The 906,270-nt window shown below is 60.6% G+C and carries 847 protein-coding genes, 3 tRNA genes and 39 pseudogenes (2 of these 889 cut by a window edge); 456 read left to right on the top strand and 433 right to left on the bottom strand.

The features are described 5' to 3' along the window. Together AB4N33_RS06375 and AB4N33_RS06370 are read right to left on the bottom strand one after the other, a co-directional pair. Positions 1-319, bottom strand: partial view of a hypothetical protein gene (locus AB4N33_RS06375; protein WP_460141656.1) — the 5' portion only. It extends 128 nt beyond the left edge of the window; 319 of the gene's 447 nt are visible here — the first part of the coding sequence; the start codon lies at positions 317-319; its stop codon lies off the left edge, out of view. 251 nt (positions 320-570) lie between these two features. Then, positions 571-2,184: pseudogene (locus AB4N33_RS06370) on the bottom strand (DUF637 domain-containing protein); the annotation flags it as partial. 70 nt (positions 2,185-2,254) lie between these two features. Between AB4N33_RS06370 and AB4N33_RS06365 the strand changes: the two are divergent. Beyond that, positions 2,255-3,390 (top strand): IS3 family transposase gene (locus AB4N33_RS06365; RefSeq protein ID WP_460140388.1). Its coding sequence is split into 2 segments (ribosomal slippage): positions 2,255-2,504 and positions 2,504-3,390, totalling 1,137 coding nucleotides; the frame shifts between segments, so codons are not numbered across the junction. 7 nt (positions 3,391-3,397) lie between these two features. On the opposite strand, the gene AB4N33_RS06360 is transcribed toward AB4N33_RS06365, so the two are convergent. From AB4N33_RS06360 to AB4N33_RS06315, 10 genes are all read right to left on the bottom strand, one after another. Continuing rightward, positions 3,398-7,600, bottom strand: coding sequence for a hemagglutinin repeat-containing protein (locus AB4N33_RS06360; protein ID WP_476456759.1), 4,203 nt, complete (start codon positions 7,598-7,600; stop codon positions 3,398-3,400). Further along, positions 7,576-9,744, bottom strand: coding sequence for a two-partner secretion domain-containing protein (locus AB4N33_RS06355; RefSeq protein ID WP_476456758.1), 2,169 nt, complete (start codon positions 9,742-9,744; stop codon positions 7,576-7,578). Before AB4N33_RS06355 ends, AB4N33_RS06360 begins: the two co-directional genes overlap by 25 nt. 24 nt (positions 9,745-9,768) lie before the next feature. Then, positions 9,769-11,472, bottom strand: a complete 1,704-nt coding sequence (locus tag AB4N33_RS06350) for a ShlB/FhaC/HecB family hemolysin secretion/activation protein (RefSeq protein WP_476456757.1) — start codon at positions 11,470-11,472, stop codon at positions 9,769-9,771. A 386-nt stretch (positions 11,473-11,858) separates the two neighbouring features. Next, positions 11,859-12,767, bottom strand: a complete 909-nt coding sequence (gene glsB / locus AB4N33_RS06345; protein WP_476456756.1) for a glutaminase B — start codon at positions 12,765-12,767, stop codon at positions 11,859-11,861. Between the two features lie 147 nt (positions 12,768-12,914). Further along, positions 12,915-13,676: an SDR family oxidoreductase gene (locus tag AB4N33_RS06340; protein ID WP_476456755.1), complete on the bottom strand. Its 762-nt coding sequence runs from the start codon at positions 13,674-13,676 to the stop codon at positions 12,915-12,917. Positions 13,677-13,705: 29 nt separating this feature from the next. Continuing rightward, positions 13,706-14,533, bottom strand: coding sequence for an EamA family transporter (locus AB4N33_RS06335; RefSeq protein ID WP_476456754.1), 828 nt, complete (start codon positions 14,531-14,533; stop codon positions 13,706-13,708). 74 nt (positions 14,534-14,607) lie between these two features. Then, a complete protein-coding gene (gcvA, locus tag AB4N33_RS06330; protein WP_476456753.1) occupies positions 14,608-15,513 on the bottom strand; it encodes a transcriptional regulator GcvA in 906 nt (301 codons plus the stop codon). A gap of 261 nt (positions 15,514-15,774) precedes the next feature. Beyond that, the gene (locus AB4N33_RS06325) at positions 15,775-16,773 is read right to left on the bottom strand and encodes a quinone oxidoreductase family protein (RefSeq protein ID WP_476456752.1); all 999 of its coding nucleotides are present in this window, start codon (positions 16,771-16,773) and stop codon (positions 15,775-15,777) included. A gap of 106 nt (positions 16,774-16,879) precedes the next feature. Then, positions 16,880-17,851, bottom strand: a complete 972-nt coding sequence (locus tag AB4N33_RS06320) for an alpha/beta fold hydrolase (RefSeq protein ID WP_476456751.1) — start codon at positions 17,849-17,851, stop codon at positions 16,880-16,882. Positions 17,852-17,919: 68 nt separating this feature from the next. Then, a complete protein-coding gene (locus AB4N33_RS06315) occupies positions 17,920-18,564 on the bottom strand; it encodes a glutathione S-transferase (protein WP_476456750.1) in 645 nt (214 codons plus the stop codon). A gap of 124 nt (positions 18,565-18,688) precedes the next feature. Here AB4N33_RS06315 and AB4N33_RS06310 point away from each other — a divergent pair, with 124 nt between their 5' ends. Further along, positions 18,689-19,225: a TetR/AcrR family transcriptional regulator gene (locus AB4N33_RS06310; RefSeq protein WP_476456749.1), complete on the top strand. Its 537-nt coding sequence runs from the start codon at positions 18,689-18,691 to the stop codon at positions 19,223-19,225. A 65-nt stretch (positions 19,226-19,290) separates the two neighbouring features. Here the strand turns inward: AB4N33_RS06310 and AB4N33_RS06305 are convergent, their stop codons facing one another. Genes AB4N33_RS06305 through AB4N33_RS06295 form a run of 3 tightly spaced genes read right to left on the bottom strand, consistent with a single transcriptional unit; the run spans position 19,291 to position 23,636 of the window. Further along, positions 19,291-20,958 carry a N,N-dimethylformamidase beta subunit family domain-containing protein gene (locus AB4N33_RS06305; protein WP_476456748.1) on the bottom strand — a complete coding sequence of 556 codons (1,668 nt, stop codon included), beginning with the start codon at positions 20,956-20,958 and terminating at the stop codon, positions 19,291-19,293. Next, positions 20,958-22,337, bottom strand: coding sequence for an MFS transporter (locus AB4N33_RS06300; RefSeq protein ID WP_476456747.1), 1,380 nt, complete (start codon positions 22,335-22,337; stop codon positions 20,958-20,960). Before AB4N33_RS06300 ends, AB4N33_RS06305 begins: the two co-directional genes overlap by 1 nt. A gap of 48 nt (positions 22,338-22,385) precedes the next feature. Further along, a complete protein-coding gene (locus tag AB4N33_RS06295) occupies positions 22,386-23,636 on the bottom strand; it encodes an MFS transporter (RefSeq protein ID WP_476456746.1) in 1,251 nt (416 codons plus the stop codon). 105 nt (positions 23,637-23,741) lie between these two features. Between AB4N33_RS06295 and AB4N33_RS06290 the strand changes: the two genes are divergently transcribed. Together AB4N33_RS06290 and AB4N33_RS06285 are read left to right on the top strand one after the other, a co-directional pair. Beyond that, positions 23,742-24,710, top strand: a complete 969-nt coding sequence (locus tag AB4N33_RS06290; protein ID WP_476456745.1) for a cupin domain-containing protein — start codon at positions 23,742-23,744, stop codon at positions 24,708-24,710. A 415-nt stretch (positions 24,711-25,125) separates the two neighbouring features. After that, complete coding sequence (locus AB4N33_RS06285; protein WP_476456744.1) at positions 25,126-25,518, top strand: RidA family protein; 393 nt, start codon at positions 25,126-25,128, stop codon at positions 25,516-25,518. Positions 25,519-25,590: 72 nt separating this feature from the next. On the opposite strand, the gene AB4N33_RS06280 is transcribed toward AB4N33_RS06285, so the two are convergent. Then, entirely contained in the window at positions 25,591-25,743 is a 153-nt protein-coding gene (locus AB4N33_RS06280) for a hypothetical protein (RefSeq protein ID WP_476456743.1), read from the bottom strand. Between the two features lie 317 nt (positions 25,744-26,060). Here AB4N33_RS06280 and AB4N33_RS06275 point away from each other — a divergent pair, with 317 nt between their 5' ends. Continuing rightward, on the top strand, positions 26,061-26,627 hold the full coding sequence (locus tag AB4N33_RS06275; protein WP_460124494.1) for a GNAT family N-acetyltransferase: 567 nt from the start codon (positions 26,061-26,063) through the stop codon (positions 26,625-26,627). A gap of 113 nt (positions 26,628-26,740) precedes the next feature. On the opposite strand, the gene AB4N33_RS06270 is transcribed toward AB4N33_RS06275, so the two are convergent. Together AB4N33_RS06270 and AB4N33_RS06265 are read right to left on the bottom strand one after the other, a co-directional pair. Next, the gene (locus tag AB4N33_RS06270; protein ID WP_460124492.1) at positions 26,741-27,196 is read right to left on the bottom strand and encodes a GFA family protein; all 456 of its coding nucleotides are present in this window, start codon (positions 27,194-27,196) and stop codon (positions 26,741-26,743) included. Positions 27,197-27,213: 17 nt separating this feature from the next. Then, complete coding sequence (locus AB4N33_RS06265) at positions 27,214-27,654, bottom strand: GFA family protein (RefSeq protein ID WP_476456742.1); 441 nt, start codon at positions 27,652-27,654, stop codon at positions 27,214-27,216. Positions 27,655-27,774: 120 nt separating this feature from the next. Between AB4N33_RS06265 and AB4N33_RS06260 the strand changes: the two genes are divergently transcribed. After that, on the top strand, positions 27,775-28,671 hold the full coding sequence (locus tag AB4N33_RS06260; protein WP_476456741.1) for a LysR family transcriptional regulator: 897 nt from the start codon (positions 27,775-27,777) through the stop codon (positions 28,669-28,671). 366 nt (positions 28,672-29,037) lie between these two features. Here the strand turns inward: AB4N33_RS06260 and AB4N33_RS06255 are convergent, their stop codons facing one another. From AB4N33_RS06255 to AB4N33_RS06245, 3 genes are read right to left on the bottom strand one after another with little or no spacing between them, the layout of a single operon-like run. After that, entirely contained in the window at positions 29,038-29,475 is a 438-nt protein-coding gene (locus AB4N33_RS06255; protein WP_476456740.1) for a hypothetical protein, read from the bottom strand. Between the two features lie 59 nt (positions 29,476-29,534). Beyond that, positions 29,535-30,869 carry a sensor histidine kinase gene (locus AB4N33_RS06250; protein WP_476456739.1) on the bottom strand — a complete coding sequence of 445 codons (1,335 nt, stop codon included), beginning with the start codon at positions 30,867-30,869 and terminating at the stop codon, positions 29,535-29,537. A 50-nt stretch (positions 30,870-30,919) separates the two neighbouring features. After that, complete coding sequence (locus AB4N33_RS06245) at positions 30,920-31,786, bottom strand: response regulator (protein WP_476456738.1); 867 nt, start codon at positions 31,784-31,786, stop codon at positions 30,920-30,922. 421 nt (positions 31,787-32,207) lie between these two features. Here AB4N33_RS06245 and AB4N33_RS06240 point away from each other — a divergent pair, with 421 nt between their 5' ends. Further along, positions 32,208-32,990 carry a hypothetical protein gene (locus AB4N33_RS06240; protein WP_476456737.1) on the top strand — a complete coding sequence of 261 codons (783 nt, stop codon included), beginning with the start codon at positions 32,208-32,210 and terminating at the stop codon, positions 32,988-32,990. A gap of 97 nt (positions 32,991-33,087) precedes the next feature. Beyond that, positions 33,088-34,140: an alpha/beta hydrolase family protein gene (locus AB4N33_RS06235; protein ID WP_476456736.1), complete on the top strand. Its 1,053-nt coding sequence runs from the start codon at positions 33,088-33,090 to the stop codon at positions 34,138-34,140. Positions 34,141-34,326: 186 nt separating this feature from the next. On the opposite strand, the gene AB4N33_RS06230 is transcribed toward AB4N33_RS06235, so the two are convergent. After that, complete coding sequence (locus tag AB4N33_RS06230; RefSeq protein WP_476456735.1) at positions 34,327-34,779, bottom strand: hypothetical protein; 453 nt, start codon at positions 34,777-34,779, stop codon at positions 34,327-34,329. Positions 34,780-34,971: 192 nt separating this feature from the next. Then, positions 34,972-35,505, bottom strand: a complete 534-nt coding sequence (locus AB4N33_RS06225) for a dihydrofolate reductase family protein (protein ID WP_476456734.1) — start codon at positions 35,503-35,505, stop codon at positions 34,972-34,974. A 263-nt stretch (positions 35,506-35,768) separates the two neighbouring features. Between AB4N33_RS06225 and AB4N33_RS06220 the strand changes: the two genes are divergently transcribed. Next, complete coding sequence (locus tag AB4N33_RS06220) at positions 35,769-36,251, top strand: DUF6130 family protein (RefSeq protein WP_476456733.1); 483 nt, start codon at positions 35,769-35,771, stop codon at positions 36,249-36,251. Between the two features lie 85 nt (positions 36,252-36,336). Here AB4N33_RS06220 and AB4N33_RS06215 read toward each other — a convergent pair whose 3' ends face one another. Then, on the bottom strand, positions 36,337-37,251 hold the full coding sequence (locus AB4N33_RS06215; RefSeq protein WP_476456732.1) for an aromatic alcohol reductase: 915 nt from the start codon (positions 37,249-37,251) through the stop codon (positions 36,337-36,339). 100 nt (positions 37,252-37,351) lie between these two features. Here AB4N33_RS06215 and AB4N33_RS06210 point away from each other — a divergent pair, with 100 nt between their 5' ends. Continuing rightward, on the top strand, positions 37,352-37,768 hold the full coding sequence (locus AB4N33_RS06210; protein ID WP_476456731.1) for a winged helix-turn-helix transcriptional regulator: 417 nt from the start codon (positions 37,352-37,354) through the stop codon (positions 37,766-37,768). 107 nt (positions 37,769-37,875) lie between these two features. Here the strand turns inward: AB4N33_RS06210 and AB4N33_RS06205 are convergent, their stop codons facing one another. The 3 genes from AB4N33_RS06205 to AB4N33_RS06195 form a co-directional block, all read right to left on the bottom strand. Beyond that, positions 37,876-38,130: a DUF2790 domain-containing protein gene (locus AB4N33_RS06205; RefSeq protein ID WP_460124454.1), complete on the bottom strand. Its 255-nt coding sequence runs from the start codon at positions 38,128-38,130 to the stop codon at positions 37,876-37,878. Positions 38,131-38,250: 120 nt separating this feature from the next. After that, on the bottom strand, positions 38,251-38,721 hold the full coding sequence (gene cynS, locus AB4N33_RS06200) for a cyanase (RefSeq protein WP_476456730.1): 471 nt from the start codon (positions 38,719-38,721) through the stop codon (positions 38,251-38,253). Between the two features lie 28 nt (positions 38,722-38,749). Next, positions 38,750-39,409, bottom strand: a complete 660-nt coding sequence (locus AB4N33_RS06195) for a carbonic anhydrase (protein WP_460124451.1) — start codon at positions 39,407-39,409, stop codon at positions 38,750-38,752. A gap of 111 nt (positions 39,410-39,520) precedes the next feature. Between AB4N33_RS06195 and cynR the strand changes: the two genes are divergently transcribed. After that, positions 39,521-40,408: a transcriptional regulator CynR gene (cynR, locus tag AB4N33_RS06190; RefSeq protein WP_476456729.1), complete on the top strand. Its 888-nt coding sequence runs from the start codon at positions 39,521-39,523 to the stop codon at positions 40,406-40,408. Between the two features lie 246 nt (positions 40,409-40,654). Then, complete coding sequence (locus tag AB4N33_RS06185; protein ID WP_476456728.1) at positions 40,655-40,879, top strand: hypothetical protein; 225 nt, start codon at positions 40,655-40,657, stop codon at positions 40,877-40,879. 294 nt (positions 40,880-41,173) lie between these two features. Here the strand turns inward: AB4N33_RS06185 and AB4N33_RS06180 are convergent, their stop codons facing one another. After that, a complete protein-coding gene (locus AB4N33_RS06180; RefSeq protein WP_460141642.1) occupies positions 41,174-41,962 on the bottom strand; it encodes a nucleotidyltransferase domain-containing protein in 789 nt (262 codons plus the stop codon). Positions 41,963-42,664: 702 nt separating this feature from the next. Between AB4N33_RS06180 and AB4N33_RS06175 the strand changes: the two genes are divergently transcribed. From AB4N33_RS06175 to AB4N33_RS06155, 5 genes are all read left to right on the top strand, one after another. Next, positions 42,665-43,021: a VOC family protein gene (locus AB4N33_RS06175; RefSeq protein WP_476456727.1), complete on the top strand. Its 357-nt coding sequence runs from the start codon at positions 42,665-42,667 to the stop codon at positions 43,019-43,021. A gap of 60 nt (positions 43,022-43,081) precedes the next feature. Continuing rightward, positions 43,082-43,546: a hypothetical protein gene (locus AB4N33_RS06170; RefSeq protein ID WP_460124436.1), complete on the top strand. Its 465-nt coding sequence runs from the start codon at positions 43,082-43,084 to the stop codon at positions 43,544-43,546. Between the two features lie 214 nt (positions 43,547-43,760). Next, positions 43,761-44,285 (top strand): sigma-70 family RNA polymerase sigma factor, encoded by a 525-nt coding sequence (locus tag AB4N33_RS06165; protein ID WP_476456726.1) that lies wholly within the window; start codon positions 43,761-43,763, stop codon positions 44,283-44,285. Then, a complete protein-coding gene (locus AB4N33_RS06160; protein WP_460141640.1) occupies positions 44,282-45,226 on the top strand; it encodes a FecR domain-containing protein in 945 nt (314 codons plus the stop codon). Before AB4N33_RS06165 ends, AB4N33_RS06160 begins: the two co-directional genes overlap by 4 nt. A 92-nt stretch (positions 45,227-45,318) precedes the next feature. Continuing rightward, positions 45,319-47,742 (top strand): TonB-dependent siderophore receptor, encoded by a 2,424-nt coding sequence (locus tag AB4N33_RS06155; RefSeq protein WP_476456725.1) that lies wholly within the window; start codon positions 45,319-45,321, stop codon positions 47,740-47,742. Between the two features lie 95 nt (positions 47,743-47,837). Here AB4N33_RS06155 and AB4N33_RS06150 read toward each other — a convergent pair whose 3' ends face one another. Together AB4N33_RS06150 and AB4N33_RS06145 are read right to left on the bottom strand one after the other, a co-directional pair. Further along, entirely contained in the window at positions 47,838-48,386 is a 549-nt protein-coding gene (locus AB4N33_RS06150) for a GNAT family N-acetyltransferase (RefSeq protein WP_476458786.1), read from the bottom strand. Positions 48,387-48,413: 27 nt separating this feature from the next. Beyond that, positions 48,414-48,521 (bottom strand): annotated as a pseudogene (locus AB4N33_RS06145) (hypothetical protein); the annotation flags it as partial. A 214-nt stretch (positions 48,522-48,735) separates the two neighbouring features. Here AB4N33_RS06145 and AB4N33_RS06140 point away from each other — a divergent pair. From AB4N33_RS06140 to AB4N33_RS06130, 3 genes are all read left to right on the top strand, one after another. Further along, complete coding sequence (locus AB4N33_RS06140; protein WP_476456724.1) at positions 48,736-49,647, top strand: LysR family transcriptional regulator; 912 nt, start codon at positions 48,736-48,738, stop codon at positions 49,645-49,647. Positions 49,648-49,765: 118 nt separating this feature from the next. Next, positions 49,766-50,596, top strand: coding sequence for an SDR family oxidoreductase (locus tag AB4N33_RS06135; protein ID WP_476456723.1), 831 nt, complete (start codon positions 49,766-49,768; stop codon positions 50,594-50,596). Positions 50,597-50,654: 58 nt separating this feature from the next. Then, positions 50,655-51,419 carry an SDR family NAD(P)-dependent oxidoreductase gene (locus AB4N33_RS06130; protein WP_476456722.1) on the top strand — a complete coding sequence of 255 codons (765 nt, stop codon included), beginning with the start codon at positions 50,655-50,657 and terminating at the stop codon, positions 51,417-51,419. Positions 51,420-52,129: 710 nt separating this feature from the next. Here the strand turns inward: AB4N33_RS06130 and AB4N33_RS06125 are convergent. From AB4N33_RS06125 to AB4N33_RS06115, 3 genes are all read right to left on the bottom strand, one after another. Further along, positions 52,130-52,777: a molybdopterin-dependent oxidoreductase gene (locus AB4N33_RS06125; protein ID WP_476458785.1), complete on the bottom strand. Its 648-nt coding sequence runs from the start codon at positions 52,775-52,777 to the stop codon at positions 52,130-52,132. Positions 52,778-52,891: 114 nt separating this feature from the next. Next, the gene (locus tag AB4N33_RS06120) at positions 52,892-53,515 is read right to left on the bottom strand and encodes a cytochrome b/b6 domain-containing protein (RefSeq protein ID WP_476456721.1); all 624 of its coding nucleotides are present in this window, start codon (positions 53,513-53,515) and stop codon (positions 52,892-52,894) included. A gap of 71 nt (positions 53,516-53,586) precedes the next feature. Then, positions 53,587-54,195, bottom strand: a complete 609-nt coding sequence (locus AB4N33_RS06115; RefSeq protein ID WP_476456720.1) for a hypothetical protein — start codon at positions 54,193-54,195, stop codon at positions 53,587-53,589. 215 nt (positions 54,196-54,410) lie between these two features. Between AB4N33_RS06115 and AB4N33_RS06110 the strand changes: the two genes are divergently transcribed. Beyond that, entirely contained in the window at positions 54,411-55,106 is a 696-nt protein-coding gene (locus tag AB4N33_RS06110) for a heavy metal response regulator transcription factor (RefSeq protein ID WP_460124314.1), read from the top strand. After that, positions 55,079-56,474, top strand: a pseudogene (locus AB4N33_RS06105) (heavy metal sensor histidine kinase). The gene AB4N33_RS06110 and the pseudogene AB4N33_RS06105 overlap by 28 nt, the downstream one beginning before the upstream one ends. Positions 56,475-56,573: 99 nt before the next feature. On the opposite strand, the gene AB4N33_RS06100 reads toward AB4N33_RS06105, so the two are convergent. Then, positions 56,574-57,332, bottom strand: a complete 759-nt coding sequence (locus AB4N33_RS06100) for an SDR family NAD(P)-dependent oxidoreductase (RefSeq protein ID WP_476456719.1) — start codon at positions 57,330-57,332, stop codon at positions 56,574-56,576. A 178-nt stretch (positions 57,333-57,510) separates the two neighbouring features. Here AB4N33_RS06100 and AB4N33_RS06095 point away from each other — a divergent pair, with 178 nt between their 5' ends. After that, positions 57,511-58,965, top strand: a complete 1,455-nt coding sequence (locus tag AB4N33_RS06095; RefSeq protein WP_476456718.1) for an MFS transporter — start codon at positions 57,511-57,513, stop codon at positions 58,963-58,965. A 9-nt stretch (positions 58,966-58,974) separates the two neighbouring features. Here AB4N33_RS06095 and AB4N33_RS06090 read toward each other — a convergent pair whose 3' ends face one another. After that, the gene (locus tag AB4N33_RS06090; RefSeq protein ID WP_476456717.1) at positions 58,975-59,826 is read right to left on the bottom strand and encodes a LysR family transcriptional regulator; all 852 of its coding nucleotides are present in this window, start codon (positions 59,824-59,826) and stop codon (positions 58,975-58,977) included. A gap of 117 nt (positions 59,827-59,943) precedes the next feature. Between AB4N33_RS06090 and AB4N33_RS06085 the strand changes: the two genes are divergently transcribed. From AB4N33_RS06085 to AB4N33_RS06060, 6 genes and pseudogenes are all read left to right on the top strand, one after another. Beyond that, positions 59,944-60,807: an NAD(P)-dependent oxidoreductase gene (locus AB4N33_RS06085; protein ID WP_476456716.1), complete on the top strand. Its 864-nt coding sequence runs from the start codon at positions 59,944-59,946 to the stop codon at positions 60,805-60,807. Positions 60,808-60,835: 28 nt separating this feature from the next. Then, a pseudogene (locus AB4N33_RS06080) lies at positions 60,836-61,143 on the top strand (chorismate mutase). A gap of 44 nt (positions 61,144-61,187) precedes the next feature. Next, complete coding sequence (locus AB4N33_RS06075) at positions 61,188-61,850, top strand: hypothetical protein (RefSeq protein WP_476456715.1); 663 nt, start codon at positions 61,188-61,190, stop codon at positions 61,848-61,850. 86 nt (positions 61,851-61,936) lie between these two features. Beyond that, positions 61,937-62,680: a metallophosphoesterase gene (locus tag AB4N33_RS06070; protein WP_476456714.1), complete on the top strand. Its 744-nt coding sequence runs from the start codon at positions 61,937-61,939 to the stop codon at positions 62,678-62,680. A 131-nt stretch (positions 62,681-62,811) separates the two neighbouring features. Then, positions 62,812-63,021: a hypothetical protein gene (locus AB4N33_RS06065; protein ID WP_460124294.1), complete on the top strand. Its 210-nt coding sequence runs from the start codon at positions 62,812-62,814 to the stop codon at positions 63,019-63,021. Positions 63,022-63,331: 310 nt separating this feature from the next. After that, a complete protein-coding gene (locus AB4N33_RS06060; protein ID WP_476456713.1) occupies positions 63,332-64,006 on the top strand; it encodes a polysaccharide lyase family 7 protein in 675 nt (224 codons plus the stop codon). A gap of 183 nt (positions 64,007-64,189) precedes the next feature. Here the strand turns inward: AB4N33_RS06060 and AB4N33_RS06055 are convergent, their stop codons facing one another. Together AB4N33_RS06055 and AB4N33_RS06050 are read right to left on the bottom strand one after the other, a co-directional pair. Beyond that, a complete protein-coding gene (locus AB4N33_RS06055) occupies positions 64,190-65,107 on the bottom strand; it encodes a LysR family transcriptional regulator (RefSeq protein ID WP_476456712.1) in 918 nt (305 codons plus the stop codon). An 82-nt stretch (positions 65,108-65,189) separates the two neighbouring features. Beyond that, on the bottom strand, positions 65,190-66,389 hold the full coding sequence (locus tag AB4N33_RS06050) for an MFS transporter (RefSeq protein WP_476456711.1): 1,200 nt from the start codon (positions 66,387-66,389) through the stop codon (positions 65,190-65,192). 283 nt (positions 66,390-66,672) lie between these two features. Here AB4N33_RS06050 and AB4N33_RS06045 point away from each other — a divergent pair, with 283 nt between their 5' ends. The 4 genes from AB4N33_RS06045 (at position 66,673) to AB4N33_RS06030 (ending at position 70,904) form a co-directional block, all read left to right on the top strand. Then, positions 66,673-67,953, top strand: a complete 1,281-nt coding sequence (locus AB4N33_RS06045; RefSeq protein ID WP_476456710.1) for a c-type cytochrome — start codon at positions 66,673-66,675, stop codon at positions 67,951-67,953. Next, positions 67,950-68,423, top strand: a complete 474-nt coding sequence (locus AB4N33_RS06040) for a (2Fe-2S)-binding protein (protein WP_476456709.1) — start codon at positions 67,950-67,952, stop codon at positions 68,421-68,423. The genes AB4N33_RS06045 and AB4N33_RS06040 overlap by 4 nt, the downstream gene beginning before the upstream one ends. Continuing rightward, positions 68,420-70,657, top strand: a complete 2,238-nt coding sequence (locus tag AB4N33_RS06035; protein ID WP_476456708.1) for a xanthine dehydrogenase family protein molybdopterin-binding subunit — start codon at positions 68,420-68,422, stop codon at positions 70,655-70,657. Before AB4N33_RS06040 ends, AB4N33_RS06035 begins: the two co-directional genes overlap by 4 nt. Before the next feature lie 112 nt (positions 70,658-70,769). Next, positions 70,770-70,904: a hypothetical protein gene (locus AB4N33_RS06030; RefSeq protein WP_460141627.1), complete on the top strand. Its 135-nt coding sequence runs from the start codon at positions 70,770-70,772 to the stop codon at positions 70,902-70,904. A gap of 16 nt (positions 70,905-70,920) precedes the next feature. Here AB4N33_RS06030 and AB4N33_RS06025 read toward each other — a convergent pair whose 3' ends face one another. Beyond that, positions 70,921-71,586, bottom strand: coding sequence for a M24 family metallopeptidase (locus tag AB4N33_RS06025; protein WP_476456707.1), 666 nt, complete (start codon positions 71,584-71,586; stop codon positions 70,921-70,923). 74 nt (positions 71,587-71,660) lie between these two features. Continuing rightward, positions 71,661-72,596, bottom strand: a complete 936-nt coding sequence (locus AB4N33_RS06020) for a LysR family transcriptional regulator (protein WP_476456706.1) — start codon at positions 72,594-72,596, stop codon at positions 71,661-71,663. Between the two features lie 100 nt (positions 72,597-72,696). Between AB4N33_RS06020 and AB4N33_RS06015 the strand changes: the two genes are divergently transcribed. After that, the gene (locus AB4N33_RS06015; RefSeq protein WP_476456705.1) at positions 72,697-73,446 is read left to right on the top strand and encodes an SDR family oxidoreductase; all 750 of its coding nucleotides are present in this window, start codon (positions 72,697-72,699) and stop codon (positions 73,444-73,446) included. A 14-nt stretch (positions 73,447-73,460) separates the two neighbouring features. On the opposite strand, the gene AB4N33_RS06010 is transcribed toward AB4N33_RS06015, so the two are convergent. Then, entirely contained in the window at positions 73,461-73,661 is a 201-nt protein-coding gene (locus tag AB4N33_RS06010; RefSeq protein ID WP_476456704.1) for a hypothetical protein, read from the bottom strand. 166 nt (positions 73,662-73,827) lie between these two features. On the opposite strand from AB4N33_RS06010, the gene AB4N33_RS06005 reads away from it, so the two are divergent. From AB4N33_RS06005 to AB4N33_RS05990, 4 genes and pseudogenes are all read left to right on the top strand, one after another. After that, positions 73,828-74,703: a LysR substrate-binding domain-containing protein gene (locus AB4N33_RS06005; protein ID WP_476456703.1), complete on the top strand. Its 876-nt coding sequence runs from the start codon at positions 73,828-73,830 to the stop codon at positions 74,701-74,703. Positions 74,704-74,870: 167 nt separating this feature from the next. Then, the gene (locus AB4N33_RS06000) at positions 74,871-75,797 is read left to right on the top strand and encodes an AEC family transporter (RefSeq protein WP_476456702.1); all 927 of its coding nucleotides are present in this window, start codon (positions 74,871-74,873) and stop codon (positions 75,795-75,797) included. 130 nt (positions 75,798-75,927) lie between these two features. Then, complete coding sequence (locus AB4N33_RS05995; RefSeq protein ID WP_460124243.1) at positions 75,928-76,200, top strand: CopG family ribbon-helix-helix protein; 273 nt, start codon at positions 75,928-75,930, stop codon at positions 76,198-76,200. Beyond that, a pseudogene (locus tag AB4N33_RS05990) lies at positions 76,200-76,480 on the top strand (type II toxin-antitoxin system RelE/ParE family toxin). Before AB4N33_RS05995 ends, AB4N33_RS05990 begins: the two are co-directional and overlap by 1 nt. Before the next feature lie 70 nt (positions 76,481-76,550). On the opposite strand, the gene AB4N33_RS05985 reads toward AB4N33_RS05990, so the two are convergent. After that, positions 76,551-78,452 carry a sigma-54 interaction domain-containing protein gene (locus tag AB4N33_RS05985; protein ID WP_476456701.1) on the bottom strand — a complete coding sequence of 634 codons (1,902 nt, stop codon included), beginning with the start codon at positions 78,450-78,452 and terminating at the stop codon, positions 76,551-76,553. A gap of 228 nt (positions 78,453-78,680) precedes the next feature. Between AB4N33_RS05985 and cynS (AB4N33_RS05980) the strand changes: the two are divergent. Continuing rightward, positions 78,681-79,122: pseudogene (gene cynS, locus AB4N33_RS05980) on the top strand (cyanase). Positions 79,123-79,162: 40 nt separating this feature from the next. Further along, a complete protein-coding gene (locus AB4N33_RS05975; RefSeq protein ID WP_476456700.1) occupies positions 79,163-79,975 on the top strand; it encodes a formate/nitrite transporter family protein in 813 nt (270 codons plus the stop codon). Positions 79,976-80,107: 132 nt separating this feature from the next. Here the strand turns inward: AB4N33_RS05975 and AB4N33_RS05970 are convergent, their stop codons facing one another. The 3 genes from AB4N33_RS05970 to AB4N33_RS05960 form a co-directional block, all read right to left on the bottom strand. Beyond that, entirely contained in the window at positions 80,108-80,467 is a 360-nt protein-coding gene (locus AB4N33_RS05970; RefSeq protein WP_460126676.1) for a response regulator, read from the bottom strand. Between the two features lie 83 nt (positions 80,468-80,550). Beyond that, entirely contained in the window at positions 80,551-81,939 is a 1,389-nt protein-coding gene (locus tag AB4N33_RS05965) for an ATPase domain-containing protein (RefSeq protein WP_476456699.1), read from the bottom strand. Positions 81,940-82,221: 282 nt separating this feature from the next. Beyond that, on the bottom strand, positions 82,222-82,452 hold the full coding sequence (locus AB4N33_RS05960; protein ID WP_476456698.1) for a DUF3079 domain-containing protein: 231 nt from the start codon (positions 82,450-82,452) through the stop codon (positions 82,222-82,224). A gap of 154 nt (positions 82,453-82,606) precedes the next feature. On the opposite strand from AB4N33_RS05960, the gene AB4N33_RS05955 reads away from it, so the two are divergent. From AB4N33_RS05955 to AB4N33_RS05935, 5 genes are all read left to right on the top strand, one after another. Next, positions 82,607-82,945, top strand: coding sequence for a hypothetical protein (locus tag AB4N33_RS05955; RefSeq protein WP_476456697.1), 339 nt, complete (start codon positions 82,607-82,609; stop codon positions 82,943-82,945). Positions 82,946-83,033: 88 nt separating this feature from the next. Next, on the top strand, positions 83,034-83,564 hold the full coding sequence (locus AB4N33_RS05950; RefSeq protein WP_460124220.1) for an iron transporter: 531 nt from the start codon (positions 83,034-83,036) through the stop codon (positions 83,562-83,564). Position 83,565: 1 nt separating this feature from the next. Next, complete coding sequence (locus AB4N33_RS05945) at positions 83,566-83,895, top strand: cupredoxin domain-containing protein (protein ID WP_460141615.1); 330 nt, start codon at positions 83,566-83,568, stop codon at positions 83,893-83,895. Positions 83,896-83,911: 16 nt separating this feature from the next. Then, positions 83,912-84,766 carry an FTR1 family iron permease gene (locus AB4N33_RS05940; RefSeq protein ID WP_476456696.1) on the top strand — a complete coding sequence of 285 codons (855 nt, stop codon included), beginning with the start codon at positions 83,912-83,914 and terminating at the stop codon, positions 84,764-84,766. Further along, positions 84,754-86,133 carry a 4Fe-4S binding protein gene (locus tag AB4N33_RS05935; protein ID WP_476456695.1) on the top strand — a complete coding sequence of 460 codons (1,380 nt, stop codon included), beginning with the start codon at positions 84,754-84,756 and terminating at the stop codon, positions 86,131-86,133. Before AB4N33_RS05940 ends, AB4N33_RS05935 begins: the two co-directional genes overlap by 13 nt. A gap of 148 nt (positions 86,134-86,281) precedes the next feature. Here the strand turns inward: AB4N33_RS05935 and AB4N33_RS05930 are convergent. From AB4N33_RS05930 to AB4N33_RS05875, 12 genes and pseudogenes are all read right to left on the bottom strand, one after another. Next, positions 86,282-87,900: pseudogene (locus tag AB4N33_RS05930) on the bottom strand (methyl-accepting chemotaxis protein). Positions 87,901-87,974: 74 nt separating this feature from the next. Then, on the bottom strand, positions 87,975-88,670 hold the full coding sequence (locus tag AB4N33_RS05925; protein ID WP_476456694.1) for an anaerobic ribonucleoside-triphosphate reductase activating protein: 696 nt from the start codon (positions 88,668-88,670) through the stop codon (positions 87,975-87,977). Then, positions 88,667-88,834 (bottom strand): anaerobic ribonucleoside-triphosphate reductase, encoded by a 168-nt coding sequence (gene nrdD, locus AB4N33_RS05920; RefSeq protein WP_460124205.1) that lies wholly within the window; start codon positions 88,832-88,834, stop codon positions 88,667-88,669. Before nrdD ends, AB4N33_RS05925 begins: the two co-directional genes overlap by 4 nt. A gap of 44 nt (positions 88,835-88,878) precedes the next feature. Further along, positions 88,879-90,894, bottom strand: a complete 2,016-nt coding sequence (locus tag AB4N33_RS05915) for a ribonucleoside triphosphate reductase (protein ID WP_476456693.1) — start codon at positions 90,892-90,894, stop codon at positions 88,879-88,881. Positions 90,895-91,192: 298 nt separating this feature from the next. Beyond that, positions 91,193-92,179 carry a GTP 3',8-cyclase MoaA gene (gene moaA, locus AB4N33_RS05910; protein WP_476456692.1) on the bottom strand — a complete coding sequence of 329 codons (987 nt, stop codon included), beginning with the start codon at positions 92,177-92,179 and terminating at the stop codon, positions 91,193-91,195. A gap of 25 nt (positions 92,180-92,204) precedes the next feature. Then, positions 92,205-93,158 carry a peptidylprolyl isomerase gene (locus AB4N33_RS05905; RefSeq protein WP_476458784.1) on the bottom strand — a complete coding sequence of 318 codons (954 nt, stop codon included), beginning with the start codon at positions 93,156-93,158 and terminating at the stop codon, positions 92,205-92,207. Between the two features lie 7 nt (positions 93,159-93,165). Then, the gene (narI, locus tag AB4N33_RS05900) at positions 93,166-93,846 is read right to left on the bottom strand and encodes a respiratory nitrate reductase subunit gamma (protein ID WP_460124197.1); all 681 of its coding nucleotides are present in this window, start codon (positions 93,844-93,846) and stop codon (positions 93,166-93,168) included. Continuing rightward, positions 93,839-94,594 carry a nitrate reductase molybdenum cofactor assembly chaperone gene (gene narJ, locus AB4N33_RS05895; protein WP_460124195.1) on the bottom strand — a complete coding sequence of 252 codons (756 nt, stop codon included), beginning with the start codon at positions 94,592-94,594 and terminating at the stop codon, positions 93,839-93,841. Before narJ ends, narI begins: the two co-directional genes overlap by 8 nt. 2 nt (positions 94,595-94,596) lie before the next feature. Beyond that, positions 94,597-96,135 carry a nitrate reductase subunit beta gene (gene narH / locus AB4N33_RS05890; protein WP_460124193.1) on the bottom strand — a complete coding sequence of 513 codons (1,539 nt, stop codon included), beginning with the start codon at positions 96,133-96,135 and terminating at the stop codon, positions 94,597-94,599. A gap of 1 nt (position 96,136) precedes the next feature. Further along, complete coding sequence (locus AB4N33_RS05885; RefSeq protein WP_476456691.1) at positions 96,137-99,910, bottom strand: nitrate reductase subunit alpha; 3,774 nt, start codon at positions 99,908-99,910, stop codon at positions 96,137-96,139. A 69-nt stretch (positions 99,911-99,979) separates the two neighbouring features. Further along, on the bottom strand, positions 99,980-101,392 hold the full coding sequence (locus AB4N33_RS05880) for a NarK family nitrate/nitrite MFS transporter (RefSeq protein ID WP_460124187.1): 1,413 nt from the start codon (positions 101,390-101,392) through the stop codon (positions 99,980-99,982). 25 nt (positions 101,393-101,417) lie between these two features. Then, positions 101,418-102,671, bottom strand: a complete 1,254-nt coding sequence (locus tag AB4N33_RS05875) for an MFS transporter (RefSeq protein ID WP_460141609.1) — start codon at positions 102,669-102,671, stop codon at positions 101,418-101,420. 303 nt (positions 102,672-102,974) lie between these two features. Here AB4N33_RS05875 and AB4N33_RS05870 point away from each other — a divergent pair, with 303 nt between their 5' ends. From AB4N33_RS05870 to AB4N33_RS05855, 4 genes are all read left to right on the top strand, one after another. Next, the gene (locus tag AB4N33_RS05870) at positions 102,975-104,777 is read left to right on the top strand and encodes a HAMP domain-containing protein (RefSeq protein WP_476456690.1); all 1,803 of its coding nucleotides are present in this window, start codon (positions 102,975-102,977) and stop codon (positions 104,775-104,777) included. Beyond that, the gene (narL, locus tag AB4N33_RS05865; RefSeq protein WP_460124179.1) at positions 104,774-105,415 is read left to right on the top strand and encodes a two-component system response regulator NarL; all 642 of its coding nucleotides are present in this window, start codon (positions 104,774-104,776) and stop codon (positions 105,413-105,415) included. The genes AB4N33_RS05870 and narL overlap by 4 nt, the downstream gene beginning before the upstream one ends. A gap of 86 nt (positions 105,416-105,501) precedes the next feature. Then, entirely contained in the window at positions 105,502-106,179 is a 678-nt protein-coding gene (locus AB4N33_RS05860; RefSeq protein ID WP_476456689.1) for a Crp/Fnr family transcriptional regulator, read from the top strand. Between the two features lie 74 nt (positions 106,180-106,253). Then, positions 106,254-106,634, top strand: coding sequence for a putative zinc-binding protein (locus tag AB4N33_RS05855; protein ID WP_476456688.1), 381 nt, complete (start codon positions 106,254-106,256; stop codon positions 106,632-106,634). Between the two features lie 105 nt (positions 106,635-106,739). Here AB4N33_RS05855 and AB4N33_RS05850 read toward each other — a convergent pair whose 3' ends face one another. The 8 genes and pseudogenes from AB4N33_RS05850 to norR all read right to left on the bottom strand — a co-directional run bounded on the left by AB4N33_RS05850 (position 106,740) and on the right by norR (position 115,161). Beyond that, complete coding sequence (locus AB4N33_RS05850) at positions 106,740-108,296, bottom strand: methyl-accepting chemotaxis protein (protein ID WP_476456687.1); 1,557 nt, start codon at positions 108,294-108,296, stop codon at positions 106,740-106,742. A 224-nt stretch (positions 108,297-108,520) separates the two neighbouring features. Then, complete coding sequence (ubiT, locus tag AB4N33_RS05845; RefSeq protein WP_460124168.1) at positions 108,521-108,991, bottom strand: ubiquinone anaerobic biosynthesis accessory factor UbiT; 471 nt, start codon at positions 108,989-108,991, stop codon at positions 108,521-108,523. Continuing rightward, positions 108,985-109,873, bottom strand: a pseudogene (locus AB4N33_RS05840) (U32 family peptidase). The gene ubiT and the pseudogene AB4N33_RS05840 overlap by 7 nt, the downstream one beginning before the upstream one ends. Before the next feature lie 10 nt (positions 109,874-109,883). Continuing rightward, a complete protein-coding gene (gene ubiU / locus AB4N33_RS05835; protein ID WP_460124162.1) occupies positions 109,884-110,879 on the bottom strand; it encodes a ubiquinone anaerobic biosynthesis protein UbiU in 996 nt (331 codons plus the stop codon). Positions 110,880-111,008: 129 nt separating this feature from the next. Continuing rightward, positions 111,009-112,256: pseudogene (locus AB4N33_RS05830) on the bottom strand (molybdopterin molybdotransferase MoeA). After that, positions 112,253-112,807 carry a molybdenum cofactor biosynthesis protein B gene (gene moaB, locus AB4N33_RS05825; protein ID WP_476456686.1) on the bottom strand — a complete coding sequence of 185 codons (555 nt, stop codon included), beginning with the start codon at positions 112,805-112,807 and terminating at the stop codon, positions 112,253-112,255. Before moaB ends, AB4N33_RS05830 begins: the two are co-directional and overlap by 4 nt. Before the next feature lie 96 nt (positions 112,808-112,903). Beyond that, positions 112,904-113,551 (bottom strand): pyridoxamine 5'-phosphate oxidase, encoded by a 648-nt coding sequence (gene pdxH, locus AB4N33_RS05820; RefSeq protein ID WP_476456685.1) that lies wholly within the window; start codon positions 113,549-113,551, stop codon positions 112,904-112,906. 80 nt (positions 113,552-113,631) lie between these two features. Next, the gene (norR, locus tag AB4N33_RS05815; protein ID WP_460124150.1) at positions 113,632-115,161 is read right to left on the bottom strand and encodes a nitric oxide reductase transcriptional regulator NorR; all 1,530 of its coding nucleotides are present in this window, start codon (positions 115,159-115,161) and stop codon (positions 113,632-113,634) included. Between the two features lie 156 nt (positions 115,162-115,317). Here norR and ytfE point away from each other — a divergent pair, with 156 nt between their 5' ends. Beyond that, the gene (gene ytfE, locus AB4N33_RS05810) at positions 115,318-115,989 is read left to right on the top strand and encodes an iron-sulfur cluster repair protein YtfE (RefSeq protein WP_460124147.1); all 672 of its coding nucleotides are present in this window, start codon (positions 115,318-115,320) and stop codon (positions 115,987-115,989) included. A 63-nt stretch (positions 115,990-116,052) separates the two neighbouring features. Here ytfE and AB4N33_RS05805 read toward each other — a convergent pair. Further along, a pseudogene (locus AB4N33_RS05805) lies at positions 116,053-116,494 on the bottom strand (hypothetical protein). 20 nt (positions 116,495-116,514) lie between these two features. After that, positions 116,515-117,705, bottom strand: coding sequence for an NnrS family protein (locus AB4N33_RS05800; protein ID WP_476456684.1), 1,191 nt, complete (start codon positions 117,703-117,705; stop codon positions 116,515-116,517). A 462-nt stretch (positions 117,706-118,167) separates the two neighbouring features. On the opposite strand from AB4N33_RS05800, the gene AB4N33_RS05795 reads away from it, so the two are divergent. Further along, on the top strand, positions 118,168-118,851 hold the full coding sequence (locus tag AB4N33_RS05795; RefSeq protein ID WP_460124138.1) for a Crp/Fnr family transcriptional regulator: 684 nt from the start codon (positions 118,168-118,170) through the stop codon (positions 118,849-118,851). Beyond that, positions 118,848-119,048, top strand: a complete 201-nt coding sequence (locus AB4N33_RS05790; RefSeq protein WP_476456683.1) for a protein DnrP — start codon at positions 118,848-118,850, stop codon at positions 119,046-119,048. Before AB4N33_RS05795 ends, AB4N33_RS05790 begins: the two co-directional genes overlap by 4 nt. 22 nt (positions 119,049-119,070) lie before the next feature. Here AB4N33_RS05790 and AB4N33_RS05785 read toward each other — a convergent pair whose 3' ends face one another. Both AB4N33_RS05785 and AB4N33_RS05780 read right to left on the bottom strand, forming a co-directional pair. After that, the gene (locus AB4N33_RS05785) at positions 119,071-119,466 is read right to left on the bottom strand and encodes a RidA family protein (RefSeq protein WP_476456682.1); all 396 of its coding nucleotides are present in this window, start codon (positions 119,464-119,466) and stop codon (positions 119,071-119,073) included. A gap of 43 nt (positions 119,467-119,509) precedes the next feature. Next, the gene (locus tag AB4N33_RS05780; protein WP_476456681.1) at positions 119,510-120,640 is read right to left on the bottom strand and encodes an alanine racemase; all 1,131 of its coding nucleotides are present in this window, start codon (positions 120,638-120,640) and stop codon (positions 119,510-119,512) included. Between the two features lie 87 nt (positions 120,641-120,727). Here AB4N33_RS05780 and AB4N33_RS05775 point away from each other — a divergent pair, with 87 nt between their 5' ends. Next, on the top strand, positions 120,728-121,633 hold the full coding sequence (locus AB4N33_RS05775; RefSeq protein ID WP_476456680.1) for a LysR family transcriptional regulator: 906 nt from the start codon (positions 120,728-120,730) through the stop codon (positions 121,631-121,633). A gap of 188 nt (positions 121,634-121,821) precedes the next feature. Here AB4N33_RS05775 and AB4N33_RS05770 read toward each other — a convergent pair whose 3' ends face one another. From AB4N33_RS05770 to AB4N33_RS05755, 4 genes are all read right to left on the bottom strand, one after another. Further along, positions 121,822-122,202, bottom strand: coding sequence for a nuclear transport factor 2 family protein (locus AB4N33_RS05770; RefSeq protein ID WP_460141596.1), 381 nt, complete (start codon positions 122,200-122,202; stop codon positions 121,822-121,824). A 117-nt stretch (positions 122,203-122,319) separates the two neighbouring features. After that, on the bottom strand, positions 122,320-123,420 hold the full coding sequence (locus tag AB4N33_RS05765; protein ID WP_476456679.1) for an alkene reductase: 1,101 nt from the start codon (positions 123,418-123,420) through the stop codon (positions 122,320-122,322). A 103-nt stretch (positions 123,421-123,523) separates the two neighbouring features. Then, a complete protein-coding gene (locus tag AB4N33_RS05760) occupies positions 123,524-124,780 on the bottom strand; it encodes a cation:dicarboxylate symporter family transporter (RefSeq protein ID WP_476456678.1) in 1,257 nt (418 codons plus the stop codon). A gap of 111 nt (positions 124,781-124,891) precedes the next feature. Further along, on the bottom strand, positions 124,892-125,317 hold the full coding sequence (locus tag AB4N33_RS05755) for a VOC family protein (protein ID WP_460141593.1): 426 nt from the start codon (positions 125,315-125,317) through the stop codon (positions 124,892-124,894). Between the two features lie 156 nt (positions 125,318-125,473). On the opposite strand from AB4N33_RS05755, the gene AB4N33_RS05750 reads away from it, so the two are divergent. Beyond that, positions 125,474-126,367, top strand: a complete 894-nt coding sequence (locus tag AB4N33_RS05750; RefSeq protein ID WP_476456677.1) for a LysR family transcriptional regulator — start codon at positions 125,474-125,476, stop codon at positions 126,365-126,367. A gap of 227 nt (positions 126,368-126,594) precedes the next feature. Here AB4N33_RS05750 and AB4N33_RS05745 read toward each other — a convergent pair whose 3' ends face one another. The 6 genes and pseudogenes from AB4N33_RS05745 to AB4N33_RS05720 form a co-directional block, all read right to left on the bottom strand. Continuing rightward, entirely contained in the window at positions 126,595-127,185 is a 591-nt protein-coding gene (locus tag AB4N33_RS05745; RefSeq protein WP_476456676.1) for a DUF1349 domain-containing protein, read from the bottom strand. 22 nt (positions 127,186-127,207) lie between these two features. Then, positions 127,208-127,963 (bottom strand): methyl-accepting chemotaxis protein, encoded by a 756-nt coding sequence (locus tag AB4N33_RS05740; RefSeq protein WP_476458783.1) that lies wholly within the window; start codon positions 127,961-127,963, stop codon positions 127,208-127,210. Positions 127,964-128,065: 102 nt separating this feature from the next. After that, positions 128,066-128,461, bottom strand: a pseudogene (locus AB4N33_RS05735) (HAMP domain-containing protein); the annotation flags it as partial. Positions 128,462-129,419: 958 nt separating this feature from the next. Then, a complete protein-coding gene (locus AB4N33_RS05730) occupies positions 129,420-131,006 on the bottom strand; it encodes a GMC family oxidoreductase (RefSeq protein ID WP_476456675.1) in 1,587 nt (528 codons plus the stop codon). An 18-nt stretch (positions 131,007-131,024) separates the two neighbouring features. Then, positions 131,025-131,903, bottom strand: coding sequence for a sugar phosphate isomerase/epimerase family protein (locus tag AB4N33_RS05725; protein ID WP_476456674.1), 879 nt, complete (start codon positions 131,901-131,903; stop codon positions 131,025-131,027). Positions 131,904-131,949: 46 nt separating this feature from the next. Beyond that, positions 131,950-133,113, bottom strand: coding sequence for a Gfo/Idh/MocA family protein (locus tag AB4N33_RS05720; RefSeq protein ID WP_476456673.1), 1,164 nt, complete (start codon positions 133,111-133,113; stop codon positions 131,950-131,952). 503 nt (positions 133,114-133,616) lie between these two features. Here AB4N33_RS05720 and AB4N33_RS05715 point away from each other — a divergent pair. The 6 genes from AB4N33_RS05715 to hisD all read left to right on the top strand — a co-directional run bounded on the left by AB4N33_RS05715 (position 133,617) and on the right by hisD (position 141,862). Next, positions 133,617-135,842, top strand: a complete 2,226-nt coding sequence (locus tag AB4N33_RS05715; protein WP_476456672.1) for an extracellular solute-binding protein — start codon at positions 133,617-133,619, stop codon at positions 135,840-135,842. A 32-nt stretch (positions 135,843-135,874) separates the two neighbouring features. Further along, complete coding sequence (locus AB4N33_RS05710; RefSeq protein ID WP_460141586.1) at positions 135,875-136,660, top strand: ABC transporter permease; 786 nt, start codon at positions 135,875-135,877, stop codon at positions 136,658-136,660. 3 nt (positions 136,661-136,663) lie between these two features. After that, entirely contained in the window at positions 136,664-137,743 is a 1,080-nt protein-coding gene (locus AB4N33_RS05705; RefSeq protein WP_460124088.1) for an ABC transporter ATP-binding protein, read from the top strand. Positions 137,744-137,806: 63 nt separating this feature from the next. Continuing rightward, positions 137,807-139,396 (top strand): GMC family oxidoreductase, encoded by a 1,590-nt coding sequence (locus tag AB4N33_RS05700; protein ID WP_476456671.1) that lies wholly within the window; start codon positions 137,807-137,809, stop codon positions 139,394-139,396. A gap of 81 nt (positions 139,397-139,477) precedes the next feature. Beyond that, a complete protein-coding gene (locus AB4N33_RS05695) occupies positions 139,478-140,290 on the top strand; it encodes a helix-turn-helix domain-containing protein (protein WP_460141584.1) in 813 nt (270 codons plus the stop codon). A 264-nt stretch (positions 140,291-140,554) separates the two neighbouring features. Beyond that, positions 140,555-141,862 (top strand): histidinol dehydrogenase, encoded by a 1,308-nt coding sequence (gene hisD / locus AB4N33_RS05690; RefSeq protein ID WP_460124079.1) that lies wholly within the window; start codon positions 140,555-140,557, stop codon positions 141,860-141,862. Positions 141,863-141,934: 72 nt separating this feature from the next. Here hisD and AB4N33_RS05685 read toward each other — a convergent pair whose 3' ends face one another. The 3 genes from AB4N33_RS05685 to AB4N33_RS05675 all read right to left on the bottom strand — a co-directional run bounded on the left by AB4N33_RS05685 (position 141,935) and on the right by AB4N33_RS05675 (position 145,812). After that, positions 141,935-143,089: an MFS transporter gene (locus AB4N33_RS05685; RefSeq protein ID WP_476456670.1), complete on the bottom strand. Its 1,155-nt coding sequence runs from the start codon at positions 143,087-143,089 to the stop codon at positions 141,935-141,937. A gap of 75 nt (positions 143,090-143,164) precedes the next feature. Beyond that, entirely contained in the window at positions 143,165-144,550 is a 1,386-nt protein-coding gene (locus AB4N33_RS05680; protein WP_476456669.1) for an amino acid permease, read from the bottom strand. A gap of 188 nt (positions 144,551-144,738) precedes the next feature. Further along, positions 144,739-145,812 (bottom strand): LacI family DNA-binding transcriptional regulator, encoded by a 1,074-nt coding sequence (locus AB4N33_RS05675; protein WP_460124070.1) that lies wholly within the window; start codon positions 145,810-145,812, stop codon positions 144,739-144,741. A 709-nt stretch (positions 145,813-146,521) separates the two neighbouring features. Between AB4N33_RS05675 and AB4N33_RS05670 the strand changes: the two genes are divergently transcribed. From AB4N33_RS05670 to AB4N33_RS05650, 5 genes are all read left to right on the top strand, one after another. Next, positions 146,522-147,181: a ThuA domain-containing protein gene (locus tag AB4N33_RS05670; RefSeq protein WP_476456668.1), complete on the top strand. Its 660-nt coding sequence runs from the start codon at positions 146,522-146,524 to the stop codon at positions 147,179-147,181. Positions 147,182-147,260: 79 nt separating this feature from the next. Then, on the top strand, positions 147,261-149,048 hold the full coding sequence (locus AB4N33_RS05665) for a thiamine pyrophosphate-binding protein (RefSeq protein WP_476456667.1): 1,788 nt from the start codon (positions 147,261-147,263) through the stop codon (positions 149,046-149,048). Between the two features lie 14 nt (positions 149,049-149,062). Further along, positions 149,063-150,664, top strand: a complete 1,602-nt coding sequence (locus tag AB4N33_RS05660) for a GMC oxidoreductase (protein WP_476456666.1) — start codon at positions 149,063-149,065, stop codon at positions 150,662-150,664. Between the two features lie 46 nt (positions 150,665-150,710). Further along, positions 150,711-151,973: an MFS transporter gene (locus AB4N33_RS05655; protein ID WP_476456665.1), complete on the top strand. Its 1,263-nt coding sequence runs from the start codon at positions 150,711-150,713 to the stop codon at positions 151,971-151,973. A 49-nt stretch (positions 151,974-152,022) separates the two neighbouring features. After that, positions 152,023-152,529, top strand: a complete 507-nt coding sequence (locus tag AB4N33_RS05650) for a heme-degrading domain-containing protein (RefSeq protein WP_476456664.1) — start codon at positions 152,023-152,025, stop codon at positions 152,527-152,529. A gap of 54 nt (positions 152,530-152,583) precedes the next feature. Here AB4N33_RS05650 and AB4N33_RS05645 read toward each other — a convergent pair whose 3' ends face one another. Both AB4N33_RS05645 and AB4N33_RS05640 read right to left on the bottom strand, forming a co-directional pair. Further along, positions 152,584-153,936 (bottom strand): MFS transporter, encoded by a 1,353-nt coding sequence (locus AB4N33_RS05645; protein WP_476456663.1) that lies wholly within the window; start codon positions 153,934-153,936, stop codon positions 152,584-152,586. A 183-nt stretch (positions 153,937-154,119) separates the two neighbouring features. Beyond that, positions 154,120-155,157, bottom strand: a complete 1,038-nt coding sequence (locus AB4N33_RS05640) for a LacI family DNA-binding transcriptional regulator (protein WP_460124049.1) — start codon at positions 155,155-155,157, stop codon at positions 154,120-154,122. A 282-nt stretch (positions 155,158-155,439) separates the two neighbouring features. Between AB4N33_RS05640 and AB4N33_RS05635 the strand changes: the two genes are divergently transcribed. The 3 genes from AB4N33_RS05635 to AB4N33_RS05625 are packed head-to-tail and all read left to right on the top strand — an operon-like array spanning position 155,440 to position 160,076. Next, positions 155,440-157,224 (top strand): IlvD/Edd family dehydratase, encoded by a 1,785-nt coding sequence (locus AB4N33_RS05635; protein WP_460124047.1) that lies wholly within the window; start codon positions 155,440-155,442, stop codon positions 157,222-157,224. 27 nt (positions 157,225-157,251) lie between these two features. Continuing rightward, entirely contained in the window at positions 157,252-158,469 is a 1,218-nt protein-coding gene (locus tag AB4N33_RS05630) for a fumarylacetoacetate hydrolase family protein (protein ID WP_460124044.1), read from the top strand. A gap of 17 nt (positions 158,470-158,486) precedes the next feature. Further along, a complete protein-coding gene (locus AB4N33_RS05625; protein ID WP_476456662.1) occupies positions 158,487-160,076 on the top strand; it encodes an aldehyde dehydrogenase (NADP(+)) in 1,590 nt (529 codons plus the stop codon). A gap of 64 nt (positions 160,077-160,140) precedes the next feature. Here AB4N33_RS05625 and AB4N33_RS05620 read toward each other — a convergent pair whose 3' ends face one another. Next, positions 160,141-160,920 carry an SDR family NAD(P)-dependent oxidoreductase gene (locus AB4N33_RS05620; protein WP_476456661.1) on the bottom strand — a complete coding sequence of 260 codons (780 nt, stop codon included), beginning with the start codon at positions 160,918-160,920 and terminating at the stop codon, positions 160,141-160,143. A 63-nt stretch (positions 160,921-160,983) separates the two neighbouring features. Next, positions 160,984-161,910 (bottom strand): LysR family transcriptional regulator, encoded by a 927-nt coding sequence (locus tag AB4N33_RS05615; RefSeq protein ID WP_476456660.1) that lies wholly within the window; start codon positions 161,908-161,910, stop codon positions 160,984-160,986. A 195-nt stretch (positions 161,911-162,105) separates the two neighbouring features. Here AB4N33_RS05615 and AB4N33_RS05610 point away from each other — a divergent pair, with 195 nt between their 5' ends. The 3 genes from AB4N33_RS05610 to AB4N33_RS05600 are packed head-to-tail and all read left to right on the top strand — an operon-like array spanning position 162,106 to position 164,890. Then, a complete protein-coding gene (locus AB4N33_RS05610) occupies positions 162,106-163,542 on the top strand; it encodes an NAD-dependent succinate-semialdehyde dehydrogenase (RefSeq protein WP_476456659.1) in 1,437 nt (478 codons plus the stop codon). A 12-nt stretch (positions 163,543-163,554) separates the two neighbouring features. Next, positions 163,555-163,887 carry a carboxymuconolactone decarboxylase family protein gene (locus AB4N33_RS05605; protein WP_476456658.1) on the top strand — a complete coding sequence of 111 codons (333 nt, stop codon included), beginning with the start codon at positions 163,555-163,557 and terminating at the stop codon, positions 163,885-163,887. Between the two features lies 1 nt (position 163,888). After that, positions 163,889-164,890 carry an NAD(P)H-quinone oxidoreductase gene (locus AB4N33_RS05600; protein ID WP_476456657.1) on the top strand — a complete coding sequence of 334 codons (1,002 nt, stop codon included), beginning with the start codon at positions 163,889-163,891 and terminating at the stop codon, positions 164,888-164,890. A 136-nt stretch (positions 164,891-165,026) separates the two neighbouring features. Here the strand turns inward: AB4N33_RS05600 and AB4N33_RS05595 are convergent, their stop codons facing one another. The 6 genes from AB4N33_RS05595 to AB4N33_RS05570 form a co-directional block, all read right to left on the bottom strand. After that, positions 165,027-166,868, bottom strand: coding sequence for a nitric oxide reductase activation protein NorD (locus tag AB4N33_RS05595; protein WP_476456656.1), 1,842 nt, complete (start codon positions 166,866-166,868; stop codon positions 165,027-165,029). A 76-nt stretch (positions 166,869-166,944) separates the two neighbouring features. Beyond that, entirely contained in the window at positions 166,945-168,372 is a 1,428-nt protein-coding gene (locus tag AB4N33_RS05590) for a cbb3-type cytochrome c oxidase subunit I (RefSeq protein WP_460124036.1), read from the bottom strand. A 3-nt stretch (positions 168,373-168,375) separates the two neighbouring features. Further along, the gene (locus AB4N33_RS05585) at positions 168,376-168,816 is read right to left on the bottom strand and encodes a c-type cytochrome (protein WP_460124034.1); all 441 of its coding nucleotides are present in this window, start codon (positions 168,814-168,816) and stop codon (positions 168,376-168,378) included. Between the two features lie 124 nt (positions 168,817-168,940). Then, the gene (locus AB4N33_RS05580) at positions 168,941-169,192 is read right to left on the bottom strand and encodes a cytochrome C oxidase subunit IV family protein (protein WP_476456655.1); all 252 of its coding nucleotides are present in this window, start codon (positions 169,190-169,192) and stop codon (positions 168,941-168,943) included. 11 nt (positions 169,193-169,203) lie between these two features. After that, positions 169,204-169,791: a cytochrome c oxidase subunit 3 family protein gene (locus tag AB4N33_RS05575; RefSeq protein WP_476456654.1), complete on the bottom strand. Its 588-nt coding sequence runs from the start codon at positions 169,789-169,791 to the stop codon at positions 169,204-169,206. Next, entirely contained in the window at positions 169,775-170,578 is an 804-nt protein-coding gene (locus tag AB4N33_RS05570; protein WP_476456653.1) for an AAA family ATPase, read from the bottom strand. The genes AB4N33_RS05575 and AB4N33_RS05570 overlap by 17 nt, the downstream gene beginning before the upstream one ends. Before the next feature lie 199 nt (positions 170,579-170,777). Here AB4N33_RS05570 and nirS point away from each other — a divergent pair, with 199 nt between their 5' ends. From nirS to AB4N33_RS05515, 11 genes and pseudogenes are all read left to right on the top strand, one after another. Next, complete coding sequence (gene nirS / locus AB4N33_RS05565; protein WP_460124023.1) at positions 170,778-172,463, top strand: nitrite reductase; 1,686 nt, start codon at positions 170,778-170,780, stop codon at positions 172,461-172,463. 24 nt (positions 172,464-172,487) lie between these two features. Then, the gene (locus AB4N33_RS05560; protein ID WP_476456652.1) at positions 172,488-172,802 is read left to right on the top strand and encodes a c-type cytochrome; all 315 of its coding nucleotides are present in this window, start codon (positions 172,488-172,490) and stop codon (positions 172,800-172,802) included. Positions 172,803-172,819: 17 nt separating this feature from the next. Beyond that, positions 172,820-173,146 (top strand): c-type cytochrome, encoded by a 327-nt coding sequence (locus AB4N33_RS05555; protein ID WP_460124020.1) that lies wholly within the window; start codon positions 172,820-172,822, stop codon positions 173,144-173,146. Beyond that, positions 173,143-174,306: pseudogene (locus tag AB4N33_RS05550) on the top strand (cytochrome D1 domain-containing protein); the annotation flags it as partial. The gene AB4N33_RS05555 and the pseudogene AB4N33_RS05550, both read left to right, overlap by 4 nt. 15 nt (positions 174,307-174,321) lie before the next feature. Continuing rightward, positions 174,322-174,792, top strand: coding sequence for an Lrp/AsnC family transcriptional regulator (locus AB4N33_RS05545; protein WP_010466075.1), 471 nt, complete (start codon positions 174,322-174,324; stop codon positions 174,790-174,792). Beyond that, positions 174,777-175,292 (top strand): siroheme decarboxylase subunit beta, encoded by a 516-nt coding sequence (ahbB, locus tag AB4N33_RS05540; RefSeq protein ID WP_010466077.1) that lies wholly within the window; start codon positions 174,777-174,779, stop codon positions 175,290-175,292. The genes AB4N33_RS05545 and ahbB (AB4N33_RS05540) overlap by 16 nt, the downstream gene beginning before the upstream one ends. Continuing rightward, entirely contained in the window at positions 175,285-175,728 is a 444-nt protein-coding gene (locus tag AB4N33_RS05535; protein ID WP_010466079.1) for an Lrp/AsnC family transcriptional regulator, read from the top strand. Before ahbB (AB4N33_RS05540) ends, AB4N33_RS05535 begins: the two co-directional genes overlap by 8 nt. Continuing rightward, entirely contained in the window at positions 175,703-176,200 is a 498-nt protein-coding gene (ahbB, locus tag AB4N33_RS05530; protein ID WP_010466081.1) for a siroheme decarboxylase subunit beta, read from the top strand. The genes AB4N33_RS05535 and ahbB (AB4N33_RS05530) overlap by 26 nt, the downstream gene beginning before the upstream one ends. A 26-nt stretch (positions 176,201-176,226) precedes the next feature. Continuing rightward, positions 176,227-177,405 (top strand): heme d1 biosynthesis radical SAM protein NirJ, encoded by a 1,179-nt coding sequence (nirJ, locus tag AB4N33_RS05525; RefSeq protein ID WP_476456651.1) that lies wholly within the window; start codon positions 176,227-176,229, stop codon positions 177,403-177,405. Between the two features lie 68 nt (positions 177,406-177,473). Further along, positions 177,474-178,310, top strand: a complete 837-nt coding sequence (cobA, locus tag AB4N33_RS05520; protein WP_460124010.1) for a uroporphyrinogen-III C-methyltransferase — start codon at positions 177,474-177,476, stop codon at positions 178,308-178,310. Then, a complete protein-coding gene (locus AB4N33_RS05515) occupies positions 178,307-179,806 on the top strand; it encodes a cytochrome D1 domain-containing protein (RefSeq protein ID WP_476456650.1) in 1,500 nt (499 codons plus the stop codon). Before cobA ends, AB4N33_RS05515 begins: the two co-directional genes overlap by 4 nt. 145 nt (positions 179,807-179,951) lie before the next feature. Here the strand turns inward: AB4N33_RS05515 and AB4N33_RS05510 are convergent, their stop codons facing one another. The 10 genes from AB4N33_RS05510 to AB4N33_RS05465 form a co-directional block, all read right to left on the bottom strand. Beyond that, positions 179,952-180,695: an SDR family oxidoreductase gene (locus AB4N33_RS05510; RefSeq protein ID WP_010466089.1), complete on the bottom strand. Its 744-nt coding sequence runs from the start codon at positions 180,693-180,695 to the stop codon at positions 179,952-179,954. Positions 180,696-180,870: 175 nt separating this feature from the next. Continuing rightward, positions 180,871-181,398, bottom strand: coding sequence for a nitrous oxide reductase accessory protein NosL (locus AB4N33_RS05505; RefSeq protein WP_010466091.1), 528 nt, complete (start codon positions 181,396-181,398; stop codon positions 180,871-180,873). Between the two features lie 30 nt (positions 181,399-181,428). After that, positions 181,429-182,259, bottom strand: coding sequence for an ABC transporter permease (locus AB4N33_RS05500; RefSeq protein ID WP_010466093.1), 831 nt, complete (start codon positions 182,257-182,259; stop codon positions 181,429-181,431). Then, positions 182,256-183,179: an ABC transporter ATP-binding protein gene (locus tag AB4N33_RS05495; protein ID WP_460124002.1), complete on the bottom strand. Its 924-nt coding sequence runs from the start codon at positions 183,177-183,179 to the stop codon at positions 182,256-182,258. The genes AB4N33_RS05500 and AB4N33_RS05495 overlap by 4 nt, the downstream gene beginning before the upstream one ends. Then, positions 183,176-184,465, bottom strand: coding sequence for a nitrous oxide reductase family maturation protein NosD (locus AB4N33_RS05490; protein ID WP_476456649.1), 1,290 nt, complete (start codon positions 184,463-184,465; stop codon positions 183,176-183,178). The genes AB4N33_RS05495 and AB4N33_RS05490 overlap by 4 nt, the downstream gene beginning before the upstream one ends. A gap of 27 nt (positions 184,466-184,492) precedes the next feature. Continuing rightward, positions 184,493-186,412, bottom strand: a complete 1,920-nt coding sequence (nosZ, locus tag AB4N33_RS05485; protein ID WP_476456648.1) for a TAT-dependent nitrous-oxide reductase — start codon at positions 186,410-186,412, stop codon at positions 184,493-184,495. A 53-nt stretch (positions 186,413-186,465) separates the two neighbouring features. Continuing rightward, the gene (gene nosR / locus AB4N33_RS05480) at positions 186,466-188,646 is read right to left on the bottom strand and encodes a transcriptional regulator NosR (RefSeq protein WP_476456647.1); all 2,181 of its coding nucleotides are present in this window, start codon (positions 188,644-188,646) and stop codon (positions 186,466-186,468) included. 109 nt (positions 188,647-188,755) lie between these two features. After that, a complete protein-coding gene (gene hemN, locus AB4N33_RS05475) occupies positions 188,756-190,138 on the bottom strand; it encodes an oxygen-independent coproporphyrinogen III oxidase (protein ID WP_460123993.1) in 1,383 nt (460 codons plus the stop codon). 20 nt (positions 190,139-190,158) lie between these two features. After that, complete coding sequence (locus tag AB4N33_RS05470; protein ID WP_460123990.1) at positions 190,159-191,505, bottom strand: oxygen-independent coproporphyrinogen III oxidase; 1,347 nt, start codon at positions 191,503-191,505, stop codon at positions 190,159-190,161. A 109-nt stretch (positions 191,506-191,614) separates the two neighbouring features. Beyond that, positions 191,615-192,058 (bottom strand): CopD family copper resistance protein, encoded by a 444-nt coding sequence (locus tag AB4N33_RS05465; RefSeq protein WP_460123987.1) that lies wholly within the window; start codon positions 192,056-192,058, stop codon positions 191,615-191,617. Positions 192,059-192,222: 164 nt separating this feature from the next. On the opposite strand from AB4N33_RS05465, the gene AB4N33_RS05460 reads away from it, so the two are divergent. Beyond that, on the top strand, positions 192,223-192,435 hold the full coding sequence (locus tag AB4N33_RS05460; protein WP_010466110.1) for a DUF6555 family protein: 213 nt from the start codon (positions 192,223-192,225) through the stop codon (positions 192,433-192,435). Between the two features lie 184 nt (positions 192,436-192,619). On the opposite strand, the gene AB4N33_RS05455 is transcribed toward AB4N33_RS05460, so the two are convergent. After that, the gene (locus AB4N33_RS05455; protein ID WP_476456646.1) at positions 192,620-192,817 is read right to left on the bottom strand and encodes a YbdD/YjiX family protein; all 198 of its coding nucleotides are present in this window, start codon (positions 192,815-192,817) and stop codon (positions 192,620-192,622) included. Positions 192,818-192,831: 14 nt separating this feature from the next. Next, complete coding sequence (locus AB4N33_RS05450) at positions 192,832-194,889, bottom strand: carbon starvation CstA family protein (RefSeq protein ID WP_476456645.1); 2,058 nt, start codon at positions 194,887-194,889, stop codon at positions 192,832-192,834. A gap of 459 nt (positions 194,890-195,348) precedes the next feature. Between AB4N33_RS05450 and AB4N33_RS05445 the strand changes: the two genes are divergently transcribed. Then, positions 195,349-196,710, top strand: coding sequence for a cache domain-containing protein (locus AB4N33_RS05445; RefSeq protein ID WP_476456644.1), 1,362 nt, complete (start codon positions 195,349-195,351; stop codon positions 196,708-196,710). A 27-nt stretch (positions 196,711-196,737) separates the two neighbouring features. Beyond that, positions 196,738-197,370 carry a response regulator gene (locus AB4N33_RS05440; RefSeq protein ID WP_010466120.1) on the top strand — a complete coding sequence of 211 codons (633 nt, stop codon included), beginning with the start codon at positions 196,738-196,740 and terminating at the stop codon, positions 197,368-197,370. A gap of 21 nt (positions 197,371-197,391) precedes the next feature. On the opposite strand, the gene nirD is transcribed toward AB4N33_RS05440, so the two are convergent. The 5 genes from nirD to ydiJ form a co-directional block, all read right to left on the bottom strand. Then, positions 197,392-197,760: a nitrite reductase small subunit NirD gene (gene nirD / locus AB4N33_RS05435; protein ID WP_010466122.1), complete on the bottom strand. Its 369-nt coding sequence runs from the start codon at positions 197,758-197,760 to the stop codon at positions 197,392-197,394. Beyond that, positions 197,760-200,321, bottom strand: coding sequence for a nitrite reductase large subunit NirB (gene nirB / locus AB4N33_RS05430; protein ID WP_476456643.1), 2,562 nt, complete (start codon positions 200,319-200,321; stop codon positions 197,760-197,762). The genes nirD and nirB overlap by 1 nt, the downstream gene beginning before the upstream one ends. A gap of 346 nt (positions 200,322-200,667) precedes the next feature. Next, a complete protein-coding gene (locus AB4N33_RS05425; protein WP_476456642.1) occupies positions 200,668-201,822 on the bottom strand; it encodes an acetyltransferase domain-containing protein in 1,155 nt (384 codons plus the stop codon). A 198-nt stretch (positions 201,823-202,020) separates the two neighbouring features. Then, positions 202,021-202,932, bottom strand: coding sequence for a hypothetical protein (locus AB4N33_RS05420; protein ID WP_460141568.1), 912 nt, complete (start codon positions 202,930-202,932; stop codon positions 202,021-202,023). Positions 202,933-203,171: 239 nt separating this feature from the next. Beyond that, positions 203,172-206,195: a D-2-hydroxyglutarate dehydrogenase YdiJ gene (gene ydiJ, locus AB4N33_RS05415; RefSeq protein ID WP_476456641.1), complete on the bottom strand. Its 3,024-nt coding sequence runs from the start codon at positions 206,193-206,195 to the stop codon at positions 203,172-203,174. Positions 206,196-206,340: 145 nt separating this feature from the next. Between ydiJ and AB4N33_RS05410 the strand changes: the two genes are divergently transcribed. Continuing rightward, complete coding sequence (locus AB4N33_RS05410) at positions 206,341-207,225, top strand: LysR substrate-binding domain-containing protein (protein ID WP_476456640.1); 885 nt, start codon at positions 206,341-206,343, stop codon at positions 207,223-207,225. Between the two features lie 33 nt (positions 207,226-207,258). Here the strand turns inward: AB4N33_RS05410 and AB4N33_RS05405 are convergent, their stop codons facing one another. Further along, complete coding sequence (locus AB4N33_RS05405) at positions 207,259-209,481, bottom strand: TonB-dependent receptor (protein WP_476456639.1); 2,223 nt, start codon at positions 209,479-209,481, stop codon at positions 207,259-207,261. Positions 209,482-209,702: 221 nt separating this feature from the next. Between AB4N33_RS05405 and AB4N33_RS05400 the strand changes: the two genes are divergently transcribed. The 7 genes from AB4N33_RS05400 (at position 209,703) to AB4N33_RS05370 (ending at position 217,949) form a co-directional block, all read left to right on the top strand. After that, positions 209,703-210,917: an MFS transporter gene (locus tag AB4N33_RS05400; RefSeq protein WP_476456638.1), complete on the top strand. Its 1,215-nt coding sequence runs from the start codon at positions 209,703-209,705 to the stop codon at positions 210,915-210,917. Positions 210,918-210,989: 72 nt separating this feature from the next. Further along, entirely contained in the window at positions 210,990-211,505 is a 516-nt protein-coding gene (locus AB4N33_RS05395) for a sigma-70 family RNA polymerase sigma factor (protein ID WP_460123960.1), read from the top strand. Further along, complete coding sequence (locus AB4N33_RS05390; RefSeq protein WP_460123957.1) at positions 211,506-212,483, top strand: FecR domain-containing protein; 978 nt, start codon at positions 211,506-211,508, stop codon at positions 212,481-212,483. A gap of 96 nt (positions 212,484-212,579) precedes the next feature. Beyond that, positions 212,580-214,955 (top strand): TonB-dependent siderophore receptor, encoded by a 2,376-nt coding sequence (locus AB4N33_RS05385; RefSeq protein WP_476456637.1) that lies wholly within the window; start codon positions 212,580-212,582, stop codon positions 214,953-214,955. Positions 214,956-214,975: 20 nt separating this feature from the next. Then, positions 214,976-216,145 (top strand): ABC transporter substrate-binding protein, encoded by a 1,170-nt coding sequence (locus AB4N33_RS05380; RefSeq protein ID WP_476456636.1) that lies wholly within the window; start codon positions 214,976-214,978, stop codon positions 216,143-216,145. Continuing rightward, positions 216,142-217,200, top strand: a complete 1,059-nt coding sequence (locus AB4N33_RS05375; protein ID WP_476456635.1) for a FecCD family ABC transporter permease — start codon at positions 216,142-216,144, stop codon at positions 217,198-217,200. The genes AB4N33_RS05380 and AB4N33_RS05375 overlap by 4 nt, the downstream gene beginning before the upstream one ends. Next, on the top strand, positions 217,194-217,949 hold the full coding sequence (locus AB4N33_RS05370) for an ABC transporter ATP-binding protein (protein WP_476456634.1): 756 nt from the start codon (positions 217,194-217,196) through the stop codon (positions 217,947-217,949). The genes AB4N33_RS05375 and AB4N33_RS05370 overlap by 7 nt, the downstream gene beginning before the upstream one ends. 4 nt (positions 217,950-217,953) lie before the next feature. Here the strand turns inward: AB4N33_RS05370 and AB4N33_RS05365 are convergent, their stop codons facing one another. Genes AB4N33_RS05365 through AB4N33_RS05355 form a run of 3 tightly spaced genes read right to left on the bottom strand, consistent with a single transcriptional unit; the run spans position 217,954 to position 221,425 of the window. After that, positions 217,954-219,276 (bottom strand): aspartate aminotransferase family protein, encoded by a 1,323-nt coding sequence (locus tag AB4N33_RS05365; protein WP_476456633.1) that lies wholly within the window; start codon positions 219,274-219,276, stop codon positions 217,954-217,956. Continuing rightward, positions 219,273-220,340, bottom strand: a complete 1,068-nt coding sequence (locus AB4N33_RS05360) for a phosphotransferase (RefSeq protein WP_476456632.1) — start codon at positions 220,338-220,340, stop codon at positions 219,273-219,275. Before AB4N33_RS05360 ends, AB4N33_RS05365 begins: the two co-directional genes overlap by 4 nt. 53 nt (positions 220,341-220,393) lie before the next feature. After that, positions 220,394-221,425 (bottom strand): ABC transporter substrate-binding protein, encoded by a 1,032-nt coding sequence (locus AB4N33_RS05355; protein ID WP_010466153.1) that lies wholly within the window; start codon positions 221,423-221,425, stop codon positions 220,394-220,396. Between the two features lie 230 nt (positions 221,426-221,655). Between AB4N33_RS05355 and AB4N33_RS05350 the strand changes: the two genes are divergently transcribed. Next, positions 221,656-222,390 (top strand): SDR family NAD(P)-dependent oxidoreductase, encoded by a 735-nt coding sequence (locus tag AB4N33_RS05350; protein WP_010466155.1) that lies wholly within the window; start codon positions 221,656-221,658, stop codon positions 222,388-222,390. Between the two features lie 69 nt (positions 222,391-222,459). Continuing rightward, positions 222,460-223,155, top strand: a complete 696-nt coding sequence (locus tag AB4N33_RS05345) for a GntR family transcriptional regulator (RefSeq protein ID WP_460141559.1) — start codon at positions 222,460-222,462, stop codon at positions 223,153-223,155. Here the strand turns inward: AB4N33_RS05345 and AB4N33_RS05340 are convergent. Beyond that, positions 223,126-224,049, bottom strand: coding sequence for a helix-turn-helix domain-containing protein (locus AB4N33_RS05340; protein WP_460141558.1), 924 nt, complete (start codon positions 224,047-224,049; stop codon positions 223,126-223,128). The genes AB4N33_RS05345 and AB4N33_RS05340 overlap by 30 nt on opposite strands. 386 nt (positions 224,050-224,435) lie before the next feature. Between AB4N33_RS05340 and AB4N33_RS05335 the strand changes: the two genes are divergently transcribed. Both AB4N33_RS05335 and AB4N33_RS05330 read left to right on the top strand, forming a co-directional pair. Next, positions 224,436-225,266, top strand: coding sequence for an alpha/beta fold hydrolase (locus tag AB4N33_RS05335; RefSeq protein ID WP_460142129.1), 831 nt, complete (start codon positions 224,436-224,438; stop codon positions 225,264-225,266). 165 nt (positions 225,267-225,431) lie between these two features. Beyond that, entirely contained in the window at positions 225,432-226,871 is a 1,440-nt protein-coding gene (locus AB4N33_RS05330) for a catalase (RefSeq protein ID WP_460141557.1), read from the top strand. A gap of 72 nt (positions 226,872-226,943) precedes the next feature. Here AB4N33_RS05330 and AB4N33_RS05325 read toward each other — a convergent pair whose 3' ends face one another. The 3 genes from AB4N33_RS05325 to AB4N33_RS05315 all read right to left on the bottom strand — a co-directional run bounded on the left by AB4N33_RS05325 (position 226,944) and on the right by AB4N33_RS05315 (position 229,540). Beyond that, a complete protein-coding gene (locus tag AB4N33_RS05325) occupies positions 226,944-227,177 on the bottom strand; it encodes a hypothetical protein (protein ID WP_476456631.1) in 234 nt (77 codons plus the stop codon). Further along, positions 227,174-228,451: an ATP-binding protein gene (locus AB4N33_RS05320; RefSeq protein ID WP_476456630.1), complete on the bottom strand. Its 1,278-nt coding sequence runs from the start codon at positions 228,449-228,451 to the stop codon at positions 227,174-227,176. The genes AB4N33_RS05325 and AB4N33_RS05320 overlap by 4 nt, the downstream gene beginning before the upstream one ends. Before the next feature lie 279 nt (positions 228,452-228,730). Then, positions 228,731-229,540, bottom strand: coding sequence for a Crp/Fnr family transcriptional regulator (locus AB4N33_RS05315; protein WP_460141555.1), 810 nt, complete (start codon positions 229,538-229,540; stop codon positions 228,731-228,733). Positions 229,541-229,620: 80 nt separating this feature from the next. Here AB4N33_RS05315 and AB4N33_RS05310 point away from each other — a divergent pair, with 80 nt between their 5' ends. Then, a complete protein-coding gene (locus tag AB4N33_RS05310; RefSeq protein WP_460141554.1) occupies positions 229,621-230,028 on the top strand; it encodes a hypothetical protein in 408 nt (135 codons plus the stop codon). Positions 230,029-230,169: 141 nt separating this feature from the next. Here AB4N33_RS05310 and AB4N33_RS05305 read toward each other — a convergent pair whose 3' ends face one another. Then, positions 230,170-230,685 (bottom strand): hypothetical protein, encoded by a 516-nt coding sequence (locus AB4N33_RS05305; protein WP_460141553.1) that lies wholly within the window; start codon positions 230,683-230,685, stop codon positions 230,170-230,172. Between the two features lie 514 nt (positions 230,686-231,199). Here AB4N33_RS05305 and AB4N33_RS05300 point away from each other — a divergent pair. The 9 genes from AB4N33_RS05300 to AB4N33_RS05260 all read left to right on the top strand — a co-directional run bounded on the left by AB4N33_RS05300 (position 231,200) and on the right by AB4N33_RS05260 (position 238,705). After that, the gene (locus tag AB4N33_RS05300) at positions 231,200-232,174 is read left to right on the top strand and encodes an ABC transporter substrate-binding protein (protein ID WP_476456629.1); all 975 of its coding nucleotides are present in this window, start codon (positions 231,200-231,202) and stop codon (positions 232,172-232,174) included. Further along, positions 232,171-232,929 carry an ABC transporter permease gene (locus AB4N33_RS05295; protein WP_460141551.1) on the top strand — a complete coding sequence of 253 codons (759 nt, stop codon included), beginning with the start codon at positions 232,171-232,173 and terminating at the stop codon, positions 232,927-232,929. Before AB4N33_RS05300 ends, AB4N33_RS05295 begins: the two co-directional genes overlap by 4 nt. Continuing rightward, a complete protein-coding gene (locus AB4N33_RS05290; RefSeq protein ID WP_476456628.1) occupies positions 232,922-233,569 on the top strand; it encodes an ABC transporter ATP-binding protein in 648 nt (215 codons plus the stop codon). Before AB4N33_RS05295 ends, AB4N33_RS05290 begins: the two co-directional genes overlap by 8 nt. A gap of 51 nt (positions 233,570-233,620) precedes the next feature. Continuing rightward, positions 233,621-235,711, top strand: coding sequence for a TonB-dependent receptor family protein (locus AB4N33_RS05285; protein WP_476456627.1), 2,091 nt, complete (start codon positions 233,621-233,623; stop codon positions 235,709-235,711). Between the two features lie 13 nt (positions 235,712-235,724). Next, positions 235,725-236,225, top strand: a complete 501-nt coding sequence (locus AB4N33_RS05280) for a cupin domain-containing protein (RefSeq protein WP_460141548.1) — start codon at positions 235,725-235,727, stop codon at positions 236,223-236,225. Positions 236,226-236,228: 3 nt separating this feature from the next. Continuing rightward, the gene (locus AB4N33_RS05275; RefSeq protein WP_476456626.1) at positions 236,229-236,945 is read left to right on the top strand and encodes a glutathione S-transferase family protein; all 717 of its coding nucleotides are present in this window, start codon (positions 236,229-236,231) and stop codon (positions 236,943-236,945) included. 100 nt (positions 236,946-237,045) lie between these two features. Further along, entirely contained in the window at positions 237,046-237,636 is a 591-nt protein-coding gene (locus AB4N33_RS05270; RefSeq protein ID WP_476456625.1) for a TetR/AcrR family transcriptional regulator, read from the top strand. Positions 237,637-237,726: 90 nt separating this feature from the next. Then, entirely contained in the window at positions 237,727-238,428 is a 702-nt protein-coding gene (locus AB4N33_RS05265; RefSeq protein WP_460141545.1) for a cysteine hydrolase family protein, read from the top strand. A gap of 55 nt (positions 238,429-238,483) precedes the next feature. Next, complete coding sequence (locus AB4N33_RS05260) at positions 238,484-238,705, top strand: DUF2798 domain-containing protein (RefSeq protein ID WP_460141544.1); 222 nt, start codon at positions 238,484-238,486, stop codon at positions 238,703-238,705. A 6-nt stretch (positions 238,706-238,711) separates the two neighbouring features. On the opposite strand, the gene AB4N33_RS05255 is transcribed toward AB4N33_RS05260, so the two are convergent. Further along, entirely contained in the window at positions 238,712-238,861 is a 150-nt protein-coding gene (locus AB4N33_RS05255) for a hypothetical protein (protein ID WP_460123934.1), read from the bottom strand. Between the two features lie 130 nt (positions 238,862-238,991). Continuing rightward, on the bottom strand, positions 238,992-239,321 hold the full coding sequence (locus tag AB4N33_RS05250) for a helix-turn-helix domain-containing protein (protein ID WP_476456624.1): 330 nt from the start codon (positions 239,319-239,321) through the stop codon (positions 238,992-238,994). Positions 239,322-239,491: 170 nt separating this feature from the next. Here AB4N33_RS05250 and AB4N33_RS05245 point away from each other — a divergent pair, with 170 nt between their 5' ends. From AB4N33_RS05245 to AB4N33_RS05235, 3 genes are all read left to right on the top strand, one after another. Then, positions 239,492-240,166, top strand: coding sequence for a class II aldolase/adducin family protein (locus AB4N33_RS05245; RefSeq protein WP_460123931.1), 675 nt, complete (start codon positions 239,492-239,494; stop codon positions 240,164-240,166). 268 nt (positions 240,167-240,434) lie between these two features. Next, positions 240,435-242,657 carry a TonB-dependent receptor gene (locus tag AB4N33_RS05240; protein ID WP_460123928.1) on the top strand — a complete coding sequence of 741 codons (2,223 nt, stop codon included), beginning with the start codon at positions 240,435-240,437 and terminating at the stop codon, positions 242,655-242,657. Between the two features lie 50 nt (positions 242,658-242,707). After that, positions 242,708-243,763: an ABC transporter substrate-binding protein gene (locus AB4N33_RS05235; RefSeq protein ID WP_476456623.1), complete on the top strand. Its 1,056-nt coding sequence runs from the start codon at positions 242,708-242,710 to the stop codon at positions 243,761-243,763. 84 nt (positions 243,764-243,847) lie between these two features. Here the strand turns inward: AB4N33_RS05235 and AB4N33_RS05230 are convergent, their stop codons facing one another. Beyond that, positions 243,848-244,582 carry a class II aldolase/adducin family protein gene (locus AB4N33_RS05230; RefSeq protein ID WP_476456622.1) on the bottom strand — a complete coding sequence of 245 codons (735 nt, stop codon included), beginning with the start codon at positions 244,580-244,582 and terminating at the stop codon, positions 243,848-243,850. Positions 244,583-244,932: 350 nt separating this feature from the next. Here AB4N33_RS05230 and AB4N33_RS05225 point away from each other — a divergent pair, with 350 nt between their 5' ends. The 16 genes and pseudogenes from AB4N33_RS05225 to AB4N33_RS05150 all read left to right on the top strand — a co-directional run bounded on the left by AB4N33_RS05225 (position 244,933) and on the right by AB4N33_RS05150 (position 265,416). Next, positions 244,933-246,102, top strand: a complete 1,170-nt coding sequence (locus tag AB4N33_RS05225) for an LLM class flavin-dependent oxidoreductase (protein WP_476456621.1) — start codon at positions 244,933-244,935, stop codon at positions 246,100-246,102. 86 nt (positions 246,103-246,188) lie between these two features. Further along, positions 246,189-247,970 (top strand): ABC transporter ATP-binding protein, encoded by a 1,782-nt coding sequence (locus AB4N33_RS05220; RefSeq protein WP_476456620.1) that lies wholly within the window; start codon positions 246,189-246,191, stop codon positions 247,968-247,970. After that, a complete protein-coding gene (locus AB4N33_RS05215; protein WP_476456619.1) occupies positions 247,963-249,816 on the top strand; it encodes an ABC transporter ATP-binding protein in 1,854 nt (617 codons plus the stop codon). The genes AB4N33_RS05220 and AB4N33_RS05215 overlap by 8 nt, the downstream gene beginning before the upstream one ends. Positions 249,817-250,025: 209 nt before the next feature. Then, positions 250,026-251,081 carry an ABC transporter substrate-binding protein gene (locus AB4N33_RS05210; RefSeq protein WP_460123911.1) on the top strand — a complete coding sequence of 352 codons (1,056 nt, stop codon included), beginning with the start codon at positions 250,026-250,028 and terminating at the stop codon, positions 251,079-251,081. A gap of 73 nt (positions 251,082-251,154) precedes the next feature. Next, on the top strand, positions 251,155-252,201 hold the full coding sequence (locus tag AB4N33_RS05205) for an ABC transporter substrate-binding protein (RefSeq protein WP_460123908.1): 1,047 nt from the start codon (positions 251,155-251,157) through the stop codon (positions 252,199-252,201). Next, on the top strand, positions 252,201-252,995 hold the full coding sequence (locus AB4N33_RS05200; protein WP_460141538.1) for an ABC transporter permease: 795 nt from the start codon (positions 252,201-252,203) through the stop codon (positions 252,993-252,995). Before AB4N33_RS05205 ends, AB4N33_RS05200 begins: the two co-directional genes overlap by 1 nt. 9 nt (positions 252,996-253,004) lie before the next feature. Beyond that, positions 253,005-253,775, top strand: a complete 771-nt coding sequence (locus tag AB4N33_RS05195; RefSeq protein ID WP_476456618.1) for an ABC transporter permease — start codon at positions 253,005-253,007, stop codon at positions 253,773-253,775. A 13-nt stretch (positions 253,776-253,788) separates the two neighbouring features. Continuing rightward, entirely contained in the window at positions 253,789-254,607 is an 819-nt protein-coding gene (locus AB4N33_RS05190) for an ABC transporter ATP-binding protein (RefSeq protein WP_476456617.1), read from the top strand. Positions 254,608-254,810: 203 nt separating this feature from the next. Continuing rightward, positions 254,811-255,902, top strand: coding sequence for a sigma-54 interaction domain-containing protein (locus tag AB4N33_RS05185; protein ID WP_460123897.1), 1,092 nt, complete (start codon positions 254,811-254,813; stop codon positions 255,900-255,902). Positions 255,903-256,091: 189 nt separating this feature from the next. After that, positions 256,092-256,897 (top strand): annotated as a pseudogene (locus AB4N33_RS05180) (energy transducer TonB). A gap of 47 nt (positions 256,898-256,944) precedes the next feature. Then, complete coding sequence (locus AB4N33_RS05175; RefSeq protein ID WP_460123891.1) at positions 256,945-257,670, top strand: MotA/TolQ/ExbB proton channel family protein; 726 nt, start codon at positions 256,945-256,947, stop codon at positions 257,668-257,670. 1 nt (position 257,671) lies between these two features. Continuing rightward, complete coding sequence (locus AB4N33_RS05170) at positions 257,672-258,073, top strand: ExbD/TolR family protein (RefSeq protein WP_460141534.1); 402 nt, start codon at positions 257,672-257,674, stop codon at positions 258,071-258,073. 753 nt (positions 258,074-258,826) lie between these two features. Continuing rightward, positions 258,827-261,094, top strand: coding sequence for a TonB-dependent receptor family protein (locus AB4N33_RS05165; RefSeq protein WP_476456616.1), 2,268 nt, complete (start codon positions 258,827-258,829; stop codon positions 261,092-261,094). 54 nt (positions 261,095-261,148) lie between these two features. Next, positions 261,149-262,741, top strand: a complete 1,593-nt coding sequence (locus AB4N33_RS05160) for a GMC family oxidoreductase (RefSeq protein ID WP_476456615.1) — start codon at positions 261,149-261,151, stop codon at positions 262,739-262,741. A 10-nt stretch (positions 262,742-262,751) separates the two neighbouring features. Next, positions 262,752-264,161 (top strand): aldehyde dehydrogenase family protein, encoded by a 1,410-nt coding sequence (locus AB4N33_RS05155; RefSeq protein WP_476456614.1) that lies wholly within the window; start codon positions 262,752-262,754, stop codon positions 264,159-264,161. Positions 264,162-264,201: 40 nt separating this feature from the next. Beyond that, positions 264,202-265,416 (top strand): MFS transporter, encoded by a 1,215-nt coding sequence (locus AB4N33_RS05150; RefSeq protein ID WP_460141530.1) that lies wholly within the window; start codon positions 264,202-264,204, stop codon positions 265,414-265,416. Positions 265,417-265,522: 106 nt separating this feature from the next. Here AB4N33_RS05150 and AB4N33_RS05145 read toward each other — a convergent pair whose 3' ends face one another. The 5 genes from AB4N33_RS05145 to AB4N33_RS05125 are packed head-to-tail and all read right to left on the bottom strand — an operon-like array spanning position 265,523 to position 269,926. After that, the gene (locus AB4N33_RS05145) at positions 265,523-266,278 is read right to left on the bottom strand and encodes an ABC transporter permease (RefSeq protein WP_476456613.1); all 756 of its coding nucleotides are present in this window, start codon (positions 266,276-266,278) and stop codon (positions 265,523-265,525) included. Continuing rightward, positions 266,278-267,477 carry an ABC transporter substrate-binding protein gene (locus AB4N33_RS05140; RefSeq protein ID WP_476456612.1) on the bottom strand — a complete coding sequence of 400 codons (1,200 nt, stop codon included), beginning with the start codon at positions 267,475-267,477 and terminating at the stop codon, positions 266,278-266,280. The genes AB4N33_RS05145 and AB4N33_RS05140 overlap by 1 nt, the downstream gene beginning before the upstream one ends. Further along, positions 267,443-268,282 (bottom strand): ABC transporter ATP-binding protein, encoded by an 840-nt coding sequence (locus tag AB4N33_RS05135; protein WP_460141528.1) that lies wholly within the window; start codon positions 268,280-268,282, stop codon positions 267,443-267,445. The genes AB4N33_RS05140 and AB4N33_RS05135 overlap by 35 nt, the downstream gene beginning before the upstream one ends. Next, complete coding sequence (locus AB4N33_RS05130; RefSeq protein WP_476456611.1) at positions 268,279-269,349, bottom strand: acyl-CoA dehydrogenase family protein; 1,071 nt, start codon at positions 269,347-269,349, stop codon at positions 268,279-268,281. Before AB4N33_RS05130 ends, AB4N33_RS05135 begins: the two co-directional genes overlap by 4 nt. Before the next feature lie 19 nt (positions 269,350-269,368). Next, positions 269,369-269,926: a carboxymuconolactone decarboxylase family protein gene (locus tag AB4N33_RS05125; protein WP_460123872.1), complete on the bottom strand. Its 558-nt coding sequence runs from the start codon at positions 269,924-269,926 to the stop codon at positions 269,369-269,371. 103 nt (positions 269,927-270,029) lie between these two features. On the opposite strand from AB4N33_RS05125, the gene AB4N33_RS05120 reads away from it, so the two are divergent. The 3 genes from AB4N33_RS05120 (at position 270,030) to AB4N33_RS05110 (ending at position 271,846) form a co-directional block, all read left to right on the top strand. Then, on the top strand, positions 270,030-270,941 hold the full coding sequence (locus tag AB4N33_RS05120) for a cupin domain-containing protein (RefSeq protein WP_476456610.1): 912 nt from the start codon (positions 270,030-270,032) through the stop codon (positions 270,939-270,941). A 102-nt stretch (positions 270,942-271,043) separates the two neighbouring features. After that, positions 271,044-271,202, top strand: a complete 159-nt coding sequence (locus AB4N33_RS05115) for a hypothetical protein (protein ID WP_460123868.1) — start codon at positions 271,044-271,046, stop codon at positions 271,200-271,202. Then, a complete protein-coding gene (locus tag AB4N33_RS05110) occupies positions 271,199-271,846 on the top strand; it encodes a helix-turn-helix domain-containing protein (protein ID WP_460141526.1) in 648 nt (215 codons plus the stop codon). The genes AB4N33_RS05115 and AB4N33_RS05110 overlap by 4 nt, the downstream gene beginning before the upstream one ends. A 75-nt stretch (positions 271,847-271,921) precedes the next feature. Here AB4N33_RS05110 and AB4N33_RS05105 read toward each other — a convergent pair whose 3' ends face one another. Beyond that, entirely contained in the window at positions 271,922-272,431 is a 510-nt protein-coding gene (locus tag AB4N33_RS05105) for a hypothetical protein (protein WP_460123863.1), read from the bottom strand. A 467-nt stretch (positions 272,432-272,898) separates the two neighbouring features. Here AB4N33_RS05105 and AB4N33_RS05100 point away from each other — a divergent pair, with 467 nt between their 5' ends. The 8 genes from AB4N33_RS05100 (at position 272,899) to AB4N33_RS05065 (ending at position 281,778) form a co-directional block, all read left to right on the top strand. Then, positions 272,899-273,951 (top strand): ABC transporter substrate-binding protein, encoded by a 1,053-nt coding sequence (locus tag AB4N33_RS05100; protein WP_476456609.1) that lies wholly within the window; start codon positions 272,899-272,901, stop codon positions 273,949-273,951. Between the two features lie 313 nt (positions 273,952-274,264). Further along, the gene (locus AB4N33_RS05095) at positions 274,265-275,191 is read left to right on the top strand and encodes an ABC transporter permease (RefSeq protein ID WP_460123857.1); all 927 of its coding nucleotides are present in this window, start codon (positions 274,265-274,267) and stop codon (positions 275,189-275,191) included. Further along, the gene (locus AB4N33_RS05090; protein WP_476456608.1) at positions 275,192-275,986 is read left to right on the top strand and encodes an ABC transporter permease; all 795 of its coding nucleotides are present in this window, start codon (positions 275,192-275,194) and stop codon (positions 275,984-275,986) included. It abuts the gene before it with no gap. Between the two features lie 214 nt (positions 275,987-276,200). Further along, positions 276,201-277,661: an NAD-dependent succinate-semialdehyde dehydrogenase gene (locus tag AB4N33_RS05085; protein WP_476456607.1), complete on the top strand. Its 1,461-nt coding sequence runs from the start codon at positions 276,201-276,203 to the stop codon at positions 277,659-277,661. 160 nt (positions 277,662-277,821) lie between these two features. After that, positions 277,822-278,910, top strand: a complete 1,089-nt coding sequence (locus AB4N33_RS05080) for an ABC transporter ATP-binding protein (protein ID WP_460123849.1) — start codon at positions 277,822-277,824, stop codon at positions 278,908-278,910. A 264-nt stretch (positions 278,911-279,174) separates the two neighbouring features. Continuing rightward, complete coding sequence (gene gabT, locus AB4N33_RS05075; RefSeq protein ID WP_460123846.1) at positions 279,175-280,464, top strand: 4-aminobutyrate--2-oxoglutarate transaminase; 1,290 nt, start codon at positions 279,175-279,177, stop codon at positions 280,462-280,464. A 97-nt stretch (positions 280,465-280,561) separates the two neighbouring features. Beyond that, positions 280,562-281,248, top strand: coding sequence for an HAD family hydrolase (locus AB4N33_RS05070; protein ID WP_460123844.1), 687 nt, complete (start codon positions 280,562-280,564; stop codon positions 281,246-281,248). 38 nt (positions 281,249-281,286) lie between these two features. After that, entirely contained in the window at positions 281,287-281,778 is a 492-nt protein-coding gene (locus AB4N33_RS05065; RefSeq protein ID WP_081567735.1) for an Lrp/AsnC family transcriptional regulator, read from the top strand. Positions 281,779-281,829: 51 nt separating this feature from the next. On the opposite strand, the gene AB4N33_RS05060 is transcribed toward AB4N33_RS05065, so the two are convergent. The 4 genes from AB4N33_RS05060 to AB4N33_RS05045 all read right to left on the bottom strand — a co-directional run bounded on the left by AB4N33_RS05060 (position 281,830) and on the right by AB4N33_RS05045 (position 285,694). Then, positions 281,830-282,540, bottom strand: a complete 711-nt coding sequence (locus tag AB4N33_RS05060) for a cupin domain-containing protein (RefSeq protein ID WP_476456606.1) — start codon at positions 282,538-282,540, stop codon at positions 281,830-281,832. A 15-nt stretch (positions 282,541-282,555) separates the two neighbouring features. After that, complete coding sequence (locus tag AB4N33_RS05055) at positions 282,556-283,839, bottom strand: NAD(P)/FAD-dependent oxidoreductase (protein WP_476456605.1); 1,284 nt, start codon at positions 283,837-283,839, stop codon at positions 282,556-282,558. Positions 283,840-283,899: 60 nt separating this feature from the next. After that, on the bottom strand, positions 283,900-284,604 hold the full coding sequence (locus AB4N33_RS05050) for an HAD-IA family hydrolase (protein WP_476456604.1): 705 nt from the start codon (positions 284,602-284,604) through the stop codon (positions 283,900-283,902). A gap of 142 nt (positions 284,605-284,746) precedes the next feature. Next, on the bottom strand, positions 284,747-285,694 hold the full coding sequence (locus tag AB4N33_RS05045; protein ID WP_476456603.1) for a LysR family transcriptional regulator: 948 nt from the start codon (positions 285,692-285,694) through the stop codon (positions 284,747-284,749). 136 nt (positions 285,695-285,830) lie between these two features. Between AB4N33_RS05045 and AB4N33_RS05040 the strand changes: the two genes are divergently transcribed. Next, the gene (locus AB4N33_RS05040) at positions 285,831-287,258 is read left to right on the top strand and encodes an aldehyde dehydrogenase family protein (protein WP_476456602.1); all 1,428 of its coding nucleotides are present in this window, start codon (positions 285,831-285,833) and stop codon (positions 287,256-287,258) included. Positions 287,259-287,267: 9 nt separating this feature from the next. Here the strand turns inward: AB4N33_RS05040 and AB4N33_RS05035 are convergent, their stop codons facing one another. From AB4N33_RS05035 to AB4N33_RS05025, 3 genes are all read right to left on the bottom strand, one after another. Next, positions 287,268-289,001 (bottom strand): GMC family oxidoreductase, encoded by a 1,734-nt coding sequence (locus AB4N33_RS05035; protein WP_476456601.1) that lies wholly within the window; start codon positions 288,999-289,001, stop codon positions 287,268-287,270. A gap of 7 nt (positions 289,002-289,008) precedes the next feature. Beyond that, the gene (locus AB4N33_RS05030) at positions 289,009-290,058 is read right to left on the bottom strand and encodes an ABC transporter substrate-binding protein (RefSeq protein ID WP_460123822.1); all 1,050 of its coding nucleotides are present in this window, start codon (positions 290,056-290,058) and stop codon (positions 289,009-289,011) included. A gap of 210 nt (positions 290,059-290,268) precedes the next feature. After that, entirely contained in the window at positions 290,269-291,180 is a 912-nt protein-coding gene (locus AB4N33_RS05025) for a LysR substrate-binding domain-containing protein (RefSeq protein ID WP_460123819.1), read from the bottom strand. A gap of 109 nt (positions 291,181-291,289) precedes the next feature. Here AB4N33_RS05025 and AB4N33_RS05020 point away from each other — a divergent pair, with 109 nt between their 5' ends. The 5 genes and pseudogenes from AB4N33_RS05020 to AB4N33_RS05000 all read left to right on the top strand — a co-directional run. Beyond that, a complete protein-coding gene (locus AB4N33_RS05020; protein WP_476456600.1) occupies positions 291,290-292,369 on the top strand; it encodes a tartrate dehydrogenase in 1,080 nt (359 codons plus the stop codon). Positions 292,370-292,477: 108 nt separating this feature from the next. Beyond that, positions 292,478-293,404 carry a 2-hydroxyacid dehydrogenase gene (locus AB4N33_RS05015; RefSeq protein ID WP_476456599.1) on the top strand — a complete coding sequence of 309 codons (927 nt, stop codon included), beginning with the start codon at positions 292,478-292,480 and terminating at the stop codon, positions 293,402-293,404. A gap of 109 nt (positions 293,405-293,513) precedes the next feature. Next, complete coding sequence (locus AB4N33_RS05010; protein WP_460123810.1) at positions 293,514-293,762, top strand: hypothetical protein; 249 nt, start codon at positions 293,514-293,516, stop codon at positions 293,760-293,762. A gap of 183 nt (positions 293,763-293,945) precedes the next feature. After that, a complete protein-coding gene (locus tag AB4N33_RS05005) occupies positions 293,946-294,755 on the top strand; it encodes a DUF1206 domain-containing protein (protein WP_476456598.1) in 810 nt (269 codons plus the stop codon). A gap of 37 nt (positions 294,756-294,792) precedes the next feature. After that, positions 294,793-295,128: pseudogene (locus AB4N33_RS05000) on the top strand (NAD-dependent dehydratase); the annotation flags it as partial. 91 nt (positions 295,129-295,219) lie between these two features. On the opposite strand, the gene AB4N33_RS04995 reads toward AB4N33_RS05000, so the two are convergent. After that, complete coding sequence (locus AB4N33_RS04995) at positions 295,220-296,008, bottom strand: IclR family transcriptional regulator (RefSeq protein ID WP_476456597.1); 789 nt, start codon at positions 296,006-296,008, stop codon at positions 295,220-295,222. 316 nt (positions 296,009-296,324) lie between these two features. Between AB4N33_RS04995 and AB4N33_RS04990 the strand changes: the two genes are divergently transcribed. The 8 genes from AB4N33_RS04990 to AB4N33_RS04955 all read left to right on the top strand — a co-directional run bounded on the left by AB4N33_RS04990 (position 296,325) and on the right by AB4N33_RS04955 (position 306,054). Next, complete coding sequence (locus tag AB4N33_RS04990; RefSeq protein ID WP_476456596.1) at positions 296,325-297,695, top strand: aminotransferase; 1,371 nt, start codon at positions 296,325-296,327, stop codon at positions 297,693-297,695. Beyond that, positions 297,692-298,846 carry an ABC transporter ATP-binding protein gene (locus tag AB4N33_RS04985; RefSeq protein WP_476456595.1) on the top strand — a complete coding sequence of 385 codons (1,155 nt, stop codon included), beginning with the start codon at positions 297,692-297,694 and terminating at the stop codon, positions 298,844-298,846. Before AB4N33_RS04990 ends, AB4N33_RS04985 begins: the two co-directional genes overlap by 4 nt. 93 nt (positions 298,847-298,939) lie before the next feature. Next, positions 298,940-299,983 carry an ABC transporter substrate-binding protein gene (locus tag AB4N33_RS04980; RefSeq protein ID WP_460123798.1) on the top strand — a complete coding sequence of 348 codons (1,044 nt, stop codon included), beginning with the start codon at positions 298,940-298,942 and terminating at the stop codon, positions 299,981-299,983. Between the two features lie 14 nt (positions 299,984-299,997). Next, positions 299,998-301,215, top strand: coding sequence for an ABC transporter permease (locus tag AB4N33_RS04975; RefSeq protein ID WP_476456594.1), 1,218 nt, complete (start codon positions 299,998-300,000; stop codon positions 301,213-301,215). Then, positions 301,215-302,012 (top strand): ABC transporter permease, encoded by a 798-nt coding sequence (locus tag AB4N33_RS04970; protein ID WP_460142127.1) that lies wholly within the window; start codon positions 301,215-301,217, stop codon positions 302,010-302,012. The genes AB4N33_RS04975 and AB4N33_RS04970 overlap by 1 nt, the downstream gene beginning before the upstream one ends. A 208-nt stretch (positions 302,013-302,220) precedes the next feature. Continuing rightward, positions 302,221-303,552, top strand: a complete 1,332-nt coding sequence (locus AB4N33_RS04965) for an MFS transporter (protein WP_460123792.1) — start codon at positions 302,221-302,223, stop codon at positions 303,550-303,552. Positions 303,553-303,577: 25 nt separating this feature from the next. Further along, complete coding sequence (locus AB4N33_RS04960) at positions 303,578-304,672, top strand: class II histone deacetylase (protein ID WP_476456593.1); 1,095 nt, start codon at positions 303,578-303,580, stop codon at positions 304,670-304,672. Between the two features lie 155 nt (positions 304,673-304,827). Then, positions 304,828-306,054, top strand: a complete 1,227-nt coding sequence (locus AB4N33_RS04955) for an OprD family porin (protein ID WP_460123786.1) — start codon at positions 304,828-304,830, stop codon at positions 306,052-306,054. 49 nt (positions 306,055-306,103) lie between these two features. Here the strand turns inward: AB4N33_RS04955 and AB4N33_RS04950 are convergent, their stop codons facing one another. The 4 genes and pseudogenes from AB4N33_RS04950 to AB4N33_RS04935 all read right to left on the bottom strand — a co-directional run bounded on the left by AB4N33_RS04950 (position 306,104) and on the right by AB4N33_RS04935 (position 311,415). Beyond that, complete coding sequence (locus AB4N33_RS04950; protein WP_460123783.1) at positions 306,104-306,904, bottom strand: IclR family transcriptional regulator; 801 nt, start codon at positions 306,902-306,904, stop codon at positions 306,104-306,106. Between the two features lie 75 nt (positions 306,905-306,979). Next, positions 306,980-308,320, bottom strand: coding sequence for an MFS transporter (locus AB4N33_RS04945; RefSeq protein WP_460123780.1), 1,341 nt, complete (start codon positions 308,318-308,320; stop codon positions 306,980-306,982). Positions 308,321-308,367: 47 nt separating this feature from the next. Then, on the bottom strand, positions 308,368-309,957 hold the full coding sequence (locus tag AB4N33_RS04940; RefSeq protein ID WP_476456592.1) for a GMC family oxidoreductase: 1,590 nt from the start codon (positions 309,955-309,957) through the stop codon (positions 308,368-308,370). 28 nt (positions 309,958-309,985) lie between these two features. After that, positions 309,986-311,415: pseudogene (locus tag AB4N33_RS04935) on the bottom strand (NAD-dependent succinate-semialdehyde dehydrogenase). 181 nt (positions 311,416-311,596) lie between these two features. On the opposite strand from AB4N33_RS04935, the gene AB4N33_RS04930 reads away from it, so the two are divergent. The 8 genes and pseudogenes from AB4N33_RS04930 (at position 311,597) to AB4N33_RS04895 (ending at position 320,510) form a co-directional block, all read left to right on the top strand. Continuing rightward, a complete protein-coding gene (locus AB4N33_RS04930) occupies positions 311,597-311,992 on the top strand; it encodes a cupin domain-containing protein (RefSeq protein ID WP_460123771.1) in 396 nt (131 codons plus the stop codon). After that, entirely contained in the window at positions 311,989-312,747 is a 759-nt protein-coding gene (locus tag AB4N33_RS04925) for an HpcH/HpaI aldolase family protein (RefSeq protein WP_476456591.1), read from the top strand. Before AB4N33_RS04930 ends, AB4N33_RS04925 begins: the two co-directional genes overlap by 4 nt. Before the next feature lie 27 nt (positions 312,748-312,774). Beyond that, the gene (locus AB4N33_RS04920) at positions 312,775-313,707 is read left to right on the top strand and encodes a DUF6282 family protein (RefSeq protein ID WP_476456590.1); all 933 of its coding nucleotides are present in this window, start codon (positions 312,775-312,777) and stop codon (positions 313,705-313,707) included. 10 nt (positions 313,708-313,717) lie between these two features. Beyond that, the gene (locus AB4N33_RS04915; RefSeq protein WP_460123762.1) at positions 313,718-314,779 is read left to right on the top strand and encodes a beta/alpha barrel domain-containing protein; all 1,062 of its coding nucleotides are present in this window, start codon (positions 313,718-313,720) and stop codon (positions 314,777-314,779) included. A gap of 413 nt (positions 314,780-315,192) precedes the next feature. Further along, a complete protein-coding gene (locus tag AB4N33_RS04910) occupies positions 315,193-316,602 on the top strand; it encodes a PAAR domain-containing protein (RefSeq protein WP_476456589.1) in 1,410 nt (469 codons plus the stop codon). A gap of 523 nt (positions 316,603-317,125) precedes the next feature. Then, the gene (locus AB4N33_RS04905; RefSeq protein ID WP_476456588.1) at positions 317,126-317,458 is read left to right on the top strand and encodes a hypothetical protein; all 333 of its coding nucleotides are present in this window, start codon (positions 317,126-317,128) and stop codon (positions 317,456-317,458) included. A gap of 277 nt (positions 317,459-317,735) precedes the next feature. Beyond that, positions 317,736-319,154, top strand: a complete 1,419-nt coding sequence (locus AB4N33_RS04900) for a sodium:solute symporter family protein (RefSeq protein ID WP_476456587.1) — start codon at positions 317,736-317,738, stop codon at positions 319,152-319,154. Next, a pseudogene (locus AB4N33_RS04895) lies at positions 319,151-320,510 on the top strand (amidohydrolase). Before AB4N33_RS04900 ends, AB4N33_RS04895 begins: the two are co-directional and overlap by 4 nt. 168 nt (positions 320,511-320,678) lie before the next feature. Here AB4N33_RS04895 and AB4N33_RS04890 read toward each other — a convergent pair. Continuing rightward, complete coding sequence (locus tag AB4N33_RS04890) at positions 320,679-321,230, bottom strand: cytochrome b (RefSeq protein ID WP_460123745.1); 552 nt, start codon at positions 321,228-321,230, stop codon at positions 320,679-320,681. Between the two features lie 199 nt (positions 321,231-321,429). On the opposite strand from AB4N33_RS04890, the pseudogene AB4N33_RS04885 reads away from it, so the two are divergent. The 8 genes and pseudogenes from AB4N33_RS04885 to AB4N33_RS04850 all read left to right on the top strand — a co-directional run bounded on the left by AB4N33_RS04885 (position 321,430) and on the right by AB4N33_RS04850 (position 329,956). Next, a pseudogene (locus AB4N33_RS04885) lies at positions 321,430-322,108 on the top strand (thermostable hemolysin). Beyond that, positions 322,098-323,578: pseudogene (locus AB4N33_RS04880) on the top strand (AMP-binding protein). Before AB4N33_RS04885 ends, AB4N33_RS04880 begins: the two co-directional pseudogenes overlap by 11 nt. Then, positions 323,575-324,249 carry a TenA family transcriptional regulator gene (locus AB4N33_RS04875; protein ID WP_476456586.1) on the top strand — a complete coding sequence of 225 codons (675 nt, stop codon included), beginning with the start codon at positions 323,575-323,577 and terminating at the stop codon, positions 324,247-324,249. Before AB4N33_RS04880 ends, AB4N33_RS04875 begins: the two are co-directional and overlap by 4 nt. Further along, positions 324,236-325,045 (top strand): SDR family oxidoreductase, encoded by an 810-nt coding sequence (locus AB4N33_RS04870; protein WP_476456585.1) that lies wholly within the window; start codon positions 324,236-324,238, stop codon positions 325,043-325,045. The genes AB4N33_RS04875 and AB4N33_RS04870 overlap by 14 nt, the downstream gene beginning before the upstream one ends. Then, positions 325,042-325,686 (top strand): tetratricopeptide repeat protein, encoded by a 645-nt coding sequence (locus AB4N33_RS04865; RefSeq protein WP_476456584.1) that lies wholly within the window; start codon positions 325,042-325,044, stop codon positions 325,684-325,686. Before AB4N33_RS04870 ends, AB4N33_RS04865 begins: the two co-directional genes overlap by 4 nt. Before the next feature lie 11 nt (positions 325,687-325,697). Further along, positions 325,698-326,360, top strand: coding sequence for a response regulator (locus tag AB4N33_RS04860; protein WP_476456583.1), 663 nt, complete (start codon positions 325,698-325,700; stop codon positions 326,358-326,360). Beyond that, a complete protein-coding gene (locus AB4N33_RS04855) occupies positions 326,357-327,724 on the top strand; it encodes an ATP-binding protein (protein WP_460123724.1) in 1,368 nt (455 codons plus the stop codon). Before AB4N33_RS04860 ends, AB4N33_RS04855 begins: the two co-directional genes overlap by 4 nt. 265 nt (positions 327,725-327,989) lie before the next feature. Next, positions 327,990-329,956, top strand: a pseudogene (locus AB4N33_RS04850) (LTA synthase family protein). 125 nt (positions 329,957-330,081) lie between these two features. Here AB4N33_RS04850 and AB4N33_RS04845 read toward each other — a convergent pair. The 9 genes from AB4N33_RS04845 to AB4N33_RS04805 all read right to left on the bottom strand — a co-directional run bounded on the left by AB4N33_RS04845 (position 330,082) and on the right by AB4N33_RS04805 (position 337,566). Next, positions 330,082-331,437 carry an ATP-binding protein gene (locus tag AB4N33_RS04845; protein WP_476456582.1) on the bottom strand — a complete coding sequence of 452 codons (1,356 nt, stop codon included), beginning with the start codon at positions 331,435-331,437 and terminating at the stop codon, positions 330,082-330,084. Next, positions 331,413-332,078 carry a response regulator gene (locus tag AB4N33_RS04840; protein ID WP_460123716.1) on the bottom strand — a complete coding sequence of 222 codons (666 nt, stop codon included), beginning with the start codon at positions 332,076-332,078 and terminating at the stop codon, positions 331,413-331,415. The genes AB4N33_RS04845 and AB4N33_RS04840 overlap by 25 nt, the downstream gene beginning before the upstream one ends. Positions 332,079-332,174: 96 nt before the next feature. Continuing rightward, complete coding sequence (locus tag AB4N33_RS04835) at positions 332,175-332,615, bottom strand: hypothetical protein (protein ID WP_476456581.1); 441 nt, start codon at positions 332,613-332,615, stop codon at positions 332,175-332,177. Between the two features lie 27 nt (positions 332,616-332,642). Next, complete coding sequence (locus AB4N33_RS04830; RefSeq protein ID WP_476456580.1) at positions 332,643-333,407, bottom strand: COG4705 family protein; 765 nt, start codon at positions 333,405-333,407, stop codon at positions 332,643-332,645. A 369-nt stretch (positions 333,408-333,776) separates the two neighbouring features. Continuing rightward, positions 333,777-333,852, bottom strand: a tRNA-Gly gene (locus AB4N33_RS04825). A 63-nt stretch (positions 333,853-333,915) separates the two neighbouring features. Further along, positions 333,916-334,476 carry a CDP-diacylglycerol--glycerol-3-phosphate 3-phosphatidyltransferase gene (pgsA, locus tag AB4N33_RS04820; RefSeq protein WP_460123708.1) on the bottom strand — a complete coding sequence of 187 codons (561 nt, stop codon included), beginning with the start codon at positions 334,474-334,476 and terminating at the stop codon, positions 333,916-333,918. A gap of 32 nt (positions 334,477-334,508) precedes the next feature. After that, a complete protein-coding gene (uvrC, locus tag AB4N33_RS04815) occupies positions 334,509-336,332 on the bottom strand; it encodes an excinuclease ABC subunit UvrC (RefSeq protein WP_460123705.1) in 1,824 nt (607 codons plus the stop codon). A 2-nt stretch (positions 336,333-336,334) separates the two neighbouring features. After that, on the bottom strand, positions 336,335-336,976 hold the full coding sequence (gacA, locus tag AB4N33_RS04810) for a response regulator transcription factor GacA (protein WP_008015884.1): 642 nt from the start codon (positions 336,974-336,976) through the stop codon (positions 336,335-336,337). Between the two features lie 125 nt (positions 336,977-337,101). Further along, entirely contained in the window at positions 337,102-337,566 is a 465-nt protein-coding gene (locus AB4N33_RS04805) for a GNAT family N-acetyltransferase (protein ID WP_476456579.1), read from the bottom strand. 614 nt (positions 337,567-338,180) lie between these two features. Between AB4N33_RS04805 and AB4N33_RS04800 the strand changes: the two genes are divergently transcribed. The 14 genes from AB4N33_RS04800 (at position 338,181) to AB4N33_RS04735 (ending at position 356,953) form a co-directional block, all read left to right on the top strand. Beyond that, positions 338,181-339,254, top strand: coding sequence for a 3-deoxy-7-phosphoheptulonate synthase (locus AB4N33_RS04800; RefSeq protein WP_476456578.1), 1,074 nt, complete (start codon positions 338,181-338,183; stop codon positions 339,252-339,254). Between the two features lie 226 nt (positions 339,255-339,480). Beyond that, a complete protein-coding gene (locus tag AB4N33_RS04795; protein WP_476456577.1) occupies positions 339,481-340,362 on the top strand; it encodes an esterase/lipase family protein in 882 nt (293 codons plus the stop codon). An 82-nt stretch (positions 340,363-340,444) separates the two neighbouring features. Further along, entirely contained in the window at positions 340,445-340,726 is a 282-nt protein-coding gene (locus tag AB4N33_RS04790) for a peptidylprolyl isomerase (protein ID WP_019410039.1), read from the top strand. Between the two features lie 135 nt (positions 340,727-340,861). Then, positions 340,862-342,730 (top strand): extracellular solute-binding protein, encoded by a 1,869-nt coding sequence (locus AB4N33_RS04785; protein WP_460123691.1) that lies wholly within the window; start codon positions 340,862-340,864, stop codon positions 342,728-342,730. Further along, positions 342,730-343,791: a microcin C ABC transporter permease YejB gene (locus AB4N33_RS04780; RefSeq protein ID WP_460141497.1), complete on the top strand. Its 1,062-nt coding sequence runs from the start codon at positions 342,730-342,732 to the stop codon at positions 343,789-343,791. Before AB4N33_RS04785 ends, AB4N33_RS04780 begins: the two co-directional genes overlap by 1 nt. Further along, positions 343,791-344,813 carry an ABC transporter permease gene (locus AB4N33_RS04775; protein WP_476456576.1) on the top strand — a complete coding sequence of 341 codons (1,023 nt, stop codon included), beginning with the start codon at positions 343,791-343,793 and terminating at the stop codon, positions 344,811-344,813. Before AB4N33_RS04780 ends, AB4N33_RS04775 begins: the two co-directional genes overlap by 1 nt. Positions 344,814-344,846: 33 nt before the next feature. After that, positions 344,847-346,418 (top strand): ABC transporter ATP-binding protein, encoded by a 1,572-nt coding sequence (locus tag AB4N33_RS04770; RefSeq protein ID WP_476456575.1) that lies wholly within the window; start codon positions 344,847-344,849, stop codon positions 346,416-346,418. A 124-nt stretch (positions 346,419-346,542) separates the two neighbouring features. Then, a complete protein-coding gene (locus tag AB4N33_RS04765) occupies positions 346,543-347,958 on the top strand; it encodes a sigma-54 interaction domain-containing protein (RefSeq protein WP_476456574.1) in 1,416 nt (471 codons plus the stop codon). 274 nt (positions 347,959-348,232) lie between these two features. Then, positions 348,233-349,624 carry a GntP family permease gene (locus AB4N33_RS04760; protein ID WP_460123676.1) on the top strand — a complete coding sequence of 464 codons (1,392 nt, stop codon included), beginning with the start codon at positions 348,233-348,235 and terminating at the stop codon, positions 349,622-349,624. 7 nt (positions 349,625-349,631) lie between these two features. Further along, entirely contained in the window at positions 349,632-350,405 is a 774-nt protein-coding gene (gene hbdH / locus AB4N33_RS04755) for a 3-hydroxybutyrate dehydrogenase (protein WP_476456573.1), read from the top strand. Between the two features lie 158 nt (positions 350,406-350,563). Beyond that, on the top strand, positions 350,564-352,519 hold the full coding sequence (locus AB4N33_RS04750) for an acetoacetate--CoA ligase (RefSeq protein WP_476456572.1): 1,956 nt from the start codon (positions 350,564-350,566) through the stop codon (positions 352,517-352,519). A gap of 97 nt (positions 352,520-352,616) precedes the next feature. Further along, the gene (locus AB4N33_RS04745; protein WP_460123669.1) at positions 352,617-353,672 is read left to right on the top strand and encodes a tetratricopeptide repeat protein; all 1,056 of its coding nucleotides are present in this window, start codon (positions 352,617-352,619) and stop codon (positions 353,670-353,672) included. A gap of 111 nt (positions 353,673-353,783) precedes the next feature. Further along, the gene (locus AB4N33_RS04740; protein ID WP_476456571.1) at positions 353,784-355,286 is read left to right on the top strand and encodes an ATPase domain-containing protein; all 1,503 of its coding nucleotides are present in this window, start codon (positions 353,784-353,786) and stop codon (positions 355,284-355,286) included. Beyond that, positions 355,286-356,953, top strand: a complete 1,668-nt coding sequence (locus tag AB4N33_RS04735; RefSeq protein WP_460141490.1) for an ATP-binding protein — start codon at positions 355,286-355,288, stop codon at positions 356,951-356,953. The genes AB4N33_RS04740 and AB4N33_RS04735 overlap by 1 nt, the downstream gene beginning before the upstream one ends. A gap of 386 nt (positions 356,954-357,339) precedes the next feature. Here AB4N33_RS04735 and AB4N33_RS04730 read toward each other — a convergent pair whose 3' ends face one another. The 5 genes from AB4N33_RS04730 to AB4N33_RS04710 all read right to left on the bottom strand — a co-directional run bounded on the left by AB4N33_RS04730 (position 357,340) and on the right by AB4N33_RS04710 (position 363,884). Further along, positions 357,340-357,717 (bottom strand): response regulator, encoded by a 378-nt coding sequence (locus AB4N33_RS04730; protein ID WP_460141489.1) that lies wholly within the window; start codon positions 357,715-357,717, stop codon positions 357,340-357,342. Between the two features lie 77 nt (positions 357,718-357,794). Next, positions 357,795-358,976 (bottom strand): hybrid sensor histidine kinase/response regulator, encoded by a 1,182-nt coding sequence (locus tag AB4N33_RS04725; RefSeq protein ID WP_476456570.1) that lies wholly within the window; start codon positions 358,974-358,976, stop codon positions 357,795-357,797. Then, positions 358,970-359,563 carry a chemotaxis protein CheB gene (locus AB4N33_RS04720; RefSeq protein ID WP_476456569.1) on the bottom strand — a complete coding sequence of 198 codons (594 nt, stop codon included), beginning with the start codon at positions 359,561-359,563 and terminating at the stop codon, positions 358,970-358,972. The genes AB4N33_RS04725 and AB4N33_RS04720 overlap by 7 nt, the downstream gene beginning before the upstream one ends. After that, positions 359,560-360,375, bottom strand: a complete 816-nt coding sequence (locus tag AB4N33_RS04715) for a CheR family methyltransferase (protein ID WP_460126657.1) — start codon at positions 360,373-360,375, stop codon at positions 359,560-359,562. Before AB4N33_RS04715 ends, AB4N33_RS04720 begins: the two co-directional genes overlap by 4 nt. A 17-nt stretch (positions 360,376-360,392) precedes the next feature. Beyond that, the gene (locus tag AB4N33_RS04710) at positions 360,393-363,884 is read right to left on the bottom strand and encodes a response regulator (RefSeq protein WP_476456568.1); all 3,492 of its coding nucleotides are present in this window, start codon (positions 363,882-363,884) and stop codon (positions 360,393-360,395) included. Between the two features lie 269 nt (positions 363,885-364,153). Between AB4N33_RS04710 and AB4N33_RS04705 the strand changes: the two genes are divergently transcribed. The 11 genes from AB4N33_RS04705 to AB4N33_RS04655 all read left to right on the top strand — a co-directional run bounded on the left by AB4N33_RS04705 (position 364,154) and on the right by AB4N33_RS04655 (position 376,535). Beyond that, positions 364,154-364,519 carry a response regulator gene (locus AB4N33_RS04705; RefSeq protein WP_460123650.1) on the top strand — a complete coding sequence of 122 codons (366 nt, stop codon included), beginning with the start codon at positions 364,154-364,156 and terminating at the stop codon, positions 364,517-364,519. A gap of 90 nt (positions 364,520-364,609) precedes the next feature. After that, a complete protein-coding gene (locus AB4N33_RS04700; protein WP_476456567.1) occupies positions 364,610-365,905 on the top strand; it encodes a glycosyltransferase in 1,296 nt (431 codons plus the stop codon). An 86-nt stretch (positions 365,906-365,991) separates the two neighbouring features. Then, positions 365,992-366,834: a phosphatidylinositol-specific phospholipase C domain-containing protein gene (locus AB4N33_RS04695; RefSeq protein WP_460123644.1), complete on the top strand. Its 843-nt coding sequence runs from the start codon at positions 365,992-365,994 to the stop codon at positions 366,832-366,834. Between the two features lie 68 nt (positions 366,835-366,902). Then, positions 366,903-367,808: a helix-turn-helix domain-containing protein gene (locus tag AB4N33_RS04690; RefSeq protein ID WP_460123641.1), complete on the top strand. Its 906-nt coding sequence runs from the start codon at positions 366,903-366,905 to the stop codon at positions 367,806-367,808. A gap of 203 nt (positions 367,809-368,011) precedes the next feature. Further along, positions 368,012-369,322, top strand: a complete 1,311-nt coding sequence (locus tag AB4N33_RS04685; protein ID WP_476456566.1) for an ABC transporter substrate-binding protein — start codon at positions 368,012-368,014, stop codon at positions 369,320-369,322. Positions 369,323-369,472: 150 nt separating this feature from the next. Further along, positions 369,473-370,399 carry a carbohydrate ABC transporter permease gene (locus tag AB4N33_RS04680; RefSeq protein ID WP_460123635.1) on the top strand — a complete coding sequence of 309 codons (927 nt, stop codon included), beginning with the start codon at positions 369,473-369,475 and terminating at the stop codon, positions 370,397-370,399. A 10-nt stretch (positions 370,400-370,409) separates the two neighbouring features. Further along, positions 370,410-371,240, top strand: coding sequence for a carbohydrate ABC transporter permease (locus tag AB4N33_RS04675; protein WP_460123632.1), 831 nt, complete (start codon positions 370,410-370,412; stop codon positions 371,238-371,240). A gap of 148 nt (positions 371,241-371,388) precedes the next feature. Further along, the gene (locus AB4N33_RS04670; protein WP_476456565.1) at positions 371,389-372,492 is read left to right on the top strand and encodes an ABC transporter ATP-binding protein; all 1,104 of its coding nucleotides are present in this window, start codon (positions 371,389-371,391) and stop codon (positions 372,490-372,492) included. A 16-nt stretch (positions 372,493-372,508) separates the two neighbouring features. Next, positions 372,509-373,981: a mannitol dehydrogenase family protein gene (locus tag AB4N33_RS04665; protein ID WP_460123626.1), complete on the top strand. Its 1,473-nt coding sequence runs from the start codon at positions 372,509-372,511 to the stop codon at positions 373,979-373,981. 102 nt (positions 373,982-374,083) lie between these two features. Continuing rightward, positions 374,084-375,580: a xylulokinase gene (xylB, locus tag AB4N33_RS04660; RefSeq protein WP_476456564.1), complete on the top strand. Its 1,497-nt coding sequence runs from the start codon at positions 374,084-374,086 to the stop codon at positions 375,578-375,580. A 13-nt stretch (positions 375,581-375,593) separates the two neighbouring features. Then, complete coding sequence (locus tag AB4N33_RS04655) at positions 375,594-376,535, top strand: carbohydrate kinase family protein (RefSeq protein WP_476456563.1); 942 nt, start codon at positions 375,594-375,596, stop codon at positions 376,533-376,535. Between the two features lie 373 nt (positions 376,536-376,908). Here the strand turns inward: AB4N33_RS04655 and AB4N33_RS04650 are convergent, their stop codons facing one another. Both AB4N33_RS04650 and AB4N33_RS04645 read right to left on the bottom strand, forming a co-directional pair. Then, positions 376,909-378,210, bottom strand: a complete 1,302-nt coding sequence (locus tag AB4N33_RS04650; RefSeq protein WP_476456562.1) for an OprD family porin — start codon at positions 378,208-378,210, stop codon at positions 376,909-376,911. Positions 378,211-378,404: 194 nt separating this feature from the next. Further along, entirely contained in the window at positions 378,405-378,701 is a 297-nt protein-coding gene (locus tag AB4N33_RS04645) for a hypothetical protein (RefSeq protein WP_476456561.1), read from the bottom strand. A 498-nt stretch (positions 378,702-379,199) separates the two neighbouring features. Here AB4N33_RS04645 and AB4N33_RS04640 point away from each other — a divergent pair, with 498 nt between their 5' ends. Further along, complete coding sequence (locus tag AB4N33_RS04640; RefSeq protein WP_460123609.1) at positions 379,200-379,469, top strand: DUF2790 domain-containing protein; 270 nt, start codon at positions 379,200-379,202, stop codon at positions 379,467-379,469. A 62-nt stretch (positions 379,470-379,531) separates the two neighbouring features. Here AB4N33_RS04640 and AB4N33_RS04635 read toward each other — a convergent pair whose 3' ends face one another. From AB4N33_RS04635 to AB4N33_RS04620, 4 genes and pseudogenes are all read right to left on the bottom strand, one after another. Next, complete coding sequence (locus tag AB4N33_RS04635) at positions 379,532-379,801, bottom strand: DUF1652 domain-containing protein (protein WP_460123606.1); 270 nt, start codon at positions 379,799-379,801, stop codon at positions 379,532-379,534. 281 nt (positions 379,802-380,082) lie between these two features. Next, positions 380,083-381,078: pseudogene (ilvA, locus tag AB4N33_RS04630) on the bottom strand (threonine ammonia-lyase, biosynthetic); the annotation flags it as partial. 272 nt (positions 381,079-381,350) lie between these two features. Beyond that, the gene (locus AB4N33_RS04625; RefSeq protein ID WP_476456560.1) at positions 381,351-382,502 is read right to left on the bottom strand and encodes a PQQ-dependent sugar dehydrogenase; all 1,152 of its coding nucleotides are present in this window, start codon (positions 382,500-382,502) and stop codon (positions 381,351-381,353) included. 18 nt (positions 382,503-382,520) lie between these two features. Beyond that, positions 382,521-382,835 carry a hypothetical protein gene (locus AB4N33_RS04620; protein ID WP_460123600.1) on the bottom strand — a complete coding sequence of 105 codons (315 nt, stop codon included), beginning with the start codon at positions 382,833-382,835 and terminating at the stop codon, positions 382,521-382,523. A gap of 185 nt (positions 382,836-383,020) precedes the next feature. Here AB4N33_RS04620 and ku point away from each other — a divergent pair, with 185 nt between their 5' ends. Continuing rightward, a complete protein-coding gene (ku, locus tag AB4N33_RS04615; RefSeq protein ID WP_460123597.1) occupies positions 383,021-383,866 on the top strand; it encodes a non-homologous end joining protein Ku in 846 nt (281 codons plus the stop codon). Positions 383,867-383,944: 78 nt separating this feature from the next. Here the strand turns inward: ku and lpxO are convergent, their stop codons facing one another. After that, positions 383,945-384,844 (bottom strand): lipid A hydroxylase LpxO, encoded by a 900-nt coding sequence (lpxO, locus tag AB4N33_RS04610; protein ID WP_476456559.1) that lies wholly within the window; start codon positions 384,842-384,844, stop codon positions 383,945-383,947. A 308-nt stretch (positions 384,845-385,152) separates the two neighbouring features. Between lpxO and AB4N33_RS04605 the strand changes: the two genes are divergently transcribed. Both AB4N33_RS04605 and AB4N33_RS04600 read left to right on the top strand, forming a co-directional pair. Beyond that, entirely contained in the window at positions 385,153-386,739 is a 1,587-nt protein-coding gene (locus tag AB4N33_RS04605; protein WP_460123591.1) for an ABC-F family ATPase, read from the top strand. A 290-nt stretch (positions 386,740-387,029) separates the two neighbouring features. Then, positions 387,030-388,214, top strand: a complete 1,185-nt coding sequence (locus AB4N33_RS04600) for an MFS transporter (protein ID WP_460123589.1) — start codon at positions 387,030-387,032, stop codon at positions 388,212-388,214. Positions 388,215-388,217: 3 nt separating this feature from the next. On the opposite strand, the pseudogene AB4N33_RS04595 reads toward AB4N33_RS04600, so the two are convergent. Together AB4N33_RS04595 and AB4N33_RS04590 are read right to left on the bottom strand one after the other, a co-directional pair. Then, positions 388,218-389,254 (bottom strand): annotated as a pseudogene (locus AB4N33_RS04595) (alpha/beta hydrolase family protein). 167 nt (positions 389,255-389,421) lie between these two features. Beyond that, positions 389,422-390,033, bottom strand: a complete 612-nt coding sequence (locus tag AB4N33_RS04590; protein WP_460123583.1) for an FMN-dependent NADH-azoreductase — start codon at positions 390,031-390,033, stop codon at positions 389,422-389,424. A 129-nt stretch (positions 390,034-390,162) separates the two neighbouring features. On the opposite strand from AB4N33_RS04590, the gene AB4N33_RS04585 reads away from it, so the two are divergent. After that, positions 390,163-391,071, top strand: a complete 909-nt coding sequence (locus AB4N33_RS04585; RefSeq protein ID WP_460123580.1) for a LysR substrate-binding domain-containing protein — start codon at positions 390,163-390,165, stop codon at positions 391,069-391,071. After that, on the top strand, positions 391,068-391,427 hold the full coding sequence (locus tag AB4N33_RS04580; protein ID WP_460123577.1) for an MmcQ/YjbR family DNA-binding protein: 360 nt from the start codon (positions 391,068-391,070) through the stop codon (positions 391,425-391,427). The genes AB4N33_RS04585 and AB4N33_RS04580 overlap by 4 nt, the downstream gene beginning before the upstream one ends. On the opposite strand, the gene AB4N33_RS04575 is transcribed toward AB4N33_RS04580, so the two are convergent. The 3 genes from AB4N33_RS04575 to AB4N33_RS04565 all read right to left on the bottom strand — a co-directional run bounded on the left by AB4N33_RS04575 (position 391,424) and on the right by AB4N33_RS04565 (position 393,717). Beyond that, positions 391,424-392,308, bottom strand: coding sequence for a hypothetical protein (locus AB4N33_RS04575; protein WP_476456558.1), 885 nt, complete (start codon positions 392,306-392,308; stop codon positions 391,424-391,426). The genes AB4N33_RS04580 and AB4N33_RS04575 overlap by 4 nt on opposite strands. 147 nt (positions 392,309-392,455) lie before the next feature. Next, positions 392,456-392,890, bottom strand: coding sequence for a DUF1294 domain-containing protein (locus tag AB4N33_RS04570; RefSeq protein ID WP_460141471.1), 435 nt, complete (start codon positions 392,888-392,890; stop codon positions 392,456-392,458). Beyond that, the gene (locus AB4N33_RS04565) at positions 392,890-393,717 is read right to left on the bottom strand and encodes an undecaprenyl-diphosphate phosphatase (RefSeq protein WP_460123568.1); all 828 of its coding nucleotides are present in this window, start codon (positions 393,715-393,717) and stop codon (positions 392,890-392,892) included. The genes AB4N33_RS04570 and AB4N33_RS04565 overlap by 1 nt, the downstream gene beginning before the upstream one ends. Positions 393,718-394,006: 289 nt before the next feature. Between AB4N33_RS04565 and AB4N33_RS04560 the strand changes: the two genes are divergently transcribed. The 9 genes from AB4N33_RS04560 to AB4N33_RS04520 all read left to right on the top strand — a co-directional run bounded on the left by AB4N33_RS04560 (position 394,007) and on the right by AB4N33_RS04520 (position 402,376). Further along, entirely contained in the window at positions 394,007-395,641 is a 1,635-nt protein-coding gene (locus AB4N33_RS04560) for a methyl-accepting chemotaxis protein (RefSeq protein ID WP_460141470.1), read from the top strand. A 120-nt stretch (positions 395,642-395,761) separates the two neighbouring features. Then, positions 395,762-396,325: a nicotinamide riboside transporter PnuC gene (pnuC, locus tag AB4N33_RS04555; RefSeq protein ID WP_460141469.1), complete on the top strand. Its 564-nt coding sequence runs from the start codon at positions 395,762-395,764 to the stop codon at positions 396,323-396,325. Then, positions 396,322-396,846, top strand: coding sequence for an AAA family ATPase (locus AB4N33_RS04550; RefSeq protein WP_460141468.1), 525 nt, complete (start codon positions 396,322-396,324; stop codon positions 396,844-396,846). The genes pnuC and AB4N33_RS04550 overlap by 4 nt, the downstream gene beginning before the upstream one ends. Before the next feature lie 330 nt (positions 396,847-397,176). Further along, positions 397,177-397,617, top strand: a complete 441-nt coding sequence (locus AB4N33_RS04545) for a hypothetical protein (protein ID WP_460123556.1) — start codon at positions 397,177-397,179, stop codon at positions 397,615-397,617. Position 397,618: 1 nt separating this feature from the next. Continuing rightward, a complete protein-coding gene (locus tag AB4N33_RS04540) occupies positions 397,619-398,191 on the top strand; it encodes an adhesin (RefSeq protein WP_460123553.1) in 573 nt (190 codons plus the stop codon). 50 nt (positions 398,192-398,241) lie between these two features. Next, positions 398,242-399,534: a heme utilization protein gene (locus tag AB4N33_RS04535; protein ID WP_460141467.1), complete on the top strand. Its 1,293-nt coding sequence runs from the start codon at positions 398,242-398,244 to the stop codon at positions 399,532-399,534. 62 nt (positions 399,535-399,596) lie between these two features. Next, a complete protein-coding gene (locus AB4N33_RS04530) occupies positions 399,597-400,277 on the top strand; it encodes a C39 family peptidase (RefSeq protein ID WP_460123547.1) in 681 nt (226 codons plus the stop codon). Between the two features lie 33 nt (positions 400,278-400,310). Next, positions 400,311-401,051 (top strand): hypothetical protein, encoded by a 741-nt coding sequence (locus AB4N33_RS04525; protein ID WP_460123544.1) that lies wholly within the window; start codon positions 400,311-400,313, stop codon positions 401,049-401,051. A 47-nt stretch (positions 401,052-401,098) separates the two neighbouring features. After that, positions 401,099-402,376, top strand: a complete 1,278-nt coding sequence (locus tag AB4N33_RS04520; RefSeq protein ID WP_460123541.1) for a coiled-coil domain-containing protein — start codon at positions 401,099-401,101, stop codon at positions 402,374-402,376. A 109-nt stretch (positions 402,377-402,485) separates the two neighbouring features. Here the strand turns inward: AB4N33_RS04520 and AB4N33_RS04515 are convergent, their stop codons facing one another. Continuing rightward, positions 402,486-403,811 (bottom strand): sigma-54 dependent transcriptional regulator, encoded by a 1,326-nt coding sequence (locus tag AB4N33_RS04515; RefSeq protein WP_460123538.1) that lies wholly within the window; start codon positions 403,809-403,811, stop codon positions 402,486-402,488. Between the two features lie 341 nt (positions 403,812-404,152). On the opposite strand from AB4N33_RS04515, the gene AB4N33_RS04510 reads away from it, so the two are divergent. From AB4N33_RS04510 to nhaB, 3 genes are all read left to right on the top strand, one after another. Next, positions 404,153-404,419 (top strand): hypothetical protein, encoded by a 267-nt coding sequence (locus AB4N33_RS04510; RefSeq protein ID WP_460123535.1) that lies wholly within the window; start codon positions 404,153-404,155, stop codon positions 404,417-404,419. Positions 404,420-404,698: 279 nt separating this feature from the next. Continuing rightward, entirely contained in the window at positions 404,699-405,988 is a 1,290-nt protein-coding gene (locus AB4N33_RS04505) for a hypothetical protein (protein WP_460123532.1), read from the top strand. Positions 405,989-406,066: 78 nt separating this feature from the next. Beyond that, positions 406,067-407,569: a sodium/proton antiporter NhaB gene (gene nhaB, locus AB4N33_RS04500; protein ID WP_476456557.1), complete on the top strand. Its 1,503-nt coding sequence runs from the start codon at positions 406,067-406,069 to the stop codon at positions 407,567-407,569. Between the two features lie 49 nt (positions 407,570-407,618). Here nhaB and AB4N33_RS04495 read toward each other — a convergent pair. The 3 genes and pseudogenes from AB4N33_RS04495 to gnd form a co-directional block, all read right to left on the bottom strand. Continuing rightward, positions 407,619-408,439 (bottom strand): annotated as a pseudogene (locus AB4N33_RS04495) (HAD family hydrolase). After that, on the bottom strand, positions 408,436-409,959 hold the full coding sequence (zwf, locus tag AB4N33_RS04490) for a glucose-6-phosphate dehydrogenase (protein WP_476456556.1): 1,524 nt from the start codon (positions 409,957-409,959) through the stop codon (positions 408,436-408,438). The pseudogene AB4N33_RS04495 and the gene zwf overlap by 4 nt, the downstream one beginning before the upstream one ends. Next, on the bottom strand, positions 409,956-410,936 hold the full coding sequence (gene gnd, locus AB4N33_RS04485) for a phosphogluconate dehydrogenase (NAD(+)-dependent, decarboxylating) (protein WP_460123520.1): 981 nt from the start codon (positions 410,934-410,936) through the stop codon (positions 409,956-409,958). Before gnd ends, zwf begins: the two co-directional genes overlap by 4 nt. A 272-nt stretch (positions 410,937-411,208) precedes the next feature. Between gnd and AB4N33_RS04480 the strand changes: the two genes are divergently transcribed. Continuing rightward, positions 411,209-411,391, top strand: a complete 183-nt coding sequence (locus AB4N33_RS04480; protein ID WP_460123517.1) for a DUF6026 family protein — start codon at positions 411,209-411,211, stop codon at positions 411,389-411,391. Between the two features lie 182 nt (positions 411,392-411,573). Next, complete coding sequence (locus AB4N33_RS04475; protein WP_476456555.1) at positions 411,574-413,316, top strand: phosphoethanolamine transferase CptA; 1,743 nt, start codon at positions 411,574-411,576, stop codon at positions 413,314-413,316. Between the two features lie 190 nt (positions 413,317-413,506). Here the strand turns inward: AB4N33_RS04475 and AB4N33_RS04470 are convergent, their stop codons facing one another. The 3 genes from AB4N33_RS04470 to zapE all read right to left on the bottom strand — a co-directional run bounded on the left by AB4N33_RS04470 (position 413,507) and on the right by zapE (position 415,932). Next, positions 413,507-414,001 (bottom strand): GNAT family N-acetyltransferase, encoded by a 495-nt coding sequence (locus AB4N33_RS04470; RefSeq protein ID WP_460123511.1) that lies wholly within the window; start codon positions 413,999-414,001, stop codon positions 413,507-413,509. 211 nt (positions 414,002-414,212) lie between these two features. Next, the gene (locus AB4N33_RS04465; protein ID WP_460123508.1) at positions 414,213-414,794 is read right to left on the bottom strand and encodes a DinB family protein; all 582 of its coding nucleotides are present in this window, start codon (positions 414,792-414,794) and stop codon (positions 414,213-414,215) included. Positions 414,795-414,810: 16 nt separating this feature from the next. Then, positions 414,811-415,932 carry a cell division protein ZapE gene (gene zapE, locus AB4N33_RS04460; RefSeq protein WP_476456554.1) on the bottom strand — a complete coding sequence of 374 codons (1,122 nt, stop codon included), beginning with the start codon at positions 415,930-415,932 and terminating at the stop codon, positions 414,811-414,813. A 209-nt stretch (positions 415,933-416,141) separates the two neighbouring features. Between zapE and AB4N33_RS04455 the strand changes: the two genes are divergently transcribed. After that, positions 416,142-417,194: an aldo/keto reductase gene (locus AB4N33_RS04455; protein ID WP_476456553.1), complete on the top strand. Its 1,053-nt coding sequence runs from the start codon at positions 416,142-416,144 to the stop codon at positions 417,192-417,194. A gap of 55 nt (positions 417,195-417,249) precedes the next feature. On the opposite strand, the gene speB is transcribed toward AB4N33_RS04455, so the two are convergent. Continuing rightward, complete coding sequence (speB, locus tag AB4N33_RS04450) at positions 417,250-418,209, bottom strand: agmatinase (RefSeq protein ID WP_476456552.1); 960 nt, start codon at positions 418,207-418,209, stop codon at positions 417,250-417,252. Between the two features lie 19 nt (positions 418,210-418,228). After that, complete coding sequence (locus AB4N33_RS04445) at positions 418,229-419,332, bottom strand: polyamine ABC transporter substrate-binding protein (RefSeq protein ID WP_476456551.1); 1,104 nt, start codon at positions 419,330-419,332, stop codon at positions 418,229-418,231. 101 nt (positions 419,333-419,433) lie between these two features. Here AB4N33_RS04445 and AB4N33_RS04440 point away from each other — a divergent pair, with 101 nt between their 5' ends. The 3 genes from AB4N33_RS04440 to AB4N33_RS04430 all read left to right on the top strand — a co-directional run bounded on the left by AB4N33_RS04440 (position 419,434) and on the right by AB4N33_RS04430 (position 422,411). Next, positions 419,434-420,327: a LysR family transcriptional regulator gene (locus tag AB4N33_RS04440; RefSeq protein WP_476456550.1), complete on the top strand. Its 894-nt coding sequence runs from the start codon at positions 419,434-419,436 to the stop codon at positions 420,325-420,327. Positions 420,328-420,416: 89 nt separating this feature from the next. Continuing rightward, positions 420,417-421,883, top strand: a complete 1,467-nt coding sequence (locus AB4N33_RS04435) for a nucleobase:cation symporter-2 family protein (RefSeq protein WP_476458782.1) — start codon at positions 420,417-420,419, stop codon at positions 421,881-421,883. Positions 421,884-421,937: 54 nt separating this feature from the next. Then, positions 421,938-422,411 carry an LEA/WHy family protein gene (locus AB4N33_RS04430; RefSeq protein WP_476456549.1) on the top strand — a complete coding sequence of 158 codons (474 nt, stop codon included), beginning with the start codon at positions 421,938-421,940 and terminating at the stop codon, positions 422,409-422,411. Positions 422,412-422,456: 45 nt separating this feature from the next. Here AB4N33_RS04430 and AB4N33_RS04425 read toward each other — a convergent pair whose 3' ends face one another. Beyond that, positions 422,457-423,380 (bottom strand): carbon-nitrogen hydrolase family protein, encoded by a 924-nt coding sequence (locus tag AB4N33_RS04425; RefSeq protein ID WP_476456548.1) that lies wholly within the window; start codon positions 423,378-423,380, stop codon positions 422,457-422,459. Between the two features lie 83 nt (positions 423,381-423,463). On the opposite strand from AB4N33_RS04425, the gene AB4N33_RS04420 reads away from it, so the two are divergent. Further along, entirely contained in the window at positions 423,464-424,372 is a 909-nt protein-coding gene (locus AB4N33_RS04420) for a LysR family transcriptional regulator (protein ID WP_476456547.1), read from the top strand. Positions 424,373-424,381: 9 nt separating this feature from the next. Here the strand turns inward: AB4N33_RS04420 and AB4N33_RS04415 are convergent, their stop codons facing one another. Next, the gene (locus AB4N33_RS04415) at positions 424,382-424,636 is read right to left on the bottom strand and encodes a hypothetical protein (protein WP_368557814.1); all 255 of its coding nucleotides are present in this window, start codon (positions 424,634-424,636) and stop codon (positions 424,382-424,384) included. 162 nt (positions 424,637-424,798) lie between these two features. Here AB4N33_RS04415 and AB4N33_RS04410 point away from each other — a divergent pair, with 162 nt between their 5' ends. Next, entirely contained in the window at positions 424,799-425,116 is a 318-nt protein-coding gene (locus AB4N33_RS04410; RefSeq protein ID WP_460123486.1) for an ElaB/YgaM/YqjD family protein, read from the top strand. Between the two features lie 133 nt (positions 425,117-425,249). Here AB4N33_RS04410 and AB4N33_RS04405 read toward each other — a convergent pair whose 3' ends face one another. After that, the gene (locus AB4N33_RS04405) at positions 425,250-426,290 is read right to left on the bottom strand and encodes an Ldh family oxidoreductase (RefSeq protein WP_476456546.1); all 1,041 of its coding nucleotides are present in this window, start codon (positions 426,288-426,290) and stop codon (positions 425,250-425,252) included. Between the two features lie 220 nt (positions 426,291-426,510). Between AB4N33_RS04405 and AB4N33_RS04400 the strand changes: the two genes are divergently transcribed. Both AB4N33_RS04400 and AB4N33_RS04395 read left to right on the top strand, forming a co-directional pair. Beyond that, positions 426,511-431,298, top strand: a complete 4,788-nt coding sequence (locus AB4N33_RS04400) for a dermonecrotic toxin domain-containing protein (RefSeq protein WP_476456545.1) — start codon at positions 426,511-426,513, stop codon at positions 431,296-431,298. Between the two features lie 210 nt (positions 431,299-431,508). Next, positions 431,509-432,531, top strand: a pseudogene (locus AB4N33_RS04395) (FecR family protein). 50 nt (positions 432,532-432,581) lie between these two features. On the opposite strand, the gene pvdQ reads toward AB4N33_RS04395, so the two are convergent. After that, positions 432,582-434,918 carry a bifunctional acylase PvdQ gene (pvdQ, locus tag AB4N33_RS04390; RefSeq protein WP_476456544.1) on the bottom strand — a complete coding sequence of 779 codons (2,337 nt, stop codon included), beginning with the start codon at positions 434,916-434,918 and terminating at the stop codon, positions 432,582-432,584. Between the two features lie 251 nt (positions 434,919-435,169). Between pvdQ and AB4N33_RS04385 the strand changes: the two genes are divergently transcribed. Further along, entirely contained in the window at positions 435,170-435,541 is a 372-nt protein-coding gene (locus tag AB4N33_RS04385) for a fe2+ zn2+ uptake regulation protein (protein WP_460123471.1), read from the top strand. Between the two features lie 18 nt (positions 435,542-435,559). Here the strand turns inward: AB4N33_RS04385 and AB4N33_RS04380 are convergent, their stop codons facing one another. Together AB4N33_RS04380 and AB4N33_RS04375 are read right to left on the bottom strand one after the other, a co-directional pair. After that, entirely contained in the window at positions 435,560-435,748 is a 189-nt protein-coding gene (locus AB4N33_RS04380) for a hypothetical protein (RefSeq protein WP_460123468.1), read from the bottom strand. A 137-nt stretch (positions 435,749-435,885) separates the two neighbouring features. After that, positions 435,886-436,416, bottom strand: a complete 531-nt coding sequence (locus AB4N33_RS04375) for a hypothetical protein (protein WP_460123465.1) — start codon at positions 436,414-436,416, stop codon at positions 435,886-435,888. A gap of 336 nt (positions 436,417-436,752) precedes the next feature. Here AB4N33_RS04375 and AB4N33_RS04370 point away from each other — a divergent pair, with 336 nt between their 5' ends. The 7 genes from AB4N33_RS04370 (at position 436,753) to AB4N33_RS04340 (ending at position 441,863) form a co-directional block, all read left to right on the top strand. Beyond that, entirely contained in the window at positions 436,753-437,199 is a 447-nt protein-coding gene (locus AB4N33_RS04370) for a DUF411 domain-containing protein (RefSeq protein ID WP_476456543.1), read from the top strand. Next, a complete protein-coding gene (locus tag AB4N33_RS04365; RefSeq protein ID WP_476456542.1) occupies positions 437,199-437,633 on the top strand; it encodes a YqaA family protein in 435 nt (144 codons plus the stop codon). Before AB4N33_RS04370 ends, AB4N33_RS04365 begins: the two co-directional genes overlap by 1 nt. A gap of 85 nt (positions 437,634-437,718) precedes the next feature. Next, the gene (locus AB4N33_RS04360; RefSeq protein WP_476456541.1) at positions 437,719-438,741 is read left to right on the top strand and encodes an alpha/beta fold hydrolase; all 1,023 of its coding nucleotides are present in this window, start codon (positions 437,719-437,721) and stop codon (positions 438,739-438,741) included. Between the two features lie 13 nt (positions 438,742-438,754). Beyond that, positions 438,755-439,708 (top strand): D-2-hydroxyacid dehydrogenase family protein, encoded by a 954-nt coding sequence (locus AB4N33_RS04355; RefSeq protein WP_476456540.1) that lies wholly within the window; start codon positions 438,755-438,757, stop codon positions 439,706-439,708. Positions 439,709-440,024: 316 nt separating this feature from the next. Continuing rightward, positions 440,025-440,555, top strand: a complete 531-nt coding sequence (locus AB4N33_RS04350; RefSeq protein ID WP_460123453.1) for a tetratricopeptide repeat protein — start codon at positions 440,025-440,027, stop codon at positions 440,553-440,555. 46 nt (positions 440,556-440,601) lie between these two features. After that, entirely contained in the window at positions 440,602-441,099 is a 498-nt protein-coding gene (locus AB4N33_RS04345; protein ID WP_460123450.1) for an RNA polymerase sigma factor, read from the top strand. Beyond that, the gene (locus AB4N33_RS04340) at positions 441,096-441,863 is read left to right on the top strand and encodes an anti-sigma factor family protein (protein ID WP_460123447.1); all 768 of its coding nucleotides are present in this window, start codon (positions 441,096-441,098) and stop codon (positions 441,861-441,863) included. The genes AB4N33_RS04345 and AB4N33_RS04340 overlap by 4 nt, the downstream gene beginning before the upstream one ends. 36 nt (positions 441,864-441,899) lie before the next feature. Here AB4N33_RS04340 and AB4N33_RS04335 read toward each other — a convergent pair whose 3' ends face one another. The 3 genes from AB4N33_RS04335 to AB4N33_RS04325 form a co-directional block, all read right to left on the bottom strand. Continuing rightward, on the bottom strand, positions 441,900-442,178 hold the full coding sequence (locus tag AB4N33_RS04335; RefSeq protein ID WP_460123444.1) for a hypothetical protein: 279 nt from the start codon (positions 442,176-442,178) through the stop codon (positions 441,900-441,902). 106 nt (positions 442,179-442,284) lie between these two features. Further along, positions 442,285-443,586: an ATP-binding protein gene (locus AB4N33_RS04330; RefSeq protein WP_460123440.1), complete on the bottom strand. Its 1,302-nt coding sequence runs from the start codon at positions 443,584-443,586 to the stop codon at positions 442,285-442,287. A gap of 4 nt (positions 443,587-443,590) precedes the next feature. Continuing rightward, positions 443,591-444,292 carry a response regulator gene (locus tag AB4N33_RS04325; protein WP_460123438.1) on the bottom strand — a complete coding sequence of 234 codons (702 nt, stop codon included), beginning with the start codon at positions 444,290-444,292 and terminating at the stop codon, positions 443,591-443,593. A gap of 293 nt (positions 444,293-444,585) precedes the next feature. Here AB4N33_RS04325 and AB4N33_RS04320 point away from each other — a divergent pair, with 293 nt between their 5' ends. The 10 genes from AB4N33_RS04320 (at position 444,586) to AB4N33_RS04275 (ending at position 456,641) form a co-directional block, all read left to right on the top strand. Next, entirely contained in the window at positions 444,586-445,743 is a 1,158-nt protein-coding gene (locus AB4N33_RS04320; protein WP_476456539.1) for an efflux RND transporter periplasmic adaptor subunit, read from the top strand. A 15-nt stretch (positions 445,744-445,758) separates the two neighbouring features. Beyond that, positions 445,759-448,854: a multidrug efflux RND transporter permease subunit gene (locus AB4N33_RS04315; RefSeq protein ID WP_476456538.1), complete on the top strand. Its 3,096-nt coding sequence runs from the start codon at positions 445,759-445,761 to the stop codon at positions 448,852-448,854. 174 nt (positions 448,855-449,028) lie between these two features. Further along, complete coding sequence (locus AB4N33_RS04310; RefSeq protein ID WP_460123433.1) at positions 449,029-449,670, top strand: DUF1345 domain-containing protein; 642 nt, start codon at positions 449,029-449,031, stop codon at positions 449,668-449,670. A 77-nt stretch (positions 449,671-449,747) separates the two neighbouring features. Then, positions 449,748-450,587 carry an AraC family ligand binding domain-containing protein gene (locus AB4N33_RS04305; protein WP_476456537.1) on the top strand — a complete coding sequence of 280 codons (840 nt, stop codon included), beginning with the start codon at positions 449,748-449,750 and terminating at the stop codon, positions 450,585-450,587. A gap of 51 nt (positions 450,588-450,638) precedes the next feature. After that, positions 450,639-451,247: a LysE family translocator gene (locus AB4N33_RS04300; protein ID WP_476456536.1), complete on the top strand. Its 609-nt coding sequence runs from the start codon at positions 450,639-450,641 to the stop codon at positions 451,245-451,247. Between the two features lie 140 nt (positions 451,248-451,387). After that, complete coding sequence (locus tag AB4N33_RS04295; RefSeq protein ID WP_476456535.1) at positions 451,388-452,413, top strand: LacI family DNA-binding transcriptional regulator; 1,026 nt, start codon at positions 451,388-451,390, stop codon at positions 452,411-452,413. Positions 452,414-452,494: 81 nt separating this feature from the next. Beyond that, a complete protein-coding gene (locus AB4N33_RS04290; protein ID WP_476456534.1) occupies positions 452,495-453,277 on the top strand; it encodes a sugar phosphate isomerase/epimerase family protein in 783 nt (260 codons plus the stop codon). Beyond that, the gene (locus AB4N33_RS04285) at positions 453,270-454,277 is read left to right on the top strand and encodes a sugar kinase (protein ID WP_476456533.1); all 1,008 of its coding nucleotides are present in this window, start codon (positions 453,270-453,272) and stop codon (positions 454,275-454,277) included. Before AB4N33_RS04290 ends, AB4N33_RS04285 begins: the two co-directional genes overlap by 8 nt. Positions 454,278-454,351: 74 nt before the next feature. Then, positions 454,352-455,644, top strand: coding sequence for an MFS transporter (locus AB4N33_RS04280; RefSeq protein ID WP_476456532.1), 1,293 nt, complete (start codon positions 454,352-454,354; stop codon positions 455,642-455,644). Between the two features lie 19 nt (positions 455,645-455,663). Further along, positions 455,664-456,641, top strand: coding sequence for a 2-hydroxyacid dehydrogenase (locus AB4N33_RS04275; RefSeq protein ID WP_476456531.1), 978 nt, complete (start codon positions 455,664-455,666; stop codon positions 456,639-456,641). Positions 456,642-456,765: 124 nt separating this feature from the next. Here AB4N33_RS04275 and AB4N33_RS04270 read toward each other — a convergent pair whose 3' ends face one another. Next, positions 456,766-457,953, bottom strand: a complete 1,188-nt coding sequence (locus AB4N33_RS04270) for a pyridoxal phosphate-dependent aminotransferase (RefSeq protein WP_476456530.1) — start codon at positions 457,951-457,953, stop codon at positions 456,766-456,768. A gap of 400 nt (positions 457,954-458,353) precedes the next feature. Between AB4N33_RS04270 and AB4N33_RS04265 the strand changes: the two genes are divergently transcribed. Next, positions 458,354-458,566: a LuxR family transcriptional regulator gene (locus AB4N33_RS04265; protein ID WP_476456529.1), complete on the top strand. Its 213-nt coding sequence runs from the start codon at positions 458,354-458,356 to the stop codon at positions 458,564-458,566. A gap of 127 nt (positions 458,567-458,693) precedes the next feature. Here the strand turns inward: AB4N33_RS04265 and AB4N33_RS04260 are convergent, their stop codons facing one another. From AB4N33_RS04260 to AB4N33_RS04230, 7 genes are all read right to left on the bottom strand, one after another. Then, a complete protein-coding gene (locus AB4N33_RS04260; protein ID WP_476456528.1) occupies positions 458,694-459,563 on the bottom strand; it encodes an RHS repeat-associated core domain-containing protein in 870 nt (289 codons plus the stop codon). Beyond that, positions 459,563-463,405, bottom strand: coding sequence for an RHS repeat domain-containing protein (locus tag AB4N33_RS04255; RefSeq protein WP_476456527.1), 3,843 nt, complete (start codon positions 463,403-463,405; stop codon positions 459,563-459,565). The genes AB4N33_RS04260 and AB4N33_RS04255 overlap by 1 nt, the downstream gene beginning before the upstream one ends. Positions 463,406-463,497: 92 nt before the next feature. Continuing rightward, positions 463,498-463,977, bottom strand: coding sequence for a hypothetical protein (locus AB4N33_RS04250; protein WP_476456526.1), 480 nt, complete (start codon positions 463,975-463,977; stop codon positions 463,498-463,500). Positions 463,978-464,048: 71 nt separating this feature from the next. Next, a complete protein-coding gene (locus AB4N33_RS04245) occupies positions 464,049-466,937 on the bottom strand; it encodes a hypothetical protein (protein WP_476456525.1) in 2,889 nt (962 codons plus the stop codon). 55 nt (positions 466,938-466,992) lie between these two features. After that, positions 466,993-469,299, bottom strand: coding sequence for a hypothetical protein (locus tag AB4N33_RS04240; RefSeq protein ID WP_476456524.1), 2,307 nt, complete (start codon positions 469,297-469,299; stop codon positions 466,993-466,995). 51 nt (positions 469,300-469,350) lie between these two features. After that, the gene (locus tag AB4N33_RS04235; RefSeq protein WP_476456523.1) at positions 469,351-471,681 is read right to left on the bottom strand and encodes a hypothetical protein; all 2,331 of its coding nucleotides are present in this window, start codon (positions 471,679-471,681) and stop codon (positions 469,351-469,353) included. A gap of 65 nt (positions 471,682-471,746) precedes the next feature. Further along, positions 471,747-473,516, bottom strand: coding sequence for a cupredoxin domain-containing protein (locus AB4N33_RS04230; RefSeq protein WP_476456522.1), 1,770 nt, complete (start codon positions 473,514-473,516; stop codon positions 471,747-471,749). Between the two features lie 313 nt (positions 473,517-473,829). Between AB4N33_RS04230 and AB4N33_RS04225 the strand changes: the two genes are divergently transcribed. The 5 genes from AB4N33_RS04225 (at position 473,830) to AB4N33_RS04205 (ending at position 484,386) form a co-directional block, all read left to right on the top strand. Continuing rightward, entirely contained in the window at positions 473,830-478,941 is a 5,112-nt protein-coding gene (locus AB4N33_RS04225) for an RHS repeat domain-containing protein (protein WP_476456521.1), read from the top strand. A gap of 346 nt (positions 478,942-479,287) precedes the next feature. Further along, complete coding sequence (locus tag AB4N33_RS04220) at positions 479,288-479,836, top strand: fimbrial protein (protein WP_460123378.1); 549 nt, start codon at positions 479,288-479,290, stop codon at positions 479,834-479,836. A gap of 100 nt (positions 479,837-479,936) precedes the next feature. Beyond that, entirely contained in the window at positions 479,937-480,689 is a 753-nt protein-coding gene (locus AB4N33_RS04215; RefSeq protein WP_460123375.1) for a fimbrial biogenesis chaperone, read from the top strand. Positions 480,690-480,725: 36 nt separating this feature from the next. Then, positions 480,726-483,254 (top strand): fimbria/pilus outer membrane usher protein, encoded by a 2,529-nt coding sequence (locus AB4N33_RS04210; protein ID WP_476456520.1) that lies wholly within the window; start codon positions 480,726-480,728, stop codon positions 483,252-483,254. Positions 483,255-483,357: 103 nt separating this feature from the next. Continuing rightward, on the top strand, positions 483,358-484,386 hold the full coding sequence (locus AB4N33_RS04205; protein ID WP_476458781.1) for a fimbrial protein: 1,029 nt from the start codon (positions 483,358-483,360) through the stop codon (positions 484,384-484,386). A 469-nt stretch (positions 484,387-484,855) separates the two neighbouring features. On the opposite strand, the gene AB4N33_RS04200 is transcribed toward AB4N33_RS04205, so the two are convergent. The 7 genes and pseudogenes from AB4N33_RS04200 to AB4N33_RS04170 all read right to left on the bottom strand — a co-directional run bounded on the left by AB4N33_RS04200 (position 484,856) and on the right by AB4N33_RS04170 (position 494,289). Then, on the bottom strand, positions 484,856-486,298 hold the full coding sequence (locus AB4N33_RS04200; RefSeq protein ID WP_476456519.1) for a hypothetical protein: 1,443 nt from the start codon (positions 486,296-486,298) through the stop codon (positions 484,856-484,858). 99 nt (positions 486,299-486,397) lie between these two features. After that, positions 486,398-488,599: an autotransporter outer membrane beta-barrel domain-containing protein gene (locus tag AB4N33_RS04195; protein WP_476456518.1), complete on the bottom strand. Its 2,202-nt coding sequence runs from the start codon at positions 488,597-488,599 to the stop codon at positions 486,398-486,400. 235 nt (positions 488,600-488,834) lie between these two features. After that, positions 488,835-490,442 (bottom strand): hypothetical protein, encoded by a 1,608-nt coding sequence (locus tag AB4N33_RS04190; protein WP_476456517.1) that lies wholly within the window; start codon positions 490,440-490,442, stop codon positions 488,835-488,837. Next, positions 490,439-490,882 carry a hypothetical protein gene (locus AB4N33_RS04185; protein ID WP_476456516.1) on the bottom strand — a complete coding sequence of 148 codons (444 nt, stop codon included), beginning with the start codon at positions 490,880-490,882 and terminating at the stop codon, positions 490,439-490,441. Before AB4N33_RS04185 ends, AB4N33_RS04190 begins: the two co-directional genes overlap by 4 nt. Positions 490,883-491,240: 358 nt before the next feature. Then, entirely contained in the window at positions 491,241-491,996 is a 756-nt protein-coding gene (locus AB4N33_RS04180; protein ID WP_476458780.1) for a methyl-accepting chemotaxis protein, read from the bottom strand. 102 nt (positions 491,997-492,098) lie between these two features. Continuing rightward, positions 492,099-492,866: pseudogene (locus tag AB4N33_RS04175) on the bottom strand (MCP four helix bundle domain-containing protein); the annotation flags it as partial. 283 nt (positions 492,867-493,149) lie between these two features. After that, positions 493,150-494,289, bottom strand: coding sequence for a glycerate kinase (locus AB4N33_RS04170; RefSeq protein WP_476456515.1), 1,140 nt, complete (start codon positions 494,287-494,289; stop codon positions 493,150-493,152). 146 nt (positions 494,290-494,435) lie between these two features. Here AB4N33_RS04170 and AB4N33_RS04165 point away from each other — a divergent pair, with 146 nt between their 5' ends. Together AB4N33_RS04165 and rarD are read left to right on the top strand one after the other, a co-directional pair. Next, positions 494,436-495,443: an aldo/keto reductase gene (locus AB4N33_RS04165; RefSeq protein ID WP_476456514.1), complete on the top strand. Its 1,008-nt coding sequence runs from the start codon at positions 494,436-494,438 to the stop codon at positions 495,441-495,443. Positions 495,444-495,622: 179 nt separating this feature from the next. Further along, positions 495,623-496,504: an EamA family transporter RarD gene (gene rarD / locus AB4N33_RS04160; RefSeq protein WP_476456513.1), complete on the top strand. Its 882-nt coding sequence runs from the start codon at positions 495,623-495,625 to the stop codon at positions 496,502-496,504. A 112-nt stretch (positions 496,505-496,616) separates the two neighbouring features. On the opposite strand, the gene hppD is transcribed toward rarD, so the two are convergent. Further along, positions 496,617-497,693, bottom strand: coding sequence for a 4-hydroxyphenylpyruvate dioxygenase (hppD, locus tag AB4N33_RS04155; RefSeq protein ID WP_460123357.1), 1,077 nt, complete (start codon positions 497,691-497,693; stop codon positions 496,617-496,619). A 419-nt stretch (positions 497,694-498,112) separates the two neighbouring features. Here hppD and AB4N33_RS04150 point away from each other — a divergent pair, with 419 nt between their 5' ends. Next, positions 498,113-499,648 carry an EAL domain-containing protein gene (locus AB4N33_RS04150; protein WP_476456512.1) on the top strand — a complete coding sequence of 512 codons (1,536 nt, stop codon included), beginning with the start codon at positions 498,113-498,115 and terminating at the stop codon, positions 499,646-499,648. Between the two features lie 234 nt (positions 499,649-499,882). Continuing rightward, entirely contained in the window at positions 499,883-500,245 is a 363-nt protein-coding gene (locus AB4N33_RS04145; RefSeq protein WP_476456511.1) for a histone-like nucleoid-structuring protein, MvaT/MvaU family, read from the top strand. Between the two features lie 162 nt (positions 500,246-500,407). On the opposite strand, the gene AB4N33_RS04140 is transcribed toward AB4N33_RS04145, so the two are convergent. Continuing rightward, entirely contained in the window at positions 500,408-500,932 is a 525-nt protein-coding gene (locus AB4N33_RS04140) for a DUF4946 domain-containing protein (protein WP_460123349.1), read from the bottom strand. Between the two features lie 145 nt (positions 500,933-501,077). On the opposite strand from AB4N33_RS04140, the gene gloA reads away from it, so the two are divergent. Beyond that, positions 501,078-501,599 carry a lactoylglutathione lyase gene (gene gloA, locus AB4N33_RS04135; RefSeq protein ID WP_476456510.1) on the top strand — a complete coding sequence of 174 codons (522 nt, stop codon included), beginning with the start codon at positions 501,078-501,080 and terminating at the stop codon, positions 501,597-501,599. Positions 501,600-501,733: 134 nt separating this feature from the next. Here gloA and ahpF read toward each other — a convergent pair whose 3' ends face one another. From ahpF to galU, 4 genes are all read right to left on the bottom strand, one after another. Next, positions 501,734-503,299 (bottom strand): alkyl hydroperoxide reductase subunit F, encoded by a 1,566-nt coding sequence (gene ahpF / locus AB4N33_RS04130; protein ID WP_460123343.1) that lies wholly within the window; start codon positions 503,297-503,299, stop codon positions 501,734-501,736. A gap of 130 nt (positions 503,300-503,429) precedes the next feature. Next, positions 503,430-503,993 (bottom strand): alkyl hydroperoxide reductase subunit C, encoded by a 564-nt coding sequence (gene ahpC, locus AB4N33_RS04125; protein WP_017338614.1) that lies wholly within the window; start codon positions 503,991-503,993, stop codon positions 503,430-503,432. Positions 503,994-504,188: 195 nt separating this feature from the next. After that, entirely contained in the window at positions 504,189-505,541 is a 1,353-nt protein-coding gene (gorA, locus tag AB4N33_RS04120; RefSeq protein ID WP_476456509.1) for a glutathione-disulfide reductase, read from the bottom strand. 111 nt (positions 505,542-505,652) lie between these two features. Beyond that, on the bottom strand, positions 505,653-506,492 hold the full coding sequence (gene galU, locus AB4N33_RS04115) for a UTP--glucose-1-phosphate uridylyltransferase GalU (protein ID WP_003182953.1): 840 nt from the start codon (positions 506,490-506,492) through the stop codon (positions 505,653-505,655). A 248-nt stretch (positions 506,493-506,740) separates the two neighbouring features. On the opposite strand from galU, the gene AB4N33_RS04110 reads away from it, so the two are divergent. Together AB4N33_RS04110 and AB4N33_RS04105 are read left to right on the top strand one after the other, a co-directional pair. Continuing rightward, entirely contained in the window at positions 506,741-506,926 is a 186-nt protein-coding gene (locus AB4N33_RS04110; protein ID WP_476456508.1) for a hypothetical protein, read from the top strand. A 243-nt stretch (positions 506,927-507,169) separates the two neighbouring features. Further along, a complete protein-coding gene (locus AB4N33_RS04105) occupies positions 507,170-507,451 on the top strand; it encodes a hypothetical protein (RefSeq protein ID WP_476456507.1) in 282 nt (93 codons plus the stop codon). 11 nt (positions 507,452-507,462) lie between these two features. Here AB4N33_RS04105 and AB4N33_RS04100 read toward each other — a convergent pair whose 3' ends face one another. Then, a complete protein-coding gene (locus AB4N33_RS04100; protein ID WP_460123331.1) occupies positions 507,463-507,693 on the bottom strand; it encodes a hypothetical protein in 231 nt (76 codons plus the stop codon). 71 nt (positions 507,694-507,764) lie between these two features. Continuing rightward, entirely contained in the window at positions 507,765-508,124 is a 360-nt protein-coding gene (locus AB4N33_RS04095) for a hypothetical protein (RefSeq protein WP_476456506.1), read from the bottom strand. Between the two features lie 214 nt (positions 508,125-508,338). Here AB4N33_RS04095 and AB4N33_RS04090 point away from each other — a divergent pair, with 214 nt between their 5' ends. The 4 genes from AB4N33_RS04090 (at position 508,339) to ada (ending at position 510,649) form a co-directional block, all read left to right on the top strand. Further along, a complete protein-coding gene (locus AB4N33_RS04090; protein ID WP_460123325.1) occupies positions 508,339-508,641 on the top strand; it encodes a DUF1883 domain-containing protein in 303 nt (100 codons plus the stop codon). Between the two features lie 27 nt (positions 508,642-508,668). After that, positions 508,669-508,839 (top strand): hypothetical protein, encoded by a 171-nt coding sequence (locus AB4N33_RS04085; RefSeq protein WP_476456505.1) that lies wholly within the window; start codon positions 508,669-508,671, stop codon positions 508,837-508,839. Between the two features lie 11 nt (positions 508,840-508,850). Further along, positions 508,851-509,516 (top strand): DNA oxidative demethylase AlkB, encoded by a 666-nt coding sequence (gene alkB, locus AB4N33_RS04080; protein WP_476456504.1) that lies wholly within the window; start codon positions 508,851-508,853, stop codon positions 509,514-509,516. 86 nt (positions 509,517-509,602) lie between these two features. Then, positions 509,603-510,649 carry a bifunctional DNA-binding transcriptional regulator/O6-methylguanine-DNA methyltransferase Ada gene (gene ada, locus AB4N33_RS04075; protein WP_460123317.1) on the top strand — a complete coding sequence of 349 codons (1,047 nt, stop codon included), beginning with the start codon at positions 509,603-509,605 and terminating at the stop codon, positions 510,647-510,649. A gap of 1 nt (position 510,650) precedes the next feature. Here the strand turns inward: ada and acuI are convergent, their stop codons facing one another. Then, positions 510,651-511,634 (bottom strand): acrylyl-CoA reductase (NADPH), encoded by a 984-nt coding sequence (acuI, locus tag AB4N33_RS04070; RefSeq protein WP_476456503.1) that lies wholly within the window; start codon positions 511,632-511,634, stop codon positions 510,651-510,653. Between the two features lie 237 nt (positions 511,635-511,871). On the opposite strand from acuI, the gene AB4N33_RS04065 reads away from it, so the two are divergent. From AB4N33_RS04065 to AB4N33_RS04020, 10 genes are all read left to right on the top strand, one after another. After that, positions 511,872-512,936 carry an NAD(P)H-dependent flavin oxidoreductase gene (locus tag AB4N33_RS04065; RefSeq protein ID WP_476456502.1) on the top strand — a complete coding sequence of 355 codons (1,065 nt, stop codon included), beginning with the start codon at positions 511,872-511,874 and terminating at the stop codon, positions 512,934-512,936. Positions 512,937-513,078: 142 nt separating this feature from the next. Further along, entirely contained in the window at positions 513,079-513,825 is a 747-nt protein-coding gene (gene modA, locus AB4N33_RS04060; protein WP_476456501.1) for a molybdate ABC transporter substrate-binding protein, read from the top strand. Further along, entirely contained in the window at positions 513,826-514,506 is a 681-nt protein-coding gene (gene modB / locus AB4N33_RS04055) for a molybdate ABC transporter permease subunit (RefSeq protein ID WP_476456500.1), read from the top strand. A 3-nt stretch (positions 514,507-514,509) separates the two neighbouring features. Next, complete coding sequence (gene modC, locus AB4N33_RS04050) at positions 514,510-515,589, top strand: molybdenum ABC transporter ATP-binding protein (RefSeq protein ID WP_460123302.1); 1,080 nt, start codon at positions 514,510-514,512, stop codon at positions 515,587-515,589. 77 nt (positions 515,590-515,666) lie between these two features. Further along, positions 515,667-516,707, top strand: coding sequence for a DNA topoisomerase IB (locus tag AB4N33_RS04045; RefSeq protein ID WP_476456499.1), 1,041 nt, complete (start codon positions 515,667-515,669; stop codon positions 516,705-516,707). Between the two features lie 71 nt (positions 516,708-516,778). Beyond that, positions 516,779-517,000 carry a hypothetical protein gene (locus tag AB4N33_RS04040; RefSeq protein WP_460141423.1) on the top strand — a complete coding sequence of 74 codons (222 nt, stop codon included), beginning with the start codon at positions 516,779-516,781 and terminating at the stop codon, positions 516,998-517,000. Positions 517,001-517,107: 107 nt separating this feature from the next. Next, on the top strand, positions 517,108-517,338 hold the full coding sequence (locus AB4N33_RS04035; protein WP_460123294.1) for a hypothetical protein: 231 nt from the start codon (positions 517,108-517,110) through the stop codon (positions 517,336-517,338). Positions 517,339-517,738: 400 nt separating this feature from the next. Then, complete coding sequence (locus AB4N33_RS04030; RefSeq protein ID WP_460123292.1) at positions 517,739-517,936, top strand: hypothetical protein; 198 nt, start codon at positions 517,739-517,741, stop codon at positions 517,934-517,936. A 131-nt stretch (positions 517,937-518,067) separates the two neighbouring features. Then, on the top strand, positions 518,068-519,039 hold the full coding sequence (locus tag AB4N33_RS04025; protein WP_460142125.1) for an alpha/beta fold hydrolase: 972 nt from the start codon (positions 518,068-518,070) through the stop codon (positions 519,037-519,039). A 397-nt stretch (positions 519,040-519,436) separates the two neighbouring features. Next, positions 519,437-519,655: a hypothetical protein gene (locus AB4N33_RS04020; RefSeq protein ID WP_192308468.1), complete on the top strand. Its 219-nt coding sequence runs from the start codon at positions 519,437-519,439 to the stop codon at positions 519,653-519,655. On the opposite strand, the gene AB4N33_RS04015 is transcribed toward AB4N33_RS04020, so the two are convergent. Further along, positions 519,652-519,882 carry a hypothetical protein gene (locus AB4N33_RS04015; protein ID WP_192308467.1) on the bottom strand — a complete coding sequence of 77 codons (231 nt, stop codon included), beginning with the start codon at positions 519,880-519,882 and terminating at the stop codon, positions 519,652-519,654. The two genes, AB4N33_RS04020 and AB4N33_RS04015, sit on opposite strands and share 4 nt — an antisense overlap. A 261-nt stretch (positions 519,883-520,143) precedes the next feature. Between AB4N33_RS04015 and AB4N33_RS04010 the strand changes: the two genes are divergently transcribed. Both AB4N33_RS04010 and AB4N33_RS04005 read left to right on the top strand, forming a co-directional pair. After that, complete coding sequence (locus AB4N33_RS04010; protein ID WP_192308466.1) at positions 520,144-520,533, top strand: hypothetical protein; 390 nt, start codon at positions 520,144-520,146, stop codon at positions 520,531-520,533. Between the two features lie 251 nt (positions 520,534-520,784). Further along, positions 520,785-521,234 carry a carboxymuconolactone decarboxylase family protein gene (locus AB4N33_RS04005; protein ID WP_192308465.1) on the top strand — a complete coding sequence of 150 codons (450 nt, stop codon included), beginning with the start codon at positions 520,785-520,787 and terminating at the stop codon, positions 521,232-521,234. An 86-nt stretch (positions 521,235-521,320) separates the two neighbouring features. Here AB4N33_RS04005 and AB4N33_RS04000 read toward each other — a convergent pair whose 3' ends face one another. From AB4N33_RS04000 to AB4N33_RS03970, 7 genes are all read right to left on the bottom strand, one after another. Further along, positions 521,321-521,833, bottom strand: a complete 513-nt coding sequence (locus tag AB4N33_RS04000; RefSeq protein ID WP_192308464.1) for a lysis system i-spanin subunit Rz — start codon at positions 521,831-521,833, stop codon at positions 521,321-521,323. Continuing rightward, positions 521,830-522,255 carry a cell wall hydrolase gene (locus AB4N33_RS03995; protein ID WP_476456498.1) on the bottom strand — a complete coding sequence of 142 codons (426 nt, stop codon included), beginning with the start codon at positions 522,253-522,255 and terminating at the stop codon, positions 521,830-521,832. Before AB4N33_RS03995 ends, AB4N33_RS04000 begins: the two co-directional genes overlap by 4 nt. A 59-nt stretch (positions 522,256-522,314) precedes the next feature. Next, the gene (locus AB4N33_RS03990; protein WP_476456497.1) at positions 522,315-523,004 is read right to left on the bottom strand and encodes a hypothetical protein; all 690 of its coding nucleotides are present in this window, start codon (positions 523,002-523,004) and stop codon (positions 522,315-522,317) included. A gap of 291 nt (positions 523,005-523,295) precedes the next feature. After that, the gene (locus AB4N33_RS03985) at positions 523,296-526,385 is read right to left on the bottom strand and encodes a TipJ family phage tail tip protein (RefSeq protein WP_476456496.1); all 3,090 of its coding nucleotides are present in this window, start codon (positions 526,383-526,385) and stop codon (positions 523,296-523,298) included. A 58-nt stretch (positions 526,386-526,443) separates the two neighbouring features. Next, positions 526,444-527,016, bottom strand: coding sequence for a tail assembly protein (locus tag AB4N33_RS03980; protein WP_476456495.1), 573 nt, complete (start codon positions 527,014-527,016; stop codon positions 526,444-526,446). 54 nt (positions 527,017-527,070) lie between these two features. Continuing rightward, positions 527,071-527,493 (bottom strand): hypothetical protein, encoded by a 423-nt coding sequence (locus AB4N33_RS03975; protein ID WP_476456494.1) that lies wholly within the window; start codon positions 527,491-527,493, stop codon positions 527,071-527,073. 110 nt (positions 527,494-527,603) lie between these two features. Then, positions 527,604-528,164, bottom strand: a complete 561-nt coding sequence (locus tag AB4N33_RS03970; protein WP_476456493.1) for a hypothetical protein — start codon at positions 528,162-528,164, stop codon at positions 527,604-527,606. Between the two features lie 153 nt (positions 528,165-528,317). Between AB4N33_RS03970 and AB4N33_RS03965 the strand changes: the two genes are divergently transcribed. Next, positions 528,318-528,860: a hypothetical protein gene (locus tag AB4N33_RS03965; RefSeq protein ID WP_460116598.1), complete on the top strand. Its 543-nt coding sequence runs from the start codon at positions 528,318-528,320 to the stop codon at positions 528,858-528,860. Between the two features lie 42 nt (positions 528,861-528,902). On the opposite strand, the gene AB4N33_RS03960 is transcribed toward AB4N33_RS03965, so the two are convergent. From AB4N33_RS03960 to AB4N33_RS03845, 24 genes are all read right to left on the bottom strand, one after another. Further along, positions 528,903-529,679, bottom strand: coding sequence for a C40 family peptidase (locus AB4N33_RS03960; RefSeq protein ID WP_476456492.1), 777 nt, complete (start codon positions 529,677-529,679; stop codon positions 528,903-528,905). Positions 529,680-529,682: 3 nt separating this feature from the next. Next, positions 529,683-530,366, bottom strand: a complete 684-nt coding sequence (locus AB4N33_RS03955) for a phage minor tail protein L (protein WP_476456491.1) — start codon at positions 530,364-530,366, stop codon at positions 529,683-529,685. Positions 530,367-530,411: 45 nt separating this feature from the next. Next, on the bottom strand, positions 530,412-530,768 hold the full coding sequence (locus AB4N33_RS03950; protein WP_476456490.1) for a hypothetical protein: 357 nt from the start codon (positions 530,766-530,768) through the stop codon (positions 530,412-530,414). Beyond that, a complete protein-coding gene (locus AB4N33_RS03945; RefSeq protein WP_476456489.1) occupies positions 530,768-532,720 on the bottom strand; it encodes a hypothetical protein in 1,953 nt (650 codons plus the stop codon). The genes AB4N33_RS03950 and AB4N33_RS03945 overlap by 1 nt, the downstream gene beginning before the upstream one ends. Then, positions 532,717-533,055, bottom strand: a complete 339-nt coding sequence (locus AB4N33_RS03940; RefSeq protein WP_476456488.1) for a phage tail protein — start codon at positions 533,053-533,055, stop codon at positions 532,717-532,719. The genes AB4N33_RS03945 and AB4N33_RS03940 overlap by 4 nt, the downstream gene beginning before the upstream one ends. Positions 533,056-533,102: 47 nt before the next feature. Beyond that, a complete protein-coding gene (locus AB4N33_RS03935) occupies positions 533,103-536,126 on the bottom strand; it encodes a phage tail tape measure protein (RefSeq protein WP_476456487.1) in 3,024 nt (1,007 codons plus the stop codon). Positions 536,127-536,153: 27 nt separating this feature from the next. Continuing rightward, positions 536,154-536,426, bottom strand: a complete 273-nt coding sequence (locus tag AB4N33_RS03930; RefSeq protein WP_476456486.1) for a DUF1799 domain-containing protein — start codon at positions 536,424-536,426, stop codon at positions 536,154-536,156. A 47-nt stretch (positions 536,427-536,473) separates the two neighbouring features. After that, positions 536,474-536,857, bottom strand: coding sequence for a phage tail assembly chaperone (locus AB4N33_RS03925; protein ID WP_476456485.1), 384 nt, complete (start codon positions 536,855-536,857; stop codon positions 536,474-536,476). 9 nt (positions 536,858-536,866) lie between these two features. Next, on the bottom strand, positions 536,867-537,514 hold the full coding sequence (locus tag AB4N33_RS03920) for a phage tail protein (protein ID WP_192308446.1): 648 nt from the start codon (positions 537,512-537,514) through the stop codon (positions 536,867-536,869). Positions 537,515-537,585: 71 nt separating this feature from the next. Further along, the gene (locus AB4N33_RS03915) at positions 537,586-538,002 is read right to left on the bottom strand and encodes a phage tail terminator-like protein (protein WP_476456484.1); all 417 of its coding nucleotides are present in this window, start codon (positions 538,000-538,002) and stop codon (positions 537,586-537,588) included. Further along, positions 537,999-538,595: a hypothetical protein gene (locus AB4N33_RS03910; RefSeq protein WP_476456483.1), complete on the bottom strand. Its 597-nt coding sequence runs from the start codon at positions 538,593-538,595 to the stop codon at positions 537,999-538,001. Before AB4N33_RS03910 ends, AB4N33_RS03915 begins: the two co-directional genes overlap by 4 nt. Next, the gene (locus AB4N33_RS03905) at positions 538,592-538,960 is read right to left on the bottom strand and encodes a hypothetical protein (RefSeq protein WP_476456482.1); all 369 of its coding nucleotides are present in this window, start codon (positions 538,958-538,960) and stop codon (positions 538,592-538,594) included. The genes AB4N33_RS03910 and AB4N33_RS03905 overlap by 4 nt, the downstream gene beginning before the upstream one ends. 46 nt (positions 538,961-539,006) lie before the next feature. Next, positions 539,007-539,207, bottom strand: a complete 201-nt coding sequence (locus AB4N33_RS03900; RefSeq protein WP_414864886.1) for a hypothetical protein — start codon at positions 539,205-539,207, stop codon at positions 539,007-539,009. 37 nt (positions 539,208-539,244) lie between these two features. Continuing rightward, positions 539,245-539,748: a DnaT-like ssDNA-binding protein gene (locus tag AB4N33_RS03895; RefSeq protein WP_476456481.1), complete on the bottom strand. Its 504-nt coding sequence runs from the start codon at positions 539,746-539,748 to the stop codon at positions 539,245-539,247. A 58-nt stretch (positions 539,749-539,806) separates the two neighbouring features. Continuing rightward, positions 539,807-540,382: a hypothetical protein gene (locus AB4N33_RS03890; protein ID WP_476456480.1), complete on the bottom strand. Its 576-nt coding sequence runs from the start codon at positions 540,380-540,382 to the stop codon at positions 539,807-539,809. A gap of 49 nt (positions 540,383-540,431) precedes the next feature. After that, the gene (locus AB4N33_RS03885) at positions 540,432-541,400 is read right to left on the bottom strand and encodes a major capsid protein (protein ID WP_476456479.1); all 969 of its coding nucleotides are present in this window, start codon (positions 541,398-541,400) and stop codon (positions 540,432-540,434) included. Between the two features lie 11 nt (positions 541,401-541,411). Then, positions 541,412-542,122: a hypothetical protein gene (locus AB4N33_RS03880; RefSeq protein ID WP_414864890.1), complete on the bottom strand. Its 711-nt coding sequence runs from the start codon at positions 542,120-542,122 to the stop codon at positions 541,412-541,414. 89 nt (positions 542,123-542,211) lie between these two features. Further along, positions 542,212-543,300, bottom strand: coding sequence for a minor capsid protein (locus AB4N33_RS03875; RefSeq protein ID WP_476456478.1), 1,089 nt, complete (start codon positions 543,298-543,300; stop codon positions 542,212-542,214). Beyond that, positions 543,275-544,735 carry a DUF4055 domain-containing protein gene (locus AB4N33_RS03870; RefSeq protein WP_476456477.1) on the bottom strand — a complete coding sequence of 487 codons (1,461 nt, stop codon included), beginning with the start codon at positions 544,733-544,735 and terminating at the stop codon, positions 543,275-543,277. The genes AB4N33_RS03875 and AB4N33_RS03870 overlap by 26 nt, the downstream gene beginning before the upstream one ends. After that, the gene (locus AB4N33_RS03865) at positions 544,732-546,033 is read right to left on the bottom strand and encodes a terminase large subunit domain-containing protein (protein WP_476456476.1); all 1,302 of its coding nucleotides are present in this window, start codon (positions 546,031-546,033) and stop codon (positions 544,732-544,734) included. Before AB4N33_RS03865 ends, AB4N33_RS03870 begins: the two co-directional genes overlap by 4 nt. Next, positions 546,020-546,481: a DUF2280 domain-containing protein gene (locus AB4N33_RS03860; RefSeq protein ID WP_476456475.1), complete on the bottom strand. Its 462-nt coding sequence runs from the start codon at positions 546,479-546,481 to the stop codon at positions 546,020-546,022. The genes AB4N33_RS03865 and AB4N33_RS03860 overlap by 14 nt, the downstream gene beginning before the upstream one ends. A gap of 32 nt (positions 546,482-546,513) precedes the next feature. After that, on the bottom strand, positions 546,514-547,137 hold the full coding sequence (locus tag AB4N33_RS03855; RefSeq protein ID WP_476456474.1) for a putative metallopeptidase: 624 nt from the start codon (positions 547,135-547,137) through the stop codon (positions 546,514-546,516). 147 nt (positions 547,138-547,284) lie between these two features. Beyond that, positions 547,285-547,629: a hypothetical protein gene (locus tag AB4N33_RS03850; RefSeq protein WP_476456473.1), complete on the bottom strand. Its 345-nt coding sequence runs from the start codon at positions 547,627-547,629 to the stop codon at positions 547,285-547,287. Then, entirely contained in the window at positions 547,626-547,961 is a 336-nt protein-coding gene (locus tag AB4N33_RS03845; RefSeq protein WP_476456472.1) for an MFS transporter, read from the bottom strand. Before AB4N33_RS03845 ends, AB4N33_RS03850 begins: the two co-directional genes overlap by 4 nt. A 207-nt stretch (positions 547,962-548,168) precedes the next feature. On the opposite strand from AB4N33_RS03845, the gene AB4N33_RS03840 reads away from it, so the two are divergent. Both AB4N33_RS03840 and AB4N33_RS03835 read left to right on the top strand, forming a co-directional pair. Next, positions 548,169-548,447, top strand: a complete 279-nt coding sequence (locus AB4N33_RS03840; RefSeq protein WP_476456471.1) for a DUF6555 family protein — start codon at positions 548,169-548,171, stop codon at positions 548,445-548,447. Continuing rightward, positions 548,422-548,661 (top strand): hypothetical protein, encoded by a 240-nt coding sequence (locus AB4N33_RS03835; protein WP_476456470.1) that lies wholly within the window; start codon positions 548,422-548,424, stop codon positions 548,659-548,661. Before AB4N33_RS03840 ends, AB4N33_RS03835 begins: the two co-directional genes overlap by 26 nt. An 86-nt stretch (positions 548,662-548,747) precedes the next feature. Here AB4N33_RS03835 and AB4N33_RS03830 read toward each other — a convergent pair whose 3' ends face one another. The 13 genes and pseudogenes from AB4N33_RS03830 to AB4N33_RS03770 form a co-directional block, all read right to left on the bottom strand. Continuing rightward, positions 548,748-549,050 (bottom strand): hypothetical protein, encoded by a 303-nt coding sequence (locus AB4N33_RS03830; protein ID WP_476456469.1) that lies wholly within the window; start codon positions 549,048-549,050, stop codon positions 548,748-548,750. Positions 549,051-549,494: 444 nt separating this feature from the next. After that, positions 549,495-550,190 (bottom strand): hypothetical protein, encoded by a 696-nt coding sequence (locus AB4N33_RS03825; RefSeq protein ID WP_476456468.1) that lies wholly within the window; start codon positions 550,188-550,190, stop codon positions 549,495-549,497. Continuing rightward, positions 550,187-550,798 carry a recombination protein NinG gene (locus tag AB4N33_RS03820; RefSeq protein WP_476456467.1) on the bottom strand — a complete coding sequence of 204 codons (612 nt, stop codon included), beginning with the start codon at positions 550,796-550,798 and terminating at the stop codon, positions 550,187-550,189. Before AB4N33_RS03820 ends, AB4N33_RS03825 begins: the two co-directional genes overlap by 4 nt. Beyond that, entirely contained in the window at positions 550,789-551,067 is a 279-nt protein-coding gene (locus AB4N33_RS03815) for a hypothetical protein (protein WP_476456466.1), read from the bottom strand. Before AB4N33_RS03815 ends, AB4N33_RS03820 begins: the two co-directional genes overlap by 10 nt. Next, on the bottom strand, positions 551,064-551,534 hold the full coding sequence (locus AB4N33_RS03810) for a NinB/YbcN family protein (protein ID WP_476456465.1): 471 nt from the start codon (positions 551,532-551,534) through the stop codon (positions 551,064-551,066). Before AB4N33_RS03810 ends, AB4N33_RS03815 begins: the two co-directional genes overlap by 4 nt. Before the next feature lie 70 nt (positions 551,535-551,604). Beyond that, positions 551,605-551,892: a hypothetical protein gene (locus AB4N33_RS03805; RefSeq protein ID WP_192308424.1), complete on the bottom strand. Its 288-nt coding sequence runs from the start codon at positions 551,890-551,892 to the stop codon at positions 551,605-551,607. Further along, a complete protein-coding gene (locus AB4N33_RS03800; protein ID WP_476456464.1) occupies positions 551,889-552,389 on the bottom strand; it encodes a hypothetical protein in 501 nt (166 codons plus the stop codon). The genes AB4N33_RS03805 and AB4N33_RS03800 overlap by 4 nt, the downstream gene beginning before the upstream one ends. Then, positions 552,389-553,177 carry a hypothetical protein gene (locus AB4N33_RS03795; RefSeq protein ID WP_192308422.1) on the bottom strand — a complete coding sequence of 263 codons (789 nt, stop codon included), beginning with the start codon at positions 553,175-553,177 and terminating at the stop codon, positions 552,389-552,391. The genes AB4N33_RS03800 and AB4N33_RS03795 overlap by 1 nt, the downstream gene beginning before the upstream one ends. Then, a complete protein-coding gene (locus tag AB4N33_RS03790) occupies positions 553,164-554,090 on the bottom strand; it encodes a helix-turn-helix domain-containing protein (protein WP_476456463.1) in 927 nt (308 codons plus the stop codon). Before AB4N33_RS03790 ends, AB4N33_RS03795 begins: the two co-directional genes overlap by 14 nt. Continuing rightward, the gene (locus AB4N33_RS03785; protein WP_476458779.1) at positions 554,087-554,233 is read right to left on the bottom strand and encodes an HNH endonuclease; all 147 of its coding nucleotides are present in this window, start codon (positions 554,231-554,233) and stop codon (positions 554,087-554,089) included. Before AB4N33_RS03785 ends, AB4N33_RS03790 begins: the two co-directional genes overlap by 4 nt. A gap of 80 nt (positions 554,234-554,313) precedes the next feature. After that, positions 554,314-554,673 (bottom strand): annotated as a pseudogene (locus AB4N33_RS03780) (phage replication protein); the annotation flags it as partial. Position 554,674: 1 nt separating this feature from the next. Beyond that, positions 554,675-555,397, bottom strand: a complete 723-nt coding sequence (locus AB4N33_RS03775) for a Rha family transcriptional regulator (protein ID WP_476458778.1) — start codon at positions 555,395-555,397, stop codon at positions 554,675-554,677. A gap of 149 nt (positions 555,398-555,546) precedes the next feature. Further along, positions 555,547-555,972 (bottom strand): phage regulatory CII family protein, encoded by a 426-nt coding sequence (locus tag AB4N33_RS03770; RefSeq protein WP_476456462.1) that lies wholly within the window; start codon positions 555,970-555,972, stop codon positions 555,547-555,549. An 83-nt stretch (positions 555,973-556,055) separates the two neighbouring features. Between AB4N33_RS03770 and AB4N33_RS03765 the strand changes: the two genes are divergently transcribed. Then, entirely contained in the window at positions 556,056-556,262 is a 207-nt protein-coding gene (locus tag AB4N33_RS03765; protein ID WP_123578704.1) for a hypothetical protein, read from the top strand. On the opposite strand, the gene AB4N33_RS03760 is transcribed toward AB4N33_RS03765, so the two are convergent. After that, a complete protein-coding gene (locus tag AB4N33_RS03760; protein WP_476456461.1) occupies positions 556,259-556,498 on the bottom strand; it encodes a helix-turn-helix domain-containing protein in 240 nt (79 codons plus the stop codon). The genes AB4N33_RS03765 and AB4N33_RS03760 overlap by 4 nt on opposite strands. 83 nt (positions 556,499-556,581) lie before the next feature. On the opposite strand from AB4N33_RS03760, the pseudogene AB4N33_RS03755 reads away from it, so the two are divergent. From AB4N33_RS03755 to AB4N33_RS03740, 4 genes and pseudogenes are all read left to right on the top strand, one after another. Beyond that, positions 556,582-557,434, top strand: a pseudogene (locus tag AB4N33_RS03755) (LexA family transcriptional regulator). A 3-nt stretch (positions 557,435-557,437) separates the two neighbouring features. Further along, positions 557,438-557,740 carry a hypothetical protein gene (locus tag AB4N33_RS03750; RefSeq protein WP_476456460.1) on the top strand — a complete coding sequence of 101 codons (303 nt, stop codon included), beginning with the start codon at positions 557,438-557,440 and terminating at the stop codon, positions 557,738-557,740. 32 nt (positions 557,741-557,772) lie between these two features. Beyond that, entirely contained in the window at positions 557,773-558,765 is a 993-nt protein-coding gene (locus tag AB4N33_RS03745; RefSeq protein WP_476456459.1) for a hypothetical protein, read from the top strand. Between the two features lie 5 nt (positions 558,766-558,770). Then, a complete protein-coding gene (locus AB4N33_RS03740) occupies positions 558,771-559,382 on the top strand; it encodes a hypothetical protein (protein WP_476456458.1) in 612 nt (203 codons plus the stop codon). Here AB4N33_RS03740 and AB4N33_RS03735 read toward each other — a convergent pair whose 3' ends face one another. Continuing rightward, on the bottom strand, positions 559,383-559,982 hold the full coding sequence (locus tag AB4N33_RS03735; protein WP_476456457.1) for a hypothetical protein: 600 nt from the start codon (positions 559,980-559,982) through the stop codon (positions 559,383-559,385). Between the two features lie 103 nt (positions 559,983-560,085). Between AB4N33_RS03735 and AB4N33_RS03730 the strand changes: the two genes are divergently transcribed. Then, positions 560,086-560,568 carry a hypothetical protein gene (locus tag AB4N33_RS03730; RefSeq protein ID WP_476456456.1) on the top strand — a complete coding sequence of 161 codons (483 nt, stop codon included), beginning with the start codon at positions 560,086-560,088 and terminating at the stop codon, positions 560,566-560,568. Positions 560,569-560,617: 49 nt separating this feature from the next. Here the strand turns inward: AB4N33_RS03730 and AB4N33_RS03725 are convergent, their stop codons facing one another. Next, positions 560,618-560,932 carry a DUF1654 domain-containing protein gene (locus AB4N33_RS03725; RefSeq protein WP_476456455.1) on the bottom strand — a complete coding sequence of 105 codons (315 nt, stop codon included), beginning with the start codon at positions 560,930-560,932 and terminating at the stop codon, positions 560,618-560,620. Between the two features lie 537 nt (positions 560,933-561,469). On the opposite strand from AB4N33_RS03725, the gene AB4N33_RS03720 reads away from it, so the two are divergent. The 12 genes from AB4N33_RS03720 to AB4N33_RS03665 all read left to right on the top strand — a co-directional run bounded on the left by AB4N33_RS03720 (position 561,470) and on the right by AB4N33_RS03665 (position 567,247). After that, positions 561,470-562,321 carry a hypothetical protein gene (locus AB4N33_RS03720; protein ID WP_476456454.1) on the top strand — a complete coding sequence of 284 codons (852 nt, stop codon included), beginning with the start codon at positions 561,470-561,472 and terminating at the stop codon, positions 562,319-562,321. A gap of 21 nt (positions 562,322-562,342) precedes the next feature. After that, on the top strand, positions 562,343-562,549 hold the full coding sequence (locus AB4N33_RS03715; protein ID WP_476456453.1) for a DUF551 domain-containing protein: 207 nt from the start codon (positions 562,343-562,345) through the stop codon (positions 562,547-562,549). Between the two features lie 24 nt (positions 562,550-562,573). Next, entirely contained in the window at positions 562,574-562,891 is a 318-nt protein-coding gene (locus AB4N33_RS03710) for a hypothetical protein (protein WP_476456452.1), read from the top strand. Then, positions 562,888-563,103, top strand: coding sequence for a hypothetical protein (locus AB4N33_RS03705; protein ID WP_476456451.1), 216 nt, complete (start codon positions 562,888-562,890; stop codon positions 563,101-563,103). Before AB4N33_RS03710 ends, AB4N33_RS03705 begins: the two co-directional genes overlap by 4 nt. After that, positions 563,100-563,300, top strand: coding sequence for a hypothetical protein (locus tag AB4N33_RS03700; protein ID WP_476456450.1), 201 nt, complete (start codon positions 563,100-563,102; stop codon positions 563,298-563,300). Before AB4N33_RS03705 ends, AB4N33_RS03700 begins: the two co-directional genes overlap by 4 nt. 122 nt (positions 563,301-563,422) lie before the next feature. Next, positions 563,423-563,698: a hypothetical protein gene (locus AB4N33_RS03695; RefSeq protein WP_476456449.1), complete on the top strand. Its 276-nt coding sequence runs from the start codon at positions 563,423-563,425 to the stop codon at positions 563,696-563,698. Between the two features lie 42 nt (positions 563,699-563,740). After that, on the top strand, positions 563,741-564,160 hold the full coding sequence (locus tag AB4N33_RS03690) for a recombinase RecT (RefSeq protein WP_476456448.1): 420 nt from the start codon (positions 563,741-563,743) through the stop codon (positions 564,158-564,160). Continuing rightward, on the top strand, positions 564,099-564,662 hold the full coding sequence (locus AB4N33_RS03685) for a recombinase RecT (RefSeq protein WP_476456447.1): 564 nt from the start codon (positions 564,099-564,101) through the stop codon (positions 564,660-564,662). The genes AB4N33_RS03690 and AB4N33_RS03685 overlap by 62 nt, the downstream gene beginning before the upstream one ends. Beyond that, complete coding sequence (locus AB4N33_RS03680) at positions 564,659-565,426, top strand: lambda exonuclease family protein (RefSeq protein ID WP_476456446.1); 768 nt, start codon at positions 564,659-564,661, stop codon at positions 565,424-565,426. The genes AB4N33_RS03685 and AB4N33_RS03680 overlap by 4 nt, the downstream gene beginning before the upstream one ends. Continuing rightward, complete coding sequence (locus AB4N33_RS03675; RefSeq protein ID WP_476456445.1) at positions 565,423-565,947, top strand: hypothetical protein; 525 nt, start codon at positions 565,423-565,425, stop codon at positions 565,945-565,947. Before AB4N33_RS03680 ends, AB4N33_RS03675 begins: the two co-directional genes overlap by 4 nt. A gap of 91 nt (positions 565,948-566,038) precedes the next feature. Next, on the top strand, positions 566,039-566,386 hold the full coding sequence (locus tag AB4N33_RS03670) for a hypothetical protein (RefSeq protein ID WP_476456444.1): 348 nt from the start codon (positions 566,039-566,041) through the stop codon (positions 566,384-566,386). Between the two features lie 45 nt (positions 566,387-566,431). Then, a complete protein-coding gene (locus AB4N33_RS03665) occupies positions 566,432-567,247 on the top strand; it encodes a DUF2303 family protein (protein ID WP_476456443.1) in 816 nt (271 codons plus the stop codon). Positions 567,248-567,294: 47 nt separating this feature from the next. On the opposite strand, the gene AB4N33_RS03660 is transcribed toward AB4N33_RS03665, so the two are convergent. Beyond that, on the bottom strand, positions 567,295-567,921 hold the full coding sequence (locus AB4N33_RS03660) for a hypothetical protein (RefSeq protein WP_476456442.1): 627 nt from the start codon (positions 567,919-567,921) through the stop codon (positions 567,295-567,297). A 173-nt stretch (positions 567,922-568,094) separates the two neighbouring features. After that, positions 568,095-568,859 (bottom strand): DUF4145 domain-containing protein, encoded by a 765-nt coding sequence (locus AB4N33_RS03655; RefSeq protein ID WP_476456441.1) that lies wholly within the window; start codon positions 568,857-568,859, stop codon positions 568,095-568,097. A 53-nt stretch (positions 568,860-568,912) separates the two neighbouring features. On the opposite strand from AB4N33_RS03655, the gene AB4N33_RS03650 reads away from it, so the two are divergent. Beyond that, positions 568,913-569,587 (top strand): phiTE_072 family protein, encoded by a 675-nt coding sequence (locus AB4N33_RS03650; RefSeq protein WP_476456440.1) that lies wholly within the window; start codon positions 568,913-568,915, stop codon positions 569,585-569,587. A gap of 329 nt (positions 569,588-569,916) precedes the next feature. Here the strand turns inward: AB4N33_RS03650 and AB4N33_RS03645 are convergent, their stop codons facing one another. Continuing rightward, positions 569,917-570,174, bottom strand: a complete 258-nt coding sequence (locus AB4N33_RS03645; protein ID WP_476456439.1) for a hypothetical protein — start codon at positions 570,172-570,174, stop codon at positions 569,917-569,919. A gap of 92 nt (positions 570,175-570,266) precedes the next feature. Continuing rightward, entirely contained in the window at positions 570,267-570,566 is a 300-nt protein-coding gene (locus AB4N33_RS03640) for a hypothetical protein (RefSeq protein WP_476456438.1), read from the bottom strand. Between the two features lie 165 nt (positions 570,567-570,731). On the opposite strand from AB4N33_RS03640, the gene AB4N33_RS03635 reads away from it, so the two are divergent. The 5 genes from AB4N33_RS03635 to AB4N33_RS03615 are packed head-to-tail and all read left to right on the top strand — an operon-like array spanning position 570,732 to position 573,685. After that, the gene (locus AB4N33_RS03635) at positions 570,732-571,472 is read left to right on the top strand and encodes a hypothetical protein (protein WP_476456437.1); all 741 of its coding nucleotides are present in this window, start codon (positions 570,732-570,734) and stop codon (positions 571,470-571,472) included. 49 nt (positions 571,473-571,521) lie between these two features. Then, the gene (locus tag AB4N33_RS03630) at positions 571,522-571,854 is read left to right on the top strand and encodes a hypothetical protein (protein ID WP_476456436.1); all 333 of its coding nucleotides are present in this window, start codon (positions 571,522-571,524) and stop codon (positions 571,852-571,854) included. 50 nt (positions 571,855-571,904) lie between these two features. Beyond that, a complete protein-coding gene (locus AB4N33_RS03625; RefSeq protein ID WP_476456435.1) occupies positions 571,905-572,402 on the top strand; it encodes a hypothetical protein in 498 nt (165 codons plus the stop codon). A 43-nt stretch (positions 572,403-572,445) separates the two neighbouring features. Beyond that, complete coding sequence (locus AB4N33_RS03620; protein WP_056785291.1) at positions 572,446-572,652, top strand: DUF4224 domain-containing protein; 207 nt, start codon at positions 572,446-572,448, stop codon at positions 572,650-572,652. Position 572,653: 1 nt separating this feature from the next. After that, the gene (locus tag AB4N33_RS03615; RefSeq protein ID WP_476456434.1) at positions 572,654-573,685 is read left to right on the top strand and encodes a site-specific integrase; all 1,032 of its coding nucleotides are present in this window, start codon (positions 572,654-572,656) and stop codon (positions 573,683-573,685) included. Positions 573,686-573,767: 82 nt separating this feature from the next. Here AB4N33_RS03615 and AB4N33_RS03610 read toward each other — a convergent pair. The 6 genes from AB4N33_RS03610 to AB4N33_RS03585 form a co-directional block, all read right to left on the bottom strand. Further along, positions 573,768-573,854: transfer RNA gene (locus AB4N33_RS03610), tRNA-Leu, on the bottom strand. 196 nt (positions 573,855-574,050) lie between these two features. Continuing rightward, positions 574,051-574,124: transfer RNA gene (locus AB4N33_RS03605), tRNA-Cys, on the bottom strand. Between the two features lie 418 nt (positions 574,125-574,542). Continuing rightward, positions 574,543-575,889: a glutamine synthetase family protein gene (locus AB4N33_RS03600; protein ID WP_476456433.1), complete on the bottom strand. Its 1,347-nt coding sequence runs from the start codon at positions 575,887-575,889 to the stop codon at positions 574,543-574,545. A gap of 21 nt (positions 575,890-575,910) precedes the next feature. Next, on the bottom strand, positions 575,911-576,465 hold the full coding sequence (locus tag AB4N33_RS03595; protein ID WP_460123286.1) for a helix-turn-helix domain-containing protein: 555 nt from the start codon (positions 576,463-576,465) through the stop codon (positions 575,911-575,913). 26 nt (positions 576,466-576,491) lie between these two features. Further along, entirely contained in the window at positions 576,492-577,781 is a 1,290-nt protein-coding gene (locus AB4N33_RS03590) for an NAD(P)/FAD-dependent oxidoreductase (protein ID WP_476456432.1), read from the bottom strand. A gap of 208 nt (positions 577,782-577,989) precedes the next feature. Then, positions 577,990-579,192, bottom strand: coding sequence for an NAD(P)/FAD-dependent oxidoreductase (locus AB4N33_RS03585; protein WP_460123280.1), 1,203 nt, complete (start codon positions 579,190-579,192; stop codon positions 577,990-577,992). Between the two features lie 254 nt (positions 579,193-579,446). On the opposite strand from AB4N33_RS03585, the gene AB4N33_RS03580 reads away from it, so the two are divergent. After that, on the top strand, positions 579,447-579,998 hold the full coding sequence (locus tag AB4N33_RS03580) for an RrF2 family transcriptional regulator (protein WP_476456431.1): 552 nt from the start codon (positions 579,447-579,449) through the stop codon (positions 579,996-579,998). A gap of 4 nt (positions 579,999-580,002) precedes the next feature. Here AB4N33_RS03580 and AB4N33_RS03575 read toward each other — a convergent pair whose 3' ends face one another. After that, a complete protein-coding gene (locus AB4N33_RS03575) occupies positions 580,003-580,338 on the bottom strand; it encodes a hypothetical protein (RefSeq protein ID WP_460123274.1) in 336 nt (111 codons plus the stop codon). A gap of 90 nt (positions 580,339-580,428) precedes the next feature. Between AB4N33_RS03575 and AB4N33_RS03570 the strand changes: the two genes are divergently transcribed. After that, on the top strand, positions 580,429-580,668 hold the full coding sequence (locus tag AB4N33_RS03570; RefSeq protein WP_460123271.1) for a hypothetical protein: 240 nt from the start codon (positions 580,429-580,431) through the stop codon (positions 580,666-580,668). A gap of 102 nt (positions 580,669-580,770) precedes the next feature. Here the strand turns inward: AB4N33_RS03570 and AB4N33_RS03565 are convergent, their stop codons facing one another. After that, entirely contained in the window at positions 580,771-580,959 is a 189-nt protein-coding gene (locus AB4N33_RS03565) for an SPOR domain-containing protein (RefSeq protein ID WP_476456430.1), read from the bottom strand. A 219-nt stretch (positions 580,960-581,178) separates the two neighbouring features. On the opposite strand from AB4N33_RS03565, the gene AB4N33_RS03560 reads away from it, so the two are divergent. Next, positions 581,179-581,541 (top strand): NUDIX hydrolase, encoded by a 363-nt coding sequence (locus AB4N33_RS03560; protein WP_460123265.1) that lies wholly within the window; start codon positions 581,179-581,181, stop codon positions 581,539-581,541. A 1-nt stretch (position 581,542) separates the two neighbouring features. Here the strand turns inward: AB4N33_RS03560 and AB4N33_RS03555 are convergent, their stop codons facing one another. The 8 genes and pseudogenes from AB4N33_RS03555 to AB4N33_RS03520 form a co-directional block, all read right to left on the bottom strand. Next, positions 581,543-582,316, bottom strand: a complete 774-nt coding sequence (locus tag AB4N33_RS03555; RefSeq protein WP_476458777.1) for a 1,6-dihydroxycyclohexa-2,4-diene-1-carboxylate dehydrogenase — start codon at positions 582,314-582,316, stop codon at positions 581,543-581,545. Positions 582,317-582,460: 144 nt separating this feature from the next. Next, positions 582,461-583,471: pseudogene (gene benC, locus AB4N33_RS03550) on the bottom strand (benzoate 1,2-dioxygenase electron transfer component BenC); the annotation flags it as partial. A 10-nt stretch (positions 583,472-583,481) separates the two neighbouring features. Beyond that, on the bottom strand, positions 583,482-583,970 hold the full coding sequence (gene benB / locus AB4N33_RS03545; protein WP_476456429.1) for a benzoate 1,2-dioxygenase small subunit: 489 nt from the start codon (positions 583,968-583,970) through the stop codon (positions 583,482-583,484). Beyond that, complete coding sequence (benA, locus tag AB4N33_RS03540) at positions 583,967-585,331, bottom strand: benzoate 1,2-dioxygenase large subunit (protein ID WP_476456428.1); 1,365 nt, start codon at positions 585,329-585,331, stop codon at positions 583,967-583,969. The genes benB and benA overlap by 4 nt, the downstream gene beginning before the upstream one ends. Positions 585,332-585,440: 109 nt before the next feature. Further along, complete coding sequence (locus tag AB4N33_RS03535) at positions 585,441-586,397, bottom strand: AraC family transcriptional regulator (protein ID WP_476456427.1); 957 nt, start codon at positions 586,395-586,397, stop codon at positions 585,441-585,443. A gap of 149 nt (positions 586,398-586,546) precedes the next feature. Further along, positions 586,547-587,476, bottom strand: a complete 930-nt coding sequence (gene catA / locus AB4N33_RS03530) for a catechol 1,2-dioxygenase (RefSeq protein ID WP_476456426.1) — start codon at positions 587,474-587,476, stop codon at positions 586,547-586,549. A 54-nt stretch (positions 587,477-587,530) separates the two neighbouring features. After that, positions 587,531-587,821, bottom strand: coding sequence for a muconolactone Delta-isomerase (gene catC, locus AB4N33_RS03525; protein WP_460123246.1), 291 nt, complete (start codon positions 587,819-587,821; stop codon positions 587,531-587,533). Between the two features lie 10 nt (positions 587,822-587,831). Next, positions 587,832-588,980 (bottom strand): muconate cycloisomerase family protein, encoded by a 1,149-nt coding sequence (locus AB4N33_RS03520; RefSeq protein WP_476456425.1) that lies wholly within the window; start codon positions 588,978-588,980, stop codon positions 587,832-587,834. Positions 588,981-589,107: 127 nt separating this feature from the next. Here AB4N33_RS03520 and AB4N33_RS03515 point away from each other — a divergent pair, with 127 nt between their 5' ends. After that, positions 589,108-590,001 (top strand): LysR family transcriptional regulator, encoded by an 894-nt coding sequence (locus AB4N33_RS03515; RefSeq protein ID WP_460123242.1) that lies wholly within the window; start codon positions 589,108-589,110, stop codon positions 589,999-590,001. On the opposite strand, the gene AB4N33_RS03510 is transcribed toward AB4N33_RS03515, so the two are convergent. Both AB4N33_RS03510 and AB4N33_RS03505 read right to left on the bottom strand, forming a co-directional pair. Continuing rightward, positions 589,995-590,894 (bottom strand): polysaccharide deacetylase family protein, encoded by a 900-nt coding sequence (locus AB4N33_RS03510; protein ID WP_476456424.1) that lies wholly within the window; start codon positions 590,892-590,894, stop codon positions 589,995-589,997. The two genes, AB4N33_RS03515 and AB4N33_RS03510, sit on opposite strands and share 7 nt — an antisense overlap. Before the next feature lie 92 nt (positions 590,895-590,986). Then, a complete protein-coding gene (locus AB4N33_RS03505) occupies positions 590,987-591,934 on the bottom strand; it encodes an ABC transporter substrate-binding protein (protein WP_476456423.1) in 948 nt (315 codons plus the stop codon). 298 nt (positions 591,935-592,232) lie between these two features. Between AB4N33_RS03505 and AB4N33_RS03500 the strand changes: the two are divergent. From AB4N33_RS03500 to AB4N33_RS03485, 4 genes and pseudogenes are all read left to right on the top strand, one after another. Continuing rightward, a pseudogene (locus tag AB4N33_RS03500) lies at positions 592,233-593,220 on the top strand (aliphatic sulfonate ABC transporter substrate-binding protein). Positions 593,221-593,284: 64 nt separating this feature from the next. Further along, a complete protein-coding gene (locus AB4N33_RS03495; RefSeq protein WP_476456422.1) occupies positions 593,285-594,127 on the top strand; it encodes an ABC transporter permease in 843 nt (280 codons plus the stop codon). A 3-nt stretch (positions 594,128-594,130) separates the two neighbouring features. Then, entirely contained in the window at positions 594,131-594,844 is a 714-nt protein-coding gene (locus AB4N33_RS03490) for an ABC transporter ATP-binding protein (protein WP_476456421.1), read from the top strand. Positions 594,845-595,112: 268 nt separating this feature from the next. Continuing rightward, positions 595,113-595,385, top strand: coding sequence for a hypothetical protein (locus AB4N33_RS03485; protein ID WP_476456420.1), 273 nt, complete (start codon positions 595,113-595,115; stop codon positions 595,383-595,385). A 60-nt stretch (positions 595,386-595,445) separates the two neighbouring features. Here AB4N33_RS03485 and AB4N33_RS03480 read toward each other — a convergent pair whose 3' ends face one another. The 3 genes from AB4N33_RS03480 to AB4N33_RS03470 all read right to left on the bottom strand — a co-directional run bounded on the left by AB4N33_RS03480 (position 595,446) and on the right by AB4N33_RS03470 (position 596,673). Then, positions 595,446-595,598 (bottom strand): hypothetical protein, encoded by a 153-nt coding sequence (locus tag AB4N33_RS03480; RefSeq protein WP_460123225.1) that lies wholly within the window; start codon positions 595,596-595,598, stop codon positions 595,446-595,448. A gap of 65 nt (positions 595,599-595,663) precedes the next feature. After that, complete coding sequence (locus AB4N33_RS03475) at positions 595,664-595,975, bottom strand: AzlD domain-containing protein (protein WP_476458776.1); 312 nt, start codon at positions 595,973-595,975, stop codon at positions 595,664-595,666. Further along, positions 595,975-596,673, bottom strand: coding sequence for an AzlC family ABC transporter permease (locus AB4N33_RS03470; protein ID WP_476456419.1), 699 nt, complete (start codon positions 596,671-596,673; stop codon positions 595,975-595,977). Before AB4N33_RS03470 ends, AB4N33_RS03475 begins: the two co-directional genes overlap by 1 nt. 151 nt (positions 596,674-596,824) lie before the next feature. On the opposite strand from AB4N33_RS03470, the gene AB4N33_RS03465 reads away from it, so the two are divergent. Further along, positions 596,825-597,769: a diguanylate cyclase gene (locus AB4N33_RS03465; protein WP_460123219.1), complete on the top strand. Its 945-nt coding sequence runs from the start codon at positions 596,825-596,827 to the stop codon at positions 597,767-597,769. A gap of 8 nt (positions 597,770-597,777) precedes the next feature. Here the strand turns inward: AB4N33_RS03465 and AB4N33_RS03460 are convergent, their stop codons facing one another. Both AB4N33_RS03460 and AB4N33_RS03455 read right to left on the bottom strand, forming a co-directional pair. Continuing rightward, positions 597,778-599,355 carry a sensor domain-containing diguanylate cyclase gene (locus AB4N33_RS03460; protein ID WP_476456418.1) on the bottom strand — a complete coding sequence of 526 codons (1,578 nt, stop codon included), beginning with the start codon at positions 599,353-599,355 and terminating at the stop codon, positions 597,778-597,780. A 55-nt stretch (positions 599,356-599,410) separates the two neighbouring features. Then, entirely contained in the window at positions 599,411-599,938 is a 528-nt protein-coding gene (locus AB4N33_RS03455) for a DUF3087 domain-containing protein (protein ID WP_460123213.1), read from the bottom strand. Between the two features lie 213 nt (positions 599,939-600,151). Here AB4N33_RS03455 and ppnN point away from each other — a divergent pair, with 213 nt between their 5' ends. The 3 genes from ppnN to AB4N33_RS03440 all read left to right on the top strand — a co-directional run bounded on the left by ppnN (position 600,152) and on the right by AB4N33_RS03440 (position 602,891). Next, positions 600,152-601,525: a nucleotide 5'-monophosphate nucleosidase PpnN gene (ppnN, locus tag AB4N33_RS03450; protein ID WP_460123210.1), complete on the top strand. Its 1,374-nt coding sequence runs from the start codon at positions 600,152-600,154 to the stop codon at positions 601,523-601,525. A gap of 158 nt (positions 601,526-601,683) precedes the next feature. Next, positions 601,684-602,418: a response regulator gene (locus AB4N33_RS03445; RefSeq protein WP_460123207.1), complete on the top strand. Its 735-nt coding sequence runs from the start codon at positions 601,684-601,686 to the stop codon at positions 602,416-602,418. 251 nt (positions 602,419-602,669) lie between these two features. Then, positions 602,670-602,891, top strand: coding sequence for a hypothetical protein (locus AB4N33_RS03440; protein WP_460123205.1), 222 nt, complete (start codon positions 602,670-602,672; stop codon positions 602,889-602,891). 55 nt (positions 602,892-602,946) lie between these two features. Here the strand turns inward: AB4N33_RS03440 and AB4N33_RS03435 are convergent, their stop codons facing one another. From AB4N33_RS03435 to AB4N33_RS03295, 29 genes and pseudogenes are all read right to left on the bottom strand, one after another. Beyond that, positions 602,947-604,077, bottom strand: coding sequence for an OmpA family protein (locus AB4N33_RS03435; protein ID WP_476456417.1), 1,131 nt, complete (start codon positions 604,075-604,077; stop codon positions 602,947-602,949). 28 nt (positions 604,078-604,105) lie between these two features. Continuing rightward, positions 604,106-604,540, bottom strand: a complete 435-nt coding sequence (gene tssE / locus AB4N33_RS03430; RefSeq protein WP_476456416.1) for a type VI secretion system baseplate subunit TssE — start codon at positions 604,538-604,540, stop codon at positions 604,106-604,108. Positions 604,541-604,543: 3 nt separating this feature from the next. Further along, positions 604,544-605,080, bottom strand: coding sequence for a type VI secretion system lipoprotein TssJ (gene tssJ, locus AB4N33_RS03425; RefSeq protein WP_476456415.1), 537 nt, complete (start codon positions 605,078-605,080; stop codon positions 604,544-604,546). A gap of 68 nt (positions 605,081-605,148) precedes the next feature. Next, positions 605,149-605,712 carry a hypothetical protein gene (locus AB4N33_RS03420; protein WP_476456414.1) on the bottom strand — a complete coding sequence of 188 codons (564 nt, stop codon included), beginning with the start codon at positions 605,710-605,712 and terminating at the stop codon, positions 605,149-605,151. A gap of 2 nt (positions 605,713-605,714) precedes the next feature. Next, positions 605,715-605,978, bottom strand: coding sequence for a PAAR domain-containing protein (locus AB4N33_RS03415; protein ID WP_460125119.1), 264 nt, complete (start codon positions 605,976-605,978; stop codon positions 605,715-605,717). A 33-nt stretch (positions 605,979-606,011) separates the two neighbouring features. After that, positions 606,012-606,632: a hypothetical protein gene (locus tag AB4N33_RS03410; RefSeq protein WP_476456413.1), complete on the bottom strand. Its 621-nt coding sequence runs from the start codon at positions 606,630-606,632 to the stop codon at positions 606,012-606,014. Positions 606,633-606,876: 244 nt separating this feature from the next. Further along, the gene (locus AB4N33_RS03405; RefSeq protein ID WP_476456412.1) at positions 606,877-607,551 is read right to left on the bottom strand and encodes a hypothetical protein; all 675 of its coding nucleotides are present in this window, start codon (positions 607,549-607,551) and stop codon (positions 606,877-606,879) included. A gap of 64 nt (positions 607,552-607,615) precedes the next feature. Beyond that, positions 607,616-607,861, bottom strand: a complete 246-nt coding sequence (locus AB4N33_RS03400; protein WP_476458775.1) for a DUF2931 family protein — start codon at positions 607,859-607,861, stop codon at positions 607,616-607,618. Continuing rightward, positions 607,819-608,122: pseudogene (locus AB4N33_RS03395) on the bottom strand (DUF2931 family protein). Before AB4N33_RS03395 ends, AB4N33_RS03400 begins: the two are co-directional and overlap by 43 nt. A gap of 125 nt (positions 608,123-608,247) precedes the next feature. Next, a complete protein-coding gene (locus AB4N33_RS03390; protein WP_476456411.1) occupies positions 608,248-608,574 on the bottom strand; it encodes a hypothetical protein in 327 nt (108 codons plus the stop codon). Between the two features lie 10 nt (positions 608,575-608,584). Further along, entirely contained in the window at positions 608,585-609,223 is a 639-nt protein-coding gene (locus AB4N33_RS03385; protein ID WP_476456410.1) for a DUF2931 family protein, read from the bottom strand. 587 nt (positions 609,224-609,810) lie between these two features. After that, positions 609,811-610,044: pseudogene (locus AB4N33_RS03380) on the bottom strand (Clp protease N-terminal domain-containing protein); the annotation flags it as partial. Positions 610,045-610,133: 89 nt separating this feature from the next. Next, positions 610,134-610,625 (bottom strand): Hcp family type VI secretion system effector, encoded by a 492-nt coding sequence (locus tag AB4N33_RS03375; RefSeq protein ID WP_460123162.1) that lies wholly within the window; start codon positions 610,623-610,625, stop codon positions 610,134-610,136. Between the two features lie 19 nt (positions 610,626-610,644). Next, entirely contained in the window at positions 610,645-612,339 is a 1,695-nt protein-coding gene (locus tag AB4N33_RS03370) for an OmpA family protein (RefSeq protein ID WP_476456409.1), read from the bottom strand. A gap of 6 nt (positions 612,340-612,345) precedes the next feature. Beyond that, on the bottom strand, positions 612,346-613,029 hold the full coding sequence (gene tssL / locus AB4N33_RS03365; RefSeq protein WP_476458774.1) for a type VI secretion system protein TssL, short form: 684 nt from the start codon (positions 613,027-613,029) through the stop codon (positions 612,346-612,348). Positions 613,030-613,037: 8 nt separating this feature from the next. Then, the gene (gene tssK / locus AB4N33_RS03360) at positions 613,038-614,393 is read right to left on the bottom strand and encodes a type VI secretion system baseplate subunit TssK (RefSeq protein WP_476456408.1); all 1,356 of its coding nucleotides are present in this window, start codon (positions 614,391-614,393) and stop codon (positions 613,038-613,040) included. A gap of 52 nt (positions 614,394-614,445) precedes the next feature. Next, positions 614,446-615,984: pseudogene (gene tssC / locus AB4N33_RS03355) on the bottom strand (type VI secretion system contractile sheath large subunit). Between the two features lie 33 nt (positions 615,985-616,017). After that, positions 616,018-616,521 (bottom strand): type VI secretion system contractile sheath small subunit, encoded by a 504-nt coding sequence (tssB, locus tag AB4N33_RS03350; RefSeq protein ID WP_460123150.1) that lies wholly within the window; start codon positions 616,519-616,521, stop codon positions 616,018-616,020. Between the two features lie 418 nt (positions 616,522-616,939). After that, a complete protein-coding gene (locus AB4N33_RS03345; protein WP_476456407.1) occupies positions 616,940-618,373 on the bottom strand; it encodes an FAD/NAD(P)-binding protein in 1,434 nt (477 codons plus the stop codon). Between the two features lie 14 nt (positions 618,374-618,387). Beyond that, on the bottom strand, positions 618,388-619,155 hold the full coding sequence (locus AB4N33_RS03340) for an ABC transporter ATP-binding protein (RefSeq protein WP_476456406.1): 768 nt from the start codon (positions 619,153-619,155) through the stop codon (positions 618,388-618,390). A 3-nt stretch (positions 619,156-619,158) separates the two neighbouring features. Continuing rightward, positions 619,159-620,499: an ABC transporter substrate-binding protein gene (locus AB4N33_RS03335; protein ID WP_476456405.1), complete on the bottom strand. Its 1,341-nt coding sequence runs from the start codon at positions 620,497-620,499 to the stop codon at positions 619,159-619,161. A 28-nt stretch (positions 620,500-620,527) separates the two neighbouring features. After that, positions 620,528-621,577 (bottom strand): branched-chain amino acid ABC transporter permease, encoded by a 1,050-nt coding sequence (locus AB4N33_RS03330; RefSeq protein ID WP_476456404.1) that lies wholly within the window; start codon positions 621,575-621,577, stop codon positions 620,528-620,530. A 4-nt stretch (positions 621,578-621,581) separates the two neighbouring features. Next, positions 621,582-622,463: a branched-chain amino acid ABC transporter permease gene (locus AB4N33_RS03325; RefSeq protein ID WP_460123136.1), complete on the bottom strand. Its 882-nt coding sequence runs from the start codon at positions 622,461-622,463 to the stop codon at positions 621,582-621,584. Beyond that, positions 622,463-623,239: an ABC transporter ATP-binding protein gene (locus AB4N33_RS03320; RefSeq protein WP_476456403.1), complete on the bottom strand. Its 777-nt coding sequence runs from the start codon at positions 623,237-623,239 to the stop codon at positions 622,463-622,465. The genes AB4N33_RS03325 and AB4N33_RS03320 overlap by 1 nt, the downstream gene beginning before the upstream one ends. Beyond that, positions 623,236-624,135, bottom strand: a complete 900-nt coding sequence (locus tag AB4N33_RS03315) for an AMP-binding protein (RefSeq protein ID WP_476456402.1) — start codon at positions 624,133-624,135, stop codon at positions 623,236-623,238. The genes AB4N33_RS03320 and AB4N33_RS03315 overlap by 4 nt, the downstream gene beginning before the upstream one ends. Positions 624,136-624,296: 161 nt before the next feature. Continuing rightward, positions 624,297-625,716: pseudogene (locus tag AB4N33_RS03310) on the bottom strand (LLM class flavin-dependent oxidoreductase). Next, complete coding sequence (locus tag AB4N33_RS03305) at positions 625,716-626,150, bottom strand: acyl-CoA dehydrogenase (RefSeq protein ID WP_460123124.1); 435 nt, start codon at positions 626,148-626,150, stop codon at positions 625,716-625,718. Before AB4N33_RS03305 ends, AB4N33_RS03310 begins: the two are co-directional and overlap by 1 nt. A gap of 10 nt (positions 626,151-626,160) precedes the next feature. Continuing rightward, positions 626,161-627,363, bottom strand: a complete 1,203-nt coding sequence (locus AB4N33_RS03300; protein ID WP_476456401.1) for an SfnB family sulfur acquisition oxidoreductase — start codon at positions 627,361-627,363, stop codon at positions 626,161-626,163. A gap of 157 nt (positions 627,364-627,520) precedes the next feature. Further along, positions 627,521-628,084 carry a helix-turn-helix domain-containing protein gene (locus AB4N33_RS03295; protein ID WP_460123118.1) on the bottom strand — a complete coding sequence of 188 codons (564 nt, stop codon included), beginning with the start codon at positions 628,082-628,084 and terminating at the stop codon, positions 627,521-627,523. Here AB4N33_RS03295 and AB4N33_RS03290 point away from each other — a divergent pair. From AB4N33_RS03290 to AB4N33_RS03260, 7 genes and pseudogenes are all read left to right on the top strand, one after another. Next, positions 628,079-629,111: pseudogene (locus AB4N33_RS03290) on the top strand (DMT family transporter). The gene AB4N33_RS03295 and the pseudogene AB4N33_RS03290 overlap by 6 nt on opposite strands. A 237-nt stretch (positions 629,112-629,348) precedes the next feature. Then, positions 629,349-632,267: a monovalent cation/H+ antiporter subunit A gene (locus AB4N33_RS03285; protein ID WP_460141390.1), complete on the top strand. Its 2,919-nt coding sequence runs from the start codon at positions 629,349-629,351 to the stop codon at positions 632,265-632,267. After that, a complete protein-coding gene (locus tag AB4N33_RS03280; protein WP_003192163.1) occupies positions 632,267-632,611 on the top strand; it encodes a Na+/H+ antiporter subunit C in 345 nt (114 codons plus the stop codon). The genes AB4N33_RS03285 and AB4N33_RS03280 overlap by 1 nt, the downstream gene beginning before the upstream one ends. Then, positions 632,608-634,293, top strand: coding sequence for a monovalent cation/H+ antiporter subunit D (locus AB4N33_RS03275; protein WP_460123112.1), 1,686 nt, complete (start codon positions 632,608-632,610; stop codon positions 634,291-634,293). The genes AB4N33_RS03280 and AB4N33_RS03275 overlap by 4 nt, the downstream gene beginning before the upstream one ends. After that, positions 634,290-634,778, top strand: a complete 489-nt coding sequence (locus tag AB4N33_RS03270) for a Na+/H+ antiporter subunit E (RefSeq protein WP_460123109.1) — start codon at positions 634,290-634,292, stop codon at positions 634,776-634,778. Before AB4N33_RS03275 ends, AB4N33_RS03270 begins: the two co-directional genes overlap by 4 nt. After that, a complete protein-coding gene (locus AB4N33_RS03265) occupies positions 634,775-635,053 on the top strand; it encodes a K+/H+ antiporter subunit F (protein WP_460123106.1) in 279 nt (92 codons plus the stop codon). The genes AB4N33_RS03270 and AB4N33_RS03265 overlap by 4 nt, the downstream gene beginning before the upstream one ends. Then, on the top strand, positions 635,050-635,412 hold the full coding sequence (locus AB4N33_RS03260; protein WP_460123103.1) for a Na+/H+ antiporter subunit G: 363 nt from the start codon (positions 635,050-635,052) through the stop codon (positions 635,410-635,412). The genes AB4N33_RS03265 and AB4N33_RS03260 overlap by 4 nt, the downstream gene beginning before the upstream one ends. A gap of 117 nt (positions 635,413-635,529) precedes the next feature. Here AB4N33_RS03260 and AB4N33_RS03255 read toward each other — a convergent pair whose 3' ends face one another. The 4 genes from AB4N33_RS03255 to AB4N33_RS03240 all read right to left on the bottom strand — a co-directional run bounded on the left by AB4N33_RS03255 (position 635,530) and on the right by AB4N33_RS03240 (position 637,960). Next, positions 635,530-635,967 (bottom strand): DUF3995 domain-containing protein, encoded by a 438-nt coding sequence (locus AB4N33_RS03255; protein ID WP_460123100.1) that lies wholly within the window; start codon positions 635,965-635,967, stop codon positions 635,530-635,532. Positions 635,968-636,176: 209 nt separating this feature from the next. Then, positions 636,177-637,190 carry an ABC transporter substrate-binding protein gene (locus AB4N33_RS03250; protein ID WP_476456400.1) on the bottom strand — a complete coding sequence of 338 codons (1,014 nt, stop codon included), beginning with the start codon at positions 637,188-637,190 and terminating at the stop codon, positions 636,177-636,179. Positions 637,191-637,307: 117 nt separating this feature from the next. Beyond that, positions 637,308-637,511: a hypothetical protein gene (locus AB4N33_RS03245; RefSeq protein WP_460123095.1), complete on the bottom strand. Its 204-nt coding sequence runs from the start codon at positions 637,509-637,511 to the stop codon at positions 637,308-637,310. Further along, on the bottom strand, positions 637,511-637,960 hold the full coding sequence (locus AB4N33_RS03240; protein WP_460123092.1) for a hypothetical protein: 450 nt from the start codon (positions 637,958-637,960) through the stop codon (positions 637,511-637,513). The genes AB4N33_RS03245 and AB4N33_RS03240 overlap by 1 nt, the downstream gene beginning before the upstream one ends. Between AB4N33_RS03240 and AB4N33_RS03235 the strand changes: the two genes are divergently transcribed. The 3 genes from AB4N33_RS03235 (at position 637,955) to AB4N33_RS03225 (ending at position 638,958) form a co-directional block, all read left to right on the top strand. Beyond that, positions 637,955-638,158, top strand: a complete 204-nt coding sequence (locus tag AB4N33_RS03235; protein ID WP_460123089.1) for a hypothetical protein — start codon at positions 637,955-637,957, stop codon at positions 638,156-638,158. The genes AB4N33_RS03240 and AB4N33_RS03235 overlap by 6 nt on opposite strands. Positions 638,159-638,373: 215 nt before the next feature. Beyond that, a complete protein-coding gene (locus AB4N33_RS03230; protein ID WP_460123086.1) occupies positions 638,374-638,610 on the top strand; it encodes a hypothetical protein in 237 nt (78 codons plus the stop codon). A 108-nt stretch (positions 638,611-638,718) separates the two neighbouring features. Further along, on the top strand, positions 638,719-638,958 hold the full coding sequence (locus tag AB4N33_RS03225) for a DUF2789 domain-containing protein (protein ID WP_460123083.1): 240 nt from the start codon (positions 638,719-638,721) through the stop codon (positions 638,956-638,958). 135 nt (positions 638,959-639,093) lie between these two features. Here the strand turns inward: AB4N33_RS03225 and AB4N33_RS03220 are convergent, their stop codons facing one another. The 3 genes from AB4N33_RS03220 to AB4N33_RS03210 all read right to left on the bottom strand — a co-directional run bounded on the left by AB4N33_RS03220 (position 639,094) and on the right by AB4N33_RS03210 (position 642,705). Further along, on the bottom strand, positions 639,094-640,317 hold the full coding sequence (locus tag AB4N33_RS03220; protein ID WP_460126634.1) for a methyl-accepting chemotaxis protein: 1,224 nt from the start codon (positions 640,315-640,317) through the stop codon (positions 639,094-639,096). A 579-nt stretch (positions 640,318-640,896) separates the two neighbouring features. After that, entirely contained in the window at positions 640,897-641,301 is a 405-nt protein-coding gene (locus AB4N33_RS03215) for a TraR/DksA family transcriptional regulator (RefSeq protein ID WP_224536388.1), read from the bottom strand. Between the two features lie 474 nt (positions 641,302-641,775). Then, positions 641,776-642,705, bottom strand: a complete 930-nt coding sequence (locus AB4N33_RS03210; protein ID WP_476456399.1) for a hypothetical protein — start codon at positions 642,703-642,705, stop codon at positions 641,776-641,778. 282 nt (positions 642,706-642,987) lie between these two features. Between AB4N33_RS03210 and AB4N33_RS03205 the strand changes: the two genes are divergently transcribed. Then, positions 642,988-643,671: a response regulator transcription factor gene (locus tag AB4N33_RS03205; protein ID WP_476456398.1), complete on the top strand. Its 684-nt coding sequence runs from the start codon at positions 642,988-642,990 to the stop codon at positions 643,669-643,671. Further along, a complete protein-coding gene (locus AB4N33_RS03200; protein ID WP_476456397.1) occupies positions 643,649-645,043 on the top strand; it encodes a sensor histidine kinase in 1,395 nt (464 codons plus the stop codon). Before AB4N33_RS03205 ends, AB4N33_RS03200 begins: the two co-directional genes overlap by 23 nt. Before the next feature lie 169 nt (positions 645,044-645,212). On the opposite strand, the gene AB4N33_RS03195 is transcribed toward AB4N33_RS03200, so the two are convergent. From AB4N33_RS03195 to AB4N33_RS03180, 4 genes are all read right to left on the bottom strand, one after another. Continuing rightward, a complete protein-coding gene (locus AB4N33_RS03195; RefSeq protein ID WP_476456396.1) occupies positions 645,213-646,010 on the bottom strand; it encodes an SDR family NAD(P)-dependent oxidoreductase in 798 nt (265 codons plus the stop codon). A 210-nt stretch (positions 646,011-646,220) separates the two neighbouring features. Further along, positions 646,221-646,814, bottom strand: a complete 594-nt coding sequence (locus AB4N33_RS03190) for a DinB family protein (protein ID WP_476456395.1) — start codon at positions 646,812-646,814, stop codon at positions 646,221-646,223. A 118-nt stretch (positions 646,815-646,932) separates the two neighbouring features. Beyond that, on the bottom strand, positions 646,933-649,617 hold the full coding sequence (locus AB4N33_RS03185) for an RHS repeat-associated core domain-containing protein (protein ID WP_476456394.1): 2,685 nt from the start codon (positions 649,615-649,617) through the stop codon (positions 646,933-646,935). Between the two features lie 172 nt (positions 649,618-649,789). Next, a complete protein-coding gene (locus tag AB4N33_RS03180; RefSeq protein ID WP_476456393.1) occupies positions 649,790-652,519 on the bottom strand; it encodes an RHS repeat-associated core domain-containing protein in 2,730 nt (909 codons plus the stop codon). A 201-nt stretch (positions 652,520-652,720) separates the two neighbouring features. Here AB4N33_RS03180 and AB4N33_RS03175 point away from each other — a divergent pair, with 201 nt between their 5' ends. Then, positions 652,721-653,038, top strand: coding sequence for a DUF2388 domain-containing protein (locus AB4N33_RS03175; protein ID WP_368559276.1), 318 nt, complete (start codon positions 652,721-652,723; stop codon positions 653,036-653,038). A gap of 79 nt (positions 653,039-653,117) precedes the next feature. Here the strand turns inward: AB4N33_RS03175 and AB4N33_RS03170 are convergent, their stop codons facing one another. Both AB4N33_RS03170 and AB4N33_RS03165 read right to left on the bottom strand, forming a co-directional pair. Continuing rightward, entirely contained in the window at positions 653,118-654,026 is a 909-nt protein-coding gene (locus AB4N33_RS03170; protein WP_476456392.1) for a pyridoxal-phosphate dependent enzyme, read from the bottom strand. A 69-nt stretch (positions 654,027-654,095) separates the two neighbouring features. Next, positions 654,096-654,887 (bottom strand): SDR family NAD(P)-dependent oxidoreductase, encoded by a 792-nt coding sequence (locus AB4N33_RS03165; protein ID WP_476456391.1) that lies wholly within the window; start codon positions 654,885-654,887, stop codon positions 654,096-654,098. A gap of 121 nt (positions 654,888-655,008) precedes the next feature. Between AB4N33_RS03165 and AB4N33_RS03160 the strand changes: the two genes are divergently transcribed. Further along, positions 655,009-655,950, top strand: coding sequence for a GlxA family transcriptional regulator (locus AB4N33_RS03160; RefSeq protein ID WP_476458773.1), 942 nt, complete (start codon positions 655,009-655,011; stop codon positions 655,948-655,950). 98 nt (positions 655,951-656,048) lie between these two features. On the opposite strand, the gene AB4N33_RS03155 is transcribed toward AB4N33_RS03160, so the two are convergent. From AB4N33_RS03155 to AB4N33_RS03135, 5 genes are all read right to left on the bottom strand, one after another. Continuing rightward, positions 656,049-656,711, bottom strand: coding sequence for an HAD-IA family hydrolase (locus AB4N33_RS03155; protein WP_476456390.1), 663 nt, complete (start codon positions 656,709-656,711; stop codon positions 656,049-656,051). 69 nt (positions 656,712-656,780) lie between these two features. Next, positions 656,781-657,191, bottom strand: a complete 411-nt coding sequence (locus tag AB4N33_RS03150) for a response regulator (RefSeq protein WP_476456389.1) — start codon at positions 657,189-657,191, stop codon at positions 656,781-656,783. Positions 657,192-657,329: 138 nt separating this feature from the next. After that, positions 657,330-657,626 (bottom strand): pentapeptide MXKDX repeat protein, encoded by a 297-nt coding sequence (locus tag AB4N33_RS03145; protein WP_476456388.1) that lies wholly within the window; start codon positions 657,624-657,626, stop codon positions 657,330-657,332. A gap of 71 nt (positions 657,627-657,697) precedes the next feature. Next, positions 657,698-658,477: a molybdopterin-dependent oxidoreductase gene (locus AB4N33_RS03140; RefSeq protein ID WP_476456387.1), complete on the bottom strand. Its 780-nt coding sequence runs from the start codon at positions 658,475-658,477 to the stop codon at positions 657,698-657,700. Continuing rightward, positions 658,474-659,091: a cytochrome b/b6 domain-containing protein gene (locus tag AB4N33_RS03135; RefSeq protein WP_476456386.1), complete on the bottom strand. Its 618-nt coding sequence runs from the start codon at positions 659,089-659,091 to the stop codon at positions 658,474-658,476. The genes AB4N33_RS03140 and AB4N33_RS03135 overlap by 4 nt, the downstream gene beginning before the upstream one ends. Before the next feature lie 172 nt (positions 659,092-659,263). On the opposite strand from AB4N33_RS03135, the gene AB4N33_RS03130 reads away from it, so the two are divergent. Beyond that, on the top strand, positions 659,264-660,199 hold the full coding sequence (locus AB4N33_RS03130) for a class I SAM-dependent methyltransferase (protein WP_476456385.1): 936 nt from the start codon (positions 659,264-659,266) through the stop codon (positions 660,197-660,199). Here the strand turns inward: AB4N33_RS03130 and AB4N33_RS03125 are convergent, their stop codons facing one another. From AB4N33_RS03125 to AB4N33_RS03090, 8 genes are all read right to left on the bottom strand, one after another. Then, on the bottom strand, positions 660,200-660,880 hold the full coding sequence (locus AB4N33_RS03125; RefSeq protein ID WP_476456384.1) for a GNAT family N-acetyltransferase: 681 nt from the start codon (positions 660,878-660,880) through the stop codon (positions 660,200-660,202). A gap of 101 nt (positions 660,881-660,981) precedes the next feature. Then, positions 660,982-663,477, bottom strand: a complete 2,496-nt coding sequence (locus tag AB4N33_RS03120; RefSeq protein ID WP_476456383.1) for a TonB-dependent siderophore receptor — start codon at positions 663,475-663,477, stop codon at positions 660,982-660,984. Between the two features lie 219 nt (positions 663,478-663,696). Then, positions 663,697-664,626, bottom strand: a complete 930-nt coding sequence (locus tag AB4N33_RS03115) for a FecR family protein (protein ID WP_476458772.1) — start codon at positions 664,624-664,626, stop codon at positions 663,697-663,699. Positions 664,627-664,652: 26 nt separating this feature from the next. Beyond that, entirely contained in the window at positions 664,653-665,195 is a 543-nt protein-coding gene (locus tag AB4N33_RS03110) for a sigma-70 family RNA polymerase sigma factor (RefSeq protein WP_460141372.1), read from the bottom strand. Positions 665,196-665,290: 95 nt separating this feature from the next. Further along, positions 665,291-665,860 carry a YceI family protein gene (locus tag AB4N33_RS03105; protein WP_476456382.1) on the bottom strand — a complete coding sequence of 190 codons (570 nt, stop codon included), beginning with the start codon at positions 665,858-665,860 and terminating at the stop codon, positions 665,291-665,293. 42 nt (positions 665,861-665,902) lie between these two features. Then, positions 665,903-666,364, bottom strand: a complete 462-nt coding sequence (locus AB4N33_RS03100; protein ID WP_476456381.1) for a MarR family winged helix-turn-helix transcriptional regulator — start codon at positions 666,362-666,364, stop codon at positions 665,903-665,905. A gap of 171 nt (positions 666,365-666,535) precedes the next feature. Further along, entirely contained in the window at positions 666,536-666,988 is a 453-nt protein-coding gene (locus AB4N33_RS03095) for an Ohr family peroxiredoxin (protein ID WP_460141369.1), read from the bottom strand. A 213-nt stretch (positions 666,989-667,201) separates the two neighbouring features. Then, a complete protein-coding gene (locus tag AB4N33_RS03090; protein ID WP_476456380.1) occupies positions 667,202-668,560 on the bottom strand; it encodes an MATE family efflux transporter in 1,359 nt (452 codons plus the stop codon). Between the two features lie 248 nt (positions 668,561-668,808). On the opposite strand from AB4N33_RS03090, the gene AB4N33_RS03085 reads away from it, so the two are divergent. Next, complete coding sequence (locus AB4N33_RS03085; protein ID WP_460123025.1) at positions 668,809-669,144, top strand: hypothetical protein; 336 nt, start codon at positions 668,809-668,811, stop codon at positions 669,142-669,144. Between the two features lie 12 nt (positions 669,145-669,156). Here the strand turns inward: AB4N33_RS03085 and AB4N33_RS03080 are convergent, their stop codons facing one another. The 3 genes from AB4N33_RS03080 to AB4N33_RS03070 form a co-directional block, all read right to left on the bottom strand. After that, positions 669,157-669,648 (bottom strand): DUF2269 family protein, encoded by a 492-nt coding sequence (locus AB4N33_RS03080; RefSeq protein ID WP_476456379.1) that lies wholly within the window; start codon positions 669,646-669,648, stop codon positions 669,157-669,159. A gap of 2 nt (positions 669,649-669,650) precedes the next feature. After that, positions 669,651-670,778, bottom strand: a complete 1,128-nt coding sequence (locus AB4N33_RS03075; protein ID WP_476456378.1) for a saccharopine dehydrogenase NADP-binding domain-containing protein — start codon at positions 670,776-670,778, stop codon at positions 669,651-669,653. Between the two features lie 87 nt (positions 670,779-670,865). Then, positions 670,866-671,822, bottom strand: a complete 957-nt coding sequence (locus tag AB4N33_RS03070; protein WP_460141365.1) for a threonine dehydratase — start codon at positions 671,820-671,822, stop codon at positions 670,866-670,868. A gap of 98 nt (positions 671,823-671,920) precedes the next feature. Between AB4N33_RS03070 and AB4N33_RS03065 the strand changes: the two genes are divergently transcribed. Beyond that, the gene (locus tag AB4N33_RS03065) at positions 671,921-672,733 is read left to right on the top strand and encodes a helix-turn-helix transcriptional regulator (RefSeq protein ID WP_460142122.1); all 813 of its coding nucleotides are present in this window, start codon (positions 671,921-671,923) and stop codon (positions 672,731-672,733) included. Here AB4N33_RS03065 and map read toward each other — a convergent pair. After that, positions 672,726-673,514 (bottom strand): type I methionyl aminopeptidase, encoded by a 789-nt coding sequence (gene map, locus AB4N33_RS03060; protein ID WP_460123010.1) that lies wholly within the window; start codon positions 673,512-673,514, stop codon positions 672,726-672,728. The two genes, AB4N33_RS03065 and map, sit on opposite strands and share 8 nt — an antisense overlap. Then, complete coding sequence (locus AB4N33_RS03055) at positions 673,511-673,771, bottom strand: ParD-like family protein (RefSeq protein WP_476456377.1); 261 nt, start codon at positions 673,769-673,771, stop codon at positions 673,511-673,513. Before AB4N33_RS03055 ends, map begins: the two co-directional genes overlap by 4 nt. A gap of 303 nt (positions 673,772-674,074) precedes the next feature. Here AB4N33_RS03055 and AB4N33_RS03050 point away from each other — a divergent pair, with 303 nt between their 5' ends. Continuing rightward, the gene (locus tag AB4N33_RS03050; RefSeq protein WP_460123004.1) at positions 674,075-674,929 is read left to right on the top strand and encodes a hypothetical protein; all 855 of its coding nucleotides are present in this window, start codon (positions 674,075-674,077) and stop codon (positions 674,927-674,929) included. Between the two features lie 120 nt (positions 674,930-675,049). Beyond that, positions 675,050-675,889: a glutathione-dependent disulfide-bond oxidoreductase gene (gene yghU, locus AB4N33_RS03045; RefSeq protein WP_476456376.1), complete on the top strand. Its 840-nt coding sequence runs from the start codon at positions 675,050-675,052 to the stop codon at positions 675,887-675,889. A gap of 151 nt (positions 675,890-676,040) precedes the next feature. Here yghU and AB4N33_RS03040 read toward each other — a convergent pair whose 3' ends face one another. Next, the gene (locus AB4N33_RS03040) at positions 676,041-678,947 is read right to left on the bottom strand and encodes a sensor domain-containing phosphodiesterase (protein WP_476456375.1); all 2,907 of its coding nucleotides are present in this window, start codon (positions 678,945-678,947) and stop codon (positions 676,041-676,043) included. A 191-nt stretch (positions 678,948-679,138) separates the two neighbouring features. Next, a complete protein-coding gene (locus AB4N33_RS03035; protein ID WP_460122997.1) occupies positions 679,139-679,618 on the bottom strand; it encodes a VOC family protein in 480 nt (159 codons plus the stop codon). Positions 679,619-679,781: 163 nt separating this feature from the next. On the opposite strand from AB4N33_RS03035, the gene AB4N33_RS03030 reads away from it, so the two are divergent. After that, on the top strand, positions 679,782-680,957 hold the full coding sequence (locus tag AB4N33_RS03030) for a GGDEF domain-containing protein (RefSeq protein WP_476456374.1): 1,176 nt from the start codon (positions 679,782-679,784) through the stop codon (positions 680,955-680,957). A 4-nt stretch (positions 680,958-680,961) separates the two neighbouring features. On the opposite strand, the gene AB4N33_RS03025 is transcribed toward AB4N33_RS03030, so the two are convergent. Further along, positions 680,962-681,351, bottom strand: a complete 390-nt coding sequence (locus AB4N33_RS03025; RefSeq protein ID WP_460122993.1) for a GFA family protein — start codon at positions 681,349-681,351, stop codon at positions 680,962-680,964. Between the two features lie 123 nt (positions 681,352-681,474). On the opposite strand from AB4N33_RS03025, the gene AB4N33_RS03020 reads away from it, so the two are divergent. Then, positions 681,475-681,879, top strand: coding sequence for an antitoxin Xre-like helix-turn-helix domain-containing protein (locus AB4N33_RS03020; protein ID WP_460141359.1), 405 nt, complete (start codon positions 681,475-681,477; stop codon positions 681,877-681,879). Beyond that, the gene (locus tag AB4N33_RS03015) at positions 681,873-682,565 is read left to right on the top strand and encodes an RES family NAD+ phosphorylase (RefSeq protein WP_460141358.1); all 693 of its coding nucleotides are present in this window, start codon (positions 681,873-681,875) and stop codon (positions 682,563-682,565) included. The genes AB4N33_RS03020 and AB4N33_RS03015 overlap by 7 nt, the downstream gene beginning before the upstream one ends. A gap of 148 nt (positions 682,566-682,713) precedes the next feature. On the opposite strand, the gene AB4N33_RS03010 is transcribed toward AB4N33_RS03015, so the two are convergent. Further along, positions 682,714-684,381 carry an MFS transporter gene (locus tag AB4N33_RS03010; RefSeq protein ID WP_460122985.1) on the bottom strand — a complete coding sequence of 556 codons (1,668 nt, stop codon included), beginning with the start codon at positions 684,379-684,381 and terminating at the stop codon, positions 682,714-682,716. Positions 684,382-684,602: 221 nt separating this feature from the next. Here AB4N33_RS03010 and AB4N33_RS03005 point away from each other — a divergent pair, with 221 nt between their 5' ends. After that, positions 684,603-685,172, top strand: coding sequence for a chorismate mutase (locus AB4N33_RS03005; protein ID WP_476456373.1), 570 nt, complete (start codon positions 684,603-684,605; stop codon positions 685,170-685,172). 3 nt (positions 685,173-685,175) lie between these two features. On the opposite strand, the gene AB4N33_RS03000 is transcribed toward AB4N33_RS03005, so the two are convergent. Then, on the bottom strand, positions 685,176-685,553 hold the full coding sequence (locus tag AB4N33_RS03000; RefSeq protein WP_460122979.1) for a c-type cytochrome: 378 nt from the start codon (positions 685,551-685,553) through the stop codon (positions 685,176-685,178). 29 nt (positions 685,554-685,582) lie between these two features. After that, positions 685,583-686,542: a GlxA family transcriptional regulator gene (locus tag AB4N33_RS02995; RefSeq protein WP_476456372.1), complete on the bottom strand. Its 960-nt coding sequence runs from the start codon at positions 686,540-686,542 to the stop codon at positions 685,583-685,585. Between the two features lie 105 nt (positions 686,543-686,647). Between AB4N33_RS02995 and AB4N33_RS02990 the strand changes: the two genes are divergently transcribed. The 5 genes from AB4N33_RS02990 (at position 686,648) to AB4N33_RS02970 (ending at position 693,012) form a co-directional block, all read left to right on the top strand. Then, positions 686,648-687,217, top strand: coding sequence for an acyl-CoA thioesterase (locus AB4N33_RS02990; protein ID WP_476456371.1), 570 nt, complete (start codon positions 686,648-686,650; stop codon positions 687,215-687,217). Between the two features lie 191 nt (positions 687,218-687,408). Beyond that, positions 687,409-688,782: a glutamine synthetase family protein gene (locus tag AB4N33_RS02985; RefSeq protein ID WP_476456370.1), complete on the top strand. Its 1,374-nt coding sequence runs from the start codon at positions 687,409-687,411 to the stop codon at positions 688,780-688,782. 7 nt (positions 688,783-688,789) lie between these two features. After that, the gene (locus tag AB4N33_RS02980) at positions 688,790-690,181 is read left to right on the top strand and encodes an aldehyde dehydrogenase family protein (RefSeq protein ID WP_476456369.1); all 1,392 of its coding nucleotides are present in this window, start codon (positions 688,790-688,792) and stop codon (positions 690,179-690,181) included. A 3-nt stretch (positions 690,182-690,184) separates the two neighbouring features. Further along, positions 690,185-691,345 (top strand): iron-containing alcohol dehydrogenase, encoded by a 1,161-nt coding sequence (locus AB4N33_RS02975; protein ID WP_476456368.1) that lies wholly within the window; start codon positions 690,185-690,187, stop codon positions 691,343-691,345. A 104-nt stretch (positions 691,346-691,449) separates the two neighbouring features. Beyond that, on the top strand, positions 691,450-693,012 hold the full coding sequence (locus AB4N33_RS02970; protein ID WP_476456367.1) for an amino acid permease: 1,563 nt from the start codon (positions 691,450-691,452) through the stop codon (positions 693,010-693,012). Between the two features lie 210 nt (positions 693,013-693,222). Here AB4N33_RS02970 and AB4N33_RS02965 read toward each other — a convergent pair whose 3' ends face one another. Further along, positions 693,223-693,558 carry a hypothetical protein gene (locus AB4N33_RS02965; RefSeq protein WP_460122958.1) on the bottom strand — a complete coding sequence of 112 codons (336 nt, stop codon included), beginning with the start codon at positions 693,556-693,558 and terminating at the stop codon, positions 693,223-693,225. Positions 693,559-693,733: 175 nt separating this feature from the next. On the opposite strand from AB4N33_RS02965, the gene AB4N33_RS02960 reads away from it, so the two are divergent. The 4 genes from AB4N33_RS02960 to AB4N33_RS02945 all read left to right on the top strand — a co-directional run bounded on the left by AB4N33_RS02960 (position 693,734) and on the right by AB4N33_RS02945 (position 697,717). Beyond that, the gene (locus tag AB4N33_RS02960; protein WP_476456366.1) at positions 693,734-695,434 is read left to right on the top strand and encodes an amidase; all 1,701 of its coding nucleotides are present in this window, start codon (positions 693,734-693,736) and stop codon (positions 695,432-695,434) included. 70 nt (positions 695,435-695,504) lie between these two features. After that, the gene (locus tag AB4N33_RS02955; RefSeq protein WP_476456365.1) at positions 695,505-695,732 is read left to right on the top strand and encodes a hypothetical protein; all 228 of its coding nucleotides are present in this window, start codon (positions 695,505-695,507) and stop codon (positions 695,730-695,732) included. A gap of 198 nt (positions 695,733-695,930) precedes the next feature. Further along, entirely contained in the window at positions 695,931-696,257 is a 327-nt protein-coding gene (locus AB4N33_RS02950) for an NIPSNAP family protein (RefSeq protein ID WP_460126630.1), read from the top strand. Between the two features lie 29 nt (positions 696,258-696,286). Further along, a complete protein-coding gene (locus AB4N33_RS02945; RefSeq protein WP_476456364.1) occupies positions 696,287-697,717 on the top strand; it encodes a M15 family metallopeptidase in 1,431 nt (476 codons plus the stop codon). Here the strand turns inward: AB4N33_RS02945 and AB4N33_RS02940 are convergent, their stop codons facing one another. The 3 genes from AB4N33_RS02940 to ggt all read right to left on the bottom strand — a co-directional run bounded on the left by AB4N33_RS02940 (position 697,718) and on the right by ggt (position 700,606). Further along, on the bottom strand, positions 697,718-698,176 hold the full coding sequence (locus AB4N33_RS02940) for a GNAT family N-acetyltransferase (RefSeq protein ID WP_476456363.1): 459 nt from the start codon (positions 698,174-698,176) through the stop codon (positions 697,718-697,720). It lies immediately after the preceding gene. A 98-nt stretch (positions 698,177-698,274) separates the two neighbouring features. Continuing rightward, the gene (locus AB4N33_RS02935; RefSeq protein ID WP_460122943.1) at positions 698,275-698,808 is read right to left on the bottom strand and encodes a cysteine hydrolase family protein; all 534 of its coding nucleotides are present in this window, start codon (positions 698,806-698,808) and stop codon (positions 698,275-698,277) included. 70 nt (positions 698,809-698,878) lie between these two features. Next, positions 698,879-700,606, bottom strand: coding sequence for a gamma-glutamyltransferase (gene ggt / locus AB4N33_RS02930; protein ID WP_460122940.1), 1,728 nt, complete (start codon positions 700,604-700,606; stop codon positions 698,879-698,881). A gap of 149 nt (positions 700,607-700,755) precedes the next feature. Here ggt and AB4N33_RS02925 point away from each other — a divergent pair, with 149 nt between their 5' ends. Further along, positions 700,756-701,244, top strand: a complete 489-nt coding sequence (locus AB4N33_RS02925; RefSeq protein WP_476456362.1) for a methylated-DNA--[protein]-cysteine S-methyltransferase — start codon at positions 700,756-700,758, stop codon at positions 701,242-701,244. Positions 701,245-701,294: 50 nt separating this feature from the next. On the opposite strand, the gene AB4N33_RS02920 is transcribed toward AB4N33_RS02925, so the two are convergent. Both AB4N33_RS02920 and AB4N33_RS02915 read right to left on the bottom strand, forming a co-directional pair. Continuing rightward, positions 701,295-701,882, bottom strand: a complete 588-nt coding sequence (locus tag AB4N33_RS02920; protein WP_460122935.1) for an NUDIX domain-containing protein — start codon at positions 701,880-701,882, stop codon at positions 701,295-701,297. A gap of 55 nt (positions 701,883-701,937) precedes the next feature. Beyond that, positions 701,938-702,374 (bottom strand): annotated as a pseudogene (locus AB4N33_RS02915) (hemerythrin domain-containing protein). Between the two features lie 135 nt (positions 702,375-702,509). On the opposite strand from AB4N33_RS02915, the gene AB4N33_RS02910 reads away from it, so the two are divergent. Further along, positions 702,510-702,938, top strand: coding sequence for a GNAT family N-acetyltransferase (locus AB4N33_RS02910; protein WP_460122930.1), 429 nt, complete (start codon positions 702,510-702,512; stop codon positions 702,936-702,938). A gap of 134 nt (positions 702,939-703,072) precedes the next feature. Here the strand turns inward: AB4N33_RS02910 and AB4N33_RS02905 are convergent, their stop codons facing one another. Further along, the gene (locus tag AB4N33_RS02905) at positions 703,073-703,423 is read right to left on the bottom strand and encodes a hypothetical protein (protein WP_476456361.1); all 351 of its coding nucleotides are present in this window, start codon (positions 703,421-703,423) and stop codon (positions 703,073-703,075) included. A gap of 93 nt (positions 703,424-703,516) precedes the next feature. Between AB4N33_RS02905 and AB4N33_RS02900 the strand changes: the two genes are divergently transcribed. The 8 genes and pseudogenes from AB4N33_RS02900 (at position 703,517) to AB4N33_RS02865 (ending at position 708,182) form a co-directional block, all read left to right on the top strand. Continuing rightward, complete coding sequence (locus AB4N33_RS02900; protein ID WP_460122925.1) at positions 703,517-703,846, top strand: DUF6388 family protein; 330 nt, start codon at positions 703,517-703,519, stop codon at positions 703,844-703,846. A gap of 28 nt (positions 703,847-703,874) precedes the next feature. After that, on the top strand, positions 703,875-704,579 hold the full coding sequence (locus tag AB4N33_RS02895) for a YoaK family protein (RefSeq protein WP_460122922.1): 705 nt from the start codon (positions 703,875-703,877) through the stop codon (positions 704,577-704,579). Positions 704,580-704,710: 131 nt separating this feature from the next. Further along, positions 704,711-705,102: pseudogene (tusD, locus tag AB4N33_RS02890) on the top strand (sulfurtransferase complex subunit TusD). Between the two features lies 1 nt (position 705,103). Next, positions 705,104-705,466: a sulfurtransferase complex subunit TusC gene (tusC, locus tag AB4N33_RS02885; protein WP_460122920.1), complete on the top strand. Its 363-nt coding sequence runs from the start codon at positions 705,104-705,106 to the stop codon at positions 705,464-705,466. Next, positions 705,466-705,759, top strand: a complete 294-nt coding sequence (tusB, locus tag AB4N33_RS02880) for a sulfurtransferase complex subunit TusB (RefSeq protein WP_460122917.1) — start codon at positions 705,466-705,468, stop codon at positions 705,757-705,759. The genes tusC and tusB overlap by 1 nt, the downstream gene beginning before the upstream one ends. Next, entirely contained in the window at positions 705,756-706,091 is a 336-nt protein-coding gene (locus tag AB4N33_RS02875) for a TusE/DsrC/DsvC family sulfur relay protein (RefSeq protein WP_460122914.1), read from the top strand. The genes tusB and AB4N33_RS02875 overlap by 4 nt, the downstream gene beginning before the upstream one ends. A 14-nt stretch (positions 706,092-706,105) precedes the next feature. Further along, positions 706,106-707,089, top strand: a complete 984-nt coding sequence (locus AB4N33_RS02870) for a glycosyl transferase family protein (protein ID WP_460126625.1) — start codon at positions 706,106-706,108, stop codon at positions 707,087-707,089. A 91-nt stretch (positions 707,090-707,180) separates the two neighbouring features. After that, positions 707,181-708,182 carry a glutathione S-transferase family protein gene (locus AB4N33_RS02865; protein ID WP_476456360.1) on the top strand — a complete coding sequence of 334 codons (1,002 nt, stop codon included), beginning with the start codon at positions 707,181-707,183 and terminating at the stop codon, positions 708,180-708,182. 103 nt (positions 708,183-708,285) lie between these two features. On the opposite strand, the gene cysG is transcribed toward AB4N33_RS02865, so the two are convergent. The 6 genes from cysG to AB4N33_RS02835 form a co-directional block, all read right to left on the bottom strand. Continuing rightward, entirely contained in the window at positions 708,286-709,680 is a 1,395-nt protein-coding gene (gene cysG, locus AB4N33_RS02860; protein ID WP_476456359.1) for a siroheme synthase CysG, read from the bottom strand. After that, complete coding sequence (gene serS, locus AB4N33_RS02855; RefSeq protein ID WP_460122905.1) at positions 709,681-710,961, bottom strand: serine--tRNA ligase; 1,281 nt, start codon at positions 710,959-710,961, stop codon at positions 709,681-709,683. It lies immediately after the preceding gene. Positions 710,962-710,976: 15 nt separating this feature from the next. Continuing rightward, on the bottom strand, positions 710,977-711,351 hold the full coding sequence (gene crcB / locus AB4N33_RS02850) for a fluoride efflux transporter CrcB (RefSeq protein WP_460122902.1): 375 nt from the start codon (positions 711,349-711,351) through the stop codon (positions 710,977-710,979). After that, on the bottom strand, positions 711,351-712,673 hold the full coding sequence (locus AB4N33_RS02845) for a replication-associated recombination protein A (RefSeq protein WP_476456358.1): 1,323 nt from the start codon (positions 712,671-712,673) through the stop codon (positions 711,351-711,353). Before AB4N33_RS02845 ends, crcB begins: the two co-directional genes overlap by 1 nt. A gap of 153 nt (positions 712,674-712,826) precedes the next feature. Then, positions 712,827-713,450, bottom strand: coding sequence for an outer membrane lipoprotein periplasmic chaperone LolA (gene lolA / locus AB4N33_RS02840; RefSeq protein ID WP_460122897.1), 624 nt, complete (start codon positions 713,448-713,450; stop codon positions 712,827-712,829). 66 nt (positions 713,451-713,516) lie between these two features. Further along, a complete protein-coding gene (locus AB4N33_RS02835) occupies positions 713,517-715,928 on the bottom strand; it encodes a DNA translocase FtsK (protein ID WP_460122894.1) in 2,412 nt (803 codons plus the stop codon). A gap of 528 nt (positions 715,929-716,456) precedes the next feature. Here AB4N33_RS02835 and aat point away from each other — a divergent pair. The 3 genes from aat to infA all read left to right on the top strand — a co-directional run bounded on the left by aat (position 716,457) and on the right by infA (position 718,220). Further along, positions 716,457-717,137 (top strand): leucyl/phenylalanyl-tRNA--protein transferase, encoded by a 681-nt coding sequence (gene aat / locus AB4N33_RS02830; RefSeq protein ID WP_460122891.1) that lies wholly within the window; start codon positions 716,457-716,459, stop codon positions 717,135-717,137. A gap of 56 nt (positions 717,138-717,193) precedes the next feature. Further along, positions 717,194-717,901 carry an arginyltransferase gene (locus AB4N33_RS02825; protein WP_476456357.1) on the top strand — a complete coding sequence of 236 codons (708 nt, stop codon included), beginning with the start codon at positions 717,194-717,196 and terminating at the stop codon, positions 717,899-717,901. Between the two features lie 100 nt (positions 717,902-718,001). Then, positions 718,002-718,220 (top strand): translation initiation factor IF-1, encoded by a 219-nt coding sequence (gene infA, locus AB4N33_RS02820; protein ID WP_002553999.1) that lies wholly within the window; start codon positions 718,002-718,004, stop codon positions 718,218-718,220. Between the two features lie 228 nt (positions 718,221-718,448). Here the strand turns inward: infA and clpA are convergent. Together clpA and clpS are read right to left on the bottom strand one after the other, a co-directional pair. Beyond that, positions 718,449-720,720, bottom strand: a pseudogene (gene clpA, locus AB4N33_RS02815) (ATP-dependent Clp protease ATP-binding subunit ClpA). Positions 720,721-720,750: 30 nt separating this feature from the next. Then, entirely contained in the window at positions 720,751-721,134 is a 384-nt protein-coding gene (clpS, locus tag AB4N33_RS02810; RefSeq protein ID WP_192304177.1) for an ATP-dependent Clp protease adapter ClpS, read from the bottom strand. Positions 721,135-721,357: 223 nt separating this feature from the next. Here clpS and cspD point away from each other — a divergent pair, with 223 nt between their 5' ends. After that, positions 721,358-721,627: a cold shock domain-containing protein CspD gene (gene cspD, locus AB4N33_RS02805; protein ID WP_460122882.1), complete on the top strand. Its 270-nt coding sequence runs from the start codon at positions 721,358-721,360 to the stop codon at positions 721,625-721,627. 80 nt (positions 721,628-721,707) lie between these two features. On the opposite strand, the gene icd is transcribed toward cspD, so the two are convergent. After that, on the bottom strand, positions 721,708-722,964 hold the full coding sequence (gene icd, locus AB4N33_RS02800; RefSeq protein ID WP_460122879.1) for an NADP-dependent isocitrate dehydrogenase: 1,257 nt from the start codon (positions 722,962-722,964) through the stop codon (positions 721,708-721,710). A gap of 507 nt (positions 722,965-723,471) precedes the next feature. Between icd and AB4N33_RS02795 the strand changes: the two genes are divergently transcribed. The 28 genes and pseudogenes from AB4N33_RS02795 to AB4N33_RS02660 all read left to right on the top strand — a co-directional run bounded on the left by AB4N33_RS02795 (position 723,472) and on the right by AB4N33_RS02660 (position 754,194). Then, a complete protein-coding gene (locus AB4N33_RS02795; protein WP_476456356.1) occupies positions 723,472-725,697 on the top strand; it encodes an NADP-dependent isocitrate dehydrogenase in 2,226 nt (741 codons plus the stop codon). 193 nt (positions 725,698-725,890) lie between these two features. Beyond that, positions 725,891-726,337, top strand: coding sequence for an NUDIX hydrolase (locus AB4N33_RS02790; RefSeq protein WP_476456355.1), 447 nt, complete (start codon positions 725,891-725,893; stop codon positions 726,335-726,337). 59 nt (positions 726,338-726,396) lie between these two features. After that, entirely contained in the window at positions 726,397-727,530 is a 1,134-nt protein-coding gene (gene mnmA, locus AB4N33_RS02785) for a tRNA 2-thiouridine(34) synthase MnmA (protein ID WP_460122870.1), read from the top strand. Continuing rightward, positions 727,527-728,150, top strand: coding sequence for a high frequency lysogenization protein HflD (gene hflD, locus AB4N33_RS02780; RefSeq protein WP_476456354.1), 624 nt, complete (start codon positions 727,527-727,529; stop codon positions 728,148-728,150). Before mnmA ends, hflD begins: the two co-directional genes overlap by 4 nt. A 127-nt stretch (positions 728,151-728,277) precedes the next feature. Beyond that, positions 728,278-729,648, top strand: coding sequence for an adenylosuccinate lyase (gene purB / locus AB4N33_RS02775; RefSeq protein WP_460122862.1), 1,371 nt, complete (start codon positions 728,278-728,280; stop codon positions 729,646-729,648). An 86-nt stretch (positions 729,649-729,734) separates the two neighbouring features. Further along, complete coding sequence (locus AB4N33_RS02770; RefSeq protein WP_460122859.1) at positions 729,735-730,904, top strand: ribosomal protein uL16 3-hydroxylase; 1,170 nt, start codon at positions 729,735-729,737, stop codon at positions 730,902-730,904. Next, entirely contained in the window at positions 730,897-731,322 is a 426-nt protein-coding gene (locus tag AB4N33_RS02765) for a GNAT family N-acetyltransferase (protein ID WP_460141339.1), read from the top strand. Before AB4N33_RS02770 ends, AB4N33_RS02765 begins: the two co-directional genes overlap by 8 nt. Positions 731,323-731,579: 257 nt before the next feature. After that, the gene (locus tag AB4N33_RS02760; RefSeq protein ID WP_460122853.1) at positions 731,580-732,341 is read left to right on the top strand and encodes a secretin N-terminal domain-containing protein; all 762 of its coding nucleotides are present in this window, start codon (positions 731,580-731,582) and stop codon (positions 732,339-732,341) included. A 468-nt stretch (positions 732,342-732,809) separates the two neighbouring features. Further along, complete coding sequence (aceA, locus tag AB4N33_RS02755; RefSeq protein WP_020799541.1) at positions 732,810-734,135, top strand: isocitrate lyase; 1,326 nt, start codon at positions 732,810-732,812, stop codon at positions 734,133-734,135. Between the two features lie 571 nt (positions 734,136-734,706). Further along, positions 734,707-735,120 carry an NADH-quinone oxidoreductase subunit A gene (locus tag AB4N33_RS02750; RefSeq protein ID WP_077045930.1) on the top strand — a complete coding sequence of 138 codons (414 nt, stop codon included), beginning with the start codon at positions 734,707-734,709 and terminating at the stop codon, positions 735,118-735,120. Positions 735,121-735,130: 10 nt separating this feature from the next. Continuing rightward, on the top strand, positions 735,131-735,805 hold the full coding sequence (locus AB4N33_RS02745) for a NuoB/complex I 20 kDa subunit family protein (RefSeq protein WP_460122849.1): 675 nt from the start codon (positions 735,131-735,133) through the stop codon (positions 735,803-735,805). A gap of 72 nt (positions 735,806-735,877) precedes the next feature. After that, on the top strand, positions 735,878-737,662 hold the full coding sequence (gene nuoC, locus AB4N33_RS02740; protein WP_460122846.1) for an NADH-quinone oxidoreductase subunit C/D: 1,785 nt from the start codon (positions 735,878-735,880) through the stop codon (positions 737,660-737,662). A 2-nt stretch (positions 737,663-737,664) separates the two neighbouring features. Then, a complete protein-coding gene (nuoE, locus tag AB4N33_RS02735) occupies positions 737,665-738,162 on the top strand; it encodes an NADH-quinone oxidoreductase subunit NuoE (RefSeq protein WP_460122843.1) in 498 nt (165 codons plus the stop codon). Further along, positions 738,159-739,514, top strand: coding sequence for an NADH-quinone oxidoreductase subunit NuoF (nuoF, locus tag AB4N33_RS02730; protein ID WP_460122840.1), 1,356 nt, complete (start codon positions 738,159-738,161; stop codon positions 739,512-739,514). Before nuoE ends, nuoF begins: the two co-directional genes overlap by 4 nt. A gap of 135 nt (positions 739,515-739,649) precedes the next feature. After that, entirely contained in the window at positions 739,650-742,364 is a 2,715-nt protein-coding gene (nuoG, locus tag AB4N33_RS02725) for an NADH-quinone oxidoreductase subunit NuoG (protein WP_476456353.1), read from the top strand. After that, complete coding sequence (gene nuoH / locus AB4N33_RS02720) at positions 742,361-743,368, top strand: NADH-quinone oxidoreductase subunit NuoH (protein WP_368559151.1); 1,008 nt, start codon at positions 742,361-742,363, stop codon at positions 743,366-743,368. Before nuoG ends, nuoH begins: the two co-directional genes overlap by 4 nt. A 12-nt stretch (positions 743,369-743,380) precedes the next feature. Then, the gene (nuoI, locus tag AB4N33_RS02715; protein WP_201190678.1) at positions 743,381-743,926 is read left to right on the top strand and encodes an NADH-quinone oxidoreductase subunit NuoI; all 546 of its coding nucleotides are present in this window, start codon (positions 743,381-743,383) and stop codon (positions 743,924-743,926) included. Between the two features lie 9 nt (positions 743,927-743,935). Next, on the top strand, positions 743,936-744,439 hold the full coding sequence (gene nuoJ / locus AB4N33_RS02710) for an NADH-quinone oxidoreductase subunit J (RefSeq protein WP_460122834.1): 504 nt from the start codon (positions 743,936-743,938) through the stop codon (positions 744,437-744,439). 2 nt (positions 744,440-744,441) lie between these two features. After that, the gene (gene nuoK, locus AB4N33_RS02705; protein WP_460122831.1) at positions 744,442-744,750 is read left to right on the top strand and encodes an NADH-quinone oxidoreductase subunit NuoK; all 309 of its coding nucleotides are present in this window, start codon (positions 744,442-744,444) and stop codon (positions 744,748-744,750) included. Further along, positions 744,747-746,600, top strand: a complete 1,854-nt coding sequence (nuoL, locus tag AB4N33_RS02700) for an NADH-quinone oxidoreductase subunit L (protein WP_460122828.1) — start codon at positions 744,747-744,749, stop codon at positions 746,598-746,600. Before nuoK ends, nuoL begins: the two co-directional genes overlap by 4 nt. A 40-nt stretch (positions 746,601-746,640) precedes the next feature. After that, positions 746,641-748,174: pseudogene (gene nuoM / locus AB4N33_RS02695) on the top strand (NADH-quinone oxidoreductase subunit M). Between the two features lie 7 nt (positions 748,175-748,181). After that, a complete protein-coding gene (gene nuoN, locus AB4N33_RS02690; protein WP_460122825.1) occupies positions 748,182-749,645 on the top strand; it encodes an NADH-quinone oxidoreductase subunit NuoN in 1,464 nt (487 codons plus the stop codon). 198 nt (positions 749,646-749,843) lie between these two features. After that, on the top strand, positions 749,844-750,104 hold the full coding sequence (locus AB4N33_RS02685; RefSeq protein WP_476456352.1) for a hypothetical protein: 261 nt from the start codon (positions 749,844-749,846) through the stop codon (positions 750,102-750,104). Further along, positions 750,101-750,478 carry a type II toxin-antitoxin system VapC family toxin gene (locus AB4N33_RS02680; RefSeq protein ID WP_460122819.1) on the top strand — a complete coding sequence of 126 codons (378 nt, stop codon included), beginning with the start codon at positions 750,101-750,103 and terminating at the stop codon, positions 750,476-750,478. Before AB4N33_RS02685 ends, AB4N33_RS02680 begins: the two co-directional genes overlap by 4 nt. 451 nt (positions 750,479-750,929) lie before the next feature. Beyond that, positions 750,930-751,058 carry a hypothetical protein gene (locus AB4N33_RS02675; RefSeq protein WP_476456351.1) on the top strand — a complete coding sequence of 43 codons (129 nt, stop codon included), beginning with the start codon at positions 750,930-750,932 and terminating at the stop codon, positions 751,056-751,058. Positions 751,059-751,151: 93 nt separating this feature from the next. Then, positions 751,152-752,387 carry a YcaO-like family protein gene (locus AB4N33_RS02670; RefSeq protein WP_476456350.1) on the top strand — a complete coding sequence of 412 codons (1,236 nt, stop codon included), beginning with the start codon at positions 751,152-751,154 and terminating at the stop codon, positions 752,385-752,387. Next, positions 752,384-753,334 carry a class I SAM-dependent methyltransferase gene (locus AB4N33_RS02665; RefSeq protein ID WP_476456349.1) on the top strand — a complete coding sequence of 317 codons (951 nt, stop codon included), beginning with the start codon at positions 752,384-752,386 and terminating at the stop codon, positions 753,332-753,334. The genes AB4N33_RS02670 and AB4N33_RS02665 overlap by 4 nt, the downstream gene beginning before the upstream one ends. Next, positions 753,328-754,194 (top strand): alpha/beta fold hydrolase, encoded by an 867-nt coding sequence (locus AB4N33_RS02660; RefSeq protein ID WP_476456348.1) that lies wholly within the window; start codon positions 753,328-753,330, stop codon positions 754,192-754,194. Before AB4N33_RS02665 ends, AB4N33_RS02660 begins: the two co-directional genes overlap by 7 nt. A gap of 45 nt (positions 754,195-754,239) precedes the next feature. Here AB4N33_RS02660 and AB4N33_RS02655 read toward each other — a convergent pair whose 3' ends face one another. From AB4N33_RS02655 to AB4N33_RS02630, 6 genes are read right to left on the bottom strand one after another with little or no spacing between them, the layout of a single operon-like run. Continuing rightward, positions 754,240-755,982 carry an ABC transporter substrate-binding protein gene (locus AB4N33_RS02655; protein WP_460122809.1) on the bottom strand — a complete coding sequence of 581 codons (1,743 nt, stop codon included), beginning with the start codon at positions 755,980-755,982 and terminating at the stop codon, positions 754,240-754,242. A gap of 41 nt (positions 755,983-756,023) precedes the next feature. Next, positions 756,024-756,296, bottom strand: coding sequence for a DUF2160 domain-containing protein (locus AB4N33_RS02650; protein WP_460122806.1), 273 nt, complete (start codon positions 756,294-756,296; stop codon positions 756,024-756,026). Between the two features lie 10 nt (positions 756,297-756,306). After that, positions 756,307-757,107, bottom strand: a complete 801-nt coding sequence (locus tag AB4N33_RS02645) for a carbohydrate ABC transporter permease (RefSeq protein ID WP_460122803.1) — start codon at positions 757,105-757,107, stop codon at positions 756,307-756,309. A 10-nt stretch (positions 757,108-757,117) separates the two neighbouring features. After that, positions 757,118-757,984: a carbohydrate ABC transporter permease gene (locus tag AB4N33_RS02640; RefSeq protein WP_460122800.1), complete on the bottom strand. Its 867-nt coding sequence runs from the start codon at positions 757,982-757,984 to the stop codon at positions 757,118-757,120. After that, a complete protein-coding gene (locus tag AB4N33_RS02635) occupies positions 757,981-759,096 on the bottom strand; it encodes an ABC transporter ATP-binding protein (protein ID WP_460141335.1) in 1,116 nt (371 codons plus the stop codon). The genes AB4N33_RS02640 and AB4N33_RS02635 overlap by 4 nt, the downstream gene beginning before the upstream one ends. Further along, on the bottom strand, positions 759,096-760,190 hold the full coding sequence (locus tag AB4N33_RS02630) for an ABC transporter ATP-binding protein (protein ID WP_476456347.1): 1,095 nt from the start codon (positions 760,188-760,190) through the stop codon (positions 759,096-759,098). The genes AB4N33_RS02635 and AB4N33_RS02630 overlap by 1 nt, the downstream gene beginning before the upstream one ends. A 413-nt stretch (positions 760,191-760,603) precedes the next feature. On the opposite strand from AB4N33_RS02630, the gene AB4N33_RS02625 reads away from it, so the two are divergent. Next, positions 760,604-762,442: a sigma-54-dependent Fis family transcriptional regulator gene (locus tag AB4N33_RS02625; protein ID WP_460122791.1), complete on the top strand. Its 1,839-nt coding sequence runs from the start codon at positions 760,604-760,606 to the stop codon at positions 762,440-762,442. Positions 762,443-762,657: 215 nt separating this feature from the next. Here the strand turns inward: AB4N33_RS02625 and cysS are convergent, their stop codons facing one another. Further along, positions 762,658-764,040, bottom strand: coding sequence for a cysteine--tRNA ligase (gene cysS, locus AB4N33_RS02620; RefSeq protein WP_460141333.1), 1,383 nt, complete (start codon positions 764,038-764,040; stop codon positions 762,658-762,660). Between the two features lie 17 nt (positions 764,041-764,057). Beyond that, the gene (locus tag AB4N33_RS02615; protein ID WP_460122785.1) at positions 764,058-765,758 is read right to left on the bottom strand and encodes a glutamine--tRNA ligase/YqeY domain fusion protein; all 1,701 of its coding nucleotides are present in this window, start codon (positions 765,756-765,758) and stop codon (positions 764,058-764,060) included. Between the two features lie 251 nt (positions 765,759-766,009). Between AB4N33_RS02615 and AB4N33_RS02610 the strand changes: the two genes are divergently transcribed. Next, positions 766,010-766,513: a peptidylprolyl isomerase gene (locus AB4N33_RS02610; RefSeq protein ID WP_460122782.1), complete on the top strand. Its 504-nt coding sequence runs from the start codon at positions 766,010-766,012 to the stop codon at positions 766,511-766,513. Continuing rightward, positions 766,510-767,262: a UDP-2,3-diacylglucosamine diphosphatase gene (lpxH, locus tag AB4N33_RS02605; RefSeq protein ID WP_460122779.1), complete on the top strand. Its 753-nt coding sequence runs from the start codon at positions 766,510-766,512 to the stop codon at positions 767,260-767,262. The genes AB4N33_RS02610 and lpxH overlap by 4 nt, the downstream gene beginning before the upstream one ends. Before the next feature lie 115 nt (positions 767,263-767,377). Here the strand turns inward: lpxH and AB4N33_RS02600 are convergent, their stop codons facing one another. From AB4N33_RS02600 to AB4N33_RS02570, 7 genes are all read right to left on the bottom strand, one after another. Further along, the gene (locus AB4N33_RS02600) at positions 767,378-768,907 is read right to left on the bottom strand and encodes a DHA2 family efflux MFS transporter permease subunit (RefSeq protein ID WP_476456346.1); all 1,530 of its coding nucleotides are present in this window, start codon (positions 768,905-768,907) and stop codon (positions 767,378-767,380) included. 52 nt (positions 768,908-768,959) lie between these two features. Continuing rightward, the gene (locus tag AB4N33_RS02595) at positions 768,960-770,156 is read right to left on the bottom strand and encodes an HlyD family secretion protein (protein ID WP_460122772.1); all 1,197 of its coding nucleotides are present in this window, start codon (positions 770,154-770,156) and stop codon (positions 768,960-768,962) included. Positions 770,157-770,171: 15 nt separating this feature from the next. Then, complete coding sequence (locus tag AB4N33_RS02590; RefSeq protein WP_476456345.1) at positions 770,172-771,659, bottom strand: efflux transporter outer membrane subunit; 1,488 nt, start codon at positions 771,657-771,659, stop codon at positions 770,172-770,174. Beyond that, positions 771,656-772,129 (bottom strand): MarR family winged helix-turn-helix transcriptional regulator, encoded by a 474-nt coding sequence (locus AB4N33_RS02585; protein WP_460122766.1) that lies wholly within the window; start codon positions 772,127-772,129, stop codon positions 771,656-771,658. Before AB4N33_RS02585 ends, AB4N33_RS02590 begins: the two co-directional genes overlap by 4 nt. 235 nt (positions 772,130-772,364) lie before the next feature. Further along, positions 772,365-776,033 carry a translocation/assembly module TamB domain-containing protein gene (locus tag AB4N33_RS02580; protein ID WP_476456344.1) on the bottom strand — a complete coding sequence of 1,223 codons (3,669 nt, stop codon included), beginning with the start codon at positions 776,031-776,033 and terminating at the stop codon, positions 772,365-772,367. Beyond that, on the bottom strand, positions 776,030-777,757 hold the full coding sequence (locus AB4N33_RS02575) for an autotransporter assembly complex protein TamA (protein WP_476456343.1): 1,728 nt from the start codon (positions 777,755-777,757) through the stop codon (positions 776,030-776,032). Before AB4N33_RS02575 ends, AB4N33_RS02580 begins: the two co-directional genes overlap by 4 nt. A 66-nt stretch (positions 777,758-777,823) precedes the next feature. Then, positions 777,824-778,468, bottom strand: coding sequence for a GNAT family N-acetyltransferase (locus AB4N33_RS02570; RefSeq protein WP_476456342.1), 645 nt, complete (start codon positions 778,466-778,468; stop codon positions 777,824-777,826). Positions 778,469-778,769: 301 nt separating this feature from the next. Between AB4N33_RS02570 and xthA the strand changes: the two genes are divergently transcribed. Both xthA and AB4N33_RS02560 read left to right on the top strand, forming a co-directional pair. Then, on the top strand, positions 778,770-779,582 hold the full coding sequence (gene xthA, locus AB4N33_RS02565; protein ID WP_460122756.1) for an exodeoxyribonuclease III: 813 nt from the start codon (positions 778,770-778,772) through the stop codon (positions 779,580-779,582). Positions 779,583-779,788: 206 nt separating this feature from the next. Beyond that, positions 779,789-781,119: pseudogene (locus AB4N33_RS02560) on the top strand (substrate-binding domain-containing protein). An 81-nt stretch (positions 781,120-781,200) separates the two neighbouring features. Here AB4N33_RS02560 and AB4N33_RS02555 read toward each other — a convergent pair. Together AB4N33_RS02555 and AB4N33_RS02550 are read right to left on the bottom strand one after the other, a co-directional pair. After that, the gene (locus tag AB4N33_RS02555; protein WP_460122750.1) at positions 781,201-781,719 is read right to left on the bottom strand and encodes an ankyrin repeat domain-containing protein; all 519 of its coding nucleotides are present in this window, start codon (positions 781,717-781,719) and stop codon (positions 781,201-781,203) included. A 96-nt stretch (positions 781,720-781,815) separates the two neighbouring features. Further along, positions 781,816-783,654, bottom strand: a complete 1,839-nt coding sequence (locus AB4N33_RS02550) for a long-chain-acyl-CoA synthetase (RefSeq protein WP_476456341.1) — start codon at positions 783,652-783,654, stop codon at positions 781,816-781,818. On the opposite strand from AB4N33_RS02550, the gene AB4N33_RS02545 reads away from it, so the two are divergent. Both AB4N33_RS02545 and AB4N33_RS02540 read left to right on the top strand, forming a co-directional pair. Continuing rightward, a complete protein-coding gene (locus AB4N33_RS02545) occupies positions 783,617-783,889 on the top strand; it encodes a hypothetical protein (RefSeq protein WP_476456340.1) in 273 nt (90 codons plus the stop codon). The two genes, AB4N33_RS02550 and AB4N33_RS02545, sit on opposite strands and share 38 nt — an antisense overlap. Before the next feature lie 107 nt (positions 783,890-783,996). After that, positions 783,997-784,275, top strand: coding sequence for a DUF3509 domain-containing protein (locus AB4N33_RS02540; protein ID WP_192304269.1), 279 nt, complete (start codon positions 783,997-783,999; stop codon positions 784,273-784,275). Between the two features lie 138 nt (positions 784,276-784,413). Here AB4N33_RS02540 and mtnC read toward each other — a convergent pair whose 3' ends face one another. The 5 genes from mtnC to aroC are packed head-to-tail and all read right to left on the bottom strand — an operon-like array spanning position 784,414 to position 788,558. After that, on the bottom strand, positions 784,414-785,097 hold the full coding sequence (mtnC, locus tag AB4N33_RS02535) for an acireductone synthase (protein WP_476456339.1): 684 nt from the start codon (positions 785,095-785,097) through the stop codon (positions 784,414-784,416). A 4-nt stretch (positions 785,098-785,101) separates the two neighbouring features. Next, positions 785,102-785,647, bottom strand: a complete 546-nt coding sequence (locus AB4N33_RS02530) for a 1,2-dihydroxy-3-keto-5-methylthiopentene dioxygenase (RefSeq protein WP_460122744.1) — start codon at positions 785,645-785,647, stop codon at positions 785,102-785,104. Between the two features lie 19 nt (positions 785,648-785,666). Beyond that, positions 785,667-786,293, bottom strand: coding sequence for a methylthioribulose 1-phosphate dehydratase (locus AB4N33_RS02525; protein WP_460122742.1), 627 nt, complete (start codon positions 786,291-786,293; stop codon positions 785,667-785,669). Then, positions 786,290-787,438, bottom strand: a complete 1,149-nt coding sequence (locus AB4N33_RS02520; protein WP_460122740.1) for an MFS transporter — start codon at positions 787,436-787,438, stop codon at positions 786,290-786,292. Before AB4N33_RS02520 ends, AB4N33_RS02525 begins: the two co-directional genes overlap by 4 nt. Positions 787,439-787,466: 28 nt before the next feature. Beyond that, positions 787,467-788,558 carry a chorismate synthase gene (gene aroC / locus AB4N33_RS02515; protein WP_460122738.1) on the bottom strand — a complete coding sequence of 364 codons (1,092 nt, stop codon included), beginning with the start codon at positions 788,556-788,558 and terminating at the stop codon, positions 787,467-787,469. 129 nt (positions 788,559-788,687) lie between these two features. Here aroC and AB4N33_RS02510 point away from each other — a divergent pair, with 129 nt between their 5' ends. Further along, the gene (locus tag AB4N33_RS02510) at positions 788,688-789,641 is read left to right on the top strand and encodes an alpha/beta hydrolase (protein WP_460122736.1); all 954 of its coding nucleotides are present in this window, start codon (positions 788,688-788,690) and stop codon (positions 789,639-789,641) included. Between the two features lie 99 nt (positions 789,642-789,740). Next, positions 789,741-790,529 (top strand): hypothetical protein, encoded by a 789-nt coding sequence (locus tag AB4N33_RS02505; protein WP_460122734.1) that lies wholly within the window; start codon positions 789,741-789,743, stop codon positions 790,527-790,529. A 348-nt stretch (positions 790,530-790,877) separates the two neighbouring features. Here AB4N33_RS02505 and prmB read toward each other — a convergent pair whose 3' ends face one another. Next, complete coding sequence (gene prmB, locus AB4N33_RS02500) at positions 790,878-791,786, bottom strand: 50S ribosomal protein L3 N(5)-glutamine methyltransferase (RefSeq protein WP_460122732.1); 909 nt, start codon at positions 791,784-791,786, stop codon at positions 790,878-790,880. A gap of 239 nt (positions 791,787-792,025) precedes the next feature. On the opposite strand from prmB, the gene AB4N33_RS02495 reads away from it, so the two are divergent. The 5 genes from AB4N33_RS02495 to AB4N33_RS02475 all read left to right on the top strand — a co-directional run bounded on the left by AB4N33_RS02495 (position 792,026) and on the right by AB4N33_RS02475 (position 794,810). Continuing rightward, entirely contained in the window at positions 792,026-792,616 is a 591-nt protein-coding gene (locus AB4N33_RS02495) for a cysteine hydrolase family protein (RefSeq protein WP_460122730.1), read from the top strand. Positions 792,617-792,747: 131 nt separating this feature from the next. After that, entirely contained in the window at positions 792,748-793,068 is a 321-nt protein-coding gene (locus tag AB4N33_RS02490; RefSeq protein ID WP_476456338.1) for a hypothetical protein, read from the top strand. Positions 793,069-793,156: 88 nt separating this feature from the next. Further along, positions 793,157-793,714 (top strand): Smr/MutS family protein, encoded by a 558-nt coding sequence (locus AB4N33_RS02485; protein WP_476456337.1) that lies wholly within the window; start codon positions 793,157-793,159, stop codon positions 793,712-793,714. Positions 793,715-793,791: 77 nt separating this feature from the next. After that, positions 793,792-794,337: a GTP cyclohydrolase I FolE gene (folE, locus tag AB4N33_RS02480; RefSeq protein WP_192304294.1), complete on the top strand. Its 546-nt coding sequence runs from the start codon at positions 793,792-793,794 to the stop codon at positions 794,335-794,337. Positions 794,338-794,438: 101 nt separating this feature from the next. Beyond that, positions 794,439-794,810: a glutathione S-transferase N-terminal domain-containing protein gene (locus AB4N33_RS02475; RefSeq protein WP_192304296.1), complete on the top strand. Its 372-nt coding sequence runs from the start codon at positions 794,439-794,441 to the stop codon at positions 794,808-794,810. Between the two features lie 149 nt (positions 794,811-794,959). Here the strand turns inward: AB4N33_RS02475 and AB4N33_RS02470 are convergent, their stop codons facing one another. Continuing rightward, positions 794,960-796,126 carry an aminotransferase-like domain-containing protein gene (locus AB4N33_RS02470; protein ID WP_460122724.1) on the bottom strand — a complete coding sequence of 389 codons (1,167 nt, stop codon included), beginning with the start codon at positions 796,124-796,126 and terminating at the stop codon, positions 794,960-794,962. A gap of 82 nt (positions 796,127-796,208) precedes the next feature. Between AB4N33_RS02470 and AB4N33_RS02465 the strand changes: the two genes are divergently transcribed. From AB4N33_RS02465 to AB4N33_RS02435, 7 genes are all read left to right on the top strand, one after another. Continuing rightward, positions 796,209-796,655: a MarR family winged helix-turn-helix transcriptional regulator gene (locus AB4N33_RS02465; protein WP_460122722.1), complete on the top strand. Its 447-nt coding sequence runs from the start codon at positions 796,209-796,211 to the stop codon at positions 796,653-796,655. A gap of 322 nt (positions 796,656-796,977) precedes the next feature. Further along, complete coding sequence (locus AB4N33_RS02460) at positions 796,978-798,327, top strand: NCS2 family permease (protein ID WP_460122720.1); 1,350 nt, start codon at positions 796,978-796,980, stop codon at positions 798,325-798,327. 67 nt (positions 798,328-798,394) lie between these two features. Continuing rightward, entirely contained in the window at positions 798,395-799,024 is a 630-nt protein-coding gene (locus AB4N33_RS02455) for a LysE family translocator (RefSeq protein ID WP_460122718.1), read from the top strand. Between the two features lie 158 nt (positions 799,025-799,182). Then, a complete protein-coding gene (locus AB4N33_RS02450; protein ID WP_476456336.1) occupies positions 799,183-801,414 on the top strand; it encodes a hypothetical protein in 2,232 nt (743 codons plus the stop codon). Positions 801,415-801,504: 90 nt separating this feature from the next. Further along, on the top strand, positions 801,505-802,437 hold the full coding sequence (locus AB4N33_RS02445; RefSeq protein WP_476456335.1) for a hypothetical protein: 933 nt from the start codon (positions 801,505-801,507) through the stop codon (positions 802,435-802,437). Between the two features lie 149 nt (positions 802,438-802,586). Beyond that, positions 802,587-804,122: a hypothetical protein gene (locus tag AB4N33_RS02440; protein ID WP_476456334.1), complete on the top strand. Its 1,536-nt coding sequence runs from the start codon at positions 802,587-802,589 to the stop codon at positions 804,120-804,122. A 114-nt stretch (positions 804,123-804,236) separates the two neighbouring features. Further along, a complete protein-coding gene (locus AB4N33_RS02435) occupies positions 804,237-805,697 on the top strand; it encodes a hypothetical protein (RefSeq protein ID WP_476456333.1) in 1,461 nt (486 codons plus the stop codon). Between the two features lie 120 nt (positions 805,698-805,817). Here AB4N33_RS02435 and uraH read toward each other — a convergent pair whose 3' ends face one another. Beyond that, positions 805,818-806,171 carry a hydroxyisourate hydrolase gene (uraH, locus tag AB4N33_RS02430; RefSeq protein WP_476456332.1) on the bottom strand — a complete coding sequence of 118 codons (354 nt, stop codon included), beginning with the start codon at positions 806,169-806,171 and terminating at the stop codon, positions 805,818-805,820. 424 nt (positions 806,172-806,595) lie between these two features. Between uraH and puuE the strand changes: the two are divergent. The 7 genes and pseudogenes from puuE (at position 806,596) to AB4N33_RS02395 (ending at position 813,651) form a co-directional block, all read left to right on the top strand. After that, positions 806,596-807,521: pseudogene (gene puuE, locus AB4N33_RS02425) on the top strand (allantoinase PuuE). After that, the gene (gene uraD / locus AB4N33_RS02420; protein ID WP_460122706.1) at positions 807,518-808,033 is read left to right on the top strand and encodes a 2-oxo-4-hydroxy-4-carboxy-5-ureidoimidazoline decarboxylase; all 516 of its coding nucleotides are present in this window, start codon (positions 807,518-807,520) and stop codon (positions 808,031-808,033) included. The pseudogene puuE and the gene uraD overlap by 4 nt, the downstream one beginning before the upstream one ends. Before the next feature lie 86 nt (positions 808,034-808,119). Beyond that, entirely contained in the window at positions 808,120-809,115 is a 996-nt protein-coding gene (alc, locus tag AB4N33_RS02415; RefSeq protein WP_476456331.1) for an allantoicase, read from the top strand. A gap of 123 nt (positions 809,116-809,238) precedes the next feature. After that, on the top strand, positions 809,239-809,742 hold the full coding sequence (locus tag AB4N33_RS02410; RefSeq protein ID WP_460122703.1) for an ureidoglycolate lyase: 504 nt from the start codon (positions 809,239-809,241) through the stop codon (positions 809,740-809,742). Positions 809,743-809,793: 51 nt separating this feature from the next. Beyond that, positions 809,794-811,098 carry a urate hydroxylase PuuD gene (locus AB4N33_RS02405; protein ID WP_460122701.1) on the top strand — a complete coding sequence of 435 codons (1,305 nt, stop codon included), beginning with the start codon at positions 809,794-809,796 and terminating at the stop codon, positions 811,096-811,098. Positions 811,099-811,291: 193 nt separating this feature from the next. Further along, the gene (locus AB4N33_RS02400; protein ID WP_476456330.1) at positions 811,292-812,647 is read left to right on the top strand and encodes a nucleobase:cation symporter-2 family protein; all 1,356 of its coding nucleotides are present in this window, start codon (positions 811,292-811,294) and stop codon (positions 812,645-812,647) included. A 218-nt stretch (positions 812,648-812,865) separates the two neighbouring features. Next, positions 812,866-813,651 (top strand): outer membrane protein OmpK, encoded by a 786-nt coding sequence (locus AB4N33_RS02395; protein ID WP_460122697.1) that lies wholly within the window; start codon positions 812,866-812,868, stop codon positions 813,649-813,651. Between the two features lie 204 nt (positions 813,652-813,855). On the opposite strand, the gene AB4N33_RS02390 is transcribed toward AB4N33_RS02395, so the two are convergent. Continuing rightward, on the bottom strand, positions 813,856-815,028 hold the full coding sequence (locus tag AB4N33_RS02390; RefSeq protein ID WP_476456329.1) for a patatin-like phospholipase family protein: 1,173 nt from the start codon (positions 815,026-815,028) through the stop codon (positions 813,856-813,858). Positions 815,029-815,136: 108 nt separating this feature from the next. Beyond that, positions 815,137-816,069 (bottom strand): lipid A biosynthesis lauroyl acyltransferase, encoded by a 933-nt coding sequence (locus AB4N33_RS02385; protein ID WP_476456328.1) that lies wholly within the window; start codon positions 816,067-816,069, stop codon positions 815,137-815,139. Positions 816,070-816,187: 118 nt separating this feature from the next. Here AB4N33_RS02385 and minC point away from each other — a divergent pair, with 118 nt between their 5' ends. The 8 genes from minC to AB4N33_RS02345 all read left to right on the top strand — a co-directional run bounded on the left by minC (position 816,188) and on the right by AB4N33_RS02345 (position 824,130). Continuing rightward, entirely contained in the window at positions 816,188-816,925 is a 738-nt protein-coding gene (minC, locus tag AB4N33_RS02380; RefSeq protein WP_460122692.1) for a septum site-determining protein MinC, read from the top strand. Between the two features lie 202 nt (positions 816,926-817,127). Beyond that, positions 817,128-817,940, top strand: a complete 813-nt coding sequence (gene minD / locus AB4N33_RS02375; protein WP_007974946.1) for a septum site-determining protein MinD — start codon at positions 817,128-817,130, stop codon at positions 817,938-817,940. Positions 817,941-817,943: 3 nt separating this feature from the next. After that, positions 817,944-818,198, top strand: coding sequence for a cell division topological specificity factor MinE (gene minE / locus AB4N33_RS02370; RefSeq protein WP_027620024.1), 255 nt, complete (start codon positions 817,944-817,946; stop codon positions 818,196-818,198). Between the two features lie 181 nt (positions 818,199-818,379). Continuing rightward, positions 818,380-819,015: an RluA family pseudouridine synthase gene (locus tag AB4N33_RS02365; RefSeq protein ID WP_460122688.1), complete on the top strand. Its 636-nt coding sequence runs from the start codon at positions 818,380-818,382 to the stop codon at positions 819,013-819,015. A gap of 49 nt (positions 819,016-819,064) precedes the next feature. Beyond that, positions 819,065-820,165: a hypothetical protein gene (locus tag AB4N33_RS02360; RefSeq protein ID WP_476456327.1), complete on the top strand. Its 1,101-nt coding sequence runs from the start codon at positions 819,065-819,067 to the stop codon at positions 820,163-820,165. A 75-nt stretch (positions 820,166-820,240) separates the two neighbouring features. Beyond that, on the top strand, positions 820,241-821,530 hold the full coding sequence (locus tag AB4N33_RS02355) for a M18 family aminopeptidase (protein WP_460141315.1): 1,290 nt from the start codon (positions 820,241-820,243) through the stop codon (positions 821,528-821,530). 188 nt (positions 821,531-821,718) lie between these two features. After that, positions 821,719-821,895 carry a hypothetical protein gene (locus AB4N33_RS02350; protein ID WP_460122683.1) on the top strand — a complete coding sequence of 59 codons (177 nt, stop codon included), beginning with the start codon at positions 821,719-821,721 and terminating at the stop codon, positions 821,893-821,895. Between the two features lie 78 nt (positions 821,896-821,973). Continuing rightward, a complete protein-coding gene (locus AB4N33_RS02345) occupies positions 821,974-824,130 on the top strand; it encodes a mechanosensitive ion channel family protein (RefSeq protein WP_476456326.1) in 2,157 nt (718 codons plus the stop codon). 230 nt (positions 824,131-824,360) lie between these two features. On the opposite strand, the gene AB4N33_RS02340 is transcribed toward AB4N33_RS02345, so the two are convergent. After that, entirely contained in the window at positions 824,361-826,034 is a 1,674-nt protein-coding gene (locus AB4N33_RS02340) for a DEAD/DEAH box helicase (protein ID WP_460122679.1), read from the bottom strand. A gap of 414 nt (positions 826,035-826,448) precedes the next feature. Here AB4N33_RS02340 and AB4N33_RS02335 point away from each other — a divergent pair, with 414 nt between their 5' ends. Further along, positions 826,449-827,240 carry a crotonase/enoyl-CoA hydratase family protein gene (locus AB4N33_RS02335; protein ID WP_476456325.1) on the top strand — a complete coding sequence of 264 codons (792 nt, stop codon included), beginning with the start codon at positions 826,449-826,451 and terminating at the stop codon, positions 827,238-827,240. A gap of 144 nt (positions 827,241-827,384) precedes the next feature. Here AB4N33_RS02335 and AB4N33_RS02330 read toward each other — a convergent pair whose 3' ends face one another. Continuing rightward, the gene (locus AB4N33_RS02330; RefSeq protein WP_460122674.1) at positions 827,385-828,140 is read right to left on the bottom strand and encodes a spermidine synthase; all 756 of its coding nucleotides are present in this window, start codon (positions 828,138-828,140) and stop codon (positions 827,385-827,387) included. A gap of 138 nt (positions 828,141-828,278) precedes the next feature. On the opposite strand from AB4N33_RS02330, the gene AB4N33_RS02325 reads away from it, so the two are divergent. Next, the gene (locus AB4N33_RS02325; protein ID WP_476456324.1) at positions 828,279-829,625 is read left to right on the top strand and encodes a class II 3-deoxy-7-phosphoheptulonate synthase; all 1,347 of its coding nucleotides are present in this window, start codon (positions 828,279-828,281) and stop codon (positions 829,623-829,625) included. A 109-nt stretch (positions 829,626-829,734) separates the two neighbouring features. On the opposite strand, the gene AB4N33_RS02320 is transcribed toward AB4N33_RS02325, so the two are convergent. Both AB4N33_RS02320 and AB4N33_RS02315 read right to left on the bottom strand, forming a co-directional pair. Beyond that, positions 829,735-830,964: a winged helix-turn-helix domain-containing protein gene (locus tag AB4N33_RS02320; protein WP_476456323.1), complete on the bottom strand. Its 1,230-nt coding sequence runs from the start codon at positions 830,962-830,964 to the stop codon at positions 829,735-829,737. A 64-nt stretch (positions 830,965-831,028) separates the two neighbouring features. Beyond that, positions 831,029-831,244 (bottom strand): DUF1127 domain-containing protein, encoded by a 216-nt coding sequence (locus AB4N33_RS02315; RefSeq protein WP_368559069.1) that lies wholly within the window; start codon positions 831,242-831,244, stop codon positions 831,029-831,031. 96 nt (positions 831,245-831,340) lie between these two features. On the opposite strand from AB4N33_RS02315, the gene AB4N33_RS02310 reads away from it, so the two are divergent. After that, the gene (locus AB4N33_RS02310; protein ID WP_460122669.1) at positions 831,341-832,189 is read left to right on the top strand and encodes a LysR substrate-binding domain-containing protein; all 849 of its coding nucleotides are present in this window, start codon (positions 831,341-831,343) and stop codon (positions 832,187-832,189) included. Here the strand turns inward: AB4N33_RS02310 and AB4N33_RS02305 are convergent. Continuing rightward, positions 832,179-832,928: a sulfite exporter TauE/SafE family protein gene (locus tag AB4N33_RS02305; RefSeq protein ID WP_460122668.1), complete on the bottom strand. Its 750-nt coding sequence runs from the start codon at positions 832,926-832,928 to the stop codon at positions 832,179-832,181. The genes AB4N33_RS02310 and AB4N33_RS02305 overlap by 11 nt on opposite strands. 111 nt (positions 832,929-833,039) lie before the next feature. Here AB4N33_RS02305 and AB4N33_RS02300 point away from each other — a divergent pair, with 111 nt between their 5' ends. The 4 genes from AB4N33_RS02300 (at position 833,040) to AB4N33_RS02285 (ending at position 836,324) form a co-directional block, all read left to right on the top strand. Then, on the top strand, positions 833,040-833,996 hold the full coding sequence (locus tag AB4N33_RS02300; RefSeq protein WP_460122667.1) for a LysR family transcriptional regulator: 957 nt from the start codon (positions 833,040-833,042) through the stop codon (positions 833,994-833,996). 68 nt (positions 833,997-834,064) lie between these two features. Next, positions 834,065-834,526, top strand: coding sequence for a MarR family winged helix-turn-helix transcriptional regulator (locus AB4N33_RS02295; RefSeq protein WP_476456322.1), 462 nt, complete (start codon positions 834,065-834,067; stop codon positions 834,524-834,526). 333 nt (positions 834,527-834,859) lie between these two features. Further along, positions 834,860-835,279 (top strand): organic hydroperoxide resistance protein, encoded by a 420-nt coding sequence (locus tag AB4N33_RS02290; RefSeq protein ID WP_460141312.1) that lies wholly within the window; start codon positions 834,860-834,862, stop codon positions 835,277-835,279. Positions 835,280-835,313: 34 nt separating this feature from the next. Then, a complete protein-coding gene (locus AB4N33_RS02285) occupies positions 835,314-836,324 on the top strand; it encodes an alpha/beta hydrolase (RefSeq protein WP_460122661.1) in 1,011 nt (336 codons plus the stop codon). Positions 836,325-836,506: 182 nt separating this feature from the next. On the opposite strand, the gene AB4N33_RS02280 is transcribed toward AB4N33_RS02285, so the two are convergent. Then, positions 836,507-837,076 carry an elongation factor P gene (locus tag AB4N33_RS02280; protein ID WP_003226785.1) on the bottom strand — a complete coding sequence of 190 codons (570 nt, stop codon included), beginning with the start codon at positions 837,074-837,076 and terminating at the stop codon, positions 836,507-836,509. 48 nt (positions 837,077-837,124) lie between these two features. After that, positions 837,125-838,276, bottom strand: a complete 1,152-nt coding sequence (gene earP / locus AB4N33_RS02275) for an elongation factor P maturation arginine rhamnosyltransferase EarP (protein ID WP_476456321.1) — start codon at positions 838,274-838,276, stop codon at positions 837,125-837,127. Between the two features lie 124 nt (positions 838,277-838,400). Here earP and AB4N33_RS02270 point away from each other — a divergent pair, with 124 nt between their 5' ends. Both AB4N33_RS02270 and AB4N33_RS02265 read left to right on the top strand, forming a co-directional pair. Then, on the top strand, positions 838,401-838,808 hold the full coding sequence (locus AB4N33_RS02270) for a hypothetical protein (protein ID WP_476456320.1): 408 nt from the start codon (positions 838,401-838,403) through the stop codon (positions 838,806-838,808). Positions 838,809-838,810: 2 nt separating this feature from the next. After that, a complete protein-coding gene (locus tag AB4N33_RS02265; RefSeq protein ID WP_460141308.1) occupies positions 838,811-839,293 on the top strand; it encodes a GreA/GreB family elongation factor in 483 nt (160 codons plus the stop codon). Between the two features lie 6 nt (positions 839,294-839,299). Here AB4N33_RS02265 and cysB read toward each other — a convergent pair whose 3' ends face one another. From cysB to AB4N33_RS02240, 5 genes are all read right to left on the bottom strand, one after another. Next, positions 839,300-840,274, bottom strand: a complete 975-nt coding sequence (cysB, locus tag AB4N33_RS02260) for an HTH-type transcriptional regulator CysB (RefSeq protein WP_460122654.1) — start codon at positions 840,272-840,274, stop codon at positions 839,300-839,302. 113 nt (positions 840,275-840,387) lie between these two features. Then, positions 840,388-840,891 (bottom strand): universal stress protein, encoded by a 504-nt coding sequence (locus tag AB4N33_RS02255; RefSeq protein ID WP_460122652.1) that lies wholly within the window; start codon positions 840,889-840,891, stop codon positions 840,388-840,390. Positions 840,892-840,986: 95 nt separating this feature from the next. Continuing rightward, positions 840,987-841,892 carry a 5'-nucleotidase gene (locus AB4N33_RS02250; protein WP_460122650.1) on the bottom strand — a complete coding sequence of 302 codons (906 nt, stop codon included), beginning with the start codon at positions 841,890-841,892 and terminating at the stop codon, positions 840,987-840,989. A 24-nt stretch (positions 841,893-841,916) separates the two neighbouring features. Next, entirely contained in the window at positions 841,917-842,873 is a 957-nt protein-coding gene (locus AB4N33_RS02245; protein ID WP_476456319.1) for a putative 2-dehydropantoate 2-reductase, read from the bottom strand. Beyond that, positions 842,870-843,256, bottom strand: coding sequence for a YbbN family protein (locus AB4N33_RS02240; protein WP_460122646.1), 387 nt, complete (start codon positions 843,254-843,256; stop codon positions 842,870-842,872). The genes AB4N33_RS02245 and AB4N33_RS02240 overlap by 4 nt, the downstream gene beginning before the upstream one ends. Here AB4N33_RS02240 and AB4N33_RS02235 point away from each other — a divergent pair. After that, positions 843,255-843,698 (top strand): PilZ domain-containing protein, encoded by a 444-nt coding sequence (locus AB4N33_RS02235; protein WP_460122645.1) that lies wholly within the window; start codon positions 843,255-843,257, stop codon positions 843,696-843,698. The genes AB4N33_RS02240 and AB4N33_RS02235 overlap by 2 nt on opposite strands. Positions 843,699-843,858: 160 nt before the next feature. Continuing rightward, positions 843,859-844,935 carry a 3-deoxy-7-phosphoheptulonate synthase gene (locus tag AB4N33_RS02230; protein ID WP_460122643.1) on the top strand — a complete coding sequence of 359 codons (1,077 nt, stop codon included), beginning with the start codon at positions 843,859-843,861 and terminating at the stop codon, positions 844,933-844,935. Positions 844,936-844,996: 61 nt separating this feature from the next. On the opposite strand, the gene AB4N33_RS02225 is transcribed toward AB4N33_RS02230, so the two are convergent. Continuing rightward, positions 844,997-845,284: a GNAT family N-acetyltransferase gene (locus tag AB4N33_RS02225; RefSeq protein WP_368559053.1), complete on the bottom strand. Its 288-nt coding sequence runs from the start codon at positions 845,282-845,284 to the stop codon at positions 844,997-844,999. A gap of 617 nt (positions 845,285-845,901) precedes the next feature. Here AB4N33_RS02225 and oprI point away from each other — a divergent pair. After that, positions 845,902-846,153, top strand: coding sequence for an outer membrane lipoprotei OprI (gene oprI, locus AB4N33_RS02220; protein WP_003448337.1), 252 nt, complete (start codon positions 845,902-845,904; stop codon positions 846,151-846,153). Between the two features lie 123 nt (positions 846,154-846,276). On the opposite strand, the gene AB4N33_RS02215 is transcribed toward oprI, so the two are convergent. The 3 genes from AB4N33_RS02215 to AB4N33_RS02205 all read right to left on the bottom strand — a co-directional run bounded on the left by AB4N33_RS02215 (position 846,277) and on the right by AB4N33_RS02205 (position 848,305). Continuing rightward, on the bottom strand, positions 846,277-847,248 hold the full coding sequence (locus AB4N33_RS02215) for a L,D-transpeptidase family protein (RefSeq protein ID WP_460122640.1): 972 nt from the start codon (positions 847,246-847,248) through the stop codon (positions 846,277-846,279). 101 nt (positions 847,249-847,349) lie between these two features. Then, a complete protein-coding gene (locus AB4N33_RS02210) occupies positions 847,350-847,643 on the bottom strand; it encodes a hypothetical protein (RefSeq protein ID WP_096509755.1) in 294 nt (97 codons plus the stop codon). Between the two features lie 56 nt (positions 847,644-847,699). After that, entirely contained in the window at positions 847,700-848,305 is a 606-nt protein-coding gene (locus AB4N33_RS02205; protein WP_476456318.1) for an arylesterase, read from the bottom strand. Positions 848,306-848,315: 10 nt separating this feature from the next. On the opposite strand from AB4N33_RS02205, the gene AB4N33_RS02200 reads away from it, so the two are divergent. From AB4N33_RS02200 to greB, 3 genes are read left to right on the top strand one after another with little or no spacing between them, the layout of a single operon-like run. Next, positions 848,316-848,999 (top strand): ABC transporter ATP-binding protein, encoded by a 684-nt coding sequence (locus AB4N33_RS02200; protein WP_368559049.1) that lies wholly within the window; start codon positions 848,316-848,318, stop codon positions 848,997-848,999. Then, positions 848,999-851,503, top strand: coding sequence for an ABC transporter permease (locus AB4N33_RS02195; protein WP_476456317.1), 2,505 nt, complete (start codon positions 848,999-849,001; stop codon positions 851,501-851,503). Before AB4N33_RS02200 ends, AB4N33_RS02195 begins: the two co-directional genes overlap by 1 nt. Before the next feature lie 34 nt (positions 851,504-851,537). Continuing rightward, entirely contained in the window at positions 851,538-852,035 is a 498-nt protein-coding gene (greB, locus tag AB4N33_RS02190; RefSeq protein ID WP_115947228.1) for a transcription elongation factor GreB, read from the top strand. Between the two features lie 3 nt (positions 852,036-852,038). Here the strand turns inward: greB and AB4N33_RS02185 are convergent, their stop codons facing one another. The 4 genes from AB4N33_RS02185 to AB4N33_RS02170 form a co-directional block, all read right to left on the bottom strand. Further along, positions 852,039-852,347, bottom strand: coding sequence for a class I SAM-dependent methyltransferase (locus AB4N33_RS02185; RefSeq protein WP_460122632.1), 309 nt, complete (start codon positions 852,345-852,347; stop codon positions 852,039-852,041). A 162-nt stretch (positions 852,348-852,509) separates the two neighbouring features. Continuing rightward, complete coding sequence (locus tag AB4N33_RS02180; protein WP_476456316.1) at positions 852,510-852,665, bottom strand: hypothetical protein; 156 nt, start codon at positions 852,663-852,665, stop codon at positions 852,510-852,512. 83 nt (positions 852,666-852,748) lie between these two features. Further along, positions 852,749-853,183: a DoxX family protein gene (locus AB4N33_RS02175; RefSeq protein ID WP_460122629.1), complete on the bottom strand. Its 435-nt coding sequence runs from the start codon at positions 853,181-853,183 to the stop codon at positions 852,749-852,751. A gap of 107 nt (positions 853,184-853,290) precedes the next feature. Further along, complete coding sequence (locus tag AB4N33_RS02170) at positions 853,291-854,712, bottom strand: MltF family protein (protein WP_476456315.1); 1,422 nt, start codon at positions 854,710-854,712, stop codon at positions 853,291-853,293. A 234-nt stretch (positions 854,713-854,946) separates the two neighbouring features. Here AB4N33_RS02170 and AB4N33_RS02165 point away from each other — a divergent pair, with 234 nt between their 5' ends. Continuing rightward, positions 854,947-855,762 carry a TatD family hydrolase gene (locus AB4N33_RS02165; protein WP_460122625.1) on the top strand — a complete coding sequence of 272 codons (816 nt, stop codon included), beginning with the start codon at positions 854,947-854,949 and terminating at the stop codon, positions 855,760-855,762. A 134-nt stretch (positions 855,763-855,896) separates the two neighbouring features. On the opposite strand, the gene AB4N33_RS02160 is transcribed toward AB4N33_RS02165, so the two are convergent. Next, positions 855,897-857,126, bottom strand: a complete 1,230-nt coding sequence (locus AB4N33_RS02160; RefSeq protein ID WP_476456314.1) for an acyl-CoA dehydrogenase — start codon at positions 857,124-857,126, stop codon at positions 855,897-855,899. Positions 857,127-857,303: 177 nt separating this feature from the next. Between AB4N33_RS02160 and AB4N33_RS02155 the strand changes: the two genes are divergently transcribed. The 3 genes from AB4N33_RS02155 to AB4N33_RS02145 all read left to right on the top strand — a co-directional run bounded on the left by AB4N33_RS02155 (position 857,304) and on the right by AB4N33_RS02145 (position 859,855). Further along, positions 857,304-858,236 (top strand): LysR family transcriptional regulator, encoded by a 933-nt coding sequence (locus tag AB4N33_RS02155; RefSeq protein WP_460141296.1) that lies wholly within the window; start codon positions 857,304-857,306, stop codon positions 858,234-858,236. Positions 858,237-858,420: 184 nt separating this feature from the next. Beyond that, entirely contained in the window at positions 858,421-858,822 is a 402-nt protein-coding gene (locus AB4N33_RS02150) for a MerR family transcriptional regulator (protein ID WP_476456313.1), read from the top strand. Between the two features lie 133 nt (positions 858,823-858,955). Continuing rightward, positions 858,956-859,855, top strand: coding sequence for a hydroxymethylglutaryl-CoA lyase (locus AB4N33_RS02145; protein WP_476456312.1), 900 nt, complete (start codon positions 858,956-858,958; stop codon positions 859,853-859,855). Between the two features lie 608 nt (positions 859,856-860,463). Here AB4N33_RS02145 and AB4N33_RS02140 read toward each other — a convergent pair. Beyond that, a complete protein-coding gene (locus AB4N33_RS02140) occupies positions 860,464-862,161 on the bottom strand; it encodes an AMP-binding protein (RefSeq protein ID WP_460122617.1) in 1,698 nt (565 codons plus the stop codon). A gap of 180 nt (positions 862,162-862,341) precedes the next feature. Between AB4N33_RS02140 and AB4N33_RS02135 the strand changes: the two genes are divergently transcribed. From AB4N33_RS02135 to AB4N33_RS02120, 4 genes are all read left to right on the top strand, one after another. Then, positions 862,342-863,505 carry an isovaleryl-CoA dehydrogenase gene (locus tag AB4N33_RS02135; protein WP_476456311.1) on the top strand — a complete coding sequence of 388 codons (1,164 nt, stop codon included), beginning with the start codon at positions 862,342-862,344 and terminating at the stop codon, positions 863,503-863,505. A 97-nt stretch (positions 863,506-863,602) separates the two neighbouring features. Then, on the top strand, positions 863,603-865,207 hold the full coding sequence (locus AB4N33_RS02130) for a carboxyl transferase domain-containing protein (protein WP_476456310.1): 1,605 nt from the start codon (positions 863,603-863,605) through the stop codon (positions 865,205-865,207). A gap of 128 nt (positions 865,208-865,335) precedes the next feature. Beyond that, positions 865,336-866,148, top strand: a complete 813-nt coding sequence (locus AB4N33_RS02125; RefSeq protein ID WP_476456309.1) for a gamma-carboxygeranoyl-CoA hydratase — start codon at positions 865,336-865,338, stop codon at positions 866,146-866,148. Next, positions 866,148-868,097, top strand: a complete 1,950-nt coding sequence (locus tag AB4N33_RS02120) for an acetyl/propionyl/methylcrotonyl-CoA carboxylase subunit alpha (protein WP_476456308.1) — start codon at positions 866,148-866,150, stop codon at positions 868,095-868,097. Before AB4N33_RS02125 ends, AB4N33_RS02120 begins: the two co-directional genes overlap by 1 nt. 40 nt (positions 868,098-868,137) lie before the next feature. On the opposite strand, the gene AB4N33_RS02115 is transcribed toward AB4N33_RS02120, so the two are convergent. After that, entirely contained in the window at positions 868,138-868,785 is a 648-nt protein-coding gene (locus AB4N33_RS02115; RefSeq protein WP_460122611.1) for a LexA family protein, read from the bottom strand. 129 nt (positions 868,786-868,914) lie between these two features. Here AB4N33_RS02115 and AB4N33_RS02110 point away from each other — a divergent pair, with 129 nt between their 5' ends. After that, positions 868,915-869,259, top strand: coding sequence for a DUF6124 family protein (locus AB4N33_RS02110; protein WP_460122609.1), 345 nt, complete (start codon positions 868,915-868,917; stop codon positions 869,257-869,259). Between the two features lie 441 nt (positions 869,260-869,700). Here the strand turns inward: AB4N33_RS02110 and AB4N33_RS02105 are convergent, their stop codons facing one another. From AB4N33_RS02105 to AB4N33_RS02085, 5 genes are all read right to left on the bottom strand, one after another. Next, positions 869,701-870,765 (bottom strand): 2,3-butanediol dehydrogenase, encoded by a 1,065-nt coding sequence (locus AB4N33_RS02105; RefSeq protein WP_460126623.1) that lies wholly within the window; start codon positions 870,763-870,765, stop codon positions 869,701-869,703. A 90-nt stretch (positions 870,766-870,855) separates the two neighbouring features. Further along, positions 870,856-871,968, bottom strand: a complete 1,113-nt coding sequence (locus tag AB4N33_RS02100) for an acetoin dehydrogenase dihydrolipoyllysine-residue acetyltransferase subunit (protein WP_476456307.1) — start codon at positions 871,966-871,968, stop codon at positions 870,856-870,858. Next, entirely contained in the window at positions 871,965-872,984 is a 1,020-nt protein-coding gene (locus AB4N33_RS02095; RefSeq protein WP_460122605.1) for an alpha-ketoacid dehydrogenase subunit beta, read from the bottom strand. Before AB4N33_RS02095 ends, AB4N33_RS02100 begins: the two co-directional genes overlap by 4 nt. A 33-nt stretch (positions 872,985-873,017) precedes the next feature. Further along, positions 873,018-873,995: a thiamine pyrophosphate-dependent dehydrogenase E1 component subunit alpha gene (locus tag AB4N33_RS02090; protein ID WP_476456306.1), complete on the bottom strand. Its 978-nt coding sequence runs from the start codon at positions 873,993-873,995 to the stop codon at positions 873,018-873,020. After that, entirely contained in the window at positions 873,973-875,112 is a 1,140-nt protein-coding gene (locus AB4N33_RS02085; RefSeq protein WP_476456305.1) for an ATP-NAD kinase family protein, read from the bottom strand. The genes AB4N33_RS02090 and AB4N33_RS02085 overlap by 23 nt, the downstream gene beginning before the upstream one ends. Positions 875,113-875,396: 284 nt before the next feature. Here AB4N33_RS02085 and AB4N33_RS02080 point away from each other — a divergent pair, with 284 nt between their 5' ends. Beyond that, positions 875,397-877,322 (top strand): sigma-54-dependent Fis family transcriptional regulator, encoded by a 1,926-nt coding sequence (locus tag AB4N33_RS02080; RefSeq protein WP_476456304.1) that lies wholly within the window; start codon positions 875,397-875,399, stop codon positions 877,320-877,322. Between the two features lie 35 nt (positions 877,323-877,357). Continuing rightward, on the top strand, positions 877,358-878,509 hold the full coding sequence (locus AB4N33_RS02075; protein ID WP_476456303.1) for a M14 family metallopeptidase: 1,152 nt from the start codon (positions 877,358-877,360) through the stop codon (positions 878,507-878,509). 93 nt (positions 878,510-878,602) lie between these two features. Here AB4N33_RS02075 and AB4N33_RS02070 read toward each other — a convergent pair whose 3' ends face one another. From AB4N33_RS02070 to AB4N33_RS02060, 3 genes are all read right to left on the bottom strand, one after another. After that, the gene (locus AB4N33_RS02070) at positions 878,603-879,967 is read right to left on the bottom strand and encodes a zinc-dependent metalloprotease family protein (RefSeq protein ID WP_476456302.1); all 1,365 of its coding nucleotides are present in this window, start codon (positions 879,965-879,967) and stop codon (positions 878,603-878,605) included. Between the two features lie 142 nt (positions 879,968-880,109). Continuing rightward, entirely contained in the window at positions 880,110-880,655 is a 546-nt protein-coding gene (locus tag AB4N33_RS02065) for a cytochrome b (protein WP_476456301.1), read from the bottom strand. Beyond that, a complete protein-coding gene (locus AB4N33_RS02060) occupies positions 880,652-881,725 on the bottom strand; it encodes a catalase family peroxidase (protein ID WP_476456300.1) in 1,074 nt (357 codons plus the stop codon). The genes AB4N33_RS02065 and AB4N33_RS02060 overlap by 4 nt, the downstream gene beginning before the upstream one ends. 159 nt (positions 881,726-881,884) lie before the next feature. Between AB4N33_RS02060 and AB4N33_RS02055 the strand changes: the two genes are divergently transcribed. Both AB4N33_RS02055 and AB4N33_RS02050 read left to right on the top strand, forming a co-directional pair. Further along, complete coding sequence (locus AB4N33_RS02055) at positions 881,885-882,391, top strand: sigma-70 family RNA polymerase sigma factor (RefSeq protein WP_460122591.1); 507 nt, start codon at positions 881,885-881,887, stop codon at positions 882,389-882,391. Continuing rightward, positions 882,388-883,140 carry an anti-sigma factor family protein gene (locus AB4N33_RS02050; RefSeq protein ID WP_476456299.1) on the top strand — a complete coding sequence of 251 codons (753 nt, stop codon included), beginning with the start codon at positions 882,388-882,390 and terminating at the stop codon, positions 883,138-883,140. The genes AB4N33_RS02055 and AB4N33_RS02050 overlap by 4 nt, the downstream gene beginning before the upstream one ends. A 49-nt stretch (positions 883,141-883,189) precedes the next feature. On the opposite strand, the gene AB4N33_RS02045 is transcribed toward AB4N33_RS02050, so the two are convergent. After that, complete coding sequence (locus tag AB4N33_RS02045; RefSeq protein WP_460122587.1) at positions 883,190-884,026, bottom strand: IclR family transcriptional regulator; 837 nt, start codon at positions 884,024-884,026, stop codon at positions 883,190-883,192. A 244-nt stretch (positions 884,027-884,270) separates the two neighbouring features. On the opposite strand from AB4N33_RS02045, the gene AB4N33_RS02040 reads away from it, so the two are divergent. The 7 genes from AB4N33_RS02040 (at position 884,271) to AB4N33_RS02010 (ending at position 890,951) form a co-directional block, all read left to right on the top strand. Next, complete coding sequence (locus tag AB4N33_RS02040) at positions 884,271-885,290, top strand: ABC transporter ATP-binding protein (RefSeq protein WP_476456298.1); 1,020 nt, start codon at positions 884,271-884,273, stop codon at positions 885,288-885,290. Then, positions 885,287-886,156 carry an ABC transporter permease gene (locus AB4N33_RS02035; RefSeq protein ID WP_476456297.1) on the top strand — a complete coding sequence of 290 codons (870 nt, stop codon included), beginning with the start codon at positions 885,287-885,289 and terminating at the stop codon, positions 886,154-886,156. The genes AB4N33_RS02040 and AB4N33_RS02035 overlap by 4 nt, the downstream gene beginning before the upstream one ends. Before the next feature lie 6 nt (positions 886,157-886,162). Further along, positions 886,163-886,957, top strand: a complete 795-nt coding sequence (locus AB4N33_RS02030) for an ABC transporter permease (protein ID WP_368559022.1) — start codon at positions 886,163-886,165, stop codon at positions 886,955-886,957. Positions 886,958-886,964: 7 nt separating this feature from the next. Then, positions 886,965-887,255, top strand: coding sequence for a (2Fe-2S)-binding protein (locus AB4N33_RS02025; RefSeq protein ID WP_476456296.1), 291 nt, complete (start codon positions 886,965-886,967; stop codon positions 887,253-887,255). 163 nt (positions 887,256-887,418) lie between these two features. Continuing rightward, positions 887,419-888,774, top strand: a complete 1,356-nt coding sequence (locus AB4N33_RS02020) for an FAD/NAD(P)-dependent oxidoreductase (protein WP_476456295.1) — start codon at positions 887,419-887,421, stop codon at positions 888,772-888,774. Beyond that, positions 888,771-889,886, top strand: a complete 1,116-nt coding sequence (locus AB4N33_RS02015; protein ID WP_476456294.1) for an NAD(P)/FAD-dependent oxidoreductase — start codon at positions 888,771-888,773, stop codon at positions 889,884-889,886. Before AB4N33_RS02020 ends, AB4N33_RS02015 begins: the two co-directional genes overlap by 4 nt. 18 nt (positions 889,887-889,904) lie before the next feature. Continuing rightward, positions 889,905-890,951 carry an ABC transporter substrate-binding protein gene (locus AB4N33_RS02010; RefSeq protein WP_460141277.1) on the top strand — a complete coding sequence of 349 codons (1,047 nt, stop codon included), beginning with the start codon at positions 889,905-889,907 and terminating at the stop codon, positions 890,949-890,951. A 131-nt stretch (positions 890,952-891,082) separates the two neighbouring features. Here AB4N33_RS02010 and AB4N33_RS02005 read toward each other — a convergent pair whose 3' ends face one another. From AB4N33_RS02005 to AB4N33_RS01975, 7 genes are all read right to left on the bottom strand, one after another. After that, positions 891,083-892,045: a Csu type fimbrial protein gene (locus AB4N33_RS02005; RefSeq protein WP_460141276.1), complete on the bottom strand. Its 963-nt coding sequence runs from the start codon at positions 892,043-892,045 to the stop codon at positions 891,083-891,085. Further along, on the bottom strand, positions 892,042-894,402 hold the full coding sequence (locus AB4N33_RS02000; protein ID WP_476456293.1) for a fimbria/pilus outer membrane usher protein: 2,361 nt from the start codon (positions 894,400-894,402) through the stop codon (positions 892,042-892,044). The genes AB4N33_RS02005 and AB4N33_RS02000 overlap by 4 nt, the downstream gene beginning before the upstream one ends. 63 nt (positions 894,403-894,465) lie before the next feature. Beyond that, positions 894,466-895,254 carry a fimbrial biogenesis chaperone gene (locus AB4N33_RS01995; protein ID WP_476456292.1) on the bottom strand — a complete coding sequence of 263 codons (789 nt, stop codon included), beginning with the start codon at positions 895,252-895,254 and terminating at the stop codon, positions 894,466-894,468. 38 nt (positions 895,255-895,292) lie between these two features. Continuing rightward, a complete protein-coding gene (locus tag AB4N33_RS01990; protein ID WP_460122567.1) occupies positions 895,293-895,793 on the bottom strand; it encodes a Csu type fimbrial protein in 501 nt (166 codons plus the stop codon). A gap of 4 nt (positions 895,794-895,797) precedes the next feature. Beyond that, entirely contained in the window at positions 895,798-896,334 is a 537-nt protein-coding gene (locus tag AB4N33_RS01985; RefSeq protein WP_460122565.1) for a Csu type fimbrial protein, read from the bottom strand. A 20-nt stretch (positions 896,335-896,354) separates the two neighbouring features. Further along, on the bottom strand, positions 896,355-896,834 hold the full coding sequence (locus AB4N33_RS01980) for a Csu type fimbrial protein (RefSeq protein ID WP_460126620.1): 480 nt from the start codon (positions 896,832-896,834) through the stop codon (positions 896,355-896,357). Between the two features lie 143 nt (positions 896,835-896,977). Next, positions 896,978-897,466 (bottom strand): Csu type fimbrial protein, encoded by a 489-nt coding sequence (locus AB4N33_RS01975; protein WP_460126618.1) that lies wholly within the window; start codon positions 897,464-897,466, stop codon positions 896,978-896,980. Between the two features lie 488 nt (positions 897,467-897,954). Between AB4N33_RS01975 and AB4N33_RS01970 the strand changes: the two genes are divergently transcribed. Beyond that, positions 897,955-899,256, top strand: coding sequence for a protein kinase (locus AB4N33_RS01970; RefSeq protein ID WP_476456291.1), 1,302 nt, complete (start codon positions 897,955-897,957; stop codon positions 899,254-899,256). A 93-nt stretch (positions 899,257-899,349) separates the two neighbouring features. On the opposite strand, the gene AB4N33_RS01965 is transcribed toward AB4N33_RS01970, so the two are convergent. Continuing rightward, positions 899,350-900,054, bottom strand: coding sequence for a YebC/PmpR family DNA-binding transcriptional regulator (locus tag AB4N33_RS01965; RefSeq protein ID WP_476456290.1), 705 nt, complete (start codon positions 900,052-900,054; stop codon positions 899,350-899,352). 219 nt (positions 900,055-900,273) lie between these two features. On the opposite strand from AB4N33_RS01965, the gene AB4N33_RS01960 reads away from it, so the two are divergent. Then, positions 900,274-901,605 (top strand): type VI secretion system Vgr family protein, encoded by a 1,332-nt coding sequence (locus tag AB4N33_RS01960; protein WP_476456289.1) that lies wholly within the window; start codon positions 900,274-900,276, stop codon positions 901,603-901,605. A gap of 41 nt (positions 901,606-901,646) precedes the next feature. Here the strand turns inward: AB4N33_RS01960 and AB4N33_RS01955 are convergent, their stop codons facing one another. Then, the gene (locus tag AB4N33_RS01955) at positions 901,647-902,507 is read right to left on the bottom strand and encodes a LysR substrate-binding domain-containing protein (RefSeq protein WP_476456288.1); all 861 of its coding nucleotides are present in this window, start codon (positions 902,505-902,507) and stop codon (positions 901,647-901,649) included. 109 nt (positions 902,508-902,616) lie between these two features. On the opposite strand from AB4N33_RS01955, the gene AB4N33_RS01950 reads away from it, so the two are divergent. From AB4N33_RS01950 to AB4N33_RS01940, 3 genes are all read left to right on the top strand, one after another. Continuing rightward, positions 902,617-903,726, top strand: a complete 1,110-nt coding sequence (locus AB4N33_RS01950) for a 2-aminoethylphosphonate--pyruvate transaminase (RefSeq protein WP_476456287.1) — start codon at positions 902,617-902,619, stop codon at positions 903,724-903,726. A gap of 140 nt (positions 903,727-903,866) precedes the next feature. Further along, entirely contained in the window at positions 903,867-904,694 is an 828-nt protein-coding gene (gene phnX / locus AB4N33_RS01945; protein ID WP_460122553.1) for a phosphonoacetaldehyde hydrolase, read from the top strand. Between the two features lie 119 nt (positions 904,695-904,813). Further along, a complete protein-coding gene (locus AB4N33_RS01940) occupies positions 904,814-905,362 on the top strand; it encodes a cytochrome b (RefSeq protein WP_460122552.1) in 549 nt (182 codons plus the stop codon). 7 nt (positions 905,363-905,369) lie between these two features. On the opposite strand, the gene AB4N33_RS01935 is transcribed toward AB4N33_RS01940, so the two are convergent. Further along, positions 905,370-906,270, bottom strand: the 3' portion of a protein-coding gene (locus AB4N33_RS01935; protein WP_476456286.1) for a 1-aminocyclopropane-1-carboxylate deaminase/D-cysteine desulfhydrase. 26 nt of this gene lie beyond the right edge of the window; only the last 901 of its 927 coding nucleotides appear in the window; its start codon lies off the right edge, out of view; the stop codon is at positions 905,370-905,372.

The raw sequence follows: 906,270 nt of genomic DNA, 5'->3' as shown, positions 1-906,270 counted from the left end.
TATTTTTATTGCCCACCTTCTCCGCACTAACAAGCTTATAGTACGGACTATCACCGTGGGTTCCACCGCCCGGATGGAACTCTATCTCTTTTATTGTCGGGTGTCCTTCAACCTTAAAGGCCTGTGCTTTACCTGAAGTGCCAGCCAATGGCGCTTTCGGCGTAACGCTCGCACCATCAAGCGCTAGCGACTGCTTGATATCATCAATCGATCTACCCCACATGCTCGACGGCGATTCAGCAATATTTCGAGGAATCCCTGCTTGGGCGGCCAGATCGTCTCTCCACCCAATACGCGTAATTGCAGAAGTAGCCGGCACTTCAGCTGCACCAGTTACTTTTGTACCAACTTATTCGTGAGAAGCCAAATTCTTAGTCGCCTGATGCAAAGCAGTCATAAGGTCCTCAAATTTGAGATTCCATTTGCCCCCCTCAACAGGGGGATAAATTTCTATTTCAATTGGTCTTCCTGGCTCATGTGATACCTCAGCCAACTGATTCGCGCCCGCCCAAATCTCGAATACACAATTCTCTCGATCTGGGGGGCTTGTTATCACAGTAGATAAAAGACTCATGGCTTCGGCGGCTCCAATAAACCAATAAATTTTCCATTCGAATCGTAGCGAAGCCCACGCCCATCGGGGGCAACCACATCCATGACCTTCCCAAATCTACCGGTGTCCTTATAGGTTACGGTGGTCGCCGGATTGCTCAAGATCTCGTCAGCTATTTTTTGACCTTGGGCGTTGATTTCAGAAGGGCTTCCTTTAACGCTAGGAAACGCACTGCCTTCACGACTGCCGTGTTTTTGGAGTGCTCGACCAGCTAACGAAAGTTGTCCTGATTTATCGGCAGGATCAAGCAGTTTTCCTGCATTCGACAAATCATCAATGTTTTTCCCAGCGAACGTACTACCTTTTACACCGACACCCAAGCTTCCCCCAACCAGCGCCTCCCCTGCAACCCCTCTTCCAAAAACAGAGCCCAAAGCCTTACCAATCCACCCCAAAGGCACAGGCACGAGCGAGCCGACTGCCAGGGCATCTTTTGCTCGCTTCGCGTTGTCGGCACTGATCCAGCGCTGCGTTTCAGGATCTTTCAAGTCCAGGCTGGCGCCATTTGCAATACACGTAGCGTCACCACATGGCATGAAACGTGGGGTGAATGCCTCTCCATCTACAACGACAGGAGTACGGAAACCACCTTGAGCATCCAGCACACGCCCTGAAAGACGATCACGCCTCTCATCACTCACACTCGGTGTTTTGCTCCAATCGTAATCAGGTGCAACGGGGAACGCCGCCCATGTGTAGTTACTGTTCGAAGATTGGATATAAGCGACAAGCTCAAGGTCGATTTTTGCCAGTTGCTGGACGTACTGGCCATTACCCAAATCCAGCCATTTTCCCGAGGTGTCGTAGATCCCATCCTTGGTAGCGACCATTTGACCCGCATGAATGTCTGTTCCCTTCACTGCAGAGAGACGGAGCTGTTCCTCGATTTGCTCAGCGGTGTACTTCCCACCACTGCGCGCAGCCAGCTGTGCGGCTACTTCTTTGTCTTCTTTATGCAACTGCCTGTTGTACTGCGAAGCATTTTTTGCAACCCAGGCCGCCTTGTCCAATTGGCTTGCATCGACATCTTTTTGCGCCGTAGCGGCCAACACGCCAACAATCTGGGAACTCATGGTCAAAAGGTTTTCATCGCCTTTTACCAGGTTGTCCAGATGGCCAATTAGCGCTTCATTCGCTCCTGCCGCCATGGCGCCCGTCTTGAAGTCTCCGCCAGTCACCTGTGCCAGCAAGCCGCCAACCATTGCGTGAATAGCGGTCTTTTGCACAGAGCCGTCGTCGAATACGCCTTTTGTGTGTTGGCCTACTGCATTGAAACTGGCCGCAGCCAAGGTATTGAACAAGGCCGTCTTCAGGGCGTCACTTGCACTTGCGCCTTGTCCGAGAGCTTTTCCCAATAATGCAGACGTTTGGCCCTGCAATATTTGATTAGCCGCAAACCGTCCAATCCCTTCTGGATTGCTCAGGTCGGCGATGACTTTTCCTGTAGAAGTCGTCGTTGTTTTTACAAGGCCATCGAAAACACCCGCCGTTAAACCAGCTGTCGCCCCCGAGATCACATAACCCTTGATCGCATTCGAGGACGTCACGTCTTTGAATACCGCTCCGAGGTTGAACTGGCCTAATGATTTTGGACACTTCAATCGGGCGCTATGATAGCGCCCAAATCTGAGGTGTTTGGATATGCGTAAATCCTATTCGAGTGAGTTCAAGCTCAAGGCTGCCAGCATGGTGTTGGATGAAGGTCAGCCGGTTACCGAAGTCTGTGCCAGCCTGGATATCGGCCCCACAGCCCTGCGCCGTTGGGTTGATCAAGTGCAAAAAGAGCGCTTGGGCTCGACTCCGGTGGGGGCCAAGGCGATTACCGCTGATCAACGAGAAATCCAGAGACTCAAAGCTCTGCTCAGAGAGAAAGACCTGGATATCGAAATCCTAAAAAAGGCCAGTGCTCTCCTGCTTTTGGACGCCAAAGATCATTCACGCTGATCGATGAGCTGGGCGAGCAGTACGGCGTTAAAAAGTGTTGCCGGGCGTTTGGGGGCAACCGCAGTAGCTTTTACGCCTGGCGCCAGCGCCAAGGCAGAGCAAATCCTGAACGGGACAAGCTCAAAGCCGCGCTGGTCAGGCACCACAAGGCGTCCAGAGAGTCGGCCGGCGCACGTACTTTGTCCAAGGAGCTACAAGCCAAAGGGCATCGTATCGGGCGTTATATGGCTCGCAGTTTGATGCGCGAAGCTGGCATCGCTAGTCGTCAGCGCCGGCGCCATAAGTACAAGTCGCCGGGTGTGGAGGCCTTGGTGGCGCCGCACGTGCTCAAGCGAAAATTTGATGTGACGGCGGTTAATCAGGTGTGGTGTGGCGACGTGACATACATCAAGGTCGGCAAGCGGTGGATGTACTTCGCCGCCGTTTTGGATCTGTACGCTCGCAGGATCGTAGGGTGGTCGTTTTCGATGATTTCTGATGCCAACCTGACCTGCGAAGCGCTACGCATGGCGGTTGAGCTGCGCGGCCATCCCCAGGATGTGTTGTTTCATTCTGATCAAGGTTGCCAGTACACCAGCCATAAATTCCGAAATGCGCTTGTGAAACATCGGTTTAGGCAAAGTATGAGCCGTAAAGGCGAGTGCTGGGACAATGCCCCGATGGAGCGTTTCTTTGGTAGTTTGAAGTCCGAGTGGGTGCCTGAAACGGGCTACAAACTGGAGCATGAGGCCCGGGCAGATGTGCAGCGCTATGTCTCGCGCTACAACATCAGCAGGCCTCACAGCTATAACGACTACAGGTCGCCGGTCGTGAAGGAAAGATTGGCGGCGTGAACCGTAATCAGTGTCCAAGATTACTTGACCAGTTCAGGTTGCCTCCATTGTTGATAAAGCTGGTTGTCGCATTCGTCGCAGCACCCGTAGCTACAGCGGCAAGTCCTGCGGCCCCGATTGTGCCCATACTGGCGGTCATGGCACTCAATGCCGCAGGCCCGACAACAGCCGCCATGACAATCGCGATGATCAACTGCGAAGCCGGCCCTAATCCCGAGTTGCTGTACTTGAACGACTCATGGATTTCCTTGACCTGCCTCCAGTCCACATCCCCCCTTGCCTCGGCCTGCTTGAGCCAAGCCAATTGCGGGTCCGCCTTGACCATCGCATCGATGGATTGGCTAACCGTTTCCTGAGTGACCTGCTTGATATCAATCTTCAGGCCTTCAACCGCCTTGATGGTGATATTGCCAGCAGCGACCATCTGAGTCTGGCGAAACGTCTCGTCGGTATTTCCCTTGCCTTTGGATGAGGTCCAGAAAGCGTCGTCATCACTCTTTGTATGGCTTTCATCATGAAGGTCTTTCACCCCCTCAAAAACAATCGAGCCACCACTATCGATAACGATGTCCTTGCCGCTGTCGAGCTTGGCCACCTGATAGTGCTGATCGCCGCCACTGGCTAAAGTCAGGTTGCCACCAGTCGTGATTTCACTACCGATATAGATGTTTTTCGTCACTTCATCGTGTTGGGTTTCCTTCGCCCCAAAACCGCCCTTCTTCTTTTTATCGAGCAGCGAGTAGTCCGTGTCCTGTGCGGCTAGGATGTCGAGCCGGTCACCTGCTACCAGATAAGCTTCATCGCCAGCATTAATCCGACTGGCAATCACGGCCATGTTCTGGCCGGCACTCAGCTTCACATCCCCCCCCGCCGTGACGTTGCTCATCACCTGGCTGACGTGATCTTCCTGAATCTTCAATTCTTTGCTTTTGAACAGTGAGTGTTGCTCGTCTGCGGCGGAGCTGATGGTGAGGTTTTCGTCGGCGTCGAGGCTCAGATCGCGCTTCGCATCGACATCACTGGCGATGACCGTTATGTCGCGCCCCGCTTCGGCCGTCAGATCACGCCCGGCGCCAAGACTTGAGCCGAGCTGTGTGGTGTCATTGCTGGTGTAGTTGCCACCCTGCGCCACGCTGTTGCTGACCTGGACGGAGGAAACATTGATATCTCGCTCCGCGCTCAAGCTCATGTCCTGACCGCTTTGCAGCGCACCACCGATGATGTTGATGTCCTGCCCCGCCTTCACGGTCAGGTCGTTACCCGCCTCGATCCGCGCAGCGCCGTCCGCAAAGTCCCGGCGCTCCTGCCGGGTATATCCACCGCCGCTACTCTGATGGGTCGTAACGGTCCGTTCGTTGATCACGTCTCCAGTGATCGCGGTCAGACCGACATCTCGCCCGGCAATGATGCCCCCAGCACGGTTCACCAGAGTGTTGCTCGCCAACATGTCCAGTCGCTTGTCCGCTTCCACCAGGCCGCTGTTGACGATGTCCTCCGCTGCTACCGACGACAGGTTGTTGCTGGCCCGCAAGGTGCCGATGTTGTTCAGGGTTTTCCCGGCGATCAGGCTGACGTCGTTGCCCGCAATCAGCGCCCCGGTTGGGGCCAGACGATTGTCGGTATGAGCCATGTACAACACTGGCACCAACACTTCTTCGCCGTTCACTTCGTGGCTTTCCAGCCAGACGATGTCGTGGGTCAACGCGGCGACCTGTTCCGCCGTGAGACTCACGCCCACCGCGAGGTTGAGTTGTTGTTTGCTCTGGACGGCGTTGTCCATGAGGTACTTGAACAGTTGCTCGTCGCTGTCCTGTCCGTCGATGAAGCGTTGTCCCGTGCGGGCAGTGACCGCCTGCTGGATCATCCGCTGCTCATAGAACCCGTCACCCAGGCGCTTGGCGCTGGTGTCAGGGTCATAGCCAAGATTGCTCAGCAGGTAATCCGAACTCATGAACTGCTTGAGGTCAGTCAGCGCGGGGTTGGTTTCGATCAGGTATCTGTGCGGTTTGGATTGCGCCGATTTGTCAGGCAACCCCGCAATCGCCAGAGGGCTGGGTGCGGTGGTCGCACTGGAGCCCTGGTTGTTCAAACGGAACAATCCGTTCTGATTGGTTGGCAAGGTGAAGCCCGGCAGGGCCACCGGGTTGACCTGCTGTTGAGCCACTTCCGGGGGAAGTTGGGCGTTGATGAAGACAGGTGTCGAGTAGCCGCTGCCGGCGCTGGTGTCGGCCTGGGTTTGACCCGCCCCAACGTAGGCATAAAACGATCGCACCACACCGTTGTCGAGCGTCTGACCGGCCTTAAGATTGACGCTGCCACCAGCCTGAATGATCGCGGCGAAGGACTGATCGCCATTGGTGACGGTGCTGTTTTGCGCAAGCAGCACGCCCATCCAGCCCAGGAAGGCGCTCAGGTCAGAGGCAAACGAGGCCGATGGATTGGGGTTGTTTCGAGCGTTGAAAACATCCGCCAGGGCGGCGGCATTGCCGGTCTCGTTGACGAAGCTCCAGTACCGGCGAACGGTGTGGATTTGCTGGTTTTGCAGCCCCTGGTTTTTGATGGTGGCGGCATTGACCTGAAGGTTACCGGCAGCCGCCACGGTGCTGCTGGTGTTGGTCAATGTCTGGGTGTTGATCAACAGGTCCGCGCCGCTGCTCAGGCTGGACGAAGCACTGCTTTTGGTGACCTTCAGGCGATCGGTTTCATAGATTTCCCAGAGGCCATTGATACGACCACCGCTGCGAGCATCGCAGCCAGCGCCTGGAATCTGCTCACACGGTAGACGGATGATACGGGTCGCCGTTTTTTCATTCGGGGTGTATTCCAGCACGTCCATCACGTTGTTGAGGGTGCTGGCTGCGATCGTCATTGGCCCCAGGCTTTCGATGCCACCCGAGCGGTTATCCAACAGATCGGCCTGGGCCTGGGCCGCGTCCTTGGCAATCAGTATCGAGCCCAGGCTGTACACCTGGGCATAGCGGTTGGTGAAACGTGTGGCCAGCAGCTGCGCGTTACCACCGCTGGAGATAAGCCCGTGGTCGTTTAACAGCGTCGCGGTGTTGATGAGCAGGTCTTTACCGCTGCCCAAGGTACCGCTGTTATTGATGTCGCCGGCCTTCAGGGTCAGGTTGTTACTGGAGGTGATTCGCCCGGCATTGGCCAGCAAATCATCGACATCGATTATGGTTTCGCTACCACCTGCGATGCTGCCAGTGGCCTGCAAATCGATACTGCTGGCATGCAAGTCGAGGTTGCCGAGACTGCTAAGTCGCCCCTTTCCTGCATAGCTTCCCGTCAGGTCAAGATTGAGCGTCCCGTCACTGCCAATCAGCCCATCATTGCGCCAATCGGTGCCTGCGCCTTCAAGGTGAGTGACGGCCAGCAACTGCCCCGTGCTGGTCTGGGTCAAGTGCTTGACGTTGACTGTCAGGCGCTCGGCCTGGATCGAGGTGCTGTTGGTCCAGGTGTCGGTGTCCAGGGTCAGATCGCCCTGCGTCACCAGGCGACCGCCAACATCATTGAGGTTGGCCATGGAAAGACCAAACACCCCGCTCCCTGCATGCAACAAGCTACCGCCTTGGTTCTTGAAGCCTGTGGCCTCGATACTCAGGTCGGTGTTGGCGGTTTCCAGGCGACCGGCGCTGTTGTCGAACGTGCCACCGATACTGAAACGGGTTTTGTCGGTAACACCCATCGCGCGCAACTGGCCGTTCTGGTTATCGAGGCTGGCGGCGGTGGTCGCCAGAGTGCTCAGGCTTTCGATCAGGCCATTGCGATTGTTCAAGGCGCCTTGCAGGTTCAAGCCAATCTGGCTGGCGCTGATCTGGCCGTCACTGTTGTCCAGATCCCCGGCGTCAACCTCAAGCAGGGTTTTCGCATACGCCGAGCCATTTCGGTTGTCGAACGTGCCGTTGACGGCGGTCTCGACACGAACCCCATCGTTCAACGCGGCGACGCGGCCACGCTGGTTATCAAGGTTGGCGGCCTTGACGGATAGCTTGCCTTCCTTGGCCACGATCTGGCCGTCCTGGTTGCCGACGTCTGCCGCAACCTCCACGTGCAGCGCTTGCTTGGCTTGCACCTGCCCCTTGGCATTGGCGATGCTGCCGGCACCCAACTCCAGTTCGCCATTACGGCTGGCGATGAGCCCTGCGTTTGTATTGTCGACGTGACCGCTGGCGGTGATCAGCAGCTTGTCGCTGGCCGCCAACGTACCCTTGGCGCTGTTATCCAGCTCGCCAGTGAACAGGCTAAGCCAGCGCTGACTGGACAGCTCCCCCCCTGATTATCAACCCGTTTGCTTCGCTCGATCAGCAGAGGCCCAGCACTGGACAGCCGTCCCTGGGTGTTGATGAGAGCGCCCAAAAGGTCGAGGGTTATCGCCTGCTGGCCGGTGAACGTACCTTGGCTGTTGTTGAGTTCGGTGCCATTGAACGCCAGGTCGCCGGACGCGTTGACCGTGCCGTCGACGTTGTTCAACGCCATGGCATTCAAGGTCATGGCCGCACCGCTGCTCAGCAACCCTTCCGCGGAGTTGTCGAACAGACCGCTGACGGTGATGGTCTGGTCAGTGGTGCTGGAAATGTTGCCCTTGGCGCTGTTGTCGACACTGCTCGCGGTGATGGTCAGGGCTTTCTGACTGACCACGGCACCTGCGGCTTTGTTGACCAGGGCGTCGCTCAGGTGGATACCGACATCACCACTTCGGCTGGACAGCGTGCCGCCGTTGCTGTTGTCCAGATACGTGCCTGTGATGGTCAGCTCTTGCCAGCCGGAAACGAGCCCGCCCTGGTTGTTGATCGCGGCGCTCGCGCTGAGGTCGAGCCCCATTTGCGCCATCAGTGTGCCGCTGCTGTTGTCCAGAGAGCCCAGGATCAACGTGGCGTTACCCTGACTGGACACTTCGCCCGCGGTGTTGCTCAGGTGCCCCAGTGTGGCTTCGACCTGGCCCTGTCCTTTGATCAGGCCCCCTTGATTGTTGAGGACCTTATCTGCGGTAAGACTGAGGCGGTCTGCGCTCAGTACCCGCCCCCGATTCTGGTTGTCCAGGGTGGCGGCATTGACGGTGACCAGGCGCTGCCCGCTTAACGTGCCGCCCTGGTTGCTCAGCGCCTGCTGGGCAGTGACTGTGAGGTCGCGACTGGCGACCACACTTTTGCCGGTGTTGTTAATCAACTGCGCAGTGAGGCTGACATCCCCCTTTGCATTACGGCTGTTGTCAGCATTGACCCCGGCTTCGATGACACCGTTGTTGGTTAACGTTCTACCGGCATTCAGGGTCACGCTGTCCCGTGCAGCAATGGAATGAGCGATGTTGAGGTCAGTCTCGGTTTGCATGTCGACACGGGTGCCGGCATACACCGCACTCTGCGCGTCAAGGCTCACTGCCTTGACGTTGACTGCACCCGCTGCCGACGTCTGCGCCAGGCTCAGATGGCCGTTGGCATCAATCTGGATATCACCGCCACTGGCAGCCAGGCTGCCAGCGACTTTCACCCCAACCCCGGCCTCGGTGCCCACCAGCCTGATCGCCCCGGCGTACATGCCGCCCAACGCGGACGAGTCGATGGCCAGTTGTGGTTTGAGGCTGCCATCGTCGGCACGGACAGTGGCGTTCAGGGTCTGGGCGTTGACGTCGTTACGGCCGGCGACGATGGTCAGGTTGTTGGCTTGAATCTCGGCGTTGATTTTCGCGCTGCGAGTGATGATCTCGAAGCGGTCGACGTTGCCAGCGTTGAGCCCTGCCCCCTCAATCGCGACGCTGCCCCGGTCGACCTGAAAACGCTCCAGGTGACCACTGCCGTCAATCACCGGTTTACCCGTGGTCAGCGTCGCACGTGGGGTGTTGATGAAGCCGCAACCGTTGCAGGTGATGCCATAAGGGTTGGCGACGATGACCCGCGCCGACTGCCCCGCCACCTCGGTGTAGCCGCGCAACTGACTCGGGCTGCCGCCGACCACTTCGTTGAGGATGGTCTGCGCCGAACCGCTGTTTTTCAGGTGCGGGTTGCCGATGATGATGCCGCCCAGTTGTGTGGCCGAGGTCTGGGTGGAACCGTTGTTGAGGATCACGCCTTGGGCGCCGACGTTGTAGTCGACAAACTGGTTGTGCGACAGACCACTGCCATTGGGTGTAGCGATGTTGACGATCGGTACGCCATTGCCGGCATGGTCCAGCGTGGTCCCTGGCGTGGCGACCACAATGCCATCTGCCTGCGCCCACATCGGTTGCCAGAACATGACGTTGGCCAAGAGGAACGCCAAGCCACGCTTGGGCATACCCCAGAAACGTTCGCGGCTATTCACCTGCGAGGAAGGTTGACAAGCGAGGAAGGTAAACGGGCGAACGTCCATGTTGGTAATCTCGTGCAGCAATAGTTAGAGGAGGAAATCCAAGCGAAAGTAGATCGGCGCTTCACGCTCGGTCAGGACCGCCGGGCGTTCCAGGGAATGGGCAAAGGTGACGCTGGCGGCGAGATGCTCACCACGGGCAAACACTTCCAGCGAGTTGCTCGACATGCGTCCGTGCTGGTCGGCGTTGTAGCGATCGCCACGGATCACGCCCTGGTCGTAACCCAGGCTGGTGCCGTATTCGGTGAAGACCGGACGCAACCAGGAAAGCGTCACCTGGCGACTCCAGCGCAGGTCGTTGCGCCAGTAGCCGCCGCTGTCGCCGGACAAGGTTTGGTCCTTGTAACCACGAATGGACGATTGGCCGCCCAGGCTTGTGCGTTGCGGGCTGAACAGCACGTCTTCGCTGCGTTGACCGGTCATCAGGCTGGTGAAACTGAACGACTCGCCCCACAGCTCGAAGGGCTGCAAATAACTCGCGGTGGCGGTGTACTTGCGGTAACGGGCGTCCGGTGCACCCGGGAAGGACTCCCCTTTTCCCTGCGCATCAAAGGCGCCGATGCCTTGTTGCATGCCAAGATCAAGGTTGACGAATGCGCCGCCAATACGCCGTCCGTGGTTGATACCGAACTGGGCTTCGCTGATGCGGTTGCTGCTGAGTTTGAGTTTGCTGGCTTCGATGAAGTTGTTGCTGCGCAGGTAGGAAAGCCCGGTATTGAGCGAAGTCTTGCTCATGGCATCGCGATGAATGACCCGCTCGATACGCAACTGATGGTTTTCACTGTCGCCGGTCTGCTTGAAGTTAAAACCGTTGGCGGCGATCTGCGAGCGGTACTCGCTCTGGCTGTAGGCGTAACTGAAATTCCACCAGCCCCACGGCAAGTTGTAATAGAGCATCGCGTTGTTGGACGTGTGCTGGTGATCGGTCATCGCATCGTGACCACCGCGCAGCAATAACTGATCCGCCAGGCCCAGCGGGCTGTCCCAATCCAGGGTGGTGTTCCACTGCTGCTCGCCAGTGCTGCGCTGCCCGCCGTTGTTGCGTGACAGGCTGGCACGCCAAGGTTTCTGCGGGCTGTTCTTGACCAGTATCTCGCTACCGCCCACGTTCTGGCCGGGGGCCAGTTCCATCTGTGCCTGATTGGAGGGCAAGCGATTGAGCTGATCGACCATCTGCTCGATTTCACGCAGGTTGACCAGCGCTCCCGACCTGCCAGGGAAAGCCATGGCCAGCTCACGGTCGGACAACCGGCTGCCGTCCGCCCCTTTGAGCCCCTCGAGTTTGCCCTCGACCACCAGCACCAGCAGATGCCCGCCCGACATATCCTGCTGCGGCAAATAGGCGCGGCTGGTAACCAGGCCTTTTTCGATGTAGTGGTCAGTGATGACCTTGAGCAATTCATTGAGCTGGCTGACGCCTAGGCATTGGCCGATGTTGGGCTCAAGCAGACGGTTTTTTTCGCGCAGGGAAAGACTGTCAGCGCCCTTGAGCTCAATGTACTTGATGGGGAAACAACGCGTGTCACTTGGCGTCGTCGGGCCTTCGGGTTTGACGGATTTGCCCGGTAACTCCTTGAGTTCTTCAAGGCGTCGACGTTGTTCTTCAAGCAGCCGATCCTGGCGTTCGCGTATAAGATCGGTGTCACCGGGCGTGGGAGCGGCATTGACTTGAAGTAGGGGAAAACAGAGCACAGCCAGGCACACCCCCACCGTAAGGACGGGTGATTGCATAATCGATCCCTCGAAAACTCAGACTGATATCAAAATAGTGGCGCGATGCTAATGAGCCATCATTTTGGCGTCAACGTACCCTCGCGCTTGCGGTGAGCGCTCACGGTGGGGAGCTGGCAGGTTCGAGCGCCGTCAGGAGGGACTGATCTGCAGAACGCAGAAAATAAGGTGAATCACAGGCCCCGATCAGAGGCGTGAACAGACATGTAACGAGCTTGACGCTTGGCAATCCTTGCATGGGCTGAGCTCCAAAAAATGAACTCGCAGCTTAGAGATGAAACCTCGCGCGGACCAGAACGCGTCAGCCTCAAAATGTGACGAGTACGCCCTGACCAGAGCGGACCGCTCTGGACCACAAGCGTCACTTTGATGAGGCGATCCGCCCCTTAAAAAACTGACCACCCTATACGAGCACTCAGCAATTCCAGTGCCGCCATCCCGGCCAACGAGTTGCCTGCTGCATTCAACTCAGGCGACCACACGCATACGGTGAATTGACCCGGGACGATCGCCACAATCCCTCCACCCACACCACTCTTGCCTGGCAACCCAACGCGGTAGGCGAAATTTCCTGCCTCGTCATACAGCCCACTTGTCGCCATGATCGAGTTGACTTGCTGGGTCTGGCGTCGGGTCAGTATCTGCTCGCCGCTGTGAATGCAGAATCCATCGTTGGCCAGAAAGCAAAAGGCTCGCGCCAGATCGAGGCAGTTCATTTGCAATGCGCAGTAATTGAAATAACTGCGCAGCACCATCTCGACTTCGTTATGAAAGTTGCCAAATGACTTCATGAGATAAGCCATGGCGGCATTGCGTGAGCGGTGCTGATACTCCGAGTCGGCCACGCGGGCATCGATCAATACCTGAGGATTGCCTGATAGCCTTCGTACGAAATCGCGCATCGACAAGGTGGGCGCTGCGAACCGCGACTGGTTGATATCACAGATCACCAACGCCCCCGCATTGATGAATGGATTGCGGGGCCGTCCGCGCTCGAACTCCAGCTGAACCAGCGAGTTGAACGGCTGGCCTGAGGGTTCATGACCCAGGCGTTCCCAAATGGCTTCGCCGGAGTGTCCAATCGCCTGAACCAGGCTGAAGACCTTGGAGATGCTTTGCACCGAAAATGGCACCAGCGCATCGCCAGCGCAGTGATAGCTGCCGTCGTTGCCATAGACAGCGATGCCCAGTTGCTGCGCCGGAACGTCGGCCAGTGCAGGAATGTAGTCCGCCACTTTGCCCCTGCCGATCAAGGGGCGCACTTCGTCAAGAATCTCGTCCAACAGCGTTTGCATGAAAGGCCCTGTCATGAGTCCCCCGTCCACACTGCGGGGGTAGCATCCTTGACGAAGGATTGGCAGGAAGGATCACACATCGGCGTCAGCAAACGGCTGCCATTGGCCATTTGCATCATTGATGGCTTTGAGGTGGATCCCTGCGACTCATTTACCGCCCGTTACATCCAGGAATGTGCCGGTGACGAAGGATGCCTCCGCACTCGCCAACCATAGAATCGCGCGCGCCACTTCCTCAGGCTGTCCGCCCCGCCCCATGGGGATTGAATCCTTGACGCGATCGACCCGTCCCGGCTCACCGCCACTGGCATGCATTTCGGTATAGATATGCCCGGGGCGAATACAGTTAACGCGTATGCCTTCCCGTGCGACCTCCTTGGCAAAGCCAATGGTGAACGTCTCCAGGGCTCCCTTGGACGCCGCATAGTCGACGTACTCATTGGGACTTCCCAGGCGCGCCGACGCCGATGAAACATTGATCACCACGCCGCCCGGGCCGTTGTGACGGTGAGACATGCGCTTTACCGCCTGTTGAGCACAGAGTATTGGCCCAATGGAATTGACCGCAAAGACGCGCTGCATCCGCTCGAATCCGAGGTCTTCCAGACGTGACTGAAGCGCCAGTACCCCGGCGTTATTGACCAGGACGTCGATGCGTCCGAACGTGCGGTCGATGGCCGCGAACAACTCGGCCACCTGCTGGGGGTCCGCGCTGTCGGCCCGCACCGCCAACGCCTTGCGCCCAAAGGCCTCGACATCCGCGACCACGGCCAGCGCTGCGGCCTCGTTGGCAACGTAGCTGATAGCAACGTCATAACCCCTTTCGGCAGCCAGTCGGGCAGTTGCAGCCCCTACTCCCCGACTTCCACCCGTGATGAGAATCAGCGGTGCCTGCGAGACATTGACCATTAAACATTGCTCCTGAGCCGTTGGTTGTATCAGCCGATGATGAGAGTGCCGCTGGCGATCACGACGCACGCCAATATCCGTCCTGGGGTGAGCTTCTCACCGAGGAACACATAACCGATCAACGCCGCAAACAGCACGCTGGTTTCGCGTAGTGCGGACACCGCCCCCAAGGGCGCTTCGTTCATGGCGTAGATGACCATTGCATAAGCAAGCAGTGAGACCAGCCCACCGACCACAGCGGTCACTGTTCCGGGCCGGGCGGAGAATAAGCTGCGGGCGTCACGCAGACCGATGTAGACCACGGGCATCAACACGCCCCACAGGGCGCACATCCACGCGGTGTAGGCAAGCGGCGCACCGGAGAGCCTGGCGCCGATGCCGTCGACCACGCTGTAGGCCGCGATAAAGCCGCCCGTTCCCAATGCATAGGGCAGGCTGGGAACCGATAGGCTGCGGCCTCTGAAGGCCAACGAAATAATCCCGCCTGACACCAGCGCAATGCCCAGCAACTGGCCAGGCGTGATGATTTCTCCGGCAAAAACGGCTGCACCCAAGGTGATCAGCACCGGCGACGAACCCCGTGCAATCGGGTAGATCTGCCCCAGGTCACCGACTCGGTAACTGCGCACTAGAAACAGGTTGTAGCCCACATGCAGCAACCCGGAAAGTACTGCGTAACCCCAGCTTTCAATCGCGGGGGCCACCATGAACGCCGCGGCGACGACACTGGTGATGGCGATGGCAAGGCACATCACCGTCATGGACCAAAGCCGATCGGCGCCGCTGCGCAGCAGCGCGTTCCAACTGGCGTGCAGGAGCGCGGCGAAAAGGACGAGGACGATGAGATGAATAGGCATACGCCACTTTAGGCAATTCGGCGCGGGGGCTAAAGCGAAGTCTCCTCATCGCAGCATGAGCGGATACTCATGGCTCAATGTTCTACGGGTTGGACTTTCAGTGCCTCATTGACCAGCCATTGGCGAAAGCTGACGATGTGCGGCTGCGATTCAATGCCCTTGGGGCACACGAAGTAGTAAGCAAGCGGTGAAGGAAGCAGCACATCAAACAGCCGAACCAGACGGCCATCGCTGATTTCCTTCTCGACATGGCCGCTGCGCACCAACGCAACCCCTTGGCCGAGCAAGGCCGCCTCGACCGTCATGTTGGTATCGCCAAATCTGACGCCTTCCTGGAGCGGCAGATAGGCCAGCCCGACTGCTTGAAACCACTCCTCCCACTTGGGCACCAACTCGGCACCGTCCCGAGTCAGCAGCGGGAAGTGCAACAATTGCGCGGGGCTCTGCGGTGTCCCAACACGCCGCAGCAGTTCGGGACTGGCCACAGGAAATACCTGCTCGCCAAAAAGGAACTCCGAGTGCAGGCCCGGGTAATTGCCCTTGCCGAGCCTGATCGCGACATCAGCCTGCCCCTGAGCGAAGTGGATGATTTTGTCGGTGGTGTCCAGCGAGACCAGCAGCTCGGGATGCTGACGAGAGAGACCGGGCAAGCGTGGCAGCAACCATTTGAGCGCGAACGAATAGGTGGTGCTGACGCTGAGTCGGACCCTGCCTTTTTGCTCGCGCAGATCGCCCAGCGTCGCTTCAAGGCTGATGAAAAACTCCCGCACGATAGGCGCCAGCGTAGCCCCCGCTGCCGTGAGGCGTAACGCCTTCCCACGCTCGAACAATTGCACGCCCCAAAGCGCCTCGAGATGCTTGAGCTGGTGACTGACCGCGCTTTGAGTAACATGCAGCTCCTGTGCGGCCGCAGTAAATGTCGGGTGGCGGGTCGCAACTTCAAAAGCGCGCAGGGTCGCGGTGGGCGGCAAGTCTCTCATGGGGGCGTTGTCCGGCGAGTGATCGGAAAAAGAGCGTGCATGAACGTTAGCTCATGCAGCAACCAAACTCACTGTAAACATCGCATCCCTAACGGGCGCCCTGGCTCAATTGAGGAGCTCAAGGAAAAAACTGCTTCGTAGAACTCGGCAGCATGACCATCGCCTCACTCGTGATTGACCGGCTGTGAATTCTGCCGTCGCCACATAGCGTGCCATCGGTATTTGCCAACGCCCTAACCAACAATACGGGTCGACACGCAATCAACGATTGGGATCAAGCACAATGACACCTTGCACTTCCCTGCGCGCCAGTAATGCGTGCGCCTCAGAGGCCTCGCTCAACGGCAGTGTTGCGCCGATGACAGGTCGGATTGAGCCACTTGAAACGCCATGGGCGAGGAACTCCAAAGCTTGGCGGATCAGTGCTGGGCGTTGGAAGAATGTCGGCAGGTAAACGCCGGCCAAGGTTTGAGCTTTGGCCATCAACTGCCGGGGTGCCAATGGCTGGCCGGGACCACGTGTGGATCCTGCCACTACACAACGCCCCAACATGGCGAGGCACTCAAAGTTCTGGTCGAACACCTCTGCGCCAATTGTCTCGAGGATCACATCCACCCCCCGTCCCCCCGTCAGGTCCAAAACACTTTGGGGCCACTGGGGCGTGTCGTAAGAAATTGCATAATCTGCTCCAAGGCTGCGCACGAATGCACGCCGCCCCTCAGTGCTGGCCGTACCAAAAACCGACCGCGCTCCCAAGGCTTTGGCGATCTGGACAGCCAGGCTTCCGACACCGCCGGCGGCTCCATGGATCAATACGTCTTCGCCAACTTGCAGATGTGCACATACGTGAAGCGCGAGGTACGCGGTTACACCCTGACAAGGCAAGCTAGCCATTGCGACATCACTTGCCGATTCATCCAGCATGACCAACATATCCGCGCGCGCGATAGCCTGCTGCGCGTAGGCACCTTTGGACATCAACGCCATGACTTTTCGATCGAGGAACCCAGGGTCAACGCCCTCTCCTGCTTGGGATATACGCCCGACGACCTGGAGCCCAGTGATGTGCGGAAGCGTCACACCACCGACGCGTGTTTCTGGCCGGTTATACGTGCCTAAACGCTCACGAACATCTGGACAATTCACTCCGATGGCGGATGTGTCTATCAGTACCTCTAAGGGCCCCGGCACGGGCGTTGGCAGATCGACGTACTCGAGCACTTCGGGACCACCGAAGCTACGGAACTGAATCGCTTTCATATCTGTGATCCTGATGTTTAGTCGTCATACCTGGAGTACAGGCTGATCTGGCGAGCAATGGAGGGTGAGCGATGCGCTGACGAGCACGTCGCCAGCGCAGTTCGATTCACTTCACCCCATTGAGAAACAACGTGGCGTGTTTCAAAAAAAGATCGGGATATTGATAGATCGCGCCATGGTTCGAATCCGGGTAAATCACCAACTGAGAATCGGGTAGCGCTTGCTGCAAGGTGACGTCATTGACTGTGTAGAACACGATGTCATGACTGCCGGCGACCACCAGCGTGGGTTGCTTGATGTCTTTGAGGTAATCGGTCGAGTTGTCCGTCGGCGCTCCCCAACCTGCGATAGCCGCTGCCTGCGCAGGTGCGGTCTTGCTATCGACCTCCCGATCACGATTGATCTTGCGTGCACGCAGACGGGTAAGAAACTCGCGCCCAGCAGCCTGGCTCTCAGCGGTCTGGGTAAAAAACACATCCAACAGCAGTTCATCTGGTACATCGCGTTTTTTCGCCAGATAGCCTTGGAATTCGGGCGTGAGCGAAGCCATACCTACACCACCACGGGGTGATGAGCCCACGAGAATCAGGCGACGTACCAGCTCTGGATGATCAAGCGTCACCTGCTGGGCAATGAGGCTACCCATGGAAAAACCCAGCAAATCAGCCTTCGCTACGCCCAACCGATGGAGTAATCCAGCGGCATATTTGGCCATGCCTTCAATGGTTTCAGGGACCTCGCCGCTTGAGCTGGCGACACCGGCGTTGTCAAACAGGATGACTTCACGATCACGGGCAAAACCGTCGATGACTTTGGGGTCCCAACTGTCGAGGTTGCCAACAAAATGCTGGAGAAACACCAGCGGGACTCCACCGGCCTTGCCGAAGCGACGGTACGCCAGGCGGGCGCCGTCCACTTCGACAAATAGAGTGGGCGCGGTTTGGTGCGTATAGCCTGAAGCTACTTTGGGCTCTGAGGAGCTGGTGCTTGCTTGAACCGATGTGATCGAGCAGACAATCGCCAGTACGATGAGGCTAAAAGTTGCGCGCAACGACCACCGGGAGTTGAAAACAGTCATAGGGATGTACCTGATAAACGGGAAAGAGGGGCCCGCCCCAAAGCGATCGTCGATGGGGCGAAGCTGGATCAAGCGGGATTCTGTACGCTGGGACGTTGCTGAATTTGGGTCCGCCAAGCACAGAGCGCGGTGCACTCATCGGGAATGGCGATGGACGCGAAACCGGCAAACAGGAGCCCCGCAAAAACGGTGATATCGGCCATGGAAAACGCGTCCCCGGCGATATACGGCTGGTTGCGCAGCACTTGATCGAAATATTTCATGCCGTTGATTGCCTTCTCGCGTTGACGATTACCCCAATCGACACGCCCTTCCCAGTCGGGGCTTTTGTATGGCTGCAGTGCCGCGCCCAATCCTGGCGTAGCGTGGTGGAAGTAGATTCCAACCGGATCTGCCAGCTCGGATTCGGCGCGTTTCTGCATCATGTGGATGACGGCCTTTTCCTTTGGCGTTGAACCCGTGAGAATTGGATTGCCGTCCAGGTTATCCAGATACTCGGTGATGACCGTGCACTCGGAAATATTGGTGCCGTCCTCCAATTGAAGAACGGGAACGGTACCCAGCGGATTGAGCATGAGGAACGCAGGCTGTTTATGTTCTGCTGCCGGCAAGTCCACCTTGATGAACTCCACTTGGGTGCTCATCCGTTTTTCAGCCAGGGCGATTCGCACTCGCAGAGGGTTTGGAAAACCAGGGATGTCAAAAATCTTCATGTCTCTCGCTGCCTATCTATCTACCTATCGATAGGTATAAACTACGCCGAGGCGATTTTGACTGTCAACGTCTATCTATCGATAGGGAGGTAAATTTGTGACTACGGATACTCGGGAAACGATCATGCAGGTCGCCCGCACGATGGTTCAGACCCGCGGCTATAACGGTTTGAGCTTTCGCGAACTGGCGAAAGAGGTAGGCATCAAGAGTGCGAGCATTCACTACCATTTCCCAACCAAAGGCGACTTGGGGGCCGCGCTTGCCAAGCGTTACACAGAGGACGGTTTGGCTTATCTGGAGGGCCTGCGCGCGGGTTCCGATGACCTTCGTATGTGGATGCAGGGGTATACCGACATCTTTCGCCAGGCGCTGGTGAACGACAACCGCATGTGCCTGTGCGGAATCATGTCTGCTGAATTTGATGATTTGCCACCGGAGGTCAGAGCAGAAGTCGAAGCCTTTAATGCCCTCAACGTCCGGTGGTTAACGCAGGTACTAACTGTCTGCCGTCCGCAATTGAGCGATGAGGAACGGCAACAGCAGGCACTGGCGATTTATGCCGCTGTAGAAGGTGCTCAGTTGATCGCACGTGGCCGTGACGATATTCAGGTATTCGATCAAACGATCCAGACCTATCGCTCAGTCGGCCTGTTGCCATAGCTGGAAGCTCACACACGTCGGCTGACAATTTTCGTCAAATCCAGAGCCTCAGCGAGTGATTGATCCTATCGGTCAGGTCCAGCCGTACCAGTCAGGAATGTATCGAGCACGTTTTTAGTGATCGCTACGGTGTAGTGATCCTCGAGCATCAATCCGTGTACCCATTCGCAGGTGGCAGCGGTAAACACCTCGCCGCGGCCTCTGCGGAAGTGCACCACCATGCCCGCCCCACGGCAATGTTGATCAATGGCCGCGTCGCCAAGATCGGGCGCCAGGATGGAGGCTCTGTACCGTGCGTCGCCATCACCGAGCATGAACGAATAGGCATCCTCGGCCCTGCCCTGCTCGGCATTGGTCGCCCAGCCCATCGCCAGAATTTCCAATCCTGGTGGTGCTCCGTCTGTGCCGAGAGGTTCAGGAAGGCCATCGACGAAGGTGTAGTCGAGCCCGTCGACCTCATAGCCAAAGATGCTTGCCTCGTCGCCGAACATATCGGCGTAGCCGAGCCCCGTGCCCTCGAATGCCCAATGTTGCGCACGGAAAACCGTATACCCGCGCGGGCTACGGGGTGCCATGGCGCCGAAACTCCCGTAGATGCCTCGCAATGCATTGACTCCGAAGGTACTCGCCCCAGGATGATTCACTCGAGGATCCTCCCAGGCGCTGGTCAGCGTGCTGTCGCAGTGAGCTGCCACCGGGTCATGGGAGGCGGCATCGTATTTATAGGCGACTTGCCGCTGATCACCGTCCTCCAGACGAATCTGCCACATGAAGTTGCCGGCAAAGCGAGCTACCTTACCGCCCTCCTCTACAAAGGCATCGACGTGGTCACGCATCTCACGCGTCCAATATTCATCGTGCCCGACAAAGACCGCGCAAGCGTAACCTCGGAGGGCATCCGGGTCGCGATGCAAATCATCCTGGGTGAGAATGTCGATGACGTAATTTTGTTGTTCAGCCCAAACCACAAACGGTCGTTCATAGGAGGCCCATCCCGCCAGCGCATAGTATTTGCTGAAACCGTGGAGAGAGGCCCACTCAATGAATTCGTAGCGCGCCGGACCTGGCCTGCCAGGCCGTTTCGCGTTGACTGATCGCGGCGCGCCCTCAGGTAGCCAGACTTGTCCTCGCGCCCAAGGTCGTTGTGCCGACAACAACGGCGACCGGCCGCGCGGCGTCTGCGGATGGACACCGAAATAGTGGTTGGCCCCGCCCCAGTCGTTGTAGGCGGCCCACGTCGATGTTGCGGCGACAAGCGCCAAGGCATGAGCGCGCTTACGTGCGGCCTTCACGATGAACAGATGATGCCCGATCACGCGCTCGCCACCATCCAGTATCTCCACCCCATATGCCCCAGGGTCGACATCCTCCGGAATCTGCCACTCCAGGAAGACTGGCCATTGGCAGCCTTGCTCGTAGGAACGTTCGGGCAACGGATGGAAGCAAGCCTCCAGATCGCCAGTTTCATGCACGGTGCGGGCGAGTGCTCCATCACGAAAGATCCTGAGCCTCACTCGCGGACTGTTGGACGAGAGGTGCAGTCTCACAGGTGCACCGGGGCTGTAGGAGCGACGATCCGAATAACACCACGCTGCCGCCGGACCCTTTTCTGACGGGACTTCGACCCAGATCTCTCGGGCCGCCTGGCGGGGCCCCGACGTCTGGCTGACGATCACGCCAGCCCCAGGGCGCTCACCCCGTGCTACACCTTTTTTCAGTTCGATTGAGCTCATCAATGTGCCCTCCTCTTGTTTCGGTGATCGGTGCGAATCGAGACGTCAGGGACGGATTTGCGAGACGCCTTCGAGGGGTGTGGAACGACACTTTCTCGAACGTCAGAGGCACCGATATGCGCAAGATCGACACCCGCCGTTTCCGCGATGAGGAAGCCCGCTATCACGGTCACGAGACCCAGGCCCATCACGTAGCAGATGTACAGGTAATCAAGGTCGGCACCGGTGAGATAACTATGCAAATAAGGCGCAGTGCCACCGAAGATCGCCACCGAGACCGACGAGACAAACCCGACGCCCTGTGCCCTCGCCCGGGTGGGCACTTGCTCCGATAAAATGGCGGGGAAGATCGCCGCGATCAACGACCAGGCGCCCAGCCCCATGACCTGGGCCAGGAACAGCGTATAGGGTTCGGTCGTAACCATGACCGAGATGGGATAGGTCAGCACCACCACGCCCACACCCCAGGCGATGACCATCGGCTTACGCCCCAGCCGGTCGGACAACATTCCGCAAACCGGCAACCAGCATACGCAAAGGATCTGCGCGAACAGACTGGCGACATAAGCCCCGGTAGCGTCCATCCCTTGGGCGATCGCCGTCGCAGCGCCGAACGTGACCCAGGCGTAGTAAGTGACATTAGCGGCCGCAGCGAGCATGACGATGTTGCGTGTGATGCGCAGCACCTCGCCCCTGGACAACTTGGGCGCACGCCGGGACATCTGCTGTTGCTCTACGAAGACGTGGGATTCCTCAGCTCCGCGTCGCAGGAACAGCGCATAGATGCCCAGTACCCCACCGATCGCGAAGCCTATCCGCCAGCCATAATCGCTCATGGCCTGGGACCCGAGGAACCAGGTCAGCGCCGCGGCGACGGCCGTTGCCGCCATGACCCCAAGCGTCACGCCGATGTAGACTGAACTGGACCACAATCCTCGGTGCTTGCTCGGTGCGATCTCGGCGACATAGGTGTAGGAAACCCCCGTTTCGCCGCCGTGAGCGAGGCCCTGGGTGAGACGAAAAAACAGCAGTGCCGCCGAGGCGTACACGCCAATGGTTTGATAGGCGGGGATAAACGCAATGCCCAGGCTGCTGACTGCCAGCAGCATCATGGTGATGATCAAGATGGTTCGGCGCCCCAAGCGATCGCTTAGACGGCCGAACAGCAATCCACCAACGGGCCGGGCGACGAACCCGACCGCGAATACGCCGAGCGTGGCGAGCATCGCCGACCTGGCATCCGTCTTGTCGAACAGATTACTCGCCAGGTACACCGAGAACGTTGCGTAAAGCGTCCAGTCGAACCATTCCAGCGCATTGCCTATAGCGACCGCGCGCAAGGATTTAAGGCGTCCTTGAGGGAACGTCGAATTATTCATTAACCATCTCCAGATCACGGATGTTGTCAGAACGGCCAGAAAGGCAATTCAAAGGTGCAGCGAAGGTCTTGATTCGCCGCGCTGACGGGGCGCCTCCACTCGAACACGAAGCGCAATCAGCAACGCAGCGACCAGCATCAGCCCTCCCGCCGCGAGAAATACACCCGCGATGCCACTGAAGCTGAACATCGCCCCGCCCGCGGCGGCCCCTATCGCGATCGCCGATTGCACCGACGCCACGACCATCCCTCCGGCACTCTCCGCCTGATCCGGTACAGCACTGGCAACCCAGTTCGACCACGCCACCGGCACGCCGCCAAATGCCAGGCCCCAGATCGCCAGCAGTGCCGCTTGCCCCGTCACTGTAGCGGGCACCAGTACCAGCGTCAGAGCAACCAGCCCCACCAGCACCGGCATCAAAACGAGGGTGGCCCGCGGGCTGTGCTCAAGCAGCCGCCCAGCCAGCAACGTGCCGACGAAGCTCGCCAGACCAAAGCCCAGCAGCATCAACGCCAGCCCCTGCGGGCCGATCCCGGAGGTGCTTTCAAGGAATGGTCGGACATAGGTAAACAACGCGAAGTGGCCACTGTGAACCAGTACACAACCCAACATGCCCATCGCAATGCCAGGACGGCGCAGCACGTCGAATATGGTCCGCAGCCGCGCCGGTCGACGCGGCGCCAACGGTGGCAAGGTGAACGACTGGAATGCCATCGTCAGCACCCCCACCGCCGCCGCAGCGAGGAACGCACTCCGCCAGCCAAATAGCTCACCCAGGTAGCTTCCCAGCGGAACCGCGACCACCGTACCCACAGCAATGCCGCTGAAAATGATCGAGAGCGCGCGGGGCAACAGAGCCGCCGGCACCAGACGCATCGCGACAGCCGCCGCCATGCTCCAGAAACCGCCCAGGGCGATCCCCAGAAGGATGCGCATCACCAACAGCACCGTCAGGCTGGAGGAAACGGCTACCAACAGGTTGGACGCGATCATCAGCGCGGAAAAGCCCAGTAGCACCAGGCGTCGGTCGATGCTTCGGGTTAGCCCCGGAACCAGCAGGCCAGCAAACAGTGCCACGACTGCCGTCACTGTCACCGCCTGGCCGGCCAACGCCTCGGACACGCCCAGGTCAACCGCCATCGGTGTCAGCAGGCTGGCTGGAAGATACTCTGCGGTCAGCAATCCAAACACGCCCATTGCCAGCGAGAACACAGCCGTCCAGGCGGGAGTGGTGGGTTCTTCCTGGGTGTTTCCACCACAGTGGCGGTCGGGTACGGTGTCACAAACACAATCAGTCATTGCACGGATCTCCAGATTTTCATCGCGACCCGAAGTCTAGGCAGGTGAAATTGGATGATCTATGATTAGGAATCTTGATTTTTTGATCAAAGCTCCGGAGCAACGATGTCAACCGACCCGCTCGCCCTCTCCTCGGGCTTCATCAACGAGCTGTTGCGCGGTATGCGCCTGAGGGGAGTTGAATACCGCCGGATCCAGACAGGTCCGAGCTTCGGCCTGGGATTCAAGGCAAGGTCCGGGCATGCCTGGTTCCACTTCCTGGCGGTCGGCAACGCGGTGCTACGGATGGAAGACGGGACCACCTATGACCTGTCTGCGGGAAACGCCGTGTTCATTTCCCACGGTGCAGCCCACCAACTGCTCTCAGAGACGGAGCATTGCGTCGACGACATCGACAGCTTCGACGTTTCCTCGCTCGGTGATACCGTCAGCGCGATCGAAGCGGGAACCGACTCCACTCGCCTGCCGACCACGATCATTTTCAGTGGTTGTATGGAGTTCGAGCTGGGCAGCATCCACGGCCTCGGCAAACTGATGCCCGGCCTGATGTTGATCGATGCCGGGGGTCAACGTTACCCGGGGCTGGTTCCTATACTGGCAACCATGGAACGCGAAGTCAGTGCCGCCCGGGTTGGCTTCGCAGGTATTCTCGCGCGTTTGGCCGACGTGGTGGCCGCGATGGTCGTTCGCGGCTGGGTGGAATGCGCCTGTGGTAATGCCTCTGGCCTGGTGGCGGCATTGCGCGACCCGCGCTTGGGTCGTGCGTTGCTTGCTCTTCATCAACATCCGGGACGCGACTGGACCGTCGCGCAGCTCGCGCAGCAATGCAATACCTCGCGCTCGGTGTTCGCTGACCGGTTCAAGGACACCATTGGCATGACGCCACTCAATTACGTGACGGAGCTGCGGATGAGACTGGCCAGCCAGTGGCTGACCCTCGAGAGGCTTCCGATCGAGGAAGTGGCCGAGCGATTGGGTTATACCTCCCAGGCGGCTTTCAGCCGTGCCTTCAAGCGAGTGACGGGCAAGCCGCCTGGTTTGAGTCGTCGATCACATCAGCTCAACCTTTCCTGAGCGCCGAAGTGGCTAAAGACCCTACGTTGGACAGCGTGGAGCGGAATGTAAAAGAATTTCAAGAGCTCGCTGAGCTCTACCCGCTACCTACAGCAAGAGACAGTCACCATGAAGTTCGCACGTTTCTGCCAGTCACTTTCCAACTGGGCTGGCAGCTCCAAAACCTTTCTAATCGCTATCGTACTCATCGGTGCGTGGGCATTGACCGGCCCCGGTACAGGCAGCCAAGGTCGCGCTCGGTGAGCGCGGCCCTCTGTGGTGGGATGATGGGAGTCCTGACTACAACCGGCATCTGGTCTCCAATACACCCTACGAAGACTGGTATCGATCCCTGGAAAAGTAAGCCCGACCCAAGTGGACGCCGCGAGGTTCGTGGGTTAGTTTTCGTATCCGTTCATATTTGGGGTCCACAACCATGACTGACCGCCAGCTCATTGTTCCGGATGGCATGAAATTGCTCAGCGAGCGTGCCGGTTATGCACCCGCTGTAAAGGTAGGAAAAACGCTTTACTGCGCGGGACAGGTCGGTCGCACGCCTGATTTATCAGTCATCGAAGACCCTGAGCAGCAGTTTCTGGCAGCATGGGACAACCTCCGGCTCGTCTTGAAAGCCGGTGGCTGCGACTTTGAAGATGTCGTCGAAATGACGACTTATCACGTCGATATGCAACGTCACATGCCCGTTTTCAGACGCGTGAAGGATGAGGTCTTTCCCAGGGGAACCTGTGCGTGGACATGCATAGGTGTCAGTGAACTGGCTCGGCCCGGCCTTCTCGTGGAGATCAAATGCGTCGCCGTAGAGCGCTAACTCTCAGGCGGACTTCAAGCACAGCCCTCGCTGAAGCCAACAGGCGGGCCTTGAGATCCACTACGTTGGGTGTCAGTCGTCCTGATCGATCTGATCAAAAAAATCAACCTCATCCTCATCCATGATGCCCTGCGCGTCCTCTTCGACCCATGACTCGTCATCGTGGAATTCATGATCGAGCAAGTGGTCGTGCTCAGGCTCTGGGATATCGCGTTCTTCGCTCATGGCCTACCGAATCAGAAAATAAAAAACGGACTGTATAGGCACATCTGTCCAGTACGTCAACGGTCATGAACTACTACACCGCCATCGGTTCGCGGGGTGGGTACGGCACTCCGCGTACCGCCACCGCCACCGCCACCGCCACCGCCACTCTGGTCTACGCGTTCTGACGCGAATAGCAATTGAAGGAGACCAATCGCTGCCGGCCGATCGATGCCTCGCAGGACAGGCAGCAATCGGCCTGACACAGACGAAGGACGTGTGTCTTGGTATCCTCGGGAAAGCGCTCGACATGCCCTATCGCTGCAAGGATCTCTACTATGGAAAGTAGCCCCACGTTCAAGACCCGCCGTCTTATCCTCTCCCCCCTGCAATTGGCCGATGCACCGGCCATTCAGCAACTGTTTCCCCACTGGGAAGTGGTGCGTTTTCTCGATAGTCGCGTGCCCTGGCCATACCCGGAGGACGGCGCGCTGACTTACGTTCGCGACGTCGCCCTCCCCGCCATGGCCGCCGGTCGTGAATGGCATTGGATCATTCGCATCGCCGCTGAACCGGCCCACACCATCGGAAGCATTAGCCTGTATGACCAACCTGGCAACAACAGGGGCTTCTGGCTGGCCCCCCAATGGCAAGGAAAGGGTTACATACGTGAAGCCTGCGAAGTTATTAATACCTACTGGTTCGAAACGCTGGACCACTGCGTCATGCAAGTACCCAAGGCCGTGGGCAACCATGCTTCGCGCAAAATTTCGGAACGCGAGGGCATGCGATTGATTGACACGCAACCTGGCAGCTTTGTCAGCGGGCCGTTATTCAAGGAGATCTGGGAGTTGACGAGAGAGCAATGGCTTGAGAGAAAGTCTACTGTCGAAGCCTCAAGGTGAATGAAATCGCATAGGGCGGTCACGGATCGGTATTGCTGTGTGGAGGGCCACTATCGGCCAGAAGCAGTCATTCAATACTCTACAAAATCAGGGGCGGTTCAGTTCGCAGGCGGTCAATCGCTCAGCTGAGCAAATTCAGCCATCAGAGCCGGATACTCGTGCAGTTCCGGAAAACCTTCAAAGCTGACGGCGGCCCCAGTTTGTACCCATGGCAGCTTTTCCCGGGTCCAGGTTTCCATAAAGGGTTTGGAGCACTCGGGTTGATCCAAGAGACTACTGCGTACCCCGACATGCGTGTGCGTGTCTGCAGGACGCGTGTACAACCAGCTCAGGCAATGCGGGCAGAAATAATGTTGAGTAGTGCCGTGCAGCCCGCCGATGACCGGTGAACCCTGGGTGACAACAAAGCCGCCAGCCGGAAACAGCGCGGTGAGTGAAAAAGCGCTCGACGCCATTTTCTGACAGCCCCGGCAATGACAGGCACTGGTGATAACCGGCTTGCAGTGGCTCTCGAACGTGACCTGCCCGCATCGACAAGCGCCTCGGGCATAGGCTGTTTTGTCAGTCATAGCGCTCTCCTCGCCAGTCATTCGACACCATTTAATGCTGCCGCGAACGCCTCGGGCGTGGGCGATTCTGGCCAGGTCGGAACACCTGCCGGCAGACTAAGCCATGGCTGTTTGTGCTTGACCCAAATATGCGCAATGGGCGTCAGGGTGGCGCGCGTGTCGAGCGTGCCGGCCCTGATTACCCATATCCCCGGCGCCGCTGACGTGGTGTTGTAGAGACGGGTATGACAGACCTCGCATAGGTAGTGCTGGGCGCAAAGCCCGCCTTCTTCATAAGCGTATCGAACTGTCGGACCATTCAAGATCAACGCATCGCCGGGCACCAATGCATGCAAGGCAAAACTGCTGCTACTCCAGGCCTGGCAATGCAGGCAGTGGCAGGCGTAAACATCCACTCTCAGGTCAATCGTTGAGCTATAGGCCACAGCGCCGCAGCGGCATCCACCAGTTAGTTTCATCAGTTGTTCTCGCTTAAGCGCCACTGCGCACGTGATAGGGAGGCGGGTTGCGCTAAAGCATGTGCGAAGCTCAATCTAATTAAAATAGATCAAACCTGCCTAGCAACTGATAGGAAATGTATGAACCTGCCGCACCTGCAATGGGAAACTCAAAGGGTTTTTCTCGCCGTTCTTCGTACCGGTAGCCTGTCTGCTGCCGCTCGCGCACTGGGTATCGCACAGGCCACAGCACGCCGCCGGATCGATGCGCTGGAGAGCAGCGTAGGAATGAGCCTGTTTGTGCGCTCGCCAGCAGGTTTGCTGCCCACCGATACCGCCAGGCAGTTGATCGAACATGCCGAATCCATGGCACTGGCCGCAGAAGCATTTTCACGGTCCGCCTCCGCGCAAGCCAACGACTTGAGCGGAACGGTACGGATCACCAGTAGCGAATTGCTGGGCGTCGAAGTGCTCCCTTCGATGCTGCGAGAGATACGGGACGCAGAGCCTCAGCTGGCACTGGAACTCAGCGTGTCAAACCGCCTGGAAGACCTGACCCTGCAGGAAGCCGACGTGGCCGTGCGCATACGCCGCCCTACCGAGGCGGCAGTGGTTGCCAGGCACGTGGGGGACCTGCGTATTGGCCTGTATGCCACGCCGGAGCTGCTGGCACGGTACGGTCATCCGCGCACAGCAGACGCGTTGGAACAATGCCCCGTCATCGGCCCGGACCGCAATGTGATTGAAACAGCATTTCTCGAACAAAAAGGTTTTTTCACGACGCAAGAACGCCCCGCCATTCGCACCGACCACCACCTGGCCCAGTTCGCAGCGCTGCGGGCGGGGTTGGGAATTGGTGTTTGTTCCAGTCAGCTGGCACGCCGCTATGGGCTGGTGAGGGTGCTGCACGAACAAGTCGACTTCCGCGTGGATATCTGGATGGCCATGCACCACGACCTGCGGCGGGTTAAGCGCATCGCGCTGGTGTTTGATTCGCTGGCTGAGTCACTTGCGCGTTTTTTGGAGGATGCGGAGTGAACGAACCTGCTGGGCGGAGTTGGCAGCAGACAATTGCGAAGCAACAATCGGAACGTGTGACCAATCACCGAATCGCCTCATGAGCGCACCCCGTCAAGGAGCCACGACTCATACATGCCCCCACGTTACGGTCGAACCTCGCCGGCCGGTTACACCAGTCGCACGGCGAAGTGTTTTTCGCCGGCCCAAAAAAGCCCGCCGAAGCGGGCTTTCCTCTCTGGGAGTCGTTACTGTTTCTGCAGATACCGATTGCACGCGCTCTAGCCCTTCTTCAGAAGAAAGATATGAGCTTCTTCAAACGCCCGCGAGTCTTCCTCCGCGAAGTCGATGATTTCACCAATAGGCTTGGAGTACTCACGACATGAACTAGATTTCATTAGCGCAATTTCTATCGCCGTCAGCCCAGCGTTTGATATCACTTATCTTCGGCGATCTGGTACCCACACTCAAGATGTTCTTTGTTGTATATAACCTGACCTGTGCTTGGTTCGCATCATGTCTTTCTATTTCAATGAGGGCGTTATTAATCAACAGCCCTTCCGAAAGGAGCTTTTGATTGATTTCACCTTCACTGCGCTCATCGCTAAACTCGCTTAATACGATGACCGGCTTTCCAATATATGTCTCATATTCCAGGCATTGCCTTGCCATTAGCCTTAAGTCTCGATAAGTATCGGAGGGCGTCTTCTTGCTAGTGAAGCTGCCGTCATAAGATGAATGACTATTTTTTAATTCGCTGACGGTTATAGCGCACCCACTGAATGAGATAGAAAAGAATAGTATAGGCAAGGCTAAGTATTTCAATTTCAACTCCATTGTCCTGGTATAGGCCTCCGCGGGGCTGGTATCAAATCATGCTTTTTTCAGGCGGAGTGTTTTGGAAAATCAACAATCGCCAGGAGTCCACCTTGTGCAGATGTACTTAGCCATACGTTGCTGTTGTGCTGCAGTGCAACCGCTTTCACTATTGCGAGCCCCAGTCCGCTCCCGCTTTGCATTTGATTGGGCTCGCGAAAAAACCTATCGAAGACTCGCTCTCTTAATTCAAATGGAATGCCAGGCCCTGCATCTGAGACACGTAGCTGAGTAGATTTATCAAGTGATCGTACATCTACCTCAACCCGTCCGCCCTCAGGGCTGTACTTCACGGCATTTTCAATTAAGTTATCGATCAGCGACATAAGGCGTTCCCTGATGCCGTTGATCCAGCTTTCACCCTCAGAGTAGAATTCAAGTTCAATCCTACGCTCAGCCGCCAGGGGTGCCAGCGCAGCCATTTGCTCTTGTATGAGCGTCGTCAGCGGTACAGCCTCCATAACAGTATCGATGCGCACTTCGCTATGCATCAGCAGCAATAACTGATTGACGAGACGCGCAGCACGGCTATTACTGCGAATAATCCCTGCGAGCAGTTCCTGTTGATTAGTGCTGCTTACATAGGACTGCAAAGCCTCGACATTGATTCGCATTGCAGCCAGGGGAGTACGCAGCTCATGAGCGGCATCTGCAATGAAAACCCGTTCCCTCTCAGAACTTTCTCGCACTCTGGCAAGAAATAGATTCGTCGCGTCCACCATTTGGCGAAGCTCTATCTGCTTTGGCCCTTCTTTTAAGGGGGAGAGATCTTCTGAAGTTCGCAAAGAAATACTATTTACCACCTTGCGCCAAGGGCGCATTGCAATACGGACTGATAGCCATGCGGGAAAAAAAAGAAAAGGAATGCACACCAGAAGCGGCAATATGTAGTATCCACGAGAGTTCAGGTATATGAAGAAGTTCCAGCCTCCGGCAGGGGTAACAAGTGTTACCTCCGCGTCGGAGCTCCCTGACTTGAGAGTACGACTATTCCAACTGCGGCCCTCACTCTGAATGCTCTGAACTTCTCCATACCTGCTATTTGTTACTCCTGTCGGAGCACCATCAGATGAATAAATTATCTTTCTATTCTTACGAACAATCAGGCTGATTGACAGTTTGGGATCCTCACCTCCGCCATAACCTTCCTGCAATGCTGCGCTGAATTTTTCCAGCACAGCGGTGAGATCCTGCGGGCGATCATCCATGCGATTAACTAATGCAAGAATGGTTTCGTAAGTATCACTCCCCGTGAGCATAGAGGGGCTACGCAAGTTCTCCCACAAAATGCAGGTCAGAAAAAGACACCAAAGCAGTGTAAGTAGTAGCATCTGGGCGAGCATAATTCGTCTTACAAGCGTTGGAGTTCTCCAGTTGAGCCAAAAATTTCGCATCAACCAATCCCTTTCTGAATGGTAACGGTATCAATGACATACCCCACACCTCGCACCGTTCGCACATAGCCTTCGCCGATTTTGCGACGCAAATTTCCCATATGCACATCCAGCGAATTACTCATATTTTCTTTCGCGCCGAATAGCCTTTCCTCCAGAAAACGTCGTGTAAGCACGCGGTCAGCGCGCATCATTAAAATTTCAAGAAGGGCGTATTCACTTGCCGTTAACTCAACATTACGTCCACTCACTGTCACGCGACGAGTCGACATATGAAGAAATAACCCTCGAATTTCTATCACCTCATTTTGAAAACCGTAACTGCGTCGGGCCAGTGCCCTCACCCTGGCCAACAACTCGGCGAGAACAAATGGTTTTACCAGATAGTCGTCTGCACCCGCATCGAGCCCACACAAGCGATCTTGCAGAGTGCCTCTTGCAGTCAGGATAATGACGGGGATGCCCCTGAACTGCTGACGTAAGCATGCGACCAGGCTCATGCCATCACCGTCGGGCAGTCCGAGGTCTAGTAGCACAAGTTCTGGCACGCAGACATCGAGTTGATGCAACGCATCTACTTTTCGGCGAACCCATATGACATCTAACCCTTGATCTGCAAGTGCGATACGAACGCCATTGCCGAGATCCAGGTCGTCTTCGATTAGGAGAATTTTCACAATAGTTACGTTATCAAAAATGAATGAAGAACGTCTGAAGAAAAAATATATGAGGAAATCTATTAGGATTGCGTCGCCGATGCTCAGTCCTAGACTGGCGAGTAGGTCTGGCAGCAAGTCAATGATGACTTCGTCACTTCCGTCCGCAGGATCTTGGCATTTCACTGCCCGGCGTTGGGCTTCGTTCATGACGTTTCTCACGCTTTGGTCTTAGCGGGCATGACTTATTATGCTCGTAACGTCTTCGCCGGTTGAAGCGTGATGCTGACTGCTGGTGAATTCTTCTGGTCATCTGCAGCTAATCGTAGCGGGCAGCTGTCGGCCAAAAGCGGACATTGAAAAGTGTCTAAGAAACCAGGGGCGATTCACTTCCCTATGCCATCCCATAGGCCAAGAAACTGTTACGCGTAAAATTAGTGACTGGCCCGACCGTTCGTAGACGGGCGACAACGGGGTCTGTACGCTCCAGAAAAATCTCCCCCCGACCTGAGTAAAAACTTCTGGAAAGGAAATCCCAGCGTAATTTGCGACAGGAGCCGCACATGTTTTCAAAAAACAGACTGATCGGTTTGGCCGTGATGGTTTTCATAATCTCGGTGTGGGCAATGGCTTGGCCTGTATCGAAAGCGCTTCCAGGGGGGCTTTCAGCGAACCTGTAGGCTCTGTCTACAACGGACTGAACGTTCTTTTTACAGCGCTGGCTTTTGGCGGAGTGATCATCACTTTGCTCTTCCAGGCCGAAGAGGCCAAACATGCAAGACGTGAAGAAATCGAACGTTCCATATTCGATTTGTTTCAAACGTTCACCTCTCAGGAGTTCCAAGAGGTCAAGAACGGCGCATTTCGTGCGCTGCTGGCCGGCGTACAGAACGAGAAGTACGCGCATTTTCTAGCCAGTCGACTATACGCCGTGGACCAATTACCTTTTCCGCAAACAGTCATTCCCATCCTGCGCGAACTCGATGAGTCGAAAGCGAACCTCAACGACGCTCAGATCGAGCAAGCGGACCGGGCTGATCGATTGATGCTGGACAACGTGCTCAACTTCTTTGCATTGCTGGCACAGCGCAAGTCTTCGTCAATGGTCATCAAACACTGTGACTTCGCGTACGATTGGTGGCGGCCAACGTTATGGCTGGTGGCACTGCTGCAGCAGGAGCATTTTAAAAATTCCGAAACGATTCCTGTGTATTGCAGAACTCGCAAAATCGCCGAAACGCTGGTCGTGCTGGACGAGATCTATGGGCACACCCCGCTGGCTACACCGCTGGAAATACGTCGTTATATTGATACGCATCCAAAGATCCTGATGTTTCGTAGCAAGCCGGAACTGCAGGGGTTGAGCAGGCATCCGCTACCAGTCAATGACTTGGAGTCCACCCCACTCCCCTGATTCGTGCGGTGTTCTTTCTATAAGCTGCGAGATGTGATGCACGCTATCGGTGGGTTCCAGGTTCTGAACCCTATCTAAATCAAGGAAGACAAACCCCATGAAAACAGCTCTCGGCGCGCTGCTTTTAACCTGTCTGACTACCAGCGCTCTCGCTGACGTCAACGCTGTCGGCTTCCAATCCTCCACCCTGCCGGACCCACACAATGAGCGTCCGCTGGAGATGGTCGTCTGGTATCCCAGCACAACGACCGTCACCCCACAGTTGATCGGCGACGATGTGGTGTTTGTCGGTGTTTCTGCGGTTCGCAACGCGCCACCCTCCGCTGGAGAGCACCCATTGGTGGTGCTCTCCCATGGATTCAGAGGCAATTGGAACAATCAGAACTGGTTGGCGGGTGCATTGGCTCATAAGGGTTACATTGTCGCAGCGGTCAACCACCCCGGCACCACGACCCATGATCGCAGCCCGCAAGCCGCGGCGCAGTTATGGCAGCGGCCCATTGACCTGCATCGGGCCATTGAGGCGGTCACGACTCAACCCGAGAAATTTGGCGTGGTCGCAAAGCGCCAAATTGCTGTAGTGGGCCATTCACTCGGCGGCTGGACTGCAATGGAAATCGCCGGTGCTCGTTTCGACCCGGCCCTATTTGCCCGTGACTGCAAACTCCATCCGCAGTTATCCAGTTGCACCACTTATCAAAAAATCAACCCTGAGAGTACTCCGGCATTAAAGGCTGGTCTGGCCGGTGATTTGCGCGATCAACACGTCACCGCTGTGGTTTCCTTGGACCTGGGACTCTCGCGCGGGATGACCGATCAGAGCCTTGCGGCACTGCCGGTGCCGGTGCTGGTTATCGCGGCCGGCGCACCATCGGTGGAACTGCCTGCTCAGTTGGAGTCCGCCAACCTGGCCACACGCCTGCCCCAAGCGTCCAGCCGCTATGTCGAGATCAGTGACGCCAGCCATTTCAGCTTCTTGGCGATTTGCAAACCAGGCGCAGTGGAATTGCTCGAAGAGGACGTGCCGGGCGATGGCATCATTTGCGAGGATGGCAACAATGCTCGCCCGCGCGAGGTCATCCAACAGCAGATTACGTCACTGATCACCGAGTTTTTGACCCAGTCCGCGAACTACAAAGTGAAGCTCTAGGATGGCTGGCACTCGGCAACTCAGCTGACCTGAAATGTGCGCAGGAACGCAATTTTTGCGTCGAATCCAGCCACCTATCAGGATCAGGACGTTTTTAACACCCTTGGCCAAAAGCTGCTCTTCCCCCGATGTCAGGCTGATTCACGCTAGCGCTCCCACCCATAGCGTGAGAGCGCCCAACCTCAATCAAAACTGCTTCGATGCGTTGGCGATGCGCTGGTACTTACGCAACTGCCGGTTAATGCCGCGGATATCCAGAAAGAATATCTCTGCGCTGCGCCAGAGCAGCATCCACGCGGTGACGGTAATGACTCCCACCGGGATGGTGCCTTCAATGCCCAGAGCCGTGCCTGCAAACACCAAGGCCAGTGAAAGGCCCAGGAGTATCAGCGCTCCCAGCCGCTGGGCGCGAATGTCCCCTCTGAGTAACTCGCTTTTTTCCGCAAAGGTATTGCTGATGGCTTGCTGCAGACGCTCGCGTTCATCTTCCGGGCAGCGGATCTGCAGGCTCAGCTCGGAGTGGTAGCCGGCGCTATCTGACAGGTACTCCACCAACTCTGGACTTAGCTTGGGGTTGTCCGGCGACGCAAACGGGTTGAGGTAATCGTGGCTGATCGTCAGATCGATGCTTTTTGTCATAACGAACCTCTAGCGGCTTGAGTGGTGGACGAAAGCTGTAGTGTTCGAGTAAAGCTAGCTGCAAAGACCGCTTCTGGCCGAGTTCTGTCTTTCGCGACACGCAGAAATCGGTCAGAAGCCGTCATTAATGATATCGACGTGGACGAGACGCCATCTCGCGTTTGCCTTCGATCCGATCTGCCCTGAGGCAGATCAAGCCAACTGATAGGTCGACTGCACCAGGCCGGAAGGAAACCATCGGCTGGTTACCAGCTTCAATTCAATGTCTTGAGAAAGGGAGCCGAACAAGGGTCTTCCCGATCCGATCAGCACCGGAACAGTGGTGATCACCATATCGGCGACTAACCCGTCACGCAGGAATGATTGCACCAACTGCCCGCCATCGACATAGACCCGATGCACGCCTTGACTCGCCAGCTCCTCCATCACGCCCTTGGGGGTGAGGCTGGAAAAACGCACTTTGCCCTCCAGTGCCGCGGGCACCGGAGAATCGGCCAGCTGTTGAGACATCACCACCACGGGTCGATCGTAGAACCAGGCGTCGAAGGTCAGCGCCTTCTCATAGCTCCCCCGCCCCATCACGATGACATCCTTATCGGCGATGAAATCTGGATAACCATGATCCTCGGTCGGATCATCGCGTTGCAGAAGCCAGTCTATGTCGCCATCGGACCGGGCGATGAAACCATCCAGACTGGTGGCGATGAATACATGTGCACTGGGCATCGGAATCTCCTTTTCAGACGGTGTGTGGCGGACCTAATGGGTACAGCAAAACTAACACAAGGATGTTTTTCCAAGTTGCGCGTAAAACTGCATGCGGGGGAGACGCGAACTGAATCGTCTCTACTTTCGCTGAAATTGAAAGACCGTATGTGGTCAATCCCGATACGTCACGTACGACCGGCCAAAGCACACGTCCATCGCCTGCCCAAGTGCTGCCCAATCAGTGATCTAGACTGTGTAAAAACATCGCGGGAGAAAATCTCATGTCCCTCGCTCTCCGAAGTCTGATCGTCTTTTCGTTGTGCGGATTTTTGGGCCCTGCGGCGTTCTCCCAAGAGGACACAGACACCCCTGCTCCCCCGGCAATACTCCCTGTGGAGTCCGAGCCCCTGCCAAGGCTCATCACCTATCCACCACTGGCCGAACCGTTGGCACGTGGAGTGGTCATCATCCAGTTCCGAGCAGAGCACGTCCGGATCATGCCTGTGTTTGGAAAAACGGCCGGTGAGGTATCACCACGACTTGGCCATCTTCACGTGACCGTCGATGACTGGAAAGGAACGTGGGCGCATACCAATGAAGACCCGATAATCCTGGTTGGACTGACACCAGGCACTCACAAGGTCTTGTTGGAAGTCGCCGACCCGACTCACAAGATCCTCGCCAGTGCGACGGAGAGTTTCAAGGTTCCCGAAAAGACGGCAGCCGGTTCAGACATGAGTGATGCTCATGCGGTAAAACAATGACCGTTGATCAGCCGTAAACCAAGGCACCCGCCAAGTCGCACAAACGCAGCGCGGATCCGCCATGATATCTGCGGAAGCGGCCCAATCAGCGCAAATGCCGCCCGATCCATTGGGCAACGGTGGTCGTTTCAATGTGCCGCACAACGTTGTAGGTGGTGGCCTTGTCCCAGGCGACACCCCTGCCCTCGGCGAACACCGCACGATATTTGCGGATTGGATCGCCGGGCGCAGCGGCCAGATCGGCCTTGAGCGCAGGCACCGTCCATTCGATGCGTTCAACCGCTCTGTCGAGGACGCGGTCTACCGTATCGGCCAGCTCCCCATAAGTGAGCGTGTCACCTGCGACGTAAACCACCTGGTTGACCAATGCCGGCTCGAACAGGATTGCGGCCGTCAGTCGGCCGATATCTTCCGGGGTCGTGACCGTTACAGCATTCTCCCAACTGCCGAGCGCGCGTACGGTGTTCTCGCTCAGGTCGACGACGCCGAACCCCGATTCGAACAGGAAACTGGTGAACATCCCCGTGGATATGATCAGCCACTGAACCCGGGTTTGATGACGCAACAAGTCGCGCACGTCCAGCTGCTCATCGAACAGATCCTGCGGGCTGCCCCGGCCGATCACGTCATAGTCCACACCGAACTGCCAGGGCACAAAGCGCTTGATGTCGGACTGCAATGCCGCGCGAGCCAGTTTGAGTTGCGTCCCGGCGCCGGCGACGAAGCCCAGGCAACTGACCACGGTATCGAAACCGCTGAATATCGCGGCAAGCTGCTGCTCCGAGTCATTGACCACATCGCCGGCAAGCGCCTCGACACCCAAGGTTTTCAGCACCTCCAGGGTTTGGGTCGAGGACGTCGCGTCGAGTGCCGATTGGCGCAACATCACGGTGACGTGAGCGGCCGGTCGCTCGGCCAGTTCACGCAACACTGCCAGGCCGAGCTCACCGGCGCCGAGGATTAGAATGCGGTCGTTTTTTGCGGGGGCATGCGCGTGCATCTGTAACTCCCAAAGAGTGATCTGCAATGATTGTTTTTTTATCCTGCCATCATTGGCTACCGCTCAAGAAGAAGGCACACCCGTGATACCGCATGACGAAATGAGTGAAGAAGAGGTGATCCGCCAGTCCCAGGCCGTGTGCGACGCACTCAGCGCCGAAGACGATGGACTCAAGCGCGAAGTGCTGACTCACGCGGGCAATCGCTGGTCGCTGGGCATCGTCCATACGCTGGGTGTATCGGGGAAACTGCGCCACGCGGAAATTGGCCGACGCTTGCCCGGTGTCACCCAACGCATGCTGACCCGTAGCCTGCGGCAACTGGAGCGTGACGGGCTGATCAGCCGATTCGATCACAACGAGGTCCCGCCAAGGGTGGATTATGAGCTGACGGCACTGGGGAGAAGTTTTCTGGCGCGCATGGTGCCGCTGTGGACCTGGCTCCTTGAGAACGCGGAGGACTTTCGCAGCGCAAGAGTTCGCTACGATGCTGACAACGTGCCAGCGAACATTGATTGAACCCTCGGCCAGGGCTCTCGGTAGCGCGGGTCCAGTAGCAAGCCAGCGGCAACGCCGCCGTTGGCTGTTGGGGAACCCCAGCCGCCAGATAAGCCGGAGGGGTGCAATCAATTGGTACAGCCAGTCCCCATAACGCGGTACTCCATGGTGTGCCGAATGCCCTTGGAGTCGTCATAAGTCATCTGGACAGGCACTACGCCGCAGACGTTTGGTGTTTCGGTACTCGAGATCACGCGAGCAATATCCAGGCTCTGGGAGTATTGATAGAGCTCAACGGTCGCCTGCGTGGTGGGTGCCGTGGGCTCATCGGCTGATGCGACGGAGCAAAGGCCGGCAAGGAATAAAACGTATAAAGCTTTCATAGCAGCTCACCTGAATTGAGGGCGTAAAAAGGCCTGGCTTCACGCTGGGATGGTGCAGCCATGGATAAGAGGTTGGGTGTTGCCCGGCGCTATCAGGCGCCGGGCGGACTTAAACCAAGGTCAGAAAGGCTTGGTCGGCAGGTACTTGCCGTCCAAGGTGATCACGGCGCGGGAGCCGCCGTCCGGATCCTCGACTTTCTTGATGTCCAGCTTGAAGTTGATAGCGCTGATGATGCCGTCGCCAAACTTCTCGTGGACCAGGGCTTTGAGGGTGGTGCCGTAGACCAGCATCATTTCGTAAAAGCGGTAGATGGTCGGGTCGGTCGGTACGGCGTTCTCGAAGCAGCCACGAATCGGGACCGTTTGCAGCAGGGCGATGCCGTCAGCATCAAGGTCCAGCTTTTCGCCCACGACCTGCGCGGCATTCGCTGGCAGCGGGTGCTGGCCAAGCAGCGCTGCGGTGACAAAGGCTTCGGACAGGCCGGTACCCTCGGTGAGTTGCGCGTAGGACAGGTCCTTACGAGCCTTGGCCATCACGATGATTTCGGTCAGGGCTTGGCGAACGCTTTTGGTGACTTGAGTCTGGATCATGGGGTTATCTCCTCGATAGATACCGGGTTCAGGCAACTTGCCTGGCTTTTTGGGAAACGGCGTGGACTTCAGGGTTGTCGGCGAGGGACACAAAGGTCCCGGTGCTGCCATCGAAGGCGTCGATACGCCCACTCTCGATGTCGTAGATCCAGCCGTGCAGGGTTACGCGACCCTCCTCAAGGGCCAGGCGCACCGACGGGTGAGTCTGGATGTTGGCCAATTGCGCGATCACGTTTTCGCGCACCATTGCAGCGACTTTGGTGGGCTGATCCTTGTGCTGGCGGGCTTCATTCACCACCCGGGCGGAGTCGGCGTAGCGCAACCAGCCAGCCACGGCGGGCATGTGATCCAGGCATTTGCAGGTCGCAATGGCAGTCATCGCACCGCAGTCGGAGTGACCGCAGATCACGATGTCGGCGACCTGCAGCGCAGCGACGGCATATTCGACCGAGGCCGACACACCGCCCGGCTCCGGGCCGTAGGAAGGCACGATGTTGCCTGCGTTGCGGATCACGAACAGATCGCCAGGCTCGCGCTGGGTGACCAGTTCAGGTACCAGGCGACTGTCAGAACATGAGATGAACAACGCCCTCGGGCTCTGCTGTGTGGCCAAATCCTTGAACAGCTTGATCCGCTCGGGAAAGGCGCTTTTTTGGAATTTCAGAAAACCGTCAATGATGTCTTTCATGGCTTTTATCTCGATGTCTCGGGGTGTTGAAGCCAAGATTACGGCGCACCTTTCATAAGGTAAAAGTCTCATTTATTATGCTATTCATCTGTTAATCTTATGGAGTCGACCATGCTCGCCCGACACATCCAGTACTTCCTCGCCGTCGCGGAACATCACAGCTTTACGCGGGCCGCTGCCGCCCTGCATGTTTCCCAGCCTGCACTGTCCCAGCAGGTCAAGCTCCTGGAAGAAAATCTCGGCGCCCAGTTGTTCGATCGCTCTGGACGCACGACCTGCTTGACCGATGCTGGCAAGGCCTATCTGGAGTATGCGCGCCGGGCCTCGCAGGAGCTGCGCGAAGCAAAACGAGCGATCCATGATGTAAGCGACCTCAGTCGCGGTTCGTTACGGGTGGCTGTGACACCGACCTTCACAACCTATCTGGTGGGGCCCTTGGTCGAGGCGTTTTACTCGCGTTACCCTCAGATCACCCTGAACGTGCAGGAGATCTCCCAGGAACGCATGGAAGACCTGATTCTCGCTGGTGAATTGGACGTAGGAATTGCGTTCGATGAAATACACAGCCCGGACATCGACGCCCTACCGTTGCTGATCGAAACCCTCGCCCTGGTGGTGAGCCGCGCACACCCCTTGGCGCAGGAGAAGTCCATTGGCCTTCAAGCCCTGAGCGGCGAGTCGCTGGTTCTTCTGAGTACAGAGTTCGCCACCCGCGAACAGATCGACCGCTACTGCCGCAAGCATGGCATTCACCCCAAGGTGCGCATGGAAGCCAACGCACTGGGTGCAGTGATTGAAATCGTTCGCAGGACCACCCTGTCCACGCTGCTGCCCGCGAACACAGCCTTCGCCCACGACGACCTTCTGGCCATCACCCTCGAGCCCGAACGCTTGCAGCGCACCGCCGTTCTTATGCAGCGCAAGAACGCCTATCAAAGCGCCGCGACTCGGGCTTTTATCGAGCTGGCGAAAGAGGTGTCTACTCGACTGGATGAATGAGAGTGTCGGAATCGACGACGTGCGTGGGTTACGCCAAAAGCCGAACGCGAAGCCCTGGCGAAAAGACTCCAGCAGTTGACGGTGGAACCTGTTCACCCGGCTGGATGAGTCCAGCTCTCGACCAACCGGACCTCATCCCTTCGGGAAGCTGGCATTGCGGTATTCGACTCAACCGCGAACCAGCTTGCATCAGGTGCTCCGTCACAATGAGTGCATGGTGTTGTTCACCGATTTCAAGGAAAGATCATGTCCTTCAATTCGCACAAACGAAAATTACTGGATGAAAGCGAACCACTCGCGCACCGTGGGTCCCACGGGCGCTCCTGCGCCCTGCTGGTCGCCCAAAAATTGGGATTGACGCGTGATGCGGTCATTGAGCGAGTGGCACAAAACAGCAGCGTCGATCTGCACAACCCTCAGTCATCTGCTGACCTGCTGATCGCGCTGGCGGAGTTGGAGAACATGCGTTGAGGTTGATCGTGACTTGTCTCTGGTAGCTCCGTGAGCTCGATACTTCTGTACAAAGCCCACGTCTCGATGGCGTCCTCAACCGAAGTCGTTAACCCTAGCCTTGCGTTTACTTGGCTCGGCCTTTACCAAAGAATCCGAGCCAACGATTCGGTGCGCTCATTAGCGACCGGGAGCTATCGGCTGTGGACTCAACCGGTCGAAACAGCCGACCAAGCAAAACCACATTTGACGAACGTATATACGTTCTTCTCTATTCGCCATTGGTCACGCGAGAGCATTGCGTCGCTGAACATCTTACCCCCAAGTTTCGTTTAATACAGCTCGAAACAGTTCCGAGAGCAATGGCTCAACGTCTTTACGCTCGCTACGAGTCGGCTGGATCGACTCGAGTCGATCCAGCTCCCTTGCAATAAACTGTTGGATGGGCCTGATTTGAGGTGAAAGCCCCATCTCTGGAGACTCGCGCTTGATCGCAAGCAAATCATCAATGGATTGCTGGAGCCCCGGCTCGCGCCCTATGAGACAACACAGCTTGTCGAACTCTATGGGGGCCGGCGTACCAAACTGCTCCAGCCACCTTACCGATAACAGCGGACGCAGAACGTAGAAGTATTTTTTTAGCGGCACCTGAGTGGCTTGCAGGTATCCTCTATAGTTAGTTTTAGCCATGCTGCGATAATGGTAGATACCACTTTCCACCGAATACACCTGCGGCAATAACTCCTTTGCCCTCTCGTGGAAGCTACCAGCATGCTCATAGATGATGGTCGACTGTATCCACTCAACAAACCCTGGATTGGACTTCCAAAACAACCTGAGCGCTTTTCGTAGATCCCAACCATTGATATCCATTTCGTCAACGATCGGATACTCGATGACGTCACGTTGCTCCTCAAGGCCAATTGAGAGATACCATTCCGGCTTATTTACGTAGATGAAGCGCGCATCATAGTCGCTGTTGGGAGAGGCAAATCCCCAGGCGCGGCTACCTGATTCAACAGCTAAAAGCACTTTCACATCATGCTCATCTTCAGCACGGCGTAGGCGCTCTCGGACCTCTCCTTGAACAGCTATAGAAACCATTAACCAACTCCCTATTTATGATACTTCGATTGCACGCTACTCATCGCGAGGTGAACTGTCCAGCGACCGCTTCTGGCCGAATAGCGGCAACAGTAGCGCACGACTGCTCACGCTCGTGACAAGTGGACGCAACTATATGATGACCGGAGATTGGGGTGCTGTGTCGGTGACGTGCGACGCGCTCATAGTGAAATATCATCACGATAGTCGTGTGTTTTCCCGCACCGGCCTCCAATAGCCAAGAAATGGATCCTGAGGCGAAACCAACCTCCACGTTTCATTACACGCTATACACCTCAACCATTTTTCTTCAAATCCTGTTCCCGCATAACTGTCCTGAACAGGGATCAGCTCTACCCTTCCAGCGCTCACCTGCTCAGTGATCCAAGCAACAAACCGCTTATACTCAAGTGGCGATGAAAACCCCTCTATCACTTCCCAACTACACTCATTCATCGTCGAACCATCGCTCTGTTCATTGTGAAATCTATCGGAAACAGCATCTGACTGTCTCCTCCAACCAACCACGCCCTAAAGCAAGCCGAGGGATCCAGGTTGTAGCGACAGCCAATCAGTTCCCCTTCCAAATATCTGCCCCGAACGCGTGAATCGCACACGCACCTTCACCCGCCACTACCTCATTCATGAGACAGCGCGATTACGTTACACTCGTGCCCCTAAACATCAGCCAGGGAGGCGAGCATGAGCGTTCGCGGCAAAGACCGACAAATCGATAATATCGAGCTGAATGTCAACGACATCGTCCGCAGCAAAGCCTTTTACGGCAGCGCATTCGGTTGGACATTCGTCGACTACGGCCCCACCTACACTGAATTCACCGACGGCCGCCTCACTGGCGGTTTCACGACAGGCGAGCCCGTTCGACCGGGTGGGCCTTTAATCATTTTGTACGCCGACAACCTCGCTGACACACAACGGCGGCTCGAAGCTCTGGGTGCGGTTATCACCCGCGAGATATTTTCGTTCCCTGGTGGCAGCAGGTTCCACTTCACGGATCCAGATGGCTATGAACTGGCCGTATGGACCGAGCAGCAGTAAGTATGCGTTAGCCCCTCGCAGACAAATCACTTATCTTTTTTAATGAATGCGGATGTTGTAATGAACAAGATTGCCCTGCCGTTTTTGGTCCTGTTGCTGTGCCTGCATGGTTGCGCCGAAATGCCTGCTTACTCGAATGTCGAGTCCGATGAAGTAAGCGATGAGTCCCGTTACACTGTCGTCGAAACCGAGACTTATGCGGGAAGAAGCAAACGCAGCCTCCTGGATTTGCAGCCAAACCTGAACATCATCCGGGTCAACGACAAAAAGGTCGGCGACATCCCCTTCTCCACTTACTACTACAGGAATGACTCGCCCCAGCGCGCCGTCCTCATTCCGGGCAAGTACACCCTGCAGCTGGAGTACCGGCTGCCTCAACACTTCATGTTTGCTGATCTGGAATTCGAGGGCAAACCCGGGCAAAAAATTATCGCGCGGTCACAGTACGTCGGGCTCAACCGCTTGCAGATCTGGCTGGAGGATGCAGCCACGGGTGAACCGGTCGGTCAGGCCGTGCGCTATTAGGGAGCCGATTGTCTAGCGGGTATCGGCCGCCCGCTGGCACACATGACTTCACTGATCCGTCATCGGAATCGTATAAACGAGCTTCGTCTCTCAGCTATACCGCTATCGCGCACGGGAGCAACGGAGCTCGCAGGCATGCAACTCGACAGCCACATGCCTTGAAAAAATCGCACCACTGGCGATAATGATAAGAATTATCATTCAATACATTCCAATGACCCACATTGCGCTCGCTTCCTTCAGTGCTCGGCAGACCGTTCTCCACAGTCTTTTCGGCGACCATCATGGTTGGTTGCTCCGTCGCCTGCGGGCGCGGCTGGGTTGTACTCATGATGCCGCTGACATGGCTGCCGAGGTGTTTGCTCAGGTTGTGGCTTTGTCTGAGCCGCAGTCGATACGCGAACCTCGGGCGTTGCTGACCACCATTGCCAAGCGATTGATGTACGACGGTTGGCGGCGGCGCGATCTGGAGCGTGCTTATCTGGAAGCGTTGGCGTTGCAACCACAAGCGTTTGAGCCCTCCCCTGAAGTCCGTGCGTTGGCGATTGAAGCACTGCTTGAAATCGATGCCTTGCTCGCCGGTCTTTCTGCGCGGGCTCGTACTGCATTTTTGTGCAGTCAGGTGGATGGAATGAAGTACGCCGACATTGCCGAGTTGATAGGCGTCTCGACCATTCGAGTACGTCAATACGTGGCCAAGGGGTTGAAATTGTGCTGCCAGAATCTGGTGCGCGAATGAAGCACGCGCGCTCTGCGGTCGATGAGGCTATCGAATGGACGGCCTGTATGCGATCAGGCGAAGTCATGGCCGACGAACAAAAGGCGTTCGACGCCTGGTTTACCAACCCTGCCAATGCGCAAGCCTGGGAGAAAGTGCAGGCCCATCTGGGCGCTACTTTCCCCCCGCTCCTGCGTGGCTCCGACTCCCACATGCGTCAAGTTTTACAGGCCCCTGATTTGCGGCGACGTCGCTTGCTTCGTGGGGCGCTGGTGTTCGGCGGTGTTGGCATTGGTGCAACGCTGATTGGCCGTCAGAGTGCACTGTTCCCTACGATCGGAGCCGATTTGCGGACCGCTACGGCGCAGCGGGGTGATTTCAATCTATCGGATGGCAGCACGTTGCGGCTGGATGCACGCAGTGCGGTAGATATCAATTTTACGGATAGCGAACGCAACCTGGTGCTGCGCTCCGGGAAGTTGATCATTGAGGTCAGTGACGACCCTCGGCCATTCATCGTGCAAACGTCCCACGGATTTGCACGCGGTGCTGGCGCTCGGTTCATGGTTGCGCTGCAGGGTAATTCAACCCATGTGTGGGGCCTGAGATCTAGCGTCTGCATTGGTCGCGGCAATGATCGTTGTTCGGCGCTCCAAAACGGCGAAGGTGCTCGGCTCGGCTTGAAGGGCATCACACCACTGGCGGCTCATCGTAAAGGTGAGAGCAGTTGGGAGAGTGGCAAACTCAGTGTCGATGACTGGTCGCTTGGGGAGGTGATCGAGGCCTTGCAACCCTACCGACGCGGGGTGATCCGCATCAGTCCGGCAGCGGCCCGGCTTCGTGTATCCGGTTTATTTTCTCTGGATAACAGTGAGCGCGCACTGACCTCATTGGCGCAGATTCTGCCGGTACGCATAGAGCAATACCTGGGGTTCTGGACCCAGATCGAGCTGCTCGGCTAAGTTTTTTTCATCTGCCCTATATCGCTTTTTCAGTCTCGTTGGACATAGGCATTAACCGCTAATAAAAGCGCAGCCGCCAACACGGAGTACCTATGTCCAATCGTTTCAATGCTACGCGCAGGCTGACGTCTGTGTGCTTATCTGTATTGCTGGCTCACGCGTCGACCAGCTCGGCAGATTCGGCGTCGACGCAAAGCCAATCGCTGCAACACTTCGACTTGCCGGCCGACTCCCTGGTGACAACCCTCGACCGCATCGCTCGCCAAAGCGGTCACGAAATCGTGTATGTGCCCACTCTGGCTGCCGGGCTGCGTGCTCCGGCCATCAAGGGAACCATGAATGCCGAGCAAGCGGCCCAAATGGCGATTGAAGGCAGCGGATTGTCGGTACGCACGACCTCGGATGGCACCTTGACGCTGGATGCCCTTGGCAGCATGGAGCTACCGGCACAGTCGATCATCGGCATGCAGACCCAGGCGCCCACCGTATCGGTGGGTACCAAAGTCCCGTTGCGTCTTCGAGAGGTACCGCAGACGATCAACGTGATCGGCCAGGAGCGTATTCAGAAGCAAAATCTCTACACCCTCGAAGATGCCCTGGGCAAGGTCGGTGGCGTCACGGTGCAGCGCATCGACGCCAGCCGACTGAGCTTCTTCTCGCGGGGTTTCGAAATGACCTCGTTGCAACTGGACGGGACGCCGACCACCATGGACAACAGGGTGTTCCTGTCACCCGACCTGACCATGTATGACCGCGTCGAGGTCCTCAAGGGCCCGTCTGGCAGCCTGACCGGTGCAGGCGGCCCCGGCGGCAGTATCAACCTGGTCCGCAAGCGCCCGTTGGCCGAGGCAGCCGTTTCAGCAGAAATCAGTGCCGGCTCCTGGGACGACTATCGAGGGATGGTTGACGTCACCGGCCCCTTGACCGAGAGCGGTAATGTGCGCGGGCGCCTGGTGCTCAGTGAGCACGACAAAGGTTATTACTACGACAGTGGCGGAAAGCGGGAGTCGAACCAGGTCTACGGCATTGTCGATATCGACCTGACGCCAGACACCGTCTGGACAATTGGTGCAAGCAATCAGAACACCGACATCCGTGGCGCCCAACGCTCTCTCCCGGCCTATCGCTACACCAATGCAGCCGGTGAAGCCGCGATGTCGCTGCCGGACCCATCGCGCAAGAACTTTTACGGTGAAGACTGGAACCGCGATTACTTCTGGAGTACCGCCGTCTTCACCGAGCTCGAGCATCAGTTGGGTGATGGCTGGAAGACCAAGTTGTCGCTGCGGCATGCCGATAACAATTACGATTTGACCCAGGCTTACGCACGTAATGGCGGCGGCATCGACCCGGCGGACAACCTGGTGTCGATGAACTCGATCATGTTCGATTACCGCGAGAAACAGGACGAGGCGGACGTCTATGTCGACGGCCCGTTCAACTTCCTGGGGCGTGAACATAAAGTGCTGGTGGGCGCCAACTATTCGCGCTCCGAGTTTGCTTCCAACGGCGGCTACTTTTCGAATTTTCTGGGGGACGTGGATCTCGACAACCCACAGCCCGACTTCGCCTACCCGGCTTTTCCTGATTCGGACAAGTTGCCCACCAGTGTTGCCAACACCCGTGCAAAAGCGCTCTACAGCAACCTGCGCTTGAGCCTTGCCGACCCTCTGACCCTGGTACTCGGCGGGCGCGTGACCTGGCTTGAGATGCACCGCAGCCAGCACCAACCCGAGGCCGGCTCACCGTCGGAAAAAAGCGCAGACAGCGTGTCGCAGAAGTTCACGCCGTTCTACGGGCTGATCTACGACCTCAACGAGAACTACTCGGTGTATGCCAACTATTCCGGCGTGTTCCAGCCACAGGCTGTCAGCAATCTGGACATCAACAACAACATCATCAAGCCGCTGGAAGGCAAGCAGCATGAACTGGGTATCAAGGGCGAATTCCTCGATGGCGCGTTGAACGCCTCGTTGGCAGCGTTCCAGATCGAAGAAGAGAATCGCGCGATTCCGGACATGAATGATCCGGATTCACGGGCCGTCGTTGCCAGCGGCAAGGCGCGCACACGCGGGTTCGAGGCTGAGTTGAGTGGACAGATGACACCCGACTGGTTCCTCACCGCCAACTTCACCCATACCTACAAACGCTATGACAGCCCCAACGAACAGTTGCAGACCTACCTGCCGAAAAACATGTTGCGGGTATGGAGCCTGTACAAACTGCCCGGCGAGCTCGAGAAGTGGAGTGTCCAGGGTGGCGTCAGCGTTGTCAGCGAGACCTACAACAAGCTGGATGTTCCGGGCATCGGCATGGACGGCACCAAGCTCCGCCAGGGTGGATACGCCTTGTACGATGCGGGCATTGGCTACCAGATCACGCAAAACTTCTCCGCTGATCTGCTCGCTACCAACCTGACTGACAAGAAGTACTTCCAGCGGATCAACACGTTCCAGGACGGGAATATCTTCGGTGACCCCCGTGCCGTGTCCATGACACTGCGCGCCAAGTTCTAATCACCATTGCCTGACACGCACACGGCATACCTCGGTATGCCGTTTTTTATCAGCACCACGCTGTGCGATACCTCTCCAAACCGCTCATTCGCACCCTACCCGTCGCTTGCGTCCGATCTACCCTCCAGCCTCGGGTGGCAGGCCCGAAAAACAAGGCTAGGGGCCTGACCGGGGACATCGGCAAGAATGCCCACCTGCTGCATTCCGATTTTTTCAAGCACGGATATGGACGCGGAATGGGCAGGCCGGACGACCGCATGAATCTGCGGAAGCATCAGCTCCGTGAACCCAAAATCAAGCGCACTCCTGCCCAGTTCGGTGGCGTAGCCCTTCCCCCAGGCCGCAACCGCAAACCGATAACCCAGATTCAGCCGCTCCACTTCAAGATAGTTGCGCGCATCGATGCCGCCAAAGCCTATGACGGTACCTGGCGCTTCAAGAGTGGCGATGGCCCATTGTCCATAACCGTTTTCTCGCCAGTGCTTGAGCCAATCCTCCAGCAACGATTCGGCTTGATCAATCGCGGTCAACGGGCCCGCCGGGTTGAAACGATGGGTAGCGGGGTCCCCGTAGATAGCGAACAGGCTGCCCAAGTCTTGCGCGCCGGGCCGACGTAGCAGGAGTCTCGATGTCTTTCGCTGCATGGATGCGTCAACTCCTTTGAACACGTTCATGACCGTGTTGCCGCGCATGAAAATCTCACCCACACTCGTTCCGACCAAGGGGACCGGCTCAAGGGTCTGCGGATCGGCAACCATGAGCCTTTCCAGTGTCGGATAGCACTGCTGCAATCGGCGATCGACTGGCGTAATGGTGCCGCATCATGTACAGGCAAACACAACACTTCGATGAAATCACCGAGCACGCCGCGGCACTGCCCCATTGCTCGCAGCAGTACGACAAACTAACGCCGGGTGCGTTGTAAACGCAAACGCGACTGCTGGCTGGTCCTGCGTTGCATCCGGCGACATTTGAAATAGAGACCCGATACCCATGATCAATGTTGCCGACCTGTCCCCGAGCGAACTCACCCACCTGCGGGCCTTTCAAGTGGTGGCGCAGCGCTTGAACTTCTCACAAGCCGCACAGGCGCTGGGGGTCAAGCCGTCTGCGCTGAGCCACACCATCCGTACATTGGAAGAGCGGCTGGGTGTTCAGTTATTCAACCGCACGACTCGCAGTGTCTCCCTCACGCCTGCGGGCCAGGCACTGGCAGATCGGATTGGCCCTGCCATGCAAGCCATTGGCTGCGCGCTGTTGGATGCGCGTCGTATCGCCTCCCGGCCGAGCGGCACCATCCGGCTCGTCGCGACGCGCACTGCCGCGAGGTTGCAGGTCGCCCCAGCGTTGGCGCGGCTCGCCGCCGTAGCACCGGATGTCGTGCTGGACATGACGGTCTCCGATGCGATCGGCGACTTCGTCGCAGAGGGTTTCGACGCCGCGCTCCGTCCCCACGAGGTGATCGACCAGGACATGGTCTCGGTCAGGATCGGTTCCGATCTACGGCAAATAGCCGTTGCGTCGCCGGCCTATCTGGCCGAGTTCGGCAGGCCTTCCACGCCTGAGGATCTGAGCCGGCATCGCTGTATCCAATGGCGCTGGGAGGGACGTGAGACGCCCTATGCCTGGGAGTTCGTGCGCGACGGTAGTTGGTTCGAGGTGGCGGTCGCCGGCCCGTTGATCGTCAATGATCGTGACGTCGCCATCCATGCAGCACTCGCGCATCTCGGGATCGCGTTCGCCACGGAGCTTGAGGTCGAAGAACATCTGGCGTCAGGCAGGCTGGAAGGCTTGCTGATCGAGTGGAGCGACGTCTTTCCCGGTCATCACCTGTGCTATCCCAAGCAACGTCAGATGCTTCCCGCATTGCGGGCACTGATCGACGTTCTGCGCGGCGAGCGCTGATTATCCGATTTCATTCACAACCGTAAGCGAAACGCGGGGCATTAATCACAGCCCTCTCAACACCTATATTGCTTCTCGACATCAGGCCCACACCGGGCCGATGCGAAGGAGCAACATCATGTCTAAAGTCTGGTTGATTACGGGTATCTCACGCGGTCTGGGTCATGCGCTCGCCAAAGCGGTGCTGGCTGCCGGAGACGCGGTCATTGGAACAACGCGAAACGGCGATACACCAAAGGGTCTGTCCGGTGATCTGGTGGTCATGCCTTTCGAAGCGACCGACCCGGACAGTGCACACCGGTTGGTAGCCGACGCGTTCGGCGCTCATGGGCGTGTCGACGTTCTGGTCAACAACGCTGGCTACGGTCTATTGGGGGCCATTGAAGAAACCGACGATCAAGCAGTGCGCGAGCTGTTTGAAGTCAACGTGTTTTCGCCCTTCAGGGTCATCCGGGCGGCACTTCCCCACCTGCGCGAGCAGGGACACGGCCACATCATCAATCTTTCGTCCATTGCAGGCGTCGCTCCGAGCGTGGGTGCAGGGATCTATGGCGCCACCAAGGCCGCGTTAGCCGCAATGTCCTACAGTCTGGCGGCCGAGGTTGCTCCCTTCGGTACATGGGTGTCCGTTGTTTCTCCTGGAGCATTCCGGACCGAGTTTCTCAGCAAGGAATCCATTCATAGAACCACGGGACAAGCGGCCTACCCCAAGGTCAACGACGCCGTCGCGAAATGGGCGTTGAACGACGGCATGCAACAGGGCGATCCCGCACTGGCCGCCGCTGCGATCGTGCAACTGGTCGCCGCCGATAAACCTCCGCTCGACCTCCTGCTGGGACAGGACGCACTGGATCGTGCAGAGGTGCGTGCCCACCGAATGGCGACCGACGTGCGCGATTGGCGATCCATTTCGGCCGGCACCTCGTATGTTGCGCCCGACAAGGCCTGAAGACGCAACCTCGCCACCGTGAAGCAGCAAGACCGTCCATACAGCAGAGGTAAAAATCGTGAACACAACGACCGTACCCAACCAGGATTTCAAAGGTAAAGTTGCCATCGTGACCGGCGCCGCGAGCGGGATAGGACTGGCAACAGTCAAACTGCTCCATGCGCGCGGGGCATCCATCATCGCGCAGGATATCGACCCGGCCGTTGAAGCGCTCGCGCAACCCGGCATCTTCCCAATCATCGCGGACGTGACGGAAGAAAGCGCCGCTCAAAGGGCCGTGGCAGAGGCTGTGGGGCAGTTCGGCCAACTGGACATCCTCGTCAATAACGCGGGCATCATTATCAACAAGCAGGTGGTGGATATGACGCTCGAAGACTGGGACCGTATCTTCGCCGTCAACATCCGCGGTGTGTTCCTGCACTCGCGGGAGGCGATGCGCGCGATGATCCCCAATGGCCAGGGCGCCATCGTCAATGTGGGCTCGTACGCCTGCTTTCAGACCTTTCCCAAAATCAGCGCCTACGCCGCGTCGAAGGGTGCCCTCGCCCAGTTCACCCGGTCCCTGGCGGTTGAAGCGATCGATCATGGCATCCGAGTCAACGCGGTCGGCTCCGGGGACACGATCACCAACATCCTCAATCAGCTCCACGAAAACGGTGCCGATGCGCTCGCCGAGTATGGGAGTCGTGCTCCGATCGGACGGGCCGCACGACCGGAAGAGATTGCCAAGGTGATCGCGTTCCTCGCCTCTGAGGACGCCAGTTTCATGGTCGGGTCTATCGCCATGGCCGATGGTGGCAAAAGCCTCGTGCTACCCAGCTGACAGACTTCGGGCCACGATACCTAGCCCTTGTCACCGACATCCGTAGGTTTAAGCCCCTCGACCCCAGAATCTGACTGGACGAAAACATGCCTTGCGGACGAGCCGGGTTTTCGACGGCGCCAAATCCGAACGTCGGGGGTTCGCAATGGCGCTCGAGCCATCTCGATCGGAACCCAGGTGAGCGTGATTGCGGACAATGCCACTGCAACTGCGAACGCATTCAGCCCGCCTTCGCAGGAACATTCAGAGCAAGGGGCGTGCTCAGCGTCATCAGGCGTGCACGCGATCGGGTCATCGACAGGCTGCAGGGACAGCGGCCTGCCCTCCTCGTTTACCCAGCTAACTTTGATCACGTCACTGTTCACCAAAGCGTCTCGATCGGGGAAGCTGAAATCGGCAATCTCCAGGCCACTGGCTCGAGTACCTGGCACTGATCGACCAGGTCTGCTCGGGGCGCTGGCCGCGTACTTGCGCCACTCCAAGGATTGAAGCAATGCCTCCATTTCCGGCCGATGTGACGCGTTCGTGGTGGATTCCGCTAGCACCTGTGCATTTATCGTATCGGGCTGCTGCACACGAAGCCTGGACTGAGCCTGAAACTGGGCGTGAAATTGCGCCCCCTCGGTTGTCACCCGCTGCTTGTTGTCGGCAGTCGGCAACACGGATAGGACCGACGATACGGTAGAAATGCTCGTCATAAGGGCGTCTCCTCAGATCCCGCTGAACCAGTTGTAACCCTGGTCTTCCCAATACCCGCCCGGGTTTTGGTTACTCACGACAATCTCGACCACGTGCTTGGGGTTCTTGAAGCCCAACTTGGTGGGGACTCGAATCCGCAGGGGATAACCGTACTCAGGCGGCAACGCCACTTCGCCGTAATCCAGCGCCAGCAGTGTCTGCGGGTGCAGAGCGGTCGGCATGTCCAGGCTGGAGTAATAACGATCAGCGCATTTGAACCCGACAAATTTTGCCGTGGTGTCAGCGCCGACGTGCTCCAGGAACGTTTTGAGCGGTACACCTCCCCACTGCCCGATGGCGCTCCAGCCTTCGACACAGATCAGGCGGGTGATATCGCTGCGTTGCGGCAGTTTGCGCAGGCTCTCGAGTGTCCAGGGCGCCTTGTCCCTGACCAGGCCGGAAACCGCCAGCGAGTAATTCGCCAGGTCCACTTCGGGGATGTCGTCCTGGCCATAGAATGCGTTGAACGGGAAAGGCGTGGTGATCTGTGCCCGGGTGAAGGTCGGCGCCAGTTTCTGACCGCTGAACAGCCACGCCTGAACCCGGTCGTTCCAGCGCGACATGGCCCACAGGACTTTGTCGACCTGATCACCGTCCTGCAGGTTGCAACCGGTCAGCATCGACATCGCGCCAACGGTCAAGCCTGCGCGCAGGAAATGACGGCGCTGGATACTCTCCAGCTCACGCTGTTGCGCGGGCTCCAGGCGGATGCGTTGAACAGCTCTTTGTTGGCTTCAGTCATGGGTGTTGTGTCCGCTTTCAAGGGGCCGCACGCCCCCGGTGATCATTGGCAGCAAGGTCCTGGGCACCAGCAGCACCAACGCAAGGTGGACCACGACGAATGCAGCAATCATCGCCATCGCGGCAAAATGGACGTAGCGAGCGACGTCATAGCCGCCCAGCAGCGCGACCAGCTCTTGAAGCTGAATGGGTTTCCAGATCGCCACGCCCGAGATCACGACGAGTGCGCCTGCCGCCAGCACCATCCAGTACATCAGTCGCTGCACGGCGTTATAAACGCCCTTCTCGTGCACCAGCCGAAACCGAAGAGCATCCGTCAGATCATGTTTCAGCGCAGGGAGGCCGATGGGCAGCAGCGCTCGCTTGAAATGCCGACTGAACAACCCGTACGCCACATAAATCAAAGCGTTGATGAACAACAGCCACATGAACGCGAAATGCCAGGCCAGCGCCCCGCCCAACCAGCCGCCCACGGTCACCGCCACCGGAAACCTGAACGCGAACAGTGGCGAAGCGTTATAAATGGCCCAACCGCTCATGAACATGCAGACCATACAGACGGCGTTGACCCAGTGGGTGAGCCGAACCGGCCAGGGATGAATGGTTTTGTGTCTCACGTGTTTCCCCTCAGGAATCATCCGTGAACCGCAGCGACGCCACGCGGCACCGCTGCGGCCTTTTCAGGTGATTACATCGGTGGCTGGAAGCCATCCTTGCCCACCGCAATACCGCGTGCAGTGCCATCGGCCGCCGGGAACACGACGATCCTGGTGCCTTTGACCAACTCGTCGACTTTGCCTGGCTCGACGTAGGCGATCGGGACATCATCCGGTACGACGATTTGCTTCTCGCCGCCCTTGTAGTTGACGGTCAACGTGCGACCGTCGGCCTTGGACAGTTTGCCTACCGTGCCGTTGGTCATCGTGCCGGTGCTGCCATCCGCGTTCTGCCAGCCGTAATGACCTTCGCCGCTGCCCTTGAGGCTGGCGTCAAATACAGTAACCTCCAGCGCTTTCAACGAACCGTTGGCCTGGGGGATGGCTGCCGAGCCAATGAAGCTGTCGGACTTGATCGAATCGACAGTGGCTTTCGATACCCGGTTGATACCGGTCTTGTCGGTCAGGCCGATGGTCTGCTGCGCACCGGAGCGTGTGGTGAACGTCAGTGTATTGTTGCTGACGCTTTCGACCGTGCCGCGCAGCGGCTTGATCAGCGGCATGTCCGCCGCGGTGGCGATGACGGCGGCACTGAGCATCAGCAGACCGAACGTAGTGGACAGGGCGTTTTTGAGTTGCATGGGGACGATTCCTCACGGATTGATGTGCCGCCATCCTCGACCGCAGACCAGGACCTCACGATGACCGCCGAATGACATTTTTGTCATTCGTCCGCCCTGCCCCTGAATGACAGAAATGTAACCGACTCCGCCGGCTCATCTCGGTACACTGCACAGCCGAGATAGCCCTGTCGCGGGCTGAATCCCGTCAAGAAGACACCCGAGCGCCCCTCACGATGCATATCCTGCTGATCGAAGATGACACCAAAACCGGTGAGTACCTGAAAAAGGGGCTTGGCGAGTCAGGTTACAACGTCGACTGGGCCCAGCACGGTGCCGATGGGCTGCACCTGGCCTTGCAAACAACGTACGACCTGATCGTGCTGGATGTGATGCTCCCCGGTATTGATGGGTTCCAGATCATAGAGCTGTTGCGCGCCAAACAGGACGTGCCCGTACTGTTTCTCACCGCACGAGACCAGTTGCATGACCGCATTCGCGGCCTGGAGCTGGGCGCGGATGATTACCTGGTCAAACCGTTTTCCTTTACCGAACTGCTGTTGCGCATTCGCACCATTCTGCGTCGCGGCGTGGTGCGCGAAGCCGACCATTTCCACCTCGCCGACCTGGAGCTGGACCTGGTGCGTCGCCGCGTCACCCGCCAACAGCAAGTGATCGTGCTGACCAACAAGGAGTTCGCCCTGCTGCATCTGTTTCTGCGTCGGGCCGGCGATGTGTTGTCGCGGGCACAGATCGCTTCGGAAGTCTGGGACATGAACTTCGACAGCGATACCAACGTGGTGGACGTCGCAGTCAAGCGCCTGCGCACCAAGGTCGACCATCCCTACCCGATCAAGCTGATCCACACCCTGCGCGGTATCGGCTATGTCTGCGAGGTGAGGTCATGCGGACCCGACGCCAACCATCCCTGACCCTTAGGTCGACCCTGGCATTTTCGCTGGTTGCCATGCTGGCCGTGGCCGGTGCCGGCCTCTATTTGTACCAGTCGATGAAAGCCTCGGTATTGGTCTACAGCGATCATGCGGTCATGGGTCGTCTGGAGCATTTTCGCAAGCTGTTGCATTACGAACTCGCCATCGAGAAGCTGCGCGACAGCCCGCAGATTTTCAAGAACATGCTCGACAGCGAAGACGACATTTTCGTCATAGAAGAGCCCGGGCAGGCGCCGGTGATCCGCGTCAATCCACTGAACGTCACGTTGCCGGAGCTACCGGTGATCGGCCAGGAAACGAAGCTGAGCGTCAGTGACCTGCGCAGCGGCATGACCGACACCGGAACACCCCTGCGTGCCGCGACCGTGGTCACGACGTCGGGAGGACGCGAAGTCCGCCTGACGGCCGCACACCTCATGGGCAAGGAAATGGCCATGCTCGCGGCGTTTCGTGAACGTATTTACCTGGCGGTGGCCCTGGCCTTTCTTGCGACGGCGCTGCTGGGTTACCTGGTGCTGCGTCGAGGACTGCGCCCGTTGCGAAAAATGGCCGCGCATGCGGCGGCCATAACGCCCGAGCGCCTCGACAGCCGTATGGACAGCGCCGATACGCCGGTTGAACTGCAACAACTGAGCGACGCCTACAATGCGATGCTCGATCGCCTCGCCAAGGGAGTACCAACGATTGACGCAGTTCTCCGCCGACCTTGCCCACGAGATTCGCACGCCGGTGGGCTCGCTGATGGGACATTGTCAGGTCGCCCTTCGCCAGCGCCGCAGCGAGGAGGACTATCAGGCATTGATCGCGTCGAACCTTGAAGAACTCGAACGCATCTCCCGCATCGTGGAAAGCATTCTGTTCCTTGCACGCGCCGACGAAGCGCAATCGGTGGTCGAGCCCCAACGACTGTCGCTCAATGACGAATCACAGCGCATCGCCGAGTATTTCGAAGGCTTGGCTGAAGAGCGGCAAATGACCTTTCGGATCATGGGCGATGGCAACGTGCTCGCTGACCCATTGCTGCTGCGCCGGGCATTGAGCAACCTGGTGGCGAACGCGATTCGCTACGCCGACGAAGGCACCGAAATCTCGATGCGGGTCATCGCAACAGGCGGTGCTTGCCGAATCGAAGTGGAGAATCAGGGGCCGGTGTTGAGTGACGAAACCCTGCGCAAACTCTTCGACCGCTTTTACCGCGGCGATGCCTCTCGTCACCAGCACTCCGACTCGTACGGCCTTGGTCTTGCCATCGTCGTGGCAATCATGCAACTGCATGGCGGGCGCGTGGATGTCGAGCAGCCCAGACCCGGGATTATTCGTTTTTCGCTGTCATTCCCTGATGCTTGAAACTTCGAGGGACAATCGGTCAAGTCAAAAGCCCCTTGGAGAGCTCGCAGTTAATCACAAAGCAGCCCACTGGGGGCTGCTCCATGGTCACGCAGGTGTTCAGATTTGCGACAGGCCGCCGTCGACCATCAGTTCCACGCCGTTGACGTACTTGGCGTCAGCCGAGGCCAGGAACAGCGCCGAGGAGGCGATTTCTTCAGGCTGGGCCATGTAGCCCAAGGGTGTGATCTGCTCGACGTGTTGGCGCAGGGCGGCGATGTCGCCTTCGCTCATTTTCAAGCCGTTGTCCATCAATGGCGTGCGGGTAAAGCCTGGGCTCAACACGTTCGCGCGGATCTTGCGACCCTTGAGTTCATTGGCCCAGGTGCGCGCAAAGGACCGCACCGCGGCCTTGGAGGCGTTGTAAAGGCTCAGGCCTTCCATGCCATTGCTGGAACAAATGGAGGCCGTCAGGACGATGGACGAGCCATCTTTCATCAACGGCATCAACGTCTGGACGGTAAAGAAGACGCCCTTCACATTGATGTCGAACATGTTGAAGTAAGCGGCCTCGCTGGTCTCGCCCACAGGGTTCTTTTCACAGATACCGGCGTTGGCAAACACCGCATCCAACTGATCGCCGCGGTCCTCGATCGTCGCCCTGAGCTCATCAAGATCAGCCTGGCGCGCGACATCGGAAATGACCGCAACCGCTCTATCGCCGAGCTTTTCGAGCGCTGCCTCCAGCGTGCTCGCAGAGCGGCCGGTGATGTAGACCCGTTTGGCGCCCTCGGCGATCAAACCTTGCGCAATCGCAAAACCGATCCCGGTGGATGCGCCTGTGACAACGGCCACCTGTTGAGTGAATTTACCTGACATGCATGACTCCTCGATCTTGGACATGTGGATCGTGTGAAACCACAGAAGGGTCATTGTCAGAGGTCCGGCGGTGCTGCGGGACTGCCATAAATGAACGATGAGCGTTCATTTATGTGAGGCGTCAACGGGGCTTGAATTGATTAGATTGAATCAACTCATCTGCCAACAGGACGCTCGTATGGTTTCCCAAATAGTCGTGCCCCCGGAAAGGCGGCGCTGGTTGATTTTCGTGATTCTGCTGGTGGGCGCGTTTCTGCCGCCACTGGATTTTTTCATCGTCAACGTTGCGCTCCCCTCGATCCAGACGTCGCTCGGCACGGCCTCTTCCGCCGAGCAGCTGATCATTTCTTCCTACGCAACGCTGTACGCCGTGACGCTGATCACCGGCGGCCGGCTGGGTGATCTCTATGGTCGCATGGCGATGTTTCTCCTGGGGCTTACCGGGTTTGCGTGCGCATCGCTGATGTGTGGCCTGGCGACGTCACCCTGGTTGCTGATTGCGGGACGGGCCCTGCAAGGCGTGACAGCGGCGGTCATGGCACCTCAGGCGCTCGCTTCGATCCAGGCTATTTTTCCGGAATCCGAAAAGCCATTGGCGCTCAGCCTCTACGGCGCCGTCTTTGGCCTGGCGGCGGTCGTCGGCCAGGCCTTGGGGGGAATTCTGATTTCACTCAACCTGATGGGCCTGGGATGGCGGGCGATTTTCCTGGTGAATTTGCCGATTGCGTTACTGGTCATCGTGTTCGCCATCCCGGTAGTCCGGGAGACCCGTGCCCGACACACCAGCAAGCTGGATCTGGGTGGCACGGCGCTGTCGATCCTGACGCTGGGGGCGTTGATCGTGCCACTGATCGAAGGGCGCGAAGCGGGCTGGCCGCTGTGGGCGTGGCTTTCGCTGGCGGCGGTGCCGGGGCTGGCGTGGCTGTTCTGGCGCTACGAGGCCCGCTTGCACCTGGCCGGCGGCGCACCTTTGCTCAACCCTGATGCACTGCGGGCTCCCGGCCTGGGGCGGGCGTTGCTGGTAGCCCTGACTTTTTACGCGATCGGCGTGTTTTTCCTGCTGCTGTCGATTTATCTGCAGCAGGCCCTGCAGACCAGTGCGCTGGATGCCGGTCTCGTGTTCCTGCCTTTTGGCGCGGGGTTCCTGCTCGGACCTTTGTCGGTTCAGCCGTTCAAGCGCGTATTCGGGGATTTCGTGAACCCCGTTGGCATGGGGTTCGAGATCATCGGATTCGTGCTTCTGGCCTGGCTGGTAAGTGGGACGCCGACGGCCAGCCACCCGCCTGCGCTGCCCTTGGCCGCGATCCTGTTCCTGATCGGTTTCGGGCAGGGACTTGCGTTGCCGACGTTGATGCGCATGATCACAGGCCGGGTTGCGCCCGCCTATTCCGGCATGATCGCGGGCATCACCAGCTCCACCCTGCAAATCAGCACGTCGCTGAGCGTCGCGATCATCGGCGGAATTTTCTACACCCTCGTCGGAACACACACGGACGCAGGCACCATCACCCGCGCCTTTGTCGCCTCCATCCTCTGCATCGCCGCCTGCCTGGCGGTGGGCGCAGGGCTGAGTCTCACCCTGTCGCGCCAACCCAGGACAACACGGCAGGTGTCAGCCGCGCGCCCGACCTGAGCAGGGTTATCACTCGGCGCCGATCATGCTGGACGCGAGATCCGCCATGGCGCGAAGACTGTCCATCTGCCGCATGTCCTGGTGATACCCCATCCAGATATCGCGACCTGGCGGCGGGTCCTGCGGATCGAGCAGCCGCAGCCCCGGGACCTGGTCGCCAAGGACACGCGGCAGCACCGCGACGCCCTGGCCCATCGCACACATCCGCGCCTGCACCGTGCGACTGCTACTGGTGAGCACGGTGCGGGCCAGCAGGTAACGCTGTTGCAACCACTGCACATCAGGATAATGCGCCTGGGCAATGCTCATGGTGATCAAGCCAAGTCCTTCGCCCTGCGGGGCGGGGTCTGGCAATCCAACGCCGGCATACAACCCATAGCTCAGTGTGGTCAGCTTGCGGTGAACGATGTCGGGTTCGGTGAACGGGACGATCCGAAAAGCGATGTCGGCGTCGCGGCGAGCGAGGTCAAACAGGCGATGCCCGGCGATGACCTCAGGCGCGATCAGCGGGTAACGTCGCGCCAGTTCGCCCAGCACGGGCGCCAGCACGTAACAGGCGAACCAATCAGCGGAAGAAATGCGCAACACCCCTTCGGGTTGGGCGCTCTCCCCCGCAAGCCGTCGTTCGATCGCCAGCGCACTCTGCTCCATCTCTTGCGCCAGGCTGAGTATCTTCTCGCCGCTCTCGGTCAATACCAGCCCTTGGGTGGTCCGCAGGAATATGGGCTGGCCACTGGACTGTTCAAGCACCTGCAAGCGCCGCCCCACGGTCGGATGGCTGACACCCAACAGCTTGGCGGCAGCGCCGAGCGAGCCGCTGCGGGCAACCGCCAGAAAAACCCGCATATCACTCCAGTCCATGCCTCACCCCGTACAAAAATGAACGACGAGAGTGCAACAATGGCACTGCCGTAGCAATCCCGTGCCTCACATACTTGGCCCCATGACGTACAGCCAAAACGCGACGGGGTGCTCAAGATGAATATCGGTTTTATCGGCGTGGGAAGCATGGGCAGAGCGATCATTCCCTTGCTCATCCGCGCAGGCCATCAAGTGTCGGCGTGGAATCGCAGCAGCGCTGTGCTGGCGGATCTGGAAGGCGTGCGCACGCTCCCATCCCCCGCTGCGGCGTTTGGGCAAGAGGTGGTCATCAGCATGCTCGCCGACGATACCGCCGTCAGGGAAGTGCTGCTGGCGGGTGCAGTGCTGGAACGTGCCGATGCCTCATGCGTTCACGTCGTCATGGCGACGCTGTCGCCCGTACTCATGGAGGAGCTGCAAGCGGTGCATCAGGCGCTCGGCATTGCCCTGGTGGCTGCGCCGGTTTTCGGTGTCCCGGCCGTGGCCGCGCAAGGCGCCTTGACTATCCTGGCTGCGGGGTCCGAGGTCGCCCTCGCGAAGGTCCAGCCGCTGTTCGACATCCTCGGGAAAATGACCTGGCTCCTGGGCGATGAACCTGTCCAGGCGTGCATCGCGAAAATCGCCGGCAACATGATGATTACCCAAGCCATCCAGTCCCTGGGCGAAGCGAACGCCCTCGTCCAGCGTTATGGACTGAGTCCCGTGGCATTCATCGAACTCATGACCCAAACCCTGTTCGCCTGCCCCAGCTATCAACGCTATGGACAGAACATCATCACCAACCGTTTTGAACCCGGTTTCAAGCTGTCCCTGGGGCTCAAGGACATCAACCTGGCCATCGATGCGGCCCATGACAAGGGCCTGGAACTGCCCGCCGCCGATGTCGTACGAGCAAAGATGAGGGCGGCAGTCGCCCAAGGGGCCGGGAACAGGGACTGGTCGATCTTTGCCGCTGAAGATCAACGGCGTCCCACGTTCTAACGCGCCATGCCCCCAACGGAGGACACCCATGGAAACGCCCGACCTTGCCCAGCAACTCACAGCCTTGCGCCACAGCATCGACAATATCGACGCCGCCCTGATTCACATGCTTGCCGAGCGCTTTCGCTGTACGGATCAGGTCGGCTTGCTCAAGGCCCGCTATCAATTACCCCCGTCGACAAGGACAGGGAACAGCATCAATACGCGCGACTGACAGCACTTGCCAACGAAGCGAGTCTCGACCCGGCCTTCGTCGAGAAGCTGATGCACTTCGTCATCAGTGAAGTCGTCCAGCGCCACCAGACAACCGCCGCCCGACAGGATTTCTGGGCATGAGCACGCGGTTGAAGCAGCCTACCAACACTAAAAAGGGAGCCCCCATGAAATGGCCCACGATTGATCAAGTCCGAGACTTTGTCGCTTTGCCCACGGGCTATGCCTGGGACTACATCAAGCGCGAGGAGATCGATGTCGCGATCGAATTTTTCCGCACCTGGTTTCCCTCTATCTCGGTCGGTTTGGGAAGCGCGTTCATGAGCCGACGATTCTATGAGGAACACGTGGTACTGCAGGACGACGCCAATCGCAGCATTCTTGCGGCAGTCGTTCGCCATCACCATGAAATTGTCGCCATCGCCACGTGGGAGAAGGTTGACGGCGCCGATGTGATCTCTGGCCGCGTCGGCGCAGTAGCCAAACCCCATCGACAGTCGAACCTGGCGGTAGCCGCTCAAGAACTTGGCGAGAAAATGGGGAGATGGATGGGCGCAGGCCTGATCTACGGCATGGCGACGACCCGCACGCCCTATATGCAACGCGCCCTGGAACAGGCGGGGTACAGAGCCGTAGGGATCATGCCCGGCCTTGATCGCGAGGAAACGGAGCCCGGTGTGGTGCGCAGGGTTTACGAAGTCATCTACGCCAAACAACTCGCCCCGGACGCGGATTTTCTGATCCCCGCGCAGCAGCATTTCACCCCTGCGGTTGCACGGCTGTACGCGGAAATTTTTAGAAGCGATGCCCGGATGTCGATGGCGGATTGAGAACGACGCCCAGGCAGCTCCAGCCTTCGGCAATCCAGAGGAAATGGTATCCTTGGCGATTACCCAACCACCTCCCGAAACCCGCCATGCTCAAGCCTCTCCATTCCCCTGCGGTAAAGTCATACGAGCTCAATCTCGACGGCAGCGATTTTGTAGTGGGCGATATCCACGGCTATTTCAATCTGCTGACGTCACTGCTGGAACAAGCAGAATTTGACCAGACAAAAGATCGGCTGTTTTCGGTAGGCGATCTGATTGACCGCGGGCCTTACTCGGACGAAGTCATCGTGTGGCTGAAACAACCGTGGTTCCACGCGGTTCGGGGGAATCATGAGCAGATGATCGTCGAATGCTCCATAGGGGTTGGGGACGTCCCAAGGCACATCCGCAACGGAGGGGCCTGGTTCCATGAGGCACCCTCCGCTTCTCGGCAAGGCATATTCGACGTCTTGAATGACCTTCCCATCATGCTGGAAATCGAACGGCCGGATCGCGGCAAAGTTGGGATCGTGCATGCTGAAGTGCCAACGCTTCTGCCTTCAGACGGCTGGCCACAAGCCAAAGCCTATCTAGCCGGGCACGTCGGCGAGGAACTGCAACAGCAGGCGCTCAAGTGTGCGCTGTACTCAAGGAACAAGATCGAAAACCGCGATCACTCCATCGTGGAAGGAATTGACACTGTTTATGTCGGCCACTCGACGGTCACCGATGTCACGAACCTGGGCAACGTCGTGTTCACCGACACAGGCTGTTCATTCGGCGATGGGGCGCTGAGCCTCATCAACATCAATACCGGGGCTGTGTTCCTAACGGCCATGACTGCGCAATGAGGCAGATTGACGGGTTAGTGCATTGCCATCCTTAGGCAAGGCAGATGGGCTCTCTCGAACCTCACCGACCATTCGCACCCATCATTGATCCAAGCCGGTGCTAGGCTTTCCTCGACAACCGAGGATCCTCAATGCCAAATTCCGACCTACTGCCATCCCTGCTTTTCAAGATCAACGAGAACCAGCTCGCTCTGGAAAGCGCCATCATGGAGCTTGCAAACTGGGCCGAACAAACCGGGGCCACCGAGATCGCCGACACCGTGCATGTGGCCCTGGACGTGATCGACAAGAATGAAGAGTTCATCAAGCTGACGCTCGCGGTGCTGATGGCGCCGGAATGATTTGGCCTTGCCAGCGAAAAGCAATCCCCCTATCGCCGCAGTGAGGGCGAGAACAGGCGCTGGTATCCTCGCCCGCACGTTCGCCAGCCATTAAGGGATGGAGGCGAAAATAGAAACCCCGAAGCCGCGAACCTTCGGGGTTTTGCTTTACGCGATACCTGCCGCGCTACAGCCAATGGCCTACTAAACGCCATCATCCGTTCGTCATTTCTTCCGATCACGGTCCTCTCTCCCCCAGTCACAACCTACGCAACACGGTTGGAAGGCAATCGTGCCAGGCCAATGATTTTTACCAGCTCGGAGAAGGAACATGGGCGTAAACATCAGTAATCTAACGATCGCGACACCGGTAGCCGTATCCGCAACCAACCCGGTTGCACTTGAGCTCAATGGTGCTCAGGCCATTGCTCAGTTTCCCAGTGTGGTGACGGTCCTGCCGGACGGGTCACTGCAACTTTCGGCGCCCACCCGGGGCGCGTCCAGCAAGAGCACACGCCGCACGCGGTGTGAATGGAAGGAATCGGTGTACTGGTCGCTGTCCAGCGCACCCACCCATATCAACTATCAGGAGATGACGGTCACCAAGGTCAACTCCGCTCAGAAGGTCGTCATATCGCAGATGCATGTGAAGGGTGATGACAGCCCGGCGATCAAGGTGTTCTGGCAGAAGGGGAATATCACGATGGGATTTCGTCAGAGTTTCGACCAGACGACGCCGGTCAATTCGACGGTGCTGAAGGGTGTGCCTCTCGGGGGTAAATTTCAGGTCATCATCAAGGTGGCTTCTGCCGGAATCGCGCGGGTCACGGTCGACTACAACAATAACGTCGGGACGTCTGGCGACCTGCAGCTCGACCCTTCCTGGAACTCACGGGTGTTCAGTTTCCACGGTGGGGTCTACAACCAGGTTGATTACACTGACGCTACGCCGCCAGAGGATGGCTCGATCTGCATCATCAGTGACTTGCTGATCACCCACGCCTGACAGGCTGACAGCCGGGAAAGACCGGCACCCGATCTTCCCTTCCAAGAAATAAGCCCGCCCTGACCAGTTGCGGCCACTCAGCATTTCTCTGAAACAGCTGGCGGGGCGGACGTAGGGATCTTATGCGAGCGAGGAAATTTCGTACATCAGCAATTCCCTGATACCCAACTGCAAACCAAAACCTTACAACGGTCCCGCCGCCTTCGGCTCGAGAATCTCTTCGAGAAAGTCAATGAACACATTGATCCGGCTAGACCCTCGGTGATTGGGCAAATACAACGCGTTGATGCAACTGCTCGCGCTGCCGGGGTTGACCTCGTACTGCTCCAACAACCGCACCAGGCGACCGGCGACCACGTCCTCGCGTACCAGCCAATCCGCCAGCAACGTGACCCCGCCACCGGCGATGGCCGCTTCGCGAAGAATGTCGGCATTGTTGCTTTGCAGGCGACCCTGCACATTGAGCTGGATGGCTTCCTCATCACCCTGGAACGTCCAGTGCTGGTGTGAGCCGCCGTAGTCGAAGCGCAGGCATTGATGTTCGAGCAGGTCTCGCGGATGGCAGGGTGTGGTGTGTCCTTTCAGGTAATCCGGGCTGGCCACCACCCATCGCTGGAACGCCCCAACGCGCTTGCTGACAATGTCTTCACTGACCACCGTGGAGCCAAGGCGCACCGAGACATCAATCTGTTCGCTCAGCAGGTCGCCCACCTGATCGCTCAGCGACACGCTGATCTCCAACCCCGGGTGACGGTCGAGCAAGCGCCCGAGGTGCGGTGCGATGATGCGCCGGCCGAACTCGACCGGGACGCTGATACGCAACCTTCCCTGCGCATCGCTGCCCCGGTCGGCGACCACGGCGTCGGCTTCGTCAATGGCATCGAGGATGGCCACCGCCTTCTCGAAATAGGCCTGCCCGGCTACGGTCACGCTGGTGTTGCGCGTGGTGCGGTTGAGCAGGCTGGCGCCGAGTTCGTGCTCCAGCCCCGCCACCTGGCGTGTGACCGAAGAGGTCGAGATACCGAGCTTGCGCGCCGCCGAGGAATAACCACCGCAACGTACGGTTTCAACAAACATCTTCAGTGCCAGCAACTTGTCCATCAGCAGGGTCCGGTCGAAAGGGAGCGACGCTGATTGTGCATCACCGTTCGCCCGCCGTCTTGTACGACCGTGCTTGAGTGCCTCAGGCATTCGCCTTGCGCCCCAGGAACATCACCAGCGCCAACAGCGGCAGCGATGCCACGGCCAGCGCAGACAGCTGCCAGCCGAAATGTTCATAAAGCGGGCTGGCCACCAGCGAACCCAGGGCACCGCCGACGAAGATGCTGGTCATGTAGACCGCGTTCAAACGGGCCCGGCTGTGGGGGTCGATGGCGTACACCTCGCGCTGACCGAGCACCATGCTCAGTTGCACGGCGAAGTCCAGCAGCACCGCACACACCACCAGCCACAGGTAGCCGCTACCGGGCAACGCACCCATCATCAACGCGGCCGGCGCCAGCAACAAGGCAACCAGCGTGCCGCGACGACCATGGCCTGCATCGGCCAAGCGGCCGGCAATCGGCGCCGCAATCGCACCCACCGCGCCTACCAACGCAAAGATCGCCACTTGCGACTGGCTGAAGCCGTGGTGACGGATCAATTCGATGGGCGCCAGGGTCCAGAACAGGCTGAAGCTGGCGAACAACAGGCCCTGATACAGCGAGCGTTGACGCAGGATCGAATGACGACGCACCAGCGCAAACACCGAGCCGATCAAGGCGGGGTAAGTCGCCTGATGGGTCGGCATACGGCGCGGCAGTACCAGCGCAGTGATCAGCGCAATAACCGTCATCAAGCCCGCAGCGCTGAAAAACACCCCACGCCAGCCGAACGCTTCCACCAGCAGGCTCGACAGCGGACGCGACAACAGAATGCCCAGCAACAGGCCGCTCATGATGTTGCCCACCACCCGGCCACGGGTGGCTTCCGGCGCCAGGTGCGCGGCCAGCGGCACGAGGATCTGCACCGCCACGGAGGTGAGGCCGATCAGCAGGGAAAACACCAGGAACATCGACGGCGAATGGGTCAGCCCGGCGCACAGCAGCGTCACGCTCGCCGCGAGCGTAAAACCCACCACCAGGCGGCGGTTTTCCATCAGGTCGGCCAGCGGTACCAGCAGCAACAGGCCCAGTGCGTAGCCAAATTGCGTGAGGGAAACGATCAGGCTGGCGTTGGCGCTGGACAAGCCGATTTGGGGCGCAATCAACTCGACAATGGGTTGTGCGTAGTAAAGGTTGGCCACGACCGCGCCACAGCAAAACGCCAGGAACGCGACCATCAGGCCGGAGAGCGAAGCAGGCTGTTCGACCTTGACCGCTGCTGCAGGGTTGCCCGTAAGCATGATGAAACCTCAATGAGTGGGGAAAGTGGTTGCAAGGCTACGGGGCCTGCCCGACACCGAGAATCCGTCTCCCGGGCAACGCAGTGATGCGCCATCCGCAACGACTCTGGCGTTGCGGATGGCGCAACGGGCTATTGCGCAAGCTGCCAATTCTCCGGCATCGCTGCGTCCTCTACCTTGGGGGCACCTGGCGCAGGCCTTCGACCGGCGCCCTTCCCTGGCGGCTCTAGGAACTGATCATGATGGCTTCATCCACCGTTGTTCCCACGCGTTGCAAATGCCCATGAATGCCCGATTCCTCGCATCCAGGCGCTTGTGGGTCGGCATCGCGGCCCTTGCCTGCATCGGAGCGTCTGTCGCTGCCATGTTGATGTGGCGCCCCGCTATAGCCCCCATCGAACGCCCTCAAACGTTCGACTCCCTGCAAGTTCAGCGCGGCGCCCAGGTAGTCGAGGCCGGCGATTGCGCGGTGTGCCATACCCGTCCGGGTGGCCAGTATCTGGCAGGCGGATTGCCGCTGGTGACACCCTTCGGCACGCTCTACAGCACCAACATCACCCCCGATCCGCAGACCGGCATTGGTGCCTGGTCATTGCCGGCATTCGAACGGGCGATGCGTGAAGGTATCGCTCGCGATGGCCATTTCCTGTACCCCGCGTTCCCTTATGTTCACTACCGGCGCATGAGCGAGGGCGACATCGCCGACGCCTATGCCTACCTGATGAGCGGCCCGGCCGTGGATTCGCCCGCGTTGGCGAACCACATGAACTTCCCGATGAACATTCGCCCGCTGGTGTCGTTCTGGAACCTGCTGTTTCTTCATGGCCAGCCCTTGAAGGCGGCGACCGAGCAATCCGCGTCGTGGAATCGCGGACGCTATCTGGTCGACGGCCCCGGCCACTGCGCTGGCTGCCATTCACCGCTGAACCTGATCGGGGCGGAGAAATCCGGTGAATACCTCGCGGGCGGCAGCGTTGATGGCTGGGAAGCGCCTTCGCTGCTGGGCATGGCCCGTCGCGCCAACCCATGGCGCCAGGATCAGTTGGTGCGCTACCTGCGCGCGGAAGTGGTCGAGGGACACGGCACTGCCGCGGGGCCGATGCGTCCCGTCAGCCTGAGCATTGCGCGCTTGCCGATCAGTGATGCCCAGGCGATTGCCGACTACCTGTTGAGCCTGCCAGGCGAGTCCTCGGTCAGCGAAGTTCATCCAGATCGGGCTAGTACGGGAACCAGCGACTTGCACAGTGGCGCCTTGCTGTTCGCCAGCGCCTGCGCGGGCTGCCATGCCTCGGCGGCGCCCATGCGGATGATTGACGGGCGGCCGGCGCTGGCGCACACCAGCGCATTGCAAAGTTCGAGCGCCCGCAACTTCATGAAAACCGTGCTCGAAGGCATCCCTGCGAACCCAGGCGAACCCGGCCCCGTGATGCCGCCCTTCGCGGCCAGCCTGAACAATGACCAGCTCATCGCCCTGGCGGCGTACCTGCGCCAGCAAGCCCAGCCCGATAAGCCATGGACCGACCTTACTTCCACCCTTGAAGCGATACGTCAGGAGGCGAAATGACTCAAGTCACGCTCAACGTCAACGGTTCCGCCCAGGCATTGGAGCTGGAGCCGGACATGCCGCTGCTCTATGCGCTGCGCAATCACATGGGGCTCAACGGCGCCAAATACGGCTGCGGCCTGGGCCAGTGTGGCGCCTGCACCGTCATCGTCGATGACCAGCCGGTGTTTTCCTGCGTGACACCTTGCGCCGGCCTTGAAGGCAAAGAGGTGCGCACCGTTGAAAGCCTGGGTTCTGCCGAGCAACCGGGCCCGCTGCAACAGGCCTTTATCGACAAGCAGGCGGCGCAATGCGGTTACTGCATCGCCGGCATGCTGATGCGCGCACAGGCATTGCTGGAACACAACCCACAACCGGACGAGCAGACCATTCGCGAGCACATGTCGGTGAACCTGTGCCGTTGCGGCACCCACCTGCGCATCATCGAGGCGATCGGCCTGGTCGCCGCGCAAAACAGGAGCGCAGCATGACCCAGGCCAACGCACACAACCCCAGTCGCCGAGCCTTCCTGCGCGGCGGCGCCTTGCTGATGGCATTTACCCTGATGCCCGCCGCGCGCCGTGCCTGGGCAGATACCGAAGTCGATACCCTGGGCACGGTGGTGTTGGCGCCGGACTTGCCCGGCAGCCTGCGCACCAACCCCTACCTCGATGCGTGGATTCGCATCGGTCATGACGGCATCACCGTCTACACCGGCAAGGTCGAATTGGGCACGGGCGTTAAAACCGCGTTGCTGCAAATTGCCGCTGAACGCCTGGAAGTGGCGCCGACCGCCATCACCCTGCTGACCGCCGACACCGCGCTGACCCCCAACGAGGGCTACACCGCCGGCAGCCACAGCATTTTCGACAGTGGCACCGCGTTGTTCAACGCGGCGGCGCAAGTCCGTGAGTTGCTGATGGATTCGGCCGGTCGCAGCTGGGGCGTCGCCGCAGCGTTGCTGACCACGGCCGATGGGGTCATACACGGCCCCAGCGGGCTGCGGATGACGTACGCCGACGCCGTCAGGAACGTCGATCTGCACCTTTACGCCAAATCCGAATCGCCCAGCATGCCGCCCGCAACCTTCAAGTTGATCGGTCATTCGCTGCAACGCCTGGACATTCCGGCCAAGGTCAGCGGTGGCCCTGCCTTCGTTCAGGACATCCGTCTGCCCGGCATGCTGCACGCCCGGGTCATTCGCCCGCCGCGCCCAGGCTCCACACTGCTGGCCTTCGATGCCGGCTCGATCAAGGCCTTGCCCGGTGTTGTCGAGGTGATGCGCGACGGCAATTACCTGGCCGTGGTGGCCCGTGACGAATGGCAAGCGATCAAGGCGATGCGCAGCGGTTATGAATCGGCACGCTGGAGCGGCGGGCAGGTAATCCCCGAGGCCCGCGACATTCACACCTTGCTCGAACACCTGCCGTCGCGCCGTTACCCAATCAGCCATGAGGGCACGCCCCAGGCTGTCACGGACGGCGCATACCAAGCCCGAGTGACCAAGCAGTACCTGATGCACGGCTCCATCGGCCCTTCCTGCGCCGTGGCCTGGTTCAAGGACGGCACGTTGACGGTCTGGACCCACACCCAAGGCGTCTATCCCCTGCGCGCGGGCATTGCGGAAATGGTCCGGCTCCCACCTGAGCGCGTGCGCTGCATCCACGCCGAAGGCTCCGGTTGCTACGGCCACAATGGCGCCGACGATGCTGCGGCCGACGCCGCGCTGATTGCCATGCGAATGCCGGGCACGCCGGTGCGGGTGCAATGGATGCGCGAGCAGGAAAATCTCTGGGAGCCCTACAGCTCGGCGATGATCGGCGAAGTGCGGGCTAATCTCGATGCGCAGGGTCGCTTGCAGGACTGGAACTACGAACTGTGGACCACGCCGCACAACGAACGCATCGTCAATGCGGGCCGCTTGTTGCCGGCGCGATTGCTGGCGCGCCCCTTCACCTCGGCCCCGTCGATCCCCATCGCCCAGCCCGAAGGTGACGGCGATCGCAACGCCGTGCCGCTGTACACATTGGCCTCCACCCGCATCGATATGAACTTCGTCACCGAGATGCCCTTTCGCACCTCGGCGATGCGCTCGCTGGGTGCACATATCAACATTTTCGCCATCGAGGCCTGCATGGATGAATTGGCCAACAAGGCTGGAATCGATCCGGTCGCTTTGCGCCTGAATCATCTGGCGGACCCGCGGGCACGGGCGGTAGTGGAACGGGTGCGCGACGCCATCGGCTGGCCGCACAAGCGCAATGAACCGGGTGCCGGTATCGGTTTCGCGTTCGCCCGCTACAAAAACATCATGGGCTATTGCGCGCTTGCGGTGCGCTTGCACGTGCATCCGCAGACCGGCGACATCCAGATCGATCAGGTGGTGACGGCGGTCGACGTCGGCCAAATCGTCAACCCCGACGGCCTGCGCAACCAGGTAGAAGGCGGGATACTCCAATCCGCCAGTTGGACGCTGTACGAAAAAGTGGCCTATGACGCCGGGGGTATCCGCAGTTACGACTGGAGCGGTTACCCGATCCTGCGATTTTCCCAGGTGCCGAAAAAAGTCGACGTGCACCTGCTCGATCAGCCCGGCCAACCTTTTCTGGGCGCCGCCGAAATCGTGCAGGGGCCGATGGCTGCCGCGATCGGCAATGCCGTGGCGAATGCGACCGGACGGCGCTGGCTGAACTTGCCACTGACCCGCTCCGGCCAACCCGCCTGACCTGCCCCGGCAGACTCGGCCTGCTTCAATCGCACTGTTAGAAAAATTGAATTAGCGGGTTGTCCGTCCGGTCAAGAATTATGCACGCAGGAAATCTGACGAGGTAATAGCCATGACTATCGAAGCAGAGACACTCGTACAACTGACCGAAGCCTTGCAGGAACGCGGCATGACACTGGTCGCCGATGTCGTGTTCATTCGGGCACCGTATCGGCATGATCATCGTTGGATTTGCAGGGTGGCGTGACCCCTAGGCAGGGCCTTCAGATCAACAGGTCCTCGTGGAACGCACCGTAAGGCAGATCCGGGTGGGCAAGCTGGATCTCCAGAATCCACAGGCCTGTATTGGGGCATTCGGCGAAATCCCCCAGGTCACCACCGCGATAGATCGCATGGGGGAAATCGCTGACGCGGTGGCCCTTGATGTCTAGGTTGAGCTTCCAGCCCATGCTCTGCGCCTGGGCCCGAGCGAAGTCGTAAAGCGCCACGCCGCACACCCGCTCGCTGCGCCAGAAGCTCTCGACCTGATCAAACAGCGTTTTCGCAGCGCCAGCACAGGCGCGCATCTGCGGGTCGGCCCCGGTGGTGAACGTCGTCCCGGCGTCACCTTCGTGGCCTTGCCAGACCACGCCCATGTCGATGAAGAAAATATCGTCGTCACCCAGCACCGGATCGCCGTCGGAGCGCTGTTTGAAAGTCTTGAGCGTATTGGCACCGAAGCGGATCAACAGCGGGTGCCAGATGCGGTCCATGCCCAGTTCCGCCAGCACACGCTTGCCCTGTGCCACGGCTTCGGACTCGATCATGCCGGGCGTGATGACCCGGGCGATTTCATTGATGGCCTGCCAGGTCCTTTGTTGCGCATAGCGCATCGATTCCAGCGAGTAGTGCTCTCCCACCGCTTCTCTGGAGTGAGCCGCTGTTGTCATGAGTGATTCCTTTCGCAAGAAGCGCCGGCTAGCGCTATATAGTTTTATATATTGCGATATTCATTGGCATAGGTTCAACCTCCCCCTGCCTCCCTGCCGGCGGGTGGGGAGGATGACTGCGCTGCCAGCCGCCTGACCTCGCCCTGCACAAAATCCGTGAACAGCTTGACCCTGATCGGCGTGTTGGTACCAAACGCGTGCACCGCATGCAGCTCCAGCGACGGCAGCGCCTGCTCCGGCAGCAGTTGCACCAGCCGCCCTTCCTCGAGATCCTGCTGGACGATGCAGCGCATCAAGTACGCCACGCCCATTCCATCGAGCGCTGCCGTGCGCAAGCCAAAGCCCGAATCCAGGCCGATTCGCCCCTTGGGCAGCAGCGTTTCGCCGCTGGCGAAGACGATGGGCAGTGTCCGTCCGTTCAATTGATAACGCACGAAAGGCAGGTTGCGCAGATCATCGATCGCGCGGGGATTACCTCGCTCGCGCAGGAAGTCGGGAGACGCGACCAACGCCATGTTCAAGTGCGCCAGCGTGCGCGCCCGCAGATTGCTGTCGCCAAGCGATCCCACCCGGAAAATCACGTCGTAGCCTTCACTGATCAGGTCGACGTGGTGGTCCAGCAGGTTGAGGTCGACATCCACCTGCGGATGATCCACCAGAAACGCCTCGCCAATCCTGGGCAGCAACAAGCGCCCCAACTCGCTGGGCATGCTCACGCGCAGATGGCCGCGCACGTTTCCGGTGGGCCGAATCGCATCCTCGGAGTCCTCCAGCGCACGCAGCAATGGCGCCACGCGCTCGAAAAACAGATGGCCGTCGGGGGTCAGGCTGAGGGTTCGGGTCGAGCGCCGGAACAGGGTGACGTTGAGCTTTTTCTCCAGCCGCGCGATGCCTTTGGAGATCGCCGAAGGCGTGGTGCCAGCGATGCGCGCCGCGGCACTGAAAGACCCCGCCTCCACCACCTGGACAAAGGCGATGAGGCTGCTCGACTGGCTCAACAGGCTGGACATCTTGTGACTCCGAAGCACAACTGATGTGCCTTGTTCAGGACTGGTTGCAGAAAACCCGCGCCGGATAATACGCCGAAACAACCATGATCGGAGTCAGCGTATGAAGCGCCTCGAAGGCAAAGTAGCAGTCATCACCGGGGGCAACAGCGGGATCGGCCTGGCATCCGCCTGCCTCTTCGCACAGGAAGGCGCCCAGGTGATCATCACCGGTCGGCGCAAGGCGGTTCTGGAGCAGGCCATTGAAACCATCGGCCACGGCGCCATTGCCATCGAGGGCGATGTGGCCAGCCTGGAACATCATGACAGCGTAGCCGCCGAGGTCAGGCAACGCTTTGGTGGGCTGGACATCTACATGGCCAACGCCGGAGTCATCACCTTGCAGGCGTCCGATCAGGTTTCGCCGGACGTCTATGACGCCCAGTTCAACATCAATACGCGCGGCGTGTTCTTTGGCGTCCAGTCGATCACACCGGTGCTGCATGACGGGGCCAGCATTATCCTGACCAGTTCACTGGCTGCCACCAAAGTGTTGGAGAATCATGCGGTGTACGCCGGCAGCAAAGCCGCCATCGCTGCCTTCGCCCGCAGCTGGGCGCTGGAACTGCGCGCACGGCGCATCCGCGTCAACGTGCTCAGCCCAGGCCCGGTCGATACGGCGATCATTGGCAAATTGGGTGTGTCAGACGAGCAGCGCCCGGACTTCCTGAAAATGCTCGGTGACATGATCCCGGCCGGGCGCCTGGGTGAAGCTGAAGAACTGGCGCGCGCGGCGCTTTACCTCGCATCGCCAGAAAGCGCGTACGTTAACGGCATCGAACTGTTGGTTGATGGCGGGATGTCGCTGACGTGAGCTGAAGACACCCGTCAGCGGGGCTCTGGATGCTCGCTGGACACCGAATTGGTGGCGTCGACGTCCGACATGTCTTCTTCGAGCGGCGCTTCGTCATCCGGTGGCAGCGGCACCTCGGACTCGTCTTTGCTGGGATTGTGCCCGGTTTCGTTATCCGTGGTGCGGGTCACATCCTGCTGCGACCGGTTGCCGGGTGCATTCTCGTCAATGTCCATGTTCGCTCTCCGTTCAGGTGCGCGGGACCTCCGCGCTTAAACGTGAGAGACGGCCCTCCATGGCAAGTGCCCGGCAATGGACGAACGGTTAGTGCACTTTGCCTGTCGTCTGTCGCGCCCGGCTCTGACAGAATCGACGACACACTCCGCCGACAAGTCTTGCCCCATGTCCTTACGCGCGCTTCGTACCCTGCTGGCCATCGCTCAACACGGCTCGTTCGTCCAGGCGGCGCAGAGCGTGCACCTCACACAGTCGGCCGTGAGCCTGCACATCAAGTCACTGGAAGAAACGTTCAACACCTCGCTCTTCGACCGCTCGCGCCGCCTGCCGGTCCTGACCGACGCCGGCCATGTGGCGGTGGAGCGCGCCCGGGAAATCATCGCGCTCTACGACAGCATCGCGACGGAAATCGGCGGCGATAATGAATTGCGTGGCCGGTTGAAATTGGGCGTCATCCCCACGGCATTGACCAGCATCCTGCCCCAGGCGCTGGCCGCCCTGGGTGCCGAGCATCCTCATCTGCGCATTACCGTGGCCTCCGGCATGTCCGCGGAACTCGCGACCCGGCTTGAGGCTGGCGATATCGACGTGGCCATCACCACCGAACCGGTGAAACCTCACCCCTACGGTCTGGTGAGTACCACCCTGTATGAAGAAGGGTTCTGGATCATTGCCCCTTCTACATTGTCGGGACTTCACACCCGGCAGTTGCTGGAGCAGCAGCCGTTCATTCGTTTTGATCGTCGTGCCTGGGCGGGGCGCACCATTGAACGAGAACTGCGGCGCATGCGTCTGCGCGTGCAGACCACGATGGAGCTGGACAGCCAGGAAGCGATTATCCAGATGGTGACCCAGGGGCTGGGCGTAGCCGTGGTGCCCCTTTCAAGTCGCAACCTCGAACAACTCAGACACCTTGAAATCCAGGCCTTTGGTTCACCTCAGCGTACGCGTCGCGTGGTGCTGCTCGAACGTGAGGACCGACCCCGCGCCCGGCTGGCTGTGGCACTGGCAAAAGTGATTCAGCAGCAGACCGTGAGCTGACCACCCATGAGAAATACTTGTTGATCGATGGATTTTTAATCGATTTTATTTCTGGCTCTGGCTTCTTATCGTGTACCTGTCCAAATGCCAACGGCAGGTCCCATGTACGCTCGCAACCGCTCTCCTCGCCTGATCGAACCCTCGCCACTGACTGAACAGGCGCGCTCATGATCAGCGAATTGTTGTGGGCGCTGGTGCCCATCGCTGTTCTGATCGGCTTCGGCGCCTGGCTCAAGCACAGCCAGTTCCTGGCAGATACCTTCTGGGCTCAGGCCGAACGCCTCGGTTATTACGTGCTGCTGCCCGCACTGTTTGTGCACGGCCTTGCGACCGCGAAACTGAACGACGTGCCGGTCCAGGGCATGATCACGGCGCTGGTGTTTTCGACGCTGACCGTGGCCGCGCTGCTGGTTGGCGCACGGCGTTTTCTTGGAGCCAACGATCCGGCGTTTACGTCCGTTTTCCAGGGCGGTGTGCGCTTCAACAACTACGTGGGTGTTTCGGCGGTCGCCGGCTTGTTCGGCGCCCAGGGCATTGCACTGGCAGCGGTAGCCAATGCGGCCATCGTGCCAACGGTGAATATTCTGTGCGTATTGGTGTTCGCCCGATACGGTGCAGGCGGTCGAATGTCCGCAGCCAAGGTGTTGAGGCAAGTGGCGCTCAACCCGCTGGTGCTGGCCTGCATCGGCGGAATATCGCTTCAGGCACTTGGACTGGGCCTGCCCGCCGGGATAGAACCGGCCATGAAGGCATTGGGCATGGCCTCATTGCCGCTGGGTTTGCTCTGCGTTGGCGCGGCCCTGGAACCGGGTTCCGTGCGCAGTTGGGTGCGACCGGTGGCCTACTCGTCCGCGTTCAAGTTCCTGCTGATGCCGGTGGTCACCTTGTTTGCCTGCCGCATCGCCGGGCTGAACGGCAACGCCGCCATCGCCGCCCTGGTGTTCCAGGCGCTGCCCACAGCCTCATCGTCCTACATCATGGCGCGACAACTGGGTGGCGACGCACCGCTGATGGCCGGGATCATCGCCAGTCAAACCTTGCTGGCCAGTGTGGCGCTGCCGGTGGCGGTCGTTGTGCTGACCCCTTGGATCTAATGAGAGCAACTGTCTGCCCTCTGCCATTCATCATTGAATGACGCGATATTATTCACTGCGATTGAAAATGAATAAGCGATGAGGAAAGATGGATAGCCTGATTCATGAGTGTCTGTCCAAGGAGTCAAAAATGACCGTCACCGCGAAAACCCGATCCGTCACGGCTCATGTCCCTGTAGAGCTGGCAGAACGCGTTGATCAAATAGCCGAACGTCTGGAGCGGTCAAAAAACTGGATCGTCAAGCAAGCCCTCTCCGATTGGCTTGATCAGGAGGAAGAGCGCAGTCGCCTGACCCGCGAAGCGTTGGCCGACGTGGATGCCGGCCGCGTGATCGACCATCAGGCTGTCCAGGCCTGGGCCGAAAGCCTCAGCACGGATAAGCCGCTGCCGGTGCCACATTGATGGAGCTGAGTTGGACGAGCAAAGCACTGTCCGATCTTGCCCGCCTTTATGATTTTTTGGCAGCGGTGAACCAACCCGCACCAGCTCGCACGCTTCAGCAGCTCACGGCCGCGCCGACCGCCCTATTGAGCAACCCACGCATTGGTGAACATTTGGAAGAGTTCCCCCCGCGTGATGTGCGCAGAATCCTGGTCGGGCACTATGAGATTCGCTATGCAATTGCGGACGCCACCCTTTACCTTTGCGCCTTTGGCATACGCGTGAAGATCGTCAACAGTAAACTGGGACGTCGTGGGATATCAGGCTCCCGGTTTTATCGTTGACGACTGTCGCGAGTGAGCTCACTCAGGTTAATCCGTCTGGCGCGTCCGTCCCGGCTTGTAATCCCTGGGATCAATCCCCCACTTGCGCAGCCTCGACGCCAGGGTAGTGGGTTTGACGCCCAGCAACTGCGCCGCGCCGCCCTCACCAGACACCTTGCCACCCGTGCGTTTGAGCATCGCCAGTGTATTGGCTCGCAGTTGCAGTTGGAGCAGCTCATCGGCAACCGGCTCACCCGCCGCGGCCTGCTCTGCGCGTACAGGCGCCGGAACCCGCGCCCCGGAAGCCATCAGGTCGTCAAAATGCAAACGACCATCCTGGGAAACGATCATCTGTCGCTCGATCACATTTTCCAGCTCACGGATGTTGCCAGGCCACGGGTAACGCTTGAGTAATTCAACCTGGGCCAATGGCAGACGTACACCTGGTTTGTTGAACGCCAATGATGCCCGCCGCAAAAAGTGGCTGGCCAACAGGGGAATGTCGTCGATTCGTTCGCGCAGTGGCACCGAGCGAACAGGAAACACGTTCAGGCGAAAATACAGGTCCTCGCGAAAACCACCCGCCGCGATCATCGCACGCAGATCGCGGTTGGTCGCGGCGATGACCCGCACATCCACCGCGCGCGTGACGTTGTCGCCGACACGCTCGAACTGTTGATCCTGGAGCACGCGCAACAACTTGCCCTGCAACTCCAGGGGGATTTCTCCCACCTCATCGAGAAACAGCGTACCGCCGTCGGCCAGCTCGAAACGCCCCATGCGTGCATTCACCGCCCCGGTAAAGGCACCTTTTACATGGCCAAAAAATTCGCTCTCGAACAGGTCCCTGGGGATTGCCGCGCAGTTGACACGAATCAGCGGGCGGTCAGCACGCCGGCTACTCGCGTGAATCGCCCGGGCAATCAGCTCCTTGCCGGTGCCAGACTCGCCATTGATCAGAACGTTGGCATCGGTCGGCGCCACCAGTTCAATCTGGCGGATCAAGTGCAGGACCGCCGGGCTCTCGCCGACGATTTCATGGTGGTTGCGCTCAGCCTTGATCTCTTCCTGCAGGTACTGATTTTCCACCTCCAGGCGTTGCTTGAGCTGTTCGACTTCGTTGAGCGCCTCCCGCAAGCGTTGTTCTGCGCGCTGACGCTCGCGAATGTCCCGAAACAGCACCACCGCTCCCACCAGGCGACCCATTTCGAAAATCGGCGTGCTGGTATATTCGACGGCAATCGCCTCGCCGTTCTTGTGCCAGAACACCTCGTGATCGACCCGGTGCACCTGGCCGTCGCTGAACGACGCGTGGATCGGACATTCCTGTACCGCAAAGCAGCTGCCATCGCTATGGCTGTGATGGAACAATTGGTGCGCATCGTGGCCCACCATGTCGGCGGCGCTCCACCCCAGAATGCGTTCGGCCGCGGGGTTGATGAAGGTGGTCTGGCCCTTGGCATCGAGCCCGTAGATGCCCTCGCCTACTGCACCGAGGATCAATCGGTTCTGCTGCTCGATGCGCTCGAAAACCTGGGAAATCCGCTCCCAGCCGACATGGCCCAGACGGTGCTGACGGCGTGCTTCAGAGCGATTGCGCCGCGTTTCGAGCACATCGCGACGCTGGATCGTGAACAGGATGCGGTGGCCACCGGCCAACGCACTCGCGCTCACTTCCACCGGATGCTGGCGGCGACTCAAGTCAATCAGCACCAGATCATCGGACCACGCCTGGCCCTGGGTCAGCACCTCATCGCTGAAGCTCACCCACAACGAAAGACCCTCGCCGAGGAAATGGCTGAAGCGCAGCGGGGAGTGTTCATCGGGCATGCACCCCAGCAGTTCGAGGGCGACAGTGTTCGCCTGCAGCATCGAATCAGTTCGCGGATCGACCACCAGCATCGCCTGCGAGGCGCGATCGATTGCATCATCCTGAAAGCCAGCGATCATGGTCTACCCACCGTAAAAACGGAGCAATAATTACGAAATATCGTATTTATTTAACCATATTTCGTTATTAACGAAAAATCGTTACAACCAAAAGCGCCAATCTCCGATTTATTTAACTTAAATATCAATGAGTTAAGAGCAGAAAATAAACTGGCACGACTCTCGCTATAGACCCTGCAGTGGAGGCGGAGCACCCGCCTCTTTCACTTCACTGAAAGAGAGTTGCCCATGAACAAAATCGAAATGCACCACACCATCATGGCCGCCAAGGCCCGTCTGAATCTGAACTGGGACAGCCTCGCCGACGCAGCGCAAAAAAGCCCCGGTCTGGGTCGCTTCGGTGTGTTACGGGATGAACAGCGCACCGGCAGATGTGGCAGCGAGACTCTGTCAGGCGCTGGAATTGGGTGACGACGTTGCGACCGCGATGACAGTTTTCCCGACCAAGGGCTGGGATCAGGCGATCCCCCAAGACCCTCTGATCTATCGCCTGTACGAACTGGTAGGCGTTTACGGGCCGACCCTGAAAGATGTGATCCAGGAAAAATTCGGCGACGGCATCATGAGCGCCATCGACTTCTCCATGCACGTCGACAAGATCGAAGACCCCAAGGGTGACCGCGTGTTGGTGACCCTCAATGGCAAGTTCCTGCCTTACCGATCCTGGTAACGACTTCACCTTCTCGCAACGTTCGCCAAGGGGTCATCCAATGTCTTATCTATTGCCGTTCGAATTCGTCACCAAAATGGTCGATGCCGGCGAATCCAAGATCCACATGTCCACCCGCGATACATTGATCCGCGCCTACATGGCGGGTGCCATCCTCGCGCTGGCCGCGGTGTTCGCAGTCACCATCGCCGTGCAGACCGGTTCAGCACTGCTGGGCGCTGTGCTCTTCCCCGTGGGCTTCTCCATGCTCTATCTGATGGGCTTCGACTTGCTCACCGGCGTGTTCGTCCTGACCCCGCTGGCGCTGCTGGATAAACGACCGGGCGTCACCGCCAGCCGCGTCCTGCAGAATTGGGGGTTGGTGTTCCTCGGCAATTTCGCCGGCGCGTTGACCGTGGCGTTCATGATGGCGTTCATCTTCACCTACGGCTTCAACGCACCACCGGGCGCCGTGGGCGACAAGATCGCCAACATCGGCGAAGCCCGCACCCTGGGTTACGCACATTACGGCGTCGCCGGCTGGTTCTCGATTTTCCTGCGAGGCATGCTGTGCAACTGGATGGTGTCGATGGGCGTGGTGGGCGCGATGATCTCTACTTCGGTCAGCGGCAAGGTCATCGCCATGTGGATGCCGATCATGCTGTTCTTCTTCATGGGCTTCGAGCACTCGGTGGTGAACATGTTCCTGTTCCCGTCCGCGATGATCATGGGCGGCAATTTCTCGATCATGGATTATATGATCTGGAACGAGATCCCCACGGTACTGGGCAACTTGGTCGGTGGCCTGGCCTTTACGGGCCTGACGCTGTACAGCACGCATATCAGGACGGCGGCGAAGCGCGCGATTTACTGATCCATCGACCAGGCCGCCGTGGGTATCAGGCGGCCAGCATGATCGTTGACGACCATCGCGACGGTTCGACGTGCTCGCGCCTACAAGTGCATCGGGGCTTCGAACCTTGTGGGGGGCTCGCTCCCCACGACATCAAGGCTTGACCATCGCCTTGACACTGGCGATCACCGCGTCGATCGTAAACGGCTTGGCGAACACATCGGCGAACAGGTCAGCCCGCTCGTTGGCCAGATGGGCCTGCGCGCCGCTCATGAGCATGATGGGTATCTTGCTGAACTGGTCTTTCGCCTTGATGGATTCGGCGAACTCCAGCCCCGTCATGCCCGGCATCATGAAGTCGGTGATGATGAGGTCCGGCCGCTCCCGGTCGAGAATGTCGAGTGCTTTGAGTGCGCTTCCGGCCGTTACGGTCAGGAACCCCTCGTCCTCAAGCGCGAAGCTCAAAATGTCAGCGATCAGGTACTCGTCGTCGATGATGAGAATGGTAGTCATATTTCGCGTACATCCCACATCAGCCCCGAGGAACTCGAGCGAAATACACAATCTGGCCGTCCACAAATTGCCATTCGCATGTCTCAGGCCTTTTTCAGTTCGATTCCAGCATGGCCTATCACGACTTCGAGAAGCGAAGGGTCATAGGCGTTGTCTCTGATCTTGAGAATGGAGAGTTGGCGTTGAAGTTCAGAACCTTTGTAGCCGAACTGGATGAGCAACAGGTTATCCATGACACCGGAGAGTTCGGGCGCCGAGATGATCGGATGATCGCTGAAAAGATGCTGGATTTCCCAGGTGGCCAAAACCGTCACATCCCTTGAACGCAACTCGCCCAATACCGCCGTAAAAACCTCCAACACCCGGGTCTGATCGACCGAGACCCTGGCCATGGCCAGCAAGCTGTCGATAAAGACGCGCTTGATCCCCTTTTCCTTGACGGTGTAGAGCAGATCGTAGGCCAGGCGATCGATGAGCCCGGCCGACGCCGAGTTCCAGGACAGGTGCAGCGCACCTGATTGTTCCAGGGCAGTAAAGTCGTGACCGAGCGCCTGGGCCTTCATGCGCAGGCGTGAGGGCGATTCGTGAAAACCGAAATACAGGCCTGGCGCCTGCGGCGTGGAGCCTGCAAGAAATTGGGCGCCCAGCGACGTTTTACCTGCACCCGACGGCCCCATGACCAGCGTCACCGAAGAAGACATCAACCCGCCGCCAATCCGCGTATCAAGGGTGGGGATTCCACTGCTGAGCAAATCGAATTCGCCCGTATCAATCAGCGCCGGACCGGTCAGGATACTTTCGATGCGCGGATAAACGGTGATGCCGTTTTCAGTGATTTCGAACTCGTGCGGACCTGCAATGGCGCCACTGCCACGGGTTTTGCGCAACCTGATCCGGCGGACCGCCTTCGAGGCCACCGACTCCTCGCCCATCTCGATGACGCCGTCCACCATCGTATGCTCCGGGCTGCCGTCATCAAGCTGCGAGCTGGTCAGGAACAGCACGGTGCAACCGGCAAAGGCTGCGTGCCCCTGCAACTCGGAGATGAACTGCTTGGTGTCCAGCGGCGACTCGGCCTTGGAGCGTGCATTGAGCAACCCGTCCAGAATCAACAGGCTGGATTTCTGCCGACTGATCTCTCGGCGCAGCAGCTTGACCACCGCATCCAGACCGTCGTTTTCCAGCGTGTCGAACGCGCTGACGAACTGAATCCTTTGATTGACTTCGGCCTTATCGTAGAAGCTCAGGGTAGAGAGGAATTGGAAGAGCCGGTCATGGGGTTCCGCGAGCAGGGTCGCAAAAAGAACGTGACCATCACGCTTGATGTGGTTGAAACCGATCTGGTTCGCCAGGATGGTCTTGCCCGATCCTGGCCGTCCTTGAATGATGTAGGACGCGCCGGCGATCAGGCCTCCCTTCAACAGGGTATCGAGGCCTTCGATCCCACTTTCAAGACGTTTAAGCTGATTCAACGCTGATCCCTCCACTGATCTTCACCGGGTGCCAAAATAACCTGTTGCGCTGGTGGAACGCGTTTGCGACGAGTGTTTTACCGAGTGTAACCCACACGCCTGAAAAACCTGTACAAAAGCATCGCCCGCGTAAAGCAGACAACCGTTTTCGTCGTTCGTGCCGGGAGAATGGGACTTGACGAGACTGGGACCACCGCAGGTCAAAAAGGGCAGTCGTCAGACGCAAAAATGCCGCTCAATGAGCGGCATTCTGTTTGATCTGCAGGAAGGGGCCGAACAGGTTCAGGCGGTCGAATCGTCCTTTACTCGCTCCCCCGCCGACCGGTCCGTCGCAATCACCGCGTCAATCCCCCAGTCATTGGGCTCGGCCCAATCCTCGCCGAACATTTCCACCGGGTGCATGGTGCGATCGGCGCCGTTACCGCAGGCCAGGGATTTCGCCGGACAATACCGATCACACCCCCAGCAGATGCGTTCCGGGTGGCTGGGATTGACGGGGAAATTCTTGGCCATGCCGTGCTCCGATCTTCAAGGGGCGTATTCCCACCCTACAACCTTGAACTGCCGCCAGCCTTGACTCACGTCAAGAATGGACACCCAACACCCTTACACGCTTCACATTCCTCGGGCTAAGCTTGTCTCGCCTGATACAGACCGGAGAGTCGCGATGCTTAACAAGAATCCTGCCACCCAGAATCCGCCGCCACTGTCCACATGGGACGATCAAGACGTCACCGAGCACGAAGCGTTCACGGCCCCACCCGCCTTGACCAACGCGGAGCTGGTGCACCTGCGGGTCAGGGTGATTGCCCTGGAAAACCTGGTCATCGCCCTGCTGGCCGAAGGCTCGGAGCGCCAACGGGCGATAGCCCGGGAAATGGCCGATTTCATTTCCCCACGATCCGGTTTCACGCAACACCCGCTGACTATTCACGCGGCGGACCACATGACCCACAGCGTTGAGCGCGCCGAACGTTTCCGTCGACGGGAGGAAATTGAGGTTTAAATGCTCAAAACTTGATAACAATCATTATTGTTCGCAGTGAAGCTTCCTAGACTCGGGTTCCTATTTCCACAGTCCCCAGGAAGTCACCATGCGTACCCCGTTCTCGCTGTCACTCGCCCTGCTCCTGCTCGCACCATTGGCCCATGCGAAGGAATACCCGATCGGATCGCCGCAGATGTGCGCCGGGCTGGAGGTCGGAGCGGTGTACTTGCAGCCGATTGAAATGGAACCCGCCGGCATGATGCGCGCCACCGCGGATTCCGACGTGCACCTGGAAGCCGACATCCGTGCCACTGCGGACAACCGTAACGGCTTCCAGGAAGGCAGTTTCGTGCCGTACCTCAACGTCTCGTTCAAGCTGAAAAAGGTCGGCGGCGAGCAGGAGCTCAAGGGCGATTTCCACGCCATGGTGGCCAACGACGGCCCCCACTACGGCGATAACGTCAAATTGCTCGGCCCTGGCAAATACCAACTGACCTTCACCGTCCTGCCACCGAGCGGCCATGCTGCACTGGGTCGTCACACCGACAAGGAAACCGGCGTCGCCCCATGGTTCGACAAGTGCGAGCTGAACTACGAGTTCGTCTACGCCGGCATCGGTAAAAAAGGCGGTTACTGAGATGAAGCGCCTGCCGCTGGCCCTGCTGCTGGCCGCAACCCTGGCACCGCTGGCCGCCCAGGCCGAGCTGCCGACCTATGAACTGAGCCTCAACGATGGTCATTTCACCCCCGCCGTGCTCGAGGTGCAGGCGGGACAGCGCTTCAAGATCATCTTGAAAAACATCGGCCAGGGGCCTGCCGAGTTTGAAAGCACACCGCTGCGAGTGGAAAAGGTGCTCTCGCCCGGGGTGACCACATTCGTGGTCATCCACCCGCTTAAACCTGGCCAATACCCGTTCTTCGACGAGTTCAATACGCAATTGCCCGAAGGCAGCATTCTCGCGAAATAACCCGTACGGAGTTCTCATGAATCAATCAATGTTCATCGTCTGGCGGGAAAGTGTCGAGGCGCTGCTGGTCATCGGCATTCTCCAGGCCTGGATCAGCCAACAGAGCCAGGGCAGCCGACTGGTCAAGTTCCTTTGGGCCGGGGTGGTGCTGGGGCTGTTGTTCTCCGGCCTGCTGGCCGGGCTGATCCTGTTGGCGGGCAGCGCCATGAGCGGACCAGCCAGTGAATGGTTCCAGGCTGCGCTCGCCTTGATCGCCAGCCTGTTGATCGTGCAAATGGTCAGCTGGATGCACCGCCATGGACGCACGCTCAAGCAGGACCTGTTGCGCGATGCCGACAGCAAGATGTCCCGGCAAGGTGGCTGGGGCCTGTTGCTGTTGGCGCTGCTCGCGGTGAGCCGCGAAGGCAGTGAAACCGTGGTGTTCCTGTATGGCGCCGGGGCGCAATTGCGTGGCCCGCAGTTGGGTCTGTTCGCCATCGGTGGCGCGCTCGGCCTGGTGCTGTCAGCGCTGACCATCGTCGTGCTGCATGGCAGTCGCCGGTTTATCTCGTGGCAACGATTCTTTGCCATCAGCGAGACGATCCTGCTACTGCTCGGCGCGGCGTTGCTGGTCAGCGGCATCGAGCGGGTGGGCGGCCAACTGCTCGCCATGGACGTGCCGGAGTGGGTCTACAGCCTTGCCGGTGATGCGCTGTGGGACAGCAACGCCTTGCTCAGCGACAGCCATGGCATGGGTGGTTTTCTTGCCGGTTTCACCGGTTACCGGGCCACGCCCAGCGCCCTTGCCGTGCTCGCATGGCTGGGTTATTGGTTGCTGGTCGGTGGCTGGCTACGGCTGCGAACCGCGGACAAAGTCCCATGCCTGAACTGACCTGGCGCGACCGCTGGTTGCAGCGCCTGGGAGACGGGATGCGTCATCACGCCCCCGTCATTCGGGCGGTGCAGTGGTTTGTCGTGCTGTTCTATGCCTTGCTGCTGGTGATCCCGGCGCTGCTGCCACTGCCGGACAGCCAGGCGCGGATGCTGGATAACCTGACCCTGTTCGCGCAGTTTCTGTTCTGGGGTCTCTGGTGGCCGTTCGTGCTGCTGTCGATCGTGCTGTTCGGCCGAGTGTGGTGTGGCGTGTTGTGTCCGGAAGGTTCGCTCAGCGAATGGGCCAGCCAGTACGGCAAAGGTATGGGCGTGCCACGCTGGGTCCGGTGGGGCGGTTGGCCGACCCTGGCGTTCTGCCTGACCACCCTCTATGGCCAACTGATCAGCGTCTATGACTACGCGCAAGCGGCGCTGTTGATCCTGGGCGGCTCGACCGTGGCGGCAGTGGTCGTCGGCTTGCTGTTCGCCCGGGGCAAGCGCATCTGGTGCCGTTACCTGTGCCCGGTCAGCGGCGTGTTCGCCCTGCTCGCCCGCCTTGCACCGGTGCACTTTCAGGTCGATGAACAACGCTGGGTGGAAAACGCCGCCCCCCGCCAGCCACCGCCCAACTGTGCGCCGCTGCTGGACATTCGCCGCCTGCGCGGCGCCAGCGACTGCCATGCCTGCGGGCGTTGCAGCGGCCAGCGGGGCGCAGTGCAGTTGATCGCCCGCTCGAGCAATCAGGAAATCCTCGAATCAACGACGCAAAGCGTTTCCGCCTGGGACGTGCGCCTGTTGCTGTTCGGCGTGATCGGCTTGGCGATGGGCGCCTTCCAGTGGACGGTCAGCCCGTGGTTCATCGCCCTCAAGCAAAGCCTTGCGCAATGGCTGGTGGAGCATGATCAACTGTGGGCCCTGGACGACAATGCGCCCTGGTGGCTGCTCACCCATTACCCGCAGCTCAATGACAGTTTCAGCTGGCTCGACGGGTTCAGCATCATGGCTTACCTGGGGGTGAGTTCGCTGGTACTCGGCGCGGCATTGCTGATTATCATGCGCCTGGCCGCCCGGCTGGCCGGTGATCGCGCACTGTATTGGCCCCTGGCACTGACCCTCACGCCCCTGGGTGGTGCGGGACTGTTTCTCGGGCTATCGGCGACCACCGTGAAATTACTGCGTTATGAAGGCTTGTTGCTGGAGTGGGTGCAACCGGCCAGGGCCTGCTTGCTGATCGCGGCGGTGGGTTGGAGTGTGCTGCTGGGGTACAAGCGCCTGAACCGGCAACGACTGCCCGTGCCAAGACGACTGGCTGCCGGCACCTGCCTGATGATGGCCAGTGGATTGATCGGGTATGGCTGGTGGTTGCAGTTTTGGGGTTGGGCCTGATGACTTCCCCCATTCCCTGTAGGAGCGAGCATGCTCGCGATGGAGGCAGGGACAACACGGGCATCCAGGCAGCCCGCGTTATCGTTGACCTCCATCGCGAGCATGCTCGCTCCTACAGGGGGATTGGGGTGTCAGAGAAAAACGCGATCTAAACCTTGAACCGCGCCACCGTCTGATGCAGGTCGCCGGCCATTTGTGCCAGCTCCTGGCCAGCGCTGTCAGTGTGTTGGGCACCGAGCAGGACCTGCTCGGATAAGCTGCGGATGCTCACCAGGTTGCGGTCCACTTCCCGGGCCACCAGCGCCTGCTGTTCGGTGGCACTGGCAATCATCATGTTGCGTTCGTTGATCTGTGAGATGGACCGGGTGATCTGATCCAGCGCCTCACCGGAACGCCGCGCGACTTCCAGGGTGGACTGGACCAAATCGTTGCTGCCCTGCATGGCGGTCACCGCAAGGCCGCTGTCCTGGCGAACATTGTCGATCATCTGTTCGATTTCCTGGGTCGATTCCTGGGTGCGCTGCGCCAGCGCCCGCACTTCATCGGCCACCACCGCAAAGCCGCGCCCGGCTTCCCCGGCCCGCGCCGCCTCGATCGCCGCATTGAGAGCCAGCAGATTGGTCTGGCCTGCAATGCCGCGGATCACGTCCAGCACCTTGCTGATGTCCTGGACCCGGCCAGCCAGTTGTTCAATCCGTTGGGAGGTCTCGATGACGCCATCCGCCAGCACGCCAATCGACGCAACCGTTTCCTGGACCTGTTCACGTCCCCGATGCGCGGTTTGCTCGGATTGCCGCGAGGCCTCGGAGGTGTTGACCGCATTGCGCGCCACTTCATCCACGGCGGCGGTCATCTGGTTGACGGCAGCCGCAGCCTGCTCGATCTCCTGCCCCTGCAATTGCAGGTTGCTGGCGGTCTGGCTACTGACGGCGCTGAGTTCCTCGGAAGAACTCGCGACCCGATCCACCGAGCCTGCGATGTGCTTGACCATGGTGTTGAGGTTCTGCTGCATCTGGCGCATGTTCATCATCACGCTGCCGGCGCCGCTGGAATTCACCGGCACCTCAGTCGTCAGGTCACCCTCGGCGATCTGGCTCAGGACCCGCGCGGCATCATTCGGTTCGCCGCCCAGGGGCCGCGTCACGCTGCGGGTGACAATGATCGCAGCACCGATGACCAGAGCGACACAAAACACAAACAGGCCGAGCATGTTGCGCCGCGCCTCGCTGTACAACTGCTGCGCCGACTGCTCACGGTCGGAGAATATTCTTCCCTGTAGCGCCATCAACTCATCCAGGCTGCGGTACACCTCAAGCTCAGCCGGGATGACCTTTTGCTTGAGTTGAGCCATGGCGTCATCGGTCGCGCCTTGCCCGATCAATACCTGCACCTGGGTGAACGCGGCGACGTACGCTTCGCGGTTTTTTTCAATGCCGTATAGGCTGCCTTTCCCTCGGGCAGGTCGAACAACGGCGCAAGGATTTCGAAGGCCTGGGTGATGCGTTTTTTCGTGGTATCGATCGACTGTTGAGCTTGCAGGTTATCTTTGCTGATCAACAGATCCCGCGTGTTTCTGGCGTTGTCGCGAACGCCGGTGGCGATCACCATCATCGGCTCGATTTTCGGCCAGTCCTGCTTGACGATGACCTCCGACTGCTGCTTGAGCGTCGCCAGGTCATTCAACGCGTAAAACGCAATCCCCATCAGTGCCAGCGGTGCAATTGCAAAGCCGATCACGATACGTTGTGCCGTGGATAATTTAGCCATATCAAATGCTCCCCGTTTGATACCTGCCCGAAGGCAGCGCATTTGAACATCATGGTTGGGCTGTGCCGTCCCGGTCACCCCCGCAAAACGAAGACCGGAAACAGCTCGCGCATCGCGTCCCAAAGATCGGGTAGCAAGGCCTGTGCCGAAACGCTCGACAACAAGGGGTCGAACATCCGTTCGGTGCGCACCAGTTGGACAGCGAACCGTTTGACGCCCAGGGCACTCAGGCGCTGGGCAAGCACCAGCAGGCGTTCGGGTTCGAACAGATGCCAGTGCACGGTGGTGCGACATTCATAGTCAACGTCACTGGCCAGCAGGTATTGGAGGCTGCGCCAGTTGGCGGTGCCGCTGCCCTCGACCCGGGTGATCGCCTGGGTGTCCTCGGGCAGCGCCTTGACGTCGAACCCCACCCAATCCGCCCCTTCCAGTGCCTTGGCAAAGGCCGCCGGCTTGATCCCGGCACTGTGCAGGCCGATGCGAAAGCCCATGGCCCGCACTTCATCCATGGCCCCGAGCAGACAGTCCTGCAACGTCGGCTCGCCCCCACTGAACACCACGGCATCGAGCAGATCCTGACGGCGTTGCAGAAACGCGATGACCCGCCGCCAATCCACTTCCTCGGTGCCCCGAGGCGGGATCAGTTGCGGGTTATGGCAGTACCGACAACGCCAGGCGCACCCCTGGCAGAACAGCACGCAGGCAAGTTGCCCCGGATAGTCGATGGTGGTCAGGGGCACCATGCCCCCGACCCGGATCACTCGACTCATTGACGCCCGGCCGCAGCCGAGCACTCGGTGAAATGGACGCGCTCGCGGTGCTCGGACTGTTTGCCGGGGTTGAACGCCGACACCGGACGGTGGTAACCCATCACGCGGGTCCAGACTTCGCAGCGTTGACGTTGAGCCTGTGGCAGGGTTTGCGATGCAGTCATGGTGAAGCTCCTTGCGGTTGAGTGGATCAAATCATTGAGCGGTGTCATGGAGCGGTGGCGGCTTTCTGCTCCTTGAGCAGCAAGGCCTCGTCGCATTTCGGGCAGAACTCGTGCTCGCCATCGAGGTAGCCGTGCACCGGGCAGATCGAGAAGGTCGGCGTCACGGTCAGGTACGGCAGGCGGAAGCGCCCCAGGGCCTTGCGCACCAGTTGCTTGCAGGCCTGGGTCGAGGAAATCCGCTCGGCCATGTACAAGTGCAACACGGTGCCACCGGTGTATTTGCATTGCAGTTCGTCTTGCAGCTCCAGGGCTTCGAACGGATCTTCGGTGTAACCCACCGGCAACTGCGAAGAGTTGGTGTAATACGGTGCCTGGGCGCTGCCAGCCTGGAAAATGTCCGGGAAACGCTTGAGGTCTTCCTTGGCGAAGCGATAAGTGGTGCCTTCCGCGGGCGTTGCTTCGAGGTTGTAGAGGTGGCCGGTTTCCTCCTGGAAACGCAGAAGCGTGGCGCGCACATGGTCGAGCACGTTGAGCGCAAATTGCCGGCCCTTCTCGGTATGCATGCCCTCCTCGTCGCCGGTGAAATTGCGCAGCATTTCGTGCAGCCCATTCACACCGATGGTCGAAAAGTGATTACGCAAGGTGCCCAGATAACGCTTGGTGTAGGGGTACAAACCGGCATCCATATGCCGCTGGATCACTTTGCGCTTGACCTCCAGGCTTTCCATCGCCAGTTCCATCAGCGTGTCCAGACGCTGCAACAAGCCACTGGTATTGCCCTTGAACACATAACCCAGGCGCGCGCAGTTGAGGGTGACCACCCCCAGCGAACCGGTCTGTTCCGCCGAACCGAACAGGCCGCCACCGCGCTTGAGCAGCTCGCGCACATCCAGTTGCAGGCGGCAGCACATCGAGCGCACCTGGTTGGGCTGCATGTCGGAGTTGAGGAAGTTCTGGAAGTACGGCAAGCCGTAGCGCGCGGTCATTTCAAACAGGCGGTCGGCGTTTTCGCTGTCCCAGGGAAAGTCATGGGTGATGTTGTAGGTCGGGATCGGGAAGGTGAACACTCGCCCTTTCGAGTCGCCTGCCTGCATCACTTCGATGTAGGCGCGGTTGAGCAGGTCCATTTCCACTTGCAGGTCGCCGTAGGCAAACGGCATTTCCTGGCCGCCGATCACTGGGATCTGCTCTTTGAGGTCCTGCGGGCACACCCAGTCGAACGTCAGGTTGGTGAACGGGGTCTGGGTGCCCCAGCGCGACGGCACGTTGAGGTTGTAGATGAACTCCTGGATCGCCTGGCGAACCTCATCGAAGCTCAGTTGGTCCTTGCGCACGTACGGCGCCAGGTAAGTGTCGAAAGAGCTGAACGCCTGGGCGCCGGCCCATTCGTTTTGCAGGGTGCCGAGGAAGTTGACCATCTGGCCCAGGGCGCTGCTCAAGTGCTGCGGCGGGCCGGCTTCCACCCTCCCCGGTACGCCGTTTAGGCCTTCGTGCAACAGGGTTCGCAACGACCAGCCGGCGCAGTAGCCGGCGAGCATGTCGAGGTCGTGCACATGCAGGTCAGCCTCCCGGTGCGCCTGACCGATGGCTTCGCTGTACACCTCATCCAGCCAGTAATTGGCGGTGACCTTGCCCGACACGTTCAGTACCAGCCCGCCCAGGGAGTAACCCTGGTTGGCGTTGGCCTGTACGCGCCAGTCTTCCCGGTCGAGGTATTCGTTCATCGAGGTCGCGACTTCGACCATGGTTCGGCGGTCGCGTCGCAGACGGCCGTGCTGTTCGCGGTAGACGATGTAGGCCCGCATCGCGAAGAAGTAACCGGCGTCCATCAGGACCCGCTCGACCCGATCCTGGACCTGCTCGACATGCAACCTCGGCATGCCGTCCAGGCGGGCAAGCACTGCCTCGAGCAAGCCTTCGACTTCGACGTCCGTGTACTCCCCGGTCGCCTTGCCGGCGGCGATCAATGCCTGACGAATCTTGTTGGCATCGAAGGCAACCAGGTCGCCATTGCGCTTGTGCAAGCGGTTACTTCCCACTGAGATCAGCGTGCTCTGCATTCGGCCTCCAAACACTACATATTGATTTTTAGAAATTCAAAAACACAAGATGATGTGAAGACTACGGACTAAATTGGGCTGTGCAATTGATCGATATCAAGTTTGGGCGGGGAAAAAAAGCCGCTCGAAAGCGGCGAGGAAAGGGAAGTTTTGGAAGGGTGACCGCCGACCACCGCACTCACTGTAGGAGCGAGCTTGCTCGCGATGGCGGTGCATCAGCCTAAAGTGATGTCGCCTGACGCTCCGCCATCGCGAGCAAGCTCGCTCCTACAGGGGTGTTGGTGTGCAATGGGTTATGTCACCCCCCACTCATATTCATGAACCGCACAATCTGCACATCGCCTTGCGGGGTGAAGTCATGTCGTAGCGGTTTGCCGCGCAAGGCCTTTTGCACCGCGTTGATCACCGGCTGGTCATCCAGCGGATAACGACGCAGTAACCCGCGCAGATCCAGGGCGTCGTCCTGCCCGAGGCACAGCAAGAGCTTGCCTTCAACGGTCATGCGCACCCGGTTGCAGGTGCCGCAGAAGTTGTGGCTGTTGGGGGAGATGAAACCGATGCGCGTCTCGGGATGTTGCTCCAGGCGCACATAGCGTGCCGGCCCGCCGCTGTTTTCCGTGCTGTCGAGCAACCGATGGTGTCGGCCAATTTCTGTCCGCACCTCTTCGCTCGAACAGAACGACTCGCCACGGGACCGCCCGACATCGCCCAAGGGCATTTCCTCGATGAAACTGATGTCGATACGCTGGTCGATGGCGTACTGCACCAACGCCGGCACTTCATCGAAGTTGCGCCCCTTCATCACCACGCAATTGAGCTTGATCCGCTCGAACCCGGCATCCCGCGCCGCCTCGATACCGTTGAGCACCTGATCGAGGTCGCCGATGCGGGTGATGGCGCGAAATTTGTGCGGGTCCAGGCTGTCGAGGCTGATGTTCATGCGTTTCACACCGGCCTCCACCAATGGTCGCGCCAGTCGGCCCAGTTGCGAGCCATTGCTGGTCATCACCAGTTCGCGCAAACCGGGCAGCGCGGCGATGTTGCGGCACAGGTCGACGATGCCTGGGCGGATCAACGGCTCGCCGCCGGTGAGGCGGATCTTGCGCACACCCATGCCCACGAACAACGTGGCCAGGCGCTGCAATTCCTCCAGCGTGAGCACCTGCTGACGCGGCAGGAAGGTCATGGTTTTCGCCATGCAATACACACAGCGAAAATCACACCGGTCCGTCACCGACATCCGCAGATAATCGATCTGCCGTCCAAAGCCGTCTTGCAAGTTCATCACGTCTCCCGGTTTGCCTCGATGCCTACTGCACCAGTGGTGAATCGGCGCCCTGCAAATGAATGCCGCGAACATCCGCCGCACCGATCAGGGTTTGCAGGTACTGCACCAGGGCTTTTTGCCAGACACCTTGTTGCAACTGCGTGCGGATCGCCGTCGCCACCGCTTCATAAGGCAATGGCTGGCCTTCGATGCGCTGATCAACGCTGATCACATGCCAGCCGTAGCGGCTTTCCAGCGGTTTGCTGGCCAGCCCGGCTTGCAGCGTGAACAATTGACGCTCCAGCTCCGGCACCGTCTGGCCCTTGCTGATCTGCCCCAGCGAACCGCCCTGCTCCTTCGAAGGGCAGGCCGAGTACTTCTGGGCCAGCTCGGCGAAACTGCCGGGCAAGTCGTTGAGCCGTTGCAGCAGCACTTCGGCCTGGTCGAAGGCAATGCCCCGGGCCTCGGCGTCGTCCGGTGCGCATTCGAGCAGGATGTGCCGCACTGCCAGCAACGGCGCGCTGTGAAACCGCGCACGGTTGCTTGCGTAGTAGCGAAGGCTGGTTTCTTCATCCAGCTCAGGCACTTTCACCTCACGCTCGAGCAACAACCGTGTGGCCGCCTCCTCTTCGTTCTCGCCGGCACCGACTTCGAGCGACAACCCGAGTTCGGCAATGCGCTGCTGCAACAACTCACGGATCACCAGCGCCTTGGCGGCGAGGTACACCGCCTCCTCGCGACTTTCCGCCGGGTGATATTGCAGCTCCTGCGCCATCGCCTCCGGGGTGATCACCACCTCGTTGACGCTGATGATCGGCCATTCCTGTTCACTGCTGGCGATCAACTGGGCAGGCGTTTCTTCGACTGCCGCCGGTTCCACTGCCAGCTCTTCGAACAGTGCCGCCGGCGCCGCATCGAGCACCTCCTCAACGGGTCTTGAAGAACCGCAGCCACCGCCGCCCGCACCACCGCCGCCACATCCACAACCTGACATGATGACCTCCTCAGAATTTCTGCCGAACGATTTGATAACGACGTCCCAGGTACCAGACCGGCGCGCTGACGATGTGCACCAGACGGGTGAACGGGAACAGCACGAACAGGGTCAGGCCCAGGAACACGTGCAGTTTGTAGGTCAGGCCAACCGGAGCGATGGACGCTGCCGCCTCGATCGGGCGCAGCATCACGGTGTTCTGCGCCCAGTCGGCGAGCATCACCATCACCGAACCGTCCATATGCGCAGTAGAGGCAACGATGGTCAGCAGGCCCAACAGCAATTGCGCCAGGAGCACGAACAGGATCAGGATGTCCGACGTGCTGGAAGTGGCGCGCACCCGTGGGTCGGTCAGGCGACGTTTGATCAGCATCAGCAAGCCGATCAGGCACAACAGGCCAAAGAAGCCGCCGGACACCATCGCCAGCAATTGCTTGTGCTCGGTGCTGATCACATGGTGATAGATCGACGCCGGGGTCAGCAGGCCGACGAAGTGGCCCGCCAGCACGAACAGCACGCCAACGTGGAAGAAGTTGCTCGCCACGCGCATGCCGCGTCCGTTGAGCATCTGGCTGGAGCCCGCCTTCCAGGTGTATTGCGACAGGTCGAAACGTGCCCAACTGCCAATCAGGCAAATCGCCAACGCCACGTAGGGATAGATCCCGAACACCAACAGATTCCATTTAGACATTGCGTGCCTCCTTGGCAGGCACGGCGGCCTGCCCTTCATGCTGAAAATCCACCCAGTGCAACGGCACTGCGCTTTCTTCCCGGGCCTTGCCCGGTGCGCTTGGCATCGAGCCGCAGCGCTCCTGCTGCTCGGCCTTGAGGAAGTCCACGGCCTCCTCTTCCCAGACTTTGTCCAGGGCTTCGAGGGAGTCGTCGCGTTTCTCGGCGGCGACCTGCTCACGCAGGTCGGCCACGGCCTGGTGCGGCTCGGTGCCGGCAATCTGCAGCAGCGCACGGAAGCAACTGGCGTAGGCGCTTTCACGCTCCTCCAGGCGCGCCGCGAGCAAGGCCAGCAAGTGCGCGACATCCGCCAGGCCCTCGCGGGCCTCGCCATCTTCGCGGGTGGACAGATACTCCAGGTACAGCGGGATGTAGTCCGGCAGCTCCTTGACGCCGATGGCAAACCCGGCTTCTTCGTACTGCGCCATCATGTCGACCATGGCCTGGCCACGGTCGCGGGACTCGCCGTGCACGTGTTCGAACAGCAGCAGCGACAGCGAGCGGCCCCGGCCGAACAGGGCACCGTAGTGCTCCTGTCCGTCCATCAGGTCATTGCCGCAGATCAGCTCCAACAACTCGAACAAGGCACCACGCTGTTTCGGGCTGATTTCCCGGGACTGGTGAATCGCCTGCTCGAGCTCATCACGGCCGCTGACCAGGGTTTCGGTCGGGTAATCGAGCAACAACGAAATCACTTTGAGGATTTGCATGCTCAGTCCTCCCACAACTGGACGGTTTTGAGGATGTCGCGACGGTTGGCTTTCTTCGCCCCGAACATGTTGGTGTCGGAACTGCCGCTGCAACCGCTGCCGAAGCTGAAGCCGCAACCGGAACGCTCGGCGAACGCGTCGCTCATGGCGTCTTCACGGTGGGCGCTCGGCACCACGAAACGATCTTCGTAGTTGGCGATGGCCAGGTAGCGATACATCTCCTCGACCTGGTTCACGCTCAGGCCGACATCCGCCAGCACTTGCATGTCCTTGACGCCATCGACCTGCTCGCTACGTTTGTAGGCGCGCATGGCCAGCAGGCGCTTGAGCGCACGCTTGACCGGTTTTTCGTCGCCGGCGGTCAGCAGGTTAGCCAGGTAGCGCAGCGGAATACGCAGGCTGTCGACGTCCGGGATCACCCCGTTCATGCCAACGGTGCCAGCCTCGGCAGCGTTTTGAATCGGCGAGAGCGGTGGTACGTACCAAACCATTGGCAAGGTGCGGTATTCCGGGTGCAGCGGCAGTGCGAGTTTCCAGTCCACGGCCATTTTGTAGACCGGCGAGCGCTGGGCGGAGTCGATCACCGATTGCGGAACGCCGTCGGCCAGGGCCTGGCGAATGACCGCCGGGTCGTTTGGATCGAGGAAAATCTCCAGTTGTTTCTCGTACAGGTCCTGCTCGTTGGCGGTGCTCGCCACTTCGCTGATACGGTCGGCGTCATACAGCAACACGCCCAGGTAACGGATACGCCCTACGCAAGTTTCGGCGCAGACGGTCGGCATGCCAGCTTCGATCCGTGGGTAGCAGAAGATGCACTTCTCGGATTTACCGCTTTTCCAGTTGAAGTAAATCTTCTTGTACGGGCAACCGCTGATGCACATCCGCCAGCCACGGCACTTTTCCTGGTCGATCAGGACGATGCCGTCTTCTTCACGCTTGTAGATCGCACCGCTCGGGCACGATGCCGCGCACGCCGGGTTCAGGCAGTGCTCGCACAGGCGCGGCAGGTACATCATGAAGGTGTTTTCGTACTCGCCATAGATGTCCGCCTGGATCTTGTCGAAGTTCTTGTCCTTGCGACGCTTGGCGAACTCAGTGCCGAGGATCTCTTCCCAGTTCGGGCCCCACTCGATTTTCTCCATGCGCTTGCCGGAGACCAGCGAGCGTGGACGTGCTACCGGCTGGTGCTCGCCCAAGGGCGCGGTGTGCAGGTGCTGATAGTCGAAGTCGAACGGCTCGTAGTAGTCGTCCAGGCTCGGCAGGTCCGGGTTGGCGAAGATGTTCGCCAGCACGCGGAACTTGCCGCCGATGCGCGGGTTGATCGAGCCATTGGCGTTGCGGATCCAGCCGCCCTTCCACTTGTCCTGGTTTTCCCATTCTTTGGGGTAGCCGATGCCGGGTTTGGTTTCAACGTTGTTGAACCAGGCGTACTCCATGCCTTCGCGGCTGGTCCAGACGTTTTTGCAAGTGATCGAGCAGGTGTGGCAGCCGATGCATTTGTCCAGGTTCAGGACCATGCCGATTTGTGAGCGAATCTTCATCTCAGTTCTCCTCGATGTCGGTCGGCAGTGGACGCGGCAAGGCATCGCCGTCGGTGCCATCGAGCCAGTCAATTTTGGACATTTTGCGCACCACCACGAATTCGTCGCGGTTGCATCCGACGGTGCCGTAGTAGTTGAAACCGTAGGCCTGCTGCGCGTAGCCGCCGATCATGTGGGTCGGCTTGAGCACCACGCGGGTCACCGAGTTGTGGTGGCCGCCACGGGTCTTGGTGGTCTGCGCACCCGGCACGTTCACGATCCGTTCCTGGGCGTGGTACATGATCACCATGCCGTCTTTCACGCGCTGGCTGACCACCGCTCGGGCGGTCAGTGCACCGTTGGCGTTGAAGCACTCGACCCAGTCGTTGTCCTCGATGTTGGCGCGCTTGGCGTCGTTCTCCGAGAGCCAGACAATCGGGCCGCCACGGCTCAGGGTGAGCATCAGCAGGTTGTCGGTGTAGGTACTGTGGATGCCCCACTTCTGGTGCGGAGTGATCCAGTTCAGGACGATTTCGGTCTCGCCGTTGCCACGCTTGCCTTTGACGCCGGCAATGGTGCGGGTGTTGACCGGTGGGCGATAGTTCATGAACTGCTCGCCGAACGCCTGCATCCACGGGTGATCCTGGTAGAACTGCTGGCGACCGGTGATGGTGCGCCACGGGATGTCTTCGTGCACGTTGGTGTAGCCGGCGTTGTAGCTGACGTGTTCATCCTCGAGCCCCGACCAGGTCGGGCTGGAGATGATCTTGCGCGGCTGCGCCTGGATGTCGCGGAAACGAATCGCTTCGTGGGCCTTGGACACCGCCAGGTGGCTGTGGTCGATGCCGGTGAATTCCGACAGCGCCGCCCAGGCCTTGACCGCTACGTGGCCGTTGGTTTCCGGAGCCAGGGACAGGATCACTTCGGCAGCGTCGATGGCCGTGTCGATTTTTGGCCGACCCTGGCTGATACCGTCAGCGGTTTCGTGGTGGTTCAGCTCGCCGAGGAATTCCACTTCCTCTTCGGTGTTCCAGTTGATGCCCTTGCCGCCGTTGCCGTGTTTCTCAAGCAAAGGGCCCAGCGAGGTGAACTGCTTGTAGATGTTGGTGTAGTCACGCTCGACCACTTGCAGGTTCGGTGCGTTCTTGCCCGGTTGCGGGGCCACACCGGCGGTTTTCCAGTCGGTGCCGCCGAACGGCTGGGCCAGTTCGCCCACGCTATCGTGCATCAGGGGAACGGTCACCAGGTCTTTCTCGACACCCAGGTGCCCTTCGGACATGGCGGAAAACGCCTTGGCGATGCCTTTGTAGATTTCCCAGTCGGAACGCGATTCCCAGGCCGGGTCGATGGCGGCCGACAGCGGGTGAATGAACGGGTGCATGTCCGAGGTGTTCATGTCGTCTTTTTCGTACCAGGTTGCGGTCGGCAACACGATGTCGGAATAGACGCAGGTCGAGGACATGCGGAAGTCCAGGGTGGTCACCAGGTCAAGCTTGCCGATGGAGCCCTGATCGACCCATTCGGCTTCTTCAGGTTTGCAGTCGCCCACCTGGCCGATGTCTTCGTTCATCACCCCGTTCTTGGTACCCAGCAGGTACTTGAGCATGTACTCGTGGCCCTTGCCCGAGGAGCCCAGCAGGTTGGAACGCCAGATGAACATGTTGCGCGGGAAGTTGACCGGGCTGTCCGGCTGTTCGCAGGCAAAGCGCAGCGAACCGTCCTGCCACGACTTGACCACGTAGTCTTTGGGGTCCATGCCAGCGGCTGCGGCATCGCGGCAGATGTTCAGCGGGTTGGTGTTGAGTTGCGGCGCGCTCGGCAACCAGCCGGCGCGTTCGGCGCGGATGTTGTAGTCCAGGGCATGTTCGGGGAACTGCGACTTGTCGGCCAATGGCGACAATATGTCGTGCATGCTCATCTTCTCGTGGCGCCATTGCGAGCTGTGCGCGTAGAAGAAGCTGGTGCCGTTCATCTGGCGTGGCGGACGGTTCCAGTCCAGGCCGAAGGCCAGTGGCAGCCAGCCGCACTGCGGACGCAGTTTTTCCTGGCCCACGTAGTGTGCCCAACCGCCACCGGTCTGGCCGACACAACCGCAGAGCATGAGCATATTGATCAGCCCGCGGTAGTTCATGTCCATGTGGTACCAGTGGTTCATCGCCGCGCCGACGATGATCATGGAACGACCTTTGGTTTTGTCGGCGTTGTCGGCGAACTCACGGGCGATCTGAATGGCTTTTTCACGGCTGACGCCGGTGATCTGCTCCTGCCAGGCCGGGGTGCCAGGCACCGAGGCGTCGTTGTAGTCCTTGGCGACGTTGGCGCCACCCAGGCCACGGTCGATCGCCAGGTTGGCGGCCGAGAGGTCAAACACGGTGGCGACTTTCGCCACGCTGCCGTCGGCCAGGGTCACGCTGTGTACCGGCACACGGCGGTACTGGATGGCCTCGCCAGCGACGTGTTCGAAGTGCTCTTGCGACTCACCGGCAAAGTACGGGAACGCCACTTCGGCCACGTCTTCGCCGATCAGGCTGAGCTTCAGGTCGATCTCGCGACCTTCGCCGCCTTCACGCGGCAGAATGTTCCACTTGCCCTTCTCGCCCCAGCGATAACCGATGGAGCCTTGCGGCGACACCAATTCGCCATTCGCGTCCAGGGCGATGGTTTTCCATTCCGGGTTGTTGTCCTGGCCGAGGTTGTCGGTCAGGTCACTGGCGCGCAGGAAGCGGTCCGGTTGGTAACCGGCTGCCTGGGTCGCATCCGCCGTTGGCTTGAGCAGGACCAGCACCGGCAAGTCGGTGAAGCGCTTGGCATACTCGGTGAAGTAGGCGCTCGGCTTGTCCAGGTGGAATTCTTTGAAGATGACATGGTTGAACGCTTGCGCCAGCGCCGCGTCGGTCCCCTGTTTCGGGTTCAGCCACAGGTCGGTGAGCTTGGCGACTTCCGAGTAGTCCGGGGTGATCGCCACAGTCTTGGTGCCCTTGTAGCGAACTTCAGTAAAGAAGTGCGCGTCGGGGGTACGGGTCTGCGGAACGTTGGAGCCCCAGGCGATGATGTAGTTGGAGTTGTACCAGTCGGCCGATTCCGGCACGTCGGTCTGCTCGCCCCATACCATTGGCGAGGCTGGCGGCAAGTCGCAGTACCAGTCGTAGAAGCTCAGGCAGGCGCCGCCGATCAGCGACAGGTAACGGGCACCCGCGGCGTAGCTGACCATCGACATCGCCGGGATAGGCGAGAAGCCGACCACCCGGTCGGGGCCGTAGGTCTTGATGGTATAGACGTTGGATGCGGCGATGATTTCGTTGACTTCATCCCAGCTCGAACGAATGAAACCACCCATGCCGCGCTTGCTCTTGTACGAGTCGGCCTTGGCCTTGTTCTCGACGATGCTCGCCCAGGCTTCCACGGGCGCCATGGTCAGGCGCGCTTCACGCCACAGCTTGAGCAGCGGCTTGCGGATTTTCGGGTACTTGAGGCGGTTGGCGCTGTAGATGTACCAGCTGTAGCTCGCACCACGCGGGCAACCACGGGGTTCATGGTTGGGCAAGTCGTTGCGGGTCCGCGGGTAGTCGGTCTGCTGGGTTTCCCAGGTGATCAGGCCGTTCTTCACGTAGATTTTCCACGAGCAGGACCCGGTGCAGTTCACCCCGTGGGTGGAACGCACGATCTTGTCGTACTGCCAGCGGGAACGGTAGACGTTCTCCCAGTCGCGAGACTCCTTGCGGGTCTCGCCATGACCGTCGGAAAACTCGCTTTGCTTGCGATTGAAAAACCGCAGTTGATCCAGTAAATGACTCAAGGTTATGTCCTCTCAGGCTTGCTGCGGGGTTCTGCGCCCCGCCCACGCAATGGTTGGATGGGGGTCGTATCAGCAGGGGTTCGCGGCGCCTTTGCGCGCGTAGCACCACCAGGTCACGACGATGCAGCTCAGGTAAAAACCGACAAACATGTAGAAAGCCATCTCCGGGCCGCCGGTCTGGGCCATCGACGTGCCGAACGATTTAGGGATGAAGAACGCACCGAAGGCGCCCATGGCGGAGCTGAAGCCGAGCACGGCGGCGGATTCCTTGCCGGCATCCTTGAGCGCTTGATCACGCACGGCTTGCGGTTTGCCGGCCGAGGCTTTCTCGTGCTGAGTGCGGAAGATCACCGGGATCATGCGGAAGGTGGAGCCGTTGCCGATGCCGGTGGTGATGAACAGCAGCATGAACATGCCCAGGAAGCCGTAGAAGCTGCCGCCCTGGGCGGCGCCGCCGTTGTGGCTGACTGGCAGGAAGTGCAAGACACCAAAGACCATCACGATCATCAGCACGAAGTTCCACAGGGTCACCCGCGCACCGCCGAGCTTGTCTGCCAGCCAGCCACCCAATGGACGCACCAGGGCGCCAACCAGCGGGCCGAGGAAGGCGAATTTCAGGGCAATGACGTCCGGGAACGACGTCTTGATCAGCAGCGGGAAGGCTGCGGAAAAGCCAATGAACGAACCGAAAGTGGCCAGGTACAGCCAGCACATCAACCAGTTGTGCTTGCGTTTGAAGATCACCGCCTGCTCGCTGAACGAAGCGCGGGCGCTGGACAGGTCATTCATGCCGAACCAGGCAAACAGGGTGACCAGGACAATGAACGGCACCCAGATGAAACCGGCGTTCTGCAACCACAACTCACCACCGTCCGGCAGGGTTTGCGATTTGCCACCGAGGAAGCCAAACACGCCGAAGGTGATCACCAGCGGCACGCAGAACTGCATCACTGACACGCCCAGGTTACCCAGGCCGGCATTCAGGCCAAGCGCGGTGCCTTGTTGCGATTTCGGGTAGAAGAAGCTGATGTTGGACATGCTGGAGGCGAAGTTGCCGCCGCCAAAACCGCAGAGCAAGGCGATCCACACGAACACGCTGTAAGGAGTGCTCGGGTCCTGTACGGCAAAGCCCATCCACAGCGAAGGGATCAGCAGTGACGCGGTGCTCAGGGCGGTCCAGCGACGGCCACCGAAGATCGGCACCATGAACGAATAGAAGACGCGGAACGTAGCACCGGACAACCCTGGCAATGCCGCCAGCCAGAACAACTGGTCGGTACTGAAGTTGAAGCCGATGGCGTTCAGACGCACGATCACCGTGCTCCACACCATCCACACCGCAAAGGCCAACAGCAGCGCGGGGATGGAGATCCACAGGTTGCGCGTGGCGGTTTTCTTACCGCTGCGGCCCCAGAAAGTCGGGTCTTCGGGGCGCCAGTCGTGGATGACCGGGCCTTTATCAGGCTTTTGTAGAACGGACATGGTGTTCTCCTTGCAAGGCTGGAATTCAGGAGCGAGGCAGCGACGGTTCTTTACCGAGCACCTGGCTTTTGCGTACTTCGCTGATGTACATCCAGGTCAGGGACACCCAGACCACCCCGTACAGCAGCATGAAACAGGAGGAGCGCACGCCGGTGAGGTCCACCAGGGCGCCAAACATGATCGGCAGGACGAAACCACCCAGGCCGCCGGCCAGGCCGACGATGCCGGACACCGCCCCCATGTTTTTCGGATAGTCGTTAGCGATGTACTTGAAGACCGAGGCCTTGCCGAATGCGAAGGCGATGCCCATGACGAACAGCAGCACGGTGAACAGCGCAGGGCTCAGGCCGATGTGGAAGTCCACCGGACCATTGATGGTCTGCACCTGCAGTTGGGTTTGCGGGTACGACAGCAGGAACAGGCAGATCCAGCTCACCCACAGCACCCACCAGGTCACGCTCTGCGCGCCCCACCGATCCGACATCCAGCCACCGACGGCACGCAACACGCCGCCAGGCAGGGAGAAGCAGGCGGCCAGCAGCGCCGCGCTTTGCAGGCTGAAACCGTATTCCTGCACGTAGTATTTGGTCATCCACAACGCCAGGGCGACGTAGCCACCGAAGACGATCGAGTAGTACTGGCAGTAGCGCCACACCGCCGGGTCTTTCAGCGATGCCAGTTGTTCGCGGAGGCTGGCGCCCGACGCACTGCGGTGTGCCTTGTTGTCAGCACTCAGGAACCAGAACAGCAACGCCGTAATAAACAGGATGGCGCTGAACACTTTTGGCACCAGCTGCCAACTGCCAGCGGCAATCAAGGCCGGGGCGAGGAACTTGGTCACCGCGGAACCGGCGTTACCGGCACCGAACACGCCCATGGCGAAACCCTGGCTGTCCTTGTCGAACCACTTGGCGACGTAGGCAATGCCCACCGAGAAGGAACCACCGGCCAGGCCGACGAAGAGCCCCAGCACCAGGAACTGCCAGTAGGCGGTGGCGTGACTGATCAGGTAGAGCGGGCCGACGCAGGACAGCATCAGCAGAAAGAACACGATGCGCCCGCCGAACCGGTCGGTCAGCAGGCCCAGTGGCAGACGTACGAGGGAACCGGTCAGCACCGGCGTGGCGGCCAACAGGCCAAACTGAGTTTCGTTGAGCTGGAGCAGATCCTTGATCGGCACTCCAAGCACGGCAAACATCATCCAGACCATGAAACAGACGGTGAAGGCCAGGGTACTCATACCCAACACCAAGCCTTGTTGTACACGGGGTTGGCTCACGATGTTCTCCCAGTCAGTTAGCCATGGCCGCAGACTAAAGAGCCCTACCCCGCAAAAACTTGATCTGTATCAACGTCGCCCCCTCGGCCTCAGGCCTATGCTGGCGCCATCTACCTCTTTGGAGGTAGCCAGGAAAAAGCCTAAAACCCTTTGTTTATCAGCGTTTTAACTTTTTCTACCCAGTGTTCTGTCGACAAGGATCCGTCGACAACTCTTTAGAGGTAGCGCGTCCGGGATCGGGTGCCCACCTACCCGGGAATGCTCCATGCCTTGTTTTTTAGTGCTCTGCCAAGGTCAGCGACCATGATTCGCTGGTTACGCAGCTCCCTGCCCGCTCGCGCCGGTCTCGCGGTGATTCTGATCGCCGTTCTCGCCCTCGCCAGCTCCCTGAGCGCCGGCCTGATCGCCTGGTTCAGCCAGGGCGATGCCGCTGCCATCAATACCGCCGGCTCAGTGCGCATGGAGACTTACCACCTGAGTTGGAAACTCGCCGCCGGTGCCCCCGCCAGCGAAATCGCCGACATCACCACCAGCCTGCAACGGCGCCTCAACAGTCAGTCGCTCAAGGCCGTGCTGGAAGACGGCCCGACCACCGCGCTGCAAATCAGTTTCGGACAGATCCAGCAGCAATGGAGCGAGGTGTTGCACCCTGCGCTGGCGCGTGGCGATGCCGTGGCGTTCCAGGCCGAGGCGCAACCCTTCGTCGAACGGCTGAACCAATTCGTCAGCCTTCTGCAACGCCAGAGCGAACAGAAACAAAGTTGGCAACAGTTCATCCAGGGCATGGCGCTGTTCAGCACCATGTTCATCCTGCTGATTGGCCTGTATGAATTGCAGTACGGCGTGGTCTCTCCGCTCAGGGAGTTGGTGGATGCCACCCAGCGTTTTCGTCGCGGCGATTTCCAGGTGCGCGTCAACCACCAGTCCGATGACGAACTGGGCCAACTGGCTACCAGTTTCAACGCCATGGCCGAGACCATCGAAGAATCCCATCGCACCCTTGAGAGCCAGGTTCAGCAAAAAACCCTGAACCTGCAACAGGCCAACGCGGCGCTGGAGCTGCTGTACCAGAGCAGCCGTAACCTGGCCACGCGCCTGGCCAACGCCGAAGGCCTGGATGACCTGATCCGGCGCTTCCAGCAACGTCTGCCCGGCCTGCGCCTGTCCCTGTGCCTGCAGGGCCAGCCGCAGGCCCCTGCCCAACAGTTGATCGCACTGCACGGTGCCAACAGCCGCGAGGTCTGCGCCAGCAGCGATTGCGCGACGTGCCACCGGCATCACAACACCAGCCAGCAGACCTTCAGCATCAGTAACCAGGGCAGCCAATTAGGCGAACTCAAGGCACACTTCATCGACGGTCACCCGACCCAGGCCTGGGAAACTCAATTGATCCAGGCCCTGGCCAACCTGATCGGCACCTCGCTGTCTCTCAAGCGCCAACGGGAGCAGGACCATCGCCTGCTGCTGCTCGAAGAGCGCACGATCATCGCTCGCGAGCTGCACGACTCCCTCGCCCAGGCGCTGTCGTACATGAAGCTGCAAGTCAGCCGCATGCAGACCCTGATGCGCCGGGGCGAACCGGTGCACACCCTGGAAAGCGTCACCTCGGAATTGCGCGAAGGCTTGAACAACGCCTATCGCCAACTGCGCGAGCTGCTCACCACATTCCGCTTGCAGATCCACGATGCCGGCCTGGTCCAGGAGCTCAAGGACGCCGCCGAGGAGTTCACCCGTCGCGGCGAGTTCAAGGTGCACCTGCACGTTGACACCCTGGCCTTCGAGCTGTCGGCCAGCGAACAGATCCACATCCTGCAAATCACCCGCGAAGCGCTCTCCAACTGCCTGCGCCACGCCCATGCACAGAACGCCTGGCTGGAGCTGCGCCAGGACGGCGAAACCGTGCGGCTCTCGGTGGAAGACGACGGACGCGGTTTCAGCGGCGACGTCGACCAGCGCGAACACCACGGCCTGAACATCATGGATGAACGCGCTCGCAGCCTGCGCGGGCAATTGCACATTTTTTCCAGGGAGCCCCAGGGCACCCTCGTCCAACTGGAGTTCCGCCCGGAATTTCTCGGACAGCACACTGAAGGTAGCGTCGCATGAACACCCAACACCGAATCCTGCTGGTCGACGATCATCCGATGATGCGTCGCGGCATCCGCCAGATGCTCGAGCTCGAAGACGACTTCATGATCGTCGGCGAAGCCAACCATGGCGAAGAAGCGCTGACCCTGATCGAGCCCTTGCAACCGGACCTGGTGCTGCTCGACAACAACATGCCGCAAATGAACGGCATCCAGACCCTGCGGCATCTGCGGGCCATGAACTACACCGGCAAGGTGCTGATGTTCACCGTCTCGGATGCCGAAGACGACATCCGCGACGCCTTGCGCCTGGATGCCGACGGCTATCTGCTCAAGGACATGGAGCCCGAACTGCTGATCCAGTACATCCGCGATGCCATGAACGGCACGCTGGTGGTCAGCCCCGGGCTGACCCGGGTCATGGCCCAGGCCCTGCGCTCGCCGCCACGCCAGGCCGTGGTGGAACTGACCGAGCGCGAGCGCCAGGTGCTCAAGACCATCGCCGCGGGCCTGAGCAACAAGGTGATCGGGCACAAACTGGGGATCACCGAAGGCACGGTCAAGGTGCATGTGAAAAACCTGTTGCACAAGCTCGGTTTGCGCTCAAGGGTCGAAGCGGCCGTGTGGGCCATGGAGCACCTGCACAGTGCAGGTTGAAACGCATGCCTCCTTGGAGGTAGGCCGGCAGAGGCATAGGTCAAGCGGCCTGCGCTCTCTACTATGAGCGACAGCGGAGGTACGCCATGCTGACCCACCCATCCATTGTTTTAACGTTGCGCCGTCATCACCTGTTCAGCCAGTTGCCGGAGAAAGTCTTCGAGGAAGTCTGTGGGCTGGCCATGCTCAAGCGTTTGAGCTGCCACAACACGCTCATGCATCAGGGCGACCCGGCCAAGCGTTTTTTCCTGCTGATCAGCGGGCAAATCAAGTTGTATCGACTGACCGGTGAAGGCCAGGAAAACCTGGTGGAAATCATCCAGCCCGGCCAGACATTCGCCGAAGCCCTGCTCTTCAGCCAGGCGCGCCAATACCCGGTCAGCGCCACGGCGCTCAAGGACAGCGTACTGGTGACCATCGACGGCCAGCACTATCGCAACGCCCTGGAAGATGCGCCAAAGGTTTGCCTGGCAATCCTGGCGAGCATGAGCATCCACCTGCACCTGCGTCTGCGCGACATCGACACCCTGACCATGGCCAGTGCCAGCCGGCGGGTGATCAACTTCCTGCTGCAGGAACGTCACCCCACCACCGGCCAGATCACCTTGCAGGTATCCAAGCGACTGGTGGCGTCCAAGCTTGGGATTCAACCGGAGACGTTCTCGCGAATCCTGCACCGACTGGTGGAGTGCGAGTTGATTACGATGGAGCGGCGCAACATTCGTTTGCTGGCCGATGAAGAGGCATTGGCGGCGTTCCAGTAGGCGAATTGATTGCAATCAATTGTGTAACGCCTCGCACCTTGCACACTGGGACGGTCCACCACAGGAGAATGCCCATGCCCCCTTCAACGCTGCCCTTGGTTTACGCCTGCTCGGGCTGTTCCAACGTCGCGCAACTGGCCAACAACCTGGCTGTGCGCCTGGACCGCAGCGGTGTGGCAGAAATGTCCTGCATTGCGGGCATTGGCGGGCACGTGGGGTCGCTGCTCAACAAGGCACGCTCCGGACGCAGGATCTATGCCCTGGATGGTTGCCCTTTGCAATGCGTGGAGAATTGCCTGAAACAGCATGACTTGCACGCTGATGTCCATCTGATCCTGAGCCATTACGGGCTGCGCAAGCGATATGGCGAGGATTGCACCCAGGAGCAGAATGATCAGTTGTTCGAAGGGATCAGGCAGTTGATTGTCAGTGACCTGGCGCCCTGTAACCTGTAGGAGCGAGCATGCTCGCGATGGAGTCACGGCCGCCGCGGGGTGTCAGGTACCCAGCGGTATCGTTCACGACTATCGCGAGCATGCTCGCTCCTACAGGGCGGCAGGTCAGACAGTGAATTTCCCGACCAGCACTTCCAGCTCATGCCCAAGGCGCGCCAGCTCGATGCTGGAAGCGGCGGTTTCCTCGCTGGCACCGGCCGTTTGATCGGAAATATCGCGCACGTTGATCACGCTGCGGTTGATCTCCTCGGCCACTGCGCTCTGCTGTTCCGCCGCCGTGGCGATCTGCTGGTTCATCGCCTGGATGGTCGACACCGTGCGCGTGATGCCTTCGAGCGACTCACCGGCGCGCCGAGTGAATTGCACGCTGCTTTGGCTCATGTCCAGGCTGGTGTCCATGCTCGCGGAAACGGCTTCGGTGCTGGTTTGAATGCCGACAATCAGGCTTTCGATTTCTTCGGTGGAGCGCTGGGTACGTTGGGCCAGGTTGCGCACTTCATCGGCCACTACCGCAAAGCCGCGCCCCGCCTCGCCGGCCCGTGCCGCTTCAATGGCCGCGTTCAGCGCCAGCAGGTTGGTCTGTTGTGCCACGGCCTTGATCACGTCCAGCACACCACCGATCTTGTCGCTCTGCCCTTTCAGATGAGCCACGGCCTTCGCTGAGCTGCCCACCTCTTGTGCCAGGCGCTCAATGCGCTCGATGGCATCGCCCACCACCTGCTCACCTTCATTGGCCTGCTGATCGGCAACGGTCGCAGCCCGATTCGCTTCTTCGGCGTTGCGAGCAACGTCTTGCACGGTCGCGGTCATTTCGTTCATGGCGGTGGCGACGTGGTCGGTTTCCATTTTCTGGCTGTTGACCCCGGCGCTGGTCTCTTCGGTCACCGCGGACAACTGCTCGGCGGCGCTGGCAACCTGTACCACACTGTGGCGGATGCCGCCGATCAAGTCTCGTAGCGCGAGGGTCATTTGCTGCAGGCTCGATTGCAGTTGGCCCAGTTCGTCGCGTCGGTCGACTTTCACGTCGTGGCTAAGATCGCCCTTGGACACGCGCGACATGGCTTCCAGCGTGTGACGCAGGGGGCCGACGATTTGTCGGGTGATGACCCAGGCGGTCAGGCTGCCGATCAATAACGCGAGTATGCCGAGCCCGACCAACAGCGACTTGGCGGCGGTAGCATCGGCATCGCGCTTGTTGTTCTGCGCCTCGATCAATTCCTGGGAAGTGGTCAGCAGACGATCGCCCAATTGCACCAGACGGCTGTACAACGCTTTGACGTCGGTCGCGGGTTGACTCAGTTGAGGCAAAAGTTTTGCGTACTCTTTGACCGCGTCAATTTGCTGGGCAAGTAACGCCTGATCAGCGGCCGTGCTGTAATGCCCTTTGATACTTTCCAGGTGAGTGGCCAACCGATCAAGAATCTTGTAGACGGGCTGCAAAGCTTCAACCTGAGTATTGCTGCCCGCCCGTAACCGCTCGATACGTAACTCTCGGGTGTATTCGCCGACTTTGACAATGTTCTCGATCTTTACGCCCCGCTCGGTCAGCGAGGTCAACGCATGCCAACCGGCAACGATCAACAGTAATGCCAGACCCAGTACGAGGCCAAAACCAAGTGCCAATTTGGCACCCACACGGATATTCCTGATCCATACAAACATACCCACTCCTATTAGCCATGCTTACTGATTGGAGTCGGTATCGGTTGTGCGATAGTTATCTTGAGTAGACTTTAGTCGCTGAATATTTCCGGCTGGTGTAACGCACAGTAGGAGCGAGCTTGCTCGCGATAGCGGCTCAAACACCGCAGGGCATCAGACAGCCCGCGTTATCGTTGACGACCATCGCGAGCAAGCTCGCTCCTACAGTTGGGTGCGTAGTGCGATTACTGGGTAGCCAACCCCTTCCCCGCCCGCTCAAGGTTGCGCCACAGCCACACCGGCAAGACATCCGGGTCGAGGCTGTCGATCAGGTTCTTCAACGCCAATCCCAGCTCGGTATCGCCCTCGATCACCAGGCGTCGGCGGAAGAACAGCGTGTCCGGATCTTCCTGGCGGCTGGCCAGCAACAGGAACTCGCGCCAGTTGCCGCTGATGGTCACGTGGGCTTGGGCCTGTTCCGCGATGCGCAGGCCCTCGCGATTGAGCGTCATGAACCAGGACAAGCCCAGGTCCGGAATACGCAGGCACAGCCAGCGCCCGCGAAGCATTTCGAACTGTCCGTCGCGCAACGGCTCGGCCAGGCAGCGGTTCAGCGCCTGTTGCAATGCCAGCCGCTGCACCACGAACGGCACGCGACGCACCAATGGCAGCAGCCGGTCAGCGCCCTTGAGCAACCACTTCTTGCGGTTCAACACAGGCCCACCTCCTCAACGCGCAACATGCCGGCCTGGCCGTGCCAGTAACCGTTGCAACCCTCCACGAACAACGGCGGCTCCTCACCCCCGAGCACCTTGTGATAAGCCGCGATGACCTCTGTCATGCCCTGGGCACGCGGGCTCAGGCGCAGCAGATCGGCGCCGCAGGCCACCAGCCCCGAGTAATCGGCCAGCAGGTTGGTGACCTCCGCGGACATGGTCTGGATGCCGTTGAGGGTAAACAACGGCTGCCCTTCCTGGCTGGTCAACGCCATGCCGTCGGGATAGTTGAGGCAGCAGAACTGGCAGTCGTCCTTTGGCCGGTTTTCCGCCCGTGCAGTGAAGCAGCGTGCCGAATAGGCCAATGGCAGGTGCCCGTAGGCGAAGATTTCCACTTCCGGCACCGCATGCCCGAGTTCACGCACCTGCTCGATCACGTCGCGGATCAGCACGGCGGAACACTCCACCGGCGGCACCCAGCGGGTCATGCCGCTGTCGAGCATTTGCCCCAGCGAATGCCCGTTGTACAAGTTGAGCGCCGGGCCACCCACGAAGGGCAATTTGCGTTCAGAGAGAAACTGCACCGCGCTCATGTCATTGGCTTCTACCAGCAACTGGCCGTTGTCGCACAGACGACGCACGCTGGACAGTTCCGATGCCGCTTCGATCAGCGTCAGGCTGGACATCACCAATTGCGCCTGGCTGCATTCCTGCAACTCGCGGCCCAGGCCCAACCACTGATCGAGGGAAAATGCCCGACGCTTCGAGCACGGTTTCCCCCAGGTAAATCACGTCCAGCGGCTGGCTAGACATCTCGGCGTAGAAGTTGCCGAGTTGCGCTTTGTCCCAATAAAACAGGACCGGTCCAAGGCTGAGTTTCATGTTCTCTCCCTCATTGCCATGATCGATGGTAAGCACCCAGGGTGGTCTGGCTGCCTTCGGACAGGCCGGCCAGCACCTTGCGCCATTCTTCCTTGACCCGGAAACTGCTCGGTGCGGTGCGGTGAGCATCCAGCGCCGCCCGCCAGACCCGGGTGACCTGCTCGACATAGGCCGGGCTGCGCTGCCGTCCCTCGATCTTCACCGCTTCGACGCCGATGGCGTTGAGCTCCGGGAGCAAGTCCAGGGTGTCGAGGCTGGTGGGTTCTTCAAGGGCATGGAAGCGCTTGCCGTCGACCAGAAAACGGCCCTTGCACAGGGTCGGATAGCCGGCAGGTTCGTCGGGGGTATAGCGGTCGATCAACACTTCACTCAGGCGGGCACTCAAGCCATCGGTGTCTTCGCTCCAGCGCACGGCCTTGGCCGGCGAGCAGACGCCGCAGAGGTTCGGCGACTCGCCGGTGATGTAGGACGACAAATGACAGCGCCCCTCAGCCATGATGCACAGGCTGCCGAAACCGAAGACTTCGATCGGCACCGTACTGCTCGCGGCCACCTGGCGCACCTGGGCCAGCGACAATACCCGTGGCAGCACGGCGCGGCGGATGTCATAGCGCTGCGCATAAAACGCCAGGGCGGTGGCATTGGTTGCCGAGCCCTGCACCGACAAGTGCAGGTTCAGGTTCGGGTGACGCTTGCTGGCGTAGCTGAGCACGCCCGGGTCGGCGGCGATCAACGCGTCCACACCGAAATCGGCGGCACGGTCCACCGCGCGCTGCCAACGTTCCCAGCCCTTGGGCTGCGGGTAGGTGTTGACCGCGACGTAGATTTTGCGCTGGTGCTGGTGGATGTGGGCGACAGCGGCGTCGAACTGTTTGTCGTCCATGTTCAGCCCCGCAAAATGCCGGGCGTTGGTGTCATCGCGAAAGCCGACGTACACGGCATCGGCGCCTTGGCGCACCGCCGCTTTCAGCGCAGGCAGGTTCCCTGCCGGGCAGACCAGTTGCATGGGTAATCCTCGTGAAGAAACGCCTGCGGACCGTCGACATAGCTTGTGGCACGAGGTCCGCACCTGCGTAAAAGGCGCTGCCAGTCTAGCCAGACCGGCAGGAACGACCTTGACGGCAATCAATTGCCCCTACTGCGTCAGGCTGGCGAACGGCAGGAACATCACCTCGTCGTGCTGGTGCACTTGGGCCTCGCGTTCGATCACCGCCAGCCCTTCGGCCCAGCACGCGGCGGTCCCAAAAAAACATGGCCGAGCTTTGCTGCGGATGCAGCTCCACGCTCAAGCGGCCTTGGGCGTCCGGGGTCAGGCGCGCTCGCAGGTACTGGCGACGTTTGTTGCGCTTGGGCCAATCGAAGCCGGCCGGCACTGCCAATGGCACCGGCAGCACCTCGCTGACGCCCTGCGCCCGCAGCAGAAATGGACGCACCACGACCATGGCAGTAATCAACGCCGCCGACGGATTTCCCGGCATACCGATCCACGGTTTGCCCAACACCTCGCCATACGCCAGCGGCTTGCCGGGCTGAATGGCCAGACGCCAGAAATTGACCTTGCCCAGTTCCTGGATCGCCTTTTTCAGGTGGTCCTCTTCACCGACGGAAACGCCGCCGGAACTCAACAACAGGTCGCAGCGCGCCGCGACCATGCTCAGGGTTTGTCGACTGGTCTGCAGGTCGTCAGCCATGACCCCGTAGTCGTGCACTTCCACGCCCCAGCCGCGCAACAACGCCGCGAGCAGGTAGCGATTGCTGTTGTAGATCTGCCCAGGGGCCAGCAACTCACCAGGCTCACGCAACTCGTTGCCGCTGCTGAGCAAGCCCACCTGCAGCGGCCGGTACACTTCGACCCGCGCCACGCCGGCACCGGCCAGCAAACCCAGCTCCTGAGCGCGCAGCCCCCGCGTTTGCCCGTCTTGAGCAACAACGCTCCACGGCGGATTTCTTCGCCCTGCTTGCGCACGTGATCACCCAGGCTCACCGGCGGGAACCACACACCATCGCCCTCGACACGACACAGTTCCTGAGGCACCACGGTGTCGGCGCCTTCGGGCAAGGGCGCGCCGGTGAAAATCTGCACCGCATGCTGGGCGCGCAACGTCGGCCCCGGCGGATCACCCGCTGCGATGCGTCCGCCCACCAGCAGGTAGCCACCCTCCTCTGGCAAGTCCGAAGCCCGTAGCGCATAACCGTCCATGGCACTGTTGTCCCAGGCCGGCAGGTTGACTGGCGAAACAATGTCTGCCGCCAGCACGCGGCCCATGGCGTGTTCCAGCGGGATCATTTGCGCCAGTGGCGGTGGCGGCACCTGCTCGAGCAAATGCGCGATGGCGTCGTCCACCGGCATCAAGTGGCCAAGGTCGCACCCGCAGCCGTTCACGAGCGCGACTCGCAGGCGTCGATGACCCTCTGCGATTGCGCTTTCAAATGCGGTGCGAAATTGCACGGGCCAGTGCGGCTGTCCAGTTGCTCCACCAGGATCTTGTTCCACGCTGTCCGGCAGGCGCCCGGAGAACCCGGTACGCAGCACACCAGTACGCCGTTGCTCATGCCGGCGAGGGCACGCGATTGCAGGCTGGACATGCCGATCTCTTCCAGCGACACCTGGCGGAACAGTTCTCCGAAACCTTCCACGCGTTTGTCCAGCAACGGCAAGACCGCTTGCGGGGTGTTGTCGCGGGCGGTAAAGCCAGTGCCGCCGGTCATCAGGATGACTTGCACCTTGGGGTCGGCGATCCAGCGCGAAACGATGGCGCGGATCTGATAGATGTCGTCCTTGACCAGGCCACGGTCGATCAACAGGTGCCCGGCGCCTTGCAGCAGATCGGCCAGGGTCTGGCCAGAGGTGTCAGTGTCGAAGGTGCGCGTATCGCTGATGGTCAGCACCGCGATGTTCAAAGGTTCGAAAGTGCGTTGCGCCAGATGGGCCATGTTCAAGCCTCCCATGGAAAATGATAGTGGCAAGCCTGAACCGCAATGGCGGTCCGGCCTATTCCTCCAAAGAGATACCTCGACTGGAAAACAGCCTCAGGGTGCCAGGCGATTGCGCCGCCAATGGCCGTTGTGCAGGCGATAATCGATGCGGTCATGCAGACGATCGGCGCGGCCCTGCCAGAACTCCAGGCGCTCGGGACGCAGGCAGTAACCGCCCCAATGCTCGGGGCGCACAACGGGCTCGTCGACGAAGCGTTTGGTGATGTCCGCCAGCAGCGAATCCAGCGCGGCGCGACTGGCCAGCGGACGGCTTTGCGGTGAGGCCCACGCGCCCAGGCGACTGGAGACGGAGCGGCTGTTGAAGTAGGCGTCCGAGAGCGCCGGGTCGAGTTTCGACACCTGGCCTTCGACGCGCACCTGACGTTCCAGCCCCGGCCAGAAAAACGTCATGGCTGCAAAGGGGTTGGCTGCCAGTTGCTGGCCCTTGTCGCTTTGGTAGTTGCCGAAAAAGGTAAAGCCTTCCTCGCTCAGCCCCTTGAGCAACAACACCCGGCAATGCGGCCGCCCGTCACTGTCGACGGTGGCCAGCATCATGCTGTTGGCTTCGACCGGCGCCAGCTCGGTGTCCCGAGCCTGTTGCAACCATTGGCTGAACATCGCCAGCGGGTCGTCGAGTGCCTGCTCGTCCTGCAGGCCAAACAAGGTGTAGTTGCGGCGCATCTGCGCCAGGGAAAGCGTCATGGCAGTGATCTCCGGTGGTGTTCACCCCAGTGTGCGAGCCACCGGGGCAGACCACCTTGATCGCCATCAACACCCGTCGTTTATTTCAGCCCCAGACGCTTGGCCAGCTTGTGCAGGTTGCTGGCATCGACTTCCAGCATCCGTGCAGCACGGGCCCAGTTGTCATCGGCCAGGCGCAGGGAATGCAGGATTTTTTGTCGCTGGCAGTCATCCACCGCATCGCTCAAGGCCTGGAACGGTGCATCGTTTGCCAACTCCTGGGCTGGCTCGCTGGTCGCTCCCGGCATAACCATCTCGCTGTCGAGATCCAGCACGTGCGGCTCCAGGGTGATGATCAACGAACGACTGGTTCCACGACTCAGCTCTTTCAATGCCGCACGACTGATCACGTGCTCGAGCTCACGCACGTTGCCCGGCCAGGTGTACGCCAACAAGGCGCGTTCGGCCGCCGGCGACAGGCGCAGGCCACGCAGGCCCAGGCGCGCGCGGTTGAGTTCAAGGAAATGCCCTGCCAGCATCAGCACGTCATTGCCGCGTTCGCGTAGGGCCGGGATCGGCACCGGGTACACCGAGAGACGGTGGTACAGGTCAGCGCGAAACAGGCCATCGCGAATGCTGTCGGGCAGGTGGCGGTTGGTCGCCGCGATGATGCGCACGTCGACGTGCAACGGCTTGTCCGCACCCAGGCGCTGGATCTCGCCGTTCTGCAACGTGCGCAACAACTTGGCCTGCACGCTCAAGGGCAATTCGCCGACCTCATCCAGGAACAGCGTGCCGCCATTGGCCGCATCGAAGCGACCTGCGCGGTCACTGGTGGCGCCGGAAAACGCGCCTTTGACGTGACCGAACAATTCACTTTCGGCCAGGGATTCCGGGAGCGCCGCGCAGTTAACCTGGATCAGGGGCTTGTGGCTGCGCCTCGACAAACGATGCAGGCGACGGGCGAACAGCTCCTTGCCGACACCGGTCTCACCCAACAGCAACACAGGCAGATCGGAGTCGGCCAGCACATCCAGTTCGTTGAGCAAATGATCAATCACCTCGCTTTGTCCGAGGATCTCGCCGTCATCGACCGGCCTGTGCAAGTCCTGCGGATCGCTGCGGGACAGGCGCAAGCTGCGGTTTTCCTGCTCCAGGCGGGTGACCCGCACCGCGGCTTCTATCTGCAGGGTGCAGCGCTTGAGTTCGTCCCGCGCGCGGCTGTCGAAGGTGCCAGGCTGTAACGCATCGAGGGTGATCGCGCCCCACACCTTGCCATCCACGTACAGGCTCACACCCATGCAGTCATGCACCGACAACGACTCACCGACCTGATGGTCGACCAGCCCGTCGTAAGGGTCCGGCAGACGACTGTCGGGCTCGAACCAAGTGGGCTCGCGTGAGGCCATGATCGCCGCCAGACGTGGATGCTGGGCGATGACAAAGCGCCGACCCAACGCTTCATGGACAAGGCCCACCGTGGCCACCGGACGCAGGCTGTCTTCGTCCAGGCGCAGCAAACCGACGGCACCGCTGTGGAAATATTCACGCAGGGTCTGCACCAGACGTTGTAACCGTACGGCATTGGGCAACTCGACGATCAGGTCGGCCGCCAGGCTCTCACGCAGCATGGTAGTAATCACCCTCTACGGTGGGATTGACCCTGTGTTTTCAGGGTGCGCATCACCACATCAAAAAATAAACCCATAGTTTTCAACTAATTAACTATGGCACGTCGAATGCAATATCCCCGGGGAACCGTTTGAACCAGAAACAAGGAACCCCTGATGAGCCTTAACCTGCTGGAACAAAGCCTTGGCCAACTGGCCTGCGACATTCCCGGTGCCACCCGGATTTTTCATACCTTCAACCTGGACTTCTGCTGCGGCGGCCACAAAAGCCTGCGCGAAGCAGCCCTGAGCAAAGAGCTCGACCCGGTAGTGATCGCCGAGGCGCTGCACATCCTGCAAGACGCTGGCGAAACCCAGGACGACTGGCGCCACGAACCGCCCGAGGAACTGATCGCCCACCTGCTGACTCGCTACCACGCCCGCCACCGCGAGCAACTGCCGGAACTGATCCGTCTGGCGCGACGCGTCGAACACGTCCACGGTGCACGCCCCTCCTGCCCCAACGGCCTGGCCGACCTGCTGAACGACCTGCAGCAGGAACTGGAAAGCCACATGCTCAAGGAAGAACAAGTGCTCTTCCCGATGCTGCAACAGGGTTACGGCCCGCAGGCTGCACCGCCGATCCAGGTGATGCGTTTCGAACACGATCAACATGGCGAGTCGCTGGAAAAACTGCTGGCCCTGACCAACAACATCACCCCGCCGGCCGATGCCTGTAACACCTGGCGTGCCCTGTACCGCGGGCTGCTGGAGTTCCGCGATGACCTGATGCAGCACATCCACCTGGAAAACAACGTGTTGTTCATCAACGCCCTCAACCCACGCTGATCCCCACCTGTATCGAGCCCGCATCAGCCATCGGTTGATGCGGGTTTCTTTTGCCGGGAGGCCTCAACCGTGCCAATAGAACATCGCCTTGGCGAGAATCACGATCAGCACCATGTGCCCGAGGATGCTGCGACGAATCCAGGTGGCACGGGTGTCGCTCAAGCGTCCCTTGGTCAGCCAGAACGCCAGCAGCAGGTAATGGCCGATGATGCTCAGTGCGAGCAGGATCTTCAGGCTCAGTAAGGCACCAAAGCTGCTGGCCAGCGGATGAATCAACGCACTGCGGTATCGCCACGCCATACCGATGCCGGCGCCGTACAACAACAGCACCACGCCATGCAGCACCTTGCGCGAGCGCAAGGCAATGGCCTCGGTCCGCGCTCGCCATGCTCGCTGGCCCCACCACCTGCCGACGCGCCTGGTGCCAGATCAGCACCTCGAAGAACAGCGTGCCGATAAAGGCGATGGCAGCCAGCAGGTGTGTCACCAATAGAAAGGGGTACATCAAGGTGTTCCTCCGTGGGTTTAACCCGGATGCCCATCGACCCGGGCGCGCAGCAGCATCGGCGCGTAGCGCCAGGTGTACAGCGCGAAGGCCAGTGCCCAGCACGCGCCCGCGATCCACAGCGCCGCCAAGGGGAACAAGAGCACCAGGCCGACACGGCTCAGGCAACCGAGGTTGAGCAGAATGAACGCCAGGGTCATGCCCTGTGGTGGCTCCAGCGGGCGACCGGTGTGGCCGAGACTGACCCGCGCGATCATTGCCAGTACCAGGCCGCCCATGGCGCCGATGGTCAGGCAATGCACCGCCAGGCTTGGATTGATGGGCGCGCCGAAGTGCCACGCCGCCATGCCCAGACAGGCGAGTGCCAACCAGCCGTAGGCCAGGTGCAGCGACCACAGCAGCGGAACCTGCCACAAGCCACGATCATGCCAGCGCACCAGGCGAATCAGGTGGCCGACGCCGAGGACGGCGAACAGCAAGCCCACCCAGACATTGGCGTACAACGCAGGTCCGGCGGCGTACAACACCGCCACCAGCGGCGAGCCGATCAGCAGCAACCAATCCAGCCACGCCCATGGCACCACGGCGTCCTTGCGCCCCAGGCCGCGCTGGGTGAAGAACGGAATGACCCGCCCACCAATCAGGCCCATCATCGCGGCCACCAGCCAGATGCCGCCCAGCACGCCTTGGCGCTGCCAGCCTTCATGACCGGCGAGCAGTCCATACAAGGACACGGCGTCAGCGGCGGCCAGCAACAACAGGACCGCGACAATCGGGTAGTTGCGCTTCTGCCGCACCTTCCACAGGGTGAAGCCCATCAGCGCTGCCACGGCGAGCGGGAACGCCAGTTCGAGGGTTGCCAGCAACGCCCAGGGCGCATTGACCAGCCAGGCCACGCGGGCCAACAACCATACGACTGCGAGAGCCGCCAGCGGCTGACCGCTCAGGCCGGGGCGACTGGTCCAGGTCTGCACCGCCGTCAGCAGGAAACCGGCGATGATCGCCAACCCGAAGCCGAACAACAATTCGTGCCGATGCCAGCCCAACCAGCCACCGGCCGGTTGCCAGTTGACGATCGAACCGCTGAAGGCCGCCAGCCACAACGGAATCGCCAACAATGCCAACAGGCAGCCACCGAGGAAAAAGGGTCGAAACGCCAACCGCAATAACGGTGGAATCGCCAGCGCCTTACTGCGCTCAAGAACTTGCATGAAGCCACTCCTCTGCTTTATCCGGCGCTCACACGCAACGCCTGGGACAATCCGGGTCCAATCATCAGGGATTAATAATCAAACGCCTTTGTCGCAAATCAAGAGTGCAAGGGCTGTGCCCACTGCCATCGCCCGCCAACACGGGCACTCGCGCCACGATAGAGTCATTACGACACGGTTAAAATGACCAGTTGTGGTTATTTTAACCGGCTCAACAGCGGTGTTTTTGACCCCAATCAATAATAAGTCCAGCAAAAACAGGGACATTGCGCATGGCCCGGGTCTTGCTGAATACGGGCAACCTTTACCTTTGATTGCCTGCGGAGTCGTCATGAAAAAGATCATTCAACCACTGGGTTGGTTTGTGGTGCTGACCTCGGTGCTGGCGGTGGCCAGCAGCCTTTCGTTGGGCCTCGTCTGAGCGAATCACCCACTCACTTTCCCTTTTCAGGATGAACCTCCATGGTCCTTCACCGCGTCCACCACCAGATTCTGCGCAGCCATCACTTGTTCGAACCGTTGAACGACGATCAGATGAACGAACTGATGAGCACCAGCCAATTGCTGAGTATCGACAAGGGCGAACCGCTGTTCCGACAGGGCGAGCCGGCGGACTCGTTCTACTTCGTGATTGCCGGCGCGGTGAAGATCTACCGACTGACACCCGATGGGCAGGAGAAGGTGTTCGAAGTGCTGGGCGATCGGCAGACCTTTGCCGAAGCAATGATGCTGATGGACACCCCCAACTACGTGGCCTCGGCGGAAGCCGTCTGCCCGACCCAGCTGTATCGACTCTCCAACAGCACCTACATGCGCCTGCTGCAAAGCAACAGCCGCCTGACCTTTGCCCTGCTGGGCAAGCTCTGCGTGCGGTTGCACCAGCGGGTCAACGAGATCGAAACCCTGTCACTCAAAAACGCCACCCACCGCGTGGTGCGTTACCTGTTGACGCAGTTGGTGCGCAAACAGACCGTGGATGACCGCTTTGAATTGCCGATGGCCAAGCAACTCATTGCCGGGCACCTGTCGATCCAGCCGGAGACCTTTTCGCGCATCATCCGCCGCTTGATCGATGAAAACATCATCACCCAGGACGGCCGCCAGATCGCGATACTCGACCGCATCCGCCTGGAACAATTCGAATGAGCGACCAGCCTGTGTGCCTGTATTGCCAACAGGCCAACGAACACCATGAGGTCGAATGCGGCCATTGCGGCATGCCACTGCCCGTCCACGCCGCCGGGGCTGGGGAGCGGCGCCAGCGACGATTCATGTGGTTTTGTGTGGGGTTGACGGTGTTTTGTTTTGTGATGTTTTTTTGGTTGCCTCGGAGCATTGTCTGAAGCTGGTCTAATTTACAGCAGATCAGGTGTGTAATGAGGAGCCAACTGTCAGTTCAGCGACTGCTGAGATTTCCACCAAAGCCCCGTAGTGGAGCGGACTACAAGGGATCATCACCCTCGCGGGACGGTGCGCGCCCATCAACGTTGAATAAACCAGGTTGACGGTCGGCCAATGAGCCACATCCACGATGTAAATTTGCACGCTGACCAAATGATTCAATGACGCACCAGCGGCCTGAAGCACGGCTTCCATATTGGCCATTGCCTGGCGAGTTTGGGCTTCTATCCCTTCAGGGAACTCCTGAGCATCCGGTGGAAACGGCAACTGGCCGGAAATGAAAAGAAGGTTTCCTGCCATTGCACCGTGTGAGTAATGCCCGCCCGGCACAGGCAGTTTCTCCGCTGTGATCAACTTCATATGTCCACCTTGACCGATCTGTTTTTGAATTCAGATGAATGATTTACCAGCCCGTGATACGGGGCCAATAACCGAGACTGCCTTCCTCATCGAGCACGTGATAACCACCGTGCTGCGCCGACGTGGCGCAGGCATGATTGGGCAAGATCCGCAGAAGCGTACCCAACGGCAGCAAGCTCGCCGGTTCAAGCTTTCCGGCCCGCGATGAAATGATTCCGTGTTCCTGATTCGTGGAGATGACGATCAGGTCACCAATAGGTTGGCCGGCGGCGTCACACACGACGCCATATCCCTGATCAATCGCTTGCCGGGCGGTACCACGATCGCGGGAAAGTGCCATCCATCCCGCATCCGTAATGATCCAGCCTTTCTCAGCCTGATGACCAATGACGGTTGTCAGAACCGATACCGCAATATCCTGCACATGGCAGACACCCAAGCCCGCCATGACCAGATCGAAGAAGGTGAACACCCCCGCACGAACTTCAGTTATTCCGGTTAAATCCTTGGTAAAAAGTGCCGTGGGTGTCGAACCGATGCTGATGATCGCCATGTTGAAGCCCGCAGCGGCGAGCATTTGGCTGGCCTCGATAATCGCCGCGCGTTCCTGCCGGGCGCACGCCTCGATTTCAGCGATCGACTGGCTGTCGTAGGACTTGCCAGCGTGTGTCATCAAGCCGCTGAGCTTGACGCCTTTGGAGCTCAACAATTGCGCGATTTCCACCAACAGCGCCGATTGTGGGCCGAGACCGGAGCGGTGGCCGTCGCAATCGATTTCCAGCAGGACCTCAAAAACATGACCCGACGTTTGGGCAAAGTCGGCCAACAATCTGGCAGTGTCCAAATTATCGAGTACCAGTTTGAGCTGCGCGCCTTTGCTGATCAAAGTGGCGGCGTGAGCGAATTTGTTTGGCGCAATGCCAACGCCATACAAGATGTCGGTAAACCCGGCCTCGAAAAAGAAATCGGCCTCACGCAGGGTCGAAACAGTGATGGGCCCACGCTCACCTGCAAACAGGCGCTCGGTGACTTCCAGCGATTTTTGGGTCTTTACGTGAGGACGCAATACCACATTGAATGCTGCCAGCTTATTGCGCATCCGTTGGATATTGGCGTCGAGTCGATCACGATCGAGCATTAAAGCGGGAGTTTCGATATGAGTGAGTGCGGACATGTCTGGTCTCCTGGAATAGGGCTAGTCTAAACGTCCGATTCCAGATTAAAATTTAATAATATTAATTCTAATATTCAGTGACTCTTAATGAATGAGGCATTTGATATCCGCTTTCTCCTGGTCGTCCGGGAAAGTGACAGTTTGTTGGCCGCATCACGCAAGCTGGGTCTGACGCCCTCGGCCGTGACCCAGCGACTTCAGCAAATGGAGAAAAAACTGTCGATTCGATTGCTGGATCGGTCAGCCCGGCAACTGCGCTTTACGGATGAGGGCGAGTTCTTGTGTCTGCAGGGTGCAGGGCTGGTCGAGCAGTTCGATACGCTGCTGGCGGAACTGCGTGAGCGACGCAGTGGCTTCGTTGGCAAACTGAAAGTCAACGCACCGTTCGGGTTTGGGCGCGTGCACGTGGCACCCGCGGTGGCGACTTTCCAGCGTCTGCATCCGGATGTTGAAATAGCATTGAGTTTGTCCGAACAGCCGATGGTTGAGGCGACTGATCGATTTGACGTCGTTATCCATATTGGCGAACTGCGCGCCTCCAACCTGGTCGGCCATTCCATTGCCCCCAACCGTCGCTACGTATGCGCCTCACCCGCGTTTGTTGAACGCCATGGCCTGCCGGAACATCCCGACCAGTTGGCTACCTTGCCCTGCCTTGCATTGCGGGAAAACAACGAAGACGTCACCCTCTGGCATTTCACACGCGCGCACAAAACACTCAGTGTGCGCATCCGCCCAGCGATGAGCTGCAACGATGGAAGTGTCATTCGACAATGGGCGTGCGAAGGGCACGGCATCATCATGCGTTCCGAATGGGACGTTGCCGATGCTCTGGCGCAGGGGACGTTGATACGACTACTGCCTGGTTGGAAACTGCCGGATGTCAATGTTGTTGCGCTGACGCATCAACGCGAGGGGTTGCCCGCGCGAACGGTCAATTTTCTGCGTCATCTACAGGATCAGTTCCGGCCGCAACCACCTTGGCGACAATAGATTTTGTTGAAATAAAATGAGGTACTTACTGGATCAGCGTGGGTACAAGTCAGCAGTCAGAGCGTAGAGCGGATTGACATGGGGCCTGTCCTCGGGCAGGTATCGGCCGGAAGCCCTCATTTGAATAATTATGCCTTTGCTGCGATGAAAGCGAGTTGGAGCGCGTCTGATCAGGCGCGCTCGCGGGATCACGCACTTGGATGGGTGTGGTAAATCTTGCTGACGATCGTCCACTTCCCCTCAACCTTCAGCAGGTTGAAGAAGTCGGTGAAGCGAAATCCGGATACGTTGTCGGTGTCGACCCGGGCACTGGCTGCGGTGCCGACGATATCAATACGCACGATTGCCGCGCTGGCCTCGGGGGATGGGCGGAAGGCGTTGTCGATGACGTCGTACAGATTCTGAATCGCGCCGCCAACGAGCTTGTCACCGTCAACGCCAAACATCGTCGCCTGCGCGTTGAAAGCGGGCTTCATCAGAGCACTGTCGGCCTTTGCGCCACCTTCGTTGTACTGGTTCAATACGTCGACGATTGCCTTGTATTCCTGAACGTAAGTTGGATCGGACATGATGTATTCCTCAGTGAATAGATTAGCGAAGCTGTTTACGGGGTGTTATGACTGACAGTCACGACTCCTGAAAGGAACGGGCTATCCTGCGCCACACTTGACGCAGGAATTTGCCATTCAAAGGTCTGCGGTTGGCCAATCGATGTAACCTTTGGCGCCGCCGTAGTAACTGTCGCGGGGCGCGATGGTTAGCTCGATACCGCGACGCAGACGCTCCACGAGGTCGGGGTTGGAGATAAACAAACGACCAAACGCCACCGCATCAATCCGGCGCTGAGCGCGGCGCTCTAGTGCCATCTCCAGGTCGTAGTTGTTGTTGCCAATGAATACGCCTTCGAACTGCGCGCTCAGCGCGTCCAGGTCCACGCCATCGGGAACACTGCGGGATGTCGCCGTGGCACCTTCAACGAAATGCAGGTAGGCCAGATCGAATTTGTTGAGTTGCTGAATCAGGTAACCGTAAGTCGCCATGACATTGCTGTCGGGCGGCGTGTTACCGGCATCAGGTGTCACGGGGGAAAGCCGGATCCCAACACGCTCGCCACCCCAGATCGCAATCACGGCTCGGGTGACTTCCAATGTCAGTCGAGCCCGGTTCTCAATGGAACCGCCGTATTGGTCAGTACGCTGATTGGTGGAGTCGCGCAGGAACTGATCGAGCAGATAGCTGTTGGCGGAATGGACTTCCACGCCATCAAAACCTGCCTGCTTGGCATTCTCTGCGGCGATCTTGTACTGCTCGATGATGCCTGGAATTTCCGAGGTCTGCAGCGCGCGAGGCATCGACACCTCGACAAAGCCTTTTCCAGTGTACGTGCAGCCTTCAGCCTTGATTGCCGAGGGTGCCACTGGCGCGTCGCCGTTGGGCTGTAACTCCACACTGGAAAAGCGCCCTACATGCCACAACTGGCTAACGATTTTGCCGCCCGCCGCATGCACCGCATCGGTGACTTTTTTCCATCCAGCAACCTGCTCTTGCGACCAGATGCCCGGAGTCATTGCATAACCTCGTCCCTGTGCAGAGATGTTCGTTGCTTCGGCAATGATCAAACCTGCACTGGCGCGCTGGGCGTAATAAGTCGCGTGCATTTCATTCGGTACACCGTCTTCGGCCATCCGGCTACGTGTCACGGGAGCCATGACAATTCGGTTGGCCAATTGAAGCGCCCCCATGCGCATGGGCGAAAAAAGATCGGTATCAAAAGCGCTATCAGACATAAAATCTCCAAATCAATAGACCGGTCGTCTGGTCACTGTCTTCAGGACCTGACCGACGACCAGCCCCTCCAGGTTTGATGGCGCTTGCCGCCCTGGCGAACGACTAGGCCCTTGCCGCTGAATGTGCCCGTGAGGGTTCCGGTTTGACCTTCTCCCACTTGGCGATAACCAGCGGTGCGATGGCGTTACCCAATACGTTCAGCGTGGTGGTGCCGCTGTCAATAATTCTGAAAATGCCGGCGATCAACGCCACGCCCTCTAATGGAAGACCGGCAGACGCCAAGGTGGCTGACAAGATGATGATGGCAAAACCCGGCACCCCTGCTGCCCCTTTCGAGGTCAGCACCATCGTCACTACCAACAGGATTTGCTGAGACAACGACAAGTCGATTCCATAAAGTTGCGCCACAAAGATCGTCGCGACGCCGAGAAAAATCGACGCGCCATCGAGATTGAAGGCATAACCCACCGGCACCACGAAACTGACTATCCGACGGGGTACACCGTAGCTCTCCAGCTTGGTCATCAATTGCGGCATGACGGCTGCCGACGCGGCACTCGAAAACGCCAAAATCAACTCATTGCGGAAGTACCGGATCAATCTGAAAATGTTTTCGCCAATCAAGTAGCAAATACCACCTAGCACCACGAGAGCGAAAACAATCAACGCCAGGTACACCACGCCAATCAACTTGAGCAAGGGAAGCAGCGAGGTAAAACCAAAGGTTGCCACCGTGGCACCGATCATGCCGAACACACCGATCGGCGCATAAGCCATGACAATGGAGACAACCCTGAACATCGCGTCCGAAAGACTCTGGACCAATGCGATTGCGGGGGCGCTTTTCTCGTGCGGCAAAGCGTTCAGTGCCAGGCCGAACAGCACGGCGAAAAACAGAACCGACAGCAACTTCGCCTCCGACATTGCGACGATGAGATTGTCTGGAACAATGTTCTGCAAAATGACCAAGGCTCCTTTCGAAGGCTCGATGGTGATAGAGGCAGAACTATGCGAAACGCCTGAAATATCGGTACCCGTGCCTGGCTCGAAGAGATTCGCGAAACACAACCCCATCACGATGGCCAACGCAGTAATCGCAAAGAAATAACCGAGCGACTTCATACCCATTCGACCAAACGATTTGCTGTCACCACCGCCTGCTATGCCCAAAATCATGCAACAGAACACGATCGGCACAACCACCATCTTCATCATCTTGATGAAGATATCGCCGAGCGGCTTGAGGATCTCCGCGCTCACCCATGTTTGATATTGCGGATGTGTATTGAAGTACCAACCGACAAGCACGCCAAGCAACAGCCCGGCAACGATTTGCCACACCAAGGGAATACGTTTCATGTCTAGCCTTCTTGTTGGAATGAAAGGTCTGCTCTGTTGGCAGTTGCTAGAGTCATGAGCTTCCAGCTCACTTGAGATCAAATGACACAACGGTGTTGTGCCATGAGTGTTTTACTTCGCGAAGAGCTGGCTCATATCCTTGAAAGCCTTGAATTCAAGGGCGTTGCCACATGGATCAAACAGGAACATCGTGGCTTGCTCGCCAACCTGACCTTTGAAACGAATGTACGGTTCGATCACAAACTCGGTGCCAAACGACTTTAAACGCTCAGCCAGTGCCTCCCATTGCTCCCACGCCAGGATGATGCCGAAGTGTGGAACAGGAACATCGTGACCATCGACCGGATTGCTGTGGACGCTCTCTTGAGAAGCAGTTTTGGGGTGCTCGTGAATCACGAGTTGGTGGCCATAAAAATCGAAATCGACCCACTGAGTGCTGGAACGCCCTTCTTCAAGACCGAAGACTTCTGCGTAGAACGTCCGCGCTGAGGCCAGGTTGTAAACAGGGATTGCGAGGTGGAATGGCGAGAGGCTCATCAGAACTCCAGTAATATTTTTTGTTGGTTGGTGACCGTCCCCACCGTCATTGGCTCTTTGGATTCAGCCGTTGCAGGGGATGGGGAACATCGTAGGACGGAAAACCAAACAGAAAAATCAATATATATTTCTTAGAAACACAACTAATATTTGTGAATGATCAAAGAACTCAAGACACTCATCGCTGTAGCCCGCGAAGGCACATTTGCCGCTGCCGGCAACAAGATCGGCCTCACGCAGGCTGCCGTGAGCGCGCAGATTCAGCGTCTGGAGGCTGAGCTAGGCTTCGAGGTTTTCGACAGAAAAGGACGCACGGCACATCTCAATAAAATGGGCCACCAGATACTCCTGCAAGCACAGGAGTTGCTCAGGCTCTATGACAATCTGGGCTCTACGACGGTGGGGCAACCTGCAAGCGTGCTGGTGAACATCGGCGCTATCGCCTCCGTGCAGCGCTCCTATTTGCCAGACGCACTGGCCAGGTTCCACCAACGATGCCCCCAATGCCGCACGCGTGTCGTCCCGGGCTTATCAATGGAGTTAGTGAACCTGGTAGATGCAGGCGAGATCGACATGGCCGCCATCATTCGCCCACCCTTCTCACTCCAGAGTGATCTTCGCTGGACGAATCTGGCGCTTGAACCCTACCGTCTGATCGTGCCGCGCGAAATGCCGGGAAACGACTGGTCGGAACTGCTTTGCAGCCAGCCGTTCATTCGATATGACCGATCATCATTTGGCGGCAGGCAAGTCGACCGGTTTCTGCGTCAGATGCACCTCACCCTGCATGAGGTCTGCGAACTGGATGAGCTTGAGGCAATCATCAAACTGGTCGAAAACAACGTGGGCGTTGCGCTGGTACCACAAACTACGCCCCATCCGGAATGGCCAGCAGGTGTCCGCGCACTCGACCTGGGGATGCACACTTTTCACCGTGATATCGGGTTGATACATCGCTCTCGCCGAAGCCTCACCGAACCTGTGCGAACACTGGCGGACTTGATCAGTGAACAGGTCAAAAGCGGCTTTATCCAATGGCAGCCAGCCTAAAACACTGATTGCAATGCGTTTTTTCGGGACCTTACGAAAGGCATAATCAGTAACCCGGCCACTGCTGGATCGCAAAGAAGCGGGCCAGGTCGGTAGCGGTCCAACTCGCCAATAAAGTCATCCAGATGGTGGCCAGAAAGGCACGCGGTGTCTGGTAGCGATGCGGCTGATACAAGTGGAGCGATGCCCCTCCTGAAGAGGCAACGCCGCCCCGACCTGGCGCTGTGCTAGCTCCCATCTCGAAAATCCACGATCGGTTGCAAGCTCCAACCGATGTCCGTAAACCGCGCCACACACCCTTCGCCGGTCGGCGCCTGGGCGCCGAAGCCGATTCGCAAGGGCCTGAGCGCGATCCCGGGGAGCGTAAACCAGCGCAGGAACCGCCAATAGACGCCGTCCACGGAAAAGTGGAAGGCCAGCGTCTGACCGTCGCAGTGCACCCGCAGCCACACCGTGTCGCTGTCGATCGACGGCCCATCTGCGTCATCCGAAACCCCTCGGGTAATCACGCTGACCACGGTCGGCAGACCGGCTCCGGATTGCTCGAACGCCAGCTTTGCCCAGTTGTCTTCATCGACCTGGACAAACAGGGCACCGGCATCGAACGCGGATGAAAAGCCCACGCGGACCTTGGCAGACAGGGTGAAAACGGCATCTTCAATCGTCATGGATGCGGCAATGACATTGTCTCGCCGCGACGCCCCCGCCGGATGAAAAAACCAATCGGTCTGCGGCCCGGCGTTAAGCACGACGGCGTGTGCCTCCAACTGTGCCGAACCGTTACCCTCACCTTTAACTGTCAGTTGCTCTATGCGCATAGCCACCACCTTGTATGGGTCATCACACTTTGAATTGGGTTACCAACGCCAGTTGCTCCTGCGTCAGTTCGTTGAGTTGCGCCGCTGCACGCGCCGAGTCATCTGCCTGATCGGTCAAGGCCTCGGTGACGGTGCGGATTGCCACGACATTGCGATTGAGCTCCTCTGCAACGGCGCTCTGCTCTTCAGCCGCGCTGGCAATGTGCAGGTTCATTTCCGTGATCGTGGAAATCGATTGCCCGATGCTGTCCAGCACCTGCACCGCCGATTCGAAGGCATCGACGCTTTCCTGAGCCCTGCTCCGGCTGCTGTGCATGCCGGCAACAACGGCCTGGGTCCCGCCCTGAAGCTGCTCGATCACTTGACGGATTTCTTCCACCGATCGTTGTGTCCGTTGAGCCAGACCCCGGACTTCATCGGCGACCACCGCAAACCCTCGACCGCTTTCCCCCGCACGGGCCGCTTCAATGGCCGCGTTCAACGCGAGCAGATTGGTCTGCTCGGCAATGGAGCGGATCACCTCCAGCACGCTGCCAATCTGATCGCTGCCCTGGGCGAGTCGGTCCACCTGCTGTTCGGCTCGTTCGAGCTCCTGCGAAAGCGCCGAAATCGAGTCCGTGCTTCTCTGGATGATCAGCCTGCCGGCCTGCGCCGAGCGGTCTGCCTCTTGCGCGGCCCCCGCAGCGCCGGTGGCGTTTCGGGACACTTCATGGGCGGTCAGGCTCATCTCGTTGGAGGCCGTGGCGACCAGGTCGATCTCGCGAAACTGGACTTGCATGCCGTTGCTGGTCTGACGGGCGATGTCGGCGGTTTGCGAGGCATTGCTGCGCGCAGTGACCACGCTCTCCTTGAGAGAGGCCACCGTCGGCTGAAGCTTGTCCAGGAACCGATTGAACCAGGCAGTCAGGTTGCCCAGTTCGTCACGTCGGGCGTAACCCAATCGGCTACGCAAGTCGCCGTCCCCCGTGGCGATTTCGCGCAGCCGTGCCGCGACCTCATCGATTGGTCGAGTGACGCTGCCTGCACTGAACCCAATGAGCAGCAACCCCAGCAGCGCCGCGACCACGGCAACGCCGATACTGACCAACACGGCGTCTCGCTGGCTGGACTGCAGTTGACGGCCAAGCGCCACGGCGTCGGCCAGCAGCACCTCGCGCGGCAAATCGACGATGACGCCCCAATTCGCCACGCCCTGGACAGGCTGCACGGGGTAAATGGCGTGGACCTCGCCGGAAAACTCGATGACGGCCGGTTGGCCGGAACGAATCGCCTGCATCACTTTTTCGCTGTCGTCCCCCAGGAACGCCCTGATGGGCTTGCCCAACGCCTCGGGGAATCTGCCGCTGGCGGCGTACGTGCCGCTGGGGGAAATGATGGAGGTTCGCCCGGCGCCGCCAAACAGACCGGCCTGGGCCTTCTCGATTTCATCCTGCAACGTGGCCAGCGGGATGTCCATGCCGGCCACTCCGAGCAGCTTTTCACCGTCCATGACGGGCACCGAGAGGGCCGTCAACAGCGGTTGATTCCTGGCATTGAGGTCCGTGTAGGGATCTTTCAGGCAGGGTTTGGCGCTGTCCCGGGTGCACAGATACCAACTGTTGAGGGGCTCGCCGGTCGGGCCGGGGGCATCCTGGGTGAAGTCCGAGTCGGCGATGGGATAGGCCAGCTCTGATTGACCTTGCAGGTTCCAGTTGACGCCATAGCGCCCCTTCTCGTTACTGCCGTGCCTGGCATCATTGATGAACCGTTGATCCTGGCCGTCCAGAAGGTTCGGCTCGAACGCAATCCACAGCTGTTGTGCATCGGGGTGCTGGGTATAGGCCGCCTGGACGAAACGCCCGATATCGTCTCGCAGGTCTTGCGCCTGGCCTGCGCGACGTATGGAAATCGCGCGCAGGGTTGAGACCTGCTCAGCCAGGGAGACCACCGTGGCCATTTTGGCGCTGAACTGCAGCGCAAAGGAGCGCCCCTGCTCGCCCGCTCTGGCGAGCAGCAAGGCCGCCACCGAGTCACCCAGCATGCGCTGGCTGGCTTCGGAAACCAGGGCGTTGTTCTGATACGCCTGACGAATGTTAAAGAATTCGACAGACACGATGACCGCCAGCAAACAGACACCGGGAAGCAGGACGATCCTGGCTCGGATGGACAATGCCACGGCAGCTACCTCGATATTATTGATGTTTGGAGTCAGCAGGGTGATGAGGGCGATGCACTCGCCCCCTGCGCGTGACTGGCTACGGATTGCGCCGGATCATGTCCGCGAGTTTTTCGCCGATCATGATGCACACCGAATTCGGGTTGCCCGAGACCAGGGTCGGCATGATGGACGCGTCGGCAACGCGCAGGCGCTCGATGCCGTGCACGCGCAGCTCTGGCGAAACCACCGCGTGCGCATCGGTGCCCATTCGGCACGTGCCCGAAGGATGAAGCGCGGCGTGGGCTATCTCTTCACAGAACCGCGCGATTTCCTCACGGTTTTTCACCTGTGGCGCCGGTACGTGACGGCGCGCGATGTAAGGTTTGAATACCGACTGCTCCATGATCTGGTCGGCGATCCGGAAGCCCTCCACCAGCGCATCCAGGTCGTACGGATCGGCGAAGTAGTTGGGGACGATTCTCGGCGGCTGGTCCATGGAGCGACCGTTGAGCTCGACAAATCCTCGGGACCTGGGCCGGATCTGACCGAAGTTGATCGTACAGCCATTGCCGCCGGGCACTGAATCAACGCCTTCTTCGATCCCCGCACCCACCACCATGAAGTACTGGATATCCGGTGTCGCTTCTTCCTTCTGCCCCCACCAGAATGCGCCCGCCTCGATCAGGTTGGACGCCGCCGGGCCGTTGCGAAACAGACCGTACTGCAAGCCCGCCGCGGCCTTCCACAACGGTTTTTTGTACTTGTCGTAGCTGTGCGGACCGGTCAGCTCGTAGACCATCGATATCTCGATGTGGTCCTGCAGGTTCTGGCCCACGCCAGGCAGGTCCTTGACGACACTGACGCCCTGCTGCTCGAGGTGCCTGGCGGGTCCGATGCCCGATACCATCAGCAGTTGCGGCGTGGCAATGGCGCCCGCCGAAAGGATGATTTCCTTGTTGGCGTACAGTTCCTTGCGCACGCCCTTTTCGGTGTAGACGACGCCCTTGGCCACATGGCCTTCGAACAGGATCTTCTCGACCTTGCATCCGGTCCTGACCGACAGATTCTTGCGACCACGGGCGGGACGGATATAAGCGGCTGCCGCGCTGCTGCGAACGCCGTTGCGCGACGTGATCTGGTAGAAGCCGCACCCTTCGGGTTTGCCACTGTTGAAGTCCGGATTGTAAGGCAGGCCGTATTCCTGGCAGGCCTGCAGCCAGACCCTCGACAACGGGTGGATATAGGGCGGGTAAGACACCCCCAGCGGGCCGCCTGTACCATGCACCTCATTATTGAAGGTGTCGTTGTTCTCTGCCTTCTTGAAGAACGGCAGCACCTCCTGATAAGACCAGCCAACCGCGCCCTGCTCCGCCCAGCCGTCGTAATCCTCGGGTACCCCGCGAATGTAGATCATGGCATTGACCGAGCTGCCACCACCGAGCACCCTGGCCTGGACCATGGTTGGCGGCTCACTGCGCGATTGCGAACCGGTGGGCTCCCATTGATAACGCTTGAGCAGGTCGCCCTGCGCGGTTTTGTAGTAGGCGCCGGGGATATGGATATAAGGGTTGAGATCACGTGGCCCCTCTTCGAACAACACCACCTGCGTCGCGCTGTCTTCGCTCAACCGACCGGCGAGCGTACAGCCTGTGGAACCGCCACCCACGACTATGTAATCAACCATGTTCAATTCCAGTACCGATTAACCGTTGACGAGCTCATTGAGCAACTTGAAGTGGCTGCGGGCGACCTCGAAGCTGTCCGCCTGATGCTGTTTCTGACAGAACAGCTCGCAGCTCCACCACCCCTGGTAACCCGTGGCCTTGACTGCCTGAACCCACGCCTTGAGGTCCAGAACCCCTTCACCGGTGGGCACGTCGCGAAGAATGTCTTCATTGGGAATGCCGCCGTTGAATGCCAGCGAGTCGCACACATGCACGCCATAGAGGTAGTGCTTGTCCATCCGTGCAACGGTGTCGGGCGTGTCACCCGAGGTGTAGCAATGCCAGAAGTCGATCACCATCTTGACGTTGGGCCGGTCGGCTCGGTCGATCAACTCGATCTGGTGGGTGATCCCGGTGAGAGGCGTCCAGGCCAGGGCCTCCAGGTAAAGGGTGAGGTTGAACTGGGCAGCAAGATCGGCCAACGCTCGCAGATTGCTGGCGGTAATGCGCTTCTGTTCTTCAAGCTCCAGCCCCAGCAAACCGGCATACGCGCTGGACCGGCGGCGATCGCGATGATCGATGACGGCCTGGACATCGATCGGTCCGGTCAGCACCTGAACCCCTTTTGCACCTGCGGCAACGGCCATGGAAAACAACTGCTGGGCGTCTTCCATCAATTGCGCGTGCAGTGCGCCGGTCCGCTCGATATCGCGCAGATAACCCAGACCCGGCACCGACAGGCCGGCCAGCAACCCCTTGAGATCATCGTGCGAATAACCGGCGTCGAAGTACTTGTGCAGCTTGGTTGCTGACAGTTCCAGCGCCGTAAACCCGACGGATTTCGCCAGGTTCACATCCAGCGCCACCGTACCGTGGCGCGCCACGGTGCAGTGCAGGGCAAATTCATTCACGGCCATTTACAACTCTCCCGAGTAACTCGCGTTTGTTTTTATTGAGCTCGACTCAGCGAGCAAACCTGACCCACTTTCTGTGGGTGCTCGATTCGAAGCACAGGTGAGCCAGTTCGACCCCTCGGCAGCCCTGCTCCAGGTCCGGAACCGGCACCCGCAACGCGCCCGGCCCGCGATCGCCTGCGGCGATGGCCACGGCAAAATCCTGGTAGAGGATCGCCAGGGCCTCCAGATACCCTTCGCTGCAGCCGGCTGGCAGGCTCGAAAAGGCCTGGGCTTCAAGGTTGTCCGCTTGCCCGCGACGCAGGATCAGCTCCGCGCTGTCCACGGGCTTGAGGTGCAGCAGTTCGGGCGACTCCTGGGACCACTCAAGGCTGGCTCGACTGCCAATCACCTTGAACGTCAGGCCATTGCGATGCCCGGGGGCCGCGAAGCTCACCCACATCAGGCCTTCGATGTCCTGACTGAATTCGAACTGGGCCACGCAGTTGTCGTCCATCGGCCAGCCCGGCACCTTGTTGCTCAAGGTCGCACTCAGCGCCGTTGCGCGTTGGCCGGTGAGGAATTCCATCAGGTTGAACGCATGGGTGCCGATGTCGCCGACCACGCTGCTGATGCCTGCCTTGTCGCGCTCACCACGCCAGGCCAGGCTGGCGTTGAGCGATTCCACGCCCGGCGCCAGCCACTCCAGCAAGTACTGGACCTGGATGAACCTGACCTCGCCAATGGCACCGTCCTGGATTCTGCGACGGGCTTCGCGCACCATCGGATAACCCTGATAGGTGTAGGTCAGCGCAAAGAACGTATTGCGCTCGGCGGCCAGGCGTTTGAGTTCATTCGCCTGGTAGATTTCGTTCACCAGCGGCTTGTCGCAGATGACCGCTATCCCGGCGCGCAGGAACGCCTGGCAGGCTTCAAAATGCAGGTGGTTGGGGGTGACGATAATGACGGCATCGATGGAGTCGGCCCGACCGGCTTCAGCACTGGCCATCTGCTGAGCGCTGGCGTAGATCCGCGAGTGGCTGACGCCCAGCGCATGGCCGGCCACGAGGGACTTTTCAGGGTGTGAAGAGAACACCCCCGCGACGAGTTCATAACGATTGGACAGGCGCATCGCCGCCCGATGCAGCGACGCAAAATAAGCGCCCTCGCCGCCGCCGATCATGCCGACCTTGAGCTTGGCGGGGCTCGGAATATCGCTCGTTATATTGGGCATCTCACGGTCTCGGACTGACACTCTTGTACCCCGAGTATCAGCCCGCCCTGCCCAGCGCTCAATTTCGCAAGCCGTCGGCACATGACGCGAACTGACGCAATTCATGACTGATGGCTCGTACGACCCGCGATCGTTAACAGCTGATTGTGCGTCAGACTGCGTCAGATATCCCTTTCATGCGAAATTGATCGCGTCTGTTTGCAGTTCGATACTCGGCTCATGAAAACAATAAGCCGAGCCTGTCAAGCGCTGGGCGCACAGTGTGTTTTTCCTGCGGATCCCGCGGCGCGAAACCCTGTGCAACCCGGCCACCCTGCGACGCCAAGCCACGTGCATGGGTGGGAGGACTATTCAGTCCGTCTTTCCCAGCGCCCGGCTCGCAACATCGCCCCGCTGCGCCTTTCTCCTTCTGCCCAATTCGTACCTGTAACTGCGGCCTTCGCCCCCCGTGGCGGTGGCGTGTTTCCGATCGATTTCATCCCCAACACGAGTAGGACATCTGTATGAAGCACGAATCAGATAAGGCCGGACCTTCCAAAACGACGACAACACTTTTTGGTGATGTCACCCTTAATCGCCGCTCGTTCATGCTTGGCTCGGCGGCGGCCGCTGCCGGGCTGTACATCAGTTCGTGGGCACCGAACAGCTTCGCCGCGACGGGCCATCTGGAGATCCTCGGCTGGGAGGGCGAGACCGGCGACGCCGAACTCGCAGCCTGGCGCAAGCAGCGCGACATCACCGTGCGCTCCAGCTACGCCGCCACCCAGGATGACATCACCGCACGTCTGGCCGGCAGCAATCCGGTACAGCTCGACCTGACCATGTACGCCCTGGGCTATGAGGCCATCTACCGGGACATGGGCATCCTCTCCCCCATCGACGCCTCGCGGATTTCCAACTACAACGCCAATGACACCCTGCCGCTGTTCTACAAGGGCGCTCAATGGTTCTGGGACGGCAAACAGTGGGGTATTCCGCTGCTCTGGGGTATGAACACCATTGTCTACAACGTCGCCAAAATCGACAAACCCACCCGATACAGCGACCTGCTCAACCCTAAACTCAAGGGCAAGCTGACCTTTGTCGACGACTCGCTTTCCACCTGGAGCCTGATCGCGATCATCGCCGGTTACGGCGACAAATACCCGAACCTGACCCGCGCCGAATTCACCGATGCGTTCGAAAAACTGCAGCCCTACCGAGACCAGTGCCGAGTGTTTGCCGCCTCGGTGGGCGACGCCGTTTCGCTGCTGGCTTCCGGTGAAGTCGACGCGGTGTTTTCCCTCTCGGCGCAGGGTGTCCTGGAAACGCAGAAGCGCGGGGTGAAAACCGCCCTGTCGGTGCCCGAGGAAGGCGCCGCCATCTGGTGCGATGCGCTGTTCGTGCCACAAACAGCCAAGGATGTGCCGCTGGCGCTGGAATACGTCAACAAGATGCTGGAACCGCAGATACAGGCAGAAATGGCCTGGTCGATGTTTTCAGGCGTCACCAACCAGAAGGCCATCCCGCTGCTCAGGCCCGAGCTCAAAGAGCTGTTCGACTACGACCATCTCGACGCGGTCTTCAAGAAGTCGAAGCTCTATGGCGTACCGCCGTTGAACTCTGAGCAATACGTGACTTACGCAGAGTGGGTGGATCAATGGGCCGCCTTCAAAGGCTCCTTTGAGCCACACCCTTGGCCAGGGCGCACACGCCCTGGCGCAACCCCGACACGGGACGCCGGGAAAAACGATCAATCGAGTAAGCGAAGTCCGCATGCCTGGCAAGCATCCCACTACCTGCTGCAATGGGTCTGTATCATGAACGTCATCAATCAAAGCAAGTTGGCAAGCACGGACGCTTGTGACTCGACACCCTCAGGGAACGCCGACAGAAAACGCTTCACCCCCTTTTACCTGGCCGGGGCGCCGTTCGCCTTCCTGCTGGTCTTTTTCATCATCCCTGCGGTCCTGCTGTTCGTTTCGAGTTTCTGGCTGTCGCGGTCATTCACCATGATCCCCGCTGCCACGCTGGCCAACTACGCTCGTGTGCTGGGGGCCAGCGGCTTCTACGACTCGCTGTGGATCTCCATGCAGAACGGCTTCTGGACCGCCACGCTGTCCACCCTGCTCAGCGCGCCCGTGGCCTGGTACATCGTGTACCGAACACGCTCCAACGCGATCCTCTACCTGGCATTGGTTTCCTGGTTCTCCAGCTACCTGGTGCGGGTCTACGCCTGGCGCACCATCCTTGGCTCGACCGGTGTGATCAACAGTTCGCTCATGCAGTGGGGCGTGATCGACACGCCCATCGACTGGATCGTGTTCAACAAATTCGCGGTGGTCATCACCCTGGTCCACATCATGTTGCCCTTCACCCTGTTGCTGTTGGTGTCGGGCTTGCGTGATGTGAAAAAGGACTATCTGGAAGCCTGCGCCGACCTGGGCGGCAGCGGCTCGGTGGCCATCCGCAAGGTCATCATTCCCATGGCGCACAAAAGCATCGTCAGCTCCTTCATGTTCACTTTCGTGCTCGCCGCCGCGGATTACGTCACGCCACAGTTGCTCGGCGGCCGCGATGCCATGACCACCGGGCTGTTGATCGCCAACCAGTTCCGCACCGTGGGCAACTGGCCGCTGGGTGCGGCCATGGCTTACCTCCTGCTGATGGTCTTCATGCTGGTCTACGCCGCCCTGCTGGTGTTCATGCGTTCGATGAACCTGGCGCCCGGCAAGCGTTATCACGACTGACAAACAGGGCGCTGCCCCCCCGGAGAATGAAAATGGCCCGGTTATTTACCTGGTTCTACATGCTGTTCCTGTATGCCCCCATCGGCCTGATCGTGCTGTTCAGCTTTCACTCGACACCGTCGTTGTCACTGCCTTTCGAAGGCGTTTCGCTGCGCTGGTACGAAACCATCTTCAACAGCTATGACTTCAGGACCGCGCTGGGCAACAGCCTGATTGTGGCGGGCGCCTCGGCGCTCTTCACCACCTTGCTCGGGACGTTGTCCGCGCTGGCCCTGATGCGCATGAAAGGCAAGGCGAAATCCACGTTCGCCTTCCTCAATTTCGCGCCCATCGCCATGCCGGGGCTGTTCCTGGGTATCGCGCTGGTCATCCTGTTTTCGCTGATCGGGCTGCCGCGTTCTCTGCTCACCATCATCATCGGTCACACCTTGTTTACCCTGCCCTTCTTCGTCGAATCAGTGCGCTCGCGCCTGGAGTATTTCGACCTGTCCTTCGAAGAAGCCGCACGGGATCTCGGCGCTACGCCACTGAAGGCTTTCTGGCTGGTCACCTTGCCCATCATCGGCCCGACCATCGCCGGCGCCGCCATCCTGACCGTGGCGTTGTCGCTGGACGAGTTTCTGATCACAGTCTTCGTCACCGGGACCGATACCACCCTGCCGCTACTCATCCTCTCGATGATCCGCCGCGCCGTTGACCCAAGCATCAACGCCGCGTCCGTGATCATGCTGGTGATGACCATTGCAATCATCGGGGTCGCTGGATTGGTAATGACGATGCGCCGTCGGCGCATCGAACTCGAACGCACAGGGGAATGAACCATGTCCATCAACAGCATTGAACTGACCGGAATTTCCAAGGCCTACGGCAATCTCACCGCGCTTGGAAAGCTCGACCTCAACGTGCGCAAAAACGAAATCCTGACCTTGCTCGGCCCAAGCGGCTGCGGCAAGACCACGCTGATGCGCATCATCGCCGGCTTTGAAACGCCGACCACCGGCAAGGTGCTGATCGACGGCAAGGACGCCACCCGGCTGCCCCCGGAACAACGGCCGGTGAACATGGTGTTCCAGAAATACGCGCTGTTCCCGCACCTGGACGTGTTCGACAACGTCGCCTTCGGCCTGCGCCTCAAGCGCACGCCCAAAGATGAGATCAAGCGTGAAGTGTCCCGGGTACTGGAGCTGGTGCAATTGAGCACCTTCAAGAACCGTTGGATCTCCGAACTCAGCGGCGGCCAGGCGCAGCGGGTCGCGCTGGCGCGGGCGCTGGTCAATCGTCCTGCCGTATTGCTGCTGGACGAACCGCTGGCCGCGCTCGACCTGAAGATCCGTCACCACATGCTCAACGAGATCAAGCGCATCCACGAAGAGTCCTCCACCACTTTTGTCTACGTCACCCACGACCAGGACGAGGCCATGATCCTTTCCGATCGTGTGGTGCTGCTGAACAAGGGTGGCATCGAGCAGATCGGCGATCCGGAGGAAATGTACTGGGCACCCAAGACGCTGTTCGCCGCACGGTTTTTCGGCGATACCAATATCGTCGACGGTGTTTACGAACACGAAGGCTCAGGCCCCGGCAAGGTGAAACTGCCGTTCGGCCAATACGCCCACCTGCCCAAGGTCGCGTTGAACAGTGGCCCGGTGAATGTCTCGATCCGGCCGGAAACCATCGTCCTGTCGCCTTCGTCGGGCGCAACGCTGGACGGCGCTTTCGCCGGCACGGTCAAGGACACGTCCTTCATCGGCAATCGGGTGATCTACCGCGTCGCCGTGGGCGGCAGCGACCTGGAACTCAAATGCCAGCAACTGCCGACACCCGGCAGCCACACCATGGCCCCGGGTACACCGGTGACGCTGACGTGCCGGCCTGACAGTTTTGTGGTGGTGGCCGCCTGAAGGTTCTTCGAGGCGCATCCTGCGCCTCAAAGACCGCCTGTGTGCCGTGAGGAGGATCATGCGTTGGTGAACTACATAGTGGTGGGTGGCGGCTCGGCGGGTTGCGTGGTTGCGGCCCGGCTGAGCGAGAACCCTGATGCTTCGGTGGTGTTGCTGGAGGAAGGACCCAGTGACTGGAATCCCTACATCCATTTGCCGGTGGGGTTTTACAAGACGAGCCAGGGCGCGCTGGTGGAACACTATCCCTGGCAACCGCCGCCGGACTACATCGGCCCCGCCAATCCGGGCATGGTTCAGGCGCGGGTGCTGGGCGGCGGCGCGACGGTGAACGCGATGGTGTACCTGCGCGGGCAGCCTGCCGATTATGATCAGTGGAGCCGGTCGGGCGCTGCCGGCTGGTCGTACCAGGACGTGTTGCCGTTCTTTCTGAAACATGAGGCCAACGATCGCTTCAACAACGCCTGTCACAACGTGGCAGGGCCAGTGGGGGTGAGTGATCAACGCTACACCCATCCACTGGCGCGCTTCTGGGTGCAAGCCTGTCAGGAGGCGGGCATGGCCTTCAATCCGGACTTCAATGGCGGCACTCAGGACGGGTGCGGCTTCTATCAGATCAACGCCCGTAACGGTCGTCGCTCCAGCACCTCCGTTGCCTATCTCAAGCCCGCCAGGGTGCGGGCGAACCTTGAGGTGATTACCCAGGCCCGGGTGTTGCAGATCATCATCAGCCAAGGTCGCGCGGTGGGTGTGAAATACCAGCGTCGCGGCCAGGTGCAGCACCTGATGGCCGACAGCGAAGTGATCGTATGCGCGGGTGCCATCAACTCCCCCAGGTTGTTGATGCTGTCCGGTATTGGCGCAGCGGATGCGCTCGCCGGGCACGGCCTCAAGGTGCACTGCGACCTCCCAGGTGTGGGCCAGAACCTGCAGGATCACGTTGAGGTGTCGCTGATCAGCGAACTGAATACCGCCCTGAGCTACGACAAATACAAAAAGCTGCACCACAAGCTCTACGCAGGCTTGCAATACCTGCTGTTCAGGAACGGGCCGGCCAGCTCCAACATCGTCGAAGGCGGTGCGTTCTGGCGCACGTCCCTTGCCGAAGGACGGGCGGATGCGCAGTACTGCTTCATGGCCGGAGCAGGCGTCGAAGCGGGGGTCGATTCGGTACCGGGTGGAAACGGCTGCACCCTGAACGTCTGCCAGACCAGACCGCGTTCCATCGGCAGCGTAGCACTGCGCAGCGCAGATCCCGGTGCAAAACCGCTCATCCGCCCCAACTACCTGCAAGACCCGTACGACGTGGACTGCTTGGCCGAGGCCGTGGAATATGGCCGCCACATCATGGCGCAGAGCGCAATCGCCCGGCATATACGCCGCGAGTTCGTCCCTGCGAAGGCGCTGCGCTCGCGAGACGACTACCGCACCTTCGTCCGCCAAACCGCCCACGGCGCGCTTCACCCGGTGGGCACGTGCCGGATGGGCGAGGATGACAATGCCGTGGTCGACAAGCACCTGCGCGTGCGGGGTATCGACGGCTTGCGAGTGATCGATAACTCGATTGCCCCCAACCTCTGCTCCAGCAATACCAACGCGATGGCTATCATGATCGGTGAAAAAGGCGCCTTTCATGTCCTTCATGCCAGCGCTTGATGCCCGCAGGACCGCGCCTTGCCGGGTTGGGGTGAATGCCCCTAGACTGCCCCACTGCTCGCAAACGACTGAATAGATGCCATGCAAAACCAAGAGAATTTCCAAGAGAACCTGAAAATGTTATGCGAGCAGGTTGGCACGGTTTCGGAGATGTGCCGCCGTGTCGGCATCAATCGCCAACAGTTCAACAAGTACCTGGCCGGCACTCACCAGCCCTCGAAATCGAACCTGCGGGCCATTGCAGGCTTCTTCGGGCTGAGCATCGATATTCTCTACACCCACCCCAACGACTTCCGCTCGATGATCGAGGGTGGCCACTTCCACCTGTTCCGCAACCTGGTCCAGTCACCCAAGATGTTGCTGTTCATCAACGAATTGTTGATGGAGAACGACGCCGATATCAGCGACCTGACGGGCGTCTATGAGCGTTATCACTACTCCTCCATCTACAAGGGCAAGATCGTCAGGTCAGTGTTCTGCATCTACGAGAAGAACGGAATACTGATGCACTATTACCTGGAGCGCTTTCCCAACCAGGACGGCAGCGGCAAGATCGACTACCACTTCAAGTACCACGGTTTGAGCTTCCTGATCTCCAATCGCATTTTTTGCGTCGACTTCGAAACGATCCAGCGCAATGAGATCACCTTCACCAACCTGGCGGCGGTCAGCCGTAACGCCAAGAAATACGTGTTTGGCGTGTCCAGCGGGATCGCCGCGACCATGGTTCGCCAGCCAGTGGCGGCAAAAGTCGCGATGAACTTCGTGGGCAAGGGGTTCATCAAGAAAGCGCATATCAAGCGGGCCACCGTGTTGTCTCCGGACGATCCGACCATCCCCAAGGAAGTGGTGGACTACCTGGGTTCCGGGACGGCCTCGATCGACCCGGTCTGATCAACTTAGATGTCCAACACGTCAGTAGCGGCCCGCAAGGCCGCTTTTTTGCGTCAGCGATAAATTCACTCTGCGTCACTTTGCGTCAACTGTCGCTCGGGTGAGAAATTGTTCACCCACCCTCCCCGCTGTATTTTTTTCGAAGCAGCGGAAATCGTAGCGCTCACAACTTATTGCTCACCACGCACATTTGCATGATTGCGTGCGCCGGCTCGTGCTGCCCAAAAACCGAATAAATTGTTTGCGCCCGATCGAGGTGATGTCATGGCTCAATGGATAAAAAAAGCGAAACCTGCCGCACAGCAGGTAGAACGCAACGAACAGGTCAAAAGCGATGTTTCCCGCATCCTGCTGGATATCGAAAAGCGCGGCGACGCCGCAGTACGTGAACTCTCCGTAAAGTTCGACGGCTGGGATCGGGCGGACTATCGCCTCAGCGACGCGGAAATCAAAGAGTGCGTGGCCAGGCTGACCGAGCGTGAATACAACGACATTCTCTTCGCCCAGGCGCAGGTGCGTCGCTTTGCAGACGCCCAACGCCAATCCCTGCTGGATGTTGAAATCGAAAGCATCCCGGGCGTGATTCTCGGTCACCGGCACATTCCGGTGAATGCCGCCGGATGCTATGTACCAGGCGGCAAATACCCGCTGCTGGCCTCCGCGCACATGTCGATCGTCACCGCCAAATCGGCCGGTGTGAAGAACATCACCACCGCCGCTCCGCCTTTCCAGGGCAAACCTGCGCCCTACATAGTCGCGGCCCAGGCCCTGGGTGGTGCGGATGCGATCTACAGCCTGGGCGGTATCCAGGCAGTGGCCGCGATGGCAATCGGTACCGAGTCGATCAACCCCGTGGACATCATCGTGGGGCCGGGCAACGCTTATGTGGCCGAAGCCAAACGTCAGCTGTTTGGCCGCGTGGGCATCGACCTCTTCGCCGGCCCGACCGAGACCCTGCTGATCACCGACGACTCGGTGGATGGCGAGCTGTGTGCCACTGACCTCTTGGGCCAGGCCGAACATGGCGTGGACTCTCCGGCCGTCATGCTGACCACGTCGCGCGAACTGGCACTGGAAACCCTCAAGGAAATCGAGCGGCTCCTGGTCAAGCTGCCCACCCAGAAAATCGCCCGCGAAGCCTGGGAAAACTTCGGTGAGATCATCCTCTGTGAAGACTACGAAGAGATGGTCAGGTATTCGGACGAGTACGCCTCCGAGCACGTGCAGATCATGACCCATGACGACGATTACTTCATGAAGCGCCTGACCAATTTTGGCGCCCTGTTCGTGGGAGCGCGCACCAACGTTTCCTATGGCGACAAGGTCATCGGCACCAACCACACCCTGCCGACCAACAAGGCGGCGCGTTATACCGGCGGCCTGTGGGTCGGCAAGTACATCAAGACCTGCACCTACCAGCGCATCCTCACCGATGAAGCGTCCTCCCAGATCGGCGAATACTGTTCGCGACTGTGCCTGATGGAAGGGTTCGTGGGGCACGCGGAACAAGCCAACATCCGTGTTCGCCGCTATGGCAAAAAGGAAGTCGGTTTTGGTGAGCCCGCGCTCTGACGGCGCATCAGCACAAAAAAACCAGCACCGTAAAAGTGCTGGTTTTTTTATGGCTGGCAAAAGCCCGACCTGCTAACCCCGGCGCACGACGGTCGCCGAGGTGAGCGCCACGAAAACCAGCAGGCCAGCGGTTATCAGCAACGCGAAGCTCAAGGACGAAAGATGAGCGATGAACCCGATGGCCGCCGGCCCCATGAGGATGCCCAGGTAGCCGATCGCGTTGACCGTCGACAGGGCCTGTGACACCGGCATCACCTGCTGCCGTCCGACCGCCGAGCAGTAGACGGGCACCATATTGGCGATGCCCGATCCCACCAGCACGAAGCCGGCCAGGGTCAACCACTGGCTGTCGACCAGCACCGAAATGAGCATGCCGAACATCGCCACGGCACTGCCACCGACCAGCACCGTGCGCTCACCTAGTCGTGGTACCAGCCAGTCACCGCCGAGCCTGCCGACGGCCATGGTCACGGAGAATAGCGCATAGCCAATGCCAGCCTGGCTGATGTCCATGCCTCGCACGGTGGTCAGGAAGACCGCGCTCCAGTCGAGCATCGAGCCTTCGACCAGGAACGCGATCAGGCACAGGATGCCCGCCAGGCAGACGTACCGGGTTGGCCGCGTGAACATCGGTGCCCCGGCACCCTCGCCATAAGCAAGCATGTGCCGACCGAATGCGACCAGCAGCGCCGCGACCACGCTTCCCAGCACGGCAACCGCCGACAACGGCGATAGACCAATGCCGAGCAATACCGAAACCAGCAACGCACTGAAGATGTTACCGACGCTGAACAGTCCATGAAACCCGGACATCATCGTACGCCCCAGACCACGCTCCACCATCGATCCCTGCAGGTTCATGGTGACGTCGGCCGTGCCCATGCAGGCGCCGAAGCACAGCAGGAACACCACCAGCCAATGGAACTGCGAGGCAACCGACAGCGTCAGCAGGCACAGGATCGCCGCACCCACCGCCGTCGTCATGGTTGCCCGGCATCCGACCTTGCTCACCAGCCTGGCCACGAACGGCATCATGCACATCGAGCCACTGCCCAGGCAGAGCAGCAACAGCCCCAGCTCGCCATCGCCGATCCCGGCGCGCTCGCGGGCAAAAGGCACCAGCGGCGCCCATGCCCCCATGGCGACGCCTGACAGGAAGAAGGCAATCCGACAGGCCAGCAGATTGTTGCGCGAGATCACGAAAAGGGAGTGGGTCAAATCGTTCATTGCTGATCAGCCATAAAAAAGCCCATCCGGGGATGGGCAAGGGTTGGTGAGCCGGGCTCGACGGGACAGTGAGACTCAGGCCTTGTCGCGCCTTTGCAGCACCACACCGATGACAATGAGCGTCAGGGTGAGCACCGAGGACACGAGCAACTCGGTCTGGTGGCCGGGTACCACCGCCATCAACACCAGGAAGGCCACGATCGCCGCGATGGTCAGATACGACAGCGCCGGGAACAGCGGGAACGTCACCAGCAGCGAGCGTCCCTGTGCGATGGCGCGTTTGCGCAGAATGACCTGGCTGATCGCAATCACCAGGTACATCACCAGGGCGATGGTGCCGATAGTGGCGATCAGCGGAACGAGCACCGTCTGCGGCAAGGTGTAGTTGGCCACCAGCAGCACCAGAGCCCCGGCGCTGGCATAAAAGATCGACACTTTAGGCACACCGTTGGACGTGGTCTGGGCCCACGCACGCGGCGCGTCACGCCGAACGGCGAGTGAATAGCCCATGCGCGAGGCGGTGAAGATCGCCGAATTCAAGGTGCTGGCGACGCCGACCAGGATGACCGCCTGGATGATGGTCGCGGCCCCGGGTATGCCCATGGTTTCCAGTGCCGACTGGAACGAACCGGCCTGCAGCGCCGGAGCGTTCCACGCCACCAGGCTGACGATCACCAGGATCGAGCCGAAATAGAAAATCAGCATGCGCCAGACGACCGAGCGGATGGCGCGACGGATATTGGCGCGTGGGTCCTCGGATTCGGCGGCAGCAATGGTGACGATTTCCATGCCGGTAAAACTGAACAGCGCGAGCACCAACGCCGAGGCAATGCCCGCGAGGCCGGTGGGTGCGAAGCCCCCGTCCTGCCAGAGATGGCCGAACCCTGTGGCCGAACTGCTCGGCAACAGGCCTGCAATCGCGCAGGCACCGAGCGCAATGAAGGCCAGGATGGTCACGACCTTGATCAGCGAAAACCAGTATTCCAGCGTGCCAAAGTTCTTCACGCTCATGATGTTGGTGAGGGTCAGCCCAACGATCAGGATCACCCCGATCGCCATGGAAGGCACCCCGACCCAGGCGCCGAGGATATCGGCGGCGACGATGGCCTCCAGTGGAATCACCAACACGTAGAACCACCAGTACAACCAGCCGATGGCAAATCCCGCCCAACGGCCCATTGCCTGTTGCGCGTAGGTCGAAAACGAGCCGGTGTCCGGGTTGGCCGTGGCCAGTTCGGCCAACATGCCCATGACGAGCACCACGAGTATCGCGGCGATGCCGAAGGACACCAGCACGGCAGGACCGGCTGCGCTGATCGCACTCGCCGAGCCCACGAAGAAGCCCGCGCCGATCACGCCACCAATCGAAATCATGGTGATCTGGCGACTGCTCAGTCCTTTGGAAAGCGAGCCATGGGAAGCCACCGTCCGCTCGGACGGCAAATCCAGTTGATAGTCCACAGTGATGCCCCAATCAGGCACTGACCGCCGCATGGCGTGGCACGGACGGCAGTGAATTGCACGAGAATTGTTGTTTTGACCGCTGTGTAGCCAGGGTCAGATTAGGGCGTGCAATGGACGGGGCTCAATTTCTCACCGCCTTAATAAGTGACGCAGCTTGACGCATCCGCCGCTCTGACGTTGCGCGATCAAGACGCAGGAGGCGCCGTCGACCCCCGCACCACCAGGCTGGTGTCGAAGATTTTCACCCGGGGCGCGAGCGGCTCACCGGCTTCAAGCTCTTCGAGCAGGATGCGCGCCGCCCACTCCCCCTTGCCGATCAGCGACTGGCGAATGGTGGTGAGATCGCGAAGACCGGCTTCAGGGATGTCGTCAAAGCCGATCACCGACAATTGCTCGGGCACCTGGACGCCCTGGGCAGCGGCGCGCGTCAGGGTGGCCAGCGCCATCACGTCCGAGCTGGCCACGATGGCCGTGATGCCGGTATCGCGTAGCAGAGTCGCCGCCGCTTCCTGACCAAGCGTGTTGGTGAACCCGCCCGCCTCGACGATCACCAGGTCGTCGTAGCCAATGCCATGGCGCTGCGCAGCATCCACATACGCGGCGAGCCGTTCCCTCACGATCATTTCCGTGGAAGCCTTGAAGCGTGCCTTGCTGACCAGGCCTTTCTTGCCATCGGGAAGCAGACGCTCGACGAGCACGCCAATCCTGCGATGCCCCAGCCCGATGATGTGCTCCATCTGGTCGATGGAAGCCTGGCGGTCGTCGATCCCCACGTAGTGCACCCCTTCCAGTCGCGGGGAGTCGATCACCACCGCCGGAATGGCGCGCCTGGCGATGTACTGCACGATGGGGTGATCGTCCGGCAGGGTCGAAATGATCAGGCCATCCACCAGGCCGCGCACGGCCAGGTTGTCGTCCCCTGCGCCCTCGCCTTCGAGTTTCTTGCTGCGCAAGGGAAACAGGGTCAGCGCCACGTTGGAGAGCTCATTGACCTGGGCAATGCCCTTGAGCAGGGAAAGGGCCCAGGGGTCATCGAACGCGTAGGACAACTGATCCATGACCGCCAGGCCGATGGCACCGACGCGCCCGGAGCGCAGGCTGCGGCCGCGAACGTTCGGGCCCGGATAACCCAACGATGCCGCCACCGCCAGAATGTGTTCGCGCTGGGTGGCAGACACCTTGCTGGAGCCACTGTAGGCATAGGAAACCGCCGGCTGGGAAACGCCGGCGGCCTTGGCCACGTCCTTCATCGAAACCATTTGAACCTTGTCCTTTTCTCTGTCACGGCAATGCGCGAGCGAGGTCGGCAAACCGAAAGTGGCGCCCAGCATACCGGCTCGATCCGGGCAAAGATAACCCTTGTCAGGGCTCTTTGGACGGCTGTCGGGGTGAGCGGGCAAAGGCCCCTTCCTCGCGGCCCATCACAGCCTTCTCGAGCGGGTTGCAACCTCGGGAAATTTCGACCGATGGCAATGCCCTTTGTCGCAACAGGGTATTGACAAGCCAAAATCGCGTGTTAATTTGTGCTCAAGGTTATACGTATAACCGAGCAAAATCACCTAACAAAAAAATGAGGCCCGCTTATGTCAGGCGCCCAAATACCGAATCCGGTCCAACGGCCGATTCATCCACTGCAACGCCGCGAATCCGTGATTGAACGGCACGCGTTTTTGCACACCTTTGCTTTCACTGTCCTACACAAATTCACATTGCAAACGTATTGAGCGTTCTTCGTTAAGAGCACTCTGCTGCGTGCAATGAGATGAATAACAGGCGCGGTTCCGACACTTCGGAACAGCTTGTATCGATAACGTTTTATCAATAACGCATTTCATGCGGCGGCCTCTTGCAGCCGCGAAAAAGTTCTCGCGGGAACTGTGTGATGCCGTTGAAAGATGGACAAGCCAAACGTCGAAGTTGCTTCGACCGATGCTTGTCGCCTGAAAAAAACAGAGTGGAGAGATAACCGTGACCCGTGTTCTTTATTTGTACGGCGGCTGGCCAGGCCACTACCCCTACGAAATCGCCGGTTGGGCGCGCGAACTGTTCAAGGAGCTGGATTTCGACGTCGAAGAGTCGACCGATATCTTTACCCTGGACCGCGACCTGAAGTCCTACGACTTGATCGTCATCGGCTGGAACAACGCCGTTACGACCGAAACGCTGACGGCGACCCAGGAAAAACACTTGTCCGAAGCCATCGAAAGCGGCGTCGGACTGGTCGGCTGGCATGGCGCCGGGGCGGCCTTCCGCGCCAGCCTCAAATACCACTTCATTCTCGGCGGCTCGTTCCTGGAGCACCCGGCGGGCGAAGGCTATCCACATCCATATACCGTCAACTTCCTCGACCGCCAACATGAAGTGACTCAGGGTGTGGAAGATTTCGAAGTGCGCTCCGAGCAGTACTACATGCAGGTCGACCCGAACATTCATGTGCTCGCGCAAACCACATTCGACGGCAATCCGATGCCGTGGCTCAAGGGCCATCGCAGCCCGGTGGCCTGGGTGCGCAACTGGGGCGAAGGACGGGTGTTCTATCACTCCATCGGCCACGACACCAGCAACCTCGCCGACCCCAACATCCGTCGCCTGACCAAGCAAGGCCTGCGTTGGGCTGCGCGCAAGTGAATACCTGACCGGTAGCTCCAGGCGCCCCGGCCCCTGAAGTCATTCCAGAAAAAACCCCTCCAAGCAGGAGCGAAACAAAATGGCAAAACTTACAGGCAGCCAGGTGGTTGCCCAAACCCTGAAAAACTACGGCGTGGAGTACGTCGCCGGGATTCCCGGCCACGGCATCTGGACCTTGATGGACGCCTTCATGGAAGAGGAGTCCAAGCTCAAGTTCATTCAGGTCTTCCATGAACAGAGCGCCGTGCACCTGGCTGACGGTTATTACCGTGTCGCCGGCAAACCCATGGTTGCCGTGACGTCCATTGGCGCTGGCGCCAGCAACACGGTGATCGGCATGGCCACCGCCTACACCGACTCCACCAGTTGCATGCTGATCACCGGCGGCCCGCCCACCCACATGCGTGGCCATGGCCTGCTGCAGGAGCTGGAGCGCTATACCGACAACGACTTCCCGAAGATCGCCGAAGCCGTGTCCAAGCGTCACTGGGTCGCCACTCGTACCGAGGAAATGCCGTTCATTATGCACCGCGCCTTCAGCTCGATGCTGACCGGTCGCCCGGGCCCCGTGCACATTGAAATCCCGATGGACGTCCAGGCCGAAGCGGGTGAAGTCACGCTGCACGACCTTCAAGAGCGCATTCCGGTGGGCAAGGTCTACCCAGACCCCGAGGCCATCAAGCGCGCCGCCCAAGTGTTGCGCGAAGCCAGGCGTCCGATAATTGTCATCGGCGGTGGGGTGATCACAGCCGAGGCTTCGGCAGAAGTCGTCGCCCTGGCCGAGCATTGGAAAATCCCGGTGGTCACCACCTGGAACGGCAAGAGCGGCTTCCCGGAAGATCACGCCCTGTTCGCCGGCAGCGTCGGCCAGACCGGCACCCTGTGCGGTAACCAGATGGCCTCCAGTGCCGACGTTATCCTGGCTGTCGGTTGCCGGTTCACTGACTGGTCGTCATCGAGCTATGCCCAAGGCGTGACCTTTTCCATTCCACCGGGACGACTGATCCATATCGATATCGATCCGCACGAGATCGGCAAGAACTACCCGGTGGCCGTGGGCATCGTGTCGGATGCGAAATACGCCCTCGCCCATCTCGTCGAGGCTTTGAAGAGCGACTCCGTCGATCGCAGCGATTATCTGGCGGACTTGAAGCGCAATCAGGACCTGTGGGAAGCCAAATTGGCCACCCGTCGTGATTCCGACCGTTTTCCATTCACCTCACAACGGCCGCTGGGTGCGCTGCGCAAGATCTTCCCGCGCGACACCATTGTGGTGGTCGGCTCGGGCAACGCCCAGGGTGCGGTCAAGCAGACGTTCCCGGTGTACACCCCACGCACGCACCTGACTTCCGGCGGCTTCTCGTCCATGGGCTGGTCCGTGCCTGCAGCCATCGGCGCCAAGCTGGCGGCTCCGAACCAGCCGGTGGTGTGCATCCTGGGCGATGGCGACTTCCTCATGAACCCACAGGAAATCGCGGTCTGCGTGACCAACAATATCCCAGTGGTCTTCCTGATCCAGAACAACGCCGGCTATATGTCGATCCGTGGCGGCCAGCGCAAGCAGACCAGTCGTCATCTGGGCAGCGAGTTCAACCTGCCGAACGGCGAACCCTATTCGCCGGACTACGCGGCACTCGGCAAGTCGTTCGGCATGCTGTCGTTCTGCGTGAAGAGCAACGAGGAGCTGGAGCCGATCCTGCAACAGGCTCTGGACGCCAATGCGCCTGTGCTGATCGAAGTGCCGACCGACCGCGACGCGGCCGGCCCGTGGGTGCCGGGCTGGTGGGACTTCCCGGTGCCGGAGTACATCACTGACGAACGTCAGGACGAGTACTGGGAACTGCGCAAAAAAGAACAGCATCTGTAAACCACGATGAAGGCATGCAAGAAGTGAGTACTTCAAACATCACTCTTTCAGCGCAAGCCACGTCCGAGGGAGCGCCGGTTCGCCGGCGCTCCACCGAGACCGCCACGCCTGATGAAAACGGGAACCTGACCTGCGACGTGCTGATCATCGGATCAGGCATGGGCGGTTCAACCTTCGCCCACGCCCTCGTCGACAAGGGACTGGATGTACTGATCGTCGAGCGCGGTGATTTCCTGCCGCGCGAGACCGAGAACTGGAGCGCCGAGGCCGTTTTTGGCCAGGGGCGCTATCGCAATGCCGAACAATGGCTGGACCGCCACAACAAGCCGTTCTCCCCCGGCGTGTTTTATTACGTCGGTGGCAACACCAAATTCTACGGCGCCATGTTGCCCCGGTTCCGGGAGGTCGACTTTGCTGCGGTTCATCATGCCGAGGGCATCGCGCCAGCCTGGCCGATCACCTATGCCGACCTGGAGCCGTTCTATTGCCAGGCCGAGGCGTTGTACAAGGTGCATGGCAACGCGGGGCAAGATCCCACCGACCCATGGCGCTCCAAGCCGTATCCGTGGCCGGGGTTGAAACATGACCCCGCCCTGTTGCCCCTCGAAGCCGCGATGCGACACGCCGGGCTGTCACCTTTCGTAATGCCTGCGGCGGTGGATTACGGCACTGATCGGGCCTGTGTGCTGTGCTCCACGTGCGACGGCTACCCCTGCCTGCTCGAAGCCAAAGCCGACGCAGAAATATCGGCGCTGCGCCCGGCCCTGCAAAAAGGCGCGCGGTTGTTGGTTGGCACGAAGATTGATGCGTTATCAACCTCTGACGACGGAAAACGCGTCACCGAGGCCTGCGGCACAAAGGACGGCAAACCGGTGCGGATTGTCGCCAGGCGCGTTGCGCTGGCCTGCGGCGCCGTCAACAGTGCCGCCCTGCTCCTGCGCTCACGCAACGCGCAGCACCCCAACGGGCTGGGCAACCGCTCCGATCAATTGGGAAGAAACTATATGGTGCATAACAGTACCTTCATGATTGCCGTCGACCCTCGACGCAGCAACGACGTGAAGTTTCAGAAAACCCTGGCGATCAACGACTGGTACACCGCCGGTCGCAGCAATACCTTCCCGCTGGGAAATGTGCAGATGCTGGGCAAGATCCGCGAACCCATGATCAGCCCGATGCGCCCATGGATTCCAGAAATGCTTTCGCGCTATATCACCGCGCACAGCGTCGACCTGTACCTGACGTCCGAAGACATTCCCACCCCTGACAATCGCATCGAATACGACGCCGAACGCGATGCCATCAAGGTTCACTGGACCCCCAACAACCTCAGCGCCCACGCACAACTGGTCGAGCGTACGAGCGAGATGATGAAGAAAGCCGGGTACCCGTTTGTCCTCACCGAGCGCATGGGCATTGGCACCAACTCGCACCAATGCGGCACCGCCGTGATGGGCAATGACCCGGCCAACAGCGTGGTGGATGCGAACTGCAAGATGCATGACCTGGACAATGTCTGGATCGTCGACAGCGCTTCGTTTCCCTCCTCGGCGGCCGTCAACCCGGCGCTGACCATTGCCGCGAATGCGCTGCGCGTCGCCGCCAACTTCCACTGATACGGCATCCCTGCGGGGATGCTTTGCTGACAGGATTTGTTAAAACATGAACAAAATCGACAACAGCCTCGTCACACCACGAATTCGCAGGGCCAGGATCGCAACCTTCGCCGGCTTCATGATGATCGGCGCCATGTTGTATATCTGGTCCACGGGTGTTTCCGCTTTTCGTCATCACATGGGTCTGAATGGCGACCTGGGCGATGCCAGCTTCGGCATGATCGCCTTCGGCATTGGTGTGGGCAGCGCTGCCGGGTCTTTCCTGGTGGGCCTGTTCCTCGACCGATTCGGCGCCAAGCGAGTGATCCTGGCGACCGCCATTGCCTATCCCCTTTCGATCATTCCACTGGGCTTCACCACCGACTTCAATTTCGCGCTGTTCTTCGGCGTGCTTCTGGGGTTGTTGCGCGGGGCCACCGATACCGCGTTCAACACTCACGGGGTGCAGGTAGAGCGCTTCTATCAGCGCTCGATCATGACGTCGTTCCACGCGGCCTACGCACTGGGCGGCTTCCTGCTGGGCATGGTCGGCAGCCTGTTTGCGGCCCGATTCACCGAGAGCGCTGCCGTACCCTTTGCGATCCTGGGCGGACTCACGATTCTCGGGGGTGCCGCTGTGGGTTATTTCATGCTGGACAAACATGAAGTGGTCCCACACGTCGAGACCCTGGCGGCCGCAAGCGCCGGCGTGACCAAGCGCTCATCGAACGCCATTATTTTGCTGATGATCGGGTTTGGCGTGCTGTTGCTGGGCAGCATGGTCGGCGAAGGGACGGTGGCTGATTGGGGCCAGGAATATGGGCGGCGCGTGCTGGGCGCGACAGCGTCGAGTGCCGGTATCGCGGTCTCGGTGTTCACCGGCGCTGAGTTTCTCGCGCGCCTGTTCGGTGATCGGTTCGCGGCCTGGGTCGGCCCTGCTCGAATGGTATTGATCAGCTCGGTGGTGGCGATTTGCGGACTGCTGGTAACCGTCGTGTTCCATACCCATCTGGCGGGTCTGGTCGGTTTCGCCCTGTTCGGTCTTGGTCTTGCCTGCATCGCGCCGCTCATGCTGTCGAGCGCCGGTCGCAAGGACCCGGCCAACGCCGGCCGAAATATCGGTATCGTCAACTGCATTGGCTACTCCGGCATGCTCCTGGGCCCGGCGGCCATCGCCTATGTCGTGAGTACATTCGGTATCGACAAGCTGCTTTATTTCCCGTTGCTGCTGATGATCCCACTGGCCCTGTTCGGCCCTGCACTGATGCGCCAGACACGCACGCCACAATCGGCTGCGGTCACGTCAACCCGCTTGCAGAAATGCCTGTAGGCCGGGCGCTGAACTTGTCGTTTCCCTGACCACACAAAAAGAGCTCGACATGGATCTTCAAGAAGACCTGGCAATATTGATTCGACAGGAGGAGGAACTTCAGTTCGAAGCCTTCGACGAAAGCACGGCCTGGCAACTCGGCTCGTTGCTGTACAACCGGGCCACTGCCCAGCGCTGGCCGCTGCTGATCGATGTGAGGCGTTTTGATCGTGCACTTTTTCTCGCCGCGACGCCCGGCATCACCGCCGATAACCATGACTGGGTGAAACGCAAAACCAACACGGTCCGCAGATTTCTGTGCAGTTCCTACCGGATCGCCCACCAGTTGAAGCTGGAGGGCAAGAACATCACGGAGCGTTATCAGCTATCGCCCAGCGACTACGCCAACTTCGGCGGAGGGTTTCCGATCACGGTACGGGGCGCGGGGGTGATTGGCAGCGTGACGGTATCGGGTCTGCCGGATCGCCAGGATCATCAGCTTGTGGTTGACGCCTTGTGCACATTGCTTGGCAAGGCCCCCGTCCCATTGACGCTCTCGCCACACCTGCCCGCCTGACCACCACTGCGCCAACCCCGTCCACGAAACGGGGTTGGCGCAGTGGACGGCCAATCAGCCTTTGCTGTCCTTGGCCAACATCGACTTGGGAATCAGCATGATCAGCACGCAGCTCACCAGCAGGCATCCACCCAGCACATAGGTGCCATTGTTGATGTCGCCCGTGAGCGTCTCGGCCGTGGCGGTGATCATGGAGCCGGTGAACCCGGAAAGGTTACCGATCGCGTTGATCATGCCAATGCCCGCTGCCGCGGCCACGCCCGACAGAACGGTACCCGGCAAGGTCCAGAAAATCGGCATCAGGCTCAGCAACCCAGAGGCCGCGACGCTCAGGAAGAAGATCGACACCGGCAGATTGTGGGCGAAGACGGCGCTGCAAATCAGGCCGATGCCGCCGATGAATGCCGGGATGGCCGCGTGGTATCGACGTTCACCGGTTTTGTTGGAGTGCCAGGCATTGAGGGTCATGGCCACGATGGCGGTGGCGTAAGGAATGGCCGTCAACAGACCGATGTGCAGGGTGTTGGAGATACCGGTCGACTTGATGATCGTCGGCATCCAGAACGCCAAGCCATAGAAGCCTGTGTTGAACGTCAGAAGGATCGCCACCAGCAACCATACGCGGCCGTTGAAGATCACATCACGAAGGCTGGAAGCCTTGGTGGTGTTGTCGCGCTCGAGGTTGTTCTTGAGGACGTTTTTCTCCGCCGTCGTCAGCCACTTGGCGTTGTCGATCTTGTCCACCAGCAACGTCACGACGACCACGGCCATGATCAACGAAGGAATGCCTTCGATGATCAGCATCCACTGCCAGCCCGCCATGCCGTGCACGCCTTGCATGGACTGCATCAACCAACCGGACAGAATCCCGCCCAGGGTCAGGCTGATCGGCATCGCCATCAGGAAGCCCGCCATGACGCGGCTTTGACGGTGGGTGGGGAACCAGTAGTTGAGGTAGAGAATCACGCCCGGGAAGAAACCGGCTTCACAGATGCCGAGCAAAAAGCGCAGCACGTAGAACATGGTTTCCGATTCGATATGGAAGAACTTGGCCAGCGGCACCGTGAAGGCGACCGCCATGGAGACAATGCTCCAACTGATCATGATCCGGGCGATCCAGAGGCGCGCGCCGAAACGATGGAGAAACAGGTTGCTCGGCACTTCGAAGAGGAAATAACCCCAGAAGAAGATGCTCGCGCCCAAGGCGTAGACGGTGTTGCTGAATTGCAGGTCGTTGAGCATGTCCAGCTTGGCAAAGCCGATGTTGACCCGATCCAGGTATGCCGCCATGTAGCAAAACAGCAGGATCGGCAGGATACGCAGGATGACTTTTCGGTAGGTGCGGTCCTCGGAGGTAAGCGCCGCCGAGCCCTCTCCGTCGAGAGAGCGCTGAGATACTGATTCCATGTGTAAACCTCAAGGCATGTCGTCATGCCGATTGTTTTTGTTTTGGCTTGCGACCTTGAGTTCCTCGGACCGTCTGAGGCAATCCGGAGGGAGAAAAGGACTCTGCAAGATAGGCTGTTACCGGTAACATTTTTAATTTAACAACGAGTTTCCGAGCAAAGCAAGCAGGCCCGACTAAAAATTTCAGGTGCTTTCGCGGGCGAGGATCTTGAATTCGACCACTTCGGATTGTCTTGGTCGCGGCTGTCCGAGCCGCTGGGCGTTGGCACTGTTCGCCAGCAGTTCCCCGGCGCGGCGACCAATCCGGTAGGGGTCCACAGAGACCGTGGTGATGGTCGGCGTGCAATAACGCGACACCTCGAAATCACCGAAACCGGCGATGGCGACGTCGTCCGGCACACGCAGCCCCTGACGATGGCACTGCATGATGGCGCCGAACGCGGACAGATCACTCACGCACATGACCGCGTCAGTGTCCGGCCACTTCTCCAGCAACCGTTTCACCGACTCACCACCGTGGCTCATGGTGATCGGCGACTCGCCATACTCCATCACCCTCGGCTCCCCTGCCCCCAGCGCCTGGACTGCCTGGAGGTAGCCCTGCTGTCGTTGCTGACCACGGTGGTCGAGCACGGACGCGCCGCCGATGTAGCCGATGCGCCGATAACCCTGCTGATACAGGTGCTCGTACAGCGCGGCGGCGGCGGCAACGTTGGAAAAGCCCACCGATTGCTCGATGGGGTCATCGGGAATGTCCCAGGTCTCAACGACAGGCACTTGCGCCTGGCGCAACAGCTTGCGGGTTTCATCCAGGTGCGCGCTGCCGGTCAACATCACACCGACGGGGCGATGGCGCAGCAGCGTGCGCACCAGCAACGCCTCTTGTTCCAGGTGGTAATCGGTGTCGCCCAGGAGCAGGCACAGGCCATGGCCGCTGACGGCGTCGTTGAGGCCGCGCACAGTATCGGCAAAGTTCGAACTCGCCAGTGACGGCACCAGGGCGACGATGAATTCCGAGCGCCCGGTGGACAAGGTCCCGGCGGAGGCATCAGGCAGGTAACCGAGGCTTTCGATGGCGTCCAGAACGAGCTTCTGCGTGCGCTCTGACACGTCTCGACCCGCCAGAACACGGGAGACCGTCATCTTCGATACACCGGCCAGTTTGGCAACGTCGGCCATGCGCGGCGGCGTGGTGGTTTTGCCTGAATCCTCGAAACTCATGAACGTCCTGTTTTCCTGAAAAAGACCGGGCAGCGCCTGAAAATCAACGCCGCCAACACGGATGCCGGCCGATTATACATGGGCGGTACTCACCCGACCTCTGCTGCTTGATACCGCATCGGCCACCCGGTCGAATATCGATATTGGGCCTTTACAAAACAAAAATGTTACCGGTAACATCAAGTCATTCGAACGCCGGCAGACGCTGTGCAACCCGTCAGTCTTGTCGCTTCTCGCGGTGGTTCGCTTTTCGTCGATCGACGCCTAACAAGAGATAAAAAAATGTCTGAAAACACTCCTCTGCCCCTTCGCAGCCAACAATGGTTTGACGATCCGAGCCATGCCGACATGACCGCGCTCTACGTGGAACGGTTCATGAACTACGGCATGACGCGCGAGGAGTTGCAATCAGGCCGCCCCATCATTGGCATCGCCCAGACCGGCAGCGACCTGGCGCCGTGCAACCGCCATCACCTGGAACTCTCGCAGCGAACCAAGGCAGGCATTCGTGATGCCGGTGGCATTCCGATGGAGTTCCCCGTGCATCCGATGGCCGAGCAGACACGACGCCCCACCGCGGCCCTGGATCGCAACCTGGCGTATCTGGGTCTGGTGGAAATCCTGCACGGCTTCCCGCTCGATGGCGTTGTGCTGACCACCGGCTGTGACAAGACCACCCCGGCCTGTCTCATGGCGGCGGCGACGGTCGATATTCCGGCAATCGTGTTGTCCGGCGGGCCGATGCTGGACGGCCACCACAAGGGCCAGTTGATCGGTTCGGGCACCGTGTTGTGGCATGCGCGCAATCTGCTGGCCAGTGGCGAGATCGATTACGAAGGCTTCATGGAGATGACCACGGCGGCCTCCCCTTCGATTGGTCACTGCAACACCATGGGCACGGCCCTGTCGATGAACGCGCTGGCCGAAGCCCTGGGCATGTCACTGCCCGGCTGCGCGAGCATTCCGGCGGCCTATCGTGAGCGCGGCCAGATGGCCTACGCCACGGGCCGCCGCATCGTCGACATGGTGCGCCAGGATATTCGTCCTTCGAGCATCATGACCCGCGAAGCGTTCGAGAACGCGATTGCCGTCGCTTCGGCGCTGGGCGCCTCGACCAACTGCCCGCCGCACCTGATCGCCATCGCGCGGCACACCGGCATCGATCTCAGCTTGCAGGATTGGCAACGCATCGGCGAAGACGTGCCGCTGCTGGTCAACTGCATGCCCGCCGGCAAATACCTCGGCGAGGGGTTCCACCGCGCTGGCGGCGTTCCGGCGGTGATGCACGAACTGAAAAACGCCGGTCGCCTGCACGAAGACTGCGCCACGGTCTCGGGTAAAACCATCGGCGAGATCGTCAGCCACAGCGCCGCGAGCGATAAAGACGTCATCCATTCGTTTGAAGACCCCTTGATCCAGCGGGCCGGGTTTATCGTATTGAGCGGTAACTTCTTCGACAGCGCCATCATGAAAATGTCGGTGGTCGGCGAAGCCTTCCGCAAGACGTATCTGTCCGAGCCTGGCGCGGAGAACAGTTTCGAAGCCCGTGCCATCGTGTTCGAAGGTCCGGAGGACTACCACGCGCGCATCAACGACCCGGCACTGGACATTGACGAGCGCTGCATCCTGGTCATTCGTGGCTGTGGCACCGTGGGTTACCCGGGCAGCGCCGAGGTGGTCAACATGGCCCCACCGGCCGAGCTGATCAAACGCGGTATCGACTCGCTGCCGTGCCTGGGTGACGGTCGCCAGAGCGGTACCTCCGCCAGTCCGTCGATCCTCAACATGTCGCCTGAAGCGGCGGTTGGCGGCGGGATCGGTTTGCTGGAAACCAACGACCGCCTGCGCATCGACCTCAATGCGCGTCGAGTGGACCTGTTGGTCGATGAAAGCGAAATGGCCCGTCGCCAGGCGGCCTTCAAACCCACCATCCCGGCCTCGCAGACACCCTGGCAGGAAATCTATCGCCAGCAGGTGGGCCAACTGTCAACGGGCGGTTGCCTGGAACCCGCGACCTTGCACTTGCGCGTCATCGCGCGCAGCGGCAATCCACGTCACTCCCATTGATCCGCCCTTTGCGCCGAGGTGTTTTCCATGTCTCAAACAATTGTTGCAACCGCATTATCGGACTTGAATGTGCACGCGCAGGATCTGGCCCAGGGCACCTGGATCAGCCGTGTGTGGATCCCCGGCGCCACGGCCGGCCCTGCGGTCGTGCTGCTCAAGGATCATCAGGTCTATGACATCAGTGCCCGGGTCGCGACCGTGTCGGCGTTGCTTGAACTCGATGAGCCCGTTGCCTACCTGCGCAGCCTGCCACTGGAGCAGGCGCTGATCAGCTTTGATGAGTTGCTGCGCAACAGCGACGCCGCCACCCGTGACGAAGCCCGACCGTGGCTACTGGCGCCCATCGACCTGCAAGCCGTCAAGGCTGCCGGGGTGACCTTTGCCACCAGCATGCTCGAGCGCGTGGTCGAAGAGCAGGCCAAGGGTGACCCGGCCAAGGCCGACAGCATTCGGGCAATATTGGTGGAAAGCATCGGCGCCGACCTGGGTGACATCGTGCCGGGCTCCGCCCAGGCCGCTGCCCTCAAGGAAGTGTTGATCAGCCAGGGCATGTGGTCGCAATACCTGGAAGTGGGCATCGGACCTGACGCCGAGATCTTCACCAAGGCGCAACCTCTGTCGGCAGTAGGCTACGGGTCGGACATCGGCATCCATCCCAAATCCAGCTGGAACAACCCTGAACCGGAAGTGGTATTGGCCGTCTCCAGCAAAGGCAGGATCCAGGGCGCTACGCTGGGCAATGACGTCAACCTGCGAGACTTCGAGGGCCGCAGCGCCCTGCTGTTGTCCAAGGCCAAGGACAACAACGCATCGACCTCCCTGGGCCCGTTTATCCGCCTGTTCGACGAAACCTTCGGCATCGACGACGTGCGCTCGGCGGAAGTCGCCCTGCGCGTCGTCGGCGAGGATGGTTTTGTCCTCGATGGCAGCAGCTCCATGAATCAGATCAGCCGCGATCCGACGGATCTGGTGGCGCAAACGCTCAATGAAAACCACCAATACCCCGATGGTTTCGTGCTGTTCCTCGGCACACTGTTCGCCCCCAAGCAAGACCGGGATCTGCCCGGAGGTGGCTTCACCCACAAGCCGGGTGACGTGGTGGCCATCAGCAGTTCCAAGCTCGGCACACTGGTGAACCGGGTGACGACCAGCGATCGCGCGCCTGCATGGCAGATGGGTTATCGTGCCCTGCTCGACAATCTGCACAGTCGCGGGTTGATCGACGCCGCCATCCAGCCACGTTGACCCTTGGGAGCCTATCCATGAACGAACACAACGGACACAACTTCATCAACGGCCAGCGCAGCGCGGCGGGGCAAAATCGCCTGCAAAGCTTTGATGCCAGCACGGGTGAAGAACTGCCTGGCTTCTACATCGAAGCCACACAGGAAGAAGTCAACGCCGCCGCTCAGGCCGCCGCGGCGGCTTACCCGGCCTACCGCACGCAGCCTGCTGCCCGACGCGCCTTGTTTCTTGAAGCCATCGCCGATGAGCTCGATGCCCTGGGCGACGAGTTCATCACCACGGTTTGCCGGGAAACGGCGTTGCCGGCCGCGCGCATCCAGGGTGAGCGGGCTCGCACCAGCGGCCAGATGAGGCTGTTTGCCCAGGTGCTCAAGCGCGGGGATTTCTACGGTGCACGCATCGACCGCGCCCTGCCCGATCGCCAGCCCCTGCCACGCCCTGACTTGCGCCAATACCACATCGGGCTCGGCCCGGTGGCCGTATTCGGCGCCAGCAACTTTCCGCTCGCCTTCTCTACCGCCGGCGGCGATACCGCCGCAGCGCTCGCGGCCGGTTGCCCGGTGGTTTTCAAGGCGCACCCGGGTCACATGGCCACTGCTGAATGGGTCGCCCTGGCGATCATTCGCGCCGCCGAACGCACAGCCTTGCCGGCGGGCGTTTTCAACATGATCTACGGCGGCACCGTCGGTGCCTGGCTGGTGCAGCACCCGGCGATCAAGGCGGTCGGTTTCACCGGTTCGCTCAGGGGCGGTCGAGCGCTGTGCGACATGGCTGCGGCACGTCCGGAACCGATTCCGGTTTTCGCCGAGATGTCGAGCGTCAACCCGGTGCTGGTATTGCCCGAGGCTTTGAAGGTCCGGGGCGCCGAAGTGGCTGCGCAGTTGAGCGCTTCGGTGGTCCAGGGTGCGGGGCAGTTCTGCACCAAACCCGGCATGGTCATCGGTATACGATCACCCGAATTCGAGGCATTCCTGGACGACCTGGTCCAACAGGTCAATGCTCACCCTGCGCAAACCATGCTCAATGCCGGTGGGCTGTGCAATTACTCGGACGGCTTGACGCGCCTGCATGATCATCCGCAGATCCAGCACCTTGCGGGACGCCCACAGGAAGGCGGCCAGGCACATCCACAACTCTACGAAGCGGACGCCGCGCTGTTGATCGAGGGCAACGAACTGCTCCAGCACGAAGTGTTTGGCCCGGTCATCGTCGTCGTTGCGGTGAAGGATCGACAGGAACTGCAGCAGGCACTGCAAGGTTTGCAGGGCCAACTGACGGCCACCCTGATCGCCGAACCGGCGGATCTGGAGGTCTTCGGCGATCTGGTTCCGTTGCTGGAACTCAAGGCCGGTCGCCTCCTGCTGAATGGATACCCGACCGGTGTCGAAGTCTGCGACGCGATGGTCCATGGCGGCCCCTACCCGGCCACTTCGGATGCTCGCGGTACGTCCGTGGGCACGTTGTCGATCAATCGCTTCCTGCGCCCGATCTGCTTCCAGAACTACCCGGACAGCCTGCTCCCCGACCCGCTGAAGAATGCCAATCCCCTGGGCATCCTGCGTCTGGTGGATGGCGTGAGCACCCGGGATCGCCTGGCCGATCATTAAGTGAATGGCGCCCCTGGTCAGGCGATGGCGCGTGGCTCAGGGGCGTGTTTTGTGAGATCGCTCATCAAGGCGCGGCCTTGTCCTCAATCAGGCAATTGCCACCGTCCACCACCAGCAGCTCACCGGTGATGTAACTGGCCTCGGGGGAAGCCAGAAAAGCCACCGCGGCAGCGACCTCCTCCGGGCGCCCTGCCCGACCGACCGGCGTAGAAGCGCCAGCCCGCTCTTCCTGCGCGGTACTTGAACCGGTGGCAATCCAGCCAGGCGCTACCGAGTTCACGGTAATGCCCTGTTTGGCGACTTCCAGGGCCAGACTCATGTTCATCCCCACCATCCCGGCCTTCGCAGCGCCGTAAGCCGCGCCCGTTGGATAGCTGCCCCGGGTGCCCGTGGTCGAGCTGACATTGACGATGCGACCATAACGCCGCGCCAGCATGCCCGGCAGCACGTCGCGGGTCAGCAGGAAGGCCGTGGTCAGGTTGCGCGCGATGGAACCCGTCCAGGTCTCGATGCTCATGTCGACGAATTCGGCGGCAGCTTCCACCTTTCCCTGCACGGCCATGCCGGCATTGTTGACCAGGATGTCGATGCGCCCCCAATGTGAATGCGCCCAATGGACCAGCTCACTCACCTGTGCCTCATCGGTCAGGTCGGCAGGACGACCCTCTACTGTGAACCCTGCGGCACGCAACTCGGCGACCCGGTCGTGGATCCGCGCGCTGCTGGCGGTGATAATCAGCTTCGCCCCAGCCGTGCCCAGGCGTCGGGCAATGGCCATTCCAATGCCATGCTCGCTGCCGGCTCCGCTGATCAGGGCGACCTGATCGTTCCACGTGGCAATCATTGTCGTGCTCCCTTTCCGAATGTACCGAACTCTTCGCTAGGCATCGCTGCCTGTTCCACCACCTCAGCCGATCAGCTCTTGAGCCGTGGTCTCAAGGTCAAGCCCCACTGTAGCTTTCAAGGTGTCGATGAAACGGGTGATTTTCGCATCAACGAACTGACGCGATGTATAGACGGCATACACGTTGCGCTCATAGGTGTGATAATCGGGCAACACCCGCACCAGCCTGCCCAAGCGCAAATCTTCGATGGCCGTGAACCCGGCGATCAAGCCGATGCCGGCCCCTTGTCTGACGGCCACCGCCATCGCGTCCATATCGTTCACGCTGAAGCTCGGACCCTGAGGCACAAAGACCGCGTCGCCCGACTTGCTCTTGAGCTGCCACTCATCCCTGACGTAATCCACAGTGCCGAGAAGTAGGCATTGATGGTCACTGAGATCTTGCGGCGTTACAGGGGCCGCGTGTTGTTTCAGATAATCGGGTGACGCCACCAGAACGCAATGGCTCACTCCGATTTTCTGGCTGACATACGCCGAGTCAGGCAACGTGCGAGCAATCAGAATGGAGACATCCAACTGGTCTTCCAGAAGATTGGGCATTCGCTGGGACAGGATCAGGTCCACAGTGACATCCGGAAATGCCTCGCGATAGTCCAACACCGCGCCCGTCACCAGGTGCCTGGCGAGTCCGGGCACGCAATGCACCCGCAACGTCCCCCTGGGCTCAAGAGCGGCATTACTGGCTTCGGCTTCCGCATGCTCGAGATCAGCCAGGATTGAGAGACAGCGTTCGTAGAATCGCCGTCCCGCATCGGTGACCGAGAGGCGCCTCGTCGAACGCTGCAGGAGTCGGGCGTCCAACGCGCTTTCCAACGCGGATACGGCGCGTGAAACGTTCCCCACCGTAGAGTCCAGATGGTTTGCCACAGCAGTGAAACTGCCCATTTCGACCACCTTGACGTACACCGACATGTTCGAAAGTTTGTCCATCCTGATCGCCCCGTATCTGCAACTCAGCCGCAATAACCATCGATGCTACAGACTTCCCCACACATCCGATATTACCTCTGCACACAACAATGATTCCCTCGCCGGCGACTAAATCAACACGCTCGCCTTCCCTAGACTGGCTCCACGGATCACCAGAACGGATCCGCACCCTGGCAACCTATCGAAGGCGAAATCATGAACACCTCGTACGATCCGCTTTATCTTTTCATCGGTGGCCAATGGCTCACTGCGCAGGGGCGCAACACGGCGGCTGTGGTGAACCCGGCTACGGGACGCGAAATAGGACGCGTTCCATTGGCGACCACGCAGGATCTCGATCATGCGCTGAGTGTGGCAAGCACAAGCTTTGAAGTGTGGCGAAAGACCGTTCCCTCCCAGCGTGCTTTAGTCCTCAAACGTGCGGCCGACCTGATCCTTGAACGGGCACCGCACATCGCCGCGCAGATGACGCTGGAAGAAGGCAAGCCGTTGGGCGAAAGCCTGGATGAGGTGACCCGCGCAGCCGAGTATTTCGAGTGGTTCGGCGAAAGTGCACGACGCATCGATGGTCGTGTTGTCCCTTCCAACCGTCCGGGTGTACTGCAACTGGTCAAGCGTCAGGCCATTGGTCCCGTGGCCGCCTTCACGCCCTGGAATTTCCCGGCCATCACACCCGCCCGCAAGCTCAGCGCTGCGTTGGCCGCCGGTTGCAGTGTCATCCTCAAGCCCGGAGAGGAAAGCCCTTCCACTGCCCTGGCGCTGGCCCGTGCGTTGGACGACGCCGGGTTGCCTGAAGGTGTGTTGCAGGTGGTTTTCGGCGTCCCGGATCAGGTATCCAGTCACCTGATTGCCTCACCAGTCATTCGCAAGGTGACCTTCACCGGCTCAGTACCCATCGGACGACTCTTGTCGGCGCGTGCTGCTCAGGGGGTCAAACCCATCACGCTTGAACTGGGTGGCCACGGGCCGGTGCTCGTATTCGAAGACGCCGACATTAAAAAGGCCGCCCTAGAAGGCGTGGCGAACCGGTTTAGAGGAACCGGCCAGGTATGTATTTCTTCAACCAGGTTTCTCATCCAGCGTGGCGGTTATCAGACCTTTGTCGATCATTTTGTGGCGGCGACCAAAGAACTGAACATCGGCAATGGGCTGCATCCCCTCACGCAGGTCGGGCCACTCGCCAACCCCCGACAACTGGCCAAGATGGAGGAACTGGTAGTCGACGCGGTCCAGAAAGGCGCTCGGGTATTGACCGGAGGCGAAGCGCTGCCGGGTGAAGGCTTTTTCTTCCAACCCACCGTACTGGCTGATGTCCCGATGGATGCCCGCGTCATGCATGAGGAACCTTTCGGCCCCATTGCGGTGCTGATGCCCTTCGATCAACTGGCTGATGGGCTCAAGGAGGCCAATCGCCTGCCTTATGGTCTTTCAGCCTACGCGTTCACCTCCAACGCACGCACTGCAATAGATGTAGCCGACGGCCTGGAGGCTGGGATGATCGGAATCAACCAATACCGCATCGTCGCCACAGAGCTTCCATTCGGTGGAATGAAAGAAAGCGGTCATGGTTCCGAAGGCGGTATCGAAGGCATCGAGCATTACCTCACGCACAAATTCATAAGCCAGGTGTAAGGAGACTCTTCCATGTCCGCTCTCAATTTCAGCAGCCCTCGCGAGGCCGCCCGGGCGTTTACACCCAAGCTGGCGCAATTCATCGACTCGACGCTCTACCCACAAATCTGGGGCGATGCATCGCTCTCGCCCCGCGACCGTAGCCTCATCACCTTGGCGGCATTGGTAACAGCTGGGCATTCAGAGGAGTTGCCTGCACATCTGCGACGCGCCATCGCCAACGGGGTGAAACCAGACGAAATTGCCGCCGCGATCACCCATCTCGCGTTTTACACAGGATTTCCGGGGGCGATTACGGCATCTGCCATTGCCAACGCAACGCTCAACCCATCGGAGAACCGCTGAAATGAAAGCTATCACCATCACCGAGTTTGGCCCAGCACACGTCCTGAGGCTCGGCGACGCTAAGGATCCTGAAATACGCTCCACCGATCTGCTTGTCCGGGTCTTTGCAGCAGGAGTAAACCGTGCAGACCTGACCCATAGAAAGGGTGGCTACGGCCACCCGGACTTCGGCGACTCTCCGATCATGGGCCTGGAAATCGCCGGCGAAGTCATTGGCAAGGGCGACGAAGTTTCCGGCTTCGAGTTGGGGGATCGTGTGATGGGGGTCGTGGGAGGCGGTGCCTACGCGGAACTAGCCCGCATCGACTACCGCATGGCCATGCACATTCCCGCACAGCTTGACTATGTGCACGCTGCGGCGATTCCGGAAGTCTTCGTAACTGCCCACGAAGCGATGATTCACTTGGCTCGCCTCAAGCCTGGTGAGTCGGTATTGATTCATGCCGCAGCCGGAGGCGTAGGCTCCGCAGCCGTGCAACTGGCTTACGCCACTGGCGCCACGGTATATGCGACCACCGAAGGCAGCAAACTGTCACGCGTGGAGCATCTGGGGGCTGAGTTTGCAATTGACTACAAGTCGCAGGATTTCGCGCAAGTCATAGCCCGGAATACCCAAGGTCGGGGTGTCGATGTAGTGATCGACTTTATAGGTGAGCCCTATTTCGCACGCAATATTTCATCCCTGGCAAACGGCGGACGCATGGTCCAGGTGGGTATCCTGGGCGGTGGCGGCAAGGTGGCACTCGAATTGGAACACCTCCTCTACCGGCACATACAAATCATTGGTACGGTAATGAAGTCCCGCACCCAGCCGGAAAAACACGACATGATCAACCGCTTTCGCGAACACTGGCTTGATCGTTTCGATGGCACCGCGCGCTTGGAGCCCGTGGTCGACAGCACTTTTTCGCTCTCACGTGCCGCCGATGCACATCGACGCATGGAGTCTTCCGAGAACGTAGGGAAGATCATCCTGACCATGCAACCTCAGGATCTGGTTTGAGAGGCACATCGCCAGCTCAAACTGCTTGGAGCGGATCGGACAGCCTTCAACGGTGGATATTGAACACCTGCCGCGAAGGACTGGCCCGACCCGTCACCTGACACACAGACAACCCCGAGCCACCGCCGGCCGGCTCTCACAACTGGGTCAACTGCCGATACAACTGCGGCAACCGCAGCGGCAGTTGCTCGGGCTGGCGGATCAGAGTGTAGCCATTGGCGCCGAACATGTAGGGCAGGTATTCCTCGGCCTCGCGATCGATGGTGATGCAGAACGGGATCAGGCCCTGGCGCCGTGCTTCCATGACCGCCTCGCGAGTGTCTTCCACGCCGTAGCGGCCTTCGTACAGGTCCAGGTCGTTGGGTTTTCCATCGGTGACCAGCAACAACAACTTGCTGCGCCGCTTGCTCTGTCCCAACAGGTGGGTGGCGTGACGAATGGCGGCGCCCATGCGCGTGTAATAACCGGGTTTAAGGCCCTGGATCCGCCCACGGGTGTTGTCGTCGTAACGTTGGCCGAACGACTTCAACTCCTGCATGCGTACCTGCTGTCGGCGTAATGACGAAAACCCATACAAGGCAAAATCATCACCCAACCCCGACAGGGTTTCGCCGAACAACAGCAAACTGTCGCGCACCACATCAATCACCCGATGCTCATTGTTCAAATGCGCATCGGTGGACATCGACAGATCCGCCAGCAACAGGCACGCCAGGTCACGCCGGGTCCGCCGTTGTTCCATGAACAGTCCTCGCTCGGCGCTCTGCCCATGCGCGCGCTCGACGTGAAAATCCAGCCACGCCTGCATGTCCAGTTCCGAACCCTGCGCCTGTTGGCGCATCCACTGCCGATCATTGCGCAGGTGCTCGAACTGACGCCGCAGACGATGGGCCGAAGCCTTGAGCCGTTGCGGCAGCGGCAGTGCCTCACAGTCGCGAGGCACCATCATTTGCAGGTTGACGAAGCTGTCCTGCATTTGCTGCTTGCGGTAGTCCCACTCCGGCAATTTGATGCCCTCGCCCAGCGGTATATCGTCAACGTCGGCGGGTGGCAGATCCAGGTGCAGCTTGAGACCACCGCCCTTGCGCAGACGTGTGCGCGACAGGGTCAATTCATCCAGATCGTCAGCGACCTTGGAGGCGTCCTCGTCTTCGCTGTCGTCCTCCCAGCGATCCAGGTCGACGTGTTCACTCCAGCTGAACAGGTTCTCGAGGCGCACCACCAGGAAACCGCCATCGCGGGTGCTGTCGTCGATGCGTTTGGCGCGCTTGCGCCCGCTCTTCTGTTCGCCGGGTGCGGTGGTCAATGATTCTTCGGATTCCTCACCCAGGTCGGCCTTCTGCGGCGTCGACAGGTTTTGCGGCGGATACAGCCACAGCGGCAGCGGCCAGGCCGCCCGTTCGCTGCGCGGGAAATGCTCGACACTGCCAGGCTCACGCAGCGCCTGACACAACGCCCGCTCCAGCGCCGCCTCACTGCGACTCAATGAGCCAGGATCGGGGCGCAGTTGCAGGTGCGCGTCCACCAGGCGCTTGTAGCGGGCGCGCAACGCCGGGAAGCGTTGCAACAACTGCTGGGTCCAGCGCTGATTATCCCGCCCCCAGTGCCGCATCGGCCCGGCCTGCGCGGCCAGCAACGCGAGCCAGCGGTACAGTTCCTGGTTCAGGGAGACTTCAGGAAACACCGCCAGGCTCGGCGGCAGACGCAGCGTGGTGTCGTCACACCAGGCCAATGGCACTTGCTTGCAGGTGCCGGCGATCTGCTGCAACACATTACGCCGCAGCAGCAGGTCACGTTCGCTGGCCGCTTCCACACCGATGCTGCTGGCGCCGCCCATGGCACGGAACAACAACGCCAACGGACGTTGCTGGCTGGTCAGCTCAACCCGCGCATCGGGAAAATCAGGGCTGGCGCGACGGGTGATGAAACGGTGCCAGACACTGCCGACCCACTCTTCCAGTTCGACGGTAAAGGCCATTGAATTCGCCCTTTCTGAAACCAAAAAACGGCCCGCTGTACCAGCCGGGCCGACCTTTTCTAGCCGTTACTTGCACTCATGAAGGGACTACCGGTGCGGGAGCCCGCAACGCGGCGCGACCACGCTGGCGGAAGCTGCACAGGTAGCAGACCAAGCCGCCGAGGAACGCCACACCCGAAGCCAGGCGAGCCCAGAACAGCACTTGAAGGTGATCGACCGTGGCCATGAACGGCATGGCCAGGCCATCAGCCTGCCAGCGTTGCAGGTAGACCTGCACGGCACCCGCGGCGGTGAGGAACAGCGTAATCGCCACCATCGACAGGGTCATCAGCCAGAAGCCCCAGACTTCGAGGGTCTGCGAACGCTCGTCTGCCGCTTCACCCAAGCCGCGCAAGCGTGGCATGGCGTAGCTGATCAGGGTCATGACGATCATGGCGTAGGCGCCGTAGAAGGCCAGGTGACCGTGGGCCGCCGTCAATTGCGTACCGTGGGTGTAGTAGTTGACCGGTGCCAGGGTGTGCAGGAACCCCCAGACGCCCGCCCCGAAGAACGCGGTGACGGTGGTGCCCTTGGCCCACAGGGTGGCCGCACGGTTGGGGTGTTGCCGACGACGTTTTTTCACCATGCTGAAGGCGAACATCACCATGGCCAGGAACGGCAGCGGTTCCATGGCGGAGAAGATCGAGCCCACCCACAGCCAGACCTCGGGGGCACCAATCCAGAAGAAGTGGTGACCGGTACCGATGATCCCGGTAATCAGCGCCATGGCGATGATCACGTACAGCCATTTCTCCACGACTTCGCGGTCGACACCGGTGATCTTGATCAGGACGAAGGCCAGCATCGAACCCATGATCAGTTCCCAGACGCCTTCCACCCACAGATGCACCACCCACCACCAGTAGAACTTGTCACGGGCCAGGTTATCGGGGTTGTAGAAGGAGAACAGGAAGAACACCGCAAGGCCGATCAACCCGGTCATCATCACCATGCTGACGGTGGTCTTGCGACCTTTGAGCAGGGTCATGCCGATGTTGTAGAGAAAGCCCAGGCAGACGACCACAATGCCCATCTTGGTGATGGTCGGCTGCTCCAGGAACTCACGCCCCATGGTCGGCAGCAACTCGTTGTGCGTCAGTTTGGCGAGGCCAGCGTACGGCACCAGCAGGTAACCGAGGATGGTCAGCACACCCGCTGCGGCGAACACCCAGAACAGCAGGATCGCCAGTTTCGGACTGTGCAGCTCGCGGTCCGCCTCCTCGGGAATCAGGTAGTAGGCCGCGCCCATGAAGCCAAACAGCAGCCACACGATCAGCAGGTTGGTATGAACCATCCGCGCCACGTTGAACGGAATGACCGGGAACAGGAAGTCGCCGATCACGTATTGCAAGCCCATGATCAAACCGAACAGCACCTGGCCGAGGAACAGCATCAGGGCGAACACGAAGTACGGCTTGGCCACGGCTTGCGAGGCGAATTTCAGATGCGGATTAGAAATACTCATCTCTCAACCCTCCTTGTTTGGCGGCCAGTTGTTGGTATTGATCTTCGAGCTCCACTTGAGGAACTCGGAGAGGTCGTTGACCTCCTGCTCCTTGAGGTGGAACTGAGGCATCGCCCGCCGACCGGGTACGCCCAACGGCTGCATTTTCATCCACGCCTGCAGGAACGGCTTGAAGCCTTCCTCGCCGCCGCGACGCTGGAACACGTTGCCCAGCTCAGGCGCGAAGTAAGCGCCCTCGCCCAGCAGCGTATGGCAGCCGATGCAGTTGTTTTGCTCCCAGACTGTCTTGCCGCGTATCACCGACTCGGTTAACTGCTCGACGTTACTGCGCTCCGGAAAGGTCTGTTCTGTGTGGTAGGTCAAGGCCAGGAATATCAGGAAGAAGAACACGCTTCCCCCGAAGTAGATATTCCTGGCCATGCCCTTGGTGAAGGTCTCTGACATGGTCGCTTCCTCATTGCTTGGCGAGTCCATGATAGGAACCGAGGGGCTTAAAACCGCTTGATGGCAATCAAGAAAAGCAGATGGATTAAGGCAGCTGCAAGTTTCAAGCTGCAAGCCTCAAGCCTCAAGCTAAAAGCGTCAGCGCGATGAGTGCGGCCAGGAGCAGTGCCCAGGCGAGCATCAGGCGGCGCCACAGGCGTGGGGCGCGGCGCAGCTCCATGAAGCCTTCGGTGATCAGCCAGGCCTTGGCCACCGCGACCAGCAGGATGGTGATCGACAACCACGCGGTGGCGCCGGAATGTGCGAGCACGACCGTGCACACGCTTAATGTCGCCAGCGCAGCCCAGCACATCCACAGCAATCGGGAAGCCGACATAAGCCCTCGCCTCAATTCAGTACGTAGACCAGCGGAAACAACACCACCCAGATCAGGTCGACCATGTGCCAATACAGCACGCCGGATTCGAAACCACCGCGATTGTCGGCGCTGTACAGGCCACGGCGGCAGCGCAGGGCCAACCAGGCAAGGATGAACATGCCCAGCAGCACGTGGACGAAATGAAATCCCGTGAGGATCCAGTACAGGGTGAAAAACGTGTTGTGCTCCATGCCCAGCCCGTTGGCCAGAAGGTGCCGGTACTCGGTGAGTTTCAACACCACATACACACTGCCAGCGAGCAGCGCCGCCAGCAGCAGGAGTGCACCTCGACGCGGCTGCGAGTGACGCACCTGCTCCTGGGCCAGCGCGGCGAACAACCCTGCCGTGAGCAGGCTGAGGGTCATCGCCAGGCCGGTGGAGGTGTCGAGCAAGGCGCGGCTGTCGGCGAACAATTGCGGCTTGATCGCCTGGGTCACGGCGAACGCCAGGATCAGCAGCGCGAACACCGACAGCTCGGCGAGGATGAAAAACCACATCGCCAGATCGCCCGGCAAGTGGACGGGTGATACGCGTGCCGAATCAGCCGAAATGGACATCGACCACGCCCATCAGCGCCGCGACAGTCAGCGGATCATCGCTCAAGGGCTCGGCCAGGCAGGCCATGCACGCCTCGCGCGGGCTCATGCCGGAGCGGATCATGCGTGCAGTGAAAATCAGCAGCCGGGTCGAGGCCACTTCTTCCAGGTCATGCTGATCGAGCCGGCGCAGCGCCTGCCCCAACTTCACCACCTGCGCCGCCAACGCGCTGTCCACCTGCGCCTCGCGAGCGACGATGCGCTCTTCCTCGGCCACCGGCGGGTAATCGAAACGCATCGCCACAAAACGCTGGCGGGTACTGGGTTTCATGCCCTTGAGCAGGTTCTGGTAACCCGGGTTGTAGGACACCACCAGCATGAACGACGGTGGCGCCTTCAGCACTTCGCCGGTGCGGTCCAGGAACAGTTCGCGACGGTCATCGGCCAGCGGGTGCAACACCACCGCCGTGTCCTGCCGCGCCTCGACCACTTCGTCCAGGTAGCAGATGCCGCCTTCGCGCACCGCGCGGGTCAGCGGGCCGTCCTGCCACCAGGTCCCCTGGGCGCCAATCAGGTGCCGACCGATCAGGTCAGCGGCACTCAAATCGTCATGACAGGCCACCGTGTACAGCGGCAGGTTCAAGCGGTGCGCCATGTGCTGGACGAAGCGCGTCTTGCCGCAACCGGTCGGGCCTTTGATCAGCACCGGCATGCCGTGGTGCCAGGCCTGTTCGAACAGTACCTGCTCGTTGTTCAGAGGCTGGTAGAAGGGTTCGGGATTGATGTCGCGTGAGTGGCTGAGGTCCATGAAGCACCTGAATTAACAGCGGATTTGGGTCACACGCTACGAGCCCCTGCGACAACTTGGCAAGCGCCATGGCCGGCAAACTTGATCACCGTCAAGCAGCCTTTACCGCGCTCCGGCATAGCCTTGCAGCGCACTAAGAACCTGCGTCCTGTGCTGTCGTCTGGGCACATAGAAGAGGTCCAGCCTGAGGAGAAATGGAATGCTGATCAGTAATAGAAAAACGTTAGCTGTGACTGCCGCCACACTGTTTTCAACACTCGCCATGAGTCACGCCGTAGGGGCCGGCGAGGCAGCCCCCGCACCCGTCAAGGCGGCCATGGTGACCAGCGCCGGGGCGCCGGACATGAGCCAGGCCGAGTTCGACTCGTCCAAGGAAATCTACTTCCAGCGCTGCGCCGGTTGCCACGGCGTACTGCGCAAGGGTGCTACCGGCAAACCGCTGACACCGGACATCACCACATCCCGTGGCCAGGCCTACCTGGAAGCCCTGATCACTTACGGCTCGCCCGCAGGCATGCCGAACTGGGGCACCTCCAATGCACTGACCAAGGAGCAGATCACCTCCATGGCCAAGTTCGTCCAGCACACGCCGCCTACCCCGCCGGAATGGGGCATGGCCGAGACGCTGAAAACCTGGAAAGTCCTGGTCAAGCCTGAGGATCGTCCGAAGAAACAGCTGAGTAAACTCAACCTGCCGAACCTGTTCTCGGTGACCCTGCGCGATGACGGCAAGATCGCCCTGATCGACGGCGACACCAAGAAAATCGTCAAGCTGATCGAGACCGGTTACGCGGTGCACATCTCGCGGATTTCCGCTTCCGGTCGCTACCTGCTGGTGATCGGCCGCGATGCCCGCATCGACATGATCGACCTGTGGCCGGCCGAGCCCACCAAGGTGGCCGAAGTCAAGGTCGGTATCGAAGCACGCTCGGTGGAGACCTCCAAGTTCAAGGGCTACGAAGACAAATACACCATTGCCGGTTCCTACTGGCCGCCACAGTTCACCATCATGGACGGCGAAACCCTGGAGCCGAAACAGATCGTTTCGACTCGCGGCATGACCGTCGACAAGCAGGAATACCACCCCGAACCTCGGGTCGCGGCGATCATCGCCTCCCACGAATGGCCTGAGTTCATCGTTAACGTCAAGGAAACCGGCAAGGTCATGCTGGTCAATTACGAAGACATCAAGAACCTCAACATCACCTACATCGACGCCGCACCGTTCCTGCATGACGGTGGTTGGGACAGCTCGCACCGCTACTTCATGACCGCTGCGAACAACTCCAACAAGGTGGCCGTGATCGACTCCAAGGATCGCAAGCTGACCTCCCTGGTGGACGTGGGCAAGATCCCGCACCCGGGTCGTGGCGCCAACTTCAATCACCCCACCTACGGACCGGTCTGGGCCACCAGCCACCTGGGTGACGAAGGCATTTCGCTGATCGGCACCGACCCGGCCAAACACCCGCAATACGCCTGGAAACAAGTGGCCTCGCTCAAGGGCCAGGGCGGTGGTTCGCTGTTCATCAAGACCCACCCCAACTCCCGTCACCTGTATGTCGACACCACCCTCAACCCGGACGCCAAGATCAGCCAGTCCGTGGCGGTGTTCAACATCGACAAGCTCGACGCCGGCTACACCGTGCTGCCCATCGCCGAATACGCAGGCATCAAGGAAGGCGCCATGCGCGTCGTGCAACCGGAATACAACAAGGCTGGCGACGAGGTCTGGTTCTCCGTGTGGAGTGGTCAGTCGGATGAGTCCGCACTGGTCGTGATCGACGACAAAACGCTGAAGCTCAAAACAGTGATCAAGGACAAGCGCCTCATCACGCCAACTGGCAAATTCAACGTTTACAACACCCAACACGACATCTATTGAGCTTCATCAATACAAGGAAACACCATGAAAAATACATTGCTTTCACTGCTCGCCCTGACTGCCGCACTCAGCGTGCAACCGGTCATGGCCGAAGACGGACCGACGCTGTTCAAGGCCAAACCGTGCGCAGCCTGCCACTCGATCGACGCCAAGCTGGTCGGTCCGGCACTCAAGGATGTGGCGAAGAAAAACGCTGGAGTCGCCGGCGCCGCCGACACCCTGGCCAGCCACATCAAGAACGGCACCCAGGGTAACTGGGGGGCCATGCCGATGCCGGCCAACCCGGTGACGGATGAAGAAGCCAAGATCCTGGCGAACTGGGTACTGAGCCTCAAATAACCAACAAGGAGGGCGTCATGAGCATCTACCGACACATCGTCGTCCTGGCGGCCCTCCTCCTCTTTTGCGCAACCTCGGTTGCGTCGCCTGACGCCCAGCGTCAGGCGAAACTCGAACACCTGCTGGTCCAGGATTGCGGCGCCTGCCATGGCCTGCACATGACCGGCGGGCTTGGGCCCGAGCTGACTCGCACAGCCCTGGCCGGCAAATCCAGGGACAGCCTGATTGCCACCGTCACCCACGGCCGGCCTGGCACCGCCATGCCTGGCTGGGCCCCGTTGCTCGGCCCCGATGACATCGGCTGGCTGGTCGACCTTCTTCTGCAGGGATACCCCGCACCATGATCCGCTCCACTGTGCTTGCAGCCGCCATCGGCGTGTTGCTGTCCGGCTGCACCCAAACACCGTTGCGTGGCACCGGCGATCTCGGTGTGGTGGTCGAGCGCGCCACCGGCAGCGTGCAGATTATCGAAAGCGACACTCGCACCGCGCTCTCCCGAATCGAGGGCCTGGGCGACCTGTCCCATGCATCGGTGGTGTACTCGCGTGACCAGCGCTACGCCTACGTGTTCGGTCGCGATGGCGGTTTGAGCAAGATCGACCTCTTGACCCAACGCATCGACCATCGCGTGATCCAGGGCGGCAACGCCATCGGCGGTGCCATCAGCCAGGACGGCAAATTGATCGCCGTGTCCAACTACGTGCCCGGCGGGGTCAAGGTGTTCGATGCACGCACCCTGGAGCAAGTGGCCGACATCCCCGCCACACCGTTGGCCGACGGCAGCAAGCGCTCGCGCACAGTGGGTCTGGTGGACGCCCCCGGCCAGCGTTTCGTGTTCAGCCTGTTCGATACCGGCGAGATCTGGGTCGCCGACTTCAGCCAGGGCAACACACCTGAAATCACCCGTTACCCCGGCATCGGCCAACAACCCTATGACGCGCTGATCACGCCGGACGGTCGCTACTACATGGCCGGCCTGTTCGGCGAAGACGGCATGGCCCAGCTCGACCTCTGGCACCCCGAACGCGGCGTGAAACGCGTGCTTGGCGACTACGGACGCGGACAGGAAAAACTGCCGGTGTACAAGATGCCCCACCTGGAAGGCTGGGCCGTTGCCGACAACCAGGCATTCGTGCCGGCAGTCGGTCGGCATCAAGTGCTGGTGATGGACGCCCGCACCTGGAAACAGACCGCCGCGATTCCCGTGGCCGGCCAACCGGTGTTCGTCACCTCGCGCCCGGACGGACGTCAACTGTGGGTCAACTTCGCCTACCCCGACAACGACAAGGTCCAGGTGATCGACACCGAAATCCACCAGGTGGTCGCCGACCTACGTCCTGGACCGGGGGTACTGCACATGGAATTCACCTCGCGCGGCGACCAGTTGTGGTTGTCCGTGCGTGACGGCGACGAGGTACAGGTCTGGGACCCTTACAGCCTCAAGCCACTGAGCACCCTCCCCGCCACTGCGCCGAGCGGCATTTTCTTCAGCAGCCGCGCACAAAAATGGGTTATTGAAATGGACCTCGACCTGCTCAGCCGCCAACTGATCGATCGCTATCAGCACGGGATGCCGTTGTGCGCCGAACCCTACCGGGAGATGGCCCAGGTGCTCGGTTGCACCGAAGCGCAGGTGATGGCTTGCCTGCAACGCCTGGAACTGGCCGGCGCCCTGTCGCGCATCGGCCCGGTGTTCGAACACAGTCGCGCCGGTGCCAGCACCCTCGCGGCCCTCGCCGTGCCCACCGAACGCCTGCACCAGGTGGCCGAGCGCGTCAGTCAGTATCCGGAGGTCAATCACAATTACGCGCGCGAGCATCACTACAACCTGTGGTTCGTGTTGACCGGCCCCGACCGCCAGCACATCGAGCGCGTACTCGAAGAACTGGAGCACGACACCGGCCTTGCCCCGCTGGACCTGCCCATGCTCACGGCCTACCGCATCGACCTCGGATTCGCCCTGGGAGACAGCCCATGCAAAGCAGTTTGAACCCCAGACAGGCCACGGCCCTGCGACGGCATCTGGAAGGCGGCCTGCCCCGCGTCTCGCGGCCTTATCAGGAGCTCGCCGAACGGATCGACGCCGACGAACACCAGGTGCTCGGGCAAATGCGCGAGTGGCATGAGCAGGGGTTGTTCCGCCGGATCGGCCTGGTGCTCAACCATCGCGCCCTGGGGTTCACCGCCAACGCCATGCTGGTGCTCGATGTGCCCGACGCCTTGATCGACGAAGTCGGCAAGCGCTTGGGGCAAGCGCCTGACGTCAGTCTCTGCTATCAACGTCCGCGACGCCTGCCGCAATGGCGCTACAACCTGTTCTGCATGGTCCACGGCCGCCAACGTGATCGGGTCGAGGCGCACATCAAGGCGTTGCTGGCCGAGCATCTGCTGAGTGACCTGCCCCATCAACTGTTGTTCAGCACTCACGCCTTCAAGCAATGCGGCGGGCGTTTTGCCCCGTCGACACCGCGAGCCTGCGCCCATGGATGACCTCGACCGTCGATTGATCAATCGCCTGCAACTGGGCCTGCCCCTGGTACGCCATCCCTGGAAAGTGCTGGCCGCCGAACTGGACAGTAGCGACATCGAACTGCTGGACCGCCTGCACCTGCTGCTCGAAGACGGCGTGCTCACCCGCTTCGGCCCGATGTTCGACATCGAGCGACTGGGCGGTGCCTTCACCCTGGCCGCGCTGGCGGTGCCCGAAGAGTGTTTCGACGACGTGGCGGCGCAACTCCATGCCCTGCCGGAAGTGGCGCACAACTATCGCCGCGAACACGAGTGGAACATGTGGTTCGTCCTCGGCTGCGCCACCGAACAACGCCTGAACGACACCCTGCAGCACATCGAGACACTGACCGGCCTGCCCTTGCTCAACCTGCCCAAAGAGGAGACTTACCATGTCGGTCTGTATTTCCCGGTCTGAGAACACCCTCGCACAGCGCCTGATCGAATTGACCCAGGCAGGCCTGCCGCTGGTCGAGGACCCCTGGGCCTGGCTCGCCGAGCAAATGGACCTGAGCGTCGAATCGACCCTGGACCTGCTCAAGCGCTTGCAGGCCGAGGGCGCCATCCGGCGCATCGCCGCCGTGCCCAACCACTACCGACTGGGCTATCGCTTCAACGGCATGACCGTCTGGGACGTGCGCGACGCCGACATGCCGCGCCTCGGTGCGCTGATCGGCGCGCAGCCCTTCGTCAGCCACTGCTATCGCCGACCACGGCGCACCGACTGGCCCTACAACCTGTTTGCCATGGTGCATGGGCGCAGCAGCGAGGAAATCGACAGCTACCGCGAACACCTGCGCTACCTGCTGGGCGATGCCTGCGCCGCCGATGAGATGCTGGTCAGCAGCCGCATCCTGAAAAAAACCGGGCTGCGCCTGCCGTCAAACTGAACGCACGCCGACTCAAGGAGAGCCGTATGTTGAGGATCAGCCAATACCTTCGAGCGCTGGCCGGCGCCGCGCCCGCCCCCAGGACCCGCCCTCCGGGCAGCCATCGCGCACCGGTGGTGATCTGGAATTTGCTCAGGCGTTGCAACCTGACCTGCAAACACTGTTACGCCACCTCGGCCGACAGTGTGTTTCGCGACGAACTGGACACCACCACGGCGATGTCCGTGATCGATGACCTGCACGAGGCCGGGGTCAAGGTGCTGATCCTGTCCGGCGGCGAACCGCTGTTGCGCCATGACCTCTTCGTGCTGAGCGCCTACGCCCGGTCCAAGGGGTTCTTTGTCGCGCTGTCCACCAACGGCACGTTGATCAACGAAGACAACATCGCGCACATCCGCGCGGCGCAATTCGATTATGTCGGGATCAGTATCGATGGCCTGGAGGCCACCCACGACGAATTCCGCCAACTCAAGGGCAGCTTTGCCAGTTCCATGCGCGGCATCCAGTTGTGCCGCGAGCAAGGCATTCGCGTGGGCCTGCGCACCACCCTCACCCAGGAAAACCACGCGCAACTGCCGCAACTGCTGGAGCTGATGCGCGAATACGACGTGCAGAAATTCTACCTCTCGCATCTCAACTACAGCGGTCGTGGCAAACGCAGCCGCAAGCTCGATGCACGGCAACAAATGAGCCGCGAAGCCATGACGCTGATTTTCGAGCGAGCCTGGGCCGACATCCAGCAAGGCCTGGACAGCGATTTTGTCAGCGGCAACAACGACGCCGATGCCGTCCTGATGCTGCAATGGGTGCAGCAGCATCTGCCTCGGCACGCTCCACACCTGGAACGCATGCTGCTCGACTGGGGCGGCAATGCCTCGGGCAGCGGCATCGCCAACATCGACAACACCGGCGAAGTGCACCCGGACACCTACTGGTGGCAGCACTCGGTGGGCAATGTACGGCGCACGCCATTTCGAACCTTGTGGCTGGATCAACCCGACGCCTTGTTGCAGCAATTGCGCGTGCACCCACGCAAGGTCGGCGGCCGCTGCGCCCATTGCCGCTGGCTGGCCATCTGCAACGGCAACACCCGCACCCGCGCCTGGGCCGAGGGTGACCTCTGGGGCCAGGACCCCGGTTGCCACCTCAGCGATGAAGAAATCGGCCTGCCGCCGATCAACGCGATTGCCTGCATCACCCATTGATTGCCCGTTCGGCCAACCACCTAAAAAGGCTGGGGCCGATCAACCTGATGAAGCACCAAGGACGTTCCATGCCTTTATCGATCGCTCTACCGGCAACACTCGAGTCCCTGTTCAGACCGGGCGAAGTCGCCCTGGTCGGTGCCGGCCCCGGCGATCCGCGCCTGCTGACCCTGCGCGCCTGGAGCCTGTTGATGCAGGCCGACGCCGTGGTCTACGACCGCCTGATCAGCCCGGAACTGCTGACGCTGATCCCGCTGACCTGCGCCCGGCATTACGTTGGCAAGGCCAGTGGTTGCCACAGTTTGCCCCAGGAGCAAATCAACCAGTTGCTGGTGGATCTGGCCGACCAGGGCCAGCGTGTGGTGCGGCTCAAGGGCGGCGATCCGTTCATTTTCGGGCGGGGTGCCGAAGAGCTGGAATACCTGCTGGCGCGCAACGTCGATTGCCAGGTCGTGCCCGGCATTACCGCCGCTTCCGGTTGCAGCGCTTATGCCGGCATCCCCCTGACCCATCGTGACCTGGTCAACTCCTGCCGTTTCATCACCGGTCACCTGCACAACGATGGCGACTTGAATCTGCCGTGGCACGACCTGGCCGACGACAGCCAGACCCTGGTGTTTTACATGGGGCTGTCGAACCTGGGCATCATCGCACGCAAGCTGATCGAAGCCGGGCTCGCGGCCGACACGCCGGCGGCGTTGATCAGCAATGGCTCGCGCCCCGATCAGCATGTCGTCCGTGGCACGCTGCACCAACTGCCGACCCTGGCGCTGGAGTGCCCGCCCGGGGTTCCGACGCTGACCGTGATCGGCAAGGTCGTCGACCTGTTCGCGACGCAACCCATGGAGCACCCGGCGCGTTTTTATCCGATACAGGCCGTGCAGCGCCGTAAGGTGGCGCTATGAAAGGTGCGCTGCTCGTTCCCCTGCTGCTTGTCGGCGCCGCGCAGGCACACGCAGCCTCGACGCCCGCCGCACTGGCCGAGGCCGCCAGCAACTACCAGCAACATTGCCAGAGCTGCCACGGCGCCACCCGGTTTGGCGGCACCGGGCCTGCGTTGCTGCCGGAGAGCCTGAGCCGGATCAAGCCGGATGAGATCCGCAAGGTGATCAGCAACGGACGCCCAGCCAGCCAGATGGCCGCCTTCAACACGGTGTTCAACCCGGCGCAGATCGACGCCTTGGCGGACTTTCTGCAACAGCCACCCGCCACCCCGCCGGTGTGGACCGACGACGACATTCGCAACAGCCACATCATCGTCACCGATATCAAGCAACTGCCCAGCACACCACAGCACGGCGCCGACCCACTGAACCTGTTCGTGGTGGTGGAAGCCGGCGATCACCACATCAACATCCTCGATGGCGATCGTTTCAACGTGCTGGCCCGGTTCACCTCGCACTTTGCCGTGCATGGCGGACCAAAGTTTTCCCCTGATGGTCGTTTTGTCTACGTGGCATCACGCGATGGCTGGGTGAGCCTGTACGACCTGAACAACCTGAAGCTGATTGCCGAGATCCGCGCCGGGCTCAATACGCGCAACCTGGCGGTGAGCAAGGACGGCCGCTGGGTGCTGGTGGGCAACTATCTGCCAGGCAGCCTGGTCGTGCTCGATGCCCGGGACCTGTCGCCGGTCAAGACCCTTCCCACGATAGGCCAGGATGGCACGGCTTCGCGGGTCAGCGCGGTCTATACCGCGCCCCCACGGGACAGCTTCATCGTTGCGCTCAAGGACGTGAAAGAAGCCTGGGAAATCTCCACCGCCGGCACACCCGATTTCGAACCCCGGCGGATTCCGGCCGAGGACATGCTCGACGACTTCTCCTTCTCACCCGACTACAAGCAACTGCTGGCCACCTCGCGCAAGGCCAAGGGTGGCCAGGTGATCGACCTGGACAGCGGCAAGGTCGTCACCGACATCCCGCTGCCGGGCATGCCACACCTGGGTTCCGGAACGTACTGGAAGCGTAAGGGTGAGTGGGTGTTCGCCACGCCGAACATCAGCAAGGGGCTGATCTCGGTGATCGACTTCAAGACCTGGAAACTGATCAAGGAAATCCCGACGCTGGGGCCGGGTTTCTTCATGCGCAGTCACGTCAATTCACGGTATGCCTGGACCGATGTGTTCTTCGGGCCGGACAACGATGCGATCCACCTGATCGATAAACAGACGCTGGAAATCGCCCACACCCTGCGCCCGATGCCCGGCAAGACCGCCGCCCACGTCGAATTCACCCGCGACGGCCGCCACCTGCTGCTGAGCATCTGGGCCACCGACGGCGCACTGATCGTCTACGACAGCAACACCCTCAAGGAAATCAAACGCATCCCGATGGACAAACCGTCGGGCAAATACAACGTGGGCAACAAGATCGAGTTTGCCGAAGGGACTTCGCATTAGTCCACAATTCATAAACCACACAACCCCACTGTGGGAGCGGGCTTGCCCGCGAAGGCGTCGTGTCAGTCAATATATTCGTCGTCTGACACACCGCCTTCGCGAGCAAGCCCGCTCCCACAGGGAGGTGGTGTTCGTTGGGGATGTGTCAGGCCAGGGTATAACCGTGATCCACCCGCCAATCCTGGCCGTACACACCGCGTGCGCCTTGGGAGAGCTGGAAGACGATCACGTTGGCCACCGCAGCGGCATCGAGGAAATGCCCGGGCAGCAAGCGCTTGCCCAGGTGATCGGCGACATTGTCGAGCTCGCCGTCGCTCAGGCCAAGGTTGTCCCACATCGGGGTGGCGGTCGGGCCCGGTGAAACCAGGTTGATGCGCACATCACAAGGGGCAAACTCCACCGCCAAAGTACGCGCCTGCGCTGCCAGTGCGGCCTTGCTGGCGATGCAGGCGGCCAAGCCGGGGAAGCTCGAGCCGGTGAGAAAACTGCCAACGAACACCACCGACGCCGGGCTCGCCAGTTCACCGCGCAACGCCGCCAACGTATTCAGCGCACCCGCCCCGTTCACTGCCCACTGACGCTCAAAGGCAGACAAATCGAGACTGTCGGCCATTTCGGCAATGCCCGCATTCGGCACCAGGTAATCCACCGGTCCCAGCGCCGCTGCACGTCGCGCCAGCGCCTGCAAATCCAGTTCAGAGGTCACATCGCCGGCCAGCCATTGCAAACGCTCGCCATAGATCTGCTGCAAGGTTGGCAACTCTCCCACCGTCCGCGACATGGCCAATACCTTCACCCCACGCGGCAACAGCGCCGCACACAAGGCCAGGCCAATGCCGGAACTGGCGCCGGTGATCACCGCCAAACGATCCTGAAACTCGGTTTTCATCATGTTCTCCTGGGCATCGACGATGCCGGGCACTCGCGACCTTACGGGAGCTCATCTTTGAACATGCGGGGGAATATCGACTTGACGGCGATCAGATTTTCAAAATGGCGATTTGTGAACGGCAGAAGCTTTTGTGGGAGCGAGCCTGCTCGCGATAGCAGTGTGTCAGTCACCATCAATGCATCGAATGCCCGGCCATCCCCGGCTGCTGCAGTACAGACTGGTCGATCTCGCTGAAGCGCAACACCCGCCCACCCTGCTCTTCGGCCAGTTTGTCAGCCATGTGCTTGCTGGAGAACGACGCCAGCACCACACCCATCGCGCCCTTGAGCTGGGTGCCCACCACGTAGAACGCATCCCTGGCATCGATCAATTGCGCATCATCGGGCTTGTCCCACGCCACGCGGCCCATGTCGTGCACATACAGTTTCGCACCGCGGTGTTGGTTCTCCGGCTGTAGCCACCAGCCAATCATTTCTGCCGTGCTGCAGAATTTCTTCACGCCGCTGCGCTCGACCACTTCGCCCTTGGGCCCCGGAAACTCGCCGATGATCATGCCGCAGACATGGCATTCGTCACTGGAATGAAACGCGACGGGCTGCAGGCTGTTGCTGGCTTCGACCGGTTTGTCACAGCCGGTCAGCAACAGGCAAGCCATCAAGCCCGCCACCGCGCCCACGGTTCTCAGATAAAGCGTACTCATCGTCAACTCCAAACATTTCAAGACAGGAATTCAGGTCGCCCGGCGACGGAACAGCAGCCAGGCCGCACCCAGCGGCGCCGCCACCCACAACAACAGGCACAGCCAGAGCATGGCGCCCGGCAGCGGCAAATCGCTGCCCAGGGTCAGCACCCCGGCGGTCGTGGCGCCGCCATCGAAACCGGACAGATTGATCAAGCGATAGACGTCAGCCGGGTTGAGCAACAGCAACCAAGGCAGCACCTTGGGGTTGAACTGCCCTTCGCTGAGCACCAGCAATGCCAGCAGCGCCAGGTCGAACACCAGCACAAAAAAGAACCACACCCCCAGCGCCAGCCCGGCTGCGGTGGATTTCTCGGCCGAGACGCTGCTCAGCACATAGGCGAGCCCCAGAAAGCCCCAACCGAGCAAGGTCGACGACAGCATGAAGCGACCAAATGCCCAGACCAGTAGGCTCAGTTCGACGTCGTCGACCAGCACCGCGATCGCCAGCATCGCGCAGCCAAAACCCAGCAGCGTCGCCAGCGCGAGGATGCCGCCGTGGCCGATGAACTTGCCGAGCAGGATGTGCCCGCGCCCCAGCGGATACGTGAGCAGCAACAGCAAGGTGCCGCTTTCGTCCTCGCCGACGATGGCGTCATAAGCCAGCAGCAAGGCAATCAGCGGCATCAGGAACGTCGCCAGGCTGGCGAGGCTGGCGATGGTCGCCGGCACCGAGGTGAACCCCAGTTGCCCGGACGCCGCTGCACCCAGCCAGGCAATGCCAGTGGCCAGCACCGCGAACAACAGGCTGATCGCCAGCAACCAGCGGTTGCGCAGGCCATCGCTGAACTCCTTGCGGGCCATGTTCCAGATTGGGTTCATGCGGTCTCTCCCTTGGCGTGTACACCGGCCTGCCCCATGTAATAGCGATAGAGGTCTTCCAGGGACGGAGGGGCAATTTCCACGTCGCTTGGGTCGTCCTCGTTGAGTAGCTGACGCAACAGGCGCAGCTTGCTGCCATTGAGCGCCGCCACTTCCAGCCCTTCCACGCCCCAGCGCTGGGTGACGTGCCCGTCGATGTTCCAGGAAGTCTGCAAGGACCCTGCGCGCTTTAGGCCGTTGGCACGGATCAGCGTCGGCAGGCCCGCGTCTTCGCGCAACTTGCGCAGGCTGCCGAGCGCCAGCAGCCGGCCCTGGGTCAGGATCGCGGCGCGGTTGATGTGCGCCTCGACCCCCGGCAGCACGTGGGAGCAGATGATGATGCTGGTGCCCTGGCCCCGCAGGCGGTCGAGCAGGCGGTACAGGTCCTGGGTGGCAATCGGATCGAGGCCGACGGTCGGCTCGTCCAGCAGCAACAGGCGAGGCTCGCCCAGCAGCGCCTGGGCCAGGCCGAGCCGTTGACGCATGCCCTTGGAGTAGGTCTTCACACGCCTGCGCGCCGCAGCCGCCAGGCCGACCTCCTCCAGCAACTGGTCCACCTGAGCGTTCGAAGCGCCCTTGAGGCGGGCAAAATGGCGCAAGGTTTCCAGGCCGCTCATCTGCGGATAAAACGTCACGTTCTCCGGCAGGTAACCGAGCAGACGCCGCACGTGCGGATCGCTGGGCTGGCGGCCAAATACCCGCACCTGGCCGTCGCTGGCTTCCAGCAAACCGAGCACCAGTTTCATGCTGGTGGTCTTGCCCGCACCGTTATGGCCGAACAGGCCCAACACTTCGCCCTCGCCCAGGCTCAGGTTCAAATCATGCAAAACGGTGGTCTGCCCATAGCGCTGGCTGACGCCTTCGATGTCGATGACATTCATCCGATGGGCTCCTTGATCAGTGTTTCAGTGGTCGATTTCATCAGCGGATGGCTGTCCATCACGCCCGGCGACTTCATCACCGGAAACGCCCGTTGCACCCAGCGCAACAACTCGATGCCCGGGCTGTTCATCAGCAGGCGTACCTGAGGGTACATCCACAGCAGGCGGTCGACGTTGTCGTTGGGTTCGTAGGCGATATCGCCCAGGCCGTCGTTATTGCGGTCCCAGCCCAGGTAGTCGCTCCAGTAGTTGCCCCGGCCGTCGATCGACCATTCCTGCAAACGGGTGGCGACGTACTTGACCTGGCGCTGGTTGCCGACAAAGGCGTTGTCGGCGATGCGGTTGTCCTCCGAGCCGGCCGTGAGGTGGATGCCCACGGCGCTGCGCTCGAAGTGGTTGTGTTCGATGCTGTTGAACAGCGAGTTGTAGATGAACAACGCCTTGCCTTCGGCGCCGGTGATCATGGTGTCGCCGGTGGAGCCGTCGCGCACGTCACTGACGAAGTTGTCCCGCAATGTGGAATAGGTGATGTAGTTCATCAGGATCCCGTAGTTCTGATCCTGTTCGGAGCGGTTGCCGGTCACCGTCAGCTTGCGGCTTTGCATCAGGGCATAGCCGGTGCGGGTGCGGCGGGTGATGTTGTCGATGACCTGGTTGTCGTTGGCGAACATGTAGTGCACGCCATAACGAAGGTCTTCGAGCGTGTTGCCTTGCAGCAGGTTGCCGTTGGAGGTGTCGATGTAGATGCCATCGCGGGCTTCGCGCACGTGGTTGCCAATGACTTTGGCCCCCCGCACGGCATACAGGTGAATGCCATTGCCGCGATCCTGCGAGCGCAGCGTCGGATCACCCTGAATGTCGTTGTCGATCAGGCTGGCATCGTGGGTACTGTCGACCCAGATACCAAAGCCCTGCCCTTGCATGCGGTTGCCCTTGATCACGGCACCCCGGGCCTTGGGTTGCAGGAACACTGCCGAGTTCATGGCGGTGAGATCATGCCCCCAATCGAGAAAGGTACAGCCCTCGATCGTCACGTCGGGTGCGCTGACCGTCACCCCATTCCCCTGCCCCTGCGCCTGAAACACAGCGCCGGGTTCACAGACGATCTGCATCGGCGAATCGACGCTGAACGAGCCCCGATACTCGCCCGCCGGCAGGTGCCAGCGTTGCTGCGCGTCCTGTTGCAGCGGCAGATCGGTAATGGGTTGCACGGCCAACGCACTGCCGGACATCGACAGGAGCGCGAACACGATCACCTTGATCGGGTTGCCCAGGATTTCGGTCATCGCTGCACTCCTGTCCTCAACCACCCGTCAGGCCGGTTCGACCAACATGCGGCCGACCATTTCCATGTGCAGCGCATGGCAGAACCAGCTGCAGTAGTACCAATGCACGCCAGGCTGGTCAGCCTTGAAGGTGATGGACGACGTTTGCTGCGGGCTGATCTCCATGCTCGCGCCGTGGTTGGTCATGACAAAACCGTGGGACACGTCCTCGATCTGGTCAATGTTGGTGATCGTCACGGTGACTTCGTCGCCCTGCTTGACGGTGAACTCGGTCAGCCCGTACGCCGGTGCCATGGAGGTCATGTAGACCCGCACTTTCTTGCCGTCGCGAATGACCTTGTTGTCGGTCTCCAGGTTGATCCCGTCTTTCTTGGCCCGCGCCACGGTCGGAGCGAAGAATGGGTCGTTGCGGTCCCAGATCTTCTTGGTCTTGATCTGGTCGCGGCGCGCCAGGATGCAGTCGTGGGGCTCGGCGAATGCCGGACCGTCGTGCACCAGTTTCATTTCTTCGCCGGAAATGTCGATCAACTGGTCGTTTTCCGGGTGCAGCGGGCCGGTTGGCAGGAAGCGGTCCTTGGAGAATTTGCACAACACCACCAGCCACTTGCCGTCAGCTTCACTGGTTTCGGTCAGGGACGCATGGTTGTGGCCTGGCTGGTAGTGCACATCGAGCTTTTGCTTGATGTAGTTGACCTTCTCGCCCTTGTAGGCACGCACGGCGTCGGCCATGTTCCACTTCACCACCTGGCTGTCGATGAACAGCGTGGTGTAGGCATTGCCGCGACCGTCGAAGGTGGTGTGCAGCGGGCCAAGGCCCAACTCCGGCTCGGCGGCGATGACCTCGCGGGGGTCCTTGATCTTGTCGTTGAACAGATCATCCAGACGGGCAATCTCGATCATCGATACGGTGGGCGAGAGTTTGCCGGCAGCAATGAAATACTTGCCATCGGAGGACGTGTTGCAACCATGCGGGTTCTTTGGCACGGGGATGTAGCGGGTAAATTCGGAATCCTTGCCATCGGTCTTGCGACCGTCGACCACCGGCACTTTGGAGCCGGGTAGCGTCGTGAATTTACCGGCCTTGATCGCGGCCTCAATGCGCGGGATGTTGAACACCACCACCCAGTCGCGCTCGTTGCGCATCATGCCGCCAAGGTCGAAAGCCTTTTCCGAGTTGTAGCAGGTCGACGCCGCGTACTTGCCCGAGTAATCGGCATCGGAGTTATCGAGGTTGCCGTCGACGATCACCTGGAACGCCATCTCCATTTTCTCGGCGTCGATGGCGTTGAACATGGTGTAGCTGTTTTTGTCCTGCAGGTCGAACGTGTGACCATCATTGGGATGCGGGATGATGAACTCGGCGTTGGCGAACACGTATTTGGTGTACGGCACTTTTTGCAGGCGCAGACCGTGGATCGCTTGCACGTTCGGCACGGTGAGAATCTTGTCGCACTTCATGATGTCCAGGCGGATACGCGCGACGCGCGAGTTGGCCTTGTCATTGATGAACAGGTATTTGCCGTCGTACTTGCCGTCGGTCATGGAGATGTGCGGGTGGTGGCAGTCGCCATTCTGGTACTTGGCACTGTCGCCCAGAATCGCCTTGCTTTCGTTGGTCAGGCCCCAACCGGTGGCGGAGTCGACGTTGAACACCGGAATACGCATCAACTCACGCATGGACGGCACGCCCAGGACGCGCACTTCACCCTGGTGACCGCCGCTCCAGAAGCCGTAGTACTCGTCGAGCTCGCCGGGACCCACATGGATTTTCGACTGCGCGTCCTTGACCGCCGCCGCCCAGGATTCACGGGTGAACACGGTTCCACCCAGGGCCGTGGCGCCCGCCAGCACCGCACCGGTCATGGCGCTGCCACCCAGGAAGCCACGCCGGCTCAGACCCGCCTGCTCTTCTTCCTGTCCGGTTTTTTTGGATTCTTTATCGCTCATCTTGCGTTACTCCTTGAAGGGAAACGGACACTGCGCAGGTGCGCTCATGGAAATCATTCAGAAGCGGCGACTTCCACGACGGGGATCAGTTGTGCTGTGACCGGTGCTGACTTGTTGCGCTTCTTGCGCTTGTTGATCAGCGGCGGGCATTTGTTGTCGTTGTGATAAGTCATCTGGCAATCGAGGCAGTAGTGGCACTCGTTGGCATTGATCCGGCCATCGGGATGGATGGCCTGGATCTCGCATTCCTTGGCGCACAACTGACAAGGGTTGCCGCACTCCTTGCGCCGTTTGAGCCAGTCGAACAGGCGCAGCTTGGTCGGGATCGCCAGTGCCGCGCCCAGCGGGCAGATGTAGCGGCAGTAAACCTTGCGCGTAAAAATGTTGATGACCAGCAACGCCACCGCGTAGAGCACGAACCACCACTGGCGGTCGAAGCGCAGGGTGATGGCGGTCTTGAAGGGTTCGACTTCAGCGAATTGTTCGGCGGTGGACATCGATTCCAGCGAGAGACCGAACAGCAGCAGCAAAATGATGTACTTGATCGCCCACAGCCGCTCATGCACGGCGAACGGCAATTCGTATTGCGGGATTTTCAGCTTGCGTGCGGCCTCGTTGATGAGCTCCTGCAACGCGCCGAACGGACACAGCCAGCCGCAGAACACACCACGGCCCCACAACAGGATGCTCGCGGCCGTGAACACCCAGAGCATGAAAATCAAGGGATCGGTGAGGAACAGCTCCCAACGGAAGTTCTGGAATAGCGCGTGGACGAACGTCAGCACGTTGACCACCGACAGTTGCCCCAGGGCATACCACCCCATGAACACCACGGTGAACATCAGGTAGCCACGGCGCAGCCAATGCAGGAAGCGCGGCTGGCGGGTGAACTTGTCCTGCAGGAACAGGATGGCGGTCAGCAACAACAGCGCGCTGGCCAGCACGGCGATCTGGAATTGCTTCTGATACCAGATGTTCAACCACATCGGCCGGTTGGCTTCCTCGACGGCCGCCAGTTCTTCTGCGGTCGGCGCCGGGCGTTCGATGTACTGTTCGGGCAGTTGGTAACCCACTTCGAAGCTGCTGAAGATACCGTTGACCGGCCCGGTCTGCCGGCGTACCAGCAGCTCCAGCGACCACGGCGAACCTGGATCGAACGCGGCAGCCTTGCGAACGATGAACACCGACAGCTCATCGAATTCCGGCATGCCTTGGGCGAACACGTCGGACAGCCGTTGATGGTCCATGTCGCGGAAGCTGATGACGTTGCCGAACTGGCGCAATTGCACCCGATCGAAGATCCCGCCGCGCACGTAGCCCGAGCCCTTGAACGAATACTGCCCACGGCCGAGTACGGCGATGGCCTGCTCGCCCGGCTTGAGCTCTTGCATCAGGAAGCGATATTGGTTGTCGCCCAGCAATGCACGGCCAATGGTCGGCGGGTTGAGGTCGGCGGTGTACAGATCGATGAAGGTGTCGTTGACCTGATCGGGGCTGGCATTTTCCACGCCTTCGGCTTCGGTGCCCTTGAAGGCGGCGTCGACCTGGCCACGGGTCAGGTTGAGGCGGCGGATCGAGCCGTCACCGGTGAGCTGCTCCCAGGTGGCGGGCTGGTAAACGTCCTGGCGCACGATGGCCGGTTTTTTCCGCATTCCACCGGTATCGGCCACCAGCTTGAGCGACACGGCCACATCATGGGCAGCGCGCATGATCACTTCGTTGACCACCATGGCGGTCACCGTGGCGCCGGCGATGGCATCCACCGTCACGGCGCTCGTGTCGCTGGAGCGGCCGACCACCACCCGCTGCGTGACCTTGATGCCTTTGTAGCGCGCGCTGAAACCGTGGAGTTTTTCTTCGGGAATGCCAATCAGCAGGATGGGCTCGTGGTGTTCCAGCACATAGGCATCCTGGATCACGCCGGCCGTATCGAGGATTACCTGGGTATTGATCGGCTTGCCGGAGTAGGCCGGAATGTCCACCACGTCGAGGCTCTGGAAGACGTAACCGACCACCGTCCCTGCTGCGGAGATGGTGCGCACCTTGAACTTGCCTTCCGGCTCCGAGACCTTGTCCGTCTGCGGGAACACCTTGTCGATGCGCTGGCGCTCGATGTCGCCATAGGACTTGGCTTGCACCGTCGCAAATGCGGCTACCATCAACAGCACCATCACCACCAACCCAACGCTCCAGTAGCGTGGGAAGACCTGTCTTAAAAGCGGCTGGGCTGTCATGGGCTGGCTGATTTCAATGGGCTTGCGGCCATCTTAGGTAGCAATGAGCCACATGCCCTTGACCGAAATCAACTCAACCCAAAACCCCGGCGCAGAAAGCTCCAGGGGTTCAAACGGTACGGGAAAAACGCCCCTTCTGTTCGCCGCCCAAGTAGGCATCAAAGGCCATGGCGGCGCTGCGCATCATCAAATGCCCCTGGGACAACAGCACCAGTTCGTCGGAGTGAATTTGCAGCAGACCGTCGCGCACATGCTCTTCGAGTTGCGCCAGCGCATCGGCGAAATACTCGTTGAAGCAGATGCCATGGCGAGCCTCGAACTTGGCGAAATCGATGCGCCCGTGGCACATCAAATCGCTGATCACTTCGCGACGCAACACGTCATCGTCGGTCAGGCGATAGCCACGATGCACCGGCAGCAACCCCTGATCGATGCGAGCGTAGTACTGCGAAAGCTCCTTGACGCTCTGGCTGTAGCTGTCACCAACCTTGCCGATCGACGACACGCCCAGGCCGATCAGATCGCAATCGGCATGGGTCGAGTAACCCTGGAAGTTGCGTTGCAAGGTGCCGCGGCTACGGGCCAGGGTCAGTTCATCATCCGGCAAGGCGAAGTGGTCCATGCCGATGTAGACGTAACCGGCGTCAGTCAGGCGGCGAATGGTCAGCTCCAGCAGCTCGAGCTTGCGTTCCGGTGGCGGCATGTCCTCGGGTCGGATCAGCCGTTGCGCGCGTACCATCTCCGGTAGGTGCGCGTAGCTGTAGGCGGCAATGCGATCCGGGCGCAAGGCGATGATCTTGCCCAGGGTGACATCAAAACTGCTCACTGTTTGCAACGGCAGGCCGTAGATCAGGTCGACGCTGATCGATTTGAAGTGCGCCTCTCGTGCCGCCGCGACCAAGGCATAAATCTGCTCTTCGCTTTGCTGGCGATTGACGGCGGCTTGCACGTGCGGATCGAAGTCCTGCACGCCAAAGCTCAGGCGATTGAAACCGAGCTGGCGCAGGGTCTGAATGCGTTCGGTGCTGATGGTGCGCGGATCGACCTCGATGGAAAACTCGTGGTTGTCGCTGTCGTCCATGTCGAAGGACTGGTGCAGGCACGCCATCAGGTCGGCCAGTTGCTCGCTGGTCAAATAGGTTGGGGTTCCGCCGCCCAGGTGCAACTGCGTGAGTTTGCGGGTGCTGTCGAACAGGGCCGCCTGCATGGCGATTTCACGCTTGAGGTAGGTCAGGTATTCGACGGCGCGATGGGTTTTCTGGGTAATGATCTTGTTGCACGCGCAGTAATAACAAAGGCTTTTGCAGAACGGGATGTGGATATACACCGACAACGGTTTGGGCGTTGGTGCCTGGTTGCTGGCACGCGCCGCTTGCTGGTAGTCGTCGACGGCAAACGCCTGGTGAAACTGTGGCGCCGTCGGGTAGGAGGTGTAGCGCGGCCCTGGGCGATCGTATTTTTCTACCAGGGCGCGATTGAACACAGATTTCATGACATCCACTCACAAAAAGATTAATGCCGTGCACTGCCCAGTTCTTTTTCGAACAGATTGCAGATGACATCCACTTCCTGCCGACCGGCGGGAAGAATACTGAGAAAACGATCCGACAATTCAATCAGGCCGTCGCGATTCAATTGCTCGAGCAGCGGCCAGACCGAGGCGAAATAGCGGGGAAACACCAGCCCATAGCGGCGTTCGATAGCACGGATATCCAATTCCAGATCACACGCCAGCCGTTCCGTGACCGTGTGACGGATCTGCTCCCCCGTCTCGAAGCGCCACCCCCGGGACGTCGGCAGTTGGTTATTGCCCAGGTGGCGCTGGTAATGTGCGATCTCGTCGGCGTTCTGCGTGTACAGGTCGTCGATCTGGCTGATCGCGCCCAGACCAAAACCGATGTGATCGCAGAAACCGTGACGGGTGAAACCGTCACAGGTACGGCGCAGGCGACCGCGTTCCTGTGCAATGGCCAAATCATCGTCTGGCCGCACGAACTGGCCCATGCCGATGTAGTGGTATCCGGCGGCGATCAATTGCTCGAAGCAGATCTGGCGCATCGCGCCCTTGTCGTCCTGGCTGCACAACGCGCGGACCTTGTCGCCGATCATTGGCCGGTAGCGGCGCGGAGGTCGGGCATAGTCGAACACCATCAACCGGTCTGGCTCCAGTTCGACGATGGTCTTGAGCTTCAGGGCAAAACTGTCTGGTGTTTGCCAGGCATGGCCAAAGCCCAGGTCGACATTGACCGAGCGAAACCCGAAAGTGCGCGCGGCGTCGATCAGGGAGTTGATCGGGGCCGGATTCTGGTAGCAGGCCACCGAGCGCTCGCACTCGCCGTCGATGTCCGGCACGCCGATGCTGACGTGGTTGAAGCCCTGTTCGCGCAAAGCGCCCATGATCGCCCAGTCGGTGTGCTGCAAGTCCACTTCGGCACTGTAGTCGCCGGACTCATGCTCGAGGAAATGAAAACGCCGACGCAAATGATTCATCAACTGCTGCAGATGGGCGATGCCGGGCGTACCGCCGCCCAGGTGGAACTGCTCGACCCGTTGATCGGGGCTGAGGTGGCAACCGACCAGGTCAATTTCGCGTTTCAGATGATCAAAGTACTGCTCGATGGCTCCTTGCTCGCCGACAGCATCGGACTGCGTGCAAAAGGACGGTTTGAGGTTGGACGGCAATTGCACGTTGAGCGACAGCGGCCGGCGCTTCTGGCGGCTGACACGCACGGCGCGCAGCAGGTCCAGGGAGCCGATCCCAGTGTGAAATTTCTGGGTATCGGAATGACAGTTGGGGTCGAGTACGCCCTGATCGCAGCGAGCGACCGGCTCGCCGGGTGTTGGAAAGAAATCGAGCATGACAGGTCTCCGAGACGGGTCGCAGGCCTTCAGTGTCCGGGATTGTCGAACAACGCTCCTTGACTTGTATCAAGCTGCAGGCCACGTCTTTAAAGGAGCGGACGACCGGTCACCACGTCAGGTAGAACATGCCTTTGGCCAGCAAAACGATGAGCACCATGTGGCAGAACACGCTGGTGTGGATGAAATGCACGTAACGGGCCTTCATGCGCCCGGTCTTGAACAGCAGCATGGCCGTTGCGAAGTGCCCGAGCACACTGATCGCGGCGAGTATTTTCAGCATCAGCAAGGTGCCGAACGACGAAGCCAGCGGCGCCGCCAGCACCGGCAGGTAACGCAACCCCACCATGCCGACGCCCGCACCGAACAACACCAGCAACACCCAAGGCATCAACTGCCGAGCCCGGCGCGCCACGCCTTCCTCGACCAGCAGCATCACCTTGGCCGGCAATCGCTTGCGGATGTTTTCCAGAAACAGCACCTCGAAGAATACCGTGCCGATGAAGATCAGCGCGGCGAATAGGTGCAGGGTGAGAAACAGCGGATAGAGCATGGTGGTCTGGCGCTCAAGTCGGGCCTTGCTGCAGCTTAACCAAGCCGTCGATTGGTCCGGTTGATGCCAATCAAGAAAGCGCCAAGGGAGGGGCACAAGCAAATAATACGGAACTGGCACGAGGCCACCACTGTCGGACACACATCCCCCGAAGAGAACGGTTGATGCGCCCACGGCATTTTGAAATCACCTACCGCTTGAACGATTCTCGTCGAGTGTTCGTCCAGCCGGACACGCACATGACTGACGACGACGCGTGGTATTACGCGTGTTTGCATGCGGACATCGGTGTGTTCTATGGCGACGGCAGTGAGCAGCCAAGGGTGTATGCCGAGGAAGCCGGGTTGACCGAGGTCAGGTGGGAAGAGTTGCCGTAGCCGTTGCCGGAATTTCGAACCATTGTGGAAACCAATGTGGGAGCGGCGGTGCGACGATTCGGCTTGCCCGCGATGGTGGTGTGTCAGCCAACATAGTAGCCACTGACAGATTGCCATCGCGGGCAAGCCCGCTCCCACAGGGGTACCGCATCAACCCAGGTATTGCATCAACCAGGCTGCTTGTTCAACAACACTTCGGTCCCGCCTTGCTGCCGTAACGGGCTTCCTGGCGCTCCCGGAAGAACACCTCGTAGCTCATCACCGGCTGGTCCGGGTGTTTGGTCTGCATGTGCTCGACGTAGGTGTCGTAGTCGGGCATGCCGACCATCAGGCGTGCAGCTTGCCCAAGGTACTTACCCAGGCGACTCAGGTCATTGAACATGCTGCACTCCTCGCTCACGCATCCGGTACGGCCTGGAACGGTGCTTCTTTATCCGTACGTTCCTTGGTGCCCCAGGCGGCGACGCCAACCTTGAGGGCGAAGAACAGGATGCTGAACACCACCAGCAGGAACAGTGCGGTCAACGTCGCATTGGTGTAGGCGTTGTAGATCACGTGCTGCATCTGGTCGATGCTCTTGGCCGGGGCCAGGACCTGACCGTTGGCCAAGGCGTCGCTGTATTTCCGGGCCAGCGCCAGGAAGCCGATTGCCGGGTTGGCGTCGAACAGCTTGATGAAACCGGCGGTGGTGGTGCAGATCAGCAACCAGACGGCAGGCAACAGGGTCACCCACACATAGCGCTGGCGCTTCATCTTGATCAGCACGACGGTCGCCAGCATCAGCGCGATACCGGCCAGCATCTGGTTGGAGATACCAAACAGCGGCCACAGGGTGTTGATGCCACCCAGCGGGTCGATCACGCCCTGGTACAGCAGGTAACCCCACATGGCGACACAACCGGCGGTGGCGATCAGGTTGGCGGTCCAGGATTCGGTGCGTTTCAGTGCCGGCACGAAGGAGCCCAGCAGGTCCTGCAGCATGAAGCGCCCGGCACGGGTGCCGGCATCGACCGCAGTCAGGATGAACAGCGCTTCGAACAGGATCGCGAAGTGGTACCAGAACGCCATGGTGTTTTCACCCGGCAGGACGTGGTGCAGGATCTGCGCGATACCGACCGCCAGGGTCGGCGCACCGCCGGCACGGGCCAGGATGGTGGTTTCACCGATGTCCTTGGCCACCGCTTGCAGCGCTTCGGGGGTAATCACGAAACCCCAGCTGCTGACGGTCTGCGCCACGGAAACGGCGTCGGCACCGACGACGGCTGCCGGGCTGTTCATGGCGAAGTACACGCCCGGTTCGATCACCGAGGCGGCAACCATGGCCATGATGGCGACGAAGGACTCCATCAGCATGCCGCCGTAACCGATGTAACGGGCATGGCTTTCATTGGCCAGCAACTTGGGCGTGGTGCCCGAAGCGATCAGCGCATGGAAACCCGATACCGCGCCACAGGCGATGGTGATGAACAGGAACGGGAACAGACCGCCCTTCCAGACCGGGCCAGTGCCGTCGACGAACTGAGTCAACGCCGGCATTTTCAACTCGGGCATGGTGATCAGGATGCCGATTGCCAGGGCAACGATGGTACCGATTTTCAGGAAGGTGGAGAGGTAGTCACGCGGCGCCAGGATCAGCCACACCGGCAGAACCGCAGCGACAAAACCGTAACCGATCAGCATCCACGTGATCTGGATCCCGGTGAAGGTGAAGGCCTTGGCCCAGACCGGATCGGCAGCAATCTGCCCGCCCAGCCAAATGGAACCGAGCAGCAACAGCACGCCGATCACCGAGATTTCGCCAATGCGACCCGGGCGGATGTAGCGCATGTAGACACCCATGAACATCGCGATCGGGATGGTCGCCATGACGGTGAAGATGCCCCACGGGCTCTCGGCCAGGGCCTTGACCACGATCAGCGCCAGCACCGCGAGGATGATGATCATGATCAGGAAGCAGCCAAACAGGGCGATGGTGCCGGGGATGCGGCCCATTTCCTCACGGACCATGTCGCCCAGGGAGCGACCGTTGCGGCGAGTGGAGAGGAACAGGACCATGAAGTCCTGCACCGCACCGGCCAGTACCACGCCGGCGATCAGCCACAAGACGCCGGGCAGGTAGCCCATCTGCGCAGCCAGGACCGGACCGACCAGAGGACCGGCGCCCGCGATGGCGGCGAAGTGGTGACCGAAGAGTACGTGTTTGTTGGTTGGAACAAAGTCCAGACCGTCGTTGTTGAGCACGGCGGGCGTGGCTCGATTGGGGTCCAGTTGCATCACCTTGTTGGCGATGAACAGGCTGTAGTAGCGGTAGGCAACGAGGTAAATGGCGACGGCCGCGACTACGATCCAGAGGGCGTTGATCGCTTCGCCGCGGCGCAGGGCCACGACACTCAGCGCGAACGCTCCCAGAACAGCCACGGCAAACCAGGCGAGGTGTTTAGCCAGACGGGGCATAGCGTGTCTCCTGCCGACAGCTTGTGACTGCGGCGGTAATTTTTATAATTGTGTCCGCAATACGGAGCTGGCCCAATATCTGCGCATGGCGTCTACAAATAAATCCGCGTAACTACGTACGCGGTCTCTACGTAGTACTACGTAGAGACCTTCCCTGTGGGAGCGGGCTTGCCCGCGATGGCAGTCTATCAGCCGCCGCTTGTGTTGACTGACACACCGCCATCGCGGGCAAGCCCGCTCCCACAGGGTTCGCGTATCGACCGGCTGCCCGGTAGCGCTACTCCACGGGCATCTCTTTGGCCTATGATGCCGGCCCGAAGCAGGTCCCCTGTAGGAGCGAGCATGCTCGCGATGGTCGTCAACGATAACGCTGGGAGCCCGACACCCCGCGGTGTCGTTGCGTTCATCGCGAGCATGCTCGCTCCTACAGAAGAAGAAAAAAATCGCGCAGGAGTCTCCATGCAGCTCAAACACAAAATCGTCGCGCTCGGGATCCTGCCGTTGGTGTTGGCGATTGCGGTCATCTGCGCGTTGGTGATTTCGCTCAACCGTCAGTTGGGCGACCAGCAGGCGCAGTTGATCGAAGACAGCATCCTGGCCAGCAAACGCGCAGAACTTAAGAACTACGTGGAAATGGCCAAGAGCCTGATCGCGCCGCTGTACGACGAGGGCCGTGGCGACGCTCGCGCCCAGCAACAGGTGCTGGAGGATCTGCGCAAGCTCAGTTTTGGCATCAACGGCTACTTCTTCGTCTACGACCACGAGGGCCGCAGCCTGATGCATGCGCGCCAATCGGAACTGGTCGGCCAGTATCTGTGGGACATGAAAGACCCCCACGGCTTGCCGGTGATCCAGGCCCTGTTGCAAAGCGCGCAATCGGGCGAAGGTTTCCAGCGCTACGCCTGGAACAAGCCCTCCTCCGGCCAGGTCACCGACAAACTGGCCTACGTGGTGATGCTCGATCGCTGGGGCTGGATGCTCGGCACCGGTATTTACCTGGAAGACGTCGAACGCGCCACCCAGCAGGCCCGCGACGAGGTGGCACAAGGTATCCGCACGACCATGCTGGCCATTGCCGCCGTCGCCCTGGTGGCAGTGTTGTTCGTGTTCGCCAGCGGCATGACACTCAACGTCAGCGAGCACCGGCTGGCGGATAAAAAACTGCAACGCCTCACCCAGCGTATCGTCAGCTTGCAGGAAGAGGAGCGCTCGCGGGTGTCCCGTGAGTTGCACGACGGCATCAGCCAGGTGCTGGTCTCCATCAAGTTCCAGTTCGAGCTGGCCGGCCTGGTCCTGGAAAAAGGCGAGGACCGTGGCCTGGGCATCCTGAAGGACGCCACCGAACGTCTCGGCGAAGCGATAGGCGAAGTGCGCAGCCTGTCCCATGACCTGCGTTCTTCCCTGCTCGACACCCTGGGGCTGGCGGCCGCCATCGGTCAGCTCGCCGAAGAATTCGAGCAGCGCAGTGGCCTGAGCGTCACCTACAACGACAATGAATTCGATTGCGACCTGGTAGAGGGCGCGGCAGTGGCGCTGTTTCGCATCGTCCAGGAGGCCCTGACCAACATTGAACGACACGCCCAGGCGAAAAACGTCTCCATCGACCTGCACGGCACGGCACAATCCATACGCTTGACGGTCATCGATGACGGCATCGGCTTCAATGTCGCCCAGGTCGAGCGGCGCCAGGCCGGGATTGGCTTGCGCAACATGCGTGAGCGTGTCGAGCATTTCGGCGGACGATTCGACCTGATCTCGGTGCCCGGAAGAAGTGAACTGGACGTGCTACTGCCCATGCAAGTCCCCGGCGCCAAGCGCTGACCCGACAACAAGAGAGAGATGCCCGTGATGAACCTGCCCTCCCCGATCCGCGTCGCACTGGTCGACGATCACTCGCTGGTCCGCGACGGCATCAAGGCGCTGTTGTCCGTCATGGCCCCGCTGGAAGTGGTCGGTGAAGCCGAGAACGGCGCCGACGCCATCGAGATGGTCGGGCGCTGCCAGCCGGACCTGCTGCTGGTGGACATCGGCCTCCAGGACATCAACGGCCTCGAGCTGACCCGCCTGCTGCGCAGCCAATACCCGGCGCTGAAAGTGCTGGTGCTGAGCATGTACGACAATTACGAATATGTGAGCGAATCCGTGCGCTCCGGCGCCAGCGGCTATGTGCTGAAAAACGCCCCGTCACGGGAAATCATCGCCGCGATCGAAGCGATTGCCAGCGGCGGCACTTTCTACAGCGCCGAGATCGCCCAACGCTTGATCGCCGACAAGAACACCGACAATGAACTGACGCCGCGTGAAAGTCAGGTGCTGTACAAAATGGTCCAGGGCATGAACAACAAGGAAATGGCCCGCGACCTCGACATCAGCGTACGCACCGTGGAAACCCACCGCCTGAGCATCCGCCGCAAGCTCAACATCGACAAGCCGGCGGCGCTGGTCAAGTACGCCATCGATCACGGGATCATTTCCCGGTAAGCCCTGTCCCGGGTTTCAACATCAGTACACACCGACCTCGACCGCGTCACCGTTCAACCGCACCGGCCAGACGCGCAGGCGTTGTTGCGGGTACTCCAGGCAACTGCCGTCTTCCAGACGAAAATGCTGCTTGTAGATCGGTGACGCCACCACCAGGTCACCCTTGATGCTGCCCACCAGGCCACGACCGATCACGTTGGCCCCGGATTGCGGGTCATGGTTGTCGATGGCGTACAAGGTCTTGCCCTCGGCGCCGGGCAGGTAGAACAGCGCCACCTGGGCACCGTCCAGCCAGACCACCACGCCGGAGTTGCTGACCAGATCCTGTTGACCGCACACGGTTTGCCAGGTGTCGAGCGCTTGCACGCGTTGGGTATTGAATTGGCTCATCAGACTGTCTCCTCGGTGACCGGGATAAGGTTGAGTTCGGCGGCCATGATCGGGCGCCGCTGACCGCGTTCCTGGACAAAGTGAATGTCCGGGTCCGGGCGTTTGTCGTTGACGAAGGTGCGGAAACGCTTGAGTTTTTCCGGGTCTTGCAGGGCGTTGGCCCACTCGCATTCGTAGCGGTCGACCACCAGTTGCATCTGCGATTCGAGCTCGGCGCCCAGCCCCAGGCTGTCGTGGATGATCACGTCCTTGAGGTAGTCCAGGCCGCCTTCCAGGCTTTCGCGCCATACCGAAGTGCGTTGCAGCTTGTCGGCGGTGCGGATGTAGAACATCAGGAAGCGGTCGATGTAGCGGATCAGGGTGTCGTCGTCCAGGTCTGTGGCGAACAGCTCGGCGTGACGGGGGCGCATGCCGCCGTTGCCAGCGATGTAGAGGTTCCAGCCCTTCTCAGTGGCGATCACGCCAACGTCCTTGCTCTGCGCTTCGGCGCATTCGCGAGTGCAACCGGACACCGCGAACTTGAGCTTGTGCGGCGAGCGCAGGCCTTTGTAACGGTCTTCGAGGGTCAGGGCCATTTGCACGCTGTCCTGCACGCCGTAGCGGCACCAGGTGCTGCCGACGCAGGATTTGATCGTGCGGGTCGACTTGCCGTAGGCATGCCCGGTTTCGAAACCGGCTTCAATCAACTCGGCCCAGATGTCCGGCAACTCATGCAACTGCGCGCCGAACAGGTCGATGCGCTGGCCGCCGGTGATCTTGGTGTAGAGGTCGTATTTCTTCGCCACCACGCCAATCGCAATCAGCTTGTCGGCGGTGATTTCGCCACCGGGAATGCGCGGCACCACCGAATACGTGCCGTTCTTCTGCATGTTGGCCATGAAGGTGTCGTTGGTGTCCTGCAACGGCACGAGCGAAGCGTCCATGATCGGCTGATTCCAGCAGGACGCGAGGATCGAACCGACGGCAGGCTTGCAGATGTCGCAGCCAATGTGGCCACGGCCATGCTTGGCCAGCAGTTCGTCGAAGCTGATCCCCCCTTCCACCCGCACCAATGCGTACAACTCCTGACGGGTGTAGGCAAAATGTTCGCACAGGCTCTTGTCGACACTGACGCCGCGCGCGATCAGCTCATGTTCGAAGACCTGCTTGAGCAGCCCGGCGCAGCCGCCGCAACCGGTGCAGGCCTTGGTTTGCGATTTGAGCAGACCGAGGTCGGTGCAGCCGCCGTCAATGGCTGAGCAGATCGAGCCCTTGGTGACGTTGTGGCACGAACAGATGGTGGCCGACTCCGGCAAAGCGCCTGGGCCCAGGGTCGGCGCGCCTTCGGAGGTCGGCAGGATCAGGCCGGCCGGTTCCGCGGGCAAGGCGATGGCGTTCTGCGCGTATTGCAGCAGCGTGTCGTAATAGCTGTTGTCGCCGACCAGCACCGCGCCGATCACATACTTGCCGCAGGCACTCACCACCAACCGGCGATAGCTGGCGCTGGCTTCATCGACGAACTGGAAGCTGCGCGAGCCCGGGGTGCTGCCCTGGGCGTCGCCGATCGAACCAACGTCGACACCCAGCAGCTTGAGCTTGGTCGACATGTCGGCGCCCATGAACGGTTCTGCCACTTCGTTGCACAACTGTGCAGCGACGTTGCGCGCCATCTGGTAGCCCGGCGCGACCAGGCCGAACAGGCTACCGTTCCACGAGGCGCATTCACCGATGGCGTAGATGTGCGGATCACTGCTCAGGCAATGGTTGTCGATCACGGCGCCGCCGCGCGGGCCGATCTCCAGCGCGCATTGGCGAGCCAGCGCGTCTTGCGCACGGATGCCGGCGGAGAACACGATCAGGTCGGTTTCGAGGAACTCGTCATTGGCGAAATTCATCCGATAGCGATACTCGTCACCGGCGCTGATCGACTGCGTGGCACGGGACAGGTGCACACCGACGCCCAGGCGTTCGATCTGTGCCTTGAGTGCAAGACCACCCATGTCGTCCAGTTGCACCGGCATCAGGCGCGGGGCGAATTCCACCACATGGGCTTCCAGGCCCAGGCTTTTCAGGGCATTGGCCGCTTCCAGGCCCAACAGGCCACCGCCGACCACCACACCACGACGGGCATTGGCGGCTGCGGCGCGGATGGCATCGAGGTCTTCGAGGGTGCGATACACCAGGCGCGAATTGCCCTCGGCACCTTCCACCGGTGGCACGAACGGATAGGAGCCGGTGGCCAGGATCAATTTGTCGTAGGCGATGCCGCCTTGTGCGGTGACCACATGGCGGGTGGCACGCTCGATTTCCAGCACTGGCACGCCCAGGTGCAGGGTCACGCCGGGTGTCTGGTACAACGCGGCATCGCCCAGGGCCAGGGATTCGGCGTCGCGACCGGTGAAATACTCCGACAGATGCACACGATCGTAGGCACGCATCGGCTCTTCGCTGAACACATGAATGTGGTAGTGCTCAAGCGCGCCCTTCTCGATCAACTGTTCGACGCAGTGATGGCCAACCATGCCATTGCCGATCACGATCAGCGTTTGCAATTTGTTCAACGCGGCAACATTGGAGTTCATAAGGAGCACCTGGCTAAAACGGTTCAAAAAGCAAAAAAAACGCCTGAAACCTTGCGGTTCCAGGCGTCTTTGCCTGTTCTTTTGCGGTGTTGAGCCCAGACAGCTATGCCTGATCCACCGATGTTGCCCTTGTTTCGATCGTCGTTGACCAAGCGGGCTGCCCACTCGACTGCGTTTGTGGTGGGCCTGCCAGGTGTATTGCAGTGTTTGTGCCAGATTCCTTCGAGCGTGACCAAACGCCCCGATTTACGGGCACTTGGGCGTCAGCTCTCCAATCCCTCTCGCCCTAGAGTTTTGCCTTCGCATAGTGCAACGCACAGCAATGGGGCTTTATAAAAGTGCACGGTCAAAGGTATTTGAGCCAGGCAAGGTCACGACGGCGCGCCTTCAATGCGGCAAAGGCCTTGACCGGTGGATACAGGGCGACGGCCAGCAACAACGCGGTCAACCACACCGCACCTATCGAGCTGAAGCCAAACCAGTTGCCCTGGTTCAGGCCGAACAGCGCGACCGCAATGAGGTACAGCACTTTCAGCGCATACAGGTGCAACAGGTAGAAGAACATCGGCGCCGAACCGAACACCGCCAGCGGGCGCAACCAGGGGCGTTGCCGTTCAAACCACAGGAGCAGCAAGCAGCCGACGCTGAGGGTCAAGGTCAGGAACAACAATGACGGCGGGTATTTGGTGATGTTCAAAAAACTCATCAGCGTTTGCACGGACGACTCGCCCACGCTCCAGGATTTTTCGCCATAGCCGTTGAGCAAACGCAGGGCAACGAACCCGGCCAGACCGACGACACCACTGATCAGCAATGCGCGTTGCCGTGCGCCGACATCGGCCATTTTCCCGAACCACGGCCCCATGGCGTAGCCGAGGCCGATCACGCCGATCCACGGCAACAGCGGATAGGAGGTGCGCAGGCGCAGGCCATCGGTCAATTCGATCCAACCGCGATCATGCAAGATTGCCCAGGGTATGTGCATGGCCGATTCAACCGGGAAATGCAGCGTGTCCAACAGGTTGTGCCCGGCGATGATCACAACGCTCAGGAGCAACAAAACCGGGCGCGGCAGCCAGACCAGTGCCGACAACGCGATCATGCTCAGGCCGATGGCCCAGATCACTTGCAGGTAAATGACGCTTGGCGGCAGCTGGAAGGTCCAGGCGAAATTGACCAGGGTGAATTCGAGCACCACCAGAAACAGCCCGCGGTTGAACAGGAAACGACAGACGTCGCCCTTGCCCGCGTACTTCTCGCCGTACAGCCATGCCGACAGGCCAGTGAGCAGCACGAACACCGGGGCACACAGGTGCGCCAGGGTGCGACTGAAGAACAACGCGGGTTCAGTCGTGGCAACGCTCATGGGATCGCCCACCTGATGGTGCAGGAAGAAGGTTTCGCGCACGTGATCGAGCAGCATGAACAGAATCACCAGGCCTCTGAGTGCATCGATGCTCAGGAGCCGGACGACGGTGGAACGCGGTGGTGTGAGGGTCATGGGGTATTCGCAGTGCAGGCACGGGGGCCAGCACCTTATATTGTTACCCTATAACATCTCAAGCATTTCCGAAGCCTTCTGTAGGAGCGAGCTGGCTCGCGATGGCATCAATCCCGCCGACAGCAATGCTGACTGCCCCACCGCTATCGCGAGCAAGCTCGCTCCTACAGGGGGCCGGGTCGCTCACAGAATGTGTGTTTAGCCCAAATCCCTGTGGGAGCGTTGGTAGGGTTCGATGAAGTGACAGCCCAGGACATCGTTCAAGCGTTTGGCATCGCTCATCCGGCGAAATAATCCGGGGGTCTGCCAGGGCGCATCTCCGTCGATGTTCGGCGCGCCGAGCCCGGCGAGGACGTCGGCGATCAACACCGAACGGGTTTCGAACGAGATACGCGTCAGCCCCGTACTGTTGTCGACACCGGCGTGGGCGTGCGCGCCGGAAAAGGCGATCAGGCTGCCCGGCTCGATTTGCACCGCAATGCCCTCTTGCCCATCGATCGGTTCCAGCAAATGCGGGATGGCCTCATCGGCATCCACCGTGTTGCGCCCGTCCTGGTGGGAGCGCTGGAGAATGGCGCGCATATCGAAATCGGCGCTGGAATTGCGCAGCGCTCGTTGCCAGAGGTCGGGATAAATCGCAAATGTGCGCCCGGCCGTGATCGGATAGATCGGAGCCCACCAGTTAGTTTGCGCGTACAGGTTCGAGCCCCAGGTGTCTCGGTGGAATGCGATGGTTGCCGTCACTCGTGCCCGTGAGGCACGCGCATCAGCTTCGCGGTGCGGCTGGAAGCGCAGGTGCAATCGGTCGCAGGCCAGTGCCTGCGCCTCAAGGCCCAGGCTTTCGATGACCACTCGCCACAGCCCCTGAATCTCGCGAGAACCGGCAAAGGTGGCCTGGCATTTGGCGAACAGCACGGCCTGTTGTTCGTGGTTCAGATGGCGATGGATGTGGGTCGGCGGCCAGGGATGCAGTGCTTCTTCAAGCATTGCCCGGGTGTGTTTGACCAAGGCGGCCATGGCAGGCGCATCGTTGATACGCAGGATCTCACCGGCATAGAGACGATCATGAAATCGGCGAGCGGAGCCTGGAACAGCGAACGGGCTGTACATGCGCGGGTTTCCCTGGAGAGACACCCCTCGACTTTAGAAGCGAGCCGGCCGTGGCGACAGTAGCAGGCTGGATAAAAAAATGCGGATCAGTGGATCCGGACCCGGCACACCCACCTGTAGGAGCGAGCATGCTCGCGATGGTCGTCAACGATAACGCTGGGTGCCTGATACCCCACGGTGTTCTTGATTCCATCGCGAGCATGCTCGCTCCTACAGAGGAGTGGTGTGCTCAGGTTCGGTTAGCCCCGCCCACAATGCTCCAGCAACGCTTCCAGCGGATGGCGCAATTGCTTGTCCGCCTGGCGCTTGACCTGGCTGCGGCAGGAGTAGCCGGTTGCCAGGGCCTCGCCGGGTTTGTCCAGCTTGCCGGCCCAGGACTGCTCGAAGATGGTTCGCGAGGTTTCCTGGTTGCGCGCTTCATGGCCGTAGGTGCCGGACATGCCGCAGCAGCCCGTCGCCTCGCTGACCAGTTTCAGCCCGAGCTTGGCGAACACTGCCTGCCACTGCCCGGTGCTGGCCGGGGCGTTGGTTTTCTCGGTGCAGTGGGCCAGCAAGCGGAACGTCTGGCCGTCAGGACGCGGGTTGTCCGGCAGCGCATCCAGCAACCACTCCTGGGGCAGCAGCACTGTCGGGCAGTCTTCCAGACCCGGCACTTTCTGATATTCCTGGCGATAGACCAGGGTCATCGCCGGGTCCAGGCCCACCAGCGGCACGCCGCAGTCAGCCAACGCCTTGAGTTGATTGGCATTGCGGATCGCCGCCTTGGCGAAGGCGCCGAGGAAGCCCTGAACATGCAATGGCTTGCCATTGGCGCTGTAGGGCGCCAGGAACACCCGATAGCCCAGTTGATGGGCCAACTGGATGAAGTTCGCCAGCAGGGGCGTTTCGAAGTAACGGGTGAAGGCATCCTGCACCAGCACCACGCTGCGTTCGCGTTGCTCGGCCGTCAGTTCGCGCAGGGCCGGCACGCTGGCCACTGCCACCTTGCATCGGGTCAGCGTTTTCTGCAGGTCGAAGCGATGCAACAACGGACTGTCGAGCATGCCGACGTGGCGCTCGAGCAAGCGCGTGATCCATTTCGACCCCATCACCGCGTTGTACAGGCCCGGTGCATAGGCCATGTAAGGGATGGTGAATTCCAGCGAGCCGATCAGGTAATCGCGCAGCGGGCGTTGATAACGGCCGTGGTACAGCTCCAGGAAACGCGAACGAAATTCCGGCACGTTGACCTTGATCGGACACTGTCCGGCACAGGACTTACAGGCCAGGCAGCCCGCCATCGCGTCGTAGACTTCATGGGAGAAGTCCGCCTCGCCACGGGAGCGCGCCAGGTTGTTGCGCAACCGCGTTGGCAAGCCACTGAGCCACGACACCTTGCTGCGTGCAGCCGCCAGCACGTCGATATTGGCCGCACCTTGCAGACGCAGCCACTCACGGATCAACGACGCCCTGCCCTTCGGCGAATGCTGGCGTTCACGGGTGGCTTTCCACGATGGACACATCGCGTCGTTGGGGTCGTAGTTGTAGCAGGCGCCGTTGCCGTTGCAGTGCACGGCGCTGCCAAAACTCTGCCAGACCCGCTCGTCGATCTGCCGGTCCATATCACCGCGCAAGGTCACTTCGTTGACCTTGAGCAAGCTGTGCTTGGCATCCGGCGGCGTGCAGATCTTGCCGGGGTTGAGCTGGTTGTGCGGGTCGAACGCGCCCTTGAGCCTTTGCAACGCCGGGTACAGCTCGCCGAAAAATGCCGGGACGTATTCGGAGCGTAACCCCTTGCCGTGCTCGCCCCACAGCAAGCCGCCATAACGCTGGGTGAGTTCAGCCACGGCGTCGGAGATCGGTTTGACCAGCGCGGCCTGGGCCGGGTCCTTCATGTCCAGCGCCGGGCGCACGTGCAACACCCCGGCGTCGACGTGGCCGAACATGCCGTAGGCCAGGCCATGGCTGTCGAGCAAGGCACGGAACTCGGCAATGTAGTCGGCCAGTTTCTCCGGCGGCACGGCGGTGTCTTCCACGAACGGCTGCGGGCGTACCTCGCCCTCGACGTTGCCCAACAGCCCCACCGAACGCTTGCGCATGGTGTAAACGCGGGTGACCGCTTCGGCGCCTTCAGCCAGGGTGTGACCAAGACGCTCGATGGTCTTGTCGGCTTGCAGGTGCTCAACGAATGCCGCCACGTCCGCATTGACCTGCGCCACGTCTTCGCCGCTGAATTCCACCAGGTTGATGCCCAGGGTGGCGCGCTCGGCGTCGCTGGGAAAATACTCGGCGACGCTGTGCCAGACGATGTCCTTCATCGCCAGCAGCAGCACCTTGGAGTCCACGGTTTCAATCGACAGCGGCTTGTGCGCCAGCAGCGCGTTGGCGTCGCGCAGCGCGTCCATGAAGCTGCTGTAGCGCACGTTCACCAACACTGAATACTTGGGAATCGGCAGCACGTTGAGCTTGGCTTCGACGATGTAGCCCAACGAGCCTTCGGCGCCACACAGCACGCTGTTGAGGTTGAACCGGCCCTGCTCGTCCCGCAGGTGCGCCAGGTCGTAACCGGTCAGGCAACGGTTGAGTTTGGGAAACACCGACTCGATCAAGTCCGCCTGGGTTTCCTGGATGTGCCGCGCCGTGCGATACACCTCACCGATGCGTCCCTGCTGGGCGCACACGGCCTCCAGTTCCGCTTCGCTGAGCGGCTGGCTGTGCAGACGCTCGCCCCCGAGGAGCACGCTGTCGAGCTCCAGCACGTGATCGCGGGTCTTGCCATAGGTGCAACTGCCCTGCCCGCTGGCGTCGGTGTTGATCATGCCGCCCACGGTGGCGCGGTTGGAGGTCGACAGCTCCGGGGCAAAAAACAGGCCGTGTGGCTTGAGTGCAGCATTGAGCTGGTCTTTGACCACGCCCGCCTGCACGCGCACCCAACGCTCTTCAACGTTGATTTCGAGCACGGCGTTCATGTGACGCGACAGGTCGACGACGATGCCATCAGTGAGCGACTGACCGTTGGTCCCGGTGCCGCCGCCCCGTGGCGTCAGCTTGATCTGCTGGAAACGCGGTTCGGCCATCAGCGTGGCGATGCGCACGATGTCGTCGGCGTCCAGCGGAAACACCGCCGCTTGCGGCAGGCGCTGGTAGATCGAGTTGTCGGTGGCCAGCACGGTACGGGTGGCGTAGTCGGCGCTGAGCTGGCCGCGAAAGCCGCTGGCTTGCAGGGCCTGGAGGAATTCCGGGTAGTGCTGCGCGGGGGACGCGGTCGTCAGCTGGGCGATCATGGCGGTGGTCTCTTCACGGAAATTTCATGATACTTGTCGCCTGAGCATTAATAGATAAGCCTCAGGTCGTTATAGACACCAATGATCCCGCAGGCTCGGTCACGCAACAAACGGATATTTCTGCCGCTATCGATGAGTTTTATGAATGAATTACCGCCACCTCACGCCATCGATGTCGCTGCTGCTGGCTTTTGAAGCCGCCGCCCGCCATGAAAGCTACACCCGCGCTGCCATGGAACTGTCGCTGACCCAAAGCGCGGTCAGCCGCCAGGTACAGGCGCTGGAGCAGCAACTGGGCCTGATCCTGTTCCGCCGCGAAGGCCGCCAGGTGCAATTGACCGACGTCGGCCGGCTGTATCAACGGGAAATGAGCGAAGCGCTCGGGCGCATTCGCAGCGCGACGTTGCAGGCCATGGCGTATCAGTCCGGCAGCGGCACCCTGCGCCTGGCCACCCTGCCGACCTTCGGCTCGAAATGGCTGCTGCCGCGCCTGCATGATTTCTACAAGAACCATCCCGGCATGCTGGTGCACATCCATTCGCGGATCGACACCATCGACTTCGAATCCAGCGGCATCGATGCGGCCATCGTCGTCGGTTCCAGCGACTTGCCCGGCCTGATCAGCCATCGACTGCACACCGAAGAACTGCTGGTGGTCATCTCCCCGCAGGCCGCCGCAGCCCAGCAGGACTGGTCGGCTGCGCGCATCGGCGAGCAGACCCTGCTCAATGTCGCCACCAACGCCAACGTCTGGGGCGAGTGGTTCAGCCATCACCACCTGCCCCACCGCCTGATGCGCCTGGGACCGAGCTTCGAACTGACCTCGCACCTGATTCAGGCGGTCAGGGCCGGCATCGGCATCGGCCTGGTGCCGCGCATCCTGGTCAGCGACGAACTGGCCAACGGCGAGCTGATCAGCCTGGACCAGCCCTTCGCCAGCCAGCGCAGCTATTACCTGGCCTACCCGCCACGCAACGAAATGCTGCCGTCGCTGGTGGCGTTCCGTTCGTGGTTGCTGGCGCAGATTTGAACGAACAAGCCTAAAGCCACCGCCTGACCTTGCTCAGAAATCCACCGTCGCCGACAACTGCAACGTACGCGGATACCCCTGGGAGAACGCCCCATACGAGGCCACGCCCGACCAGTATTCGCGGTCGAAGACGTTTTGCACGGTGGCGCGGAACGTCGTTGGCCGGCCTTCGATCTTGGTGGCGTAGCGCGCGCCGGCGTCGATGCGGGTCCAGGCATCCAGTTCCTGGGTGTTGGCCTGGTTGACGTATTGGCTGTCGGTGTAGATGGCGCCGCCGGTCAGGGTGAAGCCTTCCAGCCATGGGGTGTCCCATTCGGCCCAGAGGTTGGCCTGGATGTCGGGCACGCCCACCGGTTTGTTGCCGCGGTTGGCCGCAGTGGCCGAGTCTGTCAGTTCGCCGTCGAGGAAGGTCACGCCGCCCATCAGGCGAGTGCCGGGTGCCACTTCGCCGAATACGCTGAGTTCGACGCCACGGTTGCGCTGTTCGGCCTGCACCGAAAACACATTGTTCGCACCCACTTCGCCGCTCGGTTTTTCGATCTGGAACAGGGCCAGGGTGGTCATGAACGTACCGTGCTCATACTTCACACCCACTTCGTGTTGCTTGGACTCATAAGGGGCAAAGGTTTCACCGGCGTTGGCCGCCGTGCCGGGGGCGATGTCGCCTTTGCTCAGGCCTTCGACGTAGTTGTAGTACAGCGACACGTCTTCCCACGGTTTGACCACCACGCCCACCAACGGCGTTGTGGCGCTGTCGTCATACCGCGAACTGACTGAGCCGGCGGCGTTGTAGTTACGCGACTCGATGTCCTGGCGGCGCACACCGAGCGTCAACTGGATGCGGTCGTCCAACATGCCCAGGGTGTCGGTGAACGCCACGCCGGACAGTTCCGACTCGGAAACGCGCAGCACCTTCGGCGCCGCGAGGTACTGTTTGGGCGCGTCCACCGGGTGGTAGAAGTTGGAACGGATGTCGGTACCGTTGGTGATGCCCCGGGACAGTTCATCTTGATAACGGGTGGCCATCAGCGTCGTGGTATGGGTTACCGGGCCGGTGGCGAAGAGCCCGCGAAGGCCCACGTCGGCGGTCGAACGATCGACGTTGAATTTGTAGTAACCGGGGATATTACTGGTGTCGCCTGCATCGTTGAGAATGCGAGGCACCTGGTCGGACAAGCGTTTGACATCCGACTTGCCGCCACCGGCGTGGGCGAAGACGGTCAGGTTGTCGTTCAAATCATATTCGCCGCCGAGCAAGGCCGACTGCTCTTTGGTGTCGGACCAGCCCCACTTCTGCGAGACGTTGGTGCGACCGTTGGCGGCGGAAGGCACCTCGACCCCCGGCGCGATGGTGAAGGGCCGTGATGCGCCATCGAATTTTTCGCTCTGGCTGATGAAATCCAGGTTCAGGCGCAAGCGCTCGCCCTGATAATCCAGGGCGATGGCGCCGATATTCACCGCTCGCTCCTGGTCATCCACAGCGGTATCGCCGCCCTGCAAACTGCCGTTGAAGCGCACGCCAAACTGGTTCTCGTCGCCGAAGCGGCGGCTGACATCCAGATGACCGCCGACGTTGGAGTCCGACTCATAGCTGGCGGTAAAGCGGGTCAGGTCTTCGGCCAGCGGGCGCTTGGGCACGATATTGATCACACCGCCCACCCCGCTGTTGGGCGAGATGCCGTACATCAAGGCACCCGGCCCCTTGAGCACTTCGGCACGTTCGGTGTACTGCGTAAAGGCGCGGTAGTTGGGCGCGACGCCATACACGCCGTCGTAGGCGAGTTCGCCCAGGTTGCCTTCGCCGATGGCAAAGCCACGAATGAAGAAGGAGTCGACGATACCGCCGGTTTGCCCGGTGGAACGTACCGAAGGATCGCGTTGCAGGGCGTCGGCCAGGGTCACCGTTTGCAGGTCGGCCAGGGTCTTGGCGGTGTAGCTGGTCACGCTGAACGGCGTGTCCATCACATCTTTGTTGCCCATCATGCCCAGGCGCGCACCCCGTGCCACCTGGCCGCCGGTGAACTCTGCGGGCAGCGCAGTCGGCCCAGCGTAGCGGGCGTTGATGTTGGTGGTGTCCAGGGTCAGGTTCGGCGTGTCGCTCGACGTACCGACCGAAGGATTTTCCGATTTGCCCGAGGGCTCGGCCGTGGCGGCCCAGGCGCTGGTGCTTGCGGCTATCAGGGCTACATTGAGCAAGGCGGCGCGGATGGCGAGCGTGAGGGCGCGCTCGACGAAAGGTCGACTGGCAACAGGCATGGCGTGAGGTTCCTTGGAGATAGGAAATGGGAATCACTCCTAATGCCAGCCAGCTCGAAAAAAAGTATCACTCTGCTTCGATTTTTCCTCGCGGGCTTCACAGGATGGGTTTATCCGGTTGCGGCAATCGCCGGAGCCGGGTCAAATGCACGCCGTTTGGCCGGGTGATGCGAGGTTGTTCTGCCGCTCCCCCGCTCCCGTTCGACTAGCGAGGTTGTCCCATGCCCAACGCCGGTGTCATTCAGGGCTCGAGCGTCAGAGTCCTGATTTATCTGCTGTTCGCGATCCAGTTGGTTTCCATGGGCGCGATGGAAATGAGCGGACCGTTCTGGCCGGTGCACCTGCGCGGCTTGACGGACTCGGCCTCGTTTTTCAGCTTCGCCAGCATCGCCGTGTACGTCGGTCCCATGCTGGGCATCATGCTGACCAGCGCATTCTGGGGCCGCATCGGCGATCGCTACGGTCACAAGCTGATGATGATCCGTGCCCTCGCCGGCTTGTCCCTGACGCAACTGGGCTTGGCCTTTGCCAGCGACATCTGGGTGATCCTGGTGCTGCGCTTCCTGCAAGGCGCATTCGCCGGTTATATCGCCCCGGCCCAGGCCTACGGCGTGAGTATCGAGGCACCGACTCGCCGCGCCAGGCTGTTCGCGATCCTGCAAATTTCGACCAACGTCGGGTCGTTGCTGGGGGCCGTCGTCGGCGGGCTGATCCTCGACTACGCGACGTTCTTCTGGATCAACCTGATCGCCTCGATCCTGTGCGCCCTCTGCACGGTGATCGCTGCCGTGACGCTACCGGACGTGCCACCGGTGAAGAAAACCGCTGCCACCACCCGACAATCACACGGCCTTACCTGGCGCCGTTCTCCTGTGGTGTCGTTGCTGGGGGTCATGGGCATTCTGCTGTTGGCGCGGATGCTGCCGCAGACGTCATTTTCGCTGTACGTCAGCTCGACGTTCGAGGTCAGAAACTCGGTCGTCGGCCTGTGTTATGGCCTGTTCGCGCTGGGTTTCATCCTTTGCGCAACGGCGTGGTCGCGCTATTTCGAGCACCGCACCGCACAAGACTCACTGCTGCGCATCCGCTACGTGGTGATCGCGTGCATCGCCCTGACCGCGCTGATCGGCGTGACCCGCAACGCCTCCGTATTTGTCATGGCGTACTTCGCCTGGGGCGTATTGCTGGGCGCGACCACACCGGTACTGATGGCTCTGATCTCGAAAACCACAGACAGCTCGCAACAGGGTTACGTGCTGGGAATTGCCCAGAGCGTCTCGCAGTTCGCCTCGATTGCCGGCATCTGCGCCGGTGGCTTGCTCAGCCAGATCTACGGTTTGCAATACACCTACCTGTTCGTCTGCGCCGCCTACCTGATCGCACTGCTGCCCATCGTGGCGTTGCGCGCCCGGCCACTGCGGATAGCGGGCGAGTGATCGCACTTGCTTTCCCGGTAGCGAGTCAACTAGCATTGGGAATACTTCTCAATTACAAGTCAGCCTGGCGCCATGAGCGAAACCCTTCCCACGAATCACGATCAGCACCTGCGTGCGATTGAGGCCCTGTACAGTGGCCATCACGGCTGGCTGTACGCGACGTTGAAACGAAAACTGGGCAACGCGATGGATGCGGCCGACCTGGCGCAGGACACCTTCGCGCGCATCCTCGCGTCCCAGGTCACCGTGATCGAACAGCCGCGTGCCTACCTCAGCTGCGTGGCCAAGGGCATCCTGATCAACTGGTACCAGCGCAAGGCACTCGAACGCGCCTACCTCGACGCCCTCGACAACCTGCCGCCGCAAGAAGCACCTTCGCCGGAAACCCATTTCGTGGTCCTGGAGACCCTGCATGAAATCGACGCGATGCTTGATGCCTTGCCGCCGCTGGTCAAACGAGCGTTCCTGCTGTCGCAGCTCAATGGCCTGAAATATCAGGACATCGCCGATCAACTGGACGTATCACTGATCACCGTCAAGCGCTACATGAAGCAGGCATTCGTGCAGTGCCTGATGCTGGTGGAATGAATGCTCATCCTGCGCAAGGACCCGCCGCTGCCCCCCGAAGTGCTCGAAGAAGCCGCCGAATGGCTGATGCGCCTGAGCGAAAACGACCTGAGCGACAGCGAACGCACCGAGTGGGAACGCTGGAAGATCAGCAGCCCCGAGCGTGACCGTGCCTGGGCTCGGGCGCAGTTGCTGCAAAGCAAACTGGGCGGTCTGCCGCCGTCGCTGGCGATGTCGGCGCTGGATCGACCGAGCAACCCGGAACGCCGTGCGGCCCTCGGCAAGCTGGCGCTGTTGCTGGCGGTGATGCCGGTCGGCTGGGGCAGTTGGAAACTGGCGCAGTCGCAGCAGTGGACGGCCGACTATCGCACCGCCGTCGGCGAACGACGCGAGTGGACCCTGGCCGATGGCTCTCGCATCACCTTGAACACCGATTCCGCCGTCGATGTGCTGTTCGACAGCCAGCAGCGCCTGATTCGCCTGCGCGAAGGCGAGATCCTGGTGCAGACCGCCACGGACAACTCATCGTTGGCCCGGCCCTTCCTGGTCAGCACCGCGCAAGGCCACATGCAGGCCTTGGGCACGCGCTTCATCGTCCGCCAATTGAGCCCGTTCACCCACCTCGCGGTCATGGAAGGCGCCGTCAAAGTGGTGCTGGCCGATAACCGTCAGGCCGAGTCCCTGATCGTCAATGCCGGCCAGCGCATGGCATTCACCGCCCAAGCCTTTGGCAGGGTGAACACCGCAGACCGGAATGCCAGCGCCTGGACCCAGGGCATGTTGATGGCGGACAAGATGCGCCTGGCGGATTTCGTCGCTGAGCTCACCCGCTATCGCCACGGTTTTGTCAGGTACGACCCGGCGCTTGCCGATCTGCGCATTTCCGGCGCGTTTCCGATCAGCGACACCCAGCGCACCTTGAACATGCTGGTGCAAACCTACCCGGTCACCGCCACCGCTCACCTGCGAGGGTACTGGGTCACTTTGTCCCCGGCGTGAGCCTCCAAAAAAATCTGCCGCTGGCTGATACTTTTTTCGATCTCGGCTGGCCTGTACAGAAACCTCCATTGCCTCTCGCCACAGGGTCATCCATCCATGCCTGTCATTTGCCGCGCGCTGCTGAGCCTGACCCTGATCAGCGCTGCCTGCCCGTCGGCGATGGCAGCCGCGCCGACGCAACTCGATTCGGTCGTGGTCCATGCCTACAACATCGCCCCCGGACCTCTCGGCGCAACGCTGTCGAGCTTCGCCGTGGACGCCGGCATCGCCCTGTCGTTCGAACCTTCGCTCACGGAGGGCCTGATCAGTCCGGGGCTGACCGGCTCTTGCTCGACGCGCGAAGCAGTGACCCGGTTACTCGCCGGCAGCGGTCTGGACATGGTCTTGCGCAGCGACGGCAGCTACACGCTGGTGGAACGCCGGGTCACCCTCGACGAAACCACCATCGACGGCATCGACACACGCAGTGACAGCCTGCCGCCGGTGTATCCAGGCGGTCAGGTGGCGACCGGCAGCCGTCTGGGCATGCTCGGCAACACCGACGTGATGGATGCGCCGTTCAGTGTCAGCACCTACACCGCCGCCCTGATCAAGGACCAACAGGCAACGACCGTGGGTGATGTGCTGGAGCGTGACTCATCGGTGCGCTCCACCGGCCAGACCGGTGGCATCGTCGACTCGTTCTTCATCCGGGGATTTCCCGTCGGTGAAGGCAATCTGGGCGAACTGGCCTTCGACGGCGTCTATGGCGTGGCCTCCAACTACCGGGTGTTCACCGAATACGCCGAACGCATCGAAGTGGTCAAGGGGCCCGGCGCGCTGCTCTACGGCATGTCGCCCAACAGTGCCGTGGGCGGCGTGATCAACGTGGTGCCCAAGCGTTCTCTCGATGAAGACCTGACCCGATTCACCGCCAGTTACGCCCAGGACGCCCAACTCGGCGGTCACCTGGACCTCAGCCGACGTTTTGGCGAGGAACGTCGCTTCGGTGTACGCCTCAACGGCAGCGTGCAGCAAGGTGACACGGTGATCGATGATCAGAACCGCGAGGTCGGCGTCGGCGCGCTGGCCCTGGATTATCAAGGGGATCGCCTGCGCACCAGCCTGGACCTGGTGAGCCAGGAAGAGCAGTTTGACGCAGCGTCCCGACCGTTCCTGATCGCGTCGGGCGTGCAAATCCCTTCCGCCGCCAACGGCCGGACCAACGTCAGCCAGGACTGGGGCTGGTCCAGGACCCGCGACAAGTCGGCCCTGCTCAGCGGTGAATACGACCTCAACGATCAATTGACGGTGTTCGCCCATGCCGGCGGCGGCCAGTCGAAGGTCGCACGCATGTCCGACCAGACCCCCACCATCATCAACGCCGCAGGCGATACCTCGTCGATCCCCGGTTATTACAAGTTCGAAGTCCGGCGCTACACGGTCGACGCCGGTGCGCGGCTGCGCTTCGACACCGGTCCCGTGAGCCACAGCACCGCCCTGCAAGTGACGCGTTATCGCGATGAGTTATCCCGGGGCATTTTGTCCGGGCCTGCGGTGCTGTCGAACATTTACCACCCGATCCATCGCCCCAAACCCGCGATCGCCGAGCCGGCCACGCCCAAAGTGTCGGCGACCGAGTTGTCCGGCATCGCCCTGGCCGACACCCTGTCGATACTCGACCAGCGCGTGCAAGTGACCCTGGGCCTGCGCAAGCAGAACATCCAGTCCCACAACTACAACGCCGCCGGTGCGGTCACTTCAGCCTATGACGATGGCAAGACCACGCCGTTGTTCGGGGCCGTGCTGCGGCCCTGGGATCACGTGTCGTTCTACTACAACTACATCGAGGGCCTGAGCAAGGGGGACGTCGCCCCCAGCAACGCCTCGAACGCAGGCGAAATCTTTGCCCCCTACGTGTCGCGCCAGCAGGAGGTCGGGGTCAAGCTCGACTACGGCAGTTTCATGTCGAGCCTGGCGCTGTTCCAGATCAAGAAGCCCAGTGGCGAGTTGTCTTCCGGGGTGTTCGCCGTCCAGGGTGAACAGCGCAATCGCGGCGTGGAACTGAACATGTCGGGCGAGATAGCCCAAGGCACGCGCCTGCTCGGTGGCGTCACGCTGTTGGACGGGGAACTGACCAAGACCAGCGTCGCGGCCAATCGTGGCAACACTCCGGTGGGCGTGCCCGACGTGCAAGCCAACCTCTGGGCCGAGTGGGACACCCCCTGGGCCGAAGGGCTGACGCTCACCAGCGGCGCGATCTACACCGCCAGCCAATACGTCAACCAGGCCAACACCCAGGAACTGGACCCGTGGACGCGCATCGATGTCGGCGCTCGATACGCCACGCGAATTGCCCAGCGACCCACGACGTTTCGCGCCACGGTGCAAAACGTTTTCGACCGTGAGTATTGGTCGGGGGTCGCCTCCTACGGCGCGTTTTCCCAGGGGTCACCACGCACCCTGCTCCTGTCGGCCACGGTCGATTTCTGACACATGCAAAGGCCTTGATCATGCTCACCATTGTTCGACGCAGCCACGCCCTGGCCGCGCTGCTGTTTGCTGGATTGCTGGGGTTTTCACTGGCGTCATTGGCCAACGAAGCGGATGACACGCGCAGCACCGTCACCGATCTGCTGGGGCGCAAGGTCAAGGTCCACCTGCCCGTCAAACGGGTGATTCTCGGCGAGGGCCGCCAGTTGTACCTGGTGGCGGCGCTGGACACGCAAAACCCCATCGAGCGTATCGTCGGCTGGCGCAAGGACCTCATCCAGTCCGATCCCGACACTTACAACGCCTACCTGCGCAAGTTTCCGGGCATTGCCGACATCCCTACGTTCGGCGGGTTCGAAGACGGCACCTTCGACATCGAGCAAGCGATCTCGCAGCGTCCCGATGTGATTGTCCTCAACATCGAGGCCCGACACGCCACCGAAGATGCGCGCTACATCGAGAAGCTCGACGCCTTGGGCATTCCCGTGGTGTACGTCGACTTTCGCAACTACCCGATGCAGAACACCGAGCCGACCATGCGCCTGTTCGGCCAGTTGTTCGGCAAGGAACAACGCGCCGAAGCGTTCATCGCGTTCCGCAACCAGCAGATTCACCGGGTCACTGATGTGATCGCCGCGCAACAGCCTGCCCGGCCCAAGGTGTTCATCGAGCGCATCGGCGGCTACACCGACGATTGCTGCCTGAGCTTTGGCAACGAGAACTTTGGCCGCTTCGTGGAAATGGCCGGCGGCGACAACATCGCCAGGGACATCATTCCCACGACCTTCGGCCAGTTGAACGCCGAACAGGTGATCGTCGCCAACCCTGACCAGATCGTCGTGACCAGCGCCAACTGGGAAGCCTTCGCCCCGGGCGGGCACTGGGTGGGCGTGGGCCCGGGCGCGGACATGGCCGAGGCCCGGCGCAAACTGGCGTGGTACACCGGTCGCCCGGCCTATGCCGGCATCAAGGCACAGGAGAGCCAGGCCTTCCATGCCATCTGGCACCAGTTCTACAACAGTCCCTATCAGTTCGTGGCCATCCAGCAACTGGCCAAATGGTTTCACCCGACGCTGTTTGCCGACCTCGATCCGCAAGCCGCGTTTCGTGAGCTGCATGAGCGCTTCCTGCCGGTGCCCTACGAGCCGGGTTATTTCGTCAGCCTGGGCGAGCCCGAGGTCAAACCATGAATGCAATCAACGATACGATGGTCCAGCGCGACACCTACCGCCGACTGGTGGTGCGCAAACGCCTGATCCTCGCCGCCCTGACGCTGCTGCTGTTGGGCAGCGTGGTGCTTGACCTGGCCCTGGGCCCGGCCAGCTACAGTCTGGGCGAAGTGCTCGGCGCCCTGCTGTCACCGGACAGCGCCGCGCCGCAAGTGCGGGTGGTGATGTGGGATATCCGCCTGCCCGTGGCACTGATGGCGGTTGCCGTAGGCGCAGCGTTATCGCTGGCCGGGGCGCAGATGCAGACCATCCTCAACAACCCGTTGGCCAGCCCGTTCACCCTGGGCATTTCTGCGGCAGCCAGTTTCGGCGCCGCCATGGGGCTGGCGTTTGGTGTGGCGCTGTTTCCGATGGCAGCGCAATACATGGTGCCAGCCAACGCATTCATCATGGCCATGCTCTGCGCCCTGCTGATCCACTTCTTGAGCCTGCGCCGTGGCGTCACCGCCGAAACGATCGTGCTGCTGGGCATTGCCCTGGTGTTCACGTTCAACGCGTTGTTGGCGCTGGTGCAGTTTTTTGCCACCGAGCAAGCCGTGGCCGCCGTGGTGTTCTGGACCATGGGCAGCCTGACCAAGGCGACCTGGCCCAAGCTGGGCGTGATCTGCGTGGTGATCCTGATCACCCTGCCGATCTTCGCCAGGCGCACCTGGGCGCTCACCGCCCTGCGGCTAGGGGATGACAAGGCGGCCAGCTTTGGTATCAACGTGCGCAGCCTGCGTTTCCAGACACTGATCATGGTCAGCCTGCTCGCTGCGTTTCCCGTGGCCTTCGTCGGCACCATCGGCTTTATCGGGCTGGTCGGCCCGCACATCGCGCGGATGTTGATTGGCGAGGATCAACGTTTCTTCCTGCCCGCCTCATTGCTCACGGGCGCACTGATCCTGTCGGCGAGTTCGGTGGTCAGCAAAACCCTGATCCCCGGCGCGATTTTCCCCATCGGCGTGGTCACGTCTCTGATAGGCGTACCGTTCTTCATCTCCCTGATTCTCGGCGCAAAGAAAAACTCATGGTAACGATCCAGCTGCAAGACCTCGGGGCCAGCTATGGCCAGCGCACGATCATCAGCGGTGTGACCACCGCCGAGTTTGTCGGCGGCCAGGTGGTCGCCGTGGTCGGGCCAAACGCCGCAGGCAAATCGACCCTGTTCAAACGCATGGCCGGGCTGATCGACGGGCCCGGCGAAGTAAAGCTGCACGGCGCTGAAAAAGGCATGAAAGGCATCAGCTACATGCCCCAGGGCCTCAACGCCAGCGCCCGTTTGACCGTGTACGAATCGGTGCTGCTGGCGCGTAAACAATTGACTCCGGGTTGGGTCGTCCACGATGACGAACTGAAACTGGTCGATGAAATCCTCGACGCTCTGGGCATTACGCCGCTGTCATTCCGTAACCTGGGTGAACTCAGCGGTGGTCAGCAACAATTGGTTTCCATCGCCCAGACGCTGGTGCGCGAACCGCAAATCCTGCTGATGGACGAACCCACCAGCGCCCTCGACATGCACCGCCAGGTCCAGGTGCTGAACTTCATGCGCGACCTGGCGCGAAAGCGCGAGGTCATTGTGTTCATCGCCATCCATGACCTCAACCAGGCCTTGCGCTTCGCGGATCAGGTGCTGGTCATCGCCGATGGCACCTCCCAGGGCAGCGGCCCGAGCCATGAAGTGATCAACGAACAGATGCTGCGCGCAGTTTACAAGGTCGAGGCGCGCATCGAGCGCTGCAGCCGTGGGCAGCACCATATCCTGATCGACGATATCGTCTGAACCGCTACGGCTGCAGCCCTTCCAGCGCCGTGCCGACCGCTTCCAGTAACAAGTGCGCATGCTCCTGTTCGAAGGCCAACAGCGGGCGAATCTTCAGCACGTTTTCCAGCGGCCCGGCAGCACTGATCAACACGCCCTGCTCGCGCATCGCGTTGACCACCTGCCGGGTCTGCGTGGCAGCAGGCGCTTTTGTGGCGCGGTCGCTGACTAGTTCAACGCCCAGGAACATCCCTGCACCGCGCACATCACCGATGATCGGGTAACGTTCGGCGAGCTCCCGCAACCCCGTCAACAGGTATTCACCCAGGGTGTGCGAGCGCTGCTGCAACTGTTCGTCACGGATGACGTCCAGCACGGCCTGCCCCGCTGCGCAGGACACCGGGTTGCCACCGAAGGTGTTGAAGTAGCGCATGTTCTGGCCAAAGTGATCGACCACTTGCGCACGACCGACCAGGCCGGCGATGGGGTGGCCGTTACCCATCGGCTTGCCCAGGGTGACGAGGTCGGGACGCACGTTGTGCCGCTGGAATCCCCACAGGTTCAAGCCCGTGCGGGCGAAGCCCGACTGGACCTCATCGGCGATGTACAGCAGGCCCTCGGCCTGGGCCAGTGCGATCCCTTCGGCGATACAGCCGGCCGGGTCGGCGAAGACACCATCACTGGCGAAAATGCCATCGACCAGGATCGCCGCCGGACGAATGCCGTGTTTGCGCAGGTCATCGATGGCCGCACGGACGTCAGCCACGAAGGTCGAGGCCACCTGATCCTCACCCAGCCGATAAGCATCGGGGGCACGAACGGTGCGCACGTGGGGCGGCAGAACCATGCTCGGACCCAGCGACGGGGAAAGCTCGGCGATATCACCCGTGACGCCGTGATAGGCAAAGCGGGTGATGATCACCCCGCTGCCGCCAGTGAACTGCTTGGCGATGCGCAACGCCAGGTCGTTGGCCTCGCTGCCGGTGCAGGTAAACATGACGCGCTCGAGGTGATCGGGAAAGGTGCCCAGCAGTTGCTCGGCGTAATCGAGCATGCCCTCCTGCAAGTAGCGAGTGTGGGTGTTGAGTTGCGCGGCCTGCCGGCTGATCGCCTCGACCACCCGGGGATGACAATGCCCCACCGACGCCACGTTATTGTAGGCATCCAGATACCGCCGGCCTTGTTCGTCATACAGCCACACACCTTCACCGCGCACCGTGTGCAAGGGGTGTTCGTAGAACAATCGATAGGCCGGGCCGAGCAACCGTGCCCGGCGTTCGACAAGGCGTTTTTCCTTGTCTGACAGGCGATCGGCATCTTCTGAAGTGAAACCGTTGATCATGCTCATGCGCCAACCTCCTGGGTGCAAGCGGCAAGGATTCTGTCGTGGACTTCGGCGCAAGACATCGCGGACAAACCCGCCAGGCTGTCCTGTGCGCGGTAGGCGTTGCGCAGAATGTACTCGCGGTTATCCGGGTGCAGGTCGGCCCGCCAGTAATTGATGCACAACGACAACGCCAGGCGTGTGGAGATCAGCACCGGCAGCAGTTGCAGCTCTTCGCCGGTGAGAGGATTGACCTGGTGATAGGCGCGGATCATGTCCAGTGCGGGCGCCAGGACATCGCCGGACACCCCCAGTTGATACGATGCAGCGACCGCGACTTCGTTGACCAACGGCGCGTGGACCATGTCGCCAAAATCCAGGATGTTGCGCAGCACATCCGGCTGCTCCGGATCGACGATGACGTTGTGCGGGTTCATGTCGTTGTGAATGACCTGATGACGCAGCGTGGCGCACCGGCCTGACACCTCGGCCTCGAAGCGGTCCAGGCTGTGTTCGATCCGGTCGCGACGAGCGCCAGGCTCGATGTGTTTCAGCCGGGGTCTGAGACGCTGGGAATGTTGCATGTCCCACAGCAGGACGTGCCCGGCCGCAGGATGGCTGAAGCCGCCCAGTGCCAGGTCGAAACGCGCCAGCGCTTGCCCCAGGTTCTGCCTGAAATTCACCGATGTATGGGCGACGCGGTGCAGCGGCAAGCCGTCAACGAAGGACAGGAGACGGACCTGCATGCGCTGTCCCTGGATTTCGACGGGCTCCACGAAGCGCCCGCTGAGCGATGGAAAGACACGCTGCACCGGCAACGTCGGATCGTTACGCTCGATCTGGAGCATGGCCTGGTTATGGAAGTCCACGACTTGCGGGTTTTCCAATGGATGGGACAACTTGAACAGACGCGACGAACCGTCCGCGAGCATGACCCGGAAATTCAGGTCGCGCTCGCCGCCCAGTCGCTCGAGTTTTCCGCTGATCGCGTAGTGCTGCGCAAGGACCTCAAGGACCTGCCCCTCACTGACCCGGGCAGGTGCCGCCTCCAGCAGACAGGGTGGCGCCGATACTTTCTCAAGCGGCATTGTTCGTAACTCCTCGCTTCGGTGATGTGGCCTGCTCGCGCAGGCCCCTTGCATTACTTGTTGGCCCAAGCGATGAAGCGCTCTTCCAGGTCTTCACCGTGGTCGATCCAGAACTCGGCATCCGTGGCCCGGGCGTTTTTCAGATTATCCGGTGAAGTCGGCAGTTTGCTGCCCACCGCTTCATCGACCAGCGCCACGGTTTTGGTGTTGCTTGGCCCGTACGGAATGGCCTCGACAAAATGCTTCTGCTGCACCGGCGCGCTGGCGAAGGCGATGAAGTCTTCTGCCAGGGCCTTGTTCGGTGAGCCTTTGACGATCGCCCAGTGGTCGAGGTCGTACAGGCTGCCATTCCACTGCATTTCAAACGATTGTCCCTCCGCCTGCGCCGAGGTGACACGCCCGTTGTAGGCCGAGGTCATCACCACGTCGCCCGCCGCCAGCCATTGCAACGGCTGGGCGCCGGATTCCCACCACTGGATGTCGGGTTTGATCTGATCCAGTTTGCGGAACGCCCGCTGCACGCCCTCCTCGGTGCCGAGCAAGGTGTACACATCTTCCTTGGCCACGCCATCGGCCAGCAGGGCGAACTCCAGGGTGAACTTGGCGCCACGGCGCAGGCCGCGCTTGCCGGGGTATTTCTTCACGTCCCAGAAATCCGCCCAGCCTTGTGGCGCGCTGGCGAGTTTTTTCGGGTCGTATGTCAGAACGGTAGACCAGATGAAGATACCCACCCCGCAATCGCTGACGGCGGCCGGGATAAAGTCCTCTTTCTTGCCGATGCGCGACCAGTCCAATGGCTCGAACAGCCCTTCGCTGCAACCGCGCAGAAGTTCGGGGGATTCGACCTCGACCACGTCCCAACTGGTTTTTCCGGTGTCGGCCATGACCCGGATCTTGGCCATTTCGCCGTTGTAGTCATCGGCGGTGATCGCCACTTTCTTTTCTGAGGTGAACGGTTTGTAGAACGCTTTTTCCTGGGCCTGGCGGTTATTGCCGCCGAAGGACACCACGGTCAGTTTTTCAGCGGCGCTCAATGGGCCGGCAAGCATTCCAAGCATCAGTACGGTTGCGATTTTGCTGTTCATGCGTCTCTCCGAATTCGCTACGTGCGTGAGCGGCAGCTGTAAGGGATGGCAGGTGGTTTTTTTGTTTTTGGCAGCAATATTTCGGTCAGCGCCGGGTGTCTTGCACCTGGTGGCCGGCGCACGGCGTTGATTCCGAGGCGCGGCTCATTAGTAACACATTTGGAATATGATGCATCATAATTTTTATTGGTATAGTCTCACCACTCCACCCCTTCCTCAGGAGCACCTGTATGACCGAGCAACGAACCCTCCTCCTCACTGGTGCGAGCCGTGGCATCGGCCATGCGACGGTAAAACACTTCAACGCCGCGGGCTGGCGTGTGTTTACCGCGTCGCGACAGAATTGGACCGAAGGCTGCCCCTGGGCTGAAGGCGAGCTGAATCACATCCACCTGGACCTGGAAGACATCGATGAGGTGCGCAGCAGCCTGCCATTGATTCGGGAGAAACTCGGCGGACGCCTCGATGCCCTGGTGAACAACGCCGGCATTTCACCCAAAGGCGAAGCCGGCGCACGATTGGGCGTGCTGGAATCCGATTACGCCACCTGGCTCAGCGTGTTCAACGTCAACCTGTTTTCCACGGCGTTGCTGGCCCAGGGACTGTTCGATGAGCTCAAGGCTGCGCAAGGTTCGGTGATCAACGTCACCTCGATTGCAGGTTCCAGGGTGCACCCGTTTGCCGGGGTCGCCTATGCCTGCTCGAAAGCCGCACTGGCCGCGCTGACCCGGGAGATGGCCCACGATTTCGGCCCCCACGGCGTGCGTGTCAACGCGATTGCCCCCGGTGAAATCGAGACGTCGATCCTGTCCGCCGGCACCGAGCTGATCGTCGATCAGCAGATCCCAATGCACCGCCTGGGCAAGCCGGAAGAAGTCGCCTCCCTGGTGCATTTCCTCTGCACCCGAGGCGCGTCGTACATCAACGGCTCGGAGATTCACGTCAACGGTGGTCAGCACGTCTGAAATAATCTGGAAATCCCGGCCGGAAACTCCCATCATTCGGGCCGGGCATCCGCCGCAGATGAGCGATCAATGAGCTACCCCATTCAAACCCTCAATCATTCGTACCTGGGCAGCGGCATCTATGAGCTGCTGCGCGAAGCCCTGATCACCGGACGGTTCCAGCCGGACGATCGCCTGCGCATCCGCGACCTGGCCGAGCAACTGGGCACCAGCGTGACCCCGGTGCGCGATGCGATCCTGCAACTGGCCAAGGAACAGGCGCTGATCCTCAAGACCCCACGGGACATCCGCGTGCCCATTCTCACGGCCGCGCAATACGGCGAGATCCGCAGCATCCGCCTGGCGCTTGAAGGCCTGGCTGCGGAGACGGCCGCCACGCTGGTCACCGACAGCGAACTCGAGGACCTGCAAGCCTGCATCGAACAGAACATCGCCGCGATCAACGCCCAGGACTTGCAGGCGGCGCTCAAGTGCAACCAGCAATTTCACTACGCGTTGACCTCCATCGCCCGCATGCCGGTACTGGCCGGCTTGCTCGATAGCCTGTGGATGCGCACCGGCCCCCTGATCGCCCGCGCTTATGGCAACTTCAACGAGCGGATGGCCATCGACCATCACTGGGAAGTGCTCGACGCCCTCAAGCGGCGCGACGGCGCGGCGGCTCGGGCGGCGATCTGCTGTGACATTCTCGATGGCAACGAGAAGATGCTCGAGTACATCGAGATGGCCGCCGATTCAAACGACGCCTTCGCGCCTCGTGCGTGAATGTTTGGCGAACTCGTTTGGCGTCTGTCCTGTGTACTGCCGAAAGGCTCGGCTGAAGGTCGCCTGGGAGGAAAAGCTCAACGCCATCGCAACGCCCGCAACAGTATGTGCACTGTGCCTGAGTAAATGCCGGGCTCGTTCCATGCGCCGTTCGGTGACGTAGCTGTATGGGGTTTTGCCGGTAGCCGCCTTGAATGCACGAGAGAAGTGAAAGCGACTGAGATAGGCGACGGCGGCCATATCATCAAGAGTGATCGTCGACTCGATATTGTCCTCGATGTAATCCATCACCTGACGAATGCGTTTCATCCCGGGGTGCGCTACGACATCCAGTGACGAGAGGCGCGACGGCGAAGTGCTGGTAAAGCGCTGTAGCAGCCGCGCGGCGACGCTGCACGCGAGCGTCTCGACCAGCAGGGTCCCTGCGTGGCTGGGGTTGTACAACTCGACAAAAATGGCATGACCGATGCTCGCGATCAGATCATCTTCGAAGCCGCGTTCGAAGCGTATCGTCGAGTACTCGCCACCGTCGAACCCGTCGCCCAAGGCTTGCCCCCCAAATTGATCAGGGTGCAGGTGCACATGCAGCAAGCCGGGCATTGCGGCGGAGAGTAAAACCAGGTCCTCCTGAATGCCTTCAGGACAAATCCATGTCATGCCCCTCTTCGATGGCGTCTGCTCAACCATATCGTAGGCCTTGCGCGTCACGATCGCGCCATTCTCGCCTCGGGTGTCGAACACCAGTTCAGTCGTGGGTTGGCGGCTATTTTTAGCGATGACGCCGTCACTGTGGCTGCGCACCTCGGCAACCAGCCCACTCCAGTTGCGGCCCGCCGATGAGATCAGCAGCCGCGATGAACTGTATTTTTCAGTCTTGAAGCGCGGGTCGGTCATTTCGATTTCACGACTATGTTGCTCGATAGATCGCGGCAAAGTTTCACATTGCTGAGACGTTCGAGGCAAGTCACTAGCGAAAACAACCTGCTGTCGCTGTCGCAGCGAAACAACCTGGCACACCAAAAACCAACAACTCTTTGCACCCCTTCACACCGCTTTTCAACGAACTTGACCATAGTGCTTCGGCCAGTCAACGGGACTGATCCATCTTCATCAGGAGCATTTAAATGGCAGACGATTCCTCACTTTCACTCGACGAAAAAGTGCGTCGCAACTTGTTGTTGGGCGGTCTGGCCACAGCCGTTGTAGCAGCACTGCCCGCCAGTGCGACAGCTCAGGTATCCAGCAAAAACGCTTCGTCCACCAAAAAAGGAGCACAGGACATGTCAACTATCGTGACCAAAGAAGGCGTAGAGATTTACTACAAGGATTGGGGACCGAAGGACGGCCCGGTGGTGACACTGAGTCATGGCTGGCCGCTGAACGCCGATAGCTGGGACTACCAGGCATACTTCCTCGCCTCCCAGGGCTTCCGGGTCATCGCTCACGACCGTCGGGGCCACGGCCGCTCCAGTCAGCCGTGGGACGGTAACGACATGGATCATTACGCAGATGATCTTGCCACGGTCATCAACACGCTCGATCTGCGCAACGTCACCGTCGTCGGCTTCTCTACCGGTGGTGGCGAAGTCGCGCGCTACATCGGGCGCCACGGCACCTCCCGCGTGGCAAAAATCAGCCTGATATCCGCTGTACCACCGCAAATGGTCAAAACCCCGAAAAACCCCGGTGGTCTGCCGATCGAGGTGTTCGATGGCATCCGCAACGGCATGCTTGCCGACCGCTCCCAGATTTTCAAAGACATCCCGAGTGGCCCGTTCTACGGATTCAACCGTCCGGGTGCCAAAGTCTCTCAGGGAATGATCGACGCCTGGTGGTGGCAGGGCATGACGGGAGGCTTCAAGAATACCTACGACTCCGTCAAGGCATTTTCTGAAACCGACTTCACTGAAGACCTGAAGAAATTCGACAAGCCAACACTGATCATCCACGGCGATGACGATCAGATTGTACCGATCGATGCAGCCGGTCGCGCTTCGAAAAAACTCGTGCCGCACGCGTTGCTCAAAGTGTATCCGGGCGCACCGCACGGTCTGACTGAAACCCATAAGGATCAGTGCAACCAGGACCTGCTGGCCTTCCTGCGCAGTTAAGCACTGCGCGTTCCCTTGTTCGCTCTCCGCTTTTAGCTACGGCCTCCCCCGGCGCCAGCCGGTTGAAAACTCGAGGTGATGGTCTTCCTGGTGACCACAACTGCCATTCACCTCTGGTTGAGGCCCGTAGCTCTTTTTCGATTGAAACCCTCGTGAGGCTACGCCATGTCGAACAAAAAACTGACAACGGCCAACGGAGCTCCCGTCGTTGACAACTTCAATACCCAAACAGCAGGCCCCCGCGGACCTGCCTTGCTTCAGGACATCTGGCTGCTGGAAAAACTCGCCCACTTTGATCGGGAAGTAATCCCCGAGCGGCGCATGCATGCCAAGGGCGCCGGCGCTTACGGCACCTTCACCGTGACCCATGACATCACCCGTTACACCAAGGCCAGCCTTTTCAGTGCAATCGGAAAACAGACGGCGATGTTCACGCGGTTTTCCACTGTGGCGGGCGAGCGTGGTGCGGCCGATGCCGAGCGTGACATTCGTGGTTTTGCCATGAAGTTCTACACTGAGCAGGGGAACTGGGATCTGGTGGGCAATAACACGCCGGTGTTTTTCTTCCGTGATCCGCTACGCTTTCCGGATCTGAACCACGCGGTGAAACGCGACCCGCGTACCGGTCTGCGCAGTGCGCAGAACAACTGGGACTTCTGGTCTTCCCTGCCCGAGGCGCTGCACCAGGTCACCATCGTCATGAGCGAGCGCGGCATTCCACGCAGTTACCGGCATATGCACGGTTTCGGCAGCCATACCTACAGCCTCATCAACGCCAACAATCAACGGCACTGGGTCAAGTTCACCTTCAAGACTCAACAAGGCATCGCCAATCTCAGTGATGAACAAGCGAGGCATTTGGTCGGCGAAGATCGTGAAAGCCATCACCGCGATCTCTTCGACAGCATCGAAGCTGGGGACTATCCACGGTGGACGCTTTACATCCAGGTCATGACTGAAACCCAGGCAAACAGCCATCCGGTCAACCCATTTGATCTGACCAAGGTCTGGCCACATGGCGATTACCCGTTGATCGAAGTAGGCTTCTTCGAACTCAATTGCAACCCCGAGAATGTCTTCGCCGAGGTTGAACAGGCCGCTTTCAGCCCTGCCAACATCGTTCCAGGTATCGGGTTCTCACCGGACCGCATGCTCCAGGGACGGCTGTTTTCGTATGGCGACGCTGCCCGTTATCGCTTGGGTGTCAACCACAGCCAGATACCCGTCAATCAACCCCGCTGCCCGGTCCGCAGTTTTCACCGCGATGGTGCCATGCGTGTCGATGGCAATCACGGCGGCACGCTGTCCTATGTGCCAAACAGTCAGGGCGAATGGCTGGACCAACCCGAGTGGCGTGAACCGTCACTGGACCTTCATGGCTCAGCAGGTCACTGGGATCATCGTGTCGACGACGACCACTACGAGCAGCCTGGCAACCTGTTCAGGCAAATGACCGATCAGGCAAAAAAGGCGCTCTTCGAGAATACCGCCCGCTCGCTTCACTCTGTGTCCCGCGATGTGCAACTGCGACACATCGCCAACTGCAGCAAAGCTGATACTGCCTACGGTGATGGCGTGGCCAACGCGCTGGCTGAACTCGGATAATTGCTCAACAACGTTTGCAGGAGCCTCTGCTCCTGCAAACTTTCTGCAAAGACGGCCGGCTCTGTCACAACCTCACCCCACCGAGCCTTGGCGCCGCAGGCTGCCCTGCTGGCTCTCACAATATGATGCCTCGCGTTTGCGGGTTTCGCCCTTCAAAACTTTTTCCAGCAGAAAGATCCGAACACTTTCAAACATACGGAACTCCATAACACCGCTGGGGGTAGCTTGGGGCATCAGCACAGACTTACCGACCAGAGCGTCCAACAAGCCGACCAATGCCGCGAAATCCGGCATTTTATCGCTCATAGCCTGGATATCGGCGAGGCTGAACCTCCCCCGAACGCCGAAAGTCGATACAGCAGTTGCTGTTCATCGCCACTTAGCGCGTTAAAACTGCAGTCAAGCATGGCTTTGAGTGTCTGGTGGCGGGAGATGGCGTTGCGTCGTCCGCTCCAATACAACCGACAGCTGCTGTTAAGCAACGCCTGCGTGCCGGCCAGACCAAATGTCACGACACGTGAAGCGACCAGCGTGATCGCTAATGGGTTGGCATCCAGCCGCGAACAAATCTCGGCAATGCGTGGAACATCTTCGTCGGTGAACTCGCAAAGAGACGCGGTCGCCATGCACTTTCCGATGAACAGTTCAATGGCTGAGAAGGCCCTCGCTTCGACAACCGTTAACAACATCCCTTTGGGCGGAACGTCAAGAGAACTCAGGCGATAGGTGAATTCACCATTGACTCGTAGCGCTTCTCTGCTAGTCACCAGCGCATGTAGTTCAGCGCCGTGTTCGCAAAGGGCCTCGACCAGTGTCGAGACCTCGCCCAGCGACTCATCACAATTGTCGAAGACCAGAACGGTGCTGGCACCTGCCAAGCGCCTGGTGATCGCGCTAACGGGGTCACTTCCATCCTGCTCGATCCCAAGCGCGCCCATCAGCGATCGGACGAGTGAGTGGGGTTGGGCGAGCGAATCGAGATTGAGGCAATGCACCTCAGCGGAGTATTCGTCGATCAGCCTTTGAGCACAGGCCATCGCCACCGTCGACTTGCCTATGCCCCCTGGCCCTACGATTGACACGCAGCGATGATCCAATATCGCCGAAGCGAGCAAATCAAGATCGGTTTCACGTCCGACCAATTGAGCTGGGCCGAGAGCCGGTACAGCAGCGATCAGGCGACGCCTTTCAGTCGCCAACTCGAGGCGCGACATCGAATCCAGACGAGTGACTTTCGCGACAAAGCTGTAGCCGCGCCCCGGAATGTTAGCAACGTAGCTGCTCCCGCTCTCGCCCTCCCCCAGGATTCTGCGCAGCAAACCTATATTGACCCTCAGGTTGCTTTCATCGACGACGATGTTCTTCCAGGCCTTGGTCATCAAAATTCGCTTATTGATGACGCTACCCGCCTCCCTGACCAGAACAACCAGAATGTCCAATGCTCGACTTCCAATCGGAACGGCCTCGCCAGATCGTTCCAAGCGCCGCTGGACGGGATACAAACGATAAGGGCCGAACAGCAGAACCACATCAAACCCGTCATCTGCCGCAGTCCCGAACATTGGATCTTGCTGAGTCATGACACGCACCTTCCACGACTTTGCGCACTGGTAAATTTTTCATGTTTACAAACCCCAGACAGCGACGCCGATCATCCTCGTGACAAAAGCGCTACTAATCAAAGACTTATTTGAGCCCCTCCCTTTACTATCACTAAATTTCAGAATTCAATCTCTGCAATTGTTGCGCAGTTTTTTGCATTTATTGCTGTTCTGCATGGAACCGCCGATAAGCGCTTGCATCGTGCGTCGTCTCGCGTGTTGGCAGGTGGAGGAATGGATATCGCTGGAAAAATCCCGTCAGCGACCTGTCACTTGACCGATCAGGCGTAAACGTTCCAGATCAAGAATGGTAATTTTGTTGCCCCGGCCGCTGACCAGCTCCTGCTGACGCCAGCTCGCCAGAACCCGACTGAGCGTTTCTCCGCGCATGCCCAGGTTGGCTGCGAGCTGCCCGATCTTCAGTGGTAACTCCAACGCGGTGACATTGTGTTTGGCGTACAACTCGAGCAGGTACTCGGCAAGCCGACGGGGACAATCCGTGGTCGCCAGCGAATAGCTTTTGATCAGGCTCTGGCGCAGCATTTCGCTGGTATAGCGCAAACAGGCGAGTGCCAGTGGCCCGTCCTGATGACAGGCTTCGAGAAAAGATTTGCGCGTCAGCCAATAACCTTTCACCGTACCCGAAGCGACAGCGCTCGCCGGGTAACAGCCATGCTCCATGAACATCACGGGGAGTGCGACCAGACTGCCGGCACTGAAATGGTTGCGGACATATTCCTCGCCCTGTTCGGTGTAACACACCAGACAGACTTCGCCACTCTCGATAAACAGGCAACGGGTCGCCGAATCACCCTGGTCGTACAGCCGATGGCCACGTTCGGCGCTGCACGGCGTTGCATGAGCGGCCAGTAGTTGCCGCGAGGCTTCGTTGGACGCCCCCAGGAGCGGATGGGCTTGCAGTAAATCCAGCAGTGGCTGATGGCCGATTCTGACATTTGTCATTTTTATCCAGTGGCGAGCGGGCAGATGATGTAAATGATAATACATAGCGTTGGGAGGACGAGGATTGGCAATTGTTTCGTCACCATCCCCTGCCAGTCCACCCATGCCCTATCCTCCAGGACACGATCAGCGCGAGCCCACGGCCTGGGACTGCTAACTGACGAACATGAAGAGTGAGAAAAAGTATGATTGCTGGCATTTGCGGTTTGCTGTTCGCCGTTTTTGCGATTTTATTCGCGCGCAGGGTTCATGGTGAACATTGGCTGTATGCAATCACTCTCGTTGCCTTACCAGGCATTTACAGTTTTTTTGCGTTTTACGCGGGAGAAGCCACAGTTGGATTCGATGAGTTGATATTCGGCATTCCCTTCATCGCGGGCGGACTTCTGCTGGTCCTGAGCAGTACGCCACAGACCTTGATGGTGATAGGTGCTTTATGGATATTACATGCCCTGTATGACCTGACTCACGAATGGTTCTTCATAAATCCTGCGGCACCCGGTTGGTATCCAATGTTCTGTGCCAGCGTGGATTTTGTTATCGGCCTGTACGTCCTCCGCCTGGCCATCAAAGCAAAAAAAATAAGGACTTAGTTCAGTAGACGAACGATGGGCCAGAAGATCCATTGCAGATCAGCATTCCCAAAACTCTTGGAGAGGCGGCACCGAAATGTGTTCGGCACCACCTATAGAGCCTCATCCGAAACTTGCTAATGATACGTTTCCTGAAACTGTTCAGCTGGAGCTGGATGATGCCGGCATCGGATCATGCTGCACGAAAGGCAATGGTTGCACGGCATCAGCACCCTTCGCTGTCCCAGCACCTTTCAGGGCTTCCATCAGCTGTGCCGTTGCGCCGGCCAGGTTGCCATTGAGACTCGCCAACTGTTGGTTTATCGCACTCACACGTGACGTTTTTTCTTCAGCGGACAGGCGTTGATCAGCTTGTATCGCTTGCAGTTGCGCCTGCTGTTCCTGGATCTGCTTTTGCAATTCCTTTATACGCTCACGAATTTTCTCGATCTGTTTTGCTTCATTGGATGCCGAGTTACCCGATTTTTGAGCAGACGAAGATGCTTTAAGCCCTTCTACTGAAATAGTCACTGCTACCGAGTTTCGGTTGCTGCTGCCTCCTGTTTCAGCTGCGGAATCCACGGCACTGGACGCAGGCCGTGCTTCTGTCCTGACTTGCAATTCTCTGCTGGAGGGGATGAAGTTCTGATTGATGGTGACGCCACTCAGTGAGTCCATATTCTAATGTCCTGTGTTGAGCTGGAGGTAGGGTCGAGTGCAGAATTTCAGACTTTGGGTACGAAACAACGACTACGCAACCCAGAGCCACATCACTTATTTCGCTTCAAACTGGCAACCACGAAGTCGTGAATAAATCATCCATGAATAATGGCGAGGTCGCAATCAACTTACGAGTCACATTGCCAAATCGTCAGAGCCCGCACAGATTTATATTCCTCTCCCATCATCCGCACAAAACACCGCGCCATCTGATCCGATGAATTATTCGCCATCTGCGTATTAACAGCCCTCCATTAATATTATTTAAGTTTGTTTATCTTGCGCTCGACGCCCCTGCATGATCTGCCAGCAGTCGACGCGATGTTTCATTGGCCAACCCCGCAGCGGATTGACGTGCGGTAGCTATACACGTCGCTGATGATCGTTTCTGACTTTTGTCATTTTCATCCCGCTGCAAGCAGGCCAATAATGCAAACGATAATACATATCGTTAATTGCGAGTACGTGCACCATGCGACAGTTTTTCCTCTCCCTCGTCTTGTCTGCCAGCCTCGCGGCGGTGGCAGAGCCGGAGCCGGAGCGTGCCGTACTCAATCTGGCCGGCCCGCCCTCGGTGGTCAGCTTTCCGCTGTTCCGTCTGATTGAGCAGAACGCCCTGGCCGCCCAGGCACGCGAGGTGCGTTTTCAGCTCTGGCAGAACGGCGAGCAACTGCGAGCATTGCTGGTGGCTGGCCAGGTCGATTTCAGCGCCGCGCCGAGCACCGTGCCGGCCAATCTCTACAACCGAGGGCAAGCCGTGCGCCTGCTGACGGTATCGGCGTGGGGCGTGCATTGGCTGGTCAGCCGTGATCCGAACGTGCGCGACTTCAGTGACCTGCGCGGCAAGGAACTGGTGGTCCCGCTGCGCCATGACATGCCCGGCATCGTCGTCGATCGCCTGCTCGCGGCCCAGGGCTGGAAGGCCGGGCGCGAGGTGAAGATTCGCTCCGCGCGCGACTTCCCGTCAGCGGTCAACCAGTTGCTGTCCGGCCAGGCCGATCATGCCCTGCTGGTGGAACCGTCGGTGTCCGTGCTGCTGGAACGCAATGCGCGACAACCCGGCGCGGCACCCTTGTATCGCGTCAAGAGCCTGCAAGCACTGTGGGCGGACAGTTTCCCCGAGCAGGCGCAACTGCCCCAGGCCGGGCTGATGGCGTCCGGCGCCGTGGTCAGCGACAAGGCGCTGCTGGCCAGTGTTGCCCAGGCGTATCAGGATGCGAGCCAGTGGTGCCAACAGCAACAACGCGCCTGCGCCGAACTGGCGCACCGTTACCTGCCCCACCTGTCCATCGAGGCCCTGGAGCAGTCGATTGCCCATAGCCCGCTCGACCCGCGGCCAGCCAACCAGGTGCACGCGCAGTTGCAGGCGTTCTATCAATTACTGTTCAGCCAGGCCCCCGAACTGATCGGCGGACGGTTGCCCGACGCGGGGTTGTACGCGCCATGAGCCACACATCCAGACGCTGGGCGCTGCTCGGCACGGTGCTGCTGTTGGCTGGCTGGTGGTTGCTGGCATGGCGCTTCGGCGCATTGCTGGCCGCCACTCCCATGGTGGCGGTCGAACGCTTGTGGCAGCTCATGCAGGACAGCCAGTGGCGGGCCCAGTTAGGCATCAGCCTGCTGCGCATTCTGATCGGTATCGGCGGCGCCACCCTCCTCGGCTTCGGCCTGGGTCTGCTGGCCGGCCTCGATGGGCGGGTTCGCGGTTTGCTCGAGCCCCTGCGCTGGGTGCTGATGGCTACGCCACCCGTAGTGGTCGTGGTGCTGGCAATGATGTGGTTCGGCATGGGCAGCGCCATGGTGATTTTCATGACCACCGTGGTCCTGGCGCCAGGTGTGTACGTCAACACCGTACGCGGCATGGCGCTGCTCGACCCGCAATTGCTGGCGATGGCGCGGGTGTACCGCTTCGGTTTCGTCCTGCGCTTGCGTCATCTGTACATCCCGGCATTGGCCGGACCGTTGTGCGCGGCCCTGCTGATCGCCGGCGCCTCGGGCATTCGCATCGTGGTGATGGCCGAAGTGCTCGGCGCCCAGGAAGGCATCGGCTTTGCCCTGGCCAATGCCCAGAGCGCGTTCGACAGCGGCACCTTATACGCCTGGGTTCTGCTGGTCCTGCTGCTGGTGGCGCTGCTCGAATTCGCGCTGCTGCAACCCCTGCAACGGCGCCTGAGCGCATGGAATCGGGTGCCCCATGATTGAAGCCCGGGAAATCGCCGTCCGGTATGGGCAGACGACCGTGCTGCACAACCTGTCGCTGTGCCTCAAGCCGGGCGAACGCATTGGTCTGGTCGGCGCCAGTGGCAGCGGTAAAAGCACCTTGCTGCGCCTGGCCTGCGGCCTGCAAACGGTCGATCAGGGTACGTGGCACAACAGCTTCGAGCGCATCGCGATTGCCTTCCAGCAGCCGACCTTGCTGCCGTGGCGCAACGCCCTGGATAACCTGGTGATCCCGCTGCTCGCCCGTGGCCTGGAACCGGCGCAGGCGCAGCAGCAAGCACGGCAGTGGCTGGCCCGTGTCGGGTTGAGCGACAGCGCCACGCGCTGGCCGGCGCAGTTATCCGGTGGCATGGCGCAACGTCTGGGACTGGCGCGCGCGTTATCGGTCGAGCCTGATCTGTTGCTGCTCGATGAGCCCTTCAGCGCCCTTGATCCGACGCTGCGCCAGACCCTGGCCGAGCTTTGCCAGCAATGGCTGGCCGCCCGCGGCGCGGCATTGATATGTGTCAGCCACCACCCCCAGGAACTGGCGCCGCTGGTGCAGCGACGCCTGGTATTGATCGACGGCCAGGGACATTGGCAGGACGCCCACGGCCAGCCGTTGGAGGCGCTGCCACCCTGACCGGCAACACCCTCCAGACACCCCCAATCTGCTCGCTATCGAGAGAACAGCATGACCGATTACTTCCCCCGCGCGACGGCCATGGTCGCCGCGCTAGGCTTCGCTTTGCCCGTCGGTTACTCCCAGGCCGACGACAGCGTGGTCAATCTGCCCGTCATCGACATCACAGGCCGCGCACAACCCCGTGACGTGCTGGCCCCGAGCGCCGAACAGGAAATGGCCCGCCTGGCCACTGTGCCCGGCGGCACCAATTTCGCCCAGCCGAATCGCGAAACCCGGCTCGGCAGCCTGCGTGACGCCCTCGGCTACCAGCCGGGGATCGTCATCCAGGATTTCTCCGGCGGCATCGACCAGCCGCGATTCAACATCCGCGGCTCGGGCATCCAGAGCAACCCGATCAGCCGTGGCGTGCTGTTGCTGGAGGACGGCCTGCCGGTCAACGACGCCGACGGTTCATTCATCATCGGCTTGCTCGAGCCGCGCAACAGCGCGTGGGTCAGCGCCCTGCGCGGTGGCAATGCTCAGAACCCGGCCGCTTCGGCACTGGGTGGCGAAGTCAATTTCCGCACCCTCACCGGCCGCGATGAAAACGGTGCACTGCGCCTGGAAGGTGGCAGCTTCGGTCGCCTGGGCTGGCAAGCCGCACTGGGTGGCGCCCAGGACCAACTGGACGGCCGCATCAGCGTCACCGGTGACGACTACGACGGCTTCCGCCATCACTCGCAGTCGCAACGCCGAACGTTCAGTAGCAACGTCGGCCTGCGCACCGACAGCGGTTTCGAGAACCGCACCTACCTGTCCTGGGCCGACCTGGATTTCGACATTCCATTCGTGGTGCCCGGCAGCCGTATCGACAGCGATCCGGACCGCGTCATGGGCGATGGCAACACGCCGCAGGACCGCCAGTTGAACGTGTATGCCCGCGACCCCAGCCGCCATATCGAACGCTCACGCCTGGTCAACCGCAGCAGTTGGACCCAGGGCGAGCTGAACCACACACTCGGCGTCTACTACCAGACCACCAACGACGGTTTCAAAAACCTGTTGGTCGATACCCCGAGTAAAACCGATACCGTCGGTGCGCAATGGGCACTGGATGGCAGCGTCGGGGACCTCGACTACCGCTTCGCCACCGGCGTGGACCACAGCGATATCGACCGTTCGTTCTACGCCGTTTCGCCGGTCAATGGCTCGCGCCTGAGCCACTTTGGCGACTATGAGCTGCAAGCCCGCAACCTGTTTTCCAACCTCGAACTGACCTGGAACATCGACGCCGAGTGGTCGCTGCTGGCCGGCTTGCGCTACACCGACAGCCAGCGGGATGCCAAGGAAAAAAACACGGGCAATCGGCTGGACCAGGATTGGGACTGGCTGGCGCCCAAGATTGGCGTCAACTGGCGGCCCAACGAGCAAATCCGCTGGTACGCCACGCTCAGCACCCAACGGGAAGTGCCGACGTTCTGGGAAATCGTCACCAGCGAGGTCAATGCCGCCAACGCGAACACCACCAGCACCGACCTGCTCAAGTTGCGCGCGCAAAAAGCCCGCACCTTCGAGGTCGGTGTGCAAGGCAACGTGCATCCGCTATTGAACTGGGACATCACGGTCTACCGCTCGGAGATTGAAGACGAACTGATCGCCACCACCGATGCCTCGGGGGTTCGTACCGGCACTTACAACTACGCCGATCGCACGCGTCATCAGGGCGTGGAGCTGGGCCTGCATGGCAACGACGACCATTACAGCTACCGACTGGCCTGGACATACAGCGACTTCCGGTTCGTCGATGGCGATCTGGACGGCAATCGCATCGCCGGTGTGCCGCGCCACATGGTCAACGCCGAAGTGATGCGCAAGTTCGGCCGCTGGCAGGTGGGTGGCAACGTCTACTGGTTGCCCGATGGCTCCCCGGTGGACCACGTCAATACGCCGGGCCTGGAGCAAAACAGCTACGCCCTGTTCGGCCTCAAGGCGATTTATGAAATGGACGATCACTGGACCTTCAACCTGCAAGGCGACAACCTCGGCGACCGTCGCTACGCCAGCTCCTATGTCACCCGTTTGCAGGCCACCGCCGCGCAACCAACGTTCACCGCCGGTAACGGACGCAGCGTTGGCGCTGGCGTGTCGTATCGCTTCTGACCTGGAGTGCCCCATGACTCAATCAATGCTTCACGATGCTTCGGCGAGCTGGCAACGCCCGGCCGGGATGTCCCTGACCGAGTGGATGAACAGCCGCGTGGCCCTGCGTGACGAGCGTCATGCCGACTGGCAGACCTTCGCCCACCAGGCCCGCAAGCAGCCGGAATACGCCCGCGCGCAGATCCGTTATATCGCTGCGGGCAACCAGCCGGGCGCAGTCACGCCGGGCAATTTCGTCTTCCTCAACGTGGTCCTGCCGCCGGGCCACAGCAGCCCGTCGCATCGCCACGAAGACGCCGAGGAGGTGTTCTTCATTCTCCAGGGCCGGGTCAAGATCATCGTGCGCAGTGGCGAGGAAACGTTTGAACAGGTGCTCGGCCCTTGGGATTTGTTCTCCGTGCCGCCCGGTCTCTACCGCCAGGAAATCAATGTCGGCGCCCATGACGCCGTGATGTGCGTCGTGCTCGGCACCCACCAGCCCCTTCCCCCTGTCATGCAATCCAGCGAGGTATAACTCATGTCGCAACACACCGATTTCACGTTATACGGCGCCGGCAGTTCCACGGTCATGAAAGTGGCGTTGATGCTTGAGGAACTCGGCTTCGCTTACCGTTTCGAGCACGTCCATATCTTTCGTGGCGATCAGTTCAGCCCTGCGTTCCTTGAACTCAATCCCAACGGTCGCGTACCGGTGCTGATGGATCATTGTCATGGCAGAACCTTGTTCGAGTCCGGGGCGATCCTGATTTACCTGGCCGAGCAATCGGGTCGATTTCTGCCACCGACCGGTGATGCGCGCTACGAGGTACTGCAATGGCTGATGCTGGAAGTCAGCGGCCTGAGCCCGACCTTTGGCCAGCATCTGCACTTCACGCGTTTCGAACCACAGGCCAGTGATTACGCCCGCGAACGCTACACCAGCCAGGCGATCCGCCTGATGGATGTCTTTGAGCAACGCTTGCAGCAACGCGAATTCCTCTGCGCCGATCAATACAGCATTGCCGACATGGCCGCCTTTGCCTGGCTGGTACGTTTGGATGGCTTGCAGTTGCCCAGCGCTGGCCGACCCAACCTCGCCCGCTGGTGCGCCACCATTGCCGCGCGCCCGGCAGCGAGGCGCATGGAGCAACTGGCGCGCAATGTTCGCGAGGAAGCCGCGCAGCACCGCAGTCAGGCAAGCGCCGATGACCTGGATCACCTGTTCGGGCGCGGACAGTACCTGCGTAGTCGCTGATGGCTCGACCGGTCGCTGCAGATTTTTGCAGCGACCGGTTGACGATTAATAGATGACCAGTTAGTTTATTAAAACTCTCTCACCACTGGATGTCTCCGCCATGGCTCGCCCGGTCAACCTTGAAGTCAGAACCCGTTTGCTGTCGATTGGCCGCCAGGTGGTTCACGACCGTGGCTTCAACGGCTGTGGCGTCCAGGACATCACCGCCGCCGCCGAGATTCCCAAGGGCTCTTTCTACAACTACTTCGCCAGCAAGGAAGACTTCGCGGCCGAGATCCTCGAGGAATACTGGACCTCGATCGAAACCCGCCATGGGCCGATCTTCTACGACGCCCGGGTCAAGCCGCTGGAGCGCATCAGCCAATTCTTCCAGGCCTTGGTGCATGAGCACGGCGAGCATGAATTCAGTCTGGGCTGCCTGATCGGCAACCTGTCCCTGGAAATGTCCAATGGCAGCGAACAAACCCGCAAGCGTCTGGCCGACGTGCTGGCGCGCTGGGAAGGTTTGCTCGCCAGCTGCCTGCGTGAAGCGCAACAGCGCCGCGAACTGCCTGAAACCTGTAACGCCGAAGAGTTGGCGGCCATCATGGTAGAGGGCTGGGAAGGCGCAGTCATGCGCGGCAAGGTCCTGCGAAACGGTGCACCCCTGCAGCGTTTCGTATCGATGGTTTTGCCTCGGCTATGGGAGTGAGTTTTTTTGCTCACTTAGTAAGCCGACTGGTCATTTATATAAAGCAACATCCACGTCTCATCCACGCAAGAACCCAAGAGGTAAACCGTCATGAGCCATCTGTACGCCGACCCCGCTGAACCCGCACTGCCTGGCACTGGTTTCAAGCTCGACCTGAGCAAAGCCGCCCTGGTGGTCATCGACCCGCAGAACGACTTCCTCAGCCCTACCGGCGCCAGTTGGGCGGTGTTCGGTGACAGCATCGTCGAGAACAACACCGTCGAGAACCTTGAAAAGTTGTTCAAGGCTTTCAAGGCGCAGAAACTGCCCGTCGCCGTGTCGCCGCATTATTACTACCCGCACGACCATGACTGGCATTTCGGCGGACCGCTGGAAAAGGTCATGCACAGCATCTGCATGTTCGACCGCAAAGGACCAAACACCCTGGAAAATTTCGAAGGCTCCGGCGCGGATTTCCTAGAGGCTTACAAGCCTTACATCCTTGATGGCGAGACCATCATCGCCTCGCCGCACAAGGTCTACGGCCCGGAGACCAACGACCTGGCGCTGCAATTGCGCAAGAAAGGCGTGTCGCAGATCATCCTCGCCGGCATGGCTGCCAACCTGTGTGTGGAATCACACCTGCGTGAACTGCTCGAACAGGGTTTTGAGATTGTCGTGGTCCGCGACGCCACCGCCGGCCCACGCCTGCCGGATGGCGATGGCTACCTGTCGGCCATCATCAACTACCGCTTCCTGGCTCACGGGCTGTGGACCACCGAAGAGACCATCGCGAAACTGCAACCGGCTTGACCGTCCCCGAGCGGCCGGGCATCGCGCCCCGCCGCTCTTTCTCGAGAACACTCCGATGAAAATCCCCGCCCGTTATGAGCATTTCGTTTTCGGCGTCGTTCAATCCGGCCTGACGTGCGCGGTCGCGGCCGCCATCGCCACCACTCCCCATGCGTTCGACCTCGTCTTTGCCACCCGTTGGTTGAACGCGTGGGTGCTGTCGTGGGTGATGATGCTGCCGGTGGTGGTGCTGGCGGCGCCGGCGATTCGGCGGGTGGTGCGGCGGATGATTGGCTGAATGGCGTTACTTGCCTTCGTCAGCCTTTCCTTCCTGCATTTGCACGGAAGACTTGCTGCCGTCGGTGTTGTCCTTGGTGGTGTTGTTCGAACTGTCGAAGCAACCGTGCAGCGCGAACAGGCTGCATAGCAGCAGGGACATACGGATCGTGTTCATCATGATTTCCTCCACATTGGTCATTCATCTGTGTGGAAGGAAGACAGTGCGTTCAACACACCTGATGAGCGGTCCATGTCACTTATATTGCCTGACACGCCGCAATCGCGACGCTTCGACAAGCTCATTCCTACAGAGCGCCGGTGCGGCGATATCGGCCGGGGGATGTACCGTGAACGCGACGGAAGGCCACGCCAAATGCGGCGTCGGATAAATAGCCCAGCGAAGCGGCTACCGCCGAGACGCTCTCACTGCCCTGCTGCAAACGCGACGCGGCCACGCGCATGCGCCAGTGTGCGGCATATTCAACAGGCGCTTGCCCCACCTGCGCCTTGAACCTTGCGGCAAGGGTGTGGCGCAGTGGGCTGCCGATCCGGAGCTGGCTGAGCGTCTTTGGAAAGTCTCCCGGGAGTGGACGGCGATGGATCTGCGCTAACTGACGGCCAGACTGCTTATTCACTGCTGCTCATCCAGCACATTGACATCGGCCGTCGCCCGCCACCCAACGCGTCGCTCGGCCGCGCCCTTGCTGGCCGGCCTCACCCACCCTAATTACCCTCATGGCACGCCCTGTGCTCTCCCGGATGACGTGCCACGTGATCGCACCGACATCCCCCCAGGAGAACCCACATGTCTGCCCTTGAACCCACCGCCGATATCGACCTGCTCGCCTACATCGAACAGGCCCGCCTCGATGCCGTTCACGCCTTCGACACCCTGCGCAGCAATGGCACGTTGTCAGCGAGCCTGACGTTCCACATTTCCCAGCGAATCCCCGGTACCGACCGCTTGCTGGGCATCCGCTTCCCCGGCGGCCTGGCCCGCGATCAGGCGCCGAAAATCACCCTGAGCGCCTTCGCCGATCACCCGGATTCGTTGCTCAATGAACCCCGCTTGCAAGCCGACACCCTGATCCACGTGCACACCGCGTGGCTGTCGGCCTGGTCCCTGGCACACAAGCCGTTCCCGATTCTCTATGTCGCCGCGGCGCGGCACCTGCTCGCGCGCGAAATCCCCAACCACCTGGAGCGCACGCGCAGCGCGTTGTCGGTGATTCGCGAGCGCCTGGACAATCACCCGCAGCTGGCTCCCCCGCCGGCCCTGCTGGAATCCAACGGCGGTGCCAACTTCTGGGGCCAGGGAATCCTCAAGACCTCGGAGATCATCCTGTTCGTCGAAGAGGCCGCGCGGTATCAGGCCATTGCCGAACAATTGGGGGGTGCCCAGGTGTACACGCCCGGCGCGCTGGAACTGCAATGGCAACGCACCGGTTTGCTCGAACGCTCCAAAGCCTATAGCGGTTGAACCCTCCCACTGAAGACACGGGTGCTGCTCCAGCAGCACCCGCGCAGCAGGTGCGTGCAGACCAGCAGCCTGACAGCCCACGATCCGCCAACATCTCAACCAGGTTGATTTTTTATCCTTTAATTTCAATAAGATAGAATTAATTTCGACGTTCTCCATTTTCGGTACGGTTGTTGCGATAGCCCCTGCAAACGGGCTGCTACACAGACCCGATGTCCGCCTTGCGAGAGTCTTGAAACTCTCTTCCGAAGCCGTAATGGGGAGCACTATGTTCAAACGCACACGTATATCCATCGCCGTCGCTGTCAGCCTGGGGAGCCTCTGCATCAACAGCAGCTACGCCGATGAAAACCTTGACTCGAGCGCAGCCACCAACACCGGCTCGACACTGGAAAAAGTCACGGTCACCGCACAGAAGCGCGAAGAAACCGTGCAGGACGTGCCTTCGTCGATCTCGGTGCTCAGCGGTGACAAAATCCGCGAGGCCTCGCTCAATTCGGCCAACGAAATCACCCGCTACATTCCCAACGCCTCGGCCGGTACCGTCGATGGCCATGGCCGGCCGCGCTGGTGGATCCGTGGCCTGGGCACCGGTGACCAGGGCGCCAACACCGTGAGCCCGGTGGGCATCTACATGGATGACGTGTACATCTCCAACATCAGCGCCACCGGGTTCCCGCTGTTCGACCTGGACCGTGTCGAAGTGCTGCGCGGTCCGCAGGGCACCTTGTGGGGCAAGAACACCACGGGCGGCGCGATCAACTTCATCTCGAAAAAACCGACCTTCAAGGATGACGGCTACTACAAGCTCGACGTCGGCAACTATGCCAGCCGCGCCGTCGAAGGCGCGGTGGGCGGTGCACTGGTCGACGACAAGCTGGCGGCCCGCGTGGCGATCCGTCACCAGGCCAACGACGGCTACAACGAGAACAAGGCCAACGGCAACGACCGTGGCGCTCTGGAAGACGATGCGATCCGCCTGCAATTTCTCGCCGTGCTGTCGGACGACCTGGAGGCCAACGTCAACTTCCACAGCCGTCGCTACCATGACACCGGCAGCTCCAGTTCCGTCAACTACGGTATCGGGCCGAACGGCAACAACCAGTTCGGCTATCACGTGGACCCCAAGCAAGGCGATGTGTACTACAACGCCAAGAACACCGCGAACATCGAGCAGGACGGCGGCAATCTCAACCTGATCTGGCAGTTGGGCGACCTGCAACTGACCTCCATCACCGCCTTCGAATCGTTCGAGCGTGATGCCCTCAGCGACAGCGATAACACGCCACTGGAATTGCAACGCGGCTACGCCTACGCCAACAGCAAGCAGTTCTCCCAGGAACTGCGCCTGGCCTCACCCAGCACCGACCGGCTGAACTGGGTGGCGGGCCTGCACTACTTCAACGAAGACCTCGACGCCAAGAGCGCCAACGGCACGCTGACCAACACCTACGTCAACCGCAGCTACAACCGCGTGGCCTACGACCAGAAAACTGAAAGCTACGCGCTGTTCGGCAGCGTGACCTACAACTTCACCGATGACTTCAGCCTGACCGGTGGCCTGCGCTGGACCCGTGAACGCAAGTCCATCGACCTCAACCGCGTGGCCAACATTGGCCAGGCCAGTTTCGGCGGCGGCGATTGGTGGAAACCGGAAAACATCACCTCACCCCTGGGCATCACCGCTGTGCAGGACGAAAGCAACACCTGGAGCGACTGGACCTACGACCTGACCCCGCAATACAGGCTGTCGGATAACGCCCGGGTGTACTTCAAGTACTCCAAGGGCTTTCGTTCCGGCGGCTACAACGCCGGGGTGACCACGCAATCGACCGTCGCCACGGTGGACCCGGAATACCTCACCGCCTACGAACTGGGTCTGAAGTCCGAGTGGTTCGACGGCCGCCTGAACGCCAATGCCAGCCTGTTCTACTACGACTACGAAGACATCCAGTTGAACATCGTGTCGGCGATCAACAACCAGACCGTGTCGCGCCTGGCCAACGGCGCACAGGGCGAAGCCTATGGCGCCGAGTTCGAGCTGGAAGCCATCCCGCTGGAAAACCTGCACGTCAACTTCGGCCTGGGGCTGTTGCACACCGAGTTCACCGACTACACCTCGGGGCCCAACGATTATTCGGGCAACAAATTCGTGCGTGCACCGAACGTCTCGGCGGTGATCGGCGCCGACTACCGCATTCCATTGAATGTCGGAGGCGCTGTCGTCGTAGGCACCGACTGGGACACCCGTAGCCGCCAGTACTACTTCACCAACGACCAGAGCCAGAACATGCGCAGCGGTGGCTACACCCTGGGTAATGCGCGGGTCACCTATGAATTGCCAGGCGGCAAGACCGAGGTCACTGGATACGTGCACAACCTCACCGACAAGGAATATCGCAGCCACACCTTGCCCGGCGGCTTCCAGAGCGCCGGGGTGATGTTTGGCGACCCGCGCACCTTCGGCGTTTCGCTGACCAGCCGCTTCTGATCAACCGCGGTGGCAGGCCTTGCCCGCCACCGCCCCACAGGGCAGACCCCATGAAACTATTACGTCTACTTCCGTCCCGGCTGCTGCTCTCTGCGACCTTGACGCTGGGTCTCGTCGCCAGCCAGTCGGGCTTCGCCGCCGCGCCGCTGAAAACCGTGCGCATCGCCACCGTAGCCTACTCAAACGCCGGCAAGATCACCTTCAACGGCCCGACCTACCTGATGGACAAGGACCCCTGGCTCAAGGAACAGCTGGCCAAGCGCGGCATCGAGCTGCAATGGGTGCCGGCCGCCACCGCCTCGGTGGGCACCTTCGTCAACGAAGAGTTTGCCAACAAGCGCATCGACTTCGCCTTCTACGGCGACCTGCCGAGCATCATCCTCAACGCTTCCGGCGTGTCGACCAAACTGATCGCCGCCGGCGGCACCGGCAATAATGTGTACCTGGTGGTGCCGCCGGACTCCACTGCAAAGTCGATCGACGACCTCAAGGGCAAGCGCGTGGCCTTGCATCGCGGTCGGCCGTGGGAGCTGTCGTTTGCCAAGCTGTTGGAATCGCGCAAGCTCACCTTCGATGACTTTCGCATGTTCAACCTCAACCCGCAGGCCGGCGGTGCCGCGTTGAGCGCCGGGCGGATCGACGGCTTCTTCACCCTGAGCGACGCCTACCTGCTGGAAGACAAGCAAGTCGGCAAGATCATCTGGTCGAGCAAGCAGGCGCCGGCCGACTGGAAGATGCGTGCTGAACTGTTCGGCGCCAGCGATTTCGTCGCCGAGCAGCCGGAAGTCACGCAACTGGTGGTGGATGCCTATCTGAAGGCCCTGCAATGGGCGGCGCAGGAACAGCACAAGGCCGAATACATCGAGTTGCTCTCGCAGTCGGGCCAGCCACAGAGCATGTTGCTGCGCGAAGTGGACGGCGAGCCCTGGAAGGACCATTTCAGCCCGCTGATCGACACCACCCTGCGCCAGCACTACCAGGACGGCATCGCCTACAGCCTACAGGCCAAACTGATCCGCAAGGACGTCAAGGTCGATGACCTGCTCGACGACCGCTTTGTCGAACAGGGCCTGAAGAACCTCAACCTGCCGTCTGAATGGAAGTGAAAAACAAAGCCCCGCAACGGCGGGGCTGTTATTTCCTCACGCCAAACCCGTCATCCTGACGGGTATGGCCTGCTTGCTGAATCCTCAGGCGGCGTTTTCCAGCAGCTTCTTGCCCTGCTCCCACAGCCCGGTCATGTTCCATTGCTGCTCCAGCACACCCGGTCCGAACTCCTTCGAGCCGCCCAGACCTTCGGCCAGGCCCTGGAACCAGGCGCCCTCTTCGATCAGCAGGATCAACTTGGACACCGCAACGATGCCTGCCCCCCAGAACGTCGCACCGCCATTAGCCTCCAGGATCGCCGGCAGATGAGGATCGCGCGCCAGGTTATCGAGGATGAAATCTGGCTCTGCCTGGCGGCGATCCACGTAGATCGGCAACTCACGGGCCAGGGTCACCCGTTGGGACGCGGCGTAGCGGATCGGCAACACCCGGTGGGCACTGGCCCAACCACCCAGCCACGGTGTATGCACATGGATCACCAGGTTGATGTCCGCGCGCTCGGCGAAGATCTTCGCGTAACGTCGGCCGTTGCCACCGGCCTTGCTGCCGCTGAGCGGGGAGGAACCGGGAACGGACTCGTCCAGGTACAACACACCGTCATGGTCCGCGACCACAGCACGGATCTCTTCGTCATCTGCCCATGGGCCAGGCGCATGCAGGGCAATCACAAGACGGCTGTCGGGCACGCGCAGATAAGCCTGGAAGGTGTTGGTGGCGGTCAGGGTGCGGGTATTTTTCAGCACACGGTAGGCCTTGGCAAAATCGCGCTTTGCCTGGTCCAGGTAGGTCAGTTGTTCGGCAGTCAACACGTGGGTCATGGCACAACACTCCAGCAGATCGATTGAGAATGCCGAACCTCAGTCCAGGCATAACGAACGCTAGAGCACTTCCTGTGCCAGTCTGCGACTGCTCTCCAAGCAGTTGTTTTCAAAGGATTTTATCGAATCCTCAAGAACGCCTCGAGGTGATCGCCGCGATCTTGCTGCATCACCAGCACGACTTGCTGCTGCGCTGCTGCTCCACCAGCAACCTGTCTGCCTGCCACCGGTCAATACCGCGCAAAGCCGCGGCGCACGGTGCCCCGAACCCTTGGCACAGCCGTTGCAATCATGCTCTTACCGCGGCGTTCGTACCGACCGGCCCGAGTATTGCGATTCAGGAGTTTTGCATGAGTACCGAATTTTTCTGGCGCCTGCCCCTGGGCAGTGACGGGCATCACCTGGCCACCGACAAGAACACCCGAGGCGCAGCGATTCATCGCCCGGGCAACATCGCCCCTGGCCGCCTGCCCAACGGCGAGCCGGATGGTTTCACCTACATCGACTACATCGCCCAGGTGGCCAAGGCTGCCGAGCTCGCGGGTTTCGAAGGCGCTCTGCTGCCCACCGGTCCGGAGCCCTGGATCGCCGCGGCGGCGCTGGCGCGTGAGACCCGCCGGATCAAGTTCCTGATCGCGTTCCAGGCCACCTGGACCCTGCCCGCCTACGCCGCCCAGCAAGCGGCCATCCTGCAGAACCTCAGCCATGGCCGCCTCGACTGGAACATCATCACCGGCGGTAACCCCGCCGCCCAACGCGCCAACGGCGACTTTCTGAGCCACGACCTGCGCTACAAGCGCACCGGCGAGTTTCTCGACATCATCCAGGGCCTGTGGGAGAACGAGACGTTCTCCTACCAGGGCGACATTTACCAACTGGAAAACGGTTCGCTGCCACGGGGCCTGACCCACGAGCGCAAGCCGAGCGTGTACTTCTCCGGGTTCTCCGACCCGGCGCTGGACGTCGCCGCCCGTCACGCCGATGTCTACCTGAACTGGGCCGAGCCGGTGGACAAACTCAAGCCGCACATCGAGCGGGTGCGCGAACTGGCCGACAAGCAGGGGCGTGAAGTGCGCTTCGGCATTCGTATCGATCTGTTCGCCCGCGAGACCGAAGAAGCCGCCTGGTCGGAACTGCGCCGCCAGTACGAGCGCATCGACGCTAAAACCAGCGAGTTCATCAAGGGCTTCGCCAGCGGCTCGGATTCGGTCGGGGCAGCACGCCAGACGGCTTACCACCAGAACAGCGAACGCTTCGAAGACCTGATCATCGGTCCCAACCTCTGGGCCGGTTTCGGCAAGGCCAAGCCAGGCCCGACCATTGGCCTGGTCGGCAGCCACGAGAACGTCGCTGAACGCCTGGCCGAATACCGCGATGCCGGCTTCTCGACCTTCATCCTGGCCGGCAACCCGCACCTGGAAGAAGCCCTGCGCATCGGCCAGGAAGTGCTGCCGCTGGTGCATCAGCGTCCCGTCGTAGACGCAACTGCTGAGGCGAGCCCGCTGAAGATCGCCGGCTGACCCACCGAACAGCCCCCTCCACCCTGCCCCGCACACACTCCGGTGTCTGCGGGGTTTTCACGATCCAGGCATCAAGAAGTGAACCCATGATCGAGCACTACCCTTTGCTGCGCAGTCTGCTGATCTATCGAGAAATGCCGCGGCGCTTCGCCCTCACCGCCTTGCTGTTCATCGTCGTCAGCGCTGGGCTGGCCGTCCAGCAATGGCTGGTGGGGCATGCCATGAACGAGGTCAACAACGGCCAGGCCGTTGTTCGCCTGGAGGACGGCAGCCTCGATACAAGTCGCGCGTGGCTGTGGTTCTGGCTGTTGCTCGGCGTGGCGCTGGTGCGCGGCGTGGCCCAGTACACCAGCGGCGTGCTGTCGCTGATCCTCAGTCAGGCCCTGCTCACCCGCCTGCGCGAACGCATCCTGCAACAGGTGCAGACCCTGCCGCTGGGTTATCACTGGGAGCACGGCATGGGCGAGATGATCAGCCGCACCACCCGCGATGCCGACAAGCTGCGCGATGCGCTGATCAGTTTCTGGCGGCAACTGGTGGAAACCCCCTTGATCCTGTTGGCCACGGTCGGCCTGCTGGCCTGGTACAACGCCTGGCTGGGCTTGGTGCCACTGTTGTTGACCGGGCTGGGGCTGTGGATCTTCGTGCGCCAGACCGAGCGCCTGCTGGTCCTCGACCGCGAAGTCGGGGCAGCCTACGACCGGGTCAACCAGGACCTCAGCGAAGGCATCGGCGGCGTGCGGGTGATCAAGTCGTTCGCCCTGGAGGCTCAGCGAATCGAGCGCTTCAGCCAACAGGTCGGCTTTTTTGCCGAGCAGGCGCGCCTGGCCCTGGCGTTTGCCAGTTCACGCATCCCGCTGCCTCAGGTGATCGTCGCCCTGAGCCATGTGTGGATCTTCGTCTATGGCGCCCTGCTGGTACGCGACGGTCACCTGGGCATTGGCGAATGGGTGACCTCGCTGCTGATCGCGACCACTCTGGTGTTTCGTATCGAAGGCATCGGCCGAGTGATGCAGGTGTTCGCCGACGCGCGCTCGTCGGCCGAGCGGATCTGGCAACTGCTCGATGCGCCGCACACTATCCAGGGCGGCAGCCAAGCGTTGTCGCCCCAGCCACTGGGGCTGCGTTTCGAACAAGTCACGGTGCACGCCCCCGGCGGCGGTCGCAGCATCCTGCACAACTGCAGCTTCACCCTGGAGCCCGGCGAGATCGTCGCCCTGGTGGGGGCCACGGGCGCCGGCAAGAGTCTGCTGGCCAGCCTGCTGCCGCGCCTGACCGATGCGCAACAGGGCGCGGTGTCGCTCGGTTCCGGCCGTGACGGCTGGCAGGACGTGCGCACGCTCGAGCTGGACGAACTGCGCAAACGCGTCCATGTGGTCCCCCAGGAAAGCTTTCTGTTTTCCGACACCCTGGCCGCCAACCTGCGCCTGGCTGCCCCGCACGCCAGTGACGACGAGCTGCGTCAGGGCCTGAGCCTGGCCGCCGCCGACGACGTCCTGGAACGGTTGCCCCATGGTCTGGACACCGCGCTGGGCGATCGTGGCGTCACCCTGTCCGGCGGTCAGCGCCAACGCCTCAACCTCGCCCGTGCCCTCTTGGCACGTCCCGACATCCTCTGCCTGGATGACGCCACCAGTGCGCTGGACGCCCTCACTGAGCGCCGGGTGATCCACAACATTCGCGGCCTGCACCAACACCAGGGGCAGACCACCACGCTGCTGATCGTCTCCAGCAAACTGTCGACCATCCTGCTCGCCGATCGTGTGCTGGTGCTCGCCGACGGGCACATCACCGACAGCGGAACACACGGCGAACTGGTTCGGCGCAACGCCTTCTATCGTGATCTGCTGGGGATCGAACATGGCTAATCCAATGCCTGGCAAGGCGCTGAGCGACATCGAAATCGAAGAGGCCCTGGCCAAGAAAGGCCTGGACCGCAGCATGTTCAGCCGCCTGCTGCCGCTGCTCGGCCCGGTGCGTTCGCGCATCCTCGCGGTGATCGGGCTGGAATTGCTGCTGGTGCTCGCAGTGTTCCTGCGCCCGTGGTTCGTCCGCGAGCTACTTGATCGCGGGCTGGTCCGGCAAGGCGATACGTGGCTGCTCGACCTGGCGTTGGTCGGCGTGTTGGGGCTGGGCCTGGCGTCCACCTGGGCTGCACGGTTCCTGCTGGCCGGGCTTTCGCAGTACATCGCCGGCAGCGCTGCGATCCGCGTGCTCAACGACCTGCGGGTGCGCGTGTTCAGCCATGTGCAGGCGCTGAGCATCGGTTACTTCGACCGGACCAAGGCCGGGCGGATCATTTCCCGCGCCGACCGCGACGTCGACAGCCTCGAAGCGTTGCTGATCCAGGGCCCGCCGGAACTGCTGGGCGCCCTGCTGCGCTGCAGTGTCGCCTCGATCATGTTGTGGCTGATCTCGCCGCTGTTTTTTATTGGAGTGGCCGGCATCGTGCCGTTGTTGTTCATCGCCACCTGGAGCTTCAAGCGCATCTCGCAACGCACCTGGGCCAGGGTCGCGGAAAACCGCAGCCGCTTCACCGCGCACCTGGTGGAAACCGTGGCCGGGGCGCGCATGATCCAGCAATGCGTGCAGCAGCAATCCAACAGCCTGCGCTATCGCCGCCTGCTCGAAGACTTCAACGACGCTCTGATCGGCGGCAACCTGCGCTCCGGTTGGTTTGCACCGTTTACCGGGCTGCTCGCGGCTCTGGGCATGGCGGTGTTGCTGATACTCGGCGCCCATGGCCTGGCCAACCAGCAACTCACCGTCGGGCAAGTGGCCGAGAGCCTGTTCTACGTGATGCTGTTCCTCGGCCCCTTGCAGGAACTGTCTGATCTGTTCGAACGTTACGCCACCGGTTCAGCCTCGGCCCAGCGGATTTTCCTGTTGCTCGATACCCAGCCGGAAATCGTCGATAGCCGCACCCCCACTGCATTGGAAAAAGCCCGTGGCGCGGTGAACTTCGAGCACGTCACCTTCGCCTACCTGCCCGGCGCATCGGCGGTCATCAAGGATTTCAGCCTGCGCATTGCCGCCGGTGAAGTGTTGGCGCTTGTCGGCCCGTCCGGGCATGGCAAGAGCACGCTGGTGCAACTGCTCACGCGTTTCTACGAAGTGCAACATGGCGTGGTGACGCTCGACGGCATCGACATCCGCCATCTGACACAACAGCAATTACGCCGCAATGTCGGCGTTGTCCTTCAGGACAACGTGCTTTTCAGTGGCACGATCCTCGACAACCTGCGCCTGGCCCGTCCGGGGGCCAGCGACGCGCAACTGATCGAAGCCGCGCAGGCCCTGGGGGCCGATGAAGTGCTGGAGCGCCTGCCCCAGGCCTACCACACCGAAGTCGGCGCACTGGGCGCGCACTTGAGCCATGGCCAGCGGCAACTGGTGTGCCTGACCCGCGCGTTCCTCGCCGACCCCGCAGTGCTGGTGCTCGACGAGGCGACCTCGGCCGTCGACATCCATACCGAGCGGCGCATCCAGAAAGCCCTGTGGCGCCTCTGTGAAGGTCGTACGGCGATCATCATCGCCCATCGCCTGGCGACCATTCGCGACGCCGACCGTATAGGCGTGGTGCGCAATGGCGAGCTGATCGAACTGGGCAATCACACCGCGCTGCTCAGCCAGGGCGGGGCGTACGCCGCGCTGTATCGCACCTACGAACACAACGAGTACACGCCCGCCGCGCTGCAACCGACCAGCGCCTGAAGTGCTGCTGATCACCCACCGACCTTGCTGATCGATTGCTGCTACAGCAGCAATTGAGCCTCCCAGCCTTCACGCCCCTTCCGGCAAAGTCCCGCAAACCGCGGCTTTGCGCAACGTTCCAGGGCGTGGCATGGCCGTTGCAAAAGCCCTTGGCAACCGGTGATCAACCGCATCCGTGAAGACCTGCCGCAACCAATGGAGTAAGCACCATGTCGCAACCCCTCGATACACTCTGGTACACCCGCTGCCCGGTGCCAACCGGCCTGGGCATCGCCGTGCAAAAGGGCTGGCTGGAAGAAGCCCTTGAACAGCAAGGCACACGCATCCAGTCGCTGCGCGAGTCCAGCGAGCAAGCCGTGCGCGAATCGCACTTCGATCACACCCTGCAGAACTCGGTTCGCCACGGTGGCAACATCCCTGCCATCTGGGCCAAGGCCAGCGGCCGCGACACCCGAGTGATCGGCTTGTCCTGGGCTGACGAAGTCCAGTTGATCCTGACTCTGCCCGGCAGCGACATCAAGACGGTCAAGGACCTCAAGGGTCGCAAGTTCGGCCTGCCGCACTGGGTCAATGCGCAAATCGACTTCACCCGTGCGCAAGCCCTGCGCGGCCTGGAAAACGCCCTGAAGCTCGAAGGCCTGCAGGTCAAGGATGTTGAGTTGGTGGATTACATCCATGGCGGTACGTTCAGTGATGAGGCCACCCAGGTGGTCAATGGCGTAGCCAACTTTGGCGGGCGCCGCAACAGTGGGCAGAACGCCGAGCTGGTGGGCCTGTTGCGCGGTGAAGTCGACGCGATTTTCCTCAAGGGCGCACACGCCGCCCAACTGGCCCATCAGTTCGGCCTGCACACGGTGATCGACACCGGCTCGCACCCGGAACCGCTGATCCGTTCGAACAACGGCACCCCACGCACCCTCAGCGTCGACAGCCACCTGCTGGACCAGCATTACGACACCGCAGTGGCGATCCTTTCGTCGGTGGTGCGTGCCGAAGAGTGGGCCTGGACTCACCCGCAGGACACCCGGCGTTTCCTCGCCCACGAAACCAACAGCAGCGAATTCTGGGTCACCGCCGCCTATGGCGCGGACGCGCACCAGCGCCTGCGCACCAACCTTGATGAGCGTTCGATCAACGGCGTGCAGGACTTCACCGACTTCCTGCACCGCTGGAACTTCATTCCCGCGACCTTCTCGGTGGCCGACTGGATCGACCCGCGTCCACAGGAAACCCTGCGCAGCCTGGTCGCCACCCGTACCGGCTGAGCCGTTGTCCCGGGCGGGGGCGATGCTCCCCGCCCGTTTCGATTCTCCGCGCCCCCCCGTCTGGATTGCCTGCATGACAAAACCTCTCGATACACTCTGGTACACCCATAGCCCGGTCCCCACCGGGTTGGGTATTGCGGTCGAATCCGGCCGTCTTGCCGAAGCCTTTCGCCCCTACGGCACCAATATCCAGGGCTTGCGCGAGTCCTCCGACCGGGAAGTGCGCGAGGCGCATTTCGACCATCACCTGGACAATTCGGTACGCCACGGCGGCAATACCCCGGCGATCTGGGCCAAGGCCAGCGGCAAGAACACCCGTGTGCTCGGCCTGTCCTGGAGCGACGAAGTACAACTGATCCTCACCACCTCGGAAACCGGGATCAAGACCACCCGCGACCTGCGCAACCGCCGCTTCGGCATTCCCAAATGGGCCAACGTGCAAATCGACTTCGGCCGCGCCCAGGCCTTGCGCGCCCTGGAAAACGCCCTGCAACTGGAAGGCCTTACCCTCGCCGACGTCGAACTGGTGGACTATCCCTACGGCGGCACCCACAGTGACGAGCGCATCCAGCATGTGTTCGGCGCACAGATCGGCACGAAGAACCGGCGCCGCAACAACGAACTGATCGGGCTGTTGCGTGGCGACATCGACGCGGTCTTCGCCAAGGGCGCCCATGGCGTGCAACTGGCCGATGAGTTCGGCCTGCATGTGGTGGTCGATACCGGCTCTCACCCGGACCCGATGATTCGCAGCAACATCGGCACTCCGCGCACCCTCACCGTGGACCAGCACATGCTCGACGAGCATTTCGACGCCGCCGCGCTGATCGTCGAAACCGTGCTGCGCGCCGAACAGTGGGCCTGGAGTCACGCCGACGAAACCCGCCGCTTCCTCGCCCGGGAACTGAACACCAGCGAATACTTCGTCGCCGCCGCCTACGGCGAAGACGCCCACCGCCGACTGGTTACGCGCCTGGAGGAAAGATCGCTACTGGCCTTGCAGGACCTGACCCACTTCCTGCATCGACATCACTTCATCGACCACGCCTTCGATGTCCGCGACTGGGTCGATCCCCGTCCGCTGGAATCGGTGCTGGGCAAAACCAGGTTGGCAATCTGATGAACAGCCTGATCACTGCAACGCCGCCCCTGCTCCTTCGCCGGCCCTGGCTCAACCGCCTGAGCTGGTTCGTTTCACCGCTGCTGGTGTTGCTCGCCTGGACGCTGGTGGCCCAGTCGGGCCGTTATTCCGAGCAACTGTTGGTGCCGCCGGCTGTGGTCTGGGACACCTTCAAGGACTTGCTGCACAGCGGCGAGCTTGCCGAGCACATCCGTTTCAGCCTGTCGCGCCTGGGCTTGGGTTTCGCCTTGGGAGCCGGTGCAGGCTTGTTGTTCGGCATCGCCCTGGCTTTGTCGAAGACGGTCGAAATTTATTGCTCGCCGCTGTTTCATACCGTGCGCCAGATCCCCTCCATCGCCCTGATCCCCATGTTCATCCTGGCCTTCGGCGTGGAAGAGACCTTCAAGATCCTGATCGTCACCAAAGCCGTGTTCTTCCCGGTGGCACTGGCCACCAGCGAAGGGATCAAGGCAATCCCGCGCAATTACTTCGAGGTCGGGCGCATCTACCGCCTGCCGCTGCGCCACCTGATCGTCGACATCGCCTTCCCGGCGGCCGCACCGCCCATCCTGACCGGCATCCGCATCGGCCTGAGCCGGGCGTGGATGGTGCTGGTCGCCGCCGAGTTGCTGGCGGCCGACAGCGGCCTGGGGCAGATGATCGAGATGGCGCGACAGATGATGCGCATCGACATCGTGATGGTCGGTGTGGTCGTCATCGGGCTCATCGGCTTCACCCTCGACTACGGCTTTCGCCTGCTGGAAAAACGCCTGTTCCGTTGGAAGACCCGTTAGGAGATTGCCATGCCTGCCTTGATTCACCTGTTCCATCTTGGCCGTGGCCTGTTGCTGCCGCTGCTGCTGGTCGGCCTATGGGAATTGGCCTCGCGCCAGGGCGCCGCCCAGGCCTATGCGTTCGTGCCACTGGCCACCATCGGCCAAGGCCTGATGGAGCTGATCGACAGCGGCGCGTTGCTGATCAGCACGCTGGCCAGCCTGCAGCGTACCTGCATCGGCCTGTTGCTGGGGGTCACCCTGGGCGTTGCCGTGGGGGCGTCGATGGCCCTGTCGAGGGTGGTCGAGCGCGTGCTTGGGCCCCTGTACCACATCATGCGCCAGGTGCCGATCCTCGGACTGATCCCGCTGATCGCCCTGTGGTTCGGCAGTGGCGAGGGGGCGAAGGTGCTGATCGTCAGCCTCGCGGCGTTTTACCCGATGACGCTCAATACCTACGAAGGCTTCAGCCACATCGAACCGCGCTACCGCGAAGTCGGCCGGATCTTCGAGTTCGGGCCGTTGCAGCAACTGACGCACGTGCTATTGCCCAGCGCCCTGCCAGCCATCGCCAACGGCATCCTGCATGCCCTGGCGTTCGCCTGGGTGAGTTCGGTGGGCGTCGAGTTGTTTCTTTCCACCGGCAACGGCCTGGGCAACCTGATGATGAACGCCGAGGCCGGCTCACGCATGGAGGTCGTGGTGATCGGCGTGCTGTGCATTGGTCTGCTCGGCTACGCCATGAACCAATTGTTTTCGCGCCTGAGCCAGCACATGCTGCGCTGGCGCGACACTCGTTGAGGCTTAAGCAATCATGAACGCATTACTCAAGCAAAACTGGCTGGGGCAGACCGCGCATGTGCCGGGCTCCCTGGACATTCGCGGCCTGGGCAAGCAGTACGCCATCGAGGGCAAGCCCCTGACGGTGCTCCAGGACATCAACCTGTCCGTCAAGCCCGGCGAATTCGTCAGCATCGTCGGCGCCAGCGGCTGCGGGAAGTCCTCCCTGCTGCGCCTGATCGTCGGCCTGGAAGCGCAGTACAGCGGCGACATCCTGCTCGACGGCCAGCGCATCGATTCCACCAGCCTGGAACGCGGCATCGTGTTCCAGGACCACCGCCTGTTCCCGTGGAAAACCGTCGAGCAGAACATCGCCGTGGCGCTGAAGAACCATCCCCTGCCGAACCGGGAAAAGCAGCGCCTGGTAGCCGAACACATCCAGCTGGTCAATTTGCAGGGCTTTGAAAACGCCTACCCGCATCAGTTGTCCGGCGGCATGGCCCAGCGTGCGGCGATTGCCCGGGCGCTGATCAACACGCCGAAAATCCTCCTGCTCGACGAGCCCTTCGGCGCCCTCGATGCGCTGACCCGCGTGCACCTGCAACGCGAGCTGCAACGCATCTGGGTGCAGCAACGCAGCACCATGATCATGGTGACCCACGACGTCGAGGAAGCGCTGTACCTGGGCGACCGCGTGATCGTCATGGACGCGCGTCCCGGGCGTATCAAGCACGAAATCCAGGTCGACCTGCCCCACCCCCGCGAACGCCATTGCCCACGCTTGCACAAGCTCAAGGACGAGTTGCTGACGGAGCTGGTGGGCAGCGATCACGTCGAGGCGTTACCGGTGTAGTCGTCACCACACGCATGGCTGGCAGAGCGTATTCGAGAGCGGGTTTGAGCCGCTACGGCGGCACTCGCCCCGGGTTTTGTGGACCCTTTCCGCTCGATTTTTCGTATTCCAAATACACATAAGCAAAGACGAATTAAGAATTTTTTTATCTATATGAATATCGTGCATGATCCTCAGGCGGTCTCAGCTACAGGAATAGCACCATGGCACTGATTACACATCCCAACGCCCGCGAGTTGACCAAATCGGTGCGGGCCACCGTACTGGTGTTCAAGGACCCACGCTCGCTGGAACTGCTCAATCGCATCGAGCGCCTGGCACCCAGTGACGCCAATGCGCTGATCATGGGTGAAACCGGCACCGGCAAAGAGTTGGTGGCGCGGCACATTCACAACTTGAGCCATCGGCGTAACGAGCCCTTTGTCGCCGTCAACTGCGGCGCGTTCGCCGAGACCCTGGTGGAAAGCGAATTGTTCGGCCACGAGAAAGGCGCCTTCACCGGCGCCACCACCAGCAAGGCCGGTTGGTTCGAAGCGGCCAAGGGCGGTACGTTGTTTCTCGATGAGATCGGCGACTTGCCGTTGAACATGCAGGTCAAGTTGCTGCGCGTGTTGCAGGAGCGCGAAGTGGTGCGCCTGGGTTCGCGTACGCCGATCCCGATCAACGTGCGCCTGGTGTCTGCGACCAACGTCAACCTGGCCGATGCGGTGGTGGCCGGCAACTTTCGCGAAGATCTATTCTACCGGCTGCACGTGGCGACGATCCGCTTGCCGGCACTGCGCGAGCGGCCGGGCGACATCCTGCCGCTCGCGGAATTTTTCCTCGAGGAACATTGCCAGCGCCTGGGCTACAACCGCGCCACCCTGAGCCCGGAATGCGAACGCAAGCTGCTCGACCACAGTTGGCCGGGCAACATCCGCGAGCTGGAGAACTCCATCCATCACGCCTTGCTGGTGTGCCTGAACAAGCGCGTGCAACCCGAAGATCTGCACCTGGTGGACATGCGCAACCACGGCGCCCGCCCGCCTGGCTCGTCATTGGCTTCGGGGCCTTCCCAGTCGCCGGCGAGCCTGGAAGAAGCGTTGGCCAAACTGTTCGAACAGAACCTGCCCAACCTTTACGAGCAGATCGAAGAGACGGTATTTCGCGAGGCTTATCGGTTCTGCCATGGCAACCAGTTGCAGACCGGGCGGATCCTGGGCATCAGCCGCAACATCGTCCGCGCCCGGCTGGAAAAGATCGGCGTACTCGCGCAATCACCACGCAGCGCCAGCCTGCTCGCCGCCAAACATTGAACACCCGCCTGCTGCTACAGCAGCAGGCGGGCAGCAACGCTGCTGCCTCAATCGCAGCGAACCTCCGAGTGATGAACACCACCGAGGCCCCCTGCCCCAACGCCCACGCCACTTGGCCGCGTTTGGAGTGGCTGGGCACAGTAATTGCTCTTTTGCTTTCAACAGCTTTTTTCTTAACTGGAGTCAGTAATGGGCAACGTCCAAACCACTGCCGCGATGCCGGAGGCGCTTTGGCGCCAGGCCCCGGTCGGCGAGCTGGTCGACCTCGGCCGGGCGCCTCGGGTGCCGCTGCATCAACTGCGTTTGCAACGTGCGCCCAAGGGCGTGCTGAGCCGTCGCGAAGGCTTGCTGCTGGGTACGCTCGCCCTGCTGGCGCACGGCGCGGTGATCTACTGGATCAGCCAGCAGCCGACGACGGTCCTGCCTGTGGTGCCGCCGCAAATCCCGCCGATGACCATCGAATTTTCACAACCGGCTCCCCCGGTTGTCGAACAGCCACCACCGCCACCACCCCCACCACCGCCGGTGGTCGAACCGCCGCCTCCGGTGGTCGACGAGCTGGCCGCGAAACCCGCGCCCAAGCCCATTCCCAAACCCAAACCGGTGGTCAAGCCCGCGCCCAAGCCTGCGCCAAAAGCCGTCGAGCAACCCCCGGCACCACCGCAGCCGCCAACGCCAGTGGCCGCCCCGCCGGCCCCACCGGCACCGGCCCCGGTGACGCCGGCTTCAGCCAACGCCGCGTACTTGAAGAACCCCGCGCCGGAGTACCCATCGCTGGCCCAGCGTCGGGGTTGGGAAGGTACCGTCCTGCTGCGCGTGCAGGTACTGCCGAGCGGCAAGCCGGGGAGATCCAGATCCAGAAAAGCAGCGGTCGCCAGCCACTCGACGACGCGGCGTTGAACGCTGTCAAGCGCTGGAGTTTCGTGCCGGCCAAACAGGGCGATGTCGCCCAGGTCGGCTGGGTCAGCGTGCCCATCGATTTCAAAATCAATTAACGATTTGAGGGGCGTGCGCATCGCGCTCCACACAGAGGGAAACCATCATGACACTCCTAGCCTCTCCACTTGAATCCATCGAAAGTGCCGTCATCTGGCTGCTGGTGGTTTTTTCCGTCGCGACCTGGGGCCTGGCCCTGCTCAAGGGCGTGCAGTTCGGTCGTCTGAAAGCCCAGGACCGGCGCTTTCACAAACAGTTCTGGGCCGCACCGACCCTGGACTCGGCCGCCGCCCTGGCCGAGACCCAGCCCGGCGCCGCGGCGCGGGTGGCCCAGGCCGGTTATGCGGCGATCCAGGTTGGCGAAGCACCGCACGCGGCTGACCTGAGCCAGGCAATCAATCATCAGGACCGCCTTGAGCGCGCCCTGCGCCAGCAGATCGTGCGCGAACGCCGCTCGCTGGAAACCGGCCTGGCGGTGGTGGCGAGCATCGGCAGTACGTCGCCGTTCATTGGTTTGTTCGGCACCGTGTGGGGCATCATGGAAGCCCTCAAGGGCATCAGCGCCGCCGGCTCCGCCAGCCTGGAAACCGTGGCCGGGCCCATCGGCGCGGCACTGGTCGCGACCGGCGTCGGTATTGCCGTCGCCGTGCCGGCGGTGCTGGTCTACAACTACTTCTTGCGTCGCCTGAAGCTGACCGCCGCGGACCTCGACGATTTCGCCCACGACTTCTACAGCCTGGCGCAGAAGAGCGCGTTCCGCGTGCTCGTGAACCCGGGCACGCGCAAAGTGGCAGTGCCAGGCAACACGCACAAAGTGCAGGAGGCGTCCTGATATGGCCTTCTCCACCCAAGACAGCGATGAGGTGCTGAGCGAGATCAACGTCACGCCGCTGGTGGACGTGATGCTGGTGCTGCTGGTCGTGTTCATCGTCACCGCGCCACTTCTGACCAACGCCATCCCGATCAACCTGCCCAAGACCGAAGCCGTGGCACCGGTCGAACAAAAGGACCCGCTGGTGGTAAGCATCGACGCCGCCGGCAAGCTGTTCATCAACAAGGACGAGATCCAGCCCGACCTGCTGGAATTCAACCTGCAGGCCGCCAAGGCCAAGGACCCGGAGGTGCGCGTGCAACTGCAAGCCGATGATGGGGTGAATTACGGCGAAGTGGCACGAGCGATGGCCTCGATCGAACGGGCCGGCATCACCAAGCTCTCAGTGATTACCGCGCGCTAAGCCACATGCTTTTTTCCAGGCCGTCCCCTGCATGGAGACGGCTTTTTTTTGCTCTGATACCACCCCCTGTAGGAGCGAGCTTGCTCGCGTTGGTCGCTAACGATAACGCGGCAAACCTGACACCCCGCGGTGTCTGGGCCTCCATCGCGAGCATGCTCGCTCCTACAGTAGGCATCGGCCCTCGCAACATGTGTGAACACCCCAAAACCCTGTAGGAGCGAGCTTGCTCGCGATGGTCGTCAACGATGACACGGCAAGCCTGACACCCCGCGTTGACTGGGCCTCCATCGCGAGCATGCTCGCTCCTACAATAGACATCGGCCTGTCGCAACATGTGTGAACACCCCAAAACCCTGTAGGAGCGAGCTTGCTCGCGATGGTCGTCAACGATGACACGGCAAGCCTGACACCCCGCTTTGACTGGGCCTCCATCGCGAGCATGCTCGCTCCTACAGTAGGCATCGGCCTGTCGCAGCATGTGTGAACACCCCAAAACCCTGTAGGAGCGAGCTTGCTCGCGATGGTCGTCAACGATGACACGTGAAGCCAGACACCCCGCGGCTTCTGGACATCCCACGCGAACAAGTGTTCGTGCCATGCTGCTCCAGCAGCACCCCGTCCGCAACACCTGCTCGACGCCCAGCACCCTGCCCATAAAAACAAACTTATCTATCTGTTTTTATTGATATTTTTCTGATGGCACATCGCTTGCTATGTCCCCTTCCAAAGCTTTCAAACCGGGGAAATAGACGTATGCAATATCTCAGTGGATTCAAACGCACGGGCCTGGCCATTTCGGTGTCCGGGACCTTGTTCATGTCGGCGTATACCGCCGCGCAAACCCTCGACACCGTGGTCGTGCAGGGCCAGAGCGAAACCAGCGACACCTTCGTCGGCGATGCGGTCAAGGAGAAAGCACCAGAGTCGAGGGCGACGCTGAGCAAAAGCCAGCTGGAGAAATTCGTCGGCCTGGACAGCGCCGTCACGGGCGCACTCAAGTACCTGCCGGGCGTGCACTCAAGCGGTGGCGATTCCAGCGGCATAACCGAAGGCTCGTTGAACATCCGCGGGTTTTCGCAGGACCAGTTGGGCTTCACTCGCGATGGCATCCCGCTCAACGACCCGCAGTTCCTTACGCCACACGCCGACTTCCTGGGCGATCCGGAAAACTACGAGTCGGTGTCGGTACTCTACGGCTCTGCCTCGATAAACGCCCCGACCCTGACCGCCAGCGGCGGCAGTGTCGAGATCAAATCCGTTGCCCCGACCAAGGAAGCCGGTGTGCTGTACAAGCAGAACGTGGGCAGCAACAACCTGTATCGCTCGTTCGTGCGGGTCAACACCGGCGAGTACGAAGGTTTTTCCGCCTGGCTGTCGGCGTCGCGTACCACGGGCGACCTGTGGGACGACTCGGACGGTGAACTGTCGTCCAATCGCTTCGAGGGCAACCTGCAATACAAGTGGGGCGACGGCAACCAGATCAATGCGCTGTTCTCCAGCTTCCTGATGCGCACCAACAGCTACCTGTCGCCGACACTGGCGCAGTACCGGGCCAACGATTACGACCATGGCTACCCCCGTAACGTCTACCCCACCGAGGGTGGCACCAATGGCGTGGCCGACATCACCATTCCCGGCACCAGCGCCGCCAACTCGCGGGCCGATTTCAAGATCCAGACCTACGGACTCAACGGCCTGTTCAACCTGTCCGATAACGTGCAGTTGAAGGTCAACCCGTATTACGTGCGCGTCACCGACGGTACGGCGTCCATCGCTACGGCTGCGGTGAACGAGCGCACCCTGGACACCGACGTCAACCATGACGGCGACGCCCTCGATCCGGTGGTGCCAGCGTCCCTGCAACTGTTCCCGACCCAGTACCGCGTCGGTTCGAGCAACAGTCTGGACCTGACCCTGGCCGACAACAATGTGTTGCAACTGGGGCTGTGGACCGACTACACCCACGCGCGCAACCAGTTCATCTTCACGCCGATCAAGAACAACGGCAAACCGGCCAGCATCGACGGCAGCGACCCGATCCGCGACAGTCGCGGCAACGTCGTCTACAACACTAACCAGGCGAACCAGATCACCACGCAGAAGCTTTGGGTGCAGGACATCTGGAACATCAACAGCGCGCTGGTCCTGACCACTGGCCTCGCCTGGCAGCACACCGAACTCAAGGGCGCCGACCGCCTCAGCGGCTACAAGAACACCGCGGACTACAACCGCTTCCTGCCCAGCCTGAGCCTGAGCTACCAGCTCGATGCGCAGAACCAGCTCTACTACAACACCACCTCGAACATGCGCGTGCCGGCCATTGCCTCGGTCTACGGACGGATCAACAGCGATGAAAAACAGAAGCCCGAGCTGACCTGGAACCAGGAGATCGGCTGGCGCTACAGCACCGACACGACGCTGATCAGCGCAGCAGTGTTCTACGACAAGTTCAAGGACCGCCAGGCCGCCTATTCGCCAGTGACCGGCGTGACCGAGTACTTCAATGCCGGCAACGTCACCACCAAGGGCCTGGAGCTCGCTATCAACGGCAAGCTGCCGGCCAACTTCAACTACTTCGGCTCCTTCACCTGGCTCAGTTCCACCCAGGACTCGGACTACAGCGCCGGCGGCCTCACCGCCGACACCCAGGGCAACCAACTGTTCGACGCGCCCCATCGCCTGGTCAGCGCCGGTATCGGTTATGACAACGAAGCGTTCTACGCCAACTTCCTCGGCCGCTACACCGGCAGCTTCTACGGCGACCTGGCGAACACCCAGAAAATTGGTGGCTACACCATTTTCGACGTGAACCTGGGCTACCGCTTCAAGGATCTGGTCAGTGGCCTCAAGGAAACCACTATCAGCCTCAACGCCAACAACATCTTCGACAAGCAGTACCTGTCCGGCGTGAAGTCCGGAACCATCAATGCCGACCCGGGCAACCCCAACTTCTTCGGTGCGCCGCAGTACTACAAAGGCCAGCCGCGTTCGCTGGTCGCCTCGCTGAGTGTCGGTTTCTAGGCCGCCCCCTTGATCATTGAAAGGGACGGTCCGCGACCATCCCGAGGAGCACATATGAGTCACCCACACTACGACTACATCATCGTCGGCGGTGGCAGCGCCGGCAGCGTCATCGCCAATCGCCTGTCCGCGCGGGCCGACAAGCGCGTGCTGTTGATCGAGGCCGGCGCCGACACACCGGAACACGGCACGCCCACCGAAATCCTCGACGGCCTGCAACCCTGGCTGCCGCGCCTGGCGGGCGAGCGCTTCTTCTGGCCGGGCCTGACCATTCTGCGCGCCAGCGAACACCCGGATATCCCGCGCGAGGCACAATGGTATGAACAGGGGCGCATCCTCGGCGGCGGTTCGAGCGTCAACATGATGGTCGCCAATCGCGGCCTGCCCCGCGACTACGACGAGTGGGCCGCGCGAGGCGCCGACGGCTGGGACTGGCAAGGGGTGCTGCCGTACTTTCGCAAGCTGGAGCGTGACCTCGACTTCGGCCAAAGCGACCCAGAGCAGCACGGACATGACGGCCCGCTGCCGATTGCCCGCGTCGACTCGCGGCGCTGGGGCCCTTTTACCCGCGCATCTGCACACGCCTTGCAGTCAGTGGGCCTGAACAACATCGTCGATCAGAACGGCCGGTTCGAAGACGGCTACTTCGCTCCCACCGTGGCCATCGAGCACGATCAACGGGTGTCGAGCGCCCGGGCTTATCTCGGCAGCGCGGTGCGCGCCCGCAGCAACCTGAACCTGTGGACCGACACCCCGGCCCGCCAACTGATCCTGCACGGCAACCGGGTGACCGGCGTGCAGGTGCTGCGCGACGGCCAGTTGCTCGACGTGCCAGGCACCGAAGTCATCCTCACGGCCGGTGCGCTGCAAACACCGGCGTTGCTGTTGCATGCCGGGATCGGTCCGGCAGCGCCATTGCGCGATCTCGGTATCGAAGTGGTCGCCGACCGCCCGGGGGTCGGGCAAAACCTGTGGGATCACAGCTCGATCGGCCTTACCGCCACCCTGCACGATCCACTGGCGCCCATCGATGAACCGGGCGCCGCGCACCTGTTGGCCGCACGTGTATCGTCCGGGGTCGATGCCCGCGTACCCGCTGACTTGTACCTGGGCATCGCCCCGAATGCCGCGCTCGGCACCGTCGGTGCGGTGCTGTGGGTGAACAAACCGAGCTCCACCGGCCATCTGCGCTTGCGCAGCAGCGACCCGACGCAATACCCGGCAGTGGAATTCAACCTGCTGTCTGACCGGCGTGACCTGGATCGCCTGCGCGAAGGCTTGCGCGTGCTCGCCCAGGTATTCGCCGACCCGGCGGTGACGGCTTTCAGTGGCCCACCGCGCCTCTGCCGGTTCGCCCAGGCTGCGACCGACGGGCCGTTACTGTCTGAACTGCTGGCCAACGACGCCGCCCTTGAACGCTACCTGCGCACCCATGTCGGTGGGGTCTGGCATGCCAGCGGCACCTGCCGGATCGGCCGAGCCGACGACCCGCTGGCGGTGGTCGATGCACAAGGCCGGGTGTATGGCGTGCACGGCCTGCGCGTGGCCGACGCCTCGGTGATGCCAAGCATTCCCACCGCCAATACCAACCTGCCCACCGTGATGATCGCCGAGAAAATCGCCGACGCCATTCTGGCCGACGCTTGAGGACTGACCCATGACCCACTATGCCCTGTTGATCGATGGACAATTGCACACCGGCGAGCAGCTCGATGAGGTATTCGACCCCGCCACCGAACAACGGGTCGGCCACGCCGCACGCGCCAGCGCAGCCCAGGTTGAGGTTGCCGTGGAGGCAGCACAACGGGCGTTTGCCGGGTGGGCCGCCGACTCGCAGGCTCGCCGTCAGGCGCTGGCCCTGGCAGCCGGGGTGCTGCGTGAAAACAGCCAGCAGATCGCCGAGCTGATCAGCCGCGAACAAGGCCGGCCGCTGCGCTTCACCCTCGGCGAAGTGGCCGGTGCGGCGGCCACCTTCGATCACTACGCCAACTTTGAAGCCCCCGGCACTCAGGTACTACGCGATGACGACCAACGCCTGGTGCGCCTTGAACGTCGCCCCCTGGGTGTAGTGGCGGCCATCACGCCCTGGAACGTGCCAATCATCCTGTTGGTGCTCAAGCTCGCCCCGGCCCTGCACGCCGGCAACACCGTGGTGGCCAAGCCGTCGGAGCACACACCGTTGTCCACGCTGCTGCTGGGCCAATTGCTCAAGGACGTATTCCCCGCCGGCGTGCTGAACATCGTTGCCGGTGACGGCGCGGTCGGTGAGCGCTTGAGCCGGCATCCCAAGGTTCGCCACATCACCTTCACCGGCAGCGTTGCGACCGGCAAGCACCTGTACGCCAGCGCCGCCGATGACCTCAAGCGTCTGACCCTGGAACTGGGCGGCAATGATGCGGCCCTGGTACTGGCCGATGCCGACATCCCGGCCATTGCCGAGCCGCTGTTCTGGGGCGCGTTCTGGAACAGCGGGCAGGTATGCTTTGCAATCAAGCGCCTGTACGTGCACCGCAGCCTGTTCGAGCCGCTGATCGCCGCGCTGGTCGAGCGCGCGGAGAACACCCGACTTGGCAGCGGCCTGGACCCCGACACTGAACTCGGCCCCTTGACCAATCGCCAGCAACTGGAACGCGTCAAGGCCTTGGTAGCCGACGCCCGCGCGCACGGCGCGGTGATTCACAGCGGCGGCAGCCAGCCGGATCGCCCCGGGCACTTCTTTGCCCCGACCATCGTCAGCGGTGTCGGGGCCGGTGTGGCGCTGGTCGATGAAGAACAGTTCGGCCCGGTGCTGCCGGTGATTGCCTTCGACGATGTCGAGGAAGCCATCGCCCTGGCGAATGCCAGCCCGTTTGGCCTCGGTGCCTCAGTCTGGACCCGGGACGAATCCCTGGGCGCCGCCATCGCCCGGCGCCTCGACGTCGGGCTCGCCTGGGTCAACCTGCATCTGGATATACACCCCGGCGCACCGAAGGGCGGCTACAAGTGGAGCGGCCTGGGCTACGAAGGCGGGTTGCGCGGCTATGACGCCTTCAGCGACCTGCAAGTGATCAATATTGCCCGGCGCTGAGCCCGGCCACTGCCCTTTATCCATTGTTGAAGGAGTTCCCATGCGTGCCGGAAGCTGGCCCTCGATTATCCTCACCCTCGCCTTCGCCGTGATCATTGCGGCGTGCCACGGCAAGACCATCCTGTTGATCGCCGACATCGCCAAGGCGTACTCGGTCAGCCCCTCCCACGCCAGTTGGGTGGTCTCGGCGGTGGCCATCGTCGCCGCCCTCGCCTCGCCCATCGTCAATTGGGGCGTGGCGCGCGTGGGGGAACGCCGCGCGATCATCGCCGGACTGCTGCTCGCCGCCGCGTGCAGCTACGCCGCCAGCCGTAGCGAAGACTTTTCGCTGTTGCTGGCGCTGCGCGTGATCGAGGGCGCCGGCTACATCAGTGTGGTACTGGCGGCGCTGGCGCTGCTGATCCACACCACGGCGGGCAAGCGTCGCACCAGCGCCCTGGCGTTCTGGTCGGTGGCCTCGCCGCTGGGCGGTGCCATCGCGATCTTTGCCGTGTCGCCGTACATCGGTGGCGATCAGCAACAATGGCGCATCGCGTTCAGCGGACACGCCGTGGTGCTGCTCCTGCTGTTACTGGCCACGCCGCTGTTGCCGTCGATCAACCTGGCCAACCGCGCCGAGCGCAAACCGCTGGCCCAGGTGTTCCGGATCTACGCCGACCCGTCGGTATTGCGCCTGGCGCTCGCCGTCGGCGCGCCCCTGACCGTGGCGCTGGGCTTGATCACCATCACCCCGACCTACCTGATCAGCGTGCTGAACGTGGCACCGGCAACCATCGGGGTGATTTCCACGGTGGGCATCCTGTCGAGCGTGGTGGCCGGGTTGTTCGCCGGCTTCATTCTCAACCTGCGCCTGATTGGCCCCTTGAGCGTGATCGCCAGCGCCGTGATCGGGGTTACCCTAGAGGTGCTGGTGTTCGTGCCGGGCGTCAGCGCCGAATGGGCGATTGCCGCAAAAGTGGTGCAGGGTTTCTTCACCAGTTTCGTGGTGGCCTGGGTGTTCACAAGCATTCCGAAAATGAGCCGCAACGGCGATGTGATGGGCGCCGGCGGGATTGCCGAACAGGCGCTGTACCTGTCGATGTTCCTCGGCCCGGTGCTGCTCTACCCGCTGTTCACCCTGCCTTCGCGCCTGCCGTTTTTTTTGGCGTTGATCGTGGCGAATTTGTTGCCGCTGTTTTTGTTGCCATTGGGACTCAAGCGCGGCGACAGCGCTCCTTCGGCCAGGCAATCCATCGCCAGCAAGGACTTTGCCTGAAACCCGGCAAGTGCCCTTGACGAAAAAAAACCGCAGCACCCTCACTGCGGTTTTTCATGGCCTTGCATCAACCGACGCCGACCGCGGCACCTGCCATGGCATTGGACTAGCCCGGTGACCAGCGCCGATGGAGGCTGCGCGCCACCGCATCGAGGGCAAATCCCAGCATGCCGATCAGCAGGACCGTCGCCATCAGTTCCGAGTAAGCCAGGCGGTCACGGGTATCCAGTATGAAGTACCCCAGGCCCGCACTGACACCGAGCATTTCGCACGGCACCAGCACGATCCACAGAATGCCGATGGCCAGGCGCACCCCGGTCAGTACATGGCCAAGCACGCCGGGCAGGATCACCTTGCGCAGGGTTTCCCAGCGCGTCGCACTGAGGCTGCGGCTCAGTTGCAGCCAGCGCGGGTCGAGCTGACGCACCCCCGCAGCGGTGTTGAGCAGGATCGGCCAGACGGCGGCGAAGGTCAGCAGGAAGTAGATCGGCTGGTCCCCCACGCCCATCAACATCACCACCACCGGCATCCACGACAGCGGCGAGATCATCCGCAGGAACTGGAAGGCCGGGGTGGTCGCCGCCTCGAGGTGTCGGTAGCTGCCGATCATCAGGCCCAGCGGCACACCGATCAGCAACGCCAGCAACATCCCGACCAGAATACGCTTGAGGCTGACCAGCACGTGCTCGTACAACTCACCCCGCCCCAACAACTCCACCAAGCTGGCCAGTGTCGCCTCGGGAGCGAATCGTGCCGCCAGGCCATCAGCGCTACCGAACAGGCGCACGCACAGCCACCACAGGAGCAGCAGGCACAACAGCCCCGCTGCCCCCAACAACCAGGATGAAAAATGCCTGGCCATCAGACGCCAAACTCTTCGCTGCGCTCGAAACTGTCCGCCAGGCCGAACGCCTTCAAACCACCGACGGCGGCAATGGCGTTGCGCACAAAGCGGTCGTCCACCAGGTCGCGGGCAGTGGTCTGCGGATCAAGGCTGGCGAGAAAGCCTTTGTCGCCTTCGATCAACGTGTCCTTGAGGCGCCTGACCAGTTCTTCGGTGTAACTGGGAAACGGATACGGCTGGAAGTCGATGCGCTGCTCATCCCAATGGCTGTGCTGGATTGCCCCACTGGCCAGGTACTGCTCGCGATCACCGGCTGCGGGCGCCAGCACCCGCTGCAACACTGGCTGGGCGTGCGGCGTGTAGCGATTGTCGCCGTCCCTGGACAACAGCTTGGCCGCCGCTTCGCGATTGTCGCGGGTCCACAACTGCGCCTTGACGATGGCGTTGACCACCTTCTGCGACCACTCGGGACGGTTGTTCAGGTCCTGTTCGTGCATGAACACCACGCAGCAGGCGTGGTTGCGCCAGATATCGCCGGTAAAACGTTGCACCCGGCCCACCTTGAGGTCTTCGGCCAGGGCGTTGAACGGCTCGGCGACGATGTAGCCGGCGATGCGTTGGCTGGCCAGCGCCGGCGGCATGTCCGAGGGTGGCAGCACCAGCAGGTTGACCTCGTTCGGCGCCAGCACGGCACTCGCCGGCTTGCTCACTGGCACCAGCCCATGATCACGAAACAGTTGCTGCACCACCACGTTATGGATCGAGTACCAGAACGGAATCGCCACCGATTGCCCGCCCAGTTGCTTGACCTCGGTGATACCCGGCGCCACGGTCAGGCCCGAGCCGCCCACATGGTTCCAGGCCACGACCTTGGCCGGTACCTTGCTGCCATAACGCGCCCACACGGTCATCGGCGACAGCAGGTGAATCACGTTGACCTGACCGGATATGAACGCCTCGATCACTTGCGCCCAACTGCGCAACAGCACCGGGCGCTCGGCTTGAATACCCTCGGCTTCGAACAAGCCATTGTTGTGGGCAACGAGCAGTGGCGTGGCGTCGGTGATCGGCAGGTAACCGATGCGCACCGGCGCGTTCGGATCAGACGCGGCGCGCGCTTGCAGGCTGTTGAGCAAGGGCAGCGCGCCGCCAGCGGTCAGCAGGGCGCTGAGTTTGAGGAAGTCACGACGTGTGTGAGTGAAGTCGTCCAGGCACATGTTCAATCTCCGGTTCGGGCAAGGGTTGGGAATGTGGGTTGCGGCTCGCCCGCCGAAGGGTTTTGAGAATGTCTATTCGCAGTGCGCCCAGTTCCTCGACCAGCTCGGCACGCGGCTGAGGCAGGTCGATGCGCCATTGCCCGAGGGTCCGCGCCGGGCTGTTACCCAGTAGCAGAATCCGCTCGGAGAGCAGCAGGGCTTCGTCAATGTCGTGGGTGATCAGCACGGCAGCGGTGTTGTGCTCGGCAATGACTTGAAGCAGCAGTTGTTGCATGTCGGCGCGGGTCACTTCATCCAGCGCACCGAACGGCTCATCCAGCAGCAACACCTGTGGCTGGCGCGCCAGGCAGCGCGCAATCGCGGTGCGCTGGGCCATGCCACCGGACAGTTGCGCCGGGTAGTGGTGCCGGGCGTGTTGCAGGCCGACGGCAGTGATCGCGTGATCGATTCGCGCCTTGCGTTCCGCCAGGCTCAGGTGCGGCTGGCGGGCGAAGTCGAGGCCGAACGCGACGTTCTTTTCCAGGCTTAGCCAAGGCAACAGGCTGGGGTCCTGGAACGCTACCGCCACCCGTGGATGAGGGCCTTCGAGCGGTTCGCCATGCAGGCTCACGCGACCGCGATGGGCCGCTTGCAGACCGGCCAGCACCCGCAGCAGGCTGGACTTGCCGACACCGCTGGGGCCGAGGATGGACACCACTTCCCCCGCCTGCAGTTGCAGGTCGAAATCCTCCAGCACCGCCTGCCAGCCCTGCGCACGGACATAACCGAGGCTGATGCCCTCGGCCTGCAGCACCAAAGCGCTCATGCCGCCGCGTCCGCTGCATGGCGCTGCAATTCGGCGTGCAGTTGCACCAGGCTCGGCGTGACGATCGGCACGAACGCCGACTCGCGCCAACGCCTGGCGAAACCACTGCCGTACTCGCTGAGATAGGCCTTGCCGCCACTGGCCTGCAACTCGAGCTGCACCGCCTGCGCCGCCGATTCGGCCAAGGCAATGCGCAGGCGAAACAAGGCCGCTGGCCGGGTGAGAAAAAGACCGTCGAGCAGACCCGCTTTCAATTCACCGACGGTGTGCTCCAGTCGCTCGCGTTGTTGCAACAAGGGCTCCAGCAGTATCGAACGAGCCCCTTGCAAATGCGCCTCGACTTCTTGCAATGCGCGGCGCGCCAGCCCAATCGCCATCGCACATTGCAACCCGAGAAACGCCGGGCGCACCGCCGGCAGGAACACCCGCGCGTCGTCATGCAGCAACCAGTTGCGATCCACCTCGACCCGTTGAAAATCCAGTGCTGCGGTGTTGCTCGACTGCAAGCCCATCAACTGCAAATCGTCGGAGCGCCGTACGCCAGTCAGGGCATCCGGTATCGCCAGGATAAAAGGTGCACCCCCGGCTTCGTCGTCGATGGCTGCCGCTACCACGAAACCGCTTTTGCGCAGGTTGGTCACCCAGTGCAGGCGACCGTTGAGGGTCCAGCCCTGGTCCTGGGCGGTGGCGCGCACTTGCAGGGTTTCGATGCCGGAGAGGAATTTCATGGCGTTCGACAAGCCAGTGGCGCCAGCCAGCTCGCCGGCCAGCAGCGACGGCAACAAACGCTCACGCAGCTGCGTATTGGGACTTTGCAGCAGGTATTCGATAAAGGCTCGTTGGCCCCAGAAGACGAATGCCGCTGCAAGGGAATGGCTGGCCACCTCAGCCACCACCTCCACGGCATCGGCGATGTCACCACCACTGCCGCCCAGTGCCGGATTGATGCCGACCCGCAGGATGTCGGCAGTGGCCAGTTGCGCCAACACCTGCTGTGGATCGCCCTCGCCCACGTCCAATGCCTGGGCGTGCGCGTCCAGCCATTGACTCAGTGCCGGGTTGAGCATGTGGTTTCCTCCTGTTCGATCATTGTCCTGACTGCCAGCGATAGCGCGCCAGCTCCGGGTTGAGTGGCGTGCCGGCGAAGACGTTGGCAAAGTTGCACAGGGTCGCCAGGCTCACGCCGAGGATTACCTCCAGCGCGTTGCCCTCGCTGTAACCGGCAGCCTTGAACGTGGCGTAGGTCGCCTCGCTGACGTTGCCACGCGTGGCAATCACTTCACGGGCGAAGGCAGCCAGGGCTTCGAGTTTTTCCTGCGGCAAGGTGGCTTGTTCACGCAAGGCGCTGACCACTTCGTCCGGTAGCTTTGCCTTGTTCACGGCGACGGCAGTGTGCCCGGCCACGCAAAAATCACAGCCGTGGGTGGTGGCGGCGACCAATTGCACCACCTCGCGCTCGGGCAGGCTCAGTTCGGCTTTGCCATTGAGCGCCGATACCGTAACGTAGGTTTCGAGCGCGGCCGGCGCATTGGCCAGCACCGCCAACAGATTCGGGACGAACCCGGAGGCCTTCTGTGCGTTTTCAAGGAACGGCCGAGCCGCTTCGGGTGCGCTTTGCAGCGTATGTAGGGTGACGCGCGACATGGAGTGGACTCCTGCTGTGGGGTGTCCTGCAAGTCTGTTGGTTATAAGAATTCCGATCCATATTCTAAAGTAGCGATTACTTGCTCCTGAGTGTTTCCATTAGATGATTTCGTCGAGCCCACTGGTTGATTGGTTATTAGAGAGCCTGGAACTGCAGGCCAGCCTGTTTCACGTCGGGCGCTACTGCGGTGGCTGGCATGCGAGCACCCACGGCATGGCGCGAGCCAGCTTCCACCTGATTGTCCAGGGCCATTGCTGGCTGCACATCGACGGTCAGGAACAGGCCCAGCGCCTGGACGCCGGCGATGCAGTATTTCTGCTGCGTGACCTGAACTATCGGCTGTCAAGTACGCCAGACAGCGACACCGCGCAGCGCCTGCCAAAAATGAGCATGACGGCCCTGGACAGCCGGGCGCAGGACGGTGTCGGCCTGGTCTGCGGCTTCTTCCATTTCAAGTCCGGATTGTCGTCGCTGATCATTGAAGGGTTGCCGGACTGGATCATCCTGCGCGCAGGAGACCCGTCCTCGAACGCGGCCAGCGCGCTGTTCCAGTTGATCCTCGAAGAATGCCAGCGCCTGCCCGCGCCCTCCTCCGCATTGCTGGAGCGCCTGAGTCACTTGCTGTTCCTCTACGTGTTGCGCCAACAAGTCGCAGACAACCCGGACCTTGGCGGGCTGGTGGCCCTGGCGAGACATTCGCAGTTCGCGACGCTGCTGGATCAACTGATCGAACAGCCGCAACACGCCTGGTCGCTGGAAAGCATGGCAGCCTGTACCGGTTTGTCGCGCTCGGCGTTCTTCAAGCGATTCAGCGAACTGGCCGGGCAATCTCCAGGTCAGGTGCTGCTGGCCTTACGCATTCGCCATGCCTGCCAGTTGCTCAAGAGCAATCACACCGTGGAACAAGCCTGCAGCGCAGTGGGCTACCAGTCGATAGCCGCTTTTACCCGGGCGTTCACCAAGGCCGTGGGCGTGCAGCCAGGGGCTTATCGCAAGCAACACGAAGGGCGCTGATAAAAGAACAAAAAAGAATTAATAAATACAAAATCAGTATTTATCGTTATAAAAATATCGGCGTAATCTCGGGTCATTCCGTCATAGACCACGAAGTGCCTTATGAACCCGACCACCAACCTCATCGATTTCGTCGCTTATCGCAAACGCAAGCAAGCCCAGCAACGGGCTCGGGCCATGTGGGAAATGTATGCACGCAATGCTGGCCTGGGCTTCCAATGGGTCCAGGCTTCGCCGTCGAACGAGACCCGCCACGCGTGAGTGTCCAGGAACCCTCTCGCTTTCTGGCGAGTGCCGACCAACCCGTGCCAGACTTCAATAACCCGGACTCCTCGGAAGAAGACCCGATCTGCGAACGGGTGTCGCAAAACCTGCAACGCCTGCGCGCCAAGCGCCATCTGTCCCTCGACGCGCTGGCACGCCAATGCGGCGTGAGCCGGGCGATGTTGGCGCAGATCGAATCCGGCCGCAGCGTGCCGTCGATCAAGGTCCTTTGCAAGATTGCCAAAGGCCTGAAGGTATCAGTAGCAGCGTTCCTGGAACACCGCGCATTCGAAGGCGTTGCCGTATTGTCGGCCAGCCAGAGCAAGCGCCTGGTCAGTGGCAATGGCGCATTTGTCAGCCGAGCGCTGTTCCCTTTTGACGTGACCCGCCAGTCGGAGTTTTATGAATTGCGCCTGGGCCCGTTGGGCGAGGACACTTCAGAGGGCCACGGACCGGGCGTACAGGAAAACCTGGTGGTGTCACAGGGTGTGCTGGAAATCAGCGTCAATGATGAGCGCTATCTGCTGTCGACAGGCGACTCGATCCTGTTTTATGCCGACCAGCCCCACCGCTATCGCAACCCGGCGGACAGCGAGGCGGTGGCGTATCTGGTGGTGACGTACCCTGAGCGGTTGGATTAGCAGCCCCAGGTAACCATTCGGGCAATAAAAAACCGGCCAATACGCATTGGCCGGTTTTTTTTAATCCGCCGAAAATCAGCAGGTGCAGCACATCATCGGCATGCCGTTGCAGCTCATCATCATCGGCATACTGCAGTCGTTCATCATCTTCATCATCAGAGCGCAGCAATTCTTCATCATGTCCATGTTCATGCCGGCCATCGGCATGATTTTGCACATCATGCAATCGGCCATCATGGTGCATTCCATCACGCACTTCATCGATGGCATCGGCATGCCCATCATCGGCATCGGCATCATCATGTTCATCATCGGCATGGCCATGGCCGACTGTGCCATGCACATCATGCTCATGTTGCCGCAATGCATCATCATCGGCATGCCGCAGTTCATCATCATCTGCATCATTTCGGCGCTGTTCTTGAACATCGCCATGTCCATGCCAGCCGCCGGCATCATCTTGCACATCATGCCGTCGTCCATCATTTCGCAGGACATGGTCGCCATCATCATCGGCATGCCCATCATCGGCATCATCGGCATGTTGGCGTTCATCGGCATTTGCATCTGCATGGCATTCATCATGGCGGCGTTCCCTGAAGCAAGAGTTGGATAAAGTTGATGTGGGCAATTCTATGGATTAGCGGGATGCCAACAAGACGCCGATCGAACAGCAAATCCGGCTGCTGGAGTCCAGTAAGCGAGGTATTTGAAGCCGATGACCGACGCGATGACGAACTAACGTCCGCCATAGCGGATGCGTTCGGCGTCATTAGGTGTTTAATGCGGTTATGGATATGCGAGAAACATCTATTCAAATAACCCAGAGAAATAATCGATCTAACGGGTGAAGCATTCTTCCAGCTCACACCCGGCGCACGAAATACCGTGCCCGCTCGCATATTCGCAATAAACCACTTTTCATCCGCGCATTTGTGGCCGCTTCGTTCATGGACAAGCCGGTACATTAGATCTCCATGGTCCCGCAGAGCGACCGACAACAAAACCTACAGCTCGCCTCAGAAAATCTGCCAACCATTCGGAGTCTTTCCATGAGCACATCGCGCACCACCGCTTTTAAACTCGCGAGCCTGGCCCTGTTCATCGGTTGCGCCACGCAGGCCATGGCCGAGGACATCACATTCGTGTCCCAGGGCGGCGCCTACCAGGAAGCCCAAAGCAAGGCGATCCTGGAACCTGCGGCGAAAAAGCTCGGCCTGACACTCAAGCAGGACAGCTCGCCCAAGGCCTACCCGATCATCAAGACCCAGGTCGAGAGCGGCAAGGTCACCTGGGACGTGGTCGACCTGCCCACCGGCGACTGCATCCGCGGCGAAGCCGAAGGCCTGTTCGAGAAGCTCGACCTGTCGTTGATTCCCAACGCGGCGCAGATACCCGACAGCCTCAAGGACGAATACAGCGTCGGCTACATCAGTTACTCCACGGTGCTGGCGTATCGCACGGACGCCTTCAAGGGCGCGGAAGTGCCCAAGACCTGGGCCGACTTCTGGGACACCAAAAAATACCCGGGCCAACGCTCCCTGCGTAACCTGCCACGTCCTACCCTGGAAATCGCGCTGCTGGCCGACGGCGTGCCGATGGACAAGCTCTATCCGCTGGACGTCGATCGCGCCTTCCGCAAGCTTGAGCAGATCAAGCCCGACATCGCCACCTGGTGGACTTCCGGCGGGCAGTCGGCGCAACTGATCAGCGACGGCGAAGTGGACATGATCCAGGCCTGGAACGGCCGCATCACCGCTGTACAGGCCGCCGGTGCACCCGTGGCATTCGACTACAACCAGGGGGTGCTGGAAACCAACTCGTTGTGCGTCCTCAAGGGCTCGCCGCACAAGGTGGCCGCCATGAAGTTCGTCAACGAAGCCATTGATGCCAAGCTGCAAGCGGCGCTGCCGATGATCATCGACTACGGCCCGCTAAACCCCGAAGCCTTCAAGACCGGAGTGATCCCGGCGGACCGCGAGGCCAAGCTGCCTTCGGCACCCGGCAACATCTCGCGCCAGGCCCTGCTCTCGGCGCAATGGTGGGCCTCCGAAGCCGGGGTGAAGGCCGAAGAACGCTGGTTGTCCTTCGTCCAGAAAAAGTAACCACCGCTGCTCGCTGCGCCGCAGGTTAGAAGCCTCGGCGCAGGAGATGCCGTCTGCCCACGCGATTTCGACATAAAGCGCTTGCGCACCGGTCAATTGCGTCCACTTCATTCGTTGGCATACCGGTACATTAGGCCTGAGGGTCCCGCAGAGTGACCTGTGCAGACAACTCGCGCTCGCCTCAAGTACCTGCCCACCATTGGGAGTTCTTCACATGACACTATCCGAGCACCGCCCCCCGCTGTCCGCCACCGCCAGTGCTACCCGCCAGTGCTGGATGCCCTCCAGCCCTGCGCAGTGACGAGAGGTCATCATGTCCAACGCCTATCTCGCCAAATCCATGCCCGACTCCAGCGATCAGCACCAGCCACCGCTGACCAGCGAAGACGCCCTGGCCCGTGAAGAACGCAAGGAACACACCTCCATGCTGTTGCTGCTCACCCCGGCGCTGGTCATGGTCGTGGTGCTGTTGATCATGCCGCTTTGCTGGCTGGCCTTTCAGTCGGTGCAGACCGAGGAAGGTTTTTCCCTGGCCAACTACATCCGCATTTTCCAGGAAAGCATTTACTGGGACACCTTCGCCCTGACCTTCAAGATCAGCTTCCTGGTGACGATCCTGTCGATCGTCATGGGTTTCCCCATCGCCTACGCCGCCTCGCGCCTGCACGGTTTCTGGGCCAACCTGATCCTGATCTGCGTGATCCTGCCGTTCTGGACCAGCGTGCTGGTGCGCGCCTATGCTTGGCTCGTGCTCCTGCAACGCCGCGGGCTGGTCAACCAGACGCTGATGGACCTGGGCATCATCGACCAACCCCTGACACTGATGCACAACACCACCGGCACGGTGATCGGCACCCTGCACGTCATGCTGCCCTTCATGGTCCTGCCGCTGTATTCGGTGATGAAAAAAATCCCCCAGGACCTCATGCAAGCGTCCGAAAGCCTCGGCGCCAAGCCCTTCTACACCTTCCGCCGGGTTTTCCTGCCGATGGCAGCGCCGGGGGTCATGGCCGGTTCCATCCTGGTGTTCGTCATCTGCCTGGGCTTCTTCATCACCCCGGAACTGCTCGGCGGTGGCCGCACGATCCTGGTGTCGATGCTGGTGCAACGCAACGTCGAGCTCTATCACGCCTGGGGCGCGGCCAGCGCGGTTGGCCTGGTGCTGCTGTTTGTGGTGTTCCTGATCTTCTGGGGCATCAATCGCTTCATCCCCATCGAACGCATCCTGGGAGCGCGCTAAATGAACCTGCTTGCCAACCTGCGTCATCTTCGCCTGTCCCACGTGCTGTTCACGGTGCTGGTCGCGGCGGTCCTGTTGTACCTGATCATCCCGGTGCTGATCGTGGTACCCATGTCGTTCTCCGAGGCGCGCTTCCTGCAATTCCCACCCAAGCAATGGTCCTTTCATTGGTACGAGGCATTCTTCAACAGCGTGGAGTGGATGTCGGCGGCGCGGGTCAGCCTGATCACGGCCTTTTTCACCATGGCCATCAGCCTGCCGATCGGCATGGCGGCCGCCTATGCCATCAACAACTCGAGCCTGAAGGTGGTTCGGACGCTGCAGATCATCCTACTGCTGCCGATGATGGTGCCGATCATCCTGATCGCCGCCGGGGTGTTCTTCGTCTATGCCCGCGTCGGCCTGATCAGCACGCTGACCGGCCTGGTCCTGGCGCACATCATGCTCGCCCTGCCCTACGTGATCATCGCGCTGCTGGCCGGGCTGCGTAACTTCGACATGTCCCAGGAAATGGTGGCCCGCAGCCTGGGCATGAACCGCTTTCGCGCCTTCATGGCCGTGACCCTGCCGCAGATCAAGCCCAGTGTGGTCTCGGCGACACTGTTCGCCTTCATCACCTCGCTGGACGAAACCGTGGTGGCGCTGTTCATCTCCGGCGGCGACAACCAGACCCTGACCAAGCGCATGTTCACGGCGCTGCGCGACGAGATCGATCCGACCATTGCCGCCATCAGTTCGATCCTGATCCTGGCGTCGCTGATCCTGGTGGTGGTCGCCGGACGCAACAAGCAATAGCGACCCCGACAGGTCCGCCCGTTGAACCCACTTGCCCGCGATTGCGGGCAAGTGCGTTTTTACCTACCTGCCAGGGCATTCCCACCCCAGCACAGCCTGCCGTCACACGCCGTAATTCAGCATCTATCACCCGTGCCTGGGCTCATCTCGGCATCGGCCACTGAACGGGGCTTTTTACAATGAAGCCATCGTCCCCACCCTCAAGGCCCAGATCATGTTGAAAGAGCAACTGCGTGACCCCTCACTGCTTGTCGAGCGAGCCTATGTCAACGGCGCCTGGATAGAGGCCGATGACGGCGCGACCCTGGACGTCACCAACCCCGCCGACGGCAGCGTGATCGCCCGGGTACCCGCGTTGCAGAGTGCTGAAACCCGCCGTGCGATCGAGGCGGCGCAGGCGCGCTTCGCCACCTGGCGCGAAGTGCCGGCCGCGGAACGTGCGCGTTACCTGGAAGTGTGGTTTGCCCTGATCATGGAAAACCAGGAAGACCTGGCCCTGATCATGACCGCCGAGCAAGGCAAGCCGCTGACCGAATCCCGTGGCGAAATCGCCTACGGGGCGAGTTTCGTCAAATGGTTCGCCGAGGAAGCCCGACGCATCTACGGCGACACCATTCCCTCGCCTGCCAGCGACCGGCGCATCCTGGTGCTCAAGCAACCCATCGGGGTGGTCGCGGCCATCACGCCGTGGAACTTCCCCAACGCCATGATCACCCGCAAATGCGCGCCAGCCCTGGCCGCCGGCTGCACGGTGCTGGTCAAGCCGTCGGAAATGACCCCGTTGTCTGCCCTGGCATTGGCGGTGCTGGCCGAGCGCGCGGGCATCCCGGCCGGTGTGTTCAACGTGCTCACCGGCCTGCCCGCCGGGGTCGGCGGCGAGATGACCGCCAACCCGGACGTGCGCAAACTATCGTTCACCGGCTCGACCCGCGTCGGCCAACTGCTGATGAGCCAGTGCGCCGCCACCATCAAGCGCCTGAGCCTGGAACTGGGCGGCAATGCGCCGTTCATTGTGTTCGACGACGCCGACCTGGACCTGGCCATCGCCGGCGTCATGCAGAGCAAATTTCGCAACGCCGGGCAGACCTGCGTTTGCGCCAACCGCATCCTGGTGCAGGACGGCATCTACGAGCGTTTTGCCGAACGCCTGAGCGCGGCGGTCGCCGAGCTCAAAGTCGGCGACGGCTTGCAGAGCGGTGTCACCATCGGCCCACTGATCAATGCCGCCGCCGTGGACAAGGTGGCCCGGCACATCAACGATGCGCTGGACAAAGGTGCAAGCATCGCCATCGGTGGCGCACCTCAAGGCGAGGGGCTGTACGTGCAACCGACCGTGCTGCGCGATGCCAACGCCGACATGCTGCTGGCCACTGAAGAAACCTTTGGCCCGGTGGCGCCGCTGTTCCGTTTCAAGGACGAAGCCGAGGCCCTGACCCTGGCCAACTCGACGCCCTACGGCCTGGGTGCGTACTACTTCACCCAGGACATGCGCCGCGCCTGGCGTGTGGGTGAGCGCCTGGAATTCGGCATGGTCGGGCTCAATACCGGGATCATTTCCATGGAAGTGGCGCCCTTTGGCGGCATGAAGCAATCGGGCACCGGCCGTGAGGGTTCCAAATACGGTCTGGATGAATTTCTCGAGGTGAAAGCCTGGCACATCGGTGGCCTCGGCTGATCGAGGGCGGCGCAAGGCAGCCTGTAGCCCTCCACCCGCGCCGGACAGCAGATCCTGTTGGTCCGGCGCCCCAAAACGGCACGAACCGGGTCTGCGCCTGTGTTCAGATAACAGCAGACATCTATCGGGCAATCCCTGGTTCTACAGAGGACGACACTTCATGAATTTCACTGAAGGTTTTGAATCGGTCAGCGTTAACAAGGTGTGCAAGCACTACGGCAGCCTCAAGGCATTGAACAACGTGGACCTCAAGGTCGAAGCCGGGGAATTCATGTCATTGCTCGGCCCCTCGGGCTCGGGCAAGACCACCTTGCTGAGCATCCTGGGCGGCTTTATTCGCGTCAGTTCCGGCAGCATTTTGTTCGGCGAGCGCGACGTGACCCTGATGCCACCGCACAAACGTGAAATCGGCGTGGTGTTCCAGAACTACGCGTTGTTCCCGCACATGACCGTCGGCGAAAACGTCGCCTTCCCGTTGCGTGCCCGTGGCGAAAGCGCGAGCAAGAGCCGCGACCGGGTCAAGAGTGCCCTGGCGACCGTCGAGCTGTCCGGTTACGAAGACCGCAACATCGCCGCTTTGTCTGGTGGGCAGCGCCAGCGCGTGGCCCTGGCCCGCGCCATCGTCTTCGAACCCAAGCTTATTCTGATGGATGAGCCGCTGTCGGCGCTGGACAAGCAACTGCGTGAAATCATGCAGATCGAACTGCGCGCCCTGCACAAACGCCTGGGCGCCACCATGATCTACGTGACCCACGACCAGCGCGAAGCCCTGACCATGAGTGACCGTATTGCCATCATGCGCGGCGGCCAACTGGTCCAGGTCGATACGCCTCGCCGCCTGCACGATCACCCGGCCGATGATTTTGTCGCCAGCTTCATCGGTGAAAGTACCCTGGTGCCCCTGCAACGCGGCGCCGACAACGGCTTGACCCTGGGCTCCACGCCCCTGCGCACCACTCGCCCGGTGCCGGCCACAGGCGACGTGTTCCTGGCCCTGCAAGCGGAAAAGCTGCTGCTGGACAATGCCAACTCGGGGCCGGAATGGAACCGTCTGCGCGGTCGGGTTTCCGACATCGTCTTCCAGGGTGAAAGCCTCAAGGTCTTCGTCGACCTCGAAGGCGGCCCGACCGTCAGCCTGCGTCAACCCAGCCATCACGAAGGCAACCTGAGCCTGCCACCGATTGGCGCGCCCATGCTGATGCGCCTGCACCCCGAAGACACCATCGTGGTGCCCCGCGCCGGGGTTTGATTCAACCGATTCACAGCACTTCGGCCTGTAGCGGCACGGCTTGTTGGCAATAACGATTTCAGATCGCGCCGACACCGTACTGCTGCAGGCCGCCGTCATTTGCACTACCGGCTTACCGTTTACCCGGCACAGCGAAATATTTCGCAACACCGCCGCAAAACAGTCGATCACAGCACCCGGCGCCCCAAGTTCAGCGATTGTGTCTCCGGGCAATCCTTAAGCTGATGACATCACCCGCCACCTTCGGCGTTCACGGAGATCGAGATGAATTCTGCACTGACTGAAAACCAACGTTTGCTGGCCTTGCGCGAACAGCATGTGCCGCGCGGTATCGCCACCGCCCACCCGGTTGTCGCCGCACGGGCCGAGGGCGCCGAGCTGTGGGACGTCGATGGCAAGCGCTACCTGGACTTCGTCGGTGGTATCGGCGTGCTCAACGTTGGGCATAACCATCCCAAGGTGGTCGAGGCCGTCCGTCGTCAGGTCGGCGAGATCTCCCACGCCAGCTTCCAGGTGGTGGCGTACGAGAACTACATTCAAGTGGCGGCACGCCTGAACAAACTGGTCGGGGGCGATGCGCACTACAAGAGCGTGCTGTTCACCTCCGGCGCCGAAGCCGTGGAAAACGCGGTGAAGATCGCCCGTGGCTACACCGACCGCACGGCGGTGATTTCCTTCCGTGGCGGCTTCCACGGCCGCACGCTGTTGGGCGTCACCCTGACCGGCATGAGCCAGCCGTACAAACAGAACTTCGGCCCCTTCCCCGCCGAGATCTATCACGCCACCTACCCTAACGCCTATCGCGGTGTCAGCAGCGACGACGCGCTGGCGCAGCTCGATGAACTGTTCGCCACCGACGTGGCGCCGGATCGTGTCGCCGCGATCATCATCGAGCCGGTCCAGGGCGATGGCGGCTTCCTCGCCGCCCCCAAGGCATTCCTGCAAGCGCTGCGCGCGCGCTGCACCGAGCACGGCATTGTGCTGATCCTCGACGAAATCCAGGCCGGTTTCGGTCGCACCGGCACGATGTTCGGCTTCCAGCACGCCGACATCCAGCCAGACCTGGTCACCGTCGCCAAGAGCCTGGCCGGCGGCATGCCGCTGTCTGGCGTGGTCGGTCGCGCCGAGATCATGGATGCGCCAACCCCGGGCGGCCTGGGCGGCACCTATGGCGGCAACGCAGTAGCGTGTGCGGCGGCACTGGCGGTCCTGGACCTGTTCGAAGAGCAGGATCTGCTGGCACAAGGCGAGACACTGGCAGCGCAACTGCACGAAGGGTTGCTGGCCCTGCAAAAACGCTACCCGCGCATCGGTGACGTGCGTGGCCTGGGCTTCATGCAGGCGATCGAAATGGTCGCAGGCGATGCCGCACAGAGCCCCGATGCCGCGCTGGCCCAGAAGGTCATCGACGAAGCCCGCAACGCCGGCCTGTTGGTGATCAAGTGTGGCGTGCACCGCAACGTAGTGCGTTTCCTCGCCCCGCTGGTGACCCGTCGCGAGCAGGTGGCAGAAGCCTTGCAGATGCTCGACAAGGCACTGGCCGCCGCCTGCTGAACGGCCTCAGCGCCCGACCCGGCCCGACCTGCCTGGCAGTGTCGGGCCTGTGGGCGCAAACACGATGGAAGAGGCATGACCTACTCAGGAGCACGTCATGAGAGTCACCCATTACCAGGCGTTGGGCCTGTCCTTCGGCACATTGGTTGACCGCGAACGGGGCATTCTCGAAGGCCTGCGACCGCTGGCAGTGCAAAGTGAATCCAATGCCAGCGACACGCAATTGCTCAGTACTTATCGACAGGTGGCGCAGGAGCTTGCAGGCAGTGCCGCGCAGATGAGTGCGGCCGCCTTTCACGGGCAGCTTTACCAACGAGTGGCGCAACAATTGCAAACCATTGCTGGCTGGGACGAGAGTGTGGCATTCAGTAGCTCTTCATCCGTTTGGCCCTTGTATGAAGATGCTCCGGGAGCCCTCCAGTACCTGGGCAAGTTTTACCGTTTGATACTGATCGCCCCACCCCAGGGTATCGATGTGCAGGCCCTGGCGCGTCGTTTGCCGGTCGAGTTCGATGCGATCGTCGAACCCAGCCATGAGGACTGGCACAACAGCCTGGAGCGCGAGTTGCATCGCCTGGGACTGGAGCGTTCGCAACTGTTACCGGTGCGCAGTACCGAAAGCGATGACCCGTGGAATGAGCGGGTCGATTTTCCGGTCTGCACACTCCGTCGCGGCCATGACCAGCCGTGGAACCATTCGCCTCAGGCAATGGACGGCAAGCGCTGTGAATACGCCAGCCTCGCCGACCTGGCCCATGCCCACCAGCGGGCTTTGCACGCCTGAGGACGACGGCCCTGATTTGACATTGCGAGGACTGATCAATGGACGCTGCAACCAAGCTCGACCGTATCGACATCAACATCCTGGTCCAATTGCAGAAGGACGGGCGCATGACCAACGTCAGCCTCGCCGAAGCGGTCGGGCTGTCGCCCAGCCCCTGCCTGCAACGCGTCAAACGTCTGGAGGCCGCGGGCTACATCAGCGGCTACGAAGCCCATGTCAACCTGGCCAAATTCGCCAACTCGGTGACCGTGTTCACCGAAATGACCCTGTCGGACCACAAGCGTGCCGACTTCGTGAAGTTCGAATCGAGCATCCGCAACATCGATGAAGTACTGGAGTGTCACCTGATCAGTGGTGGCTACGACTACCTGGTGCGTTTCCTGTGCAGCAGCATCCAGCATTATCAGGAGCTGATGGAGTCGATCCTGGACAAGAACATCGGCATCGAAAAATACTTCAGCTACATCGTGATCAAGTCGCCCGTAGTCAAAAGCACTGTGCCGCTGCGCAGCCTCGTTCGGGCGGTATGAAAAAAACCCCTGGCCATCACCGACGGCCAGGGGTTGTGTGTTCATCCAGCGTTACGACAGGATGCAGAACACCTTGCGCACGGTCTCTTCGCTGACCCACGCATTGGTGGCGCCCTTGGGCACGATCACCGTCTCCCCCGCCTTCACAGGATGGCCGTCGCCCTGCGGCGCTGTCAGCGTCACAGAACCTTCGAGGATGTACATCAACTCACTGTAGGCGGGCTGCACTTGCCGGCGCGCGTACGCCTCGCATTGCCACAGCCCGATGCGCAAGTTACCGGCGCTGAAGAGCGTTTCACTGAAGGCCTTGGGCGTGGCCGTGATCAGCACGCTGGCGGCGGGCGGACTGCTTGGGGCCAAGGGCTGGGACAGATCGATCCTGAGAGGGACAGCGGGCGTCTGCGTACAGGCTGAAAGCCCCGGGAATGCCATGAACACCCGGCGCAATTGTCCCTGTTGCTGCCAATGCACACGCACGCCGCGAGGCACCACAAAGCAATCCCCCTGCGCCAGTTGCAGGTCGAAACCCTCACCGCGCAAACGTAACTCCCCGGCCTCGATCACACCCAGTTCCACCCAGGGAAAGGACTCGATGACAAGGTCCGCACCGGTGCTGACGCTGCTGCCAGCGGCGTAACCCTGCAAGGGATCGTGGTAATGAATGACGCGCCCGGCCGCCAGCGGATCGCCTTGCAAGGCAAAGGCGGCGCTGGGCAGCTGGCGGTCGAAATGGGGGTGGGAATAATGCAGAATCGGTGGCATACGCTTAATGCTCGCTCATCGTCCGATGACATCCAGGAACTGCTGCCAGCCCGCCGCCAGGCGCACGCCCGGCGCCCGGAAGGCATGCAGCGGAATAGGGTTGAAATGCTCGCCGGCCAGCAAGCCCAGCTCGACCTTTTCGCCGGCGGTCATGGCGGCCAGTTGCTTGCCCATCCAGGTCGACATCGCCACTCCGCCGCCGTTGTAGCCGATGGCATAAAAACTGCGATCATCGAGCTGCCCGGCGTGCGGCAGGTAGTCCAGCGTCATCGCGACAAGACCGGACCAGCGATAGGCAATTTTCTGTTCACGCAGGATCGGGAAAACATCGACCATACTGCGCTGCAAATCGTCGAACGCGCTTTGTGAGTCGTCCTTGCCGAACGCGCCGCGTCCGCCGAAAATCAGTCGATCACCGATGATCCGGAACCAGCGCAACATGCGCTTGGTGTCCCCACACACCTGCCCGCCCGGCATGATCTGCGCCAGCAGGTTCGGCGGCAGTGGCTCGGTGGCGATGATCGCGCTGCGAAAGGGAATCAGCCGGCGATGCAGCGTGTCGGTGGCGCGGGTCTGGTCCGAATAACCATTGGTGGCGTAGATCACCTGACGGGCACTGACCCGCCCCTGCGGTGTTTGCACGATGACGCGCTCGCCCTCTCGGGTGACCTGTTCGGCCGGGCTGTTGATGAAGATTTTCACGCCGCCCTCGACCAGGCTTCGAGCCATGCCGCGTGCGTAATTCAGCGGCTGGATACCGCCCGCTTTCGGGGTCAGCAGGCCACCTTCAAAAATCGTCGAGCCGGTCATCTCCCGCACTTGACCCGCTGAAATCATGAACGATGAAGTGCTGCCGGTTTCACGCTTGATCCAGTTCGCAGTGGACTCAAGGCCTCCCAGCGCGTGGACATTGTGCGCCGCCGCAATGTGCCCGCCCATGTGCAGTTGCGCACCGGTCAGACCCAGACTGTCAACCATCTCCACCAGGCTGTCGACGGCGGCGTAACCGGTGCGATACATCTGCAAGGCCGTGTCGCGGCCGAAGCGCGCCATCAGCGTCGGAAAGCCGACGCGAAACTTGGGTGACACCACGCCGCCATTGCGCCCGCTGGCGCCCCAGGCCAGGGTGTTGGCCTCGACAACGAGCGGCTCGCGGCCACTGCGGGCGATGTGATGCGCGGCCGAGAGGCCGGTGTAACCCGCGCCGATGATCACCACGTCGCATTGCCGCTCGCCTTCCAGCGATTGCAGTGCGGGGGCGGGTTGGGCGGTGGCCGCCCATAAGCTCTGAACAGTCATGCCGGCCTCTCGACTCAAAAAGGACGGGCACCCAGGCTCCGAGCCCGCGCGCCCAGAGGGTCAACCCAGTTCTTTCTCGACCGCGTCCGCCAGCTGTGCCAGCGAAGTGAAGTGATAATGCGGCTCGGTGCGCTCGGATTCGAGGGTGCCGCCTGTGCCTTTCTGGGCAAATCGACGCTCGATCCAGCAAGTCTGGTAACCCAGGCGCATGGCCACGCCAATGTCGTGGTATTGGCTCTGGGCAACGTGCAGGATGTTTTCGAACAGGATGCCCTGGGTCGCGAGTACACCCCGGGTGTAGGCAAAGAACTGCGGATCGGGTTTTTCGAAACGCACGTCGTCGACGGTGACCCGCACGTCGAACGGCTGATCGAGGGTTTCGGCCATGTAGTTCAGGGCCCAGATCTGCGAGTTGGTGGTGGCCACCAGCTTGAAGTGCTTGCGCAGGCGCTTGAGGGCTTCGACCGAATCAGGGAACGCCGGGAAGTTTTTCACCGATTGCGCCAGGCCCTTGGCGTAGTCGTCATTGTCCGGCAGGCCCAGCTTGGAGGCGATCACGTGATAGCAACGCTCCAGGTCATCCGGCCACCAGCCCGAATCCGTAGAGGCGCGCGCCTCGCGATAGGCCTTGAGAATGTCGTCGTCGCTGCAGGCCTTGCCTGCTTCACCCGCGACTTCACGGACGTGGGCGAGAATACCGGCTTCGAAATCGATCAGGGTACCGACAACGTCAAACGTCAGGGCTTTGAACTGCTTGAAAGACATAGGGCGCTCCGCAAGAAAAGTCGTGTGAGTGAAACTGACTGGACAGGCCCATTATCTGCCCGCCCTCTCGCGCAATATTCTGTTTTGCCCTGTCCCAGAGGCATAACCTACTGTTTTTTTACCGGGCGTGCCGCACCTATGCTCAATGGGTCGATTGCAGGGTCTGCGCCAACCCCAGATGAGGGTAAAGCGCATCGATTTTCAGCATGTCCTCGCGCATTTCCTCGATGATCCAGTCACGCACGTTTTCGACGATCGGACGCACCGGACGATTGGCCGGGACGACCAGGCAGCAGCGCCGGGAGAGCACCCGAAAGGCGTCGGCCGCAGGCACCAGTTCACCCTTGCACAGCGAGTTGGACACCACATTCAGCCATCCCAACGCCATGCCCTGACCGAGCAATGCGGCCTGCACCACCACCGCATAATCGGAGAACACCAGCGCATTGTCGGCACGCCCCGGCGTCCCGAAAGCCGCCGCCCAATCACGATCCTGATTGTCCATGCTGATGAGCGTCGGCAGCTGTTTGCGGCCCTTGGCCTGAACCACATCCGCCAGGTATTGGGCGCTGCAGACTGGCAGGGTAATTTCAGGAATGACCAGTGTATCCGTGGCTTTCAGGCTACCCGCATCCAGATAGCGCATGCCCAGGTCAACGTCGACCAGCGGGCCGCCGATCCTGCCGGACATCAGTTGATAACGCATGTCGACGGTGGGAAAGCGCTGACTGAAACGACTCATGCGCGGCATCAGCCAATGGGTGGTGAACGCGGTGGAAACCGACAGGGTCACGGTCTCGATCCCCGTCGCCCTGGCTTCGATTTCACTGATCGCCGACTCGATGGTGCTGAAGCCTTCCTGAACACGACGGTACAAAATACTGCCGCTTTCAGTCAGCCGCGCCCCGCCCCGTACCCGCTCGAAAAGCTGCACGCCGAGGTGTTCTTCCAGACGCGAGAGCATGCGACTCACGGCCGGTTGACTGACACACAGTTCATCCGCCGCCCGGGTGAAGCTGCCACAACGGGCTGCCGCTTCGAAGACGAACAAGGAACTGGAGCTGGGGACTTTTCGACGTAGGTTAGACATGACTTGAGTTTATGCCTGGCCCAACTATTAGTAAATTGTCCCCGGCAAAATCCCCCGACTATTCTGGCGGGGGCTGCGCGGGCCATCCGTCTGCCTGCGGCGCCATCCATCCTCCCCGCACGAGACCTTCCCCTGTATGAAAAACGCCCTGAAGTTTTACATCGACGGCCGCTGGGTGGAGCCCCACGGCAGCGAACGCCTGCCGGTGATCAACCCGGCGACCGAACAGCCTTTCGGCGAAATCGCCATGGGCGACCTGACCGATGTCGATTCCGCCGTCATGGCGGCCCGACGCGCGTTTGCGGGCTTCGCGCAGACCTCGCCCGCACAGCGCAAACAACTGCTGCAACGGGTGCTCGACGCCTTCATGGCACGCTACGACGAGATCGCCGACGCCATCGTCCAGGAAGTGGGCGCCCCCAGGGCCTTGTCCCATGACTGGCAAGCCGGGATCGGCAAACGCCACCTCGAACAACTGCTGCGCACGCTGGACACCTTCGAGTTCGAAAAAAACCGTGGCACCACGCTGATCACCCACGAGCCGGTCGGCGTGGTCGCGCTGATCACGCCGTGGAACTGGCCGATCAACCAGGTCGTCTGCAAGGTTGCCCCGGCCTTGGCGGCGGGCTGCACCATGGTGCTCAAGCCGAGTGAAATCGCACCGATCAACGCCCTGCTGTTTGCCGACGTCATGCACGAGGCTGGCGTGCCGCCCGGTGTCTTCAACCTGATCAACGGCGACGGCCCGACCGTGGGTGCCGCCCTGTCGGCACACCCGCAAGTGGACATGGTGTCGTTCACCGGTTCGACCCGCGCCGGTATCGAAATCGCGCGCCTGGCCGCACCGACGGTCAAGCGGGTGCATCAGGAGCTGGGCGGAAAATCGGCCAACATTCTGCTCGACGACGTCGATCTGCAAGCCGCGGTGACCAACGGCGTGAACAGCTGTTTTGGCAACAGCGGCCAGTCCTGTAATGCGCCGACCCGCATGCTGGTGCCCGCCCGCTTCCACGATGAGGCCGTGGACATCGCGCGGCGCGCCGCGCAAGCCCACGTTGTCGGCGCCCCGGACGCGGCGGCCACAACCCTGGGGCCGGTGATCAGTGAACGCCAGTACGACAGCATCCAGCGCCTGATCGGCATTGGCATCGAGGAAGGCGCACAACTGGTGTGCGGCGGCCTGGGTCGCCCCGAGCATCTGGCCCAGGGTTATTACGTGCAGCCCACGATCTTCGCCAACGTCACCCAGGACATGACCATCGCCCGCGAGGAAATCTTCGGCCCGGTGCTGGTCATCCAGGCGTATGAAAATGAGGCGCAAGCCGTGAGCATGGCCAACGACAGCGTGTTTGGCCTGGCCGCCTACGTGCAATCAGCCGACCGCACACGCGCACGGGACGTTGCCTTGCAAATGCGTGCCGGCAGCGTCTACATCAACTATCCGAACTGGGACAGTGGCGCACCGTTCGGCGGCTACAAGCAGTCGGGCAATGGTCGCGAGTACGCCGAATGGGGGCTCGAGGCGTTTCTGGAGGTCAAGGGGATCGTTGGTTGGGGGGCATAGCCCCCGTTCCTACAGGTGTTCCAGCGTGTGTGTCTTGGCGCTGGACATCTTCGCCTCGGCCTTGATCAGGTCGGCCACCCGTTCGGCGATCATAAGGGTCGGCACGTTAGTGTTCGCACAGGGAATCGACGGCATCAGGGAGGCGTCACACACCCGCAGCCCCTGGACGCCGATCACCCTGGCGTCACCGGTCGTCACGGCTTGCGGGTCGTCGGCGCGCCCCATGCGGCAGGTGCCGGAAGGGTGCCAGGTGCCACCGACATTGCGCTGCACAAAATCGGTCAGCGCCTGGTCATCAGCCAGCAGTTTCTTCAAGGTAATGCCCTGCGTCACCAGGCCATGAATCAGCAAGCCCCGCAGCGGCCCGGCGATGTCCAGCAACAGGCTCAATGCGCCCCGTTGCAAGGCATTGAACATGCCGGGCATCGCCACCTTGGCCACGCGCGGCGAGTAGCTGGAAGGGAACACCACGCTGCATTCACGTTGCAGGTCCTGTGCCGACAGCGTCTGGGCGCCAAAGCGAAGCGCCTGCTTCAGACGCTCCAGATCACGCGCGTCATTGAGCATGTCGAAACGCACCTGGGGTTCTTCGTGGGGGTCACTGGAGGCCAGGCGCAAACGCCCCCTGGAATACGATTTGTTGACCCAGAAAAACATCGTGCCCAAACGGTAGCCAATCGAATGCCAGCCTGATCGCGACAGGATTGCGCCGTGCATGTCGCACGGCACCGTGTCCGCCAGCCCTGAAGAAAACCGCACAATGGCTTGTTCATGGTGTTCTTCGGGAAACGCCGTGCGCCCTTCGCGATTGAGCAGCGCCGACACCGCAATCGACGGGTGCTCCATGAGGTTGCCCCCCACGCCTGGACGGTCCGCCACCAGCGTAATGCCCTGCGTCACCAGGTCATACGCCGGACCAATGCCACTGCGCAACAACACCGCCGGGCTATGAATGGCCCCCGCGCAGACAATGACCTCGAGGGCCTGCAACGACTCAGCCACTGCGTCGCCACCGATAATCCGTGCCCCCGTCGCTCGTCCCGCCTTGATCAGCACCCGATCGACTACGCATTGGGTGCGGATGGTGAGGTTCTTGCGCTGGCGCACCTCGTCGGTCAGGTAACAGACCGACGTGGGGATACGCTCACCTTGTTCGCTGACACCTATGGCGCCGACGAACACGCCCTCCTCCCACGCGCCGTTCTGGTCGGCCTTGTGCTCAAGGCCACGCCCGCCCAGCACCTGCATCACGCCTTTGACGAAGGGCGAAAGGCGCTCGGCCGGCGTGCGCCGAATCCTCAGGGGACCGTCGCTGCCATGCAGCGCCCTGTCTTGCGGCGCAGCAAAATCGGTATCGTTTTCCAGCTTGCGAAAATACGGTAGGCACGTTTCCCAGCTCCAACCCTGCGCGCCGAGCGCCTGCCATTCGTCATAGTCGGCAGGTGCACCACGGTTGGTCATCAGCGCATTGATCGCCGAGCCCCCACCCAGGATACGTGCCTGCTCGTAACGCCGTGTGGCATTGGCCCGGTTGCCCATCAGCGCCGTCAAGCGCTGCCAGATATTGCTTACATCCAGATAGGCGCGCCCCGGGTAGCGGGCACGAATCTCGGGCGGCATGCTCTGCCCCGAGATATCACGTCCGGCCTCGATCAGGCACACCTGTTTGTCTGGATCTTCCGAGAGCCGGGCGGCGAGCACACAGCCCGCCGAGCCGCCACCCAGGATCAGGTAATCGATCATCCGGACCTCACTGAACGAATTTGAGCCAGCGATCCTTGGCGGCAATACCCGCAGCCGATGCCCACCACTCTTCCGACATCAGCGCCTGCTTCGCTGCGTTGTCCGGAGCACTTGGCAGCTCCTTGGCGCGCTCGGCGGTGATTTTTCCGGTGTCGAACGCCGCCGGGTTACCCGGGCCGTAGTCGATGTAAAGCGGCAGGTTGGCTTGCAGGTCTGGCGATAAAGCTTCGTTGACGAACTTGACGGCCGCTGCGTAATTGGGCGCGTTTTTCAGGATGCACAACTGGGTGTTTTGCAGCAGGCCGTCGTTGTAGGTGAACGCCACGTCCGGGTTGCTTTTTTGCACGGCGCTGGCGCGACCGTTCCAGATCATCAGCATGTCGACCTCGCCGTCGGCGAGCAATTGCGCCGACTGGCCACCGGAAGTCCACCACACGGCAATATTGGGCTTGATCTGTTCAAGACGCTTGTACGCGCGATCGACATCCAGCGGGTAGAGTTTGTCGCGCGGCACGCCGTCGGAGAGCAACGCCGCCTCCAGGGTGCTCATCGGATCGTTACGCAGGGCACGCACACCCGGGAAGTTCTTCACGTCCCAGAACTCGGCCCAGGTCTGCGGCACTTTTTTCAGATTCTTTTTGTTGTAGCCAATGACCGACGAATAGAACTCGTAGGCCACCGAGTACGGGGTGCGATAAGCGTCCGGCATTTTTTGCACGTTGGGCATCTTGCTCAGGTCCAGGGGTTCGATCAGCCCCTCGTTACCGCCACGCACGCAGTTGGAGGGCGGCGTGTCGATCACGTCCCACACCGGTTTTTTCGCTTCACCTTGGGCCTTGACCATGGGCCAGGCGTCGGGCGCACTGTCCTGCTTGATGGTCATGTTGAGTATTTTGGCGGCCGGGTCGAGGATGGCTTTGGTTTGCGCCTCCTGGTACGTGCCGCCCTGGGAGACGAAGGTGATCTGGTCGGCCATGGCCGGCATGGCGCACGCCACCGAAAGGCTCAACAGGGAAATGACGGAACCGAACGCTTGAGCAACAGACAAGGTTTTCATGGCAAATCATCCTGGACGTAGATTAATTCGGCAGCGCTAAAAACCTCGACTGAACACCCTGCACCTCAGGTGCTTTGCTCAGGTTTGATTTTATTGTTCGACCGAGCGGGACAATTTCACGTTACAAGAGCATGACACCCCCCGGCAATGCACGAATAGTCAGGACCTGCATAACTTCAGATCATGGTAGGTCATCCAGCCACTGTACGTTCACTTGGGCGCCGCAAACGGCAAGCGCCGGGCCAGCTCCTGCGCCAGATACCGGGCGAATACCGAGATTCGTTGTGGAATGTGCCGGCGATGCTGATACACAGCATAGACATCCGCCCTGGGCGCCTGATAATCCTCCAGCACGGCCTTGAGGCGCCCGCTTTGCAAGTGTTCCTCAACGTTCCAGCGTGAACGCAGGATCAATCCATGCCCGTCGAGGGCCAGACGCAAAGCCACCTCGCCATCGTTGCTCGACAGGGTGCCGCTGACCTTGTGGGCGTAATCCCGGCCATCCTTGCGGAACCGCCAGATGGCGTAGTCACTGCCGAACTGGCGTAGCACGATGCAGTTATGCTGTTCCAGGTCGGCCACCGAAGTCAGTTCAGGCATAGCCTCAAGGTATTGAGGTGAGGCACAGAGGATGCGCGGATTCTCCAGCAGGCGTACCGCGATCAGACGCGAATCAGGTGGTTCGCCCATGCAGACGCTGATGTCGAATTGATCATCGAGCAGGCTCGACGGCTGGCTGGACAGTTCCAGGGAAAGTTCCAGTTGCGGGTGCAGGCGGGCGAAGCTGGACACCAACGGCGCCAGGTGTTGGCGACCGAAACCCAGGGTGCCGTTGATTCGCAGCAGCCCCTGCAACGTCGGCTGCCGGCTGTCGAGCGCACTTTCCAGTTCTTCCAGCTGCCGCAGGATCGGTCGCCCTCCTTCCAGGTACAACGTACCTTCCGGCGTCAGCGACAACCGGCGCGTGGTGCGCGCCAGCAACTGCACGCCCAGCCGCGCCTCAAGCTGGCTCAGGCGCTTGCTCACCGCCGGCAATGACAGGCCCAGGTGCCGCGCCACTTCAGTGAGGCTGCCGCGTGTGGCCACCTGTTGGAAGAAACTCAAGTCATCGATCATCGTCACCGTTTCTTTCCTAAAAGCTAATAATGGCTTTCGCGCAAGGCTAATTATTAATACAGGCAGACTGCATAGACTGGCAACCGATCCCCCCTCATTCCCAGGAGTCGAAGCCATGAGCAAAGCCCAGTACAAGATTGCAGTGATCCCCGGCGACGGTATCGGCAAGGAAGTCATGCCCGAAGGCGTGCGCGTGCTCGACGCCGTCGCCGCCAAACACAACCTGGCGCTGCAATGGGATTGGTTCGATTTCGCCAGCGCCGATTACTACCTCGCCCACGGCAAGATGATGCCCGACGACTGGTTCGACATTCTCAAGGGCTATGACGCGATCTACTTCGGCGCCGTGGGCTGGCCGGACGTAGTGCCCGACCACATTTCCCTGTGGGACTCACTGTTGCAGTTTCGCCGCGAGTTCGACCAATACGTCAACCTGCGCCCTTGCCGCCTGATGCCCGGCGTCAAGGCGCCACTGGCCAATCGCATGCCCGGTGATATCGACTTCTGGGTCGTGCGGGAAAACACCGAAGGCGAATACTCCAGCGTCGGCGGCAAGATGTTCCCCGGCACCGAGCGCGAGATCGTCCTGCAGGAAACCGTGATGACCCGCGTCGGCGTCGACCGCATCCTCAAGTTCGCCTACGACCTGGCCCAGAGCCGTCCGAAAAAGCACCTCACCTCGGCCACCAAATCCAACGGCATCGCGATCACCATGCCGTACTGGGACGAGCGCGTCGCCGACATGGGCAACAAGTACCCCGAGGTGAAAGTCGACAAGTACCACATCGACATCCTCACCGCGAACTTCGTCCTGCACCCGGACTGGTTCGACGTGGTGGTGGCGAGCAACCTGTTCGGCGACATCCTCTCCGACTTGGGCCCCGCCTGCACGGGCACCATCGGTATCGCGCCGTCCGCCAACATCAACCCGGAGCGCAACTTCCCCAGCCTGTTCGAACCGGTGCACGGTTCGGCGCCGGACATCGCCGGCAAAGGCATCGCCAACCCGATCGGGCAGATCTGGTGCGGCGCGATGATGCTCGAACACCTCGGCCACCCGGAGGCGGGCGCTGCCGTACTGACCGCCATCGAGACAGTCCTGGCGATGGGCCCGCAGGATGCACCGCTGACGGCCGACATTGGCGGCACCGGCAACACCGAGTCACTGGGCAAGGCCATCGCGGCTGCGGTCTGACCCGCCAAATAACGTGCAATCTTCCGTTCACGGCCCGTGATTCGGAAGATTGTTGCGTGGAATTTTGGCACCGTGAGAACACCTACCCAGCGCATTGCGAGACACACCATGGCCCTGCTCTTCAAAGTTGACGATGACCGTGGCGCGGCCTGGAAATCCTTGTTCGCAGACCACGCGCCCGACATCGAGGTACGCCTGTGGCCGGACATTGGCGACCCCTCACAAGTACGCTATTTCGCCGCCTGGCAACCGCCACAGAAACTGCATGAGCGCTTTCCCAACCTCGAAGTGATTTTCGCCACTTCCGCAGGCGTCGATCAGTTCGAACTCGGCGAACTGCCAGGGCCTATCAAGGTGGTGCGCATGCTCGACCCCGGCATCGCACAAGGTATCGTCGAGTACGCCTGCTTCGCCGTGTTGAGCCTGCACAGGCAGATCCCCTTGTACCTGCAACAACAGCGGGCCAAGCAGTGGCAGGACCACCTGCTGACCCCAGCTGCGCAGCGGCGCGTCGGCGTCATGGGCCTGGGCAACCTCGGTATTGCCGTGCTGGACAGCCTGCGGCCGTTCGGCTTCGAACTGCATGGCTGGGCGCGCTCGCAAAAAAACCTCGATGGCGTGCACTGCCATGCGGGCAACGACCATCTCACCCAATTTCTCGGCCAGTGCGACATCTTGATCTGCCTGTTGCCACTGACCGACGACACCCGGGGGATCCTCAACGCAACGACGTTGGCCGCCCTGCCAAGCGGCGCCAGCCTGATCAACCTCGGTCGGGGCGGTCACCTGATCGAAGATGATTTGCTCGTGGCACTGGATAGCGGCCAGGTGAGCCACGCCCTACTCGACGTGCTTGATGCCGAACCGCCATCACCCGATCACCCCTTCTGGCGACACCCGCAGATTTGGCTGACCCCCCACGTCGGCGCGATGACTGCGCCGCATAGTGCATTCGAGGGGTTGCTGGCCAATATCCGTCGCCAGCAAAGGGGCGAGCCCATGCAAGGACTGATTCAGCGTGATCACGGGTATTGAGGCCGCGCGGGCGCATAAATAGTTTGAACCGCGCCGGAAGGCGCTCGCCTAACGATCAGCCTCTGGAAAATTCCACAGGCATTGCGCCAATACCGGCACACTCCGAGAGGTGGTCAACGTGGCTAAAGACGAGAAGAAAAGCGAAGGTAAAGCTTCGAAAGCCAGCAAGGATTTGAAGGACAAGAAAGCATCGCCGGCGAAGAAATCAGCGGCAGCCTCAGCGCTTTCAAAATCCTCCGACAAGAAGGATAAGAAAAAAGACGCCGAACCCAAAAAAACTGCAAAAAAAGCTGACAGCAAGCCTGACAAGGCGAAGAAATCAGACAAGTCCGACAAGCCGGCAAAAAAGAAAAAATGACCTCTGCTGTTTGCCAGGGCTCCACGCCCTGGCTCTCTCCGACAACTGCCGGTTTGTGGTCCTTGGCCAAAAAGCCGGCTGCCCGCGCCTGCTCGCCCATGGCGTGATCCAACGAATGATCCAATAGAACCCCTTCCAGCCAAGCGGGTCTTCTGCTGTATCAACCATTGGAAAGCTGACTTCATGTCCACACAAAAAAGCCTCGTCATGCTTGCACGAGTCGGATACGCGGCTCGGGGCGCTCTTTACCTCATCATTGGAGTATTCGCACTGCTCGCCGCGCTCGATGCCACCCGACCAAAAGACAGCAAGAAGAGCCTCGAAGCGTTGTTAAGCCAACCCTTTGGCTATGTTTTGGTTGGGCTGGTGGTGGCAGGTTTGTTTGCCTTTGCCTTATGGCGATTCATACAAGCGGTTCGCGACGTGGATGGCCACGGCACCCAAATGAAGGGATGGGTTATCCGCTCCGGCCTCTTGGCCGGTGGCCTGGTCAACGGAGCGTTGGCTTGTTTTGCCTTGGGCCTGCTCGTCAGCGGGATCAAGCGCTCGGGGGATTCGGGAGGTGGCCAGACCAAGGACCTGCTGGCACATGCATTGTCCTGGGACCATTCAAACCTGCTGATCTACCTCATCGCGCTCGTCCCTCTGGGCGTAGGCATCGCCCACATCATCAAAGGCTGGAAAGCGTCTTTCGAGAAATATTTCGAGGCAGACGAAGAGGTTATGCAGTACGTGCGGCCTGTGTCACGAATCGGTCTTATCGCCCGTGGCGTCGTCTTTATCGAGATTGCCCTGTTGCTGGCGTTGAGTGGCTCCAATTACAAGGCAGTCGACCCGCCGGGCATGAAGGAAGCACTCAATGCGTTGCAGAATCTACCGGCTGGTGAGTGGGTGCTGCTGTTGATGGCCGTCGGGCTGATCGCCTTTTCGGTCTACAGCTTCGCCGAGGGCGCATGGCGCAAGATCAACGTGGAACGCGTGAACACAGCATGAGACGACGCTGACATTTCGCGCAATGAACTCGGAAAAGATTTGCAAACACACCGGTCGCCCGTTCGTGTTCCCCGATTCCAGGGTGCAATGGGACAGCCTGACCGACATGACCGACGCGGGGCAACTGGCCAAACAGCAGCTATGGGCCGCAACGACGCCCAGCGCGGCCAACCAGGGGTTTAACGTCACCGATGGCGATGTGTTCCGCTGGAAGTGGAGCAAGATTGCCGATTATTTTGGCCTGGCTGCCGCGCCCTTCCCTGCCATCGACTCACCCCTTGAAACACAGATGGCCAACGACCACGCCGTCTGGCGACAGATAGCGTCTGAGCACAACCTTGCAGAACCTGGCCCCGCTGATCTGGACCGGGTTTCAAAAACGGGCATGTAGTGCCCCCTCATACAGGCACCGGCCAGCCCAGCCCATACGGTTGACCTGCCGCCGGGGTGGCTTGGGCGAAATCTCAATCGGTCAAGAACTCCCCCTTGAACCCCAAATTCCATGAAGCCCGCAACGCCGCCATTTTCAACGCGCGCACCTGGCCGGGGTCAATCTCCCGACCGATATGCTGCACCGTCGCCACCAGCGCGAGGGTGCCGAGCAGTTCGCCGTCGATGCCCAAAACCGGCGCTGCCAAGGCAGAGACACCCAGCGTCTCCTCCTCTATCGCGGATGCCCAGCCCTGGCTGCGCGTCTCACTGATCTGGCGCTGCAACACCTTGGGATCGGTGACGGTGTACGACGTGATGGCCGCCAGGCCCGCCGCCATGGCCTGTTCGATATTCAACTGCCTTGAGAACGCCAGCGCGACCTTGCCCTGGGCGTTGCAATGCAGCTGCAATTCGGTGCCGGTCCGCACGCCGATCTCCAGCGATGACTTGCCCAGTTGTGTATCGACCACCACCAGTCGGCGCCCTTGCAGCGCCGACAGCACCACCGTCAGGCCCAATTCTTCACGCAGGTCACGAATGGCGTCGGTGGACGCGCTTAGCAAATCGATGCCGTTGGCCGCGATGCGCCCCAGCACAAACGCCTGGATGCCCAGGCGATAACGCGAGGTCTGCGGGTTCTGCGTCAGGTAGCCCCGCTCGACCAGGGTTTTGAGGTGGCGGAACACCGATCCCTTGGTGGTGTTCAACTGGCTCGCCAGTTCGCTGACGCCCATCTCGCCGTCGGCCCCGGCCACGCGTTCGAGCACATCGAACGCCAGTTGCACCGACCTGACACCCCCCTTCCCGGTTTCTTCACTCATTGTTGTTGTCTCCTTTTCGTGCTCACCGTTCGCATAGGCGAAACAACGCAATTCCGTGAATATCGCTCAGGCTGGTGTCGCTGACAAGCGGCAGTCATCCAACCGAGCACACACCCGACCAAGCCTTTAATACCGAACCTATTGATTCAAAAAGGAAAAAGGCGAAGACAGGAAAATCACCCCTCATGACGGTCTTTTCTGCGAAACAGTTTTTCTATCAGCGAAACAGAAAACATTTGACGGACATCCAGTTAGATCGTAAAAATGAAACCACGTCCCGCATACGCTTACGAATTTAACAAGAGGAACTACGCCCATGAATGCCCAAGGCTCGGCTCTGGCCCAGCGTGATATCGCTTACCACCTTCACCCCCAGACCAACCTGCGCCTGCACGAGCAGGTTGGCCCATTGGTGATCGAACGTGGCGAAGGCATCTACGTGTTCGACGAAAACGGCCAGCGTTACATCGAGGGCATGTCCGGACTCTGGTGCGCCACTTTGGGCTTCAGCCAACCGCGCCTCGCCGATGCCGCCCACGCGCAGATGCTCAAGTTGCCCTATCAGCAGACCTTCGCCCACCGCAGCCATGGCCCGGCCGCCAACCTCGCCGCCGAGCTGGTCGCCCATGCTCCCAAAGGACTGAACAAGGTGGTGTTCCAGAGCTCCGGCTCCGAGGCGGTCGATACCGCGATCAAGTTCGTGCGCTACTACCACACCGCCATCGGCAAGCCGGGCAAACATCGGCTGATCGCGCGCCAGCGCAGCTACCACGGCACCACCCTCGCCGCCGCCAGCCTCACCGGTTTGCCGAACATGCACAAAGGCTGGGGCGAACCGCTGGCCGATGTGATCCACGTGCGCTGCCCGCATCTCTACCGCCAAGGTTTGCCCGGTGAGACCGAAGAAGCGTTCGCCACTCGCCTGGCCGAGGAGCTTGAGCAAACCATCCTGCAAGCGGGCCCTGAGACCATCGGCGCGTTCTTCGCCGAACCGATCATGGGCACGGGCGGCGTGATCGTGCCGCCGGCCGGGTATTTCGCCAAGGTCCAGGCGGTGCTGCGCAAGTACGACATCCTGATGATCGCCGACGAAGTCATCTGCGGTTTTGGCCGAACCGGTCATTACTGGGGATGTGACGCGATGGGCATCGAGCCCGACATGCTGACCTGCGCCAAAGGCCTGTCGGCAGCGTTCCAGCCGATCTCCGCTTTGCTGGTCAGCGACCGGATCTACCAGGTCATCGCCGACCAGAGCCAGGCTCTCGGCGGCCTCGGCCATGGCTACACCTACGGCGGCCATCCGGTGGCAGCGGCCGTGGCGCTGGAAACCCTGCGCCTGTACGACGAGCTGGACATCGTCGCCCATGTACGCGAAGTGGCCCCGGCGTTCCAGGCTGGCCTGCGTGCACTGGTCAATCATCCATTGGTGGGTGAAGTGCGCGGCATCGGCCTGATGGCCGCCATGGAATTCGTCGCCGACAAGCACAGTCGGGAACCCTTCGCGGCCGAGCTGAAGATCGCCCAACAGGTCAGCAACGTGCTGCAACGCAACGGCATCCTACTGCGCGCCCTGGGCGACACCCTGGTGATGGCGCCGCCGCTGATCGTCAATGCCGACCAGATTCAGACTATTCTCAAGGCAGTGGCCCAGGCATTGGATGAAGTCCTTGCAGGTGTGCGGCCATGATCGCCCAGTCCTTGCGCCCACAGCCCGAGGTCGTCATGCCGCTATCGCAGGACCCTGCCGCCGCTCCGGCCAGCGCCGCCACCGTGGTGCGTTTCGACGGGGTGTACAAAACCTACGACGAGCGCAGCTGGGTGGTCGACAACCTTGACCTGGACATTCGCCAGGGCGAGTTCCTGTCGCTGCTCGGACCCAGCGGTTCGGGCAAGACCACCACGCTGATGATGCTCGCCGGCTTCGACGCCCCGGACCGCGGGCGCATCCTCATGGATGGCCAGGACATCAGCGCCCTGCCCGCCTACAAGCGCGACATGGGCGTGGTGTTCCAGAGCTACGCGCTGTTCCCGCACATGAGCGTGGCGCAGAACGTGGCGTTCCCTTTGAACCTGCGCAAGGTGCCGGCCGCCGAGGCTCGCGCGCGGGTCAGCGAAGCGCTGGCCCTGGCGCGCCTGGAAGGTTTCGAGGACCGGCGCCCAGGGCAGTTGTCGGGCGGGCAGCAGCAACGGGTCGCGCTGGCCCGGGCGTTGGTCTATCGCCCGCGCATCCTGCTGATGGACGAACCGCTCGGCGCACTCGACAAGGCGCTGCGCGAACACATGCAGCTGGAACTCAAGGCCATCCACAAACAACTGGGCATCACCTTCGTCTACGTCACCCATGACCAGGACGAAGCCATGACCCTGTCCGACCGGGTGGCGGTGTTCAACGAAGGCAAGATCGCCCAGATCGACGCGCCGCACTTGCTCTACACACAGCCTTCGACTCGCTTCGTGGCCAATTTCCTGGGCGAGACCAACCTGCTCGAAGGCACGGTGATCGCCCGCACGGCCAGCCACGCCAAGGTGCGCCTGGAAGAAGATGGCAGCGTGCATGAGGCGTGCTGCGCCGATGCCAGTCTCGTCCCCGGCGATCGCGCGGCACTGGCGATTCGTCCGGAGAACCTGCGCCTGGCCGCACCCGGTGAACCGGCGCTCAGCGTGCAGGTGATCGACAGCATTTTCCACGGTGCCCACAGCCGCTTGCGTCTGCGCATGGCCGGGGGTGCGCAGCTGTCGATGACCTGCAACCCGGCCGGTCTCGGTCGCGCGGCCCCGCAACCCGGCGAAAGCCTGGCCCTGGCCATGCCGACGGAACAGGCCATGGTGCTGCGCTGATTTTTTTGCACGACAACACAACAACAAAAAACGCTTCGGCTCGACCTGCATCACTGCCAACCAATTCCAATTCCAAAGGCTGGGAGTCACACCATGTTCAATCGTAACCGCGTCAGCATCCTCACCCTCTGCGGGCTCGCCCTGCTCGCCAGCGGCGCCCAGGCCCGCGACCTCACCGTGGCCTCCTGGGGCGGCGCCTATCAGGACGTGCAACGGGAAATTTTCTTCAAACCGTACACTCAGGCCAGCGGCAATAAAGTCGTCGACGACAGTTGGGAAGGCGGCATCGGCCTGCTGCGCACCCGCGCCGAAAGCGACGACGGCGGCTGGGATCTGGTGCAGGTCGAGAGCGAAGACCTGGAACTGGGCTGTGGAGAAGGCCTGTTCCTGCCGCTGGACGTGGCGCGCATCGGCGGCAAGGCCAGCTACATCCCCAGCGCCACCAGCACCTGCGGCATTGGCAATGCGGTCTACAACTTCGTCATCGGTTACGACACCAGCAAACTCAAGCGCGCGCCCACCGGCTGGAGCGATTTCTTCGACACCGCCACCTTCCCCGGCAAACGCGCCCTGCGCCAGGGCCCCAAGGGCAACCTGGAAATCGCCCTGATGGCCGACGGTGTGGCCCCGGCCGACGTCTACAAGACCCTCGGCACGCCCGGCGGTGTCGAGCGCGCCTTTCACAAGCTCGACAGCATCAAGGGCCAGTTGCTGTTCTGGAAGGCCGGTGGCCAGCCCATGCAACTTCTGGCCTCTGGTGAGGTGGCGATGACCACCTCCTACAACGGCCGGGTGACCAATGCCATCCGCCAGGACCACAAACCGTTCGGGCTGGTGTGGAACCAGTCACTGCAAACCATGGACAGCTGGGCCATCCTCGCCAACTCGCCGAACGTCGACAAGGCCTACGGCCTGCTCAAAGTGATGGGTGACGGCGAGAACCAAAAGCGCTGGCCGGCCCTGCAGCCGACCGGCATCACCTCGCTCAAGGGCATCGCCGACACCGACCCGGCAGCCTTGGCCGATTCGCCCAGTGCGCCCCAGAACAGCGCCAACGTGCTGGTGCTGGACGACCACTTCTGGGTCGACCGCGTCGATGAACTGAATGCCAAATGGACCGCCTGGGCGGCCAAGTGAGCCAGGGGAATCACATGAGTGCTCTCGCCTTAGACAACGCCATCCCGGTGGTGGCGCGCAAGAACCGCGTCGCGCTGTGGCAGGCCTATGGCCTGCTGGCACCGTTGGTGCTGTTCCTGCTGCTGACCTTCGTCGGCCCTATCGGCACGCTGTTGTGGCGAGCCGTGGCCGACCCCGAATTGACCCAGGCGTTGCCCGCGACGGCCCAGGCGGTGGCGAAATGGGACGGCACCTCGGCGCCGGATGAACGCCTGTTCGCGCCACTGGTGCAGGACCTGCGCCAGGTGCAACCTCGGGAACTGGCGGCAGCCGCGCGACGCCTGGCCTATGAGGCGCCGGCGTTGCGCGCCCTGCTGACCACGGCCCGGCGCAAAGCGGCGCAACTGGACGGCACGGCGGCCTCGTTGCAGGCGCTCGATCCACGCTGGCTGGACAACGCGACGTGGCAGACCTTCAAACGCGCAACAGGTCCGGTGGGCAGTTATCACCTGCTATCGGCAGTGGACCTCAAGCACGACTACCGTGATGGTTGGGTCGCCAAGGAAGAAGCCGGGCTGTACCGGGCGATCCTGGGTCGCACCTTCGGTATTGCGGCGATCACCACGCTGGTGTGTGTGCTGCTGGCGTTTCCACTGTGCGCCTTCCTCGACAAGCGCACGCCGCGTACCCGCAATGCCTTGCTGCTGTTGATCCTGCTGCCGTTCTGGACCTCGATCCTGGTGCGCACCACCGCCTGGATGGTGCTGTTGCAGGACGAAGGCCTGGTCAACGCGTGGCTGCTGCGTCTTGGCCTGGTCGACAGCCCCTTGCACCTGCTCTACAACCGCTTCGGGGTGATCCTGGCACTGGTCCACGTGATGCTGCCATTCATGGTCTTTCCACTGCTGGCCGCCATGGCCGGCTGTAATCGCCTGCTGGTGCAGGCGGCCTATTCCATGGGCGCTCGGCCATTGCGGGTGTTCTTCCAGGTCTACCTGCCGCAGGTGTTGCCCGGCCTGGCGGCTGGCGCACTGATGGTGTTCATCGTCACCTTGGGCTTCTACATCACCCCCGCGCTGCTCGGCGGGCCGGCCGACCAGATGATCAGCTTCTACATCGCCCAATTCACCACCGGCACCCTCAACTGGGGACTGGCCTCGGCCCTTGGCTTGATATTGCTGGTGGCCACCACCCTGCTTTATCTGGTCCAGGCGCACCTGGCCCGGCGCGGCCATGAAGGAGCCAAACGATGATCCGCAACCCCAACCGCGGGCCACTGGCCTGGTTCGGTAACCTCGGCCTGTCGCTCAGTGGCGTGCTGGTGCTGGCATTCCTGCTGCTGCCAATTCTGGTGGTCTTGCCGCTGTCGTTCAGCGACAACCGCTACATGTCGCTGCCGCTGGGCAGCTTCACCCTGCACTGGTACGAGCAGTTCTTCGGCTCCAGCCAATGGCTGGGCGCGCTGGCCAACAGCTTTGCCATCGCCCTCACCAGCACCGCCCTGGCGGTGTTGCTCGGCGGCCTGGCGGCGCTCGGCCTGCGTCATCCTTCCATGCCTGGCAAGCGCGTGATTGAAGTGCTACTGATCGCGCCGATGATCGTGCCGGCGGTGATCGTCGGCGTCGGCATGTACTTCGTGTTCTCCAGTGCCGGCCTGACCCGCAGCTACTTGGGGCTGGTGCTGGCGCACACGACACTGGCGGTGCCCTTCGTCATCGTCAACGTCGGCGCCGCGCTGGGCGGTCTCAACCAGCGGCTGTTGTGGGCGGCAGCCAGTATGGGCGCGACACCCTGGGTCACATTGCGCCAGGTGACCTTGCCGTTGATTTCGCCGGGCCTGGTCTCGGGCGCCCTGTTCGCCTTCGCCACTTCGCTGGATGAAGTGGTGGTGACGCTGTTCCTGGCCGGGCCCGACCAACGCACGCTACCGAGGGAAATGTTCACCACCGCCCGCGAGGCCTTGAGTCCGGTGCTGCTGGCCGCCGCGACCATCATGGTGCTGTTCGCCACTGTGCTGCTGTTGCTGTCGCGATCCCTATCCCGCCGCTAAACCCTGGGGCAACGCAAGCCGTTGCCCCATTCATCCCGCCACCCCTTGACAGCCACTCGGAGGGCTTCTTACTATCGCAACCACTCAGAGAAACAACGTTTCGCAGATAAAAACAAAATAGCGAAGACCCGTTCTACCGCTCGCTGCCCAGAAAAGCATTGCCGCCTGCGTTATGCGCAGACGGCCCGATAATTCCAGAGAGCCTCTGATGAATCTCATTTCTCGCACTACCTTTGTCAGCGATCAGGATTGCTCGCTGTACAACCGCATCGCCTGGCGCATCTTGCCGTTCCTTTTCGTGCTCTATGTCGTGGCCTTCCTTGACCGCGTCAACGTCGGCTTCGCCAAATTGCAGATGGCCGCCGACGTGGGCCTGAGCGACATGGCCTTCGGCTTCGGCGCCGGGGTGTTCTTCCTCGGCTACTGTCTGTTTGAGATCCCCAGCAACATGATGCTGCAGCGCGTCGGCGCACGTTTGTGGATCGCGCGGATCATGGTGGTCTGGGGCATCATCTCCACTTCGATGATGTTCGTCTCCAGCCCCACGTCGTTCTACATCCTGCGTTTTCTGCTGGGGGTGGCCGAGGCCGGCTTCTATCCTGGCATCGTGCTGTACCTGACCTACTGGCTGCCGTCGTACGCGCAATCGCAGGGTTTGGCCTGCCTGAGCCTGGGCGTGGGGTTCGCCGGTGTGATCGGCGGGCCGCTGTCGGGCTGGATCATGCAGACCTTCGCCGGCATGCACGGCCTGGCCGGCTGGCAATGGCTGTTTTTGCTCGAAGGCCTGCCGGCGGTGGTCCTCGGCATCGTGGTGTTCTTTTACCTCGATGACCGTCCGGGCAAGGTTCGCTGGCTCAGCGCCGCGCAGAACGCCAAGGTGGTGGCCGACCTCGACCGCCAGCGCAAGGAGCACGAGCAGGCCGGCGCCACCCACACCTTGCGCAGTGCCTTCCGCCATCGCGCGTTGTGGTGCCTGGTGTTCGTCAACTTTGCTCTGTTGTGCGGCACCTACGGCGTGTCGTTCTGGCTGCCGCAGATCATCCGCAACCTGGGTGAACAGACGCTGTTGCAGACAGGCCTGCTGTCGGCCATACCGTTTGCCGTAGGCTCGGTGTGCATGCTGATCGTCGGCAAGCATTCGGACCGCACTCGCGAACGCCGCTGGCACGCCTCCCTGTCGATCCTCGCCGCGTGCCTGGGCCTGGCCATGAGCGCGACGTTCCATAATCAGCCGGTGTTGTGTCTGTTCAGCCTGTGCGTGGCGATGGCCGGCAGCCTGTCGGCATTCAACGTGCTGTGGGCCATCCCTGGCACGCTGCTGACCGGCGCCGCCACCGGCGTCGGCATCGCCCTGATGACCACCGTCGGCAACCTCGGCGGCTACGCCAGCCCGTTCATGATGGGTTGGATCAAGCAGGCCAGCGGGCATTTGGAGTACGGCCTGTTCGTCCTCGCCGCCCTGAACCTGGTCGCTGCACTGGTGATGGCCCGGGTCCGTTCCCAGGCCGCGCCCGTCGTCGCCATTGGCACCGCAGGCTGAGCCTGCCCAGATGCAAGGAATACACATGAGCAACAGCGGATTTTTTCACGATGAACACTGCTTTTGGCACAGCGGCGGCCTGTTCGCCCTGACCTTGCCGGTGGGCGGCTGGGTCGAGCCGCCATCGGGCGCCGCCCACGCCGAATCACCGGAGTCCAAGCGCCGCCTGAAGAACCTGGTGGAAGTCTCGGGCCTGGGCAAGTCACTGGTGCAGCACGGCGGTGAGCCGGTATCCATGGCGCAGATGCTCAAGGTGCATACACCCGAGTACTTGCAACGTTTTCGCCAGTTGTGCGCCGACGGCGGCGGCCTGCTCGACCCGGGCGCACCGGTCGGCCCGGCCACCTACGAGGTCGCCCGGGTCTCGGCCGGGCTGGTCAGCGCGGCGGTCAACCAGGTGCTGCAAGGCGAACTGGACAACGCCTACGTGCTGAGCCGTCCTCCCGGCCACCACGCCCTGCCCGACCAGGCCATGGGTTTTTGCTATTTGAACAACATCGCCATCGCCATCGAGAACGCCCGCGAGCGCTTCGGCATCGAGCGCGTGGCGGTGCTCGACTGGGACGTGCACCACGGCAACGGCACCCAGACCATCTACTACGAGCGTGACGATGTGCTGACGCTGTCGATCCACCAACAGCGCGCCTATCCCCGCGGCTACACCGGCGAGCACGACACTGGCAGCGGCGCCGGAGCCGGTCTGAACGTCAACGTACCTCTCCCGCCGGGCAGCGGCCACGAGGCTTATCTGTATGCCATGCAGCGCATCGTGTTGCCAGCGCTGGAGCGTTATCGCCCGCAACTGATCATCGTCGCTTGCGGTTATGACGCCAGCGGCGTCGACCCGCTGGGGCGCATGCTTTTGCACAGCGACAGTTACCGCGAACTGACCCGCCTGACCCGTGAGGCGGCCGAACGCCTGTGCGGCGGCAAACTGGTGCTGGTGCATGAAGGCGGTTACGCCGAAGCCTATGTGCCGTTCTGCGGGTTGGCGGCCATCGAGGCGCTTAGTGGTCTGCGTACCGAGGTGCAGGACCCGTTGCTGGCGATGCTCGAATCGCAGCAGCCCGACGCGCAAACCGTCGCCTTCCAGAAAACCCTGATCGACCAACTGGTGTAGTCACCCTATCCAACACTTCGGAGATAACGCCTAGCGAATAAATCCAACCCTCCATTCGTCCGCCAACACACTTATTGATTTATCGAACTTGAACCACGGCCGTCATCGCCTTGATGTCGGCCGTGCGCTCACGCACACGCCTGGAAAATAACTACATGAATGCTAAGAAGAGCACATTGGCACTGGCTGTTACTTGCGCACTTTCCTTCAATGCAATAGCCGACACGGGTGGTTTTGTAGAAGATGCGCACTTCTCGATAAAAGCGCGCAACTTCTACATGAATCGCAACTTTCTCGACGACCGCACTTCGCAGAACTATTCCGAAGAATGGGCGCAGGGTTTTATCGGTATTTTCGAGTCCGGCTATACGCCAGGCACCGTTGGCTTCGGGGTGGACGCCATCGGCCTGCTCGGCTTGAAACTGGACACCGGCGGCGGGCGCAAAGGCGGCGGCACCCTGCTGCTGGAGGAAGACAGCGACGGCGCCAAGAGCAGCTATTCCAAGGGCGGCGCTGCGGTGAAGGCGCGGTTCTCCAAGACAGTCGTCAAGTTTGGCGAGCAACTGATGAACCTGCCGGTGCTGGCCACCAGCGATAACCGACTGTTGCCTGAAACCACCCAGGGCTGGCTGGTCACGAGCAAGGAAATACCCGACCTGACGTTGCACGCGGGCCACTTCACGGCTTTGCGCAGCCGCGACCAAAGTGAACACGACAGCGGCGGCATGACCTCGGTGGATTTGTTCGGCGGCAACTATAACTTCAATAAACAATTGAACGTTCGCGCCTATCATTCCGATGTTGAGGATTACTGGCGCAAGTATTACCTGGGCACCACGTTGGCGTTACCGATCAGCGAGGGTTTAGCAGCCACGTTTGATTTCAACGGGTATGACACCAAAAGTGAAGGCCGGCAATTGGGCGGCATTCTCGATAACCGCATCTGGAGTTTGTCGGCCGCCTTGGCGGCTGGGCCGCACACGTTCACGGTCGCCCATCAGCGCGTGACCGGCACCGGCAACTACACCTATGGCGTGGACGGTAACAGCACCGTTTTTTTGGCCAACTCCGTGCAGTACTCTGACTTCAACTACGAGAACGAACGTTCGTGGCAGGCCCGTTACGACTTCAACTTTGCTGGCGTCGGCATACCGGGTCTGAGCTTCATGGGCCGCTACCTGCGCGGCACCGATTTCCACACCGCGCAAACCGACAATGGTCGCGCCTGGGAACGCGACCTTGAGCTCAAATACGTGGTGCAATCCGGCTCGGCCAAGGACCTGTCCTTTCGTATCCGCCAAGCCAGTTTCCGCAGCCCCGATCGTGGGCTGAACTTCAATGAAGTGCGGGTGATTACCGAGTACCCGATCAACATCTTCTAAGCGTTGCCCCCGCAGGAGCCAGATCTGGCTCCTGCAACCGCCAGCGCTTTTAGAGGCGCTGGTAGGTCCCCGCGTGCAAGCGTTCGCTGATCTCCGCCGCCGCCGACTGCAACTCGCGCAACATCGCCGCCGGTGGTGGTGACGGGATGGCTGCGCTCGGCCCGACGATACCGATGGTGCCGACGATCTGGTCATTGTCGCGAAAGATCGGGCAGCACACGGCATTGATTCCCATCGTCACCTCACCGTCCGCATCGTCATACAGTCGCTCGCGAATCAACGCCAGGCGCTGGGCCAGGGCTTCGGGTTCGTGCAGGGTCAGGGGCGTCAGTTGCGGCATCTTGCGGCGCATCACCCGCTGCTGACTGGCGGTGTCGGCGAACGCCAACACGGTGCGGCCCTGGGCCGAGCAATACGGCAGCACGCGGTTGCCCGGTTTCACCGAGATGCACACATTGGCCTTGGATTCGACACAGGACACCACCAGCGCGGTGTCATGGGTAGCGACCGCCAGCAAGGCCGTTTGGCCAGTGGCATCGCGGATGCGGGTCAGGTAAGGGTCGGCGATGGCGCGCAGGTCGAACTGCTCGCCGGCAGCTTCGCCGTAGGCCACCAGGCGTGAACCGAGCATGTATTTCTCGGTGGTCGGATCCTGTTCGAGGATCCCCAACTGGCGCATCGAGGCCAAGTGCCGGTAGGTGCGCGGCTTGGCCGTCTGCAGTTGTTGAGCCAGCTCGGTGACCCCGAGCGGGCGCCGCGCAGCGGTCAGTTCGTCAAGCAGGCGGAAGACCATCTCCACCGACTCGAGCAAGGCCGGACCACTGGCGGGCTTTTCATCATCCTGGTTCAAGCGTTCACCTCGCATGGGGCTTTTGAGAAAGCCCGATTGTATCGCTTGGCGAAACGCTTGTGTTGGTCTACGACATCAAATACTGGCAGGTTCTGCCGAAACGGCTGCGCGATCCTGCTGCGGCATCTTCACCGAGTACATCGTGTAGGCACCGATCAGGGTCATCACCGCCAGCACGTACAAGCCGTATTCAAGATGTCCGCTTCCCTGCTTCACCCAACCCATCATGAACGGGCTGGCGTAGCCGCCGAGGTTGCCGATGGTGGCGATCAGCGCGATGCCGGCCGCAGCTGCCGTGCCGGTCAACAGCACGCCGGGCAATGCCCAGAGCACGCAGAACCCGGCCAGACCGCCGGACATCGCCAGGCTCAGGCCGGCCAGCGACAGCACCGGTTGATCGTGGAAGAACGCCGCCATTGCCAGGCCTGCGGCCGACGCCAGATTGCACAGCGTGCCATGCCAGCGCCGCTCGCGGGTGCGGTCCGAATGCCGGCTGACCACCAGCATCACCACCGAGGCAATCGCGAACGGAATCGCCGCGATCAACCCGGTGTGAGTGAGGCTCTTGATGCCCAGGCCCTGGACGATCTGCGGCAGCCAGAAGCTCACCCCGTAAGTGCCGCACAACAGGGCAAAGTTCACGTAAATCAGTCGCCACAGGTCTTTGTTGACGAACGCCGCACGGAAATTGTGCCCCGCCCCCGCATGTTCCTGGGCCTGACGTTGCGCAGCCAGTTGGCGTACCACCCGTTGGTTTTGCTCCGGGCTCAGCCAGTGGACGTTGCCCGGACGGTCATCGAGGTAGAAGAACACCACGATACCCAGCAACACCGCTGGCGTGCCCTCGATCAGGAACAGCCATTGCCAGCCCGCCAAGCCATGCACACCCGCGAAGGTCTGCATGATCCAGCCCGACAGTGGGCTGCCCAGCACCCCGGCCATGGCGATCCCCAGGTTGAACCAGGCCATGGCCTGGGACCGGGCATAGGATGGGAACCAATAGGTCATGTACAAAACGACCCCCGGGTAAAACCCGGCCTCGGCCATGCCCAGCAAAAAGCGCATGACATAGAACTGGTTGGGCGTCTGCACGAACATCATCGACACCGAGAGGATGCCCCACATCACCATGATGCGGGTGATCCAGAATCGCGCGCCAACCCTTTGCAGCATCATGTTGCTGGGGATCTCGCACAGGCAGTAGCCGATGAAAAACACGCCGGCACCGAAGCCGAACGCCATGTCGCTAAGACCGATATCGGCCGACATCTGCAACTTGGCGAAACCGACGTTGACCCGGTCGAGGAAGGCAATGATGTAGAGCACAAACAGGAACGGCAGCAACCGCCAGGCGATGCGGTTGTACAGCACACTGTCCTGCTCGTTGTCGAACGTGTTGCGGGCTATGAGCTTCATCGCAGTACTCTTTTTTTGTAATTGTTGTTTTGGTGAAGCGAGCCTGATCAGGCCTGGGCCGACAGGATGAAATCGGCGCAGCGCTCGCCGATCATGATGCAAGGTGCGTTGGTATTGCCACTGACGATCGTCGGCATGATCGACGCATCGGCCACCCGCAGCCCCTGCACGCCACGCACGCGCAAAGTCGGGTCGACCACGGCGGCAGCGTCCGAGCCCATCCGGCAGGTGCCAGCGGGATGGAACACGGTTTTGGCAACGGTGCGCACGTAGTCCTCGAACACCGCGTCGGGCACGTCGTCGTTTTCCGGGAGCATGAGCATGCGCTCCACTACGCTGGCCAGCGCGGGTGCACGGAGGATCTTGCGGGCCAGTTTCACCCCGGCCACCATCGTGCGCATGTCCTCGGGGTCGCTCAGGTAGTTGGCGTTCAGTGCCACGTCCGCCAGCGGGTCGGCGCTTTTCAGGCGCAGCCGGCCACGGGATCGCGGGCGCAGCGCGCAGGGGTTGACGGAGATGCCATGGCCGGCCGGCGGCATGCGGTCGATATCGCCAACCAGCGCCGGCACCACGTGGAATTGCACGTCCGGGCGACCGCAGCCAGTGGCATCGACGAACGCGCCGCTTTCCACCACGTTGGAACTGAGCAGGCCCGTGCGCGTGGCCAGGTATTTCAGGCCATGGCCAACGGCGCGCAGGCCACGGTCATGCCCGAGCAGGCTCGAGGGCTGGCGGGTCTGGGCGTAGACCGATGCGCTGAGATGGTCCTGGAAGTTCTCACCGACTTCGGGAGCGTCCACCCGCACGTCGATGCCCATCGCCTGCAAATGCTCACGGGGTCCGATCCCGGACAGCATCAGCAGTTTTGGCGAAGCGATGGCTCCGGCACTGACGATCACTTCGCCACGGGCACGGAAACTCAACTCACGGCCGGTCTCATCCTGCGCCTGCACGCCCACTACCCGCGAACCGTCGAACTGCAAGCGGGTGACGTGAACACCCGTCATCACCTTGAGGTTGGGGTTCTTGCGCATCGGCCGCAGGTACGACGCCGCCGAACTGGCGCGACGGCCGTCGGCGGTGGTGGTCTGGTAGAAACCGGCACCTTCCTGCTTGACCCCGTTGAAGTCATCGTTGGCCGGCACGCCTGCTTCTACCGCTGCCTCGACAAAAGCCCGGCTGAGGAAATGCTTGTGCCGTGGATCGCTGACCTTCAGCGGCCCCTGTTGTCCGTGCAACTGACCGCCCAGGCGGGCGTTGGCTTCGCAGCGGCGAAACACCGGCAACACGTCCGCCCACCCCCAGCCCTGGCAACCGGCGTTTTTCCAATCTTCATAATCCTCGGCCTGACCGCGAATGTAGATCATCGCGTTGACCGAGCTGCCGCCGCCCAAGGTGCGGCCCTGGGGAATGAACACTTCGCGCTGGTTGACGAAGGGCTCGGGCTCGGTGCGGTACATCCAGGTGCGGCGAGTGCCGTGTACGCGGATGAACGTACCGGGAATATGCACATAGGGGTGATTGTCGGCCGGGCCGGCTTCAAGCAGCAGCACCTGCTTGCCAGCCTGGGCCAGCCGCGCGCTGAGCGCACAGCCGGCCGATCCGGCTCCGATCACGATGTAATCGAAGATTTCCATTATTGTTGTTCTCTTAAGCGAAGAAAGATCAGCCGACCTGGCTCACGAATTTGGTGGTGAAGTAGGCGTCCAGTCCCTCGCTGCCACCTTCACTGCCATAGCCGCTGTCCTTGACGCCACCAAACGGCGTCTCTGGCGCGGCGAGGCCGAAGTGGTTGATCGAGACCATGCCCGACTGCAACTCGTCAGCCAGCAGCGTGGCGCGCTGCACCGAGCGGGTGAAGGCAAATGCCGCGAGGCCAAATGGCAGGCCGTTGGCCTTGCTGATCACTTCTTCCAGGGTGTCAAAGGCCACGATCGACGCGATTGGCGCGAACGGTTCTTCGCTCATGATCCGCGCGTTTTCCGGTACTTCCGTCAACACCGTGGCCGGGTAGTAGAAGCCGGCCCCCTCGCCGCCCTGTCCACCCAGACGCAGTTGCGCGCCGACAGCCAGGGCATCGTCTACGTATTCCTGTGCTGCCGACACACGACGCGGGTTGGCCAATGGGCCGAGCTGAGTGCTGGCGTCGTGGCCATCACCGAGCTTGAGGTTGGCGCTGACGCGGCAGAAGGTTTCGACGAAGCGCTCATAGACACTCGCCTGCACATAAAGCGGGTGGGCGATGCGCAGATCTGCCCGCCGTTGCGGAATTTGAGGTTGGCCCCCAGGGTGGCGACCGCATCGACGTCCACGTCGTCGCAGACGATAAACGGCGCGTGTCCGCCCAACTCCAGGGTGCAGCGTTTGAGGTACTGCCCCGCCAGGGCACCAAGGGCGCGGCCCACCGGCACGGAACCGGTGAAGGACACCTTGCGGATGATCTCGGAGCGGATCAACTGGTCGGACACTTCAGCCGGCACGCCGAACACCAGGTTCACCACGCCCGCCGGCACGCCGGCATCCTGAAAGGCACGGCACAGTTCGATGCACGAGGATGGGGTTTCTTCCGGGCCCTTGGCGATGATCGAGCAACCGGCGGCCAGGGCCCCGGCAATCTTGCGCACCAGTTGGCTGACCGGGAAGTTCCACGGGCTGAACGCCGCGACCGGGCCAATCGGCTCGCGCAACACCAACTGACGCACGCCGCTGGCACGCGGTGGAATCACCCGTCCGTAGGCGCGACGGCCCTCTTCGGCGTACCAGTCGATGTGGTCACCGGCCCCGAAGGCTTCCATGCGCGCCTCGGCCAGCGGCTTGCCCTGTTCGAGGGTGATCAGGGCGGCAATTTCGTCGGCGCGTTCACGCACCAGGTCGGCAGCGCGGCGCAGCACTTTGGAGCGCTCGTAGGCCGACGTCTTGCGCCACACCTCAAAACCACGCGCGGCAGCCGCCAGCGCGCGATCCAGATCGGTGGAACTCGCCAGGCTCAATTGGGCGATGACCTCGCCCGAGGCAGGATTGAACACATCGGCGCGGCGTGGGTGATTGCCGGCAGACCATTGCCCGTCGATCAAAAGGGATTCTATGACTCGCATGGATGGCACTTCCTTCACTTTGTTTCTTTCGTAGAAACGTTGTTTTTTTGTACGACACAATCCTAGGGTTGCTGACGGACCGCTGTCAAGGTCGAAAAAGTCTCTTGACCGGGGCCTGACAGCCGGCGTAGGTTTATCTCACAACGAAACATCATTCTTATAAAAGAAACGGAGAAACCCGATGAGTCTCGCCCATGCCCTGCTTCACAACTGGAATGAGCTGCCCCGCGAAACCGTGCGCAAAGGCGTCGAGCGCGTTGCCTTTCGCGGCGACGACACCTTGTGCGTGATGAACTGGCTGACCCCGGGCATGGACGTGTTCCCGCACAGCCACACTTTCGAGCAACTGGTCATCATCGTGCAGGGCCGGGTGCGCTTTCACCTGGACGATGAAGTGGTCGAAGGCGGCCCGGGCAGCATGATCCGCATCCCCCCACACGTTGTGCATTACGCAGAACCCCTGGGTGATGAAGTGGTAATGAACCTCGACGTGTTCTCGCCGATTCGCGACGACTACCGCCACCTGATCGAGTATCAGGATGCCGAATTCGCCCCGGCCAAAGGCCAGCCGGCATGAGCTTCGCCAACCGGCTGCGCCAGGGCGAGCGTCTGCTCAGCGCCTTTATCAAGACGCCCAGCCACGCCGTGATCGAGATTGCCGGCGACACCGGGTTGGATGCAGTGGTGCTCGACGCCGAGCACGCGCCCTTCGACGCCGCCGCGCTGGACATCAGCCTGCTGGCCTGCCGTGCCGCCCGCACCGGCGGTCTGGTGCGCGTGCCCGACAAACGCCCCGCTACCTTGCAACAGGTGCTGGACCTGGGTGCCGACGGCCTGGTGTTGCCGCACATCATCAGCGCCGACCAGGCCAACTCGGTGCTCCAGGCGATGTATTACCGCGACGGCACCCGGGGTTTCTCCAACTCACCCCGGGCCGGTGGCTACGGTCGCGCCAACCTGGCCGAGCACTTGGTGGCCGAGGACGGTCGCCATGCGGTCATTGCGCAAATCGAGGACCGCGAAGCGCTGGAGCATCTCGACGACCTGGCTCGCCTTGCGCGTATCGACTGCCTGCTGGTCGGGCGAGCCGATCTGAGTGTGTCCTTCGGCGCTGACCGGCTGGACGACCCTCGGGTTGAGGACGCCGTCAGCCGGGTACTCGACGCGGCTCAGGAGGCGGGCAAACCCACCGGCATGTTCGTCGCCAACCTCGAAGACCTCGAACGCTTCGCCGCCCGCGGCGTGAGCTTTTTCATCCTGGGTTCCGACCAGGCGCTGCTGCGCGCCGGCTGGAGCCAGCAAGTCCGTCAATTCCACGGGTCGGCCCGCTGACCCGCACCACAACAAGAGAGACCTTCCATGAATGCAATCATCGACACCCCGATCAGCGCAGAACGCCAGGCGCACATCGACGACCTGCTCAAGGGCGCCATCGACCTGCACTGCCACAGCGGCCCTTCGGTCATGCCGCGCTACTGCGACCACGTCGAAGCCATGCGCGAAGCGTCCGAAGCAGGGCTCAAGGCGGTGCTGCTCAAGGACCACTACTACAGCTGCACGCCGGTCACCCATATATTGAACAAGCACTTCAGCGAACTGAACGTGCACATGCTGTCCGGCGTTCCACTGAACAACGCCGTCGGTGGCCTCAACGTGCATGCCGTGGAACATGGCCTGACCCTCGGCGCGAAACTGGTGTGGATGCCGACCTTCTCTTCCGCCAACCACATTGCCCATCACCACCAGGATAAGAAGTTCGTCGAGAAATTCCCGCAGACCACCCAGCGCATGCTGCAACCGATCCCGCTGACCGTGCTGGACGACAACGACCAACTCAAAGACGAGGTCAAGGCCATCCTTGACCTGATCGCCGCCCAGGATGTGGTGCTCTCCGCCGGTCACCTGAACATCCGCGAGATCTGGCCGCTGTTCGAGGAAGCGCGCCGGCGTGGGGTCAAGCGCCTGCTGGTCAACCATCCGACCTATGTAGTGGACGCGACCCTGGACGACATGCGCCAACTGGCCCGTGACGGCGTATTCATGGAGCACTCGATGTGCATGTGGGTACCGGGTTCCAAGTTCAAGTTCTACGACGACACCTTCCTGCGGGAGGTGATCGAGGCCGGCACGGTCGACCTGACCATCCTCGGCTCCGACCTCGGCCAGCAAGGCAACCCGGGCATCGCCGACGGCTTTCGCAACGTGATCGGCCAGTTGATCGACCTGGAGTTCAGCGACGCGGACATCCGCAAGATGACCTCAGGCAACGCTGCCCGCTTGATGAATCTGTGAGGGCATTGGCATGACGCGACTGACGACCACCATCGGCCGGCTGACCCTGAAAAACCCGGTCATCTGCGGGGCCGGTGAACAGACCATGACCGCCGACGCCATCCGAGCCGCCCTGGCCAGCGGCGCCGGTGCGGTGGTGGCTAAATCCACCAACGAATCCCCTGCCGCCAAGGAGCAACTGGACAAGACCGACTACGTGCTGCTCGATGCCCAGTGGAACCGCCTGCCCTGGAACTTCCAGCCGCCGGCCGAGGCCAGCCTGTTCGGCCGCTCGGGCCTGGTCCAGCGCGACTTCGAGCAGTGGCTGCAAGAACTGGCGATGCTTGACCGCGAAGCCCGCCTGCAGGATGCCTACGTCATTCCAAGCCTGATCCTCAGCGATCTGGAACAATGCGCCGCATTCGCCCAACGGATCGAGCAGGCCGGCCTGCGCGTCTTGGAACTGAACATCGGCGCGCCCCACGGCGAAGAAGCCGCCAAGGGCGCCATCGTTCTCGAACGCGGCGCCGCCCGCATCGAAGCCATCGTGCGCCGCCTGCGCGAAGCCACCACCCTGCCCCTGTGGATCAAGCTCACCGGGCAAAGTGAAGACGTGGTCGGCCTCGCCCAGGCCGCACGCCGTGGCGGCGCCGACAGCGTGGTCATGATGGGCCGCTTCATGGGCTTTATACCCGACCTGGAAACCGGCCTGCCCCTGCTCGGCACCAGCGCCGCTATCGGCGGCGGCTGGGCCCTGCCACTGACTGCCCGCTGGGTGATGCAGACACGCAAGGCCATGGGTGACGACTACCCGTTGATCGCCACCAACGGCGCACGCAGCGGGCTGGACGTGGCCCGCTTCCTGCTGGCCGGGGCCTGCGCCACGGAAATGACCTCGGCGGTGTTCACCGGTGGTTACGGGGTGTTGAGCGAGGCCATCGAGGAGCTGGAGGCGTACGTGGCCAAACGCGAATCGACAGTCAGTGAGTTGCTGGGCAGCGCGGCGGACAAGGTGCAGACCTATCAGCAGCAGCCGAGCCGCGAGGGCTGGTGGGAGCAGTTCGCCCCAAAGTGCCAAGGGTCTCGCGCCTGAGGCGGTTGGGGCGGGAGATCACTGAGAGTTGGCGGTTGTTGGCGCCTTGAAGATCAGTCGGCTGGATGAGTTGCAGGTCAATTCGTTTGCTTAGCTTGGCACCGAACATGTGGAATCAAAAAAGGACCTGAGGGTCCTTTTTTGATCGAGCCAAACAGCTAAAGGCCAATACCGTGCTCCACCGGCATTAAACAGCCGCCTTCTGTAGGACTTTTGGTCGCCGCCACCGCGAACTTTCCTGTTCTTTCCTCAAGCCGCAGATTTCGTGCTGCATTGGCTTAAGCTCCCGCCGCATTATTCCCCCAGCAGCTTGATCAAGGCTCGCTGGGGGCTCTGTTTGAGATCCGAAAACGGAGAGTCGACTGACGGTCGCAAGCGTTCCGGACGCGACCGAATGCAAGGGAGAAAACACTTTGAACGAAGGCTATTTCATCGGTAAAGGCGACAAGACCACCTGCGGCGGCCTGGTCATGGATGGAAACTCTCGAATCAATATGCACGGCCTGTTGCAGTCCTTTGAGGGTGATCGGGTCTCCTGTGGAGTGGATGGGCAGACCTACGGAATCGTCGGCGGCATTCCTTTTATGAGCGGTAACGGTCGGCGGATGGCCGGCACCCTGCACAGCGCCAGCAATTGCCCCTGCAAAGCCCAGCTGGTGCCCTCTTTAACCGCGGCAAGCTACCGAACAGAGGGCCGTGCAGCGCAACCACACAGCCGGGCCACCCAATCGGTCTCGCCCATTGCGGCTCGGCACACCGCAGCACCACCACAATCCACATTCGCAGCAGCCACCCGCTCGACCCCGGCAACATTCGGTGGCCCAGCAGGCCAGGAACCCGGCTTCTACATCGTGCCCAAAAGCACGACCCGTCAGGCGCTTGAGACCACGCTACTCCCCTCGCCCGACGCCGCCGTGATGAACAAATTCAGGACACTCAACCCGGGTCGTGAGGATGTCAAAGCGGGCTCGATGATCGTGCTCAGCGACCCGAACAACTTCCAGTGCACCCGTGAAGAAGCGTGGCTGATGGAAGCCGCCGCCAAGACACAGAACGCCCTCAAAACGCTGAGTGCTGATGAAGCAGACTTCATGGTGCGTCACTATTCGGAAATCTCCACCTTCCTGTCGCACGGCTCGACCGGGATTGGCTTGGCCACTGCCTCGTTTGCCAGCCACCTGAAAAACTTCGAGTACCTACTCAAAGACATGGAAAGCCTGCACCACAGATCATTCCAAACCCACGGCCATCTGCGATCGCCGGAGTTCTTCGCCGAACGCCAGCGCCTGCTGAAGATGCTGGACAACAGCCTGAACGGCCTGACCAAAATCAGCACCGGTTTCCCGGACCACCCTAACCTTAAAAGCGCGCTGGGCATCTCCACCAAAAGCCTGGTGCATCAATGGACCAAGGCTGGGGTTGCGGGACAGATACCAGGTTACGCGACACATCTTGAGGGCGTAGCGAAGGCGTCCAGGTATGTTCAATACGGCGGGTGGATTGGTACGGCGATTGGGGGTGGGGCTTCGTATATGAAGGTTCAGGATGTGTGCACGGCGGGAGATGCGCAGGCTTGTGAGCGGGTGAAGTTTACGGAGGCCGGGAGTTTTTTGGGTGGGGTTGTAGGGAGCGCAGCAGTTGGCGGTGTTCTAGGAGGTGGTAATGCAACAATCCTCTGCATTGCACTTGGCGTGCCCACGGGCGGTGTAGCTACCGTTGCTTGCGGGCTCGCTGCTGTGGGAATTGGAGCACTTGCGGGTGGAACAATTGTTGGTATGGGGGGAGGGTATTTAGGTGAGTTGATCTATGAGACTGTCCAATGACGACTGCCATGAGCATCGCGAGCGCCTTTTGTGGACTAATGATTCTTCTGACGTCCATTTGGATAGTATTCGCGCTCCGCATTGCTTACACAAAGATGGACTTAATTTTGGATCTTCTGAAATACAGTACGGCTGTCCGAAATCGGACTTTTTTCAGAAATCTGGGCCCATGGGGTCATATAATTCTAATAGGGTCGATTGCCGGAATCGTCACGTCGCCAGGTTTTTTCCTGAAACATGGCGGTGTCTGTAGTGAAGAATTGAACAACTTTCCAGCCCCCTAAAAAAAACATTAGCCATCCTATACAAGGCAAATATATTGCTAGTTTTTACCTTAATATTGTCAGTGGTGATTGCAAAAACCATCCAAATACTTGGGCTATAACTCACCATACAATAACAAATTACTTTCTCGCGTCACTCATGGCAATCACAATGCTACAGACAGTGCTTTTTTGACTCAAAAGCAACTGGCGTAGCCATCAACTGATTTTCTTACTAACTTAAGTATATGGAACGCCTTTTGAATAACTTGGGGAACCTGCACCACAGATCATTCCAGACCCACGGCGATCTGCGATCGCCAGAGTTCTTCGCCGAACGCCAGCGCCCGCTGAAGATGCTGGGCAACAGCCTGAACGGCCTGACCAAAATCAGCACTGGCTTCCCGGACCACCCTAACCTCAAAAATGCACTGGGCATCTCCACCAAAAGCCTGGTGCATCAATGGGCCAAGGCAGGGGTAGCAGGACAGATACCAGGTTACGCGACACATCTTGAGGGCGTGGCCAGGGCGTCCAGGTATGTTCATTACGGCGGAAGTTGGTACGCCAATTGGCGATGGGGCTTCGTATAGGCCAGCTCAGGATGTGTCCATGGCGAGGTCCCACGCCGGCTTAGCGTGCCCCCCCCCTACCTTGCAGGCTCAGAACATCGCAGATGCCACCCGAGCTCTCGACTCAATACCTTCAGAGCATCAAACAATACTTGTTCGATATTAGACACGTTCAGTCTTACAGGGGACCCTGATCACCATTACAACAATACTTAATGGGTATGATCATGCCAGCCACCTGCCGCAGCTCCGCCAGCGTTTTCCCATCCATCTTCGACACCGTGATGGGATAACGAACATGCACACTTCCTCCTCCTGGGTTGTCCTGTCCATCACCGGTATCTACATGCTCAGCCTCGCGCTGATCAGCTTCAGCGTGCGCCGCCATTCGCGCAGTGCCAACAACTACACCACTGGCGGCGGGCATTTTCCCGCCATCCTGATTGGCTTTCTGATGTTGTCGGAATTCATTGGCACGGCCGTCAGCATTGGTACCGCGCAGACCGGTTTCAAGACCGGCATTTCGGCAGCCTGGAACCTGTTTGCCCTGGCACTGGGGTTCGTGTTGTTCGCCTGGTTGCTGGCGCGCAAGTACAAGGATCTGGGTGACAACACCATCTCCGGCGTGCTGTCGCGCAACTACGGGCAACGGACCCGCTTCGCCACCTCGATCATCACCATATTCGCCCTGGAAATCGTCGCGGTTTCGATTTACGCCAGCGGCGGTGCGGTCCTGGCGAGTGTGATGCAGGTAGACCGCACGCTGGCGATCATCATTGTCGGGGTAGTGTCGGTTTTGTACGTGAGCATCGGCGGCATGCGCTCGGTGATCTATACCAACTTTGTGCACGCCAGCCTTAAATACCTCGGCGTCGGCCTGGCGCTGTGGTTCGGTTTGAAACAGGTGGGTGGCATCAGCACGCTGCAAGCCCCCCAGTTACCCGCCAGCATGTTCGACTGGACCGCCATTGGCTGGGGCCAAATTATCGCCTGGATGATCGCCGGTATTGGCTCGATTTTCTCCACCCAATACGTGATTCAAGCGGTCAACACCGTCAGCGACGCGGGCAAGGCGCAACGCGCCTGCTTCTATTGCGCGGTGTTCATGGTTCCGTTCGGGATCGGCGCAGCCTTGATCGGCATGTGCAGCGCCGCCTTGTTTCCTCAGGTGGATTCGTTGCAAGCCTTCCCGCGCCTGATCGCCAGCATGGATCAACTGACCGCGGGCCTGGTAGTCGCAGGTTTGGCCGGGTCGCTGTTCGGCACCATTTCTGCGGTGAGCATGGGTTCGGCCACGCTGTTGCTGCGCGACTTTTACGAGCCGTGGTTCAACCTTGAAAAGAACGATGCCAAGTCCCTGCGTTTTGTTCGCATCGCCACCATCGCCGTGGGCCTGTTACCCATCGCGCTGGCACTGACTTCAGACAAGGTGCTGATGATCGCTTTCCTGGGCAAGGCCTTGCGCGCTTCGCTGGCCGTGCTGGTGCTGATGGTGTTCTACGCGCCGAGGTTCGGCACCGCGACGGCCGCGTTCCTGAGCATCATCGCCTCGCTGGTTGCGACCGTTGGCTGGTTCCTGGCCGGCAACCCATGGGGCATCGACAACGCCTACATCGCCCTCTTCACGCCACTGGTGATCATGACCATCGGCCACGTGACCCGTCGCGGCCCCGGCCAGGAATCGCTGGGACAGGCAGCGACCGAAGGGATGAAATGATAACGCTCAAACCCTCAAAATGGCTGGCCGCCCTGCTACTGGGCCTGGCCGGTAGCGCCCAGGCGCAATCACCCAGCGCCCTCGAAGAGCAGGCTTACAGCCGTGCGGCAGAAGTGGAAGCCAAACTGATCGAATGGCGACGCGACATTCATCAACATCCAGAACTGGGCAGCCAGGAGACACGCACCGCCAAGCTGGTGGCCGACCACCTGCGCAAACTCGGCCTCGAGGTGCATACCGGCATCGCACACACCGGCGTGGTCGGCATTCTCACTGGCGGCAAGCCCGGGCCAGTGGTCGCACTGCGCGCCGACATGGATGCCCTACCGGTCAAGGAGCCCGAAGGTTTGCCGTTCGCGTCCAGGGCCCGCGGCAACTATCAAGGCAAGGAAGTGGACGTCATGCATGCCTGCGGCCACGATGCGCACACCGCGATGCTGATGGCCACTGCCGAAGTGCTGGCGGGCATGCGCGATACCCTGCCGGGCAAAGTGATGTTCATCTTCCAGCCTGCCGAAGAAGGCTCAAGCCTGCCCTCCTCCGGCCCAAACGAGCTTTGGGGCGCGCAACGGATGCTGCAGGAAGGTTTGTTTGACACACTCAAACCCGATGCAGTCTTCGCGGTACACGTGATGCCAGGTCGATCAGGGGGAGCTCAGTTGGCGCACAGGCGCGACCACCGCCAGCAGCGATGATCTGAAAATCACCGTCACCGGCAAACAGGGCCATGGCGGCATGCCCTGGAACACAGTCGATCCCATCGTGACGGCGGCCCAAGTCATCACAGGCCTGCAAACCGTCGTCAGCCGCCGTACCAATCTGACGCAATCGCCAGCGGTGGTCACCGTGGGCACGATCCAGGGCGGCAGCGCGGCCAACATCATTCCGGAAAAGGTGCAGATGACCGGCACCATTCGGACTTATGACGAGAAGGTCCGGGCGCAGATTGGGCGTGATGTGAAGCTGACGGCAGAGAAGATCGCTGAAAGTGCGGATGCCAAGGCTGAGGTGTCGGTGATTGCGGGGTATGGCACCACTGTGAACGACGAAAAGCTCGCGGCGCAGATGGCTCCCGTGCTTGCGCGGGCTGCTTCGGGGAAGGTTGCGACCAGCCCATTGGTGGGTGCGGCTGAGGACTTCTCGTTCTTTGCACGAGAGGCGCCCGGGCTCTTCATCTTTCTTGGAGTAACCCCTGATGGCCAGGACCCGGCCACCACCGCACCGAACCATAACCCGAATTTCATCGTGGATGAAAAGGCCCTGGTGGTTGGGGCTCGGGCACTGTCAGGGTTGACTGTCGAGTTTTTGCAGACGTCGGCGGCCGAACCAGGCGCCGGTATTATCTCAAACCGGTAAACCCCGGTCCGTGGAGAGGTTCAAGCGTTCGCCTGGTCGAACGCTTGCCCTTTGACGAGCTCTACCCGTTCATCTCCAAGTTCGACGTTGGAGTCCTCCAGAACACACTCGCTCCGGCGGTGCCGCCCGATGGATCGACACGGAACCGTCAATATGGCTTCTGAACAGTCAGAATCGGTTTCGCTCCAACAGCATGCGCGTCAGCGTGTTGTCACGCACCCAAAAGTGATGGAACAGGCCTGCCGCTGCATGCAGACCGATCAGCCAGTAACCAGCGGTGCCCACCAGTTCATGCCAATACTTGAGGCGCTTGGCGAGGTCCGGGTCGACTGCCACCGGCGCTGGCAGGTGAAACCCAAAATACGGAAAAGGCTTGTCGGCAGCGGCCAGCATCAACCAAGCCAGGATCGGGGTGGCGATCATCAATCCGTACAGCGCCAGATGCACCAGATGGGAAAGGCCGGTCTGCCACGCGGGTGGTTTCGGGATGATCGGTGGACGAGGCGTCAAGCGGCCCAGTAGCCGTACCCACACCAGAAGGAAAATGCTCAAGCCAAACAGGCCGTGAAACCCCATCAACAGGCCTCGCGCTTCGCTGCCCTTGGGCATCCAGCCTTTGATTTCGACGCAAGCGTACACGCCAACAAACAGCGCCAGCATCAACCAATGAAGCATGATCGACAGTTTTCCATAACGATGTGCCGCCGTCTCGTGGTGCATAAGGTGCCTCGTCGTCAACAACTGCCGACCGATTCGGCAGTCTCAATACGGTTCCAGGGCGAACCGACGCCGCTACCCTGCCCTGGCAGTCTTAAGACAATCTGAAGATCGACAGCTCGTTAACATTTTTTCACCTTCAGACTTCGTTAAGAAACGGCTTGGATACTCCCCTCAAACCCATTGAGGGAGGCGTTGCGCCATGCCCGATACAGACTGGAACATTCCCCTGCCCTTGCACTTCGGTCGGGCAGAAACTCAGCGGATGAGTCTGTTCAACGCATTGCCCGGTGATTCACGGCGAGCGCCTTTTTGAAGCCTTCATTGAGCACCAGTTTCGCAAGACTCATGGTGCCGATATCCGCCACTTCATGCCCGAGCTGTTCGGGATGCTCAACAGCGCGGGCCAGTTGTGCGCAGTCGCTGGCGTACGACGAGCCCATCGTGAGCCGCTGTTCCTGGAGCGTTATCTGGACGAGCGAATCGAGCCACTGATCAGCGCGGCAGCCGCTCGCGGAGTGGAACGCAGCGAAATCGTCGAAGTCGGCAACCTTTGCGCCAGTGACACGGGCAGCGCACGCCTGAGCATCATCGCCCTGACTTACCTGCTGGGTATGGGCGGCCCGGAATGGGTGACGTTCACCGGCAACATCGGGTTGGTCAACAGCTTCCATCGCCTGGGTCTCAAACCGGTGACGCTGTGCGCCGCCGACCCCAAACGCCTCGGCGAGGACCGCCACGACTGGGGCAGCTACTACGAAAGCAAACCCTGGGTGCACGTCGGGAACATTCGCGCCGGGTTCCTGCATTTGCGCGATATCGGAGTGTTTAACCGGCTCGGATTGCCGACGCCGATCGAAGGAGCCTTCCATGTCGCTTGAACTGCAACGGTTCCATGAAACCCTGCGCGGCCACGCCGGGCGCAACGACAGCAGCGTGGCGCTGTGGGGCGATACGCTCAAGATCGACTACCCGACGCTGTACGCCGAGTTGCTGTACCGCCAGGAGCGCCTGCGCGATGAGAAGGTGCAGGTCGTTGCGTTGGCGCTGGACAACGGCGTCGAAGCCATGCTCTGGGACCTGGCAATACTGTTCGAAGGGCTGACGTGCGTATGCCTGCCGCCTTTTTCAGCGCGGCGCAACGTGCCCACTGCCTGGAGCAGAGCCAGGCCGAACGCGTCATCGCCGAGCCGCAACTGGACACCGAAATGCTCACAGCCGGCTATGAAAAACGCGGCGAATTCTGGTGCCGCGCTTTTGCCGGTCCCAACAGAATGCCAGTGGGCACCGCCAAACTGACCTTCACCTCCGGCACCACGGGCACGCCCAAAGGTGTGTGCCTGAGCGCCGACAGCCTGCTACGGGTCGCGCGGGAGTTGGAGCAAGCCAGTCTTGCCAACGCGCCACGACACCATGTGGCACTGCTGCCCCTGGCGATTCTGCTGGAAAACCTGGGCTGCTACGCAGCGCTATATGCCGGTGCAACGCTGAGCTTGCCGAGCCAGGAAACCCTCGGCATTCAGGGCGCCAGTGGCGTCAATGTGCCGCGTATGCTCGGCTACCTGGCCAGCCGCCAACCTGAGAGCCTGATCCTGGTGCCGCAACTGCTGTTACTGCTGGTCAGCGCTGCGGAACAACACGCTTTCAATCCGCGCACCCTGCGCTTTGCTGCCGTGGGTGGCGCACGGGTGGCGGAGGAGCTGCTGCACCGCGCTCAACGGGTGGGGCTTGCGGTGTACGAAGGCTACGGGTTGTCCGAATGTGCCTCGGTGGTTTGCCTCAACCGTCCCGGTGCGCAGCGCCCCGGTAGCGTCGGCAAGCCCCTGCCCCATGTAGCGCTGCGATTGGCGCAGGACGGTGAAGTCATGATCAAGGGTTCGAGATTGCTCGGCTATCTCGGCGAACCTGCGATCACTGACCCGTGGTGGCCGAGCGGCGATCTGGGCGAATTCGATACGGACGGTTTCCTCTACCTCAAGGGACGCAAGAAACACCAGTTCGTCACCAGCTACGGGCGCAACGTCAACCCCGAATGGGTCGAGGCCGAACTGACTCAGCGCCGGCACATTGCCCAAGCCTTCGTCTATGGCGAAGCCCTGCCCCACAACCATGCGCTGCTCTGGCCGCACCGCCCGGATTGCACCGATGCCGAGCTGCAAGCCGACGTCGATGAAGCCAATGACGTTTTGCCCGATTACGCCCATGTGCATCACTGGACGCGTCTGTCTCAACCTTTCAGTGCCGCCAACGGCCTGCTCACCCCCAACGGCCGTCCACGCCGCGACGCCATCGTCACGGTGTATCACCACCTGTTGACTGAATCCGCCGTAACCGAGGAATCCGCATCATGAGTTTTTTCGACACCCTGCAAGAAGCCACGCAAAAGGAACGCCATGAGCTGTTCAACCTGCCGATCATCGTCGATGCCCTTCAAGGCCAGGTCAGCCTGGAGAGCTATCGGGCGTTCCTGGCACAGGCTTATTACCATGTGCGCCACACCGTGCCCCTGATGATGGCGTGCGGCGCAGCCCTGCCGACGCGCCTGGAGTGGTTGCGTAAAGCGGTCTGCGAATACATCGAAGATGAGTACGGCCATGAACAGTGGGTGCTCGACGACATCGCTGCCTGTGGTGGGGATCGTGACGCCGTGCGCGACGGCCAGCCATCGCAAGCGATAGAGCTGATGATCAGCTTCCTCTACGACCTGATCGCCCGCGGTAATCCGGTGGGCTTGTTCGGCATGGTCAACGTGCTGGAGGGCACCAGCGTCGCCCTGGCTACGCACGCCGCCGCCAGCATTCGCGAGCACCTGGCACTGCCCACTTCGGCCTTCAGCTACCTCAGCTCCCACGGTTCGCTCGACATCGAGCACATGCAGACTTACCGCCACCTCATGAACCAACTCGAAGACCCGCAGGATCAAGCGGCGGTGATTCATGCCTCGAAAATGGTTTACCGACTCTATACCGAGATGTTCCGCGGCCTGCCCCGCCACGCGGAGGCACAAGATGCAGCTGCATGAGGCCCGCGTGGTGTTGACCGGTGCCAGTGGCGGTATTGGTGTGGCGATCACCGGCGCTCTGTGCGCCGCCGGTGCGCGCGTGCTCGCCGTGGCACGGCATCAGCAGGCGTTGTTGCCACTGCTCAAGCGCTACCCGCAGAACCTGAGCTGGATCGCGGCCGATCTCACTTCGTCCGATGACCGACGCCAAGTGCTGACGGCTGCCGAGGCCATCGGCGGTATCAACCTGCTGATCAACGCCGCCGGCGTCAATCACTTTGCCATGCTCGAACAACTGGACGACAGCGACATCAACGACATGCTGGCGGTGAACATCAGCGCCCCCATCTGCCTGACCCGACTGCTGTTGCCACTGCTCAAGCGGGCTGACAACGCCATGGTGGTCAATGTCGGCTCCACCTATGGCTCCATCGGCTACCCCGGTTATGCCAGTTATTGCGCCACGAAGTTTGCCCTGCGCGGGTTTTCCGAGGCTTTGCGCCGAGAACTGGCCGATACCCGCGTCAACGTGTTGTACGTCGCGCCCCGCGCCACCCGTACGTCGATGAACAGTGCCGCCGCGCAAGCCTTGAACGATGCGCTGAAGGCCAGCGTCGACGATCCGCAAACCGTGGCAGCGGGAGTCACTCATGCGATTGCCGGTGATCGTCGAGACCTGTACCTGGGCTGGCCGGAGCGGTTTTTCGTGCGCCTCAACAGCCTGCTACCCAATCTGGTGGATCGGGGCTTGCGCAAGCAGTTGCCGCTGATCCGTCGCCTGAGTGAAAAAAACGAGAACGAGACGCCAAAATCATGAAGAAAATGTTCGCATGCCTGCTGCTCGGCGCCCTCAGTCAAAGCGCTCTGGCACTGGACGCCGCCGATCAACAACGCCTGAACAGCATTCAGCAGGGTTGGGCGCGCATTCAGTACGAGACCCCGGAAAACCAACGCGCTGCTGCCTTTGAGCAACTGGCAGCCCAAGCCTCCAACTTTACAACCGAGCGTCCGGCCGTGGCCGAGGCCTGGATCTGGAAAGGCATCGTCACCAGCAGTTGGGCCGGCGCCCAGGGCGGACTCGGTGCCTTGAGCAAAGCCAAGGACGCCAAGGCCGACCTGGAAAAGTCGCTGACCCTGGACCCAAAAGCGTTGCAAGGTTCGGCCTATACGAGCCTCGGCGCGCTGTACGATCGGGTGCCCGGCTGGCCGATCGGCTTCGGCGACAGCGACAAAGCCGAGCAATTGCTCAGGCAAGCCCTGCACTTCAATCCCGACGGCATCGACAGCCTGTACTTCTGGGGCGATCATCTCTACCGTCAGAAACGCTACGCTGAAGCCAGGGCCGCGCTGCTCAAAGCCCTTCAGGCAGCGCCTCGGCCGGGCCGGGAAAGCGCTGACGCCGGGCGCCGCAAAGAAATCGCCGCTTTGCTGGTGGACGTGAACAAGAAACTCGACTGACAGGAGCCCATGTGCGTTTACTACTGATCGAGGACGATGTCGCGCTCGGTGAAGGCATTCACCAGGCGCTGGGGCGCGAGGGTTACACCGTCGACTGGCTCAAGGATGGCGCCAGCGCATTGCATTCGTTGCTCAGCGAAACCTTTGACCTGGCGGTGCTCGACCTTGGGCTACCGCGCATGGATGGCCTTGAAGTGCTGCGTCGCCTGCGCAACAGCGGCTCCAACCTTCCGGTGCTGATCCTGACCGCCCGCGATGCCACGGAAGACCGAATCGCCGGGCTCGATGCCGGCGCCGACGATTACCTGATCAAGCCCTTCGACCTGGCCGAGCTCAAGGCGCGCTTGCGGGCCTTGTTGCGGCGTAGTGCCGGTCGCGCCCAGGCGTTGATCGAGCACGCGGGCATCAGCCTGAACCCAGGCACCCAACAAGTCAGCTACCGGGGCCAGCCCGTGGCACTGACGCCCAAGGAATATCAGTTGTTGCATGAGTTGCTGTCGCCGCCCGGCCGGGTGATGACCCGCGACCAACTGATGCAGTTGCTCTATGGCTGGAGCGAAGAAGCCGAAAGCAACACGCTCGAAGTGCACATCCACCACCTTCGCAAGAAATTCTCCACCGACCTGATCCGCACCATTCGGGGCGTGGGTTATTTGGTGGAGGAGCGCCAATGACCTCGATCCGCCGCCGTACACTGACGCTGATCATCGGCCTGTTGCTTGCCGGCTTGACGGTACTCAGCTTCTTTAACGTGCACGACAGCAATCACGAGATCGCCGAGGTCTACGACGCACAACTGGCCCAGAACGCGCGGTTGCTGCAAGGCGTGATGCGCATGCCGCTGGCCGGTCAGCAACACGCCGACCTGTACCGTGCCTTCAACACTGCTCTGGGTGAAGCGGAGCCGCGAGGCGACGGCCACCCTTACGAACGCAAAATTGCCTTTCAGGTGTGGAACTCCGAAGGTGAAGTGTTGGTACACACTGCCAGCGCGCCTTCGTTCAGATCACCACCCACCTTGCCAGGCTTCAGCGACGTAGTGGACCTGAACAACCGTCATTGGCGCGCCTTCATTCTCGAAGATCAAAACAACGGCATGCGCATCTGGGTCGGAGAGCGCGATGACGTGCGGGCGGATCTGGTTGACCGCATCGTCCGCCACACCCTGGGCCCCAACGTGATTGGCAGCCTGCTGTTGGCGGCCATGGTCTGGCTTGCCATCGGCTGGGGGCTCAAGCCGTTGGCGAACATGGCCGCGACCTTACGCGCAAGACACAGTGGCTCGCTTGAACCGTTGCAGTTGACGCCGCTGCCCAGCGAGCTGGAACCGATGCAAGCCGCACTCAATCGCATGCTCGCTCAAATCCAGGAAGTGCTCGGACGCGAGCGTCGCTTCATCGCCGACGCCGCCCATGAGATGCGTACACCGCTTGCGGTGTTGCGAGTCCACGCCCAAAACCTTCAGGAAGCCGGCTCTGAACAGGAGCGCCGTGAATCGCTGGCGTTCCTGATTGCCGGCGTCGACCGCACGACCCGATTGGTCAACCAACTGTTGACCATGGCCCGCCTTGAGCCCGGCGCTGGAGGTTCCCCGCCCCAACGGGTCGACGTAGCCGAGACCGTGCGCAACAGCTTGGCTCAAATGACCCCGTGGTTACTGAGCAAACACCTGGAACTGGCGTTTGAAGAAAGCGGCCGGCCGGCCTACGCGCTGGTCAGCCCCACTGCGCTCGAAATTGCCCTTGGCAACCTGATGACCAACGCCGCCAATTTCTCGCCAGACAATGGCGTGATCACTGTGAGGTTGAGCCGGACTGAGGGCTTCTGCCATTTGATTGTCGAAGACCAGGGTCCCGGGATCGAAGAAGCGGACCGGGCACGATTGTTCGAACGTTTTTACAGCCGTGGCAATGCGCAAGGGGCAGGACTGGGTTTGACCATCGTCAACACCATCGCGACGCAGTTGGGAGGGAGCATCACGCTGGTCAACCGCCAGGAAGGTGGCTTGCGGGCAACGTTGTCCATCCCGGCCAGTTAACCGGCGATCACGATCGACTTGAGTGGTATGCGCAGAAAGGAAAAAACCCGAACGACCTGTGTGAAAACACGCTGACAGCCTTCCGAATGGCAACAGGATCAAGTCGTCTTGACGATTTTTTTCTATTCTATCGGATAGATTCATTTTCTCGCCATCGTAACTCCGTGCATTCGAAAAGGAATGTCCTATGGATTAGGACTCGCAGATACGCAGATCCACCAGCAACAAATTTTCGATCTGGAAGGAATATAACAAGGAGTTTTCAATGCGCTTTTTCACTTCAGCCCCCCTGCGCTTCGTTCTAACGGTTACCGACCTATGGTTGGTGGTTTTTACCCTTACCCGGTTGGTGTTACTGGCCACTCACCTTTCAGAGGCGGGCAATGCCTATGCTTCGATTTTCGGTATAGGCGCACTGTACGATCTGAGCTTTCTGCTGTTCGCCGCGCTGCCGATGAGCCTCTATGTGTTGCTGTGTCCTCCCGCTTTGTGGCGTAGCCGTGGGCACTACTGGTTTTTGCAAGGCCTCTTGATACTCAGCGTTTTCGTGATGTTATTCACCGCAGTGGCTGAATGGCTGTTCTGGGACGAATTCGGCGTACGCTTCAACTTTATTGCCGTGGATTATCTGGTGTACTCCGACGAGGTGTTGAATAACATTCTGGAGTCTTACCCTATCGGTAAGTTGCTTAGCGGGTTGGCGGTGATCGCCGTTGTAATCTGCATTATTTTGTACAGACCATTAAAGCGTGTGATCAGTGCGCCGTTGCCGACCTGGCGCGTGCGCTTGCTGAGTGTTGCGGCGTTGTTCGCCTTGACTGCAATTGTTGTGTGCTTCGTTGACCAGGACACTCCCCGGGGAGAAGGCGGAAACACCTATCAGCATGAATTGGCCAGCAATGGTCCCTACCAGTTCTTTGCCGCGTTTCGCAATAACGAGTTGGACTACGAACAGTTCTACGCCACGTTGCCGAATGATGTAGTCGGCAGAATGATCCATCAGGAAATGGCGGAAAGCGACGTGCGGTTCATCGGAAAGGATTCCCTTGATGTACGTCGAGTCGTCACGCAGAAAGAAAAGACCAAGCGACATAATATTATTTTGGTGACCATCGAAAGCTTCAGCGCGAAGTACATGGGCAGCAATGGGAACCCTGACAACCTGACGCCCAATCTCGATCAATTACGTAAGGAAAGTCTTTACTTCAACAACTTCTACGCCACTGGCACCAGAACCGATCGTGGCCTGGAAGCGATTACGTTGTCTGTTCCTCCAACGCCGGGACGCTCCATCGTAAAACGGGTAGGCCGTGAAAGTGGCTTCGCCAGCCTGGGCCAACAGCTCAACCATGTCGGTTACGACAGCGTTTTTGTATACGGTGGACGTGGCTACTTCGACAACATGAATGCGTTCTTCGGGGGAAATGGTTACAAGGTGGTCGATCAAAGCAGTGTCGATGAAGCAGATATCCATTTCAAAAACGCCTGGGGCATGGCAGATGAAGATCTTTACCGATTGACGCTGAAGCTGGCAGACGAGAACTTTTCGCTCAACAAACCGTTCCTGTTGCAACTGATGACCACCTCCAATCACCGTCCATACACTTACCCAGATGGCAGGATTGATATTGCATCCGGTGATGGTCGCGACGGTGCCGTGAAATACACTGACTATGCAATCGGAAAATTCCTGGAAGCAGCCCGAAAGAAAGCCTGGTTCGACGATACTATCTTTGTCTTTGTCGCTGACCACACGGCTGGTAGCGCTGGCAAGGAAGATCTTCCAATTCGTAATTATCAAATTCCATTGTTCATCTACGCCCCTAAGCTCATTCCTGCGCGTGAAGAGGGTCAATTGGCGAGTCAGATTGACTTGGCTCCGACACTGCTAGGGTTGTTGAACCTTAATTACGAATCGACATTTTTCGGTCGTAACTTGCTTCAAGCGTCCGCATTACCCCCCGTGTCTTGGTCGGTAATTACCAGCACCTTGGTCTGTTCGATGGGAAAGATCTGGCTATTCTTAGCCCCCGATCCTTGTTGCGACGCCACGACGACGCATTAGGCGCGAGCCATGAGGTGACGGTTCAAGTCAACGACCCTCTAATCGCACGAGCGATTACCTACTACCAGGCTGCGAGCTATGACTTCACCCATCGCTTGTTGAACTGGGGCGGCAGCAAAGACACTGCCGGCAATGACATCCCTCTGATCGCTCCCGCTCGCGACTGACTCGGACAATGGTTCCAAGCCTGCATTCAGCAGGCTTGGAACTGCTTGGATGATGCGTAAGGCTCACGTCCAGGGTTAATGGCAGAAATTGTCAGGGATCGCAGGTGCCATGCACCTGAAGCAAATCAGCTCCGACGAACGTCCAGCGAGACACAAACACGTAATCCACTCTGTTTGACCTCATCTGCAAAGCTCAATCCGACACGTGCGCCGATACGGTCGGCTATCGCCGCAACGATGGACAGCCCCAGTCCGGAGCCGGCTTCACCTGTGCCCAAATTGCGGTAAAACGGTTCGAATACCAGCGCTCGCTCTTCGGCGCTAATGCCGGGGCCGGAGTCCTTGATCTCGATGAGTACGCCAGAATCGGTCGGTTCGACACTCAAGTCGACCCGCCCGCCCGTCGAGGTATAGCGAATGGCATTGTCCACCAGATTCTTGACCAGAATGAACAGGTCCAGCTCGTTGATAACAACCCGCCTATCCTCGACGCTTTCCACTCCGATATCGATGCCCTTATCCTCGGCCAATGGCAGCAAATCCTCCAGCACACGACGAAACACGGCGTGTACCGAAACCGCCGTCTCGATTCGTTGCGCGACTGATTGCGCGGCGGCCAGCGCCAACAGCTGCTCGATGAGCATGCGGCTTCGCTCGATGCCCTGAGCCAAGGGCACAAACCTCTGTCGCGCCTCCTCTGACATCGGCATGGACGACAACCGCTCCGCTTGCAATGACAGCGCCGTCATCGGCGAACGCAATTCATGGGCGGCATCGGCGATAAACCGCCGTTGCGTTTCCATGGTCGACGCGACGCGCTTGAGCAATCGATTGATCGCCACGACAAAAGGACGGATTTCGCTCGGCAGGTGCTGCTCATCGACAGAATGAAGCGCCTGATGGTCGCGTTGATCGATTTCTGCTGATAGCGTTGCAATGGGACGGAACAGTTTGCGCACCAGATCCCCCACCACCAACAGCAACACTGGAAACAGAATGAGAAACGGCAGCAGACTGTGCCAGGCGCTTTCCCGCGCTTCCTTATCGCGCACGTCGGCCTCTTGCGCGACCACGATGCGTTCGCCTGTAGAAAGGGTTCTGACCAGCGCACGAAAATTTTCGCCGGCGATGTTCAGTGTCGACAACCCATCCGCCAGAGTCACGGGAAATGGCAACGGGATGCTGACATCGTCATTGCCGACTGCTTTGGCGCTATCGGCCAGGTACTGCACGATGATCCTTGATTCCTCGTCGTCATCAACGAGCCTTTCAGCACCGGGATAGCGCAGGGTCATGTGCTGGCGATCGAACAGCACTGCCACCTGGCGCAAGCTTTCGTCCTGCATCTCGTGAACTTCGTCGAGCGCCGACATGAACGCGAAACCACCGGCCAGCAAGGCGACGAGGAGAATGGCCAGTGACAGCGCGACGGACAGCTGCGATTGCACCGAGTCGCTTAAACGCCTTTTGAAACCATCCATCCCATCCCCCTGACGTTCCTGATGACATGGCTCCCAAGTTTTCGTCGCAGCGCATGGATCAAAAATTCCACCGCGTTACTTTCCACTTCGTTGCCCCAGCCGTAAATCCGGTCTTCCAGCTCACTGCGCGAGAGAATGGCGCCCGGACGGATCAACAGCGCCTGCAAAAGCGCAAACTCGCGACTGGAGAGTTGGACTTCGCTGACGTCGGCAGTGGAGGCTCGCTTGGAGACAAGGTTCAAGGAGACTTCGCCGTTGTCCAGCAATGATTGCGCGTTACCACCGCGACGGCGTAGTACAGCGCGCATGCGTGCCAGCAACTCAGCGATAGCAAAGGGTTTGAGCATGAAGTCATCAGCACCGGCATCAAGGCCACGCAGACGATCATCCAAACCATCCCGGGCGGTGATAATCAACAGCGGCACAGGGTTGTTGCGTGCGCGAATGGCATCCAGCACATCGAGCCCATCCTTGCCCGGCAGGCCAAGGTCGAGGAGGACCAGGTCATAGGTCTGGGTGTCCAGCGCCGCCAACGCGGTGAGGCCGTTTTTCACCCAGTCGGTGGCGTAACTCGCATCGTTGAGCGCATTTTCGATGGCATCCCCAATCATCAGGTCATCTTCGACCAGCAGAATCCGCATGCACCGCTCCGACAAAAAAGGCGCGACGGTGATCCCCGTCGCGCCTGTATTGAAGCACTTGAACCGGCATTTGTCCGCACCCGGCTCCGACCCGACTTACTGCTGCGGGCTTTTCATCGCATCGAAAGCCTTGAGCAAGTCATCCATGGCCGACTTGCAGTCAGCTTGCTTCGGCGTGCCGGCGCGCAAGGCGTCGAGTGCGTGGTCAATGGCTTTGTCCAGCACATGCCAGTCAGACGCAGCCCGGGGTTTGATGCCCGCTTCGGCAGAGTCCCAGGAGGTTTCCAGGTCCTTGATACGTGTCTTGGCAGCGGGGAGATCGTTTTTTTCCACCAGCGTGCTCACGTCAGCGGCAATCCTGCGGAACTCGCTCAGGTCGCCGAGTTTCGAGCCGGACTGCGCTGGCGCACTCATCGAGCTGGTCGGCGTGCCGGCAGCGGGTTTATCGGCGGGCTTCGAACAACCCGACAGACTGCCGAGCAATACCAGTGACGAGATAATGGCGACATGACGAATAGTCGTTTGAAAGTAGCGCATGTGGATTCCTTGATAGATGTTTGAAGGTTATTGAACGGCGGTTTTACGGTTGCCAACGCTGATCTGTGCAACTGCCACCAACAGCACGATGACGGTCAGGAAGATCGCACTGGTCCACGCTGCACCCATGCCCAGACCACCGTAGGTCTTGCCTTGAGTCAGCAAATCTCCGAGGGAGGCGCCGAATGGACGAGTGAGGATGTAGGCGATCCAGAACGTCAGCACCACGTTGGCGCCCAGACGCCAGGCCAGCAGCGTCGCCGCAATCAACGCGCCGAAAATCACCGCACCCAAGGTGAATCCCAGCCCCAGCGCCTCCGTGGCCAGATCACCGGCGGCGGTGCCCAGGGCAAAGGTGCAGAGCACAGTTGACCAGTAGAAAAGTTCGCGTCGCGGCGTGTTGATCTCGCGAATTGAAAGGTTGTTCTCCCACTTGAACCAAATCAGGAAGTTCAATGAGAGCAGGACTGAGAACACTCCGGTACTGACATACAGACTGATATCGAGCATGTCGGTCATGATGTCGGTGATCTGCGTGCCAACTATGCTCACCAGCACCACGGTCAACCAGTAGATCCACGGTGAATAGACCGTTTTGCGCATTTGCAGCAATAGCGCGCCAGCCAGCAGCAGCGCCATGCCAATGCTGGTCCAGCCGGCGCCGAGCCCTGCGTCTACGGCAAGGAAGTCGGCGCCGGTTTCACCTACGGTGGTCGATAGAATCTTGATTACCCAGAAGGCAAGTGTGACTTCAGGTACTTTGTTGAGCCATCCGGCTCTCGCGGGATTCATGCTGGTCGCCTCTTCTGAACTGCGCTGAATGCGCTTGGAGAAGAAGATACGGATGGAAACTTAGCCAAGACTGAGGGTGGAGACGTGTTTGCAACGTACCTATTGGGAAGGCGCCTGATGGCGGCCACGGTTCCGAAGATGCTCTGGATCGCAAACTCAGTCACACGTGGTCGCTCGCTCGTCATCCAATACGAGTCGTGCGCCGCCCCTTGGACTGAATCGCGGCCCGCGATCTCCAACCCGACGGTGGAAATGATCACTGCGGCTGCAAGAGGCGGCTCGCAGCGAGTGATCACGGAAAGCAGAAACGCAAAAAGGACCCGAAGGTCCTTTTTGCGATCATTGCAGCCGAAACTGCAATGCTATGTTTGGAGCGGGAAACGAGACTCGAACTCGCGACCCCGACCTTGGCAAGGTCGTGCTCTACCAACTGAGCTATTCCCGCGTCTTGGTGTGGCGCATTTTATAGAATCCAGAAGCCCCGTCAACCCCTTGATTCAAAAAAGTTTTATTTCTTTTCCACATCGATCTTCAGGTGTGGCCAGGCGGCGCGCAGATATTGGACCATGGACCACAAGGTCAGACCGGCGGAGATCATCAGTAAAACGTAGCCGAGCAGCACCCAGAAGGTAAAGTGCGACGGGTTACCCAGCAGGATCACCAACGCGAGCATTTGCGCGGCGGTTTTCCATTTGCCCAGGTTCGACACGGCGACGTGCGCACGGGCCCCGATTTCGGCCATCCATTCGCGCAGGGCCGAGACGACGATTTCGCGACCGATGATGACGGCGGCCGGCAGCGTCAGCCACAGGTTGGCGTGCTCCTGCACCAGCAGCACCAGGGCCACGGCGACCATCAGCTTGTCGGCCACCGGGTCGAGGAACGCGCCGAATGGCGTGCTCTGTTCCAGGCGACGCGCCAGATAGCCGTCCAGCCAGTCGGTGGCGGCAGCGAACGCGAAGACCGAGGCGGAGGCCGCGTAGCTCCATTGGTAAGGCAGGTAGAACAGTAAAATGAAGATCGGGATAAGCAGGACGCGTAAAACGGTAATCAGATTAGGGATATTCATCGGCACAACTGGCTACGAGGTGAGGGGGCATTCTACTCGCTGTGCAGATTTGCATAAATCAACTCTGCGAGCTTTTTACTGATCCCGGGGGCTTTGGCGATTTCTTCGATGCTGGCACGAGACAGCTCCTGCAATCCACCAAAATGTTTTAACAGGTCGCGCCGACGTGTCGGCCCTACCCCGGCGACGCCTTCCAGTGTAGACGTGCGGCGGGTTTTGCCACGACGTGCGCGGTGGCCGGTAATGGCGAACCGGTGGGCCTCGTCACGGATCTGCTGGATAAGATGCAGCGCCGGCGAATCGCCACGCAAGGTGAATTCATGGGCGGCGTCGTTGAGGTACAGGGTTTCGAAGCCGGCCTTGCGCGTGGCGCCCTTGGCCACGCCCAGGAGGATCAGGTCCGGCACCGCCAGTTCATTGAGCACATCGCGGGCCATCGACAGCTGGCCCTTGCCGCCGTCGACCAGGAGGATGTCCGGCAGCTTGCCCTCCCCGTCCTTGAGTTTGCTGAAGCGCCGGGTCAGCGCCTGATGCATCGCGGCGTAGTCATCGCCTGCGGTGACGCCTTCGATGTTGTAACGACGATAATCGGCCTTGATCGGGCCTTCCGGGCCGAAGACCACACACGAGGCCACAGTGGCTTCGCCGCTGGAATGGCTGATGTCGTAGCACTCCAGGCGCTGCGGCGGTTCATCCAGGTTCAGCACTTCGGCCAGGGCGTCGAAACGCGCCGCGACGTGTTGACGGTTGGCCAGACGTGCACCCAATGCCTGCTCGGCGTTGGTCACCGCCAACTGCTGCCAGCGTGCCCGCGTGCCACGCACTCGGTGGCTGATAGTCAGTTCCCGACCACGCAGCTCATGAATGGCCTCGATCAGTGCAGGGAAGTCGTCGTGAACCACGTTGACGATCAACTCGCTCGGCAAGTCCCGCTCGGGACTGCTGACGAAGTACTGGCCGAGAAACGCCGCCATGACTTCGGATACGTCCTCTTCGATACCCACTTGCGGGAAGAAGTTCTTGCTACCCAGGACCCGGCCACCGCGCACGCTGATGAGGTGCACGCAGGCGCCGCCCGGATTGACGAAGGCAGCGATCACGTCGACATCGCCGGAGCCGCCTTCCATGCTCTGCTGATCCTGTACGCGGCGCAGCAGGCCAATCTGGTCACGCAGTTCGGCGGCGCGCTCGAACTCGAGGTTGATCGCCGCCTCTTCCATGCCCGCTGACAATTCATCAGTCAGCGCATTGCTGCGCCCTTCGAGGAACATCACCGAGTGGCGCACGTCTTCGGCGTACACCTCAGGTTCCACCAGCCCTACGCAGGGCGCCTTGCAACGCTTGATCTGGTATTGCAGGCACGGCCGCGTACGGTTCTTGTAATAGCTGTCCTCGCACTGACGCACAAAAAAGGTCTTTTGCAGCAGGCTCAGGCTCTCACGGATCGCCCCGGCGCTGGGATAGGGGCCGAAGTACTTGCCCTTGGCTTTTTTCGCCCCACGATGAATGCTCAGGCGTGGAAACTGGCCATCAGACAAGAAGACGTAGGGGTAGGATTTGTCGTCGCGCAGCAGGATGTTGTAGGGCGGGCGCCATTCCTTGATCAGTGTCTGCTCAAGCAACAGGGCTTCAGTTTCGTTGGACGTAATCGTCGTTTCGACTTGGGCGATGCGCGCCACCAGTGCGGCGGTCTTGGGTGCCAGCCCGGACTTGCGGAAGTAACTCGACAGGCGATTCTTGAGGTTCTTGGCCTTGCCGACGTAGAGCAGACGCGCCTCGCTGTCGAACATGCGATAAACGCCGGGGCGTCCGCTGACCGTTGACAGGAATGCGCTTGGATCAAAGATTTCGGTCATTTTCAGAGGCTGGCATCAACCATGCCGTGACGAACCGCCAGCAGCGTCAACTCGACATCGCTGCTGATCGAAAGCTTTTCGAAAATTCGGTAACGGTAGGTGTTTACGGTTTTTGGCGACAGGCACAGCTTGTCGGAGATGATCTGGACTTTCTGGCAACCAACAATCATCAGCGCGATCTGGATTTCCCGCTCGGACAAGGCGTCGAACGGCGAATCGTTGGTCGGCTGGAAGGATTTGATCGCCAGTTGCTGGGCAATCTGCGGGCTGATGTAGCGCTGCCCGGCAAATACGAGGCGGATGGCCTGGACCATTTCCGGCAGCCCCGCACCCTTGGTCAGGTAACCGGCGGCTCCGGCCTGCAACAGACGGGTGGGGAACGGGTCTTCCTCGCACACGGTGACGGCCACGACCTTGATGTCGGGATGGCTGCGCAGCAGCTTTCGGGTGGCTTCAAGACCGCCGATACCGGGCATCTTCACGTCCATCAGCACCACATCGGGTTTCAACTCACGTGCCTTGAGCAGGGATTCTTCCCCGGACTCCGCCTGGCCGACCACTTGCAGGCCGTCGATGTCCGCCAGCATTCGCGTAATGCCCGTACGAACGAGATCATGGTCATCGACTACTAGCACCCTAATCAAGCAGACACCTCGTGATTGGTCTTGTTGAGTTGCCGACACCTTAGCAAAAAGCGATTGGCAGACCTAGCGGCAAGCGCCATATAAAAAGTATCAATACATCTTGAAAGGCTTGTCTTATATGTGTTTCAGGCATTCAGGGCGCGAACATCACACTGCATTCTGAGGAAACACTCGTCGGCGCCGACTACCCGCAAGCCCTTTCGCTCGTAAAGCATTCTTGCCGGATTATTCTCGAACACCGTCAAGCGCAACGCCGGGCGACGCTCCTGGTCCGCCAGCGCCAAAACCTGATCGATCGCCCAGGAACCAGCCCCCTGACCGCGAAACCCCTCGACGACATGCAACTCACGGATATACAAGGCCCTGGCGTCCCGGCTCAAGCTGAAAAATCCCAGCCGCACGCCATCGCGCACGATCAAGCGATTGTCCCGCCCCGCCCAGGCGACGTCGAAGGCTTCGTCCTGCCAAAGCAGGTCGTACTGAATGTAATAGCGCAGCATGTTCTGGCAGGTCAGGTCGCGAGCGAAGCCCAGGTCGGCGGGCGTTGCCGGGCGCCATTCAAATCCGGCGGCGAGTGTCGATGCGGTCATGGCGGGTCGCGGGAAAGTTGATAAGTGCGAAGTGTCACACCCCGGCGATAGAAAACACCATCGGCGATTGATAGCAATTTCTGATTGAATCCGCCTACCGGCCTCTAGTAAGCTCAGGCCATTCATCGGAGACACACCATGTTCAACGCCCTCTCACAGCGTCCTACCGCCAGCGCCCCGCGCTCGGTTGCGGCTGCCCGGGCGAACAGTGCTTGTGCTCCGGCAAGCTTTTATTTTGGGTATTGGTTTAGCCACTGGCGCGCCTGATACCCAAACGGCGCCCACTTCAACGGGTCGCCACCAGAGATTTCTCAACCCCCGGTCGGCCTCCCGACCGGGGGTTTTGTTTTTTCAGCGCCTGAATTTTTGAAGCAGCACTTTTGCACTTACCAGACATTTTGAGGATTCACGACATGAACTACGCCACCTATTACCGTTACGACACCTTTACCGCCTGGCGATTTAGCAGCCTCCGCTCGGGACAGCCTGCCGCCTCCGATCGGTCACCCAATGGTGGCAAGCACACACTCGCAGCCAATCCGGCCAATTGTCGAACACCCCTGTAGGGCCGAGCGCGCGGGAACGAACCCGCCGCTTGCCCAGGAAGCCTGAACATGAACTCGTCCGTCTCTGCTTTGCCGCTGTCCACCCTGAGCCCTGCCAACGAAGCGCTGACCCTGCGCCTGCCCAGCTCATTGCAACTCAAACAGCAGTTGCCCCTGAGCAATGACCTCACCCGCCAGGTCGCCACGCACCGCGACGCCGTACGCGCCATTCTCAACGGTGAAGACTCCCGTTTACTGGTCATCGTGGGACCCTGCTCGATTCACGATCCGCAATCGGCTCTGGAATACGCCGGTAACCTCGCCCGCCTCGCCGACGACGTCAGCGATCAAATGCTTCTGGTCATGCGCGCCTACGTTGAAAAACCGCGCACAACGGTCGGCTGGAAAGGCCTGGCCTACGACCCGCATCTGGACGGCAGCGACGACATGGCCGGCGGCCTCACCCTGTCGCGCGAACTGATGCGTGAAATGCTGCGCCTGGGTCTGCCGGTAGCGACCGAACTGCTGCAACCGATGGCCGCCGGCTACTTCGACGACCTGCTGAGCTGGGTCGCCATCGGGGCTCGCACTACCGAATCGCAGATCCATCGCGAAATGGCCAGCGGCCTGAACATGCCGGTCGGCTTCAAGAACGGCACCGATGGCGGCGTCGGCGTGGCCAGCGATGCGATGCGCTCCGCCGCCCACCCGCACCGTCATTTCGGCGTCGACACCCAGGGCCACCCTGCAATCATCCAGACACCCGGCAATCCCGATACGCACCTGGTTCTGCGCGGCGGCCATCGCGGCCCCAACTACGACCGCGCCAACGTCGCCCAGATCAACAGCGACCTGAGCAAGTTGAAGATCCCGGCGCGAATCATGGTCGACTGCAGCCACGCCAACAGCGGCAAGGACCCACTGCGTCAACCGGTCGTGTTTAACGATGTGCTGGAACAGCGCCTGCAAGGTGACCGGTCACTGATCGGGATGATGATCGAGAGCCACCTGTTCGAGGGCTGCCAGCCGTTGTCGGCGTCGCTCAAATACGGCGTGTCGATCACCGATGGCTGCCTCGGCTGGAGCGGCACGGAAGAACTGTTGTGCAACGCGGCGCAGCGGTTGCGCACGGCACGCGGCTGACAGGCTAATGGCATGGCGGGGGTAGGTCATTGCAGGACTCTGCTCTGCCCCCGCCGAAAAGACGTCCAGACAATCCGAAACAGGCTTCCCGAGGCCTCGAATATTCGCCTCCCACCTATTCCGTTTTCACCCTTTTACAGCGGCTTTTTCATACATCGCCCCGATGTCCGTGTGCTTTAGAGTGACGCCCTCGCACACCCACGAACTTCCGCGAAAAGGTACGAACATGCAACGGAATGCAAGCACTCTTCACCCCATCCTGCTGGTTCACGGCTTGTTCGGTTTCGACCGGATCGGCCCTTTCGGACTGTTCCACGACATCAGGCAAGCCTTGCGCAGCGCCGGCGCCAGGGTATTCATTCCACACTTGTCGGCCACTCACACCCACGAGGCACGTGGTGACCAGCTCCTGTCACAGGTCGAGCGAGTGCTCGAGGGCACCGGAGCCCAAAAGGTCAACCTGATTGGCCACAGTCAAGGCGCACTGGCGGCACGATATGCCGCTGCGATGGCACCGCAGGTCATCGCATCCGTGACGTCGGTCAGCGGGCCTAATCACGGTTCGGAACTGGCCGATTTTCTGCGCAAGGCCCTGACCCCGGGGCGCCTGCCGGAACGCGCAGCCGAAGCGGTGGCGACCCTGTTCGCCGACTTCCTCTCGTTGTTGAGCGGTAACCCGCAGATGCCGCAGAACGCTATCGCCGCGCTGAATGCCCTGACGACCGATGGCGTCCGCGACTTCAATCAGAAATATCCCCAGGGGCTGCCAAAGACCTGGGGTGGCAAGGGTCGCGAGGTGGTCAATGGCGTTCGCTACTACTCCTGGAGCGGCACCCTGCAAGGTGGTGTTGCACAGGAAGGGGCTAATGCTGTCGACTCCTTGCACGGATTCTGCCGGGCCTTTTCACACTATTTCACCACCGAGGCCGAGCAAAACGATGGCCTGGTCGGGCGCTTCAGCTCCCACCTGGGCAACGTGATCCGCTCCGACTATCCGCTGGATCACCTGGATGTCATCAATCAAGCCGTCGGGCAAGTGCGTCAGGGCGTCGATCCGGTCGAGCTCTTCGTGCGACATGCCGAGCGCCTGCGAAAGGTCGGCCTTTAAGCATCGCCCTGGAACTTTGAGAAGAAATGGGCCACTGAATCCGGTAGGCTCGACACTTTACTGAACAGAGGAGTATTTCCCCATGGCTAAAGCCACTGCCCGTCACATCCTGGTTGCCAGCGAAGACAAGTGCAACGAACTCAAGGCGCAAATCGAGGGCGGCGCCGACTTCGCCGAAATCGCCAAGGCCAACTCCACCTGCCCGTCCAGCCGCCAGGGCGGTGACCTGGGCTCGTTCGGTCCAGGCCAGATGGTCAAGGAATTCGATACCGTGGTCTTCAGCGCACCGATCAACGTGGTGCAAGGCCCGGTGAAAACCCAGTTCGGTTACCACCTGCTGGAAGTGACCAGTCGTCAGGACTGATCTCGCTACAGCGCTTGACGCACAACGGCCCGCCTCTGGTGGGCCGTTGTGTTTCGCATGTGCGATACGACTGGCGAGGCACGCGCCGCTAGCGTACAACTTGCGGTTACCGATCACCCAGCTCTAAGGCTGACAATGCGACTGGCTTTCCCTACCTTTTTATTCACCGCCGCGACCCTGCTGTTGGGTGCCGCCGGTGTGAGCGCAGCGCCGCAACACGCCCTGACCGTCTACGGCGAACCCGCGAAATACCCCGCGGGCTTCAGCCATTTCGAGTACACCAATGCGCGCGCCCCCAAGGGCGGGACCATGCGTCGCTCGGCCGTCGAAATCGGCCATTTCGACCATGTGTTGCCTTACATAGACAAAGGCATCGGCGTCACCCAGATCGACGGTTTGCTTTACTCCCCGCTCGCCCAGCGCTCACAGGATGAGCCCTACACCGTCTACGGCCTGGTGGCGCAGAAGATGGAGCGCTCGGACGATGGCTTGTCCTTGCGTTTCTATCTGAATCCCAAGGCGCGGTTTGCCGATGGCAAGCCGATCACCGCCGAAGACGTGCGCTACACCTTCGACCTGTTGATGACTCAAGGCAGCCTGCGCTATCGCACGCAATTCGCCGACGTCAGCGGCGTGGTCGTCGAGTCACCGCTCAAGGTCCGCTTTGACTTCAAGAGCAACGAAAACCGCACCCTGCCCCTGGACCTCGCCACCCTGCCGGTGTTTCCCGAGCACTGGTGGAAAACCCGCGACTTCGCCGGTGGTGGCGGTTACGAGCCGCCGCTGGGCAGTGGCCCGTACAAGGTGAGCAAGGTCGATTCCGGGCGCAGCATCACCTTCGAGCGCAACCCCGACTGGTGGGGAAAGGACTTGCCGGTCAGCCGTGGCCTGTACAACTTTGACCATTTCAGCATTGAGTACTTCGGCGACACCGACGTTGCGCGCCAAGTCCTGCGCGGTGGCGCCTACGATTACAACCGCGAGTTTTCCGCCACCGGCTATTCCATCGGTTACGACAGCCCCGCCCTCAGCGACGGTCGCCTGCAAAAGGCCCACCTGGCGCAAAGTGCCCCACAATCGGCGCAAGGCTTTGTGTTCAACTTGCAAAATCCTCTCTTCCAGGACCGTCGTGTGCGCCAGGCCCTGGTGTTGCTGTGGGATTTCGAGTGGAGCAACCGGCAGATGATGCGAAACGTCTACATCCGCCAGCAGAGTTTCTTCTCCAATACCGATCTCGCCGCCCGGGCACTGCCGGACGCTGCCGAGCTTGCGATCCTCGAACCCCTGCGCGGCCAGATTCCCGACGAAGTGTTCACTCAAGTCTTCGAGGCGCCCAAGACCGATGGCAGTGGCGTGATCCGCGACAAGCAACTGCAAGCCTTGGCCCTCCTGGAGCAGGCCGGCTGGAAACCCGACGGCGATCAATTGGTGAATGCCGAGGGCAAGCCGCTGAGCTTTACGTTCCTGGTCAGCCAGAACGGCATGGACCGCCTGTTGTTGCCCTACAAGCGCACGCTGAAGCAGATCGGCATCGACCTGAACATCCGCCGTATCGACTCGTCGCAATACGTCAACCGGCTCATGTCCCGCGATTACGACATGATCGTCACCGGCTACCCGGTCACCACCTCGCCGGGCAACGAATTGAACAACTACTTCGGTTCGGCTTCCGCCAACGACCCGGGCTCCAACAACTACATGGTGCTCAAGAACCCGGCCGTGGACACCCTCGTCGCTGGACTCGTACGTGCCAGCACCCAGGCCGACATGCTGCGCTATGCCCACGCACTGGACCGCGTGCTGCAATGGAACTACTACTGGATTCCCAACTATTACCCGCCGGGCAGTTCCACCGTGTGGTGGAACCGCTTCGGCATTCCCAGCGTGCAAGCGGCGAATGACGAAGCCATCGAGAGCTGGTGGGAAGTGAGCACCACACCGTTGACCAACCAGCAGATGACCGCCGAACTGATCAAGCGCGGCCAACCCGGAGGGCCGCACTGATGTGGGTATATATTCTGCGGCGCCTGCTGCTGATCATCCCGACGCTGGTGATCATCCTTCTGGTCAACTTCGTCATCGTCCAGGCAGCGCCGGGCGGCCCGGTCGAACAGGCCATCGCGCACTTGCAGGGCATCGGCGGCGCCAGTGTCGGCGGCGGTTCCAGCGACATGGCCAGCGGCAGCTCGCGAGCCAGTCGCGGCCTCGATCCGCAACTGATCAAGGAAATCGAAAAACAGTACGGCTTCGACAAACCCGCCCCGGAACGTCTGTGGCTGATGCTCAAGAGCTACGCACAACTGGATTTCGGCAAGAGCTTCTTCCGTGGCGCGACGGTGACCGACCTGATCCTGCAAAAAATGCCGGTGACCATCTCCCTTGGGCTCTGGGCCACGCTGATTACCTACCTGGTGTCCATTCCGCTGGGCATCCGCAAGGCCGTGCACCATGGCAGTCATTTCGACATCTGGAGCAGTACCGCGATCATCATCGGCTACGCCATGCCGGCGTTTTTGTTCGCGATGTTCCTGATCGTCGTGTTTGCCGGCGGCACCTCGCTGAACTGGTTCCCGGTGCGCGGGCTGGTCTCGGACAACTTCGAATCGCTGTCCACCGTGGGCAAGATTGCCGACTACTTCTGGCATCTGGTGCTGCCAGTGACGGCCCTGGTGATAGGCGGCTTTGCCACCTTGACCATCCTCACTAAAAACTCGTTCCTCAATGAAATTACCCGCCAGTACGTGGTCACTGCCCGCGCCAAGGGCATGAGCGAACGTCGCGTGCTCTACGGCCATGTATTCCGCAACGCCATGCTGTTGGTGGTGTCGGGCATTCCACAGGCGTTCATCAGCGTTTTTTTCGCCGGCTCCCTGCTGATCGAGGTGATCTTCTCCCTCGATGGCCTGGGACGCATGAGTTACGAAGCGGCGGTGTCCAGGGATTACCCGGTGGTCTTCGGATCGCTGTTCATCTTCACCCTGTTCGGCCTGCTGATAAAACTGGTCGGGGACCTCTGCTACACCCTGGTCGACCCACGCATCGACTTCGCCGCGAGGAACGCCTGATGTTCAAGCTTTCGCCGTTGGCCCGTCGACGCTTCGAGCGTTTCAAGAAAAACCGCCGTGGCTGGTGGTCGCTGTGGCTGTTCGTCGGCCTGTTCCTGCTGACCCTGGGCGGCGAGCTGATCGCCAACGACAAACCGCTGGTGGTCAGTTACCACAACTCGTTGTACTTCCCTGTGTTCAAGCGCTACACCGAACAGGAGTTCGGCGGGCAACTGCCGTTCCAGGCCGATTACCGCAGCGATTACGTGCAGCAACTGATTAAAAAGGACGGCGGCTGGCTGCTGTTCCCACCCATCCCATTCAGCGACGACACTCCCAACTACGACCTGAACAAACCCGCACCCAGCCCGCCGTCGAGCGTCAACTGGCTGGGCACCGACGACCAGGCCCGTGATGTCATGGCGCGGGTGATCTTCGGTGCGCGGGTGTCTATCCTGTTCGCGCTGATGCTGACTTTTGTCAGCGCCCTCATCGGCATCGCTGCCGGCGCGCTGCAAGGCTACTACGGCGGCTGGGTCGACCTGATCGGCCAGCGCTTGCTGGAAGTCTGGTCGGGTTTGCCGGTGCTGTACCTGCTGATCATCCTCTCGGGGTTCGTCGAGCCGAATTTCTGGTGGTTGCTGGGGATCATGGCGTTGTTTTCCTGGCTGGCGCTGGTGGACGTGGTGCGCGCCGAGTTCCTGCGCGGGCGCAACCTGGAATACGTCAAGGCAGCCCGTGCGCTGGGCCTCACCGACCGCAAGGTGATCGTGCGGCACATCCTGCCCAATGCGATGAACGCGACATTGAGTTATCTGCCGTTTATTCTCACCGGGGCTATCTCGACGCTCACCGCCCTGGACTTCCTCGGTTTCGGCATGCCGGCTGGCAGTGCCTCGCTGGGCGAGTTGATCGGCCAGGGCAAGCAGAACCTGCAAGCACCGTGGCTGGGGCTGACGGCGTTTTTCACTTTGGCGCTGATTCTTTCCCTGTTGGTGTTCATCGGCGAGGCATTGCGTGATGCGTTTGATCCACGATCTTGAGCCACGGTCCAAGTCACCCAGCGAGCGTTCGATATGAGTAACCTGATCGAAATCCGCAACCTCAGCGTGGCCTTCAGCGGCCAGACCGTGGTGCGCGACCTTTGCCTGGACATCCGCCCCGGTGAATGCCTGGCGCTGGTCGGCGAGTCGGGCTCCGGCAAATCGGTGACCGCGCACTCGATCCTGCAATTGCTGCCCGAAACCGACACCCAGTCCACCGGCAGCATTCGCTATCGCGGCAAGGAACTGCTCGGTGCCTCGTCGAAGGTATTGCGCGAACTGCGGGGCAACCGCATCGCGATGATCTTCCAGGAGCCGATGACCTCGCTCAATCCGCTGCACAGCATCGAAAAGCAGATCGGCGAAACCCTGATGCTGCACAAGGGCCTGACCGGCAAGGTCGCACAGGCTCGGATCCTCGAATTGCTGCACCTGGTGGGCATCCAGAAACCCAAGGAGCGGCTCAAGGCCTATCCGCACCAATTGTCCGGTGGCCAGCGCCAGCGGGTCATGATCGCCATGGCCCTGGCCTGCGAGCCCGAACTGCTGATCGCCGACGAGCCGACCACCGCCCTCGACGTCACGGTACAGCGCAAGATCCTGATCCTGCTCAAATCCCTGCAACAACGGCTCGGCATGTCGCTGCTGCTGATCAGCCACGACCTTAACCTGGTGCGCAGCATTGCCCAGCGCGTGTGCGTGATGAAGGCCGGGGAAATTGTCGAACAGGCGCCTTGCGAGCAATTGTTCACCGAGCCGAAACACCCCTACAGTTGCGTGCTGCTCAATGCGGAGCCGGAAGGCGAAGCCCTGCCCCGGGACGAGCGCGAGAAGGTACTGGAGGTGGACGACCTGCAAGTCAGGTTCGCCCTCGGCGGCGGGCTGTTCCGCCGCAAGACCTACCTGCATGCGGTGGACGGTATCAGCCTGAATGTGCAGCGCGGCAAGACCCTGGGGATTGTGGGCGAGTCCGGTTCCGGGAAATCGACCCTGGGCCAGGCGATCCTGCGCCTGCTCGACTCCGAAGGCAGCATTCGCTTCCAGGGCCAAGCGCTGGATGGCCTGACGCAAAAACAGCTACGGCCCTGGCGCAAGAAAATGCAGGTGGTGTTCCAGGACCCATTTGGCAGCCTCAGTCCGCGCATGTCGGTGGCACAGATCATCAGCGAAGGCCTGGAAGTGCACAGTCACTCCAGTGCAAAAGACTGCGACGCTCAGGTCATCCAGGCGCTGCGCGAGGTGGGCCTCGACCCGGAGAGTCGCCATCGCTACCCCCACGAGTTCTCCGGCGGTCAGCGCCAGCGCATCGCCATTGCCCGGGCGCTGGTGTTGAAACCGGCGTTGATCCTGCTGGATGAACCGACCTCGGCCCTGGACCGCACCGTGCAAAAACAAGTGGTGGCCCTGCTCCGCCAGCTTCAGGAAAAACACGGCCTGACCTACCTGTTCATCAGCCACGACCTGGCGGTGGTCCGCGCCCTGGCCCACGACATGATCGTGATCAAGGACGGCAAAGTGGTCGAGAGCGGCGCCAGTCACGAGGTGTTCGAATCGCCGCAGCACCCGTACACCAAAGAGCTGTTGGCGGCGGCGCATCAGTTGTGACCGCGTCGCCTGCATCGCGGGCAAGCCCGCTCCTACAGGGGCTCCGTGTAGGAGCGGGCTTGTCGAATCGTCGCACCGCCGCGATGAGGCCCGACCAGACAACAAATAATCAGGATCCACCCCCATGAACCCCACCGACAGCCTGAAGGACTACCAACGCGTCCGCCTCCTGGCAATCCGCTCGCTGTTCGAAATCATCGAGCAATCCAGCGAAGGCACGGTGATCGTCGACCGCGACGCCAACATCGTCTGGATGAACGAGCGCTACGCCCGGCGCTTTGGCCTGGAGTCGGCCGAGTTCGCCATCGGCAAGGCCTGCGAAAGTGTGATCCCCGGCAGCCTGCTGCGCGAGGTGGTGCGCACGGGTCGGCCGATCCTGCTGGACATGCAGGACACACCCAAGGAACCGCTGGTGGTCATGCGCCTGCCGATCCACGACGATGCCGGCGTGGTGATCGGCGCCATCGGCTTCGCCCTCTTCGACGAACTGCGCACCCTCTCACCCATGCTCAAGCGCTACATGAGCATGCAGGAAGAACTCGCCTCCACCCGCTCGCTGCTGCGGGCGCGGCAGACCAAATACAACTTCGCCCACTTCATCGGCACCAGCGCCGCCAGCCTGGAAGTCAAACGACGCGCCCGACGCAGCGCCAGTGCCGATTCCCCGGTGTTGCTGCTGGGGGAAACCGGCAGCGGCAAGGAATTGCTGGCGCAGGCGATCCACGGCGCCTCGCCACGGGCGCACAAACCGTTCGTCAGCATCAACAGCGCGGCGATCCCCGAAGCGCTGCTGGAAGCCGAATTCTTCGGCACCGCCCCCGGCGCCTTCACCGGCGCCGATCGCAAGGCCCGCGCCGGCAAATTGCAGATCGCCCAGGGCGGCACCCTCTTCCTCGACGAAATCGGCGACATGCCCCTCCCGCTGCAAAGCAAACTGCTGCGAGTGCTACAGGAAAAGGAATTCGAACCGGTCGGCTCCAATGAAGTGATCCAGAGCGATGTGCGGGTCATCGCCGCGACCTCTACTGATCTTGAAGCGGCGATCAAGCGCGGCGAGTTCCGTGCTGACTTGTATTACCGGCTCAATGTGCTGCCGATCCAGGTGCCGCCGCTGCGCGATCGCCTCGATGACCTGCCCGCCCTGAGCGAGGCGATCCTCGAAGAGCTGCGCAGCCAGCACGAATTGAACCCCGAGGCCCTGGAACTGCTGGGGCAGCACGCCTGGCCTGGGAATATTCGCGAACTGCGCAATGTGCTCGAGCGGGCAGCGTTGCTCAGTGATGACTTGCAGCTCAACGCGCAGGATATTCGTGGCGCCATTGGTACGTTTGCCCCGGTGCAGCGTGCGGCGCCCGCAGTGGTTGAAGCGTTGGGCCATGAGACGTTCAGCCAAGCGCGAGAGCGGTTTGATCGGCAATTGATCGAGTCGGCCCTGGCGCAATGCGGGGGCAAGGTGGTCGAGGCGGCGGCGCGGCTGGGGCTGGGGCGGTCGACCCTTTATAAGAAGATGGTGGCTTTGGGGATGGCTGAGTCTCAATAACGAGACATTGATCTCCGTTGTTAGACAGATCCAATCGCGGGCAAGCCCGCTCCTACAGTTCATGGGTTCACCGCAAACTCTGTAGGAGCGGGCTTGCCCGCGATGAGGCCTTCCCAACCAAAAAATGTCTCAAATCAGAGACAGAAATCTCTTCAGAACCCAAAAAAGACAAATATTCCCTTATATTTCAACATCTTAAACACCTGGCACAAATCTAGCTAAAGCCCTTTCCCAAAGCCTCACCCACAAAAATAACAATCCCAGGAGACACACCATGAGTGTGATCATTGCCTTGGCAGCCCTTGCGCTGCTGATGCTTGCTGCCTATCGCGGCTACAGCGTTATCCTCTTTGCCCCCATCGCCGCCCTCGGCGCCGTGCTGCTCACCGACCCTTCCGCCGTCGCGCCCGCCTTTACCGGGGTGTTCATGGAGAAAATGGTCGGTTTCATCAAACTGTACTTCCCCGTGTTCCTGCTCGGTGCCGTGTTCGGCAAGCTGATCGAGCTGTCGGGTTTCTCTCGCTCCATCGTGGCCGCCGCCATTCGCCTGCTCGGCACCCGTCAGGCGATGCTGGTGATCGTGCTGGTGTGCGCCCTGCTGACTTACGGCGGCGTTTCGCTGTTCGTGGTGGTGTTTGCGGTCTATCCGTTCGCGGCCGAGATGTTCCGCCAGAGCAACATCCCCAAGCGCCTGATCCCGGCCACCATCGCCTTGGGTGCGTTCTCGTTCACCATGGACGCCCTGCCCGGCACCCCGCAGATCCAGAACATCATCCCCAGCACCTTCTTCAACACCACCGCCTGGGCAGCGCCGTGGCTGGGGTTGATCGGCACGATTTTCGTGTTCTGTGTCGGCATGCTGTTTTTGCAACGCCAGCGCAACAAGGCCCAGCGCGCGGGTGAAGGTTATGGCACCGAACTGCGCAACGAGCCGGAAACCGCCGCCGACATCAAACTGCCCAACCCGTGGATCGCCCTCTCGCCGCTCCTGGCGGTGGGCGTCATGAACCTGCTGTTCACCCAGTGGATCCCGCAGTGGTACGGCAAGACCCACAGCCTGGCACTGCCGGGCATGGCCGCACCGGTGACCACCGAAATCGCCAAGCTCACGGCGATCTGGGCGGTGCAGGCGGCATTGCTGGTCGGCATTCTCATGGTGCTGGCGTTTGGTTTCCAGGCGATTCGCAGCAAGCTGGCCGAAGGCAGCAAGAGCGCGGTCAGCGGTGCGTTGCTGGCGGCCATGAACACCGCCTCGGAATATGGCTTTGGTGCGGTGATCGCGTCCCTGCCTGGCTTTCTGGTGCTGGCCGACTGGCTCAAGAGCATTCCCAACCCGCTGGTCAATGAAGCGATTACCGTGACCCTGCTGGCCGGTATCACCGGCTCTGCCTCTGGCGGCATGAGCATTGCGCTGGCGGCCATGGCCAACGATTTCATTGCCGCGGCGCATGCGGCCAACATTCCGCTGGAAGTGCTGCACCGGGTGGCCGCAATGGCCAGCGGCGGCATGGACACGCTGCCGCACAACGGCGCGGTAATCACCCTGCTGGCAGTGACTGGCCTGACCCACCGCGAAGCTTACAAAGACATTTTCTGTATTACGCTGATCAAGACCCTGGCGGTCTTTGTGGTGATCGGTGTTTTCTACGCCACTGGCATTGTGTGAGGTAATCATGACCACTCTTACCGGCAAAACCGCACTGGTTACCGGCTCCACCAGCGGCATCGGCCTGGGCATTGCCCTCAGTTTGGCCAAGGCCGGCGCCAACCTGATCCTCAACGGCTTCGGCGACGCCTCGCAGGTCATCGCTGAGGTCTCTCAGTACGGCGGCAAGGTGGGCCATCACCCGGCCGACGTCAGCGACCCGGCGCAAATTGCCGACATGATCGCCTACGCCGACCGCGAGTTCGGCGGCGTCGACATCCTGGTCAACAACGCGGGCATCCAGCACGTGGCGCCGGTTGAGGATTTCCCCGTGGAGCGCTGGGATTCGATCATCGCCATCAACCTGTCCTCGGTGTTCCACAGTACCCGCCTGAGCCTGCCCGGCATGCGGCAGAAGAACTGGGGCCGGGTCATCAACATCGCCTCGGTGCACGGCCAGGTCGGTTCGGTGGGCAAGGCCGCGTACGTGGCCGCCAAGCACGGGGTGATCGGCTTGACCAAGGTGGTCGGCCTGGAAACCGCCACCACCAATGTCACCTGCAACGCGATCTGCCCAGGGTGGGTACTGACGCCGCTGGTGCAGAAGCAGATCGACGACCGCATCGCCGCCGGCACCGACCCGCAGCAGGCACAGCATGACCTGCTGGCGGAAAAGCAGCCGTCCCTGGAATTCGTCACCCCGCCGCAACTGGGCGAACTGGTGTTGTTTTTGTGCAGCGAAGCCGGCAGCCAGGTGCGGGGTGCGGCGTGGAATATCGATGGGGGGTGGTTGGCGCAGTAAAAAGAACACCAACTGACCTGTAGGAGCGAGCTTGCTCCGGGCGGCGTTCCGACGATTGCGGTGTGTCAACTACATCAATATTGACTGACACGACTTCATCGCGAGCAAGCTCGCTCCTACAGGTAATGCCGTGCATACCTATAACAAGAGGCAACCCCATGTCCGAAATACTCTGGCAACCCACCCCCGAGCGCGTTGGCAAGAGCCGCATGGAGGCCTTTCGCCGTTTCGTCCAGCAGCGCCACACCCTGCACCTTGACGATTACGCCGCCCTGCACCAATGGTCCATCCACCAGCGCAGCGACTTCTGGCAGGCCATCGTCGACTTCTTCGACATCCGCTTTCACACCCAGCCAGACGCCGTGCTGATCGAGCGCGAGCAGATGCCCAGCGCCCAATGGTTTCCCGGCGCCACCCTGAACTTTGCCGAGCACCTGCTGCGCCGCCGTGACGACGCCGTGGCGGTGATCGCCATCGGTGAAAACGGCCAGCGCGAACAGTTGACCTGGGCAGAACTGGCCGAACATGTCGCCGGCCTGCAGAACAGCCTGAAAGCCGCCGGCGTCGGCCTCGGCGACCGCGTGGCCGCGTGCATGCCCAACACCTGGCAAACCCTGGCCGCCATGCTCGCCACCACCAGCCTGGGCGCGATCTGGTCGTGTTCGTCTCCGGACTTCGGCACCCAGGGCGTGATTGACCGTTTCGGCCAGATCGAGCCGAAAGTGCTGATTACCTGCGCCGGCTACCGCTACGCCGGCAAGGACATCGACCAGCGCGCCAAGGTCAACGAAATCCTCGAACGCCTGCCGAGCCTGGAACAACTGGTCGTCGTGCCCTACGCGCTTGCCGATACGCACATCAGCGACTACCACACCCATGCGGACGTCGAGCTGTGGGATGACTTTTACGAGGCCGGTGGCGAGCCGGACTTCGTCGCCGTGCCCTTCGACCATCCGCTGTACATTCTCTATTCCAGCGGCACCACGGGCGTGCCCAAGTGCATCATTCACGGCACTGGCGGCGTGTTGCTGCAACACGTCAAGGAACACGGCCTGCATTGCGACCTGGGGCCCGGTGACCGTCTGTTCTACTACACCACCTGCGGCTGGATGATGTGGAATTGGCTGGTCTCGGCCCTGGCCGTGGACAGCGCTATTGTGCTGTACGACGGCTCGCCGTTCGAGCCCGGCCCTGAACGCTTGCTCGACCTGATCGACGACGAGCGCATCAGCGTTTTCGGCACCAGTCCGAAATTCCTCGCGACCCTGGAAAGCGCAGGCGTAAAACCTCGGCAGAGCCATGACCTGGGCAGCCTGAAAACCCTGCTCTGTACCGGCTCCGCGCTGTCGCCGCAAAGTTACGATTACGTTTACCGCGAACTCAAGACCGATCTGTGCCTGGCCTCGATGTCTGGCGGCACCGACATCATTTCCTGCTTCGTCAACGGCAATCCGTGGCTGCCGGTGCGGCGCGGCGAAATACAGGGCAAGAGCCTGGGCATGGCGGTCGAGGTGTGGAACGACGACGGCCAGGCAGTGGTTGGCGAAAAAGGCGAACTGGTCTGCACCCGGCACTTTCCAGCCATGCCGGTCGGCCTGTGGGACGACGCCAGCGGCGACAAGCTGCGCGCATCCTATTTCAGCCAGTTCCCCAGTGTCTGGGCCCAGGGTGATTACGCCGAAGAGTTGGCCCACGGCGCGATGATGATTCATGGCCGCTCGGACGCGGTGCTCAACCCCGGCGGTGTGCGCATCGGCACCGCCGAGATCTACCGGCAGGTGGAGAAAGTCCCTCAGGTGCTCGACAGCGTCGCCATCGGCCAGCAATGGCAAGACGACGTGCGGGTGGTGCTGTTCGTGCGATTGCAGGAAGGCATCGAACTGAGCGAAGCCCTGCAACAGCAGATTCGCCAGGTGATTCGCGCCAACACCACACCGCGCCATGTGCCAGCGAAGATCCTGGTCGTCACCGACATTCCGCGCACCATCAGCGGTAAAGTGGTCGAGTTGGCGGTGCGCAATGTGGTGCATGGGCGCCCGGTGAAAAACACCGATGCCCTGGCCAATCCCCAGGCGCTGGAGCAATTTCGCGACAGGCCGGAGCTGCGTGATTGAGCATTACAGCGATATTTCCGGGCCGCCAGGTTTGACTCACGGCCCGGCCTGACCGAAGCTGGCGACCTGTAACAGTTTGTCAGCCCCGGATTCCTGCATGCCCCAGTCCCGTCGCTACCTGATCATCGGCCTCTGCGCACTGCTCGCCATCGGCATTGCCTGGCTGTTTCTGCGCAGCACCACCCCAGTGGTGCCCGAGGCGATCCGGCGTGGCTACAGCGAAGCGCTGACCCAGGCGCGAAATGGCCAACCGGGCGCGGCGCGGGTGCTTTATCAACAATTGGGCAGGCCCGACCTCTCTCCTAAACGCCGAGTCTGGCTGCATGCCGAACTGCCCAACTATCCCAGCTCCGTCGCCTTGAAGCTGGCGGACGCCGACCTGCAACACCCCGCGCCCGAAGTGCGCATTGCCGCCATCAACAGCATCAGTGCCCTGGTGCCCAATGGGCAGCGCAGTTTGCTGCTGGGCCCGATGCTCGACGACAGCGAGCAAAGTGTTCGCCTGGCCGCCGTGAACGCGTTGCTCGGGCTGTCGCCAGACGAATTGGGTTTGTACTTCGGCCCCTTGGAACAAGCCATCGACGCCTGGGAGCAGGTGCTGATGCAGGCCCCCGACAGTGCCGACAATCAGTATCAGTTGGCGAGGCTGCACCTGCACAACGGCGAATACAAGGCGGCGCAACAGGCGCTGGACAACACCTTGCGCCTGGCCCCGGACAACCTGCCCGCGCTGGTGATGCAAATCGAGGTGCTCGACAAACAAGGCCAGGGCGAAGCCGCCCGGCTGCTGCTGGCCAAGCAACTCAAAGCCCAGCCTGATTCCGCTTACCTTCAACACGCCTTGGGCATGTGGCTATTGCATCACGGCCAGAGCGAGTTCGCCCTGCTCGGCCTGTCCAAGGCCGTGGAGCTGGAACCGGACAACAAGCACTACCGCTACGACCTGGCAACGACGCTGCATGACGAGCAGGAACTGGAAGCGGCGCAAAAGCAATTGCAGGAGATCGTCCAGCGTCACCCGGCCGACCGCAAGGCGCGCGTACTGTTGATCAACTACTGGAAGGAAAGCGGGCAACTGCAGAACGTGCAGATCCTCCAGGCACAACTGGAACAGCTCAATCCGGACGACCCGGCACTGCAACAGGGTCTATAAAAAGACAAGAACCGTGGAACGCTCATCGCGACCAATGGTCAAGTGAAAAGGCAGTCCAACCAGGCCGTTGCGGCCTGTTGCCTCACTACCCGAGCCACCAGAGGGCATTCTTTGTCTACATCTAACGAGTTGATCAATGCAAAAGCGGCTACCGGTATCGAGGGTCTCGATGACATCCTCGCCGGTGGCTTGTCCCGTGGTCATGTATTTCTGCTGGAGGGTGAACCCGGTACCGGCAAAACCACTGTCGCATTGCAATTCCTGCTGGCCGGCGCGCAAGCCGGTGAGCGCTCGTTGTACATCACCCTGTCCGAAACCGAGCGCGAACTGCGCCAGGGCGCCGCTTCACACGGCTGGGAGCTGGATGAGAACATCCATGTCTTCGAACTGACCCCGCCGGAAAGCCTGCTCGATACCGAATCCCAGCAGAGCCTGCTGTATTCCTCGGATCTGGAGCTGGGTGAAACCACCCGGCAGATTTTCGACGCGGTCGAACGCTTCAAGCCGACCCGCGTGGTACTCGACAGCCTCTCGGAAATTCGCTTGCTGGCGCAGAGCTCGTTGCGCTACCGCCGGCAGATCCTGGCGATCAAGCATTACTTCGTGCGTTACGACGCCACGTTGCTGCTGCTGGACGATCTGACCACCGAGTCCCTGGACAAAACCGTGCACAGCGTTGCGCACGGAGTGATTCGCCTGGAAGAACTGACCCCGAACTATGGCGCCGAGCGGCGACGGGTGCGTGTGGTCAAGTACCGTGGTCAAAAGTACCGCGGCGGCTTTCACGACTTCACAATCCTGGAAGATGGCATACACGTCTTCCCGCGCCTGGTCGCGGCTGAACATCGCGGCAGATTTGTTCGCACACAACTCAAAAGCGGTATCAACGAAATGGATGCCTTGCTCGGCGGTGGCATCGAGACGGGGTCCAGCACCCTGATCCTCGGGCCCGCAGGCACCGGCAAATCGCTGATCTCGATGGTCTTTGCCGCAGCCGCCGTGGCCCGCGGCGAGAAAGCCGCGCTGTTCATCTTCGATGAAGAGCTGGGCCTGCTGTTCGAGCGTATGAGAAGCCTGAATATCGACCTCGAAGCCCTGCAAGCCACAGGCAACTTGATGATCGAGCAAGTTGACGCCGCCGAACTCTCTCCCGGCGAGTTGTCTCATCGCGTGCGCCGCTGCGTCGACGACCACCAGATCAAAACCGTGGTCATCGACAGCCTCAATGGTTATCAAGCGGCGATGCCGGAAGAGAATGCGCTGGTGCTGCACATGCACGAGTTGCTGCTGTACCTCAATCGCAGGGGCACAGCGACCTTCATGACTGTCGCCCAGCATGGCCTTGTCGGCGACATGATGGCCCCCGTCGATATCACCTATCTGGCGGACACTGTGATCCTGCTGCGCTACTTCGAAGCGGCGGGCAAGGTGCGCCGCGCCATTTCCGTGATCAAAAAGCGCACGGGCAGCCATGAGTCCACGATCCGTGAATACCGCATCAGCTCACGAGGCATGACCATTGGCGAGCCGCTGGACGCGTTCCAAGGCGTACTGCGTGGCGTACCGACCTACCTGGGTGCCAAGCAGCCACTGCTCACCGACGAGGCGTCGTAATGGTTCAGCCAGCAACGTCCGAGCGGGCGATCATCCTCGCCCCGCTCGGACGTGACAGCCAGATTGCCTTGATGATGCTCAACGAGGCGGGTTACGCGGGTGTCGTGACTCGCGACCTCGTCGGCCTGTGCGCAGAACTGGAGCATGGCGCCGGTCTGCTGTTGATTTCGTCCGAGGCATTGCTCGGTGCTGACATGGCGCCACTGATCGATCTGATCGATCAGCAACCGGCCTGGTCTGACCTGCCCATCGTGCTAATGACTCACCGGGGCGGGCCGGAACAGGGGCCCGCCTCGCGATTGGGCGTGCAACTGGGCAATGTCACATTTCTCGAGCGGCCCTTTCACCCCGCCACCCTGATCAGCCTAGTGACCACCGCCTTGCGCGGGCGCAGGCGACAATACGAAGCCAGGGACCGGTTGATCGACCTGAGCCAAAGCGAAATGCGCCTGCAGAACATCCTCGAAACCCTGGAACTGCAAGTCGAGGAGCGCACCGCAGAGCTTCGCCACAACGAAGAAGCACTGCGCCAGTCGCAGAAAATGGAAGCGGTCGGTCAATTGACCGGCGGCATTGCCCACGACTTCAACAACATGCTGACCGGCATCATTGGCAGCCTGGAGCTGCTGCGCCGGCGCCTGTCCCGGGGGCGTCTCGATGACCTCGATGGCCTGATCGACCTGGGCGTGACCTCGGCCAATCGCGCGGCGGCCCTGACCCATCGGTTGCTGGCCTTTTCCCGGCGCCAGTCGCTGGACTCCAAACCGCTGCAAATGAACGCGCTCGTCATCTCCATGGGCGAACTGCTGCAACGCAGCATCGATGAGAGCATTCAACTGGAGATGCACCTGGACCCAGCGTTGTGGGTGGCCGAGGCCGACCGCAACCAACTGGAAAGCGCCCTGCTCAACCTGGTGATCAACGCCCGGGACGCCATGCCCGACGGCGGCAAACTCGTGGTGCGCACCGCCAACCGGCAACTGGGGCGCGATTTCACCGATGCCCACAGCAACCTGGAGCCCGGCGACTATGTCGTGCTCAGCGTCACCGACAACGGCTGCGGCATGCCACAGAGCACGATCAATCGCGCCTTCGATCCGTTTTTTACCACCAAGCCGATTGGCCAGGGCACTGGCTTGGGCCTGTCGATGATCTACGGCTTCAGCAAGCAGTCAGGCGGACACGTGGCCATTGACAGTCAAGAAGGCGAAGGCACGACAGTCAGTTTGTACCTGCCGCGCTTTGGCGGCGACCTGCCGCTGGAGCACCCGACAGACATCGCCCACCCCTTGTTTGCACAGAAAGGCGAGACCGTGCTGATCGTCGAAGACGACCCGGCCGTGCGGGTGCTGGTGAGTACGGTATTGAGTGACCTGGGCTATGGGTTCGTGGAGGCGGCTGACGCCGATAGCGCCCTGCCGATTCTCGATTCTGCGCAGCGCATCGACCTGATGATCAGCGACGTCGGTCTGCCCGGCATGAATGGCCGGCAACTGGCGGAGATCGGTCGACAATACCGACCGGACCTCAAAGTGCTGTTTATTACCGGCTACGCCGAACACGCAGCGGTGCGCGGTGGTTTTCTCGACCCTGGCATGCAGATGATCACCAAACCCTTCACCTTCGACCTGCTGACAGCGAAGGTGCGGGAGATGATCCGGGTCTGAAACCAATCCCCCAGCTCGCGATGGTCGACCGGACACCGCACGCATTCAGGCTGCCCGCGTCATCGTTAAAGATTATCGCGACGGTTCGACGCCTCGACAAGCCCGCTCCCACAAAAGATCAAAAGCATCCCGCGATCCCCTGTAGGAGCGAGCTTGCTCGCGATGGTAGACCGGCCACCGCGGGCACTCAGGCTACCCGCGTCATCGTTAAGGACTATCGCGGGCAAGCCCGCTCCTACAAAAGATCAAAAGCATCCCGCGATCCCCTGTAGGAGCGAGCTTGCTCGCGATGGTAGACCGGCCATCGCGGGCACTCAGGCTACCCGCGAAACCGATGTGTCAAACACCGCTCATTGGCATGACACACCGCAGTCGCAGGTAAATCCCTACTCCAACATGTCCTGCATCAGTTCCTGCAGCTCATCCAGGTCAAATGGTTTGGCCAGGATGGGCGCCTTGCGCGTGATCGGGCTGTCGGTCTCGCGGATTTCCTGCGGGTAACCGCTGATGAAAATCACCTTCAGTTCCGGCCGCAACTTGACCGCGGGCTCGGCGATCTGCACACCGGAGATCCCGCCCGGCAGGCGAAAATCGGTGATCATCATGTCCAGGTGCGGTTTGCTCGCCAGGATCGCGAAGGCCTGCTCGCCGTTTTCGGCCTGCAGCACCCGATAACCCTCCCCCGACAGATAAGCCGACAGCACCATCAGAATCGAGGGGTCATCTTCGACGATCAGTACCACGTCTTGTGCATCTTCACTCATGGGAAGCCTTTGTTCGGTCAATAGCTGCTGATACGACCGTGAGGTCGATCAGAGGTTGCGTTCGTCCGGCTGTTTTCCTACAGCGGCAGACAAACGCGAAACAGGGCGCCTTCGCCAATCCGGCTGTCGACGGTTATGGTGCCGCCATGGGCGGTCACGATCTGTTCTGAAATAAACAACCCCAGGCCCAGACCGGCGACCGCGTGCTTGGCGGTCACCCGTTCGAACTGCTGGAAGATGCGCTTCTGGTTTTCCTCACCAATGCCGATGCCAAAATCGCGCACTTCCACCCGTGCCTGATCCTGCTCACTGTACACCTTCACGTCGATCGGGCCCTTGGCACCGTAACGCAAGGCGTTGGTCAGCAGGTTGGAAATCACCTGCTCGATACGAAATTCGTCCCAATTACCCACCACTGGCTGCTCAGCGTCCAGGGAAACCGTGCATTCGGCGGCATCGATCTGCGGCATGAAATTCTGTAACACGTTGCGAACCAGCACCGAAAGGTCGAAGCGTGTCGGTCGTATCGACAGCTTGCCAGTACGTATCCGTGACACATCCAGCATGTCTTCGATCAGGCGGATCAGGCTCTTGATTTGCCGTTCGTCGCGATCAACCATCGCGTGCATCTTGTCCAGGGTAAACGCCGCAGCGTTATCCCGGGCCAGGTGCATCTTGCGTAGCTGGGTTTCCAGGATCAGGCCGTTGAGTGGCGTGCGCACTTCGTGGGCAACAATCGACATGAAGTCATCGCGCATGCGGACCGCCTGCTGTAATTCCAACTGCGTGCTCTGCAACTCCTTAAGCAGCGCTTCCTGTTCGCGGCGGCTCTGCTCCAAGGCTTCGACCTGTCGCTGCATGGCCTTGCTCTGGCGGTAGAGCTCGACGAACACATTGACCTTGCTCTTGACCGCGTGGATATCCAGCGGCTTGTGAAGGAAGTCCACCGCCCCGCTTTCGTAGCCCTTGAACGCGTAGTTCAGCTCGCGGCCTGCGGCGCTGACGAACACAATCGGGATGTGCTTGGTTTTCTCCGTGCCACGCATCAACTCGGCCAGTTCGAAGCCGTTCATGCCGGGCATCTGCACGTCGAGGATGGCCATGGCGAATTCGTGTTGCAGCAATAACGACAGGGCCTCGTCAGCAGACAGCGCCTTGTACACCACGCGATCTTCGCGCTTGATCAGCGCTTCGAGCGCCAACAGGTTTTCCGGCAGATCGTCGACGATCAGCAGCTTGGTTTGGATATTACTTAACATGCGATTCGTTCCAGCTCGGCAAGCAGACGGCCAATGCCGTGGATGGGGAGAATGTGATCAGGCTGGTGAGTGTCCAGCGCGGCCAGGGGCATGGTCGCGACCTGCGCCTCGTTCGGATCTTGAACGATGGTCAGGCCACCCTGTCGCTGGACCTGCGCCAAGCCCTTCGCGCCATCGCGGTTGGCACCGGTCAACAGCACCGCCGCCAGGGACGGGCCGTAGGCATCCGCCGCCGACTCGAACAGAAAGTCGATGGCCGGGCGCGAGTAATGCACACGGTCTTCCAGGCTCAGGGAGAAGCTGCGGTCCTGTTCTATCGACAAATGATAGCCGGGCGTCGCGAAATACAGGGTGCCCGCCTCGACGGGACTCTTGTCACCCGCCTCTTCGACACGCATCGCCACGCGGCGGGCGAACACCTCGGCCAACTGGCTGCGGCGCTCGTCCGGCAGGTGCAGGACAACGATGATCGGCAGCGTGAAGCCTTGACGCAAAGGGCCGAGAAGCCCCATCAACGCTTCCACACCACCGGCCGACGCGCCGATCACGATGGCCTCTACCCGAGGTAAATCCGCAGCCTGGCTCATGATTTACGGTAGATCCGTTCTTGTTTCACCAACGGCTCGAATTGGTTGCCGAAGCTGGAAAAGTCCGGGGTTTCCTTGCTGCCCAACACCAGGAATCCCCGATGGCACAAGGATTCATGGAACAGCCCGAAGGCCCGATCCTGTAGTTTTTTATTGAAATAAATCAGTACGTTACGGCATGAAATTAACTGGGTTTCCGAGAACACGCTGTCCGTCGCCAGGCTGTGGTCGGCGAAGGTCACGTTCTCACACAGACTCTTGTCGAAAATCGCGTAGCCATAGGCGGCGGTGTAATAGTCAGCAAACGAGCGCTGGCCACCGGCCTTCTGGTAGTTATGCGTGTAGGCGCGGACATTTTCCATGGAGAAAATACCCTGTTTGGCCTTCTCCAGCGAGCGCGGATTGATGTCGGTGGCATAGATGATAGTGCGCTCCAACAAACCTTCCTCGCGCAGCAGGATGGCCATCGAATACACCTCTTCGCCGGTGCTGCACCCGGCGATCCAGATCTTGATCGAGGGGTAGGTCCTGAGCAGCGGCACCACTTCCCGGCGAATGGCCAGGAAGTGCGAAGGGTCGCGGAACATCTCGCTGACCGGGATCGTCAGCAGTTGCAGCAACTGCATGAAAGCCGTGGGATCGTGCAGCACCTTCTCTTGCAGCGCCGAAATGGTCGCGCATTCGAACTGGTTCAGCGCATGCAACACCCGACGCTTGATCGACGCCCCCGAATAGTCACGAAAATCGTAGCTGTATTTGAGGTAAATCGCCTCGATCAACAGCCGCAGCTCGATTTCGCTGTTGTGCTCCATTGAATACGTACGTTCCACTAAATGCGTTCCATCTTCGGTAACCACACGCGAATCAGCGAGAAGAGGCGGTCCAGGTCAATGGGCTTGGCCAGGTAATCGTTGGCGCCCGCCTGCAGGCAGCGCTCCTGATCGTCCTTCATGGCCTTGGCGGTCACTGCGATGATCGGCAGCTTGCGCCAGCGCGGATCCTGGCGGATCAGGCTGGTGGCCTCGAACCCGTCCATCTCCGGCATCATCACGTCCATCAACACCAGATCGATGTCCTCGACTTCGTTGAGTTTCTCGATCGCTTCGCGACCGTTGCGGCCAATGACCACCACGGCGCCCTTGTGCTCCAGCGCGCTGGTCAGGGCGAAGATGTTGCGAACATCGTCGTCCACCAGCAGCACCTTGCGACCCTCGAAGACCTTGTCGCGGCTGCGCGCGGTCTTGAGCATCGTCTGGCGCTCATGGGACAACTTGGATTCGACTTTGTGCAGAAAGAGTGTGACCTCGTCCAGCAGGCGCTCCGGGGAGCGCGCGCCCTTGATGATGATCGAGCGTGAATATTTGCGCAGCTCGGCCTCTTCGTCACGGGTCAGGTTGCGTCCGGTGTAGACGATGACCGGCGGGAACGAACAGATTTCCTCGGTGGACATGCGCTTGAGCAGGTCATTGCCGAGCATGTCCGGTAACTTCAGGTCGATGATCATGCAGTCGTAAATCTGCGTGCGCAGCAGATCCAGCGCGTCCTGGGCGAGGCCCACGGCGGTGATCTCGATGTCATCATCGCCGATCAACCGGGCGATGCTGTCGCGTTGCAGGTCGTCGTCCTCCACCAGCAGCACGCGCTTGACCTTCTGGGTCAGCTTGGCTTCGAGGCGGCCAAACACGTCCTTGAGCTCTTCGCGGGTGGTGGGCTTGACCGCATACCCGATGGCGCCCATGTGCATGGCGGCCTCGACGCGGTCCTCGACCGAAATCACGTGCACCGGAATATGCCGCGTCTCGGCGTTTTCCTTCAGGCGCTGCAACACCGTCAAGCCGGAATGGTCCGGCAGGCGCATGTCGAGCAGGATGGCGTCGGGGATGAAATCGCTTGCCAGCTCGTAACCTTCGTCGGCGCCATGGGCGACCAGGCACTGATAGCCCAGTTCGTGCGCCAGGTCATAGAGGATGTGCGCGAAGTTCGGCTCGTCTTCCACCACCAGAATACAGCGGGTCTTGAAGGGCGCCATGGTGCGGTCGTCCTCAAAACGCGGAATCTGCACCTCGGTAACCCGTGCTGCCGGCAGGGCAGCCGGCGCGCTCGGCATGCTCGCCACCGGTGCAACCCGCAATGGCGTCGCTGGAGCATCTCCCGATTCCACATACTCCTGCGGCAGCACCAGGGTGAAGACACTGCCCTGCCCCGGCGCACTGGTGACACTGATGGAGCCGCCCAGCAGCGCCGCAAGGTCACGGGAAATCGACAGGCCCAGCCCCGTACCGCCATAACGGCGATTGGTGGTGCCATCGGCCTGACGGAACGCCTCGAAAATGCTCTCCTGCTGATCGGCAGCAATGCCGATCCCGGAATCGCGCACGACAAACGCGATGCCGTCGTGGGGCTGACTGGCAACCGTCAGGCTGACCGAGCCCTGCTCGGTGAACTTCACCGCGTTGGACAACAGGTTCTTGATCACTTGCTCCAGGCGCTGGCGGTCGGTGAAGATCGTCGTCGGCGAGCCCGGCTGGACGTCGATCCGGAACTCCAGTCGCTTGTCTGCCGCCATCGGCTCGAACATGCTGCGCAAACCGTCCACCAGGCGCGCGACGCTGGTGGTTTCCGGGCGCACTTCCAACTTGCCGGCCTCGACCTTGGAAATGTCGAGAATGTCATTGATCAAGTTGAGCAGATCATTGCCGGCCGAATAGATCGACTCCGCGAACTTGACCTGTTCGGCGCTAAGGTTTTCCTGGGGGTTTTCCGCCAGCAGCTTGGCCAGGATCAACGAACTGTTGAGCGGCGTGCGCAGTTCGTGGGACATGTTGGCGAGGAATTCGGACTTGTACTTGCTCGAACGCTGTAGTTCTTCGGCACGCTCTTCCAATTGCGCCTGCGCCTGGTTGAGTTCACTGTTCTTCAGGTCCATGGCGTCGCGCTGGTCGGCCAGGGTCTGCGCCTGTTCGGCGAGCTGTTCGTTGGTCTGCTCAAGCTCAACCTGCTGGGTTTCCAGGTGAGCCTGGGATTCCTTGAGCACCCGCGACTGTTCTTCCAGCTCTTCGTTGGCGGTCTTGAGTTCTTCCTGCTGGACTTGCAACTCTTCATTGAGCTGCTGGGTTTCAGCCAGCACTTCCTGCAAGCGCTGGCGATAGCGCGCCGCCTCGATGGACGTGCCGATATTGCCGGCGATCAGTTCAAGCAATTCAACGTCGCGGTCGTCCAGCGGGCGCAGGAAGCCGAGCTCGATCACGCCGTTGACGCGTTTATCATCGCTGGTCGGCACCACCAACACGCTGTGCGGCAGGCCTTCGCCAAGGCCCGAGCTGACTTTGAAATAATCCTGCGGCACCGAGTCCAGACGAATCAAACGCGCCTGTTGCGCCACCTGGCCGACAATGCCTTCGTCGCTGTAAATGTGCTGTTCCAGGGCTTCCTGCTCACGGGAAAAACCGTACGTCGCGATGCGCTTGAGCCCGCCGTGTTCTTCACGCAAGTAAAGCGCCGCGACGGCTGTGCCCAGGTACTGCGCACAGAACTGCAGAATGTTGCGACCCAGTAGATTGAGCGACAACTGCCCCAGCACCTGCTCGGCCAGTTCGGTCTGGCCATTGCGCAGCCACGCCTGTTTTTCCAGGCGCTGGGCGCTGGCGTTCTGTGCCGCCAGGTTGGCCGCATAATTTTGCGACAGATTGAGCAGATCGCGCCGACCGATGTACGCCAGCAAGGCGCTGATGGCGAAGATGAACACCAGATAGAGGCTGATGCTCCAGATCGTCGTGCGGCGCACATCGGCATTGCGCGAGGCGCGCAATTGCTGCTCGGTGGCCACGACGTCCTCGAACTGTTTGCGCACCTCGTCGGTCAGGCGTTTGCCGCGACCCGCCTTGACCGCACTGCGATAATCCCCGGAGGAGCGTTGCAGGTCGATCAGGTTCTGGGCGTACGCCCCCCACTCCTTCTGCAGCGCCTGGATCTGGTGCAGGCGATCGGTCTGTACCGGGTTGTCCGCGGTCAGTTCCAATAGCGTATCAATGGTCACCGCCAGTCTTGGTTTGGCCGTTTCGTAGGGTTCGAGGAATTTCTCGTCGCCACCCAGCAGAAAGCCGCGCATGCCGGTTTCCTGGTCAACGGTAAGTTTCACCGCTTCATTGGCGTTATTGATCACTCGGTCGGTGTGCTCCACCCACTGAATCACTGACAACAGATAGGTGATCAAGACTACGAAAAATATCGCGCTGAGCGCGCCGACGCCCAAGGGCAGGCTGATATTACGGCTCAGCAGTTTACGAAAGCGTTGTTCATCAACCGAAGACGCTGTGGTCATGGGTGGGCCTTGTCGTCTGTTGGAATATTGGAAAACGGGGATTTTGCCCCAAATGCGCCACATGGATCCATTTTTCTGACGTTTTTGTGCGCAAAATCCTACATTGCACTGCGCCCGCCGGGCAGAGCGCGTTATCCTTGTCCGCGCATGCGCAGCTATTCTTTTTCCAGGTCCATTGGGAACTAGTAGGGCTTCGTGACTTACTCATGCAAGAGTCCGGCACTTCTTATCGACTGGACACAGTACCTTCAACCTCTGAGAGCCCCTTTATGTCCGCCGAACAATCCACCATCCTGGTCGTCGAAGACGACGACATCGTGCGTATGCTGATCGTAGATGTCCTGGAAGAGCTGGAGTTCAAGGTTTTGGAGGCCGACGGCGGCGAGCAGGCCCTGGCGTTTCTCAACGACAGCTCCCAGGACATCCACCTGATGATGACCGACTTCGGCTTGCCCGGCATGGATGGCCGGGAACTGGCCACTCAGGCACGCATGGCGCGTCCCCTGCTGCCGGTGCTTTTCGCCAGCGGCTACGCCGAGAACATCGATGCGCCCGCCGACATGCATGTCATCGGCAAGCCGTTCTCCATCGACCAACTGCGCGACAAGGTCAAAGGCATTCTTAATCAGGGCTGATGGAGGTCTGTGCCCGTCGGGTAACCACCTCAGTCAATATTTGATGTCGCGCCGGCTCTCCCCCCTCCCGCGCTTCTAGGAATTTCCCGCATGAATCAGCCCCGCGCCACCAGAATCCTGGTCATTGGCTATGTCTGGCCCGAACCCAAGTCTTCGGCGGCGGGCGGCTATGTCATGCAACTGCTCGGGACGTTCCTGCAACAAGGCTGGGACGTGACGTTCAGCAGCCCCGCAGGCGCGGGCGAGCATCAGGAAGACCTGACCGTGCTGGGCATCCGCGAAGTGCCGATCGAATTGAACAACAGCAGTTTTGATGCCTTCGTCAGCGACCTGGCGCCGGACATCGTGCTGTTCGAGCAATTCATGATGGAAGAGCAGTTCGGCTGGCGCGTGGAAAAACACTGCCCCGAGGCGCTGCGCGTATTGGCCACCCAGGACCTGCAAAGCCTTCGCCACGCCCGGCATCAACGGCTCAAGGACCGTCTGAAGGCCAGTGATGATGACAGCGACTTCAGCGCCTTGTTTGCCCCGGCGTTGCGCGAAGAATTCGAACTGATGGCCGATACGGACCTGGCCAAGCGGGAAATAGCGGCGCTGTACCGTTGCGACTTGAACCTGATGATCTCCGAAGTGGAAATCGAGCTGCTGGTCGAGCAGTTCAAGGTGCCGCGCAGCCTCCTGCACGGGTGCCCGTTGATGGTCGAACCACCGAGCGCCGCGCCAGCCCCATTTGAAGCGCGGGCGAACTTCCTGAGCATCGGCAACTTTCGCCATGCGCCCAACTGGGATGCGGTGCTGTGGCTGAAAAACACCGTTTGGCCGCTGATCCGCCAGCAGTTGCCCACGGCGCAACTGCATATTTATGGCGCCTACACGCCGCCCAAGGCCACGGCGCTGCATAACGCGGCCCAGGGTTTCCACGTGATGAACTGGGCCGAAGATGCCTTGCAGGTGATGAGCGCCGCGCGGGTGTTGCTGGCCCCGCTGCGCTTTGGTGCGGGCATCAAGGGCAAGAACCTCGACGCGATGCTCTGCGGCACGCCTAACGTCACCACGCCGATCGGCGCCGAAGGCATGCACGGCGAGGCCGACTGGCCCGGGGCGATTACCCGAACGGCCCGCGAGTTCGCCGATCAGGCCGTGAAGTTGTACACCGACCAGGCCCTTTGGCAGAGGGCCCAGGCACAGGGATTGTCACTGTTGACCGAGCGTTACCGGCAGTCCGTCCACGGTCCGGCCTTGATCCAAAGGCTGTCCGAGTGCCGGCAACATCTGGCAGACATTCGCCGGGACAATTTCACCGGCAGCATGCTGCGTCATCACCAGCACAAGAGCACCCAGTACATGGCGCAGTGGATCGAGGCGAAGAACCGCAACGTTCAGTAGCAAGGTCGGGATTGGTTTTCTGTTTTTCTGTCCTTATACCTGACACTCACAGATAAACCCCATTCAGCCACAAGGAATGTACGCTGATGAACAAACGCACCTGGATGAGCACCATCCTCGAGGTCGATACCCTCAAACTCACCGACATCGTCTGGCCCTGTGCCCACAATGCCGGCATGGACAAGAAGGCCCCCAACTACGATGTGATCGTCGGCACCTGGACCACATGCCAGAACGATTCGTTCGCCTTCCAACTGGCGAACGGCATCCGCGCATTCGATTTGCGCCTGGGCTACCGGGAGGACGACGGTCAACCGGTCTTTTACTTTCATCACCGCGGTTTTGAATCCCATCGGCGGCTGGACGAACTGATCGATGCCGTTCTGGCATTCATCGATCGCCATGAGCATGAGTTCATCGTCCTGGACTTCCACGAACTGGGCGACGACCAACCGTTCGACTCGCGCAAACTCGGCGAAACACTGATGAGTCGGCTCGGCTCGCGTTGCGTGCTCGCCATGGACGCCTGGAAAACCATTGGGCAGCTCAAGGCCGACAGTTCGCTTCGACGGATCGTCATGTCGGCGCCACCATTACCCGGTGTCAACGGCTCGCATTTCTGGCCGCGAATCCCGCATAAATGGTTGGACAGCTTATTCACCAGTACCGATGAACTCAGGCGCCACATCGGCACGACCCTGCAAAACCTGTCGAATGAAACCTTCCTGTGGTCGCTCTCGGCCACCGGTTATTCGCTGCTGCGCGGGCCTCTGCCGCTGAAGGATGAAATCAACGACTGGTTTAATACCGCTGGCGACTGGGTGACCCGTTGCAGCCTGATCAATGTCGACTTTTTCGACGAATCGAAGATCGTCCAATACTGCTGGAGCGCCAGCAGCATGAAGGCCGTCGCCCGGCAAGACAGCTGAACCAGGCTGGCATTAAGCGGCACGAAAGAGGCATGATCGGTAGGCGAAAATAAAAAAAGCGCCTCGACATGACCCGAACCGCCCGAGTGACCGACCCTTCCTACGAACTGATGGATGACCACAACGGTTTGTCCATCATTTATCGCCAGCATGGCTTCCCCTGCCCGCTGGTGCGCTGGCATTTCCACAAGGAGTACGAACTGCACCTGATCGTTGCCAGCTCCGGCAAGGTGTTCATTGGCGACTACATCGGCAACTTCCACCCTCAAACGCTGTTTCTCACCGGCCCCAACCTGCCTCATAACTGGATCAGCCAGGTGGCCGAGGATGAGGTCGTGCCCAAGCGCGACATGCTGGTCAACTTCACCGACGAACTGTTCGAGAGCGGCCACCAGGTGTTTGCCGAACTCAAGACCCTGGCACCGTTGCTGGAGCGCGCGCAGTACGGCATCGAGTTTCGCGCCAAGCACACCATCCGCCAGGCCATGACCTTGATGCAGCGCATTGCCGATACTCAGGGCGTGACCCGCCTGGGGCATTTTTTCATCCTGCTGGAGCTGCTCGCCAGCTGCGACGATTACCAGTTACTGTCCGGAGCGACCACGCCGCAACTGGCGGACGAGCACAACGTAGACCGCACCAACCGCGCGGTGGACTACATCTTCGCCCACTACGCCCGCGAGCTCCCGTTGGAGGAAGTCGCCGAGCACCTGGGCATGAAGCCGACCTACTTCAGCCGCGTGTTCAAACAAGCCACCGGCCGCAACTTCATCGAATTCGTCAATCGGCTGCGCATCAGCAAGTCCTGCGAGTTGCTGGCCGATGGTGATAAGCCAGTGACGGATGTGTGCTTTGAGTCGGGGTTCAACAACATTTCCAACTTCAATCGTCGCTTCCAGCAGCTCAAGGGCATGACGCCATCGCACTATCGGCGGTTGGTGGTGCAGCGTTTGACCGAGCAGAATCTGGGCTGACTCAAGGTTCTCTGTGGGAGCGGGCTTGCCCGCCCCCACAGTGGCCAGCTATCCAGTGCAAAAAAGTATCAGTCAACGTGCGATGAACGATTTGTCTCATCGCCCGTTGAAGGCTGTAATCAGCGCACCTCTTCCATCGATGGAAGACACAAAAACAATAACTGTCCTTCTGCGACCCGCCGGGTGCAGAAAAGGAGTGCACGATGCAACCTTCCGTAAAAGCTCTGCTCGCCCTCACCTGCATGACCCTCAGCAGCGTCAGCCTCGGCGCCCAGACGCTGACCATCGCCACCGTCAACAACAGCGACATGATCCGCATGCAAAAGCTCTCGAAGACCTTCGAGGCCGAGCACCCGGACATCAAGCTCAATTGGGTGGTGCTGGAAGAAAACGTCCTGCGCCAGCGCCTGACCACCGACATCGCCACCCAGGGCGGTCAGTTCGACGTGTTGACCATCGGCATGTACGAAGCGGCACTGTGGGGCGCCAAGGGTTGGTTGGAACCGATGAAGGATCTGCCCGCTTCCTACGACCTGGACGACGTGTTCCCTTCCGTGCGCGAAGGCCTTTCAGTGAAGGGTTCGCTGTATGCACTGCCTTTCTACGCCGAGAGCTCGATCACCTATTACCGCACCGATCTGTTCAAGGACGCCGGCCTCACCATGCCCGAGCGGCCGACCTGGACCCAGATCGCCGAATTCGCCGGCAAACTCACCCACAAGGACAAGGAACAGTACGGCATCTGCCTGCGCGGCAAGGCCGGCTGGGGCGAGAACATGGCGCTGATCACCACGGTCGCCAATGCTTATGGCGCACGCTGGTTCGATGAAAAATGGCAGCCGGAATTCAGCGGTCCCGAGTGGAAGAACGCGCTGAACTTCTACGTCGACACCATGAAAAAATCCGGCCCGCCGGGTGCGTCGAGCAACGGCTTCAACGAAAACCTCGCGTTGTTCAACAGCGGCAAGTGCGCGATCTGGGTCGACGCCAGCGTCGCCGGCTCGTTCGTCACCGACAAGACCCAGAGCAAGGTCAGCGACCACGTCGGTTTCACCTACGCGCCGCACGAAACCACTGATAAAGGCTCGGCGTGGTTGTACTCCTGGGCCCTGGCAATCCCTACCAGCTCCAAGGCCAAGGACGCCGCCAAAACCTTCAGCGCCTGGGCGACCTCCAAAGAGTACGGCGCGCTGGTGGCGAAAACCGACGGCATCGCCAACGTCCCACCGGGCACCCGCGCCTCGACCTACAGCGACGACTACATGAACGCAGCGCCGTTCGCCAAGGTTACGCTGGAATCGCTCAAGGCCGCAGACCCTGCCCAACCCGGTGCACGCCCGGTGCCTTACATCGGCATCCAGTTGGTGACCATCCCCGAGTTCCAGGCAGTGGGCACCCAGGTGGGCAAGCTGTTCTCGGCAGCGTTGATCGGCCAGAGCACGGTCGACCAGGCCTTGGCCGCGGCCCAGCAAACCACCGAGCGCGAGATGAAGCGCGCGGGTTATCCCAAGTAGCCGCCACACCTCTACCCACCCTGTGGGAGCGGGCTTGCCCGCGATGAGGGTGTGTCAGCCAACAAAGATGTCTCTGACACACCGCCATCGCGGGCAAGCCCGCTCCCACAGCTGGATCTCCTCAGGTCTGTATGACTAGGTGCTAACACCATGAACACCTCAACCGCCAAAGCCCAAATGGACATCCCCCAGCCGGTGCGCAAAAACCGGCTGGCCAACCCCGGCTGGTTTCTGGTCAGCCCCTCGGTGGCGTTGTTGCTGCTGTGGATGATCGTGCCGCTGGGCATGACCGTGTATTTCTCGATGATCCGCTACAACCTGCTCTACCCCGGCGAAAACGAGTTCGTGGGCATCGAGAACTTCACCTACTTCCTCACCGACTCGGGGTTCATGCCCGGCGCCACCAACACCCTGTTGCTGGTGGGCAGCGTGCTGCTGATCAGCGTGGTGCTGGGGGTACTGATCAGCGCCCTGCTCGAAGCCACCGATTTCCTCGGGCGAGGCATTGTGCGGGTGATGCTGATCTCGCCGTTTTTCATCATGCCCACCGTCGGCGCCCTGATCTGGAAAAACCTGATTTTCCACCCGGTGTCGGGGATCCTCGCCTACGTCTGGAAGCTGTTCGGCGCCCAGCCGGTGGACTGGCTGGCGCACTACCCGCTGCTGTCGATCATCATCATTGTCTCGTGGCAATGGCTACCGTTCGCGATCCTGATCCTGATGACCGCCATGCAGTCCCTCGACCAGGAACAGAAAGAAGCCGCACGCCTGGACGGTGCAGGTCCCATCGCGATTTTCTGGCACCTGACCCTGCCGCACCTGGCGCGGCCGATTGCGGTGGTGGTGATGATCGAGACCATCTTCCTGCTGTCGGTGTTCGCCGAGATCTTCACCACCACCAACGGCGGCCCCGGCTATGCCTCGACCAACCTCGCCTACCTGATCTACAACCAGGCGCTGGTGCAGTTCGACGTCGGCATGGCGTCGGCTGGCGGCCTGATCGCCGTGGTCATCGCCAACATCGCGGCCATCGTGCTGGTGCGCATGATCGGCAAAAACCTGACAGACAAAGCCTGAGGCCCGCGCCATGACCCTTCAACAATCCCGTCGCCTGCAAAGCCTGCTGCTGGGCACCCTGGCCTGGGCCATCGCGATCCTGATTTTCTTCCCGATCTTCTGGATGGTGCTGACCAGCTTCAAGACCGAAATCGACGCGTTCGCCACGCCGCCGCAATTCATCTTCACGCCGACGCTGGAGAACTACCTGCACATCAACGAACGCAGCGATTACTTCAGCTTCGCCTGGAACTCGGTGGTGATTTCCTTCAGCGCCACCGCCCTGTGCCTGCTGATCGCGGTGCCGGCGGCCTACTCCATGGCGTTCTACGAAACCCAGCGCACCAAAGGCACGCTGCTGTGGATGCTCTCCACCAAGATGCTGCCGCCGGTGGGCGTACTGATGCCCATTTACCTGCTGGCCAAGAGTTTTGGCCTGCTGGATACGCGCATCGCGCTGATCATCATCTACACGCTGATCAACCTGCCGATCGTGGTCTGGATGGTGTACACCTACTTCAAGGACATCCCCAAGGACATCCTCGAAGCCGCTCGCCTGGACGGCGCCACCCTGGCTCAGGAAATGCTGCGGGTGCTGCTGCCGATCGCCAAGGGCGGCCTGGCCTCCACCGTGCTGCTGTCGCTGATCCTGTGCTGGAACGAGGCCTTCTGGTCGCTGAACCTGACTTCGTCGAAAGCCGCCCCCCTGACCGCCCTGATCGCCTCCTACTCAAGCCCGGAGGGTTTGTTCTGGGCCAAGTTGTCCGCCGTCTCGACCCTGGCTTGCGCACCGATCCTGATTTTTGGCTGGATCAGCCAGAAGCAATTGGTGCGGGGGCTTTCCTTTGGTGCCGTCAAGTGAATCAACCCCATCCCCTGTAGGAGCGAGCACGCTCGCGATGGTCGCCAACAATGACGCTGGCAGCCTGACACCCCACGGTGCCCTGAAGTCCATCGCGAGCATGCTCGCTCCTACAGAAAAGTCATAATGCATGAGGAGGCCCAACCCCATGGCCAACCTGAAAATCAAAAACCTGCAAAAAGGTTTCGAAGGCTTTTCCATCATCAAGGGCATTGACCTTGAGGTGAACGACAAGGAGTTCGTGGTCTTCGTCGGCCCTTCGGGCTGTGGCAAGTCCACCCTGCTGCGCCTGATCGCCGGCCTGGAAGAGGTCAGCGGCGGCACCATCGAACTCGATGGCCGCGACATCACCGAAGTCAGCCCGGCCAAGCGCGACCTGGCCATGGTGTTCCAGACCTACGCCCTGTACCCGCACATGAGCGTGCGCAAAAACATGTCGTTCGCCCTGGACCTGGCCGGCGTGCCCAAGGCCGAAGTCGAGAAGAAAGTCGCCGAAGCAGCGCGCATCCTCGAACTGGGGCCGATGCTGGAGCGCAAGCCCAAGCAACTGTCGGGCGGTCAGCGCCAGCGCGTGGCGATCGGCCGGGCCATCGTGCGCAACCCGAAGATCTTCCTGTTCGACGAACCGCTGTCCAACCTCGACGCCGCCCTGCGCGTGCAGATGCGCCTCGAGCTGCTGCGCCTGCACAAGGACCTGCAAGCCACCATGATCTACGTGACCCATGACCAGGTGGAAGCCATGACCATGGCCGACAAGGTCGTGGTGCTCAACGGTGGCAGGATCGAGCAGGTGGGTTCGCCACTGGACCTCTATCACCACCCGGCCAACCTGTTCGTCGCAGGTTTTCTGGGCACGCCGAAAATGGGGTTCCTCAAGGGCAAGGTCACGCGCATCGACAGCCAGGGTTGCGAAGTTGCACTGGCAGCCGGCACCCACGTCAGCCTGCCGTTGAGCGGCGCCCATCTGAGCATTGGCGACGAGGTGACCCTGGGCATTCGCCCGGAGCACCTGGAACTGGCCAAACCTGGCGATTGCACCCTGCACGTCACCGCCGACGTCAGCGAACGCCTGGGCAGCGACACCTTCTGCCACGTGCGCACCGCGTCCGGTGAAGCGTTGACCCTGCGCGTACGCGGCGACCTGGCCAGCCGCTACGGCGAAACCCTGCGCCTGCACCTGGATGCCGAGCACTGCCATTTATTCGATGCCAACGGCGTGGCGCTGGCCCGTCCACTGCGCGTAGCCGCCTGATTCCCGAGAATTTGCGATGAAACTCAATACCCAGAACCTGCACAACCTCGCACCTGAAGTGGTCCTGCCGGCGTACAGCCTGAGCGACGTTCGCCAAGGCATCGCCCACATCGGCGTCGGCGGTTTCCATCGTGCCCATCAGGCCTATTACACCGACGCCTTGATGAACACAGGCGTTGACCTGGACTGGGCGATCTGCGGCGTCGGCCTGCGTACCGAAGACCGCCGCGCCCGCGATGACCTCAAGGAACAGGATTACCTGTTCACCCTGTTTGAGCTCGGCGACAGCGACGACACCGAAGTTCGGGTGATCGGCGCGATCCGCGACATGTTGCTGGCTGAAGACGGCGCGCAGGCGCTGATCGACAAACTGGCCAGCCCCGAGATCCGCATCGTCTCGCTGACCATCACCGAAGGCGGCTACTGCATCGACGACAGCAACGGCGAATTCATGGCTCACCTGCCGCAGATCCAGCACGACCTGGCGCACCCGAACGCGCCGACCACCGTGTTCGGCTTCCTCTGCGCCGCCCTGGCCAAACGCCGCGCCAACGGCATCCCGGCGTTCACCCTGATGTCCTGCGATAACCTGCCGCACAACGGCGCCGTTACCCGTAAGGCGCTGCTCGCCTTTGCAGCATTGAGCGATGCCGATCTGCGCGACTGGATTGCCGAGCACGTGAGCTTCCCCAACGCCATGGTCGACCGCATCACACCGATGACCAGCACCGCCCACCGCCTGCAACTGGCCGACAAACACGGCGTTGACGATGCCTGGCCGGTGGTCTGCGAACCCTTCGTGCAGTGGGTGCTGGAAGACAAGTTCGTCAACGGACGCCCCGCCTGGGAACAGGTCGGCGTGCAGTTCACCGACGATGTAACGCCCTACGAAGAAATGAAGATCAAGCTGCTCAACGGCAGCCATCTGGCACTGACCTACCTGGGCTTCCTGAAGGGTTACCGCTTCGTTCACGAGACCATGAACGACCCGCTCTTCGTGCGCTACATGCGCGCATACATGGACCTGGACGTCACCCCACAACTATCGCCAGTGCCGGGCATCGACCTGGAGGATTACAAGAACACGCTGGTCGAGCGCTTTTCCAATCAGGCGATTGCCGATCAGTTGGAGCGGGTATGCTCGGACGGCTCCTCGAAGTTTCCCAAGTTCACCGTGCCGACCATCAATCGATTGATAGCCGATGGCCGGGAGACCCAACGCGCGGCGCTGGTGGTGGCGGCTTGGGCGTTGTATCTGAAAGGGGTCGATGAGCATGGCGCGACCTACACGATCCCGGACCCACGGGCGGCGTTTTGTCAGGCGCTGGTGGCTGATGATACGTTGATGACCCAGCGGTTGCTGGCGGTCGAAGAAATTTTTGGCACCGCGATCCCGCGTTCGGCAGAGTTTGTGGCGGCGTTCGAGTGGTGCTGCAACAGTTTGCGGGAGGTGGGGGTTTCGGCGACGCTGGAGCGGGTATTGGCTTGAATGCGGCGGTGACTGTGCCGCCGTCATCGCTGTAGGAGCGAGCTTGCTCGCGATAGCGCCAGTAGAGACATCCCATAACTTGAACCTTGACAGGACCCACCCATGCCCACCCAACACCTCTACCTCGGCATCGACTGCGGCACCCAGGGCACCAAGGCCATCATCCTCGACGCCGCCAGTGGCCAGGTCCTGGGTGAAGGCGCTGCCCCGCACACCTTGATCACCGCTGCCAACGGCCGCCGCGAGCAGGACACCGCGCAGTGGATCGACGCCTTCAAGTCAGCCACCCGCCAGGCGCTGGCCGCCGCCAATGTCGACGGCAGGACCATCCAGGGCGTTGGCGTGTCCGGCCAGCAACACGGCCTGGTACTGCTCGACGACCAGGGTCAGGTCCTGCGCCCGGCCAAGCTGTGGTGCGACACCGAGACCACCCCGGAGAACGACCGCCTGCTGGCCTACCTGGGCGGCGAGCAAGGCTCGCTGGAGCGATTGGGCGTGGTCATCGCGCCGGGCTACACGGTGTCCAAGTTGCTATGGACCAAGCAGCACCATCCCGACGTGTTCGCGCGCATCGCCCACATCCTGCTGCCCCACGACTACCTCAATTTTTGGCTCACCGGGCGCAGTTGCGCCGAATATGGCGATGCCTCGGGCACCGGTTATTTCAACGTGCGCACCCGCCAATGGGACGTTGAGCTGTTGCGCGACATCGACCCGGACGGGCGCCTGGAAGCGGCGCTGCCCGAGCTGATCGAAGCCCACCAACCGGTCGGCCCGCTGCTGCCGGAGATCGCCGAACAGCTCGGCCTCAACCCGTGGGCAGTGGTGTCCAGCGGTGGCGGCGACAATATGATGGGCGCCATCGGCACGGGTAATATCCAACCGGGCATCATCACCATGAGCCTGGGGTCGTCCGGCACCGTTTACGCCTACGCGGATCAGCCGCAGGTCAGCCCGGACGCCGCCGTGGCGACGTTCTGCTCGTCCAGCGGCGGCTGGCTGCCGTTGATCTGCACCATGAACCTGACCAACGCCACTGGGACGATTCGCGAACTGCTCGACCTCGACATCGCCCAGTTCAACGCCCTGGTGGCGCAATCGCCCATCGGCGCCGAGGGCGTGAGCATGCTGCCGTTCCTCAACGGCGAACGCGTGCCCGCCCTGCCCCACGCCACCGGCAGCCTTCAAGGCTTGACCATGACCAACCTGACCCGGGCCAACCTGTGCCGCGCGGTGGTCGAAGGCACCACCTTCGGTTTGCGTTACGGGTTGGACCTTTTGCGTGACAATGGCTTGCAAAGCCACAGCATCCGCTTGATTGGCGGCGGCTCGAAAAGCCCGGTGTGGCGGCAGATCGTCGCCGACATCATGAACACACCCGTGATCGGCACCGTCCACGGCGAAGCTGCTGCCCTGGGCGCGGCCATCCAGGCCGCGTGGTGCACGTCGCGGGCAAACGGTCGGGAAGACAGCCTGGCGCAACTGTGCGAGCGTTGCGTGACACTCGACCCGGCCAGCGAAACCTTGCCGATTGCCGCCAACGTCGCGGCCAGCCAGCAGGCCTATGAACGCTATCGACAGCATGTCGCAACCCTTTGAAGAGTGAACAACCATGTATCTGGTGTGTGGCGAAGCGCTGTTTGATTTCTTCAGTGAAGAGGACGCCAGTGGCCTGGCGTCCAACGTAAATTTCAAGGCCATTGCTGGCGGTTCGCCCTTCAACGTCGCGGTTGGCTTGCGCCGGCTGGGCGTGGACTCGGCATTGTTCGCCGGGCTGTCCACGGACTACCTCGGCCGACGGCTGTTCAAGGTGTTGCAGACCGAAGGCGTGCGCACCGATTACCTGCTGGAGTTCGCCGCGCCGACCACCCTGGCCATGGTGGCCGTCGGCGCCAATGGCTCGCCACAATACAGCTTCCGTGGCGAAGGCTGTGCGGACCGGCAGTTGCAGGTCGAACACCTGCCGGACCTCGGCCCTGAAGTGCGCGGCTTGCACGTCGGCTCTTACTCGTTGGTCGTACAGCCGATTGCCGACACCCTGTTGGCGCTGGTGCAACGCGAACGCGGCAAACGCCTGATCAGCCTCGACCCGAACGTGCGGCTCAATCCGCAGCCGGATATCGAACTGTGGCGCTCACGGGTGGCGACGCTGGTGCAACTGGCGGATTTGATCAAAGTCAGCGATGAGGATTTGCACCTGCTTTACCCCGAACAGGACCCGACACAGGTGATCGAGGGCTGGTTGCAGCATCGTTGCCAGGTGGTGTTCCTGACACGCGGCGGTGAGGGGGCGACAGTGTTCAGTCGCCAGCACGGCGCATGGTCCGTGCCGGCCACCCCCGTGAAAATCGCTGACACCGTGGGCGCAGGCGACACCTTCCAGGCGGCATTGATCACATGGCTGACCGAACAGCGTTTGGATTCGGTGCAAGGTGTACAGCAACTGGCGCGTGAGCAGATCGACGCGATGCTCAAGTTTGCCGTGCAGGCCGCAGCGCTGACCTGCAGCAGGACCGGGCCGGACTTGCCGTTTCGGCGGCAGTTGGGGCAATGATCGTTCCTACAGGCTCTAGTGTCATGCACACATCCGTGCCCCGCCACCGCCCCCACAGGGTTTGGTGCCATGCACCCATCTGCATTCCAACAACGACTACTGTAGGAGCGAGCATGCTCGCGATGGTGGCCCAGACACCGCGGGCATTCAGACAGCCCACGTCATCGTTAACGACCATCGCGAGCATGCTCGCTCCTACAGGGTTTTGGTGCCATGCACACATCTGCATTCCAACACCCCACCACTGTAGGAGCGAGCATGCTCGCGATGGTGGCCCAGACACCGCGGGCATTCAGACAGCCCACGTCATCGTTAACGACCATCGCGACGGTTCGACGTGCTCGCTCCTACAGGGTGCGGCGGCCTTTCAGCCCTACAAAACCGAAAAGTTGTAGCTGATGATCAACCGGGTCTCATCGACGTCCCGGGCAAACTTCTCGTAGTTGGTGCGATAGGTCGCATTACGCAACCGCAGGCTCACATCCTTGAATGTGCCACTCTGCACCACGTATTTCATCTCGCTGTCGCGTTCCCATTCTTTGCCTTCCTGGTCGCTGCCCAGCACCTTGATGTGATCACCGTTTACATAACGGGTCAGGAAGCTCAAGCCATTGAGGCCAATGGCCTTGAAGTCATAGTCATAACGCAGCTGCCACGAACGCTCCTGGGCGGAGGCGAAGTCGTTGACCTGCACATAGTTGACCAGGTATGGGTTGGTGCCATCCAGGTACGGCATCGAATTGTCGCCGTTCATGCGCTGCCAACCGGCGCTGAAAGTGTGCCCACTGATGGCGTAGGCCAGCATGCCGCTCAAGGCTCGGTTGTCGATGGAACCCGCGCGCTCGGCGCCGCTGTCGGCACTCTTGAGCAGGCGCACATCAGCCTTGAGCACGCCCTCACCCAACGGCTGACTGGCCACCACACCCACAAAATGCTGGCGGTAGATGTCTTCCAGTTCCGCGTAGTGATACTGGGCCGTCAGTTGGTCATTGATCTTGTAGTCAAAACCATACATATCGAAATGATCGGCAGTAACGTTGCACGCGTAGCGCTTGTTCTTGCAGTGCACGCGGATGTCCTGGGCATCGGTGGAATCCCGGGCGGTGTACTTGTCCAGGCGCGCCGCCATGAACGTCAGGTCCTTGATCTCCCTGGAGGTCAGTTGCGCACCGTTGAACATCGTCGGCAGCAGGCGGCCGTCGTTGTACTTGAGCAGCGGCACATCCGGCAACAGCGCGCCGTACTTCAACACGCTCTGGGACACCCGCACCTTGGCGGTCAGACCGAGCTTGGCGTACTGGTCCTCGGACCCACGTGGGTTGTGCCCGGTGGACGGCAGCAAGCCACTGTTGCTGCTGTCAGCGCTGGAATCGAGCTTGATGCCCAGCATGCCCAGCGCATCGATACCAACGCCCACCGAGCCTTCGGTGTAACCCGATTGCAGGTTGAAAATGAAACCCTGTGCCGACTCTTCGCGCTTGGACGCCCCCTGCTCCGTGGACGTGTGCCCATCCCGAAAATCACGATTGAAATACACCGTGCGTGATTCGATTTTCGCCGTGGTGTCGTCGATGAAACCGCTGGCGCGCACCTGGCCGGTAAAACTCGCGCACAGGGCCAGGACGCCGAAGCCAAATGCCTGGCGCGCGGTAATCATTTGAAAAGGGGGACGCATGAAAAAGCTCCAACTGTGCAGCGTTTGCGCAAGGCGCAGGCCAATAAATAGCTTCATCCCGGACAGGAACTGACCAGGAGAAAAAGACACGCGGGGTGAGGTGCAATGATGGCAGTTGGCTGTTACGGGGTGTAGGCGACTTTAGTCGGACCACGGCGCTCGGAGCTTCCTGCGCCGTGGAACTCGGGTGAAGTTCAGGCGGCAGGCTTCCAGCGCAACAAGCGCTGTTGCGCAACCCGCAACAGGTCGCAGCCATCCTGGGTCAGCAGGTACAGGGCATGGGTGAGGTGCGGAATGTCCTGGCCGTCACCGTTTCTGAACGAGTGGATGTGCAGGGTTTCCAGCAGGTCGCTGGACGCACGGATACGTTGCAGGGCGGCTTCTAGGATGTCTTGTGGGTCGGCCTGGGTGTCGATCACCAGGGGTGAGGTTTCGGTGACGGCGCTTTTGATGACGCGGTAGCGGTCGCATAGAGCATTTATTGTTGTCATTAGGGAGTTACTCAAGTTGTCTAGCGTGGACCTCCGGTACCGTGACCAAACGGAGGGAGGCGGACTGTGTGCTGGTTTGGTCAACCGATAACGCCCTCAACTCGGCTCGCCCTAAGGCGTCCGGCACACAGCCGCCATAACGACACAGACGAACAATCCGCACGCAATGATGCCACATGTGAGGGAGCTATCAGGTGACCAAACCTGTTCGCTGATTTTGCAGCGAGTCCAAACAGTAGCCGTCCCTGCCCAGCCTGCGGAAGCAGACAAGGCATCCACCTTTGTAGGACCCGGCTTCGGTTTTCCAGGAATCCTGGCGCAGCGAAAAGCCTGACAAAACCCTCCCACACGACAGGCGGCATTCAGCCGGTTTAACCATCGCTTAACGCTGCGGTCCAACACTTCACTGGACCGCACGCCCTCAGGTTCCTCTGACGCCCAGTGCGGCAGCCTCGACGCCCTTGTCGAGTTGACTTGCGACTGCACGGGAGATCCCTCATGAACACCCCCACCCTGCTGGTTACCCTCACCCTCGCCTGCTCGGCGTTCACCGGCCTGGCCCAGGCGAACGACAGCACGACTGCGCAAGCGGTGCCCTACGAATACGGCATGCCGCTGCATGTGGCGAAAGTGGTGTCGCTCAGCGAGCCGGACACTCTGGAATGCAAGGTCGTCACGGCGGACATGAAGTACATCGATGCGGCGGGCAAACCCGCAGAGATCACGTACCGCAAGCTCTCGCAAGCGTGTACGGAACAAGGCAACTGATCGGCGAGAAAACGACGACGGGTCTGGTCGCATGGCCAGACCCGGGAAGGATTGAACGCAGGTTACACAGATTGGTATTTCGACAGCGGCGGCTGGGTATCCATTGGCTGCAAGATGCCTGAACGCAGGCCGGCAATCAGGTTATTGATTTCCCGGCAACTGTTGAGAGAAGAGGCGTCAATGCCGCTCACATACAGGTCCACCTGATCGGTTTGCCCGTCGGCAAAAACTTTTACCGACATCAGCATGTTGGGGGACAGCGTGCATTGGCAGCGTTTGGGAAGAAAGCTGCTTTCAATGATGTTGCGAAGTTCCAAGGCAGACAGAAACATGGCGACTCTCTCCTGAGTGTGCAAAAGCCAGATAGGGTTAAGACCGGCTCTATAAAGTCTGGCCGGTTTTTCCATACAGCTATTGCATGAAACATGCCCTGGACTCCCCTGTATGGCTCAGTAACAAATCAATGGGTTAGAAGGCCTGAACTTAAAGGCCATCATGCAATTTGCCGGAATGCCGGATTTCACGCGTGCAAATTGCAACCCTGGAGAGCGTCATGTGGGAGCGAGCAGGCTCGTTCCCACAGGTGCTCGGATAGGAGAGGAAGTCAGACCTCCATCGCCGCGCGCTCCGCCACATGTCGCAAGCTGTCGAAGTTGATGTTGGCGCCTGAGTCGATGGCGATCAGGGTCTCTCCCTTGACACCACGGCGGGCCACGTATTTCTTGATCCCGGCCACGGCCAGCGCGCCGGAGGGCTCGGTGATCGAGCGGGTGTCGTCGTAGATGTTCTTGATGGCCGCGCACAGTTCGTCGTTGCTGACGGTCAACACTTCATCGACGCAGAACTGGCAAACCTCAAAGCCATAGGCACCGATCTGTGCCACGGCCACCCCGTCGGCGAAAGTGCCGACATTGGGCAACACCGTCCGCTCACCCGCCTCCATCGCGGCTTGCAGGCACGCCGAATGCTCCGATTCCACGCCGATGATGCGCACCTGCGGCCTCAAGTATTTGACGTACGCCGCGATACCCGCGATCAAGCCGCCACCGCCCACCGGAACGAAGATCGCGTCCAGGTCCCCCTGGTGCTGGCGCAGGATCTCCATGGCCACGGTTCCCTGGCCGGCAATCACGTCCGGGTCATCGAACGGCGAGACGAAGGTTCGTCCCGTGCGCTCCGCCAACTCCAGCGCGTGGGCCAGGGAAAACGGAAAACTCTCCCCGTGCAACACCGCCTCGGCCCCGCGACTGCGTACGCCGAGCACCTTCAGTTCCGGGGTGGCACACGGCATGACGATGGTTGCATCGATCCCCAACTCCCGCGCCGCCAGCGCCACACCCTGGGCATGATTGCCGGCCGATGCGGTGATCACACCTCGGGCCTTTTGCTCATCGCTCAGTTGCACCAGCTTGTTGTAGGCACCACGGATCTTGAAGGAAAACGTCGGTTGCAAGTCTTCGCGCTTGAGCAGAATCCGATTGCCCAGCGCCTCGGACAACGCCGGTGCGTCCTGCAACGGCGTACGCATCGCCAACTCGTACACCGGCGCGGCGAGGATCTTTTTTACATAGTGCTCAAGCAGGGTTTGCTGGGCGGGCGTGGTGTGCATGGTCGTCTCCTGACATGTTCAAAACCCCGGAGACAGAAAATGAAAACCCGCCTCTAGGGCGGGTTGGGTGCTGCAGTCGTGAGCTAGCCCGCCAAATGAGGAATGGCGGTAATAATGCTTGGCTGGCAGCGCAGTACGGTGGAAGTCATGGGGTGAAACTAGCTCGATACATCCGTTGGTGTCAACCCACCCCTGTAGGAGCGAGCTTGCTCGCGATAGCGGATGCCTGACATACCGCCATCGCGAGCAAGCTCGCTCCTACAGGGGGCCTATCATTTCAGGCCCACACGGTACAACACCCCGTCGCTGTCATCCGTCAGTACATACAGGTAACCATCCGGCCCCTGGCGCACGTCGCGAATGCGCTGGTTCAGCTCGCCCATCAAGCGCTCTTCGTGCACCACCCGATCGCCGTCGAACTGCAACCGAATCAGCTCCTGGGTCGCCAGTGCGCCGATGAACACGTTGTGCTGCCAGGGCTTGAAACGGTCGGCGTCGTAGAAGGCCATGCCGCTCAGGCCCGGGGATTTCTCCCAGACGTGGTGTGGCGCGAGGGTGCCTTCGGCCTTCTTGCCCTTGGCTTCGGGGATCGCCAGCCCGGAATAGTTGATGCCATGGGTCGCCAGCGGCCAACCGTAGTTCTTGCCGCGCTCGATGATATTGAGCTCATCACCGCCCTTGGGGCCGTGTTCGTTTTCCCAGAGCACGCCCGTCCAGGGGTTGAGCGCCATGCCTTGCGGGTTGCGCTGACCATAGGACCAGATTTCCGGGCGCACACCGGACTGCCCGACAAAGGGGTTGTCGTCCGGCACCCTGCCGTCCGGATAGATGCGCACGATCTTGCCCTGCAGCTTGTCGAGGTCCTGGGCGGTAGGCCGGTCGTTGTTTTCACCCAGGGCGATGAACAGATAGCCGTCGCGGTCGAAGACAAGGCGCGAGCCGAAGTGGTTACCGGTGGAGAGCTTGGGCTCCTGGCGAAAGATCACCTTGAAGTTGTTCAACGTCTTCAAATCTTCCGACAACTGCCCGCGCCCGACGGCGGTCCCGGCCGTGCCGCCCTCACCCCCGCCTTCGGCGTAGGACAGGTACACCGTGCGGTCCTGCCTGAAGTCGGGCGAGAGCACCACATCGAGCAAACCGCCCTGGCTGCGGGACCAGACGTCCGGTACGCCGCTGATGGGCGCCGAGAGCTTGCCATCGGCGCTCACCACTCGCAGGGTGCCGGGCTTCTCCGTCACCAGCATGCCGTTCTGGTCCGGCAGGAACGCCAGGGCCCAGGGGTGATCCAGGCCCTTGGCGATCGGCGTGACCTCAAGGGTGCCCTGCTCGCTTTTCAGTTCCTGAGACGTCGCTGCAAGCGCGGGTAAAGCCGCGCCGAGCAAGGCGCTGGCACAGAAGGTTGCCAGGAAGGTTTTACGCAACATGCACGATTCCTTTTGTGGTTAACGGGTGTTCGCATCGCGAGACGGCGGGTTGGGTATGAACTTGGGCGGGCTGGCGGGCGCGGTGCGATCCTGGGGGTAGCGGTTGCCGATGCCGCCATTGTCCAGCGTCGGTGGTCGCGGCACCGGCACGGTGTTGGGCCCACGAATCGTCGGCGCGCTCGGTTGCGTGCCTTGCATGCTGTTGGGGTTGGCCCGGCGAATCGGGCTGTTGTAAGGATTGCTGGTGGCACCCGTGGGGCTTTGGGCCTGGGCAACGTTGCTCAGCGCACCACTCAATGCCATCGCGAACAGGCCAAGCACTATCCGGTTCATGAGCTGCCTCTCTACGTGATAAAGCCTTCGATAGCACGCTACGCCCAGGGTTCGCATTTGTTAACCAAAACCTCCCGAACAAGATGTAACACGAAGTTGAGACCCCGGCCGCACCGGCCTGCACGTCACTGAAACTTTTGCGCAGCGGTGCGGGTCACCTGATCATCAGACGCGAGGAGACGACCATGGCACGGGCAATCTGGAAAGGCGCAATCAGTTTCGGACTGGTCCACATCCCGGTGGCGCTGGTCTCGGCGACGTCTTCCCAGGGCGTGGATTTCGACTGGCTCGACAGCCGCAGCATGGACCCGGTGGGCTACAAGCGCGTCAACAAGACGACCGGCAAGGAAGTGACCAAGGAGCACATCGTCAAGGGTGTGCAATACGAAAAGGGTCGCTACGTGGTGCTCAGCGAGGAAGAAATCAAATCGGCACACCCGATGTCGACGCAGACCATCGACATCTTTTCTTTCGTCGACAGCGACCAGATTCCATTGCAGAACATCGATACGCCCTACTACCTCGCCCCTGACAAACGCGGCGGCAAAGTCTACGCCCTGCTACGCGAAACCCTGAGCAAAACCAAAAAAGTCGCCCTCGCCCACGTGGTACTGCATACCCGCCAGCACCTGGCGGCGCTGATGCCCATCGAGTCGGCCATGGTGCTGGTGATGCTGCGCTGGCCCGAAGAGGTGCGCAGCCTCGATACGCTCGAATTGGGCAGTGACGTGACCAAGCCCACGCTGGCCAAGGGTGAGTTGGACATGGCCAAGCGTTTGGTACAGGACATGAGCGGTGACTGGAGCCCCGAAGATTACCGCGACAGTTTCCAGGACAAGATCATGGCGCTGGTGGAGAAAAAGGCCCACGAAGGCAAGATCGAGGATGTCGAGACTGCGACAGGCGAGGAAGAGCGCAAGACGGCGGATGTGATCGACTTGACCGAGTTGCTCAAGCGTAGTTTGGGGGGCAAGGCGGCCAAACCGGCGGCGAAAGCGAAGCCGGCAGCCAAGAAGGCCAGTAAGCGGTGAGTTTCAGGACTCTTCGCGGCAAGCCCGCTCCTGTAGGAGCGGCTTGCCGCGATAGGGCCATCAGATACTCAGCAACACTCAGATCAGAACAAACACCGCCAACAACCCCGCAAAAATCGCCCACTTCTCCAGGTAATACAGCTTGCGATTACGCTTCTTGAGCGCCTTGCCCCGCAGCCGCACCTTGTAGATCCGCGCAAATAACCGATTGAGCGCACCGGTGCGATCACCCACATCATTGGGCGCACCCGCCGCCGACATCACATTTCGACTGAACCAGGCATTGAACGCTGTCGCCCAGCGGTATTTCATTGGTCGCTCGATGTCGCAGAACAGGATGATACGGTTCTGGTCAGTGGTGTTTTCTGCGTAGTGAATGTAGGTCTCGTCGAACATCACCGCTTCGCCATCACGCCAGTGATAGCTCTCGCCATCGACGTTGATGTAGCAGCCGGCATCGTTCGGTGTCTCCAGGCCCAGGTGATAACGGTAGGAACCGGCGTACGGGTCGCGGTGGCGCACCAGCTTGGAGCCCGGCGGCAACTCGGCGAACATCGCCGCCTTGATCGAGCCGATTCCCTGAACCAGTTCAGTGGTGCGCGGGCAGAGTTTCATCGCCGACGGGTGACTATCGCCGTACCACTTGAGGTAGAAGCGTTTCCAGCCGGTCTTGAAGAACGAGTTGAAGCCCACGTCGTCGTACTGGTTGGACCGCTTGATCTCGCCCGCGCGCAACAGGTTTTGACCTTCAGCGCGAATTTCCTCCCAGTGGGCCTGCAACGGGCTCAGGTCCGGGAACTCGGCTGGATCGAGGAAGGGTTTGTTGGTTTTTTTCGAGAACAGATAAAGGAAGCAATTGATCGGCGCCAGGAAAGACGAGTGATCACTCAATTGGCGTCCGAGCTTGTGGCGCACGCGCCCACGCAGGTGGACGTAGGCAATCGAGACAACATAAACAGCGGCAATGATAAGTTTCACGGAATCGTCACACATCAAAAGTGAACAGACTGCCTCTGCGCCTGAGGGCGCCAGTCGATGCCGCATTTTAGCCACTATTTGTAACCAATAGTTAACCTACAAATGCGAAATTCTCGCTATTAGTACTGCCAGCCCGACTCTTGGCCCGAACGCCCTATCGTTCAGAGCGCCAGACCAGTACAATCGCCGCCAAACTTTGCGCCCTCTTTGGTTGATGACGGGAATTGACCCCGGCTTCAGCGCACTTCGACTCGGGCCAAGCGCGGTATCGCCGCACCCCTGGCCACTGAATGCTTCGCAGGAAAACCTTGATTTCTACAGCTAATATCACCATGCAGTTCGGCGCCAAGCCGCTTTTCGAAAACGTTTCGGTCAAGTTCGGCGCGGGCAACCGCTATGGCCTGATCGGTGCGAATGGCTGCGGCAAGTCGACCTTCATGAAAATCCTCGGCGGTGACCTCGACCCGTCCGCAGGCCAGGTCATGCTCGAGCCGAATGTGCGCTTGGGTAAATTGCGCCAGGATCAATTCGCCTACGAGCAATTCAGCGTGATCGACACCGTGATCATGGGTCACGAAGAGCTGTGGAAGGTCAAGGCCGAGCGCGACCGCATCTACTCGCTGCCGGAAATGAGCGAAGAAGACGGCATGGCCGTGGCCGAGCTGGAGACCGAGTTCGCTGAAATGGACGGCTACACCGCCGAATCCCGTGCGGGCGAGCTGTTGCTGGGCCTGGGCATTGGAATCGAACAGCACTTCGGTCCGATGAGCGAAGTCTCGCCGGGCTGGAAACTGCGCGTGTTGCTGGCTCAGGCACTGTTTTCCGATCCGGAAGTGCTGTTGCTCGACGAACCGACCAACCACCTGGACATCAACACTATCCGCTGGCTGGAAAACGTGCTGACCCAGCGCTCCAGCCTGATGATCATCATCTCTCACGACCGTCACTTCCTGAACAGCGTCTGCACGCACATGGCCGACCTGGATTACGGCGAGCTGCGTCTGTTCCCGGGCAACTACGACGAGTACATGACCGTGGCGACCCAGTCCCGCGAGCAATTGCTGTCGGACAACGCCAAGAAGAAAGCGCAGATTTCCGAGCTGCAATCGTTCGTCAGTCGCTTCTCGGCCAACGCCTCGAAAGCCAAACAGGCCACTTCTCGCGCCAAGCAGATCGACAAGATCCAGTTGGCCGAGGTCAAGCCTTCCAGCCGCGTCAGCCCGTTCATCCGCTTTGAACAAACCAAGAAACTGCACCGCCAGGCGGTCATCGTCGAGCACATGGCTAAAGGCTTCGACGGCAAGGAACTGTTCAAGAACTTCAGCTTCACCGTTGAAGCAGGCGAGCGCGTAGCGATCATCGGCCCGAACGGTATCGGCAAGACCACCTTGCTGCGCACCCTGATGGGTGAGTTGACGCCAGACGCCGGTTCCGTGAAGTGGACCGAAAGCGCGGAACTTGGTTACTACGCCCAGGACCACGCCCACGATTTTGAAGAGGACATGAGCCTGTTCGACTGGATGGGTCAGTGGACCCAGGGCGAGCAGGTCATTCGCGGCACTTTGGGCCGCATGCTGTTTTCCAACGACGAGATTCTCAAGTCGGTCAAAGTCATTTCCGGTGGTGAGCAAGGCCGCATGCTGTTCGGCAAGCTGATCCTGCAAAAGCCGAACGTGCTGGTCATGGACGAACCGACCAACCACTTGGACATGGAATCCATCGAGGCGCTGAACCTGGCGCTGGAAAACTACCCGGGCACGCTGATCTTCGTCAGCCATGACCGTGAGTTCGTATCGTCCCTGGCCACGCGCATCATCGAGCTGAGCCCGAATGGCGTGACCGACTTCAGCGGCACCTATGATGATTACCTGCGTAGTCAGGGTGTGGTGTTTTAAAAGCAGCGATTAGCTGCAAGCTGCAAGCTGCAAGTTGAAAGCCCTGTCCATGTGACGGGGCTTTTTGCATTCAATTACCCACCTTGTGGTTTGCTGGGCCCCTTGTGGGAGCGGGCTTGCCCGCGAAGGCAGTGGGTCAGGCGAAATTGATTTGGCAGATCCACCGCTATCGCGGGCAAGCCCGCTCCCACAGGGGAATCAATTGCAGGAAATATAGTTAGCCTGCTTTCATTTATTTCCCGCCCGCGCCATGATGCAGTTCTCCCACCGCCGCCCGCGAAAGAGCCCTCATGTCTGCGCAGCAACTGCCACCGCAAAGCTCCATGGCGATCACCCTGCAGATCGTCTCTATCGTTTTCTATACCTTTATCGCCTTCCTTTGCATCGGCCTGCCGATTGCGGTGTTGCCCGGTTATGTCCATGAGCAACTGGGCTTCAGCGCGGTGGTTGCCGGGCTGACCATCGGTTCACAATACCTCGCAACCTTGCTCAGCCGCCCCATGGCCGGGCGCATGTCGGACACAGTGGGGACCAAGCGCGCGATTATTTACGGCTTGAGCGGGATTGTATTGAGTGGTGTCCTGACATTGTTGTCGACGCTGTTGCAGAGTTTTCCCCTGACCAGCCTGCTGATCCTGATCGCCGGCCGCCTGCTGCTGGGGATCGCCCAAGGCCTGATTGGGGTCGGAACCATCAGTTGGTGCATGGGTCAGGTCGGCGCCGAGCACACGGCGCGTTCGATCTCGTGGAACGGCATCGCCTCCTATGGCGCCATCGCCATCGGCGCGCCGCTGGGTGTGGTGATGGTGGCGCAATATGGCTTCGCCAGCCTCGGCATCGCGCTGACGCTCTTGGCCGTGCTCGCGCTGCTGCTGATCCGCAACAAACCCTCGGTGCCGGTGGTGCGCGGCGAACGCCTGCCTTTCTGGGCTGTGTTCGGGCGTATTGCGCCATTCGGTGCGAGCCTGAGCCTGGCGTCGATCGGCTACGGCACCCTGACCACCTTCATTACCTTGTATTACGTCAGCCGTGGCTGGACCGGTGCCGCGTACTGCCTGACCGTGTTCGGCATCTGCTTCATCCTGGCGCGCCTGCTGTTTATTTCCAGCATCAGCCGTTTCGGCGGTTTCACCTCGGCCATTGCCTGCATGACCATTGAAACCGTGGGCCTGGTGCTGCTGTGGCTGGCGCCTTCCACGGGTTTTGCCCTGCTCGGCGCAGCCCTGGCCGGGTTTGGCTTATCGCTGGTGTACCCGGCGCTGGGTGTGGAGGCGATCAAACAGGTGCCGAACTCCAGTCGGGGTGCCGGCCTGAGTGCTTATGCGGTGTTCTTCGACCTCGCGCTGGCGATTGCGGGACCGCTGATGGGCGCGGTGGCATTGAACCTGGGCTACTCGTGGATTTTCTTCAGTGCGGCGATGTTGTCCATCACCGGCCTGGCCTTGACCCTGCTGCTCAAGCGCCGCGCCGCGTAAGGCTTACTGATCGGCAGTCTGCATGCCGGCGCGGGTCGGCCTGCCCAGGGTACGGGAGAAAACCGCCCCGCCTCCGAGATCATGTTGCGGTGAATGTCCTCGCGGTCAACGCCATCGGCATCGGTGCACAGCGCCGGCATGGCTTTGATTTGCTCTTCGTTGCACGGCGCCATGAACACGAAGTGCCCTGCCCCGGCCAGCAACTTGAAGTCCGGCGCAGTCGGCAGCTTACGCGCCAGCGCCGCAGCATTTTTGTCGAACGCCACCAGTTTGTCGCCGTCACCGCTGTACAGCAGCACAGGCACATGCACGTCGGCCAGGGTGTGACGGCCGAACTTGAGGCTGAGCGGCGCCATCAACAACAAAGCGTGAACCCGGGGATCGGCAACCGGTTGCAGGTCATCCCGATCAACGATCAACTCGCCCTGGGTATTGCAGGCATCGTGATCGTCCGGGCGCTCCTGGCAGTAGCGGCGCAGGCGATCCAGGTCCGGAGTGGCCCCGGACAGGATCAACGCCGTCTCGCCGCCTGCCGAGTAACCGATCACACCGACCTGTTCGGCGTTGACGAACGGCGCGAGCATGCGATCACCCAGGGTGGCGGTAATGGCTTCGGAAATCTGGATCGGGCGACCATAGAGGTTGCTCATGGTGCCGAGCCGACTGTGGTCCTTGGAGTTGTCGCCGGGATGAATCACCGCCACTACCACAAAGCCCTTGCGGGCCAGCGATGTCGCCAGGTCATGCAGGGCCAGCGGCGTGCCGGTGTTGCCGTGGGAGAGCATCAGCATGGGAAAACGGCCGATGGCCACGCGAGTGTCTTCGCCCGCCTCCACCGTGTAGCCCTCAAGCTTGCTGACGTGCTCGCGATCACTGGACGGATAAAATGCGATGGCCCGCATCGGCTGCAAGTCCAGCGGGTCGAGAAAGCTCATCTCGTGAAAGCCGACGCTCCAGTGAGGGTGCGGCGCAGGCGCGGCGTGCACTGAGTTCAGGCTGCTGAGCAGGCAAATCAGTAACATTGCACAAAGACGCACCATGGGATGCCCCACCTTTTCTGAATTTGGCCACACGCGTTCGGGTATTGCATAACCCGGGCCAGCGCGAGGTATCCAGAAACAAAAAACTCCGTACCTGATACTTGCGCAATCAGAATACAGAGTTTCTTGAGGTGTTGCCCGAGCAGAATGACAGCTTTACGCAAGCCTTACGCAGCGGCGAACAATTGCTCGCTGATCTGTGCGTGAGCGTCGCTCATGGCCTTGGTGCGCACTTCGTCACCGTAGGCCAGGCCATGGGCACGAACGAATTCGATGTCGGTGATGCCAAGGAAACCGAACATGACCTTCAAGTACTCTTCATGGGCCACACCGGTGGCTTGGCCGAGGTGCAAACCGCCGGAGGTCGAGACGATCACGACTTTTTTGTTACCGCACAGGCCTTCAGGGCCGGCTTCGGTGTAGCGAAAGGTCTGGCCGGCAACGGCGATGCGGTCGATCCAGGCTTTCAACTGAGTCGGGATGGTGAAGTTGTACATCGGCGCGGCGACCACCACCGCGTCGGCAGCGAGGAATTCGGCCAGGGTCTGCGCGCTCAGGTCGGCTTCGTGCTGTTGCGCGGCGTCACGCAGTTCGGCCGGGGTGCCGGCGGCAACCAGGGTATTGGCCGAGAAGTGGCTGATGGCGTCGCTGGCCAGGTCGCGGTAAGTCACCACGGCGCTCGGCTCGGCGGTTTGCCAGGCCTTGACCACTTCACCGCTCAGCTGACGGGAAGCCGAGTTGTCACCCAGGATGCTCGAATCGATATGCAGCAGTTTCATGTGGAATCTCCAATTGAGGACCGCTACAGGGCGATCTGATGGAGAGAATCCTACAAGCGAAACCAATGGATGATTAGCTGGCAACAATGCGATAGTTTGTCCTACTGATAGAACAATCGAGTGATAGACATGCAAGACCTCAACGACCTCTTCTATTTTGCCAAGGTGGTTGAAGCGGGGGGATTCGCCGCGGCGGGCCGACTGCTGGGCATTCCAAAATCGCGGCTCTCGCGCAGGATTGCCGAATTGGAAGAGCGCCTGGGCGCGCGTCTGCTGCAACGCACAACCCGCCAACTCAAGCTAACGGCCGTGGGCGAACGCTACCTGCGTCACTGCCAGGCGATGTTGCTGGAAGCCGAAATGGCCGATGAAGCCGTGGCGAGTATGTCCAGCGTACCGCGCGGTCGGCTGCGGGTGTCCAGCCCCGTGGGCCTGGCCCATGAAATGCTGCCGTCGGTGATCAGCCAATTCCTCCACAAGTACCCGCAGGTGCAACTGGAAGTGATGCTGGTCAACCGCCGTGTGGATCTGGTGACCGAAGGGGTCGACGTTGCCCTGCGGGTTCGCGAGCCGGGCGATGAAGATCCGTTGCTCGTGACCCGCCGCCTGCGTCAGGCGCAGATGCTGATGGTGGCCAGCGCGGATTTTCTCCAGGGTCGCCAGATCGATCATCCTGAAGACCTGAAGGGATTGCCTGTGCTCGGTGCGCTTGAGGCCGACCGCCTCGTGCACATCCGCATGCTCGATCAACAGGGTAAAAGTTACGAAATCGCACTGGAGGCGCGCCTGGGCATCGACGATTTCATTGTGCGCAAGGCCTGCACGCTCGCTGGCCAGGGCTTCACGATGCTACCGATGATGTACTGCGAGACAGAACTGCAAAGTGGCGCACTGGTGCAGCTCTTGCCCGACTGGTCGCTGCCCGGCGGTTGGCTGCAAGCCGTGTACCCGCACCGACGTGGGGTGATGCCCGCCGTGCGGGCCTGGCTCGACCATTTGATCGAATCCTTCGATGCCTGTGGAGACCGCTTGATATGAAGCCTGGACGTATGAACGAAGAAGACGCCGCACGATTCTGCCTCGCCCTGCCGGGCGCACGGGAGGACTACAAGTGGGGCGGCGTGCGGGTGTTCTCCGTTGCCGGCAACAAGATGTTCGCCCTGCAAAACCTGCGCGGCGAATCCCTGGCCTTCAAAGTCGACAAGGACCTGTTTCTCGGCCATTGCGACCGCCCCGGCATTCATCCCGCGCCTTATCTGGCACGAGCGCAATGGATCATCATGCAGACGCCCTACCCGCTCGGCGCCGGGGAGTTGCAAGCGCTGCTGCAACGCTCCCATCAGCTGGTGGTGAGCAAGCTGCCCAAGCGCACTCAGGTCGGGTTGTTGATTTAGTACCGCCGAAGGTCAATAAACCCCTGCTTGTGCAGTTTAGCCAGTGCAATGAAAATCAACGTGCAATAGTTGTCGGCATTGTTCATGTCACTGGCTTTTAGATTAGCCATTGAATACACATCGAAGTCCTTGGCTTCTTGGTCAGCGGTAAAGTGATAGGCAAGGTCATCAGCCTCCACCCACAGGTGAGACAGTTCATGCAGCACGATATACAAATAAAATTCGTGGGAAAAACCTGAAACTTTAGGTGTATAGGCTGAGTTGGCAATCATGCAGGCTTCATTAATAAGCATGCATAAATCGACACCCATGAACCACAGGAAAGCCAGACCGTATAGATCATCCGAGTTCTTGCCCTCACCATCAGTCAGCGGCACGAACACTCGATTGCAAGTATTAAAGTCCGTATAAATGACCTCGGACACGAGCTCCGGATTTTTGATCAACGAATACATGAGTTCAAGCCTTTCGCGCAGGTAGTCGCGGCTCTCGAACAAGGTGTCAATGGCGGTGATCAACTCTGAATCGGGTAAAGGGCTTACGGTATCGACAGGCTCCAATGCCTGCAGGATCGATTCGATACCGGCAACGACCGCGACATTGACGAATTCGTTGATCATCGAAACCACGTAATCCTCGAGGACAAGACCGGGGGTAATCGCAGATTGGACTTGTTCGAAGTGCTGGACAAACTGCCGCATACGATCTTCAACGACGACCAGATTATCAAGGATGGTTTCGTCGGCGATAAGACTTGGATTCGTACCATCGAGCAGTTTTGATCGCCGCCTGACATACGCGACTTTTTCGGCGGGAGAACTGCCGAGAAATCGGGCCAACTTATACATGGCACATTCGGTAGTCACGGTTTCAAGTCTCATCGCCAACCTCCAGACATTTAAGGTTGGCGAAAACTAGCACGGCGAAAACCGGTGTCATAACACGCAGTTGTAACCCTATTTGCCAGCAATAACCGTTAACAACATGTTTGCAAGCGAGGCTCGAACACTGACTATGCTTGAGCCCGATCAACGCATGAACGGGCCGACCCAATGCGTCTGCAAGAACAACTGATCGATCCAGAACACCTGGTGAAGCAGCACAATCACCCAAAACAGAATTTGAAACGAAACCTTGCGCGTTTTGTGTCGCAATACCTGCTGGGCGAGCAAGGCGCCAGGCCAGCCGCCGGCAAGTTCCACCGCATGCAGTATGTTTTCAGGGGTACGCCTGCCCTCAGTGCGGGCCTTGTGCTTGTCGCGCCAGTAAAGGAAAAACGCAAGCACGCTGACGAGCCCATAGGCCGCCAGCGGTATGAACGAAACGCCTTGCACCCAGAACGAGACAGAGCCAATGAGCGGCAGCGCGCACACCACCGCGAGCACCAGCAGTTTCAGCCGCAGATTTTGCACCGGGCCACCCGACGGGCGTTCGGGCGGACGGCGTGCGCGGCTGCCATTCATTACTTGGCCGCCGTCCAGTCGACCCAGCCAAACTGCCAGGTGGCCAGGATCAACAGGCCAAACGCGATGCGGTACCAGGCAAACACGGCGTAACTGTGGCTGGCAATGAACTTGAGCAGGCCACGCACGGCGATCATCGCGAAGATGAACGCGGTGACGAAGCCCAGGGCGAACACCGGCAGGTCCGCCGGTTCGAACAGATGTCGGTACTTGAACCCCGAATACACCGCCGCCGCCACCATGGTGGGCATGGCCAGGAAAAAGGAGAACTCGGTGGCGGTCTTGCGCGACAGGCCGAACAGCAACCCACCGATGATGGTGGCGCCGGATCGCGAGGTTCCTGGAATCATCGCCAGACACTGGGCGAAGCCGACCTTCAGGGCGTCTTTCCAGGTGATTTCGTCGACCGTTTCAGCGTGCACGGCGTGGTCGCGCTTCTCCGCCCACAACATGATGACCCCGCCCACTACCAATGCCGCCGCGACGGTGATCGGGTTGAACAGGTAATGGTGGATCAGGTCGGAAAAGATCACCCCCAGCACCACGGCCGGCATGAAAGCGACCAGCAGGTTCAGCGTAAAGCGCTGGGCGCCGGGTTGCGTCGGCAGTCCCGTTACCACATCCAGAATCTTGCGGCGAAATTCCCACACCACCGCCAGGATCGCACCCAACTGAATGATGATGTTGAAGGCAATAGCCCGCTCGCCTCCGAAGTTCAAGAGGTCGGCCACGATGATCTGGTGTCCGGTACTGGAAATCGGCAAAAACTCCGTCAGCCCTTCCACAACCCCAAGTATCAATGCCTGCAAGGCGGTCCAAAGATCCATCAATCCCCCAAGAAGCGATGCACGACGGCATGCCCCGATCGTATTTATTGCAAAACGTTGATTATGATCAGCGCGACGCAAGGTCGGCGCGCACAGAATCACGACGGAGTCGTAAAAAATCCGTGAAAAATCAACTTCAATTCAGGTTTTTGCGTTCAGGGCCGAAATCCTATCAGACAAGCCCCAATAACGCTGCCACGTTATTGGACTTGGGTCGGATATGCCCGTTCGACGAAGTGTGATGGGATTCTGCCGAATAAAAAAACAATAACACCGGAGTGACAGTGCTATGAACAGCTTGCGCAGTATGTCGATCAGCCGTCGTTTGTGGCTCATCTTGGTCGTAGCCGTCATGATGCTCTTGACGTTGGGTGTGTTGATGCTCAAGCAGATCCACGACGATCTCTATCACGCCAAGGCACAGAAAACCCAACACGTGGTGCAGACGGCCAGCGGCATTCTGACCTATTACCACGGCCTGGAGACCGCCGGCACCCTGACCCGCGAAGCGGCACAGAAGCAGGCATTGAGCGCCGTGCGCGGCCTGCGTTATGACGAGAATGAATACTTCTGGATCAACGACCTGACGCCGGTGATGATCATGCACCCGGTCAACCAGAAGCTCGACGGCCAGAACCTCTCGGCCATTCGTGATCCGGACGGGTTCGCAGTGTTCAATGAAATGGTAGCCCTGGCCAAGGCCAAGGGCGGTGGTGCGATCGACTATCGCTGGCCAAAACCCGGCGCCAGCGATGCCGTGGAAAAAACCTCCTACGTCAAACTGTTTGAACCCTGGGGTTGGGTGATCGGCTCGGGCGTGTACATCGATGACCTGCAGGCAGAGTTCAAGACCCAGGTGTGGAAAGCCTCCGGTATCGGCCTGGTGATCGCCTTGATCATGGCATTGCTGGTGATCCTGATCGCCCGCAGCATTGTGCGTCCCTTGCAGGAAACCGTGAACGCCATGGCCAATATCGCCAGCGGCGAAAGCGATCTGACCCGTAGCCTCGATACCCATGGCCACGATGAAGTCACGCAACTGGCCCACCATTTCAACGCATTCACCGCCAAACTGCGTGGCGTGATCAGCCAGTTGCAGGTCTCGGCTGGCGCGCTCGGCCAATCGTCCAACGAGCTAGGCAACGATGCCGCCCAGGCGCAGCAGCGCAGCCAGCAACAATCCCAGCAGATGGAGCTGGTGGCCACAGCCATCAACGAAGTGACGTACGGCGTGCAGGATGTCGCCAAGAACGCCGAGCATGCGGCGAGCGAAATGCGCGATGCCGAGTCCCAGGCGCAGCAGGGTCAGGTGAACATCGACAGCAGCCTGGAACAGATCGACAAACTGTCCTCCACCATCGACCAGGCCGTGGAGGTCATCCGTACGCTGGCCACCGAAAGCACCCAGATCGGCAGCGTGCTGGAAGTGATCCGTTCGATTGCCGAACAAACCAACCTGCTGGCACTCAACGCCGCCATCGAGGCCGCGCGAGCCGGTGAGCAGGGACGCGGGTTCGCCGTAGTGGCCGATGAAGTGCGCCTGCTGGCGCAGCGCACGCAAAAATCCACCGCCGAGATCCAGTCGATGATCGAGCGCCTGCAAAGCCATTCCGAGGCGGCGGTCAAAGTCATTGGCGACAGCAGCCGCGCGTCCCAGTTGACCATCGAACAGGCAGGCCTGGCGGGCGCCAGCCTCAACGCCATCGGCCAGGCTTTGCGCAACCTCAACGGCTTGAATACCTCCATTGCCAGCGCCACCCTGCAACAGGCGCACGTGGTCGAGGACATCAACCAGAACGTCACCCAGGCTGCAGGCTTGTCCCACAGCACGGCGCTGGCGGCGGAACAGTCGAGCGTGGCCAGTGTTCGCCTCAAGGACTTGAGCGAACAGTTGAACACCCTGCTCAGACAGTTCCGCGTCTAAACAGTCCCGTCGCAGCGGCCCGCTCCGCGCCGCTGCGACGAGACTGCGCGCTGGCCGGTTCTACTCGGGGGCGCCTGCCGGTACAATCCGCCCCCTCCTCTTTCTCCCCAAGGTTGTTCCATGTCCGGGCTTGAACTGTTCGCCGCCGCCCTCGGCGTGATCGCCGTGTGGCTGACGGTCAGGCAGAACCCGTGGTGCTGGCCCATCGGCCTGGTCATGGTGCTGCTCTACAGCTGGGTCTTCTTCGAGGTGAAGCTGTACTCGGACATGCTGCTTCAAGTGATCTACGCCGGGTTGCAGCTGTATGGCTGGTGGCAATGGACACGGGCGGGCCAGGACCATCGAGGCCGTGATGTCACCCGCCTGGGCACACAAGCCCTGGCCGGGGGCCTGGCGCTCGGCGCTATCGGCAGCCTGCTGTTGGGCGCAGCCATGGCACATTGGACAGACGCCGCCCAGCCATGGCTTGACGCCGCCCTCACCGCCTTCAGCCTGGTGGCACAGGTCTGGATGGCGCAAAAGCGCCTGCAATGCTGGCCCCTGTGGATCGTGCTGGATTGTGTTTTCGTGGGCCTGTTCATCTACAAGGGCATGGTCCTGACTGCTGCGCTATATGGCCTCTTTACCCTCCTGGCCGTTCAAGGCTGGCGCACCTGGCGTAGCGATCCGGTGCTGAATCCATGAAGGTATTAGTGCTCACTGGCCCGGAATCGAGCGGAAAGAGTTGGCTTTCGGGTGAGATTCACGCCAACTTTGGCGGCATATTGGTCGAAGAGTACGTTCGAACCTTTATGGAAAGAAATGCCCGGGAAACCTGCTACGATGACATTGCATCAATAGCACATGGCCAGCTTGCCTGGGAGGACGAAGCACGGGGCCAACGGCCGCCCCTGCTGATTCTCGATACGCACTTGTTGAGCAACATTCTGTGGAGTCGCACCTTGTTTGGCGACTGCCCGGAATGGATCGAGCAAGCCTTGCTGGCGCGGCACTATGACCTGCACTTGCTGCTGAGCCCGGAAAACGTGGAGTGGCATGACGACGGGTTACGGTGCCAGCCGCAATTGACAGAGCGCCAGGCATTTTTCCGGTCGTGCCACCAATGGCTGGACCGGCACCGGCAGCCCTTCCAGGTGTTGCAGGGTGATTGGAGCCAGCGGAAAAACGCTGCATTCGACGCTGTCAGGGACTTGCTCAAGACCTGACCGGCCAAGCCCATCCCAAGAAAAATGTCCATTCCTGAAACACTCGGCAGCGCCACAACCCTTGGAATAGAGAGGTTTCGGCGCTTAAGCCCGAATTTGTTGCATCACTGATACAACCTGCCTCCAACCGCTCTAGTCCGCAATACCGCGCGTATTGACGGGACCTGGACGCGTCTTTGTCTCATCGATGTAACAAATTTTTCCAGCCCTCTCGAACAACTAAATACAACCCTCTGTTTTATAAAGAAAAACAAAATACGGCACAGCTTCTGCTCTCCTCCTCGCATCGCTATTCGGGCCAGCGTTCCAACTACAGAAGGAATTGCCACCGTGGAGAAAGTTGCCGGGACTATTTTCAGCGTTCTGCTCGCTGGATGCGCACTGACATCGCTGGTCAGCCTGCCTGTCCAGGCAGACAACGGCATCATCATTATCAAACGTGACGTGCAGCCTCGCATGGCGACCCGAGCGCCCGTGGCACCCGACCCCAATCCCACGACGGCCAACGCCAACCCTTCCCAGTATGTCCTGCACCAGACCAACGAATTAAGTGACGGTGATTTTGCCGGCGTCGCCAGCGGCGCAGGCATCAGCCAAATGATGAACAACATCGGCAACAACAATCTCGGCGGCAACATCAGCACGCAGAACCAACTGGCCAACCAGGCCGGCGGTCGTGGCACCGGCGCGGGCAACGGCATCGCCAACATGGTCAATTCCAGCGTCCAGCAAGGCATGGGCGCGCTGAAAATCATCACGGGAGACCGTTGAGATGAATCGCACGCTGCTGATGATCGCCATGCTCTGCAGTACATCGACTTTCGCCGGGTCACCAGTGGTGGACACCGCCACTATCGACAACTCGGGTGCCAGTTATTCGGGCAACGTCGGGGTCAACCAGGCCGCCGGCGACCAGCAGCAACAAGCCAATGCCCGGGCTTTCGCCATTGGTCATGATGCCAATGCCACCACGCAGATCCGTCAACGGATCAACACGGTCTACAGCCCCGCAGTCGACGCCAGGGCCAGCATCCAGGGCAACTCTTTCAGCAACGGCAACGGTGCACTGGGCGTGAACCAGAGCGCAGGTGCCGGTACTCAACAAGCCAATGCACTGCGCATCAGCATCGGTGCGCAACCACAAAGTCTCGACGACAGCGTCCTCATGCAACAGAACGTGGCGCTGATCAACAACTCCGGTCCAACTGTCCCTGCATCAGGCTATCGCCAGGTCACCACCAGTGATCAGGCTTTCACCGGTAGCCGTGGGGTGATTCAGTTGAACCAGAGCGCAGGGGTGGGAAACCGAATGGCCAACACCTTCAGCGTACGGATCGCGGACTGATCCGAACAGGTAAAAACAACACTTAACCTAAATAAGTACGGAGAATCACCATGAAACCTTCGATGGCACTCAAGCCTCTGGTTTTCGCAATTGCTGCGCTCATGGCTGTTGCTGTACAAGCTGAACAGGGCGATCGTCGTGGCCACGGTAATGGCCACAACCATACTCCTCCTCCTACGAAAATCCTTGTCTCTGCCACGGCGACGGCGAATGACCGGCAAAGCAGTACCAACAACCGCATCCTCAACGAAGGCACCCAAAACAATGCCGAGATGAGCAGTTCGGCAAGTGGTGCCAGCGGTAACGTGGGTGTCAACGTGGCGGCCGGTAACGGCAACCAACAAGACAACGCGGCTGCCATCGCCAACGCTTCCTCGGACTCGAGCCTGGACAACAGCTTCGTATTCGGCAATGCAACGGCTACTGCCCGAGTCAACCAGTACAGCAACAACAACCGCGTCGACAACTACTCCACCACCAACTCCGGGGTGATGAGCGGTTCGGGTAACGGCGGCAGCGGCAACATGGGCATCAACATTGCCGGTGGCGACCTCAACCAACAGAAAAACACTATGGCCATCGCCAACTCCAATTCGCCATTGGGTAGTGCATCGGCCACTGCTTCTGCCGAACAGAGCGGACCTGGCCTGGTTGTGAATAACAAAGCCAATGCCGACCTCGCCGTGGCAACGGTTTCGTTGACCACCACCCTCAGCGGCTCCAAGTCCTTCAACAAAGATGTCAGCGGCAGCGTTGAGAAAAACGCGTCGAGCAACTGGGCAGCCAGTGGCTCCAACGCCTTTGACGCCAGCGGCTCGAAAACCCATGACTCCAGCGGCTCCCAAAGCGCTGATTCCGCCTCCACCAGCGCAGCGTCCATCACTGCCAACCTGACTGCAGGGATTGAAGGATCGCGCTCCGTGACCTGGAACAACGGCAACGGTGATCGCACTCGCAGCGCCAGCGGTAACGCGAACGTGTCGGCTAACCTCGATGCATCCGTCAACACCGAAACCAGTAACACCAGCAACTCTTCGTACGATAACTCGCACGAAACCTCGTTCACCAAGTCGTTCACCTCTTCGTACGACAAATCGGGCGAGACTTCGTCCTCTTCGTCGAAAGATTTTGCGAAGAGCTACAGCGAAAGCAGCGCGTTTGAGCTGAGCAACACCGTGTCCTATCAAGTACTCACTCAAGTGGGCTGGCTTAACCCTGTCACCAACACCGCAACCCTGAGCGGTTCGGTGAATGGCGGCAGCGGCAACCTGGGCGTGAACGTGGCGGCTGGCGTGGGCAACCAACAAAGCAACTCGTTGGCCATCTCCAACCAATCGTTCTAACTGCTGTGACTGGAGGCCCCCGTACGGGGGCCTTTCTCAACGCAACCAGAAGGCGCGACACCATGCGCATTATCGCCTTGGCTGTTTTGCTGTGCGTGACGGGTGTGATCGAGGCGGCTCAAATGCCGCTTTCTGTATTACCGGGCGGTGCGGTGGTCTACAAGCCGATCCAGAGTATCCGCGAGCGCAAGTTTGTTGACCTGGTGCAACAAAAAACCGACTTCAGTTGTGGCGCAGCCGCACTGGCCACCATTTTGCGCCAGGCTTATTGGCTGGACGTGAGTGAAGATCAGATCATCGAAGGCATGCTGGCCCACGCCGACCAGAACCTGGTGCGCACCCAGGGCTTTTCCATGCTCGACATGAAGAAATACGTGGAAAGCCTCGGCATGCGAGCCCGCGGTTATCGCGTGGCACCGGAGACGCTCAACGACATCAAGATACCCGTCGTGGTGTTGATGGATGTTCGTGGCTACAAGCACTTCGTGGTGTTGCAAAGAGTCAACCGGGGCTGGGTCTACGTCGGAGACCCGGTACTGGGCCACAAACGTTACAAAGTGGATGACTTTGTCAAAGGCTGGAACGGCATCATTTTCGCCGTCATCGGCCAGGGTTATGACAAAGACAACGCACTGCTTGACCCGCCTGTGCCTTTGACCGCCAAGAATCGCATCAATGAATTCGCACCGGTCAAGGACGCAGAGCTCATGGATTTCGGCTTCATTCGAAGTGACTTCTTCTAAGAATAAAGGGGCACGACGCTCCGGGAGCATTCAATGAAAACTCCAACCTGGCTAGCTGTGGTTTGCATGGCCGCTAGCCTGCCGATCCACGCAGAAATATTCAAACCCATCGAACTGAAGGATTCAGAATTGGCGAGCCTTCGCGGCCGCTACGTCATGCCGGGACGGATCGTCAGTTTCGGCATTGTCATGACCAGCGTCTGGCAAAACGCCAACGGCTCGACCATCGGTGCCACCACAACGATGCAAGTGCAACAAAACACCATCAAGCCTCAGTTCTACGTGTCGATGATCAACGACACCGGGACTGGCAACTCAAGTGCGCAAGGCACCGGCAGCGTGACAGGCGGTGGTGGACTGAACAGCACCAACGGCGTCACCCAGGTGGTGCGCGCCGCCGGCGACAACAACACCGCCTACAACGATGTGGGCATCAATGTCACACGGGGTAACCAGGCGACGACGACACAACCACAGGGCGAGGTATTGGCTTCTGGCTCGACACTGTATGGCAGCAACGAAGCGGGAGCGATGAGCGTCTCAGCGACCGGTAATGGAGTGCAACTCAACATCGCAGCCAACCACAACCAGGGCAGCACCATGCAGCGCCTGGCCCAGGGTGGGCTGATGCAGAACACGACGTTGCTGGGTGCTGGCAACCAGGTCCGCAACATCACGTCGCTCAACGTCGTGCTACGGGATAACGTGCCATCAGGCGCGGCGCTGACCGGCAATCTGGACCAGCTCAAAGGCCTTCGCACTATCGGTTTTTGATCTACGCTCAGTCTCATCAGATGCAGTCAGAAGGGACGGCTAAACCCATGCACCGATCTTCAACGTTAAAAGTTGTCGTTTGTCTGAGCAGCCTGGCTCCGGCCACCCTGTTATATGCCGCCCCGGACCCCCAGGTGGAAATCCTAAAACAAGAACTCATGGAGCTGAAGCAACGTTACGAAGCACAACAGAACGCGCTGATGGTCCTTGAGCAGCGCGTTCGCCAAGTCGAAGAAACGCCGGCAGCACCCGCGCCCAAACGCCTGACCAAATCCCCCGCCGACCCGGTCAAGGGCCAGACAGTGGCCAGCGGCGCACCGGGCGCTACCGGCAGTTCGTATGGCCAGTCGCTGCAAGATGATTCGCAACCGGCGCAAAGCGTTTCCAACCTGTACGACGAAGCCAGCGGCTTCTTCGGTGGCGGCAAGTTCAGCATCGAGACCGGCCTGACTTACACCCACTACGATACCCGTGCGTTGACGCTCAACGGCTTCCTGGCACTGGACTCGATTTTCCTGGGCAACATCAACCTGGACCGGATCAAGGCCGACAACTGGACCCTGGACCTGACCGCCCGCTACAACGTGGCACAGCGTTGGCAGTTCGACATCAACGTACCCGTGGTCTATCGCGAATCGACGTACTCCTCAGGCGGCGCAGGTGGCGCCGGCCCGGTCACGTCAGACGCCACCGTCACCCGCGACCCGGCCATTGGCGATGTGAACGTGGGCGTGGCCTACAAGTTTCTCGATGAAACGGCCGACCTGCCTGACGCGGTCTTCACCCTGCGTGTCAAGGCGCCCACCGGCAAGGACCCTTACGGCATCAAACTGGTGGAAGACCCGAACAACGACAACCTCGCGGTGCCCGAATCCCTGCCTACCGGCAACGGTGTCTGGGCGATTACCCCGGGTATCTCGCTGGTCAAGACCTACGACCCTGCCGTGCTGTTTGGCACCCTGGCCTACACCTACAACGTGCAGGATTCGTTCAGCGACATCAGCCCGCAGGTGGGCTCCAAGGTCAAGGGCGACGTGAAGCTGGGTGACTCCTGGCAAGTCGGCGCCGGTATCGCCTTCGCCCTGAACGAGAAGATGAGCATGTCGTTCTCCTTCACCGACCAGTTTGCCCGCAAGAGCAAGATCAAACCGGATGGCGGGGACTGGCAGTCCATCACCAACAGCGACTACAACTCGGCCAACTTCAACATTGGCATGACGTTGGCCGCGACCGACAACCTCACAATCGTGCCGCAACTGGCCATCGGCTTGACCGAAGATGCGCCGGACTTCTCCTTCAGCCTGAAATTCCCCTATTACTTTTAGGGGCAGCTACAAGCTGCAAGCCGCAAGCCGCAAGCCGCAAGCCGCAAGCTTGTAGCTTGTAGCTTGTAGCTTGTAGCTTGTAGCTTGTAGCTTGTAGCTCGCAGCCGCCTCATCGAATCTGATGTTTGTGCAACAACCGGTAGAAAGTCGGCCGGGAAATGCCCAGCACCTTGGCGGCAATGCTCAGGTTATCGCTGTGGCGGTTGAGGACATCGCACAAGGCCTGGCGCTCTGCCCGCAGCTTGTAGTCTTCCAGCGTGCTCATGGGCGCGGCGACGCCTGGATGACTGATCAGGCCCAGGTCCCGTGCCTCGATCTGCCGGCCTTCGGCCAACACCAGCCCGCGGCGCACCCGGTTGGCCAGTTCGCGAACATTGCCCGGCCAGTCATGATGTCCCATGGCAATCAACGCATCTTCACTGAAACTACGGGGCCGGCGACCGGTTTCATGGCTGTAGAAGTGTGAAAAGTGATTGGCCAGCATCGCGAGGTCACCATTGCGCTCGCGCAGTGGCGCGGTCACCACCTGCAATACGTTGAGGCGGTAGTACAGATCCTCGCGAAAACGTTGCTTGCCGATCGCAACCTCCAGATCGACGTGGGTCGCTGCCAGGACCCGCACATCCACTGGAATAGGTTGACTGCCCCCTACCCGCTCGATTTGTTTTTCCTGAAGAAAACGCAACAGGCTGGCTTGCAGCTCTGGCGGCAAGTCGCCAATTTCGTCAAGGAACAGCGTACCGCCATTGGCCGCCTCGATCCGCCCGATCTTGCGTTGATGGGCGCCGGTAAACGCGCCCTTCTCGTGACCAAACAGTTCGGACTGGATCAAGTGCTCGGGTATGGCGCCGCAATTGATCGCAATAAAGGGTTTGTTGTGGCGCTGGGATTGACGGTGCAGCGTGCGGGCCACCAGCTCTTTGCCGGTTCCGCTTTCGCCGCGAATCAGGACGGGCGATTCGGTGGGCGCCAGCTTGCTCAGCAGCTTGCGCAGCTCGCGAATGGACTTGCTGTCACCGAGCAGCTCGTGTTCGGGCTGCTCGACGTGAACCGCGCCCTGGCCACGCAGGCGCGCCATGCCAAACGCCCGCCCCAGTGTGACCTGAACCCTGGAGACATCGAACGGCAACGTGTGGAAGTCGAAAAACCATTCACAAACAAAATCCCCGACATTCTGTAGCCGCAACATGTCCTGTTTAAGTACGGCGATCCACTCGGCGCCACTGCGGCTGATCAGTTCCTTGACGGCCTCGGGACTTTCCAGGTGAAACGGCTGCAAACGCAGCAGGCCGACGTCGCAGGTTCGATCGGCGGCATTCTCCAGGCTGCAACTGTCGACGTCCCAACCGATGGAGCGCAAACCTGGCAACAGACGATGACAATCGTCGCACGGGTCCACCACTAATAGACGTCTCGACGCGGGCGCTTCACTCATGACTATTCCTTGGCGCCAAATCAGAGGAATTTTATTAAAAACAGCCATTTGGCAAGCCCGACTGTAACGTTAGCAAGAATTTGACGGGGGCCTGGACCGTCTGTCTAAAGGTTTTCAAACTGCGTTTATAAGCGGCGTAGTCCGTTAGTTCATCTGCGAGCCAAACCTTTCGTTGAGCTTTCAAAAACTGTCGTGCTATTGAGCCAGGACAAAAAAAACGTAATTTCTTTTAATAAAATGTGACCCACATGCTGCCAGCAGGCATCAGTACAAGTAACCAGCCGGACGGTACGCCCAACCGACGGCACATCACTTGATTGGGCATATAGAGAGAAGACCCCATGACAGCCCCGCTCCGTATCAACGAAGCTCTTTTGATTGCCGACCGCGCGTTCAAGCCATTCCAATGCGTGGCCTGGGCTCCACAAGACGGCAACGGTGAACTCAGCCTGACCGTCATCGACCGTACCAACAATCGCATCGGCCGCACGCAGATCCCAAGTAGCGCCTACACCGACCCCGCGCAACTTGAGCATGTTCTGGAAGAAGCCCGCAAAGAGCTGAGCCAGGAAGGTTATGCACTTCAATCGTGGTCGATGCCGCACTAAGTGAGCTGCGGATTACTTTCAAGTAATCCGCCCCCTCCCCCCATCGTTAGTTTGTTGGCCTTTCGCGCCAACAACACTTTCGATCGTGTTTCATCCGAACTTTCACATGCCCGTTTGTTTACCTGGCTTATGAGTGGTTCGAAAAGTCATTGTTCTGGCACACAGCGACCCTCCGCCTGTTAGTTCTGTCAGTTGTGCATCGGGCCATTCAGGCGTTGAATGTTTCCCCAGTCGCCAACCCCCGTCCTGGATCCCGACGACTCGCAAGGAGATGCGTGCATGTCAATCCAGACCGCCTTTGCCTTACCCCCGCCGCAGACCAAAGCGGGCGAGCTTGATAAGCGCTTCGCCGGCACCGGCGTCACTCAGGTCTACTTCGCCGACAGCCTCAGCAGCATGACCAACGGCATTGCCATCGATTCAATGGGACGTCTGCTGATCGCGGCCAAGGTCGGCACAACAAGGGGCAGCCGCTTTGGTTTGGCCCGACTGCTGGAAGACGGCTCGGCAGACCTGGAATTCGGTGAACAGGGCAGCATCATCAGCCAGTTCGAACCGGGCTTCGAAGCCATGGCCGGCAGCGTTCAGGTGCTCGCCGATGGCCACATTCTGTTGGCTGGCCTGCACTATGAAGACGCCAACCACACGCTTCCGGCCCTGGCGCTGTTCGACCCGAGCGGCAAACCGGTGCAATCCTTTGCCAACAATGGCCGCTGTGTCGTCCGCCTGCCGGGTAATCTTGCCCGGGGCGCACGCGACAACTGGTTGCCACCGGGCGTGCCCGGCGCCGAAGCCTGTGATGCGCAGGTCCAGGCAGACGGCAAGATCCTGTTACTGGCCAATCATCATTTTGAACAGGCCGATCATGTCGGCCTGTTGATTCGCCTCAATGCCGATGGCTCAGCGGACGAGACCTTCAATGGGCGCGGCTTCGTCCTGGTCAGGCACCTGCTGATGAACACCTGGCTCGGCACGCTGATGGTGCAACGCGACGGCCGGATTCTGGTGGGCGGTTCGATCAATTTCCCCGAAGAAGGCTTGCTCGCGCGTTATCACAGCGACGGCACCCTTGATGACCACTTTGCCGTGGATGGTTTCATGAGCTTCATGGCCCAGGGGCGCCGCGTCCAGGTCAGCCAGATCGTCCAGCACGAAAACGGCGACTTGCGCTGCTTTGGCACCAGCCGCGACCCGATGCATTGCCTGGCCCTGAAGCTTCACCCCAATGGCCGACCGGACGTGCACGATAACGACGGTCAACCACGGTTGCTGGCGGTGGGTCGCAACGGCTGTCAGTGGACCGCCGCAAAAGCCCTGGCGGACGGCAGCGTATTAACCGCCGGCGCCACCAACGGAGGGATCGAAGGCGATTTCATGTTGGCGCGGCACCTGCCTGACGGGCAACTCGATGAGCGCTTCGGCAATGGCCTCGGCTGGGTCCGTACCCGCCTGAGCAGAGGCCCGGACACCGCGACTTCGCTGGCCGTGCAGGCCGATGGCAACATTGTCGTGGGGGGCTATTCGCTCGACGGCAACTACCGGGCGATGGTCGCGCGATATCAAGGATAACGACTCCGAACTTTCCTACGCTTGATCTTGCCTTCGGCTTGCGGCAACTTGCGCGCTTCTAAATAAAAGGAGCCGCCAATGTCCGGATCAATGGCCCAGGCGTTCGCGCACAATTTCCTCGGCAACTCGCCTCGCTGGTACAAAGTCACCATCATCGGCTTTCTGCTGCTCAATGCCGTGGTGCTGTGGACCGTCGGCCCGGTGGCGGCCGGTTGGCTATTGGTGCTGGAATTCATCTTCACCCTGGCCATGGCGCTCAAGTGCTACCCGCTGATGCCTGGCGGTCTCTTGCTGGTCGAGGCGCTGCTGCTGAAGATGACTACGCCCCAGGCGCTCTACCTGGAATTGCAGCACAACTTCCCGGTGATCCTGCTGCTGATGTTCATGGTGGCGGGCATTTACTTCATGAAAGACCTGCTGCTGTTCCTGTTTTCGCGCCTGCTGCTCGGGGTCCGTTCCAAGCCGATGCTGGCGCTGATGTTCTGTTTTCTGTCGGCCTTTCTTTCGGCCTTTCTCGATGCCCTCACCGTGACGGCCGTGATCATCAGCGCCGCAGTGGGCTTCTACTCGGTGTATCACCGGGTGGCCTCGGGCAAAGATCCGCGCCAGGACACCGAGTTCAGCGACGACCAACATTTGCCCAAGCTCAGCCTCGATGATCTCGAACAGTTCCGCGCCTTCCTGCGCAGCCTGCTGATGCACGGTGCTGTCGGGACGGCACTGGGCGGTGTGTGCACCCTGGTCGGCGAGCCGCAGAACCTGTTGATCGGCCACGAGATGGGCTGGAATTTCACCGAGTTCTTTCTGAAAATCGCCCCGGTTTCCCTGCCCGTGCTGACGGCGGGCCTGGTGACCTGCGTATTGCTGGAGAAACTGCGCCTGTTCGGCTACGGCACGTTGCTGCCAGACAACGTGCGCACCGTGCTGGCCCACTACGCAGACGAAGACGATGCCGGCCGCACGGCACGCCAGCGCGCGGCGCTGATCGTGCAAGGCGTGGCCGCGCTGATCCTGATCGCCAGCCTGGCCTTTCACATTGCCGAGGTCGGCCTGATCGGCCTGATGGTGATCGTGTTGATCACTGCATTCACTGGCATCACGGACGAACATCGCCTGGGCAGCGCTTTCAAGGACGCCATGCCGTTCACTTCGCTGCTGGTGGTGTTCTTTGCCGTGGTGGCGGTGATTCACGATCAGCAGTTGTTCACGCCGCTGATCCAGTGGGTGCTGGCACTGCCGGCCGATCAGCAACCAGGCATGCTGTTCATTGCCAACGGCTTGCTGTCAGCCATCAGCGATAACGTGTTCGTGGCGACCATCTACATCACCGAAGTGAAACAGGCGTTCGTGTCCGGCCATATCAGCCGCGAGCATTTCGACACCCTGGCGATTGCCATCAACACCGGCACCAACCTGCCAAGCGTGGCCACACCCAACGGCCAGGCGGCGTTCCTGTTCCTGCTGACCTCGGCGATCGCCCCGCTGATTCGCCTGTCGTATGGGCGCATGGTGTGGATGGCGTTGCCGTATACGGTGGTGATGGGGGTATTGGGGTGGTATGCGGTGAGTTATTGGTTGTAGACATCCATCAAACATTGGATGCAAACCCTGTGGGAGCGAGTGTCGGTACCTATCCTGGAAGGATATACCGCTCGATCGCCTGCGCTGCGCCGTCTTCGGTGTTGGCCCCGGTCACCACATCCGCCTGGCGCTTGACCGCCTCCTCTGCCTGCCCCATGGCAATCGACAGCCCGGCACGATGGAACATCGCCGGGTCATTGCCGCCGTCGCCCATGGCGGCGGTCTGTGCCAGCGGCACGCCGAGAAATTCGGCCAGGGTCGCCAGCGCGTCGCCCTTGTTGGCCTTCATCGCGGTCACATCCAGGTAGACCGGCTGCGAGCGCGACACTTGCGCCTGGCCCTCGACCTTGGGCAGTAATTGCGCCTCCAGTTCGATCAGCCGCTGCGTGTTGTGGCTGGCGGCGACAATTTTATCGATGTGTTGCAGGTACGGCTCGAAACTGTCCACGACCACAGGCGCATACCCCAGGCCATGCTGCTCCTCGGCACCATCGGGCCATTCGGGTCTTTCAGCAACCAGTCACCGCCGCTGAACACCCAGACCTCGATGTCCGGCAGGTCGGCAAACTGAGTCAGCGCGGTCAGCGCCGCCGTGGCCGGCAGGTAATGCGCGACCAGCAGGCTGCCGTCGGGATGAACGATGGTGCCACCATTGAACGCCGCGGTCGGCAAGTCGACGCCCAGGGCTTCGATCTGCTGCAACATGGCTTTGGGTGGACGCCCGGTGGCCAGGCTGAACAACACGCCGGCCTCGCGCAATGAGCGAACGGCTTCAATGGTGCGCTGGCTCAGGCTGTGATCGGGCAGCAACAGCGTGCCGTCCATGTCACTGAGCAGAAAGCGGATGGGTTGCAACGCCGCGTCACTCATCCCAGGCCGTGCCAGACGCGGCCATCGCGGGTCAGCAGGTCCTCGGCGGCGCTCGGCCCGTCTTCACCTGCGGCATAGCCTTGCACGCTCGCGTCCTCTTGCCAGGCGTCGAGGAACGGCTGCACCGCACGCCAACCGTTTTCGATGTTGTCGGCACGCTGGAACAGGGTTTGATCGCCCGTCAGGCAATCGTAGATCAGGGTTTCGTAGCCGGTGGACGGCTGCATTTCGAAGAAATCCTTGTAGGCAAACCCCAGTTCGATGTTGGCCATCTTCAACGCCGGCCCCGGACGCTTCGCCAACAGGTCGAACCACATGCCCTCGTTGGGCTGGATCTGAATCCGCAGGTAGGTGGGTTGCAGCTCATCGACCTCGGTATCGCGGAACTGCGCGTAAGGCGCCGGCTTGAAGCAGATGACAATCTCGGTATCGCGCACGCTCATGCGCTTGCCGGTGCGCAGGTAGAACGGCACGCCCACCCAACGCCAGTTGTCGATCATGACCTTGAGCGCCACGTAGGTTTCGGTGGTGCTGTCGGGAGCTACGTTGTTTTCCTGACGATAGCCGGGCAACGACTTGCCGTCGACTTCGCCTGCGGTGTACTGGCCGCGTACCGAATTGGCCCGCGCCTCCTCCGTGGACCAGGGCCGAATGGCCCCCACCACCTTGGCTTTCTCACCGCGCACCGCATCGGCGCCAAAGGCAGCCGGTGGCTCCATCGCCACCATCGCCAGCAACTGGAACAGGTGATTGGGCACCATGTCCCGCAGAGCGCCGGTGTGCTCGTAAAAACTGCCACGGGTTTCCACACCGACGGTTTCGGCGGCGGTGATCTGCACGTGGTCGATGTAATGATTGTTCCAGAACGCTTCGAACAGACTGTTGGAGAACCGGCTGATCAGGATGTTCTGCACGGTTTCCTTGCCCAGGTAATGATCGATCCGGTAGATCTGGTTTTCCGTCATCACCTTGAGCAGGCAGGCGTTCAGCCCTTGCGCAGTGGGCAGATCGGAACCGAACGGTTTCTCGATCACCACCCGCCTGAAGGCCTCCGGGGTTTCCACCAGCAAACCGGCGGCCCCCAGGCGGCGCACCACTTCGCTGAAGAAACGCGGCGCGGTGGCCAGGTAGAAGACGGCGTTACCGGTGCCGCTGGCGGCGATTTTCGCCGCCAGCGCCTGATACGTGCTGTCGTCCAGGAAATCGCCCTGCACGTAGCTGATACCCTTGGCCAGCTTGGCCCACAGTAGTGGATCAAGGGCCTGATCACCATTACCGACCTTGCTCGCCACTTCGGCCCGGATGAAATCTTCGAGCTTCTGCGCAAAGGCTTCATCGGTAACGGCGTTGTGGTCAACGCCAACGATCCGCAATCCTTCCCCCAGCAAACCGTCACGACTCAGGTTGTACAGCGCCGGCATCAGCAAGCGCTTGACCAGGTCACCGTGGGCACCGAACAGGAACAACGTGGTCGGCGGTGCAGGTTCTGCCTTGGATTTATTGCGGATCAGTCGGGTCATTTTTTCGAAGTCTCCACGTGGCCACCGAAGCCAAAGCGCTGGGCCGAGAGGATCTTGTCACCGAAGGTGCCTTGCCCGCGCGAACGGTAGCGAGCGAACAGCGAGTTGGACAGCACCGGCACCGGCACGGCTTGTTCCATGGCGGCTTCGATGGTCCATTGACCTTCGCCGCTATCGGCCACGGACCCCGAGAAACCGTCGAGTTTCGGATCGGCCGCGAGGGCATCGGCGGTCAGGTCGAGCAGCCACGAGGACACAACGCTGCCACGACGCCAGACTTCGGCGATGTCGGCCACGTTCAGGTCGAAGCGCTGGTCCTCTGGCAGGTGGGTGCTGGACTTGGTCTTGAGGATGTCAAAACCCTCGGCGAAGGCCTGCATCATGCCGTACTCGATGCCGTTGTGGATCATCTTGACGAAGTGCCCGGCACCCGCAGGGCCAGCGTGGATGTAGCCGCGCTCCGCACGGTCGTCATCGGATTGGCGGTCCTTGGTACGAGGGATGTCGCCCATGCCGGGCGCCAGGGCGGCGAACAACGGGTCCAGGCGTCGCACGGTCTCGGCGTCGCCACCGATCATCATGCAATAGCCTCGCTCGAGGCCCCAGACGCCGCCGGAGGTGCCAACGTCGATGTAGTGCAGGCCTTTCTCCGCCAGGGTCTTGCCCCGACGGATGTCGTCCTTATAGAAGGTGTTGCCGCCATCGATGATGGTATCGCCCGGCTCAAGCAAGGTGCTCAAGGTGTCGATGGTGTCTTCGGTCGGTGCGCCGGCTGGCAGCATCACCCAGACAGCGCGAGGTTTGGAAAGTCCCGCCACCAGCGCCGGCAGGTCGGCCGCGCCTTGCGCGCCCTCGGCCACAAGCGTTTCGATGAAGGCAGTATTGCGGTCAAATACAACGGTGGAGTGCCCGTTGAGCATCAGGCGCCGTGCAATATTGCCGCCCATGCGGCCCAGTCCAATAATCCCGAGTTGCATGTGCTGATGCTCCCTACTACAAATAAAAGTGTGTCAATGGTTATAGCCCAACGCGACTAATGGGGGTTAGTCCAGAGCGTCGGCATGAAGTTTCCGGGCATTGTGCCCGATCTCGATGGATAACGTCGGGAAACGTTCCGGAGACACAGCGACAGTGAAAAATAAAAAAGTTCCATTCCCAGGCAAAAGAAATCAAAATCGGCGCCGATAGTAGAACTGCACCCGATGGCGGGGCAGATCTACAGTTGAGACAGCCATTTGCGAGGTGAGCAATGGGCACAGTACAAACAGCACGGCCAGCACAAACCCTTTACGTCACGATCCGCCGCGATGAATTGCGCCAGTTGAAAGACGAACGCGACCAGTTAAAGCAGGAAGTCGAACAATTGCGCCTGCTGACGCAAGGTCTCCAGGCTCACTCGAAGCCGGTTACCCTGCGCGCCCCTCACGCCTGACCCTCCCCGCCTCGGAAACAGCCCCTGAGCTGTTTCCGAAATGCCATTACGATTCGCTCACGAAACTTTCACAACCGCTTGTTGATACTTCGGCTCTTTACTGGCCGCGGCATCCGCGCGGCTACCGTTCGTCGGAGATTTTCAGTCCCGACGGTGGCATGTGATTCTGCCTGGAGCGCACGATGGTTTTTTTCAAACGCAGCGAGTCGACTGCGACAGGGTTCGATTGGGCCGGATTTCTCTGGCTGTTCGTGTTCTTCTGGTATTTCTCCGGCATTACCCAACTGCTGATTCAACTGACCGGCACCTCCGGCTTCACGGGTTTTCGCCAAGCCTTCGTGATGAGCGCCGTCTGGCTGGCGCCCATGCTGCTGTTCCCGAAACAGACCCGCGTCATGGCGGCCGTGATTGGTCTGGTGCTGTGGGCCTGCTCCATGGCGAGCCTCGGGTATTTCTTCATTTACCAGCAGGAATTCTCCCAAAGCGTCATCTTCATCATGTTCGAGTCGAACGTGTCTGAAGCGGGCGAGTACATGACCCAGTATTTTGCCTGGTGGATGGTGCCAGCGTTTCTTGCCCATACGCTGTTTGCCTACTTCCTGTGGACCCGCTTGCGCCCGGTGTACCTGCCACGTGGCCGTGCACTGATCGCAGCCACCGCCATCGTCGTGGCCGTCGTCGGCTATCCGCTCGTCAAGCAGACTCTGCGCGCCGGCAGCTTCGCCGAAGGTTTCGAGAAATTCGAGACTCGCATCGAACCCGCCGTGCCATGGCAGATGGCCGTGGCTTATCACCGCTATCTCGATACCCTGGCAGGCATGCAGGACATGTTGAGCAGCGCCAACAAGGTCGCACCACTGCGCAACTTCAAGGACGCGATGGCCAATCAGCCGGCGACGCTGGTGCTGGTGATCGGCGAATCCACCAACCGCCAGCGCATGAGCCTTTACGGCTACCCGCGCGAGACCACGCCGGAACTGGACAAACTCAAGGATCAACTGGCGGTATTCGATAACGTCATTACTCCCCGCCCCTACACCATCGAGGCATTGCAGCAGGTGTTGACCTTCGCCGACGAGGAAAACCCCGAGGCGTACCTGTCGACACCGTCGCTGGTCAACATGATGAAACAGGCGGGTTACAAAACCTTCTGGATCACCAACCAGCAGACCATGACCAAGCGCAACACCATGCTCACCACCTTCTCCGAACAGGCCGACGAGCAGGTGTACCTGAACAACAACCGCAACCAGAACGCCGCCCAGTACGATGGCGACGTGATCGAACCGTTCAACAAGGCCCTGGCTGACGCAGCACCACGCAAGTTGATCGTCGTGCATCTGCTGGGTACGCACATGAGTTATCAGTATCGCTACCCGTCGAGCTTCGACAAGTTCCAGGACCGCAACGGCGTACCGTCGGGCGTGCGTGATGACCAACTGCCAACCTACAACAGCTACGACAACGCGGTGCTGTACAACGACTTCGTGGTCTCGAGCTTGATCAAGGACTATGCCAAGACCGACCCGAATGGCTTTCTGCTGTACCTCTCCGACCACGGCGAAGACGTGTTTGACTCGGCAGGTCACAACACCCTGGGCCGTAACGAAAACAAACCGACAGCGCCGATGTACACCATCCCGTTCATGGCCTGGGCCTCGCCGAAATGGCGTGAAACCCATGACTGGAACTTCACGGGTGACCTGGACCGCCCCTACAGCAGTTCGCACCTGATCCATACCTGGGCCGACCTGGCGGGCTTGAGCTTCGATGAGCTGGACCGCAGCAAGAGCCTGGTCAGTGCCCAGTTCAAGGCGCGCCCGCTGTTGATCGGCGATCCCTATGCGCGTGAGCAGAAGGCCCTGATCGACTTCAGCCTGATCAAGCCCAAGAAGCCGGGACCGGCGGATGTGGTGGCCAAGTAATCCTGTCAGGGGCCGATTCCGGCCCCTTTTTCATGGGCGCCGGTCATCGGTGTGCCAAGCCGCGAATCAAACCCAGCCAACCCACGAAGTCAAAGTGCCGGATGATCAGACGGCGCAGGTGACCGAGCGGTATAAACAGTGATCCTGTAGGAGCGAGCTTGTCTCCTACAGATACAGGTTCAGATCGGATTTAATTCAGTGGCTTGGTCCAAAACAGCATCCGGCCGTGCGCCGGGTCGAACATGCCCGCAGAGAAACCGAACTTGGCGTAGGACGACTGGGCAACCGCATTGCCTTCCAACACTTCCAGAGTGATCTTGCAGCAGCCACGCTGGCGGGCGATGTCCTCGACCTTTTGCAGCATTTTCTGGCTCAGACCCAAGCCGCGGAATTGCTTCATCACCACGACGTCATGCACGTTGACCAACGAGCGACAGGCAAACGTCGAAAACCCCTCGAAGCAATTGACCAGCCCTGCCGGCTCGCCACCGACAAAGGCCAGTACAGTGAATGCATACGGCCGTTTGGCCAGTTCCTCCGGCAGGTGCTCCAGCACTTCGGTGGGCAGCGAGTGCCCGCCACCCATCGGGTCTTCGGCGTAATGATTCAACACCACGCGCAACGCCTCGGCATGCACAGGGTTGGTGTAACTGGCTTGCAGCACAAGAATTTCAGCGGATTCCATTTCCACCCTCAAAGACACGTTTAACAGCGAGCGCTGACCCTATCGCGGGCGCACAGAGTGACGCAATGGAAATAATGACTTCAATTGTGGGAGCGAGCCTGCTCGCGATGAAACACAAAGAGCGCCTCGGGCTGTCAGCCCCCCCTGATTATCGTTCAAGACCATCGCGAGCAGGCTCGCACAGACAAGCAGAGGGCATAACCCCCGACCTTCAATGCCCCCAGATCAACGCTTCGGTCCAGCCCAGTTCGGCAAAATCCGCTGCCCGCAGACCCGACTCGCCGGCGCAGAAGAATTCGTCCAGTTGTGGCGGTGCAACCGAGGTGCCGCTGAGCATGGCGTGCACCTGACCGCGATGATGGATCTGGTGCTCGAACAGGTGCGACAACAGGCGCAGGCGGCTGTCGTGTTGCGGGGTGTCGCGGGCGATGGTCACGATCTTGCCCAGGTCGGCGTCGCGCAGTTGCTCGCAGTAGGCTATCAGCCGGCGATCCACCTGGATCTGTTCGCGCTTGAGATCTGCGGCGTCAGTGAAGGGCTCGTCGGCACTGAAAAATACGTGACAGTCCGGGTGCGGCTCATCGGCTCGCAACTCTCGCTCCAGTGCGTCCACATAAAACCAGTCGCAGGTCAGGATGTGATTGAGGGTCGCTCGCAGACTGGGGAAGAAACTGACCCGCGGCGCTGCCAGCTCCTCGGCGCTCAACCGCTGCCACGCCTTGGCCAGTCGATGATTGGCCCACGCATTCTGGTAGGCCATGGTGAGCAAATGATGGGACAAGGGCTGATTCACGTTCGCGCTCCCAGGGTCAAGCCTCGGCAAAACGTTGCAACTGCATTTCCTGGAGGCGGCTAAGCGTACGGCGGAACGCAAACTCCAGATAGCCCTCGGTGTAGAGCATTTCCATGGGCACTTGTGCTTCGAGGTACAACGGTACTTTGCGGTCGTAGCATTCATCCACCAGTGCGATGAAACGACGGACGCCGTCGTCATGCACCGACAACTGCGGCAGCTCGCGGTCGCCCGCCACCACCCGTTCGGCCCCGTCTTCAGTGCCTCGGGCGATGCGCCCTTCGCGTTTTTTTGCGCTGAGGTTGGGCACGTCACTCAACAGAATAGCCCTGAAGGTATCGCACAGGCCCATGAAATCCATGGCCGCCAGGGGTTGCTCGCAAAGGTCGGCGTAGCGCGTCCAGAGCACGCTATCGCTGGCCCTCACGACGTTCAATGAACGGTAGCCGACCTTGATCGGCTCGGGGCGGACCGACTGGCCGGCGGTCAGGGTCTTGAACACCTCGGCCAAAGCACTCGGCTGACCCGGCTGGGCCACCCAATAGCGCTGCAGGCCGGCGCCGGGATGCAGGCGATGATCTTCACCGCCGTCCACCGCGATCACCTGCATGTGCTGCTTGATCGCCTCGATGGCGGGCGTGAAGCGCTCCCGGTTGAAACCATCGGCGTACAACCCATCCGGCGGCTGATTGGAGGTGCAGACCACCACCACGCCGTGGTCGAACATCACCTGGAACAGGCGCCCGAGGATGATCGCGTCGCCAATGTCATTGACGAACAGCTCATCGAAGCACAGTACGCGCACCTCTTCGCTCAATTCTCGGGCCAGGGCCTTCAGCGGGTCGGCGGTGCCGGTCAGTTGAAACGAACGCTGATGCACCCAACCCATGAAGTGATGGAAATGCTGGCGTCGGGCCGGAACCTGCAGGCTCTGATAAAACTGGTCCATCAGCCAGGTCTTGCCTCGCCCGACCGGCCCCCAGAGGTAAACGCCCGACACTGGCCTGTGATCGCCTGCATGCAGCGCTTCGTAGCACTTTTGCAGCGCCCACACGGCATGTTCCTGGGCCTCGTCCTGGACGAAGCCCTTCTGTTCAACCGCCTGTTGCCAGGCACTCAACGGAGAGTTCACATTCATGCGCGGCAGTATGCCATCGCCCGGCCGTGACTACAGGGAAATATCCAGCCGCGTGATCTTGCCCTGCTCGTCCCCGGATAACGCTTGTCAGGAGCCCTCTGGCGCTTTTCACCGCTTATAAAATTCGACTTGACTCGATACATGAGTAGCATCATCTTAAATACATGTCTTGAAACATCTATGTTGCGTCTCGTCTCAGGAGTCTTCCCATGCATTACAAAGTGTTCGGCCGAAAAACCGGCTTGCGGGTCTCGGAACTGGCGCTGGGTGCCGGCAATTTTGGAACCGGTTGGGGGCATGGCGCCGAGCGCGACGAAGCCACCCGCATTTTTGACGGTTATCTGGAAGCCGGCGGCAACTTCATCGACACCGCCAACGGCTATCAGGGAGGCCAGTCGGAAACCATGCTCGGCGAACTCATTGCCCCTGAGCGCGACCGGCTGGTCATCGCCACCAAGTACACACTGGGGACTACACCGGCAGCGGGCATTTCCCACACAGGCAACAACCGCAAGAACATGGTTCGCGCCGTGGAAGAAAGCCTGAAACGACTGAAGACCGATCACCTTGATCTGTTCTGGGCGCACATGAGCGATGGCGTGACACCGATGGAAGAGATCCTTCGCGGTTTTGACGATCTGGTGCGCGCCGGCAAGATTCATTACGCCGGGCTGTCGAACTTTCCGGCCTGGCGGATCGCCCGTGCCGACGTGCTGGCCGAGGTGCGTGGCTTTGCACCGATTGCCGCGATTCAGGTGGAATACAGCCTGGTAGAGCGCACCGCCGAACGGGAAATGCTGCCGATGGCCGAGGCCCTGGGGCTGGCCGCCACGCTGTGGTCGCCGCTGGGTGGCGGTTTCCTCACGGGCAAGTACCGCAGCAACGATGGCGACAACCGCGCCAGCAAACTCGGCATGCTTGTGCATGCCGAAAAAAGCGCTCGCGAGACGGCCCTTCTCGATGCCTTGCTTGCCGTGGCCGCTGAAGCTGACGCCAGCCCGACCCACGTGGCCATTGCCTGGTTGCTGGAAAAGGCCCGGCGCTCGACGACGGCGCTGATTCCGATTCTGGGGTCGCGCTCCCGTGAGCAACTGGACGGGACGCTGGGGGCGTTGAGCCTGAAACTGAGCGCGCAGCAGGTGGCGCGGCTGGAGGCGGTCAGTGCAGTGGACGCCGGCGTGCCCCATGGCACCATCATTGGGTCGGCACCACGGTATTCAGGGGTTGAGACGCTGGATCTACCGGTTATTCCGGTGGCTTGATCCGCCAGTTGAATTGATCGTTCCCACGTCGTGGGAACGATCAGGCATAAGAGGGTTACAGGTCCACCTTGTGTCTGGCGGCATACAGGCACAGCATTTCCATCGCCAATGTCGCTGCCGCCAGTGAGGTAATGTCCGCACTGTCGTAGGCTGGCGCCACCTCTACCAAATCCATGCCCACCAGATTGATCCCGCGTAACCCGCCAAGGATCTCCAGCGCCTGCACCGTGCTCAGGCCGCCGCACACCGGCGTGCCGGTGCCAGGGGCGAACGCGGGGTCGAGGCAGTCGATGTCGAAGGTCAGGTACACCGGGTGATCGCCGACGCGCGCACGAACGGACTCGACAATCGCGTCCACCCCACGGCGATGCACCTGCCGCGCGTCCAGCACCTGGAAACCCCGATGATCGTCATTGGTGGTGCGCAATCCGATCTGCACCGAGCGGGACGGATCCACCAGCCCTTCGCGCGCGGCATGCCAGAACATGGTGCCATGATCGACGCGCTTGCCCTCCTCGTCCGGCCAGGTGTCGCTGTGGGCGTCGAAATGGATCAGTGACAGTGGCCCGTGTTTGCGAGCGTGGGCCTTGAGCAGCGGATAGCTGATGAAGTGATCACCGCCAAAGGTCAGCATCGCGCAACCGGCCTGCAAGATGTGCTCGGCGTGGGCTTCGATAGCCTCCGGTGTCGAGTGCGGCGAACCGTAGTCGAAGTCGCAATCGCCGTAGTCGATCACCGCCAGATGGTCGAACGGATCGAATGCCCACGGCCAGTGCCGTTCCCAGGCAATCCCGGTGGACGCCGCGCGAATGCCCCGTGGTCCGAAACGGGCGCCGGGGCGGTTGCTGGTAGCGGTGTCGAACGGCACGCCGCTGACCGCCACGTCAACCCCGCGCAGGTCGCGGCTGTAGCGACGACGCATGAAACTGGTGATGCCGGCGTAGGTGCTTTCCGCGGCCGTGCCGTAAAGACTGTCACGGGTCATGGCCTGGTCGTTGAGTACTGGGACGTCCATCGGGTGCTCCTTCTGATAATTACTGACGGCTACGGAAAGCGGTCCACAGGCGAGTGCGCTGGCGCAGGTCCTTGAGGCTCATGCTTCGGTCGGCGTACAAGCGTTCGCGCACCTCGGCCAGCGGATAGATGTCCGGGTCGTTGCGCACCGCTTCATCCACCAGCGGGGTCGCTGCCCCGTTGGCCGTGGCGAAAAACAGCGTGTTGGTCAGCGCAGCCACCGACTCGGGGCGCAACATGAACTCGATAAAGGCACGGGCCGCTTCGGGGTGTGGCGCGTCCTTGGGGATCGCCAGGTTGTCCTGCCACACCAACGTGCCTTCCCGGGGAATGCGATAAGCCACCTCAAAGGGCTTATGGGCCTTGCGCGCCTGGTCTGCCGCCATACTCGCATCGCCGTTGTAGGTCAGTGCCACGCAGACGCTGCCGTTGGCCAGGTCGCTGATCTGTCGGCCACTGGCGACATACAGCACATTCGGCTGCAACTGACGCAGCAGCACATCGACGGCTGACAGATCAGCCTTGTCGGTGCTGTAGGGATCTTTACCGAGGTAGTGCAGCGCCAGGCCGATCACTTCCTGGGGCGAATCGATGATCGCCACGCCACAGTCTTTCAGCTTGCTGGCGTACTCGGGCTTGAACAGTAGATCGAGGCTGTTGAGCGGCACGTCGGGCAAACGTTGTTTCACCGCTTCGACATTCATGCCAAGCCCCAGAGTGCCCCAGGTGTACGGCACGGCATAACGGTTGCCGGGATCAACCACCGCGAGTTTTTCCAACAAGTCGGGATCGAGGTTGGCGTAGCCCTTGAGCTCTTCGTGAGCAATCGGCTTCAACGCGCCCGCCGCCAGGCCTCGCGCCAGCACGCTGGACGACGGCACCACCACGTCATAACCGCTGCCGCCGGTGAGTAGCTTGGTTTCCAGCACTTCCGACGAATCGAAGGTGTCGTAGCGCACCTGGATCCCGGTTTCTTTCTCGAACCGCTCCAAGGTTTCGGGGGCGACGTAATCAGCCCAGCTGTAAAGGTTGACCGTTTTACCCTCGGACGGCGCCTGCGCGTGCGCCGACACGGCCACGGCAAGGAACAGCGCGGGGGCACACCGCTTGAATGAAGGAGCCATGACGCACACCTGAGCAGAGGAAGTGGTTGCAGCATGAGGCGCCTGTTACATTGAAAAAATACCAAGTCAGTTACCCTGACATTATTGCGGAGTAATGTTTGATGCTCGGCCAACTTCATGATGTGGATCTGCAACTGCTGCGCCTGTTCGTCAGCGTGGTCGAATGTGGCGGTTTCAGTGCAGCCCAAGGCGAACTGGGCCTGAGCCAATCGAGCATCAGCCAGCAGATGGCGCGCCTGGAAACCCGTCTCGGCTACCGCTTATGCAGTCGCGGCAAGGGCGGATTCCGGATGACGCCCAAGGGCGAGCAATTGCTGCTGGCCACCCGCGAGCTGTTTCAGTCCATCGAAGTGTTCAGGCATCAGTCCAACGGCGTCGCCGGACGCCTGCTCGGTGAAGTGCGCCTGGGCTTGTCCGAAGCTCTGGACCAGGTTGTGCTGCAACAAGTCGCCGACGCGATCCGGCGCTTTCGCGAGCGCGACGAATCGGTGCGCATCGAACTGATCAGCGCCATGCCGGGAGAAATGGAGCGCCTGCTGTTGCAGCAACGGCTGGACTTGGCTATCGGCTATTTCTCTCAGGTGCAGAGCGCGTTCGACTACCGCGAACTCTTTGTCGAAACCCAGCACCTTTATTGCGCTGCGGGCCACCCGCTGTTCACCGGCGATACCCCGGACGACCTGGTCCTGCAGGCCAGCGACCGCGTCGATCACCCCTACCGCTTCCTGCGCAGCCAGGAGCCGTTTCAGGGCCAACGTTGTTCGGCGCGCTCGGAACAGGTCGAAGGCACCCTCGCCTTCATACTGTCCGGCAAACATGTCGGCTACCTGCCCAGCCACTTTGCCCGCAATTGGGAGGACAAGGGATTGCTGCGCGCGGTGCGCCGCAATGATTTGAGTTTCGACGTGACGTTCCACCTGGCCCGCCACCGCGCGCAGGTGCCGGGGGACGCGCAGAATGCGTTCGAGGAGGATTTGTTGGCGGCGTTTGCCTGAAGGAGGATCATTCGTTGCCCTTGCTGCCGGCTGCTGGCATCCTGCGCCTCCCTTTTCCGACCCGGCCGCCTTTCGGCACGCAAACCATCATGATCGCCTCTGAAAAAGCTACCGCCCCGCGCCACAGCGACTTGCTCTACGGCCTCGATGACCGTCCGCACCTGACCGCCACAGTCTTCGCCGCCCTGCAACACGTGCTGGCCAGTTTTGTCGGGATCATCACCCCGACCCTGATCATGGGCAGCGCCCTGGGCCTGCAAAGCGAAATTCCCTACCTGATCAGCATGGCGCTGTTCGTGTCCGGGTTGGGCACGTTTGTCCAGGCGCGGCGCATCGGGCCAATCGGTTCGGGTCTGTTGTGCCTGCAAGGCACCAGCTTCTCGTTCATCAGCGTCATCCTCAGCGCCGGCTTCATGGTCAAGGCTCGGGGCGGCGGCACCGATGAGATTCTGTCGACCATTTTCGGCGTGTGCTTTTTCGCTGCGTTCATCGAAGTGGTGTTGAGCCAGTTCATCGGCAAGCTGCGCATGTTGATCACGCCGGTGGTGACCGGGACCATCATCACCCTGATGGGGCTGTCGCTGATCAAGGTCGCCATGACCGACATTGCCGGCGGCTTTGGTGCGACGGACCTGGGCGCCGCCAGTCATCTGGGCCTGGCAGCCCTGGTATTGGGAACCATCGTGGTGCTCAACCGGGTGGATGTGCCATTCCTGCGCCTGGGCGCCATCGTCATCGCCCTTACCCTCGGCTACTTCGTCGCCTGGCTCATGGGCAGCGTGGATTTCGGCAACATGCCGCAAGTGCCCCTGATGAGCGTGCCCGTGCCGTTCAAGTACGGTTTCAATTTCGACTGGGTGGCCTTTGTGCCGGTGGCGGTGATTTTCCTCGTGTCGCCTCTGGAAGCTGCTGGCGACCTGACCGCCAACTCGATGATCTCGCGCCAGCCGGTCAAGGGCCCGGTGTACATCCGCAGAATCAAGTCAGGCTTGTTGGCAGACGGTCTCAACTCGGCCATGGCGGCCGTGTTCAACAGCATGCCGATGGTCACGTTTGCTCAGAACAACGGCGTGATCCAGCTGACCGGCGTCGCCAGTCGCTACGTGGCGCTGTTCATCGCCGGTCTGCTGGTCCTGCTGGGTCTATTCCCGATGATCGGCGCAGTGCTGCAACTGATGCCCAAGCCCGTGCTCGGTGGCGCCGAACTGGTGATGTTCGGCACCGTGGCGGTGGCGGGCGTGAAGATCCTGGCCGAAGCCGGCCTGCATCGGCGCAACATGTTGATCGTGGCGACTTCCATCGGCATGGGCCTGGGTGTGGCGGCGGTGCCGGAGGTGCTGCGCGAACTGCCCAAGGCGCTGCATAACATCTTCGAATCGCCGATCACCGTCGGTGCGTTGTGCGCTATCGTGCTCAATATCTTCCTGCCCGAAGAGTTCATCGAGCTGGAAGAGGACGATTTCGACCCGGAAGCCTCGATTCTCCAGGTCATGGAAAACCCGGCCGCCAAGGATGAACCCGCGCTCGCTGAGGTTGTCGCACCTTTGAACCGATAGGCAAGCTCAAGGCCGAGCCCCTGCGGTTCGGCCTTTTCATTTAGAGAGCATGCCATGCGCCGTGTCCACGCCCTTGTCCTTTGCCTCCTGCTGCTCACCCTGAGCGCCTGTGCCCTGTTGCCCAACCGCGACCCGCTGAACATTAACGTGGTGGGCTTCGAACCGTTGACCAGCCAGGACATGGAAGTGCGTTTCGCGGTGAAGATACGCGTGCAGAACCCCAACGACACCGCCATCGACTACAACGGCGTGGCCCTGGACCTGTCGGTCAATGGTCAGCCGCTGGCGTCCGGGGTCAGTGATCAATCCGGGTCGATTGCACGCTATTCCGAGACATTGCTGAGCGTGCCGGTCAGCGTCTCGGCGCTCTCGGTCCTGCGCCAGACCCTGGGCCTGAGCCAGACGCAAACCCTGGACAACCTGCCTTACGTCCTGCGCGGCAAGCTGGCGGGCGGCCTGTTTGGCACCATGCGGTTCAGCGACAGTGGCAAGTTGAGTTTGCCGGGGGCGGCTGCAGGCACCTGGTAACCTGTCATGCAGAGCCGCTCCCACAGGGGATGTGTGCAACAGCAATCAATGGATAAATTTCACCCCGGGCTTGGCCCGCTCATCCACCGTCAACTCGAATACATCCGGCCGCGCATAGTGACCCACCACGTCGTAGTCATAGCGCGCACGGACCAGTTCGTCGGTGTCAATCTCGGCGGACAGTAATCCACGTTCGCCACGCAGTGGCCCGGCCAGGACGTCGCCCATGGGGCCGACGATCACACTGCCGCCGGCAATCAACGGGCGGTCTGCCGGCCAGTTGGCGATGTCCATGCCCAGCGCTTGCGGCGAGTCCTGGACCTGGCAGGCACTGACCACAAAACAACGGCCTTCATGGGCGATATGGCGCATGCTCACCTGCCACATCTCGCGCTCATCCACGGTCGGCGCGCACCACACCTCTACGCCTTTGGCGTACATGGCTGTGCGCAGCAGCGGCATCATGTTTTCCCAGCACACTACCGCGCCGAGGCGCCCGACCTGGGTGTCGATCACCGGCAAGGTCGAGCCATCGCCTTTGCCCCAGATCAGCCGCTCGGTGCCGGTGGGCATCAATTTACGATGCTTGGCAACCAGGCCCGCCTGCGGGTCGAAATACAGCGCGGTGCAATACAGGGTGCTGCCGTCCCGTTCGATCACGCCGATCACCAGGTTCGCCCCGGTACGAGCCGCCAGGCCTGCCAGCGCCTCGGTTTCCGCGCCGGGGACGTCGATGGCGTTGGCGAAGTAACGGGCGAAGGCTTCACGCCCTTCCGGCAGTCGATAACCCAGTTGCGTGCCGAAGCCCTCGCCTTTGGGGTAGCCCCCCAGCAGCGCTTCCGGCATCACCACCAGCGCCGCGCCGGCCTCCACGATGGCGTTTTCGTACGAAAGAATCTGTTCCAGGGTTTCAGCCTTGCCACCGGGCAGAGCGCCGATTTGCAGTGCAGCAACGATAGACTTGGGCATCACGCCTCTCCATTCACATCAGGTGTTGCTCATTCTCCGGCCGCGCGTGATCATGAATAAAGACCGTTTCACTGCTGAATGATATGAACCAGATGAATATCGCCAATCTTGATCTCAATCTGCTCAAAGTGTTCGAAGCGCTGCATGAAGAGTCCAGCGCCAGCCGCGCGGCGTTGCGCCTGGGGGTGACGCAATCGGCGGTCAGCGCGGCCCTGCGCCGGCTGCGCGAAGTCTACGGTGATCAATTGTTCGTTCGCACCGGTCGCGGCCTGGCGCCCACGCTCAAGGCCAACCAACTCAAGCCCGTGCTGAGCGAAGCGCTGAACAAATGCCGTCAGAGCCTGGCAATGGTCGACCCAGCGGCGCATCACTACGATGGCCGTTCGGTGACGGTTGGTCTGTCGGATGATTTCGAAATTGCCTACGGCAGGCGCCTGATCGAGGATATAGCCCGCCGCGCACCGAAGCTGCGCTTGATCTTCCGCCAGACTCACAGCCAGATCGTTGCCCAGGCGTTGATGGAGCGCAGTATTGACCTGGCGATCACTGCCGGCGGGTTTGCGGAGCGTCTGCTCAGTCGCCAGGTCTTGGGTGAAGGGGACTATCAGTGCCTGGTCGACCCAGTCAGCCTGGCACAAGGGCAGCGCCGCCTGAGCCTTGAAGAGTTCGTCGCCCGCGAGCACATTCTGGTGTCCTCGGGCGGTTTCATCGGGATCACCGACGAGGGCCTGGCTGCAGTGGGCTTGAGTCGGCGGGTCTGCGCCTCGACCACGCATTTCGCCGCGCTGCCGCACCTGCTCAAAGGAAGCCAGGCAGTGGCCACCATTCCGGCCCATGCCGCACAAAGCATCGCGACGCTCACCGGCCTGGCGGTGCTGCCCTGCCCCCTGGCATTGCCGCGCTACCCGGTCGAACTGGGCTGGCGTACCAGCACGCAACTGGACCCGGTGGTATTGAAAGTGCGCGAGGCGATTGTCGCCTGCTTCGCCTGAGTTTCAGTGTTACTTGTTGGCCGCCATCAAGCGATTGACTTCACTGCGTACCATGTTGGCAAATTCCGGAGGTGACATGCCGTCCAGTTCAGCGCGGACCCACTCGGCCCACTTGCCCTTGCGCTTGGCCCGCTCGCCGAACAGGCGCCCCGCTTCGCCCTTGGCTTTGCCGAGATTGCTCTGCCACAGTTCGAACAGTCGGGATTTCTCGTCCTCGATTTCCGCGCGCTCGGCGAGGGTTTTGTTGGCTAGATTGAAGCTCATGGGGAGTTACCTGTTGCGTAAATGGCTTCATATTACACTGTAGGAAGAAATACCCCGTGCTGGATTTTTGCCGAGTTGAGCCTACACGCAAAATCGCTGCAACTTTTCCCCTCGCGGCAGACTCCATTGTTCACTGCCCATTAACCCTCCAGGAGTAACCCAATGGCCCGTAAATCCGTCGCCCAAGCCGCCGAAGACCAAATCAAGGATCAGGCCTTCAGCGAGCTGCAAGCCTTGATCGAAGAATCGGAAAAACTGCTCAAGAGCAGCGCTTCGCTGGTCGGTGAAGAAGCAGACACCCTGCGCGGGCAAATCGCCCAGAAACTGCAGCAGGCACGCGACTCGGTGACCAGCGTGCGGGACCGTACGCTGCCAGCCGTTGAAGCGACAGAAACCTACATTGGCGGGCATCCCTGGCAGACCGTGGCGATCTCGGCGGGGTTTGGCCTGGTAGTGGGTCTACTGTTGGGCCGTAAATAACAACTGCCCACGCCCTTCCGTAGGAGCGAGCATGCTCGCGATGGTGGCCCAGTCACCGCGGGCATTCAGACAGCCCACGTTATCGTTAACGACCATCGCGAGCATGCTCGCTCCTACAGGGGACCGTTGCAGGTTACAGTCCTGCCAACTCCCGCAACCCGGCCAGCGTCTGCGCGTCCAGCGCGATGCCGTTGGCCATCGATTTCGCCCGCTGGTTGTGCCGGCGATCCCCTGGCAAACGTTTGAGCCCCACGCCGTGCATCTGGCGCACCAGTTCCTGGCTGCGTTCGGCGAAACTCTGCCCCGCCGCCTTGCTGGGGTCGATGACGATCAACAGTTGCCCGGTCCAGGGCGTCTTCGCTCCCGGATGGTTCGACCAATCGAACTCGAAGGAAAAATTGCCTCCGGTCAAGGCCGCCGCCAACAGCTCCACCATCATCGATAACGCCGACCCCTTATGCCCGCCAAACGGCAACAGCGCGCCGCCTTCGAGGATCGCCTTGGGGTCTTGGGTCGGCTGGCCCAGGCCGTCCACCCCCATGCCCGGTGGCAGGCGTTCACCCTGGCGTGCGGCAATTTGCACATCGCCGTGGGCAATGGCACTGGTCGCCAGGTCAAACACAATCGGGTCGCCACCGGTCCGTGGCGCAGCGAAGGCAATCGGGTTAGTGCCAAACAGCGGCCGGTCGGCGCCATGGGGCACGACGCAGGTCATGCTGTTGACCACGCTCAACGCTACCAGCCCTTCATACGCGAACGGTTCGACATCCGGCCACAACGCCGCGAAATGGTGCGAGTTACGAATCGCCAGCACCGCTATACCCGCACTGCGGGCCTTCTCCACCAGCAAGGGCCGCGCGGCCGCCAGGGCGGGCTGGGCAAAGCCGCCGCCAGCATCGACCCGCACGAACCCGGACGCCACGTCCTCGACCACAGGCTCGGCCTGGCCATTGACCCAGCCGCTCTTGAGCGTCGACACATACCCGGGGATCCGGAACACACCATGACTGTGCGCGCCGTCGCGCTCGGCGCCGGCACAGTTTTCAGCCAGCACCCGGGCGACGTCGGACGAGGTGCCATGGCGCAGGAAAATCTTCTCAAGCAGTCCCGTCAGCTCGTCGAGGGTCAGGTTTTGAGAGACCGCAGTAGACACTTGTTCGTGGGGCGCAGACATCTGAAGCTCCAGACTAATTATTGGAGGGAACAACAGCGTTGATCGAGTTGCAGATTAATCACGGCAGACCGCCAGCCTGTCAACCTCTGCTCGTAACCTGTGCGCATGACAGACCACGGACGATGCGTTAACTATCTACCGCCAGCGCAATGCCGACGGCTTCTAGTCTCGAACCTCACCCCAACGGCGCACACGGGTGCGCCCTGTACGAGACTCGACAATGTCCACACCTTCCACGCCATTGTTCTTCCCCCAGGCCCTGCAATCTCCCGGCCAATGGGCTGACCTGGGCAAGGCCCACGGTTTGACGCGCAAGGATCTCCAGTGGCTTGCCCATGTGAAAATGGCCAGCCAAACACTGCGCAGCCAACAAACTCCGTCCATGCTCGCCGAGCGCATCCTGATCAGCACCGGTACGCTGTCGGTTCCCTTGGCCGGCTGCTTCGTCCTGAGCCCGACGCCGGATGACAAGGGCGACATTCTCTATACCCCCTACGGTGGCATGCGAAAGTTCGCCGGTCGCGCGCAACTGTCTGCCCACCTCAAGAAACAACTCGACAGTGCCGGCGAGGACGATGAACTGCTGGCGGTCATGTCCCTGGCCGCGCGCAAGGTCCTGGCGGCAGCCAGCGACATTTCGCTGGGCTTCGAGACCATCGACGGCGAGGTGTTCGCCGATCAACGCGCCCTCATCGAAAGCAGCCAGCGCAGCAACGAGCAGGCGATGTTCGATGAGCTGCAACAACTGCCAAGCCTGACTACGATGCTCGCTACGCTGCTCGACGAGCGCGTGAAACAGGTGTTCCCAGGCCTGGACCAGCGCCGCACCGTGGTCAATTTCTACGCCGAGGCCACCCCCAAACATGCGCCCAACCGTCGCTGGATCAGCGCCCAGTCCTTGAGCGAGGCGTTGCTTTCCTACTGCCGCCACCGGGGCTGGCCGATCGGGCAGCGTCCGCAGTTCCATCACCCATCGAGAAAGCCCCTGGATGCTGATCAGCAAAAGTGGGAAACCCTGGTCACCCAGACAGCCGAGACCCTGACCCGTCAACTGTGCGACCAACTGCAACGGTTCTGGAACGGTGTAAGCGTCGACGGCTCTACCCGTCGTGCCTTTTTCAGCCGGGCCATCCGCGAAAAGGCCCGTGCTCAACTGCTGCTCCAACGCGAGGCGCAGGTCATCACTGCGCAACAGAGCCGCGACTTGCAGCCCCTCATCGAGGAAAACCTCGGTACGGCTTCTGCGCTCACCGTTGAAACCGTTCGCCTGTGGGAATACCAGGCCAACTATGTCGAACTCGCCGGCTCCCTGATGATCAGTCAGGACAGCGCCAACGCGTTCCTCTACACCCCGTCCCAAGGGTTGCTGGTGCTCAAGGACTACAAGCACCTGAAACAGACCCTGAAGGAAAAATCCATCACGGCCGGCCACGATGACGAGCTGTATGACTTGATGAGTCTGGAGGAACGTGCGCGCTTCATCGGTTTCGACCAGGCGCAGGTCTCGGGCGCCCTTGTGACCGGTTCGGTATTCACCTGCCTCTTCGAAGCGATCATCGACAAGCAACTGGAAAACCTGGAATACGCCTTCCAGGTGTTCCGTCACAGCGATGGCGCGGTGAACATCCTGGCCTTTTTCGACAAGGCACTGGACATCCGCGCCATGCTCGGCGAACACCTGCTGACGCTCGACGCCAAGGGACGCTGGAGCACGCGCCCGGTCCTGTCGGGTCAGCAACCGTCCATGGTACTGGCGGACACAGCGGCAGGCCACGCCAAAACCTATCGGGACGTCGAATTGCCAGTGCGTTCGGAGTTCGCCGAGCAGCCGGTGTCAACGCAGGCCCAACAACGGGCGTATCTGCAAGGCATGAAGGAGCGGCTGGCGCACACCCTGTCCGTCGGTTTGCGAGGCGAGGCTGCACTTCGCGAGCTCAGTGCCAGCCTGCGTAATCTTGACTGGTATCTGGTGGAGACGGTGTTCAACCCTGACCGGCCAGACCGTAAAAGCCGACCCGCCATCCTCGGTTTTTATCCGGATGTGTTTTCGCTGGTGCTTCAATGTTCCGGCGAATACACGCTGTTACCCCTGGCTCAGTGTGCATTGTTGACCGAGCGTGGCGGCCTGGATGTCGAGCACTCGGGTCGCGCCATCCTGTGGACGCCCGCCGCAGGCCTGGAAGTGTTCGAGTCGGTGGGCATCGCCCGCCAACAACTGAATCGGCGACTGCTGGATCCTGATCAGCGCCTGATCCTGCTGGAAAACCTGACGCCCGACCAACGCCTGCTGCATCGACGCTATTCCCTGCATTCGCTGCAACTGATCAAGGGCAATATTCTGCAGCACCTGATGCAATCGGCCATCGACCTTTTTCTGGCGCGCTGCGAGCACCTGCGTTCATTGAAACTGGACACGGCCAAACAGAACAAGGCCTTTTACGCGCTGACCCAAACGCTCATCGAGACCAACCTGCATCGAGCGAAGTGGATCGCCAACGCCATCGGCCACCAGCAGTCCCAGCCGGCGTGGTTGGGCCTGGCCCCGGTCGAAGAGCAACGGTTGCACATCGAGCTGCTGGAGCAATACCGCCACAGCGTGGCCGACGACAAGGATTACCTGCATCAGGTGCAAACGCTTGAGGACTACGTTCGCCAGACCCTCACGGCATTGCTGGCAGCGCGTTTCCCCGGACAAACGCTGAACCCGGACGAGATCGATATCGCACCCAACCTGGCACTGGCCGGGCCGGCGCAAACCCTGACTGAATACGCCCTCAACCATGTCAACATCGCCCAGGGCACAGGGTTCAGGGTCACCTCCCAGGCCGGGCGTACACTGCCCGAGGGTCTGACGACGGCTGCAGTCACACAATTGCTGCTATCGCTGAAGATTCCCGGCGATTATGCGAAAAACATCACTGAAACGCTTTCGGGCGCTCAATCGTCAATCCGTCAGTTGCGCTTCGCTAAACAATTGCCGTGGCAACTGCTGCACCACGCCCACACCCAGATGCTGCAGCAACACCTCAGTTCCAGCGCCTTCGACCTGATCAGCCAGGTACTGGACATGCCTGACGCCATCGCACGGGCGGCAGTGGCGGGCGCCCATGCAATCGTGCGCCCCCTGGAGCTGATTAAAACTGCCGGCGCCGCAGCGGTTCAGAGCCTGGGCCTGTACCTCATCGGTCCGGGCGCGGGCAAAAGCGGGCCACAGGTGCTGTATGCGCCGTATTTTTCCGGCCCGTTGTTCAGCGAGTTTGCCAATGAAGCGGCGGTAGTCGCCGCGATCAACACGCCCGGCGCGCTGCAGGACCTGGTGCTTCGTCGGCTGCCCGATGCGCAACAGGCATCGTTGCGCAACCTGCTGGCAACCAGCGTGAATGAAACGAGCGAAATCACCCTGGGCAGCACTCCGATCGTGGGCAATGTGCTGAAGCATTGGTTCCATGACAACACCCGGCTGCTCGCGCACCTGCTGGCCAGCCAGTCCCAGCCCGCAGGCCAGTCGGACTGGGACGCCGCCAAGGACCTGTTCAGCTCCGGCATCCACCTGATCGCCGGCTTCCTGCCGGGCAAGCTGGCCTACATGCGATTTTTGTGGAGCGCCTACAAAGACTTCAAGGACTCCGCCGAAGCCCTGCAAAATCGACATTGGCGGCGCGCCCTCAGGTCATTTATCGCCGGTGGCGCGCAGATGGTCACGCTGGGAAAACTGTCGCTGGACGCGCCACCGCTTCCTGAGCAGCCGTCCCCCAGCAACGCGCCCGACGCCACCCCCATCGTCGATCCGCAATGGCCACAGGTCCGACCCACCGCGCCAGCGCGCACCTCGCTGCAGCCTTTCGAGGTCACGGATGTGGCTTTGACGGACCTGAAAAAGAACGACGCCGATGGCACCTATCTTCAGTCCACGACGAAGAACCACTACGCCGCCATCGCCGGCAAAGTCTATCGCGTCGTCAAACCCGGGGCGGTCTGGCAAATCCACCATGAGCAGGGGAACGGACCGTTTCTGGCGCGCACGCCGAGCCAGCAACTGGTGATCGACCTGGACGGGCACAGCGTGCACCCCGGCAAGGCCTTGTCGACGCTGCACAATCGCTACGCCAACGACTATCTGACGCGTCGGGTGTTGAACGTCGAAGCGAGGGGAATGGACGAGATCCGCACCCTGCACCCGGAAAAGGCCCGGATGATCGTTCAGGCCATCGACATGGCACGCTTTTACGCCTTCAACAGCATGCATAACCTGGTGCAGCTGCGCAAACTGGCCCCAGGCACACGACTGGAGACCTTCCTCAAAGGCTTTGTCGATGTTCCCGAAGTTGATCTCATGCTGGTCGAGAAGATCAAAGACGCCATCCTTCCTATCTGCAATGCCTTGGTGGACCCCGGCGAGGACCTGCTCAATAGCGAGCGTTTCGTGGTCGGCTCCACCCGCCAGGTGAGCAACGACCTGATCGCCTTCGTGCTCGACAATGACACGCGCAAATACGTGCACTTCACCGAACGATTTTTCGAGCAGGGACTCGACTGGTACAAGTCATGCCTAAGCGAGCCATTCGACGTCAATGCGCATAGCCAGGCGGCCACGCTGATTCACGAGTTTGGCCATATTTACTCCAAGGCATTGGACATCGCGACGCTGGAAGCGCGACGGCCGTTCAGCGACCTCATTGCTCCCATCACCGGTTATGGCGCTGCGATGAAGCAGTCGCAACAGGACTTTCAGCGAACGGCGCTTTCCCTTGCGACCCCGCGAGAGGAACTGTTTGCGCTCTGGAACGGCGCCCTGGGTGGCTGGATTAACCTGGACGCAGTACCGGGGCGCAAGCATGTCGGTCAGGAAGTCCTGAAACTGACGAACAGCGAGACCATGGCTGATGCTCGCAGCGTGTTTTTGAATCGAGTGGACGCAACCTCGCGAATCGACGTCATTTTGCGCAATGCCGACTCGCTTGCGTACCTGATCTGTGAAATGGGCCGCCAACTTGATTCGCCCACCTGACAGCCTGATTAAACGACCCGTTCAACAGCCCGTGCAGGGGCTGTCGGCCGGTGCCTGACTTTTTTACACGCAGCTTATGGATACGGTCTGAAAAGACCGAATCCATGGGCCTGCCGTGAAAATAAACAGCCGTTTGATGGGTAAATGCCATGATGGCTGTTCTCGCCGACTTCCTCTCAAGGTTAGAATGCGGGAAATCAGGATGAGTCAATGACCGACAGCCCTATCTCCCAAGCCGAATACGACGCCATCACCGACGCTGCCGCGCACTGGTGCATGCGTTTGCACGCCTCGGACTGCACCGAAGAGGAACGGCAGGCATTCGCGCAATGGCGCGACGCCCATCCGCTGCATGCATTTGAGTACGAGGCGATGCTGGAGATCTGGGTGGTGGCCGAAGACTTGCCGCGCATGGACACGCCCCTGCCCGCTGCCGCCCCCGTCATTGCTAGGGCCCAACGTCAACCGCCCGCCTCCTGGCGCTCGCTGGCCGTGGCCGCCGCCGTCTGTGCCCTGGCACTGCCCCTGGCCGCGTACACCGGTTGGAACCTGGGTTGGCTGCCCAATTCCTACGAACATTTCGAAGCGGGCAATGCCACCCGCCAGGTCACCCTGGGCGACGGCAGCCAAGTCGAGCTGAACCTTGGCACCGAGCTGACGTACAGCAATTACAAGGATCAGCGCCGTGTCACGCTCAAGAAAGGCGAAGCGTTTTTCAGTGTCAGCCATGACGCCACTCACCCGTTCATCGTCAAGGCGGCAGAAGGCAGGATCCGTGTCACCGGGACCCAATTCAACGTGTGGATGTATCAAGACCAGGTATGAGTGAACCTGATCGAAGGCTCGGTACTGGTCAGCAGCAACGCTGACCTGCCAGGTGACGGCCTGCGCCTGGAGCCCTCGATGCAGGCGCGTTATAAACAAGGCGACTTCACGCCGCAGATCAGCCAGACCTACGCCAATGACAACTCACTGGCCTGGCGCCACGGCAAACTGGTGCTCGATGACCTGGCGCTGAGCGAAGCCCTGCCCCTGATCAACCGTTATCTGAGCAAGCCGTTGATGCTGGCCGACAGCAGCACCGGCACGATCCGCCTCGGCGGTATCTACAACATCAGGGAACTCAACGGTCTGGCAGCCACGTTGCCCAAGGTATTACCGGTCTACCTGACCCGCAACAAAGACGGCAACCCGGTCCTCAATTCCATCCCCCAACAACCCCCAAGAAGCTGAAAAGGCCGCCACATTTCGGTGTTGCGGCCTTCCTCGTGTCACGCTTTCCCTTACTGTTTTGCCACGTTGTCATCCTGCTCGCGGATCGTCTGCGCTTGATACTGCGGGTCGGCGGTAATCTGCTGTTCGGTGAATGGCAGTACGCTCAGTTGCTTCTTCGAAAATGCCAGGGTCTGATCGTTGGCGAATGTTGATGTCGGGTCGCTGGACAGCGAGAATGCCAGCAGCCCCTTGGCTTGCGGGCCGTTGTCGTCGAAGGTGACGATCTGCAGGTAGCTGGTGCCACTGACCACCTCACGTTTACCGTCGCTACGTGGCACGCTCTGGATGGCGTTGTACACGCCCAGTGCGCCCGGACCACCGTGAATCGGCGTCTGCTGGCCGCCACTGCTGACCACCTGGATATCGCCCCAGCGGCTGTCAGCATCAAGGCCCGAGGCCTTGACCTGCTGCGCCGACGTCAACATCGCCTCGCGCAGCGCATTCGCCACTTCAGGTCGATCCAAGGCCAATCCACGCGGAGTGTTTTGTGGATCCGTTGCATCGAACGCCACCCGCCAGACGTCGGGCACCTCCTGCAACGCGGCCATCAGGTTCTGGAAATGCACGAAGCCCAGGCCGCTGTCCAGGTTGGCGTGGCGGTCCCACGTCTTGAGGCTGCTGCACAACGCCTCCAACGTCGGTGCATCGCTGCCCAGCTCCCGCTCACAGAACCGTAACAGATCGGGCATGACCTGCCCGGCTTGATACACCTGGTCATCCATCACCATGTGTTGCAGGTCTACAGGCCCTATCGGGCCACCCTTTTGCAGCGCGGCCAGACGGGCCAGCGCGAAGCGTGAACGCAAGCCCAGTGGCTGGCCGTCCTGGCTGATCAACGGCGAGAAACCGGTGAGCGGTTGCGCCGGGTTGGCCATCCACGCCGAATCGTTGGAATGCTGGACGAAATCCTTGCGCAGCAGTTGTGGCATCTGCTCAGCGGCGTAAATGCCCTTTTGCGCGGCGGCGGGGTCGATGTCCCAGGCGCAGGCGCTGTTGGAACCATCGAGCACAATTATCTGCAAGCCGATCCGTGGATCGCTGCACTGCGCCAATTTGGCCGCATTGACGTTCGGCACCACCGACAAGTTCATGTACAACGTCTGCCCCTGGTCGTCCGCCGCCAGGGTGTTGACCCACGGGATGCCCTGTATCTTGCGCACCGAGTCCTGCAATTGCGGGAGGCTGGTCGCCCGATTCATCGCATACCACTGCTGCAACACGCGATCGTTGTCCAGATTGGCGTCACGCAGGCTGTAGGCGAATTGATCGTTCCAATCGAGCTTTCCAGGCCATTGCACGATCGGGCCGAACTGCGAGCTGTACACCACGCGCGAAACCGCGCGGATCTGCCCGTCCGGCTGCCTGGCCTGCACCGTGACGGTCTGCTGTTGCATTGGCACGGATTGGCCATCGAGCAGGTAACGGGTCGGATCCTTGGGATCCAGTTGCAGGCGATACAAGGTGAAATGCTTGGACGAATCCACGGTGTGGGTCCAGGCCAGGTGCTGATTGAAGCCGATATTGATCATCGGCAGGCCAGGCAACGCGGCGCCCATCACGTCCAGTTTGCCGGGAATGGTCAGGTGCATCTGATAGAAGCGCATGCCACCGACCCACGGGAAATGCGGGTTGGCCAACAACATGCCGCGCCCGTTGAACGAGCGCTCACTGCCCACGGCCACCGCGTTGCTGCCACGGTCGAGCGCGAAACGCTGGATACGTCGATCGGCGAGGTGGAACGACGCCGACGCGCCCGCATTGCGGGCGACGGTCTTGGGTGGCATGGCGCCGGCCAGCGCTTCGGCAAACTGCCCGATACCGCCTTCGACCAACAGGCGACGGGTCAGTTTGACGAGGTCCTGGACGCTGATATCCCGCACCCATTCGCCTTGGCATTGTTGCGGCAGCCCTCGCGCGCGACGCTCTTTCAGCGAACGGTTGTAGCCGGCCACATAACCTTGCATCAGGTCGCGGACTTCGCCGGGTTGCGACTGCCAAAAAGCATCGACCGCCTGCGATGTGTTCAGCCAGTTGAAAAACACGTCGCTCACCTGGTTTTCGCGTTCCTCGACCGTGAACTGCTGCGCACCGAAATAGCGTGAACGTTCGCCATTCACCGTGACGACTTCATTGGCCAGCAGGCACAGATTGTCCTGGGCGTAGGCATAACCGATGCCGTAGCCGAGACCGCGTTCGTTGTCCGCGCGAATGTGCGGCACACCAAAACTGGTGCGACGGATGTCGGCCGTTGCCGGGTCCGGCTGGGTGCGCGCGTTTGCCTCGAGGCTCAAGACCACCATCACGGCGGCGAGACTCAATCGGGTGAATGGGCTGGTAATGATCACACGCGCTCCTGATCGAAAAACGAAGGTCGAGCCTGGCGTGCCAACACGCAAAAGGCCTGACTACAGGAACGAAATCGACAGGAAAAATTTACAGCGCCGCAGGTCGATTTTGCAGGACTTCACGGGTTTGCGACGCAGCGCCAACAAAATTTCTACATCGGGTTCTTCATGATTCGAGTGGCTCGTTCGTCCTAATTGATAAGAGCACCCAAACATTCATTCCGGTCCAGGCTCTGAATAGGAGTTTTCGCATGTACAACTCGCAACTGCCAACGGACGGTGGTACCGCGCCCCTGCACACAACCCTGGGGCCACGCCTGTTCGACCCGCGCACGGAAAAAAACGGCAATGAGCGTATTCGCGTGGTGCTCAAGAGCTTTGGGCTGCGCACCAGTCTGATACGCCTGAAGGTGATTGACGCCTTGCTCAACGCAGCCGATCACGATCACACCCTGGGGGTTCGAGGTGTGCACAGCACGCTGGTAGACCTGGACATTCCCCTGTCTTTCCTCAGCGTGCGTGAAGTGTTGAAGCGCCTGTGCAGCGAAGGTGTCATTGTGCTCAACGAGGACAAAAGCTACAGCCTTCACCCAACGGCTGCCGCCATCCTGCACGGCGAGTAATCACGGCGAGGACGTCGCTCAGAGTTTGACCTTGCGACGCATCACGCCGTTGATGACGACCACGATCACCGCCACGCCAATGGCGATGTACTGGAACAGCTTTTCGCTGATGATGCCGGCATTCTGCAAGTACGACAGGCCAAACATGATCGCCAGGACCACCAGGGCGATCAGGAGTGAATACTTCAAACGTTGCGACTGGGTCATTACCTTTCCTCAAAACAAGACATGCAGCGGATACGCCGCTGCAAGCGGGCGTTCATGTTACAGCCTATGAGGACAGGGCCGCATCGCAAAATTTCTGCATGCTTCCTGTAGGAGCGTGCTCGCCCCTACAGGTCGGTTTACGCTTTGGCGGACATGTTTTTATCGGTAGGTGTCGAGCCGTTGCCTTTGCCGTAGGAGGCCAGGTTCTGCAGAACGTAGATGGCCTTCTTGTATTCGGGGATCAAGTAGTTGGCGTACTTGTTGCCCTTCATATTGTTGTTCTGGATGCTGTCCAGTTGGGTGGCAAAATATTCAAGGGCGTTAAAGCTGGCTTCCGGATCTTTCGGAATGCCGAAGCGATCGAACTTGTCACCCGCGTTGCTCAGGGTCACCGCCGTCACATCGGTGATCAGGCCGTTATCTTTCAGGAAGGTCGTCAGGTTGCCCAGCGACTTGGCTGTCACGTTTTCGGGATCAAAACCCTTGATCTGCTTGTGAAGTTTCAACTTGTCCATCTTCGCTGTATCCAGCGCGTTTGGATTGTTGCCCACCAACGCCAGCATCTGCTTGACCTTGACGCTCTGGGACACAGGTTTGGTGGTGGTGCCGGTGTCCTGAACAAGCAGGCCCGCCTTGGAACTCCATGCGCCGGTATAGCCGATAGTCATGACCAGGATCCTTGAGCGACGATCATAAAAAGTCCTTGTTTAAACAAGTTGGGTGCACGGAGTATCCGGGCCCAGGAAGCGCTACACAAATTACATTTCAAGTTTTTACAATTTTCGTACATTTCAGATACAAAGCGCCAGACCTCCTGATTTAATGGCCTATAACACTTTTGGATAATTGGACTAAACCAAAGTTTTTTCATTTCCTGACACATTCGTTTGATGTGTATCAAGCCAGACACCTTCCCTCGCAGCATCACTTCGATACAATTTCTCCCGGTGTCATCTGACAAAAAGCTCAGAATGTTGGCCCCGCCACCCGAGACGAGATCCTCCATGCGAACCCCATTGCGCCTGCTCGCCCTGAGCGCCCTGTTTATCTCTTCATTCGCCCAGGCGGCCGAACTGATTCCCATCGAGGTTCACCGCGACGCCAATTGTGGCTGCTGTAAAAAATGGATCAGCCACCTGCAAGACAACGGCTTCAAGGTCGAAGACCACGTCGAAAGCGACATGAGCAGTTTCAAGCGACAACACGGCGTCCCCCCTCGCCTGGCGTCCTGCCACACCGGGTTGATCAACGGCAAATTCGTCGAAGGGCATGTCCCCGCCGATCAAGTGCTGGCCTTGAGCAAGCGAGACGACTTGCTGGGTGTCGCCGCTCCCGGCATGCCCATGGGCTCGCCCGGCATGGAAATGGACGGGATGAGCGACGCCTATCAGGTGATCGGCCTGAAAAAAGACGGTTCTGACGTGGTTGTGGCGGATTACCCTGCCCGTTGATGTCCGGTGCCTACCTCGGGCTGTTTTTCGCCGCTTTCGGCGCGGCGACTCTATTGCCGTTGCAGTCCGAGGCGGTGCTGGTGGGGTTGTTGCTGAGCGAGCGTTATTGGCTTTGGACGTTGCTGGCCGTGGCGACCCTGGGAAACGTTCTGGGCTCGCTGCTCAACTGGTGGCTGGGACGCGGCGTCGAACGCTTTCGCGACCGCCGCTGGTTTCCGGTCAGCCCGGCGCATCTGGAAAAAGCCCGCACCCAATATCAGCGTTACGGTCACTGGTCACTGCTGCTGAGCTGGGTGCCGATCATCGGTGATCCGCTGACGCTTGTCGCCGGGGTGATGCGTGAACCGATCGGCCGTTTTCTGTTGATCGTGACCCTTGCCAAAGGCGCGCGCTACACCGTGCTGGCCCTCGCAACGATGGGCTGGATGAGTTGAACCATCGCTCGCCGCCATTGCCTGTGTTTAATGTCGCCCTAATCAGGCCGAGCCAGCATCGGCCGATTTCTTCTGGAGTGTTCCCATGCCCCTCGCCCTCTCCCGCTGGCTGCCCGGCCTGCTGCTGACTGCCGCCCTGCCCACCTTCGCCGCCGAAGGTCCGGCCTACGGGCCCGAGCTGCAAGGTTTCCAATACCCTTATACGGTCAAGCATTTTGCCTTTGAGTCCCAAGGCAAATCCCTGCAGATGGGCTACATGGATGTCGCCGCCAATGGCAAGGCCAATGGCCAGAGCGTCGTGCTCATGCACGGCAAGAACTTCTGCGGCGCCACGTGGGAGACCTCGATCAAGGCCCTGAGCGACGCCGGTTACCGCGTGATCGCACCGGACCAGATCGGTTTTTGCACCTCCAGCAAACCGGACCACTACCAGTACAGCTTCCAGCAACTGGCGGCCAACACCCAGCAACTGCTCAAGGCCCTGGGCATCCAGAAAGCCAGCCTGCTGGGGCATTCCACCGGCGGTATGCTCGCCACCCGCTATGCCCTGCAATACCCTGATCAGGTGGAACAACTGGCGCTGGTCAACCCCATTGGCCTGGAAGACTGGAAAGCCCTTGGTGTGCCTTACCGGACCGTGGATCAATGGTATGAGCGCGAGCTGAAGCTCACCGCCGAAGGCATTCGCAACTACGAACGCAAGACTTACTACGACGGTCGCTGGAAACCCGAATTCGATCGCTGGGTCGACATGCTCGCCGGCCTGAATAAAGGCCCGGGACACCAGCAAGTGGCCTGGAACTCGGCGCTGATCTACGACATGATCTTCACCCAGCCGGTGTACTACGAGCTCAAGGACCTGAAGATGCCGACGCTGCTGTTGATCGGCACGTCCGACACCACGGCCATCGGCAGCGACATCGCCTCGCCCGAGGTCAAGGGTAAACTCGGCCACTACGACGTACTTGGCAAGCAAGTGGCGAAGCTGATCCCGCAGTCCACGCTGGTGGAGTTCCCCGGCATGGGCCATGCGCCACAGATGGAAGAGCCCGCTAAATTTCACGAGGCCCTGCTGGCCTGGCTGGACAAAACCCACCCTGTTCGTTGATGAGGTAAAGCTGATGGCTATGCAGATTGCAGTGCTCGATGACTGGCAGGACGTGGCGAGCGGCGTTGTGGATTGGTCGGTGCTGGAGCCGATTGGCCAGGTCAGTTTCCTCCATGATTACCCCGCCGACACCGACACATTGGCCCAGCGCCTGGCTGACTTTGCAGTGATCTGTGTGATGCGCGAGCGCACCCGATTCGACGAGGCGTTGCTGCGCCGTCTGCCGAAACTCAAGCTGCTGGTGACTGGCGGCATGCGCAATGCCGCCCTCGACCTGCAAGCTGCAGCCGCCTTGGGCATCCAAGTCAGCGGCACGGACAGCTACAAACACGCCGCGCCGGAACTGACGTGGGCGCTGATCATGGCCGCCACCCGCAATCTGGTGCAGGAAGCCAACGCCCTGCGCGCCGGGAAATGGCAACAAGGCCTGGGCGGTGACCTGCACGGCAAGACCCTGGCGATTCTCGGCCTTGGCAGCATCGGTCAACGGGTCGCACAGTTCGGCCAGGTGTTCGGCATGCGGGTGATCGCCTGGAGCGAAAACCTCACCGCCGAACGCGCGGCGCAGGTGGGCGTGACCTACGTCAGCCAGCAGGAATTGTTCGAACAGGCTGACATCCTGTCCGTGCATCTGGTGCTCAGCGACCGCAGCCGTGGGTTGGTCGATGCCCAGGCGCTGGGCTGGATGAAGCCGACGGCGCTGCTGGTCAACACCGCACGCGGACCGATTGTCGACGAAGCAGCACTGATCAAGGCCTTGCAGAAAAAACGCCTGGCCGGCGCGGCGCTGGATGTGTTCGAGCAGGAGCCCTTGCCCGAGCATCACCCGTTTCGCACGCTGGACAATGTGTTGGCCACCCCCCATGTCGGTTATGTCAGCCAGCAGAACTATCAGCAGTTCTTTTCGCAGATGATCGAAGACATCCAGGCGTGGTCGGCGGGGACGCCTATCCGCCTCCTGGCCTGACACCGCGTCGGCTTCATCGCGAGCAAGCTCGCACACAGCTAATCCGCCCCCCTCTGTAGGAGCGAGCATGCTCGCGATGGAGGCCCAGACAACGCGGGGCATCAGGCAGCCCTCATCATCGTTGACGACCATCGCGGGCAAGCCCGCTCCCACAATGGGCCGGGCAAGCCGCAGGATGTGCAGTCGACACAAAACCCTGTAGGAGCGAGCTTGCTCGCGATGGAGGCAAGAACACCGCGCAGGCGGGCCATCGAATAAAATCTCCCTGTGCGGTGTTCATGGTTCAGAACCCTGATCCGCTGCGGAGACTCCCTGCATGAACGTCCGTCTAGCCGTTTTCACCACCCAGTTGCTGCTCGCCGTCGCCTTGTGCAGCACCCTCGCCCTGGCCAACGGCGATGACAATGAGCCGGCAAAGCCCAATTGCCCCAAAGGCCAGGTCTGGGACAGCAAGTCACAGCGGTGCGTGCTGCAAACCAGCCGCCTCGTTCCGGACGCCGACCGTACCGACTACGCTTATCGCCTGGCCAAGGACGGCCGTTATGGGGAAGCCCTGGCATTGCTCGATACACTTGAAAACCCGAACACCGCCAAGGCCCTGAACTATCGCGGCTATGCCACTCGAAAACTGGGACGCACCGACGAAGGCATCAAATATTACCTACAATCGGTAAAGCTCGATCCACAGTACGCGCAAGTGCGTGAATACCTCGGTGAAGCGTATGTGATCAAGGGGCGGTTGGACCTTGCGCAGCAGCAGTTGCAGCTCATCCAGTCGATCTGCGGCAACACCTGCGAAGAATACCGGGACCTGGCCGAAACCATTCAGGGCGCATCAAAGACTTGAAACAACGGAGGTCGCTATCGCCAGCGATCAGGCAATACGAGCAGAGTTGGGCCAGCACCTGGCGCGTTTATGGCGCTACGGCCTGCTGTTGTCTCGCCAGCGGCATGTCGCCGAGGACCTGGTGCAGGCGACCTGCGTGCGGGCGCTCGAACGTGCCGGGCAGTTTGTTCCGGGTACCCGCATGGATCACTGGCTGATGACCATCCTGCATTCGATCTGGCTCAACGAAGTGCGCTCGCGCCGGGTGCGCCAGGGGCTCGGCCAGGTGGACGTCGATCACGTCCCGGCGTTCGATGGCGAGCACGCCGCCCTGACCCACGTGCTCGCCTCGCAGGTGATCCGGCGCGTCGATGCACTGCCCGAAGCCCAGCGCGAAACCGTGTTTCTGGCCTATGTAGAGGGCTTGTCCTACCGCGAAGTGGCGCAGGTGCTGGATGTCCCCATTGGCACAGTCATGAGCCGCCTGGCCGCCGCCCGGGCAAAACTGGCCGAGTACCCGCCCTTGCAGGCGGTACCGAACCCTTCCACCGGAGAACGTCGATGAACGAACGTGCACGACCATCGGACGAGCAACTGGTGGCGTACCTCGATGATGAGCTCGACACCGACCAGCGCAACCGCGTCGAGGCGGCCATCGCTGAAGACTCGACACTCAACCTGCGCCTGCAATGGCTGGACCGCAGCAGCCTGCCGTTCTGCCAGGCCTATGACGAACTGGCGACTCAGGCGCCGGTGGATCGCCTGCAGGCGATGCTCGACACCTTGCCGGCCCCCGCCCGGCCGCCGGTGAGCAGGCGCTGGTTTCTGGCAGCCGCGGCCAGCCTGGTGCTCGGCGGCGTCCTTGCAGACCGCCTGTACCTGGGTTGGCGCGCCACTCAGGTCAAACACAACTGGCGGGGTCTGGTCGCCGATTACATGTCGATGTATGTGCCGCAGACCCTGGAACACCTGCCCGTCGATGACCTCTCCCATGGTGCGCAACTGCGCACGATCGATGCACGCCTTGGCGTGAACCTGTCGCCCGCGCAACTGGCCCTGCCCAGGGCGCAGCTCAGGCGTGCGCAGATCCTGGAATACGACGGCGTGCCCATCGCCCAGATTACCTACCTGGATCCGGCCCACGGAGCCCTGGCGTTATGCGTCACGCTGTCCAACACCGGCAGTCGCCACTTTGCCCACGAGCGCCGGCATGGCATGAACGTGGTGTATTGGGCGGACATGGAGCACGCCTGGATGCTGATCGGGCGTAACCCGGCACCGGAACTCGAAGAGATGGCCAAACTGTTGAAGAGCCGACTCAATGCGTGAGCGCCGGCCTCGGCGGCAACGGGCCTGCGCCGGCTTTCAGCCGGTGTTGCCATCGTCACTGAACTTGCGCAGGTCCAGGGCCCTGGGGAACTCGCCCGCCCCGTCTTCCATCAGGACCGTGTAACTGACCCGGTCGCCGACGAGGAAATAGTCCTCACCCTGCGCGGTAATGTTGTGCCCGATGCGTACAGCCATCCTGGGGTAGCCGTCCCTGGACATGACGATGGCGAACTGCGTCGACAGGTCATCTACCCTGACATGCCGGATCGCACTGATCGTGCCTTCGGCGTGTCGTTTTATTATCAGTGCTCCCATTTCCACCCTCCTGCCGTACGCAGCTGTGCAAGCCCGACGGCGAAGGGTCATGAAACGCCTAAAAGGTCCTTGTGGCTACTGTCAGGTTTGACAGGTCAGGGAACAATCAGACAGGCGCCGGCAACCACAGGCGGAACCGTGCGCCACCTAACGGCGACGCTTCGACCGTCAGGGTGCCACCCTGCACTTCCAGTGCCCGACGGCTGATCGCAAGCCCAAGTCCAAAGCCGCCCGTCGCCCGGTCACGACTGCGGTCCAGGCGATAGAACGGTTCGAAGATGCGCTCGCGATCATCGTCCGGAATGCCGATGCCGTCATCGTCGACCCAGATTTCACAGCCTTTGGGACACACCTGCACGCCGACCTTGATGTGCTTCTCGCAATAACGCATGGCATTGCGCAGCAGGTTCTGAATCGCCCGGGCGGTCAGGCGCGGGTCGAGAAGGAAGCGTTCGAGCTGCCCGTGCAGCATCACGTCGATGACGATTTGTGGCGATTCCAGCTCCTCGTCGATGCTGCCCAGAATACTGTCGATGAACTCGTCCAGCGCCACCTCGACCCGTTCCAGCAGGCGCACAGGGTTTTGCAGCCGGCTGTAGGACAGCAATTCCAGCACCAGCTCATCCAGCTCGCGGATGTGGGCAATCAAGCCTTGCAAGCGCTCGCGACTGGCGGCTGGCAAGTCGTCGGACAGTGCCAGCGCCAGGCCGAAATCCAGGCGCGTCAAAGGCGTGCGCAATTCGTGGGACACCGCGTTCAACAAATCGCGCTGCTGATTGAGCAAGCTCTCGATGTCGCCGGCCATGGTGTCGAAGACATTGGCCAGACTGCCGATGTTGGACCTGGCGGCGATCTGCGTGCGCTCGCTCAAGTGGCCTTTGCCGAAGCGCTCCGCCGTTGCCTTGAGGCGTTCAAGGTCATGCCAGTGCGCGCGCAACCACACCAGCAGGCACGCGAGCATGGTCGCGCCGATCAGGACGTTGATGCTCCAGTACAACAGGCTGACGTCCATCGGATCCGGCGGCACGACCATTTGCACCACGCGGTGCGCATTGAGCGGCGCCACCGCCAGCGTGCGCCACCCCCAGTCGCCGACCCGCACCACGTTTTCGCCACGCTGCAAACGCTTCTGCTCGGCCTGGGTCAGGCTGTCGTCGTCGATGGAACTGAGGACGATGTGCAGCGGTTCGAACTGCTTGTCCATCTCGGCCGCCAGCGCCGGCCATTCGGACTCGGGCACGCTCTTGAACTGCCTGACCATCAGCGATTGCAGGCCACGGGAGTAATCGAGGTTGTAGGTGAGAAAGCGTTCCTGGAACACCTTGACCACCACGTCCGGCACCAGGTAAATCGCGGCGCTATAGGACACGATTGTCACCAGGTACAAGCGGAAGAGGATTCTGAACATCGTGTCAGCATTCCCACTCGGAACGGCTGAACAGGTAACCCTTGCCCCACACCGTCTTGATCTTGCGCGCCTCGCCGGCGTGGTCGTCGAACTTTCGCCGCAGCTTGGAGATCGCCACGTCCACCGAGCGGTCGGTGCCGTTGAATTCGATGCCGCGCAGGCGTTGCAGAATCTGGTCACGGCTGAGCACTTCGCCGGCATGACGCGCCAGCACCACCAGCAGGTTGTATTCGCCGCTGGACAATTCCACCAGATGCCCGCGCCAGCTCACGGTGCGTTCGGACAGGTCGATGCACAGGTTGCCCATGAGGATGCGGTCGTTGGCGGTCTGCGGTTCACTGAGACTGCTGCGGCGCAGCAAGGTGCGCACGCGGGCCAGCAACACGCGGGGCTCGCAGGGTTTGGTGACGTAGTCATCGGCGCCCATTTCCAGGCCCAGCACCTGGTCGTGACTGTCGTCGCGAGCGGTGAGCATCAGGATCGGCAGCGTCGCCGAATCGGCGCGCAGCAAGCGGCAGACCTGCAAGCCGTCGAGCCCCGGCAGCATCAGGTCGAGGATCACCAGGTCCGGCGGATCGACGCGCGCCCGCTCGCGCACGTGGTCGCCGCGGCTGATGACGCTGACGCAGTAGCCGTTGCGTTCCAGGTAGCTGGCAATCAGTTCGGAGAGCGCGCTGTCGTCTTCGACCAGGAGAATGTTGGGCATGGGGTGTTTCCAAAGGGGTGCGGGGGTGCCGGGTAAATCGCTATCGCGGGCAAGCCCGCTCCCACAGGTTCGGTGGTGTTCATGTGATTTGTGAACAACACAAAACTCTGTAGGAGCGGGCTTGCCCGCGATGGGGCCAGCCCAGGCACAATCAATTCCAAGCCGTAAAGGATATACGCCCTCACTCGTCCCTGACTAAAACCCTTACACAATTTCACACAGCACCTACAAAGCTTCACCGCTACCCTCGCCAGCTCCCCGTAGGATGCGGGGCTCATTATTGGGGTATTTACATGTCCAAGAACCTGCTTGCCAGGCTGAGCCTGCTGGCCCTGGCGTTGACGCTCAGTGCGTGCGACCGGGCCTCGACCGCCGAGGCAGAGGCGCCACTGGCCAGCGTGCGTATCGAAACCCTCGAAGCCCGGCCACTGTCGATCACCAGCGAACTGAGTGGGCGAATTGCCGCGCCACGCATCGCCGAAGTCCGCGCCCGGGTGGCCGGCGTGGTGTTGCAGCGCGTGTTCCGCGAAGGCAGCGATGTGAAGAAGGGCGACGTGCTGTTTCGCATCGACCCGGCGCCGTTCAAGGCCGATCTGGACAGCGCCGAAGCCGAGCTGCGCAAGGCCGAGGCCAACGCCTTCCAGGCGCGCCTGCAAGAGCAACGCTACGCCCAGTTGATCGAAGATAAGGCCATCAGCGGCCAGGAGTACGACAACGCCCGCGCGGCCGCACGACAAACCGCTGCCGAAGTCGCCGCCAACAAGGCAGCGGTTGAGCGGGCCAAACTCAACCTTGGCTACGCCACCGTCACCGCACCGATTTCCGGGCGCATCGGCCGGGCGCTGGTCACCGAAGGCGCACTGGTGGGGCAGAACGAAACCACGCCACTGGCCCTGATCCAGCAACTGAACCCCATCCATGCCGACCTCACTCAATCGACCCGCGAACTCAACGACCTGCGCCGGGCCTTTCGCTCCGGGCAACTGAAGGAAGTCGGCCAGGGCGAAGCCCGGGCCACGCTGATCCAGGATGACGGCAGTGCGTACCCATTGCCCGGCAAGTTGCTGTTCACCGACATCACCGTCGACCCCGGCACTGGCCAGATCATCCTGCGCAGCGAATTCCCCAACCCGGACCTCGACCTGCTGCCAGGCAGTTTCGTTCGCGTGCGCCTGGAGCAAGCCGTCAACCAGCAGGGCATCAGCGTGCCGCAACGGGCCATCCAGCGTGACAGCGCCGGGATCGCCCAGGTGTTGCTGCTCGATGCCGAGCAGCGGGTTGGCCAGCAACCGATCGAACTCGGCGCTGTGCAGAACGATCGCTGGATCGTCACCGCCGGCCTCAAGCCGGGCGACCGTATCGTCGTCGAAGGGCTGCAACACGCCAAGCCTGGCGACAAGGTGCAGATCGACGACTCCCCTCTTCCACTTGCCCAGGTCACTGGCCAGTAAGCAGGACGCTTTTGTATGCCGCAGTTCTTTATCGATCGCCCGGTGTTCGCCTGGGTGGTTGCCCTGTTCATCCTGCTGGCCGGCGCCCTGGCCATTCCGCAATTGCCCGTGGCGCAGTACCCCGATGTCGCACCGCCACAGGTCGAAATCTACGCCGTGTACCCGGGTGCCTCCGCGCAGACCGTGGACGAAAGCGTGGTCAGCCTGATCGAGGAAGAACTCAACGGTGCTGACCACCTGCTGTATTTCGAGTCCCAGAGCAGCCTCGGCAGCGCCACGATCAAGGCGACCTTCCAGCCCGGCACCAACCCGGAGCTGGCCCAGGTCGATGTGCAAAACCGCCTGAAAGTGGTCGAGTCGCGCCTGCCCCAAGCGGTCAATCAGCAAGGCTTGCAGGTGGAAAAAGTGTCCGCCGGTTTCCTGTTGCTGATCACCCTCACCTCCACCGACGGCAAACTCGACGACGTGGCGCTCAGCGACTACCTGGCGCGCAACGTGATGAACGAAATCAAGCGTCTGGACGGTGTGGGCAAAGCGCAGCTCTATGGTTCCGAACGGGCCATGCGCATCTGGATCGACCCGAAGAAACTGATCGGTTTCAACCTGACTCCGGCGGACGTCAACACCGCCATCGTCGCGCAGAACGCCCAGGTCTCGGCCGGCAGCATCGGCGACCTGCCGACCCGCACCACCCAGGAGATCACCGCGACCATCCTGGTCAAGGGCCAACTGTCCACCCCGGAAGAATTCGCTGACATCGTGCTCAAGGCCAACCCCGACGGCTCCACGGTGCGCATCGGCGACGTTGCACGGGTGGAGATCGGCAGCCAGGATTACCAGTTCGGCACCCGCCTGAACGGCAAGCCCTCCACCGCCGTCGGCGTGCAGTTATCACCCGGCGCCAACGCCCTGAGCACCGCGACCCTCGTACGGGCGAAGATGGACGAGCTGTCGCGTTACTTCCCGGCCAACGTCGAATACAAGATCCCGTACGACACCTCGCCTTTCGTCAAGGTTTCGATCACCAAGGTGGTGTACACCCTGCTCGAAGCAATGGTGCTGGTGTTCGCCGTGATGTTCCTGTTCCTGCAGAACATCCGCTATACGCTGATCCCGACACTTGTGGTGCCGGTGGCGTTGATGGGCACCTTTGCCACCATGCTGGCGCTGGGGTACTCGATCAACGTGCTGACCATGTTCGGGATGGTGCTGGCCATCGGCATCCTGGTGGACGACGCCATTGTCGTGGTGGAGAACGTCGAGCGGATCATGGTCAGCGAAGGCCTGTCGCCCAAGGACGCCACGCGCAAGGCGATGCAGCAGATCACCGGCGCAATCATCGGCATCACCCTGGTCTTGGTGGCGGTGTTCATTCCGATGGCGTTCATGCAGGGTTCGGTCGGGGTGATTTACCGCCAGTTCTCGTTGTCCATGGCCACCTCGATCCTGTTCTCGGCGTTCCTGGCCCTGACCCTGACACCGGCGCTGTGCGCAACTTTGCTCAAGCCGATTGCCAAGGGCGAGCATCACGCCAAGGGCGGGTTCTTCGGTTGGTTCAACCGTCGCTTCGAGCAACTGACCGAGCGTTATCAGGGCTGGGTCGGTCATGCGCTGAAACGCAGCGGCCGTTACCTGTTGATCTACGCCGTGCTGCTGGTGGGCCTGGGCCTGTGCTTCAGTCGCCTGCCATCGTCCTTCCTCCCAACCGAAGACCAGGGCTACACCATCACCGACATCCAACTGCCACCCGGCGCGAGCCAGAACCGCACGGTGCAGGTGGTGGAGCAGATCGAGGCGCACAACGCCGGCGAACCCGGCGTCGGTGACAGCACGGTGATCCTGGGCTTCAGCTTTTCCGGCAGCGGACAGAATGCCGCGCTGGCCTTTACCACGCTCAAGGACTGGTCGGAACGCGGCCGCGACGATGCCGCCAGTTCGATTGCCGACCGCGCCAACATCGCACTGAGCGGGATCAAGGACGCCATGGCGTTCGCCGTCCTGCCGCCTCCGGTGGACGGCCTGGGCACCTCCAGCGGTTTCGAGTTCCGCCTGCAAGACCGTGGCGGCCTCGGCTATGCGACGTTGATGCAGGCGCGCACTGAGTTGCTGGCGGCCGCCGAGAAAAGCCCGGTCCTGATGAATGTACGCGAAAGCGCCCTGGCCGAAGCGCCGCAGGTGCAGTTGATCGTTGACCGTAAGCAGGCCAATGCCCTGGGCGTGTCCTTTGCCGATGTCGGCAACGTGCTGTCCACGGCCGTCGGCTCAGCCTACATCAACGACTTCCCCAACCTGGGGCGGATGCAGCGGGTGGTGGTCCAGGCCGAGGGCGATCAACGCAGCCAGGTGGATGACCTGCTGAAAATGCATGTGCGCAACACCGAGGGCAAAATGGTCCCGCTGGCGTCCTTTGTCCAGGCCAGATGGACCCAGGGCCCGGCGCAACTGACCCGCTATAACGGCTACCCGGCCATTGCCATTTCCGGTGAACCCAAACCGGGGCACAGCACGGGTGAAGCCATGGCGGAAATCGAGCGGCTGGTCGCACTGGGGCCGACGGGGCTCGGTCAGGAATGGACCGGGCTGTCGTTGCAGGAACGGTTGTCCGGCAGCCAGGCACCGATCCTGCTCGGGTTGTCGCTGCTGATCGTGTTCCTGTGCCTGGCGGCCTTGTACGAGAGCTGGTCGATTCCGACCTCGGTGCTGCTGGTGGTGCCGCTCGGCGTCCTCGGCGCGGTACTGGCGGTGACCTTGCGCGGCATGCCCAACGATGTGTTCTTCAAGGTCGGGCTGATCACCATCATCGGCCTGTCGGCGAAGAACGCGATCCTGATCATCGAGTTCGCCAAGAGCCTGTACGACGATGGCCATGACCTGATCGACGCGACCCTGCAAGCGGCACGCCTGCGCCTGCGCCCGATCGTCATGACCTCGCTGGCGTTCATCCTCGGTGTGGTGCCACTGGCCATCGCCACCGGCGCCAGCTCGGCCAGCCAGCAGGCCATCGGGACCGGGGTGATCGGCGGCATGATCACCGCGACCCTGGCGGTGGTGTTCGTGCCGGTGTTTTTTGTGGTGGTGATGAAGTTGGTGCGGGGTCGTAAACAAAGCTAACCCAGAGCCTCAATGACCTGTGGGTGCGGGCTTGCCCGCGATGAGGCCGGCACATCCAGCATCAATGGCGACCGGTCCGCCGCCATCGCGGGCAAGCCCGCTCCCACAGAGAGCAGAGCACCTCATTGATCTGGGGTGCTAAGGTATCCACACCTCCCCCACCCCCGAGCCTCCATGCCCTTCCTCGCCCGCACCCACCCTCGCCTGTCCGCCGCTGCCACCTTCGCCGTGGCAGTGGGCATTCTGGCGCCGGTCGATTCGATCATCAGCAAAGTCCTCATTGGCTGGAACGCCGGGGTCTGGACCTATCTGGTCTTGATGTTCTGGCTCGCCACCCGCGCCAGGGCACCGGACGTCAAGCGCATCGCCGAGGTCGAAGACGAGAACGCCGGGCTGGTGCTGTTGCTGGTGTGCATCGCCGCCATCGCCAGCCTGGCGACCATCGCCTTCGAACTGGCCGGCAGCAAGGAGCTGGCCACCGCCCCAAGGCTGCTGCATTACGGTTTTACCGCGCTGACCGTCATCGGTTCATGGTTGCTGATCGGCGTAATCTTCAGCGTGCATTACGCCCGCCTGTTCTACACCTGCACCGGCAAAGGCCCCGCCCTGCGTTTCGCCGAGGGCCTGACCACCCCCAACTACTGGGACTTCCTGTACTTCTCCTTCACCATCAGCGTAGCGGTACAGACCTCCGATGTCGGCGTGGCCACGCGCGAGTTGCGCAAGATCGTGCTGGCGCAATCGCTGATCGGTTTTCTGTTCAACACGGCGATACTCGGGTTTTCGATCAACATCGCTGCCGGACTGTTCAACTGAACCGCTGCACAAACGTTCTAGGCATCACGCGCGTCGCTACGGTTAAATAACCCGGCAATCCGCCCCACAGGTGCAGCATGACGACTCACAACTGGATCGACCTGGCCCAGGATGCCGACACCGGTATCGAGACGCTGCGCGCGCATTTCGAGGGGCACGCCTACGATCCGCATTGGCACGACAGCTACCTGGTGGGCGTGACCGAGCAAGGGGTGCAGCAGTTCAATTGTCGAAGGGCCAGGCACCAGAGCACGCCTGGCAAGGTGTTCATGCTCGAACCCGGTGACATCCACGACGGCGAGGCGCCAACGGAAGATGGTTTCACCTACCGCATGCTTTACCTCGATCCGCAGTGGCTGACCCGCGAGATCAGTACGCTGTTCGACAAGGCCCCGGACCACGGCGAGCTGGGTTTCGCCCACACGCTGACCACCGATGCGACGCTGGCCCGGGCCACTGCGCTGGCCTTTGAAACCCTGCACCATGGCGAACTCAAGATCGTGCGCCAGACGGCCCTCGATGGCTTGCTCGAACGCCTCACCACGCACCTGCACTGGCGCGCCCGCTACGGCGACGACCCGCGCCTGCCGCAGGTGGCGCACAAAGCGCGTGAGTACCTGCACGCCCATGCCCACGAAGACATCGGACTCGACCAACTGGCCCTCGCCACCGGTGTCGATCGCTTTCGCCTGACCCGTGCGTTCAAGGCCGCCTTTGGCATCGCTCCCCACGCCTATCTGGTGCAACTGCGCCTGGCCAGCGCCCGGCGCATGTTGGCCCATGGCGAGCATCCGGCGACGGTGGCGATGGCCCTGGGCTTTGCCGACCAGAGCCACCTGGGTCGCTGGTTCGTGCGCGCCTATGGCCTGACGCCGGCGCTGTACCGCAAGCGCTGCTCAAATCTTCCAGACAGCTGAACCGTGGGCTTGTGAAGATCGGGTTCATGATCTTCACCGGAGTTGCCCGCGATGTTCGCTTCCTTTCCGACGTTCCTGCCTTTCCTGTTGTTCGCCTTCGTGGCCTCGATCACTCCGGGTCCCACCAACATTCTGGTGCTGAGCAACAGCGCTCGTTATGGTCTGGGCGCAGCACTGCCGATCATCCTGGGTGCCTGCGCCAGTGCTGCGACCATCGTGCTGCTGGTCGGCACCGGCGCCGGCTCGACATTGACCGCCCTGCCGGGCGTGCAAACCGTCATGCAATGGATCGGCGTCGCCTGGTTGAGCTACCTGGCCTGGCAGATCTTCAGTGCTCCCGCGCAGGCGCTGGATGCCCAGGACCCCAAGGGCCGGCTGGGGCTGGTCGGCGCGGCGAGCCTGCAACTGATCAATCCGAAAACCTGGATGATGGCGTTGGCGGTGGTCAGCGTGTTTGCCGGTGCGGGGGATGAACGCCTGAGCCATGTGCTGGTGCTGTCGCTGGCGTTTTTCCTCATTTCCCTCCCCTGCCTCGGGGTGTGGGCGCTGCTGGGGGCGGGGTCGGTGCGCTGGTTGCGTTCGCCCGGCGCGGTGCAACGTTTCAATCGCTGCATGGCCTTGTTGCTGCTGGGGTCGGCCTGGCTGAGCATGTTGGCGTGAGCCCCGCTCGTCGATCCTTGTCAGACAATTTTCCTCTCGGGGTTGACGACTCATCCAATTCTGGCGTTTTATGAAACCGGTTTCAGTGCAACCTCACACCGCACTGAAACACTATAAATCCAATAACAAGGTTTCAGCCCGTGAACGACTTTTCCGCCGCCCAACGCAGCCGCGTCACCATGCTCGACGTCGCCGAATACGCCAAGGTGTCCAAGGCCAGCGTCTCGCGCTTCATCGGTGACGACCGTGCCCTGCTCTCCGAAGCCACGGCCCAGCGCATCGAGCAGGCGATTGCCGAACTCGGCTACCGGCCGAACCAGATGGCGCGGGGGCTGAAACGCGGGCGTACCCGCCTGATCGGCATGCTGGTGGCCGACATCCGCAACCCCTACTCGATTGCCGTGATGCATGGCGTGGAGACCGCTTGCCGCCAACATGGCTACAGCCTGGTGGTGTGCAACACCGACCGCGATGACGAACAGGAACGCCAGCACCTGGCGCTACTGCGTTCGTACAACATCGAAGGCCTGATCGTGAACACCCTCGGCCACCACCGCGACCAGTTGCACGAACTGCACCGGGAAATGCCCATGGTGCTGGTGGACCGCAAGGTCGAGCACCTGGACAGCGACCTGGTCGGGCTGGATAACCCCGCCGCCGTCGAACTCGCCCTCAGTCATCTTGAAGAACGCGGCTACCGCGATGTGCTGCTGGTGACCGAACCCTACGACGGCACCAGCTCGCGGATCGAGCGAGTCAGCAGTTTCAAGAGCGGCATCGCCAGGCGCACGGCGCTGCGTGGCACGCTGGTCGAGACCGGCAGCGACTTGACTGCTCAACTGAAAAACTTCCTCGACAACCCCGGTCCCGGCCCGAAAGCGCTGTTCTGCGCCAACGGTGTGGCGGCACTGGCCAGTTCCCAGGCGCTGCGGGATTTGCAGTGCGACCTGTTTGCCGATGTTGGCCTGATAGCCCTCGATGACCTGGATTGGTATCCGCTGGTGGGCAGCGGGATTACGGCGCTGGCGCAACCGACGGAACAGATTGGCGCGAGTGCGTTTGAGTGTCTGCTCAAGCGCTTGCGCGGGGATGTTGGGCCGGTGAAGACCCTGGATTTTTCGGCGCGGTTGATGGTTAGAGGGTCGACGCTGGGAAATTTGCGGTGAGGCCTGCTCGCGATAGGGCCCTCAAGACTCCACACCCTTTTTTTGAACAAAAATGAAACCGGTTTCAGAGGTACAAAAACAATGCACAAACCACCCGTTGCCATCAGCCTGTCCAGTTACGGCGCCGACCTCGTGCGTCAACGCGGCCAGGGCAGTTTCATCGAAATCCTGGCGGCCGCCGGAGCCAGCCGCATCGAGTGGCGGGAAGAATTGCTGACCACCGAAGACCCGCAGCAACTGGCGACCGCCACCCAGGCAAAGGGCCTGGAAAGCCTCTATTCCTCGCCCATGGAACTGTGGCTGGCCGGTCAGTCCAGGCCCAACCCAGAACTGGTGACCGCCCTGCAACGCGCCCAGGCCTTTGGCGCCAAATGGCTGAAAGTGTCGCTGGGCTATTTCAACGACAACAACGACCTGTCCGCCCTCGCCCGCCTCCTGGCCACCAGCCCGGTGCAGTTGCTGGTTGAAAACGACCAGACCCTGCACGGCGGGCGCATTGAACCGTTCCAGCGTTTTTTCGCAGCGGTCGAGCAACACCAGGTGCCCGTGAAAATGACCTTCGACATCGGCAACTGGCATTGGCAGGACCAGTCCGCCAGCAGCGCCGCACGCCTGCTCGGGCGCCATGTCGGCTACGTGCACTGCAAGGCCGTTTCCCGCCGCGCGGATGGCAAGCTGGTGGCCATGCCGCCCGCCGCGAGCGACCTGCATCTGTGGGAACAACTGCTGCGGCACATGGCCCAAGGCGTGATGCGGGCCGTCGAATATCCGTTGCAAGGCGAAGACCTGGTGCAGCTCACCCGTGCTCACGTCACCGCCCTGAGCAGCCTGGGACAAACCCGCCTGGAGCACGCCCATGTCTGAGATCGATATCCTTTCGTTTGGCGAAACCATGGCCATGTTCGTCGCCGATCACAACGGTGACCTGGCCAGCGTCGATCATTTTCACAAACGCATCGCCGGGGCGGACAGCAACGTCGCCATCGGTCTGTCGCGATTGGGCTTCAAGGTGGCGTGGCTGAGCCGGGTTGGTCGGGATTCCCTCGGTCGATTCGTGGTCGACACGTTGCAGAAGGAAGGCCTGGATTGCCGCCACGTCGCCGTCGACAGCGACCACCCGACCGGTTTCCAGCTCAAGTCGCGCACCGACGACGGCGACGATCCACGGGTCGAGTACTTCCGCCGTGGTTCGGCGGCCAGTTTTCTGGCACCGCAGTCGATCGTTGCCGAGTTGCTCGGCGCACGGCACCTGCACGCCACCGGCATTGTGCCGGCGCTGTCGGACAGTGCGCGGCAGATGTCGTTCGAGCTGATGACGCGCATGCGCGAGGCCGGGCGCAGCGTGTCTTTCGACCCCAACCTGCGCCCCAGCCTGTGGGCCAGCGAACAACAGATGATCACCGAAATCAACCGCCTCGCCGCCCTCGCCCACTGGGTCTTGCCGGGGCTGAGCGAGGGTCGCCTGCTGACCGGTTTCGAGGACCCGGCCGACATCGCCGCGTTTTACCTCGACCAGGGCGCTGAAGCGGTGGCGATCAAGCTCGGGCCCCATGGTGCTTATTACCGCACGCACATGGATCAGGGCTTTGTCGCCGGCGTGCCAGTACCCACCGTGGTCGACACCGTCGGCGCCGGCGATGGTTTTGCCGTCGGCATGATCAGCGCCCTGCTGGAAAACCACAGCTTCGCCGACGCCGTGAAGCGCGCCAACTGGATTGGCAGCCGGGCGGTGCAGAGCCGGGGGGATATGGAGGGGTTGCCCACTCGGCTGGAGATGTCTGTTGAGTTCGAGGCCGCCATCGCGGGCAAGCCCGCTCCTACAGGGCAACGCATTCCACTGTGGGAGCGGGCTTGCCCGCGATGAGGCCCGCCCAGTCACCGAAGATTTTGAAACCGTTACCTGCTGCGACAAAAACAACAAGCTCAGGAGCACCACTGATGAAAACCGCTACCCTCGCCACCCGCCGCTGGTGGTACATCATGCCCATCGTGTTCATCACCTACAGCCTGGCGTACCTGGACCGCGCCAACTACGGCTTTGCCGCCGCCTCCGGCATGGCGGCCGACCTGATGATCACGCCTGGCCTGTCGTCGATGCTCGGCGCCCTGTTTTTCCTCGGCTACTTTTTCTTCCAGGTGCCGGGGGCGATCTACGCGCAGAAACACAGCGTGAAGAAACTGATCTTCGTCAGCCTGATCCTCTGGGGCAGCCTGGCCACCCTGACCGGCATCGTCTCCAACGCCTACTGGCTGATCGTCATCCGCTTCATGCTTGGCGTGGTCGAAGCGGCGGTGATGCCGGCGATGCTGATCTACCTGTGCCACTGGTTCACCCGGGCCGAACGCTCGCGGGCCAACACCTTCCTGATCCTCGGCAACCCGGTGACCATGCTGTGGATGTCGGTGGTCTCGGGCTACCTGGTGCAGCATTACAGCTGGCGCTGGATGCTCATCATCGAAGGCCTGCCGGCGGTGCTCTGGGCATTTATCTGGTGGCGACTGGCCGATGATCGTCCGTCCCAGGCCAAATGGCTCAACGACCAGGAAAAGCACGACCTGGAGAGCGCCCTCGCGGCGGAACAAGTGGGCATCAAGGCCGTGAAGAACTACGCCGAGGCCTTCCGCTCGCCGAAAGTGATCCTCCTGGCCCTGCAATTTTTCTGCTGGAGCATCGGTGTCTACGGCTTCGTGCTGTGGCTGCCGTCGATCCTCAAGGCCGGCGCGCAGATGGATATGGTCGAGGCCGGCTGGCTGTCGGCGCTGCCGTACCTGGCGGCGGTGATCGGCATGCTGCTGGTGTCCTGGGGCTCGGACAAACTGCAAAAACGCAAACGTTTCGTCTGGCCGCCGCTGCTGATTGCCTCGATTGCCTTCTACGGTTCCTACGCGCTGGGCGCCGAACATTTCTGGTGGTCCTACACCCTGCTGGTGATTGCCGGCGCGTGCATGTACGCCCCCTATGGGCCGTTCTTCGCGATCATCCCGGAAATCCTCCCGGCCAACGTCGCCGGTGGCGCCATGGCCCTGATCAACAGCATGGGCGCGCTGGGTTCATTTGGCGGCTCGTACCTGGTCGGCTACCTGAACAGCGCCACTGGCTCACCCGGCGCGTCGTACCTGTTGATGAGCGGCGCCTTGATGGTATCGGTGCTGCTGACCCTTGCCCTCAAGCCTGGTGCCAGCGACCGGGAGCGTCCCACGGTGACCTTGAGCCGCCCAGCCCACCCTTGATTTGATAGAGACACCGACGATGAAAAAGCAGGTTGTGCTGTACAAGAAACTCTCGCCGATGCTGATGGCTCGCCTGCATGCGCAGACCGACGTCACCCTGATCGACAAGCTCGACGCCGACGGCCTGGCGCAACTGCGCGCCGCCCTGCCCCGTGCCCACGGGCTGCTCGGCGCCAGCCTGAAACTCGACGCCCAACTGCTCGACCTGGCGCCCCACCTGCAAGCCATCGCCAGCGTGTCGGTGGGCGTCGACAACTACGACATCGACTACCTGACCGAGCGGCGCATCCTGCTCAGCAATACGCCGGACGTGCTCACCGAAACCACCGCCGACACCGGCTTCGCCTTGATTCTGGCCAGCGCCCGGCGCGTGGTGGAACTGGCGAACCTGGTGCGCAACGGCGGCTGGCAACGCAACATCGGCCCGGCGCAGTTCGGCAGCGATGTGCACGGCAAGACGCTGGGCATCATCGGCATGGGGCGCATTGGCGAGGCCGTCGCGCAACGCGGGCATTTCGGCTTTGGCATGCCGGTGATCTACCACAGTCACTCGCCCAAGCCGGCGGTGGAACAGCGCTTCGATGCGCAATACCGCAGCCTGCCGCAGCTGTTGCAGGAGGCGGATTTTGTCTGCCTGACCCTGCCGTTGACCGCCGAGACCGAGGGGCTGATCGGTGCCGAGCAATTTGCGTTGATGCGCCCCCAGACCATCTTCATCAACATTTCCCGAGGCAAGGTGGTGGACGAAGCGGCGATGATCGAGGCGCTGCGTTCGGGGCAGATTCGTGCGGCAGGGCTGGACGTGTTCGAGCGCGAGCCGCTGGAGCCGGACTCGCCGTTGTTGCAGTTGGACAATGTGGTGGCGACGCCGCACATCGGCTCGGCCACCCACGAGACCCGGGAGGCGATGGCGGCGTGTGCGGTGGACAACTTGCTGGCCGCGCTGGCGGGGGAGCGGCCGAGGAACCTGGTGAATGGGGGGGCTTGGCGGGGCTGATTGCTTGTGGTGATTGTGCGGGCACTATCGCGGGCAAGCCCGCTCCCACAGTGGCCTGCGGCGTTCACAAGACCTGTAGGAGCGGGCTTGCCCGCGATGAGGCCCGCACACACACCCTGAAACCTCAGGCCCGCCTCGCCTCCAGCATGTCGGCGGCACACAGCGCGATCCGCCGACAGGCATCGGCCAGTTGCGCCTGTCCCACCACCAGGCCCAGGCGGATATGGCCTGCCGCGCTCGGCCCGAAGGCTTCGCCGGCCAGCACCGATACGCCATAACCCTCCAGCAACCGCTCGGCGAAGTGCTGGGCGGTGAGCCCGGTTTGCCGCACATCCACCATCACGAACATGCCGCCGTCTGGGCGGACGGCCCGCAGCCCCGGGCAGGCATTGAGGTGGGCGCACACCAGGTCACGGCGCTGGCGATACTCTTCCCGCATCAGCGCCACTTCCGGCAAGTCCTGAATCAGTGCCCGTTGCGCCGCGTTCTGGATGAACTCGGGAATGCCGAACAGCATGCACAACGACAAATGCTCCAGATGATCGGCCAGGCGTTTGGGCCCGATCACCCACCCTACCCGCCAACCGCTCATGGCGTGGGATTTGGACAGGCTGTTGATGGTCGCCGTGCGCTCGGCCATGCCCGGCAGGCTCGCCGGGCTGATGTGTTCGCCTTCATACAGCAGGTCGCTGTAGACCTCGTCACTGATCAGCCACAGGTCATGGCGCACGCACAGAGCGGCCAGCTCCTGCCAGACCAGCAACGGCAAACTGGCGCCGGAGGGGTTGTTGGGGCTGTTAAGCAACAGGGCACGGGTTTTCGGGGTGATCAGCGCCGCGACTTCGGTCGGATCGACCCGAAAGCCGTTTTCCGGGCGCACCGCCACCGGCCGCACCGTCGCGCCAATCGCGCCGAACACCCCTTCGTAGGTCACGTACATGGGTTCGGCGACGATCACTTCGTCGCCAGGGTCCAGCACACACTGCGCCACCGAATACACCGCACACTGGGCGCCGGGCATGACGACAACCTGTTCGGCACTGACCTCCTGGCCGCTGCGCAGGCGGTGACGACGGGCAATGGTGTTGCGCAACCCTTGAGTGCCACGCACCGGCGGGTAATGCGTATCGCCTGCCAGCAGGCTGTCGATGGCGGCGTGAACGATGGGCGCGGGCGTGTCGAAATCCGGGTCGCCAATCGACAGCAACAGCACGTCCACGCCCTGCTCGCGCAACGCCAGCGCGCGATCATGGATCCGCCAGGCCGCCGCGCCGTCGCCGGCAATACGTTGGGTCAGGGCTGAGTAGCGCATGGGGTCTCCTTGGGCGCGATTGCTCCTTGGCTCAACCCTATCTGAAATCTGTAAACCCGCCAGTGCGCCACGGGAAATCGGCGAGCTGACGTAAAAAATCACGGGCGGTCATTTTTTTTCAAGGGCAAAAAACCGGGTTTTCAGCGACTTACACACGAGGCCCAAGCCACCTGTAATTTGTGACAGGTTCCATCCATTTCCATTCGGGATATAAAGAAACCGAACCTGTCTGCACAGGATTCCGAAAAAGCGTCGCGCGTACCTGCCCTGCCGGGCGGGAGGCAGTTGCGTTGCCCGCAATCATGAAGAAAGTTGGGAGCCCTCCGCCATGTACCGTGTCCATTCAGACTCATACCCCTCAACACCTGCCCAGTCCTCCTATCACACCCGTGCGCCTGACATGGCCACGGCGATCAACCTGACCAAGCGCGAGCGCGAAATGCTGCAGTGGAGTGCGGCGGGCAAGTCGTCCTGGGAAATCGGCAGGATCTGCAACTGCAGCGAAGCCGGGGTGAACTATCACTTTTCCAACATCCGCCGCAAATTCGGCGTGAATTCCCGGGGTTGTGCGGTGGTCAAGGCGTTGGAGTTGGGGTTGATCGAGTTGCCGTAAGTTTCTCTCCTGCCTAACCATGCGTCGTAAGCAACTAGATTGGCGATCCGAAAAATGCCGTGTTTATTCCGTAAGACTTCTGGAATAAACACGGCAAACGCTTGAAGCGTGGCAACCAAACACAAGCTCAGCTGAGTAACAGGTTGAAGCCTTTTTTCCCACTTTTCCGTCCTTTTAAACCTTCAAAACCATCGGTTTCTTTCCGTAACTTGTCCGCTTCCCTGCGCGCAGCATTCAACTCACGCGCTTTATTCTCCCTATCTATTTGCTCAGCCCTCGTCATGGGTTTGCGGGGAGCTTTTTTCTTCACCACGACATTCGCTCCGGATTTCGCATCGGCGGGTTGCCCTTTACTCGGACCCACCACTGATCGCGGTCTTGCAGGTAGCTCGCTGCTCACGCCCGCATGATTTTCGACCGTTCTCTTAGGGATGTTTCGGTACTCAAAGCCGAAACGTCTGTAAGCTTCCTTCATCTCAAAAGTAACATCAGGGGACGCGGGAACCTGACGGTTGCCGGTAACCGTAGCATTCGAATTACTCGGCGGTGTGCGACGTGTAACAGTAACGCCTCCCGACCGTGCGCCAGTACCACGGAAAGTCCTGCCCCCCTTCGAAGCGCTCTTGCCGAGACCGAACAAAGACTTCAGCCCACCCCAAATGGCTCTCGGAATCGCTAACCACGCCACATTCCCCGTAGGATCAACATAATTCACCGGATCCCCCAGGCAATACGCATACAGGTTGAACCCCGCCTCGCCATAGGGCCCGTAATCGTCCGGGCTATGGAACTTCATCAGCGTCGGGTTATACACCCGATGACCATTGCCCAGCAGATACCAACTGCTGCCCTCCTCCCGAACCTCGCCGTTGAACCCGATAAGTCCATGGGTCGCCGATTCCTCCTCGCGATACCCATAAGCCGAATAAACGCTGGCCACCTGCGCCGTTTCGCTCACACCCGCGAGAACGGTCTGCTTCTGGTCGGTGGCCAGCATCAGGACTTTGGGTCGGCACCGACCCGCAGCTCGGCGAGCATGCTTTCATCACCGCGCATGAAGGTGCTGCTGTTGGCACCCTCCAGTTGGTTGGCCAGTTTTCCATCGCTGTAGAAACGCTGCGCCTGGGCCGTGCCGTCGCTCATGCTGGCAAGCTTGTCCAAGGGGTCGTAGGCGTGGCTTCGCGACGCTCCGCCAGCGGGTTCACTGACTTTGATCAGGCGGCCGAGGGCGTCATAATCGAGCGTGCGCAGGGCTTCATCCTGGGTCAGGTGCCCATCGTTGTTGTAGGCCAGGACAATCTCTTTCGGGTAGTCCACGTGATTGTTGGTGACCTTGGTCAGTTGCGTCTTGTCCGGGTTGTCATAGGCATAGATCGCCCGATTGGTCCCACCGGCAAAATTGGTCAACACCAGGGTCAGGTTGTCCAGCGCGTTGAAGTTGAACGTCTGCCCCGTGATGGATTTGCCATAAGGGTCCACGAGTAACTCGCTGCCCGTGCAGGTGTAGCTGGTCAGGCGTCCACGCAGGTCATAACCATAGGTTTCGTCACGCAGCACGTTGGCCCCTTCGGCCAGTGTGCGTTGCGCCAGGCCATCGACGTCGTTGTACTGCTGGTGCATCGTCTGGAGTGTGCCATCGAGGTCGAAGGTGCGCAGGGTTTCCCGGTCGAATTCATCGTAGTCCAGGGTCATGCCGACGCTCTGGTTGCCGGCGCTGTCGCGGGTGGTGATGCTGTCGTTGCGGCCAAAGCTGTCGTAGGCGAACTGCGAGCTGGTGGTGCCCAGCTCGGTGTACTCCAGGCGCCCGGCGCTGTCGTAGCGATAGCTCTGCGTCTGCCCCAGCACATCGGTGTACGCCTCCAGGCGCCCGAGTCGGCTGTAACGGTAATGCATGGTGTACTCGTTGCCGGCCACCGTGCGTTTTTCGCTCTTCGGCTCGCCGGTGCTGAAGTAATCGCGCTCCAGGGCAATGTCCTGCTCCTTGCAGGCCAGCAGACGGGCGTTTTCCGTGTCGTAGTCGTAGCTCGATTCGCTGAACACGCCGATGTTGCGGGGGCTGGGCATCCGGCGAAAGACAGGGTCCTGACCCAGTCGCGTCTCGTAACGGTATTCGATGACCTTATTGTCGGGCGTGGTGACGGTTTTCGGCTCGGTTTCCCCCGGATCGTACTCGTAGGTCTGCACACGTCCGCCGGTGATCGTCTTGATCCGTCGGTCCAGGCCGTCGAATTCCTGTTCGCCCAGGACGGTCGTGTCAACCGAGATCAGCACCGGCAGGTCCTCGCGGCTGTGGGCGGCAAACTCACGCTTGACCACGGCGTTGTCCGGCAACGTGTTGCTGATCAGGCGATCAAAGGCGTCATAAGCGTAAAGCGTATCGCGAATCATCGAGCCAAATCCGACCGACTCCTTGTGGGTACGCCCCAGGCCGTCGTACAGGGTCTGCGTCAGGCTGACCCGCTGGCCCGCGTTGTCGAAGCGCTCGATACGCACCGGTTTTTCAAACAGGTTGAACCAGGTTTCGGTCACACCGCCAATCACTGGCGTCGTGTCGCTGCTTTCACGCCAGCTGCGCTGGATGGGGCCAGCCGAAGCACTGGTGCCGATCGGGTCGTTCTCCTCGATGGTGCGTACGCCATCAGGGCCGATCACTACGCGCTCCTCGCCCCAATCGTCATACTCGTACTGCGTGCTCAGCTTGAGCGATTGCGCGCCCAGCCAGTCGAACTCGCTCTCTTGCTGCAAGCGGTCGAACGGGTCGTATAACGCCTCGTAGATCTGCCTGGGCGGGCTGCCCGGCACGGGGTTGTCGGCATCGTCGCGCTGCTCATAGATCGCACGATTGAGCCCGTCGAAACGGGTGACGGTGTGCACGCCCTTGACGTCGATCATGGTCTGCTCGGCCTGATCGCCGGTGTTGGCACACAGCGCATACTCATAGTTGCGCGAGGCTTCGAACGCGGTGCCCGGCGCCACGGTTTCGCGGGTCACGCGACGCAGCGAATCGTAGGCGTAGCGGATCTCGACGTTGGTGTCATCGCGGTTGAGCAAAGGCTCACCGTTGAGTAGCGAATGTTCAAGGATGGTGACCTTCTGCACGTTCCTGCCGCCCAGGCCATGGTCAAACCCGGTGAGGGTTTCCCGGGTTTGCAGCACGCTTTCGTTGAGCTCCGGGCCGTTGAGTTTCTGGTAGGCGTAGGCAGTGCTGGTCGCCTTGCCGTTCATCGTCACCGTTTGCGTCTTGATCCGGCCGTGCAGGAAGCGATCACCTGGGTCGTCGAACATCTGGTAGTCGGTGCGTTCCAGTTCGGTGGGTGTGGCCCCATTCATCTGTTCCAGCACTTCGCTTTCGACCATCATCCAGTCGGATATCGGCGCGCCCGCCACCGGTTTCAGTGTGGTGTAGGTGTAACGCGTGCGCAGGGTCGGCGCCTGGCCGTTGGGCGAAGCTGCCGGGGTGATGGTCTTGTCGTTGAGGTGGCGAACGAAGCCAAGTGGGTCTTCAGTGGCGGCCAGCCAGGTGCTGGTTTCCTTCACACCGTTGGCCTGCAGTTGGGTCAGCACGTTACCGTCTTTGTCATAGGTGTAGCTGACGGTTTCGCTGCGGATCCTGCTCGGGTTGCTGAGCAACGACCAGCGGGTGTGGGTGTCCTTGGGCAACTGGCAATAATTGGGCTGCGCCTGGAATGATGCGCCAGGGGTCAGGAAGTAGACCGTCTCCACGGTGTGCATGTTGTCGTTCTGTGTGGTGATTTCCTTGGTCAACAGGTGAAACTGGTTGAACTCGCGCTCGATGCTGCGCACCGGTTGGTTGTTGACGTGCAGGGTTTCAGTGCTGCCGTAGGCGTAGACGCCGACGTGCTTGTAGAGGTTGTCGCGGCCGTCCTCGGTCCAGGGAAACGCCAGGCCATAGCCTAAAAAATTATGCAGGTTCGCCGAGTAGGTGTAGCGCGTATCGATTTCGGGTTGGCCAAAACCGGGATAGCTGCGATGCCGGGTGACCCTGGGCAGTGGCTTGCGCGTGCTGCTGGCCGGAAACTGATGACCCGCGTCTCCATAGATAAACTCCTCGCGGCCGCCCGTGGGGGTTTCCATCGACGTGACCACCAGATAATCATCCTTGAGCAGGTAGACGAAGCGCCAAGAGGCAAGCTCCTCGGTCGGCAATATGATTTGTTCGACACGCCGGTCGGCACCGATCAGCTTCATCAGGAACGTTGCCACCGGCCCGCCGTCAGGGGCAGATACCGGTAGCAACTGGATTTCGACCTGAAAATCGGTGCGCTCGACCGACAGCAACAGGTTGCCGGCATCGTCCTTGATCGCGGTCAGCATCGGGTGCAGTGCATTGAACTGGCGATATTCCAGTGTCACCTTGCGCCCGTCCGGCCCATAGATTTCTACAGGCATGGCCACTCGACGCTGCGCGCTGCCCATGACTTCGAGAATTTCGACCAAGCCCGTGTTGTGCACCAGGCGAAAGTGCGTACTGTCGATTTCGAAGAGGTGAAAACTGTCGAGTTTCTTCTCCTCCATCTTCATTTCCATGGCCGCCCGGTGGGTGACCTTGAAAGTTTCACCACTGCTGAGCGACACCACCTGGTCGGCGAGCGTGTATTGCGACAGCCGCAGGTTCCAGCCCAACCCCCAACCGCTGTCCTCGGTATTGAGCGGGTTGTAGCTCAGGGCCAGGGGCAAGCCGGGGCCGTTCAGGTCGTTGGTCTTGACGTCGGGCAGGGTCAGGGTCTGGGTGAACTGCCCGGTGCGCGGGTCGACACCGCCCTGGATGAAACTCATGAAAGCAAAGGCACCGGAGTGCACGGAAGTTTTAATGGTCATTGTGACGGCCTCGGGTAATGGCAGGCCGCGTCGGTTGAACCGCTGCCCGTCATTTAGTAAGTCAAATTAAAAACCTGTAGACAAGCGGGTCGTTACGGCACGGGTGAACGAATAATTCTGACGCAACTCAACTTACCCTTGAACGGGACAGTTGTATTCGTTTTCTTGGAGTCCAGTGTAATGCCTCTTCTGACAATATCGCCATTCTGAAAGGTGGCAAGATCGCCGATATAAATCCAATCCGTGCTAATAGGATTAATGTATGTATCCAGCCAGAACCACCATGCCTCGCCCCCACTACACTTTTCCGAACTCAGTTGAAATTCACCCGCTGATGGCACGTCATTTAGCCTGAAATAACTGTACTCATCATTGACACACCCATATTTATCGCTCGTAAAATCTACAGCCGGCTGGGTTATGAACGGCACGCTGCAGGTTTTACCACCCTCGCTTCCTTTTTCTGAAAAAGCGATCGAACCTGTTGCTTGCTTTTCAGTGGGCTGCTGCTCTGCTACTGCGAAGGTACAGACACACATAAACCCGCAGAAAACCGCTATTGAAGCTTTCATTTCAAACTCCTTGAAATCAATCGACACTGGCAATTGCAACGGTATTTGTTTATTTCCAGTTATGTTCTACATCACTCTGTCGTGGGCGGCGTATAGAGCGTGCGCACCAGCCTATTGCGGTGCCCCACAATACTTGGCGGCAAAAAATCGATTTGCATGAAGTGTGGATTACCGCGTTTATCCACCAATTTCAGGACCAACGGACGTGACAACTTAATTCGTTCTGGATTGGTGGGCCGCACATAGTTAACCCTCTTGTCACGATGCAACGTGATGAGCAACTTGCCTACTTCGAAGACATTCTTGACATCGATATCAAGACTGAGCCCTTCAATGACATTCTTGGTGACCTCATCAAATTTTATTTTTCTCGTTGACCCCTGACTCGGTTCTTCGAAGTACCAGCCAGTCCAACTGCAATATGTCTCGTAAAGTTGTTCAGACTCCCACCGAACCATCGAGGTATTGGTGAGCCCGTTTACCAGCAGGAATTCCAGCGTTTCGAAGGCTGTCCCGGGCATGTTCAGCCGGCCGACGTATTCAAACTTCCAGTAGTCTTCGGTAATGGGATGAAAGTCAAATTCATCGTCCTCATTTTCGCCTGGGCCCGGCCCTCCCGACCCACCATCAACCCGGGTTCGCGAAACTTTGTAATCGTCGTCGATATAAGTGGGTTGCGGGTTTGGCGTGACATGAATCCTGGAGTTGGGTTGAGAAGCCTGGGTCGAGTCAAACCATTCGCGGCTGAACTCGGCCTGGAACTTGGCGAAAAACGTGCCCGTCAAGTTGGCCCGCTGCCGGGTGTGGATGTAGCGAAACATGGTGTCGGCGGCCTGCGGAACATCGTCCGGGAGAGCCGACCCGGCACCGCGCGGCGGAGCCAGTTCGAAACGGTTGGGGATGTTGCGCGTGCGCCACAGTTGAGGGTCATCGTCAGGCATGCCTTCGAGCGAGTCCGGCAGGGGTTCGACGTTCTGTTTCGAGGAATCGTCCACCAGGCGCATGCTCGCCTGCTCATAGGCATTCAACGGGTACTGCACGTTATTGTTCGGGGTGGTCTGTACCGTAATCACCGCTCGCAGCTGCTGATGACCGTTGTTGAACACGCTGCCCATCCGGTTGCTCTCGAGCCCGCCCGGCAGCTCGATGATGAACAGGTCGAGGTCTTCCCAGTGGGGTTCGTCATCCATCTGCGAAAGCAGGATGACGCTGTAACCGCTGGAAAACACCACGCCGTTGAGCACGATCTCGCACTGCACCACGACGCTGCCCGTGGCGCCCTGCGCAGGGGCTGTATAGCGCCCGTCGGCGTCGACCGTGCCGCCGCCGGCAATCACCTTCCAGCGTCGGCGCTGCCCGGGCAACAGGGTGATGTCGTCCTTAAGCTGGACCACTTCGGACGCCTTAAGCCTGGGCACGTAGGACGGTTCCATGCGTACCTGTTGCTGGCCATTGACGATCAGGATGGCGGCCTGGCCTGACTCGCTGCCCGTTGCCTGTGCCTGCTGCACGAGCAGGCTTTTGTTCTTGCCACGGGCGTCGACCGTGAACAGCGCCTGGCTGTCGGTCTGTTTCAACGTGCCGTATTCAGGGGTGAGCAGTTTCCAGGTGACGGGGACCGCATCCAGCGTCAAGGCCTGGAGCGCGACCGGTTGCCCGTCGAACGCCGACACCGTGGTCAGTTGCGGCGAGGTCGTCATGCTGTCGAACAACACGTCCACCAGTGCTGAGGCGGTGCGGGTGACGCCGCCATCGACATACTCGGCGGTCACCACCACGTGCAGCCGGTCGTGCCCGACCAGCGCACGCACCGGGGCGGTGTAGGTGCCTGCGGTCACTTTGCCATGTCTTTCCGGCGAATGGCTGGCGAGGCTGACGGCCGTCCAGTTGCTGGCCTGGACCACCTGGCCGTTACCGTTGGTCAGGGTGAACTGCTGGCTGGCACCTGCCTTGATCGTACTGAACGCAGGGCTCAGGGCAATCGACTCGGGCGTGGCCCTGACCTGGCCGAATACGGCCAGATCCCGAGGCCTGTGCCGCGCAATTTCCTGAAAACGATTGCCTTCGGGAAACAACAGGTTGGTGAGCAACTCCATTTCGTTGCCTTCCATACGCCCGATCAACGACTCCGCCAGGATCAATACTGCGGGGTACAGGAGATCGCCATTGGCGTTCGCATCACTGGGAATGAAAAATGGGAAGTCCGCATCGAGGGGGAACTTGCCGGGCGTGGTTTGCCCCAGGACGCTGGCCAACAACACGACATTGCCGTCGCCGTAGTTTTTGGCACCGCGTACGGTCGCCCCAGGGGCCGGTTGGGTCACGATGCGAAACGACTTGGGCGTCAGTTGCTTGTAGCCCTTGAAGTCCACCATGCTGATGTGAAACGCGCTGCGATTGGCCGGCAGGTCGTAGAACTGCTGCTTGAACAAATCGCCCAACAGCGTGTTGGTCGGCGCATCGACGCCCACCAGGTTGCACAGCACGTCGCCTCCTGCGGACAGGTTGACGGTCACCTTGCCCTGCCGGTCGACCGCCCCCTGCAAAGAGGTGAGGTCGACCTCCACTTCAATGGTTGAGCCCTGACTTTGCAGGATGCTGACATCGGAGAGCAACACTGTGCCGCGACCAGGTTCCTGGCGCGTGGTGACACAACGCCCGGACAGGAAATCCATGGTCAGCACCGCCTTGCCGTCCCGTAGCGATGCGTTGGCAAATGACAGCCTGGGTGCCCCGAAGGCAACATCCTTCAGCCGCACGACGTCGTTTTGACCGGCTGCCCGCTTGATCTCCCCACTGAACAACGGCAGGAAGTCCATCGAACCGAATCGGTTGGTGTATTGCTGCTCGAGCAACTGATTGATACGGCCACGATTGAACACCGCAATGGCCGCCCAGCCCTGGGTTTTCGGACCGGTTTTCATGATTTCCAGCAGCTCAGTCAATGAGTTTGCAGCCATGATCGTACCCTCTGCCTTGATTGAATAAACAAAGCACTGCAAAAGCTTTCACAGGTTATTTGGCCAACGCCTCCAGCACTGCAGTGAAGTCACTCAGGGGCAGCGGCAGAACGATATGGCCTTCGAAGTTGCCCAGCTCACCGCCTTCGATGAGCACGGTAATCAGGGCGAACGGCTCCCTGGCCTGCGGGTCATGGGTATACAACCCCGAATCGTCGATCGTGCCCGGCCCGCCCGTGGGCAGCGACCACTGTCCGTCGACCTGGTAGCCGTTGACCCAGGCCTGCAATTGCACCTGGCCAGGCGGCAGGCCCGGGTCGATGACCGGTTTGATCGTCGCCGCCGGCTCGTGCTGGATCACCAGCATCCACGCCGATTCGCTGTCGTTGGTGGCGCTGTTTTTGACCTCGATCTGATCGATCACATAGGCTTTGCCGGTGACCCTCGGGCCGGCGATGTACGCATGATCACCGTCAGGCAGGTCGCTCTTGACCAGCGTGCCGCTCTCCCCCGGTACCGGATCCTTGATGGACCACACCAGGGGTTCGGCGCCGGTATGCCCCGCCGTCAGCTCCACGCGCTCACTGTGGTAACAGGCCTGGAAATGTGGCTGCAGGGAAATTGCAGTGGTCTGCACGGTCACCAGCGCCACGCTTCGCTCCCGGCTGTCCGGGTCCGTGGCAATGATCAGCACCTGGTTGAACCGGCCTTGCATCGTGTGCGCCGGTGGTGCCTGGTACTCGCCGGTCGGGCTGACGGTGCCGGGGTTGCTGCCGTCTTCGGAGAGGTTCTCCACCGCCCACTGCACAGGCCGCGCAGGCTCGACACCCAGTTGCATTTTCTTGCCCGCGATCACCACCGCGTGTGCCGGCACCACGGAGAACGAAGTCCCCAGGGCATGCACCCGGCCGAACGCCGCGCGGTCGAACGGCATCGCCAGGTGAGTGGGCACGAACGCGCTGTCGCCCGCCACGCGCATGCCGTCGAACAATTGATCGGGCGCGGTGACGTTCAAAAGCTGGGAGAAACGCACCAGCAGCGCACGTTTGAGCGTCTGCAGGACAAAATCGAGAATCTGCACCCGCACGTTGGGGTCGATCGATTCCGGCAAGCCTTCAAGATGGGTGATTTCGTCATCGCCCCTGTAGGGCAGCGACAGTTCCGCTTCCATCCCGGCCGCCTCTGACACCTCTTCGTAAAAGCGCAAGGCATGTTCCAGGTGAACGGCAAACCTCGCGGTGTAGGTGGCCCAGACGGTGCCGCCAATGGGTCGATAACTGACGGTCACGGTGATCGGGCACTGCCAGCGTTGCAGGGCATGGTCGTCATGCAACTCGACTGTCAGGGGTGCAGCGCCGTCCATGGCCGAAACGCTGTAGCGAGTCGATTCGAACTGGTAATCGGCGCTCTGGTACGCGGTACCCGGCACCTCCAGTTCACCGCTTTTGGCGACGAGCCCGGTCAGCCTGCCGGTGCTGTCATTGACCCGATCGAAATCGCCACCGTCCAGCAACTGGAACACGGCGTTGGCAAAGGTTGTGCGGTGCATGAAGGCCTGGGACAGCAATATCGTCGCCGTGAAGGCTTCATCGCCTTGCGCATCAGGAATCAGGTAGCGATAGCCCGAATCGTTGCCGGGGTAGTCGCCGCTGCTGCCCTCCTCGAGTTTGGCGAACAGCAGCAAAGCGCCGTCTTCGTCGACGGCCTGGGGGGCCGCGTGCGTGGCGGGTGAATCCGGGCGTTTGTGCGCTCGTGCATCAAAACTGTGAGCATGCAGGAACGAGTTGTCCCCCTCGTCGAGCGCCAACACGTTGAAGCGCCGTTGATCGTCGCCGAGTACCTTCAGGCTTTCATGCAATTGCTCCCCGCCCTGGCGTTGTTGCTCCGGCGTCTGAAAGATCTGCAGCAACGGTTCGCGGCCCTCTGCCAGGTCCAGCAACGCTTTGCCCTTGTCGCTGCTCACCGGCAGTTCCATGGTCAGGTGCGGGGCATTGAGCGGATCGAACCTGGCAAGGCGCAGGACCTTTTTCTGCTCGGCGATGGTCTCGACCATCATCAGGCTGGCGTTGACGACCGGCAGGTGCAACTGGGTCCTGTTGACCTGCAAATTCGCGTTGGCGAATGACACCTGGGGCGCGCCCAGCCTTACGCCGGACAGATAGTGCACCACCGGCGTGTCACGGATCGGGATTTCCAGGTCGTGGGTACCCAGGCCGTTGCCTTGGCTGAGGCGCACAATGTGATCGCGCAGCAACACCCGGTTCAATTCATGCCCCTGCAGGGCCACCAGCGCATCCCAGCCGAACGTCCGCGAAGTTTCCCTCATCCATGCCTTCAGTTCTTCCAACGAGTTACCGGCCATGACGATGGCTCCTGTTGAGTAATGAATTAACCGCGCGGCAATGCACGACGCTCATCGCGTCAACCGGGCAAGCACCGCCGGAAACTCCTTAAGGGGAAGCGGCAGGATCAGGTAACCTTCGAACAGACCAAGCGGCCCACCGTCGTAGATAGCGAAGATCAGCACATAGCTGTCAGTGGCCTCGGCTGGCCCGGTGTACAGGCCGTTGGCATCGAGCTGCCCCGGGCCCAGGACCAGTTGCCATTCGACGGCCAGGACGTTGCCGTTGAAGATGGCCTCGAGTTGAACCCGCCCGGCCACCGCATCGAAACTGGCAATGTTCAGAGTCAGGGCGGGAGCCTTTTGCAACGCCAGGACATGCACCGATTGTGCAGGGCCATTGGCGACGGTGACCTCGATCTCCTCCAGCAGGAAGGTTTTCTGCGGCACGACCGGGCCATGGTCATAGGTGTGATCGCCGTCGGGGTTGTCGCTGGGTCGCACCGTACCGCTCTGCCCCGCCACCGGGTTCTTGATCTTCCACTGACGCGCGCCTGTGCCCAGGCTGCCGGCCTTCATTTCCACGGACTTGCCGACATCACAGATCTGGATGCGCGGGTTGACGTTCAACTCGTTGCGCAACACGTTCACCAGCGCCACGCTGAATTGACCGCTGTTGTCGGTGGCCGTCACGCGCACGTGCTTGTAACGCTTGTCGATGTCGGGTGCCGTGTACAAACCGGTGGGGCTGATGGTGCCCGCGCTGCCGGTTTCGCCTTCGACGTTTTCCACCTTCCATTGCACGCCCTGGGCAGCCGAGACGGTGGCGAATTGCAGTGTCGTGCCCTGGCGGACCAGGGCGTCCATGGGCGCAATTTCGAAGGCAGTCTGGGTACGGTTGATGTGCGCGACGTGAAGTACATCACTCGGCGCGTAGAATTCGGTGCCCTGAATGGCGTTGCCGAAGTTCAGCCGGATGGTTTCCTGGAGATATTCGTTGATCGATGCATCGGTTTGAAGGACTTCCTTGAATGCGGCTTCTATGTTTTTCTTTAACGACTCAATGATTCCCTCGGCAAGAATTGCGGCCAATACAAGGGCCAACATCACGGCGTCCCAGAATTCATTTTCTGGCTCGCCCACCGGAGTTACACGGATACTTTCACCGAGTTCTGTATTGTGCTCCAACAGCGTCTGTACAAGCACAACCACGCCACCACGTTCCTCCAACTCATACTCAGCGTGAAGTTCAGTAATGACGGGTTGATCCAAAGAGTGCCCTTCATGGCCCACGGCAGTCAGATCAATCCTTGTCACCCCTTCTGAAGTCCAATCAACCACCAGCCTGTCACTTAGAACACTCACAACGAACGCTTTGTTGCTGACCGCAGGAAAATTCATTTTGCTGATTTTCCATATAATCAACGGAATCAAGGGAAGTGCGACTACACCGCCTTTTGCAGGAACTTCCAACCCTCCGAATTTCAAGGCGGCATTAACCAGGTCGCCATTATCATCAAAGGTGTAATCGAAACCTTCGCCATTAAAAAGCCGCTGAACTTCACTCAATAAAGTATCACCCGCTGCGCGCCGGCGATCGAACAGCACACTCGCTGAATAGCGCTCACCACCCTTTTCAGGCAGCAGATATCGATAGTCTTCGCCCGGAAAATTGCCTCCGTAACGGGCCAGAGTCCGTACCAGAACCAGGATGCAGCCTTCGCCATAATCGTTGGACGAACGATCCCACGCCGCCGGGCTGATGGCCTGGGTCCGCAATACGAAAGACTCCGGGTCCAACAGCACGTTGTTCCCGCGTTTGATTTCACCGAGCGGATAGATTCTTTGTTCGTCAGGCAAGCTATTGAAATAATCCTTGAAGAACTCCCCGCCGAGGCGTCGCCCGTGAGCTGTCTCGGAAAAGTTGAGAATAAATTCATCGCTGTGTTTGAGATCCAGGCGTACCCGTCCCTCCTTGGAGATTTCACCGGGCACTTCGGCCAGCAATAACATCAGCGTCAGTTCCGGCCCTTCAAGCGGATCAATCCACTGAACTTTCGAGGTATTCCAACCATCGCCAGTCCTGGCCAGCGTGATTTGATCGCCGCCCATGACCTTCATGATCAATCGAGCCTTGGAATCGTTGAGCTTGGTATTGTCAAATAACAGCAGCGGCACACTCAGCACAAAATTCTGTACACGCTCCACGTACTTGCCTTCCACCAGTTCCACATCACCAGAAATCGGTTTTATGGTACTGCCCGTATTAAATCGATTATTGTATTCCTGACGAATCAACAAATTGGATTTCTGCCGATCCAAACCGAAGATCAGCCCCCAATCCAACATACGTGAAGTATCTTTCAACCACGCCAGCAAACTTTCCAGCGAATTATCGGACATGACCATGATCCTTGTTCGTTCAGGTGAAAACAGCAGTCAACGGGCGAAATGGCGGCAAACGTGTTTCAGGCAACCAGTTGCGGATTGATGAACGGAAACTGTTTGTAAATGACGCCGTCATCGAAACTTGTAGAAATCCTGACGCTGAAGTTCTCGTTCAATTTCAACTTCTGTAGATAAGCCAATGGCAGTTCGGCAAACAACTGACCGGCGAAATACTCCTCCTCGGTCACGACCTCTGCGTCGCCCACCCGCAAATCGAAGGTTTCCTTGTCATCGCTCGAGGACTTGCCGTCCACGGTTATCCTGACCCGCTGCCCCTTGTCCATGAAGGTCCAGGAGTCGAGCCGGAACAGCACCCCGGTGGTGACCTTGGCCAGTGAAATCACATTGTTGGGAGATTTCGGTTCCTCGATCTGCAGGGTGGGCCACTTCGCGGTGGGGAAGTCCTTGACCAGCAGTTCGAATACGTCGGAATTCTTACCAGGCGGGGTAACCTTGTAGAACACGTTGACCCACTGCTCCAGGTTGGCCGGCAGGGCCGAGGCCGGAATCTGGAAACGGTCCTTGTCGCCCGCCGTGTGATCGACGATGACGCTGCCGGTACTGCCACGACCTTCCCAGTGCATCTGCACCGTCATCCCCGGGCTGATTTCAGCATCCGCAGGCAGCTTGACATAGCCACCGCCGAGCACATCCTCGGCGAACACACGCCCCCTTCCCTCGCCCTCGGCCGTGGCCTTTTCGACATTCGGCCAGGGCAGTTTGATCGGTTTGCTGAGCGTCACTTTAAGCGGCTGCGAAGTGCCTGCCGTACCGACCCGGGCGTGCTGGTAATGCAGGCTGACCTCAAGACCGACGTTGGCCGCCAGCCACACATGGCCCAGGTGCAACTCGACGATGCCGCTGTCGACCGTCGAACTGTCGATGAGCAGCGAGGCGATGGCCGCACTGTCGCCGTCGGCATACAGCACCACGCTGTCGCCGGGCTGCATGCCTGGCCAGGGCTCGACCACCACGATGATGCCGTCGGGGAATACGTCCGGGTCCAGGTCACTGCCGCTGAAGTCCTTGATGCCAGGTGCCGGCAGCAAGGTGTTGGGGGGGGCAATGATCTGCACGGTCTGGCTGGCCGAGGTGGTGGGCGTGGTGGGGTCGGCGTACTCGATCACGTAGCGCAGATGGGCGAAGCCACCGTCGATGGACTGCAGCCGGCCCCGATCGATCAACCACTTCTGCGGCTGGCCGATGTCGGCCTCCACCAGGGTGTTGGTGGAACGGAAGGTTTCCCAGAACATGCCGTCGTCGAAATGCAGGTCCGCTTCCAGGGTCACCCGGTCGCCCACCGACATGGCCTTGTAGGGCGGCGCCGCCACCGTCGCCGGGCCCGTGGCAAACCAGCTGAGGTCGACGTGCAGCTCGTGGGACTGGCGAAAATGCGGCACGGGCAATGCCTGCGCGAACGGCCGTTTGCCCACGTAGAAAAACCGCCGCTTGGACTCCTCGCCGCGCTCGTCCGGCTGGCTGGGGTCATGCACCTTGAACGAGTAGAACACGTAGCCCTGGTCCAGGGCCTGGAGCAGGTTGTTGCCGATGCTCACCTGCTTGCCTTCGGGTTCCAGCTCGCCGGGGCCGACCTCGATCAGGGTGGTGAACATGTCCGCCGGGTCGCCGTTACTCTGGCAGCCGTACCAGGTAGGCCAGAGGAAGTCGCCCTCCTTGAGGGTCGGGTGATTGATGTAGGTGATCAGGTCGTCGATGCCCAACTGGTCCAGGTCGATCGTATTGTCGGCGCCGAGTGCGGGCACTTCAGGCGGGGGTAGCGTGGCAGCCATCCTGATGACTCCTTGATGCCGACGGGCGTCGATTGCAGGGACCGGATCACCGAGGCGACCCTTGCGGATGTCACCGTTTTACGCCTCGACGGGCGTTCTGCCCACTATCAGAACTGATAGGTTCGCAGCCGATTTCTTGCTGATATGGTTTGCTGCGAAACCTGTCCGCGTGCAGGGGTCGGCCTGCTTCGGCGGTGCTGCCCACCGTGCTTTTACGCGCACTCGGGTGGGCGTTGGCAAACACCCACACCAAGCGTTCCAGGGCGAAAAAGCCCAGCAGTTTCCTGCACATCCAAGCTGGAGGTCGATACCCATGGCTGCCCAAACGTCCCTGCACTCCAACGCCAACAATTTCCTGAGTGCCATGCAGGCGGGGGTCAACCCGCGCACCGGCCTGTACAGCATCTCGGTCAACCTCGGGGAGATCATCGCCAACGGCCTGCGTGGGCCGGGTTTCCAGTTGGCGCTTGGGTATAGCCCGCTTTCGCTGGTGGACAGCGGTTGGGGCCTGGGTTGGGACATGCAGCTGTCGCAGTACACGTTGTCCAACCAGGTGCTCTCGCTCAGCACCGGGGAATCCTTCAAGGTGACCGGCACCGACGGCAACGGGCAATTGCTGATGAAGGAAAAGAAACTCGACACCTTCCATTTCTACGAGGACACCGCCAACCAGTTTCGCGTCGTGCACAAGTCCGGCATGGTGGAAATTCTTGAAGTCAAAGGCAGCCTGCAAAACCGGGTGGCCGTGCCGACCAGGATTTATTCGCCCGTGGGTAACTTCATTACGCTGGAGTACACGACCTTCGCCGGCGTTCACCAGTTGCTCACGGCGATCAGGGATGAAGCCGGCCTGCTGCTGATGTCGGTCAAGCGCACCGACTTCCAACTGGAGGTGATGCTACTGCCGCTGGCCGGCCCCGGTGGCACCCCGTGGACGCGGTTTGTCATGGAGCTGGCCACCAACGACCGACGCGTCAGCCGAATCGTGCTGCCGGACGACAGCAAGGCTGCCTGGCGCTTCGACTACCTGCTCAAGGGACAGCACTTGTGCATCACCCAGATTGAGACCCCCGGCGGCAGTCGTGAGCAGATGTTCTATAACGATGCCGGCCATCAATACCCCACGGGAAACAACATGGACCCGCTGCCGCGGATCACCGAACATCGCCTTGACCCGGGCGCCGGGCAGCCGTTGGTGCGGGTCGGCTACAGCTACCCCGGTGTCGAGAACTTTCTCGGTGGCGGGCGCACCATCGCCTGGGACCCCTCGGGCCTCGATAATCTCTACACCCTGCGCGGGCGCTACCAGTACACCTGCGTGGAAAAACTGATGATCGCAGGCAGTGCGGTGCGCACCATCGAATACACCTACAATCAGTTCCACTTGCTCACGGAAAAAACCACGACCCAGAACAACCATGTGCAAATCGTCAGGACCGAGTACTTCGTGGATGAAGACAAATCCTTCGATGCACAGCCCAACTATTTCCAGTTACCCAGACAGGTCACCACGTTGTGGACCTACCAGGACAACGTGGCACTGCAGCGCAGCGAAACGGCGACCAGTACCTACGACATCCACGGCAACCCACTGACACAGACCCTGCCCAACGGTGTGGTCGAGACCAATACCTGGCTGCCTCCCTCGGCCAGCGACCCCGAGGGCTTTGTCCGTCACCTGAAAGAGCGCACGGTGACCCCGGCGCCCTCGGCCCCAGGCGATGCGCCAACACTGTGCACCCGCTACACCTACAAGGCCCTGACCCCACTGGGCCCCAGCCCGCTGTCGGACTATCACACCGTCGAGAGTGAAACCCTGCTGCAATTGCACAGTGGCGGCGCTGAAACCGAGTTGCAGCGTATGGTCTACAGCCACATCGATGACCCTGACGATGCGTTCCTCCATGGCCGCGTCTCGCGGGCAACCGTCACCTTGAACGGTATGTCGACCTTCAACGATTACCTGTACGAAAAGCTCGACTCCCCGGAGTTCCAGGTGCCGGTGCTGCAGACCACGCAGACCACCGCCAATGACTTCGACAGCACCAGCAGAAGCTCCCTGCAACAGCAATCACTGCTCACCGGCCAGACCCTGTTGAGCCGTTACGAAGACATCGAAACCCGCAGTGTCTACGACAATCTTGGCCGCCTTGTCGAGCAGGTCGTTGGCCTGGGCACCCCCTATGAAGCCCGCCGTCGCTACGAGTCGAGCCTCAGCACGGTCATCGGCGAACAGCTCGAACAACGGGTGATCAATGCCCGCAATATCACTGCGCGCAGCGTACTCGACGGCTTTGGCCGGGTGGTGTACGAGGAGCGTGACCATGTCGATCCCGACAACCCGACTTCCACCCGTCAAACCAGTGCGTCGAAGTACAACGAATGGGGGGATATCGTCGAAGCCACGGCGATCGACTGGCTAGACGGTGTCCGACTGGAAGTGACCAGCCGGCAAGAGTATGACGACTGGGGCGAGCCGTTCAAGATCACCGGTCCCGACGGCGTGATCGCCTTCGACGTCGATGATCCGATCGGCACCCAGGAGTCCGATGGGCCGATTGTCCGTAGCTGGTTGCAGAGCCGCGACGGCTTGTTGATCACGGGCCTGAATGAAACCTGGCTCAACCGTTTCGGCAAGCCATCGCGCATCCGCGCCCTGAATGCAGCGGGCGATGAACTGTCGAAGCGGACCTACCAATACGACGGGCTGGGCAACTGCATCGAAGAGACCGACGAAAACAACCTGGTGACCCGCTACAGCTACGATGCCTTTTCGCGCCTGACCCGCACCCTGCTGCCCGACAACACCATCGTCAAGCGCGAGTACGCACCGCACAGTGCGGCGGAACTGGCGGTGACCCTGAGCAGCAGCACCGATGGCGTACGGTTCACCCAGGTGGGTGAACGCGAATTCGATGGCCTGGATCGCTTGACCCGCATGACCACGGGCACCCGCACCGAGCGTTACACCTACGAAGGCGGCCGCGAACAGCTACAAAGCCTGATCACACCGGCCAACGAAACCATCCGCTACGACTACAACCTGCCGCTCAGCACCGCGCCGATTGCCAGCCAGGCGCCGGACGAAAATGCCAGTTTCTCCTACGACAACACCAGTGCACGCCTGACCCGGGCGAGCAACGAGCTGGGTACCCGGGAGTACGACTACAACACCAGTAACCAGTTGACCGAAGAGCGCTGGATCGACACGCAGGGCAAGACCTGGCAGTCGCAGTTTTCCCACTCCATGAACGGTGCCCTGCTCAAGCGCACCGATCTGAAACAGGGCAACGACCCGGGGCTCGATACCGTGCATCATTACGACACCATCGGACGACTCATCCGTACCTTGCAGGGCGGGCTCGAGGCCGGTTTCAGCTACGATGGGCTGGGTCAACTCAGCGAGATCAGCACCCGGGACTTGAACGCCAGCAGCCAACTGACGACCCGGTTCGAGTACGACGACCAGGGCCAGGAATGCCTGCGTACGATGGTCGTGGACCAGCAGGTACCGCAGACCCAGGAACAGACCTGGCGCGCCGACGGACTACTGGACACCCGCCACTTGAAGCAGGGCGCCGTCAGCCTGCTGGAGGAACGATTCGGGTACGACCTGCGAGGTCGCCTGACCGAGCACTACTGTTCCGGCGCCACCCTGCCCCACGATGAACTGGGGCGGGAGTACGTCGAGCAGATCTTCAATTTCAACGAGTTCGACAGCCTGACCCTGATCACCACCCGATTCAGCAACGGCCAGAGCGAACGTGCCTTCTACAGCTACTCCCCCAGTGATCCGTGCCTGCTGCAAAAAATCACCTACAACCCGACCCGCCCCACGGGCGACCCGACATTCAGTTACGACCTCAACGGCAACCAGAGCGTTGACGAGCAGGGCCGCCTGCTGACCTACGACAGCCAGAACCGCCTGGTGAAAGTGGAGGACAGCGCCGGGCAACTGGTCAGCGAGTATCGCTATGACGGCCACTCCCACCTGGTCAACACCGGCGACAGCAACGGTGACGACACCTTGCGCTTCTACAAGGACGAGCAACTGAACGCCATCGTCAAGGATGATCGCCAGACGCAATTGCTTTACCTGGGCGATCACCCCCTCGGCCAGCAGGAAGCCGGCGATCCGACGCAGACCCTGCTGTTGATGACCGGTGCGGGCAACAGCGTCATTGGCGAAAGCCAGCAGCAGGTGCTGCGTACGGCAGTGTACGGCGCCTACGGCGATCAACACAGCGATCAGGCCATGCAAAGCCTGACCGCGTTCAATGGCGAAGTACTGGAAAACGCCATGGGCTGGTACCTGCTCGGGCGCGGCTACCGGGCCTACAACCCGGTGCTCAAACGCTTTCACAGCCCGGACTCGCTGGCCCCGTTCGACGGCGGCGGCATCAACCCCTACTGCTATTGCCTGGGCAACCCGATCGCCCTGCGCGACCCCACCGGGCATCAGGCCATCGGTTTCAGCGGCCGCTTGCGTCGCCCCGACGAAGACGCCGTTACGCCCGTATCAGGCGGTAGTGACGTCATGAGCTGGATCTTCGTGGCGGTGGGCGTCGTCGGCACCGTCGCTGCGGGCGTGGCCACGGTGCTGACCGCGGGCAAGCTCGCGCCGCTGTTCGGCAAGGCCTTGTACTTTACCATCGCCAAGACGGCAGCCCTGGCCGCCTCCACCGTCACGGGTGCTGCCGCCACCGCGTTCAGTGCCGATGCTGCCGCCAACGACAACCCGGACTCCAACACCAAAGCCGGAATCTTTGGGCTCGTTTCGCTCGTGACCGGGATAGCCGCCGTCGGGTTCGGCATGGCGGCTTCGTTTTTCAAGACGGCAGGAGTTGCGGCGAGCGTGGCCGACTCGGCCGCCTCAGTGCGTTCGGCGGGTTCGATCAGTTCGGTTGGGTCGGGTAGCTCGGTTGCATCGAGTAGCTCGGGCAGCTCAATTGTCGCGGCGAGCAATCGGAACTCAGATGGATGGCAATTTTTACGACGCCTGCGTATACGGAAAGTTGGAAACAACCAACCACCAAGATCCGGCGCCAGGGCTGCAGACCTCATCAACAATAGTCCGCAAACGGCTGGCAGAAGCGCTTCGCGGGTACCACCTGTAGTGGATGATGCAGTCGCTTCCACCAGTGGCACTTCACCGGCGTCGAATGTCGGCGTGAGGCCCCCTGTCAGCCAGGGCGCACTGCGCGGGGCAAAGGCAAACCTGAAAAAAACGGTAGTACCCGACAAACCAGCGCCATCACGAGCTGATGACTTGTGGCAAAAACAAATCATCGCGGCGGCGGCGGCCCTGAATGATGGAAATGTGAGTGCTGCTGTAGACGTGGGTAACAACGTCGTGATGATGCCAAAAAGCTTCAAAATTAATCATACGGGCCCTCTCAGGCAAGCAAACATAGTCAAAGGATGATCCTCTTTAACTCGGCGACATACTTCATTGTGTCGCCGATTTTTTACCTACCCGACTTGCCCCCTCCAACAATTGCGCACAGCAGCCCCCTCCACTTCACCTTCCCACAAATAAATCCTACAAAACTTACACTACCGCCCTCCTACAACCCTACCTACGCTGACGACTTTTCCCACGCAACAAGTCTAAATTTCAACGTCTTACCTCACTACCCCTCTCCTACAAACCTCTCTACCATCCCCTCCCGTCATGACGCCGCTACAAAATAAACTTCCTGCAAAAGTGTAAGTAGCTGCATCAACAACCCGCGCCACTACTTACCCGAAACATCATTAAAGGATTCATCATGAAGAAACAACTGATTGCACTTTCCCTGGGACTTTCCGCTGCACTGGCTGGCACTTCGGCATTTGCCAACAGCGGTGTCATCAACTTCGAAGGGCGCATTACCAGCGCCACTTGCCCGATTGAAATCGTCAACCCGGAAGACGGCTCCATCGGCAACCAGGTCAAGATGGGCACCATCGAGGCCAGCCGCTTCACCGCCATCGGCCAGGAATTCAAGGGCAAGAGCTTCGGCCTGCGGGTAACCGCCGGCGCCGGTTGCGGTTTCAACCCGGCCGACAACGTGGCCAAGGTGGTGTTCAACGGCAACGCCGACAGCTCGGGCGACTACTTCGCCGTGACGCCGACCAGCGACGGCGCGAAGAACGTGGTGATTTCCCTGCACGACATCTCCGGGCCGTTGAAGCCTGGCACGGAGTCCGCGGAATACGCACTCAATGACACCGGTTCCACCGACATGATCTTCAACGCCTACTACCGCTCCACGGCCGCCACCGTGACCGCCGGTACGGCGTCGGCGGACATCCAGTTCATCGTCGCCATCAACTGATAACCCCCGCCCTCTGGACACGACGCCCGGTGCGTCGTGCGCCAGTGTTTTCGATGCGTGCGGCGAGCCTGGCTGGCCGCACGCATGAAGGAGAACACCCATGCCTGGCATCACCCCGTTACCCGCCATCTACCGCTACGCTGCCGGTTTGTGCATGCTGCTGATGTTGCTCGCACACATCCCTGCCGCCGAGGCGGCACTGAGCATCAGTGCAACCCGCGTGGTATTCGGCAGCGACAAACGCAGCACCTCGGTGATCATCTCCAACCCCAGCAATCGACCGTTCGCCGTGCAGACCTGGGTCAACACCGCCAGTGACGATGACACCACCGCCGTGCCCTTCATGCCCTCGCCGCCGTTGTTCCGGCTCAACCCGGGCAAGGAGCAACAGGTGCAGATCAACGGCCTGCCCAACGCGCTGCCCACGGATCGCGAGTCGCTGTTCTACTTCAACGTGCAGGAAATTCCCCAGGCGCAGGACACCGACGGCAACGTGCTGAACATCGCCCTGCGCACCCGCATCAAGCTGTTCTATCGCCCGGTCCAATTGAAGGACAACCCCATGTCGCGGCTCAAGGACCTTGAGTGGTCGGTACGGCAGGTCGGCGGCCAGGTGCACCTGGTGGTGCACAACCCGACGCCGTTTCACGTGTCGTTTACCCGGGTCGACGTCAGTGGCAACGGCCAGAAGCAGGCCGTGCAAAACCCCGCCATGGTCGAACCGATGAAACAGCAGCACTTCGTGCTCGACACCATCAGGCCCAGCCAGGGTTTGCAGGTGACCTTCTCGGCCATCAACGACTTCGGTGGCTTCAGCACGCCCTTGAGCGTGCCGGTTCAACCCGCCCCCTAGGGCAGTCCCCGCACTAACCCGCCAGGAACACTCATCATGATTTCACTACCCGACCGCGGGTGTGCGGCTGTGCCTGCGCGCCTGCTTTTTGCCCGGCTGCTCGTCATCGGTGGCAGTGGCTTGTTGCTGCTGGAATTGAAACCGGCGCACGGCGCGCAGCCCATCGAATTCCAGAGCGGCTTCATGCGCCAGAGCGCGGCCCATGCCGGTGATGCCGGATCCCTGGCCCTGCGCGCACTGGGCCACACCCAGGACCTGGGGCCCGGGCGCTACTGGGTCGACCTGCAGATCAACCTGCGCTACTTCGGCCAGCGCGAACTGGCCTTCGCCGTCGACCCCGCCACGCAACGCCTGTTGCCGTGCCTTTCGGCCGAACTGCTCGAAGAGCTGGGCGTGCGCCTGGGCAGCGTGGCCGACCCGACGTTGCTCAGCGGTCCGTGCGTGAACCTGTTCAACCTGATCCCCGGTGCCAAGATCGACTTCGATGGCGGCAAGCTGCTGCTGGCCCTGTCGATTCCGCAGATCGCCATGCGCCGCGATGTGATCGGCCGCGTCGACCCGGACCTGTGGGACTACGGCATCAACGCCGCCTTCGTCAGTTACCAGGTGGCAGCGCAACAGAGTTCCAGCCGGTACGGCGGCAAGAGCAACAGTGAAGACCTGTACCTCAACAGCGGCATCAACCTGGGTGCCTGGCGCCTGCGCAGCAACCAGTCGCTGCGCCAGAACGAAGAAGGCAAGCGCCAATGGACCCGCGCCTACACCTACGCGCAACGGGACCTACCCGGCACCCACGCCAACCTGACGCTGGGGGAAACCTTCACCGGCGGCGACGTGTTTCGCAGCGTGCCGATCACCGGTGCCCTGGTGGGCTCGGACCTGGGCATGCTGCCCGACGCCATGCAGGGTTATGCGCCGATCATCCGTGGCGTGGCACAGTCGCGCGCCAAGCTCGAGGTGTTGCAGAACGGCTATCCGATCTACTCGACCTATGTCAGCGCCGGCCCCTACGAAATCGATGACCTCAGCACCGTCGGTGGCAGCGGCGAACTGGAAGTGGTCCTGACAGAGGCCGATGGCCAGGTGCGCCGCTTCAGCCAACCCTATGCCAGCATCAACAACCTGCTGCGTGAGGGGGTGTGGCGCTACACCGGCGCCGTCGGGCGGTACAACCCCACCAGCAAGCTCGAAGACCCAATGCTGTGGCAAGGCACGCTGGCAATGGGCACGGTGTGGAACACCACCTTGTATGGCGGCCTGATGGCCAGCGAATTCTACCGTGCCGGCTCCCTGGGCGTGGCACGCGATCTGGGCACGTTCGGCGCCCTGGCGCTGGATGTCACCCGCTCCGATGCCGACATCGATACCCGCAACATCGGCCAGGTGCAGGGCATGAGCTACGCGGTGAAGTACGGCAAGTCCTTCCCCAGCCGCACCAGCCTGCGTTTTGCCGGCTACCGCTATTCCACCGAAGGCTATCGCGACTTCGAGGAGGCCGTGCGCCAGCGCAACCACAGCACGCCGTACCACGGCAACCGACGCAGTCGCCTGGAAACCTCGATCTACCAGCACATCGGCTCGCGCAGTTCGCTGAGCCTGACCCTGTCGCACCAGGACTATTGGGGCAGCAACTACGAGCAGCGCCAGTTCCAGTTCAACTTCAGTACCCAGCTGCAACACCTGAGCGTCAACCTGTATGCCTCGCAGTCGCTGAGCGATGACCGCAACGGCGGCGACAAGGACCGCCAGTTCGGCCTGAGCCTGTCGATGCCGCTGGATTTCGGCCACACCAGCAACGCGACCTTCGACCTGCAGAACAACGGCAGCCGCTACAGCCAGCGCGCCAGTCTGGGCGGCAACCTCGACGAAAACCGCCTCAATTACCGCGCCAGCCTGAGCAACAACGAGGGTCGCCAACAGGCCGCTTCGCTGTCGGTAGGTTATCAGGCGCCCTTCGGCAGTGTCGGGGCCGGTCTGACCCAGGCCAACGACTTCCGCAGCACCTCGATCAACGCCAGCGGCGCCGTGCTCGTGCACGCCGACGGTATTGCCCTGGGCCCGAACCTGGGCGAAACCAGCGCACTGGTGCAGGTGCCGGACATCGAAGGCGTCGGCATCGTCAACGCCACCGGGGTCAAAACCGATGCCAAGGGTTATGCGCTGATGCCGCATTTGCAGCCTTATCGTCTGAACCCGGTGGTGTTGCAAACCGATCACCTGGGCCCCGAAGTGGAAATCGACAACGGTGCGACCCAGGTCGTGCCGCGCCGCGGCGCGGTGGTCAAGGCGGACTTTGCCGCGCGTGCGGTCAACCGCATGGTCATCACCACGCGCACCACCGAAGGCGTGCCGCTGCCCTTCGGCGCCCAGCTCAGTGCTGCCGACGGCACGGTCATGGGCATTGTCGGCCAGGCCGGCCAGGTCCTGCTGTCCAGTGGCGCAGAACCGCAGACACTGAATGTGCACTGGGGCGAACAGGCCGAACCGCAGTGCCGCCTGAGCATCGACCCCGCCACCATGGAACAGGCCCAGGGCTACCGTTTGCAGGCACTGACATGCCTGTGACCTGCGCCCAACCAGTTGCCACCCTTGACGCGGTTGCGAGGAAAAACCGATGAAATCTTCAACACATCGCCTGTTGCAGGGCGCGGCACTGGCCGCCAGCTGCATGGCACCCCTGGCGATGGCCAATTGCACCTGGAATACCGGCGGGCCGGCGACCATGAACTACCAGCGCGATGTCGGCTCGTTGTATGTCCCGCGCGATGCCCGCGTGGGCACGGTCATCGGCAGTGTCGACGTCAACCATGCCACTCCCAACAATGCGGGCCTGATCGCCCGGTGCATGAACGACGGCACGCGCAACCTGGAATTCAACGCGCGTGCGACCACCGGCATTTTCCCGGGGCCGATCGACCCGATCGACGGCGAGGACGTCACCGGCAAGATCCTGCAAACCAACATCCCGGGCGTGGGTGTGCGGGTCAAACTCGCCTACCCGCTCAATGGCCAGGCGGACAATACCTTCCACCCCGTCGGCCCGCCCACGGTGCCCTACGACGCGTTCAACGACCGTATGCTGCTGACGCATATTTCGCTCAACAGCCTGCACAACCGCATCACCCTGGTCAAAACCGGGCCCATCGCGCCCGGCCCGCAGGTGCTCGATGGCCGGGAGCTGTTCAGTGGCCACATGAGTGACCTGGGCAAGGTGTTCGGCTACGGCCTGACCGGCACCATCATTCCCGCGCAGTGCAGCGTCAGCGCCAACCCGGTGAGTGCCGACCCCGTGCTGCTGGGCGACTGGGACACCAGCGATTTCACCGGGCCAGGCTACACCACCACGGCGGTGCCCTTCAGGATTTCCCTGAGCCAATGCGAGACTGACACCGGTAATGGTTTTGTCGCCACCGCCAACATTCGCCTGGAAGGTATCCTCGGCTCGGCGCCCATCGGCCCGCCGGCCAATGGCATTTTCAGCCTGACCACCGATTCCAGCGCCAAGGGCATGGGCATCCAGGTGCTCAAGGGCGATGGCACCCCGGTGGAACTGGCCTCCGAGGTCCCGCTGATCGCCATCACGCCAGGCAATACGCAGCTCGATTTCCAGGCCCGCTTCTACCAGACCGACCCACCCAACGCCGTCCGCCCAGGCCTGGCCAAGGGGGCATTGAGTTTCACCCTGACCTACAAATGACCTGTAGGAGCGGGCTTGCCCGCGATGGTCGTCAACGGTGACGCGGGCTGCCTGGATGCCTGCGGTGTTTGGTCTACCATCGCGAGCAAGCTCGCTCCTACAGTAGACCGCGATCCCCTGTAGGAGCGGGCTTGCTCGCGATGGTCGTTAACGGTGACGTGGGCTGTCTGGATGCCTGCGGTGTCTGGGCTATTTTTCGCGAGCAAGCTCGCTCCTACAGACAACCGCGATCCCCTGTAGGAGCGAGCTTGCTCGCGATGGTCGTTAACGGTGACGTGGGCTGTCTGGATGCCTGCGGTGTCTGGGCTATTTTTCGCGAGCAAGCTCGCTCCTACAGACGACCGCGATCCCTGTAGGAACGAGCATGCTCGCGATGGTCGTCAACGGTGACGTCGGCTGTCTGGATGCCTGCGGTGTCTGGGCTTCCATCGCGAGCAAGCTCGCTCCTACAGGTTTAGGGTGTGGGGAGTCAAGCGATGAGCAACGGTCGCAACGAATCGAAGCGTTTCCAGGTGCGCTTGCCGTCGAAGCTCACCGTGGCCCGCACTTCAAGGCGCTCATTGAGCTTGAAGCGTTGCAGGTCCGCCTTGGAAATGCGCCCCACGGGAATTTTCGGGGCCACCTCCGGTACTGGACCTTCGACGAGCGCAGGGATCACCACGGTCTGCATGTTGGCGTCGATGCCCCGCACTTCCACGCTGACGAACTGTTCGGTGCTCATGAACGACCAGTTTTCCATGGTGAAGTTGGCAAAATCGGTGACGGCCTTCAGACTCAGGTTTCCGCCCGAATCATCCTCCTCGCACTGGACCGTGGGCAGGCCGCTGATGTCATCCACCTGCAAGTTGTAGGTCTGGGATTTGTGCGGGTTGGCCACACCCGGCTCGTGAACCTCATAGGTCACCGTCAGGCTGCCACCGCTGTGCTGGGCGATTCTGGTTTTGGGGATACTGTACTGACGCGACCCTGGTGCCACCGGGGTTTCGGTGGTGTAGTCCCCCGGCGTACCGGGCTGCGCCCAATACACCACCACCCGCTCGTCGTCATTGATGACCGCCGTTGCTGGCAGCTCCACCGTGGCACCGTTGAGTGCCCGGGTCGGCACCAGCACCCCGCTGGATCCGCTGTTGCTGGCCTCCAGCACTTTCGCCGGAGGCAATACCCGGGGCACGACAGCGGTGTCCACGCTCAGCTCGACATGCACGGCGTAAGGCGTCTTGTTGCCCGCACGGTCCTCGACGCTGTACGACACAAACCGCGCACCGTTGCCGCGCAGGCGAATCAGGTCGCCGTTGGCCACCAGATCCAGGGGGCCGGTGTAGTTCTTGTCGTCCAGTTCGATAACGCCCGCCTGCTGGTAACCCCCGGCACTGTCGCTCCAATACCAGGTGATGCGATCCCACGGCTTGGGGGTCGTGTAGAGGGGGATGCCGGCCTTCACCTGATCGTTGTTCTGCGTGAGGTATTGGGCGGTGAGTTTGTTGGGCGGCAGTACCGCCGGCGGGAACACCAGGGCGTTGGCGGTCGTCAAGGTTGGGGCCAGGGTATCGAGGGTCATGATCAGCGGGTTGGAATCTTCCCAGTCGCCGTTGTAGATCGTCGCGCGATACCGCAGCGAATGCTCACCGTCATTGGCGCGCAGCCATTGCTGCGGCAGCAGCACATAACGGTCGGTGTCGGTGATCGGCTGATCCCACGTACGCACGACGAGCGGGTTGGGGCTGTTGTCCACGAACAGCTCGACCTTCTCTTCGCCTCTGGTGGGGTCCGAATACAAAGGCACCGTGAACCAGACCTTAAGGTCGGTGCGGGTCAGGGCTTCGGGCAGCAGGTTGGTTTCGCCGCCGGGTTTGTCGGGCAGCAGCCCGACAACCTCGGGCGGGGGCATGAGCACATCGGTGGACTTGGCCATGAACAGACTCTCCTCGAACACTCAAAGAAGAGAACCGCCCCACGCCCCCTGCAGGAGCGAGCTTGCTCGCTCCTACAGGGGGCGTGTCACGGCCCTCATTTACCAGGTGTAGCGAAACCCTACATTGGCACCCCACGGCTGCTCGATCTTGCTGCCGTTGCTGTAGTCGAAGTCTGCGTGGATAGACACCTTGTCGGTCACCGTCATGGCAACACCGGCGCCCAGTTCGCCGCGCGAACCGCGCAGGTCGGTGTTGAAGCGGTTGTCGTTGACCGATACATCGGAGTTGTCGGCGAACTCATGCACGTAGGCCGCGCGCACATAGGGTTGTACGGTCTTCCCTTCTGCCCAGCTGTAGTTGCGACCGACCGTGGCACCCACCTTGCCGAGCAGCGAGTTCTCGCGATCACCCTTGGCTTTCAAGCCGTTGTCGAACGTGTAGTCGGCGCCTTCGAAGGTGACCGCGGCAAACTGCACCGAAGGCTCGACGAAGTAGTCATCCGCCAGCTTGATGTGCCGGCCGAATTCCGCCGAAGCACCCAGGCCGTTGTTGTTGTAGTCGCCCTTGGTCTTGCGGCCATCGCTGAGTTGCACGTCGGCATCGTTTTGCAGGCGGTTGTACTTGATGACGCCGTCGAAGTAGTAACCGCTGACGGCATCCAGCCAGGTGGCGTAAGTACCCAGGTAGTAGCTGTCGATGTCGCCACTGGTGCCACGACTCAGGTCCAGGTCGGACTTGCTGTAACCGGCCAGCACACCCACCAGCCATTGACCATCACCCACCGGCAACGGTGCATCGGCACCGAACGACACGCCCTGCTGCACTTGCTTGTAGGCAACGCCGGCGCTTTCGCTGACGTTGTACTTGTTGCCATACGCGCGCATCCAGCCACCCGATTTGCCGTGATCCAGGCGCACTTCACCCATGCGGCTGCGCAAGGTGCTGAGCTCGCCGTACCAGACCGTGCGCGCAGCGCTGAACAGCGCCATCACCGATTGAGTACCTGGGCTGATAGTGCGGGTGGAGGCATTGAGGTACCAGTCGTTGGCGCCGACCCGAACCAGGTCATAGGAATAGGTGCCGAGGTCCACGGGCCCACCTAGCAGGGAGAACTGCGCGTCACCGGCCGCGATATGCACCACTGCCGTCGAGAAGGCAGCCGTAGGTTCCGTGCCGCTGCTGTCCAGGGCCACGGTGTGCTGGCCGGTGGCGGTACCGGTCACGGTCAGGGTATCGACCTGCCCGGTGGTGAAATCGTTGTGCATGTAGAACGTGCCGTTGCCCGACAACTCGCCCACCGTCAGGTTGAAGAACTGCCCGGGGTTGCCAAACTGCACGCCGCCGCCATTGAGGGCCAGGTTCTCCACGGAGCCGTCGCCCACCATGATCCAGCGGGCATCATTGTTGATGGCCAGGTTCTCGACGTTTTCCAGGCGCCCGGTGAGCGTGGCGGCATTGTCCAGCGTCACATCGGCGTGGCTGCCCGCCTCGACCACGACGTCCCCTACCAACCGGCTGTTGTTGACGGCAAAGTTCGCCGAAGCACTATTTTGCACCTGCAACAGCACACCATTGCCACCGGTGAGCGTGGAGCCATTGTTGACCTGGATGTTGACCTTTTCGCTGTTGGGGTTCACGCCAACGACACTGATCGCGGCACCGCTCGTCCCTTGAACGGCCGTTTTGTCGAGGACAATCGAGTTGGCAGCCGGTAGCGCGTTGTCGGCAGACACCTCGATGCCGACGTCAGTGCCGATGATGGTGCTGTTGGCCACGCTCAGCTTGCCACCAAAGGAGAGGATGCCCACGCTGTTGGCACCGGTGCCGCTGATCTTGCTGCCTTCAATGGTCACTTCACTGTTGCGGCTCATGGTGACGCCGATCTCGCCACCGCTGATTTCACTGTCGACGACCCGTGCCTGGGACGCGCCACCGGGCAGCTCGGTCAGGATCAAGCCGCTGCGGTTGCTGGTGACCTTGCTCTGGCTGATTGTGGCTGTGCTGTTGGCCAGGCTGATGCCATGCTCGTTGCCCAAAGCCGTGACCGTCGTACCGTTGAGCTGCAGGCTCGACTCGCTGGCGGCAATCTGGTTGGTGCTGGCACCATTGGCCGTCAACTGTCCGCCCGTACGCAGTACATAGTCGTCCACCGGTGTAGTGCCGTCGATGGTTTGCGAGGCACCGTTTTCAATGATGGTCTGGCCCAGCACCAACGGGCTGGCGAACAGCAGTGGCCCCATGGCAAGCCATTTGAGAATGCGCGCAAGAGGGGTGACGGCAAAGGACGGGCTGGCATGCATGTTTATCGCTCCTGAAAGGTACACACAACGACTGTCTACAAACGCTTCGCCCCTTTTCGTACAAGGGCATGGCGTCAAACGGCGGCGATCCTAAGAATTTTCTTACGCGCGGTCTGTAGGACTAATCCGAAGCTGCTCAGAAACAACCTGTGCATGCCCGATGCGTGGAACGAAGGTCCTGCCTGCCAGCCCCCTGACGGGACGCCAACAGGCAGGGCTCGGGCTTTTCGCCCTGTCATGGAGGAGGCAGCCTGGGGATTTCGCAGGAAACATTGGGCCGCGTGAACGCTGTGCGGTTGACCTTTGGCGGGGAAGCGATCACTTCCGTGCCGTCATCGTGGGAGTACTCGATCTTGACCCGTCCCCGGCGAAACGTCGTCGGATTTTCGGTCCAAAGCGGAAAGATGTGGAGGAGGTAGGGTTCGACGAAAAAATCGAAACCACCGAGGGGCGAGTCGGGGTCGCCCAATGTAAATTCCTTGCGAAAGATCGCTGCCGTAATGGGGTCGTCAGCGGCCGTCAAATCGTCGCCCTTCATCGGCGTAAACGTGACGTTGATCTTGTCGCCATCCTTGAGTTCACCTGAAAGGTCGGGGATCGTGACCTGCAATGCACCGTCGTCTCGCAACGCCATGCAACCCGGGTAATCAGGGTTGACCGCACCATCGATTGAAGGAAAGCTCGCGGGTGGCAGCGTCACGGCAATGGCGTTGACCGCGACTTCCGTGGGCACTGAATGCAGTTCGTTGACCAGACCCGGCCCCGTGACACGGTAATGCACCAGGATCGGGTCGCCGTTGCCGGTCTTCTTGATGTAGGCCCAGGGAATATCGACGTTGTGATCCCCACCGGGAACATGGGTAGGGTCCTTGTCGTCAAAAACGATACGCGCCTCGGCCACCTGCAACTCGCCCCAGTAGAACGTGATGATCTGATCGTTCTTGGCCTCGGTGTACCATTTGAAGTGGAACACCGCATCTTCGTCCTTGTCGGCGCGGGTCAGCTGATTGGTGCGCGTGCCATCGTGGTTTTTCACCTCGCCCTTGAGCAGTGACGGATGGATCGGGTTGGGCCAATCGACGGGAGGCCATGGGTTCCAGGGAAAGGCCACCTCGAGGTTGGTATCGAAGCTTTCGGACAAGGGTCCGAACAACCGCCCGCTGCGAACGGCGTGGTAACTGACGAGCACCGGCTTGAGCCCGGTCGTGTTCTGTCCATACTCCTCCAGTATCAACAGCGGTGGATGCACCTGAATCTCGAAGTTGGGCAGTGGCGCGGAGCCGGGGGAAAAGTCCGTCAGGGTTTTCGACCCCCAGCTCACACGAATGGCGTCACCGTCCTTGTAATTGGTGTACTTGTCGACCCACACGCTCACGCCCTCCTGGACTTTCTCCATGGTCAGGAGGGGATCAGCTTGGGGGACCCGCGGTTCATTGGTCGGGTTGGGCAAAGGCCCGAAGGTCAGGGCGATTTTTTTATAGTTCGAGAGCTGGCTGGGGTTCTGCGCCTGGTCGACCAATACATAAAGCAGCACTGCTTCGGCATCGCCAAATTCACGAATCTTGTCGGCATCGATCTGCATGACCGTGTCAGCCGTGCCGGGACTGGGGACGGGGGCGTAGTAGATCGGGGTGAGCGTGGTCGGATCGGTCGGAATGTCATCGGCCGCGACCAGGTAAACGGCAACGACGTCCGTGGCCTCCCAATCCGTGTAGCCCGGCAGGGTGACGGCCAGCTTGCCACCGGCCGGCAGGTTGGAATCATCGAGGAAGTCGTCGGCGAATTCCGGGGCTTTGGGTGGGTTACGGTCGTAGGGCGGCACGCGGTCAACCCGTACGGTCACTTCCAGGGAATGCGACGGAGGGTCTCCTGGTAGTTGGTGTGCCTGTACCTCAGGATGCACGTGGCAACATTGGGAAAATCATTCGGATCGATGGTCATGACATACGGAAATTTTTCCGGAAACTCGGTACCTCCCGCCGGGACCTTGAACTCCACTTCCTCTCCGATATCTTCGAACCTCCCGTTGCCCCTATCCACCTGCAACTGAATCTTGTCCCCGATCCTGGAACCCTCTGGAGGCAGTTCTTTCCACAACGGCACGGCGACGTCCAGCCCCTTGTTGACCTCCGGCCCCTTGAGCAAGCCCGTGGTCTTGTCGGCGTACATGTCGTCTTCGATGATCAGTTCTTTAAGGTCATCGACCAGCTTGGAGCGATACTCGGCACGCATCTTCAGGTAGGCCTGATTGCTCAGCGTGCTCGGGGTCATTTGACTTGCCATGTTCCCATCCCTCATCAATTGACAATGTTCGAGCCATGGACGAAGCCATGACCAACCGGTTGGTCAACTGCAGGGCACTGGCATGCACGTCAGACACTTTCGAACGCGCCGCAGGGCGAAATGACCCTGGACGGATTAAGCGCTCGAACAAAAAAAAGCGAAACTGTCAGAGTTGACAGGTGGGGATTTGTACAGGGGTGGGATTGGACGGTGTTTAGCCCTGTAGGAGCGAGCTTGCTCGCGATGGGTTCAGGAATACCGCTGGGCTAATGACAGCCAGCGTCATCGTTGACGACCATCGCGAGCAAGCTCGCTCCTACAGGTATTGCGTGTGCATGTGTGAGGGCGCGTAGCCGAATCAGATCACGAACCGCGCGACCATCGCATTCAAGTCCACGGCCAGGCGCGACAGTTCGTGGGTGGCGGCGCTGGTCTGGTTGGCGCCGGCGGCGGACTGGGTCGCCAGGTCGCGGATGTTGACCAGGTTGCGGTCCACCTCGCGGGACACCTGGGCCTGTTCTTCCGAGGCACTGGCGATCACCAGGTTGCGTTCGTTGATCTGGTGAATCGACTGGGTGATCTGCTCCAGGGCAACGCCGGCAGCACGGGCCATTTCCAGGGTGCTTTGGGTGCGTTGGTTGCTCTGTTGCATCGAGGACACCGCTTCACCGGTGCCGTTCTGGATACCGGCGACCATCTTCTCGATTTCCTGGGTCGATTGCGCCGTGCGATGGGCCAGTGCGCGCACCTCATCCGCCACTACGGCAAATCCACGCCCGGCTTCACCGGCGCGGGCCGCTTCGATGGCCGCGTTCAACGCCAGCAGGTTGGTTTGTTCGGCGATGGCACGGATCACGTCCAGCACTTTGCCGATGTCCCTGCCCTGCTCCGCCAGGCCTTCGATCATCACCGACGTGTTTTGCACATCGTGAGTCATGGTCTGGATCGCGTCGACGGTCTCCACCACGCGGTCACGCCCTTCGCGCGCGGCCTGGGTCGACTGGTTCGACGCCTCGGAAGTCGACACGGCATTGCGCGCCACTTCTTCCACCGCAGCGGTCATTTCGTTTACGGCCGTGGCGGCCTGTTCGATCTCGTCGTTCTGCTGTTGCATGCCGCGCGACGCTTCTTCAGTCACCGCGCTGAGTTCTTCGGCGGCGGCGCCCAGTTGCGTGGCGGAACCGGCGATCTGCTCGATGGTTTTGCGCAGGTTGGCTTGCATCGTGGACAGGGCGCTGAGCAGGCGAGCCGGCTCGTCCTTGCCATCGACTTCGACGGTTTCGGTCAGGTCGCCACCGGCGATGGTTTCAGCGGCTCTCACCGCGCGGGTCAATGGCGTGACGATGCTGCGGGTCAGCAGCCAGGCCAGCAGCACGGTCATGACCGCCGCCAGTACGGCCACCGCGATGATGCCGTTGACGGCACCGCTGTAGTTGTCGGCGGCGGTCACTCCGGCGACCTTGGCAGCCTCGGCGTTGAAGGCCACCAGCTTGTTGAGCTGCTCGCCCATCAGGTCGGTGCCCTCCTTGATCCGCGTGTTGATCAGGGTGCGCAACTCATCGACCTTGTTCTGGCGCGACAGGTCGATCATCTCGCGTTGGGCTTGCATGTAGTTGTCCAGCGTCGTGCTGAACTCCTTGTACAGCGTGGCTTCCCGGGTGCCCATCGGCAATGCCGCGTAATCGGCTTGCGCCTTGCGCACCTTGTCGCTGAGCACGACGATGCGCGAGTCGGCTTCCTGCAAACTGGCCGGTTCGCGGTTGACCAGGATGCGGAACGACAGGATGCGCATGCGCAACACGTTCTCGGTGACGGTGCTCAGGTAACCCACGCTCGGCAGTTGGTTGCTGCCCATGTCCACCGACGCCTGGCGGATGACCGACATGCGGTTGACGGCAAATACGCCCAGCACAACCACCAGCAGGGCAATGAAGGCGAACCCAAGGAAGGCGCGCGGTGCGATATTCAGATTACGCAAGGACATAGGACGATACTCGGGGGTGAGTGTGGCTTCGAGCATCCGTGCTTTGCGGGTGGGCACGACAGGTGCGCACCTGATTTATATATCGGCGGGGCTTGAGGTTTTTTGCGGGGGTTTGTGAAATATTTTTTTACGGGCTGAGGTGTGTTTCATCCTTGAAACACTCGAGGCGTCTAGCTCGATACTTGTGGGAGCGAGCCTGCTCGCGATGGCGGAGGGGCAGCTACATGAGCGCTGGTTGACCGGGCCTTATCGCGAGCAAGCTCGCTCCTACAGGGGTGGGGTGTCAGGATTGGCTGGCCATCCGCCACACCCGGGCGATGTCGCTTGCCCGTTCCTGCAACAGGCGTGGCGCTTCACTGCACGCCTGTTGCAGGGTCATCGGGCCGCTGGTGAGGGCGAACGCGGCGTCGATGCCGTGCTCGTACAGCGCCTGGTAACCCTCGCCCAGGGTGCCGGCGATCACGATGACAGGCACACCCTGTTGCCGGGCGATGCGGGCGACACCGAACGGGGTTTTACCGCGCAGGGTCTGCGCGTCGAAACGGCCTTCGCCGGTGATCACCAGATCAGCGCCCTGCACCGACTCGGCCAGGCCCACCAGCTCCGCCACCACCTCAACCCCGGCCTGGAACCGCGCCCCGAGAAACGCCTTGGCGGTAAACCCCAGGCCGCCCGCCGCGCCACTGCCCGGCTCATCGCGCACATCCTTACGCAGCACCTGGGCGCAGTGGTCGGCAAAGTGGCCAAGGGCGCTGTCCAATTGCTCGACCTGCCGGGAAGACGCACCTTTCTGCGGACCGAAAATCGCCGAGGCACCGTGGGGGCCGCACAGCGGATTATCGACGTCGGCGGCGATGTCGAAGCGCACCGTCGCCAGGCGCGAATCGAGTTCGTCCAGGTCGATGCGCGCCAGTTGCGCCAGCGCCAGCCCACCCGGCGCCAGGCTTTGACCCTGGGCGTCCAGCAGCTTCACGCCCAGCGCCTGCATGGCACCGGCACCGCCGTCATTGGTGGCACTGCCGCCAATCGCCAGGATCACCCGTTGCGCCCCGGCATCGAGTGCCGCGCGGATCAGCTCGCCAGTGCCGTAGGTGCTGCTGACGCACGCATCTCGCTGTCCCGGCGCGACCAATTGCAGGCCGCTGGCTTCGGCCATTTCAATGATCGCGGTGTGGCTGTGCGGCAGCCAGCCCCAGGCGGCATCGACCGTGTTGCCCAATGGCCCGCGAACCTTCGTGCGGCGCAACTGACCTTCGCAGGCCGCGAGGATCGATTCGACCGTGCCTTCACCACCGTCTGCCATGGGGCACTTGAGCAACTGCGCATCGGGCCACACCTGGGCCAGGCCAATGGCGATGGCATCGGCGACACCCTGGGCGCTGAGGCTGTCCTTGAACGAATCCGGGGCGATGACGATTTTCATGGGGTATCTCCAGTTTCAATGCCTTTATGTTGAACCGTCCTGCCTCAGCGAGAGGGCGATCCACGTTACCGCAACCAATACCGTTTGCCACGCGGGAAAATTCTGGTATTTGATGGAGGCTTTCCCACTGGCAAAAGGAATTCATCATGAGCTACCGCACCTTGGGTCATTCCGGTTTGCAGGTGTCCACCCTGACCCTGGGCACCATGATGTTTGGCGAGCAGACCAGTACCGAAGATTCCCTGCGGATCATCGACAAGGCCTGGGACCAGGGCATCAATTTCATCGACACCGCCGACGTTTACACCCACGGCCGCTCCGAGGAAATCGTCGGTGAAGCCATTGCCCCCAACCGCCATCAGTGGGTGCTGGCCACCAAGGTCGGGTTCGGTCCGGCGGACGGCGTGCCGAACCGTTCGGGGCTCAGCCGCAAGCATCTGTTCAATGGGATCGAGGCCAGCCTGACGCGCCTGGGCACCGACTACTTGGACATCTATTACCTGCACCGCGAAGACCACAACACGCCGCTGGAGGTGACGGTGTCGGCCATGGGCGACCTGATCCGACAGGGCAAGGTGCGTTACTGGGGTTTGTCGAACTACCGTGGCTGGCGCATCGCCGAGGTCATTCGCCTGGCCGATCAACTGGGGGTCGACCGCCCCGTCATCAGCCAGCCGTTGTACAACATCGTCAACCGCCAGGCCGAGCCCGAGCAGATCACCGCTGCGCAGCACTACGGCCTGGGCGTGGTGCCGTTCAGCCCGTTGGCCCGTGGCGTACTCAGCGGCAAATATGCCCCGGATGCCAAACCCGACGCCAACAGTCGCGCCGGTCGTGCCGACAAGCGCATCCTGGAAGTCGAGTGGCGCATGGAGTCCCTGCGTATTGCCCAGCAGATCCAGCAATACACCCGGGAGCGTGGCGTGGGCATCGTCGAGTTCGCCATCGCCTGGGTGCTCAACAACAGCGCCGTCACCTCAGCGATTGTCGGGCCGCGTACCGAGGAACAATGGGATGCCTACACCAAGGCGCAGGCGGTGAAGATCACTGCCGAGGATGAGGCGTTCATCGATTCGCTGGTGACGCCGGGGCATGCGTCGACACCGGGGTTCAATGATGTGGGGCATTTTGTTTCCGGGCGTAAGCCGCGATGAGGAGCGGGCCTGCCTGCGATGGCGGTATTTGTCAGACACAACTAGGCTGACTGAGACATCGTCATCGCGAGCAAGCTCGCTCCTACAGGTGTTGTGGATTTTGATCACGCGGCCAATATTCACAACAAAAACCGCGTATCCTCCGCATTTCGTTCAACGCTCGGCTACGCGAGGACAGTTTGTCTAAAGGTATCGCTCTATCGGTTTCAGCCTCGGTGCTGTTTGCCGTCATGTATTACTACACCTCACTGCTCACGCCGTTGAATGGTGTGGAGATTTTCGGTTGGCGGATGCTGCTGACCGCGCCGTGCATGACCCTGTTCATCCTGATTTCCGGCGAATGGAAACGTGCCCTGGAGATCGTGCGGCGCGTTGCCGCCAACCCCAGGCTGATCCCCTGTCTGATCGTCTCGTCGGCGCTGCTCGGCGTGCAACTGTGGTTGTTCATGTGGGCGCCGCTCAATGGCTACAGCCTCGACGTGTCGCTGGGCTATTTCCTGCTACCGCTGGCGATGGTGCTGACCGGGCGAATCGCCTATGGCGAGCGTCTGTCGTACCTGCAAAAGGTCGCGGTTTTTTTCGCCAGCCTGGGTGTGGTCAATGAGTTGTATCAGGTGGGCGGTTTCTCCTGGGCGACGCTGGTGGTGGTGGTCGGCTATCCGCTGTACTTCGTGCTGCGCAAATGGATGAAGTCCGACAACCTCGGCGGGCTGTGGCTGGACATGGTCATCATGCTGCCCATCGCGTACGGGTTCGTGCACGGCGGTACGAATGGTTTCGGCGTGTTCGATCAGTACCCGGCGCTGATGGGGTTGATCCCGCTGCTGGGACTGATCAGCGCCTCGGCGCTGGTGGTGTACATCATCGCCAGTCGGCTGCTGCCGTTCAGCCTGTTTGGCCTGCTCAGCTACGTGGAGCCGGTGCTGTTGCTCGGCGTGGCGCTGTTGCTGGGGGAAAGCATCAAGCCCGGGGAATGGCTGACCTACATCCCGATCTGGATGGCGGTGCTGGTGCTGGTGTTCGAGGGGTTCAAGCATTTGGTGCGACAGCGCAGGCCTTGAGGCTGCGCAACACTCATTGTGGGAGCGGGCTTGCCCGCGATAGCGGTGTTACAGTCTCATCTGAGTTGACTGACACTACGCCATCGCGGGCAAGCCCGCTCCTACAGTTTTATTACTCGGCGTTCAACACGCCACGCCGAACCTGATCCCGCTCGATCGATTCGAACAACGCCTTGAAGTTGCCCTCGCCGAAACCATCATCGCCCTTGCGCTGGATGAATTCGAAGAACACCGGGCCCATCAGGGTTTCCGAGAAGATCTGCAACAGCAGGCGCTTGTCGCCCGCCTCGGAGGAACCGTCGAGCAGGATGCCCCGCGCCTGGAGCTCGCCCACCGGCTCGCCGTGGTTCGGCAAACGACCTTCGAGCATTTCGTAATAGGTGTCCGGTGGCGCGGTCATGAAGCGCATGCCGATCTTCTTCAGGCGGTCCCAGGTGTCGATCAAGTTATCGGTGAGGAACGCCACGTGCTGGATGCCTTCGCCGTTGAACTGCATCAGGAACTCTTCGATCTGCCCGGCGCCCTTGGACGATTCCTCGTTCAAGGGAATCCGGATCATGCCGTCCGGCGCGGTCATCGCCTTGGAGGTCAGGCCGGTGTATTCGCCCTTGATGTCGAAATAGCGGATCTCGCGGAAGTTGAACAGCTTCTCGTAGAAATTCGCCCAGTACGCCATGCGCCCGCGATACACGTTGTGGGTCAGGTGATCGATGATTTTAAGGCCCGCCCCCGCAGGGTTGCGCTCGACACCTTCCAGGAAAACGAAGTCGATGTCGTAGATCGAGCTGCCCTCGCCAAAACGGTCGATCAGGTACAGCGGTGCACCGCCAATGCCCTTGATCGCCGGCAGGTGCAGTTCCATCGGGCCGGTTTCGATGTGGATCGGCTGCGCGCCCAGCTCCAGTGCGCGTTTGTAGGCTTTCTGCGAATCCTTGACGCGAAACGCCATGCCGCACACCGACGGACCGTGCTCGGCTGCGAAGTACGAGGCGACGCTGTGGGGTTCGTTGTTGAGGATCAGGTTGATCGCGCCCTGGCGATACAGGTGCACGTCCTTGGAACGGTGGGTCGCGACCTTGGTGAAGCCCATGATCTCGAAGATCGGCTCCAGGGTGTTGGGGGTTGGCGATGCAAATTCGATGAACTCGAAGCCCATCAGGCCCATTGGGTTTTCGTATAAATCTGCCATGGTTGGCGCCTCATCATGCTTTTCAATTAACGAACGTTATGGCTGAAAATGCTGAGACCGCCGGGTGGCGCGCAGGAGATGCCGCGCACGCTGCGGGCGAGGAAGTCACCATAGATCAATTGAAACCCGAAACTGTTCATCGTCGACCCAAGGCTCTGGCGGAAAAGGCTTCTGCTGCCAGAAGGATTATTATTGTATGCGTAAACCGATTCTACACAGCGTAAATCGGTTTGTCCGCCTGCTGTATCAAAAGCCCTTTTTCAACGCACGTGCAAGGGGTTTGTTGCACAGGAAAACGCCCGCCAGGATCAATCCGGTCAACGAAAATGCCCAACGCCAACTATCATGGCCGTTGACCGGGCTTTTTGCGCAAAGCGTGTCCGGCAAGCAGCCCCACGCCAACGAGACAGACTCCACGCATGCCCCTGATCGTCAAACACCGCCGCACACGCCGCACCCGCCGGCTGGTGACACTGCTCAGCGGCCTGCTGCCGATCGGGCTGGGGGTCGCCATCCTTTACTTGCAGGCCGGACGCACGCTGGAACACAGCACCCGACTCACCGCCGAAGAAGCCATCCGCCAGTTCGACCTGATGCTCGACAACACTGCCCAGGCTGCCCGGGAGCTGGTGCCACTGGCCGGCCAACCCTGCGAAACAGTGAAACTGGCCCTGCGTGAACAGGTCACCCGAAGGCCGTTCGTGCGGTCAACGAATCTGGTTTGGGAAGGCAACCTCTATTGCAGCTCGTTGTTTGGCGACTATCAGGAAAAGGTCAATGCCGGCGACTACACACACGGCACCCTGTGGCTGATGAACGGCAACCCGGTCACGCCCGATACGGCGCTTCTGGTGTATCGCCTCAGCGAGGGCAAACAAGGGGCGTTGACCACCCTCGATGGGTATCACCTGAGCAACGTGCTACGCCTGATCGGTCGCAACACCCTGCTGATACTGCGCGTCGGGCCACACTGGTTATCCGCCGACGGCAGCGTCCATGAAGGCGCCCTGCCGTCGTTGCCGGTGGCTGAAAACCAGCTCACCTCCCAGCGCTACGGCTTCACGGTCGCCGCCGGTTTTCCCGAAGGCGAGACCTGGCGCTACATGCGCAGCGAATACCCGTCGCTGTTCAGCCTGCTGATCTTTTTTGGCGCCGTGTCCGCGCTGATCGGGCACGCACTGCAAAAGCGAGCATCGTCTCCCAGCCACGAATTGCGCCGAGCGCTGGATGCGCAGGAGTTCGTGCCGTATTTCCAGCCGGTGGTGCACGGCACCACCAAAAGGTGGTCGGGCGCCGAAGTGTTGATGCGCTGGAATCATCCCAAAGAAGGCCTGGTGCGCCCGGACCTGTTCATTCCGTTTGCCGAGCATTGCGGCCTGATCGTGCCGATGACGCGCTCATTGATGCAGCAAACCGCGCAGTTGCTCGGCCCGCTGTCCACTTCATTCGCTGACCCCTTGCACATCGGCATCAACATCACAGCCAGCCACTGCCAGGACCTGCAACTGGTCGAAGATTGCCGGGCGTTTCTCGACGCCTTCACACCGGGCTCGATTCATCTGGTGCTGGAGCTCACCGAGCGCCAGTTGATCGAGCCCACGCCCGTGACCCTGCAACTGTTTGATCAGCTGCGGGCGCTGGGCGTGAAGATCGCCATCGACGACTTCGGCACCGGGCATTGCAGCCTGGGTTACTTGCGCCAGTTCAACGTGGACTTCCTGAAAATCGACCAGAGTTTTGTCGCCATGATCGGCGCCGACGCCCTGTCCCGACACATTCTGGACAGCATCATCGAGCTGTCGGCCAAGCTTGACCTGGGCATCGTCGCCGAGGGCGTGGAAACCCACGAGCAAAGTGATTACCTGAGCGCCCACGGCGTTAACTTCCTGCAAGGTTATCTGTTTGGCCGACCGATGCCTCCGGCAGATTTCATTAACGCATTAACTCACCATTAACTAGCGCTTTTATGCGATGAAACAACCTGACGGCCTGTCCTTTTGAAACAACACGGCCGATCTTGTTACATGAAGAAAAAGTCACGATTTACTCTTCAGCCATTAACTACTACAATTTTTCTTGCCTGCGCTAGATTGGCAGGTGAGCCACTTATCACCGAGTCGCTTCAAGGCCCTTGCTTATAGCTTTGTTTGCGGTTGGTCTCAGCCAAACACACTATTGGAGTAAAGATATTGTCCAGACTCGCTGAATTTCGTGCAGCTGAAAAGGCCCTTCAAGAACAGCTCAAACAGCTGGAATCCCTGAAGAACGACGCCGGGCTCAAGAAAGAAATCGAATTCGAAGAAAAGCTCCAGGGGCTGATGAAAACCTACGGCAAGAGCCTGCGTGACATCATCGCCATTCTCGATCCGAATCCAAAGTCCGGCCTTCAGCAGGCTGCTGCACCCAAAACCCGCCGCGCTCGCGTGGTCAAGGTCTATCAGAACCCACACACTGGCGAACTGATCGAAACCAAGGGTGGCAACCATCGCGGGCTGAAAGCCTGGAAGGAAGAATACGGCGCCTCCACCGTTGATTCCCGGCTGCGCGGCTGATCACTCGTGGTAGGAAAAAGCCCTGCTCGATGCAGGGCTTTTTTATGGATGCTCAGTTGCAACGATTTGAATCGATCAGTGTTCTAGTTACCGTTCAACTTTGTATTTAATCCCTTTGGGCATCTAAAAATGGCGCAATGCACGATGGTGCAATTGCTCCAATTAAAGTTGCAGGCTGTTACGGGCCGACGCTATTTCGTCCTCGCTGGCCTTATAAGCCTCGGCTTGCCCAGCGTAGGAAAAAACATACGCCTTATCCGCACCCAGCGCTGCCACCAATGTTTGTGAGAGCACATGTCGGCCATTCTGGGTAATGGTGCAGGTGGTTTCCAGCGCCGCTAGCCGGCTCAAGGTCGCCGTATGGATTTTAGTGCAGACGCTTTGATAGCCACCCTGGAAAAAGTCCTTCTGCACCGACTTGCGCATCTCCAGCAACACGCCTTGCAAATTGACCTGATGACCACTTTCCACAGGCGTCGTGGTCAACTCCATCACCATGACGGGCGTGCCACCCTCATCATGTTTCACCGCCCGCTGGCGAGACACCTGAGGCCGGGCGTCGTCCTGAGGCACCGTTTCGATCTCCCAGCCCTTCGGCCAGGTCACCGTGGGCGCATCAGCCTGCGCCTCGGCGATACCCATCAGCAGACCCAACAGAACGAACAGCAGTTTAGGGGATCGGATCATTGCAATGAACACTCGCGGATTGAACCGCAAAGTCTGAGCCCAGGCCATCGCTCAGGCAATAGCAGACGCTTGGGGGTTTGGTGATGCCAGCCCCCTTGCGTATCATTGGCACCATTATTTAGCCCAACTTGTTGACGGAGGGCCCATGAGCCTGCACGAATTGAACACCTTCCCCGGCGTCACCGCCCAACCGGACAGCGCCACCCGCCAGTTCGTCTTCAACCACACCATGCTGCGGGTCAAGGACATCACCAAGTCCCTGGATTTCTACACGCGCATCCTCGGGTTCTCGCTGGTGGAAAAACGTGACTTCCCGGAAGCCGAGTTCAGCCTGTACTTCCTGGCGCTGGTGGACAAGGACCAGATCCCGGCCGACGCCGCCGCGCGCACCGAGTGGATGAAGTCGATCCCCGGCATCCTGGAACTGACCCACAACCACGGCACCGAAAACGACCCGGACTTCGCCTACCACAACGGCAACACCGACCCGCGCGGTTTTGGCCACATCTGCATCTCGGTGCCGGACATCGTCGCCGCGTGCGAACGCTTCGAAGCCCTGGGCTGCGACTTCCAGAAACGCCTCTCGGATGGCCGCATGAAGAGCCTGGCCTTCATAAAGGACCCGGATGCCTACTGGGTTGAAATCATTCAGCCTGCGCCGCTATAAGTCAGTACCAGGCGCGGTGAAACTGTGGGAGCGGGCTTGCTCGCTCCCACAGGTTAAACTTTCAAAGGTTGATTGGTGCAAGACACAAAAAACCCCATGATCACTCATGGGGTTTTGTGTTTCAGGGCCTGGCGTTACGCCGGGGCCGAGGTGCGGATCAGGTGGTCGAATGCGCTCAGGGAAGCCTTCGCGCCCTCGCCCACTGCAATCACAATCTGCTTGTACGGCACGGTGGTCACGTCACCGGCGGCGAACACACCCGGCAGCGAGGTCTCGCCACGGGCGTCTACGATGATCTCGCCGCGAGGCGACAACTCGACAGTGCCCTTGAGCCAGTCGGTGTTGGGCAGCAGGCCGATCTGCACGAAGATGCCTTCGAGGTTGACCGTGTTGAACTCGCCCGAATCGCGGTCCTTGTACACCAGGCCCGTGACCTTCTCGCCGTCACCCTTCACTTCGCTGGTCAGCGCACTGGTGATGACATCGACGTTGGGCAGGCTGAACAGTTTGCGTTGCAACACCGCATCGGCGCGCAGCTTGCTATCGAACTCCAGCAGCGTGACGTGGCTGACGATACCCGCCAGGTCGATGGCCGCTTCGACGCCGGAGTTGCCGCCGCCAATCACCGCCACACGCTTGCCCTTGAACAGCGGACCGTCGCAGTGCGGGCAGAAGCACACGCCCTTGGCTTTATATTCCTGCTCCCCCGGCACGCCCATTTCACGCCAGCGAGCGCCGGTGGCCAGGATCAGCGCCTTGGTTTTCAGGCTGGCACCGCTTTCGAAGCGCACTTCGTGCAACTCGCCAGGGTTCTTCGCCGGGATCAGCGCGCTGGCCCGTTGCAGGTTCATGATGTCGACGTCGTACTGCTTGACGTGTTCTTCCAGGGCACTCGCCAGTTTCGGCCCTTCGGTCTCCTGCACGGAAATGAAGTTTTCGATGGCCATGGTGTCCAGCACCTGGCCGCCGAAACGTTCCGCTGCAACACCCGTGCGAATGCCTTTACGGGCGGCGTAGATCGCCGCCGAAGCACCGGCTGGGCCACCGCCGACCACCAGCACGTCAAAGGCTTCCTTGGCGCTGATCTTCTCGGCTTGGCGCTCAGCGCCGCTCGTGTCGATCTTGGCGAGGATTTCTTCCAGGCCCATGCGGCCCTGGCCGAACACTTCGCCGTTCAGGTAGATGCTCGGCACGGCCATGACCTTGCGATCGTCGACCTCAGCCTGGAACAGCGCGCCGTCGATGGCGACGTGGCGGATGTTCGGGTTCAGCACCGCCATCAGGTTCAACGCCTGGACCACATCCGGGCAGTTCTGGCAGGACAGCGAGAAGTAAGTTTCGAAGTTGAACTCGCCTTTAAGCGAACGGATCTGTTCGATCACTTCGGCACTGGCTTTCGATGGGTGGCCGCCGACTTGCAGCAGCGCCAGCACCAGGGAAGTAAATTCATGGCCCATCGGGAGGCCGGCAAAACGCAGGCTGATGTCCTGGCCTGGGCGATTGATCGAGAACGATGGCTTGCGAGCATCGTTACCGCTGTCGATCAAGGTGATGAGTGTGGAAAGGCTGGCAACGTCTTTCAACAGGTCGAGCATTTCCTGGGATTTCGCACCGTCGTCGAGCGAAGCAACGATCTCGATCGGTTGGGTGACCCGTTCCAGGTACGATTTCAACTGGGCTTTAAGATTGGCGTCCAACATACGGGCGATTTCCTTTATCAAATTCTTTGCATAAAAAAACGCCCGAGCGAATCTCGCCCGGGCGTTTTCAGAGGGCGGTGCAGCTTACTGAGTAGGTGCGGTGAACCGCCCTGCGGAGCGTGTCACTGACTTAGATCTTGCCGACCAGGTCCAGGGACGGAGCCAGAGTGGCCTCGCCTTCTTTCCACTTGGCTGGGCAAACCTGGCCTGGGTGAGCAGCGACGTATTGAGCAGCCTTGATTTTGCGCAGCAGCTCGGAAGCGTCACGGCCAACGCCGCCATCGTTCAGCTCAACGATTTTGATCTGGCCTTCAGGGTTGATCACGAAGGTGCCACGGTCAGCCAGGCCAGCTTCTTCGATCAGCACGTCGAAGTTGCGGGAGATGGCGTGGGTTGGGTCGCCGATCATGGTGTACTGGATTTTGCCGATGGCTGGCGAAGTGTTGTGCCAGGCAGCGTGAGCAAAGTGGGTGTCAGTGGAAACGCTGTAGATTTCGACGCCCAGTTTCTGGAATTCGTCGTAGTTGTCAGCCAGGTCTTCCAGCTCGGTTGGGCAAACGAAGGTGAAGTCGGCTGGGTAGAAGAACACGACAGACCACTTGCCTTTCAGGTCAGCGTCCGACACTTTTACGAAGTCGCCGTTTTTGAAGGCGTCAGCTTTGAACGGTTTAACTTGGCTGTTGATGATAGGCATCGATGACTCTCCGTCAGGGGTTGTGAAGTTGATGGAGAGGACTTTACCGGCTCAGGCAGCGATTGGCTCATTGGCAAACCTGATGCTGCTGATCGGTTTTGGCTATTAGCGGATGTTATTAATAGAAGAAATTGGTATCTAGCTGTCGCTGAGGGTGACCTGTAGGAGCGAGCTTGCTCCTACAGGGGATTCACATCAGACCGGGGTGCGCATCGTCACGAACTCTTCCGCCGCCGTCGGGTGCACGCCGATGGTGTCGTCGAAGTCGCGCTTGGTGGCGCCGGCCTTCAGGGCGATGGCCAGGCCTTGCACGATCTCGCCGGCGTCAGGGCCGACCATGTGGCAGCCCAGCACCTTGTCGGTCTTGCCGTCCACCACGAGCTTCATCAGGCTGCGCTCCTGGCAATCGGTCAGGGTCAGTTTCATTGGCCGGAAACGGCTCTCGAAAATCACCACCTCATGCCCGGCCGCGCGGGCCTCTTCTTCGGAGAGGCCAACAGTGCCGATGTTCGGCAGGCTGAACACCGCCGTCGGGATCATCTTGTAATCCACCGGACGATACTGCTCAGGCTTGAACAGGCGGCGCGCCACGGCCATGCCTTCGGCCAGCGCCACAGGGGTGAGCTGGACGCGGCCAATGACGTCGCCCAGGGCCAGGATCGACGGTTCGGCCGTCTGATACTGCTCGTCGACTTCGACAAAGCCCTTGTCATTGAGCTTGACCCCGGTATTTTCCAGCCCCAGGTTGTCCAGCATCGGACGCCGACCTGTGGCGTAGAAGACGCAGTCGGCCTCCAGTACGCGACCGTCCTTGAGCGTCGCCTTGAGGCTGCCGTCGGCGAGCTTTTCGATGCGCTCGATGTCGGCATTGAATTGCAGGTCCATGCCGCGCTTGGTCAGCTCTTCCTGCAAGTGCTTGCGGACCGAGCCGTCGAAGCCGCGCAGGAACAGGTCACCGCGATACAGCAAGGTAGTCTGGGCGCCCAGGCCGTGGAAGATCCCGGCGAACTCGACGGCAATGTAGCCGCCGCCCACGACCAGCACGCGTTTGGGCAGGGTATTGAGGAAGAACGCCTGGTTGGAGCTGATGGCGTGTTCGTGACCCGGGATCTCCGGGATCTGCGGCCAGCCGCCCGTGGCGATCAGGATGTTTTTCGCGGTGTAACGCTCACCGTTGATCTCGACCGTGTGCGGGTCGACGATGCTGGCGTGGCCTTCATGCAACGTCACGCCGCTGTTGACCAGCAGGTTGCGGTAGATGCCGTTCAGGCGGTTGATCTCGCGGTCCTTGTTGGCGATCAAGGTGGCCCAATCGAAATCGGCCTCGCCCAGGGTCCAGCCGAAACCGGCAGACTGCTCGAAGTCTTCGGCGAAGTGGGCGCCGTAGACCAGCAGTTTTTTCGGCACGCAACCAACGTTGACGCAGGTGCCGCCCAGATAGCGGCTCTCGGCCACGGCCACCCTGGCGCCAAACCCCGCCGCGAACCGCGCCGCGCGCACACCGCCGGAACCGGCGCCAATTACATACAGGTCAAAATCAAAGGCCATTGTCTATCTCCTCGGCAGGCCATCAGCATACCCGCCGCCGTTCGTTGGGCAAGCGCAGAAAAACAAAAAGCCACCCGAAGGTGGCTTTCAGTACAAGCAAGCGTGGCGTTATCAGTAAGCCTTGCCGGTCTTGTAGAAGTTCTCGAAGCAGAAGTTGGTGGCGTCGATGTAGCCTTCGGCGCCGCCGCAGTCGAAACGCTTGCCCTTGAACTTGTAAGCCATGACGCAGCCATTCTGGGCCTGTTTCATGAGGGCGTCGGTGATCTGGATTTCACCGCCCTTGCCTGGCTCGGTCTGTTCGATCAGATCGAAAATGTCCGGGGTCAGGATGTAACGACCGATGATCGCCAGGTTCGATGGTGCGTCTTCCGGTTTTGGCTTCTCGACCATGCTGTGTACACGGTAGATATCGTCGCGGATCATCTCGCCGGCGATCACGCCGTACTTGTTGGTTTCCTGCGGGTCGACTTCCTGAATCGCTACGATCGAGCAGCGGAATTGCTTGTACAGCTTGACCATCTGGGTCAGGACGCCGTCGCCTTCGAGGTTGACGCACAGGTCGTCCGCCAGCACCACGGCAAACGGTTCGTCACCGATCAGTGGGCGGCCGGTCAGAATGGCGTGACCCAGGCCTTTCATTTCGGTCTGGCGGGTGTAGGAGAACGAGCACTCGTCAAGCAGCTTGCGGATGCCGACCAGGTATTTTTCCTTGTCAGTGCCCTTGATCTGGTTTTCCAGCTCGTAGCTGATGTCGAAGTGGTCTTCCAGGGCGCGTTTGCCGCGACCGGTGACAATGGAGATTTCGGTCAAACCGGCATCCAGTGCCTCTTCGACGCCGTACTGGATCAGTGGCTTGTTTACCACCGGCAGCATTTCCTTGGGCATGGCCTTAGTCGCTGGCAGGAAGCGAGTACCGTAACCGGCTGCTGGGAACAAGCATTTCTTGATCATAAAAGTCCTTGAAAGGGCTGTGTGTACGAGTTTCGGCGCAGTCTAATCAGGCGGCGTGCACCTTACAATGCCCCGCACTGGCTAACCGATGCCAACATAGAGAAATATTCCAGCGGATAGTTCCGCGCAATTGCTGGAGTGCCATTAGGCATAGCAGAAAATCGCGTCGACGCCGGGAATTCGCAGGCGGCGGATGCGGCCTTTTGACGCTATCATGCCGCCATTCAACCAGCCAACGAGGCAGATAGATGTCGGCAGCAAAAAGCGTCAACGGGTTCCTGATCAATAAAGCGAGCGATGGCCAGTGGTGGGTCGACAGCGCCAACGGCGAGCGCATTGCCGGGCCATTCCCGAGCGAGAAGATGGCCGTTGAAGTGGCCAGCGTGCTGGAACTGGAGCGCCCGACACCTGCGCGGCGCAGCAAGGACACCTGACTTACACCGTCCCCTGTAGGAGCGAGCATGTCGAGGCGTCGAACCGTCGCGATGGGCGTCAACGATGACGCTGGCTGTCTGGATGCCCGCGGTGCCTGAGCCACCATCGCGACGGTGCGACGATTCGACATGCTCGCTCCTACAGGCATCTTGGGAGATTGAGAAAGACATGGCCTTTGGCTATAACCTTTTGCTCACGGCGCTGTCACAGAGTTAGCCCATTATCCTGACGACGACCCAAACATGAATAAACTGCTGCCGTTGATTGCGCTCCTGGCCCTGGGTGGCTGTGCCACCACCGAAACCACGTACCTGGGCAATGGCGAGCAAGGCCTCGCTATCGACTGCTCGGGGGAAGCCAATTCCTGGGCGACGTGTTACGAAAAAGCCGATGCCTCCTGCGCCGGCACCGGCTATCGAATCGTTGGCACCGACGGCACACCGTCTCCCAATGAAGAGGACAAGACGCTGGGGGTCGACATCGGCAACTACAAGAACCGCAGCGTCGTGGTGGTCTGCAAGTAAGGCGCCCTGCCCTACATGTGGATTTCTGCGAACTTGATGCCCAGGCCACGCACCGTCTCGATCAAGTCATCGAGACGTGCGAAGGATTCGACTTCGTCGTTGTCGTCCACCAGAAAATAGCTGCGCCCCGCGCTTTTCTTGAAGAACACAATCCATTGCGCCGGCTCCGCCGGGTTTTGAATCACATGGGTGGCAGAGATTTGACCCTCTGCATGGCGCTCCCGTACCTGCTCTCGCTTCATGCTCGACTCCAGAAGTGACAATGCCGCCAAGCGTTGCTGTGGCGGCATCGGTGCTGACGGGCGGTATTCTATCAGCCGGAAATGCAGGCGGTGGCGGCGTTGCGTACATCCATCGGACGCAGGGGCACATTGGAAATGCGTTCATGCAGCTTGATGCTGCTGCCACCGGAGCGTTCCTCGATATCGAACACTGCGGCCGGGCCCGAGGAAAATTTCTGCGGCACAATCACCCGTACCGCATCCTTGCCTTGCGGCTCGATTTGCAGGGGGCTGCGGCTGCTGGCCAGTTTTTCGCTCAGGCATTGCGCGTACTCATGGGGCTTCTTGCCGGAAATCACGTTCATGGTCGGCAGCGACTCATTGATTTCCTTGACGCTCGCACAACCACTCATCGCCAACGCGCACGGCAAGATCCACACAGCCCATTTCATACAAAACCTCCGACAAAGAGCCTCGGACAGCGCAAATGCTGATTTTCTCCATGGCCCACTGCTTTTTCGTTCATTGAATTTTCGAAATACTTTGTTTAATTGCCAAAGCGATGCCCGGCGGTCGGATAATAACCCGTCCAGGCTGATAAACTGCGCCCAACACACTGGCTATCGTTTTGATTTTGTAGAAAAAGCCCTTTTGGAGGCGCCCCCCATGAAATTTATCCACCAGCGAGAGCACCTCAACGAGGACGACATCGTCGTCATCCAATGCTCGCAGACGTGCAACATCCGTTTGATGAACGACGCCAATTTCCGCAGTTTCAAGAATGGCGGCCGTCACACCTACCATGGTGGCGCGTTCGACACCTTCCCGGCGCGTATTACCGCCCCGAGTACCGGATTCTGGAACATCACCATCGACACCGTCAGCCGCCGGGCAATCAGCGTGACCCGCAAACCGACCCTGACTCACTCGATCAAAATCATCCGTCGTTCCAGCACCAAACTGAGCTGAACGGCCCCCGACGCACAGGCACGACCCATGGCTCAAACCACTAAATACGTCATCAAGTACAAGCTCAACGGTGAGCGCCGCTTCGAGTTTGCCCAACTGGAAAACGGCACCGAAGCAGAAGCCAAGGCAGCCCTGGATGCCTTGCATGGCGCCGGCGACGATGTCATCAGCGAAATCAGCGTCAGCAAGGCGCTGTAATACTGCGCACCATGAACCCGATCACCTTTGATCTGTTTGCCGATGTCGAGCCCGAACAAGCGCCCCGGCGCGAGCAGATTGGCGAACAGTCCTACGTCTTGCGCGGCTTCGCCCTGCCCTGGCTGGAGCAATTACTGCCAGCGCTGGAAACGGTGCTGGCGGTGGCGCCGTTTCGGCAGATGGTCACCCCCGGCGGTTTCACCATGTCCGCCGCGTTGAGCAGTTGCGGCAACTGGGGCTGGACCACCGACCGCAGCGGTTACCGCTATTCGCACCTGGACCCACGTACCCAGGCACCTTGGCCCGAGATGCCCGCTGCTTTTTTCGCCCTCGCCCAGGCGGCGGCGCTGGAAGCCGGTTTTGCCAACTTCGTGCCCGATTCCTGCCTGATCAACCGCTACATTCCCGGCGCGAAAATGTCATTGCATCAGGACAAGGACGAAGCGTCCTACGCGGCGCCGATCGTTTCGGTGTCACTCGGGCTGCCGGCGATGTTTCTGTTCGGTGGATTCGAGCGCAGTGAAAAAAGCCAGCGGGTGCCGTTGTTTCATGGCGACATCGTGGTCTGGGGCGGTGTCGACCGCTTGCGTTATCACGGGATTTTGCCGATCAAGCCAGGCGTGCACCCGCGCCTGGGCGAGCAGCGCATCAACTTCACTTTTCGCACTGCTCATTGATCATTCGAGTTTGACCGCAAGACCCGGAGTGCAGCGACCTCGTCGACTGGTTAATCTGACTCAAACGGATCAACGGACTTCACGCCATGACCACCATCGAGAACGATCCCCGCTGGGCCGCCGTCGTCGCCCGCGATCCCCGCGCCGACGGACAGTTTGTGTATGCGGTGAAAACCACAGGGGTGTACTGTCGCCCGAGCAGCCTGGCCCGCTTGCCCAAACCGCAGAACGTCGAGTTCTTCGATTCAGCCGAGCAGGCCCAGGCGGCGGGTTATCGTCCGAGCAAACGTGCGGTGAAGGATCACAGCGACGGCGCCACGCAACATGCAGCGACGGTCGCCGCGGCGTGTCGCCAGATCGAGTCCGCCGAGCACTTGCCGACCCTGGGCGAGTTGGCCGATGCGGCCGGCTTGAGCAGTTTTCACTTCCATCGAGTATTCAAAACCATCACTGGCCTGACCCCCAAGGGCTATGCCACGGCGCACCGCTCGCGCAAGGTCCGTCAGCACCTGGCGGGGGCAGGTTCGGTGACCGATGCGCTGTATGACGCCGGCTTCAATTCCAACGGGCGTTTTTATGCGGCGGCGGACCAGGTGCTGGGCATGAAGCCCGGTGACTACCGTGCCGAGGGGCAGAACAACGACATCCGTTTTGCCGTCGGCCAGTGTTCGTTAGGCGCAATATTAGTCGCGCAAAGCTCGCGGGGTGTCTGCGCGATTCTATTGGGCGACGATCCGCACCAGTTGGTCTGCGACCTGCAGGACAGGTTTCGCCGCGCCAACCTGATCGGCGCCGACCCCGAGTTCGAGCAACTGATCGCCAGGGTCGTCGGCTTTATCGAAGCCCCGGCCATCGGCCTGGATTTGCCGCTGGACGTGCGCGGCACGGCGTTTCAAGAGCGGGTCTGGCAAGCCCTGCGTGAAATCCCGGTGGGCAGCACCGCCAGCTACGCCGATATCGCCCAGCGCATCGGCGCGCCGAAGGCCGTGCGCGCCGTGGCCCAGGCCTGCGGCGCGAACAGCATCGCGGTGGCCATCCCCTGCCACCGCGTGGTGCGCAGCGATGGCAATCTGTCGGGCTACCGCTGGGGCGTGGAGCGCAAACGCCTGTTACTGGACCGCGAGTCGCACTGAATCAGCGGTTCACATCCACCACCACCCGCCCACGCAACTGGCCGGCGAGCAAACGCGGTGCGGCTTCGATCGCTTCGCTGAGGCCGATTTCGTGACTGATCAGCGGCAGCAACGCGCAGTCCAGATCGCTGGCCAGTCGGTTCCATGCCTCGATGCGTCTGGCCTTGGGCTGGGTCACGCTGTTGATCCCGGCCAGGGTCACGCCGCGCAGAATGAACGGCGCCACAGACGCCGGGAAATCCATGCCCTGGGCCAGGCCGCACGCGGCAACCGTGCCGTTGGCCTTGGTGCTGGCACAGGCGTTGGCCAGGGTGTGGCTGCCCACCGAGTCGATCACCGCCGCCCAACGCTCCTTGGCCAGTGGCTTGCCCGGCTCTGACAACGTGGCACGGTCGATGATTTCATTGGCGCCCAGGCGCTTGAGGTAATCGTGTTCCGAGGTGCGCCCGGTGGAGGCGACTACCCGGTATCCGAGCTTGCTGAGCAAGGCAATGGCAAAACTGCCGACTCCACCGTTGGCGCCGGTCACCAGGACTTCGCCCTGTTCAGGGGCTACGCCGTTATGTTCCAGCGCCAGGATACTCAGCATCGCCGTGTAACCGGCGGTGCCAATGGCCATGGCCTGGGCGGGAGAAAACGGGTGTGGCAGCGGGATCAGCCAGTCGCCATTGAGTCGCGCCTTCTGCGCCAGCCCACCCCAGTGCCCTTCGCCGACACTCCAACCATTGAGTAGGACCTGGTCACCGACCTTGTAGTCCGGATGCCCGCTGCTTTCTACTGTCCCTGCCAGATCGATACCCGGCACCATCGGGAATTTGCGCACCACCGGGCTGCTGCCGGTGATGGCCAGACCGTCCTTGAAATTCAGCGTGCTGTACGCCACCCGCACCGTCACATCGCCCTCGGGCAGTTGATCGTCGTTGATCTGTTGCAGCGAGGCACGGTAACCGCTGTCGTCCTTGTCGATCAAAATACCTTGGAACATGGCTGTCTCCTGCGCATTTGTCGGGTTGTGATGCAATGGAATAACACATTCGCGCCCGATCCCCACACCCGACTTTCGGCCACCCCCACCCCCTGTAGGAGCGAGCTTGCTCGCGATGGGTCCAGCACATCCAGCATCAAGGCGACTGACACGCCGCCATCGCGAGCAAGCTCGCTCCTACAGGGGTGGCGTGGTAAAACCCTCCCTGCCCTGTTTTGATGTCGGAGAAACCTGCAAATGAGCCAATGGCCAGACACCCGAATCATTGACCTGCTGGGGATCGAACTGCCGATCATCCAGGCGCCCATGGCCGGTGCAACCACTGTCGCCATGGTGGTCGCGACGAACGAGGCCGGTGGCCTGGGCTCCCTGCCGGCCGCCATGTTGAGCACCGAGCAACTGCGCGAGGACCTGAAAAGCATTCGCGAGCAATCCAGTCGCCCCATCAACGTCAACTTCTTCTGTCACCAGCCGCCCGCCGGCGATGAACAGCGTGCCCGGGACTGGAAAAATCTGCTGGAACCTTACTACCGCGAACTGGGCGTGGATTTCGACGCACCGACACCCGTGTCCAATCGCGCACCGTTCGATGATGCCACCTGCAAAATCGTTGAAGAACTGCGTCCCGAAGTGGTGAGTTTTCACTTCGGCCTGCCGGAAAAATCCTTGCTCGACCGGGTCAAGGCGACCGGGGCCAAGGTTCTGTCCTCGGCCACCACGGTCGAGGAAGCCATCTGGCTGGAACAGCATGGCTGCGATGCGATCATCGCCATGGGCAACGAGGCCGGCGGCCATCGCGGCATGTTCATCGCCGATGACGTCAGCAGACAGGTCGGTCTCTTCGCGTTGTTGCCGCAGATCGTCGACGCGGTGAAGGTCCCGGTGATTGCCGCCGGTGGCATTGCCGATGCACGAGGTGTTGCCGCGGCGTTTGTGCTCGGGGCTTCGGCGGTGCAAGTCGGCACGGCCTATCTGTTCACGCCAGAAGCCAAGGTCAGCGCTTCCCACCACCAGGCGTTGCGCACCGCAAAAGAAAGCGACACCGCACTCACTAACCTGTTCACGGGCCGCCCGGCCCGGGGCATTTTCAATCGAGTGATGCATGAACTCGGCCCCATGAGCGACAAGGCACCGGCTTTCCCCTTGGCCGGTGGTGCCTTGATGCCGCTGCGCGCCAAGGGTGAAGCTCAGTTCGCCAATCTCTGGGCCGGACAGGCGTTCCGGTTGTCCGTCGAGATGACAACGGCCGAGCTGACCCGGCAACTCGCCAAAGAAGGCCTGGCCAAACTGACTCGCGCCTGATGATCCCTCGTAGCAGCCGTCGCTGGCTGCTACGAGGCAATTCGACGCATCCGATGGATTCCGTTTACAGGCATTTCGCTATATAGTTTTTTACATAGCGATTTATCTCTCGAAATAACTGCCTATAACGGAGCTGTTTTTCATGACCATTCGTGTCTCTGCCGCCCTGCTCGGCGTTTTCACCACGGCCTTCGCTCACGCCGACGAAGTCCAGGTCGCCGTCGCGGCCAACTTCACAGCGCCCATCCAGTCCCTCGCTGCCGACTTCGAGAAAGACACCGGGCACAAACTGGTCACTTCCTTCGGCGCCACCGGCCAGTTCTACACGCAGATCAAGAACGGCGCGCCGTTCGAGGTGTTCCTGTCGGCCGACGACACCACCCCGGCCAAACTGGAAAGCGAGGGTGACACGGTCAAGGGTTCGCGCTTCACCTATGCGGTCGGCACCCTGGCGCTGTGGTCGGCCAAGGACGGTTACGTCGATGCCAAGGGCAAGGTCCTGGCCGACAACCAATACAAGCACCTGTCGATTGCCAACCCGAAAACTGCACCTTACGGCCTCGCTGCCACGCAAGTCCTGGCCAAACAAGGCCTGACTGACCAGGTCAAGGACAAGCTCGTCGAAGGCCAGAACATTACCCAGGCTTTCCAGTTCGTCTCCACCGGCAATGCCGAACTGGGCTTTGTCGCCTTGTCGCAGATCTATAAAGACGGCAAAGTCACCAGCGGCTCGGCGTGGATCGTTCCCGCCAGCCTGCACGATCCGATCAAACAAGACGCAGTGATCATCAACAAGGGCAAGGACAACCCGGCCGCCAAGGCGCTGGTTGACTACCTCAAGGGGCCCAAAGCCGCTGCGGTCATCAAGTCCTACGGCTACGAGCTCTAAATGTCCCTGTCGAGTGCCGATTTTTCCGCAATCTGGCTGACCCTCAAGCTGGCCTCCCTGACCACGGTCATCCTGCTGATTGTCGGCACTCCCGTTGCACTGTGGCTGTCGCGCACCCGTTTCTGGCTGCGCGGCCCGGTCGGCGCCATCGTCGCCCTGCCCCTGGTGCTGCCACCGACGGTGATTGGTTTTTATCTGTTGCTGGCGCTGGGGCCGAACGGCTTTGTCGGCCAGTTAACCCAGTCATTGGGGCTTGGCACCCTGAGTTTCAGTTTTGCAGGCCTGGTCATAGGCTCGGTGCTCTATTCGATGCCGTTTGTGGTGCAGCCTCTGCAAAACGCCTTTTCCGCCATTGGCACCCGCCCGCTGGAAGTGGCCGCGACCTTGCGCGCCAACCCTTGGGACGTGTTCTTCAGCGTCATCCTGCCCCTGGCCCGACCGGGCTTCATCACCGCCGCGATCCTGGGATTTGCCCACACCGTCGGCGAGTTCGGCGTGGTGCTGATGATCGGCGGCAACATTCCCGACAAGACCCGAGTGGTTTCGGTGCAGATCTACGATCACGTCGAAGCCATGGAGTATGCCCAGGCGCATTGGCTGGCCGGAGCCATGCTGGTGTTCTCGTTCGCCGTGTTGCTGGCGCTGTATTCCAGCCGCAAAACCAAAGCCGGCTGGAGCTGATCGATGATTCACACGCGCTTGAAGTTGAAGTATTCAGGCTTCGCCCTGGATGTGGATGTGAAATTGCCGGGGCGCGGCGTCACCGCGCTGTTCGGTCACTCCGGCTCGGGCAAGACCACCTGCCTGCGTTGTATCGCCGGTCTGGAGCGCGCCGAACAGGGGTTTGTCCAGGTCAACGATGAAGTCTGGCAGGACAGCGAAAAGAACCTTTTCGTCCCACCGCACAAGCGTGCCATTGGTTATGTATTCCAGGAGGCCAGCCTGTTCCCGCATCTGTCGGTGCGGGCCAACCTGGAGTTCGGCCTCAAGCGCATCCCGAAGCCGCAGCGCCGGGTAGACCTGACGCATGCCACCCAGTTGCTGGGGATCAGCCATCTGCTCGATCGCCATCCACAACACCTGTCCGGCGGCGAACGCCAGCGTGTCGGCATCGCCCGCGCCCTGCTGACCAGCCCGCAACTGCTGCTGATGGACGAACCGCTGGCGGCGCTGGATGCGCAACGCAAAAACGAAATACTGCCGTATCTGCAGCGTTTGCACGATGATCTCGACATCCCGGTGCTGTACGTCAGCCATTCTCAGGATGAAGTGGCGCGGCTGGCCGACCATATCGTGCTGCTCAGCGAGGGCAAAGCCTTGGCCAGCGGTCCCATCGGCGACACCCTGGCCCGTCTCGACTTGCCGTTGGCCCAGGGCGATGACGCCGGCGTAGTGATCGAAGGCCAGGTCAGTGCCTATGACCGCGATTATCAACTGCTGACCCTGCAACTGCCCAACAGCGAGCTGAACATTCGTGTGGCCCACACACCGATGGCGGTCGGCCAGGCGCTGCGCGGCAAGGTGCAGGCGCGGGATGTCAGCCTGAGCCTGCATGGCAACGAACCCAGCAGCATCCTCAATCGCCTGCCGGTGACGGTGGTCAGTGAGCTGGGCGCGGAGAATGCCGCTCACGTCCTGATCCGTCTGGACGCCGCTGGCACGCCGCTGCTGGCGCGCATCACCCGTTACTCCCGTGATCAGTTGAATGTGCACCCCGGTCAGCAGCTCTGGGCGCAAATCAAGGCGGTGGCCGTGCTGGCGTAAATTCGCTGGCACGACGGCAACAAGCTGCGGTCAATGGCTGTAACGGCCCCTCTGATTCGCGCCCAAGGATTGTTGCCATGCCCGATTCCGCCCTGCCCGACGTGCTCCCCCCCGACCTGCATTATGTCGACGATGCCCAGCCCGGACTCACCCGCAGGAAGCTGCGCGGCAAGTTCTGCTATTTCGACGCCGCGGGCCAGCGCATCACCGACCCCGACGAAATCAAACGCATCAACGCCCTGGCCGTTCCGCCGGCCTATACCGATGTGTGGATCTGCGCCGACCCTCGTGGCCACCTGCAAGCCACCGGTCGCGATGCCCGGGGGCGCAAGCAGTACCGCTATCACCCACGCTGGCGGGAGGTGCGCGATGCCGACAAGTATTCGCGCTTGCGCGACTTCGGCCTCGCCCTGCCCAAGCTGCGTCGACAACTGGAAGCGCTGCTGGACGCACCGGGCTTCAGTCGCGACAAAGTCATGGCCACGGTCATCACCCTGCTCGATGCGACCTTGATTCGTGTGGGCAATACGCAGTATGCGCGCGACAACCGTTCCTATGGGCTGACCACCCTGCGCAACCGTCACGTCGAGGTCAATGGCTCGGCGATCCGTTTCCAGTTTCGCGGCAAGAGCGGCGTAGAACACCAGATCACGGTGAAGGACCGGCGCCTGGCGCGGATCATCAAGCGCTGCCAGGAAATTCCGGGGCAAAACCTGTTTCAGTACCTGGATGAAAACGGCGAGCGGCACAGCGTCACTTCGTCCGATGTCAACGCCTACCTGCAAAGCCTGACCGGCGCCGACTTTACCGCCAAGGATTACCGTACCTGGGCCGGCAGCGCCCTGGCACTGGCGGTGCTGCGTGAACTGCAGTGGGAGCCGGAGTCGGACGCCAAGCGCCATGTCGTAAACATGGTAAAGGAAGTGGCACGGCAACTGGGCAACACTCCGGCAGTGTGCCGCAAGTGCTACATCCACCCGGCGGTACTCGAGGGATTTCTGCTGGGGGCCTTGGCCGCATTGCCGCGACCCAGAACACGCAAGGGCCTGCGCGCCGAAGAAGTCGGGTTGGCAATGTACCTTGAGCAGATGATCGAGGCCAACCAACCGACGAACTGACCGCGCATTTTTTGCACGATCACGCAGGGCTTCTATAGTAGACCTGATAGAAATTCAGCTTCGGTGGGGCAATGGAAGACTTTTTCGTCGTCAAGCGCTGCAACAAGATCGTCATCCATGGCCGCCGAGCCGGGGAATCCGAACATCAATCCCCTGAGGCCGCTGTGTGGTACCGCATCGCCGATACTCGCACCAACGGCTTCATCGGTGACGGCTATGAATGCGAGGAAGACGCCCAGCGCATTTGCCGGCAACTCAATGCCCAATCACGCGTGACCGCCCGGCAAGGTTGAAGCCCGGGTCTATACTCAAATGGCTGAGGGACCAGCAACGGCAACAGCTCGCCTGAGGCGGGCTTTTTGATGCCATTTTTGCCAGGTTTCTTGAACGGAGGTTTGCCATGTCCGAAAAAGAGTCCATCACCACCCTGTTGACCTTGCTGGATTCACGCCAGGCCCGCTTGGCGGCGGCTTGCAAGGAAATCGCCGACTGGGTCGATCATCAAGGGGGGCACCCGACCGCCCTCAGGATTCGTGATCGCCTGAACGACATCGAGAAGGACACACCGCTGATTCGCAATACGCTGTCGGCGCTCAAGCCCGTCGATCGGCCACTGCCACGGTTCAGATGACGCAAGAACATTCTTTCTCGGGACGCCTGACGGTGACGCGTGGTTCGCCGACTTCCGTTGTGCCTGACCGTTTGTCGCCAAACACCGACCCGACCGGGTGTCGGGCTTTTTTTGCCTAGCGGTTTCACGCCGTATTCACATTGGCCTTCGTACAGTCAAATCACTCCTTTTTGAACCCTGACCCGCCCGCATGCGGGTCTTTTTTTGCCCACTAAAAATGCCTTCTTTCTGAACCGCGAGCATCAACGTCCAAGACGCGTTGGGCATCGCGACGGTGCGACAAGTTGACAGGCAAGAGAACGACGTTCGGCTGGAGCGATAACGGGTTTGCTCGGCTAGGATTGATAACGCATCCAGCCGGCGTCGACCTGTTGTGTGAACACCTGATCAAGGAGGAGCGATGACACGTATTCATGAAGCCGAGAAAACCTATCGCATGTGGTCCAGTCCGATCCTGCTGGAGCTCAAGGAACGCGAACATCAACTGGATCCCAGCGCCCGCCAGGCCTTACAGAATATTCTGGTGGAGAGACGCCTGGTGAACACGGGCAACCCTGCGGGCGTCGAGCGGCGTCAGGAATGGGGCAGCCAGCCATAGCGCAGCCGCCTGCGGCGGCAAAACTTAAGTATGGCAATGCGATACACATGGACGATGGTTCCGTGTCCTGCCTGGGCATAGTGTTCTCGTTCATCCGCCGCAAACGCGGCACCCAGACGAGAACGCTCACCATGACCGACGAAATCCAAGGAACCTCCCGCCGTGCCCTGATGAACGCTGGCCTGACGGTGGCCGCATTGGCAGTGGCCGTGCCTGCCCTGGCAGGTCAGCCGGGCAGGCCCACAGCGCCAGCCAGCCGATCAAACCATCAGGGTTCGGGCTACCTCACACTCAAGGACGGCACCCGTCTGTTCTACAAGGACTGGGGCACCGGCCAACCCATCGTTTTCCATCACGGCTGGCCGCTGTCCGGGGACGACTGGGATAACCAGATGCTGTTCTTCCTGAGCAAAGGCTTTCGCGTGATCGCCCATGACCGCCGTGGTCACGGCCGGTCCAGCCAGACCGCCACCGGCAACGACATGGACACCTACGCCGCCGACTTCGCCGAACTGGCAGCCCACCTCGACCTCAAGGGCGCCGTCCACATCGGCCACTCCACCGGTGGCGGCGAAGCAGCCCGCTACGTCGCACGCCATGGCGGCAATGGTCGCGTCGCCAAGGCCGTGCTGATCGGCGCCGTCCCGCCCATCATGCTGCAAACGGCAAAAAATCCCGGTGGCTTGCCCCTGAAAGTATTCGATGGTTTTCGCGAAGCACTCGCCGCCAACCGCGCGAACTTCTACCGAGACGTAGCGGCCGGCCCGTTCTATGGCTTCAACCGGCCAGGCGCCAAAGTCTCGCAACCCGTGATCGACAACTGGTGGCGCCAGGGTATGAACGGCGGTGCCAAGGCGCAATACGACTGCATCAAGGCCTTCTCCGAAACCGACTTCACCGAAGACCTGAAAATGATCCAGGTGCCCACCCTGGTGCTGCACGGGGAAGACGACCAGATCGTGCCCATCGAAGACTCCGCACGCCTGAGCATCAAACTGCTCAAGCATGGCACGCTGAAAACCTACCCTGGCCTGCCACACGGCATGTGCACGACGCACGCAGAGACGATCAATGCGGATTTGTTGGCATTTATCACGGGGTGACGGGTTGGCTCGCGAGTGTGCGGGCTGGAAACGAACAAGGGTTTGCAGTGGCTTTCGCCCGCAAACCCTTGATTTTGAGCGGTGCCCGAAGCCCTTACGAGCGAGGGGATTTTAAGTCCCAAGGGGAAATCAATCAGGCTGCACCTTCTGATAGGTTTTCTGGTCCGCAATCAGGAGCAAATCACGGCCACGAAGACCAATGTTTGCGCATGTAAGAAAATAATTGCGGACCGGAAAAATCCGCAGGGAGCAGCCAGTTTTCAAACACGCCCAACAAATTTCCGCGCTTCGGCTTATGCCGATAGTGCATATCGTCACTACTCCTTCCACGGCGTTCTGCCGACCGAACACCCCCCCCCAAACTGCTACGCTTTCCTCTATCCACGGAGGAATCCCAATGCCCAATTCTGATCTGCTCCCCACCCTGCTCTTCAAGATCAACGAAAACCAGCTCGCCCTGGAAGCGGCCATCATGGAGCTTTCGAACTGGGTCGAGGCCAGCGGCTCAGCCGATGTCGCTGACAACGTGCGCGGCGCCCTGGACACGATCGACAGGAATGAGGAGTTCATCAAACTGACACTGGCGGTTCTGATGACGCCAGAAGACGTGGGCTAGGCCCCAGCCAGTTCCTTCAGCCGGGCCTCGGTCGCGGCTTCGAAGATGACGTACATCTTTTCGATGGTCTCGGCATTCAATACCCGCCCGGCCTCAAGACCGAGCACGAACCCCTCCGCCCGGGCTCCAGCCTTCGCTGCGACCAGCATCGAGTCCGAGCGGGCGATCTGGGCAAGCAGCCTGTCAGCCTCGCGCTCAATCTTGTCACCCAGGGTCAAACCTTCCATTCCATTACCTTCACTACGACATCCAATACATCACCAGCAGAACCACTGAAACCCAGGCGACCGTCAACACAATCGAGTAGCCGATCAACTGCTTATCCATCAGTACCGCCTCTCCTACGTGAGGAGGGAGGATGGCCCTTGGGCGCCCAGCCACAAGACTGGCGAGCGGCCACCATGGTTGGCGCAATTCGTCGCCCTGCCCTCGCCCAATAGCCTCGCCTCGATTACTGTATATGCAAACAGTATCGATAAGGCTTCACCATGGACCCGCACGAAATCGAAGACACCAGCGACTGGCTCGGCTGTCCGACCGAACTTGAAACTTGCCGGCACTTCTTGCGCATTTATGAGAACGAAGTCTTGGAGCTGACGCTGCAGGCCCGCAAAGCACGCGAGGACGTTTTCGGCTTGGTGCAGATGCACGCCGAGGTCTGCAAGGAGAGAGACAAACTCAGGGCTGAACTGATCAAGGCTCGCTCCGACCTGGCGGACGCCAAGCGCAAGGCAACCGATATCGAAACGAAGACTGCCTGGGAGTTGATGGCCAATGGCAAACACATCAGCGAGCTGGCGGCACAGATCAAAATCCTCAAAGGTGAAGAGACATTTTCTGCTCCACTGCCGCGCCGCAGGGAAGGTTCCGAGATGTGAAGTCAGCCTCAAGGCTGGGTAATGAGCCCCGGCCCGTGGCTGATCAGCCGCAAGAATAGCCGTCAGCCATTAATCATTGGCAACGGCAGCGGTCTTTTACAGTTCGCTGTGAATCGCAGCCTTTTTCAAATTGGACCAATCAAAGACAAGAGCATTGGATCTAGACCCGATGCATCATTGTCTTTAGAGTCAATAAAACAAGCAACTTCATCAGCTTAGCCTATACAACCATCCACTACCGAGGAGTCCTCATGTCGCGCGAAAATTGGTTCGAAGTATCTCCTGGTGCAGCAAAAGCTATGACCGGTTTGCATCATTACGTGACCACGGGTACTGATCTACCGCCATCGATAATTCATCTGGTATTTCTTCGGGTATCGCAGCTCAACGGCTGTGCTTATTGCATCGATTTGCATTCCCGCGATCTCATCAAAGAGTACATGTCTGTAGACAAGGTGCTCATGGTGCCGGTCTGGCACGAAGCGGAATATTTGTTTTCCGATCAGGAGCGTGCTGCGTTGGCGTGGGCAGAAGAAGTTACCCGGGTCGGAGAAACTCACGTATCCGACGACGCATACGCTGCTGCATCCGCCGTATTTGCGCCCAAAGATCTAGTCGATCTGACCGCAACGATTGCCGCCATGAACGCATTCAACCGTATGGGTGTCACTTTCAGGTTGAAACCTGCAGCCAAGGCCTAACCCCTTCTCGAACGCAATCACGAGTGCCCGGCAACCCGCTCGCCAGTGGCACTCCCCCTCGATTACAGATCGAGAACAACTCCCAGCTATTCAAGTAAATCCCGCACGTAAGCCTGACAAGCCTTCAGCGCAATCACCGCCCGGTCGCCTTCATCGGTGATGCCGATAATTCGTTGAGCATGCGCTGGGTCAAGTTCGGCTCGTACTCCTGCATGAACCATGCTGCCGGCGACGGTGGCGGCAGGCACTGAACAGCCACCGGCTGAACCCTGGGCGAGGATGACTGACAGCCGTAGATCAGAAGTAGCAAGGCGATCGCGCAGGCGAGCCTGATTGGCTTGAGCATCGCTCAGTTCCTTGTGGTGGGTTTGGTCGCTGGCCGTCAGGCGCTGCTCGAGCGCGAGCCGCTTGTCCTGCTCGCTCTTCTGTGCGGCGGCGCCGACCATGGCCAGCTGATTGAGGGTGTCGGTGTGGGAGCGGGCCAGCTCGGCGAGCTGCCGCCCGTAGCGCCAGTCCTGCACCTGCCAGGTGCCGCCGGCGGCGATCAGCACGAGCAGCACTACGCCGGCCAGTGCAAGCTTCATCGAGGCCGGGCTCATGGCACGTCCTTGAAGAAGACGTGGCCGCCCAACTTGAGGGTCTGCGTCGCTTTCGCCGCCCAGGCTGGCGGCGTCTTCATGGCGAGCGCGTAATAGTGCGTAGCGCCGCTGGCTGGGTCCGGCACCTTGCCGTCAATAACCTGGTCAGCCACAACGCGGCACTGCGCCAGCTCGCGGAATGGGATCTGCTTCACGGCGATGAGGAACGGGTAGTTCGGATCGGTCTTGTTCCAGCAGCTGAACTGCCACGGTGCCTGGCACACGCCGGCGTAACCCTCGCCCCACCACGATTTCTCTTTTCCGTCGAACACGCGGTTGCGGATGGTCCAGGCCACAGCGACTTTCCCGGCCGACGATTCGCCGCGGGCTTCGCCCCAAATTGTGCGAGCGAGGACGTCGCGGTCCTTTTCGGTGATGGTCATGCTTTTCTCCAGGCGAAAAAATACCTGCCCGATGGCAGGTCTAATTCTATAAATCGCGGTCAAATACCAGTGACGTCAATCATCAAGATGTTGCAGTTAGGGTAATCAGCAGATTCCTCAACGGGCTGCCCACTGCTTTCTGTCGACACTACTGCCGAAAATCTTATATTGACAGATCCGTTCTGCGACGAAGTTGTTACAGCCTCAAATTGCGCTACGTCAATTCCGTTTGGAGGCTGTCCAATATAATCATGCGTGATTGCATAAGAAAGCTGTCCTTGCACTATGGCAACCGCTCGACCGGGAAAAGAATAAAATGCCGGCGGAGTGGCGTAGTTGCTACTTGAATATGATTGAAGAACTTTCATATATTTGTATCGAGAATCAAAAACAACTTTCTGCGTTATCCGATTCCTTACTATCAACCCCAGCTTCTGATTACCGATCGACATAGTCGATGGGTCGTCAAATAAAAACCACTGAATAGACGACCCATTGATGGCCCGAAACTGGCAATTTATTACGCCACTTCCTATGGACATTGTCCGTAAGAAGCACATGTTGGGACACAAAAAAGCGATGAGAGCCTTGCTTGACGCGACAACCTGTAAATTGGCGTAACCATATCCGTCAGGCTGGAAAACGACAGATAGCAGGCCTTTCTGCTTCAACGCGAGGTTGAAGAAATTGCCGTCTATCTGCAGTACCCCGCCTGAACCACGGACCCTAAGTCCTACGAGATCAGCCATCCTAATAGTATCCGTATGTTATTGTAACTGGTAGACGGCCCTTGTTGTTCGCGTACACCCACGAGATAGTGTTGGCGACTCTAGTTACCCGTGGCGTCTGTGCTTGAGCCTCAAACGCATCTTGCCCAGATACAGAGAAAAATATCTCTCCATATCCGGACGGTAGAGTAATTGAGCCGTTAGATCCATTAACGAAAATCTGGTTATCCACCCTTGATAGGCGGTCACTGATTTCAATAGTAACTTGCTGAGTGATTGGATCACGAACACGAAGGCCGACGATATCCGCCATTACGTCAAAACTCCAAGTTCAACAAGCGGAAGAGTCATACCATCAACATAGAGTCGCCAGTATGTGTTGCTCTGCGTTACGCGGTAGCCGTTGCCCATTCCGTTATTTTCCATGACACCGTTTTTGTTCATTGCCCAACCAGTCGCGCCCGCTACATAGTTATTTGACTGAATGACATTGCCAATTTTCGCATTGGTAATGGTGCCATCCTCAATAAACGCCGATTTGATGTAGGCGGTGTTGTTCTGGACCACGAACGGATAGAAGATCTCGGAAGCATTGGGATCAATGATCGCGAACCGGCTCGCCGCGATAAGCACCTGGCTGGTGATGATCCCTTCGTCGTTCTCCACGCCAATGCCGATGCCGGCCAGGTACGGTTTCCCGTCAACAGTGAGCTGGGTCTTGATGCTGTACATCGCCGCCAGCTCAGTTTTCACCTGCTCGATCAGCACCAGCGACCCGTCACCCGCCTCGATTTTGTCCAGCAGCAGCTGGCTCAGCTGAGTTTCAGTGATCTTGCCGTTCAGGTAATCCAGGATAGGGCCGGCGTCCGCAGACGATTGGCCGAAGACCGGCCCGAAGAACGCGCCGACGTTGCCGATCCGGTCCACCAGGCGGGCCCAGAAAAAGAACGTCTTCCCGGCCGCAAGGCCCATGACGGTGAGATCGGTTTGCGGATAGGCGTAGTCACCAAACTTGATGGCCTCGGCGATCTGGTTGGTTTCGCTGTACCAGATCTCCGTGCGCTGTAGGTCGGCGGTACTCACGTCCTGGGGAATGCCCCACTTGAGCTTGATACCGAACACGATCGATTCTGCTGTGAACGAAGACACCACCGGTGGCGGCGTGGTCTTCCCGTTCAGCACCGTCTCGACGGACGTCGCGAACACCGAGCCGATGTCGAGCGAGTTGATCGCCCGGACCTTGGCCACGTAGCGGCCGGCGTAGATCCCGCTCACGTCAACCGAAGTGGTGCCGGTGCGGCCCGCGAAGATCCAGTCGCCGTCGTTCTTGCGCCAGTACACTTCGAAGGCGATCGCGTTCGGTGGCCGATCCCATTCGATGGTCATCACACTGATAGAGCTGCCCTGATCAACGAAATGGTCATTGCTGACGGTCACGGTCGATGGTGGCTGTTGCACACTTGGCGGAATGACGGTGATCGGCGGCCGCTCAATCCGAGTGCCGTTGTCGATGGCGCCGTATTTGCTCGAGTTGTGCCGCACCGCGCTGATGGCGAACTTGATCTCCGAATCCGAGAATTCCTCGGCCACCGACATGACGCGAAACTGCTGGACTGCCAGGGTCGGCGAATCGATCGCCCACATCGAATGGCGCGGTGGCAGGTCGTCGAGATCTTCGGCCAGCACCACCTGCTGCACCTCGGCAGGAAAGCCCGTGGTGTCGAACGTGACATTGCCGTTGTCCCAGGTAATGCCGGTGCTATCCCAGGTCAGTGGGTAACCCACAGACTTGATCGCGCGCGACACTGCTTTGCCGTTGGGCATGATCAGCGTGATGGTGTCGCCCGGGAAGGCGGTCACATCGGCATCGAGCACCAGCGTGTCGAGCGTCGACGAGCGCAAGCGGCCACCAATACGGCGCCCTGCCCGGTCATTGTCGGCGATGCGAATGATCTGCCCGGGGCGCGCCAGCGTGCCGTCCAGGCCCACCGAGAAGCCGACACTTTCCGTCTCCAGGCGGTTGGTGAGTAGCGCCCACTTGCCGATGCGATGTGCCTGGGCCTGGGACGTGCAGCCGGTGGCCGTGATTTCGGTCTGCTGGATGCCGTAGCGGGTAATCCCGGCCTGGTCGTCGACGTACTCGACCTTCTGCCGGTAGAAGTCGGTCGGGTCGTTCCAGCTCACCAGGGCTACCGTGTAGCGAGTCTTCTTGGCCGACCCCGAGTAGTTAAACTTGCCGTCGATGACATTGGCGTTCGAGTAGGTGTAGACCGGGTCCTCGGGAATGTCGGCCACGGCCATGACCGAACCAGCCGCCCAGTACGCCATGCCCCGGAACGTGATGGCCAGATCCTGCAACACCTTCAGGGCATCCGCACGCACCGAGAGAAACAGGTTGCAGGTGAAACGCGGCTCCATGCCGCCCTTTCCGTCCGGCACCAACTGGTCACAGTACTGCCCGATGCGGTACAGCTCCCACTTGTCGACCTGGCTGGCGTTCAGCAGGTGGCCCAGGCCATACCGGAAGTGCAGGAGCAGGTCGTAGAAGATCCACGCAGGGTTATCGGTCCAGGCACTTTGGAAACCACCATCCCAGACGCCGGTGTAGGTTCGGGTCTCTGCGTCATAGTTGTTCGGCACCCGGATGATCCGGCCATACAGGTCAAACGACCTGGTGGGGATCGATTGGAACTGCGAAGCGTCGAATTGAAGCCCAACTAGTGCGGAGCCTGGGTACCGCAGCTTCGCGTCGATGATCTCGGTGATAGCGTCGATGTTGGTGGTGTCCGCGATCGCGCCACTTGTAGAGTTCGGGGTCAGTCGGACCACGCGCACGGTCCAGCCGCTGACAGCATCAGGCAGGTCTACGCGGTGCGAGCGCTCGTATTTGGTCGATGTCTTTCCACTGAGCGCCGAGGACAGGACGGTGATGAAAGGCCCGCCATCGGTTGAAAGGTCGATCCGGTAGGCGACGGTGTAGCCGTTGGTGTCGCCGTTTGTGGTGTTGGTCTGCGCCAGGCGCGGCGTGGACAACCGAATGCGGACGGCCGACAGTTGCACGTTGCTGACAGAACGCACCCAGGCCTGGGCCGAGGTCAGTTCCACTCCGATAGCTGTTTCATTCTCCACGGCCGGGAAGCCGGCGATGTGGGTCTGATCCTGGCTGCCGGTACGAGCATCGAGCGTCACGCCACTGAAGTTGATCCCGCCGTTTGCGTTCGCGAGCGGCGTTTCATCCAGGAACACCGACTGCATGCCGTTGGCCAGGCCACGGATTTCGCCTTCGCTGACCAAATCCAGAAGTCGCGCGTAGGCGGTGCTTTGCAGGCTGTCGGGCGCCTCAACAGACGGGCGCGGCTTCGACTCTCCGCCCTTGCGGCCGGTGATTGGGAGATCGGTCATGGCTTTCCTTCAGGCGAAAAAAAGCCCGCTCATGGCGGGCCGTCTGGCGGGGTTTGGGTTACATCTGGTCTTCGGAGTAGATCCCGGCGCTGATCACCGCGCTGCCGACGATCATCCGACCGTAGAGCAGCGGCACACAGCCGCCCTGAACGCTGGTGTTGACGGCGCCGTTGAATGAATAGCTGGGCCGGTTGTTTGGGCTGTCCTGCGTCCCCAGGCCCTTCGCCTGCGGGCTGAGCATTTGGATGGCGCCGCCGGCGAGCAGCGCGATCCCGACGGGCGCAGTCGGTGCACCGAAGAAGCTCGCGACAATCAGCACGGCACCAACAATGGTCTGGAGCAAACCGGCGCGCTTCGAGCCAGCGATGACAGGGACGATTCGAATCACGTCTTTCCCTGTAGGCTTTTCGATGTCGTCCTCGCCGAGATTTTCCTTTCCATTGAAGATTGCATACCGAAGCCCTTTGCTCGAGCTTTCCATCATGTGCTGCTCGAAGCCTGGAAACTGCTTGAAGTAACCCCTGATATCATTAAAGCCAGCGCCGGTGGTAAAGCGATGGCGTCGTCCGAACTTGCGAGCAAGCGAACCGGACAAAAGCACGGTCTGCATTTTTTCTGCCGGATGCGACATGGTTTCTCCTGGCGTAAAAAAACCGCCCGTAGGCGGTTTGAATGAGTTTATCCGTTACAGACTGGTTGGCCTTACGTCGAGCCCTGCATCTGGAGCGGAGAAAACCCTGAAGAATTTCTCCTGGCCCTGCTTCAGCAGTGTTTCGGTCTCGGTACGTTTTTCATTCAACGGCCCACAGAGACCGGCACCTTCAAGAGCTGCGCCAACCACCCATTCGCCAGGCGGAAGTATGAAGGTCGCTTTCTCAGTGGGATCGAGTTTCGCAGCGCGCTCCCCATTGATGAAAACGGTGGCATAGCAGCCACTGCCAAGTAAGCCACTATCCCTGATTACAGTAATGCGGCCGGCGCCGGGCAGCTCAGATTGATGCGCCAACAAGCGTTCCTGCGGTGCCCTTACTGCTTGAGAACTCGGAACTGGCGAAGTTGCACACCCCGCCAACACCGCCAACGAAACCGCCGCGATCAAAATCCGCATAGTTACCGCTCCTTGTGAGATCGGCAGACGATAGCACTAGGTGGACAGAAACGAAAAAGCTCAGCGTAAAGCTGAGCTATCGTATCGCTCAAGGCTTTCAAAGATCATGGTTACTTCGAGTTCTTGAACCACATCTGTGCCGTACCCAGCATCATCCTGGCGTTATGTCGGTCCAATGCATAGGCTGGAACTTTAGTCAGAGGTAGTGAGCTCCCAGTAAAAACCAGCAGTGGCTCATCCGTCCCGCGCTCAAACACCAGTCGCGCATTGATCGATGTTAACTCTGGTTTGGCATTCAATACATCGAGTGTAAGCAGGCGCTGCATTGAGGGAAGCTCACTCCAGGCTACAAACAGAAAAATTGGCTCCAATCCGGCTGGAAACGTTTCGCGCTGTATACGATTTCCCAGCGTTATAAATTTGCTTCCAAGGTCATCGGTGAAATCTATCCATTGATTGCTGTCAGCTATACGCATGGGCAGCATTTTGTCGCGGAAGTTGGGGTTGGATCGGATGCCAAGTTCCTTATCGAAGTAGCTGTACTTGATCTCCGTCCGATCCATCTCATGAAAACGCAATGTTGCATATTTATCAAACGTCGACACGCTTTCACAGCCTGGCAGAAGGAGCGCGAAAACAGTGAGAGGCAAAGCTGAAAGCAATTTTCGCATGAGCATCCTTGCGATTCAGATGGAGATGGGAAATCTGAGCGCAAGCACTCTACACTACCTTGGCAAAGCATCCACCGAAAATGGAATTTCGATAGCAGGCTGTGACTTGCGCAAAAGGGAACAGGCTCTAGTTTCAAAAAAGTGGAGATTATTATGGAACGGCTTGTCACAACACTAACCAGCGCCACCCTTCTAGCCGCGCTGGTAGGCGGCATATTCGGAGGACTAAAGCTCTGGTTGGAAGATTCACGGAGAAAGGCTGCGACTCAAGCAGCGCTGTTTGCCGAGCTAGTTCACATCCAGCGACACTACGACATCACAGCCCAAGAACTAGGCAATCCCTCGAACAATGCCCCCATACGTAGACAGCTTCGATGGGCGCTTTACGGTAATTCAATCGGCGCCGCCAACATAAAAGAAAATGCCATTTTGGGAGCAAACGAGATGGCGCGCTTTCTACAGCTGGCATTTTTCATTCGCAACACCGACACTCTGATCAACGAACTGCTAGCTGATCAAGAAGACCCTCCGACTGCACAGCTGACAATTCTTGCTGATCGCTTAAGGTTTGGAGCTGACCTAGCAGATTATCTGATCACATACATGACCCAAAAGCGTCGCAGCCTTGCCAACGCCTCCAAGAGAGGGTTTCAACCTGTCAGGAGATCGCGGCGTGACAAGACGAACAACACTTAGTCCGATGGATTTGCCTTCTATTCAGCCCAACCCCTAGGTTGATCAGTTACCTTTCGGGACGGCACAGTGCCGCCAGTAGTTGACTGTGACCTCTGACCAATAACCGCCGTACAAATCCCGCTTGCTGTCCCGGTTGTACAGATGGTGCAGGATCGACCCTGGCGCCGGGTAGTGGTCGGGCTCGGTCTTCAGTACTCCATCGGCAAGGAAAATCGCGGCGTGGTTTGGAACCGGGGAGCGGATCTGCATCAGCACAAGGTCACCGTGTCGCAGGTTCGATACCTTCTCAAAGCCAGCAGCGGGCAGGTTCTCCAGGTACAGGTTGCCGCCCTTATCCCACCAGCCGTCCTCGCGCTCGTAGTCGCCGAGGTCAATGCCCATCTCACGACGGTAGAAGTCCAAGATGACGCTCAGGCAATCATGAACGCCATGGGCGAACTTGCGGCCGATCAGCGGCGCCTCGTATCCCTCAGGCAGAAAACTCACCATCTCGCCGGCGCGCACCTGGCCGTCGTCTCCCCGACGCACCTCGAGGATGTGCCAGGGTAAGCCAGAGGCCTCGCAGGAGACGCGATCCGCTTCGCTCGGGGTTGCCGGATAGTCGGGATGGCTGTGCACCACGGCGAGCACCCGGCCGCGATCCTCGGCGGCGGCGTAGTCCTCAGGAGCCAACCGGAAATGCTCGCTGGGCGTCGAGGCAGTGTTCCGGCAAGGGACGTAGATCTCCTTGCGCCCCTCCTGTACCAGCAGCCCGCAACACTCCCGCGGATACTGGGCAAACGCGTGGCGCTCGATCGCAGCACGATTTGCTTTGTTCATGGGTCAGTTCCTAATCAGGCCGGCCGCGGGGAATGAGCCGTAGGACAGGGGGTTGTTCTCGCCGAAACGCAGCTTGCAGCTTGTCAGACGTCCGCCGCATTTGTCCTTGGCAGCGTCGGTGACGATGATGTCGCTCTCATCGGCCACGGGCGGCCCGTTGTAGCCACAGTACGGCCCACGATACCCGCCGCAGCTGAGCCACCAGCAGACGTTCGCCACGATCTGGCGGCGCGGCAACTGCACGCCGGCAAAGTCCAGGGCCGTGGCCAACTCGAACTGAACGGTTTCGTCGTCCTCGGCAGCCTTGCGCTCGACATACCAGATGTCCGGCGGCAGCTCTTCGTCAGGGTCCGCCTCGGGCTGGCCATCCAGGTACTTGCCCAGCGTCCGATGCCGGATCAGCTTCGCGCCCACCAGATCTTCGAAGTACAGCACCAGCGCAGTAATGAAGCCGCCGACGTTGCCGACCGACAGCGTCGGGGTAGGCTGCGTGCCCTGCCCGGTCATCTCAAAACCTTCAGCCTTGATCGGCCAGGGGGAGTACTCCTCGCCCTGCCAGAAGATCGAGGACTGTTGCGGGTAACCATGGAAGCGATACAGCTCGGCGCCCAGCACTGTTGCGTCGAGCTCGAAAAGCTCCACCCACGCACCAGGCTCCAGTGTCTGGATATCAGCCGTGATTGGCATCGGGTTTCCTCAGGCAAAAATAAACCCGCGGGATAGCGGGCTGGATCAGGCGGGGCGGACTGGGCGCCTTGCGGGGTCAGGAAAGTCCAGGGACTCATGCCACAGCCGAACACTGGTACGATAGGTGAGCCATTGCTTACGAGTACCTGGCAATGCGTCCTCCGCCTCTTCCTCGATTGCCAGCAACTGGTTGGAAATGACTGACATCTCCAATGATTGCCATTCAAATTCTTCCGCTTTCATTTTTTCGAGGCTGGGGCCCCAGCCAGGGAACTGCCAAATCTGATCAGCAAATTCAGGCGCGTTGTCGCCGAGATTGAGCAGTTGTTCATCTTTGGGCGTTGCACCATCAGCGAAGCCTCCAATGTAGACACCGTCCAGACTCACAAAATGGTCAGTCATTAGGATTTACTCGCTTTAATACGAAATCGCCAGTTTGCAGGAGTTGCGAGAAAGGACGCGCTGGTGGTCGCGTTCCACAGGTATATGCCATTGGAAATAACATGTACGAGAATCTGCGTATCAGTTACGTACGCTCCGTGACCGTAGCCGTTTGGGCTAACTACGGAAAAGGACATACCCCCGATCGGGATTACCATTCCTACGGAGTAGTTTCCCTCGGCTACTGCGCAAACCAACTCGATCTGAACCCTTGAGGGTTTAGATGCCATACCGTGATTCACTGTTACAAGACCGCCGTTCGTCCAGCTCAAGTCACTGGACACATAACCAAATTCAAGATCATTTGTCTTGGCCGCCTGCGCATTCACATTCGTGGCCAGCGCCGTTACGTCAACGGTGCCCGGATTACTTACGCCGGTTGCGCCGACTGTGATCCAAACGACAGTTACGTTTGTTGCGCGTGTTTCTGTGCCAGTACGGGCAACACGGGAGGCGTCGAAAGTAGCATTCTGGAAGCCAGACAGTGCGGGACCAGCATCGTTGTAGGATTGAACGGTTGCAGCAGTTGCTGCGAATGCACCTGTGGTAGTACCCCCGTCGTACAGGTTTCGGTTAACTCGACCTGTCAGCTGACCTGTGATGTTCTGCAACTGGTCAAGCTGGAACGTGCCTGGCGTTCCCGCCGAATTCTTACCATGACCGCGCAGAACTGCAGCGGCTGGCGTCAGGCCGTCTGAATGCTTGCCGTTGGTGTCAGGCATGCGAAACGTAGTGGTGCCGTTGCCCGTCGAGTACTTGCCGCGCTGCAACGGATCAGAAATCCATGTTGCATCGCTGATTGCCTGGCCCGAAACAACCGACCAAAGCTCCGGCCAGGTCGCACGGTCAACAAGTTGTCCGTTATCCGGGAGGGTACCACCTGGAATGGATGCTTCAGATAGCGACCAGGGGAATTTCACCCCGACATAAATTCCGCCTGTTGCCGCCCCACCTTCGGTGGCGAGCATCTTCCCTGTGCATCGCCAGTTACCACCGCCCAGGGACGTGAACTGGAGGACGTCGCCTGCGGCCGTCGTGATGTCTGCTCCTTTGGGCAGAATCAACGACGTGGTGTTGTGGGTTAGCGTGACGGCTCCGGCAAACACCAGAGTCCTGACCGCGCCACTAGCAATGGAGTCGAATCCGGTGATGCCCGTAGTGCCCGTGATCGTAACGGTGTTGGCAGCCGCGGAGCCGATAGCGGGTGTCGCCGAGCTGGCCAGGGAAACGATATTCGCGTGGTTCAGGGCCCCGTTGAGTTTCCCGCCCGCCTTGTCGAGCTTGCCCGTCAACGCGGTAACCGCTGCACTGACCTGAGCCTGCAGCTTGCCAATACCAGAGAGAACGCTGTCAGTAGCAACTACGGCCTCGTTGAGCGATGTGCTCAGACCGGTGAGCGGAGTCGCCCGGACACGCGCAGCTGTGTGGTAGAGATTGATCGAGCCCTCCGGAACCTGATCGGTAGAGCCTGGCGACGACGGGATCATGACGTAAGCGGTACCGCTCCAGCGATACTGCCGTGTCGGGTTGCTGGGACTGTCACCGTCGTTGATCGCGATGTAGATTTTCCCGGTTTCGCCAACGGCCGGGAAATCTCCCAGGGTCGGGTACTCCAGTACGTCGTCGACGTAGCTCGGCAACTGGCTCGACGGGACCAAGCCCTCGACGAGCTGGGCCACAGTGATTCCCACCGCGCTGCTGGGAACCGCCTCGTCGGCTTTCGCTTGAGCAGTCACGGCCGCATCCAGCGCAGTCGCAGCGTCTGCGACACCCTGCTCTGCCGTCTCCTGCGCTGTGGTGGTACGAGTGTCGAGTTCAGCGAAGTTGGCATTGATCAGCGCGCCGCCCGACCGCAGGGTCTGCCCATTACCGTCGTTCGCCTGGCCGCCAATGTTGATTGGGACAATGCTCATGGGTGGAATGCCTGTTCGAAGGTAGCAATCAGTACGTAGGCATCTCCGCCTGCGTGCCGTGGTTGGTATTCGGCGCACTTGAAAAGCGCTGTGTCACCGAGCGGCTCAGTCCAGAAAAAGGGGATCGCCCCCTTATGTCTGTCGAGGAACTCAGCGATTTGTTTGATCCGGCTCTTCGAACCGGTAAAAGTCAGAGGCCAGGACTGAGTTTTGTTGTTGATGCCATCCTCGGCGGTCTGTTCATAGCCATCGCCAAACTTCGCCGACTTGATCCTGAAGCTGACGGTGCCGGCGGGCTCCTTGTTGGGAACCCAGGTAAAGGTTTCAGTTGCCATGCTTTTCCCCGGCAAAAAATAACCCCGCCGGAGCGGGGTCAGTCATATCAGCGTCCATTGATCGCTGCCCAAATTTGGCCACCCGGTTTCAGTTCTCGATTGATCTGCTCCTGAGCACCCTGTTTGGCTGCTTTCGCGTATGCCTGAGCAACAGCCTGGCCACCATCGGATGTGCCGCCACCCTGCCCCTCGGGCACGGGAAACGTCTGCTGAATGATCACCTGATTGCTGCTTGCGCCTTGGCCGCCGCCGAGTGCACGAACGCCCAGCTGACCTCCTGCGGTGCGGGTCAGTGGCATGATCGCCTCCTCGCCGGCCTCCCCCATCACACCGATGTTTCCACCGGCCATGCCAAACGCCGTCGGCTTGCTGACCACGGAGTTGGTGAAGGCGCCGCCGTTGGCGAACATCTGCACGCCACCCGACCATGCGCCGCCCATTGCTTGAACACTGCCAGGGGTGAAGCCAGACAAATCACCGGAGTATCCGGCCTGGGTCGAACCTGCGGAACCACCGCCACCGAAATAGCTGGTGGCGGCACCAAACAAACTACCCAGCAACGCTGAACTGGCTTGTCGAGTGGCGATCCGTGCCATATCCGCCAAGATCGATTTCGCGAAGTCGGCAAACGACAGCTTGCCGGTCATGGCGAAGTTGACGACCGCGTCCTCCATGGAGCTGAAGGCGTTGGTAAACAGGTTCTTTGTCTGCCCGGCGACATCCCGCGCCGACTCCAGGTAGTTCTGCCACGCCGAAGACGCACCTGCGCTCCAGCTACCCTGGGCCGCCGTCATGTCGTCGTAGTTGGCCTGCACCGTGTCGCGCAGATCCTGCTGCGTGGCTTTCAGCGCGGCCAGCTTCTGGTTGTACTCATCGAGGCTCATGCCTCGCGAGCCATCGCCGTACTGGTTCGCCAGCTCCAGGCGCTGCTGATTAAACCGGTCGTCGATGCCGTTTTGCTGATCCGTCAGGCTGCGCTGCCGATCGCCCTGGCCGAGGTTGGACGCTGCGCGCAGGCCCTGCTGACGCAGCGTGTCGACCTGCTGCTTCAGCGCACTGGTGTAGGTGTTGACGGCCAGGGTCTGCTTGCGCAGCCGGCCTTCCTCGTTGGTGGCGATGATCGCCAGCTCGCTGTCGCTGTCCTGCTGGGCCTTGACCATGGCGGTCCGGGCGTCAGCGATCTTCTGATCCAACTGGATGATCTGAGCGGCGCTCGTACCTTTTTTCGCCTTGGCAGCTTCGAGCGCGTCGATCTCGGCTTGGTATCCCTGGGCAACTTCGTCGGCCTGCTGCTTCAGCAAGCTGATGCGCTGCTCTGTGTAGCTGGCCTGCGAGATCACCCCGGCCCGCTGCGACGCCTCGAGTTCCTTGTCGGCGTTTTTGTAGTAGGCCAGGGTTTCGGCCAGGGCGTTCTTCGCGTTGTTGAAGCCGGTGGTGTCGACGCTGCCGGCGGGTGGTTTCGGGTCCTTGAACTTGTCGTTGATGTTCGACAGGTTTTTGTCGATCGCCGCCTGGGCCAGACGCGGATCGTTCGGGGAAACCTTACGAATATCCTCGAGCTGCCGCTTGTACTCCTTGATCGCCTCGGTGCGCTTCTGCTCGTTCGTCCACGACGATTTAGTCAGCGCATCGATTCTCGCCATGGACGACACTGCATCGCCCTGTGCTTTCGCCTGTTCGCCCTCCCACTTTGCGATGTCAGCCGCTGCAGCCTTCTGATCTTCCAGCATGTTCAGCTGATTGCTGTACAGCTCGACCATTTCTTTCTGGTTTTGGAAGACACCGACGTCACCGGCCTGAGCCGACGCCAGGTTGCGCCGGGCCTGCTCGATATCGGCGTCGATATCCGGCCGCCCGATGTTCTTCAGGTTATCGGCTGCACGCGCGACTGCGTTGTAGGCCTTCTCCCAAAAGCTCAGGTTTTCAAGGATTCTCGGGGTCCGCTCGTTGATAGCATCCGCGTACTGCTCAGTCGCCAGCTTCACCGCGCCCGCATGGTCACCCTGCTCTTCCAGGGCGGCGATCTGCGAGTAGACCGAAGCCGTCAGGTAGTGATACTGCTCGTTGAGCGCGGCAGACGCCTTGACCGGGTCGTCGGCGAGCTTGGAGAACTCGGCAACCGTCTCGCTGACGGCCTTGCCGGTGGCTTCCTGCATCGACACGGCAGCCTGAGTGATGCTGGTGAAGCTCTCACCAGCGATCTTCCCATTGCCAGCCAGAAGGGCCAGAACCTCGGCAGCCTGCCCAGTGGTGCCGACCGTGGCGCTCACCTGTCGCGCCATGTCGCCGAGCTGTACAGCGCTCACCCCGGCGTAGTTGCCGGTGAGGATCAGCGACTTGTTGTAGGCGTCCTGCTCCTTGCTGCCTTGGTAGTAGGCGACAGCCAGCGTGCCGACGGCAGCAGTGGCCAGCGCCAGCGGCGCGAGAATGGCCAACAGCCCAGCAGCGCCCGCACCCGCCCCAGCACCAAGCTGAGCAACGGCGCGAACACCGCTACCCCAATCGCCAGACGACAGCGCGTTGCCGAGCTGCACAACGTTTTCCTGTGCCTGGCGGGTGCCGAGTCGCAGTTTGTCGAAGCCGGTGGCGGTTTTGTTGAGCTTGTCGTAGTCCTTGTCGATCTTGCTCAGGGCCGTGTTGTACTGGTCCTGGCTGATTCGGCCGGCATCCAAGTGCTTGCCCAGTTGCTCGACCTGCGTGTCCAGCTTGGACATGGCGGCGCGGGCCGGGTCGATGGCACCCAGCAGGCTGTTCAGCGCCTTCTGCTCGTCCATGGTGGACTTGGCCAGGGCGACCTGTTGCTTGTCGAGCTGCGCACTGATTTTGGTGAATTCAGCTTCACCGTATGCGCCGGTTTGAGTGAGTTTCGCCAGGCTCTCGCGCTGCTTGGCCAGCTCCTGCGTGGAGGTCGCGCCTTTCGACAGCGACTTCTCCAGCGCCTCCATCTCCTTCATCAGGCCGACAGCGGACTGCTCAGCGCGATCGCCAGCCTTGGTCAGCTTGTCGAGATCGGTCGCAGCGTTGGCGGCATCAGCCGAATCGACCTTGATGCCGAGTTCTGCAATGTTCATCGACTCACCTTGAAAAAGTGCCCGTTTTTACGGGCTGTTGTCGCGTGCCTCAGCCATGACCGCGATGGCTTCCGACTCCATGGCCCGGATGTCCTGGAACACGCGGGGGCGATCCTTCGCCGGGACGCCGACGAGCCGCATCACACTGAGCAGCACGCCGTAATCAAGACCTGTTGCGCCGCACGCACCGGTGCGCCATTGAGTTCCCATGGCATCCATGACGAGGAAGGATGGCCAGTTATCCGGCCAGACTTCGAACGTTTCGTCATAGTCCTCGGGCGAGAAACCGAACACCGCCATTTGCTTGGCGGAGCTGTCACCTTCATACAGCGCACGGGCGGCGGCGGTCAGTTTCCCAGGCGAGCTTTGCCGAAGGCGTCGCTGTAAGCCTTAACGACTGCATCCGAAACGCCAACGCAGCTTTTCACCAATGCGGTGATCGACTCATCGTTGAGTTTGTCGCCAAAGCCCCACGACACCACCAGGTCCTTGATCTGCGCGACACCTTGCTCGACCTCGGCAGCAGTGACCTCAGACATGGTCGACTCGGTGCCGTTGAAGCGCTCGCCGAGGGCCTCAGCTTTCTCCTTCCAGGTGTCGAACAGCTCAGCCAGTTCGGTGCGGTCCCGATACTTGAACGTGAACGGGACCATGGCCGGCTTGCCGCCCACCTGGGGGATGGCCACATCGACGGTGAACGTCGGTTTCGGCGCGATGGAAAACTTTGCCATGGGAACCCCTTAGGCGTTGTAACGAGTTGGGCGGGAGGCGAACGACAAGGTGATGGTCCGCGTCATGATGTTGTTACGGCTCAGTGTCGGGGTCGCGGTGATCGACACATAGGCGTAGTAATAGATGGTCGCGCCGCCCGGCAGATTTGCGCGGATCAGGCGGGGCTCCTTGTCCTCGTCTGCCGCTTCGACAATCGAAACATAGGCCTGGGCGGGATCATCGGCCACCGGCAGCGTCATGCTGCTGGCCGACTTGTTCGTTGGCAGCTGACGGTCATCGTCGTCTTCAAGGAAGCCGTAAGTCAGGAACTGCTGCTCGCCGCCGTTTGCGGTTGGCTCGGTGATTTGGGAGATCTGCGTCCAGCCAGTGGCCTCCCGAACAGTGCCCGCGCCAGACCCCACCGGGTAACTCTTCACACTGGTGGTGTCCACGCCCTCAGCGGAGAACTCACCAGTATCCGAATCAATAACGCGGGCAGGTCTGCCATTCAGCTTCGCCCAGGCAGAATCGATCACGATCACGTCGCCATCAGTCAGGCCGTGGGCCGCCGCAGTGAGCACCGCCGGCTTGGCATTGCTGATCGCGGTGAATGCTTTCGGAGCGCTCAGGGTTGCCGCGATCTCGAATGTGGTGCCGTTGGGAATTTTGACACTCATGGGGTTTCCTCTTTGCAGAAATGACAGAACCCGCTCAATGGCGGGTTCTGGGGTTCGCCCAACGGGCTAAATCAGTTGGTGTCGGCGCGGTACAAGAACGAGACCGGTACCGTGTAGGTGGCGTCTTCCGATATACCAGGCCCGGGGTCAACCGGGCTCATGGTCACCGCGGTCAACGCTCCTTTCGTGTTGCGCTCATACAGTGGGAACAAAGCGGCGATCTGGTCTGCCAGCGCACCTGCCACCCCGCGGTACTTGCCGGACGGCATCACAATGCTGACCTGGAACACGCCGGTGTACAGCCTGTGGTCGCCGGCAAGCGTGTTGCTCGCGGTGTCGGCTGGCAGCGTGTAGGCCTTCAGGTAGGTTTCCCCGTCCTTCGGTGCGTAGGCCTCATTTTCGACCACCACTTTCAGCGGTACCGGCAAGGCTTTCGCCCAGGCGATCAGCCTGGCCTCGTAGATCGTAGCGATGATGTTGTGGCTCATACCTGGTTGTTCCTGATGGCCTCCTGCACGATCTGCTGGAAGCGGGCCACGGTGATGCGAACCATGCCGCCGGGCGCCTGGGTAGAATGACCGAACTCCAACGGAATCGCGTACGGCAGGTTGTTTATGAGGTAAGCCGTTTGGCCGGCTGTGAAGTCGCTGACTGCTGAAACAAGGGCAGCAATCGTCTCTTGGCCACTCGGGTCAACCTCGTCGAAAGTGACGTTTTCCACGACATCGATCGAAAGGTGCCAGTTGGCGCGAAATCGCCCACCTACGTAGCCTTCAGGCGCGACGATGTCCATTCCGTCGTTGAGTTTGCGCCCGGGCTTCAGCCGGCCGGCTTTCGTGAGATTGGCAGGGTCGCTGCGCAGGTCGCTGTTGTGGTCGTCAACAGCCTTGTTGTACTGGCTGGCCACCGCGTTCTGCGCCCATATTTCAGGGTTACCCACGGGCGACATGCGGATGACGCTACTGCCGACCTCTATGATGATTTCCCGTAGGCTGGCGTCGATGGCCTCCGTCGCCTGGGCGGCGAACTCCGCAAGACTCAGCGCGAAGCTGCCGGACTGGCCGGCGCCCGCGCGACTCACGATCTCACCTGCAGTTCGTACAGAATCGGCGTGCCAGCGGGATTGATCTCTTTCAGCGGAGGGACGATTGACCAGGTGCGACCCTGGATGATGACCTTATTCAGCAAGTCCGGTGCCCATTCCAGCCCCTTCGCGGCAATCTTGAGCTTCTTGTCGCCCTGCTTGATGAGGCTGTTGTTCTGGAATTCTTGCCCGCTGAAATCGAGCAGGATGCCTTGGGCGGTTTGCTCTTTGGTGCTGTCGGGCGGTGCTGATCCGGTTTCCGGGTCGTATTCGCCGGCAGTCGTTGCGCGGATGGTCACCGGCTGGCCGAACTCTGTGATCATCTCCAGAGCCATCACGGCCATTTCGTCGTAGAAGGCCATGAGGGCTCCAGATGTGAGAAGCCCAGCACTATGGCTGGGCCTTTTATTATTCGAAGCGTTTCCGTCGCTCTTCAATCATCTTGTCTGCAAAGTCCGCAGAAAACCGCGCAACGAACTCCGCCTGCCTGTCACCACTCCAGCCACTCGCTGTACCGGCGGCAAAGGCAGCCGCATATCGGTCCCACGCCAACCGCTCCTCCTTGAACCACTCATCATCGCTGTACTGCTGCTCTTCAATCCCTGTCATGCCTACCGTCCTCTGTGTTGAAACGGCAAACCTAACATTACGCTCGAACTGCGAACAGTCCGCGCTTCTGTAGGTAGTCAGCAAATTGGGTAGCGCTCGGTCGATCAGGCGACGCCGGCAGCAGTCGGCCGCTGGTGTTCGGGATCGTCGCGTACTCGCGATCGACAGCGCCTTCCACACGCTCGCGCGTAATCGCACCCTTCCGCTTCTCCACCGGGTCGATGTCGTCCTGATGGATCTCGGCGGCCAAGGCCATCTGTCCGTACTGGATCCGCGCCGGCAGGTAGTTGTCTGGTTTGATCTGGCAGTCCAGCTCAACACCCCGACGCGGCCAGGACAGGGCTTGCTCGCTGCTCATCTTGCGGCCTTTCCAGGTCTTGCCATCCATCGCCAAGGCAGCCCGGCGCAGCAAAGCTTCCTGCTCGGGAACACCTGCGGGGATGACCGTGCCGAATTTCACTGCATACAAGGCCAGGTCCTCGGCACTCGCGTAGCTTTCGGCGTCAGGCTTGCCGGTGCCGTCCTCGATGATGAGTGTCATGCGTCAACTCGCTGGAATGGTTTGAGATCGGCCACCGGGTCACCGGCAGCCAGCATTATCACGCCTTGGGCAGATCAGCGACGAGCTTTTCCAAGGATTCTTTCGAGGCGTTGGCCCGGTATGGCACCTTCGCTTCGTCGAGCTTGGCCTTCAGGTCGGCGATTTCCTTCGCTTCGGTATCCACCTGACCGGCTTTGTCGGCCCGCTGGTGAAGATCGTCTACCTGCAGTTGCAGAGCTTTCACCTTCTCGACTTCACCGTCACGCTCGCGGATGAGGCTTTCCACGCCGGCGTTTACCGCTTCGAACACCTGAAACAGGCGATCAGCGATTGGGCCAAGATCGCCTTCGGGGCGCACAAGCGCCTGATCAGCGAATGACTCGACGATCATGCCGACAGATTCGAGTTCGGCACGGAAGGCGTCGATATTGATGCTGGAGTTTCCGCCATCGATCAGCAGTACCGTCGGCCGCTCCTTGATCGTCACTTCCGGCACATCGTCGGCGGCATCTTCACGACTTTCGGTAACGCTTGCGTCGACGATGCGCAGGCCGCTTGCTTTGGCGAGTGCCTTCACGTCTTCCTGGTACTGGTGGAATGGACCAGGCAGATACCAGATGCTCTTGTTGCTCATGATCATGTCCTCGCCAAGCCGGGCGCTAGGCCCGACTCAGCTTTCAGGGTTACTTGGAGGCGTCACCGATCAGAGCCACACCGGCAGTGTGCTTGATGCTGGTTGCGGTCTTGTCCCAGTTGGTACCGGTCGCCAGTTCGGCGTCGGTTGGAGACTTGCCGCCGGCGGTGGTGTCCCAGGTGTAGCCCTTCAGGCCCAGGCCGAAGGTGTAGTCGGTCTGGAGTGTGGTTTCGATACGCTCCTTGCCGTTGGTGGTCTGGACGTTGCTGATGATGTCGCGGCCGTCGTGAACCAGCGCAGCACCTTGCACCAGGGACAGGATGATTTCCTTGTTCGGGGTGCCGGCCTGCATCAGCGCCGGGGCATCCGTCACAACGGAGATCTTGCCCAGAATGTCGATCACGCGGACGTTACCGGCCTGGAACAGCTGGTTCTGGTTTGCCAGGTTCTGGCCGACCAACTTGTGGTAGCTGGTGCCCTGCATCACCTGGGTTACCAGGTTCTGGCTCGCATCGCCGAACTTCGCATGGGCGTTGTTCAGGCCCGCGTAGGTGATGCCAGCGGTAGCCGACACATCGTTGACCGCGGTGGCCTGGGCGGTGATTGCAGCAACCAGGGCAGCGATCGCGGTGTTCAGCTGATCCTTCAGCAGGATTTCAGCGAACGCGCGGCTGGCGACCTCGATGCCTTGCGCGGTTGGGCGCTCCAGCCAGGTCATTTGCGACGGCTCGTAGCGGATCGGACCGAAGCCGCCGGCTACCTTCACCGAAGTGTTCTTCAGTTCAGTCAGATCGGTTGCAGCGACAGTAGCGTTCGCGCTGTAGCGATCCACGCGGCGCTGGGCAGCGGCCAGAGTCTGGAAGAACGACTCTTGAAGAAAATCGCCCGTGAAGCCGTCCGGGGACAGCACGATTGCACCGCGGCTTGCGGCGTTGAAAGCGGCGAGATACTGATCCAGCGTCTCGAGAGTCGCCGGCATGATGTATTCGTTGAAAACCTGCATTTGCGACAGGGACATGGATTATTTCCTTACGATTGAGGGAGATCTGGGAACCGGCTGGCGATCGCCGCCGTACGTTCCGTCTTGGTGCCGCCGATGTTTCCTTTCGGGGCCCCGCCCCCACCACCTGCACCGCCGGCCCCGCCGCCCGATGCCTTGCTACCTGCAATGAGCGGCGCGAACGCCACGTCATTTGCGAATTCTGCTTTCAGCTCATCCAGCGTTGCCGCCGAGAGCTTGCCCTGCGGATCGAGGACGACCACAACAGGCTTCCCGTCGCGCTGCTCGACGCCCAGGCGGCGTTCGATGTGCGGCAACAGGGCTTTGGCGCTGCCTGGAATTGCCAGGGCAGACGCGATATCAGTAGCGGTACGGCCGACGGTCAGATCCCGGATCTGTCCGCCCAGCGTTCCACGCTCCTGCTCCAGCATGCCGTTCAGCTCAGCTTCGCGGCGGTTGTATTTTTCAGTCCAGGATCGTTCGAGCTCTTCGACGTTGCCGGACTTGCGAGCGGCTTCTTCGCGATCAAGGCGGGCCTGCTCTTCAGCATCCTTGCGTGCCTTATCCGCGGCCTTCTTCTCGTCCAGAAGCTCCTGGACTTTGGATTTCAGGCCGGATACGTCTTCTGGCTGCGGCAGGCCTTCGATACCGAGGACAAACTTGCCTTCCTTCTCGGTGTAGAGCGATTTAACGGAGTCATCGAGACCGTCAAGAGTGTCCAGCTGATATTTCAAACCCATTTGCTTGTCTCCCAGAGACGATTTGCAGGCCCTGCCCGCAGATATGAAAAAGCCCCGTCATTGACGAGGCCTGTGTGAATCGTTTTCGCTTACTGAATGCCCGCCCGCTCGAACGCCAACGGCTCCAAGGCCTTCATCTCCTTCAGCGTCAGCGGCGCAAAGTTACGATCAAGCTGCAGTTCGAAGAATCGCTCGATCGTCAGGCCACCTTCGCGGAACAGCTTGGCGCGGACCGGGCCGATGGCCTTGTCCTGAAACGCTGCTGGCTGCTGCTGGAGCCAGTCGTAATAGCTGAGGTCTGCCCTCACCTGCTGGGCTCCCCCATCACCGATGGATGCGCGCGTGGCATCCTTGGCGAACAAGGCGCTGAAGCGCGTCACAGCCACCACCGTCGAGCGGCAGTTGATGTGGATCGGTGGCCTCGGCCCCTCAGTCAGCTTGAACCTGCGCTTATCGAGCGTCCTGCACTGGCTTGTGGTCTTGGAGTCCAGGGTGCTGACCCACTCCACCGACTGCACGACGTCACTGTTTTCCTTCAGCGTCTCCATGCGCGCCTGAGTGGCGACGTGCTGCACTGCCGTCCGCACGATGGCGCCGGCGTTGCGGTTGGTCGTCGCCAGGATGCCGTCGTTGTACTGGAGGGCCTTGGTGCCGCGAATATTCTTGATGATCTGGAAGTTGGTTTGGCCTTCGAAGAAGCCCTGCCTGATCGCACCTGTGAGGCGTTGCCGCTCCGTGGCGGTGAAACCATCAATGAACGACTTGAGCAGCTTCCCGCCGTCGGCACCGCGCACGCTGAGCGGATTGGTGAGGATCGCCGCCCTGATTGCTGCAGCACCTGGCACTGCTGCATCGAAGGTGACGCCCACCGGCGCCGCCCGGGTCAGACTGGTCGCCTCAAACTCGGCCTCGTAGTTGGCGATGTCCACCAGGTCGAGGTTCAGCTTTTCGCTATAGCGGTCGAAGATGCCCAGCAGCAGGCTATCAACCTCGCTCAGCAGTCGCTCCAGCCGCGCGACGGTGTAATCCGTCAGGTCTGCCCGGGTCAGTCGCTCGCGGATCGAACGGTCAATTTCCTTCAGGAAGGGAGCGAACTTCGCAACCTCCCCCGACTTCAGCTGCTCCAGGAAGACGGCGTGACGGATGGTGGCGTCAAGGATTGCTTGGTTTGCCGCCATTCGGGATTACCTCGTCGTCATCCAGATCAGGCCCAGTGCTTTGCGCTTCCAATTCGCCCCGGATGTCGTCGTCCGTTTTCTCTGGGTTGATAACGCCGCGATCGCGCAGGTACTGCCAGAAGTCGCCCTCTGGCAGCTTGCCGCCCTGCACCGCATTGAACAGCGCTGCCAGGATCGTTGCGTCCAGGGTGATTTGGCTGAAGTCCTGATTGAGCTTGTAGAGCGCTTCGCCCTGGGCATTCACGAACTCGGCCATCCAGACCAGGCACTGGCTGTAGGCCTCGCTGACGTTGCTGACCACCAACGACAAGACGCTGTGTTCGGCGGCGCTGTCGTTGTCGGCTTGGGTCGCGGTCTTCACCGCGCTGCCCCGCTCGATCAACCGGGCGCCGAGAGAAACCATGTCCTCTTTCTTGGAGTCCATGGCCTCTTTGGCCACCGTGTTAGGCTGAGCCTGCCATACCCCGCAAGTACCACTGACAGGCAATAGCCACGGTGCGCGGGAGCCGAGGAAGATGCCGTTCTTCTCCATGTTGTCGCGCCATTGCTCATCGAGCCCCGCCATCCACGGCTGAGGCTGGCCCACTAGGTAGGCTGCCTCTTCGTAGTCAGCGCTGTTGCGGTAGTGGCCCACATTGACTTCCGCCATGTCGTAAAGGGGCGAATCGTCGATTGTTGTGTCGTTGTTCTCGCTGCCCAGGAACTGGAAGGGGATTACGCGCCACGGTTGGCCGATGCCATTCAGTGGCGTGAAAGGCGCGATGATCATTGCCGTCTGGCTTGAGCCCTCTTCCCACACTTCTTGCGTATACACACCGGCATCATCCAGGCGAAGCACACGGTATTGGACCACCTGCTCACTACCGAAGCCGTCGTCAGTGTCGGTATCGACCGTCTCACGCAGAACGACGAGACTCAGCAGGTGCTGCCCACCGACTTGGCGTGTCTTCCAGTTGATGATGGCCTCAGCCGGATAGCTGCCAACGTTCGCCCTGGCACGTCCAGCCCGCTCGTCCGCCTTGCTCACCGTGCCTGCTTCGACGGCTGCGTAGTCCACCAGCAGCCCGTGACGACCAACCTCGAGCAAATGCCCGATAACCGACTGCGACTGCTGGTAGATGCTCACGCCCTGCCCGTCAATATCCTTCGACACGTAGCCGAGAGCGCCTGGGACAGTTAGCGTTGGCCAGGTACGGAACACCGCACCGACCAAACTGTGTTTCGTTCGCCCCGTGGCGTTGTAGAAGACCGCTCGCTTCTTGTACGCATCGTAACGAGCCTTATTGTCTTCGCTGGTGTCAGCTGCGTTTGGCCGTGGCAGGTAATAATCACCAGCAGCCTTTACGGTTTCCGATCCTTTGCAGACGTCACGCACCAAGCGCCAGCGGTATCGCGCCGCCTTGTACTCGGGACGGGTAAAAGTGACGTCCGTCATCGGGCGACTCCCATTTTCATTGAGGTGACCGGTTTAACGATCGGGTACTCGCGGTGAATGAAGTAACCGCCGCCGTCGTTGGCGTGGTCGTTGCCCTGGCTCTTGTCTGGCTCCCCGTTGGGTGCCCAGATCTGTTGCTCCAGCCCGTCGGCGTATGTCGGGCAGGTGAACGGGTTGACTAGGTAACGTCGCTCGCCCTGCGCGTTGCAGAACATGGCGTTCATGGCGTTGATTCGATCCTTCACCGGTGGGTTGGCCGCCGGCGCAATGACCGTGAAGCCTGCCTGCTTGAGCATGGCTATATCGGTGACGCTGGCATTGACCGACTTGCGCGAATCCCCGGAGGCGTCTGGGTAAATCCGGATCTCACAAGTTTTCCTGAAATCGTTGCCGGTGTGTTCCCAGTACCGCTCCTTGATGCGGCGGATCATGTCAGGCGTGTCGTAGCCATCCATCAACTCATCAACGGCACGCGGCAGGCCCTGGTCACGTTTGACGTGGGTGATCGCCGCCATCTTGCCAACGTTGAAGTCCATGCCGATGAACAGCGGCTCGCCCGCCTGCACAGTATCGAAACACTGGTTCAGCTTGCGGTCGTACGCGTGATAGATCGATCCGGAAGTCAGGTTGACGAACTGGCCGTTCAGGTACGCACGGATTAGTTGCTCGGGGTATGACTCCATCAGCGAGGCGATGTAGTCGTCGGGCAGGTTCAGTTCGTTGTCGAAGGTGCTGGCCTGAATCAGCCCATACATGTCCTTCAGCGCCGGCTTGTCGCGCAACTGCTTCACGAACTGGAGAAAGACGAACTTGAAGCCTTCCGGCGTCGTGGTCACGTCCACGCCGTTCTTCAAGCCCGGCAGGTTGTAACGCATCCGAGCAATGATCTTGCGCCAGGCTTGCTGAGCCTTGATCGACGTCAGCACGTCCAGCTCATCCACCAGGGCGTGACCGATCTTGAAGCCGACGATGGTCTGCGGCTTCTCCATCGACCGGCAAATCACAGTGCCGCGATACTGCCGGCCGCTGTAAATGTGAACCTCATGGTTCGCCTGGTTGATCTTGGTCTTCAGCCCCCAGTCGTATGCAACCTCCTCCATCGTGGGATAGAAGATGTCTCGGATTTGCGGGTAAGTCGGTGCGAAGTAACCAGCGTTGACGCCCGGCCACTCCATGAAGTGCTTGCTGAGCGCCGAGCAGCCGACCCAGGTCTTTCCGGAGCCGAAGCCAGCAACGAAGGCGCGAAACTTGTGGGGCAACAGGAGGAATTGCGACTGCGGAACATTAAGGCTCGGCATTCGGCTTCCTCGCATCCACTACGTCGACCTGGATGCGCGTCGGGATTGCCGGCTCATCGTCTGGCTCATCCTTCCGGTGGCGATTGACATAGACGTCGCCGACTTCCTTCGCGGCCTGCTCGAGGATCTGCATGGCCAGGCCGATGTTCTTCATCGTCTCGGCCCGCTCCACAAATCGATTCATGGTGCGCAGGCGAACAGCGCGATTGGCAATTGGTATCTCTGCGGTTTCTTCGCGGAAGCGCTTTCGTGTGTCGTGAAACAGCGTCACCCACTTGGCAGCAAGGTTCACCCCGGCGCGCTTGGTTGGGTCGTGCTGCTCCACCTGCTGCCGGGTCACATCGATATCAAATTCCTGCTTCACCGTTTGTGAGACTTGGGTCGGAGTGTCGAAGCACGCCAAAGCCTGAACGATGAAGGCTTTCACATCGTTTTTCAGGGCTGCCATAGATTGAATTCCGTCTCATGCCTGTCTCACATTCAGGCCAACTTGAGCAGACAGGTTCCGCAGGCCCTCGCAATGTTCAATTTCCCCACCTCGGCGGGCTTGTTTGCTGCATCCACCATCAACTGGACGTCAGGGCTCGCACCATAGCGGCGGACCACTCCGACAAACTCTTCCACGTCGTGGCCCTGCAGCTTGATCTTCGGTGCGCCGTCCTGGGTGAATGCCGGCTGACCGTACTTGTCGGTGGCGTGAGCCAGGTGATACAGCTCGTGTTCGATCAGTGCGCAGAACTCGAGGTCGCTGCACTGAGCGCAGTAATCGGCGGCCAGCGTGATGATGAAGGCCGGCACCTCGCCGAACCAATCGCGCATCTGTTGTTCCATCCGGGCCTTCTGCCAACCACCAGCGCGGAACGCTACCTGCTCAGCTTGACCAAGCACCGTCCGACCCTGCTTCTCGAAGCATGACGACGCCCACATGACCCGTACGTCAGCGTCGATCAGGTGTGCGTGGTCTTCGTTGTGAATGCTGCCGGTGTCGGCGAGTATCTCGGCTTGGAGCCACTCCCACACTTCAGGCGCTGGCGTGAGCCGGATACCGAAGTCGGATAGATCAGACAGATCGAGCAAAGAAGCTGGCGGGTATGGCCTATCCATGATCAGTTACCACCCACCCGCCATCTTGCTACCCATCGCCAGCCCGAGAACGAACACAAGAGCGACCCACATCCCGATATGGTCCATGGCGGTGTTCCTCGTCGCGTGTCGCGACACGTTTTGGTTATCCGCGAAACGTGTCGCGACTTACGATTTTCTGCTCTCGATGCCTTCCGGAGCCTTCGGGCACCCCATGCAGTGCTCACAGTTGAGCGCGCGGCAGAGCCAGGCCTTGACCTGCTGCCACCAGATGACCATGAAGATGTGACGCGCACCGGCCAGAGCCAGCGATACGTGCAGTGTTACCCCGGCAGAGCTTGGCCCGAAGAAGAAGCTCTGATTGCGAGCCATCACAACGAAGCCACTGATGGCGATCGCCGAGTAGATCAGCTTTCCGAGAATGCCGTCCCTCACCTTCCCGCTCAGTACGCACCATGCTGCCCACAGCGCGATAAGGCCGCAGGCGATGGAGTTGATCAGTTCAAGATTCATGGGTTGCCTCCCCCGAACCGCTGGCGAATGAGCGCCCAGAGATCAGCGGATTTGATGGCTCGATTGATGGCCGCCAGGAGCGAACCGCCGAAGGCACCCAGCAGGAAGCCGATGCCGGCGACGATCTTCGGCTCGGTCACGCCCAGATAGGTGCTGACCATGCTCGTAAGGTAGATCGAGCAGGCCATGCCGGTGATGAGGAAGATCATCCAGGCACGCCAGTCGTTCAGGTCGTCCTTATGCCACCAGCTGGCGATCACGGCGCCAACCAGTCCTGCGATCAGCAATTCAAACCTGTCGATCTTGTCGAGCAGGCGCTGCAATAACTCCATGCGCTCGACTCCGTGGGTGCATGTGAATAGGTCGGCGTCCGCTGCACTCCCAGCTCGGAGCAATGGGTGTGGGAGCCGAAAACGAAAAGCCCCAGCGGATGCTGAGGCCAGAAATTGATGAAAAACAGTCCGTTAAGGATTGTCGGACAATTCTTTGAATTTTTCCGGTACACAAAAATCTTTACTTCATGAGCAATAGGAGGACTCATGAAACCGATAGATCTTTTCGTAATTGAATACAGACTTCACGGGAAGCCGAAGTCATTCATCATTCGAACGAAGCTGATGAACAACACGGAAGCGTGGCAGTGGGCGAGCTGCGACGCAGGCCTCGTTCCAATACCTAAGCCAGGCCGGCCGCCGCTTAAACGTTTTTCTAAACCCATGGCGGAAAGGTTTGGCGTTACAGATGTCCAGTGGCGAGAGTCACAAGCCCTCGCTTGGGACGAGGAGCACTCCAATGACCGAGAGCATTCTGGGTTTTAGAGATGAGCGTTTTTGGGACGACGAAATAGCCGCCAACACTGAGCTTTTTCGTCAAGCAGACGCGCTCGATGAAGCCGCTTACAGGATCATTCAGTACGACCGAGGAAGTGCTGAAGCCTGGACCCGCTTCTCTGAAGCAAAAGCTATTGCAGATGCAAAACGAACGGCCGCTTATCAGGACTGGATGCGAATTAAGCGCGCGATGAGGAATTGATTGCTCCGAAGCCCCGCGATATGCGGGGCTTGCGCAATTTGTCGCATAAAAAAGCCCGCACGGAGCGGGCAATGGGAAATTCTATTTCACGCGCCGGATTCAGGATCGGACGCCGGAACGTCGCGCGGCTCCTTCAAATCATCGCTCTGGTCGACAAAGTTCGAATCATCATTAAGAGCCGCACCGCCATTACCGCGCCCTGTCTGGGCGTCTTGATCAGAGCCAGGGTTTCCGGGCGGTGGGTTCCAATCTTCTGGTCGTTCGTCAGTACCTTGCTTCGGCTCAGATTCAGCCTTCTCTAGGCCTGAGTCATGACTTCCGCCAGCGTCAGGCGCTTGCTCGCTTGGTCCCGGATATGGCGCTTCAGGGCCGTTGTTGTCTTCAATCATGATGCTCTCCTGTCAGACGCGCAGGGCTGCGCTTACTACTGAGAGAAGTTTCGAAAACACGGAGTGCAATCTCTTCGACGAGCGGCCCTAAAAAGCCTCTGCAAGTGCAGAGGCCCTGAATAGGTGCGCTCGTCTTTCCGAGCTGTCGGCCAAAGGCCTTCTCAACGTCGACGCCCTTTGCATCGATCTCGCTGATCCAGTCTCGCGCCACCCTGCAAGCGTGTGATGGAACAGGGTGCGCGGGCTGCCGGTGTTGATTCCGTACGTCGCACTATCCGGCTATCGACGTCCAGGCCGTCCCGAGGGCTGTCCTGGCTACAGGTAAAACCGAGGCAATAAAAAACCCGGCGCGATGGCCGGGTTTCGTTTGTCAGTCCTCGATACGCGCAGGAATGACAGGATGGGATTAATTTCGCTCATCTGCTCACTGATGTCAACAGGCAATCACGCAGCTTGTTCAATCAGCAAACCTTCCGCCTCCAGAATGTCGGCAGCGTGCGCGAGAGCCTCGTCGACCAAGACGTCAGCAGCCTTGCCGATATCCTGCCGCCACCGGCGTCGAGTCGACTCCGGGGTGCCGTCGTTATCCCAGGTGTTCATGTCGTAGAAGCTGTCCTTCAGCACGATCATATCGGCCGATCGGGACTCGTCCCTCTTCGCCTTGGCTTGGCCTGCTGCCAGCGCAGCCTTCACCACTGCTTCACGGCGCCACTCCGGCGCATCGAGCGGGATCTCGACGGATACGGACGTGGCCACCTTCGGCCGTGCACCCTTCAGCTGCGGAATAGCCCAGGCAGTGGTCGCCTTGAACAGGAACAGCTTCGGGGCCGGGGTGTTGATGAGAGCCTGCAACGCTGAGATGGCTTGCACCTTGCGCCCCTTGTGGGTGCTGTACTTCGCCACAAGCGCATCCCAGTGCTTTGGCTCGAGCGCACTGTGCAGCCGGGCGGACACCCAGCAGTCCACCTGCGTGCGGTCGATGGTGTCGGCGCCACGGGAACGGACCAGTGTCGCCAGGTCGCCGCCCTCCTCCTCGTCGGCAGAATTGTACAGCTTCTGCCATGCCTGTTTGCTGGTGTTGTCGATGGCCTCGGCCGCGAGGGCGGAGACAACTGCGTTCAGAACGCCTGGATAGATCATGCTACAGCCCTCTTCAGTTCGCGGGTCTTGGCTCGGTATTCGGCCTTGATGGTTTTGATTTCTTCGACGGTGTACTTGCGGGGCTCATGAGGCCCTTCGAGCCATGCAACTGTTTCGGCGCCGATGCGCTGTACCAACCGGATGCGGTACTCGACTGCGTTGCCGGACAGGTTGCGATTGCACTTCACACACTGGCGGTGGATGTTCAGCGGCTCGAAGCGCAGTTCAGGGCAGGCGCCGACAGATCGGTAATGACCAGCGTCCCAGCGGCTTCCCGTCATGAGGTCGTTGTCGTTCGGCATCGAGTCGCAGCTGATGCACGGAAGGTGCGCGTCCCGCAGGCGCACGAATTCGTTCACCGCGGCCTGGGCTTCGCGGAGGTGATCCGCCCTGCTCTTCAGTTGATCCTTGCGGACCTTGATCTCGCGGCGCTCGCGCTGGGAAATGGCTTTCCGGGCTTTCTCCTGGTGGCGCGGCGCATCGATCGCTGCGCAGGCCGGGCTGCACACTGCTTGGCCAAGGCGCTGCGGGACGAATGAGGCCCTGCACGATGCAACGCGGCATTTCTTCGACCGGGGCGGTTTTCTTTCCTTCAGTGCTACGCGCATGGTTCGGCCTCCTTGGCTTTCTGCTGCTCGGGCTCAAAGTCGCCGCGCAGTGGCATGAGGTTCTTTTCGTGCTTGATGGCGAGGCAATCCTTGAAACTGCACAGCCACCCACCCAATCCGGAAGCAGGCCTGAACTGATATGTTTTTCCCGAAGTGGGCGACACGACGACCTCGTCCGGCTGCACGAAGCGGATGATCTCGGCCGCTTCGCCCAAATGTCCTCCCGCAATCACCAGGGCCAGGTCGCCCGGCTTGAATTGATGGTTCATGCAGCCTCCTGGCTCAGCAGGTCATCGAAATACACGCCCTGTGGAGCGAAGCGCGCGACGATGCGATCCGTGTAGGCGATGCCCTGGGCGCGGTTGAACAGGCTGGTCACCGGGAAGCCGTCCGGTCCGAAGAGCTTGCACCCGCCCATCATGGACAGCTTCGTCTCGTACGGCAGGTGGCGCATGACGCGGTACCACTCAGCCTGGAACCCGGCGTCCTCGTTCAGCAGGATCTGCACACCGATGTGCAGCTTGCAGTACTGGCGGGCGTCGGCGGCGTCACCGAGCTGTGTCATCTCGGCGATGCGCTTGTACATCGCGAACCACAGGCGATTCTGATCCAGAGTGCGGTCCTTGCCCGGGCGCAGCGACACCACGACGAACTTCTTGTCGCGGTACATGGCGCTGAGCGCGGTGATCGCCTGGGAAAGCCTGGCGGTGCTGTTGACGCTGATCTTCTCGCTCATGGCAGCACCGCCACAGCGATGAGAAATGGGATCAGGCCGATGGCGAACCCCAGCAGAATTGGAGGCAGAGTCATCGGGCACCTCCAGCAGTGGCAGTGACGTGCCCAAGCTCACCGACCACCTCGCAAGCAATCGAGAAAGCTGGGTCACCCAAATGGGTGGTGCGCATGATTCTCGTCATTCCGCCAATCAGCGCCTGGTTCTCTGCCAGCAGTTCCAGCGCCACCTCCTCAACGGTTTTCTCGCCGAGGAATTCCTGCAGCAACTCGGTGTTGTGCTTCCAGTCTGCGCAGTCGGTGCGGTACGAGGCTGCTTCGGCCCAGAGCAGTTTGTGGAGTTTCTGTTTGTCGATGGTCATTGCGAGATACCCTTCAGCAGCTCTTGCAGTTGCTTCAGTTTGCCCACAGCCTCGGAATTGCCTTCACGCTCCTGCTCGACTACAAGTGCGACATCCTCAACTCGACCAGCCAAGCGCTTGAGGTTATTGGCCATCCCAGCGATTTCTCCGGCCAACTCGCTCAACATCTCCAATGGGGTGCCCTGGGCTTTCTTCTCGGAAACGACTTCGAGTTTCAATTCTGCTTTGGCCATGCTCGACTCCTGATTCTTCTGCTTTGCGTCTACGGCGATGCGCTGGAACTGGTCGCGCCCTGATTTTTTAACGAGGCCGGAATCCACCAGGCTGACCAAGCAGCCCGAGACAATCCGGTTGTCCGGCGTGCTTCCGGTCAGGTTGCGCATGGCCGTCATGACCTGGGACGAGGTCCAAGGCTCATTGATCGGCACGCACTCGTAGACCTTCTTCGCTACGCCGGTCTGGCCCTGCATGAGGATTTCTTGTTTGGCGGGAGTCATCAGAAGCGCTCCCTGAATTGCGCAATGGCCTGCCGGGCTTTGCGTTTGCGCAGATACGTATCGACTCGACCGGCCTGGGCCTTCTTGAGGCGCTGGCTGTCCAGTCGGGCTTTGGCTGCATCGACGACCCGGCGGACTTCGGCGAGCTTTTCGCGAAGGTGTGGCGAAGCCTCGAAGGCCGCACCGGTCAGAAGCCCGGCGATGGCCTGGCCGTCGGTGGTGATTGGCGCGATGCGCAGGTCTGCCAAGTACTGGGTGCCGGCCTCTTGCGTGATCAGCTGCATGCGCACCGCCGACTCAATCGCCGTCACTCGTCGCACTGGGTCATGGCCAAGCGAAACACTCCAAGACACCGGAACCGCCTCGGCGCGAGCCTGAGTTACCAGGCGTTCGTAAGCACTCATGAACGCCATACGGGCCCCAACCTTGTCACCCAGCCGAAGGATCGGCGCGGCGGCGGTCATGGCTTGCTGGATCTCGGCGGTCAGCACCACAGTTTCGCTTTCGTCGTGTCCGCACAAAGCAATCGACCATGCCTCGTCCTTGCCCGGGCGACCGTCGGCCACCTGGACGCGCTGAAGGATGTCGGCCATGGCCAGCTTGCCCTTCACCTCGAAGCGGCAGGCTTTCAGCGCAGCCTTCACCACCGGCACCGGATAGGAGCACAGGTCCTCGGCCATCATCGCCGCAGTGCCTGGGTTCATTTCCTGACCCATGGCCTCGGCGGTGGCGCAGATGGCAGCAGCGAGCCCGGCAACCTGCTGGTCGTTCATTTCAGAGGTATTCATTGCGGTCACCTGCTTGGCGCTTGGCCAGAACCATCTGGGCGGCCTGCTCCGCTGCGGAGTGGTTTGCCTCGGTCCGCTCCATCTGGCGTGCGGTTGTCCCGTTGATGCGTTGCCCGGTCACCCACTGGGTGTGGTAGCTCTCGGCGTTGGCCAGCAGCTCGTTGAGGCTGTGGCACTTGCGCAGAACGGCGGCGTCGCTGGTCTTCAGGAAGTGAGCGGCGACGTGATGGGCGACATCGGCGCCGAGGCGGTCGACCAACTGGCCGAGCTGCCCGCCGACTTTGGCGTTCCACACCGGCCAAGCGCTGTAGCGTTTGCGGTAGGCCATGGCGTAGTTCGCCCAGACCTTGAAGGTTTTGCAGGTCTGGTCTTTGGGTCCGGGCATGTCGGCGGGAATCTCGACGCGGGGAGCATCGGTGCGATCAACCACCAGCACCAGGTTGCGAGACTGAGCCGGCACGACCTCGGCGGGAGCCGGGGGCGCAATTGGTTCAATGACCGGTTCATTGACTGGTTCAGAAGAGTGACTGGTTCTGGGTGCAGCTCCTGCACTACCCCCTGGTGCAGGAGATTCACTAGGGGGTGAACCAGCTGCACTACCCTGGTGAATCTGCTGCACTACCCCTGGTGCAGGAGGTGCACCACCATCCAATGTCAGGAAGTAAACGTTCGACGAGTTTCCCTTCGGGCCACCCTTCCGAGTTTCCTTGCGAAGCAGCCCAGCCTCACACAAAGCGGTGATGTGATTCATGACTGAGCGTTTGCTGATTTCGCACTGGTCGGCGATGTGCTGATAGGACGGCCAGCATTCGCCCATGTCGCTGGCGTTGTCAGCCAGCTTGATCAGCACCAGCTTGCGCAATGGATTGCCGACGCGAATTTTCATCGCGGCGACCATAAGGCCCATGCTCATGCTGCACCTCCGGCTAACGTGCGGAAATCAATCGTCCGCACACCCTTCCAGCTATTGCAGGACATGCAAAGGGTCTGGAGGTTGCCGAAAGAAGCCTCTCCACCTTGGCTTTCAGGTACGACGTGATCAGCCCTCAAGCGCATCAGCACCGAGCAGCCACAGCGCAAACACGCGTGACCGTCGCGGGCGAATACCCGAGCACGCAAGCCAGAAGGGATTGGTTTCTTTTCGTCCTGCGCCGGGGCGGGAGGACCGGCGGTTGGTGCGCGGTGACGTGGCCCATACGGTCCGGGTTCCACTCACACCCTTTTTCGGTGAGTCGGAATGCTTCAGGGCGAAGCTCAATCAAACCAGCCTCTTCCAGGGCCTTCAGCATGCGGTAAGCGTTGTCCGGCTTATCGGTGAGAAGAGGCAGCTCCTCAATGATCTTGGCCTTGCTCAGAGCGAAGAAGATCCCAGCGTCCGTCTTGACTGGCTTGGTCCAGCTTGGGCAGCCATAGACGAAGGCGAACAGCAGGGCCTGCTGGGAGTTCAGCCCCCACTCCAGCGCCTTCACCTGGTTGATCGTTACGGTGAATTGCATATCAGGCCTTCCCGACCAATTTGGCCAGTTCAAGGAAGCGGTCGACGTACCAGTGAGGCTGCGTCTCGCGTGGAGATTGAGGACTGGTAAGGTTTTTGCCGTAGGCCAGGCCCTTCTCGGTCACAGACCAGAAGTCGACCATTTCCTGTTTGGAGTTTTTGCGCTGCAGTTGCTTGAGAAATCCCTTGGCTGCGAGGGCGCGATTGAACGCCGCCGGCGCGTAGCGAATCCCATGGTCTTTCAAGAGGGCCGTGGCCGACTTGGTGGGCATCGAGGAGCCGCCGGCAGCATCCGGCGCGGCGTCGACGGCGTAGCCTGGGAGAAACCTCGGGTCCAGGCCGTTGTTCTGGGCAATCTTCGTGAGCATTGCCATCTGGCAAGACGCCGCCGGCTTCAGCAGCCGCGTGAAGCACTCCATGATGGCGATCTCGCCGACAACCTTGGTGCCGTTGAGCAGCACTTGTTCGCGGGCGCCCTGCTGCTGTTCCAGTTCCCGCCAACGGCGAATCACCTTCATGCGCAATGGGGCGCTGTAGCCCGTGAGAAGGCAGTCGGTGTGTTCACGATCGAGCAGGTATTGCACCTGTTCGCGGTTGCGGCCGTCCAGATAGATGTCCTCAAAACTGAGTGCATCTACTTTCAGGTCTTTGAGCATTGCAATGATGTCCCGCTTCACGTTGTCGTGGCGTTTGCCGGTGACGTTAGCGATCTCACGGGAAGACATGGTGGTACGCGACACGTTTTCAGAGTTTGCAAATCGTGTCGCGACATCGGTTGGGGGATTGCTGAAATTTGGCTGGCTCTGCATAATCGGCCTCATCAAGTGGTAATGAATTAGCCGGGGCGCAATCCCGGCTTTTTTGTGCCCGGGATTTAGCAGGCGACCTTCACCGACTCATCCATCACGTCCAGGCTTTCCCGGATGTGGTTGATCTCGCGGCGGATGGTCGATTTGTCGAACTGGCACACCCGCCCGTCTTGAAGGGCTTCGTGCACAGCGATGGTCAGGTCGGCGAACTCTTTTCCGACGCCAATCATGGATTTGGTGAGTTCCTGGGGCTTTGGAGCATTCTTCGCGACGAGGTCAAAACCAAAGTCATTGGCCAGCGCCGCCAGAGGACGCATGTCGCCGGTGTGCAGCAGAATCCCGAACAGGTGCTCGATGGTGAGGTGGTGCGCATCGTTGTCCGGGTTGGCGCGCTGCAGAAGGCTGACGTGAGCTACGCCCATCTTTCCTGCCAAGACCTTCGCCTCGTTGTCCAGCACAGCGGCCTGGCAAGCCCTCAAGAAATTATCCATTCGTAAAACCCCGCTTCTGTTTCCGTGGTGGCGCAATGCCAACAAGGCGAAAATCTGCTCATCAACTGATCAGGGACGCATCCATGACCGACTCTTCAGAACTGCAGGGCGAGATAACCGCCCTTTGCTGCTTTGTGGCTGCCTTGGCATCCACCCTGCCCTTGTCTTCTCAACTCAGGCTTTGGCCTGCCTTTGAATCGAAGGCCGATCTGTTGCGTAACCAGCTGGGCCGGGATGCCCTCCGAGGCTTCGAGCAGGCGACCATCTCGCTCAGCTCGAAGCGGGGTTAAGCGGCGGTCTTGTTCGGCTTTGCTTCCAGCAGCAGCCACGACGCCTCGAACGGCTTTCCATTCGCTGCTGCCAGCGCAGAGATCCTTTCTGCGTAACGCGTCTCACCGGTGTACTCGGTACGTGGCAGGCAGTCGGCAGTCAGCCACTTATAAACAGCGCGCGGAGACTTTCCGCACGCCAGGGCAACCACCGGAACGCCGCCGGCGTCATCAATCGATTTCTTAAGCGGGCTCATGTGGCCTCCGGGTTAAAGATGAACTTGCAGTACATATTATGTCGGAACTGAAAGTACATGCAAGGCCGTGCGATATTGAACCTATGGTTCAAATAGAAGAGATTCGCGCCGCGTTTGCGTCCCGCCTCAAAAAATCACTTGCCGAGAAAGGCATTGATCAATGGGGAGCGGGTGCGCGCCTGGCGGAAATGACGAAAGTCACCCCAAAGGCTGCCAGCAAATGGCTCAATGGGGAGTCGATACCCGGCGCAGCAAAAATGCAGGCGATTGCCGAAAATCTCGGCGTCAAGATCGAATGGCTGCAACATGGTTCTGGCGAAGGACCGGGTCTGCTGGTCGATCGGGCTATTGGTGAATCCTCGACTGCCGCTGACAAGCTCCGCCAAATGCTCGCCGGCAAATCACTGGGCGAAGACCGCCTCCAGAAGCTGCTGAGCGTTGCTGAGGGCAATGAGCCAGAGGGTACTGTTGAGGTGCTTGTGAACGATGCCTACCGGCCTGGCAAGGTCGGCGACGAGGTGTGGATCGCGCACTACGACGTACGCGGCGCGCTTGGTGGCGGCGAGGTTGCTCACGACTTCCCTGAGATGCTGCAGGACGTGCGCGTCAGCCCTTCCCAACTCCGCTCTATGGGAGTTGGAGTTCAAGGAGCACTTCCACTTGAAGGTGATCACTGGCTGGGGACAGTCGATGACGCCAACGATCAAGCATGGCGACCCGTGCCTGGTGGACATCAGCATCAAGGATTTCGTCGGCGACGGGATTTATTATTTCTCGTACCAGGGCTTCCAGTACATCAAGCGCCTACAGATGAAGGGAAAAGACAAATTCAAGATGATCTCGGACAACCGAAAGCATAAGGCCGAGGACATCTTCATCGACGAGACCTACATCCAGGCGCGCGTGCTGTTCGTCTGGAATGGAAATCTGGTCTAGCTCATGACCCTCACCAAGCCCAACCAGCGACTACGCCGAGACCTGAATCAGGCCGCTGCCCTGCTCAAGTGGTCAGGCGTGGATTTGCTCCAAGCGGCGAGGAAGCTGTCCGAGGCCGGTCAAGAAGCTGAGGCCGAGGAACTGCTGAAGATCGCCGTGAGCTTTCAGGAGTATGAGGACAAGCTGGCGGGTTATGCGGAAGAGGTGAAAGGGGGAGGATTGTCCGGGAAGCAGATGAATGACCTCAGGGGGACGATTAACCTTTCAAAAACCTTCCAACGCGAACGGTTTAATAACTATTACTAATCAGCCAACAATAGCTACATGGAAACGTGAAAATGCATAGGACAGCTACTTTTGTTGATTTAAAAATATCAGCGTATGGAGTTTCTGAAGCAAGGGAAACAGCAGTAAACTTTGAAACTGATCCAAAGCCAATCACTGAGATAATGTCACAGCTTTCTACACTGCTTGTTGACGGAAACAGAATGGTTAAAAAAGGCAGAAGCGAACAGAGCGCTCGCCTCTATATATCCGATTATGAAATAAGACAAGACAGTATCGTTCTTTTGATAAATCGGAGCGACCCAACAGCACCTGACGCTGTATCCTCTGACCCTGAAAACAAAAGCAGAATCATACACACAAAACCGGAAAAGCATGGAGGCGAATACTCAGCGCATATCATAATTAGCTCGAAACCCATCAAAGGAGACAACTACTACCTGTGTATAATTGAAACAGTATACGGCTCTGGACTTCACTTGAGTAGCTTGAGCGACTACATCCGCTTTCTATTTGCAAATTTAAGAAAACAATTTAAAGAAGAATATTTGATTCCGCACATCAACGGATCTAAAGATAAAAATGGCCAGCCTGTGTTGGTGCGTCACGTTCACACAGTCGAGTTGCAAGGACATCCCTCAGACGAGTTCACGAACGACCTTAATACTGGCACACTCTCTGAAATTGAGCTGATAAGCTTTTCTGAGCAGGGCGCAACGTGGGACAACAAAGGAGCAGTCACGGAATATCAACGATCTGTTCAGTTAAAGCCAAACAAGGACATGATCGGAGATGCGGGATCCGCCTTGCGTCAGGTCAGGGCAAAAGTAAACAAAAGCTACAAAGAATATGACTCAATTAGAATTCGCTTTAAGAATGAGAGAGGTGAAGCGAAGGACGCAACTATCGCATCTGATACAGGAAAATTACTGGATAGCGACAAATATATAAAAAGACACAACATCAGCTCGCCACTGGTAAATACAACTAGTTTTGAAAAGATAAATAAATTTATAATAAAGGAAATGATAGCACTAATGGAGTAGCCAAAATGCTAGCACAACTCTTTAAGCCACTGGGCTATCTTTTCATAAAACACCCTCATAAATGGGTAGTTGATTGGCTCTACCCTTGTATAGCAGCCACTTTAACTATTATAGCCGTCTGCGGCATGAGCGACATTTCAGCTTTTTCAAAGCCAGGAGGGGGAATATCATTAATCCTCTCATTCATTCAGTCGTTGCCAGGGTTTTACATCGCAGCACTCGCGGCCATTGCTACTTTTGGGCGTTTAGACATAGATGATATATTGCCCGAACCAACACCGAAAGTTGTTATAAAGCTGAGAGGGACCAGCAACATCGTAGAACTTACTAGGCGGCGTTTTCTGGCTATGCTTTTTGCTTTTTTGACCGCCGAAAGCATATTGCTCACAATATTTTCGATTTTTCTGGTCTCATTCGGCGAAAACATCTACAGCATTAAGGCTTTTAACGCAGGATATTACTGTTTGATAGCGTTTTGTTTTGCATTCATGATCGGTTTCTACCAGATGGTACTCGCTACATTTTGGGGTCTTTATTATTTAGGTTATAAATTACAAAGAGTAAGAGATGTCCCAGCTTCCGATAGCCCGGCCCAGCGCCGGGCTTCTTGTATCTGATCAGCCGACAGGGATATAGCTTTCGACGGAAAAGCTGCCCATCATCCGATAGACATTCCAGCATGCCCATCCATACAGCCCATAGGAAATAGCCACAAGGGCCAACGATGCGTAGCGCAAGGCATCTCCGGCACGATCTTCCCTGCAATTGTGTGGCTTCCCCATCCCGTCATGGTAAAGCCCTTGAGAGAGATAAGTGGCTCCGCTGGCGATAACCGCCAAAACCACGCCGCAAGCCAACACAAACACGGTCAAACCCAGCAGTTCAAGGCCTACAGGGTTGAGCGCTTTCCAAGCTGAACTCGCGAATGCCAATAGCGCCGCTGCCGCTCCTCCCCCTACAAGAATGCTGGATTTCAGCGCTGCCTGACCAGAATCTATAACAGTCCTGAACATTGCTTGCTGGTCTTGGAAGGCGTGCTCAGTGGCCTGTCTCTGAAATTCGGTATTCGCCTCGGTCAGCGGTGATAGCTTTTCAACGTGTTCGCGTAAAGCAGCCATGTAAATCTCCAGGCTTTCGATGGACACGTATTTAAGGTCTCTGCTCTTTGCGTCTTCCACTTGCTCGGCGAGCGCATCAATCACCTCGTTAGGTTCCATCTCTCATACTCAGGATAAAAAGACATTCTAGCCTTCGCCTTGCCGCCCATGGTGGCTGTACGCCACGAATGGTAGAGTTCGGGCTCAATAAAGGAGGGATTCGATGAAGGGATTCAGGGCGGCAGCACTAGCGATCGGGGTGATATCCACTACAACCGCCGAGGCCGGCATATTTGAAGATAAGACCGATCGCTTCACCGGAGTCCGCTCGGTGAGCTGGAATACCATCCCGTCCCAGGCGGAAAGCTTTGCGGTATCGACAGTGGCCCTCTACTCCAAGGGATCAGCAGCGCCAAATCAGTACATCTTTCAAATCATCACCTACTCAAGCACCACACAATTCGACGGATGCCCCTACGTCGACTGGCTCATTGATGGAGAGCCAGCAACGGGGTTGCAGGCTAAATACAGTCGAGATGGTGCCGGCACCGCCACGATTGAGCGATTCACTCTACGACCTAGTCGTGAAACTCTTGCCAAACTGGCATCCGCTAAGCTGGTTGAGTTCAAAGTGTGCAATGTCGAGAGCTCTATAAGCCCTGAAGATATGGGCGGCCTGCGCAAAGTGCTCGACACAACAAAATAACCATTCTGCTCAAGAAGCCCGCCTCTGAAGCGGGCTTTTTTTGCGGCTATCAGAAAGGCGCCTCCTCCGCCTGTGGCTCTTCCTCGACTGATGCAGCGCGCTCATCATCCTCGGATGGCTCCCAGCGCAGCGTGATCGATTCATCCTCATCATGAAACATCATGTCGATGCCGTCGGCTTCCGACAGCGCGCCCAGTATCTCTAACCACTCCCTTTCCCCGTCCGTATCAAGCCGATGGATCCGCACCTCGCGCCGCTCCTGGGCGATCGGGTGGTTGATCATCGACGACACTCGCAGCATAAGCCGCTCCATTGAGTTCATTGGTTTGATGCTTGAGTCGTTCTTTTTGCTCTGCTGCGCCATAAAAACCTCCTGATCAAATGCTGTACATGCATCCAGTATTCGATGGTGAGCATAACGAACTGTTAGTTCATCGTAAATCCCACACCGACCGACAAATTCTGAACCAGGAAATGAACCGAGCAAAAATTATGTACTTTTGGTACTTGACGCAATGTGAACCTGTAGTTCATATTTACTCCATCGCGGCGACAGGGCCTCAACAGACCCGCCGCTCTTTAGCGACACCCCTTGCCGGATCAACACCGGCCCAGATTCAAAGGCAGCGATGAACCGGCCTCAACGGTTCAGAGGGTTGGCAACTGACCCGGGCGTGCAGCGTAAAGCGCCAAGAACAGTTATCCAGCGGGAGAACAAGCCGAAAGGCCCGCGGCTGGAAGAACATCAGATTCAAGCCAGTGACTGACGCCAGCAGCGGGTCACGGCGAACAGATTTGAATTAGCGATCCCCATAGCCTCGGCTGGGGTCGCCGGACCTCATGCACCCTGCCCCCATCAATCAGGGCATTCAGAGCTGTAGCGTGCATGTTGTAAGGACCTGTGATCCGTAGCGAACAGATGCTGTTTGACGCCGCGGGGAGGAAGCTCGACGCCCACACCGACGAAGATCGGCCAGCCCTGCAATCAGCTGCGGGTAACTGGCCAACACCGCTGATGCAACAAACCCGGCCTGTCGCCAGTAGCGAGGCCGGGGCACCCTCCCCCGACACCACCCGCATGCACATGACACCGCGCCCAACGGCAACCAGCGGAGCGGATGAGCGCATTGCGAGTTTTGTTGGATCAACCACAGAGGTTTCCGTAATGCCGAAGATCATTGATGTGATCAGGACGAAGCAGGGGCAGACGTTTCTGCTCCTCGACGAATTGCCCCGCTGCGTTTACGAGCGCACCGGAAACCTTCTGGTATCGAACGACGGCGGCTTCTACGACTTCCTCCAAATTGTGCCGGGGTCGCGTGACGCCTTCGCCGGGCGGGAATTCACGATCCAGCTCACGGATGGGTCAACGCTGGAATGCAGGGGTCAGGTCTGGTCGTGCGGTGCCGATGTTGGCGTGCCAACCGCGCAGATCGGCGTCGGCACCCTTGAGTCTCTTGCGCGCTGCTACGTCTTCAGCTCGGCCACAGTCGACGTATCGCTGGTGAACGAATGGCTCTCGAAAAACAAGCCGAGCAGCCGGTACTACAAGTACGACAAGCGCGAGACGGTCGAGTACTGGGAAGCCATTTACCGCACCGAGAAATGGGGGAATCGAATTTCTCCGGCTCGAGCCCGGAAGCTCCGCAAGCGTGGCGCGACCATCTGGCGCGTAGAGGGCAGGCCAACTTGGAGCGCCCGCTTCGAGAAGCGCAAAGCTCAAATCCTCGCGGACATTGCCGCAGACGCCTAACCCCAAACACTGGAGATCGCCATGAGCGGCTGGATCAAATGCAGCGACAGGCTGCCGCCAATTCGCCAGCGCGTTCTGGCTTATCGGCTGGGCAAGAAAACCAATGATGGCCCCTTCTTCGCCATGACGTGCGGAAACGAGTATCGCCCGTGGCGCTACATCGACGGCGATCGCTGCGACATCACGCCGACGCACTGGCACGAAATTCCTGCACCGCCCACCGAATAACACTCCGCCGCTCTGGAGGCGACCATGACCTACGAAGTGATCATCGAGGACTACGTCCTCCAGTGCAATATCACCCATTGCGTCTCAGTGAAGGGCGACCCGAACTCCTGGGCAAGTCCGGACGACTACTACGGCTATGAGGAGATGGAGTTCGAAATCGTCTCTGGCAACACTTATGACGATGACGGAATCCCGCTTGATCTTGGAAAGAACGGTTGCGCGGCAGTTGCCGAGCGTTTGGCCGAGGAAATCGAAGAGCTGTTGTGGGAGCAAGTCGCCGCGGCGCGTGAAGATGATCGCGAGTACGACGATCGGGATTACGGCGACTGGGAGGCAGCATGAGCACCAGCAATCACGATCTGGCTGTCGGCATGCTCGACGGCTACATCAAAAGCATGATTGACCCGGATTGCAGCGTTGTAGCTGTCCGGGCTTCATCGAACACCGCGCTTCTGATCTTCCGCACGCTGAGCATCATCAGCGCTGCCGAGGAATCCCACTACGCCGAACGCCTGCGCCGTGTTTACGAGCGTCGGCAAGGAAGGGCAGCATGACTACTCCTCCGGTTAAAACGCTGATTGATGAGCAGGTTGAAGAACTGGATCGGATTCTCAAGCGCCCTCGCGACACCTTGGTCTGCGAGCTTGAATCGCCGGTGAAAGGCAACTGGCCGCACCATGCCCGGGACAACTCGGCATTCATGGAAGGCGACTGGGGAATCGATCCCCGGGGCCGTCTGGTGGAGCTGTGACCTCCCACCAGCGCACCCGGCGCTTCCTCATCTGGCGCGGCTCATTCTCTGCCATCGCCGTTTGCACCTTCCTGATGCTGCTCAGCGCTCTCGCTGATCGCGTTACTCAATAGGTAAGCACCATGTCCGAACAAGCTCTGGCGACATGCCCGTTCTGCGGGCTCGCGCCGACGGTAGACGCATACGATCGTATGATCTCGATCCGCTGCGACACCTGCAAATACCACCGAACATTCCCTGGGTTACTTCAGAGAAAAGAAAGCCCAGTACCGGTCCTGCAATACAAAAATGCAAATGGCGAGATCGAAACGCTCGCGCCAGAAGATGTGCATGAGTGGTATCACGCCGATGCTCATAAGGACGCGCGCGCCATGTGGAATACACGCGCCACCCAATAACCCCCTTCACAGCGCCCCTCTCCGGTGGCGCGGAGAGCAATCATGTCCAATGACCTGGCCCTGGTCACGAATGACATCTACGCGTGCCGTGATGCGTTCCTGGCTGTACAGGCTGAGCCCTCGCTCAACTTCGACCGCGAGGCGAACTTCGCCATCCAGATTCTGGAGGGCAACAACTATACCCTAAAGGTCGCGCTGCAGAACCGGCAGGCAGTGATCGACGCGGTGACGAACATCGCCTCGATAGGCCTGAGCCTGAACCCTGCAAAGAAGCAGGCCTACTTCGTTCCCCGCAAAGGAAAGATCTGCCTCGACATCTCCTACATGGGCCTGATGGACCTGGCGATGTCGACGAGGCTCTGTTCGCTGGGGCCAGGCGAAGCTGGTCTACGAAAGCGACGTGTTCGAGTTGAACGGGGTCGATCAGCCGCCCACCCACAAGACCAAACCATTCGCGTCTGATCGCGGCCCAGTGGTTGGCGTGTACGTGGTGATCAAGACCGCCGATGGCGATTACCTGACTCACCCAATGAGCATGGGCGAGGTGATCGCCATTCGCGACCGATCGGAAGCCTGGAAGGCCTACGTCAAGGACAACACGAAGCTGTGTCCCTGGGTCACGGACCCGGGCGAGATGACCAAGAAGACGTGCGTCAAGCAGGCCTACAAGTACTGGCCGAAGACCGACCGCCTCGAAAAGGCCATCCACTACTTGAACACCGAGTCGGACGAAGGCCTGAAAGTGGCTTCAAGCGTACCGGCCCCCGATCAGACCCTGGCGCAGGACTGGACATCAAAGGCCCAGCAAAGCCAGACGCTGGAAGCGCTCCAGGCCACTTGGCTAGCGGGACTCGCAGCGATCAAGGCGTCGAAGGACATGGTCGCCTATGAGCAGTTCAAGGCCGCCGTCACTAACCGCAAGGCCGAACTGGAACAGCCAACACCAGAAGGAGCAGCCGCATGATCCTGATCAACTGCGAGCAAGGCAGCGCTGAGTGGCACCAGGCCCGCTCGGGATGCATCACTGCCAGCATGTTCACCGTCGCCCGGCAGCGCGTAAATGGCCTGAACGCCCAGCAGCAGACTTATGTGTCCGCCCTTCTCGCCGGCAAGTCCGAAGCCGACGCCCGCGCCGAGGCTGAATACAAGGCTGCGCCCAAGGCTGATGTCATTCGCAGGGCGCTGGCCGGCGAACCAGTTGGCGAACCCTCCGAGGCTGCCATGAACTACGCCTTCGGACTGGCGGTAGAGCGTATCAGCGGCACCGCGCTCGACGGTGGTTTCGAGACCTGGCAGATGAAGCGCGGCCACGAATTGGAGCCACAAGCCAGGATGGAGCATGAGCTGCAAACCGGCCTGATGGTCGAGCGCGCCGGGTTCGTCACCACCGACGACGGCGCGTTCGGCGCTAGCGCTGACGGTCTGATCGGCGAAGACGGCGGCAGCGAGTACAAATGCTTCCTGGCTCCGGAGAAGCTCCGCGCATTCCACATCGACAACGACGCCAGCAGCATCACGGACCAGGTTCAGGGCTGCATGTGGATCACTGGCCGGAAATTCTGGCACGTCGGCATGTACTGCCCGGCACTCGAATCAGTGGGCCGCCAGCTCTGGTGGCGCGAATTCAAGCGCGACGACGACTACATCGAGAAGCTGGAAGAGGACCTCTGGGAATTCAAGCTGCTGGTCGATGACTACGAAAAGGCTCTCAGGAGTAAAGCAGCATGAGCGCATACATCAGCAACGAACTCAGCGCGATCAAGGCGCACGACCCGGCCCGCCACCAACTGGCGGCGCAGGTCGCCCAGTACCTAGCCATGGGCGGCAAAATCACAGGGCCTGAAACGTCCCCGCCGAAAACCGTTGAGCAGAGACGACAAACCCCAAACTTCCAGGGGGCTGCGGCGAAGCTTGAAACCGACCAGCAGGCGGCACGCATCAGGGTATTGGCCAGGACGCTCAACGCCGTCGAGATCTGCGAGAAGGAAGGGATAACGCGGGGAGTCTTGCGCGGGATCGCCCGGCGCTACGGGATCGAGTTCACCGTCGGCGTGAAGCACGCGGTGGCGCCGAACAAGATCACCCCGGAATCCGAAGCGCTGATGGTCATCCAGATCAAAGAGTGCATGGCCAAAGGCATGAACCGGAAGAACTGCCACGAAGCCATCGGCATCAGCTCAACGCTGCTCCTGCGGCTTCTCAAGGACTACACCATCGATTACCCGAAGATGAAGCCGGCTTTTCGATGAGGCGGATCAACACCCAGGTGCGCCAGCGCCTTCGTCAGTCGCAATTCAACATTCCACCCAGCGGCCTGTTGGCCATCCCGGAGAAACAGCTATGCCAACCCCTACAGATACCGCCGAGTTCCTCGAAGAGCTCAACGGCGGCGCCTTTGCCAGCCAGATCGGCCACGCCCTCTCTGAAGTAGCCGCGGGGGTAGTTGACCACGGCAAGGTAGGAAAGCTGGTCATCACCTTGGACTTCAGCCAGATCGGCGAGTCGAGTCAGGTGAAGATCAAGCACAAGCTCGATTACAAGGTGCCAACCAAGCGCGGTACCCGCAGCGAGAACACCAGCCTGGACACCCCGATGCACGTTGGCACCGGTGGCCGCGTCACCCTCTTCGCAGAAAAGCACGATCAGCTCTTCACCCGCGAAGATGCGCCGATCCCCAAGCGCACCTGATCCACCTCGCTCCACCATCCCTTCCGCACTCAAAGAGAAATACACATGTCCTTGACCAAAGAAGCAATTCAGCTCATCACCGACACCGCGCTCGAAGCCACTGGCAAGACGCTGACCACGTTGGTTCCTACCGTGGTGCTGCCGGAAAGTTCGAAAGTCGTGAATCTTGAACAATTCCAGGCCGGGCGCAGCCGCTTTCGTGGTTCCTACGCCACCCATTCGTTGGCTGATTTCAGCTCTTACGTTGCTGAACGTGCGGCGCCCGGCGCCCGAGGCTTCATCAACCAGGACGAAATGAGCTGCGTGCTGCTGTTCAACCTGGGCACCGTCGCCGAGCCTGGCCATGCGGATGACCGCGCAATTCTGAAGCTGAAAGCAACCGCCGGCTACACCGCCGCGCAGTCAATCGGTGGGCGCGGCATCAGCCAAAAGGATTTGAGCGACTGGATCGAAGACTGGCACCAGTACCTGACGCCGGTTGACGATGAAGGCAACGAAATCCCGGTTGCCAAGGCCATCGCCGCTGTTCGAACGATCACCATCAAGGCCACCAGCGAATCGGAAACAACGGTAGGCGACACCAGCGCCAGCCGCAGCGCAATGGACCAGATCGAGGCGCGCAGCAAAGAAACCCTGCCCGTCGCGCTGCAATTCCGTACGATCCCGTTCGAAGGCCTGACCGAGCAGCAAATCACCCTTCGTCTGTCGGTCATCACCAGCGGCGCGCAACCGGTGCTGAAACTGCGCTGGGTTGGGGAAGAAGTTCAGCGCGAGGACATTGCGCAGGAATTCAAGGCCGTGCTGCAGCGGAATATCGGCGATGCCGCCACGCTGTCTCTGGGCGCATTCGATCCGAAGTAAGCAATTGGGCCGGGCAACCGGCCTATCCTGCCGGGATAAAAATTGAATCACTCAAGTGCTTGAGGGTTGTCCTCATCAAATCTTTCAAACAAATTGAAAGTTGGTCCTGCATCAGCTGAACCCATTTGGATTAGATAGAACTGCTTCTCGTTGATCAACTTGACCTCATGGGCATTGAGCAGATTTCTAATCTTAAGACCCCACTCAGAAGCAGTTTCAAAATAATCCTCGTATTGAATTGGAGAGCCGTAGGGGTTTTGACTGTGCATGATCCCTCCGCACAAGTCATAAAGCACTTCAAAATCTGATTTCGTAAGATAATTTCCTTCGAATTTTTGCAGTTCCCGGTTATGTTTTTTACCTTCGACTCGAAGCTGTACAACAGGCTTTGGATAATACTCTGGGTGAACCGACTCGACAGCTTTTAGAACACGGGCGGCATGCCAATCACTGGAGTAGTTTTGCCGGGCTTTCGCATATTCTTCTAGATTGGCGACCAGAGAGCCAAAAGCAATAAGCTCAAGTATCTTTCTATACTGAAGATAAATAGTTTCAACATTGGTCTGCATGAAGCCCGTAGTTGTCTCACCAACTAACAATCTGTGAACAACGACAGTTCTATGCTTGATCTCTTTCATCAACTCCAAATAGCGATTTGCACCAGTAATATCCATTTAGCGCCCCTAATATTTTTTGTTTTCTGAATTAAGTGCGAGTCGTAAGTTCGCATCACCCAATACATGATAGCCAAATTATCATCACCATTCCTTGTTAGGCCACCCCTACGCCTGGCACAACACCAATACCCCACTTCAACGAATCACGCCAGCCGGCGAGGATTGGGTGGCTATCCCAATCCTAATTTATGCAGACGTCCAACAGGCCCTTTTCGATCATTGATCGCTGCGGCTAAATCCTTTAGCTCCTGTCTTCGATCACCGTAAATTTCCTCGAGGAGAAACTCCATTATTTCGAGGGCGTGCAGCGCGTCCTCAAATTCGATTTCACTTCCTGGATGGCTTCCATGATTCCCTATCCAACGAATCGCATTGAAAAGCTCTTTTGTCGTTTTTTGATCTTCTGGAAGTAGGTTAATGCGATGTCCAAAAGATATCGTTTTTTCACCATCTTTTTCTGGAATACCTAGTTTATTCAGAATCAGTTCGGCAGCTATTCTTACACTATTACAACAGGATGCTGGGCTTGTGAAATAAAGGGCTGAAGCAACGGAAAGAGGCGCAATGACCTCCTGCGGTGCGCTTGCTGCGTAATCAATTAGCTGAAGAGGCGGATGAAAAAACGTCGGATTATAGAAAGAAGTCCAGTTACTGACCCAGTTACCTTGCTCATCAATATCGTGATCAATATCGACAACGCCATTTCCGACCATGAATACCAACTCTTTACATGTCGTACACTTCAAGGTACAGCTAAATACTAAAGTGACATATTCATGGTCCCACCATTCCTCGCCATGCTGAACTTTAGAAGCCTCAGTCTCTTGAGAGTTGAAGTCTCCAGATAGGCGCAGCGCCCCGTTATAACAATGCGGACATCTATATTCAAATATAGCGCTCTTTGTAAATGCTCCCTTCAGAATTCCCTTATTCATTCCTGCTACTCGATTATCCATGAATCGCAAATCATAAGCTTTGAGGACGCCCCATGCCCACAGAAAACAATTCTGCCGAGCCGCTGAAGATTGAGCGCTCGACAGTCACGAAGCTGGTGATCACTGGCGCGCCGCGTCTTGATGCGATCACTGTGTTCCTCGAGGACTTCGGCCGGCGCGACTGCCCCATCGAATCCGATCCGAACTATCAGACCGCCCAGGGCAAGATCACCATCAACTGCTGGGACAACAGCTGGAACGCTTACTGGGGCGGAATGGGGCCGCGTACTGTCGCCGAGTTCGTGGCCGATTGTGGTTGGGACTACGTCTTGAACTGCCTGGATCGCGGAATCAGCTCCACTGTCTTTAGCGGCGACGCGCTACTCGCCCTGGCCAAGAAGTGCATCGTCCAGCGCCGACGGCAGCAGACCGGACGCCACGATTGGGAACTTGGCGAGCTAAGCAAAGAGGAAGCCCACGAGCTATGGCAAGACATCGACGTGCTACGCAGCATCGAGAGCCCAAGCGAATGCTGGCATCAAAGCGCGCTGCTGACCGACTTGTTCGGCGATGAATGGCATTACTCGCTAGACGGCAAGGCAGTCGAGGAGAACCACAAGTTCACGTATCTGCGCCGAGTTGTCGAGGCTGTGCAAGAAGCGCTACGCCAAGAGCGGCAGAAGCCGACAGTGAATGCCCATGACCAGGTAGCGACGGAGTCTCTTTAATCTGGCGAGTTTGCTGAGTCTTGGGGCGGTCGACCATCAAGGGCGGGCATCGGATCCGTCTGAACGCCGGTGAGGATGGATGCCCAAGCTTCATATGCTTGCCTGTGACGGGCCACAGCGTCTTCCCACGTCGGTCCAGAGACTTCGCGTGAAACGACGAGCATCATAAGGTGATTGGTTGCTGCATCAAGATCGAGCAGGAGGTGATGAGCCTTGAAGCGAAAATCATCAATCGAAGGCATGATGTCACACTTATTTGAGTGGTGAGGGATCGAGCGCCCGCCCACATGGCATCATTGTGACATTATCTCGTGTTCTTTGCCTTATGCTCAGACCGCCGGCTGCTGCGGCAATTGGCTGTCAATCCAACGCTCAGCGGCAGCGATCGCTTCCGCTAGTGCGCTTTGGTAGTCCGTCCACGGCCCAGGCAAGTCTGCGACTGTATTAGCGAGCCCCGGTACTTCGCTGTTTTCTAGAACATGAACTGCAAACGGTATCTTGTCATTGGGCTTTTCCCAGTCGAACTTTAGAAATAGCTGACACCCACGATATTCGTGTGCAATTGGCGCGCCCTGGCTGTATTGCATGATCCTCTCCTGTGGTCAGCCCTGATCCGAAATAAACCTTTCGCCCCGCTCAAGCGACCACCTCGTTCCTTCTCCCCACTCAGGTCAGTCCGCTATCCCGAAGAAGCCGCTCGGCGAGTACTTGAACTTCCTGCGGCAGCCAGCTGACGAGCTCGACCGACACCCCAAGCCAGTGCCCTGGTCATCGATTCGCGTGGGTGTGAGTCATCAGCTTCTTCATGCAAAGCCATTCCGTCGGGACCATAAATCCCGATGAACATTTGTGTTTCGCCGGTGCGCGATAGCCTGACTTGCACGTCGATGTGAGTCCCATCATTGAGAGTTTCATCGTGTGTTCGGCTGTGGAGCTCGGGGTCTGCCCACTCCCAGAAGATATCGCCTCGAAGTCTCATAGGGCCCTCCCGCCCAATCCTGTGATGGTCAGTAGAGACCAAAATTAAACGCCCGCAAACGAAGTGCAACCGTGTCAAAACGGTTTCTGATAACTGGTCGCAACATCTATACGAAACCGAATTTTATGTACAATTTTCAGCCGCTATAGCGGCAAGGACGAAGTCATGCCCAAACATAAGCCAGAACTGGCAGCCATCTACAACGTGTTCGGCCTCAGCTCAAACCATGAGCTGTCGACCTTGCTGGTCAACATCGAAAACACCAAGCGTTTCGCTGATCTGCTGCACGACGTGGAGCGTGATTTCTTCATGGTGCCCGGCGAACCATCGGGAGAACCTGAGGACGAAGGCGCGCCGATTGACACTGAGTGCTTGGTCAATCGCTGGGGCTCTACACGGGCTGAGTACCTCAAGCAGTTCAAGGCGGCGTTGCCGATCGCGGCGGCGAACTCGGTGCCTGCGTATGAGGCGCTCGTAACCGGTGAAAAGTGGTCGCTGGACGGTGAAAACGGATCTTGGGATTACGACAGCCTCGACGAGCTGCTCAAAGACAACTACGGACACGACAGCGATGGCGACGGGCACCCGGCCAGCTATAGGTCTGGCCTGTACGAAGGCGGCACGGTCTATCGCGGGATTGTGTGCAAGGACGACCCCGCACGCTTTCTGCCAGATGCCGACGATGTGACCGAGCGAATGTACGAAAACGCCTGTGATAGCGACGCTGGCGAATGGGTCGATGCCTATCCAGACCTAAGCAAAGCGGCCGAGGCAGAACTGCAGATCGCGCTGGCACCGCTAAAGGCCTGGGCGCGCAAGCACTGCCAGCCTGACTTCTTCACGATCAAGGACGTTACGCCGCACATCGTCACCGTTGAAGACGTGAGCCGGAGCAGGATGTCATGATCGCCCTCGCCAGGTTCGCCTACGTGTACTGCTACAGGGGGGAGCGATGATGGATGACCGCCTGATGTTGGATCTGGCAGCGAAAGCGGTGGGCATCCAATTGGAGGAAAACCGCCACGTCCCTTCCGGCGGCATATGGATCGTCGATAACCAGACAAGGCAGGACATCGTCTGGTCGCCACTGACCAGCGACGGTGATGCCCTGCGCCTGGCAACAACCCTTCAGCTCAGCATCCTCTGGTTCACCAACTTGCAGTACGTGATGGTGGAGCGACGAGGCTTCGGCGAAAACATTGGCTGGGTCGATGACGCCGGCAGGAACGGCGCAGTCCGCCGTGCGATCACCGTCGTCGCCGCGCAAATCGGCAGCACCCTTCCCTAACCTCTACCCCACACAAGAGCCTGCCGGTGTACGGCGGGCGAGGAATTCCTATGTCCGCAATTCTTCAACGCTTCCATGAGACAGCAAACGACGCACTGGTGAAAATCAGCGAGCAGCTCTGGCCGGGCGCCAAGATCGCACTTGTGATTTACACCCCAGGCGCACCAGAGCAGGACATCGTGCTGCAGGACAAAGGGCTCGACTTGAACGAAGTGGTTTCCACCCTACGCCGGCGTGGCCTGAGCATCGACGGCGACAACGCCTACAAGCGCGACCTGCTGGACTCTGTAGTCGGTGCACTGGCGTTCGGCGCGCAGAACAATAACCCGCCACCGGCCGGACACTGGGGGCAAAGCTTCTGGGACATCGGTCGGGAAGAGCGAGCGCTGACCGAGGAACTGGTGGCAGCGCTGAAGCTCACCCGCGAGAACCTGCGCGCCTGCCAAGCGACCATCCACCTGTGCGGTGGATTCGACCCGGCGTATGTAAACGATGCCCAGGCTGCAATGGCAGTCGCCGACAAGGTTCTGGCCAAGGTCATCGCGTAACCCATCACCACCTTCTGCCGCCACGCGCGGCATGGAGCATCACATGACCATCCAGTTTCTATCTCACGAGGAGGTTTGCGAGCTCACCGGCGCGCGGACCAAGGCAGGTCAGATCCTCAACCTGAAAAAGAATGGTGTTCGCCATACGATTAAAGTGAACGGCTGGCCGAGTGTCACCGCGATGGCGGTCACAGCCGTCGGCGCATTTGAATCTGAAAAGCCCGTATGGAAATCACGTAAGGCCAGCTGACATGGGAAGACGACCAAGTAAACCCGGCTCGATCGCCAGGCTGCGGGAACGCAAGAAAGCCAGCGGCCGAGTGTTTTACTACTACGACACGGGCGGCAAGGACCGGAAGGAAATTCCCCTGGGCAGCGACTACGGCTTGGCGATCATGGAGTACGCGAAGCTTGAGCGTGATCGCACCGCAACCGATCTGGTCGCCAAGATCATCACATTCCGCTACGTTGCAGAAAAATACATGGTCGAAGTCGTGCCCAGCAAAGGAACGGCCACCCAGGCTGATAACAAGCGCGAGCTGAAAAACCTGATCGCTTTCTTCGACGACCCGCCCGCACCGCTGGAAACGATCGAGCCGTTGCACGTCCGCCAGTATCTGACATGGCGCAAGGCCGCGCCGGTGCGCGCGAACCGCGAAAAGGCGCTGCTCAGCGCCATCTGGAATTACGCCAGGGATAAAGGCTACACCTCCCTTGCCAATCCATGCGCGGGCATCAAGGGCAACAAAGAAACCGGGCGCGACACGTACGTCGAGGATGCGCTGTTCAAGCGCGTCCACGACAAGGCAGATGTGGGCCTGCAGGACGCAATGGACCTCGCCTATCTGACCGGGCAACGGGTGACCGATACTCGGCTGATGGACGAGCGCGACGTGCGCGACGGGCAGATCTGGGTTCTGCAGGGCAAGACAAAGGCAAAGCGTCGGATCGAGATAACGGGGGAGCTGAAGGTTTTGATTGATCGAATCATGTCCCGGAAGTCAGAACACAAGGTCCGCTCGACGCGGCTGATCGTTACAGAGGACGGCACACCGATGACGGTGGCGATGTTGCGCAGGAGATTCGACTTGGCCAGGGAGGCGGCCGGCGTGCCGAAAGCTGAGTTTCAGATGCGCGACTTGCGCGCCAAGGCGGGTACCGATAAGGCTGAATCCAGTGGCGATATCTTGCAAGCCAGAGATCAACTTGGGCATACGACGGTGGTTATGACCGAGCAGTACATCCGCAATCGAAAAGGCAAAAAGGTCATGCCTACCAAGTGAATTGCGGACCAACTCCAAAATTGCGGACCAGAAACAAACAAGGGCTTGCATCGGCTTTCGCCCGCAAACCCTTGATTTAAGATGGTGCCCGAAGCCGGAATCGAACCGGCACGCCCTTACGAGCGGGGGATTTTAAGTCCCATGCGTCTACCAGTTTCGCCATTCGGGCGGTAGCGCGGTCAAGCGATCTGAACACTGACACGTGTAGGTCTGTCAGTTCTGACGCTTGTAAAACAGAGGACGAAATATATACATCCCGTCCGGGTGAAGCAAGTTCGCGCAGGCCCTTTTCAAGACTAAATCTTGCTGGGTGGCGCAAATAAAAAAGCTCCGTAAATCATTGATCTACGGAGCTATTTTAAGAGTGGAGGCCGAGGTCGGAATCGAACCGGCGTAGGCGGATTTGCAATCCGCTGCATAACCATTTTGCTACTCGGCCCCAATGCCCCTGATGCAATTGAAACAACATCAAAGGCGTACAAACCTGGAGTAGATTCAAGATCTAACTCCTTGAAAACATTGAGCTTTTTCAGCGATCAGTGCTTTCGATGGCGTGAATTATGGACTGATTTGCCGGAGCTGACAACCCCTTGATTTCAAAAAAAATCTGTCGAAGACTGGAACGCCCGCTGAGTTTTGTGCCCTCGCCCGCCAACGACAGGCAAAAAAAAATCCCAGGCAGCTGATGGACGCCCGGGATCTAAAAATGCATAAACCGTGGTGGTGAACGCGGGCCGCATGTTACGGTCATTTTCACCATGTAACAAGATATTTTAGTTCACTGCATGGTTAATAAAACCTTTAACCCCTTCAATATCCACATGTTTTCCAGGGCCGCTGCGCGACAGGTGGTCCATTTACAGGTACCAGCGGTACTCTCGGGCACTGATGTCCTGCAGGAAGGCCAGATGGTCCTGGCGTTTGTTTTCGCAGTAGACCATCAAGAACTCCGCGCCCAGCCCCTCGCGCACAGGCTCATGATTTTGCATGGCGCGCACGGCCTCCAGCATTTCCGTCGGGAAGTCCACGCCGCTGCCGCGATCTTCGTTGAGCGGCTTGATCGGCTCCTGCTGTGCCTCCAGCCCATGCTCCATGCCCACGAGGATAGCGGCCAGCACCAGGTACGGGTTGGCATCGGCGCCTGACAGGCGATGTTCGATGCGCAGGTTTTTCGGGTCCGACTCGGGCACGCGCACGCAGGCGTCACGATCCTCAAAGCCCCAACTGGCGCGCGTGGCAATGTTGGTGGTGCCGCTCAGGCGCCGCATGGCGTTGTGGTTCGGCGCGAAGATCGGCATGCAGTGCGGGATCAGTTGCAGGCAGCCTGCGATGGCATGGCGCAACGGTTTCTGGTCATTGGCGGCCAGCAGGTTGTTGCCCGCCTGGTCATACAAGCTCACGTGAACATGCATGCCGCTACCCGGATGCTGCAAATAAGGTTTGGACATGAAGCTGGCGCGGTAGTCGTGCTTCATCGCCACACCACGGGTACTGCGGCAGAACAGTGCGGCCCAGTCGGCGGCGCGCAGACCATCGTCGAGGTGGCCGAAATTGATTTCGAACTGGCCCGGCCCCAGCTCGGCGGTGATCACCGTTGTGTCGATGCCTTGTGCCCGCGCAGTCTCTACCATGTCATCGAGCACTGGCGCGAAACGCGTCAGCCGTTCGATGTGCATGTTGGGTTGGTCATCCACGTCATCGGTCGCTGCATCCCGGGCAAACTGTGGCAAGCCTTCACGCAACTGGCGATCGAACAGGTAGAACTCCAGCTCGAAGGCCACTACCGGGAAAATGCCTTTGCGTTTCAGCCGCGCCAGTACCTGCGCCAGCACTTCCCGTGGTTCGAATACAATGGGTTTTTCCGTGTCGCTGGAGGTGATCAGCATCTGGCCCACGGGCTGCTTTTCCCAGTCGACGATCTTCAGGGTGCCTGGCACGAGGCGGCGCGGCGCATCCGGGTCACCGTCGTTGAAGCAATAGTCGCCAATCTTGAACAGCCCGCCCTGGGTGCCGAGCAATACACAGTTCTGCGGCAGTTTGAGCGCACTGCCAGCGGCGACCTTTTCGAGCAGGTCGATCGGATAGCGCTTGCCGTAGAAATGCCCCGGGATGTCCAGGGAAATCAGGTCGACGTAGCGCACGTCGGGGTAGCGCTCGCGAAACGCGCGCACTTCAGCAACCAGATCAGAGCAGACAGCGTCCATCGTTGTGTTCCCTTGTTTTTATCAGGTGTAGACCCAGAGCACCCGGGTGAGTTGATCGGAGCGATTGCCGTAGCGGCAATGGGCATGGCTGGCGAGCTGGAAACTGTCCCCGGCCTCAAGCGTGACTGGCTCGGCATCATCGAGCCACAGCGTGAGTTGCCCCTCGAGCACATAACCGCCCTGCTCCGAGCTGTCGTTCATGTGCCGCTCGCCGCTGCTGGCGCCGGGCTCGAGCAGGCTTTCGAGCATCGAGAACGATGCGCGCATTTTCGGCGAGACCAGGATGTCGGTGATCCCGTCGGCGTAGTACAACGTGCGGCGCTCGTCGGGGCGGGTCACCCACGGGAGGGCCATGGGCTTGGGCAAACTGTAGAAATAGGTAGTCGGCACGCCGAGGGTTTCGCTGATCGCGGTCAGGTCCGCCACCGTCGGCCGGGAGAGTCCCCGCTCGACCTGCGAGAGAAAACCCACCGAGCGGCCGATTTTGTCCGCCAGGTCCTTGAGCGTGTACTTTTTGTGCTTGCGCAGGTCCTGGATCAGGATCGCCAGCGCCGAGATTTCTTCTTGCCTGTCCATTCGATAACGTTCCGGAAATGTGCGGTTCAAAGGCTGTCGCGCAAGCGATACCAGGCTTTGCCGATGGCTTCCAGCGGGGCCGCCATGTACTTGCCGCCGGGGAAGCTGCCGTTGACCAGGCCCTGGTACAAGCCCAACTCATCGGGCTGGCCGAGTATCGCGTCAGAGACCGCACGAGCCGCCGCCAATGTCGGCAACACGCCGTGGCCCGAGTAGCCCTGGAGCCAATAAAGATCGCCGCGCCGGCCGATATCGGGTGTGCGCTTGAGGGTCAGATCGATGTGTCCGCCCCAGGCGAACTCCAGCTCCACGCCCTTGAGCTGGGGGAACACACGCTCCAGGAACGGTCGAGTAGCCGCCGCGATGTCCTTGGGCATGCCGCCCAGGTAGGTACAGCCGCCACCGAACAGCAGGCGGTGATCGGGCGTGCGGCGGAAATAGTCGAGGACAAACTGGTTGTCGGTGACGCAGGCATTGCTCGGCAGCAGCGCGGTGGCCAGCCCTTGGGAAAGCGGCGCGGTCGCGACCTGATAAGTGCCCACGGGCAACACGCAGCTCGCCAGTTGCGGGTCGAGTCGATCCAGATAGGCATTGCAGGCCAGTACCAGCACATCGGCCCGAACACGGCCGCGCTCGGTGGTCACCACGTAGCGCCCGCCTTCTTCGCGATAGCTCAGCGCCTTGCTCTGCTCATGAATGTGCCCGCCCGCGTTTTCGATGGCAGCGGCCAAACCGAGGGCGAGACGCAGCGGATTCAGGTGGCCGCCCTCGGGGTCATACAACCCCGCCTGATAACGCTCACTGGCGACCCATTGCGGCAACTGTTCACGGGGAATGAACTGCAAACCGTCATGGCCCCACTTGTGGCTGGCCTCATGCTGCCACTCGGTGAGCAAATCGACCCGACGTGGCAGCACCGACGTCCACAGGTGTCCGGCGCGGTAGTCACACTCGAAATCATGCCGCGCCGGCAAGGCGCGCAATTCCTGCGCGGCCCAGCGCATGCCATCCCACAAGCGGCGCGCCCGCTCGTAACCCAGCGCAGCTTCCAGTGGCGGCATATCGCACGACCAACCGAGAATCGCCTGACCACCATTACGCCCCGACGCCGCCCACGCCACACGGCTGGCTTCCAGCAAGGTGACACGCTTGCCAGCCAGGGCCAGGCGCAACGCCGTGTGCAAACCACTGAAACCGGCGCCAATGATCAACACTTCGGTGTCGTGCTCACCTTCCAGGGGGGCACGCTCGACCAGGTGATCAGCGCAGGCATGGGCGTAGTAGCTGGGGACGTGCCGGGTGGATTGTTGAAACATGCGGGAGGCTCATGAAATTTTGTTATTTAAATTTCATGAAAATTTATATGATTAATTTCACACGCACAAGCCATTCCTGTAGGAGCGAGCTTGCTCGCGATGGACTCAAGAACAACGTAGGGGTGTCAGGTTCCCCGCGTTATCGTTGACGTCCATCGCGAGCAAGCTCGCTCCTACAGTTCGTGTGTGTGTAAGGGCTACGGCCGGATCACGCGATCGGGATCAGCGGATCAGCCGCCGCCCAGGCAGCTTCGCGGTTGGCGGCTGGCGGGTAGATCCATACGGTGTTGATCTGGGTTTTCAGCGCCTTGGCCTCCTGCCTCACCAGTTTCACCTGGCGATCCCAGCCCTCGGTGTACACCGCGCCCCAAGCCCCCAGGTCCAGGCATGTCACGTACTTGGGCTGGCTGTAGGCAAATCCGTCCACGCCAAGGATCTGCGCCGCAACGTTATTGCCGGCGTAACGCCCCAGCATGATTGCGTGCTGGCAGGTCATCAGCGCGTAGTTTCCGATCTCGTCGGATGCCGCGTAGGCCACGTCGCCAGTGGCGAAGATGTCGTCCTGGCCGATGACTTTCAGATGGCTGTCCACATGCAGGCGGCCCAGATGATCGCGCTCCGCCGGGATCTGTTCGGTCAAGGCGCTGGCGCGCACGCCAGTGGTCCAGACCACGGTCATGGCGTCGATTCGCTCGCCATCGCTGAGGTTTACACCCTTGGCATCGACAGAATCCACCGAGGCCTTGAGGTGCCATTTCACGCCGGTTGCGATGCTGGCTTCTTCGATCGACAGGGCAATTTCTTCGCCCATGGAGCCACCAATCTTGCTCCCCCGATCGACGATGATCACGTCGATGTCCGCGTTCTCGCCAAGGATGGCTCGCAGGCGTGCGGTCATTTCGGTCGCCGTTTCAATCCCGGTAAAACCGCCACCGGCGACGACGACGGTGTTGCGCGCCTTGCTGTCCGGCAGATGGGCCAGGGATTTGAGGTGATTTTCCAGCCGTACGGCCTGCTCGATTTGATCGACGTCGAAGGCATGCTCTGCCACGCCGCTGGTCGGCGGAATGGCCAAGCGGCTACCCGTGGCCAGAACGAGTTTGTCGTAGCTGCACGACTGTTCGACGCCCGCAGCGTCGATGTAGCCGACCCGTTTGTGGGCAACATCGATGGTCTCGGCAGCACCCTTGATGAACTTCACACCCACACAATCGAGCAGCTCGCCAATCGGTGCGGCCAGTTGATGAGCATTGGGTTCATAGAAGCGCGGACGCACGCGCAGCTCGGCCTGCGGGGCCAGGACGGTGACTTCCACGTTGGTGTGGCCGTGCATGTCGAACAGGCGGGTCGCGCTCAATGCTGTCCACAAACCTCCAAAACCTGCGCCGATTACCAGGATGTGCTGTTTCATTTGTAACTCCGCGAGAAAGCCGATCAATGAATGACTGGAAGGTGGCAGGCTGTCAGCACCCACCGAACAACTACGACTATATTGATCCTAGTTAATCGACGCAATCAGTTTTTGTAGATAGCCACTATCGACCTCGTCCATACCCCTTAAAACAAAGATCTTGAAGCACACCAGCGCACCAAGGGAAAGCCTTCCAGATTGCCTGGCGAGATCCAGACTGCTAGAATTTGCGACAACATTAGTCGGAGATTGATATGTCTCTTTACAGCGCGGGCGTTGAGTACGGCATCCATTGCCTGGTTTTTCTGGTGGGCAACTGCGGCGACACCCGTGAGGCGAGCGTGCGCGACCTGGCTGAATTGCAAGGCGTGCCCCTGGACTATCTGGCGAAAATATTCACCAAACTGGCCAAGGCAAAATTGGTGGTGGCCACTGAAGGCGTGCGCGGCGGGTTTAAACTGGCGCGGCCTTCGGACGAGATCAGCGTGCTGGATATCGTCAATGCCATCGATGGGCAAAAGCAGATCTTCGAATGCCGTGAAATTCGCGGACGTTGCGCCTTGTTCGATGGCTGCACGCCCGATTGGGCGGTATCGGGACACTGTGCGATCCATGCGGTCATGCTCACCGCGCAAAAACGCATGGAAGAAGCACTGGCCCAGCAGACCATCCTTGATCTGGCCAGAAGAGTGGGACGCAAGGCCCCGGCGGCGTTCAACGGTCAGGTCGATGAATGGCTCAACGACCGGCGAGACAAAAAAAGCACTGCCGCAGTGGTTATCCCGACGACCGAAGTCGCAGACTGATCCGTCACAAACAGGTGCGAACGGCCTCGCGCAGTGCACCGGACTTGGCCCAGGGTGGCCCCTGGTACAACGAAACCCGGCTGCCGTCCTTGTTTTTGACGATATCCAGCGTCTCATCCGCACTGATCATGCCGGGCGCGGTGATCCGGTAGCCGTTGGAAATCCCGACTTGCGTCGTCTTGGAGACTTCCTTCTGCCAGGCCGGCAATACGCACGCAGCCAGCTCCTTGGGCGGCTTCTCACTGTATTTGCTGAAGTTAGGCTCACCCGGCACCACCGAGGCCGGCAATGAGCACCCCGCCAACATCCCCACTACGATTCCCGCCACCAGAGTCCGCATCGCGCATCCTTATCCCAAAAAAGAAAATGTAGCTCTTGGACAGGAAGATCGAGGCTAAAATTTCGTAGCGAGCATTTTCGGGAGATCATCATGTGGCTCAATGAATCTGAAAACGAACTGCGGCGGGACTTGCAGGGCATTGCCTCGGACTTGAGGTGGTCGGCGGTGGAGCTGTTGCGCCTGGCGGAACAACTGCGACAGTCGGGTAATGACGTGGATGCGCAGGCCGTTCACAGGTTATGCGATCTGTTTCAGGGAGATGAACAACGGCTGGCAGGGTATGCCGAGGAAGTGAAGGCGAAGGTGATCAGTCGCAATAAGCCTGCCTGACAACTGTAGGAGCGAGCTTGCTCGCGATGCGGTGTGTCAACCGACAAGCATGGAACTGGACCAGCGCTTTCGCGAGCAAGCCCGCCCCCACAGCAAAGCCCTTCAGTGGGCATTGGTTTTTTTGGCACGCGGCCTGTACCCCGGCAAAGACGCCGCAAACGCCAGCGCCTCTTCCCGACTGGCAAAGGCGCCCAGCCGGTCGCCCGGGGTGCAGACCCGCCAAGGGCCGTTGTTCACACTGACTACGTCATAGCCGTTCATGTGCATCTTGTTCAGCATCGGAACGCTCATAAGCCACCTCCTTTCGGTCACGTCTTTGAGCACTGACTCGGCTACCTTACACCCACTTTCTGCACCAATGCGGACCAGACGTCGTGTGAGGATCCAATATTAGATTGCACTTTTGTTTCAAGCACCCTCTCAAACCCTCTATAAGCCGCGAAGTATTGGCGACGGCTCAAATATTGCATTTTTATGACATAATTGTGGCACTGAGCTATTAGGCACCCCATGAAAGTACGCGCAACCGTCATTTGCGAGCAGGACCGGCACGTCCTCCTGGTTCGCAAGCCCAAATGTCGTTGGACGCTGCCCGGCGGAAAAGTCGAGCGAGGCGAGACCCACGCGAGCGCGGCCGTGCGTGAATTACAGGAAGAAACCGGCCTGGCCGTCGATGACGTGCTGTACCTGATGCAGCTCGAAGCCGGCAACACTCGACACCACGTGTTCGAGGCGTCGGTGTTGAACCTGGACGAGGCGCGCCCGTTGAATGAGATCTTCGACTGCCAGTGGTATCCGCTGAATGCCGTGCAGAACCTGGACGCCAGTGATGCGACGCTCAGGATCGTCAAGGCGTTTCAACGACGCCTGTAACTCAGCCGAGATCGCCACCCCCGACCGGCAGGGTAATGCCGGTGATATACGACGCCTCGTCACTGGCCAGGAACAGAATCGCGCCCGCCTGCTCATCCAGCGTTCCATAACGCTTCATCAAGCTGCTGTCCAAGGTCTGATCGACGATCTGCTGGTACCAGACTTTTTCCTGCGGGCTCTGCTGGGCGTTGTTACGCGGGATCAGCCTTGGCGGTGCTTCGGTGCCCCCCGGTGCCGTGGCATTGACCCGCACCCCGCGCCCGGCGGTCTCGAATGCCAGGCAGGCGGTCAACGCATTAACCCCACCTTTGGCCGCACCGTAGGGCACGCGATTGACGCTGCGAGTGGCAATCGATGACACGTTGACGATCGCCCCGCTGCCCTGCTCCAGCATGTACGGCAGCGCCGCATGGCAACACCACAGGGTCGGAAACAGTGAGCGACGCACTTCGGCCTCGATCTGCGCTGCCTCGTAGTGCTCGAACGGCTTGGCCCAAATGGTGCCGCCCACATTGTTGACCAGCACATCGAGCCGACCGAACCGCTCGACGGCGGTTTGCATGACTCGGCTGCACTCCTCATATTGCTCAAGGTCAGCGGTCAGGGCCAACACCTGGCAACTGCCAGACAGTTGCTGCTGCACTTCGAACACCAGCTCGGAGCGATCCACCAGGATCAACCGGGCGCCCTCGGCCGCCATGCGCTCGGCGACCCGGCGACCGATGCCTTGGGCGGCGCCGGTGATCAGGGCGACTTTTTCCTGGAAACGGTTCATGTGTACTCCCACAACGTTCAAATTCGACACAGTCAACTGTGGGAGCGGGCTTGCTCGCAAAAGCGGTGGGTCAGGCAACATCAATGTTGGATGTGCCGACCTCATCGCGAGCAAGCCCGCTCCCACGGGGGGACAATTCAGTTGCGCCGCGCTGGCGGCGAATTTCTCGAAGTAGAAATTCGCTGGCGTGATGCCCTGCTCGCCTATGTACTTGCTCACCGCTTCCACCATCGGCGGCGGGCCGCACAGGTAGACGTCGACGTCGCCGTCGTTCAAATGCTGCGGCTCGATGTGCTGGGTGACGTAGCCCTTGAGCGGATGCTGGCTGTCGGGGCTGGCCACGCAGGCGCTGTAGGTGAAGTTGGGGATGCGCGCAGCGAAGGCTTCCAGGCGATCGAGTTCCACCAGGTCGAAATCGTGGGTCACGCCGTAAATCAAATGCAGCGGGTACTCACTGCCCTGCTCGGCAATCTTCTCCAGCATCGCGGTGAACGGCGCCAGCCCGGTGCCGCCGGCGAGCAGCAACAACGGCCTGCGAATGTCGCGCAGGTAAAAACTGCCCAAGGGACCTGCCAGGCGCATGCGGTCGCCGGCCTTGGCCATGCCGGTGAGAAAGCTGCTCATCAGGCCACCCGGCACATTGCGAATCAGGAAGCTCACTTCGCCATCGCGCTGCAAGGAGCTGAATGAATAGGCACGCGTCTGCTCGCTACCGGGAATCCCCAGGTTTACATACTGGCCCGGCAGAAACGCCAGCTTGCTCAACGACTCGTCCTTGATCGACAGCGCGATGGTGCTGTCGGACAACTGGCGAACGGCGCTGATGGTCGCCTCAAAACTGGCCTGACGGGTGCGGCAGACTTCGGAGGATGTCGGCACTCGTACCACACAATCGCTCTGCGCGCGCATCTGGCAGGTCAGGACGAAACCCCGCTCGGCCTCTTCGGCGCTGAGGGCGTCTTCGATGTACTCCTCGCCCAGGTCGTACTGGCCAGCTTCGGCAAAACACTTGCAGGTGCCACAGGCGCCGTCGCGGCAATCGAGCGGGATGTTGATGCCCTGGCGGTAGGCGGCATCGGCCACGGTCTCGCCCACATTGGCGTCGATGAAACGGGTGACGCCGTCTTCAAAATTGAATGCGATGGAATGAGTCATGACGTCGCCCTCACAAGTGGTAAACATCGATGACCTGACGAACGTAGTCGTTCTTCAGGATCACTTTCTTGGCCAGGATCAGCGGGTTTTCGCCGCGCATGTTCAGGGTGTAGAAACTGCTGCCGAAGTAGCTGTCGACGGTCTTGTAGCGAAAGCTCAGGGTGTGCCAGTTGCAGCGCACCTTGCACACGCCGTCGGTCTGCTCCAGCAGCTCGATGTTGCTGATATTGTGGGAGGTGCGGGTGTCCGGCACGCTGGCACTGGAACGCTCGGTCTTGATACGGAAAACCCGGTCTTCGAGGCCTGTGCGGTTGCCGTACCAGATCAGCGAAATTTCCCGCTGTGGGTCTTCGGTCAGCTCGTCGTTGTCGTCCCAGGACGGCATCCAGAATGTCGCGTCGGCGGCGTACAGTTCCAGCCATTCGTCCCATTGCCGGTCATCGAGATAGCGCGCTTCGCGGTAGAGAAAATCGCGCACGGTGTCGTGGGAAATGTTCATTGCACATCCTCCACGGCGATCAACTTCGATTGCTCGACCGCCAAGGCCTTGAGCATGGTTTGCTGCCAGTATTTGTGCTGCAGCACGAACAGACCTTCGTCTTCGGTGCGCACGCCACTAAGCAGTGGATGCAAGTCGATTTCCTTTGCGGCGTCGTCGGCACCTTCGATCCAGTGCTCGGCGCCACGGGACATGTCGTTCCAGGTGGTGACGCTGCCTTGATAGCTGGTCTGGCAGGAGCGGAACTCTTCCAGATCGTCGGGAGTGGCCATGCCGCTGACGTTGAAGAAGTCCTCGTACTGACGGATGCGACTGGCGCGTGCGTGGTCGCTTTCACCCTTGGGCGCGACGCAGTAGATGGTGATTTCCGTGCGGTCCACCGAGATCGGCCGGGCAATGCGAATCTGCGAGCTGAACTGGTCCATCAGGTAGACGTTGGGGTACAGGCACAGGTTGCGCGAGTTCTCGATCATCCAGTCGGCGCGCGCCTGGCCAAAATCCTGCGCCAGTTCATCGCGACGCTCGTACAGTGGGCGATCCTCGGGGTTGGCCCAGCGCGTCCAGAGCAGCATATGGCCCTTGTCGAAGGAGTAGAAACCACCTCCCTGCTTCGCCCAGCTACCGGCGCTCATGGTCGGGTTGCTGTCACCGGCCTCGCGCTGCTTGCGCTGGTTCTGGGTGGCGGCATAGTTCCAGTGCACTGAGCTGACGTGGTAGCCATCGGCGCCGTTTTCGGCGGTGAGTTTCCAGTTGCCTTCGTAGATGTAGCTGGACGAACCGCGCAGCACTTCCAGGCCATCGGGGGATTGATCGACGATCATGTCGATGATTTTCGCCGACTCGCCCAGATGCTCGACCAACGGCAGTACATCGGCCTTGAGGCTGCCGAACAGGAAACCGCGATAGGACTCGAAGCGCGCCACCTTGGTCAGGTCGTGGGAACCGTCGCAGTTGAAACTCGATGGATAACCGGCATTGGCCGGGTCTTTGACTTTAAGCAGCTTGCCGGAGTTGTTGAAGGTCCAGCCATGGAACGGGCAGGTATAGGAACTCTTGTTGCCGGACTTGTGCCGGCACAGGGTCGCACCACGGTGACTGCAGGCGTTGATGAAGGCATTGAGCACACCGTCCTTGTTGCGCGCGATGAAGATCGACTGGCGCCCCATGGTGGTAGTGTAGAAATCGTTGACGTTGGGAATCTGGCTTTCGTGCGCCAGGTACAGCCAGTTGCCTTCGAAGATGTGCTGCATCTCCAGGTCGAACAGGCGCGGATCGGTGAACATCTCGCGTTTGCAGCGATAGACGCCTTGTTCAGGATCATCTTCGAGCAAGGCGTGAAGGTATTCAGGTCGCAGGGTCATGGCCACCGCCTCCATTGTTATTGTTCAGGCAGGCTCATGCTAGGACGGGGCAATGGGGTGGACTATCCGCGGGGTGCAGACCTTTATCCGTTTTGTGCAGAAGCCGGGATCAACGGCGCTTGAGGGTGTCGGACGGTAATTCGCCAAACTGTTTACGGTAACTGTCGGCGAAACGGCCCAGGTGCAGGAAACCGTAGTCCATCGCCACTTCGGTGACGCTGCGCACGTGGCAGGTCCGGTCGCTCAGGCAGGCATGGATGCGCTCGAGACGTTTGCGGCGGATGTAGTTTTTGGGCGTGGTGGCGGCATTGCGCTCGAACAGCCCATACAGCGAACGCACGCTCATGTGCGCCTGGCGGGCCAGGTCTTCACTGTCGAGGTCATGCTTGAGATGGCTGGCGATGTAGTCTGCGATGGCGTCGAAGGTGGCCGTCTGTGAACCGATTTCCAGGCGACTGACATTGGTCTGCATCAGGGTGAGCATCTTGCTGACAATGATCTGTGCGTAGTGCTCCTGAACTTTGGGCATCGGCGTACTGGCTTCGGCTTCCTGACAGATCATCGCCAGCAGACCGACAAATCCTTCCAGTTCGTCGAGCTGGTAGCGGTTCTCGAGAAACCGCACGCCCCGCCCCGGATAACGCCAGCGCTGCTCGTCGCACACTGATTCGAGCAGCGGGGTCGGGACCTTGAGGATAAATTTTTCGCAGTCGGCGGAGTACGTCAGGTCCACCGGGTCATCGGGGTTGATCAACAGCAGCTCGCCGGGGGCGAAGTAATGCTCCTGACCGTGCCCACGCCACAGGCAATTGCCCCGCAGCAGCACTTGCAGGTGATAGATGCTCTCCAGGGCACCAGAGGTGACTCGCACACTGGCGCCGTAACTGATGCGGCACAGGTCGAGGCTTGCGAACTTGCGGTGATTGAGACTGGCCAACGGCTGCCCGGTACGCGGCATCAGGATGCAATGATTACCGACATGCTGGTTGACGTAGCCGGACACCGCATACGGGTCGGCATGATCGAACACGGCGCTGCGCTGACTGAGTAGTGGCGCTTGCATCATCGGGTACTCGGGTTGTTATGCGTTAAATCATATACCTGTAGGAGCGAGCATGCTCGCGATGGTCGTCAACGATAACGCGGGGCACCTGATGCCCCGCGGAGTCTTTGCGTCCATCGCGAGCATGCTCGCTCCTACAGGGGTGAGGGCCATCAATCTTCGAGGGCACGCACCCGCTCATGCCGCTGCTGCTCTTGCGGCTGCGCCGAACCCTGCAGGGTGAAATCGAAGTCGATCTCGGCAAACCGCCCGCTCACACCGTGGGCCGCTGCGCGGGCCTGGTCGTCGCTGAAGGTGATTTTGGCGATCAGCTCGTCGCGGGTGGCGTAGGCGAAATCATCGTGCAGGTATTGGTCGCCGTCGAGGTTGATCTGGGTGGTCAGGTGGCGATGATCCGGCGCCGAGATGAAGAAGTGAATATGCGCCGGGCGCTGGCCATGACGGCCCAGTTGATCGAGCAGTTGCTGGGTCGGACCGTCCGGCGGGCAACCGTAGCCCGACGGCACGATGCTGCGAAAACGATAACGGCCTTCAGCATCGGTGACGATGCGGCGACGCAGGTTGAATTCCGATTGCGTGGTATCGAAGTATGAATAAGTGCCGCCAGTGTTGGCGTGCCACACATCCACCACGGCGCCGGCCAGCGGTTCGCCAGCGGTGTTGAACACCCGACCCTGCATGAACAGGGTCACGCCCGGATCGACGCCATCATCCAGGCGCGCTTCACCCTGGGACAACGGTGCACCGGCCACGTACAGCGGGCCTTCGATGGTGCGCGGGGTGCCGCCGGCTTTACCGGCCTGCTCGTCTTCGGCGTCCATCAGCATGTCAAGGTAGTGTTCCAGGCCGAGCCCGGCTACTACCAGCCCGGCTTCCTGGCGCGCGCCCAGCACGTTGAGGTAGTTGACGGCTTTCCAGAATTCTTCCGGGGTCACCGCCAGGTCTTCGATGATGTTCACCGAATCGCGCAGGATGCGGTGGATCAACGCTTTGACCCGTGGATTGCCGGCGTCATTGAGCAGGCCGCTGGCGTCTTCGAGAAATTTCTGGGCGTGGGCAGTCTGGGAAATCTTGACGTTCATTTGGTGGGTTCCTCATCTTGTAATTATGGTCGAAGCAGGCTGAACAGGCTGGGTTCAGCGATCGTCGTCTCGGATCGAAGAAGGATGGCGGCACAACGCATCGATCTCGATGGCCATGTATGGGAACAGCGGCAATTGCATGAGTAGATCATGCAGCTCCTGGACGCTGTCGACATCGAACACGCTGTAATTGGCGTAATGGCCGGCAATGCGCCACAGGTGGCGCCACTTGCCTTGCTCCTGCAGGCGCTGGGCCAGGGCTTTCTCGTCGGCCTTGAGCCTGGCGGCGGCTTCCGGATTCATGTCGACCGGCAAATTCACGGTCATCTTTACGTGGAACAGCATAATGCTCTCCTCAGACGGGATGAATGGCAGTGGATGTTTTGTCGCGACGGAAAAACGCCAGGCGTTCTTCATCCAGGTTCAATCCCAAACCTGGTGTATTCGGCACGTGCAACTCGAAATCTCGATAAATCAGCGGTTCGCTGAGAATGTCTTCGGTCAGCAGCAGCGGACCGAACAACTCGGTGTCCCACGCCAGTTTGTTCAGGGTGACAAAGGCATGTGCCGACGCCATGGTGCCCAGGCCACCTTCAAGCATGGTGCCGCCGTACAACGCGATACCGGCTGCTTCGGCGATGGCGGCGGTGCGTAGCACGGCACGGGGGCCACCGTTCTTGGCGATCTTCAGGGCAAACACCGAGGCCGCACCTTCGCGGGCCAGGTTGAACGCGTCTTCCACGCACTCAATGGACTCGTCAGCCATGATTGGCGCCGGGCTCATGGCATTCAGGCGTGCCATGCCCGCACGGTTGTTGCGCGATATCGGCTGTTCGATCAGATCGATGCCGTTAGTTCCCAGAACTCGGCAAGCGCGAAGCGCCACTGCTTCGTCCCAGGCCTGGTTGACGTCGACCCGCACGCTGGCGCGGTCGCCCAGGGCTTTCTTGATAGCAATGACGTGGGCCAGGTCGCGGTTGACTTCACCCGCGCCGATTTTCAGCTTGAAGATGCGATGGCGGCGCAGGTCGAGCATTTTCTCGGCTTCGGCCATGTCTTTTGCGGTGTCACCGCTGGCCAGGGTCCAGGCCACCGGCAGCGCGTCGCGCACACGACCACCGAGCAACTCGCTGACCGGCAGGCCCAGGCGTTTGCCCTGGGCGTCGAGCAGCGCGGTTTCGATGCCGGACTTGGCGAAGGTATTGCCCCGGATGCTGCGCTCCAGGCGCAACATCGCCGCGTTCACATTGGCGCTGTCCTGACCAAGCAGCAGCGGCGCGAAGTGTGTGTCGATGTTGGTCTTGATGCTGTCCGGGCTTTCGTTGCCATACGCCAGGCCACCGATGGTGGTGGATTCACCGATGCCTTCGATGCCATCGGCACAGCGTACGCGGATGATCACCAGGGTCTGGTTCTGCATGGTGTGCATGGCCAGCTTGTGCGGGCGGATGGTCGGCAGGTCGACAATGATCGTCTCGATCGACTCAATGGCGGTAGCAAGCATTTCAATACCCGTCAGGTTCTTAAAGTTCTGGAACCGATTCTGGTACGGCTTTTTTCCGGAGGCCAATATAGAATTGGTCTTGCTTGATACCTTTAAGGTATCCACAGACACTTTTCACGGAGGTCCCATGGAACTGCGTCACCTGCGGTATTTCCAGGTGCTGGCTCAAACACTGAATTTCACCCGCGCCGCTGAGCTGCTGCACATTGCCCAGCCGCCCTTGAGCCGACAGATCCAGCAGCTGGAAGACGAGTTGGGGGTATTGCTGCTCGAGCGGGGGCGCCCCCTGAAGCTGACCGACGCCGGGCGGTTTTTCCACGAACACTCGACGGCGCTGCTCGAACAACTGGGCAAGGTCTGCGATAACACGCGGCGGATCGGCCTGGGCGAAAAAACCTGGCTGGGCATCGGGTTCGCCCCCTCTACCCTTTATGGCTTGCTGCCCGAACTGATCCGCCGCCTGCGCAGCGGGGAGCCGTTGGAGCTGGAGCTGGGGCTGTCGGAGATGACCACCTTGCAACAGGTGCAGGCCCTGAAGGCCGGGCGCATCGACATCGGTTTCGGCCGCATCCGCATCGACGACCCCGCGATCATCCAGACGGTGCTGAGGCAAGACCGCCTGGTGGCTGCCCTGCCCGCCGGGCACCGTCTACTGGCCGGTCCCATCAGCCTGCGGGACCTGGCCAAAGAACCTTTCGTGCTCTACCCCGGAAACCCGCGCCCCAGCTACGCCGATCATGTCATTGCCCTCTTCGAATCCCAGGGCGTGAGCATTCACGTCGCGCAATGGACCAACGAACTGCAAACCGCCATCGGCCTGGTGGGCGCGGGCATTGGCGTGACCCTGGTGCCGGCCTCGGTGCAATTGCTGCACCGCGACGACATCGGCTTCACCCCGCTGCTGGAAGACAACGCGACCTCACCGATCATCCTCAGTCGGCGCGTGGGCGATGTGTCGCCGGGGCTGAATCATTGCCTGCGGATGATCGAGCAATTACAGCCGCACAGCCTCCCTCAATGACTGTCACCATCCCAGATCCAGTTCCAGATCCCCGGCAATTTGACGGCCTGTGAGCTATCGCCAACCGTGCGTGCCATGGCCGCACGCAGCAACTGCGCCTGGTCGTCGTAAAACGGTTTACCGTCGACTTTCACACCGCTCGCCTGGGCGCTGTCCAGGAGGATTTGCAGGTATTCGCGGGCATGTCGGGCGCTGTAGCGGTTGAGATCGTGGAAGGTCACCACCACGGGAATCACCCCCTCGACGGTCGGCAGTTCGCCCAGGGCGATGCGCTCACGCAGTTCGGACATCGAACGCAGAAAATGCGCGCGCCGCCGCGGGCTGGCATTGAACCCCCAGACTTTGCCGTCGTTGGCGCTCAAGTCGGTGAGCAACACGTGCATGCCGTGTCGTTGATAGGCGGCGAACACACGTTTGTCGTAGTTCCAGAACGGGGGGCGCACGAGGGTCGGTGCCGTACCGGTGATGGCGGCGATGTCGGCACTGCCCTTGCTCAACGACTGCTCCAGTTCCTCCGGGCTCAGGGAACGGTGGTTGGTGTGCCAGTGAGTTGCGGTGTGGAAACCAAGGATCTGCCCTTCGGCGTGCTCACGGCGCATGACCTCACGTCCGATATCGCTATCGCCGGCCCGCGGCGCACCGGTCTGAACAAAAAAAACCGCCTTGAGGTTCGGTTGCACCGGATTGCTGGCCAGGCTGTCGAGCACGGTCATGGTCGGGTTCCAGAAGCTCGAAGCGCTGGGACCATCGTCGAACGTCAGCAGGAAACGAATCGGGGCCTGCTGGCGCAGGCGTTGTTCGGTCTGCGGCGTCAACTCGATGGGCGCGGCGATGCACCCTGCCAGGCCTGCGGCAATGGCGAGTGCGCCGAATAGGTTCAACAGTTGTTTCATGAAGAGCGTCCAGACCGTGGGGCCGCACGGGTGTGCGGGCCGCGGGTTGGATCAGGGTACACGGGCTTTGGTTCCGGTGCCGCGGGCATTGGTTACCGGGTGAGTGCCTGCTCGAACGAAGCATCGATGATCGGCGCCGTCGCCAGCGCTGCAGGCAGTGCCTTGACGCTGAACAGGAAGTCCGCCGTGCTTTGCAGGTCCTTGGCGGCCTGGGCGTCAACCGGGCCGATGGTCATGTGCGCCTGGCGCAACCAGTGACGCGAGACGTTCTGATCGAGATTGGCTTTTTTCGCCCACAGGTCGGCGTATTCGTCGGTGTGACTGTCGACCCACGCCCGGGCCTTTTTCACGCGCACCAGGAAGTCGGCGATGGCTTCACGCTTGCTGTCGATGGACGGCGTCGATGCAGCGATGGCGCTCAGCCCGGGCATGAGGTTTTTTGCGGTGATAATCGGTCGGGCACCGGAGAACAGAATCTGCTGGGAGATGTAGGGCTCCCACACCGGGAAGGCGTCGATACTGCCCTGCGGCAACGCGGCGGCGGCATCGATTGGCATCAATTTGATGAAGTCGACGTAGTCTTCCGGCAGGTTGGCCTGCTGCAATGCTCGCAAGGTCAGTTGCTGGCTCCAGGCGCCGGGCCAGTAGGCGACTTTCTTGCCCTTGAGATCGGCAATGGTCTTGACCGGTGAATCCTTGGGCACCAGCAACGCGATGGTGTCCGGGTTCTGCCGGGATACGCCGATGAGTTTCACCGGTGCCTGCTTGGCGGCGAGAAACAGGAAACCCGAATCACCGAGAAACCCCACGTCCAGCGCGCCCGTGTTCAACGCTTCGGCCAGCGGCGCGGCTGCCTGGAAGTGTTTCCAGTCGACGGTGTAAGGCGCGCCTTCGAGCACCCCCGATGCCTCAACCGAAGCACGCACGTTGTAGTAGTTCTGATCGCCGATGTGCAGGACGACAGAATCGGCGGCGTGGGCCACAGGCGTAGCAAACAATGCGCTGGTCAACAGACCGCGAACAAAGCGAGACAGGTTCATCGAAGCGTTCCTTGGGAGTGAATGGCATAGACCATAACGCTCTCAATAACAGCTTTTTAAATTCTATTTATGCATAAGCTCATGACCGCCCATCGTCACTGTTTACCCAGCAACAGTGGGTCGACAGAGTGTTTTCCCATCAACAGCGCCCAGACCAGGATACGGGTGCAAGCCCCTTCAAAACCGGCCCATCGCGGATATGGCATAGAGCCTGCAATATTCCATTCTGATAGGAACACTTCATAAAAAACATGCTTTCAGAAATAAGAAAGCTCAACGCCTTGCCGGAGCCAACCCGATGAATTCCACCGCCCGTTTTCCGTTTGTCAGATCCTTGCTGGGCGCCTGCGTCCTGCTTCTCGGCCTGCAACCCGTGGCACAGGCGGCGCAGCCACAGGCCTGCCGAAGTGCACCTGGATTACGCCTATTACTCGCCGGTCAGCCTGGCGCTCAAACACCAGGGTTTTCTGGAAAAAGCCCTGCCCCAGACCAAGGTCACCTGGGTGTTGAGCCAGGGCAGCAACCGCTCGCTGGAATACCTCAACAGCGGTGGCGTCGACTTCGCTTCCTCCGCCAGCCTGGCCGCCGTGCTCAGCCGCGCCAATGGCAGCCCGATCAAATCGGTGTACGTCTACAGCCGCGCCGAATGGACGGCCCTGGTCGTACGCAAGGACTCACCCTACAAGACCGTCGCCGACCTCAAAGGCAAGAAAATCGCCGCCACCAAGGGCACCGACCCCTACTTGTTCACCCTGCGCAGCCTGCAGCAGGCTGGCCTGAGCAAGAACGATGTGGAACTGGTGCACCTGCAGCATCCGGATGGCCGCACCGCGCTGGAAAAAGGTGACGTCGACGCTTGGGCCGGCCTCGATCCGCATATGGCCGCCAGCGAAGTCCAGGCCGGTTCCCGCCTGCTGTATCGCAACACCGACTTCAATAGCTACGGCGTCATCAGCGTCACTGAGCGTTATGCGAAAGAACACCCGCAAACCATCCAGACCGTCCTCAAGGCGTACGAACAGGCCCGTGAATGGGCGGTGAAAAACCCTGATGAACTGGCGAAGCTGCTCGCCAGCGAATCCGGCCTGCCGCTGGACGTTGCCAAGCTGCAACTGTCGCGCACGGATCTTGGCAGCCCGCAATTGACCGCCAGGGACGTCATCGCATCAAAGGCTGCCGCCCCGATCCTGGTGTCCGAGGAACTGGTGCGTCGCGGGGTAAATGTCGACCAGGTCATCGACCAACTGATCGACACTGGCTTTAAGGACACCGTGGCTCGTCAGTAAACGACCGCCTACGGGAGAGCCCGAATCCGCGCCCGTCGCGGATTCGTCGTCACTGGAGAACCCCATGACCAGCAAAAGCAAAACCCTGCCCCTCGAACGACCGGCAACCCGGCGTGCGCCGTTGGCCTTGAGCAATGCCTGGCGCTTGCGTCTCAAGGGCTTAGCCGTGCCTGTCCTGATTCTTCTGCTGCTGGAATTCGTCGTACGGATCGGCTGGCTGCCGTCCTACCAGATGCCCGCTCCCAGCGAGATCGCCCTGACCCTCGGCGACCTCGCCGAAGGCCCTTTGTGGAAGCACATCAGCGCCAGCCTGCTGCGCGTGTTGCTCGGTTTCGCCATCGGCGCCAGCCTGGCCCTGGTCTTTGCCGCCTGGGTCGGTTTGAGCCGTGAAGCCGAAGCCTGGCTGGAGCCAACCTTCGCCGGCCTGCGCTCGATTCCGAGCCTGGCCTGGGTACCGCTGTTGCTGCTGTGGCTGGGCATCGACGAGACCTCGAAAATCGTCCTGATCGCCATCGGCGCCTTTTTCCCGGTGTACCTCAACGGCGTCGCGGCAATCCGCAACATCGATCGCAAACTGGTGGAAGTCGGGCAAATGTACGGTTTCAGCCACCTGCGCCTGGTGCGGCGCATTCTGTTGCCCGCCGCCCTGCCCGGCCTGTTCACCGGACTGCGCAGCGGCCTGAGCCTGGCGTGGATGTTCCTGGTGGCCGCGGAATTGATCGCCGCGACCCGCGGCCTGGGTTACCTGCTCAGTGACGGTCGCGAAACCTCACGCCCGGACATCGTGCTGGCGGCCATCATCGTCCTGGCGCTGCTGGGCAAACTCAGCGACGGCCTGCTCGCCGGGCTTGAGAAGCGCTTGCTCACCTGGCGCGACACTTTCAACGGCCAACGTGCAGAGGATTGAGCCATGACCGACCACTTGTTGGACATCCGCGTGGAGCGAAAGACCTTCGCCTCCACCACGGTGCTGCAAAACATCCACCTGCAACTGCAACCCCGGGAAACCGTCAGCCTGCTGGGGCCCAGCGGGTGCGGCAAAAGCACCTTGCTGCGAATCGTCGCCGGGCTGGAACAGGACTTCCACGGTGAACTGCGCAGCAACGCAGGCGAAGTCGCGTTCGTGTTCCAGGAACCCCGCCTGATGCCTTGGCTGACCGTGGCGCAGAACATCGGCTTCAGTGCCGATGGCAACTTCGACAAGGCCTGGGTCGGCCAACTGATCGACGAGGTGGGTTTGAGCGGTTTCGCCGAGGCGTTGCCCAAGGCGCTGTCGGGCGGCATGGCGCAACGGGTTGCCATCGCCCGCGGCCTGTATTCGCGACCCGACGTGCTGCTGCTCGATGAGCCGTTCAGCGCCGTGGATGCCTTCACCCGGATGAAATTGCAGGATCTGTTACTGCAACTGGCCGAACGTCACGCCATTGCACTGCTGCTGGTGACCCACGACGTCGATGAAGCGCTGTACCTCAGCGACCGGGTATTGGTCATGGACAACCGCCCCAGCCGCATTCGCCAGGAGGTGGAAGTGCCCCTGACACATCCCCGTGATCGTCGCGACCCGTTGCTGGCGCAACTCAAGGCCTTGTCGTTGACTGAGTTGCAGCGGGCGCACGTGATTTAACCCGTCCGGGCGAGCGGTCAACCTGTCAATTTCGCCGCTGAGAAAGTGATATCCAACAGCTGTTTTCAGAAGAGTGTTTCATTGAAGAAACACTCGCAGAGCAACACCGCGCAAACGTTTAACCGCTTGTCAGACAATCCTTCGATCGTAGATACATTCCCAGCAACTACCGATAGCATGCGCGACCATTTCCACTGACAGTCGTCAGATGACCGTAGAGTCAACTAATAAGGAAATCCCTTCTCCATCAAGCCTTGCAGAGAACTGAATGAGCGACGATTTTTCAATGGATCAGGTCGTCGGTCTGGAGTGCGTTTATCGTTCCCAGACCGAACACTACCGACTTGACTGTTTTATCGAACAATACATAAACACCCGAAACCTGCACGCCGTTGCAGAAATCGACAAAACCCTGCGTTTAACGCTCAAACGCTACCCGGGTGGGCACCGGGTGAGGGTCAACGAGTTGAATGCCTGGATCGACAGGATGCTGGGGTATCGGGCGGCGCATCCGGACGTGGTGCAGCTGGACGACGCGTGATATCTGCTCGGGCTCCCTGTGGGAGCGGGCTAGCCCGCTCTCACAGGAGAGAGCTACTCATCACGGTTTCAGAGGCCGCTCTTCATCACGCTCCGACAGCTGACTACGATCTTCATGTTTCCATGTCACGTTCTTTTTGCGCTCACGCGCAAGCTCTTCCTCGGACGGCTCATCCTCGTCTTCCAGGTCCGGATTTTTGCGTTCAGTTGCCATGTTCACCTCCCTCCCCAGTGATCGGTCATCAAACTTAAGCGTAGATCAGTTTCGATTGCCCTGATTCAGAGCAACCAACGCAGCAAAAAGAAAAACCCCATGCTCAACAGCATGCTCAGCAAGGTGTTGCGCGTGTAGAGCACCAGCCCCACCGCCACCACCGAGCTGAGCAGGTAGGGATTGTCCCAATGCAGGTTCAGTTGTTTGTCGGGCATGAACACGATCGGCCCGCAGATCGCCGTGAGCATGCCGGGCACGGCAAAGCCGAGAAACTGGCGGGCATTGCTGCTCAGACGCAGCGGCAGGCGAGGCTCGAGGAATACGTAGCGGTTGAGGAACACCAGGATTCCCATCCCGAAAATCACGGCCCAGACCATCATGTGCGTGCCCCCTGGAGTTTGTTGCAGACAAAACCCGCCGTCATCCCCGCCAGCCCGGACAGCACCAGCGCCGAACCGCATTGCCAATAGCTGAACAGCACCGAGCAGAACAGCGACACCGCCACGCAAACCACCGTCGGCACGTTGCGCACCACCGGGGTAATCAACGCAATGAAGGTGGCGGCGATGGAGAAGTCCAGCCCCAGGTGTTCCAGCCCTGGAATGCTGCTGCCCAGCACAATGCCGGCCAGCGTGAAGAGGTTCCAGGCGATATAGAACGTCAGGCCCACGCCCAGCGCGTACCAGCGGTCGAACTGTTGTTTGTCGTGTTGGCTGGTCAAGGCAAACAACTCGTCGGTGAGCAAAAAACCCAACCCCACGCGCCAGCGCCCCGGCAGCGGGGCAATGACCGAACGCAGGCTCATGCCGTAGAGCAAATGCTGGGAAGTCAGCAACAGCGTGGTCAACAAAATGGAAAACACCCCGGCCCCGCCCTTGAGCATGCCGATGGCCACCAGTTGCGCCGCGCCGGCAAACACGATGCTCGACAAGCCCTGGCCTTGCAGAGGGGTGAGATTGGCTTCGATGGCCATGGAGCCAGCCAGCAGCCCCCAGGGTGCGGTGGCCAGGGACAGCGGCATGATCGCCACGGCGCCGCGAAGGAAGGCAGCGCGCGGCAGGTGTGAATTGGACATAACGCTCTACAACCGGGGAAAGACACCAGACTGTGACAGTTGCCGTCGCCAATGGCTTGAACAATCTTGCGCATCTGTTCCGTTCATCGGCTACTGGCTTGATTCACTCGCATAGTGGCAACATGACGCCGCCCTTTCCGTGGAGTTCGTCATGAGTGCAATCGACAGCGACGTCTACAAAACACTGCTTGAGTCGACCAAAGCCATTCCGTGGCGCATCGACTGGAAGACCATGACCTTCAGCTACATCGGCCCGCAGATCGAAACGCTGCTGGGCTGGCAACAGGATAGCTGGGTGTCGGTGGATGACTGGGTCGAGCGCATGCACCCGGACGATCGCACCTATGTGGTGGAATTCTGCGTCTCGCAATCACGCGCCGGCGTCGACCATGAGGCCGATTACCGCGCGCTGACCAGCACCGGCGATTACGTGTGGATTCGCGACGTGGTGCACGTGGTGCGCAAGGACGGCGAAGTGGAGGCGCTGGTGGGCTTCATGTTCGACATCAGCGAGCGCAAGAAAACCGAAGAGCACCTGATCCGCCTGCAAAAACAACTGGAGGAATACTCCTTCCAGGACGGCCTGACCGGCATCGCCAACCGCCGGATGTTCGACACCGTGCTGGAGCGCGAATGGGCCAACGCCCAGCGCACCGGGCTGCCGTTGTCGCTGATCATCCTGGATATCGACTACTTCAAGCAGTACAACGACCATTACGGGCACATCAAGGGCGACGAATGCCTTCGCCAGGTGGCCAAGACCCTGTCTCAAGCCGCCAACCGACCCCGGGACTTCATCGCGCGCATCGGCGGCGAAGAGTTCATCTGGCTGCTGCCGGAAACCGATGCCGAATCCGCGAAACGGGTGGCCAACAAATGCCTGCACCTGATTCGCCAGCAACAGATTGCCCATGAGCATTCGGCGGTGTCGTCACTGCTGAGCCTGAGCCTGGGTGTGGGCACCACTTCAGCGCCGTTGCAGGCCACCGCGCTGTCCTTCGTCGAGCAGGTCGACAAATTGCTGTACAAGGCCAAGCATCAGGGGAGGATGCGCGCCGAGTTCGCTGATTTCGATACGGCGAAAACCAGCGGGTAGCCAACGTGCTAGTTGGCAATCACACTCATGTTGCGTCCGCTCGCCTTGGCCACGTAAAGCGCTTTGTCTGCGGCATCGATCAAGTCGTCCGGCTGGTCCCCGGAGGCGGGATCGAAGGCCGCCACCCCGAGGCTGATCGTCACCACGCCTTCGGGCGCGTCGTTGTGAGGGATGCCAGCCTGCAACACCGCCTGACGAATTTTCTCCCCCAGCAGAAACGCTCCGACATAGTCGGTCCCGGGCAGGATCACCGCGAACTCTTCCCCGCCGTAACGCGCAGCCAAATCCCATGAAACCTGGGTGTGCCGGGTGATGATCGTACTGATGCTGCGCAGGCACTCGTCCCCGGCGACGTGACCGTACAGCTCGTTGAACGCTTTGAAATGATCGACATCGATCATCAACACTGCAAAGCCGGATTCAGTACGCCGGGCACGGCCCAGTTCCGAGTGGATGAACAAATCGAACTGACGCCGGTTGGACAGCCCCGTCAGTGCATCCTCCATGGCCAGCACCTTGAGGCCACGGTTGACCTCCAGCAGTTTGTCGCGTGCATCCAGCAAGTCACTCTGCACGCGATTCTGGCGCTTCATCAGGCCGATCAGTCGATAGCCCAAAACGCCCAGAAAACCCAGGCACAGGGCGACGATACCCGCACTGAGCAAGGACGCCTCGCGCCACGCTGCCAGGACCTCCGCCTTGTCGACTGCGGTAAATACCACCAGTGGATAGCCGGGCACCCGACGAAACCCCACCACCCTCTCAACGCCATCGACCATCGACTGGACCATGGCGGTGCCCGCATCGCCAGTGGGCAGCAACTGCTTGAACAGCGGTCCGTTGGCAATGCTGGTGCCGACGTCAGACTCCTTGAATGGCCGACGCACGACAATGTTGGCATCGGCGGCAATCAGGTTGATCACCCCATTGCGCCCCATGTCGATGCTCTCGTACAGCGACAGGAAGTGATTCAGATAAATGGTGGCCAGGGCCACGCCGGCGAAACTGCCATCGGCGTGATTGATGCGCCGCGAGACAGTCATGATCCAGTCGCCGCTGGAGCGGCTTTTGATCGATGGTCCTATATGCGGCCCGCGGTCGGGGTGATCGCGATGGAAAATGAAGTATTCACGGTCGGCGTTGTTGGCATCCGGCATCACGGCGCCATTGGAGTTGGCGACCCATCCACCGTTTTCGTCATAGACGAAAAGCCCGTGCAACTGCGGCAGTTCGCTGCGCTGGGCGCTGAGCAGGCGCTGCAGGTGTGCCAATTGCGACGGTTCCAGGCGCTCGTATTCCAGGCGTTCCACCAAGGTGAACAGCAACGTGTCGGCCTGTTTGATCGTGGCCTGCGCCTGGGAGGCCAGGGTCTGCGACAGGTTGGACATTGCCACTTCCTTGTCGCGCAGGTGGTACTGGCGCGAGTTCCAGGCCTCCCAGATCGCGATGGCGCTCATGGACAGGCAAACCGCCACCAGCAGGATCACCACGGACCGCACCTTGAGCCTGACCACGGCGGGCGAAGCGGTCGGTGAACTATCGTCGGCGTAGTCTTCAGTTCCTTGTTCGACGGACGGCTGTCCCATGAGGCTCCCTTTCATCTCGATAAATGGCAATTGATCCTGTTATTGCCAAAAACGCTTACGCTGCGTTGTGTTTTACGGCCTCGAGCCACGCTGGGTTCAGTTGTGTCTGCTGAGTTTCGAGGCCCAGTGCTTCCATTCGTTCCTTGTGCCGGTCCATTTCGCGAATCAGTTGGCTGTGATCACTGGAGTTGCCGTCAAGCTGATGCATCTGGTTCAACCCCAGATGATAGAAGCGCAGCAGCTTCATCGCGCTCGGATCGTCCTTGGCCACCGCCGCCGTCACATGATGCATGACGTTGGTGACACTCATCAGGCTGCGCTTGAGCTGCCAGCCATAGACGGCGGGTGCCATCCAGGCCTGGCTCCAGAATGTGCCGCGCATCAGCGCCGCCATCAACAGCACCGCGACGAATACCCCGCCGACATTGAAACGAAAATTGTCGCCGCCAGGTGTGCCGAAGATCGTCACCGCCGCCGTCGACAGCACCATCGCCAGGGCAATGAAAATCAGGGCGATGAAAATCGTGCTGCGGCGCGTGTGGCGGCGATAGGTTTCAGGGTCTTGCGGCTGGATCTGGAACATCAGGACGGGTTTCCTCGAGGCCATGGGCAAAAAAGTCTGCGGGGCATTATCGCCTCTGCGACGGATTTAGCTATGCTGGGGCTCCTTTTCATCTTTTCATCGTCCAAGGTCAACGTGGCGATACAACGCAGTTCGTGCCATCTTCTTTTGTGAGTACAGACTATTCGGATGTCAGGCGTCGCCGATGCGTGACATCGTTTTAAGGATCTTTGCATGGCCCAACGACAAGTAATCAATGCCTCGGTCAGCCCGAAAGGCAGCCTTGAAACCCTTTCCCAGCGTGAAGTGCATCAACTGAGCGAAGCCGGTTCCGGCAGCACCTACGCCCTCTTCCGCCAATGCGCCCTGGCCATCCTCAATACCGGCGCCCACGTCGATAACGCCAAGACCATCCTCGAAGCCTACAAGGACTTCGAAATCCGCATTCACCAGCAGGATCGCGGCGTGCGTCTGGAGCTGCTGAATGCCCCGGCCGATGCCTTCGTTGATGGCGAAATGATCGCCAGCACCCGGGAAATGCTGTTCAGCGCCCTGCGTGACATCGTCTACACCGAAAACGAGCTGGATGCCCAGCGCATCGACCTCAGCACGTCCCAGGGCATCAGCGACTACGTGTTCCATCTGTTGCGCAACGCCCGCACCCTGCGTCCCGGCGTCGAGCCGAAAATCGTGGTGTGCTGGGGTGGTCACTCGATCAACACCGAAGAGTACAAATACACCAAGAAGGTCGGCCACGAACTGGGCCTGCGCAGCCTCGACATCTGTACCGGCTGCGGCCCGGGCGTGATGAAAGGCCCGATGAAAGGCGCGACCATCGCCCACGCCAAGCAGCGCATCCACGGCGGTCGCTACCTTGGCCTGACCGAACCTGGGATCATCGCCGCCGAGGCACCGAACCCGATCGTCAACGAGCTGGTGATCCTGCCGGACATCGAAAAGCGCCTCGAAGCCTTTGTGCGTGTCGGCCACGGCATCATCATCTTCCCGGGTGGCGCAGGCACCGCCGAAGAGTTCCTGTACCTGCTGGGCATCCTGATGCACCCGGACAACGAAGGCCTGCCCTTCCCGGTCATCCTCACCGGGCCCAAGCATGCTGCGCCATACCTGGAGCAACTGGACGCGTTCGTCGGTGCGACCTTGGGCGAGGAAGCTAAAAAACACTACGAGATCATTATCGACGACCCGGCCGAAGTGGCGCGGCAGATGACGGCTGGGCTCAAGGCGGTGAAGCAGTTCCGTCGCGAGCGCAATGATGCGTTTCACTTCAACTGGTTGTTGAAGATCGACGAGGGCTTCCAGCGCCCGTTCGATCCGACCCATGAAAACATGGCCAACCTCAATCTCAGCCTCAGCCTGCCACCCCATGAACTGGCCGCCAACCTGCGCCGCGCGTTCTCCGGCATCGTCGCCGGCAACGTCAAGGACAACGGCATCCGCCTGATCGAGGAACACGGGCCGTACCAGATCCGTGGCGACGCGGCGATCATGCAACCGCTGGATCAACTGCTCAAGGCATTCGTGGCCCAACACCGGATGAAGTTGCCGGGCGGCGCGGCGTATGTGCCGTGTTATCGGGTGGTGGCTTGATCAACAACAGGCGTACGCACTCGCTGTAGGAGCGAGCATGCTCGCGATGGTCGTCAACGATAACGCTGGAATACTGATACCCAGCGGTGTAAATCAGTCCATCGCGAGCATGCTCGCTCCTACAGGCTTGCGAACAACGAACAACCAGGGATCGCTTGATGGACCACATAAACCACATCCTGATCGTCGACGATGATCGCGAAATCCGCGAGCTGGTCGGTAATTACCTGAAGAAGAACGGCCTGCGCACCACAGTGGTGGCCGATGGACGGCAGATGCGCAGTTTCCTGGAAGCCAATCAGGTCGACCTGATCGTGCTCGACATCATGCTGCCGGGCGACGATGGCCTGGTGCTGTGCCGAGAACTACGCTCGGGCAAGCACAAGGCGACGCCGATTCTGATGCTCACCGCCCGCAACGATGAAACCGACCGGATCCTCGGCCTGGAAATGGGCGCCGACGACTACCTGACCAAACCCTTCGCCGCCCGTGAACTGCTGGCGCGGATCAACGCGGTGCTACGCCGTACCCGCATGCTGCCGCCCAATCTGCTGATCACCGAAAGCGGCCGACTACTGGGTTTCGGCCGCTGGCGCCTGGACACCACCGCCCGCCACCTGCTGGACGAAGACGACACCATGGTCGCCTTGAGCGGCGCCGAGTATCGCCTGCTGCGCGTATTCCTCGACCACCCGCAACGGGTGCTCAGTCGCGACCAGTTGCTCAACCTCACCCAGGGCCGCGACGCCGACCTGTTCGACCGCTCCATCGACCTGCTGGTCAGCCGCCTGCGCCAGCGCCTGGTGGACGACTCGCGCGAATCGACCTACATCAAGACGGTGCGTAATGAGGGTTATGTGTTTTCGTATCCGGTGGAGATGTTGAACGAGTGATGAACGCGCTATCCATCGAGCCCTGTAGGAGCGAATTTATTCGCGATGGACGTTAACGATGACGCGGGAAAACTGATACCCAGTGGTGTTCTTCCGTCCATCGCGAGCAAGCTCGCTCCTACAGGGGGAGTGGCGAGCAGGAAATCTGCATCAATGCCCTCGATAAAGACTATGCCCTGGCATGCTTTTTCATTTTGAAACCTGCGCCATAAAGTGGACCCATCTTCTCCCCACTCTTCTGGAGCAACATCATGAAAAACATCATCGCACTCGGTCTTGCACTTTCGGTTTTCGGCGCCACTTCGGCCATGGCCGCACCCCACAAGAAACAAATGATTGCAGCGGCTGAAGTCAGCCAACCCGCCACGCTGAATGTGAACACCGTGAAGGTCGATTCGAAAGACACCCAGGCCACCAAGCTCTACGTCGCGGAAAACCGCCCTGAGTTCGGTTCGAAGTATCAGCGCTACTGAGTCACCGCTTTGTTTAACCTGAACCCCGGGGAGATCCGTCTCCTGCGGGGTTTGTTTATTTCAGGCTGCCGCATCCCGCCCCTGCCTGGGGCACCAGGCTGACGTCGACGCGCCGATTGGTCGCACGCCCGGCAGCGCTGTCATTGCTGGCCAGCGGTTGCTTGTCGGCCAGGCCCTGCACGACGAAGCAACTATCGGGAATGTCGCCCATGCGCTGCAACCAGCCACGTACGGCCCACGCGCGGGCATGGGACAGTAGGAGTTTGTGTTCAGCGCTCCCGCGATTGTCCGAATGCCCGTCGATCACGATCAACCACCCCGACCGCGCCTTGATGTCGTTCAAGGCATGGATCAGGACTTTATTGCCGTCAGGCTTGAGTTCGGCACTGCCGGCCTCGAACAGTGCCAGGCTTTCCAGGCGCTCCGCCTGGGGCAACGGCTGGGGCTTGCGCAAAACGCTGGCAAGGCGCTGACCCGACTCGCTGCTTGCTCCCCACCAGCCGATCCCACCCACGACGAGCACGACCACCGCGACGCCCAGCCACAAGGCTTTGCGCGGTTTTTTGGCCGGGTTGGCCTCGGGCTGCTTGTTGAATGGCAAAAACATCACGGGCATCAGCCTGGGGGGCATGGGCTCACGGCGCTGAACGGTGGGCCATTGCACATCCGACGAACGCACTCGCTGCCTCAGTTGCTCGATCTGCTGACGCAATCGCTGCAAGGCACTGGAATCCGAGGGGCCCTGTTCTTGCAACTGCCATTGCAACCGTAGCAACTGGTCATCCAACTGTCCGAGGGCGGGTAACAGGCGGACGTTCACCGGCTGAGCGCGCAGGCACAACTGCACTTGGCTGAACAGCCAGCCCAGGACCTCCTGCCGCGCCGATGGCTGCGCTGGCCACAGGCCTACGCCGGCACGGCTCACTCCCTCCAGCAGCACCAAACCTTGTGCAATACCTTCCAGGCCATAACGGTGGCCACGGGCCAGGGTCAATGCCGCCACCGATTGCAGGTCTGCACCGTTCAAGCGAAACAACGTCAGGCACAACTGCTCTACGCCGGCCCAATCCATGTCGGGACAGGCCGCGTGGTTCAATTTCGCCAACTCATCACACAGCGCCGCAAATTCGACGAACCGCCGTGGATCGCCGCCCACTCTGACGTCCATTTCAAACAGTACCGTCATCCGGTTTTCCCTTCGTTGCGTTGAGTCTTCATTTCAGCCACTGCTGCCGTTTCAGGTGCCTGACCACTGCCTTGCCGTCAGCCGTCAGGCTCGCGCCAAAGCTCAGCCACTGCCCGCCAGCCACTTGAGCGGCCAGGGTGAACTCCAGATGCCCCGGCTGGACCTGAGGCGACAGTTCGACGTCGAGCGCCACCAGGCGGGGCTCGAACTTGAGCAGCGTTTGTTTCATCCCCCGCATCAGGCCGTGAGTCGATGCGGGCAACCCCTGGAGAATCACACTCATGTCCGCAAGGCCGTAATCGGGCAAGTGCGCCAGGGAACCGACGCGGCTATTGAGGATGCGCTGCAGGTTATCGAGTACCGACATCGTATGCTGATCGGCCTCGTTGATCCGATACAGGTCCAGCTCGCCGCTGAAATTTTGCAAAAGCGTTTCGTACAACGATGGAGACAAATCGTTCATGGACTACTCCCTGGCCAGTGCTCGCAAGGTCAAGCGGTTATCACCCAGTTCGACGACTTGTGCGCGGTCCGGGTCCAGTTCATCGCGGGTGAGCATCAGGCGCCAGGTATTGAGGGCGATGTCCGGTTCGCGCACCAGCGCCACCACTGAAACGAACCGGGCTTGCGGATCCATCGGCACGCTCAGTTGCGCGCCCTCCCCCGGCTTGATCACCAGCGCACGGGTATCGAGCAGATCGCTGCGCAACAGATTGTCGTCATCACCCAGCAGGCTTTCATAACTAGCCCTTTCCACGGCCTTGCTGTCACGCAACTGGTACACCCGCACCAGCGTCGGCACAGCCAGGTCGTTCATGTCCTGCGTGTCATTGTTCATGGCGGTCCTGGCACTGATGTCCAGGTGCAGGGTTTTCACCTGTTTGTAGAAAATTGAACGCGCCGCGGCGGTGGTGGCGTCGCTGGCCGATTGTGTCAGCCCACAACCCGCCAGCAGTGCTGTGACCACGGTGAGCATCAGGGTTTCAGTGACGGTACGTGACATGGTGAACGTCCTTGTGGTCGGGGTTGTTGTACAGGCCCTGATAGCGGCCCAGGTTGATGGTCACGCTGCTAGGCAGCGCGGCTGGCTGACGGCCAGTGCTCAATCCGAGCAAGCCGGTCATGCCCAGCAAGACGGGAGGCCCACCGAGTATCGGCAATGGCAGGCTGCTCACGGGTAAGGTCAGTTGCAGGCAGCCGCGTGTGACGCACAGGCGATTCATCCGGTGTGTCTGCTTGAGCCGTCAGGCCAGGGGCCTTACCCAGAGCTGGCTGCTGTGGGTCGTGCAGTGCGGTGGACAGGCTCACGCCCAGCACCTGCAAGGAACGTCGCCCCCGGCGAATCTTGCGGATCAGGTCGATTTCCCGCGCCTCATCCCAGCCATCGGCAGCACTGTGCTGGCCGGCGTAAAGCACCACTCGCCCAAACCCCAGAATCGCCCAGCCGAGCAGCGGCACACCCAGAGCCACTCTCCAGAACACCAGCGGCTGCTCGCGCAAGGCCTGCGTGGCGAACAGCACCGTCGCCCCCATTCCCACAGCCAAAAACAGCCCCAGCACACCCAGCCAGAGCAGCATGCGCGGGCGCTCAGGCCGGCGTGCAGGTGCACGGACACGGTCCAGTCCGACCGGCATGGCTAGTTCGCTCCTGCTTTCGGCATGGAGGAAATCAACACGCACCCGCAGGCGCAGCGATGCCCCTCGAAGGCAACCGGAACACCATTGTCACAATACGATGAGAGTCCTTCCTCGATCACCGTCTCGCCATGGCCGGGAACCGGACACCGCACGGGATCGCCCTTGCGAGCGACGCCAATATCGTTGAAGCGCATGACCTCGGACCCCGAGAGCACGGTGCCGCCACTGGTGTTCTTGTCGCCGATACGAATGATGCCTTTCATGTCTTTCTTCCCTGTTTTATTGATCGGTTTGACTCACGACTGGGGTGTTTCCTGGTTCAACACTTCGTGCTGTAAAAAAGCGTCGCCATGCCAGACAAAACTGGAAGACTGTAACGGCCGTCCAACAGCATCGACATTGCTGAACCACTCAATGGAAAACCCATACGGGCCCCATTGCACCGAAGAAAAATCGGTATCTTGCGCACTCGCTCCGGAGTTTTGACTGGCCAATGAAATCGAGCGCAGGCAACTGCTCACCAACACTTTTTGTTCTTTGATCAGCGCTGGGCCATCCACTCGATAGACGGATAACCAGACTTCATTTCCAGAGCCACAGAAGCCTTCGGGGTTTTCTGAGTTGGAGGGATAGACACGCAAGACGGACATAAACTCGATCGCCTCAACCCTGTGTTTGTTCACGTCATAAAAGACGCCCGTCGAAGTTGCGGGTAACTTAAACTCATGGGTCGTTTCGTCCGCCATTTGCAACTGAACTGTTGCACCCTTTTTTTCGACCCAGACTGTTTCGGTGGCCGCATAAACGCAACTGACATTGCCGAACACCATCAGAAAAACCGTCGACACCTTAATAAAATTACTGACCCAGCACGTGATCTGCACAACAAATCCCCGAATAAACCCAGGGATGTTCATCCGATTGTCCTTTGGTCCCTTTCGAATACTTATCCTTGTCACGTTCATGTAATTGCGCTTTTGTTTTATCCGTATTGTTCTCGCTGTTCAGCGACCAACCGATATTGCCGGTACTGGAATCACACAAGAGGTTATTTTTCCTGACCCAGGCCGAACCAGCACTGTCCCACTCATGGTAGGAGCCCCCATTCCAGCGGCTGAATACCTCATGTTGCAGTTGCGCGTTGGTGTAGGTCCTGCCTTCCTAGCCTAGATATTTTCGGGCAATGCGAACTTTATCCTTGTAGGTGGCAGCCCCGGCAACAATATTGGCCTTCCAACTCCAGACCTGTTCAAAGGACGGTGGCGGATTGGTCCCTTGCGTAATGCCATAGCCCTTATCGAAAGCCACGATGGGCTCACCGTCCAATTCGAGGAAGTGCTTGGTATGGGTTTCCTGCTCCAGCAACTTATCGAAGCCACTCATACCTTCCAGGCTGTCGATATAGTTCGCAACGTCCTGCGCACTCGGGTTCTGACCTTTTATAAAGACGGTTCGACTCAACGTTTTTCCATTGCAACTGACCTGCACGCTCAACGTTCCGCCAAAAACCTTCCCATCAAAATTCGCAACCCATCGATTGCTACAACTGACGAACGAACCGCTCTCTTCGAACACTTGTAAATCGGCAGTCTTTCGCGCGCTCTCTCTCAAGCCGCTGACTCTCGCCACCCACTTGATTGACCAGGACCACTTGTATTCGCCAGTAGCCTGGGTTCGAAACTCGAAAATAATTTCGGGTAGTTCCGCCACTTGCGTGATCCTGAACACTGCGTTCTCGGCCGGTGACACCCAGCTTAAAGAAACTTCGGAAGACTGTGCTTTCACTACAGTACTACCTGAACTATTGGTACAGCCTGCGAGGTTGACCTGTTGCATAGTGATGCCTCATCCATTTGAGTTACTGCGAGTCCGTGCCTGCTGGTGTTAATTGCGGGGGGCGTTACCAAGTCCCATAAGGAATCCCGTGCTTATCGATGTATTGCTGGGCCTCGGGTTTCGGCGCCCGATAATATCTGCCGTTCCCGTTGCGATGAGGCCCGAGAGGTTCGATCTCGGCATGAAAGCGACCGACTTCTTTAAAATCCAGGCAAGGCCCTCCTAACCAGACTTTGACGATGCCACCGGGGGCCATGCCCAAGGTGATTATTTTTCGATAATCATCTTTCCATTTTTTGCGCCTAGGCAGAACACTCTCTCTGGCCTGACCATCTCATCGCGCACCCACTGCGGGATCTGGATGCCGATCTTGTAGGTTTGCGGTTCCACCAGTGATCGCCAGCGTAGGAAAAGCTTTATAGGCAAGTCGACATTGTTTATAGGCACCCCCCCCGGTACCTTTGTGCCAGCCTTCGGCTTGACGGGTGTAACTGGCAACTCCACCAGTCACGCGGTGAAACGCAAGACGGCGTTGATCGAGCACGTCCACGCTTTCGACCCAGATTTCCATGAAACGAGGTGCCGCCAAGGCAATGTTCCAATGGTTATAAGGCAACTGGGGTCGAGGAGGCGTTTCGGGCCCGCTGGCGCATGCGCTCAGGCTGAATACCAATCCGATGAGCAACAAAAGGCGCATCATTGCGGATACCCCTTCTGCGGCCGGTTGGGGTAAACGTTGCGCTGGCCGCTTTCTGTCGGTTTGCTGACGAGAAGAGGTCCACTGGGCACCCAATGCGCAGACTGGTGAATGTAGCGACGACGCAGCAAACTTTCCTGGTCGCGATCAAGGCTTACCTCAAGTTCACCCAGCACCTGATCCAGAATGCGGACGGCAATCGGTTCTAACTCCTCAGGCAAGCGGAACAGCTTGTCTTCATCATCAATGACATCAAACGGCACGCCATGACGCACCGCCAACTCACGCATCACCCTCAACGGGATCAACGACAATTCGCTAAGCACCGGACACTCGTTACCAGGTCCCATAAGGAATTCCGTGCTCGTCGATGTATTCCTGGGCTTCGGGTTTCGGTGCCCGATAGTATTTGCCGTTTCCTTTACGATGAGGCCCCAGCGGTTCGATCTCGGCCTGAAAGCGGCCTACTTCCTTGAAGCCGAGGCACGCGCCTCCTACCCAGACCTTGACGATACCGCCGGGGGCCATGCCCAAGGTGATTGCGTCACGGTAGTCATCTATCCACTCCTTGGAGCCTTTGCAAAACACCCTCTCCGGCCTGACCATCTCATCGCGCACCCACTGTGGGATCGAGATCCCAATCTTGTAGGTCTGCGGCTCCACCAAGGATTGCCAACGCAGGAAAAGTTGCTCTGGCAAGTCTATGTTGCTGAGTGGCTTTCCTCCGCTCACACCTTTGTGCCAACCCTCTGCCTTACCGGTGTAGCTTGCTACGCCACCATGTACACGAAAAAACGCCAACCCACGCTGGTCGAGTACATCCACGCTTTCGACCCAAACTTCCATGAAGCGTGGAGCCGCGAGACCCACGTACCAACTGTCGTAAGGCAATTTCGGTCGAGGAGGCACTTTTGGCCCACTGGCACACGCGCTAAGGCTGACCAACAAACTAACGATCAAGACAAGGCGCATCATTGCGGATACCCCTTCTGTGGCCGATTCGGGTAAATATTGCGCTGACCGTTTTCTGTCGGTTTGCTGACCAGAAAGGGTCCACTGGGCACCCAATGCGCAGACTGGTGGATGTAGCGACTACGCAGCAAATTCTCCTGGTCGCGATCAAGGTTGACCTCAAGTTCACCTAGTGTTTGATCGAGAATGCGCTCGGCGATCGGTTTCAACTCCTTGGGAAGTTGGAACCGCTCGTCTTCATCAGCAATGACGTCAAACGGTACACCATGCCGTACCGCCAAATCGCGCATCACCCGCAACGGGATCAACGACAACTCGCCGCGCACCGGGCGGTCGAGTTCGATGGTCAGGAAATAGTCTTCGCTCGTGGGCTCCTGTGGCCCACGAGGAGCCGGGACAATCGGCCAGGCTTTGATGTTGAGCTCGCCGTCCACAGCCACCATGGTTCCTTCCAACTGAACCTTCTTGAATCGCGCCTCTGCCCACGCCGGTTGTGCCTCCACCGGGCGATTTGCCGGTACGGTGAAACGTCGTGGTTTGGTTAGCCACAACCGTTCGCGGGCCTTGGGCAGATAGCCGCCGCCGATACGCGGCAGCGTGTCCAGATGCGCCAGCAAGCCGCGCCATAACGCATCCATGTCCCACTCCTGACGACGGGCAATCACCGTCAGGTCGCCCTCGCCCTGCTCCAGCAGTTTGAGCAGCCAGTGTTCGACAGTGATCTGCCCGTGGGCACGGCTCTGGCAAAGGCTGGCCGCTGCGCTCAAGGCTTGGGCGCAATACGGGTTTAGCCGGCGAAGCAGGCGTGTGGAGGCGTGTTCCATGGTTTACGTCCTTGTGCTGGCGGGCCAGCGAAAATTCGGGGAAAACAGTGCCGCCGGCAGGCGCAGCGGCGCCTGCCGGAAGGCCTTGATCAGCCAGTCTGGCGCTCGGTCCAGGCGTCGGAATGGGAAATGTTGCCGTCCTTGTAAGTCCAGGTGATGCGCTCATATCGCAACTCGACCTGTTCCTGGTGGCCGAGTTTTTCCTTGGTCACGTCCTTGATGTCGTGCATTTTCGGGGTGACCTTCACCACCTTGACGTTCTCAAGCAGGGTGCTGAAGTACTCGACTTCCTGGCCGGCGTCGTTGGTGGCGTACCACTTGAACTCAGCGCTCTTGAGGGTCTGGCCAGAGGTGACCGCCTTGAACAGGTACGGACTGCAGGCGTCGATATACTTGGTAAGCACGACAGGCGCGTGGATCCTCGTGCCGGTCAGCTTGCCCGTGTTGTCATCCGTTGGGATGTACACCATGTGTTCATAGGCGAGCACCTCGATGCTGCCGACCCGGTCCTGCACGTCCACCGAGCCTTTGATCTCGTTACCGCCGTCGTCCTTCAGCCAGAGGTAAATGGGAGTTGCCATGTGAAGCTCCTTTTCGTTTTCAGTGCTTGATTGCCGCGTTATGCGGCGAGGGTTGTCTGCCGGCGCCTGCGGTGGGCAGCAGGCAAGCCCCCACATCAGGCACCAGGCGGATTTCGACGCGGCGGTTGGCCTGGCGTCCGGATTCACTGTCGTTGTTGGCAACGGGCCGGCTGGCGCCGAAGCCCTGGACCGCGAAACAGCTGTCGGGGATGTCACCCATCTGGCCCATCCAGTGGCGTACGGCGGCGGCCCGAGCGCGAGACAACTGGAGGTTGTGCTCGGCACTGCCGGTGCCATCGGTGTGTCCGGCAATCACGATCAACCAACCGGGTTGGGCCTTGATGCCGACCAACGCGTTGATCAGCACTTTTGCCGATTCAGGTTTGAGCTGGGCGCTGCCGCTGGCGAACAGCGACAGGCTGTCCAGGCGCACGGTACTGCCGGGTTGTGCCTGGAGTTGTGCCTGGGGTTGTCGGTGTCCGGCGATGGCCGCCCACAGCGGCGCACGCAAACTTTCGCCGCGGTACAGGCCGAACCCCAGCGACAACGGCGCGCCGTGCCGGTAGTAGCTGTCCAATCGGGATGCATCGCCGCGCAGTACGTCCAGGGCTTGCTGGCGGTGATCATGGTCGGTTGCCTGGATAGAGAAATAGCGGCGCATGTCGTCGCTGACCTGCCGCGCCAGCAAGGTGTTCTGCCACGCAGAGCTGAGCAATGCGAGCCCTGCGGCAGCCATCAACAGCCACAGTGCGATGAGCCCTGCACGGCGTTTTGGCGAGGCACGGTTGTCGCTCGGCAGTTGGGCCAACAAAGGATCGGGAAATGGCAAGGTCGCACTCGCGCACGCAGCCGGCGGACGTTGATCAGCCACGGCAACCCTGTCGTGTAACCACCGTTGCCACAGGTTCCCCGCCATGACCTGAGGCATGACTGAAACGAAGGTGACTGCGCTGAGCGCAACCGGGCCCGCGAGCTCCGGCAATACCGTTTGTGCCAGCCACGCAGCGGCACTGTTCAACTGCACGCTGGCCTGCAAGCGTGTCGCACGGGTCGCCGTGTCGGCGGCCTGCGCCTGCCATTGCTGCACGCCGACATACGCTGCGCCATCGTGTACGTCGGGCAAGGCCTGACCGGCCTGCCAACTGAACCAGGGCCCGACACCTGGGCCTGCGTGCAGGTAACTGGTCAACATCAGCGGCAAGGCGATGCCACCCTTGCGCACCCGCATCAATTGATGACGCAGCACCCGCACCCGGCCGGCGAGCCGTTCGCCGTCCACCTGCTGCTGGGCATTGACGACGAACATGACGCTCAGTTGCCGCCCCCAGTCCGGGCGCAGACTGATCAGCGTACCGATCAGCTGCGGCAGTGATTCCAGGCAGGTGACACGCACGTAGCAACCGTGCGCCGTGACGCGCAGGGCCACCTGGTCGGCGGGTATCGCCCCGAACAGGCCGCGCAAACCGTCACCACACACCAACACCACCGGATAGCGCCAGGACGGTGGCGGCAATGACTGCTGATCGGCGATGAGCAACGCTTGACGCTGGCGCCGTGCACGCTTGCCGATCCGTATCCAGGCCAGACCGACGCCACCCAACACGGCCAGCATCAAGCTCGCACGGACCAACCCGGTCATAGGCACGATCACCAACAGCGCCATGGCAAGCGTGCCAGCCCATAGCCACAGCGCACGTTTGAGATTGAACGGCATCGCCCTTCACTCCTGGCCAGGCACGAGTGTAGCGATCAGTTGCCCGAGCACCTGATCCAGGCCCCACCAGGTAGCGACGAGCAACATGCCGGCAACCATCGGCTGGGCCAGCGGATAACGCGACCAGAACCGTGGGGCGCGACGTCCCTGCATGGAGGATTGCGTCACGATCGTCTGGCTGGGCTTGAGCGGTGCCACGCGGGCGTTGAGCACTGCCACCAGCGCCTCGCGCTCGGGGTCGTGCAGCTCGCGATAACGGCCCTTGAAACCCAACATCAGCACACGATGGAAAGCCGTGAGCACCATCGGATCCGCAGCAGGCTCGCGCAACATCCGGCGCATGTCCTCATACAAGGACACGCCCGCCTGATGCCGGTTGAAATACCGCGCCTGCAAGGGTTCGCGGGCCCACTCGGCGTGGTCATCGTCCTTGGCCCGACTGAGCACGGATTCATCGAACAACGCACATTGGGCGTGAATGATCGGATCGATGCTGTCCTGGCTGACTCCCGCCTGCTCGAGCTGCCGGCGAACTGACTCGATCTGCTGGCTGCATTTTTCCGCAATCTTTTTACTGTTATCGAGCGACGCGCCGTGCAGTAACTGGACCACCAGCAGGTAGCTGTCCTGCAGCAACACGTCGATGTCGATCGTCGCTGCCGCATGGTTTTGCGAGGTGTTGGGGTTGATCACTGTATTCATGAACGCAGCACCGCGAAGAGTTCAAGCTTGACCTCGGCCAACGTGCCGGGGACGTACAACGCACAGGTGCCCCCAGCCAGCATGGCGCGCCCTTTTTCATGGCGAAGGTCGAGGGCGAAGCACTGGTTTTCCAGGCGCAACGGAATGGCAGCGGGCACATGGCTGAGCGGTTGCAACGGCACGCCATCGAGCGCGGCGTTGACCAGGTGATCGACATCATCGGGCGTGCCGATCTTGCACAGTTGCGGGAACTGGCCCTGTACTTGTGCCGCGGGCAGGCGGCAGCGCACCGACAGGTAGAAATCGACGTCATCGGGTTCGCGCAACCGCGCATCATTGAGCGTGACCTGCCAGCGATGGGCCGAGACTTCCTCCAGCTCGAGGGCAATGACCCGCGATGGCAGGCTGACCTCCAGCAAGGTCGACACCAGGCCCATCAGCGGTGCAAACACGCTTTGCAGATGGTCATGCCGGTACGGCGGAATCTGCTCGATCTCGTGATCCAGGGAGAAGGTCAGCAGGCTGCCCGCCAGCCTCACCAGTTCGAGATAGACCTGTTCGGGATGGCGTGCGGGCCCGGCCTTGAGATCGGCCAACACGGGCTGATAGGTGTTCAGGGCATTGAGCAGCCAGAACAGCGACACATCGGCCACGGCAAAATCAGCCATGCGTTGCTGGCTCTCGCGGCGCATGCCCATCAGGCGCTGGCGCTTGGCAGACAGTTGGGTCAGCAGGTTATCCAGTTGCGTCAGCAGGCCCGGATGCGCGGCGAAACTCAGCAGGGGCGGCACGTAGCCAGAATCGAGGCTCCAGGCGCCCTGCCCGTCGCGCACCAGTCGTGCAATCGGGCAGGTCAGGTAGTCGCCGTTGTCGTCATGGGCAAAACGCAGGCTCAGCATGTGCTCCAGCACGCCGATCGACTGGCTGTCATCGCCGTAGATATCCTGCACATGGCGCCAGTCCTGGCGATAACGTTGCGGGCGCTCGGCCTTGGTCGTATCGAACACGCAGTTGTTGCCGTTGGCTTGCTCCAGCGGCAATGCCAACAGCACGGTGGCGTCCCGCAGGTGATCGGGCAACAGGCCCGTCAGTTGCAGGCCGGCCGGCAGCCGGTCGACCTGATCGGTATCGATCGGGGTGCCGTCAGGCATGCGCAGGCGCAGCTGTGTCGCCTTGAGCTTGCCCAGGCCTAACGCTTGCAGATCAAACGACACGGCCTGGACACCCCAGGGATGAACCAGCGACAGATGCGCCAGGCCCTGGTTGGCCCAGGCTTCCCATCGAGCCTGTTGCTGGAATTGCTGCGGGGACAGCAGCGCCCCCGAGGCCCACAAGGGGCGGTCGATTTTCATGGCATCGTTTCCGTACGAAATGGTTGGCCGCCACAGCTCAGGCAGCCAGGACTCAGGCTTTGGCCTTGGGCATCTGCGAGACCAGCGACAAGTTGACGTCCATGCCTTCCACCTGGAAATGCGGCACGGCGTACAACTTGACGCGGAAGAAGCCCGGGTTGTCCTCGATGTCTTCCACCAGCACCTTGGCTTCACGCAGCGGGTGCGAGGCCTGCAAGTCGTCACCCGGGTCGGTCATCTCGGTCACCAGGCCGCCCACCCACCTGTTCAGTTCCAGTTCCAGCAAGCGGCGATCCTTGGTCGTGCCGATGTTCTCGCGCTGGATCAGCTTCAAGTAATGAGCGATGCGCGACAGCAGGAAGATGTAGGGCAGGCGTGAGTTGATGCGGCTGTTGGCGGTGGCATCGGGGGTGTCGTAAAGCGCCGGTTTTTGCGCCGAGTTGGCGGAGAAGAAACACGCGTAGTCGCGGTTCTTGTAGTACGACAGCGGGATGAAACCGAGGTTGGCGAACTCGAATTCGCGGGTCTCGGGGATCATCACTTCGGAAGGAATCTTCACCTGGTTGCCGGTGCCCAGGTCGTACAGGTGGATAGGCAGGTCGGTCACCGCTCCACCCGACTGCGGCCCACGAATCTGCACGCACCAGCCATTGGCGATGAAACTCTTGACCATGTTGGCGGCGAAGGCGTACGAGGCGTTGGTCCACAGGTACTTTTCGTGGTCCGGGCCCTTGACGCTTTCCATGTAGTTGAAGCTGCGCACCGGAACGGTGTCCGGGCCGTACGGTAAGCGACCCAGGACCCGGGGCATCAACAGGCCGATATAACGCGCGTCATCGCTGTCGCGAAACGACTTCCACTTGATGTATTCAGCACGATCGAAGTAGTTGGCGATGTCCTTGATGGCCGCCACTTCCTCCATCGACTGCTTGCCGAAGAAGCCCGGGCCTACTGCCCCAATGAATGGCATGTGCGCGGCAGCGGCCACCTTGGAAATGTTGCGCAACAGGGCGATATCCTGCGGGCTGCGATCGAACTCGAAGTTGGAAATGGCCGCCGCAATCGGTTCGCCGCCTGGCGTGTCGTACTCCTGGGTGTAGGTATGCGCGTACAAGCCACTTTGGGCGATTTCCGGCGCATCCTCGAAATCCTGCACCAGGTGATCCTTGCTGATATCGAGCAGCTCGATGCGCACGTTCTGGCGGAAGTCGATTTGATCGATCAATGACTTCACACCACGCCAGGTCGATTCAATACGCTGGAAATCCGGGTGGTGCATCACCGCATCCAGTTGGCGGCTGATCTGTGTATCGAGTGCGGCGATATGTTCATCCAGCAGGACTTTGTCCAGGCGTTCGACTTTCTGCGCCGATTGTTTGAGCAAGTTCAGGAAGACACTGACAGCCGCTGTGACGCGCTAATCGGCGGTCGCATCTGCCAACGCCTCGGCATCCTGGAATGTATCAAGGGTGCCCAGGGTTGAAACCGGGCATAAATTGATCTTGCCGAATAACGCACTGTAGATACCTTGTCTTTCTTCAGGCAATACTTCAGCGCCGCGCGATTGCACGCTGGAACTTTCTACCGACATGGAAAACTTCCTTTTTAGTTGAGCCGGGGTAAATCAAACAACTTCTTGCGGGGCCAATGCAGCCAGCTCCGCTTGTAGTTCCGCACTGAGCGAATCGTCCTTGAGAATCCGCTCCAGTTCATTGCGAAACGTGGCGTTATCCAACAAATTGGATTTGAGGTCGCGCAGTAGATTGCGCATCGCCAATAAGGCGCGAAGTTGTGGAATCTGCCGGGCAACGTGTTCAGGCTCAAAGTCTTTCATGCGCTGAAAGCTCAGCGCCACCGAGGTTTCGTTCCCGTCATCCGCCAATGTGTTGCTTACCGCCAGCTTCAACGCTGGTGAAAAATCTGCCAGCACACTGTCGAAGTTGTTTTTATTGATATTCACTTTGCTGCGTTCGGATAAAGAGCGCTGCTCCTCACCGTTGCTGTAATCCCCCATCACCATCAACTTCAGGGGTAATTCGATTTTCTTCTGCGCACCACCGGTATGCAGATCCAGTTTTATATTCACCCGAGCCTTGGGCACTTCACCCTGAAAACTGTTAGAAGCCATATTTCCTCCATGCGCAAACGCAGCAGCCATTCGTTAACAAGCCTGTCAACAATCAAATAAAGTTTAATCAATTCAAAGTGAAACCGAATTTTTCGAAATAATTGACCTGCGGTATGGGTGTCAATGTTTGTCAGGCAGCCAAGATGGACTATTGACTTGGCCCTGCCAACCCCAGAAAAGCGGATGAAGAAATTTCCCACTTGGCATTCAGATCACACCTACGTTTAACCTGATTTTAACTAAGGGAATGTCAGTAATTTCCTACAGGTAAGCCGGGAAATCATTAAACAACTACAAACAAAAAAAATGCGGCGACATTTCTGTCACCGCAGTCTTTCGGGAGGTTCAAGGAGAAAATTGGCCGCCGTGTTTAACCTCGAGCCGCCTGGCAGACACCTCGCTCGCGGTCCTGTTTATTTCAGGCTCCGGCGGCCAACCGCGCCGCCAGTGCTTTAGCCTGCAACGCCACATCCGTCACCGCCGTACTCTCCCACCACATCCCTCGAAGCGGCGGCCCCATGGCGAACAGTCTGCTGGCCGCCTGTCCATCGGCATCCAACACCGCGCCATCCACGGCAGCAGCGATGCCCAGCGCCAACGGCCCCGGGCGGATCAACCCGCGTGCCAGCAACTGCCGAGGCAACGGTCGAGCCACTCGGCGCCAGTCGTATTCGATACCGCTGGAATTGATCAGCGCGGCCCCCTGCACCACCTCGGTTTGTGTCTGGCCCCGACGGCGGATGCGAATGCCCACCCCAGCTCCCGCGGCAGGTTCCAGCCCCTGGTAGGAAGCGGCCTGGATACGCAGCCGCCCCTCGTCGTGCAAGCGGGCCACCAACTCGGCGCTCAACGGCGGCGAGCGGTGGTGATGGCTCTCCCACCAGGGCCGAACGTGGCGCACGAACTGCCGGCGCTGTACGTCGGTCGCCTGATGCCACAAGCGACCGATATGCGCCCGCACGGTGTCCAGCGGCGCCTGCCAATCGATGCCCCGGGCAAGGGCTTCACGACAATGCCGACGCAGTTCACGCACCAGTTGGCGCGGGGTGCGGAGGGTGTGGTCCTCGGCCAGAAAGTCCACCCAGGCCGGCGGTTGCCTGCGCACGTGGGGCAGCAGCCCGTGTCGGGAGAACACCTCGATCGGCCCGCGATGGCCGGCCTGTTCCAGCGACACCACGGCATCGACCATGGTCAGCCCGGAGCCGATGATCAGCACCGTTGATTGCGGTTCCAGTTGACGCATGGCCGCCACGTCCCACGGGTCGAGGGCGGCGGCGTTCAGGCCGCTGGACTCGGTCTGTGGCGTGCGCGCCGCCGGGAACATGCCCGTTGCCAGGACCGCATGGGTGCCCTGCAAACGTTGCCCATCGCTCAGGCTCAAGCGCACCGCGTCATCGAAGGTTTGCAGGTCAACCACTTCGGCTCGCACATGCTCGACGGTCGAACCATAAGTCGCGCCAATCGCCTGCGCCTCCGCCAGGCGCTGCTGCACGTACAGGCCAAAGATCCCTCTGGGTGGAAACAGCTCGCTGATCGGCACATGTTGCTCATCGGATTCGGGCCAACCGCCCGCCGCGATGAAGTCCGTCAACCATTGGGTCAGGTCGTCGGCGTTGTCCGGGTCGACGCTCATGCGCGCCGCGTTGCCGTTCAACGTGTGGCCCAATTCGACCGCGCTGTAGGCCTCGCCACGCCCCAACTCGGCACGCGGCTCGATCACCAGCAACGAGCGCTTGCCCGGCAGGCGCAGCAACTGCACCGCGAGCATCGCCCCGCTCAGGCCACCGCCGATGATCAGGATGTCTGCGTGGCGGATGGCGTCTGTCGCCTGTCCGCTGTCGATTTCAGTCATGGCGCTCTCTTTGCTCAGTGTTTACCCAGGTAAAAGTCATGCAGATCACCCCTCGCCAATAATGCCTCGCTGCTGCCCGACAGCACCACCCGGCCGGTGTCCAATACATAGGCCTGCGAGGCGTACTTGAGCGCGACATTGATGTTCTGCTCGGCGATGAGGAAGCTCACCTGCGCCTCGCGATTGAGTTGGGCAACGATCTCGAAAATCTCCTGGACGATGATAGGCGCCAAACCCATGGAAGGTTCGTCGAGCAGTACCAAAGTAGGACGTGTCATCAGCGCGCGACCGATGGCGACCATCTGCTGCTCGCCTCCGGAGGTCAGCCCGGCCTGAGTCTTGCGCTTGGTTTTCAGGCGCGGGAACCAGGCGTAGATACGTTCGAGGTCGCGGGCCAGGTCCTGGCGGCTGAGGCCCCGGACAAACCCGCCGCTGCGCAGGTTGTCCTCGACAGTGAGCTGTGGGAACACGTGGCGCCCTTCCAGCACGTGCACCATGCCCTGGCGCACCCGGCTGCTGGGGTCGATGCCCGCCGTGTCCTGGTCAAGAAAGCGGATGGTGCCGCGACTGACCTGTGCCCGCTCCGCCCGCACCAGCCCCGATATGGCCTTGAGCGTGGTGCTTTTGCCCGCGCCGTTGGCCCCGAGCAAGGCGACGATGCCGCCTTTGGGCACCGTCAGCGAGACCCCGGCGACGGCCAGGATCGCGCCGTCGTAGATCACTTCAATATCGTCGACATGCAGCAGCTCATCGACGGCCCTGTTACTGGCGGTTTGGCTCATGGGCTATTCGTCCCCGTTGCAGGTGCGTGGCGTCAGGCCTTTTTCCTTGGCGAACGCGGCAGATTTTTCATCGATCAACGGCCGCAACAAGGCACGGTCTGCCGGGATCCAGTCGCTGATCAGCGTCCAGTTGGCGCCGTCCCATTGCTGCACTCGCGCCGAGCCGCCACCTTCGTGGTCCTTGCACGACAGCTTGAGGTTTTGCATCAGTCCGAAGTAGCCCATGTCCTTGAGCCGGGCGTCGTCGATGTTCAGGTGCTCCAGGCCCCATCGCCCTTCTTCCCCGTTGAGCGGGCGCTTGCCGAACTTGCCCTGTGCCGTGCGGATGGCCTCCACCGCCACCGCCGCGTTCACCAGCCCGGAGTTGTAGTAGACGCTGCCGAAGTTCTTCAGGTCCTTGAGATCGCTCTTTCCCTTGTCGAGAATGTATTGCTTGAGCCGCTTGTGGATCTCGAAATCGGTGCCGGCCGGGTATGGCGTCAGCGCCACGTAACCCTTGGCGGCAGCGCCCGCCGGCAATACGTCCTCACTGGAACTGGCCCAGATGTCGCCGACGATATGGTCCACCGGGAAGCCGAAACGCGCTGCGGTCTTGACCGCCACTGGCGTCGATACGCCCCAGGTGCGCAGGAACACCCAGTCCGGGTTGGCCTGGCGAACCTGGCGCCATTGCGCCGACTGTTCGTTGCCCGGATCCGCCACCGGAATCTGGATGTTCTCGAAGCCGTATTTTTCCGCCAGCAGCTTCAGCGGCCCGAGGGTTTCCCTACCGTAGGCCGAGTCGTGGTAGACCGTGGCAATTTTCTTGCCCTTGAGCTTGTCGAAGCCGCCCTCGCGCTGGGCAATGTAATTGATCAGGCTCGATGCCTCGCTGTAAAACGTCAGCATCACCGGGAAGTTGTAGGGGAACACCGTGCCGTCGGTGGCCTCGGTGCGGCCATAGCCGAGGGTGATCAACGGAATCTTGTCAACTTCGGCGCGCTCACTCAGGGCATAGGCTGCTGGGGCGCCGTTGGGTTGGTAGACCGCCACCGGCGCACCATCCAGACCTTTCTTGAAACGCTCGTAGCACTCGATGCCCTTCTCCGCCGTCCACTCGGTCTCGCATTCCTGCCAGACCAGTTTCACGCCGTTGATCCCGCCTTCCACTTCGTTGATGTAGTTCAAATAATCGATCATCCCGGCCCACACCTGCACACCGCTGGAGGCGTAGGCGCCGACGCGGTAGGTGGCGAGTGGAAAGAACTGCTGGTCCGGCGAGGCCTGCACAACGGGCACCGCACTGCTGAAAACCGCCAGGGTCAGGGCGGCGCCGAGCAAGGAACGTTTCAAGGTTGCACGCATGGTATCTCTCTAATAGTCAGTGAAGGATTCAGAAACGCAGGGGCCAGTGGCTCAGCCGTTCGCGGAGGTTGCCGAGCAGGCGAATCAGGCCTTCCGGTTCCTTGATCAGGAACAGGATGATCAGCGCGCCAAAGATGATTTTTTGCAGGTTCTGCAATTGCCCGGCGTCCACCGCGCCACCGAACAGGGCCTGGCCGGCGTGGCTGAGCAGGATCGGCAGCAGGCTGATGAACGCCGCGCCGACGAAGTTGCCGGCGATGCTGCCCATGCCACCGATAATGATGATGAACAGGATCTGGAACGAACGATTGATATCGAAGCTGCTGGCACTGGCCGTGCCCAGGTAGGCGAAGGCCCAGAGTGCACCGGCGATGCCGAGGTAGAACGAACTGACGGCGAACGCGAGGTGTTTGTAGCGCACCACCGGAATGCCGATCACAGCCGCGGCGGTGTCCATGTCGCGGATCGCCATCCAGTTGCGGCCGATCTGGCTTTTCACCAGGTTCGATGCCACCCAGGTCAACAGCAGTACGGTGGTCAGGGTCAGCAGGTAACGACCCAGCGGCGTGTTCAGGTCATGGCCGAACAGTGCCAGCTTGGGTGCCGAGATGGTCCCGGACGAGCCGTAGTTGTAGAACCAGGGAAACTTGACGAACAGCCACTCCAGGAAGAACTGCGCCGCCAGCGTGGTGACCATCAGGTAGAAGCCCTTGATCCGCGAACTGGGCAGGCCGAAGACCAATCCCACCACGGCGCTGATCAGGCCGCCGCCGAGCAAGGCCACCGGCAAGCCCAGTTCCGGCCAGCGCAGCAGGAAGCCGTAGGTGGCGAATGCGCCGACCGCCATGAACCCGGCGGCGCCGACCGAAGTCTGGCCGGTGTAGCCCGTGAGCAGGTTGAGGCCCAGCCCCGCCAGCGACAGCACCAGGAACGGGATCAGGATCGCATTGAGCCAATAGTCGTTGCCCGTCAGCGGCACAATCACGAAAGCAATCACCAGGAGCGCTATCAGGGCATACGGAACACGGCGCTGGACCAGCAGCGCCGGTGCGGTTTCTCGGGTAAGGGAAATCGACATGGGTTCAGACTCGCTCGATGGCGCGCTCGCCGAACAGGCCGGCGGGACGGATGTATAGGAAGGCCAGGGCCAGCACATAGGCGAACCACGGCGTGATGCCGCCGCCAATCAAAGGACCGACGTAGACCTCGGCGAGGTTCTCCGCCGCGCCGACGATCAGCCCGCCGACAATCGCTCCGCCGATCGAGGTGAAGCCGCCGATGATCAACACCGGCAAGGCCTTGAGCACCACCAGCGACAGGGAGAACTGCACGCCTTGGCGCGCGCCCCACAGCAAGCCGGCGACCAATCCCACGACGCCGGCCACGGCCCAGACGATCTGCCAGATGCGGTTGAGGTTGATGCCGATCGACAGCGCGGCCGTGGTGTCGTCCGCCACTGCCCGCAACGACACACCGATACGGGTCTTGTTGAACAGCAGCGCCAGCACCGTCACCAGGACGATGGCGGCTGCGGCGGCGATCAGGTCGAACTGGCTGACCATCATGCCGCCGATGAACACCGGCACGTCGTCGATGCCCAGGTCCAGTGCCCGCACTTGTGAGCCCATCAGGCCCTGGGCCAAGCCCTCGATGATGAACGACAGACCCAGCGTGGCCATGAACAAGGTGATCTGCGAACGGTTGACCAGCGGCCGCAGCACGAGCCGTTCGATCAGCAGGGCGCCGACAATCATCACCAGCACCGTCAGCAGCAGCGCCAGGGCAAATGGCACGCCCTGGTCGTGCAGGCTGACGAAGGTCAGCGCGGCGAACAGTAGCATCGCGCCCTGGGCAAAGTTGAACACGCCGCTGGCCTTGTAGATCAGCACGAAGCCAATGGCGACCAGCGAGTACATGGTGCCGGCGAGCAAGCCACCGAGCAGGGTTTCGAAGAAAAATGTCATCAGTGAACCACTCCCAGATACGCTGCGATCACCTCGGGGTTGGCCTGAACTTCGGCCGGTGTGCCATCGCCGACCTTGCGTCCGTAATCGAGCACCACCACGTGGTCAGACAGGCCCATCACCACGCTCATGTCGTGCTCGATCAACACCACCGTAGTGCCCAGTTCGCGGTTGATGTCGGCGATGAAACGGGCCATGTCCTGTTTTTCCTCGGCGTTCATCCCGGCCATGGGTTCGTCCAGCAGCAACAGGCGCGGACCTGCGATCAAGGCGCGGCCCAGTTCCACGCGTTTCTGCAGGCCATAGGACAGGTTGCCCACCGGCACATCGCGGTGCGCTTGCAGCTCGAGGAATTCGAGAATGCCCTGGGCCTGCCGGCGAAAATCCGCAGCTTCGCGGCGCGCCCGTGGCAGGCTCAGCGCCTGCTCGAGGAAGCCACTGCGCAGGTGCCGCGACAGTCCGGTGAGCAGGTTGTCGATGACGCTCATCTTCTTGAACAACGCGTTGTTCTGGAACGTGCGGCCAATGCCCTGGCGTGCGGCACTGAGCGGGTCAATGCGCTTATAGGGCTGGTGTTCGAAGACGATGGAGCCTGCGTCGAAGCGGTACACGCCATTGAGGATGTTGAGCAGCGAACTCTTGCCCGCGCCATTGGGCCCGATCAACGCGCAGATCTCCCCACGGCGCACGTCGAAGGACAGTTGGTTGATGGCTTTGACGCCCTTGAAGGACAGGGAGATGTCGCGCACTTGCAGAATGAAATCGGTCGAGCTCATGCGATGTCCCGTTTGAATTCGTTGAGCCGGGCGAGGTTGGCCGGCGGCGTGCGCGGGGCTTGCCAGATGTCGTGCAGATTGTGGAAACCCAGCAGGCGGCGAACACGCTGTTTGATCAGGCGTTGCAGACCTTTCTCCGGCTGGGCGATGGCCCAGTCGCATAGGCGTCGGCGCCAGGTACCTGGGGCGGCGAGGCGGCTGTCGATTTCCGCGGCCAGCCGTTGCAGGCGCTCGGCTGACAGCAACAAGCCCGTGGGTGCCACTTCGCGGCGGTCGCGACTGGCGCTACCGGGGCTTTCCGGGAAGGCCAGGGAGTGGCCGCTGCCCAGCCACTGTTCAAGCAGCACGGTCAGCCCGCCTTGCCATTGCGTGCCCTCCTCGCTCCACCATTGCACGTGTGTGCGGCTGGTGCGCAGGCGCTGCGGCGGGTCTCCCAGGCCAAGCAGGTCGGCGAAATCGAGCAAGGCATGGCCGTGGTTGAGCCACAGTTGCCGGGTTTGGCGACGCGGTACGAAGGCGTGGGTGGGTTGGCTTTGCCAGAGGATAGGGTGCAGGGCCTGGGCGTCTAGGTCATCGGTGACGGCCAGCACCTGCCCGCCCGCCTGTTGCGCGGCGAGCGTCAGCAGCAACAGGTTCGGCTCGAAGGCGCCGCTGACGGCCAGGCGAGATTGTTCATCGAAACCTTGCTGGCGCAGGCCATCGGCCAGGCGCTCGACATCGCGCAGCACATCGATCCAGCGCCAGGCGAACCACTGGCCGTGGCGCTTGTGGCGCAACGCTGGTTGCAACGGGCTGACCTGCGCCCAGTGACGCAATTGCTCCAGCGCCTTGGGCGCATCGACCTGCCATTGCGTGGTGTCCGCAATCGGCGGCCGCTTGAGTTCGTGCACGCTCATGGATGACCTCCTGTTCATGGGCAAAAGCGTGCGGTGGTCCGCTGGGCTGGGTTTGTTCGTCTGCCACCAATCCCTGTAGGAGCGAGCATGCTCGCTCCTACAGGGGATTTGCGGTGTTCGTGGATCCTTTGTTCAACAGTGATCTCTGTAGGAGCGGTGGGTCAGGCGACATCGGTGGTGATTGTGTCGACGCCATCGCGCGCATGCTCGCTCCTGCGGAGGTCGCGGTAACTGGCGCCGGGGTGTTCGGGGGACAGGCGCGGGCCTTCGTTGAACAGTTTTTCGCGCAGGGTTCCCGGTGTGTATTCGGTCTTGTACACCCCGCGTTTCTGTAATTCCGGCACGAGCAATTCCACGGCGTCGATGAAGGTTTCGTGGGTCAGCGCATAAGCCAGGTTGAAGCCGTCCACGTCGGTCTCTTCAACCCACTCCTGGAGCAGATCGGCCACGGTTTCCGGGCTGCCAACAAACAGCGGACCGAAGCCACCGATGCCGACCCAGTCGGCCAGTTCGTGAGGGGTCCAGACCTTGTTCGGGTCCGCCGTGGAGAACGCCTCCACTGCCGACTGAATGGCGTTGGTGTGCACGTGCTTGAGCGGCTCGTCGGGCTTGAACCGGCTGAAGTCGATACCGGTCCAACCGGAGATCAACGCCATCGCGCCTTCATAGCTGACCCAGCTTTTGTATTCCTCGAACTTGGCCTTCGCCTTGGCATCGGTCTCGCCGAGAATCACCGTCTGCAGATTGAAAATCAGGATCTTCGACGGATCACGCCCGGCCTCGGCGGCACGACGGCGAATGTCAGCGACGGTCTTTTTCAGCAGCACTTTCGACGGCGCGGCGACGAACACGCATTCGGCGTGTTCGGCCGCGAATTGTTTGCCGCGACTGGACGCACCGGCCTGATACAACACGGGAGTGCGCTGCGGTGAAGGTTCGCAGAGATGAATGCCCGGCACCTGGAAGTGTTTGCCGTGGTGGCGAATCTCATGGATTTTGCTCGGGTCGCTGAAAATCCTGCGCTCACGATCGCGCAGGATCGCGCCCTCTTCCCAACTGCCTTCCCAGAGCTTGTAGCAAACCTCAAGGTTATTCCTCGGCAAAGTCGTAACGGGCATCATGCTCGGTCTGGGCTGTCTGGCCGAGGTTCTTCGCGCCGCTTTCCAGATACGAAGTGACAATGTTCCAGCCGGCACGGCCCTTGGTCAGATGGTCGAGGGTCGACAGCCGTCGGGCGAACGGGTACGGATGCTCGAACGACAACGAGGCAGTCAAGCCAAAACCCAGGTGCTCGGTGACCAGCGCCATCGGCGGGATCAACTGCAGCGGATCGTTGACGGGTACTTGCGCAGCCTGGCGGATCGCCGCGTCACCATTGCCGTTATAGACGTCATAAATGCCCAGCACGTCGGCGATGAACAGGCCGTCGAACTTGCCGCGCTCGAGAATCTTCGCCAGGTCAGTCCAGTACTCCAGGTCCTTGTACTGCCACGAGCGATCCCGGGGATGGGCCCACAAACCGGGGGACTGATGACCGACACAGTTCATGTCGAATGCGTTGAGACGAATTTCCCGGGCCATTAAACGGCTTCCTGTGCAGAGGGATGAATGCCGTTGAGACGAAAGTTGCCGATCAGGTGCCGTTTCCAGCGCAGCGGATCATGCAGCGAACCGGACAATGCCGTGCGGCGCCCGGTCAATTCGAATTCGGCGTTGCTCGCGGTGGCCAGGGCTTCAGCGCTGGCCAGGTCGGACTCGGCAATCGCCACCCGAATCTCCGTGGCATCTTGCTCGGCGTCCAGCAGAGCCTCGGCACGCTCGAGCAGCGCGGCGGCGACTTCGATGCGAATGTGCACGTCGCCGAACCGGCTGATGACGTACGGATCCTTCGAGACGCTGGCCTGTTGGCGAACAAAGCCCACAGTGGAATCGAACAGGCTGCGGGCGTGATGCAGGTCATGTTGGCTGCTGGCCAGGGAAAGTCTGGCAACAACCGGTTGAGTCAAGGCGTTCATGGTGGGCTCCTCAGTTCCAGGCGTGGCGCGCGGGGTTCACGCCATTGAGCAGGTGGTTGCCGATCAGGTGGAATTTCCAGCGCGCCGGATCGTGCAGGGTGTGGGTCCGGGCATTGCGCCAGTGGCGGTCAAGGTTGTACTTGCCGAGCACCGAGCGGGTGCCGGCCAATTCGAACAGTTTGCTGCTGGCGAGCAAGGCAATTTCCGCCGACAGGACCTTGGCCTGGGCCACCACCACTGAAGCGTGGGCCACGGTGTCTTCATTGGCGTCGAGCAACGCGGCGTCGATGGCCTGGCCGGCCTTGCGCAGGATCGCTTCGGTGCCGTGGACGCGCCACTCAAGGTCGCCAATCGCGGCGATGCTGAACGGGTCTTGCCATCCATGGTCCTGACCGCTGTCGATCCACGGACGGGATTCGCGGGCATAGCGCTTGGTGTCCTCCAATGCGCCGACGGCGATGCCGGTGTCTACCGCCGCCTGAATGATTTGCGAGATCGGGCCGTCGGCCGTCGGCTCATCAAACGCCTTGTGGGCCGGGATCACGGCACTGAGCGGCACCTTGACCGCGCTCAGGGTCACCCCGCCGCTGGCGGTGGTGCGCTGGCCGAAGCCGTCCCAACTGTCGATCACGCTCAGGCCAGGATTGTCACGCTCGATAAAAGCGATGAAGGCCTGGTTCTGTTCGTTGACCGCCACCGCCGGCACGATGTGCGCAAACAGGGCGCCCGTGCAGTAGAACTTCTCGCCGTCAATTTGCGCGGTGTCAGCGTCAAAGCGAATACGGGTTTCGAAGGCCCCGGCGTTTTTGCTTTTGGACTCCGAGAAGGCATTGCCGAAGCGGTAACCCCGCAGGACTTTGTCAAAGTAGTAGCGCTTCTGCTCGTGCGTGGCGGTTTGCACCAGGATGTCGAGCACGCCAAGGTGGTTCTGGGGGATCTGGCCAAGAGAGGAATCGGCGGCCGAAATGATCTTGATCACTTCAGCAACGGTCACGTAGGAAACGCCGGCACCGCCATAGGCCTTGGGCACGGTGATACCCCACAGGCCGCTGGCGGAAAATTCGTCCAGCTCGGCGACCGGCAGGCGGCGTTCACTATCACGCACGCTGGCCTCCACGGCAAAGCGCGCGGCCAGTTTGTGAGCGACGGCAATCGCCTCGGCATCCGAGCGGATCACATGGGCGGTGCGAGGGGGTTGGGCAGAGGCTGTCATGGGGCCGACTCCAGGTTCCGGTGAGTGCACCAGAACAATTGCAGGAGTCGTGCCTGAATTTATTTTTGTTTTATTTCAATAACTTAAAGATAAAACCTGAGAAACGTCGGGCAAAGTTAAACAGCAAAGTGTCCATTCATTGTTGGCTGGCCAACAGTTAGATCACCACGTTGCGGACAAACCGTGCAGCCACGTCGCCATCGTTACGGTAGGTATGGGGCTGGTTACTGGCAAACATGTAGAACTCGCCGGCCGCGATCTGCTGCGGTGTGTCGCCCAGCATCAGGGTCAGGCAGCCTTCGAAGACGTAGATCTGTTCGCTCCAGCCATCGGCGTCCGGCTGAGACGGGTAGACTTCCCCCGGTTGCAGGCACCACTCCCACTGTTCCACCTCCCGGGTCGCGATAGCCTTGGACAGCAACACCGCCTTGCTTCCGGGGATCGCCCCCGCCCAGGCCACTTCATTGATACGGCTGTGGTCGCGCACGTCCGGGGCCTGGATCAGATCGCTGAAGGCCACATCCAGCGCTTCGGCCACGCGGTCGAGAGTGGTCAGGCTGACGTTCTTCTCGCCGGCCTCGATCGCCACCAGCATGCGCCGGCTGACCCCGGATTTTTCCGCGAGCGCGGTCTGGCTCATGTCGGCGGCATGGCGCAAACGTCGGACGTTCAAACTGACGTGCTGCAGGACCGAAGCCCGCTGCGGAGAATCTTTGTGCACTATATTGCTCACTCGGTGGAGTTGGGCAGTATACTGCCCAACATTCGGCGCATTGTGCGTCGCACTTTATATAGCGTGCAAGATTATGACGTCGTTGAATACCTCCCCGCCTTCCTCGCGCTTCTTACGGCTCAGCAAGGCCGAGTGCGTGCTGGTGATGATCACCATGGTCTGGGGCGGCACTTTCCTGCTGGTGCAACACGCGATGACCGTCAGCGGCCCGATGTTTTTCGTCGGACTTCGTTTTGCGGCGGCGGCGTCCATCGTCGCCCTGTTTTCCTGGCGACACCTGCGCGACCTGACCGTGTTCGAACTCAAGGCCGGCGCGTTCATCGGCGTGGCGATCATGTTCGGCTATGGCTTGCAGACTGTCGGCTTGCAGACCATTGCCAGCAGTCAGTCGGCGTTCATTACCGCCTTGTACGTGCCTTTCGTACCCCTGCTCCAATGGCTGGTACTGGGCCGCCGACCGGGGCTGATGCCGAGCATTGGCATCATGCTGGCGTTCACCGGGCTGATGCTGCTGTCGGGACCGGCGGGCGCCTCGTTCCATTTCAGCCCTGGCGAAATCGCCACGCTGATCAGCGCCGTCGCCATTGCGGCGGAAATCATCCTGATCAGCACCTACGCCGGCCAGGTCGACGTGCGCCGGGTGACCGTGGTGCAACTGGCGACCACCTCCGTGCTGGCGTTCCTGATGGTGGTGCCGACCAACGAGGCGATTCCGGACTTCTCCTGGTTCCTGCTGGGCAGTGCACTGGGCCTGGGAGCGGCGAGCGCGGCGATCCAGGTGGCGATGAACTGGGCTCAGAAGAGTGTTTCGCCCACCCGGGCGACGCTGATCTATGCCGGTGAACCGGTGTGGGCCGGGATCGTCGGGCGCATCGCCGGGGAGCGTTTGCCGGCGATTGCACTGCTGGGGGCTGGGTTGATTGTGGCGGCGGTGATTGTTAGTGAGTTGAAGACCAAGGGTAAGGCTGAGGTGGTGGATGAGGTTGAGCGTGAGGGTAATCCTCAAGACCTGTAGTGCCTGATAGTCCGTCATCGCGGGCAAGCCCGCTCCCACACTGGATCTTCAGTGTTCACAAAACCCTGTGGGAGCGGGCTTGCCCGCGATGACGCCAGACCTGCCCCACACCCCTCCTGAAACAAGGCGAACCCTGACTTTTCCGACTACTTTGTAGGATTCTGCCACAGCTTGCCGTTTGGCGATCCGGGAACTGGCACGTATGATGCTTCACAAATCTCCGCAGATTAGAAGCCTATGTCCCTGATAGTTCTACTGCTTCTGCCCTTTGTCGGCAGTTGTCTGGCAGCCGTGCTGCCGCACAACGCGCGTAATACCGAATCGTTGCTGGCGGGTCTGGTTGCCCTCATCGGCACGATCCAGGTCGCGCTCATGTTCCCGCAGATCGCCGATGGCGGGGTCATTCGTGAAGAATTTTCCTGGTTGCCCAGTCTGGGCCTGAACTTCGTCCTGCGCATGGATGGGTTCGCCTGGCTGTTCTCGATGTTGGTGCTGGGCATCGGCACGCTGGTGTCGTTGTATGCCCGCTACTACATGTCGCCGGACGATCCGGTGCCGCGCTTCTTCGCATTCTTCCTGGCGTTCATGGGCGCCATGCTCGGCCTGGTGATCTCTGGCAACCTCATTCAGATCGTGTTTTTCTGGGAGCTGACCAGCCTCTTCTCTTTCCTGTTGATCGGCTACTGGCACCATCGCTCCGATGCACGCCGTGGCGCCTATATGGCGTTGATGGTCACGGGCGCGGGCGGCTTGTGCCTGCTGGCGGGGGCCATGCTGCTCGGCCATGTGGTCGGCAGCTATGACCTGGACAAGGTCCTGGCCGCCGGTGAACTGATTCGCGCACATGCCCTCTACCCCATCCTGTTACCCCTGATCCTGATTGGTGCGCTGAGCAAAAGCGCACAATTCCCCTTCCACTTCTGGCTGCCCCACGCAATGGCGGCACCGACACCGGTCTCGGCCTATCTGCACTCGGCGACCATGGTCAAGGCCGGGGTGTTCCTGCTGGCGCGGTTGTGGCCGTCGCTGTCGGGCAGTGAAGAATGGTTCTACATCGTCAGTGGTGCCGGCGCCGCCACCCTGTTGCTCGGCGCGTATTGCGCGATGTTCCAGAACGATCTCAAGGGCCTGCTGGCCTACTCGACCATCAGCCACCTCGGCCTGATCACCCTGCTGCTCGGGCTAAACAGCCCACTGGCCGCCGTCGCCGCCGTATTCCACATCCTCAACCACGCCACCTTCAAGGCCTCGCTGTTCATGGCCGCCGGCATCGTCGACCACGAAAGCGGCACCCGCGACATCCGCAAACTCAGCGGCCTGTTCCGACTGATCCCGTTCACGGCGACACTGGCCATGGTCGCCAGCGCCTCGATGGCTGGCGTCCCGTTGCTCAATGGTTTCCTGTCGAAAGAAATGTTCTTCGCCGAAACCGTCTTCATTAACGCCACCGCCTGGGTCGAGCTGTCACTGCCCATTGTCGCGACCATCGCCGGGATGTTTAGCGTTGCCTATTCGCTGCGGTTCACCGTCGACGTGTTCTTCGGTCCCACCGCCACCGACCTGCCGCACACCCCGCACGAACCTCCACGCTGGATGCGCGCACCGGTGGAATTGCTGGTGTTCACCTGCCTGGTCGTCGGGATCTTCCCGGCCCAGGTCGTCGGCTCGCTGCTCGCCGCCGCCGCCCTGCCCGTGGTCGGCGGCACCCTGCCCGAGTACAGCCTGGCGATCTGGCACGGCTTGAACGCGCCGATGATCATGAGCCTGGTCGCCATGTCCGGCGGTATCGTGCTCTACCTGTTGCTGCGCAATCAGTTCAGACACGGTCGCTTCAAATACCCACCGATCATTGGACGATTCAACGGCAAGCGGCTGTTCGAGCGCAGCCTGGTGATCACAATGCGCCTGGCCCGTCGCCTGGAAAGACGGATCAGCACCAAGCGCCTGCAAAGCCAACTGTTCCTGATGGTGCTGGTGGCCGTGCTGGCGGGGTTGCTCCCTATGCTCAACAGCCACTTGAGCTGGGGCGACCGGCCAAAGATTCCCGGTTCTATCGTCTTCGTGACCCTGTGGCTGCTGGCGATTGCCTGCGCCCTCGGAGCAGCGTGGCAGGCCAAGTACCACCGGCTCGCAGCCCTGACGATGGTCAGCGTCTGCGGACTGATGACTTGCATTACGTTCGTGTGGTTCTCCGCACCGGACCTGGCCCTGACACAGCTCGTCGTTGAAGTGGTCACCACGGTGCTGATCCTGCTGGGCCTGCGCTGGTTGCCACGGCGGATAGAAGAAGTTTCGCCGTTGCCGGGCAGCCTGCGCCGGGCGCGCATTCGTCGTCTGCGCGACCTGTTGCTGTCGATCTTGGTCGGCGGCGGCATGGCGCTGCTGTCCTACGCCATGCTGACTCGCCAGACGCCTAACGACATTTCCTCGTTCTACTTGAGTCGTGCCCTGCCAGAGGGCGGCGGCAGCAATGTGGTCAATGTCATGCTGGTGGACTTCCGTGGTTTCGATACCCTCGGCGAGATCACCGTGCTGGTGGCCGTGGCGCTGACCGTGTTTGCCCTGCTGCGCCGCTTCCGCCCGCCGAAAGAAAGCCTGCAACTGCCCTCCCAGCAACGCTTGCTGGCGCCCGACGTGGTCACCGACCTGGTCAACCCGCGTCAGGCCAGCGATACCGCGCTGGGTTTCATGATGGTGCCGGCGGTGCTGGTGCGCCTGCTGCTGCCGATTGCCTTCGTGGTGTCGATCTACCTGTTCATGCGCGGCCACAACCAGCCGGGCGGCGGTTTTGTGGCCGGGCTTGTGATGTCGGTGGCGTTCATTCTGCAATACATGGTGGCGGGCACGCAGTGGGTCGAAGCACAGATGAGTCTGCGACCACTGCGCTGGATGGGCACCGGCCTGCTGTTCGCCACGGTCACGGGCCTTGGGGCGATGGCGGTCGGTTATCCGTTCCTGACCACCCACACCTGGCATTTCTCGTTGCCGCTGCTGGGGGACATTCACGTTGCCAGCGCGTTGTTCTTTGATATTGGCGTGTACTCGGTGGTGGTCGGTTCAACCTTGTTGATCCTCACCGCCCTCGCCCACCAATCGGTGCGCGGGCACAAAACCGCCGCCCTGCCCAGATCCGTCGCCAGTAAAGGAGCCGTCTGATGGAAGAAGTCATCGCAATCGCCATCGGCGTCCTGGCCGCGTCCGGCGTCTGGTTGATCCTGCGGCCTCGGACGTTCCAGGTGGTGATGGGGTTGTGCCTGCTGTCGTACGGGGTCAACCTATTCATCTTCAGCATGGGCAGCCTGTTCATCGGCAAGGAACCGATCATCAAGGACGGCGTGCCCCAGGACCTGTTGAACTACACCGACCCGTTGCCCCAGGCGCTGGTGCTCACCGCCATCGTCATCAGCTTCGCCATGACCGCGCTGTTCCTCGTGGTCCTGCTGGCGTCGCGTGGACTGACCGGTACCGACCATGTGGATGGCCGGGAGCCTAAAGAATGAATGTGATGACGCACCTGATCGCCGCACCGATTCTGCTGCCGTTGCTGACGGCCGCGATCATGCTCATGCTGGGGGAAAAACACCGGCCATTGAAGGCCCGTATCAACCTGTTCTCCTCCCTGCTGGGCCTGGGTATTTCCGTGCTGTTGCTGCAATGGACGCAGACCACCGGCGTGCCCGGTTCCATTGGCGTGTACCTGCCGGGCAACTGGCAAGCGCCCTTCGGCATCGTGCTGGTGGTCGATCGCCTGTCGGCCTTGATGCTGGTGCTGACGGGGATCATCGGCGTCAGTGCGCTGATATTCGCCCTGGCCCGCTGGGACCGTGCCGGTTCGAGTTTCCATGCGCTGTTCCAGATTCAATTGATGGGCCTGTATGGCGCATTCCTGACCGCCGACCTGTTCAACCTGTTCGTATTTTTCGAGGTATTGCTGGCGGCCTCCTACGGTCTGCTGTTGCATGGCTCGGGCAGGGCGCGGGTGTCGTCGGGGTTGCATTACATCTCGATCAACCTGTTTGCCTCCTCGCTGTTCCTGATTGGCGCGGCGCTGATCTACGGCGTCACCGGCACCCTGAACATGGCCGATCTGGCGCTGAAAATCCCCCTGGTTCCAGAAGCCGATCGCGGCCTGCTGCACGCCGGGGCTGGGATTCTCGCCGTGGCGTTCCTGGCCAAGGCAGGCATGTGGCCGCTCAACTTCTGGCTGGTGCCGGCCTATTCCGCCGCCAGCGCACCGGTCGCGGCGATGTTCGCGATCATGACCAAGGTCGGTGTCTATACGCTGCTGCGGCTGTGGACCCTGCTGTTCTCCGGCCAGGCGGGCGCTTCAGCATACTTCGGCGGCGACTGGCTGATCTACGGCGGCATGGCGAGCATCATCTGCGCCGCAGTGGCGATCATCGCCGCGCAACGCCTGGAGCGCATGGCCAGCCTGAGCATCCTGGTGTCGGCGGGGATCCTGTTGTCAGCCATCGGCTTTGGGCAACCGAACCTGATCGCCGCTGCGCTGTTCTACCTGGTCAGCTCGACCCTGGCGTTGAGCGCGTTGTTCCTGCTGGCGGAGTTGATCGAGCGCTCGCGTTCGGCCAACGAGATGCCCCTGGATGACGGCGACGACCTCTTGCCGCGCCCGATGGAGTCACTGCAGCCGCCCAAAGGCATCAACCTGGATGACGAACAGAAAGCCGTGGTCGGCCAGGTGATTCCCTGGACCATGGCCTTCCTCGGCTTGAGCTTCATTGCTTGCGCGCTGTTGATCATCGGCATGCCGCCGCTATCTGGCTTTATTGGCAAGCTCGGCCTGCTCGATGCCCTGCTCAACCCTCAGGGCCTGGGCGAGGCCACCGATGCGCCAGTATCGAACGCAGCGTGGGGGTTGCTGGCGTTGCTGATTCTCTCGGGAATGGCGTCGCTCATGGCCTTCTCACGCCTGGGTGTGCAGCGTTTCTGGAGCCCGGAAGAGCGGCCCTCACCTCTGCTGCGTCGATTCGAATGCATCCCTATCATTGCGTTGCTGGGCTTGAGCATCGCACTGACATTCAAGGCTGAACCGCTGATGCGCTACACACAGGCCGCTGCACAGGCACTGAACAATCCGCAACAATACGTAATGGCGGTGCTCGGTACCCGCGCGGTGCCGAGCCCGGAAGCCCAGGCTGCGGTCGTGGAGGTGCAGCCATGAAGCGCCTGTTCCCCGCGCCCTGGTTGTCGCTGGCCTTGTGGCTGTTGTGGCTGGTGCTGAATCTATCGATCAGCCCCGGCAATTTGCTGCTGGGCGCGGCGCTCGGACTCTGCGCACCGTTGATGATGCGCAAGTTGCGTCCCCTGCCGATCAGGATCCATCGCCCCGGCGTCATTCTGCGTTTGTTCCTGATCGTAGGACGCGACGTGCTGATGTCCAATCTTGCGGTGGCCTGGGGCGTCATGAACACCGGACGCAGACCGCCACGCTCGCGGTTCGTCAAGGTGCCGCTGGATTTGCGCGACGCCAATGGCCTGGCGGCGCTCGCAATGATCTGCACCGTGGTGCCCGGCACCGTCTGGTCCGAACTGGCACTGGATCGCAGCATCCTGCTGCTGCACGTCTTCGACCTGGATGACGAGGCGCTGTTCATCGAGCATTTCAAGACGGCCTACGAGCAGCCCTTGATGGAGATCTTCGAATGAGTGCGTTACTGTCCAACGCTATTCTGCTCTGCCTGTTCCTGTTTTCACTGGCGATGATCCTGACGCTGACCCGCCTCTTCAAGGGGCCATCGGCCCAGGACCGGGTACTGGCGCTCGATTACCTGTACATCACCGCGATGCTGATGATGCTCACCCTGGGCATTCGTTATGCCAGTGACACCTATTTTGAGGCGGCGCTGCTGATTGCGCTGTTCGGCTTCGTCGGCTCGTTTGCCCTGGCGAAATTCCTGCTGCGTGGCGAGGTGATCGAATGAGCGCTGAACTGTCGTTATGGGTGGAAATCCCGGTGGCGATCCTGCTGGTCCTCAGCGGCGTGTTTGCCCTGCTTGGCGCGGTCGGGCTGGTGCGGATGAAGGATTATTTCCAGCGCATGCACCCACCGGCACTGGCCTCGACCCTGGGCGCATGGTTCGTGGCGCTGGCGTCGATCATCTACTTCTCGGCGCTCAAGTCGGGGCCGGTGCTGCATGCCTGGCTGATTCCGATTTTGCTGGCCATCACCGTACCGGTCACCACCCTGCTGCTGGCACGGGTGGCGTTGTTCCGCAAACGCATGGCAGGCGATGATGTGCCGGCCGAGGTCAGCAGTCGCAGGACGGAAACCGGGGGCTGAGTTCCCGCCCCCGATCCCTGTAGGAGCGAGCATGCTCGCGATAGCGGTGTGTCAGGGACTTCTATGCGAACTGACACACTGCTATCGCGAGCATGCTCGCTCCTACAGGGATCAACCTCAGACCCAGGCCACTGCCAACAAACCCGAGCCTAATCCCACACACAAAGGCGAATACACCCAGGTATCGAGCCGGGCGAATTTCGAATCTTTTATTTCCTTGAAAAAGCCCACCAGCTCCGAGTCGCCTATCGCCCGGGCGAACATGAGGATGGCGATGGCGCTGATCACCCATTGCAGGGATTGATGCGGCACCGCCGGCACCCACCAGCCAACCCGCAAACACACCAGCAGCGCAATCACCAGCAAGGCCGCGGCCACCAGCAGGGTGATCCAGCCTTGCGGCTTGAAGGCCGGTCGCAATCGCACGCTGCCCTCCACCGGCACGTGAGGGACAACGGCCAACATCGCCCACTCGCCACCCAGCCCCCAATACACGTGTACCAAACTGATCACTGCAAATATCGTCACCAGCCATTGAGCCAACGCAAGGGTCATGGTTGAAGATCCTTGAAAGAGATTTGGACAGAATCATCCTAGTCGGCATTTTTCGACGTGCACGACCGCTCGGCGCGGGATTGGGATTTTCGGGTTGGCTCCCTAAGTAAAGACAAAAGCATCGCGGGCAAGCCCGCTCCTACAGGGGATTTATGTGTTCATAAGATCCTTTGTGGGAGCGGGCTTGCTCGCGATGGCGACTCAACAGATCATTTGAGCTCAGCCGACACCTTGTCCGCCACATCCTTGGGCACCCAGGCCTGCCAAACCTCGGGGTGCGACTTCATGAACGCTTCCGCCGCCTGCCGTGGCGGGGTGTGTTTTTCGCTCATCTCGGCCAGGGCCTTGTTCAACGGATCGATGGGAAAATCGACCTTGCTGAAGAACTCGGCGATCTGCGGGTGCTGTTTCTGGAAGGGCGTAGACACGCCAATGGACAACTTCGACGCCAGCGAGCGGGTGGGTTTCGGATTGGGATTGTCGGCGTCGGTCAGGGTTTTCCAGGCCTCGGCGTCGAACGGCGGCTCCTCCAGCTGGATCAGTTTGAAACGTCCGAGCAATGGCGTCGGCGACCAGTAATAGAACAGCACCGGCTTGCCGCGTCGGATCGACGAACTGATCTCGGCGTCCAGCGCAGCCCCCGAGCCGCTACGGAAGTTCGTGTAGCTGTCCTCAAGCCCATAGGCTTTGAGCTTCTGCTTGTTCACCACCTCGGACGTCCAGCCGATCGGGCTGTTGAGGAAGCGCCCCTTGCCCGGCGCTTCAGGGTCGCTGAATACGCCTGTGTACTTGGGCAGGTCGCTCACACTCCGCAAGTCAGGCGCCAGTGGCTTGATACCCTTGGCCGGGTCGCCCTTGATCACGTACTCCGGCACCCACCAGCCCTCAGTGGCGCCCTTGACCGTATCGCCGAGACTGACCACCTTGCCTTCGGCCTCGGCCTTGACCCACACCGGGCTGCGACCGGCCCACTCCTCGCCAATGACCTGAATGTCGTTGTTGGCCAGCGCGGTTTCCAGGGTAATGGTAGTGCCCGGCAAAGTATCGGTGGGCAGCCCGTAGCCCTTCTCGACGATGATCCGCAGGATATCGGTGATCAGGCTGCCGCTTTCCCAATTCAGGTCGGCGAAGTGGATCGGCGTTTGTGCAGCGAATACCGGGACAGGCAAAACCAGGCCACACGCAACCGCAAAAGCGGCCAGCAACCGTCGAAATCCGTTCATGCTTTTGCACCTCGTGCTGTTCACAGCAATAGCAGGATGGCCTGACAGAAGACCACACACCTCAAAATACTCAGTCAACTGACTGTAGTAGAGGTTCCTGCTTTCGAGGGCATCGGGCTAGTTTTCAGAAACTTCCTGCAAACATGCCAGTTCTCTTCTGACCATGCTGGCGTACTCCGCCGGACGCAGCGCGTAGATCTGCGACGCCACCCAACCCAACCAGGCGCCCTGCAACACAATTTTTTGCTCGAACAGCCGGCGCGCCTCAGCCTGGGCGCTGGCCAGATGCTGTTCGTGGAACTCGGCGCGGCTTTGGGTCATTACTCGCTGGCCTTGAAGGTCACCAATTCACCCTTGCGCCACTTGGCGGCCTTGGCCGTTACAGCCTTGAGCGTCTTGGTCAGGCCTTCCTGAAGCTGATGGTGCGCGGCGAACACCGTCACCACACTATGCCCTTCCTTGAACACAACGCCCTCACCGTCCGCCGTGGTCACGAAAGCGTAATCACCAATGCCATAGACAGTCAGCTTGATTTCGCGAAACCGGATTTCCAGCTTGCCGCCCTCACGACTGGGCAGCACCGAAGCACTGAAATGATCACCCACCTTGAGTTTAAGGCCAGGCTTGTCATCCACCACCAGCGCCGATTGGGTGTCGAGTTCGGCGATGTAGATGCCTTCGGCGTTCTGCTCGGTGACGTAGACAAATCGTGACTGGAACTGTTTAACCAACTTCGCGCGCAAATCACCCAGCACGAACAAAGCATGCATATCGAGATTACTTACTGCCAAGGAAACATCCCCACATTTGAAAATGATGCCGCACGCAAACCGCGCACAGCAGAAACAGGCGGCAATGCCGAAAGCGGTCAAATCCGGAAACGAGCAGAGGGCTCATTCATCGCAAGACGTGAGAAGACTAATGGAATGACACTGGTGTCGTCTTGCCTGGTATTCGCCAGAAGCTGAAGGAAATCGCCCTTCTGATCGCCAGAAAAACAGGATTACCGACCTTAGGGAAAAAACTCCGCAAATAAAACAATTTTTCCGACATATCCCCCGGCAAAAATTGCTTTAGATAATCGTCAAGCGCAACCCCTAACCGTGATTCTAGAGCAGCGATGCTCACCGAGACTACCCAAAACGACGGACATACGTCGGCAAAACCATGAAAAGGACTTCATATGTGCACTCTTACACACTTTGCTTACGCCACAAGACAGCCATCGACGCTGTACTCGACCCTGTTCTCGCCCACTTCGTTCCCCACCGAAGGGCCTGCCTTGCCGCGTTTTCAGGTGGTGCTGGCGGGTAATTCCTTTTTTCACATCAAGGAAATCTCCACTGGCCATGTGAGAGGTTTCCGCAGCAATCACAATGAGGCTTGCGCACTGGCCCGCGAACTCGAGTCCCACGATTGAAAAACCCTGCCGTCGCAGATCGGTTCGAACTCCTGAAGCGCGGCTGCCTCAGATGTTAGGCAGTCGCCCTTCAGTTTTTGCAATCGCGCGATCAATCAGGAGATGAAAATGGACACACCGACTCACGACCTGCAAGGCCTGTTCGACCAGCTCGGCCTGGATTCCGGCGAACGCGCCATCGATGATTTCATCGCCAGCCATTCCCCGCTGCCCGAGGATAAAAAACTCATCGATGCCGAGTTCTGGACGCCGCAGCAAGCCGCCTTTCTCAAGGAACAACTGCGTGTGGACGCCGACTGGGCGCGAGTGGTCGACGAATTGAACCTGCGGATGCATCAGGCTCAATAACAAAGGCGGGGGCTACCTGGCCCGGTCCTTGTAGGACCGAGCTTGCTCCGGGCAGCGAGCGCCGTATGGGCGCGGCACCCCCCCGGCGTTACCGTTGAAGACCATCGCGAGCGTGCTCGCTCCTACAGGGGCAAATCAACGTGGTCCTTCGGGTTTGTAGCCCAACCGCAACCCGCCCCAATGCCTTCCCTTGACCATGATCGGTACCGACAGATCGTGCATCAACTCGCCGGTATCGCGGGTATAGGTCTGCAACAGGACTGCCTGTTGATGGCTGCCACAGCGAATGCCGGTGCGGTCGGCAAACTTGCGTTTGGTGCGGTTCTGCAAGGTATCGATCTGGACGTCGCCCGTCAGCGGCTGGCTGAATACCTTGTTGTGCGTCGGCACATAGCCTTGCTGCGTGCAAGCGATGGCAAATACCAGCCCCTCATGACGGGGCAACAAGGGTTCCTGTATCGCCGGCAGCACTTTGTCGGTGTAACGGTCGAAGCGGGTCTGGTATTTGGCAGGGCTGGTGTTGGCAATGGCCTGGTAATTGCGGTCGAACAAATCATCCAGGCTGACCGCGCCAGCGTCGATATCGGCTTCAAAGCGCGCGGTGATCTGACTCGCACCTTCGCGAGCCAGATCATAGATCCGCTGGTGATAGTCATCCAGTCCGACTTCGGACAGGCGCTCGCTGATGGTTTCGGCCTGCCCCTCCATTTGCACGGCCGCTTGCGCCAGGCGCTGGGTCTGTTGATCGCTGACCGCAAGGTCGCTGCGCATCTGTTCGATGGCGTGGAAAAGGCTGTCGAGTTGCTCGCGGTTGGTCTCGGCCCCCCTGGCGATTTCGCCAACCTGGCTTTCAACGCCAGCCGCCAGGCGGGCGATGTTCTCCAGGTGTTGCCCGGTGTGCTCGACTTGCTCGACACCCGTATCGAGGTCGCTGGACAACTGTCGGATCTGCTCCACCACTTGCGCCGTGCGTTGCTGGATGTCAGCAACCATCTCGCCGACTTCACCCGTCGCCGTCGCCGTACGTGCTGCCAGGCCGCGCACCTCATCGGCCACCACCGCAAATCCCCGCCCATGCTCGCCGGCACGTGCCGCTTCAATCGCTGCGTTCAGGGCCAGCAGGTTGGTCTGGCTGGCGATGGACTGAATCACCAGCGTGACCCGCTGGATATCGTCGCTGCGCAGGCTCAACGCTTCGATCAACTGACGACTGCTGTTGGCGCGCTGGCTGAGTTGATGCATGCGACTGATCGATTCGATCAACTCGGTACGCCCGGCGGCGCTGCTTTGATGCGCCTCGCTGGCGGCACTGAGCGCTGCGCGGCTGAGAGTCGAAGTGGCTTGCTCGGTGGCGATCATCACCTCGGCGTTGCTGACAATCTGTGCTGCGGACCCAAGCTGCGATTGCAGCTTGTCCGCCAACTGCCGGACCGAGTAGGCCACACCAGCCGCCGACAACGCGTTGTGGCTGGTGGTGTAGGAAAGATCCCGAGTCAGCTCGGCCATCGCGCTGGCCTGGTCGACCGGCACGGCGTCGGGAACGGCGCGGGAACGCAGACGCGGCAGCCAGATTACCAACACCGCCAACGGCAGGCCCAGGTAAAGCGACCAACCGCCCAAGGCCATGCCACACATCAACACCATCAGGGCGATGCTTTGCAGGGTTGGCGCCAGCCAGCGGTTTTTCGGTAACAAGGCGGGCGACTGCCCTGCCCCGACCACAGATCCTTCGCGAGTCATCTTCGTCACCCACACTTCTAATTGTTGTTCCTGCATTAAACGCCACTACAAGGCCATTATCCATGGTCCCTTAGTCGTGGTCATGAAGCGGATCAATAGAAGCGGGACGAACAGTTTATCGCGGACGAAAAAAAGCATCGCGGGCCATCCTTGCTCCTTGTGGAGTCGGGTTGGCCCGCGATGCGTGGCGCTACGAAATCAGGCCTGACGCTGGTGCTTGTCGATCTGTTCGTGACGCTCTTGAGCTTCGATGCAGTACTTGGTGGTCGGGCTGATCAGCAGGCGCTTGAGGCCAATGGCCTCGCCGCTGTCGTCGCACCAGCCGAAGCTGTCTTCCTTGATGCGTTCCAGGGCCTGTTCCAACTGAGGCAGCATGCGCTGGTCGCGATCGATCGCGTTCACCAGCCAAGTGCGCTCTTCTTCGACGGAAGCCGCGTCAGCCGGGTCGGCCGGGGAATCCAGGCTCTCGATGGCGATACGGTTCTGCTCGATGCGCTCATGGGTTTCGACTTTCATGTTCTGCAACAGCTCAGAGAAAAAAGCATGTTGCTCGGCATTCATGTAGTCATCCGCCGGCATGGCCAGCAACTTGTCCTTTGTCATTGATATCTCTATAAAAAAACGTGCATTAAGGCGAATCAGGGGCGTTGCGGCGGGCCAGTTTGGCCAACGCAACGGCGCCATTTATTCCAAGCGCCACCCGGCACTCAATTTACGAGGGGCGGCAGTCTAAGGCCGACTTGCGGCCTCAGCAACAGAAAAGACCACGAATTTGTCCGAAAAAGCCTTGAAAATACGCTGCGGCAGTCTATACGCCGGCTATCGGAGTGCGTTTATAGCAAGAAATTCAACGCAGCGGCGGTATATAGAAGACAAACGGCCTCGGCGCTAGGGTGTTATCGGCCATAACGGGCCATTAATGAGGCTATACAACACGAAAACGCCGCTCCCGCCAAGGCGGGAGCGGCGCTGATACGGCTTACGTCATCAGTGCATGAACAGCGCGATCAGGATGATGATCGGGATCGGTACACCAAGAAAGAACAGCAGTAATGAGCGCATGAGGATTCTCCCGGGTTAGCGAACAGAAGCAGTGGCGACGTAAGTGTCGGTTTCCAGGTACACCACGGCATCCCGGCGGCGACCGCCGAAGGTGGCAGCGAGACTGGCGAAAAACGCCCCGATCAGCAGTGCGATGAACATCCACAGCGACGTCCAGGCAGCGACTTTCGCGGCGGTATCCGCAGCTTCTTTTGCAGCCTGTTTGGCATCGGCCACGGCTTTCTGCGTGCGGGCATAGACTTCATCGACACGGCGTTCGGCGTCGGCCTGGGTCAAGTTGGTGCGCTGGGCGACCAGTTGTGCCAGGTAGGTCCGGTCTTCGGCAGACAGTTGGCCGTCGCTGAGGGAGCGCACGAAGATGCGGGTTACAGTGCCGCGTGCGGCGTCATCACTCACAGCGGCGGGACGGTCGTCGCGGAACAGGCTGTCGACGAAGTAACCGTACTCATCGCTATCGGTATTGGCAGCGGCGGTCCCGGCGGTTTGGGTCGCAATACTGGCGGCGCCACCGACCACGCTGGCCCCGGCCTGAACACCGCCACTGACGATGCTGCTGACGGAGCCGACCACGAGCGTTGCGGTCACCAACGTCGCCACGCACCAAGCCAGAAAACCATGGGCAGTGTCACGGAAATAGACCTCGTCACCGTGCATGTTCGCCCATTTCACCCGAAGGCGGCCGGCAATGTAGCCTCCCATGCCCGAAGCGAGAATTTGGGTCACGGCCAGCCAGATAATGGTGGAAATACCCAGGCCCTTGGCGCTGAGGCCTTCGTGGGCCCAGGGGGATACAGCGGAAAAACCCAGCCCGAAACCGAGCAATACCAGGATTAGCGACAACGCCGCCGCAGCAGCGGCCCCGGCGAATATCGCGCCCCAGGAAACGCCCGACAGCGCGCTTGACTCTTCGGCGGCAGGATATAAACCAGCAGAGGATCTATTCATTCTTATGTCGCTCCTGACAAGAAAGATGTTGTTACAACTCGTCATCAGGACAATTGCAGTCGCCGTGCCAGTCGTCGGCTTTTAAAAAATCAAATATTTTCAATAGCTTATAAAGTTTGAACTTCTAATTTCCATGCAAATTGCAAGGACCCGTGTTCAACGGCGGGTTTTATGCATTGCCGGTTGCCCCAGCAACCACATGAAAGTTAATTTAAAAAGTCGTCGGCATTTCTTGGCAAAATGCCCCCACACTTGCCTTGAATTGACTACCAGGTCCGCCCTATGCCCCGCATCTTGACCATTGAAGACGACGCCGTGACCGCCCGGGAAATTGTTGCCGAGCTGAGCAGCCATGGCCTGGAAGTGGACTGGGTCGACAATGGCCGTGAAGGACTGGAGCGCGCGGTCAGTGGCGATTACGATCTGATCACCCTTGATCGCATGCTGCCTGAACTCGACGGCCTGGCGATCGTCACGACCCTGCGGACCATGGGCGTGGCGACGCCGATTCTGATGATCAGCGCCCTCTCCGATGTCGATGAACGGGTGCGCGGCCTGCGTGCCGGCGGCGACGACTACCTGACCAAGCCGTTTGCCACCGACGAAATGGCCGCCCGGGTCGAGGTGTTGTTGCGGCGCCAGAACACCGTGACCGCCCAGGCCACCACGTTGCTCGTCGCAGACCTGGAGCTGAACCTGATCAGCCACGAAGCCAGCCGCGCCGGGCAACTGCTGACCCTGCTGCCCACCGAATACAAGCTGCTGGAATTCCTGATGCGCAACACCGGGCAGATCCTGTCGCGGATGATGATTTTCGAAGAGGTATGGGGCTATCACTTCGACCCCGGCACCAACCTGATCGACGTTCATATCGGCCGCCTGCGCAAGAAAATCGATCCGCCCGGCAATGTCCCATTGATTCGAACCGTGCGAGGCTCGGGTTATGTCATTGCCGAACCCGTCTAAGGGCTGGCGCTCTTCCAGTAGTCGCCTGCTCGCGCTCTACAGTTCGTTGTTCGTGCTCTGGAGCGGGATTCTGATGGGGGTCATGTACTTCGAGGTTTCGGCGTACCTGGACAACCTGGCCAAGCATTCGCTGATGCAGCGCCAGCATCTGTTTGCGCGTTTTTCCGGCGAGCAGCTGGTGGACGCCCTCGCTGTCAGCATGACCTTCGACATTCGGGGTATCGATGCCTATGGCCTCTTCGATGCCCATCATCGCTACCTCAGCGGCGGCTTGCGCCACATTCCCGAAGGCCTGCCACTGGATGGCAAAATCCACATGCTCAGCGACTGCGCCGAGTCCGACGACCCGACCCTGCCCGTCGACAGTTGCGACGCGGTGGCCACCCAGACACGTGATGGCTGGTGGCTGATCCTGGTGCGCGACAACGGTTCGCTGTTCGCCGTGACCCGAATCATCCTGCATGCGCTGTTCTGGGGGGTGACCTTGACGATCGTGCCTGGCATCGCCGGCTGGCATCTGTTGCGCCGCCGCCCGCTGCGACGGATTCGCGCCATCCAGGCCAGCGCCGAGGCCATTGTCGCCGGCGACCTGACACGACGCCTGCCGCTGTCAGATCGCCGCGACGAATTGGACATGCTCGCGGCCATCGTCAACGTCATGCTCGAACGCATCGAACACCTGATGAACGAGGTCAAGGGCGTGTGCGACAACATTGCCCATGACCTGCGCACGCCGCTAACTCGCTTGCGGGCGCAGTTGTATCGCATGCAGCAACAGGCCGGCGAAGGTTCGCCACAAGCCATGCAACTGGACTCGGTATTGGCAGAAGCCGATACCCTGATGGCGCGCTTTCGCGGGTTGCTGCGTATTTCCGAGCTGGAAGACCGTCAGCGCCGGTCCGGATTTGTGCAGCTCGATCCGGTGCCGTTGTTGCAGGAACTGCATGACTTTTACCTGCCCCTGGCCGAAGAAGGTGAACTGAATTTCAGCCTGCAACTGCCCGACAGCTTGCCCATGCTCAACGGTGATCGGGCATTGCTGTTCGAGGCCGTGGCGAACCTGCTCAGCAACTCGATCAAGTTCACGCCACCCGGTGGCAACGTGATTTTGCGTGGAGTCAATGAACAAGGGCACACACGCATCGAAGTGCTCGACTCCGGCCCCGGTATTCCCACGGCCGAGCGCGAGGCGGTGTTCCAGCGTTTCTACCGCGCCGAAGGGGGCAACCCGCAAAGCGGTTTCGGCCTGGGGCTGTCGATCGTCGCGGCGATTGTCAGCCTGCATGGCTTTGCCCTGGAAGTCGGTGACAGCGAACTGGGTGGCGCACGCCTGGTGCTGGATTGCCGGCAGGCCCTGATCCCGCACACCTGACCAATCCCTGCCGTAGGAGCGAGCTTGCTCGCGATGGCGGTGTGTCAGTCAACAAGGATGTGACTGATGCATCGCCATCGCGAGCAAGCTCGCTCCTACAGGGGGTTGTGTGCGGTCAGGCGGAATCATGTCGAAGCCGGTAATGTAATGCTTCTCCGGCCGGTAAAATTCAGATCGCCAGGCTGTCGACCACCCCACCGTCCACGCGCAATGCCGCGCCGGTCGTGGCCGACGATAACGGCGACGCCAGGTACGCCACCAGGTTGGCGACTTCCTCGACATCTGCCACGCGCTGGATGATCGAGGTGGGTCGGGCCCTGCGCACGAACGCGTCGGCTTCCTCACGGACACTGCGCCCCGATTGGGTGGTGGCATCCTTGAGCATCTCCTCCACGCCGTCGGTCAGCGTTGGGCCCGGCAGGACCGCGTTGACGGTCACCCCAGTGCCCGCCAGTCGCTTGGCCAGGCCATGGGAAACGGCGAGGTTGGCGCTTTTGGTCACGCCGTAGTTGAGCATGTCGGGCGGAATCGCGATACCGGATTCCGAAGACAGGAAAATCACCCGCCCCCAACCTTTGCTGACCATGCCCGGCACATAGTGACGGGACAGGCGCACTCCGGAAATCACATTGATTTCGTAGAAGCGCGTCCATTCGCTGTCCGGGGTCTCGAAAAAATCCTCTTCTTTGAAAATACCGAGGTTGTTCACCAGAATGTCTCCCTGTGGCTCGGCGGCGAACAATTGTTCGGCGCCTTCGGCCGTGCCCAGGTCCGCCGTCAGGCCACGCAATTGCGCGCCTGGCACGCTCTGGCGAATGCTCGCCAGCGCCTGGTCGACCTTGGTCGTGTCGCGACCAATCACCACCACGGTAGCGCCGCAACTGGCCAGTGCCTTGCTGATGCCCAAGCCAATGCCGGCCGTGCTACCGCTGACAATGGCGAGTTTTCCCGTCAGATCGATCTTCATGCTGAAACTCCTGCGATGGGTAGGAAATAACCACGCCTTCAGGTCGCTTGAACAGGGTGCGTCGCAACCTGAGCCGGGGGTGAAGAACTCGAAGGCCTGAGTCAGCGTAGCTTCGATATCGCAACGCGCAGGGAACCGCGCGACGGGCTGGTGGCTTTTGAAGATAGCCCGACGCGAATCGCGGGGGCCGGCAGGTAGTTCGGCGCGGGGTCAGCGATAACGATCCGGCAGCACGTTGGTCGCGCTCGAAAACTGTGCAACACAGGGCGGTTCGGATTCAGGGGCGTTGCTCACACCGAATCCCGGATCGGTTTCGCGCAGAAACACCGGCAGGTCCGTCATCGGTGGCCGGGCCGGGATATCGAAATAGATCTGGATCACCCAGCCACGGTGATAGCTGGCGTGATTGACCACGTGCAACAGCATCGCTCCCGCGCTCATCTTGCCGCTGTCGCCCGAGACGAAGGTGAAGTCGATGGTTTTATCCAGCATCGCGTCGGTCTGGCGGTCACTCCATTGGCAGTACCAGCGATCGATATCCTGTTGCGCCCTGCGCAAATCCTCAAGCTCGGGGTGCAGCAAGTCATGAGAAGTCTTGAAATCGTGCCCGCCACCTTCGAGGTGCGCCTTCCAGATGCAGTCCACGACGTAGATGTGGTTGAGGATGCCGATGATGTTGGGAAACACCGACACCCGCTCCTTGCTGACCTCGCCTGGCGGCAAGGCGGCCAGACTGTCAAAGAGCAACCGGTTGGCCCAACGCTTGTAGTCGACGAGCATTCGGGCGGTGCGTACGTTGATCATTTGAGGTCTCCCATTGTGATGGGGTGCACTGCACAGTTTAGTTGGTGTGGCGTGGGGTGGTGTGGGGGGCGATTATCGGTAGGTGGTAGGACGAACAGATTATTTGAACCAGTTCTGATCATTTACTCTGCGAATGGAATCTCTTCAGATGTATGGCCAAAACATCTGATCGGGAAAACTTTTCGCCGCAGTGCGGGCAAGGGTAAGGAAGGTCGCCCGAGTGTATGCGAGAGTGCCTCTGGAGATTGCTCGCAGTGGCAAACGCGGCGCTACAAAGAGCGCACTTGAATGGTTTTTCACCGGTATGGGAGTTAATGTGACCTTGCAGAGTGAGTTCCCACGCAAAAGATTTTTCGCAAAACGGACAACTTAGTTCCCCACCGTGGGAATGATCTTTCCTCTTGTGGACAGCCCGGAGATCCCACCGTGTAAACACCTGATCACATTCATCGCATGGAATCCTTCCGGTATGTTGTACCGAGTGTTTGTAACGCCCACTTCTTGATGAAAAAGTTTTTTCGCACAAATTACATTTTAAGTTTTTGAGGCGAGCTGCGGTCTTTTCCGATGTCTGGGTATCTTTCGCGGTTTTTCTTTGGCGCCCGGCATCACGGTTTTGTCTTTCGAGCAGCTCACGGGATTCACGCGACGTTGAAGGTTGGGGGGATAAAGGACGAGGAGCACTCTCACTCTCCGCTTGTCTGGCGGGATGTATAGCCTCTTCACCCATCACTCCTCTGTTGGACTCACCTCCTCGCCGCAACCACTCCGCGTACTGTGCATTTGTAGCGGCTATGTAATCGTTGAAGAACGCCGTCTCACCTGCATCCAGGCGGTTTCCTTTCAGCAGTTTTGCGAGAATGTCCTCATACGTATACCGCCCATCTTCATCAAAAAAGCGCACCGGCGAATTACGCACAAATCTGTACAGATTCGACCCGTCAATTTCCCCAGCAGGGTCCGGATTGATCCAGCGTTGCTGCCAGGGCGCGTAATAGCGAAAACCGTAATAAATCAAACCCGTGGCATCGCGCTGTTTGCCTGAGTAGCCACGTGTTTTATATGACGCTTTGGCGCCTTGATGGGCAACCCACCAGGCTCTGTCTCCATACGGCCGATAGCCTTCTTCGCTGATCAGAGCGCCCTGCTCGTCCAGTTCCAGCAGGCTGGAGCGCAGGTGATCATTGAGGCTGTAAACGAGGTAATCGTTGTCGATGCCCGTGGGCGGATGGGTGACCCAATGTTCCAGCCGCACGCTGTTGCGGCCCGCCTCGACTTCGACCACGTGACGTTCTTCGCCGTTGGCCGTGAGGTGGATTTCCAGCCCTGGCAGGTAACGTACCTCGGCGATCAGGTTGCGACCGGCGGCCAGCGACCGGCGCACCTTGCGCAGGCGTTTTCCGCCACCGCCGTAGCGGTAGAGTTCGGTGTCGTCTTCACCGTCGTCGCGCGTGACCGGGGAAACTTCGCTTAGCTGGTTGCGGGTGTCCCAGCTCAACGTCTGCCCGCGTAGCAATTGTTTCTGGTTACCGTTGCCGTCGAAGGCTTGGGTGAAATCCGGCGGAGGATCACCGTCGTTGAGGACCATGCTGCGGTTGCTGAACTCGTCTACGGCCCAGCGCCGGGTGAATGGCTGGACACCGAGATGACGCAGTTCAAGGGAGTTGCCGCCCGGGTCGTAGTCGTATTCTTCGCGGAAATTGACCAACGCATGGGGATCGTTGGCGGCGTGGAAGACCTCACGGCCGGTGGCGGCGATAAGCCGGTAGAGGCTGTCATAGGTGTACGTGCTGACCGGATCGACTTGTTGGTTCTTGAAGTATGTGACGGTTTTCGATTGATCTTCGATGCGCACCGGATTACCGACCGCGTCGTAGTCGTACTGCAAATCCTGCAGCAGCGCTTGACCGGGTAGCCCGGCGCTCAGGCGTTCGAGGCGGGCATCCTCGGGACGGAACATCGCACGGGTAATCACGTCGTTACCCGCCCGCTCCTGTTCGACCTGGCCTCCGGCGTTGTAGTGGATATCACTGACAAGCGTGACTTCGGCAGCGCCCATCGGTTGCAAGTGCACCGCACTGATCTGCCCCGCACAGGTCACGCTGAAGCGTCTGCGGTTTAGCTTGGCGTCCGTCTGCGTCGCCACTCCACCCAGGGCATCGTAGGTCCATTGGCTGTCGAGACCCGGCCCGTTCTCCAGCAAGTCATCCCGTCCAGCGAGCTCTTCGGGCCAGTTGACCGGATCAAGCGATTTCAGAAAATGACTGGTCTCAAGCAACGGCAAGCCATGCAGATCGAAATCAGGCATGTGCCGCGTGGTGGCAGGATCATCGTGGCGGATCAACTGGCCACACTGGTTGCGCGCTCCGCCATCGGGTTTGCCGTACTCGAAACGCTCGACAACCCGTCCCGATTCATCGTGAATCTGCTCGGTGATCGCGATGGGACGCAGCAACCCATCGTAACTGCGCTGCTGACTGCTGCGACTGTCCCAGCGTTGCAATAGTTGCCCCGCTTCGCCTGACAGCACCACGCTCCACCCTGCATCGGCACGGCTGGTCAGCCGCTCGACCGCCGATAACCCATGGATGGACGTGAGATTGGGAACCTGCCCGTCGAGCGAAAAACGCGGATCAAAATGCGCCACATCGCGCCCCTGCGCATCGAACACCTGCCGGGTGATGTGCGCTTGAGGCGCCTCATCCCCGTCCGCCCGACAGTAGGCCACCGCCCGCACCCCTAACCCTCGCGGATCAATGACCGCGAGACCGGGCGTATGGGCATCCACGCTGACTCTGTTCATGCAGATGTGAATACCACGTACAGCGCAATGCGCCTACTGACACAAATGACAGTGCTGGCCTATCTATACAAACCTCTTGCAGTGCCGATGACAATTGCGACTTTATTTTTTCCTCTCGCAGCGACGCTTTCTTACACAATATGTAGCGAAGACTAACGAGTTCTACCTATCACTATTGACGAGCGAAGCCGATCAGCTCGGTATTTCGGGAATGCGTCCTTCGCACATGTCTGTTCAACTCACTATGCCCCGTGTAGGATTTTGGGCATACCGCGCATTGAACCCTGAATTTTTTCTTGTGTAAGCGTGCAATATGCTGATTTAAGGTTTGCTTTAGCTTGAAAGCGGCTGAGCACGTCGGACAGACAAAATTTCTCACTTCAGAATGGGAAATCTTGTGGTTCTCTAGATGACCTTTCCTACCAAAACTCTGAGTGCAAGTTCCAATATCGCACTTAAAGGGCTTCAGCCCCTGATGCACCGAGTAATGCTGTGTGAGCAAATCGCGCCGCAGAAAGGTTTTAGGACAAAGGTTACATTCCTGCGGTTCGCCCCTGGAATGAGTTATTGAGTGCCTCTTCCTTAGAAACGCGCTCTTCAAGCCCTTCCCGCAAAACTCGCACACAAAAGGCTTATCAGGGTCCTGTTCCATGGACGTCCCTTGAACCGGTGTTACAGGATTCTGTGACGTCGAAGGTCGAGATGGATCGACTGGTATGAAGCCATTGAGTGCGAAAGACACCATCCGTGTTAGATATCCCTCATCAAGACTGTCATTCGCTGGCACAGACAATGCGGAGGGAACAACCGCTTGCGCGGTCTGAAAGGGCTGACTCCAGGAGCCAGACGTCGAGGCCGCAGGGGCCATAGTCTCCAGTGAGCGGGCAATGGCTTGCACTTGAGATGGATCGACCGGATTGGTCAATGACCATTCGACGAAGTCCTTGATCGCTTGTTGTTTCTGTTGCTCTGTCAGCCGGCCGTCTCCGTCGAAATAACGCACCGGAGAGTTGCGCACGAAGCAGTACAGATTCAATCCATCCACCTCCCCTGCCGGGTCGGGGTTGATCCAGCGCAGTAGCCAGGGCGCGTAATAGCGGAAACCGTAATAAATCAAACCCGTGGCATCGCGCTGTTTGCCAGAGTAGCCGCGTGTTTTATATGACGCTTTGGCGCCTTGATGGGCGATCCACCAGGCGCGCTCGCCATACGGCCGATAACCTTCGTCACTGATCACAGCGGCCTGTTCGTCCAGTTCCAGCAGGCTGGAGCGCAGGTGATCGCTCACGCCGTAGACCAGATAATCGTTGTCGATGCCTACCGGCGGATTGCCGACCCAGTGCTCAAGTCGCACGCTGTTGCGCCCGGCCTGGACTTCGACCACGTGACGTTCTTCGCCGTTGGCCGTGAGATGGATTTCCAGCCCTGGCAGGTAACGTACCTCGGCGATCAGGTTACGACCGGAGGCCAGCGACCGGCGTACCTTGCGCAGGCGTTTTCCGCCACCGCCGTAGCGGTAGAGTTCTGAGTCGTCTTCGCCGTCGTCACGGGTGACCGGGGAAACTTCGCTTAGCTGGTTGCGGGTGTCCCAGCTTAGCGTCTGCCCGCGTAGCAAATACCGCTGGTTACCGTTGCCATCGAAGGCTTGGACAAAGTCCGGTGGGGGATCACCTTCGTTTGGAACAAGGCTGCGATTGCTGCTTTCGTCCACTGCCCAATGCCGGGTGAAGGATTGAACACCAAGATGGCGCAATTCCAGAGTGTTGCCGCCCGCGTCGTAGGCGTACTCCTCACGGTAATTGACCAGGGCGTTGGGATCGTTGGCAGCGTGGAAGACCTCACGGCCGGTGGCGGCGATAAGCCTGTAGAGGCTGTCATAGGTGTACGCGCTGACCGGATCGACTTGTTGGTTCTTGAAGTATGTGACGGTTTTCGACTGATCTTCGATGCGCACCGGATTACCGACCGCGTCGTATTCGTAAAGCAAATCCTGCAATAACGGTTGGCCGGGGAGCCCCGCGCTCAGGCGTTCGAGGCGGGTATCCTCGGGACCAAACATCGCACGGGTAATCACGTCGTTACCCGCCCGCTCCTGTTCGACCTGGCCTCCGGCGTTGTAATGGATGTCACTGACGAGGGTGACTTCGGCAGCGCCCGTTGGCTGCAAATGCACAGCACTGAGCTGCCCCGCGCAGGTCAGGCTGACGCGTCGGCGGTTGTGGTTGGCATCGGTCTGCGTTGCCACTTCGCCCAGGGCGTCATAGGTCCATTGGCTGTCGAGACCCGGCCCGTTCTCCAGCAAGTCATCCCGTCCAGCGAGCTCTTCGGGCCAGTTGACCGGATCAAGCGATTTCAGAAAATGACTGGTCTCAAGCAACGGCAAGCCATGCAGATCGAAATCAGGCATGTGCCGCGTGGTGGCAGGATCATCGTGGCGGATCAACTGGCCACACTGGTTGCGCGCTCCGCCATCGGGTTTGCCGTACTCGAAACGCTCGACAACCCGTCCCGATTCATCGTGAATCTGCTCGGTGATCGCGATGGGACGCAGCAACCCATCGTAACTGCGCTGCTGACTGCTGCGACTGTCCCAGCGTTGCAATAGTTGCCCCGCTTCGCCTGACAGCACCACGCTCCACCCTGCATCGGCACGGCTGGTCAGCCGCTCGACCGCCGATAACCCATGGATGGACGTGAGATTAGGAACCTGCCCGTCGAGCGAAAAACGCGGATCAAAATGCGCCACATCGCGCCCCTGCGCATCGAACACCTGCCGGGTGATGTGCGCTTGAGGCGCCTCATCCTCGGCCCCCCGACAATATGCAACTTCGCGCACTACCAAACCGCGCGGGTCGATCGCCGCGAGGCCGGGAGTGTGGGTGTGCACGCCGAAGCTGTTCATGGGGACTTCAATACCACGCGCATTCCCGAGCGCCTACTGACACAAATGACAGTTCCGGGCGCCTGGCACCCTCCAACCGACGAGCGGAATGGTTTGAATGCGATGAATCGGTTTAAAGGAACTCTCTGCGATCACTGGGCATCCTAAGTGATGTGGGACTTCTCTCATGCAGCACGTTTAATGCTTTCGGAGGACACTGTCATGCGCCGTCTGATCATTCTCTCGTCACTTGTGTTGTGCTTACCTTTTGGCTCGGCTTTCGCGAAAGTGGATGCGGGCGATGTCGCCACATCGGCCGGTGTCTCCGCGTCGCTGTATTCAACCTTCAAGGACCATAAACTCATGATCCCTGCCCGGGACGACGCCTCCAGCTTCGTGGCCAGCGGCGGCGCGATTCGTGGCGTTTACCTGGAGTCGGTCATGCAGCAGATTCGCCAGGACAATCCTGGGCTGAATGCCAGCGACGAAGACCTGGCCAGGGCAATCCTGATCCAGGACGGCACCGCCGCCGGCCAATAGCGATAGAACAATCGCGGTGGGGCTTGTGACACTTGGATAGCGTTTCCAGCCCTGCTTCGCGTTGTCTTCGTGGATCCGATCAACGCGCCCAGCCGGCAACCAGTTGCGCACTGATGCTGACGCCGCCGCACACCACGATCACCACGTCATGGGCACCGGTAATGGCCGGATGGTCCAGATACGCAATGGCCAACGAAACGCCACACGCCGGCTCCACCAACTGACGCAAATCGCCGGCGTAACGCACCACGCCCATGATCGCCTCGTCATCGCCGAGCACCACGCAGCGATGAGGAAAGTCGAGGATATGTTGCACTGGCCACGCCGCCACCTGCGCCGCGCCCAGCGAAGTTGCGACAGTGTCGATCCGAGATAACCTGACGGGATGCCCGGCCTTCATCGCCGCTGAAAAAGACGCCGCGCCCAGGGTTTCGCAGGCGATGATGTGGCAATCCAGACGGCCATGACGAATCAGCCCGGTGAGCAATCCGGCCAGCAACCCGCCGCCGCCGACTGATGTCACCAGCGTATCAACCTGCGGACAGTCTTCGAGGATTTCATCGATCATTGTGCTGTGGCCCTCCCACAACACCGGGTGATCAAATGCCGGAACGTACTCGGTTTCTGCCCCAAGGCAGAGCTCCTTCGCGCGCTGATTGGCGTCGTCCCAGACCTTGCCGTGGACGATCACTTCGGCACCCGTGGCGCGAATTTTGGTTCGAGTGGTTTCCGGCGTGGTATGCGGCACCACGATACAGGCCTGCAAATCCAGACGGGCCGCCGCCACCGCCGTGGCAAAACCGGCATTGCCACCCGAGGGGCACACCACTCTGCGCTTGCCTGCCGCCTTGGCCTGGCTGCACAACAGCCCCATACCCCGCAGCTTGAATGAGCCGCTGGGTTGCAGGTTTTCCAGTTTGAGCCAGATCCGCCGGGTGGCCGTAGACAGGGTCGGGTGCAGGATCAGGGGTGTTCGGATGTGCAGCATGACAAGGCTCCAAAAGCACCTTAATCAAGTCTAGTCCACCCTGACACAGAGCTGACCCCGCACGGCATTTCAACGATACCGGGGCGCCGCCGTGGAACTGCCGAACAGTCCCGAAAGCGTTCGGCGCTGCGCCTCGTAAAGGTCCCACTGCTGGCCATCATGCAAACCGGGAATCGTCACCACCTCGCCATTGGCGAACCCTGCCAGTGCAGCGTCGACCATGTCTTCGGCGGACATGACGATCTCCTGTGGCAGGTTTTCCACCGGATTGCCCGCCTCGCTCCAGAAGTCGGTGGCGGTGGCGCCGGGCAGCACCGCTTGAACACGAATGCCCTTGTCGGCCAGTTCATGATGCATGGATTGACTCAGGCTCAGCACGAATGCCTTGGTGCCGCCGTACACGCCATTGAGAATTTCCGGGGCAATGGCCACGATCGAGGAGATATTGATCACCGCGCCGGTGCCACGGGCGACGAACCCCGGCACGACTGCGTAGGCCAGGCGCATCAACGCTGTGACGTTAAGGGTGATCATGTCTTGCATGTCATCCACCGGACTGCCCAGCAAGGGCATGACGCCACCCACCCCGGCGTTGTTGACCAGCAAGGTGATGCTGGCGTCAGTGCGCAGCAGGTCCTCGACCCTCAGCAGGTCGGAGGGGTCTTTGAGATCGGCGGCGACCACCTCGACCGTCCGGCCGGTTTCATTGCTCAAATGGGTCGCCAGCGCATTAAGTTTGGTTCGGCTGCGGGCGACCAGGATGAGGTCGTAGCCCTGACGAGCGAGACGGTCGGCGTAGACCGCGCCAATCCCGGAAGAAGCGCCAGTGATGAGCGCGGTGCCCTTGGTTGAAAGCGTCATGGTCAATTTCCTTCACGATTAGGCGATCATTCGCCGGATGTGAACGTTATAAATCGACTGACACTTGGCTCAAATGACGTTTAAAGTACGTTTTCCGGACATGCAGCTTGAGGATTTCGACATGACAGGCGTGGCGTTCGTGGTATTTGAGGGGTTCCAGTCCATGGCGCTGGCGGCGATGCCGGTGTTCGAATACGCCAACTTCAGCGCGGGTGAAACGCTGTATGACGTGAGCGTGGTGTCCGAGAAAGGGCAAGTGCTGCGGGCTTCCGGGGGATTGAGTGTCGGAACCCAGGCGTTTGATGAGCGGGTATTCGATACCGTCATCGTGGTCGGTGGCGACGCCATTCTCGAGCAGGCTCCCGAGGGTGTTTTGAACTACCTGCGTGCCAGCGTGAAAACCACCCGGCGTACGGCGTCGATCTGCTCCGGAGCCTTCGTGCTGGCCCAGGCCGGCTTGCTCGACGGTCGCCGGGCGACCACCCACTGGGCTTACGCGCGGGAGCTTCAAGCGAGGTTTCCGAAGATCAAGATCGAGGAAGATCGCATCTACGTGATCGACGGTTCGATCTGGACCTCTGCGGGCATGACCGCCGGCATTGACCTGGCACTGGCGATGGTCGAAAAGGACCACGGCGCCGAACTGGCCCGTTCCGTCGCGCAGAAACTGGTGATGTACCACCGCCGCGCGGGCGGTCAGTCCCAGCATTCGGCGATGCTGGAACTGGAGCCCAAATCCGACCGCATCCAGACCGTACTCGGCTATGCCCGGGAGCACCTCGCCCAGGCGCTGTCAGTGGAACAACTGGCGGACGTGGCGCGCCTGAGTCCGCGCCAGTTCAGCCGGGCATTTCGTGCCGAAACCGGCCAGTCGCCGGCCAAGGCCATCGAAAACCTGCGCCTGGAAACGGCGCGGCAGATGCTGGAGCGCGGGCGTTTGACGCTCGATCAGATTGCCGCCGAAACGGGGTTCAAAGATCGACGGCGGATGCGCGAGGCATTTCTCCGGGCCTTCGGCCAACCGCCGCAGGTGATCCGCCGCAGCGCCCGCCTCGCCCTGTAGGAGCGAGCTTGCTCGCGATGACGGCGAGCCAGCCACCACCCATGTGCCAGATCTATCGCCATCGCGAGCAGGCTCGCTCCCACAGAGTGCAATGAGATTCAGCTGGCAATTGCGTTAAGCATCAGCCGCCCCGTGTCATCCCGCTGCACACCCACCCCCTCATAACTCGCCAGAGTCGCATGCGCCGTCTCCAGTGGATGCTCATGGGTCGATGTCATGATCAACAAATCAGCCCCCGCCGCTTCCGCTGCCAATATCCCCACCGTGGCATCTTCGAAAATCAGGCATTCGGTGATGTCGACGTCCAGACGCCTGGCCGCCAGGCGATAGCCCATCGGATCGGGTTTGCCGGCGCTGACATCCTCTGCCGTGACCATGACCGCAGGCTCGGGTATCCCCGCCGCCGCCATGCGTCGCAGCGCCAATGCCCTGGGTGCTGAAGTGACGATAGCCCACTGCCTGGCTGGTAACGACTGGAGGAACTTCGCCGCGCTGGCCACCTCGACAATGCCTTCGACATCCTCGATTTCTGCCTGGGTGATCCATGCGGCCTCAGCTTCGGCATCGATGCCGGGAAGGCCCTGGCGGTTGATGGTATCGATGGCGCGGGCGCCGTGAATGGTCGGCAGGAACGACGCAACATCCACGCCATGGCGCTGGGCCCAGACGGTCCAGATGCGCTCGGCGGCGGCGATGGAATTGAGGACGGTGCCGTCCATATCAAACAGAAAGGCGCGATAGGGTTTGTTAAAGACTGACAAGGGTGCACTTCCTCTGGCGGTAGCCGGACGGTTGATGCCCGGCAATGTAGCATTTGCCAGCGGCGAAACTCACCTTCTGACCGGTCCCGACTTCAAGGCACCCTCGACGCAATCGAGCATCTGCCCCAGCGCCCAGGGTTTCTTGATGAACGACACGTCGTGTCGGACACCGGAACTTTCCGGCGTTTCGAAGCCCGACATGATCATGATCGGCTTCTCGGGCCAGCGGTCGCCGAACTGGTTGGCCAGGTCGGCGCCGTTGAGTGCGCCGGGCATGGTGATGTCCGTCAACAGCAAGGCCACCCTGTTTGCATGCTGCTCCAGATAGTTGGCTGCGTCGTCGGCGCTGACCTGTGGTTCCACTGCAAAACCTTCCTCCTGAAGAATCTCGCAGAGAAACTCCAGGATCAACGGGTCGTCCTCGACAACCAGAATCAACCCGTCCGGAAGGTTCTCGTTCGCCTTCGATACTGGACTCATGATTTTGCCACTCCCTGAATACCTGATGATTTCGCGGTCTCGAACCCGCTGCTTACAGGTATGAGCAGCGGGTTGCGCGGAAATTCACTTTTGATACAGGCAGGGGGTGAAAATCAAGTTTTAGTCAGGTCAGTGGATTTACTGCGACATGGCATCCTTCTTCATGGCGTCCTTGGACATGGCATCTTTTTTCATCCCGTCCTTGGACATGCTGTCCTTTTTCATCGAGTCCTTGGACATTGCATCCTTGGACATGCCGTCTTTTTTCATGGCGTCCCTGGACATTGCATCCTTGGACATGGAGTCCTTGCTCATGCTGTCCTTGCTCATGCTGTCCTTGCTCATGCTGTCCTTGCTCATGGTATCCGCAGCAAAAACACTGGCGGCGCCCATGGCCAGGCACATGGACAGAACGACGGTGGTCAATTTTTTCATGATCAAACTCCTTGAAGCACAGGTTGCGAATGAGCGCAGCACACGCTGCGCGGTGAATGCGTCGGGCGCCGTCAGCTGCCACCGAACCAGTTGTAGCCCTGGTCTTCCCAGTAGCCGCCGCTGTAGGTGTTGCTGACGAAAATCGCCTGGATGTGTTTGGGATTCTTGTAGCCCAGCTTGGTAGGCATGCGCAGCTTCATCGGGAAACCGTATTCACGCGGCAGCACGGCGCCGTCGTAGGTCAGCGCCAGAATGGTTTGCGCGTGGAGCGCAGTGGCCATGTCGATGCTGGTGTAGTAATCGTCGGCGCACTTGAAACCAACATATTTGGCGTCGGTGTCAGCGCCTACGCGCTTGAGGAAATCGCTGAAACGCACGCCGCCCCAACGCCCGATGGCGCTCCAGCCTTCGACGCAGATGTGTCGGGTAATCTGTTCTTGCTGCGCCATGGCGCGCAACTCTTCCAGACGCCAGCTGCGCTTGTCGGCGACCCGCCCGGTGACCTCCAGGCGAAAGCTCTCTTCCTCCACGGTCGGTGCCTCGTCGATACCGTAGAACGCGTTGAAGGGAAACGGCCGAGTGATCATCGACGCCGGATAGGTGGGTGCCATCGCATTGGGATTGAACAGCCAGCCCTGTACCCGATCGTTTAGCCGGGACATCGATGACAATGCGGTTTCGACGCTTTCGTTGTCAGTGATGTTGCAGCCGGACAACAGCGCCACACCGCCGAGTGTCAGGCCACGCATGAGGAACGAACGGCGCGAGCGATCCTCGATCTGCGGGGCGATGATCTTGCGGGCATCCTTGAGGATGGCGTCTTCGTCCAGGCCTTCAATGCGCTTTTTCATACAGGCTCCTTGCGACCGACGATCATGGCCAGCAGCGTTTTCGGGACCAGCGCGACCATCAACAGGTGCACCGCGACAAAGGCGACCAGCAGCGCCATGGCAATGAAATGCACATGCCGCGCCGCTTCGTAGCCACCCAGCAATTCGCGCAGCAGCGCAAACTGCACCGACTTCCACAACACCAGGCCGGACATCACCAGCAGCGCAATGTCGAGTACCACGAACAGGTAGGCGAATCGCTGCACCTGGTTGTAATGGCTCAGGTCAGCGTGCCCCAGTTTCCCGCGCAAGGCGGCCCACAGGTCATGCAGCACTCCTTTGGGGGAAATCGGGAAAAAGCGGCGTTTGAAGCGACCGCTGAACAGGTTGATGATCAGGTAGATCAGGCCGTTGATCGCCAGAAACCACATCGCTGCGAAGTGCCACTGCAAAGCACCGCCGAGCCAGCCACCCAGGGTGATCGACTTCGGGAAACTGAATTCGTAGAGCGGCGAGGCGTTGTAGATCCGCCAGCCGCTGGTGACCATCACCAGCACCGCCAGCGCATTCAGCCAGTGGGTCAACCGCAGCCAGCGTGGGTGGCTGGCCCTGGGTGCAACAGTTGACGGCGACATGTCCGGCTCCAGTGATTGTTGTTCGTTGGGGCCGAGTATGGAGGGGGATTTGTCGCCAAATCCTCACCGAAAGTTAACTTAATTGTGATGAATGGATCCCTGTACCAAACTCGCTCCTACGGGGATTGGTGGTTAAACTTGCGTCCCCCCGCCATCTGCCGACACCGAATCAATGAACACTCAAGCCCTCACCACCCTCCACGATCACCTGCTGACCGCACTGGCAACCGCCCCAGCGGAAACCCGCCGACTGTTTCACGGTCGTGGCCGCTGCTGGCCGGGGCTGGAACAGTTGACTGTCGACTGGATGCAGGGCGTGGTGCTGGTGTCGCTGTTCAAGGAACCCGAGCCTGCGCATCTCGAGGAGTTGAAACAGCGGCTGCTGGAGCTGACCCGATCAGTGCAGTGGACGCAGTCGGGCGCGCATACCCTGGCGCTGCAACATCGCTACCTGCTGCAAAGCACCACCGAGTGGCTGGTCGGGGACGTGATCGAGGACATGACGATCACCGAGGGTGGCCTGCAATATCGGGTCGATCTGGGCCGTAAACAGAACACCGGGTTGTTCCTCGACATGCGTTACGGCCGTGATTGGGTGCGCGCCAACGCCCAGGGCAAACGCGTGTTGAACCTGTTTGCCTACACCTGCGGATTTTCGGTAGCGGCCATTGAGGGTGGCGCCGAACACGTGGTCAACCTCGACATGTCCAGCCCGGCGCTGAACCGTGGCCGCGACAACCATCGGCTCAATGGCCACGACATGAGCAAGGTCAGTTTCCTCGGCCACGACCTGTTCAAATCCTGGGGCAAGGTCATCGGCAAGGGGCCATACGATCTGGTCATCATCGACCCACCGTCTTTCCAGAAAGGCAGCTTTTTGCTGACCAAGGATTACCAGCGGGTGTTGCGCCGCCTGCCGGAACTGCTCACACCCGACGGTAGCGTTCTGGCCTGCATGAACGACCCGGCGTTCGGCGCCGATTTCCTCATCGACGGTGTCACCCGTGAAGCGCCGGGCCTGCAGTTCGAGCAGCGCCTGGAAAACCCGCCGGAGTTTCCCGACGCAGACGTCGAGTGCGGGTTGAAGGCGCTGGTGTTTCGTCGCTGATCAGCCCAGCCGTTCACGCACGAATTCACTGACTTTGTGGGTCAACTGATCCAGATGCCGATCGCGCTGTTTTTCGGCATCGATCATGGCGCGCTTGCCGTGGCGTTGCAGCAGGTAGGTGTGAATCTGCCGCACTTCCAGTGAGCTGTAGATCGACGTGGTGTCGAGCAGCCCTACCCGCCCCGCCGAGCGATAGTCGCGGGTACTCATCAGCACCTGGGTGCCACGGGCACCCAGCAGCGCAAAGCCCATCGACTCGAACCACGGCACCTTGGCCACGGCGCAGGTCAGCTCGGCGTGGGGATAACGAGCCACCATCTCGCGCAGCATCCTGCGCGCCACGCCCTGGCGCCGATGGCCTGCCTGCACGGCCATGTAGGCCACGCTGCACGCCTCGGGATCATCCTGGGTCGGCAGATAGAGCAGGAAGCCCGCTACCGTATCCGGGTCGTCCACATCCGTGGCCACGATCAACTCCACCGCGATCCCCTTCGCTCCGCTCAGCGCTTCCAGATACAGGTGCACCTCATAGCCGATCGTGTACTGGTACACGTTGTACAACAGGTTGCTCGGCGGGATGGCGACCATGCTGATGTCGGTCAGATTATCGACCACCATCTGCAGGATCTGGCTGGACAGGTGCTCGGGGCACGGGGTTTTGAAGTGGGTGATCTGGAACATGAAAGGCACTGCTCTGAGGCTGACGCGAAGGTGCCCATCATAACGTGCTTGAGGCTGATCGTTCCCACGCTCTGCGCGGGAACGATCACTTCACGCCTGTCTCACCACTGGTAAGTCGCACTCGCCTGCACGGTGCGTTGCGCGCCGTACCAGCACCACGAGTACGAATAGCAGGTGGACACGTACTCTTTGTTTGCCAGGTTGCTGGCATTCACGGCCAAGCGCAGGTTGTCCTTGAGGCTCATGACATTGGGGATGTCGTAGTGCACCGCCGCGTCCACCAGCGTGTAGCCCGGCACCTTCAACGTGTTGGCGGCATCGCCCCAGGACGAACCGACGTAACGTGCGCCAGCCCCGACGCCAAAGCCTTTGGCGGCGCCGTCGTGGAAGGTGTAGTCCGCCCAGACCGACGCTGTGTGGCGCGGAATGCCGTAAGTGGTGGTGCCTTTGGCCGACACGGGCGCGCCCACGGCAACGTCGGTCAGCGGCGCGTAGTTGACGGTGCTGTTTGACTTGGTAATGCGGTTGTCGAGGTAAGCATAGGCCGCCGTGATGTCGAGGTTGTCGTTGAGGCTGGCCTTGCCTTCCAGCTCAAAACCTCGGGAGCGCACTTCACCACTTTGTTCCTGGCAACGGCCGTTGCCGCAGAGGTGCGTCGGGTCCGGATCGAGCGTCGGCACGTTGGTCTGCGTCAGGTCGAAGACCGACGCGGTAATGAAGCTGTTGCTGCCCGGTGGCTGATACTTGATACCCATTTCATATTGCTTGCCCTCGGTCGGCTTGAACACCGAGCCGCCGTAGCCGGTCCCCGACTGCGGTTCGAAGGACTCGGTGTAGCTGATGTAGGGTGCCAGGCCGTTGTCGAACAGGTAGACCAGGCCCACGCGACCGGTGAACGCTTCGCTGTCCAGCGAGGTTTTGGTCTTCACATTTCTCTGCAGATTCAGTGAGCTGTTGTGGTTGGTCGCCCAGTCATACCGCCCTCCCAGCAGCAAAACCCATCGGTCCCACTTCAGTTGGTCCTGAAGGTACAGGCCTTTCTGCTGGTTACGCTGGGTGGCGTCGGTGGTGTAGGCCGGCGTGGTGACTGGAGCACCGTACACCGGATCGAAAATATCCAGGGTCGGGCCGGTACCGAAACCGGATTTGGTATCAGTGCTGGTGTTCTGATAATCGCCCCCAAACAGCACGGTGTGCTGCACCGGGCCGGTGTCGAACTTGGCCTGGGCCTGGTTATCCACGGTATAGGAGTCCAGGTTGACATCGGTGGCGATGGTCGACCGGTTGGACGTGCGGTAATCGGCGCGCAGGTTGCTGTGGTAGAGGCTGCGATACTCGCCCTCGCTGCGCAGGTAGCGGGCGTTCTGGCGCAGGGTCCAGACATCGTTGAGGTGGTGCTCGAACAGGTAACCGACAGAGAAATACTGGCGGTCGCTCTTCTCGAAATCCTCATCGCCGTCATAGAAGTCAACATCGATGTCCCGGCCTATCGGGCTGTCGAGTACCGAACCCCATGCGGGCATCGAACCGTAGGACGCGGCTTTCGGGTCTTTCTGGAAATGCCCGAGCAGGGTCAGCGAGGTGTCGTCGCTCGGCCGCCAGGTGAAGGACGAGGAAATCGCCTGACGCTGGGTTTCGGTGTGTTCGAGCTGGCCGTCGGCCTCGTCGTACAGGCCGGCCACCCGATAGGAATAGACCCCTTGATCATCCAGCGGGCCGCTCAGGTCGAAGGTCGTGCGTTTCTTGTTGAAGGTGCCGTACTCAACGCCGATTTCATGGAACGGCGTGTCCAGCGGCCGCTTGCTGACCATGTTGACCACGCCACTCGGGCTGGCCTGGCCGTAGAGCACCGACGATGGGCCGCGCAGCACGTCCACGCGCTCAAGGTCGAACGAATCCTTTTGCGGCGACGCGTCCCGGCTGCCGGGCATGCGCAGGCCGTCCAGGTACACCGCCGGAGAGAACCCGCGAATGGTCATCTGGTCCAGGCGCGAGGCCGTGGAGCCACGACTTTCAGTGACCACGGCGGCGGTGTAGCGCAGGATCTGGTTGAGGCTTTCGGCGCCTTGGGCGCGCATCTGGTCCTTGGTCACCACCGAAATCGACTGCGGGGTTTCGATCAGCGCCGCATCCGTCTTGGTCGCCGACAGCGAGCGGGTTGCCACATAACCTCTCACCGGGCCGGTCGGACTTTCGCTGGCGTAGGCGCCGTTGATGTTGGTCGCTTGTAACTCCAGGGAGCCTTCCACCGGTTCGGGTGCAGGCTCGATGCGATAACGGGTGTCCGAGAGCGCGATGGCATTGAGACCAGTGCCCTGGAGCAATCGGGCCAGTGCCTGGCGGGTGCTGAAGGAACCGTTCAGGCCGTTGCTGCTTTTGCTGCGGGTCAATGCCGGGTCGAAGGCCAATGCCAGGCCCGCTTGCTCGGCCAGGCTGTTGAGTGCCTGGCTCAGATCACCGGCAGCAATTGAAAAACTGTGTACTGCGCTGGCGTGGGCACCAGGGACCGAAGGTTCAACCGCCAGCAGCGGTGTTGCGACAAAAGCCATCGCCACTGAAAGCGCCAGTGGGTGCAACGGACGAACAAAGCGTGACATGGGAAATCCTGCGAAAGGTTAGGCATTACTAACCATGACGGCCATGTCGAAAAAAGAGACAAGGAATGCGATCGATTTGCATTAAATTCTTTCTGCAGCCACCTATTACCCTGTAGGAGCGAGCTTGCTCGCGATGGCGGTGTGTCAGTTGCATTTAAGCTGGCTGACACACTGCCATCGCGAGCAAGCGCGCTCCTACAGAAAGGTGTGATGCAAGCGCTAGCGCCGCTTCACCACCACCAGCCAATCCGTAAACCGCTCCACATCAATGGGCAGATTGTCTGCCAGGGTAGCCAGTGCTGCGTCGGTGTCGTCCAGGCGGAACACGCCGGAAACCCGCAGGCCTTGCAGCGCCTGTTCGTCGAACCGCACCAGGCCGTGCCGATAGCTGGCCAATTCGTGCAGTACTTCGCTCAAGGGTCGGTCGTCGACCTTGAGCAGGCCACGGGTCCAGGCATCCGGGCTGGCGTTGCCGATGGCTTGCGGTTTAGCCACGTCGCCGTCGCGAAGAACGGTCTGCTCACCCGCCTTGACGTTCACTACCTCCCCCGCCCTGGGTTTGGCGGCAACCACCGATTCGAGCACGCTGACCACCGTCGAGCCATCGGCATCACGCTTGACCAAATACCGAGTCCCCAGCGCGGTGGCCGTGCCTTGGTCGGTGCGCACCACGAACGGACGCTGGGCATCCTTGGCCACCTCGACCCACAACTCCCCGGAGAGCAATTCGATCACGCGCTGCTGGCCATCGAATTTCACGTCCAGCGCCGAGTCGCTGTTGAGCTGAACATGGCTGCCGTCCGACAGCACCAGTTCGCGCCGCTCACCGACGCCCGTACGTTGGTCGGCGAGCCAGACCGGCAGGTTATCCAGGCCGATCCAGCCACACATCAACACCCCCAGCAACGCCACAGCCTGCGCACCGCGAGCCGCCATCGTCGGCCGCGGCCGGATAAAGGCCTGCTTGAGGGCGACACGCGCCGGCGCCACCGGCAGTTCATCGAGACTGCCCAGCAACTCGCGCATACGCTCAACAGCCAACGCGTGAAGCGGGTCAGCCTCGCGCCAGAGTTCGAACGCCTCGCGGTCGGCATCCGTCGACAGGTCATCGTGCAGCAAGGTCAACCAATGGGCCGCTGCGTTGATCATGCGATCGGAGGGTTGCTCGAAGGCGTTCAAGGTTGGTCCGCGCTGTACAGGGTGTTGTAGCAATGCACGAGCGCACTGGCGACGTAGTTCTTGACCGTGCTGGCCGAGACGTTCAGCTCGATTGCGATCTCGCTGTAGGTCAGGCCATCGAGACGGCTGAGCAGGAATGCCTCGCGGGACTTGGTCGGCAACCCGGCGAGCATTACAGCGATTTTTTCCAGTGCCTCCAACGCCACATGGACCGCCTCGGGGTCCGGCATGCCGGCCTCCTGCGCCTGGATCGCCAAGGCTTCAAGGTAGGCTTGCTCAATGCGACGACGTCGAGCGCCATCGATCAACAGGCGCCCCGCCGTCGTCGCCAGGAATGCCCGCGGCTCCTTGATGGTGTGCGGTTCGGCAAGGCTGAGCACACGGATGAAGGCGTCATGGGCCAGATCGGCCGCGCGTTGTGAGCAGCCGAGTTTTTTTCGTAGCCAGCCGTGCAACCAGCAATGGTGTGCGCTGTAAAGGTCGGTGAAGGTGCGCTGACGGCGGGAAAAATCATCCTCGGCCACGGAAACATCGGGCATACGAAAAAATTTCTCAAATAAGAAAGATTACCAGTCGCGTAAACGATGACAGCAAAATCATGGCAGGGCAAGCGATCAGATCAATGACAACGCCACTATTGCTGTGGCGCGACCATGCGAAAGCGGATGTTGATGTCATTGGAGACCACGGTGTCGGCAAACTCGCCCTCTCCGATCTTGAAATCGCTGCGCCTGAGGGTCAGTTGGCCGTCGAAGATGCCGATGGATCTATCCGCCTTGAGCAGCACCGGCACGTCTACTACTTGGGTGATGCCCCTGATGGTCAGCGTGCCGGTAATCAGATAGCGGCTGTCGCCGAGGGCTTTCACCGCCGTTGAGGCGAACGTCGCCACGGGTGAATTGGCCGTGTCGAACCAGGCCGGTTTTTTCAGCTCTTCGTTTGCGTCACTGCTGCCGGCGTCAATGCTGTCGAGCTCGATGATCAGCCCGGCATGAGCCGCCGAAGGGTTGGCGGTATCGAAATCCAGTGTGCCCTCGAAACGGCTGAAGGTGCCGTAAACCCGTGAGCTGAATTGGTTATAGGTGAAGGACAGTGTGCTGGCCGTAGCATTGACCTGCGTGTATTCGACGGCATTGGCGCAGGAGAACGCGCCGCAGGCCAGCGCAGCAACCCAGAGGGCGGAGCAGGAAAATCGAGGCTTCATGGGATTCTCCGATCTTGCGCTGCTTGCCTGCGCCGGTGTGGGTCAGTTCGTCGAACGCATTGATTTGATCAGGTTGCTGCGCAGTTTTACAACCGACTGTTGCAGTTGCACGAACTCTGCCGAAGTCAGCCCGGTGGCCTCGGCCAGCCCGCTTTCCGGCTGGTTCTCGCGCAGCGCCCTGCCCTGTTGGGTCAGTTTGATCCGCACCTGCCGCTCGTCCTCGGGGTCACGCTGGCGTTGCAGGTACCCCATCGCCTCCAGTTTTTTCAGGATCGGCGTGAGGGTGTTGGATTCCAGGAACAACTTTTCACCCAGGCTGCCGACGGTCTGATCGTCGGTTTCCCAGAGCGCCACCAAGGTGATGTACTGCGTGTAGGTCAGCCCCAGTTGTTCGAGCAATGGCTTGTAGGCCTTGCCGAATGCCAGGTTGGTGGAATAGACCGCAAAGCACAGGAACTCGGAGAGCTTCAGGTCGGAGGGATCTGGCTTTGCATTGGCGTTCATGGGCTTCCTCGATAACAGGATATTCGCGTTCGGCCGACTATACGTCGTACGCGACAGTGTCGGAAGTGTGATAACGACATACGCCGGCTCAATCTGAAGGATCGAACCGGCGGATGCTTTCGACTTTATTCACATACGCTTTTGTCGCATGCGATTTTTACACTCGAAAAATCAGACCGTCAGCACGTTCAATTCCACGTCGATGTTGCCACGGGTGGCTTTGGAATACGGGCAGATCTGGTCCGCCGTATGCGCCAGCCGAGTCGCAACCTCGTGCGACAGGCCCGGTACGCGCAAGGTCAATCGCGCTTGAAGGAAGTACTCCGAGCCACCCTGCCCCAGGTCGACTTCGATGTCCACCGACAGATCTCCAGGCAACACAACGTTCAAGTCATTGGCCACCAGTCCGACCGCTGCGGTGTAGCACGCCGACCACGCACCCGCGAACAGTTGCTCGGCAGTCGGGTGTGGCTGGGTGGCGGCGAACACATGAGCAGGTTTGGCGCTGCCCGGCGTCGACAAGGTAATGTCGAGAGTGCCGTTGTGGCCGCGTGAGGTGTTGCCGGCGGCGCTGGCGGTGGTGTGGGTTTTGCCGGTGGCCAGCACTTTTTCGATCTTGCTCATGGGGTGAATCCTCTGTAATGCAATGGGTTTGAGTTGTTATCGTGTTCGACTAGATCGCATGCGATGTATTAATACTCGTCGTAACCGTCGGCAGTGTCAATAGCTGGTAAGCCGATCAGACGACCAACGGTATGGCCTGGTTTTCTGTCGGGCAAAAAAATGGGCCACCCCTTCCAGGGCAGCCCATTGTCGTTTCGGCGGTTTTCGTGGTGTCTACACCAATCGCTCGATCTTCTGATGCTTCCACACCCGTTTGTAATACGCCGTCTGCAACAGCAGCATCCCCAGGTAAGCCACCGGGAACGCCATCCACACGCCCGGCAATCCGAAGTGTCCGTCCAGCACGTAGGCAGCCGGTAACTGCACGCCCAGCACGCAGATAATCGAGATCCCCATGGGTACCAGCACCGTGCCGCTGGCGCGCATGATGCCGCCGATGATGGCCTGGAAGCCAAACACCAACAGGCTCCAGAGCATGATGTGCAGCAAGTGTTCTGCCATGGTGCGGGTGGCGTCTTCGGTGAGGAACAGACCGAGCAGCCAGTGCGACAACAGGTAACCCAGCAGCACCAGGCCACCGGTCAGGCAGACGTTGATCCACAACCCTGTGCGCAGTATCGGCCCGATGCGCTCCACCCGTCCCGCGCCAATCGCCTGCGCACCGAGGATCGAGGCAGTGATGGCAATCGACAGTGCTGGAAACTGCACGTAATTGACGATCTGCGTTACCGCGCCATAGGCCGCCGTCGCCTGGGAGCCGTGCTGGTTGACCAGTGCCAGGATCACCAACTCCGACAGCGACAACACCACCATCTGAAGTCCCGTGGGCAAACCGATGCGCAGCACCTTGCCGAGGATTTCCCGGTCCAGGCGCATCGCGGCGAACATCTCACGATCCGGCGCCAAGGGATGGTCGCGTCGGATCAACCGCCACGCCAACCATCCCATCGCCGCGAGGTTACCGACCAACCCGGCATACGCCGCGCTTTGAATCCCCAGTATCGGCAAGCCGAACCAGCCGCGAATCAGAGCCGGGGTCAGCGCCAGGCCGATCAGCGTAGACACCAGCAACGCCATGAGCGGCGACAGCGTGTCGCTGACCCCACGCAGCAATTGGGTGAACAGCACGTAGACCAGCAGCGACGGCATGATCCACAACATCACATGGGCATACGCGACCGCGTCGTCGAGCACATCCGCCGGCGTGCCCAAACCCTGCAATGCGCGTCGGGCGAACACGGTGCCCAGCACTGCGGCGAACAACCCGATGATCGCGCCGAGCAGCAAGGTGGTCGCCGCGATGGTTTTCACCAGATGGGTTTCGCGAGCCCCCCACGCCTGACCGATCAACACCCCTGCCCCGGCGCCGAGGCCGATGACCAGGGCGATGAAAAAGAATACGATGGGAAACATCCCCGACACCGCCGCCAGCGCCTGGGTACCGAGCATCTGGCCAATGTAAATGCTGTTGACCGAGCCTGTCATTGACTGGAGAAAATTGGACAGGACCATAGGGCCCAGAAACAACAGATAGGTTTTCCAGAGGGGTTGTTGGGTGATTGCGGTTTGCATGAAGTGCAAGTCCAGCTCAGACGGCGAGGATCGAATTCTAGAGGATAGCGGTGGTGGGGATGAATATTTTGAAATAACCCGATGGGGCCCTTTGTACGCCTTCCACGGTGAATGGAGGTCAAACGCAAATCTGCAGGAACGAGCTTGCTCGCGATGGAGGCCCAGACACCGCGGGCCTCCAGACAGCCCAGCGTCATCGTTAACGACCCTCGCGGGCAAGCCCGTTTCTACAGAGTCAGGACACCAACATGAGCGAAAAGAAATCGCCCGTCACGCTCAACGAAGACATCTGCGTTCATGTCTTCACCGCCTCGGCGGCCATGGTGGGCGTGTGTATCACCGTGATCGGGATTTTCCAGGTGGTCGGCACCCTGAAAAGTGCCGATTCCATTGGCGATGACCTGCTGGCGATCAACGCCATCCTGTATCTGATCACCACGCTCATGTCCTATTGGTCGCTGCGCACCCGCCAGTTCCAGCGCAATCACTTCATGGAAAAACTGATCGACATCCTGTTCCTGGTCGCCCTGACCTGCACCACGGGGATTGCCGGGTTCATTACGTGGGCGATCACCTTTACCTGAGGCCCTTGCCCCCTACACCACCATCGCGATCAACTGCCCCGGCGTCATCTTCGTCACCATGATCAGCACAATCATGAACATCCCTCCAAACCCCGCGATGCCCATCCAGAACCATTGGCGGTACGCGCTTCGGTAGCCGTCATCCAGCGCTTCGCCCATTGCCACAGCGCTCGACGCCATCCGGCCCAAGCGCTTTTGCAGCACCAGCACCGGCAGCCACAGCGAACCCACGCAGAGGAAGATGACCAGCGCGGTCAGCACCCAATCGGTGCTCAGGGGCAGACCGGCGATTTTTATCAACGCGTAGCCGGTGATGATCTGGATGAAGCCGGCGGGTGTGGTAATCCAGGTGTCGAATCGCACCACCATCCTGGCCACGTGCGCAATCACCTGCGGGTTAGCCGTGCGGCTGGCGGCTATCAGGTACAGGTAGGAGCCCATGCCGAAACCGAACAGGAAAATGGCGGCGATGATGTGCAGGTATTTAAGGCAGAGGTAGAGCATGATCAGTGCGGCTCGTCAGAAAAATGCACGGACAGGCTCAGGTTCTGCGGGTCATTGATGGCGGCCATGTACTCGTCGACGCTGATTTCACCCACGCACGGCCGGGCTCCGGTTGCAGGCGTGAAGCCTTGGGCGATTTTCGCCGCCAGTGCGACCGCCGCACAACTGGGGATCTGTGGCCCCTTGTCATTACGGGCCGTAAGCTGCGCGGTCATGAACAGCGGTTGGTCTTGTGCACCGATGCCGTGAACGTCGATGTACATCGCACTTTTGCCATCCCCCAGCCGCTCGAACCACAACCCCCAACGATGCAGCCTGGCGGCCCACGCAGCATGATCGCGCACGATCCCCATCTTCAGGGCCTGGGCCAGCAGACAGTTGGCGACACCGCCAAGCTTGAGGCCGGAGCCGGCCTTGAAGCTCAGGGTGTGGGCGCCATAACGACCCGCAAATATATCCATGTCGGGCACGTCGACATTGGCCAGCAGCCGATGTCCCAGGTGGGGCATCTTGCGCAACGTCAGGTCTTGCCAGCCGATCACTTCGTGCACTTGGCCGTTCTTGAGCTGGCGGATCGGTTTGCCCGCGTAGGCGAATACACCTTCGACGGTCGACAGCCCCGGCATCTTGGCGGAGGAAGAAATGCCGTGCTCAATGCTGTCGATGCGTTTGAAGCGATGGCGTTGTTCGTCGATGATCGCCGACGACAACGTCGGCACCGAGCTGCAGCCACTGAGAATGGCCACGCCCGCCCGTTTCGCCCGGTCATCGAGCACAGCGATGCCGTTGACGAAGGTTCGGCAATCGGACAGGTCGCAGTAATTCACGCCTGCGTCGATACAGTGCTCGGCGACGGCATAGGATTGGCCCTGGAAAGGGCCACCGGTGTGGACCACCAGTTGAATGTTCAGCGAACGCAGCACAGCGGTGAATGCCGTACCCATCGCATCACCGCACCAGCTCTCGCAGGTACCGCCCGACAGGGCGTTGAGCTCATCGACCTTGCGCTGCAATTTGCGGGGATCACGGCCCGAGATCACCAGGTCGATGCCCGGCATCACCACCAGATGCTGGCAGACGATACTGCCAAAATTCCCGTACCCGCCAATCACCAATACCCTTAACGCCATTCATCTCTTCCCTGAAAAACGGTCGGACAGTTGCCTTCCACGGCGGGGAGCTTTACTGATAATGGCGGGACGGGCAAGTCCAGGGGATTAACCAATCACCTTCGCATACACCGTTCGATCCACATTGCCCCCCGACAAAATCACCCCCACTTTCTTCCCGGCCATCGCTCCGCGCTCCTGCATGAGCGCCGCCAATGCCGCTGCGCCGGCGCCTTCGGCGAGGTTGTGGGTGTCGGTGTAATAAACGCGCATGGCCTCGGCGATCTCCGCATCGTCGACTGAAACGATGCGCGCCGCTCCGGCCAGGTAACGTTCGAAGGCTTCGGGGATGGGTTTGCGCACGGCCAGGCCGTCGGCGAAGGTATTGGCCGAGGCGGTTTCGCACAGGCTGCCGGATTCGAACGATAACTTCGCTGCGGCGGCTTCGGTGGACACCACGCCCACCACTTGAGTGTCCAGGCCCAGCGCATCGCGGGCGGCAATGACCGCGCAGATCCCCGAGCCGCAGCCAATGGGTACGTAGACGGTGTGAAGATCCGGCGCCGCGGTGAACAGCTCCAGCGCATAGGTGGCCACGCCCTTGACCAGTTCAAAGTGGAACGGGGGCACCAGGTACAAGCCTTGCGTCTGTGCCAGGCGTGCGGCCTCTTCCCGGGCTTCATCGAAATCACGACCGAACTCGACCACTTCGCCACCGAAGCCGCGCATGGCGTTGTTCTTTTCCACCGAGTTGCCCAGAGGCACCACGATCAATGCGCGCAGCCCGGCTGCCGCTGCGGCCAGCGCAACGCTCTGGCCATGGTTACCCCGCGTCGCAGAGACAATGCCCTTCACGTTCGGATGCGCCTGTTTGAGCCAGCGCATGAAGGTGATGCCGCCGCGCACCTTGAAGGCGCCGGTCGGCGTATGGTTTTCGTGCTTGACCCACACCGTGCAGCCCAGCCGTTCGGCCAGCAACGGCCAGGCGTACTGGGCGGTCGCGGGCATGACCTGGTAGACGCAGCGAGCCGCCTGTTCGATGTCGTCGCGTGTCAGCGTGTGCATGTGCAACCTCCTGAGAATTTCGCTCAGTCTAGGCAGGAGCACCCTGCGTCGGCTTTCAAAAAACTGACCTGATGCCGTCTCTTCACTACTATGCGGTAATGAGCCAGCCCAAACCTCCACCGCCAACCCTCGCCGTCGAACCGGTCCGCCGTGTCGAAGCCGGCCCCTGGGCGATAGAACTGCTGCCCGGCTCGGCCTATTCGGCGCGCTATGTCGCCAGTCATTCGGCGATTGGCTTTGCCTTCGACAGCCAGCGAGGCGTGCATGCCATCGGCAGCGACCGCGTGCAGCCCTTTGTTGCCACACCCAACAGCCTGGCGTTCGTGCCGGCCGGGTGTGACGTGCTTTCCGAATCCCCCGGCGGCGGCGAGTACCTGCGGGTGATGCACGCCCAGGGCCTGGAGGTGATCGGTGACCACGCCTTCAACAATCGCATTGATTCACAGGCCATCGCGCTGGCGCTGCGCATGCGCATCGCGTTGTTGCGGTCTTCGGTGGATGACGATTGGGAAGCCTGGGCACTGGCCCTGATGGAGCGGGCGCAGGGGCAGGATGCGCTGGCTGCACCGCTGCGAAGCTCCATCACCGCTAGCCGGCTGCGTCTGCTCGATGAGTTCATCGACGCAGGCCTGGGTGGTCCGCTGAGTGTGCAGGCGATGGCGCGATTGCTGGAGTTGTCAGAAGGCTTCTTCATCCGCGCGTTCAAGCAGGCCACGGGAAAAAGTCCCCACAGCTACCTGATCGACCGGCGCCTGGCCACCGCCCGGGCGCGACTGATCGATTCAAGCGCAAGCCTCGCCGACATCGCCCTCACCTGCGGCTTCAATTCCCAGGCGCATATGACGACAGTGTTCAAGCAGCGGCTGGGCGTCAGCCCGGCGCAATTGCGCCCGACCCGCTGGATCAGATAGCGGCAAAGCCCTCGACGCTGTCAGGCCACGCGGACAACACCTCAAAACCATGGTCCGTAACCGCCACCATATGTTCCCACTGGGCTGACAGCGAATTGTCCCGGGTCACCACGGTCCAGCCGTCCGCCAGTGTGCGCACATGGCGCTTGCCGGCGTTGAGCATCGGTTCGATGGTGAAAATCATCCCGCTTTTCAACGTCAGACCCTGCCCCGGATAGCCGTAATGCAGCACCTGCGGCTCGTCGTGGTAGACCTTGTTGATGCCGTGCCCGCAGTACTCGCGCACGACGCTAAAGCCCTCGTTTTCGGCATGCGCCTGAATGGCGTGGCCGATGTCGCCAAGGGTGGCGCCGGGACGGACCCTGCGAATGCCGGCGCACAGGGCGTCATAGGTGGTCTTGACCAGGTGCCGCGCCTCGGGGGCGGGCTCACCCACGAAATACATGCGACTGGTGTCGCCATACCAGCCCTCTTTTTTCACCGCGATGTCGATGTTGACGATGTCGCCGTCCTTCAGCACGGTTGCCGACGGCAGGCCATGGCAGACCACTTCGTTAATCGAGGTCAGCACCGTTTTCGGATAGCCGAGATAACCGACGTTGCCAGGAATCGCCTTTTGCACATTGACGATGTACTCGTTACAAAGGCGGTCGAGCTCCTCGGTGGTGACGCCGGCCTGCACATGGGGTGCAATCATCGCCAGCACTTCGGCGGCGAGCATGGCCGCGGTGCGGGACCTGGCAATGTCCGCCGGGGTGTTGATGCGCACGTTCGCCCTCATTTGCGTGCGCTGCCTGCGGACTCAAGCACGGGGGCACTGTCGGCAAGACCGCAGAGGCGTTTCAGCTCAAGCCCGCCCTCGAGCTCCGCGCGTACCAGCATTCGGCAGATCTCGGTGTGGTCGAGATTGGGGTGCAGCTCGGCGAGCATGCCGATGCGCATCCAATGTTCGGCCTGAGCGTTGATCGAGCGACTCAGCGCGTTGCTCGCCACGCGCAGGTGCTCATGCAGGTCTTCAGAGATTTTGACAATGCCCATGGGTTTCACTATATGAAATGTATATGTTTCATATCTTACGTGAATGCCCTGCAAAAGGACAATGGCAGGTCACACTGATGATTCGCGCTGCTCATGCTCAATTAATGAACAATACGTGACAGCCCGCGTGCGCTCTGGTTTTCAGAATATTATCCACAGGAATACCCACTCATTTTGTGGATAGTTCTCGCTCGAAATCGAGCACACCTAAGGATGATGGCAATCTCTCGCAAAGGATGATTAAGTGAGAGGCTGTGCACATGTCCCCTGTTTACGCTGCGAGTTTCTCGCCAAGGATGAACAATGATCATCGGTTCAACGTCATCGCAAGCGATGGCTACCTACACCGCTTCCGCCGGCGCCGCGTCCGCGACGGCATCGCAAGGACGTGTTCCGCAGAGCAGGACGCAGGCGGACAAGGCGCAAAACACTGATTCGATCTCGCTTTCGGACAAGTCCAGCGACTACAGCAAATCGATTGCTGACAACAAACCCTACTTTCCTGCCCGCGAAGGCATGAGTGCCGACGCACTGGTCCTGGGCGTTGCCAATCCCGGCGCGGTCTCCAGTTCCAAGGACAAGACCTTCGCCGAAGTGGCGACTGATGCACGCAAGCGCATGGATGAAAAATATGCGCTGATGAAAGCCAGCGACAAGCCTTACACCGGCAGCGATGAAGACCGCAACAGCTTGATGGGCGACCTCGACCGGCGTTCGCTGAATGCAGTGGCCAGCAATGAAGGTGGGCTCTTCACGGCCCAGGAACAGGCGTCGGCGCAAGCCTTGATGCGCCAGCAAGGCCGACTTGCCACCGGCTACTACAGCGGCCCGGCGGACCAGGAGAAAAACTGGAAAGATCCGTTTGCCAACGATCCCTATGGCCGGGCAAAAGCAGCACTGGATTTCATGAACAACATGAGCCCGGAAGAAAAGGCCAAGCCCGAATGGCTGTCGCAACGCTTGTCCCTGGAAGCCGCACTGAACCAGAGCCAGGGTTCGGAGCTTGACCCCGACAAGAAAAAAACCGGCCACTTCCCCAACCTCGCGGAAATTCTTTCAGGCGCCGTGACGCAGTCTGACGACGAGAAGTCCAGCCAATCACGCTACGGTGATCCTTCGGCGCAGATATTGAAGGGCCTCGAATCGCGCAATGCCTGACGCCTCGATCCTGCCGAACGGAACGCAGACCCGGTAATCGGCTGCGTTCCATCCCAATACAGTGTGGCATGATGCCCCTCAACGTTGTCCATTGTGGCTCGCTAACGATGAGGTCTGTTCATGAGCAAAGCACCCTACGTTCCGCCCCAGGTCTGGAAACACGAAGCGCCGTCTGGCGGCCATTTTGCCAGCATCAATCGGCCGACTGCCGGTCCCACCCATGACAAGGACTTGCCCGTCGGCAAGCATCCATTGCAGCTCTACTCACTGGCCACGCCCAATGGTGTGAAGGTCACCATCCTGCTCGAAGAGTTGCTGGCCCTGGGGCATGGCGGCGCGCAATACGATGCGTGGCTGATCCGTATTGGCGAGGGCGATCAATTCTCCAGCGGCTTCGTCGAAATCAATCCAAACTCGAAAATCCCGGCGCTGCTGGACCGCAGCGTGGAGCCCGCTGTCCGGGTGTTCGAGTCCGGCTCGATCCTGTTGTACCTCGCGGAAAAATTCGGCGCGTTCCTGCCAAGCGACCACGCGGGGCGGACCGAGACCCTGAACTGGCTGTTCTGGCAGATGGGCTCGGCACCCTACCTGGGTGGCGGTTTCGGGCATTTCTATGCCTACGCACCGGAGAAGTTCGAGTACCCGATCAACCGCTTCACCATGGAAGCCAAGCGCCAACTGGATGTGCTCGACCAGCGCCTGGCGCAAAACCGCTACCTGGTCGGCGACCGCTACACCATCGCGGACATCGCCGTCTGGCCCTGGTACGGCCAACTGGTGCGCAACAATGTGTACTCGGCGGCCGAGTTTCTTTCCGCCCACGAATACACGCACGTGCAGCGTTGGGCTGAAGAGATCGCCCAGCGGCCGGCGGTGATTCGTGGACAGCGGGTCAACCGGACCTGGGGCGATGAAGCGAGCCAGGTGCCGGAGCGTCATGACGCAGCGGATCTGGATTGAGGGTAGGTCTTTAGCTGTGGAGGTAACTTGAAACCATCGCGAGCAGGCTCGCTCCCACAGTGGATCCTCCCAACTCACCGCAGCCCCCTGTAGGAGCGAGTTCACTCGCGATGGTCGTCAACGATGACACGGGGCATCTGGCAGCCCGCCCCTACAGAGGCTGAGTGCCGCCCAGCAACGCAGTTGCCATCAGCGCCTGGAGCCCCATCGGCCTGGAGAAGTAATACCCCTGGGCCTGCCCTGCGCCCATCTCGCGTAACAGCACCAGCGTTTCTTCATCCTCGACCCCTTCGGCCACCACGCTCAGGTCCAGCGACTCAGCCATGCGCACGATCGCACGGACGATGGCGCGACTGCGTGCGCTGGTGGTCAGTTCGAGGATGAACGACTTGTCGATTTTCAAACCACTGAAACGGTATTGATGCACATAGCTCAGGGATGAGAACCCGGCGCCGAAGTCATCGAGCACCACCGACATCCCATTATCGGCCAACTGCTGCATGGTCAACCGGGCTATGGCCGGCTCGGCCACCAGTGCGCCTTCGGTCAACTCCAGGCAGATACGCGACGGCTCGACCCCGTGTTGGCCCAACAGGGCCAGTACATCCCTGGCGAAATCCGGGCGGGTCATGCTGTAGCTGGAGCAATTGACATGCACTGGCGGCCAATGGGCGTGCTCGGGCTGGGAGAGGATCACGGCGACGCTGGTGAGCATGTACAGGTCCAGGCGGCCGATCAGGCGCAGGCCCTCGACCTCCGGCAGAAACTCACCCGGTGCGATCACACGACCATTCGGTTGGCGCCAGCGGATCAACGCCTCGAGAGCCAACAGTTCGCCAGTTTCGACGCTGACAATGGGCTGGAAGTACGGCAGCAGCTCGTCGGTGCGCTTGAGCGCATTGCGCAAGGCCCCTTCTCGCTCCATCTGATCGGAGACCTCACGGCGCACCTCCTGGTTGAACACCGCGTAACTGTCACGCCCGGCACTCTTGACCCGGTACATCGCCGCGTCGGCATCGCGCAACAGGTCAGCCGGCTCGAGATGAAACTGACTGTCGGCGCTGACAATGCCGATGCTGCAGGAGGAAAACACTTCATGGCCATTGATGAAGAACGGCCGGTCGAACGCCAGCAGGATACGTTCGGCGATCTCGGTGACGACCTCCATCGGCGCTTCGGGTGCAAGCACTGCAAATTCGTCACCGCCCAGGCGGGCCAGCATGTCGGCCTCGCGCAGGCAGCCGCGCAAGCGGTGGGCGGCCTGCATCAGCAGCAGATCGCCAAAATGGTGGCCGAGGCTGTCGTTGACCATCTTGAAACGGTCGAGGTCGATGAACATCACCGCCAGATGTCCGCCCTCGCGGTCGAACCGCATCCAGGCGAGGTTCAGGCGTTGTTGCAGGTAAGTGCGATTAGGCAGCCCCGTGAGCGCATCGTGGGAGTTTTCGTGAAGCAGCTTTGCATTGGCGTGGTCGAGTTCGCGGGTGCGGTTCAGTACCCGCGCCTCGAGCTTGAGATTGGCGGCATGGATCGCTTCGGCAGCGGTGCGCCGCGACAACGCGGTGTCGATGTGTCGCGACACGAACGTCAGTAATTCCTGATCACGTTGGGTATAGCGCACAGCCGAGGTATAGCTCTGCACCGCCAGCACGCCACGCACCCCATCACCATCAAACAACGGAATGCCCAGCCACGAACAGGACCGAACCGATTCATCGATTTCGATTTCACCGCGCGATGCCAATCGATCGGCATCGTCGAAGTCGATCAGGCACGGGCGACGCTGGCGAATCACGTACTCGGTCAAGCCCCGGTTCCCGCGTCTTGGCAACGGGCAGGTCTTCTGGCGCTCATCGACGTAGTACGGAAAGGTCACCTCCGAAGTCGCGTCATCGAACAGTGCGATGTAGAAGTTCTCGGCGAACAGCAGATCGCCGACGATGCCGTGCAGGGTCTGGAAAAATTCGGTCATGTCACCGGGCTGGCTCGACAGCTCGGCAATCTGGAACAACGCACTCTGCAAATGCTCGGCGCGTTCGCGGTCCGACACTTCCTGGCGCAAGGCATCGTTGACCGCTGAAAGCTCCAGGGTACGACGCATGACCGTCTGCTCCAGATCCTCGCGGTGCAGCAGCCGGTCCAGCGCCATCGCCACATGGCGGGCCACGACCAGGAACAAGGCGCGATCCTCGGCGCTGTAGGTCCGGGAAACGTCGTAGACCTGCATGGCAAGCATGCCGAATACCTCGTCAGAGGCATTCTTCAACGGCGCCCCCATCCAGTATTCGGGACGATCACCCACGCAGTAGAAACGCCCTTCTGCCTGGGCCGCGAGAATGCCCGCGGCGTCGATCAGCAGCGGCTGGCCGGAGGTCAACACCTGGCCGGTCAAGGACAGATGCGAAGGGTCGAGGTATTCGTAGTTCTCGGACTCCAGGGCATCGACGTCGATGATGTCGACGTAATAGGGGTAGTCGATCTTGTGAGTGTGCGAGTCATACAGCGCGAGATAGAAGTTCTCGGCATCGATCAGCCCGGCCAGCAGTTGATGCACGCCTACCAGGAACACCGAGCGGTCGCGGGTCGAACTGGCCAGGTAAGTGATTTCGTAAAGCACCCGTTGGGTATTCTGCGCACGGGCCAGCGTATCGGTCTGCAACCGGATGCCCAGGCGCTGGGCAAAATCGGTGAGCGCCGGTCCTGCGCCATCGTCCAGGGGTGCGAGTAGCCAACCCAGTTCGCTTTCACCTCTACCGGTCGGCCAGCGCTGCAGACGCCAGTCCCGGCAAAAGCTGTCGAAGTCTTCATTGGCGACGCTGGATGGCCACTGAACCTGGGGATCGCCCTGACCGATCAGGTGCAGTTGTTCACCGGCACGGTAAACGACCCACGCTTTGGTATGGCCCCACTGGCGAGCAGATTCCAGCAAACGCTCGATCGTTTCCTCGTCACCGGTGCTGGCCCTGCCGACAGTATCCAAATTCCCTTCCAATGCGGAGGCGGCCACGCCTCTGTCATCGGGTTGCAGAGGGAAGTCGGTCAATGGACGAAAACTCATCTGCCCTCCCTGAGCCAAAACTGGCAATAGCCCCTTACCGGACGCAAGCAAAATTGCCGGTGAGCTTCTCGTTTAAAGGTTCCCAGCGTTTTTTTCAATGGTTTTGTTCGCTTTGCAACCCGCCAAAGGATAGCCAACTCGATATTTGTGAATGCCCCCCCTATCGGCAGCCTTCCAGTCCAATACGCAAATCACCCCTTGACGGCCGCTTCGATCCCCGCGATGTCGATCTTGATCATCTTCATCATGGCTTCAAACGCACGCTTGGCCACAGCGGGGTCCGGATCGATGATCGCGGCCGACAGCACCCGCGGTGTGATCTGCCACGACAGGCCCCACTTGTCCCGACACCAGCCGCAGGCGATGGCTTCACCGCCATTGTCGATAATGGCATTCCACAAACGGTCCGTCTCAGTCTGGTCGTCGGTGGCCACCTGGAACGAAAATGCGCCGTTGTGCGGCGTTCCGGAACCACCGTTCAAACCGAGACACGGCAGGCCCATCACCGTGAATTCAACGGTCAGCACATCACCCTGCTTGCCCGCCGGATAGTCGCCAGGCGCGTGATGGACGGCCTCCACCGAGCTGTCTGCAAAGGTTTTGGCGTAGAACGTCGCCGCCTCCAGCGCATCCCTTTCGTACCAGAGGCAAATCGTGTTTTTGCTGAGCATAGCGGTAGTCTCCAATTGTGTTGGGCTGACACTTGAGTCTAGCTATGCTTGGTCGAACGGGATGCGGTTCATTCGACAACACGACGACCAACGCTGCGAAAAATAGCGGCAAACGCTTACAATCGCCGCGCTTTTCAACCCACTCAGGTAAACCAGTCAGGTTATGGCGCTCGATCCTGTAACGATGTTGACCATCTCGATTGCCCTCGCAGCGGCGGCAGCCTTGTACCTGGCAATCGAATGGCGCAGCGTGCGTGAACCTTCTCTGCTGTTCTGGAGCGCAGGGTTTGCAACCATTTCCGTGGGCTCGACCCTCGCCCTGCTGCGCGTCAGCGGGTTGTTCCTGATCGGCATCTGGTTCGCCAATGGCCTGCTGGTGACCGCCCACTTTTTGTTCCTGCTGGGCGTCGCACGGTTTACCGAAGTGCGCCTGTCCCGTGGCTGGTACCTGGTTTTCGTCGCCTGGCTGGCCATGTTGCTGCTGCCCGACGAGCCGGCGTGGTCGAAGATCATGCTGGTGGCCAACTCACTGTTGGTGGCCCTGCCGACACTTCGGGCCAGTTTCCTGCTACGACCCCATGGCCGGTCGTTGAGCGTCGGCGCGGTGCAGTTGCGTTTTGTACTGCTGACCCATGGGCTCTTCTACACGGCCAAGGCAATCTCGGTGATTATTCCCGGCACCCTGATCGATCTGGCGGCCTTTCGTGGCGAAATCATCCAGATTTCGCTGGTCGAAGGCGCGATGGCGATCATGCTGATCGCCCTGTCGATGACCGGAACCGAGCGCTATCGCCGGGAAAAACGTATTGCGCGACTGGCCGCGCGCGATCCGCTGACCGCCCTGTACAACCGTCGTGCCCTGGAAGTACGGGCGCCACGGCTGTTGGCTGACGTTTCCAACAGGCGCCCGGGTGCGTTGCTGCTGATCGATATCGACAACTTCAAACTGGTCAACGACCTCTATGGCCATACCGCCGGCGACCGATTGCTGATCTCGCTGAGCGAGATGATCCGTTCGGTGCTGCCTGAAGGCGCACTGGCGGCACGCCTGGGGGGTGACGAGTTCGTCATCCTGCTCAGGGATGCCTCCAGCGAGCGCATCATGGGGTTGGGCAGCCAACTGCGTTCTCGTTTTCAGCAGGCAGCCTGTGAGGCCTTCGTCACCCCTGTACCGGTCACGCTGAGCATAGGCGCCAACCTGTTCAACCAACCGCCGGCCAGTTTGGCCGGGCTGATCGAGCAAGGCGACGCCGCGCTGTACGAGTCCAAGCGCGGCGGCCGCGACAGCATCCGCCTGGTGGATCGCACCCTGGCGAGTACCGAACTGCAACGCGGCTGATCGGCTATTCCTCGCGCCCCGTCCCCTCGCGATCGTGCTCGTAGCGGCGAGCGAGAGGAAACGCCGGCAGCCATGACTCGCGGCGGCAGGTCCAGAGTTCGTAGGTGGGCGTCAATTGGTCGGGAACGTCCAGGGATCCGAGATTCACTTCGACTTCATCGTTGCTGCGACCAAATACCGAAGATCCGCAACGCGGGCAGAAAAACCGTCCGGCGTAATCAGCGGTTTCGCCCCGTATGGTGACCGCCTGCTCCGGGAATATGGCGGACGCGTGAAACAGCGCGCCGTGGTGCTTGCGGCAATCGAGGCAGTGACACACGCCCACACGATAGGGTCGTCCAGAAGCTTCGATTCTGACGCTGCCGCACAGGCAACCGCCGGTGAATCGTGCCATGTCCACACCTCCCCTTTCACTTTGTGGTTAAACCATAGCAGCCGCCATTGGTCGCAGCAGCCTTGATCTGTAGACGCTATTTGTCATATTTTGAATCCATGGATTGCAATTGAGGTTTCGAACATGGCCGTTGCGCTTCAGCCATCAGCCTTCACCAAGAACCAATGCGTCACGGGCTTGCGGGCCGCCGTGGGCATCCTCGAAAAATGGCGTGCTTCCAGCGAGCAGGCCTGCCGCATCCTGCGCATTTCCCGCAGCACCTATACCCGCGCCCGCCAGCATGACCCCGACTGGTCGGTGGCGCTGGACGCGGACCAGATGCAGCGCATCAGTATCGTGCTCAATATTCACGCGGCGCTGCGCCTGGTGTTCGACAACCCGGAAAACGTCTACGGCTTCCCGTCGATGAGCAATGACAACGAGTTCTTCAATGGACGCTCACCGCTCGAGATCATGGCTCAGGGCGACATGATCTCCCTGTATGAAACCTTCCGCCGCATCGATGTGCTGCGAGGCGCGCAATGGTGAGGCTGGACCAACTCGCGGTCCTTGCCGACGAGCCGTTACAGGCCTATCGGTTGGTCAATTCGAAGTTCCCGCCAGTGGCGTTGTTCGATGACGTCGCGGATGCCGATGCGTTCGAAGTGCTGTATCAGATCCAGGCGCTCACCAATCCCCGGCTTAAAAACGAAGTCGGTCACCTGGAACTGATTCGCCGCAGCGAAATTCCCTTTGGCATCCCCGGCTGTTCCTATGCAACAGCGCCCTTTACACACGTGAATCCCTCAGGCTCGCGCTTCAGCGACGGCAGCTTTGGCGTGCTGTACCTGGCCGACACCCTGGAAACCGCGCTGGCCGAAGTGAAACATCACCAGAGCCTGTACTGGTCAAACGTGCCCCGCCTGAACTACGAGCGGTTTGTGTTTCGGGGGCTGTCATGCGCGTTCAGGCAAACCTCGATGAAGGATGCGACCACCCTTGCGCTGACCGATCCGATTTACGATCCCGACGATTACAGCGTTGCGCGGCGCCTGGGGAAAATGGTCAGGAAGGCGGGCTGCCCCGGGCTTCGCTACCACTCGGTGCGCAATGCCGGCAGCCAATGCTGGGCGTTGATGACGCCCAGGCCGGTGCTTTCAGTGATCCAGGCCGCGCATTACGAGATGGTCTGGAATGGCCAGATGACGAGTGTGAGCCAGATCAGCGAGGCGTAAAAACAACACCGCCCTCTCCTGTAGGAGCGAGCACGCTCGCGATGGTAGCCCAGGCACCGTGGGCCGTCAGGTAGCCCGCGTCATCATTGACGACCATCGCGACGCCTCGACATGCTCGCTCCTACAGTGATCTCCCACAGGGTGACCTCTACAGATGGATATCCCGATCCTTGGTTTCCGGCATGAAGAAAATGCCAAGTACCGCCGTCATCACCGCAATGACAATCGGATACCACAGCCCATAGTAGATATCCCCCGTGGCCGCGACCATCGCGAAGGCCACGGTCGGCAGAAAGCCGCCAAACCAGCCGTTACCGATGTGGTACGGCAGCGACATCGAGGTGTAGCGGATGCGCGCCGGGAACAGTTCCACCAGCCAGGCTGCAATCGGTCCGTAGACCATGGTCACGTAGATCACCAGGATGGTCAGCAGCAACAGCACCATCGGATAGTTGGTTTTCGCCGGGTCCGCCTTCTCGGGGTAACCGGCGTCCTTCAGCGCCGTTCCAAGGGTGGCGGTAAAGGCATCATTGCGAGTCTTGAAGTCCGCCGCCGGCATGCCGGTGCCTTCGAAACTCTCGACCACCTGGTTGCCAATGCGGATTTGCGCGACGCTGCCGGGAGCGGCGTTTTCATTGGTATAGGGAATGGCTCTCTTGGCCAGTACGGTTTTAGCGAGGTCGCACGAACTGGTGAATTTGGCCTTGCCCACCGGGTCGAACTGGAAAGAGCACTGGTGTGGATCGGCGACGACCGTCACCGGATTTTTCTCCTGGGCGACAAACACGTCGGGATTACCGTACTGGGTCAACGCGTGGAAGATCGGGAAGTAGGTCAGCGCCGCCAGGATGCACCCAGCCATGATGATGCCCTTGCGCCCGATGCGGTCTGACAGGCTGCCGAAAATCACGAAAAACGGCGTGCCGATCAAGAGCGAACCGGCAATCAGCAAATTGGCGGTCTGCGGGTCGATCTTGAGTGTTTGCAGAAGGAAAAACAGCGCATAGAACTGCCCCGTGTACCAGACCACGGCTTGGCCAGCCGTCCCCCCCAGTAGCGCCATGATCACGATTTTCAGGTTATCCCAGCGTGCAAAGGATTCGGTCAGCGGCGCCTTCGACGCCTTGCCCTCAGCCTTCATTTTCATGAACACCGGCGACTCGCTCAATTGAAGGCGGATGTATACCGAGACGATCAGCAGCAGGATCGACAGCAGGAACGGAATCCGCCAGCCCCAGGCTTCGAATGCTTCAGTGCCGAGAATCGTGCGGCAGGCGAGAATCACCAGCAACGACAGGAACAGGCCAAGGGTCGCAGTGGTTTGAATCCATGAAGTGAAAAAACCGCGTTTACCCTTCGGCGCGTGCTCGGCCACATAGGTTGCCGCCCCGCCGTACTCGCCACCCAGTGCCAGGCCTTGCAACAGCCGCAGGGTGATGAGGATGACCGGCGCCGCCACGCCAATGGTCGCGTAGCCGGGCAGGAACCCTACCACGGCGGTGGAGACACCCATGATGACGATGGTGATGAGGAAGGTGTGCTTGCGCCCGATCATGTCACCCAGACGACCGAACACGATAGCGCCGAAGGGCCGCACGGCAAATCCTGCAGCGAATGCGAGCAAAGCGAAGATGAAGGCGGTGGTTTCGTTCACCCCGGCGAAAAAATGCTTGGCGATGATCGCGGCGAGGGATCCATAAAGGTAGAAGTCGTACCATTCGAATACAGTGCCCAGGGACGAGGCGAAGATCACCTTGCGCTCTTCCCTGCTGATCCCTCGGGTGGGCGAATCGCCCGTATTGTCGATTGCGGCCATGAGTCTTCTCCGTTCTGTTTTTGTTTTAGCTGACACGGATTGCGCCGCCTCACATCGCTGCAAGGTTTCCTGAAGCATAATCAGCTTCGCGAAGATATCCACTCGCCATCATGTATGACCTTTTCCTCTCGAACAGTGCGGGCGGACGGGGCGGGACGCCGTTGGTTCATTTGTGATACACCACACTCGCCAACCCGTCCCACGCTCAATGAGGCTTGACCATGAGTTTGAACGCTCGCCTACCAAAATTGATGATCTGCGCCCTGTCCGCCTTGATCGCTTGTGGCGCACAGGCCGATGTGACCACGCCGGCACCCGCCAGCCTGCAACCGCTGCTGGCGACCATGAACGAGCGGCTCAACATCGCGGATCGGGTAGCGCTGAGCAAATGGGACAGCCGTACACCGATCCAGGACAGTGCTCGGGAAGCGCAGGTCATCGCTGCCGCCCGAAAGCAGGCGATCATCCACAAGCTCAACCCGGAAGAAGTGGCCGAGTTGATCGCCGCGCAGATCGAAGCGAGCAAGCTGGTGCAATATGGATTGATTGCCCAATGGCAAGCGGCGGGCAAGGCGCCTGATACACCGCGATCGAACCTCGTCAAGGAAGTCCGACCACAACTCGATGAAGTGCAAAAACGCCTGCTACAGGCCTACGCCGGGTTCGCACCCTATCGCACCCACCCCAATTGCGCTCGATGGCTGGCCAAGGCGCGATCAGCGTTGATCAAGGACGCCCTGCATGGACAGGGACTGATCCGGGCCACCGGTGATCTGTGCATCGTCAACTGAGCCTTACTGCGCCTGAAAGGTCTGCAAGTACGCCAGCACATCCTCGACCTTCTGCGGATCGCTCAAGCCCCAGAAAATCATCCGGGTGCCCGGCACGACTTTCTTCGGTGCTTCGAGGTAAGCCGTCAGGGTTTCACGGTTCCAGACCAGGCCGGCCGCTTTCATCGCGTCGGAATACTGGTAGTCCGTGGTCCCGCCCGAGGGACGGCCAAAAAGGTTGTTGAGCTGCGGCCCAAATGATGCCCGTGCCGACTCGCCGACCTGATGACATCCACCGCATAGACGTGGAAACAGTTTGGCCCCGGCGTCGGCATCACCCGCAGCAAACGCGTGCGAAACCCATCCCCCGCTCAGGGCGAATGCGAGTAAAGCGGCTTTCATTGTTTTGCTTCCAGAACAGAAAATGAAGGTCAGTTTGCGCTCGCCTGGAATTTCTTCCGGTAAGCCGCGGGCAGCAAGCCTACTCGCTCGCGGAACAAACGGCGAAAGGAATTCCCGTCTTCATAGCCAACTGTGTAGGTGATGCTGTCCAGGGTCATGCGTGTCGATTCGAGCAGCAGCTTGGCTTTTTCCAGTCGCAGGGTTTGCAGGTATGTCAGCGGCGTGTAGCCCGTCGCGTCCTTGAAACGCCGCTTGAAATTGCGCACGCCGAAACCGAACCGTCGGGCAACGTCATCGATCAGCACCGGCTCCCCAAAATGCGCTTCCAGCCAGTTCTGCACCTGCAGAATGTCGCCGTCGCCATGGTTCTTGGGCAGCGACCACATGACGTAGACCGATTGCTCGCTGCGCACGGTGTCGACCAGCAGGTACTTGCCGCAAGTCTGCGCCAACTCCAGCGAGGCGAAACGGCGCACCAGGTGCAGCAGCAGGTCCATGGCCGCACTGGCGCCACCACTGGTGACGACGCCCCTGTCTTCGCAGACGATCTGCGTCGGGTCCAGGTCGACCTGGGCATACCGGCGGCGAAACAGGTCGGCGAAGGCCCAGTGCGTGGTGGCACGTACGCCTTCAAGCAAACCGGTTTCAGCCAGCATGAACGCCGCCGTGCACATCGAGGACACCACGGCCCCCTGCCCGTGCTGTTGACGCAGCCACGGTCCGTAAACAGCGAAGGCAGGCAGGGCCTCCTTGAGGGTGAAGAGAAAACCCGGGATCACCACCAGGTCGGTTCGCGGGATATCGGCGATGGCCCGGTCAACACGCAGCACCTGCCCACCCCATGCGTTGACATCCCGACCATCCAGCGACGCGCTGACCAGTTCGAACGGCGGTGTTTGCGCAAACAGGTTGGCGGCACTGAGTACCTCCAGCGCCAGGGTAGCGCTGGCGGCGGAACAGTGCTCGGCCAGCAACAAGGTCACATGCATGAATACCCCAATTGCGCTTTTCGCATGAAAAAAGTCATTTGCGCACCTACCTTAGCCCATTTCCCCCACTTACAGTGCAGCCATCCATCACTCTGTGGCGCTCCTATGAATCTCTGGTTTCGATTGTTCCTCATGCTGTTCCGTCGTCCGTGGCGCAAGCCGGTCGACGCCCTCGCCACCACGGTCATTCGCCTGCGCGTATGGCCAACCGACCTGGACGTCAACCGCCATGTCACCAATGGGCGGTACTTCACCCTGGCCGATATTGGCCGCATGGATTACGTGTTGCGCAGTGGCGCTTTTCGCGTGGCACTTCGGCACAAAGCGGTGCCGATCGTGGGCGATACCTGGGGCAAGTTCCGCCGTGAACTGAAACTGTTCGAAGCCTTCGAAATCCACACGCGAATGCTCGGCTGGGACCATAAGTGGAGCTTCATGGAACACCGCTTCGTCAGCGGCGGGCGCGTGGTCGGTGTGGTGGTGATGCGCGGCCTGTTCCGCGCCGGCAAGCGCACCGTCGACCCGGGCGAGTTTGCCCTTGAACTGGGGTTGTCCGAGCAATCGTTGCACATGCCCGAGTGGCTCACGGACTGGTCGCGCAGCTGCGACGACATGAGCCTGCAACTGCGCGAAGAAGAAGCTCAGCCCACCCGACGCCCGCCCATCGCGGCGTGATGCCCCCTTGGGGTTGCCCCGCGCAGCCCCGCGTCTTTTTGCGCATCACAACTTGCGTCATGCAAAAGCAGGCTAAGCTGTGAGCAGCTTATTGCTCACGATGCTCGCTTCTGCAGGGTTGTGGTTTTTCTGGAGAGCGTCTGCAACAGCTATCTCAGACAGGCCCAACTTGTTCACGCAGGAATGACGTGATGACCGAGCCCCATCTCAGTTTTGACGCGCTCAAGCGCGCTGCCGCCGCAGGTGATATCGATACCGTCCTGGTTTGCATGGTCGACATGCAGGGACGGCTCGTTGGCAAGCGATTCCAGGTCGAGTTTTTCATCGACAGCGGCTATCAGGAAACCCACTGCTGCAACTACCTGCTGGCCGACGACATCGACATGGAGCCGGTGCCCGGCTATGCCGCCGCCAGTTGGAGCAAGGGTTATGGCGACTTCGTGCTCAAGCCCGACATGGCCACCCTGCGCCGCGTGCCGTGGCTGGAAGGTACGGCGCTGGTGCTGTGCGATGTGCTCGATCATCACCATCGCCAGGATTTGCCCCACAGCCCCCGGGCGATCCTCAAGCGCCAGGTCGAGCGCCTGCGCGAGCGCGGCTACACCGGCATGTTCGCCTCGGAGCTGGAGTTCTACCTGTTCGACGAAAGCTACGACGCGATCCATCAACGCAATTACCATCATCCGAAAACCGCCGGCCATTACATCGAGGATTACAACATCCTCCAGACCACCCGCGAGGAGCCCGTGCTGCGCGCCATTCGCAAGCACCTGCAAGCCTCGGGCATCCCGGTGGAAAACTCCAAGGGTGAATGGGGCCCGGGACAGGAAGAGATCAACATCCGTTACGCCGACGCGATGACCATGGCTGACCACCACGTGCTCATCAAGCACGCCTGCAAGGAGATCGCCGATGCCCAGGGCAAGGCGATCACCTTCATGGCCAAGTGGCGTTATGACGCCGCCGGGTCCAGCAGCCACATCCATAATTCGCTGTGGGACAAGAACGGCAAGAAGCCGCTGTTCTTCGACGCCAAGGCCGAATTCGGCATGTCAAAACTGATGCGGTCCTGGGTGGCCGGCCAGCTCAAGTATGCCAACGACATCACCTGTTTCCTCGCGCCCTACATCAACTCGTACAAACGCTTCCAGGCCGGCACGTTCGCGCCCACCCGCGCGGTGTGGAGCCGGGACAACCGCACTGCCGGCTTTCGCCTGTGCGCCGAAGAGAGCAAATCCATCCGCATCGAGTGCCGCATCGGCGGTGCTGACCTCAACCCCTATCTGGCCTTCGCCGCACTCATCGCGGCGGGCCTGGCCGGTATCGACGAAAAGCTCGAACTCGCAGCCCCCTTCGAAGGCGATGCCTACGCCGACGAACACTCGCCGGAGGTCTCGAAAACCCTGCGCGAGGCCTGCGCCGCGCTCAAGGGCTCGAACATGTTGCGCCAGGCCTTCGGAGATGAAGTGGTCGAGCACTACGTGCACACCGCCGAATGGGAGCAGAAAGAGTACGACCGCCGTGTCACCGACTGGGAACTGCAGCGCGGCTTCGAGCGCTATTGAGATCACCATGACTGCGAAGATTGAGCTCATTTCCCCGGTGGATGGCCGGGTCTATGTCGAGCGCGAGAGTGCCGACGCGTCGCAGGTCGAGCAGGCATTGGCGGCCGCGCAAATCGCCCAGCTCGACTGGCAGCGCCGGCCCTTGGGCGAACGCGCCGCGCTGTGCAGCGCCGCAGTCGAGGCAATGCTGAAAATGCAAGCCGACATCGTGCCGGAGCTGGCGTGGCAGATGGGGCGTCCAGTGCGTTATGGTGCTGGCGAGCTGCGCGGTTTTGCCGAACGGGCACGGCACATGATCGCGATTGCCCCACAGGCGCTGGCGACAGTGGAACCTGCGCCCATCGCCGGGTTCGGCCGTTACATCAAACGCGAACCACTGGGCACGGTGCTGGTGGTCGCGCCTTGGAACTATCCGTACCTGACGGCAGTGAACACGATCATCCCGGCACTGATGGCCGGCAACAGCGTGATCCTCAAGCACGCCTCGCAAACCCTGCTGGTGGGCGAACGCTTTGCCGAGGCTTTTCGCCGGGCGAACCTGCCGCAAGGCTTGTTTCACAACCTGGTGCTCAGCCACGCGATGACCGCACAGATCATTGGCTCGGGCCGTGTGCACCAAGTCAATTTCACCGGTTCCGTGCCAGCCGGCAAGGCCATTGAAGCCGCCGCTGTCGGCCGCTTCATCGGTGTGGGCCTGGAGTTGGGCGGCAAGGACCCCGCGTATGTGCGCGCCGACGCCAACCTTGAACACGCGGTGGAGAATCTGGTGGATGGCAGCTTTTTCAACTCCGGACAAAGCTGCTGCGCCATCGAGCGCATCTACGTCGATCAGGCCATTTACCCGGCGTTCATCGCACGCTTCGCCGAGCTGACGCGCCAGTACGTGCTGGGCAATCCGCTGGAGGAAGCGACGACGCTGGGTCCGCTGGTTTCTCCGGCTGCTGCCGATTTCGTCCGCGGCCAGATCAAGGCTGCGCAGGCCCAAGGCGCCAGGGCCTTGATTGACACCAGCGATTTCCCCCCTGATGTGCCGGGCAGCGCCTACCTCGCACCCCAGGTGCTGGTGGACGTGAACCACGAGATGTCAGTGATGCGCGAAGAAAGCTTCGGGCCGGTGGTCGGCATCATGTCGGTCACCGGTGACGACGAAGCGGTTCGGTTGATGAACGACAGCGAATTCGGGCTCAGCGCCTCGATCTGGACCCAGGATCCTGCCGCCGCCGAACACGTGGGCAACCAGATCGCCACCGGCACTGTGTTCATGAACCGTTGCGACTACCTTGACCCGGCACTGGCCTGGACCGGGGTCAAGCACAGCGGGCGCGGCGCCACCTTATCGAACCTCGGCTACGAGCACCTGACCCGACCCAAATCCTTCCATCTGCGCCACGAGGTGTAGAGCATGAGCCTGACTGGAAACTGGAACTACCCCACCAGCATTCGCTTCGGTGTCGGTCGTATCGCGGAGCTGCCCGCCATCTGCCGCAGCCAGGGCATCGAGCGTCCGCTGCTGGTGACCGACCGGGGCCTGGGCCAGGCACCGATCACCCTCGCCGCACTGGATGCCATGCGCGCCGCTGGCCTGGGCGCCGCGCTGTTTTGTGACCTTAAAGCCAATCCGGTCTCGGCCGATCTGGCCGGCGGACTCAAGGCCTGGGCCAGCGGCAATCATGATGGCGTGGTCGCCTTCGGCGGTGGCAGCGGCCTGGACATGGGCAAGCTCATCGCCTTCATGAGTGGCCAGAGCCGACCGGTGTGGGATTTCGAAGACATCGGCGACTACTGGACCCGCGCCGACGCCAGTCGCATCGCTCCGATCATCGCGGTGCCCACCACGGCGGGGACCGGCTCCGAGGTCGGTCGCGCGGCGGTGATCATCGAAGAAAGCACCCACACCAAACGCATCATCTTTCACCCGAAAATGATGCCCCGGGTGGTCATCAGCGACCCGGCGCTGACGGTTGGCATGCCGACCAGAATCACCGCTGGCACTGGGATGGACGCGCTCTCCCATTGCCTGGAAGCCTACTGCGCCCCTGGTTTTCATCCGCTGGCGGACGGCATTGCCGTCGAAGGCATGCGCCTGGTGGCCACCGCCCTGCAACGTGCGGTGCACACACCTGATGATCTAGAGGCGCGTGCGCAAATGCTCGCCGCCGCCGCGATGGGCGCCACCGCGTTTCAGAAAGGCCTGGGTGGCATGCACGCGCTGTCGCATCCGGTGGGCGCGTTGTACGACACGCACCACGGCATGACCAATGCCGTGTTCATGCCCTATGTGCTGCAATTCAATCGCTCGGCCATCGAGGAGCGCATCGCCCGCCTCGCCGCTTACCTGGGCCTGCCTTCCCCCGGCTTCGACAGCTTCCTGGACTTTGTCCTCAAGTTACGCGCAGACATCGGAGTGCCACACACGTTGCACGCGCTGGGCGTCGATGACCGGCAGGTGGAACTGATCGCAGACATGGCCATCGTCGACCCCTCGGCCGGTGGCAATCCGCTGCCCCTGAACAAGGATGGCGCCACCCGTATTTTTACCGCGGCGTATCAGGGCCGCGTGTAGATCCAGGGCAATAACGGTTGTAACGGAGCAGTACGACAAGGTGTTGAAGGCCAGCCCATTGCGCACACGCCAATGGCTTGATCAAACCTCAAGGGGTACACCGCATGAACCCAGCAAGCCAGCCCAGCGCCGACACTCACGACGAGGATGTCAAAGCGCTGCACAGCATGGGCTACGCCCAGCAACTTTCGCGAAGAATGGGCGTGTTTTCCAATTTCGCGATTTCCTTTTCGATCATCTGCATCCTCTCCGGTGGCATCAACTCGCTGGCCCAGGGCACGTCGGGTGCCGGGGGCGCATCGATCGGTATTGGCTGGCCCATCGGTTGCCTGATCTCCGGGGTGTTTGCCCTGGCCATGGCGCAAATTTCCTCAGCCTACCCTACTGCTGGCGGGCTCTATCACTGGGGCTCGATTCTTGGGAACCGCTTCACCGGCTGGCTGACGGCCTGGTTCAATCTGCTGGGGCTGGTCACCGTTCTCGGCGCGATCAACGTCGGCACCTACTACTTCTTTTTCGGCGCGTTCGGACCGGCGCTCGGCATGGAAGACACCACCACGGTCAGGGTCATTTTCCTGGCGATCCTCACCGGCATCCAGGCGTTGTGCAACCACCTGGGGATCGGCCTGACCGCCAAGCTCACCGACTTTTCCGGCTACCTGATTTTTGCCACGGCGCTGGCGCTGACCATCGTCTGCCTGATCTCGGCACCCAGTTATGAATTCGTGCGGTTGTGGACGTTCGGCAACTATTCAGGTGCGGCGGGTGGCGGCGTATGGCCAGAAGTCTCCAACAGCTGGATTTTCATGCTCGGCCTGCTGCTGCCGATCTACACCATCACCGGTTACGACGCGTCTGCGCATACCTCCGAAGAAACCCGCAACGCTGCCATGTCGGTGCCCAAGGGCATGGTCATGTCGGTGATCTGGTCGCTGCTCTTCGGTTGGGTAATGCTCAGCTCGTTCGTGCTGATGTTGCCGAACATGGACGATGCGGCCAAACAAGGCTGGAACGTGTTCTTCTGGGCCATGGACACCCAGGTCAATCCCAACGTCAAGTTCGCGCTGTACGTGGCAATTTTCGTCTCGCAGTTCCTGTGCGGGCTGGCGACCGTGACCTCGGTGTCGCGCATGATCTTCGCGTTCTCCCGTGACGGCGGCCTGCCCTGCTCCAAAGCCCTGTCGTCGGTGTCCCCGACCTTCCGCAGCCCGGTGGCAGCGATCTGGACCGGTGCCACACTGGCAGTGCTGTTCGACTGGGGATCGTCGGTGATCTCCATTGGCGAGACGCCGGTCTACACCATCGTCGTCTCGTGCACGGTGATCTTCCTGTTCTTCTCGTTCATCATCCCTATTGTCCTGGGCCTGTTTGCCTACGGCACCGCGAAGTGGCCGACCATGGGGCCGTGGAACATGGGGCGCGGGTTATACACGCTGTTTTCCCTGCTCTCGATCATCTCGATGGTGGTGATTTTCGTCATCGGCATCCAGCCTCCCAACGACTGGGCGCTGTACATCACCATCGGCTTCCTGGTGCTGACCGCCATCGTCTGGTTCGGCTTCGAAGCCCGGCGCTTCCAGGGCCCGCCAACAGGCGACCTGATCGTCAAGCGCCAAACGGAAATCGCTGCGGCAGAGGCGGCGTTGAACAAGCAGGCGGGGGTTTGATGGGCGGGTGAACTGTAGGAGCGAATTTATTCGCGAGGGTCGTCAACGATGACGCGGGCTGCCTGACGGCCCGCGTTGTCCGGGCATTCGTTCGCGAGAAAGCTCGTTCAGGTTCAGCAGTGCAATGAAAAAGCCCCGCAAGCATGAGCCTGCGGGGCTTTTTCGTGAATCAACGCTCAAGCGTGCTCGCCGCGCGGCGAGCCAATGCGCTTACTGAACGTTTTTCAGCTTGATCACATCACCGGACACCTTGGTGGTGTAGCCGTTCAGGACCCAGGCCCAGAACCACTTTTCTTCAACCTGGGTGTTGATCAGTGCGTCGCCGCCCTTGGCCTGGATGGCCGCCTGTTGTGCACGGACGAAACGGCTGTTCTGGCGAATCGGGATGAGACCGAACAGCATCAGGCCGGTGGCGCTGGCTTCGCTGTGGCCAACGACAGTGTATTGGCTGGCGTCGTAATGCTGGGTCTTCATCGGTGCGCCGGTGCAGCCGGCGAGAACCACGCCGAACAAGGAAACGGCAAGCACTTTACTCAGATAATTCACAATGTCACTCCATAGGTAAACGCCCGGGATCCATCTCTCGGGCGGCGCATACCTTAACGCAGGAAACGGCTGATGGGTATCAGGTCAAACCCTGCCCCGCCATCTGGCAGCGCATGCCTATTCGGCTTACCATGCCGCGCATCTTCATTCATTATCGATAAACGGCGGTACCAACATGTTCGAGGTCACCGAGGTTTCCATTGCCGAACTGCGCGCGGCGCTCGAGTCCGGGCAGACCACGGCGGTAGAGTTGGTCGAGGCCTATCTTGCCCGCGTGGACGCCTATGACGGCGCCGACACCCCGACGGCCCTTAACGCGGTGGTGGTGCGCAACCCCGACGCCATAAAGGAAGCGAAAGCCTCGGATGCCCGTCGAGCGCAAGGTCAAACGTTGGGTCCGCTCGACGGTATTCCCTACACAGCCAAGGACAGTTACCTGGTCAAAGGGTTGACCGCCGCGTCCGGCAGCCCGGCCTTCGCCAACCTGATCGCCTACCGCGATGCGTTCACCATCGAACGGCTGCGCGCTGGCGGGGCAATCTGCCTGGGCAAGACCAACATGCCGCCCATGGCCAACGGTGGCATGCAACGCGGGGTCTATGGCCGTGCGGAGAGCCCGTATAACGCAGGCTACCTGACCGCCCCGTTCGCCTCCGGTTCCTCGAATGGCGCTGGCACCGCCACCGCTGCCAGCTTCGCGGCGTTCGGCCTGGCGGAAGAAACCTGGTCGAGCGGTCGAGGCCCGGCATCCAACAACGGACTTTGCGCCTACACACCTTCGCGCGGGGTCATCTCGGTGCGCGGCAATTGGCCGCTGACGCCGACCATGGACGTGGTCGTGCCGTTCGCCCGGACCATGGCTGACTTGCTCGAAGTACTGGACATCGTCGTCGCTGAAGACTCCGACACCCGCGGCGATCTGTGGCGTCTGCAACCCTGGGTGCCGATCCCAAGCGTTGCCTCGGTGCGCCCTGCCTCCTACGCCGAACTGGCGGTGAAGGCCGATGCATTGGCCGGCAGACGCCTCGGCGTGCCGCGCATGTTCATCAACGCCGACCCTGAAGCCGGCACCAGCGAAGCACCGGGCATCGGTGGGCCGACCGGCCAGCGCATCAACACCCGCCCCTCGGTGATTGCACTTTGGGAAGCGGCGCGCAAGGCGCTTGAAGCGGCCGGCGCTGAAGTCATCGAAGTGGATTTCCCGCTGGTGTCCAACTGCGAGGGCGACCGCCCCGGCGCACCGACGGTGTTCAACCGCGGCCTGGTGTCCAAGGAATTCCTGCACCACGAATTGTGGGACCTGACGGCCTGGGCATTCGACGACTTCCTGAAGGCCAACGGCGATCCAAAACTCAACCGATTGGTGGACGTCGACGGTTCGCTGATTTTCCCCCACGACCCCGGCACCCTGCCCAACCGTGAAGGCGACCTGGCGGCGGGCATGGACGAATATGTGCGGATGGCCGAACGCGGCATCACGCCGTGGGACCAGATCAGCACAGTTCCGGACGGCCTGCGAGGCCTAGAGCAGACCCGTCGCATTGACCTGGAAGACTGGATGGACCGGCTGGGCCTCGACGCGGTGCTGTTCCCGACCGTAGCCGACGTAGCACCGGCCAACGCCGACATCGACGAGGCCGCCGCCGACATCGCGTGGAGCAACGGCGTCTGGGTCGCCAACGGCAACCTCGCCATCCGTCACCTGGGTGTTCCAACGGTCACCGTACCAATGGGCGTCATGGCGGACATCGGTATGCCGGTCGGGCTGACGTTCGCCGGGCGTGCCTACGATGACTCGGCGCTGCTGCGTTTTGCGTCGGCGTTCGAATCGACCGGCAGCAAGCGGATGATCCCGCCGCGGACGCCGGCGCTGTAAACCGGCAAAAAAAACTCGAACTCACCGTTGGCCCCCGCATCCAATGTGTAGGCCAACGGAGGAACGAGACATGAACGACAACACACGACAGCCCCCATCACCCAACAATGCGCCGCCGACCGACACTTCAGGCAAGCCGGTCAACGTGGTTGAACGAGACTTGCGCGACCCGGACGATGCCACTGAAGGCGTCGATAAAACCATCACGCCGACGTCGACCCGCACCAAGGAACAGGACGCCGAGGAACTCAAACGCAAGACGGATGAAATTGAACGCAAGGTTGCCGATGGAAATTAGTCGGAGTCTTGCTTCGGCGCACTGGGTTCAACGCTAACCAGCGTGGGAGTGAGCCTGTCGAACCGTGGCGATGACCCAGCGAGCACCACGGCTTCGCGCAATCGCGTGTTATCGTTGACGATCATCGCGACGGTGCGACGACTCGACAGTTTTGCTCCCGCCGTCATCGTGTGCCTGCCCATGGAAGAACGTGAAAACATGATCACCTGCTACCTGAAATACGTCCTGGACCCTTACCAGATCGAAGCCTTCGAACACTATGGCAAGCTGTGGATTCCCCTGGTCGAGAAATTTGGCGGCCAGCATCACGGTTACTTCCTGCCCGCCGAAGGCGCCAACAATATCGCCCTGGCGATGTTCAGCTTCCCCAGCCTTGCGGCCTACGAGCAATACCGCCAGGATTCCATGAAGGACCCCGAGTGCATCGCGGCCTTCCAATACGCGCAAGACACCAAGTGCATCCTCAGCTACGAGCGCAGTTTCTTCAGGCCGGTGTTCGGTGAACAGGCGCCACAACCGACCTGATCGATCGAATACAGCCAGGAGACGTCCGCATGCGCCTTTTGCCCACCCTCACCCGCCCCTGGCTGCAATCACTGCCGCTGCTGTGCCTGGTCGCCACGGCCCATGCCGAGCAGCGACCGGACCACATGGTCTATCTGCGCGCGATCGATCCGACCATCGAACAGGACATGCGCTACGCCGGCGCTCACAACTTCACCGGTCATCCCCTTGATGGGTACAACGCCGCCGAATGCCTGCTGACGCTGGAAACGGCCAACGCCCTCGCCCGCGTGCAGGCGTCGCTGCGCGCACAGGGTTACGGTTTGAAGGTGTTCGACTGCTATCGACCGACGCGCGCAGTCGCTGACATGGGCCGCTTCGCCACGGAACCGGGCGATCCGCTGAAGGCCGAGTTCTACCCCCGCGTGGATAAACAGGACTTCTGGCGCCTGGGCTATGTAGCGCGGGTGTCGAACCATTCCCGTGGTTCGACCGTGGACTTGACCCTGGTCGGACCCAAGGCATTGCCCGCGGCAACCTGGACACCCGCTGCAACGCAAGTTGATTGCACCGCGCCATACGGGCAGCGTTGGCAGGACGGAGCGCTCGACATGGGCACCGGGTTCGACTGTTTCGACGAGCGCACCCACACCGCCAACCCGGTGATCAATGCCACGGCCAGGGACAATCGCCAGCGCCTGGGCACGGCCATGGAAAAAGAAGGTTTCGCCGGCTACTCAAAGGAGTGGTGGCACTTCTCCTATACCCGCAACGGTGCGCCCGGCGAGGTCATGGACTTCCCGATCACGCCGCTCGACGCCCGCACAGCACTCGACACGAGCGGGCAACTCATCGTGGTCACGAGCAAAACCTGGAACGATATCCAGGGCATCGCCCAACGGTATGAGCGCGATGGCACAGGCTTTCGCAAATACGGTGAGGCCTTCGCGGTGGTGCTTGGGAAAAACGGATTGGCCTGGGGCAAAGGCCTGATCAGCGCCGATCCGGGCGACGCCCCGGTCAAGAAAGAGGGTGATGGAAAAGCGCCAGCCGGGATGTTCAAACTCGGGACGGCCTTTGGCTTCGACGCCACCGCCGCCACCCGACTGCCCTACCTCGCCCTGACGCCCACCACCGAATGCGTCGACGACAGCCAATCCCGAAGCTACAACCAAGTGCTCGACGGCGCGAAAGCCACGCGGGACTGGGCCAGCTCGGAACAGATGCGCAACGAGGCCGGCTATCGCCAGGGCATCGTCATCGAGCACAACACCCCTGCCACTCCCGCTTCGGGTTCGTGCATCTTTTTCCACATCTGGCGTAGCCCGACCTCACCGACGGCGGGCTGCACGGCCATGGATCAGGCGGACATCGCGCGCCTATTCGAATGGCTGGACCCGCGCCAATCACCGCTGCTGGTGCAAATGCCCGAGGCGCAATACGCGCAGTGGCGCGATCGCTGGAATTTGCCGGAGCAGTGATCAACCCTGCTTCAGATCCAGGCAATAGGTGTAGTAGCCCGTGTCGCGCGCGTAGCCCAGGGACTCGTAGAGCTTTTGCGCCGTGTGGTTATCGGTGGCGGTTTCCAGTGTCATGCCCTTGGCCCCCGTCAGCGACGCAAAGTCGCGGGCCGTGTTCATCAATTGCCTGGCCACGCCCCGACCCCGAGCCTCGGGTGCGGTGAACAGATCGCCCAATAGCCAGGTGCGATGCGCCTCGATCGATGAAAAAGTCGGGAACAACTGCACGAAGCCTAGCCCCAATCCCTGCCCGTCCTGGGCAACAAAGATCACTGATTCATCCCGCGCCATGCGTTCGGCGATGAAGTGCCGCGACTGTCCGAGGTTCGAGGGCTGGCCATAGAAACCTCGATAGGCGTCGAACAGCTGGGCAACATCGTCGAGGTGGGTGGCGTCGGCGCGATGAATCTGGATATCCATGAATGCGGTCTCCACCAAGTGTTGAGCGTAGATGAGGCTGATGTTCGGCTGTGGATTGTCATTGCCTGCTCGCGATGCAGCCAACTCGGACACCGCGGCTAGAAAACAATACGGCTCGTCGGCACCACATCAATCCGCGCCACCGACCCGGTCAAATGCGCCAGGTCCTTGTTGTGCTCGGCAATGATGTCTTCGGCCGTCAGGTTGCCGTTGTCGACGGTTGAGTGGGCGTCCGACGCCAGCACCACGTCATATCCCAGTTTCAATGCCTGACGTACGGTCGCGTTGACGCAGTAGTCGGTCTGCAAGCCACAAATCACCAGCCGCTCGAAATCCTGGACCGGCAGCAACTTCTGCAGGCTGGTCTGGTAGAACGAATCCCCGGTGGTCTTGCGCACGCGGGCGTCCTGTGGCGAGACGTCCAACCCCGTAGCCAGTTGCCAACCGTCGGCCGCATGGACGAGTGGCCCGTCCGGTTCCTCGTGCTGAATCACGACCACGGGAACCCCCGCCGTGCGGGCGCGTGCACTGAGGTCGTTGATGGAGTCGATGACACGCGCGATCTCGAAACACTCGTACTCGCCCGAGCAGAGTGCCTGCTGGACGTCGATGATTAACAATGCGCTGGTCATGGTGCCTTCCTTGTGATGTCGGTGTGCAGGAGGACAGAAAATAGATCTGTCCTCCTGTTCTGACAAGCCCCTAGTAGCCGAGCGACAACCCGGTGTTGCGTCGAGGATCGTTGGCCCCGTAGAAACGGTTTTTGCCCACCGGTTTGCCCTCCAGCGAAGGCGCGCCCACCAGAATTGCCGCCACGTGGTTGGCATCCTGGGGACCGGCGAACTTGTGCCCCCAGCTTTCGAGGAGCTTCACCGTATCCGGGCTGGTGGTGAACGTCTCGAGGTTGGTCTCTTCCGGCAACCACTGCTGGTGAAAGCGCGGCGCGTCGACCGCTTCCTGGATGTTCATGCCGTAGTCGATGACGTTGAGCATGGTCAGCAAGGTCGCGGTGATAATGCGGCTGCCACCCGGTGTACCGACGACCATGACCACTTTGCCGTCCTTGGTGACAATGGTCGGGCTCATGGACGACAGCGGTGCCTTGCCGGGCGCGATAGCGTTGGCCTCGCCCTGCACCAGGCCGTACATGTTCGGCACACCGATCTTCGAAGTGAAGTCGTCCATTTCGTCGTTGAGAATCACCCCGGTCTTGCTCGCCATCACTCCGGCGCCAAACCAGTCATTGAGGGTGTAGGTGACCGAGACCGCATTGCCCCATTTGTCGACGATCGAGTAATGGGTGGTGTTGCTGCCCTCATGCGGCGCGACGCCTGGCTTGAGTTCGCTGGACACCGCTGCCTTCTGCGGATTGATGGCTGCGCGGATTTTGGTCGCGTAGTTTTTGTCCAGCAGATGGCTGATCGGGTTCTTCACGAAATCCGGGTCGCCGAGGTAGCTGTTGCGATCCACGTACGCATGCCGCATCGCTTCGATCTGATAGTGCATGCCCTGCGCCGAGTGGTAGCCCAGATCCTTCATCGGGTAGCCGTCGAGGATGTTGAGGATCTCGCAGATCACCACTCCGCCGGAGCTGGGCGGTGGCGCAGAGACCACGTGGTAACCACGATAGTCACACTCCACCGGGGCCAGCTCGCGGGTCTTGTACTTATCGAGGTCAGCCTGGGTGATGATGCCCTTGCCGGCCTGGCTCGACGTGACGAGGGCATCGGCCACCCACCCCTTGTAGAAACCGTCGGCGCCCTTCTCGGAAATTTCCCGCAGGGTCTTGCCCAGATCCTTCTGCACCAGCTTTTGCCCGACCTGCATCGGCTCGCCGTTGCTCAGGAAAATCGCGCCGGAATCCTTCATGTCTTTCTTGAACACGTCGGTGGCGGTTTCGAGCAGATCGACATCGCCCTGCTCCAGTACAAAACCGTCTTCGGCCAGCTTGATCGCCGGGGCGATCACTTCCTTGCGCGGCTTGGTTCCGTACTTGCTCAGCGCCAGTTCCATGCCCGAGACCGTGCCCGGCACGCCGACCGCCAGGTGCCCGCGGGTGCTGAGCTCGGGAACCACGTTACCGGCCTTGTCCAGGTACATGTCGGCGGTCGCGGCCAGCGGCGCCTTTTCGCGGAAGTCGAGGAAGGTCTTGCGGCCATCCGCCAGTTGTATGGTCATGAAACCGCCGCCGCCCAGGTTACCGGCTGCGGGATAGACCACCGCCAGCGCATAACCGACCGCGACGGCGGCATCGACGGCGTTGCCACCGTTCTTGAGTACGTCTACGCCGACATGGCTCGCCAGGTGCTGGGCAGTCACCACCATGCCGTTTTCGGCCGCGACCGGGGCAACGGAGGCTGCGTAGCTAGTCAGGCAGGAGAGCGCCAGGGAGGTCGCAATGAGCGATTTGGCAAAAGGTTCGAACTTCATGGGTCGGTCTCTTCTTGTTTTCAGGCTCTGCATCCAGCAGAGGACAGCGCTTCAAGAGCAGAGGCAAGTATGGTCGGGATTGCGTATTGCGCCTCCCCGATCAGGCAGTATGCTTGCACCTTGTTCAGCTCTTGGGCGCAGACCCCGGCATGACTTTCACCTGCACCACCATGACCTCGCCAGTGGGCGAACTGACCCTGGTCGCGAACGGTTCGAGACTGGCGGCCATCCTCTGGGAAAACGACAAACCCAACCGGGTTCGCCTCGGACCGATGTGCCACGCGCCCGACCTGCCGATCCTGGTGAGCACACGGCAACAATTGACTGAATATTTTGCCGGCAGTCGCCAGCGCTTCGACTTGGAACTGGAGTTCTGCGGAACCGATTTCCAGAAAAAGGTGTGGCAGGCGTTGCTAACGATTCCGTTCGGTGAAACCCGCAGCTACAGCCAGATTGCCGAACAGATCGGCCACCCGAGTGCGGTGCGTGCAGCGGGTGCGGCCAATGGCCGGAACCCCATATCGATCATCGCGCCGTGCCATCGGGTGATTGGGGCGTCGGGGAAATTGACCGGGTTTGCAGGGGGGCTTGCGGCCAAGGAGTTGTTGCTGAAACTCGAAGGTTTCTGGCTACCGTAGGAGCGAGCCTGTCGAGGCGTCGCTCCTACAGGGGATCGGGGTATCGCTACTTAGGCGAAGATGTTTTTCATCGCCGCATACTGCAACAGCATGATGGTCTTCGCGTCGCAGATCTCGCCGCGTTCGAATGCCTGCAGCGCCTCATCGAATGACCATTCGAGCACTTCCAGTTCTTCGGTTTCTTCTTCCAGCCCGCCACCTTCGCTGACCTTGGACGCGGCATCGTATTCGGCAATGAAAAAGTGCAGTTTCTCCGTGACCGAACCGGGGCTCATGTAAGACTCGAACACTTTTTGCACATGGTGCACGCGATAACCGGTCTCTTCCTCGGCCTCCTCGCGAATACGCGTTTCGGGCGAGGCGCCATCGAGCAAACCGGCCGCCACTTCGATCAGCAAGCCATCGTGGCCGTTGACAAACACCGGCAAGCGGAACTGCCGCGTCAGCACCACGGTGCGCTTTTCCCGGTTGAACAGCAGGATCGCGGCGCCATTGCCGCGATCGTAGACCTCACGCGTCTGGCGTTGCCACTCGCCGTTGTTGCGCTGGTAATCGAAGGTAATTTTCTTCAGCAGATACCAATCGTGAGACAACACCTGAGACTCGATGATGTTGACCCGCTCGGCGGTGTCGGGCATGACAGGGCGTCCTTTTTGCGTCGGGAAAACGCTCATCCTAATCGGCCCGAACGCATCATGAAAGCTGTGCCTCATATTCCCTCTGATACTGCCCGGCGAGCGTTTCCTTCTGTTTGTCATCAAGCAGCTTGCCCGCCATCTGAAAAAACTTCTGCTCTTCTTCCTTGAGGTGGTGATGGACCTTGTCGCCGAGTTTTTCGCCGTAGCCAGCCAGGCCGGGCTGGACATTTCGGTCTCGTCGAGTTCTTCCATCATCTCGTCCATTTCGTGATGTTCGGCGATAGCGTGGCGGCTCAGGTCCACGCCGTTGTCGAACTGCATCAACGGGATATAAAAGTGCCGTTCCTCGGCGGTTTCATGGGCCTGCAGTTCGGCCTTCAATTGCTTATAGGCTTCGACGCGCTCCGGCGTGTCGCCGCTGGTCTCGATCAGCGCCTTGGCATAGGTGCGCTGGCGCTCGTGACTTTCGCGCAAGGCTTCAAAAATATTCATGGCAATCCTCATCGGCCGCGTTCTGAAATGACGCTCAGGGAGCTAGACAGCGACGCGATGACGACGGTTCCTCAAGGGATGGACCAATTTCCACAACCCCGATACGCTCGCGGCTCTGCCATAAGGACATAGCTGATGACCTTGATCATTGAACACAAGCAAGACCCCACTCCGGAAGATCGCGAGGCGATCCTCGCCCCGCTGCGGGCCTACAACGTCGCACAGGCCGGAGACGGCAAATCGGAACTGCTGGCGCTGCTGGTACGCGATGAGCAGGGCGAAATCCTCGGCGGTTTGTATGGCCGGTTTTTCTATCGCTGGTTGTTTATCGAATTGCTCTCGGTGCCGGAACAGGCCCGAGGCGACGGCATGGGTTCGAAGCTGATGCGCATGGCCGAAGACCTGGCGCACGAGAAGGAATGCGTGGGGATTTGGCTGGACACCTTCAGCTTCCAGGCACCGGCGTTTTACCAGAAGCTGGGATACAGCGAACTGGGTGAGATCGTGGACTACCCGCCGGGACATAGGCGGCATTTTTTCCAGAAGCGTTTGACTCAAGCCTGAGGCAAACCATTGTCCGCCGTGTGGGAGCGGGCTTGCTCGCGAATGCGGTGGTTCAGCAAACAGCGTATCGACTGACAAACCGCTTTCGCGAGCAAGCCCGCTCCCACAAAAGGCGAACCGGGGTGGTCAGGACATCACAGGCACGTCGCCAGCGCCGCCAATCGGCGCTTGGCGACAAAGTCATCCTTTTGCGTGTAGAAGTTCAACGCCGTCCCGGACGCATCTTCGCGAATGTCGACAAAGGACTCCGCCGAGCGCGTGTAAACGGTCGAACCTCCCCGCATGCCCGGCTCCAGGTAGGCGCCAGCATCGACACCGAAGACGGCTTCGTCCTGCCAGGAGAACTGCACGCACTGGGCGACGATTTTTTCCGGCTTGTCAGAGCTCAGGATTTTATTCGGCGCACCGTTACGGGCATTTTCCATTACCGAACCGGCACATCCGGCCAGCAATGTTGCGGCCAGGGCCACCATCAGTATTCGCATTGCATGTGCTCATCAGGAAAAAGCCGACTGTATCACCGTGGGTGGGTGTATCGTTCTGCTTTAGTGCATGCCCCCCATATTCAAGGAGCGACCATGGCGACACCGGAACAGCAACACGAGCAGGCGCTGGAACGGTTTCTCGATGAGCGCCCCGAGTTGCGCATCGAACTGGACAACCTCAACCCATTGCTGGCCCAGGCCAAGGGCGAAACCCAGGCGCAGTTTCGTGAGGAGCGTTTGCATGAAGCCTTCGAGGCCGAAGCCGAACGCCTGGGCCTGTTTGCCTGGGAGCTGACCCTGCAACTGACGGCGGCAACAGCCCAGGACTACGAAGCCCAGCGCCTGAATGTGCATCGTGAAGTCGCTGAAATGGCCGGGATGGACTGGCTGGAGTATTGCGAGTTGTATGGACTGAAACCTTAACCCTCGCCGTCCAAGGAGTCTGCCGACGATGCTGCCTTCGTCCACCACCGCCCATGCCAGCCCTGGGCACCTGCACACGCAAAAATGGCGCGGACGCGTCGGCCTGACCCTGGTGGCCGCCCTCTCGGTCCTGGCCGGCATGACCGACGCAATCGGTTTCATGGCGAGCGGCGATTTTGTCTCCTTCATGAGCGGCAACACGACCCGCCTTGCCGTGGCCATCAGCGACGGCGACCTTGGTCTGACCCTTCGCCTGTTGGTCGTGGTAGCCACCTTTGTCATCGGTAATGCCTTGGGCATTCTGGTCAGCCGTATCGGCGGACGACGCGCACTGCCGTTGCTGTTGTGCATCGCCCTGTTGCTGTGCACGGCGGCAGGCTGGCCCTATGACGAGCAACTGCCGGCGCTGCTGGCAGCGATCATCGCCATGGGCATGCTCAACGCCGCCGTCGAGCAAGTGAACGGCCTGCCGGTGGGCCTGACCTACGTCACCGGCGCCCTGTCGCGCTTTGGTCGCGGTCTGGGACGCTGGTTGCTGGGTGAACGCCGTAACGGCTGGCGCGTGCAACTGGTGCCCTGGACCGGGATGTTCGCCGGCGCGGTGCTGGGCGCCCTGCTGGAACATCAATTCGGGCTCCAGGCGTTGTTTGCCAGCGGCGTGCTGGCGGGAGTGCTGGGGGTGGTGTCACTGCAGATTCCCCGGCGGTGGCAGTTGGGGTATATGCCTCGGTAATCATGGCGATCACAAATCCCCTGTGGGAGCGGGCTTGCCCGCGATGAATCCAACAAGGTCCCCAGCGAACACTTGGCCCCTCCCCCCGATAAAGCTTTATCATGGCCGCAGTTCCGCAGATCGAGTTCACCATGAAGTTCGCCATCGCCGTATTCTCCGCCGCCCACGCGCCCTCCTCGCGCCGTGCCTTGCTGTTCGCCCAGGCTGCGCTGGCGGGGGGCATGAGATTGTCCGGCTGTTTTTCTATCAGGACGGCGTCTACAACGCCTCCGGCAGCGTGGTCACACCCCAGGACGAACAGGACTTGCCCAAACAATGGCGTAACTTCGTCACCGAGCGTCAGTTAGACGGTGTGGTGTGCATCGCCGCCGCCCTGCGTCGTGGGGTGCTCAATGCCGAAGAAGCGACACGATATCAACGCGAAGCCGCCGCCGTGGACGCCCCCTGGGAACTGTCCGGCCTCGGTCAGTTGCATGATGCAGTGCAGGACGCCGACCGCCTGATCTGTTTTGGAGGCGCGTGACATGCCCAAATCCTTGCTGATTGTCAGCCGCCAGGCCCCCTGGTCCGGACCGAGCGCCCGCGAAGCGCTGGATATCGTATTGGCCGGCGGCGCTTTCGACCTGCCGATCGGCCTGCTGTTTCTGGATGATGGCGTGTTTCAACTGGCGTCTAAACAGGACGCCAAGGCCCTGCAACAGAAAGACTTGAGCGCCAATTTGCAGGCCTTGCCGATGTTCGGCGTCGATGAGCTGTTCGTCTGTAGCGACAGCGCCACCGAACGAGGCCTGGCCCCGTCAAGTCTGGCATTTGAGGAAGTCCAAGCCTTGAACGCCGCTGAAATCACCGCTCTTATTGACCGTTACGACCAGGTGATCACCCTCTGATGTCGACTTTGCATGTGTTGTCTCACTCTCCGTTCGGCGACGATCGCCTGAACAGTTGCCTGCGCCTTATCGGTGCCAACGATGCGTTGCTGCTGACGGGCGACGCGGTGTATGCGTTGCAACCTGCCACCGCTCCGTTCAACGCACTGAGCGCCCGCGCACCGACGCTGTACGTACTCGCCGAGGACGCCCAGGCCCGCGCCCTGGACATTCCCGCCGACGCCCGGGCCATCGATTACCCGGCCTTCGTCGAGTTGTCGCTGCACTACGACAAGGTCAACAGTTGGCTATGAATTCCCTGACCGTCGGCGCCCGCGCCATCGAACTGGACAAGGACGGCTTCCTCGTCGAGCTTGGCGACTGGTCCGCTGAAGTCGCCAGTGCCCTCGCAGCCGCCGAAGACATCGAGTTGAGCCCCGAGCACTGGGAAGTCCTCGAGCTGTTGCGCGCCTTCTACGCCGAATTCCAGTTGTCTCCGGCCACGCGTCCGCTGATCAAATACACCGCCTTGAAACTCGGCCCGGACAAAGGCAACAGCCTGCACCTGAACCGCCTGTTCAAAGGCACCCCTGCCAAACTCGCCGCGAAACTGGCGGGCCTGCCCAAACCGACGAATTGCCTATGACCGACTACCCAGCGTTGACCCTCGAAACGCCCGCCGAGCACCCGTTCGCCCAGTTCGTGCGGATACTGGGCAAAGGCAAGCGCGGCGCCCGCGACCTGACTCGCGAAGAAGCCCGCCAAGCCATGGGCATGGTGCTCGACGAACAGGTCGAGCCAACACAGCTCGGCGCCTTCCTGATGCTCTTGCGGCACAAGGAAGAAAGCGCGGAAGAAATGGCCGGATTCACCGAAGCCTTGCGCGAGCGCTTGCAGGCGCCATCACTTGCGGTCGACCTGGACTGGCCGACCTACGCCGGCAAAAAACGTCATCTGCCGTGGTACCTGCTGGCGGCCAAATGTCTGGCACACAATGGCCTGCGGGTATTCATGCATGGCGGCGGCGCCCACACGGCCGGGCGGCTGTACAGCGAGCAACTGCTGGCGGCGCTGAACATCCCGTTGTGCCGCAACTGGCAGCAAGTGGGTGCCGCGCTGGATCACGGCGGCCTGGCGTTCATGCCATTGATGGACTGGGCACCGCAGCTGCAGCACATGATCGACCTTCGCAATACCCTGGGTTTGCGCTCGCCGATCCATTCCCTGGCGCGCCTTCTGAACCCGTTGGCCGCCCGCTGTGGCCTGCAAAGCATTTTCCACCCCGGCTACCAGGCCGTGCACCGCGAGGCCAGCCGTTTGCTCGGCGACACCGCCATTGTGATCAAGGGCGACGGTGGCGAGATCGAAATCAATCCGGATGCCGACAGCCACCTGTACGGCACGACCGCTGGCGAAAACTGGGACGAGGAGTGGCCGCAGTTGTCGACCCAGCGCCACGTCAAGCCGGCCGCGCTGGACCCTGAGCACCTCAAGGCCGTGTGGCGCGGCGATGTGGTCGACAGTTACCCGCAAATGGCGCTGATTTCGACCATGGCCCTGGCCTTGCGTGGCCTCGGTCAAACTCGCGAACACGCTTTCGAAACCGCCAACCGCTACTGGGATGCGCGAGACAAATCGATTTAATAGATAATAACTGTCTACGATTTGCGCTTTTTTATCGAACCTATAGGAATAGAATCCTCTCCAATGAATATTGGCTTGAGGAGTCGTGGACATGGGTTTGCTCGTAGAAGGTCAATGGCAGGACAAGTGGTACGAAAGCAGCAAGGACGGCGCCTTCCAGCGTGAACAGGCTCAGCGACGCAACTGGGTGACCGCTGACGGCCAACCTGGCCCGAGCGGTGTGGGTGGCTTTGCCGCCGAGGCCGGTCGTTACCACCTTTACGTTTCGCTGGCCTGTCCCTGGGCCCATCGCACGCTGATCCTTCGCAAACTCAAAGGCTTGGAAGACCTGATCGATGTCTCCGTGGTCAGTTGGCTGATGCTCGAAAACGGTTGGACCTTCGACCAGACACTCGGCTCCACCGGCGACAAGCTCGATCACTTTGACTTCATGCACCAGCGCTACACCGCCGACACCGCCGACTACACCGGCCGCGTGACCGTGCCGGTACTGTGGGACAAGCAACAAAACCGCATCGTCAGCAATGAATCGGCGGAGATCATCCGCATGTTCAACACCGCCTTCGACGATCTGACGGGCAATGACCTGGACTTCTACCCCGCCCCGCTACGCGGCGAGATCGATGCACTGAACGAGCGGATTTATCCTGCGGTGAACAACGGGGTGTACCGCGCAGGCTTCGCCACCTCGCAACAGGCCTACGAAGACGCCTTCGATGGATTGTTCGCAGAACTGGATTACCTGGAAGGACTGCTCGGCGCCAATCGCTACCTGGCCGGCCAATACCTGACCGAAGCCGACATCCGCTTGTTCACCACGCTGATCCGTTTTGACGCGGTGTACCACGGACACTTCAAATGCAACCTGCGGCGCATTGCCGATTACCCGAACCTGTCGAACTGGCTGCGGGAAATCTACCAGTGGCCAGGCGTTGCCGAGACCGTGGATTTCACCCACATCAAGAATCACTACTACGGCAGCCACAAAACCATCAACCCGACAGGTGTAGTACCCAAAGGTCCGGAGCAGGACTTCACCGGGGCTCATGACCGGGCGCGGTTGAGTGGCAAAGGGGTTTGGCGCAGGGCCTGAGATCTGTGTTGGATTTGAAGGCCTCATCGCGGGCAAGCCCGCTCCTGCAGTTGGAATGAGTTCCCCTGCAGGAGCGGGCTTGCCCGCGATGGGCTCGACGCGGTCAGACCTGCGCCTGCGCCCCTTCAAACCACGCCAGCTTCTCGCGCAACTGCACGACTTCCCCAACAATCACCAGCGTCGGCGCATGCACTTCATGCTCTGCCACCATTTCCGACAGGTTGGCCAGGGTGCCGGTAAACACCCGCTGGTTGTTGGTGGTGCCCTGCTGGATCAACGCCGCCGGGGTATCGGCCGCGCGACCGTGCTGGATCAACTGCTCGCAAATGACCGGCAAACCCACCAGCCCCATGTAAAACACCAGGGTCTGCGCAGGCGAGACCAGGTCGGCCCACGGCAGGTCGGTGGTGCCATCCTTGAGGTGCCCAGTGACAAACCGCACCGACTGCGCGTAATCACGATGCGTCAGCGGTATCCCCGCATACGCCGCACAACCGCTGGCCGCCGTAATGCCCGGCACAACCTGGAACGGGATGCCCTGAGCCGCCAGCTCTTCGATCTCTTCACCGCCACGGCCGAAGATGAACGGATCACCGCCCTTCAACCGCACCACGCGCTTGCCCTGTTTGGCCAGGTCCACCAGATGCTGGTTGATCTGATCCTGAGGCACCGCGTGATCGGCGCGGCGTTTGCCGACGTAGACGCGCTCGGCGTCTCGACGGCACAGCTCAAGGATTGCCGGCGCCACCAGGCGGTCGTACAACACCACATCGGCCTGCTGCATAAGACGTAGCGCGCGGAAAGTCAGCAGGTCGGGATCACCCGGCCCCGCCCCCACCAGATAGACCTCACCCGTGGCCACTGGCGCTTCACCGGCGATCTTCGCCTGTAACAGGCGTTCGGCTTCGGCACCCTGCCCGGCCAGTTGGCGGTCGGCAATCGGCCCCTGGAACACGTCCTCCCAGAACGCCCGGCGTTGCTGCACATCCGGGAACAAGCCCTTGACCTGATTGCGAAAACGCGCTGCCAGGCCGGCCAGTTGACCGTAGGTCGAAGGAATCCAGGTTTCCAGCTTGGCGCGGATCAGTCGCGCCAGCACCGGCGCATCGCCACCGCTGGACACGGCAATGATCAACGGCGAACGATCGACGATCGCCGGGAAAATTACGCTGCACAACGCAGGCGCATCCACCACGTTGACCGGCACGCAACGCCGGTGGGCGTCGGCGGAAACCCGTGCGTTCAACGGTTCGTCGTCGGTGGCGGCGATGATCAGCGCACAACCGTCCATATCCGTTTCGCTATAACCACGCAACAGGCACTCGCCACCGCTGCCGGCGACCAGTTCGCGCAACTGTGATTCGATTTCAGGTGCAACCACCCGCAACTGCGCACCGGCATCGGCCAGCAGGCGGGACTTGCGCAAGGCAATCTCCCCCCCGCCGACGACCAACACACGACTGCCGCGCAGGTTATGAAACAGCGGCAGATAGTCCATTTAACCGATGACCTCGAGGCCACCCATGTACGGCTTCAGTACGTCCGGCACGCGGATCGAACCGTCGGCCTGCTGGTAGTTTTCCAGCACCGCCACCAGGGTACGACCGACCGCGAGGCCGGAACCGTTGAGGGTATGTACCAACTCAGGCTTGCCGGTTTCCGGATTGCGGAAGCGCGCTTGCATGCGACGGGCCTGGAAGTCACCGCAGTTGGAGCACGACGAGATTTCGCGGTATTTGTCCTGGCTCGGAATCCACACTTCCAGATCGTAGGTCTTGACCGCGCTGAAACCCATGTCGCCGGTGCACAGCGCCAGGGTGCGGTAAGGCAGTTCCAGCAGTTGCAGGACTTTCTCGGCGTTGGCGGTCAGCCCTTCCAGCGCTTCCATGGATTTGCCCGGCTCGACGATCTGTACCATTTCGACCTTGTCGAATTGGTGCTGGCGGATCATGCCGCGGGTATCGCGACCCGAGGCGCCCGCTTCACTGCGGAAGCACGGCGTGTGAGCAACGAACTTGATCGGCAGCAGTTTCGCATCGACGATTTCACCGGCCACGATGTTGGTCAGCGACACTTCGGCGGTCGGGATCAGGTACAGGTCGGCTTCGCCTTCGCGACCGATCTTGAACAGGTCTTCTTCGAATTTCGGCAACTGGCCGGTGCCTTGCAACGCCGGAGCCTGGACCAGATACGGCGTATAGGCCTCTTCGTAGCCATGCTCGGTGACGTGCAGGTTGATCATGAACTGCGCCAGGGCGCGGTGCAGGCGGGCAATCGGGCCGCGCAACAGGGCGAAGCGTGCGCCGGACAGCTTGGCAGCGGTCTCGAAGTCGAGCCAGCCGAACTTTTCGCCCAGTGCGACGTGGTCTTGCACCGGGAAATCAAACGCCGTTGGTGTCCCCCAGCGACGCACTTCAACGTTGCCCTCTTCGTCAGCACCGACCGGCACGGATTCATGCGGCAGGTTGGGGATGCCCAGCAGGATCGAGTCCAGTTCGGTCTGGATCGCGTCCAGCTCGACCTTGCCGGCACTCAATTCATTGGCCATGCGCTCGACGTCCGCCATCAACGGCGCAATGTCTTCGCCGCGCTGCTTGGCCTGACCGATGGATTTGGAGCGCGCATTACGTTCAGCCTGCAGTGCTTCGGTGCGGGTCTGGACGGTCTTGCGCTGTTCTTCCAGCGCTTCGATGCGCGCAACGTCCAGCGTGTAGCCACGGGAGGTCAGGCGGTCCGCTACGTTCTGAAGATCGCTACGTAACAGTTTGGAATCGAGCATGTCGGTCTCTCGTTATCAAAGTTTGGTCAAGGACAGGCCAGCCCACGTGGCGAGCAGCCCGCCGAATACGCTGATGGCAGCATAGCCCAGGGCCAGCGGCACCTGCCCGCTTTCCAGCAGGCGCACCGTATCCAGTGAAAAGGACGAAAAAGTTGTCAGCCCCCCGAGGAAGCCGACCATCAACCCGGCGCGTACCTCGATCGGTACTTCCGGGCGTATCAAAAACAGGCCGTATAAAACGCCGATCAGCAAACAGCCGACGATATTAACGGCGAGCGTCGCGGTATAGAAGTGCCGCGGCCAATTGGCATTGATCCAATTGCCGGTGGCGAAGCGCAACAAAGTACCGGCCATCCCGCCGACGGACACCGCAACGATCAATGGGACCACTATTTTCTCCGCTGCCTTGGGCTCATTCGATCCATTTGTGCGAGGTGATTGAGCTTCTCGCCGATCTTCAATTCCAGGCCGCGTGGCACAGGTTGATAGAAGGGTTGCGGCTCAAGCTCCTCGGGAAAGTAGTCTTCGCCGGCCGCGTAGGCATCCGGTTCGTCATGGGCGTAGCGGTACTCGTCGCCGTAACCCAGTTGCTTCATCAGTTTGGTCGGCGCGTTGCGCAAATGCAGAGGCACTTCAAGCGAGCCGTGTTCGGCAGCACTGCGCATCGCGGCCTTGAAACCCATATACACCGCGTTGCTCTTTGGTGCACAAGCCAAATAGGTGATGGCCTGAGCCACCGCCAGCTCGCCTTCCGGGCTGCCGAGGCGCTCCTGCACGTCCCAGGCCGCCAGGCACAGGCTCAGTGCACGCGGGTCGGCGTTGCCGATGTCTTCACTGGCCATGCGCACTACACGCCGGGCAAGGTACAACGGGTCGCAACCGCCATCGATCATCCGCGCAAACCAGTACAGTGCGCCATCGGGGTTGGAGCCACGCACCGATTTGTGCAGTGCAGAAATCTGGTCATAGAACGCCTCGCCGCCCTTGTCGAAACGTCGACGGGTGTCGCCAAGCAGGCTCTGCAACAAGTCGACGCCGATCTCGCTGTCGTCCTCGGCAAGGTCCGAAGCGTTTTCAAGCAGGTTGAGCAGACGCCGGCCATCACCATCAGCCGCGGACAACAGCATCTGGAAACCTTCGTCGCTGATCGTCAGGTGACGCTTGCCCAGCCCGCGCTCCTCTGTCAGCGCACGTTGCACCAGTTTGCGCAACGCGGTTTCGTCGAGGCTTTTGAGCACATAGACCCTCGCCCGAGACAGCAACGCGTTGTTGAGTTCGAACGAGGGGTTTTCAGTGGTGGCGCCGATGAAGATCAGCGTGCCGTCTTCGACATAGGGCAGGAATGCGTCCTGCTGCGACTTGTTGAAGCGGTGCACCTCATCGACGAACAGAATGGTGCGCTTGCCGTACTGGCCAGCCTGCTGCTTGGCGATTTCCACCGCCTGGCGGATTTCCTTCACCCCGGCCAGGACTGCCGAGACGGTTTCGAAGTGCGCGTCCGAGACTTCCGCCAGCAACCGCGCCAGGGTGGTCTTGCCCACGCCGGGCGGCCCCCAGAAGATCATCGAGTGCAGCGCACCCTGTTCCAGCGCCTCGCGCAAGGGCCTGCCGCGAGCGAGCACGTGCTCCTGACCGACGTACTCGTCCAGGTTAGCCGCACGCAGGCGGGCGGCCAGGGGCTGAGCAATCGGGGCGCTGCGAAACAGGTCCATCACGTGCCTTTAAAACCTCGTTTATCTGGGTATCACCTTCACCTGTAGGAGCGAATTTATTCGCGATGGTCGTCGACGATGACGCTCGGAACCTGACACCCAGCGGCGTTCTTGAGTCCATCGCGAGCAAGCTCGCTCCTACAGGAGACCGCGTTATTCCTGGATCACGTCGGCACCCTTGGGTACATCGAACTTGAATTTGGACGCCGGGATCGGCTCGTTGGCCTTCACGCCAGTGAACAGGATATTGGTGCGCTGACCGACGCTGTCGATCAGTTGCATGTCATTGACCAGACCATTGCGGAACGACAGGCGCAGACTGTCAAACAGGGTGTCCTTGGTTTTCGGCTTCAAGGTGAAGTCGATCACGCCGCCGGCTTCCTTGGCGCTGATGTCGAAACTCTGGCTGATCTTGGACACATCGCCCGACAGCAGCAGCGCCGGCGTCTGGCTCAGGCGCAGGTCGAGGGTTTTGATGGTCGCCTGCTCAAGGTCCGGGTCCCATAGCGTCACTTTCTTGCCATCGGACACCACGACCTGCTCGGCCGGCGCATCGGTGTGCCAGTAGAAAAGACCCGGCCGCTGGACGGACATCTCGCCCGCCGTTTCCTGCAATTGCGTACCGCTGCCATCAAGGGTCAGCTGCGAGAAACGTGCAGTCAGGGTCTGGGATTTTTCCAGAAGTTGAGTCAGGCGCGCCACATCCTTGTCATCGGCGTGGGCCGAAAGCGTGGTCAAAGCCAGTACCGGCAACAACAGCATGCGGATCAGACGCATGGGAGTCCTCAATTACGATGGTGGGAGTGCGGGTGGCACCGGGGGTGCCACCCTTTCAATATCCGGTCAGTCGCGCACCGGACCAGGGGCCAGGACTTCACGCGAGCCGTTGGTATTCATGGCCGTTACGACCCCGGCCATTTCCATGGCCTCGATCATGCGCGCGGCGCGGTTGTAGCCGATTTTCAACTTGCGCTGAACCGCGGAAATGGACGCCCGGCGGCTTTCCAGCACGAACTGCACCGCCTCGTCGTACAAAGCGTCGGCTTCCGGGTCATCACCGTCGCCACCGCCGCTGCTGCTTTCGAAGCCACTGCCGGCCTCTTCGACACCGTTGAGGATGTCGTCGTTGTACTCCGGCGCGCCACGCAGTTTCCAGGCCTCGACGACCCGATGAACCTCGTCGTCGGACACGAAGGCGCCGTGGACACGGATCGGCAGGCTGGTGCCCGGCGGCATATAGAGCATGTCACCGTGGCCCAGCAGTTGCTCGGCACCACCTTGGTCGATGATGGTCCGCGAGTCGATCTTGCTCGACACCTGGAACGCCATACGGGTCGGGATGTTGGCCTTGATCAGACCGGTAATCACGTCCACCGACGGCCGCTGGGTCGCGAGGATCAGGTGGATACCCGCCGCCCGCGCCTTCTGCGCGATACGGGCGATCAGTTCTTCAACCTTCTTGCCAACGATCATCATCATGTCGGCGAATTCGTCGACCACCACGACGATGGTCGGCAGTTTTTGCAACAGCGGCGCTTCGTCGTGGATGCTTTCGCGCTTGTACAGCGGATCGCTCAACGGCTCGCCAGCGTCGATGGCTTCCTTGACCTTGGCGTTGAAGCCCGACAGGTTGCGCACGCCCATCTTCGCCATCAGCTTGTAGCGACGCTCCATCTCGGCCACGCTCCAGCGCAGGGCGTTGGCCGCGTCTTTCATGTCGGTGACCACCGGGCACAGCAGGTGCGGAATGCCTTCGTAGATCGACAGCTCGAGCATTTTCGGGTCGATCATGATCAGCTTGGCGTCATCCGGGCCGGACTTGAACAGGATCGAGAGGATCATCGCGTTCACACCCACCGACTTACCGGAACCGGTGGTACCGGCCACCAGCAGGTGCGGCATCTTCGCCAAGTCAGTGATGACCGGTTTACCGCCGATGTCATGACCCAGGGCCAGGGTGACGGGAGATTTGAAATTGTCGTACTCAGGCGTCGAGAGCACTTCGGAGAAGCGCACGATCTGCCGGTCTTCGTTGGGAATCTCGATACCGACGGTGGTCTTGCCCGGAATCACTTCCACCACCCGCACGCTGGTCACAGCCAGGGATCGCGCCAGGTCCTTGGCCAGGTTGGCGATGCGACTGACTTTCACACCCGCGGCCGGCTGGATTTCGTAACGGGTAATCACCGGGCCCGGGTGGATCGAATCCACCGTGACCTCGACACCAAACTCCTTGAGTTTGATCTCCAGCAAATGACCGACGGCCGCCAGGGATTCAGGGGAATAGTTGAGCTGTTTCTTTTCGGCAGGGTCGAGAATCGAGATCGGTGGCAAGGTGCCTTCGACGGCGCTGTCGACGAACAGCGGAACCTGTTTTTCCTTTTCCACTCGTTTGCTTGGCGCGGCAGGCTTGATCGGCGCAGGGGCGATGACCGGAGGCACCTGCTTCTCGCGTTCGGACATGTGCTTGCTCAGGGCCTGTTCGCGCTCGATCAGGCGCTCCTTGACCTTGGCCTGCTCGCGTTTGTCCGTCACGGTAGGCGCGACCACGTCATGGACGCGATCGTCGACTTCACGCAATTGTGCGACCAGTTGCTTGCGCTCGACGCGCGACGACCACCACCGATTCGCTGCGCTCTGCACCAACTCGAACAAGTCGAGAGTGATCTTGCCGGTAATGTCCATCACCTTGAACCACGACAGGTCGGTGAAGACGGTCAGGCCAAACAGGAACAGGGCGATGAACAGCAAGGTGCTGCCCTGGATGTTGAACGCGTTGCGGGCGAGGTCGCCAAGGCTCTCGCCCAATGCGCCGCCCGCGCCGGCCGGCAGCCCCGTCGGGGTATGGAAATGGATGTGCGCCAGCGCGGCGCCCGACAGCACCAGAAACACCAGGCCAATCAGGCGCCAGGAGAACAGCCAGCCGCTCCATTGCCAGGGTTCATGACGCTGGCGGAAGATCTGATAAACCTTGATCGCCAACAGCAGCGGGAAGATGTAAGCGAAATAACCCAGCACCATGAACAGGATGTCGGCGCTGTAGGAGCCGGCCGGACCGCCGAAGTTCTGCACGTCGTCGATCTTGCTGTTGTGGCTCCAACCCGGATCGTCCTTGCCATAGGTCAGCAAGGCCATCATCAGGAACAGGCACAGGGCGCCGATGGCGATCAATGCACCTTCCTTGAGTCGGTAGTGCAAATTCTGGCGCCAGATCGGAACGACGGCTGGTTTCGGTGCTGCAGTGGATTTCTTCAAAACGCTACTTTTCCTGCGCCGCCAACGGCGCGTCCATCTGTTGAATGACTATAAAAAACTGCCCATTCCAGGCAGGTAAAAAATTAACGAGCGCGACCGAGACTACTTTTAACATTGCGCTCCCGTTTTTATAAACACGGTGCACACTGCTTATTTTGTTACAAGCCGCATTGTACGGGTTTGTCTCGCTGAAGCCACGGCTCAGACGCCCGCATCAAGAATAGCCAACAATGCGCTCGAAGCGACGTAATTTGAGCACGCATTACCTTTTGTGACAAAGGCTTATGGATGCTTTTCGATATTGACTGCAAGTTGTGCGCGGCGCCATAGCGCTCGCTTACGACCACATCGCTCGCACCAAGTTGCAACCTTGCGCGTGTAACCAGGATGTACGTATCAATGCCTCGCGCCCGGGCGAGACGGCCCCGACGCAAGGCAAATGGTGAAAATTGCTCGACGACATTCCCGCCATTTGGTTGCAAACTTCACGCAGGCACCCCGCCCTCCCCTTCTGTAAGTCCGGACGCCATGCTGACCTGGTTACAACGCAACTCCCTGACCTTCCCGCCATTGGAAAAAGCCATGCGCGACCCCAATGGGTTGCTGGCGGCCGGCGGCGACCTGTCCGCCGATCGCCTGGTCCAGGCTTATCGCCATGGCTGCTTTCCCTGGTTTTCCGAAGGGCAGCCGATTTTGTGGTGGTCACCTGACCCACGCACGGTGCTGTTTCCCGACGAACTGCACGTCTCGCGCAGCCTGAGCAAATTATTGCGCCAACAGCGCTATCAGGTGACGTTCGACCAGGACTTCGCCGCGGTCATCCACGCCTGCGCCGCGCCCCGGGCCTACGCCGACGGTACCTGGATTACCGAAACAATGTGCAATGCCTACCTCGAACTGCACCGCCGTGGATATGCCCATAGCGTTGAAGTCTGGGACGATGGCCAACTGGTCGGCGGCCTGTACGGCCTGGCGATGGGCCAACTGTTTTTCGGCGAGTCGATGTTCAGTCGTGCCGACAACGCTTCCAAGTTTGGTTTTGCCAAGCTGGTCAAACATCTGAAAGACTCGGGTTTCGTGCTGATCGATTGCCAGATGCCCACCGATCACCTGCACAGCCTCGGCGCCCGCGCCATCCCACGCCAGGACTTCGCCGGCTACCTGGCGCGACACCTGGACCAACCCAACCGCGCCACCTGGGTTTGCTGAGCGACTTTGGCGCGCTTGGCTTACACTTATTCAAAAGCTTATCCCGAGGGTTGATCATGACCGAGTTGGCGCGTTTGAAGTTCTATGCCACTCAACCCCACTCTTGCAGTTACCTGCCCGAGGAGCAGGCCACCACGCTGTTTCTCGACCCCAGCCAGCCCATGGATGTGCATGTTTATGCAGACCTGTCGGAAATGGGTTTTCGTCGCAGCGGCGATCATCTTTACCGGCCACACTGCCAGAACTGCAATGCGTGCGTGCCGGCGCGCATTCCCGTCGCGCAGTTTGCACCCAACCGTCAGCAGAAACGCATCTTCAAGCGCAATGCCGACCTGCAAGTACGCCCCGCCAAACCCAAGTTCAGCGAAGAATACTTCGAGCTGTACCAGCGCTACATTGAACAGCGCCACGCCGATGGCGACATGTATCCGCCCAGTCGCGATCAATTTTCGACCTTTCTGGTACGCGACCTGCCGTTTTCGCGTTTTTATGAGTTTCGGCTCAATGGCCAGCTTCTGGCCGTGGCCGTGACCGACTTGCTGCCCAATGGCCTGTCGGCGGTCTACACCTTCTATGAACCCAACGAAGAACGACGCAGCCTGGGGCGCTATGCGATCCTCTGGCAGATCGCCGAGACCCAACGCCTGCAACTGGAAGCGGTGTACCTGGGCTACTGGATCAAGAACTGCAAAAAGATGAGTTACAAGACCCAATATCGCCCCATTGAACTGCTGATTAACCAGCGATGGGTCATCCTGAACTAGAACCCCTTGGCGTAAACCCCATTTTTCGGGCACAATGCACGCCGCTTTTGCCTGGCGCAGTTGCACCGGGCCATTCATTGGACACCGAGGGCTTTACTGCATGTCGAAAGAAGACAGCTTCGAAATGGAAGGCACTGTCGTCGACACCCTGCCCAACACCATGTTTCGCGTGGAGTTGGAAAATGGGCACGTCGTAACCGCGCACATCTCCGGCAAGATGCGCAAGAACTACATTCGTATTCTTACCGGCGACAAAGTGCGCGTCGAGCTGACTCCCTATGACTTGAGCAAAGGGCGCATCACTTACCGCGCTCGTTAATCAAGTCAATACAAGACGCCCGGCTTTGGCCGGGCGTTTTTGTTTGTGCGGGAGTGCACTCCCCCTCTGGAGGAGCGAGCATGCTCGCGATGCGCGCAGAGACACCGCTTGGTGTCAGACGCCCAGCGTTATCGTTGGCGCCCATCGCGAGCATGCTCGCTCCTACAGTAGCGCGGCGATATGAAAAAAGGCGCCTTTCGGCGCCTTTTTCCTTGCAGCAGTCAAACATCAGGCCATTTCGGCAGTGGTTTCGAAATCGAAGGTCAGCTCGCCATCCTTGATGTCGATATGCACCACGCCACCATGGTCCGCCAGCTCGCCAAACAGGATCTCTTCCGCCAGCGGACGCTTGATCTTGTCCTGGATCAAACGCGCCATCGGCCGAGCTCCCATTGCCGAGTCGTAGCCACCCTGCGCCAGCCAACTGCGCGCTGCATCGGTCACTTCCAGCTGCACGCGCTTGTCTTCCAGTTGCGCCTGAAGCTCGGTAAGGAACTTGTCCACCACGCTTTTGATGACCTCATGGCTGAGGCGACCAAATTGGATAATGGTGTCCAGGCGGTTGCGGAACTCAGGCGTGAAGCTCTTCTTGATCACTTCCATCGCATCGGACGAGTGGTCCTGATGAGTGAAACCGATAGAAGCCCGCGCTGCGGTTTCGGCACCGGCGTTGGTCGTCATGATGACGATGACGTTACGGAAATCCGCCTTGCGTCCGTTGTTATCGGTCAGCGTACCGTGGTCCATGACCTGCAACAGCAGGTTGAAGACTTCCGGATGCGCCTTCTCGATTTCATCGAGCAACAATACGCAGTGGGGCTGCTTGGTAATGGCTTCGGTCAGCAAACCGCCCTGATCGAACCCGACGTAGCCTGGAGGCGCACCGATGAGACGCGAGACCGTGTGGCGCTCCATGTACTCGGACATGTCGAATCGCACAAGCTCGACACCTAGAGCCTTGGCCAATTGCCGCGCTGCCTCGGTCTTACCTACCCCGGTAGGCCCTGCGAACAGGAACGAACCGACGGGTTTGTCCGGCGACTTGAGGCCGGCACGGGACAGCTTGATGGCGGTGGCCAGCGAATCGATGGCCGCGTCCTGGCCGAACACCGTCAGCTTCAGGTCACGCTCGAGGTTACGCAGCAGCTCCTTGTCGGAACTGGTGACGTGTTTTGGCGGTATCCGCGCAATTTTCGCGACGATGTCCTCGACCTGAGGCACTTCGATGCGTTTCACGCGTTTTTCCGCCGGCTGCAGACGCTGGTAGGCGCCCGCCTCGTCGATGACGTCGATCGCCTTGTCCGGCATGTGCCGATCATTGATGTAGCGCGAAGCGAGTTCAGCGGCGGCGCGCAAGGCTTCATCACTGTATTCGATGTTGTGATGCAGCTCGAAGCGCCCTTTCAGGCCGCGCAGGATACCCACGGTATCTTCCACCGAAGGTTCCGACACATCGACCTTCTGGAAGCGTCGCGCCAGGGCGCGGTCTTTTTCGAAGATCCCGCGAAACTCCTGGAAGGTAGTCGAACCGATGCAGCGGATATCACCGGACGACAGCAGCGGCTTGAGCAGGTTCGAGGCATCCATGACGCCACCGGACGCAGCCCCTGCACCGATGATGGTGTGGATTTCGTCGATGAACAGGATCGCCTGCGGGCGTTTTTTCAGCTCGCCGAGCAGCGCCTTGAAGCGCTTCTCGAAATCGCCACGGTATTTGGTCCCGGCCAGCAAGGCGCCCAGATCGAGGGAGTACACCACGCTGTTGGCCAGAAGGTCCGGCACCTGGTTGTCGACAATGCGCTTGGCCAGGCCCTCGGCGATCGCGGTTTTACCCACGCCCGCCTCGCCGACCAGCAGCGGGTTGTTTTTGCGGCGCCGCGCAAGAATCTGCGCAACGCGCTCGACTTCGAGCTCACGACCCACCAGCGGATCGATCCGCCCCTGGCGCGCGAGTTCGTTGAGGTTGCTGGCATAAGCATCCAGGGGATTGCCTGAAGAAGAAGACTCACCGCCCTCGTCGTCCTGCATATCTTGCTCACCTTCAGAGTGATCGCCATGCCCCGGCACCTTGGAAATGCCATGGGCGATGTAGTTGACGACATCGATGCGCGCAACGCTCTGCTGTTTCAGCAGGAACACTGCCTGACTTTCCTGTTCACTGAAGATTGCAACCAGCACGTTGGCGCCAGTCACTTCGCGTTTGCCCGAGGCTCTGTACATGGAAGACAGCACGTTGCAGAACACGCTGGAAGCCCAGGGTTGGCTGGGTTTCGCGGTCCTCGTCATGAACGGGGATCAATGGCGTGGTGGAGTCGATGAACTCCTGCAGGTCATGCTTGAGTTTGTCGAGGTTTGCGCCGCAGGCACGCAAAACGGTGGCGGCAGCCTCATTATCCAATAGGGCCAGCAGGAGATGCTCGACGGTCATGAACTCATGACGCTTCGAACGGGCCTCCTTGAAGGCTAGATTGAGGGTGACTTCGAGCTCGCGGTTTAACATAGCTTCACCTCATACCCAAGTGGTCGGCGATTAACCGTCCTTCTCGATTTCACAGAGTAGCGGATGCTGGCTTTCCCTGGCGTACTGGTTGACCTGCATGGCCTTGGTCTCGGCAATGTCGCGGGTAAACACTCCACATACTGCCCGTCCTTCGGTATGGACGGCCAGCATGACCTTGGTCGCCAGCTCGCGATTCAGATTAAAAAACACCTCGAGCACTTCGACGACGAAATCCATCGGTGTGTAGTCATCATTGAACAAAACCACCTTGTACATCGGCGGCGCCTGTAAAGCAGGCTTGGCCTCCTGAACAGCAATGCCTGCGGAATCGTCGTCGTGTTCCTCCGGGCGATCATTCTGGAGAGTCGGGCGATCCTGATTGAATGTTAGTCGAATCTGGCTGATTGCATGCATGGAAAGAAAGGTTCGTCAGTTGTGCAAATACAGTATTGGGGGCGGTTTTCAACGATTTCAACACCGGCTGCCGGGTCGCCTTGACTATCGGCAAAACGGTGTTACAACCAATAGAGCCCACAGTGGGTAAAAAAGGTCCGTGGAGTCAATCATATTTAAAGATTTGGCTGCGGATGTCTGGATGATACTCCAGTGATGGAGTCCGTTGCAGAGGGATATGTGTATGGCAGTCGGCAAGGTGAAGTGGTTCAACAATGCAAAGGGGTATGGCTTCATCAACGAGGAAGGCAAGTCGGAAGACCTGTTTGCCCATTACTCGGCCATCAAGATGGACGGCTACAAGACCCTGAAGGCTGGCCAGGCTGTATCCTTCAAAATCATCCAGGGCCCCAAGGGGCTGCATGCGGTGGATATTAATGACGCAGCGGTCAAGAATCCCGAGACACCGGCAGTTGCAGCGCTCAACAGCGCGCATGACACCGTCCCGAACTGACCTGCCCGCCGATACCCAGCCATAAAAAAACCGCCCCGCTCAAGTGATTGAGCCGAGCGGTTTTTTGGCTGCTTGCGGGTTTACATGTGCTTGATCAGCGCCTCGCCGAACCCGGAAGACGATACCAGGGTGGCGCCCTCCATCAGGCGCTCGAAGTCATAGGTCACCGTCTTGGCCTTGATCGCTCCGTTGGTGCCCTTGATGATCAGGTCCGCCGCCTCGGTCCAGCCCAGGTGACGCAGCATCATCTCGGCCGACAGGATGACTGACCCCGGGTTGACCTGATCCTTGCCAGCGTACTTCGGCGCGGTGCCATGGGTCGCTTCGAACATGGCCACGGTGTCGGACAGGTTGGCGCCCGGCGCGATGCCGATGCCGCCCACCTCTGCCGCCAATGCGTCGGAAAGATAATCGCCGTTGAGGTTCAGGGTTGCGATCACGTCATATTCGGCAGGACGCAGCAGGATCTGCTGGAGCATGGCGTCGGCGATGGCATCCTTGACGATGACTTCGCGACCGGTTTTCGGGTTCTTGAACTTCATCCATGGGCCGCCATCGAGCAGCTCGGCGCCGAATTCGTTCTTCGCCACCTCATAGCCCCAGTCCTTGAAGGCACCTTCGGTGAATTTCATGATGTTGCCCTTGTGTACGATGGTCAGCGACTTGCGGTCGTTGTCCACCACGTACTGCAGAGCCTTGCGCACCAGACGCTGGGTGCCCTCTTTCGAGACCGGCTTGATGCCGATGCCGCAGTCCTGGTCGAAACGGATCTTGGTGACGCCCATTTCTTCCTTCAGGAACTTGATAACCTTGTTGGCCTCAGGCGAACCGGCCTTCCACTCGATACCGGCGTAGATGTCTTCGGAGTTCTCGCGGAAAATCACCATGTCGACGTCGCCAGGTTTTTTCACCGGGCTTGGCACGCCTTCAAACCACACCACCGGGCGCAGGCAGACGTACAGGTCCAGTTGCTGGCGCAGGGCTACGTTAAGCGATCGGATACCGCCACCGACTGGCGTGGTCAGCGGTCCCTTGATGGAAACCACATAGTCTTTCACGGCATCCAGGGTTTCCTGGGGCAACCAGGTGTCCTGGTCATAAACCTGGGTGGCTTTCTCGCCGGCATAGACTTCCATCCAGGAAATCTTGCGCTTGCCCCCATAGGCCTTTTCCACGGCAGCATCAACCACTTTGATCATTACGGGACTGACATCGACGCCAATACCGTCCCCTTCGATGAACGGGATGATCGGATTGTCAGGAACATTGAGAGAATGGTCTGCATTGACGGTGATTTTGCCACCGACGGCTGGAACCTGAATCTTCTTGTAACCCATGCTGAACTCCATTATTTGGATTGAACATCTGGCTTGGTTCGAACATACCCCAGTTGAATCGGCGCGCAAACCCTATGTTCCACCCATCTGCCGCAAAGCCACGCAGTTAGTGCCCTACAAGCCTGAAAACCAAGGGAAAAGCGCCAAACTCAAGCACGTGCCACGACTCTACGCTCCAGGCCTGCCTGCGACCTTTAGACCAATGGACGACAATCGTTGCATATGAACCATCGGCAGATTGCCAGCTACCTATGTATAATGCCGCCCGCTGACCACAGAGTCACGACGGCCGACCTCTCCTGCAACTGTATTAGTAGCCGAGATCTCGGGCCTGAAAAGCAGGGCTGTTATCACCGCCCATACGCTTGCCGCTCGACTGATGCACCCAACATCACCGCGCACAAATCTCGACATTCGGCTCATGGATGACTTTGAACGAACGCGCTTATCCGGCGCACCTCGAGTTTCTGCGCACGCTTTAGCATAGAAGAGAGAGTTAATCCGAATATGCCCACCCGCTCGAAGATCATCTATACCTTCACCGACGAAGCCCCAGCCCTCGCCACCTATTCTCTGTTGCCTATCGTAGAGGCGTTCACCGCCTCGGCTGATATCGCCGTGGAAACCCGCGATATCTCTCTTGCAGGGCGCATCCTGGCCAGCTTCCCCGAGCAACTGGGTGACAAAGCCGTAGCCGACCACCTCGCCGAACTGGGCGACCTGGCCGTTACGCCTGAAGCCAACATCATCAAGCTGCCTAACATCAGCGCCTCGGTTCCACAGCTGCAAGCCGCGATCAAGGAACTGCAAGCCCAGGGCTACGCGCTGCCGGACTATCCGGAAACCGTGACCAACGACGCCGACAAAGACGCCAAGGCGCGTTATGACAAGATCAAGGGCAGCGCCGTGAACCCGGTCCTGCGCGAAGGCAACTCTGACCGTCGCGCTCCGCTGTCGGTCAAGAACTACGCACGCAAGCACCCGCACAAAATGGGCGCCTGGGCCAAGGACTCCAAGTCCCACGTCGCGCACATGAGCACCGGCGATTTCTACGGCAGCGAAAAGGCCGCCCTGATCGACGCCGCTGGCGCCGTTAAAATCGAGCTGATCGCTCAGGACGGCACCGCCACCGTTCTGAAGGAAAAGACCACCATACAAGCGGGTGAGATCCTCGATTGCGCCGTGATGAGCAAAAACGCCCTGCGCGCGTTCATCGCTGCCGAAATCGACAGCGCCAAGCAACAAGGCGTACTGCTGTCGGTTCACCTTAAAGCCACCATGATGAAGGTTTCCGACCCCATCATGTTCGGCCAGATCGTTGCCGAGTTCTACAAGGACGCACTGGCCAAGCACGCTGACGTGCTGGCACAGATCGGCTTCAACCTGAACAACGGCATTGGCGACCTGTACGCGCGCATCAAATCCCTGCCAGCCGAACAGCAAGCCGCCATCGAAGCCGACATCCAGGCGGTCTACGCCGTTCGTCCGGCGCTGGCCATGGTCAACTCCGACAAGGGCATCACCAACCTGCACGTGCCGAGCGACGTCATCGTCGACGCCTCGATGCCGGCCATGATCCGTGACTCGGGCAAGATGTGGGGCACCGACGGTCAACTGCACGACACCAAGGCTGTGATTCCGGACCGCTGCTACGCCACCATCTACCAGGCCGTGATCGAAGATTGCAAAGCCAACGGTGCGTTCGATCCGACCACCATGGGCAGCGTGCCAAACGTTGGCCTGATGGCCAAAAAAGCCGAAGAGTATGGCTCGCACGACAAGACTTTCCAGATCAAGAGCAACGGCGTTGTCCGCGTAACGGACAGCAACGGTACCCTGCTGCTGGAACAGTCGGTTGAAGCCGGCGACATCTTCCGCATGTGCCAGACCAAAGACGCGCCGATCCAGGACTGGGTCAAACTGGCCGTCAACCGTGCTCGCGCCAGCAGCACTCCGGCCATTTTCTGGCTGGACCCAATGCGCGCCCACGACGGCGTGGTGATCGAGAAGGTTCAGGCTTACCTGAAGGATCACGACACCGCTGGCCTGGACATCCAGATCATGGCTCCAGTCGACGCAATGAAGTACACCCTGCAGCGCACCCGCGAAGGGAAGGACACCATTTCGGTGACCGGTAACGTACTGCGCGACTACCTGACCGACCTGTTCCCGATCATGGAACTGGGCACCAGCGCCAAGATGCTGTCGATCGTGCCGCTGATGAATGGCGGTGGCCTGTTCGAAACCGGCGCCGGCGGTTCGGCACCCAAGCACGTTCAACAACTGCTGGAAGAGAACTTCCTGCGCTGGGACTCCCTGGGTGAGTTCCTGGCTCTGGCCGCTTCTCTGGAGCACCTGGGCGTGAATTACAACAACCCCAAGGCGCTGGTTCTGGCCAAGACCCTGGACCAGGCCACTGGCCAGTTCCTGGACAACAACAAGTCGCCATCGCGCAAAGTCGGCAACATCGACAACCGCGGCAGCCACTTCTACCTGGCACTGTACTGGGCCCAGGCCCTGGCCGCCCAGACCGAAGACGCTGCACTGCAAGCGCAGTTCGCGACCCTGGCCAAGACACTGGCCGAGAACGAGGCAACCATCGTTGCCGAGCTCAACGCCGTGCAGGGCAAGCCAGTTGATATCGGTGGTTACTACCACGCCGATGCCGAGCTGATCAGCAAGGCCATGCGTCCGAGCGCTACGCTGAACGCGGCGATTGCTGCACTGGTGTAAAGTTGTAAAGCTGCAAGCGAACCCCGGCCCAGTGCCGGGGTTTGTGTTTCTGGCCCTCACCCCCTGTAGGAGCTGGCTTGCCGGCGATGGCGATTCATCTCTCACCATTGATGCAGGCTGACCCACCGCTATCGCTGGCAAGCCAGCTCCTACAGGAGTTAGTGTGATGACATTTATACATCGAGGACACCCGATGGACTGGCAACCCCACATCACCGTCGCCACCATCGTCGAAGACAACGGCCGCTTCCTGATGGTCGAAGAGACCAAACACGGGCGCAACGTGCTCAACCAGCCCGCCGGCCACCTCGACCCCAATGAGACCCTGATCGAAGCCGCCGTGCGCGAAACTCTCGAGGAAACCGGCTGGGACGTCGAGCCGACCGGCGTACTGGGTATCTACCTGTACACCGCCCCCAGCAACGGCGTGACCTACCAACGGGTCTGCTTCATTGCCAAGGCTCTTAAACACCACCCCGACTATCAACTGGACGACGGCATCGTCGGCGCCCGGTGGCTGACCCGTAATGAATTGATCGAGCAGCGAGAACACTGGCGCAGCGAGTTGATCATGCGTTGCATCGATGATTATCTGGACGGTAAACGCTTCGCCCTCGAACTGATCCGCCCTTCTCTTTAGCCTTGTGGACCGCAGCCTGATAGAATCGCGTCCTTTTTCAAGACACTCATTAAATCCCTATGCGTGATCCAGCCCCTTCTGACACACAAAAGAAGCGCGTCATTGTCGGCATGTCCGGCGGCGTGGACTCTTCCGTTTCCGCCCTCCTGCTGATCGAGCAGGGCTACGAGGTGGAAGGCCTGTTCATGAAGAACTGGGAAGAAGACGACGGAACGGAATATTGCACGGCCATGGACGACCTGGCGGACGCTCAGGCCGTGTGCGACAAGATTGGCATCAAGCTCCACACCGCCAACTTCGCCGCCGAGTACTGGGACAACGTGTTCGAGCATTTCCTGGCCGAATACAAGGCCGGCCGCACGCCGAACCCGGACATCCTGTGCAACCGCGAGATCAAGTTCAAGGCGTTCCTCGACTACGCCATGATGCTGGGCGCTGACCTGATCGCCACCGGCCACTACGTACGCCGGCGTGACATCGATGGCCGCACCGAGCTGCTCAAGGGCCTGGACCCGAACAAGGACCAGAGCTACTTCCTGCACGCCGTCGGCGGTGAACAGATCGCCAAGACCCTGTTCCCGGTCGGCGAACTGGAAAAACCGCAGGTCCGGGCGATTGCCGAGAAATACGAACTGGCCACCGCGAAGAAGAAAGACTCCACCGGGATCTGTTTCATCGGCGAACGCCGCTTCAGCGACTTCCTCAAGCAGTACCTGCCGGCACAACCGGGCGAGATCAAGACCACCGAAGGCGAAGTCATCGGTCGCCACCATGGCCTGATGTACCACACCATCGGCCAGCGTCAGGGCCTGGGCATCGGCGGCCTCAAAGACGCCAGCGATGAGCCGTGGTACGTGCTGATCAAGGACCTGGAGCACAACGAGCTGATCGTCGGCCAGGGTAATGATCACCCGTACCTGTTCTCCCGCGCCCTGCTCGCCTCGGACATCTATTGGGTCAACCCGATCGAACTGAGCCAGCCGCGCAAGCTGACCGCCAAGGTCCGCTATCGCCAGGGCGACCAGCCGTGCACGCTCGAAAAAACGGCCACCGGCTATCGTGCGACCTTCGATGACCCGCAACGCGCGGTCACCCCGGGACAATCGGTCGTGTTCTACGACGGCGAAATCTGCCTGGGCGGCGGCGTCATTGAAGTGGCTGAACCGTGGACCAGCAAAGGCAACGCCTCATGAGCCCGATCCAGGAGCAATTGACGGCACTGGGCGGCGTGTTTCTCGCCGCCGTGCTGGTAGACCGAATCGCCAAGACCGGCCAGACCAGCGAAGCAGGCCTGACCTGCATGCTCGGCAGCCTGCTGATCCGCGACCCCAAGGACACCCTGGAAGTCTACGGCGGCGATGACCTCAATCTACGTGAAGGTTATCGTGCGCTGATCGGCGCCCTTGAACGCGACCCGAGCACGCTCCAGCGCGAGCCGTTGCGCTATGCCCTGGCAATGCTGGGCCTTGAGCGTCAACTGGCCAAGCGCGATGACATGCTGGAAGTGATTGGCAAACGCCTGCCACAGATCCAGTCCCAGGTCGAACACTTCGGCCCCACTCACGAAAACGTGATCGCGGCATGCGGCGCCTTGTACCAGGACACCCTGAGCACCCTGCGCCAGCGGATTCAGGTGCATGGCGACATGCGCAACCTGCAGCAACCGAGCAACGCCTCAAAGATCCGCGCGCTGCTGCTGGCGGGTATCCGCTCCGCGCGCCTGTGGCGGCAACTGGGCGGCCATCGCTGGCAGTTGGTGATCAGCCGCAAAAAACTGCTCAAAGAGCTTTACCCGCTGATGCGCAGCAGTTGATTTGGCACCCGCAGCACCCTGTTTGATGTGAAACGCGTACAACGCTGGTCAGTTGGCAACGGACCGGCGGTTTTTTTCATGTATGATACGCGCCCCATTTCGTTGCCCGACTGTCCGAGAACACCCCATGCAGCTCTCTTCGCTCACTGCGGTTTCCCCTGTTGACGGCCGCTACGCCGGCAAAACCCAGGCCCTGCGCCCAATTTTCAGCGAGTACGGCCTGATCCGTGCCCGCGTCCTGGTTGAAGTGCGCTGGCTCCAGCGCCTGGCCGCCCACCCGGGTATCGGTGAAGTGCCGGCGTTCTCCGCCGAGGCCAACGCCGTCCTGAATGCCCTGGCGGAAAACTTCTCCGTCGAGCACGCCGAGCGCGTCAAAGAGATCGAGCGCACCACCAACCACGACGTCAAAGCCATCGAATACCTGCTCAAAGAGCAAGCGGCCAAGCTGCCGGAACTGGCGGCTGTCAGCGAATTCATCCACTTTGCCTGCACCAGCGAGGACATCAACAACCTGTCCCACGCCCTGATGCTGCGCGAAGGCCGTGATGATGTAATGCTGCCACTGATGCGCCAGACGGCCGAAGCCATCCGTGAACTGGCGATCCGCTTCGCCGATGTGCCCATGCTGTCGCGCACCCACGGCCAGGCCGCATCGCCGACCACCCTGGGCAAGGAACTGGCGAACGTGGTTTACCGCCTGGAGCGCCAGATCGCCCAGGTGGCGGCCGTTCCGCTGCTGGGCAAGATCAACGGTGCTGTCGGCAACTACAACGCTCACCTGTCGGCCTACCCGGAAATCGACTGGGAAGCCAACGCCCGCGCTTTCATCGAGGACGAACTGGGCCTGGGTTTCAACCCTTACACCACCCAGATCGAGCCGCACGACTACATCGCCGAACTGTTCGACGCGATCGCGCGTTTCAACACCATCCTGATCGACTTCGACCGCGACATCTGGGGCTACATCTCCCTGGGCTACTTCAAGCAGCGCACCATTGCTGGCGAAATCGGTTCCTCGACCATGCCGCACAAGGTCAACCCGATCGACTTCGAAAACTCCGAAGGCAACCTGGGCATCGCCAACGCCCTGTTCCAGCACCTGGCGAGCAAATTGCCGATTTCCCGCTGGCAGCGCGACCTGACCGACTCCACCGTACTGCGCAATCTCGGTGTCGGCTTCGCCCACAGCGTGATCGCGTACGAAGCCAGCCTCAAGGGCATCAGCAAACTCGAACTCAACGCGCAGAAAATTGCCGCTGACCTGGACGCTTGCTGGGAAGTCCTGGCCGAGCCGATTCAAACGGTCATGCGTCGCTACAACATCGAAAACCCGTACGAGAAGCTCAAAGAGTTGACCCGTGGCAAAGGCATCAGCCCTGAAGCATTGCAGACTTTCATCGACGGACTGGATATGCCTGCCCCTGCCAAGGCCGAACTGAAACTGCTCACCCCGGCCAACTACATCGGCAACGCCGTGGCACAAGCCAAGCGCATCTGATCGACCGCTGACCCCGTTTGAGACGCCCGGCAGCGCCGGGCGTTTTTATTCCCGTCTGAAAAGTGCTTTTTTTCAATAGGTTACACATGAACTCTGATACTCCTCTTCAACTTCTGGGCGGCATCACGGCGCGCGAGTTTCTGCGCGACTACTGGCAGAAGAAACCACTGTTGATCCGTCAGGCGATCCCTGACTTCGAAAGCCCGATCGAGCCGGACGAACTGGCCGGCCTGGCGCTGGAAGAAGAAGTCGAATCGCGCCTGGTGATCGAGCACGGCGAGACCCCCTGGGAAATGCGCCGCGGCCCGTTTGCCGAAGACGAATTCAGCAAGCTGCCGGAACGCGACTGGACCCTGCTGGTTCAAGCCGTCGATCAGTTCGTACCGGAGGTCGCAGAACTGCTCGAGCAATTCCGCTTTCTGCCGAGCTGGCGCATCGACGACGTGATGATGAGCTTCGCCGCTCCGGGTGGCAGCGTCGGACCGCACTTCGACAACTACGACGTGTTCCTGCTGCAGGGTCATGGCAAGCGCAACTGGAAAATCGGCCAGATGTGCAACACCGAAAGCCCGCTGATGGAGCACGCCGACCTGCGCATCCTCGCCGACTTCAACGCCACCGATGAGTGGGTTCTGGAGCCGGGCGACATGCTTTACCTGCCACCGCGCCTCGCCCATTGGGGCGTGGCCGTGGATGACTGCCTGACCTACTCGGTAGGCTTCCGCGCGCCGAGCGCCGCTGAAGTACTGACCCACTTCACCGACTTCCTCAGCCAGTTTCTCTCGGACGAAGAACGCTACACCGACGCCGACGCCCTCCCGGCCGCCGACCCGCACCAGATTCAGCACGACGCCCTGGATCGCCTCAAAAGCCTCTTGGCCGAGCACATGGGCGACGAACGCCTGCTGCTGACCTGGTTCGGCCAGTTCATGACCGAGCCGCGCTACCCGGAATTGGTCACCGGTCTTGAAGACCTCGCCGAAGAGGACATGCTCGCCAGCCTGCAGGACGGCGCCGTGCTGATCCGCAACCCGAGCGCACGCCTGGCCTGGTCCGAAGTCGATGACAACCTGATGCTGTTCGCCAGCGGCCAGAGTCGCTACCTGCCGGGCAAACTGCGTGAGCTGCTGAAAATGATTTGCGCTGCTGACGCACTGCACGCCGACAACCTCGGCAAGTGGCTGAGCGACGAAGACGGTCGCGGCCTGCTGTGCGAACTGATCAAGCAAGGAAGCCTGGGATTTGCCGATGAATAAAATTCACGTACGTGTCGCAGACTGGCAAAAGGATAACGCCGAGATCCGGCGCATTCGTGAAACGGTGTTCATCGCCGAGCAAGCCGTTCCACCTGAACTGGAATGGGATGCCGACGATGCGACAGCGGTGCATTTCCTCGCATTCGAGGGCGACTTCCCGATTGGCACCGCCCGCCTGCTGCCCGACGGGCATGTTGGCCGGGTCTCGGTGCTCAAGGATTGGCGTGGCCTGAAAGTCGGTGACGCGCTGATGCACGCGGTGATTGGCGAAGCCGAAAAACGCGGCCTGAAACAGCAGATGCTCAGCGCACAAGTTCAGGCCACGGCATTCTACGAACGCCTGGGCTTCTGCATGGTCAGTGAAGAGTTCCTGGAAGCAGGGATTCCGCATGTCGATATGGTTCGGCATTCGAGCTGACGCTTCAAACTGCAAACAAAAACGCCCCGCCATTTTCCAGATGCCGGGGCGTTTTGCTGTCTACGATTCAACTTGCCCCACAGGACGCCGACAAACTGGCAATATCGAAGCATTACTCTTTCCCCTGTAGGAGCGAGCTCGCTCGCGATGGACGTCAACGATAACGATGGCTGTCTGATTCCCCGCGGTGCCTGGTCTACCATCGCGAGCAAGCTCGCTCCTACAGGGACCGTTCACAGAAGTCGGAGATTACGGACATGTCCCTACGCACCCTGCTCACCTCGCTGTTGCTGACCTGTAGCTTTGCGGTCAGCGCCGCGACGGAGATCGTGCCGCTCAATTACCACACCAGCGCCGACATGCTGCCCCTGGCCCAGGACTTCATTGGCCAGGACGGCAAGGTCAGCGCCTACGGCAATCAGCTGGTGGTCAATGCCGATCAGCGCAAGATCGACGAACTTAAAGCACTCATCGCTCAACTCGACACCCAACCCAAACGCCTGCTGATCACTGTCGACACCAACGAAAACAACTTCCAGGGAGACCAGGGCTATTCGGTGAACGGCGCCAAGCCGAGCCAGACCCGGATCATCAACCGCAGCACCGACAGCCGCGACGGCGGCATCCAGCAAGTCCAGGCCAGCGAAGGTGCCCCGGCGTTGATCCAGGTCGGCCAGAGCGTGCCGTTGACCAGTACGCAGAGCGACTCCTATGGAGACCTGCGCAGCCAGACCGAATACCGCAACGTCACCCAGGGTTTCTACGTCACCGCCAGCGTCACCGGCGACATCGTCCACCTGTCGATCAGTACCAATCGTGACCGCATGAGCCAGGAACGCCCGGATGTAGTGAACGTGCAAAGCACCGACACAACCGTCACCGGACGCCTCGGCGAGTGGATCACCCTGGCCGGCGTCAATCGCCAGACCCAGGCCGACAAACAGGGCCTGACCCGCAGCTACTCGACTCAAGGCCGGGATGACATGACCCTGCGGGTGAAAGTCGATACTTTGGACTAAAGCACCGAAAACTGACTGATTAGTCGTATTAGACCAAAGATGTAGTGCCTGAAAAAAAGCACTACAAAACGTTTGACGGGCCAAAAAAGCGAAGGCATGATGGCCTCGCTCCCGCTAATCAGGGGCCCTGGCAAGGGCCTTCGAAGCGCAGTTTGCATCTACCCCGCGAACCGCTTCGTGTCTGTACCGCCCACAAGGTGTGTTTGACGAGATTGCCGACTGGAACGAAGTTGTCCCGAGGGACGGAAGCGTAATTAGGTAACCCGGCATCACACTGAAGTTCGCATCAAGGCCCACGACGCCCCGATGTGCCCGACAGTCGCCCTTACCTGCTCCCCTCGAGCCCATCGTTCATCCCGTCGCCAGTCCCGCCGAATCCGACTTGACCATCAAAGCTTCTGGTCAGCGAGCGCATGAATATTCCACCGCAGAACAACTTTTCATAAAGACGCGACGAGGTTTATCTCCATGGCACTGACACGCGAACAGCAAATTGCAGCCCTTGAAAAAGACTGGGCTGAAAACCCGCGCTGGAAAGGCGTGACTCGCACCTACTCCGCTGCTGACGTCGTCCGCCTGCGTGGCTCGGTTCAACCAGAGCACACCTTTGCAAAAATGGGCGCCGAGAAGCTGTGGAACCTGGTCACCCAGGGTGCCAAGCCAGCCTTCCGTCCTGAGAAAGATTTCGTCAACTGCATGGGCGCCCTGACCGGCGGCCAGGCTGTGCAACAAGTCAAGGCTGGGATCCAGGCGATCTACCTGTCCGGCTGGCAGGTTGCCGCCGACAACAACTCCGCCGAATCGATGTACCCGGACCAGTCGCTGTACCCGGTGGACTCGGTTCCAACCGTGGTCAAGCGCATCAACAACTCGTTCCGTCGTGCCGACCAGATCCAATGGAAAGCTGGCAAGAACCCAGGCGATGAAGGCTACATCGACTACTTCGCGCCAATCGTGGCTGACGCCGAAGCCGGTTTCGGCGGCGTACTGAACGCCTACGAGCTCATGAAGAGCATGATCGAAGCAGGCGCCGCCGGTGTTCACTTCGAAGACCAACTGGCGTCCGTGAAAAAATGCGGGCACATGGGTGGCAAGGTGCTGGTGCCCACCCAGGAAGCCGTACAGAAGCTGACCGCTGCTCGCCTGGCCGCTGACGTTGCCGGTACGCCGACCATCATCCTGGCCCGCACCGACGCCAACGCGGCTGACCTGCTGACTTCGGACTGCGACCCGTACGACCAGCCGTTCGTGACTGGCGAACGTACCCAGGAAGGCTTCTACAAAGTACGCGCCGGCCTGGATCAAGCCATTGCTCGCGGCCTGGCCTACGCGCCGTATGCCGACCTGATCTGGTGCGAAACCGCCAAGCCGGACCTGGAAGAAGCACGCCGTTTCGCCGAAGCGATCAAGAAGGAATACCCGGACCAACTGCTGTCGTACAACTGCTCGCCTTCCTTCAACTGGAAGAAAAACCTGGACGACGCGACCATCGCCAAGTTCCAGCGCGAACTGTCCGCCATGGGCTACAAGCACCAGTTCATCACCCTGGCCGGCATTCACAACATGTGGCACAGCATGTTCAACCTGGCGCACGATTACGCCCGCAACGACATGACCGCCTACGTGAAGCTGCAAGAGCAGGAATTCGCCGACGCTGCCAAAGGCTACACCTTCGTGGCTCACCAGCAGGAAGTGGGCACCGGCTACTTCGACGACATGACCACCGTGATCCAGGGTGGCTCGTCTTCGGTGACCGCGCTGACCGGCTCGACCGAAGAAGAGCAGTTCCACTGATACACCGCTCGCATGAGCAATGGCCCTTGCGGACCGATTGAAAGCTAACCGCAAGGCATGTGATCTGAAGCCCCGAATTGTTCGGGGCTTTTTTTCGTCTGTCGCCTGCAGCGACGGCGGCGACCTTCGCCCATAGCGGTGGCAAAAAAATCACCACATCGCACACCCGCCCACATTGATCGGGATCACTGTCATCTCAGGAAAAACAGGGTAAAACGTCGCAGCACAATACTTGCTGTAATGTACATATAAGAAGGCGCGTGAAATTCAATCCAGATAAGCAATTTACAAAACCGCCGCAAACAATATTGATTATCATTTAGCAGCAACTATGCTTGTTACATCTCTCACAAAACATAATTGATGAAAAGCTGGCTAATGCCCGCAACGCCTGGGCTGAAGGGGCTTCGGAGGTGGGCTTTGTCCTTATTCCTATAAATAATTTCGCTATAGTAATTTTACTTGCACGGTGTTTAGCCATAAAATCAGCAGGATTGATTGCTGCGACATATCGTCACTGCTTTGTTCTTTCAAGCTCAGAGACCTTTGCTCTCTGTTAAGGATTACCAGCATGCCCGAAGCGACAGGACTCATGGCCCACAACTGGGGCTTTGCCATTTTCCTTCTAGGCGTCATCGGCCTCTGTGCCTTCATGCTGGGTGTGTCCAGCCTCCTCGGGTCAAAAGCCTGGGGCCGCAGCAAAAACGAACCGTTCGAGTCAGGCATGCTACCTACAGGTGGCGCCCGCTTGCGGCTCTCTGCCAAATTCTATCTGGTCGCGATGCTCTTCGTGATCTTCGATATCGAAGCCCTCTTTCTCTTTGCATGGTCTGTGTCCGTCCGCGAAAGCGGCTGGACCGGATTCGTCGAAGCTCTCGTTTTCATAGCAATTCTGTTGGCAGGTCTTGTCTACCTGTTCCGAGTGGGCGCCCTTGACTGGGCTCCGGAAGCTCGTCGCAAGCGGCAGGCGAAGCTGAAACAATGAGGCTTTGGCAATGCAATACAATCTCACCAGGATCGACCCCGATGCTCCTAACGAGCAGTACCCGATCGGCCAACGGGAAACCGTTGCCGATCCGTTAGAGGATCAAGTCCACAAAAACATTTTCATGGGCAAGCTGGAAGACGTGCTTAACGGCACGATCAACTGGGGGCGCAAGAATTCCCTGTGGCCGTATAACTTCGGCCTCTCCTGCTGCTACGTGGAAATGACCACCGCCTTCACGGCGCCCCACGACATCGCGCGCTTTGGCGCCGAAGTTATCCGGGCATCACCGCGCCAGGCCGATTTCATGGTTATCGCCGGCACCTGCTTCATCAAGATGGCGCCGATCATCCAGCGTCTCTACGAGCAGATGCTCGAACCTAAATGGGTTATCTCCATGGGTTCGTGTGCCAACTCGGGTGGCATGTACGACATCTACTCCGTGGTTCAAGGGGTGGACAAGTTCCTGCCCGTGGATGTCTACGTGCCTGGCTGCCCGCCCCGCCCTGAAGCTTTTCTGCAAGGCTTGATGCTGTTGCAGGAGTCGATTGGCCAGGAGCGTCGCCCACTTTCCTGGGTCGTTGGTGATCAAGGCGTTTATCGCGCCGAGATGCCATCGGAAAAGGAAAAGCGCCGCGAACAGCGTATTCAGGTAACCAACCTGCGCAGCCCCGACGAAGTCTGATCCAGTTCTGCTGTTTCAAAGAAACGAAAAACTGGCTTCATTCTTTACGTTGACCGAAAGCGATAAATAACCATGACTACAGGCAGTGCTCTGTACATCCCGCCTTACAAGGCAGACGACCAGGATGTGGTCGTCGAACTGAACAACCGTTTTGGCCCGGAGGCGTTCACCGCCCAGTCCACCCGCACCGGCATGCCGGTGCTTTGGGTTGCCCGCGCCAAACTCGTCGAAGTCCTGACCTTCCTGCGCAACCTGCCCAAGCCGTACGTCATGCTCTATGACCTGCATGGCGTGGACGAGCGTCTGCGTACCAAGCGTCAAGGGCTGCCAAGCGGTGCCGACTTCACGGTGTTCTACCACCTGATGTCGATCGAACGTAACAGCGACGTGATGATCAAGGTCGCGTTGTCCGAAGGCGATCTCAGCCTGCCGAGCGTTACCAGCATCTGGCCGAACGCCAACTGGTACGAGCGCGAAGTCTGGGACATGTACGGCATCGACTTCAAAGGCCACCCTCACCTGTCGCGCATCATGATGCCGCCGACCTGGGAAGGTCACCCGCTGCGCAAGGACTTCCCGGCCCGTGCCACCGAGTTCGATCCGTTCACCTTGAACCTGGCAAAGCAGCAGCTCGAAGAAGAGTCCGCGCGCTTCAAGCCTGAAGACTGGGGCATGAAACGCTCTGGCCCGAACGAGGACTACATGTTCCTCAACCTGGGTCCGAACCACCCTTCGGCCCACGGCGCGTTCCGCATCATCCTGCAGCTGGACGGTGAAGAAATCGTCGACTGCGTGCCCGACATCGGCTACCACCACCGTGGTGCCGAAAAGATGGCCGAGCGCCAATCCTGGCACAGCTTCATTCCGTACACCGACCGCATCGACTACCTCGGCGGCGTGATGAACAACCTGCCGTACGTGCTCTCGGTCGAGAAGCTGGCCGGCATCAAGGTACCAGAGAAGGTCGATGTCATCCGCATCATGATGGCCGAGTTCTTCCGGATCACCAGCCACCTGCTGTTCCTGGGCACCTACATCCAGGACGTGGGAGCGATGACTCCGGTGTTCTTCACCTTCACCGACCGCCAGCGCGCCTACACCGTGATCGAGGCCATCACCGGCTTCCGTCTGCACCCGGCCTGGTACCGCATCGGCGGCGTCGCGCACGACTTGCCACGCGGTTGGGAAAAACTGGTGAAAGACTTCGTCGAGTGGATGCCAAAGCGCCTGGACGAGTACCAGAAAGCTGCCCTGGACAACAGCATCCTGCGTGGCCGGACCATTGGCGTCGCCGATTACAACACCAAGCAAGCCCTCGAGTGGGGTGTCACTGGTGCCGGCCTGCGCTCGACCGGTTGCGACTTCGACCTGCGTAAGGCACGTCCGTACTCGGGCTACGAAAACTTCGAATTCGAAGTACCGCTGGCTGCCAACGGCGATGCCTATGACCGATGCATCGTGCGCGTGGAAGAAATGCGCCAGAGCATCCGGATCATCGATCAGTGCCTGCGCAACATGCCGGAAGGCCCGTACAAGGCGGATCACCCGCTGACCACGCCGCCGCCAAAAGAGCGCACGCTGCAGCACATCGAAACCTTGATCACGCACTTCCTGCAAGTTTCGTGGGGCCCGGTCATGCCGGCCAACGAATCCTTCCAGATGATCGAAGCGACCAAGGGCATCAACAGTTATTACCTGACGAGCGATGGCGGCACCATGAGCTACCGCACCCGGATTCGTACCCCAAGCTTCCCGCACCTGCAGCAGATCCCTTCGGTGATCAAAGGCAGCATGGTCGCGGACTTGATCGCGTACCTGGGTAGTATCGATTTCGTTATGGCCGACGTGGACCGCTAAGCATGAACAGCACGCTTATCCAGACAGACCGTTTCACCCTCAGTGAAACCGAGCGCTCGGCCATCGAGCACGAGCTGCATCACTACGAAGACCCGCGCGCGGCGTCGATCGAAGCCCTGAAGATCGTCCAGAAGGAACGTGGCTGGGTGCCGGACGGCGCCTTGTACGCCATCGGCGAAATCCTCGGCATCCCGGCCAGCGACGTTGAGGGCGTGGCGACGTTCTATAGTCAGATCTTCCGTCAACCGGTGGGCCGCCACATCATTCGCGTCTGCGACAGCATGGTCTGCTACATCGGTGGCCACGAGTCCGTCGTCAGCCAGATCCAGAGCGAACTGGGCATTGGCCTCGGCCAGACCACCAGCGACGGTCGCTTCACCCTGCTGCCGGTCTGCTGCCTCGGCAACTGTGACAAGGCACCGGCGCTGATGATCGACGATGACACGTTCGGCGACGTGCAACCCACCGGCGTTGCCAAATTGCTCGAGGGCTACGTATGACCCTGACATCCTTCGGTCCCGCCAACCGCATCAAGCGTTCGGCCGAGACCCATCCGCTCACCTGGCGTCTGCGTGACGACGGCGAAGCTGTCTGGCTCGACGAATACCAGGCCAAGAACGGTTACGCCGCTGCGCGCAAGGCCTTCGCCGACATGGGCCAGGACGACATCGTCCAGACCGTGAAAGACGCAGGGCTCAAAGGTCGCGGCGGTGCAGGCTTCCCCACTGGCGTGAAGTGGGGCCTGATGCCCAAAGACGAATCCATCAACATCCGTTACCTGTTGTGCAACGCGGACGAGATGGAACCCAACACCTGGAAAGACCGCATGCTGATGGAGCAACTGCCCCATCTGCTGATCGAGGGCATGCTGATCAGTGCCCGCGCACTGAAAACCTACCGTGGCTACATCTTCCTGCGTGGCGAGTACACCACCGCCGCCAAGCACCTCAACCGTGCAGTGGAAGAAGCCAAGGCCGCGGGCCTGCTGGGCAAGAACATATTGGGCAGCGGCTTCGATTTCGAGCTGTTCGTCCATACCGGCGCCGGGCGTTACATCTGCGGTGAAGAAACCGCGCTGATCAACTCCCTCGAAGGCCGCCGCGCCAACCCGCGCTCCAAGCCGCCCTTCCCTGCCGCCGTTGGCGTGTGGGGCAAGCCGACCTGCGTGAACAACGTCGAGACCCTGTGCAACGTGCCTGCGATCATCGCCGACGGCGTGGACTGGTACAAATCGTTGGCCCGCGAGGGCAGCGAAGACATGGGAACCAAGCTCATGGGCTTCTCCGGCAAGGTGAAGAACCCGGGCCTGTGGGAACTGCCGTTCGGCGTCACCGGTCGCGAGCTGTTCGAAGACTACGCCGGCGGCATGCGCGACGGTTACCAGCTCAAGGCCTGGCAGCCAGGCGGTGCCGGTACCGGCTTCCTGCTGCCGGAGCACCTGGACGCACAAATGTATGCCGGCGGCATTGCGAAGGTGGGCACCCGCATGGGTACCGGCCTGGCCATGGCGGTCGACGACAGCGTCAACATGGTGTCCCTGCTGCGCAACATGGAGCAGTTCTTCGCTCGCGAATCGTGCGGTTTCTGCACCCCGTGCCGTGATGGCTTGCCATGGAGCGTCAAGCTGCTGATGGCCATCGAGAACGGTCAAGGCCAAGCCGGCGACATCGAGACCCTGTTGGGTCTGGTGAACTTCCTCGGCCCAGGCAAGACCTTCTGTGCTCACGCACCGGGCGCCGTGGAACCGTTGGGCAGCGCAATCAAATACTTCCGCCACGAGTTCGAAGCCGGCATCGCGCCTACCAGCGCCGCCGTCCCGCCTCTGGCAAAGCCGATTGTAGTCGGCGCGTAAACGCTTAAAAAGCGAAGGGTCCGTGCCCTTCGCTTTTCGTGCGATGACGCCTTTAGAGGCTGTGTTGATTCGCGCGAATAACAAGATTCCATTAGCCACGCCCGCTGACAACGGGCCAACGAAGAACTTTGAACAATGGCCACTATCCACGTAGACGGCAAAGCGCTCGAAGTCGACGGGGCAGACAACCTGTTACAGGCATGTCTGTCGCTAGGCCTCGATATTCCGTATTTCTGCTGGCACCCTGCCCTGGGCAGCGTTGGCGCTTGCCGCCAATGCGCGGTCAAGCAGTACACCGACGAGAACGACACCCGTGGTCGTATCGTCATGTCCTGCATGACCCCTGCCACCGACAACACCTGGATCTCCATCGACGATGAAGAGTCCAAGGCCTTCCGCGCCAGTGTCGTCGAATGGCTGATGACCAACCATCCTCACGACTGCCCGGTCTGTGAGGAAGGCGGTCACTGCCACCTGCAAGACATGACCGTGATGACCGGCCACAACGAGCGCCGTTATCGCTTCAAGAAACGCACCCACCAGAACCAGCAACTGGGCCCGTTCATTTCCCACGAGATGAACCGCTGCATCGCGTGCTACCGCTGCGTGCGTTTCTACAAGGACTACGCCGGCGGCACCGACCTGGGTGTATACGGCGCCCACGACAACGTGTACTTCGGTCGCGTTGAAGACGGCACCCTGGAAAGCGAGTTCTCCGGCAACCTCACCGAGGTCTGCCCGACCGGTGTGTTCACCGACAAGACTCACTCCGAGCGCTACAACCGTAAATGGGACATGCAGTTCGCGCCGAGCATCTGCCATGGCTGCTCCAGCGGTTGCAACATCTCTCCGGGCGAGCGCTACGGTGAACTGCGTCGTATCGAAAACCGCTTCAACGGTTCGGTCAACCAGTACTTCCTGTGCGACCGTGGCCGTTTCGGCTACGGCTACGTCAACCGCACCGACCGTCCACGCCAGCCGCTGCTGGCCAACGGCACCAAGCTGGGCCTGGACGAAGCACTGGATAAAGCCGCCGACTTGCTGCGCGGTCGCAACATCGTCGGTATCGGTTCGCCCCGTGCCAGCCTGGAAAGCAACTACGCGTTGCGCGAACTGGTTGGCGCCGAGCACTTCTACTCCGGTATCGAAGCCGCCGAGCTGGAGCGCATCCGCCTGGTCCTGCAGGTGCTGAAAGACAGCCCGCTGCCAGTACCGAACATGCGCGACATCGAAGACCACGACGCCGTGTTCGTCCTCGGCGAAGACTTGACCCAGACCGCCGCGCGCATGGCCCTGGCCCTGCGCCAATCGGTCAAGGGCAAGGCCGAGGACATGGCCGACGCCATGCGCGTCCAGCCTTGGCTCGACGCCGCGGTGAAGAACATCGGCCAGCATGAGCTGAACCCGCTGTTCATCGCCAGCCTGGCTGAAACCAAGCTGGACGACATCGCCGAGGAGTGCGTTCACGCCGCGCCCGACGACCTGGCGCGGATCGGTTTCGCCGTGGCTCACGCCCTCGACGCCAGCGCTCCAGCCGTTGAAGGCCTGGACAGCGAAGCGCAGGAACTGGTCAAACGCATTGCCGACGCCCTGCTCGCGGCCAAGCGCCCGCTGATCATCGCCGGCACCTCGCTGGGTTCCAAGGCACTGATCGAGGCGGCAGCCAACATCGCCAAGGCCCTGAAGCTGCGCGAGAAGAACGGTTCCATCAGCCTGGTCGTGCCAGAGGCCAACAGCCTTGGCCTCGCCATGCTGGGTGGTGAATCGGTCGACGCCGCGCTGCAAGCCGTCATCGACGGTCAGGCTGACGCCATCGTCGTGCTGGAAAACGATCTGTACACCCGTACCGACAAGGCCCGTGTCGATGCCGCCCTGACCGCCGCGAAAGTGGTGATCGTGGCCGACCACCAGAAAACCGCCACCGCTGATCGCGCGCACCTGATCCTGCCAGCGGCGAGTTTCGCCGAAGGCGACGGTACGCTGGTCAGCCAGGAAGGTCGCGCCCAGCGCTTCTTCCAGGTTTTCGATCCGCAATACATGGACGCGAGCATCCTGGTACACGAAGGCTGGCGCTGGCTGCATGCCCTGCGCGCCACCCTGCTGAACCAACCGATCGACTGGACCCAACTGGACCACGTCACCGCCGCCGTTGCTTCGAGCACGCCGCAACTGGCGCGCATCGTCGATGCCGCACCGTCCGCCGCGTTCCGCATCAAGGGCCTGAAACTGGCGCGCGAACCGCTGCGCTACTCCGGTCGTACCGCCATGCGCGCAGACATCAGCGTGCACGAGCCACGTACCCCGCAGGACAAGGACACCGCGTTCGCCTTCTCCATGGAAGGTTACTCGGGCTCGGCCGAACCCCGTCAGCAAGTGCCATTCGCCTGGTCGCCGGGGTGGAACTCGCCGCAAGCCTGGAACAAGTTCCAGGACGAAGTCGGCGGTCACATCCGCGCTGGCGACCCGGGCACCCGCCTGATCGAAAGCAGCGGTGATTCGCTGAACTGGTTCACCAGTGTGCCGCGCGCCTTCAACCCGGCCCAGGGCACCTGGCAGGTTGTGCCGTTCTTCCACCTGTTCGGCAGCGAAGAGAACTCTTCCAAAGCCGCTCCGGTCCAGGAACGCATCCCGGCTGCCTATGTGGCCCTGGCCAAGTCCGAAGCCGATCGCTTGGGTGTCAACGAAGGCGCCCTGCTGAGTTTGAACGTGGCCGGCCAGACCCTGCGTCTGCCGCTGCGCATCAACGAAGAGCTGGGCGCTGGCCTCGTGGCATTGCCGGCCGGTATCGCAGGCATTCCGCCAGCGATTTTCGGCCACTCCGTTGACGGTCTGCAGGAGGCAGCTCAATGACCTGGTTCACGCCTGAAGTGATTGACGTGATCATCGCGGTCCTCAAGGCCATCGTGATTCTGCTCGCCGTGGTGGTGTGCGGTGCGTTGCTCAGCTGGGTCGAGCGTCGCCTGCTCGCCCTCTGGCAGGACCGTTACGGTCCGAACCGCGTCGGCCCGTTCGGCGCGTTCCAGATCGCGGCCGACATGATCAAGATGTTCTTCAAGGAAGACTGGACCCCGCCGTTCGCCGACAAGATGATCTTCACCCTGGCACCGGTCGTGGCCATGAGCGCCCTGCTGATTGCCTTCGCGATCATCCCGGTCACGCCGACCTGGGGCGTGGCGGATCTGAACATCGGCATCCTGTTCTTCTTCGCCATGGCGGGTCTTTCGGTGTACGCGGTGTTGTTCGCCGGCTGGTCGAGCAACAACAAGTTCGCCCTGCTGGGCAGCTTGCGGGCCTCGGCACAGACCGTGTCGTACGAAGTGTTCATGGGCCTGTCGCTGATGGGCATCGTGATCCAGGTCGGCTCGTTCAATATGCGCGACATCGTTGACTATCAGGCCCAGAACCTGTGGTTCATCATCCCGCAGATCTTCGGTTTCCTGACGTTCTTCATCGCAGGCGTCGCCGTGACTCACCGTCACCCGTTCGACCAGCCAGAAGCGGAACAGGAACTGGCCGACGGTTACCACATTGAGTATGCCGGCATGAAATGGGGCATGTTCTTCGTCGGCGAGTACATCGGCATCGTGCTGATCTCCGCGCTGCTGGTCACCCTGTTCTTCGGTGGCTGGCATGGTCCGTTCAACATCCTGCCGCAGATCCCGTTCATCTGGTTCGCACTGAAAACCGCGTTCTTCATCATGATCTTCATCCTGCTGCGCGCCTCGATTCCGCGCCCACGGTATGACCAAGTGATGGATTTCAGCTGGAAGTTCTGCCTGCCGCTGACCCTCGTCAACATGCTGGTGACCGCTGCGATCGTGTTGCTCAACACGCCCGCCGTCGCGGCTCAGTGAGGATAGAGAATCATGAAGTACATTTTTGACATCGTGCATGGCCTCTACACCCAGCTTCGCAGCCTGGTGATGATTTTCGGCCACGCCTTCCGCAAGCGCGACACGTTGCAGTATCCGGAAGAACCGGTCTACCTGCCGCCTCGCTACCGTGGCCGTATCGTCCTGACCCGTGACCCCGATGGCGAAGAGCGTTGCGTTGCCTGCAACCTGTGCGCCGTCGCGTGCCCGGTCGGGTGCATCTCGCTGCAGAAAGCTGAAACCGAAGACGGTCGCTGGTACCCGGACTTCTTCCGCATCAACTTCTCGCGCTGCATTTTCTGCGGTCTCTGCGAGGAAGCCTGCCCGACCACCGCGATCCAGCTGACCCCGGATTTCGAGATGGCCGAGTTCAAACGTCAGGACCTGGTGTACGAGAAAGAAGATCTGCTGATCTCCGGCCCCGGCAAAAACCCTGATTACAACTTCTATCGTGTTGCAGGTATGGCGATTGCCGGTAAGCCAAAAGGCGCCGCGCAAAACGAAGCCGAGCCGATCAACGTGAAGAGCTTGCTGCCTTAAGGAAGAACGATGGAATTCGCTTTCTATTTCGCATCAGGTATCGCTGTGGTGTCCACGCTTCGCGTGATCACCCACACCAACCCTGTGCACGCCCTGCTCTACCTGATCATTTCGCTGATCGCCGTGGCCATGACGTTCTTCGCCCTCGGCGCACCGTTTGCCGGTGTCCTTGAAGTGATCGCCTACGCTGGCGCCATCATGGTGCTGTTCGTGTTCGTGGTGATGATGCTGAACCTGGGCCCGGCCTCGGTCCAGCAAGAGCGCGTCTGGCTCAAGCCCGGTATCTGGGGCGGGCCGGTCGTGCTCGCCACGCTGCTGCTGGTTGAACTGCTGTACGTGCTGTTCGCCCAGCAGAGCGGCCAGGCCATCGGCCACACCACCGTAGACGCCAAGGCCGTGGGCATCAGCCTGTTCGGTCCGTACCTGCTGGTGGTCGAACTCGCCTCGATGTTGCTGCTTGCGGCAGCCGTCACGGCGTTCCACCTGGGCCGCAACGAAGCCAAGGAGCAATGACAATGGGTGCTATCCCTTTGGAGCATGGTCTGGCGGTCGCCGGCATCCTGTTCTGCCTCGGCCTGGTCGGCCTGATGGTGCGCCGCAACATTCTTTTCGTGCTGATGAGCCTGGAGATCATGATGAATGCCTCCGCCCTGGCCTTCATCGTGGCCGGTAGCCGTTGGGGTCAGCCGGATGGACAGATCATGTTCATCCTGGTGATCAGCCTGGCAGCCGCCGAGGCCAGTATTGGCCTGGCGATCCTGTTGCAGCTGTATCGCCGCTTCCACACGCTCGATATCGACGCTGCCAGTGAGATGCGCGGATGAACCTACTCTTTCTGACTTTCGTATTCCCTCTCATTGGTTTCCTGTTGCTGTCGTTCTCCCGTGGACGCCTCTCGGAAAACCTGGCTGCCCTGATCGGCGTCGGCTCTGTCGGCCTGTCGGCGATCGTCACCGCCTACGTGATCTGGCAATTCAACGTCGCCCCGCCTGAAGGCGGTCACTACACCCAGGTGTTGTGGCAGTGGATGGCGGTGGAAGGCTTCACGCCGAACTTCGCGCTGTACCTGGATGGTCTCTCCGTGACCATGCTCGGCGTGGTGGTGGGCGTGGGCTTCCTGATCCACCTGTTCGCGTCCTGGTACATGCGCGGTGAAGCCGGTTACTCGCGCTTCTTCGCCTACACCAACCTGTTCATCGCCAGCATGCTGTTCCTGATCCTGGGCGATAACCTGTTGTTCCTGTACTTCGGCTGGGAAGGCGTGGGCCTTTGCTCGTACCTGTTGATCGGTTTCTACTACAGCAACCGCAACAACGGTAACGCAGCGCTCAAGGCGTTCATCGTCACCCGCATCGGCGACGTGTTCATGGCCATCGGCCTGTTCATCCTGTTCGTGCAACTGGGTACCCTCAACGTCCAGGAGCTGCTGGTGCTGGCACCGCAGAAATTCCAGGCCGGCGACTTCTGGATGGTCCTGGCCACCCTGATGCTGCTGGGTGGCGCGGTCGGTAAATCGGCACAACTGCCGCTGCAGACCTGGCTGGCGGATGCGATGGCCGGTCCTACTCCGGTTTCGGCACTGATCCACGCCGCGACCATGGTGACCGCAGGCGTCTACCTGATCGCCCGTACCCACGGTCTGTTCAGCCTCGCGCCGGACATCCTGCACCTAGTGGGCATCGTCGGTGGCGTCACGCTGGTACTGGCCGGTTTTGCCGCGCTGGTGCAGACCGACATCAAGCGCATCCTCGCCTACTCGACCATGAGCCAGATCGGCTACATGTTCCTGGCGCTGGGTGTGGGTGCATGGGATGGCGCAATTTTCCACCTGATGACCCACGCCTTCTTCAAGGCCCTGCTGTTCCTTGCATCCGGTGCGGTGATCGTTGCCTGCCACCACGAGCAGAACATCTTCAAGATGGGCGGCCTGTGGAAGAAACTGCCACTGGCCTACGCCAGCTTCATCGTCGGCGGCGCGGCCCTGGCGGCCCTGCCACTGGTGACCGCGGGCTTCTACTCCAAGGACGAAATCCTCTGGGAAGCGTTCGCCAGCGGCAACCAGGGTCTGCTCTACGCAGGTCTGGTCGGCGCGTTCATGACCTCGCTGTACACCTTCCGCCTGATCTTCATCGCGTTCCACGGTGAAGCCAAGACCGAAGCCCACGCTGGCCACGGTATCGCCCACTGGCTGCCGCTGTCGGTGCTGATCGTGCTGTCGACCTTCGTCGGCGCCATGATCGTTCCACCGCTGCACGGCGTGCTGCCAGAAAGCGTCGGCCATGCCGGCGGCGAAGCCAAGCACAGCCTGGAAATCGCCTCGGGCGCCATTGCCCTGGCCGGTATCCTGCTGGCCGCGCTGCTGTTCCTCGGCAAGCGTCGTTTCGTGACCGCCATCGCCAACAGCGGCATCGGCCGTTTCCTGTCGGCCTGGTGGTTCGCTGCCTGGGGCTTCGACTGGATCTACGACAAACTGTTCGTCAAGCCATACCTGGCGATCAGCCACATCCTGCGCAAAGACCCGCTGGACCAGACCATTGGCCTGATCCCGCGTATGGCCAAAGGCGGCCACACCGCCCTGAGCCGTACCGAAACCGGTCAACTGCGTTGGTACGCGGCCTCGATGGCAGCCGGCTCCGTGCTGGTCATCGGCGCCATTGTGCTGGTAGCGGTCTGAATATGAACCTTGCGAACTTGCGAAAGGAATTGAGCCCGTCATGATTCTGCCTTGGCTAATCCTGATCCCCTTCATCGGCGGCCTGCTGTGCTGGATGGGTGAGCGCTTCGGCGCCACCCTCCCCCGCTGGATTGCGCTGTTGACCATGACCCTGGAACTCGCACTCGGCCTCTGGCTGTGGGCCCACGGTGATTATTCATTTGCGCCGGCACCGGGTGCCGATCCGACCTGGGTGATTGAGTTCAAACACGTCTGGATCCAGCGCTTTGGCATCAACGTGCACCTGGCCCTCGACGGCCTGTCGCTGTTGATGATCCTGCTGACCGGCCTGCTGGGTATCCTCTCGGTACTCTGCTCCTGGAAAGAGATCCAGCGTCACGTTGGTTTCTTCCACCTGAACCTGATGTGGATCCTGGGCGGTGTCGTCGGCGTGTTCCTCGCCCTCGACCTGTTCATGTTCTTCTTCTTCTGGGAAATGATGCTGGTGCCGATGTACTTCCTCATCGCGCTCTGGGGTCACAGTTCTTCGGACGGCAAGAAAACCCGGATCTACGCAGCGACCAAGTTCTTCATCTTCACCCAGGCTTCCGGTCTGATCATGCTGGTGGCGATCCTTGGTCTGGTGCTGGTCAACTTCAACAACACCGGCGTGATCACCTTCAACTACGCCGACCTGTTGAAGGTCAAGATGTCGACCACCACCGAGTACATCCTGATGCTCGGCTTCTTCATCGCCTTCGCGGTGAAACTGCCGGTGGTGCCGTTCCACTCCTGGTTGCTCTGACGCTCACGCCCAGGCGCCGACCGCTGGTTCCGTCGACCTTGCCGGTATCCTGCTGAAAACCGCCGCCTATGGTCTGCTGCGTTTTGCCCTGCCGCTGTTCCCGAATGCCTCGGCCGAGTTCGCGCCGATCGCCATGACTTTGGGTCTGATCGGGATCTTCTACGGCGCGTTCCTGGCCTTCGCACAAACCGACATCAAGCGCCTGATCGCTTTCTCGTCCGTTTCCCACATGGGCTTCGTACTGATCGGCATCTACTCCGGCAGCCAACTGGCGCTGCAGGGCGCAGTGATCCAGATGCTGGCACACGGTGTTTCGGCGGCGGCACTGTTTATCCTCAGTGGTCAGTTGTACGAGCGCACCCACACCCGCGACATGCGTGAAATGGGTGGCCTGTGGTCGAAGATCGCTTACCTGCCGGCCATCAGCCTGTTCTTCGCTGCCGCATCCCTGGGCTTGCCGGGCACTGGTAACTTCGTCGGTGAGTTCCTGATCCTGATCGGCACCTTCGCTTCTTCGCCGTGGATCACCGCGATCGCGACGTCCGGCCTGGTGTTCGGTTCGGTCTACTCGCTGATCATGATTCACCGTGCCTACTTCGGCCCGTCCAAGTCGGACGCGGTCATGCATGGCATGGATGCTCGCGAACTGATCATGGTGGTCGGTCTGGCGGTGCTGCTGATCTACATCGGCGTCTACCCGCAACCGTTCCTCGACACCTCTGCTGCGACGATGCATGGCGTGCAGCAATGGCTCGGCACCGCCTTCACTCAACTCGCTTCGGCCCGGTAAGAGCGCTATGGAATTCACGATTCAACACTTTATTGCGCTTGCGCCACTGTTGATCACCAGCCTCACCATTATCGTGGTGATGCTGGCGATCGCCTGGCGTCGCAACCACTCGCAGACCTTCCTGATTTCAGTGGCGGGCCTGAACCTGGCGCTGCTGTCGATTCTGCCTGCGCTCAAAGTCGCGCCTCTGGCCGTGACCCCATTGCTGCAGATCGACACCTTTGCCTGCCTGTATATGGCGCTGATCCTGGTCGCCACCCTCGCCTGCGTCACCCTCGCCCACGCCTACCTCGGTGATGGCGGTTCGGGCTACCCGGGCAACCGCGAAGAACTGTACCTGCTGATCCTGATGGCCGCCGCCGGTGGCCTGGTCCTGGTCAGCGCCCAGCACCTGGCCGGATTGTTCATTGGCCTGGAACTGCTGTCGGTGCCGGTCTACGGTCTGGTGGCCTACGCCTTTTTCAACAAGCGTTCGCTGGAAGCCGGCATCAAGTACATGGTGCTGTCGGCTGCCGGGTCCGCGTTCCTGTTGTTCGGTATGGCCCTGCTCTACGCTGACGCCGGCTCCCTGAGCTTCGTCGGCATCGGCCAGGCCCTGGCGGCCACCGGTCTGCCAAGTGCACTGGCGCAACTGGGCCTGGGCATGATGCTGATCGGCCTGGCGTTCAAGCTGTCGCTGGTACCGTTCCACCTGTGGACGCCGGACGTGTACGAAGGGGCTCCGGCGCCAGTCGCCGCATTCCTCGCTACTGCCTCGAAGGTCGCCGTGTTCGCGGTGATGGTGCGTCTGTTCCAGATCTCGCCGGCTGCCAGCAGCGGTGTCCTGAGCGACGTGCTGACCATCATCGCCATCGTCTCGATCCTGTTCGGTAACCTGTTGGCGCTGACCCAGAGCAACCTCAAGCGTCTGCTGGGTTACTCGTCCATCGCCCACTTCGGTTACCTGCTGATCGCCCTGGTGGCGAGCAAGGGCCTGGCGGTGGAAGCCATCGGCGTCTACCTGGTCACCTACGTGATCACCAGCCTGGGCGCCTTCGGCGTGATCACCCTGATGTCCTCGCCATACAACGGTCGTGACGCGGATGCCCTGTACGAATACCGCGGCCTGTTCTGGCGTCGTCCGTACCTGACCGCGGTGCTGACCGTGATGATGCTGTCCCTGGCCGGCATCCCGCTGACCGCCGGCTTCATCGGCAAGTTCTACATCATCGCCACCGGTGTCGAGTCGCACCAATGGTGGCTGGTCGGTTCCCTGGTATTGGGCAGCGCCATCGGCGTCTTCTACTACCTGCGCGTGATGGTCACCCTGTATCTGATCGAACCGAACCTGCGCCGCCACGACGCCCAACTGCACTGGGAACAGAAGGCAGGCGGCGTCATGCTGCTGGCTATCGCCGTTCTGGCGTTCTTCCTCGGCCTGTACCCACAGCCATTGCTGACCCTGGTTCAGCAGGCGGTACTGGCGGGGTGATCGCTTAGCGAAACCTGCTACAAACCAAAACGGCACCTTCGGGTGCCGTTTTTGTTTTTGTGGGATTTGTTACCGATTCTCCCCTGCCCTCTCGATCTCAGAAAGCTCACGCGGGATTAGCCGCCTGGTCCTACAGGTACATTTTGGGGAATGGGGGTACCTTGAATGCTCAAAGGACGGAAACATCGAGGCAACCCCATGAAACGCGACATCTTCAATGAAATGATGGACAGCCCCAGCGCATTGACCGCCGAGTATCAGAACCCCTACTCCTACAAAATCAACGGCGACAGTTTTTCCGTCAAGTGCGCGGAAAACAAAGCCGGGCACTTGCTCGTCATGGAGCCCTCCCGAGAGCGTCGCATCGGCGCGATGAAGGGCAAGTTCATCCTTGACGACAACTTCGATGCGCCCCTGCCGGACGAATTGCTGGACGCCTTCGAGGGGCTGCATGTGTGAGGATTCTGCTCGACACCCACATTCTTCTGTGGGCCCTCACCGATGACCAGAAGTTATCCTGCACAGCCCGAACGTTCATCAGCCACGCCGCAGAGGTCCATGTCAGCGCCGCGACATTTTGGGAAATGGCGATCAAGGTCGGCTTGGGAAAACTCAACGTCGACCTGGAGGAAATACGCCAGTTCTGCATCGATAGCGGGTTCATGGAATTGCCGATCGGCGCAGAGCATGCAATGGCGGTGAAAGACCTGGAGCCTCATCACCGCGATCCATTCGACCGTCTCATCGTCGCGACCACCGTCATGGAACCGATGAAGCTGCTGACGGCTGATCCGATCATGACTCGGTACACACCGTTGGCCATTCTGGTTTAACGCCTCCTGCTGCACGCACTGTACATCGAGCCAAAGCGGCACCTTCGGGTGCCGCTTTTTTGCATTCGCGTGAGTTGCGGGCCCTCTGGGTAGTGGTCTTATCCTGCGAATTTGTATGACTGCCCTTCGAACAATATAGGAAAAATCTCAACTCTCATCCGGACAACACTCGCCAATCCTCAAACTTTAACAACCATCTCATAACAACATCCGAAATTTCTCACGCTAAATTATCAACAATCGGCGAACCCCACGGAACTCCCGTTCCTCGCAGGCCCAGATTTACTCAGCACAATCGTCAATCACCTATTGATTTGTACGTTTTTCCGTACAGCGAAAACACGCACTTCGCAACTTCCTGTCATTTTTGACCGACCCATTTCCCCTTTATACAGTTGGCCCGTGCCTCATTGAGCACGCCCAATGCCAACAACCGAAGAGAGTTCAACTCATGGGATACATGACTACCTGGAACGCCAACAAAATTGCAGACCTCGAACAATTGGATGCCCCCACGGAAGAACAACTTGAGGAACTGCACCTGACTGAAACGGAACAGGCTGAACTGGAAGCCGAGTAACTCCCGAACCGCTGCAGGAGCGACGATTCGACAAGCTCGCTCCTGCAGCACACGGGCCAGGTCATTTCGCGTTTTTTTTCAAGGGAGTGAACAATGGACAGTTATACCGGTGTGGAGCGCGAACTCACCCTGGAGCAGGCGGAGCAGCGTATCCTGGCAGACTTGGCGAACCTCGGCCTTGAGCCGCAGGCGCGCCAGTTGGGGCAGCGGGTGGTGGCGGTTCAAGTTTGCGCCAGCTCCGATGACGCCCAGGTCGTCGCCCGCGGATCGGGAAAGGGCTACCCGAGCCATGCTCGTGTCGGGGCGTTGTTTGAAACACTGGAACATCATTTGAGCGAGCAGCTCAGCAGCGAAGATATCCGTTGTATTCCCTCACGGTACTTTTCCAACAACCCACTCTTTATCGATGACACCGTGCTGGCCACTGTCACTGAACAAACTGATGCACTTGTCGCTTGCCGAACCTACACAGACCTGTGTGACCAAACTTCCTTTTATTACCCCGTTGCCTTGTCCACGCCGCGTTATTGCAATTCGCCATTGGAACAAGACTCCACTGATTACAAGGCATTAAGGCGTTACGCCTCCAACAGCGGAACAGCAATTGGCGCCAACTACAATGAAGCCGTGCTTCATGCGGTAAATGAATGCATCGAGCGTGATGCCCTTGCGCTGTTTCTACTGGATCATTTCTACTACCAGAACCACTGCGCGCTGCGCCGAGTCGTTCGGCCGGAGCCAGGCGATGAACTGAGCCAACTATGGCTGGACGCCGAAGCGGAGATTGGCGCTCCTGTTGTGCTGCTCGACATCAGCAGTGAGTTCCTGGCTCGCACCTTCCTCGCATTCTCGACCGAACCTGGCACCCACCCCCGCACATTCGGCAGCGGTTGCTCGCTCATCCCCCGCCATGGTGCCTGGCGAGCCTTGACCGAACTGGTGCAGATGCATCACGCCATGGCACAACCCGAACAGCAATGCGACCTGAGCAACGCACAGCGCCACTTGAGCCCGTTTCCGCGCCTATTGCGATGCCTGCAACTGGACCTCTATCCATTGCTGAGCCAATGCACACAAATGCCCGTGGTCCTTGCCCCCGTGAGCACCGAGTCCCCGCTGGACGAGCAGCTCGATGACCTGGCAGCCGACCTGAAGCGTTTCGGGCGCACCCTCGGGATGAGCCTGCTGCACCGCACCCCCTTGGGCACCACTGTGGTCAACGTGGTGATTCCCGGGCTGGAACGGTTTTACGTGGTGTGCAGTGGCAACGTTGTGGTGCCGCAGGCACGCGGGCGGCGGTTGCATAAATCCCGGGGAGTGCCCGCATGACCGCTGCCCTGAACCGCGAACGTCACCTCGCTCGATCCTTCACCCTTCGCCAGACCGCACCCGGTGAACAGGATCGCTACATCGAACCCTTCGGGCCAGGCCTGCATCAGCTGTTCGTGTTACGCGTGAACGGCATCGACTGGGTCGGCCGCAAAATCCTCCAGTTTTGCGAAACCACCGGTTGGCGCATCAGCAGCCTGCTCAAGCCCTGGATGCTGCTGGGGCCGCTGATGCAATGGCAGTGGGGCAATCAGGGCGCCGTGATCCATTTCCGCGCGGCCGCCATGCCGGAGAAGGAAGCGTTGTTTCACAGTGCCATGAGCGATCCGGACAGCGAGGTGAATTTTCCGTTTCCGGCCATGGGCGATGACGGCCGGGAGTGTATCTGCCCACCCGATCACTGGCGGTGCAGCGCAACGCTCGCCGCCCAATTGAATGCCGACGAGCAGCATTTTCGCGAACATTGCGCCGCGCTGCTCAAGACCGTGGCCCGCCCCGGTTCGGTGATCCTCGACCCGGCATGTTCGACCGGTGAGCTCATCACCTACCTGTCCAGCGAGCTGGTGGGTCGCCAATGCCTGGGATCTGATCGCTCAGCCTCGATGATCGAACATGCGCTACAGCGCCATGGTGCGTCGACGGTGAGATTTTTCCTCGCCGACGCGCGCCACGTTGCCATGTCCGGTGTCCGCTGCGACGTGTTGATCCTTCGGTTCCTCAATGCCGAAGTGATGACGCGCAAAGACGCACACCAGCTATTCCAGGAAATGATGACGTGCGTGAAACCGGGCGGCACGATTCTGCTGTTCGGCCATACACCAGTGCTGCTCGGCGTGCCGTACATGGCGCAGGTATTGAAGCTTGAGTTGATTTCCAGTGTCGCAGCCCGGCTTGGCCACAGGGAACTGTTCCAGTTCTACCGGCTGAGGATGCCCGTGCAATGGTGACTCATGGCTATTACCCGACCGACGACGGCCACCAACTTTATTGGGAGCGATGCGGTACACCGGGCGGTGAACCAATCTTTTTCCTGCATGGCGGACCGGGAAGCTACTGCAATCGCCATCATCTGGAGTTCTTTGATTTGCAGCGGTTCGACATTGTCCTGTTCGACCAGCGAGGTTGCGGGCGCTCCATTCCCCACGGAGAACTGCAACGAAACGACACCGGACATTGCGTCGAAGACATCGATGGCCTGCGTCAGCACCTGGGCTTCGAGAAAATCAGCCTGCTGGGAGTGTCCTGGGGTAGCTGGCTAGCCATTCAATACCAGCAACGCTACCCGCAGGCCTTGCTGAAGACAACGTTGGTCTCAATATTCGTACCCTTTGCCGAAAACGTCAGTGCCTACGATGAACATGTGAGCATCGGCCTGGGTGCCATCCACCAGCGCACGTGCGCCGACAATGCCCGGGCGATCTACCAGATCCTGACCAAGGGTTGCGCCCTGCAGCAGCACCATGCCGCCTTGCACTGGATACAAGCCTCGATGTATCTGGAAGGACAATCCATGCCCCCCAGTCAGTTGGCGAGTTTCGCTGACCAGGACGCCGTTCGCTCCATCCGCCTGGAACTGCACTATCACCTCAATCACTACTTCTTCAAGCGTGAGGATGAATCGCTTTCACTGGATGCCAACACCGAAGTTATCCAAGGCACCCGGGACACCCTCGGCATGGCGAGCGTGCGCTGGCTCAGGCGGCGCCAGCCGTTGCAGTTCCGTCTGTTTGACGCCGGGCACAACGCCTTTGAGCCGGCCATTGTGAAGGCCGTGCGCCAGTCGTTGAAAAGAGACATCGCACGCTGACAAAAACGGCACCCGAAGGTGCCGTTGACTTGTTTGGCCTGGCGCTTACTTACGCGCGTCCGCCCACGATTTCAGCAGTTCGCTGTAGCTCACGGTTTCGCCCTGGGGCTTTTCGTTCGCCAGTTTCGGTTTCGGTGCGCCCGGCTGATCGAACCAGTACTGCGCGTCACGCTCGGGGTTCATCTTCGGTGCGCAGGTGGCTTGCGCCTTCGAACGTTCCAGGCGTGTCATGATCGCGTCCTGATCCTTGGCCAGGCCATCCAGCGCCTGTTGCGGGGTTTTCTCGCCGCTGGCCGCTTCGGCGATGTGGCTCCACCACAATTGCGCCAGACGCGGATAATCCGGCACGTTGGTCCCGGTCGGCGACCATTGCACACGGGCCGGGCTGCGGTAGAACTCCACCAACCCACCGAGTTTCGGCGCCAGGTCGGTCATCGCCTGGGAGTTGATGTCCGACTCCCGGATTGGCGTCAGGCCAACGATGGTTTTCTTCAGCGACACGGTTTTCGAGGTCACGAACTGGGCATACAGCCACGCGGCCAGTTTCTGTTTCTCAGGCGTGGACTTCATGAAGGTCCAGGAACCCACATCCTGATAACCGAGCTTCATCCCTTCTTCCCAGTACGGTCCCTTGGGGGAAGGCGCCATGCGCCATTTCGGCGAACCATCGGCATTCACAACCGGCAGGCCTGGTTTGGTCATGTCGGCGGTGAACGCGGTGTACCAGAATATCTGCTGCGCGATGTTGCCCTGGGACGGCACCGGGCCGGACTCGGAGAAGGTCATGCCTGCCGCTTCCGGTGGTGCGTATTTTTTCAGCCAGTCCACGTACTTGGTGGTGGCGAACACGGCCGCCGGGCCATTGGTGTCGCCACCGCGAGTCACGCTGGAGCCCACCGGATGGCAGTCCTCGACGCGGATACCCCATTCGTCCACCGGCAAACCGTTGGGCAGCCCCTTGTCGCCGCCACCGGCCATGGAGAACCAGGCATCAGTAAAGCGCCAGCCCAGCGACGGATCCTTCTTGCCGTAGTCCATGTGCCCGTAGACGCGCTTGCCGTCGATTTCCTTGACGTCTTCGCTAAAGAATTTGGCAATGTCTTCATAGGCCGACCAGTTCACCGGCACGCCCAGTTCATAACCGTACTTTTCCTTGAACTTGGCCTTGAGGTCGGCACGTTCGAACCAGTCGGCCCGGAACCAGTACAGGTTGGCGAACTGCTGGTCAGGCAATTGGTAGATCTTGCCGTCTGGTGCAGTGGTGAACGAGAGGCCAATGAAGTCCTTGAGGTCAAGGGTCGGCGAGGTGTAGTTCTTGCCCTCGTTGGCCATCAGGTCGGTGATCGATTCGGTCTTGCCGTAGCGAAAGTGCGTACCGATCAGGTCCGAGTCGTTGACCCAGCCGTCATAGATGCTCTTGTCCGACTGCATCACCGTTTGCAGCTTTTCCACCACGTCGCCTTCCTGAAGCAGGTCGTGGGTCAGCTTGATCCCGGTGATTTCGCTGAACGCCTTGGCCAGTACCTTGGACTCGTACTCGTGGGTAGTCAGGGTTTCCGAGACGACCTTGATGTCCATCCCGCGAAACGGTTCGGCGGCCTTGATGAACCACTTCAGTTCTTCCAGTTGCTGTTCGGCCGTCAGGGTGGACGGCTTGAACTCGCTGCCGATCCATTTCTTCGCGGCCTCCTCATAGGCATCAGCCCAGGCCGAAGCGCTCAAACCGCTGAGGGCCAGCATGGCTGCCAATGAAATGCTATGTCGCAGCTTATTGTTTTTGTCGAACATAGAAACCTCCTTATTGAGTTTCGGAGCGCCGAGCGATTCGACTAGCCCCAACGCATCACAGACAACAGCCACACCAGGGATAACGCGAACGCCACCCAGATGCTCCAGTCGGTTACGCCGATCACCAGCAAATGCAGGTAGGCGCTGCCGAGAAGACCGATAAACAAACGATCGCCACGGGTGGTGGCCATCGGTAAAAAGCCACGACGCAGGACGCTCGGAGAGCGTAACTCCCAGGTCGTCATGCCAATCAGGATCAGGGCGATCACGCCGAAGAATGCCCCCGTCGGGACGGTCCAGCTCATCCATTCCATCATCAGTTCCTCATACCCGACCCAGGGCGAAGCCCTTGGCCACGTGGTTGCGTACGAACCAGATCACCAGCATGCCGGGCAGGATGGTCAGCACCCCCGCCGCCGCCAACACGCCCCAGTCGATGCCGGAGGCCGAGACTGTACGGGTCATCACCGCCGCGATCGGCTTGGCGTTGACCGACGTCAGCGTGCGCGCCAGCAGCAACTCGACCCATGAAAACATGAAGCAGAAAAACGCCGTGACGCCGATCCCCGAGCCAATCAGCGGGACGAAAATCTTCACAAAAAACTTGGGAAAGCTGTAGCCGTCGATGTAGGCCGTTTCGTCGATCTCCTTGGGCACACCGGACATGAAACCTTCGAGAATCCACACCGCCAATGGCACGTTGAACAGGCAATGCGCCAATGCCACGGCAATGTGGGTATCGAACAGGCCGATCGAGGAATACAGCTGGAAGAACGGCAACAGAAACACCGCCGGCGGCGCCATGCGGTTGGTCAGCAGCCAGAAGAACAGGTGCTTGTCACCCAGGAAGCGATACCGAGAAAACGCGTACGCCGCCGGCAATGCCACGCTCAGGGAGATCACCGTGTTCAGGCTGACGTAATACAAGGAGTTGAGGTAACCGGTGTACCAGGCAGGATCGGTAAAGATCACCTTGTAGTTGTGCAGGGTGAAGTCCTGGGGAAACAGTGTCAGGCCGCCGAGGATTTCGGTATTGCTCTTGAACGACATGTTCAGCAGCCAGTAGATCGGCACCAGCAGGAACAGGATGTACAGCAGCAATGGAATCAGCTTTCTCTTGCTCATTTCGCAGGCCTCAACGGTTGGCGTCAGCGTGCGTCATGGCCGTGTAGAACAGCCAGGACACCAAGAGGATGATCAGGAAATACACCAGCGAGAACGCCGCCGCAGGCCCCAGGTCAAATTGCCCGATGGCCATTTGTGTCAGGGTCTGGCTGAGAAAGGTCGTGGCATTGCCCGGCCCGCCCCCCGTGAGCACGAACGGTTCGGTGTAGATCATGAAGCTGTCCATGAAGCGAAGCATCACCGCGATCAGCAGCACGCTTTTGAGCTTGGGTAATTGGATGTGCCTGAACACCGCCCAGGCCGACGCCCGGTCGATCCGTGCCGCCTGGTAGTACACGTCCGGAATGGCGCGCAGCCCGGAGAAACACAACAGCGCCACCAGCGAGGTCCAGTGCCACACATCCATCACCAGCACCGTCACCCACGCGTCCATGGTGTTTGCCGCATAGTTATAGCTGATGCCCATGGCGTTGAGCGTCCAACCCAGCAGGCCGATGTCGGCACGGCCGAAAATCTGCCAGATGGTGCCGACCACGTTCCACGGAATCAGCAGCGGGATTGCCAGGACAATCAGCACCACCGACGACCAGCGCCCCTTAGTCGGCATGGTCAGGGCGATGGCGATTCCCAGCGGAATCTCGATCAGCAGCACGCAGGCCGAATAGATGAACTGACGCAACAGCGAGTCGTGCAGGCGTGTATCGAGCAGCACCTGCTTGTACCAGTCGGCGCCGACAAAAAAGCGGCTGGACTGGTCGAAGATGTCCTGCACCGAGTAGTTGACCACGGTCATCATCGGGATCACCGCACTGAACGCCACCAGCAGAAACACCGGCAACACCAACCACCAGGCCTTGTTGTTCTGCACTTTGTTCATGGCTGCACCTCCCCGATCGCGTGTGGCTCCAGCAGGAATTCGTCGGCGTAGACCATCAGCCATTGCGCCGGGAAACTGATGTACGCCATACCCTCCGGCACCGGTTTGTCTTCGGCCAGGCGCACCTTCAGCGGCTGGCCATCGAGCTCCAGGGTCATGATCTTGTAGGTACCAAGGTCTTCGACGTGTACGACCCTTGCCCTCAGCGCATCGTCGAAGGGCTCGTCCCACACATGGACGAACTCCGGCCGAATGCCGACCTTCAGGGTTTGCCAGGTTGACTCGGCAATGCGCTTGCACATGGCCTCGGACAACGGCAGGTGGGTCGAAGCGAACCCGACGCCGCCTGCTTGTGGCTGCACGTCGATCAAATTCATGCCGGGGCTGCCAATGAAATAGCCGACAAACGTGTGGCTGGGGCGCTCGAACAACTCGCGAGGCGTGCCGAACTGCACGATCTGGCCGCCGTACATCACCGCGATCTTGTCGGCGAAAGTCGAGGCCTCCAGTTGATCGTGGGTGACGTAGACCATGGTGATGTTGAACTGCTCGTGGATCTGCTTGAGCTTGCGCCGCAGTTTCCATTTCAGGTGCGGGTCGATCACCGTGAGCGGTTCGTCGAACAGGATCGCCGACACGTCGTCGCGCACCAGGCCGCGGCCCATGGAGACTTTCTGTTTTTCGTCGGCGGTGAGGTTGCGCGCCTTTTTGTTCAGCAGGTTCTGCAGGTCGAGGACCTCGGCGATTTCCTGCACCTTGCTGTGGATTTTCGCTTCGGCCATGCCCTGGTTACGCAACGGGAACGCCAGGTTGTCGAACACCGTCATGGTGTCGTAGACCACGGGGAACTGGAACACCTGGGCGATGTTGCGCTTCTCCGGGGTCAGGTCATTGACCGCCTTGCCGTCAAACAACACGTGCCCCTGGGACGGGCTGAGCAACCCGGAAATGATATTGAGCAACGTCGACTTGCCACACCCCGAAGGCCCGAGCAAGGCAAACGCACCGCCCTGCTCCCAGATGTGGTCCATCTGGCGTATGGCGTAATCCTCCGGGCCACTGGGCGTGGCGGTGTAGCTGTGGGCGAGGTTCTGCAAACGGATTTCGGCCATCAGGCAACCCTCGCGATGCGGCGACTGGGCGCCTGGACCAATCGCCCCTGCGCATCGAACACAAACAGCTTATGGGTGGGAATGTAGATGCGAATCGGCGCATCGACGTCGTACTCGTGAACACCCGGCAGGTGCAGCACCAGCAGGAAATGCTCGTTGCGTACGTGCAAAAAGGTTTCCGAGCCGCTGATCTCGGCGACTTCGACGGTCACTGCCAGCTCGAGGTCGTCATCGTTGCTGGGTACCAGCGAGATGTGGCTGGGGCGCACACCGAACCGGAACTCGCCCTCGCCTACCGGACGCAGATCCACATTCAGGGGGAAGTGCACAAAGTTGGCGAAGCTGACCTCGTTGCCGGCGATCCGGCCCGGCATCAGGTTGATCGGCGGCTCGGAAAACAGTTCGGCGGCCAGTACGGTCTGTGGCTGGTGGTAGACCTCGGCCGCCTTTCCACTCTGGATGACCCGGCCTTCAAGGAGAATGGTCGTGGTGCCGCCCAACGCCAACGCTTCGTTGGGCTCGGTGGTGGCGTAGATCGCAATGGTGTGCCGTGCCTTGAACAGTTCGCGCATTTCCTGGCGCAGCTCTTCGCGCAGCTTGTAGTCGAGGTTGACCAGCGGTTCATCGAACAGAATCAGTTCGGCATCCTTGACCAGCGCCCGGGCCATTGCCGTGCGCTGTTGCTGACCGCCGGAGAGTTCCAGCGGATAACGCTTCAGGAACTTGTCGATGCGTAGCATCTTTGCGGTTTCCAGAACCTTGTCCTGTATCAGCTCGTTGGACACACCGGCCTGGCGCAGGGGCGAGGCAATGTTCTCGAACACGGTCATCGTTGGGTAGTTGATGAACTGCTGATAGACCATCGAAACATTGCGCAGCCGCACCGGGCGCTGGGTGACGTCGACGCCGTTCATCAGGACGCGCCCGCTGTCGGGCTTGTCGAGGCCCGCCATCAGGCGCATTAGACTGGTTTTGCCCGACAGCGTACGGCCAAGCAAAACGTTGAAAGATCCGGGTTCAAAACAGAGGCACGCATCGTCGATCCAGGTCTGGCCCTCAACGGTGCGGCTGACGTGTTCCAGGGTGAGTGACATGGCTCGGCCTTTTTATTATTGGAGTCAAGCGACCGGAGCAGTAGAGCGACTTTCGTGCCAGAAAATGCAAGTGGTTGATCTCAATTGGGAATTTTCGAAAAGCACGAATGTTGGTTTTCGTTGCTGAACAGAAATGAACAACTCTGGTTGAACAATTGAACAGTTCAGCGATTGACAATGAACAATACTGAACAACACTCTACGCCCAATGGAACAATGACTATCCCTGTAGGAGCGAGCTTGTCGAGGCGTCGAACCGTCGCGATGGTCGTCAACGATAACGTTGGCTTGCTGGTGCCCCGCGGTGACTGGGCTACCATCGCGACGGTTCGACGCCTCGACAAGCTCGCTCCTACAGGGGATTCGGGATTTACTTAATAAAAACAATAAAAATACCCCAGAGATCGACTGCCATGGCCGCACCCGCCTCGCCGCTCTCCCACGACGCCATCATTGCGGACTCATGGTCGCGCTGCCGTGCGTTCGGCCTCAACCACCAGAGTTCGCCGGCGTTCGATCAACTGCCCGCGGACCGCATCGCGCAGTTGCTGGAAAGTCAGCATTCACTGGTGCAGACGACTCACCAGGAAGTCCTGCCCTACTACGAAAACATCCTCAGCAATTCCAACTGCCTGATCATGCTCGCCGACAACCAGGGTCAGGTGCTGACGTCATGGGGCACCCAGCGCTTTGTCGACCCGGGCCTGGCGCGCGGGTTCAGTGCCGGCGCCAGCTGGATGGAACGTTGCAGCGGCACCAATGCCATCGGCACCGCGCTGGCGTGTGAGCAGGCGGTGCACATCGAACACGATGAGCATTTCCTCAAGGCCAACCGCTTCATGACCGGTTCCGCCGCGCCGATTTTCGATGCCGAGCGCAAGGTGATCGCGGTGCTCGACGTGTCCAGCGACAGTTATCTACCGCCGTCGCACACCCTGGGCATGGTCAAGATGATGAGCCAGACCGTGGAGAACCGGCTGATCCTCAACCTGTTCCATGGCCAGCACTTTCAACTGACGTTCAACACCGGGCTGAACAACCTCGACAGCCAATGGGCCGGATTACTGATTTTCGATGAAAGCGGCCAGGTGCTTTCAGCCAATCGCCGCGCAGACAACCTGTTGGGTATCAGCCTGTCGCGGGTCAGTGTCGAGAGCCTGTTCAAGGTGTCGTTGATGGAGCTGCTGAACCAGCCCGAAGGCCTGCCCTTTGCCCTGCAAGCCGCAGGGCGCAACCGCTTCCAATGTGTGTTGCGCCGACCGAAACAGGCACCGATCCAGCCACGACTGTTTGCCGAACCCAAGCGCGCCGAGCCCTCTGTCGCCACCATCAGCCTCAATACCCTGCACTTCGGCGACAGCCGTGTGGAAAAAGCCGTGCGCCAAGCCGAGCGCCTTTTGGAAAAAGACATACCGTTGTTGATCCATGGCGAAACCGGGGTCGGCAAGGAGGTGTTCGTCAAGGCCCTGCATCAGGCCAGCTCACGTAGTAAACAGCCGTTCATTGCCGTCAACTGTGCGGCAATCCCCGCCGAGCTGGTGGAGTCCGAGCTGTTTGGCTATGAGAAAGGGGCGTTCACCGGCGCCAATCAAAAAGGCAGCATCGGGCTGATTCGCAAGGCGGACAAGGGCACGCTGTTCCTGGATGAGATTGGCGACATGCCGCTTCCCACCCAGGCTCGCCTGTTGCGTGTGCTACAGGAGCGTTGCGTACAACCGGTGGGCAGCAGCGAACTGTTCCCGGTGGACATCCGCATCATCTCGGCCACCAACCGCTCGCTGCGTGAACAAGTGCAACTGGGCCGTTTTCGCGAAGACCTTTATTACCGCATCGGCGGCCTGACCCTTGAGCTGCCGCCCCTGCGCGAGCGTAGCGACAAGCAGGCTCTGTTCAAACGCTTGTGGGAGCAGCATCGCGAACCGTCGCAATGGGCGGGCTTGAGTCGGGAGGTGATGGAGCTGTTCAGCCGTCATCCGTGGCCGGGTAACTTGCGCCAGGTCAGCAGCGTGATTCAGGTGGCATTGGCCATGGCCGAGGAACAACCGGTGCGGCCGGAGCATTTGCCGGATGACTTTTTTGTCGACCTGGAGATGGAGCCAATGGAGACGCCCGAGCCGCTGGCGGTGGACCTGGATGATGCCGAAGACTTGAATCGGCAGTTGCAGGCGGTGGGGGGGAATATTTCCCACCTGGCGCGGCGGTTGGGGGTTAGTCGCAATACCTTGTACAAAAGGTTGCGGCAGACTGAGTGACCGCGGTGGGTTTGAAATCGAATCGCGGGCAAGCCCGCCCCCACAGGGCCTTGAGCCGAACTCAGAATCTGATTTCACTCCGAAACACTGTGGGAGCGGGCTTGCTCCGGGCGGCGTTCCGACGATGAGGCCGGCCAGACCACCGCAATATCCAAACCCTGCACCCAAACAAAAACCCGCACAAGGCGGGTTTCTGTTTTCAGCGGTTCAGCCAATCAATCAGCCAAACGCCAGGTCGTGCCGCCCTTGCCGTCTTCCAGCACTACGCCCATGGCGGTGAGCTGGTCACGGATGCGGTCAGATTCGGCCCAGTCCTTGGCCGCACGCGCCGCCAGACGCGCCGCAATCAGGGCATCAACCTGCGCCGCGTCCACCCGCCCTTCGGCGCCAGCTTGCAGGAAGTCTTCGGCCTCGAGCTGCAACACACCCAGCACATCGGCCAGTTGCTTCAAACGCGCCGCCAGACCGGCCGCCGCGTCAAGATCGCTCTCGCGCAGACGGTTGATCTCACGCACCATCTCGAACAGCACCGCGCAGGCTTCCGGCGTGCCGAAGTCGTCGTTCATCACCTGGGTGAAGCGCTCGACAAACGCCTCGCCACCGGCTGGAGCGACTTTCGGCAGGCCTTTCAACGCATGATAGAAACGCTCGAGTGCGCCCTTGGCGTCCTTGAGGTTGTCTTCCGAATAGTTGATCGCGCTGCGGTAGTGGCTCGACACCAGCAGGTAACGCACGACTTCCGGGTGGTACTTTTCCAGCACGTCGCGAATGGTGAAGAAGTTGTTCAAGGACTTGGACATCTTCTCGCCATTGATGCGGATCATGCCGCAATGCATCCACGCGTTGGCGTAGGTCTTACCGGTAGCCGCTTCGCTCTGGGCGATTTCATTCTCGTGGTGCGGGAACTCCAGGTCGCTGCCGCCGCCATGAATGTCGAAGGTCTCGCCCAGGCAGCAGGTCGACATCACCGAGCACTCGATGTGCCAGCCCGGACGCCCGTCACCCCACGGCGATGGCCAGCTTGGCTCACCCGGCTTGGCGCCTTTCCACAGCACGAAGTCCAGCGGGTCCTGCTTGGACTCGTCGACTTCGATCCGCGCGCCGATGCGCAGGTCTTCGATCTTCTTGCGCGAGAGCTTGCCGTAGCCCATGAACTTGGCGACGCGGTAGTACACGTCACCATTGCCAGGTGCGTAGGCATAACCCTTGTCGATCAGGGTCTGGATCATCGCGTGCATGCCGGGGATATGCCCGGTGGCGCGTGGCTCCATGTCCGGCTTGCGGATGTTCAGGCGCGCTTCGTCTTCGTGCATCGCCGCGATCATTCGCTCGGTCAACGCTTCGAACGACTCGCCGTTCTCGTTGGCTCGATTGATGATCTTGTCGTCAATGTCGGTGATGTTTCGCACATAAGTCAGGTCGTAGCCGCTGAACCGCAACCAGCGGGTCACCAGGTCGAACGCGACCATGCTGCGGCCGTGGCCCAGGTGGCAGTAGTCGTACACGGTCATCCCGCACACGTACATGCGCACCTTGTTGCCATCCAGCGGTTTAAAGACTTCTTTGCTCTTGGTGAGCGTGTTGTAGATCGTCAGCACGTCCAGGTTTCCTTGAATCACTGGCCCCACGAATCACGCAAGGTCACGGTACGGTTGAACACCGGAGCGCCCGGTTTCGAGTCCTTGATATCTGCGCAGAAGTAACCTTCGCGCTCGAACTGGAAACGGTCTTCCGGTTGTGCGTCGCCCAGCGAGGGTTCGGCACGACAACCGGTCAGCACCTGGAGGGAGTCAGGGTTGATGTTGTCCAGGAAACTGGCGCTGTCCTCGGCCTTCTCAGGGTTCGGGGAGCGGAACAGTCGATCGTACAGACGCACTTCGCACTCGATGCTGGCCGCCGCCGGCACCCAGTGGATCACGCCCTTGACCTTGCGGCCTTCAGGGTTCTTGCCCAGCGTGTCCGGATCATAGGAGCAACGCAGTTCGACGATGTTGCCATCGGCGTCCTTGATCGCTTCGTCGGCACGGATCACGTAGCTGCCACGCAGGCGCACTTCGCCGTTCGGTTCCAGGCGCTTGTAGCCCTTCGGCGGCTCTTCCATGAAGTCATCGCGGTCGATGTAGATTTCACGGGCGAACGGCAGCTTGCGCACCCCGAGTTCTTCTTTCTGCGGATGACGCGGCAGTTCGAGGTTGTCGACCTTGTCTTGCGGATAATTGGTGATCACGACTTTCAACGGGCGCAGCACGCACATCGCGCGAGGTGCGTTCGCGTCCAGGTCCTGGCGGATACTGAATTCGAGCATGCCGAAGTCGACCACGCCGTCGGAACGGTTGGTGCCGACCATGTCGCAGAAGTTGCGGATCGAAGCCGGCGTGTAGCCACGACGACGGAAACCCGACAAGGTGGACATGCGCGGATCGTCCCAGCCGTTGACGTGTTTCTCATCGACCAGTTGCTTGAGCTTGCGCTTGCTGGTGATGGTGTAGTTCAGGTTCAGGCGGCTGAATTCGTACTGGCGCGGGTTGGCCGGCACCGGCAGGTTGTCCAGGAACCATTCGTACAGCGGGCGATGGCTTTCGAACTCCAGGGTGCAGATCGAGTGGGTGATGCCTTCAATGGCATCCGACTGACCGTGGGTGAAGTCATAGTTGGGGTAGATGCACCACTTGTCGCCGGTCTGGTGGTGATGGGCATGACGGATGCGGTACATGATCGGGTCGCGCAGGTTCATGTTCGGCGAGGCCATGTCGATCTTGGCGCGCAGCACGCGAGCGCCGTCCGGGAACTCGCCGGCGCGCATGCGGGCGAACCAGTCGAGGTTCTCTTCCACGGAACGGTCACGGAACGGGCTGTTGCGGCCCGGCTCGGTCAGGGTGCCACGGTATTCCTTGGCTTGCTCGGGGCTCAGGTCGTCCACATAGGCCTTGCCGGCCTTGATCAGCTCCACGGCCCAGTCGTGCAATTGGTCGAAATACTGCGAGGCGTAGCGCACTTCGCCGGACCATTCGAAGCCCAGCCATTTGACGTCGCTTTCGATCGCGTCGATGTATTCCTGGTCTTCCTTGGCCGGGTTGGTGTCGTCGAAACGCAAGTGAGTGACGCCGCCGAATTCCTGGGCCAGGCCGAAGTTCACACAGATCGACTTGGCGTGACCGATGTGCAGGTAGCCGTTGGGCTCGGGCGGGAAACGAGTGACGATCTGCGTGTGCTTACCCGAGTCCAGGTCCGCCTGGATGATCGGGCGCAGGAAATTGACCGGCACGGCAGGGCCGGTCTTGGAATTCGAGGTAGGGTCGACAGTGGGCTTGCTCATAGGATCCTTGAACATACAAGTGCGCGGCCGGAAGACAGCCAGACAAAACAAAGCCGCTATCATAGCCGATGCCGTCAAGTACCTGACAGAGCGCACTCGGCAAACCGTCGTATTTAATCGGGCATAAAAGAAAAAACTGCCTCGAAATTCGCGCCTGTCACGCTAAACTGCGCACCTTGGCCGACAAGGCTGAACCGGTAGCGGAGCAAAATGTTCCAATGCCCATGAATTCCCTAGAAAGAGTACCGATCATGACCCAAGTCAAACTGACGACCAACTTTGGCGACATCGTTCTGGAATTGAACGCCGAGAAAGCCCCGATCACCGTGGCCAACTTCGTTGAATACGTCAAAGCCGGTCACTACGAAAACACCGTTTTCCACCGTGTCATCGGTAACTTCATGATCCAGGGCGGCGGTTTCGAACCGGGCATGAAAGAAAAGAAAGACAAGCGCCCAAGCATCCAGAACGAAGCCGACAACGGCCTTTCCAACGACAAGTACACCGTCGCCATGGCCCGTACCATGGAGCCGCATTCGGCGTCGGCGCAGTTCTTCATCAACGTTGCCGACAACAGCTTCCTGAACCACAGCGGCAAGAACGTGCAGGGCTGGGGCTACGCCGTGTTCGGTAAAGTGACCGCAGGCACCGACGTTGTCGACAAGATCAAAGGCGTTTCCACCACCATGAAGGCCGGCCACCAGGACGTGCCTGCAGACGATGTGATCATCGAGAAAGCCGAGATCATTGAGTGATATTGCTGATTTCAGACTTGCATCTGGAAGAGGAGCGCCCGGACATCACCCGGGCGTTTCTGGATTTGCTCGCCGGACGCGCCCGTTCGGCGAGTGCGTTGTACATCCTCGGTGACTTTTTCGAGGCCTGGATTGGCGATGACGCCATGACGCCCTTCCAACGCTCCATCTGCCAGGCTCTGCGCGATCTCAGCGACAGCGGCACGGCCATTTTCCTCATGCATGGCAATCGCGACTTCATGCTCGGCCAGGCCTTCTGCAAACAGGCTGGCTGCACCTTGCTGAAAGATCCGAGTGTCGTGCAGTTCCTTGATGAACCGGTGCTGTTGATGCACGGCGACAGCCTGTGCACCCGCGACGAAGCCTACATGAAGCTGCGTCGGTACCTGCGTAACCCCATCACCCTCTTCATCCTGCGCCACCTGCCCCTGCGCACCCGACACAAACTGGCGCGCAAGCTGCGCAGCGAAAGCCGGGCGCAGACGCGAATGAAGGCCAATGCCATTGTGGATGTGACCCCGGAAGAAATTCCGCGGATCATGCAGCAATACGGGGTGAAAACCCTGGTCCACGGCCACACCCACCGCCCCGCCATTCACAAACTGCAATTGGGCGACCAGGCCGCCCGGCGCATCGTGCTCGGCGATTGGGATCGCCAGGGCTGGGCGTTGCAGGTGGACGAAGGCGGCTACGCCCTGGCGCCGTTCGACTTCGCCCCACCGCCGGCGTTGGCTGCGCCTACGGCCTAATGCCCCCCTGTAGGAGCGAGCTTGCTCGCGATAGCGGTGTGTCAGCCAATATGATGTTGGCTGACACACCGCTATCGCGAGCAAGCTCGCTCCTACAGGGGGCGTGTGTGTTGGCTTAATGGCCGGACGCCGCAGGCCCCGCCTTCGCCGCAAACGGCGGTTTCGCCAGCCAGACAATCACGATCAACGCCATGAACGCCCAACCCAGCAGCGTGAAGTAATCCACCGTGGACAGCATGTACGCCTGGCTGCCCAGCACATGATCGAGCTGCGCGTACGCCGGGCTGCCCGCTCCGCCAAGATTCTGCAACGCATCTCGGGTGGCCGGGTCGTAAGTGGTGATGCTTTCGCTCAGGTACGCATGGTGCTGGTCGGCGCGGCGAATCCAGATCCAGGTGGTCAGCGACGCGGCGAAACTGCCGCCCAACGTACGCAGGAACGTCGCCAGGCCCGCGCCATCGGCGATCTGGCTCGGTGGCAGATCGGACATCAGGATGCTCAGGGTCGGCATGAAGAACAGCGCCACGCCAATGCCCATGAACAACTGCACCAGGGCGATGTGCTGGAAGTCCACTTCGTTCGTGAAGCCGGCACGCATGAAGCAGCTCAGGCCAATCGCCAGGAACGCCAGCCCGGCCAGCAATCGCAGGTCGAATTTGTGTGCGTACTTGCCGACAAACGGTGACATCAGCACCGGCAGAATGCCGATGGGCGCCACCGCAAGCCCGGCCCAGGTCGCCGTGTAGCCCATCTGCGTCTGCAACCATTGCGGCAGGATCAGGTTGATGCCGAAGAACCCGGCATACCCAAGCACCAGTACCAGGGTGCCGATGCGGAAGTTGCGGTAGGCGAACAGACGCAGATTGACCACCGGGTGCTCGTCGGTCATTTCCCAGATCACGAAGACTGCCAGGGCGATCACCGAAATGGCGGCGCCGATCAGGATGAAGTTCGATTCGAACCAGTCCAGGTCGTTGCCCTTGTCGAGTATCACCTGCAACGCGCCTACGCCGATGATCAGCGAGATCAAGCCGACGTAATCCATCGGCTGGCGGCTGGTTTCCACCGGACGAGCCTTGAGCTGCTGACGCACCACCATCACCGCGAACATCCCGATGGGCACGTTGATGAAGAAAATCCACGGCCAACTGTAGCTGTCGGTGATCCAGCCCCCGAGGATCGGCCCGGCAATCGGTGCAACCACCGTGACCATCGCCAGCAACGCCAGGGCCATGCCGCGCCTGGCCGGCGGATAGACCGCGATCAGCAGCGTCTGGGTCATCGGGTACAAGGGCCCGGCCACCAGGCCTTGCAACACCCTAAAGCCGATCAGTTCGGGCATCGAGGTGGAAACACCGCACAGGAACGACGCCAGCACAAACAGAATGGTCGCCCACAGAAACAGCTTAACCTCGCCAAAGCGCCGGCTCAGCCACCCGGTCAGCGGCAAGGCAATCGCGTTGCTCACGGCAAACGAGGTGATCACCCAGGTGCCCTGCTCCGAACTCACGCCAAGGTTGCCGGAAATGGTTGGCAACGCCACGTTGGCGATGGTGGTGTCGAGCACTTGCATGAAGGTCGCCAGCGACAGGCCAATGGTGCTGAGCAGCAGACTGGGCGGCGTGAAAGACGCGTTATTGCTCATCGCGAGTCCTATGCAAACATGAGGAGGGGCGCAGCCGCGCCTTCCTGTGGGGTCAGCGCTGCGCGGTTTTGCTCGCGGCAGCGCTGTTGTCGTGGATCAACTGGGTAATCATCGCGTCCGCCTCGGCCAACTGGCGGTCGTAGACCGTGGTGCTGAACGACGCCTTTTGTGGCGGCTGTTGCGCCAGGACCGGGCCGCTCTGGTCTCGCAGGTTGACATCGACCTGGGTCGACAGGCCCACGCGCAACGGGTGCTTGGCCAGCTCTTGCGCATTGATGTGAATCCGCACCGGCACCCGCTGGACGATCTTGATCCAGTTACCGGTGGCGTTCTGCGCCGGCAGCAGGGCAAACGCGCTACCGGTGCCAGCGCCAAGGCTGTCGATGGTGCCGCTGTACTTCACGTCACTGCCATACAGGTCGGCCTCGATGTCCACGGGCTGCCCGATGCGCATGTCACGCAGCTGGGTTTCCTTGAAGTTGGCGTCGATCCACAGCTGATCCAGCGGGATCACCGCCATCAGCGCGGTGCCCGGCTGTACGCGCTGCCCCAGTTGTACCGATCGCTTGGCTACGTAACCGGTGACCGGCGCGATCAAGGTGCTGCGCGCATTGGTGAGGTAGGCCTGACGCAGTTGTGCGGCGGCTTCCATCACATCCGGGTGCGACGACACGACGGTGTCATCGACCAGAGCACTGGTGGTTTTCAATTGCTGTTTGGCATTGGCCAGGGCGTTTTGCGCCGAGGTCAGGTCGTCGCGGGCATGGGACAGCTCTTCCTGGGAAATTGCCCCGCCCGCCGCGAGATTCTTGCGTCGGGTGTAGTTGTCCTGGGCCTTCTGCACTTCCGCCTGCTGGGCGTTGACCTGGGCCTTCATGCCGTCGACGTTGCTGTACAGGCCGCGCACCTGGCGCACGGTGCGAGCCAGCTTGGCCTGGGCGCTTTGCAGGCCGACTTGCGCGTCGTTAGGGTCGAAATTGACCAGCACCTGGCCTTCGTGGACCAGATCGCCATCATCCGCGCCGATGCTGACCACGGTGCCGGTGACCAACGGTGTGATTTCCACCACGTTGCCGTTCACATAGGCGTCGTCGGTGCTTTCGGTCCAGCGGCCATAAAATTCGTGATAACCCCAGACGCCGACACCGGCGAGGATCACCACCACGGCCAGCACCAACAGCATGACCTTGCGTTTGCGCGGGTTGCCGTTGTCTGGGGCGTCGGGGGTTTGAGTATTGGCAGTGGCCATGACAATTACCTTGAATTAGTGGGTCTGCGTGGCTGTTTGTGTGTCGGCTGCGTCGGCGGGTTTCACCGCCGCCAGGTTCTCGCCCTGAAAACCGCCGCCCAGCGCCTGCATCAATTGGATCGACAGGTCGATCTGTTCGGCATTCAGGTTGGCCAACTGACGCTGGGCCTGGAGCAATTGCTGCTCGATGCTGAGCACGTCCAGGTAGTTGCCGATGCCGGAACCGTAACGCTGGACGACGGTGTCGTAGGAATCCTGGGCAATGTCGGTGGCATGCTCCTGGGCTCCGATCTGCCGGCCGATATCGCGCAACTGATTGATGGTGTCGCTGATATCACCGAGCGCTTTCACCAGGCTTTTGTTGTACTGCGCCACCGCGAGGTCGTAATCGGCATCCCGCGAATCCAGGTCGGCCCGAAGGCGACCGCCATCGAAAATCGGCACGGAGATCGTCGGGGCGATGTTGAAGAAACGACTGGCGGAACCGAACATTGCATCACCCAACAAGGATTCGGCACCGGCGGCGGCGCTGAGGTTCAAATTGGGATAAAAGCGCGTCTTGCTCGCATCGATGTTCTTGCTCGCCGCCTCGACCCGCCAGCGCGCCGCCACCAGGTCCGGCCGACGCCCGAGCAACTCGGCCGGCAATACCGACGGCAAGGCAACCGCACCCGGCTTGAGAATCTGTGGCCGCACGATGTTGTTGGCGCGATCCGGGCCTTTGCCCAGCAACACCGCCAGCGCAATTTTTGCGCTTTGCAGGCGTTTCTCCGCATCGATCAGACTCGCCTGGGAAGAGGCTTCAAGGCTTTCGGTCTGCTGGAACTGGTATTGGCTGTCGATGCCGGCACTCAGGCGGCGCTGGCTCAGGTCGAGCATTTGCCGGGTGCGCTTGAGGTCTTCGCTCGCCAGGTCATGCACGATGTGCGCTTGGCCCAGATCGCTGTAGGCCCGGGCGACATCGGCTGCCAGGGTCAGTTGCGCGGCCTGCTGATCGACTTCGGCTGCGCGGGCCTGACCCAGCGCAGCTTCCCAGGCAGCACGCTGCCCTCCCCAAAGATCGAAGTTGTAATTGAAACTGACACCCACATTACGCACGGTCGAATAGGCGCCGCCCTGCCCCGCTGGGTCCTGATCACGGGCCAGGCGCGACCGGCTGACACCGGCGCTGGCATCGAGGGTCGGCATGCGCGCGGCGTCGGCGGCATACGCAGCAGCGCTGGCCTGATGAGCCCGGGCGTCGGCGATCTGCATGTCGGGGCTGTCCTGCAATGCCTCGCGGATCAGACCGTCGAGTTGCGGGTCGCCGAGGCTTTTCCACCAATCACTTTTCGGCCAGGCTGCGGGCGAAAGGGTCACGCCGCTGAGTGACTGACCGGCCTGCAGTTTTTTTGCATCCAGGCTTGTGCCTTCGGTCGTCAGGCCGCTGTAGCTGGCACACCCGGCCAGCACCATGGCCGCCAGCACCAGGCTCAGGCCGGTCCGCATGGTTTGGCCGTTCATTTATCACCTACCCGCAGCAACGTGATCGAGTCACCGGCTGCCACCAGGATTTTCTTCAGAATCTGTTCCAGGGTAACCAGCTCTTGCGGCGTGATCGCACCCGCCAGCTCATTCATTGCCTGGGCGCCAATCTGCGGCAGGCGGCCAGCGAGTGACTGACCGTCTTCGGTCAACACAAGCTGGACCTGACGGCGATCGGCTTCGCTGCGTTGGCGGGCGAGGAAACCTTTCTGCTCCAGGCGATCGAGCATGCGCGTCATCGAACCACTGTCGAGCGACAGGTGGCGGCACAACTCGGCCGGAGTGTCGACACCGAACTGAGCCATGATGATCAACACCTTGAACTGCGCGGCGGTGATGCCGTGGGGTTCCATGTGTGTGTCGATGATCCGGTCCTTGAGCAACGCGGCGCGTCCGAGCAAGAGACCGAGGTGGCAGTTATGAAAATTGTCCGGGGTGAAATGAGTCATCTGATCACCAATTAGCTGCCTAGGCAGTGAATGTGTGACGCGATATTACTGCTTAGGCAGCAAATGTCCAAGCATTAGTTAGCTAGCTTTTTATTTAATTGACAGAAGGTGATGCAAACCCCCTGTAGGAGCGAGCATGCTCGCGATGCTCGCCCAGACACCGCGGGTATCCAGGGCAACCCATGTCCTCCCTGGCGATCTTCGCGAGGGTTGCCGCGCCTACAGAAAGCAGCCGCTAGAAATCCCGTTTGTAGAAGATGTCCAGGGAACTGGCCACGCCACCTGCCGCTTCCAGATAGACCTTCTTGCTCAGCTTGTAGCGCAGGGCAATGGTGTTGGCCGGTTCGAACACGCCTACGCCATAACGCAGGCTGAGTTTTTCCGAGAGGTTGCCGCTGGCGACCACGCTGGTGGTATTGCCGCTGCCTTCGGTGTCGAGCTGGAAATCGTCGATACCCAGGTCGCTGGCCAACTTGCCGGTGACCCCGGAGCTGCCCATCAATCCCAGGCCCAGGGCGGCTTGCGCAAGCATGTTGTTGTCTTCGCCGGTGGTGCTCAGCGGACGCCCCAGCACGAGGTAAGACAAGGCCTGTTCCTGGCTCATCGCCGGTTCGGAGAAAATCTGCGTGGTCGGCTGTTCGGCGCTGCCGCTCACGCGAATGCCGGCGATCACGTCGTCAGTCTGGCGAATCGCTTCGATATCCAGGTAAGGCTGATCAATCGGCCCCGCAAACAACAGGCGTGCCCGACGCACGCTCAGGCGCTGGCCATAGGCGCGGTAACGCCCGTCGTTGAGCCACAGCTCGCCACGGGTGTCGAGGTTGTCGCCGATGTGCACGTGGCCTTGCACATTGGCGGTCAGGCCAAATCCCGCAAAGCTCAGCTTGTCGTCGCCGACCTGCACATCGATGTCCATCTTCATGGCAACCGGTGGTTTGCCCTCTTCAGTCTGCTGGCCGATGATCACTGCGTCGTCCGAGAGCTTGACCGTCGATGGCGGCAACTCGCGCACGGTGATTGCGCCTCGGGGCACTCGCACCTTGCCAGCGACTGCCAACTCATCGCCCTTCATGGAGATTTTCAGGTCCGGTTCGACTTCAACCTTGGCGTAGGGCTCGACCGTCACCGGCAACTGCGTGCCCTTGAGCGCCAGGTCCACCACCAGCGCCTGGCCCCAGGCGATGTCGCCCGTCAAGGTGCCCTGCCCGCTCTTGCCGCTCTTCCATCCGCCATTCACTTGCAGGGCTTCACCGGCAATAACGGCTTGCACCCGCAAGTCTTGCAGTTCCATCGGCAATTCGGGACCGGAGACCTCACCGTCACTGAGCAGCAGATTGCCGTTGACCAGCGGCGCCATCAGCGTGCCGGCGATGTTGCCGCTGCCATTGAGTCGCCCGCTGAGTTTCTCGACCATCGGCACGAAAGGCCGCGCCACCGACAAGTCGAGACCATTGAGACGGAAGGAGCCGTTGAGCGGTTTGTTCTTCGCCAGCGGATTGATCTGGGCCTGGACGTTCAACTCGCCAAGCTTGGCGCCGACGAACACCAACTCGCTGTCGATGCGCTTGGGCGTGAGTTTGCTGGTGAGCTTCAGGGTCTGATAGGGGAAGTCCAGCCACTGGTCCTTTTCCTTGATGCGCAGGGTGCCGCCTCCGGCATCGAGGCTGATCACGCCGTTCGGGCCGCTGGCCGGCAGGTCCAGTTGCACATCGGCGTTGAGTACCCCCTTCCAGGCAAAATCCTTGGGCAACCACTGCGCCAGGCTGTCGATAGGGAATTGCTTGAGGTGGTAACGCAGCTTGGGTTCTGGCATCAGGCGCTGGTCTTCGCCGCAAAGGCTGGCCGCACCGGACATCCAGCAATGGGCGCCGAAGTTGATTTTTCCGTCAGCCAGGCGTTCGAGCCTGGCCGGCCCTTGCAGCCGCCAGTCCTGGCCGCCTGTCTGGATATCACCGCTGGCCAGCCGTCCGCGCCAGTTGCCCTTGTCCAGCGCGCCGTCGAAGCCCAGCGCCAGTTTCAATTGCGGGCCTTGCAGGTCGAGGGTTAATTGCTGCTTCTTGATATCGCCCTGGCCGCTGGCTGTCAGCGTGCCCAGCGCGGTGTCACCGACCTGGATGCCGCTACCCTTGAGGTCGATTTTCGCGCGCTGCGCATTGTCGAGGGTGGCGTCCAGGTTCAGGCTTTGCAGGCGATTGTCCTGGAACGCCAGTTGCGTACCTTGCAGCCCGAGTTTGCCCTGTGGCGCGTTGAGGGTGCCGGCGACATCCACTCGACCGTTGATTTGCCCGCGCAGCTGTGGCCAGAGTTGGGCCAGACGGGGCAATTTGAGATCGATCTGGCCAGCCAGTTGCTGGTGCAGGCTACCCTTGCCAGTGATGCTGTTGTCGCCGAGGCGGATTTGCAGTGCGCTGAGGTTCCATTGCTCGCCGCCGCCATCGGCCTTGGCCTGGATGATCGCCGGTTGGCCGCGCAGTTTTCCCTTGAGGTCGAGGTCGGCGTTGAGGCTGAGCTTATCGTTTTTCAGTTCGCCTTTGCTGCGCAAGGGTCCGGCCAGGACACCTGGCAACTCGGCGACCCAATACGCGGGGTTGATGGCCGACAAGTCGAGCGCGGTGTCCCAGGCGATGCCATCGGCAAATTGCAGGTTCAGGTGGCCGTCGGCCTTACCCTGACCCGCCTGGAGCTGGATCTGTTGCAGATGGATTTGGCTCAGGTCGCCGGCGAATGGGCTGCTCACGTTGAACGCCCCCGCCGGGCCATCCAGCGCCGCCTTGAAGTTGCCCAGGTACTGGCCGTCGGTGTAGGAGACTTCGCCGTTGAATTGTCGCAGCGCCACCTCCGGTTCGTCGATCAACGGATAGAGGCGGTGCCAGGGAAAATCCTGCCAGTCGATGTTTGCCGTGGCGTCGAGGCCTTTGCTCCAATCGACGACGCCCGTGAGCTTGAGGCTTTGCTTGTCGTTGGCCGTCAGGTCCAGCCCGGCGATTTGCGCACCGTTCGCGTCAACCTTGCCTTGCAGCGATAGCGCGACGGGCCCCTGCTCGGCGGGCAGCGTGGCGTTGCCGCGCAACTGATAGCCGTTTTTCAGGTCGCCCTCGCCGGTCAGTACCAACTGATTGAGTTGCAGGGTATCCGGCAGGTCGGCGGCGGGCTTAAAGCCGTCGGCGGTAATGCGCACGCTGGCCGGCAGGTTTTCCACCAGCGGCTGCAATTCGCCGCTCAACTGCCCATCGAGGTAACCGCTGCTGTCGGCATTGAGCTTGAGGGTTTTCAGCAGGTCGCCGTTGACGCTCAGGTCCAGCGTCCAGGGGGCCGGGGTCGACAGGCGCAATTGACCTGAGGCCCGGAGCGGCCAGTCACCGGTGGGTTGCAGCAGGCCGGACAGGTTCAGGCTGATGTCGTCCCGTTGCAACTGCACGGCATCGATCTGAATCCCCTGCGCGGTCCAGTGCGCCGCCAGTTGCAGGCCCTTGAGTTCTTCACTGCCGTTAAACAGCAGGCGGCCGACTTGCACCTCGCCCAGTTCCAGGGCCAGCGGCAGTTTCAGGTCCGGCAGGCTGATCGGCCCATTACCGCTGTCTTCCTCGCCAGGAGGAAATTGCAGGCGGACCTGATCGGCCTTCAACTGTTCGATGCACAGCGTCATGCGTGTGAGGCACGAGGGTGACCACGCGAAAATCACCTGGTCCAGCTCAACCCGGCTGGTGTCCTGCTGCCACACCAGGTGATCGGCGCTCCACTGCCCGCCCAAACGGCCCTGGAAATTCTCCACTGACAAACCCGGCACTAACCCAAGCACCCAGCGGCTGCCCGGCGCCGTGCCCAGCACCGTGGTGAACGCCAGCAGGACCAGCATCAACAGCGCCAGAATCGCCAGCAACGTTATTTTCAAACCACGCTTCACAGCTCGGGCCCCATGGAAAAGTGCAATCGAATGCCACCGTCATCATCCATCGCATGAGCCAGGTCGAGGCGAATCGGCCCCACGGGGGAAACCCAGCGAACACCGATGCCGACCCCGGTCTTGAGGTTGGGCAGTTCAAATTTATTAAAGGAGTTGCCCTGATCGATGAAGGTCGCGACCCGCCATTTTTCGGCAATGGAATACTGATACTCGACGCTGGCCGCCACCATATAACGGCCACCGATGCGATCGCCTTCGGAGTTTTCCGGGGACAGGCTTTGATAGTCGTAACCACGCACGCTCTGATCGCCACCGGCGAAGAAGCGCAGCGACGGCGGTATCGACTTGTAGCCGTTGGTGGCACTGCCGCCGACCTGCATGCGGCCAAGGAAACGGTGCTTGTCGAAGACCGTGGTCAGCCCCTTGACCAGGGCAGTGCCATACAGCAGGTTGTTGTCGGACCCCAGCCCTTCTTTGGCGACCTTGGTGTCGAACGCCAGGCGATAGCCGTTGTGCGGATCGATGCGGTTGTCGCTTTTCAGATACGAGTAGCTGACACCGGGCATCAACAAGGTACTGAGGCCGGAATCGTCCCCCAGGCGATATTCTTCGCGTTGCCACTTCAGTGACACCACCCGTTGCCAGCCGCTGGGCAATTTGCTGTGCCACTCCGGGCCTGCCGTCAGCAATTTGCTGAGGCTGTCATTGTCGGCAATTTCCTCATTCTGATAACCACCGGCGAAGCGCAGTTTGTCGGTCAGCGGCGGATCCAGTGGAATGTCGTAGAACACCCCGACGTTCTGCCGGGGCGCGGAAACTTCGGTTTCCCAGCCATAGCTGTGGCCCTGGGGATTGACCCAGTGCCGGGTCCAGTTGGCCTTGACCCGGGGGCCGACGTCGGTCGAGTAGCCGAGACCGAGCCCCATCGTGCGCGGCTTGCGGGTCTCGAGTTTGACGTCGACCGGTATCACGTCTTCCTTGGAGGCAGTCGGCGCAGCGTCGACCCGAACGCCTTCAAAATAGCCACTCGATTGCAGATTGCGGTTCAGTTCGGCGATCAGCTCGGAGTCGTAGGGCGCGCCCGCCTTGAACGGCACCATGCGTTGCAACAGGTCTTCGTCGAACGGCGTGTCGCCTTCGAAACTGACTTTGCCCAAGGCATATCGCGGGCCGCTGTCGTATACGAGTTCGATATCGGCGACGCCCGCACGCGGGTCGATGGCGAGTGTTTGCCGGGTAAAACGGCCACTGAAAAAGCCGTAACGCGACGCCTGATTCTGGATCAACCGCTTGGCGTCTTCGTAATGCCCATGGTTGAGGACCGCGCCGGTTTTCAGCGCCGCGCTCTTGGGGACTTTAAAGGACTTGAGTGAGGCTGCCGGGCCATCGATACGGACCGTGACGGTGCGTAAATGAATCGGCTCGCCGGGTTCGATATTGAGGATCAGGCGCGGGTTCTTGCCACCCTTAACGTCGCTCTCGATCTGCAGCTGGTAATAACCCAGTGCCTGGGCGGCCTTGCGCGCCTGCTCTTCGGCGCCCCGACTGAAGCGCAGCAACGCCTCCTCGTCACGATCGCCGAGGCTGCCGATATAGCCCTCTATATTGGCTTTCAGCTCGTCGTTGGACGGTTTGATCCGCACATCCAATTCACTTTGCGCCAGTGCCGCGCAACTGGTGAACAGCATCAGCACGGCGCTGGTGATTCTTCCTGGAAACTTCATAGGCGCGGATGCTAACACGAGCTTGGGAGCGTGATAGAACCTCGCTTGGCGCGAAAGTTCTACCGTTTATGCCGAGGCGGTTTGCAACACCTGCGGATTGGCGTGGAAAAACACATGTTCGCGGATGGGGCCTACCGCCACTTCGCCAATTTCCTCGTACCCCTGACGCTTGTAGAACTCCAGGTAGCGAGGGTTGCCGGTATCGAGTACCACCCCCTGGGAATGTTCATCCACCGCACACCAGTTGTGCACCGCCTGCAGCAACTGCTCCCCGAAATGCTTGCCCTGGAACTGCGGATGAATACCCAGCAAAGGCAGCAGGTGCACCGAGTCGGTTGGTACGCAGGCCATCACCGCGTCGTGGTATTCGAGGTAACGGCGTGTGCAGCGGAACCCGGTACTGAGCACCATGCGCAGGCGCCAGGCCCAGCTTTCGGTAATGCCTAGCCTACGTTGCGGAGGCGCGATCAGGGCGATGCCGATCAAGCGGTCGTTGACCAGCAGGCCTATCGCCGGCAGATCCTGGAGAAAATGCTGTTTGACCAGTTCGCGCACGGTGGCGCGCACGCGTCGCTCGTAACCCGGGCGTTCGGCTTCGAACAGGTAGCCGAAGGTCGGCTCGTGTCGGTAGGCCTGGTACAGCAGCGAGCGGGCTTCGCGCGAATAGCCGCTGTCGAGCATGTGGATATCGGCGGTTGAGGTTTCAGGCATGCGGTAGATCTCCCCGGCACAGTTTGGGTGGCTGTGTTCTATTTGTACGAGCGTTTGGGTGGTGATGCAGTTCCGTGTTAATCCGTAATCTGCATCGCTGCTTATGCCGCCATCGCGAGCAAGTCGAAACGTCGCACCGCCGCTCCCACAAAGGTATAGACCAACTTGTAGGAGCGGGCTTGCCCGCGATGAGGCCCGTGCTGCTGGCCAAGTCTGACAGAACACACCGAATCCCCTCACCCCGCACTGGCTCCAATCCCACAGGTCAGCTAGCATCGCCCTTTTGCCAGGACTGCCGACCATGAAGATCGTCTCCTTCAACATCAACGGGCTCCGCGCCCGCCCCCATCAGCTGGCGGCGCTGATCGAGAAACATCAACCCGATGTGATCGGCCTGCAGGAAACCAAGGTCCATGACGACCAGTTCCCGCTGGAGGAAGTCCAGGCGTTGGGCTATCACGTGCACTTCCACGGGCAAAAAGGTCACTACGGCGTTGCCTTGCTGTCGCGCCAGGCCCCCCTGGCCCTGCACAAGGGGTTTGCCACCGATGAAGAAGACGCCCAACGCCGCTTCATCTGGGGCACCTTTGCCGACGCCAATGGCGTGCCGGTGACCATCATGAACGGTTACTTCCCCCAGGGAGAAAGCCGCGACCACCCGACCAAGTTCCCGGCCAAGCAACGTTTCTACAACGATCTGCAGCAGTTGCTGGAAAGCCAGTTCAGCAACGACCAGCCGTTGGTGGTGATGGGCGACGTGAACATTTCGCCGGAAGACTGCGACATCGGCATCGGCCCGGACAACATGAAGCGCTGGCTGAAAACCGGTAAATGCAGCTTCCTGCCGGAAGAACGCGAGTGGATGGCACGCCTGAAAAACTGGGGCCTGACCGACAGCTTCCGCCACCTGAACCCGGACGTGGCCGATCGCTTCAGTTGGTTCGACTACCGCAGCCGCGGTTTCGAGGACGAGCCCAAGCGTGGCCTGCGCATCGACCTGATCATGGCCTCCCACGGTTTGTTGCCGCGGGTGAAGGATGCCGGCGTGGATTACGAACTGCGCGGCATGGAAAAGCCCTCCGATCATGCGCCGATCTGGCTGGAGTTGGCCTGAACCCGACAGCATCCCCTGTAGGAGCGAGTTCACTCGCGATGGTCGTCAACGATAACGCAGGCTACGTGATTCCCAGCGGTGGCCTGCAGTCCATCGCGAGTCAACTCGCTCCTACAGAAAGCGGTGCCGTGTAGACCCATCTGTCATCTGCGCGAAACATTACTGACTTAATCTCCCGGCTCTTTCCTTTTCTTCAAGGTGCCGGCATGTCGCTGCGCGTTTTTTGCCTGTGGATGCTCTGCGCCATGACCGCGCAGGCGGCGGACTTGCCGATACCCCAACAAGGCCCAGTGCTGCGTATCCAGGGTTCCAACACCATCGGCGCGGCGCTGGGCCCGGCGTTGGTCGAGGGCCTTATGCACGAGCAGGGTCTGCTCAAGGTGCACAGCGAAACACCGGACACCGCCAATGAATTACGGGTGGTGGGTGAAACCGTCCAAGGGCAGCGGGTCGTGGTGGACATCGCCGCGCACGGTTCCAGCACCGGCTTCAGCGCACTGAAAAACGCCACCGCCGACCTTGCCGCTTCATCTCGCCCGATCAAGGACAGCGAAGTGCTGGCCCTCGCCTCCCGCGGGGACCTGAAGAGCCCGGAGCCGAGCAGGTGATTGCCATCGATGGCCTGGCGATGATCCTTCATCCGCAAAACTCGCTGACTCAACTCAACACCGAGCAACTGGCCCGGATCTTCAGCGGTGAAGCGAAAACCTGGGAGGAGCTCGGCGGCCACGGGGGGCCTATTCATCTGTATGCGCGCGATGATCAGTCGGGCACCTATGACACCTTCAAGGAATTGGTTCTGAGCGGGCGTGGCAAAACCCTGGGCAACGCGGCCAAACGTTTCGAGTCCAGCGAGCAATTGTCCGACGCGGTCAGCGCCGATCCACAGGGCATCGGTTTCATCGGCCTGCCTTACGTGCGCCAGGCCAAAGCCGTGGCGATTGTCGACGGCGCGTCCCAGGCGATGCTGCCGCTCGACAACCTGATTGCCACCGAAGATTATCCGCTGTCCCGTCGGCTGTTTCTGTACCTGCCACCCAACGGCAAGAATCCTTGGGCCGAAGCCTTGGTGTCCTTCGCCCAAAGCGCCAAAGGCCAGGCCATCGTCGCCGCCAACGGTTTCATTGCCCAAACGGTGCAAGCCATGGCCGTGGCGCCGAATGCGCTGATGTCCGAGGGTTATCAGGCAATCAGCCGCCACGCCCAGCGCTTGAGCGTGAATTTTCGCTTTGAGGAAGGCAGTGCAAGCCTGGACAACAAGGCCCGCCAGGACCTGAGCCGGGTACTGGACTACCTGCGTCAGAATGCCAAAACCGATCGGTTGGTCACGCTGGTGGGGTTTGGCGATGCCAAGAGCGATCCGGCCCGCGCCGACCTGCTGTCAAAACTGCGGGCCATGGCGGTGCGTCGGGAACTGGTGAAAAACGGCGTGGTGTTTCGCGAGATACGCGGCTTCGGCGCCGAGATGCCGGTGGCGGCGAACAGCGCCGATGAGGGAAGGATCAAGAATCGGCGGGTTGAGGTCTGGGTTTACTGACCTGTCCGAATGTAGGCGAAATTAATTGTGGGAGCGGGCTTGCCCGCTCCCACAGGGTTCGCACATCGACTCAGATTCACATCAGCCCAAGAGTTTCTGCAATTGCGCCGTGGTATCGGTCGCCCCCATGGTTTTCGCCGCGTCCAGTGCCGACACGCCATTGGCGTCCTTGGCCTTCGGGTCGGCACCCTTGCTGATGAGGTAATCGACGATTTCCACACGGTTGAACATCGCTGCCATCATCAACGCCGTACGACCGTCGAACGAGGAACCTTCTACCTGTGCACCACCGTCTACCAGCGCCTTGACCACCGCCAGGTCACCCTTGAAGGCGGCGCCGGCAATCGGGCTCTGGCCGTTGTCGTTGCGGATTTCCGGATCGGCCTTGTGTTCGAGCAGCACTTTCACCGTTTCTACATGGCCATGGTACGCGGCCAACATCAGCAAGGTGTCACCCTTGTGGTTGCGCAGGTTGGCCGGCAGGCCCTTGCTCAACAGCGCAGCCATCATTGCGGCATCACCCTCACGCGCCTTGTTGAAGACCTGCTCGGCAAATTCGGCAGCTTCTTCGGGTGTCATCTGGCGGCCTTGATCGGACATTGGGAACTCCACTCACAGTTAATCGCAAAGCCGACAGTTTCCCGAGCGGCCTGGGCCCTGTCACTTGTTTTTTCTCAAGCCGCGCCATAGCGACATTCAATAGCGATACTGGCCAGCGTCGATCTGCGCCAGTAACTCTGGCGTCACCTGCACATAAGTGTCTGTGCCCGGCAGCCATGCGTAGATCGGGTCATCACCGCTGCGCCCTGGATCGAAGGCTTCATCCTTGAGCCGAGTCTTCTGATATTTGAAGGTGCCGGTGGTTTCCATTTTCACTTTCACCCGCAGGAACAACGGCACCGCATACGCTGGCATGCGCTCGCGGGTGAAGGCCAGCAGCTCGCTGAAATCCAGGGTCGCCAGCGATTCGGCGGGAGTGATCGCGGCCATCCCGGCGCGCCCGTTGGTGTTGCGCACTTCCACACCGTAGGCCACCGCTTCGCAAATGTTCGGGTGCTGCAACAGGATGTTCTCGACCTCGGTCGTCGACACGTTCTCACCCTTCCAGCGATAGGTGTCACCCAGCCGATCGACGAATTGGGCGTGGCCAAAACCGATGTTGCGCAACAGGTCACCGGTGTTGAAATAGCGGTCGCCCTGCTCAAACACATCGTGGAGCACGACTTTCTCGGTCTTCTGCGGGTCGGTGTAGCCGTCCAGCGGCGCCTTGTCATCAATCCTCGCCAGGAGCAGCCCGCGCTCGCCCTTGGCCACTTTGCGCATGAACCCCTTGGCGTCACGCAACGGCGCGCCGGTGTCGTGGTCGTAGGCGGCCAGCTCCCAGGCCATCAGGGAAAACCCCACGGTGTTGTCGAAATTGAGCACGTTGGTGAAACCGATGTTGCCATCGCTGGCGGCGTACAGCTCGCAGATGTGCTTGATCGCAAAGCGCGTCTTGAACGCTTCCCACGCGCCGGGGCGCAGGCCGTTGCCGATCATCTTCGTTACGTGATGTCGCCCGTCATCGGCACTCGGTGGCTGGTCGACGAGGTAGCGGCATAATTCGCCCACGTAGCCAATCGTTGTCGCGCGGTAGGCACGGACATCGCTCCAGAACTGGCTGGCGCTGAACTTGCGGCGGATGGCGAAGCCCGATGCGCCTCTGACGGCTGAGCCCCAGCACACGCACAACCCGGTGGCGTGATACAGCGGCAAGGTGCAATAAACGATGTCATCGGGACGCATGTCCAGTGCGATCAGGCCGAAACTCGCGGAACTGCGCATCCAGCGGCCATGCTTGAACACGCCAGCCTTGGGCAGCCCTGTCGTGCCCGAGGTATAGAGATAGAAACAGGGATCGTCGAAAAAAATCTTCTGGCTGCTGGCGGGGTTGTCATCAGGCTCCTCAAGCGTGGCCGTCATCAGGTTGATGTAGCCCTCAGGCGCGATGCCCGGTTGGCTCCAGGTGTCCTGATCGGCGACAAACCAGGTGCGTTGTGCAGCAATGGTCACCCGCTCGCGAACCGCTTCAAACGCTGGCACCAACTCTTCGCCGACAATGATTGCCACGGGCGCCACCAGATTGAGGCTGTGAACCAGGGCGTCACGGGTTTGCGAGGTGTTGAGCAAGGCACTGATCGCACCGACCTTGGCCACCGCCAGAATGGTCACCAGCAATTCAGGCCGGTTCTCGATGAACACCGCCACCCCATCGCCCTTGCCGATGCCCTGGGCGATCAGGTGATGAGCGATGCGATTGGCCCACTGGTTGACCTGCCGATAGCTGAGCACGAGCTCCCCTTGCAGCAAGGCCGGACCATCGGGGTTGCGCAGGGTGGCCTGCTCGAACGTCCAGGCCAGCCCACACGCCTGGCTCGGGTCCGTGACGTTCGCCGCTTTCATGCCCTTCACCACCCGGGGGATGGCTTTGGCGATCGAAGGCAATTTGCGGAGCATCATGCCCCAGGTGATCGTGTCGCTCGTCGTGCGGCGCATGCAGGCTCCCGTTCGATCTTTTTATTGTCGGGCAACGGTGATTGAGCCTGAAAATACGTCAGCGGTTCTTGAGCTGTACACGCTGTTTTTGCAATGTTTTGTATCCGCCAACCGCACCGCCGTTTACGCGAACATCGACAATGGATTTGGTTCCGTAAAAAAGACGCGCATCACGCAAAATGCAGGATGCACGATGGCTGTTCATGCAGATTGCACGAAGTCAAAAAATCGGTAGAAATTTAAATCATTGATTTATAAAGGAATTATAAAAACACGGTGCTGGCACAATCACTGCAACTCCTTGGACATGCTTGCCATTCAAAGCCAACGGAGCTGATAGACATGAGCCTGATCCAAGAAAAATTTTCGTCCCTGTTCTCCAACTTTGAAGTCACCACCCAGCCTCGCCCGGACGGCGGCATCCTGCTCACCCTGCGCAGCAGCGAGGGTCGCGTGTTCAAGCGTTCGATCTCGTACCAGCAGTTGCATGCCGGTGACCAACTGTCCTGGGTAATCAGCGCCATCCGCCGTGACCTGGCCGAACAGGCCAGCGAACTGCCACAGATTTCCATGCTGCAAAGCCAGCAGCGGTTTGCGTTGCCTACGTATCATTCGGCCTGATCGCAACGGCGCATAAACCTGTAGGAGCGAGCATGCTCGCGATGGACGACCAGACGACGCGGGCATTCAGACAGCCAGGCGTTTTCGTGGGAGTCCATCGCGAGCATGCTCGCTCCTACAGGGGGTCGGGGCCGAGGGTTAAAACGCCTCAGGCTCGATATGCGCGAAACTTTCCACCGTCACATGCCCCGTCAGCTCACCGCCCTCCCGCGCCAGGCCGCAGGTTTTCATCCCCGCCTCTTGCGCCGCGTCCAGCTCCTGCACGATGTCCGAAAGAAACAGAATTTCATCTGCGGGCAGGCCAATCGCGTTAGCGATGCGCTGATAAGACTGGGCTTCGCGCTTGGGCCCCGATGTGGTGTCGAAATAGCCGTTGAACAGCGCGGACAGGTCTCCCGCCTCTGAACAACCGAAGATCAGCTTCTGCGCCTGGATCGACCCCGATGAATACACGTACAACTGCAAGTGCTGGCGGTGCCAATCCTGCAACGCCTGAACGGCGTCCGGGTACACGTGTCCTTTCAATTGCCCGGCCTGGTAACCCTGCTCCCAGACCATGCCCTGCAACGCCTTGAGTGGCGTGGCCTTGCGATCTTCGGCAATCCAGCCCAGCAGGATGTCGATGACACGCTCGACATCAGCGTCCGGCTCGGCGCTGTCGCGGCGCACGGCATCCAGTTGTTCGGCGACATCGGCACGTGTAGCGTGCTGGCGGACGAAATCCGGCAGATGACGGGTGGCGTAGGGAAACAGCACGTCGAAGACAAAACTCACCGCGCTGGTGGTGCCTTCGATGTCGGTAAGAATCGCCTTGATCGTCATGGGCTCAGTCCTCAAGGCGCGGGAAGCGACTGGCGATGTCATCGCCAGTAAAATTGGCCACCCAGCCTTCAGGGTTATTGAACAGACGGATCGCAACGAAGTGCGGGTGCTCGCCCATGTCGAACCAATGCGGCGTGCCGGCCGGCACCGAAATCAGGTCGTTCTTCTCACACAGCACGGCGTACACGTATTCGCCCAAGTGCAGGGTGAACAGGCCACGCCCGGCAACGAAAAATCGCACTTCATCTTCGCCATGACGGTGTTCGTCGAGGAACTTGGCACGCAGCTCGGCTTTTTGCGGGTGATCGCTGTTGAGGCTGATCACGTCGACGGTGATATAACCGCGCTCGGTCATCAGCTTGTCGATTTGTTCCTTATAGGCGGCGATCACTTCTTCCTGGCTCGCGCCCGGCTGGATCTTCGCCGCCGCTTGCCAGCGGTCGAAACGCACGCCCTGCTCGGCAAGGGTCGCGGCGATGTCTTCGAAATGGGTCAGCACCTTGTTCGGAATGTCAGGGCTTGAGACGTGGTAAACGGACAGGCTGCTCATCAGGCAACTCCTTAACGGTTCAGGCTTGGCGGTTTAAAACCGCTCGGGTTTTCAACTCGCACTCGAACAAAAATTCAAAGGCCTCGATCTGCCGCAGGGCATCGCTCATGCGCGCGCCCCAGGTGTAGAGACCGTGACCCCGGATGAGGTAACCGACACAATCAGGGTGGGCTTCAAGCCAAGGCTGCACCTTGGCGGCCAAGCGTGCAATGTCCTGATCGTTGTCGAAAATCGGCACGCGCACTCGGGATTCGTGGGTTGAGACGCCGCTGAAGGCCTTTTGCAGCTCGTAGTCTTCGAACTCGATGAAGTCCTCGGGCGTGAGACGCGACAGCACCGTGGCGTTCACCGAATGGGTGTGCAGCACCGCGCCGATTTCCGTGCGCCAACTATAGAGCTGGGTATGCAGCAAGGTTTCGGCGGACGGTTTCTTGCCCGCTTCCAGACTGTTGCCGGCCAGATCGGTGGCCAGTACATCGTCCGGCCCCAACTGGCCCTTGTGCTTGCCGGAGACGGTCAACAGTGCTTGAGTGGGCGACAGACGCGTCGAATAATTGCTGCTGGTGGCTGGCGACCAGCCACGGCCATACAGGAAACGCCCAGCGTCAATGATTTCCTGGGCGAGGTGTTCACGGGTAAGGCTCATGGCCTGTCCTCTTGCATACGTGTGGCAATGATAACGGCCGCAGCAAAGGCTGCGAGACTGGCAATACTAAAGGTCCATGCAGCGCCGAGGGCATTCCAGCTGTAGCCGGAATACAACGCACCCAATGCGCCGCCAGTGCCGGCCAGGGCGGCATACAACGCCTGCCCCTGCCCCTGCTGGCGCGCGCCGAAACTACGTTGCACAAAGTGGATGGCAGCCGCATGAAAGCTGCCGAAGGTCGCCGCGTGCAGCACCTGGGCAAACAGCAGCACTGTGACAAATTCGGCGAACGAGCCCAGCAACAGCCAGCGCAACGCCGCCAGCAGGAAACTGGCCAGTAGCACCCGGCGCACGGAAAACCGCGCAAGGATCTTGCTCATGGCCAAAAACATCAGCACTTCAGCGACCACACCGAGCGCCCAGAGCATACCGATCAAGCCCCGACTGTAACCGAGGTGCTCCAGGTGCAGGGTCAGGAAGGTGTAATACGGGCCGTGACTCATCTGCATCAGCGCCACGCACGCGTAGAAAGCCAATACGCCGGGGCTGAGCAATTGCTTGAGAAAACCGTCGCCAGGCAGGCGCTCGCCCTGGACCGGCTGGGCGTTCGGCACCCACAAGCTGCTCAACACGATGCCGGCCATGATCAGCACCAGCGCCGCCGGGTAGATGTCCAGGCTCAACCATTCGAACAGTCGGCCCAATGCCACCACGGTGATAATGAAGCCGATGGAGCCCCACAGGCGAATCTGACTGTAGCGCTGGGTCTGGCCTCTCAAATGCGCCAGGGTGATGACTTCGAACTGCGGCAGCACCGCGTGCCAGAAGAACGCGTGCAAGGCCATGACCATCGCCAGCCAGGCGTAGCTCTTGCTGACGAAGATCAGCGAGAACGTCAGCAAGGTGCAGATCGCACCGAAACGGACGATGGCCAGTCGCCGCCCGGTGTAGTCACCCAGCCAGCCCCAGATATTCGGCGCGACGCAACGCATCAGCATCGGGATCGCGACCAGCTCGCCGATGCGCGCAGCGCTGAATCCCAGGTGATCGAAGTACAACGCCAGAAACGGCGCCGTCGAACCGAGCAACGCGAAATAGAACAGGTAGAAACTGGAGAGCCGCCAGTACGGGAGCGCCGCGGCCATCAGACCGCGGCGACTTTCAGAACATGGATCAAAGCTGACCCAGCACCGGCGTGCTCACGCGCACGTCGGCGTTCTGCCCACGGTGGCGCAGCAGATGGTCCATCAGCACGATGGCCATCATCGCTTCGGCAATGGGTGTTGCGCGGATACCGACACACGGATCGTGGCGACCCTTGGTAATCACGTCCACCGGGTTGCCGTGGATGTCGATTGAACGGCCCGGCGTGGTGATGCTCGACGTCGGTTTCAACGCAATGTGCGCCACGATCGGCTGACCGGAGGAGATGCCACCAAGGATCCCGCCCGCGTTGTTGCTGAGGAAACCTTCAGGCGTCAGCTCATCGCGATGCTCGGTGCCGCGCTGGGCGACACTGGCGAAACCGGCGCCGATTTCCACACCCTTCACCGCGTTGATGCTCATCAGCGCGTGGGCCAGTTCCGCGTCGAGGCGATCGAAAATTGGCTCGCCCAGGCCCGGCATCACGCCTTGCGCGACAACGGTAATCCTGGCGCCCACCGAATCCTGGTCGCGACGCAACTGGTCCATGTAAGCCTCCAGCTCCGGCACCTTGTCCGGGTCGGGGCTGAAAAACGCGTTCTGCTCGACGCAGTCCCAGGTCTTGAAAGGGATTTCAATGGGGCCGAGCTGGCTCATGTAGCCGCGAATGACGATGCCCTGGGACGCGAGGAATTTTTTCGCGATCGCACCGGCGGCCACGCGCATCGCGGTTTCGCGCGCCGAGCTGCGACCGCCACCACGGTAATCGCGCTCGCCGTATTTGTGGTGGTAGGTGTAGTCGGCATGGGCCGGGCGGAACAAATCCTTGATCGCCGAGTAGTCCTTGGACTTCTGGTCGGTGTTGCGAATCAACAGGCCAATGGCACAACCGGTGGTGCGGCCTTCGAATACGCCGGACAGGATCTCGACTTCGTCGGCTTCCTGGCGCTGGGTGGTGTGTCGGCTGGTGCCGGGTTTACGCCGATCCAGATCGCGCTGAAGATCTTCCAGGGAAATCTCAAGCCCCGGCGGGCAGCCGTCGACAATGGCGACCAACGCCGGACCATGGCTCTCGCCTGCGGTGGTGACAGTGAACAGCTTGCCGTAGGTATTGCCGGACATCAGGACGCTCCGTGAAATCGAACCCAAATACGTAATGCGCGCCAGTATACGCAGGCTACCCAACTAGTTCATCCTCGAACCTTATGCAGGCCCGCAAGTCCAACCGGGATCCTTGTGAATGATGGCGTCATGATGCTGCGAGTTTTAGTCTTGAGTCTTACTTTGTTTAGCGGTTTTGTGCAGGCCGCTGTCCTGCAACGACCGATCACGCTGGATACCGGCACCGGAGAACTGTTCGGCTCCCTGTTGCTGCCAAAATCCGACAAACCGGTGCCGGTGGTCCTGATCATCTCGGGGTCAGGTCCTACGGACCGCGACGGCAATAACCCCGATGGCGGGCGCAACGACAGCCTCAAGCGCCTGGCCTGGGTGCTGGCCAAACACAATATCGCGAGCGTGCGATACGACAAGCGCGGCGTCGCGGCGAGCCTCGCGGCAACCCCGGATGAGCGCAATCTGTCGGTGGAAGCCTATGTGGCCGACGCCCAGGCCTGGGGGCGCAAGCTCAAGAGCGACCCGCGTTTCGGTCCGTTGATTCTACTGGGTCACAGTGAAGGCGCCTTGATCGCCAGCCTGGCCGCGCCAAGCGTCGACGCCGCCGCCGTCATTTCCATGTCCGGCACCGCACGCCCCGTCGACCAGGTATTGCGCCAGCAACTGGCGCGCAACCTGCCGCCGGCCTTGATGCAGCGTAGCAATGAATTGATCGACAGCCTCAAGGCCGGGAAAACCGACGACAACGTGCCCGACCCTCTCCAGGTGATTTTCCGCCCGAGCGTGCAGCCCTACCTGATTTCGCTGTTCCGCCAGGATCCGTCGGCAGCGTTTGCCGCGCTGAAGATGCCGGCACTGATCATCCAGGGCAGCCACGACATCCAGGTCGGTGTCGACGATGCAAGGCAACTGAAGGCGGCCAAACCGGACGCCGAACTGGCACTGATCGAGGGCATGAACCACGTCATGCGCATTGTGCCCAACGACGTGAAACGGCAACTGGCCTCCTACAAGGATCCGCAATTGCCGCTGGCCGCCGAACTTGGCGCGCGAATCCTCGGATTTATTGACGGACTTCGCACCCGTTAAGCGCATTTTACCCTCCAGTCCTCGGGAAATCGGCCGATAAGCCTTTGTCGCCAGCGCACGTGCGGGCGACAAGCTGAGCTTGGACAGGATCTCGCCGTTATGACCGATACCCAGACTTCACCTGACACCACCGCTGAAAAAGAAGCGCCGCCAGCGGTCGAGCTGCCCTGGGCGGACGTCCACGTCGAGCACCACAAGATGCTCCGCCTGGCGCCCTTGCAGACTGACCGCAACACCGGCGGGCGGCCGCTGCGTTTTGTCGAGTTCGGCTACGCCGAGCGCAACGACAAGAAACACAGCCTCCTGCGCATGACCATCTCCCTGCCCGCCCAGCGCGTGCGCAAGGAACAGAATCACCTCGACGTGTGGGTCGATCACGCCGAGAAACGTGTGCGTTTTGAACCGGAAAACTTGCAGATCGAGCCAATGAACCGTGGCATCGGCCGCTATCTGGCAGCCCAGGGCATCAGTTGGGCAAAAAAACGCTGGCCGACTTACACCTTCGACGGCACCGACCTGAACAACAAGGATGCGCTGAACGAAGACACGCGCCTGCGCCGCGACCACTTTTTGCGCGTTCATGGTTTTGACGTGGCCTACGCCGACGCCCAGCATTTGAAAGGCAGCGTCAAGGCCGTGCAGGTCGGCGACCTGCTGACCGACTGGAACACGGAAAAGCTGCAGCAGGTGGAAATTCTGGAAGCGGCGCAGATGCTTCAGCAGGCCGAACAGAATCTGGCCGAGCAGGAAGTCAAGCTTAAGAAACACGAGGAAAAGGTCAGCAAGTACAAACGCGAAGACGCTGGCCTGCGTTTCACCATCACCTGCCTGGTGGCGTTTGCAGTGTTTCAGGCCGGTCTGTTGATCTGGATTGCGACGCACCGCTGAGGCTCTGTAGGAGCGGGCTTGCCCGCGATGGGGCTTGACGGTGTACATATCCATTTCTGCGGTAACGGCCGCTTATGGGTCCGCCCTTACGGCGGGTCACTTTGGAAAAGCGCCAAAGTAACCAAAACGCTCGGTCCCTGACGTCCGGTGCCTCGCCTAGGCTCGACATACCCTCGCTCCGGCCCTGCTCCGTGGGCCCGCCGCCATCGGCCATCCATGGCCGGGGGCGGCTAACCCGGCATCCATGCCGGGTTGCCCACTGCGCAGAACCTCCACTCGGCCTTCCGACGGGGCAATCTGCGTCGTCCTTTAGAGCGCGGCTCTGCTTTCTGCAGAAGCGAGCCTGGGTCAAACGCGCGAAGCGAACAACGCCTGATGATCCCGGCACTGCTGCGCCGTCAACATGAACACGCCATGCCCGCCGCGCTGGAAATCGAGCCAGGCGAAGTCGACTTCAGGGTACAACGCCTCGACGTGAACCTGACTGTTGCCCACTTCGACAATCAGCAAGCCCTTCTCGGTCAGATGCTCACCCGCCTGGGCGAGCATGCGTCGTACCAGGTTCAAACCGTCATCGCCGCAGGCCAGGCCCAGCTCGGGTTCGTGCTGGTATTCCTGAGGCATGTCGGCGAAATCTTCCGCATCGACGTAGGGAGGATTCGACACGATCAGGTCGAAACGTTGCCCCGGCAAGCCATCGAAGCCATCGCCTTGAACCGTGTACACCCGCTCGTCGACGCCGTGGCGCTCAATGTTGCGGTTGGCCACCTCCAGTGCCTCGAACGACAGGTCGGCGAGAACGACTTCCGCGTTCTGGAACTCGTAGGCGCAGGCGATGCCGATACAGCCGGAACCGGTGCACAGGTCGAGGATGCGCGCCGGTTCGGCACCGAGCCAGGGGCTGAATTGCTTTTCGATCAGCTCGCCGATCGGTGAACGCGGGATGAGCACACGCTCGTCGACAATGAAAGGAAGGCCGCAGAACCAGGCCTCGCCCAACAGATAGGCAGTGGGAATTCGTTCTTCGATACGACGCTTGAGCATGCGCTGCAGACGTACCAACTCATCGTCCTCGAGATTGCAATCGAGGTAGGCATCAGAAATCTCCCACGGCAAGTGCAAGGCGCCCAACACCAGTTGACGGGCTTCGTCCCAGGCGTTGTCGGTGCCATGGCCGAAAAACAGATCCTCCCCTTGGAAGCGGCTGACGGCCCAACGGATATGGTCACGCAGGGTACGAAGTCGGGAAGTGATCACAGCGGTAAACTCCAGAAAATACGACCGGTGATTCTAACAGCCAAAACGCACGACGACGACGCAGGAAAAACATGAGCACCTGTGTAGGACTCATCCATTTTTCGTGCTGCCCCTTGAACAAAACGAGGATCTTGACAACGCTGTAAGCCAGCAACGACGTACCTTGCGATGGTAGCGATTCACAGAAGCGCTCAGCCAGAGGACAATGTCGCAAAAGCCCCACCCGAAGGAGCCCCAGAATGTCCGTTCCAAAAACGATGTTTCAACTCAGTGGTCGCGGTTATGCAGCCGCCAATCTGAGTCATGCGACGCTTGTGATCATCGATGCCCAGAAAGAATACCTTAGCGGCCCCCTGGCCCTGAGCGGCATGGATGCTGCCGTCGCGAACATCAAGCAACTGGTCACCGCTGCCCGTGCCGCTGGCCGCCCCATCGTGCATGTGCGCCACCTTGGCACCGTCGGTGGCCTGTTCGACCCGCAAGGCGAGCGCGGCGAATTCATCCCGGGCCTGGAGCCGCTGGCCGACGAAACCATCATCGGCAAACTGCTGCCGAGCGCGTTCCACGGTACCGAACTGCTCGAACGCTTGCAGAATCTCGGTTCGCTGGACCTGATCGTGTGTGGATTCATGAGCCACTCCAGCGTCAGCACCACGGTACGTGCCGCGAAGAACCTGGGCTTTCGCTGCACCCTCGTGGAAGATGCCTGCGCCACCCGCGATTTGCCTTACAAGGGCGGCGTGTTGAGCGCTGACCACGTTCAACAAACCGAAATGGCAATCATGGCGGACAACTTCGCCACCCTGGCCATCACTCACGATCTGATCTGATCGACGCCCAATGAGCGGTTTATGCCGCCGCTCATCCGCAAATGCGGCCCGTTAGCCGTAATTGTCATAGCCTCAGGAACATCCCGGTCAACTTCCGGTCGAAGGGCCGATACCCATTGAGGAAGGTCGGAATGAAGTTATCCGATGGTTTTGACGCACGCCGCCTGCGGCCCAAAGGCCAAAGCAACTGGCGTTTTCGAATAGGCGCAGCGTTCGCTGCCCTGCTGGCCACCTGCGGGGTGTTGCTGGCAATGGCCGGCGCCGCCAGTTTGCTGGGCCGCCCGCCGGCACTCGGCGAACTGAACGCCAGCCCGCTGGGCTCGGCGATTATCCTGGCGATTGGTCTCTTCGTGCTCTACCTGGGCGTGTGGTTGTGGCGTCGTTGCCGTCGCCGCGCGCGCCAATCCCGCGAGCTGAACATGTCCCCGCACCTGATGAAAAAACACGACTGAATTGCCGGCCTGGGCTGATAGGCAGGCCGCAATTGTTATCGATCACCCCTGGACTTGGGTAAACTGGCCGCCCTTCGCGGAGGCTGACATGCAAGACGACGATTTTTCCCTGTTCAAAAGTGCGATCCAAGGCGTCAAGCCGATCAAGCACGACCGCGCCGAAACCGGCAAACCCAAGGCTGACCGCGCACAGATTGCCAAGCTGCGCCAGGCCGCCACCGTGCGTACCAATGACACTACCGTTGATGGCCTGTCCGATCAGTTCGTGATCGACGTCGGCCCCGAAGACGAGTTGATGTGGGCCCGCGACGGTGTGCAGGAAAGCCAGATGCGCAAGCTCAAGGTCGGGCAGATTGCGTTCGAAGGCAGCCTCGACCTGCATGGCATGAGCTTGGAAAAGGCCCGGGAAACCTTGTGGGCATTCCTGGCCGAAGCGACGAAACTGGAAGTGCGTTGCGTGCGCGTCACCCATGGCAAGGCCGTGCGCCTGGATGGCAAGCGTCCGATGATCAAGAGTCACGTCAACACCTGGCTGCGCCAGCACCCACAGGTACTGGGTTTCACCTCGTGCCAGGCCAGGCATGGCGGCGCTGGAGCCGTTTATGTAATGCTCAAACGCACCATGATGGAAGGCCGCGACGAATAAAGCCGTTGCGACAAGCTTGCAGCGCCGTGTTTGCCACCGTACCCTTGCCCTTTGCGTAAAATCCCACAGGTAGTTTCATGTCCCTGGAACAGAATTACACCGAGATCCTCGGCCAACTCGGCGAGGACGTCTCCCGCGAAGGCCTGCTCGACACGCCAAAACGTGCCGCCAAAGCCATGAAGTACCTCTGCCGCGGGTATGAGCAGACGCTCGAAGAAGTCACCAATGGTGCCTTGTTCAGCTCCGACAACAGTGAAATGGTGCTGGTCAAGGACATCGAGTTGTACTCGTTGTGCGAACACCATCTGTTGCCATTCATCGGCAAGGCCCACGTTGCCTACATCCCGAGCGGCAAGGTGCTGGGCCTGTCGAAGGTCGCCCGGATCGTCGACATGTACGCCCGCCGCCTGCAGATCCAGGAAAACCTTAGCCGCCAGATCGCCGATGCGGTCCAGCAGGTCACCGGCGCCCTGGGCGTTGCAGTGGTGATCGAGGCCAAGCACATGTGCATGATGATGCGCGGTGTCGAGAAGCAGAACTCGTCGATGATCACCTCGGTGATGCTCGGTGAGTTCCGCGAAAATGCGGCCACTCGCAGCGAATTCCTCAGCCTGATCAAGTAATTCGATTGCACGAAAAAAACCGGCGCTCATCGCCGGTTTTTTTTCGTCAACGAAAATCAGGTAAGCTGCGCGCCTTCTTTCGCCCCCGTGAGGCTTGTCTCGTGTTCGTCAAAGCACTTCGTGTCGGCCTCGGCCAACTGATCATCTTCATCGACTTCATCACCCGCCCAGGCAAGAAGCAGCGCCCCGCCGCCGCCCAGGCCCAGGTCGAAGCGGCGGCCAGGGACCTGACCCTCTATCAGTTCCACGCCTGCCCGTTCTGCGTGAAAACCCGTCGCACCCTGCGCCGCCTGAACGTACCGGTGGCCTTGCGCGATGCGAAGAACAACGAACAGGATCGCCAGACGCTGCTGGAACAGGGCGGCAAGATCAAGGTCCCGTGCCTGCGCATCGAAGAAAATGGGCAGACGACCTGGATGTATGAGTCCAAGGTGATCATTGATTACCTGGACAAGCGGTTTGCTGCAGTCTGATTTTTTTGCTGAATTGACTGACGCCATCGCGAGCAAGCTCGCGCCTACAGACACCGATCCCCTGTAGGAGCGAGCTTGCTCGCGATGAGGCCGGCAAAGACATCGCCAATAAAAAAACCGGCCCAACTGGCCGGTTTTTTACTCCTCCATCAAGCCGCCTCAGCCGCCTGCGCCTGCCGCACCACCTCTGCCAACCGCCTGAGCCCCTCCCCCAACCGCGCCGGTTCGATATGACTGAAGTTCAGCCGCAGGTGCCCATGATGCCTATCAGGCTCAGGGAAAAACGGCTCCCCCGGCATGAACGCCACATCCGCCGCCAATGCAGCCTGTAGCAAGGTTCGCGTGTCCAGCGGCTGCTTGAGCGTCAGCCAGAAAAACAGCCCACCTTGAGGCACATTCCAGTCAGCCAGGTCAGCGAAGTGCGTTTGCAGCGCGACTTCAAAAGCATCCCGACGTACCCGATAGAAGTCCCGCAACTCGCTCAGGTGCTGCTGGTATTTCTCTGAACCGATCCACTGCAGGGCCTGCCACTGGCCAATACGGTTGGTGTGCAAGTCCGCCGATTGCTTGAGCTTGAGCAGGTGTGGAAACAGGTCCGGGCTGGCGATCAGGTAGCCCACGCGCAGCCCTGGCAGCAAGGTTTTGGAGACGGTGCCGGTGTAGATCCAGCTGGTTGTTTTCAATCGACTGACAATCGGCGTGGCGCTGCCGCCATCGAATGTCAGCTCGCGGTAGGGCTCGTCTTCGATCAGGGTAACGTTGAACTCATCCAGCAACGCGGCAACCGCATCACGCTTGGCCTCGCTGTAACGCACCGCCGAAGGGTTCTGGAAAGTCGGGATCAGGTAGATGAACGCAGGTCGGTGCTTTTCCAGGCGACTGCGCAACGCCACCAGGTCCGGCCCGTCCGCCTCTTGCGGCACGGTGATGCAGTCGGCGCCAAACAGCTGGAAGATCTGCAACGCGGCCAGGTAGGTCGGCGCTTCCAGGAGGATTTCGGTGCCTTTGTCGATGTAGAGCTTGGCCGCCAGGTCGAGGGTCTGCTGCGAACCGCTGACCACCAGCACCTGGCTCGCCTCGCACGGCACACCCAAGGCCCGGGCCTGCGCCGCCAGCGCCTCGCGCAAGGCCGGCTCTCCTTCGCTCATGCCGTATTGGCCAATGTTCACAGGCATGTCATCCCACTCCACCTTCGGCAACATCGCCTCGGCTGGCAAGCCACCGGCGAACGACATCACTTGCGGACGTTGTGCCGCCGCGAGGATTTCGCGGATGAGAGAACTTTTGAGACGCGAGACACGTTCGGAAAATGGCATGGGAGTCACCGGTAGCGAGGCCAGAGGTAAATGAGTCAAACTTGTTGACCGAAATTACGACAACCCGAACGGATACGTCAACATGATTGACCTTAAAAATCCTGCGTCTCAACAACAGGCCATGGAGGCGTTCTTCTTCGGCTATCAGGCGTTCACCGCCAAAGCCGACGAAATGCTCGAGCGTCGTGGCTTGAGTCGGGTGCATCAGCGCATCGTGTTTTTCATCGCCCGTTACCCGAACCTCAGCGTCAAGGAATTGCTGGCATTGCTGGGCGTCACCAAGCAGGCGTTGAACATTCCGCTGCGCCAATTGGTGGAGATGAACCTGGTCAACAGCGTGGCCAGCGAGACCGACAAGCGCAAACGCCTGCTGGAGCTGACCGTGGACGGAGCGAAATTCGAACAGGCACTGCGGCGTGAACAGGTGAAGTTGCTGGAGCGGGTATTTGCCGAGGCTGGGGAGGCGGCGGTGAATGGCTGGCTGGCGGTGAATCTGGGGTTGGGGAGGAGTCAGGGGGTGGCGGAATAAGCGATCGACTTTGTTTTTTTGCAGGCTTAGAGGGCCTCATCGCGGGCAAGCCCGCTCCTACAGGGGATTGTGGCGCGACACCGTCCCGTGTAGGAGCGGCTTGCCCGCGATGGCGTCCTCAAGAGCGATATATCCCTATCGCCACAAATTTCGTCGACAAAATCAAAAACATTATTTGCTTTATTTGTATACAAAAGCATAATCCACTGCGTGCGAGTTCCTGACCAAGCAGTCAACAAATTCGCGAATGCCTCAAAGGGCGCCGCCACCCTCATGGGTCCGGTCCCGGAAATAACAATAAAACTCTTGAGGAGTACTCGCTGTGGAAAGCCGCAAATCCGAAGCTTCGACGCTGGAACTCTCGCCGCCATTACGCAATGGCTGGCTGGAGCGCATCTTCAAACTCTCCTTGCATGGCACCACGGTGAAGACCGAGTTGATTGCCGGTCTGACCACCTTCATCACCATGGCCTACATCATTTTCGTCAACCCCAACATCATGGCCGACGCCGGGATCGATCATGGCGCGGCTTTCGTCGCCACCTGCATCGCGGCCGCGCTCGGTTGCCTGCTGATGGGCCTGTACGCCAACTGGCCAGTCGGCCTGGCACCGGGCATGGGCCTCAACGCCTTCTTCACCTACACCGTGGTCGGCACCATGGGCTACAACTGGGAAACCGCCCTTGGCGCGGTATTCGTCTCGGGTGTGCTGTTCATGATCCTGACGTTCTCGCGGATCCGCGAATGGTTGCTCAACAGCATTCCTGTCAGCCTGCGCTATGCCATGGGCGCCGGTGTGGGACTGTTCCTGGGGCTGATTGGCCTGAAAACTGCGGGCATCGTCGTCGATAGCCCGGCCACCCTGATCAAGCTCGGCTCCCTGCGCGAACCCGGCCCGCTGCTGGCAGCCATCTGCTTTTTGATGATTGCCGTGCTCAGCTACCACAAAGTGTTCGGCGCCATCCTCATCAGCATCATCACCGTGACGCTGGCCGGCTGGGGCCTGGGCATTGTGCATTACGAAGGGATCATGTCGGCGCCGCCAAGCCTGGCACCGACCTGGATGGCCATGGATGTCGCCGGCGTGTTCAACGTCAGCATGATCAGCGTGGTGCTGGCTTTCCTGTTCGTGCACATGTTCGACACCGCAGGCACCCTGATGGGCGTTGCCCAGCGCGCCAACCTGGTGAACCCTGATGGACGCATCGAGAACCTGTCCCGGGCGATGAAAGCTGACAGCGCCTCCAGCGTGTTCGGTGCCGTGGTCGGTGTGCCACCCGTGACCAGTTACGTGGAAAGTGCGGCAGGCGTAGCCGCCGGTGGTCGCACTGGCCTGACGGCTGTCACCGTGGGCCTGCTGTTCATCGCGGCGATGTTCTTCGCCCCGCTGGCTGGCATGATTCCCGCCTATGCCACCGCCGGCGCGTTGATTTACGTGGCAATGCTGATGATGGGCGGCATGGCGCACATCGAATGGGACGAAGCGACCGATAGCATTCCAGCGATTGTCACGGCGATCATGATGCCGCTGACATTCTCGGTGGCTGACGGCATCGCCCTGGGTTTCATCACCTACGTGGCGCTGAAGGCGGGCACTGGCAAATACAAGGAAATTTCCGTCAGCCTGTGGGTGCTCTGCGCGATCTTCATCGCCAAGTTCATCTTCCTGTAAGCGAAAAAGGATTTCAAAAACAGCCTCACCCCGTCGGGTGAGGCTTTTGTGCATGAGGAGCAAAGTAATGAGTCTGGAAACCTGGCTGCTGTTCACGGGCGCTGCATGGGTGGTGATCCTGATCCCGGGACCGCTGTCCTTGCTGATGATCAGCAACAGTCTGAATTTTGGCCTGCGCCGCTCGTACCCGGCCTTCCTCGGCGGCGTGAGCGCTTCAATCTGCCTGCTCAGCGCCTCGGCGTTGGGGCTGGGTGCCTTGCTGCTGGCCTCGGAACAACTGTTCAGCGCGCTGAAAATCGTCGGCGCGCTGTACCTGTTCTATCTCGCCTGGCAAAGCTGGCAGCAATCCCGCCAGCCGTCCCATGGCGCCGAGGTGCCCCAGGTCGCTGCCGTGCCGCGCTTTCGGGCGCTGTTTGGGCGCGCCTTCATGCTGGGGGCCAGTAACCCCAAGGACATCCTGTTTTTTGCCGCGTTCCTGCCGCAGTTCCTCAGCGCCGAGCAACCGTTGCTGCCCCAACTGCTGGTGATGATCGCCACCTGGACGGTGCTGGACCTGCTGTGCAAGCTCGCCTACGGCCTCGGCGCCCACGGCGCAGCCCAGTACTTGCGCTCGGGCAAGGGCCAGAGCTGGTTCAACCGCATCAGTGCCGGCCTGTTCGGCGGTGCCGGTGGCGCCTCGCTGCTGAGCGGACACTGACTGCCACGCCCCACCCTGGCGACACGCGCGCCGGGGTGGGCGCGCACCCGTATATACCGCAATTCGCCGAAACAGATGCACTACATAGTTATCGCTTTACTCTCCTCTCGCTTCCCTAGAGTTCGGGCCTCCTATCCACGCCCAACAAGGAAGCCCCAATGGCTCAAGCTATTCCAACCGTCGATGAATTTGGCTACGACGCAGTAAAAATCGTGGACGCCGAACCGCCAGCCGAAGCGACCACCGACAAGGAAGTCCACGACTTCATTCGCAGCGACGGCGCCTCTGCCGCGCAAGACCCACCGCCCCGCTCCGCGCGCAAACGCGAACGGGTGCTGCGCGCCCTGGACCACTACTACGGCCCCATCACCCTGGGCCATTTCACGGTCACTCGCGAGGAGCTGCACCTGCTCAATGCCACCGTGGACGGCGCTGCACTGGACATTGGCAACAGCAATTTCCGTCACACCCCTCAAGCGTTCATCGATGGCCTGCAACTGAACGCCACCGATGTTGAAAGTCGCATGTGGGCGACCGGCAATGCCGGTCACTACACCATCCCCACCCTGCTGTTCGAGATGGCCACCCACCGCTCGGTCAACGCCGCGCCCCTGCTGACAGAGTCGCAAGGCCCCCATGGACCAAAGATCGACCGACTGGTGCGAGCAGCCCAGAAGCTGGAGATCCGCGACACTCGCCTGCCCGAGAATGTCCCCGGCTGGGTCGACCGGCAAAAGAGCAAAGTGGTGAACAGCATGGGCGTTGGCCTCCAGGCCTACGGCATCTACAGCGGCTTGATGGGCATCAACGATGCCCTCAAGCGCGGCGACTCCACCGAAGCGGCCATCAATGCCGGCGCGGTGGTGACCGAGGTGGGTTCGCTGATCATCGAACGGGGCCTGGTCAAGACCGCACAGTCGCTGATCGAACACAGCGCACAGATCTACCAGGGCTTTGCCAGAACCCAGTTTGGCCTCTATCTATCGCGTTCGGCGGGCTTGATCGCTGGCGCGCTGACGCTTCCCTTCGACGTCTACTTTGCGGTCAAGGCGTTGAATGACGCGTCCCGGACCACCGGCAAGCAGGCCCTGGATCATTACGTTGCCGCCGGCATGAGCCTGACCAGCGCGGCGTTGACCCTGATCCTCGGCACGGCCGCCCTTGCAGGTTTCGCCCACGCCGGGCCGGTGGGCATTGCTGCGGCGGCTATCCTGATCGTGGGCTCGCAGATCTATAACGCCGTTCGCCAGGTGGACGACATCGACGACTACATCGACCTGAGCATCGATGAACGCCTGATCACCGGATTTCTGGTATTCATCGGCCAGAAGCCGCCGCAGGACGTTCAGGATCGCTACAGCATTGCGGTCACCACCGACCACTATTCGAAGAGTCTCACCAGCCGGGCCCGCCGATGGCTGGATGGCGACATGAAGGACAGCATCGAAGCCATCGTCAACGGCAGGTTCACTGTCGATCTCAAGGCCGAGCAGGTGTTCTGGTTCGAGCAGGATGCCCAGGGCCGCGAATCAGTATCGTCCAAGGAAATCAAGCTGCCGTCGGTCGTGGATGCCAACGATACGATTGATGCCCGCTGGGGCGTCCCGCCCGAGCTTGGCGGGGTGGTGAAAGGCACGGTGGGCGATTCGAAGGCCACGCTGTGGCTGCTGGGAGGTGGCAAGGACACCGTGATGGGTGTGGAAAAAAAGGCCAACCATTTCAGTTTCGGCAGCGGCATCAAACACCTGACCGGGGGCGAAAAAGACGACCGATTCCTGTTCGAGGGTGCCGCCCAGGCGCTCAAGGACGCTGCGCCCGCAGGCGCGCGGGTCGTTCTCGCCGGCGGAAAAGGCAACGACACGCTGGTCCTTCAGGGCCAACTGGACAGCCGCGATACAACACTTCACGAAGGCTGGGGCATCGACCTGGATGCCGGGCGGGTCGAACTGCTGGGCCAGGCAGGTGCTAGCGCCATTCACACCCTTCTGGAAAGTTTCGAAAACGTAGAAACGCTGGCCGGCGCCAAAAGCGTTGTCAAAGGCTCGAGCCTGGCCAATCGCATCATTGCCAGAGGCCATGACCAGATAGAAGCCGGCGCAGGCGATGACACGGTGTACCTGATGGGCGGCTATGGCCAGGCCACAGGCGGCGTCGGCAAGGACCAATACTATGTGGCCCACAAAAGCGGCACGATCATCATCACCGAAGATCCGCAGGAAGACAGCGTGATCATCATGGACTGGCCATTTGAGAACATTCAGAAATGGTCGATCAACGACAACTCTCTGGTGGTCTCATCGCTGTGTGGCAAGAACGGCGAGTGGCCGGAGCAAACGCTGATCATCAAGGACCTCTACAAGAAGGAGGCAGGCCGGCGCGTATTCCAGTAGCAAAAGCTGCGGTTCATTACCGTAGACGGATTTCAACTGACCCCGGACTTCCCCCCCGAATTGACGGGCGATGGCGAACAGAGCATCAACGTGTTGATTTTGGCGAAAGGCAAGCTTGCCGCCCCGTTGATCATCACCGCCGCTGAACACGACCTGGCACCCGATAAACACTCGCACTATTTCATTGATCGCGACCTTGGCAACAGCCTCTTCAAGATTACAAAAAAAGATGAAAAGACACTGAGCACTATTCACATCGATTGCAGCAGCGGGGAACTTACCATCGCCGAAGCGACTTACTTCGTTGAAGTCAACGCGCGTAACGGCAATCACTACTTGAACTACGGCGACTTTAATCTGACGTTAAAATTTGGCGATAAGTCAGTCGAATTCAAAGACTTGATCTCCACGGCGTCCACTGCCTATACAAATGTGCGCGACACCCCTTACAGGGTACAAGGTCTGGCATTGAATCATCCGATCAACTTGATACTGAGCGATGGCGTCTCCTATCAAATAAAATTGCCGGCGCCCAACTACGCGGATGACGTGAAAAACCCCGGCTTCAAGCAAATGGACGGCCAATTGATGCTCGAGAGACGCGCAGGCCAATATCTGTTGATAAAGCCCGAAGAGAGTCGGGCCATTGTGCTGAAAACGCGTAAACAACGCGTACATCTCCCCGCCCAAGCCCAGCGTACCGTGACCTCGCTGGAAGGCCAGGGCTCAGTCTATTTGGTATATCCTCAGGCAGATTCGGTGCTGCGGATTTCCACGCCAGACGCCATGAAAAAGATGTCCAATGCGTCCACCTGGTTATTTCACATGAACTCGGTCGTTCCGGCGAACATCAAATTCATCGGGAATAAACTGCTGATAGGACGCACGATCGTTTACCTTCCGGATTATCCCAGCGAAGACATACCTGTTGAGCAAATTTACGTCATCAGTCGGGCCGGCGTCCGTTATGTGGTCGACTTGATATTTGAACAAGTTTACCTATACACCGAACCATCTTCGTAATATTTTCTCGTTATCGAACAGCCCACGCGATACATAGTTATCGCTCGTTATTTCAAGAACCAAGCGATATTAAGTGCGTGCTGTTCAGGCGCACGACTTGAATTCGCCACCCTATTGACGTGTTCTTTATTTATGAATGGAATCATTAAATGAAACCCCCAAGAAAAGTCCCAAGACCCCATACACCGGACGACGGCACAACACCGCGCCGCGAACTGCCGGACGCCTATTTGCCTGGGCGCTTGCCCGATGCCCCGACCGGCACATCAGGAAACAGGCTCCCCGACGCTGAGCCTGGCAACACCCCGCGTCAGCCGCACGTCGAGGTTGCGGATGTGCAGGCTGTCGACGACGTTGTCTCCAGTTCTACCCATTCGACGGCCGACATCACCTTTGTGCCTTCCTTCCTGGTCAACGGCTTGTCTGCGCCCCTGGCCGACGGATTACGCTACGGCAACAGGCGCAGGGTATACGCCGAAATCGAAAATGAAGGGGTTACCCTCGTACGACGTGGCGCCGACGGCGAATATCGGGCGGCCGTGATCAACGAACTGGATGCCTCGGGACCTCTGCTCGAACGGGTTGCAGACACTGCCTTCTGGCGCCGAAAAACCACGGACGAACAACCTGGTCCGAGCAGCCGCAAGCGACCTCGCCTGGACAGCGATTCATCCGACGCCGAAGCCTTGGCCGCCGACTTGCGGGTGGGCACCGCCTCTGCCCTGGATCTTTCTCCAACCCTTTGGCGAAACTGGGGGAGCGAGACAAAACCGTTCGCCGCAGAGTCCGTGCAAATCAATGGGCTTCACTACCCGGTGGTGCCCAACGGCTCGCCGGAGCTCACCCACATCGCTTATCTGCAAAACCCGCGGTTTGCACCTTCGCGCTTTGATGAATTCGAGCACATGCTGCGTACGGACCCGACATTGCAACCACGCTGGGCGTTGAAACGAGATGGCGTCTGGGAAGTACTGGAAAGCAGCCTGCCTTTCGAGAAAAGCCTGAAGGCATCTGTCGTCGAAACGTTCAAGGACTTGTCGGACGCCTCCGTGACCACCGTCGCCAGAACGGTATTCAACCTGGCCAACCATTCCCCGGTGATTAACGCACTGGGCCTGTCGACGATGAAGCAGACTTATCGCAACTGGGCCAGCCCCACTCGCGTGCGCCTGCCTCGAACGGATCTGGCCGACCCGCTGCTGATGCTGCCCACCATTGCGAGAAAACCGGGCAATGGTTGGGTCACACAGCTGCCCGAAGCGTCCAGCGCAACCCTGCGCCGACTGGACTTCGACCCCAATCGGTTCCCCGAGCAGTGGAATACCTTCGTCAACGACCCGTCCAATTTGAACCTCAAGCGGCTGGTCAGCGACGTGCTCGTGCGCAATGGCTACGAGGTATTTCCGTTGTCCAACGAACACCAGGGACCGACGCTGGTGTTCACCCGCCCCAACCATGACTGGGTGTTCTTCCTCAAACTGGGGCGCGTCAATGGGGACGCCATCAAACAAATCACGCCATCCGGCGCCGAGCTTTCCGATCCGCACCTGACATTGCGTATCGGCGAGGCCGCGCGGGACAGACTGCGCACAGCCTATGACCAGAACAAGGTGATGTGGCTGCTGGGCGGTTCCCAGGTGACGGCAACAGGATTTGAATCGGTATTCCTGATCAGGGAAGGCTGATCAGCGCCTTGACGCTCGCCGACGCATCGGCGAGATCAGCCTGGGTGACCAACCGCCCAGGCCCTGCAGTCGACCCCCTCGACGTTCATCCCCATTCACGAGAACACGGCCTCCATGAGACCCAAGAACCCCCTTCGCCCTAAAACGCCTGCTCCTTCGGTCGAAGGCGTACCGATCCCCCGCGACCTGGCACCGGATTACTTGCCCACGCGTCCCGGTCGCTGGCCGGATCAAGGCCTCGACCCACTCGCGGGTCACCCATCGACCGGACACCCGCAAACACCCGGCAGCCAGGCAGCAGTCGTGACCATCAGCGATCTTCCGCCCGAGACCCAGGTGACCCGCGTCTCTGTGGACCACCCCATCAGCAACTATTTCCTGCCCCCCGGGCTGGTGCAGCGGCTGCCCGCCCCGGATCCGAAAACCGGACTGCGATCCATCGTTTCCGGGCGCCATTACATCGACCTTGCAGGGGGCGGCACGGTGCTGCTGGGGACCGATTCCCTGGGCCACCCCCGAGCCCGACAACCGTCGGAGCTGGTGCCCTCCGGCCCCAGGCTCGAGCGTGTGCCGGGTACGCATCAATGGCGCCAGGTGCTGGCGGCTTCCACGCCATGGGAAAGATGGGGGATTTCCCCGCAACAGGCGTCACCCCAGGACATCTACATCGACAACATTTGCTACAGGACACTGCCACGCGGTAACCCGCCAGACCATCCCATCGCCTACATCAAGAACCCTGGGCATGCAGTCTACGATTTCGACCTGCTACAGGCCGTCCTGCGGCACTCTCCCGACCAGCAACCCCGAGGCGCCATCCAGGTTCCGCCGAGCCAGCACTGGGAACTGGACCCGACGCCCCCCTTCGAGCGGACACTGAGTGACTCCGTCGGCCTGCAGTTTCCAGGGCTGAACGAGGCTTCTATCCAGAATATCGCCAGGCGGCAGTTCATTCTCGCCAATGGTGCGGACACCGCCACCGAGGCCGGGATGACCGCGCTGCGGCAAGTGTTCAACGACTGGAAAAACTCGACCCCTACGCCCCGGCCGGAACTGTCCGACCCGTTGCTCATGTTGCCGATCAAGCCCATGACACCGGGCAATGGGGCAGCACGCATCCTGGACTTGCCCAATCCCGCCGATCTGGGGCCGTTGACGCGATTGGCCTTCGATCCCAAAAAATTCCCCAAGGAATGGGACTACTTCACCACCACTCAGTATGCCGGTGACCTCAAGCGCTTCATGAGGAGCCTGTTGATCAGCCACGGCTACTCGGTGTTCGACCCCACGTCCGCACAGACTTTCGCCGCACTGGTGTTTTATCACCCCGGGCATGATTTCCTGTTCCATATGACCTTGCACCGCGTGCACGGCAAACGCGTGCACATCGCCGAAAATGCCAGCGATGGGCTGCTGCCCGTCAGGTTGCCGGAGCTGATCGGGCGACCGGCCATGCAAGCCCTCCAAGAGGCTGATGCAGCGGGCAAGGTGGTCTGGCTCAAGGGTGGCAGTCACCTTTCACTGGATCACGACAGTTCAGTGTTCATCATGCGCACCGACGACCCCAGGAAATAGTCGCCACGCCGATAGCCCGGCGATATCTGCAGGCCAAAAAAAGCCCGCAGTGTGGGCGGGCTAAAAACCAAAGAAGCTCTATGCGCAGTCGCTTCAAGGTAGAGGAAGCTGCTTGGGGGATCAGCTTCCTCGATACGTGGAATAGCTGTATGGAGAAATCAGCAAAGGCACATGGTAGTGGTCCTGTTCGGCAGAAATACCGAAGCGCAGCACCACCACGTCCAGGAAAGCCGGCTCCGGCAGTTGCACACCACGGGCACGGTAATAATCACCGGCGTGGAACTGCACCTGATAAACACCGGTGCGATAGTCATCACCTTGCAGCAACGGTGCATCGACGCGGCCATCGCTGTTGGTGATCGCGCTGGCGACCAGCTCCAGCTGCGCGCCTTCCACGCGGTACAACTCGATCTTGATTGCACTGCCCGGGCAACCGTGTGCAGCGTCCAAAACATGTGTCGTCAAACGTCCCATTGATTCTGCGCGCCTGCTACCTGAAGCAGTTAGGTCACGCGCCTCCCGAAGTCAGTTGAAAGGAGCCCGCACCATTCCGGAGCGCGGAAAGCTGCGGCGAGTGATTAATTAAGACACTTTATGATGAAATTGTACACAATAAAAACGTCCTTTTTTTGCACGTGTAAACACACCTCGCCTTTAAGCTGTAATGAGCCTTGAACCTTAACCATAGTGGGCCTTTCATCAACAAGCTGACCAAGTGGGCAGCTTTTTTGCTAGGGTGTTTCATCGGAATCGGGCGGGTGTCGACGAAAAAATGCAAAAAAGTGGGCTTACAAATTGAATAATAAATTGTATACAATCACTCCATCGCAGTGACGCCGGCCTGATCCACTCAATGAACGGCACGCCACGCAACCCACGAACAAGAAGGAACACTGCAGTGAGCGCTGACTATCCTCGCGACCTGATCGGTTACGGCAGTAACCCTCCGCACCCACACTGGCCGGGCAACGCCCGTATCGCCTTGTCGTTCGTGCTCAATTACGAGGAAGGCGGCGAACGCAACATTCTGCACGGTGACAAGGAATCCGAAGCCTTCCTCTCGGAAATGGTGGCGGCGCAGCCCTACAGGGCGCACGCAACATGAGCATGGAATCGCTTTACGAGTATGGCAGCCGTACTGGCGTCTGGCGGATTCTTAAACTGTTCAGGGAGTACGACATCCCCCTGACCGTCTTCGCCGTGGCCATGGCCGCCCAACGCCACCCGGATGTGATCCGCGCGATGGTTGAGGCCGGTCACGAAATCTGCAGCCATGGCTACCGCTGGATCGACTACCAGTACATGGATGAAGCCCAGGAGCGCGAGCACATGCTCGAGGCGATCCGCATCCTCACCGAGATCACCGGCGAGCGCCCACTGGGCTGGTACACCGGCCGCACCGGCCCGAACACCCGTCGCCTGGTCATGGAAGAAGGCGGTTTCCTCTATGACAGCGACACCTACGACGACGACCTGCCCTACTGGGAACCGAACACCCCGACCGGCAAGCCGCACCTGGTGATCCCGTACACCCTGGACACCAACGACATGCGTTTCACCCAGGTTCAGGGTTTCAACAAGGGCGACGATTTCTTCGAATACCTCAAGGACGCCTTCGACGTGCTGTACGCCGAAGGGGCAGACGAGCCGAAGATGCTGTCGATCGGCCTGCACTGCCGACTGATTGGCCGTCCGGCGCGCCTGGCATCGCTCAAGCGCTTTATCGAATACGCTAAAAGTCATGAACAGGTGTGGTTCAGCCGCCGCGTCGACATCGCCCGCCACTGGCATCAAACCCACCCGTACAAAGGGTCTGCCCAATGAGCACCTTTCAAACTGTCAAACCGTCGACTTTGAGCCGCGACGCCTTTGTCGCCGCTTTTGCCGACATCTACGAACACTCGCCATGGGTCGCCGAAAAGGCCTTCGACCTGGGCCAGGACGCGTCGATCGACCAGATCGAAACCCTGCACCAGCGCATGAGCGACATCCTGTTGAGCGCCGATCATGCCAGCCAACTGGCCCTGATCAACGCTCACCCGGACCTGGCCGGCAAAGCGGCCGTGCAGGGCCAGCTTACCGAAGCCAGCACCAACGAACAGGCTGGCGCCGGTATTCACCAATGCACGGCCGAAGAGTTCCAACGCTTCACCGAGCTGAACGACGCCTACAAGGCCAAGTTCAAGTTTCCCTTCATCATGGCGGTAAAAGGCAGCAACCGGCATCAGATCCTGGCGGCGTTCGAAACGCGCATCCACAACCCGGTCGACACCGAGTTCAAGTGCGCGTTGGCAGAGATCAACAAGATTGCCCTGTTCCGATTACTGACCCTATAGCAAGCCTTGCCCGAGTATCCAGAACGCGAAGATACCCAGGGCACCGCGAGCATCCCAAGCCAACTTATTAAAGGCAGACAAGAAGAATGAAAGCTTACGCCGTACCTTTCGAGAAGTTCGTCAACCTGGCCGACGCCCGCCTGGGCACCAAAATCATCTCGGTCACCGATGACTGGTTCGCCGACGCCAACCGCCTGTTTCAACCGACCCCGGCCGTGTGGAAGGAAGGCGTGTTCGATGACAACGGCAAGTGGATGGACGGATGGGAGTCGCGCCGCAAGCGCTTCGAAGGTTACGACAGCGCGGTAATCCGCCTCGGCGTGCCGGGCTCGATCAAGGGCGTGGACATCGACACCTCATTCTTCACCGGCAATTTCCCTCCGTCGGCCTCCCTGGAAGCCTGCTTCCTGGCCCAAGGCGAGCCAGACGAAAACACCCAGTGGACTGAAGTGCTGTCGGCCGTCGAACTGCAGGGCAACAGCCACCACTACCACGAAATCAACAACGAACAGGCCTTCAGTCACCTGCGCTTCAACATCTACCCGGATGGCGGTGTGGCCCGACTGCGCGTGTACGGCGTGCCATTCCGCGACTGGTCGGCGATTGGCGACAACGAACAGGTCGACCTGGCCGCAGCCCTCAACGGTGGCCGCGCCCTCGCCTGCTCCGACGAACACTTCGGCCGCATGAGCAACATCCTGAACCCGGGCCGTGGCATCAACATGGGCGATGGCTGGGAAACCGCGCGTCGTCGCACGCCGGGCAATGACTGGGTGATCGTCGCCCTGGGCCATGCCGGTGAAGTCGAGAAAGTCATCGTCGACACCCTGCACTTCAAGGGCAACTACCCGGACAGCTGCTCGATCCAGGGCGCGTTCGTGAAAGGCGGAACCGACAGCCAGATCGAAACCCAGTCGTTGTTCTGGCGCGAACTGCTGCCAAGCCAGAAGCTGGAAATGCACGCCGAACACACGTTCGCCGAGCAGATCAAGGCCCTTGGCCCGATCACCCACATCCGCCTGAATGTGTTCCCGGATGGTGGGGTCAGTCGTTTGCGTGTTTTGGGCAAGGTCGCGAAGTAAGCGTTGAACCCAATCGAGGGCAAGCCCGCTCCTACAGACGACCTGAACGCCACACCCCCTGTAGGAGCGGGCTTGCCCGCGATAGCAATAGAACAGTCAAAATAGAATTCGGAAAAAAACAGCATGCGCACACTGATGATTGAACCGCTGACCAAAGAAGCCTTCGCCCCTTTCGGTGACGTGATCGAAACCGACGGCAGCGACCACTTCATGATCAACAACGGTTCGACCATGCGCTTTCACAAACTGGCGACGGTCGAGACCGCCACGCCAGAGGACACCGCGATCATCAGCATCTTCCGCGCCGACGCGCAGGACATGCCGCTGACCGTGAGCATGCTGGAGCGCCATCCGCTGGGCAGCCAGGCTTTCATTCCGCTGCTCGGCAATCCCTTTCTGATCGTGGTCGCGCCCCTTGGCGATGCACCTGTATCAGGTTTGGTCCGCGCCTTCGTCACCAACGGCAGGCAGGGCATCAATTACCATCGCGGCGTTTGGCACCACCCGGTGCTGACGATCGAAAAGCGGGATGACTTCCTGGTGGTTGATCGCAGTGGCACAGGCAATAACTGCGATGAGCATTTCTTCAAAGAGGATGAGCGTTTGATCCTCGCCCCCCACCAATAAGAGAAGGTCTGATCACTCGACAACAAGAGTGACAGGCGAGAGGTAAAGACTGTGGAAGCACATCTGTTGGAATGGCTGAACCTGAGCATTCGCTGGGTTCATATGATTACCGGTGTGGCCTGGATCGGCGCGTCGTTCTATTTCGTCTGGTTGGAAAACAACCTCAACCGGGTCAACCCGAAGAGCGGTCTGGCTGGCGACTTGTGGGCGATTCACGGCGGCGGCATCTATCACTTGGAAAAATACAAACTGGCCCCTCCCTCAATGCCGGATAACCTGCACTGGTTCAAATGGGAAGCCTATTTCACCTGGATGTCGGGGATCGCGCTGCTGTGCGTGGTGTTCTACGCCAATCCGACGCTTTACCTGTTGGCTCCGGGCAGCACCCTGAGCGGCCCTGAAGGCGTGGCCATCGGTCTTGGCTCGCTGTTCATCGGCTGGTTCGTCTACTCATTCCTTTGCGACTCGGCCCTGGGCAAACGCCCTGCCCTGCTCGGCTTCATCCTGTTCGTGCTGATCATCGGCGCCGCCTACGGCTTCAGCAAGGTGTTCAGTGGCCGTGGTGCGTACCTGCACGTTGGCGCGCTCATCGGCACCATCATGGTCGGCAACGTATTCCGCATCATCATGCCGGCGCAACGTGCATTGGTCGCGGCGATCGCCGAGAATCGCACGCCAGACCCTGCACTGCCAGCCAAGGGCCTGCTGCGTTCGCGTCACAACAACTACTTCACCCTGCCAGTGCTGTTCATCATGATCAGCAACCACTTCCCGAGCACCTACGGCAGCCAGTACAACTGGTTGATCCTGGCCGGGATCGCGATTTTTGCGGTACTGGTGCGTCATTACTTCAACACCCGCCATGACAGCCACAAGTTCGCCTGGACCCTGCCGGTGGCAGCGGTGGGCATGATCTGCCTGGCCTACGTGACCGGTCCGAAGCCGATGTCCAGCGCCCCGGAAGTGGCCAAGGCACCCGCAGCCATCGAGTACCAGCCTTTGCCGGAAACAGCAGTGGGCGGAGGGTTGAAACCGGCCGAAGCCAAACCTGCACAAGCACCTGCCGCGGCTCCGGCTCAGGCATCCAATGCCGGTCCTGGCTTCGACAAGGTACACAGTGTGATTCAGGAACGTTGCGCGGTATGCCACTCGGCCAAACCGACCAGCCCGCTGTTCAGCGCGGCGCCGGCCGGCGTGATGTTCGACACCCCCGAGCAGATCCGCCAGAACGCGGCGCGGATCCAGGCCCAGGCGGTTGCCACCCAGATCATGCCGCTGGGCAACATCACCCAAATGACCCAACAAGAGCGTGATTTGATTGGGGCGTGGATTGTCCAGGGTGCGCAGACCAATTAAGCCGTAAAAGCTCGCTCCCCCAGGAAACGAAATCCCCCTGTAGGAGCGAGCTTGCTCGCGATGAGGTCAATGGATTCAACATCACATTGCCTGACCTGACGCGTTCGCGAGCAAGTCGAATCGTCGCACCGCCGCTCCCACCGGGGCTGCTTGATGCAAAACACACAAGAATAAAAAAGATCCGAGGTGTTGCATGTCCGAGCTCTCCAAAGCACGCATCCCCGACGCACCCGCCATCCAGCGCTTGCCCCTTTTGCAACTGATCCTGGTCGGTCTGCAACACGTCTTGCTCATGTACGGCGGTGCCATCGCGGTGCCGTTGATCATCGGACAGGCTGCAGGCCTGAATCGTGAAGAAATCGCCTTCCTGATCAATGCCGACCTGCTGGTGGCCGGCATTGCGACCATCGTGCAATCCCTGGGTATCGGTCCCATGGGCATCCGCATGCCGGTCATGATGGGCGCCAGTTTTGCCGCTGTCGGCAGCATGGTCGCCATGGCGGGCATGCCCGGTATCGGCCTGCAAGGAATTTTCGGTGCCACCATCGCCGCCGGTTTCTTCGGCATGCTCATCGCACCCTTCATGTCCAAAGTCGTGCGTTTCTTCCCGCCGCTCGTGACTGGCACAGTGATCACCTCGATCGGTTTGTCGCTGTTTCCCGTCGCCGTGAATTGGGCAGGCGGCGGCGCAGGCAATGTGCAATTCGGCTCGCCCATCTACCTGGCCATCGCTGCACTGGTGCTGGTCACCATCCTGTTGGTCCATCGTTTCATGCGCGGGTTCTGGGTCAACATTTCCGTGCTGATCGGCATGTGCCTGGGCTACACCATTTGCGGCGTGATCGGCATGGTCGACCTGAGTGGAATGGCCCGGGCGCCCTGGTTGCAAGTGGTCACCCCGCTGCATTTCGGCGTGCCCAAGTTCGAGCTCGCGCCAATCCTGTCGATGTGCCTGGTGGTGGTGATCATCTTCGTCGAGTCCACCGGCATGTTCCTGGCACTGGGCAAGATCACCGGCCAGGAAGTCTGCCCCCGGATGCTGCGTCGCGGCCTGCTGTGTGATGCCGGCGCATCGTTCTTCGCCGGGTTCTTCAACACCTTCACCCACTCCTCGTTCGCCCAGAACATCGGTCTGGTGCAGATGACCGGTGTGCGCTGCCGTTCGGTGACCATCGTCGCCGGCGGCCTGCTGATCGTCCTCAGCCTGCTGCCCAAGGCTGCATTCCTGGTGGCCTCGATTCCGCCGGCGGTGCTCGGCGGAGCAGCGATTGCAATGTTCGGCATGGTCGCCGCTACGGGCATCAAGATTCTTCAGGAGGCCGACATTGCCGACCGGCGCAACCAGTTGCTGGTGGCCGTCAGCATCGGCATGGGCCTGATCCCGGTGGTGCGTCCGGAGTTTTTCGCCCATCTGCCGTTATGGATGAGCCCGATCACCCACAGCGGTATCGCCATGGCCACGATCAGCGCGCTCATGCTCAACCTGCTATTCAACATCCTCGGTGGCCGGGAGCGGGCAGCGAACAACCTGGCCACTGAACACACTTGATCCTCTGCAGGCGCGAGCACCCTCGCACTGCAATCAGCAACACCGCGGGCAAAGGCGGCCGCATGACACTTGAGACCTGGCCAACTAGTCAGTATTCTCCGCGGCCGCCCGAATCCGCATTGAAAAAACCGCCGATTTAACGCCACAAAAAAAGCGCCGCACCAGAGCGCTGACTTCAAAAAAACTACGTGAAACACCTACCTTTTGGGAGCAACCGAATGAAACGTACGTGCACCAGCCTGATGCTGGCCGGATCCCTCCTGGCCGGTGGCCAGGCCATGGCCGGCGATTTGCTGCAATGGCAGGACAACAGCCTGACCTACCTGTATGGCAAGGACTTCCAGGTCAACCCGCGCATTCAGCAGACGGTAACGTTCGAACACGCCGATGGCTGGAAATACGGCGACAACTTCTTCTTCATCGACAAGATTTTCTACAACGGCAAGGAAGACGCCTTTGCCGGCGAGAACACTCACTACGGCGAGTTCAGCCCACGCCTGTCGTTCGGCAAGATCTTCGACCAGAAACTCGAGTTCGGCCCGGTCAAGGACGTGCTGCTGGCCATGACCTATGAGTTCGGTGAAAACGACACCGAGTCGTACCTGATCGGCCCGGGCTTCGACCTGGCCATTCCCGGCTTCGACTATTTCCAACTCAACTTCTACAACCGCCACACCGAAGGCAGCCGTGCGGGTGACGATGTCTGGCAGATCACGCCGGTCTGGTCCTACACCATCCCGGTGGGCGGCTCGAACATTCTGATCGACGGTTTCATGGACTGGGTGGTCGACAACGACGTCAACAAAAAAGGCGAATACCACGCCAACCTGCACTTCAACCCGCAGATCAAGTACGACCTGGGCAAGGCGCTGAACCTGGGCGAGAAGCAGTTGTATGTGGGTGTCGAATACGACTACTGGAAGAACAAGTACGGGATCGAGGACAGCGAAGGCTTCAAGACCGACCAGAGCGTGACCAGCTTCCTGGTCAAGGTGCACTTCTGATCTGACGGTATCCCCCCTGTAGGAGCGAGCTTGCTCGCGATGAACCCGTAAGCGCCGCTGGGCATCAGACGCCCCGCGTCATCGTTGACGACCATCGCGACGGTTCGACGCCTCGACAAGCTCGCTCCTACAGGATCTGCGTCGTTCCCTGTGGGAGCGAGCTTGTCGAGGCGTCGAACCGTCGCGATGGCCGCACCGCAGGTATCAGGCCGATAGAACCGGCTCAGGCAACCCCAAAAACCTGCACAACTCATCTTTCTTGGCCAGCGCATCGCGCCGTCCCAAGTCGATCAATTCGCTGCAATACCCCGCCTCGAACAACAGATAACTCAACACCCCTGCCCCACTCGTCTTCGTCGCCCCCGGACCGCGCAGGAACAGGCGCAGTGCCGCTGGCATTTCCTGGCGGTGACGTGCAGCGATTTCATCGATCGGCTGACTCGGGGAAATCACCAACACCTCTACAGGCGCCACCCCCAGCGTGCGCACCGGCGTGCCATCGGGCATGAGGTGGCTGAACTGGTTCAAGCGCTGCAAGAGTTCGATGTCGCTTTCCAGGCTGTCAATGAACGTGCTGTTGAGCATGTGCCCGCCGATCTGCGCCAGGGTGGGTTGCTGCCCGGTGTAGGCGCGTTGCAGCGGTTGGTCGGGATCGACGCCCCGGGGGTTGCCGCTCACCCCCACCACCAGCACGCGACTGGCACCCAGGTGCAGGGCCGGACTGATCGGCGCCGACTGGCGCACCGCGCCATCGCCAAAAAACTCTTCGCCGATCTTCACCGGGGCGAACAGCAGCGGGATCGCTGAACTGGCGAGCAAGTGCTCCACGGACAATTGCGCCGGCACGCCGATCCGCCGATGCCGCAGCCAGGCGTCGATGGTGCCGCCGCCCTGATAAAAGGTCACCGCCTGGCCAGACTCATAACCGAAAGCGGTGACCGCCACGGCTTTCAATTGTTGTTGCGCGATGGACTCGGCGATGCCGCCCATGTGCAGCTTGTCGTTGAGCAAGTCACGCAGCGGCGAGCTGTTGAGCAACGCCACCGGGACCTGGGAACCCAGGCCCAATAAGCTGTGCCCTACAAAACGGCTGGCCTGGCGGATCACTCCCGGCCAGTCGCTGCGCAGGACCAGATGGCTGCGAAAGCCCTGCCAGAAGGCAGTGAGGCGCTCGATGGCGCTACGGAAATCAGTCGCGCCGCTGGCCAGGCTGACCGCGTTGATTGCCCCGGCGGAGGTGCCTACGATCACTGGGAACGGGTTGTCGGCACCCAACGGCAGGAGTTCGGCGATGGCCGCCAGCACTCCGACCTGATAGGCCGCCCGAGATCCGCCGCCGGAGAGGATCAAGCCTGTAACCGGTTCGCCTCGACTCATTCACAACACTCCATGTGGCGGGATCGGATGTTACTTGCCATACAGCCAGACGCCCCGCGGTGTCTGTCGTCCATCGCGAGCGTGCTCGCTCCTGCAGGGGACGCAAGGTCAATCGCGTTTGGCGTAGAGTTTGGGCTCGCCCGGTGGGCGGCTCTTGAAACGGCGGTGCGCCCACAGGTATTGCTCCGGACAATCGCGCAGTACGCCCTCGATCCACTGGTTGATGCGCAGGCAGTCCTCTTCTTCGGTCTCGCCGGGGAAGCCTTCCAGCGGTGGATGGATCTCCAGTCGATAACCGCTGCCGTCCGCCAGACGCTCCTGGGTGAACGGCACCACCAGGGCCTTGCCCAGCCGGGCAAACTTGCTGGTAGCGGTCACCGTCGCGGCCTGGATGCCGAACAACGGCACGAAGATGCTCTGCTTGGCGCCGTAGTCCTGATCCGGTGCGTACCAGATCGCCCGGCCAGCCCGCAGCAGCTTGAGCATGCCGCGCACATCCTCACGTTCCACGGCCAGCGAGTCGAGGTTGTGGCGCTCGCGCCCGTTGCGCTGTACGTAATCGAACAATGGGTTTTTATGCTCGCGGTACATGCCGTCGATGGTGTGCTGCTGCCCCAGCAGCGCCGCGCCGATTTCAAGGGTGGTGAAGTGCACAGCCATCAGGATCACGCCCTTGCCTTCGCGCTGGGCCTTTTGCAGGTGCTCAAGCCCTTCCACATGGGCGAGTTTTGCCAGGCGCTCGCGCGACCACCACCAGCTCATGGCCATTTCAAAGAAAGCAATGCCAGTCGACGCGAAGTTCTCCTTGAGCAGGCGCTTGCGCTCGGCGGCGGACTTTTCCGGGAAGCACAGCTCGAGATTACGTCGTGCAATACTCCGCCGGTCACCGGCCACGCGATACATCAGGGCCCCCAGCACGCGACCAATGAACAGCAACGCCGGGTAAGGCAATTGGACGATCAGCCACAACAGTCCCAGGCCGCACCACAGCGGCCAGAAACGCGGCATCAGAAATGTTTTTTTAAAACTCGGGCGATCCATTAAATGTTCCGCAAAGACAGTGGCCGCGCATTCTACATCGTTCGACCCGGCTTGCGGCTGGCGAGCGTTCTCGTTATAAGTCTCGGCACTTTTAGCGACAAGCCGTTGTATGCCGACCATGAGCCAAATCGAATCGCAAGACCAGGATCCCGTGTTCCAGTTAAAGGGCAGCATGCTGGCCATTACCGTGCTGGAACTGGCCCGCAACGACCTCGACAGCCTCGATCGGCAACTGGCCGCCAAGGTCGCCCAGGCGCCCGGTTTCTTCAGTAACGCGCCGCTGGTCCTGGCACTGGACAAACTCCCGGCCGGCGAAGGTACGGTCGATCTGCCAGGCCTGATGCGCATTTGCCGCCAGCATGGGCTGCGCACCCTGGCCATCCGCGCCAGCCGCATCGAAGACATCGCGGCGGCCATTGCCGTCGACCTGCCGGTATTGCCACCCTCCGGCGCTCGTGAGCGTGCACTGGACCCACAGGAAGTCGCCGCGCCAAAAAAACCGGAAAAACCGCCGGAGCCTTCGATCAAACCGACCAAAGTCATCACTTCGCCAGTACGTGGCGGCCAGCAGATCTATGCCCAGGGCAGCGACCTGGTCGTGATCTCTTCGGTCAGCCCGGGGGCGGAACTTCTCGCCGATGGCAACATCCATGTATACGGCGCGATGCGTGGTCGCGTGCTGGCTGGCGTGAAAGGTGATACGAAGGCCAGGATTTTCTGTCAGCAGATGACCGCCGAGCTGATCTCCATCGCCGGCCATTACAAGGTTTCGGAAGATCTGCGCCGCGATCCTTTGTGGGGTTCGGGTGTTCAGGTCAGCCTGTCCGGTGATGTGTTGAACATCATTCGGCTTTAACGGATACTGCCGCATTTTCCAAGCATCTCTAAAACGTAGCGAAAACGGCTCAAACGAAGTAGGAAAATGGTCAAAACCAGTGTTTGCCAACGGTAAGCGCGGCCAGGACCGGATTCCAGCCAAGGCTGTCCGACTGTAGTCGTTTTTTTCAAGAGATGTTTTTCAGGGACCAGAAGTCCTTTTTCCTTAGGGGTGAAACACCTTGGCCAAGATTCTAGTGGTTACATCCGGCAAGGGTGGTGTGGGTAAGACCACCACCAGTGCTGCTATCGGTACCGGCCTCGCACTGCGCGGCCACAAGACTGTAATCGTCGACTTCGACGTCGGCTTGCGTAACCTCGACCTGATCATGGGTTGCGAGCGTCGCGTGGTGTATGACTTCGTCAACGTGGTGAACGGCGAAGCCAACCTGCAACAAGCCCTGATCAAAGACAAACGCCTGGAAAACCTCTACGTACTGGCCGCCAGTCAGACTCGCGACAAAGACGCGCTGACTGTCGAAGGCGTGGAAAAAGTCCTGATGCAGCTCAAGGAAGACTTCGAGTTCGTGGTCTGCGACTCCCCTGCCGGCATCGAGAAAGGCGCCCACCTGGCCATGTACTTCGCCGATGAGGCGATCGTCGTGACCAACCCTGAAGTGTCATCGGTACGTGACTCCGACCGCATGCTCGGCCTGTTGGCCAGCAAGTCCCGTCGCGCCGAACGCGGTGAAGACCCGATCAAGGAACATTTGCTGATCACCCGTTACCACCCGGAGCGTGTGAGCAAAGGCGAAATGCTCGGTGTAGAAGACGTCAAGGAAATCCTTTCGGTGACCCTGCTCGGCGTGATCCCGGAATCCCAGGCGGTGCTCAAGGCCTCCAACCAGGGCGTGCCGGTGATTCTCGACGACCAGAGCGATGCCGGCCAGGCTTACAGCGATACCGTTGACCGCCTGCTGGGCAAGACCGTGGACCATCGATTCCTTGATGTACAGAAGAAGGGATTCTTCGAGCGCCTGTTTGGAGGCAACTAAGCAATGAACCTTTTTGACTTCTTTCGTGCCAACAAAAAGCAAAGCACCGCGTCGGTAGCGAAAGAGCGTCTACAGATCATCGTGGCGCATGAACGCGGCCAACGCAGTACACCGGACTACCTGCCCGCCTTGCAGAAGGAATTGGTGGAGGTGATCCGCAAGTACGTCAATATCGGGTCCGATGACGTGCATGTCGCCCTGGAGAACCAGGGTAGCTGCTCGATTCTGGAGCTCAATATCACCCTGCCAGATCGCTGAGTCGACCTGGCTGGAGCCACGGCGGCTCAGGCCTTTCGGGCTTTTGCGTGGGAGCGAGCCTGCTCGCGAGGGTGTATCAGTCAGTGCTGAATCAACTGACACCCCTCGCGAGCAGGCTCGCTCCCACATGAATGCTTCGAGAGCCTGAGCCGCCGTTGGCGTTTGTTACGAGACTGTTTTAATGCCGCTGTCCAACATCCGTATCATCCATCAGGACGCCGCCGTATTGGTGGTGGATAAACCGACCCTGTTGCTGTCCGTTCCTGGCCGGGCCGACGACAACAAGGACTGCCTGATCACCCGCCTGCAGGAAAACGGCTACCCCGAAGCTCGCATCGTCCATCGACTGGACTGGGAAACCTCGGGCATTATCCTGCTGGCCCGCGACCCGGACACCCATCGCGAACTGTCACGGCAGTTTCACGATCGCGAAACAGAGAAGGCCTACACTGCGCTTTGCTGGGGGCAACCGGAACTGGACAGCGGCAGCATCGACCTGCCCTTGCGCTACGATCCCCCCACCAAGCCACGCCACGTGGTGGACCACGAGCAGGGCAAACACGCCCTGACCTTCTGGCGCATTCTCGAGCGCTGCGGCGATTGGTGCCGGGTGGAACTGACGCCGATCACCGGCCGCTCCCACCAGTTGCGCGTGCACATGCTCTCTATCGGTCACCCGTTGCTGGGCGACGGGCTCTATGCCCATGAGCAGGCGTTGGCTGCATGGCCGCGACTGTGCCTGCACGCAAGCATGCTCAGCTTCACTCACCCGCAAACGGGCGAACGCTTGCGTTTCGAGTGCCCAGCACCGTTTTGAGCACTGCCTGTCGTGACGTTGTTCGCTTTAGCAAAAGGAATATTCAAGAATGAGTTGCACTGATTTCCCTGCCGTCAGGAAAACCCAAAACCAGTTGCTGTATCTGATCTACGGGGACCAGGCCGTTTACCGGCGCGAAGCCAAGTTCAGCATTTTGACGGCGCTGTCCCACGCAAAGAGCGGCAAGCTGCCGAGCATCAGGATCCTCACGGATCGCCCGCAGGACTATGCAGGCTGGCCAGTCGAGACCATCACCCTGACCCCGCAGATATTGGCCCGGTGGCAAGGCGAAAACGGTTATCACCATCGCCGCAAGGCCTGCGCCATGGCGGCAGGCCTGCACCTGGCGGAAAAAACCCTGTTCGTCGACACCGACACGCTGTTCCTGCGCGACCCGAACCTGATCTTCAGCCAGATCCAGCCAGGGCAGTACCTGATGGACTGCCTGGAGTACCAATGGCAAGAGGTCTGCGAGCGCCCCGAATACCACAAGCTCGGCGAGTGCCTGCATGCGCACGGCGTCAGCGCAAACACCGGCTTCAAACTGTACAACAGCGGGCTCTGCGGCCTGACCGATACCGATGCGCCATTACTGGAAGATTCGATCCGCTACATCGACGAATGGACTCGGGGTGAATTCGACGTCCACACCATCGAGCAGATCGCCCTGTCATTCGCCATGCGCGACAAACCAGTGCGCGAGGCGAACAAGCACATCTATCACTACTTCGCGGAAAAACGCTTTTTCCATGAAATGCACAGGTTCTTCTTTGCGCAGCATGGCGAACAATTCAGCCCGCAACTGGTGCAATGGTGCCGCGATGTTCCCCGTATCAAGCCGTATCCGACCGCCTGGCAGCGCCTGAAAATCAAATGGAAAGTGCGCAAGCACAAAGGCGCGCTGAAGAAGATCGGTCGCGACCTGCTGTATGGCAGCGCGGTGCCCGAGGATCCGTACTACGCCGCTTGCCGCCACGAATGGTGGGAATCGGCCTCGCGGGAAATCCTGCGCTGGGACAGAGCCCGACAAAAAGCGCTTCTGCGCTCCCATCAAGACAAATGGCCGCAGCAATTGCCGCGACCGCAAAAGCCCGAGGATGAGCAGATCATCATGGCTTACCTGAAAAAGCGGATCGTCAACAGGGGTTGATGCGTTGGGTGAAGACCACGCCCAAAGCTCCAGGCCAATGCGTTAAACTGGCGCCATTGCTGTCTGGAGCTACTTATGCGCGAAGAGTTGAACCAAGGCCTGATCGATTTCCTCAAGGCCTCCCCTACCCCATTCCATGCCACTGCCAGCCTCGTTCAGCGTCTGGAAGCGGCGGGCTATCAGCGCCTTGACGAACGCGAGCCCTGGAGCACCGAAGCCAACGGCCGTTACTACGTCACCCGCAATGACTCCTCGATCGTCGCCGTAAAAATGGGGCGCCAATCAGCGCTCTACGGCGGCATTCGCATGGTCGGCGCCCACACTGACAGCCCGTGCCTGCGGGTCAAGCCCCAGCCGGAACTGCAACGCCAGGGCTTCTGGCAACTGGGCGTCGAAGTCTATGGCGGTGCACTGCTTGCACCGTGGTTCGACCGCGACCTGTCCCTGGCCGGCCGGGTGACCTTTCGCCGCGATGGAAAGGTCGAAAGCCAACTGATCGACTTCAAGGCGCCGATCGCGATCATTCCGAACCTGGCCATTCACCTCAACCGTGAAGCCAACATGGGCTGGGCCATCAACGCCCAGACCGAATTGCCGCCGGTGCTTGCGCAATTTGCCGGCGACGAGCGAGTGGACTTCCGCGCGGTACTGACCAATCAGCTGGCACTGGAACACGGCCTGAACGCCGACGTGGTGCTCGATTACGAGCTGAGCTTCTACGACACGCAGAGCGCTGCCGTCATCGGTCTCAATGGTGACTTCATCGCGGGCGCACGCCTGGACAACCTGTTGTCATGCTACGCCGGCCTGCAAGCCCTGCTCACCGCCGACACTGACGAAACCTGCGTGCTGGTGTGCAATGACCACGAAGAAGTCGGTTCATGCTCCGCGTGCGGTGCGGACGGTCCAATGCTCGAACAGACCCTGCGTCGCCTGCTGCCCGAAGGTGACGAGTTCGTGCGCACCATTCAGAAATCGCTCCTGGTCTCGGCCGACAACGCCCACGGTGTACACCCCAACTACGCCGACAAGCACGACGCCAACCATGGCCCGAAACTCAACGCCGGCCCGGTGATCAAGGTCAACAGCAACCAGCGCTACGCCACCAACAGCGAAACCGCCGGATTCTTCCGCCACCTGTGCATGGCCGAAGAAGTGCCGGTGCAAAGTTTCGTGGTGCGCAGCGACATGGGCTGCGGCTCGACCATCGGCCCGATCACTGCCAGCCACCTGGGCGTACGCACCGTGGACATCGGCCTGCCGACGTTTGCCATGCACTCGATCCGCGAGTTGTGCGGCAGTCATGACCTGGCGCACCTAGTGAAGGTGCTCAGTGCGTTTTATGCGAGTCAGGAGCTACCGTAACCCGGTAAACACCACCCCTGTAGGAGCGAGCATGTCGAGGCGTCGAACCGTCGCGATGGTCGTTAACGATAACGTGGGCAATCTGACACCCCCCGGTGTCTGGGCCACCATCGCGAGCATGCTCGCTCCTACAGGTGACACGAAACCCGCCTAGACTTTTAATATCACCCACGACAAGGCAGTCCTCCATGATCTCGTTGTCTGCGTTCCACGCCATGCTGGTTCCTATCATCACCGGGATGATCCTGTTGGCGGTAGGCTTCAACTTTCGCGACAAAAATGCTGGCGTGTTCGCCATGTGGATCGGCATGCTGACCATCCTCGCCACGGTGGTCATCAAGATCCTCGTCAAAATCAACGAATAAATCCTCGCCCTCGACTCGCATTGGCTTTGGCGGGCTCGTACACTCGGTTGATCTGCTTTTCTGGAGGTTGACCGCCCAGTGTTCGCTCGCTTGCTCGCCCTGCCCTGCCTTTTCCTAGTCTGCCTGCTGGCGCTCTTACCGGTAGTGCCCGTCCAGGCCGCCGGCCTGCCGAGCCTGCTGAGCAGTTCGACACCCGCCCAGCCCGAGGCGCAGGAACCCCTCGGCCAGTCGTTGGACGAGGTCATCAAATCGCTGGAAAACGACCAGCAACGCGCCAAACTGCTGGCCGACCTGAAAAAGCTGCGCGACGCCACCAAAAAAGCCCAACCGGCCAGCGAAGAAGGTGTGCTTGGCTTGATCGGTGGCACGCTGAACCGCTTCGAACAACAGTTTTCCGGTGCCGACAGCCCGATCACCCGCTGGACAAGGGAGTTCTCCCTGGCCGATGACGAACTGCAAGCGCTGATACTGCCGGCCAACGAATGGCTGCCGATCATCTTTGCCTTCGCCATGATCCTGGCGCTGTGGAGCCTGCTGGCTGCCGCGCTGATCTGGCTGAGTCATCGAGTGCGGATGCGCTTTGGCCTGACCGAGGAACTGCCGCAACACCCCAGGGCCCTCGACATGCTGCGCTTTGCCCTGCGCAAACTCGGCCCCTGGATGATTGCCCTGGTGATCACCGTGTACATGAGCTACGCGCTGCCCTCATCGCTGGGTAAAAGCCTGGCGATGGTGCTGGCCTATGCACTGGTGGTCGGCACCTGTTTTTCGGCGATCTGCGTCATTGCCTTCTCCCTGCTCGATGGCCCGCATCGCCATCGCGCCTTGTACATCCTGCGCCATCAGGCCTTTCGCCCGCTCTGGCTGATCGGCAGCTTTGCCGCCTTCGGCGAAGCCTTGAACGACCCTCGACTGGTCACCAGCCTCGGCAGCCACCTGGCACACAGCGCGGCCACCGTCGCAAACGTGATGGCCGCTCTGTCCACCGGGCTGTTCATCCTCCGCTTCCGCCGCCCCATCGCCCACCTGATCCGCAACCAGCCGCTGTCACGGCGCCTGACACGACGCGCCCTCAGCGACACCATCGATATTCTCGGTACCTTTTGGTACGTGCCCGCCCTTGTGTTGGTCGCCATTTCACTGTTCGCCACGTTCCTTTCGGCCGGCGACACCAGCACCGCACTGCGCCAGTCGCTGATCTGCACGGTGCTGCTGGTGCTGTGCATGGTCATCAACGGACTGGTGCGCCGTCACTCGCAGAAACCGCAACGAGGACTGAAGCGTCATGCGCTGTACTCCGAGCGCTTGAAGGGGTTTTTCTACACGCTCGCGCATCTGTTGGTGTGGCTGGCATTCATCGAACTCGGCCTGCGGGTCTGGGGCATGTCGCTGATTGCGTTCACTGAAGGTGATGGCCATGAAGTCAGCGTCAAGTTGTTCAGCCTGGGCGGCACGTTGATCTTTGCCTGGCTGATCTGGATTCTCAGCGACACCGCGGTCCACCACGCCCTGACCCGCTCTCGCAAGGGCCTGGCGAACGCGCGGGCGCAGACGATGATGCCGCTGATCCGCAACGTGCTGTTCGTGGCGATTTTCATCGTGGCGCTGATCGTCGCACTGGCGAACATGGGCATGAACGTCACGCCACTGCTGGCCGGTGCCGGCGTGATCGGCCTGGCCATCGGTTTTGGCGCGCAGTCGCTGGTCGCCGACCTGATCACCGGGTTGTTCATCATCATCGAAGACTCCCTGGCCATCGACGACTACGTCGATGTCGGCGGCCACCTGGGCACCGTCGAGGGCTTGACCATCCGCACCGTGCGCCTGCGGGACATCGACGGCATCGTCCACACCATCCCGTTCAGCGAAATCAAGAGCATCAAGAACTACTCGCGGGAGTTCGGCTATGCGATTTTCCGCGTGGCGATCCCGGCCAACATGGACATCGACAACGCGATCAAGCTGATGCGCGACGTTGGCCAGAAGATGCGCAACGACCCGCTGCAACGGCGCAATATCTGGTCGCCGCTGGAGATCCAGGGCGTGGAGAGTTTCGAGTCAGGTAACGCGATCCTTCGCGCCCGGTTCAAGACGGCACCCATCAAGCAATGGGAGGTTTCCCGCGCCTTCAACCTGTCGCTCAAACGCCACCTGGACGAGGCCGGCCTGGACCTGGCGATGCCACGCATGAGCGTGCAGGTGGTGACGGCGGGGGGCGGCCAAGTCACCGAATAACCCCCATTACCTGTAGGAGCGAGCTTGTCGAGGCGTCGAACCGTCGCGATGGTCGTCAACGATGACGCAGGCTGCCTGATGCCCTGCGGTGCCTGAGCCTCCATCGCGACGGTTCGACGCCTCGACAAGCTCGCTCCTACAGGGGATGTGCCAAACGCAAAATACAGGCATAAAAAATCCCCGAACCAGTCGGGGATTTTTTACGTTCGATCAATCAACCCTAGGGCGGATCAATCTTCGCGGTAGCGACGCAGCTTGAGCTGCTTGCCGGCAACGCGAGTGTCCTTCAGCTTGGTCAGCAACTTCTCCAGACCATCTTCCGGCAGCTCGACGAGGCTGAAGCTGTCACGTACCTGGATGCGACCGATGGCCTCACGCGCCAAGCCACCTTCGTTAAGGATGGCGCCCAGCAGGTTCTTGGCAGCGATGCCATCACGCGCACCCAGCGCGGTACGGCAGCGAGCACGGCCTTCGCCCAAAGGCATTGGCGCACGACGCTCGCGATCACCACGATCAGGACGATCACCGGAACGCTCGGGACGATCACCACGCGGGGCACTGTTCGGCACCAGCGGACGTTCTTTCTCGATAGCGGCCAGGTTCAGCGCTTGACCGTTGGTAGCCTTGCGCAGCAGGGCTGCGGCCAGGGCACGCGGGCTGCAACCGATGTCGGCGGTCAGGCGATCGAGCAGATCACCATGGGTCGACTCGGCGTCAGCCACCAGCGGCGACAGGCTGTTGGTCAGTTTCTTGATACGCGCATCCAGAACGGCCTGGGCGTCCGGCAGGCGAACCTCGGCAACCTTCTGGCCAGTCACGCGCTCGATCACTTGCAGCATGCGACGCTCGCGAGGTGTCACCAGCAGCAATGCACGACCTTCGCGACCGGCACGGCCGGTACGGCCGATACGGTGAACATAGGACTCAGGATCGTACGGCATGTCGACGTTGAACACGTGAGTGATGCGCGGAACGTCCAGGCCACGAGCGGCAACGTCGGTCGCCACAACGATGTCCAGACGGCCATCCTTGAGGGAGTCGATCACGCGCTCACGCTGGTTCTGGGCAATGTCACCGTTCAGCGCAGCGGCTTTGTAGCCTTTGGCTTCCAGGGCGCTGGCCAGGTCCAGGGTCGCTTGCTTGGTACGCACGAACATGATCAGCGCGTCGAAATCTTCCACTTCCAGCAAGCTGAGAACGGCAGAAGTCTTCTGGTCGGCGTGAACCAACAGGTGAGCCTGTTCGATCGCGGTAACGGTCTGGGTTTTGCTCTGGATCTTCACGTGCTTTGGATCGCGCAGGTGACGCTCGGCGATGGCACGGATCGACTGCGGCAAGGTCGCCGAGAACAGTACGGTCTGACGGGTTTCCGGCATGGCCTTGAAGATGACTTCCAGGTCGTCCATGAAGCCCAGCTTGAGCATTTCGTCTGCTTCGTCGAGAACCAGGTGGTTCACGGTCTGCAGCACTTTTTCGTCGCGACGCAGGTGGTCGCACAGACGGCCCGGTGTGGCGACAACGATCTGTGCGCCATTACGGATTGCTTTCAATTGTGGGCCCATCGGCGCGCCGCCGTAGACAGCCACAACAGTTACGCCCGGCATTTGCTTGGCGTAGGTTTCGAAAGCGGTTGCAACTTGCAGCGCCAACTCACGGGTTGGGGCCAGGATCAGAGCTTGCGGCTCGCGCTTGGACGGATCGATGCGGTGCAGGATAGGCAGGGCAAAGGCAGCGGTTTTACCGGTACCGGTTTGCGCCTGACCAATCATATCGTGACCGGCGAGGATGATCGGGATCGACTGCTGCTGAATGGCCGAAGGCTCTTCATAGCCGGTAGCGACTACTGCAGCGACAATATTGGGATGAAGTTCAAGAGCGGCGAAGCCGCCGATTTCCTGGGTCATGGGTCTGCCTCTAAGTGCATCCGCAAAGACCCATGCTCCAAAGCTGCGCATGCCGTGTTGAGACTCAAGAGTCGCCCTGGCAGCTTTGTCGGCGGGGATTTGCGAAAACGTATGAATGAAAAAAGAAACGTCAAGGAAGAGCCCGCAAGGCGGACGTGCAGCCGAAGCTGGCTTCGAGTTGCGCTACCAAAACGCGGCCCGGTTAAAGGCCGGCGCGCACTATACCGGAATTCGCTCGGAATGGGAGGATTATTTGTCGGAAAACTGACGGATTCGTCGTTGTGTCACAGACTTTGCGGATTATCTGACGGCGGTCTACTTTTCAAAGGCCCGGCCTTGGCGGCGCTAAGGCTAAAACGTTTCACCCCCATCACGCCGCCCCTCCCCCAAATGCCTCCCGCGAGGAAAGTGCCCATGAACCAGCCTGCCCGCAGTCGTGTCACCCGTGAGCGCCACGGCCATGTCCTGTTGATTGGCCTCGACCGGGTGGCCAAACGCAACGCCTTCGACCTCGACCTGCTCAACGAACTGAGCCTGGCCTACGGTGAACTGGAGGCCGACAACGAAGCGCGGGTGGCCGTGGTGTTTGCCCATGGCGAGCACTTCACCGCCGGTCTCGACCTCCTCAGCGCCACCCCGGACCTGGCCAAAGGCTGGCAGGCGCCGCCCGGTGGTTGCGATCCCTGGGGCGTGTTCGCCGGGCCGAGGGTCAGCAAACCGGTGATCGTCGCTGTTCAAGGCTATTGCCTGACCATCGGCATCGAGCTGATGCTGGCGGCCGACATCAACCTGTGTGCGAGCAATACCCGCTTCGCCCAGAAAGAAGTCCAGCGCGGGATCTTCCCATTCGGTGGCGCAACGCTGCGCCTGCATCAGGTGGCTGGCTGGGGCAATGCCATGCGTTGGTTGCTGACCGGCGATGAATTCGACGCGCACGAGGCGTTGCACCTGGGCCTGGTGCAGGAAGTCATGGCCAGCGAAGATCTGCTGCCGCGCGCCATTGAATTGGCGCAACGCATCGCCCGGCAGGCGCCGCTGGGGGTTCAGGCAACGCTGATGTCGGCGCGGCAGGCGCGGTATGAGGGGGAGACGGTCGCGGCGAAGGAATTACCTGCGCTGGCGAAGAAGCTGCTGGAAAGCGAGGATGCCCGGGAGGGGGTGCGGTCGATGGTGGAGCGGCGGGCTGGGGTGTTCAAAGGGGTCTAGATTGTGGTGGGTGTCAGTTCTGGCCCCATCGTCGGAACGCCGCCCGGACCAAGCCCGCTCCCACAGTGATCGTGTTCACAATTCCCCCTGTAGGAGCGGGCTTGGTCCGGGCGGCGTTCCGACGATGAGGCCAGTCAAGCCCACTTATGTAGCCGGCCGAATCGCCTTGATCAGCGATTCCAGCGAATACCCCAACCGCGGAGCCAGCGCTTCGGCCCGGGCGATCAGGCCGTCCATGTCCAGTTCCTGATCCAGCTCCGAAGGCACGATCAGGATCACATTGCCCTCCTTCACGGGCAACTCCCAGTAATGGCGGTGATAAAGTCCACGCAGCAATGCCGCACCCAACGGTTTGCCATCGTCGGTGGCCCACTGGTTGATGACCAGCCAGCCGCCCGGGTTCAGGCGCTTCTGGCAATCCCCCAGGAAATTCCACGCCAGATGGCCGACGCCCGGCCCGACATCGGTGTAAAGGTCGACAAAAATCAGGTCTGCAGGCTCGGCGGTTTCCAGCAATTGCAGCGCATCGCCGACACGGATGTACAGGCGCGGATCATCATCGAGCCCGAGGTACTCAATGGCCAGTCGAGGCACGTCCGGGCGCAATTCGATGGCTTCGACGTCTTCCAGCGGCAGGAACTTCAGGCAGGCCTGGGTCAGAGTGCCAGCGCCAAGACCCAGGAACAGCGCGCTCTCCGGTTGCTCATGACACAGAGCGCCGATCAGCATCGCCCGGGTGTAATCGTATTCGAGCCAGCTCGGATCGGCGGTGAATACACAGCTCTGCTCAATGGCATCGCCAAACTCGAGAAAACGGTAATCGGCCACTTCCAGTACACGGATCACGCCAAACTCGTCCTGCACCTCGGCGAGCAGATGCTCGACGCGCTCCTCAGTCATTTCGTCTCCCGATCGTCACCCGGCCAGGCGACGCGATAAATACGGCAAAGGCGCGATTGTCGGCGAAGCGACGGGAACAGGTCACGCACTAATTTGCTGATACCATGAACGCCCGAGCGAATGACAACCGAGACCGTGATGAGCCAACCCTGGAGCCCTGACAGCTGGCGCGCCCTGCCGATCCAGCAACAACCCCTCTACCCCGACGCGGCGCACCTGCGCCAGGTCGAGCAGACCCTGGCCAGCTACCCGCCACTGGTGTTTGCCGGGGAAGCTCGGGAATTACGCCGTCAGTTTGCCGAAGTGACCCAGGGTCGCGCGTTTCTGTTGCAGGGCGGCGACTGCGCCGAAAGCTTCGCCGAGTTCTCCGCCGCGAAAATCCGCGATACCTTTAAAGTGCTGCTGCAAATGGCCATCGTCATGACCTTTGCCGCCGGCTGCCCGGTGGTCAAGGTCGGTCGCATGGCCGGCCAGTTCGCCAAGCCGCGTTCGGCGAACGACGAGACTCTCGACGGTGTGACCCTGCCGGCCTACCGTGGCGACATCGTCAACGGTATCGGTTTCGACGAAAAAAGCCGCGTACCGGACCCCGAGCGACTGCTGCAGTCCTACCACCAGTCCACTGCCACCCTGAACCTGCTGCGCGCCTTCGCCCAGGGCGGTTTTGCCGACCTGCACCAGGTGCACAAGTGGAACCTGGATTTCATCGCCAACTCCGCGCTGGCCGAGAAATACAGCCACTTGGCCGACCGCATCGATGAAACACTGGCGTTCATGCGTGCCTGCGGCATGGACAGTTCGCCTCAACTGCGCGAAACCAGTTTCTTCACCGCCCACGAAGCGTTGCTGCTGAACTACGAAGAAGCGTTCGTGCGCCGCGACAGCCTGACCAACGATTACTACGATTGCTCGGCGCACATGCTGTGGATCGGCGACCGTACCCGTCAGCTCGATGGTGCTCACGTCGAATTCCTGCGCGGGGTGAACAACCCGATCGGCGTCAAGGTCGGCCCAAGCATGGACCCCGAGGACCTGATCCGCCTGATCGACGTGCTCAATCCGGACAACGATCCGGGGCGCCTGAACCTGATCGCGCGAATGGGCGCGAACAAGGTCGGTGATCATCTGCCGGCGTTGATCCGTGCGGTGCAGCGCGAAGGGAAACAGGTGCTGTGGAGCAGCGACCCGATGCACGGCAACACCATCAAGGCCAGCAGTGGTTACAAGACCCGTGACTTCGCGCAGATCCTTGGCGAGGTAAAACAGTTCTTCCAGGTGCACGAGTCCGAAGGCACCTACGCCGGTGGCATTCATATCGAGATGACCGGGCAGAACGTCACCGAATGCATCGGCGGTGCGCGGCCGATTACCGAGGATGGCCTGTCGGACCGTTACCACACCCATTGTGATCCGCGGATGAATGCCGATCAGTCTCTGGAGTTGGCGTTCCTGATTGCCGAGACTTTAAAACAGGTTCGGCGGTGAATAGGTAAAACATCATTGCCTATTCGGCCGTCATCGCGGGCAAGCCCGCTCCCACAGGTTAAGTGAACACCAAAAATCCCTGTGCGAGCCTGCTCGCGATGAGGCTGGTTCAGACACCGCCAATCTGAGCCAATGGCCCCCGCAACCGATCCGCACTCACCCGCACACAATTCAACTGCACTCGCTCCAACCCCAGCCAATCAGCCATGCGCCGCAAATTCACGGCCAACGCCCACATCCCCGCCTCGTCCAGCCCCGGCTCTTCCTCATGCACGGCATGCACCGCCAGGCGCCCGTGCGCCCGCTCGGCGCGCAGATCGACCCGCGCAGCAATGCGTTCGTTGTGCAAAAATGGCAACACGTAATAGCCGTAGACCCGCTTTTCCTGAGGCGTGTAGATCTCCAGTCGGTAACGGAAATCGAACAGGCGCTCGGTGCGGCTGCGCTCCCAGATCAACGAGTCGAATGGCGAGAGCAAGGCGCTCGCTTCAAGCTTTCTCGGTACTTTCGGTTCAGGCAGGCAATACGCCGCCCGTTGCCATCCCTTCACCTCGCAAAGCTGCAATTGGCCCGCCTCCACCAGCTCGGCCAGGCGCGGACGCGCATCGCCCGGATTGAGGCGAAAGTAATCGCGCAGATCCTTCTCTGTCGCCACACCCAAGGCATTGGCCGCATGCAGCAACAGCGCGCGTTGCGCTTCCTCTTCGGTCAGCAGCGGCCGCTGCAGGATCGCCGCAGGAATCACCCGTTCCGGCAGATCGTATAGCCGCTCAAAGCCACGCCGCCCGGCCACGGTGACTTCGCCGGCAGCGAACAGCCATTCCAGCGCGTGCTTTTCCGCGCTCCAGTCCCACCAGGGCCCCGCCCGCTCCTCACGGGTCGACAGACTGCCGGCGCCCAGCGCGCCGAGCTCCTCCACCGATGCCATGACCCGGCGAATGGTGTCCTGCTGCTCGCGCCCGAACCGCGCCAGTTGCTGATAGATGTCTTCGCCACGGCTAGCACGTTGCATGCGCCAGCGCATCAACGGGTACATCGACAGCGGCAGCAAGGAAGCCTCGTGCCCCCAGTATTCGAACAGCGTGCGGCGCCGGCCCGAACTCCAGGCGGCCTGGTCGAGCACATCGGAGGAATAATGGCCTAGACGGGAGAACAGCGGGAGGTAGTGAGAACGCACCAGCGCATTGACTGAATCGATCTGCAAAAGACCGAGGCGTTCGATCACGCGATTGACATGGGCAGGCTTGACCACCGCCGGCGGCTGGCGCCCGTTGAACCCTTGGGCGGCCAGCGCCAGGCGGCGAGCCTGCTTGATGGAAAAGGACAGCGTTGCGGGCATGGGCATCTCCTTGTCTGCTCGCAACCTACCCCACGGGGAGAGGTTTTGTGTAGGTGTAGATGGCTCATTTGTGCATCGGGTCATCCCAGAATGGGCGGATGGCTTCATGCTCGACATCCGCACGACTGAGCCCGATGTCCTTCAACGCCTCGTCGCTCATGCCGGCCAGCAACTCGCGTTCGCGGTGCAACTCGTACCAGCGGCTGATCTTGTGCAGCAGGTCCGACACCACATGGATGGAATGTTTTTCAACCTCGGCATAACCTTTTTGACCTTTCATCTTGTTGCCCTCCGTTTGGGATGGCTCAAGTGTCTCGCCAGGGCTAAGATCAATCCAACGAATGTTTCTTATGCAACACATCTCGGAGATTGATGAATGTACCCGAGTATCGACACGGAAGTGCTGCGCACCTTTGTCGCCATCGCTGATCAGGGCGGTTTCACCCGCGCGGGGGAACTGGTCAACCGCACGCAATCGGCCGTGAGCATGCAGATGAAGCGGCTGGAAGAGGATGTCTTGCAGCGTCAATTGTTCCAGCGTGATGGGCGCCAGGTGAGGCTGACTGCCGAAGGCCAGGTGCTGCTCGGTTATGCCCGGCGCATCCTCAAGCTGCACAGCGAAGTGTTCAATACCCTGCGCGAGCCGCACATGGTCGGCACGGTACGCATCGGCACGCCCGACGATTATGTAATGCGCTTTCTGCCCGGCATCCTGCGGCGCTTTGCCCAGTCCTACCCGCTGATCCAGATCGAGGTGCACTGCGAATCATCAAAACAATTGCTGCTGCGCCAGGACCTCGATCTTTCCATCGTCACCCGCGAACCGGGCAACGAAATCGGCCAATTGTTGCGCAAGGAGCGTTTTGTCTGGGCCGAAGCACAGTGCTTCAGTGCCCACGAGCAGACTCCCCTGCCCCTGGCAATGTTCAACAGTGATTGCTTCTGCCGCCTGTGGGCGTGCAATGCGCTGGACGCCATGGGCCGCGATTATCGGGTGGCCTACAACAGCTCCAGCCTGTCGGCAATCATGGCCGTGGTCAGCGCCGGCCTCGCCATCACCGCGCAACTGGAAAGCCTGATTACGCCCGACATGCGCATCCTGGGCGAGGCAGAAGGCCTGCCTGAGCTGCCCGAGGCGAGCATCATGCTCCTGCGCAACCTGCATAATCCGTCACCGATCACCGAGTGCCTGGCCGAGCACATTGTCGAAGGCTTCAAACTTTAAACGCGAGCATCAACGCGCACAGCACCAGGAAGCCGCAGAACAGCCCGCGCAACAACCGCTCCGGCAACGCGTGGGCAACCTTCACGCCCCAACTGATGCTCATCAGACCACCAATGGCCAAAGGCACGCCGATCGTCCAGTCCACTTCATGGTGTACCGCGTAAGTCACCAGCGTGACGCCGGTACTCGGCAAAGCCAACGCCAGCGACAAACCCTGGGCCACCACCTGAGTGGTGCCGAACACGCTGGTCAGTACTGGCGTCGCCACCACCGCCCCGCCCACGCCGAACAGCCCGCCCATGGTGCCGGATGCCGCGCCGAGCACACCCAGCCAAGGCCAGGCGTAGTTCATCTGCGACTGAGCCGGTGCACTGGCCGCGAACATGCGGATCAAGTTGTAAACCGACAGCGCCACCAGGAACGCCACAAAGCCGATGCGCATGGTTTGCGCATCAACCCCTACCGCCCAGATCGAGCCGAGCCAGGCGAAACAGAAGCCCATCGACGCCAGTGGCAGCGCGTGGCGCAACTCGATGCGGTTGCGCTGGTGATAGCGCCACAGCGCGAGCATCACGTTGGGTACGACCATCACCAGCGCCGTTCCCTGGGCCATCTGCTGGTCGAGCCCAAACCAAACGCCTAGCAGCGGGATGGCGATCAACCCTCCACCGATGCCGAACAACCCGCCCAGAGTGCCCAGGGCGGCGCCAAAAACGACGTACAACAAAAACTCGATCACGAAGGGATTTCCTATTAGCACAGGCCTTTCATCCTACGCAGTCAACGATGGCGGGGAAACGCACAGCAGCGCACAATGGCTGTGCCAAATTCGCACAAGCAAAAGTGACACATGAACCCCACGCAACTGACCGGGCAACTCGGGCTTTTTCTCGACGTCCTTGAAACGGGCAGCTTCTCTGCGGCCTCCCGCCGTCATCCGCTGACGCCGTCGGCGGTGGCACGGCGCATCGACAGCCTGGAAACCGCTGTTGGCAGCCAATTGTTTATCCGCAGCACCCATGCCGTGCGCGCCACACCCGCTGGACTTGCCTTTGCTGAACGGGCGCGACGGATTGTGGCGGAGTTGCAGTTGGCCCGCGCCGAAGCCGTGTCCCTGAGCAGCGCGCCGGAAGGCCTGATCCGCATCGATGCCCCCGCCGCATTCGGGCGTCGCCATCTGGCGCCCGTGATTGCAGATTTTCTCATGCTATACCCCGGCCTCGACGTACAACTGCACCTGATCGACAGCTTTGTCGACATGCAGGGGTTAAACCTGGGTAAAGTCGATCTGGTGCTGCGTGCCGGACAGATGGCCGATACCCGCCTTGTCGCCACACCGCTGGCAAGCATGGTGCGTATTGCGTGCGCCAGCCCCGACTACCTGAAACGTCGTGGCATGCCGACCGACCCCGCGCAACTGATCGAACACGACGGGCTCGACTGGGATGGCCTGGCCCCGCCGTTCGCCTGGCGCTTCGAGCGAGATGGACAACTGCATCTGCACCGCCCGGCGCGCATCCGCATGAGCGCCAATAATGCCGAGGCGCTGGTGTGCGGCGCGCTCGCCGGTTTGGGGATTGCCCACTTACCCACTTGGCTGGCCAGCGAGTACCTGCTGCGCGGTGAGTTGCTACCGCTGTTTTGCGACAACGGATTGCCAGCACCAGAAACGACGGGGATCTACGCCCTGCGCCTGGAACAGCAATCCAACACACGCAGTCGCCTGTTGCTGGAATACCTGAAAACCCGATTCAGCCCTGTCCCGCCGTGGGATCTGGCCTTGCAGCGCAACCTCGACCGACATTAGGTCGAAATTGTCTGGCGCATTAAACATTGGACCGCTAGATTCAGCAGACCATTTACCAAGGTTTAGAAATGACCACCGACCGCGACACCCAAGACAATTGCGACGACTTGCTGCTGGATAACCAGGCCTGTTTCGCCCTGCATTCCACCTCGCTGCTGATGACCAAGGTCTACAAACCACTGCTCAAGGCACTGGACCTGACGTATCCGCAGTACCTGGCAATGATGGTGTTGTGGGAAGAGGACGGTTTGACCGTAGGCGAGATCAGCACGCGACTACTGACCGATCCCGGTTCATTGACCCCGCTGCTCAAGCGCCTGGAAGCCGAAGGCCTGCTCAGCCGCACCCGCAGCCGCGAGGACGAGCGGGTGGTCATTGTCGAACTGACCGAACAAGGTCGGGCCCTGCGAGACAAGGCCCGCAGCATCCCCCAATGCATCCTCGGCGCCAGCGGCATGACGCTGGAGCGATTGCAGAACCTGCAAAAGGAACTGCAAGTGCTGCGCGGTAATTTGCAGAACAGTCTTTAAGACTCCACCGATCCGGCTGCCCCCCGCCGCCCCTGTGGGAGCGAGCCTGCTCGCGATTGCGTTGCCACATCCAGCATGGAAGTTGACCGACGCGCTGCCTCGCGAGCAGGCTCACTCCCACAAAAGTCAAAATTTTCGCAACAAAAAAATCCTGCCAAAACCCCTCTAGATCAACCATCCCAGCCCATCTAACCGCTGCTGGAGGCAGTACAGCGCATTTTTTTCAAAAATTTATCTTGCGCGCTAACTATTGGCGCGCTACATTCACCTCGCACTTAGTTAACGCGCAAACATTTAGCGCGAAATAATCCAACTCCGAACGAGGCTTACATCATGCAAACTCTCTACACCGCAATCGCAACCTCCACTGGCGGCCGTGACGGTCGTGCGGTTTCCAGCGACAACATCCTCGACGTCAAACTCGCTACCCCAAAAGAGCTCGGCGGTGCCGGCGGCGCAGCCACCAACCCTGAGCAACTGTTCGCCGCCGGTTACTCGGCCTGCTTCATCGGCGCCCTGAAATTTGTTGCCAGCCAGACCAAGCGCAGCATCCCGGCAGATGCCTCGATTACTGCCCATGTCGGCATCGGCCAGATTCCTGGCGGTTTCGGCCTGGACATCGATCTGCACATCAGCCTGCCAGGCCTGGAACAAGCCGATGCACAAGCGCTGGTCGACGCCGCTCACCAGGTTTGCCCGTACTCCAACGCCACGCGTGGCAACGTTGATGTGCGTCTGCACGTGGCCGTCTAACTGCTGGTAACCCAAGCCCGAACAGGAAAAGAACATGAACACTTTCAGCAAAGTCTTGACCGGTACCCTGCTCGCTCTGTCCGTCCACAGCGCATTCGCCGGCGACGTTGAACACAACACCCAGGCGTTCCTGGATGTGTTGAACGCCGGCACCGGCAAACCGATGGAACAGATGACCCCCAAAGACGCCCGCGCCGTGCTGGTGGGTGCGCAATCGGGGGTGAAGCTGACGCTGCCAAAAGCCGATGTCAGCGAGAAGACGATTCAGGTCGACGGACAATCGATCAGCCTGACCATCGTTCGGCCGGCCGGGGTCAAGGGCGAGCTGCCGGTGTTCATGTTCTTCCACGGCGGTGGCTGGGTGCTGGGGGACTTCCCGACTCACGAACGACTGGTACGTGACCTGGTGGCGGGGTCGGGGGCAGCGGCGGTATTCGTCAATTACACCCCCTCGCCGGAAGCGCATTACCCGGTGGCCATCAACCAGGCTTACGCCGCGACCAAGTGGGTGGCCGAGCACGGCAAGGACATCAATGTCGACGGCAAGCGCCTGGCAGTGGCCGGCAACAGCGTCGGCGGCAACATGGCAGCCGTTGTCGCCCTGATGGCCAAGGACAAGGGCACGCCTGCGATCAAGTTCCAGGTGCTGCTGTGGCCGGTGACCGACGCCAACTTCGACACCGGGTCCTACAACCAGTTTGCCGAGGGGCACTTCCTGACCCGCAACATGATGAAGTGGTTCTGGGACAACTACACCACCGACGCCAAACAGCGCAACGAGATCTACGCCTCGCCGCTGCGCGCCACCACCGCCCAGCTCAAGGGCCTGCCACCTGCCCTGGTGCAGACCGCCGGTGCCGATGTGCTGCGCGATGAAGGTGAAGCCTATGCCCGCAAGCTCGACGAAGCCGGCGTTCCGGTGACCTCGGTTCGCTACAACGGCATGATCCACGATTACGGTTTGCTCAACGTCGTCAGCCAGGTGCCGGCAGTGCGCTCGGCCATGCTGCAGGCATCGCAAGAGCTCAAGGAACACCTGAAATAATCACCCACCCGCCGTCCCTGTAGGAGCGAGCTTGCTCGCGATGCAAGTCCAGAAAACGCGGAGAACCAGATACCCCGCGTTATCGTTGACGATCATCGCGAGCGTGCTCGCTCCTACAGAGGGACGACAGGCACAAAAAAGCCCGACTCAATGGTCGGGCTTTTTCATTCCTCAAGCAGTGCTTATTTCGCACGGCCTTTGTAGGAACCGCCTTCGCGGGTATCGATCTCGATCATATCGCCGATTTCGATGAAGTCAGCAACCGACAGCTCGGTACCGTTCTTCAGTTTGGCAGGCTTCATCACCTTGCCCGAAGTGTCACCGCGAGCGGAACCTTCGGTGTAGTCAACCTGACGCACGATGGTGGTCGGCAGCTCCACGGATACCAGGCGCTCTTCGAAGAACACGGCTTCGCAAACGTCGGTCATGCCTTCTTCCACGAATGGCAGAACGCTTTCGATGTCTTCGGCGTTCAGCTCGTACATGGTGTAGTCAGTGGTGTCCATGAACGTGTAGGTGTCGCCGCTGATGAAGGACAGGGTCGCTTCTTTACGGTCGAGGATCACGTCGTCCAGTTTGTCGTCCGCACCGTAAACGGTTTCGGTCTTGTAACCGGTGAGCAGGTTCTTCAGCTTGGTCTTCATGATCGCGCTGTTACGGCCCGATTTGGTGAATTCAGCTTTCTGAACCAGCCAAGGATCGTTGTCGATACGGATCACGGTACCGGGTTTGAGTTCTTTACCAGTTTTCATTGCGAATATCCGAATTTGGATGGGAGTTACTAAAATCTAGGCCGCGTATCATAGCCAATTTAGGTAAAACTGTACCAGCGCCGCGGCAAGATCCGCCCGCGAGGCCTGTTCCAGACACCACGCCTCAGCATGTTTTTGCAGTTCCGGCCAGTGTTTACGGGTCACCTGCCACTGATCGGCCACCGCATGGCCGCCATTCCATGCCCGCCAAAGACCGCTGATCGCCTCGCGAGCCGGCGCCGAAAGCCCTTGGGTGTACAACGTCAGGAAGGCCTCGAGCTTGTCCAGATGGATGTCTTCGTCCTGTCGATAGATATGCCAGAGCAGCGGCCGCCCCGCCCATTGCGCCCGAACGAACGAGTCTTCGCCGCGCACCGCGTTGAAATCACAGCTCCACAACAGTCGGTCATATTGATCCTGGCGGACGAATGGCAGCACTTGCACGGTGACGGACTCGCGCCGGTGCACAGCACCCGGTGCCAGGCCATCGACCCCAAGCCAACGCTGGACATCGCCCAGAATCCGCCCTTCCGGCACCAGCAGGTGCGTCGGCAACGCGTCTGCCGCCATCACGTCGAGCCAACTGGCCAACCCCGGGTTTTCGTAGGCAAACAGCGAGATCAATTGCGCATCCTGCGCGGGATGGATCCCTAGACTGAGCAGGAATTCTCGTTGAGCCTCGGGGCTTTGCTGAAAATGCCGACGCTGCTCAAGTAAACCGCGTTCACGCAGCAGGCCACCGGTGCCCACCTGGAACCCGGGAAAGAAAAAGTATTTCTGTACGTTTTTGTACTTCACCGAAGGCAAGCCGTGACAGCCAATGACCCAGTCTTCGGCACTCAGGTAATCGAGGTTCATCCACAACGGCGCCTTGTCTCGTGCCGCCATGGCGTCCATGTAGGCACTTGGCAGCTGGCAGGCGAAAGCGGCGATCACGACATCCGAAGCATCCGCAACATCCGTGGGCAGCCAGTCGGCTGGCCAATGGCGCACATCGACACCTTCCTGCCATTGCTGAGTGGCATGAATATCGATGCCCGGGCAGAGGCGCTCGAACGCACGCAAATCATCGACCCACAACCGCACCGCCAGCGAGTGTTCGGCCACCAGTTGTCGGGCCAGGCGCCAGGTCACGCCGATGTCACCGAAGTTGTCGACCACGGTGCAGAAGATATCCCAGCGGGTTTTCATTTCAGGCATTCCAGGTTCCCGTTGGCAAAAGCGTCGATTGTCCGCATAAATTACCCGGTGCAGAAGAGCCGACGGCGATTAATCTTCATGCGACAATCGCCACTTGCCCGCCACCACCCGCCAGGAGGCAACCATGCCCCACCGCACCAACCCTCGCCGAACTTTGCCAAGTCGGCTCAACGCCCTGCAACTGACAGGCAGCATAGCCCTGGGTGTGTGGCTGGGATTCATTGCAATCGCATTGACCTGCTGGCTCGCCTCGCGCTTGCTGTTTACCGAACAACTGGCGCCCGTGGCTCAGGCGGTGCACCAACTGGCCAACCCGCCCGTGATACAACAGGCGCCCGACCTGCCCCCTCCAAGTCCGCAGTTCGAGCAGTACGAAGAAAACCTGCGCAAGAACGAACAGGCACAACGACTGGACCAGGCGCGCAGCAGCAATCGCAACCTGTCCAACCCCAAATGCCAGTTCTGGCTGCAACAGGACCGAACAGCGCCCAGCGAAAAAAGCCGCGCCAATGTCCTGCAATTCTGCGATTGATCATGAACAAGACGACCGTCCACCAACTGATTATCGACAGGCTGAAGATCGATCTCGACGTCGCCGAGCGTGCCGCGCAAACCGCCTACGAAACCGCCACCCACGAAGAAAACGTCGCCGAGAACAAGTACGACACCCTGGGGCTGGAGGCCTCTTACCTGGCGACCGGGCAAGCGCGACGCATGGAAGAAATCAGGCAGTCATTGACGCTGTGCCAAAACCTGACGCTGCGGGCCTATGATGATCAGCGCGGCATCGAAGTCGGCGCGCTGCTCGGCCTGGAGGACGAAACGGGTCGTGAACAATGGCTGTTCCTGGCGCCCGACGCGGCAGGCTTGAAAGTCGACCTGGTGGGCCAACTGATCACGGTCATCACCCCTCGCTCACCGCTGGGCAAAAGCCTGCTGGGCAAATTCGAGGGAGATGAAGTGGAGATTGTGGTGGCGGGCGCTCGGCAACAGTTCTCTGTCACCGAGGTCATTTGACGGCGATCAGTGAACGGGCAACTCGACGCCATCGAACAGTTCTTCGAGTTCCTGCTTGTTGTGGCACGCAATGGCCTTGGCCATGACTTCACGGGTCAGGTGCGGGGCGAATTTCTCGATGAAATCGCACATGAAGCCACGCAGGAAAGTGCCGCGACGGAAACCGATCTTGGTGATGCTGGATTCGAACAACTCGCTGGCGTCAAGCACCACCAGATCGTTGTCCAGCTTGGTATCGACCGCCATTTTCGCCACGATGCCCACACCCAACCCGAGGCGTACGTAGGTCTTGATGACGTCGGCGTCGGCGGCGGTGAACACCACTTTAGGCGTCAGGCCACGATGGCTGAACGCTTCGTCGAGTTTCGAACGGCCAGTGAAACCGAACACATAAGTCACGATCGGGTATTCAGCGAGGGCTTCGAGGGTCAACTTCGGCAGCTTGGTCAGCGGATGGCCGTGCGGCACGACCACGCAGCGGTTCCAGCGATAGCACGGCATCATTACCAGGTCGCCGAACAACTCCAGTGCTTCGGTAGCGATCGCGAAGTCGACCGTTCCATCAGCCGCCATTTCAGCAATCTGCATGGGTGAACCCTGGTGCATGTGCAGGGCAACTTCCGGGTACTGCTTGATGAAGTTGCTGATCACCGGCGGTAATGCATAACGGGCTTGGGTGTGGGTGGTGGCGATCGACAGGGTGCCTTTTTTCTCGTTGGAGAATTCCTGGGCGATCTGCTTGATGCTTTCCACCTTGCGCAGGATCTCGCCAGCGGTGGTAATGATGCGCTCGCCAGCCGGGGTGACGCGGGTCAGGTGCTTGCCACTGCGGGCGAACACCTCGACGCCCAATTCGTCTTCCAGCAGGCGGATCTGTTTGCTGATGCCCGGTTGCGAGGTGTAAAGACTTTGGGCGGTAGCGGAAACGTTGAGGTCGTGGTGCGCCACTTCCCAGATGTAGCGCAATTGTTGAAGCTTCATATCAATCCCTCAAAGCAGGTAGACGCCACGGGCATCAGCGACGGTATATAACTATATTAATGGCTTGAAGAATAAATCTAGAACTTTTTAATCAAATTGCCATTATTCGTGTTCTAGCGATCCCCTCGGCGCCGGCGTTCCGCCAGCGGCACCAGATAGACCGGGACCGGAGCCAACTGCAATACCCGCGCTGCGGTCCTGCCCAAGGGCGTTTCCGCGCCAGCACCATGGCTATGACTGCCTAGGATCAACAAATCCACAGAGAGTTTCTGTGCCTGATCAAGAATGACCTGCGACGGATCGCCCTGGAGCACCCGCACCGCTTGAATCCTTTCCAGATCCTGCTCTCCTTCACCTCCCAGCTCTTCGCGAAAACTGTCGAGCACGCGCTGCTCGATATTGGCAATGACCGTGTTCAAGCCCTGACTGTGGAATTCATTCAATGCGCGCTCATCGAGGTAGCTCTGCAACACCGATTCGGCAAACAGCCCCATGGGTTCAACCGCGTGCACGACATACAGGTCGGCGTTGAAGGTTCGCGCCAGCGCCAAGGCATGCTGCATCACCACAGGTGCATACAGGCCCAGGTCAGTGGCATACAGCATCGAACGAATCATAGGATCTCCTCGCAATGCCAACATGGCGGAGATTGATTCAGCTTAGCAGTGCGTTGACGAGTACGACGCCTTGCGTAACACGTTGAACCAGCGGCTTAAACTTTTTGCTCGTTGCTTATGCCATGAGGCACATGGCCGGTAGCGACCACCTCACGGGCCAGCTCACAATGGCCTGCCTGATCGTCGAAAAACACGTCGGCGGCGAAAGCTTCAAGGAACGCCGACTTGGTCAGGCCGCCGAGAAACAGCGATTCGTCCAGGCGAATGTCCCATTCACGCAAGGTGCGGATCACCCGTTCATGGGCCGGTGCCGAACGCGCCGTGACCAGCGCCGTGCGGATCGGACAGGCGTCGTCGGCAAACTCACGCTGCAACAGATTGAGGGCCGCCAGAAACCCTTTGAACGGACCGCCACGCAATGGCTGGCGGGCGCTTTCGCGCTCACTGGCCTGAAACGCTTCCAGGCCACCCGCCTGGTAAATGCGTTCCGATTCATCAGAAAACAGGACGGCATCACCGTCAAAGGCAATCCGCAATTCATCGCTCTCGGCGCGGCTGGCACCACCGGAAAGAATGGTTGCCGCCGCAAACCCGGCGTCCAACGCGCTGCGCACGTCTTCGGCGTGGGTGGACAGGAACAGGTCACAACCAAAGGCCTTGAGATACGGATACGGGCTACGGCCACCGACGAACGCCGCGCGAGAAATGGACAGCCCGTAATGATGAATCGAGTTGAATACACGCAGCCCCGTATCGGCACTGTTGCGCGACACCAGCACCACTTCGACCCGGGCGCGACCCAGTCTGGCATTGAGGTTGAGGAGCTTTTGCACCAGCGGGAAGGCATCGCCGGGTTCAAGGATTTCATCCTCGTGCTCGATCTGATACTGCCGATAGGCCTCCACACCGCTCGACAGGTACACCTTGTGACTCTCGCTCAGATCAAACAGCGCGCGCGAAGAAATCGCCAGCACCAGCTTGTCATCAATCGTCTTGGCCATCCCCTTCCCCCTTGGCTGATCGACTCAAGCGTTGCGTCGATCGATAAAACTCAAACTCTGGTACAGCGCTTCGACCCTCGGCATCTCGCACCCTGCCGCCTTGGCGGCTGCCAGGGGCCTTGCATAAATCGCGGCCAGTTCCAGCGGGCGTTTGTACAGATAATCGTGGTACATGCTCGGCCAGTAGTCAGGCATTTTTTCGGTCATGGTGAACAGGTGATCGGCATAACCGGACGGCACTTCGTGACCACAGGCGATTGCGCCTTGCACCACTTCAGCCATCAGCGTTTTGATCAGTTCACGGCTGTCGGCATCGGCCATCAACGGCTCAGTACTCGCCCCCAGCAAAACCGACAAGCCGTTGTAGGGAATATTCCACACCAGTTTCTGCCAGCGGGCCTCATGAAGGTTGGGCATGCCGTGAGCGTCGATCCCCGATGCCAGGAACAGGCCGACGCCCTCATCGACGATCGCTGCCCGCTCCCGCTCACCGGCGGCCGGGCCACTGTGATAGCCCACGCGCACCGTCCCCAGTGCCTGATGGGTGATAACGCCCGGGCCTTCACGGTGGACACAGATGTAGCAGAGTCCACCCAGGATGTGCATGGACTCGGGCAGCAAATCGCGCAGGCTGTCCTCGACATCGAGGCCATTCTGCAACAACAGCACCTTGGCGTCTGGCGCAGCGGCACCCAGTATGGCCGGCACCAGAACGGCGTTGCTGGTGGTTTTCGCCCCGATCAGCAACCAGTCGCAGGGCGGCATGTCTTCGGCGGACGAATAGGCCTGCACGGGATTTAACGCCAATGCGCCATGCACGGCGCTGTCCAGGTGCAATCCGCCCTCTGCCACCGCCGAAAACTCGCTGCGCAACAGAAAATGCACATCGAAACCGGCCCGCGCCAGCATCAATCCGTAGAAACCACCGATCGCCCCGGTCCCGATGATACCGATGGTCGGCTTTGCGACTGTTCCTGTCATGGCAACTCCTCTGCGGTAGTTCGCAGCGCCAGCCCAATGGCCCGGTTGAGCTCAGTGGCGGTCAGGCGCGACTTCAATGCCCCGAAAAACTCACCGTCGCGCACGACATACAGCGCCGGCAAATGAAAAACCTCGTAACGCTCGACCAACCCACCATTGTTACCCGCATCGATCCAGCACAGGCGATCGACGTGCAGCTTCAGCCCAGGCAATTGCTCCCGGGCAAAACGGCAACCGGAACAGCCGACGCTGGTGAAAATCAGCAGCGAAACGCCGCTCATTGCCAGTAACCGCTGGTCGGCGTCGAAATCGGTCAATTCTAATTCGGCCACTATACTGGGGGAAATAATGTCAGATGGCCGACACATGGAGTCCGTGCTCATGGGACGCTTCATTCCTCATCCTGACGATGTACCGGTGGAGTTGACGCTGCTCAAGCCAGAGTGCATTTCGCGGCAACACTTGCACTCTATCAGCCTCGGGGGCATGGCTTGCAATTACCACCGTGCCTGGCGCCACGGCACGGCGCTGGAAGTGCGCATGCCAACGCTGAACCCCGACCTGCGCTACCTGGGTTATGTTGCCTGGTGCCTGCGACGCAAGCGTGGTTACCTGGTGGGTATCGCCTTCGTCGATGAGCAGATGATGTTCACGGCGCGAATGGGTGAGCAGGTGTGTCAGATCGAACGCTACTGCCGCCTGCACGATGCCCATGACGACCTCCAGGAAACACAGGCCCTGGCCCTGGAATGGGTCCAGCAACATGCCGATGAGTTCTCCCACGACACCGTTCACAAGGCATTTGCCCAGGCGGTGGCAGACTGAAGGGTCATCAATTGGTGGGAAATGCCCGTAAAACCGGCGTCTGCCCATTGTCGAGCTACGGTGTAACGCGCTAAGGTTCCGCTCCCCGACGCGCTTAATTTGCTGTGCTCCGCCGCGCGGGTTCGCTGGCGGCCGGCACCCGTGACCTGACGAGTAAACGATGGCTGATTTACCGATCAACGACCTGAACGTCTCTTCCAACGAGACGCTGATCACGCCTGATCAGCTCAAGCGTGACATCCCTCTGAGCGACGCCGCACTGCGCACCGTCACCAAGGGCCGCGAAGTCATTCGCAACATTCTGGATGGCACCGACCATCGCTTGTTCGTGGTGATCGGGCCTTGCTCGATCCATGACATCAAGGCGGCCCATGAATACGCTGAACGACTGAAAGTCCTGGCGGCGGAAGTATCCGATACCCTGTATCTGGTCATGCGCGTGTATTTCGAGAAGCCACGCACCACCGTCGGCTGGAAAGGCTTGATCAACGACCCGTATCTGGACGACTCCTTCAAGATCCAGGACGGCCTGCACATCGGCCGTCAGTTACTGCTGGACCTGGCCGAGATGGGCCTGCCGACCGCCACCGAAGCCCTTGACCCGATTTCCCCGCAATATCTGCAGGACCTGATCAGCTGGTCGGCGATCGGCGCGCGGACAACCGAATCCCAGACTCACCGCGAGATGGCCTCCGGCCTGTCTTCGGCAGTCGGCTTCAAGAACGGCACCGATGGCGGCCTCACCGTTGCGATCAACGCCTTGCAGTCGGTTTCCAGCCCGCATCGGTTCCTGGGTATCAACCAGGAAGGTGGCGTGTCGATCGTGACGACCAAGGGCAACGCCTACGGCCACGTGGTACTGCGCGGCGGCAATGGCAAACCCAACTACGACTCGGTCAGCGTCGCCCTGTGCGAACAGGCCCTGAACAAGGCGAAGATCAAGCCCAATATCATGGTCGACTGCAGTCACGCCAACTCCAACAAGGACCCGGCACTGCAACCTCTGGTCATGGAAAACGTTGCCAACCAGATCCTCGAGGGCAACCAGTCGATCATCGGCCTGATGGTCGAGAGTCACCTGAACTGGGGCTGCCAGGCTATCCCGAAAGACCTCGCCGACCTGCAATACGGCGTGTCGATCACCGATGCCTGCATTGACTGGTCCGCGACCGAGAACACCTTGCGCAGCATGCATGCCAAGCTCAAGGATGTACTGCCCAAGCGCGATCGCAACTGATCACTTTGGCTGCGCACACAAAAACGCCGGGCTGAGCCCGGCGTTTTTGTGTGCGTTCGATTTACTGACTGAGCTTGGCCGCATGGCGCTGGTGACGCTCCATGTAGCGCTCCACATAGGAACACGAAGGGATGACGGTGTAGCCCATCTGCTCGGCATACTCCAGCGCCTTTTCGGTCAAGGCTGCCGCAATGCCACGGCCACGCAGCGCGTTGGGCACAAACGTGCGGTAGATATCCAGGGTCTGTTTCCCCAGATCCATGTAGGTCAGGTAGGCACGATGACCGTCCACATTGGTCTCGAACTGATGACCAGCCTGGTCATGGTGGATGGACAACGCCTCACTCATCACTACTCCTCGCGGGTCTTTATATGCTGACCCCTACCTTACCGATGTTTTTCCGGCGAAGGAACATCTACGCCACCCTGTGCCTCAATGGACACCGAGAAAGCTGCACCGAGCACGTATCAAATAGTAGGCACCATTGACGCAATTGCTCAAGGCACGCTCGTCTTCGCGCAGGGTTTGGCCGCAGATGACGCAGGGCAGCTCGACCGAAAATTCCCGAAGGTCGATCGCCTGCACATTGCCGGATGTTGAGACTTAAGACGAACGTCTCTCTATTAAGTCACCTCAACTAGGAGAAAGATATGAGAGCGGTCACGCAGCCCCCCAACGAAAGTGTAGACGAATCCATCTAGCCAGACTTTAGTCAAGAGCCTGTAAACAGTCGCGCGGGCCGGGAACTTTTTCGTGCCAACTCGCTCTACGCGGGGCTCGTGGCTGGATATTTTTTAAGCAAACGTAAGTAAAAGTTGCTCGAAAAAGAATCAACGCCTACAATTTTTTTGGCTTCTTGCTTTACGTCAGTTTACTTACGACAAGTAATGGGTAGTATGTACGCCGGCTCTTTCCTCACTGTGAGGAGACAGCCACTTAATGGAAAGTCCTTGAAGGGGAACACGATGAACAACGTTCTGAAATTCTCTGCTCTGGCTCTGGCCGCAGTTCTGGCTACCGGTTGCAGCAGCGTATCGAAAGAAACCGAAGCACGTCTGACTGCAACTGAAGACGCAGCAGCTCGCGCCCAAGCTCGTGCAGACGAAGCTTACCGTAAAGCTGATGAAGCTCTGGCTGCTGCTCAAAAAGCACAACAGACTGCTGACGAAGCTAACGAGCGTGCTCTGCGCATGCTGGAAAAAGCTAGCCGCAAGTAATAATCCCTCGGGATTGTTATCAAGCCGACCCATTTTTTGGGTCGGCTTTTTTATTGCCCGACGTTTCGTCCAAGCAATAAAAAACCCGCCGACGCAGCCGCGTCGACGGGTTTGAAAGAAGCCTTATTGCAGAGGATCGAGCGGAGCGCTGGAGACCATCGGTGCCGACTGATTGGGCACGGCGATTTCCACTGGCAGACCATCTTCAGCGGCCACCACATCACGCACAACATCCCAGTTCATACGCAGGTTGTTGGTGATGTCTTCGCGCTTGAGCATCGCGTTGATGACCGCAGTGTGCTTGTCGACCACCGACGGGTTGCCCTTGTCGTCCAGCGGCGTGTGGGCCTCCAGGTAGACCTTGCCACCGCTGACACCGAATTTGTAGGAGTCATTGATGATGCGTACCGACGTGCCCACCGGCACCATGCCGGCCATTTCCAGCACGTTGTTGTTGAACATGCGGAAGCAGCCGTGGCTGGTGCGCATGCCGATGCCGAACTTCTTGTTGGAACCGTGGATCAGGTAGCCCGGTGTGCCCAGGGTGAACTTGAACGGGCCCAGCGGGTTGTCGGGACCGGCTGGCACGACATTCGGCAGCGGATCGCCATCGGCGGCGTGCTCGGCCTTGATCGACGCCGGAGGCGTCCAGGTCGGATTAGGCGTCTTGGCGATGATGCTGGTGTGGGCGATTGGCGAGCCCCAGCCTTCGCGACCGATACCCAACGGGAAGGTGTACACCACGTTCCGGCCCTTGGGGTAATAGTAGAGGCGGTACTCAGCCAGGTTGATGACAATGCCTTCACGCGGGCCAGGTGGCAGGATGAAGCGGGTGGGCAACACGATTTCGGTGCCAGCACCCGGCAACCAGGGATCGACGCCAGGGTTGGCCGCGACCATCTCTGTGTAACCCAGATCGTAAGTGGTGCCAAGGTCGGCGAAGGTGTCTTCGTACTTGGCCTTGATGACCTGCACCTGGCCGACGATGTCTTCACCAGGCGGTGGCAGGGGCAACTCCAATGCAGCTACGGGACCCGCAGCGCACAGGGCGGCAAGTGTCAGGCAGCGGGTGACGGCAGGAAAGCGCGGCAACATCCGGAAAATCCTTCGCAAGATCGACAAGGGTGAAAAACGCGATTGTACACCGGCACCCATAAATTCGGGGAGATGGTCGATGGCTCGCGTATCGGGATGTGTCAGAGCTCGAAACGCAGCTCTGGCCAGATAGGCGAGGTCCCACGCTTCTGCGATTCGAGGATGGCCCGGCACAGTGAGCATAGGCGCTGATCCTGAAACACCTTGCGGTCGACGCTCGACCAGCGCGGTTGTGCCGGCAGCAGGCTACCGCACAGGGTGCGATCGGCCGAACCTCCCAGCTCCAACTGACGGGTCACCAGATGCACACGCACTTCCTGGCAGGCGAACAAATCCAACTGCTCGTCTGGCTCGATCAGTTGATAGGCAAAAAGTGACCAGGCGGGACGCGGCATCGGGGGCTCCAGATAGGGGGCGCCACATTAGCCGAATCCCGGCCACTAGAAAAGCGTCAAAGCAGCGGTTTCAGTGCCGGCCAGACATTTTCCAGCAACTTGTCCTGGGCCCCCGCCGCCGGGTGCAGGCCATCGGCTTGCATCATGTCCGGATGCCCGCCCACGCCTTCCAGAAAAAACGGCACCAGCGGGATCTTTTTCTGGTCGGCGACGTTGCTGTACACCTCGGCGAACGCTTTGGTGTATCGCGCTCCGTAGTTGGGAGGCAATTGCATGCCCAGCAACAACACCTTGGCACCACTGGCGCGGGATCTGTCGATCATCATTGCAAGGTTTTGTTGCAATTGCGTCGGCAGCATTCCGCGCAGGCCATCATTGCCGCCCAACTCCAGGATCACCAACTCAGGCTTATGCTCTGCAAGCAGCGCAGGCAGGCGCGCCCGGCCTCCCGCGCTGGTGTCGCCGCTGATCGACGCATTAACCACCTTGTCGTCGAAACCTTCCTGCTTGAGCCGTTGTTCAAGCAGTGACACCCACCCCACGCGGGTATCCAGGCCGAAACCGGCGCTGATACTATCGCCAACGATCAGGACTGTACCCGCCGCTGCGTTCTGGGCCATGCACATCAAGGCCAGGCCAGCACTCAAAAACCATACACGCATCGGATTCTCCATGGGCGCAAGCATTCTCACCGCGAAGAACCTCAGCAAAGTGGTCCCCAGCGCGGAAGGTGAACTGACTATCCTGCACGAACTCAGCCTGGAACTGAACAAGGGCGACAGCCTGGCCATCGTCGGCGCCTCCGGCTCCGGCAAATCCACCCTCCTTGGCCTGCTGGCCGGTCTCGACCTGCCCAGCAGCGGTGAAGTCACCCTTGCCGGCCAGGGCCTGAGCACGCTGGACGAAGATCAACGGGCGCGTATCCGTGCCGAACACGTCGGCTTCGTGTTCCAGTCCTTTCAGTTGCTCGATAGCCTCAATGCCCTGGAAAACGTCATGCTGCCGCTGGAACTCGATGGCCGCAAGGACGCCCGGGAACGTGCCACGGGGCTGCTGCAACGGGTCGGTCTTGGGCAGCGCCTGACTCACTCGCCCCGCCAGCTCTCGGGCGGCGAACAGCAGCGCGTGGCAATTGCCCGCGCGTTTGCCGCCGAACCCGACGTGCTGTTTGCCGACGAGCCCACCGGCAACCTCGACAGCCACACCGGCGAGCGAATCAGCGACTTGCTGTTCGAGCTGAACAAGGAGCGCGGCACCACCCTGGTGCTGGTGACCCATGATGAACGCCTGGCACATCGCTGCCGGCGCCTGATCCGTCTTGAAGCGGGCCTGCTGGTCGCCCCTCTGGAGCCTTGATGGCACGTCTGCCGCTGTTGCGCCTGTTCAGTCTCGCCATCCGCCAGTTACTGCGTGACGCCCGCGCCGGTGAATTGCGGGTATTGTTTTTCGCTTTGCTGGTGGCGGTGGCGGCCAGTACCGCCATCGGATACTTCGGCGGCCGCCTCAATGGCGCCATGATGCTGCGCGCTACCGAGTTCCTCGGCGCCGACTTACTGCTCGAAGGCAGCTCACCCGCACGGCCCGAACAGATCAGAAGCGGCACGGAACTGGGGCTCGAACATGCCCAGGTGGTGGAATTCTCCAGTGTCATCGCCACCGATAACGGTATTCAGTTGTCCAGCATAAAGGCGGCCGACGATGCCTATCCATTGCGAGGAGAACTGAAAAGCGCCCCTGCCCCCTTGGCACCGGAAGTCGCCGGCGGAGGGCCCAGGCCCGGGGAAGCCTGGGTCGAAGCACGGCTGCTGACCGCGCTGGACCTGAAGATCGGCGACAGCATCGATGTTGGCATGCGCACCCTGAAGCTGGCGCGGATACTCACCTACGAACCGGACCGCGCCGGCAACTTCTACAGCCTGACGCCACGGGTGTTGATCAACCTCAGCGACCTCGCCGCGACCGGCGTGGTGCAGCCAGGCAGCCGGGTCAGCTATCGCGAACTCTGGCGCGGCAAAGCCGAGGCACTGGAAACCTATCGGCAACTGATCAAACCTGGCCTCGACGCCAACCAGCGCATCCAGGATGCCCGAGACGGCAACCAGCAGATTGGCGGTGCGCTGGGCAAGGCTGAACGCTACTTGAACATGGCCAGCCTGGTCGCTGTGTTACTGGCCGGTGTGGCGGTGGCGCTGTCGGCGACACGCTTCGCCACTCGCCGCTTCGATGCCAGTGCGCTGTTGCGCTGCCTGGGATTGTCGCGCCGGGAAACGCTGGTGCTGTTCAGTCTTCAACTCACCGTGCTCGGCCTGCTGGCCAGCCTCAGCGGCGCCATGATCGGCTGGCTGGCGCAACTGGGACTGTTCGCGCTGCTGCATGACCTGTTGCCCAACGACGTGCCGCCGGGAGGCCTGTTTCCGGCCATTGCCGGGATTGGCACGGGCCTGGTCGCGCTGGCCGGCTTTGCCTTGCCGCCGTTGGCAGCGCTGGGTCGCGTGCCGCCCCTGCGGGTACTGCGCCGTGACATGCTGCCCATTGCATCCAGCACTTGGGTGGTCTATGGCGCGGCATTGGGCGCCCTCGGCCTGATCATGTGGCGCCTGAGCCTGGACCTGCTGCTGACCTTCGCCCTGCTCGGTGGCGGCGTGGTCGCCGCGTTGGTACTGGGCGGCCTGCTCTTGCTGCTGTTGAAAAGCCTGCGCCGCCTGCTCGCGCGCGCTTCGTTGCCGTGGCGCCTGGGTCTGGGTCAATTGCTGCGGCATCCACTGGCAGCAGCGGGCCAATCGCTGGCGTTCGGCCTGATTCTCCTGTCGATGGCGCTGATCGCCCTGCTGCGGGGCGAGTTGCTGGATACCTGGCAGAATCAACTGCCGAAAAATGCACCGAACTATTTCGCGCTGAACATCCTGCCAGACGACAAACAGGCCTTCACCGATCGCCTGATCGAAGTGTCGGCACAATCAGCACCGTTGTACCCCGTGGTCCCGGGTCGGCTGATCAGTATCAATGGCGAGGCGGTGCAGCAGATTGTCAGCAAGGACTCCGCCGGGGACCGGGCGATCCAGCGCGACCTGAGCCTGACCTGGGCAGCGGACCTGCCCGCCGGCAATCAAATCACTGCCGGCAGTTGGTGGAGCGAACAGCCGTCGACCGACATTCCGGGCGTATCAGTGGAAGGCAAGGTCGCCGAGAGCCTCAAGCTGAAACTGGGTGATCACCTGGTGTTCAGCGTCGGCGGGGTCAATCGTGAGGCGAAGGTCACCAGCCTGCGGGACATCAACTGGGACAACTTCCAGCCCAACTTCTTCATGATTTTCCAACCGGGAACATTGAAGGATTTGCCGGCGACCTACCTCACCAGTTTCTATCTGGCGGCCGGTCACGACCAGCAGATTGTCGACCTGTCCCGCGCCTTCCCAGCCGTGACCATCCTGCAGGTCGAGGCGCTGCTTGAACAACTGCGCAGCATCCTCGCCCAAGTCACCCTGGCGGTGGAGTACGTGCTGCTGTTTGTGTTGGCGGCGGGGATGGCGGTGCTGTTCTCAGGCTTGCAAGCGACACTGGATGAGCGCATCCGCCAGGGCGCCTTGCTGCGCGCACTGGGTGCCGAGCGACAGTTGCTGGTCAAGGCGCGGCGCATCGAGTTCGGGCTGCTGGGCGCGGTCAGCGGCTTGCTGGCAGCGCTGGGTTCGGAACTGGTGAGCCTGGTGCTTTACCGCTACGCGTTCGACCTGCCGTGGCACCCGCACCCCTGGTTGCTGGTGCTGCCACTGATCGGCGCCGCACTGATCGGCGGGGCCGGCGTGTTCGGCACCCGTCGCGCGCTCAATGCCAGCCCCCTGACAGTGTTGCGCGAGGGTTGATAGACTCCAGCCTTCTCCATCACAAGAAGTCGCCATGAGCCGTTACCGCCCTCCCCGCACCGCCGGCACCGCGCTGATCACCCCTGAGGGTGAAGCGCGGATGCGCGCCGAGTTTCACGAACTCTGGCACGTGCGCCGACCACAGGTGACGCAAGCGGTCAGCGAAGCGGCCGCCCAGGGTGATCGCTCGGAAAACGCTGAATACACCTACGGCAAAAAGATGCTGCGCGAGATCGACAGCCGAGTGCGCTTCCTGACCAAGCGCCTGGAAGCGCTCAAGGTTGTCAGCGAGAAACCCAGCGACCCGAACAAAGTCTACTTTGGCGCCTGGGTCACGATCGAAGACGAGGATGGCAAGGAGTCGCGCTATCGCATCGTCGGCCCGGACGAACTGGATTTGAAACTGGGCTTGATCAGCATCGACTCACCGCTGGCCCGTGCCTTGATCGGCAAGGCACTGGACGCCGAAGTCCGCGTGCAGACACCGACTGGCGAGCAGTGCGTGTATATCGTGGCGATCGACTACCCCTGACGCTCAGCGACGAGTGATCAGTCCCTGGCGTGCTACGCGGGTCAATTGCTTGATCACTTCGGCTGCATCTTGTGCGCTGGGCGACTGGATCACGGCCAGGTCAAAACTGTCACTGGCGAATCGCGCCAGTGACTCACCGTCTTCGACAAATTGGATCAGGAATGCGGCGGGTCCACCGGTACGCCGTGGCCAGCCATCGAGATAACGCAAAAGCGTCGGCTGATGTTTGCCGCCAAGCAGGATTTTTGGATTGCGCTGAGTGAGATGTGCCGTGATCGGCGCGGGGCGTACAACAGGGTTTAGTGCATTCATCGTGTCGTGTCTCTGCCTCAAAAGTCTGCATGGCAGGTGAGAGGCAACACCGAACCAGCGCTTTAGCGGTATTTCGAAGCCCATCTCAAGCTTCTATCGGCAACTGAATGAGTCACCTGGCGCCCCGCAAGTAGCTGTTTAAATCGGCGCATGGGCAACATCCTAGAGAAGCTGATGCGGAGGTGTCAAGAACCGGCCTTTGCGCGCGCCCAGCACATCGCCAAACCACCCTGTAGGAGCGAGCTTGCTCGCGATGGTGGAACAGGCACCACGGGGCATCAGTTGCCCAGCGTCATCGTTGACGACCATCGCGAGCATGCTCGCTCCTACAGAGGTGAGGGCGTGAGACGAGCAACAAAAAAGGCCCGCGCAATGCGGGCCTTTTCCTTCAGCCAATGCAGTCAGCCGGCGATGGCGCGGTCCACCGACAGCTTGCCGGCACCTTCGATCAATACCGCGATGCTGCCACCGAGCAAGGCCAGGGCGAACTCGTAACCGTTGTTGGCCATGAACAGGCCATTGCTGATGTGCACGCTGAAGATCGCCACCAGCGACAGGAAGGTCAGGCCCAGTGCCGCCGGACGCACCAGCAGGCCAATGATCAAGGCCAGGCCGGCGAAGAACTCGGTACCGCCCGCCAAAGTCGCCATCACGTAGCCAGGGGTCAGGCCGATGCTTTCCATGTACTGGGCGGTGCCGGCCAGGCCGTAGCCGCCAAAGGCGCCGAAGAGTTTCTGCGAGCCGTGGGCAGCGAAGATGATGCCGACGAAAATACGCAGGACAGTCAGGCCGTAGCCTGCGCGGGTAAACAGTACCTTGTTGATCATTGTGCTCATGTTGTGTCGTCCCTAATGGAGTTGTGTGTGTTGGTTGGTCGCCATATTAATCGATAAAACAAATGCTAAAAGCGCAAATTTTTCGCAATAACAATCAGTTTATTCGATCACTTCCTTGAAACGACTTTTTGCCCCTGGGGCTCCAACGACTCCCGCTCCCGATCGAATGCCAGGTAATACTTGTTCACGCTATTAACATAGCTGACAGGGCCCATTCCCACCTGCTCCATGGCGATGCGTTCCACCTGGAAAAACCATTGGTTGGGATTCAAGCCACGCCGCCGCGCCTCGGCGCGCATACCTTGAACCCGTTCCGGGCCGATGTTGTAGGCCGCCAACGTGAACGCCATGCGCTCACGCTCGTTGAGTTTTGGGCTGGCAAAAAACTTGCGACGGATCATGGCCAGGTACTTGGCGCCGGCCTGCACATTGCCATCGACTTCCTGAATGTTGCTGACGCCGACCCGCTGCGCGGCTGACGGGGTGATCTGCATCAGCCCGGTTGGCGCGCCACCGCTACGGGCCTTGGGTTGCAGGCCGGACTCCTTGAACGCCAGCGCCGCCAGGTTCAGCCAGTCCATGTTTTGCGCATCGGCATGTTTTTGCAGCACCGGTCGAAGTTTCTCCAGGCGCTGGCGATCGCTCTTGGCCAACGGATAATGCACTTGGTACAGACGGCGATAGATGCGCAGGAACGCCGCATCCTGATCCGAAGGCTTTTTATAGCCGGCCAGGAAGCGATCGATGCTGGCCCGCAACATCGTCGCGTCGCGTCGTACGAACCAGAACTCTTCTCCGGGTTCACTGATCATCACCTGCTTGTCAAAACGCAGCTTGGGCAGGATCTTGCCCCAACGCTCGGCAATCGGTTGCTCAACGATCGTCAGGTGAAAGATCCCGCCCTGCACCATCTCCAATACGTCCTCGATCGCAAGACTCGGATCGACCCACTCGATTGTCACCGGTGGCAGTTTGTGCAGCGCCAGCTTCTGGTTGATCTGGCTGATGGCGTCACCGGCGACGCTGCCGGTCGGCAATGCCAGGGTCTTGCCCGACAGTTGCTCGAGGCGTGTGTAGCGCTTCTCGCCCTTTATACCGACCAGCACCAATGGGATATTGGTGGCAACCGGCTCACTGGTACTGACGGCGTATCCCGGCTGCAGATCCAGCAACTCCCCCGGTGCAACCAGGTCCCCCTCCCCGCGCTGCAATGCGCCGAGCAACTGGTCCTTGCTTTTGGGAATGATCTTGAGCTTGATCTCCTGGCCATCGCGGGCATGACCGTTGAGGTATTGCTCGAAGGCACGCAGCCGATGATATTCGACCCCAATTGACTGACCCTGTACTTCGCCGGAACTGTTGCGGCTCTGGTTGACCAGCACTTTCAGCACCCGACTGCTGCGGATCTCCGAAAGATCGCGCACCTTGGCCGCCGGCACGGCTTGCAGCGGACCGGCCAGGCGTGCAACCGCCGGCATCGGAAGCAGCAGCGCAGCACACAGCAGGAGCAAAATCGAGGGACGGGTCATCCACTCTCCGCAAGAAGGACGGGGCCGATTTCAAAGCATTGATGAAATCGGGCGACGGAAACAGAGCGCATTGAGCGCTGGCAAAGTACGAAAGACTGGCACAGTGATGGCCACGTGACCAGTCCAAGGCGTCTTCCGGCCTCAAAAGACCGCTTTAACTCGTTGTAGTTCTTGGCTTTTATTATAAATCTACAGCTCTGATATGCTTTCCGGCCCTGGGTCCGAGGTAGCACCATGCAACTCATCGATATCGGCGTCAACCTGACCAACCCCAGTTTTGCCGACAAACACCAGGCCGTGCTCGAGCGTGCCTATGCCGCCGGGGTCTGCCAATTGGTACTGACCGGCACCAGCGTTGACGGCAGCGAACAGGCGCTGGAGTTGTGCCGGCAGTTGGATGAAACGTCGCAGCGGCTGTTCGCCACCGCCGGCATCCACCCGCACGCGGCCAGCGATTGGAATGCCGACAGCGCGCAGCGTCTGCGAGGTTTGCTCAAGGAGCCAAACGTGGTGGCCGTGGGTGAGTGCGGACTGGATTTCAATCGCGACTTCTCGCCGCGCCCGCAGCAGGAGAAAGTCCTGGAAGAGCATCTGGCGCTGGCGGTCGAGCTCCAACTGCCGGTATTTCTCCATGAGCGGGACGCCAATCAGCGTTTGCTGGAAATCCTGCGCGATTACCGCGACAAACTGCCGGCAGCCGTGGTGCATTGCTTCACGGGGGAAAAACAGGCGCTGTTCAGCTACCTCGATCTCGACCTGCACATCGGTATCACCGGCTGGATCTGCGACGAGCGTCGCGGCACGCATTTGCATCCGCTGGTCAAGGAGATCAAACGAGGGCGCCTGATGCTGGAAAGCGACGCGCCTTACCTGCTGCCGCGCAGCTTGCGGCCCAAACCGAAAAATGGTCGCAACGAGCCAGCCTATCTGACCGAAGTGTTGCGCGAAGTGGCGTTGCACCGAGGGGAAAGCGAGCAGGACCTGGCAGCCCACAGCACGGCGTGTGCGCGGGCGTTTTTTGGTTTGCCGGTGGTCTCCAGCAAACCCTGAAACCCTGTAGGAGCGAGCATGTCGAGGCGTCGAACCGTCGCGATGGACGTTAACGATAACGCGGGCAGCCTGACACCCCGAGGTGTCCGTGGCTCCATCGCGAGCATGCTCGCTCCTACAGGGGTCTGGCGTGTTTAGTGATTGCTGCGCATCATCTCCCGCGGCACATACTTGCCGATCTCGAACTTGCCGATGGCCGCTCGGTGCACTTCGTCCGGGCCATCGGCCAGGCGCAGGGTGCGCTGCATCGCGTACATGTAGGCCAGCGGGAAGTCGTTGGACACCCCCGCCCCGCCATGAATCTGGATCGCCCGGTCAATGACCCGCAGCGCCACATTGGGCGCGACCACCTTGATCTGCGCGATTTCACTCTTCGCCACTTTGTTGCCGACGGTGTCCATCATGTAGGCGGCTTTCAGGGTCAGCAGGCGCGCCATGTCGATTTCCATCCGCGAGTCGGCAATCTTGTCGACATTGCCACCCAGGCGCGCCAGTGGCTTGCCAAAGGCTGTGCGCTCCATGGAGCGCTTGCACATCAGCTCCAGCGCGCGCTCGGCCATGCCGATCGAACGCATGCAGTGGTGAATCCGACCTGGGCCCAGGCGCCCCTGGGCGATTTCAAAGCCACGGCCTTCGCCCAGCAGGACGTTTTCGTACGGCACCCGGACGTTTTCGAACAGCACCTCGGCGTGGCCGTGAGGTGCGTCGTCGTAACCGAACACGGGCAGTGGACGGACGATTTTCACACCTGGTGTATCCACCGGCACCAGAATCATCGAGTGCTGGGCGTGACGTGGCGCATCGGGACTGCTCAACCCCATGAACACCATGATCTTGCAACGCGGATCGCAGGCACCCGATGTCCACCATTTTTTGCCGTTGATCACCCACTCATCCCCGTCGCGGACGGCGCGGGCGGCCATGTTGGTGGCGTCGGAGGATGCGACATCGGGTTCAGTCATGGCAAATGCCGAACGGATCTCGCCCCGCAACAACGGTTCGAGCCAGCGCTGTTTCTGTTCTTCATTGGCGTAACGAACCAGCACTTCCATGTTGCCGGTGTCCGGCGCCGAGCAGTTGAACGGCTCGGGGCCCAGCAGCGAGCGGCCCATGATTTCCGCCAGGGGAGCGTATTCGAGGTTGGTCAGGCCCGCGCCGAGCTCGGACTCAGGCAGAAACAAATTCCACAAGCCTTCAGCCTTGGCCTTGAGTTTGAGTTCTTCCATGATCGCCGTCGGCTGCCAGCGATCGCCCTCCGCAACCTGACGCTCGAACACGGCTTCGGCGGGGTAAACATATGCATCCATGAACGCGGTCACGCGCTCACGCAGTTCCTGAACCTTGGGCGAATAAGCGAAATCCATGGGGCAGCTACCTTCTTGGGGGAAGTTGTTTAGGGCATGCAATCGATGCTAGAGCAGCTACGAAAATTTACCTAGCCTATTCTCCGCGTGTATTAACATTCATCACCGATATATGATCGGCTGATTGCCAAGGCCTCCGTGCCCGTCCAGACCGCCCTACAATAAGAGTGAAGCGCAATGAATCTGAGCAAGGTCGACCTCAACCTTTTCATCGTCTTCGATGCGATCTACACCGAAGCCAACCTGACCCGTGCCGGGCAAATCGTCGGCATCACTCAACCGGCGGTGTCCAATGCCTTGGCGCGCCTGCGTGAGACCTTCAACGACCCCCTGTTCGTGCGTACGGCCCAGGGCATGGTGCCCACCCCGATGGCCCAAAACATCATCGGCCCGGTGCGCAATGCCCTGTCATTGCTGCGCGTGTCGGTGCAGGAGAGCCGGATCTTCAACCCGTTGCAGGCGGTCAAGACCTATCGCATCAGCATGACCGACCTCACCGAGGCGGTGATTCTGCCGCCGCTGTTCCAGCGCCTGCGTCGCCTGGCGCCGGCAGTGATCATCGAGAGCTTCCTGGCCAAACGCCGTGAAACCACCAAGGAACTGGCGGCCGGGCGCCTGGATTTCGCGGTGGATGCGCCGCTCAACACCGACCCCCAGGTGCGTCACGTCAAGCTGATGGAAGACCGCTACGTGTGCGCGATGCGCAAGGGTCACCCACTGGCGGGCAAGGACAAACTCACCCTCGATGATTACCTGGGCATGACCCACGTGCATATTTCCAGCCGTCGCAGCGGCCTTGGCCATGTCGACCTGGCGTTGGGCAAGATGGGCATCCAACGCAAGATTGCCCTGCGTTCCCAGCACTACCAGATGGCCTCACAAGTGTTGCAGCAAACCGACATGGTCATGACCGTGCCGGAGCGCTTTGCGCGCCGTAACGATCTGCTGGCCTTCAGCGTACCGGTCAATGACGTGCCGCCGGTGGAAACCCATCTCTATTGGCACGAAAGCACTGACCAGGACCCGGCCAACCGCTGGATGCGCGAGCAGATGATCGAGTTGTGCCAGCAGGTGACGGCACAAGAGAGAAAGCTGGAGAAGGTGGTGTAGGGTTTTGGATCGGGGCGGTCCTATCGCGAGCAGGCTCGCTCCCACAGAAATCAGCGCCGTTAAACAATTCCCTGTAGGAGCGGGCTCGCCCGCGATGAGGCCAGCAATACCACCGACTCCAGACCCTTGACGTATACGTCAAGCAACCTTTAGCTTAGCGCCATGACCTTCTTCGAGCGCTTCCATGAGCAGCCAGACCTATAGCATCTCCGATCTCGCCCGCGAACTCGACATCACCACGCGGGCCATTCGCTTTTATGAAGAGCAAGGCCTGCTCAGCCCTGAGCGCCGTGGCCAGGAACGCATTTACTCGCCACGGGACAAGGTCAGCCTGAAACTGATCCTGCGCGGCAAGCGTATCGGGTTTTCCCTGGCCGAATGCCGCGAGTTGATCGAACTTTATGATCCGTCCAGCGGTAACACCAAGCAGTTGCACAGCATGCTGGCGAAAATCACCGAGCGCCGGGAACAGCTCGAACAACAGTTGCTGGACATCGAACAGATGAAACTGGAACTCGATACCGCCGAAGAACGCTGCGTTCAGGCGCTGGAGCAAACACTCAAGAGCCAGCAGGCCATCCAATAACTACCCTCCCCCTGTAGGAGCGAGCTTGCTCGCGATGCAAGCCCAGACACCGCAGCCGTTCAGGCGACCGCCATCGTCGGAACGCCGCCCGGAGCAAGCTCGCTCCTACAGGAATGAACATAGGACTCAAGCCATGCCCCTACCCTCCCACGTACGCCTGGTCGAAGTCGGCCCCCGCGACGGTCTGCAAAACGAAGCCCAACCCATCAGCGTCGCCGACAAGGTGCAACTGGTCGATGCACTGACGGCCGCAGGCCTCGGTTATATAGAGGTCGGCAGTTTCGTATCGCCCAAATGGGTGCCGCAGATGGCCGGATCCGCTGACGTCTTCGCACAGATCCAGCGCAAGCCCGGCGTCACCTACGGTGCGCTCGCCCCCAACCTGCGCGGCTTTGAAGACGCACTGGCCAGTGGGGTCAAGGAAGTCGCGGTATTTGCAGCAGCGTCCGAAGCGTTTTCCCAGCGCAACATCAATTGCTCGATCAAGGAAAGCCTGGAGCGTTTCGTGCCCATCATGGACATGGCCAGGCAACACGGCGTTACCGTGCGCGGTTACGTGTCCTGTGTGCTGGGCTGTCCTTATGAAGGCGAAGTCATACCGGAACAAGTGGCGTACGTCGCTCGCGAACTCTACGCCATGGGCTGCTATGAGGTTTCCCTGGGCGACACCATCGGTACCGGCACGGCGGGGGCAACCCGCAAGATGTTCGACGTGGTCTCGGCCCAGGTACCGCGCGACAAACTGGCCGGGCATTTTCACGACACCTATGGCCAGGCGATGGCGAACATCTATGCCAGCCTGCTGGAAGGGATTTCGGTGTTCGACAGCTCTATCGCCGGCCTCGGCGGCTGCCCCTACGCCAAGGGTGCCAGCGGTAACGTCGCGACCGAAGACGTGGTTTACCTGCTCAACGGTCTGGGTATCGAAACCGGCATCGACCTCGACGCGCTGATTCGCGCCGGTCAGCAGATCAGTGCAGTGCTGGGGCGCCCCAGTGGTTCGCGCGTGGCCAAGGCCCGTAGCGCACAGTGAGTGCGCGGGGTGTTACCGCACCGGTCACGGTGTGGGGTAAAAGCGAGTAACACGGAAACAAATTGTCGGTGTTTGCCTGAGAGAAAAATCTCACAAAATATTATGTTGTTGATTTTAAAGGATTTTTAAAAGTTGGCACGGCTTCTGCTATCTCTATGGCATAACAAGAATAAAAAGCAGCAAACCAATAAAAACAAGACGAAACGACTCTGACATAACAAAAACAACACGGCAGAGACGCAGCTAACAGATTTTTTTGGAGAAGGTGTGCTTTTCAGGGTGCTTCTCGAAGTTACCCGCAACCGGGCAGAGAACAATAAAACTACCTTCAGGTAGCTACCGAACGGTTGGATCGCTCAGCGAGAAAGTAGATCAGCGCTCAAAAAAATACGTTTGCTCTTGATCCCGGATGGGGATCGCCAAAAACAGCGGTAAAGGGTCACGGTTACCAAAAACAAAAACAGACCGCCCCTCAATAATAAAAAAAGAGCACGCGCAACGAAAATTAAAGGGGAGCCTCGGCTCCCCTTTGTGCTGTCTGGTATTGAGGTTTCACTCGACCAAATGTGGGAGCGGGCTTGCTCCCACAAGAGCTAAAGCAGGTTTTATCAGCCCTGCTTGCTAGCCAACTCCTCGATACTGATCTCCCGCATGCGAAACTTCTGGATCTTGCCGGTCACGGTCATCGGAAACTCTTCGACGAACTTGAAGTAACGCGGCGTCTTGAAATGCGCGATGCGCTCCTTGCACCAGGCTTGCAACTCTTGATCCGTGGCGCTGTGGCCGGGGTGGAACTTGATCCAGGCGACAATCTCTTCGCCATAGCGCGAACACGGAATGCCGATCACCTGTACGTCCGCCACCGCCGGGTGGGTAAAGAAGAACTCTTCCAGCTCACGCGGATAAATATTCTCACCGCCGCGAATGATCATGTCCTTGTTGCGTCCGGCAATGCACACGTAGCCTTCGTCGTTCATGCTCGCCAGGTCGCCGGTGTGCATCCAGCCAGCCTGATCGATTGCCTGCGCCGTGCCTTCAGGGTTGTTCCAGTAACCCAGCATCACGCTATAACCACGGGTACAAAGCTCACCGATGGTGCCGCGGGGAACCAGGTTGCCAGCCTCGTCGATGATTTTGCTTTCCAATTGCGGCTGCGTACGCCCCACCGTGGTCACGCGCAGCTCCAGGTCATCCGACGGACCGGTCTGCATCGACACCGGGCTGGTTTCCGTCATGCCGTAGGCAATCTGCACTTCACTCATGTGCATTTCACTGATGACCCGGCGCATCACTTCAATCGGGCAGGTCGCGCCGGCCATGATGCCGGTGCGCAGGGTCGACAGGTCGAACTCGGCGCGCTGGGGCTGGTCGAGCAAGGCGATGAACATGGTCGGCACGCCATAGAGTGCGGTGGCTTTCTCTTGCGCGACGGTGGTCAGGGTCAACAGGGGATCGAAAGCATCATTGGGGTAAATCATCGTGGTGCCATGGGTGATGCAGCCGAGATTACCCATGACCATGCCAAAACAGTGGTAAAGCGGCACCGGGATCACCAACCGGTCATTGGCGGTCAGGCCTAGGCTTTCGCCAACCATGTATCCGTTGTTGAGAATGTTGTAGTGACTGAGCGTCGCGCCCTTGGGGAAACCGGTGGTGCCGGAGGTGTACTGGATGTTCACCGGCTGGTCGAAATGCAGGCTGTCCTGACGTTCGCGCAGTCGCTCGGCAGACACACCCGCCGCGAGATCAGCCAGCTGCGACCACGGCAGGAAACCCGATGGGGCTTGCGAATCAAGACTGATGACGCCGCGCAGGTCCGGCAGACGTTCACTTTGCAACTGCCCGATGGATTGCTCTGCGAGCTCGGGCACCAGGCCCTGGATCATGGCGTGATAGTTGGAAGTCTTGAACGAACCTGCGCACACCAACCATTGGCAGCCGGACTGCTTCAATACGTATTCGAGTTCAGAGCTGCGATACGCCGGGTTGATGTTGACGAGGATCACACCGATCTTCGCGCTGGCAAACTGACTGATGCACCACTGCGCGCAATTGGGGGCCCAGATCCCGAGGCGATCACCGGCCTGCAACCCCAACGCCAGCAGCGCCCGCGCATGCAGATCCACGGCATCGGCCAATTGCCGCCAGGTGTAGCGCAACTGCTGATGGCGCACGACCAGCGCCTCACCGTCCGGGTACTGCGCGACAGTGTTATCGAACGCCTGACCGATGGTCATCGCCAGCAAGGCTTTGTCCTGGGAACCACGGGTGTAACTGCGTTGCGGACCTGCACTGGGTTGAGCCATGACGACCCCTATTGTCTTTTTTGTGGGTTGTTTTTGTACATTGACCTGCCCCTACTGTCGCTCAAGTTGACGTTAACGTAAAGGGTGATTGACAGCCATTCGTCACAGGCTTACGTTAACGTAAAGGTGAGAGCCGGATCACTGCCCTCCCCACCCTACAAAAAAGCCAAAAGGTGACCCATGCGCTACCCATCCCTGAACTTTGCCCTCGGTGAAACCATCGACATGCTGCGCGATCAGGTTCAGTCCTTCGTCGCCAATGAGATCGCACCGCGCGCCGCTCAGATCGACAGCGACAACCTGTTCCCCGCTGACCTGTGGCGCAAGTTCGGCGACATGGGCCTGCTCGGCATCACCGTGCCGGAAGAGTACGGCGGAGCCGGCCTGGGTTACCTGGCCCACGTCGTGGCCATGGAAGAAATCAGCCGTGGCTCGGCGTCGGTGGCACTGTCCTATGGCGCGCACTCCAACCTCTGCGTCAACCAGATCAACCGCAACGGCAACCACGAGCAGAAAACCAAATACCTGCCCAAGCTGATCAGCGGCGAGCACATCGGTGCCCTGGCCATGAGCGAACCGAACGCCGGCTCCGACGTGGTCTCGATGAAATTGCGCGCCGATAAACGTGGCGACCACTACGTGCTCAACGGCAGCAAGACCTGGATCACCAACGGCCCGGACGCCAACACCTATGTGATCTACGCCAAGACCGACCTGGAAAAAGGCCCCCACGGCATCACCGCCTTCATCGTCGAGCGCGACTGGAAAGGCTTCAGCCGCAGCAACAAGTTCGACAAGCTCGGCATGCGCGGTTCGAACACGTGCGAGCTGTTCTTCGATGACGTCGAGGTACCGGAAGAAAACATCCTCGGCGTGCTCAACGGCGGCGTGAAAGTGCTGATGAGTGGCCTCGACTACGAGCGTGTCGTTCTTTCCGGCGGCCCGACCGGGATCATGCAGGCCTGCATGGACCTGATCGTGCCGTACATCCACGACCGCAAGCAGTTCGGCCAGAGCATCGGCGAGTTCCAGCTGATCCAGGGCAAGGTCGCCGACATGTACACCCAACTCAACGCCAGCCGTGCCTACCTGTATGCCGTGGCACAAGCCTGCGAGCGCGGCGAAACCACACGCAAGGACGCTGCCGGCGTGATCCTCTATAGCGCCGAACGCGCCACGCAAATGGCCCTCGACGCGATCCAGATTCTCGGTGGCAACGGCTACATCAATGAGTTCCCGGCAGGTCGCCTGTTGCGTGACGCCAAGCTGTACGAAATCGGCGCGGGCACCAGTGAGATCCGCCGCATGCTGATCGGTCGCGAACTGTTTAACGAGACGAAATGAATTTCGTCAGCTATCAGCCGCAAGCTACAAGCTGCAAGAGAACAGCTTTTACTTGTGGCTTGCAGCTTGCCGCTCACAGCTGCTTACGGAGTAAGCCATGATCCTGCATACCCAGCTCAACCCACGCTCCGCTGAGTTCGCCAGCAACAGCGCGGCGATGCTCAAACAGGTCGACGCCCTGCACACCCTGCTCGCGCAGGTGCAGCAAGGTGGCGGCCCGAAGGCACAGGAACGTCACACCTCACGCGGCAAACTGCTGCCTCGCGAACGCATCAATCGCCTGCTGGATCCGGGCTCACCGTTTCTGGAGATCAGCCAACTGGCGGCCTACGAGGTGTACGGTGAAGACGTGCCGGCCGCCGGCGTAATTGCCGGCATCGGGCGCGTGGAAGGCGTCGAATGCATGATCGTCGCCAACGATGCCACCGTAAAAGGCGGCTCGTATTACCCGCTGACCGTGAAGAAACACTTGCGCGCCCAGACCATCGCCCAGCAGAACCGACTGCCGTGCATCTACCTGGTGGACTCCGGTGGCGCGAACCTGCCGCGCCAGGATGAAGTGTTCCCGGACCGCGAGCACTTCGGGCGGATCTTCTTCAACCAGGCCAACATGAGCGCCATGGGCATCCCGCAAATCGCGGTGGTCATGGGCTCGTGTACTGCCGGGGGTGCTTACGTGCCGGCGATGGCGGACGAAGCGATCATGGTGCGCGAACAGGCGACCATTTTCCTCGCCGGCCCACCGCTGGTGAAAGCGGCGACCGGCGAAGTGGTCAGCGCCGAAGACCTCGGCGGTGCCGATGTGCACTGCAAAATCTCCGGTGTCGCTGACCACTATGCCGAAAGCGATGAGCACGCCCTGGCCATCGCCCGGCGCAGTGTGGCCAACCTGAATTGGCGCAAACTCGGTAAAGTGCAGCAACGCACGCCCATCGCCCCGCTCTACGCCAGTGATGAGCTGTACGGCGTCGTTTCGGCGGACGCCAAGCAACCGTTCGACGTGCGCGAAGTGATCGCGCGGCTGGTGGACGGCTCGGTATTCGATGAGTTCAAGGCACTGTTTGGCACGACGCTGGTGTGCGGCTTCGCGCACCTGCACGGGTATCCGATCGCGATCCTCGCCAACAACGGCATTCTCTTCGCCGAAGCGGCGCAAAAAGGCGCGCACTTTATCGAGCTGGCGTGCCAGCGTGGGATTCCATTGTTGTTCTTGCAAAACATCACCGGTTTCATGGTCGGCCAGAAATACGAGGCCGGTGGTATCGCCAAGCATGGAGCGAAACTGGTAACGGCCGTAGCCTGCGCCCAGGTGCCGAAATTCACCGTGATCATCGGTGGCAGCTTCGGCGCCGGTAACTACGGCATGTGCGGCCGTGCCTACGATCCGCGTTTCCTGTGGATGTGGCCGAACGCACGCATCGGCGTGATGGGCGCCGAGCAGGCCGCCGGCGTACTGGTGCAGGTCAAGCGCGAACAGGCCGAACGCAGTGGCCAGGGCTTCAGTGCCGAGCAGGAGGCCGAGATCAAGCAACCGATCCTCGACCAATACGAAGAACAAGGCCACCCCTACTACTCCAGTGCACGCCTGTGGGACGACGGTGTCATCGACCCGGCGCAGACCCGCGACATACTGGCCCTGGCCTTGTCCGCGTCGCTGAACGCGCCCATTGAACCGAGCCGCTTCGGCGTGTTCCGGATGTGATCCTGCCCTCTGTAGGAGCGAGCATGTTCGCGATGGTAGCCCAGACACCGCGGGTCATCAGACAGCCAGCGTCATCGTTGACGATCATCGCGAGCATGCTCGCTCCTACAGAATAAAGAGTGCAAGCCATGAACGAATTCAACACCCTCGAACTGCTGACCGACCCCAGGGGTTTTGCCACCCTGTGGCTCAGCCGCGAAGAAAAGAACAACGCCTTCAACGCCGAAATGATCCGTGAACTGATCCTCGCTCTGGACAAGGTCTCGGCCGATCCACACCTGCGCTTCCTGCTGGTACGCGGTCGGGGCAAGCACTTCAGCGCCGGCGCAGACCTTGCCTGGATGCAACAGTCTGCCGAACTCGACTATCACACCAACCTCGATGATGCCCGGGAACTGGCGGAATTGATGTACAACCTGGCCAAGCTGAAAATCCCGACCCTGGCCGTGGTGCAAGGCGCCGCGTTCGGCGGCGCGCTGGGTCTGATCAGTTGCTGCGACATGGCCATCAGCGCTGATGACGCGCAGTTCTGCCTGTCGGAAGTACGCATCGGTTTGGCGCCGGCGGTGATCAGCCCGTTCGTGGTGCAAGCCATCGGCGAGCGCGCGGCCCGTCGCTACGCCCTGACCGCCGAGCGCTTCAGCGGACAACGGGCACGCGAGCTTGGCCTGGTGTCGGAAAGCTATCCATCGGCGGAGCTGGAAGCCAAGGTCGAGCAATGGGTCGACAACCTGCTGCTCAACAGCCCCGCCGCCATGCGCGCCAGCAAGGACCTGCTGCGCGAAGTCGGTCACGGTGCGCTGACCCCGGCGCTGCGCCGCTACACCGAAAACGCCATCGCCCGCATCCGTGTCAGCCCCGAAGGCCAGGAGGGCCTGCGCGCCTTCCTGCAAAAACGTACACCGAGCTGGCAAGCACCCACCACCAAGGAGCCCCGTTGATGAGCACACCTGTGATTACCTCTCTGCTGGTGGCCAACCGTGGTGAAATCGCCTGCCGGGTGATGCGCACCGCCAAGGCCCTGGGCCTGACCACCGTGGCCGTGCACAGCGCCATCGACCGTGAAGCCCGGCACAGCCGCGAAGCGGACATCCGCGTCGACCTGGGCGGCAGCAAGGCCGCCGACAGTTACCTGCAAATCGACAAACTGATCGCCGCCGCCAAGGCCAGCGGCGCCCAGGCGATTCATCCGGGTTATGGTTTTCTGTCCGAGAACGCAGGCTTCGCCCGTGCGATCGAAGCCGCCGGCCTGATCTTACTCGGCCCGCCCGCTTCGGCCATTGATGCCATGGGCAGCAAATCCGCAGCCAAAGCCTTGATGGAAACCGCTGGCGTGCCGCTGGTGCCCGGCTACCACGGCGAAGCCCAGGACCTGGACACCTTTCGTGAGGCTTGTGAACGGATCGGCTACCCGGTGCTGCTCAAGGCCACGGCCGGTGGCGGCGGCAAGGGTATGAAGGTGGTCGAGGACGTCAGCCAATTGGCCGAAGCCCTGGCCTCGGCGCAGCGTGAGGCGCAATCCTCGTTTGGCGATTCGCGGATGCTGGTCGAGAAATACCTGCTGAAACCGCGTCACGTGGAAATCCAGGTCTTCGCCGACCAGCACGGTCACTGCCTGTACCTCAACGAGCGCGATTGTTCGATTCAGCGCCGCCACCAGAAGGTCGTCGAAGAAGCCCCCGCCCCAGGCCTGAGCCCGGAGCTACGACGCGCCATGGGCGAAGCGGCCGTGCGTTCGGCGCAGGCCATCGGTTATGTCGGCGCCGGCACCGTTGAGTTTTTGCTGGACGCCCGAGGCGAGTTTTTTTTCATGGAGATGAACACGCGCCTGCAAGTCGAACATCCGGTCACCGAAGCCATCACAGGCCTCGACCTGGTGGCCTGGCAGATTCGCGTCGCTCGTGGCGAAGCGTTGCCGATGACCCAGGATCAAGTGCCGCTGAACGGGCATGCTATTGAAGTGCGGTTGTACGCCGAAGATCCGGGCAATGATTTCCTGCCGGCCACCGGGCGTCTGGAGTTGTATCGCGAATCCGCCGAGGGCCCGGGGCGACGGGTCGACAGCGGCGTCGAAGAAGGCGACGAGATTTCACCGTTCTACGACCCGATGCTCGGCAAGCTGATCGCCTGGGGCGAGGATCGTGAACAGGCACGCCTGCGCCTGTTGAGCATGCTCGACGAGTTCGCGATTGGCGGGCTCAGGACCAACATCAGTTTCCTGCGCCGCATCATCGGCCATCCGGCCTTCGCGGCGGCCGAGCTGGATACCGGGTTTATCCCGCGTTACCAGGACCAACTGCTGCCGACACCGGTAGAACTCAGCGAGGCATTCTGGCAAGCCGCCGCGCAGGCATTTGCGCAAAGCCAGCCTCAGGCCATTCGCGCAGATGACCCGGGTTCGCCTTGGGCCAACGGCAACGGAATGCGCACCGGCTTGCCGTCGGAAATCACCCTGCACTTGAGTTGCGACGGTCAGGACCGGTCGCTGACATTGGGTCATGCCGGCACGGCGCAACTCAAGGGCGAACAGCTGTCAACCGAACACGACGGCCTGCGCCGCCAGCACCGGGCAATCCGTCGCGGCGGTATCGTGCATGTGCAATGGGAAGGCGAGTGGCGCCGCGTCGAGACCTACGACCCCATCAGCGCGGTCGAGGCCAGCCACAGCCACCAGGGCGGACTGACTGCGCCCATGAACGGCAGCATCGTGCGGGTGTTGGTGGAAGCCGGGCAAACGGTCGAAGCCGGCGCGCAACTGGTGGTGCTGGAAGCGATGAAAATGGAGCACAGCATTCGTGCGCCGCACACCGGCGTAATCAAGGCGCTGTATTGCCAGGAAGGCGAGATGGTCAGCGAGGGCAGTGCGTTGGTCGAGCTGGAAGAAGCGTGAAAATCAGGATCGGTCCTACGCTTTGCGAGGACCGATCTGATTAGAACTTGGCCGTTGCCTGAACCACCACGCCGATAATTCGGCAGTCCTGGGTGAAAAGAGCTTTCGGATAGGTCGGATTGAGCGGGACCAGATAACGCTGCCCGCCTTCTTCGATCAACTTGCGAAAGGTCGCCTCAGTGCTGTCGGACCATTGCGCAATCACCAGTTTTCCGGGCTCCGGCACAATGGCCGGATCCACCAGAATCATCATGCCTTCGGCGACACTGACACCACTGGGTGCGGTCATGGCGTCGCCCATCACCGTCAACCAGAACGCCGCGCCCTGTGCGTGATAGTCGGTGAGTTCGAATCGCCCCTTGTCGTAGACAACAGCCTCGTTTTCACGCACCTCGCAGGACTCGCGCCAATTGCTCACCGGGTAACGGAAGTACGGGTTGTACTTTCTCACCAGGTCCTGGCTTTCCTCCCTGGACGCATCCGGTTCGCGGATAACCAGTGCCACTTCGAGAAAATCCATGCCGAGCGCCTTGAGCACGCGATTCATGTCTTCGATTCCGGGCTGGCGACGTTTGTTGAGCCAGTGACCGACGCCACCCTGGGACATCCCGAGGCGGTCAGCGAGTATCTCCTGAGTGACGTTGAGTTCACTCATCTTGGCCTTGACCAATTCAATCCATTTATCCATGAGCGGCACGATACGTCGGGGCATCCCCCGTTCAAAACACAAAATGTAGTATTTAAATCAAAGATACAAATACAGTTCGTATTATGATCGCATCACGGATCTGAATCCATCACGGAGCTTGCCATCACCATGACTTTCCCAAATCAAGAACTGCCCGACCTGCAAATCGATACGTCCCTCACCTCACCCCAAGGCTCGGCCGCTGCACAGCGTGCACTGGATTATTACTTGAAACCGGTTGTGTCCGATGAGGTGGTGGTGGAAGAGCGCTTTTTTGATGTGAATCGTAATGTCACCAGCGAGGAGGCACTGGTGCGTGCGTCAGACCTGCTGCGCTGCGCTGCCGCCACCGCAAGCGAGTCGGCGAGTCATCTTCAGGGTGCTCATCGAGATCTGGCGTATTCGACGGTGCACATGATCGATATGGCCAAGGCGTTGCTGGACCGATCACTGGATGGAATTCATCACGGATGATGTAGACGGGGCATTACCGCGGGGGGCAAAAAATTTTCAGTCGCGTCGATAAAATCGTTTGACTTGCAAACGAGAATGATTATTATTGCAAGCAACTGGTCGCGAGATCAGTCGATTGTCCAAGTGACCTTAGGTCGGTCTCTTGGACCATCTCCTCATCAGGCTAATCACGGTTTTTGACCCGGCTTTTTGCCGGGTCTTTTTTTGCCAGTTTTTTTCTGGCTTGACCTTCAGGCTAATGAAGTCTTTGGATGTTGCAATGGCGCGGATGATATCAAAAGAATGCCTGTTGGCAAGTCACGCCGAGCAACGACAGTCCTAAACCAGGCATTAATACTTGAGAATCAATCTCAAGTTCAATAAGATCCATGCCAGCGTCAAGGAGGACGCCCCCCGCTACAGCGAAGGACGCCCGCCAGTGGCCAACTTCTCCCTAACCGCTCAGACGCGGGCTGGCGACACAATGATTTTTACGTTGTGCTCCTTGTTGTTCACCAATTCCTCGAACCCCTGCCCCACGATCTGCTCCAGTTGAATGCGCCCCGTCACCAATGGCGTGATGTCCAGGCGGCCGTCGGCAATGAACGCTATGACATCAGCAAACTCGCCGTTGTAGGCCAGCGCACCCAGTACCTGTTTTTCGGTGGCCACCAACTCGAAGAAATTGAATTCGCTGGGCTCTTCGAAAATCCCCACCAAAATGCACTTGCCTGCCTTACGGATCAGGTCGATGGCCAATTTGGCGGTGTTCTTGTTACCGATGCATTCAAAACTGACATCGGCCCCCAACCCTGCGGTCAATCGTCTGACTTCGGCCAGAGCATCGCACTGGCTGGGATCGAGCACGTGGCTGGCGCCCACCTCCAGCGCCTTGGCCTTGCGTGCCGCGGACATTTCCAGGGCAATGACCTGAGCCGCACCCGCCGCCTTGGCGCACATGATCGTACACAGGCCGATGGTGCCCGCACCCACGACCACAACGTTTTGCCCCAGTAGGCTCGTGGCCTTTTTTACCGCGTGCATGCCCACTGCCAGGGGCTCGATCAGCGCTCCCGCTTCGGGCGGGAAATGGGCGGGCAGCTTGTACAACAGGTTGGCCGGCACGTTGACCAGCTCGGCAAAAGCACCGTTGTTCATCAGCCCCGTGAACGCCAGGTTCTCGCAAATGTTGTAGAGCCCGTGGGTGCAGTAATAACAATGACCGCAATGCTGGCAGGCATCCGCCGCGATCTGCTCACCGACGCTAAAACCTTCGACGCCAGCGCCGAGTTCGACAATTTCGCCGCAGAACTCATGGCCAAGGATGCACTGGCCCTTGATGCCGGTCAGCGGGTGCGGGGCATCAACCGGAATGAACACCGGGCCAGCTACGTATTCGTGCAGGTCCGACCCGCAGATACCGCACCAGTGCACGCGAATTTGCACCCAGCCGGCCGGCGGCGAGACAGGCAAAGGCACGTCTTCGACGCGGATATCATGGCGACCGTGCCAAACGGCGGCACGCATGCTGCGGGTGGAAGGATGGGTAAGGCTCATGGCAATTCTCCTGAAGGTCAGTGGTACGCGGCGCCCCGCACGCAGGACGCCGGACAAATGTCAGAGGGGTTGCAAAAAATCCAGGATCAGGCGGTTGACCTGTTCGGCCGCCTCCATCTGCACCATGTGCGCCTGACCGGGCAGAACCTCTACACGGGCCGGCAACCCGGCGCTATGGCGCACCGGAATGATTGCGTCGTCACTGCCCCAGATCAGCAGGACAGGTTGACGGGCGGCTTCGATCACTCCCCGCAGATCCACCTGCTGCCGGCCATCGGCAAACACACCCTCAAGCAATGCGCGCAGCGCGCTATCAACACCCTCCAGACGTTTGTACTTGAGCATGTCTTCAAGCATCTGCCGGTTGACCAGCTCTGCATTGGAGAACAACTTGATCAATTGCGGCTTGAGGGCATTGCGATTGCTCGCCTGGGCAAATCCCTGGAGATAGTCACCGTTGATGTCTTCGCCCAGGCCAGCACTGGCGATCAGCACCAACGAGCGCACACGCTGGGCTGCCAGGCGCGCCGTGTTGAGCGCCACGGCGCCGCCCATGGAGTGGCCGACGAAATGCGCGGCAGGGATGTCCAGATGATCGAGCAATGCCAACACCACCTCGCTCAATTCATCGAGATCGCCACGCTCCAGTTTTTTGCCCGATTCACCATGCCCCGGCAGATCGAGGGCGATCACCCGCCGTCCCGCCGCCAGTGCTTCGTGATTGAACAGCCAGTTATTCAGATCGCCGCCAAAGCCGTGCACCAGCACCACAGGGATACCGCCTTCGCCCCGTTCGAAGTAGCGAATCAGACGACCGCCCAGCTCGAACTTCTGCGGTGTGGGCCCGGCCTCTTCCTCGGCGCCGTCACCCGCAACGAACGAGGCCTGGAACTGCTCGACCAGCGCATCGATTTCGGCTTCGCTGGCTTCGCCCTCCACCACGATACCCAACAGCGCCCCCACCGGAAGCGTTTCATCAGAGCGGGCGATCTGCCGACGCAATACACCCGAGAACGGCGCCTCGACGCTGCTGGAAATCTTGTCGGTCTCCACGTCCAGCACTTCATCGCCCCTGGCGATGACCTGCCCTTCTTCCTTGAGCCAGACATCGACCCGGCCTTCGGTCATCGACAAGCCCCATTTGGGCATGGTCAAGGTATGGATCTGGCTCATGAATGTGCGCTCCACTCGATCAACTTGAGCACCGCTGCCTCGATCTTCGCCGCGTCGGGAATGTACAGGTCCTCCAGAGAGTCGGAGAAAGGCACCGGCGTATGCGGCGCCGTCACCATTTCGATGGGCGCTTTTAGCGAAGCAAAGGCCTTTTGCGCGACCAGGGCGCTGATATCCGTGGCCACGCAGCAGCGTGGGTTGGCTTCATCGATGACCACCAGGCGTCCGGTTTTTTCCACGCTTTCCAGGATGCTGTCTTCATCCAGAGGGCTGGTGGTGCGCAGGTCGATCACCTCGCAATCGATGCCACGCCCCGCCAGGTTGCGTGCCGCATCCATGGCCGTGTTGACGGTCTTGCCATAGGACACCAGCGTCACGTCCTTGCCATCACGCAGGAAATTGGCCTCACCGAATGCAATGCTGTAGAGCTCTTCCGGGACATCACCCTGCAGGCTGTAGAGCATTTTGTGCTCGCAGAAAATCACCGGGTCATTGTCGCGGATCGCCTGGATCAGCAAGCCCTTGGCGTCATAGGGTGACGACGGGCACACAACCTTCAAGCCCGGAATGTGCGTCCACAATGAGGTCAACATCTGCGAATGCTGGGCCGCCGCACGCAGGCCGGCGCCGACCATGGTGCGAATCACCAGGGGCGTGGTGGCCTTGCCACCGAACATGTATCGAAACTTGGCCGCCTGGTTGAGGATCTGGTCCAGGCAGCAGCCGGCGAAGTCGACGAACATCAACTCGCACACCGGACGCATACCCCGGGTGGCCGCGCCCACGGCCGCGCCGACGTAGCCAATTTCCGACAGCGGCGTATCCAGCACCCGACCGGGAAACTGGTGATACAGGCCTTTGGTCACGCCCAGCACGCCGCCCCAGGCGTCATTCTCACCGGGGGCACCGGCACCACCGGCGACATCCTCGCCCATGATGAACACACTGGGATCACGGCCCATCTCCTGGGCCAGTGCCTCGTTGATTGCCTGCTGGTAACTGATTTTTCTCGCCATGATGAAGTTCTCGATTCTTGTTATGAAAGGCGTTCAGCGATAGGACACGTAGACGTCAGAGAGCAGATCGGCTGGGCTGGGTTTGGGGTCGGACTTGGCCTTGCACACGGCGTTTTCGATCAGCAGTTCGACCTCGCTGTCGATCTGGTCCAGTTGACCAGGCTGGACGACGCCGGCGCGCACGGTGCGTTCGCGAAACTGCATCAGGCAGTCCTTATGCTCGCGAAAATGCTTGACCTCATCCGGTGCCCGGTAAGTCTGCGCGTCGCCTTCGAAGTGACCGTAATAACGGGTCAGTTTGACCTCGATCAGCGAGGGTCCCTCTCCCGCCCGGGCCCGCTCGACGGCGGCCCCTGCCGCTTCGTGCACGGCGAAGAAATCGAAACCGTCCACCGTCACACCAGGCATGCCAAAGCCGGCCGCCCGGTCGGCGATGTGATCGCAGGCCACGGACCAGTTGGACGCGGTGGCCTCCGCATAACCATTGTTCTCGGCCACGAACAGACAAGGCAGGTTCCACACCGAAGCCATGTTCATCGCCTCGAACACCGCACCTTCGTTGGAGCCGCCGTCACCGAAGAACACCACGGCAACGCTGTCGGTGCCCTTCAGCCTGGCCGCCAGCGCCGCGCCCACCACCAGCGGCGCGCCGGCCCCGACGATGCCGTTCGCACCCAGCATGCCTTTCTCGAAGTCGGCGATGTGCATGGAACCGCCCTTGCCCTGGCAGACCCCGGTCTTCTTGCCGTAGATCTCGGCCATCATTCCGTAGACGTCCACGCCCTTGGCAATGCAATGACCATGGCCGCGGTGGTTGGATGCGATGCAATCGTCGTCGCCCAAGTGCGCCATGACTCCGGCGGCAGACGCCTCCTCACCGGCATACAGATGGACAAAACCGGGAATCTCGCCCGTGGCGAACTCCACATGCAGGCGCTCTTCGAAGGCGCGGATAGTGCGCATGACCCGATAGGCATGCAGCAATTGGTCAGCAGTCAGCTGTGTCGACATTTTTATTCTCCAGGGTGTCTTGGTTTCTGTGATCAACGTTCATGGGATGCAGCGGATGTTCGCGCCCGATGGCCAGCAGTCGCTCGCGTGCGGCGTAGGCCAGAACCGCATCGACATCGATGCTCAGGGGCCCGGCATGATCGAGGGTGACGGTAGGCCGGTCATGGACGTTGAACTCGATTTCGCGCTCGCCATCCAGGGCCAGCGTGCCGCTGGACAGGCACAGGGCGGTGGCGACACCCGGCTCCAGGCTGCCGGCGGCGGCCACTGCGCAGCCCTGCAGCAGACCCGGTGCAAGGGGCACCAGCAACGCTTCGGGAGATCGTGGGTCCAACCGCATCCACGCGCCGCAAGGTGCCTGACGCGACACGGGCCACCACAATCCGCACAGTGCGGAAATGCCAATCGATTGAGGTTCGGCGAAGGTCACGAACACCTCCGCCAGATCGGCGCCATGACTGATGGCCCGGGCGCCGACAAAGGGCAGCGAAGAGACCGCCACGTCTACCAGGGCGATCTCGCACAAGCGGCGATTCGCTTCTCGCACCAGCAAACGCTTGTTGCGGCGCAAGGCAATCTCGCTCGGCACCTTGCCGGTGACGTATAGCCCGCCCGCCAGGCCGGCGCTGGTCGCTTCACGCAGCTGCGGGAAGGCGTTGTTGGTCCCCGTGGACAGCGTCAGCAACGGGATATCGCCCACCTCCGCAGCCACGGCCTTGTGCGTGCCGTCGCCGCCCAGGACCGCGATCAATGCCACCCCGCGCTCGGCCATCCAGCGTGCGGCCTTGCGGGTATCTTCGACACTCTGGCGCAGCGTCAGGTCCAGGAATTCCACCGTCGGCCAATGCCCGTCCCGCGCCTGGCGGCCCTGGCTGTTCTTCTGCACGGCGGCGGCGATGCCCGTCATGTCCGTCGGCATCAGCACCCGTTCGACGCCGGTGGCGCCGAACGCCGCGAGCAGGCGCTGGATCACCGACACCTTGTCGGTACTGGAGAACAGCCCGGCGTTGGCGGTCAAACGCCGTACGTCTCGCCCCGACGCAGGGTTGGCAATGATGCCGACGGTCAGCGGTGTTCCAAGCGAACCGACGGCGGTACCGGCAGACTGGCTGGGCATGGGTGGCGCACCTTTTTTATTCTTGATGGCCGGTGCTTGAGCAAGGCCGGTGCCAGGTCTGCCAAAAACGCCTCCAGAGCCCGATGCAGAGCCCTCGCGTCGATAAAAAAGGCGTGCGCGAACAAGCCCGTTTGAGACGCGTCATATCAGGCTGCACGAACGCGCGCCCGGTGCGTGAGACATCGCGTCTCAGCGAACGCCGGGTTTGCTTCAGTGCTTGTCGAAGGGTCATCAACGGCGCTTAATGTCGGCACAACTAAAAGAAGATCGAATCGGAGGCCTTAATGCTTTCCGCACATTCCAGGGCGCACGTCGATTGCGTCAGCCGTGTTTTGAAGAATGCCGGGCATCTGCCCCAGTTGCCGGTTCCGGACCTGATACTCGACTCCTGGCGCCGTTCCATGGAGCAACACCATCTCGACCCGGGTTCTCTGCAAGGGCCGCGGATCCTTTCGCAGAACGTGCTGCAGGAATGCCGCGAACGCTCCGACCTGTTCCTGCGCATCGCCAGCGAGGAAGTGGCCCGCCTGCATGGCCGCGTGCGAGACGCCGACTATTGCGTCCTGCTCACCGACGCCCAGGGCCAGACCATCGATTACCGCGTCGAAACCTCGATTCGCAACGATTGCCGCAAGGCCGGCCTGTACCTGGGGACCTGCTGGTCCGAAGGTGAAGAAGGCACGTGCGGCGTGGCGGCGGTCCTCAATGCACGAACCCCGGTGACCGTGCACAAACGCGATCACTTTCGCGCAGCGTTCATCGGCCTGACCTGCTCGGCGGCCCCGGTGTTCGACCCGCGGGGCGAACTGCTCGGCGTGCTCGATGTGTCGGCCGTTCGCTCGCCCGATGATCGCCGCTCCCAACACCTGATCCGGCAGATGGTGGTACAGAGCGCACGTGAGATCGAACAGGCATTCTTCATGAGCAGCGCCCAGGGCTACTGCGTATTGCGCGCGCACAACAACCAGGGTTACGTCGACAGTCAACCCGATTACCTGCTGGCCTGGGATGATGACGGCTGCCTGCAGGCGTTGAACCCGGCGGCGCGCCAATGGTTGCTGCAGCGTTTTGAGCAACTGCCGCAGCACATCGATCAGGCGTTCGATCAGCAGGTATTGCACCGAGCCCGAGACGGATCCTTGTGCCTACTGCCGGATCGCAACGGTCAGCCGCCCCTGCACGCCCGTCTTAGCCTGCCTCGGCGCAGCCCGCCGGCCCCTGCGCGCCCGGCACGGGCGCCGGTCGAGCTCGATCCGCGCCTGGAAGAAAGCCTGCGCCTGGCGGTACGGGTCAAGGACCGCAACCTGCCGGTGTTGATCCAGGGCGAGACCGGCTCGGGAAAGGAAGTGTTCGCCCGACACCTGCACCAGGCCAGTCGACGTCGCGACCGCCCTTTCGTCGCGCTCAATTGCGCAGCGATTCCGGAAAGCCTCATCGAAAGCGAATTGTTCGGCTATGTCGCGGGCGCCTTCACCGGCGCTGCGAACAAAGGCATGCAGGGCCTGCTGGAGCAGGCCAACGGCGGCACCTTGTTCCTCGATGAAATCGGTGACATGCCGCTGGCCTTGCAAACCCGGCTGCTGCGCGTACTCGCCGAAGGCGAAGTCGCGCCATTGGGTGCATCACGGCGAAAGGTCGTCGACATTCAGGTGATCTGCGCCAGCCACCGCGACCTGGAAGCATTGGTCGCAGCAGGCGAGTTTCGCGAAGACCTGTATTTTCGCTTGAACGGGGCACGCTTTCAGTTGCCACCCTTGCGCGAACGCAGCGACCGCCTGACCCTGGTCAACCGCATCCTGGCACAAGAGTCACCGCCCGATGCAGCCCCGATGCAATTGGCCAGCAACGTGCTGGAATGCCTGTTGAATTACCGTTGGCCGGGCAACGTGCGGCAACTGCGCCACGTCCTGCGCTATGCCTGCGCGGTGTGCGATACGCAACTGATCCAGCTCGACCACCTGCCCGAGGCCTTGCGCGGCACCGCGATAGAGAGTGCAGTCGGCCATGCCTGCGGCGAGCACAGCGCGAGCCCGGAACGCCAGGCGCTGCTCGACGCGCTGGTACGACATCGCTGGAAGCCGGCGGCCGCCGCCCGCTCGCTGGGTATTTCCAGGGCTACCCTGTATCGGCGGGTACATCAACACGGCATCGACATGCCGGGAAGAAGTCGGGACACGCTGACTGATCTCAATTGCGTTCCCAGGGTGTAAAGTAGTCGCCATAAAAATCATATTCAGGAAATGATATGACCCTGGCCAAATCCTCCTTGAGCATCACCTCGAACTTCGACAGCGGCAACATTGAAGTGCTGGACCTCAGCAATCCGCTGCAACCGCTGCTGGCCATCAAGCCAGACACTCGCAGCCCGCACTTCCAGTGGTTTCATTTCAAGGCCAGCGGCCTGCATGTCGGCCAGGAGCACTGGTTCCGGCTGAGCAACGCGAGCAAATCCTCCTACAACAAAGCCTGGACCGGCTATCAGGCCGTGGCCTCCTACGATCATGTGAACTGGTTCCGCATACCGACCATTTTCGAAGGCGATGCCCTGCGCTTCAGCCTTGAAGCCACTGCCACCCATGCCTGGTTTGCCTACTTCGAACCCTACAGCCGCGGCCGCCATGACTGGCTGATCGAGCAGGCGCTGACCAAGGCCGGCACCGAACTGCTGGCCACCGGCAAGAGCATCGAGGGTCGGGACATCCAACTTCTGCGCAAAGGCACGGGCGCCGAGGGCCGGCGAAAAGTGTGGATCATTGCCCAGCAGCACCCCGGCGAGCACATGGCCGAATGGTTCATGGAAGGCGTGATTGAACGCCTGGAACATCAGGACGATGCGGTGTTGAATAAACTGCTGGCCAGCGCCGACCTGTATCTGGTGCCGAATATGAACCCGGACGGCGCTTTCCACGGTCACCTGCGCACCAACGCCATGGGCCAGGACCTCAATCGTGCCTGGCAGAATGCGAGCCCGGAGATCAGCCCGGAAGTGTTCTTCGTCCAGCAGCAGATGGAACAGTATGGCGTCGACCTGTTCATCGATGTCCACGGCGACGAGGAGATCCCCCACGTATTCACCGCCGCTTGCGAAGGCAACCCCGGCTACACGCCGCGCATCGAAAAGCTCGAAGAGGATTTTCGCAATCACCTCAAGCACACCACCAAGGACTTCCAGACCCAACACGGCTACGTGCGTGACGAGCCGGGCAAGGCCAACATGACCCTGGCCTGCAACGCCGTTGGCCAGAAGTACGACTGCCTGTCCCTGACGCTGGAAATGCCGTTCAAGGACCACGACGACCACCCCAACCCGCTCACCGGCTGGTCAGGCAAGCGTTCGAAGCAGTTGGGCAAGGATGTACTGACGACGGTGGCGGAGATGGTCGGCAGGTTGCGCTAACGCCCATAGGCTGCATGGATTTCCATGCAGCCTCGCGCGGCTGTCATTGGCACTCATCAAGCTCGTGTGAGGGAAGACTTTGCAATGAAGGCACTATTCCAGAGGGCCTGTAGTCAGGTACACGCTTCTACCTGAAAGCTGTCCTTTCGCATCGATGGCCTCGACACTGTAAATACCGGCACCTGCCTGGCGCCCTTCAAGCAGAAAATTTGCGGTGGTAGGCGTACCGACTGCCGGTGGAATCCCCAGTCTTTTGAACACGGTGTATTTAACTGCGCCCGGTACCGGGTCCCAGAAAAAGTGAATACTGTTCGGCCCAGGAACTGCGCGAAAATTCTCAGGTGCCAGCTCATAAAACTCGGGAGGGGGTGGATAAGGAGGGGTGTAAGAAGCTAAACGGTATTTCTCTTCCAGCCATGTTCTTGCCATATCGGCATGAAGCCAGTTACCCCTGACCGGTTTCCCAGGCTCCCAACCGATCAGCCCTGAGTACCAAAACTCGTTGTCCAGACAAAGGACCCCTTGATCATAACCGTTTTTGTAGTTCGGCTGGTCGCCAAGACAATGGCCTCCCCCCACGTTATGACCGATCTCGTGAGCGAAAACCCAGTTATTTGTAACGGAGCTGATGCTTAATCTACCGCCCAGTCGGGCAATTCCGTTTCTGTCGCCGACATGAGAATCCTTGCCGGCAAAAAGCGCGATCAAATCCGCGCCGCTTTCACGTGCCGGAGTACCAAACCACAGTTCCATGTTGTCCAACGTTTGCGAACTAATCTGTGGATTACTTTCAAAAATCACGGCCTTGGCCAAGCTCAAGGAGATGATATTGATACCGGCATTGCGTAAAGACAAATTCACTGTTTCCAATCTTGCTCGCGCATCGGCGTTGAGATCAGCCCCCACATATTTGGAGTCAACCGCATTGCGGGTATAGGCCGCAAAAACATGGATGGTCACGGGTGCGCGGGGCGAGGCACTTTTTTCCGGCTTCCTGGGTCCTGCTAGCGTTTTCTCGACAACGCCTGCAACAGCGTCGTCTCGCAGTGGTTGGCCTGACCTTGGGGGCAGCGGGGTAAATGTCCGCTCGCCGTTTTTACTGACACGCGAAACGCCCTCACTGTCTGCTCTTCTCATCAACGCAAAATGGCTTCCATCGGGTGAGCGGACATCGATCAGATAGCCTCGGGAATCATCCTTCATCCGCACGTTGCCACTAACGACCCGATATCCCTCACTGTCGTAGTCATTGATGAGCTCAAAAACTCCCGGTTCGATCAAGTCTGCGTACAACTGGGCTGCAGTCTTATTGGCGAAGTTTTCGATCTTGCGCATTTGCGGCGCGGCATCGCCATCCGATGGCGAATGAGCACACGCGCCGAGCAACATCATCAACGACAGGATCGGCATCCCACAAAAAATTCGATGCATCCAATGCAAACTTGCAGAGCTGAACATGATTTTTCTCCCGAAAAAAACCTATCCATTGCTGGGGGACTGGCCTTTTGGCGGCCACTGCAGTCTTCGAGCATTGAACAGACTTTTTCCGGACCGCGTAACTGTCAAAGTTGACAGGTACGCGGTGCTTCTCGCCAGACGATCAACCGCGATCCTTACCCCGCAACATGCTGTCCAGCACACCATCGCGCCGCACCCAGCCATGGAACAACGCTGCCGCCAGATGCACCAGCACGGTGAAGAACAGCAGGTACGCGAGATAGCCGTGGGCCTTGCGCAGGAACGCGAACAGCGGTGCGTTGGCCGGCATGATCGAAGGCAGTTGCAACGAGGTGCCGAGCATCACCGGCTCGCCCGAGGCCGAGATCATCGCCCAGCCGAGCAGCGGCAACGCCAGCATCAAGACGTACAGCAAGACATGCGAAGCCTTCGCCGCCAGCACTTGCCAACCGGGCAGGTCCGCAGGCAGCGGAGGTTGTCGGGTGGAGAACCGCACGGCGAGGCGCACGATCACCAGCAGCAGAATGGCGACCCCCAGCGGCTTGTGCAGATGAATCAGCCACTCGTGACGCTCGGACACGGACGCAACCATACCGGCACCGATAAACAGCATCGCGATGATCATCAGCGCCATCAGCCAGTGCAGCAACCGCGCCAGTGGAGCGAAGTGGTTGGGTTGGGCGCTCATTGTTGAGCCTCCTGTTTGGCGGCAGGCAATTGGCTGACTTCGCTGGTGCGACGCAGGTAGGAATTGGCGTAGCCGGCCGAACGGGCGGCCAGCAATGGGTCGTCGGAACCCTCGATGCCGGCCGGCAGCACCAGCGGGTCGTAATTGATGTCGCGGCATTCGCCATCGATCTGCGGTTGGGTGCTCTCCAGAACCAGGGTACCGGCGTTAATCACCTTGCGCCCTTCGGGCCAGGGCTTGCTGGCGTCGTTGGTGGGGTCGCCGGGGTTGGCCAGCGTGATCATCAGTTGCCACCGCAGTGGGCCCGTGGCGATCCGCTGCACCAGGTCCTGCTCGAGATAATCGCTGCCTTGCGGCGCCGTCGCACCCGGCGCGTCCTTGGCCACCGGCACCATGTTCCAACGCACCGCCTGTTTTTGCCCGGTCGCGTTGACCAGGTAAAACGCGTTGACGCTGTTGTAGTTCTCCGTCACGTAACTCGCCGAGGGCTTGGCGGTTTTCACCCAGGCCAGAAACGGCGCGGTTTCTGGATGCGAGGCAAAAAACGCCGGCACCGCGGCCGGGTCCGGGTTGCCTGTGGCGGGTAACGGCGACAGGGCCTGCTGGAACTGGTAGAACGCCTCGGGCGTGCCCACCGGGAACACCGGCATGCTGTTCATCCCGGTGCGCCACTGTTGGCCATTGGCCTGGGTGAAGCGCAATGCCAGGCTGCGAATCGGCACCGCGCCATCCGGCGCGTAAGGACTGCCGGCAGGCAAGGCAAAGCGCCCGACCACCGGGGTGCGGGCCTCGTTGAACACCTGCGCGATGGAATAGCTGCGCGCCTCGCCGCTGCTTTCGAAATGTCCGATCACGCACACGCCCTTGGCATGGTTGCGACGAAATCCGGGATGCACGCCATTGTTGGTTTCCAGCACGTTGACCAGTTTCTTCGGCGTCAGGCGTTGTGGGTCGAAGGTTCCGTTGACGTAGGCGAACGCCCCGGCGACGGCACCGACCACCACGGCGATGGCAGCCAGGCGCAACACCAGGCTCGTGCCACTCAAAGGCGGTGATGAGCGATCTACCATGAAAAACTCCAGGGCCTGCGGCCATGAGTGAGAAGAATCAGGCAGACGCACCGCCTTGGGGTTTATTCCATCACCCGGTATTTATTTTTCCAGGCGTGGAATAACCTCGGCTTCCGGGCGTCTCTCTAGTCCAACAGCGTAGTGACTAGCCAGCATTTGATGAACGAAATCGACGAACAACTGCGAGAAATCATTCCCAGACTGCGCCGCTTTGCCGTGTCATTGACGCGCAACGCCAGCAGCGCGGACGATCTGGTGCAGTCGTGCCTTGAACGCGCACTGTCGAGTTGGAGTGCCAAGCGCCCCGAGGGCGATTTGCGTGCCTGGCTGTTTGCGATCCTGTACCGGCAGTTTCTCGATGCGCATCGCCGTTCGCGCCGTTACGCGCGGATGCTCGAATTCTTTACAGGACGCGACGATAGCGAGCCGTCAGCGGAGCGGACGGTGCTGGCCCAATCGACGCTTGAGGCGTTCGACCAGCTCAGCACCGAACAGCGCGCCCTTTTGCTCTGGGTGTCGGTCGAGGGCCTGAGCTACAAGGACGTCGCCGAGATACTTGACGTGCCCATCGGCACCGTCATGTCACGCCTCTCACGCGCACGCCAGGCCTTGCGCCAGCTCAGCGACGGCGAAATCACCCGCCCTTCCCTGCGGAGACTCAAATGATCAGCATGCCTCCGAACGAACGCGACCTGCACGCGTACATCGACCACCAGCTCGGTGAAGACGACCGACGCCTCGTGGAAACGTTTCTCGCCAGCAACCCGACCGTGGGCGCACAGGTACGTGCCTGGCAACAGGACGCCCAGCAACTGCGCGCGGCCCTCGGCGGCGCCTTGCAGCAACCGGCAAACCCGGCACTCGACCCGTTGCGGATCCGCCAGCGTCTCAGGCGCCAGTCGCGAGGTCATCTGGCCAGCGCGGCGGTGCTGTTGATCGCCGTCAGCATCGCGGGTTTGAGCGGTTGGAAAGCCCGGGAGATGACCCTCCTCAGCACCGCCCAACCGATGGGCGATGCCATGCAGGCTTACCGCCTGTTTGCCCAGCAAGGCATGCTGCCGGCCGACTACAAGGTCAGCGAAACCGGCGACATGCAGGGCTGGCTTGATCGGTATTTCACCCAAGCCAATCGCCTGCCCGATCTGTCGCACGCGGGATTCAGCCCGGTCAGCGGGCGTCTGCTCAGCACCGAACAAGGGCCGGCGGCGATGGTGGTGTATGAGGATCGCGGTGGCAACAAGATCAGCTTCTACGTGCGCCCGCCAGGACCGAGAAACTTCATGCTGCCACGGGGCAGTCGCACTGACGGCGAGTTGCAGGCCGAGTACTGGTCGGGCGGTGGGTACAACTACGCGATGGTCAGCCCCAGCGATACGCAGGCGGCGCGGATGTTGCGGCAGACCGTAAACTTTTGAGTCGTCGCTTACCCCTGTGGGAGCGGGCTTGCTCAGTGTCAGGGAACTCTCACCCCTGCCCAAACACCTGTGAAGGCCGTCGCAGCAGCGGATCAAACGGATTGATCCGTGGCCCGATCAGCGCCGCTTCGCGCTTGAGCATCTCGACCACCGTCGGCAAGCGGTCCGGACCCAGTCGATCGCTGATGGTGGCGACACTCAGCGCCGCCACCGCACGTCCTTCGCGGTCCAGGATCGGCACGGCCAACCCGGCCATCCCCTGGAGCACACCAGTGTTGCGTCCGGCATAACCCAGCGCACGCACGTTATCGACTTCGGCGCGCAGGAACACTTCGTCGTACAGATGAAAATCCTTGAGCCGTGGCAGGTTATAGCGGATCACCGTGTCGCGCTCTTCTTCCGGCAGGAACGCCAGGATCGCCAGGCTGCCCTGGCCGACACCCAACGCCACGCGTCCGCCGATGTCACCGGTAAAGGTGCGAATCGGAAACGGCCCTTCACTGCGGTCCAGGCAGATCGCATCAAACCCGCTGCGCGCCAGCAGGAACAACGAGTCGCCCAATGACGCAGACAGCCGCAGCAGCGACGGGCGAACCAGCTCACGCAGGTTGCCGGTATTGCCCGCCCGCGCAGCCAGGGCAAAGAACTCAAGACTCAAGCGGTAGCGCTTGCTGCGCCCGTCCTGCTCGACCATGCCCTCGTCCATCAGGCTGCGCAGCAGGCGGTGAGTGGTCGGTTGCGACAGACCGATGCGCTGGGCCAGTTGGGTCACCCGCTCGCCGCCCTCGACCGTGTCACCGAGGGTACGCAGGACGGCAAACAACCTTGAGACAGCGCCGACACCGACTTCATTTTTATCTTTATTCCGCTCAGTGGAATCAGTCATGCCATTTCTCGTCATTTAATTTATTCAATGAATGAAACTGAAAATAGTCATCGATTCAGTGAAATTTGCCATTGAGCCCATCCTAGTCTTCGTCCTACTCTGCGTCCATACAGGGGCGATTCGAACAACAGCGGCAGCCGACTCAAATCGAGCGCCAACGCACCCGGCAAGACCTTTTCGTATCTGCCCATACAAAAAAGCACGGCCCCAGGCCGCGCATAACAATCACAGGTGGAGCGCAGTTATGGCTTTCGTGCAACTTGAAGGACTTGGCAAACGCTATGGCGACATCGACGCCGTGGTGGCTACCGATCTCTCGGTCGATAAAGGCGAGTTCGTTTCCCTGCTCGGCCCCTCCGGCTGCGGCAAGACCACCACCTTGCAAATGATCGCTGGCTTCGTTGAAGTCACCAGCGGGCGCATCGTGCTCGATGGTCGCGACATCACCCACGCCAAACCCGCCAGTCGTGGCCTGGGCGTGGTGTTCCAGAGTTACGCGCTGTTCCCGCACATGACCGTCAAGGACAACGTCGCCTTCGGCCTGCGCATGCGCAAGGTGGCCAACGGCGAGTTGCAGCAACGCGTCGAACGGGTGCTCAAGCTGGTACGCCTGGACAAGCATGCCGAGCGTTACCCACGGGAGTTGTCCGGCGGCCAGCGCCAGCGGGTGGCACTGGCCCGGGCCCTGGTGATCGAACCACCGGTGCTGCTGCTCGACGAGCCGCTGTCCAACCTCGACGCCAATTTGCGCGAAGAGATGCAATTCGAAATCCGCCGCATCCAGCGCGAGGTCGGCATCACCACGCTGATGGTCACCCACGACCAGTCCGAAGCGCTGTCCATCAGTGACCGCGTGGTGGTGATGCAAGCCGGGCGCATCACCCAGATCGACGCGCCCTATACCCTCTACGAACACCCGCGCACGGAGTTCATTTCCGGATTCGTCGGCAAGGCCAACCTGCTGCCCGGCGAGCGTGACAGCACAGGCGTGGTCCACGTTAAAGCAGGCGGCGAGCTGACCCTGAGCCTTCGCCCGGAAAAAATCGATCTGTGCGATGCGGGTAGCGGTCGCGTACAAGGTCGCATCAACAGCCGCTTCTTCCTTGGCAGCCAGTGGCTGTACGGCGTCACAACCGACCTGGGCGAACTCAGCGTCGTGCGCCGCAACGACGGCTCGGCACCGCTGAATGAAGGCACCACCGTCGGCCTGGACTGGGACACAGCGCTGCTGCGAGTACTGAGCGTCGACGAGGTGTCGGCATGAGTACGCTGGCCGCACTTCGACAAGGGCGCCAGGGCTATCTGCTGTCAGCACCCGCGCTGGCGTTGTACGTCTGCTTGCTCGTTGTCCCGCTGCTGTTGACCCTGGTGCTGTCGTTCAACGTGTTCGACTACGGCACCGGCATCAACAGCCAAGCCTATACCCTTGAACACTACAGCAGCCTGCTGGGGGACCCGTACTTCTACGAGATCTTCCTGCGCACTTTCTGGATCAGCGCCCTGACCACCCTGCTGTGCGTGCTGATCGGCGTGCCCGAGGCCTACATCCTCAGCCGCATGGGCGCGCCGTGGCGCTCGATCTTCCTGGTGCTGATCCTCACCCCGCTGCTGATTTCGGTGGTGGTGCGCGCCTTTGGCTGGAGCCTGTTGCTCGGCGCCGACGGCCTGGTCAACCAGACCCTGCAAGCCCTGGGCGGTTCGCCGGTGAAGCTGCTCTACACCCCGTTCGCGGTGGTGGTCGCGCTGGTCCACGTGATGCTGCCGTTCATGATCATTCCGGTGTGGACCTCGCTGCAAAAACTCGATCCCGCTGCCGAGCAGGCTGCGCTGTCGCTTGGGGCCAGCCACTTCACGGTGATCCGCAAAGTGGTGCTGCCGCAGATCATGCCCGGCGTGCTCTCCGGCACCCTGATCGTGTTCGGCCTGGCCGCCAGTTCGTTCGCGATTCCCGGATTGCTCGGCGGTCGACGGATCAAGATGGTCGCCACGCTGATCTACGACCAGTACCTGTCGGAGCTGAACTGGCCCATGGGCGCGGCCATCGCCGTCGCACTGCTGCTGCTCAACCTGCTGATCATGCTGTCGTGGAACCGGATGATCGAAGGCCGCTACAAGAAGTCACTGGGATAACTCGACATGTCCAAGAACGGTCCTTTCGCTTTGCTGTTCCATACCCTGGTGGTGCTGTTCATGCTCGCGCCGCTGGTGGTGGTGTGCCTCGTGGCCTTCACCCCGGAAAACACCCTCAGCCTGCCGACCACGGAATTTTCCCTGCGCTGGTTCCGCGCCGTGTTCGAGCGTGCCGACTTTATCGACGCGTTCTACAACAGCCTGATCCTGGCATTCAGTGCCGCCAGCCTGGCGACATTGATCGCAGTGCCTGCAGCGCTGGCGATCACCCGTTTCGAGTTCCCTGGCCGGGATTTTTTCAACGGCCTGTTCCTGTCGCCGATCATCATTCCGCACCTGGTCCTGGGCGTGGCCCTGCTGCGTCTGTTTGCGCTGATGGGCGTCAACGGCAGCTTTGCCTGGCTGATCTTTGCCCACGTGTTGGTGATCACTCCGTATGTGTTGCGCCTGGTTTTGGCCTCGGCCATCGGCCTGGACCGCAGTGCCGAACATGCCGCGCAATCGCTGGGGGCCGGTCGCTTCACGCTGTTTCGCCAGATCACCTTGCCGATGATTCTGCCGGGGGTCGCCGGTGGCTGGTTGCTGGCGTTCATCAACAGTTTCGACGAGGTGACGCTGTCGATCTTCGTCACCTCCCCCGCCACACAAACGCTGCCGGTGCGAATGTACGTGTACGCCACCGAGTCCATCGATCCGATGATGGCGGCGGTCTCGGCCCTGGTGATTGCGCTGACCGCGCTGACCATGATTCTGCTCGATCGGGTCTACGGCCTGGATCGGGTCCTGGTGGGTAAACAATGAGGGCGCCATGGCTTTGCTGAAACGACTGACCGAGGGCGAGCGCCCGGCCTTGAACTTTACGCTCGACGGTGAGCCCGCCAGCGGCCTGCTCGGCGACACCGTGCTGACGGCGGTACTGACTTGCAGCGAACACCTGCGCGGCAGCGATTTCAGCGCCGAGCGCCGCGCCGGCTTCTGCCTGATGGGCGCCTGCCAGGATTGCTGGGTTCGCCTGGGCGACGGCCGCCGCGTTCGCGCCTGCTCGACAATGCTCGAAGCAGGCGAACAGATCAGCCGCGAGCCGGTGCGGTGCCTATGAGTTTCTTCGTTGATCGTTCTGGCCCCATCGCGAGCAAGCTCGCTCCTACAGGTTCAGGATGCGCCGCGAATTCCTGTGGGAGCGGCGGTGCGACGATTCGACTTGCTCGCGATGAGGCCCGAATAGGCACCACAAATCCTCCAGCCACACAGACGAGGTGCCTATGAACCCGGTGGTCATCGTCGGCGCCGGCCCTGCCGGCATCCGTGCCGCGCAGACACTGGTGGCCCATGGCGTGCGCCCGGTCTTGCTGGATGAAGCGGCGCGCGGTGGCGGGCAGATTTATCGGCGCCAGCCGGCGAACTTCAAGCGCTCGGCGGTCAAGCTGTATGGCTTCGAAGCGCGCAAGGCCAATGCGCTGCACCAGACGCTCGACAACCTGCGCGAACAACTCGACTACCGTCCCGACACGCTGGTGTGGAACGCCGAAAACAACGCGCTCGACACCCTGCGCGAAGGTCGTGCTGCACGCCTGGAGTTCTCCCGGGTAATCGTCGCCACGGGCGCCACCGACCGGGTGTTGCCGATACCCGGTTGGACGCTGCCCGGCGTGTACAGCCTCGGCGCCGCGCAAATCGCCCTGAAATTCCAGGGCTGCGCCATCGGTGAACAGGTGGTGTTCGCCGGCAGCGGCCCTTTGCTCTATCTGGTTGCCTATCAATACGCCAAGGCCGGGGCGAAGGTGGTCGCGGTGCTCGACAGCTCACCCTTCAGCGCCCAGGCCCGCGCCGTGCCGGGCCTGCTCTCGCAACCGGCCACCCTGGCCAAAGGCATCTACTACCGTAGCTGGCTTACCGCCCATGGCATCCCGGTCCATCAGGATGCCACCTTGCAACAGGTCGAGGGCGAACACCGCGTGCAGTCGCTGAACTGGTCCGACGCCAGCGGCGTCCATCGCCTGGCCTGCGATGCCGTGGCGTTTGCCCATGGCCTGCGCAGCGAAACCCAACTGGCCGATCTGCTCGGCTGCACCTTCGCCTGGAGCCCACTCAACCGTGCCTGGCTGCCACAACGGGACAACGCCGGACGCAGCAGCGTCAGCGAGGTGTACCTGGCCGGTGACGGCGCTGGCATCATGGGTGCCGACGCCGCGGAAATGGCCGGCGAACGGGCTGCGTTGGCCCTGCTCGAAGACAGCGGTTTTCTGATTCAGCCACAGCGCGGCGCACAACTGGAGCACAATCTCGGCCGCATCGAGCGCTTTCGCCATGGCCTGGAGCGCGCCTTCGTGTTCCCCGAGAACTGGGCAGCCGATACCGCCGACACCACGATGATCTGCCGCTGTGAAGAAGTGCGCGCCGGCGACATCCGCGAAGTCGTGCGCGAAGGCCACTGGGAAATCAATCGGGTCAAGGCCCATTGCCGGGTCGGGATGGGTCGCTGCCAAGGCCGAATGTGCGGCGCCGCGGCGGCGGAAATCATCGCCTGCCAGAGTCAGCGGGCAGTCTCCGAGATCGGTCGGCTACGGGCGCAGGCGCCGATCAAGCCGTTGCCGTTTGGCCTGGAGATCGAGCCATGATCGAAGTTGATGCCGTGATCATCGGCGGCGGTATTGTCGGTTCCTCCGCCGCGCTGTTTCTCAGCCAGGCAGGGCGCAGCGTGGTGCTGCTGGAACGGGACTTCTGCGGTTCGCATGCAAGCGGTGTGAACTACGGCGGCGTCCGTCGTCAGGGGCGACCGCTGTCGCAACTGCCACTGTCGCAACGGGCGCACGAAATCTGGGGGCGCTTGCCTGAGCTGATCGGCATCGACGGCGAGTACCAGCGCAGCGGCCACTTGAAACTGGCGCGCAGCCTCGCCGATTTGCAGGCGCTGCACGATTACGCCGCCAGTAGCCAGGGCTTTGGCCTGGACCTGCAACTGCTTGACCGGGCGCAATTGCGCGCCCGTTTCCCGTGGGTGGGCGAGGTGGCGGTCGGTGCCTCGTTCTGCCCCGATGACGGCCATGCCAACCCGCGCCTGGTCTCCCCGGCGTTTGCCCAGGCAGCGCGCAGGCACGGCGCGCAGGTGCATGAACAATGCGCGGTGAGCAGCGTGGCGCACGACGGCCAGCGATTCCACGTGCACACACAAAACGGCCTGGAGCTGCGCGCCCCCTGGTTGTTGAATTGCGCCGGTGCCTGGGCCGGCACCCTCGCCGAGCAGTTCGGTGAAACGGTGCCGATGCATTCCGGCCACCCGGCCATGCTGGTGACCGAACCCTTGCCGCTGGTGATGGACGCCAGCACCGGCGTCGAGGGCGGCGGCATTTATGCCCGTCAGGTCGCGCGCGGCAATTGCGTACTCGGCGGTGGCCAGGGATTTGCGCTCGACGGTGCCCGCGCCCGTCCCGGTCAACAAGCGGTGATCGAGATCCTGCGCCAGGCCGCCGAGCTGTATCCGTTTCTGCAAGGCGCCCAGGCGATTCGTACCTGGAGCGGCACCGAAGGTTACCTGCCCGATCGCCAGCCGGTGATCGGCCACAGTGGCACCCAAACCGGCCTGTTGCATGCGTTCGGCTTTGCCGGCGCAGGTTTTCAGATCGGCCCCGCGGTGGGCCAGGCGCTCACCGAAATCATCTGCAGCGGCGCTTCAACCACGCCGCTGGATGCGTTTTCCATCACCCGGTTTCACTCCATCTCCGTTGCTTGATAGAGGAAGGTCGCGCTTATGAATAACGTCAAACGCACTGCACTGCTCGGACTCTCTTGCCTGGGCGCCCTGCTCTCCGTTGGCCAGGCTCACGCCGAACCGACGCTGTACCTGGGCATGAACGGCGGCACCATGGAACGGCTTTACGCCGACAAGGTGCTGCCGGCTTTCGAAAAAGCCAACAACGTCAAGGTGGTGATCGTGCCGGGCACCTCCGCCGACATCCTCGCCAAGGTCCAGGCGAGCAAGGGCAATCCGCAAATGCACGTGATGTTCCTCGACGACGGCATCATGTACCGCGCCATCGCGATGGGCCTTTGCGACAAGCTTCAAGACAACCCGACCCTGGCACAGATTCCGGTCAAGGGCCGTATCAAGGATGAGGCGGTGGCAGTCAGCCTGGGGGTGACTGGACTGGCGTACAACACGCGCCTGTTCAAGGAAAAGGGGTGGGCAGCGCCGACCTCATGGATGGACCTGGCCGACCCGCGTTTCAAGGACAAGGTGGTGTTCCAGTCGATGGCCTCCTCGACCTTCGGCCTGCACGGTTTCCTGATGTTCAACCGGATCCAGGGCGGCAGCGAAACCAACGTCGAACCAGGCTTCAAGGCCTGGCCGAACACCGTGGGGCGGAATGTGTTGGAGTACATTCCGAGCTCGGCGAAGATTTCCGAAATGCTGCAAACCGATGAAGCGGCGCTGTTCCCGTTGACGCCGACCCAGGTGACCGCCCTGAAACTCAAGGGTATGCAGGTTGAATACGCGCAACCGAAGGAAGGCTCGGTGGTGCTCAACGTCGCCGAATGCGCCATCGCCAACAACACCCAACCGGAGCTGGCGCAGAAACTTGCCGCCTTCCTGCTGACCCCAGAAGCCCAGGCTGTTGCACTGGAAGACGGTGACCAGATCCCATCCAACCCGAACACGCCGACCACTGACAAGACCCGCGGTCAGGTCGATGCCATGAAGAAGTACCTGGAAACGGCAATTGCGGTGGATTGGGACAAGGTCAACGAATTGCGCCCTGAGTGGAATGCGCGCTGGAACCGCAGTATCGAGCGTTAGCCCCCAACCCTGTAGGAGCGCGCATGCTCGCGATGGAGTCTCATACACCGCTGGGTGTCAGGCAGCCAACGTCATCGTTAACGACCCTCGCGACGGTTCGACGCCTCGACATGCTCGCTCCTACAGTGGACTCAAAACCCCACATCCAGCACCACATTGTCCACGTAGGTCCCCGCTGGCGGTGTGGCCTGGTCGGTGTAGATCTTCGCGTTGTAGTTGAAGATCTGGCTGCCAGTGCCCAGCCCGTTGCCAGGGTTGACCTCGGCATCGATGCTGGCCCGCCGCGCCGCGCCGACACTGCCCCAGCGTGTGGTGCCGCTGCCCTTGAAGATGTCGTAGGCCAGGTAGTTGCTGCCGGAGATCATCCGCCGCCGTCCGCCGACACTGACGGGGTTCTGCCCGTCGCTCAGGCCCACGGAATAGGCACTTCCCTTGGTGCAGGCCAGGTTGATGGTCTGCCCGGTCACTGCCGTGAACCCGCTGACCACCGGCGCGCTGCCGAACGCGATGTTCGGCGCGGTGATGGTGCAGTCGTTGGACACCGTCATGTTCACCGTCAGCGTGGTCGTGCCACTGTTGATGTCATGCCCCAGGCAGGCTCCCAAGGCGCCTATGCCCGAACAGTAGTTCCAGTCCCAGAAGATGCTCAGCGTCTCGCTGTAGACCCCCGCTGCCACGTTGCTGCCACTGATGCTGCCCAAATAGATCGGTACGGTTCTGGGCACCACGCCCCCCAGCAAGCCGAGCAGATCAATGATCCCGTTGCGGGCAAAATCGAACTGCGTGCCACGCGTGATCGGATAACTGGTGCTGTTGTTGGCGTACAGCGTGTAGCCAATCACGTCCCCGGTAGGGCCGACCATACCGGATGTCGTCGACGTGACGGTGGCGTAGAAATGGTCATTAGCGCTCAGCAACGTCAGCAATGAGCCCGTGCAACGCAGTCCGGCATTTGTCGTGGAACTGGGCTGCGAAGATGAACGTACGGCAATCGAACTCACCGTGCCAAATGCCGCCGGTAATGTTGAGACCACCGAACACAACGCCCACACCGATCCCGGCAGGCAAAGCAGTAACAGCGCCAGCCACCTCATGGCCGACACACCAGTGGGCCGATCAGCGGGATCTGCTCCTGCTGCACATCCACGGCAAATCGCACCTCACAGCTTTTGCCATCCGCCAGGCTCACCTTCAGGTTGTTCTGCGCCTTGAGGTCTTCCAGATAGACCAGCCCGTCCCAGCCCACCACCGTCTGCGTGCCACTCTGTTCATGCAGCACGCCGCTGCCCAGCGGCAAGTCCTGTTGCTGCGCGTCCACCAGCACGATGCTCGCGGCGACCACCCGGCTCAAGGGGAACTCCAGCAAGTAACCGCTACCCCGGCGCACGGCGATCCGTTGCTCGACATTCGGGCTGCGCACGTTGGCCGGCAGGTTCAGCGGGTCGATTTCGTACTTGCCACGGTAGTAGGCGCTGCTCCATGGCACCAGCAGGTGGCCGTTGCGATCGGTCTGGCCGACCTGCTGGTTTTCGTAACGCACCGGGATGTCGGCAAAACCGTCGGTGCTGACCACCACAAAGGCATCGTCGATACGGTTGGCGGCAAACACCTGCCTGTCCATCCACACCAGCGAACCACTGGCATCGGCCCAACGGGTTTCGGCGTCGCTGGTGCCGTAGACACCGGCCTGCAACTGCACCGATTGCAGGCGCCAGGTCAGGTCGGCCTGACGATAGGCCGGCCCGTCGCCCTGGCCGTAACCGAGGCTGAATCCGACCCCGCCCTGGGTCGGCACCGCGCGGCTGTAGTTGACCCGTTGCTGCGTTTGTCCGGTGTTGCTGCGTTCGCTGCTGACCGCCAGGCTCCCGTACAGGTCGAACGGAACGACCAGTTGCGCCTGAACCGCCCAGTTGCTGTCGCCGATCTCGCGGTTGGCCGACAGGTAGAAACTGCTGTTGTGCCACAGCGGCTTGCTCCACGTCAGGTTGAGCAGGCGGGTGCGCGAATCATCGGCCGCGCGGATGTCGAAATAACCCACGCCCAGGCTGCCCCAGCGGTCGAGGTTGACGCTCAGGGTCGCCTGTTCACTGCGCTGGCTCAAGGTGTTGAACGGGGTGTCGACTACGGTCAGGTCGGCGTAGCGGTCACGTCGTTGCAAACGCTGGTAAGAGAAGCTGTAGCGCTGGCTGCTGTACTGATAGCCGAAGCTGAGTTGCTGGCCGCGGTCGCCGTCGAACCGGCTCTGGCTGATGGCTGTATTCAGCACGCCAAAATTGCCCAGGCGCAGGTTGCCACCGATGCCGCCCAGGGTCAGCGAATCCGAGGCTTCGGCGTGGCTTTCCAGGGTGAAATTGTCACTGATCCCGTAACGTAAACTGCCCGACGTCACCCCCGGTCCGTAGGAAAAATCACGCAGGCCATAATCGCGACGCAAGGAGCCGGCGGCCACCGAAAAGTCACTCAGGCCTTTTTGCAACAGGCTGCTGGTGACGTAGAACGGCACAGTGGTCGAGACTTGGCGGCCCAGCGCATCAGTGGTGACCACTACCGCTTCGCCCGCCCCATTGATAAAGGGAACGTTGGTCAGGGTGTAAGGGCCGGGTTGCAGCTGCGCGCTACTGGATTTGTAGCCATTGATGAACAGATCCACCGAGGACGGCACCGCCGCTTCCCCGGCAAACTGCGGCAGCGGGTAGGTGACCAGATCCGGTCGCACGCCAAAGTCCCGGGACACCTGCGCCCCGCCGATGCGCACCGAACTGCTCCAGGGCAATGCGCCGCTGACCAGATCCCCGCCTTCGAAAGTCAGCATGCGCTCGTCATCGGAGTAGCGCCAGGTGGTGTCGTAGCGCAGGTAGCCGTTGTTCAGCGTACTGACCGAATCCCCCGAGAGCGTGCGTCGATATTGCCCGGTGTTGGACAACGTGCCCCAACCGTCAAACAGCCTCACTTCATTCCACGCCGCGAGGTACGTGCCAGCGTCATCGGTGTCATTAAGGTACAGGTCGTAGTTGAACAAGGCACCGAAGCTGCTCAACGCCCGGGTGCGCGGGTAGGCGTCGCGGTTGCCCACGAACTGTTCCGGCAACCAGTTGGGTGGCACTTCCAGCAGCAGGCGTTGACCGGTGCTGTCGTACTCGCTGTGCAGGCCCGGCAACCCATCGAGATCGACTTCGGCGCCAAGGCTGTCCGGCAGTTTCATGAAGGTATCGCGCAATGCACTGGCTGGCAGGAACAGCCGCCCGTTGCGTTGTTCCACGGCGACGACACGTCCGGTATTCATTTGATTGACCACCAACTCCAGAAACAACTGCGCATCGGCCACGGTCTCCATGCCGCTGGGTGGCGGCGGCAGGTCGGCGGCGATGCCACAATGCGCGAACATCAGGCAACCCACACAACCGATGGTCCGCAACGGACGCTGGAAACTGCGAGCCAGGTACTGGCTCATTACCGCTGTACGTCCGTCAATGGACCCTGCCCTCCCTGCACCACTTGATCAGCGCCACCCCCATCAGCGGGACGGCGTAACGCTCTGTACCTGCGGGGCGCCGTTGACTCGCACCTGCAACGCCGGGTTGCCCGTCATCGGGCCTGGCGCCGGCCAGCGCATGATCGCGCCGGGCAGTACGTAGCCGAGCAGTCCTTCCACCAGCGGCTTCTCCTGCCCGCCCTGCTTGAGCGAGACATCCGTCAGCCGGGCATGCACCGCCCCCTGATTGCGCACCTCCACATAGGGCTGGCCATCAACCGCTACCGGGCGCCAGGACAGCTGCGGCAGGCCCGCGCCCTTCGGATCACGCTTGCGGCTGGCGTCCTCCTTGCTCCACAGGCCCGCGCCATAGGCGAACAGCGGTACCGAGTAGCGCATCTGGAAACGTATCGCCGCCGCTGTCTTGCCGTCGTCGGCGGCGGTGGGTTTCGCCGAGGGGATTTCGTCGATGATGATGCGATAAGCCAACTCTTGCCCCGGCGCAATCTCCCGAGTACGGGTCAGGCGCACCAGTTGTTTCTGGCCGGGCTCGATCTTGGCCACGGGCGGGCTGCCGATCACGTCGCGCTGATTCTGGTACTGATCGCTGAACCCGCTCTGGCTCCAGGCAAACACGCGGATTTGCAGGTTGGCCGTTTCATCGCCACGGTTTTCCAGCCACAGGGCGCTGGCCTGCTGATCGGCCTCCAGCACCGGGTCGATTGGCCAGATCAGCACCGAACTGGCGGCTTGCGCCTTGATTGCCCCCAACAGCAGCGACGCCAACAATGCATGCCCCACGACCCCATACCGCCACAAAGGTAACCCCATGTATCCACTCCTTGTGTTTGCCTGGCCCGATCACCGCATTACCACGTGAGCTGCACTTGCAGCACATCGCTGTAGGTCCCCCCAGGCTGATTGCCCGGCAATTGCACCTGGCCGTAGATCGGCAGGCGGATGTTGTTGGCGTCGGCGTAGGCCACCGATACGCTTTGGCCGATCCCCAGGCTCTGGCTGTAAGCCGCATCGCGAAACAACTGATAGGCCACACGGTTGCTGCCCGTACCGAGCTGCATGTGCCGCCCGCTGCTGTTGTATTGGCCGCCATCGACGCTCATGTTCAAGGCCACCCCTGGCGTGCATTGCAACTGCACATCCGCCGTCAGGGCGACTCGCACGGTACCGGTGGCCAGCGCCGACTGGCTGCCGAAATCAAGGCTGCCGTAATTCGACACCCCGCCCACCACCAGGCAACCGGGTACCACCGTGGCGTTGACCTGGAAGCTCTGGCTGGTTGCCGCGGTCAGGGACGACGGCGAACTGGTGGTCCACAGCATCAACAGTGCAGCCCATCCTTGGCGGCTCATGGCCCTAGAACGTCAGTTCAACGGAGATGGTGTCGGTGTAGGTGCCCGCCGGCAGACCGGCCTTGCCCACCGCCTGACCGTAGAGATTCACGGTCTGTGCCACTCCGGTGCTGGCGGCGAGGTTGATCACCCCGTCGATCGCCAACAGCTGCGAGTGCCCCGCGTCGGTATAGAGGTCGTACGGCACGTAGTTGGCGACTCCGTCGTACAACGCCCGGGTGCCTCCCGGCGACTGGCCGTCGTGGGCGCCCGCACGCACCTTGACCGAGGGCGTGGTGCCGCTGGAACACAGGATCGACAGCGCCCCGCCGCCACCACCCAGCACTTGCCCGGAGGCGGTGGTGAACAGGCTGTTGGCAGTGCCGAAGTTCAAGGCACCGAAATTGAGCCCCGTGGAGCCGCCCGAGCCGTTGACCTGGCAGCTACTGATGAGGATCAGGCTGGAGGTGATCTGGCCGGTAACGGTGGTGGCTGCCTGGGCACTGGACACCAGTGTCAGACCGAGCAGCGGCAAACCAATCCTTGTAGCGAGTGTGCGCATGGTGTCCTTCCTCTTCGGGTTTACCAATCGAGCGTGACGGTCAGGGTGTCGGTGTAGATCCCGGCCGGTACCGCGCGAGCGTTCGCCACCACCGAGCCGAAGACCGGAATCGGGATTCGGGTGCCGCTGGTGACTGCAAAATTGTGTTGCTGGCCGATGCTGTAGCGCTGGTTGCCCGAGGCATCGAGAAACAGCTGATAAGGGAGCGTTTGACGGCCATTGCTCAGGCGTCGGGTGGTGCCGTCGCCGTGGGTGCCGCCATCGATGGTGACGGTGAAACCATTGACGGAGGGGTCGCAGGCGACATTCAAGCGACCGCTGCCGTCTTCGCTCAGGCTGGCACGGATCGGGCTGTCCCAAGTCGGCCCGGGCCGGCCAAAGTCCAGAGTGCCACTACCACTGGCCGGGTTATCGGGGCTGGCACCATTGCTGACTTCGCAACCGGCGATGATTGTCAGCCGTGCATGAACCTGACCGCTGACCGCCCCGTTTGCGTTCATGCCCGGCCAAATCAATGCCGCCAAAGCAATCAATGCCCAATGTGTGCTTGTCTTCACGCCAATCCCAACTCCTTCAGGACATTCAAACCCACGGCCGCTTTCCTGCACTACTCAGCTCCCTCGGGGGGCGATGACACGTGTGGCTACCAGGTGACGGTCACCTTCACCAGGTCCGTATAGCGGCTGACACGCGGAATGTCGGTCAATCGCTCAATGCGCGCATAAAGCGGCAGTTCCACGCTGCCGGTATCAGGCACCCGCCCGCTGATCGGCACGTCCACCGCCAGCGGGATCAGCCGCGCGGGGTCCTGGTAAAGCCGGTAGGGGATGGGTTTGCTGCCGGCAGCACTCGCCAGGTAGCGCACGTCACCGACGCCGCCATGCTGGCCGCCGTCGATGCGTAATTGGTAAGGGGTGTCCGGGTTGCACTCAAGGCGTGGTAGGCGCGCATTCATCAGCGCGGCCCCCAACGGACCCGCAGGATCGTCCAGGCGAGCGGTCTGGCCGAAGTCGAGCACACCCAGTTGTTCGACGCCGGCGCTGCGTTGCTGCCCGACCAATTGACAGCCACGCTGTACGTCTACCCGTACGTGCACTTGAAGGTCGGCGGCCCAGACGTTTGCACTGAGCATCACACTCGCCACTGCCACTCCAACGAATCCATTCACAGCCCAATCCTTCAGGTGAGGGTCGCTCCTGAAAGTCAGGTTAGCAATGGGTCGAGAAATTTCCAGCAACGCGAAAGCCTGGATCCCTGGAAAACGGGGGCTTTTATCCAAGACTATCGAGGTAGACGCGTAAAGCTTCGGAAAAAAAGTTGTACGCCCAGTATTTTCCCGTCCAATTTACCGCCCTCCCTCCGACAAAACTGGAAGCAAATTTCCCCAATTGGTTACACGGGGCCGACGCGGCTCGGGAGAGCCCGCTTGACGATTACAGGTGACATCCGTGGCCATTCGACCACCTGACCGCTGGCCTTCACTGCGCCGTCTCCTCGCCAGGGTATCGAGCATTCCTGCCAGGTGGTGGTCGGGGGAATAGACCCGGTTGGCGCGTAAACCGCTATCATGTCGCCTTTTTTCGGGCCTCAAAGCCCTCCTTTCATCAAGCGAATCTGTTCATGGACACCCTTGCCCAACTGCGCGCTGGCCTGCTGACTGGCGCCACGCGCCTGGACCTGGCCGCCGGCCTGACGCAATTCCCCCGGGAAATCCTCGACCTGGCGGACACGCTGCAGGTGCTCAACCTCAGTGGCAACGCCTTGAGCAGCCTGCCGGATGACTTTCATCGGCTACACCGGTTGCGGGTGCTGTTCTGTGACCGCAACTTGTTTACCGAGCTGCCCGCATGCCTGGGCCAGTGCGCCGCGCTGACCATGGTCGGTTTCAAGAGCAATCTCATTAAAACCGTGCCAGGCACTGCGCTCCCGCCGTTACTGCGCTGGTTGATCCTGACCGACAACCGCGTCACCGAGCTGCCGACCGAACTGGGCGAACGTCCGTATCTGCAAAAGCTGATGCTCGCTGGCAATCGCTTGACCCAGCTGCCGCAAAGCCTGCGCAACTGCCATCGACTGGAACTGACCCGGATCGCCGCCAACCAGTTGAGCGAATTACCCGACTGGCTGCTGACTTTACCGAGCCTGACCTGGCTGGCCTATGCCGGCAATCCACTGGAAACCGAAGCCGATGCTGGCGCGCTCGAAGCCACGCCGACCATTGACTGGGCACAACTGCGCCTTGGGGAAAAACTCGGCGAAGGGGCCTCCGGTGTCATTCACCAGGCCGAGTGGCAGCAGGCCAAGGCCGTCGCGGTCAAGCTCTACAAGGGGCAAATGACCAGCGACGGCTCGCCGCTGCATGAAATGAACGCCTGCATCACCGCCGGCCTTCACCCCAACCTGATCCGGGTCGAGGGACGCATCGTCGAACACCCGCAAGCCCAGGCCGGGTTGGTCATGGAGCTGGTAGACCCCAGCTACCGCAACCTCGCCGGTTTGCCGAGCCTGGATTCCTGCAGCCGGGACGTCTACGCCGACGACACCCGATTCAGTGCGGATGTGGCGCTGCGCATCGCCCGTGGCATCGCCTCGGTGGGTGAGCACTTGCACCGTCAGGGCATCACCCACGGTGACCTTTACGGCCACAACATCCTGTGGAACGAGCACGGTGATTGCCTGCTGGGGGACTTTGGCGCGGCGTCATTCCATGCCACGCAGGACAGTGTCGAGAGCCGTGCCCTGCAGCGCATCGAAGTGCGCGCGTTTGGGGTGCTGTTGGGGGAGTTGCTGGAGCGGATCGACTCGGGGTTGAGCGATCAGGCGCGAGAGCGGTTGGAGGACTTGCAGCGCCGCTGCTGTCAGGGCGACGTGCTGGCGCGGCCGGGGTTCAGCGAGATAGTGATCGAGTTGGATCGTTTTTGAGCGCATTTCATTGTGGGAGCGGCCTGCCCCGGGCGGCGTGCCGACGATGAGGGCCTGCCAGACGGCAAAGCCCTCACCCAATGACTCAATACATCAACCCGCCAACCCGACAAACATGTCCTGCACATCATCGTGGTTATCGAGGCCTTCGAGGAAGGCTTCGACTTCAGCCATCTGCCCATCGTTCAGGCCGGTGACCGGGTTCTTCGGCTTGTAGCCCAGCTTCGCCGACAACACGGTGAAACCCTGCTCAGGCAAAGCCTTCTGCACCGAATCCAGATCGGTCGCTTCAGTGATGAACAGCGTTGCGCCCTCTTCACCTGGCTCGAAATCCTGGGCGCCGGCCTCGATGGCGGCCAGTTCCGGATCGGCGTCGGGGCTGTCCGGGGACGCCTCGATCAAGCCGACGTGGTCGAAGTCCCAGGCCACGGAACCGGAGGCGCCCAGCTGCCCCTTGCGGAACGCAACGCGAATCTCGGCAACGGTACGGTTGATGTTGTCGGTCACACACTCAACGATCAACGGCACCTGGTGCGGCGCGAACCCTTCATAGGTCACGCGATGGTATTGCACGGTTTCGCCGAGCTGACCCGAGCCTTTCTTGATCGCACGTTCCAGGGTTTCGCGGGGCATCGAGGCTTTCTTGGCCTGTTCAACCACCAGGCGCAGGTGTGCGTTGGTGGCGACATCGGCGCCGTTGCGCGCAGCAATGGTGATTTCCTTCACCAGTTTGCCGAAGATTTTCCCCTTGGCGTTGGCTGCCGCTTCTTTGTGTTTAACCTTCCACTGTGCGCCCATTACTCACTCTCTTGGTCTATGGCGCCGAAACATCTATTGGCCGACGCATCGCGCAAGTTTATACGGCCTAAAGGTGGCAATCGACCAAAAATTCCATCGTACCGAATCGACATCTTCACCTCTTGTTGTAGGGCAATTCGGAAACCTGCTTTGCGATGACTCTAAACGGCTGTGGTCTCGTACCCTCTGCGCCTGTACTTCCTGGCCGAGGCGCGTTCGATGCATAACGATAAGGAAACCCCCTACACCCTGACCCTGCTCAATGGTGATCTCAGCCTGCAGGTCTTGCAGTTCAATGGTCGAGAAACGCTCAACCAGCCCTTTCGGTTCGAGATCGAAGTGATCGGCCTGGCGCCCGCCATCAACCTCGATCGCCTGCTGCAACAACCGGTTTTTTTCAGCTTCGCCGATGGCCTGGGCGTGCACGGCATCATTCACAGCGCCAGCCGCGAACACCGGGGCACGCAACGGATCGACTATCGGCTGGTGCTGGTGCCCTGGCTTCAAAACCTCGACCGGCAACCCTCGCGCCGGGTCTTTTATCAACGGAGTGTTCCCGCGATCCTGCGCCAGTTGCTGGAAGAAAACGGCCTGCCCGAAAACAGCTATCGTATTGAACTGCAGGACGGGCACTATCCTGCCAAGCCGTTCTGCATCCAGTTCGACGAAAGCGACCTGGCCTTTCTGCAACGGCTGTGCGAAGAGGAAGGTATCCACTTTCACTTCGAGCACGAGCGCGAGCGCCATGTACTGGTGCTGGCGGATGACAGCCAGAGTTTCCCTGCAGAGCCGCTGTTGATGCGTTTCAACGGCGACGCGACGCAAGACCAACAGGCTCCGGTGATCAGCGAATTGTTCCAGCGCCACACTTCGCCACCGCAGGCCTCGCATCCCACTGCGCCACCGCTCGATCAGGAACGGCTCAGCCGCCGGATACTCGAGCGCCTGCGTTGCCGACACGGCCAGTTGCAGGGTCGCAGCAACCAATGTGCCCTGCGCACCGGCGCCATTCTCCAGGTGTCGGAACACCCGTTGGCGCACTTCAACGACCAGTGGCTGTTGATCGAAATCCGCCATCAGGGCCAGCAGCCTTCGATTCTCGAACGCCGTGATACCGAGCGGGCACGTCAATACGGCAATCAATTCACCGCCATTGTCTGGTCAACGGTGTTTCGCCCCGCGCTGACCCAGGCCCGTCCCGCGATTCCGGGGTTTCAACCGGCGAGAGTGCTGGGCCCGGTGGGCGAACCCGCTCAGTTGGACGATCAAGGTCGGGTGAAGGTGCGGTTATGGCCAACGGCGCAGGCCGATGCGGATCAACACAGCGGATTGTGGTTACCCATGGTGGTCACCACCCCCGATGGTCGAGTGGACCCTTCTCGCGTGCCGCTTGCGGGCAGCGAAGTGCTCATCAGTTTTCTCGACAGCGACCCGGACCGCCCGGTGCTGTACGCCACGGCGAGCCATCCGCCTACGCCGCGGCCAGCCCGGCAGTCCAGATGCGATGACCGGTTGTTGCTCGACTGGCTGATCCGGCCGATGGACACATAAATGGTGGGCGGGCGGCTTGCCCGCGGACGCTGCAACGCGGCTTACCGCTCAGGCGCCAACCCAAAAAAGGCCTGAATCAAGCGTAAATCTCGCCGCCGTTCCATGCACCCCATCATGTGGCAGTTCACCAAGCCCTCCCCCATGATCGGCACCGCCGCCACCCGCGGGTCATGGCTGACTTCCACCGACGACACCACGCCAACCCCCAGTTGGGCCGCCACCGCCTCGGTCACGGCTTCGCGGCTATCCAGTTCCAGCAGCACCCGAGGGTTCACATTGGCCTGGTTGCAGGCTTGATCGAAGGTCCGCCGAGTGATCGAACCGGGTTCGCGAAGCACCATGATCACCTGATCCAGATCCTCGAGCGAAACGCCCCGGGTCTTAGCCCATGGATGGCCGGCCGGCACCAAGGCACACAGGCGTGACTCGCAGAGCGCCTGCAAATGCAGCCCCTTGCGCGGCTCGACCTCGGTCAGCACCGCCACGTCGGCATGCTCGGACAACAGCGCCGCGAGGGTTTCCTGGGCGTTGCCCAGGCGCAGGTTCACGGTGATCCCCGGATAACGGACGCGCAAGCTCGCCAGCATCGGCATGACCAAGTGCGGTCCGTCCGCCGCGACTTCCAGGCGCCCGGTGAGCAACTGCCGGTTCGCCTCCAGCATCACCTGCGCTTCCTCGGCGAGCCCGAACATCGCCCGGGTGATCGCCGCCAGCCTGGTGCCCTCTTCCGTCAATTCCACCCGTCGCGCGGTTCGGCGCAACAGCGTGATCTGGTAATGCTCCTCGAGGGCTTTGATGTGCCCGGTCACGGCCGGCTGACTGATGAACAGGCGCGCAGCCGCCCGGGTAAAGCTGCCCTCGCGGGCCACCGCATCGAAGGCACGCAACTGAAACAGGTTCATGAATAAGTCCTACTGATGGCTGGCATAACAACAAACAATTTGATTGATAAGTCGGCAAATTGCAATTTAGGCCCCGTAGCTTCACCCCATCGATTGCGAGGACACGAGATTGAGTTCCGCCGCACCCATCCTGCTCACCCCCGGCCCATTGACCACGTCCACCCGCACGCGCCAGGCGATGATGGTCGATTGGGGTTCATGGGATGACCGCTTCAACCAACTGACCGCCAACCTGTGCGAGCAACTGCTGACAATCATCAATGGCGGCGCCAGTCACCATTGCGTGCCCCTGCAAGGCAGCGGCACCTTTGCGGTGGAAGCGGCAATCGGCACGCTGGTGCCCCGTGACGGTAAAGTCCTGGTGTTGATCAATGGCGCCTACGGCAAGCGCCTGGCGAAAATCTGCGAAGTGCTCGGTCGCGCATTCAGCACCTTCGAAACCGCCGAAGACGAACCGGTCACCGCCGCCAACGTCGACCGCCTGTTGCGCGCCGATACCGGCATCAGCCACGTTGCGCTGATCCATTGCGAAACCAGCACGGGCATCCTCAATCCCTTGGCGGACATTGCCCAGGTGGTGCATCGACAGGGCAAGCGCCTGATCATCGACGCCATGAGTTCCTTTGGTGCCCTGCCGATCAATGCGCAGCAGATCCCGTTCGACGCGCTGATCGCGGCCTCGGGCAAATGCCTGGAAGGCGTCCCGGGCATGGGTTTCGTGTTTGCCCGAAAGGAAGCGCTGGCCACTGCCGCCGGCCATTCGCATTCGTTGGCGATGGATCTGCACGACCAACACGCCTACATGATGAAGACCGGCCAATGGCGCTTCACCCCGCCAACCCACGTGGTCGCGGCGCTGCACGAGGCCTTGCTGCAATACGTCGAAGAAGGCGGCCTGCCGGCGCGGCACGCGCGTTATGCCGCCAACTGCCAGGCGCTGATGGAAGAGACGAGCCGGCTGGGCTTGCGCAGCTTCCTGCCGGCATCCATACAGGCGCCGATCATCGCCACCTTCCATGCACCGAAAGACCCGCGCTACCAGTTCAAGGAATTTTATGAACGGGTCAAGGCCAAGGGTTACATCCTCTATCCCGGCAAATTGACCCAGGTCGAAACCTTCCGCGTCGGCTGCATCGGCCACGTGCAACCGGCCGACATCCGTGCCGCCGTGGCGGCAATCGGCGAAGTGCTGCAAGAGATGGAAGTGACAGTCATCTAGACCCCAACCCATTCCCCTGTAGGAGCGAGCATGCTCGCGATAGCAGTGTGTCAGGCAACATCCATGCTGAATGACAGACAGCAATCGCGAGCATGCTCGCTCCTACAGAGCGCTCAAACTCACCACAGGACTCGACCACCATGAACTACACCCACCCCACACAACTCCAGGCTGCCATCCTCGACTGGGCCGGCACCGTGGTCGACTTCGGCTCGTTTGCGCCGACGCAGATTTTCGTCGAAGCCTTCGCCGAGTTTGACGTTCAGATTTGCATCGAAGAAGCCCGGGGCCCGATGGGCATGGGCAAGTGGGACCATATCCGCACACTGTGCAATCTGCCGGAGGTTGCCGAACGCTATCGCAAGGTATTCGGTCGCACGCCGAACGACGATGACGTCACCGCGATCTATCAACGCTTCATGCCGCTGCAGATCGAAAAAATCGCCGAGCACTCGGCGCTGATTCCAGGCGCCCTGGACACCATCGCCCACCTGCGCCAGCAAGGGATCAAGATCGGCTCCTGCTCCGGCTACCCGAAGCAGGTCATGGACAAGGTCGTGGAACTGGCCGCCCACAACGGTTACGTCGCCGACCATGTGGTGGCCACCGATGAAGTCCCCAACGGCCGACCATGGCCAGCCCAGGCACTGGCCAACGTGATCGCACTGGGTATCGAGGACGTGGCGGCGTGCGTGAAGATCGATGACACCGTGCCTGGCATCCTTGAAGGTCGCCGTGCCGGTATGTGGACCGTCGCTCTGCTCTGCTCGGGCAATGCGCTGGGCCTTGACTACGAAGGTTATCGAGCCCTCAACGGCGAGCAACTGGCCAGCGAACGCAAGCGCATCCAGGCCCTGTTCGCAAACTCACGCCCGCACTACATGATCGACACCATCGTCGAATTGCCGTCCGTGATCGCCGACATCAACCGGCGCCTGGCCAATGGTGAGATGCCGCAGAGCGCGTGATTCTGTGGGGGCGGGGTTTGTTGACCTGGCGCACAGGCAAAGACGCTTAAACAGGATTACAGTTAAGGCACACCGTCGCCCAAGAACGGTGGCTTGAGTTAACCCGTGAGGAACGTCGCATGCCCTGGAAAAACTCCGAGTCCCGCTACAGCACGGTCTCGATCACACTGCACTGGTTGATGCTGGTCCTGCTGGCACTGGTTTACGCCTGCATCGAATTTCGCGGAATCTTTCCCAAAGGCAGCGGCGGCCGAACGTTGATCGTCGAGTCGCACTTCATGCTCGGCCTCACGGTGTTCGTACTGGTGTGGCTCAGGTTGTTGGCCCGCAGCCTGGGCCCCGCACCGCAGATCTTCCCCGCCTCGCCGAAGTGGCAAACCACCCTCGCCCGGTTGATGCACTGGGCGCTGTACCTGTTCATGATCGTAATGCCGATTCTCGGGTGGCTGGTCACCAGTGCCAAAGGCAATCAAGTGATGTTCTACGGTTTTGACCTGCCGATGCTGGTCTCTGAAGACAAAGCACTGGCCAGGCAGATCCAGAACTGGCATGAACTGGGTGGCACCCTCGGCTACTGGCTGATCGGCCTGCATGCACTGGCGGGGCTTTATCATCACTATGTGGTGCGTGATAACACGTTGCTGCGCATGATGCCCAAGCGTAACTGATCACCGATCAGGCAAACCCTCGGCGGCCCTGCAAGCCGCCGGTGTGGATGAAGATCAAACGCATCCCTGTCTTGAATCGCCCAGCTTCGACTTGTTGCTTGAGCGCCAGCAGGGCCTTGCCGGTGTACAGCGGTTCGAGTGGAATGCCGCTGGCCGCTTCGGTCTGGGCGATAAACTCCAGCAACCCTGGATCAACGTTGCCGAAGCCTCCCCGGCTGGCGTCGAACAACTCATAGTGCGCTGGCGGCACTTGCGCCTCTCGGGCAATGGCTTCGACCTGCTGCGCCACACCATGATCATCAGGCACCGCCAGGGCTCCGTACACCGGATGCTCACCGGCTTCAGCCAGCATCAACCCTGCCAGCGTGGTGCCGGTGCCACACGCCAGCCACCAGCCGTCATAGTCGCTCCAGCCCAGGCCCTTCAGTTGCGCGCCGACCAACGCCTTCAGCGGCATGCAGCCAATGGCGCCCGGCAAACCGCCGCCCCCTTCGGGCACCGGCCACAGGTCGGGGTACTGCGTCTGCCAGGGTTCCCAAAAACCCGGCTGATGCCGCGCGCGATAACCGCCGTAGCCCAACCAGTGCAACTGCATGCCCATCGCCTGCAAGTCGTTGACCGTTGGCGTGTCCTGCGCATGGCCGCGCAACAGCCCCACGGTGCGAAAACCCAGGCGTTGACCGGCGGCAGCCAATGCGTGCAAATGATTGGAATGGGCACCGCCCAGGCTGATGATGCCCTTTGCACCGGCGCGCTCAGCGGCCTTGAGGTGTTCGGTGAGCTTGAACCATTTATTGCCGCTGATGAGCGGGTCGATCTGGTCGAGGCGCAGGATGGCGAGCTCGATGTTGGCGGGGGTGAGCCAGTCCAGGTGGAGGCGTTCCAGGGGGGGGTGGGGGAAACATGAG

It is taken from the genome of Pseudomonas sp. S1_E05, from assembly GCF_056337105.1.
The sequence above is the reverse complement of the archived record's forward strand: the minus strand, read 5'-3'. Positions and strand labels throughout refer to the sequence as shown.

Excerpts from the sequence above, each read along its gene's own strand:
- AB4N33_RS04280 (WP_476456532.1), top strand. The coding sequence starts at position 454,352 with ATGAAAACCGCTACCCTCGCCACCCGCCGCTGGTGGTACATCATGCCC.
- AB4N33_RS01995 (WP_476456292.1), bottom strand. The coding sequence starts at position 895,254 with ATGGGGTTACCTTTGTGGCGGTATGGGGTCGTGGGGCATGCATTGTTG.
- AB4N33_RS03475 (WP_476458776.1), bottom strand. The coding sequence starts at position 595,975 with ATGGTCTGGGCCGTGATTTTCGGGATGGGAATCCTGGTGTTCCTCAAC.
- AB4N33_RS04700 (WP_476456567.1), top strand. The coding sequence starts at position 364,610 with ATGAATCAGCCCCGCGCCACCAGAATCCTGGTCATTGGCTATGTCTGG.
- AB4N33_RS05925 (WP_476456694.1), bottom strand. The coding sequence starts at position 88,670 with ATGAGTCGAGTGATCCGGGTCGGGGGCATGGTGCCCCTGACCACCATC.
- icd (WP_460122879.1), bottom strand. The coding sequence starts at position 722,964 with ATGGGTTACAAGAAGATTCAGGTTCCAGCCGTCGGTGGCAAAATCACC.
- AB4N33_RS03440 (WP_460123205.1), top strand. The coding sequence starts at position 602,670 with ATGAAAAACATCATCGCACTCGGTCTTGCACTTTCGGTTTTCGGCGCC.
- AB4N33_RS04645 (WP_476456561.1), bottom strand. The coding sequence starts at position 378,701 with ATGACAACAATAAATGCTCTATGCGACCGCTACCGCGTCATCAAAAGC.
- AB4N33_RS05575 (WP_476456654.1), bottom strand. The coding sequence starts at position 169,791 with ATGTCCATTTCGGCTGATTCGGCACGCGTATCACCCGTCCACTTGCCG.
- AB4N33_RS04680 (WP_460123635.1), top strand. The coding sequence starts at position 369,473 with ATGAACACCTCAACCGCCAAAGCCCAAATGGACATCCCCCAGCCGGTG.
- AB4N33_RS02520 (WP_460122740.1), bottom strand. The coding sequence starts at position 787,438 with ATGGCCGCGGCGCTCCCGTACTGGCGGCTCTCCAGTTTCTACCTGTTC.
- ahpF (WP_460123343.1), bottom strand. The coding sequence starts at position 503,299 with ATGTTGGACGCCAATCTTAAAGCCCAGTTGAAATCGTACCTGGAACGG.
- AB4N33_RS03760 (WP_476456461.1), bottom strand. The coding sequence starts at position 556,498 with ATGAGCCCGCTTAAGAAATCGATTGATGACGCCGGCGGCGTTCCGGTG.
- AB4N33_RS05260 (WP_460141544.1), top strand. The coding sequence starts at position 238,484 with ATGAAAATCCCCGCCCGTTATGAGCATTTCGTTTTCGGCGTCGTTCAA.
- AB4N33_RS05955 (WP_476456697.1), top strand. The coding sequence starts at position 82,607 with ATGCTTAACAAGAATCCTGCCACCCAGAATCCGCCGCCACTGTCCACA.
- AB4N33_RS03160 (WP_476458773.1), top strand. The coding sequence starts at position 655,009 with ATGACAGGCGTGGCGTTCGTGGTATTTGAGGGGTTCCAGTCCATGGCG.
- AB4N33_RS04925 (WP_476456591.1), top strand. The coding sequence starts at position 311,989 with ATGAGCTTCGCCAACCGGCTGCGCCAGGGCGAGCGTCTGCTCAGCGCC.
- AB4N33_RS02920 (WP_460122935.1), bottom strand. The coding sequence starts at position 701,882 with ATGCCCGACACCGCCGAGCGGGTCAACATCATCGAGTCTCAGGTGTTG.
- AB4N33_RS04035 (WP_460123294.1), top strand. The coding sequence starts at position 517,108 with ATGTCCGAAAAAGAGTCCATCACCACCCTGTTGACCTTGCTGGATTCA.
- xylB (WP_476456564.1), top strand. The coding sequence starts at position 374,084 with ATGCCCACCCAACACCTCTACCTCGGCATCGACTGCGGCACCCAGGGC.
- AB4N33_RS05755 (WP_460141593.1), bottom strand. The coding sequence starts at position 125,317 with ATGAGCCTCTCGCCATTCCACCTCGCAATCCCTGTTTACAACCTGGCC.
- AB4N33_RS06325 (WP_476456752.1), bottom strand. The coding sequence starts at position 16,773 with ATGAAAGCGATTCAGTTCCGTAGCTTCGGTGGTCCCGAAGTGCTCGAG.
- AB4N33_RS05005 (WP_476456598.1), top strand. The coding sequence starts at position 293,946 with ATGTCCACACAAAAAAGCCTCGTCATGCTTGCACGAGTCGGATACGCG.
- AB4N33_RS06025 (WP_476456707.1), bottom strand. The coding sequence starts at position 71,586 with ATGACAACAGCGGCTCACTCCAGAGAAGCGGTGGGAGAGCACTACTCG.
- AB4N33_RS06230 (WP_476456735.1), bottom strand. The coding sequence starts at position 34,779 with ATGACAAAAAGCATCGATCTGACGATCAGCCACGATTACCTCAACCCG.
- AB4N33_RS03955 (WP_476456491.1), bottom strand. The coding sequence starts at position 530,366 with ATGCCAATCACGGCTGATATCCAGACACTGGAGCCTGGTGCGTGGGTG.
- AB4N33_RS03815 (WP_476456466.1), bottom strand. The coding sequence starts at position 551,067 with ATGAACCATCAATTCAAGCCGGGCGACCTGGCCCTGGTGATTGCGGGA.
- AB4N33_RS02660 (WP_476456348.1), top strand. The coding sequence starts at position 753,328 with ATGGTGACTCATGGCTATTACCCGACCGACGACGGCCACCAACTTTAT.
- AB4N33_RS02410 (WP_460122703.1), top strand. The coding sequence starts at position 809,239 with ATGCGCACACTGATGATTGAACCGCTGACCAAAGAAGCCTTCGCCCCT.
- AB4N33_RS04040 (WP_460141423.1), top strand. The coding sequence starts at position 516,779 with ATGGAAGACTTTTTCGTCGTCAAGCGCTGCAACAAGATCGTCATCCAT.
- AB4N33_RS02130 (WP_476456310.1), top strand. The coding sequence starts at position 863,603 with ATGATCCTGCATACCCAGCTCAACCCACGCTCCGCTGAGTTCGCCAGC.
- AB4N33_RS04270 (WP_476456530.1), bottom strand. The coding sequence starts at position 457,953 with ATGCGCTACTCAGCCCTGACCCAACGTATTGCCGGCGACGGCGCGGCG.
- AB4N33_RS05855 (WP_476456688.1), top strand. The coding sequence starts at position 106,254 with ATGCCCCCTTCAACGCTGCCCTTGGTTTACGCCTGCTCGGGCTGTTCC.
- tssK (WP_476456408.1), bottom strand. The coding sequence starts at position 614,393 with ATGAAAATCGACCGCCCCTTGTGGGCCTCGGGGGCGCTGCTGTCCCCG.
- AB4N33_RS05405 (WP_476456639.1), bottom strand. The coding sequence starts at position 209,481 with ATGCCTGTTGCCAGTCGACCTTTCGTCGAGCGCGCCCTCACGCTCGCC.
- hppD (WP_460123357.1), bottom strand. The coding sequence starts at position 497,693 with ATGGCAGATTTATACGAAAACCCAATGGGCCTGATGGGCTTCGAGTTC.
- AB4N33_RS04085 (WP_476456505.1), top strand. The coding sequence starts at position 508,669 with ATGGCTCAAACCACTAAATACGTCATCAAGTACAAGCTCAACGGTGAG.
- AB4N33_RS03205 (WP_476456398.1), top strand. The coding sequence starts at position 642,988 with ATGCCCCGCATCTTGACCATTGAAGACGACGCCGTGACCGCCCGGGAA.
- AB4N33_RS02990 (WP_476456371.1), top strand. The coding sequence starts at position 686,648 with ATGAATCTCTGGTTTCGATTGTTCCTCATGCTGTTCCGTCGTCCGTGG.
- AB4N33_RS04110 (WP_476456508.1), top strand. The coding sequence starts at position 506,741 with ATGTCGGCAGCAAAAAGCGTCAACGGGTTCCTGATCAATAAAGCGAGC.
- AB4N33_RS02175 (WP_460122629.1), bottom strand. The coding sequence starts at position 853,183 with ATGAGCACAATGATCAACAAGGTACTGTTTACCCGCGCAGGCTACGGC.
- AB4N33_RS04370 (WP_476456543.1), top strand. The coding sequence starts at position 436,753 with ATGCGAACCCCATTGCGCCTGCTCGCCCTGAGCGCCCTGTTTATCTCT.
- AB4N33_RS05340 (WP_460141558.1), bottom strand. The coding sequence starts at position 224,049 with ATGACCGACCCGCGCTTCAAGACTGAAAAATACAGTTCATCGCGGCTG.
- AB4N33_RS05750 (WP_476456677.1), top strand. The coding sequence starts at position 125,474 with ATGATCAAAGAACTCAAGACACTCATCGCTGTAGCCCGCGAAGGCACA.
- AB4N33_RS04965 (WP_460123792.1), top strand. The coding sequence starts at position 302,221 with ATGAATCTCATTTCTCGCACTACCTTTGTCAGCGATCAGGATTGCTCG.
- AB4N33_RS04920 (WP_476456590.1), top strand. The coding sequence starts at position 312,775 with ATGAATGCAATCATCGACACCCCGATCAGCGCAGAACGCCAGGCGCAC.
- AB4N33_RS05870 (WP_476456690.1), top strand. The coding sequence starts at position 102,975 with ATGATTCGCTGGTTACGCAGCTCCCTGCCCGCTCGCGCCGGTCTCGCG.
- AB4N33_RS05600 (WP_476456657.1), top strand. The coding sequence starts at position 163,889 with ATGAAAGCTATCACCATCACCGAGTTTGGCCCAGCACACGTCCTGAGG.
- AB4N33_RS03150 (WP_476456389.1), bottom strand. The coding sequence starts at position 657,191 with ATGAGTCCAGTATCGAAGGCGAACGAGAACCTTCCGGACGGGTTGATT.
- AB4N33_RS03575 (WP_460123274.1), bottom strand. The coding sequence starts at position 580,338 with ATGCGGACTCTGGTGGCGGGAATCGTAGTGGGGATGTTGGCGGGGTGC.
- AB4N33_RS04365 (WP_476456542.1), top strand. The coding sequence starts at position 437,199 with ATGTCCGGTGCCTACCTCGGGCTGTTTTTCGCCGCTTTCGGCGCGGCG.
- tssJ (WP_476456415.1), bottom strand. The coding sequence starts at position 605,080 with ATGTCACGTACCGTCACTGAAACCCTGATGCTCACCGTGGTCACAGCA.
- AB4N33_RS03830 (WP_476456469.1), bottom strand. The coding sequence starts at position 549,050 with ATGATTGAAGACAACAACGGCCCTGAAGCGCCATATCCGGGACCAAGC.
- AB4N33_RS06020 (WP_476456706.1), bottom strand. The coding sequence starts at position 72,596 with ATGTCCAGCCTGTTGAGCCAGTCGAGCAGCCTCATCGCCTTTGTCCAG.
- AB4N33_RS04505 (WP_460123532.1), top strand. The coding sequence starts at position 404,699 with ATGTCAATCCAGACCGCCTTTGCCTTACCCCCGCCGCAGACCAAAGCG.
- AB4N33_RS03845 (WP_476456472.1), bottom strand. The coding sequence starts at position 547,961 with ATGGAGTTATTGCAGCGCCTGCTCGACAAGATCGACAGGTTTGAATTG.
- AB4N33_RS03165 (WP_476456391.1), bottom strand. The coding sequence starts at position 654,887 with ATGACGCTTTCAACCAAGGGCACCGCGCTCATCACTGGCGCTTCTTCC.
- AB4N33_RS05785 (WP_476456682.1), bottom strand. The coding sequence starts at position 119,466 with ATGAAGTTGATCACAGCGGAGAAACTGCCTGTGCCGGGCGGGCATTAC.
- AB4N33_RS04205 (WP_476458781.1), top strand. The coding sequence starts at position 483,358 with ATGGCACCCCTGGCGATGGCCAATTGCACCTGGAATACCGGCGGGCCG.
- AB4N33_RS04625 (WP_476456560.1), bottom strand. The coding sequence starts at position 382,502 with ATGTTGCGTAAAACCTTCCTGGCAACCTTCTGTGCCAGCGCCTTGCTC.
- modC (WP_460123302.1), top strand. The coding sequence starts at position 514,510 with ATGATTCACACGCGCTTGAAGTTGAAGTATTCAGGCTTCGCCCTGGAT.
- AB4N33_RS04435 (WP_476458782.1), top strand. The coding sequence starts at position 420,417 with ATGATCGCCTCTGAAAAAGCTACCGCCCCGCGCCACAGCGACTTGCTC.
- AB4N33_RS03370 (WP_476456409.1), bottom strand. The coding sequence starts at position 612,339 with ATGCCGTTCAATCTCAAACGTGCGCTGTGGCTATGGGCTGGCACGCTT.
- AB4N33_RS05860 (WP_476456689.1), top strand. The coding sequence starts at position 105,502 with ATGCTGACCCACCCATCCATTGTTTTAACGTTGCGCCGTCATCACCTG.
- AB4N33_RS03120 (WP_476456383.1), bottom strand. The coding sequence starts at position 663,477 with ATGTCACGCTTTGTTCGTCCGTTGCACCCACTGGCGCTTTCAGTGGCG.
- AB4N33_RS02240 (WP_460122646.1), bottom strand. The coding sequence starts at position 843,256 with ATGAGCACGGACTCCATGTGTCGGCCATCTGACATTATTTCCCCCAGT.
- nuoH (WP_368559151.1), top strand. The coding sequence starts at position 742,361 with ATGACCTGGTTCACGCCTGAAGTGATTGACGTGATCATCGCGGTCCTC.
- AB4N33_RS02795 (WP_476456356.1), top strand. The coding sequence starts at position 723,472 with ATGCCCACCCGCTCGAAGATCATCTATACCTTCACCGACGAAGCCCCA.
- AB4N33_RS04445 (WP_476456551.1), bottom strand. The coding sequence starts at position 419,332 with ATGGCTCCTTCATTCAAGCGGTGTGCCCCCGCGCTGTTCCTTGCCGTG.
- AB4N33_RS04635 (WP_460123606.1), bottom strand. The coding sequence starts at position 379,801 with ATGTTTCTGTCTGCCTTGGAACTTCGCAACATCATTGAAAGCAGCTTT.
- AB4N33_RS03280 (WP_003192163.1), top strand. The coding sequence starts at position 632,267 with ATGGAAGAAGTCATCGCAATCGCCATCGGCGTCCTGGCCGCGTCCGGC.
- AB4N33_RS05560 (WP_476456652.1), top strand. The coding sequence starts at position 172,488 with ATGAAAAATACATTGCTTTCACTGCTCGCCCTGACTGCCGCACTCAGC.
- AB4N33_RS03305 (WP_460123124.1), bottom strand. The coding sequence starts at position 626,150 with ATGAACGCCTTGACTCAACCGGTTGTTGCCAGACTTTCCCTGGCCAGC.
- nuoJ (WP_460122834.1), top strand. The coding sequence starts at position 743,936 with ATGGAATTCGCTTTCTATTTCGCATCAGGTATCGCTGTGGTGTCCACG.
- AB4N33_RS04255 (WP_476456527.1), bottom strand. The coding sequence starts at position 463,405 with ATGACCATTAAAACTTCCGTGCACTCCGGTGCCTTTGCTTTCATGAGT.
- AB4N33_RS04100 (WP_460123331.1), bottom strand. The coding sequence starts at position 507,693 with ATGAAGCGAGAGCAGGTACGGGAGCGCCATGCAGAGGGTCAAATCTCT.
- moaA (WP_476456692.1), bottom strand. The coding sequence starts at position 92,179 with ATGAACTTGCAAGACGGCTTTGGACGGCAGATCGATTATCTGCGGATG.
- ahbB (WP_010466077.1), top strand. The coding sequence starts at position 174,777 with ATGCAAAGCAGTTTGAACCCCAGACAGGCCACGGCCCTGCGACGGCAT.
- AB4N33_RS05620 (WP_476456661.1), bottom strand. The coding sequence starts at position 160,920 with ATGATTGCCACGTGGAACGATCAGGTCGCCCTGATCAGCGGAGCCGGC.
- nuoK (WP_460122831.1), top strand. The coding sequence starts at position 744,442 with ATGGGTGCTATCCCTTTGGAGCATGGTCTGGCGGTCGCCGGCATCCTG.
- AB4N33_RS03775 (WP_476458778.1), bottom strand. The coding sequence starts at position 555,397 with ATGTCTTCCCGTGAGATCGCTAACGTCACCGGCAAACGCCACGACAAC.
- AB4N33_RS02230 (WP_460122643.1), top strand. The coding sequence starts at position 843,859 with ATGGCTGATTTACCGATCAACGACCTGAACGTCTCTTCCAACGAGACG.
- aat (WP_460122891.1), top strand. The coding sequence starts at position 716,457 with ATGCTGACCTGGTTACAACGCAACTCCCTGACCTTCCCGCCATTGGAA.
- AB4N33_RS02745 (WP_460122849.1), top strand. The coding sequence starts at position 735,131 with ATGCAATACAATCTCACCAGGATCGACCCCGATGCTCCTAACGAGCAG.
- AB4N33_RS02045 (WP_460122587.1), bottom strand. The coding sequence starts at position 884,026 with ATGACTGATTCCACTGAGCGGAATAAAGATAAAAATGAAGTCGGTGTC.
- AB4N33_RS03635 (WP_476456437.1), top strand. The coding sequence starts at position 570,732 with ATGCCCAAACATAAGCCAGAACTGGCAGCCATCTACAACGTGTTCGGC.
- alc (WP_476456331.1), top strand. The coding sequence starts at position 808,120 with ATGAAAGCTTACGCCGTACCTTTCGAGAAGTTCGTCAACCTGGCCGAC.
- AB4N33_RS05970 (WP_460126676.1), bottom strand. The coding sequence starts at position 80,467 with ATGACTACCATTCTCATCATCGACGACGAGTACCTGATCGCTGACATT.
- AB4N33_RS03835 (WP_476456470.1), top strand. The coding sequence starts at position 548,422 with ATGACCGAGAGCATTCTGGGTTTTAGAGATGAGCGTTTTTGGGACGAC.
- AB4N33_RS03695 (WP_476456449.1), top strand. The coding sequence starts at position 563,423 with ATGTCCGAACAAGCTCTGGCGACATGCCCGTTCTGCGGGCTCGCGCCG.
- AB4N33_RS06265 (WP_476456742.1), bottom strand. The coding sequence starts at position 27,654 with ATGAAACTAACTGGTGGATGCCGCTGCGGCGCTGTGGCCTATAGCTCA.
- AB4N33_RS02540 (WP_192304269.1), top strand. The coding sequence starts at position 783,997 with ATGAGCCTGATCCAAGAAAAATTTTCGTCCCTGTTCTCCAACTTTGAA.
- AB4N33_RS02085 (WP_476456305.1), bottom strand. The coding sequence starts at position 875,112 with ATGCCCAGCCAGTCTGCCGGTACCGCCGTCGGTTCGCTTGGAACACCG.
- infA (WP_002553999.1), top strand. The coding sequence starts at position 718,002 with ATGTCGAAAGAAGACAGCTTCGAAATGGAAGGCACTGTCGTCGACACC.
- AB4N33_RS05570 (WP_476456653.1), bottom strand. The coding sequence starts at position 170,578 with ATGGACCTCAGCCACTCACGCGACATCAATCCCGAACCCTTCTACCAG.
- AB4N33_RS05215 (WP_476456619.1), top strand. The coding sequence starts at position 247,963 with ATGGCTAATCCAATGCCTGGCAAGGCGCTGAGCGACATCGAAATCGAA.
- AB4N33_RS06350 (WP_476456757.1), bottom strand. The coding sequence starts at position 11,472 with ATGCAATCACCCGTCCTTACGGTGGGGGTGTGCCTGGCTGTGCTCTGT.
- AB4N33_RS05800 (WP_476456684.1), bottom strand. The coding sequence starts at position 117,705 with ATGCAAGTTCTTGAGCGCAGTAAGGCGCTGGCGATTCCACCGTTATTG.
- AB4N33_RS03375 (WP_460123162.1), bottom strand. The coding sequence starts at position 610,625 with ATGGCAACTCCCATTTACCTCTGGCTGAAGGACGACGGCGGTAACGAG.
- AB4N33_RS04425 (WP_476456548.1), bottom strand. The coding sequence starts at position 423,380 with ATGCCCAAGTCTATCGTTGCTGCACTGCAAATCGGCGCTCTGCCCGGT.
- minE (WP_027620024.1), top strand. The coding sequence starts at position 817,944 with ATGAACCTTTTTGACTTCTTTCGTGCCAACAAAAAGCAAAGCACCGCG.
- AB4N33_RS03020 (WP_460141359.1), top strand. The coding sequence starts at position 681,475 with ATGGCCGTTGCGCTTCAGCCATCAGCCTTCACCAAGAACCAATGCGTC.
- nuoC (WP_460122846.1), top strand. The coding sequence starts at position 735,878 with ATGACTACAGGCAGTGCTCTGTACATCCCGCCTTACAAGGCAGACGAC.
- AB4N33_RS03690 (WP_476456448.1), top strand. The coding sequence starts at position 563,741 with ATGTCCAATGACCTGGCCCTGGTCACGAATGACATCTACGCGTGCCGT.
- greB (WP_115947228.1), top strand. The coding sequence starts at position 851,538 with ATGAGCCGTTACCGCCCTCCCCGCACCGCCGGCACCGCGCTGATCACC.
- nirJ (WP_476456651.1), top strand. The coding sequence starts at position 176,227 with ATGTTGAGGATCAGCCAATACCTTCGAGCGCTGGCCGGCGCCGCGCCC.
- galU (WP_003182953.1), bottom strand. The coding sequence starts at position 506,492 with ATGATCAAGAAATGCTTGTTCCCAGCAGCCGGTTACGGTACTCGCTTC.
- AB4N33_RS03470 (WP_476456419.1), bottom strand. The coding sequence starts at position 596,673 with ATGTCCAATTCACACCTGCCGCGCGCTGCCTTCCTTCGCGGCGCCGTG.
- AB4N33_RS02575 (WP_476456343.1), bottom strand. The coding sequence starts at position 777,757 with ATGAAGTTTCCAGGAAGAATCACCAGCGCCGTGCTGATGCTGTTCACC.
- AB4N33_RS04250 (WP_476456526.1), bottom strand. The coding sequence starts at position 463,977 with ATGAAAGCTTCAATAGCGGTTTTCTGCGGGTTTATGTGTGTCTGTACC.
- AB4N33_RS04285 (WP_476456533.1), top strand. The coding sequence starts at position 453,270 with ATGTCTGAGATCGATATCCTTTCGTTTGGCGAAACCATGGCCATGTTC.
- AB4N33_RS04655 (WP_476456563.1), top strand. The coding sequence starts at position 375,594 with ATGTATCTGGTGTGTGGCGAAGCGCTGTTTGATTTCTTCAGTGAAGAG.
- AB4N33_RS04600 (WP_460123589.1), top strand. The coding sequence starts at position 387,030 with ATGTCTGCGCAGCAACTGCCACCGCAAAGCTCCATGGCGATCACCCTG.
- AB4N33_RS03865 (WP_476456476.1), bottom strand. The coding sequence starts at position 546,033 with ATGCCGAGCCTTAATGTTCCGCAGTCGCAATTCCTCCTGTTGCCCCAC.
- AB4N33_RS03875 (WP_476456478.1), bottom strand. The coding sequence starts at position 543,300 with ATGGCGGCAAACCAAGCAATCCTTGACGCCACCATCCGTCACGCCGTC.
- AB4N33_RS05940 (WP_476456696.1), top strand. The coding sequence starts at position 83,912 with ATGAATCAATCAATGTTCATCGTCTGGCGGGAAAGTGTCGAGGCGCTG.
- AB4N33_RS03080 (WP_476456379.1), bottom strand. The coding sequence starts at position 669,648 with ATGCTCTACCTCTGCCTTAAATACCTGCACATCATCGCCGCCATTTTC.
- AB4N33_RS04180 (WP_476458780.1), bottom strand. The coding sequence starts at position 491,996 with ATGCAACAGCAGAACGACGAGATCGAACAGGCCGCCACGGCCGTAAAC.
- AB4N33_RS05185 (WP_460123897.1), top strand. The coding sequence starts at position 254,811 with ATGGCACTGATTACACATCCCAACGCCCGCGAGTTGACCAAATCGGTG.
- AB4N33_RS02325 (WP_476456324.1), top strand. The coding sequence starts at position 828,279 with ATGAGCCAACCCTGGAGCCCTGACAGCTGGCGCGCCCTGCCGATCCAG.
- AB4N33_RS03455 (WP_460123213.1), bottom strand. The coding sequence starts at position 599,938 with ATGTTCCAGATCCAGCCGCAAGACCCTGAAACCTATCGCCGCCACACG.
- AB4N33_RS03510 (WP_476456424.1), bottom strand. The coding sequence starts at position 590,894 with ATGAAACAACTGTTGAACCTATTCGGCGCACTCGCCATTGCCGCAGGC.
- AB4N33_RS04750 (WP_476456572.1), top strand. The coding sequence starts at position 350,564 with ATGTCCGAAATACTCTGGCAACCCACCCCCGAGCGCGTTGGCAAGAGC.
- AB4N33_RS04735 (WP_460141490.1), top strand. The coding sequence starts at position 355,286 with ATGGTTCAGCCAGCAACGTCCGAGCGGGCGATCATCCTCGCCCCGCTC.
- AB4N33_RS06010 (WP_476456704.1), bottom strand. The coding sequence starts at position 73,661 with ATGGACATTGACGAGAATGCACCCGGCAACCGGTCGCAGCAGGATGTG.
- AB4N33_RS02075 (WP_476456303.1), top strand. The coding sequence starts at position 877,358 with ATGACCCTGGCCAAATCCTCCTTGAGCATCACCTCGAACTTCGACAGC.
- AB4N33_RS04265 (WP_476456529.1), top strand. The coding sequence starts at position 458,354 with ATGGCCACGGCGATCAACCTGACCAAGCGCGAGCGCGAAATGCTGCAG.
- AB4N33_RS05230 (WP_476456622.1), bottom strand. The coding sequence starts at position 244,582 with ATGACCCACGTGTTGACTGCCGAACAACTGACCTACCTGGACCAGGCA.
- AB4N33_RS02760 (WP_460122853.1), top strand. The coding sequence starts at position 731,580 with ATGTCCCTACGCACCCTGCTCACCTCGCTGTTGCTGACCTGTAGCTTT.
- AB4N33_RS03860 (WP_476456475.1), bottom strand. The coding sequence starts at position 546,481 with ATGGCAGCCCTGAAAAACGATGTGAAAGCCTTCATCGTTCAGGCTTTG.
- AB4N33_RS03900 (WP_414864886.1), bottom strand. The coding sequence starts at position 539,207 with ATGACAGGGATTGAAGAGCAGCAGTACAGCGATGATGAGTGGTTCAAG.
- aceA (WP_020799541.1), top strand. The coding sequence starts at position 732,810 with ATGGCACTGACACGCGAACAGCAAATTGCAGCCCTTGAAAAAGACTGG.
- AB4N33_RS03485 (WP_476456420.1), top strand. The coding sequence starts at position 595,113 with ATGAGCGACGATTTTTCAATGGATCAGGTCGTCGGTCTGGAGTGCGTT.
- AB4N33_RS05730 (WP_476456675.1), bottom strand. The coding sequence starts at position 131,006 with ATGGTTGATTACATAGTCGTGGGTGGCGGTTCCACAGGCTGTACGCTC.
- AB4N33_RS05510 (WP_010466089.1), bottom strand. The coding sequence starts at position 180,695 with ATGAAAACCGAGTTTCAGGATCGTTTGGCGGTGATCACCGGCGCCAGT.
- AB4N33_RS05725 (WP_476456674.1), bottom strand. The coding sequence starts at position 131,903 with ATGGCCGTGAATGAATTTGCCCTGCACTGCACCGTGGCGCGCCACGGT.
- AB4N33_RS03800 (WP_476456464.1), bottom strand. The coding sequence starts at position 552,389 with ATGACTCCCGCCAAACAAGAAATCCTCATGCAGGGCCAGACCGGCGTA.
- AB4N33_RS05790 (WP_476456683.1), top strand. The coding sequence starts at position 118,848 with ATGAGCGACCAGCCTGTGTGCCTGTATTGCCAACAGGCCAACGAACAC.
- AB4N33_RS05325 (WP_476456631.1), bottom strand. The coding sequence starts at position 227,177 with ATGAGCGATAAAATGCCGGATTTCGCGGCATTGGTCGGCTTGTTGGAC.
- AB4N33_RS04915 (WP_460123762.1), top strand. The coding sequence starts at position 313,718 with ATGACGCGACTGACGACCACCATCGGCCGGCTGACCCTGAAAAACCCG.
- AB4N33_RS06285 (WP_476456744.1), top strand. The coding sequence starts at position 25,126 with ATGACTGACCGCCAGCTCATTGTTCCGGATGGCATGAAATTGCTCAGC.
- AB4N33_RS05270 (WP_476456625.1), top strand. The coding sequence starts at position 237,046 with ATGGCTCGCCCGGTCAACCTTGAAGTCAGAACCCGTTTGCTGTCGATT.
- AB4N33_RS04320 (WP_476456539.1), top strand. The coding sequence starts at position 444,586 with ATGTCCAAGAACCTGCTTGCCAGGCTGAGCCTGCTGGCCCTGGCGTTG.
- AB4N33_RS02055 (WP_460122591.1), top strand. The coding sequence starts at position 881,885 with ATGAACGAAATCGACGAACAACTGCGAGAAATCATTCCCAGACTGCGC.
- folE (WP_192304294.1), top strand. The coding sequence starts at position 793,792 with ATGTCCCTGGAACAGAATTACACCGAGATCCTCGGCCAACTCGGCGAG.
- AB4N33_RS04975 (WP_476456594.1), top strand. The coding sequence starts at position 299,998 with ATGAGTGCTCTCGCCTTAGACAACGCCATCCCGGTGGTGGCGCGCAAG.
- nosZ (WP_476456648.1), bottom strand. The coding sequence starts at position 186,412 with ATGAGCGATAAAGAATCCAAAAAAACCGGACAGGAAGAAGAGCAGGCG.
- AB4N33_RS04210 (WP_476456520.1), top strand. The coding sequence starts at position 480,726 with ATGATTTCACTACCCGACCGCGGGTGTGCGGCTGTGCCTGCGCGCCTG.
- AB4N33_RS05880 (WP_460124187.1), bottom strand. The coding sequence starts at position 101,392 with ATGTCCGTTCTACAAAAGCCTGATAAAGGCCCGGTCATCCACGACTGG.
- earP (WP_476456321.1), bottom strand. The coding sequence starts at position 838,276 with ATGCCTGAAATGAAAACCCGCTGGGATATCTTCTGCACCGTGGTCGAC.
- AB4N33_RS05745 (WP_476456676.1), bottom strand. The coding sequence starts at position 127,185 with ATGCGCATAGAGCAACTGACAGTTAAAGGTGAGGGTAACGGTTCGGCA.
- narJ (WP_460124195.1), bottom strand. The coding sequence starts at position 94,594 with ATGCAAATCCTCAAAGTGATTTCGTTGTTGCTCGATTACCCGACCGAA.
- AB4N33_RS02005 (WP_460141276.1), bottom strand. The coding sequence starts at position 892,045 with ATGAGGTGGCTGGCGCTGTTACTGCTTTGCCTGCCGGGATCGGTGTGG.
- AB4N33_RS06035 (WP_476456708.1), top strand. The coding sequence starts at position 68,420 with ATGACCCAGGCCAACGCACACAACCCCAGTCGCCGAGCCTTCCTGCGC.
- AB4N33_RS04235 (WP_476456523.1), bottom strand. The coding sequence starts at position 471,681 with ATGTCCGATAATTCGCTGGAAAGTTTGCTGGCGTGGTTGAAAGATACT.
- AB4N33_RS05360 (WP_476456632.1), bottom strand. The coding sequence starts at position 220,340 with ATGCCGCTTGAGAAAGTATCGGCGCCACCCTGTCTGCTGGAGGCGGCA.
- AB4N33_RS03040 (WP_476456375.1), bottom strand. The coding sequence starts at position 678,947 with ATGAGTTTTCGTCCATTGACCGACTTCCCTCTGCAACCCGATGACAGA.
- AB4N33_RS04535 (WP_460141467.1), top strand. The coding sequence starts at position 398,242 with ATGAAACCTTCGATGGCACTCAAGCCTCTGGTTTTCGCAATTGCTGCG.
- AB4N33_RS03570 (WP_460123271.1), top strand. The coding sequence starts at position 580,429 with ATGTGGCTCAATGAATCTGAAAACGAACTGCGGCGGGACTTGCAGGGC.
- AB4N33_RS02595 (WP_460122772.1), bottom strand. The coding sequence starts at position 770,156 with ATGGCCACTGCCAATACTCAAACCCCCGACGCCCCAGACAACGGCAAC.
- AB4N33_RS03920 (WP_192308446.1), bottom strand. The coding sequence starts at position 537,514 with ATGAGTGTCAAAATTCCCAACGGCACCACATTCGAGATCGCGGCAACC.
- AB4N33_RS05960 (WP_476456698.1), bottom strand. The coding sequence starts at position 82,452 with ATGGCCAAGAATTTCCCCGTCAATCCCAGCCACCCGGAACGCATCTGC.
- AB4N33_RS04515 (WP_460123538.1), bottom strand. The coding sequence starts at position 403,811 with ATGAGTGAAGCGCCCGCGTCGAGACGTCTATTAGTGGTGGACCCGTGC.
- AB4N33_RS03745 (WP_476456459.1), top strand. The coding sequence starts at position 557,773 with ATGCATAGGACAGCTACTTTTGTTGATTTAAAAATATCAGCGTATGGA.
- AB4N33_RS06110 (WP_460124314.1), top strand. The coding sequence starts at position 54,411 with ATGCATATCCTGCTGATCGAAGATGACACCAAAACCGGTGAGTACCTG.
- cynS (WP_476456730.1), bottom strand. The coding sequence starts at position 38,721 with ATGATCCAGACTCAAGTCACCAAAAGCGTTCGCCAAGCCCTGACCGAA.
- AB4N33_RS02330 (WP_460122674.1), bottom strand. The coding sequence starts at position 828,140 with ATGACTGAGGAGCGCGTCGAGCATCTGCTCGCCGAGGTGCAGGACGAG.
- AB4N33_RS02100 (WP_476456307.1), bottom strand. The coding sequence starts at position 871,968 with ATGAGCCAGATCCATACCTTGACCATGCCCAAATGGGGCTTGTCGATG.
- AB4N33_RS02995 (WP_476456372.1), bottom strand. The coding sequence starts at position 686,542 with ATGCATGTGACCTTGTTGCTGGCCGAGCACTGTTCCGCCGCCAGCGCT.
- AB4N33_RS05500 (WP_010466093.1), bottom strand. The coding sequence starts at position 182,259 with ATGAACCCAATCTGGAACATGGCCCGCAAGGAGTTCAGCGATGGCCTG.
- AB4N33_RS05635 (WP_460124047.1), top strand. The coding sequence starts at position 155,440 with ATGTCTGAAAACACTCCTCTGCCCCTTCGCAGCCAACAATGGTTTGAC.
- gcvA (WP_476456753.1), bottom strand. The coding sequence starts at position 15,513 with ATGAGAGACTTGCCGCCCACCGCGACCCTGCGCGCTTTTGAAGTTGCG.
- mnmA (WP_460122870.1), top strand. The coding sequence starts at position 726,397 with ATGCGTGATCCAGCCCCTTCTGACACACAAAAGAAGCGCGTCATTGTC.
- AB4N33_RS02925 (WP_476456362.1), top strand. The coding sequence starts at position 700,756 with ATGACTTTCACCTGCACCACCATGACCTCGCCAGTGGGCGAACTGACC.
- AB4N33_RS05305 (WP_460141553.1), bottom strand. The coding sequence starts at position 230,685 with ATGGACTCACTGAGTGGCGTCACCATCAATCAGAACTTCATCCCCTCC.
- AB4N33_RS02350 (WP_460122683.1), top strand. The coding sequence starts at position 821,719 with ATGATCTCGTTGTCTGCGTTCCACGCCATGCTGGTTCCTATCATCACC.
- AB4N33_RS03520 (WP_476456425.1), bottom strand. The coding sequence starts at position 588,980 with ATGCTTGCTACCGCCATTGAGTCGATCGAGACGATCATTGTCGACCTG.
- AB4N33_RS05975 (WP_476456700.1), top strand. The coding sequence starts at position 79,163 with ATGTCTTATCTATTGCCGTTCGAATTCGTCACCAAAATGGTCGATGCC.
- AB4N33_RS02485 (WP_476456337.1), top strand. The coding sequence starts at position 793,157 with ATGCAAGACGACGATTTTTCCCTGTTCAAAAGTGCGATCCAAGGCGTC.
- AB4N33_RS02280 (WP_003226785.1), bottom strand. The coding sequence starts at position 837,076 with ATGAAAACTGGTAAAGAACTCAAACCCGGTACCGTGATCCGTATCGAC.
- AB4N33_RS02140 (WP_460122617.1), bottom strand. The coding sequence starts at position 862,161 with ATGGCTCAACCCAGTGCAGGTCCGCAACGCAGTTACACCCGTGGTTCC.
- AB4N33_RS04005 (WP_192308465.1), top strand. The coding sequence starts at position 520,785 with ATGTCGCGCGAAAATTGGTTCGAAGTATCTCCTGGTGCAGCAAAAGCT.
- AB4N33_RS04720 (WP_476456569.1), bottom strand. The coding sequence starts at position 359,563 with ATGAGCCAGGCTGCGGATTTACCTCGGGTAGAGGCCATCGTGATCGGC.
- AB4N33_RS02495 (WP_460122730.1), top strand. The coding sequence starts at position 792,026 with ATGTCCGTTCCAAAAACGATGTTTCAACTCAGTGGTCGCGGTTATGCA.
- AB4N33_RS05410 (WP_476456640.1), top strand. The coding sequence starts at position 206,341 with ATGAATTACCGCCACCTCACGCCATCGATGTCGCTGCTGCTGGCTTTT.
- AB4N33_RS06140 (WP_476456724.1), top strand. The coding sequence starts at position 48,736 with ATGATCAATGTTGCCGACCTGTCCCCGAGCGAACTCACCCACCTGCGG.
- AB4N33_RS02015 (WP_476456294.1), top strand. The coding sequence starts at position 888,771 with ATGATCGAAGTTGATGCCGTGATCATCGGCGGCGGTATTGTCGGTTCC.
- AB4N33_RS06280 (WP_476456743.1), bottom strand. The coding sequence starts at position 25,743 with ATGAGCGAAGAACGCGATATCCCAGAGCCTGAGCACGACCACTTGCTC.
- AB4N33_RS04020 (WP_192308468.1), top strand. The coding sequence starts at position 519,437 with ATGCCCAATTCTGATCTGCTCCCCACCCTGCTCTTCAAGATCAACGAA.
- AB4N33_RS04865 (WP_476456584.1), top strand. The coding sequence starts at position 325,042 with ATGAAGAAAATGTTCGCATGCCTGCTGCTCGGCGCCCTCAGTCAAAGC.
- AB4N33_RS03215 (WP_224536388.1), bottom strand. The coding sequence starts at position 641,301 with ATGACAAAGGACAAGTTGCTGGCCATGCCGGCGGATGACTACATGAAT.
- AB4N33_RS05545 (WP_010466075.1), top strand. The coding sequence starts at position 174,322 with ATGGACCTCGACCTGCTCAGCCGCCAACTGATCGATCGCTATCAGCAC.
- tusB (WP_460122917.1), top strand. The coding sequence starts at position 705,466 with ATGTCGACTTTGCATGTGTTGTCTCACTCTCCGTTCGGCGACGATCGC.
- AB4N33_RS05160 (WP_476456615.1), top strand. The coding sequence starts at position 261,149 with ATGAGTCACCCACACTACGACTACATCATCGTCGGCGGTGGCAGCGCC.
- AB4N33_RS06170 (WP_460124436.1), top strand. The coding sequence starts at position 43,082 with ATGAACAAGATTGCCCTGCCGTTTTTGGTCCTGTTGCTGTGCCTGCAT.
- AB4N33_RS05650 (WP_476456664.1), top strand. The coding sequence starts at position 152,023 with ATGGATCTTCAAGAAGACCTGGCAATATTGATTCGACAGGAGGAGGAA.
- AB4N33_RS04275 (WP_476456531.1), top strand. The coding sequence starts at position 455,664 with ATGAAAAAGCAGGTTGTGCTGTACAAGAAACTCTCGCCGATGCTGATG.
- AB4N33_RS04785 (WP_460123691.1), top strand. The coding sequence starts at position 340,862 with ATGCGACTGGCTTTCCCTACCTTTTTATTCACCGCCGCGACCCTGCTG.
- AB4N33_RS02200 (WP_368559049.1), top strand. The coding sequence starts at position 848,316 with ATGGGCGCAAGCATTCTCACCGCGAAGAACCTCAGCAAAGTGGTCCCC.
- AB4N33_RS03145 (WP_476456388.1), bottom strand. The coding sequence starts at position 657,626 with ATGAAAAAATTGACCACCGTCGTTCTGTCCATGTGCCTGGCCATGGGC.
- AB4N33_RS05105 (WP_460123863.1), bottom strand. The coding sequence starts at position 272,431 with ATGATGAATGCCATGCAGATGCAAATGCCGATGAACGCCAACATGCCG.
- AB4N33_RS04945 (WP_460123780.1), bottom strand. The coding sequence starts at position 308,320 with ATGAAGCTCATAGCCCGCAACACGTTCGACAACGAGCAGGACAGTGTG.
- AB4N33_RS03070 (WP_460141365.1), bottom strand. The coding sequence starts at position 671,822 with ATGCACACGCTGACACGCGACGACATCGAACAGGCGGCTCGCTGCGTC.
- AB4N33_RS05385 (WP_476456637.1), top strand. The coding sequence starts at position 212,580 with ATGCCTGTCATTTGCCGCGCGCTGCTGAGCCTGACCCTGATCAGCGCT.
- gloA (WP_476456510.1), top strand. The coding sequence starts at position 501,078 with ATGAGCCTGCACGAATTGAACACCTTCCCCGGCGTCACCGCCCAACCG.
- AB4N33_RS04230 (WP_476456522.1), bottom strand. The coding sequence starts at position 473,516 with ATGGCTGCCACGCTACCCCCGCCTGAAGTGCCCGCACTCGGCGCCGAC.
- AB4N33_RS06150 (WP_476458786.1), bottom strand. The coding sequence starts at position 48,386 with ATGCAGCGAAAGACATCGAGACTCCTGCTACGTCGGCCCGGCGCGCAA.
- AB4N33_RS03340 (WP_476456406.1), bottom strand. The coding sequence starts at position 619,155 with ATGAGCCAAACCGCCAGTAACAGGGCCGTCGATGAGCTGCTGCATGTC.
- AB4N33_RS02625 (WP_460122791.1), top strand. The coding sequence starts at position 760,604 with ATGGCCGCACCCGCCTCGCCGCTCTCCCACGACGCCATCATTGCGGAC.
- AB4N33_RS05625 (WP_476456662.1), top strand. The coding sequence starts at position 158,487 with ATGAACGAACACAACGGACACAACTTCATCAACGGCCAGCGCAGCGCG.
- AB4N33_RS04380 (WP_460123468.1), bottom strand. The coding sequence starts at position 435,748 with ATGACCCAGTCGCAACGTTTGAAGTATTCACTCCTGATCGCCCTGGTG.
- gabT (WP_460123846.1), top strand. The coding sequence starts at position 279,175 with ATGAATTCTGCACTGACTGAAAACCAACGTTTGCTGGCCTTGCGCGAA.
- AB4N33_RS02040 (WP_476456298.1), top strand. The coding sequence starts at position 884,271 with ATGGCTTTCGTGCAACTTGAAGGACTTGGCAAACGCTATGGCGACATC.
- AB4N33_RS05660 (WP_476456666.1), top strand. The coding sequence starts at position 149,063 with ATGCAAGAAGTGAGTACTTCAAACATCACTCTTTCAGCGCAAGCCACG.
- nuoF (WP_460122840.1), top strand. The coding sequence starts at position 738,159 with ATGACCCTGACATCCTTCGGTCCCGCCAACCGCATCAAGCGTTCGGCC.
- oprI (WP_003448337.1), top strand. The coding sequence starts at position 845,902 with ATGAACAACGTTCTGAAATTCTCTGCTCTGGCTCTGGCCGCAGTTCTG.
- AB4N33_RS03640 (WP_476456438.1), bottom strand. The coding sequence starts at position 570,566 with ATGAGACTTCGAGGCGATATCTTCTGGGAGTGGGCAGACCCCGAGCTC.
- AB4N33_RS03665 (WP_476456443.1), top strand. The coding sequence starts at position 566,432 with ATGTCCTTGACCAAAGAAGCAATTCAGCTCATCACCGACACCGCGCTC.
- AB4N33_RS03110 (WP_460141372.1), bottom strand. The coding sequence starts at position 665,195 with ATGCCCGATGTTTCCGTGGCCGAGGATGATTTTTCCCGCCGTCAGCGC.
- AB4N33_RS05850 (WP_476456687.1), bottom strand. The coding sequence starts at position 108,296 with ATGTTTGTATGGATCAGGAATATCCGTGTGGGTGCCAAATTGGCACTT.
- nuoG (WP_476456353.1), top strand. The coding sequence starts at position 739,650 with ATGGCCACTATCCACGTAGACGGCAAAGCGCTCGAAGTCGACGGGGCA.
- AB4N33_RS05450 (WP_476456645.1), bottom strand. The coding sequence starts at position 194,889 with ATGCCCCGTCTGGCTAAACACCTCGCCTGGTTTGCCGTGGCTGTTCTG.
- AB4N33_RS04930 (WP_460123771.1), top strand. The coding sequence starts at position 311,597 with ATGAGTCTCGCCCATGCCCTGCTTCACAACTGGAATGAGCTGCCCCGC.
- AB4N33_RS02980 (WP_476456369.1), top strand. The coding sequence starts at position 688,790 with ATGACTGCGAAGATTGAGCTCATTTCCCCGGTGGATGGCCGGGTCTAT.
- AB4N33_RS05330 (WP_460141557.1), top strand. The coding sequence starts at position 225,432 with ATGTCGAACAAAAAACTGACAACGGCCAACGGAGCTCCCGTCGTTGAC.
- AB4N33_RS04745 (WP_460123669.1), top strand. The coding sequence starts at position 352,617 with ATGCCCCAGTCCCGTCGCTACCTGATCATCGGCCTCTGCGCACTGCTC.
- AB4N33_RS05220 (WP_476456620.1), top strand. The coding sequence starts at position 246,189 with ATGATCGAGCACTACCCTTTGCTGCGCAGTCTGCTGATCTATCGAGAA.
- AB4N33_RS02395 (WP_460122697.1), top strand. The coding sequence starts at position 812,866 with ATGAAACGTACGTGCACCAGCCTGATGCTGGCCGGATCCCTCCTGGCC.
- AB4N33_RS04150 (WP_476456512.1), top strand. The coding sequence starts at position 498,113 with ATGCCCCTGATCGTCAAACACCGCCGCACACGCCGCACCCGCCGGCTG.
- AB4N33_RS02385 (WP_476456328.1), bottom strand. The coding sequence starts at position 816,069 with ATGGATCGCCCGAGTTTTAAAAAAACATTTCTGATGCCGCGTTTCTGG.
- AB4N33_RS02215 (WP_460122640.1), bottom strand. The coding sequence starts at position 847,248 with ATGTTGCCGCGCTTTCCTGCCGTCACCCGCTGCCTGACACTTGCCGCC.
- AB4N33_RS02235 (WP_460122645.1), top strand. The coding sequence starts at position 843,255 with ATGGGACGCTTCATTCCTCATCCTGACGATGTACCGGTGGAGTTGACG.
- AB4N33_RS03930 (WP_476456486.1), bottom strand. The coding sequence starts at position 536,426 with ATGGCGGTGTTCGGTTTCTCGCCCGAGGACTATGACGAAACGTTCGAA.
- AB4N33_RS06115 (WP_476456720.1), bottom strand. The coding sequence starts at position 54,195 with ATGCAACTCAAAAACGCCCTGTCCACTACGTTCGGTCTGCTGATGCTC.
- cysG (WP_476456359.1), bottom strand. The coding sequence starts at position 709,680 with ATGGACTATCTGCCGCTGTTTCATAACCTGCGCGGCAGTCGTGTGTTG.
- AB4N33_RS03260 (WP_460123103.1), top strand. The coding sequence starts at position 635,050 with ATGAGCGCTGAACTGTCGTTATGGGTGGAAATCCCGGTGGCGATCCTG.
- pgsA (WP_460123708.1), bottom strand. The coding sequence starts at position 334,476 with ATGAATATCCCTAATCTGATTACCGTTTTACGCGTCCTGCTTATCCCG.
- AB4N33_RS03715 (WP_476456453.1), top strand. The coding sequence starts at position 562,343 with ATGAGCGGCTGGATCAAATGCAGCGACAGGCTGCCGCCAATTCGCCAG.
- AB4N33_RS02875 (WP_460122914.1), top strand. The coding sequence starts at position 705,756 with ATGAATTCCCTGACCGTCGGCGCCCGCGCCATCGAACTGGACAAGGAC.
- AB4N33_RS04185 (WP_476456516.1), bottom strand. The coding sequence starts at position 490,882 with ATGGCAAGTCAAATGACCCCGAGCACGCTGAGCAATCAGGCCTACCTG.
- AB4N33_RS02065 (WP_476456301.1), bottom strand. The coding sequence starts at position 880,655 with ATGAGCGCCCAACCCAACCACTTCGCTCCACTGGCGCGGTTGCTGCAC.
- AB4N33_RS04990 (WP_476456596.1), top strand. The coding sequence starts at position 296,325 with ATGAATGCCCAAGGCTCGGCTCTGGCCCAGCGTGATATCGCTTACCAC.
- AB4N33_RS02035 (WP_476456297.1), top strand. The coding sequence starts at position 885,287 with ATGAGTACGCTGGCCGCACTTCGACAAGGGCGCCAGGGCTATCTGCTG.
- AB4N33_RS03225 (WP_460123083.1), top strand. The coding sequence starts at position 638,719 with ATGGACACACCGACTCACGACCTGCAAGGCCTGTTCGACCAGCTCGGC.
- AB4N33_RS03275 (WP_460123112.1), top strand. The coding sequence starts at position 632,608 with ATGAATGTGATGACGCACCTGATCGCCGCACCGATTCTGCTGCCGTTG.
- AB4N33_RS02390 (WP_476456329.1), bottom strand. The coding sequence starts at position 815,028 with ATGAGTCGAGGCGAACCGGTTACAGGCTTGATCCTCTCCGGCGGCGGA.
- AB4N33_RS02550 (WP_476456341.1), bottom strand. The coding sequence starts at position 783,654 with ATGCGCCGCACGACGAGCGACACGATCACCTGGGGCATGATGCTCCGC.
- AB4N33_RS05945 (WP_460141615.1), top strand. The coding sequence starts at position 83,566 with ATGAAGCGCCTGCCGCTGGCCCTGCTGCTGGCCGCAACCCTGGCACCG.
- AB4N33_RS02615 (WP_460122785.1), bottom strand. The coding sequence starts at position 765,758 with ATGAGCAAGCCCACTGTCGACCCTACCTCGAATTCCAAGACCGGCCCT.
- AB4N33_RS05645 (WP_476456663.1), bottom strand. The coding sequence starts at position 153,936 with ATGGAATCAGTATCTCAGCGCTCTCTCGACGGAGAGGGCTCGGCGGCG.
- AB4N33_RS02465 (WP_460122722.1), top strand. The coding sequence starts at position 796,209 with ATGATTGACCTTAAAAATCCTGCGTCTCAACAACAGGCCATGGAGGCG.
- AB4N33_RS03585 (WP_460123280.1), bottom strand. The coding sequence starts at position 579,192 with ATGAAACAGCACATCCTGGTAATCGGCGCAGGTTTTGGAGGTTTGTGG.
- AB4N33_RS02025 (WP_476456296.1), top strand. The coding sequence starts at position 886,965 with ATGGCTTTGCTGAAACGACTGACCGAGGGCGAGCGCCCGGCCTTGAAC.
- AB4N33_RS02470 (WP_460122724.1), bottom strand. The coding sequence starts at position 796,126 with ATGCCATTTTCCGAACGTGTCTCGCGTCTCAAAAGTTCTCTCATCCGC.
- AB4N33_RS03820 (WP_476456467.1), bottom strand. The coding sequence starts at position 550,798 with ATGCGCGTAGCACTGAAGGAAAGAAAACCGCCCCGGTCGAAGAAATGC.
- AB4N33_RS04240 (WP_476456524.1), bottom strand. The coding sequence starts at position 469,299 with ATGGCCGGTAACTCGTTGGAAGAACTGAAGGCATGGATGAGGGAAACT.
- AB4N33_RS04760 (WP_460123676.1), top strand. The coding sequence starts at position 348,233 with ATGAGTGTGATCATTGCCTTGGCAGCCCTTGCGCTGCTGATGCTTGCT.
- AB4N33_RS02675 (WP_476456351.1), top strand. The coding sequence starts at position 750,930 with ATGGGATACATGACTACCTGGAACGCCAACAAAATTGCAGACCTCGAA.
- AB4N33_RS02685 (WP_476456352.1), top strand. The coding sequence starts at position 749,844 with ATGAAACGCGACATCTTCAATGAAATGATGGACAGCCCCAGCGCATTG.
- AB4N33_RS05695 (WP_460141584.1), top strand. The coding sequence starts at position 139,478 with ATGCAAAACCAAGAGAATTTCCAAGAGAACCTGAAAATGTTATGCGAG.
- AB4N33_RS04540 (WP_460123553.1), top strand. The coding sequence starts at position 397,619 with ATGAATCGCACGCTGCTGATGATCGCCATGCTCTGCAGTACATCGACT.
- AB4N33_RS06310 (WP_476456749.1), top strand. The coding sequence starts at position 18,689 with ATGCAGGTCGCCCGCACGATGGTTCAGACCCGCGGCTATAACGGTTTG.
- xthA (WP_460122756.1), top strand. The coding sequence starts at position 778,770 with ATGAAGATCGTCTCCTTCAACATCAACGGGCTCCGCGCCCGCCCCCAT.
- AB4N33_RS05780 (WP_476456681.1), bottom strand. The coding sequence starts at position 120,640 with ATGTCCGCACTCACTCATATCGAAACTCCCGCTTTAATGCTCGATCGT.
- AB4N33_RS03000 (WP_460122979.1), bottom strand. The coding sequence starts at position 685,553 with ATGAAAGCCGCTTTACTCGCATTCGCCCTGAGCGGGGGATGGGTTTCG.
- AB4N33_RS01980 (WP_460126620.1), bottom strand. The coding sequence starts at position 896,834 with ATGAACGCAAACGGGGCGGTCAGCGGTCAGGTTCATGCACGGCTGACA.
- AB4N33_RS05380 (WP_476456636.1), top strand. The coding sequence starts at position 214,976 with ATGCTCACCATTGTTCGACGCAGCCACGCCCTGGCCGCGCTGCTGTTT.
- AB4N33_RS04995 (WP_476456597.1), bottom strand. The coding sequence starts at position 296,008 with ATGAGTGAAGAAACCGGGAAGGGGGGTGTCAGGTCGGTGCAACTGGCG.
- AB4N33_RS06275 (WP_460124494.1), top strand. The coding sequence starts at position 26,061 with ATGGAAAGTAGCCCCACGTTCAAGACCCGCCGTCTTATCCTCTCCCCC.
- AB4N33_RS02050 (WP_476456299.1), top strand. The coding sequence starts at position 882,388 with ATGATCAGCATGCCTCCGAACGAACGCGACCTGCACGCGTACATCGAC.
- AB4N33_RS02665 (WP_476456349.1), top strand. The coding sequence starts at position 752,384 with ATGACCGCTGCCCTGAACCGCGAACGTCACCTCGCTCGATCCTTCACC.
- AB4N33_RS04955 (WP_460123786.1), top strand. The coding sequence starts at position 304,828 with ATGAATGCTAAGAAGAGCACATTGGCACTGGCTGTTACTTGCGCACTT.
- AB4N33_RS05020 (WP_476456600.1), top strand. The coding sequence starts at position 291,290 with ATGAGCAAAGCCCAGTACAAGATTGCAGTGATCCCCGGCGACGGTATC.
- AB4N33_RS02010 (WP_460141277.1), top strand. The coding sequence starts at position 889,905 with ATGAATAACGTCAAACGCACTGCACTGCTCGGACTCTCTTGCCTGGGC.
- AB4N33_RS06095 (WP_476456718.1), top strand. The coding sequence starts at position 57,511 with ATGGTTTCCCAAATAGTCGTGCCCCCGGAAAGGCGGCGCTGGTTGATT.
- purB (WP_460122862.1), top strand. The coding sequence starts at position 728,278 with ATGCAGCTCTCTTCGCTCACTGCGGTTTCCCCTGTTGACGGCCGCTAC.
- AB4N33_RS06155 (WP_476456725.1), top strand. The coding sequence starts at position 45,319 with ATGTCCAATCGTTTCAATGCTACGCGCAGGCTGACGTCTGTGTGCTTA.
- AB4N33_RS02950 (WP_460126630.1), top strand. The coding sequence starts at position 695,931 with ATGATCACCTGCTACCTGAAATACGTCCTGGACCCTTACCAGATCGAA.
- AB4N33_RS02490 (WP_476456338.1), top strand. The coding sequence starts at position 792,748 with ATGAAGTTATCCGATGGTTTTGACGCACGCCGCCTGCGGCCCAAAGGC.
- pdxH (WP_476456685.1), bottom strand. The coding sequence starts at position 113,551 with ATGACGCTTTCCCTGGCGCAGATGCGCCGCAACTACACCTTGTTTGGC.
- AB4N33_RS02300 (WP_460122667.1), top strand. The coding sequence starts at position 833,040 with ATGAACCCCACGCAACTGACCGGGCAACTCGGGCTTTTTCTCGACGTC.
- AB4N33_RS05770 (WP_460141596.1), bottom strand. The coding sequence starts at position 122,202 with ATGTCCGATCCAACTTACGTTCAGGAATACAAGGCAATCGTCGACGTA.
- AB4N33_RS03175 (WP_368559276.1), top strand. The coding sequence starts at position 652,721 with ATGCGCCGTCTGATCATTCTCTCGTCACTTGTGTTGTGCTTACCTTTT.
- mtnC (WP_476456339.1), bottom strand. The coding sequence starts at position 785,097 with ATGACGATCAAGGCGATTCTTACCGACATCGAAGGCACCACCAGCGCG.
- AB4N33_RS02180 (WP_476456316.1), bottom strand. The coding sequence starts at position 852,665 with ATGCTCGCGATGGTCGTCAACGATGACGCTGGGCAACTGATGCCCCGT.
- AB4N33_RS02900 (WP_460122925.1), top strand. The coding sequence starts at position 703,517 with ATGGCGACACCGGAACAGCAACACGAGCAGGCGCTGGAACGGTTTCTC.
- AB4N33_RS03420 (WP_476456414.1), bottom strand. The coding sequence starts at position 605,712 with ATGCCGGTCGGACTGGACCGTGTCCGTGCACCTGCACGCCGGCCTGAG.
- AB4N33_RS04780 (WP_460141497.1), top strand. The coding sequence starts at position 342,730 with ATGTGGGTATATATTCTGCGGCGCCTGCTGCTGATCATCCCGACGCTG.
- AB4N33_RS02610 (WP_460122782.1), top strand. The coding sequence starts at position 766,010 with ATGACCCAAGTCAAACTGACGACCAACTTTGGCGACATCGTTCTGGAA.
- yghU (WP_476456376.1), top strand. The coding sequence starts at position 675,050 with ATGAGCAAAGCACCCTACGTTCCGCCCCAGGTCTGGAAACACGAAGCG.
- hflD (WP_476456354.1), top strand. The coding sequence starts at position 727,527 with ATGAGCCCGATCCAGGAGCAATTGACGGCACTGGGCGGCGTGTTTCTC.
- AB4N33_RS02825 (WP_476456357.1), top strand. The coding sequence starts at position 717,194 with ATGACCGAGTTGGCGCGTTTGAAGTTCTATGCCACTCAACCCCACTCT.
- AB4N33_RS06250 (WP_476456739.1), bottom strand. The coding sequence starts at position 30,869 with ATGCTCGCCCAGATGCTACTACTTACACTGCTTTGGTGTCTTTTTCTG.
- AB4N33_RS03750 (WP_476456460.1), top strand. The coding sequence starts at position 557,438 with ATGACCCTCACCAAGCCCAACCAGCGACTACGCCGAGACCTGAATCAG.
- AB4N33_RS05145 (WP_476456613.1), bottom strand. The coding sequence starts at position 266,278 with ATGGCCAGGCATTTTTCATCCTGGTTGTTGGGGGCAGCGGGGCTGTTG.
- AB4N33_RS02310 (WP_460122669.1), top strand. The coding sequence starts at position 831,341 with ATGTACCCGAGTATCGACACGGAAGTGCTGCGCACCTTTGTCGCCATC.
- AB4N33_RS03515 (WP_460123242.1), top strand. The coding sequence starts at position 589,108 with ATGGAACTGCGTCACCTGCGGTATTTCCAGGTGCTGGCTCAAACACTG.
- AB4N33_RS02435 (WP_476456333.1), top strand. The coding sequence starts at position 804,237 with ATGAGACCCAAGAACCCCCTTCGCCCTAAAACGCCTGCTCCTTCGGTC.
- gorA (WP_476456509.1), bottom strand. The coding sequence starts at position 505,541 with ATGGCCTTTGATTTTGACCTGTATGTAATTGGCGCCGGTTCCGGCGGT.
- ahpC (WP_017338614.1), bottom strand. The coding sequence starts at position 503,993 with ATGCCTATCATCAACAGCCAAGTTAAACCGTTCAAAGCTGACGCCTTC.
- AB4N33_RS03325 (WP_460123136.1), bottom strand. The coding sequence starts at position 622,463 with ATGACATTTTTCTTCGAAACCCTGCTCGGTGGCTTGCTCGCCGGCACC.
- AB4N33_RS03285 (WP_460141390.1), top strand. The coding sequence starts at position 629,349 with ATGTCCCTGATAGTTCTACTGCTTCTGCCCTTTGTCGGCAGTTGTCTG.
- AB4N33_RS02165 (WP_460122625.1), top strand. The coding sequence starts at position 854,947 with ATGCAACTCATCGATATCGGCGTCAACCTGACCAACCCCAGTTTTGCC.
- AB4N33_RS06305 (WP_476456748.1), bottom strand. The coding sequence starts at position 20,958 with ATGAGCTCAATCGAACTGAAAAAAGGTGTAGCACGGGGTGAGCGCCCT.
- AB4N33_RS03535 (WP_476456427.1), bottom strand. The coding sequence starts at position 586,397 with ATGATGCAAGCGCCACTACTCAGTCAGCGCAGCGCCGTGTTCGATCAT.
- AB4N33_RS05685 (WP_476456670.1), bottom strand. The coding sequence starts at position 143,089 with ATGAACGATTTGACCCACTCCCTTTTCGTGATCTCGCGCAACAATCTG.
- AB4N33_RS02295 (WP_476456322.1), top strand. The coding sequence starts at position 834,065 with ATGACCACCGACCGCGACACCCAAGACAATTGCGACGACTTGCTGCTG.
- AB4N33_RS03615 (WP_476456434.1), top strand. The coding sequence starts at position 572,654 with ATGGGAAGACGACCAAGTAAACCCGGCTCGATCGCCAGGCTGCGGGAA.
- AB4N33_RS02365 (WP_460122688.1), top strand. The coding sequence starts at position 818,380 with ATGCCGCTGTCCAACATCCGTATCATCCATCAGGACGCCGCCGTATTG.
- AB4N33_RS05715 (WP_476456672.1), top strand. The coding sequence starts at position 133,617 with ATGAAGCACGAATCAGATAAGGCCGGACCTTCCAAAACGACGACAACA.
- AB4N33_RS02630 (WP_476456347.1), bottom strand. The coding sequence starts at position 760,190 with ATGTCACTCACCCTGGAACACGTCAGCCGCACCGTTGAGGGCCAGACC.
- AB4N33_RS04405 (WP_476456546.1), bottom strand. The coding sequence starts at position 426,290 with ATGTCTGCGCCCCACGAACAAGTGTCTACTGCGGTCTCTCAAAACCTG.
- AB4N33_RS02315 (WP_368559069.1), bottom strand. The coding sequence starts at position 831,244 with ATGAAAGGTCAAAAAGGTTATGCCGAGGTTGAAAAACATTCCATCCAT.
- AB4N33_RS04890 (WP_460123745.1), bottom strand. The coding sequence starts at position 321,230 with ATGCACCACGAGACGGCGGCACATCGTTATGGAAAACTGTCGATCATG.
- AB4N33_RS02110 (WP_460122609.1), top strand. The coding sequence starts at position 868,915 with ATGACTTTCCCAAATCAAGAACTGCCCGACCTGCAAATCGATACGTCC.
- AB4N33_RS04315 (WP_476456538.1), top strand. The coding sequence starts at position 445,759 with ATGCCGCAGTTCTTTATCGATCGCCCGGTGTTCGCCTGGGTGGTTGCC.
- AB4N33_RS04095 (WP_476456506.1), bottom strand. The coding sequence starts at position 508,124 with ATGAAATGGGCTGTGTGGATCTTGCCGTGCGCGTTGGCGATGAGTGGT.
- AB4N33_RS04325 (WP_460123438.1), bottom strand. The coding sequence starts at position 444,292 with ATGCCCAACATTCTCCTGGTCGAAGACGACAGCGCGCTCTCCGAACTG.
- AB4N33_RS03095 (WP_460141369.1), bottom strand. The coding sequence starts at position 666,988 with ATGAGCAAGATCGAAAAAGTGCTGGCCACCGGCAAAACCCACACCACC.
- AB4N33_RS04025 (WP_460142125.1), top strand. The coding sequence starts at position 518,068 with ATGACCGACGAAATCCAAGGAACCTCCCGCCGTGCCCTGATGAACGCT.
- AB4N33_RS02960 (WP_476456366.1), top strand. The coding sequence starts at position 693,734 with ATGTTCGAGGTCACCGAGGTTTCCATTGCCGAACTGCGCGCGGCGCTC.
- AB4N33_RS04855 (WP_460123724.1), top strand. The coding sequence starts at position 326,357 with ATGACCTCGATCCGCCGCCGTACACTGACGCTGATCATCGGCCTGTTG.
- AB4N33_RS04650 (WP_476456562.1), bottom strand. The coding sequence starts at position 378,210 with ATGCGTCCCCCTTTTCAAATGATTACCGCGCGCCAGGCATTTGGCTTC.
- AB4N33_RS02155 (WP_460141296.1), top strand. The coding sequence starts at position 857,304 with ATGAATCTGAGCAAGGTCGACCTCAACCTTTTCATCGTCTTCGATGCG.
- AB4N33_RS02845 (WP_476456358.1), bottom strand. The coding sequence starts at position 712,673 with ATGGACCTGTTTCGCAGCGCCCCGATTGCTCAGCCCCTGGCCGCCCGC.
- AB4N33_RS05445 (WP_476456644.1), top strand. The coding sequence starts at position 195,349 with ATGCAGCTCAAACACAAAATCGTCGCGCTCGGGATCCTGCCGTTGGTG.
- AB4N33_RS03980 (WP_476456495.1), bottom strand. The coding sequence starts at position 527,016 with ATGTCGCATCCGGCAGAAAAAATGCAGACCGTGCTTTTGTCCGGTTCG.
- AB4N33_RS06100 (WP_476456719.1), bottom strand. The coding sequence starts at position 57,332 with ATGTCAGGTAAATTCACTCAACAGGTGGCCGTTGTCACAGGCGCATCC.
- cobA (WP_460124010.1), top strand. The coding sequence starts at position 177,474 with ATGCCTTTATCGATCGCTCTACCGGCAACACTCGAGTCCCTGTTCAGA.
- AB4N33_RS05630 (WP_460124044.1), top strand. The coding sequence starts at position 157,252 with ATGTCTCAAACAATTGTTGCAACCGCATTATCGGACTTGAATGTGCAC.
- ku (WP_460123597.1), top strand. The coding sequence starts at position 383,021 with ATGGCACGGGCAATCTGGAAAGGCGCAATCAGTTTCGGACTGGTCCAC.
- hemN (WP_460123993.1), bottom strand. The coding sequence starts at position 190,138 with ATGAAATCTGTGTTCAATCGCGCCCTGGTAGAAAAATACGATCGCCCA.
- AB4N33_RS05915 (WP_476456693.1), bottom strand. The coding sequence starts at position 90,894 with ATGCAGAGCACGCTGATCTCAGTGGGAAGTAACCGCTTGCACAAGCGC.
- AB4N33_RS03710 (WP_476456452.1), top strand. The coding sequence starts at position 562,574 with ATGACCTACGAAGTGATCATCGAGGACTACGTCCTCCAGTGCAATATC.
- AB4N33_RS05515 (WP_476456650.1), top strand. The coding sequence starts at position 178,307 with ATGAAAGGTGCGCTGCTCGTTCCCCTGCTGCTTGTCGGCGCCGCGCAG.
- AB4N33_RS05235 (WP_476456623.1), top strand. The coding sequence starts at position 242,708 with ATGAAACTATTACGTCTACTTCCGTCCCGGCTGCTGCTCTCTGCGACC.
- AB4N33_RS04730 (WP_460141489.1), bottom strand. The coding sequence starts at position 357,717 with ATGAGTGAAGATGCACAAGACGTGGTACTGATCGTCGAAGATGACCCC.
- AB4N33_RS05030 (WP_460123822.1), bottom strand. The coding sequence starts at position 290,058 with ATGAAAACCTTGTCTGTTGCTCAAGCGTTCGGTTCCGTCATTTCCCTG.
- AB4N33_RS04845 (WP_476456582.1), bottom strand. The coding sequence starts at position 331,437 with ATGGATGGTTTCAAAAGGCGTTTAAGCGACTCGGTGCAATCGCAGCTG.
- AB4N33_RS05705 (WP_460124088.1), top strand. The coding sequence starts at position 136,664 with ATGTCCATCAACAGCATTGAACTGACCGGAATTTCCAAGGCCTACGGC.
- AB4N33_RS02545 (WP_476456340.1), top strand. The coding sequence starts at position 783,617 with ATGCCCCAGGTGATCGTGTCGCTCGTCGTGCGGCGCATGCAGGCTCCC.
- AB4N33_RS03915 (WP_476456484.1), bottom strand. The coding sequence starts at position 538,002 with ATGAGCCACAACATCATCGCTACGATCTACGAGGCCAGGCTGATCGCC.
- AB4N33_RS05400 (WP_476456638.1), top strand. The coding sequence starts at position 209,703 with ATGCCCAACGCCGGTGTCATTCAGGGCTCGAGCGTCAGAGTCCTGATT.
- ubiU (WP_460124162.1), bottom strand. The coding sequence starts at position 110,879 with ATGCAACTGGTCTGCCCGGCAGGGAACCTGCCTGCGCTGAAAGCGGCG.
- AB4N33_RS06340 (WP_476456755.1), bottom strand. The coding sequence starts at position 13,676 with ATGGTCAATGTCTCGCAGGCACCGCTGATTCTCATCACGGGTGGAAGT.
- AB4N33_RS05365 (WP_476456633.1), bottom strand. The coding sequence starts at position 219,276 with ATGAGCATGATCAACGGTTTCACTTCAGAAGATGCCGATCGCCTGTCA.
- AB4N33_RS04000 (WP_192308464.1), bottom strand. The coding sequence starts at position 521,833 with ATGAGCCCGGCCTCGATGAAGCTTGCACTGGCCGGCGTAGTGCTGCTC.
- AB4N33_RS03410 (WP_476456413.1), bottom strand. The coding sequence starts at position 606,632 with ATGAACATCCCTGGGTTTATTCGGGGATTTGTTGTGCAGATCACGTGC.
- cynR (WP_476456729.1), top strand. The coding sequence starts at position 39,521 with ATGCTCGCCCGACACATCCAGTACTTCCTCGCCGTCGCGGAACATCAC.
- AB4N33_RS05440 (WP_010466120.1), top strand. The coding sequence starts at position 196,738 with ATGAACCTGCCCTCCCCGATCCGCGTCGCACTGGTCGACGATCACTCG.
- cysB (WP_460122654.1), bottom strand. The coding sequence starts at position 840,274 with ATGAAGCTTCAACAATTGCGCTACATCTGGGAAGTGGCGCACCACGAC.
- AB4N33_RS05150 (WP_460141530.1), top strand. The coding sequence starts at position 264,202 with ATGCGTGCCGGAAGCTGGCCCTCGATTATCCTCACCCTCGCCTTCGCC.
- AB4N33_RS04790 (WP_019410039.1), top strand. The coding sequence starts at position 340,445 with ATGGCTAAAGCCACTGCCCGTCACATCCTGGTTGCCAGCGAAGACAAG.
- AB4N33_RS02210 (WP_096509755.1), bottom strand. The coding sequence starts at position 847,643 with ATGCCGCGTCCCGCCTGGTCACTTTTTGCCTATCAACTGATCGAGCCA.
- AB4N33_RS04520 (WP_460123541.1), top strand. The coding sequence starts at position 401,099 with ATGCACCGATCTTCAACGTTAAAAGTTGTCGTTTGTCTGAGCAGCCTG.
- AB4N33_RS05320 (WP_476456630.1), bottom strand. The coding sequence starts at position 228,451 with ATGACTCAGCAAGATCCAATGTTCGGGACTGCGGCAGATGACGGGTTT.
- uraD (WP_460122706.1), top strand. The coding sequence starts at position 807,518 with ATGAGCACCTTTCAAACTGTCAAACCGTCGACTTTGAGCCGCGACGCC.
- AB4N33_RS03115 (WP_476458772.1), bottom strand. The coding sequence starts at position 664,626 with ATGATCAACGCAGCGGCCCATTGGTTGACCTTGCTGCACGATGACCTG.
- alkB (WP_476456504.1), top strand. The coding sequence starts at position 508,851 with ATGAACCCGATCACCTTTGATCTGTTTGCCGATGTCGAGCCCGAACAA.
- cspD (WP_460122882.1), top strand. The coding sequence starts at position 721,358 with ATGGCAGTCGGCAAGGTGAAGTGGTTCAACAATGCAAAGGGGTATGGC.
- zapE (WP_476456554.1), bottom strand. The coding sequence starts at position 415,932 with ATGAATGTGAACTCTCCGTTGAGTGCCTGGCAACAGGCGGTTGAACAG.
- AB4N33_RS04900 (WP_476456587.1), top strand. The coding sequence starts at position 317,736 with ATGCACACTTCCTCCTCCTGGGTTGTCCTGTCCATCACCGGTATCTAC.
- AB4N33_RS03105 (WP_476456382.1), bottom strand. The coding sequence starts at position 665,860 with ATGAAGCCTCGATTTTCCTGCTCCGCCCTCTGGGTTGCTGCGCTGGCC.
- AB4N33_RS04170 (WP_476456515.1), bottom strand. The coding sequence starts at position 494,289 with ATGAAAATCGTCATCGCCCCGGATTCGTTCAAGGACAGCCTCAGCGCC.
- AB4N33_RS03885 (WP_476456479.1), bottom strand. The coding sequence starts at position 541,400 with ATGTCCCTGTCGCAAATGCAGGTTTTCAACGAATACATCATGCCGGCG.
- AB4N33_RS02945 (WP_476456364.1), top strand. The coding sequence starts at position 696,287 with ATGCGCCTTTTGCCCACCCTCACCCGCCCCTGGCTGCAATCACTGCCG.
- AB4N33_RS04575 (WP_476456558.1), bottom strand. The coding sequence starts at position 392,308 with ATGAGACTTGAAACCGTGACTACCGAATGTGCCATGTATAAGTTGGCC.
- gnd (WP_460123520.1), bottom strand. The coding sequence starts at position 410,936 with ATGCAACTCGGGATTATTGGACTGGGCCGCATGGGCGGCAATATTGCA.
- nuoI (WP_201190678.1), top strand. The coding sequence starts at position 743,381 with ATGAAGTACATTTTTGACATCGTGCATGGCCTCTACACCCAGCTTCGC.
- AB4N33_RS04375 (WP_460123465.1), bottom strand. The coding sequence starts at position 436,416 with ATGACTATCGGCTATACCGGCGCATGGAGTTCCAAGGCGGGCCTGCTT.
- AB4N33_RS02765 (WP_460141339.1), top strand. The coding sequence starts at position 730,897 with ATGAATAAAATTCACGTACGTGTCGCAGACTGGCAAAAGGATAACGCC.
- AB4N33_RS01970 (WP_476456291.1), top strand. The coding sequence starts at position 897,955 with ATGGACACCCTTGCCCAACTGCGCGCTGGCCTGCTGACTGGCGCCACG.
- AB4N33_RS06075 (WP_476456715.1), top strand. The coding sequence starts at position 61,188 with ATGAAATGGCCCACGATTGATCAAGTCCGAGACTTTGTCGCTTTGCCC.
- ytfE (WP_460124147.1), top strand. The coding sequence starts at position 115,318 with ATGAGCCTTAACCTGCTGGAACAAAGCCTTGGCCAACTGGCCTGCGAC.
- catA (WP_476456426.1), bottom strand. The coding sequence starts at position 587,476 with ATGAACGTCAAGATTTCCCAGACTGCCCACGCCCAGAAATTTCTCGAA.
- AB4N33_RS04805 (WP_476456579.1), bottom strand. The coding sequence starts at position 337,566 with ATGACCGCATCGACACTCGCCGCCGGATTTGAATGGCGCCCGGCAACG.
- AB4N33_RS06030 (WP_460141627.1), top strand. The coding sequence starts at position 70,770 with ATGACTATCGAAGCAGAGACACTCGTACAACTGACCGAAGCCTTGCAG.
- AB4N33_RS03895 (WP_476456481.1), bottom strand. The coding sequence starts at position 539,748 with ATGACACTCATCATCGAGGACGGCACCGGCAAGCCTGACGCCGAAAGC.
- AB4N33_RS02975 (WP_476456368.1), top strand. The coding sequence starts at position 690,185 with ATGAGCCTGACTGGAAACTGGAACTACCCCACCAGCATTCGCTTCGGT.
- AB4N33_RS04775 (WP_476456576.1), top strand. The coding sequence starts at position 343,791 with ATGTTCAAGCTTTCGCCGTTGGCCCGTCGACGCTTCGAGCGTTTCAAG.
- AB4N33_RS05050 (WP_476456604.1), bottom strand. The coding sequence starts at position 284,604 with ATGTCTTTCAAGCAGTTCAAAGCCCTGACGTTTGACGTTGTCGGTACC.
- AB4N33_RS03660 (WP_476456442.1), bottom strand. The coding sequence starts at position 567,921 with ATGGATATTACTGGTGCAAATCGCTATTTGGAGTTGATGAAAGAGATC.
- AB4N33_RS05060 (WP_476456606.1), bottom strand. The coding sequence starts at position 282,540 with ATGCCACCGATTCTGCATTATTCCCACCCCCATTTCGACCGCCAGCTG.
- AB4N33_RS06220 (WP_476456733.1), top strand. The coding sequence starts at position 35,769 with ATGTCCCTCGCTCTCCGAAGTCTGATCGTCTTTTCGTTGTGCGGATTT.
- tssB (WP_460123150.1), bottom strand. The coding sequence starts at position 616,521 with ATGGCTTCTAACAGTTTTCAGGGTGAAGTGCCCAAGGCTCGGGTGAAT.
- AB4N33_RS03995 (WP_476456498.1), bottom strand. The coding sequence starts at position 522,255 with ATGACCATCACCGAAAAGGACCGCGACGTCCTCGCTCGCACAATTTGG.
- AB4N33_RS03600 (WP_476456433.1), bottom strand. The coding sequence starts at position 575,889 with ATGGACGCTGTCTGCTCTGATCTGGTTGCTGAAGTGCGCGCGTTTCGC.
- nirB (WP_476456643.1), bottom strand. The coding sequence starts at position 200,321 with ATGAACTCCAATGTTGCCGCGTTGAACAAATTGCAAACGCTGATCGTG.
- AB4N33_RS04715 (WP_460126657.1), bottom strand. The coding sequence starts at position 360,375 with ATGGAGCACAACAGCGAAATCGAGCTGCGGCTGTTGATCGAGGCGATT.
- AB4N33_RS02985 (WP_476456370.1), top strand. The coding sequence starts at position 687,409 with ATGACCGAGCCCCATCTCAGTTTTGACGCGCTCAAGCGCGCTGCCGCC.
- AB4N33_RS05950 (WP_460124220.1), top strand. The coding sequence starts at position 83,034 with ATGCGTACCCCGTTCTCGCTGTCACTCGCCCTGCTCCTGCTCGCACCA.
- AB4N33_RS03490 (WP_476456421.1), top strand. The coding sequence starts at position 594,131 with ATGACCGACCACTTGTTGGACATCCGCGTGGAGCGAAAGACCTTCGCC.
- AB4N33_RS04335 (WP_460123444.1), bottom strand. The coding sequence starts at position 442,178 with ATGGGAGCACTGATAATAAAACGACACGCCGAAGGCACGATCAGTGCG.
- AB4N33_RS06065 (WP_460124294.1), top strand. The coding sequence starts at position 62,812 with ATGCCAAATTCCGACCTACTGCCATCCCTGCTTTTCAAGATCAACGAG.
- AB4N33_RS03065 (WP_460142122.1), top strand. The coding sequence starts at position 671,921 with ATGAGCCAGCCCAAACCTCCACCGCCAACCCTCGCCGTCGAACCGGTC.
- AB4N33_RS03030 (WP_476456374.1), top strand. The coding sequence starts at position 679,782 with ATGGCGCTCGATCCTGTAACGATGTTGACCATCTCGATTGCCCTCGCA.
- AB4N33_RS02910 (WP_460122930.1), top strand. The coding sequence starts at position 702,510 with ATGACCTTGATCATTGAACACAAGCAAGACCCCACTCCGGAAGATCGC.
- AB4N33_RS04350 (WP_460123453.1), top strand. The coding sequence starts at position 440,025 with ATGAACGTCCGTCTAGCCGTTTTCACCACCCAGTTGCTGCTCGCCGTC.
- uvrC (WP_460123705.1), bottom strand. The coding sequence starts at position 336,332 with ATGACCGAAATCTTTGATCCAAGCGCATTCCTGTCAACGGTCAGCGGA.
- AB4N33_RS03385 (WP_476456410.1), bottom strand. The coding sequence starts at position 609,223 with ATGATGCGCCTTGTCTTGATCGTTAGTTTGTTGGTCAGCCTTAGCGCG.
- AB4N33_RS01955 (WP_476456288.1), bottom strand. The coding sequence starts at position 902,507 with ATGAACCTGTTTCAGTTGCGTGCCTTCGATGCGGTGGCCCGCGAGGGC.
- AB4N33_RS02030 (WP_368559022.1), top strand. The coding sequence starts at position 886,163 with ATGTCCAAGAACGGTCCTTTCGCTTTGCTGTTCCATACCCTGGTGGTG.
- AB4N33_RS02750 (WP_077045930.1), top strand. The coding sequence starts at position 734,707 with ATGCCCGAAGCGACAGGACTCATGGCCCACAACTGGGGCTTTGCCATT.
- ahbB (WP_010466081.1), top strand. The coding sequence starts at position 175,703 with ATGTCGGTCTGTATTTCCCGGTCTGAGAACACCCTCGCACAGCGCCTG.
- ggt (WP_460122940.1), bottom strand. The coding sequence starts at position 700,606 with ATGAAGTTCGAACCTTTTGCCAAATCGCTCATTGCGACCTCCCTGGCG.
- AB4N33_RS02265 (WP_460141308.1), top strand. The coding sequence starts at position 838,811 with ATGAACAAGACGACCGTCCACCAACTGATTATCGACAGGCTGAAGATC.
- AB4N33_RS05935 (WP_476456695.1), top strand. The coding sequence starts at position 84,754 with ATGCCTGAACTGACCTGGCGCGACCGCTGGTTGCAGCGCCTGGGAGAC.
- AB4N33_RS02400 (WP_476456330.1), top strand. The coding sequence starts at position 811,292 with ATGTCCGAGCTCTCCAAAGCACGCATCCCCGACGCACCCGCCATCCAG.
- AB4N33_RS04840 (WP_460123716.1), bottom strand. The coding sequence starts at position 332,078 with ATGCGGATTCTGCTGGTCGAAGATGACCTGATGATTGGGGATGCCATC.
- AB4N33_RS02090 (WP_476456306.1), bottom strand. The coding sequence starts at position 873,995 with ATGTCGACACAGCTGACTGCTGACCAATTGCTGCATGCCTATCGGGTC.
- AB4N33_RS06195 (WP_460124451.1), bottom strand. The coding sequence starts at position 39,409 with ATGAAAGACATCATTGACGGTTTTCTGAAATTCCAAAAAAGCGCCTTT.
- AB4N33_RS02105 (WP_460126623.1), bottom strand. The coding sequence starts at position 870,765 with ATGCGTGCCGCCGTTTGGCACGGTCGCCATGATATCCGCGTCGAAGAC.
- AB4N33_RS04430 (WP_476456549.1), top strand. The coding sequence starts at position 421,938 with ATGCGCCGTGTCCACGCCCTTGTCCTTTGCCTCCTGCTGCTCACCCTG.
- AB4N33_RS02935 (WP_460122943.1), bottom strand. The coding sequence starts at position 698,808 with ATGACCAGCGCATTGTTAATCATCGACGTCCAGCAGGCACTCTGCTCG.
- AB4N33_RS04675 (WP_460123632.1), top strand. The coding sequence starts at position 370,410 with ATGACCCTTCAACAATCCCGTCGCCTGCAAAGCCTGCTGCTGGGCACC.
- acuI (WP_476456503.1), bottom strand. The coding sequence starts at position 511,634 with ATGTTCCAAGGTATTTTGATCGACAAGGACGACAGCGGTTACCGTGCC.
- AB4N33_RS02285 (WP_460122661.1), top strand. The coding sequence starts at position 835,314 with ATGAACACTTTCAGCAAAGTCTTGACCGGTACCCTGCTCGCTCTGTCC.
- AB4N33_RS05015 (WP_476456599.1), top strand. The coding sequence starts at position 292,478 with ATGGCCCTGCTCTTCAAAGTTGACGATGACCGTGGCGCGGCCTGGAAA.
- norR (WP_460124150.1), bottom strand. The coding sequence starts at position 115,161 with ATGCTGCGTGAGAGCCTGGCGGCCGACCTGATCGTCGAGTTGCCCAAT.
- AB4N33_RS02320 (WP_476456323.1), bottom strand. The coding sequence starts at position 830,964 with ATGCCCGCAACGCTGTCCTTTTCCATCAAGCAGGCTCGCCGCCTGGCG.
- AB4N33_RS02955 (WP_476456365.1), top strand. The coding sequence starts at position 695,505 with ATGAACGACAACACACGACAGCCCCCATCACCCAACAATGCGCCGCCG.
- uraH (WP_476456332.1), bottom strand. The coding sequence starts at position 806,171 with ATGGGACGTTTGACGACACATGTTTTGGACGCTGCACACGGTTGCCCG.
- AB4N33_RS03335 (WP_476456405.1), bottom strand. The coding sequence starts at position 620,499 with ATGCGTGCAACCTTGAAACGTTCCTTGCTCGGCGCCGCCCTGACCCTG.
- AB4N33_RS05290 (WP_476456628.1), top strand. The coding sequence starts at position 232,922 with ATGATTGAAGCCCGGGAAATCGCCGTCCGGTATGGGCAGACGACCGTG.
- AB4N33_RS04355 (WP_476456540.1), top strand. The coding sequence starts at position 438,755 with ATGGCTATGCAGATTGCAGTGCTCGATGACTGGCAGGACGTGGCGAGC.
- AB4N33_RS03495 (WP_476456422.1), top strand. The coding sequence starts at position 593,285 with ATGACCAGCAAAAGCAAAACCCTGCCCCTCGAACGACCGGCAACCCGG.
- AB4N33_RS05285 (WP_476456627.1), top strand. The coding sequence starts at position 233,621 with ATGACCGATTACTTCCCCCGCGCGACGGCCATGGTCGCCGCGCTAGGC.
- AB4N33_RS03445 (WP_460123207.1), top strand. The coding sequence starts at position 601,684 with ATGGACCACATAAACCACATCCTGATCGTCGACGATGATCGCGAAATC.
- AB4N33_RS02650 (WP_460122806.1), bottom strand. The coding sequence starts at position 756,296 with ATGGAATGGATGAGCTGGACCGTCCCGACGGGGGCATTCTTCGGCGTG.
- AB4N33_RS03200 (WP_476456397.1), top strand. The coding sequence starts at position 643,649 with ATGTCATTGCCGAACCCGTCTAAGGGCTGGCGCTCTTCCAGTAGTCGC.
- AB4N33_RS06160 (WP_460141640.1), top strand. The coding sequence starts at position 44,282 with ATGAAGCACGCGCGCTCTGCGGTCGATGAGGCTATCGAATGGACGGCC.
- AB4N33_RS06135 (WP_476456723.1), top strand. The coding sequence starts at position 49,766 with ATGTCTAAAGTCTGGTTGATTACGGGTATCTCACGCGGTCTGGGTCAT.
- AB4N33_RS05795 (WP_460124138.1), top strand. The coding sequence starts at position 118,168 with ATGGTCCTTCACCGCGTCCACCACCAGATTCTGCGCAGCCATCACTTG.
- AB4N33_RS05665 (WP_476456667.1), top strand. The coding sequence starts at position 147,261 with ATGGCAAAACTTACAGGCAGCCAGGTGGTTGCCCAAACCCTGAAAAAC.
- AB4N33_RS03330 (WP_476456404.1), bottom strand. The coding sequence starts at position 621,577 with ATGTCGATTTCCCTTACCCGAGAAACCGCACCGGCGCTGCTGGTCCAG.
- AB4N33_RS06185 (WP_476456728.1), top strand. The coding sequence starts at position 40,655 with ATGTCCTTCAATTCGCACAAACGAAAATTACTGGATGAAAGCGAACCA.
- AB4N33_RS04875 (WP_476456586.1), top strand. The coding sequence starts at position 323,575 with ATGAGTTTTTTCGACACCCTGCAAGAAGCCACGCAAAAGGAACGCCAT.
- AB4N33_RS03210 (WP_476456399.1), bottom strand. The coding sequence starts at position 642,705 with ATGAATAGATCCTCTGCTGGTTTATATCCTGCCGCCGAAGAGTCAAGC.
- AB4N33_RS06070 (WP_476456714.1), top strand. The coding sequence starts at position 61,937 with ATGCTCAAGCCTCTCCATTCCCCTGCGGTAAAGTCATACGAGCTCAAT.
- AB4N33_RS05420 (WP_460141568.1), bottom strand. The coding sequence starts at position 202,932 with ATGTACAGCCCGTTCGCTGTTCCAGGCTCCGCTCGCCGATTTCATGAT.
- AB4N33_RS03675 (WP_476456445.1), top strand. The coding sequence starts at position 565,423 with ATGAGCGCATACATCAGCAACGAACTCAGCGCGATCAAGGCGCACGAC.
- AB4N33_RS04410 (WP_460123486.1), top strand. The coding sequence starts at position 424,799 with ATGGCCCGTAAATCCGTCGCCCAAGCCGCCGAAGACCAAATCAAGGAT.
- AB4N33_RS05070 (WP_460123844.1), top strand. The coding sequence starts at position 280,562 with ATGAGAGTCACCCATTACCAGGCGTTGGGCCTGTCCTTCGGCACATTG.
- AB4N33_RS04305 (WP_476456537.1), top strand. The coding sequence starts at position 449,748 with ATGACGACTCACAACTGGATCGACCTGGCCCAGGATGCCGACACCGGT.
- AB4N33_RS02530 (WP_460122744.1), bottom strand. The coding sequence starts at position 785,647 with ATGAGCAGCCTGTCCGTTTACCACGTCTCAAGCCCTGACATTCCGAAC.
- AB4N33_RS05035 (WP_476456601.1), bottom strand. The coding sequence starts at position 289,001 with ATGATCGATTACCTGATCCTGGGTGGCGGCTCGGCGGGCTGTGTGCTC.
- AB4N33_RS04695 (WP_460123644.1), top strand. The coding sequence starts at position 365,992 with ATGAACAAACGCACCTGGATGAGCACCATCCTCGAGGTCGATACCCTC.
- AB4N33_RS05265 (WP_460141545.1), top strand. The coding sequence starts at position 237,727 with ATGAGCCATCTGTACGCCGACCCCGCTGAACCCGCACTGCCTGGCACT.
- nuoN (WP_460122825.1), top strand. The coding sequence starts at position 748,182 with ATGGAATTCACGATTCAACACTTTATTGCGCTTGCGCCACTGTTGATC.
- AB4N33_RS02790 (WP_476456355.1), top strand. The coding sequence starts at position 725,891 with ATGGACTGGCAACCCCACATCACCGTCGCCACCATCGTCGAAGACAAC.
- AB4N33_RS05205 (WP_460123908.1), top strand. The coding sequence starts at position 251,155 with ATGACAAAACCTCTCGATACACTCTGGTACACCCATAGCCCGGTCCCC.
- AB4N33_RS05245 (WP_460123931.1), top strand. The coding sequence starts at position 239,492 with ATGTCTGCCCTTGAACCCACCGCCGATATCGACCTGCTCGCCTACATC.
- serS (WP_460122905.1), bottom strand. The coding sequence starts at position 710,961 with ATGCTCGATTCCAAACTGTTACGTAGCGATCTTCAGAACGTAGCGGAC.
- AB4N33_RS05115 (WP_460123868.1), top strand. The coding sequence starts at position 271,044 with ATGAACCCGACCACCAACCTCATCGATTTCGTCGCTTATCGCAAACGC.
- AB4N33_RS04260 (WP_476456528.1), bottom strand. The coding sequence starts at position 459,563 with ATGCTGGCCACCGACCAGAAGCAGACCGTTCTCGCGGGTGTGAGCGAA.
- ada (WP_460123317.1), top strand. The coding sequence starts at position 509,603 with ATGACCACCATCGAGAACGATCCCCGCTGGGCCGCCGTCGTCGCCCGC.
- AB4N33_RS05280 (WP_460141548.1), top strand. The coding sequence starts at position 235,725 with ATGACTCAATCAATGCTTCACGATGCTTCGGCGAGCTGGCAACGCCCG.
- AB4N33_RS02340 (WP_460122679.1), bottom strand. The coding sequence starts at position 826,034 with ATGACCCAGGAAATCGGCGGCTTCGCCGCTCTTGAACTTCATCCCAAT.
- AB4N33_RS04420 (WP_476456547.1), top strand. The coding sequence starts at position 423,464 with ATGAACCAGATGAATATCGCCAATCTTGATCTCAATCTGCTCAAAGTG.
- AB4N33_RS03090 (WP_476456380.1), bottom strand. The coding sequence starts at position 668,560 with ATGCAAACCGCAATCACCCAACAACCCCTCTGGAAAACCTATCTGTTG.
- aroC (WP_460122738.1), bottom strand. The coding sequence starts at position 788,558 with ATGTCCGGCAATACCTACGGCAAGCTGTTCACTGTCACCACCGCAGGC.
- AB4N33_RS04685 (WP_476456566.1), top strand. The coding sequence starts at position 368,012 with ATGCAACCTTCCGTAAAAGCTCTGCTCGCCCTCACCTGCATGACCCTC.
- phnX (WP_460122553.1), top strand. The coding sequence starts at position 903,867 with ATGAACTACACCCACCCCACACAACTCCAGGCTGCCATCCTCGACTGG.
- AB4N33_RS04140 (WP_460123349.1), bottom strand. The coding sequence starts at position 500,932 with ATGATCCGATCCCCTAAACTGCTGTTCGTTCTGTTGGGTCTGCTGATG.
- nirS (WP_460124023.1), top strand. The coding sequence starts at position 170,778 with ATGCTGATCAGTAATAGAAAAACGTTAGCTGTGACTGCCGCCACACTG.
- AB4N33_RS05995 (WP_460124243.1), top strand. The coding sequence starts at position 75,928 with ATGACCGTCACCGCGAAAACCCGATCCGTCACGGCTCATGTCCCTGTA.
- AB4N33_RS04765 (WP_476456574.1), top strand. The coding sequence starts at position 346,543 with ATGAACCCCACCGACAGCCTGAAGGACTACCAACGCGTCCGCCTCCTG.
- AB4N33_RS05505 (WP_010466091.1), bottom strand. The coding sequence starts at position 181,398 with ATGAGTACGCTTTATCTGAGAACCGTGGGCGCGGTGGCGGGCTTGATG.
- AB4N33_RS03460 (WP_476456418.1), bottom strand. The coding sequence starts at position 599,355 with ATGGGACAGCCGTCCGTCGAACAAGGAACTGAAGACTACGCCGACGAT.
- AB4N33_RS02645 (WP_460122803.1), bottom strand. The coding sequence starts at position 757,107 with ATGAGCAAGAGAAAGCTGATTCCATTGCTGCTGTACATCCTGTTCCTG.
- AB4N33_RS05165 (WP_476456616.1), top strand. The coding sequence starts at position 258,827 with ATGCAATATCTCAGTGGATTCAAACGCACGGGCCTGGCCATTTCGGTG.
- clpS (WP_192304177.1), bottom strand. The coding sequence starts at position 721,134 with ATGCATGCAATCAGCCAGATTCGACTAACATTCAATCAGGATCGCCCG.
- AB4N33_RS03035 (WP_460122997.1), bottom strand. The coding sequence starts at position 679,618 with ATGCTCAGCAAAAACACGATTTGCCTCTGGTACGAAAGGGATGCGCTG.
- AB4N33_RS03680 (WP_476456446.1), top strand. The coding sequence starts at position 564,659 with ATGATCCTGATCAACTGCGAGCAAGGCAGCGCTGAGTGGCACCAGGCC.
- AB4N33_RS03970 (WP_476456493.1), bottom strand. The coding sequence starts at position 528,164 with ATGCGAAAATTGCTTTCAGCTTTGCCTCTCACTGTTTTCGCGCTCCTT.
- AB4N33_RS05335 (WP_460142129.1), top strand. The coding sequence starts at position 224,436 with ATGTCAACTATCGTGACCAAAGAAGGCGTAGAGATTTACTACAAGGAT.
- AB4N33_RS03785 (WP_476458779.1), bottom strand. The coding sequence starts at position 554,233 with ATGCGCTTGAGGGCTGATCACGTCGTACCTGAAAGCCAAGGTGGAGAG.
- AB4N33_RS01940 (WP_460122552.1), top strand. The coding sequence starts at position 904,814 with ATGCCCTGGAAAAACTCCGAGTCCCGCTACAGCACGGTCTCGATCACA.
- AB4N33_RS06290 (WP_476456745.1), top strand. The coding sequence starts at position 23,742 with ATGTCAACCGACCCGCTCGCCCTCTCCTCGGGCTTCATCAACGAGCTG.
- AB4N33_RS02585 (WP_460122766.1), bottom strand. The coding sequence starts at position 772,129 with ATGACTCATTTCACCCCGGACAATTTTCATAACTGCCACCTCGGTCTC.
- AB4N33_RS03725 (WP_476456455.1), bottom strand. The coding sequence starts at position 560,932 with ATGGCGCAGCAGAGCAAAAAGAACGACTCAAGCATCAAACCAATGAAC.
- AB4N33_RS05495 (WP_460124002.1), bottom strand. The coding sequence starts at position 183,179 with ATGAATGTCATCGACATCGAAGGCGTCAGCCAGCGCTATGGGCAGACC.
- AB4N33_RS03975 (WP_476456494.1), bottom strand. The coding sequence starts at position 527,493 with ATGCGGATTTTGATCGCGGCGGTTTCGTTGGCGGTGTTGGCGGGGTGT.
- AB4N33_RS05985 (WP_476456701.1), bottom strand. The coding sequence starts at position 78,452 with ATGATCGCTGGCTTTCAGGATGATGCAATCGATCGCGCCTCGCAGGCG.
- narI (WP_460124197.1), bottom strand. The coding sequence starts at position 93,846 with ATGTCTAAATGGAATCTGTTGGTGTTCGGGATCTATCCCTACGTGGCG.
- AB4N33_RS04065 (WP_476456502.1), top strand. The coding sequence starts at position 511,872 with ATGAGCCAATGGCCAGACACCCGAATCATTGACCTGCTGGGGATCGAA.
- AB4N33_RS06050 (WP_476456711.1), bottom strand. The coding sequence starts at position 66,389 with ATGCTTACGGGCAACCCTGCAGCAGCGGTCAAGGTCGAACAGCCTGCT.
- AB4N33_RS03315 (WP_476456402.1), bottom strand. The coding sequence starts at position 624,135 with ATGAGCGTGCACGAACTCAAGCGGCCGCCGATTGCGGACACCACGCAA.
- AB4N33_RS05460 (WP_010466110.1), top strand. The coding sequence starts at position 192,223 with ATGCGCCCACGGCATTTTGAAATCACCTACCGCTTGAACGATTCTCGT.
- AB4N33_RS06055 (WP_476456712.1), bottom strand. The coding sequence starts at position 65,107 with ATGGACAAGTTGCTGGCACTGAAGATGTTTGTTGAAACCGTACGTTGC.
- catC (WP_460123246.1), bottom strand. The coding sequence starts at position 587,821 with ATGCTGTTCCACGTAAAGATGACCGTGAATTTGCCGGTCGACATGAAT.
- AB4N33_RS03805 (WP_192308424.1), bottom strand. The coding sequence starts at position 551,892 with ATGACCATCGACAAACAGAAACTCCACAAACTGCTCTGGGCCGAAGCA.
- AB4N33_RS04360 (WP_476456541.1), top strand. The coding sequence starts at position 437,719 with ATGCCCCTCGCCCTCTCCCGCTGGCTGCCCGGCCTGCTGCTGACTGCC.
- AB4N33_RS05120 (WP_476456610.1), top strand. The coding sequence starts at position 270,030 with ATGATTTCGTCGAGCCCACTGGTTGATTGGTTATTAGAGAGCCTGGAA.
- AB4N33_RS02770 (WP_460122859.1), top strand. The coding sequence starts at position 729,735 with ATGAACTCTGATACTCCTCTTCAACTTCTGGGCGGCATCACGGCGCGC.
- AB4N33_RS02635 (WP_460141335.1), bottom strand. The coding sequence starts at position 759,096 with ATGGCCGAAATCCGTTTGCAGAACCTCGCCCACAGCTACACCGCCACG.
- AB4N33_RS04795 (WP_476456577.1), top strand. The coding sequence starts at position 339,481 with ATGCAACGGAATGCAAGCACTCTTCACCCCATCCTGCTGGTTCACGGC.
- AB4N33_RS05395 (WP_460123960.1), top strand. The coding sequence starts at position 210,990 with ATGAGCGAAACCCTTCCCACGAATCACGATCAGCACCTGCGTGCGATT.
- AB4N33_RS05080 (WP_460123849.1), top strand. The coding sequence starts at position 277,822 with ATGAATTTCACTGAAGGTTTTGAATCGGTCAGCGTTAACAAGGTGTGC.
- AB4N33_RS05605 (WP_476456658.1), top strand. The coding sequence starts at position 163,555 with ATGTCCGCTCTCAATTTCAGCAGCCCTCGCGAGGCCGCCCGGGCGTTT.
- AB4N33_RS05085 (WP_476456607.1), top strand. The coding sequence starts at position 276,201 with ATGTTGAAAGAGCAACTGCGTGACCCCTCACTGCTTGTCGAGCGAGCC.
- AB4N33_RS03595 (WP_460123286.1), bottom strand. The coding sequence starts at position 576,465 with ATGGACAGGCAAGAAGAAATCTCGGCGCTGGCGATCCTGATCCAGGAC.
- AB4N33_RS05090 (WP_476456608.1), top strand. The coding sequence starts at position 275,192 with ATGAACCTGCTTGCCAACCTGCGTCATCTTCGCCTGTCCCACGTGCTG.
- AB4N33_RS02450 (WP_476456336.1), top strand. The coding sequence starts at position 799,183 with ATGGCTCAAGCTATTCCAACCGTCGATGAATTTGGCTACGACGCAGTA.
- AB4N33_RS04940 (WP_476456592.1), bottom strand. The coding sequence starts at position 309,957 with ATGGAAATCTTCGATTACATCGTGATCGGAGCCGGATCGGCCGGCTGT.
- AB4N33_RS03300 (WP_476456401.1), bottom strand. The coding sequence starts at position 627,363 with ATGACAGCCTCTGCCCAACCCCCTCGCACCGCCCATGTGATCCGCTCG.
- AB4N33_RS06180 (WP_460141642.1), bottom strand. The coding sequence starts at position 41,962 with ATGGTTTCTATAGCTGTTCAAGGAGAGGTCCGAGAGCGCCTACGCCGT.
- AB4N33_RS04290 (WP_476456534.1), top strand. The coding sequence starts at position 452,495 with ATGCACAAACCACCCGTTGCCATCAGCCTGTCCAGTTACGGCGCCGAC.
- AB4N33_RS03945 (WP_476456489.1), bottom strand. The coding sequence starts at position 532,720 with ATGAGCATTGTCCCAATCAACATTGGCGGCCAGGCGAACGACGGTAAT.
- pnuC (WP_460141469.1), top strand. The coding sequence starts at position 395,762 with ATGTCCGGGCTTGAACTGTTCGCCGCCGCCCTCGGCGTGATCGCCGTG.
- AB4N33_RS05555 (WP_460124020.1), top strand. The coding sequence starts at position 172,820 with ATGAGCATCTACCGACACATCGTCGTCCTGGCGGCCCTCCTCCTCTTT.
- AB4N33_RS05455 (WP_476456646.1), bottom strand. The coding sequence starts at position 192,817 with ATGTTCAATGACCTGAGTCGCCTGGGTAAGTACCTTGGGCAAGCTGCA.
- AB4N33_RS02115 (WP_460122611.1), bottom strand. The coding sequence starts at position 868,785 with ATGGATAAATGGATTGAATTGGTCAAGGCCAAGATGAGTGAACTCAAC.
- AB4N33_RS03100 (WP_476456381.1), bottom strand. The coding sequence starts at position 666,364 with ATGAACGCCAATGCAAAGCCAGATCCCTCCGACCTGAAGCTCTCCGAG.
- AB4N33_RS04565 (WP_460123568.1), bottom strand. The coding sequence starts at position 393,717 with ATGGATCTTTGGACCGCCTTGCAGGCATTGATACTTGGGGTTGTGGAA.
- AB4N33_RS05350 (WP_010466155.1), top strand. The coding sequence starts at position 221,656 with ATGACCGAGCAACGAACCCTCCTCCTCACTGGTGCGAGCCGTGGCATC.
- AB4N33_RS05375 (WP_476456635.1), top strand. The coding sequence starts at position 216,142 with ATGAATGCAATCAACGATACGATGGTCCAGCGCGACACCTACCGCCGA.
- AB4N33_RS05065 (WP_081567735.1), top strand. The coding sequence starts at position 281,287 with ATGGACGCTGCAACCAAGCTCGACCGTATCGACATCAACATCCTGGTC.
- AB4N33_RS06260 (WP_476456741.1), top strand. The coding sequence starts at position 27,775 with ATGAACCTGCCGCACCTGCAATGGGAAACTCAAAGGGTTTTTCTCGCC.
- AB4N33_RS02290 (WP_460141312.1), top strand. The coding sequence starts at position 834,860 with ATGCAAACTCTCTACACCGCAATCGCAACCTCCACTGGCGGCCGTGAC.
- AB4N33_RS04400 (WP_476456545.1), top strand. The coding sequence starts at position 426,511 with ATGTCCACACCTTCCACGCCATTGTTCTTCCCCCAGGCCCTGCAATCT.
- AB4N33_RS05425 (WP_476456642.1), bottom strand. The coding sequence starts at position 201,822 with ATGACCCTCACACCACCGCGTTCCACCGTCGTCCGGCTCCTGAGCATC.
- AB4N33_RS04525 (WP_460123544.1), top strand. The coding sequence starts at position 400,311 with ATGAAAACTCCAACCTGGCTAGCTGTGGTTTGCATGGCCGCTAGCCTG.
- AB4N33_RS06295 (WP_476456746.1), bottom strand. The coding sequence starts at position 23,636 with ATGACTGATTGTGTTTGTGACACCGTACCCGACCGCCACTGTGGTGGA.
- AB4N33_RS03555 (WP_476458777.1), bottom strand. The coding sequence starts at position 582,316 with ATGAACCGTTTCCAGGAAAAAGTCGCCCTGATCACCGGCGCCGCCCAA.
- AB4N33_RS02905 (WP_476456361.1), bottom strand. The coding sequence starts at position 703,423 with ATGCGAATACTGATGGTGGCCCTGGCCGCAACATTGCTGGCCGGATGT.
- AB4N33_RS03925 (WP_476456485.1), bottom strand. The coding sequence starts at position 536,857 with ATGGCAAAGTTTTCCATCGCGCCGAAACCGACGTTCACCGTCGATGTG.
- AB4N33_RS02125 (WP_476456309.1), top strand. The coding sequence starts at position 865,336 with ATGAACGAATTCAACACCCTCGAACTGCTGACCGACCCCAGGGGTTTT.
- AB4N33_RS03770 (WP_476456462.1), bottom strand. The coding sequence starts at position 555,972 with ATGGATAATTTCTTGAGGGCTTGCCAGGCCGCTGTGCTGGACAACGAG.
- AB4N33_RS04215 (WP_460123375.1), top strand. The coding sequence starts at position 479,937 with ATGCCTGGCATCACCCCGTTACCCGCCATCTACCGCTACGCTGCCGGT.
- speB (WP_476456552.1), bottom strand. The coding sequence starts at position 418,209 with ATGGACGTCCCAGTACTCAACGACCAGGCCATGACCCGTGACAGTCTT.
- AB4N33_RS03135 (WP_476456386.1), bottom strand. The coding sequence starts at position 659,091 with ATGTCGCCGTCAACTGTTGCACCCAGGGCCAGCCACCCACGCTGGCTG.
- AB4N33_RS04570 (WP_460141471.1), bottom strand. The coding sequence starts at position 392,890 with ATGAATGGCAGCCGCGCACGCCGTCCGCCCGAACGCCCGTCGGGTGGC.
- AB4N33_RS05135 (WP_460141528.1), bottom strand. The coding sequence starts at position 268,282 with ATGAGCGCTTTGGTGCTGCAGGCCGAGGGCATCAGCCTCGGTTATGTC.
- zwf (WP_476456556.1), bottom strand. The coding sequence starts at position 409,959 with ATGACCCGACTGATCCGCAATAAATCCAAGGCAGAACCTGCACCGCCG.
- AB4N33_RS03790 (WP_476456463.1), bottom strand. The coding sequence starts at position 554,090 with ATGAGCATGGGCCTTATGGTCGCCGCGATGAAAATTCGCGTCGGCAAT.
- AB4N33_RS02895 (WP_460122922.1), top strand. The coding sequence starts at position 703,875 with ATGCTGCCTTCGTCCACCACCGCCCATGCCAGCCCTGGGCACCTGCAC.
- AB4N33_RS05740 (WP_476458783.1), bottom strand. The coding sequence starts at position 127,963 with ATGCAAGTCCAGTTTCGCGAGATCGACCTGGTCGCCACGGCCTCCAAC.
- AB4N33_RS04670 (WP_476456565.1), top strand. The coding sequence starts at position 371,389 with ATGGCCAACCTGAAAATCAAAAACCTGCAAAAAGGTTTCGAAGGCTTT.
- AB4N33_RS03075 (WP_476456378.1), bottom strand. The coding sequence starts at position 670,778 with ATGGCGTTAAGGGTATTGGTGATTGGCGGGTACGGGAATTTTGGCAGT.
- AB4N33_RS02510 (WP_460122736.1), top strand. The coding sequence starts at position 788,688 with ATGATGCTGCGAGTTTTAGTCTTGAGTCTTACTTTGTTTAGCGGTTTT.
- AB4N33_RS02940 (WP_476456363.1), bottom strand. The coding sequence starts at position 698,176 with ATGGATATCCAGATTCATCGCGCCGACGCCACCCACCTCGACGATGTT.
- hbdH (WP_476456573.1), top strand. The coding sequence starts at position 349,632 with ATGACCACTCTTACCGGCAAAACCGCACTGGTTACCGGCTCCACCAGC.
- AB4N33_RS04835 (WP_476456581.1), bottom strand. The coding sequence starts at position 332,615 with ATGCGCTACTTTCAAACGACTATTCGTCATGTCGCCATTATCTCGTCA.
- AB4N33_RS05345 (WP_460141559.1), top strand. The coding sequence starts at position 222,460 with ATGAGCTACCCCATTCAAACCCTCAATCATTCGTACCTGGGCAGCGGC.
- AB4N33_RS03055 (WP_476456377.1), bottom strand. The coding sequence starts at position 673,771 with ATGGGCATTGTCAAAATCTCTGAAGACCTGCATGAGCACCTGCGCGTG.
- AB4N33_RS06245 (WP_476456738.1), bottom strand. The coding sequence starts at position 31,786 with ATGAACGAAGCCCAACGCCGGGCAGTGAAATGCCAAGATCCTGCGGAC.
- AB4N33_RS05370 (WP_476456634.1), top strand. The coding sequence starts at position 217,194 with ATGGTAACGATCCAGCTGCAAGACCTCGGGGCCAGCTATGGCCAGCGC.
- AB4N33_RS05140 (WP_476456612.1), bottom strand. The coding sequence starts at position 267,477 with ATGTGCCTGGACGACTTCACTCACACACGTCGTGACTTCCTCAAACTC.
- AB4N33_RS03655 (WP_476456441.1), bottom strand. The coding sequence starts at position 568,859 with ATGAATAAGGGAATTCTGAAGGGAGCATTTACAAAGAGCGCTATATTT.
- AB4N33_RS06125 (WP_476458785.1), bottom strand. The coding sequence starts at position 52,777 with ATGCTGACCGGTTGCAACCTGCAGGACGGTGATCAGGTCGACAAAGTC.
- map (WP_460123010.1), bottom strand. The coding sequence starts at position 673,514 with ATGAGGGCGAACGTGCGCATCAACACCCCGGCGGACATTGCCAGGTCC.
- AB4N33_RS03230 (WP_460123086.1), top strand. The coding sequence starts at position 638,374 with ATGTGCACTCTTACACACTTTGCTTACGCCACAAGACAGCCATCGACG.
- AB4N33_RS03855 (WP_476456474.1), bottom strand. The coding sequence starts at position 547,137 with ATGGATAGGCCATACCCGCCAGCTTCTTTGCTCGATCTGTCTGATCTA.
- AB4N33_RS04585 (WP_460123580.1), top strand. The coding sequence starts at position 390,163 with ATGCAAGACCTCAACGACCTCTTCTATTTTGCCAAGGTGGTTGAAGCG.
- AB4N33_RS01975 (WP_460126618.1), bottom strand. The coding sequence starts at position 897,466 with ATGCTCAGTGCAAACGTCTGGGCCGCCGACCTTCAAGTGCACGTACGG.
- AB4N33_RS05710 (WP_460141586.1), top strand. The coding sequence starts at position 135,875 with ATGGCCCGGTTATTTACCTGGTTCTACATGCTGTTCCTGTATGCCCCC.
- AB4N33_RS02145 (WP_476456312.1), top strand. The coding sequence starts at position 858,956 with ATGCCCCTACCCTCCCACGTACGCCTGGTCGAAGTCGGCCCCCGCGAC.
- AB4N33_RS03320 (WP_476456403.1), bottom strand. The coding sequence starts at position 623,239 with ATGAGCTCGACCGATTTCATTCTGCAAGTGCGCGACATCTCCCTGTCC.
- AB4N33_RS03620 (WP_056785291.1), top strand. The coding sequence starts at position 572,446 with ATGACCATCCAGTTTCTATCTCACGAGGAGGTTTGCGAGCTCACCGGC.
- AB4N33_RS06205 (WP_460124454.1), bottom strand. The coding sequence starts at position 38,130 with ATGAAAGCTTTATACGTTTTATTCCTTGCCGGCCTTTGCTCCGTCGCA.
- AB4N33_RS05200 (WP_460141538.1), top strand. The coding sequence starts at position 252,201 with ATGAACAGCCTGATCACTGCAACGCCGCCCCTGCTCCTTCGCCGGCCC.
- AB4N33_RS04980 (WP_460123798.1), top strand. The coding sequence starts at position 298,940 with ATGTTCAATCGTAACCGCGTCAGCATCCTCACCCTCTGCGGGCTCGCC.
- AB4N33_RS04165 (WP_476456514.1), top strand. The coding sequence starts at position 494,436 with ATGAGCTACCGCACCTTGGGTCATTCCGGTTTGCAGGTGTCCACCCTG.
- AB4N33_RS03505 (WP_476456423.1), bottom strand. The coding sequence starts at position 591,934 with ATGAACCTGTCTCGCTTTGTTCGCGGTCTGTTGACCAGCGCATTGTTT.
- AB4N33_RS03590 (WP_476456432.1), bottom strand. The coding sequence starts at position 577,781 with ATGTTTCAACAATCCACCCGGCACGTCCCCAGCTACTACGCCCATGCC.
- AB4N33_RS03560 (WP_460123265.1), top strand. The coding sequence starts at position 581,179 with ATGAAAGTACGCGCAACCGTCATTTGCGAGCAGGACCGGCACGTCCTC.
- AB4N33_RS03810 (WP_476456465.1), bottom strand. The coding sequence starts at position 551,534 with ATGAGCGAGAAGATCAGCGTCAACAGCACCGCCAGGCTTTCCCAGGCG.
- AB4N33_RS03265 (WP_460123106.1), top strand. The coding sequence starts at position 634,775 with ATGAGTGCGTTACTGTCCAACGCTATTCTGCTCTGCCTGTTCCTGTTT.
- AB4N33_RS04030 (WP_460123292.1), top strand. The coding sequence starts at position 517,739 with ATGACACGTATTCATGAAGCCGAGAAAACCTATCGCATGTGGTCCAGT.
- AB4N33_RS03880 (WP_414864890.1), bottom strand. The coding sequence starts at position 542,122 with ATGGGTTTGAAATATCAGCTGGACACTCTTGACGGTCTCGATGACTCC.
- AB4N33_RS05595 (WP_476456656.1), bottom strand. The coding sequence starts at position 166,868 with ATGGCCTTTACCGTCGAACTGGAAGAGTGGGTCGGCAGTGTCTGGCAC.
- AB4N33_RS06320 (WP_476456751.1), bottom strand. The coding sequence starts at position 17,851 with ATGACTGTTTTCAACTCCCGGTGGTCGTTGCGCGCAACTTTTAGCCTC.
- tssE (WP_476456416.1), bottom strand. The coding sequence starts at position 604,540 with ATGAACGATTTGTCTCCATCGTTGTACGAAACGCTTTTGCAAAATTTC.
- AB4N33_RS03140 (WP_476456387.1), bottom strand. The coding sequence starts at position 658,477 with ATGAAAAAGCGCATTGAAGGCCTGGACGAAGACGCCATCCTCAAGGAT.
- AB4N33_RS03025 (WP_460122993.1), bottom strand. The coding sequence starts at position 681,351 with ATGGCACGATTCACCGGCGGTTGCCTGTGCGGCAGCGTCAGAATCGAA.
- AB4N33_RS02245 (WP_476456319.1), bottom strand. The coding sequence starts at position 842,873 with ATGACAGGAACAGTCGCAAAGCCGACCATCGGTATCATCGGGACCGGG.
- AB4N33_RS02355 (WP_460141315.1), top strand. The coding sequence starts at position 820,241 with ATGCGCGAAGAGTTGAACCAAGGCCTGATCGATTTCCTCAAGGCCTCC.
- AB4N33_RS06355 (WP_476456758.1), bottom strand. The coding sequence starts at position 9,744 with ATGGACGTTCGCCCGTTTACCTTCCTCGCTTGTCAACCTTCCTCGCAG.
- AB4N33_RS04620 (WP_460123600.1), bottom strand. The coding sequence starts at position 382,835 with ATGAACCGGATAGTGCTTGGCCTGTTCGCGATGGCATTGAGTGGTGCG.
- AB4N33_RS03735 (WP_476456457.1), bottom strand. The coding sequence starts at position 559,982 with ATGGAACCTAACGAGGTGATTGATGCGCTCGCCGAGCAAGTGGAAGAC.
- AB4N33_RS03170 (WP_476456392.1), bottom strand. The coding sequence starts at position 654,026 with ATGCTGCACATCCGAACACCCCTGATCCTGCACCCGACCCTGTCTACG.
- AB4N33_RS02120 (WP_476456308.1), top strand. The coding sequence starts at position 866,148 with ATGAGCACACCTGTGATTACCTCTCTGCTGGTGGCCAACCGTGGTGAA.
- AB4N33_RS02250 (WP_460122650.1), bottom strand. The coding sequence starts at position 841,892 with ATGGCCAAGACGATTGATGACAAGCTGGTGCTGGCGATTTCTTCGCGC.
- AB4N33_RS06085 (WP_476456716.1), top strand. The coding sequence starts at position 59,944 with ATGAATATCGGTTTTATCGGCGTGGGAAGCATGGGCAGAGCGATCATT.
- AB4N33_RS06090 (WP_476456717.1), bottom strand. The coding sequence starts at position 59,826 with ATGGACTGGAGTGATATGCGGGTTTTTCTGGCGGTTGCCCGCAGCGGC.
- AB4N33_RS04300 (WP_476456536.1), top strand. The coding sequence starts at position 450,639 with ATGTTCGCTTCCTTTCCGACGTTCCTGCCTTTCCTGTTGTTCGCCTTC.
- AB4N33_RS03825 (WP_476456468.1), bottom strand. The coding sequence starts at position 550,190 with ATGATCTATCCAGGCGTTCTGAACGCAGTTGTCTCCGCCCTCGCGGCC.
- AB4N33_RS06175 (WP_476456727.1), top strand. The coding sequence starts at position 42,665 with ATGAGCGTTCGCGGCAAAGACCGACAAATCGATAATATCGAGCTGAAT.
- AB4N33_RS04690 (WP_460123641.1), top strand. The coding sequence starts at position 366,903 with ATGACCCGAACCGCCCGAGTGACCGACCCTTCCTACGAACTGATGGAT.
- AB4N33_RS03565 (WP_476456430.1), bottom strand. The coding sequence starts at position 580,959 with ATGAGCGTTCCGATGCTGAACAAGATGCACATGAACGGCTATGACGTA.
- AB4N33_RS03940 (WP_476456488.1), bottom strand. The coding sequence starts at position 533,055 with ATGGCAACTGAAACCTTTACCTGGGTTCCCAACAAGGAGCCCGCCGGC.
- AB4N33_RS02070 (WP_476456302.1), bottom strand. The coding sequence starts at position 879,967 with ATGTTCAGCTCTGCAAGTTTGCATTGGATGCATCGAATTTTTTGTGGG.
- nosR (WP_476456647.1), bottom strand. The coding sequence starts at position 188,646 with ATGACAGCCCAGCCGCTTTTAAGACAGGTCTTCCCACGCTACTGGAGC.
- AB4N33_RS03180 (WP_476456393.1), bottom strand. The coding sequence starts at position 652,519 with ATGAACAGCTTCGGCGTGCACACCCACACTCCCGGCCTCGCGGCGATC.
- AB4N33_RS05175 (WP_460123891.1), top strand. The coding sequence starts at position 256,945 with ATGACACTCCTAGCCTCTCCACTTGAATCCATCGAAAGTGCCGTCATC.
- AB4N33_RS05610 (WP_476456659.1), top strand. The coding sequence starts at position 162,106 with ATGAACACCTCGTACGATCCGCTTTATCTTTTCATCGGTGGCCAATGG.
- AB4N33_RS04800 (WP_476456578.1), top strand. The coding sequence starts at position 338,181 with ATGAACTCGTCCGTCTCTGCTTTGCCGCTGTCCACCCTGAGCCCTGCC.
- AB4N33_RS03580 (WP_476456431.1), top strand. The coding sequence starts at position 579,447 with ATGTCTCTTTACAGCGCGGGCGTTGAGTACGGCATCCATTGCCTGGTT.
- AB4N33_RS03630 (WP_476456436.1), top strand. The coding sequence starts at position 571,522 with ATGGATGACCGCCTGATGTTGGATCTGGCAGCGAAAGCGGTGGGCATC.
- AB4N33_RS05240 (WP_460123928.1), top strand. The coding sequence starts at position 240,435 with ATGTTCAAACGCACACGTATATCCATCGCCGTCGCTGTCAGCCTGGGG.
- AB4N33_RS03235 (WP_460123089.1), top strand. The coding sequence starts at position 637,955 with ATGCATATCGAGATTACTTACTGCCAAGGAAACATCCCCACATTTGAA.
- AB4N33_RS03990 (WP_476456497.1), bottom strand. The coding sequence starts at position 523,004 with ATGGCTGATCTCGTAGGACTTAGGGTCCGTGGTTCAGGCGGGGTACTG.
- AB4N33_RS03125 (WP_476456384.1), bottom strand. The coding sequence starts at position 660,880 with ATGTTCCAGATCACCCACTTCAAAACCCCGTGCCCCGAGCACCTGTCC.
- AB4N33_RS05300 (WP_476456629.1), top strand. The coding sequence starts at position 231,200 with ATGCGACAGTTTTTCCTCTCCCTCGTCTTGTCTGCCAGCCTCGCGGCG.
- AB4N33_RS04225 (WP_476456521.1), top strand. The coding sequence starts at position 473,830 with ATGGCTGCCCAAACGTCCCTGCACTCCAACGCCAACAATTTCCTGAGT.
- AB4N33_RS03240 (WP_460123092.1), bottom strand. The coding sequence starts at position 637,960 with ATGCATGCTTTGTTCGTGCTGGGTGATTTGCGCGCGAAGTTGGTTAAA.
- AB4N33_RS05775 (WP_476456680.1), top strand. The coding sequence starts at position 120,728 with ATGAATGAGGCATTTGATATCCGCTTTCTCCTGGTCGTCCGGGAAAGT.
- AB4N33_RS05390 (WP_460123957.1), top strand. The coding sequence starts at position 211,506 with ATGCTCATCCTGCGCAAGGACCCGCCGCTGCCCCCCGAAGTGCTCGAA.
- AB4N33_RS06215 (WP_476456732.1), bottom strand. The coding sequence starts at position 37,251 with ATGCACGCGCATGCCCCCGCAAAAAACGACCGCATTCTAATCCTCGGC.
- AB4N33_RS06005 (WP_476456703.1), top strand. The coding sequence starts at position 73,828 with ATGTCCTTACGCGCGCTTCGTACCCTGCTGGCCATCGCTCAACACGGC.
- AB4N33_RS04580 (WP_460123577.1), top strand. The coding sequence starts at position 391,068 with ATGAAGCCTGGACGTATGAACGAAGAAGACGCCGCACGATTCTGCCTC.
- AB4N33_RS02555 (WP_460122750.1), bottom strand. The coding sequence starts at position 781,719 with ATGTCCGATCAAGGCCGCCAGATGACACCCGAAGAAGCTGCCGAATTT.
- AB4N33_RS03005 (WP_476456373.1), top strand. The coding sequence starts at position 684,603 with ATGAGTTTGAACGCTCGCCTACCAAAATTGATGATCTGCGCCCTGTCC.
- AB4N33_RS05585 (WP_460124034.1), bottom strand. The coding sequence starts at position 168,816 with ATGTCAGAGACCTTCACCAAGGGCATGGCCAGGAATATCTACTTCGGG.
- AB4N33_RS04710 (WP_476456568.1), bottom strand. The coding sequence starts at position 363,884 with ATGACCACAGCGTCTTCGGTTGATGAACAACGCTTTCGTAAACTGCTG.
- nuoE (WP_460122843.1), top strand. The coding sequence starts at position 737,665 with ATGAACAGCACGCTTATCCAGACAGACCGTTTCACCCTCAGTGAAACC.
- AB4N33_RS04770 (WP_476456575.1), top strand. The coding sequence starts at position 344,847 with ATGAGTAACCTGATCGAAATCCGCAACCTCAGCGTGGCCTTCAGCGGC.
- AB4N33_RS03415 (WP_460125119.1), bottom strand. The coding sequence starts at position 605,978 with ATGAAAGGCATCATTCGTATCGGCGACAAGAACACCAGTGGCGGCACC.
- AB4N33_RS04665 (WP_460123626.1), top strand. The coding sequence starts at position 372,509 with ATGAAACTCAATACCCAGAACCTGCACAACCTCGCACCTGAAGTGGTC.
- AB4N33_RS04415 (WP_368557814.1), bottom strand. The coding sequence starts at position 424,636 with ATGAGCTTCAATCTAGCCAACAAAACCCTCGCCGAGCGCGCGGAAATC.
- AB4N33_RS02160 (WP_476456314.1), bottom strand. The coding sequence starts at position 857,126 with ATGGATTTCGCTTATTCGCCCAAGGTTCAGGAACTGCGTGAGCGCGTG.
- AB4N33_RS02135 (WP_476456311.1), top strand. The coding sequence starts at position 862,342 with ATGCGCTACCCATCCCTGAACTTTGCCCTCGGTGAAACCATCGACATG.
- AB4N33_RS05315 (WP_460141555.1), bottom strand. The coding sequence starts at position 229,540 with ATGGGTGGACTGGCAGGGGATGGTGACGAAACAATTGCCAATCCTCGT.
- AB4N33_RS04455 (WP_476456553.1), top strand. The coding sequence starts at position 416,142 with ATGCATTACAAAGTGTTCGGCCGAAAAACCGGCTTGCGGGTCTCGGAA.
- AB4N33_RS05155 (WP_476456614.1), top strand. The coding sequence starts at position 262,752 with ATGACCCACTATGCCCTGTTGATCGATGGACAATTGCACACCGGCGAG.
- nrdD (WP_460124205.1), bottom strand. The coding sequence starts at position 88,834 with ATGACTGCATCGCAAACCCTGCCACAGGCTCAACGTCAACGCTGCGAA.
- AB4N33_RS05580 (WP_476456655.1), bottom strand. The coding sequence starts at position 169,192 with ATGTCGGCTTCCCGATTGCTGTGGATGTGCTGGGCTGCGCTGGCGACA.
- AB4N33_RS02205 (WP_476456318.1), bottom strand. The coding sequence starts at position 848,305 with ATGCGTGTATGGTTTTTGAGTGCTGGCCTGGCCTTGATGTGCATGGCC.
- ydiJ (WP_476456641.1), bottom strand. The coding sequence starts at position 206,195 with ATGATCGCCCAGCTGACGACCGCGTCCCCCGCGCAGCACTACCCGGAA.
- AB4N33_RS02095 (WP_460122605.1), bottom strand. The coding sequence starts at position 872,984 with ATGGCGAGAAAAATCAGTTACCAGCAGGCAATCAACGAGGCACTGGCC.
- AB4N33_RS03345 (WP_476456407.1), bottom strand. The coding sequence starts at position 618,373 with ATGACTGAAATCGACAGCGGACAGGCGACAGACGCCATCCGCCACGCA.
- AB4N33_RS02255 (WP_460122652.1), bottom strand. The coding sequence starts at position 840,891 with ATGATTCGTTCGATGCTGTATGCCACTGACCTGGGCCTGTATGCACCT.
- AB4N33_RS04045 (WP_476456499.1), top strand. The coding sequence starts at position 515,667 with ATGCCCGATTCCGCCCTGCCCGACGTGCTCCCCCCCGACCTGCATTAT.
- AB4N33_RS04200 (WP_476456519.1), bottom strand. The coding sequence starts at position 486,298 with ATGGCCAAGTCCACCGATGTGCTCATGCCCCCGCCCGAGGTTGTCGGG.
- glsB (WP_476456756.1), bottom strand. The coding sequence starts at position 12,767 with ATGCAAACGCTGTTGGACGAGATTCTTGACGAAGTGCGCCCCTTGATC.
- AB4N33_RS02360 (WP_476456327.1), top strand. The coding sequence starts at position 819,065 with ATGAGTTGCACTGATTTCCCTGCCGTCAGGAAAACCCAAAACCAGTTG.
- hisD (WP_460124079.1), top strand. The coding sequence starts at position 140,555 with ATGGCTCAATGGATAAAAAAAGCGAAACCTGCCGCACAGCAGGTAGAA.
- AB4N33_RS04330 (WP_460123440.1), bottom strand. The coding sequence starts at position 443,586 with ATGTTCAGAATCCTCTTCCGCTTGTACCTGGTGACAATCGTGTCCTAT.
- AB4N33_RS03270 (WP_460123109.1), top strand. The coding sequence starts at position 634,290 with ATGAAGCGCCTGTTCCCCGCGCCCTGGTTGTCGCTGGCCTTGTGGCTG.
- AB4N33_RS02270 (WP_476456320.1), top strand. The coding sequence starts at position 838,401 with ATGCCCCACCGCACCAACCCTCGCCGAACTTTGCCAAGTCGGCTCAAC.
- AB4N33_RS03465 (WP_460123219.1), top strand. The coding sequence starts at position 596,825 with ATGAGTGCAATCGACAGCGACGTCTACAAAACACTGCTTGAGTCGACC.
- AB4N33_RS06165 (WP_476456726.1), top strand. The coding sequence starts at position 43,761 with ATGACCCACATTGCGCTCGCTTCCTTCAGTGCTCGGCAGACCGTTCTC.
- AB4N33_RS04105 (WP_476456507.1), top strand. The coding sequence starts at position 507,170 with ATGAATAAACTGCTGCCGTTGATTGCGCTCCTGGCCCTGGGTGGCTGT.
- AB4N33_RS02525 (WP_460122742.1), bottom strand. The coding sequence starts at position 786,293 with ATGAGCCTTACCCGTGAACACCTCGCCCAGGAAATCATTGACGCTGGG.
- AB4N33_RS06225 (WP_476456734.1), bottom strand. The coding sequence starts at position 35,505 with ATGCCCAGTGCACATGTATTCATCGCCACCAGTCTGGATGGTTTCATC.
- AB4N33_RS02670 (WP_476456350.1), top strand. The coding sequence starts at position 751,152 with ATGGACAGTTATACCGGTGTGGAGCGCGAACTCACCCTGGAGCAGGCG.
- tusC (WP_460122920.1), top strand. The coding sequence starts at position 705,104 with ATGCCCAAATCCTTGCTGATTGTCAGCCGCCAGGCCCCCTGGTCCGGA.
- AB4N33_RS05095 (WP_460123857.1), top strand. The coding sequence starts at position 274,265 with ATGTCCAACGCCTATCTCGCCAAATCCATGCCCGACTCCAGCGATCAG.
- AB4N33_RS02150 (WP_476456313.1), top strand. The coding sequence starts at position 858,421 with ATGAGCAGCCAGACCTATAGCATCTCCGATCTCGCCCGCGAACTCGAC.
- AB4N33_RS06315 (WP_476456750.1), bottom strand. The coding sequence starts at position 18,564 with ATGAAGATTTTTGACATCCCTGGTTTTCCAAACCCTCTGCGAGTGCGA.
- AB4N33_RS05130 (WP_476456611.1), bottom strand. The coding sequence starts at position 269,349 with ATGCTCAACCCGGCACTGAGTCAATGGCTGGACGCGCACGCCCAGGCA.
- AB4N33_RS03185 (WP_476456394.1), bottom strand. The coding sequence starts at position 649,617 with ATGAACAGAGTCAGCGTGGATGCCCATACGCCCGGTCTCGCGGTCATT.
- nuoL (WP_460122828.1), top strand. The coding sequence starts at position 744,747 with ATGAACCTACTCTTTCTGACTTTCGTATTCCCTCTCATTGGTTTCCTG.
- AB4N33_RS01960 (WP_476456289.1), top strand. The coding sequence starts at position 900,274 with ATGCATAACGATAAGGAAACCCCCTACACCCTGACCCTGCTCAATGGT.
- AB4N33_RS06270 (WP_460124492.1), bottom strand. The coding sequence starts at position 27,196 with ATGACTGACAAAACAGCCTATGCCCGAGGCGCTTGTCGATGCGGGCAG.
- AB4N33_RS03645 (WP_476456439.1), bottom strand. The coding sequence starts at position 570,174 with ATGCAATACAGCCAGGGCGCGCCAATTGCACACGAATATCGTGGGTGT.
- AB4N33_RS05355 (WP_010466153.1), bottom strand. The coding sequence starts at position 221,425 with ATGAACAGCAAAATCGCAACCGTACTGATGCTTGGAATGCTTGCCGGC.
- AB4N33_RS03705 (WP_476456451.1), top strand. The coding sequence starts at position 562,888 with ATGAGCACCAGCAATCACGATCTGGCTGTCGGCATGCTCGACGGCTAC.
- AB4N33_RS03015 (WP_460141358.1), top strand. The coding sequence starts at position 681,873 with ATGGTGAGGCTGGACCAACTCGCGGTCCTTGCCGACGAGCCGTTACAG.
- AB4N33_RS02225 (WP_368559053.1), bottom strand. The coding sequence starts at position 845,284 with ATGAGTGAGGCGTTGTCCATCCACCATGACCAGGCTGGTCATCAGTTC.
- AB4N33_RS04440 (WP_476456550.1), top strand. The coding sequence starts at position 419,434 with ATGCTCGGCCAACTTCATGATGTGGATCTGCAACTGCTGCGCCTGTTC.
- AB4N33_RS02970 (WP_476456367.1), top strand. The coding sequence starts at position 691,450 with ATGAACCCAGCAAGCCAGCCCAGCGCCGACACTCACGACGAGGATGTC.
- AB4N33_RS04010 (WP_192308466.1), top strand. The coding sequence starts at position 520,144 with ATGGACCCGCACGAAATCGAAGACACCAGCGACTGGCTCGGCTGTCCG.
- AB4N33_RS04340 (WP_460123447.1), top strand. The coding sequence starts at position 441,096 with ATGAACGAACGTGCACGACCATCGGACGAGCAACTGGTGGCGTACCTC.
- lolA (WP_460122897.1), bottom strand. The coding sequence starts at position 713,450 with ATGCGTCTGATCCGCATGCTGTTGTTGCCGGTACTGGCTTTGACCACG.
- AB4N33_RS02440 (WP_476456334.1), top strand. The coding sequence starts at position 802,587 with ATGAAACCCCCAAGAAAAGTCCCAAGACCCCATACACCGGACGACGGC.
- AB4N33_RS03935 (WP_476456487.1), bottom strand. The coding sequence starts at position 536,126 with ATGAACATTGCAGAACTCGGCATCAAGGTCGATTCGGCTGATGCCGCC.
- AB4N33_RS06015 (WP_476456705.1), top strand. The coding sequence starts at position 72,697 with ATGAAGCGCCTCGAAGGCAAAGTAGCAGTCATCACCGGGGGCAACAGC.
- AB4N33_RS04960 (WP_476456593.1), top strand. The coding sequence starts at position 303,578 with ATGAGCAACAGCGGATTTTTTCACGATGAACACTGCTTTTGGCACAGC.
- AB4N33_RS02655 (WP_460122809.1), bottom strand. The coding sequence starts at position 755,982 with ATGTTCGACAAAAACAATAAGCTGCGACATAGCATTTCATTGGCAGCC.
- AB4N33_RS03670 (WP_476456444.1), top strand. The coding sequence starts at position 566,039 with ATGCCAACCCCTACAGATACCGCCGAGTTCCTCGAAGAGCTCAACGGC.
- AB4N33_RS03625 (WP_476456435.1), top strand. The coding sequence starts at position 571,905 with ATGTCCGCAATTCTTCAACGCTTCCATGAGACAGCAAACGACGCACTG.
- AB4N33_RS03085 (WP_460123025.1), top strand. The coding sequence starts at position 668,809 with ATGAGCGAAAAGAAATCGCCCGTCACGCTCAACGAAGACATCTGCGTT.
- AB4N33_RS04475 (WP_476456555.1), top strand. The coding sequence starts at position 411,574 with ATGGTTTTTTTCAAACGCAGCGAGTCGACTGCGACAGGGTTCGATTGG.
- AB4N33_RS06060 (WP_476456713.1), top strand. The coding sequence starts at position 63,332 with ATGGGCGTAAACATCAGTAATCTAACGATCGCGACACCGGTAGCCGTA.
- AB4N33_RS04590 (WP_460123583.1), bottom strand. The coding sequence starts at position 390,033 with ATGAAACTGCTGCATATCGATTCGAGCATCCTGGGTGACAACTCGGCT.
- AB4N33_RS03480 (WP_460123225.1), bottom strand. The coding sequence starts at position 595,598 with ATGGCAACTGAACGCAAAAATCCGGACCTGGAAGACGAGGATGAGCCG.
- AB4N33_RS04480 (WP_460123517.1), top strand. The coding sequence starts at position 411,209 with ATGGGCACAGTACAAACAGCACGGCCAGCACAAACCCTTTACGTCACG.
- moaB (WP_476456686.1), bottom strand. The coding sequence starts at position 112,807 with ATGGCCCATCTGGCGCAACGCACTTTCGAACCTTTGAACATCGCGGTG.
- AB4N33_RS05170 (WP_460141534.1), top strand. The coding sequence starts at position 257,672 with ATGGCCTTCTCCACCCAAGACAGCGATGAGGTGCTGAGCGAGATCAAC.
- AB4N33_RS02170 (WP_476456315.1), bottom strand. The coding sequence starts at position 854,712 with ATGACCCGTCCCTCGATTTTGCTCCTGCTGTGTGCTGCGCTGCTGCTT.
- AB4N33_RS02600 (WP_476456346.1), bottom strand. The coding sequence starts at position 768,907 with ATGAGCAATAACGCGTCTTTCACGCCGCCCAGTCTGCTGCTCAGCACC.
- AB4N33_RS06000 (WP_476456702.1), top strand. The coding sequence starts at position 74,871 with ATGATCAGCGAATTGTTGTGGGCGCTGGTGCCCATCGCTGTTCTGATC.
- AB4N33_RS05590 (WP_460124036.1), bottom strand. The coding sequence starts at position 168,372 with ATGAGTATTTCTAATCCGCATCTGAAATTCGCCTCGCAAGCCGTGGCC.
- AB4N33_RS03795 (WP_192308422.1), bottom strand. The coding sequence starts at position 553,177 with ATGAATACCTCTGAAATGAACGACCAGCAGGTTGCCGGGCTCGCTGCT.
- AB4N33_RS04725 (WP_476456570.1), bottom strand. The coding sequence starts at position 358,976 with ATGTTAAGTAATATCCAAACCAAGCTGCTGATCGTCGACGATCTGCCG.
- AB4N33_RS01965 (WP_476456290.1), bottom strand. The coding sequence starts at position 900,054 with ATGGGCGCACAGTGGAAGGTTAAACACAAAGAAGCGGCAGCCAACGCC.
- AB4N33_RS04870 (WP_476456585.1), top strand. The coding sequence starts at position 324,236 with ATGCAGCTGCATGAGGCCCGCGTGGTGTTGACCGGTGCCAGTGGCGGT.
- AB4N33_RS03765 (WP_123578704.1), top strand. The coding sequence starts at position 556,056 with ATGACCGACTCTTCAGAACTGCAGGGCGAGATAACCGCCCTTTGCTGC.
- AB4N33_RS04385 (WP_460123471.1), top strand. The coding sequence starts at position 435,170 with ATGTACAACTCGCAACTGCCAACGGACGGTGGTACCGCGCCCCTGCAC.
- AB4N33_RS05195 (WP_476456618.1), top strand. The coding sequence starts at position 253,005 with ATGCCTGCCTTGATTCACCTGTTCCATCTTGGCCGTGGCCTGTTGCTG.
- AB4N33_RS02640 (WP_460122800.1), bottom strand. The coding sequence starts at position 757,984 with ATGAACAAAGTGCAGAACAACAAGGCCTGGTGGTTGGTGTTGCCGGTG.
- modA (WP_476456501.1), top strand. The coding sequence starts at position 513,079 with ATGACCATTCGTGTCTCTGCCGCCCTGCTCGGCGTTTTCACCACGGCC.
- AB4N33_RS04245 (WP_476456525.1), bottom strand. The coding sequence starts at position 466,937 with ATGGCTGCAAACTCATTGACTGAGCTGCTGGAAATCATGAAAACCGGT.
- AB4N33_RS04640 (WP_460123609.1), top strand. The coding sequence starts at position 379,200 with ATGAACACCCCCACCCTGCTGGTTACCCTCACCCTCGCCTGCTCGGCG.
- AB4N33_RS05210 (WP_460123911.1), top strand. The coding sequence starts at position 250,026 with ATGTCGCAACCCCTCGATACACTCTGGTACACCCGCTGCCCGGTGCCA.
- AB4N33_RS06210 (WP_476456731.1), top strand. The coding sequence starts at position 37,352 with ATGAGTGAAGAAGAGGTGATCCGCCAGTCCCAGGCCGTGTGCGACGCA.
- AB4N33_RS02570 (WP_476456342.1), bottom strand. The coding sequence starts at position 778,468 with ATGCCTGAAACCTCAACCGCCGATATCCACATGCTCGACAGCGGCTAT.
- AB4N33_RS05045 (WP_476456603.1), bottom strand. The coding sequence starts at position 285,694 with ATGTCTAACCTACGTCGAAAAGTCCCCAGCTCCAGTTCCTTGTTCGTC.
- AB4N33_RS03050 (WP_460123004.1), top strand. The coding sequence starts at position 674,075 with ATGATCATCGGTTCAACGTCATCGCAAGCGATGGCTACCTACACCGCT.
- nirD (WP_010466122.1), bottom strand. The coding sequence starts at position 197,760 with ATGAGCCAATTCAATACCCAACGCGTGCAAGCGCTCGACACCTGGCAA.
- AB4N33_RS04530 (WP_460123547.1), top strand. The coding sequence starts at position 399,597 with ATGCGCATTATCGCCTTGGCTGTTTTGCTGTGCGTGACGGGTGTGATC.
- AB4N33_RS01985 (WP_460122565.1), bottom strand. The coding sequence starts at position 896,334 with ATGCGCACACTCGCTACAAGGATTGGTTTGCCGCTGCTCGGTCTGACA.
- AB4N33_RS04015 (WP_192308467.1), bottom strand. The coding sequence starts at position 519,882 with ATGGAAGGTTTGACCCTGGGTGACAAGATTGAGCGCGAGGCTGACAGG.
- AB4N33_RS04560 (WP_460141470.1), top strand. The coding sequence starts at position 394,007 with ATGAACAGCTTGCGCAGTATGTCGATCAGCCGTCGTTTGTGGCTCATC.
- AB4N33_RS06040 (WP_476456709.1), top strand. The coding sequence starts at position 67,950 with ATGACTCAAGTCACGCTCAACGTCAACGGTTCCGCCCAGGCATTGGAG.
- ppnN (WP_460123210.1), top strand. The coding sequence starts at position 600,152 with ATGGCCCAACGACAAGTAATCAATGCCTCGGTCAGCCCGAAAGGCAGC.
- AB4N33_RS04830 (WP_476456580.1), bottom strand. The coding sequence starts at position 333,407 with ATGAATCCCGCGAGAGCCGGATGGCTCAACAAAGTACCTGAAGTCACA.
- AB4N33_RS03435 (WP_476456417.1), bottom strand. The coding sequence starts at position 604,077 with ATGACGGTACTGTTTGAAATGGACGTCAGAGTGGGCGGCGATCCACGG.
- narH (WP_460124193.1), bottom strand. The coding sequence starts at position 96,135 with ATGAAGATTCGCTCACAAATCGGCATGGTCCTGAACCTGGACAAATGC.
- AB4N33_RS03740 (WP_476456458.1), top strand. The coding sequence starts at position 558,771 with ATGCTAGCACAACTCTTTAAGCCACTGGGCTATCTTTTCATAAAACAC.
- AB4N33_RS02865 (WP_476456360.1), top strand. The coding sequence starts at position 707,181 with ATGGGTTTGCTCGTAGAAGGTCAATGGCAGGACAAGTGGTACGAAAGC.
- AB4N33_RS04220 (WP_460123378.1), top strand. The coding sequence starts at position 479,288 with ATGAAGAAACAACTGATTGCACTTTCCCTGGGACTTTCCGCTGCACTG.
- AB4N33_RS04550 (WP_460141468.1), top strand. The coding sequence starts at position 396,322 with ATGAAGGTATTAGTGCTCACTGGCCCGGAATCGAGCGGAAAGAGTTGG.
- AB4N33_RS04090 (WP_460123325.1), top strand. The coding sequence starts at position 508,339 with ATGAAATTTATCCACCAGCGAGAGCACCTCAACGAGGACGACATCGTC.
- AB4N33_RS05615 (WP_476456660.1), bottom strand. The coding sequence starts at position 161,910 with ATGGACAAACTTTCGAACATGTCGGTGTACGTCAAGGTGGTCGAAATG.
- AB4N33_RS02080 (WP_476456304.1), top strand. The coding sequence starts at position 875,397 with ATGCTTTCCGCACATTCCAGGGCGCACGTCGATTGCGTCAGCCGTGTT.
- AB4N33_RS05295 (WP_460141551.1), top strand. The coding sequence starts at position 232,171 with ATGAGCCACACATCCAGACGCTGGGCGCTGCTCGGCACGGTGCTGCTG.
- AB4N33_RS04195 (WP_476456518.1), bottom strand. The coding sequence starts at position 488,599 with ATGCATGCCAGCCCGTCCTTTGCCGTCACCCCTCTTGCGCGCATTCTC.
- AB4N33_RS03965 (WP_460116598.1), top strand. The coding sequence starts at position 528,318 with ATGGAACGGCTTGTCACAACACTAACCAGCGCCACCCTTCTAGCCGCG.
- AB4N33_RS03870 (WP_476456477.1), bottom strand. The coding sequence starts at position 544,735 with ATGACGGACGTCACTTTTACCCGTCCCGAGTACAAGGCGGCGCGATAC.
- AB4N33_RS03890 (WP_476456480.1), bottom strand. The coding sequence starts at position 540,382 with ATGAGCAACAAGAGCATCTGGTATCTGCCTGGTCCATTCCACCAGTAC.
- AB4N33_RS04470 (WP_460123511.1), bottom strand. The coding sequence starts at position 414,001 with ATGGAATCCGCTGAAATTCTTGTGCTGCAAGCCAGTTACACCAACCCT.
- AB4N33_RS05255 (WP_460123934.1), bottom strand. The coding sequence starts at position 238,861 with ATGAACACGATCCGTATGTCCCTGCTGCTATGCAGCCTGTTCGCGCTG.
- AB4N33_RS04310 (WP_460123433.1), top strand. The coding sequence starts at position 449,029 with ATGCCCTTCCTCGCCCGCACCCACCCTCGCCTGTCCGCCGCTGCCACC.
- AB4N33_RS03960 (WP_476456492.1), bottom strand. The coding sequence starts at position 529,679 with ATGAACAAAGCAAATCGTGCTGCGATCGAGCGCCACGCGTTTGCCCAG.
- AB4N33_RS05465 (WP_460123987.1), bottom strand. The coding sequence starts at position 192,058 with ATGCTCTATCCGCTGTTTCTCACCCTGCACCTATTCGCCGCGCTGATC.
- narL (WP_460124179.1), top strand. The coding sequence starts at position 104,774 with ATGAACACCCAACACCGAATCCTGCTGGTCGACGATCATCCGATGATG.
- AB4N33_RS05760 (WP_476456678.1), bottom strand. The coding sequence starts at position 124,780 with ATGAAACGTATTCCCTTGGTGTGGCAAATCGTTGCCGGGCTGTTGCTT.
- AB4N33_RS02195 (WP_476456317.1), top strand. The coding sequence starts at position 848,999 with ATGGCACGTCTGCCGCTGTTGCGCCTGTTCAGTCTCGCCATCCGCCAG.
- AB4N33_RS06335 (WP_476456754.1), bottom strand. The coding sequence starts at position 14,533 with ATGCCTATTCATCTCATCGTCCTCGTCCTTTTCGCCGCGCTCCTGCAC.
- AB4N33_RS03985 (WP_476456496.1), bottom strand. The coding sequence starts at position 526,385 with ATGACCGATCTCCCAATCACCGGCCGCAAGGGCGGAGAGTCGAAGCCG.
- AB4N33_RS03130 (WP_476456385.1), top strand. The coding sequence starts at position 659,264 with ATGAACACTCAAGCCCTCACCACCCTCCACGATCACCTGCTGACCGCA.
- AB4N33_RS06235 (WP_476456736.1), top strand. The coding sequence starts at position 33,088 with ATGAAAACAGCTCTCGGCGCGCTGCTTTTAACCTGTCTGACTACCAGC.
- AB4N33_RS02000 (WP_476456293.1), bottom strand. The coding sequence starts at position 894,402 with ATGAGCCAGTACCTGGCTCGCAGTTTCCAGCGTCCGTTGCGGACCATC.
- AB4N33_RS05100 (WP_476456609.1), top strand. The coding sequence starts at position 272,899 with ATGAGCACATCGCGCACCACCGCTTTTAAACTCGCGAGCCTGGCCCTG.
- AB4N33_RS03950 (WP_476456490.1), bottom strand. The coding sequence starts at position 530,768 with ATGACTGACCATTTTGTGAGTCTGGACGGTGTCTACATTGGAGGCTTC.
- AB4N33_RS02060 (WP_476456300.1), bottom strand. The coding sequence starts at position 881,725 with ATGGTAGATCGCTCATCACCGCCTTTGAGTGGCACGAGCCTGGTGTTG.
- AB4N33_RS05275 (WP_476456626.1), top strand. The coding sequence starts at position 236,229 with ATGTCGCAACACACCGATTTCACGTTATACGGCGCCGGCAGTTCCACG.
- AB4N33_RS06045 (WP_476456710.1), top strand. The coding sequence starts at position 66,673 with ATGAATGCCCGATTCCTCGCATCCAGGCGCTTGTGGGTCGGCATCGCG.
- nhaB (WP_476456557.1), top strand. The coding sequence starts at position 406,067 with ATGTCCGGATCAATGGCCCAGGCGTTCGCGCACAATTTCCTCGGCAAC.
- AB4N33_RS04510 (WP_460123535.1), top strand. The coding sequence starts at position 404,153 with ATGACAGCCCCGCTCCGTATCAACGAAGCTCTTTTGATTGCCGACCGC.
- AB4N33_RS05655 (WP_476456665.1), top strand. The coding sequence starts at position 150,711 with ATGAACAAAATCGACAACAGCCTCGTCACACCACGAATTCGCAGGGCC.
- benB (WP_476456429.1), bottom strand. The coding sequence starts at position 583,970 with ATGAACATTTCCCACGACACCGTGCGCGATTTTCTCTACCGCGAAGCG.
- AB4N33_RS03905 (WP_476456482.1), bottom strand. The coding sequence starts at position 538,960 with ATGGCCTTCTACGACGAAATGGCCGTGATGGCTCTGGAGATGATCACA.
- AB4N33_RS05225 (WP_476456621.1), top strand. The coding sequence starts at position 244,933 with ATGAGTACCGAATTTTTCTGGCGCCTGCCCCTGGGCAGTGACGGGCAT.
- AB4N33_RS03405 (WP_476456412.1), bottom strand. The coding sequence starts at position 607,551 with ATGCAACAGGTCAACCTCGCAGGCTGTACCAATAGTTCAGGTAGTACT.
- AB4N33_RS03255 (WP_460123100.1), bottom strand. The coding sequence starts at position 635,967 with ATGACCCTTGCGTTGGCTCAATGGCTGGTGACGATATTTGCAGTGATC.
- modB (WP_476456500.1), top strand. The coding sequence starts at position 513,826 with ATGTCCCTGTCGAGTGCCGATTTTTCCGCAATCTGGCTGACCCTCAAG.
- AB4N33_RS03700 (WP_476456450.1), top strand. The coding sequence starts at position 563,100 with ATGACTACTCCTCCGGTTAAAACGCTGATTGATGAGCAGGTTGAAGAA.
- AB4N33_RS05490 (WP_476456649.1), bottom strand. The coding sequence starts at position 184,465 with ATGACCGAAATCCTGGGCAACCCGATCAAGGTGATCGTGTTCGCGCTC.
- AB4N33_RS04985 (WP_476456595.1), top strand. The coding sequence starts at position 297,692 with ATGATCGCCCAGTCCTTGCGCCCACAGCCCGAGGTCGTCATGCCGCTA.
- AB4N33_RS03195 (WP_476456396.1), bottom strand. The coding sequence starts at position 646,010 with ATGAAGATCGATCTGACGGGAAAACTCGCCATTGTCAGCGGTAGCACG.
- AB4N33_RS03840 (WP_476456471.1), top strand. The coding sequence starts at position 548,169 with ATGAAACCGATAGATCTTTTCGTAATTGAATACAGACTTCACGGGAAG.
- AB4N33_RS05190 (WP_476456617.1), top strand. The coding sequence starts at position 253,789 with ATGAACGCATTACTCAAGCAAAACTGGCTGGGGCAGACCGCGCATGTG.
- AB4N33_RS05125 (WP_460123872.1), bottom strand. The coding sequence starts at position 269,926 with ATGTCGCGCGTCACCCTACATACGCTGCAAAGCGCACCCGAAGCGGCT.
- AB4N33_RS03190 (WP_476456395.1), bottom strand. The coding sequence starts at position 646,814 with ATGATCAACGTACGCACCGCCCGAATGCTCGTCGACTACAAGCGTTGG.
- AB4N33_RS05470 (WP_460123990.1), bottom strand. The coding sequence starts at position 191,505 with ATGCTCGATTTCTTTCCAACACCCGGCGAGCCGGTCGCTCGCTGCGAT.
- AB4N33_RS03730 (WP_476456456.1), top strand. The coding sequence starts at position 560,086 with ATGAAGGGATTCAGGGCGGCAGCACTAGCGATCGGGGTGATATCCACT.
- AB4N33_RS03220 (WP_460126634.1), bottom strand. The coding sequence starts at position 640,317 with ATGATCGCCACCGAGCAAGCCACTTCGACTCTCAGCCGCGCAGCGCTC.
- AB4N33_RS02505 (WP_460122734.1), top strand. The coding sequence starts at position 789,741 with ATGACCGATACCCAGACTTCACCTGACACCACCGCTGAAAAAGAAGCG.
- minC (WP_460122692.1), top strand. The coding sequence starts at position 816,188 with ATGAGCCAAATCGAATCGCAAGACCAGGATCCCGTGTTCCAGTTAAAG.
- AB4N33_RS02335 (WP_476456325.1), top strand. The coding sequence starts at position 826,449 with ATGAACCAGCCTGCCCGCAGTCGTGTCACCCGTGAGCGCCACGGCCAT.
- AB4N33_RS05640 (WP_460124049.1), bottom strand. The coding sequence starts at position 155,157 with ATGAGTTTCGAGGATTCAGGCAAAACCACCACGCCGCCGCGCATGGCC.
- AB4N33_RS05720 (WP_476456673.1), bottom strand. The coding sequence starts at position 133,113 with ATGCCCAATATAACGAGCGATATTCCGAGCCCCGCCAAGCTCAAGGTC.
- AB4N33_RS03250 (WP_476456400.1), bottom strand. The coding sequence starts at position 637,190 with ATGAACGGATTTCGACGGTTGCTGGCCGCTTTTGCGGTTGCGTGTGGC.
- AB4N33_RS05535 (WP_010466079.1), top strand. The coding sequence starts at position 175,285 with ATGGATGACCTCGACCGTCGATTGATCAATCGCCTGCAACTGGGCCTG.
- benA (WP_476456428.1), bottom strand. The coding sequence starts at position 585,331 with ATGACCCTGCGACCTGAATACCTTCACGCCTTGCTCGAAGATGATCCT.
- AB4N33_RS05310 (WP_460141554.1), top strand. The coding sequence starts at position 229,621 with ATGATTGCTGGCATTTGCGGTTTGCTGTTCGCCGTTTTTGCGATTTTA.
- AB4N33_RS05055 (WP_476456605.1), bottom strand. The coding sequence starts at position 283,839 with ATGACTGTTCAGAGCTTATGGGCGGCCACCGCCCAACCCGCCCCCGCA.
- AB4N33_RS02020 (WP_476456295.1), top strand. The coding sequence starts at position 887,419 with ATGAACCCGGTGGTCATCGTCGGCGCCGGCCCTGCCGGCATCCGTGCC.
- AB4N33_RS02455 (WP_460122718.1), top strand. The coding sequence starts at position 798,395 with ATGAGTCTGGAAACCTGGCTGCTGTTCACGGGCGCTGCATGGGTGGTG.
- AB4N33_RS05765 (WP_476456679.1), bottom strand. The coding sequence starts at position 123,420 with ATGTCTGATAGCGCTTTTGATACCGATCTTTTTTCGCCCATGCGCATG.
- AB4N33_RS03650 (WP_476456440.1), top strand. The coding sequence starts at position 568,913 with ATGCCCACAGAAAACAATTCTGCCGAGCCGCTGAAGATTGAGCGCTCG.
- AB4N33_RS02590 (WP_476456345.1), bottom strand. The coding sequence starts at position 771,659 with ATGAACGGCCAAACCATGCGGACCGGCCTGAGCCTGGTGCTGGCGGCC.
- AB4N33_RS03245 (WP_460123095.1), bottom strand. The coding sequence starts at position 637,511 with ATGACCCAAAGCCGCGCCGAGTTCCACGAACAGCATCTGGCCAGCGCC.
- AB4N33_RS03850 (WP_476456473.1), bottom strand. The coding sequence starts at position 547,629 with ATGAATCTTGAACTGATCAACTCCATCGCCTGCGGCCTTATCGCGCTG.
- AB4N33_RS01990 (WP_460122567.1), bottom strand. The coding sequence starts at position 895,793 with ATGAGCCGCCAAGGATGGGCTGCACTGTTGATGCTGTGGACCACCAGT.
- AB4N33_RS04705 (WP_460123650.1), top strand. The coding sequence starts at position 364,154 with ATGTCCGCCGAACAATCCACCATCCTGGTCGTCGAAGACGACGACATC.
- AB4N33_RS02185 (WP_460122632.1), bottom strand. The coding sequence starts at position 852,347 with ATGAATGCACTAAACCCTGTTGTACGCCCCGCGCCGATCACGGCACAT.
- AB4N33_RS03010 (WP_460122985.1), bottom strand. The coding sequence starts at position 684,381 with ATGGCCGCAATCGACAATACGGGCGATTCGCCCACCCGAGGGATCAGC.
- AB4N33_RS05675 (WP_460124070.1), bottom strand. The coding sequence starts at position 145,812 with ATGGTTTCGATGAAGGACGTGGCCAAGGCCGCCGGCGTTTCCCAGCCG.
- AB4N33_RS05040 (WP_476456602.1), top strand. The coding sequence starts at position 285,831 with ATGAAAAACGCCCTGAAGTTTTACATCGACGGCCGCTGGGTGGAGCCC.
- AB4N33_RS06300 (WP_476456747.1), bottom strand. The coding sequence starts at position 22,337 with ATGAATAATTCGACGTTCCCTCAAGGACGCCTTAAATCCTTGCGCGCG.